817 protein-coding genes, 8 tRNA genes, 1 other RNA gene, 44 pseudogenes and 1 riboswitch (1 of these 871 only partly in view) are annotated in these 867,659 nt (G+C 34.1%); of the genes and pseudogenes, 382 read left to right on the top strand and 488 right to left on the bottom strand.

What is annotated here, in order from left to right:
• Positions 1 to 104: 104 nt before the first annotated feature.
• Positions 105 to 1,781: pseudogene (locus EAG08_RS21545) on the bottom strand (excinuclease ABC subunit A); the annotation flags it as partial.
• A gap of 390 nt (positions 1,782 to 2,171) precedes the next feature.
• On the opposite strand from EAG08_RS21545, the gene EAG08_RS22500 reads away from it, so the two are divergent.
• From EAG08_RS22500 to EAG08_RS22480, 6 genes are all read left to right on the top strand, one after another.
• Positions 2,172 to 2,339 carry a hypothetical protein gene (locus tag EAG08_RS22500; RefSeq protein ID WP_228446682.1) on the top strand — a complete coding sequence of 56 codons (168 nt, stop codon included), beginning with the start codon at positions 2,172 to 2,174 and terminating at the stop codon, positions 2,337 to 2,339.
• Positions 2,309 to 2,488: a TonB-dependent receptor gene (locus EAG08_RS22830; RefSeq protein WP_317126337.1), complete on the top strand. Its 180-nt coding sequence runs from the start codon at positions 2,309 to 2,311 to the stop codon at positions 2,486 to 2,488. The genes EAG08_RS22500 and EAG08_RS22830 overlap by 31 nt, the downstream gene beginning before the upstream one ends.
• Positions 2,485 to 3,087 (top strand): TonB-dependent receptor, encoded by a 603-nt coding sequence (locus EAG08_RS22495; RefSeq protein WP_262696772.1) that lies wholly within the window; start codon positions 2,485 to 2,487, stop codon positions 3,085 to 3,087. Before EAG08_RS22830 ends, EAG08_RS22495 begins: the two co-directional genes overlap by 4 nt.
• A gap of 215 nt (positions 3,088 to 3,302) precedes the next feature.
• A complete protein-coding gene (locus tag EAG08_RS22490; RefSeq protein WP_228446681.1) occupies positions 3,303 to 3,806 on the top strand; it encodes a TonB-dependent receptor in 504 nt (167 codons plus the stop codon).
• A gap of 221 nt (positions 3,807 to 4,027) precedes the next feature.
• A complete protein-coding gene (locus EAG08_RS22485; RefSeq protein ID WP_228446680.1) occupies positions 4,028 to 4,354 on the top strand; it encodes a DUF2490 domain-containing protein in 327 nt (108 codons plus the stop codon).
• 175 nt (positions 4,355 to 4,529) lie between these two features.
• Complete coding sequence (locus EAG08_RS22480) at positions 4,530 to 4,670, top strand: DUF2490 domain-containing protein (RefSeq protein ID WP_228446679.1); 141 nt, start codon at positions 4,530 to 4,532, stop codon at positions 4,668 to 4,670.
• A gap of 9 nt (positions 4,671 to 4,679) precedes the next feature.
• Here the strand turns inward: EAG08_RS22480 and EAG08_RS21200 are convergent.
• Positions 4,680 to 5,180: pseudogene (locus EAG08_RS21200) on the bottom strand (phosphohydrolase).
• A 136-nt stretch (positions 5,181 to 5,316) separates the two neighbouring features.
• Entirely contained in the window at positions 5,317 to 5,577 is a 261-nt protein-coding gene (locus EAG08_RS21195; protein WP_129537180.1) for a hypothetical protein, read from the bottom strand.
• Between the two features lie 199 nt (positions 5,578 to 5,776).
• Here EAG08_RS21195 and EAG08_RS23215 point away from each other — a divergent pair.
• The 4 genes and pseudogenes from EAG08_RS23215 to EAG08_RS22460 all read left to right on the top strand — a co-directional run bounded on the left by EAG08_RS23215 (position 5,777) and on the right by EAG08_RS22460 (position 7,380).
• Positions 5,777 to 6,348: pseudogene (locus tag EAG08_RS23215) on the top strand (cation:proton antiporter).
• Between the two features lie 105 nt (positions 6,349 to 6,453).
• Positions 6,454 to 6,621, top strand: coding sequence for a hypothetical protein (locus EAG08_RS22470; protein ID WP_228446678.1), 168 nt, complete (start codon positions 6,454 to 6,456; stop codon positions 6,619 to 6,621).
• Complete coding sequence (locus tag EAG08_RS22465) at positions 6,576 to 6,995, top strand: hypothetical protein (protein WP_228446677.1); 420 nt, start codon at positions 6,576 to 6,578, stop codon at positions 6,993 to 6,995. Before EAG08_RS22470 ends, EAG08_RS22465 begins: the two co-directional genes overlap by 46 nt.
• 202 nt (positions 6,996 to 7,197) lie before the next feature.
• On the top strand, positions 7,198 to 7,380 hold the full coding sequence (locus EAG08_RS22460; RefSeq protein ID WP_228446676.1) for a hypothetical protein: 183 nt from the start codon (positions 7,198 to 7,200) through the stop codon (positions 7,378 to 7,380).
• 17 nt (positions 7,381 to 7,397) lie between these two features.
• Here the strand turns inward: EAG08_RS22460 and EAG08_RS21185 are convergent, their stop codons facing one another.
• From EAG08_RS21185 to EAG08_RS21170, 4 genes are read right to left on the bottom strand one after another with little or no spacing between them, the layout of a single operon-like run.
• Positions 7,398 to 7,985: a YdeI/OmpD-associated family protein gene (locus tag EAG08_RS21185; protein WP_129537179.1), complete on the bottom strand. Its 588-nt coding sequence runs from the start codon at positions 7,983 to 7,985 to the stop codon at positions 7,398 to 7,400.
• A 5-nt stretch (positions 7,986 to 7,990) separates the two neighbouring features.
• Positions 7,991 to 8,371: a DoxX family protein gene (locus tag EAG08_RS21180; protein WP_317126294.1), complete on the bottom strand. Its 381-nt coding sequence runs from the start codon at positions 8,369 to 8,371 to the stop codon at positions 7,991 to 7,993.
• A 7-nt stretch (positions 8,372 to 8,378) separates the two neighbouring features.
• Positions 8,379 to 8,846 carry an SRPBCC domain-containing protein gene (locus EAG08_RS21175; RefSeq protein ID WP_129537177.1) on the bottom strand — a complete coding sequence of 156 codons (468 nt, stop codon included), beginning with the start codon at positions 8,844 to 8,846 and terminating at the stop codon, positions 8,379 to 8,381.
• Between the two features lies 1 nt (position 8,847).
• On the bottom strand, positions 8,848 to 9,171 hold the full coding sequence (locus tag EAG08_RS21170; RefSeq protein ID WP_129533686.1) for an ArsR/SmtB family transcription factor: 324 nt from the start codon (positions 9,169 to 9,171) through the stop codon (positions 8,848 to 8,850).
• 173 nt (positions 9,172 to 9,344) lie between these two features.
• Between EAG08_RS21170 and EAG08_RS21165 the strand changes: the two genes are divergently transcribed.
• Both EAG08_RS21165 and EAG08_RS21160 read left to right on the top strand, forming a co-directional pair.
• Entirely contained in the window at positions 9,345 to 9,956 is a 612-nt protein-coding gene (locus EAG08_RS21165) for a hypothetical protein (protein WP_129537176.1), read from the top strand.
• Positions 9,953 to 10,141 carry a hypothetical protein gene (locus tag EAG08_RS21160; RefSeq protein WP_129537175.1) on the top strand — a complete coding sequence of 63 codons (189 nt, stop codon included), beginning with the start codon at positions 9,953 to 9,955 and terminating at the stop codon, positions 10,139 to 10,141. Before EAG08_RS21165 ends, EAG08_RS21160 begins: the two co-directional genes overlap by 4 nt.
• A gap of 8 nt (positions 10,142 to 10,149) precedes the next feature.
• Here EAG08_RS21160 and EAG08_RS21155 read toward each other — a convergent pair whose 3' ends face one another.
• From EAG08_RS21155 to EAG08_RS21120, 9 genes and pseudogenes are all read right to left on the bottom strand, one after another.
• Entirely contained in the window at positions 10,150 to 10,896 is a 747-nt protein-coding gene (locus EAG08_RS21155; protein WP_262696769.1) for a lactonase family protein, read from the bottom strand.
• Positions 10,893 to 11,267: a lactonase family protein gene (locus EAG08_RS22815; RefSeq protein ID WP_262696768.1), complete on the bottom strand. Its 375-nt coding sequence runs from the start codon at positions 11,265 to 11,267 to the stop codon at positions 10,893 to 10,895. The genes EAG08_RS21155 and EAG08_RS22815 overlap by 4 nt, the downstream gene beginning before the upstream one ends.
• Before the next feature lie 147 nt (positions 11,268 to 11,414).
• Positions 11,415 to 13,201, bottom strand: a pseudogene (locus EAG08_RS21150) (acyl-CoA dehydrogenase family protein).
• Positions 13,202 to 13,222: 21 nt separating this feature from the next.
• A complete protein-coding gene (locus EAG08_RS21145; RefSeq protein ID WP_129533683.1) occupies positions 13,223 to 14,404 on the bottom strand; it encodes a thiolase family protein in 1,182 nt (393 codons plus the stop codon).
• A 103-nt stretch (positions 14,405 to 14,507) separates the two neighbouring features.
• A complete protein-coding gene (locus tag EAG08_RS21140; protein WP_129537174.1) occupies positions 14,508 to 16,901 on the bottom strand; it encodes a 3-hydroxyacyl-CoA dehydrogenase/enoyl-CoA hydratase family protein in 2,394 nt (797 codons plus the stop codon).
• 86 nt (positions 16,902 to 16,987) lie between these two features.
• Entirely contained in the window at positions 16,988 to 17,437 is a 450-nt protein-coding gene (locus EAG08_RS21135; protein ID WP_129537312.1) for a MarR family winged helix-turn-helix transcriptional regulator, read from the bottom strand.
• 167 nt (positions 17,438 to 17,604) lie between these two features.
• Entirely contained in the window at positions 17,605 to 18,516 is a 912-nt protein-coding gene (locus EAG08_RS21130; protein ID WP_228446675.1) for an ABC transporter ATP-binding protein, read from the bottom strand.
• A gap of 222 nt (positions 18,517 to 18,738) precedes the next feature.
• A complete protein-coding gene (locus tag EAG08_RS21125) occupies positions 18,739 to 19,710 on the bottom strand; it encodes a FecCD family ABC transporter permease (protein ID WP_129537172.1) in 972 nt (323 codons plus the stop codon).
• Between the two features lie 21 nt (positions 19,711 to 19,731).
• Entirely contained in the window at positions 19,732 to 20,292 is a 561-nt protein-coding gene (locus EAG08_RS21120) for a TlpA family protein disulfide reductase (protein WP_129537171.1), read from the bottom strand.
• Positions 20,293 to 20,413: 121 nt separating this feature from the next.
• Between EAG08_RS21120 and EAG08_RS21115 the strand changes: the two genes are divergently transcribed.
• Together EAG08_RS21115 and EAG08_RS21110 are read left to right on the top strand one after the other, a co-directional pair.
• Positions 20,414 to 21,538, top strand: coding sequence for a flavin reductase family protein (locus EAG08_RS21115; protein WP_129537170.1), 1,125 nt, complete (start codon positions 20,414 to 20,416; stop codon positions 21,536 to 21,538).
• Positions 21,539 to 21,594: 56 nt separating this feature from the next.
• Positions 21,595 to 22,152 carry a vancomycin high temperature exclusion protein gene (locus EAG08_RS21110; RefSeq protein WP_410493282.1) on the top strand — a complete coding sequence of 186 codons (558 nt, stop codon included), beginning with the start codon at positions 21,595 to 21,597 and terminating at the stop codon, positions 22,150 to 22,152.
• On the opposite strand, the pseudogene EAG08_RS21105 reads toward EAG08_RS21110, so the two are convergent.
• Positions 22,149 to 24,747 (bottom strand): annotated as a pseudogene (locus EAG08_RS21105) (BamA/TamA family outer membrane protein). The gene EAG08_RS21110 and the pseudogene EAG08_RS21105 sit on opposite strands and share 4 nt — an antisense overlap.
• Here EAG08_RS21105 and EAG08_RS21100 point away from each other — a divergent pair.
• Positions 24,733 to 25,458 carry a TrmH family RNA methyltransferase gene (locus EAG08_RS21100; protein WP_129537168.1) on the top strand — a complete coding sequence of 242 codons (726 nt, stop codon included), beginning with the start codon at positions 24,733 to 24,735 and terminating at the stop codon, positions 25,456 to 25,458. The pseudogene EAG08_RS21105 and the gene EAG08_RS21100 sit on opposite strands and share 15 nt — an antisense overlap.
• 76 nt (positions 25,459 to 25,534) lie before the next feature.
• On the opposite strand, the gene EAG08_RS21095 is transcribed toward EAG08_RS21100, so the two are convergent.
• The 5 genes and pseudogenes from EAG08_RS21095 to porQ form a co-directional block, all read right to left on the bottom strand.
• Entirely contained in the window at positions 25,535 to 26,032 is a 498-nt protein-coding gene (locus EAG08_RS21095) for a phosphoribosyl-ATP pyrophosphatase (RefSeq protein ID WP_129537167.1), read from the bottom strand.
• Positions 26,033 to 26,034: 2 nt separating this feature from the next.
• Entirely contained in the window at positions 26,035 to 26,343 is a 309-nt protein-coding gene (locus EAG08_RS21090; RefSeq protein WP_129537166.1) for a phage holin family protein, read from the bottom strand.
• Positions 26,344 to 26,418: 75 nt separating this feature from the next.
• Positions 26,419 to 26,768, bottom strand: a pseudogene (locus tag EAG08_RS23210) (YtxH domain-containing protein).
• Between the two features lie 90 nt (positions 26,769 to 26,858).
• Complete coding sequence (gene cmk / locus EAG08_RS21080; protein WP_129537165.1) at positions 26,859 to 27,530, bottom strand: (d)CMP kinase; 672 nt, start codon at positions 27,528 to 27,530, stop codon at positions 26,859 to 26,861.
• Between the two features lie 79 nt (positions 27,531 to 27,609).
• On the bottom strand, positions 27,610 to 28,602 hold the full coding sequence (gene porQ, locus EAG08_RS21075; RefSeq protein ID WP_129537164.1) for a type IX secretion system protein PorQ: 993 nt from the start codon (positions 28,600 to 28,602) through the stop codon (positions 27,610 to 27,612).
• A gap of 165 nt (positions 28,603 to 28,767) precedes the next feature.
• Between porQ and pyrH the strand changes: the two are divergent.
• Both pyrH and frr read left to right on the top strand, forming a co-directional pair.
• Positions 28,768 to 29,474: pseudogene (pyrH, locus tag EAG08_RS21070) on the top strand (UMP kinase).
• Between the two features lie 114 nt (positions 29,475 to 29,588).
• Positions 29,589 to 30,143, top strand: coding sequence for a ribosome recycling factor (gene frr / locus EAG08_RS21065; protein ID WP_129537163.1), 555 nt, complete (start codon positions 29,589 to 29,591; stop codon positions 30,141 to 30,143).
• A gap of 61 nt (positions 30,144 to 30,204) precedes the next feature.
• On the opposite strand, the gene EAG08_RS21060 is transcribed toward frr, so the two are convergent.
• The 6 genes from EAG08_RS21060 to EAG08_RS21035 form a co-directional block, all read right to left on the bottom strand.
• Positions 30,205 to 30,399: a hypothetical protein gene (locus EAG08_RS21060; RefSeq protein ID WP_129537162.1), complete on the bottom strand. Its 195-nt coding sequence runs from the start codon at positions 30,397 to 30,399 to the stop codon at positions 30,205 to 30,207.
• Positions 30,400 to 30,912: 513 nt separating this feature from the next.
• Entirely contained in the window at positions 30,913 to 31,251 is a 339-nt protein-coding gene (locus EAG08_RS21055) for a hypothetical protein (RefSeq protein ID WP_129537161.1), read from the bottom strand.
• A 137-nt stretch (positions 31,252 to 31,388) separates the two neighbouring features.
• Positions 31,389 to 32,183, bottom strand: coding sequence for a hypothetical protein (locus EAG08_RS21050; protein WP_129537160.1), 795 nt, complete (start codon positions 32,181 to 32,183; stop codon positions 31,389 to 31,391).
• Positions 32,184 to 32,300: 117 nt separating this feature from the next.
• Positions 32,301 to 33,755 carry an LptF/LptG family permease gene (locus tag EAG08_RS21045; protein WP_129537159.1) on the bottom strand — a complete coding sequence of 485 codons (1,455 nt, stop codon included), beginning with the start codon at positions 33,753 to 33,755 and terminating at the stop codon, positions 32,301 to 32,303.
• A 67-nt stretch (positions 33,756 to 33,822) separates the two neighbouring features.
• Entirely contained in the window at positions 33,823 to 34,470 is a 648-nt protein-coding gene (locus EAG08_RS21040) for a LolA family protein (protein ID WP_129537158.1), read from the bottom strand.
• Positions 34,471 to 34,545: 75 nt separating this feature from the next.
• Positions 34,546 to 37,074 (bottom strand): FtsK/SpoIIIE family DNA translocase, encoded by a 2,529-nt coding sequence (locus tag EAG08_RS21035; protein ID WP_129537157.1) that lies wholly within the window; start codon positions 37,072 to 37,074, stop codon positions 34,546 to 34,548.
• A 236-nt stretch (positions 37,075 to 37,310) separates the two neighbouring features.
• Here EAG08_RS21035 and ccsA point away from each other — a divergent pair.
• From ccsA to EAG08_RS22810, 3 genes and pseudogenes are all read left to right on the top strand, one after another.
• Positions 37,311 to 40,633: pseudogene (gene ccsA, locus EAG08_RS21030) on the top strand (cytochrome c biogenesis protein CcsA).
• A 205-nt stretch (positions 40,634 to 40,838) separates the two neighbouring features.
• Positions 40,839 to 41,705, top strand: a complete 867-nt coding sequence (locus EAG08_RS21025; protein ID WP_129537156.1) for an SPFH domain-containing protein — start codon at positions 40,839 to 40,841, stop codon at positions 41,703 to 41,705.
• Positions 41,706 to 41,861: 156 nt separating this feature from the next.
• The gene (locus EAG08_RS22810; RefSeq protein ID WP_262696767.1) at positions 41,862 to 41,990 is read left to right on the top strand and encodes a hypothetical protein; all 129 of its coding nucleotides are present in this window, start codon (positions 41,862 to 41,864) and stop codon (positions 41,988 to 41,990) included.
• A 112-nt stretch (positions 41,991 to 42,102) separates the two neighbouring features.
• On the opposite strand, the gene EAG08_RS21015 is transcribed toward EAG08_RS22810, so the two are convergent.
• Entirely contained in the window at positions 42,103 to 42,297 is a 195-nt protein-coding gene (locus EAG08_RS21015) for a hypothetical protein (RefSeq protein WP_129537155.1), read from the bottom strand.
• Between the two features lie 64 nt (positions 42,298 to 42,361).
• On the opposite strand from EAG08_RS21015, the gene EAG08_RS21010 reads away from it, so the two are divergent.
• From EAG08_RS21010 to EAG08_RS20955, 12 genes are all read left to right on the top strand, one after another.
• A complete protein-coding gene (locus EAG08_RS21010) occupies positions 42,362 to 43,981 on the top strand; it encodes an aldehyde dehydrogenase family protein (RefSeq protein ID WP_129537154.1) in 1,620 nt (539 codons plus the stop codon).
• Positions 43,982 to 44,049: 68 nt separating this feature from the next.
• Positions 44,050 to 45,375 carry an L-lysine 6-transaminase gene (gene lat / locus EAG08_RS21005; protein WP_129537153.1) on the top strand — a complete coding sequence of 442 codons (1,326 nt, stop codon included), beginning with the start codon at positions 44,050 to 44,052 and terminating at the stop codon, positions 45,373 to 45,375.
• A 63-nt stretch (positions 45,376 to 45,438) separates the two neighbouring features.
• Positions 45,439 to 45,669, top strand: a complete 231-nt coding sequence (locus EAG08_RS21000; RefSeq protein ID WP_129537152.1) for a DUF2007 domain-containing protein — start codon at positions 45,439 to 45,441, stop codon at positions 45,667 to 45,669.
• A 158-nt stretch (positions 45,670 to 45,827) separates the two neighbouring features.
• Positions 45,828 to 46,346, top strand: coding sequence for a GNAT family N-acetyltransferase (locus tag EAG08_RS20995; protein ID WP_129537151.1), 519 nt, complete (start codon positions 45,828 to 45,830; stop codon positions 46,344 to 46,346).
• 203 nt (positions 46,347 to 46,549) lie between these two features.
• Complete coding sequence (locus tag EAG08_RS20990) at positions 46,550 to 47,014, top strand: GbsR/MarR family transcriptional regulator (protein WP_129537150.1); 465 nt, start codon at positions 46,550 to 46,552, stop codon at positions 47,012 to 47,014.
• Between the two features lie 2 nt (positions 47,015 to 47,016).
• Complete coding sequence (locus EAG08_RS20985) at positions 47,017 to 48,201, top strand: efflux RND transporter periplasmic adaptor subunit (protein ID WP_129537149.1); 1,185 nt, start codon at positions 47,017 to 47,019, stop codon at positions 48,199 to 48,201.
• Positions 48,201 to 51,347, top strand: a complete 3,147-nt coding sequence (locus EAG08_RS20980) for an efflux RND transporter permease subunit (RefSeq protein WP_129537148.1) — start codon at positions 48,201 to 48,203, stop codon at positions 51,345 to 51,347. Before EAG08_RS20985 ends, EAG08_RS20980 begins: the two co-directional genes overlap by 1 nt.
• A 21-nt stretch (positions 51,348 to 51,368) precedes the next feature.
• On the top strand, positions 51,369 to 52,781 hold the full coding sequence (locus EAG08_RS20975) for an efflux transporter outer membrane subunit (RefSeq protein ID WP_129537147.1): 1,413 nt from the start codon (positions 51,369 to 51,371) through the stop codon (positions 52,779 to 52,781).
• 143 nt (positions 52,782 to 52,924) lie between these two features.
• Positions 52,925 to 53,413, top strand: coding sequence for a GNAT family N-acetyltransferase (locus tag EAG08_RS20970; RefSeq protein WP_129537146.1), 489 nt, complete (start codon positions 52,925 to 52,927; stop codon positions 53,411 to 53,413).
• A gap of 2 nt (positions 53,414 to 53,415) precedes the next feature.
• Positions 53,416 to 53,895, top strand: a complete 480-nt coding sequence (locus tag EAG08_RS20965; RefSeq protein ID WP_129537145.1) for a MarR family winged helix-turn-helix transcriptional regulator — start codon at positions 53,416 to 53,418, stop codon at positions 53,893 to 53,895.
• 157 nt (positions 53,896 to 54,052) lie between these two features.
• Positions 54,053 to 54,126: transfer RNA gene (locus EAG08_RS20960), tRNA-Ala, on the top strand.
• Between the two features lie 35 nt (positions 54,127 to 54,161).
• The gene (locus EAG08_RS20955; RefSeq protein ID WP_129537144.1) at positions 54,162 to 54,533 is read left to right on the top strand and encodes a hypothetical protein; all 372 of its coding nucleotides are present in this window, start codon (positions 54,162 to 54,164) and stop codon (positions 54,531 to 54,533) included.
• Between the two features lie 139 nt (positions 54,534 to 54,672).
• Here the strand turns inward: EAG08_RS20955 and EAG08_RS20950 are convergent, their stop codons facing one another.
• A complete protein-coding gene (locus EAG08_RS20950) occupies positions 54,673 to 55,344 on the bottom strand; it encodes a hypothetical protein (protein ID WP_228446673.1) in 672 nt (223 codons plus the stop codon).
• 133 nt (positions 55,345 to 55,477) lie between these two features.
• Between EAG08_RS20950 and EAG08_RS20945 the strand changes: the two genes are divergently transcribed.
• The 13 genes and pseudogenes from EAG08_RS20945 (at position 55,478) to hisIE (ending at position 67,511) form a co-directional block, all read left to right on the top strand.
• Positions 55,478 to 56,050, top strand: coding sequence for a C40 family peptidase (locus EAG08_RS20945; protein WP_129537143.1), 573 nt, complete (start codon positions 55,478 to 55,480; stop codon positions 56,048 to 56,050).
• A gap of 128 nt (positions 56,051 to 56,178) precedes the next feature.
• Positions 56,179 to 56,991, top strand: coding sequence for a 2,3,4,5-tetrahydropyridine-2,6-dicarboxylate N-succinyltransferase (locus tag EAG08_RS20940; protein WP_129537142.1), 813 nt, complete (start codon positions 56,179 to 56,181; stop codon positions 56,989 to 56,991).
• A 21-nt stretch (positions 56,992 to 57,012) separates the two neighbouring features.
• Positions 57,013 to 58,188 carry a glycosyltransferase family 87 protein gene (locus EAG08_RS20935; protein WP_129537141.1) on the top strand — a complete coding sequence of 392 codons (1,176 nt, stop codon included), beginning with the start codon at positions 57,013 to 57,015 and terminating at the stop codon, positions 58,186 to 58,188.
• 9 nt (positions 58,189 to 58,197) lie between these two features.
• Entirely contained in the window at positions 58,198 to 59,127 is a 930-nt protein-coding gene (locus EAG08_RS20930) for a glycosyltransferase family 2 protein (protein WP_129537140.1), read from the top strand.
• Positions 59,128 to 59,186: 59 nt separating this feature from the next.
• Positions 59,187 to 60,287, top strand: a complete 1,101-nt coding sequence (locus tag EAG08_RS20925; protein ID WP_129537139.1) for a glycosyltransferase family 4 protein — start codon at positions 59,187 to 59,189, stop codon at positions 60,285 to 60,287.
• 247 nt (positions 60,288 to 60,534) lie between these two features.
• Positions 60,535 to 61,391, top strand: a pseudogene (gene hisG / locus EAG08_RS20920) (ATP phosphoribosyltransferase).
• Position 61,392: 1 nt separating this feature from the next.
• The gene (gene hisD, locus EAG08_RS20915) at positions 61,393 to 62,667 is read left to right on the top strand and encodes a histidinol dehydrogenase (protein ID WP_129537138.1); all 1,275 of its coding nucleotides are present in this window, start codon (positions 61,393 to 61,395) and stop codon (positions 62,665 to 62,667) included.
• Positions 62,668 to 62,671: 4 nt separating this feature from the next.
• Positions 62,672 to 63,697, top strand: a complete 1,026-nt coding sequence (gene hisC / locus EAG08_RS20910) for a histidinol-phosphate transaminase (protein WP_129537137.1) — start codon at positions 62,672 to 62,674, stop codon at positions 63,695 to 63,697.
• A gap of 3 nt (positions 63,698 to 63,700) precedes the next feature.
• Entirely contained in the window at positions 63,701 to 64,795 is a 1,095-nt protein-coding gene (hisB, locus tag EAG08_RS20905) for a bifunctional histidinol-phosphatase/imidazoleglycerol-phosphate dehydratase HisB (RefSeq protein ID WP_129537136.1), read from the top strand.
• 1 nt (position 64,796) lies between these two features.
• The gene (gene hisH / locus EAG08_RS20900; protein ID WP_129537135.1) at positions 64,797 to 65,375 is read left to right on the top strand and encodes an imidazole glycerol phosphate synthase subunit HisH; all 579 of its coding nucleotides are present in this window, start codon (positions 64,797 to 64,799) and stop codon (positions 65,373 to 65,375) included.
• 84 nt (positions 65,376 to 65,459) lie between these two features.
• Positions 65,460 to 66,182: a 1-(5-phosphoribosyl)-5-[(5-phosphoribosylamino)methylideneamino]imidazole-4-carboxamide isomerase gene (gene hisA, locus EAG08_RS20895; protein WP_129537134.1), complete on the top strand. Its 723-nt coding sequence runs from the start codon at positions 65,460 to 65,462 to the stop codon at positions 66,180 to 66,182.
• Entirely contained in the window at positions 66,175 to 66,927 is a 753-nt protein-coding gene (gene hisF, locus EAG08_RS20890) for an imidazole glycerol phosphate synthase subunit HisF (protein ID WP_129537133.1), read from the top strand. The genes hisA and hisF overlap by 8 nt, the downstream gene beginning before the upstream one ends.
• A complete protein-coding gene (gene hisIE, locus EAG08_RS20885; protein ID WP_129537132.1) occupies positions 66,924 to 67,511 on the top strand; it encodes a bifunctional phosphoribosyl-AMP cyclohydrolase/phosphoribosyl-ATP diphosphatase HisIE in 588 nt (195 codons plus the stop codon). Before hisF ends, hisIE begins: the two co-directional genes overlap by 4 nt.
• A gap of 61 nt (positions 67,512 to 67,572) precedes the next feature.
• Here hisIE and EAG08_RS20880 read toward each other — a convergent pair whose 3' ends face one another.
• From EAG08_RS20880 to EAG08_RS20825, 12 genes are all read right to left on the bottom strand, one after another.
• Positions 67,573 to 68,742 carry a M28 family peptidase gene (locus tag EAG08_RS20880; protein WP_129537131.1) on the bottom strand — a complete coding sequence of 390 codons (1,170 nt, stop codon included), beginning with the start codon at positions 68,740 to 68,742 and terminating at the stop codon, positions 67,573 to 67,575.
• A gap of 95 nt (positions 68,743 to 68,837) precedes the next feature.
• Positions 68,838 to 69,182: a 50S ribosomal protein L20 gene (gene rplT, locus EAG08_RS20875; protein WP_047444038.1), complete on the bottom strand. Its 345-nt coding sequence runs from the start codon at positions 69,180 to 69,182 to the stop codon at positions 68,838 to 68,840.
• A 117-nt stretch (positions 69,183 to 69,299) separates the two neighbouring features.
• Positions 69,300 to 69,497, bottom strand: a complete 198-nt coding sequence (rpmI, locus tag EAG08_RS20870) for a 50S ribosomal protein L35 (protein ID WP_047444039.1) — start codon at positions 69,495 to 69,497, stop codon at positions 69,300 to 69,302.
• 374 nt (positions 69,498 to 69,871) lie between these two features.
• Positions 69,872 to 70,372: a translation initiation factor IF-3 gene (gene infC, locus EAG08_RS20865; protein ID WP_047444040.1), complete on the bottom strand. Its 501-nt coding sequence runs from the start codon at positions 70,370 to 70,372 to the stop codon at positions 69,872 to 69,874.
• 119 nt (positions 70,373 to 70,491) lie between these two features.
• Positions 70,492 to 72,411: a threonine--tRNA ligase gene (gene thrS, locus EAG08_RS20860; protein ID WP_129537130.1), complete on the bottom strand. Its 1,920-nt coding sequence runs from the start codon at positions 72,409 to 72,411 to the stop codon at positions 70,492 to 70,494.
• A gap of 384 nt (positions 72,412 to 72,795) precedes the next feature.
• Positions 72,796 to 72,978: a hypothetical protein gene (locus tag EAG08_RS20855; protein WP_129537129.1), complete on the bottom strand. Its 183-nt coding sequence runs from the start codon at positions 72,976 to 72,978 to the stop codon at positions 72,796 to 72,798.
• Between the two features lie 12 nt (positions 72,979 to 72,990).
• Positions 72,991 to 73,596: a DUF4230 domain-containing protein gene (locus EAG08_RS20850; protein ID WP_129537128.1), complete on the bottom strand. Its 606-nt coding sequence runs from the start codon at positions 73,594 to 73,596 to the stop codon at positions 72,991 to 72,993.
• Positions 73,593 to 74,165, bottom strand: a complete 573-nt coding sequence (locus EAG08_RS20845; RefSeq protein ID WP_129537127.1) for a TlpA family protein disulfide reductase — start codon at positions 74,163 to 74,165, stop codon at positions 73,593 to 73,595. Before EAG08_RS20845 ends, EAG08_RS20850 begins: the two co-directional genes overlap by 4 nt.
• Positions 74,166 to 74,174: 9 nt before the next feature.
• Positions 74,175 to 74,642, bottom strand: coding sequence for a nucleoside triphosphate pyrophosphohydrolase family protein (locus tag EAG08_RS20840; RefSeq protein ID WP_129537126.1), 468 nt, complete (start codon positions 74,640 to 74,642; stop codon positions 74,175 to 74,177).
• Between the two features lie 143 nt (positions 74,643 to 74,785).
• On the bottom strand, positions 74,786 to 77,716 hold the full coding sequence (locus tag EAG08_RS20835) for a reprolysin-like metallopeptidase (RefSeq protein ID WP_129537125.1): 2,931 nt from the start codon (positions 77,714 to 77,716) through the stop codon (positions 74,786 to 74,788).
• 197 nt (positions 77,717 to 77,913) lie between these two features.
• Positions 77,914 to 78,411 (bottom strand): DinB family protein, encoded by a 498-nt coding sequence (locus EAG08_RS20830; RefSeq protein WP_129537124.1) that lies wholly within the window; start codon positions 78,409 to 78,411, stop codon positions 77,914 to 77,916.
• Positions 78,412 to 78,430: 19 nt separating this feature from the next.
• The gene (locus EAG08_RS20825; RefSeq protein WP_129537123.1) at positions 78,431 to 79,570 is read right to left on the bottom strand and encodes an acyl-CoA dehydrogenase family protein; all 1,140 of its coding nucleotides are present in this window, start codon (positions 79,568 to 79,570) and stop codon (positions 78,431 to 78,433) included.
• 191 nt (positions 79,571 to 79,761) lie between these two features.
• Between EAG08_RS20825 and EAG08_RS20820 the strand changes: the two genes are divergently transcribed.
• The 5 genes from EAG08_RS20820 to purF all read left to right on the top strand — a co-directional run bounded on the left by EAG08_RS20820 (position 79,762) and on the right by purF (position 85,458).
• Positions 79,762 to 81,636, top strand: a complete 1,875-nt coding sequence (locus tag EAG08_RS20820; RefSeq protein ID WP_129537122.1) for an endonuclease — start codon at positions 79,762 to 79,764, stop codon at positions 81,634 to 81,636.
• 109 nt (positions 81,637 to 81,745) lie between these two features.
• On the top strand, positions 81,746 to 82,351 hold the full coding sequence (locus EAG08_RS20815) for a SatD family protein (RefSeq protein WP_129537121.1): 606 nt from the start codon (positions 81,746 to 81,748) through the stop codon (positions 82,349 to 82,351).
• Between the two features lies 1 nt (position 82,352).
• Entirely contained in the window at positions 82,353 to 83,048 is a 696-nt protein-coding gene (locus EAG08_RS20810) for a DUF3307 domain-containing protein (protein WP_129537120.1), read from the top strand.
• 68 nt (positions 83,049 to 83,116) lie between these two features.
• The gene (gene purC, locus EAG08_RS20805) at positions 83,117 to 83,839 is read left to right on the top strand and encodes a phosphoribosylaminoimidazolesuccinocarboxamide synthase (protein WP_129537119.1); all 723 of its coding nucleotides are present in this window, start codon (positions 83,117 to 83,119) and stop codon (positions 83,837 to 83,839) included.
• Positions 83,840 to 83,958: 119 nt separating this feature from the next.
• A complete protein-coding gene (gene purF, locus EAG08_RS20800) occupies positions 83,959 to 85,458 on the top strand; it encodes an amidophosphoribosyltransferase (RefSeq protein ID WP_129537118.1) in 1,500 nt (499 codons plus the stop codon).
• A gap of 522 nt (positions 85,459 to 85,980) precedes the next feature.
• Here purF and EAG08_RS20795 read toward each other — a convergent pair.
• From EAG08_RS20795 to EAG08_RS20780, 4 genes are all read right to left on the bottom strand, one after another.
• Positions 85,981 to 87,027: an alpha/beta hydrolase gene (locus tag EAG08_RS20795; RefSeq protein ID WP_129537117.1), complete on the bottom strand. Its 1,047-nt coding sequence runs from the start codon at positions 87,025 to 87,027 to the stop codon at positions 85,981 to 85,983.
• A 12-nt stretch (positions 87,028 to 87,039) separates the two neighbouring features.
• Positions 87,040 to 87,630: a sugar O-acetyltransferase gene (locus EAG08_RS20790; RefSeq protein WP_129537116.1), complete on the bottom strand. Its 591-nt coding sequence runs from the start codon at positions 87,628 to 87,630 to the stop codon at positions 87,040 to 87,042.
• A gap of 85 nt (positions 87,631 to 87,715) precedes the next feature.
• Positions 87,716 to 88,594: a helix-turn-helix domain-containing protein gene (locus EAG08_RS20785; protein WP_129537115.1), complete on the bottom strand. Its 879-nt coding sequence runs from the start codon at positions 88,592 to 88,594 to the stop codon at positions 87,716 to 87,718.
• Between the two features lie 129 nt (positions 88,595 to 88,723).
• The gene (locus EAG08_RS20780; protein ID WP_129537114.1) at positions 88,724 to 89,161 is read right to left on the bottom strand and encodes a nuclear transport factor 2 family protein; all 438 of its coding nucleotides are present in this window, start codon (positions 89,159 to 89,161) and stop codon (positions 88,724 to 88,726) included.
• A gap of 124 nt (positions 89,162 to 89,285) precedes the next feature.
• Here EAG08_RS20780 and EAG08_RS20775 point away from each other — a divergent pair, with 124 nt between their 5' ends.
• Positions 89,286 to 89,684: a winged helix-turn-helix transcriptional regulator gene (locus EAG08_RS20775; protein WP_129537113.1), complete on the top strand. Its 399-nt coding sequence runs from the start codon at positions 89,286 to 89,288 to the stop codon at positions 89,682 to 89,684.
• Between the two features lie 48 nt (positions 89,685 to 89,732).
• On the opposite strand, the gene EAG08_RS20770 is transcribed toward EAG08_RS20775, so the two are convergent.
• The 6 genes from EAG08_RS20770 to EAG08_RS20750 all read right to left on the bottom strand — a co-directional run bounded on the left by EAG08_RS20770 (position 89,733) and on the right by EAG08_RS20750 (position 93,697).
• Entirely contained in the window at positions 89,733 to 90,065 is a 333-nt protein-coding gene (locus EAG08_RS20770) for a nuclear transport factor 2 family protein (RefSeq protein WP_129537112.1), read from the bottom strand.
• A gap of 7 nt (positions 90,066 to 90,072) precedes the next feature.
• A complete protein-coding gene (locus EAG08_RS23015; RefSeq protein WP_317126291.1) occupies positions 90,073 to 90,591 on the bottom strand; it encodes a helix-turn-helix transcriptional regulator in 519 nt (172 codons plus the stop codon).
• Positions 90,531 to 90,983 carry a hypothetical protein gene (locus tag EAG08_RS23010; RefSeq protein ID WP_317126290.1) on the bottom strand — a complete coding sequence of 151 codons (453 nt, stop codon included), beginning with the start codon at positions 90,981 to 90,983 and terminating at the stop codon, positions 90,531 to 90,533. Before EAG08_RS23010 ends, EAG08_RS23015 begins: the two co-directional genes overlap by 61 nt.
• A 12-nt stretch (positions 90,984 to 90,995) precedes the next feature.
• Positions 90,996 to 91,805: an SDR family oxidoreductase gene (locus EAG08_RS20760; RefSeq protein ID WP_129537111.1), complete on the bottom strand. Its 810-nt coding sequence runs from the start codon at positions 91,803 to 91,805 to the stop codon at positions 90,996 to 90,998.
• Positions 91,806 to 92,038: 233 nt separating this feature from the next.
• The gene (locus EAG08_RS20755) at positions 92,039 to 92,614 is read right to left on the bottom strand and encodes an NAD(P)H-binding protein (RefSeq protein WP_129537110.1); all 576 of its coding nucleotides are present in this window, start codon (positions 92,612 to 92,614) and stop codon (positions 92,039 to 92,041) included.
• A gap of 102 nt (positions 92,615 to 92,716) precedes the next feature.
• Positions 92,717 to 93,697: an aldo/keto reductase gene (locus tag EAG08_RS20750; RefSeq protein WP_129537109.1), complete on the bottom strand. Its 981-nt coding sequence runs from the start codon at positions 93,695 to 93,697 to the stop codon at positions 92,717 to 92,719.
• A gap of 377 nt (positions 93,698 to 94,074) precedes the next feature.
• On the opposite strand from EAG08_RS20750, the gene EAG08_RS20745 reads away from it, so the two are divergent.
• The gene (locus tag EAG08_RS20745) at positions 94,075 to 94,818 is read left to right on the top strand and encodes an AraC family transcriptional regulator (protein WP_317126289.1); all 744 of its coding nucleotides are present in this window, start codon (positions 94,075 to 94,077) and stop codon (positions 94,816 to 94,818) included.
• A gap of 5 nt (positions 94,819 to 94,823) precedes the next feature.
• A complete protein-coding gene (locus EAG08_RS23005) occupies positions 94,824 to 94,967 on the top strand; it encodes a helix-turn-helix domain-containing protein (protein ID WP_317126288.1) in 144 nt (47 codons plus the stop codon).
• Between the two features lie 452 nt (positions 94,968 to 95,419).
• Here the strand turns inward: EAG08_RS23005 and EAG08_RS20740 are convergent, their stop codons facing one another.
• From EAG08_RS20740 to EAG08_RS20725, 4 genes are all read right to left on the bottom strand, one after another.
• Complete coding sequence (locus EAG08_RS20740) at positions 95,420 to 96,004, bottom strand: nucleosidase (protein WP_129537108.1); 585 nt, start codon at positions 96,002 to 96,004, stop codon at positions 95,420 to 95,422.
• A gap of 24 nt (positions 96,005 to 96,028) precedes the next feature.
• Positions 96,029 to 96,727 carry a DsbA family protein gene (locus tag EAG08_RS20735; RefSeq protein ID WP_129537107.1) on the bottom strand — a complete coding sequence of 233 codons (699 nt, stop codon included), beginning with the start codon at positions 96,725 to 96,727 and terminating at the stop codon, positions 96,029 to 96,031.
• Between the two features lie 76 nt (positions 96,728 to 96,803).
• The gene (locus EAG08_RS20730; RefSeq protein ID WP_129537106.1) at positions 96,804 to 97,970 is read right to left on the bottom strand and encodes an MFS transporter; all 1,167 of its coding nucleotides are present in this window, start codon (positions 97,968 to 97,970) and stop codon (positions 96,804 to 96,806) included.
• 9 nt (positions 97,971 to 97,979) lie between these two features.
• A complete protein-coding gene (locus tag EAG08_RS20725; RefSeq protein WP_228446672.1) occupies positions 97,980 to 98,984 on the bottom strand; it encodes an alpha/beta hydrolase in 1,005 nt (334 codons plus the stop codon).
• A gap of 91 nt (positions 98,985 to 99,075) precedes the next feature.
• On the opposite strand from EAG08_RS20725, the gene EAG08_RS20720 reads away from it, so the two are divergent.
• Positions 99,076 to 99,471: a winged helix-turn-helix transcriptional regulator gene (locus tag EAG08_RS20720; RefSeq protein WP_129537105.1), complete on the top strand. Its 396-nt coding sequence runs from the start codon at positions 99,076 to 99,078 to the stop codon at positions 99,469 to 99,471.
• A gap of 35 nt (positions 99,472 to 99,506) precedes the next feature.
• Here the strand turns inward: EAG08_RS20720 and EAG08_RS20715 are convergent, their stop codons facing one another.
• On the bottom strand, positions 99,507 to 100,703 hold the full coding sequence (locus EAG08_RS20715; RefSeq protein WP_129537104.1) for an MFS transporter: 1,197 nt from the start codon (positions 100,701 to 100,703) through the stop codon (positions 99,507 to 99,509).
• A gap of 147 nt (positions 100,704 to 100,850) precedes the next feature.
• On the opposite strand from EAG08_RS20715, the gene EAG08_RS20710 reads away from it, so the two are divergent.
• The 8 genes from EAG08_RS20710 to EAG08_RS20680 all read left to right on the top strand — a co-directional run bounded on the left by EAG08_RS20710 (position 100,851) and on the right by EAG08_RS20680 (position 105,865).
• Entirely contained in the window at positions 100,851 to 101,069 is a 219-nt protein-coding gene (locus EAG08_RS20710) for a hypothetical protein (RefSeq protein ID WP_129537103.1), read from the top strand.
• Between the two features lie 12 nt (positions 101,070 to 101,081).
• Complete coding sequence (locus EAG08_RS20705) at positions 101,082 to 102,005, top strand: alpha/beta hydrolase (RefSeq protein ID WP_129537102.1); 924 nt, start codon at positions 101,082 to 101,084, stop codon at positions 102,003 to 102,005.
• A gap of 321 nt (positions 102,006 to 102,326) precedes the next feature.
• A complete protein-coding gene (locus tag EAG08_RS20700; RefSeq protein WP_129537101.1) occupies positions 102,327 to 102,623 on the top strand; it encodes a GNAT family N-acetyltransferase in 297 nt (98 codons plus the stop codon).
• A gap of 20 nt (positions 102,624 to 102,643) precedes the next feature.
• Entirely contained in the window at positions 102,644 to 102,772 is a 129-nt protein-coding gene (locus EAG08_RS23205; protein WP_129537308.1) for a GNAT family N-acetyltransferase, read from the top strand.
• Positions 102,773 to 102,803: 31 nt separating this feature from the next.
• Entirely contained in the window at positions 102,804 to 103,856 is a 1,053-nt protein-coding gene (locus tag EAG08_RS20690) for a serine hydrolase domain-containing protein (protein ID WP_129537100.1), read from the top strand.
• A gap of 49 nt (positions 103,857 to 103,905) precedes the next feature.
• Positions 103,906 to 104,961 (top strand): serine hydrolase domain-containing protein, encoded by a 1,056-nt coding sequence (locus EAG08_RS20685; RefSeq protein WP_129537099.1) that lies wholly within the window; start codon positions 103,906 to 103,908, stop codon positions 104,959 to 104,961.
• Between the two features lie 8 nt (positions 104,962 to 104,969).
• Positions 104,970 to 105,260: a serine hydrolase gene (locus EAG08_RS22805; protein ID WP_262696766.1), complete on the top strand. Its 291-nt coding sequence runs from the start codon at positions 104,970 to 104,972 to the stop codon at positions 105,258 to 105,260.
• A gap of 47 nt (positions 105,261 to 105,307) precedes the next feature.
• Entirely contained in the window at positions 105,308 to 105,865 is a 558-nt protein-coding gene (locus EAG08_RS20680) for a class A beta-lactamase-related serine hydrolase (RefSeq protein WP_262696765.1), read from the top strand.
• Positions 105,866 to 105,892: 27 nt separating this feature from the next.
• Here EAG08_RS20680 and EAG08_RS20675 read toward each other — a convergent pair whose 3' ends face one another.
• Together EAG08_RS20675 and EAG08_RS20670 are read right to left on the bottom strand one after the other, a co-directional pair.
• Positions 105,893 to 106,807: a helix-turn-helix domain-containing protein gene (locus EAG08_RS20675; protein ID WP_129537098.1), complete on the bottom strand. Its 915-nt coding sequence runs from the start codon at positions 106,805 to 106,807 to the stop codon at positions 105,893 to 105,895.
• Positions 106,808 to 106,854: 47 nt separating this feature from the next.
• Positions 106,855 to 107,694, bottom strand: coding sequence for an SDR family NAD(P)-dependent oxidoreductase (locus tag EAG08_RS20670; RefSeq protein ID WP_129537097.1), 840 nt, complete (start codon positions 107,692 to 107,694; stop codon positions 106,855 to 106,857).
• 201 nt (positions 107,695 to 107,895) lie between these two features.
• Between EAG08_RS20670 and EAG08_RS20665 the strand changes: the two genes are divergently transcribed.
• The 12 genes from EAG08_RS20665 (at position 107,896) to EAG08_RS20610 (ending at position 117,797) form a co-directional block, all read left to right on the top strand.
• Entirely contained in the window at positions 107,896 to 108,654 is a 759-nt protein-coding gene (locus tag EAG08_RS20665) for a hypothetical protein (RefSeq protein WP_129537096.1), read from the top strand.
• 186 nt (positions 108,655 to 108,840) lie between these two features.
• Complete coding sequence (locus tag EAG08_RS20660) at positions 108,841 to 109,434, top strand: M23 family metallopeptidase (RefSeq protein WP_129537095.1); 594 nt, start codon at positions 108,841 to 108,843, stop codon at positions 109,432 to 109,434.
• 105 nt (positions 109,435 to 109,539) lie between these two features.
• A complete protein-coding gene (locus EAG08_RS20655) occupies positions 109,540 to 110,100 on the top strand; it encodes a Crp/Fnr family transcriptional regulator (RefSeq protein WP_129537094.1) in 561 nt (186 codons plus the stop codon).
• A gap of 67 nt (positions 110,101 to 110,167) precedes the next feature.
• Positions 110,168 to 110,497, top strand: a complete 330-nt coding sequence (locus EAG08_RS20650; protein ID WP_129537093.1) for a DMT family transporter — start codon at positions 110,168 to 110,170, stop codon at positions 110,495 to 110,497.
• 271 nt (positions 110,498 to 110,768) lie between these two features.
• Positions 110,769 to 111,011, top strand: a complete 243-nt coding sequence (locus EAG08_RS20645; protein ID WP_129537092.1) for a hypothetical protein — start codon at positions 110,769 to 110,771, stop codon at positions 111,009 to 111,011.
• Positions 111,012 to 111,270: 259 nt separating this feature from the next.
• A complete protein-coding gene (locus tag EAG08_RS20640) occupies positions 111,271 to 111,777 on the top strand; it encodes a DUF2071 domain-containing protein (RefSeq protein ID WP_228446671.1) in 507 nt (168 codons plus the stop codon).
• A 357-nt stretch (positions 111,778 to 112,134) separates the two neighbouring features.
• Positions 112,135 to 113,139 carry an SDR family NAD(P)-dependent oxidoreductase gene (locus tag EAG08_RS20635; RefSeq protein ID WP_129537091.1) on the top strand — a complete coding sequence of 335 codons (1,005 nt, stop codon included), beginning with the start codon at positions 112,135 to 112,137 and terminating at the stop codon, positions 113,137 to 113,139.
• Between the two features lie 180 nt (positions 113,140 to 113,319).
• Positions 113,320 to 113,823 (top strand): hypothetical protein, encoded by a 504-nt coding sequence (locus tag EAG08_RS20630; RefSeq protein WP_129537090.1) that lies wholly within the window; start codon positions 113,320 to 113,322, stop codon positions 113,821 to 113,823.
• 64 nt (positions 113,824 to 113,887) lie between these two features.
• Positions 113,888 to 114,199, top strand: coding sequence for a hypothetical protein (locus EAG08_RS20625; protein WP_129537089.1), 312 nt, complete (start codon positions 113,888 to 113,890; stop codon positions 114,197 to 114,199).
• A gap of 261 nt (positions 114,200 to 114,460) precedes the next feature.
• Complete coding sequence (locus EAG08_RS20620) at positions 114,461 to 115,120, top strand: YggS family pyridoxal phosphate-dependent enzyme (RefSeq protein ID WP_129537088.1); 660 nt, start codon at positions 114,461 to 114,463, stop codon at positions 115,118 to 115,120.
• A 56-nt stretch (positions 115,121 to 115,176) separates the two neighbouring features.
• Positions 115,177 to 116,361 (top strand): sigma-54-dependent transcriptional regulator, encoded by a 1,185-nt coding sequence (locus EAG08_RS20615; protein WP_129537087.1) that lies wholly within the window; start codon positions 115,177 to 115,179, stop codon positions 116,359 to 116,361.
• 71 nt (positions 116,362 to 116,432) lie between these two features.
• The gene (locus tag EAG08_RS20610; RefSeq protein WP_129537086.1) at positions 116,433 to 117,797 is read left to right on the top strand and encodes an MATE family efflux transporter; all 1,365 of its coding nucleotides are present in this window, start codon (positions 116,433 to 116,435) and stop codon (positions 117,795 to 117,797) included.
• A 37-nt stretch (positions 117,798 to 117,834) separates the two neighbouring features.
• Here EAG08_RS20610 and EAG08_RS20605 read toward each other — a convergent pair whose 3' ends face one another.
• Complete coding sequence (locus EAG08_RS20605) at positions 117,835 to 118,590, bottom strand: hypothetical protein (protein ID WP_129537085.1); 756 nt, start codon at positions 118,588 to 118,590, stop codon at positions 117,835 to 117,837.
• A 253-nt stretch (positions 118,591 to 118,843) separates the two neighbouring features.
• Between EAG08_RS20605 and EAG08_RS20600 the strand changes: the two genes are divergently transcribed.
• The 3 genes from EAG08_RS20600 (at position 118,844) to EAG08_RS20590 (ending at position 120,775) form a co-directional block, all read left to right on the top strand.
• Positions 118,844 to 119,266, top strand: coding sequence for a GNAT family N-acetyltransferase (locus EAG08_RS20600; protein WP_317126287.1), 423 nt, complete (start codon positions 118,844 to 118,846; stop codon positions 119,264 to 119,266).
• Positions 119,267 to 119,362: 96 nt separating this feature from the next.
• On the top strand, positions 119,363 to 119,884 hold the full coding sequence (locus EAG08_RS20595; protein WP_129537084.1) for a GNAT family N-acetyltransferase: 522 nt from the start codon (positions 119,363 to 119,365) through the stop codon (positions 119,882 to 119,884).
• A gap of 66 nt (positions 119,885 to 119,950) precedes the next feature.
• Positions 119,951 to 120,775: a GLPGLI family protein gene (locus tag EAG08_RS20590; protein WP_129537083.1), complete on the top strand. Its 825-nt coding sequence runs from the start codon at positions 119,951 to 119,953 to the stop codon at positions 120,773 to 120,775.
• 327 nt (positions 120,776 to 121,102) lie between these two features.
• On the opposite strand, the gene EAG08_RS20585 is transcribed toward EAG08_RS20590, so the two are convergent.
• Both EAG08_RS20585 and EAG08_RS20575 read right to left on the bottom strand, forming a co-directional pair.
• Positions 121,103 to 122,305, bottom strand: a complete 1,203-nt coding sequence (locus tag EAG08_RS20585; protein ID WP_129537082.1) for a hypothetical protein — start codon at positions 122,303 to 122,305, stop codon at positions 121,103 to 121,105.
• A gap of 563 nt (positions 122,306 to 122,868) precedes the next feature.
• Positions 122,869 to 123,204 (bottom strand): hypothetical protein, encoded by a 336-nt coding sequence (locus tag EAG08_RS20575; protein ID WP_129537081.1) that lies wholly within the window; start codon positions 123,202 to 123,204, stop codon positions 122,869 to 122,871.
• Positions 123,205 to 123,302: 98 nt separating this feature from the next.
• Here EAG08_RS20575 and EAG08_RS20570 point away from each other — a divergent pair, with 98 nt between their 5' ends.
• A complete protein-coding gene (locus EAG08_RS20570; RefSeq protein WP_129537080.1) occupies positions 123,303 to 124,010 on the top strand; it encodes an HAD family hydrolase in 708 nt (235 codons plus the stop codon).
• A gap of 107 nt (positions 124,011 to 124,117) precedes the next feature.
• On the opposite strand, the gene EAG08_RS20565 is transcribed toward EAG08_RS20570, so the two are convergent.
• The 5 genes from EAG08_RS20565 to era form a co-directional block, all read right to left on the bottom strand.
• Positions 124,118 to 124,690: a Crp/Fnr family transcriptional regulator gene (locus EAG08_RS20565; protein WP_129537079.1), complete on the bottom strand. Its 573-nt coding sequence runs from the start codon at positions 124,688 to 124,690 to the stop codon at positions 124,118 to 124,120.
• A 129-nt stretch (positions 124,691 to 124,819) separates the two neighbouring features.
• Positions 124,820 to 125,254, bottom strand: coding sequence for a hypothetical protein (locus EAG08_RS20560; protein ID WP_129537078.1), 435 nt, complete (start codon positions 125,252 to 125,254; stop codon positions 124,820 to 124,822).
• 60 nt (positions 125,255 to 125,314) lie between these two features.
• Positions 125,315 to 127,717: an alpha/beta hydrolase family protein gene (locus EAG08_RS20555; RefSeq protein WP_129537077.1), complete on the bottom strand. Its 2,403-nt coding sequence runs from the start codon at positions 127,715 to 127,717 to the stop codon at positions 125,315 to 125,317.
• Positions 127,718 to 127,947: 230 nt separating this feature from the next.
• Positions 127,948 to 128,376 (bottom strand): DoxX family protein, encoded by a 429-nt coding sequence (locus tag EAG08_RS20550; protein WP_129537076.1) that lies wholly within the window; start codon positions 128,374 to 128,376, stop codon positions 127,948 to 127,950.
• 67 nt (positions 128,377 to 128,443) lie between these two features.
• Positions 128,444 to 129,319, bottom strand: coding sequence for a GTPase Era (gene era / locus EAG08_RS20545; RefSeq protein WP_047443936.1), 876 nt, complete (start codon positions 129,317 to 129,319; stop codon positions 128,444 to 128,446).
• A gap of 245 nt (positions 129,320 to 129,564) precedes the next feature.
• Between era and EAG08_RS20540 the strand changes: the two genes are divergently transcribed.
• Positions 129,565 to 130,128: a Crp/Fnr family transcriptional regulator gene (locus EAG08_RS20540; RefSeq protein ID WP_129537075.1), complete on the top strand. Its 564-nt coding sequence runs from the start codon at positions 129,565 to 129,567 to the stop codon at positions 130,126 to 130,128.
• 212 nt (positions 130,129 to 130,340) lie between these two features.
• Positions 130,341 to 130,667 (top strand): DMT family transporter, encoded by a 327-nt coding sequence (locus EAG08_RS20535; protein WP_129537074.1) that lies wholly within the window; start codon positions 130,341 to 130,343, stop codon positions 130,665 to 130,667.
• 87 nt (positions 130,668 to 130,754) lie between these two features.
• Here the strand turns inward: EAG08_RS20535 and EAG08_RS20530 are convergent, their stop codons facing one another.
• The 5 genes from EAG08_RS20530 to gpmI all read right to left on the bottom strand — a co-directional run bounded on the left by EAG08_RS20530 (position 130,755) and on the right by gpmI (position 135,688).
• Entirely contained in the window at positions 130,755 to 131,522 is a 768-nt protein-coding gene (locus EAG08_RS20530) for a class I SAM-dependent methyltransferase (RefSeq protein ID WP_129537073.1), read from the bottom strand.
• Positions 131,522 to 132,331 carry a type I methionyl aminopeptidase gene (map, locus tag EAG08_RS20525; RefSeq protein ID WP_129537072.1) on the bottom strand — a complete coding sequence of 270 codons (810 nt, stop codon included), beginning with the start codon at positions 132,329 to 132,331 and terminating at the stop codon, positions 131,522 to 131,524. Before map ends, EAG08_RS20530 begins: the two co-directional genes overlap by 1 nt.
• A 158-nt stretch (positions 132,332 to 132,489) precedes the next feature.
• A complete protein-coding gene (locus EAG08_RS20520) occupies positions 132,490 to 132,921 on the bottom strand; it encodes a BT0820 family HAD-type phosphatase (RefSeq protein WP_129537071.1) in 432 nt (143 codons plus the stop codon).
• 97 nt (positions 132,922 to 133,018) lie between these two features.
• Positions 133,019 to 133,999 carry an acyl-ACP desaturase gene (locus EAG08_RS20515; RefSeq protein WP_129537070.1) on the bottom strand — a complete coding sequence of 327 codons (981 nt, stop codon included), beginning with the start codon at positions 133,997 to 133,999 and terminating at the stop codon, positions 133,019 to 133,021.
• Between the two features lie 147 nt (positions 134,000 to 134,146).
• Positions 134,147 to 135,688, bottom strand: coding sequence for a 2,3-bisphosphoglycerate-independent phosphoglycerate mutase (gene gpmI, locus EAG08_RS20510; protein ID WP_129537069.1), 1,542 nt, complete (start codon positions 135,686 to 135,688; stop codon positions 134,147 to 134,149).
• Positions 135,689 to 136,204: 516 nt separating this feature from the next.
• On the opposite strand from gpmI, the pseudogene EAG08_RS20505 reads away from it, so the two are divergent.
• Positions 136,205 to 136,527, top strand: a pseudogene (locus tag EAG08_RS20505) (translation initiation factor).
• A 3-nt stretch (positions 136,528 to 136,530) separates the two neighbouring features.
• Here EAG08_RS20505 and EAG08_RS20500 read toward each other — a convergent pair.
• The 4 genes from EAG08_RS20500 to EAG08_RS20490 form a co-directional block, all read right to left on the bottom strand.
• Positions 136,531 to 137,430 carry a leucine-rich repeat domain-containing protein gene (locus tag EAG08_RS20500; RefSeq protein WP_129537068.1) on the bottom strand — a complete coding sequence of 300 codons (900 nt, stop codon included), beginning with the start codon at positions 137,428 to 137,430 and terminating at the stop codon, positions 136,531 to 136,533.
• A gap of 102 nt (positions 137,431 to 137,532) precedes the next feature.
• Positions 137,533 to 139,689, bottom strand: coding sequence for an alkaline phosphatase PhoX (locus tag EAG08_RS20495; protein WP_129537067.1), 2,157 nt, complete (start codon positions 139,687 to 139,689; stop codon positions 137,533 to 137,535).
• 153 nt (positions 139,690 to 139,842) lie between these two features.
• Positions 139,843 to 140,073 carry a hypothetical protein gene (locus tag EAG08_RS22445; RefSeq protein ID WP_228446670.1) on the bottom strand — a complete coding sequence of 77 codons (231 nt, stop codon included), beginning with the start codon at positions 140,071 to 140,073 and terminating at the stop codon, positions 139,843 to 139,845.
• Entirely contained in the window at positions 140,070 to 141,689 is a 1,620-nt protein-coding gene (locus EAG08_RS20490) for a cytochrome-c peroxidase (protein WP_228446669.1), read from the bottom strand. The genes EAG08_RS22445 and EAG08_RS20490 overlap by 4 nt, the downstream gene beginning before the upstream one ends.
• Positions 141,690 to 141,830: 141 nt before the next feature.
• Between EAG08_RS20490 and EAG08_RS20485 the strand changes: the two genes are divergently transcribed.
• Entirely contained in the window at positions 141,831 to 142,685 is an 855-nt protein-coding gene (locus EAG08_RS20485; protein ID WP_129537066.1) for a nucleoside phosphorylase, read from the top strand.
• Positions 142,686 to 142,755: 70 nt separating this feature from the next.
• Here the strand turns inward: EAG08_RS20485 and EAG08_RS20480 are convergent, their stop codons facing one another.
• Positions 142,756 to 143,232, bottom strand: a complete 477-nt coding sequence (locus tag EAG08_RS20480; RefSeq protein ID WP_262696764.1) for a DUF6261 family protein — start codon at positions 143,230 to 143,232, stop codon at positions 142,756 to 142,758.
• A 223-nt stretch (positions 143,233 to 143,455) separates the two neighbouring features.
• Here EAG08_RS20480 and EAG08_RS20475 point away from each other — a divergent pair, with 223 nt between their 5' ends.
• On the top strand, positions 143,456 to 144,598 hold the full coding sequence (locus EAG08_RS20475; RefSeq protein WP_129537064.1) for a hypothetical protein: 1,143 nt from the start codon (positions 143,456 to 143,458) through the stop codon (positions 144,596 to 144,598).
• 78 nt (positions 144,599 to 144,676) lie between these two features.
• Here the strand turns inward: EAG08_RS20475 and EAG08_RS21495 are convergent, their stop codons facing one another.
• From EAG08_RS21495 to EAG08_RS20450, 6 genes are all read right to left on the bottom strand, one after another.
• Complete coding sequence (locus EAG08_RS21495) at positions 144,677 to 144,850, bottom strand: hypothetical protein (RefSeq protein ID WP_164998600.1); 174 nt, start codon at positions 144,848 to 144,850, stop codon at positions 144,677 to 144,679.
• 163 nt (positions 144,851 to 145,013) lie between these two features.
• Positions 145,014 to 146,435, bottom strand: a complete 1,422-nt coding sequence (locus EAG08_RS20470) for a sugar MFS transporter (protein WP_129537063.1) — start codon at positions 146,433 to 146,435, stop codon at positions 145,014 to 145,016.
• Positions 146,436 to 146,746: 311 nt separating this feature from the next.
• Positions 146,747 to 149,206, bottom strand: a complete 2,460-nt coding sequence (locus EAG08_RS20465) for a glycoside hydrolase family 3 C-terminal domain-containing protein (protein ID WP_129537062.1) — start codon at positions 149,204 to 149,206, stop codon at positions 146,747 to 146,749.
• 144 nt (positions 149,207 to 149,350) lie between these two features.
• The gene (locus EAG08_RS20460; RefSeq protein WP_129537061.1) at positions 149,351 to 150,229 is read right to left on the bottom strand and encodes an alpha/beta hydrolase; all 879 of its coding nucleotides are present in this window, start codon (positions 150,227 to 150,229) and stop codon (positions 149,351 to 149,353) included.
• 460 nt (positions 150,230 to 150,689) lie between these two features.
• Positions 150,690 to 152,981: a glycoside hydrolase family 3 protein gene (locus EAG08_RS20455; RefSeq protein WP_129537060.1), complete on the bottom strand. Its 2,292-nt coding sequence runs from the start codon at positions 152,979 to 152,981 to the stop codon at positions 150,690 to 150,692.
• 9 nt (positions 152,982 to 152,990) lie between these two features.
• Positions 152,991 to 155,255, bottom strand: coding sequence for a TonB-dependent receptor (locus EAG08_RS20450; protein ID WP_129537059.1), 2,265 nt, complete (start codon positions 155,253 to 155,255; stop codon positions 152,991 to 152,993).
• Positions 155,256 to 155,805: 550 nt separating this feature from the next.
• Between EAG08_RS20450 and EAG08_RS20445 the strand changes: the two genes are divergently transcribed.
• On the top strand, positions 155,806 to 156,555 hold the full coding sequence (locus tag EAG08_RS20445) for an NUDIX hydrolase (RefSeq protein WP_129537058.1): 750 nt from the start codon (positions 155,806 to 155,808) through the stop codon (positions 156,553 to 156,555).
• Between the two features lie 36 nt (positions 156,556 to 156,591).
• On the opposite strand, the gene EAG08_RS20440 is transcribed toward EAG08_RS20445, so the two are convergent.
• Together EAG08_RS20440 and EAG08_RS20435 are read right to left on the bottom strand one after the other, a co-directional pair.
• On the bottom strand, positions 156,592 to 157,218 hold the full coding sequence (locus EAG08_RS20440; protein ID WP_129537057.1) for a chloramphenicol acetyltransferase: 627 nt from the start codon (positions 157,216 to 157,218) through the stop codon (positions 156,592 to 156,594).
• A gap of 29 nt (positions 157,219 to 157,247) precedes the next feature.
• Positions 157,248 to 157,595, bottom strand: a complete 348-nt coding sequence (locus EAG08_RS20435) for a winged helix-turn-helix transcriptional regulator (protein ID WP_129537056.1) — start codon at positions 157,593 to 157,595, stop codon at positions 157,248 to 157,250.
• A 130-nt stretch (positions 157,596 to 157,725) separates the two neighbouring features.
• On the opposite strand from EAG08_RS20435, the gene EAG08_RS20430 reads away from it, so the two are divergent.
• On the top strand, positions 157,726 to 158,787 hold the full coding sequence (locus EAG08_RS20430; RefSeq protein ID WP_129537055.1) for an NADH:flavin oxidoreductase: 1,062 nt from the start codon (positions 157,726 to 157,728) through the stop codon (positions 158,785 to 158,787).
• 221 nt (positions 158,788 to 159,008) lie between these two features.
• Positions 159,009 to 159,233 (top strand): rhodanese-like domain-containing protein, encoded by a 225-nt coding sequence (locus EAG08_RS23200; RefSeq protein ID WP_410493345.1) that lies wholly within the window; start codon positions 159,009 to 159,011, stop codon positions 159,231 to 159,233.
• A gap of 20 nt (positions 159,234 to 159,253) precedes the next feature.
• Here the strand turns inward: EAG08_RS23200 and EAG08_RS20415 are convergent, their stop codons facing one another.
• From EAG08_RS20415 to EAG08_RS20405, 3 genes are all read right to left on the bottom strand, one after another.
• Complete coding sequence (locus EAG08_RS20415; RefSeq protein WP_129537054.1) at positions 159,254 to 159,919, bottom strand: hypothetical protein; 666 nt, start codon at positions 159,917 to 159,919, stop codon at positions 159,254 to 159,256.
• A 38-nt stretch (positions 159,920 to 159,957) separates the two neighbouring features.
• Positions 159,958 to 160,608, bottom strand: coding sequence for an NADPH-dependent F420 reductase (locus EAG08_RS20410; RefSeq protein ID WP_129537053.1), 651 nt, complete (start codon positions 160,606 to 160,608; stop codon positions 159,958 to 159,960).
• A 91-nt stretch (positions 160,609 to 160,699) separates the two neighbouring features.
• Positions 160,700 to 161,308, bottom strand: coding sequence for a Crp/Fnr family transcriptional regulator (locus tag EAG08_RS20405; RefSeq protein WP_129537052.1), 609 nt, complete (start codon positions 161,306 to 161,308; stop codon positions 160,700 to 160,702).
• Positions 161,309 to 161,392: 84 nt separating this feature from the next.
• Here EAG08_RS20405 and EAG08_RS20400 point away from each other — a divergent pair, with 84 nt between their 5' ends.
• The 4 genes from EAG08_RS20400 to pdeM all read left to right on the top strand — a co-directional run bounded on the left by EAG08_RS20400 (position 161,393) and on the right by pdeM (position 167,422).
• Positions 161,393 to 162,418, top strand: coding sequence for a ligase-associated DNA damage response exonuclease (locus tag EAG08_RS20400; protein WP_129537051.1), 1,026 nt, complete (start codon positions 161,393 to 161,395; stop codon positions 162,416 to 162,418).
• A complete protein-coding gene (locus EAG08_RS20395) occupies positions 162,415 to 163,995 on the top strand; it encodes an ATP-dependent DNA ligase (RefSeq protein WP_129537050.1) in 1,581 nt (526 codons plus the stop codon). The genes EAG08_RS20400 and EAG08_RS20395 overlap by 4 nt, the downstream gene beginning before the upstream one ends.
• A 241-nt stretch (positions 163,996 to 164,236) precedes the next feature.
• On the top strand, positions 164,237 to 166,645 hold the full coding sequence (locus tag EAG08_RS20390) for a ligase-associated DNA damage response DEXH box helicase (protein ID WP_164998625.1): 2,409 nt from the start codon (positions 164,237 to 164,239) through the stop codon (positions 166,643 to 166,645).
• Positions 166,646 to 166,777: 132 nt separating this feature from the next.
• Positions 166,778 to 167,422, top strand: a complete 645-nt coding sequence (gene pdeM, locus EAG08_RS20385) for a ligase-associated DNA damage response endonuclease PdeM (RefSeq protein WP_129537048.1) — start codon at positions 166,778 to 166,780, stop codon at positions 167,420 to 167,422.
• Positions 167,423 to 167,475: 53 nt separating this feature from the next.
• Here the strand turns inward: pdeM and EAG08_RS20380 are convergent, their stop codons facing one another.
• Positions 167,476 to 167,730: a hypothetical protein gene (locus tag EAG08_RS20380; protein WP_129537047.1), complete on the bottom strand. Its 255-nt coding sequence runs from the start codon at positions 167,728 to 167,730 to the stop codon at positions 167,476 to 167,478.
• A 300-nt stretch (positions 167,731 to 168,030) separates the two neighbouring features.
• On the opposite strand from EAG08_RS20380, the gene EAG08_RS20375 reads away from it, so the two are divergent.
• Positions 168,031 to 168,624 carry a Crp/Fnr family transcriptional regulator gene (locus EAG08_RS20375; RefSeq protein ID WP_129537046.1) on the top strand — a complete coding sequence of 198 codons (594 nt, stop codon included), beginning with the start codon at positions 168,031 to 168,033 and terminating at the stop codon, positions 168,622 to 168,624.
• Positions 168,625 to 168,657: 33 nt separating this feature from the next.
• Here the strand turns inward: EAG08_RS20375 and EAG08_RS20370 are convergent, their stop codons facing one another.
• On the bottom strand, positions 168,658 to 169,401 hold the full coding sequence (locus tag EAG08_RS20370) for an SDR family oxidoreductase (RefSeq protein WP_129537045.1): 744 nt from the start codon (positions 169,399 to 169,401) through the stop codon (positions 168,658 to 168,660).
• Between the two features lie 33 nt (positions 169,402 to 169,434).
• Positions 169,435 to 170,049 (bottom strand): Crp/Fnr family transcriptional regulator, encoded by a 615-nt coding sequence (locus tag EAG08_RS20365; RefSeq protein ID WP_129537044.1) that lies wholly within the window; start codon positions 170,047 to 170,049, stop codon positions 169,435 to 169,437.
• Positions 170,050 to 170,438: 389 nt separating this feature from the next.
• Here EAG08_RS20365 and EAG08_RS20360 point away from each other — a divergent pair, with 389 nt between their 5' ends.
• Together EAG08_RS20360 and EAG08_RS20355 are read left to right on the top strand one after the other, a co-directional pair.
• Complete coding sequence (locus EAG08_RS20360) at positions 170,439 to 170,870, top strand: pyridoxamine 5'-phosphate oxidase family protein (protein WP_129537043.1); 432 nt, start codon at positions 170,439 to 170,441, stop codon at positions 170,868 to 170,870.
• Positions 170,871 to 170,897: 27 nt separating this feature from the next.
• Positions 170,898 to 171,248, top strand: coding sequence for a hypothetical protein (locus tag EAG08_RS20355; RefSeq protein WP_129537042.1), 351 nt, complete (start codon positions 170,898 to 170,900; stop codon positions 171,246 to 171,248).
• A gap of 3 nt (positions 171,249 to 171,251) precedes the next feature.
• On the opposite strand, the gene EAG08_RS20350 is transcribed toward EAG08_RS20355, so the two are convergent.
• From EAG08_RS20350 to EAG08_RS20330, 5 genes are all read right to left on the bottom strand, one after another.
• Entirely contained in the window at positions 171,252 to 171,842 is a 591-nt protein-coding gene (locus EAG08_RS20350) for a Crp/Fnr family transcriptional regulator (RefSeq protein WP_129537041.1), read from the bottom strand.
• Positions 171,839 to 172,222: a bacillithiol system redox-active protein YtxJ gene (ytxJ, locus tag EAG08_RS20345; protein ID WP_129537040.1), complete on the bottom strand. Its 384-nt coding sequence runs from the start codon at positions 172,220 to 172,222 to the stop codon at positions 171,839 to 171,841. Before ytxJ ends, EAG08_RS20350 begins: the two co-directional genes overlap by 4 nt.
• Complete coding sequence (locus EAG08_RS20340) at positions 172,219 to 172,677, bottom strand: DUF1569 domain-containing protein (RefSeq protein ID WP_228446668.1); 459 nt, start codon at positions 172,675 to 172,677, stop codon at positions 172,219 to 172,221. Before EAG08_RS20340 ends, ytxJ begins: the two co-directional genes overlap by 4 nt.
• Entirely contained in the window at positions 172,674 to 173,210 is a 537-nt protein-coding gene (locus tag EAG08_RS20335; protein ID WP_129537039.1) for a YfiT family bacillithiol transferase, read from the bottom strand. The genes EAG08_RS20340 and EAG08_RS20335 overlap by 4 nt, the downstream gene beginning before the upstream one ends.
• Positions 173,211 to 173,408: 198 nt before the next feature.
• On the bottom strand, positions 173,409 to 174,551 hold the full coding sequence (locus tag EAG08_RS20330; protein ID WP_129537038.1) for a DEAD/DEAH box helicase: 1,143 nt from the start codon (positions 174,549 to 174,551) through the stop codon (positions 173,409 to 173,411).
• Between the two features lie 354 nt (positions 174,552 to 174,905).
• Here EAG08_RS20330 and pncA point away from each other — a divergent pair, with 354 nt between their 5' ends.
• Positions 174,906 to 175,511 (top strand): bifunctional nicotinamidase/pyrazinamidase, encoded by a 606-nt coding sequence (pncA, locus tag EAG08_RS20325; RefSeq protein WP_129537037.1) that lies wholly within the window; start codon positions 174,906 to 174,908, stop codon positions 175,509 to 175,511.
• 127 nt (positions 175,512 to 175,638) lie between these two features.
• On the opposite strand, the gene EAG08_RS20320 is transcribed toward pncA, so the two are convergent.
• The gene (locus EAG08_RS20320) at positions 175,639 to 176,586 is read right to left on the bottom strand and encodes a pseudouridine synthase (RefSeq protein ID WP_129537306.1); all 948 of its coding nucleotides are present in this window, start codon (positions 176,584 to 176,586) and stop codon (positions 175,639 to 175,641) included.
• Between the two features lie 390 nt (positions 176,587 to 176,976).
• On the opposite strand from EAG08_RS20320, the gene aroB reads away from it, so the two are divergent.
• From aroB to EAG08_RS20295, 5 genes are all read left to right on the top strand, one after another.
• On the top strand, positions 176,977 to 178,023 hold the full coding sequence (gene aroB / locus EAG08_RS20315) for a 3-dehydroquinate synthase (RefSeq protein ID WP_129537036.1): 1,047 nt from the start codon (positions 176,977 to 176,979) through the stop codon (positions 178,021 to 178,023).
• A 229-nt stretch (positions 178,024 to 178,252) separates the two neighbouring features.
• A complete protein-coding gene (locus EAG08_RS20310) occupies positions 178,253 to 178,945 on the top strand; it encodes a porin family protein (RefSeq protein WP_129537035.1) in 693 nt (230 codons plus the stop codon).
• Between the two features lie 215 nt (positions 178,946 to 179,160).
• Positions 179,161 to 179,883: a porin family protein gene (locus EAG08_RS20305; RefSeq protein ID WP_129537034.1), complete on the top strand. Its 723-nt coding sequence runs from the start codon at positions 179,161 to 179,163 to the stop codon at positions 179,881 to 179,883.
• Between the two features lie 428 nt (positions 179,884 to 180,311).
• Positions 180,312 to 180,611, top strand: coding sequence for a hypothetical protein (locus tag EAG08_RS20300; RefSeq protein ID WP_129537033.1), 300 nt, complete (start codon positions 180,312 to 180,314; stop codon positions 180,609 to 180,611).
• 121 nt (positions 180,612 to 180,732) lie between these two features.
• Positions 180,733 to 181,536, top strand: a complete 804-nt coding sequence (locus EAG08_RS20295) for an enoyl-ACP reductase (protein WP_129537032.1) — start codon at positions 180,733 to 180,735, stop codon at positions 181,534 to 181,536.
• A 294-nt stretch (positions 181,537 to 181,830) separates the two neighbouring features.
• Here the strand turns inward: EAG08_RS20295 and EAG08_RS20290 are convergent, their stop codons facing one another.
• Positions 181,831 to 182,334 carry a YdeI/OmpD-associated family protein gene (locus EAG08_RS20290; RefSeq protein WP_129537031.1) on the bottom strand — a complete coding sequence of 168 codons (504 nt, stop codon included), beginning with the start codon at positions 182,332 to 182,334 and terminating at the stop codon, positions 181,831 to 181,833.
• A gap of 134 nt (positions 182,335 to 182,468) precedes the next feature.
• Between EAG08_RS20290 and fsa the strand changes: the two are divergent.
• A pseudogene (gene fsa / locus EAG08_RS20285) lies at positions 182,469 to 183,121 on the top strand (fructose-6-phosphate aldolase).
• A 51-nt stretch (positions 183,122 to 183,172) separates the two neighbouring features.
• Here the strand turns inward: fsa and EAG08_RS22800 are convergent.
• Both EAG08_RS22800 and EAG08_RS22795 read right to left on the bottom strand, forming a co-directional pair.
• Positions 183,173 to 183,625, bottom strand: coding sequence for a GLPGLI family protein (locus EAG08_RS22800; RefSeq protein WP_129537030.1), 453 nt, complete (start codon positions 183,623 to 183,625; stop codon positions 183,173 to 183,175).
• Positions 183,534 to 184,001 (bottom strand): GLPGLI family protein, encoded by a 468-nt coding sequence (locus EAG08_RS22795; RefSeq protein ID WP_262696855.1) that lies wholly within the window; start codon positions 183,999 to 184,001, stop codon positions 183,534 to 183,536. Before EAG08_RS22795 ends, EAG08_RS22800 begins: the two co-directional genes overlap by 92 nt.
• Before the next feature lie 1,018 nt (positions 184,002 to 185,019).
• On the opposite strand from EAG08_RS22795, the gene EAG08_RS20270 reads away from it, so the two are divergent.
• The 5 genes from EAG08_RS20270 to EAG08_RS20250 all read left to right on the top strand — a co-directional run bounded on the left by EAG08_RS20270 (position 185,020) and on the right by EAG08_RS20250 (position 191,475).
• A complete protein-coding gene (locus EAG08_RS20270; protein ID WP_129537028.1) occupies positions 185,020 to 186,516 on the top strand; it encodes a hypothetical protein in 1,497 nt (498 codons plus the stop codon).
• A 420-nt stretch (positions 186,517 to 186,936) separates the two neighbouring features.
• The gene (locus EAG08_RS23195; RefSeq protein ID WP_129537305.1) at positions 186,937 to 187,131 is read left to right on the top strand and encodes a transposase; all 195 of its coding nucleotides are present in this window, start codon (positions 186,937 to 186,939) and stop codon (positions 187,129 to 187,131) included.
• A 273-nt stretch (positions 187,132 to 187,404) separates the two neighbouring features.
• A complete protein-coding gene (locus EAG08_RS20260; protein ID WP_129537027.1) occupies positions 187,405 to 188,145 on the top strand; it encodes an NUDIX hydrolase in 741 nt (246 codons plus the stop codon).
• 70 nt (positions 188,146 to 188,215) lie between these two features.
• Positions 188,216 to 189,394 (top strand): acyl-CoA dehydrogenase family protein, encoded by a 1,179-nt coding sequence (locus tag EAG08_RS20255; protein ID WP_129537026.1) that lies wholly within the window; start codon positions 188,216 to 188,218, stop codon positions 189,392 to 189,394.
• Positions 189,395 to 189,540: 146 nt separating this feature from the next.
• The gene (locus EAG08_RS20250; protein WP_129537025.1) at positions 189,541 to 191,475 is read left to right on the top strand and encodes a T9SS type A sorting domain-containing protein; all 1,935 of its coding nucleotides are present in this window, start codon (positions 189,541 to 189,543) and stop codon (positions 191,473 to 191,475) included.
• 61 nt (positions 191,476 to 191,536) lie between these two features.
• On the opposite strand, the gene EAG08_RS20245 is transcribed toward EAG08_RS20250, so the two are convergent.
• The 4 genes from EAG08_RS20245 to rsmG form a co-directional block, all read right to left on the bottom strand.
• On the bottom strand, positions 191,537 to 194,236 hold the full coding sequence (locus tag EAG08_RS20245; protein WP_129537024.1) for a PD-(D/E)XK nuclease family protein: 2,700 nt from the start codon (positions 194,234 to 194,236) through the stop codon (positions 191,537 to 191,539).
• Positions 194,233 to 194,769, bottom strand: a complete 537-nt coding sequence (locus tag EAG08_RS20240; RefSeq protein ID WP_129537023.1) for a DUF922 domain-containing protein — start codon at positions 194,767 to 194,769, stop codon at positions 194,233 to 194,235. Before EAG08_RS20240 ends, EAG08_RS20245 begins: the two co-directional genes overlap by 4 nt.
• Positions 194,769 to 195,176, bottom strand: coding sequence for a hypothetical protein (locus tag EAG08_RS20235; RefSeq protein ID WP_129537022.1), 408 nt, complete (start codon positions 195,174 to 195,176; stop codon positions 194,769 to 194,771). The genes EAG08_RS20240 and EAG08_RS20235 overlap by 1 nt, the downstream gene beginning before the upstream one ends.
• Positions 195,177 to 195,241: 65 nt before the next feature.
• Positions 195,242 to 195,877, bottom strand: a complete 636-nt coding sequence (rsmG, locus tag EAG08_RS20230) for a 16S rRNA (guanine(527)-N(7))-methyltransferase RsmG (RefSeq protein WP_129537021.1) — start codon at positions 195,875 to 195,877, stop codon at positions 195,242 to 195,244.
• A gap of 172 nt (positions 195,878 to 196,049) precedes the next feature.
• On the opposite strand from rsmG, the gene EAG08_RS20225 reads away from it, so the two are divergent.
• From EAG08_RS20225 to EAG08_RS20210, 4 genes and pseudogenes are all read left to right on the top strand, one after another.
• Positions 196,050 to 197,243: a pyridoxal phosphate-dependent aminotransferase gene (locus tag EAG08_RS20225; RefSeq protein WP_129537020.1), complete on the top strand. Its 1,194-nt coding sequence runs from the start codon at positions 196,050 to 196,052 to the stop codon at positions 197,241 to 197,243.
• Positions 197,244 to 197,493: 250 nt separating this feature from the next.
• Positions 197,494 to 198,125: pseudogene (locus EAG08_RS20220) on the top strand (peroxiredoxin).
• A gap of 122 nt (positions 198,126 to 198,247) precedes the next feature.
• The gene (locus EAG08_RS20215) at positions 198,248 to 198,556 is read left to right on the top strand and encodes a thioredoxin family protein (protein WP_129537019.1); all 309 of its coding nucleotides are present in this window, start codon (positions 198,248 to 198,250) and stop codon (positions 198,554 to 198,556) included.
• Positions 198,556 to 198,804 carry a DUF6952 family protein gene (locus tag EAG08_RS20210; RefSeq protein ID WP_047443905.1) on the top strand — a complete coding sequence of 83 codons (249 nt, stop codon included), beginning with the start codon at positions 198,556 to 198,558 and terminating at the stop codon, positions 198,802 to 198,804. The genes EAG08_RS20215 and EAG08_RS20210 overlap by 1 nt, the downstream gene beginning before the upstream one ends.
• A gap of 149 nt (positions 198,805 to 198,953) precedes the next feature.
• On the opposite strand, the gene EAG08_RS20205 is transcribed toward EAG08_RS20210, so the two are convergent.
• The 4 genes from EAG08_RS20205 to EAG08_RS20190 all read right to left on the bottom strand — a co-directional run bounded on the left by EAG08_RS20205 (position 198,954) and on the right by EAG08_RS20190 (position 202,292).
• Entirely contained in the window at positions 198,954 to 199,643 is a 690-nt protein-coding gene (locus EAG08_RS20205; protein WP_129537018.1) for a Bax inhibitor-1 family protein, read from the bottom strand.
• A 33-nt stretch (positions 199,644 to 199,676) separates the two neighbouring features.
• Entirely contained in the window at positions 199,677 to 200,504 is an 828-nt protein-coding gene (locus EAG08_RS20200) for a hypothetical protein (RefSeq protein WP_129537017.1), read from the bottom strand.
• A 144-nt stretch (positions 200,505 to 200,648) separates the two neighbouring features.
• Positions 200,649 to 201,107 carry a peptidylprolyl isomerase gene (locus EAG08_RS20195; RefSeq protein ID WP_129537016.1) on the bottom strand — a complete coding sequence of 153 codons (459 nt, stop codon included), beginning with the start codon at positions 201,105 to 201,107 and terminating at the stop codon, positions 200,649 to 200,651.
• 150 nt (positions 201,108 to 201,257) lie between these two features.
• Positions 201,258 to 202,292 (bottom strand): acyl-CoA reductase, encoded by a 1,035-nt coding sequence (locus EAG08_RS20190; protein WP_129537015.1) that lies wholly within the window; start codon positions 202,290 to 202,292, stop codon positions 201,258 to 201,260.
• Positions 202,293 to 202,350: 58 nt separating this feature from the next.
• Between EAG08_RS20190 and EAG08_RS20185 the strand changes: the two genes are divergently transcribed.
• The 7 genes and pseudogenes from EAG08_RS20185 to EAG08_RS20155 all read left to right on the top strand — a co-directional run bounded on the left by EAG08_RS20185 (position 202,351) and on the right by EAG08_RS20155 (position 209,749).
• On the top strand, positions 202,351 to 202,701 hold the full coding sequence (locus tag EAG08_RS20185) for a 4Fe-4S binding protein (RefSeq protein WP_054508722.1): 351 nt from the start codon (positions 202,351 to 202,353) through the stop codon (positions 202,699 to 202,701).
• A gap of 116 nt (positions 202,702 to 202,817) precedes the next feature.
• Positions 202,818 to 203,881, top strand: a pseudogene (gene serC / locus EAG08_RS20180) (3-phosphoserine/phosphohydroxythreonine transaminase).
• A 107-nt stretch (positions 203,882 to 203,988) separates the two neighbouring features.
• The gene (locus EAG08_RS20175; protein WP_129537014.1) at positions 203,989 to 204,948 is read left to right on the top strand and encodes a D-2-hydroxyacid dehydrogenase; all 960 of its coding nucleotides are present in this window, start codon (positions 203,989 to 203,991) and stop codon (positions 204,946 to 204,948) included.
• A gap of 7 nt (positions 204,949 to 204,955) precedes the next feature.
• Entirely contained in the window at positions 204,956 to 206,197 is a 1,242-nt protein-coding gene (locus EAG08_RS20170; RefSeq protein WP_129537013.1) for a DUF1015 domain-containing protein, read from the top strand.
• Positions 206,198 to 206,486: 289 nt separating this feature from the next.
• Entirely contained in the window at positions 206,487 to 207,884 is a 1,398-nt protein-coding gene (locus EAG08_RS20165) for a M28 family peptidase (RefSeq protein ID WP_129537012.1), read from the top strand.
• A gap of 38 nt (positions 207,885 to 207,922) precedes the next feature.
• The gene (locus tag EAG08_RS20160) at positions 207,923 to 208,333 is read left to right on the top strand and encodes an RDD family protein (RefSeq protein ID WP_164998599.1); all 411 of its coding nucleotides are present in this window, start codon (positions 207,923 to 207,925) and stop codon (positions 208,331 to 208,333) included.
• A gap of 57 nt (positions 208,334 to 208,390) precedes the next feature.
• Positions 208,391 to 209,749, top strand: coding sequence for a M20/M25/M40 family metallo-hydrolase (locus tag EAG08_RS20155; protein ID WP_129537010.1), 1,359 nt, complete (start codon positions 208,391 to 208,393; stop codon positions 209,747 to 209,749).
• Positions 209,750 to 209,787: 38 nt separating this feature from the next.
• On the opposite strand, the gene EAG08_RS20150 is transcribed toward EAG08_RS20155, so the two are convergent.
• The 3 genes from EAG08_RS20150 to EAG08_RS20140 form a co-directional block, all read right to left on the bottom strand.
• Positions 209,788 to 210,252 (bottom strand): hypothetical protein, encoded by a 465-nt coding sequence (locus EAG08_RS20150; protein WP_129537009.1) that lies wholly within the window; start codon positions 210,250 to 210,252, stop codon positions 209,788 to 209,790.
• Between the two features lie 15 nt (positions 210,253 to 210,267).
• A complete protein-coding gene (locus EAG08_RS20145; protein ID WP_129537008.1) occupies positions 210,268 to 211,434 on the bottom strand; it encodes an aspartyl protease family protein in 1,167 nt (388 codons plus the stop codon).
• Positions 211,435 to 211,764: 330 nt separating this feature from the next.
• Complete coding sequence (locus EAG08_RS20140; protein ID WP_129537007.1) at positions 211,765 to 212,343, bottom strand: hypothetical protein; 579 nt, start codon at positions 212,341 to 212,343, stop codon at positions 211,765 to 211,767.
• A gap of 164 nt (positions 212,344 to 212,507) precedes the next feature.
• Between EAG08_RS20140 and EAG08_RS20135 the strand changes: the two genes are divergently transcribed.
• Positions 212,508 to 214,307: an ABC transporter ATP-binding protein gene (locus EAG08_RS20135; RefSeq protein WP_129537006.1), complete on the top strand. Its 1,800-nt coding sequence runs from the start codon at positions 212,508 to 212,510 to the stop codon at positions 214,305 to 214,307.
• 98 nt (positions 214,308 to 214,405) lie between these two features.
• Here the strand turns inward: EAG08_RS20135 and EAG08_RS20130 are convergent, their stop codons facing one another.
• The 9 genes from EAG08_RS20130 to EAG08_RS20090 form a co-directional block, all read right to left on the bottom strand.
• Positions 214,406 to 215,110 carry a helix-turn-helix transcriptional regulator gene (locus EAG08_RS20130; RefSeq protein ID WP_228446667.1) on the bottom strand — a complete coding sequence of 235 codons (705 nt, stop codon included), beginning with the start codon at positions 215,108 to 215,110 and terminating at the stop codon, positions 214,406 to 214,408.
• A 401-nt stretch (positions 215,111 to 215,511) separates the two neighbouring features.
• A complete protein-coding gene (locus EAG08_RS20125; protein WP_129537005.1) occupies positions 215,512 to 215,838 on the bottom strand; it encodes a helix-turn-helix domain-containing protein in 327 nt (108 codons plus the stop codon).
• 180 nt (positions 215,839 to 216,018) lie between these two features.
• Positions 216,019 to 216,435, bottom strand: a complete 417-nt coding sequence (locus EAG08_RS20120) for a transposase (protein ID WP_129537004.1) — start codon at positions 216,433 to 216,435, stop codon at positions 216,019 to 216,021.
• Between the two features lie 203 nt (positions 216,436 to 216,638).
• A complete protein-coding gene (locus EAG08_RS20115; RefSeq protein WP_129537003.1) occupies positions 216,639 to 217,598 on the bottom strand; it encodes a hypothetical protein in 960 nt (319 codons plus the stop codon).
• Positions 217,599 to 217,630: 32 nt separating this feature from the next.
• Entirely contained in the window at positions 217,631 to 217,903 is a 273-nt protein-coding gene (locus EAG08_RS20110; protein ID WP_129537002.1) for a hypothetical protein, read from the bottom strand.
• Positions 217,904 to 217,990: 87 nt separating this feature from the next.
• Positions 217,991 to 218,599 carry a hypothetical protein gene (locus EAG08_RS20105; protein WP_129537001.1) on the bottom strand — a complete coding sequence of 203 codons (609 nt, stop codon included), beginning with the start codon at positions 218,597 to 218,599 and terminating at the stop codon, positions 217,991 to 217,993.
• A gap of 949 nt (positions 218,600 to 219,548) precedes the next feature.
• Positions 219,549 to 220,586: a peptidylprolyl isomerase gene (locus tag EAG08_RS20100; RefSeq protein WP_228446892.1), complete on the bottom strand. Its 1,038-nt coding sequence runs from the start codon at positions 220,584 to 220,586 to the stop codon at positions 219,549 to 219,551.
• A 79-nt stretch (positions 220,587 to 220,665) separates the two neighbouring features.
• On the bottom strand, positions 220,666 to 221,178 hold the full coding sequence (locus EAG08_RS20095) for an FKBP-type peptidyl-prolyl cis-trans isomerase (RefSeq protein WP_129536999.1): 513 nt from the start codon (positions 221,176 to 221,178) through the stop codon (positions 220,666 to 220,668).
• 308 nt (positions 221,179 to 221,486) lie between these two features.
• Positions 221,487 to 222,560, bottom strand: a complete 1,074-nt coding sequence (locus EAG08_RS20090; protein ID WP_129536998.1) for a branched-chain amino acid aminotransferase — start codon at positions 222,558 to 222,560, stop codon at positions 221,487 to 221,489.
• A gap of 84 nt (positions 222,561 to 222,644) precedes the next feature.
• Between EAG08_RS20090 and mnmD the strand changes: the two genes are divergently transcribed.
• Positions 222,645 to 223,319, top strand: coding sequence for a tRNA (5-methylaminomethyl-2-thiouridine)(34)-methyltransferase MnmD (gene mnmD / locus EAG08_RS20085; RefSeq protein WP_129537303.1), 675 nt, complete (start codon positions 222,645 to 222,647; stop codon positions 223,317 to 223,319).
• Positions 223,320 to 223,453: 134 nt separating this feature from the next.
• The gene (locus tag EAG08_RS20080; protein ID WP_129536997.1) at positions 223,454 to 223,870 is read left to right on the top strand and encodes an NUDIX domain-containing protein; all 417 of its coding nucleotides are present in this window, start codon (positions 223,454 to 223,456) and stop codon (positions 223,868 to 223,870) included.
• A gap of 22 nt (positions 223,871 to 223,892) precedes the next feature.
• Here EAG08_RS20080 and EAG08_RS20075 read toward each other — a convergent pair whose 3' ends face one another.
• The gene (locus EAG08_RS20075) at positions 223,893 to 224,600 is read right to left on the bottom strand and encodes a DUF4294 domain-containing protein (RefSeq protein ID WP_129536996.1); all 708 of its coding nucleotides are present in this window, start codon (positions 224,598 to 224,600) and stop codon (positions 223,893 to 223,895) included.
• 52 nt (positions 224,601 to 224,652) lie between these two features.
• Here EAG08_RS20075 and EAG08_RS20070 point away from each other — a divergent pair, with 52 nt between their 5' ends.
• Both EAG08_RS20070 and rpe read left to right on the top strand, forming a co-directional pair.
• A complete protein-coding gene (locus EAG08_RS20070; RefSeq protein WP_129536995.1) occupies positions 224,653 to 225,729 on the top strand; it encodes a M28 family peptidase in 1,077 nt (358 codons plus the stop codon).
• Between the two features lie 325 nt (positions 225,730 to 226,054).
• Entirely contained in the window at positions 226,055 to 226,705 is a 651-nt protein-coding gene (gene rpe, locus EAG08_RS20065) for a ribulose-phosphate 3-epimerase (protein ID WP_129536994.1), read from the top strand.
• A 352-nt stretch (positions 226,706 to 227,057) separates the two neighbouring features.
• Here the strand turns inward: rpe and EAG08_RS20060 are convergent, their stop codons facing one another.
• The 6 genes from EAG08_RS20060 to EAG08_RS20035 form a co-directional block, all read right to left on the bottom strand.
• Positions 227,058 to 227,474: a nucleoside-diphosphate kinase gene (locus EAG08_RS20060; RefSeq protein WP_129536993.1), complete on the bottom strand. Its 417-nt coding sequence runs from the start codon at positions 227,472 to 227,474 to the stop codon at positions 227,058 to 227,060.
• A 331-nt stretch (positions 227,475 to 227,805) separates the two neighbouring features.
• Complete coding sequence (gene rsgA / locus EAG08_RS20055) at positions 227,806 to 228,732, bottom strand: ribosome small subunit-dependent GTPase A (RefSeq protein ID WP_129536992.1); 927 nt, start codon at positions 228,730 to 228,732, stop codon at positions 227,806 to 227,808.
• A gap of 105 nt (positions 228,733 to 228,837) precedes the next feature.
• On the bottom strand, positions 228,838 to 229,920 hold the full coding sequence (locus EAG08_RS20050) for a chorismate mutase (protein WP_129536991.1): 1,083 nt from the start codon (positions 229,918 to 229,920) through the stop codon (positions 228,838 to 228,840).
• Positions 229,921 to 230,300: 380 nt separating this feature from the next.
• Positions 230,301 to 230,615 carry a hypothetical protein gene (locus tag EAG08_RS20045; protein ID WP_228446666.1) on the bottom strand — a complete coding sequence of 105 codons (315 nt, stop codon included), beginning with the start codon at positions 230,613 to 230,615 and terminating at the stop codon, positions 230,301 to 230,303.
• A 282-nt stretch (positions 230,616 to 230,897) separates the two neighbouring features.
• The gene (gene dnaX / locus EAG08_RS20040) at positions 230,898 to 232,004 is read right to left on the bottom strand and encodes a DNA polymerase III subunit gamma/tau (RefSeq protein ID WP_129536989.1); all 1,107 of its coding nucleotides are present in this window, start codon (positions 232,002 to 232,004) and stop codon (positions 230,898 to 230,900) included.
• Positions 232,005 to 232,090: 86 nt separating this feature from the next.
• The gene (locus EAG08_RS20035; RefSeq protein WP_129536988.1) at positions 232,091 to 232,720 is read right to left on the bottom strand and encodes a TetR/AcrR family transcriptional regulator; all 630 of its coding nucleotides are present in this window, start codon (positions 232,718 to 232,720) and stop codon (positions 232,091 to 232,093) included.
• 825 nt (positions 232,721 to 233,545) lie between these two features.
• Between EAG08_RS20035 and EAG08_RS20030 the strand changes: the two genes are divergently transcribed.
• From EAG08_RS20030 to EAG08_RS23190, 10 genes are all read left to right on the top strand, one after another.
• The gene (locus tag EAG08_RS20030; protein ID WP_129536987.1) at positions 233,546 to 234,955 is read left to right on the top strand and encodes a tetratricopeptide repeat protein; all 1,410 of its coding nucleotides are present in this window, start codon (positions 233,546 to 233,548) and stop codon (positions 234,953 to 234,955) included.
• A 361-nt stretch (positions 234,956 to 235,316) separates the two neighbouring features.
• Positions 235,317 to 236,690, top strand: coding sequence for a T9SS type A sorting domain-containing protein (locus EAG08_RS20025; protein WP_129536986.1), 1,374 nt, complete (start codon positions 235,317 to 235,319; stop codon positions 236,688 to 236,690).
• A gap of 163 nt (positions 236,691 to 236,853) precedes the next feature.
• Entirely contained in the window at positions 236,854 to 237,528 is a 675-nt protein-coding gene (locus tag EAG08_RS20020) for a MarR family winged helix-turn-helix transcriptional regulator (protein WP_129536985.1), read from the top strand.
• Position 237,529: 1 nt separating this feature from the next.
• Complete coding sequence (locus EAG08_RS20015; RefSeq protein ID WP_129536984.1) at positions 237,530 to 238,993, top strand: phytoene desaturase family protein; 1,464 nt, start codon at positions 237,530 to 237,532, stop codon at positions 238,991 to 238,993.
• Positions 238,994 to 239,004: 11 nt separating this feature from the next.
• A complete protein-coding gene (locus EAG08_RS20010; protein ID WP_129536983.1) occupies positions 239,005 to 239,841 on the top strand; it encodes a phytoene/squalene synthase family protein in 837 nt (278 codons plus the stop codon).
• Positions 239,842 to 239,869: 28 nt separating this feature from the next.
• Positions 239,870 to 240,337, top strand: a complete 468-nt coding sequence (locus EAG08_RS20005; RefSeq protein ID WP_129536982.1) for an SRPBCC family protein — start codon at positions 239,870 to 239,872, stop codon at positions 240,335 to 240,337.
• A gap of 3 nt (positions 240,338 to 240,340) precedes the next feature.
• Positions 240,341 to 240,799: a sterol desaturase family protein gene (locus EAG08_RS20000; protein WP_129536981.1), complete on the top strand. Its 459-nt coding sequence runs from the start codon at positions 240,341 to 240,343 to the stop codon at positions 240,797 to 240,799.
• A 2-nt stretch (positions 240,800 to 240,801) separates the two neighbouring features.
• Positions 240,802 to 241,506, top strand: a complete 705-nt coding sequence (locus EAG08_RS19995) for a lycopene cyclase domain-containing protein (protein WP_129536980.1) — start codon at positions 240,802 to 240,804, stop codon at positions 241,504 to 241,506.
• A gap of 168 nt (positions 241,507 to 241,674) precedes the next feature.
• The gene (locus tag EAG08_RS19990) at positions 241,675 to 242,097 is read left to right on the top strand and encodes a hypothetical protein (RefSeq protein ID WP_129536979.1); all 423 of its coding nucleotides are present in this window, start codon (positions 241,675 to 241,677) and stop codon (positions 242,095 to 242,097) included.
• A gap of 217 nt (positions 242,098 to 242,314) precedes the next feature.
• A complete protein-coding gene (locus EAG08_RS23190; protein WP_129537302.1) occupies positions 242,315 to 242,440 on the top strand; it encodes an IS3 family transposase in 126 nt (41 codons plus the stop codon).
• 43 nt (positions 242,441 to 242,483) lie between these two features.
• Here EAG08_RS23190 and EAG08_RS19980 read toward each other — a convergent pair whose 3' ends face one another.
• The 4 genes from EAG08_RS19980 to pdhA all read right to left on the bottom strand — a co-directional run bounded on the left by EAG08_RS19980 (position 242,484) and on the right by pdhA (position 247,119).
• Entirely contained in the window at positions 242,484 to 243,338 is an 855-nt protein-coding gene (locus EAG08_RS19980) for a GLPGLI family protein (RefSeq protein ID WP_129536978.1), read from the bottom strand.
• Positions 243,339 to 243,354: 16 nt separating this feature from the next.
• Positions 243,355 to 244,221 (bottom strand): GLPGLI family protein, encoded by an 867-nt coding sequence (locus EAG08_RS19975; RefSeq protein WP_129536977.1) that lies wholly within the window; start codon positions 244,219 to 244,221, stop codon positions 243,355 to 243,357.
• 197 nt (positions 244,222 to 244,418) lie between these two features.
• Positions 244,419 to 246,035 (bottom strand): pyruvate dehydrogenase complex dihydrolipoamide acetyltransferase, encoded by a 1,617-nt coding sequence (locus EAG08_RS19970; RefSeq protein WP_129536976.1) that lies wholly within the window; start codon positions 246,033 to 246,035, stop codon positions 244,419 to 244,421.
• A gap of 82 nt (positions 246,036 to 246,117) precedes the next feature.
• Complete coding sequence (pdhA, locus tag EAG08_RS19965; protein WP_047443950.1) at positions 246,118 to 247,119, bottom strand: pyruvate dehydrogenase (acetyl-transferring) E1 component subunit alpha; 1,002 nt, start codon at positions 247,117 to 247,119, stop codon at positions 246,118 to 246,120.
• 126 nt (positions 247,120 to 247,245) lie between these two features.
• On the opposite strand from pdhA, the gene EAG08_RS19960 reads away from it, so the two are divergent.
• Both EAG08_RS19960 and EAG08_RS19955 read left to right on the top strand, forming a co-directional pair.
• Positions 247,246 to 247,893, top strand: coding sequence for a phosphatase PAP2 family protein (locus EAG08_RS19960; protein WP_129536975.1), 648 nt, complete (start codon positions 247,246 to 247,248; stop codon positions 247,891 to 247,893).
• Between the two features lie 46 nt (positions 247,894 to 247,939).
• Entirely contained in the window at positions 247,940 to 248,407 is a 468-nt protein-coding gene (locus EAG08_RS19955) for a BlaI/MecI/CopY family transcriptional regulator (protein ID WP_129536974.1), read from the top strand.
• Between the two features lie 111 nt (positions 248,408 to 248,518).
• Here the strand turns inward: EAG08_RS19955 and EAG08_RS19950 are convergent, their stop codons facing one another.
• Complete coding sequence (locus EAG08_RS19950; RefSeq protein WP_129536973.1) at positions 248,519 to 248,902, bottom strand: RNA recognition motif domain-containing protein; 384 nt, start codon at positions 248,900 to 248,902, stop codon at positions 248,519 to 248,521.
• A 260-nt stretch (positions 248,903 to 249,162) separates the two neighbouring features.
• Between EAG08_RS19950 and EAG08_RS19945 the strand changes: the two genes are divergently transcribed.
• The 6 genes from EAG08_RS19945 to EAG08_RS19920 all read left to right on the top strand — a co-directional run bounded on the left by EAG08_RS19945 (position 249,163) and on the right by EAG08_RS19920 (position 255,343).
• Entirely contained in the window at positions 249,163 to 249,570 is a 408-nt protein-coding gene (locus EAG08_RS19945; protein ID WP_129536972.1) for a DUF6157 family protein, read from the top strand.
• A gap of 101 nt (positions 249,571 to 249,671) precedes the next feature.
• On the top strand, positions 249,672 to 250,067 hold the full coding sequence (locus tag EAG08_RS19940; RefSeq protein WP_129536971.1) for an acyl-CoA thioesterase: 396 nt from the start codon (positions 249,672 to 249,674) through the stop codon (positions 250,065 to 250,067).
• A complete protein-coding gene (locus tag EAG08_RS19935; protein WP_129536970.1) occupies positions 250,064 to 250,624 on the top strand; it encodes a helix-turn-helix domain-containing protein in 561 nt (186 codons plus the stop codon). Before EAG08_RS19940 ends, EAG08_RS19935 begins: the two co-directional genes overlap by 4 nt.
• 136 nt (positions 250,625 to 250,760) lie before the next feature.
• Entirely contained in the window at positions 250,761 to 253,502 is a 2,742-nt protein-coding gene (locus EAG08_RS19930; protein WP_129536969.1) for a heavy metal translocating P-type ATPase, read from the top strand.
• A 127-nt stretch (positions 253,503 to 253,629) separates the two neighbouring features.
• Complete coding sequence (locus EAG08_RS19925) at positions 253,630 to 254,358, top strand: DUF72 domain-containing protein (RefSeq protein ID WP_129536968.1); 729 nt, start codon at positions 253,630 to 253,632, stop codon at positions 254,356 to 254,358.
• Between the two features lie 118 nt (positions 254,359 to 254,476).
• Positions 254,477 to 255,343 carry a polysaccharide deacetylase family protein gene (locus EAG08_RS19920; RefSeq protein WP_129536967.1) on the top strand — a complete coding sequence of 289 codons (867 nt, stop codon included), beginning with the start codon at positions 254,477 to 254,479 and terminating at the stop codon, positions 255,341 to 255,343.
• A 144-nt stretch (positions 255,344 to 255,487) separates the two neighbouring features.
• Here the strand turns inward: EAG08_RS19920 and EAG08_RS19915 are convergent, their stop codons facing one another.
• A complete protein-coding gene (locus EAG08_RS19915) occupies positions 255,488 to 256,516 on the bottom strand; it encodes a threonine aldolase family protein (protein WP_129536966.1) in 1,029 nt (342 codons plus the stop codon).
• An 85-nt stretch (positions 256,517 to 256,601) separates the two neighbouring features.
• Here EAG08_RS19915 and EAG08_RS19910 point away from each other — a divergent pair.
• Positions 256,602 to 257,254: pseudogene (locus EAG08_RS19910) on the top strand (metal-dependent transcriptional regulator).
• A 73-nt stretch (positions 257,255 to 257,327) separates the two neighbouring features.
• Here the strand turns inward: EAG08_RS19910 and EAG08_RS22790 are convergent.
• From EAG08_RS22790 to EAG08_RS19890, 5 genes are all read right to left on the bottom strand, one after another.
• Complete coding sequence (locus tag EAG08_RS22790) at positions 257,328 to 257,771, bottom strand: aminotransferase class V-fold PLP-dependent enzyme (RefSeq protein WP_262696763.1); 444 nt, start codon at positions 257,769 to 257,771, stop codon at positions 257,328 to 257,330.
• Positions 257,678 to 258,493: an aminotransferase class V-fold PLP-dependent enzyme gene (locus tag EAG08_RS19905; RefSeq protein ID WP_262696762.1), complete on the bottom strand. Its 816-nt coding sequence runs from the start codon at positions 258,491 to 258,493 to the stop codon at positions 257,678 to 257,680. The genes EAG08_RS22790 and EAG08_RS19905 overlap by 94 nt, the downstream gene beginning before the upstream one ends.
• Before the next feature lie 105 nt (positions 258,494 to 258,598).
• Positions 258,599 to 259,744: a hypothetical protein gene (locus EAG08_RS19900; RefSeq protein WP_129536965.1), complete on the bottom strand. Its 1,146-nt coding sequence runs from the start codon at positions 259,742 to 259,744 to the stop codon at positions 258,599 to 258,601.
• Positions 259,745 to 259,769: 25 nt separating this feature from the next.
• Complete coding sequence (locus tag EAG08_RS19895) at positions 259,770 to 260,669, bottom strand: TssN family type VI secretion system protein (RefSeq protein ID WP_129536964.1); 900 nt, start codon at positions 260,667 to 260,669, stop codon at positions 259,770 to 259,772.
• 53 nt (positions 260,670 to 260,722) lie between these two features.
• Complete coding sequence (locus EAG08_RS19890; RefSeq protein WP_129536963.1) at positions 260,723 to 261,664, bottom strand: type VI secretion system baseplate subunit TssG; 942 nt, start codon at positions 261,662 to 261,664, stop codon at positions 260,723 to 260,725.
• A 269-nt stretch (positions 261,665 to 261,933) separates the two neighbouring features.
• Between EAG08_RS19890 and EAG08_RS19885 the strand changes: the two genes are divergently transcribed.
• From EAG08_RS19885 to EAG08_RS19870, 5 genes are all read left to right on the top strand, one after another.
• Entirely contained in the window at positions 261,934 to 262,725 is a 792-nt protein-coding gene (locus EAG08_RS19885) for a S1/P1 nuclease (RefSeq protein ID WP_129536962.1), read from the top strand.
• 401 nt (positions 262,726 to 263,126) lie between these two features.
• Positions 263,127 to 263,993: an RNA polymerase sigma factor RpoD/SigA gene (locus EAG08_RS19880; RefSeq protein ID WP_034757900.1), complete on the top strand. Its 867-nt coding sequence runs from the start codon at positions 263,127 to 263,129 to the stop codon at positions 263,991 to 263,993.
• 67 nt (positions 263,994 to 264,060) lie between these two features.
• Positions 264,061 to 264,531: a hypothetical protein gene (locus tag EAG08_RS19875; protein ID WP_129536961.1), complete on the top strand. Its 471-nt coding sequence runs from the start codon at positions 264,061 to 264,063 to the stop codon at positions 264,529 to 264,531.
• A 6-nt stretch (positions 264,532 to 264,537) separates the two neighbouring features.
• Positions 264,538 to 264,705, top strand: a complete 168-nt coding sequence (locus EAG08_RS22435) for an NAD(P)-binding protein (protein WP_228446665.1) — start codon at positions 264,538 to 264,540, stop codon at positions 264,703 to 264,705.
• A gap of 14 nt (positions 264,706 to 264,719) precedes the next feature.
• A complete protein-coding gene (locus tag EAG08_RS19870) occupies positions 264,720 to 265,577 on the top strand; it encodes an FAD-dependent monooxygenase (RefSeq protein WP_228446891.1) in 858 nt (285 codons plus the stop codon).
• Positions 265,578 to 265,757: 180 nt separating this feature from the next.
• Here EAG08_RS19870 and EAG08_RS19865 read toward each other — a convergent pair whose 3' ends face one another.
• The 10 genes and pseudogenes from EAG08_RS19865 to EAG08_RS19825 form a co-directional block, all read right to left on the bottom strand.
• Positions 265,758 to 268,550, bottom strand: a complete 2,793-nt coding sequence (locus EAG08_RS19865) for a multicopper oxidase domain-containing protein (RefSeq protein WP_228446664.1) — start codon at positions 268,548 to 268,550, stop codon at positions 265,758 to 265,760.
• Between the two features lie 100 nt (positions 268,551 to 268,650).
• Positions 268,651 to 269,124: a DUF3347 domain-containing protein gene (locus EAG08_RS19860; protein ID WP_129536960.1), complete on the bottom strand. Its 474-nt coding sequence runs from the start codon at positions 269,122 to 269,124 to the stop codon at positions 268,651 to 268,653.
• A 97-nt stretch (positions 269,125 to 269,221) separates the two neighbouring features.
• Positions 269,222 to 269,620 (bottom strand): HYC_CC_PP family protein, encoded by a 399-nt coding sequence (locus EAG08_RS19855; protein WP_129536959.1) that lies wholly within the window; start codon positions 269,618 to 269,620, stop codon positions 269,222 to 269,224.
• 111 nt (positions 269,621 to 269,731) lie between these two features.
• A pseudogene (locus EAG08_RS19850) lies at positions 269,732 to 271,935 on the bottom strand (TonB-dependent receptor plug domain-containing protein).
• A gap of 42 nt (positions 271,936 to 271,977) precedes the next feature.
• Complete coding sequence (gene kdsA / locus EAG08_RS19845) at positions 271,978 to 272,787, bottom strand: 3-deoxy-8-phosphooctulonate synthase (protein ID WP_129536958.1); 810 nt, start codon at positions 272,785 to 272,787, stop codon at positions 271,978 to 271,980.
• Between the two features lie 294 nt (positions 272,788 to 273,081).
• Positions 273,082 to 273,708, bottom strand: a complete 627-nt coding sequence (locus tag EAG08_RS19840; RefSeq protein WP_129536957.1) for a hypothetical protein — start codon at positions 273,706 to 273,708, stop codon at positions 273,082 to 273,084.
• The gene (locus EAG08_RS19835) at positions 273,705 to 274,235 is read right to left on the bottom strand and encodes a DUF1697 domain-containing protein (RefSeq protein WP_129536956.1); all 531 of its coding nucleotides are present in this window, start codon (positions 274,233 to 274,235) and stop codon (positions 273,705 to 273,707) included. Before EAG08_RS19835 ends, EAG08_RS19840 begins: the two co-directional genes overlap by 4 nt.
• 23 nt (positions 274,236 to 274,258) lie before the next feature.
• Positions 274,259 to 275,263, bottom strand: a complete 1,005-nt coding sequence (locus EAG08_RS19830) for a hypothetical protein (RefSeq protein ID WP_228446662.1) — start codon at positions 275,261 to 275,263, stop codon at positions 274,259 to 274,261.
• Complete coding sequence (locus tag EAG08_RS22430; protein ID WP_228446661.1) at positions 275,260 to 275,751, bottom strand: hypothetical protein; 492 nt, start codon at positions 275,749 to 275,751, stop codon at positions 275,260 to 275,262. Before EAG08_RS22430 ends, EAG08_RS19830 begins: the two co-directional genes overlap by 4 nt.
• Before the next feature lie 102 nt (positions 275,752 to 275,853).
• On the bottom strand, positions 275,854 to 279,339 hold the full coding sequence (locus EAG08_RS19825) for a DUF2723 domain-containing protein (protein ID WP_129536955.1): 3,486 nt from the start codon (positions 279,337 to 279,339) through the stop codon (positions 275,854 to 275,856).
• 225 nt (positions 279,340 to 279,564) lie between these two features.
• Here EAG08_RS19825 and EAG08_RS19820 point away from each other — a divergent pair, with 225 nt between their 5' ends.
• From EAG08_RS19820 to EAG08_RS19810, 3 genes and pseudogenes are all read left to right on the top strand, one after another.
• The gene (locus EAG08_RS19820) at positions 279,565 to 280,602 is read left to right on the top strand and encodes a PLP-dependent cysteine synthase family protein (RefSeq protein WP_129536954.1); all 1,038 of its coding nucleotides are present in this window, start codon (positions 279,565 to 279,567) and stop codon (positions 280,600 to 280,602) included.
• 74 nt (positions 280,603 to 280,676) lie between these two features.
• Positions 280,677 to 281,938, top strand: a pseudogene (locus tag EAG08_RS19815) (aminotransferase class I/II-fold pyridoxal phosphate-dependent enzyme).
• Between the two features lie 258 nt (positions 281,939 to 282,196).
• The gene (locus EAG08_RS19810; protein WP_129536953.1) at positions 282,197 to 284,383 is read left to right on the top strand and encodes a B12-binding domain-containing radical SAM protein; all 2,187 of its coding nucleotides are present in this window, start codon (positions 282,197 to 282,199) and stop codon (positions 284,381 to 284,383) included.
• Positions 284,384 to 284,681: 298 nt separating this feature from the next.
• On the opposite strand, the gene EAG08_RS19805 is transcribed toward EAG08_RS19810, so the two are convergent.
• The 3 genes from EAG08_RS19805 to atpD all read right to left on the bottom strand — a co-directional run bounded on the left by EAG08_RS19805 (position 284,682) and on the right by atpD (position 287,470).
• Positions 284,682 to 285,512, bottom strand: coding sequence for a hypothetical protein (locus EAG08_RS19805; RefSeq protein ID WP_129536952.1), 831 nt, complete (start codon positions 285,510 to 285,512; stop codon positions 284,682 to 284,684).
• 78 nt (positions 285,513 to 285,590) lie between these two features.
• Entirely contained in the window at positions 285,591 to 285,872 is a 282-nt protein-coding gene (locus tag EAG08_RS19800) for a F0F1 ATP synthase subunit epsilon (protein WP_129536951.1), read from the bottom strand.
• Positions 285,873 to 285,961: 89 nt separating this feature from the next.
• Positions 285,962 to 287,470, bottom strand: a complete 1,509-nt coding sequence (gene atpD, locus EAG08_RS19795) for a F0F1 ATP synthase subunit beta (RefSeq protein WP_129536950.1) — start codon at positions 287,468 to 287,470, stop codon at positions 285,962 to 285,964.
• Between the two features lie 206 nt (positions 287,471 to 287,676).
• Here atpD and EAG08_RS19790 point away from each other — a divergent pair, with 206 nt between their 5' ends.
• The gene (locus tag EAG08_RS19790) at positions 287,677 to 288,597 is read left to right on the top strand and encodes a bifunctional riboflavin kinase/FAD synthetase (protein WP_129536949.1); all 921 of its coding nucleotides are present in this window, start codon (positions 287,677 to 287,679) and stop codon (positions 288,595 to 288,597) included.
• A gap of 11 nt (positions 288,598 to 288,608) precedes the next feature.
• On the opposite strand, the gene EAG08_RS19785 is transcribed toward EAG08_RS19790, so the two are convergent.
• From EAG08_RS19785 to EAG08_RS19775, 3 genes are all read right to left on the bottom strand, one after another.
• Complete coding sequence (locus EAG08_RS19785; RefSeq protein ID WP_129536948.1) at positions 288,609 to 289,460, bottom strand: GLPGLI family protein; 852 nt, start codon at positions 289,458 to 289,460, stop codon at positions 288,609 to 288,611.
• Between the two features lie 72 nt (positions 289,461 to 289,532).
• The gene (locus EAG08_RS19780) at positions 289,533 to 289,796 is read right to left on the bottom strand and encodes a bacteriocin-like protein (RefSeq protein ID WP_129536947.1); all 264 of its coding nucleotides are present in this window, start codon (positions 289,794 to 289,796) and stop codon (positions 289,533 to 289,535) included.
• Between the two features lie 149 nt (positions 289,797 to 289,945).
• Positions 289,946 to 290,299, bottom strand: a complete 354-nt coding sequence (locus EAG08_RS19775; protein ID WP_129536946.1) for an MmcQ/YjbR family DNA-binding protein — start codon at positions 290,297 to 290,299, stop codon at positions 289,946 to 289,948.
• A gap of 126 nt (positions 290,300 to 290,425) precedes the next feature.
• Here EAG08_RS19775 and EAG08_RS19770 point away from each other — a divergent pair, with 126 nt between their 5' ends.
• A complete protein-coding gene (locus tag EAG08_RS19770) occupies positions 290,426 to 291,082 on the top strand; it encodes an NAD(P)H-binding protein (protein WP_129536945.1) in 657 nt (218 codons plus the stop codon).
• Positions 291,083 to 291,184: 102 nt separating this feature from the next.
• Here the strand turns inward: EAG08_RS19770 and EAG08_RS19765 are convergent, their stop codons facing one another.
• From EAG08_RS19765 to EAG08_RS19725, 9 genes and pseudogenes are all read right to left on the bottom strand, one after another.
• Positions 291,185 to 291,664 carry a glutathione peroxidase gene (locus EAG08_RS19765; protein ID WP_228446660.1) on the bottom strand — a complete coding sequence of 160 codons (480 nt, stop codon included), beginning with the start codon at positions 291,662 to 291,664 and terminating at the stop codon, positions 291,185 to 291,187.
• 140 nt (positions 291,665 to 291,804) lie between these two features.
• Positions 291,805 to 292,467: a histidine kinase gene (locus EAG08_RS19760; RefSeq protein WP_129536943.1), complete on the bottom strand. Its 663-nt coding sequence runs from the start codon at positions 292,465 to 292,467 to the stop codon at positions 291,805 to 291,807.
• Between the two features lie 178 nt (positions 292,468 to 292,645).
• Positions 292,646 to 293,368: a 3-deoxy-manno-octulosonate cytidylyltransferase gene (kdsB, locus tag EAG08_RS19755; protein ID WP_129536942.1), complete on the bottom strand. Its 723-nt coding sequence runs from the start codon at positions 293,366 to 293,368 to the stop codon at positions 292,646 to 292,648.
• 245 nt (positions 293,369 to 293,613) lie between these two features.
• Positions 293,614 to 294,867: a pyridoxal phosphate-dependent aminotransferase gene (locus EAG08_RS19750; RefSeq protein ID WP_129536941.1), complete on the bottom strand. Its 1,254-nt coding sequence runs from the start codon at positions 294,865 to 294,867 to the stop codon at positions 293,614 to 293,616.
• A 253-nt stretch (positions 294,868 to 295,120) separates the two neighbouring features.
• Positions 295,121 to 296,835, bottom strand: a pseudogene (locus EAG08_RS19745) (phospho-sugar mutase).
• 77 nt (positions 296,836 to 296,912) lie between these two features.
• Positions 296,913 to 297,575 (bottom strand): GIN domain-containing protein, encoded by a 663-nt coding sequence (locus EAG08_RS19740; RefSeq protein WP_228446659.1) that lies wholly within the window; start codon positions 297,573 to 297,575, stop codon positions 296,913 to 296,915.
• 31 nt (positions 297,576 to 297,606) lie between these two features.
• Positions 297,607 to 297,993: a hypothetical protein gene (locus EAG08_RS19735; RefSeq protein WP_129536938.1), complete on the bottom strand. Its 387-nt coding sequence runs from the start codon at positions 297,991 to 297,993 to the stop codon at positions 297,607 to 297,609.
• 1 nt (position 297,994) lies between these two features.
• A complete protein-coding gene (locus EAG08_RS19730) occupies positions 297,995 to 298,945 on the bottom strand; it encodes a glycosyltransferase family 2 protein (RefSeq protein ID WP_129536937.1) in 951 nt (316 codons plus the stop codon).
• 17 nt (positions 298,946 to 298,962) lie between these two features.
• Positions 298,963 to 299,556: a DUF4199 domain-containing protein gene (locus EAG08_RS19725; RefSeq protein WP_129536936.1), complete on the bottom strand. Its 594-nt coding sequence runs from the start codon at positions 299,554 to 299,556 to the stop codon at positions 298,963 to 298,965.
• A 132-nt stretch (positions 299,557 to 299,688) separates the two neighbouring features.
• On the opposite strand from EAG08_RS19725, the gene ffs reads away from it, so the two are divergent.
• Positions 299,689 to 299,785, top strand: an RNA gene (ffs, locus tag EAG08_RS19720) — signal recognition particle sRNA small type.
• A gap of 65 nt (positions 299,786 to 299,850) precedes the next feature.
• Here the strand turns inward: ffs and EAG08_RS19715 are convergent.
• The 8 genes and pseudogenes from EAG08_RS19715 to gyrA form a co-directional block, all read right to left on the bottom strand.
• Positions 299,851 to 300,537 carry a metal-dependent hydrolase gene (locus EAG08_RS19715; RefSeq protein ID WP_129536935.1) on the bottom strand — a complete coding sequence of 229 codons (687 nt, stop codon included), beginning with the start codon at positions 300,535 to 300,537 and terminating at the stop codon, positions 299,851 to 299,853.
• A 93-nt stretch (positions 300,538 to 300,630) separates the two neighbouring features.
• Positions 300,631 to 301,560: a 1,4-dihydroxy-2-naphthoate octaprenyltransferase gene (gene menA / locus EAG08_RS19710; RefSeq protein ID WP_129536934.1), complete on the bottom strand. Its 930-nt coding sequence runs from the start codon at positions 301,558 to 301,560 to the stop codon at positions 300,631 to 300,633.
• Between the two features lie 10 nt (positions 301,561 to 301,570).
• Positions 301,571 to 302,974 (bottom strand): PH domain-containing protein, encoded by a 1,404-nt coding sequence (locus EAG08_RS19705; RefSeq protein ID WP_129536933.1) that lies wholly within the window; start codon positions 302,972 to 302,974, stop codon positions 301,571 to 301,573.
• Positions 302,975 to 303,058: 84 nt separating this feature from the next.
• Positions 303,059 to 303,604 (bottom strand): PH domain-containing protein, encoded by a 546-nt coding sequence (locus EAG08_RS19700; protein WP_129536932.1) that lies wholly within the window; start codon positions 303,602 to 303,604, stop codon positions 303,059 to 303,061.
• Between the two features lie 46 nt (positions 303,605 to 303,650).
• Positions 303,651 to 304,321 (bottom strand): annotated as a pseudogene (locus EAG08_RS19695) (DUF2461 domain-containing protein).
• An 8-nt stretch (positions 304,322 to 304,329) separates the two neighbouring features.
• Entirely contained in the window at positions 304,330 to 305,166 is an 837-nt protein-coding gene (locus EAG08_RS19690; protein WP_129536931.1) for a 1,4-dihydroxy-2-naphthoyl-CoA synthase, read from the bottom strand.
• A gap of 179 nt (positions 305,167 to 305,345) precedes the next feature.
• Complete coding sequence (locus tag EAG08_RS19685) at positions 305,346 to 306,401, bottom strand: tetratricopeptide repeat protein (protein WP_129536930.1); 1,056 nt, start codon at positions 306,399 to 306,401, stop codon at positions 305,346 to 305,348.
• Between the two features lie 28 nt (positions 306,402 to 306,429).
• On the bottom strand, positions 306,430 to 309,024 hold the full coding sequence (gene gyrA, locus EAG08_RS19680; RefSeq protein WP_129536929.1) for a DNA gyrase subunit A: 2,595 nt from the start codon (positions 309,022 to 309,024) through the stop codon (positions 306,430 to 306,432).
• Between the two features lie 149 nt (positions 309,025 to 309,173).
• Between gyrA and EAG08_RS19675 the strand changes: the two genes are divergently transcribed.
• Positions 309,174 to 309,488: a DUF4286 family protein gene (locus EAG08_RS19675; RefSeq protein ID WP_047444144.1), complete on the top strand. Its 315-nt coding sequence runs from the start codon at positions 309,174 to 309,176 to the stop codon at positions 309,486 to 309,488.
• Positions 309,489 to 310,099: 611 nt separating this feature from the next.
• Here EAG08_RS19675 and EAG08_RS19670 read toward each other — a convergent pair.
• From EAG08_RS19670 to uvrA, 5 genes and pseudogenes are all read right to left on the bottom strand, one after another.
• A complete protein-coding gene (locus EAG08_RS19670; RefSeq protein WP_228446658.1) occupies positions 310,100 to 310,267 on the bottom strand; it encodes a quinol oxidase subunit 4 in 168 nt (55 codons plus the stop codon).
• Between the two features lie 372 nt (positions 310,268 to 310,639).
• A complete protein-coding gene (locus EAG08_RS23185; protein ID WP_410493344.1) occupies positions 310,640 to 311,143 on the bottom strand; it encodes a GNAT family N-acetyltransferase in 504 nt (167 codons plus the stop codon).
• Positions 311,139 to 311,650 (bottom strand): annotated as a pseudogene (locus EAG08_RS23180) (DUF421 domain-containing protein). Before EAG08_RS23180 ends, EAG08_RS23185 begins: the two are co-directional and overlap by 5 nt.
• Before the next feature lie 109 nt (positions 311,651 to 311,759).
• Positions 311,760 to 312,164: a hypothetical protein gene (locus EAG08_RS19660; protein ID WP_129536926.1), complete on the bottom strand. Its 405-nt coding sequence runs from the start codon at positions 312,162 to 312,164 to the stop codon at positions 311,760 to 311,762.
• Between the two features lie 728 nt (positions 312,165 to 312,892).
• Positions 312,893 to 315,721 carry an excinuclease ABC subunit UvrA gene (uvrA, locus tag EAG08_RS19655; RefSeq protein WP_129536925.1) on the bottom strand — a complete coding sequence of 943 codons (2,829 nt, stop codon included), beginning with the start codon at positions 315,719 to 315,721 and terminating at the stop codon, positions 312,893 to 312,895.
• A 1,325-nt stretch (positions 315,722 to 317,046) separates the two neighbouring features.
• Between uvrA and EAG08_RS19650 the strand changes: the two genes are divergently transcribed.
• The 5 genes from EAG08_RS19650 to EAG08_RS19630 all read left to right on the top strand — a co-directional run bounded on the left by EAG08_RS19650 (position 317,047) and on the right by EAG08_RS19630 (position 322,467).
• The gene (locus tag EAG08_RS19650) at positions 317,047 to 318,642 is read left to right on the top strand and encodes a helix-turn-helix domain-containing protein (RefSeq protein WP_129536924.1); all 1,596 of its coding nucleotides are present in this window, start codon (positions 317,047 to 317,049) and stop codon (positions 318,640 to 318,642) included.
• A 263-nt stretch (positions 318,643 to 318,905) separates the two neighbouring features.
• Positions 318,906 to 320,342: a hypothetical protein gene (locus EAG08_RS19645; protein WP_129536923.1), complete on the top strand. Its 1,437-nt coding sequence runs from the start codon at positions 318,906 to 318,908 to the stop codon at positions 320,340 to 320,342.
• A gap of 407 nt (positions 320,343 to 320,749) precedes the next feature.
• On the top strand, positions 320,750 to 321,319 hold the full coding sequence (locus EAG08_RS19640; protein ID WP_129536922.1) for a Crp/Fnr family transcriptional regulator: 570 nt from the start codon (positions 320,750 to 320,752) through the stop codon (positions 321,317 to 321,319).
• A gap of 144 nt (positions 321,320 to 321,463) precedes the next feature.
• Complete coding sequence (locus EAG08_RS19635) at positions 321,464 to 322,144, top strand: type 1 glutamine amidotransferase domain-containing protein (RefSeq protein ID WP_129536921.1); 681 nt, start codon at positions 321,464 to 321,466, stop codon at positions 322,142 to 322,144.
• Between the two features lie 23 nt (positions 322,145 to 322,167).
• Entirely contained in the window at positions 322,168 to 322,467 is a 300-nt protein-coding gene (locus tag EAG08_RS19630) for a putative quinol monooxygenase (protein WP_129536920.1), read from the top strand.
• Between the two features lie 67 nt (positions 322,468 to 322,534).
• On the opposite strand, the gene EAG08_RS19625 is transcribed toward EAG08_RS19630, so the two are convergent.
• From EAG08_RS19625 to EAG08_RS19615, 3 genes are all read right to left on the bottom strand, one after another.
• Positions 322,535 to 324,418 (bottom strand): type VI secretion system baseplate subunit TssF, encoded by a 1,884-nt coding sequence (locus tag EAG08_RS19625; protein ID WP_129536919.1) that lies wholly within the window; start codon positions 324,416 to 324,418, stop codon positions 322,535 to 322,537.
• Between the two features lie 19 nt (positions 324,419 to 324,437).
• Positions 324,438 to 324,878 (bottom strand): GPW/gp25 family protein, encoded by a 441-nt coding sequence (locus tag EAG08_RS19620; RefSeq protein WP_129536918.1) that lies wholly within the window; start codon positions 324,876 to 324,878, stop codon positions 324,438 to 324,440.
• 467 nt (positions 324,879 to 325,345) lie between these two features.
• Positions 325,346 to 326,761, bottom strand: a complete 1,416-nt coding sequence (locus EAG08_RS19615; RefSeq protein ID WP_129536917.1) for an APC family permease — start codon at positions 326,759 to 326,761, stop codon at positions 325,346 to 325,348.
• A 141-nt stretch (positions 326,762 to 326,902) separates the two neighbouring features.
• Between EAG08_RS19615 and EAG08_RS19610 the strand changes: the two genes are divergently transcribed.
• Positions 326,903 to 327,409: a DUF4920 domain-containing protein gene (locus EAG08_RS19610; RefSeq protein ID WP_129536916.1), complete on the top strand. Its 507-nt coding sequence runs from the start codon at positions 326,903 to 326,905 to the stop codon at positions 327,407 to 327,409.
• Positions 327,410 to 327,461: 52 nt separating this feature from the next.
• Here EAG08_RS19610 and EAG08_RS19605 read toward each other — a convergent pair whose 3' ends face one another.
• The gene (locus EAG08_RS19605) at positions 327,462 to 328,571 is read right to left on the bottom strand and encodes a M14 family zinc carboxypeptidase (protein WP_129536915.1); all 1,110 of its coding nucleotides are present in this window, start codon (positions 328,569 to 328,571) and stop codon (positions 327,462 to 327,464) included.
• Between the two features lie 854 nt (positions 328,572 to 329,425).
• On the opposite strand from EAG08_RS19605, the gene EAG08_RS19600 reads away from it, so the two are divergent.
• Positions 329,426 to 329,962, top strand: a complete 537-nt coding sequence (locus tag EAG08_RS19600) for a helix-turn-helix domain-containing protein (protein ID WP_129536914.1) — start codon at positions 329,426 to 329,428, stop codon at positions 329,960 to 329,962.
• A 143-nt stretch (positions 329,963 to 330,105) separates the two neighbouring features.
• On the opposite strand, the gene EAG08_RS19595 is transcribed toward EAG08_RS19600, so the two are convergent.
• The 35 genes from EAG08_RS19595 to atpB form a co-directional block, all read right to left on the bottom strand.
• A complete protein-coding gene (locus EAG08_RS19595) occupies positions 330,106 to 331,869 on the bottom strand; it encodes a flavin monoamine oxidase family protein (RefSeq protein ID WP_129536913.1) in 1,764 nt (587 codons plus the stop codon).
• Between the two features lie 12 nt (positions 331,870 to 331,881).
• Positions 331,882 to 333,069 carry an FAD-dependent oxidoreductase gene (locus EAG08_RS19590; protein WP_129536912.1) on the bottom strand — a complete coding sequence of 396 codons (1,188 nt, stop codon included), beginning with the start codon at positions 333,067 to 333,069 and terminating at the stop codon, positions 331,882 to 331,884.
• 320 nt (positions 333,070 to 333,389) lie between these two features.
• Complete coding sequence (locus EAG08_RS19585; RefSeq protein ID WP_129536911.1) at positions 333,390 to 334,556, bottom strand: proline dehydrogenase family protein; 1,167 nt, start codon at positions 334,554 to 334,556, stop codon at positions 333,390 to 333,392.
• Between the two features lie 317 nt (positions 334,557 to 334,873).
• Entirely contained in the window at positions 334,874 to 335,803 is a 930-nt protein-coding gene (locus EAG08_RS19580; RefSeq protein WP_129536910.1) for a UbiA family prenyltransferase, read from the bottom strand.
• A gap of 11 nt (positions 335,804 to 335,814) precedes the next feature.
• Positions 335,815 to 336,741, bottom strand: coding sequence for a mevalonate kinase (locus tag EAG08_RS19575; RefSeq protein WP_129536909.1), 927 nt, complete (start codon positions 336,739 to 336,741; stop codon positions 335,815 to 335,817).
• Positions 336,742 to 336,814: 73 nt separating this feature from the next.
• Positions 336,815 to 338,293: an MFS transporter gene (locus EAG08_RS19570; protein WP_129536908.1), complete on the bottom strand. Its 1,479-nt coding sequence runs from the start codon at positions 338,291 to 338,293 to the stop codon at positions 336,815 to 336,817.
• A gap of 220 nt (positions 338,294 to 338,513) precedes the next feature.
• Positions 338,514 to 338,723, bottom strand: coding sequence for a hypothetical protein (locus EAG08_RS19565; RefSeq protein WP_129536907.1), 210 nt, complete (start codon positions 338,721 to 338,723; stop codon positions 338,514 to 338,516).
• Positions 338,724 to 338,733: 10 nt separating this feature from the next.
• Positions 338,734 to 339,912, bottom strand: coding sequence for an acetyl-CoA C-acyltransferase (locus EAG08_RS19560; protein ID WP_129536906.1), 1,179 nt, complete (start codon positions 339,910 to 339,912; stop codon positions 338,734 to 338,736).
• A gap of 111 nt (positions 339,913 to 340,023) precedes the next feature.
• Positions 340,024 to 340,323 (bottom strand): hypothetical protein, encoded by a 300-nt coding sequence (locus EAG08_RS19555; RefSeq protein WP_129536905.1) that lies wholly within the window; start codon positions 340,321 to 340,323, stop codon positions 340,024 to 340,026.
• Complete coding sequence (locus EAG08_RS19550) at positions 340,292 to 340,807, bottom strand: hypothetical protein (RefSeq protein WP_228446657.1); 516 nt, start codon at positions 340,805 to 340,807, stop codon at positions 340,292 to 340,294. Before EAG08_RS19550 ends, EAG08_RS19555 begins: the two co-directional genes overlap by 32 nt.
• 156 nt (positions 340,808 to 340,963) lie before the next feature.
• Complete coding sequence (locus EAG08_RS19545; RefSeq protein ID WP_129536904.1) at positions 340,964 to 342,046, bottom strand: hypothetical protein; 1,083 nt, start codon at positions 342,044 to 342,046, stop codon at positions 340,964 to 340,966.
• A gap of 90 nt (positions 342,047 to 342,136) precedes the next feature.
• Complete coding sequence (locus EAG08_RS19540; protein ID WP_129536903.1) at positions 342,137 to 342,835, bottom strand: hypothetical protein; 699 nt, start codon at positions 342,833 to 342,835, stop codon at positions 342,137 to 342,139.
• Positions 342,801 to 343,355, bottom strand: a complete 555-nt coding sequence (locus tag EAG08_RS19535) for an RNA polymerase sigma factor (protein WP_129536902.1) — start codon at positions 343,353 to 343,355, stop codon at positions 342,801 to 342,803. The genes EAG08_RS19540 and EAG08_RS19535 overlap by 35 nt, the downstream gene beginning before the upstream one ends.
• A gap of 110 nt (positions 343,356 to 343,465) precedes the next feature.
• Positions 343,466 to 344,440, bottom strand: a complete 975-nt coding sequence (locus EAG08_RS19530; protein WP_129536901.1) for a zinc metalloprotease — start codon at positions 344,438 to 344,440, stop codon at positions 343,466 to 343,468.
• Between the two features lie 206 nt (positions 344,441 to 344,646).
• Positions 344,647 to 346,029 (bottom strand): nucleoside permease, encoded by a 1,383-nt coding sequence (locus tag EAG08_RS19525; protein WP_129536900.1) that lies wholly within the window; start codon positions 346,027 to 346,029, stop codon positions 344,647 to 344,649.
• A gap of 17 nt (positions 346,030 to 346,046) precedes the next feature.
• Entirely contained in the window at positions 346,047 to 346,646 is a 600-nt protein-coding gene (locus tag EAG08_RS19520; RefSeq protein WP_129536899.1) for a bifunctional nuclease family protein, read from the bottom strand.
• Between the two features lie 180 nt (positions 346,647 to 346,826).
• Positions 346,827 to 347,774 carry an electron transfer flavoprotein subunit alpha/FixB family protein gene (locus tag EAG08_RS19515; RefSeq protein WP_129536898.1) on the bottom strand — a complete coding sequence of 316 codons (948 nt, stop codon included), beginning with the start codon at positions 347,772 to 347,774 and terminating at the stop codon, positions 346,827 to 346,829.
• 41 nt (positions 347,775 to 347,815) lie between these two features.
• Complete coding sequence (locus EAG08_RS19510; RefSeq protein WP_129536897.1) at positions 347,816 to 348,562, bottom strand: electron transfer flavoprotein subunit beta/FixA family protein; 747 nt, start codon at positions 348,560 to 348,562, stop codon at positions 347,816 to 347,818.
• Between the two features lie 145 nt (positions 348,563 to 348,707).
• Complete coding sequence (locus tag EAG08_RS19505; RefSeq protein ID WP_129536896.1) at positions 348,708 to 349,415, bottom strand: SDR family oxidoreductase; 708 nt, start codon at positions 349,413 to 349,415, stop codon at positions 348,708 to 348,710.
• 79 nt (positions 349,416 to 349,494) lie between these two features.
• Entirely contained in the window at positions 349,495 to 351,045 is a 1,551-nt protein-coding gene (locus EAG08_RS19500; RefSeq protein WP_129536895.1) for a T9SS-dependent choice-of-anchor J family protein, read from the bottom strand.
• A gap of 135 nt (positions 351,046 to 351,180) precedes the next feature.
• Positions 351,181 to 352,560, bottom strand: a complete 1,380-nt coding sequence (locus EAG08_RS19495; protein ID WP_129536894.1) for a dipeptidase — start codon at positions 352,558 to 352,560, stop codon at positions 351,181 to 351,183.
• Between the two features lie 137 nt (positions 352,561 to 352,697).
• The gene (locus EAG08_RS19490) at positions 352,698 to 352,955 is read right to left on the bottom strand and encodes a hypothetical protein (protein WP_129536893.1); all 258 of its coding nucleotides are present in this window, start codon (positions 352,953 to 352,955) and stop codon (positions 352,698 to 352,700) included.
• Between the two features lie 131 nt (positions 352,956 to 353,086).
• The gene (locus EAG08_RS19485) at positions 353,087 to 354,235 is read right to left on the bottom strand and encodes a class I SAM-dependent methyltransferase (RefSeq protein ID WP_185145172.1); all 1,149 of its coding nucleotides are present in this window, start codon (positions 354,233 to 354,235) and stop codon (positions 353,087 to 353,089) included.
• A 4-nt stretch (positions 354,236 to 354,239) separates the two neighbouring features.
• Positions 354,240 to 354,680 (bottom strand): DinB family protein, encoded by a 441-nt coding sequence (locus tag EAG08_RS19480; RefSeq protein WP_129536892.1) that lies wholly within the window; start codon positions 354,678 to 354,680, stop codon positions 354,240 to 354,242.
• The gene (locus tag EAG08_RS19475) at positions 354,680 to 355,843 is read right to left on the bottom strand and encodes a methylmalonyl-CoA mutase family protein (protein WP_129536891.1); all 1,164 of its coding nucleotides are present in this window, start codon (positions 355,841 to 355,843) and stop codon (positions 354,680 to 354,682) included. Before EAG08_RS19475 ends, EAG08_RS19480 begins: the two co-directional genes overlap by 1 nt.
• 99 nt (positions 355,844 to 355,942) lie before the next feature.
• Positions 355,943 to 356,299, bottom strand: a complete 357-nt coding sequence (locus tag EAG08_RS19470; protein ID WP_129536890.1) for an FtsB family cell division protein — start codon at positions 356,297 to 356,299, stop codon at positions 355,943 to 355,945.
• 3 nt (positions 356,300 to 356,302) lie between these two features.
• Complete coding sequence (gene udk / locus EAG08_RS19465) at positions 356,303 to 356,917, bottom strand: uridine kinase (RefSeq protein ID WP_129536889.1); 615 nt, start codon at positions 356,915 to 356,917, stop codon at positions 356,303 to 356,305.
• A gap of 114 nt (positions 356,918 to 357,031) precedes the next feature.
• A complete protein-coding gene (locus EAG08_RS19460; RefSeq protein ID WP_129536888.1) occupies positions 357,032 to 357,337 on the bottom strand; it encodes an ATP-dependent Clp protease adaptor ClpS in 306 nt (101 codons plus the stop codon).
• Positions 357,338 to 357,349: 12 nt separating this feature from the next.
• Positions 357,350 to 358,708: a hemolysin family protein gene (locus EAG08_RS19455; RefSeq protein WP_129536887.1), complete on the bottom strand. Its 1,359-nt coding sequence runs from the start codon at positions 358,706 to 358,708 to the stop codon at positions 357,350 to 357,352.
• A 97-nt stretch (positions 358,709 to 358,805) separates the two neighbouring features.
• Entirely contained in the window at positions 358,806 to 359,675 is an 870-nt protein-coding gene (atpG, locus tag EAG08_RS19450; RefSeq protein ID WP_129536886.1) for an ATP synthase F1 subunit gamma, read from the bottom strand.
• 84 nt (positions 359,676 to 359,759) lie between these two features.
• Entirely contained in the window at positions 359,760 to 361,337 is a 1,578-nt protein-coding gene (gene atpA / locus EAG08_RS19445) for a F0F1 ATP synthase subunit alpha (protein ID WP_129536885.1), read from the bottom strand.
• Between the two features lie 18 nt (positions 361,338 to 361,355).
• On the bottom strand, positions 361,356 to 361,895 hold the full coding sequence (atpH, locus tag EAG08_RS19440; RefSeq protein WP_129536884.1) for an ATP synthase F1 subunit delta: 540 nt from the start codon (positions 361,893 to 361,895) through the stop codon (positions 361,356 to 361,358).
• A 2-nt stretch (positions 361,896 to 361,897) separates the two neighbouring features.
• Complete coding sequence (locus EAG08_RS19435; RefSeq protein WP_129536883.1) at positions 361,898 to 362,392, bottom strand: F0F1 ATP synthase subunit B; 495 nt, start codon at positions 362,390 to 362,392, stop codon at positions 361,898 to 361,900.
• Positions 362,393 to 362,496: 104 nt separating this feature from the next.
• Positions 362,497 to 362,715, bottom strand: a complete 219-nt coding sequence (locus EAG08_RS19430; RefSeq protein ID WP_034711425.1) for an ATP synthase F0 subunit C — start codon at positions 362,713 to 362,715, stop codon at positions 362,497 to 362,499.
• 40 nt (positions 362,716 to 362,755) lie between these two features.
• Positions 362,756 to 363,907 carry a F0F1 ATP synthase subunit A gene (atpB, locus tag EAG08_RS19425; RefSeq protein WP_129536882.1) on the bottom strand — a complete coding sequence of 384 codons (1,152 nt, stop codon included), beginning with the start codon at positions 363,905 to 363,907 and terminating at the stop codon, positions 362,756 to 362,758.
• 491 nt (positions 363,908 to 364,398) lie between these two features.
• Here atpB and EAG08_RS21490 point away from each other — a divergent pair, with 491 nt between their 5' ends.
• The 7 genes from EAG08_RS21490 to ffh all read left to right on the top strand — a co-directional run bounded on the left by EAG08_RS21490 (position 364,399) and on the right by ffh (position 370,331).
• On the top strand, positions 364,399 to 364,569 hold the full coding sequence (locus EAG08_RS21490) for a class I lanthipeptide (RefSeq protein ID WP_164998598.1): 171 nt from the start codon (positions 364,399 to 364,401) through the stop codon (positions 364,567 to 364,569).
• 63 nt (positions 364,570 to 364,632) lie between these two features.
• Complete coding sequence (locus EAG08_RS19420; protein ID WP_129536881.1) at positions 364,633 to 365,796, top strand: lanthionine synthetase LanC family protein; 1,164 nt, start codon at positions 364,633 to 364,635, stop codon at positions 365,794 to 365,796.
• Between the two features lie 152 nt (positions 365,797 to 365,948).
• The gene (locus EAG08_RS23175; protein ID WP_129536880.1) at positions 365,949 to 366,188 is read left to right on the top strand and encodes a lantibiotic dehydratase; all 240 of its coding nucleotides are present in this window, start codon (positions 365,949 to 365,951) and stop codon (positions 366,186 to 366,188) included.
• On the top strand, positions 366,155 to 367,012 hold the full coding sequence (locus EAG08_RS22785) for a lantibiotic dehydratase (protein ID WP_129536879.1): 858 nt from the start codon (positions 366,155 to 366,157) through the stop codon (positions 367,010 to 367,012). The genes EAG08_RS23175 and EAG08_RS22785 overlap by 34 nt, the downstream gene beginning before the upstream one ends.
• A gap of 8 nt (positions 367,013 to 367,020) precedes the next feature.
• The gene (locus EAG08_RS22780) at positions 367,021 to 367,986 is read left to right on the top strand and encodes a lantibiotic dehydratase (RefSeq protein WP_129536878.1); all 966 of its coding nucleotides are present in this window, start codon (positions 367,021 to 367,023) and stop codon (positions 367,984 to 367,986) included.
• Positions 367,983 to 368,837, top strand: coding sequence for a thiopeptide-type bacteriocin biosynthesis protein (locus EAG08_RS19400; RefSeq protein WP_129536877.1), 855 nt, complete (start codon positions 367,983 to 367,985; stop codon positions 368,835 to 368,837). The genes EAG08_RS22780 and EAG08_RS19400 overlap by 4 nt, the downstream gene beginning before the upstream one ends.
• 132 nt (positions 368,838 to 368,969) lie before the next feature.
• The gene (gene ffh, locus EAG08_RS19395) at positions 368,970 to 370,331 is read left to right on the top strand and encodes a signal recognition particle protein (RefSeq protein WP_129536876.1); all 1,362 of its coding nucleotides are present in this window, start codon (positions 368,970 to 368,972) and stop codon (positions 370,329 to 370,331) included.
• Between the two features lie 258 nt (positions 370,332 to 370,589).
• Here ffh and EAG08_RS19390 read toward each other — a convergent pair whose 3' ends face one another.
• From EAG08_RS19390 to EAG08_RS19375, 4 genes are all read right to left on the bottom strand, one after another.
• Entirely contained in the window at positions 370,590 to 371,246 is a 657-nt protein-coding gene (locus EAG08_RS19390; protein ID WP_129536875.1) for an outer membrane beta-barrel protein, read from the bottom strand.
• Between the two features lie 210 nt (positions 371,247 to 371,456).
• Complete coding sequence (locus EAG08_RS19385; RefSeq protein ID WP_129536874.1) at positions 371,457 to 371,960, bottom strand: hypothetical protein; 504 nt, start codon at positions 371,958 to 371,960, stop codon at positions 371,457 to 371,459.
• 131 nt (positions 371,961 to 372,091) lie between these two features.
• Positions 372,092 to 372,757 (bottom strand): porin family protein, encoded by a 666-nt coding sequence (locus EAG08_RS19380; RefSeq protein WP_129536873.1) that lies wholly within the window; start codon positions 372,755 to 372,757, stop codon positions 372,092 to 372,094.
• Positions 372,758 to 372,854: 97 nt separating this feature from the next.
• Positions 372,855 to 373,811 carry a PhoH family protein gene (locus EAG08_RS19375; protein WP_129536872.1) on the bottom strand — a complete coding sequence of 319 codons (957 nt, stop codon included), beginning with the start codon at positions 373,809 to 373,811 and terminating at the stop codon, positions 372,855 to 372,857.
• Positions 373,812 to 373,938: 127 nt separating this feature from the next.
• Here EAG08_RS19375 and EAG08_RS19370 point away from each other — a divergent pair, with 127 nt between their 5' ends.
• From EAG08_RS19370 to EAG08_RS19335, 8 genes and pseudogenes are all read left to right on the top strand, one after another.
• Entirely contained in the window at positions 373,939 to 374,766 is an 828-nt protein-coding gene (locus EAG08_RS19370) for an S-adenosyl-l-methionine hydroxide adenosyltransferase family protein (RefSeq protein ID WP_129536871.1), read from the top strand.
• Between the two features lie 63 nt (positions 374,767 to 374,829).
• Positions 374,830 to 376,149, top strand: a complete 1,320-nt coding sequence (locus tag EAG08_RS19365) for a dihydrolipoamide acetyltransferase family protein (RefSeq protein ID WP_129536870.1) — start codon at positions 374,830 to 374,832, stop codon at positions 376,147 to 376,149.
• Positions 376,150 to 376,322: 173 nt separating this feature from the next.
• Positions 376,323 to 377,671 (top strand): annotated as a pseudogene (locus tag EAG08_RS19360) (chloride channel protein).
• A gap of 94 nt (positions 377,672 to 377,765) precedes the next feature.
• Positions 377,766 to 379,094, top strand: a complete 1,329-nt coding sequence (locus EAG08_RS19355) for a T9SS-dependent choice-of-anchor J family protein (protein WP_129536869.1) — start codon at positions 377,766 to 377,768, stop codon at positions 379,092 to 379,094.
• 135 nt (positions 379,095 to 379,229) lie between these two features.
• Complete coding sequence (gene rpsF / locus EAG08_RS19350) at positions 379,230 to 379,571, top strand: 30S ribosomal protein S6 (RefSeq protein ID WP_129536868.1); 342 nt, start codon at positions 379,230 to 379,232, stop codon at positions 379,569 to 379,571.
• Between the two features lie 32 nt (positions 379,572 to 379,603).
• On the top strand, positions 379,604 to 379,906 hold the full coding sequence (gene rpsR, locus EAG08_RS19345; RefSeq protein WP_034757623.1) for a 30S ribosomal protein S18: 303 nt from the start codon (positions 379,604 to 379,606) through the stop codon (positions 379,904 to 379,906).
• A gap of 133 nt (positions 379,907 to 380,039) precedes the next feature.
• Entirely contained in the window at positions 380,040 to 380,558 is a 519-nt protein-coding gene (gene rplI, locus EAG08_RS19340) for a 50S ribosomal protein L9 (protein ID WP_129536867.1), read from the top strand.
• Positions 380,559 to 380,666: 108 nt separating this feature from the next.
• Positions 380,667 to 382,028 (top strand): aldehyde dehydrogenase, encoded by a 1,362-nt coding sequence (locus tag EAG08_RS19335; protein WP_129536866.1) that lies wholly within the window; start codon positions 380,667 to 380,669, stop codon positions 382,026 to 382,028.
• 34 nt (positions 382,029 to 382,062) lie between these two features.
• Here EAG08_RS19335 and EAG08_RS19330 read toward each other — a convergent pair whose 3' ends face one another.
• A complete protein-coding gene (locus tag EAG08_RS19330) occupies positions 382,063 to 382,653 on the bottom strand; it encodes a thioredoxin family protein (RefSeq protein WP_129536865.1) in 591 nt (196 codons plus the stop codon).
• Positions 382,654 to 382,816: 163 nt separating this feature from the next.
• Here EAG08_RS19330 and EAG08_RS19325 point away from each other — a divergent pair.
• The 3 genes and pseudogenes from EAG08_RS19325 to EAG08_RS19315 all read left to right on the top strand — a co-directional run bounded on the left by EAG08_RS19325 (position 382,817) and on the right by EAG08_RS19315 (position 385,123).
• A pseudogene (locus tag EAG08_RS19325) lies at positions 382,817 to 383,700 on the top strand (lysophospholipid acyltransferase family protein).
• 6 nt (positions 383,701 to 383,706) lie between these two features.
• Complete coding sequence (locus EAG08_RS19320; protein ID WP_129536864.1) at positions 383,707 to 384,690, top strand: glycosyltransferase family 2 protein; 984 nt, start codon at positions 383,707 to 383,709, stop codon at positions 384,688 to 384,690.
• Between the two features lie 40 nt (positions 384,691 to 384,730).
• Entirely contained in the window at positions 384,731 to 385,123 is a 393-nt protein-coding gene (locus EAG08_RS19315) for an exonuclease domain-containing protein (protein WP_228446656.1), read from the top strand.
• Positions 385,124 to 385,678: 555 nt separating this feature from the next.
• Here the strand turns inward: EAG08_RS19315 and apaG are convergent.
• The 7 genes from apaG to glgB all read right to left on the bottom strand — a co-directional run bounded on the left by apaG (position 385,679) and on the right by glgB (position 396,195).
• Entirely contained in the window at positions 385,679 to 386,065 is a 387-nt protein-coding gene (gene apaG, locus EAG08_RS19310; RefSeq protein WP_129536863.1) for a Co2+/Mg2+ efflux protein ApaG, read from the bottom strand.
• A gap of 81 nt (positions 386,066 to 386,146) precedes the next feature.
• Positions 386,147 to 387,397, bottom strand: a complete 1,251-nt coding sequence (gene odhB / locus EAG08_RS19305) for a 2-oxoglutarate dehydrogenase complex dihydrolipoyllysine-residue succinyltransferase (protein WP_129536862.1) — start codon at positions 387,395 to 387,397, stop codon at positions 386,147 to 386,149.
• A 39-nt stretch (positions 387,398 to 387,436) separates the two neighbouring features.
• On the bottom strand, positions 387,437 to 390,253 hold the full coding sequence (locus EAG08_RS19300) for a 2-oxoglutarate dehydrogenase E1 component (protein WP_129536861.1): 2,817 nt from the start codon (positions 390,251 to 390,253) through the stop codon (positions 387,437 to 387,439).
• 124 nt (positions 390,254 to 390,377) lie between these two features.
• A complete protein-coding gene (locus tag EAG08_RS19295) occupies positions 390,378 to 391,418 on the bottom strand; it encodes a polyketide cyclase (protein ID WP_129536860.1) in 1,041 nt (346 codons plus the stop codon).
• A gap of 72 nt (positions 391,419 to 391,490) precedes the next feature.
• On the bottom strand, positions 391,491 to 392,759 hold the full coding sequence (locus tag EAG08_RS19290) for a glucose-1-phosphate adenylyltransferase (RefSeq protein ID WP_129536859.1): 1,269 nt from the start codon (positions 392,757 to 392,759) through the stop codon (positions 391,491 to 391,493).
• An 80-nt stretch (positions 392,760 to 392,839) separates the two neighbouring features.
• Positions 392,840 to 394,246, bottom strand: a complete 1,407-nt coding sequence (locus EAG08_RS19285; protein WP_129536858.1) for a glycogen synthase — start codon at positions 394,244 to 394,246, stop codon at positions 392,840 to 392,842.
• 2 nt (positions 394,247 to 394,248) lie between these two features.
• Complete coding sequence (gene glgB / locus EAG08_RS19280; RefSeq protein ID WP_185145198.1) at positions 394,249 to 396,195, bottom strand: 1,4-alpha-glucan branching protein GlgB; 1,947 nt, start codon at positions 396,193 to 396,195, stop codon at positions 394,249 to 394,251.
• A gap of 219 nt (positions 396,196 to 396,414) precedes the next feature.
• Between glgB and EAG08_RS19275 the strand changes: the two genes are divergently transcribed.
• The 10 genes from EAG08_RS19275 (at position 396,415) to EAG08_RS19235 (ending at position 405,937) form a co-directional block, all read left to right on the top strand.
• Positions 396,415 to 397,536, top strand: a complete 1,122-nt coding sequence (locus EAG08_RS19275) for an alpha/beta hydrolase (protein ID WP_129536857.1) — start codon at positions 396,415 to 396,417, stop codon at positions 397,534 to 397,536.
• Between the two features lie 3 nt (positions 397,537 to 397,539).
• Positions 397,540 to 398,955 (top strand): M17 family metallopeptidase, encoded by a 1,416-nt coding sequence (locus EAG08_RS19270; protein WP_129536856.1) that lies wholly within the window; start codon positions 397,540 to 397,542, stop codon positions 398,953 to 398,955.
• A gap of 140 nt (positions 398,956 to 399,095) precedes the next feature.
• Entirely contained in the window at positions 399,096 to 400,307 is a 1,212-nt protein-coding gene (locus EAG08_RS19265) for an acetyl-CoA carboxylase biotin carboxylase subunit family protein (protein WP_129536855.1), read from the top strand.
• Between the two features lie 140 nt (positions 400,308 to 400,447).
• On the top strand, positions 400,448 to 401,161 hold the full coding sequence (locus tag EAG08_RS19260; RefSeq protein ID WP_129536854.1) for an alpha/beta hydrolase-fold protein: 714 nt from the start codon (positions 400,448 to 400,450) through the stop codon (positions 401,159 to 401,161).
• Between the two features lie 48 nt (positions 401,162 to 401,209).
• Positions 401,210 to 402,163 (top strand): RimK family alpha-L-glutamate ligase, encoded by a 954-nt coding sequence (locus EAG08_RS19255; protein WP_129536853.1) that lies wholly within the window; start codon positions 401,210 to 401,212, stop codon positions 402,161 to 402,163.
• Between the two features lie 23 nt (positions 402,164 to 402,186).
• Entirely contained in the window at positions 402,187 to 403,305 is a 1,119-nt protein-coding gene (locus EAG08_RS19250) for a carboxylate-amine ligase (RefSeq protein WP_129536852.1), read from the top strand.
• Positions 403,306 to 403,338: 33 nt separating this feature from the next.
• Entirely contained in the window at positions 403,339 to 404,172 is an 834-nt protein-coding gene (locus tag EAG08_RS19245) for a type 1 glutamine amidotransferase (protein ID WP_129536851.1), read from the top strand.
• 75 nt (positions 404,173 to 404,247) lie between these two features.
• Complete coding sequence (locus EAG08_RS19240; RefSeq protein WP_228446655.1) at positions 404,248 to 405,225, top strand: hypothetical protein; 978 nt, start codon at positions 404,248 to 404,250, stop codon at positions 405,223 to 405,225.
• Positions 405,210 to 405,431, top strand: a complete 222-nt coding sequence (locus EAG08_RS22420) for a hypothetical protein (RefSeq protein ID WP_228446654.1) — start codon at positions 405,210 to 405,212, stop codon at positions 405,429 to 405,431. Before EAG08_RS19240 ends, EAG08_RS22420 begins: the two co-directional genes overlap by 16 nt.
• 35 nt (positions 405,432 to 405,466) lie before the next feature.
• Entirely contained in the window at positions 405,467 to 405,937 is a 471-nt protein-coding gene (locus EAG08_RS19235) for a hypothetical protein (RefSeq protein ID WP_129536850.1), read from the top strand.
• 100 nt (positions 405,938 to 406,037) lie between these two features.
• On the opposite strand, the gene cphA is transcribed toward EAG08_RS19235, so the two are convergent.
• On the bottom strand, positions 406,038 to 408,665 hold the full coding sequence (gene cphA / locus EAG08_RS19230; RefSeq protein ID WP_129536849.1) for a cyanophycin synthetase: 2,628 nt from the start codon (positions 408,663 to 408,665) through the stop codon (positions 406,038 to 406,040).
• A gap of 196 nt (positions 408,666 to 408,861) precedes the next feature.
• Between cphA and EAG08_RS19225 the strand changes: the two genes are divergently transcribed.
• From EAG08_RS19225 to EAG08_RS19215, 3 genes are all read left to right on the top strand, one after another.
• Complete coding sequence (locus tag EAG08_RS19225; RefSeq protein ID WP_129536848.1) at positions 408,862 to 409,746, top strand: cyanophycinase; 885 nt, start codon at positions 408,862 to 408,864, stop codon at positions 409,744 to 409,746.
• 61 nt (positions 409,747 to 409,807) lie between these two features.
• Complete coding sequence (locus tag EAG08_RS19220) at positions 409,808 to 410,650, top strand: isoaspartyl peptidase/L-asparaginase (protein ID WP_129536847.1); 843 nt, start codon at positions 409,808 to 409,810, stop codon at positions 410,648 to 410,650.
• Between the two features lie 97 nt (positions 410,651 to 410,747).
• Positions 410,748 to 410,990 (top strand): YtxH domain-containing protein, encoded by a 243-nt coding sequence (locus tag EAG08_RS19215; protein ID WP_129536846.1) that lies wholly within the window; start codon positions 410,748 to 410,750, stop codon positions 410,988 to 410,990.
• A 52-nt stretch (positions 410,991 to 411,042) separates the two neighbouring features.
• On the opposite strand, the gene EAG08_RS19210 is transcribed toward EAG08_RS19215, so the two are convergent.
• Entirely contained in the window at positions 411,043 to 411,840 is a 798-nt protein-coding gene (locus EAG08_RS19210) for a class I SAM-dependent methyltransferase (protein WP_129536845.1), read from the bottom strand.
• A 9-nt stretch (positions 411,841 to 411,849) separates the two neighbouring features.
• The gene (locus EAG08_RS19205; protein ID WP_129536844.1) at positions 411,850 to 412,386 is read right to left on the bottom strand and encodes a PH domain-containing protein; all 537 of its coding nucleotides are present in this window, start codon (positions 412,384 to 412,386) and stop codon (positions 411,850 to 411,852) included.
• A gap of 115 nt (positions 412,387 to 412,501) precedes the next feature.
• Between EAG08_RS19205 and EAG08_RS19200 the strand changes: the two genes are divergently transcribed.
• A complete protein-coding gene (locus tag EAG08_RS19200; RefSeq protein ID WP_129536843.1) occupies positions 412,502 to 412,765 on the top strand; it encodes a DUF1883 domain-containing protein in 264 nt (87 codons plus the stop codon).
• A gap of 40 nt (positions 412,766 to 412,805) precedes the next feature.
• Here EAG08_RS19200 and hisS read toward each other — a convergent pair whose 3' ends face one another.
• The 3 genes from hisS to EAG08_RS19185 form a co-directional block, all read right to left on the bottom strand.
• Positions 412,806 to 414,173 (bottom strand): histidine--tRNA ligase, encoded by a 1,368-nt coding sequence (gene hisS / locus EAG08_RS19195; protein ID WP_129536842.1) that lies wholly within the window; start codon positions 414,171 to 414,173, stop codon positions 412,806 to 412,808.
• A gap of 138 nt (positions 414,174 to 414,311) precedes the next feature.
• Positions 414,312 to 414,770 (bottom strand): HRDC domain-containing protein, encoded by a 459-nt coding sequence (locus EAG08_RS19190; RefSeq protein WP_129536841.1) that lies wholly within the window; start codon positions 414,768 to 414,770, stop codon positions 414,312 to 414,314.
• Positions 414,771 to 414,795: 25 nt separating this feature from the next.
• Positions 414,796 to 415,128 (bottom strand): single-stranded DNA-binding protein, encoded by a 333-nt coding sequence (locus EAG08_RS19185; RefSeq protein WP_129536840.1) that lies wholly within the window; start codon positions 415,126 to 415,128, stop codon positions 414,796 to 414,798.
• 282 nt (positions 415,129 to 415,410) lie between these two features.
• Here EAG08_RS19185 and EAG08_RS22415 point away from each other — a divergent pair, with 282 nt between their 5' ends.
• Together EAG08_RS22415 and EAG08_RS22410 are read left to right on the top strand one after the other, a co-directional pair.
• The gene (locus EAG08_RS22415) at positions 415,411 to 415,995 is read left to right on the top strand and encodes a hypothetical protein (protein WP_228446653.1); all 585 of its coding nucleotides are present in this window, start codon (positions 415,411 to 415,413) and stop codon (positions 415,993 to 415,995) included.
• Positions 415,962 to 416,417 (top strand): phosphotransferase, encoded by a 456-nt coding sequence (locus EAG08_RS22410; protein ID WP_228446652.1) that lies wholly within the window; start codon positions 415,962 to 415,964, stop codon positions 416,415 to 416,417. The genes EAG08_RS22415 and EAG08_RS22410 overlap by 34 nt, the downstream gene beginning before the upstream one ends.
• On the opposite strand, the gene EAG08_RS19175 is transcribed toward EAG08_RS22410, so the two are convergent.
• Positions 416,392 to 417,447 (bottom strand): hypothetical protein, encoded by a 1,056-nt coding sequence (locus EAG08_RS19175; RefSeq protein ID WP_228446651.1) that lies wholly within the window; start codon positions 417,445 to 417,447, stop codon positions 416,392 to 416,394. The two genes, EAG08_RS22410 and EAG08_RS19175, sit on opposite strands and share 26 nt — an antisense overlap.
• A gap of 92 nt (positions 417,448 to 417,539) precedes the next feature.
• Complete coding sequence (pnuC, locus tag EAG08_RS19170; RefSeq protein ID WP_129536839.1) at positions 417,540 to 418,136, bottom strand: nicotinamide riboside transporter PnuC; 597 nt, start codon at positions 418,134 to 418,136, stop codon at positions 417,540 to 417,542.
• 23 nt (positions 418,137 to 418,159) lie between these two features.
• A riboswitch (TPP riboswitch) is annotated at positions 418,160 to 418,265 on the bottom strand.
• 117 nt (positions 418,266 to 418,382) lie between these two features.
• Between pnuC and EAG08_RS19165 the strand changes: the two genes are divergently transcribed.
• From EAG08_RS19165 to EAG08_RS19145, 5 genes are read left to right on the top strand one after another with little or no spacing between them, the layout of a single operon-like run.
• Complete coding sequence (locus tag EAG08_RS19165) at positions 418,383 to 418,979, top strand: HPP family protein (protein WP_129536838.1); 597 nt, start codon at positions 418,383 to 418,385, stop codon at positions 418,977 to 418,979.
• Positions 418,980 to 418,984: 5 nt separating this feature from the next.
• Complete coding sequence (locus EAG08_RS19160) at positions 418,985 to 419,323, top strand: hypothetical protein (protein WP_129536837.1); 339 nt, start codon at positions 418,985 to 418,987, stop codon at positions 419,321 to 419,323.
• Positions 419,324 to 419,343: 20 nt separating this feature from the next.
• Positions 419,344 to 420,252, top strand: a complete 909-nt coding sequence (locus tag EAG08_RS19155; protein ID WP_129536836.1) for a TIGR01777 family oxidoreductase — start codon at positions 419,344 to 419,346, stop codon at positions 420,250 to 420,252.
• Positions 420,253 to 420,287: 35 nt separating this feature from the next.
• On the top strand, positions 420,288 to 420,869 hold the full coding sequence (gene nudK / locus EAG08_RS19150) for a GDP-mannose pyrophosphatase NudK (protein WP_129536835.1): 582 nt from the start codon (positions 420,288 to 420,290) through the stop codon (positions 420,867 to 420,869).
• Positions 420,870 to 420,889: 20 nt separating this feature from the next.
• A complete protein-coding gene (locus EAG08_RS19145; RefSeq protein ID WP_129536834.1) occupies positions 420,890 to 421,459 on the top strand; it encodes a hypothetical protein in 570 nt (189 codons plus the stop codon).
• 88 nt (positions 421,460 to 421,547) lie between these two features.
• On the opposite strand, the gene EAG08_RS19140 is transcribed toward EAG08_RS19145, so the two are convergent.
• Complete coding sequence (locus tag EAG08_RS19140) at positions 421,548 to 422,252, bottom strand: SDR family oxidoreductase (RefSeq protein WP_129536833.1); 705 nt, start codon at positions 422,250 to 422,252, stop codon at positions 421,548 to 421,550.
• A 183-nt stretch (positions 422,253 to 422,435) separates the two neighbouring features.
• Here EAG08_RS19140 and EAG08_RS19135 point away from each other — a divergent pair, with 183 nt between their 5' ends.
• Together EAG08_RS19135 and EAG08_RS19130 are read left to right on the top strand one after the other, a co-directional pair.
• Complete coding sequence (locus EAG08_RS19135; protein WP_129536832.1) at positions 422,436 to 422,852, top strand: winged helix-turn-helix transcriptional regulator; 417 nt, start codon at positions 422,436 to 422,438, stop codon at positions 422,850 to 422,852.
• 124 nt (positions 422,853 to 422,976) lie between these two features.
• Positions 422,977 to 423,423 carry a KTSC domain-containing protein gene (locus EAG08_RS19130; RefSeq protein WP_129536831.1) on the top strand — a complete coding sequence of 149 codons (447 nt, stop codon included), beginning with the start codon at positions 422,977 to 422,979 and terminating at the stop codon, positions 423,421 to 423,423.
• A gap of 340 nt (positions 423,424 to 423,763) precedes the next feature.
• Here EAG08_RS19130 and EAG08_RS19125 read toward each other — a convergent pair whose 3' ends face one another.
• The 4 genes from EAG08_RS19125 to EAG08_RS19110 form a co-directional block, all read right to left on the bottom strand.
• Complete coding sequence (locus EAG08_RS19125) at positions 423,764 to 426,955, bottom strand: efflux RND transporter permease subunit (protein ID WP_129536830.1); 3,192 nt, start codon at positions 426,953 to 426,955, stop codon at positions 423,764 to 423,766.
• A 6-nt stretch (positions 426,956 to 426,961) separates the two neighbouring features.
• Positions 426,962 to 428,023, bottom strand: coding sequence for an efflux RND transporter periplasmic adaptor subunit (locus EAG08_RS19120; protein WP_129536829.1), 1,062 nt, complete (start codon positions 428,021 to 428,023; stop codon positions 426,962 to 426,964).
• A 91-nt stretch (positions 428,024 to 428,114) separates the two neighbouring features.
• The gene (locus tag EAG08_RS19115; protein WP_129536828.1) at positions 428,115 to 429,467 is read right to left on the bottom strand and encodes a TolC family protein; all 1,353 of its coding nucleotides are present in this window, start codon (positions 429,465 to 429,467) and stop codon (positions 428,115 to 428,117) included.
• A 98-nt stretch (positions 429,468 to 429,565) separates the two neighbouring features.
• Complete coding sequence (locus EAG08_RS19110; protein WP_129536827.1) at positions 429,566 to 430,159, bottom strand: TetR/AcrR family transcriptional regulator; 594 nt, start codon at positions 430,157 to 430,159, stop codon at positions 429,566 to 429,568.
• 168 nt (positions 430,160 to 430,327) lie between these two features.
• Between EAG08_RS19110 and EAG08_RS19105 the strand changes: the two genes are divergently transcribed.
• Positions 430,328 to 434,245, top strand: coding sequence for a T9SS type B sorting domain-containing protein (locus EAG08_RS19105; protein ID WP_129536826.1), 3,918 nt, complete (start codon positions 430,328 to 430,330; stop codon positions 434,243 to 434,245).
• 36 nt (positions 434,246 to 434,281) lie between these two features.
• Here EAG08_RS19105 and EAG08_RS19100 read toward each other — a convergent pair.
• From EAG08_RS19100 to recQ, 9 genes and pseudogenes are all read right to left on the bottom strand, one after another.
• Positions 434,282 to 435,105 (bottom strand): annotated as a pseudogene (locus EAG08_RS19100) (S1 RNA-binding domain-containing protein).
• Between the two features lie 116 nt (positions 435,106 to 435,221).
• The gene (locus EAG08_RS19095) at positions 435,222 to 435,707 is read right to left on the bottom strand and encodes a hypothetical protein (protein ID WP_129536825.1); all 486 of its coding nucleotides are present in this window, start codon (positions 435,705 to 435,707) and stop codon (positions 435,222 to 435,224) included.
• 10 nt (positions 435,708 to 435,717) lie between these two features.
• Entirely contained in the window at positions 435,718 to 436,512 is a 795-nt protein-coding gene (locus tag EAG08_RS19090; protein WP_129536824.1) for a DUF4476 domain-containing protein, read from the bottom strand.
• 173 nt (positions 436,513 to 436,685) lie between these two features.
• Entirely contained in the window at positions 436,686 to 438,089 is a 1,404-nt protein-coding gene (gene lpdA / locus EAG08_RS19085) for a dihydrolipoyl dehydrogenase (protein ID WP_129536823.1), read from the bottom strand.
• 109 nt (positions 438,090 to 438,198) lie between these two features.
• Complete coding sequence (locus EAG08_RS19080) at positions 438,199 to 438,549, bottom strand: hypothetical protein (protein ID WP_129536822.1); 351 nt, start codon at positions 438,547 to 438,549, stop codon at positions 438,199 to 438,201.
• 59 nt (positions 438,550 to 438,608) lie between these two features.
• Positions 438,609 to 439,694: a glycosyltransferase gene (locus EAG08_RS19075; protein WP_129536821.1), complete on the bottom strand. Its 1,086-nt coding sequence runs from the start codon at positions 439,692 to 439,694 to the stop codon at positions 438,609 to 438,611.
• Between the two features lie 77 nt (positions 439,695 to 439,771).
• A complete protein-coding gene (locus EAG08_RS19070; protein WP_129536820.1) occupies positions 439,772 to 440,092 on the bottom strand; it encodes a hypothetical protein in 321 nt (106 codons plus the stop codon).
• Positions 440,080 to 440,328 (bottom strand): hypothetical protein, encoded by a 249-nt coding sequence (locus tag EAG08_RS19065; RefSeq protein WP_129536819.1) that lies wholly within the window; start codon positions 440,326 to 440,328, stop codon positions 440,080 to 440,082. The genes EAG08_RS19070 and EAG08_RS19065 overlap by 13 nt, the downstream gene beginning before the upstream one ends.
• A gap of 18 nt (positions 440,329 to 440,346) precedes the next feature.
• Complete coding sequence (gene recQ / locus EAG08_RS19060; RefSeq protein WP_129536818.1) at positions 440,347 to 442,551, bottom strand: DNA helicase RecQ; 2,205 nt, start codon at positions 442,549 to 442,551, stop codon at positions 440,347 to 440,349.
• Between the two features lie 158 nt (positions 442,552 to 442,709).
• Between recQ and EAG08_RS19055 the strand changes: the two genes are divergently transcribed.
• The 7 genes from EAG08_RS19055 to EAG08_RS19025 all read left to right on the top strand — a co-directional run bounded on the left by EAG08_RS19055 (position 442,710) and on the right by EAG08_RS19025 (position 449,742).
• Complete coding sequence (locus EAG08_RS19055) at positions 442,710 to 443,669, top strand: SIS domain-containing protein (RefSeq protein WP_129536817.1); 960 nt, start codon at positions 442,710 to 442,712, stop codon at positions 443,667 to 443,669.
• Positions 443,670 to 443,824: 155 nt separating this feature from the next.
• Positions 443,825 to 444,646, top strand: coding sequence for a twin-arginine translocase subunit TatC (gene tatC, locus EAG08_RS19050; RefSeq protein WP_185145171.1), 822 nt, complete (start codon positions 443,825 to 443,827; stop codon positions 444,644 to 444,646).
• A gap of 181 nt (positions 444,647 to 444,827) precedes the next feature.
• Entirely contained in the window at positions 444,828 to 445,046 is a 219-nt protein-coding gene (locus EAG08_RS19045) for a hypothetical protein (RefSeq protein WP_129536816.1), read from the top strand.
• 26 nt (positions 445,047 to 445,072) lie between these two features.
• The gene (locus EAG08_RS19040; RefSeq protein WP_129536815.1) at positions 445,073 to 445,381 is read left to right on the top strand and encodes a hypothetical protein; all 309 of its coding nucleotides are present in this window, start codon (positions 445,073 to 445,075) and stop codon (positions 445,379 to 445,381) included.
• Between the two features lie 142 nt (positions 445,382 to 445,523).
• Positions 445,524 to 447,152 carry a M1 family metallopeptidase gene (locus tag EAG08_RS19035; RefSeq protein ID WP_129536814.1) on the top strand — a complete coding sequence of 543 codons (1,629 nt, stop codon included), beginning with the start codon at positions 445,524 to 445,526 and terminating at the stop codon, positions 447,150 to 447,152.
• Between the two features lie 28 nt (positions 447,153 to 447,180).
• Complete coding sequence (locus EAG08_RS19030; RefSeq protein WP_129536813.1) at positions 447,181 to 447,768, top strand: hypothetical protein; 588 nt, start codon at positions 447,181 to 447,183, stop codon at positions 447,766 to 447,768.
• A gap of 117 nt (positions 447,769 to 447,885) precedes the next feature.
• Positions 447,886 to 449,742 carry a peptidase M61 gene (locus EAG08_RS19025; RefSeq protein WP_129536812.1) on the top strand — a complete coding sequence of 619 codons (1,857 nt, stop codon included), beginning with the start codon at positions 447,886 to 447,888 and terminating at the stop codon, positions 449,740 to 449,742.
• A gap of 98 nt (positions 449,743 to 449,840) precedes the next feature.
• Here the strand turns inward: EAG08_RS19025 and EAG08_RS19020 are convergent.
• The 6 genes and pseudogenes from EAG08_RS19020 to EAG08_RS18995 form a co-directional block, all read right to left on the bottom strand.
• Positions 449,841 to 450,736, bottom strand: a pseudogene (locus EAG08_RS19020) (GLPGLI family protein).
• A 1-nt stretch (position 450,737) separates the two neighbouring features.
• Positions 450,738 to 451,565, bottom strand: a complete 828-nt coding sequence (locus tag EAG08_RS19015; protein WP_129536811.1) for a GLPGLI family protein — start codon at positions 451,563 to 451,565, stop codon at positions 450,738 to 450,740.
• A gap of 8 nt (positions 451,566 to 451,573) precedes the next feature.
• Positions 451,574 to 453,451, bottom strand: a complete 1,878-nt coding sequence (locus EAG08_RS19010; RefSeq protein WP_129536810.1) for a M56 family metallopeptidase — start codon at positions 453,449 to 453,451, stop codon at positions 451,574 to 451,576.
• Positions 453,452 to 453,482: 31 nt separating this feature from the next.
• The gene (locus EAG08_RS19005) at positions 453,483 to 454,679 is read right to left on the bottom strand and encodes a hypothetical protein (protein ID WP_129536809.1); all 1,197 of its coding nucleotides are present in this window, start codon (positions 454,677 to 454,679) and stop codon (positions 453,483 to 453,485) included.
• 151 nt (positions 454,680 to 454,830) lie between these two features.
• The gene (locus EAG08_RS19000) at positions 454,831 to 455,433 is read right to left on the bottom strand and encodes a hypothetical protein (protein ID WP_129536808.1); all 603 of its coding nucleotides are present in this window, start codon (positions 455,431 to 455,433) and stop codon (positions 454,831 to 454,833) included.
• Position 455,434: 1 nt separating this feature from the next.
• Positions 455,435 to 455,799 (bottom strand): annotated as a pseudogene (locus EAG08_RS18995) (BlaI/MecI/CopY family transcriptional regulator).
• A 322-nt stretch (positions 455,800 to 456,121) separates the two neighbouring features.
• Between EAG08_RS18995 and EAG08_RS18990 the strand changes: the two are divergent.
• Together EAG08_RS18990 and EAG08_RS18985 are read left to right on the top strand one after the other, a co-directional pair.
• Entirely contained in the window at positions 456,122 to 456,421 is a 300-nt protein-coding gene (locus EAG08_RS18990) for a hypothetical protein (protein ID WP_129536807.1), read from the top strand.
• Positions 456,422 to 456,450: 29 nt separating this feature from the next.
• A complete protein-coding gene (locus tag EAG08_RS18985) occupies positions 456,451 to 456,690 on the top strand; it encodes a hypothetical protein (RefSeq protein WP_129536806.1) in 240 nt (79 codons plus the stop codon).
• A gap of 60 nt (positions 456,691 to 456,750) precedes the next feature.
• Here EAG08_RS18985 and EAG08_RS18980 read toward each other — a convergent pair whose 3' ends face one another.
• From EAG08_RS18980 to EAG08_RS18960, 5 genes are all read right to left on the bottom strand, one after another.
• A complete protein-coding gene (locus EAG08_RS18980; RefSeq protein WP_129536805.1) occupies positions 456,751 to 457,149 on the bottom strand; it encodes a hypothetical protein in 399 nt (132 codons plus the stop codon).
• A gap of 245 nt (positions 457,150 to 457,394) precedes the next feature.
• Positions 457,395 to 457,470, bottom strand: a tRNA-Met gene (locus tag EAG08_RS18975).
• A 39-nt stretch (positions 457,471 to 457,509) separates the two neighbouring features.
• Positions 457,510 to 457,582: transfer RNA gene (locus tag EAG08_RS18970), tRNA-Met, on the bottom strand.
• Between the two features lie 39 nt (positions 457,583 to 457,621).
• Positions 457,622 to 457,694 (bottom strand) — tRNA-Met (locus EAG08_RS18965).
• A 40-nt stretch (positions 457,695 to 457,734) separates the two neighbouring features.
• A tRNA-Met gene (locus tag EAG08_RS18960) sits at positions 457,735 to 457,807 on the bottom strand.
• A gap of 100 nt (positions 457,808 to 457,907) precedes the next feature.
• Between EAG08_RS18960 and EAG08_RS18955 the strand changes: the two genes are divergently transcribed.
• The 5 genes from EAG08_RS18955 to EAG08_RS18935 are packed head-to-tail and all read left to right on the top strand — an operon-like array spanning position 457,908 to position 461,249.
• On the top strand, positions 457,908 to 458,519 hold the full coding sequence (locus EAG08_RS18955) for an L-threonylcarbamoyladenylate synthase (protein WP_129536804.1): 612 nt from the start codon (positions 457,908 to 457,910) through the stop codon (positions 458,517 to 458,519).
• A gap of 15 nt (positions 458,520 to 458,534) precedes the next feature.
• A complete protein-coding gene (locus EAG08_RS18950) occupies positions 458,535 to 459,236 on the top strand; it encodes a CPBP family intramembrane glutamic endopeptidase (RefSeq protein ID WP_129536803.1) in 702 nt (233 codons plus the stop codon).
• Between the two features lie 48 nt (positions 459,237 to 459,284).
• Complete coding sequence (gene yaaA / locus EAG08_RS18945) at positions 459,285 to 460,043, top strand: peroxide stress protein YaaA (protein WP_129536802.1); 759 nt, start codon at positions 459,285 to 459,287, stop codon at positions 460,041 to 460,043.
• Positions 460,044 to 460,895, top strand: a complete 852-nt coding sequence (gene prmC / locus EAG08_RS18940; RefSeq protein ID WP_129536801.1) for a peptide chain release factor N(5)-glutamine methyltransferase — start codon at positions 460,044 to 460,046, stop codon at positions 460,893 to 460,895.
• Between the two features lie 6 nt (positions 460,896 to 460,901).
• Entirely contained in the window at positions 460,902 to 461,249 is a 348-nt protein-coding gene (locus EAG08_RS18935; protein WP_129536800.1) for a DUF4180 domain-containing protein, read from the top strand.
• 11 nt (positions 461,250 to 461,260) lie between these two features.
• On the opposite strand, the gene EAG08_RS18930 is transcribed toward EAG08_RS18935, so the two are convergent.
• The 7 genes and pseudogenes from EAG08_RS18930 to EAG08_RS18900 form a co-directional block, all read right to left on the bottom strand.
• Positions 461,261 to 462,226, bottom strand: a complete 966-nt coding sequence (locus EAG08_RS18930; protein WP_129536799.1) for an NAD-dependent epimerase/dehydratase family protein — start codon at positions 462,224 to 462,226, stop codon at positions 461,261 to 461,263.
• A complete protein-coding gene (locus tag EAG08_RS18925; protein WP_129536798.1) occupies positions 462,223 to 463,008 on the bottom strand; it encodes an SDR family NAD(P)-dependent oxidoreductase in 786 nt (261 codons plus the stop codon). Before EAG08_RS18925 ends, EAG08_RS18930 begins: the two co-directional genes overlap by 4 nt.
• Before the next feature lie 130 nt (positions 463,009 to 463,138).
• Positions 463,139 to 464,257: a helix-turn-helix domain-containing protein gene (locus tag EAG08_RS18920; protein WP_129536797.1), complete on the bottom strand. Its 1,119-nt coding sequence runs from the start codon at positions 464,255 to 464,257 to the stop codon at positions 463,139 to 463,141.
• Positions 464,258 to 464,284: 27 nt separating this feature from the next.
• Positions 464,285 to 464,947, bottom strand: a complete 663-nt coding sequence (locus tag EAG08_RS18915; protein ID WP_129536796.1) for a rhomboid family intramembrane serine protease — start codon at positions 464,945 to 464,947, stop codon at positions 464,285 to 464,287.
• Between the two features lie 15 nt (positions 464,948 to 464,962).
• A pseudogene (locus EAG08_RS18910) lies at positions 464,963 to 467,544 on the bottom strand (DNA gyrase/topoisomerase IV subunit A).
• A gap of 9 nt (positions 467,545 to 467,553) precedes the next feature.
• On the bottom strand, positions 467,554 to 468,027 hold the full coding sequence (locus EAG08_RS18905; RefSeq protein WP_129536795.1) for a hypothetical protein: 474 nt from the start codon (positions 468,025 to 468,027) through the stop codon (positions 467,554 to 467,556).
• Between the two features lie 21 nt (positions 468,028 to 468,048).
• Positions 468,049 to 469,929 (bottom strand): DNA topoisomerase IV subunit B, encoded by a 1,881-nt coding sequence (locus tag EAG08_RS18900; protein ID WP_129536794.1) that lies wholly within the window; start codon positions 469,927 to 469,929, stop codon positions 468,049 to 468,051.
• Positions 469,930 to 470,120: 191 nt separating this feature from the next.
• On the opposite strand from EAG08_RS18900, the gene EAG08_RS18895 reads away from it, so the two are divergent.
• Positions 470,121 to 471,269 (top strand): methionine aminotransferase, encoded by a 1,149-nt coding sequence (locus tag EAG08_RS18895; protein WP_129536793.1) that lies wholly within the window; start codon positions 470,121 to 470,123, stop codon positions 471,267 to 471,269.
• Positions 471,270 to 471,392: 123 nt separating this feature from the next.
• On the opposite strand, the gene EAG08_RS18890 is transcribed toward EAG08_RS18895, so the two are convergent.
• The 9 genes from EAG08_RS18890 to typA form a co-directional block, all read right to left on the bottom strand.
• Positions 471,393 to 472,154, bottom strand: coding sequence for an SDR family NAD(P)-dependent oxidoreductase (locus EAG08_RS18890; RefSeq protein WP_129536792.1), 762 nt, complete (start codon positions 472,152 to 472,154; stop codon positions 471,393 to 471,395).
• An 86-nt stretch (positions 472,155 to 472,240) separates the two neighbouring features.
• On the bottom strand, positions 472,241 to 473,179 hold the full coding sequence (locus tag EAG08_RS18885) for a helix-turn-helix domain-containing protein (RefSeq protein ID WP_129536791.1): 939 nt from the start codon (positions 473,177 to 473,179) through the stop codon (positions 472,241 to 472,243).
• 36 nt (positions 473,180 to 473,215) lie between these two features.
• Positions 473,216 to 474,097 (bottom strand): hypothetical protein, encoded by an 882-nt coding sequence (locus EAG08_RS18880; protein ID WP_228446650.1) that lies wholly within the window; start codon positions 474,095 to 474,097, stop codon positions 473,216 to 473,218.
• Between the two features lie 294 nt (positions 474,098 to 474,391).
• Entirely contained in the window at positions 474,392 to 475,483 is a 1,092-nt protein-coding gene (gene ychF, locus EAG08_RS18875; protein ID WP_129536789.1) for a redox-regulated ATPase YchF, read from the bottom strand.
• 202 nt (positions 475,484 to 475,685) lie between these two features.
• Positions 475,686 to 476,237 carry a ferritin gene (locus EAG08_RS18870; protein WP_129536788.1) on the bottom strand — a complete coding sequence of 184 codons (552 nt, stop codon included), beginning with the start codon at positions 476,235 to 476,237 and terminating at the stop codon, positions 475,686 to 475,688.
• A gap of 298 nt (positions 476,238 to 476,535) precedes the next feature.
• Positions 476,536 to 478,137: a glycoside hydrolase family 10 protein gene (locus EAG08_RS18865; RefSeq protein ID WP_129536787.1), complete on the bottom strand. Its 1,602-nt coding sequence runs from the start codon at positions 478,135 to 478,137 to the stop codon at positions 476,536 to 476,538.
• Positions 478,138 to 478,278: 141 nt separating this feature from the next.
• Positions 478,279 to 478,533 (bottom strand): type II toxin-antitoxin system RelE/ParE family toxin, encoded by a 255-nt coding sequence (locus EAG08_RS18860; protein WP_129536786.1) that lies wholly within the window; start codon positions 478,531 to 478,533, stop codon positions 478,279 to 478,281.
• A complete protein-coding gene (locus EAG08_RS18855) occupies positions 478,521 to 478,706 on the bottom strand; it encodes a hypothetical protein (protein ID WP_129536785.1) in 186 nt (61 codons plus the stop codon). Before EAG08_RS18855 ends, EAG08_RS18860 begins: the two co-directional genes overlap by 13 nt.
• An 89-nt stretch (positions 478,707 to 478,795) precedes the next feature.
• Positions 478,796 to 480,601, bottom strand: coding sequence for a translational GTPase TypA (gene typA / locus EAG08_RS18850; RefSeq protein ID WP_129536784.1), 1,806 nt, complete (start codon positions 480,599 to 480,601; stop codon positions 478,796 to 478,798).
• A 409-nt stretch (positions 480,602 to 481,010) separates the two neighbouring features.
• Between typA and EAG08_RS18845 the strand changes: the two genes are divergently transcribed.
• The 6 genes and pseudogenes from EAG08_RS18845 (at position 481,011) to EAG08_RS18820 (ending at position 488,902) form a co-directional block, all read left to right on the top strand.
• Positions 481,011 to 482,735 (top strand): hypothetical protein, encoded by a 1,725-nt coding sequence (locus EAG08_RS18845; protein ID WP_129536783.1) that lies wholly within the window; start codon positions 481,011 to 481,013, stop codon positions 482,733 to 482,735.
• 82 nt (positions 482,736 to 482,817) lie between these two features.
• On the top strand, positions 482,818 to 483,180 hold the full coding sequence (locus tag EAG08_RS18840; RefSeq protein WP_129536782.1) for a hypothetical protein: 363 nt from the start codon (positions 482,818 to 482,820) through the stop codon (positions 483,178 to 483,180).
• Positions 483,180 to 483,422, top strand: coding sequence for a hypothetical protein (locus EAG08_RS18835; protein WP_129536781.1), 243 nt, complete (start codon positions 483,180 to 483,182; stop codon positions 483,420 to 483,422). The genes EAG08_RS18840 and EAG08_RS18835 overlap by 1 nt, the downstream gene beginning before the upstream one ends.
• A 232-nt stretch (positions 483,423 to 483,654) precedes the next feature.
• The gene (locus EAG08_RS18830) at positions 483,655 to 486,066 is read left to right on the top strand and encodes a hypothetical protein (RefSeq protein WP_129536780.1); all 2,412 of its coding nucleotides are present in this window, start codon (positions 483,655 to 483,657) and stop codon (positions 486,064 to 486,066) included.
• A gap of 110 nt (positions 486,067 to 486,176) precedes the next feature.
• Positions 486,177 to 488,299 (top strand): annotated as a pseudogene (locus EAG08_RS18825) (Tex family protein).
• 9 nt (positions 488,300 to 488,308) lie between these two features.
• Positions 488,309 to 488,902 (top strand): RDD family protein, encoded by a 594-nt coding sequence (locus EAG08_RS18820; protein WP_129536779.1) that lies wholly within the window; start codon positions 488,309 to 488,311, stop codon positions 488,900 to 488,902.
• A gap of 83 nt (positions 488,903 to 488,985) precedes the next feature.
• Here EAG08_RS18820 and EAG08_RS18815 read toward each other — a convergent pair whose 3' ends face one another.
• The 6 genes from EAG08_RS18815 to EAG08_RS18790 form a co-directional block, all read right to left on the bottom strand.
• Positions 488,986 to 489,693 carry a hypothetical protein gene (locus EAG08_RS18815; RefSeq protein WP_129536778.1) on the bottom strand — a complete coding sequence of 236 codons (708 nt, stop codon included), beginning with the start codon at positions 489,691 to 489,693 and terminating at the stop codon, positions 488,986 to 488,988.
• 24 nt (positions 489,694 to 489,717) lie between these two features.
• A complete protein-coding gene (locus tag EAG08_RS18810; protein WP_129536777.1) occupies positions 489,718 to 491,280 on the bottom strand; it encodes a M20/M25/M40 family metallo-hydrolase in 1,563 nt (520 codons plus the stop codon).
• Between the two features lie 281 nt (positions 491,281 to 491,561).
• The gene (locus tag EAG08_RS18805) at positions 491,562 to 492,395 is read right to left on the bottom strand and encodes a GLPGLI family protein (RefSeq protein ID WP_129536776.1); all 834 of its coding nucleotides are present in this window, start codon (positions 492,393 to 492,395) and stop codon (positions 491,562 to 491,564) included.
• A gap of 6 nt (positions 492,396 to 492,401) precedes the next feature.
• The gene (locus tag EAG08_RS18800; protein ID WP_129536775.1) at positions 492,402 to 492,641 is read right to left on the bottom strand and encodes a hypothetical protein; all 240 of its coding nucleotides are present in this window, start codon (positions 492,639 to 492,641) and stop codon (positions 492,402 to 492,404) included.
• Positions 492,629 to 493,549, bottom strand: a complete 921-nt coding sequence (locus EAG08_RS18795; protein WP_129536774.1) for a hypothetical protein — start codon at positions 493,547 to 493,549, stop codon at positions 492,629 to 492,631. Before EAG08_RS18795 ends, EAG08_RS18800 begins: the two co-directional genes overlap by 13 nt.
• A 124-nt stretch (positions 493,550 to 493,673) precedes the next feature.
• Positions 493,674 to 494,816 carry an Atu1372/SO_1960 family protein gene (locus EAG08_RS18790; RefSeq protein WP_129536773.1) on the bottom strand — a complete coding sequence of 381 codons (1,143 nt, stop codon included), beginning with the start codon at positions 494,814 to 494,816 and terminating at the stop codon, positions 493,674 to 493,676.
• 68 nt (positions 494,817 to 494,884) lie between these two features.
• Between EAG08_RS18790 and EAG08_RS18785 the strand changes: the two genes are divergently transcribed.
• Positions 494,885 to 495,697, top strand: a complete 813-nt coding sequence (locus tag EAG08_RS18785) for a helix-turn-helix domain-containing protein (RefSeq protein WP_129536772.1) — start codon at positions 494,885 to 494,887, stop codon at positions 495,695 to 495,697.
• A gap of 40 nt (positions 495,698 to 495,737) precedes the next feature.
• On the opposite strand, the gene EAG08_RS18780 is transcribed toward EAG08_RS18785, so the two are convergent.
• Positions 495,738 to 495,914 carry a histone H1 gene (locus tag EAG08_RS18780; protein ID WP_047446385.1) on the bottom strand — a complete coding sequence of 59 codons (177 nt, stop codon included), beginning with the start codon at positions 495,912 to 495,914 and terminating at the stop codon, positions 495,738 to 495,740.
• Between the two features lie 206 nt (positions 495,915 to 496,120).
• On the opposite strand from EAG08_RS18780, the gene EAG08_RS18775 reads away from it, so the two are divergent.
• A complete protein-coding gene (locus EAG08_RS18775; protein ID WP_129536771.1) occupies positions 496,121 to 496,597 on the top strand; it encodes a GNAT family N-acetyltransferase in 477 nt (158 codons plus the stop codon).
• A gap of 83 nt (positions 496,598 to 496,680) precedes the next feature.
• On the opposite strand, the gene EAG08_RS18770 is transcribed toward EAG08_RS18775, so the two are convergent.
• Positions 496,681 to 497,256, bottom strand: a complete 576-nt coding sequence (locus tag EAG08_RS18770) for a Crp/Fnr family transcriptional regulator (RefSeq protein WP_129536770.1) — start codon at positions 497,254 to 497,256, stop codon at positions 496,681 to 496,683.
• A 125-nt stretch (positions 497,257 to 497,381) separates the two neighbouring features.
• On the opposite strand from EAG08_RS18770, the gene EAG08_RS23170 reads away from it, so the two are divergent.
• Together EAG08_RS23170 and EAG08_RS18765 are read left to right on the top strand one after the other, a co-directional pair.
• Positions 497,382 to 497,555 carry a hypothetical protein gene (locus EAG08_RS23170; RefSeq protein WP_410493273.1) on the top strand — a complete coding sequence of 58 codons (174 nt, stop codon included), beginning with the start codon at positions 497,382 to 497,384 and terminating at the stop codon, positions 497,553 to 497,555.
• Positions 497,483 to 498,007, top strand: coding sequence for a CatA-like O-acetyltransferase (locus EAG08_RS18765; protein ID WP_410493272.1), 525 nt, complete (start codon positions 497,483 to 497,485; stop codon positions 498,005 to 498,007). The genes EAG08_RS23170 and EAG08_RS18765 overlap by 73 nt, the downstream gene beginning before the upstream one ends.
• 57 nt (positions 498,008 to 498,064) lie before the next feature.
• Here EAG08_RS18765 and EAG08_RS18760 read toward each other — a convergent pair whose 3' ends face one another.
• Positions 498,065 to 498,964: an EamA family transporter gene (locus tag EAG08_RS18760; protein ID WP_129536769.1), complete on the bottom strand. Its 900-nt coding sequence runs from the start codon at positions 498,962 to 498,964 to the stop codon at positions 498,065 to 498,067.
• Between the two features lie 145 nt (positions 498,965 to 499,109).
• On the opposite strand from EAG08_RS18760, the gene EAG08_RS18755 reads away from it, so the two are divergent.
• The 4 genes from EAG08_RS18755 (at position 499,110) to EAG08_RS18740 (ending at position 507,524) form a co-directional block, all read left to right on the top strand.
• Positions 499,110 to 499,703, top strand: a complete 594-nt coding sequence (locus EAG08_RS18755; RefSeq protein ID WP_129536768.1) for a hypothetical protein — start codon at positions 499,110 to 499,112, stop codon at positions 499,701 to 499,703.
• Between the two features lie 232 nt (positions 499,704 to 499,935).
• Entirely contained in the window at positions 499,936 to 501,336 is a 1,401-nt protein-coding gene (locus EAG08_RS18750; protein ID WP_129536767.1) for a glycoside hydrolase family 28 protein, read from the top strand.
• A 1-nt stretch (position 501,337) separates the two neighbouring features.
• Positions 501,338 to 505,003, top strand: coding sequence for a DUF4450 domain-containing protein (locus EAG08_RS18745; RefSeq protein ID WP_129536766.1), 3,666 nt, complete (start codon positions 501,338 to 501,340; stop codon positions 505,001 to 505,003).
• Positions 505,004 to 505,388: 385 nt separating this feature from the next.
• The gene (locus tag EAG08_RS18740; protein ID WP_129536765.1) at positions 505,389 to 507,524 is read left to right on the top strand and encodes a hypothetical protein; all 2,136 of its coding nucleotides are present in this window, start codon (positions 505,389 to 505,391) and stop codon (positions 507,522 to 507,524) included.
• A 162-nt stretch (positions 507,525 to 507,686) separates the two neighbouring features.
• Here EAG08_RS18740 and EAG08_RS18735 read toward each other — a convergent pair whose 3' ends face one another.
• On the bottom strand, positions 507,687 to 508,598 hold the full coding sequence (locus EAG08_RS18735) for a putative phage abortive infection protein (RefSeq protein ID WP_129536764.1): 912 nt from the start codon (positions 508,596 to 508,598) through the stop codon (positions 507,687 to 507,689).
• 398 nt (positions 508,599 to 508,996) lie between these two features.
• On the opposite strand from EAG08_RS18735, the gene EAG08_RS18730 reads away from it, so the two are divergent.
• The 3 genes from EAG08_RS18730 to EAG08_RS18720 all read left to right on the top strand — a co-directional run bounded on the left by EAG08_RS18730 (position 508,997) and on the right by EAG08_RS18720 (position 511,410).
• Positions 508,997 to 510,043 (top strand): GntR family transcriptional regulator, encoded by a 1,047-nt coding sequence (locus tag EAG08_RS18730; RefSeq protein WP_129536763.1) that lies wholly within the window; start codon positions 508,997 to 508,999, stop codon positions 510,041 to 510,043.
• Between the two features lie 238 nt (positions 510,044 to 510,281).
• Positions 510,282 to 510,725: a nuclear transport factor 2 family protein gene (locus tag EAG08_RS18725; RefSeq protein ID WP_129536762.1), complete on the top strand. Its 444-nt coding sequence runs from the start codon at positions 510,282 to 510,284 to the stop codon at positions 510,723 to 510,725.
• A gap of 58 nt (positions 510,726 to 510,783) precedes the next feature.
• Positions 510,784 to 511,410 carry a hypothetical protein gene (locus EAG08_RS18720; RefSeq protein WP_129536761.1) on the top strand — a complete coding sequence of 209 codons (627 nt, stop codon included), beginning with the start codon at positions 510,784 to 510,786 and terminating at the stop codon, positions 511,408 to 511,410.
• Positions 511,411 to 511,503: 93 nt separating this feature from the next.
• Here EAG08_RS18720 and EAG08_RS18715 read toward each other — a convergent pair whose 3' ends face one another.
• The 17 genes and pseudogenes from EAG08_RS18715 to EAG08_RS18640 form a co-directional block, all read right to left on the bottom strand.
• Positions 511,504 to 512,655 (bottom strand): alpha-hydroxy acid oxidase, encoded by a 1,152-nt coding sequence (locus EAG08_RS18715; protein WP_129536760.1) that lies wholly within the window; start codon positions 512,653 to 512,655, stop codon positions 511,504 to 511,506.
• Positions 512,656 to 512,741: 86 nt separating this feature from the next.
• Positions 512,742 to 514,127 carry an FGGY-family carbohydrate kinase gene (locus EAG08_RS18710; protein WP_129536759.1) on the bottom strand — a complete coding sequence of 462 codons (1,386 nt, stop codon included), beginning with the start codon at positions 514,125 to 514,127 and terminating at the stop codon, positions 512,742 to 512,744.
• A gap of 377 nt (positions 514,128 to 514,504) precedes the next feature.
• The gene (locus EAG08_RS18705) at positions 514,505 to 515,782 is read right to left on the bottom strand and encodes a TIM barrel protein (protein WP_129536758.1); all 1,278 of its coding nucleotides are present in this window, start codon (positions 515,780 to 515,782) and stop codon (positions 514,505 to 514,507) included.
• Positions 515,783 to 516,013: 231 nt separating this feature from the next.
• Positions 516,014 to 518,115, bottom strand: a pseudogene (locus EAG08_RS18700) (bifunctional aldolase/short-chain dehydrogenase).
• A 287-nt stretch (positions 518,116 to 518,402) separates the two neighbouring features.
• Positions 518,403 to 520,466, bottom strand: coding sequence for a RagB/SusD family nutrient uptake outer membrane protein (locus EAG08_RS18695; protein WP_129536757.1), 2,064 nt, complete (start codon positions 520,464 to 520,466; stop codon positions 518,403 to 518,405).
• Positions 520,467 to 520,484: 18 nt separating this feature from the next.
• A complete protein-coding gene (locus EAG08_RS18690; RefSeq protein WP_228446649.1) occupies positions 520,485 to 522,656 on the bottom strand; it encodes a SusC/RagA family TonB-linked outer membrane protein in 2,172 nt (723 codons plus the stop codon).
• A 26-nt stretch (positions 522,657 to 522,682) separates the two neighbouring features.
• The gene (locus tag EAG08_RS22405) at positions 522,683 to 523,528 is read right to left on the bottom strand and encodes a TonB-dependent receptor plug domain-containing protein (RefSeq protein WP_228446648.1); all 846 of its coding nucleotides are present in this window, start codon (positions 523,526 to 523,528) and stop codon (positions 522,683 to 522,685) included.
• Between the two features lie 349 nt (positions 523,529 to 523,877).
• Positions 523,878 to 524,195, bottom strand: coding sequence for an L-rhamnose mutarotase (gene rhaM / locus EAG08_RS18685; RefSeq protein WP_228446647.1), 318 nt, complete (start codon positions 524,193 to 524,195; stop codon positions 523,878 to 523,880).
• Positions 524,195 to 525,286 carry an L-rhamnose/proton symporter RhaT gene (gene rhaT, locus EAG08_RS18680; protein ID WP_129536756.1) on the bottom strand — a complete coding sequence of 364 codons (1,092 nt, stop codon included), beginning with the start codon at positions 525,284 to 525,286 and terminating at the stop codon, positions 524,195 to 524,197. Before rhaT ends, rhaM begins: the two co-directional genes overlap by 1 nt.
• Before the next feature lie 315 nt (positions 525,287 to 525,601).
• On the bottom strand, positions 525,602 to 526,765 hold the full coding sequence (locus EAG08_RS18675) for a glycoside hydrolase family 88 protein (RefSeq protein WP_129536755.1): 1,164 nt from the start codon (positions 526,763 to 526,765) through the stop codon (positions 525,602 to 525,604).
• Between the two features lie 16 nt (positions 526,766 to 526,781).
• Positions 526,782 to 527,564 (bottom strand): rhamnogalacturonan acetylesterase, encoded by a 783-nt coding sequence (locus EAG08_RS18670; RefSeq protein ID WP_129536754.1) that lies wholly within the window; start codon positions 527,562 to 527,564, stop codon positions 526,782 to 526,784.
• Positions 527,565 to 527,572: 8 nt separating this feature from the next.
• A complete protein-coding gene (locus EAG08_RS18665) occupies positions 527,573 to 529,453 on the bottom strand; it encodes a rhamnogalacturonan lyase (protein ID WP_129536753.1) in 1,881 nt (626 codons plus the stop codon).
• A gap of 286 nt (positions 529,454 to 529,739) precedes the next feature.
• On the bottom strand, positions 529,740 to 530,546 hold the full coding sequence (locus tag EAG08_RS18660; RefSeq protein ID WP_129536752.1) for a lacto-N-biose phosphorylase central domain-containing protein: 807 nt from the start codon (positions 530,544 to 530,546) through the stop codon (positions 529,740 to 529,742).
• A gap of 181 nt (positions 530,547 to 530,727) precedes the next feature.
• Positions 530,728 to 533,505 (bottom strand): glycosyl hydrolase, encoded by a 2,778-nt coding sequence (locus tag EAG08_RS18655; RefSeq protein ID WP_129536751.1) that lies wholly within the window; start codon positions 533,503 to 533,505, stop codon positions 530,728 to 530,730.
• A gap of 362 nt (positions 533,506 to 533,867) precedes the next feature.
• On the bottom strand, positions 533,868 to 535,190 hold the full coding sequence (locus EAG08_RS18650; RefSeq protein WP_129536750.1) for a rhamnogalacturonan acetylesterase: 1,323 nt from the start codon (positions 535,188 to 535,190) through the stop codon (positions 533,868 to 533,870).
• Position 535,191: 1 nt separating this feature from the next.
• Positions 535,192 to 538,047 (bottom strand): glycoside hydrolase family 2 protein, encoded by a 2,856-nt coding sequence (locus tag EAG08_RS18645; RefSeq protein WP_129536749.1) that lies wholly within the window; start codon positions 538,045 to 538,047, stop codon positions 535,192 to 535,194.
• Positions 538,044 to 539,423: a glycoside hydrolase family 28 protein gene (locus EAG08_RS18640; protein WP_129536748.1), complete on the bottom strand. Its 1,380-nt coding sequence runs from the start codon at positions 539,421 to 539,423 to the stop codon at positions 538,044 to 538,046. Before EAG08_RS18640 ends, EAG08_RS18645 begins: the two co-directional genes overlap by 4 nt.
• Positions 539,424 to 539,999: 576 nt before the next feature.
• On the opposite strand from EAG08_RS18640, the gene EAG08_RS18635 reads away from it, so the two are divergent.
• Together EAG08_RS18635 and EAG08_RS18630 are read left to right on the top strand one after the other, a co-directional pair.
• Positions 540,000 to 541,535 (top strand): peroxidase, FMP-type, encoded by a 1,536-nt coding sequence (locus EAG08_RS18635; RefSeq protein WP_129536747.1) that lies wholly within the window; start codon positions 540,000 to 540,002, stop codon positions 541,533 to 541,535.
• 148 nt (positions 541,536 to 541,683) lie between these two features.
• Positions 541,684 to 542,097, top strand: coding sequence for a VOC family protein (locus tag EAG08_RS18630; RefSeq protein ID WP_129536746.1), 414 nt, complete (start codon positions 541,684 to 541,686; stop codon positions 542,095 to 542,097).
• A gap of 60 nt (positions 542,098 to 542,157) precedes the next feature.
• On the opposite strand, the gene pgl is transcribed toward EAG08_RS18630, so the two are convergent.
• From pgl to EAG08_RS18580, 10 genes are all read right to left on the bottom strand, one after another.
• Complete coding sequence (gene pgl / locus EAG08_RS18625) at positions 542,158 to 542,787, bottom strand: 6-phosphogluconolactonase (RefSeq protein WP_317126336.1); 630 nt, start codon at positions 542,785 to 542,787, stop codon at positions 542,158 to 542,160.
• Between the two features lie 107 nt (positions 542,788 to 542,894).
• Positions 542,895 to 544,376 carry a glucose-6-phosphate dehydrogenase gene (gene zwf, locus EAG08_RS18620; RefSeq protein WP_129536745.1) on the bottom strand — a complete coding sequence of 494 codons (1,482 nt, stop codon included), beginning with the start codon at positions 544,374 to 544,376 and terminating at the stop codon, positions 542,895 to 542,897.
• Positions 544,377 to 544,388: 12 nt separating this feature from the next.
• On the bottom strand, positions 544,389 to 545,807 hold the full coding sequence (gene gndA, locus EAG08_RS18615) for an NADP-dependent phosphogluconate dehydrogenase (RefSeq protein WP_129536744.1): 1,419 nt from the start codon (positions 545,805 to 545,807) through the stop codon (positions 544,389 to 544,391).
• Between the two features lie 146 nt (positions 545,808 to 545,953).
• Positions 545,954 to 546,829 carry a pirin family protein gene (locus EAG08_RS18610; RefSeq protein WP_129536743.1) on the bottom strand — a complete coding sequence of 292 codons (876 nt, stop codon included), beginning with the start codon at positions 546,827 to 546,829 and terminating at the stop codon, positions 545,954 to 545,956.
• Between the two features lie 435 nt (positions 546,830 to 547,264).
• Positions 547,265 to 547,849, bottom strand: coding sequence for a Crp/Fnr family transcriptional regulator (locus EAG08_RS18605; RefSeq protein WP_129536742.1), 585 nt, complete (start codon positions 547,847 to 547,849; stop codon positions 547,265 to 547,267).
• Between the two features lie 9 nt (positions 547,850 to 547,858).
• Positions 547,859 to 548,170, bottom strand: coding sequence for a hypothetical protein (locus EAG08_RS18600; protein WP_129536741.1), 312 nt, complete (start codon positions 548,168 to 548,170; stop codon positions 547,859 to 547,861).
• 193 nt (positions 548,171 to 548,363) lie between these two features.
• Positions 548,364 to 548,612, bottom strand: a complete 249-nt coding sequence (locus tag EAG08_RS18595; protein ID WP_129536740.1) for a hypothetical protein — start codon at positions 548,610 to 548,612, stop codon at positions 548,364 to 548,366.
• A 304-nt stretch (positions 548,613 to 548,916) separates the two neighbouring features.
• Positions 548,917 to 549,510 (bottom strand): GEVED domain-containing protein, encoded by a 594-nt coding sequence (locus tag EAG08_RS18590; protein ID WP_262696852.1) that lies wholly within the window; start codon positions 549,508 to 549,510, stop codon positions 548,917 to 548,919.
• 26 nt (positions 549,511 to 549,536) lie between these two features.
• Positions 549,537 to 549,962 carry a DUF2141 domain-containing protein gene (locus EAG08_RS18585; protein ID WP_129536738.1) on the bottom strand — a complete coding sequence of 142 codons (426 nt, stop codon included), beginning with the start codon at positions 549,960 to 549,962 and terminating at the stop codon, positions 549,537 to 549,539.
• Positions 549,963 to 549,979: 17 nt separating this feature from the next.
• Positions 549,980 to 550,957, bottom strand: a complete 978-nt coding sequence (locus tag EAG08_RS18580; protein WP_262696761.1) for an NAD-dependent epimerase/dehydratase family protein — start codon at positions 550,955 to 550,957, stop codon at positions 549,980 to 549,982.
• A gap of 301 nt (positions 550,958 to 551,258) precedes the next feature.
• Here EAG08_RS18580 and EAG08_RS18575 point away from each other — a divergent pair, with 301 nt between their 5' ends.
• Complete coding sequence (locus EAG08_RS18575; RefSeq protein ID WP_129536736.1) at positions 551,259 to 551,807, top strand: TetR/AcrR family transcriptional regulator; 549 nt, start codon at positions 551,259 to 551,261, stop codon at positions 551,805 to 551,807.
• Positions 551,808 to 551,991: 184 nt separating this feature from the next.
• Here EAG08_RS18575 and EAG08_RS18570 read toward each other — a convergent pair whose 3' ends face one another.
• From EAG08_RS18570 to EAG08_RS18540, 7 genes are all read right to left on the bottom strand, one after another.
• The gene (locus EAG08_RS18570; RefSeq protein ID WP_129536735.1) at positions 551,992 to 552,183 is read right to left on the bottom strand and encodes a cold-shock protein; all 192 of its coding nucleotides are present in this window, start codon (positions 552,181 to 552,183) and stop codon (positions 551,992 to 551,994) included.
• Between the two features lie 767 nt (positions 552,184 to 552,950).
• Entirely contained in the window at positions 552,951 to 553,391 is a 441-nt protein-coding gene (locus tag EAG08_RS18565) for a hypothetical protein (protein ID WP_129536734.1), read from the bottom strand.
• 253 nt (positions 553,392 to 553,644) lie between these two features.
• The gene (gene bioA / locus EAG08_RS18560; RefSeq protein ID WP_129536733.1) at positions 553,645 to 554,910 is read right to left on the bottom strand and encodes an adenosylmethionine--8-amino-7-oxononanoate transaminase; all 1,266 of its coding nucleotides are present in this window, start codon (positions 554,908 to 554,910) and stop codon (positions 553,645 to 553,647) included.
• Positions 554,911 to 554,927: 17 nt separating this feature from the next.
• On the bottom strand, positions 554,928 to 555,941 hold the full coding sequence (bioB, locus tag EAG08_RS18555; RefSeq protein WP_129536732.1) for a biotin synthase BioB: 1,014 nt from the start codon (positions 555,939 to 555,941) through the stop codon (positions 554,928 to 554,930).
• On the bottom strand, positions 555,941 to 556,552 hold the full coding sequence (bioD, locus tag EAG08_RS18550) for a dethiobiotin synthase (protein WP_129536731.1): 612 nt from the start codon (positions 556,550 to 556,552) through the stop codon (positions 555,941 to 555,943). The genes bioB and bioD overlap by 1 nt, the downstream gene beginning before the upstream one ends.
• 19 nt (positions 556,553 to 556,571) lie before the next feature.
• Positions 556,572 to 557,681, bottom strand: coding sequence for an aminotransferase class I/II-fold pyridoxal phosphate-dependent enzyme (locus EAG08_RS18545; protein ID WP_129536730.1), 1,110 nt, complete (start codon positions 557,679 to 557,681; stop codon positions 556,572 to 556,574).
• Complete coding sequence (locus EAG08_RS18540; protein WP_129536729.1) at positions 557,674 to 558,297, bottom strand: hypothetical protein; 624 nt, start codon at positions 558,295 to 558,297, stop codon at positions 557,674 to 557,676. Before EAG08_RS18540 ends, EAG08_RS18545 begins: the two co-directional genes overlap by 8 nt.
• 65 nt (positions 558,298 to 558,362) lie before the next feature.
• Between EAG08_RS18540 and EAG08_RS18535 the strand changes: the two genes are divergently transcribed.
• A complete protein-coding gene (locus EAG08_RS18535) occupies positions 558,363 to 559,841 on the top strand; it encodes a PLP-dependent aminotransferase family protein (RefSeq protein WP_129536728.1) in 1,479 nt (492 codons plus the stop codon).
• A gap of 481 nt (positions 559,842 to 560,322) precedes the next feature.
• On the opposite strand, the gene EAG08_RS18530 is transcribed toward EAG08_RS18535, so the two are convergent.
• From EAG08_RS18530 to EAG08_RS18515, 4 genes are all read right to left on the bottom strand, one after another.
• Positions 560,323 to 560,396, bottom strand: a tRNA-Arg gene (locus EAG08_RS18530).
• Between the two features lie 77 nt (positions 560,397 to 560,473).
• Positions 560,474 to 562,243 carry a TonB-dependent receptor gene (locus EAG08_RS18525; RefSeq protein ID WP_129536727.1) on the bottom strand — a complete coding sequence of 590 codons (1,770 nt, stop codon included), beginning with the start codon at positions 562,241 to 562,243 and terminating at the stop codon, positions 560,474 to 560,476.
• A gap of 32 nt (positions 562,244 to 562,275) precedes the next feature.
• The gene (locus EAG08_RS18520) at positions 562,276 to 562,761 is read right to left on the bottom strand and encodes a hypothetical protein (RefSeq protein ID WP_129536726.1); all 486 of its coding nucleotides are present in this window, start codon (positions 562,759 to 562,761) and stop codon (positions 562,276 to 562,278) included.
• A gap of 9 nt (positions 562,762 to 562,770) precedes the next feature.
• On the bottom strand, positions 562,771 to 565,863 hold the full coding sequence (locus EAG08_RS18515) for a tetratricopeptide repeat protein (RefSeq protein WP_228446646.1): 3,093 nt from the start codon (positions 565,861 to 565,863) through the stop codon (positions 562,771 to 562,773).
• 123 nt (positions 565,864 to 565,986) lie between these two features.
• On the opposite strand from EAG08_RS18515, the gene EAG08_RS18510 reads away from it, so the two are divergent.
• The 4 genes from EAG08_RS18510 (at position 565,987) to EAG08_RS18495 (ending at position 569,253) form a co-directional block, all read left to right on the top strand.
• Positions 565,987 to 567,660 (top strand): APC family permease, encoded by a 1,674-nt coding sequence (locus tag EAG08_RS18510; protein ID WP_129536725.1) that lies wholly within the window; start codon positions 565,987 to 565,989, stop codon positions 567,658 to 567,660.
• 3 nt (positions 567,661 to 567,663) lie between these two features.
• The gene (locus EAG08_RS18505; RefSeq protein ID WP_129536724.1) at positions 567,664 to 568,275 is read left to right on the top strand and encodes a hypothetical protein; all 612 of its coding nucleotides are present in this window, start codon (positions 567,664 to 567,666) and stop codon (positions 568,273 to 568,275) included.
• 278 nt (positions 568,276 to 568,553) lie between these two features.
• Positions 568,554 to 568,877, top strand: a complete 324-nt coding sequence (locus tag EAG08_RS18500) for a DUF962 domain-containing protein (RefSeq protein WP_129536723.1) — start codon at positions 568,554 to 568,556, stop codon at positions 568,875 to 568,877.
• Between the two features lie 25 nt (positions 568,878 to 568,902).
• Positions 568,903 to 569,253, top strand: a complete 351-nt coding sequence (locus EAG08_RS18495; RefSeq protein ID WP_129536722.1) for a DUF4377 domain-containing protein — start codon at positions 568,903 to 568,905, stop codon at positions 569,251 to 569,253.
• A 53-nt stretch (positions 569,254 to 569,306) separates the two neighbouring features.
• On the opposite strand, the gene EAG08_RS18490 is transcribed toward EAG08_RS18495, so the two are convergent.
• Positions 569,307 to 570,239, bottom strand: a complete 933-nt coding sequence (locus EAG08_RS18490) for an SPFH domain-containing protein (protein WP_129536721.1) — start codon at positions 570,237 to 570,239, stop codon at positions 569,307 to 569,309.
• Between the two features lie 207 nt (positions 570,240 to 570,446).
• Here EAG08_RS18490 and EAG08_RS18485 point away from each other — a divergent pair, with 207 nt between their 5' ends.
• The 6 genes from EAG08_RS18485 to EAG08_RS18460 all read left to right on the top strand — a co-directional run bounded on the left by EAG08_RS18485 (position 570,447) and on the right by EAG08_RS18460 (position 574,210).
• Positions 570,447 to 571,019, top strand: a complete 573-nt coding sequence (locus tag EAG08_RS18485; protein WP_129536720.1) for a Crp/Fnr family transcriptional regulator — start codon at positions 570,447 to 570,449, stop codon at positions 571,017 to 571,019.
• Between the two features lie 109 nt (positions 571,020 to 571,128).
• Complete coding sequence (locus tag EAG08_RS18480) at positions 571,129 to 571,662, top strand: YceI family protein (protein WP_129536719.1); 534 nt, start codon at positions 571,129 to 571,131, stop codon at positions 571,660 to 571,662.
• Between the two features lie 29 nt (positions 571,663 to 571,691).
• Complete coding sequence (locus tag EAG08_RS18475) at positions 571,692 to 571,910, top strand: tautomerase family protein (RefSeq protein ID WP_072410790.1); 219 nt, start codon at positions 571,692 to 571,694, stop codon at positions 571,908 to 571,910.
• A 7-nt stretch (positions 571,911 to 571,917) separates the two neighbouring features.
• Positions 571,918 to 572,649, top strand: a complete 732-nt coding sequence (locus EAG08_RS18470; RefSeq protein ID WP_129536718.1) for an SDR family NAD(P)-dependent oxidoreductase — start codon at positions 571,918 to 571,920, stop codon at positions 572,647 to 572,649.
• A gap of 54 nt (positions 572,650 to 572,703) precedes the next feature.
• Positions 572,704 to 573,102, top strand: a complete 399-nt coding sequence (locus tag EAG08_RS18465) for a nuclear transport factor 2 family protein (RefSeq protein WP_129536717.1) — start codon at positions 572,704 to 572,706, stop codon at positions 573,100 to 573,102.
• Positions 573,103 to 573,133: 31 nt separating this feature from the next.
• Positions 573,134 to 574,210, top strand: a complete 1,077-nt coding sequence (locus tag EAG08_RS18460) for an NAD(P)H-dependent flavin oxidoreductase (RefSeq protein WP_129536716.1) — start codon at positions 573,134 to 573,136, stop codon at positions 574,208 to 574,210.
• Between the two features lie 6 nt (positions 574,211 to 574,216).
• Here the strand turns inward: EAG08_RS18460 and EAG08_RS18455 are convergent, their stop codons facing one another.
• Positions 574,217 to 575,572: a deoxyguanosinetriphosphate triphosphohydrolase gene (locus EAG08_RS18455; protein WP_129537294.1), complete on the bottom strand. Its 1,356-nt coding sequence runs from the start codon at positions 575,570 to 575,572 to the stop codon at positions 574,217 to 574,219.
• 71 nt (positions 575,573 to 575,643) lie between these two features.
• On the opposite strand from EAG08_RS18455, the gene EAG08_RS18450 reads away from it, so the two are divergent.
• A complete protein-coding gene (locus tag EAG08_RS18450; protein ID WP_129536715.1) occupies positions 575,644 to 576,375 on the top strand; it encodes a DNA-formamidopyrimidine glycosylase family protein in 732 nt (243 codons plus the stop codon).
• 59 nt (positions 576,376 to 576,434) lie between these two features.
• Positions 576,435 to 577,061: a class I SAM-dependent methyltransferase gene (locus tag EAG08_RS18445; protein ID WP_129536714.1), complete on the top strand. Its 627-nt coding sequence runs from the start codon at positions 576,435 to 576,437 to the stop codon at positions 577,059 to 577,061.
• Between the two features lie 6 nt (positions 577,062 to 577,067).
• Here the strand turns inward: EAG08_RS18445 and EAG08_RS18440 are convergent, their stop codons facing one another.
• A complete protein-coding gene (locus tag EAG08_RS18440) occupies positions 577,068 to 577,793 on the bottom strand; it encodes a LytR/AlgR family response regulator transcription factor (protein ID WP_129536713.1) in 726 nt (241 codons plus the stop codon).
• Positions 577,794 to 577,809: 16 nt separating this feature from the next.
• Complete coding sequence (locus EAG08_RS18435) at positions 577,810 to 578,820, bottom strand: sensor histidine kinase (RefSeq protein ID WP_228446645.1); 1,011 nt, start codon at positions 578,818 to 578,820, stop codon at positions 577,810 to 577,812.
• Positions 578,821 to 579,055: 235 nt separating this feature from the next.
• Here EAG08_RS18435 and EAG08_RS18430 point away from each other — a divergent pair, with 235 nt between their 5' ends.
• The 7 genes from EAG08_RS18430 to EAG08_RS18400 all read left to right on the top strand — a co-directional run bounded on the left by EAG08_RS18430 (position 579,056) and on the right by EAG08_RS18400 (position 584,036).
• Positions 579,056 to 579,484 carry a hypothetical protein gene (locus EAG08_RS18430; protein WP_129536712.1) on the top strand — a complete coding sequence of 143 codons (429 nt, stop codon included), beginning with the start codon at positions 579,056 to 579,058 and terminating at the stop codon, positions 579,482 to 579,484.
• Positions 579,485 to 579,543: 59 nt separating this feature from the next.
• Entirely contained in the window at positions 579,544 to 580,473 is a 930-nt protein-coding gene (locus tag EAG08_RS18425) for a hypothetical protein (protein WP_129536711.1), read from the top strand.
• A 535-nt stretch (positions 580,474 to 581,008) separates the two neighbouring features.
• The gene (locus EAG08_RS18420) at positions 581,009 to 581,509 is read left to right on the top strand and encodes a MepB family protein (protein ID WP_129536710.1); all 501 of its coding nucleotides are present in this window, start codon (positions 581,009 to 581,011) and stop codon (positions 581,507 to 581,509) included.
• Between the two features lie 176 nt (positions 581,510 to 581,685).
• Positions 581,686 to 582,399 (top strand): AAA family ATPase, encoded by a 714-nt coding sequence (locus EAG08_RS18415; protein WP_129536709.1) that lies wholly within the window; start codon positions 581,686 to 581,688, stop codon positions 582,397 to 582,399.
• A 1-nt stretch (position 582,400) separates the two neighbouring features.
• A complete protein-coding gene (locus EAG08_RS18410) occupies positions 582,401 to 583,135 on the top strand; it encodes a YggS family pyridoxal phosphate-dependent enzyme (protein WP_129536708.1) in 735 nt (244 codons plus the stop codon).
• Between the two features lie 4 nt (positions 583,136 to 583,139).
• Positions 583,140 to 583,511 (top strand): hypothetical protein, encoded by a 372-nt coding sequence (locus tag EAG08_RS18405; protein WP_129536707.1) that lies wholly within the window; start codon positions 583,140 to 583,142, stop codon positions 583,509 to 583,511.
• A 63-nt stretch (positions 583,512 to 583,574) separates the two neighbouring features.
• The gene (locus EAG08_RS18400) at positions 583,575 to 584,036 is read left to right on the top strand and encodes a DUF5063 domain-containing protein (protein ID WP_129536706.1); all 462 of its coding nucleotides are present in this window, start codon (positions 583,575 to 583,577) and stop codon (positions 584,034 to 584,036) included.
• 25 nt (positions 584,037 to 584,061) lie between these two features.
• On the opposite strand, the gene EAG08_RS18395 is transcribed toward EAG08_RS18400, so the two are convergent.
• Complete coding sequence (locus tag EAG08_RS18395; protein WP_228446644.1) at positions 584,062 to 584,373, bottom strand: winged helix-turn-helix transcriptional regulator; 312 nt, start codon at positions 584,371 to 584,373, stop codon at positions 584,062 to 584,064.
• Positions 584,374 to 584,555: 182 nt separating this feature from the next.
• Here EAG08_RS18395 and EAG08_RS18390 point away from each other — a divergent pair, with 182 nt between their 5' ends.
• The 3 genes from EAG08_RS18390 to EAG08_RS18380 all read left to right on the top strand — a co-directional run bounded on the left by EAG08_RS18390 (position 584,556) and on the right by EAG08_RS18380 (position 586,398).
• Positions 584,556 to 585,350, top strand: a complete 795-nt coding sequence (locus tag EAG08_RS18390; RefSeq protein ID WP_129536704.1) for an SDR family oxidoreductase — start codon at positions 584,556 to 584,558, stop codon at positions 585,348 to 585,350.
• A gap of 20 nt (positions 585,351 to 585,370) precedes the next feature.
• The gene (locus EAG08_RS18385) at positions 585,371 to 585,682 is read left to right on the top strand and encodes a nuclear transport factor 2 family protein (protein WP_129536703.1); all 312 of its coding nucleotides are present in this window, start codon (positions 585,371 to 585,373) and stop codon (positions 585,680 to 585,682) included.
• A gap of 170 nt (positions 585,683 to 585,852) precedes the next feature.
• Positions 585,853 to 586,398 carry a hypothetical protein gene (locus EAG08_RS18380; protein ID WP_129536702.1) on the top strand — a complete coding sequence of 182 codons (546 nt, stop codon included), beginning with the start codon at positions 585,853 to 585,855 and terminating at the stop codon, positions 586,396 to 586,398.
• A gap of 921 nt (positions 586,399 to 587,319) precedes the next feature.
• On the opposite strand, the gene EAG08_RS18375 is transcribed toward EAG08_RS18380, so the two are convergent.
• Positions 587,320 to 590,322, bottom strand: a complete 3,003-nt coding sequence (locus tag EAG08_RS18375; protein ID WP_129536701.1) for a LamG-like jellyroll fold domain-containing protein — start codon at positions 590,320 to 590,322, stop codon at positions 587,320 to 587,322.
• A gap of 511 nt (positions 590,323 to 590,833) precedes the next feature.
• Here EAG08_RS18375 and EAG08_RS18370 point away from each other — a divergent pair.
• Together EAG08_RS18370 and EAG08_RS18365 are read left to right on the top strand one after the other, a co-directional pair.
• Positions 590,834 to 591,610 carry a LuxR C-terminal-related transcriptional regulator gene (locus EAG08_RS18370; RefSeq protein ID WP_228446643.1) on the top strand — a complete coding sequence of 259 codons (777 nt, stop codon included), beginning with the start codon at positions 590,834 to 590,836 and terminating at the stop codon, positions 591,608 to 591,610.
• Positions 591,611 to 591,920: 310 nt separating this feature from the next.
• Positions 591,921 to 592,934, top strand: coding sequence for a hypothetical protein (locus EAG08_RS18365; protein WP_129536700.1), 1,014 nt, complete (start codon positions 591,921 to 591,923; stop codon positions 592,932 to 592,934).
• A gap of 212 nt (positions 592,935 to 593,146) precedes the next feature.
• On the opposite strand, the gene gcvP is transcribed toward EAG08_RS18365, so the two are convergent.
• Positions 593,147 to 596,005 carry an aminomethyl-transferring glycine dehydrogenase gene (gene gcvP, locus EAG08_RS18360; RefSeq protein ID WP_129536699.1) on the bottom strand — a complete coding sequence of 953 codons (2,859 nt, stop codon included), beginning with the start codon at positions 596,003 to 596,005 and terminating at the stop codon, positions 593,147 to 593,149.
• A gap of 442 nt (positions 596,006 to 596,447) precedes the next feature.
• On the opposite strand from gcvP, the gene EAG08_RS21485 reads away from it, so the two are divergent.
• On the top strand, positions 596,448 to 596,603 hold the full coding sequence (locus EAG08_RS21485; RefSeq protein WP_164998597.1) for a hypothetical protein: 156 nt from the start codon (positions 596,448 to 596,450) through the stop codon (positions 596,601 to 596,603).
• Between the two features lie 4 nt (positions 596,604 to 596,607).
• Here EAG08_RS21485 and EAG08_RS18355 read toward each other — a convergent pair whose 3' ends face one another.
• From EAG08_RS18355 to tpx, 32 genes and pseudogenes are all read right to left on the bottom strand, one after another.
• On the bottom strand, positions 596,608 to 597,258 hold the full coding sequence (locus EAG08_RS18355; RefSeq protein WP_129536698.1) for a DnaJ domain-containing protein: 651 nt from the start codon (positions 597,256 to 597,258) through the stop codon (positions 596,608 to 596,610).
• 429 nt (positions 597,259 to 597,687) lie between these two features.
• Entirely contained in the window at positions 597,688 to 597,957 is a 270-nt protein-coding gene (locus EAG08_RS18350) for a hypothetical protein (protein ID WP_129536697.1), read from the bottom strand.
• A gap of 89 nt (positions 597,958 to 598,046) precedes the next feature.
• Positions 598,047 to 598,385, bottom strand: coding sequence for a hypothetical protein (locus EAG08_RS18345; protein WP_129536696.1), 339 nt, complete (start codon positions 598,383 to 598,385; stop codon positions 598,047 to 598,049).
• Between the two features lie 11 nt (positions 598,386 to 598,396).
• Complete coding sequence (locus EAG08_RS18340) at positions 598,397 to 598,951, bottom strand: RNA polymerase sigma factor (protein WP_129536695.1); 555 nt, start codon at positions 598,949 to 598,951, stop codon at positions 598,397 to 598,399.
• Between the two features lie 339 nt (positions 598,952 to 599,290).
• A pseudogene (locus tag EAG08_RS18335) lies at positions 599,291 to 601,293 on the bottom strand (prolyl oligopeptidase family serine peptidase).
• Between the two features lie 175 nt (positions 601,294 to 601,468).
• Positions 601,469 to 601,927 carry a hypothetical protein gene (locus EAG08_RS18330; RefSeq protein ID WP_129536694.1) on the bottom strand — a complete coding sequence of 153 codons (459 nt, stop codon included), beginning with the start codon at positions 601,925 to 601,927 and terminating at the stop codon, positions 601,469 to 601,471.
• Between the two features lie 23 nt (positions 601,928 to 601,950).
• On the bottom strand, positions 601,951 to 602,394 hold the full coding sequence (locus EAG08_RS18325; RefSeq protein ID WP_129536693.1) for an SRPBCC family protein: 444 nt from the start codon (positions 602,392 to 602,394) through the stop codon (positions 601,951 to 601,953).
• Between the two features lie 122 nt (positions 602,395 to 602,516).
• Positions 602,517 to 602,801, bottom strand: coding sequence for a hypothetical protein (locus tag EAG08_RS18320; RefSeq protein WP_228446642.1), 285 nt, complete (start codon positions 602,799 to 602,801; stop codon positions 602,517 to 602,519).
• Positions 602,798 to 602,944 carry a hypothetical protein gene (locus EAG08_RS22400; RefSeq protein ID WP_228446641.1) on the bottom strand — a complete coding sequence of 49 codons (147 nt, stop codon included), beginning with the start codon at positions 602,942 to 602,944 and terminating at the stop codon, positions 602,798 to 602,800. Before EAG08_RS22400 ends, EAG08_RS18320 begins: the two co-directional genes overlap by 4 nt.
• A 52-nt stretch (positions 602,945 to 602,996) precedes the next feature.
• Positions 602,997 to 603,125, bottom strand: a complete 129-nt coding sequence (locus EAG08_RS22775; RefSeq protein ID WP_262696760.1) for a hypothetical protein — start codon at positions 603,123 to 603,125, stop codon at positions 602,997 to 602,999.
• Positions 603,126 to 603,238: 113 nt separating this feature from the next.
• The gene (locus EAG08_RS18315; protein WP_129536692.1) at positions 603,239 to 604,102 is read right to left on the bottom strand and encodes a VOC family protein; all 864 of its coding nucleotides are present in this window, start codon (positions 604,100 to 604,102) and stop codon (positions 603,239 to 603,241) included.
• A gap of 88 nt (positions 604,103 to 604,190) precedes the next feature.
• Positions 604,191 to 604,424: a DNA-directed RNA polymerase subunit alpha C-terminal domain-containing protein gene (locus tag EAG08_RS18310; protein ID WP_129536691.1), complete on the bottom strand. Its 234-nt coding sequence runs from the start codon at positions 604,422 to 604,424 to the stop codon at positions 604,191 to 604,193.
• Positions 604,425 to 604,459: 35 nt separating this feature from the next.
• A complete protein-coding gene (locus EAG08_RS18305; protein ID WP_129536690.1) occupies positions 604,460 to 604,873 on the bottom strand; it encodes an SRPBCC family protein in 414 nt (137 codons plus the stop codon).
• Positions 604,874 to 604,949: 76 nt separating this feature from the next.
• The gene (locus EAG08_RS18300) at positions 604,950 to 605,387 is read right to left on the bottom strand and encodes a VOC family protein (protein ID WP_129536689.1); all 438 of its coding nucleotides are present in this window, start codon (positions 605,385 to 605,387) and stop codon (positions 604,950 to 604,952) included.
• 47 nt (positions 605,388 to 605,434) lie between these two features.
• Positions 605,435 to 605,959, bottom strand: coding sequence for a DinB family protein (locus tag EAG08_RS18295; protein ID WP_129536688.1), 525 nt, complete (start codon positions 605,957 to 605,959; stop codon positions 605,435 to 605,437).
• Between the two features lie 64 nt (positions 605,960 to 606,023).
• On the bottom strand, positions 606,024 to 606,485 hold the full coding sequence (locus EAG08_RS18290) for a hypothetical protein (protein ID WP_129536687.1): 462 nt from the start codon (positions 606,483 to 606,485) through the stop codon (positions 606,024 to 606,026).
• A 7-nt stretch (positions 606,486 to 606,492) separates the two neighbouring features.
• On the bottom strand, positions 606,493 to 606,897 hold the full coding sequence (locus EAG08_RS18285; RefSeq protein ID WP_129536686.1) for a VOC family protein: 405 nt from the start codon (positions 606,895 to 606,897) through the stop codon (positions 606,493 to 606,495).
• A gap of 33 nt (positions 606,898 to 606,930) precedes the next feature.
• Positions 606,931 to 607,341: a VOC family protein gene (locus EAG08_RS18280; RefSeq protein ID WP_129536685.1), complete on the bottom strand. Its 411-nt coding sequence runs from the start codon at positions 607,339 to 607,341 to the stop codon at positions 606,931 to 606,933.
• Positions 607,342 to 607,417: 76 nt separating this feature from the next.
• Positions 607,418 to 607,894 carry a Crp/Fnr family transcriptional regulator gene (locus tag EAG08_RS18275; RefSeq protein ID WP_317126286.1) on the bottom strand — a complete coding sequence of 159 codons (477 nt, stop codon included), beginning with the start codon at positions 607,892 to 607,894 and terminating at the stop codon, positions 607,418 to 607,420.
• Positions 607,861 to 608,007 carry a hypothetical protein gene (locus EAG08_RS22995; RefSeq protein WP_317126285.1) on the bottom strand — a complete coding sequence of 49 codons (147 nt, stop codon included), beginning with the start codon at positions 608,005 to 608,007 and terminating at the stop codon, positions 607,861 to 607,863. The genes EAG08_RS18275 and EAG08_RS22995 overlap by 34 nt, the downstream gene beginning before the upstream one ends.
• Before the next feature lie 181 nt (positions 608,008 to 608,188).
• On the bottom strand, positions 608,189 to 609,400 hold the full coding sequence (locus tag EAG08_RS18270; protein WP_129536684.1) for a DUF763 domain-containing protein: 1,212 nt from the start codon (positions 609,398 to 609,400) through the stop codon (positions 608,189 to 608,191).
• A gap of 295 nt (positions 609,401 to 609,695) precedes the next feature.
• Positions 609,696 to 610,574: a YitT family protein gene (locus EAG08_RS18265; RefSeq protein WP_129536683.1), complete on the bottom strand. Its 879-nt coding sequence runs from the start codon at positions 610,572 to 610,574 to the stop codon at positions 609,696 to 609,698.
• Positions 610,575 to 610,581: 7 nt separating this feature from the next.
• Positions 610,582 to 611,166, bottom strand: a complete 585-nt coding sequence (locus EAG08_RS18260) for an HD domain-containing protein (RefSeq protein WP_129536682.1) — start codon at positions 611,164 to 611,166, stop codon at positions 610,582 to 610,584.
• 128 nt (positions 611,167 to 611,294) lie between these two features.
• Positions 611,295 to 613,016: an adenylate/guanylate cyclase domain-containing protein gene (locus EAG08_RS18255; RefSeq protein ID WP_129536681.1), complete on the bottom strand. Its 1,722-nt coding sequence runs from the start codon at positions 613,014 to 613,016 to the stop codon at positions 611,295 to 611,297.
• Positions 613,013 to 613,303, bottom strand: coding sequence for a hypothetical protein (locus EAG08_RS18250; protein ID WP_129536680.1), 291 nt, complete (start codon positions 613,301 to 613,303; stop codon positions 613,013 to 613,015). Before EAG08_RS18250 ends, EAG08_RS18255 begins: the two co-directional genes overlap by 4 nt.
• An 18-nt stretch (positions 613,304 to 613,321) precedes the next feature.
• A pseudogene (locus EAG08_RS18240) lies at positions 613,322 to 614,163 on the bottom strand (adenylate/guanylate cyclase domain-containing protein).
• Positions 614,164 to 614,213: 50 nt separating this feature from the next.
• Positions 614,214 to 614,537: a hypothetical protein gene (locus EAG08_RS18235; protein WP_129536677.1), complete on the bottom strand. Its 324-nt coding sequence runs from the start codon at positions 614,535 to 614,537 to the stop codon at positions 614,214 to 614,216.
• Between the two features lie 41 nt (positions 614,538 to 614,578).
• Positions 614,579 to 614,989 carry a hypothetical protein gene (locus tag EAG08_RS18230; protein WP_129536676.1) on the bottom strand — a complete coding sequence of 137 codons (411 nt, stop codon included), beginning with the start codon at positions 614,987 to 614,989 and terminating at the stop codon, positions 614,579 to 614,581.
• Positions 614,990 to 615,464: 475 nt separating this feature from the next.
• Positions 615,465 to 616,186: pseudogene (locus EAG08_RS18220) on the bottom strand (adenylate/guanylate cyclase domain-containing protein).
• 70 nt (positions 616,187 to 616,256) lie between these two features.
• On the bottom strand, positions 616,257 to 616,907 hold the full coding sequence (locus EAG08_RS18215; protein ID WP_164998595.1) for a hypothetical protein: 651 nt from the start codon (positions 616,905 to 616,907) through the stop codon (positions 616,257 to 616,259).
• Positions 616,908 to 617,079: 172 nt separating this feature from the next.
• Positions 617,080 to 617,685, bottom strand: coding sequence for a hypothetical protein (locus tag EAG08_RS18210; protein ID WP_164998594.1), 606 nt, complete (start codon positions 617,683 to 617,685; stop codon positions 617,080 to 617,082).
• Between the two features lie 182 nt (positions 617,686 to 617,867).
• Entirely contained in the window at positions 617,868 to 618,365 is a 498-nt protein-coding gene (gene tpx / locus EAG08_RS18205; RefSeq protein ID WP_129536671.1) for a thiol peroxidase, read from the bottom strand.
• Positions 618,366 to 618,531: 166 nt separating this feature from the next.
• On the opposite strand from tpx, the gene EAG08_RS18200 reads away from it, so the two are divergent.
• From EAG08_RS18200 to EAG08_RS18190, 3 genes are all read left to right on the top strand, one after another.
• Positions 618,532 to 618,984: a T9SS type A sorting domain-containing protein gene (locus tag EAG08_RS18200; protein ID WP_129536670.1), complete on the top strand. Its 453-nt coding sequence runs from the start codon at positions 618,532 to 618,534 to the stop codon at positions 618,982 to 618,984.
• A 144-nt stretch (positions 618,985 to 619,128) separates the two neighbouring features.
• On the top strand, positions 619,129 to 620,121 hold the full coding sequence (locus tag EAG08_RS18195) for a hypothetical protein (RefSeq protein WP_129536669.1): 993 nt from the start codon (positions 619,129 to 619,131) through the stop codon (positions 620,119 to 620,121).
• Between the two features lie 124 nt (positions 620,122 to 620,245).
• The gene (locus EAG08_RS18190) at positions 620,246 to 622,465 is read left to right on the top strand and encodes an NADP-dependent isocitrate dehydrogenase (protein WP_129536668.1); all 2,220 of its coding nucleotides are present in this window, start codon (positions 620,246 to 620,248) and stop codon (positions 622,463 to 622,465) included.
• Between the two features lie 192 nt (positions 622,466 to 622,657).
• Here EAG08_RS18190 and EAG08_RS18185 read toward each other — a convergent pair whose 3' ends face one another.
• Entirely contained in the window at positions 622,658 to 623,842 is a 1,185-nt protein-coding gene (locus EAG08_RS18185) for an MFS transporter (protein WP_228446640.1), read from the bottom strand.
• 160 nt (positions 623,843 to 624,002) lie between these two features.
• Here EAG08_RS18185 and EAG08_RS18180 point away from each other — a divergent pair, with 160 nt between their 5' ends.
• Both EAG08_RS18180 and EAG08_RS18175 read left to right on the top strand, forming a co-directional pair.
• On the top strand, positions 624,003 to 625,304 hold the full coding sequence (locus tag EAG08_RS18180) for a hemolysin family protein (RefSeq protein WP_129536666.1): 1,302 nt from the start codon (positions 624,003 to 624,005) through the stop codon (positions 625,302 to 625,304).
• Positions 625,305 to 625,411: 107 nt separating this feature from the next.
• Complete coding sequence (locus tag EAG08_RS18175) at positions 625,412 to 625,699, top strand: GNAT family N-acetyltransferase (RefSeq protein WP_129536665.1); 288 nt, start codon at positions 625,412 to 625,414, stop codon at positions 625,697 to 625,699.
• Between the two features lies 1 nt (position 625,700).
• On the opposite strand, the gene EAG08_RS18170 is transcribed toward EAG08_RS18175, so the two are convergent.
• On the bottom strand, positions 625,701 to 626,792 hold the full coding sequence (locus EAG08_RS18170; protein WP_129536664.1) for an MBL fold metallo-hydrolase: 1,092 nt from the start codon (positions 626,790 to 626,792) through the stop codon (positions 625,701 to 625,703).
• A gap of 227 nt (positions 626,793 to 627,019) precedes the next feature.
• Between EAG08_RS18170 and EAG08_RS18165 the strand changes: the two genes are divergently transcribed.
• The 4 genes from EAG08_RS18165 to EAG08_RS18150 all read left to right on the top strand — a co-directional run bounded on the left by EAG08_RS18165 (position 627,020) and on the right by EAG08_RS18150 (position 630,567).
• Positions 627,020 to 628,480: a S41 family peptidase gene (locus EAG08_RS18165; protein ID WP_129536663.1), complete on the top strand. Its 1,461-nt coding sequence runs from the start codon at positions 627,020 to 627,022 to the stop codon at positions 628,478 to 628,480.
• A 5-nt stretch (positions 628,481 to 628,485) separates the two neighbouring features.
• Positions 628,486 to 629,046, top strand: coding sequence for a YdcF family protein (locus tag EAG08_RS18160; protein WP_129536662.1), 561 nt, complete (start codon positions 628,486 to 628,488; stop codon positions 629,044 to 629,046).
• A 59-nt stretch (positions 629,047 to 629,105) separates the two neighbouring features.
• Entirely contained in the window at positions 629,106 to 629,939 is an 834-nt protein-coding gene (locus tag EAG08_RS18155; RefSeq protein WP_129536661.1) for a helix-turn-helix domain-containing protein, read from the top strand.
• Between the two features lie 61 nt (positions 629,940 to 630,000).
• Positions 630,001 to 630,567 (top strand): DUF417 family protein, encoded by a 567-nt coding sequence (locus tag EAG08_RS18150; protein WP_129536660.1) that lies wholly within the window; start codon positions 630,001 to 630,003, stop codon positions 630,565 to 630,567.
• Positions 630,568 to 630,634: 67 nt separating this feature from the next.
• Here EAG08_RS18150 and EAG08_RS18145 read toward each other — a convergent pair whose 3' ends face one another.
• Together EAG08_RS18145 and EAG08_RS18135 are read right to left on the bottom strand one after the other, a co-directional pair.
• Positions 630,635 to 630,955: a hypothetical protein gene (locus EAG08_RS18145; protein ID WP_129536659.1), complete on the bottom strand. Its 321-nt coding sequence runs from the start codon at positions 630,953 to 630,955 to the stop codon at positions 630,635 to 630,637.
• A 303-nt stretch (positions 630,956 to 631,258) separates the two neighbouring features.
• Positions 631,259 to 631,753, bottom strand: a complete 495-nt coding sequence (locus EAG08_RS18135; RefSeq protein ID WP_129536657.1) for an RNA polymerase sigma factor — start codon at positions 631,751 to 631,753, stop codon at positions 631,259 to 631,261.
• A gap of 410 nt (positions 631,754 to 632,163) precedes the next feature.
• Between EAG08_RS18135 and EAG08_RS18130 the strand changes: the two genes are divergently transcribed.
• From EAG08_RS18130 to EAG08_RS18115, 4 genes are all read left to right on the top strand, one after another.
• Positions 632,164 to 632,994: an alpha/beta fold hydrolase gene (locus EAG08_RS18130; RefSeq protein WP_129536656.1), complete on the top strand. Its 831-nt coding sequence runs from the start codon at positions 632,164 to 632,166 to the stop codon at positions 632,992 to 632,994.
• Positions 632,995 to 633,354: 360 nt separating this feature from the next.
• Positions 633,355 to 633,834 carry an RDD family protein gene (locus tag EAG08_RS18125; RefSeq protein ID WP_129536655.1) on the top strand — a complete coding sequence of 160 codons (480 nt, stop codon included), beginning with the start codon at positions 633,355 to 633,357 and terminating at the stop codon, positions 633,832 to 633,834.
• A 266-nt stretch (positions 633,835 to 634,100) separates the two neighbouring features.
• A complete protein-coding gene (locus tag EAG08_RS18120) occupies positions 634,101 to 634,601 on the top strand; it encodes a hypothetical protein (protein WP_129536654.1) in 501 nt (166 codons plus the stop codon).
• Between the two features lie 36 nt (positions 634,602 to 634,637).
• Positions 634,638 to 634,862: a hypothetical protein gene (locus EAG08_RS18115; protein WP_129536653.1), complete on the top strand. Its 225-nt coding sequence runs from the start codon at positions 634,638 to 634,640 to the stop codon at positions 634,860 to 634,862.
• Positions 634,863 to 634,969: 107 nt separating this feature from the next.
• Here EAG08_RS18115 and EAG08_RS18110 read toward each other — a convergent pair whose 3' ends face one another.
• From EAG08_RS18110 to EAG08_RS18090, 5 genes are all read right to left on the bottom strand, one after another.
• Positions 634,970 to 636,598, bottom strand: coding sequence for an NADP-dependent glyceraldehyde-3-phosphate dehydrogenase (locus tag EAG08_RS18110; protein ID WP_129536652.1), 1,629 nt, complete (start codon positions 636,596 to 636,598; stop codon positions 634,970 to 634,972).
• Positions 636,599 to 636,775: 177 nt separating this feature from the next.
• Entirely contained in the window at positions 636,776 to 637,129 is a 354-nt protein-coding gene (locus tag EAG08_RS18105) for a hypothetical protein (protein ID WP_129536651.1), read from the bottom strand.
• A 253-nt stretch (positions 637,130 to 637,382) separates the two neighbouring features.
• Positions 637,383 to 638,141, bottom strand: a complete 759-nt coding sequence (locus tag EAG08_RS18100; protein ID WP_129536650.1) for an NAD(P)-binding domain-containing protein — start codon at positions 638,139 to 638,141, stop codon at positions 637,383 to 637,385.
• Positions 638,142 to 638,157: 16 nt separating this feature from the next.
• A complete protein-coding gene (locus tag EAG08_RS18095) occupies positions 638,158 to 638,508 on the bottom strand; it encodes a hypothetical protein (protein ID WP_129536649.1) in 351 nt (116 codons plus the stop codon).
• 662 nt (positions 638,509 to 639,170) lie between these two features.
• Positions 639,171 to 639,869: a DUF6261 family protein gene (locus EAG08_RS18090; RefSeq protein ID WP_129536648.1), complete on the bottom strand. Its 699-nt coding sequence runs from the start codon at positions 639,867 to 639,869 to the stop codon at positions 639,171 to 639,173.
• 462 nt (positions 639,870 to 640,331) lie between these two features.
• On the opposite strand from EAG08_RS18090, the gene EAG08_RS18085 reads away from it, so the two are divergent.
• From EAG08_RS18085 to EAG08_RS21475, 5 genes are all read left to right on the top strand, one after another.
• Positions 640,332 to 640,763 (top strand): hypothetical protein, encoded by a 432-nt coding sequence (locus EAG08_RS18085; RefSeq protein ID WP_228446639.1) that lies wholly within the window; start codon positions 640,332 to 640,334, stop codon positions 640,761 to 640,763.
• Positions 640,753 to 640,905: a hypothetical protein gene (locus EAG08_RS21480; RefSeq protein WP_164998593.1), complete on the top strand. Its 153-nt coding sequence runs from the start codon at positions 640,753 to 640,755 to the stop codon at positions 640,903 to 640,905. The genes EAG08_RS18085 and EAG08_RS21480 overlap by 11 nt, the downstream gene beginning before the upstream one ends.
• Before the next feature lie 229 nt (positions 640,906 to 641,134).
• Positions 641,135 to 641,377, top strand: coding sequence for a hypothetical protein (locus EAG08_RS18080; protein WP_129536646.1), 243 nt, complete (start codon positions 641,135 to 641,137; stop codon positions 641,375 to 641,377).
• Positions 641,378 to 641,801: 424 nt separating this feature from the next.
• Positions 641,802 to 642,284 (top strand): hypothetical protein, encoded by a 483-nt coding sequence (locus EAG08_RS18075; RefSeq protein WP_129536645.1) that lies wholly within the window; start codon positions 641,802 to 641,804, stop codon positions 642,282 to 642,284.
• Between the two features lie 11 nt (positions 642,285 to 642,295).
• A complete protein-coding gene (locus tag EAG08_RS21475; protein WP_164998592.1) occupies positions 642,296 to 642,436 on the top strand; it encodes a hypothetical protein in 141 nt (46 codons plus the stop codon).
• Positions 642,437 to 642,954: 518 nt separating this feature from the next.
• Here the strand turns inward: EAG08_RS21475 and EAG08_RS18070 are convergent.
• From EAG08_RS18070 to EAG08_RS18040, 7 genes are all read right to left on the bottom strand, one after another.
• Positions 642,955 to 644,940: a urocanate hydratase gene (locus EAG08_RS18070; RefSeq protein ID WP_129536644.1), complete on the bottom strand. Its 1,986-nt coding sequence runs from the start codon at positions 644,938 to 644,940 to the stop codon at positions 642,955 to 642,957.
• A 328-nt stretch (positions 644,941 to 645,268) separates the two neighbouring features.
• Complete coding sequence (locus tag EAG08_RS18065) at positions 645,269 to 647,248, bottom strand: T9SS type B sorting domain-containing protein (RefSeq protein WP_129536643.1); 1,980 nt, start codon at positions 647,246 to 647,248, stop codon at positions 645,269 to 645,271.
• Positions 647,245 to 649,470, bottom strand: a complete 2,226-nt coding sequence (locus EAG08_RS21470) for a hypothetical protein (protein WP_164998591.1) — start codon at positions 649,468 to 649,470, stop codon at positions 647,245 to 647,247. Before EAG08_RS21470 ends, EAG08_RS18065 begins: the two co-directional genes overlap by 4 nt.
• 184 nt (positions 649,471 to 649,654) lie before the next feature.
• Positions 649,655 to 649,954 (bottom strand): hypothetical protein, encoded by a 300-nt coding sequence (locus tag EAG08_RS18055; RefSeq protein ID WP_129536642.1) that lies wholly within the window; start codon positions 649,952 to 649,954, stop codon positions 649,655 to 649,657.
• 58 nt (positions 649,955 to 650,012) lie between these two features.
• Positions 650,013 to 650,984: a 2-hydroxyacid dehydrogenase gene (locus EAG08_RS18050; RefSeq protein ID WP_129536641.1), complete on the bottom strand. Its 972-nt coding sequence runs from the start codon at positions 650,982 to 650,984 to the stop codon at positions 650,013 to 650,015.
• Positions 650,985 to 651,078: 94 nt separating this feature from the next.
• Positions 651,079 to 651,474, bottom strand: coding sequence for a DUF1801 domain-containing protein (locus tag EAG08_RS18045; protein ID WP_129536640.1), 396 nt, complete (start codon positions 651,472 to 651,474; stop codon positions 651,079 to 651,081).
• Positions 651,475 to 651,477: 3 nt separating this feature from the next.
• The gene (locus tag EAG08_RS18040; protein WP_129536639.1) at positions 651,478 to 652,131 is read right to left on the bottom strand and encodes a protein-L-isoaspartate(D-aspartate) O-methyltransferase; all 654 of its coding nucleotides are present in this window, start codon (positions 652,129 to 652,131) and stop codon (positions 651,478 to 651,480) included.
• A gap of 132 nt (positions 652,132 to 652,263) precedes the next feature.
• Here EAG08_RS18040 and EAG08_RS18035 point away from each other — a divergent pair, with 132 nt between their 5' ends.
• The 7 genes and pseudogenes from EAG08_RS18035 to EAG08_RS18005 all read left to right on the top strand — a co-directional run bounded on the left by EAG08_RS18035 (position 652,264) and on the right by EAG08_RS18005 (position 657,227).
• A complete protein-coding gene (locus EAG08_RS18035; RefSeq protein ID WP_129536638.1) occupies positions 652,264 to 653,226 on the top strand; it encodes a Gfo/Idh/MocA family protein in 963 nt (320 codons plus the stop codon).
• Between the two features lie 124 nt (positions 653,227 to 653,350).
• A pseudogene (bla-A, locus tag EAG08_RS18030) lies at positions 653,351 to 654,228 on the top strand (CGA/CIA family class A beta-lactamase).
• Positions 654,229 to 654,350: 122 nt separating this feature from the next.
• Entirely contained in the window at positions 654,351 to 654,680 is a 330-nt protein-coding gene (locus tag EAG08_RS18025; protein ID WP_129536637.1) for a hypothetical protein, read from the top strand.
• Positions 654,680 to 655,570 (top strand): 3-hydroxybutyryl-CoA dehydrogenase, encoded by an 891-nt coding sequence (locus EAG08_RS18020; RefSeq protein ID WP_185145197.1) that lies wholly within the window; start codon positions 654,680 to 654,682, stop codon positions 655,568 to 655,570. Before EAG08_RS18025 ends, EAG08_RS18020 begins: the two co-directional genes overlap by 1 nt.
• A gap of 61 nt (positions 655,571 to 655,631) precedes the next feature.
• Positions 655,632 to 656,084 carry a hypothetical protein gene (locus EAG08_RS18015; RefSeq protein ID WP_129536635.1) on the top strand — a complete coding sequence of 151 codons (453 nt, stop codon included), beginning with the start codon at positions 655,632 to 655,634 and terminating at the stop codon, positions 656,082 to 656,084.
• Between the two features lie 47 nt (positions 656,085 to 656,131).
• The gene (locus tag EAG08_RS18010) at positions 656,132 to 656,947 is read left to right on the top strand and encodes a hypothetical protein (RefSeq protein WP_129536634.1); all 816 of its coding nucleotides are present in this window, start codon (positions 656,132 to 656,134) and stop codon (positions 656,945 to 656,947) included.
• A gap of 37 nt (positions 656,948 to 656,984) precedes the next feature.
• On the top strand, positions 656,985 to 657,227 hold the full coding sequence (locus tag EAG08_RS18005) for a hypothetical protein (RefSeq protein ID WP_129536633.1): 243 nt from the start codon (positions 656,985 to 656,987) through the stop codon (positions 657,225 to 657,227).
• A 50-nt stretch (positions 657,228 to 657,277) separates the two neighbouring features.
• On the opposite strand, the gene EAG08_RS18000 is transcribed toward EAG08_RS18005, so the two are convergent.
• The 3 genes and pseudogenes from EAG08_RS18000 to dnaN all read right to left on the bottom strand — a co-directional run bounded on the left by EAG08_RS18000 (position 657,278) and on the right by dnaN (position 661,537).
• A complete protein-coding gene (locus tag EAG08_RS18000) occupies positions 657,278 to 657,688 on the bottom strand; it encodes an META domain-containing protein (protein WP_129536632.1) in 411 nt (136 codons plus the stop codon).
• A gap of 166 nt (positions 657,689 to 657,854) precedes the next feature.
• Positions 657,855 to 660,255: pseudogene (gene pheT, locus EAG08_RS17995) on the bottom strand (phenylalanine--tRNA ligase subunit beta).
• Between the two features lie 151 nt (positions 660,256 to 660,406).
• Entirely contained in the window at positions 660,407 to 661,537 is a 1,131-nt protein-coding gene (gene dnaN, locus EAG08_RS17990; protein WP_129536631.1) for a DNA polymerase III subunit beta, read from the bottom strand.
• Between the two features lie 144 nt (positions 661,538 to 661,681).
• On the opposite strand from dnaN, the gene EAG08_RS17985 reads away from it, so the two are divergent.
• Positions 661,682 to 662,038, top strand: coding sequence for a diacylglycerol kinase (locus EAG08_RS17985; RefSeq protein ID WP_129536630.1), 357 nt, complete (start codon positions 661,682 to 661,684; stop codon positions 662,036 to 662,038).
• Between the two features lie 67 nt (positions 662,039 to 662,105).
• Here EAG08_RS17985 and EAG08_RS17980 read toward each other — a convergent pair whose 3' ends face one another.
• Genes EAG08_RS17980 through purB form a run of 6 tightly spaced genes read right to left on the bottom strand, consistent with a single transcriptional unit; the run spans position 662,106 to position 669,590 of the window.
• The gene (locus tag EAG08_RS17980) at positions 662,106 to 662,438 is read right to left on the bottom strand and encodes a gamma-glutamylcyclotransferase family protein (protein ID WP_129536629.1); all 333 of its coding nucleotides are present in this window, start codon (positions 662,436 to 662,438) and stop codon (positions 662,106 to 662,108) included.
• Positions 662,438 to 663,067 (bottom strand): SGNH/GDSL hydrolase family protein, encoded by a 630-nt coding sequence (locus tag EAG08_RS17975; protein ID WP_228446638.1) that lies wholly within the window; start codon positions 663,065 to 663,067, stop codon positions 662,438 to 662,440. Before EAG08_RS17975 ends, EAG08_RS17980 begins: the two co-directional genes overlap by 1 nt.
• A gap of 3 nt (positions 663,068 to 663,070) precedes the next feature.
• Positions 663,071 to 663,442, bottom strand: coding sequence for a ribonuclease inhibitor (locus EAG08_RS17970; RefSeq protein ID WP_129536628.1), 372 nt, complete (start codon positions 663,440 to 663,442; stop codon positions 663,071 to 663,073).
• On the bottom strand, positions 663,420 to 667,118 hold the full coding sequence (locus tag EAG08_RS17965; RefSeq protein ID WP_129536627.1) for a phosphoribosylformylglycinamidine synthase: 3,699 nt from the start codon (positions 667,116 to 667,118) through the stop codon (positions 663,420 to 663,422). The genes EAG08_RS17970 and EAG08_RS17965 overlap by 23 nt, the downstream gene beginning before the upstream one ends.
• Before the next feature lie 31 nt (positions 667,119 to 667,149).
• On the bottom strand, positions 667,150 to 668,112 hold the full coding sequence (locus tag EAG08_RS17960) for a WG repeat-containing protein (protein ID WP_129536626.1): 963 nt from the start codon (positions 668,110 to 668,112) through the stop codon (positions 667,150 to 667,152).
• 50 nt (positions 668,113 to 668,162) lie between these two features.
• Complete coding sequence (gene purB, locus EAG08_RS17955; protein ID WP_129536625.1) at positions 668,163 to 669,590, bottom strand: adenylosuccinate lyase; 1,428 nt, start codon at positions 669,588 to 669,590, stop codon at positions 668,163 to 668,165.
• 235 nt (positions 669,591 to 669,825) lie between these two features.
• Between purB and EAG08_RS17950 the strand changes: the two genes are divergently transcribed.
• The 4 genes from EAG08_RS17950 to EAG08_RS22395 all read left to right on the top strand — a co-directional run bounded on the left by EAG08_RS17950 (position 669,826) and on the right by EAG08_RS22395 (position 672,432).
• Positions 669,826 to 670,362 (top strand): nucleotide exchange factor GrpE, encoded by a 537-nt coding sequence (locus EAG08_RS17950; protein WP_129536624.1) that lies wholly within the window; start codon positions 669,826 to 669,828, stop codon positions 670,360 to 670,362.
• Positions 670,363 to 670,428: 66 nt separating this feature from the next.
• Complete coding sequence (gene dnaJ / locus EAG08_RS17945; protein WP_129536623.1) at positions 670,429 to 671,547, top strand: molecular chaperone DnaJ; 1,119 nt, start codon at positions 670,429 to 670,431, stop codon at positions 671,545 to 671,547.
• Between the two features lie 88 nt (positions 671,548 to 671,635).
• Positions 671,636 to 671,986, top strand: a complete 351-nt coding sequence (locus EAG08_RS17940) for a prevent-host-death protein (protein WP_129536622.1) — start codon at positions 671,636 to 671,638, stop codon at positions 671,984 to 671,986.
• A gap of 44 nt (positions 671,987 to 672,030) precedes the next feature.
• Positions 672,031 to 672,432, top strand: coding sequence for a hypothetical protein (locus EAG08_RS22395; protein ID WP_228446637.1), 402 nt, complete (start codon positions 672,031 to 672,033; stop codon positions 672,430 to 672,432).
• A 593-nt stretch (positions 672,433 to 673,025) separates the two neighbouring features.
• Here the strand turns inward: EAG08_RS22395 and EAG08_RS17930 are convergent.
• Positions 673,026 to 673,556 carry a hypothetical protein gene (locus EAG08_RS17930; protein WP_129536621.1) on the bottom strand — a complete coding sequence of 177 codons (531 nt, stop codon included), beginning with the start codon at positions 673,554 to 673,556 and terminating at the stop codon, positions 673,026 to 673,028.
• Positions 673,557 to 673,740: 184 nt separating this feature from the next.
• Between EAG08_RS17930 and EAG08_RS17925 the strand changes: the two genes are divergently transcribed.
• Entirely contained in the window at positions 673,741 to 674,691 is a 951-nt protein-coding gene (locus tag EAG08_RS17925) for an alpha/beta fold hydrolase (protein WP_129536620.1), read from the top strand.
• Positions 674,692 to 674,763: 72 nt separating this feature from the next.
• Here the strand turns inward: EAG08_RS17925 and EAG08_RS17920 are convergent.
• Positions 674,764 to 675,667 (bottom strand): annotated as a pseudogene (locus tag EAG08_RS17920) (DUF808 family protein).
• Between the two features lie 123 nt (positions 675,668 to 675,790).
• Between EAG08_RS17920 and EAG08_RS17915 the strand changes: the two are divergent.
• A complete protein-coding gene (locus EAG08_RS17915) occupies positions 675,791 to 676,651 on the top strand; it encodes an alpha/beta hydrolase (protein ID WP_129536619.1) in 861 nt (286 codons plus the stop codon).
• 39 nt (positions 676,652 to 676,690) lie between these two features.
• Here EAG08_RS17915 and EAG08_RS17910 read toward each other — a convergent pair whose 3' ends face one another.
• The 3 genes from EAG08_RS17910 to EAG08_RS17900 form a co-directional block, all read right to left on the bottom strand.
• Entirely contained in the window at positions 676,691 to 677,407 is a 717-nt protein-coding gene (locus EAG08_RS17910; protein ID WP_129536618.1) for a DedA family protein, read from the bottom strand.
• Between the two features lie 87 nt (positions 677,408 to 677,494).
• Positions 677,495 to 678,607 (bottom strand): peptide chain release factor 2, encoded by a 1,113-nt coding sequence (prfB, locus tag EAG08_RS17905; protein WP_129536617.1) that lies wholly within the window; start codon positions 678,605 to 678,607, stop codon positions 677,495 to 677,497.
• Positions 678,608 to 678,670: 63 nt separating this feature from the next.
• Entirely contained in the window at positions 678,671 to 680,020 is a 1,350-nt protein-coding gene (locus EAG08_RS17900; RefSeq protein WP_129536616.1) for an AAA family ATPase, read from the bottom strand.
• Positions 680,021 to 680,182: 162 nt separating this feature from the next.
• Between EAG08_RS17900 and EAG08_RS17895 the strand changes: the two are divergent.
• From EAG08_RS17895 to EAG08_RS17885, 3 genes and pseudogenes are all read left to right on the top strand, one after another.
• Positions 680,183 to 681,081: pseudogene (locus tag EAG08_RS17895) on the top strand (ABC transporter ATP-binding protein).
• Positions 681,082 to 681,083: 2 nt separating this feature from the next.
• Complete coding sequence (locus EAG08_RS17890; protein ID WP_129536615.1) at positions 681,084 to 681,929, top strand: ABC transporter permease; 846 nt, start codon at positions 681,084 to 681,086, stop codon at positions 681,927 to 681,929.
• Positions 681,930 to 682,010: 81 nt separating this feature from the next.
• Positions 682,011 to 682,658, top strand: a complete 648-nt coding sequence (locus tag EAG08_RS17885) for a hypothetical protein (protein WP_129536614.1) — start codon at positions 682,011 to 682,013, stop codon at positions 682,656 to 682,658.
• 37 nt (positions 682,659 to 682,695) lie between these two features.
• On the opposite strand, the pseudogene msrA reads toward EAG08_RS17885, so the two are convergent.
• Positions 682,696 to 683,220 (bottom strand): annotated as a pseudogene (gene msrA, locus EAG08_RS17880) (peptide-methionine (S)-S-oxide reductase MsrA); the annotation flags it as partial.
• A gap of 802 nt (positions 683,221 to 684,022) precedes the next feature.
• On the opposite strand from msrA, the pseudogene alaS reads away from it, so the two are divergent.
• Positions 684,023 to 686,625: pseudogene (alaS, locus tag EAG08_RS17875) on the top strand (alanine--tRNA ligase).
• A 7-nt stretch (positions 686,626 to 686,632) separates the two neighbouring features.
• Here alaS and EAG08_RS17870 read toward each other — a convergent pair.
• From EAG08_RS17870 to EAG08_RS17845, 6 genes are all read right to left on the bottom strand, one after another.
• The gene (locus tag EAG08_RS17870) at positions 686,633 to 686,845 is read right to left on the bottom strand and encodes a hypothetical protein (protein WP_129536612.1); all 213 of its coding nucleotides are present in this window, start codon (positions 686,843 to 686,845) and stop codon (positions 686,633 to 686,635) included.
• A gap of 120 nt (positions 686,846 to 686,965) precedes the next feature.
• Entirely contained in the window at positions 686,966 to 687,274 is a 309-nt protein-coding gene (locus EAG08_RS17865; RefSeq protein ID WP_129536611.1) for a hypothetical protein, read from the bottom strand.
• A 42-nt stretch (positions 687,275 to 687,316) separates the two neighbouring features.
• Positions 687,317 to 687,658, bottom strand: a complete 342-nt coding sequence (locus tag EAG08_RS17860; protein ID WP_129536610.1) for a hypothetical protein — start codon at positions 687,656 to 687,658, stop codon at positions 687,317 to 687,319.
• A gap of 604 nt (positions 687,659 to 688,262) precedes the next feature.
• Positions 688,263 to 689,111, bottom strand: coding sequence for an NgoPII family restriction endonuclease (locus EAG08_RS17855; RefSeq protein WP_129536609.1), 849 nt, complete (start codon positions 689,109 to 689,111; stop codon positions 688,263 to 688,265).
• Positions 689,108 to 690,148, bottom strand: a complete 1,041-nt coding sequence (locus EAG08_RS17850) for a DNA cytosine methyltransferase (protein ID WP_129536608.1) — start codon at positions 690,146 to 690,148, stop codon at positions 689,108 to 689,110. The genes EAG08_RS17855 and EAG08_RS17850 overlap by 4 nt, the downstream gene beginning before the upstream one ends.
• A gap of 4 nt (positions 690,149 to 690,152) precedes the next feature.
• Entirely contained in the window at positions 690,153 to 690,458 is a 306-nt protein-coding gene (locus EAG08_RS17845; protein ID WP_129536607.1) for a helix-turn-helix domain-containing protein, read from the bottom strand.
• A gap of 391 nt (positions 690,459 to 690,849) precedes the next feature.
• On the opposite strand from EAG08_RS17845, the gene EAG08_RS17840 reads away from it, so the two are divergent.
• From EAG08_RS17840 to EAG08_RS17805, 10 genes are all read left to right on the top strand, one after another.
• Positions 690,850 to 693,333, top strand: coding sequence for a DUF5686 family protein (locus tag EAG08_RS17840; RefSeq protein WP_129536606.1), 2,484 nt, complete (start codon positions 690,850 to 690,852; stop codon positions 693,331 to 693,333).
• A 308-nt stretch (positions 693,334 to 693,641) separates the two neighbouring features.
• Entirely contained in the window at positions 693,642 to 694,388 is a 747-nt protein-coding gene (locus EAG08_RS17835; protein WP_129536605.1) for a hypothetical protein, read from the top strand.
• 198 nt (positions 694,389 to 694,586) lie between these two features.
• Positions 694,587 to 696,062 carry a hypothetical protein gene (locus EAG08_RS17830; RefSeq protein ID WP_129536604.1) on the top strand — a complete coding sequence of 492 codons (1,476 nt, stop codon included), beginning with the start codon at positions 694,587 to 694,589 and terminating at the stop codon, positions 696,060 to 696,062.
• Positions 696,063 to 696,128: 66 nt separating this feature from the next.
• The gene (locus tag EAG08_RS17825; RefSeq protein ID WP_129536603.1) at positions 696,129 to 697,940 is read left to right on the top strand and encodes a cytochrome-c peroxidase; all 1,812 of its coding nucleotides are present in this window, start codon (positions 696,129 to 696,131) and stop codon (positions 697,938 to 697,940) included.
• Between the two features lie 117 nt (positions 697,941 to 698,057).
• Positions 698,058 to 699,311, top strand: coding sequence for a hypothetical protein (locus EAG08_RS22390; protein WP_228446636.1), 1,254 nt, complete (start codon positions 698,058 to 698,060; stop codon positions 699,309 to 699,311).
• 14 nt (positions 699,312 to 699,325) lie between these two features.
• A complete protein-coding gene (locus EAG08_RS22385; protein ID WP_410493343.1) occupies positions 699,326 to 700,471 on the top strand; it encodes a DUF5686 family protein in 1,146 nt (381 codons plus the stop codon).
• A gap of 43 nt (positions 700,472 to 700,514) precedes the next feature.
• Positions 700,515 to 700,751 (top strand): hypothetical protein, encoded by a 237-nt coding sequence (locus EAG08_RS17815; protein WP_129536602.1) that lies wholly within the window; start codon positions 700,515 to 700,517, stop codon positions 700,749 to 700,751.
• Positions 700,752 to 700,893: 142 nt separating this feature from the next.
• A complete protein-coding gene (locus tag EAG08_RS22380) occupies positions 700,894 to 701,871 on the top strand; it encodes a hypothetical protein (protein ID WP_228446634.1) in 978 nt (325 codons plus the stop codon).
• Positions 701,868 to 703,346: a DUF5686 family protein gene (locus tag EAG08_RS22375; RefSeq protein ID WP_262696759.1), complete on the top strand. Its 1,479-nt coding sequence runs from the start codon at positions 701,868 to 701,870 to the stop codon at positions 703,344 to 703,346. The genes EAG08_RS22380 and EAG08_RS22375 overlap by 4 nt, the downstream gene beginning before the upstream one ends.
• A 212-nt stretch (positions 703,347 to 703,558) precedes the next feature.
• Positions 703,559 to 705,028, top strand: coding sequence for a M20/M25/M40 family metallo-hydrolase (locus tag EAG08_RS17805; RefSeq protein WP_129536601.1), 1,470 nt, complete (start codon positions 703,559 to 703,561; stop codon positions 705,026 to 705,028).
• A gap of 144 nt (positions 705,029 to 705,172) precedes the next feature.
• Here EAG08_RS17805 and folP read toward each other — a convergent pair whose 3' ends face one another.
• Positions 705,173 to 706,024 (bottom strand): dihydropteroate synthase, encoded by an 852-nt coding sequence (gene folP / locus EAG08_RS17800; protein WP_410493269.1) that lies wholly within the window; start codon positions 706,022 to 706,024, stop codon positions 705,173 to 705,175.
• Between the two features lie 218 nt (positions 706,025 to 706,242).
• On the opposite strand from folP, the gene EAG08_RS17795 reads away from it, so the two are divergent.
• The 13 genes and pseudogenes from EAG08_RS17795 to EAG08_RS17735 all read left to right on the top strand — a co-directional run bounded on the left by EAG08_RS17795 (position 706,243) and on the right by EAG08_RS17735 (position 715,566).
• A complete protein-coding gene (locus tag EAG08_RS17795; protein ID WP_129536600.1) occupies positions 706,243 to 706,809 on the top strand; it encodes a DUF1599 domain-containing protein in 567 nt (188 codons plus the stop codon).
• Position 706,810: 1 nt separating this feature from the next.
• Entirely contained in the window at positions 706,811 to 707,920 is a 1,110-nt protein-coding gene (locus EAG08_RS17790) for a BT_3928 family protein (RefSeq protein WP_129536599.1), read from the top strand.
• Positions 707,921 to 708,019: 99 nt separating this feature from the next.
• The gene (locus EAG08_RS17785; protein WP_129536598.1) at positions 708,020 to 708,370 is read left to right on the top strand and encodes a TerB family tellurite resistance protein; all 351 of its coding nucleotides are present in this window, start codon (positions 708,020 to 708,022) and stop codon (positions 708,368 to 708,370) included.
• Positions 708,371 to 708,388: 18 nt separating this feature from the next.
• Positions 708,389 to 710,517: pseudogene (locus EAG08_RS17780) on the top strand (S9 family peptidase).
• Between the two features lie 13 nt (positions 710,518 to 710,530).
• Entirely contained in the window at positions 710,531 to 711,292 is a 762-nt protein-coding gene (gene tpiA / locus EAG08_RS17775; RefSeq protein ID WP_129536597.1) for a triose-phosphate isomerase, read from the top strand.
• A 61-nt stretch (positions 711,293 to 711,353) separates the two neighbouring features.
• Complete coding sequence (locus tag EAG08_RS17770; RefSeq protein WP_129536596.1) at positions 711,354 to 711,572, top strand: hypothetical protein; 219 nt, start codon at positions 711,354 to 711,356, stop codon at positions 711,570 to 711,572.
• 60 nt (positions 711,573 to 711,632) lie between these two features.
• Positions 711,633 to 711,977, top strand: a complete 345-nt coding sequence (locus tag EAG08_RS17765) for a hypothetical protein (protein WP_129536595.1) — start codon at positions 711,633 to 711,635, stop codon at positions 711,975 to 711,977.
• A 171-nt stretch (positions 711,978 to 712,148) separates the two neighbouring features.
• Positions 712,149 to 712,703, top strand: coding sequence for a hypothetical protein (locus tag EAG08_RS17760; protein WP_129536594.1), 555 nt, complete (start codon positions 712,149 to 712,151; stop codon positions 712,701 to 712,703).
• A gap of 13 nt (positions 712,704 to 712,716) precedes the next feature.
• On the top strand, positions 712,717 to 713,109 hold the full coding sequence (locus EAG08_RS17755; RefSeq protein ID WP_129536593.1) for a DUF6705 family protein: 393 nt from the start codon (positions 712,717 to 712,719) through the stop codon (positions 713,107 to 713,109).
• Positions 713,110 to 713,316: 207 nt separating this feature from the next.
• Positions 713,317 to 713,916: a DUF6705 family protein gene (locus EAG08_RS17750; RefSeq protein WP_129536592.1), complete on the top strand. Its 600-nt coding sequence runs from the start codon at positions 713,317 to 713,319 to the stop codon at positions 713,914 to 713,916.
• Between the two features lie 2 nt (positions 713,917 to 713,918).
• Complete coding sequence (locus tag EAG08_RS17745; protein ID WP_129536591.1) at positions 713,919 to 714,518, top strand: DUF6705 family protein; 600 nt, start codon at positions 713,919 to 713,921, stop codon at positions 714,516 to 714,518.
• Between the two features lie 2 nt (positions 714,519 to 714,520).
• Positions 714,521 to 715,117 carry a DUF6705 family protein gene (locus EAG08_RS17740; RefSeq protein WP_129536590.1) on the top strand — a complete coding sequence of 199 codons (597 nt, stop codon included), beginning with the start codon at positions 714,521 to 714,523 and terminating at the stop codon, positions 715,115 to 715,117.
• A 2-nt stretch (positions 715,118 to 715,119) separates the two neighbouring features.
• Complete coding sequence (locus EAG08_RS17735) at positions 715,120 to 715,566, top strand: hypothetical protein (protein WP_129536589.1); 447 nt, start codon at positions 715,120 to 715,122, stop codon at positions 715,564 to 715,566.
• Positions 715,567 to 715,652: 86 nt separating this feature from the next.
• On the opposite strand, the gene clpP is transcribed toward EAG08_RS17735, so the two are convergent.
• Entirely contained in the window at positions 715,653 to 716,339 is a 687-nt protein-coding gene (gene clpP / locus EAG08_RS17730; protein WP_129536588.1) for an ATP-dependent Clp endopeptidase proteolytic subunit ClpP, read from the bottom strand.
• Positions 716,340 to 716,492: 153 nt separating this feature from the next.
• Positions 716,493 to 718,461, bottom strand: a pseudogene (gene dnaG / locus EAG08_RS17725) (DNA primase).
• 450 nt (positions 718,462 to 718,911) lie between these two features.
• On the opposite strand from dnaG, the gene EAG08_RS17720 reads away from it, so the two are divergent.
• The 13 genes and pseudogenes from EAG08_RS17720 (at position 718,912) to EAG08_RS17660 (ending at position 730,065) form a co-directional block, all read left to right on the top strand.
• Entirely contained in the window at positions 718,912 to 719,517 is a 606-nt protein-coding gene (locus tag EAG08_RS17720; RefSeq protein WP_129536587.1) for a transglycosylase domain-containing protein, read from the top strand.
• On the top strand, positions 719,514 to 719,921 hold the full coding sequence (tsaE, locus tag EAG08_RS17715; RefSeq protein ID WP_129536586.1) for a tRNA (adenosine(37)-N6)-threonylcarbamoyltransferase complex ATPase subunit type 1 TsaE: 408 nt from the start codon (positions 719,514 to 719,516) through the stop codon (positions 719,919 to 719,921). Before EAG08_RS17720 ends, tsaE begins: the two co-directional genes overlap by 4 nt.
• A gap of 70 nt (positions 719,922 to 719,991) precedes the next feature.
• Positions 719,992 to 721,184: pseudogene (locus EAG08_RS17710) on the top strand (alanine dehydrogenase).
• An 18-nt stretch (positions 721,185 to 721,202) separates the two neighbouring features.
• Positions 721,203 to 721,574, top strand: a complete 372-nt coding sequence (locus tag EAG08_RS17705; protein ID WP_129536585.1) for a hypothetical protein — start codon at positions 721,203 to 721,205, stop codon at positions 721,572 to 721,574.
• A gap of 9 nt (positions 721,575 to 721,583) precedes the next feature.
• Positions 721,584 to 722,354 carry a histidine kinase gene (locus EAG08_RS17700; RefSeq protein WP_129536584.1) on the top strand — a complete coding sequence of 257 codons (771 nt, stop codon included), beginning with the start codon at positions 721,584 to 721,586 and terminating at the stop codon, positions 722,352 to 722,354.
• Positions 722,332 to 723,042: a LytR/AlgR family response regulator transcription factor gene (locus EAG08_RS17695; RefSeq protein ID WP_129536583.1), complete on the top strand. Its 711-nt coding sequence runs from the start codon at positions 722,332 to 722,334 to the stop codon at positions 723,040 to 723,042. Before EAG08_RS17700 ends, EAG08_RS17695 begins: the two co-directional genes overlap by 23 nt.
• Before the next feature lie 109 nt (positions 723,043 to 723,151).
• Positions 723,152 to 723,541: a hypothetical protein gene (locus tag EAG08_RS17690; RefSeq protein ID WP_129536582.1), complete on the top strand. Its 390-nt coding sequence runs from the start codon at positions 723,152 to 723,154 to the stop codon at positions 723,539 to 723,541.
• A gap of 103 nt (positions 723,542 to 723,644) precedes the next feature.
• Positions 723,645 to 725,927 carry a cation:proton antiporter gene (locus EAG08_RS17685; RefSeq protein WP_129536581.1) on the top strand — a complete coding sequence of 761 codons (2,283 nt, stop codon included), beginning with the start codon at positions 723,645 to 723,647 and terminating at the stop codon, positions 725,925 to 725,927.
• Between the two features lie 242 nt (positions 725,928 to 726,169).
• Positions 726,170 to 727,014, top strand: a pseudogene (locus EAG08_RS17680) (prephenate dehydrogenase).
• Between the two features lie 134 nt (positions 727,015 to 727,148).
• On the top strand, positions 727,149 to 727,415 hold the full coding sequence (locus EAG08_RS17675) for a DUF2089 family protein (protein WP_129536580.1): 267 nt from the start codon (positions 727,149 to 727,151) through the stop codon (positions 727,413 to 727,415).
• Positions 727,416 to 727,431: 16 nt separating this feature from the next.
• Positions 727,432 to 727,836, top strand: coding sequence for a PH domain-containing protein (locus tag EAG08_RS17670; protein WP_129536579.1), 405 nt, complete (start codon positions 727,432 to 727,434; stop codon positions 727,834 to 727,836).
• A 3-nt stretch (positions 727,837 to 727,839) separates the two neighbouring features.
• On the top strand, positions 727,840 to 728,412 hold the full coding sequence (locus tag EAG08_RS17665; protein WP_129536578.1) for a YIP1 family protein: 573 nt from the start codon (positions 727,840 to 727,842) through the stop codon (positions 728,410 to 728,412).
• 12 nt (positions 728,413 to 728,424) lie between these two features.
• Entirely contained in the window at positions 728,425 to 730,065 is a 1,641-nt protein-coding gene (locus EAG08_RS17660) for a serine hydrolase domain-containing protein (RefSeq protein ID WP_129536577.1), read from the top strand.
• 122 nt (positions 730,066 to 730,187) lie between these two features.
• On the opposite strand, the gene EAG08_RS17655 is transcribed toward EAG08_RS17660, so the two are convergent.
• From EAG08_RS17655 to EAG08_RS17625, 9 genes and pseudogenes are all read right to left on the bottom strand, one after another.
• Complete coding sequence (locus EAG08_RS17655) at positions 730,188 to 731,606, bottom strand: L-serine ammonia-lyase (protein ID WP_129536576.1); 1,419 nt, start codon at positions 731,604 to 731,606, stop codon at positions 730,188 to 730,190.
• A 233-nt stretch (positions 731,607 to 731,839) separates the two neighbouring features.
• The gene (locus EAG08_RS17650; RefSeq protein ID WP_129536575.1) at positions 731,840 to 733,186 is read right to left on the bottom strand and encodes an ammonium transporter; all 1,347 of its coding nucleotides are present in this window, start codon (positions 733,184 to 733,186) and stop codon (positions 731,840 to 731,842) included.
• Between the two features lie 157 nt (positions 733,187 to 733,343).
• Complete coding sequence (locus EAG08_RS17645; RefSeq protein WP_129536574.1) at positions 733,344 to 733,985, bottom strand: alpha/beta hydrolase; 642 nt, start codon at positions 733,983 to 733,985, stop codon at positions 733,344 to 733,346.
• Positions 733,986 to 734,220: 235 nt separating this feature from the next.
• The gene (locus EAG08_RS22770; RefSeq protein ID WP_262696758.1) at positions 734,221 to 734,475 is read right to left on the bottom strand and encodes a YceI family protein; all 255 of its coding nucleotides are present in this window, start codon (positions 734,473 to 734,475) and stop codon (positions 734,221 to 734,223) included.
• Positions 734,442 to 734,747 carry a YceI family protein gene (locus tag EAG08_RS22765; protein ID WP_262696757.1) on the bottom strand — a complete coding sequence of 102 codons (306 nt, stop codon included), beginning with the start codon at positions 734,745 to 734,747 and terminating at the stop codon, positions 734,442 to 734,444. Before EAG08_RS22765 ends, EAG08_RS22770 begins: the two co-directional genes overlap by 34 nt.
• A gap of 159 nt (positions 734,748 to 734,906) precedes the next feature.
• Positions 734,907 to 735,472 (bottom strand): annotated as a pseudogene (locus EAG08_RS17635) (YceI family protein).
• Between the two features lie 143 nt (positions 735,473 to 735,615).
• Complete coding sequence (locus EAG08_RS17630; protein WP_228446633.1) at positions 735,616 to 736,404, bottom strand: glucokinase; 789 nt, start codon at positions 736,402 to 736,404, stop codon at positions 735,616 to 735,618.
• Positions 736,401 to 736,670: a hypothetical protein gene (locus EAG08_RS22370; RefSeq protein ID WP_228446632.1), complete on the bottom strand. Its 270-nt coding sequence runs from the start codon at positions 736,668 to 736,670 to the stop codon at positions 736,401 to 736,403. The genes EAG08_RS17630 and EAG08_RS22370 overlap by 4 nt, the downstream gene beginning before the upstream one ends.
• Before the next feature lie 112 nt (positions 736,671 to 736,782).
• Positions 736,783 to 737,346 carry a hypothetical protein gene (locus EAG08_RS17625; protein ID WP_129536573.1) on the bottom strand — a complete coding sequence of 188 codons (564 nt, stop codon included), beginning with the start codon at positions 737,344 to 737,346 and terminating at the stop codon, positions 736,783 to 736,785.
• A 239-nt stretch (positions 737,347 to 737,585) separates the two neighbouring features.
• Here EAG08_RS17625 and EAG08_RS22990 point away from each other — a divergent pair.
• From EAG08_RS22990 to EAG08_RS22360, 3 genes and pseudogenes are all read left to right on the top strand, one after another.
• A pseudogene (locus EAG08_RS22990) lies at positions 737,586 to 738,957 on the top strand (DUF1800 family protein).
• A 44-nt stretch (positions 738,958 to 739,001) separates the two neighbouring features.
• Positions 739,002 to 739,724, top strand: a complete 723-nt coding sequence (locus EAG08_RS22365; RefSeq protein WP_228446631.1) for a DUF1501 domain-containing protein — start codon at positions 739,002 to 739,004, stop codon at positions 739,722 to 739,724.
• Between the two features lie 29 nt (positions 739,725 to 739,753).
• The gene (locus EAG08_RS22360; protein WP_317126335.1) at positions 739,754 to 740,191 is read left to right on the top strand and encodes a DUF1501 domain-containing protein; all 438 of its coding nucleotides are present in this window, start codon (positions 739,754 to 739,756) and stop codon (positions 740,189 to 740,191) included.
• Positions 740,192 to 740,239: 48 nt separating this feature from the next.
• Here EAG08_RS22360 and EAG08_RS22745 read toward each other — a convergent pair whose 3' ends face one another.
• The 3 genes from EAG08_RS22745 to EAG08_RS17605 all read right to left on the bottom strand — a co-directional run bounded on the left by EAG08_RS22745 (position 740,240) and on the right by EAG08_RS17605 (position 741,994).
• Positions 740,240 to 740,371 carry a hypothetical protein gene (locus EAG08_RS22745; RefSeq protein WP_262696755.1) on the bottom strand — a complete coding sequence of 44 codons (132 nt, stop codon included), beginning with the start codon at positions 740,369 to 740,371 and terminating at the stop codon, positions 740,240 to 740,242.
• 60 nt (positions 740,372 to 740,431) lie between these two features.
• The gene (locus EAG08_RS17610) at positions 740,432 to 741,454 is read right to left on the bottom strand and encodes a helix-turn-helix transcriptional regulator (RefSeq protein WP_129536572.1); all 1,023 of its coding nucleotides are present in this window, start codon (positions 741,452 to 741,454) and stop codon (positions 740,432 to 740,434) included.
• Between the two features lie 207 nt (positions 741,455 to 741,661).
• Positions 741,662 to 741,994 carry a HopJ type III effector protein gene (locus tag EAG08_RS17605; RefSeq protein WP_129536571.1) on the bottom strand — a complete coding sequence of 111 codons (333 nt, stop codon included), beginning with the start codon at positions 741,992 to 741,994 and terminating at the stop codon, positions 741,662 to 741,664.
• Positions 741,995 to 742,867: 873 nt separating this feature from the next.
• Here EAG08_RS17605 and EAG08_RS23165 point away from each other — a divergent pair.
• The 10 genes from EAG08_RS23165 (at position 742,868) to EAG08_RS17565 (ending at position 752,266) form a co-directional block, all read left to right on the top strand.
• On the top strand, positions 742,868 to 743,668 hold the full coding sequence (locus EAG08_RS23165; protein WP_410493342.1) for an RtcB family protein: 801 nt from the start codon (positions 742,868 to 742,870) through the stop codon (positions 743,666 to 743,668).
• 22 nt (positions 743,669 to 743,690) lie between these two features.
• A tRNA-OTHER gene (locus tag EAG08_RS21465) sits at positions 743,691 to 743,798 on the top strand.
• Between the two features lie 247 nt (positions 743,799 to 744,045).
• The gene (locus tag EAG08_RS21460; protein WP_164998590.1) at positions 744,046 to 744,198 is read left to right on the top strand and encodes a hypothetical protein; all 153 of its coding nucleotides are present in this window, start codon (positions 744,046 to 744,048) and stop codon (positions 744,196 to 744,198) included.
• A gap of 154 nt (positions 744,199 to 744,352) precedes the next feature.
• Positions 744,353 to 745,798, top strand: coding sequence for a hypothetical protein (locus EAG08_RS17595; RefSeq protein ID WP_129536569.1), 1,446 nt, complete (start codon positions 744,353 to 744,355; stop codon positions 745,796 to 745,798).
• Positions 745,799 to 745,897: 99 nt separating this feature from the next.
• Positions 745,898 to 746,644 carry a DNA polymerase beta superfamily protein gene (locus EAG08_RS17590; protein ID WP_129536568.1) on the top strand — a complete coding sequence of 249 codons (747 nt, stop codon included), beginning with the start codon at positions 745,898 to 745,900 and terminating at the stop codon, positions 746,642 to 746,644.
• Positions 746,645 to 746,918: 274 nt separating this feature from the next.
• Positions 746,919 to 747,443 carry a hypothetical protein gene (locus EAG08_RS17585; RefSeq protein ID WP_129536567.1) on the top strand — a complete coding sequence of 175 codons (525 nt, stop codon included), beginning with the start codon at positions 746,919 to 746,921 and terminating at the stop codon, positions 747,441 to 747,443.
• Between the two features lie 242 nt (positions 747,444 to 747,685).
• Positions 747,686 to 748,093 carry a hypothetical protein gene (locus tag EAG08_RS17580; RefSeq protein ID WP_129536566.1) on the top strand — a complete coding sequence of 136 codons (408 nt, stop codon included), beginning with the start codon at positions 747,686 to 747,688 and terminating at the stop codon, positions 748,091 to 748,093.
• Positions 748,063 to 750,231 (top strand): DEAD/DEAH box helicase, encoded by a 2,169-nt coding sequence (locus EAG08_RS17575; RefSeq protein WP_317126334.1) that lies wholly within the window; start codon positions 748,063 to 748,065, stop codon positions 750,229 to 750,231. Before EAG08_RS17580 ends, EAG08_RS17575 begins: the two co-directional genes overlap by 31 nt.
• A gap of 9 nt (positions 750,232 to 750,240) precedes the next feature.
• Positions 750,241 to 751,332, top strand: a complete 1,092-nt coding sequence (locus EAG08_RS17570; protein ID WP_129536564.1) for a DNA polymerase beta superfamily protein — start codon at positions 750,241 to 750,243, stop codon at positions 751,330 to 751,332.
• Between the two features lie 211 nt (positions 751,333 to 751,543).
• Positions 751,544 to 752,266 (top strand): hypothetical protein, encoded by a 723-nt coding sequence (locus tag EAG08_RS17565; protein WP_129536563.1) that lies wholly within the window; start codon positions 751,544 to 751,546, stop codon positions 752,264 to 752,266.
• Between the two features lie 384 nt (positions 752,267 to 752,650).
• Here EAG08_RS17565 and EAG08_RS17560 read toward each other — a convergent pair whose 3' ends face one another.
• Positions 752,651 to 752,965 (bottom strand): cold shock domain-containing protein, encoded by a 315-nt coding sequence (locus EAG08_RS17560; protein WP_228446630.1) that lies wholly within the window; start codon positions 752,963 to 752,965, stop codon positions 752,651 to 752,653.
• 851 nt (positions 752,966 to 753,816) lie between these two features.
• Between EAG08_RS17560 and EAG08_RS17555 the strand changes: the two genes are divergently transcribed.
• The gene (locus EAG08_RS17555; RefSeq protein ID WP_129536561.1) at positions 753,817 to 754,995 is read left to right on the top strand and encodes a hypothetical protein; all 1,179 of its coding nucleotides are present in this window, start codon (positions 753,817 to 753,819) and stop codon (positions 754,993 to 754,995) included.
• A 48-nt stretch (positions 754,996 to 755,043) separates the two neighbouring features.
• On the opposite strand, the gene EAG08_RS17550 is transcribed toward EAG08_RS17555, so the two are convergent.
• Positions 755,044 to 755,397 carry a hypothetical protein gene (locus EAG08_RS17550; RefSeq protein ID WP_129536560.1) on the bottom strand — a complete coding sequence of 118 codons (354 nt, stop codon included), beginning with the start codon at positions 755,395 to 755,397 and terminating at the stop codon, positions 755,044 to 755,046.
• 408 nt (positions 755,398 to 755,805) lie between these two features.
• On the opposite strand from EAG08_RS17550, the gene EAG08_RS17545 reads away from it, so the two are divergent.
• A complete protein-coding gene (locus EAG08_RS17545; protein ID WP_129536559.1) occupies positions 755,806 to 756,216 on the top strand; it encodes a 5-fold beta-flower protein in 411 nt (136 codons plus the stop codon).
• A gap of 167 nt (positions 756,217 to 756,383) precedes the next feature.
• Here EAG08_RS17545 and EAG08_RS17540 read toward each other — a convergent pair whose 3' ends face one another.
• Positions 756,384 to 758,591 carry a polyribonucleotide nucleotidyltransferase gene (locus EAG08_RS17540; protein ID WP_129536558.1) on the bottom strand — a complete coding sequence of 736 codons (2,208 nt, stop codon included), beginning with the start codon at positions 758,589 to 758,591 and terminating at the stop codon, positions 756,384 to 756,386.
• A gap of 249 nt (positions 758,592 to 758,840) precedes the next feature.
• Positions 758,841 to 759,110 carry a 30S ribosomal protein S15 gene (rpsO, locus tag EAG08_RS17535; RefSeq protein WP_129536557.1) on the bottom strand — a complete coding sequence of 90 codons (270 nt, stop codon included), beginning with the start codon at positions 759,108 to 759,110 and terminating at the stop codon, positions 758,841 to 758,843.
• A 173-nt stretch (positions 759,111 to 759,283) separates the two neighbouring features.
• On the opposite strand from rpsO, the gene EAG08_RS17530 reads away from it, so the two are divergent.
• From EAG08_RS17530 to EAG08_RS17520, 3 genes are all read left to right on the top strand, one after another.
• Positions 759,284 to 759,841 carry a pyruvate decarboxylase gene (locus EAG08_RS17530; protein ID WP_129536556.1) on the top strand — a complete coding sequence of 186 codons (558 nt, stop codon included), beginning with the start codon at positions 759,284 to 759,286 and terminating at the stop codon, positions 759,839 to 759,841.
• 84 nt (positions 759,842 to 759,925) lie between these two features.
• Positions 759,926 to 761,248 carry a magnesium transporter gene (gene mgtE / locus EAG08_RS17525; protein ID WP_129536555.1) on the top strand — a complete coding sequence of 441 codons (1,323 nt, stop codon included), beginning with the start codon at positions 759,926 to 759,928 and terminating at the stop codon, positions 761,246 to 761,248.
• Positions 761,249 to 761,274: 26 nt separating this feature from the next.
• Positions 761,275 to 762,003, top strand: coding sequence for an ABC transporter substrate-binding protein (locus tag EAG08_RS17520; RefSeq protein WP_129536554.1), 729 nt, complete (start codon positions 761,275 to 761,277; stop codon positions 762,001 to 762,003).
• 129 nt (positions 762,004 to 762,132) lie between these two features.
• Here the strand turns inward: EAG08_RS17520 and EAG08_RS17515 are convergent, their stop codons facing one another.
• Together EAG08_RS17515 and EAG08_RS17510 are read right to left on the bottom strand one after the other, a co-directional pair.
• Positions 762,133 to 762,582, bottom strand: a complete 450-nt coding sequence (locus tag EAG08_RS17515; protein ID WP_129536553.1) for a GAF domain-containing protein — start codon at positions 762,580 to 762,582, stop codon at positions 762,133 to 762,135.
• Positions 762,583 to 762,594: 12 nt separating this feature from the next.
• On the bottom strand, positions 762,595 to 764,022 hold the full coding sequence (locus EAG08_RS17510) for a TonB-dependent receptor (RefSeq protein WP_129536552.1): 1,428 nt from the start codon (positions 764,020 to 764,022) through the stop codon (positions 762,595 to 762,597).
• Positions 764,023 to 764,076: 54 nt separating this feature from the next.
• Here EAG08_RS17510 and EAG08_RS17505 point away from each other — a divergent pair, with 54 nt between their 5' ends.
• The 6 genes from EAG08_RS17505 (at position 764,077) to EAG08_RS17480 (ending at position 771,719) form a co-directional block, all read left to right on the top strand.
• Complete coding sequence (locus EAG08_RS17505; RefSeq protein ID WP_129536551.1) at positions 764,077 to 764,844, top strand: MBL fold metallo-hydrolase; 768 nt, start codon at positions 764,077 to 764,079, stop codon at positions 764,842 to 764,844.
• A gap of 75 nt (positions 764,845 to 764,919) precedes the next feature.
• Positions 764,920 to 765,001, top strand: a tRNA-Leu gene (locus EAG08_RS17500).
• A 576-nt stretch (positions 765,002 to 765,577) separates the two neighbouring features.
• Positions 765,578 to 767,413 (top strand): DUF262 domain-containing protein, encoded by a 1,836-nt coding sequence (locus tag EAG08_RS17495; RefSeq protein ID WP_129536550.1) that lies wholly within the window; start codon positions 765,578 to 765,580, stop codon positions 767,411 to 767,413.
• 258 nt (positions 767,414 to 767,671) lie between these two features.
• Positions 767,672 to 769,642, top strand: coding sequence for a hypothetical protein (locus tag EAG08_RS17490; RefSeq protein ID WP_262696754.1), 1,971 nt, complete (start codon positions 767,672 to 767,674; stop codon positions 769,640 to 769,642).
• Positions 769,643 to 769,648: 6 nt separating this feature from the next.
• Positions 769,649 to 770,434: an FRG domain-containing protein gene (locus EAG08_RS17485; RefSeq protein WP_129536548.1), complete on the top strand. Its 786-nt coding sequence runs from the start codon at positions 769,649 to 769,651 to the stop codon at positions 770,432 to 770,434.
• 28 nt (positions 770,435 to 770,462) lie between these two features.
• On the top strand, positions 770,463 to 771,719 hold the full coding sequence (locus tag EAG08_RS17480; protein WP_129536547.1) for an FRG domain-containing protein: 1,257 nt from the start codon (positions 770,463 to 770,465) through the stop codon (positions 771,717 to 771,719).
• 143 nt (positions 771,720 to 771,862) lie between these two features.
• Here EAG08_RS17480 and EAG08_RS17475 read toward each other — a convergent pair whose 3' ends face one another.
• From EAG08_RS17475 to EAG08_RS17455, 6 genes are all read right to left on the bottom strand, one after another.
• Complete coding sequence (locus EAG08_RS17475) at positions 771,863 to 772,264, bottom strand: hypothetical protein (RefSeq protein ID WP_129536546.1); 402 nt, start codon at positions 772,262 to 772,264, stop codon at positions 771,863 to 771,865.
• 4 nt (positions 772,265 to 772,268) lie between these two features.
• Positions 772,269 to 773,402 (bottom strand): hypothetical protein, encoded by a 1,134-nt coding sequence (locus EAG08_RS17470; protein WP_129536545.1) that lies wholly within the window; start codon positions 773,400 to 773,402, stop codon positions 772,269 to 772,271.
• A 155-nt stretch (positions 773,403 to 773,557) separates the two neighbouring features.
• Positions 773,558 to 773,719, bottom strand: coding sequence for a hypothetical protein (locus EAG08_RS21455; protein WP_164998589.1), 162 nt, complete (start codon positions 773,717 to 773,719; stop codon positions 773,558 to 773,560).
• A 174-nt stretch (positions 773,720 to 773,893) separates the two neighbouring features.
• Positions 773,894 to 775,471: a hypothetical protein gene (locus EAG08_RS17465; protein WP_129536544.1), complete on the bottom strand. Its 1,578-nt coding sequence runs from the start codon at positions 775,469 to 775,471 to the stop codon at positions 773,894 to 773,896.
• Positions 775,468 to 776,115, bottom strand: a complete 648-nt coding sequence (locus tag EAG08_RS17460) for a hypothetical protein (protein WP_129536543.1) — start codon at positions 776,113 to 776,115, stop codon at positions 775,468 to 775,470. The genes EAG08_RS17465 and EAG08_RS17460 overlap by 4 nt, the downstream gene beginning before the upstream one ends.
• A gap of 87 nt (positions 776,116 to 776,202) precedes the next feature.
• Positions 776,203 to 776,736, bottom strand: coding sequence for a hypothetical protein (locus EAG08_RS17455; RefSeq protein WP_129536542.1), 534 nt, complete (start codon positions 776,734 to 776,736; stop codon positions 776,203 to 776,205).
• 178 nt (positions 776,737 to 776,914) lie between these two features.
• On the opposite strand from EAG08_RS17455, the gene EAG08_RS17450 reads away from it, so the two are divergent.
• Positions 776,915 to 777,313, top strand: coding sequence for a helix-turn-helix domain-containing protein (locus tag EAG08_RS17450; protein WP_129536541.1), 399 nt, complete (start codon positions 776,915 to 776,917; stop codon positions 777,311 to 777,313).
• 109 nt (positions 777,314 to 777,422) lie between these two features.
• On the opposite strand, the gene EAG08_RS22740 is transcribed toward EAG08_RS17450, so the two are convergent.
• Together EAG08_RS22740 and EAG08_RS21445 are read right to left on the bottom strand one after the other, a co-directional pair.
• On the bottom strand, positions 777,423 to 777,524 hold the full coding sequence (locus EAG08_RS22740; protein WP_164998588.1) for a restriction endonuclease subunit S: 102 nt from the start codon (positions 777,522 to 777,524) through the stop codon (positions 777,423 to 777,425).
• The gene (locus tag EAG08_RS21445; RefSeq protein WP_164998587.1) at positions 777,521 to 777,673 is read right to left on the bottom strand and encodes a hypothetical protein; all 153 of its coding nucleotides are present in this window, start codon (positions 777,671 to 777,673) and stop codon (positions 777,521 to 777,523) included. Before EAG08_RS21445 ends, EAG08_RS22740 begins: the two co-directional genes overlap by 4 nt.
• Before the next feature lie 551 nt (positions 777,674 to 778,224).
• Here EAG08_RS21445 and xerA point away from each other — a divergent pair.
• The gene (xerA, locus tag EAG08_RS17440) at positions 778,225 to 779,217 is read left to right on the top strand and encodes a site-specific tyrosine recombinase/integron integrase (RefSeq protein ID WP_129536540.1); all 993 of its coding nucleotides are present in this window, start codon (positions 778,225 to 778,227) and stop codon (positions 779,215 to 779,217) included.
• On the top strand, positions 779,217 to 779,693 hold the full coding sequence (locus EAG08_RS17435; RefSeq protein ID WP_129536539.1) for a restriction endonuclease subunit S: 477 nt from the start codon (positions 779,217 to 779,219) through the stop codon (positions 779,691 to 779,693). Before xerA ends, EAG08_RS17435 begins: the two co-directional genes overlap by 1 nt.
• A gap of 509 nt (positions 779,694 to 780,202) precedes the next feature.
• Here EAG08_RS17435 and EAG08_RS22355 read toward each other — a convergent pair.
• From EAG08_RS22355 to EAG08_RS17345, 19 genes are all read right to left on the bottom strand, one after another.
• Entirely contained in the window at positions 780,203 to 780,913 is a 711-nt protein-coding gene (locus EAG08_RS22355; RefSeq protein WP_129536538.1) for a restriction endonuclease subunit S, read from the bottom strand.
• Complete coding sequence (locus tag EAG08_RS17425) at positions 780,903 to 782,522, bottom strand: class I SAM-dependent DNA methyltransferase (protein ID WP_129536537.1); 1,620 nt, start codon at positions 782,520 to 782,522, stop codon at positions 780,903 to 780,905. The genes EAG08_RS22355 and EAG08_RS17425 overlap by 11 nt, the downstream gene beginning before the upstream one ends.
• Positions 782,523 to 782,527: 5 nt before the next feature.
• The gene (locus EAG08_RS17420; protein WP_129536536.1) at positions 782,528 to 785,602 is read right to left on the bottom strand and encodes a type I restriction endonuclease; all 3,075 of its coding nucleotides are present in this window, start codon (positions 785,600 to 785,602) and stop codon (positions 782,528 to 782,530) included.
• A 104-nt stretch (positions 785,603 to 785,706) separates the two neighbouring features.
• Positions 785,707 to 786,318: a hypothetical protein gene (locus tag EAG08_RS17415; protein WP_129536535.1), complete on the bottom strand. Its 612-nt coding sequence runs from the start codon at positions 786,316 to 786,318 to the stop codon at positions 785,707 to 785,709.
• A 22-nt stretch (positions 786,319 to 786,340) separates the two neighbouring features.
• Positions 786,341 to 787,489, bottom strand: a complete 1,149-nt coding sequence (locus EAG08_RS17410; RefSeq protein ID WP_129536534.1) for a relaxase/mobilization nuclease domain-containing protein — start codon at positions 787,487 to 787,489, stop codon at positions 786,341 to 786,343.
• Positions 787,482 to 787,931 (bottom strand): plasmid mobilization protein, encoded by a 450-nt coding sequence (locus EAG08_RS17405; protein WP_129536533.1) that lies wholly within the window; start codon positions 787,929 to 787,931, stop codon positions 787,482 to 787,484. Before EAG08_RS17405 ends, EAG08_RS17410 begins: the two co-directional genes overlap by 8 nt.
• A gap of 148 nt (positions 787,932 to 788,079) precedes the next feature.
• Positions 788,080 to 788,958: a toprim domain-containing protein gene (locus EAG08_RS17400; protein WP_129536532.1), complete on the bottom strand. Its 879-nt coding sequence runs from the start codon at positions 788,956 to 788,958 to the stop codon at positions 788,080 to 788,082.
• A gap of 385 nt (positions 788,959 to 789,343) precedes the next feature.
• Positions 789,344 to 790,333 (bottom strand): replication initiation protein, encoded by a 990-nt coding sequence (locus EAG08_RS17395; protein WP_129536531.1) that lies wholly within the window; start codon positions 790,331 to 790,333, stop codon positions 789,344 to 789,346.
• 34 nt (positions 790,334 to 790,367) lie between these two features.
• Entirely contained in the window at positions 790,368 to 790,673 is a 306-nt protein-coding gene (locus tag EAG08_RS17390) for a helix-turn-helix transcriptional regulator (RefSeq protein WP_129536530.1), read from the bottom strand.
• Between the two features lie 167 nt (positions 790,674 to 790,840).
• Positions 790,841 to 791,626, bottom strand: a complete 786-nt coding sequence (locus EAG08_RS17385) for a DUF6043 family protein (protein WP_129536529.1) — start codon at positions 791,624 to 791,626, stop codon at positions 790,841 to 790,843.
• Between the two features lie 126 nt (positions 791,627 to 791,752).
• Positions 791,753 to 792,595: a site-specific integrase gene (locus EAG08_RS22350; RefSeq protein WP_228446629.1), complete on the bottom strand. Its 843-nt coding sequence runs from the start codon at positions 792,593 to 792,595 to the stop codon at positions 791,753 to 791,755.
• A 67-nt stretch (positions 792,596 to 792,662) separates the two neighbouring features.
• A complete protein-coding gene (locus EAG08_RS22345; protein WP_228446628.1) occupies positions 792,663 to 793,088 on the bottom strand; it encodes a hypothetical protein in 426 nt (141 codons plus the stop codon).
• A 668-nt stretch (positions 793,089 to 793,756) separates the two neighbouring features.
• Positions 793,757 to 794,038, bottom strand: coding sequence for a hypothetical protein (locus tag EAG08_RS17375; RefSeq protein WP_129536528.1), 282 nt, complete (start codon positions 794,036 to 794,038; stop codon positions 793,757 to 793,759).
• A gap of 23 nt (positions 794,039 to 794,061) precedes the next feature.
• Positions 794,062 to 795,438, bottom strand: coding sequence for a S41 family peptidase (locus tag EAG08_RS17370; RefSeq protein WP_129536527.1), 1,377 nt, complete (start codon positions 795,436 to 795,438; stop codon positions 794,062 to 794,064).
• 90 nt (positions 795,439 to 795,528) lie between these two features.
• A complete protein-coding gene (locus tag EAG08_RS17365; RefSeq protein ID WP_129536526.1) occupies positions 795,529 to 796,278 on the bottom strand; it encodes a hypothetical protein in 750 nt (249 codons plus the stop codon).
• A 270-nt stretch (positions 796,279 to 796,548) separates the two neighbouring features.
• Positions 796,549 to 797,568, bottom strand: coding sequence for a T9SS type A sorting domain-containing protein (locus EAG08_RS17360; protein WP_129536525.1), 1,020 nt, complete (start codon positions 797,566 to 797,568; stop codon positions 796,549 to 796,551).
• Between the two features lie 70 nt (positions 797,569 to 797,638).
• The gene (locus EAG08_RS17355) at positions 797,639 to 798,910 is read right to left on the bottom strand and encodes a hypothetical protein (protein WP_129536524.1); all 1,272 of its coding nucleotides are present in this window, start codon (positions 798,908 to 798,910) and stop codon (positions 797,639 to 797,641) included.
• 417 nt (positions 798,911 to 799,327) lie between these two features.
• Positions 799,328 to 802,630 carry a TonB-dependent receptor gene (locus tag EAG08_RS17350; protein ID WP_129536523.1) on the bottom strand — a complete coding sequence of 1,101 codons (3,303 nt, stop codon included), beginning with the start codon at positions 802,628 to 802,630 and terminating at the stop codon, positions 799,328 to 799,330.
• A 48-nt stretch (positions 802,631 to 802,678) separates the two neighbouring features.
• Positions 802,679 to 803,623: a FecR family protein gene (locus EAG08_RS17345; protein ID WP_129536522.1), complete on the bottom strand. Its 945-nt coding sequence runs from the start codon at positions 803,621 to 803,623 to the stop codon at positions 802,679 to 802,681.
• A 238-nt stretch (positions 803,624 to 803,861) separates the two neighbouring features.
• On the opposite strand from EAG08_RS17345, the gene EAG08_RS17340 reads away from it, so the two are divergent.
• Positions 803,862 to 804,482, top strand: a complete 621-nt coding sequence (locus tag EAG08_RS17340) for an RNA polymerase sigma factor (protein ID WP_129536521.1) — start codon at positions 803,862 to 803,864, stop codon at positions 804,480 to 804,482.
• Positions 804,483 to 804,703: 221 nt separating this feature from the next.
• Here the strand turns inward: EAG08_RS17340 and EAG08_RS17335 are convergent, their stop codons facing one another.
• Both EAG08_RS17335 and EAG08_RS17330 read right to left on the bottom strand, forming a co-directional pair.
• On the bottom strand, positions 804,704 to 806,440 hold the full coding sequence (locus tag EAG08_RS17335) for a RagB/SusD family nutrient uptake outer membrane protein (protein WP_129536520.1): 1,737 nt from the start codon (positions 806,438 to 806,440) through the stop codon (positions 804,704 to 804,706).
• A 22-nt stretch (positions 806,441 to 806,462) separates the two neighbouring features.
• A complete protein-coding gene (locus EAG08_RS17330; RefSeq protein ID WP_129536519.1) occupies positions 806,463 to 809,225 on the bottom strand; it encodes a SusC/RagA family TonB-linked outer membrane protein in 2,763 nt (920 codons plus the stop codon).
• 278 nt (positions 809,226 to 809,503) lie between these two features.
• Here EAG08_RS17330 and EAG08_RS17325 point away from each other — a divergent pair, with 278 nt between their 5' ends.
• The 4 genes from EAG08_RS17325 to EAG08_RS17315 all read left to right on the top strand — a co-directional run bounded on the left by EAG08_RS17325 (position 809,504) and on the right by EAG08_RS17315 (position 814,268).
• A complete protein-coding gene (locus EAG08_RS17325) occupies positions 809,504 to 810,631 on the top strand; it encodes an alkaline phosphatase (protein ID WP_129536518.1) in 1,128 nt (375 codons plus the stop codon).
• A 21-nt stretch (positions 810,632 to 810,652) separates the two neighbouring features.
• Positions 810,653 to 811,045 carry a hypothetical protein gene (locus EAG08_RS22340; RefSeq protein ID WP_228446627.1) on the top strand — a complete coding sequence of 131 codons (393 nt, stop codon included), beginning with the start codon at positions 810,653 to 810,655 and terminating at the stop codon, positions 811,043 to 811,045.
• 80 nt (positions 811,046 to 811,125) lie between these two features.
• Entirely contained in the window at positions 811,126 to 812,433 is a 1,308-nt protein-coding gene (locus tag EAG08_RS17320) for an alkaline phosphatase (protein ID WP_228446626.1), read from the top strand.
• Positions 812,434 to 812,465: 32 nt separating this feature from the next.
• Positions 812,466 to 814,268: a metallophosphoesterase family protein gene (locus EAG08_RS17315; RefSeq protein ID WP_228446625.1), complete on the top strand. Its 1,803-nt coding sequence runs from the start codon at positions 812,466 to 812,468 to the stop codon at positions 814,266 to 814,268.
• A gap of 859 nt (positions 814,269 to 815,127) precedes the next feature.
• Here EAG08_RS17315 and EAG08_RS22335 read toward each other — a convergent pair.
• From EAG08_RS22335 to pckA, 6 genes and pseudogenes are all read right to left on the bottom strand, one after another.
• Entirely contained in the window at positions 815,128 to 815,445 is a 318-nt protein-coding gene (locus tag EAG08_RS22335; protein ID WP_228446624.1) for a hypothetical protein, read from the bottom strand.
• A 2-nt stretch (positions 815,446 to 815,447) separates the two neighbouring features.
• Positions 815,448 to 815,723 carry a protein-L-isoaspartate O-methyltransferase gene (locus tag EAG08_RS22330; RefSeq protein WP_228446623.1) on the bottom strand — a complete coding sequence of 92 codons (276 nt, stop codon included), beginning with the start codon at positions 815,721 to 815,723 and terminating at the stop codon, positions 815,448 to 815,450.
• Positions 815,720 to 816,091: a glycine cleavage system protein H gene (locus EAG08_RS17305; RefSeq protein ID WP_129536517.1), complete on the bottom strand. Its 372-nt coding sequence runs from the start codon at positions 816,089 to 816,091 to the stop codon at positions 815,720 to 815,722. Before EAG08_RS17305 ends, EAG08_RS22330 begins: the two co-directional genes overlap by 4 nt.
• Before the next feature lie 13 nt (positions 816,092 to 816,104).
• Positions 816,105 to 817,202 (bottom strand): glycine cleavage system aminomethyltransferase GcvT, encoded by a 1,098-nt coding sequence (gene gcvT / locus EAG08_RS17300; protein ID WP_129536516.1) that lies wholly within the window; start codon positions 817,200 to 817,202, stop codon positions 816,105 to 816,107.
• Positions 817,203 to 817,208: 6 nt separating this feature from the next.
• On the bottom strand, positions 817,209 to 817,589 hold the full coding sequence (gcvH, locus tag EAG08_RS17295; RefSeq protein WP_129536515.1) for a glycine cleavage system protein GcvH: 381 nt from the start codon (positions 817,587 to 817,589) through the stop codon (positions 817,209 to 817,211).
• A 39-nt stretch (positions 817,590 to 817,628) separates the two neighbouring features.
• A pseudogene (gene pckA, locus EAG08_RS17290) lies at positions 817,629 to 819,225 on the bottom strand (phosphoenolpyruvate carboxykinase (ATP)).
• A 129-nt stretch (positions 819,226 to 819,354) separates the two neighbouring features.
• On the opposite strand from pckA, the gene EAG08_RS17285 reads away from it, so the two are divergent.
• From EAG08_RS17285 to EAG08_RS17275, 3 genes are all read left to right on the top strand, one after another.
• Positions 819,355 to 820,035 (top strand): Crp/Fnr family transcriptional regulator, encoded by a 681-nt coding sequence (locus EAG08_RS17285; RefSeq protein ID WP_129536514.1) that lies wholly within the window; start codon positions 819,355 to 819,357, stop codon positions 820,033 to 820,035.
• Between the two features lie 281 nt (positions 820,036 to 820,316).
• Positions 820,317 to 820,856: a YoaK family protein gene (locus EAG08_RS17280; protein WP_317126333.1), complete on the top strand. Its 540-nt coding sequence runs from the start codon at positions 820,317 to 820,319 to the stop codon at positions 820,854 to 820,856.
• 26 nt (positions 820,857 to 820,882) lie between these two features.
• The gene (locus tag EAG08_RS17275; protein WP_228446622.1) at positions 820,883 to 821,548 is read left to right on the top strand and encodes a HEAT repeat domain-containing protein; all 666 of its coding nucleotides are present in this window, start codon (positions 820,883 to 820,885) and stop codon (positions 821,546 to 821,548) included.
• Here EAG08_RS17275 and EAG08_RS17270 read toward each other — a convergent pair.
• The 8 genes from EAG08_RS17270 to EAG08_RS17240 form a co-directional block, all read right to left on the bottom strand.
• Positions 821,528 to 821,710 (bottom strand): MBL fold metallo-hydrolase, encoded by a 183-nt coding sequence (locus EAG08_RS17270; RefSeq protein ID WP_262696753.1) that lies wholly within the window; start codon positions 821,708 to 821,710, stop codon positions 821,528 to 821,530. The genes EAG08_RS17275 and EAG08_RS17270 overlap by 21 nt on opposite strands.
• Positions 821,711 to 821,843: 133 nt before the next feature.
• Positions 821,844 to 822,263, bottom strand: a complete 420-nt coding sequence (locus EAG08_RS17265) for an Hsp20/alpha crystallin family protein (RefSeq protein ID WP_129536513.1) — start codon at positions 822,261 to 822,263, stop codon at positions 821,844 to 821,846.
• A gap of 88 nt (positions 822,264 to 822,351) precedes the next feature.
• Positions 822,352 to 822,711, bottom strand: coding sequence for a hypothetical protein (locus EAG08_RS17260; protein WP_129536512.1), 360 nt, complete (start codon positions 822,709 to 822,711; stop codon positions 822,352 to 822,354).
• A gap of 75 nt (positions 822,712 to 822,786) precedes the next feature.
• The gene (locus EAG08_RS17255) at positions 822,787 to 823,839 is read right to left on the bottom strand and encodes a response regulator (RefSeq protein WP_129536511.1); all 1,053 of its coding nucleotides are present in this window, start codon (positions 823,837 to 823,839) and stop codon (positions 822,787 to 822,789) included.
• A gap of 36 nt (positions 823,840 to 823,875) precedes the next feature.
• Positions 823,876 to 825,060: a PAS domain-containing sensor histidine kinase gene (locus EAG08_RS17250; RefSeq protein ID WP_129536510.1), complete on the bottom strand. Its 1,185-nt coding sequence runs from the start codon at positions 825,058 to 825,060 to the stop codon at positions 823,876 to 823,878.
• A 141-nt stretch (positions 825,061 to 825,201) separates the two neighbouring features.
• The gene (locus EAG08_RS22325; protein WP_262696752.1) at positions 825,202 to 825,324 is read right to left on the bottom strand and encodes a hypothetical protein; all 123 of its coding nucleotides are present in this window, start codon (positions 825,322 to 825,324) and stop codon (positions 825,202 to 825,204) included.
• A 98-nt stretch (positions 825,325 to 825,422) separates the two neighbouring features.
• A complete protein-coding gene (locus EAG08_RS17245; protein ID WP_228446620.1) occupies positions 825,423 to 826,025 on the bottom strand; it encodes a universal stress protein in 603 nt (200 codons plus the stop codon).
• A 158-nt stretch (positions 826,026 to 826,183) separates the two neighbouring features.
• Positions 826,184 to 828,685 carry a cation-translocating P-type ATPase gene (locus EAG08_RS17240; RefSeq protein ID WP_129536509.1) on the bottom strand — a complete coding sequence of 834 codons (2,502 nt, stop codon included), beginning with the start codon at positions 828,683 to 828,685 and terminating at the stop codon, positions 826,184 to 826,186.
• A 240-nt stretch (positions 828,686 to 828,925) separates the two neighbouring features.
• Here EAG08_RS17240 and EAG08_RS17235 point away from each other — a divergent pair, with 240 nt between their 5' ends.
• From EAG08_RS17235 to EAG08_RS17215, 4 genes are all read left to right on the top strand, one after another.
• On the top strand, positions 828,926 to 829,315 hold the full coding sequence (locus EAG08_RS17235; protein WP_129536508.1) for a hypothetical protein: 390 nt from the start codon (positions 828,926 to 828,928) through the stop codon (positions 829,313 to 829,315).
• A 572-nt stretch (positions 829,316 to 829,887) separates the two neighbouring features.
• Positions 829,888 to 830,814: an FAD:protein FMN transferase gene (locus tag EAG08_RS17225; RefSeq protein WP_129537287.1), complete on the top strand. Its 927-nt coding sequence runs from the start codon at positions 829,888 to 829,890 to the stop codon at positions 830,812 to 830,814.
• Between the two features lie 43 nt (positions 830,815 to 830,857).
• On the top strand, positions 830,858 to 831,085 hold the full coding sequence (locus EAG08_RS17220; RefSeq protein WP_047443853.1) for a DUF4266 domain-containing protein: 228 nt from the start codon (positions 830,858 to 830,860) through the stop codon (positions 831,083 to 831,085).
• A gap of 36 nt (positions 831,086 to 831,121) precedes the next feature.
• Positions 831,122 to 832,291 carry a DUF3570 domain-containing protein gene (locus EAG08_RS17215; protein WP_129536507.1) on the top strand — a complete coding sequence of 390 codons (1,170 nt, stop codon included), beginning with the start codon at positions 831,122 to 831,124 and terminating at the stop codon, positions 832,289 to 832,291.
• Positions 832,292 to 832,456: 165 nt separating this feature from the next.
• Here the strand turns inward: EAG08_RS17215 and EAG08_RS17210 are convergent, their stop codons facing one another.
• From EAG08_RS17210 to EAG08_RS22735, 7 genes are all read right to left on the bottom strand, one after another.
• Positions 832,457 to 833,302 (bottom strand): universal stress protein, encoded by an 846-nt coding sequence (locus EAG08_RS17210; RefSeq protein ID WP_129536506.1) that lies wholly within the window; start codon positions 833,300 to 833,302, stop codon positions 832,457 to 832,459.
• Positions 833,303 to 833,370: 68 nt separating this feature from the next.
• Positions 833,371 to 834,063 (bottom strand): DUF1003 domain-containing protein, encoded by a 693-nt coding sequence (locus tag EAG08_RS17205; protein WP_129536505.1) that lies wholly within the window; start codon positions 834,061 to 834,063, stop codon positions 833,371 to 833,373.
• A gap of 34 nt (positions 834,064 to 834,097) precedes the next feature.
• A complete protein-coding gene (locus EAG08_RS17200) occupies positions 834,098 to 834,676 on the bottom strand; it encodes a hypothetical protein (protein ID WP_129536504.1) in 579 nt (192 codons plus the stop codon).
• 361 nt (positions 834,677 to 835,037) lie between these two features.
• On the bottom strand, positions 835,038 to 835,700 hold the full coding sequence (locus tag EAG08_RS17195) for a BON domain-containing protein (protein WP_129536503.1): 663 nt from the start codon (positions 835,698 to 835,700) through the stop codon (positions 835,038 to 835,040).
• Between the two features lie 248 nt (positions 835,701 to 835,948).
• A complete protein-coding gene (locus tag EAG08_RS17190; protein ID WP_129536502.1) occupies positions 835,949 to 836,200 on the bottom strand; it encodes an MBL fold metallo-hydrolase in 252 nt (83 codons plus the stop codon).
• 105 nt (positions 836,201 to 836,305) lie between these two features.
• The gene (adhP, locus tag EAG08_RS17185) at positions 836,306 to 837,325 is read right to left on the bottom strand and encodes an alcohol dehydrogenase AdhP (RefSeq protein ID WP_228446619.1); all 1,020 of its coding nucleotides are present in this window, start codon (positions 837,323 to 837,325) and stop codon (positions 836,306 to 836,308) included.
• Positions 837,326 to 837,542: 217 nt separating this feature from the next.
• A complete protein-coding gene (locus EAG08_RS22735; RefSeq protein ID WP_262696751.1) occupies positions 837,543 to 837,671 on the bottom strand; it encodes a hypothetical protein in 129 nt (42 codons plus the stop codon).
• A gap of 786 nt (positions 837,672 to 838,457) precedes the next feature.
• On the opposite strand from EAG08_RS22735, the gene EAG08_RS17180 reads away from it, so the two are divergent.
• From EAG08_RS17180 to EAG08_RS17155, 6 genes are all read left to right on the top strand, one after another.
• Entirely contained in the window at positions 838,458 to 839,033 is a 576-nt protein-coding gene (locus EAG08_RS17180; protein ID WP_129536500.1) for a helix-turn-helix domain-containing protein, read from the top strand.
• Positions 839,034 to 839,372: 339 nt separating this feature from the next.
• A complete protein-coding gene (locus tag EAG08_RS17175; RefSeq protein ID WP_129536499.1) occupies positions 839,373 to 842,198 on the top strand; it encodes a TonB-dependent receptor in 2,826 nt (941 codons plus the stop codon).
• Positions 842,199 to 842,205: 7 nt separating this feature from the next.
• Entirely contained in the window at positions 842,206 to 843,519 is a 1,314-nt protein-coding gene (locus EAG08_RS17170) for a DUF5690 family protein (protein WP_129537286.1), read from the top strand.
• A 10-nt stretch (positions 843,520 to 843,529) separates the two neighbouring features.
• A complete protein-coding gene (locus tag EAG08_RS17165) occupies positions 843,530 to 844,684 on the top strand; it encodes a TIGR03364 family FAD-dependent oxidoreductase (protein WP_129536498.1) in 1,155 nt (384 codons plus the stop codon).
• Between the two features lie 3 nt (positions 844,685 to 844,687).
• Positions 844,688 to 845,356, top strand: coding sequence for an HAD-IA family hydrolase (locus EAG08_RS17160; RefSeq protein ID WP_129536497.1), 669 nt, complete (start codon positions 844,688 to 844,690; stop codon positions 845,354 to 845,356).
• A gap of 83 nt (positions 845,357 to 845,439) precedes the next feature.
• On the top strand, positions 845,440 to 847,293 hold the full coding sequence (locus EAG08_RS17155; protein ID WP_129536496.1) for an alkaline phosphatase family protein: 1,854 nt from the start codon (positions 845,440 to 845,442) through the stop codon (positions 847,291 to 847,293).
• Positions 847,294 to 847,477: 184 nt separating this feature from the next.
• Here EAG08_RS17155 and EAG08_RS17150 read toward each other — a convergent pair whose 3' ends face one another.
• The 3 genes and pseudogenes from EAG08_RS17150 to EAG08_RS17140 all read right to left on the bottom strand — a co-directional run bounded on the left by EAG08_RS17150 (position 847,478) and on the right by EAG08_RS17140 (position 851,394).
• Positions 847,478 to 847,900 (bottom strand): hypothetical protein, encoded by a 423-nt coding sequence (locus EAG08_RS17150; RefSeq protein ID WP_129536495.1) that lies wholly within the window; start codon positions 847,898 to 847,900, stop codon positions 847,478 to 847,480.
• 257 nt (positions 847,901 to 848,157) lie between these two features.
• Positions 848,158 to 849,605 (bottom strand): annotated as a pseudogene (locus tag EAG08_RS17145) (OmpA family protein).
• A 373-nt stretch (positions 849,606 to 849,978) separates the two neighbouring features.
• Entirely contained in the window at positions 849,979 to 851,394 is a 1,416-nt protein-coding gene (locus tag EAG08_RS17140; RefSeq protein ID WP_129536494.1) for a PLP-dependent aminotransferase family protein, read from the bottom strand.
• A 101-nt stretch (positions 851,395 to 851,495) separates the two neighbouring features.
• Here EAG08_RS17140 and EAG08_RS17135 point away from each other — a divergent pair, with 101 nt between their 5' ends.
• Entirely contained in the window at positions 851,496 to 852,017 is a 522-nt protein-coding gene (locus EAG08_RS17135; protein ID WP_129536493.1) for a hypothetical protein, read from the top strand.
• Positions 852,018 to 852,029: 12 nt separating this feature from the next.
• Here EAG08_RS17135 and EAG08_RS17130 read toward each other — a convergent pair whose 3' ends face one another.
• The 3 genes from EAG08_RS17130 to queG all read right to left on the bottom strand — a co-directional run bounded on the left by EAG08_RS17130 (position 852,030) and on the right by queG (position 854,683).
• The gene (locus EAG08_RS17130; RefSeq protein WP_129536492.1) at positions 852,030 to 852,686 is read right to left on the bottom strand and encodes a murein L,D-transpeptidase catalytic domain-containing protein; all 657 of its coding nucleotides are present in this window, start codon (positions 852,684 to 852,686) and stop codon (positions 852,030 to 852,032) included.
• A 4-nt stretch (positions 852,687 to 852,690) separates the two neighbouring features.
• Positions 852,691 to 853,374, bottom strand: a complete 684-nt coding sequence (locus EAG08_RS17125) for a TIGR02117 family protein (RefSeq protein ID WP_129536491.1) — start codon at positions 853,372 to 853,374, stop codon at positions 852,691 to 852,693.
• Between the two features lie 364 nt (positions 853,375 to 853,738).
• The gene (queG, locus tag EAG08_RS17120; RefSeq protein WP_129536490.1) at positions 853,739 to 854,683 is read right to left on the bottom strand and encodes a tRNA epoxyqueuosine(34) reductase QueG; all 945 of its coding nucleotides are present in this window, start codon (positions 854,681 to 854,683) and stop codon (positions 853,739 to 853,741) included.
• Between the two features lie 107 nt (positions 854,684 to 854,790).
• On the opposite strand from queG, the gene EAG08_RS17115 reads away from it, so the two are divergent.
• Together EAG08_RS17115 and EAG08_RS17110 are read left to right on the top strand one after the other, a co-directional pair.
• Positions 854,791 to 855,090, top strand: coding sequence for a rhodanese-like domain-containing protein (locus EAG08_RS17115; RefSeq protein WP_129536489.1), 300 nt, complete (start codon positions 854,791 to 854,793; stop codon positions 855,088 to 855,090).
• A 24-nt stretch (positions 855,091 to 855,114) separates the two neighbouring features.
• Positions 855,115 to 855,726 carry a hypothetical protein gene (locus tag EAG08_RS17110; RefSeq protein ID WP_129536488.1) on the top strand — a complete coding sequence of 204 codons (612 nt, stop codon included), beginning with the start codon at positions 855,115 to 855,117 and terminating at the stop codon, positions 855,724 to 855,726.
• A 152-nt stretch (positions 855,727 to 855,878) separates the two neighbouring features.
• On the opposite strand, the gene EAG08_RS17105 is transcribed toward EAG08_RS17110, so the two are convergent.
• From EAG08_RS17105 to EAG08_RS17060, 11 genes are all read right to left on the bottom strand, one after another.
• Positions 855,879 to 856,868, bottom strand: a complete 990-nt coding sequence (locus EAG08_RS17105) for an NAD(P)H-dependent flavin oxidoreductase (protein WP_228446617.1) — start codon at positions 856,866 to 856,868, stop codon at positions 855,879 to 855,881.
• A 51-nt stretch (positions 856,869 to 856,919) separates the two neighbouring features.
• Positions 856,920 to 857,066 (bottom strand): hypothetical protein, encoded by a 147-nt coding sequence (locus tag EAG08_RS21440; RefSeq protein ID WP_164998586.1) that lies wholly within the window; start codon positions 857,064 to 857,066, stop codon positions 856,920 to 856,922.
• Between the two features lie 152 nt (positions 857,067 to 857,218).
• Positions 857,219 to 857,419, bottom strand: coding sequence for a hypothetical protein (locus tag EAG08_RS17100; RefSeq protein ID WP_129536487.1), 201 nt, complete (start codon positions 857,417 to 857,419; stop codon positions 857,219 to 857,221).
• 86 nt (positions 857,420 to 857,505) lie between these two features.
• A complete protein-coding gene (locus EAG08_RS17095; protein WP_129536486.1) occupies positions 857,506 to 858,873 on the bottom strand; it encodes a peptidylprolyl isomerase in 1,368 nt (455 codons plus the stop codon).
• A 90-nt stretch (positions 858,874 to 858,963) separates the two neighbouring features.
• Positions 858,964 to 859,884 carry a PfkB family carbohydrate kinase gene (locus EAG08_RS17090; RefSeq protein ID WP_129536485.1) on the bottom strand — a complete coding sequence of 307 codons (921 nt, stop codon included), beginning with the start codon at positions 859,882 to 859,884 and terminating at the stop codon, positions 858,964 to 858,966.
• A gap of 120 nt (positions 859,885 to 860,004) precedes the next feature.
• Positions 860,005 to 860,562: a gliding motility lipoprotein GldD gene (gene gldD / locus EAG08_RS17085; protein WP_129536484.1), complete on the bottom strand. Its 558-nt coding sequence runs from the start codon at positions 860,560 to 860,562 to the stop codon at positions 860,005 to 860,007.
• A gap of 259 nt (positions 860,563 to 860,821) precedes the next feature.
• Positions 860,822 to 861,868: an A/G-specific adenine glycosylase gene (mutY, locus tag EAG08_RS17080; RefSeq protein ID WP_129536483.1), complete on the bottom strand. Its 1,047-nt coding sequence runs from the start codon at positions 861,866 to 861,868 to the stop codon at positions 860,822 to 860,824.
• 312 nt (positions 861,869 to 862,180) lie between these two features.
• Positions 862,181 to 863,542, bottom strand: a complete 1,362-nt coding sequence (locus EAG08_RS17075; protein ID WP_129536482.1) for a DUF5458 family protein — start codon at positions 863,540 to 863,542, stop codon at positions 862,181 to 862,183.
• Positions 863,543 to 863,565: 23 nt separating this feature from the next.
• The gene (locus EAG08_RS17070; RefSeq protein ID WP_129536481.1) at positions 863,566 to 864,102 is read right to left on the bottom strand and encodes a type VI secretion system contractile sheath small subunit; all 537 of its coding nucleotides are present in this window, start codon (positions 864,100 to 864,102) and stop codon (positions 863,566 to 863,568) included.
• A gap of 152 nt (positions 864,103 to 864,254) precedes the next feature.
• Positions 864,255 to 866,351 carry a M13 family metallopeptidase gene (locus EAG08_RS17065; RefSeq protein ID WP_129536480.1) on the bottom strand — a complete coding sequence of 699 codons (2,097 nt, stop codon included), beginning with the start codon at positions 866,349 to 866,351 and terminating at the stop codon, positions 864,255 to 864,257.
• 319 nt (positions 866,352 to 866,670) lie between these two features.
• Positions 866,671 to 867,659 carry the 3' portion of a hypothetical protein gene (locus EAG08_RS17060; RefSeq protein WP_129536479.1) on the bottom strand. It continues 577 nt past the right edge of the window, so the window shows 989 of its 1,566 coding nt (coding positions 578–1,566); its start codon lies beyond the right edge, outside the window; its stop codon occupies positions 866,671 to 866,673.

Genomic DNA, 867,659 nt, shown 5'->3' with positions numbered 1-867,659 from the left:
GTTTTTCTGCGTTTCTCCGGAACTTTTATTTCTAATCTTCCTGTAAGATATTTTGAAGTCAGCGTATCTGCATCTTTCAATTCTTTATAATCTCCTGCGAAAACCAACTCACCACCCAAATATCCTGCTTCCGGACCAATATCGATGATGTAATCTGCGGCTCTCATCACATCTTCATCATGCTCTACAACGATTACGGTATTTCCTAAATCTCGAAGATTTTTAAAACTCCAATCAGATTTTCAGTATCACGAGAGTGTAAGCCGATTGAGGGCTCATCTAAAATATAAATAGAACCTACCAAAGAACTTCCCAAACTTGTAGCAAGGTTAATTCTCTGACTTTCCCCACCGGAAAGTGTATTTGATGTTCTGTTAATCGACAAATATCCTAAACCGACTTTCAGTAAAAACTCCAATCGGGTAGTGATTTCGTATAATAATCTCTTAGCAATATCTTTATCGTGCTGAGATAATTTCAAACTGTTGATCATCGGCGACAACTCATCTAAAGGAAGCTCAATCATTGACTGAATATTGTGTCCGTCAATTTTCACCCAGGTCGTTTCCTCACGCAAACGCAAACCTTCACAAGTTGGACAAAGCGTTTTTCCACGGTAACGGGATAACATGACACGGTATTGAATTTTATATAAATTTTCTTCAAGCATTGCGAAGAAATTATTCAGAGAAGGAAACGTTTTGCTTCCGTCACCTTTCCAAAGGTAATTTTCTGCTCTTTGGTTAATTGATGATAAGGCTTATGAATAGGAAGTCTTTCGCCTTTTTAATGAAATCTTTCTTCCATTCGCTCATCGTTTCACCTTTCCATGAAGCGATAGCATCTTCAAAAACAGACAAAGCTTTATTTGGAATGACTAAATCTTCATCAATACCAATTACTTTACCGTAACCTTCACAGGTCGGACAAGCACCATAAGGATTATTAAAACTGAAAAAATGAACGTTTGGTTCAAGGAATTCCAATCCGTCAAGCTCAAATTTGTTAGAGAACTCTTTACTTTCCGCTGTTTCAATGTTCTTTAATGAACAATATCCACGACCTTCGTAAAAAGCCATTTGGATGGAATCTGCCAAACGCTGAAGAAAGCTTTCATCATCTTCATATGAAAAACGGTCGATGACCAAATTGATCACCATTCCTTTTTCAGGCGCAAACCCGAAGCTTTCCAAATCTTCAATTCCGGCAACATTTCCGTTTACTTCCAATCTTGTGAAACCTGCAAGCTTTAAAATATTTAAATTTTCAGTGAAATTTTCAATATCATATTCCAACGGAGCGGTTAAGAGAAATGCGGTATCACTTTTTGCTGATTTTATGTAATCAATCACATCAGAAACCGAATCTTTTTTCACTTCATCGCCGGAAACAGGAGAAAAAGTTCTACCAATTCTTGCAAAAAGAAGCTTCATATAATCGTAAATTTCTGTAGAAGTTCCTACCGTAGAACGCGGATTTGAAGAAATCACTTTCTGCTGAATCGCAATCGAAGGTGCTAAACCTTTGATGTCATCAACTTTAGGTTTTTCTAACTTCCCTAAAAACTGACGGGCGTAAGAACTCAAACTTTCCACATAACGTCTTTGTCCCTCAGCATAAATCGTGTCAAAAGCCAAAGAAGATTTTCCGCTTCCGGAAACCCCTGTGATGACGATTAATTTATTTTTCGGAATTAATACATCGATGTGTTTCAGGTTGTTAAGGTGTGCATTTTTAACGAAAACCTGTTTTTTTATATCTATTTCTGTAATTGGAGCCATAGTAAAATTAAGACCAACAAAAATACGAAATTTTGACGGATTTAATTAAAATAAATCAACTGTAAAATAAGGATATTTCATGATGAAAATTTAAATTTTTGCTTCAAAAACATCTTATAAAATGATATTCTCTCAATATGACATTTTTAGAATTAATAACACTTTACTATTGTTTGATATATATTTTTATTGTAAAATTGCACCATTAATTAGTGTTAAAATGAGAGAATTTTTCAGACATTTGTATACACATTTAATGAGAAAAAGATAATTTACTTTTTAAAATTCCCTTTAAAGATGCATTGCGCATCTTTTTTCATGATATCTATCATTTGTTACTTAGATAAAGTCTCCTAATTTTGAAGGCTGCAAAATAAACTAAAAGTAAAAATGAACAAACAACTACTCGCAGTTTTTTTCCTGGCCGGGATATACAGTATCAACGCTCAGGAAAAAACAACCGAAATTGATTCAATAGAAATTCAGGGAAAATTCATTTCAACTCCATATAAAAATGCCAATCAAATATTTCTGTTATTACGAAAGCAGATATTTTAAATTCCCCGGCAACCAGCATCGACGAAATCCTGCAGCAGATCCCCGGAATGGATATCAGAAGGAGAGGAGCTAACGGAGTACAGAGTGACATCGGATTTCGAGGAAGTTCGTTTGAGCAGGTTCTTTGCTTCTCAACGGAATCAGAATGAATGATTCTCAGACCGGTCACAACTCGATGAACGTTCCGGTAGATTTGGAAGATGTTGAAAGAATTGAAATCATCAAAGGTCCTGCAGCAAGACGTTTCGGGCAGAATGCTTATGCTGGAGCCATCAATATCATCACGAAAGCCAACCCAGGAAAAAGAGTGAAAATAAGAGCTGAAGGTGGCGATTACGAAACATATGGACTTGGTTTGAATGCTAATTTTGGAAATGATAAGTTTTCAAATTTATTGCAGGCAAATTCAAATTCTTCGCAAGGCTACAGACACAATACAGATTTTGAAATGAAGAATGTTTTCTATCAGAATCAATTAAAAATAAAAGACGGAAGTATAAGATTACAAGCCGGTATTTCAGAGAAAAAATTCGGGGCAAACGGTTTTTATTCTTCACCCAATGCTACTGAACAATACGAAGAACTTCAGGCTTCTATCGTAAGTTTGTCTCATCAGCAAAGCTTTGGTAAGTTTAAATTAAACTCGAATGTATATTGGAGAAGAGGCAGGATATGTATCTTTTCAACAGAGAAAAGCCTGAGATTTACAGAAATATGCACATCGGAAACAATGTGGGTGGAGAAGTAAATTCAAGCTATACTTCAAATTTGGGAACCACCGGTTTGGGCGTTGAGTTGAGAAAAGAGTTTTTGGCTAGTAATAATTTAGGCCACAGAGAACGATTTTTTCTCAGGTTTTCTTTGAACATCATTTTTCGTTATTAGATAAAAAACTGAACATTACACCGGGAATTTCCTGGGCTAATTATTCTAACGAAGGAAACTTCTTTTATCCTGGATTAGATGTTGGATATTCTTTTTACGAGAGCAACAAAAATATACGGAAATATCTCAAAAGTACATCGTGTACCAACTTTCACAGACCTATATTATACCAGCAAAACAGAACAAGGAAATGAAAACTTGCTACCTGAAAGTGCAGTTTATGCAGAAATTGGGTATCAATATCAGAACAAAAATATCTTAGGAAAAGTAAGTGGTTTCTACAGAGGCTCATCAGATGCTATCGATTGGGTAAAAAACTCTTTACAAGATCCTATCTGGTATGCAAAGAATGTCGGTGATACAGAAATTAAAGGTATCGAAGCTGAATTGAGTCATCAGGTTTTTGATTGGATGAAATATACTGTGGGTTATACTTATTTAGATAATAAATTTAAAGAATTCAATGATAGTTTTTCCAGATATGTTCTTGATAATCTAAAACATCAATTCATATCAAAACTTCAATTTAAGATTCGTAAAAAAATCACAACTGAATTGCTTACAGATATACCGAAAGGGTAAATTTAGGAAGTTATAATACCTTAGATCAGAAAACGACTTTTACTGAGAAAAACTTTTCATGTTATATTCTCGTTAATAATATCACAGATTCTAAGTATACTGAAACTTTTGGCGTACCGATGCCTCAAAGATGGTTTCACCTTGGTTTCACTTACAATATTATATTAAGTAAACTTAACATTACGGCATGTTAAATCATTTACTTTTGCAAAAATTTTTGGATGAAACTTATTACAAGTCTTGGTTTTGTTTTGATGATGAGCTTTTTTAATGCTCAGGAACATATTTCTTCATTTAATGCATTGACTATAACGTATAAATTTCATCCAAAATTTTTCTTGTATGCAGAAGGACAATCAAGAGGGATCGAAGAATACACTTATCCTGATTATTACGAAATAAAAGGAGGTTTAGGATATAATTTGACCAAAAATCATAAACCGTTTGTCGGCTTAGGTCGATATGCAACCTATAAAGATCATGCAATTAATAAAGAAGAATTTCGTGTTTGGTTGCAGGATGTAATTGATATTAAAAAGGAGTTGTAAGTTTGAAAACAGATTTCGTGCGGAAAATCATGGTTTTATGAGCCGCAGACTGACAAAAGATCTGAAAGAATGCGTTACCGTTACCGTTTGAATATCTCAGTTCCTTTGAATGCGAAAAAAATTGCACCGGGAACTTTATTCGCTAATGTTATGATGAGATTTTATTGTAACACCCATGAAACCTGCATTTGCAAGAAATAGAGTATATGGTGGTTTGGGTTATCAGGTTGATGAAAATTTCGGTTTTCTGAGTGGTTACTTATGGCAGAGAGAATTTGAGGCAAAAGGAAATAAAACGTTCACTTCATTTATTTAGCCCTAAACATCAACATCGACGGAACAAAAAGCGAAGAAACAAAAACATATCATTTCCCGGGAGCAGATTAATATTTTCAGAAAGATAACGGTAAGCTTTAGATATTTGTTGAATCTGTGAATGTCTTTTGATGTCAATTCGCGGTTTACTCGGCGCAAATCCATATTATCACGAAGGTCATTTAACTTTACAGCAACAGCCAAAGGAGATCTTTCAGTTCTTTTTACAAGTCATCATAGATTTCATCGTCATCATATTTCGTAAGACAGCTGATTGCGTAAAGAATATACTCCGGAAAACCTTCATCTCTTAAATAGGCAAGGCTGAAATCTTCAGGATTATCTTCTACAACGTCATGTAAAACTCCTACAATTTTCTCATCCATCGTTTTTCCGTATTCCATCACACGCATTACGTGGGCGATGTACGGAGCGTGGTATTTGTCTTTCTGACCTTATGTGCTTTATCAGCAATTTTTATGGCTTTATGTAGCAGTTCTTCTTTTGTCATCTTGTAAAAATAGAGTACAAAAATATAAAACAGCCTTTATAAATTCTATCTTTTTCTCATAATTTTAGAATATGTTATCAACAATCAATTGGTTTCAAAAATTACTTTGTTGCCAGTTTTTTAGTTTTAAAAGAATCTAATGAATTAAGAATTTAAATTGGGTATTGCTTTTTACCGTAGCTTTCAAACTTGAATAAATTTCAGGATTTTCTGGTTTAGCAACAGGCATTTTATACAATTTTACCAAAGTGCTGTCGATAGAAGTTGGTTCAGTTTCAGTAATAATTGGTGAATTGAATTTGTGAAGATCCAAACTGTCTCTTCTTAATGGCTCAAGAGTGGTCTGGGCAGAAAATATGCCTGAAACCAATAAGAATAAACCGAAAATAATTTTCATAAAAATTTGTTTGATTTAAAATTATAAAAATATTTTAATTTCAAATGAATTTATAATATGAAAATTATTTGCTGTAAAATAAAGAATAATTAGTTTGCGAATAAATGATGAAACCGTATTGCTTCCATTACTATTTCTATTAAAGTGGTCAACCGTCAATTCATCTGAAATACTTTGATTAATCAAAATTTAAAGATTTATGCACCATAATTTACTTCTTATTCTTTTTCTTCTTTTTGCAGTAATGATGCTCGTTTTGCTGGCAAAAAAATTAAAAGTTGCTTATCCTATATTTTTAGTGATTGCAGGTTTAGCGATTAGTTTTATTCCGGGAATTCCTGTTCTGAAGCTTGATCCGGATATTATTTTCCTTCTTTTTCTGCCGCCACTTTTGTATGAGGCAGCATGGTATACTTCATGGACAGATTTTGGAAATGGAAAAGACCGATTACACTTTTGGCTTTCGGGCTCGTGTTTTTCACGTCTCTGGTTGTTGCGTATATTTCATCATCCATGATTCCCGGATTTACCTTGGCACTCGGATTTTTATTAGGCGGAATCGTTTCTCCACCCGATGCTGTAGCAGCTGCAACCGTAATGAAAGGTTTAAAAATTCCAAAAAGATTATTGACCATTTTGGAAGGTGAAAGTTTAGTGAATGATGCTGCTTCTTTGATTGTCTTCCGTTTCGCTCTAGCTGCGGTTCTTACAGGAACATTTTCTATGCAACAGGCAACGGGACAGTTCTTTCTTGTTGCAGGAATGGAGTAGTGGTAGGAATAATTGGTGGGAATGTTATGTATGCAATTCACCGCTTTTACCCACGAATCCTGCTATTGATGCAGCATTGACAGTAATGACTCCTTACATTCTTTTTTGGCGGCTGAGCAATTTCATTTTTCCGGAGTGATGGCGGTTGTTTCTGGAGGATTATTTATTTCGTGGCGCTCGCACGAGCTTTTCAAAACAGGAAGCACAAGATTAAATATGCTTGGAGTTTGGACGACAATGATTTTTGTAATGAATGCTTTGGTTTCATTTTAATCGGATTAGAACTTCCTGAAATCGTACAAGGATTAGGAAGTCATTTGGTTTTTAAAGGTTTAAAATATGGAATCATTATAAGTTTGATTGTGATTGCTTTACGATTCTTGTGGGTCTATCCGGCTGCTCATATTCCAAGGTTTTTGTTTAAAAGTATCAGAAAAAATGAGCCAAGTCCCGGATGGAAAGGCCCATTGATTACTAGTTATGCGGGAATGCGAGGTGTGGTTTCTTTGGCGACGGCTTTATCAATTCCCATCTATTTAGATGATAAAGGAACATTGTTCCCGGAAAGACACATGATTATTTCATCACATTTGTGGTCATTTTATTACTTTGGTTTTCCAAGGATTAACGCTTCCATTAATCATTAAATGGATCAATATTAATGAAATTGATGCCAAAATTCCTGAAGATCAGCAGAGAAAAAAATCCAGATTCGTTTGGATGAATTAGGTTTAAATTATATCAATGAAATTATCAGACTAAAATTTTTCAAAATGATCTGATTGAATATTACAAAAACAGCCTCGAAAACGAAATTTCAAACAATCAGAAAAGTTTTGATTCTGTAGAATGCCGCGACACAAAAAAGAGGAAGTAGAGCAGTACCATCACTTGCTTTTGGAAATTTATGCACTTCAGAGAAAGGAATTATTTAAAATGAGAAAACACAAAGAATTCGAAGATTCAGAAATCAGAAAAGCTGAATTACAGATTGATCTGAATGACCTGAAAGTAACAGGAAATGAGCACTAGAGACTAAAAGGTTTAAACTAATTTTCAATCATCAATTCCTTTTCCGTCCAGAATTTTTTGGTAATATTTTCGATTCTTGCTTCTCTTGTTTTTGCTTGTTTGGCTTGTGAAAAGTAAAATAAATATCCTTTTTGCCGTCCCGGTGTCAAAGCATAAAAAGCTTTATTCGCTTCATTGTTATTGTCTAAAACCTTCTGAAACTCTTCGGGAACTGCATAATCTTTAGCAGATTTCATAGCTACTTTTTCATCTGATTTTTCAATTTCGACAGCTTCTTTCACATAAGATTTAATCAAAGATTTTAATTCTTTAATCTCAGAAATATTTGTAAAGCGTAGCTGTCGGGCAGATTGTACGTTTTCAGTCTGTTGGATCAGGATGTTTTCAGGATCTTTCAACAAAACCCCTTTGTGAAAAAGTAATGCACAATATTCTTTAAACCCATGAATCAACACTACATTTTTTCCCTGAAAAGTGTAGCAGGGATGCATCCATTTATAATCTTCTTCAAGCAGTTTGTTTTCAAGGAGAATTTCTCTTAAAAGATAAAATTCTTCATTCCATTTTTTAGCTTTTTCAAAAAAAAGTTCAGCTTCGGTTTGCATAATTTTTAAGAATTTATAGAAGTTAATTTTCTGTCAGCAGGTCTGAAAATCCATGAAAGAACCGTTACCATCAACAGTATCATTGAAGGAAGAGCTTCTGTAAATGGTTGCTCAACAAGCAAATGAGAAATTGCTGCTCCCGACATTGCAAAGAAAAATCCTGCATAAGCCCATTCTTTTACCAATGGTAGTTTTGGAAGCAAAATGACAATTACTCCTAAAATTTTCCATACACCTAAAATCGTTAAAAGATATAACGGATAACCCAATTTAGTGACAATTTCATTATAACCGCCAATTTGAAAAGCTTGTTGTATGCCACCTGCCAACATTCCGATAGAAAGGAAAATAGTTGTTACCCAATATATTACTGCATTTCGTTTCATAATTGATTTATTTTTTTAAATTTAAAACTACTTCTTGAAGGCGGTCATGAGCCATACCTAAACCTTGCGCAAATGGCATTTTCAAAAGCTGATTGCGGAATTCTACAGATTTGAAGATGATCTGCATCGTGAGTTTACTTGATTCTTCATTTATTTTTTCAAATTCAAAAAACTCCAGCTGAACAGGAAAAGAGCTATTTTCCATCTCAAAAGTTCTTGTAATTTTTTGGTTCGGAACAAATTCAAGAATGACACCGTTAGCAGAAAATACAACTTGTCCGTTGTGAGAAGTTTCAAAACGCCAGCTTCCATGCGGTTCGTTTTCTAACTTTTGTACTTTTGTCCCCATCCATTGCTCTACGATCTCAGGTTCTTCGTAGGCTTTGAAAAGCAGATCTAAAGGAAGATCAAAAACTCTGGTGATAATCAATTCTTGCTTATCGTCTTCGGCTGTGATTTTTGTTTTTAATTCCATTTTATTTGTTTTTTTTATAGTTTTTCATTACAGATTCTAATGTGTTGAAACGGTCATCCCACATTTTGCTGAAAGGCTCAATAAAATCTGAAATTTGTTTCATTTTATTAGGATTAAGGTGATACAAGATTTCCCTTCCGTTTTGTTCTTTTTTTAGCAATTCACATTCGGTAAGGATTTGTAAATGCTTTGAAACTGTTGGTCTTGCCGTATCAAAATTAGAAGCAATCGCACCCGCTGTCATCGATTGAGTTGCCACCAAAAGAAGGATTGATCTTCTCGTAGGATCTGCAATTGCCTGAAAAACATCTCTTCTAAGATTCATACGCTTTGCTTTTAGATTTAATTAAAATGTACATTCTTTTATGTAGCTATTTGACTACAAATATAAATGTAGTTATTTAACTACGCAAATATTTTAATAAAATTTTCATTTACGTTACAGCTAATGATAACAAATACCCTTTAATGCTTATCTTCAACATTTAAATTGATCTTATGAAATATTTTTTCAGCCTTTTTACATTTTTAGTATGCTCAACAATGGTTTTCGGGCAAAACGAAAATTCATCAACTTCTACTGAGAAAAACATTGAGAGCGGAAGTACCTACAAAAAATATAAGAACGGAAAACTAGATAGTATCATCGTTACAATGGCAGCTGTAAATTATGGGAATGCCTTACTTTTTTCAAAATCAAATGATGAAATTCGCATTACCAATGTAGCCGATAAAAATTCTGTCATAACGATTGTATTAAAAAATAAGAAACAAATCAGAACTTTGTTCTATAAACAACAGCCAGCCGTCATTGTTGAAAATATAGATTTTGACATAGAAAATCTACCGAAGAGCTCGGTTATTTCTAGCTTAATTTCAGATAATATGGTTTTCAGCAATACCTATATTTCTAACGATAAAATTTTCGGCGATGATTTTCCCGACAAAACTTTTAAGCTTTTTCACGGGCTCAGAGTTCGTCCGGATTTAGATAATTTAGATGCTATCTTTGAAAATATCGGAGATTTTTTCAGCGAAGAAGATGCACTCTTAAAAATTTTCTATGGCAGGTATGCTGAGAAATTTGCTCCTCAGGTTTTAGCTTTTTGAAAACAGATGCTTCAGGCAAAATAAAAGACGGTATTTTTATGGATTTTAAAAACAAAAATATCAATGAAAAGAATAATTACAACATTTATAAAAACGGAAAAATTATAAAATCCGGAGCAGAAAATCTAAGCAAATTTCAAAATATTTATATGGAATATCGAGAGAAAGCAGATCTGAATCAGTAATTCTCAAATTAATAAATTTTCGTTTTCACACAAGAAACATTTTTAATTTTCACAGATTTTCCTACTTTTTTAAGTACCCCGGTTTCTAAATTTCTTTTAAAAACGACTACTTTATTACTTCCTGTATTGGCGACAATAACAAATCTGCCAGTCTCATCTATAGTGAAAGTTCTGGGATGTTTTCCGTGTGTTTTTTGATAACCAACAGTTTCTAAAGTTCCATTTGATTGAATTTTAAAAATGACAATATTATTTTCTTTTCCTCTGTTAGTAGCATACAAGAATTTTCCATCGGGAGAAATATGAAGATCTGAACTTTCAAATCCATCCTTAATTTTTGCAGGATGTGTAGGTTTTTTTTGAATTTCTTTAAGCATGTTTTCTGTAAAATCATATACAGAAATTTCACCTGCCATTTCTTCAATGCAATATGCTGTTTTTCCATTTTTACTAAAAATCAAATGCCTTGGCCCAGTTCCAGGTTTCGTCTTTATGAAACTGCCTTGTTCTATATTTAAAGGTTTTAAATCAGTATTTTCAAAAGGATATATTCTGATTTTGTCAGCGCCTAAATCGGTGAAAAATAGTGAATTAAAATCTGGTGAAAAAACAGCAGAATGAATATGTGCTTTTGCTTGTCTATCAGGATTTATACTTCCTTCAGAAAACTTTAAAATTTGTGCTAAAGAATCTATTTTTCCATCTTCCAAAAGCGGATAAACTGAAACGCTTGCATCGGTGTAATTTCCATTCACCAGCCATTTTCTATTTTATGAACGCTTACATAAACCGGATTTTCGCCACCACTTTCCTGACTGTTCATAAATTTCAAAGTTTTTTCTTCTTTATCAAAACGAAAAGAGCTGACCGTTCCTCCATTTTCAATTTTGCTCTCCGAAGATGCATAAATATATTTTCCGTCTTCAGAAATTGTAATGTAAGATGGGTTTACAACACCTTTTATTGAAGTAGTTTTTGTAAGTTTTCCTGTTTCATTATCTAATTGATAAACATAAATTCCTTCCGAATCTTTTTCCCAATTATAAGAACCAAAAAAGACAAATTGTTGCTGAGAATAAAAGTTTGCAAAGATAAAAAGAGCTAGAAGTTTTAGAAGGTTTTGCATTCAGGAAATTTTTGAATTAAGAATTTGCAAGCTAAAGAAAACTGTTGGATTTGATAATGTACATTTTAATGAATTAGACCTTACGTTTTATTAAATAAAAAACGCTCCATAAAATGAAGCGTTCAAAATAATATTTTATTCAATATTCTAATAATGTCCCTTCCCAATAAAATGTGCAGCCACTTTTTCAGTTAGTCCTACAACATTCGGGTGGTTGGTATATTTTGTAAATCTTCTTAAACCTGAAAGCATCATTCTTTGTTCGTCGCCTTCTGCGAAAGAAACAATTCCTTCTTTGGCAGCTGAGATTATTTTTTCGATTGCTTTGTAAAGATTCAACTGAGCCATTGCAACTTCTACAGAATCAGCAGAGAAATGTTTTTCAGCTCTTAGCACTGCAGATTCTGCCATGTAGATTTGGTTAAGAATTTCAGAAGCATTTAATAATAAATGCTGTTGCTTCTCAATATCCATCATGTATTTTTGAAGGGCAGCTCCTGAAACCATTAAAAATACTTTTTAAGATTTGCCAAAATTGCTTTTTCCTCGCTCATCAATTCAGAATAATCAGGAACTTCAAATGAAGGAATTCCCATCAATTCTTTAGAAATTGCCATTGCAGGAGAAAGTAAATCCAATTCACCTTTCATTGCTTTTTTAATCAGCATTCCTACGGCCAAAAGACGATTGATTTCGTTGGTTCCTTCATAGATCCTTCCAATTCTTGCATCTCTCCATGCAGCTTCCATTGGAGTGTCTTCTGAGAATCCCATTCCACCATAAATCTGAATTCCTTCATCGGCAGTAACCTGAGTAAGATCTGATACGAAAACTTTAAGAATAGAAGCTTCTACTGCGAACTCTTCAACACCTTTCAATTCAGCTTGTTGATGATTCATTCCTCCAGAAACCAATTCTTCAATCTTATCTTCAACATTTTTTGCTAAACGGTAAGAACCAGCTTCACTCACGAAAACTCCGGTTGCCATTTCTGCCAATTTCTTTCTGATGGCTCCAAAAGTTGAAATAGAAACCCCAAATTGTTTTCTTTCATTCGAATATTGAATCGAATGGTTCAAGATTCTTCTTTGTCCGTCAAGATTGGCAGCAGCTAATTTGATTCTACCAACATTCAATGCATTCAAAGCGATTTTAAAACCATTGTTTCTTTCACCCAGCATATTTTCAACAGGAATTTTCATGTCATTGAAGAATACCTGACGGGTAGAAGACGAACGGATACCTAATTTGTGCTCTTCTTCACCAAAAGTTAGGCTGTTTGGATCTTCCAATTCTGAACGGTTGATCACAAAACCTGTAATGTTTTTATCATCATCAATTTTTGCGAATAATGTGAAAGTATCTGCAAAACCTGCGTTTGAAATCCACATTTTTTGTCCGTTGATGATATAATGCTTTCCATCCTCTGACAATTTTGCTCTTGTTTTCCCTGAATTTGCGTCTGAACCAGCATCCGGCTCAGTCAAGCAATAAGCACCGAATTTTGTTCCTGTAGCTAGATCCGGAAGATATTTCTTTTTCAATTCTTCACTTCCGTAAAGAAGAGTGGGTAATGTTCCAATTCCGGTATGTGCTCCGTAAGCTGTTGCTAATGAGCCATTTCCTCCTGAAACGTAATCGCAAGCCAACATCGTACTTACGAATCCCATCCCAAGACCTCCATATTCTTCAGGAACGGTGATTCCAAGAAGTCCCATTTCGCCTAATTTGCGCATTGTTTCTTCAGTCAATGCATAATCTTTTTTCTCAAAACGATCATGATGCGGAATTACTTCTCTGTCGATAAATTCTTTCGCAGAATCACGAAGCATTTTTTGTTCTTCTGAAAGTTCTTCTAAAGTGAAGATTTCGTTTGCAGCAATTTCTTTAATTAAAAACTCACCTCCTTTCAGTGTTTTATTAATTGTAGTCATTATATTTTGTAGTTTTTTTAGTTATAATAATTCAAAGATTGAAGCAGCACCCTGCCCAGTTCCCACACACATAGAAACCATTCCGTATTTATTTCCACGTTTTCTCATTTCGTCAAGGAGTTGAACGGTTAATTTCGTTCCTGTACAACCAAGCGGGTGACCAAGAGCGATGGCACCACCATTGACATTTAAAATATCAGGATTTAAACCTAATTCTTTTTTAATTGCAACCGATTGAGAAGCAAATGCTTCATTTAATTCAATCAATTCAATATCTTTTAATTCTAAACCAGCTTGCTTTAGTGCTTTTGGAATGGCATAAATTGGTCCCATTCCCATGATTCTTGGCTCAAGTCCGGCCGCAGCGTACGCAACTAATCTTGCTTCTGGCTCCAATCCTAATTCTTTTACCATTTCTTCAGACATCACGATAACGAAAGCTGCACCGTCACTCATTTGAGAAGAATTTCCTGCTGTCACACTTCCTCCGTTTGCAAAAACGGGCTTTAATTTAGCTAAACCTTCCAAAGATGTGTCTAATCTTGGGCCTTCGTCTACAGAAAAATCAAACTTTTTAGTCTGCATTTTCTGATTTTCATCCAAGAAATTATACTCAACAGGAATTGGTATGATTTGATTCGCAAATTTACCTTCCTGATTTGCTTTTAAAGCTTTTTGGTGAGATTCGAACGCAAACTGATCTTGTTCTTCACGGGAAATATTAAATTGTTTTGCTACTTCTTCCGCAGTATAACCCATTCCCCAATAATAATCAGGATTGGTTTTTGCGATTTCAGTTTCCGGAACGGGTTTGTAACCACCCATCGGAATATAAGACATTGATTCTGTACCACCTGCGATAATACAATCAGCCATTCCTGCCTGAATTTTTGCCGAAGCAATAGCAATCGCCTCACTTCCTGATGCGCAATATCTATTCACAGTGACTCCCGGAACTTTGTCGGTATTTAATCCCATCAAAGAAATTAAACGTGCCACATTTAAGCCTTGTTCAGCTTCCGGCATTGCATTTCCAACGATTAAATCGTCAACTCTGTCTTTGTCTAATTGCGGAACAGCTGCCATCAGTTTTTCGATTACTATTGCTGCCATTACGTCGGGACGCGTGAAGCGGAGTGAGCCTTTTGGAGCTTTTCCGACTGCTGTACGAAATCCCTTGATTATATATGCTTGTCTTGACATTTTTTTATTTATTTTAATTTAAACATACATTTTGCCATGCTAAAAGCATCTAAGCTTAGATTCCTGTGGAATGACAAACTTCGTGTTAAAATATTTATAGTTATTAATTTCTCAACGGTTTTCCTTTCTGTAACATAAACTGAATTCTCTCCAAAGTTTTTCTTTCACCACAAAGCTGAAGGAAAGTTTCTCTTTCAAGGTTCAATAAGTATTGTTCGGTCACAACTGTTGGTTCTGAAAGATTTCCACCTACCAAAACGTTAGCTAATTTATCTGCAATCTTTTTATCGTGTTCAGAAATATATTTTCCGGTTAACATCTGATCGGTTCCTACGTAGAACATACCTAGAGCATCTTTTCCAAGAACTTTTACGGTTTGCTCGATGGGTTGAGTGTAGCCTTGTTCAGCCATTAGTTTTGCAACTTTTTTAGCTTCGGCAATCTGACGTTTTTTGTCTACAACTACAATGTCTTTTCCTTTTTCAAGAATTCCCATATCATAAGCTTCATAAGCAGAAGTGGCAACTTTACCCATTGCTATATTCATGAAAGCCTCACGAAGTCTGTTATTTTTCACATCATCACTGTGGAACTCTCTTGAAGTTCTTAAAGCAAATTCTTTCGTTCCGCCACCGCCGGGAATTACACCAACTCCGGTTTCAACTAGTCCGATGTAAGTTTCTGCTGCTGCAACCACTCTGTCTGCATGCATGGTCATTTCACATCCACCACCAAGAGTCATTCCGTGAGGAGCAACTACTACAGGAATTGAAGAATAACGAACTCTCATCATCGATTTCTGGAAATAAGCGATTGCCATATTCAAATCATCCCAATCTTGCTCAATAGCCATCATTAGAATCATCGCTAAATTTGCTCCAACAGAGAAATTTGCACCTTGATTTCCAATAACTAAACCGTCATATTCTTTTTCGGCTAAATCAATCGCTCTGTTTAATCCATCTAAAACTTCGCCTCCAAGAGAATTCATTTTAGAACGAATTTCAAAGTTGATAATTCCGTCGCCTAAATCTTCAATAGAAGCTCCTGAATTACTCCAAAGTGTTTTATTTTTTCTGATATTATCTAAAATGATGAAAGCATCTTGTCCCGGAATTTTGTTGTATTCACCTGAATTTTTATCAACGAAAATACTTTGTCCATCTTCATTTACTTTATAGAAAGATTCTACATTCTTAACCCAGTCTGAAACTTCGTAGCCAGCTTCTGTAGCCAATTCAATTCCTTTTTGAACTCCAACAGCGTCCCAAATTTCGAATGGTCCGTTTTCCCAACCGAAACCAGCTCTCATTGCATCATCGATTTTGTAAACTTCATCAGAAATTTCCGGAACTTTATGAGAAACATAAGCGAATAATGCTCCCAAAGATTTTCTGTAAAGTTCTCCAGCTTTATCTTTTCCACCAATCAAGACTTTGAATCTGTCAATTGGCTTATCTATATTTTTAGTTAATTCTAAAGTCGGGAAAGAAGATTTTCCTTGAAGTTCGTATTCTAAAGTATCAAGATTCAATCCGTGAATTTCAGATTTACCGTCTGTACCTTTTACTTTTTTGTAGAAACCTTGCTCGGTTTTTGATCCCAACCATTTGTTATCTACCATTTTCTGAATATAGTCAGGAAGAGCAAAAACATTGTTAAAATCATTCGCCTCAGCACCGCTGTTACGAACACCGTTTGCAACCATTACCAAAGTATCCAAGCCAACAACATCGGCTGTTCTGAACGTTGCAGATTTTGGACGACCAATAATCGGACCTGTTAATTTATCAACATCAGAAACATTTAAACCTAATTTCTGAACATTGTGAAGCAAATCCATCATCGAGAAAACTCCGATTCTGTTAGCGATAAACGCAGGAGTGTCTTTTGCTAAAACGGTTGTTTTGCCTAAGAATTTGGCTCCATAAGACATGTAGAAATCTGCAATTTCCGGATCAGTATCTGTTGTAGGTATAACTTCTAAAAGTGGAAGATATCTTACCGGATTAAAAAAGTGCGTTCCTGCAAAATATTTTTTGAAATCGTCACTTCTTCCTTCAACCAACATATTAATTGGAATTCCGGAAGTATTTGAAGAAACTAAAGTTCCCGGTTTTCTAAATTGCTCGATTTTCTCGTAAACTGACTTTTTAATGTCTAGTTTTTCAACAACAACTTCTATAATCCAGTCGGTATCTTTTATTTTCTTTAAATCATCATCAAAGTTTCCTACTTTAATACGCTCCGCAAATTTCGGAGAATAGAGTAGTGCAGGGCTGGCTTTTTTAAGTTTTTCAAAGTTTTCGGAAGCAATTCTATTACGAACTGCCTTGTCTTCTTTGGTCAAACCTTTTTTCTGCTCGGCTTCATTCAACTCAAACGGAACAATGTCAAGAAGTGAAACCTGCACTCCGATGTTGGCAAAGTGTGCAGCGATACCGCTTCCCATAATTCCTGAACCTAAAACCGTAACATGTTTGATTCGTCTTTTCATTAATATTTTATTTTAGTTATTATCGCTTAGTTTAACCTTTTGGGTTTTATTATAAATCTTTATAAATTTTCCTCAAAAGGAGAAAGTTATTTTCTGTTGTTTAAATCAGAAGCTATTTTCATAATTTCTGTCATGACTTCTTTGAAAGTTTCCAACTTTTCAGGAGCAATTTTTTCCATCACTTTTTTGTTGAAATTCACAACGACTTCTTTAGACATATTTCTTGAACTTAAACCTTTATCAGTAAGCTTAATGATTACTTCACGCTTATCGGTAGTAGTTTTTTCTTTATAAATATATCCGTTATCCTCAAGGAGTTTGATGATTCTTGTGAGAGAAGTGGGTTCAATTGCCATTTTGGGTCCCAAATTGGTGCTTCTTGTACCTTCTTTCGGATCAATTTTCAATAAGGTAAGAGCCTGAACTGCAGTAGAATCGTGTTCTTGTGCAAGCTCGGTGTACATTTTCGAAACTGCTAACCAAGTCTGCTTTAGAATGAGGTCAACATTTTCTGTTTTTTCTTTATTATTATCCATCATATTTTTTTGCTAATCGGTTTTATCAAATGTAGCAAATATTATGCATGCATAGTATTTTCAAATGTTAAAATTAATTAATATACTGATTTTCAGTAGATTAAAATGTATGATTAGCATAATACTATGCATGCATAGTATGTGATATAAATAATTAAAATGCTGATTTAATGAAGCTTTGAGATTAATTTAACTATTTCTTCGAAAGATTCACATTGGTACTGTTTATTAGCAAATGAAATCTCCCAAACTGATTCGTTATAGCTAAAATCGAAAGATGACAAATCTTTTTGGAAATTTTTTTGAAGTAAAGAATACAACATTTCTTTCTGAATCTGCGGAGATTCTATGGAAGGTGCTACAAAATTTTCGTTTACCTGAAACAGTGACACATTTGTGAGTTCATCATGCTGCAGCAAAACATCTTCCACAATTCCTGAGTATAAATGATTATCTTTAATATACCACATTTTATCAGCAAATTCCTTTGCCAGTCTCCAATCGTGAGAGGAAAACAAAATGAGTTTTTTTTGCTGTTTGGCTAATTTTCGAAGCGTTTTAAGGATGATTAATTTATTCTTTTCATCCAGATGAGTGGTTGGTTCATCAAGAATAATTATCGGGGAATTTTGTGTCAAAGCTCTTCCTATAAATGCTTTCTGAAGGTTTCCGTCTGAAAGGTTTCTGAGAAGCGTATTTTTATATTGAGTTAAATCTAATTCGTGAATAATCTCCTTAACTTCCTCTCTGTCTTCTTGTTTCAATTCAAAATAGAAAGGATAATAAATATATTTTCCGAGCGAAATAAGATCTTCAACTGTATGATTTTGTGGAATGACAGATTTAGAAAACACGACTGCAATATTCTCTGCAATCTCTTTTACCGAAAGTTCTTTTACATTTTTATTATCAATTAAAATTTCTCCTCCTAATAAAGAGTTTTGATGAAGAATTGATTTAATTAAAGTTGTTTTTCCAACACCATTATTTCCTATCAAAAGGCAGACGTCACCTAAATTCAAAGATGCATTGGCATTTGAAATTAAAGTTTTGTCGTAGCCTATGTTGGCTTGTTTCATTTGTAGGTGCATGTCTGAGCTTTAATTTCTGCAAATGTTCACAGATTTTTCTTTTTGATTTAAATATTAATGTTTGTCAAGCTGAAAGCATCTCTACAAATTTAGCTTAGTTTCCTCCGGAATGACAAACAGAGAGGATTATTTTTAATCATTTAAATTAAAAAAAATATTCTCGAATATCTGCGAGAGATTTAAAATTAATAAATGACTTCACAATTTAGTTTAAACCTTATTCTGCTTCAAAAGCATCAATAAAATTACAGGAATTCCAAACAGAGAACTGATTACATTCAATGGAATCTGAGTTTTTTCAGCGGTAATTGAAAATATCAACATAATGAGCATTCCCAAAAACATATTCAAAATCCATTGCTGCCAAAGTTTTGACGGGTTGTAAATCAATCTGCAGAAGTGAGGGACAATAATTCCTATAAATAAAATAGGCCCTAAAAAAGCTGTGATAGAAGCAGATAAGAGTGAAGAAGTTACAATGATCAATATTTTTAAATGATTTAAATTAACTCCTAAACTTTGTGCATAAGAACTTCCTAAAGAATTTCCTATTAAAGGTTTGATGGTTTTAAAACAACAAAATAATCCAATCCCCACTAAAATCGACAGTACGATAATCTGATTTCTCGAAACCATATTATTCGCTCCGAAAGACCACAAAATATAGTTTTTCAGACTTTGATTTTCAGCGTAAAACTGCAAAAGAGAAACTATTGCCCCTGCAAACGCCGAAACCAAGAATCCGAAAATGATCAAGTATGATTTGTCCTGAAATTTATTCGACATTGACAGCAGAACGAGCATCAAAAGCAAACTTCCAACAATTGCGGATAGACTTAAAAAGCTGTTCTGTAAAAATTCAGGCAGTAAAATGCTGTGCGAAAAGAAAATGTAAAAAGCGACGGATAAACTTGCAACAGATGTAATTCCTAAAATATCGGGCCCAGCAAGTGGATTTTGGAAATATTCCTGCATCAAAAAACCGGATGTCGGAATCGAAATCCCTGCCAAAAGCATGACCAAAACACGATTAGCTCTGATTTCAGCGATTTGTCCATTTTCAGAATTATAGAGAAAATCATGAAGATTTAAATTTAAAAATCCTGTATTCAGATTGATAATCGCCATACAGATGATTGCGAAGACCAAGACTGAACACAGGGTTTTAAATTTATTTGACATTAAAAATTGTTTCCGGAAAAATTACTTGATAAAAGAATCAATTTTTGAATTTAATAGTTCTGAAGTCATCATTCCTAAATATTCATCCGTTTTATCACCTTTTCTCATGTATGTGAATGGTATTGCATCGCCTTTCCACTCTTTAAAATTATTCTTAAAAAAAGTTTCATCAAGCAGACTATTATCTAAAAGAATGGTATTGTTTCTAATGCCTTGTTTATCTACGAAAGTAGGAACTTCAGTATTCCAGACTTCTTTGGTATCCATACTGATAAATGTAATTTTCACAGGCTGGCCTTTTAATTCTGTAATTTTATCTTTAAAATGTGGAATTTCTCTCACGCATGGTCCGCACCACGTTGCAAAAAAATTGGTTACATATAAAGTATCATTTTTAGTTTGTAAGAAATCAGTAGTTTGCTGTGGACTCAACGCTTTTAGAGAAGCTTTTGCAGGAAGAGGTTCTGGAGCTATATTTGAAATTGAATCATTCGCAATCATATTTTCCTCCGTTTTTTCAGCTTCTTTTTTACAGCTAAAAAGTGTGACAGCTAAAAGTGTCGATAAAAGTATCTTTTTCATAAGTAGATATTCTGTTGTTATCATGAAATATACGACGGGTATTTCTCACTGGTTTTATTGGTAAGAAAATTACGTCACAGACCGTTTCATAATTATTTTTTATTTATTTTTGAAATGAAGTATGGAACAACAAATCTATAAAGGAAAACTGACGCAGTTTCACGGCCTAAAAATAGCTAAAAAGGAAGACCTGACCAAAAATACTTTTTCGTTGGAGCTTGAAATTCCTGAGAATCTTAGTGAGAATTTTAAGTTTGAGGCGGGGCAGTTTGTAAGTATCAAATTCAATGCTGGTGGAAAAGAAGTTATCAATGATTATTCGATGACTTCGGCGCCGTATGAAGAAAAAATAACATTAGGAATTAAAATTAATTCTCAAAACGGAGCAACTGCAGAACTTTATAAAAACTATCAATCTGGTGATGAGTTACTTGTAAGCGAGCCCAATGGTAGATTTACCATTGTTTCAAAACCTAGTGAATTCCGGACTATTGTGGGTTTTGCTGCAGGAATAGGGATTACTCCGATTCTTAGTCATTTTAAAAACATTCTTTATAACGAGCCGAGAACGAGACTTTTTTTGTTTCTTGGAAATAAAAGCTCTGAGGAACTTATTTATCGTGATCTTTTAGATAATCTTGCTCATAAATATGGCGATAGGCTTCAGATTTTCTACTTTTATTCTCAGGAAAAAACTGCTGACCAATTTTTCTACGGGAGATTAGATGCCAAGAAATTAAATTTGATTATCAATCAGATCCTTCACTTAGATGACACCGATGAAGAATCTACGATTTGGGATGCAGTAGATGAAGTTTTGATTTGTGGAAAAGGGGAGATGATCAAAACTCTGGCAAATGCCTGCTACCATCACGGAATTCCGAAGAAGAATATTCATTTTGAATTATTTGAAGAGTTTAATGATGATATTTATCCTGTAGAAAAAGAGTTTCCGTTGATTGAAAATGTACAGATAGACTTTAAAATGTTTGGGGAAAATTATCAGACTGAACTTCCAAATAATAAAGAAAAAATTCTGCAACAACTTTTAATTCAAAAATTCAATGTTCCTTATTCCTGTAAATCGGGAATTTGCGGAAGCTGTGAATGTACTTTGGAAGAAGGAGAAGTTGAGCTTTTAGAAAACGAATATCTTACCGAAAAAGAAGAGGCTCAAGGTAAAATTTTAGCTTGCATGTCGATTGCGAAAACTAAGAAAATAAAGCTTAACTTTGACTTTAGTTGAGAATCATCCGAAACATATTTAAATTTATTTTTTTATCAATAGAATTGGTTTTTCTCTTGATATGTCTTTGTAATGTCTGGGTTTTTGGGATTACCAACGGAAGAACGTATAATAAGATTTCAAAAATTCCGCCAAGAGAAATTGCTTTGGTTTTGGGAACTTCTCCCAGAATGCGTTCGGGGCTTTCTAATCCTTATTTTACTAAAAGAATGGATGCAGCAGCATTGCTGTATCATCACGGAAAAATAAAAAAAATCATCGTGAGTGGTGAAAAAAGCAAAGGTTACAATGAGCCGGCTGCAATGAAAAATTATTTGATTTATCAGGAAGGTGTTCCGGAAGATATCATTATTGAAGATCCGGAAGGTTTTAACACGTATAAAAGTATTTTACGCTGCAAAGATATTTACGGAAAGAAAAACGTCATTATCGTTTCACAAGGTTTTCATAATCTTCGGGCATTGTTTTTTGCAAGAAATAATAACATGAATGCGCTAGGATTTGATGCGCAAGATGTCAACAAACCCGAAAGTTTCTACAGAAACCAATCCAGAGAGATTCTCGCCAGAGTGATTGCTGTAGTTTATTTTGTATTGGGAATTTCTGCGGATTAAAAAGGATATCCAAATGCGATATTTAGTGTAGGTTTCAAAGGCTGAAATTGATTGAATCTCCACCTTTCGCCATCAGGTTTGTTCGGGTCATAAATTTTATAGGCCAAATCTAATCTTAAAGTGATATACGCTACATTTACTCTTAAACCAACTCCGCTGCCGACACCCATTTCTCTGATGAATTTATTAAATTTAAACTGATCATCAAAACCATTGTTTTCTGTATTCCAAACGTTTCCGATGTCTGTGAAAATTGCACCTTCATACATGTCATTAAGCGGAATTCTATATTCTAAATTGGTTGTCAATTTCACATTACCCATTAAATAAGTTCTCACTCTTTCGTCAACCTGAGAACCGCCGGGGCCTAAACCTCCAAAAGCCACCCAAGCACGAATATCATTTGCACCACCATTAAAATAAGATCGTACAAAAGGCATAGAAGAAGAGTTTCCATACGGAATTCCTAATCCGATAAATTGGCGAAGAACTAATGTTTGGTTTCCATTAAATTTAAAATACTTTCTTACATCAAAATCAAATTTCACAAACTGTGCATAAGGAATTCCGAAAATTGTACGTTCCGGACTTCTCAAAACGCCACCATCATCTTTTCTTTTTTGATTGAATATGCTCGGGATATTACCTGCAACTTCCATTTTCCCATTAAAATAGAATGCGTTTGGATAATCTTTTTTTCCGATTTCGTTGTAAATAAAATTATAAATAAAAGATGAAATAAGAACATCCTGAGTTTGTCTGTCTTTGTTGACTAGCGTTCCAAGAAAAGGCAATAATAATTTGTCAGTTTTTTCCTGACTAAGACTTTCAATATAGGGTAAATCTGTAATGATTTGCTCAGAAACTTGATCTCTTGTCAATGCGCCAGAATTAAACTGTTGTGCTGTTGTAGGGCTGTATGCAAAATAATCTCCAAAGACATCTCTTCTCACGGCATCATCATTAACGAAGAAATCGTAATAGCTGTCTTTATTTTTTGTTAAACTGAAAAGCGTATTAAATAAAGTCAATCTGTGTGATGACTGATCATTAACGTTAGCAAAATAATTTAAACCTGTATTAAAGTTAACCCTGCCTAATCCTATATTATTCTGCACCGATGCTCCCAAAACAATTGATGATGTTGGTGTATATCTTTTAGGAATCAATTTATAGTAATTAAAAGGCAGTAATAAACGAGGAAAACTTAGAGAGGCCTGAGCTGATAGTTCATAAGCCCAAATCCTGTTATCTAAATCCCGTGGGTTCACAACACGTCCGAAAGTACCAGAAAGGCTTGTAGAAAGGTTTTCTGCACCTCGGAACACATTTCTCGTAGTAAGATCGACTGAAGGGGATAATCCCCAATTTAAAAATTGAGAATAATTTAAATCTGTACCTAATTTAAGTTCATATTTTGGAAGTGGTTTTAGCAAATACAAAACATCAATGATGCTGTCATTTGGCTTTATGGCGCCACCTTGTCTTAAAGAATCTTTAGCTTTCAGAATGCTAAAATTATTCATTGCAAGAAGATTTCTTTTCGTTAAATCAAGTTGATTTTGATTATAAACTGATTTATTATCAACAATAATTGCTCTCCAGATAGAATTGGTTTTGTAATTATCATTCATTTTATGAAATCTGATTCTTCGCAAACTGTCTTTCACCGTTTTTCTGCCAAAATCACTTGGCTCATCAACGATGGCAACATCTATATTTCCAAATGTAGCACGTTTATATGGCGAATCTGCAGAATCTTTATGAATTTCAAGCGTTAACGGTACATTTTTTCTATCTTTTAATGAGTCAGCTACAAAATATACTTCGTCATTGCCATTATTAAATTTATAATAACCGCTTCTTCGCATGATATCATTAATTCTTGCAACCTCTTTTTCAAGAACTGTCTGATCAAGTACTTTTTTTGACTTGATAAGTGTTTCGTTGATGTTTTGCTGATAAAGACTTTTAACTGCAGCATCAGGAATATTATAGTAATATTCTTTAATGTTGGTTGGGCTGTTATGCGTTAAAAAGTAAGTTACCGCTGCTTTTTTGGAAGTTGAATCTAATTCGTGTTTAAATTTAACCTCAGAATCCCAATAACCACGGTAAGTCATTCTTTTTTAATAGACTCTGCGCTCTTGTCTGTTCTTGTCTGATCAAGAATTACCGGCGGCGTTCCAAAGTTATGTAAAATTCTGTCCCACAATAAACTTTTCCCAATGCTTTCAGGCATATTGTATTTAACGAATAGTGAATCCCTTAGCTTTTGATCTCTCATTTCACTGGGGTAGGTCAAATATTCACTGAATAATGTATCATACTTAGGATTTGCAGCATTGTGCAATAAAAGCCCAAGCGGCATGAAAAGCAATTCTTTCTTATTAGGTTTTTGCTGAACGTAATTCTTCAGTTCTTCATCAAAAAATTCTTTCTTATCTTCAAATTGAAAGTTGTTTTTTGTCAGTAAAAATTCACCTTCAGGTACTTTTTTGTGGTACTACAAGCATAAAGGACACCAACAACAGTTGCAAATGATAGAATTTTATAATATTTTTGAGGAGAATTCTTAAAATGCTTACAGCTCATACAATAAAAGTTTTACAGTCTTTAGATAAAAAGAAGTTCAGGCAAAAATACAATTTGTTTTTGGTTGAAGGGAATAAAATCATTTCCGAACTTCCCAATTCTAACTTTAAAATTAAAGAAATATTTTCTACAAATCCTCAAAATTTAAATTTTAAGGAAACCATTATACATCAAATCACTGAAAATGAATTGAAAAAGATTAGTTTCCTACAAAATCCTAAAGATTCTGTGGCAGTTTGTGAATTAAATGAAGAATCTAAGTTAGAAGATAAAAATATCCAGTTGGTTTTAGACGGAATTCAGGATCCGGGAAATTTAGGAACAATTATTCGTTTGGCAGATTGGTTCGGAATCGAGCAGATCATTTGTAGTGAAGACACAGTAGATTTCTACAATCCAAAGGTTATTCAGGCAAGTATGGGATCTTTCACAAGAGTCAATATTGTTTACTGTAATCTCGTTGACTATTTATCTGAAACTAAAAACACAAACATAGGTACAGATATGGATGGAGAAAATATCTACACCTTTGAAAAGCCGGAAAAAATCAATTTAATTTTAGGAAACGAAGGAAAGGGAATGCGTGAAGAAACCGAAAAATTACTTCACGAAAAAATCTCAATTCCAAGATTTGGAAAATCTCAATCTACAGAAAGTTTGAATGTATCTATGGCGGCCGGAATTATTTTAGGCCAATTGTATTCAAAATAGAAGTTAGAAATTAGATTTTAAAACATAACTTATTTATTAAACTAAATTTTAGATTCTAATATCTAACTCATTAATATTATATAAGTTGCTCCATACTGGATACACTTTTTGTTTTTTGATAAGCCTCTAATTTTGTTCTAAGAAATTTTAAAGCCATTGGTGCTACATAAATTAATGCTGCGCCTAATACTTTCTTTTTCCAATTTGAGCTTCTCATGTTTTTCTTGGCGTAATTGGCAACAAAAGCTGTCACTGCAAGTTTCACAAGCGTGTCCATTGCATCACCTTTGAAGGCGCTTCCGGCAATTCCCATCGCGGTATTTCTATTGAGTAATAAATCTTTTACCTCTGAAGTCAACTGTTTGGCGATGACATCTTTTCTGAGAACTGTGGTTTCTTCACCATCTTCATCAATTTTTTCTTTCAGATATTGATCAGTTAAACCATTGGTGAATGCACTTAAGCTTTCTTTTGTATTTTTGAAAGTTAACAATCCTTCTAAATCCTCAACTTCACTTTTTAAAAGCTTTTTCTTTCTTCTAAGTTCTTCTAAGCTACTATAATTTCTGCTCATAATTAGTGATTTAAAAATTCTATTACTTTATCGGCAACAACATTTACGATGCGCTTTTTAAAGGTAACAACTAAAATTGTGATAAGCAAATAAAATGCAGCAACAATTAAAAATCCATAAGAAGTATTGTTCAATGCTTTACCAATAAAAAATGCCAATCCAAAATTAAAAAGGATAATAAAAAAAGCAAAAGCAGCTAATAAAATAACTAAGTAAGCAATTACTCCTGCCGAAATTGACGACTTTTCTGTCGCCTGAATTTTTAGCAAATCTATTCGCTTTGATGCATATTCTTTTACAGTTTCAATCATTGTTTTTTTTAAAAGTTACAAAAAAAGGAACTTTAATTTGGTCAAAGTTCCTTTTATTATTTAAATTAAAATGAATTATCCTTTCAAATCATTCAATCCTGTTTCAACATCTTTTACAATATCAGTAGTTTTAGAAACAATCTGATCTTTATATTTGTCGTAACCATCTTTTACAGTATGTGCTACGCTGCTTGCTGTTTCTTTGAAAGTAGAAGAGATGTTTCCATACTGATCTTTTACTTTTCAGAAACTTCTCCGTATTTATTTTTAGCTTCTTCCTTCAGGTCGTTCGCTTTGTTTTTAATTTTTTTTCTGGTTTCTTTACCTTCTTCCGGAGCATATAACATTCCTAAGATTACTCCTGCTGCAGCACCTGCCAATAATCCTGCTAAAATACCTGCTGTATTGTTTTCTTTTCTAGACATTCCTTGTTTTTTTAATTATGTTAATAAATATTTTATGTATCAAATGTTACAATTAATATACCAAATAGTGTTTTTAACCTATAAAAATTGTTAATTTTTTAAATGTGTCAGTATACTTTCTATTGTCTCTTTCTTAGTAAGCATCGTGTTATCTATGACAATTGCATCATCTGCCTGCTTTAGAGGTGCAATTTCTCGCTCACTGTCGATTTTATCTCTTGCAATAAGGTTTTCTTTCACTTGCTGTTCGTCAGCATCTATTCCTAAACTCAGTAATTCCTGATATCTTCTTTTGGTTCTTTCTTCAATACTAGCAGTCAGAAAAAATTTAAAATCGGCGTTTGGCAGTACTACTGTGCCAATATCTCTGCCATCCATTATAATTCCACCTTTTTCTGCCAAATTGCGCTGAGACTGTAAAAGAAAATCTCTAACTTCTTTTTGTTTGGCGATAAGACTTACATTATCTGAAACTTCGTTGGAACGAATTTCTTTTGAAATATTGATATGATTTAAAAATAAAACCAATTCACCATTATCATTTTTAAATTCAAGTTCGATTAATGAAAAAGAATCAAAAAGCTGCTGAAGATTGATGGTTTGGTCTTCACTCAGACAGTTTTGTAATGCAAACCAAGTAATTCCACGATATAGAGCACCAGTGTCGAGATGTACAATCCCTAATTTTTCGGCAATAATTTTTGAAATAGAACTTTTCCCTGTAGATGAGAATCCGTCAATTGCTATCACTGGTTTTTTCATACTACAAATTTCAAAAAAAATCTGAAAGTGCAAGAAAATCTAAGATTTTATCTTACAAAAAACAAGAAATCATCTTATATTATTCTCCTTGATGACCGCTAAGATCTACAGAAATTCCGATTTGATTAACGTTAGAAGAATTATGATATCTCACATGTGCATAATCGATACGAAATTTTGAAACTTTGAGCCCGAAACCGGCAGAAAGTCCTGAGAAATTTCTTTGATCGGCAACAGCCAACTCATTTCCTCTTCTTACATTATATCCCAATCTGAAATTAAAACTTTTTTCTGGGAAAAGCTCTGCGCCTAAAGAGAAGTGATCGGCAATTTTACGTCCAGCATTTACTTCCTGTCCGTTTACATTGAATTCTGAAGAAATATCAAATTGTTGTAAATCGTGAGCTGTAATGGTAATTGCTAAAGGAAATGCTTTTAATATTTTAGTATATCCTAAATCTATTCTGAAAGGAAGGTTTTCTCTTTCGCCGTTAAATGATTTAAACTGATATCCGAAGTTTCTTATTACTACAGAAACTACTTCTTTAGTTCGTTTCGGATGATAGGTAACTCCCAAAGTTCCTGCCAATGCGGAAGAAGTGTAGGTATCAATTTTTGAAGTAATAAAATTTAATCCACCACCAATCGTCCAGTCTTCTTCAAACTGATAAGCGTATCCGCCACCTACAGCAACATCTGAAGCTGAGAATTCTCCCATTTCAAAACCGCTGTCATCCGTTCTTGGGATATTTCCGTAGCTCATATAACGAGCATTTACCGTTACCATATGACCGTTATCAAGATCTCTGGCGTAAGCAATTGTTCCGTATTTTGAGTCTGCGAGATATGCCGTGGCATTTACAGACAATTGTTTATCAGATTCTTTATTCAGTAAAGCAGGGTTGGCAATGGCAAAAGAGACATCGTGATCTCTCGTTGTAATTGCGTCGCCGCCTAAAGCAGCCTGTCTTGCAGAAACCGGAATATTCAGAAACGGATATACATTTGTTCCAGTTTGAGCAAATGAAACAATTCCCGAAAGAAATAGTGAAAAAATTAGAACTTTCTTCAAATCAGTAATTAATTAATGCAAAAATAATCCTTTTTCGTACTTATCAAAATATTTACTTCATTATTTAGTATTAAATATTTTTCTTTTTTCAATATTTATATTGATTATATTTGCAAAGTTAATTTTTGACGAAATTAATTCTCAAAAACTATTATAAATTTAAAGATGAAATATAAAAGAATCCTTCTAAAACTGAGTGGTGAAGCATTGATGGGGAACAGACAGTACGGTATCGATCCCGAAAGACTGATGGAGTATGCTCAGGAAATAAAAAGGTAGTTGACTTAGGCTGCGAAACTGCTATCGTTATTGGAGGAGGAAATATTTTCCGTGGTGTTGCAGGAGCTGCAGCTGGAATGGACAGAGTACAAGGTGATTATATGGGAATGCTTGCAACCGTAATCAACGGAATGGCATTACAAGGCGCTTTGGAAGACGCAGGAATCAAAACAAGACTGCAATCTGCCATCGAAATGGACAAAGTAGCTGAGCCTTTTATCAAAAGAAGAGCGGTAAGACATCTTGAAAAGGGTAGAGTCGTAATCTTCGGAGCGGGAACTGGAAATCCTTATTTCACAACTGATACAGCAGCAACTCTAAGGGCTATCGAAATTGGTGCAGACGTTATCTTAAAAGGAACAAGAGTAGACGGAATCTACGACAGCGATCCTGAGACAAACGAAAATGCTGTAAAATACAACTCATTATCTTTCGACGAAGTATTTGAGAAAAATCTTAAAGTGATGGATATGACTGCATTCACTTTAAGCCACGAAAATAAATTACCAATCATTGTATTTGATATGAATAAAGATGGTAATTTGGTGAAGATTGTAGAAGGAGAAAATGTAGGAACTTTAGTTAATATTTAAGAATTAAAAAAATAATAGGCAAAAGTAAAAAGGATTATTTAGTCAAAATTAATTATTACGATTACTTATTGCTCATATTTATTGATGTGTAACTTATCAAATTTTTATTATATAATGGAAGAATTAGATCTTATCGTAGAATCTGTAAAACATGATATGGAAGCGGCTATCAAGCACTTGGATCATGCATTTCAAAGAATCAGAGCGGGACGTGCATCTACGAATATGGTTCAGGATGTGATGGTAGAATATTACGGTGCTCCGACTCCTCTTAATCAGGTTGCTAACGTTTCTATTCCCGATGCGATGACCATCTCAATTCAACCTTGGGATAGAACTGCGATCGGAGCGATAGAAAAAGCAATTATCAATTCAAATTTAGGCTTTGCTCCATCTAATAACGGTGAAAATATCATTCTAAATGTTCCGCCATTGACGGAGGACAGAAGAAGAGAATTGGCTAAACAAGCTAAAGGAGAAACTGAAGATACAAAAATCGTTATAAGAAACGCAAGACAAAACGGTATCAAAGAACTAAAGAAACTGGAAGGTATTTCTGAAGATGCTGTAAAAAGTACTGAAGATGAAATTCAGGTACTTACAGACAAACATGTGAAACTTTGTGACGACCATCTTAAGACAAAAGAAGCTGAAATTATGAAAGTATAACTTTCAGTTTTTAATTATACAAAACGTGGCTTCGAATATTTCGAAGCCACGTTTTTTTGTTTTACAGACATTTGATGCTGCCTTTTTTATCTTTATTTTTTAGAAGTAATGCGAAAGTTTCCTGAACTTCATTTGCAGAACAATTTTTACTTTCTGTGTTAGGAATATTTTCAGGATTTGGTTTAGTTGAATCGCTTGATTTTATGGTAAACTTTTTTTCTAAACACTGAATGATTTTATTGTCTGAAAAATACATTCTTTGCTGAGTGACATCATCCTTCGTTTCAGGTTTTTCGGGTGTGCCGCCATCAAAACTCCATACGGTATCATCTTTAAATACAAAAAACGGTTGATCATCATTAACGAAATAATTTTCTGTGGAAGAAAAATGGCTGTCAGCTGTGAAATGTTTAATGACTTTTAAAGTTCCGTTTTCGGAATAATAAACGACATTTCCTGATCTTTCTTCACATTCATATTTAAAACCAACAGAATCTAATTTCTTTGCAAGTAACTTTGAGTTCAGGAGATTGTATTCTTTTTTTATTCCATCAATCGAGGTTAAATCATTTTTTAAATTTAAAGAATCAACATTTGATTTTAAGTTTAAACTGTCTGAGGGATTAGAATTTTCAACAGTTTTTGCTCATTTTCTTTTTTGCACGAAAAAATCAGTAGTAAGCCGGAAATCAGAAGTACTTTTTTCATTGTAATGATTTTGAGATTTGATGGTATCTCAAACAAAAAATGTGCAGTTTAATTTTTATATTTAAAATTTAGCTTCAAATCCTGTTTTCAAAGCTTTTGCTTCAGGCTCGGTCAAACTGCGTTTATAAACTTCCTCCCAGATCTTCACAGCCTGATTAAAAGATTCAATTCCTAAAGTCCTTACATTGGCTGCCCAAAGTAACACAGCATAATCTTTTTTCATGAAATGCTCTTCACCAAATGGAATTGACGTTTCGTTATGGTATTTTTCTTCAATTCTTTTACTAAAATCGAGCTTTCCGCCAATACTTTCTTTTTTTATATAGGCTTGCTTGTCGTTTTGCTGGGCAAAAGTGAAAACGCTCGTACTGACTAATAAGATGAGTAATAATTTTTTCATTTGAAAAGAATTAAATGATTTAATTAAAGGTAATAAAAAATATGATTTTAACTGTGAAAAAATAATGTTCGTTGCCAACTTGATTTAAAATAAAAAGCAACCGCAAAAGCAGTTGCTCAATTTCTATTTGAAAAAAACTATTTACAGTTTTCGTTATAATCTAAAATCACTTCATCTACAATCTGAGGAACATTAGACATCACATCGTCAATTTGACTTTTGATCAATCTTCCTAAACCGGATCTTTTTTTCTCATCATTTTTCAGAGAAGCATAAGAGCCGCTTGCAATTTTTCCTTTTACATAACTGCAATCTGCGGTGATGATTTTTGATTCTTTAAGATCCAATTCTTTCAACTTGCTTCCTTTTTTGGTGTAAATAAAAGAAGGATTTTTTCTCATTCTTTCAGTTTCCTGGTCAGCTTTGTCGATTTGACTTTGTCCGGCTGAGAAAGTGGTAGGGTAACCGTATAATTTATAAACCTTTATTTTACCGTCTGTCACAACTTCTGCAAACTGATTGCTTTTGGTAAGGTTATTAAATGCTTTGATGTTTCCGCTTAATCCTCCGGTCGCGGTGTTGAAACCTTCTTTGGTATTGGTATATTTTACAACTTCAAAATGTCTTTCGTTATTGCTGTCGTCGTAGGCAACGTATTCTTTCAAATCATCAGAATCCATTGTTTTAAACTTCTGCTTTTTCTTAGATTTGTCGATATCAGCTGTAGCAATGAATTTTACTTTCTTCTGATTAACCCACGGACTCATATCGCTTCCTGCCAATCTTACGATTCCTTCAATTTTCTTTCCGTTTTTATCGATAACGTAGCCATATTTTTCATCGGCTTTTAGTTCGTAATCAGTATTTTCTTCTTGTGCATAAACGCTTGAAGTCATCAAACTGAACAAGCCAAACAGTAAAACTTTTTTCATTATTAATTTCATTTAAATTAGTTGATAAATATGAGGTTTTTTTTCGAGAATTTAATATTTTTAAATAATTTTTCAGTTTAAACCAAAAAAATCCGAAGACAAGCTCCGGATATGATATTACTGATATCTTTTATGTTCTTTATCCTTTACAAAAAGCTTCGTAATAGGCTTGAAGAACGCTTTGTATTTTTCAGAATCAAACAATTGAGAATCTGTTAATGCTTTATACGTCATCAAAACTCCAAAAGGAAACAAAATCATGTTGGGAAGCCAAGCCGCCAAATACGGACTCATTTTTCCGGACCATGCTATGTTTTCAAAACCAACATTAATTACATAAAATATAATAAAGATTACAATCGCTACAATAACGGGAACACCCATCCCTCCTTTCCGGATGATTGATCCCAAACTCGCACCAATCATAAAGAAAATAATACACGTAAATGAATAAGTAATCATTCTCTGTTGATAAATCACAACTTTATTAAAGTACTTGACACTCGGATTAAGTTCCTGACTTTTTGAATCTAATGACGTTTTTAAATTATCTAATCTGCTGTGCGCATTATAAATCATCTCAAGCTTTTTGTCTTTCTTGATGGTATCAAATTTATACTGAGATTTCACAGGAGCTTTCGACTTGTTTTTATCCATATAACTCACTACAGAGCTTGTTTGAGATATTACTTCTGTACTGATATTGCTGACCAATTTAGCATTGTCTTTTTTGGTTTTACTAATCGTGCCAAATAATTCTTCAAACGACTGAAAACGGAAATCTTCAGTGATTTTCTCTTGTTCAATTGCTTTGTTGATGATTTCACTGACATCAAAATGAGAAACCAGCGTATCAAATTTTATAGCCTGATCAGGTTGTTTTAATCTTACATTTTCTGCTTTTCCGGCATAGCTGTCTTCAAAAACGTAACCGTTAAATAAAACCAACTGCAGATAATTTTTATTCGGAGGTGTTACAAATTTTCCTTTTTCTGCAACGATTGATTGTTGATTTTCGAATGTACTTGCTTTTTTATGAATGAAAATTCCTTCAAGATCACGCCCATCTTCACCTTCAATTTTATCAAATTTCACCATGTATCCCGGAATCTGATCTATAAACTGACCCGGTGTAAAATTCAATGCAGGTTTGGTCTGTGCAATATTGAAAAGCATATTTCTAGCCTTTCTCTGAAAATCGGGAATTATATTACTGGAAAAGAGATAGAGTAGGATTGCCAATAAAGTCACAACCCCTAAAAGCGGCATCATTACTCTCGTCAATGAAATTCCGGCAGCTTTCATGGCAGCTAATTCGTAGCGCTCACCAAATTCACCAAAAGACATAATGCTTGCCAGAAGTATCGTCAAGGGTAAAACCATACTTACCACATTCACTCCCAGATAAAAAAGAAGCTTCATGATCTGAAACGTGGTAAGACCTTTTCCCATGAATTGCCCAAGCTGAATCCAGATAATGTTTACAATAAAAATGAAAAACAAAACACTGAATATAAATAAGAACGGACCAAAAAAGGTTTTAATGATGTATCGGTCTAATATTTTAAACATTCGCCAAAATTAATGAAAAAGCCACAAAGTTTCCTTTGTGACTTTAAATTTTAATATTTATTTAGAATTATAATTCTGTAACAAGATAATTTTTGAATTTATTCTTATCAAAAACAAACATATTTGGGTCTAATTGCTGGTTTTCTTTGTATTCTTTAATTGAAATTACTGCAATATCTTTATTGTTTCCGTGCTGTTCGAGCTTAAGCATTTGCTTTTTTGCACCATCAATAAAAATGTAGATTGATTTTAATCCGTTAGCTTTTACTGGAGTTAATGTGATGAAATCTGCGCTTACGCCATCAATCGTCTTTTTTCCGCTGTAAGAAACGTTGTAATCATTTCTGTAAGATGTCAAATAATTAATTGGAGAGAACATTGTAGAGCTTTCATTGGGCTTTGCTACGGTCACTTCTTTATCTTCTGTGTTGATGTTGTAAATTTTGCTTCCATCGAAAATCTGTTCGGTTTCCATGATTTTCAATTTATATTTTTCTCCGGCTGTGTAATAAATTCCGGGTTCGTTTTTACTAACCGTTCCATTTACACCGCTTCCAAAAGCAAATTTGAAATAAGAATTCTTTTTAGATTTGTAATTTGCCGTTACATCATCTAATATTTTTTTTGCTTTGGCATCAATTTTCTGAGCCTGAACAAAAGCAATACTTCCTACTACAAAACTTCCAAATACTATTTTTGATATTATTTTTTTCATGTTTCTTTTTCTAAATTTTCTACTACTTAGACATTTTCAACTCTTAAAAGTTAAAATCTAAATCTGACTGTTTTTTTAATTTCGCAGGTCTTCCAAAAACTGTTCCAAAGAATTCAGATCACTAATTAGAACTTCTCTCGCTTTAGCCCCATTAAATCCGCCAACAATACCGCTTGCTTCCAACTGATCCATAATTCTTCCTGCTCTGTTGTATCCTAGTTTCAATTGTCTCTGAAGCATTGAAGTAGAACCTTGCTGTGTAGAAACAATAATTCTTGCTGCTTCATCAAATAATTGATCTTTTTCATTCGGATCAAATGCTCCTACAGAGTTTGCTGCTCCTTCACTCACATATTCCGGAAGCATGAAAGCTGAAGCATACCCTTTTTGTTCCCCGATGAATTCTGCGAGTCTTTCAACTTCTGGGGTATCAATAAAAGCACATTGAAGCCTTAAGATTTCATTACCGTTAAAATAAAGCATATCCCCTTTTCCAATCAACTGATCTGCACCCGGAGAATCAAGAATCGTTCTTGAATCCACACTCGAAATTACTCTAAATGCCGCTCTAGCAGGAAAGTTTGCTTTAATCATACCTGTAATTACATTCACAGAAGGTCTTTGAGTAGCAACAATCAAGTGAATTCCGACTGCTCTTGCCAGCTGTGCTAATCTTGCGATAGGAAGTTCAACTTCTTTTCCGGCAGTCATAATCAAATCTGCAAACTCATCGACAACCAAAACGATGTAAGGTAAATATCGATGTCCATTTTCAGGATTTAATTTTCTTTCGCTGAATTTTTTATTGTATTCTTTTAAGTTTTTACAAAAAGCATTTTTAAGCAAATCATATCGCTGATCCATTTCTACACAAAGGGAATTCAATGTATTGATTACTTTATGAGTGTCAGTAATAATGGCATCATCAGAATCCGGAAGTTTCGCTAAATAATGTCTTTCGATTTTAGAATATAAGGAAAGTTCCACTTTTTTAGGATCAACCATTACGAATTTCAATTCACTTGGATGTTTCTTGTAAAGTAGGGAAGTCAAAATTGCATTAATACCAACCGATTTTCCCTGACCCGTAGAACCAGCCATCAAAAGGTGAGGCATTTTTGATAAATCGGCCATGAAAACTTCATTAGAAATCGTTTTTCCAAATACAACAGGAAGATCCATATCTGTATTCTGGAATTTCTGTGAAGCAATTACCGAACGCATAGAAACCATCGTAGGATTTTTTCTCGGAACTTCAATTCCGATGGTGCCTTTTCCTGGCATTGGCGCGATAATTCTGATTCCTAAAGCGGAAAGATTCAACGCAATGTCATCCTGCAGCTTTTTGATCGCAGAAACTCTGATTCCCGCCTCAGGTACAATTTCGTATAGAGTAACTGTTGGTCCGATCGTCGCTTTAATTTCAGCAATTCCAACGTTGAAGTTCTTTAATAATCCAACAATTTTATTTTTATTTTCTTCTAATTCTTCTTTATTAACTGAAATTTCTTCATTTCCGTAATCTTTCAAAAGATCTAAAGTAGGCATTTGAAATTTAGGCAAATCCAAACGGTGATCATACAAACCGTGTTTCTCTACCAAATCATTTGAGTGCATTTCAGCATCAGTTAAAATCTCAACAGCAGGAGCAACTTCTACATTAAATTTAATTCCGTCGGTTGAAGGAGTTGACGGTTTCATATCAAAAGCTTCTTCAGGTCTTGCAACCGGAATGACAGGTTTTGTATTTAAATCTAAACTTACGGTTGATGAAGAATCTTTTTTAATTTCCTCAAATGAAGTCTGATTAGGCGTTACGATGGTTTCTACATTCACAGAAGGCTGAATTTCGTTTGAAACTTTCGCAGGTTTTGCAGTTTCCTGCACTTTAACATTGCCGGAAACATCAGTTACAGTAACATTTGATTGAGAATCCTGAATTTCGCTTTCTAACTCTTCATCCGCTTCAAAATTTTCACTTGAATTTGGCATCATCGATTTTACTCTACCAATCGTATTTTCATTAATCTCGTTGAATTTTGATTTGATTGAACTTGGACGTAAATTAAATTCTAAGATAAAATATAAAGCGATACTCACCACTAAAACCAGCCAAAGACCAACACTTCCAATGATTGCATTTAGCGAATCCATTATTTGGTAACCGTACACTCCGCTTAAAACTCCGGCATTTCCCTGACCTTTTGTAATCGCTCCAAAAAAGATAGGCAACCAACAGATAAAAAATAAAGAATGTCCGAAAGTCATCCACGGCTTAAAGATTTTTTTCTTCAGAATCATCGTCCCGAAAACCACAAAAAGGAATGCAACAATAAATGATGCAACACCAATGCTTTCAAATATAAAAATATTGCCCAGCCAGTCACCCAATTTCCCAAAAATATTAGAAGATTGTATGCTTTTTTCGAGCATCGTTCCGGCTTGGCTTTGATCTGATTTCCAATTCATTAAATATGAAATGAAAGAAAGTGCTAGAACTCCCGAAAAAACAATAAAAGTTAATCCGAAAAAGATGCGTGGCTTCGATAAAATTTTGCCTTTTTCAGGCGAATCGGTCTGCGGTTTTTGTGTTTTCTTTTCCATAATGTCAATCTCGGCAAATTTAGTGTTTTTTTAATATTGTCTCTGTTTTTTTTCATCAAAACAAAGTCTTATTTCTGCACTGATTCACAGATGTTTTAGATTTTCAACAAAGAATTCAAAACTATTAAGAATGATTCAAAATAACAGTTTCATGGGGTTCTAATGACAAAAAACAGCTTTTTTTCTCTCCCTTTCGTTTTATCATCCTTATTTTTGCATGTCTAGTAAAAAAAATCATGAAGAAGATCCAAGATATTCTTATTTCAACCAGAACAATGGCAGTGCTATTGCTGGTTTACGCATTTTCGATGGCTTATGCGACGTTCCTTGAAAACGACTACGGAACACCTGCTGCAAAAGCTTTAATTTATGAAGCTAAATGGTTTGAACTGATTATGGTTCTTCTTATTTTAAATTTCATCGGAAACATTGCACGATATCGTCTGTGGAAAAGAGAAAAATGGCCGGTTTTGGTTTTCCACCTTTCTTTTATTTTAATTTTTATCGGTGGTGCCATTACAAGATACATCAGTTTTGAAGGGCAAATGACCATCAGAGAGGGTGAAACTTCAAACGAAATTGTAACAGACAAACATTTCTTTAAAATTCAGATTGAAAATAAAGGCGACGTACTGAATTATCAGGATGTTCCTTATCTAATGTCACCATTACACAAAGACTTTAATGCAACTTATGATTTCCACGGACAGGAAATTAAAGTGAAAACTTTGGATTATGTTCAAAGAAAAAAGGACAGTTTAGTTGCTGATCAAAACGGTGCCGAATATCTTCATTTAGTTTCTACAGCTGAAACAGGAAGACAGAACATTTTCATCAAATCTGGAGAAACAAAATCAATCAACGGAACTTTGGTAACGTTCAACAGAGCTATTGATGGTGCAGTTGAATTTAAAAAGAAAACGGACAGATTTTTATTAAAACTCCTGTTGATGCCAACTATATGACAATGGCAACTCAGGCTACAGGAACTACTGTAAAAGATCAGTTTCAACCTTTGGTTTTAAGAAGTTTATATAATATTAATGAACTAAAATTAGTTGTTCCTGAACCTCTTAGAAAAGGAAAATTAATAGCTTTTGAAGGTGATAAAAAGAAAGACCAGAACGTTCCCGATGCAATGACTATCGAAATTCAAGGTCCGAAAACAAAACAAATTGTAGAACTTTCTGTAGAAAGAGGAAATCCTAATGCTTACAAGCAAGTAACAATGGATGGATTGAATATTATGGTAGGTTTCGGTCCTAAAATTTACAACACACCTTTTGCTATTAAATTGGATGATTTCGTGATGGAAACTTACCCCGGAAGTTCATCTCCAAGTGCATATGAAAGTCACGTAAAAGTAATTGACGAAGGAAAACAGACACCTTATAAAATTTACATGAATAATATCCTTGACTATAAAGGTTACCGTTTTTTCCAGGCAAGTTATACGCCGGATAGAATGGGAACTTTGCTTTCTGTAAACCACGATCACTGGGGAACTTTGATTTCTTATATTGGTTATACATTCCTATTTGGAGGTATGTTTGTGATGTTTTTCTGGAAAGGAACACATTTCTGGAAACTTAATAAAATGCTGAAAGACATTAATAAGAAAAGAGCAGCAACAGTTGTCTTATTATTCTTGAGCTTAACGTTAAGCGCTCAGAAAATTGAAATGCATGGAACAGACGACGGAAGTGGCACCCATGTACACAAAGATGGAGATGGCCATACCCATGAAGTAGCTCAGCAAGCAGCTCAGCCACAAGGAAATCAACAGAATTCTTTAGCTTCTCCTTTGACGAAGATGAAAATAATTTCTCCGGATGAGATTATTTCGAGAAATAAAATTAGTAAAGACCACGCAGACAAGTTTGGCTATCTTTTGGTGCAGAATTACGAGGGGAGAATTGTTCCAATTAATACACAGGCTTTAGATATTTTAAGAAAACTTTACCAAAAAGATAAATTTAAAGGAACTGACGGAAAATATTTGACTGCTGAACAATGGTTTTTGTCAATTAATACAGATACACCAAGCTGGACGATGGTTCCTCTTATAAAAGTGGATGCGAAAGGAGGGAAAGCTCTTTTAAAACGTGTAAAGGCAAATGAAGATGGTTATACAACTTTGATGAATTTATTTCCATCGGATGCTAACGGAAATCTAACTTATATTTTAGATGAAGAATACAACACAGCATTCCGTAAAAAACCGGCATTACAGTCGGAGTATGACAAAGAGGTTATTAAATTAAACGAAAAAGTTCAGATTTTCAATGAGTTTTTCAGCGGACAATTCATGAGAATCGTTCCTGTGAAAAATGACCCGAATCATACTTGGCATTCTTGGCTTGATCAGAAAATGGAACCGGATATGGAATCTCAGAAAGTAATGGGACCATATTTCGCAGAGGCGCTTCAGGCACAGAAAATAGGAGATTGGAGCAAAGCAGATGCTGAATTAAAAAAATTGTCAGACTATCAGCAGAAGTGGGGTAAAGCGGTCGTTCCTTCAAAATCAAAAGTAGATTTGGAAGTTTTTATCAATAAAGCAAACATAAACTTTTTCTTATTAATTTTCTACACTATCGTTGGCGGATTAGTATTTGTTTTAGGTTTTGTGGAATTATTTAAACCCACCAAAATTCTTAACAAAATTATCAAAGGAATTATTTATATCGGACTTGTAGGTTACATTGTTCACTTTTTAGGACTTATTGCAAGATGGTATATTTCTGGCCACGCTCCTTGGAGTAATGGCTACGAAGCAATTATTTTCATTTCATGGATAGGAGTTTCAGCAGGGATGATGTTCTATTTCGGATTCGGAAATCCAAAATTGAAACAACAAGATTCTGAAAAGAAATTGTCAAATAAAAACCATTCCAATGCCTTAATTCCGGCAGCAGGATTTATGGTTGCGGTAATTATGATGGGCTTTGCTCATGGGGCAGTAGCACTTAACCCGCAGATTACACCATTGGCACCAGTTCTTAAATCTTATTGGTTAGTTGTGCATGTTGCCATTATTGTATCAAGCTACGGTTTCTTTGCATTGTCGATGATTATTGCAGTAATTACACTGATATTCTATATAATTACAGATAAAAAACAGTTCCAATTGCATAATGATTCTACATTAAAAGAATTGGCAATTGTATCTGAAATGTCTTTAACAATCGGACTTTTTGCATTAACAGTAGGAAACTTCTTAGGTGGAATCTGGGCCAATGAATCTTGGGGAAGATACTGGAGCTGGGATCCAAAAGAAACTTGGGCATTTATCTCAATTATGGTGTATGCATTTGTTTTACATATGAGATTGGTTCCGGGATTGAGAAGCAGATGGGCATTCAGCGTAGCAACAATGTTTGCTTTCTGTTCTATGGTAATGACGTATTTCGGAGTAAATTATTATTTAAGCGGACTTCACTCTTATGCAGCAGGAGATCCTGTTCCAATTCCGGCTTGGGTATATATCGGCTTAGCAGCCATGTTTACTTTAGCATTAGTATCTTACTTTAAATTTGTTGCTTTAAAGAAAAAGTAAATATCATATATATGATATTTAAAACTCACGAAAAATTAATTTTTCGTGAGTTTTTTATTTTCAAAATTTCATGACTTAGGAAAAAAGAACATTCCAAAAATTGAAATTTTATCATTTGAAAAAATTTAAAACTTATAATTTATAATTCAAAACTTTTACATATCTTTATGATATCAAATTAATATCACTTTAAAAATAAAAGATCATGGAAAAAGTTTTAAAACCTATGTCAGGCTATCTTGCCCTCGTTATTTGTTTAGTATTATTGGGAGCTTCAGGTTACCTTTTTGTTACCGGAGTTGACGAGAATATCACATTTGTTATTTTAGCAATTGCATGTTTTCTGTTGAGCTGTTTCTTTATGAAAGGTTTAATGATTATTCAACCAAACCATTCAAGAGTTTTGAATTTCTTTGGAAAATATGTTGGTTCGGTAAAAGACAACGGATTATTTTTTATCAACCCTTTGTATTCATCACAGAAAATGTCTCTGCGCTCTGAAAACCTCCAAGGGCAAACATTAAAAGTAAACGACAAAATGGGAAATCCCATTGAAATTGGTGTCGTAATGGTTTGGAAAGTAGGAGATACTTACAAAGCAGCTTTTGACGTTGAAAGATATTCAGATTTTGTAAAAATGCAGAGTGAGGCTGCCGTTCGTCATTTGGCCATGAGTTTTCCTTATGATAATCTGGAAGACGACCATGCACCAATTACTTTAAGAGAAGGTGGTGAAAAAATCAACTCTATTCTTGAACAAGAATTAACCGACCGACTTTCAAAAGCAGGAATTATCATTCAGGAAGCGAGAATTTCTCATTTGGCCTATGCATCGGAGATTGCAGGCGCAATGCTTCAAAGACAACAAGCGACAGCAATTGTGGCAGCAAGAACAAAAATCGTAGAAGGCGCAGTCGGAATGGTGGATTTAGCATTAAAGAAAATATCAGAAGAAAATATCGTTGAATTGGATGACGAAAGAAAAGCAGCTATGGTAAGTAATTTAATGGTCGTTCTTTGTGGCGAAAAAGCAGCACAACCGATTTTAAATGCAGGAACATTGTACAATTAAGGTTGAATTAAAAAGGATATTTTTAATGAATTTAATTTAAAAAAAACTCCGTGTTCTTAGCTAAGTGAAACGCCTTTGCTAACTTAAAAGCAGTTAGTAGTAAAAAAATCTTTGCGAACTTTGCGTTAAAATAATTAGTTTTTAAATCTGCTAAAAATGAAATCTCAGAACCCAAAAAACTCGTCAGAAACCCCGGCAAAAAGCAAAAATCTTTTGTCATCAGGATTGATGAGTCTACTTATAAGTTACTTGAAAAATGGGCAAATGATGAGTTCAGAAGTGTAAACGGACAAATAGAATATTTGCTCAATCAAAATTTAGTCAATTCCGGGAGGAAGAAAAAGAATAGAATAAGTTTAACTAAAATGAAAAGCAGAGAAGAGATTCTTTGCTTTTTTTATTGAAAAATTCCTGTAAAATAACCACTGATGATGGTCCAGAAGTTTTTACCAAGAAAATAAATCAGTGTAGAAGTGATAATTCCTTTTACCGTAAAAAAAATAATTCCGCCAATCCCGAATTTCTTCAGCATTTTCTTCCATCTAGATTTTTTCTCTTCATCAGGTTCTTGTACAGATTTATTGGTTTCCATTCCTGAAAGTGTGTAAATTATCCTGCAAAGATAAATATGTTTATAATGATTCCAAATAAAAATAATGTTAAATCATAAAAATTTTACCATTCCCAATATTCTTTTTATCTTAGGCAAAACGAAAAGTAACATTTATGTCAAAAAAATCAAAGATTTCGGAATTGAAAAATCTTTAAAAAATCTCGGAATAAAAGATGAAAATAAGGGAACCTCTATGGGAGGTAAATTTTTCGCTTCCGGGAAAACAATCGAAAGTTATTCACCGTCAGACGGAAGATTAATCGGAAAAATAAAAACTTCAGCAGAGAAAGATTACGACAAAGTAATTGAAACTGCACAGCAAGCTTTCAAAGAATTCAGAATGATCCCTGCTCCTAAGAGAGGAGAGTTTGTAAGACAATTGGGTCAGAAATTAAGAGAATATAAAGACGATTTGGGGAAACTCGTTTCTTACGAAATGGGAAAATCTTTACAGGAAGGTCTTGGTGAAGTTCAGGAAATGATCGACATCTGCGATTTTGCGGTAGGTCTTTCAAGACAGCTTCACGGGTACACCATGCATTCAGAAAGACCAGGTCACAGAATGTACGAACAATATCATCCACTTGGAATTGTGGGTGTGATTACCGCTTTCAACTTTCCGGTGGCTGTTTGGGCTTGGAATACCGCTTTAGCTTGGATTTGCGGAAACGTTACCATCTGGAAACCATCAGAAAAAACTCCTTTCTGTGCAATTGCTTGTCAGAATATCATGATAGAAGTTCTAAAAGAAAACAATCTTCCAGAAGGTATTTCGAGTGTTTTGGTTTCAGATCACGAGATCGGACAAAAATTAGTCGATGACAAACGAGTTTCATTGATTTCATTTACAGGTTCAACCAAAGTAGGAAGAATGGTTTCTTCTAAAGTGGCTGAAAGATTCGGAAAATCAATCCTTGAATTGGGCGGAAACAACGCCATCATTATTTCTAAAGATGCCGATCTGGATATGTCAATCATTGGAGCTGTTTTTGGAGCGGTAGGAACTGCAGGACAAAGATGTACTTCGACAAGAAGATTGATTATTCATGAAGATGTTTATGACGAAGTAAAGAACCGTTTGGTAAAAGCTTACGGACAATTGAAAATTGGAAATCCTTTGGATGAAAATATGCACGTTGGACCGCTTATCGACGTTCACGCAGTGAATCAATACGAATTAGCGATTGAAAACTGTATTCAGGAAGGTGGGAAATTTGTTGTGGAAGGTGGAGTTTTGAAAGGGAAAGATTACGAATCAGGATGCTACGTAAAACCGTGTATCGCTGAAGTTGAAAATTCTTTTGAAATCGTACAGCATGAAACTTTTGCACCAATTTTATATTTAATTAAATACAAAACCTTAGAAGAAGCTATTGAAATTCAGAATGATGTTCCTCAGGGATTATCTTCTGCAATTATGACGCAGAACTTGAGAGAAGCAGAATTATTCCTTTCTCAAGCCGGTTCAGACTGTGGAATTGCCAACGTTAACATTGGAACTTCAGGTGCTGAAATTGGCGGAGCTTTTGGTGGTGAAAAAGAAACAGGAGGCGGAAGAGAATCTGGCTCTGATGTCTGGAAATACTATATGAGAAGACAAACCAATACGATTAATTACACGGCAAGTCTTCCATTAGCTCAGGGAATTAAATTTGATTTATAAATATTTTAAAAGCTGAGTTTTGATATTTAAATTACTCACTGCTTATTACCAATTACTCATTTAAAAATATGGACAATACACTAGAAACAAAAATAAATAAAGTAAAAGAAACCGTTGGAAAACACGTTCTGGCAGACGGTTTTGATTTTGTCATGGACATAGAAAACTCTCATGGATCTTGGATTCATGATTCACTTACAGGTAAAAATTATCTGGATATGTTTTCAATGTTCGGTTCGGCTTCGATTGGATATAATCATCCTTATTTGGTTGAAAGATCTGAATGGTTAGGCAAAATGGCCATCAATAAACCCACTTTGGCAGACGTTTATTCTAAAGAATATGCAGACTTTTTGGAGACTTTTGAAAGAGTTGTAATGCCAGAAGAACTTCAGTATGCATTTTTCATTGAAGGTGGAGCAATGGGTGTTGAGAATGCGATGAAAGCATGTTTTGATTGGAAAACAAGAAAAAATTTCGACAAAGGTCTTGATATTGAAGCCGGAATTTGTATTCATTTTAGACAGGCATTTCACGGAAGAAGCGGTTATACTTTGAGTTTAACAAATACTTCAGACCCCAGAAAATATCAGTATTTCCCAATGTTTGAATGGCCAAGAATTCTAAATCCAAAACTGACTTTCCCGATTACTGAAGAAAATCTTGAAGAAACCATCAATAATGAAAGATTAGCATTATTAAATATTGGTGAAGCAATTTTATCAAATCCTGACAAGGTTGCGTGCATCATCATCGAACCAATTCAGGCAGAAGGTGGCGACAACCATTTCAGAGATGAATTTTTTGTTGAATTAAGAAAATTGTGTGACGAGCATGAAGTTTTATTAATTTTTGATGAAGTACAAACAGGAATCGGAATCACAGGAAAAATGTGGTCTTTTGAACATTTCAGTGTAAGACCGGATATTATTGCTTTTGGTAAAAAAACTCAGGTTTGTGGAGTTTTAGCGAACAAAGAAAAATTTGATGAAGTTCCAAATAATGTTTTCAGAGAAAGCTCAAGAATCAATTCAACTTTTGGAGGTAACTTTATTGATATGCTGCGTTTCCAATTGGTAATGGAAGTGATTGAAAAAGAAAATTTAGTTGAAAATGCAAGAATTGTTGGTGACTATTTATTAGAAGGCTTACAAAACTTAGCTCAAAAATATCCTGAGAAAATTTCTAATGCAAGAGGAAGAGGGTTGATGTGTGCCATTGATTTGCCGACACAAGAACAAAGAAATGATTTGAGAGATATCTTATTTGAAGAAGGATTAATCATACTTTCATGTGGCGATCAGTCAATACGTTTCAGACCGCATTTGAATGTTACAAAAGAAGAAATTCAGATTGCTTTAGACAAAATTGAGAGCAATATTAATAAAATTTAAAATTTCAAAATTTGGAATTGTAAAAAAAACATCCTATATTTAGATACTCAAAATGTATATTATATGGAACGTAACACGAGAGTATCAGTTTTTGAAAGTGATAAACCTTCAGAAATTCAGTTGATCAAGTCTAAATTAGAGGATGCGCAAATTACCAATGCCGTAGAAAATAATTATCTTACTTTTACGACAACGCCTACTGCGACATCGCTGAAGGTAATGGTAGATTTGCAAGATGAGAAGAAAGCATTTGATGTGATTGATGCTTATCTTCAACAAAATCAGAATCAATAAAAATCAATTTCATAATTTTAAATTTTACTACTTCGGAACCGAAAATTAATTCAAATTAGTTTTCGGTTTTTTTTGTCAAATTTAAAAAATGTAATTATTGATTATCAAATAATAAATCATTACACATGAAATTTTTAAATCTTAAAAAAACAAACTCAATGACTCAAAATAATACCATCAAATTCAGGAAAGCAGAAATTTCAGATAAAGATATCATCTGGGAAATCATTCAACAATCTATTGAACGAAGAAGAATTGATGGCAGTACACAATGGCAAAATGGTTATCCAAATGAGCAAACAGTTGAAAGTGATATCGCTAAAAATTTCGGATTTGTATTTACGGTAAATGATGAGATTGCCGTATATGTTGCCTTGATTTTTAATGATGAACCGGCCTACAGTACTATAGATGGAGCTTGGCTTACCAATGGTGAATTTGTTGTCATTCATAGAGTTGCAGTTTCTGAGAGGTTTGCAGGACAAGGTCTTGCCAAAAAACTATTCGATGTCATTGAAGACTATGTAAAGTCTCAAAATGTGCATAGCATAAAGGTCGATACCAATTTTGACAACTACGCAATGCTCAAGATTTTAGAAAATAAAGGGTATATTTATTGTGGTGAAGTTCTTTTGAATTCCGGAATGAGAAAAGCGTTTGAAAAGGTATTGATTTAAAAAACTTCAAAAGGTTAAATCAGTTTCGATTGATTCTTTAAGAAACTATATATTCATAAACTCTATTGAGTTTGTTCGTTTAGTTCCGAACTAAGTTTTACTTTTGTTCAGATTAATATGCTATGGATTGTAGTTAGTGATTTTCAGATCAACTGAAATATTTTTAACATTACAGAGCTATTACTAACAAATAATTTCTACCTATGAATAAAAGTATAGAAATTGACGAGAAGATCTTTCAGGATGCAGTAAAGTTTTGCAGCACGATGTTTAATCTTCCTCCATTGGCTTCTAAAATCTATTCCTATCTTATTTTCGATTTTGAAAAGGTAGGAATTACTTTTGATGAATTTGTGGATGTTTTTTCAGCAAGCAAAAGTTCGGTTTCCACCAATATCAAATTGCTGCTCAATGCTCAATTGATTATTGATGTAAATAAAATAGATGAGCGAAGAAGGTATTTTTACACCAACACCGAGTACAAGAAAGTGAGGTTTGAAAAGATTGTTCAGAAAATGCAGGACGAGCTCAACCTGATAGAAGCCCTTCGGAAATTCAGAAAATTAAAGAAAGTAGATGACAAGGATTTTGAAGATAAAATGGAAGTCTACAAATCTCTTTTAAATAAAAATATCGTAAATATTCAGGAATCACTTAATAAACTATAAAAATGACAAACAAGCTTATACTATTTTCTGTAGCAGCATTTTCTCTGACTGCCTGCAAAAAAGAAGCTCCGAAACAGGATGGTCCCAAACCATTTCCTGTAATATCAGTAGAAAATAAAAATATAACGGGATACGATATTTTCCCTGCAAGTATTCAGGGTAGAGTAAACAATGACGTGAGAGCCAAAATTTCGGGTTATATCACTCAGGTTTTGGTAGATGAAGGGCAATATGTAACGAAAGGACAACCTTTATTCCGTCTAGAAACTAATACTTTAAATGAAACTGCAGCAGCAGCGAAAGCAGGAGTAGGTGCCGCACAATCTAATATTGCAGCAGCTCAGGCGGCAGTAAATGCAGCACAGGTTGAAGTAAACAAGTTGAAACCTTTGGTTGAAAAAAATATTATCAGCAATATTCAGCTTCAAACTGCACAAGCTAATCTTTCTCAGGCTCAGGCTCAGGTTCAGCAGGCAATCGCTGCAAGACAACAGGCAAATGCAAATTACAAAGGAGCAGCTGCTAATGTTGATTATTCAATTATTCGTGCGCCTATATCCGGTGTGATTGGTAAATTACCTTTAAAAGTAGGAAGTTTAGTAGGACCAACAGACCAAATGGCACTAACGACGATTTCAGATACTTCAGAAGTATTTGCCTATTTTTCAATGAATGAAAAAGAATATTTCGATTTCCTTGAAAAATCTGTCGGAGCATCTGTTCCTGAAAAAATAAAAAACCTTCCGATGGTTGAATTACAATTGGCAAACGGAAGTTTATATCCTGAAAAAGGAAGAATAGAGGCTATTACAGGTTCTATCGACGCAACAACCGGAACGATTCAGTTCAGAGTTGCATTCAAAAATGCACAGAAACTTTTAAGCAACGGAAATAGTGGAACGATAAGATTCCCTAAAACATTTGACAATGTTTTGGTGGTTCCGGAAAGTGCAACTTATGAACAGCAAGGTATTGTTTACGTTTATAAAGTTGAAAAAGACACCGCAAGAAATACCGTTGTTGAAGTAATCGAAAGAATTGACAATTTAGCTTTAATAAAATCCGGGCTTAAAAAAGGTGAAGTCATTATTGCAGCAGGTACAGGAAACATTAAGCCTGGAACTGCCGTAAAACCTAAAAAAGTAAGCATGGATAGTCTTGTACAATCAGTAAAACCGAAATTCTAATGATAAAGAACTTTATTAACAGACCGGTTTTATCCACTGTAATCTCCATCCTGATCGTTATTCTCGGGGTTTTGGGACTTACAGCGCTTCCGGTTACACAGTATCCCGACATTGCACCGGCAACAGTGAGTGTGAGAGCAAACTATACCGGAGCCAACGCTGAAACCGTAATGAAGAGTGTGGTTGTTCCTTTGGAGGAGCAAATCAATGGTGTTGAAGGAATGGATTACATTACTTCAACAGCTGGAAACGACGGTTCGGCTCAGATTCAGGTGTTTTTCAAGCAGGGAGTTGATGCAGATATTGCTGCGGTAAACGTACAAAATCGTGTTGCTAGAGCTTCCCCTTTACTACCAAGTGAAGTGACAAGAGCGGGTGTTGTTACTCAGAAACAGCAGACAAGTGCATTGATGTACCTTTCTTTCTATTCTGAGAATAAAAATATTGATGACGTTTATCTTCAAAACTTTTTGAATATCAACGTTATCCCAAATCTTCAAAGAATTAATGGAGTAGGTGAAGCCAACGTTTTTGGTGGAAAAAACTACTCAATGAGAGTTTGGCTAGATCCTGCTAAATTGGCAGCATATGGAATTACACCAACTGAAGTTACAACTGCCATCAATGACCAAAGTAGAGAAGCAGCTGCAGGATCTTTAGGTCAAAACAGCGGAAGCTCTTTCGAATATATCATCAAATATGTCGGAAAGTTTAGTGAAAAAGAGCAGTACGATGACATTATCATTAAATCTCTTCCGGATGGCCAGAATTTAATGCTGAAAGATGTTGCTAAAGTAGAATTAGGTGGACTTTCTTATTCTGGAGTTGGTGAAAATGGTGATAATCCATCAATCAGTATGGGGGTTTTCCAGACTCCGGGATCGAATGCTCAGGAAATTATTGAAAATATCAAAAAACAGCTTAAGGAAAATGAAGGTTCATATCCTGAAGGCGTAAAATATACTTTTAACTTTGATACTAATGAGTTTTTGGATGCATCTATCGAAAAAGTAATTCATACTTTGATTGAAGCATTTATCTTGGTATTCATCGTGGTATATATTTTCTTACAGGATTTCAGATCAACTTTGATTCCGGCGATTGCGGTTCCGGTTTCGATCGTGGGTACCTTCTTTTTCCTAAATTTATTTGGATATTCATTAAACTTACTGACGCTTTTTGCTTTGGTACTGGCAATTGGTATTGTGGTCGATGATGCGATTGTCGTCGTCGAGGCTGTACACGCCAAGATGGAAAATGGTGTTTCTAATGCTAAAAAAGCAACCGTTGAGGCAATGGATGAAATCACAGGTGCGATTATCTCGATTACTTTGGTAATGGCAGCGGTATTTATTCCGGTAACATTTATTACAGGTCCTACCGGTGTATTTTATCAGCAATTTGGGATTACTTTGATTATTGCAATCATTATTTCAGCGGTAAATGCATTGACGTTGAGTCCGGTTTTATGTTCATTATTCTTAAAACCACACGAAGATCATCACGAAGATTATAAAAATAAAAATTTCATTCAGAAGTTCTTCTATAAATTTAATATCGGTTTCAAAACTGCAACTGACCGTTACGGAAGAGGATTTAATTTCCTGATTAAACATAAATGGGTGACTGTAGTTATTCTTATCGTTACAGGAGGAATTATCTATTGGGCTAACGGAAGCATGAAAAAAGGTTTCGTACCTACAGAAGACAGAGGAATTATCTTTACCGATGTTCAACTTCCTCCGGGAGCATCGATGGAAAGAACCTACAATGTTTTGAAAACTTTGCAGAAAGACGCCATGAAGATTCCTGGAATTCAGAATGTCACGATTTCTACGGGAAGAGGATTATTATCCGGAAACGGTAGTAATAACGGACTTGCCTTCATTAAATTAAAACCTTTTGACGATAGAAAAGGAGATGGCTTATCTTCTGAAGAAATTTCGAAACGATTATTTGGTCTAGCAGGAAAAGTGCCGGATGCGAAAGTAGTATTCTTCCAGCCGCCAAGTGTGCCGGGATTCGGTAACAGTGCAGGTTTTGAAATGGTACTTTTGGATAAATCAGGAGGTGATTTTGCTGAATTGGATGCTAAAACCAACGAATTCATCGGAAACTTAATGCAGAGACCGGAAATTGAATTTGCTCAGACTTCATTCAATACCAAATATCCGCAGTACATGATGGAGATCAATGTTCCTTTAGCTAAGCAAAAAGGAGTTTCTGTGAATGATATTTTGGCAACGATGCAGGGATATATCGGTGGAATTTACGGAGCTGACTTTACTAAATACGGAAAACAGTTCAGAGTAATGATTCAAGCACTTCCTGAAAACAGAGTCAGTGCAGAAGATCTTAATCAATATTATGTGAAGACAAGTTCAGGAGAAATGTCACCAATTTCACAGTTTGTAAGTTTGAATAAGACTTATGGTCCACAATCTGTTGGTCGTTACAACTTATTTACTTCGGTGAAAATCACAGGAGCCAACAAAGCCGGATTCAGTTCTGGTGATGCGATTACTGCGGTTCAGGAGGTTGCAAAAGAAACCTTGGATCAGAATTATGATGTTGAATTTACAGGTCTTACAAGAGAAGAATTAAGTTCAGGATCTCAGACATTATTGATCTTTGCTTTGAGTTTAGTATTCGTTTATTTCATCCTTTCTGCTCAGTACGAAAGTTACATTTTGCCTTTGGTTGTAGTTATTTCACTTCCTCTTGGGGTGATGGGCGCTTATTTCGGACAGAAAATAATGGGATTAGAGAACAACATTTACTTCCAGATTGCATTGATCATGTTGGTTGGATTATTGGCGAAAAATGCGATTTTAATTATCGAATTTGCGGTTCAGAGAAGACATCATGGTGAAACAATTGTAGAGTCGGCAATTAATGCAGCTAAGGCTAGATTGAGACCGATTTTGATGACGTCATTAGCCTTTATCTTCGGTTTATTACCATTGGTTTTAGCAAGCGGAATTGGTGCTGTTGGTAACCGATCAATTGCAACAGGTGCTTCGATTGGACTATTGATAGGTACGATCTTAGGAGTTTTTGTAATTCCTGTGTTGTACGTGGTTTTCCAGACGTTACAGGAGAAAATCAAGCCAATCAAACCAAAAGACATCAATTTAGCTGAATAAGAAATCTTTAAGATTTAAATAATGAAAAATTTATCAATAATAAAAGGAACTGCTTTTTCAGTGCTTACCGCTCTTGTCATTACTTCTTGCCATGTACGAAAGGAGTATGAAAGACCTGCAGCTGTAGTAGATGAAAAACTCTTCCGTACAGATATGCTTCCACAAGATAGTACAAGCACGGCAAATGTTTCATGGAAAGAAATATTTACCGATCCTATTCTTCAAAAGCATATTTCTAAAGCTTTAGAAAACAATTTAGATATAAGAATCGCTCTGCAGAACATTACTTCTGCAGAAGCGTATTTAAGGCAAAGTAAAGCTGCTTATCAACCAACATTAACCGTTGGTCCTGGTTACACTTTTCAGACTCAGTCTTTGAACACTCAGTTTGGGCAGATCATTGGAGAGAGAAGATATGTGAACCAATTTGATATTACCGGAAGTATTGCGTGGGAAGCTGATTTGTGGGGGAAACTGAAAGCTCAGGAGAAAGCTCAGTTGGCAACGTATTTAGGAAATGTTGCTGCACATCAGGCAGTGAAAAGTGATTTAGTTTCATCAATCGCTTCAAGTTATTATCAATTATTGACTTTAGATGATCAGAAAAAAATCATTCAGGAGACGATAAAAATCCGTGAGAATAATCTTGAAACTACGAAAGCGTTAAAAATTGCCGGAACTTTAACGGAAGTTGCAGTTCAGCAAAGTCAAGCCTTAGTTTATAATGCACAGTCTTTGTTAATCGACATCGATACTCAGATTCAGCAATTGGAAAATACAATGAGCTTGTTAATGGGTGAACCTTCACAAGCGATTGAAAGATCAACTTTAGAAGGTCAAACACTTCCTGCGAACTTTGCATTGGGCTATCCTGCCAATTTATTAGCAAACCGTCCGGATGTAATGCAGGCAGAATTCAACCTTATGAATGCTTTTGAATTAACAAATTCTGCAAAAGCACAGTTTTATCCTACATTGAAATTGACAGGAAGCGGTGGATTACAGTCAGTGGATATTGATCATTTGTTCAGTGTTAACTCACTTTTTGGAAGTTTAATCGGAGGTTTAGCTCAACCTATTTTAAACAAAAGACAAATAAAAACCAATTACGAAGTAAGTCTTGCAAATAAAGAAACGGCTTATCTAAACTTTAGAAAAACAGTTCTTACCGCCGGAAAAGAAGTTTCTGATGCCATCAGAGTATTTTCTGTACAAGATTCTTTTATTGATTTAAAAACAAAAGAATTGAATGCTTACAAAAATTCGGTAGAATATTCTCAGGAATTGGTGAACTACGGGATGGCTAACTATCTTGAAGTATTAAACGCCAATGTAAACTCGCTGAATGCCGAGCTGAACATTTCTAATGCACAATACAGTAAAATGAAAGCCGCAGTAGATTTATACAGAGCCTTAGGTGGTGGTTGGAAATAAATAAATTGAGCATTAGTATTAGACTAATGAATCAAAATAAATTGAACGTATGCTGTTTTCAGCATACGTTTTTTTATGATTATTTTTAAATTTCACTTGTATATACGTAGTTAACTACGTAGTTTTGTACATAAATAAATTTTATGTTAAAAATTCAACAGATCGACAACCAATATTCAGAATCAGTTATTGATTTAATTTTGAATATTCAGCAGAAAGAATTTAATGTTCCCATTACTATTGACGACCAACCAGATCTTCTTCATATTGATGAATTTTATTTAGCACCTGGCGGGAATTTTTGGGGAGCATTTATCAACGATAAACTTGTAGGAACAATCGCTTTGGTGAAGTTTGATGAAAAAGCTGCTGCAATCAGGAAAATGTTTGTCAAAAAAGAATTCAGAGGAAAGGAATACAGCATTGCCCAAAAACTGTTAGAAATACTTATTACATACTGTCGTAAAAATAGTATTGATGAAGTTTATTTAGGAACGGTATCTATATTACAAGCAGCATTACGTTTCTACGAAAAGAATCATTTCTCGATTATCAAAAAGGAAAAACTGCCATCAAAATTTCCTTTGATGAATGCTGATAATGTCTTTTGTTTCCTCGATTTAAAATCTTAATTATGAATGTCATCAACGAATCAGGTATCTTGGCTTTATCGACCAGATTACAAAGACTCAGTGAACAGTTGCGCAAAGACGGAGCATTACTTTATAGAGAATTCGGAATCGATTTTGAGCCAAAATGGTTTCCCGTAATTTTCACATTACATCATAAAAAAATATTGAGTGTTGTAGAAATCGCCAATGAAATCGGATACAGCCATCCTTCGACCATCAGTTTGTTAAAAGAACTTGAAAAGCAAAAAATGATCATTTCTAAAAAAGATAAATCGGATGAGCGTAAACGTTTGATTGAATTATCCCCAAAAGGTTTAGATTTAATAGAAAAAATGCAACCAGTTTGGGAATTAGTTTCTACAATTTTAGGTGAAATAGCAGACAATAACAATCACTTGCTGAGGGCAATAGAAGAAGCAGAAGAAAAATTGGCGGCGCAATCATTTTTGCAGCGAGCAATACAAATGAAAAATACGAAATAGCTCTTTTTAATTTTTATCATTTCTTTAAAGAATTTTTAGAAAATTGAAATTGTCTTTAGATTAAAGCATTTTCTTAAATAAAATTTAACAAATTATTTGCAAATATGGTTTAATTACTTACTTTTGTACCGCTTCGTGTGAAAAGCGCAAAGATGACGGGGAATTAGCTCATTTGGCTAGAGCGCTACACTGGCAGTGTAGAGGTAACGGGTTCGACTCCCGTATTCTCCACTTAAACAAAACTTTATCAAACCATATTAAAAGCTATGAAGAAACTTTTTTTACTTTTAGTGACTACTTTTTTACTAATAGGATGTACCGCTGATGACGAAACAATCTATGATTACATCGGAACTTGGTCTGGGACATACACAGGAAGCGATAAAGGAGTGTGGAATTTTGTGGTTTCTGACGATGGTAATGTTAAAGGCACAATGCATTCTGAGGTCAATAACGAAAACTATAATATCTCAGGTCATTTAGATGATTCAGGACAATTGACAGCAGAACTTGGTTTGCCGTCTGACGGTCAGTTTTCAGGAACTTTAACGCCTGATAAAAAAGGGAGCGGAAACTGGACAAACGCAGTACCAACGCCAACAAGAAGCGGTGCTTGGATTGGAGAAAAGAATAAATAATTTCTAAATTATACTATTGAAAACCTGTAAACAAAGTTTACAGGTTTTTTTGTGTTTCCAAGTTATATATTCATTATAAAAATCTGCTGAATCAGCTCAATTTGCGAGAAAAAATCAATTTTCTATTTTAAAATTCAATTTAAACAAATCCCATCTTAATAATTTCATCATCTTTTTTCAAAACTACAAAGTGGAATAGCACATCATCCTCCGAGAAGTGTTTAAAAAAAACATATTCATTAAGCGGTTTTTCTGCAGAAATAATTTCTTTAAAATGTTCTGATTGATATTCTTCAAAATCTATTTTCAAAGTTTCAACAATGATTTCATCAACGTTGATATTTTTATTTAAAACTAAGCTGTAATCCCATAATCCCGCAGAAATTGATACTGAATTTTCAAGACTTGGAATATTTCCAAATTGAAAGTCTCTTAGCATTTGTAAACCTGCATCTGTAGCAATTCCGTTTTTTACATTTCTTTTTCCTTTGTCCAAAATGATATCTAAATCTTTAATCTCAGTCATGAGCTTTGCAAACTTCTGATAGAGTAGGGCGTCATCACATTCTTTAATATAGGACTCCAGACATTGCCTGAAAGCTTTACCGATCTTAGAGCAATGACCAAATTCTGAACTGTTCTGACGAACTTTTTCGTACGATGCGCTTTTCTTGAAAGCATTTTTATTAAAGCCACTTTTCTTCCGAACGACATTTTTACCATTCAGATTATAAAAAACCAAATCTCCTACCGTTCCGTTAATTTTTAAAAAGCTTTCATACGTTGCCATGTTATCAATATTGAACTTCAAATATAATAATTATTTTCAGATATTATAATTTTAACATATAATTATAGTATAGTTGTAGTATAGTTATAGTATAATTAAATTTTTATATTTATATTTGTGTTAATTAATGAGGTAGACTAAAAATCAATTAGATATGAATTTAAAATCAATACGATATAGCGAAGTTTTAAGACAGGTTGCTGTTCTATCAATTTCGGCAACGATCATCATTTCATGTGGAAGTTCGAAAGCTGTCTCCAAATCAAAAAACTCATCGAGCTCAAAGGTTTCAAAATCAGAAAGCCTGAGAAAATTAGATTCAAAATTTGACGGTAAACTTTCCGGTTCGATGAAAAGTATTTTAAAAGATGCTGAAAGATATTTAGGAACGCCTTATAAATTTGGAGGAAATACATCTTCGGGTTTTGACTGTTCTGGACTGACCACAAAAGTCTTTGACGAAAATGGATTGAAGCTGCCCAGACGATCAGCTGATCAGGCAAACACCGGAAAAAATATAGATTTGGAAGAAGCAAAACCTGGCGACCTTTTATTTTTTGCCACAGCAGGAGGAAGCAAAGTTTCTCATGTAGGCATTGTTCATACTATTGAAAATGATGGCGAAGTAAAATTCATTCACGCATCGACTTCTAAAGGGGTAATCATCTCGTCTCTCAACGAAAAATACTGGAATAAAGCCTATCTTCATGCACAAAGAGTTTTGTAATTGGCAGTGAATTTAATGCATCTGAAATTCTAAATAATTCGTTTTCAAAATCATAAGTTTGAAAGGCTTTTGCTGAACTTTTTTGTATATTTGGCGACATATTTATTAAACTGATTTAAACTTAAAACATGTCGTTACAACAAACTATTGAAAATATCTGGGATAATAGAGATTTATTACAAAATGAAGACAGCAAAGTAGCTATCAGAGAAGTTATTTCTCTTTTAGATTCTGGAAAACTTCGTGTTGCTGAGCCTACAGAAAACGGATGGAAGGTAAACGAATGGGTAAAGAAAGCGGTAGTAATGTATTTCCCAATCCAGAAAATGGAAACTATTGAAGTAGGTCCTTTTGAATTTCATGATAAAATGCCTTTGAAGAGAAATTATGCTGAAAAAGGAGTGAGAGTTGTTCCTCATGCTGTTGCCAGAGAAGGTTCTTTCATTGCTTCGGGTGTTATTTTAATGCCTTCTTATGTGAATATCGGAGCTTATGTAGACTCAGGAACGATGGTTGATACTTGGGCGACGGTTGGAAGTTGTGCACAAATCGGTAAAAACGTTCACTTGAGTGGTGGTGTTGGTATTGGCGGAGTTTTGGAGCCACTTCAGGCTGCACCGGTAATCATTGAAGACGATTGTTTTATTGGTTCAAGATGTATCGTGGTAGAAGGTGTTCATGTTGAAAAGGAAGCAGTTTTGGGAGCGAATGTTGTATTGACCGCTTCAACTAAAATTATCGACGTTACAGGTTCAGAGCCAATTGAAATCAAAGGGAGAGTTCCTGCGCGTTCAGTGGTAATTCCTGGAAGTTATACCAAACAATATCCAGCGGGAGAATTTCAGGTTCCTTGTGCTTTGATCATCGGTCAGAGAAAAGAATCTACAGATAAAAAGACGTCATTGAATGACGCTTTGAGAGAAAATAATGTTGCGGTTTAAATTATAATTAACCTAAAACTAATCATCTTGAAAGAAAAATTTTTAAAGTTTATTTTAAACCCCAGATATATATTTGGGGTTTATCTTATTATAGCAGTGGTTACCGCAATCTCAAAATTTCTGAGAGGTCCGCAGGCAATCAATAACTATCTAATTTTCAAAAATGTATTTTACAATACTTTAGAACAGAAAAATTTATACTTACAATATCCTGAGCGATATTTTGATATGAATCATTATGGAGTTTTCTTTAGCCTGTTGATTGCTCCGTTTGCTGTGATGCCAGATTGGTTAGGAATTTCTCTTTGGAATGTTGCGAATACTGCCATCTTCCTTTTTGCCATTTATAAACTTCCTTTTTCAGACGCTAAAAAAGCTCTTTTTGCATTATTTTGTCTGCAAGAATACATTACGGCTGCAATTAGTTTACAATTTAATATTGCCTTAGTAGGACTTTTAATGCTATCAGCAATTTATATTTACGAAAATAAGGAAGTGAAATCTGCCTCAGCCATCGTCATCGGAATCTTCGTTAAACTTTACGGAATCGTAGGCTTATCTCAGTTTTTTTTCATTAAAAATAAATTTAAATTTATTCTTTCAGGAATTATCGTTGCTGTTATTTGTCTTTTAATACCGATGATTTATTCTACACCTCAATTTGTATTGCAGAGTTATGCAGATTGGTCGCATTCTTTGATTTCAAAAAACAATGACAATCAGGTTTTGGGGAATATGCAGGATATCTCTCTAATGGGCTTTGTCAGAAGAATTTTAGGAGATGCATCGATTTCAAATCTTTCATTCTTAGCTTTTGGCTTACCGCTGTTTGCATTACCATACATAAGAATCAAACAGTATAAAAATTATGCTTTTCAATTAATGATTTTGGCGTCAACATTACTTTTCTTGGTATTGTTTAGCTCAGGATCAGAATCTCCAACGTATATTATTGCTGTTGCTGGCGTAATGATCTGGTTTTTCTTACAAAAAGAAAGAACACCATTAGTTTTAGGGATGTTAATTTTTGTAATCATTCTTACGTGTTTTTCACCTTCAGATTTATTTCCAAAATCGGTCAAAGTAAATTACATTATCAAGTATTCTCTAAAAGCAGTACCTTGCATTGTCGTTTGGTTTAGAATAATTTATGAATTAATGACCAGAGATTTTGAAAAAGATTATAGCCTACAATAATATCTAAGGATGAAAAAAATATCTATTGTAATTCCTGCCTATAATGAAGAAGGAAATGTTGCATTGATTCACCAAAAAATTAAAGAAGTTTTTTCCGAATTACCTCATTATGATTTTGAAATTATCTTCGTGAATGACGGAAGCAGAGATAACACACAGCAACAATTAGAAATTTTATCTAAAAAATTTGACGAAGTAAAATTTATCGAATTTTCCAGAAATTTCGGACATCAGCCTGCTGTAAAAGCAGGTATGGATAGTGCGTTAGGTAATGCTGTAATTTCAATGGATGGTGACCTTCAACATCCACCGGAACTCATTCCGAAAATGATTAAAAAGTGGGAAGAAGGCAATGATGTTGTTCTGACAATTAGAAAATATCCCAAAGAAATTTCTGTCTTCAAAAGAAAAACTTCAGACTTTTTTTACAAAATTCTGTCAGGATTATCTGATGTAAATCTTACCAAAGGCGGCGGTTCAGACTTTAGATTGATGGATGCAAATGTTGTAGAAGTCATGAGAAAATTCAATGAAGATGACTTATTTCTGCGTGGATTGACGAGCTGGATGGGCTTTAAACAAAGCGCTATAGAATTTACAGCTTCTGAACGGGTTTCAGGGCAAAGCAGTTACAACCTTAAAAAGATGATTACTTTTGCTTTTACAGGAATCACGGCATTCAGTGTAAAGCCATTGTACATCGCAGCATATTTAGGATTTTTATTTTCAGCATTTTCGGTAATTGGTTACGGCGCTTACGTTATTTACGCTTTCGTTGCAAAAACGGAAATCTCAGGATGGGCATCATTGATTATGACCATCGTTTTCTTTGGCGGTTTGCAGTTGATTATTTTAGGAATTATAGGGATTTATTTAGGTAAAATTTTCAAACAGGTAAAAGCAAGGCCAAATTACATTGTAAAAAATAAAAACTTTTAAAATGGGATTAAAATCTTTGCAGAAGACTTTAAATCCGGAATTCTATATAAAATACAGTCATGAAGATAGCATTTGATGCAAAGCGTTTTTTTCACAATACATCAGGTTTAGGCAACTATTCTCGTGATCTCGTCAGGATTTTATCTCAATATTTTCCTGAAAATGAATATATTTTACTCAATAAAAATAAGTCTGAAAGAGGGAAAGAAATTTTAGAAAAAAATAATGTTCATTTCATTGAATCTTCAAAAGGCAAATTTTCCCGTCAGTTTAAAATTGGGAAAGATGCGCAGGCTCAAAATGCAGATATATTTCACGGATTATCAGGCGAATTACCTTTAAAATGGAACAAAAATCCAATCAAAAAAGTAGTCACGATTCATGATTTAATTTTCATGCGTTATCCGCAATACTATTCTTTTTTTGACCGAAAAATTCATTTTTGGAAGTTTAAAAAAGCAGCAGAATCTGCAGATAAAATCATTGCCATTTCAGAACAAACCAAACAGGATATTATTCGTTATTTGAAAGTTCCTGAAGACAAAATCGAGGTAATTTATCAAGGTTGTCATCATGCTTTCAAAGAAAATCAATCAGAAGAATTCATTCAGAAAACAAAAGAAAAATTTAGTTTACCTGAAAGGTTTATCTTAAATGTAGGAACGATTGAAGAGCGAAAAAATCTTTTAAACATTGTAAAAGCAATTGATAAAACTGAAATTCCTTTAGTAGTTGTCGGACGAAAAACAAAATATTTCAAAAAAGTACAAGACTTCATCCTGAAAAATAAAATGGAAAAACAAATTAACTTTCTGGAAGGCGTTTCGATGGATGAGTTGGCTGTGATTTACAAGCTTGCCGATATTTTTGTCTATCCAAGTTTTTTTGAAGGGTTCGGAATTCCTGTTATTGAAGCTTTATTTTCAAAAACTGTTACAATTACCAGCAACACAAGTTGTCTTCCTGAAGCCGGAGGTAACGATTCTGTTTATGTTGATCCTAAAAATTATTTAGATTTACAATCAAAAATACAGTTTCTTTGGGACAGTGAATCTGAAAGAAAACGCCGTTCTGATAAAGGTTTTGAGTTCGTTCAAAAATTTAATGATGAGCCGATTGCCAATGAACTGATGAATTTTTATCAAAAAATTATTTCATAAATTTCTTGGAAGTTTAAAAATAAGTTCTACATTTGTACCACAATATTCAAAAAATGAAACCGAATTTCTCAACACTTCATCATTATCATCATCTCAGCTAAGGCGGAAGTGATTGATATTTTGTGTTGAATTCATAAAAATAAATTAAAAACCGTCTGAGTAAAGGACGGTTTTTTTTGTTTCCAAATTTCTGTGAAATTTTCATAAATCAACTTTATTTACTCAGACTAAAACTTATAAAAAAGTAATGAGTAAATTAAAAATTGCTATTCAAAAAAACGGACGGTTGTACGAAGAATCTCTTCAGCTGCTCAAAGATTGTGGCATTTCTGTAAACAACGGAAAAGACCAGCTGAAAGTTTCAGTAGATAATTTCCCTTTAGAAATCATGTATCTCAGAAACTCAGATATTCCGCAATATCTTGAAGATGGAGTAGTCGACATTGCAATTGTCGGTGAAAATCTGTTGGCAGAAAAGCAGAAGGAAAATAAGATTGTACAGAAATTAGGTTTTTCAAAATGCCGGGTATCACTGGCCATTCCGAAAGATATTGACACCGATCAACCACAATATTTTAATGAAAAAAGATTGCAACGTCATATCCTAATACGCTTAAAAAATATTTAAACGAAAATAATATTCAAGCTGACATTCACGTAATTTCAGGTTCGGTAGAAATTGCTCCAAATATAGGATTGGCAGACGGAATCTGCGATATTGTGAGTTCAGGAAGTACTTTGTTTAAAAACGGTTTGCGTGAAACCGTAACACTTTTAAAGTCAGAAGCCGTGTTAGCAAAAAATATTAATCTGAATTCTTCGCAGGAAGAAATTTTAGATAAGTTGCTTTTTAGAATTAAAGCGGTTTTAAAAGCGAAAAATTCTAAATATATTTTAATGAATGTTCCCAATAATAAGATTTCAGAAATCTCTAATGTGCTCCCGGTTTTGAAAAGTCCGACGGTGATTCCACTTGCTGAAGAGGGCTGGAGCAGTATTCATTCTGTGATTGATGAAGAAAGTTTTTGGGATGTCATTGATGAATTAAAATTGAAAGGTGCGCAGGATATTTTGATCATTCCAATCGATAAAATGGTTATTTAAGATGAATATTTATAAAAATCCAAAACGAGAAACCTGGTTTGAGTTAACGAAAAGACCGGTTTTTAAAAAGCAGGAAGTTTCAGAAATCATTAAAGAAATCTTCGAAGAAATTGAAAGAAATGGTGATCAGGCATTAATCGAATTTGCAGAAAAATTTGATTCTGCAAAAATTAATCAGCTACGGGTAACTTCAAAAGAAATTAATGAATCTGTAGATTTAGTTTCAGAAGAATTAAAATTCGCCATCCAAATTGCCAAAGAAAATATTACAAAATTTCATGCTTCTCAGAAAAATGAAATTCAGAAAGTTGAAACTACGAAGGGAGTCATTTGCTGGCGAGAAAACCGCGCAATTGAAAAGGTGGGAATCTACATTCCAGGTGGAACAGCTCCATTATTTTCAACAGTTTTAATGCTTGCCATTCCTGCTCAATTGGCGGGTTGCAAAGAGATTATATTGTGTACGCCACCGGATCAAAATGGAAATATAAATCCTGCAATTCTTTACACCGCACAGCTTTGCGGGATTTCAAAAATATTTAAAGCAGGCGGAGCACAAGCGGTTGCCGCAATGACTTTCGGTACAGAAACCATTCCGAATGTTTATAAAATTTTCGGTCCAGGAAATCAATTTGTCGTTGCAGCGAAGGATTTTGCCCAGAATTTTGGTGTTGCCATCGACATGCCGGCAGGACCGAGTGAAGTTCTGGTCATCACCGATGAAAACGCTGTTCCTGAGTTCTGTGCAGCAGATTTGTTGTCACAAGCAGAGCATGGAAGCGACAGTCAGGTGGTTTTTATTTCTACAGATTTGAAAATTTTAAATGAAACTATTGAGGAAGTCAAAAAGCAGATCAAAGAACTTCCACGAAACGAGTTTGCTCAACAATCATTAAATAACAGCCATTTTATTTTATTGGATTCTGTGGAGGAAGCATTAGAATTTAGCAATCTGTATGCGCCGGAACATTTGATTTTAGTGGTTGAAGATTTTGAAAGTTGCATCAACAAAATTCAAAATGCGGGTTCTGTTTTTCTCGGAAATTATTCCTGTGAAAGTGCAGGAGATTACGCCAGCGGAACAAACCATACACTTCCCACAAATGGTTTTGCGAAAAATTATAGCGGGGTTTCTTTAGACAGTTTTGTGAAGAAAATTACGTTTCAGAATTTGTCAAAAGAAGGATTAGAGAATTTAGGAAAAACAATTGAACTGATGGCGGAAGCGGAGGGACTTTTAGCTCACAAAAATGCAGTATCCATTAGATTAAAATGAAATTATGAAAACAATAAATATTCAAAAATTAGTTAGAAAAAACATTTCAGAATTGAGACCTCACATCAGTTTTAGAGATAATAATACGTTTGAAAACCCTTTTCTGATGGATGCCAACGAAAGTCCGTTTGGTGAATTTAATCGCTATCCGGATTCTACACACAAGAATCTTAGAGAAAAAATATCAGCTTTCAAAAACATTTCAGCCAATCAAATAGCCATCGGTAACGGAAGTGACGAATTGATTGATTTAATCATAAAAATTTTCTGTGAACCGAAGAAAGATTCTGTTTTAGTAATGAATCCATCTTTTGCGATGTATGGATTTTATGCAGCAATTAATGAAAACAAAGTTTTGCAACTCAATCTCAATGATGATTTTGAAATTGTAAAAGAAGATTTTTTGGAGAATATTAAAGAAAATCAACCAAAAATATTATTTCTCTGTTCGCCCAATAACCCGACAGGAAATTCAATCGAGGATATTGAATTTTACATCCAGAATTTTGACGGAATTGTGGTTGTCGATGAAGCATATATTGAGTTTTCAGAACAAAAATCTAGTCTTGAATTAATCAATGAATATCCAAATCTGATTGTCTTACAAACATTCTCAAAAGCCTGGGGTTTGGCGGGAGCAAGAGTTGGAATTGCTTATTCGTCCTTAGAAATTACCAATCTTATCTACACGGTCAAATCACCTTTTAATGTGAATGTTTTGAGCCAAAATTTAGTTTTGGAAAAGTTAGATCAGATTGAAGATTTTAAAAGTAATTTAAATAAAATTTTAAAAGAAAGAGACTGGCTGAGAAATCAATTTTTAGATGTAGCCTGTATTTCAAAAGTTTTTCCGACGGATGCTAACTTTTTTCTGATTGAATTTAAACATGCTGAAAAAGTTTATTCTACATTGATTGAAAATGAAATTCTGACCAGCAAAAGGTTTCCTCAGATTCCAGATTGTATCAGACTCAACGTAGGTAATCGAAATGAAAATGAAACGCTCATTAATGCATTAAAAAGTATTTAGAAAATGAAAAAAATATTATTCATCGACCGAGACGGCACATTGATCATTGAACCACCTGCAGATTTTCAGGTTGATTCTTTGGAAAAGCTTGAGTTTTATCCGGGTGTTTTCCAAAATTTAGCCAAAATAGCAAAGGAATTCGACTACGAACTGGTGATGGTAACCAATCAGGATGGTTTGGGAACAGAAAGTTTTCTTTTTGAAGATTTCAAAAAACCTCAGGATAAAATGTTGAAAGCTTTTGAAAATGAAGGAATTATTTTCAGCGATATTCTAATCGACAAAAGTTTTGAGCATGAAAATTCACCTAATAGAAAACCTGAAATCGGAATGTTGGGGAAATATATTTATGGTAATTATGATCTTGAAAAATCTTTTGTAATTGGAGACCGATTAACTGATATTCAGTTAGCTAAAAACTTAGGTTCAAAAGCTATCTTCATCAGTGAAGTTGAAAATGAAAATTCAGAATTGACGACCAAAAGCTGGAATGAAATTTATCAATATTTAAAACAAATACCAAGAAAAGCTAAAGTCTATAGAAAGACAAATGAAACCGAAATTGAAGTTGAAGTTAATCTCGATGGTAGCGGAAATTCAGAAATTTCTACAGGTTTGCACTTTTTTGACCACATGCTTGAACAGATTTCAAAACATGGAAATTTAGATTTAAAAATTAAAGTGAACGGAGATCTACAAGTTGACGAACACCACACTATAGAAGATACAGGAATTGTTTTTGGAGAAGCAGTTTTGCAAGCTTTAGGTAAGAAGAAAGGAATTGAAAGATATGGTTTTCTACTTCCTATGGACGACTGTCTGTCTCAGGTGGCGATTGATTTTGGAGGCCGGCCTTGGTTGGTCTGGGATGCAGATTTTAAAAGAGAAAAAATCGGTGACGTACCAACGGAAATGTTTAACCACTTCTTTAAGTCATTTACAGATGCTGCAAAATGCAATTTAAATATTAAATCTGAGGGTGAAAACGAGCATCACAAAATAGAATCAATCTTTAAAGCATTTGCAAAAGCGATAAAAATGGCAGTCAATCAGACTGATCAAAATTACAATTTACCATCAACCAAAGGCAGTTTATAAGATGATAGCGATTATAAAATACAACGGCGGAAACGTAAATTCGGTTCAGAATGCCTTAGAAAGATTAGGTGCAAATCCTATCATTACCGATGATTTTGAACTGATAAAAAATGCGGAAAAAATTGTTTTTCCGGGCGTTGGTGAAGCTTCTTCTACGATGAAAGTTTTAAGAGAAAAAGGTTTGGATCAACTGATTCCGTTATTAACGCAGCCTGTTCTGGGAATCTGCCTCGGAATGCAGTTGATGTGTAAAAATAATGAGGAAGGAAACACGGTAGGAATGGGAATTTTTGATTGCAATGTTAAAAGGTTTCCGCCACTTGACCTCGTTCCACACATGGGCTGGAATACTGTTTCTGAATTGAAAGCTCCTTTGTTCTCAGCGATTTCAGAGGAAAATGATTTGTATTTTGTCCACAGTTATTATTGTGAATTGTCAGAAGATACAACTTCTGTTTGCGATTATATTTTGCCTTTCAGTGCATCTTTACAGAAAGATAATTTCTTTGCAACGCAATTTCACCCCGAGAAATCGGGAAAATTTGGAAATCAGGTACTGAAAAACTTTTTAAAAATTTAATGATGAAATCGCAATGATTGGAAATGGAAAATCCATAAAAAAGAGCGATTGCATATGACTTATTAAAACAATAAAAAACTACATATGAAAATTATTCCTGCTATAGATATCATCGACGGAAAATGTGTGAGACTTTCAAAAGGTGATTACAATACTAAGAAAATTTATAATGAAAATCCGCTCGAAGTCGCCAAAGAATTTGAAGATTTTGGAATTCAGTTTTTACACCTTGTCGATTTGGATGGAGCGAAATCAAAACATATTGTTAATCAAAAAGTATTGGAAACTATTGCAAAAGAAACTTCATTGCATATCGATTTTGGTGGGGGACTGAAAACTGAAGATGATATTGAAATCGCTTTTAATTCTGGGGCTTCGCAAATTACCATCGGCAGCATTGCAGTTCAGAATCCTAGTTTCTGTTACCAATTAATTGAAAAATACGGAGCTGAAAAAATAATTTTGGGTGCCGATTGTGAAAACCGAAACATAAAAACTTCAGGCTGGTTGAAAGAAAGTGATAAAAATGTAATTGATTTTATTCTTGATTATCAAAAGAAAGGCATTCAGAATGTAATCTGCACGGATATTTCAAAAGATGGAATGCTTGAAGGAGCATCTACAGAATTGTATCAGGAGATTTTAAATAAGACAACCATTCAATTAGTTGCAAGCGGTGGAATTTCCTGTATTGAAGATGTTTATCTGATGAAAGAAATAGGATGTGCGGGAAGCATTATTGGAAAAGCGATTTATGAAGGTAAAATATCATTAAACCAACTTCAAAATTTTATTCAAAATGCTTAAAAAAAGAATAATCCCATGTCTCGATATTAAAGATGGAACCACGGTAAAAGGAATCAACTTTGAAGGCCTGAGAAATGCCGGAAATCCAATTGATTTAGCCAAAAAATACGAGGCAGAAGGTGCGGACGAATTGGTTTTTCTGGACATCACAGCAACTATTGAAGAACGGAAAACTTTTGTCAAACTGGTCAAAAATATCGCCAAAGAACTAAGTATTCCATTCACAGTGGGTGGTGGAATTTCTACTGTAGAAGACGTCAGAAAATTATTGGAAGCCGGAGCTGATAAAATCAGCATCAATTCTTCTGCCGTTAAAAATCCTTACCTGATTTCTGAATTAGCGAAAGAATTTGGAAGTCAGTGTATCGTTGTAGCAATCGATACAAAATTCGTAAATGATGATGATTGGGTTTTTGTGAAAGGTGGAAGAGAAATGACTCCGTTGAAAACATTAGATTGGGCGAAAAAGGTCGAAGAATTAAGTGCAGGCGAGATTCTTTTAACCTCGATGAATGGTGACGGAACGAAAAATGGCTTCGATGTGAGATTGACAAAACTGATTTCAGAAAATGTGAATATTCCGGTGATCGCTTCTGGCGGAGCTGGGAAAATTGAAGATTTTGAAGATGTTTTTAATCTCACAAAAGCTACCGGAGCTTTGGCAGCAAGCATTTTCCATTTTGGGGAAATTAGTATTGATAACTTAAAAAGTGAATTGAAAAATAGAAATATCAACGTAAGATGAAAATAGATTTTAATAAAACCAATGGGCTCGTTCCGGTAATCATTCAAGACGATAGAACTCTGCAGGTTTTGATGCTCGGTTACATGAATGAAGAAGCTTTTAACAAAACAAAAGAAGAAGGAATCGTTACTTTTTTCAGCCGTTCAAAAAACAAATTATGGACAAAAGGTGAGGAGTCAGGGAATTTCTTAACGGTAAAAAATATTCAAATCGATTGTGATCAGGATACGATTCTAATTAAAGTGATTCCAACAAATACAGTTTGCCACACAGGAAGCTTCAGCTGTTTTGGCGAGAAAGATTCTAAAGGCTTCTTGTATGAACTGGAAAGTAAAATTGCTCAGAGAATTGATGATAAAGTAGATGGTTCTTACACCTATTCATTATATCAAAAAGGGATTAACAAAGTCGCACAAAAAGTAGGAGAGGAAGCTGTAGAATTGGTAATAGAAGCTAAAGACGACGATGGAAATTTATTTAAAAATGAAGCAGCTGATCTGCTGTATCACTTTTTAATTTTACTGAAAACCAAAAACTTTTCGTTAAATGAGATTGAAGAAATTCTGCTTGACAGAAATCAATAAAAAAAACCTGCAAATTTGCAGGTTTTAGTTTCGTTTAATAAAAAATAAAATTTAGTATAACTTACTTTTTAATAACTATTTTCCTTGTTACACTTTCGTTATCAGTTTTTATTGAACTAAGATAGACACCATTCTCTAAAGCGGAGACATTGATTTCTTTTTGATTTTCAGATTTTAAAACTAATTTCCCGCTCATATCAGTAATTTCAACATGAAAATCTTTAATATGATTTGGCAACTCAATATTCAAAATATTTTTAACCGGATTAGGGTAAACTTTTACTGATTCTAAAGAACCTACAGATGCCTCATTGACAGAAAGATTAGTAGTTGCAACCGCAAAATGTTGAAGCGCACCAATCGCAGCTTTACCAACGTTAAAAACATAAGTCGGATTTACATTGGCAAAAGTATCATTCGCAGTATGTTCATTCATACTCTGTGGAGTTTCGTAGAAACCTGTAATAATATCTCCAATTTCTTCAAATGGTATATAATCTGATGAATATGTATTAGACATTACAGTCTGTAGAGGAGAATAAAGAGTCGTACACGCCGCCAACTGTTGTGTAAAAGATAAAGAAGCAGCATTATTCCCTGGTAGTCCTGACTGATCACTTTCGCATTTGATTGAATTACTTGGTGCAGACAATTTACCTCCAACCTGATCGATATTAAAAACCAATCTCAGATTTAATTGACGCACGTCATTCTGAAAAACCACATTATCTACATAATGGTGACTTCCCACAAGCCCTTGTTCTTCACCAGAAAAATGAATAAATTTAATAGAATATTCAGTCGGAATATCTTTTAAAATTCTAGCAGCTTCCAGCAAAATAGACGTTCCGCTACCGTTGTCACTAACACCCGGGCCAACTATCGTATCGTAGTGACCACAAATAATAACGTAAGTGTTTGGATAAACTGTACCCGTTTTTGTGACAACTAAATTTTTTGTCGTATTTCCGTTTACTGTAAAGCTGTCTTCAGTAATTTGACCTGCAGTATAACCATAGGTTTGATATTTACCTTTAAGCCAATTTAAAGTATTATTATTTGCGACCGAACCTGACGTTTTTGTGCCAAATGATGCAAAATCTTGCAATAGTGAGGTGATATTAGCCTGCGTTACCTGATTGACCCTGTTTTGATAAGCCTGAACAAAACTTTGAGCCTGTACGTTATATGTTGCTAATGAAAGGAGTAGAAGAGTAGTTAATTTTTTCACTTTAAATAAGATACTTTAATATTCAGCAAATGTAGATAATAAAAAATCCCGAGCAAAAAACTCAGGATTTAATATTGATAACAAAAAATTTTACATTATTTTACTTGATCTACAACTGCTTTGAATGCTTCAGGATAGTTCATCGCTAAATCAGCTAAAACTTTTCTGTTTAATTCAATGTTGTTCTTTTTAAGAGCTCCCATAAACTGAGAGTAAGACATTCCGTGCTCTCTAGCTCCTGCGTTGATACGCATGATCCAAAGTGATCTGAAGTTTCTCTTTTTCTCTTTTCTTCCTCGGTAAGCATATTGCATTGCTTTTTGTACCGCGTTTTTAGCAACAGTCCAAACGTTCTTTCTTCTACCGAAAAAACCTTTAGCTTGTTTCATTAATTTTTTTCTGCGCGCTCTAGAAGCTACGGCATTTACTGATCTTGGCATAATTTAAATTGTTTTTTTGAAAAGGGCGGTAAACTGTTTCATTACACTTATTTGCACCGTTTCAGGGTTAAAATGTTGAATTGTTATTCTTATAAACCGAAAAATGATTTATAAAAACTACTTAATTGCTAATTGACGTTTAACGCCTTTCTCATCCACTTTCGCAACATAAGAAGTAGTAGTAAGATTTCTCTTCTGCTTAGTTTCTTTTTTAGTTAAGATGTGGCTTTTGAAAGCATTTTTTCTTTTAATCTTACCAGTTCCGGTAAGTTTAAAACGCTTCTTAGCACCTGATTTCGTTTTTAATTTTGGCATTGTTTGCTTTTTTATGTTTTTGTTATCAATACTATTTTCAAGTGTAGCAATATATCAGTTTACCAGCGTATCAATGACAAAATCGATTGTTACATTGTTAGACTTTTAGATTGTTACATTATCTTGGGCGTGTCCCTCACTCGTTCATTCCGCATCGCTACATTCACTCATTCGGGTCAGGCTATCCATTTCAAGTCCTCGCTCCATTGCTTTTGCTAGCTCCTGCTGTGGGCTTTCCATTTCTATCCTTCACGCGGATATTCGGTTTGCAAAATTACGAAAAATAATCATACAAAAAGAGACTTTCCTTAGAAAATCTCTCTATGTGTATTTCGTATGACAATGAGTCAGAAACTCATCATCAGATTGTCAAATTATTTAGCTGGTTTTTTAGGACTCATCATCATAATCATTCTCTTACCTTCAAGTTTAGGTAATTGATCTACTTTCCCAACGTGCTCAAGTTCCTGAGCCAGTTTAAGAAGCAAAATTTCACCCTGATCTTTAAAGATAATAGAACGTCCTTTGAAAAATACGTAGGTTTTCAATTTTGAACCTTCTTCTAAGAACTTTTCAGCATGTTTTTTCTTAAAATCATAATCGTGCTCGTCAGTCTGAGGTCCGAAACGGATCTCTTTAACAACCACTTTGATTTGTTTTGCTTTAAGTTCTTTTGTTTTTTTCTTTTGCTCGTACAAAAACTTTTTATAGTCTAATATCCTCGCAATGAAAGGTTCAGCTTTGTCTGAAATCACGACCAAATCTAGCTCTTGTTCTTTGGCAATTTGTCTCGCTTTGTCAATTGGGAAAATTCCCGCTTCTACGTTGTCGCCCACTAAACGAAGTTCTCTTACGCGAATCTTATCGTTTATCATGTGTAAGTCCTCCTGAGGTGGACGTCTTTGTGGGCCTCTGTTGTTAAATCGTTGTGCTATTGCTTTATAATTTTATTGGTTAATAACTAATTGAAGTTAAAAGACCTAAATCTTTTAATCTATATTTTTGCTTCTTTTTTGAAGTACGCTGCAAACTCATCCATGCTCATTACTCCAAGATCGCCTTCTCCACGTCTACGTACAGAAATTGTGCCATCTCTTTCTTCATTTTCTCCCACTACAAGCATGAAAGGAATCTTTTTCAATTCCGCATCACGGATTTTTTTACCCGTTTTTTCGTTTCGCTCGTCAATCAATCCGCTAATATCGTGAATTTCTAAAAATTCTGAAACTTTTTTAGCATAATCTACATATTTTTCACTGATTGGCAATATCGTAAACTGATCTGGGCTCAACCACAATGGAAAATCTCCGGCAGTATTTTCTAATAAGATCGCAATAAAACGTTCCATAGAACCAAAAGGTGCTCTGTGAATCATAATCGGTCTGTGCTTTTCATTATCACTTCCGATATAAGTAAGGTCGAATCTTTCCGGTAAATTGTAATCTACCTGAATAGTTCCTAACTGCCATTTTCTTCCTAAAGCATCTTTCACCATGAAATCTAATTTAGGACCATAAAATGCAGCTTCACCATATTCTGTAACTGTGTTTAATCCTTTTTCTTTTGCTGCAGTAACGATTGCGTTTTCTGCTTTTTCCCAGTTTTCATCAGAACCAATATACTTTTCTTTATTATCAGGATCTCTTAATGAAATCTGAGCAGTAAAATCAGCAAACCCAAGTGAACCAAAAACATAAAGAACCAAATCAATTGTTTTCTTAAACTCATCCATCAGCTGATCCGGAGTACAGAAAAGGTGAGCGTCATCTTGGGTAAATCCACGAACTCTTGTCAAGCCGTGAAGTTCACCACTTTGCTCATATCTATAAACAGTTCCGAATTCTGCATATCTTTTTGGCAAATCTCTGTAGCTCCATTGAGAAGTTTTGTAGATTTCACAGTGGTGAGGACAGTTCATCGGTTTCAGCATGAATTCTTCTCCTTCATTCGGAGTTTTGATCGGTTGGAAACTGTCTGCTCCATATTTATCCCAGTGTCCGGAAGTTACATACAATTCTTTTGCACCAATATGTGGTGTCATTACAAATTCGTAGCCTCCTTTTTTCTGAGCATCAGAAAGGAAATTTTCTAATTTTTTTCTCAAAGCAGTACCTTTTGGCAACCAAAGTGGTAAACCTGCACCTACTTTTTCTGAGAAAGCAAAAATTCCTAATTCTTTACCTAATTTTCTATGATCTCTTCTTTTAGCTTCCTCTAATAGCTCAAGATATTCAGTCAATTCTTTCTGTTTCGGGAAAGAAATACCGTACACTCTTGTTAATTGAGGATTTTTCTCGTTTCCTCTCCAGTATGCACCAGCAGCATTCAAAATCTTTACCGCTTTCACAATTCCAGTGTTTGGAATGTGACCACCACGACAAAGGTCTGTGAAGTTATCGTGCGTTACAAAAGTGATTTCACCATCATTAAGATTAGAAATCAATTCTACTTTATAAGGATTGTCTGCGTAAGTTTTTAAAGCTTCAGCTTTAGAAACAGGGTACAGAGAGAATGTTGAAGCTTTTTTAGCGTTTTCTAAAACTTTCTTTTCAATTTTCTCAAAATCTTTTTCAGACAAAACTTCGTCACCGAAATCTACGTCATAATAAAATCCGCTTTCGATTGCCGGACCAATTGTTAATTGAGCGTTAGGATAAAATTCAAGGATAGCCTGCGCCAAAAGATGGGCAGAAGAATGCCAGAAAGCTTTCTTACCAAGATCATCATTCCATGTCAAAAGCTGTACTGTAGAATCTGTGGTAATAGGCGTGGTAACTTCGACTTGTGTGCCGTTTACAACTGCGGAAATGGTATTTCTAGCCAATCCCTCGCTTATAGATTTTGCCACATCCAACGGAGTGACTTCTCCCTCAAATTCTCTGACGCTATTGTCTGGAAGTGTAATTTTTATCATTGTTTACTAAGAAATTTTAAGTTGCAAAAATACGCATTTTTTACTTCTTTATGAAATCGTAGCCTGATAATTCACAAAAAATACAATTTATTTTAAATTCTGACGTTAATGTTTATTTTTCAGTAACCGTTTTAGAGTTTTAAAATCGCTTTTAAAGAATGTCAAGTTTCGGATTTATGATAAGTTTTGAAATCTGCTGAAAATCGCAGCCCGACCTGAGTGAAGCTTTTTTTTCTAGCGATGCGATTGGCTCACTTTGTAAATGATGATATCAATTGGTTTGCATTGCCAGAAAAAAAGCGGGAACCCTTCGACTTCGCTCAGGATAAACTACGAGGCAGAAAAGCTGCCCTAATAAATAGTTGCAAAAAAAATACTAAGCTTTCACTTAGTATTATCTGTTTTTCCTGATTTGTTTTCTGAAGATTTTTTCACATCTTCTTTATCTACATCGGGTGGATTTTGTTTTTTTGAGGAAGCAGGAATATTTTGAAAATCTTCATTCTGCTTTTTCGTTTCTGCGGAATTTGCAGATTCTTTCTTTTTGTTATCGTCGTTTGAGTCCATATTTTTGAATTTTTAGAGTCCAAGAACACCGAGTTGTCCGGTTTTATCTTCTATCGTATAGTTCAAAGCCTTTGCCAAAACGAAAATATTGTTCAGATTTTCCATCAATTGCTGTTTACCTTCACTTCTCAGTTTGTTTTGATCTACAGAATTGATCGCCGTTTGTTTCGCCTTTTGCTGAACAGTTTTAATATCTTTTTCGGAAATTCTGTTGATAAAAGAATCATCCAATGACTGAATTTCCACACTTGGAGTGATTCTGATATCCGCATTAGGAAGATCTGTGATAATCAGTTTTTTATTCACAGAATCGACTTCCATTTTCATCTTATTTAAATCATAGGAAACCTGCGCATTGGTTTTAGTGTAAGTAATAACGCTATTGCTTGTCATTTCCTTCCCAAAAAATTCGTAGCCGAATTTTGTTTTCTGCATCGCAGAAAAATCCTGCTCCAAAACGACCATCTTATTCATCTTCGAGATTTGATTGGTCAAAATATAGTAGTCAGATTTCTCAGTTTTCTCACTTATTTTTAAACAAGATCTGAAACTAAAAAACAGAATTAACATCAGGAGTATTCCTGCAACAAATGGAAGAACAAGTTTTAAATTTCTCAATTTTCTTTTTTAAATATTTCTTTGATCACCGATTGGTCATCTTTCTTTAAGATTTCCACAAGATCTCTTTCGATGTATCCTGTAGTCGGCATTTCAATAATTCTTCCAATTTCCTTGCCATATTTTTCAACGATGATGGTTGGGACCTTCTGGATGTTATATTTTGATTCGTCGCCGGTAGGAGATTCTTTCTTACGGTTAACCGCAATGATTGTCAATCTGCTGTCAGGATATTTTACTTCTTCCAAAATCTTCATCAATCTTGGAAAATCTCTGTGAGAATCTTCACACCATGTTCCCATGAAAACGATCAGATTGTAAGAATTGATTTTGTTTTTCTTTAATTCCCCAACAGCTTTTTGATCTAGGGCATACTCGTTGAATTCTTTGGTATACCATTCAGAATAAGGTTCTTTTACAAACTGCTCTTTTAATTGGTTTCCCAAGAGCATTTTGCCGTCGTTTGTTGTTTCAACCTCGCGATTGACAACTACTTTCTGAGCGCTAAACTCCTGAACAGCCAATGAAATCATTGAAACTGCCAATATCTTGGTAATAATTTTCTTCATCTTAATATCTTAATTTTCGATAATTGTTTTTAAATCGGCAGGAGAGTAGTATTTGTTTTTCAATACTTTATGATCTGCCTTTCTGTATATATTGAATTTTTCTCCGGATTTTTCATAGAAAGATTCAACCTCTTTTGCAGCGTAAAATTCTACTGTTTCGTTTGCCTGTTCTTCATTGTCGCAAGCTTTCGACATATTTGAACGCTGAACTTCATTGAACAGTTCTACAAATTTATCACCTAATCCAAACTCTAACACCGCACCGCTTAGAACATATTGCAAATCGCATAATGCATCAGCTATTTCTACTAAATTTTTATCTTCAATTGCTTGTTTCAGTTCATTTAATTCTTCCTGTAAAAGCTCAACTCTCAGATTACATCTTTCCTGAGAAGGAATTTGTGGAGTCTCCAAAATAGGAGCTTTGAAAGTGGTGTGGAATTCTGCTACTTGGTTCAGACTGTCAATTTTATCCATGAAATTTTTAAATTTAAAGCAAATATAGTGATTTTGGGAAATTGTTGGAAGCTAGAAGCAAAATCACTTATTACCAATTATTCATTACTGATAAAAAAAGACCGCCATTTCTGGCAGTCTCTTCAAGTTTAATTTTTTAATGGTTAATTTTTGATAAATCTTTTTGAGATTTCACCAATCTGGATTGTGTATGCTCCTGCGGTAAGGCTGCTTACATTCACTGTGCCTCTTTCGAGTTTTCCTGAGTTGATTAGTTTTCCACCCATATCGAAGATTTTATAATCCTCTGCGTTCGTATTTGAAATATTTAAAATATCTCTTACAGGATTTGGATATAATTTAATATCAGTCAATACATTTTTGACATCAAAATCATTTCCTCTTCCTGGTGAAAGAATATTTAAAGTATAATCTTCAACCTGTCCGTAAGTGTAAGATCCGCAAGATGATGAAGGAACAGAATTGTACTGCATCATTACTCTCATTCTCGTACTTCCTAAAGTTGCTGTTGAAGGAATCGTGATTGATTCTGTTACAGGAGTAGTTTGCGAACCTGTTTTTGTCCAAACCAATTCTCCGCTGTCTGTAAAATCACCGTCTTTATTATAATCAATGTAAACTGCGTACGCTTCATTATATTTAGTTGACGTCCAAACCGGAGTGATAGAAATTGCATTTGCAGTTCCTGTGGTTACATTTGTTGAAATAGAAGTGAAGTTTTCGTATCCAGCAGTTCCTGTTGAAGTATTATTGATGCTTCCAAATGTTACATTTCCAATTCTTTCATCTGCAGTATTCGTAGCGGTTGCTGTACAATAAGTAACAGTGCTTCCCGCAAGAGTAGTTACTGTTGCCGTATTGCTTGCTGTAGAAACATTTCCTGCTGCATCTTTAGCTCGTACAGTAAAGCTATACATTGTAGAAGGAGTCAAACTCGTTACAGTATACGTTGTAGAAGCAGTATTTCCAATCAATGAAGAACCCTGATAAACATCATAACCAGTAACACCTACAGCATCTGTTGCGCCAGACCAAGAAAGATTGGTGGTTGTAGAAGTTGTTCCTGAGGCTGAAAGAGTAGGAGCAGTAGGAGCAACTGTATCTGTGCTTCCGGATCCTGCATTTACTGAAATATTAGCATTATTGACATCAAAGAAAATATGATTGCTTCCTTTTACCATAATTCTTCCTGTTGTTGTCGTAACATTCGGAATTACTACCGCTTGAGAACCGTCATTCGGAGTTCCAGCCAACAAAGTAGTCCAAGTTGTCCCAGAATTTGTCGACCAAAGAATATCTACATTGGCTGCGTTGACACCATTTGCAGTTGTTCCGGCTACGTTCCAGGTTATGTTTTGTGAGCTTCCTCCTGCGTAAGTTGTCGCTGTACCTTGTGAAGTAATAATGAAGGGTCCTGCAGTTGCATTCACGGTAACTTTAGCATCGTCAGAATTGTTTCCGGAACCTCCGGCTCTGTTATCACGAACTGTAAATCTGAAATTTAAAGCTCTTGCTACAGAAGAAAGTGCTTCGACATTGATTTCTGAACCAGCTGTGGTTGTTGCACCTGCTAAAACAGAAGCCATTCTTGGGAAATATCTTACAGGAGTTGTCGTTGGTGTCCAAGATCTGAATGTTGGTCCTGTTGCTTTTGTTGCGCTTGCTGCAGAACTTGCTCCTGTTTGAGAAGATGAAGCGTTGTCAACTTGCTCCCAGATATAGGTTAAAGAATCTCCATTTGCATCAGTTCCCGTTCCTGTCAGCATAAATGGTGTGCTTTTCGGAATGGTATAATCTAAACCAGCATCTGCTGTTGGAATTGAATTTCCTGTAGAAGTGCTTACCGGACAGGTTTTAGCTTTAATATTATTCGTAATCTGTTGAATACTTATCGCATGAAAGAAAGAATCTGAATGCGGCTGAATATCCTGAGCCGTAATTCCGGCATAACCCATGATTGTTGAGCCTGAGCCCGGTTCCATATTCACGCCGGTTCCTTCATTTCCGTGTGAAAAAGTGTGATTACCACCAAATTGGTGACCTAATTCGTGCGCAACATAATCAATATCAAAATTATCACCCGATGGGATTCCGTCTGATGGGGAAGTATATCCGCTACCTTTCGAACCATTTACACAAACGCATCCAATACAGCCAGCATTTCCGCCACCTCCTGAAGCTCCAAATAAATGCCCTACATCATAATTTGCTTCACCAATAACTGATGTTAAAGTTGACTGAAGCTGAGAATTCCAGTTGCTCATTTGTGCAGCAGCAGAATAAGGATCTGAAGACGCACTTGTATAAATTACCGCATCATTATTGGCTATTAAAACCATTCTTGCTGCAAAATCTTTTTCAAAAACACCGTTTACTCGGGTCATCGTATTATTCATTGCAGCTAAAGCGAGTGCTTTTGTTCCTCCAAAATAAGTTGTGTATTCACCTGTTGAAGAAAGCGCCAATCGGAATGTTCTTAATTTAGCATCATCTGCGTTTGGTCTTGCTGCAAGAGTAGTGCTGCTGATTCCTTTTTGAGCAACATCGATAACAGTGCATTCAAAAGTATTTAAGTTATCTTTTTTATCAGATTTCTTATAGACTACATAAGAAGAAAGATCTTTTGTGTAAGGTTCAATAAAAACAGCCGATTTGTCACCATAAATTTCCATTGAAGAGAGTCCCAGAGGAGAAATACTGAAGTAAACCGTAGAGTTAGGATCTTCAAGACCTTCGCCAACGTAAGATTTAATATCCGGATATTTTGCCGCAAGCTGAGGATCAAAATTTGAATTTTCTCTTACTTTAAAGTTCTCTAATTTTCCGTCAGAATTTGGAAACGAAATAATAATTTCTGATTTTGCTCCCGAAGCTAATCTTTTTGGGGCTTTAGCAAGAGCGTTTTTTAATCCATTGATATCAAGCTGATAAATTTTAGGATTAAGAATGTTTGTTTTGTTTTCTAAAACTTCTGAGTTTGTTTTTGAAGAAGCTTCAGACCATAGTCGATCAGTCTGAGCGAAAGAAATGCCTGAGATAAAAAGCATTCCAATCACAAATAGTTGTTTTTTCATAAAAAATATTATTTTGATTGTGGAATACCAAAGCTAATAAAATATTCTTTATGAAAAACAAAAAATTTAAGAATAATTTAGATAATTGATTTAATTTATTATGCAACACATTAAATATACGGTAAATACTTCTTTCAAAAAAAATAGCATACGTTATTTACGTATGCTATTAACTTATTAATAATATAATTATGAACTTACATTTGATCGTCGGCAGTTGGTCCGTACATCCCAGGAACTTTATTTCCTGTAGACCTTAGGTAAACAATCAGTTCACCTCGGTGATGATACAGATGGTTGTACAAAAACGAACGAATTACCTGAATTTTTGGCATTGGAGGAAAGATCGAATTGCCGTCCATTTCCATTTTCCATTCATTCATCATCGTATTTTCATCCCATTTTTCTATAGCTTGCTGTGCATTCGCAACATTCTCTTCGAACTTTGCTACAATATTTTCTGCCTTAGAAATGTCACCTTTATCGTATTGGTATGTGCCCATATCCAAAACGTCTTTATTAAAAGTAACATCATACCAATTGTAAACTTCAGAAATATGAGAAGCCAACTGGGCCGTAGTCCAATTGATTTCAGATGGTTTAAAATCCAAAGCACTGTCCGGAATTGCTTTTAAAAGTTTTCTCGTGCTCTCTGCTTCATGCAAAAATTCGTCTAATAATATTTTTTTTATCATTGTGTGTTTTTTTAATAGTTTACTTTGTAATTTCTCTGCCGATAACCAATCTTTGGATTTCAGAAGTTCCTTCTCCAATGGTACATAGTTTAGAATCTCTGTAGAATTTCTCAGCAGGGAAGTCTTTTGTGTAACCGTAACCTCCGAAAATCTGTACAGCGTTATTAGAAATTCTAACACAAGCTTCAGATGCGTACAATTTTGCCATTGCACCTTCTTTTGTCATCTTTTGCTTAGCATTTTTCAATGTAGAAGCTCTTTGAATCAACAATTCTGAAGCGTCGATTTCCGTAGCCATATCTGCCAACATGAAGTTGATTGCTTGAAATTCAGAAATTGCTTTCCCAAACTGTTTTCTTTCCTGAGCGTATTTTAAAGCAGCTTTATAAGCTCCTCTTGCAGTTCCTAGACTTAAAGCAGCGATAGAAATTCTACCTCCATCTAATATTTTCATTGCCTGCTTAAAACCTTCACCAACTTCTCCCAAACGGTGAGAATCTGGTACACGAACATTATCAAAAATAAGTTCTGCAGTTTCTGAAGCACGCATTCCTAATTTATTTTCTTTTTTCCCAGAAGTAAAACCAGCCATACCTTTTTCAAGAACGAAAGCGGTTGAATTATTTTTAGCTCCAATTTCACCTGTTCTCGTCATCACAACAGCGATATCTCCTGAAATTGCATGAGTGATAAAGTTTTTAGCTCCATTGACTACCCATTCGTCACCATCTTTAACAGCAGTTGTAGACATTCCGCCAGAATCAGATCCTGTATTGTGCTCTGTCAATCCCCAAGCTCCAATTACTTTTCCAGTAGCTAGCTGAGGAAGCCATTTCATTCTTTGCTCTTCGTTTCCGAATTCATAAATATGATTGGTGCATAATGAATTGTGAGCTGCAACAGAAAGTCCGATTGACGGATCAACCTGAGAAATTTCGTCCAAAATGGTCACATACTCATGATATCCCAATCCAGAACCACCATACTGCTCAGGAATTACGATTCCCATGAAACCCATATCACCTAATTGATGAAATAATTCTTTAGGAAAAGTCTGACTTTCGTCCCATTCCATAATATTGGGTCTGATATTTTTCTCAGCAAATTCTTTTGCTGTTTCAGCTATCATTTTAATGTTGTTGATAGTTTCTGTATTCATATTAGATAATAGTTAGTGCCCAAAGATACTTAAATTGCCGAAATAGTAAAAAAAATTATTATCACATCAATGTTTTTCGCCTAATGTTTTATTTATCAGTTTTTTATATTTTATAAATTAATATATTATTAATGAAGTTCAATACATTAAATTACAATAATTTACTAATTTAGCCATCCAATTTTAAGAGAATGAAAAAAATTTTACTTCCTATATTTTTAATTTCATCATATGCTTTTGCACAAATTCCTGCAGGATATTATGATGGAACTACAGACTTGACAGGATATACCTTGAAAAGTAAAGTACACGAAATCATCTCAGCAAATAACGTGAACTGGCATTATAGCGATTTGCCCAACTATTACAACCAAACAGATTTAGATAAATATTATGATCATGGTACAAGTAATACTAGCTTTTTATTAGATATTTACTCAGAAATTCCTTTGGGACCAGATGCTTACGAATATACATCGGCAAACTTACTTTCTGGCGCAGGCGCTGCTGAAGGTCTTGGTTACAACAGAGAGCATGCGGTTCCTCAGAGTACATTTAACAGTAATTATCCTATGTATTCTGATCTTCATTTTGTGATTCCTACCGATGCCAGAATCAATAATTTACGTAGCAACTATCCATACGGAATAGGGAACTCGACCGTTCACCATACTTTTTCTAATACTTCGAGAATAGCTAACAGCGCAATTCCGAATTACGTATATACCAATAGAGTGTATGAACCCATTAACGAGTTTAAAGGTGATATCGCAAGAATGTTGCTGTATTTTGGGGTAAGATATGAAGATAAATTACCTTCATTCAATTATTCAACCAACATAAACCCTGCAGTAGACCGCTCTGCACTAGACGGCACTGCCGAACGTGCTTTTGATCCTGCCTACATCACCATGTTATTGCAGTGGCATCAGCAAGATCCTGTTTCGCAAAGAGAAATAGACAGAAATAATGCAGTATATAATATTCAGAAAAACAGAAATCCTTTTGTCGACAATCCTCAATGGGTAAATACTATCTGGACGCAAACTCCGGATGCTATCGCTCCGCAAGCGCCTTTGAATTTAAACTCTACGCAAGCAGGAGCCTATTTTACAAATTTAACATGGTCATCGAGTACCAGCACTGACGTTATCGGATATAACATTTATCAAAATGGAACGTATCTAACTACCACAAAATCAAACTCGATTATTATTGATCATTTAAATCCATCAACCTCATATTCATTCACAGTTCGGGCATACGACAATGCTTACTTACAATCAGCAGATAGCAATACAATTTCGATATCAACTTTAGCCACAGACGTAAATTCTAAAGATCTTTTCGTCGTTAAATACATTGAAGGAACAGATAATAACAAAGCAATAGAAATTGTAAACAAAACGGGACATGAAGTTGATCTAAACAATTATAGCATCAGAGTTCAGTTTTACAATAGCAGTTCTCCAACACCTACTTATTACTATGGAAATAGTTTTGAATTGGAAGGAAAAATTCCAAATAATGAAACTTTTATCATTCTTAATCCAAAAGCGACACTTTCCTGTGTAACAAATAATGAAGCAGATTTCCTGACAGCTGGTGATGCTTTGAATTTTTCGGGAACTCAATATGTGGAATTAGCATACAAATCTTCAACAGTGGATGCAATTGGAATGAAGGCGGTACAAAACAATAATGCAAATCTTTCTTTGTACAGAAAGCCTACCGTAACACAGCCGAGTACAACTTTCAACAGTGGAGATTGGGACTCTTATGCAGCAAACTACTGTCAAAATTTAGGTGTACTTTCTACTTCAGAAGACCAATATGTTGATACTGAAGAATTTAAAATTTATCCGAATCCGGTTCGTGATTATATTTATGTGAAAGGAAGTTTGCAAAAAATTGATGAAGCGCAGATTTTAGATTTTTCAGGGAAATTAATTTTTACAGAGAAAAAACCTTTTAAAAACAAAGAAAATATTTCTGTAGGGAATTTACAGTCAGGAAATTATCTGCTTAAATTAGACGGAAAAATCTACCCGTTTATTAAGAAATAAAATTAAAAATACCGTAACATTGATATAAGCAGATTCACTAATAATTAATATCTATAAGTGTATCTGCTTATAATTTTCACATATAAGTATTTATGCTTATATTTGCAGAATGATAGCGGTCATCACGGGTGATATTATTAATTCGCAACATGCAGACACTGAAGTTTGGATTACCAAACTAAAAAATCTTCTTGAAAAGTGGGGAAGTGCTCCACAAACATGGGAAATATACAGAGGAGACGAATTTCAGTTCAAATGCAGTATAGATGACGTTTTCTGGCGTTTTCTAGCCATCAAATCTCTTATTAGAAGTCAGGAAAATTTAGACGTAAGAATTGCCATAGGCATCGGTGAAGAAAACTTTTCATCAGAAAAAATCACTGAATCTAACGGTACAGCTTATGTAAATTCCGGGAGATTATTGAATGATCTTAAAAGTGACGGGCACACCGTTTCTATCAAAACTTCCAACGATTCTTTAGATCGTGATCTCAATATTTTGCTTAAATGGTCTTCAAAAGATTTTGACAGCTGGACGATGGCAACAGCCGAAATCATCCACGAAATGATCATGAACAATGACATCACACAGGAAGATCTTGCCAAGAAATTTACGATATCACAATCCTCAATCAGCCAAAGGCTGAAGCGCGCAAACTACGAATTGATCGTAGAAACCAATCAATATTTTAGAAAGAAAATCTCAGAACTGTAACATGATATTTACTCAACTCATATTGGCACATCTACTCGGAGATTTTATTCTTCAGCCAAATTCTTGGGTTTCAGATAAAGAAAACAGAAAACTGAAGAGCAAATATTTGTACCTTCACGTTCTGATTCACAACGTGTTAAGTTTTATTTTTCTTTGGAATCTTGAGTTATGGTGGGTAGCCGTATTGGTGGGAATTTCACATTTAATCATCGATTCCGCAAAGCTTTATTTTCAGAATATTAAAACTAAAAAAAGATGGTTTTTTATCGATCAGATTTTGCATATTGCAGTGATTGCGGGAGTTTCTTTTTATTTTAATGAATTTAATTTTGAATTTTTAAAAGATCAAAACACTTTAAAAATAATTGTAGCAGTGTTGTTTTTGACAAGTCCTGCATCAATTATTATTAGAACTTTACTGTCTTCATGGACGCCTGCTCCGGAGACACAAACCAGTTTACAGACCGAATCTTTATCAAGTGCCGGAAAATATATAGGAATCTTAGAACGCCTTTTGGTTTTCACATTTATCATGGTGAATCATTGGGAAGGCGTAGGATTTATGGTTGCAGCAAAATCTGTTTTCAGATTCAGCGATCTTGCTCAGGCAAAACAAAGAAAACTGACAGAATATGTACTCATTGGTACATTGCTAAGCTTTGGAATGGCAGTTTTAACAGGAATTTTAATTAAGTAAAATAATATAAATCTAATGCAGAAACGGAAGTCGTAGATTCGCGAATTCCTTTAAAAAAAGTAAAAATTATGAGTCAAAAGAAAGAAATGTTGTATGAAGGTAAAGCAAAACAGGTATTTGCTACCGATAATCCTGACGAAGTAGTAGTACGTTTTAAGGACGATGCTACAGCATTTAACGCTCAAAAAAGAGGATCAGTAGATTTGAAAGGTGAAATGAATAACGCCATCACCACTCTTATTTTTGAATATTTAAATGAAAAAGGGATTAAAACTCATTTCATTAAGCAATTGGACGAAAGAGAACAATTGGTAAAAAAAGTATCTATTATTCCTTTAGAAATGGTGGTAAGAAACTATTCTGCGGGAAGTATGGCACAAAGATTAGGTGTTGAAGAGGGAATTAAATCTCCGGTAACAATCTTCGATATCTGCTACAAAAAAGACGAATTGGGAGATCCGCTAATCAACGATCACCACGCAGTTTTCTTAGGTGCGGCTACCTATGAAGAATTAAAAGAAATGTATGCACTAACTGCAGACATCAACGAAATTCTGATTGACCTTTTCGACAAAATGAATATCATCTTAGTTGATTTCAAAATTGAATTAGGAAAAACTTCTGACGGCGAAATTATTTTGGCAGACGAAATTTCTCCTGATACTTGCAGACTTTGGGACAAAGACACGATGAAGAAGTTGGATAAAGACAGATTCAGAAGAGATCTTGGTGAAGTAACTGAAGCTTACGTTGAGATCTACAACAGACTGAAAACTTTACTAGGTAAGTAATTTAGGCTAGAAGCCAGAAGTTGGATGCTGGAAGTTTATCGGCAAAAATTAAAAGTTTAGTTGTAAACTTCAGACTTCAAGCTCCCAGCTTCCATCATCAAAATTTAGAAAAAATAGAAATGAAAAGTTTAGACATTCATAAAAGTGAATATTTAAAACAGTTTGAGACTCAAACCTACGGAAGAAATCTTTTCAGAACGCAGGAAGAAGAAAGACTGGATGCTCCCAATGAGGAGTGTGGTATCTTCGGAATGTATTCTGACAATGATCTCGATACGTTTTCTCTTTCACAGTTCGGGCTTTTTGCGCTTCAGCACAGAGGTCAGGAAGCTTGTGGTATTTCTGTTCTAAAAGACGGGAAAATCACCAACATGAAAGATGAAGGTTTGGTTTTGGATGTTTATAAAGAGATCAAAGATCCTGAAACTTTTATGGGAAATTCTGCAATCGGTCACACCCGTTACACGACTGCAGGAGATAAAAAGAAATATAATTTTCAGCCATTTTTCGCCAAAAACGAATATGACCAGATTATACTTTCTATTGCTCACAATGGTAACTTAACCAATGCGAGAGAATTAAAAACAGAATTGGAAGCTGAAGGCGTTGTTTTCAGAGCCACTTCAGATTCTGAGGTTATTTTAAGATTAATTCAAAAAAATCTTGATTTAGGTCTTCGTGGAGCGATTAAAGCGACAATGGAGAAAATTGAAGGTGCGTATTCGGTTGTTGGAATGACGAGAAATAAATTCTTTGCATTCAGAGATTTCAACGGAATTAGACCCTTGGTTTTGGGTGCAGTTGACGAAAAAACGTATGTTGTTGCTTCAGAATCTGTCGCTTTAGATGCAGTTGGAGCTCAATATGTGAGAGATATTCTTCCAGGAGAAATTATTTACACCAACGAAAACGAGCCCGGAAAACTGAATTCTTACATGGTCAATGAAGAAAGAGGAAAACAAAGAATCTGTTCATTTGAATATATTTACTTTGCAAGACCCGATTCTACATTAGAAAATATCAATGTTTACGAAATCAGAGAAAAATCTGGTGAGAAAATCTGGGAACAGGCTCCTGTAGAAGCAGATATCGTGATTGGTGTTCCTGATTCTGGAGTTCCGGCTGCGATTGGTTTTTCTAAAGCTTCAGGGATACCTTTCCGTCCGGTTTTGATTAAAAACAGATACATTGGAAGAAGTTTTATCGTACCGACTCAGGAAATGAGAGAAAGGGTAGTTAACTTAAAGCTAAACCCGATTATTTCTGAGATTAAAGGAAAAAGAGTCGTAATCATCGATGATTCAATCGTTCGTGGAACGACTTCAAAAAGATTAGTAAAAATTCTAAAAGAAGCAGGTGTTAAGGAAATTCACTTTAGAAGTGTATCTCCGCCAATTATTGCACCTTGTTATTTAGGAATTGATACGCCATCGAAAGATGATTTGATTTCTGCAAATATGTCGACTGAACAGTTGAGAGATTATTTAGGTGTAGATTCTTTAGAATTTTTGAGTACAGAAAACTTAAAAGTAATTTTAGGTTCTTCAAACCATTGCTTTGGATGCTTCACTGAAGAATATCCGGTTGCAAAAGGAGAAGAAATAGAATTGTTTAGTTAAGAGATAATAATTGACTTACTAAAAAGACATACTGATTAATTTCAGTATGTCTTTTTATTTTAGAGAACTATCAGTTTACAAGTATAAAACATCTTAAAGCCACTATTCCACTTTAAATTAAAAAGTCTTATAATTTATATTATGTTAAATAGGATATTTTTCAAGACTCGTATCTACCTGAATTACATATAAAAAACAACATTTTTGAAAATCTAAATTTTTAGACTTTATCCGATTATATAATTTAAATTTTAATCTCGTCAGCCATTCAGTTTTATAAATAAATTTTCTATTATGAAACTTGCAAAAATTTTAATAAAATAATTTGTTTGAATTTTCAATTTCCCTAATCGCTGAGAATCCAATATTTATTTTTCTTTGGAAATTATTCTTATAAACAAACTTACAGCATTTTCAATTTTGAAGACTTTTTTGTTACTTACTTTCTTTTTATTGATTGCATTTAAAGAAAAAAGGTTTACCTGCAAAACATAAATAAACCTTTCGAATATTTAATTTAAATTATTTCAAATTTGCTCTGAAAAAACTTTCTAATTTATCAAAAGGAATTATATCCATTTTATCATACAAATCCACGTGAACAGCGTTTGGAATAATCAGCAATTCTTTCGGTTCATTTGCCACTTTAAAAATATCTTCACTAAAATATCTAGAATGCGCATTTTCTCCGGCAATCAAAAGCATTGGTCGTGGTGAAATTTCTTTTACATAACTTAAGATCGGCATATTCATAAATGCTATCGGGTTCGTAATTAGCCAAGCTCCGTTCGAGTTCACAGAATTGACATGAAAACCACGCGGCGTTCTGTAATAATCGAAATATTCTTTTACAAACTGAGGTTCATTGCCTTTCAATGTTTCAGGTAAATTTCTTGGTCCGTCGGTAGGTTTTCCTCTTTCGGCATCTTTCCATCGTTGTTGACCCAAATTTTCCAAAGTTTTGGTTCTTTGTTCGGGTATTACAGAATCATTATACCCTTTTGACATTACTCTCGTCATATCATACAAACTTGTCGTGGCAACAGCTTTCACTCGTTTATCAATCGCTGTTGCATTCAAAGCAAATCCTCCGAAGCCACAAATTCCTATGATGCCGATTTTGTTTTTATCGACGTTTTTCTGCAATCCTAAAAAGTCAATGGCTGCACTGAAATCTTCAGTGTTAATTTCCGGAGAAGCTACATTTCTTGGTTCTCCTCCACTTTCACCCGTGTAAGATGGGTCAAAAGCTATAACAGCAAAACCTCTTTCTGCCATTTGATTGGCATATAATCCTGATGACTGTTGTTTCACTGCACCGAATGGTCCGCTGATTGCCAATGCAGATAATTTTTCATTCCCAACATTTTTTGGAAGGTATAAATCTCCCGAAAGTGTGATTCCGTAACGATTTTTGAAGTGTACTTTTTGGCGGGTCACTTTATCGCTTAACTGGAATGTATAATGTTCTTTTGTAGTGGTCATTTTTTCTAAATTTGATTTTACTTTTTGTGAGAATAATTGTCCTGTGAACAGAAACAATATTGTAACTGCTAATGCTTTTTTCATATTACTTCGAATTTAAATTGTTTTAATAAATTTTGCAGGAATTCCACCAACGACGGTATTATCAGGAACATCTTTAGAAACTACAGCTCCTGCAGCGACTATGGCATTTTCGCCAATCGTTACACCAGGTAAAATCGTTGCATTAGCACCAATCCACGCATTTTTTTTGATAAGAATAGATTTGCAAATCAGACCTTTTCTATCTTTGGGATTTAATGGGTGATTTTCGGTAATGAGACTTACTTTCGGGCCAATTAAAACATCATTTTCGATGATAATTCCGCCTAATGCAAGAAAGGTACAGTCGAAATTAATAAAGACGTTTTTACCAATGGTAATGTGCTTACCATAATTGATGTAAATGGGTGTGAAGACAGCAATATCCTGAACTTCTTTGTCTAAAATTTGAGATAATATGTCTGTAATTTCTTCAGGATTTGAAGAATTATTCATCTGATTAAGCAATACTTTTACAGCAAAAGCTTCTTCTCGCAATTTGTCTATTTGTGAATCGTTTGGAAGGATAGTTTCACCAGCTAAAAGCCTTTCAAAAATATCATTTTGAAATAATTTAGAACCGGAATTATGCTTTGAATCTGACATTTTAAATTGATTTGATTATCAGATACAAAGATATCACGACTTATAAGCAAGCCGTTAAAGATTATCAAACCAAGAATTAAGAAAATCAAACTTCAGTCAGTCGAAAAGCTTTAGGATTGGTTCCTGTTTGTTTTTTAAAGAAATTATTAAAATAAGTTGGATATTCGAAACCTAGCGCATAAGCGATTTCGGAAATGCTCCAGTCGGTGTGCTGCAAAAGTGCTTTTGATTCTGTAATGATTCTTTCGGTAATATGCGAAGTCGTAGATTTTCCGGTGACTTCTTTTACTGCACGATTCAGATAATTGATGTGCACATTCAGATGCTGAGCATAATGTTGCGCTGTTCTTAATTGAAGAGGATTTGCAGTGGTTTCAATCGGAAATTGTCTTTCGAGTAATTCTAGAAAAACAGAGGTTAATCTTGACGATGCATTCTTGCTTTGCTCATAATTTTCAGAAGGCTCCATCTTCAAAGATTCGTGGATAATGAGACTTATATAATTGCGAATCAATTCATCTTTAAACACATATTCGCTCTCTTGCTCAGCAATCATTTTTTGGAAAATAGTATTAAGAAAGTTTCTTTGTTCAGAAGTTATTTTCAAAACCGGAGTTCCGCCAATCTTAAAGAATGAAGATTGCTGAAGACTCTCGGAACGTTCAGAATTTTTAAAGAATTCGGCAGAGAAAAGAATGGTATAACCCACATATGTTGTAGAAATCGTTTCCCAGGAGTAAGGAATATGCGGATTGCCAAAAAAGAGAATTGTACCTTCCTGCTCATAGGTTTTATCAGAATAGTGAATTTTACTTTTTCCGGTTGTAAGGCAAATTTTATAGAATTCTTTTCTGCTGTAGGTACGCGTTTCATTACTGTCATTTTCAATTTGAAATGCCTTGAATCCCTGAAGTTTCAGTTCATTATTAAACTCAGAGAGAACTCGTGTAACCTTCTCTTTCATTTTACAAAATTAAGAAATTCAAACTTATCTTATTTTAAATATAACCAAAATATTAAAACGCCAATAGAATTCTCTGCCGAAACAAAAAATTCTACCGCTTTAATAAGTTAAAAAAATTCTGACAGACTATTATGAAATAGCTCTCGACTCAATTATCACAAAATATCCAATTCTGTCTTTAATCAGCCATTTGCCGTTTTGGAAAACGTAAAAGTCTTCATACTTCACACTGTAATCCGTTAAAACATCCTTTCCGTTAGCTTCACGAATCATTTTAATCTGAGAAAAAGAAATGCCTGTAGCTGTTTCGCCGTCGATTTTCACGGTATGTTGTCCGTTCAATGTGAAATAGGTTTTTACTTGTGAAGCGTGCAGATTAAAATCACTTTCCATATTTTCTCTTCCCGAAACATCTGCAACCAAAGCACCACCCATAAAGACTTTGTACGTGACATCAAGAGTAAACAAATCCATCACCTCAGAGATTTTCCACTCATCACTTAGGTACGCATAATTGTCAATCAATTCTCTTAAATCTTGTTTTGTTTTTAAAATTTCTAATGTCATAATTTTGTTGTTTAATTAAATTTTAAATTACTTTCTGTAATTATTCTTGGACAAAATTATATTATATTTGCTTACATTTTATTAGTTGTTACCTAAAGGTTAGCGACTAACATAAACCAAAGTTATGTCAGAATCAAAAGGAAATCAAACAGATAACAAGGCATTTACTGAAGATTGTCATAAGGTTTTAATGGCAGTTTCGGATGCATTATATGCCATCGGTGGCAAATGGAAACTGATGATTATCATCGCAATGGCAAGAGGAAACAAGCGTTTTACAGAAATTCAGCGTCAAGTCAGCGGAATTTCTGCAAGAGTACTTTCCAGCGAACTGAAGGAACTGGAAATGAATGGTTTTATCATCAAAAAAGTAGAAAATGGTTATCCCGTAAGTATAGAATATGAGCTTCTACCCTACAGCCATACTTTGGAAGAGGTCGTAGGTGCAATGACAAAATGGGGAATGCAGCATCGGGAAAAAGTAAAAGCCGAAATGGGTTCGGAAAAATCTAAAAAACAATAATAAGCATTAAAAAACCTTCTTAATTTAAAATCAGGAAGGTTTTATTTTTCAAATCAAATCTGCTTTTACAAATTCAATTTTATCGTTTATAAAAGTAAAATCAAAGCTTCCGCCAATTTTACCTTCCGGAAAATCTCCGGTGAATTCTACTTCCAAGTGAGCTGAATTTTCTTTGAATTCTAAATTTTTAAGTTCAGTCTGAGTTTTATAGCCAATAAAATAACTCACAAAATAATCTTTGATTCCATCGTGACCGATAAATTTTCTTCCAACGGATGGGTCGTCTAAAACTGCATTTTCGTTATAAAATTCAAGATATTTTTCGGTCTCGTAACTGTTGCTGACTGCAATCCAATCTTTGATAAATGTTTCTATACTCATTTTAAATCTAGTTATGATAAAAGCCCTGTTTGAATTGTACAGGCGTCTGATTGGTCTTGTTCTTAAATAACTTATTGAAAGACTGCGGATGCTCAAAACCCAATTGATAAGCGATTTCTGCCACAGAAAGTTGGGTTGTAGTAAGGTAATCTTTTGCTTTTTCGATCAATTTTTCGTGGATGAGCTGCTGTGCATTTTGTCCCGTTAAAGACCGAAGCATATCGCTCAAATATCTTGGTGAAAGCCTGAGTTCGGTTGCGAGAAACTCAACGGTAGGCAAACCTTGATTCAATCCGTTTTCTTTATCAAAATAGACATTTAAAAGTTCCTCAATTTTCGAAAGCAAATCATTGTTCACTGCTTTTCTGGTAATGAATTGGCGCTTGTAAAAACGGTTGCTGTAATTAAGCAAAACCTCGATGTACGAAATGATTACATCCTGACTGAAGTCATCAATCGTGTTATTTAATTCTTCTTTAATATTATCAAAAACCGAAAAAATAGTCTCCTTTTCTTTGTCCGACAAAAACAAAGCTTCGTTCGCAGAATATGAAAAAATCCAAAGCTTTTAATTCGGGTTGCCAATGAATAATTCCTCAGAAAATCAGAATGAATCAGCATCGTCAAACCCTCATACTGAATATCATCTGAACTGGTAGAAAGCAACTGGTTTGGAGCCGTAAAAATCATTCCGCCTTCGTCAAAATCATAATAACTTTGTCCATATCCCATTTTTCCCTTCAATGTTTTCTTGAACGATATTTTGTAGAAATTGAACAGAAAATGCTGATTCAGAAATTTATCTTCCACAACTATATTTGCATTTTGAGTAATGCTAATCAATGGATGAACGGGCTTCCCAAAACCCAGCATCTCGTGAAGCTGCGATATGGAATCTACTTTTATCGGGTTATTCATTTCTTAATTTTTTTAATTGATTAAATCTCCAAAAGCCATTTGTTTCATCTCCTGAACTGCAGCCTCTGAACCGATTTCCAAACGACGGTTGTACAACTGATTGGCAAATTCTCCCGTCACATATCGCAATTGATTTTTTCCGTCTGTGGCAGCTTCATAAACCACATCAGCAATCCATTCCACAGGTTCGAAATTATCAGGATTCATTAATTCAAATAATTTCTGCATTCCGTCTTCATAAGCCGGATGATTGGCAACGGCTAATGATTCTCCTGCAAAATTAGTTTTAATTCCTCCGGGCGCAATGGTTTTGATGCCAACATTGTGCAAAGCCAGCTCAAAAGACATACTTTCGCTCCAGCCTTCCAAAGCCCATTTTGTAGCGTGATAAAGTGAATCTAAAGGAAAAGTCAACAGTCCGCCAATTGAGGTTGTGGTAATAAATAATCCGTTTCTGTTTTTTCTGAAATAAGGAATGAAAGCCTGCGTTACACGAATTACTCCGAGTAGATTGGTGTCCAGCTGTTTTACGATTTGTTCGTCTGTTAAAGCCTCCAAAGCACCAATCAAACCATAACCTGCGTTGTTGAAAACCACGTCAATCGTATGAAGTTTAATCGCTTTTTTTACCGTTTCCTGAATCTGCTCGAGATTGGTAACATCCAATGGAAGTAAGGTTACATTTTCCAGTTGGGAAAGCTCGGTTTCTTTTTCAGGATTTCGCATTGTTGCGATGACATTCCAGCCGTTTGACTGAAATAATTTGGCTGTCGCTTTTCCTAATCCTGATGATGCGCCTGTAATGAAAATTGTTTTTTGCATTGTCAATTTTGTTTAAATTTTATAATACAAATGTCCGCAGACGCAGTGAGGAAAATGTTGCCAAAATGAGTTTGGTTGTATCCGAAATGACGAAACAACATCCATTTAATTATAACTCTGAATTATACATTAGCAGTCGTGAAGAAGCTACATTATCTAATGTTGATAGCTTGAAAGACAAGATTCATTTATAATGGATTCATCTTGATAAAATGAAATCAGTAAACCAATTATTAATCTGGTTTGCTGATTCCCAAATTTTCATTGACATACAAATTCGGGTTATTCACCAGCTTTGAAACAAAATCAGCAATACTTTTTCTTGAAATTGCAGAACCTGTTTCCGGCTGGTCTTTTTTGGTCAAAGTGTAATCAACCTCATCAATATTGGTAAACCAATCCGGACGAAGAATAGTATAATCTAATCCGGATTTTTCAATAATGTCAGCCAATTTTCTGTAAGGAACCAAAACCGGTTTCAAGGGCGTTTCATAAATTCCGATAGAACTGATAGCGATGATTCTTTTGACCCCAAATTCCTGCATTGCTTTTACAATGTTTTCTGTCATCCATTCAAGATTTCCTTCAAGATTAACATACACAATATCTTGACCTGAAACTGCTTTTTTTATATCATCAAAATTCAAAGCGTCGCCTTCGAAAATTTCGCAATCATTAGAAAGTTCTTTAGAAATTCTGTTTTTGTTTCTCAAGAATAGAGTGATTTTTATACTTTCCAAAGGTTTTACGGCTTCAATTACAGATTTGGCAAGACTTCCGCTTGCTCCTAAGACGATTACTTTTTTCATATTTCTATTTGAATTTTTATGGATATTTCTAAATAAAAATCTGCGGAAGATTATTTTTCCCGCAGATTTATGTTTGTACTTTTTTATTAATTGATTGAACAATTATTTCCCAACTCTTGCCTGAAGCGCAGCAGGATAACGCTCTCCTACGATTTTGATTTCCTCTAAAGCAATATTGATTCTGCTCAATTCCTCTTCAGATAAACTAACATTCACCGCACCAACATTTTCTTCTAATCTGTGGATTTTTGTAGTTCCCGGAATTGGAGCGATGTACGGCTTTTGAGCCAATAGCCAGCTCAGAGCAACTTGTGCAGGCGTTGCATTACTTGATTCTGCAATTGCTTTTACGAGGTTAACCAACTGCTCATTTGCTTTTCTGTTTTCTTCGGAAAAACGGGGAACAATATTTCTGAAATCTGAACTATCAAATTTTGTATCTGCATTGATAGTTCCCGTCAAAAATCCTCTTCCAAGCGGACTGAATGGAACGAAACCAATTCCTAATTCTTCTAATAATGGAAGAATTTCATTTTCGGGTTGACGCCAAAACATAGAATATTCGCTTTGAAGCGCCGTAACAGGTAAAACTGCGTGTGCTTTTCTGATGCTTTCAACGCCGGCTTCGCTCATTCCGAAATGTTTTACTTTTCCTTCGGCGATCAAGTCTTTTACGGTTCCAGCAACATCTTCCATTGGTACATTCGGGTCAACTCTGTGTTGATACAACAAATCGATGACATCGGTTTGAAGATATTTTAATGAATTTTCTACCACTGTTCTGATGCGCTCCGGACGGCTGTCAACACCTTTAGACGAATCTCCATCGGGAAAACCGAATTTGGTAGCCAACACCACTTTATCTCTGAACGATTTCACGCCTTTTCCCAAAAATTGCTCATTCAAACCTTGGCTGTACGCTTCGGCTGTATCAAAAAATGTGACACCCAAATCGTACGCTTTCTGAATTAATGCAACAGCATCTGCTTCACTGGCTGCAGGACCATAACCAAAGGTCAAGCCCATACATCCCAATCCTAATTCTGAAACTTCTAATCCTTGTCCTAATGTTCTTGTTTTCATATTTTTATATTGAAATACTTAAAAGTATAATTATTGACTGATCTTTTTAACAGTACAAATGTCTGTCTTATTTTGAATGATCTTCTTATACCAATTACTGCTTTACTTACCATTATTACTGATATCATTTTTTAAGCGGTTTTCCGCGTAAGGGATAGAAGCGGCATCCTTTTGCGAGGAGGAACGACGAGCAAAAGATATAGCGGATAGCCCGACCCGCTTGCATTTTTGCGTTGGCAATAGGCGTTGGCAAATGCAAATGGATACGCCCAAATGATACAGATTACGGTTTCTCTTACCATTATTACTGATTTGACTCAATTTATAATCACCAATGGCTTGGAATGTCTAATTTTGTTTGATAAATAGGAAGTAAGATGGATAAAGTTGTGAATTTTAAGACAGTAAACGACTATAATCAGTTTAATAAAAATGAGACTCTGCACCCATTGGTAAGTGTGGTTGATTTGTCTAAATCTGATCCCAGAGCGGCTCATAAAATGACATTCAATGTGTTTTGTGTTGTTCTGAAACAAACCAAATGCGGAGATTTGAGATATGGCAACAATACCTACGATTATCAGGACGGAACGCTTGTGTTTTTTGCCCCCGGACAGGTGGTAGAAGTTTTGAACGAAGAAATTTATCAACCTACAGGAATTGCTTTGGTTTTTCATCCCGATTTATTGGTGAATACGTCTCTGGGAAAGAGAATGCAGGAATTTGGCTTCTTTTCTTACCATACCAATGAGGCGCTCCATCTTTCTGATAAAGAAAAAAAACTGGTGATTGAATGTTTTAAAAAAATCTCTTACGAACTGCAACAATCCATCGATAAACACAGCAAAATGCTGATTACTTCTAATATTGAACTGTTTCTGAATTACTGCATCCGTTTTTATGACCGACAATTTATCACAAGGGACAATGTTAATAAAGGAGTTCTGGAAAAATTTGAAGAGTTGGTGAATGAATATTTCTCTTCAGACAAGCCACAAAGCATTGGTCTGCCATCTGTTGCATGGTGTGCTGATGAATTACACCTGTCGGCCAATTATTTTGGAGATCTCATTAAAAAGAAACCGGAAAAACGGCTCAGGAATATATTCAGTCAAAAGTGATTGATATGGCGAAAGAGAAGATTTTTGACATCGACAAATCAATCAGTCAGGTGGCGTACGATTTGGGATTTAAATATCCGCAGCATTTTACGAGACTGTTTAAGCAGAAAGTTGGAGTTTCGCCTTTGGAATATCGAAATTTGAATTGATTATTAAAAATACTTTCCTGTTTTTATTCTTTAGATAAAATCTCACTAATAATCCCATCACCAAGCCTATAAAAATACTTGCTAATATCTGATAATTGTTTACTTCGTACATAATTATTTCTTTTCCGCATAGATAATAAGATTTTTTTTTAAACAAGAATACTGACTAAAAACAGTATAATTTATTACGTGAAACTGCACAATCCGCTGAAAAGGAAACATACTTTACAAATCTTTTTTTGTTTCACACAAATATAACAAAAAAGCCACCTACAAAAGATGGCTTACTTTTTCTAGGAAATAAGGTCTACTTCGAACTCTGCTAACCAATTTGTTAAATTGAGACGGTAGTTCTTTAATTATTTTAATGAACTGATCCAATTTCATATTTTAGAAATAAAAAAGGCTTTACAATAATAGAAAAACCTGATTTCTTTTTAAAAATATCAAAATTAATCATTGAACAAAAGTTTTCTAAACGCTTCTGAAGCCAAAAGAACCTGCACCGACCAGTCATCAGCAGCATCGCTTCCGGCATCATCTGAAATGTATTTTAAACATAAAAAAGGAATATTTTCCTGCATGGCAATGAGAGCCAACGGATACGCTTCCATGTCGATGACATTATATTCTGTGTTGATGTGATTCATCTCAAAACTATCGCCGCTGCCGCAAATTCCTTCTTCCACGCCCTCCATTTTTAAACCGTTTTCAAGAATGATTGGGATATTGGATAACGGAGTTTCAAATTTTTTAAAACCTAAACCCTGCGCATCCATATCTCGCTGGATAAACTTTGTGCAGCAGATAATCTCACCTTTATGAAAACCTACTCCACCCGCCGAGCCAAGATTCACAATTAACTTAGGTTTTCTTCTGATGATTTCTTTGGTCAGTTCAATCGCTGCACTTACTTTTCCGATTCCGGTGATGAGTTTTTGGGTGTGATCAAAGGCTTTTCCGGCTTCAGAATCTAAAGCGAAAACAAAAAGGGTATCTTCAACTGCAAACGTGGTTTGATTATTTATTTTTATCATTTTTAAATTGAAAAATAGCTTAGATTAAATACTGCAACCGTCTGCGTCACAAGACAAATCAGAATCTGTAGGACTTTTAAAAGGCTTCACTGTTTCATTATACGTTTGAGTTAAAGCTTCTTCAAAAAGTTCTGCCGGCTGAGCTCCTGAAACGGCATATTTTCCGTTTAAAATAAAGAAAGGGACTCCGGTAACGCCATTGTTGCGACCTTCCGTCACATCTTGATTCACTTCGTTATCAAATTCTTCAGAACTAAGTGTTTGCAATGCTTCGGCTTTATTGATGCCTAATTTTTCGGCTAAATTTGATAGGACTTCTACGCTACCTACATTTTCACCATTTAAAAAATGAGCTTTGAATAATTCTTCTTCCATCTCTGAAGATTTACCGTGCTTTTTAGCTAAATGAAGAATTTTGTGTGCAGGAAATGTATTGGTAATTAATGCTTTTTCAAAATTAAAATTAATACCAGAAGCTTTTCCCATATTTACAACCTGAGCGGTCATCTGCTTTGCCTGTTCTTCAGGAAAACCTTTCTTCTCTCTGAAATATTCTGCCGTAGTTTTTGTTTCAGCAAGTTCTAAAGTGGGATCAAGCTGAAAACTCTTCCATTCCACTTCTACTTCATCTTTAAACGGCAGTTTTTCTAATGCCTGCTCAAAATTTTTCTTCCCGATATAACAGAACGGACACATCACGTCTGACCAGATTTCTATTTTCATTGTATATAAATTTTAATGAAATTATTATTTTGTCAAAGTTAGCTGATCTCTTTCATTGTAAAAAAATTATGACGATTTATTCTTTGCATAACTGTGGTAATTCTTGTTTTCGTTCCAGTATTTTTCTGACCGCAATCATTAAGAAAGCGAGCAGACCAAAAATAAAACCGATCCACGGATTATATTCAACGCCTTTAGTCATAATCATCCATCCGCCAAGCGTAGTTCCCAAGGTAACTCCCAAATTCCCGAATGAGGTGGCGAGACTGTTGGCAAATTCCATAGATTGGGGCACAGATGAAATCATATAAGTGGAAGCATTCAGAAAACTCGGAGAATATAAAAATCCCCAAATCCCGATAACCACCATATTGGCTAGAAGATTACTCCCTGAAAAATATAATAAAACAGGCATGATGAGTGTTCCCGAAAGAAAAAATGCTGTGGTATTTGTGATATTTTTACTTAGCATTTTTCCTGCAATCCAATTCGCAAATACACCAATAATTCCGAAAACAAAAAGCATATAGCTCACCATCGTGGTATCCATTCCTTTTGCTTTATTAAGATAATCTGCAAAATAGCTGTAGGTAGAAAACCATGCGGTAATCATAAAAAAATTCATGGCAGTGCTGACGATAAAAGTTGGTTGAACTAAGATTTTCAATTGGCTGGAGTACGATTTTTTTCCCTTTACAGGTAATGAAGGCAGTGAAAAGTAAATGATGACTAAGGCAATTAAACTTACAATGGTCTGAACCATAAACGACGATTCCCAGGATGAGATACCGGAAAGCCAGGTTGCAAAAGGTACCGTGGTGACCATTGCAATTGCCACTCCACTGAAAACAATGCTCATCATTTGATTTTCATGCTTTTTATCAACCTTTGATATGGCGACAGACAATGCCGTTGCAATGTAGACCGGCTGCAGAAATGCTGGAAGTATTCTTACCAACATCAGCAACCAAAACGGTGGAGATAACGACGAGACAATTCCGGTAACCAGAAAAATAGAAATAGCAGTCAGCATTACTTTTCTGCGGTCAAATCCTGATGTCAGCAAAGTCATAAAAGGACCTGTCAGCGCAATAATTAATGCAAAAGCACTTAATAAATATCCAGCTTTGTCGATGCTGATCTTATAATGCTCGGCGATTTGAGGTAAAATTCCAAGGACTCCAAATTCGGTTGTAATCACTGCGATAAATCCTAAACATCCTATATATGCGTACTTCTTCATTGTCAATTTTTATTTTTCTAAATTTTGGGTTGCAAATTCTGCGATTTCTTTTACAGCTGACTGTACTTCCGGAAGAATAGTTCCCATGTGCATAAAACCATGAACCATATCTTTGTAAAAAGTAGTTTTTACTGAAATTCCTGATTTTTTCATGTTTTGAGCCAATTGTTCACCTTCATCTCTTAATGGATCGTGCTCTGCGAGAATAACTAATGTGGGTGGTGTTTCCTTAAAATCCGTCATTAAAATTGGAACAGCTGAAGGATTTTTTTGATCTTCATCAGAAGAAAGGTACCATTTCCAGGCTTGTATTCCCCATTCTTTGTTCAAAACAGGACCATCTTTATACGTTTCCCAAGATTGAGTACTGAGCGTATGATCTGAAGCAGGATAAATTAAAACCTGAAACTTCAACTGATTTCCCATTTCTGTTGCTAAAGATGTTGTCAACGTTCCACCTGCGCTGTCACCGACAATCCCTATCTTCTGCTGATCGATTCCTAACCTTTCTGCATTTTCTATAAGCCATTTCGTAGCCTGTTTACAATCATTTAATCCCGCAGGAAAAGGATGTTCAGGCGCCAGACGATAATCTGCAAACAAAATAACCGCTCCGGTCGCATTGGCAATTTGACGTACAATTGCGTCATGGGTTTCAAATCCACCGGAAATAAACCAACCCCCGTGAATGTAAATGATCGCCGGAGATTTTGACACGTTTCCTTTTGGCTTGTATAATCTGACAGGTATTTGATGATTATCTGCGGGAATACTTAATTCCTCGATGATGGTTACTTTCTCTTTTTTACCGCTCATCTGTTGAGCCATCGTTTCGTAATTTTTTCTACTGATATCTAAAGGACTTTTACCTTGAAACACCTCTATTTTCTGTAAATGATTTAAAACTTCACTTATTTGTGGCGTCAATTCCATTTCTGATTTCTTTTTAGTTTTACTGATACTTTTGCAGGAAATAATTCCCAGAATAATGAGTGTAAATAATATTTTTCGCATGTTTCTCTGTTTTAACAGTGCAAAATTAATCTGAAGACTTAAATTTGCATAGTACACAGCTAAATGTTTGGTACTAACAAATTTGTAAGTAATGGGAAACAGAAAGGAAAATTCAACGAATAGCATTAATGAACAGTACATTACGCAGGAATGCGATTTAACCTATGCGGTATGCAAAATTGGTGGAAGATGGAAGCTGTTAATACTGTGTAAACTGGAAAACGGAAAATTACGCTTCAGTGAAATCCGAAGAAAAATTTCCGGAATTACAGAAAGAATGCTCACTCTTCAGCTAAGAGAAATGGAAAAAGAAGGATTGGTAAAAAGAACTGTTCATGCAGAAGTTCCGCCACGAGTTGATTATGAATTGACCGCAATCGCCGAAGAACTGGTTCCGATCTGGAAGCAGCTTGATCATTGGGGCAAAAAGCATCGAGAATTAATTCAGGGGCAAGTGGTCAACGTACAATGTAACGAAGAAAATTAAAGAATTTTTTTAAAATATTTAAGCTCAATAGTATTTTAATCAGTTTGATTGTGATAGCTCACTCTTTTACTGAAAACTAAGTGTGCTACTAATGCAAGAACTCCCATAATAACCCCCACAGTACAAACTCCCTCCCACTGCGCATATTGCCATGCTAAAGAAGCCAGCCATGTCCCTAAAGATCCACCGATGAAATAAGAAACCATATAAACGGTATTCAAGCGGTTAACTGCAGTAGTTTTCAGTAAAAAATAATTGGTTTGGTTCATAATGTGGCTCGACTGCACACCCAAATCAATCAGGATAACGCCAACAATCAATCCCCAATAGGTGTTTCCTGCAAAATAGGTAAATCCCCAACTTCCGATTAAAATCAACAGAGCGTATAAGATGATTCTGTTTAAAGAAATGCTCTTTTGCAACTTTCCGACTTTAGCGGCAGCCAATGCACCAACTGCTCCGGCTAAACCAAAACTTCCGACTACAGATGCTCCCACCTCAAACGGCGGTCTTTCCATGTGAAAAACCAAGGTTGTAAACAGTGCGCACATCGACCCGAAAGCCATTGCCCCACGGAAAGAGGCTAACTGTAAAACAGGCTGAGTTTTGGCTAAATGGGCTACAGACCTCATCAATTCAATATACGTTCCTTTGAAATTGGGTTGTAAAACAGGAAGCATTTTGTAGACGAAAAGCCAAACCAATAGCATGAGTCCTGCTGCGATTCCGTACATCGTGCGCCATCCCCACAGTTCTCCTACAATTCCCCCAACAAATCTTGAAAGCAAAATTCCGAGTAATAACCCTGAAACGACCAATCCTATATTTCCGGATTTTTTTTCTTCTGAGGATAATTCAGCCGCTATCGGAACAAATAACTGAGGAATTACCGATGTAATTCCTATCAGCAAACTCGCTACGTATAACATCCAGACTTCCGTGGCAAATGTCATCCACAATAATGCTCCAAAAACCAAAAGCAGATCGATTAAAATCAGTTTTTTACGCAGAAACTTATCTCCCAAAGGCACAATCAGCAATAATCCGAAGGCATAACCCAATTGGGTAAGAACAGAAATTTTTCCCGCTGCAGTTTCTGAAATATTAAAATCTTTAGAAATAAGTCCAAGCAAAGGCTGATTATAATAATTATTGGCAACTACAAGTCCGGAAATAACGGCCATAAGCCAAACCACGGTTTTTGAAATACGTGAAGTAGATGAATCGAGCATTAAAGTTTTTATTTGAAATCTTTTTAAATGAAAAAACTGAGTAAAGGTAGGCATTGTGTAATTATTTTCCTGATCGAATCATTGAAAAAGATAAAATCTATGAGACTGGTTTAGTCATTAAAATCTTATATTTGGATACCCAATATTATGACAAATGATCACAAAAAAGAAAACGTTTATTATTCTCTTTGCACTTCTCTGCAGCAATATATTTTCCCAGAACAAAAAACGAATTTAGAGTTAAGAAATACTCTTGAAAAAATCATTTCAAGTAAAAAAGCTGATGTAGGAATTTTAATTATCGGAACTCAAGACGATATAGTTTTGATTAAAGCTGATAATTTTTATTTAAATAAAAAAGACTAATATATTTAAAATATGAACCGAATAATTCTATTAATTTTCAGTTTAGTAACATTTGCTCTACATGCTCAAACCTCAACAATTTATTCAAAATCTTACGGGAAAAACACAAATCCGGCAATCATTTTCATTCACGGTGGACCGAGTGGAAACGCTACCCTATTCGAAGGTACAACAGCACAGAAGTTAGCAGATAAAGGTTTTTATTTGATTGCCTACGATCGTCGTGGTGAAGGCCGTTCAATCGACAGTGCGGCAACATTTACTTATGAGGAAGCGAGGAAAGATTTAAACGAAATTTATAAGCTATACAACATCAAAAAGGCAAATCTGATTGCTCATAGTTTTGGAGGTTTAGTTGGAACAATTTTCACAGAGCAAAATCCTGAAAAAGTAAATGCATTAGTGCTTGCAGGAGCTCTATTTTCACAGCAAGAAACTTATGATCATATTTTAAGTACAACCAAAGCAATTTACAAAGAGAAAAATGATAGCCTGATGCTTTCTAAAATTATTGACATTGAAAGTTTAGATAAAAACTCCGCGGCGTACCGAAAACAATGCTTTGAACTGGCAGGTCAAAATAATTATTTTAAAATGCCATATCCAACAACCGAAGCAAATAATCTTCGAAATGGCTATGAACAAAGTGATTTCTTTAAAAATAACATCCGAAATTCTCAGGCACCGATTCTGTTTTACAAAAATGAAATCAGGAATAATATCGACACCAAACCCATCTTAAAAAAGCTGAAAAATCAAATAAAATTATTTGCGATTTATGGAAAGCAGGACAACATATTTTCTGAGAAGCAATTGAATGATCTACAAAAAATCGTCACCAAAAAGAATTTCAAAATCATAGAAAACTGTTCGCATTATCTCTTCGTAGATCAACAAGAAATATTTATTGAAACCATCGAGAAGTGGCTCAAATAAAAACTGCCTTCAGCAAATTTATTTGGCCAAATAGTAATTGAAAATGATAGATTAAGTATATGAATTTAGACTTTACATTTTACAATTTTCCTCCTGGTTATGGTAGCCATACTTTTATAATATTAAACAAGACAAAAATGAATTTCGACTTTAGTAAAAACTATATTTTAGAAAATGAATGGATAAGATTAAACTGAGTATTTTAAAAAATGAGTGGAATGATGATGTAAAATCTAAACTTAAAAACAGTATTGAAAAATAAAACTTTAATACAAGCGTAAAAACAGTATTCCTAAATTATATAAGCTTAGATTTTAAAATATGAACATACTAAAAGCAGAAACTGAAGACAGTGAATTACTGACAACCATCACCAAAAGCTCAAAAGCCTATTGGGGATTTTCGGAAGAAATATTGAAAGAATGGGAACATTTACTTAGCATTTCAAAAGATTACATCGAAAAAAACATGGTCTATAAATTGGTAGAAAACGAAAACATTATAGGATATTATTCCTATTTTTCAATTGATGAAAAAACAATTAAACTTGATAATCTTTTTATCCTGCCAGAGTTTATTGGAAAAGGATTTGGAAAAACTTTAATGAATGATTTTTAGAAAAAGCCAACCGATTAGGAATAAAAAAAATAACACTCGATGCCGAACCTAATGCGAAAAACTTTTACAAAACTTTTGGATTTCAAACCGTCGGACAGCTCGAAAGTTCAATCAAAGACAGGTATTTACCGATAATGGAATTAGGTTAGGCAAAAATTCTCCAAAAAAGTAAGAAATTAAATGATACAATACACAAGAAGAACTTTCTCAATATTTGCGGTTCTATTAATTCTGACAAATAATTTATTTGCACAAAACGAGCAAATCAAACAAATCGATTCTTTGATAAAATCGTCCCACGAAATCGGTATTTTTAATGGGAATATTTTGGTCGCAAAAAACAACAAAATAATATACAACGCTTCCTTTGGATTTACTGATGGTACTAAAATGAATAAATTATCGACTGACTATAGGTTTAATATTGGTTCGATTACAAAGGAATTCAGTGCAGTTGCTTTGATGCAATTGAAAGAACAAGGCAAACTGACACTAAACGATAAGGTTTCCAAGTTCATTCCTGAATTGCCAAAATGGGCGAATGAAGTTTCGATTAAAGACTTATTGCAATACACCAGTGGAATACCAAACGTCAATTGGAAAAACATTAAAAATGACAAAGACCTATTTGATGGTTTAATGGATGTCGATTCACTCGATTTCAAACCCGGAACAGCCTACGATTACAACAACAATAATCTTTTTTTAAGACAGTTTATTGTAGAAAGGGTAACCAAAATGCCTTTTAAAGTTTACGTAGAAAAATTTATCTTTAAACCTTGTCAAATGACTTCATCCGTGATGACACCTTTCGAAAATGAAGGGAAAATTGCAAAAGGATTTAATAATAATTTGGTTCCGGACAAACCAGATTTGCCGATAACAGGCGGAACTTACCTCACAACGATTGATTTATTAAAATGGGCAAATTGTATATACCAAAATAAAATAATCAGCAAAAAATCACTTTACGAATTAGGTCAGCATTTTGATTTACCGGAAACTCAATCAGCATTGGGAGAAACAAAATTTAAAAATGAAAATCTAATCGAGCATTTACATGATGGAAGGGCGGGAAACTATGAAGCTATTTTAGTTTCTGATATGAATGAAAAGTTTACCGTAATTTTATTGGACAATAATTATAATGGAAAAGTTTTTGAAATATCTGATGCCATCATCTCAATACTCAAAAACCAAAAATATTCTTTTCCCAAAAGAACAATTGACTAACAACTAATTACAACTACAAATTAACATTAAATAATTTCTCAAAACACAGATGAAAAACTTTTTCAAAATCACATTCTTCGCCGTAGCAAGTGTATTTACTTCATGCACCGCAGACGCACAGCAAAAAGACAATTATTCCTCAAAAATCGATAGCTTGGTAAAAGCTACCAACCCTCGAAGTTTCAACGGTGTGGTTTTCATCCAACAAAACGGAAGAATAAAGTATGAAAAAGCGTATGGCTATGTAGATTTTAATAAAAAAGCACCTCTGAAAATCTCTGATCGATTATCAACAATGTCCATCGCAAAACAGATTACTGCAACTCTTATTTTGCAGGAAGTAGAAAAAGGAACTATCGATTTACACAAACCCATTCGTAAATATCTGCCGGATTTTGATTATTCTTGGGCAGACACCATTACTGTTCATCACTTGCTGAATCATACTTCGGGATTATATAGCGATGATTTGAAGCCGAATTTGAAACTCAAAACGGGAAAAGAATTCAGCTATTCTAATGTCGGATATTCTGTCGCGGGAATGGTTTTGGAAAAACAAAGTGGGAAAAGCTATCAGGAACTGGTGACGGCCTTATTCAAAAAATGTAAAATGAGTAATAGCGCCTATCCGACAGAAAACAGCAGCAAACTTTTGACAAAAGGACACACCATTAGAAAAGACGGAACGTTTAAGCTGAATGAAAAATCAGATTTCAATGCATCAAATTATTTCGCAAGTCATTTAATTGTGACCGCACCAGACTTAGCTAAATGGAATGAATGTCTGCACAACGGAAAACTATTGAAACCGGAAACTTACAAATTGATGACCAATTATTCAACAACTGCCATCCATCAATTATTTAGTGAAAAGCCAATTGGTTATGGCTATGGTTTGAGAATCAATGATAAAGCTGACGTTTACGAAATTGGTCACACGGGTTTTCATCCTGGCGAAGGTTTTACTGCGGTCAATTTATACTATCCGAAAACTAAAACTAGCGTCATTGTCATGGAAAATCAAGCCAATGAAAATTTTGATATTGCTTATTATTTTGAGCAGGAAATCAGAAAGATAATGCTGGATTCTAAACTTTTGAAATAATATTTTCAATGAAAAAACTAATGTTAATTCTCAGCCTTTCTCTTTTCTCTGTTCAGACATTTGCTCAAAATATGGATGAACTTCGGAAAGAACTTAATGAAATCATCACAACAAAAAATGCAACAGTAGGCGTTTCAATAAAAGGAATTGAAAACAAAGACACCTTAAGCATTAATGGCAATATTAGTATGCCTATGATGAGCGTTTTCAAATTCCATATTGCGTTGACTGTTTTGAATGAGGTCGATAAGGGTAAACTCAATTTGAAACAGAAAATTTTCATTAAAAAGAAGATTTAAAAGAAGATACTTGGAGTCCGATTCGAGAAGAATTCCCTAATGGAAATATGGACTTGACTATAGACCAATTATTACGCTACACCGTTTCTCACAGCGATAATAATGGGTGTGACATTCTTTTGAAATTAATTGGCGGTACAGAAGCAGTTCAGAAACTCATCAATAAAAATGGAATAAAAGATTTCACCATCAAAGTGAATGAAGAACAAATGCGGACTTGGGAAAATCTTTACATCAATACAACAACGCCGATTGCTACGACAGAATTATTAGAAAAATTCTACAAAGGAAAAGTGCTGAAAAAAGCCACTACAAAATATCTCTATCAAATAATGGTGGAATGTTCCCGTGGAATTACCTGGATGAAAGCCGGACTTCCTGAAGGAACAGAATTGGCGCACAGAACAGGAATTTCCGGAACGAATGATGAAAATTTACGAGTTGCTATGAACGATATTGGGATTGTGAAACTTCCGAACGGAAATCATTTTATCCTTTCCGTTTATCTGAAAAACATTACCGAATCAAGGGAAGATACCGAGAAAATAATTGCAGATATTACACGACAAGTCTGGGATTTTTACAACCGTAAAAAGACTAAATGATTTATATTCTCAAATTAATTGCAGTTTTTAATTAAAAGACTTCCTGAATTCCAAAGGTGAAATCTCTGTTTTAGCTTTAAATAATTTGCTGAAAGACTGCGAATGTTCAAACCCTAATTCATAGGCAATTTCACTTATAGAAAGTTCAGTTGTTGATAGTTTTTCTTTTGCTTTTTCAATCAGTTTTTCGTGGATGTGTTGCTGTGTGGTTTGTCCGGTCAACTGCTTCAATAAACTTCCTAAATAATTGGTTGAAATATTCAGTTGCTCGGCAATAAAATTGGCAGTTGGTAATCCTTTATCCATCACATTTTCGTTAAAATAATCTTCAAGAATGATTTCTAATTTATCCAAAACCTGATGATTGGTCTTTTTTCTGGTGATGAATTGTCGCTGATAAAATCTTTCGCAATAATTTAAAATAACTTCAATCTGCGAAATAATGATATTCTGAGTGAATTGGTCAATTCCAGACTGGTATTCTTTCTCGATTCCTTTAAAAAGTCCGATCAAAGTCTCTTCTTCCTTTTCGGAAAGAAATAAAGCTTCGTTCACATCATAGCCGAAAAATTTATAATTGTTAATTGTTTTTGCCAAAGGTGTATTCCAAATAAAGTCAGGATGAAATGCCAAAAGATATCCTGAAGGCTTTGTTTCATATTTACTGATAACCATTTTGACAACCTGTCTCGGCGCGATAAAGCACATCAGACCTTCATCAAAATCGTACTGACTTTGCCCATAATGAAACTTCCCCTGAATGTCTCTTTTAAATCCCATAAAATACAAATCCTGAACCCAGCTGATTTCGGATTCCTCGATTTGATACTCTACCAAACTGTAGTCTACCAGACTGATGAGCGGGTGCTGAGGTTTTGGCAATCCTGAAATTCTGTGAAATTCAGAAATGGTATCAATGGTGTATAATTTTCTGTTATGCATAACTTTAAAATTAAAGGCAACAGCAAGAAACTGTTGCCTTTACAAATTTAATAATCTGTAGATGTACTTAGCGTTTTAAACTCAGAAATTTCACTTTGAAGCGCATTTAATTTGTTTCCGGCAATTCCAAATGCATCAGAACCTAAAACCAAATGCATCGGCGGATTTTCTAGTGCTACCAATTCCATCAATGCTACAGCTGCTTTTTCAGGGTCGCCCGGTTGATTTCCGTTGATGTCTTTTTCGTGCGCAGTCTGAAGTTGTCTTGCTACAGTATATTCTTCAATTTCAGTTTTCGGAGTTCTGAGTGAACAGCCCGTTAAGAAATCTGTTCTGAAATACCCAGGATAAACTACCGTTGCATTCACTCCAAATTCTTTCACTTCTGCAGCCAAAGCTTCTGTAAATCCTACAACTGCAAACTTAGTGGCGCAATAGATTCCCCATCCCGCAAATTCTCCTGTCAATCCGCCAATTGAAGCGATGTTGATGATGAAACCGCTTTTTTGTTCTCTTAAATAAGGCATCGTTTTTCTGATAATATTCAGAGAACCGAAAACGTTGGTGTCGAAGTTCTGACGGCTTTCCAAATCCGAAATTTCCTCTAAAGTTCCCAATTGACCATAACCAGCGTTATTCATTACAACATCCAGTTTACCGAATTTTTCTATTGATTTTGAAACTGCTGCTTCAACAGAGTTCTCACTAATCAAATCAACTTCAAGCGGAAGAAATGAATCGTTTTCTTCACTTATCGCTTTTTGAAGTTCAACAATATTCCTTGAAGTTGCTGCCACAGAATGACCTTCTGCCAATAATCTTTTGACTAAAGTTAACCCTAAACCTTTTGAGGCTCCTGTCACGAACCATACTTTTTTTGTGTCCATTTTTTGATTGTTTTTAATTGATTAATTTTCACAGTACAAAGGTGGAAAATCGGTGAAAGACCATTGTGCTTGAATCAAAGATTGTTGTAGCCAAATCAAAGGTGACGCATTTAATCAATTTCAAACATTTGTGATAAAAATTATTATTTTTGATAGTTTTTAAAGCTTTAAAATTTACTTTAGCAATACAATTAAAATTTAATGAGAAATTCACTTTTAATCATCATAGTTTTCGTCTCAAACTTATTGTATGCACAAGATGACAAGCTTAGTCAGGATAAAGCAGAGAAAATTCAAACTATAATTCATTTATTTAAAACTAAAAATATCGAGAGAATTTCTGAAATTGTCAACTATCCTTTGAGTAGAGAATATCCTTTAACCGATATAAAAAGTAAGCAGGAATTGATGAAAAGATTCAATGATATATTTGATCAAAGCGTTATTGATGAGATTTCAAAATCTAAAATAACAGATTGGGCTGAAGTGGGCTGGCGCGGGATTATGCTTCATCAAGGAACGATGTGGATCGATACAGACGGAAAAATAACTGCTTTAAATCATCAAAGCGTAACAGAAAAGAAACAACGTTTGAAATTAATCTCCGAACAAAAAGAAATGCTTCATTCATCTTTAAAATCATTTAAAAATCCTCAGTATAAATTTAAAACAAAGCATTATCTCATAAGAATTGACGAATTAGAAAACGGAAAATACCGATATGCTTCCTGGAAAAACAATCAAAATGAGTCTGCAAAACCTGACATCATTTTAATCAACGGAATTTTAGAATTCAGTGGAAGTGGCGGAAATCACACCATTACTTTTAAGAAAGGAAATTTTAAATATATCGTCTACAGATTTCATATCGGAGCGAGCGATACTCCGGAAATCAGTCTTTCCGTCGAAGAAAATAATAAAGAAATTCTCAATGAAGACGGTCAATTACTAGAAAAATAAAATGCAAATCTTAATGATTATGAATTTCAAAAAATATTATTTCTCATCTTAGTATTTTTAGGTTTTTACTTTACCAAAGCGCAGGAGTTCCCGAAGGAACAACTAAATCAATACACTCTAAATCACAGTGTAAATTATGGAAACGACACCTTAAGTATAAAGATTACAAATTCTTTATCAGCTCCATTGAGAGTCAATTTTGTTTTTCCTATTCTCAGTGATCAAAAAATAGTAACAGATAAATTACAGTTTACGATTTCTGAAAATTTTATTTTTGAAAAAAAGATTTTTGCTCCTGATTTACAAACTTCTCAAATTTCATTTACATACGACTGGGCATTTGGTGATGATAACAAAACCATCAAACAGAACAATCTTGCACTTCCCTTTCCTAAAGGAAACCAATACACTGTGATGCAATCAAACAATGGCAGTTTCAGCCACAATGATAATTATTCAAGATATGCTATTGATTTTGATATGAAAGTTGGTGATACCATTACAAGTGTCGATGACGGTTACGTCGTAGGAGTTATTAAAGATTATCAATTTGGCGGAAATGATATTAAATGGACACCCTACGCCAATTATATTACGATTTATCATCCTCACAGCGGGCTTTTCACACAATATGTTCATCTTAAACAGGATGGTAGTTTTGTGAAAGTTGGCGATATGGTAAAACGTAATCAACCGATTGGCCTAAGTGGAGAAACCGGGTATGTTTCGGGTGCGCACCTCCACTTTAACGTACTTGTTCCCGAAAAAATAAAACATTAATTTCAGTGCCTTTCAGTTTTGAGAATAATCTTGAAGCTAAAAGTTTAAAACGAAATATGAAAGTGAGAAAATAATGTGTAAGTTTATTTCATTCAAAAAACTGGTATGAATTCTTTGATTAAATTCCTTAAGAAATATGGCTCTATAAGCACAGAAACTGAAAATGAATTGCTAAAAAAGATTCAGTTAATCAATAAAAAGAAAGGCGATTTTTTTCTCAAACAAGGTCAGGTTACATCAAGTCTACTCATCATGGAAAAAGGTCTGATAAGAGCATTTTTCGTAAAAGATGACAAAGAATACAACAGCTGGTTTGCCATTGAAAATGAAATTATCTCATCTATTCTTCCTTTGTATGCAGGAAAACCGTCATTTGAAAACATTCAGTTTTTAGAAGACTCTACTGGATATTGGATTTCCGTTAATGACCTGAACGATTTATACAGAAAACATCCCGAACTTGAAAAGATAGGCAGGAAAATGGCCGAAGAGCTTTGTATTGTTTTGGAAGAAAGAATTACGTCTTTACATACAGAATCTGCTGAGCAGCGCTATCAGAATTTAGTAAAAAACCAACCACACTTACTACAAAGACTTAATCTTGGTCACATCGCTTCCTTTCTCGGTATCACTCAGGAAACATTGAGCAGAATCAGAAAACGGTAAAAAATTTTGATGTATATCAAAAAAATGAGGCATTCATCAATGTAATTTTGCAGTATAAATTTATAAAATGAAATATCTGTATCTAGCTGTAGCCATTATATTTGAAGTAATTGGCTCCAGCTTTTTGAAGGCTTCTGAAGGATTTACAAAATTAGTTCCGTCAGTAATCAGCATTACTACGCTTGTCATCTGCTTTTACACATTTTCTATAGCCATAAAGTATATTCCGCTTGGGATTGCTTATGCGAGTTGGGCAGGTTTGGGAATTATTCTTACCGCTTTGGTCTCTGTTTTTATATTTAAACAAAATTTAGATTTGCCTGCTATTTTAGGGATTATTCTTATCATTTGTGGTGTAATTGTGATCAATTTCTTTTCAAAATCTGCATCTCATTAATTAATTTTAAAATTTTATAAAAAGATTAACATCAGTTGAGCAAAACGTCGTGATTTCTTTTATTATTTTTAATTTTTAAAAATTAAATTTCAGATGAAAAAAATCGCTACTCTGTTTGCCCTTGCAGGAACCTATCACATCAATTATATCATTTGATGGTAAGACCTTTTCCCAAAAGAAAATGATGAAGAAAATGGAAAAGAAGCTAAAGAAAAATTACTAAAAGAAAACAATTACTTAGATATCAATTTGTACAGATAAAATTTAAATTATGAAGAAATTAATTACAATTACAGGAATATTTGCATTCTTACTCGTTTCTCAAAATGCTTTTTCTCAGGAAAAAAATGCAGCAATCAATGCGAATACAATTAAGAGGGACACTAAACAAAAAACAGTCATATATAATGGAAGTGTGAATTACAAATCAGAGTTTATTTCCTTTGATAATGCTGAGCAAGTGGTGATGGATGAAAATACAAGCACAATGAAAATTTACAATCCAAAAATTTAAAAGTCATCAGTGTCAAAACTCTTACGAAGCCTCAAAAAAAGAAAGTGATTTTATTACTTACAATTATAAAGAAAACACCATAATTTTATAAACGATTATTCTTAATAATATCAATGATATACAATAAAGCTTTAGAATAGTTTGGTTTTTATGATTAAATTATTCTAAAGCTTTATTGTTTTATCCTTTTTATAACTAAAAAAACTGTCCTTAAAGTAATCAATAGCTTTCATACGTTTTATTGATAAAAATACCAACTATGAAAATTCCTACCATTCACGGTTACATCGAACGCAGAATTTTAATTAATTTTACCGCGCATCCGAAAGATGTTGAAAAGATTTTACCTTTCCCTTTTCGTCCGAAAATTTACAAAGGCAAAGCAATTGTTGGGATTTGTTTAATTCGATTAAAAGATATTAAACCCAAAGGTCTTCCTGATTTTATAGGAATTAATTCTGAAAATGGTGCACACAGAATTGCTGTTGAATGGGATGAAGATGGCGAAGTAAAATCTGGAGTTTATATTCCTAGAAGAGATACTTCTTTACAGCTGAATACTTGGGTCGGCGGAAGAATTTTCCCCGGAAAACATTATTTAGCAAAATTCAATATCGATGAAAATGAAGGAAATTATCATGTATCTTTTAAAAGTTCGGATGATACAGAGATTTCAATTGATGCAAAGGAAACTGAAACATTTAATAAAGATTCCGTTTTTGAAAATTTAGAAAACGCTTCTGATTTTTTGAAAAAGGTGATTTAGGATACTCTCCAAACAAAGAAAAATTTGATGGTTTAAGACTCAATGCTTATGAGTGGAAAGTAAAACCGCTGCAGGTTTCAAATATAAAATCCAGTTTTTTTGAAGATGAGAAATTGTTTCCGAAAGGCTCAGTTCAATTTGATAATGCATTATTGATGAAAAATATTGAGCATGAGTGGAAAAGTGAAAGACCTATTTGATTGATGAATTACAAATTAAATTAAACAAAAAGACGAAAATTTTATCTAACTAAAATTTATAAAATTATTTTTTTCTAAATTAAATCTCAATTCATACCCTTTGGTGTAAAAATAGATAGCTTACAAGCATCAACCACAATCATCAAAATAATAAGGTATGAAATCAGAAAATATTTTAGAAAAAAGAAGTCTGCAAGGTAAAACGGTTGTCGTAACTGGAGGAAGCAGCGGAGTTGGTAGAGCTACCGTTGAAGCTTTTGCTTTAGAAGGTTGCAATATCGTCATCGCCGCCCGTGGACAGGAAGCTTTAGATGAAACTTTACACTTGTGTCAAGAGTTGGAAGTAAAAGCAATTGCAGTACCTACCGATGTATCCGTTGCCGAAGAAGTTGATCATCTTGTTAAAAAAGCAATTTTAGAATTCGGACGAATCGATATTTGGGTAAATAACGCAGGAGTGATGGCAAGCGGAAAATTCGAAGAAATCCCGATGTCACTGCACGAACAGGTCATTAAAACCAATCTTTTCGGGTATATGCACGGCGCATACAGCGTCCTCCCGATTTTTAAAGAACAGAATGAAGGTATATTAATCAACAATGTGTCTATTGGTGGATTTATGCCGGCACCTTACAGTGCAGTATACTCTTCTACAAAATTTGGTATCCGTGGAATGATGGAATGTCTTCAGGGTGAAATTTCAGATTTTGCAGATATCCATATTGCCAATTTATATCCGCAGATTCAACGGTCGACCGGTAATGCACATTCGGCAAAATATTCAGGATTAGATTTTAAAGTTCCGCCTTTTGCTTCAGACCCTCGTGATACTGCCGCTAAAATTATTCAATTGGCCAAAGAACCTAAAAAAGATTTATTCCCTGATTTTACATCAAAACTTCTTGTCAATGTATACGGAATGTTTCCTAAAGCTATCATCAACACCGCTTCTGCAGGAATGAGACTGATGATGAAACTTAAAAACGGTGAATCCACTTCAGGAAATGTTTTACAACCATCACCAGAACCCCACCAGATCTACGGAGAAACTTCCCTCCCTGTTCCTAACAAAAAGACAAAGATTGCTATGGTAGCCGGAGTCACCTTAGGCTTAGCCTATATGTTTTTTACTTCAAGAAAATCAGGTAGCAGTGAAAATTAAGTAAAACTTTTATAATTTGTAATAAAACGGAAATTTAAAAAAATTAAATAATATTCTTTTATCTTTGAAAATAAACGATTTATAGAATTGCTGTATTAATTCTTCGCAATTTCTCTGTTGATTACAATTACAATCTTTATTTTAGCTAAACATAATCAATTTAACACCATCTAAAAAGTTATGAAAAAGTACATTTTTTTAGGTTCATTATCATTTTTGTTAATGAATTGTAATAAAAAAGTTGAAGCAAACAAAGCAGTTGCAGATTCAGATTCTCTAACAGATACTACTTCAACTGTGATTGATACTTTAGGCTCCAAATCATTCTGTTATTTGGGCGTGACCGGTAAAGACAGTGTTTTTGTAAGCATCGATGATAATTTGGGTACTGTAACCGGAAAAATGAGATACAAAAACAGTGAAAAAGACAGTTCAAAAGGTGATTTAGCAGGATTCAAATCCGGAGATACGCTTAAACTGACTTACGAATTTGCATCAGAAGGAACTACCAGCAAAAGAGATATTTTCTTCATTCAAAAAGACGGAACCCTTCTAGAAGGCCTTGGAAATCAGAAAGATGAAAATGGAGAAATGAAGTATGCTAATGAAAAGAATGTTGCCTATAAAGATGGACAAAAATTTGAAGCTGCCGACTGCGCAATGGTTTCAAAAGCCTTAAAATAAAATCACCAATCAATCACTCTGCACAAAGCAGAAAATTATATATTAATAAGATAACCAAATCTTTATGCAAAATTTAAATGTTAAGCCATTTTCAAAAAATGACCTTATTGAAGGATTAAGAAAAAAATTCCCACAGTACAAAATTCAAACAAGTTTCGGAGCTTTACAAGTAAGAACCAGCGGTTTTACACTTACCGGAAATGTGAAAATAGATGCTTTCCCGGAATCTGGTAAAATTAAAACCACAACACAGTTGGATTCTGGTGTTTTTTTAATTTTCATGTTACCCATTGGACTTTATGTTTGGTCAAAGAAACAGAAAATAAAAAATTTAGAGAATGAAATTCTTGAAGGAATCAGCACTATTTTAAATTAAAATTTCCTCAAAAATCATAAAAAAATGCAACTCAATTCGGTTGCATTTTTTTATGATTTTTTTCAACTTCACAATTAATGAAGATATTCAAAAGTACCCAATGCAAATCGTAAAGAGGTTTTTACATTTTGTGAAATTTTGTTTTACAATAATTCCTTTTGAAAAGTTTGTTTGCGGTAAAAACCTTCTAAACAGATTCACTCCTCAATAAAATTCATAATTTGATAGTTTTTCTTTTCTAAATTTCAGAAATTTGCAATTATGAGCATTAAAGAAAATTACAATAATATAAAAGATCAACTTTCTTCACATGTTGAATTAGTTGCGGTTTCGAAAACACACCCCGTTTCAGCGATTCAGGAAGTTTATGATTTAGGGCAAAAAGTTTTTGGTGAAAATAAAGTACAAGAATTGGTTGAGAAATATCCTCAACTTCCACAAGACATTCAATGGCATTTGATTGGACACCTTCAGACCAATAAAGTAAAATACATTGCAGAATTCATTGATACGATCCAAAGTATTGATTCTGAAAAGCTTTTAAATGAAATCAATAAAGAAGCAGGAAAGCACAACCGAAAAATCAAGGTTTTACTTCAAGTGAAAATTGCTGAGGAAGAAACTAAATTCGGTTTAGAAATAGAGGAAGCTGAAAATTTATTTAAAAAATTCATTGATGGTGAATTTCCAAATGTTGAAATCACAGGATTGATGGGAATGGCCACTTTTACAGAAGATGAAAATCAGGTGAGGAAAGAATTTGAAAAATTAAAGAGCCTTTTTGATAATTTAAATACAATCAGACCATTACAAACACTTTCTATGGGAATGAGTGACGACTTCCCTATCGCAATTGAGTGCGGAGCAAATTCTGTACGTGTAGGTTCTGCAATTTTTGGAAGAAGAGATTACTCAATATAACCTTTTGGGAATGATTTTTGTTAATACTCAACCAAAAAATACCTAAATTTGCGACTATGCAAAAAATCCTTATTGTAGAAGACGAAAAAGCAATCTCCGGAGTACTTCACAGTATTCTTTCGGATGAACTTCCCGATTATGAATTTGTAATTGCTGAAGATGGCCTTGAAGGCTATAAATATGTTGAGAAAGAAGACTTTGCCTTAGTCATTTCGGATATTAAAATGCCTAAAATGTCGGGTACTGAATTTTTGAAACAAAGTTTGGTTTTGAAGCCTGAATCAACATTTATCATGATTTCCGGCCATGCCGATATCGATTCTGCGGTAGCTTGCTTAAAGGATGGAGCTTACGATTTTATCTCAAAACCAATCGACATCAACCGATTGATTACAAGTGTGAAAAACGCTTTAGTAAAAGAAACTTTAAAGAAAGAAAATAAAAATCTTCAGACTGAAAACAAAACTCTGAAAAGAAAAGTCAACAAGAAATACCAAATGATTGGTGAATCTGCTCCGTTGAAAAAAATTCAGGAGATGATTGAAAAAGTGGCGGTTTCTGATGCAAGAGTTTTAATTACAGGCCCAAACGGTGCAGGTAAAGAATTGGTGGCTCACGCTATTCATAATTTAAGTGAAAGAGCAAGAGGTCCGATGGTAGAAGTAAACTGTGCTGCGATTCCTTCTGAATTGATTGAATCTGAGCTTTTCGGACACGTAAAAGGTTCGTTTACAGGCGCCATCAAAGACAAACAAGGGAAATTTGAACAAGCTACTGGCGGTACTATTTTCTTAGACGAGATCGGAGATATGAGCTTAATTGCTCAGGCAAAGGTTTTAAGAGCATTGCAGGAAAGCAAAGTGTCTCCCGTAGGAAGTGACAAAGAAATAAAAGTTGACGTAAGAGTTCTTGCTGCAACCAACAAAAATATGGCTGTAGAAATCGAGGCTGGAAGATTCAGGGAAGATCTGTATCACAGACTTTCGGTTATTGAAATCTATGTTCCGCCTTTGGATGAGAGAAAAGAAGATATCAAATTGTTGGTTGACCACTTCTCTACGTTGATTTCTGATGAGCACGGTACAGCTTTGAAAAAATTTGATGACACTGCAATTGATGCTTTAAAAGCGCTATCATGGACAGGAAATATCAGAGAATTGAGAAATGTTGTAGAAAGATTAATTATTCTTGGTGGAGCGTCGGTTTCCGCAGAGGATGTTGCAAGTTTTGTAAGAAAATAATTTAATTATTAATTAAAATAAATTATAAAAATTTGCAGTAACTATACTGCAAATTTTTTTTGTAAAATGTTATGAGTTTTTTAAATAAAAATTACACGAAAGAAGCCCTTACATTGGCACTTCCGGTAATGCTTACTCAGGTTGGGCAGGTTTCTGTAAACCTATTCGATAATATTATAGTAGGTAGATTATTAGGTGCGGATGCTTTGGCGTCTGTTTCTTTGGGGAACGCAGTGTTTTTCTCAATGTTTGTTTTAGCATTGGGATTTTCGTTTGCTATTCCGCCATTGGTTTCTGAGGCGCATTCTCAGAACGATCATAAAACCATCAATTCGGTATTCAGTCATGGTTTCGTGATCAATATGACCGTTGGAGTTATTCTGATGCTGGTCTTGTTTTTAGGGTTACCGCTACTCTATCATTCCGGTCAGCCGGCGAAAATCATTCCTGATACAGCAGATTTTTTATGGATAATGGCGATTAATATTGTTCCGTTTATGGCATTTCAGACTTTAAGAGAAGTTTCTGAAGGATTATCATATACAATCGGAGTTACGAAAGCGACGATTATTGCGAATGTAATTAATATCGTTCTGAATTACGTGTTCATCAAAGGAATTTGGATTTTTCCTGAAATGGGTGTAAAAGGGTCAGCTTTAGCCAGTTTAATTGCTAGAATTTTCATGGTAGTTTTTCTTTATTTTGTTTTAATGAAAGAACCAAAAACCAGATTATATGTCAAACAGTTTTCATTAAAGATGCAGGTTTTTTCTAAGCAGATGTTTGAAAAAATGGTTAGACTAGGCTTCCCGACTGCACTACAAATGTTCTTTGAAGTGACAGCTTTCGCAGCAGCAGCTTTTATCTGTGGATTAATTTCAGCTCACGATATTGCATCGCATCAGATTGCATTGAGTATGGCTTCTTTTACTTTTAATTTATGCATAGGTTTCAGTGTGGCATCTACGGTAATGATTGGTAGGAAATTAGGCGAACAGAATTTTGTGGAATTAAGAAAAATAGGAATCAACAATCTGAAAATTGCCTTTCTTTTCATGTGTCTTTGTGGATTGTTTTTTGTTTTGGGAAGAAATATTTTACCTACATTTTTCACAAAACCTGAAGAAGTTGAAGTGATTATGTTGGCATCCAAACTCATGATTATTGCAGCATTATTCCAGCTTTCTGATGGAGTTCAGGTGACAGCTTTGGGAATGTTGAGAGGTTTGCAGGATGTGAAAATCCCGTCGATTATTACCTTCATTGCATATTGGCTGATTACAATTCCTTTAGGATATTTCCTTTGTGTAACCTTAAGAATGGGCGCCTTCGGAATGTGGATTGCCCTTGGATTGGGATTAACGATATCCGCATTTTTGCTGGTGAAACGTTTTCTGGATATGTCTGCACGAAGAATTAAAGCGAATAAATTATAAATTGAAAGCGGTCTAAAAAGACCGCTTTTTTATTGAATTATTCAGTAATAATTTTATTCAGAAGCAGTGATTCTTTAGCATCATTATCTTCATTTGCCGCAATTCTGGTTAAACAATCAGCCAGTTTTTTCATATCATGCTGAGCAATCGGACCTCCTTTTGAACATCCAATCGAAGTATATAACTGATTGGGCTCTCTTCCGAAAAGTCTGGGCAATTTTAATATTTCGCCATTTTCTACAATGGTGTATCTGTCATTTTTAATATTCATTTTATTGCGAAATACCGGACTTCTATTAAATGTATAAGCAGTTGCATTTTCCCTGTTTAAAGAAATGTGTGTAGCAATTCCGCCACCTAATGAATGCCCTGTCACAATGCATTCACTAAAATTATATTTAGCTTTGCTTTTATCATAAATTAATAATCCGTACTTATTTTGCTTTTGCCTGAATGGATTGTTACCTGTTTTAAAGTCTTTGAAAGAATCTGTACCTCTAAATACGAAAATATATTTTCCTATAAGTTTATCTTTATAAAGAGTAGCAAAAAAATCAATATCTTTATTTTCAAAGTCTTCTATTTTCTCAAAATGTTTCTCCAGATTAAATTGAAAGGGTTTGTTATATACATTTTTACTAAGTTGTGCATATTTCCAGGATTTTCCTGATAAGTTGCGAATTTCTTTACACCAACCGGAAGGATGATCACATTCTGTTAAATCCCTGCGGGATCTACAATTACAAAATATCACAGGAAGTGATAAAAAAAGAATGAATTTTAAGAGTCTCATAATTACAGTTTTTAGTTCTACATAAATGTACGAATATCTGTTTTTAATAAAAATCACCCTTTTGTATTATTTTTACATAAAAGAATTACCAAGTTTAAATTGAGATTGTGAAAATGCAAAGCACATTAGAAATTAGGATAGCATTCGGTTTCCTTGATGTGTCTGCAAGAAGAATTAAAGCAAATAATTTCTAAATAATGCAGTCTTTGGATCGTTTTATTTATTATATCTTTAAGTTTAAAAATAGATTATAATGAAGAAAATACTCGAGACCAACCGACTTTTACTCAGAGAATTTGATAGTAGTGATGCAGAAAGTTTTTATAAATTAAATTCAAATCCGAAGATTATAAAGCATACAGGAAATTCAGCATTCAAAGATATTGATGAAGCTAAAACATTCTTAGAAAACTATTCAGATTATCAAAGAAATGGTTTTGGAAGATGGACAGTTATTAATAAATCAACTCAAGAATTTCTTGGCTGGTGCGGATTAAAATATGATGAAAATTTAGATGAAACCGATATTGGCTTCCGATTTTTTGAACATTTTTGGAATCAAGGTTTTGCTACCGAAAGTGCAAAAGCCTGCATCGGTTATGGCTTAGAAAAATTAAATTTGAAAACAATTGTTGGAAGAGCGATGAAAGAAAACATGGCTTCCATTAAAGTTTAAAAAAAGATCGGATTTCAGTATGAAAGAGATTTTAATTTTGATGGCCAAGAAGGTGTCATTTATTCAATTGAAAATAAAAATTATTAGATAAAAACTATGCACGAGATTGTACTTAGACGAATTGGAACAGAAAACGTTGAACAACTTCAAAAAATTGCCAAACAAACTTTTTTCGACACGTTTTCGCCTCACAACACTGAGGAAAATATAGCTCAGTACATGGCTAAAGGTTTTACCATTGAAAAGCTAACTGCTGAACTTCAAAACGAAAATTCAGAATTTTTCTTTGTTTTATCGGATGAGGAAGTTATTGGTTATTTAAAGGTAAATTTTGGAGATGCCCAAACCGAATTACAGGATAAAAATTCGCTGGAAATTGAAAGAATCTATGTTTCAAAAGATTTTCATGGTAAAAAAGTGGGACAAATTTTATACGATAAAGCATTAGAAATAGCACAGAATAAAAATTTACAATATGTCTGGTTAGGCGTTTGGGAAGAAAACATCAGAGCCATTCAGTTTTATAAGAAAAACGGTTTCGTAGAATTTGATAAGCATATTTTTAAATTTGGAGATGAGGAGCAGACAGATTTGATGATGAAGAAGGAGTTGAAATAAAACAAAATATTACTCCCTTTAACGTGTGTAATTATTATATTTGCTGAAAAAATTTCACTTAATAAAATGCAAAAAGCACTTGTTTTCATTGGTATTTTCATGAGCCTTTTTTATTATTCTCAAACCAACAGATTTGTTTACGAACTGCAATACCGCAGAGATTCTACAGAAGATTATAGAAAAACATTAATGAATCTCGACATCACCGCAAAAACGGTTAAATTTTACGATAAGCAATTTGCTGATTACGATTCTATCAATAAAGAAGCTCAGACTACTGTCTCAAAGTTCAGTACTAAAACAGATCAGATTATCTCGAGAGAGATCAACTCTTTCAAAAATAATTGGTACAGAGATTTTTTTGAGTATTTCGTAGTGAAAACCAATGATGAAATGACTTGGAAACTGATGTCGGAAACGCAGAATTACAATGGATATCAACTGCAAAAGGCAACGACAGATTTTGGAGGAAGAATTTGGGTTGCCTGGTTTTCAAATGATGTTGATATCAAAGAAGGGCCTTACAAATTTCGTGGACTTCCCGGACTGATTTTTCTGTTGGAAGATTCTGAGAAAAACTTCATTTATCAACTTAAAAAAAATGTAAAGCTGCCACAAATGTATGATACAACTGATTTTATGGAAACTCATTTTGGAAAGCAGGCAATCCCAATAACCAACCAAAAATTCAATACCTATCTTGAAGATTTATATCTAAATCCTACCAGAATGATTTCTGAAAATATAAAAAACGGAGGTAAGGCCAACTTTAAAAATGAAAATATAGAATCCATAGAAGAGCTCAACAGTAAAAAAGGAATGCTTCAAAATGGAATCAAAGGCAGATATATTTTTATTGAAAAAGATAAGCAGCCTAATTTTAAAAAGTAACAAAAGTAAAAAGCAAAGTCATCAGGCTTTGCTTTTTTGTTAAAAGTAAGAGTTATTTAAAGAGTTGTGATGACTTTACAAAAAAAAATAATGAATACGCTTTCTAAAAATTTTATATAATCTATCAAAATGTTATCAATATATTGATAAAAATATTAAACTTGATATTGTTAATTCTTAAAAACACAATAATATGCCAGTACAGTAGCCCTTGGATTAGGCTTGACGATTTCCGCATTTATGTTGGTGAAGCGTTTTCTGGATATGTCCACCCGAAGAATTAAAGCGAATAAATTATAAACAAAGAGCGGTCTTTAAGATCGCTATTTATTTTTTTCTATAAAATTCAATTCCGTTCCTATATACAAATACACTTTTATTTTCTTTATTCAAGCATTTATAAATATAGGCTCTCCGTGCATCTGCGATTTGAATTTCTTTAATAAGTTCAGGTTTTATGAGATATTTAGCGGGAATATGAATTTTCCTAAGTGGAGTATCATCCCAAACTCCAAACATTTTATCTTTTACAATCATACTTCTATCAACAATATCATCGTAATCAAAAGGAATCATATTAAAAAGTTTAAGATTAAAATTATCTACTCCGTATTTATTTTTTTTACTGAAAACCAAATATGGCATTTCATAAGCAGCTGCAGAGGAATTAATATCGTTTGTAGTGTAATATTTTTGCTTTATAGCATCATATTCATATGGATAAGGGATATACTTATTGTCAGACTTATCAAACAATCCATAAATATTTCCTTTTTTAAAGGCATAGGCTTTATACTTCTCTTTTTCACCTGAGATATGATACTCAACAGTAAATATATCATCATATAGAAAGTCTATTTTTTCAGGTTTCAGAGTAGAGACAATTCCAAACTTATTACTGTTATTGTCTTTTACTATAGCAGGTAAATAATCTCTATAATAGTAAACATTGTTATAATTACTCAAATTATAAGATTTCTTATACAAAGCATCCATTTCCTTTCTTTCCAAAAGATTAGAATCTTTATTTTTGTTTATAATCCCGGGAAGTGGGGGTAAGTTTATGCTTTTTGTATATTTTTTTGTTTGGATTATTTTTTTATTATTATCTAATTGATAAGCATTAAAATCCCAAACATCAAGAGATTTTGAATAAGAAATAGAATCGTATTCCGTAGGAATAATGATTTCTCCATCATAAAACATTAATCCTTTTTTTTTGTTAACTACAATTAAGGTAAATAGTGAATTAGCATTCGGATAATTGTAAATATTGTCATATTTATAGGATGTAGGATCTCCTATCAGCTTCCATTCTCCCTTGTTAAAACTTGGTCTCTGAAAGCCTACTTTTCCATTTTTTTTGAAAAGTACTCTTTTTTCATTATGAGATTTTATTAGCTCGTAGTCTTTGAAATACCTGTTATTTCCAGCATCAATAAAATATATTTCATTATTTTTTCTGACATAATAAAATGAATTAGGTGGGATACTCCCATACTTGCGAGGTTGTATAGTAAAGTCTATCACTTCATCATATTGAGGTTTAACTTTAATATTTCCTAAAGTATCTGCTAATCCCCATTTATTTCCGACCAGATATGGAATAAGAAAAATATCTTTTTTAGCCTGTCCTTTACTGGTAAAAAAAGAATAAATACAAAAAAGTAGATTATGTTTTTCAAAATAAGTGAATATATTAAAGTTTAATTTTTTTTAGAGCTAATGAAAATAATTAATCAAATAATCACACACTCTTTCCTAAAATCACCAAAGCCCTCTCTGCTCCATCCAAAACTGCGACATCAGAAAATATTCCCCAATCTTCAAAGCTAAAATATCTGAATAGCTTTAAACTCGATTCGCTAAACCATTCAAATTTACTTTCAACGGAAACATTTTCCGTATCATGACCATTCTTGAAGGAATCGTTGAGTTATAGATGTCAACAATTTTCGGTAAATCTTCTCAGTGTGTGTTTCAAAATTTCATCTCTACCATTTATAATAGCATATTGCAAATATACAGGAAGATTATTTAAATGATAAGAGAATTATTCTTTAGAATTATTTTCATGATGTCCTTTCAAAGCCTTATTCAGACTTCTGACTGTAGTTCCCAAATAAGCTGCCATATCTTCTTTTGAAATCTTCATTTCTTTCGCCTTTAGTTCCAAAAGTATGTTCTGTTGCGTGAAGCTGCTGGTACGAGGATTCGTTTGAAGTATTGACAATACGTTCTGCAAAAACATCAAGCAATAATTGAGTTAAATTGATGTTGCTCTTGATCAATGACTGAAAGTACGGAATTGTCATTGAAAAAACAGTAACTTCTGTTATGGCCTCGATACTGCAAAGACAAGATTCAAAAGATTTCAGAACAACATTTTTTATTCTCCGGCTTGTATAATCTAAAAATTGAGGATTCATACGTAGCATATTTCGGTTGGGACAAATGTCCTTTTCTGTTTTGTTTTTTATAATGAATTTTGTTGGCAGAAAATTACAAAAACTCAAGTAAACAGAATATGAACAATGGTATAACGACAATTGCTTTTGATGCAGATGATACTTTATGGATCAATGAACCATATTTTCAGAAAGCTGAAAGAGAATTTTGTATTCTTCTTGAAAACTATCTTCCGCAACATTCTGTATCTCAGGAATTATTTAAAACCGAAATGCAGAATCTTCATCTTTATGGCTATGGTGTAAAAGGTTTTATACTTTGTATGATTGAAACGATCAGCAGAGTTTCCGAAAACACTGCTTCTCTTAAACTCATCAATAAAACTATTGAAATAGGAAAAGAACTTCTTCAAAAACCCATTGAGTTGTTGGATGGCGTTACCGAAACATTAGATCAATTAAAAGGAAGCTACAGGCTGGTAATAGCCACCAAAGGAGATTTGTTGGATCAGGAACGTAAACTTAAAAAATCAGGATTACAGGATTATTTTCATCATATTGAAATCATGAGTGATAAAAAAGAGTCTGATTATAGAAAATTGTTAAAACATCTCGACTGTCAGCCTGATAACTTTTTGATGCTTGGAAATTCCATAAAATCAGATATCTTACCTGTTTTGGAAATTGGTGGATTCGCTGCACATATTCCTTACCATATTACTTGGAGCCACGAACAGCATGAACATCATTTGGAACATGATCGTTTTATAGAATTGAAAAATATGAAGGAGGTAATTTCTTATTTAGACACTAAAAATATTTTTTAAATGAAAACCTCGCCCAGATTGAGCGAAGTTTTTTGTGTTTATTTCTTCAAACGTTTCTCAAATGATTTTGATGGAAATAAAGGTGCAATGTAATATTAGCAATTAAATCACATCATCTTTTCTTTAGAGTCTTTTAAAGCTTTGTTCAGACTTCGAACTGTAGTTCCCAAATAAGTTGCCATATCTTCTTTTGAAACTTTCATTTCTTTCGCTTTTAGTTCTAAAAGTTGAGACAAAGTATGTTCTGTTGCGTGAAGTTGCTGATAAGATGATCTGTTTGAAGTATTAACAATACGTTCAGCAAAAACATCAAGCAATAAATGATTTAAATTGATGTTGCTCTTGATCAGTGACTGAAAGTACGGAATTGTCATCGAAAATACTGTAACTTCTGTTATCGCTTCGATACTGCAAATACACGGAACATTCTTCATCACCTCTATTTCACCAATAATCTCTCCTTTTCCTAAGAATTCAACAATGTACTCGTGACCATTTTTTTCTGTGAAAAAACATTTTGTAATTCCGGTTCTGATGAGCATGATATTGGTTGAAATCTCATTTTGGGTCAGTATTTTTTCTCCTTTTTCAAAAGATTCTAAAATGATATTTCCTTTATTGTCCTGATTATTATATATTTTTTCTAAATAATCTAAAAATGGTTGGTTTGTTTTTAACATAACTTTTTTTGTAACAGAAATCCTTTTGGAATTTAATATTTAAACTAAATTTTTACAGCAGAAAATTACAAAAAATAACATGAACACAATGTGAATTATTCTATATTGAAATCCATAAAAAAATGGTTTTTAAGATTTATATTTTTTAAAACAAATTTCCAATTCCGGGTTATCTTTCCAACCTCCAGATTCAATCATTGAAATAATAATCATCTTTTTTAAATCCTCCAACTCTCTGGTTCTCCCTTTTATCACGGCATCTTCCCAAGGCCTTTTATCTTCAGGAATTACATATTCAATAATAAATTCATTATAATATTCTGATTGGTATCCAGCAATTAAGATATAAAACTTATCACTTTTATCATTATTAAACAGAAGTAAGTGAGTATGTGAAGTTAAGCCGTAAATGACAGTATTTTTAAAGCTTGTATTTAAAAATTTCAACACTTCCAACATTGGAGTTCCAACATCTTCAAATGTATCTTCAGATTTGGGAACAAATTCCCTGTAAAAATCTTCAAGTGTTTGTCTTTTTTGCTCTGAACGTCTTACTATTGGCATAATTTTCAATTTTAAAATACAAATAAAATAAAAACCCGCTCAAATGAACGGGTTTCATATTTATTTCTTCAGACATTTCTCCAGAAACTGATCCTGTTCCCAAAGAAGATGAAGAATGTTTTCTTTAGCTACATATCCGTGAGCTTCTTTTGGCAGAAGAACCATTTTTACGGGCGCACCAAGATTTTTCAAAGCCTGGAAATATCGTTCGGTCTGCAAAGTAAATGTCCCAGGATTGTTGTCAGCATCACCATGAATCAGCAACATCGGTGTCTTCATTTTGTCTGCATTCATAAACGGTGACATCGTGTTGTAAATTTCAGGGATATCCCAGTAATTTCTCTGTTCACTCTGGAAACCAAAAGGCGTCAGCGTTCTGTTGTAGGCTCCACTTCTGGCAATTCCGCAAGCGTAATCTTTAGAATGAGTCAAAAGATTGGCCGTCATAAATGCTCCGTAAGAATGTCCGCCAACTGCTACTTTATTTCTGTCGATGTAACCCAACTGATCTACAGCATCGATGGCTGCTTTTCCATTGGCCACCAATTGAGGTATGAAAGTATCATTAGGTTCTGTTTTTCCTTCTCCGATGATTGGGAAAGCAGCATCGTCAAGAACCGCATACCCTTTCGTCGTCCAGTATACAAACGAACCGTAGTATGGGAACGTAAAGTCATTCGGGTTTTGGGTATTTTGTCCTGCTGTGTTTTTGTCTTTATATTCTGTAGGATATGCCCAAATCAACAAAGGAAGTTTTTCTTTTTTAGCTTTTCTGTCGTAGTTTGCAGGTAAATAAAGTGTTCCCGTTAAAGTAACGCCGTCATTTCTTTTGTACGTAATCACTTCTTTATAAACATCTTTAATACTTTCAAAAGGATTGGCAAAATTAGTAACCGCTTCTGCTTTATTAGATTTAATATTTTTCTTAAAATAATTCGGATACTGACTTGCCGACTGCTGAATTGTCAACACCTCTCCTTTCGCAGGATTGATGATATCGATGATTTCTTCTTTTGCACCTTTAAGATTTGAAGTATAGAGTCTTTTCTTTTTCAAAGATTTCATATCCATCTCATCGATGAAAGGATGCTGTCCGTCTTTGGTGAATCCTGCTCCAATTAAATATGCCTTGTCACCTTTCATATCTAAAACATATCTTCCGAAATCATTTTTGGTGGTATTAAAACTTCCCGGATCGCTGTAGACATCCTGATAATTTCGGTCTTCAATGATCTGAGATTTTCCGTCATTTAAATCTACCAGATAAGACTTTGTGTTTCGGGTATCATACCAACCTTCAGAAACTACTGCGTAATGATTATTCGTCCAGCTGGTTCCTTCATATCTTTGCTTTGTTTTAAAGAAAGACTTTGGAATAGCAGTAAACGGAGCTTCCCATGTGAAAACTTCATCCCTGAAATCAACGGCTTTTGATTGATCTCCTCCATCCAAAGCTTCTGCAAAAACCAACGTTGCAGGCAGATCGGCTCTCCAGCTCATATCTCTTTTTCCAGTTCTTACAGAAGAAAAACCCTTAGGCATAATCTCATTCAACGGAACTTCATTAACAACTTTTACGACGTTTCCTTTGTTATCATAAACAGTTGTCGTCATTGGGAATCTGTTCAATGGAACGATGTACGAGAACGGCTTTTTGATAGTGGTCAGCATCAGATAATTTCCGTCTGGAGAATAGCTGATTCCACTGTATAAATCCTGATCTTTTATCTTTTTTAAATTTCCGTTTAAATCTACATTAAACAATTCTGATGCGGTAAGAATTTCAAAATTCTTTTCATCCTGCGGATTTTTAAGCAGATCCTGATACGTTCTGTTTTGAGAAACCTTTCCGTCAGCGGTCGAAACGATTGGTCCGGTTGGTAAATCCTTTGAAGAATCTGTGAGTTTCGGTCTGTTCTCAGGAAGAACTTTAATCAGAAAACTTTGAGAGTCTTTGATCCAACTGTACGGATTTCCTAAATTGGCATTCAGATTATCTTTTGTGATTTTTTTTGCCGTTGCCGTTTCTAAGTCAACAACCCAAAGTTCAACGCCTTTATCGGTAGTGTTTGTGAAAGCTAATTTTTTCTCGTCGGGCGAAAAAGAAGTATTGGTAATTTTAGGATTTGTTGGCAGACCTTTAACCTGAACTTCTGTTTTATCATTCATCTTTCTTACTTTCAAATTGTAAGAATAAGATGTAGAGCTCGAAATATTCGTTACAGGATTGATTCTCAAACCTCCCAGTTTCATTTCCTGCTGATTAAGATCATCCAAGGTCTTATAGGTCGGTCGGTATACAAAAACCACCCAGTCTTTTTTTGAATTAGTCAAAACACTTGGCGGTCTGTCGTAATCTGCAAGTTTAAGAATTTCTGCAGAAGGTTTCTGATAAGAAATGTTTTCCTGTGCATCATAGAGGTTGAGAAACGCCAGTAAACAGATGGTTAGTTTGATCTTCATAATCTTTTTTGATTTTTCACGAATTTAATGAAAAGTATTTAACCAAAAAAATTGTACGAAATTATCCTGAAAACTTAAATATTCAAATCAAAAGGTTTTTAGAAGCATATCAACCATAGTCCCAAAGGGACGATTTAACAAAGAATAGGATACAATCCTATTAAATAAAAAAATATGACACAAAAAAGCGGCAAAAAAATTACCGCTTGTATATTTTTAAAAATAAAACTTTACCATTCTGAAGCTCTTCTTTTCTTTTCTATCATGCCATCAATTGAGAATCTTCCCGCTCCTAAAACCATGATGAGCAAATAAATTGCTAAGTAAAGCAAACTCATTTCTTTTTTATCAAATGGATCAGCACCATGGACTACAAATCCTGCAATGATCATTGTAAAGATGAGAAAACCTACGGCTATTCTTGTAAATAATCCCAAAATCAGGAAAATAGAACATACAAATTCAGCAAAAACAGTCAGACCTAAAGATATTTTCGGACCTAATCCTAGGAAATCAAAAAATTGAATATCACCACCTTCTAATAACATCTGAAGCTTTGGAAAACCGTGAGACAACATCGCAAAACCTATAAATAATCTTACTATCAATAAAACGATGTCTATGTATATGGGATTAGCTTTTAAGTTTGAATAACTCATTGATTAAAAATTTAGTTTAAAGATAATAAAAATCTTTTAATACAACGATGAATATTGACTTTTTAGTCTATCGGTATCCGAAATTCTTCAAATCTCTGTCGTTTTTTCTCCAGTCTTTTTTCACTTTAACAAACAGATTCAAATGGATTTTTTTTGAGAAAAATTTCTCCAAATCTATCCTGGCTTCCGTCCCAACTTTTTTGATGGCTTCACCTTTATGTCCGATGATTATTCCTTTTTGGGTATCTCTCTCTACATAAATAATAGAATCGATGAAGATAATTCCTTCTTTTTCTTTAAACATTTCGGTAACCACTTCTACCGAATATGGAATTTCTTTATCGTAATTCAAAAGAATTTTCTCTCTGATGGCTTCGTTTACAAAGAATCTTTCAGGCTTATCAGTGTACATATCCTTATCATAGTACGCAGGGCTTTCCGGTAACATTGATTTTAATTTAGGTAAAATAACATCAATATTAAAAGCATTTAAAGCTGAAATCGGAAGAATTTCCGCTTTTGGAATTCTTTCGTGCCATTCTGTAGCTATTTTCTCAAGACCTTCCTGATTGGTTTGATCAATTTTATTCAGTAACAGTAAAACCGGTACCGGAATTTTATTCAATTTCTCGATTAAAAATGCTGATTGTTCAGATTTATCAGTAACGTCTACTATATAAAGAAAAACGTCTGCATCCTGCAATGAATCTTTTACAAAATCCATCATTTTTTCCTGCAAACCGTATTTAGGATCTAAAACTCCAGGAGTATCAGAAAATACGATCTGTAAGTCTTCTTCGTTATAAATTCCAAAAATTCTATGTCTGGTTGTCTGTGCCTTTTGAGTAACGATTGCCAGTTTCTCCCCCATCAATTGATTCAGAAGGGTAGATTTTCCGGCGTTTGGCTTTCCAACAATATTTACAAATCCTGCTTTATGCATATAAAAAAATTAAGTCGCTTTTATTACGATTTGCAAAGTTAGTAAAACAAAATCGGTCTTGTGGTCTATATTAAAATTAGATGCTGAAAAAAGTCTATTTTTGGTTGATATTTTATAATCGCAAAGTTAAACTAAGGTTTTGGGACATTTAAAAATTTAAAGTTTAAACAAAGCCGTTACACTTATTTACGAAATACAAGGAATGATAACTGCTTCAACTAATTTTTAACAAATTTAATTTCTATATGAATATCAACGAAATTATTGATAACATCTCCCCGCTTACTACCACTTCTAAAAAAAAATTGAAGCAGCATATCACTGAAGTAAAGCATCCAAAGGGACTTGTTTTAATGGAATCTGACAAAGTTGTTCCTCATATTTACTTTTTGAAAAAGGGAATTGTTCGTGCTTTTGCGTCGTCTGAAAATAATGACATCACTTTCTGGTTTGGAGCAGAAGGCGAACCTGTGGTTTCAATGAAAAGTTACGTTGAAGAAAAACCGGGATATGAAAGTATTGAACTTTTGGAAGATTGTGAACTTTATCAATTGGAAACTTCAAAACTGAAAGCTTTATTTAATGAAGATATCAATATTGCCAATTGGGGAAGAAAATTTGCCGAACGTGAACTGATCAAAACCGAAGAACTGATTATCTCAAGGCAGTACAAAACGGCTTTGGAGCGGTATAAAGATTTGCTGAGAGATAAACCGTATCTCATCCAAAGAGTTCAGTTGGGGCATATTGCTTCCTACTTAGGAATTACGCAGGTAAGTTTAAGCAGGATTCGTGCAGAAATAAGGTGATTTTTTTAAACTCTCTCTGATGATAGAGATAGTGCAGATTTTTTTTAAACTAATCTGCTTGATTTTCTAAATCTGCGAAATAGTATTTCTATTTAAATTAAATATTTCTTTCAAAATAAAATTTGACAATCTCTAAGATTCATTTATTTTTTAACAAATGTAAAATTTAAAGCAAAACTAAATCCTCAACTTTGCGTCATAAATTATTACTCATGAATTGGATTATTTTAATTATCGCAGGACTGTTTGAAGTTGGGTTTGCCTCTTGTTTAGGAAAGGTAAAAGAAACATCAGGAAACGAAATGTACTGGTGGTTTGGTGGTTTTTTAGCTTGTCTTACAATCAGTATGCTTCTCTTGATCAAAGCAACTGAAACTTTACCGATTGGAACGGCTTATGCAGTCTGGACGGGAATTGGCGCAGTGGGAACTGTCTTGATGGGAATTTTAGTTTTTAAAGATCCTGTGACCTTTTGGAGAATGTTTTTTATCTGTACATTGATTGGCTCGGTGATTGGCTTGAAGGCGGTTTCCCATTAGATTTAAGCACAAATTTTTTCACGAATTTCACAAATATAAATTCCAAGATATAGAATAAAAACGTCTTCAAAATTGAAGACGTTTTTTCTATTTTTTATAAACCACAGGCAATATTTCGTTGTGATTCAATCCGTATTTTAAAATCTCTGCATCAGAGAATTGTTTGGAGTAGAAATTAGGTTCAGTTTCAAAACCAGCTTTTCTCAAACGGTCAAAATAATCCATTCCATACCAGCGAACGTGGTCATATTGACCAAAATGTTTCTGGCGTTCTTTCGGATCTTTAATGGTGAAATCTTCATAGGTTTTCTCCAAAGAATTTTTCATCGGAACCTGAATAATTCCCCAACCGCCGGGCTTCATAACACGATACAATTCGCTGATCGCTTTGGCATCATCTTCAATATGTTCTAAAACGTGATTACAGAAAATAACATCAAAACTTTCATTCTCAAAAGGTAAATCTAAAATATCAGCTTTCACATCTACAATCGGCGAATAAAGATCTGCCGAAATATAATTGAGGTTGCTCATTCTTTTGAATTTCCTCAAAAATTCCTGCTCGGGAGCAATATGTAAAACTTTGCAGTTTTTAATGAAAAAATCGGTTTCATTCTGAAGATACAGCCACATCTGGCGATGTCTTTCTAAACTTAAAGTTCCCGGAGATAAAGCGTTTTCTCTCTGTTTTCCGTAGCCGTAAGGCAGAAATTTCCTATATGATCTTCCATCAATAGGGTCGAAAAACTGATCACCTTTGAAAAACTGATAAATCAACGGACGCGCCCAGACACTCATCTGAATAAGCATCGGACGAGGGATTTTATTAAGTAAAAACTTAGTCAGCTTTTTCATTAAAATTCCATTTGGAATGGCATTTCTTCATCACTTTCGATGCCTAAAGCTTCGTAAACATATTTAAAGGTAGAAAGCAAAACAGGTTTACCATTCACCACAGCAACATCATGTTCAAAATGTGCTGAAGTTAAATTGTCAAGCGTAGTTACCGTCCAGCCATCATTGTGGAACTTCACTTTTTCAGTTCCCAAATTGATCATTGGCTCTATCGCAATCGTCAAACCGTCTTTAATGACTTTTCCACTTCCTTGTTTTCCGTAGTTCGGAACACTTGGATCCTCGTGCATTTTTCTGCCTAAGCCGTGGCCTACCAATTCTTTTACAACACCATAACCTTCTTTTTCACAATACGATTGAATCGCATGAGAAATGTCTCCGATTCTTTTTCCTCTTACACATTGTGCAATTCCTTTATACAGAGAATCTTTGGTTACCTGAAGTAGTTTTTTGATTTCAGGTTTTACTTCACCAATTTCAAATGTGTAAGCGTGATCGCCAACAAAACCATTCAAAACCGCTCCGCAATCTACAGAAAGAACATCACCTTCTTTGATCTCTTCTTTGCTTGGAAAACCGTGAACTACCTGCTCATTTGGTGAAATACAAAGCGAATAAGGAAAACCTCCATATCCTAAAAATGCAGGTTCTGCCCCATGATCTTTAATGAAATCATGCGCTAATTTATCTAAATATAAAGTAGTAATCCCAGGTTTGATTTCCTTTGCCAACATTCCTAATGTTCTGGAAACCAACTGAGCACTTTCTCTCATCAGACGAATTTCGTCTATTGTTTTTAATTGAATCATTTTAAATAGATGTTAGATATTAGATATCAGAAGTTAGATTTACAACTTTATAAATATTTAGTTTAATAAAACCTTCAGTATCTAAGTATTCTTATGATAAAATTAAAAAGCAGCATTAGAACTAATTCTAATTACTAACTTTTAATCTTTAATTATTTTTACCAGAAAAGCCCTTTTTTCTTTTCTTTTTTCAGTTTTGAATAAGCTAAAACTTCCTTCCCTTCTACACGGAATTCTATTCTTTCATTAATAATATTATAGATCTCACCCCAACCCGGAAAACCACCAAGATTTCTGTCATCAATAAACCAATCTGCATCTAGTTTTCTTGATTGAGTTTCGCTATCAAAAACTTCTCCTTCAAAACTTGAATTGATTGCATAAAATTCGATTCCGTTTTTTTTACAGAATTCTACAGCTTCATCAAGAGTTTTGCCGTGTCTGTAGGTCCAAAGGATTAATCTGAATCCTTGAGCCTGCAATCTTTTCAGCGTTTCAAATGCGAAAATTTTAGCTTTCCCGATTCCGGGATATGCATCATCCACGATTGTTCCGTCGAAATCTACAGCAATTTTTTTATTACTAACCATTTTTTGTTCTTTTTTAGCTGGGCAAAGATAATAAATAAAAAAAGAGTGTCGAAAAAACATCCGACACTCTCTATTATAATTTATTGTTAAAATAAAATTAATCTTTCACCCAACTAAACTGAAATTGTAAATCCGGAGTAGAAACTCTGTCGGTGATTTTTTGCAATCTGTTCGGAAGTTTCATTAAATATTCCTGAGCTTTTTCTGCTTTTTCTGTAAGACCTGTAATGTGTTCAATTTTCCACTCGTCTAACAAATCTTTCATGATATTGATGTAATCCTGACCTGTGTAGACCATGCATCTTTGTGCAGCATCTGAGAAATGACCCCAAAGTTCACCGGCTTTTTGTCCCGACTGTCTCATCATGTGAGCAGGCATCACAATTTTTTTACGCATCATATCTTCAAATGCCAAAATCATCTCAGAAGGATCTAATTCAAGAATTTTAGCCACGAAATGTTTATAAGCTTTTGCGTGTCTTGCTTCATCTGCAGCGATTACACCACACATTTTCGCTAATTTTCCGTTTCCGGATTGTTTTGCCAAAGTACCTACTCTTCTGTGAGAAATATTGGTTGCAGTTTCCTGAAAGCTTGTGTAAACAAAATTTCTATAAGGATCCATACTTGTACCGATATCAAAACCATCACTAATTAAATATTGCGTGGTAATCTCAACTTGTCTCATATTTACTCTGCCACACAGATAAAGATATTTATTCAATAAATCTCCATGTCTGTTTTCTTCACCTGTCCAAGATCTTATCCAGCTTGCCCAAGTCGGTCCACTTTTTTCCTGATCAATTCCATCAACGCTCATTAACCAAGATTCGTAAGAAGGTAAAGCTTCTTCTGTAATACAGTCACCAATCAGGGTTACAAAAAGGTCGTAAGGCATCTCACGTGCAAAAGTCTGAATTTCATCTAAATCATATTTGAAATTTTCGCTTGAAGGATCTGGTAAATAGTCTGATGGCTGCCAAATTTTTTCAATTGGCGTCAAAAATTTATCAAGAAAAGAACCTACTTCCTTTTCTAAAATACCCATTACCTCTTTTCTTACGAGCTTATTGTACATTTTAAATACTTTTATGAGTTGCAAATATATTAATATTTTATTATTTGTAGCATACTATTGTATGTGTCTCATAGTAAGTCTGGTGTAAATCACAAAAAATACCGCCATCTTTTAAGACAACGGTAGATATATCATAATCGTATAAGTTTAGCTAACTAAAATGTCTCCCGTCATTATTGCAGGGATTTCAACGCCCATTACGGATAATATAGTAGGAGCCATATCACCCAGTTTTCCTGGTTTTAAATTCCATTCATGATCTTTATCCATTACAATTAAAGGAACCAAATTGGTTGAATGCTGTGTATTTGGCGAACCATCTGCATTAATCATTACGTCAGAATTTCCATGATCCGCAAGAATGAAAACTGCATAACCATGTTCGTAAGCAGTCGTTGCTACTTTTTCTATGCACTTGTCAACCGTTTCTGCTGCTTTTACAGCTGCTTCAAAAACACCTGTGTGACCCACCATATCGGTATTTGCGAAATTTAAACAAATAAAATCTGCGGTTTCATTTTCAAGTTCAGGAAGAATTGAATTAGTGATTTCGTAAGCAGACATTTCTGGTTTTAAATCGTAAGTCGGAACATCTTTCGGGCTCGGGCACAACAATCTTTTTTCACCATGAAATTCTTCTTCACGGCCACCTGAAAAGAAAAATGTAACGTGAGGATATTTTTCTGTCTCGGCAATTCTGATCTGAGATTTCCCGTTTCTTTCCAGAATTTCACCCATTGTTTCATGAAGAACATCTTCATCAAAAACAACTTTTACATTTTCGTACGTTTTGTCGTAATTGGTTAGGGTAACATAATGAAGATTCAGCTTTCGCATAAAATATTCAGGCATATCTTGCTGACAAAGAACTTCAGTGATTTCTCTTCCTCTGTCTGTTCTGAAATTAAAGCAGATCACCACATCATTATCCACGATTCTTCCTACAGGAACTTCATTTCCGATCTGTGTATCTTTTACTAAAATAATAGGTTTAATAAATTCGTCAGTTACTCCTTCATTGTAAGAATTTTGAATAAGAGAAGCTGCATCCATTGTTCTTTCTCCAATTCCGTTGACCATCGCATCATACGCCAGTTTCACACGTTCCCAACGTCTGTCTCTGTCCATTGCATAGTATCTTCCAATTACCGTTGCCAAAGCACCAGTCGTCGTGCCCATGTGATCCTGAAGGTCTTCAATAAAACCTAAACCAGAATGCGGATCACAATCTCTACCGTCAGTAAATGCGTGAACATATACATTTTCATGTAATCCGTATTCGCTGGCAGCCGTTAATAATCCTTTTAAATGATTGATGTGTGAATGCACCCCTCCATTGGAAACCAAACCGATAAAGTGCACGTTTTTCTTCTCTGCTTTGGCATAAGCAAAAGCTTCCTGAATCACTTCTTCATGCCCCAAAGTACCATTCTCAACCGCCATGTTGAGTTTAACCAAATTCTGATATACCACTCTTCCGGCACCCAAGTTCATGTGTCCAACTTCAGAATTTCCCATCTGTCCCAATGGAAGTCCTACTGCAAGACCACTTGCCTCTAATGTTGTGTGTGGATATTTTTGATAACAGCTATCTATAAATGGTGTATTTGCCTGAGCTAATGCAGAAACTTCAGGATTTTGACCCAAACCCCATCCGTCAAGTATTGCTAGTATTGCTTTTTTTGACATTTTAATTTATTTTTTTAACAAACAAATTTATCGATTTTGAAATGAATTGAAGAATTTGAGAGACTTAAATTTTTATTAAAAAGCTTCATAAATATATTAAATGAAACTCGTTATGCATTATGAAGATGAATTTAAATGATTGATATTCAAATAATTGTTTTTCTTCGCTAAATGAAATGCCATTGTTTGTCTTAAAAAAGAAATATATTTTAAAAACTTAGTCTTTCTTAGCGATAAAAAAACGCAAGGATAAACAAGGATTTTTTTTAAAAATACTGAAATAAAGGTAAACAAAGCCGTTTCACTTATTTTAGAAATACAAAAATTTAAAATGCACAACGGGTTAAATGAAGTAATATTAAATTTTCAGCATCAATTATCTGTGTAAATCTGTGTAATCTTCGGGATAGATACTTCCCACGGATTACACAGATTTTTTTATCAAAATAAAACCACTTTATTTGCTTTCTCCTGTTTAATCTTTAAACCTTTTAAATATTTTATTAATTTTGTGCTATGGATTTACGTGATCAACTCAAAAACCTTTTTCCTGAGCATGAAGAGCAGGAGTTTCAGATGCCTGAAGAACAGTTTAAGCAGAAAGAACCTTTGGTTTGTAAGTTTGAAAAGAAAGGCAGAAACGGAAAACCCGTGACCATCGTTGAAGGTTGGGAAGGAAGTGAGGAAGATTTAAAAAAGATTTCGAAAAAATAAAAACCACACTAGGAATAGGTGGTTCTGAAAAAGACGGAACGATTATCATTCAGGGGGATAACCGTGATAAAATCATGACTATTCTTAAAGATTTGGGCTTTAAAACAAAAAGAGTCGGCGGATAATTTTTAAAAGTAAATCTGCGTTTGAGGCATCAGTTCTTTTAATTTTTGGATGGTCGCTTTTTCCATAGGGTTTCCAACTAAAATTAATGTTTTCAGATTTTTAAGTTGTTGAAAATCTGTTGGAAGATCTTTTAGTTGATTGTTTGCCAAATTCATACTCACAACACCTTTTAAGCCCTTTACTTTAGAAGAAATTTCTTTCAGATTATTATTGCTTACATTCAAAAACTCAAGATTTTTAGATCTAAATAAATAATCAGGAAGTTTTACAATAGCATTCTGCTGAAGCTCGAGATATTTTATTTTTTCAGGAAACTTTACATCAGTTAAATCATTGATCTGATTGGCAGAAAGGTTTAGATATTTTAAATTTTTAATTCTATTTAAATCCTGCGACACAACACTGATTTGATTGCTACTCAGATTGATTTCTTCTAACGCCGGAATTTCCAGCAACGCTTCAGGGAAAACATTCAGATTATTGGCGTCAAAATGAACCGTTTTTAATTTTTGCAGTTTTACAATATTCGGATTAATCTTTGTAAGACTGTTCAAGTTCATTGAAAAAGTAGTCAGTTTTTTCAGTTCACCAATTTCATCGGGAATAAATTTGATGCTGTTTTCATTAACAATCAAAATTTCCAATTCTTTCAAACTAAAAATACCGCTATCCATTTTCTCTAATTTGTTAGCCATTAGATTTAGAAAAAATAAAGAATCCATTTTCACGAGATCAGGAGGGATATTAAACAATCCTTTTTCTCTGAAGCTCATGCTGTAAACTGTTTTCTCACTTTTCAGGGCATCTTCAACATTGGTATATGTCGGAAATTTGATAGGGTCGATTTGTGCTTTGATAGTATATAGAGATAAAAAGGCAATGATGAGAATTAATTTTTTCATGAGAATATCTTTTGCAGGACATTTAATTTAAATATGATTTCGTAAAAACAAAAAAAGCCACCGACAAAGAAAATGTCGGCAGCTAAGAAAGAAATTAAGTAATTATTTTTTTAGAATTTTCACGGTCTTCTGGAATCCTTCAGCCTCGATGTTAAGCATCAAAACTCTTGAAACCTGAAGTTGAGAAGTAAAATCTAAATCTAAAGATGAATTGTTCCCTGAGAATTTCTTTTGGTAAACAATTTTACCGTCCATGCTGTATGCAGTCACTTCAAGATTTTTCAAAGCTTTAGGAGAATTGATTTTCACTAAACCTGATGTTGGGTTTGGGGAAACCGTAACTTCTGTTTCCTTAACAGTTTCAGTAGTTCCTAATACTGCAGTTGTGCCCAAAAATTGTTGTAAAGCAATGACCATAGTAGCAGATTTCCCTTTATAATCAATCACGTTTCCAGTTGCGTCAATATCTGTAGAAATCGTTGAAGAAGGATGTTGAACAGAGAAGAATCCAAATTTATGATCTGGTGTGAATGTAAGACCAGTAGGCTCTGAACCTGCAGGCATAGAAGCAAACAGTCTTACTTTCGGATTTGCTGCGGTATGATCTGGTGCAATTACCCAAATGTAGTTTTTACCACCATCCTGAAGAACCCAAAGATTCCCAAGTTCATCAAATGTAAGGTTGTCATTACCGTCTCCCCAAGATTCAGTTTTCACACCCTGTACAGTGTTGAATGAATATTGAGTAGTACCACCTCCTGCGAAAACTTCAACCTGGGAAGCTGTCATCCCGTTGTCTTGTAAACGATATATTTTGTCTAAACCTTTTGCTGTGAAGTAAATTTTACCATCAATCGGGCTTATTTCAACATCTTCTACTCCGTTAAAAGAAGTTCCTCCATACGATGCAGCTAAACTTGCTGTGTTATTCTGATCTGCCTGTGTTTTATTGGGAATTTGAACCCAAGTAGCTGTTGTTCCCACAGGGTTTCCTCCACTGATTCCCTGATCAAGTTTCAAAACATATAAATCACCTGATGCAAGATTGTTTGGTACATCCATCACATATTTGTATACCATGTTTGTTCCACCATCTTCACCGTAATAAGCTGCTGTTCCGGCATTGTTGATCACTACATTTTCGTGATTCATAATTCCCATCTGCCAAAGTTTATCCTTTGTTCCGTTAGAATTATGTGACATTACCTGAGCGGTTGCAGGATCAATTTCTACCAACCAACCGTAATCTTTGTAACCGTCTGCATTGGTGTCATTTCCGGTTACAGATTCTTCAGCGGTAACAATAGTTCCCCAAGGAGTAACTCCACCCGAACAGTTTCTGATGGTCTGAACTAAACTTGGTGCAGAAAAACTAACACCTCTTGATTTCGTTAAAGCCCAAAGTTTTGTAGTTGTGTTATAATTAATCTCTGCCATTGTCACTCCACCAGGATTGGTCTCGTGATTTACTGACAAATAACCGTCTGTGCTGCTTGCATTTTTTGCAACATACCCTGTAAAGTCATTTTGTCCGCCAACAAGCCCTCCACCTTCTGAATAAGGATCACCTTCTTTCAGAATCATCTGAAATCTATGCTCTGCAGGGATTATTAATTTTGCTGTCTGAGATGTAGGAACAATAGATGTAAAACAGCTGATATGTGTTCCTGTGCAAGTATTAGCAGGAGGAGTAATTACTCCTACGTTTTTAAGATAAGCATCAATCGTTAAATCTGAACTTGAGCCAGATCTATTGTGTAATTCGATTGAAATTCTGTTCACACCTTGTACAAACTTACTTTTCAGAATAGAAAATACATTGATGGCAGTTTCTGCTGACCCATCAATTGTTGCAAGAGAAGCTGTATTGTGTGTAATTGCTCCTGTAGGCATGTTATCTCTCACAACCTCTTCACCATTCAAATAAACGACGATACCGTCATCTCTTCTCACACCAAATTCCAGAGTACTGGTAAGGTCTGCCAAGTTTACAGTAAAATCTTTAACGAAATATGCAGTAGGTAAACCCGTAGCACCATTGTGTATGGTGGTTGTTACCGGATCCCCATAACCTAATGGTCCATTACCTGAAGACCAAGCTGAAGCATCAAAATTGGTGTTTTTCCAATTTGCTGATGGTGCTGCATCGAGATCATAAAATTTCCAAGAACTTTGCAATCCGAAAATTGTAGTCTGAGCCTGAAATGCTGAGCTTGTCATTAATACAAGTGCTGCAACTGAAAGTAGTTTTCTTTTCACTTTTAAATACTTTTATTTTTTCTGTTGCAAAACTATTTTATTATTGCGAGCCCCCTGTTAATAAGGCTTTAACAAAATATCCCTGAATATTAATTAATCTCAAACCTAATGTTACGGGGATTAACTTTATGTTAAATCGTCAATGAATTTTAATTATTTACCTTTTGCTTTGCTGATATCCGTTAAAGAATTCAGGAAGGCAATGATTTGCTTAATCTCAGTTTCCGTTAAGTTCAATTTATCTGCTGGTAATGTCTGGTTGTTAATATTTAAACCCAAACCTTCTGCCCCACCTTCATTATAAAAATCTAAAACTTCTTCTAAAGTATTGAATGCACCATTGTGAAAGTAAGGTTTCGTTAAAGCAATATTTCTTACCGTCATCGTTTTAAAAGAGTTTTCATAAATCCAGGAATCTTCTTTTTGACGTTGCTTTTTATTCTTCCTTTATCAGAATCGATTTCTAAAGGAGATATTTTAATTGGTTGTTTGGTTACACCCAAAACTTCAGATTCATTTTCATTAAAAAACGGTGGAACCAACCCTGAAAAATGAGGAGCAAAATGGCAGGTTGCACAGTTTGCTTTTCCCATGAACAGATTAAAACCTTTTTTTGCATCATCAGAAATCTCTTTTTCATCTCTCATAAAACTGTCAAAATCGCTATCAAAAGAATAGAGAGAAGCTACGTAGGAACTCAAAGCTTTAGAAAAATTCTGCTTGCTGATATCTCCGTTTTTAAATGCTTTTCGGAACGCTTTTTTGTATTCAGGTTTGTTTTTTAGTTTCTTAATGATGCTTTCATAGCTTGTATTAAACTCATCATTATTATAAATAACGTGTTCTGCCTGCTGCTCAAGATAAAAAGCACGCATATCGTAGAAAAATCTTTTGGCAAAAACCGCATTATACAGTGAAGGGGAATTTCGCAACACTGTTTTTCCTTCAACATTACTTAAAGATTTAGTTTTAAGATCTGTAAATGCATTTTCAGGAAGATGACAAGAGGCACAGCTCATTTTTCCGTTGTCGCTGAGATTTTGGTCGTAGAAAATTTCTTTTCCTAATGCTTTCAGATCGTCATTGTCTTCAGAACCTTTTAAAATGGTAAAAAAATAAGGATCTAAGAAATCACTGCTGAAAAAGTTTTTATTGGCAACATTCCAGCCTGAAAATTCTTTTAAGTCATCTGTATTTCCGTCCCAGTTTCCTAATTCTTCATACAACGGTTGCAGATATTTTTTATAAAACTCAATCCTGTCAAATGTTTCAAAATCTTTATTTTTATTTAAATAAAGAATACTTTCATCTATAAGTTGGTGAGCTTTCTCTGAATTGTAATTTTTAAAATAAGCATCATCCTGAATGTATTTTTTCATTCCTTTTAAAGCAAAAGCAGCTTCTTCAGAGATGTTTAATGAGCCAGGCGTATCAAAACCTGTTAAACCTAATGTGTAAATTCTAATCAACTCAATTCTTAAAGGCAATGTTTTGTTATTTCCTTTGCTTAAACCATTATTGATAGAGCTTAAATAGAAATTATTGTAATTGTTGTACAGAAAATCTGTGATCTCGATGATCTTATCTTTTTGTTCGGCTATTTCGTCAGAAAAAATCAATTCGTCCAAAACCTGCAAACCTTCCGGCGGAAGTGTGTAAGCAGTAGTTCCGGCAGCTTCAATTCTGAATAATGGTGCGGCATTGAGATGCGTTTTAGAAAATTCCGGATAATGATAAGCGATGAAAAATTCAATTTCTTTATAAGAATTCCGGGTATTTCTTAATGAACTTTGAAGCTGTTCTGCATTGATTTTATCGTCTTTAAAAAGATAAACGTCGGTCTTTAAACTTTCAAGATGATTTTTAAAACTGAATAAACCCTGAGCAACAAATGTTTTTTCGTTTCCAAATCCTTTATGAACCGGATTGAATGACATTGCGGCAATTCCGATGAATGCGATAAGAATAAGTAAAGGATAAGATCTTATAAAATTTTTCATCTGCAAAACTATCATCCCAACATTACCATAGTTTTAACGAAAAATTAAATAATGTTTATATTTTGCTTCATTTAATTTTCACTAATTTTAAATCCCTGAAAAATTCAGGTTCACAAATTTCAATCAAACTATAAAAATTATATGCTCAATAAACTCGCAGCCTCAGAACTGGTACTGAATGAAGACGGAAGCGTTTACCACCTGAATCTTTTACCCGAAGATATTGCCGATAAAGTAATCCTTGTGGGCGATCCCGATCGTGTTCCGAAGGTTTCAAAATATTTCGATACCGTAGAAATCAAAAAGAACAAAAGAGAATTCTATACCCACACCGGAACTTTACGTGGTGAAAGAATTTCTGTAATGTCAACAGGCATCGGAACTGAAAACATCGATATCGTGATGAATGAGCTTGATGCTTTGGTGAATATCGATCTTCAGAAAAAGGAATTCAAAACCGAACACAAATCTCTGGAACTTTTCAGAATGGGAACCTGCGGCAGCGTAAATCCTGATGTGCAGGTCGATAATATGCTGGTTACCCAAAATGTGGTAGGTCTTGACGGACTGATGCATTTCTATCAGGACTATCATTTTGAAAATGAATTTTCAAGAAACTTTTTAGAGAAATTCCCTTACGAAAAGATCAAGCCTATGTTGTATTTCTCTGAATGGTCAGAAGAATTAGGCGAAGTTTTCAAAGATGCAAAATACCACGGCAACACGGCAACTTTCCCTGGATTTTATGCTCCACAGGGAAGAGAACTTCGTTTAAAAGCTTTGGATGACAAGTTCCTCGAAACTTTAAATGACCTGGGCATCACCAATTTTGAAATGGAAACTTCTGCCATCTATGCTTTCTCTAAACTTTTAGGTCACAAAGCCATCACCGTCAACAACGTCATCGCCAACAGAAGACGCGGCGAGTTCTCAGCAGATCATCACCAGTCTGAAAAAAGATTGATTGAGTGGGTTTTGGAGAGAGTGATTCGCTAAATCTACTTGTATTAAAAGGAAAATACAAAAGCAGGATTCATGATCCTGCTTTTTTTATGATGTTTCTTTATTAAAGATTTTTCTCACCCTTATCTGGCGTAGTTGATTTTTTCGACAGTTTAGCAGCTTTTATCAGTTCATTCATGTCAGCATACAATAACTTCCAATCGTCGATGTCTTTCATAGCAGTAATTAAATTAAGAAAAGATTTTAAAATTTTCTCCAAATCTCTGCGAATTGCTGATGCAGTTTTCATTTGTCTTAAACTCGCATTCGCTCCTGCCTGTTCGGCAAATATGAGTTCAAAAGCATTATGCTTAGACTTCATTTCATTGAAAGCAGGAATTAACGAAAGTGCATTTAGTTTCTGAATATTCTCCGTTTTTTCAAGGTCTTCGATGAGTTTTTTCATCTGTGCGGTTTGCTGGGAGTAGCTTTGCTTGTCAATCTCTAATCCATAAAGCTTGAAAACCTGATACAAGTCTTCTGCAAACTGGTAGTTTGAGAGAGTTGTCATTTTGCGGTAGCCGTTGAGAAAGTTTTTCAAAACTCTGAAAGCGTTGTCTCTTTCCTTGTCTGCATCTGCTACGTTTACTCCCTTACCACTGTATATTTGTTTGGTGTACCCATAGTTGTGAGGTGGGAAAACGGCTGTTTTTGAATGTTTGAATTTTCCGTAGAAATACTGAAGGTTTTGAATTAGTGAGTTAATATTTTTACTGCTTGAAAGAAAAAATATTTATCTTATCTTCATTTAATAATAAAAAACTATGGAACTTAAAAAGTATGACGAAAAAAAAGATTTCTTACTCTTATTTATTATTCTACTTAGTGTCATTTTGTTAATTTATTCGTTTTATTATATTTATCAATATTATGGAATGAATAATTTAATTACTTCTGTACCTAAAAATAGAAATAATGATGGAGAACTATTAAATCCAAATGAAATTGGTGATAGTATAGGGGGAACATTAAATCCAATAATTGCTATAACTGCATCAATGCTAACATTTCTTGCTTTTTATATTCAATATAAAGCTAATAAATCCCAAAAGGAGATTTTTAATTTAAGTTTAGATAATGAAGTTTCAAAGTTAACCATAGAGAAGGAGATGAAAGAATTAGAGGTTATAAAGTACTACCAAACCAATCTAAAAATCTTCAAAACTTTAATAGAATCAATGATTGTTTATTTTGAAGAGAACGGAAGGTTTGCAAAGACATTTATTGAAGAAGAAAGAAATTTCCTATTGGGAAGTAACGTATTAAGATATTCTACAGATTCTAGCTTTAAATATTTTGAGAAATTGGAATTCCGCGAAATTTACAATTCTATAGTTTATTATTTTAATGAAAAATATCCAAGCATTGATTGGGAGGATGATTTCATTGAAGTCTTAAATATAATAGAATTTTATAATGAGTTTTTGAATGAATCTCGTGATACATTTAAAAAACATTCAACATCAAAGTACAATAATTTAACAGAAGTTGGATTAAAATTAGATGAAAAAATGGGTGACGTTTTTATTGATGAAAATTTAAATACTCATAGTTCTCTTTTGTCGTATTTAAAAATTATTCATAATCGAGATGAAAAGGGAAATTTTATTATTCCAAATGAAATTTTCTCTCAAAAAGGTGTAGATTTTCAAAGTTTACAAATTGAGTTTTTTAATAATTTTATTCCTCATCTTAGAAGTATATATGATACTTATAAAACAACACATTATAAAGATATGTTAGAAAGTTTTAGCAAAATGAATAAAAGTATTGGAACTGAAATTTTTCAGACAGATAATTATTTAAATGGTTTAGAATTAAATTATGAACAATATTACAATTTGGAAAATACGGATTATCCTTTACAAAAAGTTAAAGAATTTATAGCTAAAATTTATTTTGATTAATAGTAATTTATTGAAATAGATTTATAAACTAAAAAAACCTGCTCAACAGCAGGTTTTGTCAATTAAAGATATAAGATTTTAGTTACAACCATTGCAATAACTTTTATCGACGTATTCTTTATTACCTCCAGACGATAAATAATAACATCCACCTTTCTCACCTGTATACAAGGTATGTCCATTATAACTACAAGATTCTGAACTATTGCTGCTTCGGTCACAAGAGTTAATCGTAATTGTTAAGACAATCATTAATAATAATTTTTTCATAAGGTCAAGTTTTATAGTTGTTTAAATCTTTAACAAAAGTAAACTAAGGCTAAAAGGGAAAAATACGGAAAACCATAAAACAAGAAAAAATGCAACAAAAAAACCTGCTCAAAAGCAAGTTTTATATTTTAAAAGCTCAAACATTTTAATGTCCCGATTTAGCATCAGCATCCTGCTTCACATGACCCAGATATTTGGTACAATACGCCCCAAAAATCAAAATAAATACATAACAAAATACAGGAATAATAAATGAATGCTGAACTCCGAAAATATCCGCTAAATATCCCTGAAAAATAGGAACAATCGCACCTCCTAAAATCGCCATTACAACCAATGACGAACCTTGACTTGTGTATTTTCCTAATCCTGAAATGGCAAGCGTATAAATATTAGAGAACATAATCGAGTTGAAAATTCCGATTCCTAAAATGCTGTACATCGCCAATTCGCCGTGATTTAACATCGCTGAGATCAGTAACAAAACGTTGATTCCTGCAAAGATGGATAAAGTTCTTGCCGGAGCAGATTTTCCCACAAAAAATGCAACGAAATTTAAAGCAATAAAGACCAGGAAGAAACTGATTTGTGAAAACGTTAAATCAACAATACTGAAAATCACTATGAAAACCGCCGCTGCAGCTCCCAACATATACAATGCTTTCTTGCTTTGGCTGATTGAATGATTCAAAGAAATCGCACCTAAGAAACGTCCAATCATCGCACCTCCCCAATATAGAGAAAGATAGTTTTTACTGACTACTTCATTAAGATTCATAACCTGTGGCTGCTCAAGGAAACTGATGATGAAACTTCCTACCGCTACTTCCCCACCTACATAACAGAACATCGCAAAGACTCCGAATAAAAGATGTGTGTGCTGCAATGCGCCCAAACCTTTTACGGCTTCCTCTTCTTCTGTTTGAAACGATGGTAATTTTACTCTTGAAATTAATAAAGCAACCAGCAATAAGATTCCTGCAAAAATTAAATAAGGAATTCGTGTTGCTACTGCAGAGAACGAACCGTCATCAGCCGAGAAAAATTCAAAGATTAAATGTCCGCCCAAAACCGGAGCAATCGTCGTTCCGAAGGCATTAAAAGCCTGCGTCATGTTGAGTCGGCTTGATGCAGAATCTTCTGAACCTAACAGCGAAACGTAAGCGTTTGCAGTGATTTGAAGAACTGTAAATCCTAATCCAAGAACGAACAATGCTCCTAAAAATAGTCCGTAAGAAGAGAATGTTGCCGCCGGATAAAACAAGATACATCCGAATGCAGCCAAGAAAATCCCGAAGAGAATTCCTTTTTTGTAACCAACTTTGTTGATGGGATCTCCGCTTGATGTGGAAACCAAAAAGTAAATTAATGAACCTATAAAATAAGCTCCAAAGAAACAAAACTGTACCAACATCGATTCGAAAAATGTCAGTTTAAAGAGCTGCTTCAGGTATGGAATAAGGATGTCATTCATGCATGTGATGAATCCCCACATAAAAAATAAAAGCGTAATGGTAATCAACGGAATGGTATAATTCCTTTTTGATTGTACTTCATTATTGATCATATACATTAAAATTTAAAGAGTCTAAAGATAACCTCTTTTGTTTATAATATCTTAATTTGAGACAATAAATTTAAACTTAAGATTAATTTTTACTGAACCATTAAGATTTGTTTAGTTTTTAAGAATTATTAAGTTTTGTAAACAAAACCATTAAGTAAACCGCTGAATAAAATCTTTGATTTTTCTTAATAGAAACTTAAAAATTTAATTTTCTTAATGGTTTAAATTTTATCTCTCACAGATTTTACAGATTGAGCAGATTTTACAAATAAAGAATCTGCAAAATTTGCTCAATCAGCGAGAGTATAATTTTAAGGTTTCAAATCTTCAAACTGTTTGTCTGCAGGGAAAACGTGCTGTACTTTTTCAACGACCAATTCTTTAGGAACTGAGAAATCTGCGGTTTGTTTGATATCCAATGAAGATGCACCAACAGACACTTTGTAATTTCCTGCTTCAGCCACCCAAGCGGATTTTGCGGTAATGTAGGATGCCAAATCTTTCGGATTCAAAGTCAAAGTGATGGTTTGAGATTCTCCCGGTTTCAGATCTTTTGTTTTGGCGTAGGCTTTCAACTCAGATTTTGGTTTGTCGATCGATTGGTTGGGAGCAGAAAGATATAATTCTACCACTTCTTTTCCGGCAACTTTTCCGGTATTTTTTACATCAACTGTAACTTCTAATTTGTTATTAAAAGTTTTAGAATTCAGTTTTAAATTGCTGTAAGCAAAGTCGGTGTAAGATTTACCGAAACCGAATTCATAAGACGGCTTCACATTGAAGGTGTTGAAATAACGGTAGCCAACATAAATACCTTCTTCATACGTCACCTCTTTTGGATTGTCTGCAGGAATTCCCGGGAAATTCTTTGATGAAGCGTGGTCAGAATAATTCACAGGGAACGTCATCGTCAGTTTTCCTGAAGGATTTACTTTTCCGGAAACCACGTCAGCTACAGAATGTCCGCCTTCCTGACCAGGTTGCCAAGCTAATAGAATAGCATCAACTTTATCTTTCCACGAAGCGGTTTCTATAACACCACCGATGTTTAAAATCACAACCACTTTTTTCCCTTTTGCGTGGAACACTTTGGAGATTTTGTCCAGCATTTCGATTTCTTCCGTTGCAAGGTTGAAATCTTCGTTCACTACTCTATCACCGCCTTCTCCGGAGTTTCTACCCAAAGTCACAAAGGCAATTTCAGAAGTTTCTGCTTTTTTAGCCAGGAAAGCATCATCCATTTTCATTTCAGCCAATCTTCCCGGAAGTGCCAAAATGCCTCTTGCTTTTCGGCTTTCTTTTTCGACAGTTGCTTCTTTTTCAGCGAAAGGTTTGTATAAATCAACCAGTTCTTTGTCCAATTTGTAACCTGCAGCATTGAGACCTTCCAACAAAGAAACGGTGTGTTTGTTGTTGACACTTCCACTTCCCGTTCCGCCTGTAATCCAAGCGTACGAAGTCACTCCGAATAATGAAACTTCTTTCTGTTTATCGGCAAAAGGCAAAGCATTTTTCTCATTTTTAAGCAAAACCATTCCTTCTGCTGCTGCATTTCTTGTGACTTCAGCGTGCTGAACTAAATCTGGTTTATCGCTGTATTTGTATTGAGCGAAAGTTGGTGTTTTGAAAATATATTCTAAAATTCTTTTTGCATTCAAATTCGCCACTTCCTGAGACAATTTCCCTGAATCCAAAGCTGCCAGTAATACTTTTTTCTGAGCAGGAATTCCGGGCATCAAAAGGTCGTTTCCTGCATTCATTTGTTTTACCACATCAGAAATTCCACCATCTTTAATCGATTCAAATCCTGGGAAACCTCCGAACCAGTCGGTCATTACAATGCCTTTGAAACCCCATTCGTTTCTCAAAACCTGAGTCAGTAAATCTTTAGAATCTGAAGTGTAGACACCATTCAGTTTGTTGTAGGAAGACATTACCGTCCAAGGCTGGGATTCTTTCACCGTAATTTCAAAGTTTCTCAAATACAGTTCTCTCATTGCTCTTTCAGAAACGTGTGCATTGATGGTCAAACGGTTGGTTTCCTCATTATTTGCAGCGAAGTGTTTGATAGAAGTTCCCACACCTTGAGACTGAATTCCATTGACGATTGCCGCCGCAGTTTTTCCTGAAATTAATGGGTCTTCAGAGTAATATTCGAAGTTTCTGCCGTTCAGAGGATTTCTGTGGATGTTCAAAGCCGGAGCTAAAAGTACATCGACTCCATACTCCTTCACTTCATTACCCATTGCTTTTCCAACCTGCTCCAAAAGAGTTTTGTTCCAAGTTGAAGCCAATGCTGTTCCTACAGGAAATGCCGTTGCATAATAGGTTTTCGAATCATTTTCTCTCGTTGGCTGAATTCTCAAACCTGCAGGTCCGTCCGCAACAATCGTCGCAGGAATTCCGAATCTGTCAAAAGAATCTGTTCCACCTGCAGCTCCGGGAACCAGACCTTGTTTTGAATCTCCGACAGGTCCTATCAGCACTTCAATTCCGGGCATTCCGGTTCCGATTAAAAGATTCACTTTTTCTTCATTGGTCATTTGCTTGATGATGGCATCGATTCTTTTGTCCACCGAAAGACGAGTGTCTTCCCAAACGTCTAATTTTCCGTTTTTGTTGGAATCTTTAAATGTTTTTCCGTCAACCGTCACCGTTGCATTTTTAGTCTGAGCATTTGCAAACGGCGATGCAGCAAATAAAGCCAGGAATAATCCTGAATATTTTGCTTTCTGAGAAAGTCCTATCAGCGTTGATATATTCTTTTTCATATGTTGATATTTATATTAATTTGATTTTTTTGATAGGATTTTATCCCATCCTTTAGTAAAGCGTCCCTTTGGGACTTTATTGATCAATTTTAGAATTTCTCACATATTTTTTAAATGTTGCAGATAAAAAATCTGCTTAATATTCTATAAAAATTTGTGAAATCTCAACCAATCCAGATAGACATCCGACCATTTGTCAACAGGAAGATTCTGTTTTCCCATTCCGAAACCGTGACCACCTTTTTCGTAGATGTGAAGTTCGGTTGGCTGTCCTGCTTCAAGCCATTTGCTGTACAATAAAACTGATTTTGGAGCGAGTTTCAATTGGTCATCACTTGCTGCACAAATGAATAATGGCAACGATGCTGAAGGAATCGATGTATCTAAAATCTCCTGACTTGGTCCGCCATAAATAGAAGCTGCGAAATTCGGTAACGTTGAAGCATCTTTGCTGTGAAGAACGCTTTCCAAAATCACACTTGCTCCAGCAGAAAATCCGATGACGCCTAATTTTTCAGGATTGATATTTAATTCTTTTGCGTGGGTTCTGATGTAGGAAATGGCCGTTTTGATGTCGTCTCCAGCCATTACTTTGATTGGAGCTGTTTTTGCGTCAAATGCTTTTCGGTCTTTGATGCCTTCCATCATTTCTTTTGCAGGGTCGTTGGATTTTGTTTCCAATAATCGGTATTTTAAAACGATTGCCGTGATTCCGTTTTCTGCTAGTTTTTTGGCAACATCAATTCCTTCTCTGTTGATGGATAAACTTTGAAAACCACCACCCGGAGCGACAACGATTACCGTTCCGTTGGCTTTCGCCTTATCGGCTTCGAATAATAACATTGAAGGTTGCGCTACGTTGAAAACAACTTCTGTTTTGAACAATTCATTAAATTGCTGCGCTTCTTTTTGTGTCCAGTTTTCTGTTCCCGGCGCTTTTCCTTTGTATAATGGAATTGATTTTTGTGCATTGATTATGCTTAATCCTAAAAGAAATGCACTTGCTATGATTAATTTTTTCATTTTTGAATTGATTTGATTTTAATTTTTTTAACGCAAAGAGCGCAAAGTTTTTTTGATGTGATTCGGTGTTTTTAAGTTCGCAAAGGCGTTCTACTCAGCTAAGACAAACAATTAAATAACAGTTAGCTTGTCATTCCATAGGAATCTAAACTTAGTATTTCAATAAATAACATTGCTGAGATTGCTACGGAATGACAAAAATGCTGTTGATTTATCTCAATAATTTTAACAGCGAATTGCACGCAGCCCGACTTGAGTGGAGCTCTTTTTGTTATTGCGATTGATGAAAAGTTCAACTGATTGACTTCGTTTCTTCGCAATAATAAAAAAGCGGGAACCCTTCGACTTCGCTCAGGATAAACTACAGGCGGAAAAGCTGCCCCAATAAATATTTTGAAAGAAATGAGACCGAACGTAATGCCCGGTCTCAAGACATCAATTAACTAATTTTGATGAACTATTACTTATGATATTTTTGAGTTCTGGCATCTTTAATCACACCAGACCAGTTCATTCCGTAGCCGAAATCGTAGTTGTGACCTTCGGAATCTTTGTGCGTTTCCATATCGTAAGGAACGTCTTCTTTCTGCTTTTCAACCGTCGCCATATTCGCTGGCATCTGAAGCGGAAGCAATCCTGAAGGTTCGTATTTTCCGGTCACAATATCAACAACTGCCTGATTGGACACATTGAAATTCATCAGAATTGCATCTGCGTGTTTTTCAAATTCATTAAAAATCATTGGCTTAGAAGCTGTGATAGAAACGATTACAGGTTTTCCGTTCATTGCTTTGTAAGCATTTTCTATGGCTAACAAATCTGTGAAATTGGTCGCTGTAGAAGTTTTGTTTTTGAACGTTCTGTCGTGTACGTTTGGAGCAACAACCGGGTCTCCCGCTGCGATACTTTTTTCACGAGCTTCTGTTGCTGTATAAGTCTGATATTGAAGAGAAATCGGGACATAACCGTTGCCGCCTTCTCTGGCATCGATGTCGCTGTAACCGCCTTCTTCACTGTGTGGACTTTTCACAAAAACCAAGGCGAAATCAGCTTTTTCAGGGTCATCGGTTACGTTAAAAAGTTTCTTCACTTTTTCGATATCCACGGGATATTCTAAAGATGGTCCGGTGTAAATTCCCCACCAGTTGAAGGTTGCTGGAGAATATCTCTTCGGAATATAAGCCGTTTTTCTTTCCTTAATTGGAAGAATATTGGCTTTGTTTTTCAGCATCACGATTGATTTTACCTGAGCCTCGTACCCCGCTTTCATAAATTCAGGATTTCCGACGATTTTCTTGGTTTCTTCTGTGTTTACGTAAGGATTTTCAAACAATCCGGTTCTGAAGAAATTTCTCAACAAACGAACGGCCGACTGTTCAAATTTTGCACGATACGCTTTTTCGCCGTGTTCTTTCACGCCCATTTGATACGCTTCCAAAACAGGGGCTTTGTCGTTGTTTCCTCCGAATTGGTCAACGCCCGCTTCCAAAACTTTGTAATGACGTTCTGCGATGGATAATTTCTCAGCTCCCCAAGGTTTTCCGGCAAATCCTCCCGGAGATTTTGGTTCGTCTGCGGTGATTAACCAATCGGTGCAGACTACGCCGTCGTATTTGTATTTCCCACGAAGTAAATCAGTGATTAAGTATTTGCTATAACCGTTTCCTACATTTTCTCCGTTTTTCGTATCCTGATTGAAACTAATCGTGTAATAAGGCATTACCGCAGAAGCTTCTTTGGTTCCACCATTTAATTTGAAAGCACCTTCGGTAAAAGGTTTTACATGATTCTGAAAATTATTTCCCGGATAAACCGCATATTTTCCCATCGCCCAATGACCGTCGCGACCGCCTTCTTCAGGTCCGCCTCCCGGCCAGTGTTTTACCATTGCATTTACACTTTTGCTACCCCAGCCGTTTTTACTTCCGATGGTTGTCTGGAAACCGTCGATGTAACCTCTTCCTAAATCTGCGGTCAATTCAGGACTTTCGCTGAAAACATAAGCGATTCTGTACCAACGGGGTTCTGTTCCCAAGTCGATTTGTGGAGATAAAGCCGTTGAAATCCCTAAGGCTCTGTATTCCTGAGCAGCGATATTTCCGAACTTCTTTACCAATTCTGGGTCGAAAGTTGCGCCCATTGCCAAACCATCCGGCCAAAGAGAAATCTGTCCGCCTGCACCTTCATTAAATTCTGCTGTTACCGTTGCCGAATGTCTCGGGTCCGTACTGTTGTTGGCAGGAATTCCTAATCCTAAACCTTCGATGTAAGCCTGAATATTATTGCTCCATTTTGCGGCAATTTCCGGAGATTCTACTGTCGTTACCAAAACGTGACGAAGATTATCTTCTTTTAAAAATTTCTTCTGTTGGTCTGTTAAATCGAAAGCTTTTGCGCCACTTTCTTTGTAGAACTTTCCATTATATTTTCCTGCTCTGAAACCTTCTGCTGGAGCAGGAACTGATTGGTGACCGCTGTACAGCATCAACCCTGCAATCTGCTCAACCGACATTTTTGAAGCTAAATCTTTTGCTCTTTCGTCAACCGGAAGTCTCCAATCTTCGTATTTGTCAAGCTTTCCGTTTTTATTTAAATCTTTAAATTTATTTCCGCCAACCGTCAGAATTTTCACACCTGAATCTGCAGAATACCCCAAAACCGGACCTTTGGAATTGGTCACGGTTTGGATATTTTGAGAAAAAGCAGTGACGCCCAGAAATAAAGCGGCTATATTGAATACTGATTTTTTCATTGTTAAATTTTAGAAATTAAAGCTTACAGAAAACTGACCTGTCAATGGCATAATGTATGTTCCCGTCAACAGTTTTCCGTAGTATGGACTTGCATCGGTAATCAGTTCAGCACCGTTGATGGTTCCACTCGCTCCTCTTTGGTTCAGGAAGTTGATAACCGTTGCGCCAAGGTTGATGTTTTTGTTCACCGTATAACTTACCCCACCGAAAGTTTCCCATCTTGGTGCGAAGTAAAGTGCATTCGTAAGGTTTGCATATTGTTTTGAGAAATATCTGAAACTTGCCCAGAATCTCCATTTGTCAATCGTATAACTTGGGTCAATTTCCATCAGCACTTTAGCAACTCCCAACACATTGTTGTCGTTGTAATCGTAAGCTGTTCCGAAAGCATTGAAATTGAATTTCTTATACACAGGATTCTGTAAAGTCAATAAATAATGTAAATTAAATCCTTTGAAAGGTTTTACTACAAAATCGGTTGTCCATCCAATCGTCTGAATATCATAATAAACCGTAACGTTTTGAGCTTGAGTCGTATTTGCAGGGTTTACCAAATTATATCTGTTTAAGTTATTGTTCTTTTTAAGATAAGTCGCCTGAGAAATCAACTGAATGTAATCTGTGTTCCAGAAAATCCCCAACGCTCCCAACGGACTTTTAATTTTATTGGTATTCGGTTCAAAAGCCTGCGAATAACTTTCTAATCTTCTGTTTTCCTCGGTATATAAAGCGTTTGCGATAACTCCAAAGTTTTTGGTAATGTTATAAGTTGCGTTTAAACTACCTCCAATCTGGAAGAAACTTTGATTGATTTGATTAAACTGGCTTGGGTCTGTGAAATTAAAACCTACAGTTCTTGGCGTCAAAGAATATTCGCCATCAATGATATGATTTCTTAAATGTAAACCGTAACTTAAATTGAAGTTATCTGAAACTTTCCATTCGTCTGTTCCGTACACTGAAAGTTTGTTTTCTGTACCGCTGTGGAATTCTCCTCCTGCATTGTAGTTGTAAAAACCGTCTGCGTCAGTCGTCGTTCCGATCAGTCTTTGAGGCTGTGGCTCAACAGTCTGGAAGAAGAAAGATCTGTTTGATGTGAATTTATCTATATTGTAATATTGTTCTAAGACTCCAAAAGTAACATTATGATTTCCTAATTGTTTGTTTAATGAAAAACGTCCTGCAATATTGGTAATCGGCGTTGAAGGCGTATGCATTGCCAACTGAGTTCCAACCGCTCCTGTGTAAACCTGACCTGTTGAAGCAATCGTGTAACCCGCAGCAGCATTGGCATTGAAAATACTTAAAGGGATAATGTTCGAAGACTTCGCTGTTGCAAAGTGGGCTCTGGTTGAAAATTTGAAATTCCAGCCGTTGTTTAATAAATAATTACCGAAGATATCGATGTTGTGGGATGTATTTCTACTGTCGTTTCCGTCCATATTTGCCCAGTAGGTATTTCCGGAAAGAATGTCTTTCATTTTTATTTGTCCGTCTCTGACAACATAAGAATCTCTACCGATTCTGAAGTTGTCCAACTCGGTTACTTTTCCGTTTTCTCCATATTGGAAAACTGCATAATTGGTGATGCTGTAAGAATCTGCATATTTATATTGAATCGAAATCTTTCCTTTATCATCATTAAAATATTTGGTAACACCTGCTCTGAAAATTTTTGTTTCATCTACATTTCTGGTAAATCCCAATTTGTAAGTACTCGGGTCGAAATTGGCAAAAGCACCAACAGTGTACGTCCAGCCGTTTTTAGAAATTGGTCCGGAAACATTTACATCTCCCTGCAACCAACCGAAAGTACTCGTCGTGAATTTTCCTTTTAGTTTAAAATCTTTGGTTCCAGTCTGAGAATAAGAATTAACTGCAAAACCAAGATCGCCCATTGTGTTTGCAAGCTGATCCATTTTCAACAATCCTGTTTTTTCCAAGCCTACACTTTGTCTCCAGGTTTTGTTCGGAAGTTCCGGCCAAAAGAAATAAACGGCAGGTAAATCATTTTCAAGAATGGTAATTCCACCCACTGTTGATGGCAAACCGATGTTCACGTCTCTTGGACTTGTGTTGTTGGCTGCGTTCAACATTACGTTTCTGTTGTTGTCTTCTTTTGAAGAAGTGGTCACGGTTTTTACGCCTTCCTCTGTTTTTACAGCATTCAGTGCATTCTTTACAGCCAGCGTATCAGTTTTTTCTTGTCCAAAAACTGAAGCAAAGGAAAACATTAGTCCCAAAGCTGAAATTTTAAGTGTAGATTTTCTCATGTTTTATTATATAGTTTGTCTTTACTTTTTTTATCTTTTTTCAAGGCACAACATCTCCTGCACCCATTTTTGGGTGATTTCTACATTCATTAAAATTGTTTGGAATTTTTAGTAACCTGCTACTTTTTAAGCTTTTTTAATCAATAAACATACTTCATGTAAAACTTCAATCTAATTCCAAATTGTATTTCGACTTTAGGTGAAAAGAATATTCATTTATTGTCGAGCAATAGATATTCAAATAAGAATATCTTGAAATAAATAATTAATAATAGTGTTTTTTTCATTGTTTCATAACGAAACATTACAATTATACATTGTTTAGATGAATTACCAAAGAAAATATTAATAAAAATTAATATTAAATTTAAAATGCTGATTTTTAGAACATTAAAATTTAATACCAATAAAAAAACTCATTGATTCACATGGAAACTATGATAAAAATCAAGTTAAAAAATCCCCAAATTCATATTCTATCTACCATATTTCAGAAATTCTTAATTTTTTAATGTTAAATTTGTCATATTAGATATTCACAAAACAGTATATGGATTCACAACAACAATTTTTAAGTAAATCTGAAGAGGCTAAAGACCTTTACCTATCCCATCTGTCAGCCGATCCGGTAGTTTTTGGTTTTGATAAAAGTGAATTGAAAGTTCTACTCCTTCAGATGACCTATCGCAAACAATGGCTTTTGCCAGGCGGATATGTGAAAAAAGATGAAGATTTGGACGAAGCTGCAAAGAGAGTTTTGAAAGAAAGAGCCGGAATATCAGATGTTTATCTAGAAGAATTTGCTGTTTTTGGAAAAAAGAAAAGAAGTGAATTTTATTTCGAAGATTTTGATGATTCTCTATGGCACAAACAACGTTTTGTATCTATAGGATATTATGCTTTGTATAATCCTGACAATGCAAATCTAATCATTGACGAATTCAGTGATAAGTGCGAGTGGGTATATCTAAGCCAGCTAAACGAAATTGAATTGGCGATGGATCACCGCGAAATCATTGATAAAGCATTACTCGCTTTAAGAGAACGAATTTCGTATAAACCAATCGGTTATAATCTTTTACCTGAAAAGTTCACTCTTTCAGAATTGCAGAAATTGTATGAAACCATTTTAGGAAAAGAGCTCAACAGAGGAAATTTCTACAGAAAAATTAAAAATTTGGGTATTCTCAGAAAATTAGATGAGCAACGCCGTGGCGGTGCCCACAAGTCTCCTGACCTTTATTCTTTTGATGAAGATAATTATAAGAAAGCTTTAGAAAACGGTTTAAATAACTGGTAATAAAAAAAATCCTGATGTGCTCAGGATTTTTTTATGTTACAAACTTAGTTGTCTCTCAAACTCTTCAAAGTATTTTGCCAAATGAATTCCATCTGCTAAACCATGATGGGCTTCGATAGAAACAGGAAGATATTTTTTACCATCACGGATATTGAATTTTCCAAATGTAATTTTCGGAATACATTCTTTCGGATCAAAATTAGTTGGATGAAGCATGGCAGAAAACGATTTCCAAGGAATAGTCGTATGTCTGATATGATTGATCGGTAAAACATCATTGCTGATTCCTAATCCTGTTGAGTTTTGCACAGATTTTACTTCCTTTTGCAATTCTTTATTAAAAGTTTCGAAATCTTCTGAATAATGGAAAAATGAAAAACCAAATGTTCCGTCGGGTCTTCCGATAGTACCTCCGACGTGAACTTCATCATATAAAATTACTTTTCTGTCAACGATTCTAAGTTTCAATTCATCTACCGTATTGATGGCAATCATTGATTTGTGAAGATAAACAGCATAAAAAGAATGTCCTTGTTCTTTTGCATCATCATAAGCTTTTGTACAGTCAACTTCAGTTGTAAATCCGAAAAACGGACTTTTCATTTTTGAGAAGAATTCGAAATGTTCCTTTCTGTTCCAGCTTTCAATATCTATTACTCTCATTTTTATAGTAACCGTTCCTTTTTATTTATTTAAACAATAACATCCAAATTTTTCTCAGAAAAATCAAATTGTTTTTCCCATTCTTCAAGTAAGCTTAAAATGGGTAATAATGCCAAGCCTTTCTCAGTAAGTCTGTACTCTACTCTCGGCGGAAGTTCTTTGAATTCTTGACGGGTTACCAAATTGTCTTCTTCCATCTCTCGCAACTGATCTGTAAGAACTTTTCGTGAAATAACTGAAATTCTTGCTGCAATCTCACCGAATCTTAAGATGCGATCTTTAATGACCAGTACAATAATCGGTTTCCATTTACTACCCAAAGCCGACATGGCTTTTCCGAGAGGACAGCTGCAATGCTTAATCTTTTCTTGTCTCATGATATGTTAAATTAGTTATTAGTTACCGCTAAGTTACTAGTTTTTTTTAACTATATGATACAAAAGCAAACTATTATTAGTTACTTTGTGTAACAATTAGGAATTTAAACATTTAAATTAATTTAAAAAGATGAATATAGACGCATTATTTGCTCCATTCAATTATAAAAATCTGAACCTTAAAAACAGATTAGTAATGGCACCCATGACAAGAGCCCAATCTAATAATGGAGTTCCAACAAAGGCAATTGAAGATTACTATGCAAGAAGAGCTGCGGCAAACGTAGGCTTGATTTTATCAGAAGGTACAGTAATCAATCGTCCTGCCTCAAAAAACATTCAAAACATTCCCGATTTCTACGGAACGGAAGCTTTGCAAGGCTGGAAAAACGTAATTGATGCCGTTCATCAAAATGGTGGAAAAATGGGGCCGCAAATCTGGCACGTTGGTGATACAAGAAGTTCTGAAGCTTATCCGGAAATTCCGATGGAAAAAGCTTCTACCATGTCTTTGGAAGATATCAAAGATACAATCGCACAGTTTGCAGCATCAGCAAAATCAGCTAAAGATTTAGGATTCGATTGTATCGAAATTCACGGAGCTCACGGTTATTTGATCGATCAGTTTTTCTGGGAAGTTACCAATACCAGAACAGATGAATATGGCGGGAAAAACATTAAGGAAAGAAGCCGTTTTGCAGTTGATGTCATTAAAGCAATCAGAGCTGCGGTGGGCGAAGATTTTACCATCATTATCCGTCTTTCTCAGTGGAAGCAACAGGATTACAAAAGCAGATTGGCAACAACACCATCAGAGATGGAAGACTGGCTTTTACCATTGAAAGATGCCGGAGTTGATATTTTCCATTGTTCTCAGCGTCGTTTTTGGGAACCGGAATTTGAAGGTTCTGATTTAAATTTTGCAGGTTGGGCAAAGAAAATTACGGGTCAGCCAACGATAACTGTAGGTTCTGTAGGTCTAAAAGGCGATTTCATGAGTGCATTTGCCGGTGAAGGAAGCGAAAAGGCTGATCTTTCAGAATTGTTGCGCAGATTTGAGCGTCAGGATTTTGATCTCGTTGCTGTAGGCCGTGCATTGTTGACAGATCATCAGTGGGTACAAAAAATAAAAGAAGGAAGAACCGAAGAAATTTCAGATTTTTCTGCCGAGAGCCTTGGCGTATTGTATTAATTTGATTTTAATATTTAGTGAAACTGTTTTCCTTAAATATTTACCAAAAAGAGTTGTTTAAAAGCAGCTCTTTTTTTGATTGATAAAATTTGTCCCTTTGTAAAACAGACCAATTGGTATTTTATGAAAAAATCTGAAGCAACGCGTCAAAACATTCTTCAAAAAGCATTTGAATTAATCTACAGCCACGGTTATCAGACGACTACGCTGATTCACAGAATATTTCTTTAGGAACAATTCGTGAAAGTTACGTCGAACTTGATCCTGATAAAACGTATATCACGGTTTGTTCGCACGGTTTGAGAAGTGTAAAAGTTGAAAATATTTTAAAAGAAAAAGGTTTCAAAAAAGTTTACAATGGCGGTGCGTGGAGCGATTTTGCAGAAAAACTTAGATTTAAAATAAAAATTCCGAAAGAAATAAACTCTTCCGGAATAATAATCTGAGAAAATCTACAAAATAATTCTTATTGTTTCGTAATTTTTAAATCTTTGAAATAACCGATTGTCCCAATATCCACCCAAAGTCCAATACTTCCAGATTGCGTTTTTCCCTTTCGTTCATTCACAACAAATGACGGGTGCTTTTGATTATTGACATATAAAATTGCAACTCCTTTTTTCAGTTCAATCCGTAACGTAATCCACTCATTCAAACCTGAGTCTGCATACGTTTCATATTGCCCTTTAAATTCTGGTTTTCTCAATTTTTCAAACTTAAAATCCGGATATGCATAATATTGTACACTGTGATTTCTCGCAAATTGTTGTTCAGACCTAGCCGCTTTTGGTCTTAAATAAATTGATTCAAAAGCAGAATTATCTTTATTAATATTAAAAGCTAAGCCTATAAAACCTTGTGCAAACTCAAATGGAGAAGGATTTTGAATCTGACTGTACACCTTTACCTCAATTACTCCATTATCAATATTTGTATTCGTTAATTTTAAGAAAGTCGCTTCGTCAACCGTATTCTCCAGATGATTGACATCGAAAGGTATTTTGTCTAAATCTCTTTCAATCTTTAAAACTTTATCACCTTCAAAATCAATGACTGAAGCCGTTACATTAGAAATTTTAAACTCCTTATTTTCAAATTGTATCGTTTGAGCATAAACATTTGTAATAGTCATACCCGTAATTATCAATGATAATATTTTATTCTTAAACATTATATTTTTCCTTTTGCTTCAGTTAATGTAATTGGTTTTCCCAACGCACCGAACTCGTGAAGGTCTCCAAAAACTTCAATTCTGATTGATTGATTAATGCCACCGATTCTTAAAGGCTCAAATCCACTATCATTAATTAAACCCTCTACTTCAGGATTGATACTTTCATCATCAGTAGCATAAAATAAAACTGATTTCTCCGGATTTTGATAAGCAGATTCTGATAAAGAGGAAGCACCAAGAGTTCCTAAAGCCTTAACTAACATTGCATTTTCAGGTAAAAATTTCGAATTGATTTCTCCGGCAGATTCATTTTCGCCAATGATTTTTTTGAAACCTCCATTTTCATCCGGAGAAATTGGATTAGAAGGGTCAACAATAATTTTTCCTTCCAAATCTTTTGAATATTCTTTTAAAAATCCTTCAATCGCTTCAAACGGTATGGCTAAAACCAAAATTTGTGCATTTTTTACAGCATTCGGAATATCACTCGGAAGAACATTATTTCCCCATTTTGCAGATAATTCTTTTGCTTTTTCAAGGTTTCTGTCGGCAACGATAAACTGATTTTCAGATTTTGCAAGATTTCCCGCAACTGCCTGTCCAATATTCCCTAAGCCGATTACGGCTACTTTTGATGTTGTTGTCATTACTATTTATTTTTAAAATTTATAATGCAAATTTCCATCAGAAGAAAGGCTTTTTCCAATGAACTGAATTAAGAAATGGTCTTAATCTAGATTAAGATTTTTCTTTAAGAAGTTTAGCTTTTAGCTTGCTTAAAAATTCGGGTGTAATACCCAAAAATGAAGCAATCTGCGTTTGTGAAAGCCGGTTGGAAAGATGAGAATAGGTTTTCAGAAAAGAAAGATACCGGTCTTCGGCTGTCGAACTTATGTTTTGAAGCAATCGATTTTGAAGTGTGACAAAACTGTCTTCAATTAAAACCCTGAAAATTCTGTCAAATTTTGGAGCAGAAATATATAGCCTGATTAAATTTTCATAGCTAATCTGAAGAATCATCGTATCTTCCAACGCATCGATGCACAATTCTGAAGGTTTTTTCTGATGAAAACTTCCAATATCACTCAACCACCAGTTTTCTGAAGCAAATTGAAGGATATGTGTATTTCCTTTTTCATCAATTTTATACATTCTCAAACAGCCACGAACAACAAAATTGAATTGATTACAGACATCATTTTCCTGCAAAACATATTGTTTTTTCCTGTAAAGTCTCGATTTAAAAAATTCTGTCACAAGTTGAGTTTCTTCCGCATTCAAAGGAATTATATTATTAAAATAATTTAGTAATGGCTCTGAAGAAGCTTGAAGCAGATTATCTTTCATCGAAAAATTTTACAAGACAAATTTATGATAAGTTTTAACAATTGGTTAGCTTTTTGAATAGTAAATTCCAAACCAAACACACTCTTGAAACTCATCACATTCACAAACAAAGGTATTTATTGTCCGCAGGGGAAATTTTATATTGACCCTTGGCGACCTGTAGATTATGCGGTCATCACCCACGGTCACGCAGATCACGCCCGTTGGGGAATGAAAAAATATCTTTGCCATCACTTCACAAAACCTATTTTACATCAAAGAATTTCTCCGGATATCGAATGTCAGACTTTGCAGTACGGCGAAGTTTTAGACATTAATGGTGTCAAGCTTTCTATGCATCCGGCTGGTCATATCATTGGCTCGGCGCAGATTCGTTTGGAATACAAAGGGTATGTGAGCGTTGTCTCTGGAGATTATAAAGTTCAGGATGATGGTTTAAGCACGCCTTTTGAATTGGTAAGATGCAATGAATTTGTGACTGAAAGTACGTTCGGACTTCCCATTTACAACTGGCTGGAAGTTCCGAATTTAAATAAAAGACTTCAGAGTTGGGTTTTAAGAAATCAGGAAAATCAGAAGACTTCTGTGTTCATCGGATATTCTTTGGGCAAGGCGCAGCGAATTATGAAAGCCGTTGAAGGAATGGGAAAAATCCACGTCCACTACTCGATTGGAAAGCTGAATAAAGCCTTTGAGGAAGTCGGAATTGTGCTTCCTGATTATGAAGTTCCCGATTTCAGAGAAAGCATTAAACACGTTGCTGGTGATATTGTCATCGTTCCGCCCGCTTTGTTGGACAGCAATGTCATCAAGAAAATTCCTGATGCGGCAACAGCGATTTGTTCAGGTTGGATGCAGGTTCGCGGTGCAAGAAGATGGCGAAGTATGGATGCCGGTTTTCCAATGAGCGATCACGCCGATTGGAAGGGTCTGTTACAGGCTATCAAAGCGACAGAAGCAGAAATCGTTCACGTAACTCACGGACAGACCGAAGTTTTTTCAAAATATTTAAACGAAATCGGAATAAATTCTGACGTAGTAGAAACCTTATACGGAGATGACGATGATGAAGTCGTCGAAAAAGAAACCATCGAAAAACCTGAAGTATGAGACATTTCGCAGAACTCATCAACGCTTTGGAAAGCACGAATAAAACCAATGCTAAAATCGATGCCATCATCGATTATCTTGAGCGTGCGCCTGATGATGACAAATTGTGGTTCATCGCCCTATTTACGGGGAAAAGACCCAAGCGAAATGTCAACACCAACTATATGAAAGAATGGGCTTTGGAAATCATCCAATTGCCGTTCTGGCTCTTTCAGGAAAGTTATTCTTCGGTCGGCGATTTGGGTGAAACGATATCATTGATTCTTCCTCCGCCAACTGAAAAAATCGAGAAAACACTGTCTGAATGGATGAATGAAATCATCGGACTGAAAACCAAAACTGAAGCCGAGAAAAAAGAGTTTGTTCTCAATTCCTGGAACGGTTTAGATTATACCGAACGGTTGATTTTCAATAAATTATTGGGCGGAAGTTTTAGAATTGGCGTTTCATCGAAAACTCTGATTAATTCTTTGACTAAATTTTCAGGACAGGAAGCAAGCACATTGATGCACAGCTTGATGGGAAAATGGCAACCCGATGAAGTTTCATTTAAAGAATTGATTTCGGCTGAAAATATAAATCCCGATAATTCAAAACCCTACCCTTTTTGTTTGGCTTATCCGCTTGAAAAAGAGCTGGAAGATTTGGGAAAACCCGAAGAATGGCTTATTGAATATAAATGGGATGGAATCCGTGGACAAATCATCAGAAGAAATGACGAAGTTTTCATCTGGTCGCGTGGTGAAGAACTCGTGACCGAGCAATTTCCCGAAATTGCTGAGACCATAAAAGCGATGAAAGGCAACTTTGTGATTGATGGAGAAATACTTGCGGTAAAGGAAGGTAACGTTTTAAATTTTAACGAATTACAAAAACGATTAAACCGTAAAACTTTAACTAAAAAAATGCTCACTGAAATTCCAATTGAAGTTTTTGCATACGATATTTTGGAACTCGAAGGAACGGATTTGAGAGAAAAACCCATCTCTGCCAGAAGAGCAATGTTGGAGGAATTATTATTAAATGAAGCTCCCGAAAACATCAAAATTTCTCAGACAATTGATTTTGAAGACTGGAGCAAATTAGATTTAATCAGGGAAAACTCAAGGGAAATCAACAGTGAAGGTTTGATGTTGAAACAGAAAAATTCGAATTATCATTCCGGACGAAAAAAAGGCGATTGGTGGAAATGGAAAATAAGCCCATTGACGATTGACGCCGTCTTAATTTATGCTCAAAAAGGTAGCGGAAGACGAAGTGCCTATTATACCGATTACAGTTTTGCCGTGAAAAGTGGCGATAAACTGGTCACTATTGCCAAAGCCTATTCCGGATTGACCGATAAAGAAATAATGGAAGTCAGCAAGTTTGTGAATAAAAATGCAATTGAAAAATTCGGTCCTGTTCGTACTGTGAAAGCTGAATTGGTTTTTGAAATTGCGTTTGAAGGAATTGGCTTCAGCAACCGACACAAAAGCGGTGTGGCATTGCGTTTCCCAAGGATTTTAAGATGGAGGAAAGATAAAACTGTAAATGATATTGATGATATTGATGATATTAAGAAATTGATACAATAAATTTTTAAACGCAATGATCGCAAGGTTTTAATTTAAATTTTTGAAAACATTTCTTGTTCGTAAGGGCACTGCATTCAGCAAATGACAGCAAAATTTCTTAGCTGAGTGAAACGCCTTTGCGAACGAAAAATATGCAGAAGAATGTCAAAAAAACTTTGCGCTCTTTGCGTTTAAATAAAACAATTACTAAAATTTGAGCAACTACGAAAATACCGAAGGCTTTAAAATCATTCAAAACTGGATGATGGAAAAAGGCAACTCGCCATTTAAATTTCAGGTTGATACCTGGAAGAAATTTGGTAGTGGCTATAGCGGAATGGTGGTTGCTCCGACCGGTTTTGGGAAAACTTTTTCTGTATTTTTAGCTTTAATTTCAGATTTTCTGACGAATCCTGATAAGTATAAAAAAGGGCTGAAAATGATTTGGATAACGCCACTTCGTTCGCTTTCCAAAGATATTGCCAAAGCAATGCAGGAAGCGATTGATGAGATTGGCTTGGATTGGGCGGTTGGTGTAAGAAACGGCGATACCGACCCGAAAGTCAGACAACAGCAGATTAAAAATATGCCTGAAATTCTGGTTGTCACACCTGAAAGTTTGCACTTGTTTTTGGGACAGAAAAATCATCAGCGATTCTTTAGTAGTATGCATTGCGTTGCGGTGGATGAATGGCACGAATTGCTGGGTTCCAAGCGTGGCGTTATGGTCGAATTGGGAATTTCTCAACTCTTTCATTATGTTCCGAAACTTAAAATCTGGGGAATTACAGCAACCATCGGAAACCTTGATGAAGCGCAGGATGTTTTGATTCCTTATGATATTAAGAAGACAAAAATTACGGCTAAAGAACTCAAGAAAATTGATATTATTTCGGTTTTTCCGGATGAAGTTGAACTTTTGCCTTGGGCAGGGCATCTCGGACAAAAATTAGCCGATAAAGTTGTTCCGATTATTCTGGAATCTAAATCGACCATCGTTTTTACAAATACCCGAAGTCAGAGCGAAATGTGGTATCAGCTTTTACTGAATGCCTATCCTGATTTTGCCGGACAAATCGCCATTCATCACAGTTCAATTGATGCGCATTTAAGAATTTGGATTGAAGAAAATTTAAGTTCAGGAAAACTAAAAGCGGTTGTTTCTACATCATCATTGGATTTGGGAATTGATTTTAAACCAGTTGATACCGTAATTCAAATCGGTTCTGCGAAAGGTGTTGCCAGATTTTTGCAAAGGGCTGGACGAAGTGGTCACTCTCCTTTTGAAACTTCAAAAATTTTCTGTGTTCCCACGCATTCATTAGAACTGATTGAAGTTGCTGCCTTAAAGGAAGCCGTTAAACAGAAAGTTATTGAACCTCGTGAGCCGGTAGTTCTGTGTTTCGACGTTTTGGTTCAGTTTCTGATGACATTGGCGATTGGCGACGGATTTTTACCTCACGAAGTTTACGAAAGAATCAAGAAAGTCTACACGTTTCAGGAAATCCGAGATGAGGAATGGAAAGCGATGATAGATTTTCTCACGATTGGCGGAAGTGCTTTAAAAAGCTACGAAGAATATCACAAAGTTGTCGTGATGGAAGATGGTTTGCACAAAGTGACTTCCAGAAAAATCGCAATGCTCCACCGAATGAATATGGGCGCCATTGTTAGTGATGCGATGCTAAAAGTTAAATTTATTTCCGGAGGTTACATCGGGATGGTTGAGGAATATTTTATTTCGAGACTGAAGAAAGAAGAGAAATTTATCTTGGCGGGTCGGGTTTTGGAAGTGGCAATGATTAAAGATATGACTGTTTTCGTTCGGGCTTCCAAAGGAAAAGCGCAGGCTCCAAGTTATCTGGGCGGACGATTGCCTTTGAGTTCTAATTTGGGGCATTTTTTAAGAGAAAAATTATCAGGAGCGTTGAATCCGAAAGCTTCTGAAAAGGAACTGAAATTTCTGCATCCACTTTTAGCCAATCAGGAAAAGCGTTCACACATTCCTAGAGAAGATGAATTTTTGATTGAATTAATTAAAAATCGTGAAGGATATCATTTGTTTATGTATCCATTCGAAGGGCGTTTGGTGCACGAAGTAATGGCAGCTTTGATTGCCTACCGGATTTCAAAACTGGCTCCGATTTCTTTTTCGATGGCGATGAATGATTACGGTTTTGAATTGTTCAGCGACAAAGAAATTCCACTCAATGAGGATAACTTAGGTAAGATTCTGACCAGAGATAATCTGATGGTTGATGTGATTTCGAGCATAAATTCAGCAGAAATGGCAAGACGGAAATTCAGAGATATTGCGGTAATTTCAGGAATGGTTGTGCAAAATTTTCCCGGACAGCAACGTTCAAATAAGGCTTTGCAAAGTTCAGCTGGTTTGATTTTTAAAGTTTTGGAAGATTACGACCCGAATCATTTTCTCGTGAGACAGGCTTATACGGAAGTTTTTAATATGCAACTTCAGGAACAACGTTTAGTAGAAGCATTTAAACGGATTGAAAAATCGAAGTTTATTTTAAAATATTCCAATAAATTTACACCTTTGAGTTTCCCGATTAAAGTTGACAGTTTGCGCCAGACTTTGACCAGTGAAAATCTGGATTTGAGAATTCAGAAATTAATTAAACAGTCTGGAAGAAATATTAAAGACGAATAATTAAAGAGAAATAATATCCATAAAGTTTGTCATTCCGCAGGAATCTTTGTCATTCCGCAGGAATCTCAACGTTATAAATAAAGCATAGCTTAGATTCCTACGGAATGACAAAAATGAGAATAGAAATTTTCAATGAATATAGCGACCAAAAACATAACAATTCAAAACGAAATTTTCACTTTAACTAATCAAAGAGCTTTGTATTGGGAAAAGGAAAAGTCTTTAATTTTTTCAGATTTACACATCGGAAAAACCGCACATTTTCGTAAAAACGGAATTGCTTTGGCGAATCATATTATGAAAAATGATTTGGAGCGTTTATCTATCTTAATAGAAAATTTTCAGCCTGAGAAATTTATTATTGTTGGAGATTTATTGCACGCAGGAAATAATTCTGATGTTGATATATTCTGTGAATGGAAAAATCAATATTCGGATATCAAATTCTGTTTGGTAGAAGGTAATCACGACAGAATTTCGAAAACTTTAGAGAAAAAATTGTGTTTAGATTTTAAAGCAGATTCATTGGAAATTAATGATATTTTATTCGTTCACGATTTTCATAAATCTAATTCTAAATTTCAAATCACAGGACATATTCATCCTGGTTTTGTTATTAATTCTCCGGTGAAGAAAATCAAATTACCTTGTTTTGCTGTAACTTCTAAACAACTGCTATTACCCGCTTTCAGTGAATTCACAGGTCTGGATACAAAAAACATCCCTAAAAAAGGAATGTATTTTGTTTTTACAGATTCTGAAATTTATGAGATTTAGATGAAACTACAATTCATCAAACCATTTGTAGATATCGACTGATGAAGAGATATTCAGTTTTTTTCTGATTCTGTTTTTTCTGTTTTGTATTGCTTTCGGGTTACATAAGTGTAGGTCGCAATTTCTTTTGTCGTTAGATTCAATTTCAGATAAATACAAAATATCAGCTCCGAATTTTGGAGATTGGTTTGTATTGCTGCCAGTTTTTCAAAAAAATCCGGATTTGAAGTTTTGAATTTACTCAAAAGGCGCGGTGAGTTGTCTTTAGCAAGTCTTATAATTTCCTCTTCTGCCAAATTTTTCATCATATTTCTCAATTATATTTTTTTCATTTCAAAGTATTACATCTATTTAATAATAAGTTTTCAGATATATTTCTACCATAAAATGATTAATTATCATCAAATATATTAGATTATACCGTTGACTTTTTATGATTGAAATCAAGATGTCAAAATTAAATTAAACTCGAATCAAAAACTATGTGGTATCTGTGTGGTAGCATATTAATTCACTATTAATAAAAATTATTTTTTCTTTACATTTTATTAAAACATCCCTATTTAAAGTAAATACAAGGAATAATAATTAGTGTTTTAAATCAATTTATGATTAATGAAGATCTACTGTTTTCTAATGGTGCAGAATATAAAAATTTTAAAGCAAACGAGATAATTTTTGCAGAAGACGACACACCTTCCTATTATTTTCAGATTACAAAAGGTAAAGTGAAAATAAACAACTTCAACGACCAAGGAAAAGAGTTTATTCAGAGTATTATTTCTAAAGGTGGAAGTCTGGTGCCAACTGCCCTATTTTCTACAAAATCTTATCCTTTAAATGCTATTGCCATCGAAGATTGTACATTAATCAGACTGTCAAAACATAATTATCTACAGCTTCTAAAACAAAATCCCGATTTGTATGAAACTACTTTGAATTTCATTTCAGAAAATATGTATTACAAATACATTATGATGCAAAGCATGTCATTTCAAAGTCCTGAAAACAAGCTCAAAACGTTGATGAATTATCTTAAAAATCAACATCAGGATCAGTCGCAATATTCATTTCAAATTCCATATACTCGTCAGCAATTGGCTTCTCTCACCGGATTAAGCGTCGAAACCGTCATCAGAGTCACAAAAAATATGGAGAAAAATGCTATCCTCAAAATACAAAACAGAAAGATATTTTTCTGATACTTCCTGCTTTTGATTTTTAAATCTGAATTTTTATCCATTTATAATCAATCCGCCGTTGGGATGCAAAACCTGTCCGGTGATTTGCACAGCCTGATCTGATGCAAGAAAAAGAAAACTTGTAGCAATTTCTTCTTCAGTTGCATTTCTTTGTAGTGGCGGTTTAGATTGATCTTCTTCCTCTTCATCAAAAGTTTCTTTAGTAAGTGGTGTCGCCACTGGTCCTGGTGCCACTGCGTTTACCCGAATTCCCTTGGGTTTAGACTGTAGTGCCAATGATCTTGTGAATGAAACAATTGCTCCTTTCGTTGCAGAATAATCTAAAAGCTCCGCATGACCTTGATAAGCTGTAGCAGAAGTAGTATTGATTACAGACCCGCCCTCTTTTAAATATGGAAATGCAGCTTTTGTCAATAAAATCATCCCGATGATATTTGAATTAAAAGTTGTACGAATGTTTTCTTCCTCCAAATTTTCAATACTATCACACGGAAATTGAGTTCCTGCATTATTGATTAAAATATCTAATTTCCCGAACTCTGAAACGGTTTTTTCAATTGCTTTTTTACAAAAATCAGAGTCATTGATATCGCCTTGTAAAATGATTGATTTTCTTCCTAAAGAAATGATTTCATTCATCACTTTTGCCGCACCTTCTTCATCCGAATGAAACATAATGGAAACATTGGCACCTTCTTTAGCAAACAGTAGCGCCACTGCTTTTCCTATTCCGCTGTCGGCTCCTGTGATGAGTACTGATTTGTTTTCTAACTGCATTTATATTTCGCTTTTGTTTTGATTTAAATTAATTTAAAAGAAAATTTTTCTATTGTCAATTTTCACTGTAAAATCTTTCTCCATTTTTTTTATGGTTCTGATAACCGTTTCTACACGAAGTCCCGTAAGATTGGCAATCTGCTGTCGAGTCAGCTGAACCTGAAATGATAATGGAATATCGTCACTGTGAAAACTTTTTAAATATTCTAATAAACCCGTCAATCTTATAACCGGATCATTTGAAGCTAAATTTTGCATCATAATAAATTGATAATGCATTCTTTGAGACATACAAGAATTGATTTGAACAGAGGTTTCCGGATGTTTTTCAAGAAGATTCAAAAAATTAGGTTTAGCCAATTTTATTACTCTGCAATCTGTAATTGCTTCAGCGTTGATTGGATATCTTTTGTCAATAAATAACATAGAATCTCCGAAGCTTTGGCCAGATCCTAAAATATTGTGTATAAATTCTCGGCCTTCATCATCCTGATTATTTTCCTTTACTTTTCCCTCTACAATTTGAAAATAATACAAAGGAATTTCACCTTGTTGAAAAAATCTCTCACCTTCTTTGTATGATTTTATTTCACCTCCGAAAGCTTTTAAAAGATCTTCATCTAATTTAGTACAGCTAATGGTTTTCATATCATTTAATTAGTTTATCGAATTTTTAAGACATATTTTGTGCCAATTTCCCTTCAAGCATTACTTGATTTAGTAAAATCAACCTTACAACCTTAAACTTAATTTACAACAATTATGATTTGAATCATAATTTATCAATATATTTAAACTATTTAATGTATTTTTAAATTATTTTAAAGTAATTATCATTTTTTGAGCTGTTTTTTAATTTTTGGTTAGATTTTTGAAGTTGAAAAATCAGTTAGAATATTTTTCTAACGTAAGAGAAATCACCACTTCTCTTTTTTTATTAAATCACACTTAAATATTAATATTATGTCAACAGAAAATCTAACGCACCTCGAGGCGATTAAAAAATTAAAGAACTTTCAGAAAAGGCAAGAATTTGTATGTTTGCTACAGATCTTGAAACTTTACCGATTACTTCAAGACCAATGGGGCTTCAGGAAACTGATGACGAAGGTAATCTTTGGTTTATCAGCAGCGAAGAAAGTAACAAGAATTTTGAAATCAGAGACGACCGCAGAGTACAGCTTTTCTTTATGAATAACAGCAATTCTGAATACTTGTCAATCTACGGAGAAGCTTCAATTTATAAAGATAAAACTACCATCGAAGAAAAATGGTCAGCAATGGCAAATGCCTGGTTTGACGGTAAAGAAGATCCGAATGTATCGATCATTAGAGTAGAGCCGAAAGAAAGCTATTATTGGGATACCAAGGCAGGGAAATTGGTGAGTATGCTAAGTTTTGTGGCTGCTGCAGTGACCGGAAATAAAACTGACAATTCAGACGGTGTTGAAGGAAACGCAACGATTTAGAATTTTTAAAACTATAAAAATGTAGCCATGATTTTTGAAGACCAACCGCATGCTGTTCGCCAGGAAATGAACAGCATGCCACACGAAAACCTGAAATTCATTACCAATATCATCAATTTTACAGGTGACAAATCTTTCATTCTCACTTCTTTGCAAAAAATTCAGAACAGCACACTCTGTGAGATTAAAAGAAATACCATCGATAAATTCATCAAAGAATACGCCCTCAATTTTGACGGATTTGTTGAAAACGACATCAGTCTTCATCATAACTCAAACCAACAAGTCTGTCCTGTTTTTGCGAAGAAATCTTTCGATAAAGTAATGATGGAGCAGGAATATCTGAATCGATTGGTAAGTATTTTGAATCCGGATTAATGATTAATCCGTTATAAAATTTTTTCTTGCCAATTCTTTTCTCACACGGCTTAAGCTTTCGGGTGTAATTCCTAAATATGATGCAACCATCCATTGTGGAACCCTGAGAAGCAGATCAGGATACATTTTGATGAATTTCAAATATCTTTCTTCTGCTGTTTCACCCAATAAAGAATTGATTCTGTCTTGTAAACTCTTTACATGTTTCTGAAGAACTAAATCATTTTTTTCAATGCTGTTAGGAAATTCTTCCAACAACTTATTAAAAAAATCACGCTGCAAAACTGACACTTCAGAATCTTCTACCGCTTCAATATAATAGTTTGATTTCTCACTGAAATAAAGACTGCTTCGGTCACCAATTAGCCAGTTTTCAGGAGCAAACTGAATAATATGCTCCTTACCGTTTTTATCAATAGAAAACATTCTTAACAGTCCTTTTTCCACAAAAAATGTATTGCGGCAAACTTCACCGTATTGTAACAAAAATTCGCCTTTAGAAACTTTTTTTGTTTCGTATTGTACACTGCAAAGGCTTAACCGTTCTGCGGGAACTTCAAAAACTTTTGCTAAATAATTGGTCATATTACTCATGAGGTGATCTGGCTTAAAGTGATATCTTGATGTGATGCATTATTGATTTCGTCACCATTTTCGATGACAATCAATTGCGGACTTTCGTGTCTTATCCCGAAATCTTCAGCGATCTTATTCGAAATATTTCTATGTGCCAAAAGGTCTAAAAAATAAAGTGTAGCACCATGCTCCTGAGCCTCTTCAATTTCTTTTTCAAAATTTTTCAAAACCGTTTTACTGATAAAACAGCTCGTAGAATGTTTGAAAATCGCAATTTTTCCAGAATACGATTTTTTAATAGCTTCTTCCAAATCTTTTTCAGACTCTATTAAATTCCAAAAAGATTTTGACTTATTTTCTTCTGCCTTTCCGCCAAATATTTTATCTAAAAAACTCATACATTAAATTGTTTTAAATGGTGATTGAGGTGTTTATATTCCATAAAACCCCAATCTTTTTCTTTCATCGTTCCAAATAGTGCGTGATCATTAGGTAAATTATGATTTTCATAAGCTTTTACGTATTCGTTCAGCGTATTCAAAAGATTATTTTTTGCTACCTTAAAATCACACTCAAAATTAACGATTAGTTTTTGAAAACTCGGCATATTATGCGGAATTCCGTTATTGAAAATCTGAATTTCTTTTTTAGTTAAAATTCCTATTGCTCTGAATATAAAATTTGGCTTAGAAAGATGAACTTTCTTCAATGGAACTTTTAAAATCAATTCGCAATGAGTCAACATTTGGGCAACGTTCATCCTACCCCATTTTCTATGAGAATTTTCAGAAAGAAGAGAGATTCTTGAGATAATTTCATTCAAATCATTGCTGTTATGAAGACTTTTTTTCACCAAACTTTTTCGTTCTTTAAGTTTTCAATGTGTGCAAAATGATGATTGCAATGCCATGCGTAAAGCGCCAAAAAATATCTGAGATTATAGTCATCTTCCTTTTCAGGATGGCGGAAAGTTTTTTCAAACTGCTTGTTAGTCATCGTTTTTAATAAGACATACCATCTTTGATGAATACCTTTCAGCATTCTCATCGCTGGTTTTACCGGCATACTTATGCTGTCCTGAAGTTCTGCCCACTTTGCTTCATCGTAAGGTTTTATTGTTGGATTTTCTTCTGTTAAAGCTAATTTAAAACGAATAAAACTGTTCGCATGACTGTCTGCAAGGTGATTCACAAGTTGCCTTACCGTCCAGCCGCCTTCTCTGTATGGCGTGTCTAATTGCTCATCTGAAAAATCTTCAATCAGTTTTTTTAGTTTTTCAGGAAAATTTTTGATGACTTTGATATGGCTTTCCAGCTCAATGTCGCAACTGGTATTATTTTCTTGGAATTTTCCGATGGGAAATTTTTTATGCTCTAAATTATTCATAGTTGATTTTTATTTGAGTCTTGCTTTTCCATTTTTTTTAAGCAATTTCTGATTGTAAGTTTTTTGTAAAAATATCAAAAATTCGAGAATTTGAATATGAAATAAACTTTAATTATAAATATTTTGCCTGAAAATTTTAGACAAAAAAACTCCAATTCTTTTAAAAATTGAAGTTTATTATAAGTTTAATTAAATACATTAATAACCGTGTAAATCAATACCTTCTGTTCGTTGTAAAGTGATTTTCTTCCCCATTTTCTTCTGAATCACTCTGAAATGTTGCAATTCATCATCCGTCAGAATATTGATGGCAGTTCCTTTTTCACCTGCACGACCTGTTCTACCAATCCGATGAATATAATCTAAAGGCGAACGTGGCAATTCGTAATTAATCACACAAGGCAAAGACTCGATATGAATACCGCGACCAATCAAGTCGGTTGCTACTAAAATCTGAGCACCATTTACTTTAAATTCTTCCAAGTTATTTCTACGGGCTCCTTGCGATTTCTGACTGTGAATAGCAACAGCTTTAATTTTATTTTTCTTCAGTTTTTCAACCAAATTGTCAGCAGATTTTGTAGACGAAACAAAAATCAGTGCTTTTTCAACTTTCTTTTCTTTAATTAAATATCTTAAAAATGGACCTTTGTCTTCCGGAGCAACGTGATATGCCAATTGCTCAATATTGTCGATTTCAACTTCTTCTTTTTTAATTTCAATCAATGTGGGATTCATTGAAATACGTTTCTTCATTTCAGAAACCTTGTCATCTAATGTTGCAGAAAATAACGTCGTCTGTTTCATGACAGGCATCATGCCGAAAAGCTTATCCATCTCTTCCCCGAAACCTAACTGAAACATTTTGTCGGCTTCATCAATCACCAAATGTTGAATTCCCGAAATGCTCAATGCATTATGATCGATCAAATCTAAAAGACGACCAGGTGTTGCAATAAGAACCTCTACTCCAAACATTCCTTTCATCTGAGGATTGATAGAAACACCTCCATAAACTGCCATTGTACGAATCTCACGTTTCAAGTTTTCTGTAAAAGCTCTGAAAACTTCATCAATCTGAATCGCTAATTCTCGTGTAGGAACCAATATCAAAACCTGAACGTTACGGTCTTTTTTCACTTCTGCATTTTGCAGTTTCTCTAAAATAGGCATTACAAAACAAGCTGTTTTTCCGGAACCTGTTTGCGCAATTCCCATCAAATCTTTTCCTTGTAAAATTACAGGAATTGCCTGTTCCTGAATTGGAAATGGTTTTAAGTAACCTAACTTTTTAACAGAATGAATAATATTGCTTGATAATCCTAACGACTCAAATGACATAAAATATTGATTTATTACAAAGATAAGCTATTGATATTTGGTTTATACCTCGAAAATGAAATACCGATTGTAATAATTTTAACAAAATAAAGATTTTAAACTTTTAACCTTTTAATTTCCATAAGGTTTGTGATTCCGGAGGAATCTACATATCGCAAATAAAATATCGTAGTAGATTCCTCCGGAATGACAAACTGAGCATTCATTTTTTAGCATCAATAAGCTTCTTCACATTTATAAAATTGGTTGAGAACGATATTCTAAATGCCGTTTTGTCCGATATTTAAAATTTGGATAAATTTTTGAATATTAGATTTTAATAAATTATTAAAAAAATCAACCATAATAATAAGTATGAAAAAAGCATTAATAATAGTCGATGTTCAGAATGATTTTTGTGAAGGCGGAGCTTTGGCCGTTCCGGGAGCGAACGAAGTAATTCCGTATATCAATCTTCTGATGGAAGAAAATGAATATGACCAAATTGTTCTGACTCAGGATTGGCATCCTGCAAATCATAAAAGTTTTGCAAGCAACAACAATAGAAAAGTTGGCGAAAGTATTATTTTAAATGGTGTTCCGCAGTTTATGTGGCCAGATCACTGTGTGGAAGGAACGTTCGGGGCAGAATTTCATAAAGATCTGAACAGAGAAAAAGTTACTCATGTAATTCAAAAAGGAAAAAATACTGAAATTGATGCTTACAGTGGTTTTCAGGATAATAATCACTTTATGAAAACCGGTTTGGATGACTTTTTAAAATATCATGATATTCAATTGGTTGAAATTGTTGGGCTGGCGTTAGATTACTGTGTAAAATTCACGGCTACAGATGCTGTGGCAAACGGCTACGTAACCTGTCTTCATTTTAACGGAACACGAGCTGTCAATGTAAAACCAGATAACGGTAAAGATGCCATTTTTGAAATGATTCAGAAAGGGGTGACGGTTTTGGGGTAATCTGTTATAAGTTTTGAATTATTAATTATGAGTTCATTCTAAACACAAACTAAACTGATAATTTATCACAAAAAAAGACGCAGAATTAATTTTCTGCGTCTTTTATATTTTAAACTTAAAAGCTTTATTAAAGCATTTTCAAGTTATTCACTTCTAAATCTGTAAGGATTCTCCAGTGTCCTCTTTTGATGTTTTTCTTCGTCATTCCGGCAAACATTACTCTGTCTAATGCTTCCACCTCGTATCCTAATCTTTGGAAAATTCTTCTGATAAGACGGTTCCAACCGATGCTGATTTCCATTCCAATTTCATTTCTTGGTTTCCCTTCGATGAACGAAATTTGATCTACAACAGCAATACCTTCTTCCAAACGAATACCTTCTACAATTAGTTTCATGTCTTCATTGGTCAATTTCTTATCCAAAGTTACATGATAGATTTTTTTAGAATCAAAAGATGGGTGCGTCAGCTTCTTCGTCATGTGACCATCATTGGTCAAAAGAATAACTCCCGTTGTAGAACGGTCTAGTCTTCCCACCGGGAAAAGACGATATGGTGATGCATTGGCAACCAAATCCATTACGGTTTTTCTTGCTTTGTCATCTTTGGTTGTAGAAATATATCCTTTTGGCTTATTCAAAAGTACATAAACCGGTTTTTCCGGAGTGATACCTTGTCCGTCGAAAACTACTTTATCCGTTTTCTCAACCTGATATCCCATTTCGGTAACCACCTTTCCGTTGACCTCTACCAATCCTTGAACGATTAAGTCGTCTGCTTCTCTCCTGCTGCAAATTCCTGAGTTTGCGATGTATTTATTAAGACGAATCGTGTCTTTATGAACATCCTTTTCAACCTTTTTGAATCTTCTTTTTTGTACAAAAGATTTTGCTCTGTCGTCATCTCTGTCAGTTTCGCTGCCAGGTCTTCTTCCATATTTTAAGCTTCCTCTTTCGTATTTATCTCTGGTATTAGTACTTCTTACACCTCCCCTTTTAGATCCGAAAGATTTCTTTTCTTCACCTTTGTTGGATACAAATGGTTCTTTTTCAGTTTTTGAGTATTTCTTTTCCATTCGACTCTCATAGCTAGTATCAGATCTCCTAGAATCAGGTTTTGAAAAAGGTGTAGAGCTGTCTGTATCTCTTTCGCTTCTGCCGAAAGGCTTTTTCTCAGATTTTGATGAGCCATTGTCATCTCTATCTTTTGGCTCAAAACTTCTTCCGCCAGTTTTAGAGAACGGCTTTTTGAAAGATTTTGAATCTGAAGAATTTCCAGATTTAGGAGAGCGAGGACTGTCCGAATTTCTTGTTGAAGATCTCGGTTTTTTTGGTCTTCCTGAATTATTATTGTCTCTGCTCATTCTAAATATTTTTGCAAAGATAGTGATTTAGTTACGAGTTAGAAATTAAGAATCATAACTTTGTACAATTGTTTGCTTATTAATTTATTCAAAAATCAAAAAATGATTACTTTTTTAGACCAAAATTTTTCTCAGCTCAACGATTTTATTACTCAAAACACATTCAGCAAAATATTTATTCTTGTAGACGAAAATACGCATGAATACTGTCTTCCTGTACTTTTGGGAAATTTGGAAACAGAAATCAATTTTGAAATTCTGGAAGTTGAGCCTGGTGAGGAAATGAAAAACATTCAGACGGTCACTCAATTGTGGGAAATTTTAACAGAAATGCAGGCCGACCGAAAAGCTCTGATCATGAATCTTGGCGGTGGCGTAATCACCGACATGGGTGGTTTTATTGCTTCTACCTATAAAAGAGGGATTCAGTTTATCAATATTCCTACTACTCTTCTATCCATGTGTGATGCATCTATTGGCGGAAAAACTGGAATTGATCTGATACATTATAAAAATATGGTAGGAACATTCAGTTTTCCGGAGCAGATTTTTGTGTATCCTCAGTTTTTAGAAACGCTTCCTTATAAAGAACTGCGAAGCGGCTTTGCCGAAATGCTGAAACATGGTTTGATTGCAGACAAAGCTCATTGGGAAAATTTAACTCAAATTCAGAAACTAGACGTTGAAGGTATTCTTCCACACATTCAGACTTCAATGGATATTAAGCAGGAAGTTGTAGAGAAAGATTTTCACGAGAAAAATATAAGAAAAACCCTGAATTTTGGCCACACAATTGGTCATGCGATAGAAAGCTTATGTTTAGAAAAAGAGAATCCTATTCTCCACGGTGAGGCTGTAGCACTGGGGATGATTTGCGAAACATATCTTTCTTATTTGGAAGGTTTGATTTCAAAAGAAGATTCAGAATTGATTATCGAAAACATTCAGAAATATTATTCATTTATAGATTTAGATGAATTTAAAGATGACGATATTTTCAGATTATTATTAAATGATAAGAAGAATGCAGACACGAAAATCAACTTTTCCTTACTTTCAGGAATTGGTTCTTGTGTTTTTGACCACGAATGCAAGACACAAAACATTCAAAAATCATTGGATTTTTATAGAAAACTGAGTAATTTTTAAGCTAAATTTAACAAATATTATTTATAGCATATTATTTTAATACACAATTTAAATACTTGGTTTTGAGCTATTTAAAAATATATTTTCAATTTAATGATATCTATCATATCTTGTAAAGACCCATAATTTTGATTTTGGCAAACAATTTGAAAGATACCACTCGTCAAAATGAAAAATTTGACAGTAAAATTTAAAATTAGGAAATAGTAAATATTAAAAATTTAAAGTTATGAAAAAGTTAATTTTAGGACTAGCAATTACAGCAGGTTCATTAGCATTCGCTCAGACAACAACAACTAAATCAACATCTTCATCAGATGTAAGATTCGGTGTTAAAGGTGGTATGAACGTTTCTTCATTATCTAAAGATGCAGGTCTTGAAGACCAAAAATCAAAAATCGGTTTTAACGCTGGTATTTTCGCAACAATTCCGGTAGCAGAATCTTTTAGTATTCAGCCAGAGGTTTTGTATAGTCAGTATGGAGCTAAAATAGAAAGCACAAACGAATTTACAGTACTTGGTACAACAACTAGAAATGTTGAATCTTATTCAACAAATCTTGATTACATTGCAGTTCCTGTAATGTTCCAATATAATTTTGTGCCAAACTTCTATGTTGAAGCAGGTCCTGAATTCGGATTTTTAGTTGGAGCTAAAAATAAAGGTGATAGAACTACTACCGTTACAACAGGTTCTAACACTTCTACATCATCAGCAAGTTATAGTGACAAAATTGATAAGGATAATTTAAATACATTCAATTTTGGTATCGGTCTTGGTGCTGGTTATTACTTCACAGATAATATTGGTATCACAGCGAGATATGTTGCTGGTGTAACTGATGTTGCTAAAGACAGACCAAATGGTTCTGATGCAGTAAGAAACAATACTTTCCAAGTAGGTTTGGCTTACAAATTCTAAGGACTGTAAGTTTTTAGACAAATTTTAATTCAATATACGTGAGGTTAGGTTTTACATAACTCCTAACCTCTTTTTTTTGGCAGAATCGCCATTCTCACATCATGACATTCTCGTTTCATTGGTGTTTAAAATGAATTTTTAAATGATAATTAATTGTTCAGTAATTAAAAATATAATTACTAAGCAACACTCTATTTAATATTAAAAGAAAGATTATGAAAAAGTTATTTTTAGGATTGGCAGTTGTTGCCGGATCATTTGCATTTGCACAAGAGGTAGAAACTATATCAGCTCAGCCACAACCACTTCACGTTAAAGAACCCGTAAGATTTGGTATAAAAGGTGCTGCTACAGCAACTCAATTTAGTGAACAAGAATTAAATGGTAAAAATCAAAAAATAGGCTTTAATGCAGGGGTTTTTGTAAATATTCCTTTATCAGAGAAATTTGCTTTACAGCCGGAGGTTTTATACAATCAAATGGGAGCCAAAAGTGTAGTTTCTGATACGGAAATTATCACCGGTGCCACAAGTGTAAGAACAAAAACAGATTTCACAACATCGCTAAATTATGTTTCTGTACCACTAATGTTACAGATGAAACCATCAAAGAATTTTTATATTGAGGCAGGTCCTGAGTTTAGTTATTTTGTAGACGGAAAAAACAAAGGTGAGCAAACAATTGCAACTACAACTGCAGGCAATACGGTTACTCAGACACAATCGTCATCAGAAAGCATCAACAAAGACGATATCAAAAAATTCAACGTTGGTTTAGGTCTTGGTTTAGGATATTATTTCACTCCTAATCTTGGTATCAATGCGAGATATGTAAATAGTCTTACTCATATTGCCAACAATTCGGATGCAGTAAATGATGCTCAGAAAAACATCAATACCAACAGAGGATTTCAGTTAGGTTTAGCTTACAAATTCTAGTAATAGAAAATTTTATTTCAACGAATAAAATCCGTCACATAAAATTGTATGACGGATTTTTTTGGTTTAAGTAAAATTTAATAATGCTTCTTAAAAACTCATTAATCGTTACATAAAAATATCCGTGAGTTAATGAAGCAGAACTGCCATTTATATTTTCAAGTTAATTTGAATATTTAATAAAGAACTACGCAACCCCATTTGTAAAGGTATTGGATAAAGCACCGAAGTTTATTCCTCTGTTTGTACCAAATCTGCCTATGATATAAGAATTTCACTTAAAAAAACAAATCATCATAATTCTACAAGTATAAATTCAGACAAGCGTAAAAGATTATTTAAATTTTATGAAAACTTTAACTATCACATTTTTTTTTAGGAATAGTTCTTGTTTAATCTAATATATAACACTTAAATACGACAATATTATGGACAATCAAGATTACAACAAAGCAGAAAAAGCAGTAAATAATACAGAAGATGCATTAAGAAATACTGCAAGTGACGCAAAATGGAAAATCAGTGATTTAGCTGACAAGGCAAGAGATTATATCAAAGAAAAACGTGATAATGATCAGGAAGCTAATCAGGAAGACTGGCTAGACAGAGTGAAAGCTAATGCTTCTGAAACTTGGGAAGACATTAAAGATGGCGCAAACGATGCATGGGAAAAAACAAAAGATGCTGCTGAAGATGTGAAAGCAGAATGGAACAAGAAAACGAATTAGAAAAATTCAGTCTTTTAAATATATTCAAAGAAAATGGAGTCTTTTTGCAAAGGCTCCGTTTTTTATTATGTCCTAAACATAAATTATTGCTACATTTGTAGATATTAAACATTAAAAAATTATGTCATACGGTTTACTTAAAGGGAAGAAAGGAATTATTTTTGGAGCCCTTAATGAACAATCTATCGCATGGAAAGTTGCTGAGAGATGCCATGAAGAAGGCGCTGAATTTATATTATCTAACGCTCCTATCGCACTTAGAATGGGAGAACTGAACGGATTAGCTGAAAAAACAGGTTCTGAAGTAATTGGTGCAGATGCTACTTCTACTGAAGATCTTGATAAACTTTTTGATGCTGCAATCGCAAAATTTGGGAAAATAGATTTTATTCTTCACTCGATAGGAATGTCCGTAAATGTAAGAAAGGGAAAACACTATACTGAGATGAATTACGATTGGACAGAAAAAGGTTGGGATATCTCAGCAGTATCTTTCCATAAAGTAATGCGTACAGCGTGGGAAAAAGACTGTATGAATGAATGGGGAAGCATTTTGGCTCTTACTTATATTGCAGCTCAAAGAACATTCCCAGACTACAATGATATGTCTGATAACAAAGCATACTTAGAAAGCATTGCAAGAACTTTCGGATACTATTGGGGTGACAGAAAAGTGCGTGTAAATACTGTTTCTCAGTCTCCTACCGTTACTACTGCAGGAAGCGGAGTAAAAGGTTTCGGAGGTTTCTTAGGATATGCTGAAGATATGTCTCCACTAGGAAATGCATCAGCTCTTGAGTGTGCAGATTACTGTGTAACTTTATTCTCAGATCTTACCAAGAAAGTAACGATGCAGAATTTATTCCATGACGGAGGATTCAGCAGCTCAGGAGTTACGCAAAAAGTCATCAGCAAGTATGACTAATAATTGATTATTAAAAAATCTTATGAGCATTTATAAAGGCTCATTCAATAAATAAACCCATGAATTTTTCATGGGTTTTGTTTGTTTATTATTTTTTATTACCATCCGGAAAATTCACCTTCCACGTACCCTCCATTCACATATCTGGAAGTATCGTTTGTATGCCATGCATATACTCCCACTACCATAAGCATCAACTAAAGATAAATTGTATTCCAAAGAAATTGATTTCTAACTTTTTAATAAAAAAGTTTATTATGATACTTAATCATATTAAAATAAATCCAATAATACTTACCAGATTTTATTTTTAATTAATATTCTTACCAAAAAATCTGTTTCACCTTTTAGATGACTGACAATTTTAATTATATTTTTCTGAACTGCAGCTTCAGTTTTAAGATTGTTAATATATTTGATGAGTTCATTTCTTCTGGATGGCACAAGATTTTCAAAATTTTCTAGCGCCATAGGATTATTTTTAATTGCCTTATCCAATTCCGGATGAATGGTATGAGTTCTTTCAGCATCATCGTAAGCAATTGAAACATCAAGAATTTCACTAATTCTTTTTGGTGAATTTTCTAGCATCGTTACATTGATATACAACCTCCATTCTCCAAGATATTTCATTAAATTTTGTCTGAATTCTTTTCCATTCACAAATCCTTTTACAGGAATTGGGCTCTTATTTTTCCCCGCTTTTTCGAATATTTCATTTAAAATTTCTTCAGGTACAAAAACAAAAGGATTGATTCCTATAATCTCTAATTTGGCTGTGAAATGATTATTTTCCATGAAGAACAAAGTTACATTTTTTAGAATATAGATAGTAAATTTCAGACTCTCACACAAACCCGTTTTGTAATACAATCTCAATATTTAATTACAAAGTATTCATTATCTTTGCAGTAATAAATCTATTATACATAATGAAATTTTTTATTGACACTGCAAACCTAGAGCAAATTAAAGAAGCTAAAGATCTTGGGATTCTGGATGGTGTAACCACAAACCCATCATTGATGGCTAAGGAAGGAATCAGAGGAGCTGAAGCGATTAAAATCATTACAAAGCAATTTGTGAAATCGTAGACGGAGATATATCTGCGGAAGTACTTTCTACAACTTACGAAGAGATGATCAAAGAAGGTGATGAATTGGCGGCAATTCACCCAAATATCGTGGTAAAAATTCCAATGATCAAAGACGGTATCAAGGCGTTGAAATATTTTTCTGACAAAGGAATCAGAACTAATTGTACTTTAATTTTCTCTGTTGGACAGGCTCTTTTGGCTGCTAAAGCAGGTGCTAGTTACGTTTCGCCTTTCTTAGGAAGATTAGATGATATTTCTACAGACGGTTTAAACTTAATCGAAGAAATCAGATTGGTTTTTGATAACTACATGTACGAAACTGAAATTCTGGCAGCATCTATCCGTCATTCTATGCACATTATTGACTGTGCTAAAATCGGCGCGGATGTGATCACTTCACCACTTCCTCCAATCTTGAGTTTGTTGAAGCACCCATTAACGGATAGCGGATTGGCTCAGTTTATTGCAGATTCTCATAAATTAGCTTAATCATTTTAAGTTTTAAATACAAACGCCCGAAACTAAAGTTTCGGGCGTTTTTTATTGTAATAAATCGAGCTCTAAAAGATTATTGTTTTTCTTATTGGCCTCCATTTGTCTTTTATGGCTATCCCTTAAAACTTCATCCATATCAACGGGATTTCCGGAAGCATCTTTCATATCTGAAAACAAACCTTTGGGAGCGAATTGTCTTGCTGCTTTTGTCGGATCTTCTCTGTAATCTACAAATGCCTTTTTAAATTTTTTATAATCTACCTCTATCAAAGGTGTAATTCGTTTTTTCTCTTTAAAACTTATAAATGAAATATTTTTATTTAATTTTCTAATTCCCTTTAACTCATAAATATGAGATTGAGTGTTGTCTTCAAGTTTAATAATCAACCCTGGCAAACTGTAGAATTTATAGGGACCGTCTTGTATTGGAATCTCTGTTGTAAACCAAGCAGTCCAGGTTCTGCCGGCAAAGTTGCAAGTCGCTTTTTTGAGCCACAAACTCCCCTACTTTTTCTTTTTCGGGTGAGATTTTCCAATCTTGTTTTCTGCTGTCTTCAACAATATACTCATCACTTCCCAGTTTCACAAAAGTATTCACGTGATAGTCGGGATAGCTTTTTTCAACCATGTGCTTAATCTTTCCTTTTAAAGCCAATTTTGTCAAATCAATATTAGTATTTCCTTCTTTTATTTGTTTTTCCACTTCAGCTTCCCTCACAGAATCAGCTTCTGCTAAAGGCTTGCTATAAAACTGAGAACCTTTTGAAAAAACATTTAAAACCATCAATTCTGTTTCGATTTTATTTCCTTCCGTAGAATCCTTAACAAATTTGTACTCGTAACTGAAACTTTGATTTTGAGCGTAAAATAAGATACCTAAAAAAGTATGATGACCCCTTGGAATAATAACACTTAGTAAGATTCTTAGTAGTCCGTAACTACGTTACCTACACAACTGCCTACCCCTCTAAATATAAAGAGATAATAAACTTCGATCAAATCTTTTTCAATTTTATTTCGCATAAGGTTTTATAAATCGATATTTTATCCGCCCATAATTATAATACATTTTCTCCTTATCTCTACTTCTAACATTGAGCTTATATTTAATAAATGTAATTAGAAGAATAATTGAAGTTAATAGAAATATATTGAGAGAATACTTTCTAAAGTCAACCATTGAATGATCTAAAAATAAGCATTTTTTTAATTCATTTGGCAATGCAACGAGTACAATATTGACAAAGAATATGAAAATTATTATTTTATTTTGTACAGTATTCCAATCAAAAAATTGGTTTAAAAATCTTGCCATAGTAATACTCTTTTAAAATTTAACAAAGCTCTTCACAGAACAATTGTTAAGTGGTAATTTAATTCACAGGATGAGTATCTAACTTTCTTCAACATGACCTACTTATTAAAAATTTATCTTTAATAAGTAGGTCATTGATTTAATGGAGAAAATCTCTATTTATATAGAGAAATATTTTATCAATGAACGCCACAAAGATAGTAAGTTTAAACTATTAATCAATAATTGTTTTATTACGAAATAATTCATTTAATACAAAAATAAATGTTTAAAATATAAACATTTATTTTATAAAAAACATTACATATTTAATAAAAATATTTACATATAATTAATAATTTTAAAATAATAAAAATACAATTATTCATTATTATTTGAGATATTTTAAAAAATTATAGTTATGTTCATATTATTTATCTTACATTTGCAAATGCATAAAATACATATTTTCAGTATTTTATATAAAATATCATTTTTACACCCTCTATATCCAACCACTTATTATTACTCAAATTGAAGTTAAAATATTCTGAAATAAATTATTTCAATATTTTAAAATCTTTAAAATTTATTTATTATGATTAAGAATTATATTATTTATTATTATCAAAAAACATTACTGTTCACATTGCTTGTATTCAGTATATCAATAAATTCCCAAGTTGGAATTGGCACAACAACACCAGACGCAAGTTCTATCTTAGATCTAAGCTCGACAAGCAAAGGGATGCTGGCTCCAAGAATGACCACAGCGCAAAGAATCGCAATAGCATCGCCCGTTGACGGATTACTAGTGTATGATACTACTTTGAAGCTTTTTTATTATTACGTTAGTCCAGCAGGATCATGGTCTGCTGTGGGAAGCAGTTTAACCGAAAGATCAAATTTTAAACGTATTAAATCTACAGACGTCTTATCTACGGTACTCTCCGCAGAATTAACAGCCGGTGCAGGAGCAAAATACGTCATGAACCCCAATACTTTATATGAAATTAATGGTCAGGTACAGTTTAATTTTCCAATCGATATAAATAATTCATATATACACGGTCTTGACACCAACAATGATATCATTATCCGACCTACCGGAAACATCTTTGAAGGTGCCATCGGTGGAAGTATAAAAAATGTTACATTGATCGCTTCAGGAGGAAGTGTATTTAATCTTAGTGGTACCGCTGCACAAAACCTTGTTTTTAGAGATTGCGTGGTTGCTGGTTCCAATTCAGTAGGAACAATTTCAGGCTTCGGTCTGGTTTTTTTGAGTATTGTTCAATTTTCAGCGAATACTAATGGAATAACTTACAACAATATATCACAGTTATTACTTAGTAATTTAGGTTGGTTTGCTAATAATTCAGGAACTTACGAGAAGCTGACCGGCACATTTAGTCTTGTAGAAAAACAAGGCGGTTTCACCCATGTAGAAAGTGGTACAGCAACTGGTTTTGATGTTTCTACGGCTGGTCTCTCAGTGGGGAGCGGAATTCTTGAATCTCTAGTCTTTACCGGTACCAATATAGGAGGCTATGTTAAACCATACGCTACAGGGATATTTCCGGGATATAATTTTAATAACAACTGGATTGTAAGATCTTCCGGAATCCCTACGGAATCTGACAACAATGCAGTTGGAGATTTTACCGTAGACTATGCTGTCGGAAGTGGTATTGGCGTTAGTTTCAACACAAGTAACCCAAGTAATATCGTAAAAATCGGTAGCATAACATCAATTTCCACATCTAGCAATTTATTTAGATTTTCAACAGACGGCGCAGTCCCGAATAGATTGAAGTACCTGGGTAAAAACAAGAGAATATTTCAAATTACAGGTTCTGTATCATTTCAGGTACCTGCAGCCGGAACGTATATAATTTATATTGCAAAAAACGGAACCGTATTGAGTCAGTTTAAAGTGTATGGAAGAGGTTCAGCTGTCAACGATATAGTTGTGATTCCTATTAATGCAACCACTGAACTTTTAAATAATGATTATATAGAAATATTTGTTCAACGGTATTCAGGATCTACCGGAGATATCGTAGTTCCGAATATGTCAATTACGATTAAATAATTTTCAAAGCTTTTGAAAAGCTATATGATGTAGTGACACTACATTAAAAACAAAGCCATTCTATTGAGTGGCTTTTGTTTTAAGTTCAAACTTTCTATTTACGTTAGGATAGACACCTTTAAAATTGAAGTTGAAAAAATATTCCCTGATTACTAATCACATCTATTATAGTATCTATTAATTGTGGAAGAGTGTAAAACGCAGTCTAAACAGAACTGCGGATATCGTCAATCTAACGGATATATTCTTTTTTCATTGGTTAATATTCTTGCAGAAGCTTGTGAAATTCTTGAGTGAGAGGTAGAAAAGGAAAGCCAGCTTTTGTCCAGTATTTTTCAACATCGGAACTTTTTACAGAATTGAGTACGAATTTTAATCTAGAAGCTCTGCCTCGGATATGAAGAAAACGGGGTTCATTTTCTGATTCAAAGTATTCCTAATCTCTCTGTAAATGAAATTTGCATGAAAGTAAAAAGTATCACGACTAAAGAAATTTCCAAACGTTTTCCAGAAGTTAAGACAAAATTACGAGGTGGGAATTTTTGGATCAGCGGTTATCATGCCAACACAATTGGTCCGTATACAAACAATTCGGTCATGATACTTCCTTTTTAAAATCAATTATTCAAGTAAACAAGAAAGATGTTACTGAAACTAGAGTACCTTCTTCTCCACCTTTTTTCCACATTTATATCGTTTTAGTGTAAAAGCTGTATGTTTGTCATGAGTTATTTGAAACGTATTGAAAAACGAAGCAGCTAAAAACATTACTAAATCATTAACTTGTTTTTCCTAATGCTCTACCCACAAATGTTTTTTTTAAACAGTAATATTCTTATTTTAAAATTAGTATGAATAAAATTTAAAAAATAATTTTATTTTTACTGCATGAAAACTGACCATAATAGAAACATTGAAACCCTTAAAGAACTTGTCGAAAGCAAAGACTTTATACCCAATCTATCCGTAGACTGTACAATTTTTGGTTTTCATGACAACATTCTAAAAGTTTTGTTGCTTAAATACCATGATCTCGATTTGTGGTCGCTTCCCGGCGGTTTCGTTTTTATAGATGAAGATCTAAGAGAAGCAGCGGATCGCGTTTTGTACGAAAGAACACATCTTAAGGGCTTATTTTTGGAACAGTTTCATACTTTTGGCAGATTAGATCGTACCCAAAATAATATCCACAGAACTTTGATGGAAAACAAAGGTCTTGAAGTACCAAAAGACCACTGGATTCTACAGAGATTCATCACCGTAGGATATTGCAGTCTGATTGATTTTTCTTTAACCAATACATTTCCTGATGCTTTTAATGAAACTTGTGCATGGTTTGAGGTAAACAAGCTTCCAGATATGGCATTTGATCACGACAGAGTAATCGCTGAAGGTTTGGAATATTTACGCAAAAACATTGATACTCAAATCGCTGCAAGTAATCTTTTACCAGAGAAATTCACCATGAAAGATTTACAATCACTTTATGAAACAATTTTAGGTGAAAAATTCAGACGAAATAACTTCCAACGTAAAATATTGAGCATGAATTCATTAGAAAGAATGGAAAAACTTTTCGACGGTTCTGCTAATAAGGCTCCTTATCTCTACAAATTCATCAAAGAATAGTTTTTTTATTTTTCTTAAAAAATTTTCGCAGACCAAGTGAAAAGTATTATTTTTAGGAAAATTAAATTACATGTCATATTATCCTCTTACAAGCATTCCCGATTACTACGGAATTGATGCTTTACTTACCGAAGAACACAAGCTTATCCGCCAGTCTGTAAGAGATTGGGTTGAAAGTTTTGTAATGCCGAATATTGATCAGGCTGCCCAAGATCACACCGATTTACCAAATTTGATGCAAGAATTGGGGAAAATCGGAGCTTTAGGCCCTTACATTCCTGAAGAATATGGTGGTTCTGGTCTTGATCAGATCTCTTACGGTTTGATTATGCAGGAATTGGAGAGAGGAGATTCTGCTGTACGTTCTGCAGCGTCTGTTCAAAGTTCATTAGTCATGTTTCCCATCAACGAGTTTGGTTCTGAGGAGCAGAAAAGAAAATACTTACCCAAACTAGCTTCCGGTGAAATGATTGGTTCTTTCGGGTTGACTGAGCCAAATCATGGTTCAGATCCTAGTTCTATGGAATCTCAGTTTAAAGATATGGGTGATCATTATCTTTTGAATGGTGCTAAAATGTGGATTACCAACTCTCCCCTTTGCGATATTGCCGTTATTTGGGCTAAAAACGAAGAAGGAAAAGTGCAGGGATTAATTGTTGAAAGAGGCATGGAAGGCTTTACAACTCCCGAAACACACAATAAATGGAGTTTGAGAGCTTCTAAAACTGGAGAATTGGTATTTAATAATGTAAAAGTTCCTAAAGAAAATCTACTTCCGGGAGTTACAGGATTGAAAGGACCTTTATCTTGTTTAAACTCTGCACGATACGGAATTTCGTGGGGCGTAATTGGTGCTGCAATTGATTGTTATTGCACCGCTGTTCAATATTCTAAAGAAAGAAAACAATTCGGAAAACCGGTGGGTGCATTCCAGTTGCAGCAAAAAAAATTAGCTGAATTTTTAACTGAAATCACTAAGGCTCAATTACTTTGTTTACAATTAGGAACATTGAAAAATGATCACAAAGCGACACCAGCTCAAATCTCGATGGCGAAAAGAAACAACGTAAAGATGGCAATTGACATTGCAAGAGAATCTCGCCAAATTCTTGGCGGAATGGGAATTATGGGAGAATTTCCGATGATGAGACACGCTGCCAATTTAGAATCTGTGATTACATATGAAGGGACGCACGATGTTCATTTATTGATTACAGGTCTGGATATTACAGGATTTAATGCTTTTTAAAGAGTTGAAAAACATATTGAAGAAAAGTCTGATCAAATGATCAGACTTTTTTCATTTTTATAAATTAATATTCAACAAATAGCTGTTTTTAATTTTAAATATTTATTATTTACAGGAATTTTTTAATTTAACTGAAAAATATAAACATGAAAAAACTAACTACTCTATTTTTAGGACTTACAGCTTCATTCTATTTTGCACAACAAGCAGGAGACGTTTTCAATTTCGAACAAAAACTTGATCTTACTCCTCAAGGAGTTACAGGATTTCTTTCAAATAATCTTGGCGAGCAGAACTCTCCGGATTTTGTCAATTATCTGAATAGTTTTAACACTGGTTTAAAGGCTTACAAAATAACCTATTATACAAAAAACGAAAATAATAATCTTGTAAAAGCGACTGGGCTTATTATGTACCCAAACGTCAACTACAAACTTTCTACTGTAGTTTCTGATCACGGAACAACCGACAGCCGCGAAAATGTTCCTTCTAATCTCAAAGGTGTTCTGTATGCAGGTTTTGTAGTAGAGCTCTCTTATGTTTTAAACGGATATATCTTAATGGCTCCTGATTATGTTGGAATGGGTTCCGGAGAAGGAGCTCATCCTTATGTGCACTATCCTACCGAAGCCTCTGCAACAATAGATTTTGTAACTGCAGCAAATAAAGTTTTGACTCTGTTAAATGTGAAACGATACAACGAATATTTCTTGGCCGGTTATTCTCAAGGTGCTCATGCAGCAATGTCAACCTTAAAAAAACTGAATATTTCAAATCCTTCCAATCTGAATTTCAAATATGCTTATATGGGAGACGGACCTTATGATTTTTCGGGTGTAACGCTTCAGAAAGGTGTTTTGGAGAAAGATGTTTATCCGTTTACTTCTTTCATCGCGAATGTACTCAATACTTGTAATAATACCGGGTATAAAACTTACACGAATAGTATTTCTGAAGTGATTTCCTCAGAATATCTGGATAAATATAATTATCATGTACTTCAGGACAATGGTGGATTACTTTGGGGGCCGCTTTTATGGCGAAAACTTTTCACCAATAATTTTATCAATGATGTTACCAATAACAACAATAATAAATTGAGACAATGTCTGAAGTCAAATGACGTTTATGATTGGCACAACAAAACACCCATGACTTTAGGACATTCTACAGTTGATTTGGCAATTCATCCCGAAAATACTTCAAAAACTATTGATACTCAACGAGGCTATTACGCTTGGTGGGATCTGAATAAATATAAACTTGAATCATTTTATTGGGGTCCTTTAGGACATATTGGCGGAATTGTTCCATTTGTTTTAGCATCTAATGTGAAATTCAATACATTAAGAAGTGGCGGACTTTTTAATCAATGGGCAATGCTAACCTCTAAACAGGATAATAATCAGCCGAAAACTGATCCTCTTTATGCATCTCAAATAAAACCGGATTTACAGAGTATGACTCTTTTAGAAGTCACGGATATGAACCAAGAAAAACCAGAACGCAAATCGGTGACTGATAATGATTTATCTTCATTAAAAGATGGTGTTTATCTTTTGAAATTGTCTGAGAATAATACAGTAAAGACAATTCCATATATCAGAAAAACTCCGGACTTGATAACTGAAAATGAAATCATTAAATCTGAAAACAATAATATTTTAAGTTTAAAAATAAATACTGAGGAATTATTATCAATCAATATTTTTGATAAAAATAAAAACTTAGTAAAATCGATTTCAAAAAATGAATATCTAAAAGATGGAGGTATAAATCTTAATATCATTGAAAATCAAAATTATACATTTGAAATTGTTACTCCTTTTTATAATCTTCAGTTTAATAAAAATATTGGAAATAATGAGTCTTTCGAAATTGCAGACATATTTACAAAAAATCGACAAATTATCATTCAATCTAAAAATAATATTAAAAAAGTAGTTATTTACGCAATTTCAGGAGTTTTAATTGAAAGCCAAAATCTTAATCAAAATAATTTCGAGTCTAAAAGCTTAGAATCAGGAGTTTATGTAGTACAAATTACTTTAGAAAATCAAAAAATAATCAATAAAAAATAAAACTATAACCAATCTAGATAAATCTTTTTCAATAAATGCACCTCATTTCTGAAGTGCATTTTTAATTAAAATAAGATCTTATATTTTCAACAAAATTAATATCCGGATTTAGAATTTCCATAATCAGGCTTTTCACAGACTGCATGGCATCATCGAGATTTCCTTGAGCAAACTCAAGAGAAGCAACTCCTTTTTTAGCATCAGCAAAACTCCAGATTCCTGTCTCGATCGGGAATCCCCAAAATTCAGGTAAACTTTGAATAACATATTGATAAATACATAATTGTAAAGCCTGTTTTTTATCGTCTTTATGGAAATAATCTTCGATATTTTCAGAGTCGATTTTTACCGTTAAATTTTTAATTTTTGCGGTTTTATAATCTATAATCCTAACGGTGCCGTTCAGTTTATCGATTCGGTCAATGAATCCAAAGAAGGAAACTTTGTCATTTTTAGTTTCATCTAGATAGAAATCTACGCTTTCAAATCTTCTTTCGATATCGATTATTTCTAAAGAATTTCCTTGCTTTATCAATTCCAGATCATAATTCAGAATATTCTCAATCACTTTTTTCGCAATTGCTTTGTGAATGAAATTCATCCCTTTATTATAAAATTCAGGTTGATGTTTTAGCTTTTCAATAGCAATATTTATATATTCATCAATTTGTTTAATTGATTTCTCTAAATCATTTTCTTTTAAAACTTTACCTTTTATAATCTCATAAATTTCTTGAAGCGTATAATGGACAAGATTCCCGTAATTCCTTATGGAAAGTTCTTCTTCAATTTCGTCTGTTTCGGAAGTATTTAAAATTTTAGATAAATAAAAATCAATCGGATTATACAAATAGCTTGTAAGATGAGAGGCAGAAACTTTCTCCTTCCATTTTTCAAGCTGCTCCATTACAATATCTGTTTTCGTAATTTCAATAGGCTGACTAGAAATAGGTTCAGAAGTATTTTCAACAATCAAATGTTCGATATTGTGATTGCTTTCCATCTCAATCTGTGTGATAAAACGGCTTTTTTCGCCTGTATTTACTCCGGAACTCAAAGCATTAAATAATAAATGAACATTCTGAGCATCCTGAATCAAACGGTAAAAGTGATAGGCATAAATACCGTCATTTTCAAGAAATGTATGCAAATCAAAGTGCTTTCTGATATCAAACGGAATATAGGTGTTCTGTGAATTTCCTAATGGTAATTTTCCTTCATTTACAGAAAGTAAAATCACATTTTCAAAATTAAGCAAACGGGTTTCTAAAAGTCCCATTACCTGCAAGCCTTTCAAAGGCTCTCCCTGAAAATCGATACTTTCTGAATTGATATGCTGATTAATCAAAATCTCCAAAGTATCCATTTTTATTTCAAAACCGTAGGGTGTAATCTGGTTTTTTATTATCTTAAATGCATTTTCGAAGTGAGATACGTTTTCATATTGTATATCATCAAGTTCCATCCATTTAATACGCTGGCAATATTCAATTAAAATATCTAAAAAAAGATATCCGGAATCAGCCTTTTGAAGCAAATTAAAATATGACAGATCACTCAATAATTCCTTCAGAAGATTGGCAGAAATGTAGACAATATTCCTTTCTTCAATTTTAGATTTAAAATCATTGATGACCTTTTCATCATCATCAGTTCTCGGAAGCTCTTCCAAAATCGGAAAAATATCACGGTAATAATAGGAAGATTTATTTTTCTCTAATTGTTTTTGAAGATAAAAAAGCTGCTTGACGGCATTTGAAAAAGAAAGGTTCTTCAGGGGGAAACCCATCGTTATGTTCAGATTTTCAACATCATGCATCACATCCAGACTTGCAGGCAAAAGATTTTCGTCAAGCAGAACTACAGCGGTATTGGTAAACGTTTTATTATCAATATCTTTAAATAAATCAGGAAGAACTTTTGTCTGTGTTACATTCCCTGAAACTTCATAGATTTTAATGTTTTTTGGCTGGTTAAAATCATCTTCAATCCAACTGAAAGCTCTACTGTCATTGAATTCCTTCCATAGTTTATGGTTTCGAAGAAACTTTCCGGCTTCTTGTCTTTCGTCATCAAAATAATAATGGTCTGCCTGAAAAAAACATTGCGCTTTATCCCACTGCAGAAGATTTCTTACTAATTTTTCTTCAACTGGCGTGAACGCATTAAAACCACAAAAAACAAAATGCTTATCCGTATTTTTTGCAAAATCAATGATTTTTTCCTTTGCAGATTCATGAATCATTCCCGGAGTTGCCCAGTTTTTTTCTTTTAATTTTTGCTTTAAAACTGGCAGAAAGACATTCATATTTCGCCAAAAATTCAGAAACTTTTTTCTCGGAACTTCTTCTTCATCACCCAAATCCTGCGCCCACTCTTTAATACGCTCTTCATCAAACATATATCGCAAAACCGCAACATCACTTTCAGAAAACTTCAGAATATCGTCCCAATCTTTCTGTAAAGTTGGAAACCACTTCAAAAATTCAGCAAAATCATCTTTTGGAATTAGATTTAAACTTTTGTAAACATCAAATGCAAAAAGCCACAATGCAATCCCCTGAATCTGTTGCAGATCGACGATATCAACAATTAATTCTTCAATCGTAAAAAAGCTGGGAAGAAATCCCGAATAATTGTTTTCTTCTAAAATCTGCCTGATAAAAACGATAGGTCTTTTACCCGGCAAAACGATATTAAACTGAGACAAATCTGTATTTTGTGCCAGCAGCTCGTTTATGATTTTATTTAGAAATTTCAAGGTTTTTGGAAGTTTTTTAATTGTTCAAGCTCGTTGCTTATCAGCGTATCATATTCGGCTTGTTTTTCTTTGTTCATGCCATGTTCTGTAACGCCATCATATAAAGCCTGAAAATTTTTATAATCTTTGACAATCCTGCTGTACATGGTCTGAAAATATTTGTCGTAATCGCTTGTAGTTTTTATTTTTTCTGCGATTTCTTTTCGGATTTTTCTGGCAAAAATTTCTGCAATATCAAAATGTTTCTGCTCGTGATTGAGAACATAATCATTGATTCTTTTGTCGTCTTTCCAGGATTTATCTTCGTTAAAAATTGTTTCTATGGTTACTTTTGCATCACCTTTCGGGTTTGATGATTTTATGACAGAATATGCCCAGCCACAATGGGTGTAAGCAACAATATCTTTCCCTCGCTGGTTATTAATCTTACTCTTAAAATTATTCCATACCAACCTCTTATCTTCCTTCCACTCTATTCGCTGACTCCATAAAGTATTGGAAATCAAAAGTAAAACTAATAATACGTGCTTCATTATTCTACAACGATTGTTTTGGTAATCCATGTATTATTACCATTCCAAAATCTAAAAGCATAAGTACCAACCTGCTGCGGACTAAAATTTAATTGATTAGCAGATTTATGAGTTCCTTGCGTACATATTCCATCGGTTTTGAATTGATATGCCGTTACATCTCTACCAAAATTTCCGTTATGAATATAATCATAACCATAAAATCCCTGACAACCAGATGTATAATTAGAATACGTTCTTATACTTTGAACCGAATAAACATCCATCGTATCATTTACAATAGACACACTGTCGATCTTTACTTTATCTACAGACTCAATCGTTTCGTAATCATCATCATCCTTACAAGACATCAATGAAACTGAGGCAAAAGCCAAACATAAACCAATATTTAAAAACGATTTCATAGTATTATAATAATTTATAATTATTAAACGTAAATTATCAAAAATTATTCCTCTAACCTATTGAATTAAGAATTAAAATTACCTTTTGATAAATAAACCACTTTCTTGGTGTCAAAAAATTCTTCTTCAAAATAATTTTTCAGGTTAAAAAGTTCACACTTCAGTCCTGCCAGCTCTTCAGCCAAATCTCCACCTTTCAAATATAAAACCCCATTGTGTTTAGGGTTAATCTGTTCTTTTTCAAATTTACCTTTTAACCATCTTAAAAATTCCGGCATCTGCGTCACAGCACGGCTTACAACAAAATGAAATTTCTCTTTCACTTTTTCAGCTCTGCCGTGAATTGCCGTCACATTAGTTAACCCGACACCTTCTGCTACAGCATTCACCACTGTAATTTTCTTCCCGATAGAATCAATTAGCGTAAACTTTGTTTCAGGAAACAAAATTGCCAATGGAATTCCTGGGAAACCACCTCCGGTTCCAATGTCTAAAACTTTAGTTCCGGGAGCAAATTCCATAATTTTGGCAACACCTAAAGAATGCAGAATATGCTTTTCGTAAAGCGATTCCATATCTTTTCTGGAAATCACGTTGATTTTTTCATTCCATTCACTATAAAGGCTTTCTAATTTTGAAAATTGCTCGATTTGTTTTTCGGAAAGTTCCGGGAAATATTTTTGGATTAACGCTACTGACATACGATTGAATATAAAAAGCAAAAATAAGTTTTATTTCATATTTAGTGAATGTTTTTTGCAGATAATATAGAAATAAAGGTATTTTTCTATACTCAATTTTTAAAATATATCAGGTCACATTTCATTAACATTTAGTTTTTATCTATATTTGTTAAAACGACAAAAAGAATACATGAATAAACTTTCAGATAGAGTAAATAGATTAGGATACTCTCAGACTTTCGTAATGTCAAACAAAGCCAGAGAAATGAAGGCTAATGGTATTGACGTCATTTCTTTAACATTAGGCGAACCGGATTTTGATGTTCCCGACAATATAAAACAGGCAGCTTTTGATGCCATCAATGAAAACTATAGCCACTACTCGCCTGTTCCGGGATTCTTGGAACTTCGTCAGGCAATTTCAGATAAATTAAAAAGAGACAATCAATTAGATTATAAACCGGCACAAATTTGTGTTTCAAACGGTGCAAAACAAGCGATCATTAATGTTTTAGCAGCAATTATCAATGATGGAGACGAAGTGATACTTCCTACTCCTTATTGGGTAAGCTACGATGAAATGGTAAAAATGATGGGCGGGAATTCTGTAATGCTTCCTACTTCTTATGTTACTGATTTTAAAATCACTGCAGAGCAGCTGGATGAGGCAATTAATGAGAAAACCAAAGCAGTTCTTTTCAGCTCACCATGTAATCCTTCAGGTGGATATTATACATTTGATGAATTAAAATCTTTAGCAAAGGTTATTGCAAAATATCCTCATGTGACTGTAATTTCAGATGAGATTTACGAATACATCAATTACGAAACGAAAACCACCTCTATCGCTCAGTTTCCTGAAGTGTACGAGCAAACCGCAGTAATCAACGGTATGTCTAAAGCTTTCGCAATGACAGGCTGGAGAATCGGATATTCTGCATGCCCTGAATGGTTAGCAAAGGCTTGCGAAAAAGTTCAGGGACAAATGACAAGCGGCGCAAACACCGTAGCTCAAAGAGCTTCAATTGTTGCTTTAAAAACAGATCCTTCAGAATACAAATACATGATTGATGCTTTCGAACAGAGAAGAAATGTCATGTTTGATTTAATGAAAGAAATCCCCGGCTTTAAAGTTCTTTTACCAAAAGCAGCCTTCTATTTCTTCCCAGATATTTCTTATTACATCGGAAAAACGTTGAACGGAACTGAAATAAAAGATGCGGATGATTTTGCGATGTTTCTGTTAGAAGAAGCTCACGTTGGTTGTGTTGGCGGTGTTTCTTTCGGCAGTCCGGAATGTATCAGATTCTCTTACGCAGCTTCTGAAGAAGAATTAAGAGAAGCAATGAGAAGGATAAAAGACGTTTTGGAAAAAGCAGTTTAATTTCATTTCTTTTTAAAATATAATTTCAGATTTAGGTTTAAACTTAAATCTGGTTTTTTTTTGTAATAGACAAAACCTTTATTTAATTCAAAAACAAAACTCTAATAAGTTGAATTCTATTGGTTTTAAATTCACATAAACTATTTTCTTTCAAAAACAATTATAGATTTTATTTATCAATAAGTAATTTTTCAATAGATAAAACAATGTATATTTGCACCATTAAATATTAATCAAAAATTAGAAAATTATGTCTTTAGTAGGTAAAAAATTTCCAAATGTAACGATTGACGCAATGTCAGAAATGGGTGATGATCTTAAAATCAACATCTTTCAAGAAACTACAACTAACCAACAGAAAGTTCTTTTGTTCTGGTACCCGAAAGATTTCACTTTTGTTTGCCCAACTGAACTTCACGCTTTTCAAGAGGCTTTAGGTGAATTCGAAAAAGAAACACGAAAGTAATTGGTGCTTCTTGCGATACAAATGAAGTACACTTTGCTTGGTTGAACGTTTCAAAAGACAACGGTGGTATTGAAGGGGTTACTTATCCGCTTTTAGCTGATACTCACAGACAATTGGCAAATCTATTAGATATTGTTGATCAGGATCTGGAATTTGACGAAGAAGGAAATGAGTTTTTCACAGGTTCAAACGTAACTTACAGAGCTACTTATCTTATTGACGAAACTGGAAAAGTATTCCACGAGTCTGTAAATGATATGCCTTTGGGAAGAAACGTAAAAGAGTATTTAAGATTAATCGATGCTTACACGCACGTTCAGAAGCACGGTGAAGTTTGCCCCGCAAACTGGGAAGAAGGAAAAGATGCAATGAAAGCTGACAGAACTTCTACTGCTGAATATTTAGCAAAGAACTAAGATAAATCAATATAACAATGTAGCAATCTAGCAGTATACCAATTTTAAAATCTCTTTTTTAATTGGTGCATTGATAAATTATTAGATTGCTACATTGTTTATTTTTTCCTAAAAATAAACTTATGTATACAGAATTAACTGAAGATACGCTTCAAAATATTGTAAGCGACAATGAAAAAGTAGTTGTACAATACGGAGCAACATGGTGCGGAAATTGCAGAATTATGAAGCCGAAATTCAAAAAATTAGCTTCAGAAAATGATGCCATTCCATTTTTATATGTAGATGCAGAAAAACTTCCTGAAAGCAGAAAATTAGCTAAAGTTGATAATTTGCCAACGTTTGCTATTTTCAAAAATGGTGAATTGGTAAATCAGGTTCAGTCTAATCAGGCAGAAAGTTTAATTAACTTATTTAACGAATTGTCATAATGAAATTACCCGTAATCAGACAGTTTTTCCAAAACCAGACTCCTGAAAATCTTGAAAAAACTTTAGAAGTTTTGGAAAGCTTCAGCGAATTCAGAGGAACAAGCGAAGAAGATTTAAATGTTGCCGGAGAATTGATTACCAATATCTGCGGAGCTCTGGAAGTTCACGCCAACGTACAAAATGGAATGAGCGAAAAAGATGCTTTAAACTCTTTTGCTCAAAAGGTTTTAGGATCAATTGATAAATAAGATTTAAAATCATTTAAAGATTTAAAATTAAAATATTTAAGAATTTCTATTCTTAAAAACAAAAATCCCGATGAAATAACATCAGGATTTTTTTGGTTTAAGTGTTTTGAAAAATTTAAAATTCAAAACGTATAATTTATAACTTTTAATTAGCTTCTTCTGCTCATCAAAATTCTCAAGATATACCAGAACAGCAACATGATTGAAGCAAAAAGCTGTAAAGAAGCTCCCACATATTGATTGGTTGCATAAGAATCTTTCAGTTTACTGGTTTGATATAAAATTGTTGCAGAAGCCAAAATTACCATCCCTACAGAGAACCAAAGTCCAAGGTCAAAACCAAAGATCATTCCGGCAACGATTAATCCGATTGCAATAAAACCACCGATGGTAATAATATTTCTCAGGAATGAGAAATCTCTTTTAGAAGTAAAAGCTACTGCAGAAATCCCGGCAAACATTGCTACCGTTAATGTTGCTGCCTGAAAAATCACTTGTCCACCGTCAGTATAAGCCATTGCAATGTACATCATCGGCAAAAAGATAACGGCCTGAAGCAATACATAGAAACCTAATCCTAAATATTGTATTGATCTGCTTTGCGCCATCGACCATTTTGAAGCTAAATAAGAAGCGAGCCAAAAAACTCCAAGGACTAAAAGCCAACTGTACTTCTGACCAATCATCAGGTAAATATATTCCGCAGGAACAGTTTGCAGCAAAACCGTTTCAACACCTACAAAAGCCAAAATTGCCAATGCAACGTGCAAATAGGTTTTCTTGTAAAAACTTGCCTTTTCAACATCTGTTGAATGCGCAACTAAAACATCTGTCATCATATTTATATTTTAATTTTTTAAAATTTATTTTGTTTAAAACATTTTCATAGGTTTCACCCCTAATATTTTTCCTTCATTATCAAATAATACTACAATAATTTCTTTCGGCGGATCTGAGTTATCATCAGAATATTTATATTGAAGCATAGGATAGTGTTCACCATCGCCAAGTAATTGATATCCGGTCATGAAAATTTCTCTTTTTCTCTCGAAGTGATTATTTTCTAAAAGTTTTTTAAGATCATCATTCGTTGCCGTATCTTTAATCTTATCTGAAAGCATATTTTTCACCGTGTCAAAATCAGACTGCTTCAGTGTATTAATGAATTTTGAAAAAAAATCATTATATAATTCTATATTCTCTTTTGATAAATCTTTTACCTTTTCTGATCGTTTATTATTTACATATACCCTAATTCTATGTGTAGGAGCAATTGTAACCATCCCATTTTTATTGTAATATTCAGACAATGTGATGTAAGAATTTATTTTTAGACTATCATTAATACTCCACTCATCTTCTCTGTTAACACCTTCTTCTAAGATTAGATTCTTTAAATTTTCTAAATTTCCATTCTGTACACTTTTGCCGTATTTTTTCGAGATCTCAGTAATAATATCCTGATATTTTTTCACCATTGCTTTATTAAAAGCCAATGATTTTTTCACATTATCTCCTTTTTCAAAGTTAGAAACATCCCATTCGTAAAGTATTTCAGACAATGTGGAATCTTCTTTATATTGAGTATAAAACACAAGAAGATTAGGAATATCTTTTTCTTTTCTTTCAAATATTACAGGTTGCAAAACTGGTCGTATAGAAACATAATCTTCATTTGATTTAAAAAGCTTGCTTCCCAATTTATTTTCATATTCAATAAAATTCTTCAGTTTAATTTTCTGAATCTCTGTTTGAATTAAATTTTGCGAATAATAAAATTGACTTATAAATAATAAAAAACAAAAAATATTTTAATCATATTATATTTTAATATTTAATAAAACTTATTTTGTTTGTTTATAAGGCTTGATACCCATAATTTTTCCATCTTCTTCAAAAACAGCGGTAATAATTTCTTTCGGGTCAGGCTTTGTCTGATCGTCGGAATATTTATATTGAATCATAGGGAAATTTTCACCACTCATGAAAGACTTATAGCCTGTCTTGTAAATCACTATTTTTCTGGTAAAATTAATGTCTTTAGTAAGGTTTTCGTAAACCTTATCAGTTACCATCGATTTTGTTTTTTCAGACATCAGGCTTTCCATTGCTTTTTTATCTGATGCTTTCAATGCAGTGATAAATTGCTCAAATTTCCCATTAAGCAGTTCTTTTTGAGTCTTATTAAGCTCTAATTTCTGTTCAGTCGTTCGATTATCTTTTATTACTTCCGCTTTTTTCACCTTTTGAGCAAAGCTCATTTGAAATGCTGCAAAAGAAAGAATGATTGCTATTTTTTTCATTAAATATTTTTTCGTTGATAGGTAAATTTAGTAATAAAAATCAAGAGACTGTTTAAATTTTAAAATTCTCACCGACTTGAAAGATGATGCAAATTTTCTTTACTAAAATAAATCTGCAAAATAAGCTGAATCTGCGAGAGAAAAATAAATTTAAATAACCTCCAAAAACTGCATCGTATCTACATTATCTGCATACGTATCAAGTCCAGGGTTTTGAGCTTCACCGAAATATACTGTTTCAATTCCCAAATCATTTTTACCAACGACACATTGAATATCTTCTTCATTTTCATTAATGAAATTCGTAACTTCATCCAAAGAAGAATATCTGCTGAAATGAATCACAGACAAAGGACTGAAAAGTTTCTCATCTTCTTTCAGCATTACAAAATTATTATCCCAGAATTTATCCTGATTCAAAAGATAAACTGCTCTGTTATAATCGTAATTGTTGGCATATTTATTATGATTAACAATTTCTTTGAAATCAATAAAACTTTCAAAAACCCTATCAATAACAAAGTCTTCCGGAATAAAAAGTCTCGTCACATTTCTACAACCTAAACCAAAATACTGGAAAATATCCTGAGCCAAAAGCTTCAGTTCTTCTTCTGTCTCATCTCCTTTGATAACGGCAACTGAAGTTCTGTTTTTTCTAATAATACTTAAATGATTTTTAAAATAATATTCTAAATATCTCGCCGTATTATTGCTTCCTGTAGCGATTACAGCATCAAAATCTGTCAATCTCTCAACAAACTCATACTCAATTTCATTCTCAGAAAATTCTTTCCATTTTTTTAATAGAAAAGGAATCATCTGTTTGTCTTTTGAAGATAATTTGATCAAAGGAATATGATTGCTCAAAACCACCGAAATCACATCATGCCATCCCACCAAAGGAATATTTCCGGCAAGGATTAATCCAACCTTTTTTGTAGTTTTTGATGGTGAATAATTGCTGAGCCAAGATTTCAAATTATCCTCTGTCAACAAATCCGACCATTGCTTTAAAGCATATTTTTGATTTTCTATGGTAAACCACGGATTTTCTATTTCAGACTTTTTCACGACCGATTCAAATTCAGAATCATTTTCGTTAAAATCTTCATTATTTTCTGCTAAATAGCTCTTTATATAATCACTTAATTTAATAAGTCCTAAAACTTGTTTTTCGATATTCATAATTACTGTAAAAGTGGGGAATATTTTGTAATTTTGTGCAAATTTAAAAAAATTAGCGATGGCTATTAAAATAACTGATGAATGCATTAATTGCGGAGCCTGCGAACCAGAATGTCCGAACAATGCAATATATGAAGGAGCAGTTGACTGGAAAGCTTCCGAAGGTACCGAATTAAAAGGTACTGTAACATTACCATCGGGGTTAACGGTAGATGCAGATGCACCACAAGAGCCCGTAAATGATGATGTTTATTTCATTGTTACTGATAAATGTACAGAATGTAAAGGCTTCCATGAAGAGCCACAGTGTGCAGCGGTTTGCCCTGTAGACTGCTGTGTTCCGGATGAAGATCATGTAGAATCTGAAGAAGCGTTATTAAACAAAAAAGCATTCTTACACGGTGAATAAAAATACGCCGTCTCATTTTTCTTGAGACGGTTTTTTTATCTTTATATTTTTATAAATCAAATACGAAATAGCAGATTGAGAAATCAGCAAAATCTCAAAAAACAAAAAGTAAAATTATGAGCAAAAAGCACAATTTCAGCGCAGGACCATGTATCTTACCTCAGGAAGTATTCGAAAAATCGGCAGCAGCGGTTTTAGATTTTAACGGAATCGGTTTATCACTTCTTGAAATTTCGCACAGAAGCAAAGATTTTGTTGCGGTGATGGATGAAGCTCGTGCAATTGTAAAAAGACTGATGAATCTTGGTGATGATTATGAGGTTTTGTATTTGGGAGGTGGCGCAAGTCTTCAGTTTGCGATGGTTCCTTACAATTTGATGAAAGTGGGTGGCAAAGCTGCTTATTTAGATACAGGTACTTGGGCTGCAGGAGCGATCAAAGAAGCTAAAAAAGTAGGAACAGTAGATGTGGTAGGTTCTTCAAAAGAAGAAAACTATTCATTCATTCCTAAAGATTATACAATAGGTTCAGAATACGATTATTTCCACTGTACTTCAAACAATACGATCTACGGAACTCAGATGAAGTCTTTCCCTGAAGTTGATACTTTAATGGTTTGTGACATGAGCTCTGATATCTTCTCAAGACAATTAGATTTTTCTAAATTTGATTTAATCTACGCAGGAGCTCAGAAAAACATGGGACCTGCAGGAGTAACTTTAGTGGTGATCAAAAAGAAATTTTAGGTAAAACAGGAAGAGAAAATATGTTCTCAATCTTAGATTATTCTCAGCATATTTCAAAAGAATCAATGTACAATACTCCACCCGTTTTCCCTGTGTATGCATCTTTATTAACATTACAGCATTTAGAAAACAACGGAGGAATTGCTGCTGCTGAAGCAAGAAATGAAGCAAAAGCAAAACTTTTATATAACGAGATCGACAGCAACCCATTATTCGAAACATTCTGCGTTCAAGAAGACCGTTCTTTGATGAATGTTTCATTTAAATTAATTGACGACAGCAAAAAAGAAGAATTTGATGCTGCATGGAAAGCCGCAGGAATCAGCGGATTGAACGGTCACAGAAGTTTAGGGGGATACAGAGCAAGTCTCTACAATGCCTTACCTATTGAAAGTGTGCAGGTTTTGGTGGATGTGATGAAGTCAATAAAATAACTTAAATTAGGCAACGCAAAAATTGAAAGATGACAAGATTAAAATTATTAAGCAAAATCATTGAATTTTTTAATAATTAATCTTAAAATCCTTAAATTGAAAAAAATATGAAAGTCTTAGCTAACGACGGAATTTCCAAAGCAGGAGAACTTGCTTTAAAAGAAGCTGGAATCGAAGTACTCGACAACAGAGTTGCGCAGGATCACGTTATTAATTTCATTAATGAAAATAACGTAGACGTTCTTTTGGTGAGAAGTGCTACCAAAGTAAGACAAGATTTAATTGATGCTTGTCCGGGTCTGAAAATTGTCGGAAGAGGCGGTATCGGGATGGACAATATTGATGTAGAATATGCCATTGAAAAAGGTTTATACGTAATCAACACGCCAAACGCATCATCAAGATCGGTGGCTGAGTTGGTGTTTGCGCATTTCTTTTCTTTAGCAAGATTTCTTCACGAATCCAACAGGTTGATGCCATTGGAAGGAGATACTCATTTCAATGCTTTGAAAAAATCTTTCAACAATGCTTATGAGCTTTCAGGGAAAACTTTGGGAGTGATAGGTTTTGGAAGTATTGGTCAGGAAGTGGTGAAGATGGGAATTTCTTTAGGAATGAAAGTAAAAGTTCTGACGAGAAAACCGAAAACAAAAACCATCAGTTTGAGTTTTTTTGACGGACAAACTGTTGATTTTGAAGTCACATCAACCAACGATTCTGATGCTTTCTACAAAGACACAGATTTTATCAGCATCAACACGCCTAAAACGAATGAATATGTTATAGACACTCCCGAATTTGAAAAAATGGAAGATGGTGTGTTTATTGTAAATACTGCAAGAGGCGGTGTCCTTAATGAAGTAACTTTGGTTAATTATATTGAATCAGGAAAAGTTGCCGGAGCAGCATTAGATGTTTTCGAAACTGAGCCGACTCCAGAATTGATTTTATTAATGAATCCTAACCTGTCTCTCACCCCCCATCTTGGCGGAAACACCATCGATGCTCAGGAAAAAATAGGTATAGAGCTTGCCGAACAGATTATTGAGATTAAAAAGAAACTATAAATTATATATGCCAGTTTTTAAACCTTTCCGTGGAATAAGACCTCATAAAGATCATGAGTCTACATTTCCTACTCATCCTTTAGATAATTTCACACAGGCTGAAATCGCTGAAAAAGCGCAAAAAGAAAAGACTTACATCAATATGATTAAACCATATGTTGTAAGTAAATCTAAAGATGTAGACCGGAATTTAAGGAAGATACGTACAACGTTTGAAGAACTGATGGAGGATAAAACACTTGTTCAGGATAGTTCGTCATACTATCTTTATGAGCAGATTTACCCTAACAAACAGATTTTCAGAGGGCTTCTCGGCTTGGCAAATATAGAAGATTTCTGGAACGGAAAAATAAAGAGACACGAAAGTACCATTCCTCAGAGAAAAGAGAAATTAGCTCATTATTTAGATAAAGTAAACCTTCAGGCAGAACCTGTATTATTAACGTATCCATCCAATTCAAAAATTGAATTGCTGATGAATCATGAGGAGAAAAACGTTCCGATTTTCAATCACGTTGATACAGTTGGAATCAGACACAAAATCTGGCGAATAGATAACCGTTTGAAACTACAGCAGTTCAAGGAAGTGATCGATCAGATCGATTCTTTCTACATTGCCGACGGTCACCACAGAATTGGTTCTACTGCGCTTCACGCAAAGCGTTTGAAAGATAAAAACAAAAAACATAATGGAACTGAAGCATACAATTTCGTGTATAGTTTCATAGTTTCCAACCAATCAATCAAAATTCACGACTATAACAGAATTGTGAAGAGCATCGGAGATTTGACGACAGACGAATTTCTGAAAAGTCTTGAGAAATATTTCTTAATTCACGAAAAAGAACAAGCTCCATACTATCCATCGCAGAAATTCCACATTTCTATGTACATCGATGGGAAGTTCTACTCTCTTCACGTAAAGCATGACCTTCGTTCTCAGGAGATGTCTTTGGATAATTTAGATCATCATCTTTTAGATAAATATATTATAAAAGATATTTTGAAGATTGAAGATTCAGATAGTTCAGACCAGATTTCTTACATCAAAGGAAGTTCAAACATTGAAGGAATCAAGCTTTTAAAAGAAAAAGTAGACAGCGGAGAAGGAAAAGTAGGTTTTGGAATTTATCCTGTAAGTTTTAATGATATGATTAAAATATCTGATTTAAAACTCCGTATGCCTCCAAAATGTACGTTCATTGAACCAAAATTGGTAACCGCATTGTTGATGTATGACATGAAGTAATTAGCTTTTAGCTTGTTGCTCAACAATATTTAAATCTAATATTTCCTCAAAATTATTTTCTTAAAACCTAAAGAGAATAATTTTGAGGATTTTTTTATCATGAAATTTTATTTAAATTAAAATCTTCGTAGTCTTTGCTAAGTGGAACGCCTTGGCGAACTTAAAAACAGTTAGTAGTCAAAAAATCTTTGCGTCCTTTGCGTTAAAAAACCTCAGTAAAAATCAATATCTGTCAGACTTACTGAATTTTTCTTTATTTTTATGCACCGAAAAGAAAAAGGTCAGTACAATGAAAAAAATTCTGCTCATCATATTTCCACTCTTTTTGAGTGGATTTTTATTTTCTCAAAAGAAGCCAGTCAAAAAGCCGAAGCCGATTCCGAAATTCAATTATATCGATGAGTTCAAGAAAATTTCAGATGAAATCATGACTAACGGAACTGCGTACGATAATCTTGGCGAACTGACAAAAGGTGTCGGACCGCGCTTCAGCGCAACTCCTGGTTATGCAAAAGCTACCGAATGGGCAGAGAGAAATCTTAAAGAAGCTGGCGCAGAAAACATATGGAAACAAGAAGTTAGAGTTCCTATTTGGATCAGAGGTAGAGAATCTCTACAGATCAAAGCCGGAAATGGTGAATGGAAAAACATCCGTATGCTTTCTTTCGGGAACTCTGAAGGAACAGGCGGAAAAGATATGATCTACGATATTCTTTTGGTAAATGATGTTCAGGAGTTGGTTAATTTTACGAGTGCGCAGGTAAAAGATAAAATTATTTTCGTCAACTATCCTATCGATCAGAAATTGATCAGCACAGTAGATTCTTATCTTATTGCCGCTAAATCTAAATTGCTTTCCGCTTCTGTGATTGGTAAAAAAGGAGCAAGAGGTTTAATTATAAGATCACTGACGACGGCTTCAGACGATATTCCTCATGCAAAACAGATTTATTATGAACCAGAAGATAAAGTGAAAATTCCGGCAGTTACGATTGGAGTAAAATCTGCAGACGAGTTGGAGAAGCTTTTAAAAAAGCAAACCGTAAAAGCAAAATTAAATATGACCGCCGAATCAAAAGGCGAAACCATCAACCATAATATCATCGGAGAAATCCCCGGAAAAAAAGATGCTAAAGTAATTGTTTTAGGAGCTCAGCTCGATTCATGGGATTTTGCGGAAGGAGCGCATGATGACGGTTCGGGAGTTGTTCAGTGTCTGGAAGTTTTAAGAGCATTTAAAGCATTGGGTTACGATAATAATCACACAATCAGAGTTGTACTGTATGCAAACAGTGAAAATGGTGGACAAGGCAGAGAAACGTACGCAGCGCAGGTTAAAAAGAAAGAAGAAAAACATATCATCGCTTTAGGTTCAGATTCCGGAGGATATTCTCCGAGAGGATTCTCCCTTGATATGTCGCCGCAAAGACGCCGCCTGATTTTCCCGTGGAAAGAATATTTCCTTCCTTACGGAGTGTACGATTTTGACCAGACTTATGCGATTCAGGATATCGCTCCTCTGAAAAAACTGGATATTCCATTAATGGAATTGGTCGTCGATACCCAAAGATATTTTGATTACCACCACTCGGAAAAGGATACTTTCGACAAAGTCAACAAAAGAGAATTGCTTTTGGGAGCGGTTGTGATGACGCAGATGGTTTTTATGATTGATAAAAATTGGTAGTTTAGTAAAATGATAAACTTTCGTAAATATTAATAAAATTGAAAAAAGAAAAATTTTTGTCCCGACGTATAATTGCTGGTTTAATAGATTACACAGTGATATTTTTTGTAACATTCACATATATCAAATATTTTGGTGAGGTAAATTCAGAGGGTGAATTTTATGTGAGCGGCGTAAAAGCACTTCCAGTTTTTATTTTTTGGTTTGTATATAATTGCGTTATTGAAGTTTATCTGCAATCAACATTTGGAAATTATTTAGTAAAACTAAAACCAGTAGACGAAAAAACTGAGCTGGATATAACTATAAAACAGTCATTTTTAAGACACATTGTTGATCCCATTGACATGTTCTTTTTCGGTTTAGTTGCAATAATCATCATTACAAACTCACAAGAAAGTAAAAGATTAGGTGATTTGTTAGCCAAGACTAAAGTTGTAAAAATTTAATAATCATTTTAAATTAATATTTTAATAAAAGAATTCATTTTTCTCGCCATCAATATCATGAAAAAACTTGTAGCAACAATTATTCTACTTCTAAGCCTAAACTTATTCTCTCAATCCAAAGAAGACTCCATCCAATTCAACAGAATCTCAACCGAGATTTTAAATAAAGGAAAAGCTTACAATGAACTTAGAGATTTAACGAAAAACATCGGTCATCGTTTAAGCGGTTCCGAGGCATATGAAAAATCGGTTCAGTGGGCGGCGCAGAAACTTCGTGATGCCGGAGCAGATAAAGTATGGCTTCAGGAAGTGATGATCCCCGTTTGGGAAAGAGGAAATGAATCTTTACATATCAAAACTAACAGCGGAAAATGGACAAAACTCAAAATGCTTTCGTTAGGAAATTCTGAAGGTACCAAAGGAAAAGATGTTTCAGGAGAGATCATTATGGTAAAATCTTTTGCTGAATACGAAAAACTTCCTGCCGAAAAGGTAAAGGATAAGATTGTTTTCTTCAACTACCCTTTCAGTCAGTCGTACATCGAAACGTTTAAAGGATATAGCGATGCATCTGCATACCGTTCAACTGCTGCAATGTTGACCGCACAAAAAGGTGGAAAGTTTGCCATCGTGAGATCGTTGTCATCCGCTTTTGACGACGTTCCACATACCGGAGCGATGAGATATAAAGATGATGTTGCAAAAATTCCTGCAGTGGCGATTGGAAATACTACAGCCGACGAGCTTGAAAATTTATTAAAATCACAAAAGATCACCGCAAAACTCAATTCCAATTGTGGGATGAAAGGCGAAAAACTTTCTCATTCTGTCATCGGTGAACTCACTGGTAAAAAAGATAAGAGCGTCATTGTTGTGGGCGGACATTTAGATTCGTGGGATGTAGGCGAAGGTGCACATGACGACGGAGCAGGAATCGTTCAAAGCATTGAAGTTTTAAGAACATTTAAAAATTTAGGCATCAAAAATAATCATACCATAAGAGTTGTCTGCTTTGCCAACGAAGAAAATGGTGTAAAAGGCGGAATACAATATGGAAAAACAGCAAAAGAAACCGGAGAAAAACATCTTTTCGCTTTAGAGTCTGATGCAGGTGGATTTTCTCCGAGAGGTGTAGCCCTTGACATGGATGATAATAAAAGAAACGAGATCAAAAGTTGGTCGCCTTTATTTTTACCGTATGGCGCTTACGATTTTGAAGGCAGATATTCCGGGACAGATATTTATCCGTTGAAAGATATGGGAGTTCCGACGGCTGAGCTCGTTCCGGATTCTCAAAGGTATTTTGATATTCACCACACTGAAGAAGATACATTTGAAAAGGTGAACCGAAGAGAATTGTTGCTTGGTGCGACGGTGATGACGCAGATGATTTATATGATTGATAAGAATTGGTAGATAAAATTTTATCGCATGAAAATAGTATACTTTTTATTTTATATAATCCCGTCATTATTCCAATTCACGTCAAATTTTTCTAAATCATTTCGTTTGTTAGGAGGAAGTAACATCTTTGCATGATACATCGGTCGATTACCTCTCACTTTCTCAAGATATTCACTATCTAAATCTGATTTTCTAAAATATTGGATTTCAATTATGGTACAATCCTTTTTTGATTTAAAAATATAGCAGTTGACATCATACAAATCGGAATAAATCTCAGACAAAAATTTCAATACTGTATCAATATCTTTTGGAACTTTCTCACTATTAATCTTCCTTTCCTTAGTTCTTAATTCATGAAAATCAACATACTCAAACTCATTAATATCTGTCAAAATATAAAGATACTTATCGGAAATTTTATTCCAGCATTTCTCTTTCGTTAGTATTATTAATGAAGAAACTGTTCCATTAATATTTACTTCTAAAATTTTATATGAATCAGAATTGTTCATCAACATTAGTATCTTTCAATTCAAATACTCTTTCTTATCAACCGTAAAATCCAGAATCTCACCATCCCTTTTTACTTTAACTTTAACAGAGTTAGTATTCTTTTCAACTCTGTTTAAGAGATATTCACACGAAGATTCATTATTTAAATTTTCAAAACTGGTATCGTTGATACTTACAATTTCATCATTAATCTTGATAGGGAAATCTTTCTCCGGAAACACCAAAACTACCCTAGCTTTAAGATCGATAAAGCGGTAAGCAAAACCAAAAGATTCCATTTTTGAAGGTGTATTTTTAATGCGGTGTAGATAAACTTTATGATTTTGCCAGTCAATAACAAATTTGAATTTCTTCAGAAACTCATTTCCAAGAAGGCTTGAACTTCCTGTCATTACAATTTCATTCTCAAATTTTTGTGCTGCCAATTCTAATTCTTTGGGTCTGAAATAATAAGAAGAAACCGGTTTTCCTGCCCCATAAGCGCCTACAGAGTTCATACCAAATGTTTCTAAATATTTTATTTTGCTGTTTTTAGGATCAAAATTATTATCCGAAATCTTGATGCTTCCTGTAAATCCGGTATCGAAAGTCATATTTATTTTCTTATCTAAAATCTGAGCTTCTATAATCGGTGTTTTCTGAAGTTTTGTATTAAAATTAAAAACCGTTGCATAATCTACCGTCGAAAATTGTTTTAAATCTGTTGCAGCCTCCAACAGGTTTTCGGAATAATTGATTCTCCAAAATAGCTTTGCCATTTGGTTTGCACCAATAATACCGTCAATTTTCAGACATCCAAATTCATGACCTTGAAGATCCATCACCATTGCACCAATATTTTTAAAAACAATCTGGTCAATGGTCATTTCGGGCAATAGGGTAAAAATCTGTTCCTGTTTATTTTTCTGTGAATCTCCTACTTTGCTTTTATGCTTTTTCTTAAGATTCATTTCGTTATAAACTGCGTGAGAAATCACTGTCGGTGCACCGGTATCAAATAAAAACTGATAAGGCTTCCCATTGATGGTTACTTTCACTAGAGGCAATTCATTTTCAAAAGTGAGATTAATCTTCTCTACAGGATTTTTAAGCACTGCTTCCCCGCTTTCGAAAAACCTTTTCCCCTGTGCAGAAACCGTTGTGATGTATAATATCAAAAACAAGAATAGACTTTTCTTCATGCTGGTAATTTATACTAAAATAGAGATTTTTTTTGTAATATTTATTTGATTTATTAAAAGTGATAACTTCGGAAAGGAAGCTGACAAGATGGTAGAGACATCTTACTACCTCGGAATGCCACCTTACAAATTCGGAATATCATCTTGCTACCTCGGAATAATAACTTACATTCTAAAATGAGAACTACCGAGAAAGGAACATTTTTTAAAAGATATTAATTAATTAATTAATTATATCAATCTCGTTTAGTAATTTGCCATTTGATAAAATTGAACAAATGAAATTTAGCAGCTTTTTTTTCTATTAACACAATTAAAGTATTAATCACTTTAAATCTTATCCAAAATCTTCTTTGGAAGGATCTTTTTCAGCTGAGACTTATATTCTTTCTCGGCTAATACAAGTTTCCATGATTTTTTATCTTTCGAAATGACAACCGCTTTCATCGGCGCATTGATAATGTAAGAACCTTCTTTTGCGAGATACTTTACACTACCCTTTCCGTATTTTGCAATCAACATTTCTCCGATCTTATTTTTCATCTCATCGCTCATGGAGCTGACATCGCCTTTGAGTTTTAAATAATAACTGGTCAAAGAAAAATATTCACCATCGATGAGTTCGGGTTTTCCGACGGAGGCAAACTTCATATCCTGCACATCAATCTTTACAAATGGATTATTGTAAGTCATATTCAGAAGCTGGGTAACTTGATCTTTGGGAACGACTGTGAAAAATTTAGGATAAATACAACTGACGGTCTGGTCTAATTTTTTGTATTTAATCGTGTTGGCGAAATAAACTACAGACTTTCTGATTGCCTGATCATCGGTTTTCACCTTTGTTTGAGCAAAAGAAATGTAAGAAAATATAATGAATGCTAATGTAAGAAGTCTTGTCTTGTACATGATGATTTTTAAAGATTGATTGATGAATTTTATCCTGTAATCAGGCTTTCAAATATATGTAATTTTAAAACTTAAATTCTCATAATTCTTATGCACTAAATCTATTTTTATACCATATGCTATCCGATTTATATCTGTAATTTTGCAGGCAGTTATTTTTAAGAATGAAAACATTATTACGTTATTTAAAACCTCACAAGTGGTTGATGATTTTGTCATTGGTTTTGGCGACCATCAATCAGGTTTTTTCTTTATTTAGTCCGGCAATTACGGGAAACATTCTCGATCAATTGGTGACGCATCCCAATCATTTTGATAAAGAAAAGGTCGTATCCAGAAGCCTGGATCAATATCTATACGGAACCGATATCTATCACGGAGCATTTTACTTTTTAGGATTACTGATAGGAACTGCGATGATCAGCAGAATTGCTAAAGCTTTTCAGGATTATGTGGTGAATGTGATTACCCAAAAGTTTGGGGCTAATATCTTCACTGATGGATTGCAGCATTCGATGGCATTACCTTATCAGGAATTCGAAGACCAAAGAAGTGGTGAAACGCTTTCAATTCTCACGAAAGTAAGAGAAGATTCTGTGAAATTCATTACCAATTTCATCAATATCTTCTTTGGGATTTTAGTCAGTATTATTTTCGTTTCGGTGTATGCGATTCGTCTGCACTGGTCGATTATGCCGGTGTATGTAGTCGGAATTTTCCTCATTGCTTTTATCACCAATTTATTAAGTAAAAGAATTAAAAATATTCAGAAAACAATCGTTACCGAAACTACAGGATTGGCTGGGAGCACCACCGAAAGTCTTCGTAACATCGAGATTGTTAAAAGTTTAGGTTTAACGAAACAGGAAGTAAAACGTCTGAATAATAATACTTATAAAATTCTTGGTCTCGAACTTAAAAAGGTGAAAAGCATCCGTTCTTTAAGTTTTATTCAGGGGACGATGGTGAATTTTCTGCAACAGTTGATTACCCTTACTTTATTGTATTTAATATTTAAAAATGTCGTTACTCCGGGGCAATATTTATCATTGATGTTCTACGGGTTCTTTATTTTTGGACCAATGCAGGAAATCGGAAATATCATTATCTCTTATCGTGAAGCTGAAGCATCGCTGCATAACTTCGATAATTTAATGAAAAAACAGGTGGAGGAAAAACCACATACACCAAAACAGATTGGTGCGGTTCAAAAATTAGACTTTAACCATGTTTCTTTTCAACATCAAAGTGCTTCTTATAAAGCATTGAATGATATTTCATTTGAAGTGAAAAATGGAGAAACCATTGCGTTTGTCGGCCCAAGTGGCTCAGGAAAAAGTACGTTGGTAAAATTATTAGTCGGATTGTACAGGCCAAAAGAAGGCTCTATTTTTTATAATGGAATCAACGGGAAAGAGTTCGATTTTGATGAACTGAGAAATCAGATTGGTTTTGTAACGCAGGACACACAGCTTTTTGCAGGAACAATCAAAGAAAATCTATTGTTCGTCAATCCGAATGCTACTGATGAAGATCTAGATTTAGCTTTAAATAAATCAAGTGCTAAAACATTAATTGAAAGAGCCGAAAATGGAATAGACACCGTCATCGGCGAAGGCGGACTGAAATTGAGCGGTGGCGAAAAGCAAAGAATTGCCATTGCCAGAGCTTTATTGAGAAAACCTAATTTATTGATTTTTGATGAAGCAACTTCTGCTTTAGACAGCATTACAGAAGAGGAAATCACTTCAACCATAAAAGAAATTTCTGAAGAAAAAGAACAAATTACTGTACTGATTGCCCACCGATTGAGCACTATTATGCACGCAGACCGAATTTATGTTTTAGAGCGTGGGAAAGTAATTGAAACAGGTTCGCACGAGAATCTTTTGGATTTAAAAGGATTGTATTATGCGATGTGGAGACAGCAGATTGGGGAAAGAAAGGTTACAAAACAAGTTTAATTGATTATAATTAAGGTGACTATCATTTATTAGGATAATCCAGATATCCAAAATATCAATATGAAGCATACTCATCATCAAAACAAATATGCTTCGATCTATATAGTATCTATCCATTTGTACAGATCTCTATCAGCAGATATTCCGAATGATTTCCTTAGTCTGCTTTTTCTCGTCTGAACTGTCCGCACTGAAATATGATTGTATTCCGCTATATCTTTTGTAGTAAAACCAAGTTTGAGAAGAGCGCATAATTTGAACTCCTCAGATGTCATAGCACTGTTCATTTCCATGAGGTTATCATATAAATTTGGAAATGAAGATTTTATTTTGGGTATGAAAGTGATATCGTCATTCATGGCCAGTTTTACTAAATTCTCCAAATCTATATCGTCTTTTCTGTTAAGCTTTGCACGCATATCAGAGATTATTTTTTCGCTCCTGAGAATCTTCTGGTATAATTCCAAAATCGTAAAGTGTTTTAATAAAATAAAATATCCAAGACCCGCCAACCCCATAAATACTACTATAAAAGTAACAAGTCTTTGATTTTTTAAAAACTTTATATTTCCTGTTTCTCCAATCCTGAATATCCTGAAATCATAAAAGTGACTTATGAGAAAAAGAACAAATGCGGTAGCAAAAACAAATATGATATACTTCGATGTTTTCCTTGTATTAAAAATAAACAGTGAAGTGATAAACAGTAAAAAATAATATAATGACAAACCATTTTCAAAACCTGATGTGGATGAAAAAAAGAAAACCAACAGCATAGAAAATTCGATAACGAATAGCCACATCAGGGTATTTTGGCAAGCTTTTGTAAAAAAGAAAAGAAAGAGAAAAACAAATCCCAATACAAACAAAACCAAAAAATAATTCCTGAATCCAAACAGCAAATCCCTGAATCCACTCAAAAGCAAAATAATCCCAATAGAAAATGCGAATAAATTCAATAGTTTAGCATCTAGACGCTTAAATCTGTCCGCATCGGGATCAATATGCAGATTCTTTATATAATTCAATATTCGACGCAACATTGTTTATAAATAATGTAAAAAGGTAATATTTATTTAGTAATAAACTTTATATTTTTAAAATTAATTTTTCGTAAAATCAAAAAAATACAACCAAAATCTTCGTTAAAAAACTTCAGACATTCCCTGAATGCTTTTCATTAAACAAAAAACAGCACGCCCTTTTATACCACAAGGTCTTTTTTCCACTTGGCCACCGTATTACGGCTTAATTTAAAGTGGATTGCAAGTTGGGTATTGTTGAGTTTATTTTTTTTCTGGTAATCAAGTATTTTAAGAATATCTGTTTCTCTATAAGAACGGTGCTTCTGATTGGCTATAAAAATTTCTTTGTCTGGAATGCCGAAAATTTTCTCATTCAGTTCTATAATATCCACAACAGATAAGCTTTCTTTCTGTAATAATCGCAGACAGCAATTTCTTTTATCCGGAAACTCTTTTATAATAATGTCGTTATATATTCTCTTATAATCAGGGATTGATTTTTTCATAAGTAGTTTTCATTTTAATTTTACATCACTTTTCTTCTTTCAAATACAGTATGATGCCCCTTCTGTTTTCCAACCAACTCTTAGATAAAATGTAGAACCAGAATCGGCAGGATAAAAATTAAAGTCCTACCCAAGAAGTTCTGTTATTTCTTTTTTGGTTTTCCCAACAGGTATTTATATTTATTTATACTTGCTTATCCACTTAGAAAGAGTACTTTTTGGTATTTTATAACGTTCTATTACTTCAAATTTTGACATTTCTCCTGACTGTATTTGTTTCAGAATGAAATTAATAACTTCTTTTGTATAAATGTTTTTGCGGAACTGAGGTAATATTGTTTTTTTTGTTTTTGTACTTGTGTCTGCCATCGTTGGGGCATACAATATCAAATGCTGTGAATACAGCCTGAAAAAATCATATTCTAATAGTTTGCTCCATTTCAACAGATTTTCTGTTTCTATACTTGTTACTTTGTACATTCCCTTTACTTCCTGTTCCGTACATTTCATAAAATTACAAATTCGGGGAAGTTCTATCCCACGTGCTGCAACTTCTTTTTCAATCACTGGTCCTATCAGGATCTCTTTAAAATTCATTTGTTTGTATTTTTAGAATCTTACAGATTTTTTAATCTGTATCTATTTTATAGGTTTATATATAAACCGGCAGACGAATTCGTCTGCCGGATAAAATAATGTAATCTGTTCTATTTTTATATATCTTTCGTGTCAGCAGGAGTAATTCCCATAACTATACACTCAATAGCAACAAGATTTTTAATAAGGTTTGAAACTTATTATTAGTTAGACATTCTTTGTGCGGTCATAAAGACACGTCGGATGTTATTGGCAGGGATATTATCATTGAGGTTATCTACAGTAACATAAACGATAATTCTGTACCAAATTCCGTCTACAATTAAATCTACTGTTTCTATCTCCTGAGAATCATCACTAGAGCTAGAAGCTACTACAGGAGTTGAACCACTATTCATATTATCTCCCCAGTTAAGGAAAATACCATTATCTGTTTCCAGATAACCTCCTGGAGCTAATAAAACGTTCGCACGGCGCTGGCGATCTACACTCGATAATGCAGCATACCAAACTTTAATGTTAGAACTAAAAACATTTACCAAACGAGGATTGTAGGAAACAGTTCCGCTACCTGCATTGGAACTAGTATTAAAATTAAGATCCAATCTTACTTTACCGCCTAAAATAGCATTATAGGTACCGCCGACTTGTGCACTTAATAATCCTGTATACGTCGCTGGTAATGTAAAAGTAAAGAATTGATATTCACCAGGAGCTAATACTTTTCCGAGACCAACTGTTGCACTACAGCTTTGTCCTCCAATTGAAGGAATATTAAATGTTGTTGTAGTCGGGCTGGATACCGTTGGTGTCCCAGAAATGGTATAGAGTAAATTACCAGATCCTTGTGCAAAATTACCTGCTGCAAGTGTTGCTGTAAGTCCGTTTACAGGTCCTATAGATTGTGCAGCGTATATTCCTCCATTTCCAGCGGTATAGGGAACTGACATTGTTCCGTTATAAAGAGTACCTGCGGTATAGGTAATCGGAGTAAGAGTAGCGTTTGTACAGTCCAAACTGCCTATCGTACCAGGTGCTAATGAGCGCCCATCCAAAGGTCTCCATTCGATACCGTCCCAATATACGTATCCTGTATAAGAAAGACCAGCTGTTCCTTCATTGAACACCAATAAACCAGTTGCAGGACTTGGAATTGTAGCCACATCTTTATATTGTATTAAAGGGACTCTTGGCCCTAAAAATCCTTTTTGCTTCCTGTAGCAAGCTGACTCACATTAAGTTCCAAAAGAGCAGATGCTACAGGAGATGTCCCAATACCCGTAGATCCTGATGCGGTTACAATAAAATCATCAGCTAACTGTACTGCAGTTGGGGTTCCTGTGGTTGCATTATTTTTACCACCATCTATATTGAAAATCCCCTGTGGGTTTTGTGTGTTAATACCCACCTGACCGAAAGCTAACGAACCGATCGTTAATGCAAAGAATATGTAAAATTTATTTTTCATTTTGTTTGATAATTTTAATTTATAAAAAGGAAAAGAGCTTTACAATTACTCTTTTCCATGAGTTGATATATTGAATTGTGTTTTTAATTATGTGAATATGCCATCATTAAAAAAAGGAGGAGGGCGAGTGTGTTTTCCTGAAAGAATTATTCTTTCAATTAATTCACTTTTTGTATAATTTTCATCAAAAATAATTTTCAATAATACCGGAAGCATTCTATATTCCTCCCAAAAGATTACTTCTTTTGCCTTATAAGTACTGGTTGTAATAACAGCAATTTTTCCTGCATAACCACTGGAAATTATGGAATGATTTTCATCCTTGGATATACGGATTTCAACTTTATCATCCCTTTTTGAAACCAATTTTCGTGTTTTTCTTTTTTCAGTCTTTTCTACAGTTTTTGCTAAAGAAGTTTTTGAAGGTATTTGTAAAACCTGACTGGAAGGAATAACAACTTTGACATTGGATAATTCCTCTACATTATATACGGTCGCTTCTTCTGCTATATATAATAGCGCTGTACTGTTTTCATTCTGCATATTGAAAGGAATGCTGTCTTTTATATTTAGGCTCGTGTTCTTTCCTACAAAGACTTGTGCATTTGTATTATGTGCATTATAAAAAATACAGCATAGCAAAAAACGCATACCAAATGCATATTTTATACTGCTACCATTTTTCTTTAAATACATTTTACCTTTTAATCAAAGTGCAACATTAGCCTAATTTTTACCTGAACTAAAGAAAAGAGATACGCTACAGATGCTTTGTCAACATAAATAAACATACTACAGAGATACGCTAAAGAAGAACGATAAGAATTTAAGGTGCTTATTATTAATAAGTTATTGCAACTAAATGTATTTTTATTTTGAATTCATAAAAATATTCCCAATGGCAAAGCTTAGCAAGGAATCATAAAGTATATCCTATTTTAAGATAACAAAAACTAAAATTCATGGGACGTGGAAAATCAAACTTTAGCAATATATTGGGTAAGAAAACAATGCACAATCCAGATAATCTATTAAAAAAAATCCTTGACTTGTTAATTTTCTATTTCGTCGTCTGACTCTTAAAGAAGAGAAGAATAAAAATTATACTTCTCACTTTTAAGACAGACGGCAGGAGATAAGTTGTTTAAAAATTTAGTGGGGGGAGGGGGAAATATCTCAATGTTTTCAGAAATAGTACATAACCTTACTATAGCGTTGTTCTATTAACATTGCAATTTTTAATTTAATTAACATTATAGCTATTGTATTGAAAAATGATAAATTTTAATTATATGAAAAAAAACATCTTATTACTAAAAGTTCTATCTTAATAAGCAGAAACGTATAACGGTAATCCTAATATGTATACAACCCTATATATCAATTAATTAAATTACAAAACTAACATTTTCCACATTTTGGGTTTGAAGCAAACAATAAAAAAACAACTACTACCTCACGAATTTAATCGTTAAATATTTTCATTTAAATGGAATTCTCATTTGATTTTAATTATGAAAATTTATTCATTCTTGGCAAAAAATATATAATTAAACCACAAAGAAAGCGGTCATATAAATTAATCCACTTCATCAAAAAAGCCGTCTCTCACGAGACGGCTTTCATTATTTTATATCAATTTCGATTAAGGAACTTTTACCAATTCCACGTCGAATATTAACCATGCATTTGCTGGGATAACTCCTCCTGCAACTCTTTCTCCGTAAGCCATTGCCGGCGGAATCAAAAGTGTAGCCGTTTCTCCTTCTTTTAATAATAGGATACCTTCGTCCCAACCTTTGATTACTCTTCCAGTTCCTACAGGAAACTCAAGAGGTTCACCTCTTTTGAATGAAGAATCAAACTCAGTTCCGTCAACTAATTTACCTGCATAATGTACAGAAATATTATCACCGGCTTTAGGAGCTTTTCCTTCAGTTTTCTTAGTGATTTTGTAGTAAAGACCAGATTCAGTTACCTGCATTCCTGCTTTTGCATCATCAACCATTTTCTGCTGATTTGCTTTGAACTCTTCTTCCTTTTTCTTCTTTTCAGCTTCTTCTTTAGCGATGAAAGCTTTATTGTTTTCAGCGATTTTAGCTTTACCTTCAGTGAAAGTTTTTGCCGCATCGTAACCTTTGTACTCATCTCCTTTGCTGAAAATACTTACTTTTTCAAGTACGATATCAGTTTTTGGTTTATCCTGAGCACCTTTTTCAACAACAGCAATTGCATCAATCACATCATCACCTTTTACAACTTCTCCGAAGATTGTGTGTCTGCCATCTAACCAAGGAGTAGCAATTTCAGTAATGAAGAACTGAGAACCGTTGGTGTTTGGTCCAGAGTTAGCCATTGACAAAATACCTTTTCCTGTATGTTTAAGGTCGTTTTTCTCGTCTTCAAATTTATATCCGGGATCTCCCATTCCTGTTCCCTGAGGATCTCCTCCTTGAATCATGAAATCTTTGATTACTCTGTGGAAAATCGTTCCGTCATAAAAAGGAACACCTTTTGCCTTTGATTTGTTATCAATTTTACCTTCTGCAAGACCAACAAAGTTAGCCACAGTCACTGGTGATTTTTTGTCTTCAAACTTTACAATCAAGTTACCTTTTGTAGTTTGTAGATTAGCATAAAGTCCGTCTTTAAGCCCTTCGTAAGTTTCTTTGTCTACGTTCATTTTCTTATAAATTGGTGTACAACTTAGCAGCGAAACACTTGCTGCTGCCAGAATTATATTTTTGTTAAACAATTTCATTCTATAGAACTTTTAATTTTATAATTAAAGGAATATCGTTATCTATTTTATTTTCGTCTCCAAAAGTACCGTAAGCTAATGTTGATGGTACAAGAAGCGTTACTTCTTCCCCGTCATTCATATATCTTAAAGCATTTTCTACTGCTTTCAACTCATCAAAATGCCCGAATCTCGCATCGTTTCTCTGAATAGATTTGTCATAAATTTTAGTCTGATCAAAATCAAACAGATCATAAGAATACGAAATCGGAGAATCATCCGGTCTTCTTTGTCTTTTGTCAAAACCTTCTACGGTCGTCCAGTAATTAAGCTGAGTAGGATAAAATTTAATATCCTGACTATTCACCCAATCCTGAATCTGCTGTCTTTCTAAAGTATTGAGATTTTTCATTCTGTTTCTGGAAACATCAAGATCACTCTGGCTCAATACACCACCCACCGGAGGATGCACCTGTGGGGCATTTCTTTTACAGCTTAAAAGTCCTAATGCGGAGATGAGAAGTATTTTTTTCATAAAACTTTTGCGAAAATACGCATTTCGGGAATGATTAACAAAACTTGAGGAATTTATTAAAATAAAGTTTTAATATTTTTTTGAAATTTTAAAATGTCGAATGTTTCTAAATATCAAAAATAAATTTGAACTAATAAAAACATTCTTTGGTTCTCGCTGATTTTGCAGATTACGCAGATAAATACAGTTAGATGAAAATCTGCTTAATCAGCTTGATATGAGAGAGAATAAATTTAAACTTTTAGATTTAAATTAAAAAAAGCCAAGAAAAAATCCTGGCTTTGTATATATTATTAAATTGATTGAAATTAAGCTGTTTCTAAAACATCTTTTTCAACTAGAACTCTCCATCCGAAAGGATCTTCTGAATGGTTGGTCTGTAAATCAACTAAATCATTTTTAAGTCTCACTGCAAAACTTTCTTCGTCTGAAAGTCTTGGTAACTCCAATTTTTCGCCATTGTAACCCAAGGCCTGAAAAACCGTTGTAACAACCGCTGTACCTACTCCCCAAACTTCTTTCAAAGTTCCGTTTTTCTGAGCTTCAACAACATCTTTTACTTTTATTGCTTCTACTTTTACTTCAAAACCTCTTTTCTTAGCCAACTGAATGAAACTGTCTCTGGTAACTCCGTCTAAGATTTTCTCAGAAGTGGGAGGTGTAAAAATCGTATCGTTGATTCTTACAAAAACATTCATTGTTCCGCTTTCTTCGAAATATTCGTGAGTAGCATCATCTGTCCAGATGATTTGATCATAACCTTCTTCCATCGCCAACTGAGTTGGGTAGAAAGAAGCTGCATAGTTTCCGGCTGCTTTTGCCGAACCTACTCCACCACTTGCTGCTCTTGAATAATGATCAGAAATTTTCACAGATACAGGTTCTGTATAATACATTTTTGCAGGTGTCGCCACGATTGCAAACATATATTTATTGGCAACTCTTGCTTTCAAAGCCTCTTCGGTAGCAAAAATTAGTGGTCTGATATATAAAGAATTACCTTCACCTTGAGGAATCCATTCTCTATCCATATTTACTAATGCTTTAAGACCATCTAAAAATATTTCTTCGGTAACTTCTGGCATTGCCAAACGTTTTGCAGATTTATTGATACGCTCAAAATTCTTTTCGGGCCTGAAAAGGAAAACCTGTCCGTCATTGTCTTTGTAAGCTTTCATGCCTTCAAAACAAGCCTGTCCGTAATTTACACCCATCATCGCAGGAGTAAACAAAAGGGGACCATAAGGAACCAATTTCACATCGCCCCATTTACCATCCTCATATTCACAGATGATCATGTGATCACTGAAAGTATTTCCGAACGAAAAATTATTGGGATCGAAAGTAGAAATTCTAGAGTTTTCTGTTTTTTGAATTATCATTTCTTAAAATTTTTATGATGTTCCACAAATTTAACATAATTTTTCAAATATAAAAATTTTACATTAAATTTGAAAAAAAATACTTTGGAAAGAGAAATCAGAACCACAAACGACGGAAGTAAAACATTGTTTATCAATGAATTAAATGAAAACTATCATTCACACCATGGTGCGTTACAAGAAGCCGAACATGTGTTTATCAAAAACGGATTAAATCTATTAAATGATTACGAAATTAACATTTTAGAACTCGGTTTTGGAACAGGTTTAAATGTTTTGGTGACAATTAATGAATATTTAAAAACTGACAAAAATCATACTATCAACTATTTTACACTCGAAAAATACCCGATAAATGAATCTGAGATCGAAAATTTAGCCTACTTCGACCTTTTTGATAACCCAGAATTAAAAAATATTTATCAAAAAATTCATCAAACTGAATGGGAGAAATCAGAAGAAATCATTAAGGGTTTTAATTTAAAAAAGATACAATGTGACTTTTTTGACCTGAAAAACATTGATTTACCGAAGATTAACCTGGTTTATTACGATTGCTTTGGCGCACGAGTACAGCCTGACCTTTGGGAAAAGCCTTTATTTGAGATGGTTTCAGATAAAATGAGTATCAACGGATTGTTAACAACATATTCATCAAAAGGAAGTGTGAGAAGAATTCTGAAAGAACTTAATTTTAATGTGGAAAAAAAGCAAGGCCCACCGGGAAAAAGAGAAATGATCAATGCCATAAAGTTATAGGTGATGAATGATGTCTTATTAGTTATAGTTGGTAATCTAAATAAAAATTACATATTTTGAAAACTCATAATTCATAATTGATAACTCTTAACTTTTAACTATTTTCCTTATTTTAGCTTTACAAAATATTACATATGATTGATAAGATTAACGTGAGAGTTTATGCCTGTGCAGTAAAAGACAATAAAGTTCTCACGCTTTTTGAAGAATATGCAGGACAACCTTTATTAAAGTTTCCTGGTGGCGGATTGGAATTCGGAGAAGGATTAACAGAATGTCTTCACCGTGAGTTTGATGAAGAACTCAACGTAAAAATAGATATCGTAGAACATCTTTACACGCAGGAAGATTTCTTAGTTTCCAGATTCAGAGAAAATGAGCAACTTCTTACTATATATTATATGGTGAAAATTACCAATGAAGAAGATTTTCTGATTCTCGACCCTTGCATAGAAAAAACAGAATGGCTTCCTATAGATACAGAAGTAAATCCTTTTACCTTACCGGTTGATAAAATTGTTTTTGAAAAATTAAAAGAAAAATTCCTGTAAAATATTTTTACAGGAATTTTTATTATTTTGAAACTTTAAAATCTCTAGCTCCGGGATAAGGTTGCAAATAACCGGAATTCCAATTGGATTGCAATAGAGATTCTAAAAATTCATCGGTTCTATTTTTATGTGGATTGTATCGGTCTTTTAAATCGATATCTGCCAATTTACCTTTTACATTCCACCAGAAAGCACTCCAGCCACCACGCATTTCTTTAATGATTTCAAAAACATTTTTGCCGGTTGCTCTGTTCATTAATTTTGCAAAAACCTGACCTTCTGTTGTCGTTAAATCTCTTAGTTGCTTTTCATATTGATCTGCAAGCATATTTTGACGGTCTTTGATATATTTCCTTTTAGCTGCGGTATCCATAATCTTCATTTCAACCTGAATATCTCTGTATTGCTGCAATGCCGTTAGGAATAATGGATAAACTCTATATAATTTTTTATTTAGGAAGAAATAATAATTCTTATCCAATTGATTATTAAACTTAGGTTTATTAAGCAAAACCAATTCATCCATCACCACTACAGTCTCACCGTTAATCTCATAGATTTTAGCCTTCTGACTTTCATCATAATAATATTTATTGCCAAATTCATCAGTTTTTAATAATTCTGGTGGATATTGATTCAATGGTTTAGCAATAATAGAATCCCTTTGCTGCCCGAATGCAGCAACACCAAAAAAGAACAGAAAAAGAAAGGTGATTTTATGAAATTTCATTATTTTTACACGTATTATAACGAAACTTAACTACAAAAATCATTCCTCAAATATGAAATTCGAGAAGAAATCTTTGAAATTTTTAGAAAAATATTTAAACACTTCATCACCAACCGGATACGAACACAGAGGTCAGGAAGTCTGGATGGATTACATCACTCCATACGTTGATAAAATCGAGGTAGATCATTACGGAACCTGCTACGGAATCATTAATCCTGAAGCCGAATTCAAAGTGGTGATTGAAGCTCACGCTGATGAAATTTCTTGGTATGTCAATTATATTACAGATGACGGATTGATTTATGTTATCAGAAACGGAGGTTCTGATCAAACGATTGCCCCTTCAAAAATCGTCCATATTCATGGTGATAAAGGAATTGTAAAAGGAGTTTTCGGATGGCCTGCTATTCACACAAGAAGCGCAAACCAAAACGAACCGACACCAAAAATTGAAAACATTTTCATTGATTGCGGTGCAACTACAAAACAGGAAGTTGAAGATTTAGGAATTTTCGTTGGATGTATGATTACCTATCCTGACGAGTTTTTCGAAATGAATGACCGTTATTTTGTCTGCAGAGCTTTGGATAACAGAATCGGAGGGTTTATGATTGCTGAAGTTGCAAGACTTTTAAAAGAGAATAAAAAACAACTTCCGTTTGGTTTATATATTACCAATTCCGTTCAGGAAGAGGTTGGCTTGTATGGTGCAGATATGATCGCTGATACCATCAAACCAAATATTGCTATTGTAACAGATGTTACGCATGATACGACAACTCCAATGATTGAGAAGAAAAAAGAAGGCGATCAGAAATGTGGTGATGGCCCGGTAGTTTTCTTTGCACCAAGCGTTCACCATGTGATCAGAGAATTGATTATTGATACTGCAAAAAAGAAAGAAATCCCTTTCCAAAGAGCTGCTGCAAGCAGAGCTACAGGAACAGATACTGATGCGTTTGCACATTCGAACGGAGGTGTACCAAGCGCATTGATTTCATTGCCTTTAAGATACATGCATACTACAGTAGAAATGGTTTCAAAAGAAGATGTAGGAAATGTGATTCAGTTAATCTACGAAACATTATTGAAGATTACACCGGAAATGAAACTGAAGTATCATTAAGATGAAAAGTTTTTTCAGTCATTTAATACGAAAGCCAACTTTTGTGTCAATTATAGCGACATTATTTTTCGCCTACGTATTATTTTTAATGATATATAAAATTTTTAATCCTCCAAAAATAGGATCTGCCTACAATATGATTCTTGAAACACTATTAATTATAAGTATTGTTCCACTAATATTGTTTGTCATTGATAGATTATTGGTAATTAAAATAAATAATATTAAGCTAGCAATCATAGAAGCGATATTGATCTTAGGCATATTTTCGTATTATTTTCTATTTGTCAATCCATTTTAAAAAGTAAAAGAAATATAAGTAAAAATGAAAACTAAACTCATCGCTCCTTCCCTATTATCCGCAGACTTCGGGAATCTGCAAAGAGATATCGAAATGCTCAACAATTCTCAAGCCGATTGGCTACATGTTGATGTGATGGACGGAAGATTTGTTCCCAATATATCTTTTGGTTTTCCCGTGATGAAAACCATTCAGCAACATGCAAAAAAATTCGTAGATGTGCATTTAATGATTTTAGAACCCGAAAAGTATGTTGAAGAATTCATTGAATACGGAGCAGATTTAGTTTCTATACATTACGAAGCGTGTACACATCTTCACAGAACTATTAATTTAATTCAGAGCAAAGGCGCGAAAGCTGGTGTTGTACTTAATCCTTCTACGCCTGTTTTAATGCTTGAAGATATTATTGCCGATGTAGATTTGGTTTTATTGATGAGTGTAAATCCGGGATTTGGTGGTCAGAAATTTATCGAGAATACCTATAAGAAGATTGCAGAGGCTAAAGATTTAATTTTAAGCAATAATTCTACAGCTTTAATAGAAATTGACGGCGGTGTAAATTTAGATAATGCTTCTAAATTGTTTGAAGCGGGTGCTGACGTTTTAGTTGCAGGCAATGCAGTTTTTTCAGCCGAAAGTCCGGAAAGAACAATAGAGCTTTTAAAAGTATAAATCAAAAAACTGCTTGAAAGCACTAAGGTTTGTTAGTTTCTATTTTGATGTTAATTTATCTTGTTTTAACTAATGTAAAGTTCTGATTTTTTCAAGATTAAGACCACCCGTAAAACAAAGAATTTTTCACAATAACAATGTTTCTACACAAACTAAACAATTATACCAAAACATTTTTGCGAAATTGATAACATAATTTTAATTATTTATTATTATTTTAATTAAAAACTATAATCATATTATGATTGATTGAAATATTTTTAATGACGAAATGGCAGAAAAATTTCAATTAATTACTTAAAACAAAAAAATCCGGAAAATTTCCGGATTTTTTTATTTTTAAGAGTTTTGATTAGAAAATCTCTCTTCCTGAAAAATGAAATTGTGCTTCGATAAGAGCATTCTCATCAGAATCAGATCCGTGTACAGCATTCTCTCCGATACTTCTAGCAAACATTTTTCTGATAGTTCCTTCAGCAGCGTCAGCAGGATTTGTAGAACCAATTAAAGTTCTGAAATCTTCAACTGCGTTATCTTTTTCCAAAACTGCAGCAACAATTGGTCCTGAACTCATGAAGTCAACCAATTCTCCATAAAATGGTCTTTCAGCATGTACTTCGTAGAATTTTTTAGCATCAGCAACAGTAAGCTGAGTTAATTTTAAAGCTTTGATTTTGAAACCTCCTTCTGAAATTTTCCCTAAAATAGCTCCGATGTGCCCATCAGCAACTGCATCAGGCTTAATCATAGTGAATGTAATGTTAGACATAAATGTATATATTTTTTAATGGCACAAAATTACGAAAAATATCTAAATATAATTTTAATTTAATTTTAACACAAAATAACATTTATTAAGAAATATGACATCTATTTTTGGCACACAAATTGCAACTATAAATTCGATTCTCATGTTTAATTTGAGTTTTCATGGTTATTAGTTTTTACCCAGCTTCGGCTGGGTTTTGTATTTATAATAATCCAATGATTTTATTATATATTTCGCAATAAGGAAATACAAATCTTAAGACGCAAATAAATTATCGATTCAATTCGAATCAATAAAGCAAACTCACAATGAATTTTTAAAGCAGTAAAATTTAGTTTTGAGAATTTTCTTCAGCCTCCTCCATCAGTTTGATATACGTAGAATATCGTGAATGTTGAATTTCACCCGTCTCTAAAGAATCAAGAACGGCACATTTTGGTTCGTTGATATGCATACAGTTGTGAAATTTACACTCTTTTCTCTTTCTGAATATTTCAGGAAAATAGTGCTGAACTTCTTCTTTTTCAATATCAATCATTGCAAACTCCCTCACACCGGGAGTATCAATTACATTTCCACCGAAATGCCAAAAATGCATCTGAGCAAAAGTAGTTGTATGTTTACCTTTAAGATGAGTGTCTGAAATTTCTGATGTACGTAGATTTAGATCAGGTTGCAATGCGTTAACTAAAGTAGATTTACCACATCCGGAATGACCGAAAAATACAGAAGTCTGGTCTTTTAGAAGGTCTTGTAAACCTTCCAGATTAAGTTTAGAATAAGATGAAATCTCTAAACTGTCATAACCAATTTCCTGATACAAAAACTGAATATCTTTTACCACTTCTATTTCTTCCTCATTCAAAACATCCATTTTATTGAAAAGAATAAGTGGTTTGATGTTGTAAGCTTCACAACAAGCAAGGAAACGGTCCAGAAAACCGAAAGATGTTTCAGGATGTTTTAAGGTAAATATAAAACAAGCTATATCAATGTTTGAAGCAATGATGTGTGCTTCTTTAGAAAGGTTAACGGCTTTCCTGATCAGGTAATTTCTACGTGGATCGATTTTCGTAATCCATGCAATATCATCCTGTTCCAATTGAAATTCAACAAAATCACCCACAGCAAGAGGATTGGTCAGTCTGGTTTTGATCAGCTTGAATTTACCACGAATTCTCGCCTCAAAAATTTTATCGGTTCCTGTTTCCAAAACCTGATACCAGCTTCCTGTAGATTTAATGATTTTTCCTTTCATATATATGAGTGCAAATATAAGGAATTAGGATTTAGGTAAAAGGATTTAGTTTGAGCTATTAAGAAGCAATTTTCAATTCTAAATCCTTAGACCTATTTCCTACTTTTATTTTCTGTCGATCATAATATTATTTTGCTTTTCAATAGATTCTTCATGAATCGCTTTGAAAACCTTTTCAATAAAATCCTGAGACATTCCTGTTTCTTTTGCCTTTTGGATGGCATACTCAGTGATTACTTTCCAACGTTCCGGCTGGAAGATGGCGATATCATTTTCTTTTTTCAGCTTTCCTATTTGTTCTGAAATTTTCATTCTTTGAGAAAGCAGTTCTATCATTTGGAAATCAAGATCAGAAATCAATGTTCTATGTCTTCCCATTTCGTTATCGAAACCAGCTATTCCTGAATTTCTCACTTTTAAGTTTGAAATCAATTCAGCCAAAACTTCGGGGGTAATCTGTTGAGAAGCATCACTCCAAGCTTCATCCGGATTAGAATGCGATTCGATGATAGCTCCTTGGTAACCAACATTTAAAGCTTCCTGCGTAATATCCGCCAAACCGGTTCTGTTACCACAAATATGCGAAGGATCGATGAGCATTGGAATATTCGGGAATTGACTTTTAAAATCTAAAGCAATCTGCCAATTGGGATTATTTCTGTATTTTGTCTTTTGGTACGTTGAAAAACCACGGTGAATGACACCTAAATTTTTAATATCTTGTCCTAAAAGCCTTTCTAAAGCCCCAATCCATAATGCTAGATCCGGATTTACAGGATTTTTGACCAAAACTGTTTTCTTAGTTCCTTTCAAAGCTTCTGCAATTTCCTGAACAGTAAAAGGATTTACTGTTGATCTTGCACCAATCCAGAGAATATCAACATCGGCTTCCAAAGCTGCTGCAACGTGATGCGCATTGGCAACTTCTGTAGCGGTTTTAAATCCGTATTCTTGTTTTACTTTTTTTAACCAATTTAATCCAATAACTCCAACTCCTTCAAAACCATTTGGTTTCGTACGCGGTTTCCAGATTCCTGCACGGAAAATTGGAACCTGAGCATTGGTATCTTTAATTCTTTTTGCTGTTTCAAGCATTTGAGCTTCACTTTCAGCACTACATGGTCCTGCAATCATCATCGGTTGGGGAAACTCGTTGATCCAGTCGTTTTTTAAATCTATTAAGTTCATATTGTAAAGTATTATTTTATTTAAATTTTATATTCAATGACAAAGCCTTATAAAGTTAATTTATAATTCTTTTCAAAAAATGGGTACAAAAATGTAATGAAATTGGGGATGGGAAAATAATAGATTTTCCCGAATTTTTTGAGAAAGAAATTTAGTTAGCTATACCAATAAAATCGATAATAGTTTCTGAAATTTCTATAATAAATAGTAGCAAAACTAAAATAACTGCTAAAGAAATTAGCAGGTGTAAAATTAGACAGATATGGGAATAATAATTTTTCCACTTTAATCGTAAGAATTGTCTATTTCTAGTTTTTTATAAGTCATTAAATTTGGCAAAAAAATATTTTTGAGCACAAATATTTGACAAAGATATAAAATTAAGTTAAATCAAACTTCATTAAATCATCAAGATCTTTTAATAAAGGATTAATCTCTACAAACCTTTCAAACTTTTTCTTGGTTGTAAGTACCTCAATCTTAAGATTTTGAACATCTTGTTTGTATTCAATTTTGATTGCGTAATTATTTACTTTTCTTTTAAAATGATTGAAAAATTCGCCACTTATTTTGTCAAATTCCACTTTTGCAGACTCTGACGGGTACTGAACCTGAATCATTTTCTCATCAATCTTTTCAAGTTTGAATGACTTTATTGCATTAAATACAAAGGGATCTTTTGCACGAAGATTCATCAACATTAGATTCCATTCAGACTGAAGATCAGTTTCTGTGAAATGATGTTCTTGTAAATTATCATTTGTTACGGCAACGATTTCTTCAACTTCTTGTTTTTCTTCTTTATTTATAAAAGAATTGATGCTGAAACCTGATGAAGATTTCGGTCTTGATAAAGGTTTTGAAGCAGTTTTAATAGTTATTTCCGCAGATGGCTGTTCAGTATTCTGAGGTTTTACAATTACTTCCTCTTTTTTTCTTCAATTTCGATTTTTGAAGGTAATTTCACTTCCTGCTTTTCATGAAGAAAGGGAGCTAATATTATAAACTTTTTTTTTAGCAACATCTCCACCTGCAGTGAGAGAAGCCAATTGCATCAAAGCAATTTCTACGGTAAGCCTTGGGTTCTTTGAATTTTTATAATTAATATCTGCGTGATTGCAAATCTCAATTCCATCGATTAATTGCTGGGCATTCCATTTCTGAGCCTGCTCGACAAATTTCGTTTTGGTCTGCTCTCCTACTTCAATTAAATCAATTGTTGAAGCATTCTGAGCCATCATTAAATCTCTGAAATGATTTCCTAAACCTGCAATAAAAATATGCGGGTCGAATCCTCGTTTTACTATTTCATTAAAAGCAAAAAGAACTTCAGGAATTTTATTTTCTTTAGCAAAATCTACAATTTTAAGATACTGATCGTAATCTAAAATATTGAGAACTTCGGCAGCTTTTGCCAACGTAATATTCTTCTGTGAAAACGTAGAAAGTCTGTCAAAAATAGAAAGTGCATCTCTTAATGCTCCATCTGCTTTTTGAGCAATTAAATACAAAGCATCATCTTCATATTTAATATTTTCTTTTTCAGCAATACCTTTTAAATGACTTTGAATATCAAGAATTGTAATTCTTTTGAAATCATAAATCTGACAACGAGACAAGATGGTAGGAATAATCTTATGCTTTTCAGTCGTTGCAAGAATAAAAATTGCATGAGCCGGCGGTTCTTCCAAAGTTTTCAGAAAGGCGTTGAATGCTGCGGATGACAACATATGAACCTCGTCAATAATATATACTTTATATTGACCAACCTGCGGAGCAAAACGCACCTGATCAATCAATTCACGAATATCATCAACAGAGTTATTGGATGCAGCATCTAACTCATATATATTATATGCGAAACCATCTTCTGAAACAGAACCGTCTTTTTCGTTAATTTTTCTAGCTAAAATTCTTGCGCAAGTCGTCTTACCTACTCCACGAGGACCACAGAAAAGCAGAGCCTGAGCTAACTGATTTTCTTCTATAGCATGCTCTAAAGTATCTGTAATATGTGATTGCCCAACAACGGTGTCAAACTGTTGGGGGCGGTATTTTCTTGCAGATACTATAAAGTTTTCCATAGCCCAAAAGTAAGAAATATTGTTCTAATTTGAAAGTATAAATTTTCAAATTTAGCTGTATGCAAAGTCAAAATTTTAGAAAATAATTATTTCTTCTGATAAGCGAAATCTATAATATCAACGATAGCTTTCTCAATTTTCTTCCTACCGTCTTCAGATTTTGTGTCTATTCCACAGAAGGTCGTTCCATTGTGTGCAGTGTAGAGATTCAAGTGATAAATTCCTGCTACAAGCAACGCTGTAATTGCTCTGTACTCGTCAGATTTTTCGCCGAAATGTGGATCTGTAATGCTTGTGAATAAACCTTCACCCACTTCTTCACGTTGTTCGAATAATTTTTTAAGAATAGGGCGGTTTTCAGAAAGTTCCCAAACGATAATTTTTTGTAGTTCTTTGTTTTTTCTTAAACTTTCATATTGATTAAGCAAAGCAATTTTTGACATCTCCTTACCACCGTCTGAAAGATCTACATTCAGCTCTTTTTCGTCTACTCTACTCCAATAATCCTGAGATCTGATATACTCGTCAATAAGCTTATCAGTACTTCCGAAATATTCGTATATTAATTTTTTATCGAAACCGGCAACGGCCGCAATTTTACTAACCATTAATCCTGAATAACCTTTAGTTTTCAAAATTTTCCCAACTGCGTTAAGCAATTTTTGTTTGGTTTTCTCTTTATCCCTGATAGGACCTTGTACAACTTTTCTAGGCATCGTCTATTATTTAAAACTGCATTAAGCAATTAATTATTTTTAATTCGAAATCAATAGGAATTAAGAGTATTGAACCCTAAATGACTATTCATTTTCTTTTAAATATTACTCTTCTCATAAAAAAGCTTGTAGAAATTATACGAATTTCCCACTTTTTTGAAAAGATTTATAATAAGTACGATATTAATATTGTTTTGGATTTGGCTTAACTCTAAATATTTATTTCATAAAAAAGTGTAATCTACCTGGTGTGAGGAGCAAAGTTATCAAAAAATAGTTATCATTATAATTTAACGATTATGATTCACCATTTTGAGAAAATTGCTTAAGTAAATTTACATATTAATCTCTTATGTGCAAATATTTTTTTGTATAACTAAAACTGTACCAAATAAAGGTAATTTCAAAAGTGCTTTTTTATTTATTTAATGTGAAAAACTCCACATTCATGAAAAATTAAAACACAATTTATTCAGTTTATCATTAATTACATACCGAAAAAATGATTTGATTATGAAATTTAATAAGCAAATTTTATACAAATATAAATCATCTTTTACTATTTCACAATAAAACATTGGTTATTGACTAATAATAGTTTAAAGATAATATTTCAAAGTTAAACATATTTAATGATGCTTCAGAGTTTAAAAATATTGGTACTCTAATTTTAAAAGCATAATTCATCTTCATTAATTTGTATATTTTATTTCTAATACTTAAGATAGAATTACCTAGCATTTTTATATAAATAAATTCATTTTTTAACTAAATTAGCACCACACTTCACAAAAATCTATTAAAATCATAATCTAATACACTAGAATGAGAAGGCTTTTGCTGAAATTTATATTTTTTTCTATATTAACTTCGAGTTTTTCTTTAAAAGCTCAGCAATCTGCGCATATAGAAAAATTAAGACAAAAGATTTCTACAAATTCAAAACTATTCACAAGCAATATTGATAAAGCTTATCAGCAGTTAGAACCTTTATTAATAGAATCACGCAGTCTGAAAGATTCACTTTCTGAGATGAAGCTACTTGATAGAAAATGTCGTTATTTCTACAGCAAAAATCTAATGGACAGTCTCATTGTTTCTTCAGAAAATTTACAGCAAAAATCCCGTGAATTCAAAGATGCCTATTACGAAGCAATGGCCAATGTTTATTTGGCAGAAACCTACTCCATCAATAACTTTCATGATAAGGCTATTATATATTTAAATAATGCTTATGAGATTCTGCAAAAAGACCAGTCGAAGTCAAAAAAAATATTTTATGCGAAAGCCAATATCCTGAATAGCTATTCAAATATTTATTTGGATATCAATCAGCCGAGAAAGGCTGCAAAAAAAATTCTTGAAGAAATAGCAACGGGAAAAGAACTTAAAAATCCTAAGGAATATTCTGATTTTCAATATTTAAACTATTCAAATCTTGCTAATATTTACATTCAATACAATATAGACTCTGCTGATTATTACGTGAAAAAATCTATGGAATTAACGCCCATAGAACTTCCTTATGACAAGGCAATGGTTTCCAATCATATTGTATTGGGAGAAGTAATGAAATACAGAGGTGATTATAAAAATTCAATTTCAAATTTTCATAAAGCGCTTTTCTTTAGTCAAAAAAACGGCATTGAACTCAATAAAAGTAATATCTATACTGCTTTACAGGAAATTTATAATAAGACAGGAAAGATAGACAGTGCAGAATATTACCAGCAAAAATTAAAGCAATTGGATCTGAATATTCTGCAGAGTAAATACAATTCGCTTCAAAAAGTAATTGAAAAAGAGAAAATTGAGGACAATCAAAAAGATTCTCAAAAAATTGTATTTTGGATTATTGCTTTTGCAGTTCTTATAGGAACTTTCGGGTTTATTATTTTTAAATATAAAAGAAAAAGCAAAAAAGCAGAAGATCTCAATTTACAAGAAACATACAAGCATCTCATCAATCTTGTGAAAAATAAAGATGAATCTTTTTTATTTGCATTTGAAAATATTTTCCCGCTGTTTTCTAATAAATTATTGAAAATTAATCCTGATTTACAACAATCTGAAATTGAGTTTTGTGCACTTCTGAAAATCAAATTAACAACTAAAGAAATTGCTCAGTATACTTTTATAGAAACTCGTACCGTTCAGAATAAAAAGTACAGATTAAGAAAAAAATTGGAAATTCCTGCGAACGATGACATTTATCAATTTATAGATAATATTTAATAAGCTTAAAAATTTTCAATGTAAAAAGCCATTGTCGTTTAATAAATGATAATGGATTTCTTTTATTAATATTTCATTACGAAACAATTAGATCTTGGACACATTATTTTAAATTAAAAACTTAATTATTATTTAAAAATTCGCACAACCTATATTGCAAATTAATCATCAATCTTGCTTATAGCTCATGGAGTATCTAATGAGTATCTGATTTCATTTTAAATTCTTCAAAATTCTTCTGTTTCATCATTCAACACCATACATTTGTTAAACATTCTTCATGTAAGATTTGTCCATCTTTTTTCATTCCTGAAAATTAAAAAAGTAATACAATAATTATAAAAATCTAAAATTTGTTACCATGAAAAAAAACTCCTTTTTTACATTTAGAAAAACACTCTTAGCCTGTGGGGTTATTCTAAATTTTATTTCTTTACAAGCTCAGCAATGGGAAAATGTAGGTGCATCAGCCAATGTCTCTGCAGGTAATTCTAGCTACAATAATTTGGTAGTTGATGCTTCCGGAAATTACTTTTTATCATACTATGATGGTTCTGTGGCGAAAGGTTCTGTACAAAAATTTGATGGATCATCTTGGTCATATCTTGGAGGAGCTCCAGGAATAACTTCAGGTACTGCTCTTTACAACTCCCTTTCAATAGATGCTTTAGGAAATGTTTTTTATACTAATCAGGGTACAGGATTAGAGGTTCGTAAATTCAGTGGCAATGCGTGGTCGCCCTTGACAAGTGCTACAACCAATGCAGTTAATTATCATGCATCTGCCGTATCACCAACCAACACTTTATTCACCTATGCTTCAGATGGTTCCGGAACAGTAAGACGATTAGTAAATAATACATGGGAACAAGTCGGAAATGCAGGATTTTCTGGCGGTGCTACTTTTGCAGAGATGGTTATCGGTACAAATAATAAAGTATACACCTGTAATGTCTTAAGTGGAGTAAGAGTTTATGAAAACTCAACTACTGCAACCTCTACAGATACCTGGACAATACTGGGAGGTGCGATTGTAGATGCTTCGTCTTCGGGGGAGCAATACACTTCTGATATTGCAATCGATGGCAGTAATAATATATATGTAGCTTATATATCTACTTCTGCTCTCGGAAGAAAAATCAATGTGAAAAAGTGGAACGGTACTGCCTGGTCACAAGTTGGTAACGCTAATTTTTCATTGAAGGCTGTACAGCATCTTGCGATTGCCGTCACTTCAAGCGGCAATCCTTACGTTGTGGCAAGTCAATGGGATAGCAGTGACGGAAATCATTTAAGAAATACGGTTTATAAATTTGACAGCACATCAAATACCTGGTCTACATTAGGAGGAGATTTTGTTTCGGATGGACAGGTTACTTATAATGATTTGTTCGTAGATTCTACCAATAATTACTTGGTTTTAGCATACTCACAGGGTTCAACAAGAGTGAAAAGAATTTCGTTATCTGCTTTATCAGTAAGTGATACTAGAAAAGAAGTTTCCGCTATATACCCAAATCCTACTACAGGAATTATATATTTCAAAGGGGATGACAAAATAAAATCTGTTGAAATTACCAATACCGTTGGAAGAATAATTAAATCTAAAAACGATGCTGAGAAAGTAGATATTTCAAACGCACCAACAGGAGTTTACTTCGTAACTATCAAAACATCAACAGGAAAGACTACAACTAAAAAAATCATTAAAAATAAATTTCATATCATAGTTTAGAATTAGTTAGAATTAGGAGAATAAGACTTTGCGTGCAGAGTCTTATTTTTTTTGAAAATAAATCATATCATCACTTTATGGAATCATTTTTGATACAAAACAATACATAAATAAACTATTAAATTAAAAAATAGTATATTTATAAACAATTAAATTTAATGAAATGAATATTGATTTAGTAAAAGATACTGTAGCTCTTCTCGAGGAATTTAATTTGAATAATACCAATTCAGATTATCCATCAACCATTGAAGGCTTTAAAACCTGGATTTTTAATCAGGAATCTAAAAAACAATCAATACAAGATAACGACACAGATTGGGAAGGAAAAGAAAACGGAAGAACTGCAGAAAGTGCCATCAGCACCTTATTAGTACACCTTAATCGATATGCAAAAACATATTCAAAGTCAGCAATTTCAGATTCTGACTTTTCTACTCAGGAAGATTTTATTTATTTAATTACCCTTAAATCATTTGGGACAATGTCTAAAATCGATTTAATTAAAAAAAACATTCACGATAAACCTGTGGGAAATCTTGTGATCAATCGACTTCTGAAACAAGGATGGATTGTGCAAGATGATTCTACACAAGATAAAAGAATCAAATTAATTCACATAACAGAAAAAGGTTTGAAAGCTCTTGAAAATCAAATGGAAAAGATTCGTCAGGCTACAAAAATTGTTTCAGGAAATCTTACTCGTTCAGAAAAAATCGACTTGATTCGGATTTTAAATAAACTGGATCATTTCCATCATCCTATTTATAACAAAAATATTGACAGCAAAGATCTTATAAACACCGTTTATAGAGATTTTACATTTGAAAATAATTAATATGAGTAAGATAGCAATCATAGGCTCAGGATTTTCAGGATTGTCGGCTGCTGCTTACTCTGCGCAGAAAGGTCACGAAGTTCATGTATTTGAAAAAAACAGCAGTTTAGGTGGAAGAGCAAGAAAATTTGTTACAGATAAGGGCTACACTTTTGATATGGGCCCAAGCTGGTATTGGATGCCGGATATTATTGAAAACTTCTTCTCAGATTTTGGTAAAAAAACGTCAAACTTTTTTGAACTAATTCCGCTAAATCCGCAGTTTGAAATGGTTTTTTCGGACGGAAACATGCAGATTCCTCATGATTATGAAGAGATGAAAAATCTTTTTGAATCTACAGAAAAAGGCGCAGGCAAAAAGCTGGATGAATTTATGAAAGATGCTCAATACAAATATGAAGTCGGGATGAAAGATTTCGTCAACAAACCTTGTCATTCCTGGTTCGAATTTGTTTCTCCAAAGATTGCTAAGAGTGCTTTAAAACTTGATTTATTATCCAATTTCCACAAATTTGTCAGAAAATATTTTAAAGATCCAAAACTCATTATGTTGATGGAATTCCCAGTAATTTTTCTGGGAGCCGCCCCGAAAGACATTCCCGCATTATACAGTTTGATGAATTACGGTGGTTATAAACTCGGAACATGGTATCCGATGGGCGGATTTTCAAAAATCATTGATGCAATGGCAGATGTAGCGAAAGAACAAGGGGTTCAATTTCATCTAAATTCAAATATAGATTCAATAAAAATCAATCAAAATAAAGCTACTGCCGTTTCTGTGAATGGAAAAGATATTGAATTTGACAGCATAATCGCATCGTCAGATTATCATCACACAGAAAACAGTTTACTTTCGAAAGAATACAGGAATTATACGGAAGATTACTGGAAAAAAAGAACTTTCGCCCCTTCATGTTTAATTTATTATTTAGGATTTAACGAAAAAATTCCAAATCTGAAACATCACACTTTGTTTTTTGAAAATGATCTGGATTTGCATACCACCGAAATATACGATGATAAAAAATGGCCTACAAAACCATTATTTTATGTGTGCTGTCCATCTAAGACTGACCCAAATGTCGCTCCTGAAAATTGTGAAAATGTTTTTCTCTTAATGCCGGTTGCAACTGGATTGGAAGATAGCGAAGAAGTAAGAGAAAAATACTTTAATGAAATGATTCTCAGACTTGAAAAACACACTGAAACATCTGATTTAAAATCAAAATTGGATTATAAAAAAAGCTATTGCATCAAAGATTTTAAAGAAGATTATAATGCTTATGAAGGAAATGCATACGGATTGGCGAACACGCTTTCTCAAACGGCAGTTTTAAAACCTTCATTAAGAAATAAAAAAGTAAGCAATTTATTCTATACCGGACAGTTGACGGTTCCGGGACCAGGAGTTCCACCGTCAATTATTTCGGGAAAAATTGCAGCCATCGAAGCCACCAAATAACCAAGAATACTATGAAAAAACTATTTGACGATCTCTCTTACAAGATCAGTAAACAGACCACAAAGCAGTACAGCACCAGTTTTTCATTGGGTATTTTGGCTTTGTCACCAAAAATTAGAAATTCAATTTACGCTATCTACGGATATGTGCGTTTAGCGGATGAAATTGTCGACAGCTTCCATGATTTTGACCGTTCTACTCTATTGGCACGCTTCAGAGAGCAGACGAATCAGGCTTTGGAAGAAAAAATTTCTTTAAATCCTATTTTGCAATGCTTTCAGGAAACCATTCATCGGTATGAAATTGATGTACAATTGATTTACCAATTTCTCGACAGTATGGAAATGGATCTTCAGAAAATTGATTACAATTCAGATTTATATAAACAATATATTCTCGGTTCTGCAGAAGTTGTTGGTTTAATGTGTCTTCATATTTTTGTGAACGGAAATAAAGAGCAATATAAAATACTGAAACCTTCGGCGATGAAATTGGGTTCGGCTTTTCAGAAAGTCAATTTTTTGAGAGATTTGAAAGATGATTATCAGGTTTTGGGGCGCACTTATTTTCCTAATGTTGATATTACTGATTTTGATAATTCGGTGAAAGAACATATTGAGAATGATATTCAGCAAGAATTTAAAGAAGCTTTAGAAGGCATTAAAAGTTTACCAAACTCAGCGAGATTTGGCGTTTATTTGGCGTACAGATATTATATTTCGTTATTTAGAAAAATTAAAAGAACTCCGGCAAAAAAAATTATCAATCAAAGAATCAGAATTTCAAACGGAAGAAAATTTTCGCTGATGATGAGCAGTTATGTTCAATACAAAATATCTTATTTATAGAATCTAAAATTTACCTTAAATCAAAAAGATGGTACACCAACTTAAAAGAGAACAACAATTAAACTGTGATATAGGAACTGCCTGGAAATTCTTTTCATCAGCCAATAATCTTTCTAAAATCACTCCGAAAGACATGAATTTCATCGTTCGAACAAAATTGGAGAACGACGAAATTTACGAAGGAATGACTATCGATTATTATGTTTCACCACTTTTAGGCATTAAAATGGATTGGCGAACAGAAATTACACAAGTCGATCAAAGCAGAAGTTTCACAGACTTTCAAATGAAAGGACCTTATAAATTGTGGAATCATTTTCATGAATTTATTCCAAATGAAAAAGGTGTTTTAATAAAAGATACCGTGGACTATGAACTTCCGATGGGATTTTTAGGTGAAATTGCTCACAAACTTTTTGTGAAAAATAAATTGGAACAAATTTTCAGTTACCGTTTTAATATTCTGGAAGAAATGTTTAATTCTAAAAAAGAATAAATAATGAATTTTCTAATAGTTGTTGCAACATTTTTCATCATGGAGGGCATTACGTGGATGGTTCATAAATATATAATGCATGGTTTTTTGTGGACGCTTCATAGAGATCATCACGACCACAGCAACGAAGGAGACTTAGAAAGAAATGATTATTTCTTTGCAATTTTTGCAATCCCAACAATTGCTCTGATGTATTACGGCACAATCAATAATTTCAATGCTTACTTCTATATCGCTATCGGGATTACATTATACGGAATGGCATATTTTTTCGTTCACGACATCTTTATCCATCAACGTTTTAAATTTCTCAGAGACACCCAAAATCCTTATTTATTGGCTATAAGACGTGCTCATAAACAACATCACAAGCATACTGGGAAGGAAATGGGAGAATGTTTCGGGTTTTTGTGGGTTCCTGTGAAATATTTTAAAATGTATTTTAATAAAAACAAAAAGTAATCATGTGGCAATACACGTATTTGGCGATTAATTTTTTCACTGTGATTATCTGTTTTTTATTTTCATTTCATCCGAAAATAAAGTTTCACAAACATTTTAAAGCGTTTATTATGGCTTCTTTTTCAGTAGCTTTATTTTTTATTGCTTGGGATGTTTGGTTTACTGATATTGGAGTTTGGTGGTTTAATGACCGATATCTGATGGGAAAAAGATTGTTTGGACTTCCGATTGAAGAGTTGATGTTTTTTATCTGTATTCCTTTCTCATGTGTGTTTACTTATTTTTGTTTAGATAAATTTTTCAAACTCGATTGGAAAGAAAGTCTTGAAAAGATATTTGTAATCGTTTCAATTATAATTTTACTTTGTTTAGCGGTTCATTTTGAAGACAAAATTTATCCTTTCGTTACGTTTCTCACCACAGCGATCAGTCTTTTCATTCTATGCTTTATTTTAAAAGCAAGATGGATTGGTAAAGCTTCCTTTATTTATTTAATACTGATGCCCGGCTTTCTCGCAGTCAACGGAATCCTCACAGGAACCGGGCTCGACTCTCCTATTGTCAATTACAATCCTGAGAGAATAATTGGATTAAGAATTTTAACAATACCTGTCGAAGACACCGTTTATGGTTACGAAATGATTCTATGGAATATCTTTTTATTTTATAAATTTAAAAAAGAAGAAAACAATCCTGATTTGATATAGAAAACTGAGATTTAATGAATATTGAAGACCTTTTTAAGCTAAACTGGGTTTGAAAATTTAGTTAACAACTAATTTACCTAAAATTTAGAATTATTTATCATATTACATACCACATGAGCAATGCGAGGCATAGTATTTGCAAACTATTAATCAAACCACACTATTATTATGAAAGTAACAGATTTGAAAATTAAAAATCTGGTAGATTATAGAGGCCAGATTTTCACGATTACAGAGATTTTTCACAATGAGAATAATGATTATTCTGTAAAGATTGAAAATGATTATCAATCTTTGGCAGTACCTGCAGATTCTATCAACCCTATCAGCATTAATGAAGATTGGTTAGTAAAATTTGGGTTTTCAAGAACTTATAGTTCAGATCACAGAATCAGATACGAAAGACCAGAATCATTTATCAAGTATGATATCGATTTAAGTTCAAAGAAAATCGTTGAAGGTTTGAAAATTTATGGAAATACAATTAAATGCAAGTACATTCATGAATTTCAAAATATATTCTCTTGTCTTTTTGGAAAAGAAACAGGAGTTTCTATGAAGAATATATTTAAAAACGAAGCAGTAGCATAGAAACCACCGCCCAAATCAAATTATATATATTCTTACAACAGAAAATCCCCAGCTTACTGGACTGCCCCAAAAAAGTTAGACACTTTTTAGGGGCATTTTTTATGAAAAGAAAATTTGGAACAGGCTTTAAATTATAAGTCATCAGGGAGTATCAAAAAGAATTTATTTGTTATTGATACTTTGGGAAGATTGTTGTCTATAGACCGTTTTTAAAACAATCGATGAGCTTAGAAAAGAAATAAAACAATACATCACTTATTACAACAACGACAGAATAAGGTTAAATTTAAAAGGAAAGAGCCCGATACAGTACCGAACTCTTTCATCTAATTATATTGTTTAATTTTGTCTAACAATTGGTGGCAGTCTAAAGTTTCGGGAGTTTTTTATTGTAGTAAATCCAGTTCCAAAACATTATTGTTCTTAGCATTATTTGCTTTAGCATTTTTTTCCATGTCACGCATCATTTCCTCAATGTCCAAAGGCTTCCCTTTTTCATCTATCATCATTATTTTATTACCTCCAGACATCATTTGACGCATACCTTTTGTTGGATTTTCTCTGTTATCTTTAAACTGTTTCTTGTATTTTTCCTGATCTATGGCAATTATGGCATTAAAACTTTTCTTTTCTCCGTCACTTTTCCATTCTTGATCAGACCGTAATTTTTTGATTTCTTTCAGAACAAATGAATGCGATTTAGTTTTATCTTCAATTTTAATAATTAATCCAGGCAAACCATTAAATTTGTAAGGGCCATCCTGAATGGGAATGTCAGATACAAACCAGGCTGTCCACGTTCTTCCGGCAAAATTACAGGTTGCTTTTTGGGCATTTAAATCTCCAATTGTTTCTTTTTCCGAAAGAATCTTCCAATCCATTTTGCGATTATCAGAAATCTTGTATTTACTCATATCAAGGTTATCAAATAAATTTATTTTAAAATCAGGATAAGATTTTTCAACTACATATACAACTAATCCATAGTCAATTCCGCTAAAATCTTTATTTTGATTTTTTACAATCTCCAAATGTAGAGAATCTGCTATTTCTCTTTTCTGGCTGAAGAATTTCGAACCTTTTTTGGAGACATCAAGATACATGAGCTCAGACTCTTTGTCATTCATTTTTGTAGAGTCTTTTACGAATACATATTCGTATGCAAATCGTTGGCTTTGTGCAGTAAAATATAGACTTAAAAATGTAAAAATAGCAATTAGTAATGTTTTCGTTTGTATCATTTAAAATATTTCTAAATTATTTTAATAAGTCTAATTCCAGCGGATTATTATTTTTCTTGTTTGCTTCAACCTGTTTTTTTTCTCTGTCCTTCATTATTTGATTGGTATCCATGATCTTTCCAGAAGCATCTTTCATTTCAACTTTCCCGCCTTCTGCTAAAAGACTTCTTAATCCTTTATTAGGATCTGCCCTATTATCCAAATAAACTTTCTTGTATTTTTTATCATTTAAAACAATTAATGGCTCATACCTTTCTTTGTCTTTGAAACTTTTCCATTCATTTTCATTACTGAATTTCCTCACCCCTTTCAGTTCATAAGTATGAGATTTTGTTTTGTCTTCCAATTTTACAATTAAACCAGGTAAACCATGAAATTTGTGTGGCCCATCCTGAATTGGGATGTCTGTAGTAAACCAAGCAGTCCAAACTCTACCGACATAGTTGCAAGTTGCTTTCTGAGTGTTAAACTCACCCACTTTTTCATTTTCAGGCAATATTTTCCAATCTATTTTTCTAGATTCTTGGATCATATATTCCGAAGAACCCAACTGTGTGAAAAAGTTTACAGAATAATCAGGATAATTTTTCTCAATTTGATATCTCACTTTTCCTTTTGCCTTAAATCCAGTTAAATTTATGTCCATACTTCCACCTTTAGACTGTTTTTTAAATTCCTCATTAATGATTGAATCAGAATCAAAAGTATCTTTACTGTAAAACTGAGAACCTTTAGAAAAAACATTTAAAAGCATCACTTCAGTTTCAGCTTTATCTTTTTCTGTGGAATCTCTTACAAATTTATATTCATAAGAAAATCGCTGATTTTGGGAGTAGGTTGCGATGCCTAAAAAAGAAAGCAATCCGAAAATAATTTTCTTCATTTAAATTTTTTCACTAAAATAGGATATTATTCTCTATTGGCAAAGATTCTTAAGTTAGAAGTTAGAAGTTAGAAGTTAGAAGTTAGAAGTTAGAAGTTAGAAGTTAGAAGTAAAATTAAGAATTGAACGATTAAGTAAAATTTAAAACAAAAAAACCTCTCGAGATGAGAGGTTTTTAGTATAATATAAAAAGAAAATTACAGTAACAATGTTAATGGACTTTCTAAATATGTTTTTAATGTCTGCAAGAACTGAGCTCCCGTAGCACCATCAACTACTCTGTGGTCACACGCTAATGAAAGTTTCATAAGATTCCCTACTACAATTTGACCATCTTTTACGATTGGTTTCTCAACAATAGCACCTACTGAAAGAATTGCAGCATTTGGTTGATTGATAATACTTGTAAAGGTTTCAATTCCGAACATTCCTAAGTTTGAGATAGAGAATGTAGACCCTTCCATTTCGTTTGCTTTAAGACCTTTAGATTTTGCTCTTCCAGCCATATCTTTCACAGCAGCAGAAATCTGAGTGTAATTCATTTGGTCTGTATTCTTTAGAACCGGAACTACCAATCCGTCAGGAATCGCAACTGCTACTCCAACATTGATGTTTCCTCTGTGAATTACTTTATCTCCTGCCCAGCTTGAGTTCACCTGCGGATGTTTTCTTAAAGCAACTGCTGTCGCCTTAATAATCATATCGTTGAATGAAATTTTAGTATCTGGTAATGAGTTGATTTCTTTTCTTGCCTCAATCGCTTTATCCATGTTGATTTCAACCATTAGATAATAGTGAGGAGCAGAGAACTTACTTTCAGCAAGACGTTTCGCAATGATATTTCTTACCTGAGAGTTTGGAGTTTCTGTATCTTCTCCCTGTACAAAGCTTAAAGCAACCTGAGCAGCAGCATTATTTTGTGCCGGAGCAGCTTCAGATTTTTGTGAAGGCTGATAGTTTTCAATATCTTTTTTCACAATTCTTCCGTTTTCACCAGAACCTTGAAGACTGTTGATGTCAACGCCTTTATCCTGAGCTATTTTTTTAGCTAAAGGAGAAATAGCTACTCTGTCCGATGAAGAAGTATTTGCAGTTTGTGCAACCGATTTCTCTTCTGCTTTCGCTGCAGATTTTTGCTCAGCTGGTTTGTCTTCAGATTTTGTTGCCGGTTTTGCAGCTCCAACTCCTGAAACATCAGTTCCTTCAGGGCCGATAATTGCCAAAACACTGTCAACTGGTGCAGCTCCGCCTTCTTCAACACCTTGTTTTAGAAGAACTCCATTGAATTCAGATTCAAAATCCTGAACTGCTTTATCTGTTTCGATCTCAGCAAGTAAGTCTCCTTCTTTTACTGTATCTCCAACGTTTTTGTGCCATTTAGCTACCTTACCTTCTGTCATTGTATCAGAAAGTCTTGGCATTGTAATTACTTCTACTCCTGCAGGAACTTCAGCTGAAGTTTGCTCAACGCTTGTAGATTCGTTTTCAGTTTTAGATTCTTCTTCAGATTTTTTCTCTTCAGAAGCACCTTCAGCCGCCGGAGCATTTCCTCCTTTTAAAGAAGAAATATCTTCACCTTCTTGACCGATAATTGCTAAAATAGAATCAACTGCCGCAGCAGCACCTTCTTCAACTCCTACAAATAAAAGAGTTCCTTCAATTTCAGATTCGAAATCCTGAACCGCTTTATCTGTTTCAATTTCAGCTAAAATATCTCCTTCCTTTATTTTATCTCCTACTTTTTTATGCCATTTCGCCACCTTACCTTCCGTCATCGTGTCGGAAAGACGTGGCATTGTAATAACTTCTGCCATAATCTATATTGATTTGAGATTCGAGATTCGAGATTTGAGATTAGATAGCCTCAAATTCAAATATCAAATTAATTATTAATTTTTAGTTTTCTAATTTGTCTAAGAATGGATAATCTTCCTGAGCGTAAACATACTCGTAGATTTTTTCTGCGGTCGGGTATGGAGAATTTTCCATAAACTCGATGCACTCTTCTACAAAGTCTCTTGATTTGTTATCTGTAGCTTCCAATTCTTCTTCAGTTGCCCAGTTGTTTTCTAAGATTCTCGCTTTGATTAATTCTATTGGATCGTCTTTTTTTGCAATAGCAACTTCATCCTTAGATCTGTAAGGCTCAGCATCAGACATTGAGTGACCTCTGAAACGGTACGTTCTTGCTTCAATGAAAGTCGGTCCGTCTCCTCTTCTAGCTCTTTCAATAGCTTCGTAAGCAGCTTCAGCCACTTTCTCAGGATCCATTGCATCAACGGCTAAACAAGGCATTTCGTAACCTAATCCTAGTTTGTAGATATCTTCGTGATTAGCAGTTCTTTTTACAGAAGTTCCCATCGCATATTGATTGTTTTCAACCACAAATACTACCGGAAGTTTCCAGTTCATTGCCATGTTGAAAGTTTCGTGAAGAGAACCTTGTCTTGCAGCACCGTCTCCGAAGAAACAGATGTTTACCGCTTTTCTGTCGAAATATTTATCTGCAAAAGCAATACCTGCTCCCAAAGGAATTTGACCTCCTACAATACCATGACCTCCGTAAAATCTGTGTTCTTTACTAAAAATGTGCATAGATCCACCCATACCTCCTGAAGTACCTGTAGCTTTACCACAAAGTTCTGCCATGATTCTTTTTGGGTCTACTCCCATTGCCATCGGATGAATGTGACATCTGTAAGCAGTGATCATGCTGTCTTTAGTTAAATCCATTGCATGCGTAAAACCAGCCGGAATAGCTTCCTGACCGTTGTACAAATGTAAAAAACCTCTGATTTTTTGTTTTAAATAAAGAGAACGGCATTTGTCTTCAAACCTTCTCCACATTGTCATATCTTCATACCACTTCAGGTATACCTCTTTAGAAAATTCTTTCATGTGCTAGCTTCTTGCTTATTTATTATGAAATAGTTGAGCAAAAATATAAAAAAAACTTTGTTTTTATTATATATAGAGCAATTGTTTTTTTAGTTATAATGTTATATTTACATCACAAACTTCAATATGGAAGAAAAAAAGACCTCATTACTACACATTGTTTCAAGAATTATTTCAGATTTTTTTAATCCTTTAGTTTCTTTGGTTATCTATTTCGTGTATTTCAGTATTCAGAATTACACCTTTAAAGAAGCTTTCACACACTTTTTGCCTATTTTACTGATGACCATTCTTCCGGTAATTATCTGGATTGTCTGGAATGTAAAAACAGGTCGATATACCAATATGGACGTATCAAATAGAGTTCAAAGAAAAACATTGTATATTTTCATTGCTGTCTGTATTGTTTCTTATTTGACGTTCAATTATATTAAGAATGGCTTTATAGATTTCGTGATGTTGTTTATTTTAATTCTTCTGTTCGCATTACAGTTCAGTAATTTATATATTAAAAGCTCGATGCATACTGCATTCAATGTATTTGTCTCTGCGTTATTCTTTGCATTTGATGTGAAAATTGGTTTTGCATGGCTTGCGATTGCAATTTTGGTCGGAATTACGAGAGTTATTCTGAAAAGACATACCGTAAAAGAAGTATTTACGGGAGCAGGCATCGCTGTTTTGGTTTCTTTTATTTATCTTTATTGCAACAATAAGTATCAGCGCAATGATATACCGACTGAAGTGATTCCTGTGGAAACTACAATCAAATAAATACTTTGCGAAAAAGCGATACCCTACTATTTTATAAAATTTAAATATGAAAATAAATCATCTTACATCAGCAGAAGAGAACTTAATGAAGCTTTTTTGGGACTTAAATTCTTTTTATTTAAAAGATGTCATGGAGAAACATCCTGAACCAAAACCGCATCAAAATACAGTTTCTACTTACCTGAAAATATTGGTTGAAAAAGGTTATTTATCTACAGAAAAAGAAGGCCGTATTTTTAAATACAGCGTCATCGTTCCTTTTGACGAGTATAAAAAATTTATATTGAGAGAACTCACGCAGAATTTTTTCAATAATTCTGGCAAAGAAATTTTAGAATTTTTGTTTAAAGAAAATCTGGTATCTCAGAATGATCTTAAAGAATATTTTGATCTTAAAATTGAAATGAAACCTGTAAAAGTAAAAACTCCAACTCTCGAATATGCTGAAGAAATACTGAATCCTAAGAAAGATAAAAAAGGAAAGGATAAGAAAAAGAAGAAGAAAAAAGATTAGTAGTTTAGTTATTAGTTTCTGGTTGTTAGTTTAAAACAGAAAATTAATTCAATACTATTTTTTCTTACAATAAAGACATAAAAAAAGCGGCTTAAAAGCCGCTTCAATTTTTTACCAACGACTTCCGCCGCCTCCGTTACCTCCACGGTTGTTGTTGTTTCCGTAACTACCACCACCAGAGTTACCTCCTGAACGGTTGTTACCATAACTTCCACCTCCGCTTCTGTTATTATCAAAACTTCTTCTTGGTTTTTCTTCTCTTGGCTTAGCCTCAGACACGTTAAGAATCTTTCCGTTAAGTTCTTTTTGATTAAGAGCTTCGATAGCTTGAGCTCCTTCTTCGTCACCCATTTCTACGAAACCGAAACCTCTAGAACGACCAGTTTCTCTGTCTGTAACAATTTTAGCAGATGATACATCGCCAAATTCTGCGAATAAATCGTGCAACTCATATTCTTTAGTTGCGTAATTGATGTTTGAAACAAAAATGTTCATTGTAAAAAAAAATTAAAAATTAATATAAATTCTGGTATAAAAGAAAAGCAACATAATAATGAACATAATATTGATTCCTGATATAAACGCTTGCAAGATACAATTAAATTAAATAAATCAAAACTTTTTTTAAACTATTTCATCTATTAAAGAAAATTTAATATAAGATTGTAGTAATTTAGCTTTAAATCAAACATTTACATGAAATATTTACAATCAATACATCCTTAAAATACACCTCAAAACCATTAAAAATAGATATGAAATACCACACTACAAACTCTATCAATACGTTTATTGAAGTTGCAGAAGACTGCCCTGTTTCAGAAAGTCAGATTCCATCTGAAAAGAAAGAAAAAACAGTTGCGAATTTGCAGTATGGATTTTTAAGCAAAAATCCATACAAATACACTTCAGACGATCTCAGTTTCAAATATTATATGATTAAAAATGACATTTCAGACAAGGAAAAAGAGCATGAAAGAGATAAGTTCTTTTCCAAAGGTCAACCTTGTCTTCGCTGTTCAGCTCTAACAAAAAGATATGGATTTGGATTCTATCATAATGCAGAAAATAAAGTCGAAATGATTCCAATTGAGAGTGAAAAATATCAGAATTTCCTAAAAAATGATTCGTTCAAAAAAGTAAAAGCGATGCGTTCCAAGTGAAAATAATTGAGTTTATAAATGCTCTCGTTTTGATTAAAACATGATAAACACACAAAAAATTCAGTTTTAAACATTAAATTTGTGTTTCAAATATCAATTTCATGAATTATCACACCAGAAAATGGGTAAAACCTGAAGATTTAAATCCTAACCAATCACTTTTTGGAGGAAGACTTTTACAATGGATCGATGAGGAAGCAGCTTTGTATGCTGTAATTCAACTTGAAAACAAAAAAGTGGTAACAAAATATATCTCAGAAATCAACTTTGTAAGTTCTGCAAAACAGGGGGATATTATAGAAATTGGAATTGAAGTTTCAGCTTTTGGGTCAACTTCATTAACTTTAAAATGCGCTGTAAGAAACAAAATGACCCATCAAACCATCATTACTGTTGACAGAATTGTAATGGTAAATCTTAATGAAGACGGAAATCCTTCACCGCACGGAAAAACAAAAGTAGAATTTGTAAAAGACCGATTGGGCAACCCGTCATGAAAATTCTCATAAAAAATATGGTTTGCGACCGTTGTATTTCCGCCGTTGCTGATATTTTTAAAAAATCTGAAATTAAGGTTCAATGTATCCAATTAGGAGAAGTTGAGACTGAATCTGACATTTCAGAAAATGAGTTGCTCCCAATTGAAAATAAGCTTGAAGAAATTGGCTTTGAAATTTTAAAAGCCCCCTCTCAACAACTTATCGAAAATATTAAAAATCTTGTTATTCTAAAAATAGGAAGATTAGATACAGATGAAAATTTTGTTTTATCAAATTTCCTAAGTAGTGCCTTACACAAAGATTACAGTTCTTTATCTAAAGTTTTTTCGCAAAACGAAAATGTCACTTTAGAGCAATATTATATTCTCCAAAAAATTGAAAAAGTTAAAGAACTTCTTTTCAACAACGATTTTACTTTAACCGAAATTGCCGGACACATGGGTTATAAAAGTGTGCAGCATCTTTCCTCGCAATTTAAAAGTACAACGGGCTACACCCCTACTCAGTTTAAAAAACTAGAAGTTCAGAACAGAAAACCGTTGGATCAAATTTGAAAAGCGAATGAGTCATCAGTTATTTAGTTACAGTCTAACAACTTTAGCTAACTAACCAAATTCTGTAACTATTATCCTTAAATTTATAACAGTCTTCCATTTTCATTTTGGAAATTTGTAGAATAAATTTAAGATAATGCAAAAACAATATAAAATACTTGGGATGACCTGCTCAGGTTGCCAAAATAAAATTTCAGAAAAACTCAACAGTCTTGAAAATATAAATGCAGATATTGATCTCAAAAGCAATACAGCGACCATCAATTCTGATCGAGAAATTAAATTAAATGAATTAAATAAAGCCTTAGAAGAAGCAGGAAATTATAAACTTGAAGACCCACATAATCCAGATAAAGTTTTTGTAAAACCTCAGGATAGAGTTTCTCCATCTTCCGTTTATTATTGCCCGATGGAATGCGAAGGCGAAAAAGTATATTTTAAGCAGGGCGAAAGATGTCCGGTCTGCAACATGTTTTTAGTTCCGATTGAGGAAAAATTGGCAAAAGATCCCAATTTTAAACCTACTTTTTCTAAAACCAATTTACCTGAAAATTTTAAAGATCATATCGGTGATTATTACTGTCCGATGTTCTGTGAGGGTGACAAAATTTATGATGAAAAAGGCGACTGTCCGGTTTGTCACATGCATTTAGAAAAAATCACGGAAGATTTAGTTAAAAATTCAGTTTCAAATCATCATTCGCATTCCCACAATCATCAGCATCAGGAAAAACCAAAAGTTACGGATGACATGGCGGGGAAATATTATTGCCCAATGTTTTGTGAAGGAGATAAAACCTATGACTCCAACGTTGGCTGTCCTGTTTGCGGAATGGACTTGGTAAGATATCCTGATAAAAATGGTGACAATCAAGAAGATGAAACGTTCAATATTTTAAAAAGAAAATTCATCACTTCGTTAGCATTCACAATTCCCGTTTTTATTCTTTCGATGGGCGGAATGTTTATTGATTTTCCTTTTTCACATCAAATTCAAGGTTACATTGAACTTGTTTTAACGATTCCTGTGCTGTTCTACTCAGGATGGTTTTTGATGAAAAGAGGATTTATTTCATTTAAAACTTGGAACCTGAATATGTTTAGCCTGATTGCTTTAGGTGTTTCCGCTGCGTTTTTGTTTAGCATTGTTGCTTTACTTTTCCCAGATATTGTTCCTCACGAAATTCGAGGGCATAATCATAAAAGCCCGTTGTATTTTGAGGCAGTTTGTGTCATTATCACCTTAGTTATTTTAGGTCAGCTAATGGAAGCTGTTGCTCACAAGAAAACAGGAAATGCCATCAAAGAATTGATGAATCTTTCTCCGGATGAAGCCAATTTAATGGTAAATGGCGAGGAAAAAAAAGTTCCGCTTTCAGAAATAAAAATTGGAGATCTATTAAAAGTAAAACCCGGCGAAAAAATTCCTGTGGATGGAAAAATTACGGAAGGAAATTCTGTGGTTGACGAAAGTATGATAACCGGCGAACCTATTCCTGTAGAGAAAAATCTGGATGACAAAGTAACGTCAGGAACCATTAACGGGAATCACGTTTTTATCATGAAAGCTGAAAAAGTGGGCGATGAAACGTTGCTTTCAAAGATTATTAAAATGGTCAACGATGCGAGCCGAAGTCGTGCTCCGATACAAAAACTGACGGATAAAGTAGCAAAAGTTTTTGTTCCGGTAGTTATTTTAGTTGCGGTTATTACCTTTATTTTATGGCAGTTTTTTGGACCGGAAGGTAAAAAAAGTTTGTTTGCTTTTGTGAATGCCGTTGCCGTTCTCATCGTGGCTTGTCCGTGTGCTTTAGGTTTGGCAACGCCGATGTCTTTGATGGTAGGAATTGGTAAAGGAGCTAAGAATGGTATTTTAATTAAAAATGCCGAAGCACTTGAACAAATGAATAAAGTAAACGTTTTAATTACCGATAAAACAGGCACTTTGACTGAAGGAAAGCCGTCGGTTGAGCATATTGAAACTTTAAATAATGATCAAAATTTAGTTTTAAAGTTAGCCTATTCTTTAAATCAAAATTCAGAACATCCACTGTCAAATGCAGTGATTAAAAAAGCAAAATATGAAAATATTTCGGCTGAAAAAGTAAGTGATTTTGAAAACATTTCTGGGAAAGGTGTGAAAGGAACTATCAACGGAAAAACCGTTTATTTAGGAAATGAAAATTTACTGACTTCAAATCAAATTCTGATTCCTGAAATTTTAAAACAGAAAGCAATTGAAATTCAATCAAAAGCGCATACAATTTCTTACGTTGCGCAGGAAAATGAAGTTTTAGGTTTAATCAGTTTTACCGATAAAATAAAAGAGAGCTCGAAAAAAGCAGTCGAATTACTTCTGAATGACGGAATTGACGTCATTATGATGACAGGCGATAATGAACATAACGCAAAAGCTGTTGCAGACGCTCTTGGAATTAAACATTTTAAAGCCAATTGTCTTCCTGAAGATAAATTAAATGAAGTCAAAAAACTTCAGCAACAAGGAAAAATAGTAGCGATGACCGGCGACGGAATCAACGACTCCCCTGCTTTAGCGCAAGCCAATATCGGGATCGCCATGGGAACAGGAACCGACGTCGCTATTGAAAGTGCAGAAATTACCTTATTAAAAGGAGATTTGATTGGTGTTACCAAAGCAAAAATTCTAAGTGAAAAGCTTCTTAAAAACATCAAAGAAAATCTATTTTTCGCCTTTATTTATAATGTTCTGGGAATTCCGATTGCGGCAGGATTGTTGTATCCTTTTTTCGGAATATTATTGTCTCCAATGATCGCTGCAGCGGCAATGAGCATCAGTTCTTTGTCTGTGATTTTAAATTCGTTGAGATTGAATTCTGTTGATTTGAATGTGAAATAAATCTTCGTTGAAATTTTCTCTCGCAGATTAATTTGATTTAAAAAATAATAATCTTAAAATAGTTTAAACTAAAAGAATCTGCTTAATCTGAAAAATCAGCGAGAAATAAATTAATTGAATTTTGAAAATGAAAAAAGAAAATCTTTACATTGGGTGCTCGGGTTTTTACAACAACGATTGGAAGGGAACTTTGTATCCTGAAGATGCCAAAAGTAAAGATTATTTAAGTTTGTATTCTCAGCAGTTCAATGCTGTTGAAATCAATTCTACATTTTACAGAAAGCCAACTTCCAAAACACTTCAAAAATGGTTTGATGAAACTCCGGAAGATTTTAAATTTTTCATTAAAATTCCAAAGATCATTTCACATGAAAAAAGACTGGAAAACTGCAAAGAAGAAATCATCGAATTCTGCATGCATATTCAAAGCAATTTAAAAGAAAAACTTGCCGGATTTTTATATCAGTTTCCACCTTCGTTTAAAAATACGGAAGAAAATTTAAACCGGATTTTAGAAAATATTGATTTTCAATTTTTAAATGTTATTGAATTCCGTCATGAATCTTGGTGGAATAATCAAATTTATAAAATTCTAAACGACAATAAAATCATTTTCTCTGGTGTAAGTTTTCCGGGAAACCTTTCAGAAGATATTGTAATCAATTCAAATGATGTACTTTATTATCGACTTCACGGAAAACCTATACTTTATAAATCAGAATATTCAGAAGGTTTTTTAAATAATTTGGCAGAGAAAATTAAAAATTCAGGTTTGAAATCATTTATATTTTTCAATAATACCTGGGGGATTTCGGCGATTAAAAATGGTTTATATCTTCAAAAAATTTTGGCTTAATAATTTTTATTAAAATTTAATTAAATCTAAAAATTTCTCACAAATAGTGGTATTAAAATTGCTAAATTTAAAACTTGAAAATTAACATTTTTTAACAATTTAATATCCATCAATTTTTATGAAAAAAACTTTTGCGGAAAAGTCTTTTAACAGGACTTTTCTAGGGATGGTTGCAGTGTTCGGTGCAACATCAATTTTGTTTACAAGTTGTAATCAGAAAAAAGACAAGAAAGAATCTGAAACGATGATTTCTAAAGAACCTCCCGTCGCAAAGCAAGTTTTGAAAATTGATGATGATGAAGTCATGTCAGACAAAAGAGTTATCTATCTCACTTTTGATGATGGTCCCAATCGCGGTACTGAAAATCTTCTTAAAATTCTTCATAAACGAAATGTTTGTGCCACTGCATTTTTAGTGGGCGAACATGCCAACGGAAGCAAACGACAAAAAGACGACCTCGAATCTCTCAGAAAAGACAAATTAATCGAATTGGCTAATCATAGTCACACCCATGCTCACAACAGATACACAGATTTCTATCAAAATCCTGCAATGGTTGTGCATGATTTTGATACTGCAAAAGACAGTTTAAGATTACAGAATAAAATTGCCAGAACTCCTGGAAGAAATATCTGGAGACTCAATAATATTACGAGTACCGATATCAAAACTTCAAATGAAGCTGCAAACAGATTAAAAACTGCAGGTTATAAAGTAATCGGCTGGGATCTCGAATGGAAACCCACCAATAAAATGCAGCTTAAAGATAATCATCAGGTCATGCTAAAAAAAGTGGACAGTATCTTTTTTAATGATCTCGAAAAAACTTCAAGACATCTGGTTTTTCTTACTCACGATCAATATTTAACGGATGCCGATTCTGTAAATGAATTGGATTTATTTATTGAAAAACTACAAAAAACCAATCGTTTTGTATTCAGAAAAATTTCAGAATACCCGAAAATTAATGAAGTTCTGAATTAATAATTTTACCACAGAGAAACAAAAGATGTATAATGCTTTAAGAGAGTGTTGAAAGTTTAAAACTCTCGCTGATTTTGTAGATTACGCAGATTAATTTCAATCAAAAAAAATCTGCGTAATCCCTTTAATCTGCGAGAGATTTTTTTAATGATTATCAATAATTTCTATAAAGTCATCAACTGCTTCGTCGCTCGTATTCCATGAGGTAATCAAACGGATGGCAGATGACTTTTCATCGATATTTTTCCAAACATAAAATTCAAATTTCTCTAATAAAATTCCAATAAGCTCATGGCTTAAAATTGGGAAAATCTGATTGGTAAAGGTGTCAGATAGAAAAGATGCTCCCTTTTGCAGTAAAGCATTTTTTATTTTCATGGCTTGTTGGTTGGCGTGTTTTGCCAGATCAAAATATAAATCATTCTGCATCAATTCTAAAAACTGAATTCCCAATAAACGACCTTTTGCCAACAACGCTCCTTTTTGTTTGATATTAAATGCAAAATCTTCCTGCAACAGCAGATTGTTGATGATAATCGCTTCGCCTAGTAACGCTCCGTTTTTTGTTCCACCAAGATAAAAAACATCGGTTAATTTCGCTACATCTTCTAAACTTAAATCGCTAATTTCGGATGTTAAAGCATGTCCTAATCTTGCTCCATCCATGAATAAATACAGATTATTGTCTCTGCAGAAAAGGGATAAACCTTCCAATTCATTTTTTGTATAAACCGTTCCAAGTTCAGTAGAATTAGAGATGTACACCAGCTTCGGCATTACTTGGTGCGGAATATTTTTGTGATTTTCCAGGACAGGAATAATATCGGATGGAGTTAATTTTCCGTCTTCTTTTTCAATGCTTAAAATTTTATGTCCTGTCGCTTCAATCGCTCCGGTTTCATTATTCAGAATATGTCCAGTCGCCGCAGAAATCACACATTGATAAGGCTTTAAAATGGAAGAAATAACAATAAGATTTGCCTGAGTTCCACCTGAGACAAAATAGACATCAGAATCTGGATTATTTATTTTTTCTTTAATTAAATCTTTAGCTTTCACTGAATACTGATCTTCTCCATAACCAGCCTGCTGATCGAGGTTATAATGTACAAGTGCTTCAAGAATTTTGGGATGACAACCCTCAGAATAGTCGTTTTTGAATGAAAATTTCATTGTGTAAAATTAAAAAAACTTAAAATAACAAGACTCAATTTTAAATATTATTTTGTTAGATTTGTAACGAAAATCATCTAACATTTTGAAGACAACATTAACCGAAGAAAATTATCTGAAGGCTTTGTTTCATTTAGTTGACAATGAAGGTAAAGTGACGATTAACGAACTCAGCAAATTCCTCAATGTGAAAATGCCGAGCGTTAATAATATGATGAAGAAATTTTCAGAAAAAAATGGGTTATCTACGAAACCTACAAACCACTGAAAGTTACTGAAAAAGGCAGACGTGAAGCTGCATTGGTGGTCAGAAAACACAGACTGACCGAAATGTTTCTGGTTAAAAAAATGAACTTCGGATGGGAAAATGTTCATGAAATTGCCGAACAGCTGGAACACGTTCACTCAAAAATATTTTTTGATAAGATGGATGAAATTTTAGATCATCCCAAATTCGATCCTCACGGAGAACCTATTCCGGATAAAGACGGAAATATTATCTCGATGGATTTACAGAAATTAAGCGACTGCAAAGTTGGCGAAAATGTCATTTTTGCTTCTGTAACCTTATCGGATGATGCTTTTCTGAACTACCTAACCGAAAGAAAACTTCTCCTGAATACTAAAATAAAGATCATTAAAATTGAAGATTTTGATAAATCTGTAACCGTTGAAGTTGACGGAAAGCACGAAGTTTTAAGTAAAAAAGCAACGGAGAAAATTCTGGTTAAAAAATAAACTTTTGACTTTGAGAGTTTCAGCTTATGAAAAATTAATTATTCTGAAGTTGACTGAAACTCTCAAAGTCAAATTATCCTTTTAAAATTTCGGATATTTTTTCAATTTCTTCCATCGTATTAAAATAATGGGGAGAAAGCCGTATCGCTCCAGGCACATTTTTGTTAGTAAAGTCAATCAGTGCAGAATTTTTATAACTTACAGAGAAGAATACATTATTTTCTGTAAGGACTTTCTGAATATTCTCTAAATCATTATCCGCACCACAAAAAGTCACAATACTGCTTAATCGATTTCCCTGATCTAAAACCTTAAAACCTGAATTCTGAAGATTCTCTCTTAGTTTTTCGGATAATTTTCTGTTGTAATTTTCAATATTTTCCAACCCTACATTGTTTGCATATTTTAAAGTTTCAGTGAAGCCTACAACTGAACCGTATGAATGCTCAAAATATTCAAATCTTTTTGCAGTTTTAAATAATTCATAATCATTAAATTCTGACCAATATGCGCCCATTGCATCCAAAAGCAGGGGGCATAATCTTTCTCCAAAACTCGATCTGAAACATATAAAAACCCTGTACCTCTTGGTCCGCGAAGAAATTTCCTTCCGGTTGCCGTAAGAAAATCACAGTTTATTTTTTCAACATCGACGACCATTTGTCCAACAGACTGACACGCATCCACCAAATAAAAAATATCATATTGACGGCAGATTTTGCCCACAGCTTCTACATTTTGAATCAACCCGGAATTAGTAGGAATATGAGTGACAGCAACTAATTTGGGATTATATTTTTTAATTAAATTTTCAAAATCCTCCAGATCTAATTCGTTATCGGGAAGATTTTTCATTCTGAAGATTTGTACATTCAGTTTTTTCTGTAAAGAAATAAATGTAATCTGATTGGAAATATAATCGTCTACCGTGGTAATAATACAATCGCCTTCCTTGAAAATAATACTCGACAAAGCTTTCGCAAAAGCCTCGGTTGCACTCGCTGCAAAGCCAATATTTGAAGGCTTGCAGTTGATTAATTTTGCAGTTTCTTTGTAAAATTGTTCCAGTAAATCAACATTTCTGTTGGCAACTTCGTATCCTCCGAATTGTTCTTCCTGATGAAAGTAATCAACCATCGATTCTACGACGATGCTAGGCATTAATGAAGAACCTGCGCTGTTTAAGAATATTTTGTCAGACAATCCTTTTGTATCTTGTCTTATTTTTTCAATGTTCATTTTAGATAAAATTACAGAATTATTTTTATGAATTTCACTCAACAATTTTACATAAAAAATCCCGAAATATGAATCGCGGGATTAAGTATTTTTAAGTTTAAATTGCTAATCTAAAACACTCCAACCTCTTTTCGGATTGGTGTTTGAAGAAACTTCCTGTTCATTAACAATGATGTTTTCTTTACGCTGACCGATGTAATCAAGTTCGCTCAATTTAGAGAAAATAATTTCAAGACTTCTCAACATCTGCTGAATGTATAATAACGGTTCGCCACAGTTGTGATGATCATAATTGGTTTCTGCAACCGTTGATAATTGGTTGAGTAGAGTGTGAGGCGCAATTTCGCTCCACTCTAAACTGTAATTGAGCATTTCTTCCAATTCTGCAGGTACTAAAACCTGAGTTGCATTGTACATTCTTAAAGCCAGTTTCGCAAAAGATTCGATCAGAAAAACAGGTGCCTGGTAAGGAATTACATTTCTGAACTGGAAATACATATCTCCAAATGTATTTACCAAAACTGTACACAATGATTTTACATTTAAGGCTAATGCTGTATTTTGATTTTTATGGGAAGCTTTCTGAATGATTTTAAATGCGTACTGTTGTAGATTTCCAATTGATTTTGCATAACCATTGTAATAATCAATCAATGCAGGATGACTTTGTACTGAAGTACAAGGTGGAATAAAAGTAGAATTCACCTGAGTAATATTTCCTTTAAAATCAACCTTTCCTACCACCAAATAATTTCCTCCTGAATAACTGCTGTTCAGTGAAGAAACCGGAAGCAATTCGATATGATAATTCGCATGAGCATTCGGATGTCTTGGGGGAATTTCTTCCGGATCAATATCACCAAATGGAACTTTATCAAAAGGATTTACCGAAATAAGAATATAATATTCGCCATCGATGTTATCTTCCTCCATATTCATCGACTTCGCTAGCGATTTTACACTCACTCTCCTGTCTTTAAGTTCAATTCTGTAACCGGCCAATGTAACGGCGCTGCAATGTTTAATAACAAGCTGAACATCGTTGGTTGCCGTATTATGAACATCAAAGATAGTTTTGTCTGTAAATTCGTTCGGAATTGGCAACAATCCGTAGTTATATGTAGTTATGGCCAAAGAATTGGCGTCTCTAATCGTATCTATTAAGAAATTATCCTGATCATTAAGATGTCTCTGGGAAACTTTCATCCCGTCGACCCAGTTGATTGCAAAATGTTTGATTGGCTGTATCATAGTAATACTTTTTTAAAATTTGTGATTATGCTTTTCTTTTTCCTTCTTCCTCATGCTGAATCACCCTTTTACAGATGACCACTTCATTTTCAGAAATACTGTTGGTGTTGATATCCTGATCAAAATCGATGTATTTTCTGAAACTGAAAAAAGATTTTTTGGTGTAAAATATCCAGTAATATGATTCTTTCGCTTCGTCTGACAAGTGAATGATTGATTTCGGATTTTTATGATTGTAATCGTCTACCACACGGAAAAACCAGTCTCCGAAAGTGACTCCTGTCGGTAAAGTTTTAGCTTTAATTCTAAATCGGTTGGCATCTTCAAGATTCTTGCTCAATTCAACATTTAAAACCATTAATCGGTCAAAATCTGCTCCTTCAAAATCCGGTGGTTTCTGATCTGGAGAATATTTCCAGGTTTTATAAATATCAACCGGAATACTGATAAACTGAATGTAGCAGTAGTGAAATACCATAGGTACAAAAAAGATCAAAGCACTGGTCGCAGACATAATCGGATATCCCTGATCTTTACTGATCCAAGTGAAAATGAGTACGAATAAGTAAGCTCCCAAAAGAACACATGTGATCGAAAGTACAGATTCAAATAAAACGCTTAAGCCAAATGACTGAATATGTTTTCTAAAGAATCGATGCATTAAATTAACATGAAAGATTCCTAATAATAAGTAGATCGCCTGCGAAATCAAGTACCAATAAGGATTAAATAAATTCCTTGAGAATCCAAAAAAACCTGGAATTGCCAGGCACAAACTGCATAGCAAAACATAGATGATAATAACCTTAATTTTAATTGCAGGCTGATTTCGTCTGATGGCACCCATGATGCCCATCATAATTACCGCCAATAGTGGCACTAATATAAATCTTAAAAATACACCTTTTACTGATGAAAATTCCATTTAATTCAATTAATAATGATTGTGATTGATGATTGTAAATATAATAAAATATTTTACAGAAAAGTAGAGAAACCTAGCCTGTTAGAATTTCTTTCGTTATCTTCCAGCATAAACGAATATTCTTTCTTTTCGGTGACAAAATTTTCTTCAATATCTACGTGTACCGGTAAACAATAATCGTACAGAGCCTGAAGAACTTTTCTGAAAGAATTCCCTGGAATATACTTTTTCATTTCATCATACGGAATCGGGCCTACATTGACGATCCAATTTCTTTCTCCATCCATATGTTTTCCACTTGGGATGTACGTTACGCCTAATCTTGAGTTCCCCAACAAAATAGAATCGTCTTCTTCCTCAATTCTGTCGATAACATTTGGAGTAAAAGTAATTTCTACAGGAACTCCTAAAAATGAATTCATACAACGCTCGAACCATTTTTTATCGCCTCTTATCTGATGGAAAAAAGGTAAAATATGAATAAAAATATACGCATTCTTTTTATCAAGCATCTTTACAACCGGCCAAAGCTCTGAAAACACCGTCAAAAGTGAATCGGTATCGCTTGCGAGATCAAAATCGTATTCTTTCAGCAAAGCGCCGATTTCTGTGAAGAAAATTTCAAGTTCGAAAGGCATGAAAAATTTTCGTGCATCCTCTTCTACTCGTTTTTGCTTTCGGATTTCATTTACTACACTTTCAACATTTTTTCTTGAAGTGTTAAGTGATGGCGGGTGAAAAAGTCCTTCAGGTAAATAGTCATAAATACCTTCTCTATAGGTTTTTATGCTTAGAACTTCTTCATCAAAACCAAGATATTGACTAGAAATACTTTTGATATCCTTTAAATAAGCCCGGTCGTTACTTCCGATCCTGTCGATAAAAATATTGCTTACTGCCCGATGGTATTTCAGGAGATTGACGGCAACCGCTTCAGCTTTAAAATCTGTCTGCAGTTTGTTATAATGCATATCTACAATGCTATTGTCGTACATACTTTGTGATTCGTGATTTTGGTTGTTAGTGTAAAGATAATATATCTCTCAAATTTGAAAAAATATTCTTTTACAAATGTCTAAATATTTTGTTAATCCAATTTAGTGATAAATTTAGAATTTAATAAGTAAAACAACAGTTTTTTTAATTAAAATAAGACAGATTAAATTTATTTAACAATCAATAAATATCACAAGAAAATATTCCGATTTTACTCTGATTTTGAAAAGTCTATCCTATCTTTGCCATCTAAAATTATTATTAAAAAATGAAAAGTATTTATTCTAAAATGCTGCTTTTATTAATGATCTCCAGCTCAGTATATTCTTTTGCGTGGGGATTGACAGGTCACCGAGTAATTGCAGAGATTGCAGAAAACCACTTATCTGGTAAGGCAAGAAGGGAAATAAGAAAAATGATGGGGCAAGAACGTTTGGCGTATTGGGCAAACTGGCCAGATTTTATCAAGTCTGACACTACAGGAGTGTGGAAGCAGACTTCAGTATGGCATTATGTGAACATTGATCCACAAGCAGATTTCACATCATTTGAAAAAAATCTGAAAGCTCAGTCAGGACCAAGCCTATATTCGCAGATTAAAACGTTATCTTCACAAATCAAAGACGAAAAAACTTCTGAAAAAGACAGAAAAATTGCTTTGATTTTCCTTATTCATATGATGGGAGATTTAGCACAGCCAATGCATACAGGAAGATCTGAAGATTTGGGAGGAAATAAAATTAACGTTACTTATTTTGGAGATAAAACAAATCTACACTCAGTTTGGGATGGAAAGTTGGTTGATTCACAAAAATATAGCTATACAGAATATGCAAAGCTTTTGGATATTAAAACGAAAGATGAAGTAAAGCAAATTCAATCAGGAACATTAGAAAACTGGTTATACGATTCTCATCAGATTGCCAATAAAATCTATGCACAAACTCCGAATGACTCAAAATTGAGTTACGATTATCAATACAAATTCAACGATACCATGGAAAGACAGCTTCTTTACGGAGGCTTGAGACTGGCTAAAGTATTGAATGATCTTTTTTAAGTGTCAATAATGAATGAGTGAATTTTAAAAATCAATTTTTAATTCGTTATCAATTATATAAAGTGAGACTTCGGTTTCACTTTTTTTGTTCCGTCAGTTCGAGTGTTTTTCGGAGTGAAACGTAGAAAAATGTATCGAGAACCCATGAACTTCTAACAAATTCAGTCATTGATCAAAAACTTCTCGATACGCTTTTTTGAAAGCTACTCGAAGTGACGTAACTGAAAATACTTGGCTAAAAAGTAACACATCATTTCTCATTTATAAAAACATGAGCCATAATTTACAACTAAAAATCCAGCATTATTTTAATTAAATAAAAAATAATTAAAACATGTGTAACCTTTTGATCGTTTCAAACGTATAATATACAGTAACTCTATTTTTGAGAATAACGATAAATGAGACAATTAAAAATAACCAAGCAGGTTACCAACAGGGAAACCGCTTCACTAGACAAGTATTTGCAGGAAATTGGTAAAGTAGAATTGATTACCGCAGACGAAGAGGTAGATTTGGCACAAAAAATCCGCGCCGGCGATAGAGTCGCATTGGAAAAATTGATTAAAGCCAACCTTCGTTTCGTAGTTTCAGTATCAAAACAGTACCAAAACCAGGGTCTTTCTCTTCCCGATTTAATCAACGAAGGGAATTTAGGATTGATGAAAGCTGCAAAAAGATATGATGAAACAAGAGGTTTTAAATTTATCTCTTACGCCGTATGGTGGATTCGTCAGTCGATTTTACAGGCTTTGGCTGAGCAGTCGAGAATTGTAAGATTACCGCTGAACAAAATTGGTTCGATAAACAAAATCAATAAAGCATACGCTCACCTTGAACAAGAAAACGAAAGACCACCTTCTCCGGAAGAATTGGCTGAAGTTCTTGACATGAGTGAAGAAGACATCAAAGAATCAATGAAAAACTCCGGAAGACACCTGTCGATGGATGCTCCATTGGTAGAAGGTGAAGATTCTAACTTGTATGACGTATTGCGTTCCGGAGAATCTCCAAGCCCGGATAAAGATTTGATGCTTGAATCTCTTCAGATTGAAATTGAAAGAGCATTGAACACGTTGACTCCTAGAGAGGCTGATTTGGTAAGATTATATTTCGGACTGAACGGTAAGCATCCAATGACTTTGGAAGAAATCGGTGAAACTTTTGACCTTACAAGAGAAAGAGTTCGTCAGATCAAAGAAAAAGCAATCAAAAGACTGAAACACAATACCAGAAGTAAGATTTTGAAGTCTTATTTAGGTAAATAATTTTTAGTTTAAATAATTATTAAGCGGAGTTTGAATTTTTCAAGCTCCGCTTTTTTTATATTTGAATATGGAAATTTATTTAATTTTTGGAATAATAATTTTTATCATTTTCGCAGGAAAATTAGTATCTCACTATCATAACAAGAATAAAGAGAAAAGATTTTTGGAATCTTTATCAGGAAAAAAAATTGTCAAACTAAGTGATATTGACACCGATATTGATGTATCAAGTAGTAAATCCGTTTACAATTACCAGATTAATAAATCAACAATTATTCTTTTGGATAACCACATTTTTCTACTTACTAGAAGTAAAATTTTCAATATAGCTCAACCTATCTTACAAATTAGTAAAATTGGAAATAATGAAAATTTTCCGTGTGTTTGGGAAGAAATTAATTACATTTCAAAGCAACAAGTAGACTATAAAATTAGAATAAAAGGTTTTTCGAAAAGAGGACTAGCAAAGATCGATTATAGAATTATATTAGATTTCACTAATACAAAATTTGATTTAACTTATTTTAAATTTCAATAATTTTAAATGAATCACATCTCAATCATCGGAGCCGGAATTGGCGGTTTGACTTTAGGAAATATTCTGAAGCAACAAAATTTAGACTTTACCATTTACGAATCTGCACCGGAAATAAAACCTGTCGGAGCAGGAATTATGATGGCCGTTAATGCAATGCAGATTTTGAGAAATTAGGATTAAAAGAAGAAATTGAAAACGCTGGAAACAAAATTCATGGAATTTTTATTACGGATGAAAAACTGAAAACCATTTCAACAACGAATGTTCTGGCTTTGGAAAAGAAATTTAATTCTTGTAATGTTGCCATTCACCGAGCAGATTTACAGAATATTTTAGCTTCAAATATCGGCTTTGAAAATTTACAGCTGCATCACAGTTTACAAAAGATTGAGAAGAATGAAAATTATCATTTAAACTTTGAAAACGGAAATGAAATCGAAAGCAAAATCGTTTTTGGAGCAGATGGAATTCATTCTAAAGTCCGTAATCAAATTCTAGAAACCGGAACCATCAGAAATTCCAAACAAAAATGTTGGCGCGGACTAACCAATTTTAATCTTCCTGAAAAATATCTTCATCATGCTTTAGAAATATGGGGAAAGGGAAAACGCTTTGGTTTTGTGAAGCTTTCTGAAAATAAAGTGTATTGGTACGCTTTAATCAACGAAAACAATTTCACAGCAAATACTGATTTAACTAAAACTTTCAGAGATTTTGATCCGTTAGTTTTACAGATTTTGGAAGCAACAAAACCAGAAAATATTATTTTAAATGATATTATTGACCTCGCTCCTATTCCAAAATGGTTTGCTAAAAACCTTTGTCTAATTGGTGATGCAGCTCATGCAACAACTCCGAATATGGGGCAAGGTGCGTGTCAGTCGATTGAAGATGCTTATGTGCTTGGAAAATTATTAGAAAATAACAAAAATTTCAATTCAGTTTTTGAAGAATTTCAAAATACCAGAAGAAAAAAGTTGATTATATCGTTAACACCAGCTGGAAAATCGGGCAGATTTCTCAGTGGGAAAAAGGAAATACTTTAAGAAACTTCGTGATGAGATTAATTCCTGAAAGTACTAATCAAAAATGATTGAGAAAATTCTACAACTGGAAATATGATTTTTCAATTCTCTGGCTGCCAATTCTTTTCCTTCTAAAATATTTAGGAAATTTAAAACAAGTAAATAAAAAAGGCTGCTTAACAATTAAAGCAGCCTTTGTATTTAATAGGTCAGCGTAATTCCGCCACCCCAGCCCATTTCATTGTCATAATTTCCGGAAACGGATAACCATTTTTGTAGAATATACCGTATTCCCGAGGTAAATTCTCCATCAGAATTGATACTGAAATTCCCTCTCAATCTTCTGGAAATCGGAATATCTTCCCGGCTTAATTCCAATAATACTTTCCCATTGTGATCAACACTTGCATCTGCCGTGATCAGCATCGGCAAAATATATTGGGCTCCAATAATGAATACAGTCTTATTTTTCGAAGCTTTTTGTTGTCCGAACCAGGTTTTCTTTCCATTAAAATCTTCTCCCATTTCTTCAGCCATCTGTCGCTCCATGATTTCATGACTTTTTTGAATCCTCAAACCTGCATAAGGAATCGCCCATTGAAATTTTCCTAAAAACTGACCGACTTTAAAGTTTCCGTCAAAATGATCAAACTCCCAATTCGAATGAAATTCATTCAGATTTGCCCATCTCGGTCCGAACATTGTCATCGTTTCTGCATGCATTTTATTGCTGTGAAGATCGACCATGGCCATCGAACTTATCATTCTGTTATCTTTTAAAAAGCTTTTCCAGGCTAGCTTTCTGTTGGGCAGCTGCGGATTAGGTTTTGAGTCTTCGTAACTGAAAATCCTTCCCATTCCCGCCATCATGTGATACAGAATATGGCAGTGAAAAAACCAGTCGCCATCTTGATTGGCTGCAAATTCAATCGTATTGGTTTCCATCGGCATAATATCTACAACATTTTTTAGGGGTGAATATTCTCCTTTTGAATTGATCAGCCTAAAATCGTGACCGTGTAAATGCATCGGATGCCGCATCATCGAGTTATTGTACAAAGTAATTCGCAAAACCTCTCCTTTTTTCACTAAAATCTTATCGGTCTCTGTAACCGTTTTATTATCTAAAGTCCACAGATAATGATTCATATTTCCTTCCAGCGTAAATTTCATTTCACGAACATTTTCTGTAGGAAGAATTGTTTTTTCGGGAGATTTTAAAATATTATACGATAATCTTTTGATCGATTTTTCCTCCATATCCATTCCTGAGTGATTAGAATGATCTGCTTCTTTTTCTGATTTTTTTTCTTTAATCCCCATCATTTCATTCATGTGCTTCATCGTCATTTTTCGCTGACTTTCAGAAAGTTCAGGATACATCACTTCATTCATGTCCATCATCTGATTTCCCATGACCATGTTCATCGGTTTCATATTTCCGCTCATCTTCATCATGCCGTTCATCATTTTCATCCCCTCGAAAAGCTTTAATCTCGGTAAATTGGGAACTTCAATTTTCTCACCTGAACCTAACCATAAAGAAGCGTGACCAATTCTGTCTTCTGACGTCGCACGAAATTCAAAACTTTTGTTTTCTGGAATGGTGACTTCAATATCATACGTTTCCGAAACGCCTACAATCAGACGATCTACTTCTACAGGGACGACATCATTTCCGTCATTTCCTACTACTTTTATTTTTCCGCCACCGAAATTTAGCCAGAAATAAGTAGAAGATCCTCCATTGGCGACTCTCAAACGTACTTTGTCACCCGCTTTTAGATTTGAATATTCAGAACTTGGAAGTCCGTTGATCAGAAATTTATCGTAATAGACATCGCTTACATCCATTGCTTCCATCCTCTTCCATTCATTCAGGGCTTTTGTTCCGAAGTTTCCGGATTTTATCGCTTCCCAGTAACTCTGGACTGCATTTTTTTTAATTGCATACCAATCGGTATTCGCCATATGAAGCCTTCGTGCAATCTGCATCGGATCTTCGTCACTCCATTCACCTAAAAGCACCGGAATTTCTTTTGTGTATTCCGTTTTAGGCTCGCCTTCTCTTTTATTGAAAACCAGAATTCCATTCATCCCGATTTGCTCCTGCAAACCCTCGTGTGAATGATACCAATACGTTCCGTTCTGCGAAACTCTGAATTTATACAAATGAGTTTCTCCGGGCTCCACAGGTTTTGTTGTCAGGTAAGGAACTCCGTCGTGCTCATTCGGTAAAATCACGCCATGCCAATGGAAACCTGTATTTTCCTTCAGCATATTATGAAGATAAATCTCTGCAGTATCTCCTTCTGTGAAATATAAAGTCGGAGCCTGTAATTTTCCATTTACGGCGATTGCTCTGCGGTTTTCTCCAGTGAAATTGACAATCGTATCTTTTACATATAAATCATAGCGAACTGTTTTTCCGCCAAAAGATATTTTTCCATTTTCGGAATTTCTTTTTAAAACAGATTTCTCAGGTTTAGGTTCAGGCTCAAATTGAGCATTATTTTCAACTTCTCCTAAATCCATTCCGCATTTTGGACATTTCCCAAGTTTGTCGGAAACGACTTCAGGATGCATCGGACAAGTGTAGCTTATTTTAGACTGAGATTGAGACTGAGGTTTAGTTTGAGTGTTTGAATCTAAAATCGGTTTAGCACTTAGAGTTTTATTAATCTCATTAGATTTCTTACCACTGCTTACTTTTTTAACTTCAACTTTTCTCGCAATCTCAGGCTTATTCTTAGCCTTGATTTTTATTTCTGATTTTACTGTTGCTTTCGGTATATTTTTTACTGATGGTTTTTCTGTAACCTTAGGTTTTATGACGACGGTTTTCATCATCAAAGTCATTCCGCATTTAGGACAGTCACCGGGTTTTGATGCAATGACATCTTTATCCATCGGACACGTAAAATATGTCTTAACGGATTGTGAAAAACTGAAAACAGAGAACAAAAGCATCAGAAACATTATTATTTTTTTCATAATATTTCAAAATTCTTTATAGCTGAATATTAATCTAACCTATTAAAGTAGATTTTAATTAAATATATTCAACTGATTATTTTACAAATAAATACAATATTTATTTAATCTCTGATTTTACAGAACCACAAGAAAGCATAGAGCTGCCGTAATAAGGATTGATGATTTTTTTCTCGTTGCTCAGCCAGCTTCCGTCTGCCATCGGACAAAACTGAATGAAAATCGGACTTTCTGAAACTTTAAACTGCTTCGCCAAAGCAATCATGTTGTCTGAAAGATTAAAGAAACTCTCTCTTTGAGCCGCAATGTCTTTAGCATTTGAAATCGCTGTTGCATCTTTCTTCAGAGTACTCACATTCCCTTCAGAAAGAACTTTGTAATCGATAGCTGAAGCAGTTTTAATAAACTCTGTTGCAGCTTGAGAAGTTTTGTCGGCATTATCTGAAGCCAACGCATTTTTGATGGTAATATAGTTTAGGTAAAGCTTTGTTACCTGAGTGTCAGATTTTAGCTGAGCTGAGACAGATACGATTGCAAATAAAGAAAATAGGGCTGTAATGATATATTTTTTCATTGTTTTAAGATTTTAGATTGAATAATAATTTGAAAATCGCATGATGCGACAAAGTATGTCGTTCATTATGATATGAATATCAAACGACTAACAAATTTTAAATTCTAAAATTACAATGATGAATAAAGATCGGAACCGGCCGGTTTTCCGGTGGTGCATTGATCTGAATTTGAGTGAATTTTGTAGCTAAAAATGATTGGTCTGTAAAGAAAAACTGATGATTTTGAATTTCTGAAACAGTTTGCAGAAATTCAATTTTCAAGAAATCTGATTTTTGAGAATCTTCAACTTTCACCAATTTTATTTCGGTTTTGCAGCAGTCTCTCTTTTCTTTCGTTCCGCATTTGCTACAGGTATCATCAGATTTTTGAGTCACTGAAACCAATTCTTTCATACAATAATGCATGCTAAAAACTGCTCCGGAAGAAAAACCGAAGTAGAAAATAGAAAATAGTATGGCAAGAATCTTTTCATAAGCTGAAACAAAGGTAAAAATATCCGTTGAATGATTGTTACAAAATTAAGGGGTATTGTTATAAAATTAAGGATAAAAAAAACTCCTGAAAATTTCAGGAGTCATTGTATATTTTTGATAAAATTTAAGTTTTTATTTAATCTTAAACTCAAGCTTGACATTAAAGAACCTTCCCGTCAAACGTACTGGAACTGGGTACATCAAATTCGTATTCGCATCAGTTATCCATTGGTTAGAAACTGTGTTGTTAATATTAAATGCATTAAAGACCTGAACTCCTAATGTTAATTCATCAAAATTACTCAAGAAACCATAAGTCTGTTTTTTTCTTTAGCATCTACAAATGCATAAGAAAGACCTAAATCCACTCTCTTGTAAGAAGGCAAAGTTTTCTGATACTGATAAGGATCTGTGAAAACCGGCGCTCCGTTTGGTAATCCCATTGCATAGGTTAACGTAAGATTCACACGCATTTGCGGAAATCTTGGCATATAATCCTGATAAAACATTGCAAATCTGAAACGTTGATCGGTCGGTCTTGGAATATCTCCTCTTCCGTCAATATTTTCATAAATCCTAGCATAACTCGCAGACAACCAAGAATCTACTCCTGGAACAAATTCACCAAACAATCTGGTATCAAGCCCATAGGCATAACCTGACGCATTGTTTTTACCGGAATAACGGATTCTTACATTATCCATATAATACGGAATAAGGTTATCCATTTTCTTGTAGTATGCTTCTGTCGTTAATTTAAACGGACGGTTGTCGAACTCAAATTCAAAATCATTGGCAACGATTGCCTGAATCGAACGTTGAGATTTTATATTCGCATTAAAATTTCCATTTAAATCTTTAATTTCTTTATAGAAAGGTGCCTGGTAATAAATACCTCCCGAAACCCTGAACAACATATCTGTATTCCAATCAGGCTTTATGGCAAACTGTGCTCTTGGTGAGAATATGGTTTCATCATTAAAACTCCAATGTGCAACTCTCGCCCCAGCGTTTACAAAAACTTTGCTCGAACCCCAGTAGAACTTCTGCGAATACTGTCCATACGCTGACATTCTAGTCGGTTCGATATGATTATTACCCTGAATGCTGTAAAATAGATCTAAGTCTGAAGCATCGGGAAATCTCGGATCATCCGGAGGTCTTGGCATACTGTATCCAGATGAATCTACTAATTTATACTCATTGGTTAAATCACGAAGATTTTCTTTTTCATATTTAAAACCAAATTCAATATCTGTATTTACATTCGGTGAAAAACGAGTTCTGAACTGCGTTCCGTAAGTTCTTACAAACAAATCATTACGAGCATGTTCAATCTGTCCGCCTATATCGTAAGATGTAATCGGATTCCCTGTAATCGGGTCAAAAGTCTGTAAAATATAACTCGAAGCGATTGTATAATATTCTTTTTCTCTGTTTTGATAAGCAAAACTGTCTAAAGTAAATCTCCATTTGTCAGACGGTTTATAGTTCATAGAGAACGTTCCCATCATGTTTTTGTACTGATCGTTTTCTTTACCGTTGTAAAAAACAGAAAGATTAATTGGCCTCTGCAAAGAACCAAAGTCTACACTTCGCTCTTTGGGAAACATTTCATAGTCGTTCTTTGAATAATATCCGATGAATGACATGGTAAATTTATCACTCACATGATAATTAAGATAGGTCTGAAAATCGTAGTATACCGGGTTAAAATCAGTATCTTCATTCAAAGTATTCAGTACCAAATTGGTATTTCTATATCTTCCTGAAAATAAAGCTGTTAATTTTTTATTTTTTGAAGCTAAACCAGTTGTTAATCTTCCACCAATTAAACTTGCTTCTCCTGAAATTTCAAATTTTTCAGGCTCACGGTAATAAATATTTAATGCTGAAGACATCTTATCACCATATCTTGGCTCAAAACCGCCGGCAGAAAAATTCACTGTAGAAACCATATCAGGATTGATGATGCTTAAACCTTCCTGCTGAGAATTTCTTATCAAGAAAGGTCTGTAGATCTCAATATCATTAATGTAAATAAGGTTTTCGTCGTAGTTTCCACCACGCACCATGTATTGCGAAGACAGTTCTGTGTTGGAGTTTACAGAAGGTAACGTTTTAATAATTCCTTCGATCCCTCCGGAAATGCTTGCCACATTCTGAGCATCTTTTGCAGATATTTTTACAGTGGTAAGGTCATTCGTGCTTCCTGTTACTTTTTTCTGGAAAACGACTTCCTCAATATTTGTTGTTCTTGTTGTATCTCTCTTTTTGGTTTGGGAGAATACTAACATCGGAACCATGAGGCTCAGTGGTAAAACTAGTTTTTTCAAAAGAAATTATTTAGAATTCTAAAATTAAGGATTTTTTAACAATTACAAAATGGATTCTCTAACTCTTGTTAATTTTTGTAATAAATCTTCTAATAAATCCAGTCGAAGCATGTTGGCTCCGTCAGATAAAGCAGTTTCCGGTGTAGGATGTGTTTCGATGAAAATTCCGTCCGCACCCACTGCAATTCCTGCTTTGGCAACGGTTTCTATCAAATCTGGTCTTCCTCCCGTAACTCCTGAGCTTTGATTAGGCTGTTGAAGAGAATGCGTAACATCCAAAATTACAGGAGCGTAAGCTCTCATCGTAGGAATTCCTCTATAATCAACAATTAAATCGGTATATCCGAAAGAATTTCCTCTTTCAATGATGGCTACTTTTTGATTATCTGAATCAGTCACTTTCTGAACTGCAAATTTCATCGATTCCGGAGAAAGAAACTGTCCTTTTTTTAATGAAACACATTTTCCGGTTTTTGCTGCGGCAATTAATAAATCGGTTTGACGCACTAAGAATGCCGGAATCTGCAAAACATCCACATATTGCGCCGCCAAAGCTGCGTGATCGTTTTCGTGAATATCTGTGGTGGTTGGAATATTAAAAGTTTCCCCAACTTTTTTAAGAATTTCCAGAGATTTTTCTTCACCAATTGTCGTAAAAGAATCTACTCTGCTTCTATTGGCTTTCTTGAAACTTCCTTTAAAAATGTAAGGAATATTGTATTTATTGGTCAGTTCAATTACTTTTTCTGCAATTCTCAATGCCATATCTTCACCTTCGATGATGCATGGTCCTGCGATTAAGAAAAAGTTTTTTGAATCTTTGTGCTGTATGTTGTCTAAGTACTGAATCATTTTTATTTGAATTTATTTTAACTAAACAGTTTTAAAAATTTATGCTTGCTTATTGAATTTTACTTTTTTTATCTTTAATGATACCTTCTAACTGCTTGATATTATTTTGATATCTACCAAAGCTGGGCTGTGATTTTAGTTCTTTTAACCATTTATCGGCAATTAAAAAATCATTATTGTGAGCACTGGATGCGACCATATTAATCATCGCTTCTGCCTTATTATTTTCTGTGGTAAAAGAAGAGATATTCTTGGTCAGAAAATCATCTGCAACTTCTAATTTATTTTGATGTACTAGTGAGTAGATGTATTCTTTTTTATCAAATCATCTGCTTTCTTATTTTTAATTGCTTCTTGGCTTATCATTTCTGCCTCTGGAAATTTTCCTAAAGCATTGTATGAAAATATCAATTCAAAATATAACGCTTCTGTTTTAAAATTATTTTTATGTAATTCTAAAAGTTTTGGCAATGCTAACTGCGGGTTGTTCGCACCGTTAAGCTTGCTTGCTCTGTCCAGGATTTTCTCATTCTCTGGCTTTGAACCTTTATAATTTCCCAACCATTTAGGCGGTGACTCTAAATTCAGTTTTTTCACTACATCATCACTCAGTTTAGCTGTTTTAAGATTGAAATTTCCAATTCTTGAAATCAGCATTGATGATTTGTGAAACTCATCAGTAACAACTTTCAGTTTTCCATTTTCAACAGCCAAATCTCCTAAACTTCGGAATGAATATCCAGCCATTTCATCAAAATAGATAAATCCATAGCCATACTTTGTGTCAGTTTCCTTCTTTTGTAAAGCAACATAAGAATTTTCAGAATCTATAACATTCGAATCAAATTTCAAATCCGAAACTGTTTGCGAAAACATCGAAACGCTTACCACCAAAAATGAACTAATAAAAATTTTTCTCATGCGTGTGTTTTTTTCAAAATCTTCTCAAATGTATTAATATTTCTGCTTGTAAACTGATCTTTCATATTTTTTCTGCCTAAAATTTTCCCGAAAGTAGAATCTAAAGTATTCCCTTTTGGAACCTGCCAATAGAAATTTCCGTTGACGATTTTTGCATCTTCGTTTTCGGGTTTTGAATCAGCTTCAAATTCTTTCATTAAAACACTTTCTACATCTTTATTTCCTATAAATGTATAAACGTGTAAATCTTCATTTTTATCAAACGGATTTGAATTCCAAAAACTTTCAATTTCTTCTTTAGATTTCACAAAAAGAAACGCTTCGTAATTAAAATGCTCCGACATTGCTTTTTCAAGAATCATTTTTAAATCTTCAACTTTTTGATCTGAAGTAAAAATAATATTTCCCGACGCCAAAACCGACACAACACCCTGCACCCCTACATTTTTAAAGACTTCACAGACTTCTGCCATTTTCATATTCGTGCCTTTTACGTTGACACCACGGAGGAAAGCACAGTATTTCATGGGTTTAGGTTTAAAGTTCTGAATTATTTATCTTTCATTCTTTCGTAAAGATTGTAATCCGTTCCGGAAGGCTTCAGTTTGTAAATTTTCTCTAAAATCTTGTTGTCACTTTGCAAATGATTCTTCACACGGAATTCATTTAACAATTTATAATGTGTTTTATAATAATATGCATCCTTACCTTCAAATAAATTATTGTAAGAAAGCAAATATTTTGGCTGTCTTTTTTTAACGGTATTAAGCCAGTAATGAGGTTTATCTTTTTTAATTTCTTCCTGAATCTGTTTGTCAACCAATCCAACTTCATCGATGGTTTTTAAGCCAGAAAAATAAGGAATGTATCCCGCAGGTTCGAGTAAAATCCATTGTTTTTTGTCTTTTTCGTAGTTGTTTAAAAATAATCCGATCGATCTTCTGTAATTCCACTCACCGTTTCCGGTTGCGATAGAATGGATTGTTTGGAAAGCCAGCATCGGTAAAATATAGAAAATAACCAATGCCGAAAGCCACCAGTTTCTTTTTACTTTTTGTTCTAAAACAAAGATTAAAACCGGAACGAACAGTAAAATCTGTGGAACCCAATAATACCAGTCGAAAAGGCTTTTTTGTGAAAGAAAAATAATCTGTTTCGTCCATGCAAACAGAAAAATAATCCATAAGAAATAATTTCTTTTTTCTCTCTGTCTGATTAAATAAATAAAACATAACAACTCAAAAACAGCAATAACAATCGTCACCGGATTGAAGTCATCGGGAAGCTTCAGCATTCCCCAGAAGTTTCCATAATTTAATCTGAAATATTCGAAATCCTGATGCAAAGTATACACTCTGTCGTACGCCAACTTTTTAGCAACAATCGTATTATTCACAATTTCACCAAAGTAAAACCAGTTGAAAGCCAAAGCCGCAGAAACTCCTAAAATTCCACCTAGAATATAGACCCATTTTATTTTTCTGTTCCAAAAAGTATCAACCAAAAAGACAATTCCGAGGAAAATTACGGTATCAATTCTTGTGAATAAAATCAAGATTGGAAATACAATGAGTGCCCATTTTTTTCTTTTTTAAAGCCATAATAGAGCAAAGCCATTTCGAGGAAGAACAGAATTCCGTATTCCATTCCGAGAATCGAGATCTTTATGGAAGGCGGCAGAAGCCCAAATAAAAAGATGAAAATTGCTTTATGCCAAGGATTTTTTAATAATAAATGAGAAAGAAATAAACTTCCAATCGTAAAAAGAATGGTGTTTAGAATCAAGAGAGGTTCGATAAAATTCTCTTTCCCAAAAATTAAATTAAAAAAATAAGAAACGAAAACATACAGATGTGTTGTAGAAGCTGATATTTTGGTATCGCCATTGAAACCAATCACTCCGTAATCCAATAAATTTTGGGCCACCCGCCAAGTGATGAAAGCGTCTTCCTGAATATGGTGCGTCAATAGAAAATAAAGTTTTGCAATCACTGCAAAGATTACAGCATACAGCGGGAGATTTTTACTAGTGTTTTCGGCCATCGCGTTTTTTTGATGCACAAATATAATTCTATTATTCTTGAATATCAACAATAAAAAAAACGGAACCGAAGTTCCGTTTTGAAGTATTTTAAAAATTGATTTTTACTGTGTCGCTTTGATAATTGCTGAAGTAATCTGATCTTCTTTTTCTTTTGAATAAGTAGAATCAAATGGCTCCATAATATCAAATAAATACTGATAGAAAGGGGTGATTTCCTGTACTTTCTCAGATTCTTTCATCGCTTTTTCTTTGCCCATCTGCTGAAGATCTTTTACGAAAACATTGAATTTCTTATCAATTGGTTCGATAGATTTTACCAGGTAAGCGTAAGCTTTTTCGTTTTGTCCGATCTTTTTATAAGCATCCGTCACTGCAGTTACTACAAGAGAATATTCCATTGGTTTTGATCTCATCTGTCTTCCGGTAAATGCCTGCTCAGATTTACTTAAACTTAAGTAATAATCGTACTCTTCAAAAATTCCTTTCTTCAAGATTTCAGCTAATTTTAATGCTTTTTGCTCTTGAACGGCAACGATGTAACCATAAACCATTGAACTTAAAGAACGTGGATCATTGTATTTCTCTGCAGGAATTTCTTTTGATGCTAAATCTAAAATCTCTAAAGCTTTCGCTTTCTGTCCAGATAATGCTAAAGCTGCTGCTGCTCTACTTGCAGAACTTCTGTAGCTGATAATATTTGAAGTAGCTGTTTCATCAAAATGAACGTTCAGATCTTTGAAATTACCCCACTTGAAGTTTTTCACAACATTATACAATGAGTTTGCATCTACTCTACCCATTTCTCCATCACTGCTTCTTGGTGTATGAATTGGTACTAATCTATAACTGAACCCGTCAAACTGAAGATACTCATCTAAGAAGAAAATGTTTTCGCTTTCATACACTCCGCCTGAAGAGAAGTTAATCGGACGTTTCCAATCGAAGTTTGCCAAAATATCAAACATCATCAGGTTGTTTTTGTATAAAGTTCCTGATTTGTAGTCAATCATAATTTGATCAACTGTATTTGGAACATCAGCAGCATTAATGATTCCTGCTTTCAAAGCATTCTGCTTGTTTACCGGTAAAATAAATTTGCTTACAGGTAAGAAATTGTATTTCTCATAACGCGCTTCCCCAAAGATCATTTTTAAAATCTCATCTTTTTCAGGAGACTTCACTTTAAGGAAATTCACAGCTTCTTTTAACGTCATTGAATCCTGAACCAAATATTTCTGGAACGGCTGTAAAAGATTTGCCGGAGCTCCTGACTCTTGGAGATTGGCTAAAATATTCTTCCAGTCATCTTTTTTCATCAGATAAATCTGGTCATTAGAACCATCTCTGTAATCGTCGTGGGTCAACTGACTTGGGATTCCGCTGGCGTTGTATGTTTTTCTTTTTACCTGATCGATATTCCAAGGGGTTGAAAGAAGCGTAAAGTTCACCACCTTCACATCATCACGGAATCTTTCAGTTTCCTGCATTGCCCAAACCGGATATGTATCGTTATCTCCATATACAAATAAGATATCATTTTTTGGCAAAGATTTCAACATTGAATATGAATAATCGTACGCTGTATATCTTCCACTTCTGTCGTGAACATTATAGTTCTGGAAGCCCATCATCAAAGGAACTGCCATTAAAACAACTCCAAAACCGATGTTGGCAGCATTTGATTTTACTTTAGACTGCAAGTACCAGAGAATTGCTCCAGCACCGAGCCCTATCCATATTGCAAAGGCATAAAAGGAACCGACCACTGCGTAATCTCTTTCTCTTGGCTCGAAAGGTTTCATTCCGGTGTAGAAAACAATTCCCACACTCGTTAATATAAATAAAGATAAAAGGGCATAGAATCTGCCAAAATCTCTCATAAATTGGAAATAACATCCGATAATTCCTAATAATAAAGGTAAGAAGAAGAATGCTACTGTACTTTCGTTATGAAATTTCGCAGGCATTGCATCCTGATTTCCTAAATTGAAGTTATCGATAAAAGGAATTCCGGAAATCCAATTTCCACTCGTATTTTCACTGCTTCCTTCCAGATCGTTTTGTCTTCCTGCGAAGTTCCATAAGAGATATCTAATGAAATAGTATCCATTCTGAAAGGTGATGAAATAATTCATATTCTGAGCAAAAGAAGGTCTTTGAACAGTAATTAATTCATAAGGTTTTACCTTCAAATAATCCGCGGCAGTTATACTTCCATCTTCATATTTACCTCTCAGTTCGTCAAAAATTTCTTTAGCCTGCGGATCATCAGCAATATTTTCATTGGCATAATTAAACTGAAAATCTGGCGCTCCGTACATAGAGATATAATTTCCCATTACAGCTTTGTCTTCGCTGAACATTCTCGGCATCAAGCTCACATGAGCTGGATTGAAAACATAGTTAAAACGGTCACTTGTTTTTCTGTACGTTCCAGTTTTCTCATCTTTTTCAAAAACTTCGCCTGTTTTTGTAGTTTTAAAACTTCCGTCTTCATTCTTTTCAATCCCGCTGTTATCTAAAAATGCAGTATAGTTTTGACCGTAAATTGTTGGCCAGTCACCATATTGCTCTCTGTTGTAATAATCAAGCATACCAATTGCGGTATCCGGATCATTCAGGTTCATCGGCGGATTTGCATTAGCTCTGATCGGAATTACCATCCAACATGAGAAACCAATCATCATATATACTACCGATAAAGCAATGGTTTGAAAAATATTTTTCTTCGCCTGTCTCGCATATTTTAGAATGAAATAACAGATAGCAACCAATATAATGAAACCGGCAATCGTTCCTGAGTGGAAAGGAAGACCGATACCATTGACAAAGAATATTTCAAGTTTTCCGAATAATGACATGATTACCGGGAAGATAATTTTGAAGACAATAATTAATATTCCTAATGTAATAGCATTTGCCCAAAGGAAATTCTTCCAGGTAAATTCATAATTTCTTGCATAGTATACTAAACATATTGCAGGAATTGCCAACATACACATCATGTGAACACCTACAGAGAGACCTACAACAAAAAAGATTAAAATAATCCATCGTTCATTATCTACTTCTTTGTACTCGTTCTCCCATTTGGTGATAAGCCAAACCAAGATAGCAATAAACAATGAAGCCATTGAATAAACCTCTCCTTCTACCGCAGAAAACCAGAACGTATCTGACCAGGTAAAACAAAGAGCTCCAATTGCTCCGGCAAAAAGAATAGCAATTTCCTGATGTTTTGTAACTTCCTCAAAATCTTTGTTCAGAAGTCTTCTTACAAAATGGGTAATCGTCCAGAACAAAAACAGAATTGTAAATGCACTGAATAATGCAGACATTGCATTAATTACAATAGAATAATTTTCACCTTTTCCAAACGCAAATATTGCAGCAACCGCACCCACAATCTGGAACAAAGCTGCTCCCGGCGCGTGCGTTACCTCTAATTTTACGGCTGAAGAAATGTACTCACCACAATCCCAAAAACTAAAATTGGGTTCTATCGTTGATAAGTACGTGAAAAATGCAATGACGAAAATCACCCATCCGAGAAGGGTGTTCCATTGCCTAAAAGTCCAGTTTTTCATAGTATAAAATCAATTAGTGCGAAAATAAGGTTTTTAGATTAGTTTATATTCGATTTTAACAAAATTTAAAAAATTGGCGTGCTTTTTGTCAACGTTTCGAAGCTGTAATCAAAAGCTTAAAAGAGATAATTCTACTTTCAGCACTTATAATTTCTGAAAAGTTTAAAAATTATTTATTTTTTTGTATTTTTGCGGTCAGATTTTATTTGAAAAAAATAACAAATAATGAGTAATGTTTACGATAATATTCTTGGCTTGATTGGGAACACCCCTTTAGTGAAACTTAATATAGTAACTAAAGAGATTCCTGCAAAAGTTTATGCCAAGTTAGAATCATATAATCCTGGACATTCCACAAAAGATAGAATCGCACTTCATATTATTGAAAACGCTGAGAAAAAAGGTTTATTAAAGGAAGATTCTGTAGTTGTAGAAACTACTTCCGGAAATACTGGTTTTTCACTGGCTATGGTTTGTATCATCAAAGGATACAAATGTATTTTAGCAGTAAGTGACAAAACAAAAGCTGAAAAAATAGCTTATCTGAAAGCTCTTGGTGCCACAGTATATATATGTCCTGCGAATGTACCTGCGAATGACCCAAGATCATATTATGAAGTAGCAAAAAGAATTGCTGCCGAAACCCCAAATTCTGTTTATATCAATCAGTATTTTAATGAATTGAATGTTGATGCCCACTATCAGACAACAGGTCCTGAGATTTGGGAACAGACGGAAGGGAAAATTACTCACCTTTTTGCATGTACAGGAACTGGCGGAACATTATCCGGTTCTGCAAAATTCTTAAAAGAAAAAAATCCAAACATCAAAATCATCGGTGTAGATGCTGACGGATCTATTTTGAAAAGTTACCACGAAACCGGAAAAATTCATAAAGAAGATGTTCATCCTTACCAGATTGAAGGAATGGGGAAAAATTTAATTCCTTCAGCCCTGCTTTTTGATAAAGTGGATGAATTTGTGAGAGTCAACGACGAAATGTCTGCGTACAGAACCCGTGAAATTGCTTTAAAGGAAGCTATTATGGGTGGTTATACAACGGGAGCCGTTACTCAGGGATTGATACAATATGCTCAGTCTCATGAACTGACTGAAAATGATTTCGTTGTCATGATTTTTCCTGATCACGGATCAAGATACATTACAAAAGTGTACAGTGATAAATGGATGGAAGAACAAGGATTCATCAACAACTGTTTCCACAACTATGATGAAGTTTTCAAAACAGAATTCATCAAATAATAAGAATTTATAAATACAAATCAAGCCTTTTCGTAAATTACAAAAGGCTTTTTTACATAAAACATACTCATACAATGGTAGATATTTTTGAAAGAATAAAACAAAATCCGGGACCTCTTGGTCAGTTTGCAGATTACGCAGAAGGATATTTTGTATTCCCAAAATTGGAAGGTCCGATTGGCCCGAGAATGAAATTTCAAGGTAAAGATGTAATTTTCTGGAGTGCTAATGATTATTTAGGATTGTGTAATCATCCTGAAGTTTTGGAAGCTGACGCAAAAGCTGCTGCAGAATTCGGAATGTTTTATCCGATGGGCGCTAGAGCAATGTCCGGAGAAACTCAACAACATCAGCAACTGGAAAAAGAATTGGCAGAATTTACTCAAAAAGATGCTGCTTATCTTTGAATTTCGGTTACCAAGGGATGGTTTCATGTATCGATGCGTTGGTGACAAGACATGACGTGATTGTTTATGATGCAGATTCTCACGCTTGTATCGTTGATGGAGTTCGTCTTCACATGGGAAAAAGTTTCACTTTTAAACATAATGATATTGAGAGTTTAGAAAAAAACTTAGCAAGAGCAACCAAAGTAGCTGAAGAAAACGGCGGTGGAATCTTAGTGATTACAGAAGGTGTTTTCGGAATGAGAGGAATGCAGGGGAAACTGAAAGAAATTTGTGATTTAAAATCTAAATTCAATTTCAGACTTTTGGTTGATGATGCACACGGTTTCGGAACTTTGGGTAAAACCGGAGCCGGAGCGGGTGAAGAGCAAGGATGTCAGGATCAGATTGATGTGTACTTCTCAACTTTTGCTAAATCGATGGCTGGTTTCGGAGCTTTTCTTTCAGGAGATGCAACGATTATCAGATTTTTAAAATACAATCTTCGTTCTCAGATTTTTGCTAAATCTTTAACAATGCCAATGGTTATTGGAGGTTTAAAAAGATTAGAATTGCTTAGAACACGTCCCGAAATTAAAGCTAAATTATGGGAAAATGTTTACAAACTTCAAAACGGATTGAAAGAAAGAGGTTTCAATCTTGGAAATACCAACACTTGTGTAACACCGGTTTTCATTGAGGGAACTACGATTGAAGCGACACTTTTAGCAAAAGATTTAAGAGAAAATTACGGTGTATTTACTTCAGTTGTAGTATATCCTGTAATTCCAAAAGGAATGATTTTATTAAGATTAATTCCTACAGCTTCACACACAGATTCAGAAATTAATGAAACTTTGGCAGCTTTTGGAGGCATCAAAGAAAAATTAAATTACGGAGTTTACGCAGAAATGGAAAAGCAAATGAATATCGAGTACAAACAAATGTAATTATGATTTTCAATTAAATATAAAAACCGTTAGAATCTTCTAGCGGTTTTTTTATTTAAATTTTAAAACATTAAGAAGATGAAAAGATTAAGTTTAATTAAGATTTAAATAAATTTGAATGAAGCAGTCTGCTTAATAATCTTTAGATATTAACTTCATAATTCTTACCATCTAACTTTCTTAATGTTTATTTTTTTAAATCATTCAAAAATTTTCTTCATTTTCCATTTAAACCCATAAATTTGCAAAAAATTACTTTTGAAAGATCTTCTTCTCATCACTCCACCTTTCACGCAACTCAACACTCCTTATCCTGCTACAGCTTATATCAAAGGTTTTCTGAATACCAAAAATATATCAAGCTATCAGATCGATTTGGGGATTGAGGTGATTTTAGAATTATTTTCAAAGGAAGGAATTCGTAGAGTTTTTGCAAAAGAAATTGATTTAAAAAATACATCCGAAAACTCTCAAAGAATTTTTGTGTTAAGAGATGAATATATTAAAACCATCGATCAGGTTATTCTTTTTTTACAAAATAGAAACCCAACTTTAGCCAGACAGATTTGTTCTATGAATTTTTTACCTGAAGCTTCCCGTTTCAATCAGCTCGATGATATGGAATTTGCTTTTGGAAATATGGGTTTGCAAGATAAAGCTAAACATTTGTCTACATTATATTTAGAAGATTTATCTGATTATATAGTTGAACACGTTGATTCTGATTTCGGTTTTAGCAGATATGCCGAAAGATTAGGAAAGTCTGCCAATTCTTTTGACGAATTGTATGCTAAACTAAATTCAAATCAAACTTTTATTGATGACATTACTTTAAAAATTCTTCACAAGAAACTGGAATTGGTTCAACCAAAATTGGTTTGTTTTTCAGTGCCGTTTCCCGGAAATTTATATTCTGCTTTTCGATCAGCAAAATTTATCAAAGAGAATTATCCTCACATTAAAATTGCGATGGGCGGTGGTTTTCCAAATACCGAATTGCGGGAAGTTAAAGACAAAAGAGTTTTTGAATTTTTTGATTTTATCACTTTAGATGACGGAGAAGTTCCTCTTGAATTGGTTTATGAGAATTTAAACAAAGATGAAAATTCTGAGTTTAAACGAACTTTTTTAATTGAAAATGAAGAGGTTGTTTATAAAAACAATTCCACAAAGCACGATTACAAACAGGCACAAGTTGGAACACCAGACTATTCTGATTTACAGTTAGATCAATACATTTCAGTGATTGAAATTGCCAATCCGATGCACAGTTTGTGGAGCGACGGGAGATGGAACAAACTGACAATGGCGCACGGTTGCTATTGGGGAAAATGTACTTTTTGTGATATTTCTTTAGATTATATAAAAATTTACGAACCTATTTCTGCCAAAATTTTGGTTGACAGAATGGAAGAATTGATTTTAACAACTGGTGAAACCGGATTTCACTTTGTGGATGAAGCGGCTCCACCGGCTTTGATGCGTGAAGTTGCTTTGGAAATTTTGCGAAGAAATCTCGTGGTAACCTGGTGGACGAATATCAGATTTGAAAAAAGCTTTACTAAAGATTTATGTTTTCTTTTGAAACTTTCTGGTTGCGTTGCAGTTTCGGGCGGACTTGAAGTTGCAAGTGACCGATTATTAAAATTAATCGATAAAGGAATTTCTGTCGAACAAGTTGCACAGGTAACAAGAAATTTCACTGAAGCTGGAGTGATGATTCATGCGTATCTGATGTACGGCTACCCTACTCAGACGATTCAGGAAACTGTGGATTCTTTAGAGATGGTTCGTCAGCTTTTCGAGATGGGAATTTTGCAAAGTGCTTTTTGGCACCAGTTTGCGATGACTGCTCATTCACCTGTGGGATTGAATCCTGAGGAATTTGGAGTTACACCGATAAAACAGGAAATTTTATTTGCTAACAATGATATTGATTTTACAGACAAAACCGGAATCGATCACAGCAAATTTAGTTTTGGTTTAAAAAAATCTTTGTTCAATTATATGCACGGAATTAATTTTGAATTACCGCTGCAAAATTGGTTTGACTTTAAAATTCCAAAAACAACGATTCATCCTGATTATATTCACGATTCACTTTTGGAAGAGGAAAATTTTACATTTAAAGGAAATTCAAAAATTATTTTTCTGAAGAAAAACGTAATCGCTGAGAATTACATAAAAACAAAAAAACAAAACTCTTGGGCGTACAAGAGAATTACATTCCATTTAAAAACAAATATTATTTCTGTAGATTTTGAACAGGAAAAAGGAGAATGGCTGACTAAAGTTCTACAAGAAAATACGTTTGAGAATCCGAAACGGATTACTTTGCAACAATTGAAAACTGATTTTGAAAATAGCTTAGAAGATTTTGAATTGTTCTGGTTTTCAAAACCGATGCAGCAGTTGAAAGAAAATGGAGTGATTTTGAGTTTATAGGTTTTCGGAATTATTTTTTTTATAACTTTTACAAATAATTGATATCCGGTAGGAATCTCGGCAGTTATTCTATGATAAAAAAGTTTAGATTCCTACAGAAAGATAAAGTGAACGTCAATAAAATTTATATAAAATAAAAATCCTGAAAATTATTTTTTCCAGGATTTTTTATGTTTAGGCTAAAGCCAATTGAATTTTATTTTTTGATAAACAGCCTTCCTTCGACAGGCTCAGGATGACATGCAAGTTCCTATTGAAACAATATCATAGTTTTCATTAAAAAATTTGTATGAAAAATTTACTTTTTATCTTTTTCAACTCCATCTTTTACCACATCACCTACAATTACTTTTTCCTGAATTTTTATAAAATTCGGATCCAGAATTGCCATGCGTTCTGCGATAGCTTTATAAGTTGGATATTTTAAAATTGAAGCTCTTCCAGACATTTCTCTGTACAGCGTAAAAGTTTTTCCGCCGGCAGTTTTGATTTGTTTTGTTGTCGTAATGTACTTTCCGATGTACTTACTTTTAGCATCATAAATTTCAATGTCGATAAAAGTTTTGTCAGTAACACGATCATCTGAACCGAAACTTACTGGTAAATTCGTGAAATATCCAACCGGAACGCCATTGCTTAAAATCTCACCAACACTGTTGACTTCAAGATTTAATTTATCAATTTTTGTTCGAATTGTGTATGCTTCTTTCGTTTTACTATCAAGTTTTCGTTTAGGCATATTTTTAAAAAGTTCATCCAGATTTTTGATGTTGATTCCTCTTTCATCAATAATTTTTAAACCTTTTATACAAGTATACACTGCAGATTTCTCATCACCCGAAAATGCAGATGGTGATATATAATCTAAATCTAAGGTCTTTTCACGATTGTAAACCCTATTAATTTTAACGTAACTGTCTCGTACTGAATCCACAACACTTTTATCAACAAATTCAACAGTGAAAATCGGCGTTTCCTTTAAATCCATAAATGTATATTCATTAGATTTATTGGTAATTTTGGCTACGTGAGTTCCGTCGAGACTTACAATTCCTCTTTTAGTTTTAATAATTTGAGCATTGCATATAAAACTCAGAACTGTAAAGAATAAGATTAAACTTTTCTGCATGAATCAGATTTTATAAGGCATAAAAAAAGTGTAACAAAGTTACACTTTCTTGAAAATATATTTAGCTTCTCAATTTAATTATTCGCAAAGGATAATTCCTTTATCGTGATTAAATTCTATCACACCGCTTTTTATAGGATAAGAAAAAACAGAGTCTTTTTCATTTTCTTTAGTAAAGTTTTTAGCAAAAGCTTCGTTGATAGAATTTGCATACAATTTAACTTTACCTCCAACTAATGAAGAAACGATTCCTGCGTGGTTTTTCATGATGTGGAATTCACCATTTTTTCCAGGCAACAATACAGAGTTTACCTCTCCTTCAAAAACTACGTATTCTGGTGTTAAAATTTTTATATTCATTTTAATTTAGATTTAAAGATTTCAGAATTCAGATTTCAGACATAAAAGTCTCATGTCTAGAATCTGACATCTTGTGTCTAATTAATTTATTATGCGTTGTCCGCTAACATTTTTTGTCCGGCTTCTATCGCTTCTTCGATAGTTCCTTTCAAGTTGAAAGCAGCTTCCGGTAAGTGATCCAATTCACCATCCATAATCATGTTGAATCCTTTGATAGTATCTTTAATATCTACCAATGATCCTTTAAGGCCTGTAAACTGTTCTGCAACGTGGAAAGGCTGAGACAAGAATCTCTGAACTTTTCTAGCACGGTAAACTACTGATTTATCTTCTTCAGAAAGTTCTTCCATCCCTAAGATTGCGATGATATCCTGAAGAGCTTTGTATCTCTGAAGAATTTCTTTCACTCTCTGAGCACAGTTATAATGTTCTTCACCAATGATTTCCGGAGCCAAGATTCTTGACGTAGAAGCCAATGGATCTACTGCTGGATAAATACCTAATGAAGCAATTTTTCTATCTAATACAGTTGTTGCATCTAAGTGAGCAAACGTTGTAGCAGGAGCCGGGTCAGTTAAATCATCCGCAGGTACGTAAACCGCTTGTACTGAAGTAATTGAACCATTTTTAGTTGAAGTAATTCTTTCCTGCATCGCACCCATTTCAGATGCCAATGTTGGTTGGTAACCTACCGCAGAAGGCATACGACCAAGAAGCGCAGATACCTCAGAACCAGCTTGTGTAAAACGGAAGATATTATCTACGAAGAACAATACGTCTCTACCTTGTCCTGTTTCACCACCGTCTCTGTAGTACTCAGCTAATGTAAGACCAGAAAGTGCTACTCTAGCTCTTGCTCCTGGCGGCTCATTCATCTGTCCGAAAACGAAAGCAGCTTTAGATTCTTTCATAACCTCTAGGTCAACTTTAGAAAGATCCCAACCACCGTTTTCCATAGAATGCATGAAATCATCACCGTATTTAATAATACCTGATTCTAGCATCTCTCTCAAAAGGTCATTTCCTTCTCTCGTTCTTTCACCTACACCGGCAAAAACAGAAAGACCACCGTGTCCTTTTGCAATATTGTTAATCAACTCCTGAATCAATACTGTTTTACCAACACCTGCACCACCGAACAATCCAATTTTACCTCCTTTTGCGTAAGGCTCAACTAAGTCGATTACTTTAATACCTGTGAATAAAACTTCTGCAGAAGTTGAAAGTTGATCAAATTTTGGAGCTGGTCTGTGAATTGGAAGACCACCTTCCTTAGAAATATTTTGAAGCCCGTCGATAGCATCCCCAACAACGTTGAATAGTCTTCCGTTTACAGCTTCACCGATTGGCATCATGATAGGATTACCATATCCTATAACTTCCTGCCCTCTTTGAAGACCGTCTGTAGCATCCATTGCGATACATCTTACTGTATCTTCACCAATATGTTGTTCTACCTCTAAGACTACTTTTTCACCGTTCCCTTTGATAATCTCTAACGCGTCATAAATACTAGGAATTGCTTCCACATTATTAAAAACTACGTCGATTACAGGACCAATAATTTGAGAAATTTTTCCTTTAATTTGGTTTGCCATTGCTAAATTTTTTCTTGGTGCAAATATAATGAATCTTCACAAACCTGCAATTGCTAAAAAAAAGATTTTTATCATGCTTTTTCAATAATTTATCATTGTAAAAATTTACTAGTTTACCAATCATTTTGCGGCTGAGAACATTGGTAAATTGTTATATCGATACATTGTTACATTATGTTTATATTTGCTGTCAAAATTTTTCTGTTTTGAATATCTTCAAAAATTTTAAAGATTACCACTCTGAAAAGCCTCTAGCATTGTCTTTAGGTATGTTTGACGGGGTGCATCTTGGTCATAAGTATATTATCAACGAGTTAAAAAAAGTGGGTTCTGAAAATAATTTGGAAACGGCAATCCTTACTTTCTGGCCACATCCTCGTTTTGTTTTTAATCCTAATGAAGATTTAAAGCTTCTTAATACGATAGATGAAAAGAAATTTTTGATGGAAAAATACGCCATCAAAAATTTATTTGTAAAAGAATTTGATGATGAATTCAGAAATCTTACAGGAGAAGAATTTGTACGTCAGATTTTAATTGAGAAATTAAATGTCAAATATTTAATCATCGGTTACGATCATTCTTTCGGGAAAAATAAAAGCGGAAATTTTGAATTGCTTCAAAAACTGTCAACAGAATTAGATTTTGAGGTCGAACAAATGGAAGCCATCAATATTCACGAGAATAATATCAGCTCTACCAAAATAAGAAATGCACTCTTAGCAGGAAATATTAAAGAAGCCAACGAAATGCTGGGTTACTCCTACTCGATTTCCGGAACGGTGGTTCATGGGAAGAAATTAGGTAGAACAATTGGTTATCCAACTGCTAATATTGAAACTGAGTCGATTAAGCTTTTACCTAAGAAAGGCGCTTACATCGTTGAAGTTTTTATAAAAGATCAACTATATAAAGGAATGTTGAGTGTCGGAACAAACCCAACCGTCAATGGAGAAAAACTAACTATTGAAGTTTATATTCTTGATTTTGAGGGAGATATTTATGATAAAAACATCACAGTGAAATTCAGAGATTTTCTGCATGAGGAAATTAAATTTGAAGGTCTTGATAAGTTGATCGAAAGACTGGATGAGGATAAAAGGCTAACTGAAGCTTTTGATTTTTAAAATAATTTTTTTTAATTTTCTAATTCCAGAGGATTTGCATATTTTTTATTTTCTTCTCTTGCTTTTTCTCTTTCTCTTAAAATTTCTTGTCCTTTTACAATTGTGGTTTCGTAGCTTGCCAGGACACCAGCTACATTAGCATCAGCATTTCTTTTTGCTTGTTTTAATTTTGGCTGTGTTGTTTCTATCGCTTCAGTATATCTTCTTTTCTTAATGCTGATTAGTTTTCCTTTTAATTGAGAATTAGGTACAGATTTTACGAGTTCAAAATCAAAATCTCCTTTATCATCTGTTATTTTGATAATTAATCCCGGTAATCCGCTAAATTTCATCGGACCATAGGGAAATGGGATTTCTGGGGAATACCATGCAATCCAATGTCTTCCTTTAAAGGTAACTTCTGCTTTTTTACAATTAATTGTATTGATTACTTTTACTTCATCTAAAAGTTTCCAATTTTTTATTACCGATTCTTTATAGGTGAGTAATGACATTCCTGCATAATCAAAATACTGTATATCTTCATTTGATAGTATGATGGTAAAGTTAAAATTCGTTTTTGGAATCACTACTCCATTTTTCCAACTAAGAGTTGTACTTCCATCGGAATTATTTGTTGCTTTTCTAGAACTAGCCATTACAGAATCACCTTTCAGCGATACAGTACTTGCAAAAAACGCACGATTATCTCCTATTTGTAATGAGAAAAATTCTTCATCCCTATAATCAGTTCGTGTGTCGAATTTAGCCTTTAACAGATAAGTAAATTCACCACGTAAAGTATCTTTTTTGTTCGATTGAGCATATATTAAAACACTACAAAATAAAACTAACAGATGAAATAGTTTTTTATGGTAATACATAAGAGATGTTTTATAATAAAATTGCACTTACTGAGTAATTATTACAACTATAAGTGCATCGATGTAAATTAATTACGCAAGATTGTTAATGTCAGAACCACTATAAGTTGGTTTCTTACAGTAATTTTTTTCAATTGCTTCAAACCATGCCTCTGCTTGTTCAAATGTCCAATTTTGGTTAGTTGTAGCAGTAAAACCACAAGAAGTTTCTGCAATATAAACTTTACCTGCCTTTACTGTTTTAAGGTCTTCACGAGATAATTTTTTAAAATTTTTAATTGTTAATAATAAATTTGTGTTTAAACTTTTTTGCGCATTTGCATTATAACGCTTCAAAGAAAAAAAATGAAAGTGATATTCACAATAGTAATTATCACTTTTTATTCATAAATTTATTACGTTAAATAACTGATTACATAAAAATTAAATTTAAATACAAGTTCAAAATAAATAAAATAATCAAATTATATTAACTGAAAATCAATTTAAGAATTCTCAATTTCCTCTTTTGCTTTTTTCGTTAAAGATTTAAACACCAAATCATAAGAATGATTAATCATTTTTAGGACAAGTTCTCTTTTCAGTCCATCTAAAGAAACAGAATTCCAGTGGGTTTTATTCATGTGAAATGCTCCTGTAATCTGATGATGTTGTTCTCTCAATTCGGCACTCCACTCCGGATCGGTTTTTACTGCGATTGTTAAAGGCTGTTTTTCTAATGACATCAACAAAAACATCTTCGTTCCAACTTTCATCACAAGCGTTTCATTATCAAAAGGAAAAGTTTCGGTAACTCCTTTTTTAGACAAACAGTAATCTAAAATTTCGTTGGCATCCATTTTTATAAGTAATATTTAATAGGTAATGAGTGATGGTAAAATAATTAATTCTTAAACTTTGGTCTAAATTTAGTAAATTTAAGAAAGAAATCTCAGGATTTTAAACAACCATAAATCAAAATTATTATGAAAGCTTTGGTCATCGGTGCTACAGGTGCTACAGGAAAAGATTTGGTACAGCAACTTTTACAGGATAAAGATTTTGAAGAAGTAGATGTTTTTGTAAGAAAACCTTTAAACTTTCAAAATGAAAAATTAAAAACTCACATCGTTGATTTTGAAAAACCTGAAGACTGGAAAGATTCAGTAAAAGGTGACGTTGCTTTTTCATGTTTGGGAACGACCTTGAAAGATGCAGGAAGTAAAGAAGCCCAAAGAAAAGTCGATTACGATTATCAGTTTCAGTTTGCAAAAGCCGCCAAAGATAACAATGTGGAAGATTATATTTTAGTTTCTGCCTATGGAGCTAATCCTCAATCTAAAATTTTCTATTCTAAAATGAAAGGCGAACTAGAAGATGCGGTGAGAAAACTTCATTTCAATAAAATTACTATCTTCAAACCCGGAATGCTTGAAAGAAAAGATTCTGAAAGATCCGGCGAAGTTTTAGGAAGCAGAATCATCAAATTTGCCAATAAACTCGGACTATTTGAAAGTCAGAAACCTTTGCCTACAGATGTTTTGGCGAAAGCAATGATTAATTCAAGCAAAATAAAAAGCAACGGTTACTCAAGTATCAAGCTGGGAAATATCTTTGGCTTTGCCGAGAAAAGCAATGAGTGATATTTGCGGATGGTCAATTTTCAGAGATAAATATCCATTAGAATACAAAATAAACTCCGCTTAGAAATAATTCTAAGCGGAGTTATTGTTTATAAGTATCTTCTACTGCAAATGCTTTGTAATCGCTTTGTCCGTGGGTTTTGTAGTACTGATAAATGAATCTATCAACTTACCATTTTCATCAACCAAAAATTTAGTAAAATTCCAAAGAATGCTTGTATTTTTCACTCCGTTTAGTTCTTTTTCGGTCAGATATTTAAAGATTGGTGCGGTATCGTCGCCTTTTACGGAAACTTTTGCAGCCAACGGAAATGTTACGCCATAATTTTTTTGACAAAAAGCTCCGATCTCAACGTTTGAACCAGGTTCTTGTCCACCAAAATTGTTTGCAGGAAAACCTATTACAACCAATTTATCTTTATATTCATTTGATAATTTTTCAAGATCAGCATATTGTGGCGTGAAACCACACTCTGATGCTGTGTTTACAATAAGAATTTTCTTTCCTTTGAAGTCAGCGAAATTGATTTCTTTCCCTTCTTCAAGAGCTTCTACTTTGTAATCGTATATTGTTTTTCCCATAAGTTCTTTACTTTTAGCTTTAGAAACGTCGGTCTTTTTCTGAGCGCAGCTGTTAAAAAATGCTACGAAAGAAAGTAATATTAAAAGATTTTTTTCATTTTTATTTATTTTACAGCTTTGCTGCGATGTTAATTCAAGTATTAAAATTTAAAAATATTGGCAGGAAATACTTTATTTATTTCCACTTTGTTCAGTAGCATAACGTAGTCTCCGTCTTTTTTTGTGCTTGCAGATTCTATTCTGAATGGCATAACCAAGTTACCAACTTTTTTATAATCTGAATAATTTAATGTTTCTTCTTTTTTTATCTCTTTTAAAAGCATAAAAGATTTAGTATCAAAATAATACAGATTTTTATTAACATTTTTAGTCAGTTCTACTTTGTGACAATAGATATCTCCTACTTTTTCTTTACCTAGATATTTAGCTTCAAAACCTTTGTTTTCCCAATCGATAAAATCATTATCAAAACTTTCTGAAACATATTCCGGATAGACCTGAAGTTTATTGGCTGCGTAATTCATTGCATACCCTTTAGTTCCGTCGTATCCTTCAATTGCGGTATCTTTTCCGTTGATTGTAAGAACCGTTTTGGTTAAATTAGGTCTTTGCTGATATATTTTAATAGGATATTCATCTTTAATTCCCAAGATTACTTTTCCCTGAAGTAATACTGAATTTAAAAGCTTCCAACTCGTTAGTCCTCCGGATAATTCAATATTTTTATCAATGATTTCTTTAGCCGTCTGAGCGAAAGATAGTTGCGAAAATATAAGGACGAATACTAAAAGTAATTTCTTCATTCAATCAATTTTATCAATTCAAATATAGGTCTTTCTTATCTAATGTAGCAATGTGGTGGTCTAACAGTGTAACAAAATATCCCAATTTTGTAATGTATTATTACTTGTTAACTTTATTTTACCTTTTTCTTAGGCTTTAAACTTTTCACTTGGCTCTTTTTACTTTTTATTTAGCTCTTTACAACAACTTCTTCGCCTTCTCCAAATCCTCAGGCGTATCAATCCCTACTCCGACGAAATTGGTTTCTATCAGCTTGATTTTCATGCCATATTCAAGGTAACGGATGCATTCTATTTTTTCTGAAATTTCCAAAGGTTTCATTTCTAATTTTGAAAATTGAAGCAAAGCATGTTTTCTGAAAGCATAAACTCCGATGTGTTTAAAATAATCAACATCATAAGAAATTTCACGGTGAAAAGGAATCACAGAACGGCTGAAATACAAGGCAAAACCATTATTATCAGTTATCACTTTTACATTATTCGGGTTTTCAATTTCTTCTTTTTCGTGAAGTTTTATTTTGAGGGATGCTAAAGAAATTTCCTGATTGTCATCTTCTTTAAAAACCTGAATCAGTTGTTTTAAAGGTTCTAATTTTAAAAACGGTTCGTCTCCCTGAACATTGATCACAATATCACAATCAATGTTCTGCACAGCTTCTGCAATTCGGTCGCTTCCCGTTTCGTGTTGCCCGGTCATTACTGCTTTTCCGCCGTGATTTTGAATTTCATTAAAGATCAATTCAGAATCTGTTGCGACGAAAACTTCATCAAAAAGTCCGGTTTCTACAACATTTTGGTAGGTCGTTGTAATAACTGTTTTTTCACCCAAAATCTGCATCAGTTTTCCGGGAAAACGGCTGGCTTCATAGCGCGCAGGAATAACAGCGATAATTTTCATTTTATTAATTTCTTTTTTTCTAATTAATTTTGGTTGTTCAACGTCGAATCTCACGCAGCCCGACTTGAGCGGAGCTCTTTTTGCCGAAACATCGTGAAGGCAAAAAAGCGGGAGTGGAAGGCGGAAATAGCTGCCCAAACAATTCTATTCAAAATAGTGAATAGAAATAAAAATTGCCGAAGTACAAACCTTCGGCAATTTATGTGATTTTTCTTAAAGTTCAAATTCTACAATAAATTAAAAACTTATTTCAAATTATTTAAAGCATTCTCCAATTTCGGCATCATTACTTCAATTTCATTGATATCTAAGCCTCCAACAGAAGCTCTGAACCAAGGCTCAGATTGAGCTTCCCCAAATGCTGAGAAAGGAACTAAAGCAACTCCTGCATCATTGATTAAATAGAAAACTAAGTCTGAAGAATTCTCAATTACCGTTCCGTCAGGTTTTGTTTTTCCGATGTAATCCAATTTGATGGTCAGATACAGTGCTCCCATCGGTTCGATGCTTTCTACTGCCAAACCTTTAGCTTTTAAATCCTGAATTCCGTTGTGAAGAACTTTTAAACTTGCTTCTAATTTTCCTTTAAAATCATTGATAAATGTGTTTACATTATCAGCATTCTGGAAATATTTTGCCGTTGCTTCCTGCTCCGGTTTTGGTGCCCAAGCTCCCACGTGAGTCAATAAAGCTTTCATCTTGTCAATTACATGAGAAGGACCAAATCCCCATCCTACACGAACTCCAGTCGCTGCAAGACATTTTGAAATACCGTCAATATAAATTGTAAATTCTCTCATTTCAGGGAAAAGTGAAACGGGATCAACGTGTTTTGCGCCAAAAGTAAGATTAGAATAAATTTGGTCATACATTACGTATAACGGCTTTTCGTCTGCTCCTCTTCTCTTGTTTTCTTCTAAAACAAGCTGACAGATTTCTGAAAGTTGTTCTTCCGTAAACATCGTTCCTGTAGGATTCAACGGAGAACAAAGTGCCAACAAGGAAGCTCCACTTAAATGTGGTTTAAGCTCTTCTGCAGTCGGTAAAAAGTTATTTTCGGGAGTTGTTTTTACCTCGATAGCTTCTGCTGAAGTAAGATATGTGTAATGGTTGTTGTTCCAAGATGGTGTAGGATAAATCACTTTATCACCTTCGTCAACAATTACTTTATAAACAGCGTAAATCAAGGGTCTTGAACCTGCTGTAATTAAAATATCATTCGCATCATAATCAAGGTTCCATCTTCTTTTAAGATCATTAGAAACTTCCTTTCTTAAAGATAAAAGTCCGTTTGCAGGCGGATAATTTGTTAAATTATTCTGATACGCTTTCTGAATTTCTTCTTTCAACTCTGCCGGAATCGGATACAGGTTAGAATTCAGGTCGCCAATGGTAAGGTTGGCTATTTCTGCTCCTTTTGCCTTTAAATCATTTACTTCATTACCAATTTTTACAATTTCAGAACCGATCAGGTTCGCCGCTAATTTTGAAACTTTCACTTTTTTACTTTTTAGGTATTATATTTCAGGTTGCAGGGATTAGGTTTAGCTACTAATTATTGATCATTATGCTTGATTTTAACGCAAAGTTTGCAAAGCTTTTTTAACAGCTAACTGTTTTTAAGTTCTCAAAGGCGTTTGACTGCGTCGAATCTTCGATTTCACTCAGCAAAGAAAACAAAGTTTTCAATTATGATAAAGATTATTACAACTAGTAAAACTATTAACTAAAATCTAATTCCTGCTACCATATTTAATTTAACTGAATATCTTTTCTTACTTCTTCTATTTTTGTTCTAAAGATTTTAATGTTGCTTTAAAATCTTCTTTTGAGTTTAAATTTTGTTTTACAGAAACATAAAATTTGATTTTCGGCTCTGTTCCTGAAGGTCTTACACAAACTTTTGTTCCATCTTGTGTGTAATAAATTAACACGTTTGATTTTGGAATATCATCCATTACATGTTTCTTGTTTCCAGAAACTACAAAATTCGTTTGCTCTTTAAAATCTTTCACTTCTTCTACAGGCGAACCAGCCAATGATTTTGGAGGATTTTCACGGAAATTTTTCATCATATTCTGAATTTCCTCCGCTCCGTCTCTACCTTTTTTAACGATATTAATCAAACCTTCATAATACATTCCGGTTTCTTGGTAAATCTCGATCAGGTATTCGTACATCGTTCTTCCGTTGGCTTTGCACCAAGCTGCAATTTCGCAGGCTAGAACAATACTTCCACAAGAATCTTTATCACGAACGAAATCTCCGGTCATGAAACCGAAACTTTCTTCACCACCACAAATAAATTTTTCCTGACCTTCAAAATCACGGATCATTTTTCCGATCCATTTGAAACCTGTCAGTCCAACTTTGCAATCAACACCAAATTTTTTGGCAATATCAAAGAAAATATCTGAAGTAACAATTGTAGAACCGATAAATTCTTTCCCAGTAATTTTATTTTGCTTTTTTAATTGGTCTAAAATATAATACGTTAAAATTGTATTACATTGATTTCCATTCAGTAACTGAATTTCACCTTCCAGATTTCTCACGGCAATTCCCAATCTGTCTCCATCAGGATCAGTACCGATGACGATGTCTGCGTTGGTGATTTTAGCTAAATCCATTGCCATTTCCAAAGCTGCCGGTTCTTCCGGATTCGGAGAATCTACCGTTGGGAAATTTCCGCTTGGAATCATTTGTTCTTTAACCAAATCAACCTTTTTGAAACCTGCTTTTTCCAAAGCTTTCGGAACTGTAGTATAAGTTGTTCCGTGAATTGACGTGAAAACAATATTCAAATTTCCTTTTCCAACATCTTGGTAAGTAGAGTTTTCGATACAGGCATCGATGTAAACATCATCCTGCTCCTCTCCGATCCATTCGATCAGATCATCATTTCCATCAAATTTAATTTCTTCAAATTTTACAGAATATACTTCATTGATAATCGCTTCGTCATGTGGCGGAACAATTTGCGCTCCGTCATTCCAATATACTTTATACCCGTTGTATTCTGGCGGATTGTGAGAAGCTGTCAATACAATTCCTCCATTACATTTTTTATCACGAACGGTGAAAGATAATTCAGGAGTCGGTCTGTGATCTTTAAAAAGAAGAACTTTAATTCCGTTTGCCGTTAAAACATCAGCAACTAATTTTCCAAATTCTTTTGAGTTGTGACGCACGTCATAAGCAATGGCAACCTTGATTTCCTCACCTGGAAATTGCTGTAACATATAATTCGCAAGTCCCTGTGTTGCTTGACCTAACGTATACTTATTTAAACGGTTGGTTCCAACACCCATAATTCCACGCATTCCTCCCGTTCCGAACTCTAATTCTCTGTAAAAAGAATCTTCCAAGTCTGGAGAATTGCTGTCGATTAAAGTTTGAACAGCATCTTTTGTTTCTTTATCAAATGTATCACTTAACCAAAGTTGTGCTTTTTCTAATGTTGTCATATTTGTATTTCGTTCTTTATAGTTTGATTTTATTCTTCAATTATTGCCATAGATTTTCAATTCAACAAAAATAATTACTACAATTTTTTATTTTCAACTCTCGTTGTTTTTTCCACCTTAAAAGCTCTGATCGGATCATTATAATACAAAAATTTAGCTGTATTCTGAATGTTTCCTTTTAATGAATCTTTCACGTTAACTTCTGCATAATTTCCGTTTTTGGAATCTATGTTTAAATTAACAATTTTCCAGTATGGAGCAATCAAACTTGCCGTATCGGAGATCTTTATCACTGCATCTTTAGTTTCACCCAAAAAATTTGCACGGCTTCTGTTCAGCATTTCAACTTCTGCTCTTCTTGTGTTCACTGAACCCATAAAAGTAGCATTATTTTTTAAATTGAGTCTAAAATTATCGGTTTTAATTTCGCTCGAAATATTCATTTCAACAGAATCCGAAAGAGAAACTTTTTCCAGATTGTATTTGGAATAAATGGTGACATTGTAAAAATCTACCCCTTTTGTACCTCTGCTTTCTTTGATAGAAAGTGTTTTGTCATCAACGTCAATATCCAGATTATCAGCAATATTCGGATATGTTTCTATTTCAACAAAATTTTTCGGACCACGTGCATAAAACACACGGAATTTTCCGTCTAAATCTAAATTGACAAATTCTTCGACATCAATATCCTTTTTCTCAAGATTTCCTTTCGGGGAAATTTTTCCGCAAGAAACCATTATAAGAACAATTATAAATTGAAAACTTCTTTTAAGCATGTATCATTACATTTAATAGTGTATAAACTAGGATTACCATAATTATTAAGGCTATAATTAGCGGTTTCCAAAGAGTCTTTTTAGGATATTGATCTTCATTTGGAAAGTATTTTGGTACAAAATAGAAAGATAGAATTCCGCCACCAAATAGTCCAAAAATATAAGCTAAAGACCCACTAGGACTTTCTAAAACATTTATAATTATTATGCTCAAGATAGCTAATAGCATTGATATAGCTAACACAAAATATGCCTCTTTTTTCTTTTCAATAGTAATTAAATTAAAAAAAAGCAACACTCCTCCGAAAATGACAGACATAAAAATTGAAAATCCTAAAATTGAATTTTTGGAATATATTTTTGGGAGATTGTTTTCCATTTTATATCACTTCGTCAATATTATAATTCTTGTGCTCTCTATTCGTTCTGATAATCATTTCGCCCAAAAATCCTGCAATAAAAAGCAAGGTTCCCATCAACATCATCGTTAATGCAATAAAAAACCAAGGATTATTGGTAATTAAATGTCCGTAAATTCCTCTTGCAACATCAATCAGTTTTGAAACGCCCAACCAAAATGCTGAGAGAAAACCTACGATGAACATCAAAGTTCCTACTGCGCCAAAGAAATGCATAGGTCTTCCACCAAAACGACTTACAAACCAAAGCGTTACCAAATCTAAAAATCCACGAACGAATCTTTCAGTTCCAAATTTTGATGTTCCGTAAGGTCTTGCCTGGTGCGGAACTTCTTTTTCCGTAATTCTTCTAAAACCAGCATTGGCAGCTAAAACCGGAATATATCGGTGCATATCTCCGTACACATCGATTGATTTTACGACCTGTTTTTTATATGCTTTGAGACCACAATTGAAATCATGCAAATACACTCCGGAAACTTTTCTAGCAGCTGCATTGAATAATTTTGAAGGTACATTTTTGGTCATTACATTATCAAAACGTTTCTTTTTCCAGCCGGAAACGATGTCGTAATTATCTTCAATCACCATTCTGTAGAGCTCAGGAATTTCTTCGGGAAAATCTTGCAAATCGGCATCCATTGTAATGATCACATCACCGTTTGTTCTTTCAAAAGCAGCGTGTAAAGCCTGAGATTTCCCGTAATTTTTGGAAAATTTTATTCCGTGGATCTGTGGATGCTGCACTTTTAAATTCTCAATAATGCTCCACGATAAATCTGTGCTTCCGTCGTCGATGAACCAAACTTCATATGATAAGTTGCTGGTTTTGCAAACATTATCGATTCTTGTAAAAAGCTCTTCGAGAGATTCTTCTTCGTTAAGCAACGGAATAACTATAGATAAATTCATTTAATTTCAATAAAAAATTATTCTTCAATGATTTCTTCAGGCATTGTTTTCTTTCTGAAAAATGCCCCGAAAAATACTGACAAAACTACGTAAAATATAAGAATTGCTGCAAAATATCCTGAAAAATGACTTGCTGTCAACATATCTTTTCCCTTAACTGTTTTAGGGTCAAATCTCTGAAGACCTTCCTTGTATTTTTGCTCTAGTTCATCGATGTCTTTTTGATGTTTCAAAATCTTTTTTGCAGACAGATATTCTTTATCCAATTCTGATTTTTGTCTTTGGACATACTGATAATTCAAAAGGTCTTTTGCATCTCTATCAATGAAATTTAAGAATGAAAAAATGCTTACAATTGATAAAATTCCACCAACAAACATTGGAACAAAAGCTCTTTTAAAAGCTTCTCTAAAACCCATTCTGTGGGTATTCCAACGAGATTTTACAGACCAAAAAGCTGTGAGTGCATAAAAAATGGGTAACACGAAAGCATTGACTTTCAATGAAGTATCAAAATACTCAACGCCTGAGAAGAGGAAATAAACTACAAAAAAGATCAACATTGTAGCAGCATAAAGCAAAATTCCTAAGATTACTGGACTTTTCGTCATAATTCTAATTTTTAGAAAATTTCTTAAAAAATATTACTCTAAATTTCAGCGGTTTAGCTGTGATAAAGGGGTTTTCTAAGATTTTTTCTTTAATAATATTTTTAAGTTTACAATTAATTCCTATCTTTGCAACGGCAAGTCCTAAACAACCAGCTCCTAAGAACCCTCCAGGGTGGGAACGCAGCAAAGGTAATTGGTTGAGCGGTGTGATTTAGGTAGCTTGCCATTTTTTTATTTTTAAAATTAAGAGATTAAGATGATTTTATTTAAATTACTTAATCTCTTAATTTTTTGTTATATATCGAAACTTTCGCCCAATTTTGGAAGAATCAATTCAACATTTTTATCACTAAAATTTTTCACAGCATTCTCATGATCAATCTCAATTGCCGGGAAAGTATCAAAATGACATCCGATTACTTTTGGAGTTTTCAATAATTCTGATGCTGCAAAAGCCGCTTTTCTTGAACACATCGTGTAATGACCACCAATCGGAAGGATTGAAAGATCTAAATGACCATACAATGCAGGAAATAACTGCATATCTGCCATTACTCCGGTATCACCAGCCAAATACACGTTTTTACCTTCAGGAAGCCTGAAAATATATCCTGCAGGAACTCCACCATAACTTCCGTCAGGGAATGAACTTGTATGATGAGCCGGAACCATAGAGATTTTCAAATCACCGATTTTCGCTGATCCACCTAAATTTACATCATCTTTATTTTGAGCATCTTTGAAGTATGCACAGATTTCTGGCTGGCCAATAATGGTAGCTTCAGGATAGTGTTGCAAAACCTCTCCGACGTCAGCAATGTGATCACCGTGGGCATGAGTGATCAAAATATAATCGATTTTCTGAGCCGAAATATCAAATCCTGATTCTGCTTTTTTGTAATTGTAAAAAGGATCACAAAGAATTGTTATTTCTTTGTAAGTGAACAAGAAACAGTTTTGTCCTAAGTATTGTATTTTCATTTTTTAATTTATTTTATTAAACTCTAATTACACAAATTTTCTCATGAATAGCACTACTAAAACAGTGCATTTGTTAAGAAAAATACAAGTTTATTAACTAAAAAAGTTAAGTCCGAAAGCGGTAAGAACGGCCATTATAAATGTGATAATCCCGACTTGCTTTAAGAAAGGGTCAAGTTCTTTAGGCTCTTTCACTTCCATTATTTTTCTTCTCAGTTTTGCAAGAGGCAATAGAAGAATCATCACGATGAAAACATAATATTGCTTAGATTGAATGAAACCGTTCATTGCTAAAAAAATTAGGATCAAAATCAAAGGAAACTGCAACAAAACCATTTCGTAAATCATTGCATTTCTAAAGCCCATTCTCAATGCAAGACTGTTTTTACCCGATAATCTGTCGCTTTCAATATCACGCATATTATTCAGGTTTAAAACCGCCATACTCATCATTCCTACAGCGGCTCCCGGTAAAAGCATATCCCAGCTGAATGTTTTGGTGAAAAGAAAATAACTTCCGCAAACCGATACCAAACCAAAGAAAATGAAAACAAAAACGTCTCCCAATCCCATATAACCATAAGGTTTTTTGCCAACCGTGTAACCAATTGCCGCCAAAATACTCGCCACACCCAAACCAATGAAGATGTAAAACTCATTCATAAAATCTGGAATGAAAGCCAAATATAAAAGCGCAACCGTCGCTACAAAAGATAAAACAGAAAATAGAATAACTGCATTTTTCATCTGCTTTGCCGTAATTTTTCCGGAGGCTACTGCTCTTGCTTCTGCCTCGCCTATTCTTTTTGCATCGGTACCTTTCACACCATCGCCATAATCATTGGCATAGTTTGATAAAACCTGATACAATAGCGTCACTAAAAGTGCCAATGCAAAGATTTTCCAGTCCCAGGTGCCGCCTTCGCCCCAAAGTCTCCATTTTGCGATGAATGACCCCATGATAATTCCGCTCAGAGAGAGCGGTAATGTTCTAAGCCTTGCAGCTTTTATCCAATCTGACATTAAATTTTATTTAATTATTCTTAGAATTTTCAATTTTGTAGATACAGTAATTCAGCAGTTTTTTGAGTTTTAAATAGTTTAAAGCTGCTATTTTAAAGCGTCCTGCGGAGGTATAAAAAGTGATTGTTCCTAAGTTTGTTTTCCGTTGCCAAAAATACTGAGAAATTTTCACAGTTTGAAGTTTTTCGACCTCAAAAGTTCGGTTATCGATGTCCCAAATTCCTGATTTTAGTCTGATAAATTTTTCGTTGTAAAATAATTTTAAATTTAGAAACGAAATCAAAATTAACAATTCCACTAAAACAATGTAAATGACCACTAAAAACCAGTAGTTTATCCATATTTCCTTCTCAATAATGAAAATTAATAGTAGAGGAATCACAATCCACTGGAAAGTATTGACAATAATTAATCTGAAATTAGGTTTCAAATAATTTTTGAAAACTGGATTCTCATTCCAAATCGCTGAGATCAATTTTATTTTTTCATGATCATTAATTCCCGGAACAGCTGCTACATTTTTTTCATCCTCTTCTTCATTCTTACCAATCTGAAGAAATTTCACATAAGAAATCTTCATTTTCTTCTGAATCCAGTTTTGTGTTTCGGTGACTACCTGCACTTTCGATTTGTTGACAATCGAATTTCGGGTATTAAACAACCCGTATTCAAAGGAAAAACTCTGATTGTTTTCAGTAATTTTAAAATTGAAGAATTTAATTAATGTACGAACCGTGTTAATTAGAATTCCGACAATGATCACAACCAGCACAATTCCCAAAATAACAGGAATTGAAAATGCTAAAAACTGAGATTCTACGGTATCATAGTTTAAATCTGTATCAAATTCTGCTTTTCTAAGCAAGTTGGTAAGTTCAGAAAAGCCATAAATTATTAAACTTAGCAGCGCAAAAAAACTTTGAATATAATTTGCGGTAATTCCGTATTTTAAAATACTGAGCGTTGAAATATTAATTGAACGAAGTTCTTGAGTCTCTTCTTTATCTAAAGCTTCATCAAGGTGTTCGGTACTGTTTTCTGTTTTCTTCTCCGTTAAAAGATATTTCTTAAGATCAAGGGCATTTTGTTTTGTCAATGCTGAAATCTTCACTTCTTTTTCAGAACTTCCTGGCGTGTCAATTTCAAGTTTATAAATATTAAAAAAGCGATGAATAAAAGGTTGCGAAATATTGACTTCTTGAATATTTTCTCTTTTAATTTTAGTTACTGAAGTATTGATAATCCCTTCATGAATAACAAATTCTTCATTTTCTTTGTCAATGTAATATTTGAAATGATAGTATTGTAAAACAGCAGAAACAATCAAGATTGTTAGTAAAGCGATAATGGTAAGAATAATGATCCAAAGTTCTATTTTTTCTTTTCTTACAAAAAAAGGATAACGAAAACCCACAGATTTTTAATCACCATTCCGATATTGTATAGAAAAAGCAGAGCAATCCCCGTTTTAGACTGTCTTTGAGGCCGAAAAAAAGAGTTAAGCTTCTCTTCCATTTTCTATATTTTCCTTAGAAATACTTCTTCTGATGTGATTGTTAATTCCTTCCGCAATATCTACTGGCAGACCGTTGATGGTAATATCACCACCACTTACTCCAGCTGTGAATACAGAAACTGATTTTAAATTTAATGTTTTAGAAAACCAACCCTGCTCTACTTTGATGTGCTGAATTCTGCTAAAAGGGACAATGATAATACTTCGTTTCAGCCAACCGTATTGGTAGACCAAATCCTTTTCACGAACTGCATATTTTCTGAATTTAAAACCAATGATTATGCTCAAAAAAAGAAAAACAATTATTAGGAAAATACCGATAACAATCGTCCAAACTTGTAATATTGTCAAATTAAAATAGAAGAAGTAAAAAGCTATAGAAACTGCTCCGACTAAAAAAACAGAGAATAAAGTGAGATTCAATAAAATAATCTTGAGATATTCTGGCGAGACTGCTGTCAGTTTTAAATCACTAAAATCAGGAATTTCAAGGTCGAAAATCTGAGGGTTTTGAAAGTTTTGTTCCATTTAATTTAAATATTGAAGCTCAGGTTTTCTAACAGTGCATCCTTAATTAAATTAAAGATGCACCATTTAAATCTGTTGTAAGAACCTCGCTCATGTAATCAAAAAAGGACGCATTGCTAGAAAAGTGGCAATGGCTTCTTTTTGAAAATTGTCAGAAAAAACCTCTTGATCAGAAAATTGTCTCATGACAACAAATTGTTTTTTCTTGATCAGATTAATAGCAGGATGATTTTTATCAAAACCTTTCGGAGCGATTTTCGCACCTTCTTCACCTTGTAATTCGCCGAAGTATTCTACAAAAATTTTATCCAACATAATTTTTCTGATTTCAGTATCACTGGTCTCAAGCTCCTTTCGAATTCTAAGCAAATCTTCCGAGTTTGGACTCCAAAAACCACCTCCAACAAAACTGTTATTTGGTTCTAAATGAATATAATAACCACCTCTAAGCATTGGTTTTTTCCGAGATATTCCTGCACCAAAATTGGTTTTATAAGGCGTTTTGTCTTTGGAAAAGCGTACATCTTTATAAATTCTGAAAATATGAATCTTTCCTAAACTATCATATTCTTCAAGCTGAGAATAAATTTGATTAAAAAAAATTTTATTTTCCTTTATAATTGAATCATATTCTGATTTGTGCTCAGAAAACCAAACACGGTCGTTGTTTTTCTCTATCTGTTTGAGAAATTCAAATCCTTTTTTCAATATGAGCATATTATTATTTAAGAAATCCACTGATCTTTTCCGAAATCCGGTTTTCTCTTTTCCAGGAAGGCATTTCTACCTTCTTTTGCTTCTTCTGTCATGTACGCCAAACGGGTTGCTTCTCCTGCAAATACCTGCTGACCAACCATTCCGTCGTCGGTAAGGTTCATTGCAAATTTCAGCATTCTGATAGAAGTCGGAGATTTAGCTAAAATTTCCTGAGCCCATTCGTAAGCAGTATCTTCCAGTTCGTCATGAGGAATTACGGCATTCACCATTCCCATATCGAAAGCTTCCTGAGCAGAATAATTTCTTCCTAAAAAGAAAATTTCACGTGCTTTTTTTTGTCCTACCATTTTAGCCAAATACGCTGAACCGTAACCGCCGTCAAAGCTCGTCACATCAGCATCAGTTTGTTTGAAAATAGCATGTTCTTTACTCGCTAAAGTCAAATCACAAACCACATGAAGCGAGTGACCACCACCTACAGCCCAACCTGGAACTACTGCAATCACAGCTTTTGGCATAAAACGGATCAAACGCTGAACTTCAAGAATATTCAAACGATGCCTTCCGTCTTCCCCAACATAACCTTGTTGACCTCTTGCTTTTTGATCTCCTCCACTGCAAAACGCCCATACTCTATCTTTCGAACTTGGCCCTTCTCCTGAAAGCAAAACAACACCAATAGAAGGATCTTCTGAGGCATCATAAAAAGCATCATACAATTCTGAAGTTGTTTTGGGTCTGAAAGCATTACGGATTTCCGGTCTGTTGAAGGCAATTCTTGCCACGCCGTTGCTTTTTTTATAAGTAATATCTTCGTATTCCTTTACGGTTTTCCACTCGATCATTCTGTAAAAATTTTTCTCAAATATACGTAATTAGAGAGAGATTTCAGATTGATTTTGAAGATAATGACGCAATATTTAAACTAAACTGATTGATCATTTTTAAGAAATCAAAACTGAAATACACATAAAAAAACCGAAACAAAATGCTTCGGTTTTATATGAATTCAAATGAATGAATATTATTTTGGCTGTTTAGCCTGAAGTGCAGCTTCTTTAGCTTTCATTTCTGCAGCTTTTGCCTGATTTTTTGTAATAACATAGATTTCTCTCAAAGTAGTAATGGCATCCATATTTTCTGGATTTGTCTGATGCCATTTTTCAGCATAAGGCAAGGCTTTGTTGAATCTTTCCTTTCTTGCCTCAATTAATGTTGTAGCCTTATCCGGATCTGACTTTCTCAACGCATTAATACTTTCAACCGCCTTTGCATCATCACCAAGTGATGTATATACTAAATTCTGATATGAATTGTTAAGCAACGCCGCGTTAGTTCCCGCAAGTTCAATTGCTTTTTGAAACGAAGCAATTGCATCAGCTTCAGTCGCAGGAGTTTTCGCCTGCAAAACTCCTAAATTATACCAATTGGTAGCATCATTAGGATTTTTGGCTAATTGTTCTTTCAGATTTGTTAAGAATTTGTCTGTGTTTCCAGTAGCATACAATGCAGAACCTTGATATTCTTTCAATTTAGCATTATTCGGAAATTTAGCCAAACCTTTTTCAATTAAAGCTAAAGCTTCATCATTCTTTTTAGCATTTAAAAGCAATGTTGATAAAGTTTCATACAAATCCGATTCTACACTTTTTGTCTGTTCAGATTTGAAATCCGAATAATCTTTTGACGAGGCTTTTTTCAATAATTCCCAAGTATTTTTATCATACGTCGCAACCTGACCAGTCTTGTTATCTTTCGCTGTGTATTGAGTTTGAACACCCGTATATCCTGAATTTAGTAAATCAGTATAAATTTTTATTGATTCATCTACATTATTTGCAAGAGCATAGCTTAATCCTGCGTAATACATATAGATTTTATCGTCCTGACCATTAGCTTTCATTAAGTCATAAACTTCTAAAAACTTTGGTGCGGCTACAGAATAATTCTTAGCCTGATAAGCATCCATTGCTGCTTTATTAGAAGCTTGCAATTGCGCATTAACATCTGGCTTCTCCTGCTTTTGTCCGAAAACAAATGCTGATGAAATGATCGCTATACCTAAAATTAGCTTTTTCATAATAATAACAATTTTATTTTTATTTTAATTATTCTTCAGAAGCGGTATCTTCAGTTGTATCTTCTGAGCTTTCGTTTTCTGAATTGTTTTCTATTTCCGGAGCGTTACCTTCTTCTGTAGGAAGAACTATTCCTTCTTCGCCTTCTAAAAGTTCCTCTTCTTCCACAACGTCTTTATCCATTTCTACTTTGGCGATGGCTGCAATTTCGTCATTCTTTTTCAGATTGATCATTTTTACGCCCTGAGTATTTCTACCCATCACACGCATCTCATTCATATTCATTCTGATCGCAACACCAGATTTATTGATAATCATCAATCCATCGTCATCTGTTACATTCTGAATTGCAATAAGATTACCTGTTTTTTCAGTGATATTAAGCGTGATAACACCTTTTCCACCTCTGTTGGTAATTCTGTAATCTTCAACAGCAGTTCTCTTTCCGTATCCTTTTTCAGATACTACAAGCACTGTGTCATTTTCGATGTCATTCACCACAATCATACCGATTGCCTCATCATTATCTTCCATGCTGATACCACGAACTCCAATAGATCCTCTACCCACTTCTCTCACTTTCGCTTCAGGGAAACGGATACATTTACCATTTTTAGTAGCAATCATGATTTCAGATGTACCATTTGTAAGGTATGCACCAAGCAACATGTCATTCTCTCTAATTTCAATTGCATTTACACCATTTACTCTTGGACGTGAATATGCTTCAAGAGAGGTTTTCTTAATTGTACCATTTTTGGTTACCATTAATACGCTCATTTGATTTACATATTCAGAATCTTTTAAGTTATTGGTTCTGATGTATGCTTTAATCTTATCATCTGGCTCAATGTTGATCAAGTTTTGTACCGCTCTTCCTTTTGCAGTTTTAGAACCTTCAGGAATTTCAAATACTCTTAACCAATAACACTTACCTTTTTCTGTAAAGAACAACATGTATTGGTGATTGGTTGCAGATACGATGTATTCTAAGAAATCTGAATCTCTCGTCGTCGCTGCTTTATTTCCTACACCACCTCTGCTCTGAATTTTGTATTCTGAAAGTAACGTTCTCTTCACATAACCTGCGTGAGAAATCGTAAGAACTACCGCTTCGTTCGGGATAATATCTTCAATAGACATTTCACCTCCTGAATAATCGATTTCTGTTCTTCTTTCGTCGCCGTATTTTTCTTTAATTTCAACCAATTCATCCTTAATGATCTGGAATCTTCTTGGTTCATTAGCCAAAATATCTTCCAAATTATTAATTTCTTTCATAATTGCTTCATACTCATCACGGATTTTGTCAAGCTCCATTCCTGTAAGACGAGCCAAACGAAGGTCTAGAATCGCCTGAGCCTGAAGTTCAGACAAATCAAATTCCTGAATAATTCCTTCTTTTGCAGCTTGTGGATTGGCACTGTGACGAATAATCGCAATCGCTTTATCTAAAGAATCCTGAGTTCCGATCACCTTCATGAAACCTTCAAGAATGTGTGCTCTTTCTCTTGCTTTTCTAAGCTCATACTCCGTTCTTCTTACGATGATAACGTGTCTGTGCTCAACAAAATGATGGATAATATCCTTTAAATTCAACTGCTCCGGTCTTCCGTGTACCAATGCAATATTATTAACACTGAAAGAAGTCTGAAGCGAAGTATATTTATATAATAAGTTAAGGACAACATTAGGAATCGCATCGTTTTTTAATTCATAAACAATACGCATCCCGTTTCTGTCTGATTCGTCTCTGATTTCGTAGATACCCGGAATTTTCTCATCCTTCACCAACTCAGCAGTTCTCGCAATCATTTCAGCTTTGTTAACCTGATAAGGAATCTCAGTTACAATAATTGCATTTCTGTTGTGAACTTCCTCAAAGCTTACTTTTGCTCTAAGAACGACCCTTCCTCTTCCGGTATGGAAAGCATCTCTTACACCGTCATAACCGTAGATAATTCCTCCTGTAGGAAAATCTGGAGCAACGATGTGCTGCATCAATTCATCAATAGTAATTTCTCTGTTATCGATGTATGCTGTAATTGCATCTACCGCTTCAGTTAAATTGTGAGGTGCCATATTGGTTGCCATACCTACTGCGATACCAGAAGTACCATTTACCAAAAGATTTGGGATTTTTGTAGGCATCACGCTTGGCTCCGTCAAGCTATCATCAAAGTTGTTTTGAAAGTCAACCGTTTCCTTGTCAAGGTCAGATAAAATTTCGTCTGAAATTTTCTTTAATCTTGCCTCGGTATAACGCATTGCTGCAGGCGGATCACCATCCATTGACCCAAAGTTACCCTGCCCATCTACTTGTGGATAGCGCAAACTCCATGTCTGAGCCATTCTTACCATAGCATCGTATACAGAAGAATCTCCGTGTGGGTGATATTTACCTAAAACATCCCCTACGATTCTTGCAGATTTTAAGTGTTTTCTATTTGAAAAAACGTTCAAACCATACATACCATAAAGTACTCTTCTATGAACAGGTTTCAAGCCATCTCTTACATCCGGTAAAGCTCTTGAAACAATAACGGACATTGAATAATCAATATAAGATGACTTCATTTCATCAACGATGTTGATAGGAATCAATCTTTCTCCTTCTCTTTGCATATATAACTTTTATTGTAATGATAATCAGATGTTTAAAAAACAACCTGAAAACTATTTATTTTGAATATTTAATAACGGGCTAATTTACGAAAATTTTACCGATTTTTGCGGAACTATTTATTCAAATAATCTTAAAAATTCTTAAAAATATGAGCGTATTGAGCATTACTTTCCATTGTACAAAAGACAATATCGAAGAATGGGAAAATTACGTGGATGACACCTTGGTTTTGATGACGGAAAATCTTTTGGATGTCGAAAAATATATCCTCTCTGAGGTACACAGCGACTTCATTGAAGACGGAAAAAACTATAATCTTCTTTTGATTTTCGATGATGAAGAAAAAAGAACTGAGTTTATGGAAAGCGAATTATTAAATATCTCTGAAAGAATCGAAAAAAAGTTCGGACAAGAAGTAATGATATTCAATACTTTTTTAAATCCTAAGAAAAAGAAAATCTAATTTATATTTTAGATAAAACCTTTTCAAGCTGATAAAATAATTAGGCTGTCCCATTTCTGAGACAGCCTAATTTTATAAATTAACCACAACAACCGGTCTGCTATGATAAACCCGGGGTTGTATGTATCTTTTGTGAGTATAATGTCTGTAAGGTCTCGCAGGTCTGTAATAGTGTTTCTTGTAATAATGCCTTGGAGCCTTATGAGACGCTACTCTTTTGTACTTCATCTTGTGATGGCCACGATGATGATTTTTGTACGAGTGAGGATGATGACGTTTTTGGGTAGGTTCTGCCTGATAAAATGCAACTGCAAAAATGACTAAGAACACTCCAATTACTTTTGATAACAACTTCATAATGATAAAAATTTCAAGTTAACTTCTCAAAAAATACAATGATAATGCCAAAAATTGAGAAAGATTACAATTGAATAACGGAAATGTTTCAAAAATAATATGTACAAATCTTTATGTAATGCTATTTTTTGACTAATCTCTGATTTCCTAATTCTATCATAGTGTTTTTAAGGGTCTAAAACTTTCACTCTCACTTTAAAAGTTGTAATTTTTTATCAATCATTGAAAAAAGCCCCAACGTGAGGCCCTATTATTTAATGTCTTCCTCTGTGATGACCTCTTTTTTTCATCTGACCGGGCGCATAATGTTTTGCACTCCCACCACCATAAATTTTCTTGGCGTGTCCTGGGGGTATTGGTCTTCGCCCATGATGATCATGAACAACACATGATACCAACATCATGCTCACCACACCGACCATACCGATTATTTTCACTAATCCTTTCATAACTTTCACTTTAAATTTTGTCCAATAAAGGGACTTACAATGATAATGCCAAAATTTAGGAGAAAGAAATCAGGTGGATTTAAATAATCAAATCAATGTAAAATACTACTTGTTTCTGTTGCTGGGATGTGCCTCTTTTAATTTTTCAACTTTTTTATCATGACCAGGCGGCATCGGTCTTTGACTTGGATGTGGAACACATGATGAAAAAAATCCAGCTAAAATTAGCATTGCGACTGTATTTTTAAGAAATTTCATAATCAAATTATTTTAAATTAATAATCTGAACCATACAATCAAAATGCCAAAAGACTACTCACCCAAACCAAAAAAAATAGTAAGATTTTAAAGTACAATCTCACTTCTTCTTTCAAGCATCACCAAATCTTTCCATTCACCGTGAAGCTTTCCTACTTTCTCACGGACACCAACCGTTCTGAAACCATTTTTTAAATGAAATTTGATAGACGCTTCATTTTCCGGAAAAATATTGGATTGTAGAGTCCAGAATCCGTGGTTTTCACTGTCAATAATAAGTTTTTTTAATAAAAGTGACCCTAAACCTTTCCCAACATAATTCTGATCAAAATAAATGCTTACCTCAGCGACCCCTTTAAAACATTCTCTTTTACTTACAGGCTTCAAAGCAGACCAACCAATCACCTCACTCTTTTCATTTTCCAAAACCCAGCGGCAGTCGTTGATAAAGCTTGTATTCCACACCTCAACATTCGGAAGTTCGGTATCGAAAGTAGCAATTCCGCCATCTATCCCCTGCTGAAAAATTTCCATCACACGGGTTTCGTCTTTTGGGAGCATTTCTCTTATTTCGTAGTTCATTTTTTTAATGATATTTTCTTTTATTTTTCTCTTAATTCTCGAATAATGCGTTTGCTTATCTTTTTCATCTTCAGAAATTACACTGATATTTCCATCGACTTCCAGAATCGAAAGTTTTACATTCTCTATCTTTTCTATTCCGTGTTCTCTGATGGATTCGTTCAATTCATCAAAACTAATTTTTACCTTTCGTAAAGCTACATGATCCACCACTCCGTCTTTTACTAAAATCACAGGATCTGCTTCCATAAAACTTGCAAATGTACGGCTTGAAAACATGAGTCTCTTTAGTATAAAATTGGCAGCAAACAAAACTAAAGCTGCAACAATTCCACCTTCCAAAGAGGTATTTTCACCTACCATCGCATTCTGCACAGCATTTGAAATTAAAAGCAGCAAAACAACATCTCCCGCATTCAGTTGTGAAAGCTGGTTTTTCCCAAATAGCCGAATAGCAATCACCATAAAAAGGAAAACGCAGAGGGAACGGACAACAACATCAAGAATAGGATTCACAGGTTGGAAAATTTAAAATCAAATGTATGCAATTACAGGAAATAAAAAAACTGCTTTTTCAAGCAGTTTAGGGAAATTGTATATAGTTTGTTTGATCAATTATTTCAATCTATCTGTGGGTAATATCAACCGTCACCGGCATAACATAAGATGAGGCAATCATGTTTTCATTAAGCTTTCTTGCATCAATTTTATACTGAAGATGGCTTAAAACATTTTCAATTTCTTTACTTACATTTTTGCAATCACCTTTTGAACGTACATTCACAATTTTCCCATTTTCAGCAACATCAAACTTCACCTCAGACTTTACAATACCTTCTTTATACTCAGAGTTTGTAAAATCAAACTGATCCATTAACAGGCTTCTGATTTCAGTGAATGCATCATTTTTATTCAACTGAACTTCCTGAATGGTATTGCTTGAAGTGGTCTGTGCTTTTACGTTACCTGCGATTGCTGTTAATCCTAATGCGAAAAGTGAAGCAACAAATATTTGGATTTTATTTTTCATAATCGTTTGATTTTAAATTAGATATTAAACTTGTTTTGAATTCTAAATCAAAGATATAAAAAAATATTCATACTAATTTCACATTGAGTTAACATTGAGTTAACATTAGAATGTAAAATATTGATGCTCAATTATTTAAATTTTAAAAATAATTGAATTGTTAACATTGGAGAGAAAAAAAGGCCAAAGACAGAATTTACAATTAAAATATATAATTCAAATTCAAGATGCTTTACTAAATTTAAAGATTGTGAGATACCAAAAGATAGTTATAGAAATTATATTGGTCAAAATATTCTCCAATTGAAAAAAACCAAAAATATTTCTCAGGATTAGTTCATTAATTAAATAACATACAATAATCTGAAACAAAATCATAACAATAAAAAACTGAATTTTCTTGAACTTAGATTTCAAGTATTGCAAAATATAAATACTGGTAATTGACAGTAAAAGGAAATAAATCATCCACCAAATTGATACTCTAAAAACTCCATAGCTAAAAGAATTTTCATTATCAACATTAATATATGTAAAGTCTTCATATCTGGAACTTGAATATGAAGCGAAGAAAATTTCTTTCGCAATTAGCACGGCGTTTAATAATATCAGAAAAATAAAATTGAAAATAATTAGTTTTTTCATATTCTATATAAAGTTTAAACTTATAAAAATAAAAAGAATCTGCTTTCGCAAATTCTTTTCTCTATCTTAATTGATTTATTTTTTTACATCTCCTTCTTCAAATACTTCCCTGTCAAACTCTTCTTCGATTTAATAATCTCTTCCGGAGTTCCTTTAGCAATAATCTCACCGCCATATTTTCCACCTTCAGGACCAACATCAATAATATGATCTGCCAGTTTGATCACATCCATATTATGTTCGATGATGATGAAAGAGTTTCCTAATTCTACCAACTTATTAATGGCATCCATCAGAATTTTCACGTCTTCAAAATGAAGTCCGGTTGTGGGTTCGTCAAGAATATATAAAGTATTTCCGGTTTGTCTTTTTGCTAATTCTGTTGCAAGTTTGATACGTTGCGCTTCACCTCCGGAAAGTGTGGTCGATTGCTGTCCCATCGTTATATAGCCCAAACCGACATCCTGCAAAGTTTTCACTCTTGCAAAAATCTTTGGAATTGGCTGGAAGAAATCTACAGCTTCATCAATCGTCATATCCAAAACATCAGAAATAGATTTTCCTTTGTAACGAACTTCCAGAGTTTCTCTGTTGAAACGTTTTCCGTTGCAGGTTTCGCAATGCACGTAAACATCAGGTAAGAAATTCATTTCAATGACTTTCAAACCGCCTCCCTGACAAGTTTCACACCTTCCGCCTTTTACGTTGAAAGAAAATCTTCCCGGTTTGTAACCACGGATTTTACTTTCAGGCAATTCAGAAAACAAGTTTCTGATATCGGTGAACATTCCTGTGTAGGTCGCAGGATTTGAACGTGGTGTTCTTCCGATCGGAGTCTGGTCAACATCTACGATTTTATCAATATTATCAAGACCTTCTATTTTCTTGTAAGGTAAAGGTTCCTGAACGGCTCTGTAAAAATGTTTGTTAAGAATAGGATACAAAGTTCCGTTGATCAGAGAAGATTTTCCGCTTCCTGAAATTCCTGTCACAACCACCAATTTTCCTAACGGAATCTCAAGGTTTACATTTTTAAGATTATTTCCTGTAGCACCTTTTAAAACGATACTTTTCCCGTTTCCTTCTCTTCTGACTTCTGGAATGGCAATTTTTCTTTTTCCGTTGATATAATCTGCAGTGATGGTATCTGCTTTCAATAAATCTTCCGGTTTTCCCTGCCAAAGAATTTCTCCACCGAATTTTCCGGCTCTCGGACCAATGTCCAAAACCTCATCGGCTTCCATAATCATATCTTTGTCGTGCTCTACTACCAACACAGAGTTTCCGATGTCACGAAGATTTTTTAATGATTTAATCAGTCTTTCGTTGTCTCTTTGGTGCAAACCAATACTTGGTTCGTCCAAAATATAAAGAACATTCACCAATTGAGAACCAATCTGTGTTGCGAGACGAATTCTCTGAGATTCTCCACCGGATAGGGTTTTTGAACTTCTGCTTAAACTTAAATATTCCAAACCGACATCCAATAAAAACTGAAGTCTGGTTTCGATTTCCTTTAAAATTTCATGAGCGATAATTGCGTGTTTCGGCGAAAATTTATCTTTTACATCTCTCAACCAATCTTTCAGATCTGATAAACTCAAACCATTGATCTCAGCGATATTTTTTCCGTCGATTTTAAAGCTTAAACTCCCCGGCTGAAGACGTGCTCCTTTACATTCAGGACAGGTTTCTTCGGTTGTAAAATGTCTTTCGAGCAAAACACCTTCATAAGACTCTTTTTCGTCAATGATTTCTTCCATAAAAGGAATCAAACCATCAAAACTGATCTTTATTTTTTTGGCAATTCCTGCATACTTCAGGTCTTTATTAAATTCTTTGTGACAACCGTTGTACATATAATCCAACGCTTCTGCAGGAATATCTTTAAACGGAGTCGTCAATCCCAACCCGAAAATTTCAAGAATATTTTTGATCTGCGCCAAAATCCATTTGTTCGATTTGATATCTTCCAAAGGCAATAAACCTCCCTGATTGATCGATAATTTCGGATTTTCAACAAAATAATCAGTGTTGATTTTTTTAATGGTTCCCAGACCTTTACAGCTTGGGCAGCTTCCTTTCGGAGAGTTGAAAGAAAAAGTATTCGGTTCGGGCAAAGCCAATGAATGACCGGTTTCGGCATCCATCAAATTTTTTGAGAAATATTCAATGTCTGTACTTCCCAGCTTTTGAATTCCGATTACGCCTTCCCCCATTTCCATGGCAGTTCTCAGTGATTTTTCCATTCTGGTTTCAGAGGCAGATTCACCGATGATCCAACGGTCGATGACGATGTCAATATCGTGGGTTTTGTAACGGTCGAGTTTTAAATCATACTCAATATCCTGCAATTCACCATCAATTCTCGCCTGTCCGTACCCTTTCTTAGCCATCTGAACAAAAAGTTCGTGATAATGACCTTTTCTTGAACGAACAACAGGCGCCATCAACATTAGCTTTTCGCCTTTGTAGTTTTCTTTAATTGTATCAAGAATCTGATCTTCGGTGTAGCTAACCAATTTCTTGCCTGTCGTTTGAGAATAGGCATCAGAAACTCTCGCAAACAATAAACGAAGGTAATCGTAGAGCTCAGTCACCGTTCCCACTGTAGAACGGGGATTTTTGTTGGTCGTTTTCTGCTCAATCGCAATTACGGGAGACAATCCTTCAATTTTATCAACATCGGGACGTTCCAAACCGCCTAAAAACTGACGTGCATAAGCAGAAAAAGTTTCTATGTAACGACGCTGACCTTCAGCAAAAATCGTATCAAAAGCCAATGACGATTTTCCGCTTCCGGAAAGTCCGGTGATTACCACCAGCTCATTACGCGGAATTTTGACATCAATGTTTTTAAGATTGTGTTCTCTGGCTCCGTAAACTTCTATATATTCTTTTGATTCACTCATAATTTGGGGTGACCTTACATGAAAATCACGATTGGCAAAAATACGGAATTTTATGGAATTTATTGAGTTAAAAATGGTCTCGATTTTAATTGGAATGCCACATAATTTTCATGAGTTTTAAATCTAAATCCTACCGTATCATTATCATTTATCTTAATCAATTTATTTAAAAATTTTCAAGAATTTTCACTATTTCTGTTCTCTTTTAATGAGTCCAAAACGTTTGTGATACTAATAATCTGTTGGTCATTATACCATTTTAGCGATAAACTGAAATTCTTCTTTACTGAAATTCCATTATCAAAAGTAATAATTAAAAAATATGTGAACATACATCTTTTTATTTCAAAATCTTTAAAATGAGTAACAGGCATTTCTACAAATGGACGTATGTAACCACTCTTAAAAACAGAATATTTTTTAAAAGAAATACATTCTCCGGAATATTCAAATTCGCGATAATTAAAAAATATAATAAAACATAAGATTGCATTTGCAATACATATGGTGAAAATCTGAAAACGTCCCCTTAAAATAAAAATTGCGATGATGATTAATATGATGAAAAGAAGTAGAAGATAAAATCTGATATTTCTAACGTTATTTTTGTTATTGATTTTCATAACAAGATGTAAATTTTGATTAAAAAAATCACTAGCTCTTTATATAAACTAGTGATTTTTGGTATAGAAAAAATTGTATTTTGAATACTTAAGTTTGGTAAAATTACAAATATCGAAGTATAACAAAGTTTGGTACTTCAATCATTTTCAGGAAAATAAAGACTAGCATTTTCATTATAATGCTTTTTTTAAATTCATCAATAACAATTTCATATAACTAGAATAAATAAACGTAATGTGTAAAATAACAGCATCAATCTCCATTACTGTGTAAAATATCATAAAAATCTCATATTCAGTAAATTAAAACACAAAAACTATTATTTAAGCTATTCATTTTCAGGAATACGTCAAACTCTTTCTTTTATAATTATTTCCAAAACCGTATTTTTATTGGGGTAAAATGAAATGGATTTGAACTTTTATATAATAATCCAATACTAAATTCAATCATATCATTCTACTGATTTTGAATGATATGATTCAAGATCTCAAAGTATACATTTTCATCATTTTATATATCAAAAGTTTAACGACTTCTAATAGTGGGATTTTTACTCATAAATCAATCAGATTTTATTCAGATGGTTTCCACTACCAACCCCCTCCATTTTAACAAATATTAAAATATAATCACAATTAATACATTCAGGTAACACTAAATTTGAAATTAAAATGCAAAAGCATTAAAACTAATGATATATGGTTAAAAATCTATTGACACTCTTATTGTATTTTGTAATATTTATAATTACAAACAATCTAAAAGCACAAGACCCGGAGAAATACAATCTAATGTACAGCAAAACCTATTTGGAAACCTCTCAAAAGGATTTTAAAAAAGCTTTAGAAATTGCAGATTCTCTTTATAAAATTTCAGAAACCCCAAAATTTAAAGCTAAAAGCCTGATGCTTTCTGCAACGCTTATACAACAATCCGGTAATGATAGAAAATCTTTAGAATATGCATTAAAAGCTGAAGAGTACGTTAGAAATTCTGATGATTATCTATGGCAATCAAAAATTTATGGCTTTTTATCATCTCAATATAGAAGTCTGGGATTGTTTAACCAAGCTAAAGACTATATCAATAAGTCTGAGTATGTGATTAAAAAGATTAATAATGCATCTGTTGCAAGTAATATGCTGGGGTTAGTGATGCAGGAAAAAGCCTATTGTGAAATAGAATTTAACCATTATAAAAAAGCCTTATATTATGTAAATCAATCAAATCATCTTTTTAAGAGTATTGGTAACAGAGAGCCTACGCTTGTTGCTAACAATTACCAATTAGAAGGAATCTGCTACTACAAGTTAGGTGACAATAAAAGAGCGCTAAGTATTTATCAGAAAGCAGCATCTACTTTAGCTCCAATGTCAGATAATTATTTAAAGGGTTTAATTTTTAGTGGAATTGCACAAGTATACATTGAAACAAAAAATCTTGATAAAGCAAAATTATACCTTGATAAAGCAGAAAGTATTGCAGAACAATCTAACTATCTGAGCTTAAAAGATGAGATCTACAATACTTCTCAGCAGTACTATTTTGCTACAAAAAACATCGAAAAACTGGCTGAAGTAAAAATTAAACAAGATTCTACAAAAGAAAAAATATCTTATAACACTTCTGCTTTTATTGACAAAGAATATTCTGATTCACAACAAAAATACCAAATTGAAGAAAAAAAATCTCACAGAAACAGCCTTATATTAATTCTGCTTATTACACTTTTTTGTGTATATATTATCTTAATTTTTATTAAGAGTTCGAATTATAAAGCAAAACATACAAACATCAAAGTAAACACAAAGCAAATACAAGATAATCACATTCATCAGGTTTTCAGCTTAGAAGAAAATATTCAGCAAGAAAGTACAGATAAAGAAATCATCACTAATTTAGATTTTGGGCAGCCTGCAATGATGACGCCTGCAACAGAGAAAAAGCTGCTTGCAAAACTTGAAAAATTTGAAAATTCTACTTTATTTACTCGAAATTCTATATCACTTCCCTATCTCGCCACCTACTGTGATACCAATACTAAGTATTTGTCTTATGTGATTAATAATTTTAAGCATAAAGATTTTAATAATTATATCAATGAATTACGAATAAAATATATTCTTGAAAAACTTAAAAGCGATTCTAAATACCAAAAATATAAAATAGCAAGTTTAGCCGATGAAGCTGGTTTTTCTTCTCAGAGTAAGTTTGCGATTGCATTTAAAAAAATCACAGATATTTCCCCTTCACATTATCTTCAGGCTTTAAATGAAGAAAAATTAAATAATTAACATACAATAAGCACCTATTTAAACAACAAATTTCGAAAACAAAAAACATTATAAAACAAAATATAAAATACTGAAAATCAATATTTTGAAATTTAATTATAATCACCCATTTTCCTGAATACTAGCCAGTAAATATTTGTAGCACTAACTCAACAAAGCTACTTTTGAAACGTCACAAAAAACAATTCCCACGGAAATAATAAATCTCAGCTAAAATGTAAAAGTACAAACGACATAAAATACAGTTCTAAAATTACAGACAAATGAAAAAACAATTTATTCTCTTAAGCAGTCTCATTACCGGATTTGCATTCTCCCAAGTAGGTATTAACACCGAAACTCCCAAAGCTACCTTAGATGTAATGGCAGCCCCCTCAGACATTACAAAAATCGATGGATTTATTGCTCCCAGACTAAAAGGTTCTGAACTAAAAGCTAAAGATGCTAATTATGATACTCAACAGACAGGCGCTATTGTTTACATAACTGAGGCTTTGCTTTCAAGTTCTACAACTACAAAGACTATTAATGTAACAACATCGGGTTATTTTTATTTTGATGGTAATATATGGCAAAAAATGAAGGGGGATTCTATTGCAGCTGCAAACCCTTGGAATTTAGAAAACACAACAACCGCAGCCACAATAAATACCCAAAATATTTATCAAAATGGTAACGTAGGTATTGGTGATTTTGCCGCAATAAAACCGCTTGCAAAATTTGATATCAGAGGCAATATGCGTGGAGGTATACCTCATGCTGATGAACTTAGCGGAACGTCTATACCTGGTGTAAATTCTTTAGCTTATGGCGTAGAAAACAGAGCTTCCGGAGAAAACTCTACTGTACTTGGTTGGAGAAATAATGCAAGTGGTATAAGAGCACAAGCAATTGGATCATTTAATATTGCTAGCGGCCCATATTCATTATCAATGGGAGGAAATCAATCAGAAGCTACCGGAGATTATTCAGTTGCCATAGGACAAAATGCGAAAGCTACTGGTTACTATTCATCTGCATTTGGCATGAATCCTACATCCAGTAATATATTCAGCATGGCTATTGGTCTAAATGCAGTGGCTAGTGGATTATATTCGCTTGCCTTAAGTACACACACTGCAACTGCAAGTGGAGATCAATCTGTAGCAATAGGAGCCTATACAACTGCCCAAGGAATTGCAGCAACAGCTATGGGAAGACAAACATTAGCAGCCGGATTTGTTTCAACTGCCATTGGAGAAAGAAATGCTATTCGAACAGGATCACTTACTTCTACACCCGTACAAGATGATGCTTTATTTCAAATTGGTAATGGTAATTCTTACACACCACCTTACACTTTCAATAATGCGATGACTGTGCTTAGAAATGGTAACACTGCAATAGGCGTAAGTGGTGAAGAAGATGATGCAAAACCGACTGAATTATTAGACTTAGGAGGTACACAATTTGCAGGAAGAGGTGGTCTAAGAATCCGAAATATCAATACAACTGCTTACACAGGAACATCAGCAGACAGGATTGTAGTTGCAACTTCTACAGGTGTTATAAAATCTGTAATGAGAGCTTCGGTTTCTGCCGCAGATTTTAATTTTAGTACCCTTCCAACATATGCTAATGATGCAGCTGCGGCTACCGGAGGTTTGGCAGTTGGTAAGTTATACAAAACAAGTACTGGCGAAATCAGAATTAAATTATAACATATCAGAACAGCTTAATAATTCTCATCATAACAACTTGAAATTTAAAGCCGAAAAAAATTACATATTTTATAATTAGATTAATTATTGTAAAACATGACTGTCATTAACTTTTTAGTTAGTGACAGTTCTTTAAATACATAATTTTTATAAAATTTAAATATATTTCTTAGCTTTAGTCAAATCTTTTACTCTTATTTAAATATTTTTTGTAAAAAAAGTTTACATCCTCATAAGTAATTGTTACACGATATTCTATTTCGTTGATTGCTTAAATTTATCGAGCGAACAATAGATACCAACACTAAACTCTTTTTTTCCTTTATAGTTTCTGAAAGCCTATCAAGAATCATTATATTCTATTTTCATCAATTTTATCTAAATTTACAGTGTATTAATCAACATTCATGAACAGATTACGGCAGCATATTGAAGAAATAACCACCATCACCCATGAAGAATTTGAATCTATCAAAACATTTTTTACACTTAAGAACGTCCGTAAAAATCAGTTTCTGCTTCATGAAGGTGATGATGTACAATTTGAGTTTCTGGTCTTAGATGGAATTTACAAAGTCTATTATCTCGACGAAAACGGAAAAGAACACATTGTACAATTTGCTAAGAAAAATTGGTGGATGACTGATTACAGCAGTTTTTTTAAACAAAACAAATCGACAATGTTTGTAGAATGTCTTTCAGACGGAGAAGTTTTGTGCCTTACCTTGGAAGGTAGAGAAAAACTGGCTGCAGAATTTCATTCGATGGAACATTTTTTCAGGGTAAAACTGACGAACGGTTATGTTGCTTCGCAGGACAGAATAAGACTTTTGCTATCGAGCACACCTCAGCAACGATATGAGGAGTTTTCAAAACTTTATCCTGACCTCATCCTGCAGATTCCTAAAAAATATATTGCTGAATATCTTGGAGTAAGTAGGGAAACATTGAGCAGGCTTTATTCAAATACTAAATAGTTTATTTAAAGTTTTAAAGAATTTGAAAAGTTTAAGTGTGATTTCGATCACACTTTTTTGTGACCTCCCTCCTTCTGTTTCGCCTTGCCGCCGCCATACATTTGCTATAGAAATTTAAATAAAAATCAATTAAAATTTATACATATGAAAGCAAAAGTATTAATCATTGTATCCAATGCAAGCTCAATAGGACTGAACAAAAGAAGAACGGGAACTTTTTTATCAGAAGTCGCACATCCGTATGCAGAATTTGAGAAAGCAGGTTATAAAATCGATTTTGCAAGTTTAACGGGTGAATCTCCATTTTTAGACGCATTAAATTTAGCTGATGATCCGGATAATTTGAAATTCCTTACAGGTAAAGGTTGGGAAGACATGCACAAAGCTGCTAAACTTTCAGAAGTTGATGTCAATAATTACGATGCAGTTTTCATTCCTGGTGGTTTGGCTCCGATGGTCGATATGCCTGAAAATGCTGAACTAAAGAAGGTAATCGCTGGAGCTTATGAAAGAAATGCAATTGTAGGAGCTGTTTGTCACGGTCCTGTTTCTTTATTAAATGTAAAATTAAGTGACGGAACTTATTTGGTAAATGGTAAAAATATCACCTCTTTCACCACTGAAGAAGAAGATAACTACGCAAGAGCAGATGTTCCATTTGATTTGCAGACTGCATTGACTGAACAAGGTGCTATTTTCCATGCTGCGGAAGCCTGGTCCGCAAACAGTATCGCTGACGGAAATTTAGTAACCGGACAAAACCCTGCCTCTGCAAAAGGTGTAGGTGAAAAAATAGTAGCAATTTTAGAGTCTAGAAATTCATAATTTAAAATTAAAATCTAAAAAAGATGAGTGAACAAGCAGTTTATGTTTGTGCCAAATGGCAGGTAAAAGAAGGGAAACTGGATGCAGTTTTGGAAATTATGAAAGAAGCCTCTAAAAAAAGTTCAGAAGAAATAGGAAATTTGTTTTACAAGATTCATCAGAGTCAAAGTGATCAGAATACATTGATTTTATTTGAAGGATATGAAAATGAATTAGCGGTAGAATCTCATAAAAACTCAGAACATTATCAGAATCTGGTTGTGAAGCAGATTATTCCTTTGCTGGAAAACAGAGAGGTTATTCTGATGGATCAGATTATTTAAATTAAAATTCCGAAAAGCTTTAGTTTTATTTAAAGCTTTTCGGAATTGTTTTTTTATTTAAATAAGATTAACTCTCAAAGAAATCTACATCTTCATTGGTAATCATTACCCGATATTCTATACCGTCGATGGCTTTTGAGATAATCTGATTTCTAAGAATATTTGCCATATTTTCCCAATACACTCTTCCGTAGAAAGAATAATTTTGTGGAATAACCTCGACTTCAACCGTTCGAACGAAACCTTCCTTTGGTTTGTTACTGATCATGGTTCCTCTTTTTACACGGACATCTTTTAATTCATCTTTTAAAACCATTCGCACGTAATTTTTAACGTCTTCAAGCGAAATAATTTTATCTCTGGTCGTTAACGCATATTTGTATGCCTGAATACTGTCTGAACCTTTCTGCTCTTCCGCACCACCGATGGTTTCGGTAAGAAGTATCAGTGACTGAGATTTTAATTGGTTAGAAAGCTCAGTTCCGGGGCGCATATGGTTCGCAAAAGTACAGTGCGTAATCCAAAATGACGCATAAGTATGATCGGTTTTCTCAACAGGTTCCATAATCACGTAGTTGAGCTCCTGCTTGATGCTTCTTTTGGCGTTATTTACTTTCTGCACCATCGACTTCATCTTGTCAGACATTTCGCTCAGCATTCCTTTGACGTTGTCACGATTTAATAAAGAAAAAGCTGCAATTTCATCTCTCGTCAGTTCAAGCACATTCGAAATCATATCCACCGCATTTCTGTTGTTGAATCTTTCCATTCCTCCCTTTCTTACAGTGTAAAGACCTTTTTTAAGATCATCTGATGGAGTAAATGGAATTTCGGTATACTTTCTTCCTTCCCCGTCCTGTACTTCATCTACGTATAAGAAATGCTCGCCTTCCTCGGTGATCAAAGGAATATTATTTCCCATAATGTCTAAGCTGTACTCTGTCTTTTTCCAGCCACGATTGTAAATGGGGAAAGCGTTTAATACAAAAGTGAAATTATCTAAAATCTCAGCGGAAAACTGAGGAGGAAATTCAAAAGTCAGCCACAAGAAGTTTTTTCCGTCAATATATTTCTGAATCTCTTCTCTTCCGTTTAAAAAATCTAAATCCTGAGGCAATGTTCCCGCTTCTGAAAATAAATCTCTTGACAATCCGGTTACTTCAATGAATTTATGATGATAAATACTTTTGATGTCTTCAATGATTTTGGTCTGAATCGATTGTTCATGAAAGAGTTGTTCATAGCCTTCTGCCTGTTCTTTTTTAAGATACGTTAAACCTTCCTTTACAAACAAAGGATTTCCGTTGCTTGAAACGGTGATGTAAGGAAGTAATTTATACACAAAATCTAAATGCTCAAATGCGGGATTTGAACAATACAATCCCAAAGCTCTAGGGAATTTTTCGTTGGTATATTTTGAAACGTTAATTCCAATTGTTACTTTCCTGTAATCGGACGGCCTTCCCTGAAACCTTGAAATTGGGATTTTATTTAAACGATCATCAATGCTGTAGCATGTGTTGCCGACAAACATGATGGCTGTCTGTGCCTTATTTGTTTTTACACTCCCAATAGGTGTAAAAGGAATATTCAGTTGTTTATCTGATTCTGATTTTACCGTTGAATTCATCTGCTTTCTGAAGAAAAATTCAGTGTGCTCCAATAGAACCTCTGAAGATTCAAAAGGAGCCGTATATGCAACAGCGTGAGCAGGAATCGGATGAGTGTATATTGATGGTGTTAAAAGTTTCGCAAGCTTTTCTAAAATTCTCGCATTAACGGTTTGAATTTCATTATTCGCTTTAAAAACTTCTGTACTGAAAGCGTCAATTAAAAGTTTAACAAAAGGATCCAGCGACTGCGGGCTTTTCAATCCCCAGACTTTGGTAGCATTTTGCAACATTCGTGCTTTTACAGACTCTTTCGAATAAATATTCTGATCTAAATTCATATTTGTGATAAGGTGGTGATTAATCGATTGACATAGGACTCAAGAACAATTCTGTGGAAAAGCTAAAGCGTTCTCCTGTAGCTTCCATTTTTGCATTGATGGCGATCCTTACTTTTTTCTTGATTTCTGTATGTTCTTTGGTGTCATAGTTGTGCTCTACGACTTCAACGTGGGCGTCGACCTGTGGCTGAACGATTCTCGGTTCAAACTCCTGAATCTGCCTTTTAAGACTTTTGATAAAAACATTTTCCCATACGGCTGATGTAACTCCGTTATCAAATTCCAGATTCCAAACGTCGTTGCCATAATTTTCATCATATCTGTTTTCGCCTTTTTTTGTGGTAATGAGCAACATGATGTTGTGGGCAATACTTTCACCCATGTCGCAGGTGTCTATACTTCCACCTTCAGACATCAGGGTTGACGGCACAAAGGGCATTCTGTAATTTGGTGTGTCCATAGATTTTTGTTCTCTATTTTAATTTTTTGGTGTCATTATTTAAAATGAAATACCAAATTAATCATTTTCGGGAAATAATTTATGATAATCTTTTGAAACTTTAAATGTTTGTCCGTTTGATAGCTAAAATTAGTTTAAACGCAAAGTTCGCAAAGATTTTTTGACTACTCACTGCTTTTAAGTTACACAAAGGCGTTCTACTTATAGAAGAACACGAAGTTTTTCGTAACTTAAAATAGAATAGTTTAGCTTGAAAAAGTGATATTCTATTTACAATGCTATTTATTTTATATTAAAGATTGCTTCGTCGCTGCGCTCCTCGCAATGACTATATTCGATTTGATAACGAAATTTTAGCCCCGATTGAACGGCCTGTTTGAGCTCTTTTCAGAATTTTGGCGGCGGCTTTGCCGCCGCCAAAATTCTGAAAAAGCGAGTAGTGAAAGCGGGAATAAGCTCCTAAAAAATTACGAGTCTGTATTTTTATTTCGATTAATGATGTAATAAACGGGAAGTCCGAGTAACACAATCAGAAAGCCCGGCCAGGTATATTGTTGCTTGTAGATCAGAAGAAGAACGCAGAAAACCGTTCCGATCACTAAATAAATAATAGGTGTTACAGGATACAACCAAGTTTTGTAAGGTCTTTCGAGATTGGGTTGCTTAAATCTTAGGTAAATTACTCCAAAAACGGTAATCATGTAAAACAGTACAATAACGAACGAAATCATATCTAAAAGATTGCCGTACTGTCCGCTCAGACATAAAACCGAAGCCCAAACTCCCTGCATCCAAAGAGCATTTGAAGGAACATCATTTTTATTGTTATCAATCGCCGATTTGAAAAACAATCCGTCTTTTGCCATGGTCTGGAACACTCTTGCTCCTGCTAAGATCAATCCGTTGTTGCAACCGAAAGTAGAAACCATTACGAGCACTGCGATAATCACTGTTCCTGCACTTCCGAAAATATTCTGTGAAGCGGCAACCGCAACTCTATCATTGGCTGCAAATGCGATGGAATCTCGGTCGATGGCATTTAAATACACAAAATTCACTGCAATATATAAAAGCATAACGGCAGAAGTTCCTAAAATCATTGCCTTGACCACATTTTTCTTTGGATTTTCAATTTCACCAGAAACAAAAGTCACGCTTTCCCACGCAACAGAACTGAAAACTGAACCTACCATTGCAGCTGCAATTCCGCCCATTAAAGTCATTCCGTCAATTGATTCCCAGCCGGTTTTTAAGAAATTTCCTGTGGTGTCTTTATCGATATTATTAAAAGCATTTGTTCCTAAACTGAAGTTTTCTGCCAAATGTGAAAAATCTACGAAGATAAAACCTGCGGCAATTAAACCTAATAAAGCTAATATTTTTGAACCAGTAAAGACATTCTGAAGGATTTTTCCGCTTTCAACCCCTCTTGTATTGATGTAGGTAAGCAAAAGAATGATGGCTATGGCCAAAATCTGAATCCAGGTAATTTGAAATTCTCCACTTTGGAAAATAGGAGCTGCATCATTGAGTGAAGGCACGAGATAGGCTGTGAACTTTCCGAAAGCCATTGCAACGGCAGCAATTGTACCGGTTTGAATAACCGTAAACAATCCCCAACCGTAGAGGAAACCCATTTTTTTACCGAAAATTTCTGTGAGATAGGTGTACTGTCCGCCCGCTTTAGGAAACAGAGCTGAAAGTTCACCATAGCTGATTGCTGCAGCAACCGTCATGATTCCGGTGATAATCCATACAACGATCATCCAGTAGCCTGAGCCGAGATTTCGCATCATGTCGGCACTTACGATAAAGATTCCGCTACCGATCATAGAACCCATAACTAGCATGGTAGCGTCCCAAAGTTTTAGTTTTTTCTGCATATTCAAATATTCACATCAAATATAGATAAATATGCAATTGTTTTTGCTTTTTGTTTTGAATTGATGAATGAACTGTTTTTTATCAAGTTTTTATTCATTTGAAATTCGATTATTATTATTAATTTTGGAAAAAATATAAGAATGAAATTAAAATCCATATTATTTTTAGTAGCAGTAAGTGCTTCAACGTTAGCATTTGCTCAAGAAGGTAAGAAATTCGGACCTCCGGCAGGAAACGCAATCGTAGGTGACACTTACGGATCAACAGTAACATCAGCAGAATCTAAAGCAATGAGCGTTGATAAACTGGCTAAAAAACTGAAAAAAGACAACAAAAAAGTTGAAAATGTTGCCATCAAAGGAAAAGTGGTAGACGTTTGCGACAAAAAGGGTTGTTGGTTGACCATTCAAACTGAAGACGATACTCAATTTTTTGTAAAAATGAAAGATTACGGTTTTTTCGTACCGACAGCTTTGAAAGGTAAAAACGTAGTATTAGAAGGTAATGCCGAAAGAAAAGTAACTTCTATCGATGAGCAGAAACATTATGCAGAAGATGCTAAAAAGCCTCAAGCAGAAATTGACGCAATCACAAAGCCAAAAGAAGAAATCAGATTTGTAGCGAACGGAATTAAAGTCATTAACTAATACTCAATATAACTTAAAAGAAAACCGGAACAATTAATTTGTTCCGGTTTTTTTATTCTACTATCTTAAAACTGACTTCCGCATCCAATTTGGGATATTTTGTTTCACTTACGAATCTTTTTCCGGTGCAGTCTATTTCCAGCCAGCCTTTTCTTTTCTTAACCTCACCTGCCTCTATGACAAAAGGGACAAATGATATTTCGTCTTTTCCTTCTTCAAAAATCTCCCTGTACTGAACGGCAATATCGAGAATACATTCATGATCTGTATTCAGCTTTACATTTCTGTACACAATATCATAATGCGTCTCCTTATTTTCGGGAATTTCCAGATATTTTTCCCAGCCTTTTATATCAGATTTTAGTTCGCTGATTGCTTTTAAGGCATAATACAAAGCAATTGTATAATATTTTCTCGTTCCCTTTCTTGTATAGTCGTCGATAAAATGTCCGCCTTCAAACAGAATCGTCGGCATTCCAGCTTTGATGAAATTATCACCCGTAGAAGTAGGATAGAACTCATCGGTATATCTTCCGATCTGATTGGGTATCACATCTTTTAAACTGTCATAAATTTGACCAATGACCGCCATACATTTTTTTCTGTTTTCAGTAACGGTTCTTTCCTCGTTTTCAGAAGGTGCCAAAAAGGAGAGTGTCGCAGGATGTACTCCGTCAGTCGTGAAAATGGTGCGTTGCTCATGAAGATTTAATGCGTAATGGTATTTCTTCGACGATACCAATTTTTTCAAAAATTTAATTTCTGTACTTGCTTCGTTATGGAAATCTCTGTTTAGATCTATATCTGCAGCATTGAGTCTCGTCCATCTTTCAGAACCGTCAGGATTTAGCATAAAGATAAAGTCTAAGCTGATTGTACTGAAAAGATCATCTTTTAATTCCTGACGCTTATCAAGAGTAAATAATAGATCAAGCATCGCATGCGTTGCATTCGATTCGTTTCCATGCATTTGTGACCATGCTAGAATATTTACCTCTCCACTTCCTATGCTCAATTTATAAATAGGTTTATCTAAATATGATCTTCCAATCTCTTGAATGTAATCGCTGAGATTGGTCTGTAGGTAAGAAAATAATTTTTCAGGGGAAATATAGCGATTTTGGAAATCGGGATTTTGGATATACAAATGTTCAAAATTCATTCTAAAGAAATTTACATGAGTCAAAAATAATGATTTTTGAGGATAAAAAGAAATTAACATTTGTAACATGATTAAACAATGTAAATTGCCAAAAAGTCTGTTAGTTAAATTGTGGATTGTTAATAATTTAATTAATTGTATTTAATCACCTATAATTCAAACAATTAAAATCATTATCTAAATAGTTAATTTACCTTTACTTTAAGTGTGGATAAGTCGATTTTAGTCCATTTGAGTGTTATTATACTAAACATGTAAAATGTGGATTAAGGTATACATTACACTCATTATACAAATGTAAATTAAGGTTATTTATTATTTTATCCACATAAATTATGAGCTCAAAGTCAGTTTAAATGAATATGCTAAAATAGTTGCTGAAAGTTTTATATGTGATGATCATTTCAATCTTAATGTTTTGTTAAAACCTCTTCCTATAAAGGTTTATTATGCACTAAAATTAAAATAAGACGTTATTATATATCCTAATTCGCTACAAAACCAGCCATATAGCCTCTCTCCCACTCTACAACACGATGATAGGTCACAAAATACCTGTAGAAAGGAGATAGAAGAAATTATTGGTCTTTTATGCGTTAAAATAAATTTCGGAATTTTAGTTAAAAATATTATCTCGAGTTATACTTTAAGTGTGACAGCAATTAGAATTTACTTAATTAATATTTTGTGGATAAAGTTTAAAATTTCATGAGAATATTATATAAATACATGATAAACAAACATTTATTATTATTTACTTTTGTATATTAACAATTACTAACATTGTTTACTTTTGTATTTTGCAATTGTAAATTTTATATTTACATTTGTAACAAGATTAAAAGCTTGTTTTTATGAGTTTAAATGAGAGAATTTCAAAAGTTATAGAATATTCTAAGCTGAGCTCTTCAGAGTTTGCGGACGAAATTGATGTGCAGCGATCTTCTATTTCGCACATTACTTCCGGGAGGAATAAACCTTCTTTAGAATTTATTATAAAAATAAAATCAAGGTTTCCTGAGATTCTTTGGGACTGGCTGGTGACTGGTGACGGTGAAATGCTGAAATCTGATTTACCGGAAACTGAGCATAGTCTCGAAATTGAAAATTCGGAAGAAAAAACAAAACCTACATCTCTTCCCGATTTATTTACGATGATGAACGACGATGAAGATTTTGGAACTGCAGAGGAAAAAACTGAAGAAATTCAAGTCTTGCGAGAATCGATTATTCCGCATCAAAGTAAAGCTGAAGAAAAAATATCCGATTCTCAGCCATTAGAAAAGTCGAACGAGCAAATAATTAATCAAGTTATTGAAAATCAAAGTAATAAGATAAAACGAATTGTTCTGTTCTACGAAAACGGAAAATTCGAAAGTTTTGAGCCTTAAAAATAAAAAGTCTGGCCATTTTTTGATCAGACTTTATTTTTGAATTTTAAAGGAAAAATAAAATGCCCAACATTTTTCATGTTAATCATTTTACTAATTTTATTTTGTTGGAAAATTCTGTTTTAAGTTATACTTAAAATATTTTACCATCCCAAATAATAATCCGGACTCAACCAATGAGGACGATCAACACCAAAATATTCATTAAGCATTTTTTCTGCTTCACAGAAAGCTCCTTCTACCCAACCTTGCTGATCAGAATACGCCTCACCGCAAATATGAATTTGCTCATCAGTTATCGGCTTTCTCATATATGGCATTACATTTTCAACTGAAAATCCTGCTTTCCAGGCGTGATATCCTGCCCCGAAAGGCTCATCCGTCCAGTCTCTGAAATAGGTTACATAAGGATCCGGTATTGTCACATCATCGCCATGAAGTTCACGAAGCTGATTCATCAGTTCATTAACCATCAGTTTCGTTGCCTGAACTTTATCCAATTGGTGAAGCTCTCTTAACGAAGCTGATTTCGCAGGTTTTACTTCAAATAAAACTTCATCATCAGTCAATGCTTTCCAGAATGTTTCGGTTTCCATATCTCCGTAACTTCCAAGCAGCATCGAGTTGTCAGTTTGTGGATCTGTACCAAAATAATAGCATTGTCTCATCGGCAGATCGGTGATAGAATGTCCGGAGTCTATTCCTAAATTTTGCCACCAAGGATATTCAAAACCCATCAATATCTTAAAGGCAGGTTCCATAATAACAGAACGGATATTTTCATTAAGTAAAGAATTTTTATTCGTATTGAAAAAGAAATTATTCTGATCCAGAAGCTCTAAAGATTTTCTCGGCATCGCAAGAACTATTGTATTGGCATATACTTTCCATTCTGTGTTGGTCTTTAAATTAAGAAAAATCAACTCATACTTGTAAGAGTCTGCCAAATGATGATCTTTGGTGAAAGTAAGTAGCTTATTTTCAGACCAAATGCATGCACCTTCATGTTCCATATAAGAATTGGCTACAGCATAAGCAATGCTGTCATATCCTTCTTCAATAGTTTTGTAAATTGTTCCTGCAGAGAAATCTCCCACCATGTAAGGAAATGCTTCTGCAGAATTCCAATTGATTGTATTTGAATAATATCCTCCTGCATTTGCCAGGAATTGATAACCCTCCTGAGAAACCTGATCTTTAATTAAATTCCAGAATCCGATATCGTTTACTTTACGTTGATCGTAAGGTGAATTAGGGAAATTGTAGACCAATTTTGGCTTAATATCATCCCAATCTCTGCTGGTTAATTCAAAAGAATAATCGTATTCTGAATCTTTACCTTTAATAATTTTACTTCCGTAAGTGCTAGCCACCCAAGTGTCAGCCATCAGAACTTCATAAATAATTTTATTGAATAACTGGTCTGAACTAAAACCGTAATCATCGTTATTCAGATAATATCGTGTTGCCAGTTTTTCACCTTTTTTCTGAGCCACATCCCACGCGTTTTGCTTACAACGGTCTTTTCTGAGATACATTAATAATTTTGACGGATCACCCATTGGGAAAGGAATGGGAGTCATTTCATCTTTCAAAACAGGAATACGGATGTTGGGATCTTCTTTCGGAACATAACCTTCAATTAACGTCGTCACAATCTGCTGAGAAGTAAGGTAACGCATGCCGCCTAATTCTCCCCAAAAGTTCATTCCGGGCATAATTACAGATTCTAATCTTCCACCAAGTTTATTGTTCATATCAAAGATTTGTACGTCGCTTGCCTTAAATTTTTTCTCTGTAACCAAACGATATGCAGTGTATAATCCGGATGTTCCGGCACCGATAATGGCAACTTCAATTTTCAAATCAGGATTTTTTCCTGTATTTAAAGGTGTATTCTTATTCATATTATATTAGTTTTAAAGTGATTTAAAGTATTTTCTTCCTAATTGGAAAGGCGTAATATCAAAATCTGTATGACCGTCTAATGCAAGATCTGACATGATTTTCCCTAAAAAGGGGGTGAATTTTGCCGCCCATCCTGTAGCATATAAAACAATATTTTTATGATTCGGTACATAGCCGGGTGCAAAGTCGATCAACAGTTCTTTGTTTGGAATTTTACTTAAAGCGATAAGGCATGTTGATGTATATTCTGGTTCTGTGCTTAGCCCTGCCATATGATTTTGTACCCATTCTGAAGTATAGGAAAGTTCTTGCGGATTGGGAATTAGTGTTCTGTCGCTAGGTTCATCAAGAGGATTGATCACAAAATCAGGTGCTACCCGAATATATTCAGGATGATCCCAATCTACAGAAGGAAAGCCGTAAAACTGATTGCCGTTTTCACCTATCGCATTTTGAAATACAAACCATGTTGGATATTGAATATTGGGGTCAGTCTTTTTAAAATAAGCTGAAGACATATTCCAATAGGTTGCTTCAATTTTAAATTCAAGTAAATTGATCACACTGTTGATATACGGACCGGGAATAATTGCCAACTTTTTGGTAATATAAGCTCCGTTTGGAGTAATAATTTTAAAGAGCTCTCCTATATGTTTAATTTCAAGTACCGGCGAATTTTCTTGTAACTGAACGGATTCTTCTTTTTTACACAATTCTAAAAGAGCCTCAATCGTAGCTTTAAAATTAATACTTGCACCATCGGGCTGAAACAATCCGGTATAAGTATCTGGTAAATTTCTGAAATGATATTGTTCTTCGATTTCTTTCGCTGTTAAAGTAGTATATGGAACATTTAAAGCCTTTAAAGCTTCCTCGGCTTCAGCTATATTTCCTTCTGTGGAGTGTACATTAGGATCTCCAAACCAAAGTGTTCCCACTTTATCGAGCAATTGTGTGGAAGTTGTTTTTTCCAGTTCATCCCAATAAGGCTGTGAATCTAAAGCCATCTGTACCATATACTCATCAGGATATGGAATTCTGAACTGACGAGAAACTCCTGCCGAACTTCCCAATTGATTCGCAAAAGTAAATTGCTCGAGAACCAAAGTCTTTGCCTTTCTTTTACCCAAATGATAAGCAGTTGCAAGACCTATTGCTCCACCGCCAATGACAATAACGTCGTAATTTTCTGTATGCATGATTTAGTTTTTAGATATTATTCCAAATTTTGTAGGATTAATAAGCTATTCAAAGTAACGAAGAAGAATACATTTGTTGTAGAGTAGAAATAACCAAATGTTGTTTTGAGTAGAAATACCTAATGCTTTAATAAGGGTTTTTAGGTATTGAAAATCGATAGATTATACTAAATTTTTCAGATGTTTTTATGGACAACATCATTAAATTAAAAAAGCAATCCCACATTTTCGTAGGATTGCTTTTTTAGTAAATATTCGCTGAGTTTACGTCCAATTTGTCGTAGTAAAAGCAGCAAAATTTTAAATTATTTTTAAATATATTATTTCTTTCTTCTGTCTAATTCTTTTTTAATTAAACCCAATTCTCTTCCGGTTTGTCCGGCCACAGAAGTATTTTCTCTCGCTCTTCTCGTAAGATAAGGAACAACATCTTTCACAGGCCCGTAAGGGAGATATTTAGCTACATTATAGCCTTTATCAGACAAATAGAAACTGATATTATCACTCATTCCGTAAAGCTGTCCAAAGTAGATGTGAGGATTATTATTTTCAAGACCTTTTGCCTTCATTTTATCCATTACCAATTCAGATGAGATCTCATTATGAGTTCCAAAGAAAGCAGAAACTTTATCGAGATGATTCAATATAAAATCAATTCCTGCATTGTAATTTTTGTCTGAAGCATCTTTGTTTGGCTGAATTGGATCTGCATAACCTTTTTCAGTCGCTCTCGCTCTTTCCTTTTCCATATAAGCGCCACGAACAATCTTATAGCCTATGAAATAGTTCTTTTCTCTAGCTCTCTGAAGATTCGCCTCCATATATTCTAAACGATGCGTTCTGTACATCTGGATGGTATTCCACACAATTGGTTTTTCCTGATTGTACTTTTCCATCATCTCTTCGCAAAGCTGATCTGCAGCATCCTGCATCCAGGATTCTTCGGCATCAATCATCACTTTCTTCTCATGTTCATGACAAAGTTTGCAGACTTCATCAAACCTTTTAACAACTCTCGCCCATTCTTCTTTCTGGCTTGAAGTCAGTTCAACATTTTTACCCACCGCTTCATACAAGTCAATTCTTCCGAAAGCCGTAGGTTTAAAAACGATAAAAGGAATTGCAGGATTTCCCACAGAAAATTTAATGATATCTTTAATTTCCTGACAAACAGCATCAAAGGTTTCCTCATCTTCTTTCCCTTCAATTGAGTAATCAAAGATACTTCCAACACCTCTTTTGAAAAGCTGCTTCACCGCTTTCATACTTTCTTCACGTGTTTCACCGCCTACAAACTGCTCAAACAAAGTGTTTTTTACAATTCCGTTGACGAATGGAAAGTTATTATGTACGGTGAAATTAAGCAGAGAAGTTCCGATATTGGTCAAAGCCGGCTGTTCGATCATCTTAAACATCCAATACGCTTTTCTCAACTGAGCATCTGTTTTATCGGCAAATGCGACTTTAGTATCGTTAAAAATGGGCATCCTTTTTATTAAATTTTGATTTTGGCAAATGTAAGAATAACCTGAATGTTTTTAAAATATATTTTTTTAGTTTTTTAATCCTAAATCGTAGGTTAAAAGAATGTGGTTTTAAACGCAAAGTTCGCAAATATTTTTTTTACGACTAACTGTTTTTAAGTTCGCAAAGGCGTTGTACTTAGCAAAGAACACTAAGTTTTCATTCAAATTGACTATTCAAAATTAAAGAGTTTTGTATTTTTTGATTTTTTGAAATTCTTTTTTGGCACTTTCGAATTCGTCAAAATAACATTTAATTTTCGATTCGCAATAAAAATATTCTACAGCTTACCCTCAATTCCATTGAGCAACATTGCGATAATTCCTACAAAAACCCAGAAACGTAAAATATTGAGCGTGAAAAATTTAGACTTTTTCGAAGAATTTAAAAGTAAATAAATACATGCAATCATAATGAACAATCCTGATGCAAAATAGTATGCCATGAATCCCGAAATTCCTGTTTTTGCAATGAGCTTCATAGAAACTGCCATCGTGATCATCAATAAAGAAATAATGATGATTTTGGTCGTTTTGCTTTTAAAATAATTGGGAATTGTAACATAGCCAAAAGTTTTGTCAACACTTTTCGTCAACATATCTTTTACAATATCGATACATAAAAGAATCAGAAATAAAAAAATGGCCATCAGCAGAACTTTCTTGGAGAAAGTCTCGTAATACACCATCATTCCGAAGAATGGGTATAAAGTGAGGCTGACGAATGTGAGATTATTTAAGATTAAAATTCGGCTCATCTTGTGACTGTAAAACCACATGAAAAACTGATAAATAATAAAGAAAATAAGAACTCTGTAAGAAATAAAGCTTGCAACACCCAAAGAAATTACCGTGAGAGCGAGATAAGCATACAAAAAATATTTTTGCTTGATAAAGCTCTGAATCCTTGTTCTGAAAGGCTTTACAATATGATCTTTTTCAAAATCATAAAACTGATTGATGATTCCGCCAGAAAGTATGGAAAGAACGGTACAGAAAATAATACCGTGAACTCTAAAATCGAAGACGAAATTTCTGAAAGATTCTTCCTGATTAAACAGGAAAAATGTAGACACATATAGGGCAAAAGTTAGCAGAATAGTAATGAAAAATCGTGCTCCTAAAAGAAAACCGACAAATTGTGAAAGTCTGTAAAACACAGATTTGGAAACAAAATTCTTTTCCTGGAAAGTTTCTTTTTCAGAATTCATTCCCGGTAAATTTAAAATCTATAAATCACTTCTTTATGGAAACCGTCAAGCATTTTTTCAGCTTTTTCGTAGTCTTTAGTAAAACCTAAAATGTAACCACCACCTCCGCTTCCGCAAAGTTTTAGGTAATAAGCATTGGAATCCAATCCTTTTTTCCAAACATTAAAGATGCTCTCAGGAATCATCGGACGGAAATGTTCATAAGCCCAGTGAGATAGTTTTTTAAGGTTTCTGAAGAACGGATTCATATCTTTTTTCAGAAAAGAATCGATACAAGCGTTGTTGTAACGGATAAATTCTTCTTTCAACGTTTTACGGAAACCTTCAGTTTTCATTTTTTCAAAGAAGATCTGAACCATTGGTCCGGTTTCACCTATACTTCCTGAATCAATTAAGAAAATAGCTCCTTTACCCGCTTCACTTTTTGGAATTGAAACTTTGTCTACACTTTCTTTATTTTCGATAAGAATAGGCAAATTCATGTAACAAATTAAAGGATCAATACCCGAACTTCTTCCGTGAAAATAGCTTTCCATCAAACCAAAAACCTTTTTCAGATTTTTTAACTGGTCTTTAGAAATGTTATCAGGAATATATTTTGTGATAGAATATTTTTCAAAAATGGCAGCAACCAAAGCTCCTGAACTTCCAACACCATAACCCTGAGGAATGTTGCTGTCGAAAAATAAACCTTTAGAAATGTCTTTTTGAAACTCAGAAACATTTAATTCAAAACCTTCTGGAAGTTCTAAATCCTGTAAATATTCTGAATATTTGATCAAATGACCATTAGACTTTTTTTCAAATTCTGAGTCTAATGATGAGAACTTTAAAGCCCCTTTATAAAAGCTGTACGGAAGTGTTAAACCCTGAGAATCTTCAATGATTCCGTATTCTCCGAAGAGAAGAATTTTAGCGTAAAATAGAGGGTTCGTCATTGTGTAATAAATCTTTTATGCAAAGTTAACGTATTCTGCTGAATATTAACAAATTTTAAGCCAATAACGTATTTTAAACCTTAGATTTCAAGAACCTTATCGTAATTGCCCCTGCAGCGAAGAATGTCGACATTGCAATAAAAGCATACTGCATATTCCCGAATTTCTGAATGATCACACTGAAAATAAGCATTCCGCAGATGATGGCAATTTTTTCAAGCACATCATAAAAGCTGAAATACGTCGTATTTTCCATTGAGTTTTCCGGCAAAAGCTTTGAGTAAGTAGAACGAGACATTGCCTGCAAACCTCCCATTACCAAACCAATCAATCCCGCTAAAGCATAGAACTGAAGTTGAAGATTAGGATTTTCTTTGTTTAAAGAGAACGCAGAAATACAACAAACAATCCAAATGATAACCGCTATTGTAATTACGTTTTTATTCCCAATCTTTTTAGATAATCTTGAAAATAAGAAGGCTCCGAAAATTGCAATAATCTGGATTACCAAAATGGTAATGATTAATTTGTACTTATCTGCCTGCTTCGGGAAAATATCTGTACTTCCAAAAGGTACGGCCATCAGGAAAATCGTCTGCATCCCAACGCTGTAAAAGAAGAAACTTAATAAAAAGAATTTCAAACTTTTATCCGCAAACAGTTTGCTTCCCACTCTGAACAATTCTCTGAAACTCTCTTTAGCAATATCTTTATAGAAGCTGATGTTATCTTTTAAAACCTCAAAAAAACCGCCTTGCTCTTCGTGTCTTTTGAAGATATTTTTATAATTTAATAATACCAAATCTTTAGGAAGTTTCTCTTTCACATCACCAAACTGAGGCAAATGTTTGAAAGTATATTGTGAAAAACCAAACCACCAAGCTCCGGTTAATAAAAAGCTGACTCTGATATAGATATTCGTTTGCTCAGCACCTTTTGCAACTACCTGAATTAAAACCAAACAGATAATCAATAAAACAACCGAACCTAAATATCCGTAAATATAGCCCTTTGCTGAAAGTGCATCCTGCTTTTCTGGAGTTGCAATATCTGGTAAAAATGAATTATAGAACACTAAACTTCCCCAAAATCCGACACTTGCAGTTATACTGAATAATAAACCAAGAAAAATATTTTCCATCCCAGTAAACATTGCCAATCCCATACAAGAAGTTGCTCCCAAGTAACAGAAAAACTGTAAGAATGACTTTTTATTTCCAATGGTATCAGCTAAAGATGATAAAAATGGCGATAAAAGCACAACCAAAAAGAAAGAGATTGCGTAAGAAAAACTCAAGACCGCTTCCGGTTCATACGTTTCCCCAAAAACTTTAATCATATTTCTCACCGGAATTTCCTGAACTTCATTCGCCGCTGCTACATACTCCTTTTTGTTGTAGGCAGTGGTCAGAATGGTATAATAGATAGGGAAAATTGCGGACGTAATCACTAAAGAATAAACAGAATTTGCCCAGTCGTAGACTGCCCAGGCTTTCATGATCTTTGGGTTGTTTTTTATGTTTTGTGAAGGTTGAATATCAGTTTCAGACATTTTAAAATGTATTAGTTGCACAAAAATAGAAAAACCGCTGAATATTCGGTGATTTTTATTTTGTTTAAGAGAAATATTATTGTTTGGTTTAAATTAAATGAACATTTAAGAGATTTTTAATGGAAAATAAAACACCTGTTCCTGTTAAAGTTCACCTATTAGTCATTAAAGAAAAAAACCAAAAACAGTTATGCTTTTGGTTTTATTTTATTTTAAAAAATTATTTATTTAAAAAATCCTTGAATTTTGGATACTTGAGAACTTTAAAAATAATTAATACAATGCCAATACTCTGAAGAATGGATCCTATGGTTAAGCATAAGTTCCCATTCATTGCTCCAAATGAAAGATGAGTAATCTTTAACCAAGCTCCTAATAAATTTAATAAAAAGCCTGCTAAAAATACAAAGATGGCATATTTAGCTTTCATAAAAATTATCTTACAAATTTTCAATAACTATAGCTGAAGCTCCACCACCTCCGTTACAGATTGCAGCAGCACCGTATTTACCATTGTTTTGTTTTAAAACATTGATCAAAGTAACGATAATTCTTGATCCAGAACTTCCAAGCGGATGTCCCAAAGCTACTGCTCCACCGTTTACGTTTACTTTAGCAGCATCTAATCCTAAGATTTTATTGTTTGCCAAACCAACTACTGAGAATGCTTCATTAAATTCGAAAAAGTCGATATCAGAAATCTCTAAACCTGCTTTTTTAAGAGCGATTGGTAAAGCTTTTGATGGCGCAGTAGTAAAGTTTTCAGGCTCTTGAGCTGCGTCTGCGTAAGAAACGATTTTAGCTAAAGGCTTCAATCCTAATTCTTCCATTTTCTCTTTAGAGACAAGAATTAATGCAGAAGCACCATCATTTAACGTAGATGCGTTAGCTGCTGTAACTGTTCCTTCTTCTTTTTTGAAAACTGTAGGAAGTGTAGGAAGTCTGTCGAAATTAACCGCTTTATACTCCTCATCTTCTGAAAAAATGATTGGATCTCCTTTTCTTTGCGGAATAGAAACAGGAACTACTTCTTCAGCAAATTTCCCTTCGCTCCAAGCTTTTGCAGATCTTTTGTAAGATTCGATAGCAAAATTATCCTGATCTTCTCTTGTAAAATGGTAATCAGTTGCACATTTTTCTGCGCAAACACCCATGTGAACTTTGTTGTACACGTCTGTAAGACCGTCTAACACCATTCCGTCCTGCATTTTAACATCACCTAATTTGGTAGCGTTTCTTGCATTATAATAATGTGGAACTGAAGACATATTTTCCATACCTCCGGCAACGATAACGTCTGCATCACCTGCTTTGATCGCCTGTGCAGCCATCGTAACAGCCTTCATTCCTGAAGCACAAACTTTGTTGATAGTAGTAGACGGGGTTTCGTTTGAAAGTCCTGCTCCTAAAGCAACCTGACGTGCTGGTGCCTGACCTTCGCCAGCCTGTAAAACGTTACCCATGTATATTTCCTGAACGTTTTTTGGATCAAGATTAATTTTATCTAATGCTCCTTTTACTGCTTCTGCTCCCAGTTTGGTAGCAGGAACTGTTGATAAGCTTCCCATAAAACTTCCTATTGGAGTTCTTACTGCGGAAACGATGAATACTTCTTTCATATGTTGAAATTTATTGTTTTTTAAAGGTCATATGTTATCGCGGAATCTTTACTAATATTTGCGTTTCCAAAACATGGCGATTTCATATCTAGAAATTTATTTAATTTTAATTTATTCTACTTTTTCAAGGATAATTTCGTCTATTTTATTAAAATACTGAGACGAAATTTTTATAAACTGATGATCTGTTTCTATAATTTTATTTGTGATAACGTCGCCAATTCTTATTGCGTTTTTACCATCTGATTTCCCTGTAACTGTTGCTTTATAAGTGCAGTCATCAAGAAATTCGATTTTATATTTGATATAATCTTTTCCGTTGTTGGTGTATTCTCGCTGAGAATTTTTTTTTATGACAATGTTCCATTTTTTTGCAGATTCACCTTCTTTGATGAACTTTCCTTCCTTCATAAGATGGCATTTCGCAGGCGAATCCGGCAATAAGAAATGTTCCTGAGATTTTACTTTTGAAGAGCAGAAAATCAATATGATGAATAAAAATGAATATGTTCTCATATTTTTTCTTTGTCGCAAATAACATGATGATAGCCCCTAAAAATTCAACTGCCCAACCCCATTTTAGCTTTACCGTTGAAGCTAAAGTCTCTGTCCAAGATTTAAATGGAAGAAAACTGAAGTAGCTGAATGCCTGATATTTTGTAGCAATAATAGTAAAGAGAAATAAAACAATTAATAAAACACTGAACGTTCTTACGATTTTCGGGCTATTATTGAGTATTCCAAACAATGCAACAGCCGAGAAAACCCAGCAGGCAATTGCTAAATAATGATCAACTTTCCAGAAGTTCCAATTTCCGATAATCGGAACGTGTACGAGAGGCAGGAAGCTTCCGACCACTACCAAAATCAATCCAACTAACTGTATATTTTTCATCTTTTTATAAGATTCTGAGAAAGCCAAAGTACAAAAAAAACACACTTTTTTGAGTGTGTTTCAAAATCAATTATTTGATTATTAGTATTTAAGATTAATAAAATATTTAATGAAAAATTAATTATAATTTAATGAAAAGTAATTTTATATAAATAATTAAAAATTAAGATAAAGTAATTCTAAACCAATCTGAAAACCATATTTGTTATTTATTTTGACATTATCACCAAAAAATGGTGTGAAATCTCTTTTTACAAAAACATTAAAAGCACCAAAACCTACCGATAGCTTTCCTCCAAATAAAAAATTATTAACCATATCGGGAATATTTTCACGGTCAACAACTCGATGGTCATCTACATTTTTGTAAATAATTTGATTCTGTGTTAAAAGCCTTACACCTCCGTAAATACCTGCTGTGATCCTAAAGTTTCCTTTGGTATTGTCCAGCATTTTTTCACCGTTTTCTACAGTATATTTAGGATTCAAAACAAACACAAAGTCTAATGGTGCTACGATGTAATGATTTATAAAACGGGATTTCTTTAAATGTCCTTGAGTAAAATCTGTTAAAACAATTTCATTATTATTAAAATCAGCTATTTGAGAATTTTTTGGAACAAAAGTGTCGCCTCTGTATCCAAAACCAAAGCGATAGAACACGGGTGATGTCAATGTTCCTAATTGTCTTGTAAACCTGAATTCTACTACGCTAGACACTGATTTACCAAATTTCATCTGAGAAGATTCACCTCCCAAAGCAAATGATGATGCCGATTTTGTGAGATCGATGTAACCTATTGCAATATTGACATCAAATGTATTTAGAATTTCTTTTTTTGTGCGCTTAGAATCTTTAAAACTTACTAAGGCATTGTTCTGTGCAAACTCAATCTTATCAAAAGCTTTTCCTTTTCCAAGAACTGAATTTTTCACAATTTCTTTGGTTGTGTTTTCAAGGTCAGATTTTTGACTATCAACTTTTTCATTGATTATTTCTTCATATTTCAAAGCGATATCTGCCTTTTGTTTTTGTTTTTCATCTGAAGATATTTTTTTGTTCTTAAAACTTTCATCGAGTTCATCAAGCTCAATATTCATTTTAGATTTTTCTGAACTAATGATGCTGTCTATTTTTTTTGAATAGATTTTCATTTGAGAATCCATGTGCGGATTTTCCTGTGCAAAGCCAAAGGAGAATAATAGGATGGCGGCTATTGAGACGAGTTTGGTTTTCATATAGTTGTTATTTTTAAGTTTAATTATTACACAGTACTTTATTTCTGTTTGTCTTTCAAAACAGTATTTATAGATTTAAATTGTAAGTTTTTATTTGGTTTCGAGAGAGTCTGAATAAATAGTGAAACCTAATATTTTAAATGAATTTGGACTTTTAATTTTTATTTTTCCGATATCTAAAACCCCGAATTTTCTTTGTTCGTTTTGATTTTCTTCACGGGTTTTATCTAATTCTCTTCCAAGAAGCAACTGTTCTGCATTGGTGTAATTTACTTTTTTGCGTTCTGCAACCGTTTGTTTTTGAATTGGAAGATGGTCAATTTCTTTAACGATTGGGTTTTCCACAGTTTCATCTTGTTTAATTTTCTCTTCAGGCAAATTCTTTTCAGAAATATTTTCTTGATTTACCAAAATTAATTGCTTTGGTTTTTCTTCTTTACTAATCAAATTAACCTTAGAATCAACATTTTCAATTGCTTTTACAATTAAATCTTCTGATTTAGAATCGGATTCTTTATTGATGATATTCACTTTTTCGACTTTATCTTTTGGAGATTCCTTAGTCAGTATTTTTTTATGATCAGTTTGGCTTTCGAAGTAAAAATAGGTGCCGAAAGAAATCAGCAGAAGTACTACAGCTGCATATTTCCACCATTGTAAAGCAGGCTTTTGATCAACATTAATTCCTTCATCAATCCCCGCTTCAATTTTAGACCACAAATCTGCTGAAGGCTTTATTTCTAGCTCTTCGTAATCAGATTTTAATTGTTTCAGTATTTTTTTGTCCATTTTCTTTTGCTTTTAAATAATCAGCAATCCATTTTTTGGCTTTGCTCAATTGGCTTTTGCTTGTGCCTTCTGAAATATTCATAATTTCAGCGATTTCCTGATGCTTTTTGTCTTCAAAAACATAAAGATTAAAGATTAATCGATAACCCGTCGGCATTTGTGAAAATATTTCTTCGATATTAATTTCAGTCAGCCTTTCATCAATCTCATCATCTGCATAATCATCGACAATTTCAATATCCGCATAAAGAATATTTTTATTTTTCCTGACGAAAGTTATGGAGTCATTCACAACAATTTTTCTCAGCCAAAATGGAAAACTTTTCCATTCTTTACAATCCCCGATTTTATTAAAACACTTCAGAAATGCATTTAACAGAATATCTTCAGCATCATGAATGTTATTTGTATAAGAATTTGCAACCGCCAGCATTTTAGCTGAAAACAATTCGTAAAGAGCTTTTTGGGCTCTCCGATCCTGTTTTTTGGCAAGTTTAAAATTCTCTTCTAAATTCTTCATGTATCAGTTTCTATATATAAGACTGCAAAAGTTTAAAATGGTTGCCTTAAAAATAAAAAAAATTGCACTTTTATTCAAAGTGCAATCTAATATTAAATTTTAAAAATAAATTATTGAGCGAAAGAATACCTTGGCCCTCCAGATTGGAAAATTGCCAACATCCTGCTTTTCTGATCGGTAGAAAACATATACATTGCTCTGTCATCTACATAATCCATATAATTCATGGTCATTTCTACAGGACTTCCTGAGCAAGTGCTGTAATGAGGGAAAGCTGGCGCACCATAATTTGCTGTGTTATGAGAAGGAGTATCGGCAACCAAATCGTTTCCACAGGTAGCATCTCCCCAGATGTGGCGAAGATTCATCCAGTGACCAACTTCATGTGTCGCTGTTCTTCCTAAATTGAAAGGATAAGTCGCAGTACCTGTACTTCCTAAATATTTTGAATCAATAACAACGCCGTCAGTTGCACTGGCACCTCCTGGAAACTGTGCATATCCTAAAATACCGTTTCCTATGGTACATACCCAAAGATTAAGTTTCGTAGTTGGAGAAATAGGATTAAGACCTCCTTGTGAAGTTTTTTTCATAGCATCACTTGTTCCCCAAGATTTCTTAGTGGTAGATTTTCTAATTACCTGATCTAGCACAAAACGAATTCCTACATTTGCCTTCACGCCAGAAAAAGCCGCCGGCACGTTACCATAATCTGAATTTGTAGCGTTAAAATCTTTATTAAGAATATCAATCTGAGACTGAATTTGAGCTTGAGATATATTCTCAGCAGTCGTTTTATAAAGTACATTTATAACTACCGGAATTTCTAAAACACCATTTACCATTCTAGATTCAAAGTTATCATTCAACTTTGCCTGGGTAAAGGTTTCAATTTGTGCGATTCTCATCGCCAATTCTGGATTGTTTGCTATTTGCTCTTTCAAAACATCATCAGAAGCACAGCCTCTACGTGCATTAACATCAGAAATTTGGTCTTCTTCAGAAATATTTTCAATTTTCTCGTCAGATTCACAGCCTGCCAAAATAGCACTTGCTATTCCTAGCATAAGAATTATCTTTTTCATATATAATTTTTATAAATTGGTTTAAATTATTCTATCATCCTCAATAGAATAGCATTTCTTTAACAAATATAAAAATTTAAATTATACAAATATCTTTTTCTTAAAAAATATTTTAAAAAAAATCCCTATTCATTAATAATATGTATTAAAGAATAGGGAAAGTATGGAAAATAGCCTACCAATTAAGGTTTTAACTATATAAATATTTAGTGGTTGATATTTGATACTGCTTTAGGATCATGCTTATGTTTAAATAAAACCCAGAAAAGAATTGCTAATATTAAAGAATACGCTGCAAAATACAGCCAAATCTGTTGCCAGTCTTTTACCATGACAATTGTAGATAAAGTTCCGTCAGGATTAACAGCTGAATTGAAACTGTTTTTAAGAATATTTAAAAATGATGAGTTGTCTGGTGTTGTGTCTAAATAAGCTGATAAATCTGACGCTGTAGTAAACTTGTGCGTAAAGAACTTATCAATCGCCCAACCTGCCGCATAGCTTCCAAAAACCGCCCCAAAACCGTTGGTCATCATCATGAACAAGCCTTGTGCTGATGAACGTATTTTTTTGTCCGTAGTCGTTTCAACAAATAGAGAACCTGATATATTAAAAAAGTCGAATGCCATCCCGTAAACGATACACGACATAATGATTAATCCTAATCCATAACCAGAAGGAACTCCATAAGCAAAGAATCCGAATCTTAAAACCCACGCAAACATTGAGAATAGCATTACCCTTTTAATCCCAAATCTTTTTAGAAAAAACGGAATTGCCAAGATAAATAATGTCTCAGAAACCTGAGAAATAGACATAATAATTGTTGACCTTTGTACTACAAAAGAGTCTGCATATTTTGGAAAGTGAGCAAATTCACTTAAAAACACATCTCCGTAAGCGTTTGTCAATTGTAAAGCCGCACCCAAAAGCATTGAAAACAAAAAGAATAACGCCATTTTGTAACTCCCGAAAAGTTTAAAAGCATTTAAACCTAACTGTTCAGATAACGGTGCACTTTTATCGATTAATTTTTGAGGAGGACATTTTGGTAATGTTAAAGAGTAAATTCCTAAAATAATGGCAGCTATTCCGCCGATATAGAACTGACCTTCTGTGGCTTTATTTCCGGTAAGATTGGTAATCCACATTGCTACAATAAATCCTATCGTTCCCCACACACGAATTGGCGGGAAATCTTTTACCACATCTAAATTACTGTTTTTAAGAACAGTATAAGAAATAGAGTTCGCAAGAGCGATTGTAGGCATATAAAAGCACATTGCAACCAACATCACTGAAAAGAATGAGTTGGGGTTTTCACTGTGCGGCAATATGAAAAGCGTGATTCCGTAAAGAATCTGTAGCACCGAGAATATTTTCTCAGCATTTACCCATCGGTCAGCAATGATTCCTGTGATTGTCGGCATAAAGATAGAAGCAATACCCATCGTACCGAAAACGGCTCCGAACTGAGTTCCATCCCAATGCTTTGTACCGAACCAAAAATTCGCCATCGTTATAAGCCATGCTCCCCAAACAAAAAACTGTAGAAAGCTTAGGATGGTCAATCGTAATTTTAAACTCATTGTGTATTTATAATATCTTAATCAATTTTCTTTTTTCGTCTTTTGATTTCTTCCTGAATTTCAAGAGCAGTATCAAAATCTTCTTCTTTTACAGCGTCATCCAGTAACTTCTGTAACTCCTCCATTGAGACATTTTTTAACGTGTCTTCATCTTGCATGGTTTCAGAAAAAACATCATCTTCTTTTGCCGTATCTTCCAATTCAAGCAAAATTCCGGCTTCATTTAATACCTGTTGAGTAGTATAAATTGGTGCATCAAATCTTACTGCCATTGCAACGGCATCCGAAGTTCTTGCATCCAAAATCAATTCTTCCTCAGTTGCAGAATTTTTAAAATTGATATTTGAAAAGAATACGCCGTCAACAATCTGATAGATGATGACAGATACCAATTCAAACTTTGCTGAAACGATAAATTTTGTAAATAAATCGTGGGTAAGCGGACGCGGCGGATGAATGTCTTTTTCTAAGCCTAATGATATGGATTGCGCTTCGAAATTCCCGATAACAACGGGCAATTTGACGTTTGTTTCTTCATGTTCCAATAACAAAGCGTACGCCCCCGATTGGGTCTGGCTGTACGATATTCCGCGAATGATTAGCTGTTTATAATCCATGACTACAAATATAAATTAATTTTTTATTGTAGGTTTTACTTTTTAGACAAAAATAAAAGCCCGGAAGCCGAGCTTTTATTGTATTTGTTTGAATTGTTATGGGTGAATTGTGAATTTAAAAATCAATTTTGTTACGCAGGTGAACAAGCGACACAAATTGATAATTCACAACTGACCTTTTTATCCTTTGATCGCTTTAATTTTCTCTGTCAATGCAGGAATGATCTGGAAAGCATCTCCTACCACACCGTAATCAGCTGATTTGAAGAACGGAGCTTCCGCATCATTATTGATCACAACGATAGTTTTAGAAGAGTTTACACCAGCCAAATGCTGAATAGCTCCAGAAATACCAATTGCAATGTAAAGGTTTGGTGAAATAGCCTTACCGGTCTGCCCTACATGCTCTGTATGAGGTCTCCAACCGATGTCTGAAACTGGTTTTGAACAAGCTGTAGCAGCGCCCAAAACGTTTGCCAATTCTTCTACCATTCCCCAGTTTTCAGGACCTTTCATTCCTCTACCTGCAGAAACTACTACTTCAGCTTCTTTAAGGTCTAATTTTCCTGAGCTTTGCTCGTGAGAAATTACTTTAGTATCTTCATTAGCTACTGAAAGATTTTTCACTTCTTCAGAACCTGAAACTGCATTTTCTTTAACACCGAAAGCGTTTTGAGAAACTGTAAGAATCACTCCTGTTCCTTCAGCTTTTGCATGCATGAAACCTTTTCCTGAGAATGCTTTTCTTTTTACCTGAAATGGAGACTGACTTTCTGGTGCTTCCAAAACGTTTGTAATTAAAGAAAAATTCTTCATTATAGCCAACATTGGCGCCACTGAAGATGCATCTGTAGTGTGAGGAAAAACAAGAATATTTCCGTCAGCAACTTCACTTACTGCCTGAGCATAAGCTTTTGCTGAGAAATTTTTAAGACCTTCGTCTTTGATATTGATGACATTTGTTGCTCCATATTTATACAATAAATCTGAAGAATCTGTAGGGTTTACAGAGATCGCTGTAACGGTTTCTCCCGCCTGATCTGCAACTGCTTTAGCATAAGAAACTGCTTCAAAAGCTGCTTTTTTGTAAACTCCGTTTATATTTTCTGCGTATACGAATACTGCCATTTTTCTTGAATTTAAGATTAAAAAATTTAATAATTAAAAGATTAGATAACTTTAGCTTCCTCGTGAAGTAATCTTACCAATTCATCTAAATTATCAGGAGAAACAATTTTCACGGCTGCTCTTGGCGGAACAGAGTCATAAGAAACTCCCTGAACTTTCACTTCTGAAGAAGTAGGTTCAACAACCTGCAAAGGTTTCGTTCTTGCAGACATAATCCCTCTCATATTTGGAATAATTAAATCTTTTTCATCAACCAATCCTTTTTGACCAGCAATTACTGCAGGTAATTTAACTGAAATTGTTTCTTTACCTCCTTCAATTTCTCTAACAGCAGTTGCTTCGCTACCATTTACATCTAAACCAACTGATGCGTTTACGAAAGGCTGGTTCAATAACTGAGCAACCATTCCCGGTACAGAACCACCATTATAATCGATTGATTCTTTACCGCAAAGAACTAAATCATAACCACCGTTTTGAGCAACTGAAGCAATTTCTTTCGCTGTAGAATAACTGTCTTTCGGGTCAAGATTTACTCTTACTGCATCATTTGCACCAATTGCTAGAGCTTTTCTGATTACCGGCTCAGTAGCAGCATCACCCACATTCATCACAGTAACTGTTGCTCCCTGAGATTCTTGCAATTTGATTGCTTTTGTTAAAGCAAATTCGTCAAGCGGATTGATTACCCACTGAATTCCGTTTTTGTCGAAAGCAGATTTGTCTGCTGTGAAGTTAATTTTAGAAGTAGTATCAGGAACACTACTAATACAAACTAATATTTTCATAAGTATAATATATTTTTCTTTTTACTTCTTCAGATGATTAAATTGAAGAAGTAATTTTTGTTTGTTAAGTGTTGTAAATATAAATAAAAAATATATTATGCATGCATAATACTTATTTAATTATTATTCAGCGCATTATAAGTTTTTAACTCTTTGGTTTTGACGCCCTAAACTCTATCTTGCTCGGCAAAACTCTCGGGTTCATTTTTAAAATATCAAGCACCAAATTTCCCATGTCTTCTGGTTGAATTTTCCATTCATCTTTCTCGGAAGGAACATTTCCATTAAAATTTGTAGCAACAGAACCCGGCATGATTACAGTAGATTTGATATTATATTTTCTTAAATCAATCATTGCAGCCTGCGTAAAGCCGACAACCCCAAATTTTGAAGCATTGTAACCTGTTCCGTTTTCAAAGAAATTAGCTCCAGCCAGGCTTGAAATAGTAATATAATAACCTTCTGTTTTTTTCAATTCTTCAACGGACGCTTTTAATGTATGAAAAACTCCGGTCAGATTGGTTTCTATCATCGAATTCCATTCTTCAGAAGTCAATTCGTCAACTGGCTTGAAAATACCTAATCCTGCATTGGCAATGACAAAATCTAACCTTCCAAATTTTTCTATAATATTTTGAATGGCTTTTTCTTCACTTTCTAAACTACGCACATTGGAAACCAATCCTAAAACATTTTGCGAAAACTTTTTCAATTCACTTTCTGCCTTTTCTACATCTTCTTGATTTCTTCCTGAAAATGCAACCGCAATTCCGTTTTTCAATAAAACTTCAGCAATTCCAAAGCCGATACCTTTTGTTCCGCCTGTGATGTAAGCTATTTTATTTTCAATCATAATTCTCAAAATTTATTTCTCTAAAATAACAAAAACGCCCCAATTGGAGCGTTTTTAATGTACTAAGATTTATCAGTATTTATTTTTTAATGAATTTCTCTGTAGAAATACCATCTTTAGTTTCTACGTTGATTAAGTAATTTCCAGATTCCAAATTCTTTACATCAACTTTATTGTCATTTAATTTTACAGAAATTTTTCTACCACTTGCATCAAATATCTCTGCACTGATTATTTTTGAATCTGATTTAATTGAAACATAATCACTTGCTGGATTAGGGAAAATTGAGATTTCTTTTTTCTTAAATTCTACATCATTAACTCCTAATACACCATTTATATTGAAAGAATCTAATGCTAATGATACTGCTGGTATTGCTTGAATTGGCGAAAAATGATTAATTCCAAAATAATATGTACCAGCTGTTGTTGGAACAAATGTCGCTGTATATTGTGTCCATGTAGTATTTGCAACTGTAGTAGAAGTCCATAGCGTGGTACTTTGTGCAGCAACAGTCGTATCATTACCTATAGTAAGCTTTACGCTCTGAGGAGCAGTCCCACCAAAGTTTCTAAGATAAAACGAGACAGTATAGCTATTGCCTACAGATAAACTAAATGGCTTGGAAAATAACCATCTATTTGTTGCAGCAGTCGCACTATTATTAGAAAAAACCATTTGCGTTCCAGCTTGTGGATTTCCTGTTGTAGCATTAGTAGACCAAGCTCCTGTCCATCCATCATTTAAATAAAAATTTGCAGCTGTATTATCAAATCCATAACTATATGATGCGACACCTAATGCTTGTGCAGTGAAAAATTTGTACGGCCCAATCCATGCTCCATTTACTGTACCATTTTTACTTCTTAAATAGTATTCATACATTGTACTTGCTGATAATCCTGAAGTTAAATCAACAAAGTTTGTTGTAGCTCCTGTCACGCTGCCTGTAACAGCTGGCGTATGCCCCACAGCTCCCCTCGAATAATCATATCCGGTAACTCCTGTAGCTGTCGTCCAATTTAACTTAGCTGACGTTACACCAATATTTGATGCTGTAATAACCCGACCTGGTTGAGGAGAAGTTCCGTTAATAACATGAACGTTGTCTATAGCACCTAAAAAAGCATCATTTGAAAAATTTTGAAAAGCTATATATATAGTTTGACCTGCGTAAGAGCTTAAATCAATGCTTTTATTTTGCCATGTAGCTTCTTCAAGATTTACAGTAAGCGCAGGTGTCGTAAAATTAGAAACAGCATTTCCAGTTGTAGAGATATAAACTTTGTATGATTCTTTATATGTTGCGTCATATGACTTTGCGTGCCAATATAGTGTATTAGTACCTGCTGGGAGAGTAATTGCTGGAGAAACCATCCAATCATTTGCAATTCCAGAAGGAGAATAATAAGAAGTAGACATTGCTACATTATTACCAAATTCTTCAGCTGATGCTACCCATGCTCCCGTAACAAAACTTACCTGACTTGCTGGTGTTAATCCATCAACATTATATAATGTCCAATTTGTTAATGGTCCATTGTTTGTTTCGAAACCTGAGCTAAATACCTGACCAAACATAATCATTGACGTTGAAGCCAACAATAGAGAAGATAAAACTTTTTTCATAAAAATAATTTTAATTATAATATCGTAAATATAATAAAGTTTAACATATCATTAAAACAAAAAATGTTAAAATTAAAAAAATCCTCAAGAAAAAACTCTTAAGGATTTGATATTCGTAAACTGATTCACTTTTGACTACTTAGAATAGTTTTCAAAGAACAAAGGTATGCTCTCAATTCCTTTGTAAAAATTAAATAAACCGTAATGCTCATTAGGAGAGTGTATTGCATCAGAATCAAGACCAAAGCCCATCAAAACTGATTTTGCACCCAAAACTTGTTCAAACAATGATGTAATAGGAATACTTCCACCGCTTCTGTATGGTAGCACCTCTTTTCCAAAAGCTGTTTCCATTGCATTTTTAGCAGCTAAGAACTCTTTTGTATCACTTGGTAAAACGTAAGGCATCCCGCCATGATGCGGCGTTACTTTTACTCTTACATTATCCGGAGCTATTTTTTCAAAATATTTGGTAAATTTTTCTGTAATTTCTTCCGGAGTCTGATAAGGAACCAAACGCATAGAGATTTTCGCAGAAGCTTTAGAAGGAATAACTGTTTTTGCACCTTCACCTGTATAACCGCCCCAAATTCCGTTGCAGTCTAATGTCGGACGAATTGAAGTTCTTTCTAAAGTCGTGTAACCAGCTTCACCTTCTACACCATTTAAACCAATTGATTTTTTGAACTCTTCAGGATTATCTTTCAACTTATTCATATCAGCTCTGTCGGCATCAGAAACGTCTTCTACGTTATCATAAAAGCCATCAACGGTGATTTGTCCGTCATCATCAATCAATTTAGCAATCATTCTTGAAAGTACATGAATAGGATTCGGAACCGCTCCACCATAAAGACCTGAGTGTAGATCTCTGTTTGGACCTTCTACTTCCACTTCTACATAACTCAAACCTCTTAACCCTGTAGTTACAGTCGGTTGTTCGTTGCTGTAAATATGGGTGTCAGAAATCAAAATACAATCACAAGACAATTTTTCTTTAAATTCATTTACAAAATCGCCTAAACTTACAGATCCCACTTCTTCTTCCCCTTCAAAAATAAACTTAATGTTACAAGGAAGCGTATTGGTTTTCATCATTGCCTCAAACGCTTTAATCTGCATGAAAAACTGTCCTTTATCATCAGCCGAACCTCTTGCGAAGATGGCTCCGTCGGGGTGTAGTTCTGTTTTCTCAATATAAGGTTCGAAAGGTGGTTTTCTCCACAATTCCAAAGGATCTGGCGGCTGTACGTCATAATGACCATATACTAAAATAGTAGGTAAGTTTTTATCAATCAATTTTTGTCCGAAAACAATGGGATACCCTTTGGTCTGGCAAACTTCTACGTCGTCTGCGCCAGCGTTTTTCAAATGTTCTGCTACTTTATCAGCACATAACAAAACTTCATTTTTATAAGCCGGATCAGCAGAAATTGAAGCGATTCTCAATAATTCAAACAATTCATCTACGAAACGAAGTTTGTTTTCGTTGATGTAATTTAATGTCTCTTGCATTGTCAATTTAATTTGGATAAATTTAAAAAAATTGGACTGCCTAAACAAACAAAAAGAGGGTTTTATCTTTCAGGACAGTGTTTTAAAGCAAACAATCCCGCACAAGTGCAGGATTGATGTATATTTTTGAGAGCAAATTAGTGTCCTGCTTTTGCAGAATCTTTATGTTTTGCTGTTGCGCTGTCTTTCTTAGGAGCTTCAGTTTCGTGAGCGCCATGAGCAGGTGTTGCATGTGCAGGTTCAGCGCTGTGACCCTCATGACCACCTTGGTGATCGTCAGAATATCTTTCTACACCTTCTTCCAATTTCAAAGTATTCTTGTTTCCGCCAGCCTGAATTTTCTTACAGCTTACTGCTACTGTTGCGATAGCCAAACATATAATTAATTTTTTCATATGATTTATTTATTTTCTTTAAAAGGTCATCTGCAATAGCTCAATCTTCTTGAGTAACAAGCACTGCGATTCTGGACCAAAATTTTTTGATTGCCCAAAAGTAAGAAATATTGCATTTTTCGGCAACATTTTCAGACTGATTTTAATATTAATTTTCCTTTTTTGGATTGTGTAAAAATAAGATAGTCATTTCCGCCATCTTTTAATCCATATTTTTTCTTAATTTCTTCTGGTTTCAACGGGTAATTTTTAGAGATAATATTAAATTGCCCTTTCTTTTTAATCTGCTTTCCGTCAACTACTTCCATTTCAAATATTCTTCCGGGAAAATCTATAACTTCAGTATCTGAAGTATAAATATGCGTATTTGGATGTAGTTTTTTAAGATTAAATTTTTCAGAAATCAAATTGAAAATACCGGCTTTTAATAAAGTATTATTTGGAATATAAATAAATTTTTCTGGCTCAGCATATTCTGCGTAGGCATTTTCTTCATCCCCAAACTGAAATTGGAAGTCAGATTCACCACTTTCAAGATTAATACAATGACATTGAATGGATTTTGAAATATCAGCCGTTAAAAAAACAACAATCTCTTTCACATCATTTTTTACGGCAATGACATCAATCCTGGAAATATTTTTTAGAACAGAAACGAGATATTTTAAATCAATCAAAGGCGAAAGCTTAATCACAACCTGCTTAGAAATCGATAACAGTTTATCCTGAATTTCAAGAATATTGGGCGACAAATCTTCTAACAAGAAAACTTTGTTTTTCTGCTGATCTCTTCTGGCTGGATCGAGATAAATTGTATCAAAACTTTCAGTATTTTGAATTAGAAAATCTTCCAATTTTTGATTCACAAACTTTGCTTTTTTATTTAAAACACTCCAATTATGTTCTACAATTTCTAAAAGCTCAGGATTTTGTTCGACCAAAGTAATTTCATCAAAATTTTCTGAAAGATAGTAAGCATCGATCCCAAAACCGCTCGTAAGGTCAGTAAATTTCTTCCCTTTTAGAAGTTGCGCTTTATAAACTGCTGTTTTATCTGATGAAGATTGCTCTAAGCTGAGCTGTGCCGGGAAAATAATTCCTTCTCTTAATAGAAACGGAAATTTTTTCTGAGCAACCTGTTTTCCTTTGATCTGCTGAACAATGTCCTGCATAGAAACATCAGGAAACGGAGATTTTCTTAATAATAAAGAATGCAGATCTGAATTTAGATTTGCTTCAATATAGTTTTGTACATCTTTATAGAGAATAGGAATTTCCAAAGAATTATCTTTTGTAAAAAATATAATCAGTTAAAATAGGTTCGATTCCATTCCGCTTTAGAAGAGAATTGATTTGCCCGCGGTGATATGTTGAATGGTTGATTGCCTGAAAAAGTATTTCGAAAATAGAATTTTCAAACTTGGATCCTTTTGAATTTTGATATTCAATTCTTTGGTCAAAATCTGAGTTTTCAATAATTTGAATACTTGTTTGAAAGTTTTGATTGTTTATTTCTTCTAATTTTTCAAACGAATTAATTTGCCAGACTTCAAAAGATTTTTCATTTAAAATTCTAGAATTCCAGACTTGTTGAGCGTTTAAAGTATGATTGATTAAACTGATTATTTTATCGTCTACTTTAGAAATATTTTCTGAAATAATTTTGATCATTTCGTTGTTGAAATGATAGGTGTATTCAAATAGATCAATCAATTTTTCCTTCATTACTCAAACATTTCAGCCCAACGAACCGCTTTAATTTCTTTTTCTCTATAAAGCTCTTCAACAGATTTTTTCTTATCCAATTTTGGATATAAATTCACTCCAATCAGTTTTATTTTTCCTTCCTCAACCCATTTTTGCTCTTCAACAGCCTGATCGTAGATTTTTTTCTGAAGAATTCCTTGCTTTAAAGTCTTCAAGTAGCCGCCGTTTTCTTCAATTTCTAAAAAGAACTGCCAGGATTTCTCAGCGATTTGTTGCGTAATATCTTCAACGTAATAACTTCCGTTTGAAGCATCTTCAAAAACATTAATGATGCTTTCATAAGCTAAAACAATCTGCTGCTTGAATGAGATTTCCTCTGAATTTTCAGTATTATTTCCAATCTGATAATTGGTACTGAAAACAGCATCTGCTCCACCAATCATCGCTGAAGCCAATTCTAAAGTTGAACGAATCAAATTATTTTCGCTGTCAGAAACAGATTTGTTTCTCAAGGAAGTTTCCGCAAAAATGTATGGGATATCATCTAAACCGTATTCTTTTGAAAGTTGATTAAAAACCAATTTAAAAGCACGGATTTTGGCCATTTCAAAGAAATAATTTCCTCCAACGGCTAATCTGAACAATATTTTATTTAAAATTTCTTCTCCATAAACTTCCACCAGTTCTTTTGTCTTTGCCAAAGCAATCCCCAGTTGCTGTACGATAGATGCACCCGCATTTTGATGAAATGAAATATCTACACAAATATTTCTTCTGAAACTTTTTGCAAATAATTCTTTAACCAGTTGGTCATCAATCACGGCATTAGATTCATCAAAAACGTCAATCAAAGAAAAATATTGATCTTCATCTGCCGGGCTGATATGTTCTGCCAAATCTTTATTGTTGATGAAAATTGTTTTCTCAACCAGATTTTCCACATTTTCATTCAGTAAAAAAGCAAAAACATCTTCTTCCAAAGTTTCGTGATAGGTTGCCACCAAATGGGTGCTTTCTTCCACTCTCGGAAGATTGACCAAAGGTTTTTCAACGGAATCATAGAAAGGTTTAACATCAATTCCTTCTAAATTTTCTTTTTTCAGAATGGTGTAAATATCTTCGGTTTTAAGCTGTTTTTTAACAAGATTTTCCCAGTTGGAAAAGGTTTCAGTATTTGACATAGATGATGAGTAATAAGTAATTGGTAATGAATAATTGCGATTTGCAAACTTATTTTAAAGTTGCTGAAAAGCTATCGATTATTCACAATTCACTTTAAATTATTTCTTAGCGATATTTGTACTGTCTACCACCAGGATGAATATTTCTTCATTTGGTTTTTTCATGAAGTAATTTTCTCTGGCGTATTTTTCTTTCTCAGATTTATTATTCATCAGTTTTTTGTAGAATTTATCATTCTTATCGTATTCTGTTTTATAATAATCGAGCTGCTCTTCGTATTTATTGATTTCTCCATTCAACTCATTGATTACCAAAAACGAAGTTTTATCGAAGAATACCATCCAGACCAAAAAAAGACTTATCGCAATGACATATTTATTCAAAACATAATGCTGAAGAAATTTCAGTGTTTCCGATTTGGGTTGGATTTCTTTAATTAATTCTTTTTCAGCCATTTTCTAATGTTTTCTCAGTGAATTTTTAATAACGGTCGTTAAAAAATCTATCGCCACAGAATTTTGCTTCATGTTTGGAATAATCAAATCTGCATCGTTTTTTGATGGTTCGATAAATTCCTGATGCATCGGCTTCAAAGTCGTCTGATAACGGTGCAAAACTTCGTTCAGATCTCTTCCTCTTTCCTGTGTATCTCTTCTTATCCTTCTGATCAATCTTTCGTCTGAATCTGCGTGTACAAAGACTTTTAAATCAAATTCTTTCAGCAATTCTTTGTTGGTCAAAACTAAAATTCCTTCTACGACCAATACATTTTTCGGTTCAACCGTAACATGATCGCCCGTTCTTGAATGCGTAACGAAACTGTAAACGGGTTGCTCAATCGCCTCGTTATTTTTTAATGCTTTTACGTGTTTCAGCATCAGTTCAAAATCTATTGACTTGGGATGATCGTAGTTCAACGCTTCTCTTTCCGTCAGTGTAAGATTGTGATTATCGTGATAATAATTGTCTTGAGACAAAATATTCATTCCCTCGATATCAAGCTGCTGAATAATTTTATCAACAACCGTAGTTTTGCCGGATCCTGTTCCTCCCGCAATTCCTATTACAAGCATTTTTAATATAGTTTGTACAAATATAAAACAATTAAGAGATTATAGAATTGAAAGATTAAAATATTCATTCAAAATATTTAATCAAAAAAAACTCCGGTAGAACCAGAGTTTATATTATACGATTTCGCTTGTTAAGCTTCTTGAAATTAATTTTTCGTGCATAGGTTTCAAAACATCCATAGATCCTGTTTTTACTGTGCATTTGCCTTTGTAATGTACGAGCATTGTACACTGTTCAGCTTGTATGAGGTCATGTTTGCAAATTTCTATTAATGCTTCAATCACATCATCAAAAGTATGAATGTCATCGTTATGCAAAATTAATTTGTACACTTCATCGGTTTCATCCAAAACCAGCACTTCTTCTTCGTACTGACGTTTTGGATTTTCGTAATCTTTTATGCTATTATAAAAAATCATTGTCTAAAAATTTTAATCTTCTCCTAATTTGTCTAAAATATCATCAACGATATTAGTTCCATTATAAATCAATTCTACCATTTCAACGCTCTTATTATTCATTTTTAAGATTTTGAAATGATAATTTTCCAAGTCAAATTCCTGATTTTCTTCAGGAATGTCTTCTAAGGCGTGCAGAATAAATCCGGCCAAAGTATTGTACTCACTTTCTTCAGAAACGGTCAGTTTTTTAGGTAAAGATTCGTTGATTTCGTCCAAAGGCTGTGTCGCTTTTACCCAAAATGTATTTGGTCCCACTTTATCAACCAATTTTTCCTCATCATCTTCTTCATCCTGAATTTCACCTACCAATTCTTCTAGAATATCTTCCAATGTAATAATTCCTTCAGTTCCACCAAATTCATCAATTACTACTGCTAAATGCTGTTTCTTTTGTTGGAAAACTTTTAAAAGATCGGAAATCTTTTTACTACCTACCACAAAGAACGCTTCTCTCATTAGCTTTTCTAAATCGGAGTGATCTATTTCGCCTTTTCTTTTTATATATTCCCGAATGATTTCTTTGGCATAAAATATTCCGATAATATTATCAATAGAATCTTTGTAAACAGGTAGTCGAGAATATCCGCCATCCATTATTTTAGAAATAATATCTTCCACAGGCTCTGCAATGTCTATAGATGAAATATTTTGACGCGGAACCATAATCTGTTTTGCAGAGTGATCTGTAAAATCAAAAGCATTTTTAATGATTTCGTAGTTTTCTTCTTCAATTTCTCCACTGTCAGCGGATTGCTTTACCAAAAGCTGAAGTTCTTCTGTCGAGTGAATTTCGTGTTCTGAGGCAGGATGCACTTTCATTAAACGTAAAAAAAAGTTCGACATCTTATTCATCGTCCAAATGAATGGTTTAAAAACTGTGTAGAAAACACGCAATGGCATAGCAATGAACATTGTAGTTGCTTCTGATTTTCTAATCGCTAATGATTTAGGTATCAACTCTCCAAAGACAATATGCATTACAGTAATTAAAAGAAAACTGGAAACCAATGCAATAGTTGTTATTGTAGCATCTGCAATCTGAAAATTAAAATAGTGAAAAAGGTTTTCGAAAATATGATGAAGAGCACTTTCACCTACAAAACCTAAGGCAAGTGAAGCTAATGTTATCCCTAACTGAGTTGCAGAGAGATACTCGTCTAAATGTTTAATGATGTGTTCAGCTTGTTTTGCCATCGAGTTTCCTTCGGCAGCTTTCAACTGAATTTGGGAATAACGAACTTTAACGATAGAGAATTCTGCGGCTACAAAAAAACCATTGAGCAATACTAAGAGTAGTGCTAATAAAAGCTTGACGACGTCTGAGTCCATTTAAAAAAATATAATTTTATTGTACAAAGATATACAAAATAAAACTAACAAAAAAGCATCGAAGATATCGATGCTTTAATATTTTATGAATATATTCTTACGAATTTTTCAAAGCTTCTGCTCCAGAAACGATTTCTAAGATTTCGTTTGTAATGGCAGCTTGTCTTGCTTTGTTGTAGAAAATAACTAGGTCATTCTTCAACTCCTGTGCGTTGTCTGTTGCTTTGTGCATCGCTGTCATTCTAGCACCGTGCTCTGAAGCTACTGAATCTAACACTGCTTTGAAAACCTGAGTCTTAATAGATTTAGGAATCAAATTATCTAAAATTTCAGCTTTATTTGGTTCGAAAATATAATCTGTTTCTACCTGAGTTTCTTTAGCATCAATTTCTGCCATAGAGATTGGAAGAACTTTTTCTGTAATTACATCCTGAGTAGCTGCATTAACGAACTTATTGTAAATCACATACACTTCGTCAAATTTACCTTCTCTATAGTTACTCATTACCGTTTCGGTAACGTTTGAAACTACATCAAAACTTAACTTATCAAAAACACTGCTTTCGTTAGAAAACACTGTACGGCTTCTTCTTACCGCATCATAAGCTTTTTTACCAATGGTAAGAACTTCAATTTCGTACTGAGAATTATTCTGAAACTGAATATTCAGTTCTTTCACAATATTTGAGTTAAATGCACCTGCCAAACCTCTGTTTGAAGTAACAGCGATGAAAAGCACTTTTTTAACCTCTCTTTTTTGAGCATAAATAGAAACCTGATCAGGATCTGAGCTAGAATTTACATTCTGGATAATCTCCTGCAATTTTTCAGAATACGGTCTCAACATTACGATGGCATCTTGTGCTTTCTTTAGTTTCGCTGCCGAAACCATTTTCATAGCACGTGTGATTTGCATCGTAGATGAAATTGAACTGATTCTTCCTCGTATTTCTTTTAAGTTTGCCATATTGGGTTAGTTGTTGGTTGTCGGTTGTTGGTTGCTAGTTTTAGAAAATTCTGTCAACTATCAACCAACAATCATCAACTAATTTTAGTTATATTTTGAAGCTAAATCATTAGCAGCCTGCTTAAGAACACCTGTAATATCATTATCGATTTTCCCAGCTTTGATAGCAGCCATAGTTTCAGGGTGCTTAGATCTTAAGAAAGCGATATATTCTTCTTGGAATTCTTTTACTTTTTTCACAGGAACGTTTCTCATCAAGTTCTCTGTACCAGCGTAAATCATTGCAACCTGAGTATCTACAGGAAGTGGAGAATTTACCGGCTGCTTCAACAACTCTACGTTTCTTTCTCCTTTAGAGATAACTGCTAAAGTAGAAGCATCTAAGTCAGAACCGAATTTAGCAAACGCTTCCAATTCTTTATACTGAGCCTGGTCTAATTTAAGTGTACCAGAAACTTTCTTCATTGATTTGATCTGAGCATTACCACCAACTCTAGATACAGAAATACCTACGTTGATTGCCGGACGAACCCCTGAGTTGAACAAGTCAGTTTCCAAGAAAATCTGTCCGTCAGTAATAGAGATTACGTTTGTCGGGATATATGCAGAAACGTCACCCGCTTGAGTTTCGATAATCGGAAGTGCTGTTAATGAACCACCACCTTTTACGATTGGTCTTAAAGACTCAGGTAAGTCATTCATTTGGCTTGCAATAGTATCATCAGCGATCACTTTTGCAGCTCTTTCCAATAATCTTGAGTGAAGATAGAAAACGTCTCCTGGGTAAGCTTCACGGCCCGGTGGTCTTCTCAATAGTAGAGAAAGCTCACGGTAAGCTACCGCTTGTTTAGATAAATCATCATAAATGATCAAAGCAGGTCTACCAGTGTCTCTGAAGAACTCACCGATAGAAGCACCAGCCATTGCAGAATAAACCTGCATTGGAACCGGATCTGAAGCATTAGCAGCAACAATTACTGTATAAGCTAAAGCACCTTTATCTGATAAAGTTTTTACAATCTGAGCTACTGTAGAAGCTTTTTGCCCGATCGCAACATATATACAATATACAGGATTTCCTGCATCAAAAAATTCTCTTTGGTTGATGATTGTATCAATCGCAACAGTAGTTTTACCTGTCTGTCTGTCACCAATGATCAACTCTCTCTGACCTCTTCCTACAGGGATCATAGAGTCAATCGCAACGATACCAGTCTGTAAAGGCTCAGTTACCGGCTGTCTGTAGATAACCCCTGGAGCTTTTCTTTCCAATGGCATTTCGTACAATTCACCTTCGATAGGTCCTTTACCATCGATTGGATTTCCTAGAGTATCAACTACTCTACCTAACATCCCTTCTCCTACTTTGATAGAAGAGATTCTGTTTGTTCTTCTTACTGTATCTCCTTCTCTTACCAATTTACTTTCACCTAAAAGAGCCACACCTACGTTGTCTTCTTCTAAGTTTAGTACGATACCTTCTACATCGCTAGCAAATTTTACCAACTCACCGTACTGTACATTTTCTAACCCGTATACACGAGCAATACCATCACCGATGGTCAAAACTGTACCTACTTCCTCAACATTTGATTGAGTGTCGAAGTTGGCCAACTGTTGTTTTAAGATCGCAGATACTTCTGCCGGATTTATTTCTGCCATTATATGGTTGTTTTTTTCTTAATTTAAATGAAAATCTTTTTTGATATTATTAAGCTTAGATTTTACAGATGCATCGATCTGCTGGTCACCTACTCTTAAAATATATCCTCCTAAAATATCAGGATTGATGGTAAGATTTAAGTCAAAGTTTGAACCTGCTTTTACCAAATCTGTAGATTTTAAAATCTGATCAATATTTTCTTTAGAAAGCTGAGTCGCAGTAGTAAGAGTAATTCTCTGTACCCCATTGATATCTTCAACTTTATTGATGAATTCCTGAGCAATATTTTTCAAATGATTTTCACGACGATGTCTGATCACTAAAGTAATCAAATTCTGAGAAACCGGTGAAAAATCTTTAAAAATCTCTTTAGCAACGTCCTCTTTCTTTTTTGCATCGATGTAAGGCGTCTTGAAAAATTTGTTTAAATCCTCAGATTCAGACATCAGTTTCTTAACATCTTTCATTTCAGAAAATACAGCATTAGTCTGTCCGAATTCGTTTGTGAAATCCAGCAAACCTTGTGCGTATCTTTTAGCTACTTTAGATGTAAGCATTCTTAGTTAAGATTAGATTTGTTTAAATAATTTTGAACCAACTCGTCCTGAGCTTCGCTTTTCTCTAAATTTTTCTGCAAGATAGATTCTGCAATATTTACAGACAAAACACCAATCTGAGTTCTGATTTCTGACATTGCAGCATTTTTTTCGCTCTGGATTGTTTGCTTAGCAGATTCGATGATTTTGTCACCTTCAGCTTTAGCAACATCTTTAGCTTCACCTACAATTCTGTCTTTAATTTCTCTAGCTTCTTTAAGGATAGAATCTCTTTCAATTTTAGCTTCACGAATAATTCTTTCGTTATCAGATTTAAGATCTTCCATTTCTTTTTTAGCCAATTTAGCCTGATTCAAAGCATCAACGATAGAAGCTTCTCTGTCATTTACTGCATTTACAATTGGTTTCCAGGCAAATTTAGCAAGGATAAATAATAGGATAGCGAATGTAAGCGTCATCCAAAACAAAAGTCCAATTCCAGGTTCTATAATTCCCATATCTGTAATTCTTTTTTTAATGTAATAATTTATGGATATCTTTTTTAAAAATTCTTAGCAGCAGCCAACCGCTTCACTGCTAAGAATATTTTTTCTGAGGATAATTACTTGATGAAAGCACCAAAGATAATCGCGATAAGACCAGCACCTTCAATAAGACCTGCAGCAATAAGCATTGCTCCTTGAATCTTACCAGCTTGTTCTGGTTGTCTAGCGATAGCATCCATAGCGTGCCCACCGATTTTACCAATACCAAGACCTACTCCTAATACTGCTAAACCGATACCTACGTAAATTAATCCTGCTCCAGTTGTGATGTCCATAATAAATAAATATTTAGTTAAAATTATTTTTTTCGTTTAATTAAGCTACCATTGTGTCGTGACCTACACTGTCATTATCATTGTGAGCATGATCGTGATCATGTTCTGCAACTGCGATACCGATAAACAAAGCTGATAATACGGTGAAGATATATGCCTGTAATGCTGCAACTAAAAGTTCCAATACTGAAACGAATAATGCTAATGGTACAGATGCAAATCCTAAGAATGGTGATTTAAAGATAAATATCAAAGAGATGATTGCTAAGATCATAATGTGACCCGCTGTAATGTTTGCGAAAAGTCGCATCATCAAAGCAAAAGGCTTTGTAAAGATCCCGATGATTTCGATTGGAACCATAATCGGATACAATAAAATCGGAACCGGTGGCATAAAGATATGTTTCCAATAATCTTTATTTGCACTGAATAGTGTAATCAATAAAGTAATGATAGCTAAAACTGATGTGATTGCAATATTCCCTGTCAAGTTAGAACCTCCCGGAAAGAAAGGAATCAGACCAAATAAGTTATTGAACCAGATAAAGAAAAATGCTGTTAATAAATAAGGCATATATCTTTTATATTTTACTGAACCAATGTTAGGGATCGCTACTTCATCTCTGATGAATACAATGACTGGCTCTAATAATTTACCTGCACCTTTTGGAAGCTGAGATTTCTTATAGTTTCTTGCCATCCCAATAAATATCACCATCATGAAGATAACTGATAAAAACATTGAAGCTGCATTTTTTGTGATAGACATATCAAAGAAAACGTCACTTGATTTTTGTTGACCTCCAATGATTGCAAATAACCTAGCTTTTTCTACACCTGTAGTTGAAACTACTTGTCCGTGCTCTAAAGTATACCCATCATGTTCATGTCCATGAGCAATATCCTTAGATAAGAAAGTATGCCATCCTGCATTATCTTTAATAATAATAGGCAATGGAATAGAAGTATGATGTTCTTCGCCATTCTCATCTTTAGTAGTCCACAAATGCCATTCGTTTGAATCACCAATGTGCTCCATGATCATTTTGGTAGCATTGAAAGGCTTACCTTCCTCCGCATGCTCTACCTTTTCAGCTGATTTTTCTCCCTCAGACTCATGTTGTGCAGCAGCAAAACTACTTATAAACACAAATAAAAATGCGAAAAATAATGAAGAAAATTTTCTAGTCATATCTCTTTTTTAATCGTGTGCAAATATATTGATTTTATTAAACTTTACCAATATTAAAAATTGATATTTATCATCAAAAAAATCACGATTTGTTAATCTGCTTTATAACCCGCATATATATAAGAATAGAAGCAATGATAAAGCATATTACAATCAATAAAAAATTAGCTTTTGTCTTTTCTATTATCAATAATGAAATAACAAGCCAGATTAAATCTTTAGAAATATTGATAAACAAAAACTTCATTCCTGCATCGGGTTTGCCATAGAGATATTTTTTGAATATACCATACACAAGAATATTCAGTACTACTATTAATAAAATGATGGTTAAACTATCTGAAAGATTCATTTTGCAAAAATAAGATTATATTTATAATATAGTATACATGATTTAATATAATAAAATATCACTAATTATTGAAAAAAATTTTGCCTGTATTTAAACTTTTTTGTATAATTGCAATGTTAACAAACAAACAAATAAACTTATGAACACAGAGAAAAAACAAAAGTTATCTCTTAAGAAAAAATCAATTAATGATTTAAACAGAGACGAGTTAAGTAAAATCAAAGGAGGAACTGCTAAATGTTCTTTAGAGTGGTCTTTATCATGCAGTAATAGTATCTGTGATGCTTTTTCTGTAGGCCCTAGATGTTAATTGATTTAAAAGTTTAAAAAGGAAGCTAAGATTAAATCTTAGCTTCCTTTATTTATAATAATAATGATACAAGAAAAAATACATTTAATAAAAAAATCTATTGATAATAAAATTAGAAATGAAAATAAAATAGGATTATTAGATGGTAAATCAGGTGCTATCCTATTTTACTTACACTATTATAAAATTTTTAATGATACAGATAGCTATAATAAAGCATCTGATTTAATAGAAGAGATCTATAACGGACTAGATTTTAAAAATTTTAACAGCAATTTTTGTTCGGGAATAAGTGGTTTTTTTTGGTTGTTAGAATTTATCGAGGGAAAAAAAATCATGGATGATAGTTTCGATGATTTACTTTATGATATTGATGATTTAATTATAGATCGCCTAGATATTTTTTGTAACCACAATAATCATGATTTTTTGTATGGATCATTAGGTGTTGGTTATTATTTGAATTCAAGGTTGAATACAACAGGTTTTTCAAAAGAAAAATATCTTAATGCCATTGAAAATCATGTAAATAATCTTTTAGAGTCCTCTATAAATAATGATCAAACGATTAAATGGATCTCCAATACATTCAAAAATGAGCCAAAAATAGACATTTACCTAAGTCTTCCGCATGGATTTTTAGGTATATATAGCATTTTATCTAAATATGGAGAAAACAAACTTTTATTACAAAAATTAAGCTTAAAAATTACTCTTAAAAAAGCATACAATTATCTACTACAGGATTTCCAAAATTTAAATATAAAAAGAAATTCTATTTACCCTTTATTTGAAAGTATTCCAAATTCATCTACAAGATTAGCATGGTGTAATGGAGACTTGAGTGTTGTCATAACCTTGTTGAATATGCATAATTTACTCCATGAAGATAATGATATACTCAATACTATTGTAAAAATCTCTGAAACCACTTCTAAAAGAAAGGATATAAATGATACACAAATTAATGACATTTATTTATGTCACGGTTCACTAGGACTTGTTAACATTTATGAATCTTTATATAATAAAACAAAAAATGACAGCTTTAAAGAAGCTAAAGATTACTGGTTAAGCTATAGTATAAAAAAAATAGAAGAAAATCCATCTGTACTAAATGATTGTGACATTTCCCTTCTAACAGGGTTGACGGGTGTAGGTTTAACCCTACTTTCTGAGATGGACACCTCTTTAAGAGATTGGAAAAATTGTATATTAATAAATTAAGAATTACCTATGAAATATAAAGTTCTAGATAAATATTTAGTTCGTGTTCCTGTTTTTCCAATAGAACTACAGGATTTTTTAAAGATAGTCAAGTTGAAAATACAGATTTATTATCTTTTTTGTATGATAATGCTTTATTTAAGGATGCATTAATGCATTCTTCAATAAGTCTATATAATGATTTTTATATTAAAAGAAAAAATGATCCAGGTATTTTAAACTCAGTTTTGAAATATTTTATAAGATCCTTTTCAAGACCAACTCCTTTTGGTTTTTTTTCAAAAATTGCAATCGGAGAATTTAAAGATTATACTGAAATTATTTTAGATAATTCTTCAAAAAAAAGATCAGCTATGATATGGATTTTCTTATTAATTTGTATGAAAATTTAAAAACCGATGAGATAATAAAGAAAAATATACAATATAGAATTAACTCATCTTCTTATAGAATTGGACAATCTATAAGATATATAGAATACACTTTTATAAACAGTAAAAAAAAGTTTAAAGTTTCATCAATCGAAACTGATGAAATATTGGATGAAATCCTTTCTTATTCTGAGACATTTAAAGATTATAATAATATTGTTAATTATGTAACTAATAAATACTCCTATGAAAAAGGAGACGTTGAGGAGTATATTGATGATCTAATCGAATCACAAATAATAGTTTCAAATTTAGAACCTATTACACTAAATATAGATTATTTTGAATATTTACATTCAAAAATTATTTTATTTAAAAATAAATACTGTAACATATTTCACGAATTAAAATCATTTTTAGATTTATTCAACGATTCTAATACAGACTTTTCGAAAGTATATAATGATCTACTAAATTTTACAGAATCAATAGGAATTAAAAGTAAAAATGTATTAAATATATCGACAATAGCAAATTATAAATCTAATTTTCTAGATAAGTCATTAAGAAAAGAAATACAAAATGCTTTTAATATACTTAACATGATATGTGTTAGAAGAGGTAACAAAAATATTTCTAAATTTATAAAAAAGTTCAAAGAAAAATATGACACCGAAATATTACCTTTATCTATAGTTTTGGATGAAGAATTAGGTATAGGATATATTCAAAATTCATTGTATGGTTTTGGAGACAACAATCCTCTTCTTAAAGGATTTGAGTACATTGTTAGCAAAGACATTGTTGAAGAATTAGAATGGCATACAATACATGATTTTTTTTAAAAAAATATATCAATTCTTTACAAAAACAAGAACGTATAATTAATATTAGATCTAAAGATATTCAGAGCTTAAATATTAAGGAAGATAACTACAGGTTGAGCAATACACTTTCCACATTGATAGAAATATACAATATTGATAATATTTGCAAACCTTATATAAATAGCTTTGGTTATAGTTCTGCAATAAACCCTTTATCAAGATTTCATAACATTGACAACCAAGTAAATGAATTAATATCTTCAATTATTGAGATTGAAGATAATTTAGAAACTAATGAAATAAAAGTCGAAATAGTTCACACATCTGATTTGAGTGCATCTAATAATATATTAATTCGACCTAAAATAAAAAAATATGATTTATTATATTTAGGAAATACAAACTCTGATAATGAATTTAAAATTAATATTGATGATTTACATATAAAAATTGATCAAAATGATAATATTATATTATTTTCAAAAAAGCTCAATTCAAAAATTTCAGTTTGCCTAAATAGTACCCATAATTATAAAATAAGAACTTTACCTATGTATAATTTTTTATGTGATTTACATGAACATGAAAAAAAACATTTAGATTTTGATTTTCTACCTGTAAGGTTACCATATATTCCAAGAATTGAAATTGATAATATTATCTTTCAAAAGGAAAGATGGTATTTTTTCAGAGAAGATATTGAAGAATTATTGACTATACTAAATAAAGAAAGTTATATAGAAGATTTAAGCTTATATAGAGAATCAAGACAGATTCCTGATGAACTTGTATTCGTCAGTGGGGATCAAGAAGTATTAATTAATTTCAATAATCATAACAGTGTAAATATTTTCAAATCCCTTATAAAGGGTTCTGTGATATTCTTTATGACGGAATTTATACATTTTTCCAAAAGCAATATAGTTAAAGATGATGATGAAAAAACTTATGCAAGTCAATTTTTATTTACAATTTATAAACAGAATCAATGAATCGCGATAATCATTTTATAATTTGTGATAACTGGTTATATTATAAAATTTATACTGGTTATGATTTTGCAGAAGAAATTCTAACCAATTATCTATTTCCTTACTTAAATGATAATGCTAATATTAAAAAGTGGTTCTTTATTCGTTATAAAGATACAGACTTTCATTTGAGACTAAGAATTCTTTCTGATGAAAATAATTTACCATTAATTATGATGGGAATAAATAAAATACTTAAAAGACATTATCATGATGGAGTAATTTCCGATCTTTCAATAAATAGTTATAAACAAGAAATTGAAAGGTATGGGAAAAATACGATGCAATTAACCGAAACATTGTTTCATTTAAATAGCGTTTTAACTGTCTATTTACTAGATTATATTAGTAATAAAGAAGATGAAAATATTAGATGGTTACTTGGAATTAAAGTAATTGACCATACTCTTAATCATTTTAATTATAATTTTGAAGAAAAAATAACATTCGTAGAAACTATTAAAACTATCGCATATAATGGGTATTCTAAAAACGTTTCCAATTTAAATAAAATTGCTAATATCAATTTTAATAATAATATAGAAAATATTGAATTTTATATTTCTCAATTTGATTTATTCCATTTTAATCCTAATTTAGATATTATAGAGGAACCATATTTCAGAACTATAGAAGATATTAAAAATATATTCAATCTGAATCAAAATGAAATTGATAAATCGGAGTACATAAATTCAATTATTCATATGAATTTGAATAGGTTATTTAAGACAAGAAATACAATGAATGAATTCATGTGTTATTATTTATTAAATAGATTTTATATGTATAAACTTAATTCAAATAAATAATCTGGAAAGCAAACTTAGGAAAGTTAATTAATTTAAAAAAGCTATTAAATCGAATATAATTAATAGTTTTTAATTTAAACTTTGCATCTACCAAAAATTCCTTATTTTTGCAATCTATAATTTACAATCAATATGTTCAATAGTTTACAGGATAAATTAGATAAAGCACTTCACAATCTTTCCGGACGTGGAAAAATTACCGAAATCAACGTTGCGGAAACCGTAAAAGAGATTCGTAGAGCATTGGTAGATGCCGATGTTAATTATAAAGTTGCGAAAGATTTAACCAAAAGAGTTCAGGATAAAGCTTTAGGAGAAAACGTTCTTACTTCGCTTACTCCCGGACAATTGATGACAAAAATTGTTCATGATGAATTAGTAGGTTTAATGGGTGGTTCCCATGAAGGAATTAATCTTTCTGGAAAACCTTCTGTAATCCTTATCGCAGGTCTTCAGGGTTCTGGTAAAACTACTTTTTCAGGGAAGCTTGCTAATTATTTAAAAACAAAAAGATCTAAAAAACCTTTGTTGGTTGCCTGTGATGTTTACCGTCCTGCTGCAATCGATCAGTTGAAAGTTCTTGGTGGACAAATCGGAGTTCCCGTTTATACAGAAGAAGGTTCTACAAACCCTTCTACTATTGCTGAAAATGCAATCAGTTTTGCTAAATCTAACGGTCACGATGTAGTAATCGTCGATACCGCAGGTCGTTTGGCAATTGATGAGCAAATGATGAATGAGATTAAATCAGTTCATTATTTCATTAAACCAAACGAAACTCTATTCGTGGTTGACTCAATGACAGGTCAGGATGCTGTGAATACAGCGAAAGCATTTAATGATGCTTTAAATTTTGACGGAGTTGTTTTAACCAAATTAGACGGTGACACTCGTGGTGGAGCTGCTCTTACGATTCGTTCAGTTGTTGAAAAACCAATCAAATTTATCTCTACCGGAGAAAAAATGGAAGCTTTAGATCTTTTCTACCCAGAAAGGATGGCAGACAGAATCTTGGGAATGGGAGACGTTGTTTCCTTGGTAGAAAGAGCTCAGGAACAGTTTGACGAAGAGGAAGCAAAAAAACTTCATAAGAAAATTGCTAAAAATGAATTTGGTTTTGATGATTTCTTAAAGCAAATTAACCAGATTAAGAAAATGGGTAACATGAAAGACTTGATGGGAATGATTCCGGGAGTTGGAAAAGCCATTAAAGACGTTGAGATCAGCGATGATGCATTTAAACATATTGAAGCAATCATTCATTCTATGACTCCTGACGAAAGAAGAAGACCTTCTATCATCAATACACAGAGAAAAAACAGAATTGCTAAAGGTGCAGGTAGAAAAATTGAAGATGTCAATGCGTTGATGAAACAGTTTGACCAAATGGGAAAAATGATGAAGATGATGCAGGGGCCGCAAGGAAAACAAATGATGCAGATGATGAGCAAAATGCCAAACATGCCAGGAATGGGCGGAATGTTCGGAAAATAATTAAAGAATTTTCAAAATATACAACTCTCAGAATTTTTTCTGGGAGTTTTTTTGTTTGAGATTTATAATCTGTCTCAATTTTATTTAATAATAGATTATCAGAAAATGTTTCTAAGGGTCACGTGACATCTCTAATATAAAAAGTTATCAGACTGAGCTTATCGAAGTCGTTTCATATTTTTTAAGCAGCTGATAATTTAAATACAAAAAAATCCTGAGAAAAATCTCAGGATTTATATCAATTAAATGATTTACTAATTACTTAGCGAATACATATTTAACACCGATACCTACATTAGCTAGGTTTAAACCGAAGCTATAGTTGTTTGTAGCATCACCGTCTTTTGGTTTGAAGTTATTGTAACCGAATTCACCGATTGTAGCTTCAATAGTCCAGTTTTTGTTTAAGAAATAATCTAAACCTGGCTTAACAGTTACACCAACTTGAGTGTATTTAGCTTCTGTAGAAGTTGAAGTAGAAACTGTAGTTGTTCCGTTTGTAGATACAGAAGAAGTTTCAGTTTCAGTTTTTCCGAATTGCATTGGTACAGCTAACTGACCAAAGAAATACAATTTATCAGATAAAGTCCAATATTTTCTTGCGAAAGGAGCAATAACAAAAGCAGGTTTTTTAACTTCGTTAGTATTAACTGTAGTAATGTTACCTAAAGTTGCTGTACTTACGTTAGTATCTTTTTGAGTTTGGAAACCAACTCCTAAACCTACTGCAAAGTTTGGCGCCACGAAAAATCCAGCTGTAGGAAGTACGTTAAAGTTTTCTTTTTTAGTATTACCGTTATCAGATTCTACTTGAGAATAACCAACAGTACCAGATAAATATACAGTTCCTTTAGCGATTTGAGCGTTTGATAATCCGAAAAGTGCAACAGCACTTGCAATTAATAATTTTTTCATTTTGAATAATTTTATACTTTCTTGGTGCAAATGTATAATGACAAAATCGAATATTAAAATTTGTTAACATGATAAAAATCACCCATGGATATTGACTTTTTCGAATTAAACTCGCATCAGCGAGATTTAAATAACTTTAATTCAATAATATCAAATAAAAAACTCCAATTTTTCAATTGGAGTTCACTATGACCTATGTTTTTAATATTTTTACTTTAAAAAGAAGTTAACTCCTAAGTTGATGGCACCAAAATTAGAATCTATTCTTCTGTCTCTGTCAAAGTCTCTTCTTTCACTACCTATATTTTGATAACCCAAATAAAGCTCTGCCTTAGGTAACTGAAATCCTACTTTTGGATATACGTATAAGCCACTGTCTACTCCGTCTTTAGTAGAAATCGCTCCTCCTAAATCAAGCCCAACAAAAAGTGGTAAACCATTGAATCTATATTTACCAGAAGCCGCCAAAGGGATAAATCCGAAATCATCCCACCTGTCTTTTCCGAAAAAATGCGAATATCCTGAAGCAACACCTACATCCAAACCTTTCATAATGTTCCACATATATGCAGCATCTACGCCTAAAGTAAATGAAGCATAATCTGCAGCATCACCTACAGGAGCACCAATATGACCTCCTAACTTAAAACCTGCCTGAGCATTTGCCACACCTCCAAACAACGCGAATGCACCTAGTAATAATAATTTTTTCATTTTACTTATTTAAAATTTGTTATTAACTTAATGATTCATCTTACAGCAAAACAAGTGCCGATACATACCACACCACAAAAAAAGCAGGACAAATTTGTCCTGCTCTGTTATATTTAATTGACTTTCAAACCTTAGTTTCCTCCGAATTTGAAACCTACACCCACTTGTAAAAAGCTGTTTTTAGAGGTTTCATTGAATTCTGGATTTTTAACGAGATTCGAAACACCTAAATTATATCTTGCATCAAAGAACAAACCATTCTCCAACATATATTCTGCACCAATAAAAGGAGCTATATTCAATGTATTAGTCTGATCTTTCACGTCAGTTTCATCATCAGCACCAATTTCTACTCCAGGAATATTCAAACCTGCATCAAAAACTGTTTTTTGTTTAGCTGAAAGAATTACTCCAAAACTTGCTCCCGCAGAAACAGAAAGATTTTCCGTGATAAAATATTTTGCTGAAATAGGAACTAATAATGTACCTAAAGTTGTTTTTGATTTCAAATTAAAAAAGTTTCCCGGATCATCTTCATCCTCTTCTTTTACCACTGTTTTACCTCCTAGCTGAGAATACAATACTTCTCCCTGAAGACCAAATTTGTCACTAATTTTGTATTCAACCAAACCGCCGGCATAAAATGTATGCATAGGATCAGAACTTTCGGATCCTAAATCGCTTTCATATTTAAGTGTAGATAAAGAATAGCCAGCTTTAACCCCAAATCTTACTTCCTGAGCTTTCACCGCAACTCCCATCAAAACGACAGAAGCAATTAGTAGTAATTTTTTCATAGTTTATATTTTTAACAAATTTTAAGAATCCAAATATATCACTTTTTATGGATTCACCAAATATTTTTAAACTTTTATAAAAAAAATGCTGATTATGTTATTCTCTGGTTTTCTTGTCTTCTTCGTTGTATGCAAGAATGATTTTTTTCACTACCGGATGACGTACCACGTCTTCTTCCGTTAAATACACAAAACCAATCTCTTTCACATCTTTCAAAATTCGCATGGCTTCTTTTAGGCCTGAATGTTGTTTCGGTGGCAAATCGATCTGTGTGGGATCTCCTGTGATGATGAATTTAGCATTCATCCCCATTCTTGTCAGAAACATTTTCATCTGAGCGTGGGTTGTATTCTGTGCTTCATCCAGAATTACGAAAGCGTCATCAAGCGTTCTTCCTCTCATAAAAGCCAACGGAGCAACTTCAATGATTTTCTTCTCCATAAAACCTTCCAATTTCTCATGCGGAATCATATCGCGAAGTGCATCATATAAAGGCTGTAAATAAGGATCAAGCTTTTCTTTCAAATCTCCCGGTAAGAAACCAAGACTCTCTCCCGCTTCAACCGCAGGTCTTGTCAGTACAATTCTTTTAACTTCCTTATCTCTCAGAGCTCTTGCCGCTAAAGCAACACTGGTATACGTTTTACCCGTTCCTGCAGGACCAATTGCAAAGACCATATCTTTTTTCTCAGTCTCCTTAACAAGTCTTTTAAGATTGGTTGTTTTGGCTTTAATAATTTTTCCATTGACCCCTTTTACAATGATATCTTGATCAAAAACGAGATGCTTTTCATTCTCATCTTTGAGATTCAGGAAATTTTCAATGTCTTTGAGTCCTATTGAATTGTTTTTGGAAATAAACGACACAATGTCGTCTAGTTTTTGTTTAAATATATCAAGAGCTTCCTGATTACCCATCGCAAAAATATGATGGTCTCTGCCAGTAATTTTAAGGGTTGGAAAACTGGATTTTATTAAATTGAAATATTGGTTATTAACTCCGTAAAAGTTTTTTGCATCAATACCTTCTAGATCGTACGTTAATTCAAACATGCAAATTTTTTATTGTTTAGATTTTTAAATTTAAAAGTTTTTTTCAGATTTAAATCAAATTCTTATCCACATTATTTATTTCTTTCCTTTTATTTTAGATAAATTTGCACTTCTATCAGATTTATTCATGTCAATTATTACCCTCACCTCAGATTTCGGACGTTTAGATTACAGAGTTTCAGCTATGAAAGGGAAAATCCTGTCTTTGAACCCTGAAGTCAATACTATTGACATCAGTCATGATATTCAGGCATATAACCTTATTCAGACCTCTTATATTGTAAGAAATGCCTATCGTTATTTTCCAAAAGGTACTATTCACATTTTGGCTGTTGACAGTTTTTTTCACAAATCGAGAAAAAATATTTTATACAAAGCTGATGGATCTTATTTTCTTGCGGCAGACAACGGATTGCTGAGTTTGATCTTTTTTGATATTAAACCTGAAGCGATTTACGAAATCACGCTTAACAATAGATTTGATGATGTCGTTAATTTTACATCAACAGATGTTTTCGTTCCTGTTGCAGTTCATTTGGCAAACGGGGGACTTCCTGAAGTAATTGGAAGAAAAATTGAGACAACAAAACAGCTTTTATTTCCAAAACCAGTTTATAATGAGCCCGAAAAGATGATTATTGGGGAAGTAATGTACATTGATAATTTCGGAAACATAATATCAAATATCAGTCAGGAATTCTTTGAAACTTTGGCGAAAGGTTTCGAAAAATTCACTATAAAGTTCAGAAATTTGAGTTTATCGAAAATCTATTCAAGCCATACCGAAGTTGTATCCGACTGGGACAGAGAAACCGAATACCACGGGCAATCTGCAGCAATTTTTAACGACAGCCAACAACTTGAATTGACCATTTACAAAGGCAGTAAAAAGAACGGTGCTAAAACCCTTTTCGGATTAAACGTTGGAGAAAATATTTACATCGAATTTTTCTAAAATTATCTATTTCATAAAAAAACCGATTTTTTTTATATATTTGTCAAAATCTAAAATTAGAAAATGGCAGAATACAAATTATTGCTTCCTTCTATGGGTGAAGGCGTGATGGAAGCTACGGTGATCACTTGGTTATTCAATGAAGGTGATCAGGTAAAAGAAGATGATTCGGTAGTAGAAATTGCAACAGACAAGGTAGACTCGGATGTACCAACACCGGTTTCGGGGAAAATCGTAAAAATCTTAAAACAAAAAGACGAAGTTGCAAAAGTAGGTGAAGCCATCGCTATTTTAGAGATTGAAGGAGAAGGTGGAAGTACAACTACTGACGAAGTAAAATCTGAAACTTCATCTCCGGATGCAGAAACGATCAAAGCAATTGAAGAGCCTTTAAATCCAACAGCTACTTCTCACGTAGAATTTTCGGGAGACCTTTATTTATCTCCACTAGTAAAATCTATCGCTCAACAAGAAAATATTTCTGAATCTGAACTGAAAACCATCAAAGGAAGCGGTTTGGAAGGAAGAATTACTAAAGAAGATATTTTATCACACGTTTCCAACAGAGGAAACCAGCCTCAGCAGGCTGTTCAGCAACAAGTAACTCCGGTTCAGGCAGCTTCTACTCCACCAGCGGTAACTTCAGCACCAGCTTCTACAATTTCTGTAGCTGCAGGTGACGAAATCATTCCTATGGACAGAATGAGAAAAATCATCGCTGAAAACATGGTGAAAGCAAAACATATTGCTCCTCACGTAACCTCTTTCATCGAAACAGACGTTACCAACGTTGTAAAATGGAGAGCGAAAAACAAAGATATGTTCGAAAAACGTGAAGGTGAAAAATTGACTTTCATGCCGATTTTTGTGAAAGCAATTGTGAAAGCAATTCAGGATTTCCCAATGATCAATGTTTCTATCAACGGTGATAATATCATTAAAAAGAAAAACATCAACATCGGTATGGCAACCGCTTTACCAGACGGAAACTTGATTGTTCCTGTAATTAAAAATGCGGATCAGTTATCATTGTCAGGTTTGGCAAAAGCAATCAACGATTTGGCTTACAGAGCAAGAAATAAAAAATTAAGACCTGAAGATACTCAAGGTGCAACATACACGATTTCTAACGTAGGAAGCTTCGGAAACTTGATGGGAACTCCTATTATCCCTCAACCTCAGGTTGCAATTATGGCAATCGGAGCTATCGTTAAAAAACCTGCAGTTCTTGAAACTAAAGATGGTGATGTTATCGCTATCCGTCAGTTGATGTTCATGTCTCATTCTTACGATCACAGAGTTGTAGACGGTTCTCTAGGTGGAATGATGCTGAAGCACGTTCACGATTATCTTCAAAACTGGGATTTGAACACCGAGATATAAGCAATGAATAATTGGTAATGAGTAATTGCCAATACTTTAAAATATAACCTTCGAATTTTTTTCGGAGGTTTTTTTGTCTATTTTTTTATTTAAATATTATTAATTCCGAAATTTCTGAATGAAATTTAATATTTAATTTTTCATTTTAATAAAAATTAATCTATTTTTGAGTTATGCGTAAAATTTTGTCATCGATTCGCAAAGGTCTCAAAAAATCTTTCGACAACATCCGAAACGAACAGCTGAAGCACAATCTGCTTCAGGCTATTCCCTTTTGGATTGGTTCGGTGATTACGGGCTTTTTTGCAGTAATGTATGCGAAAATATTTGCTTGGGGTGAAAATTTATTACACTTCATTCTCAACTGGCATGATTGGATGATTTTCTTCATCGCTCCGGTTGGTTTTGTACTTTCATGGTGGCTGGTAAAAGAATTTGCACCTTACGCAAAAGGCAGTGGAATTCCACAAGTGATGGCTGCTGTAGAATTGGCAAACCCGAAAGAGCATAAAAAAATACGCAGTCTTTTAAGTTTAAAAATTATTGTTTTTAAAATAATTTCATCTGTTGTATTAGTTATTGGTGGTGGCGCAGTCGGTCGTGAAGGACCAACTATTCAGATTGCCGGTTCGATTTTTAGAAAAGTAAATGAATATCTTCCGGAATGGTGGCCGAAAATATCAAAGAAAAACATGATTATGACCGGAGCTGCAGCCGGATTGGCAGCCGCTTTTAATACGCCTCTTGGAGGAATTGTATTTGCGGTTGAAGAACTTTCAAAGACCCATATCAATTATTTTAAAACTGCACTTTTCACGGCGGTTATTATTGCGGGTTTAACAGCACAGACCTTAGCAGGCTCCTATTTATATTTGGGTTATCCAAAAACGAATGATGTTTCATTAATGGTGATGTTTCCCATTATTTTGGTGGGTGGAATTGCAGGAATTTTGGCAAGTCAACTTTCCGTAACCATGCTGAAAATGAATGATTGGAAAAAAGAAAACTAAAAACAGACAAAGCCAATGTTTTATTTCTTGTGGGCTGTGCTTTATTGATTGCATGCATATCTTTTTTTATCAGCCGCGAAGTTTTAGGTTCAGGAAAAGAAATTATGGAACGTGTACTTTTCACTCAGGACAAACACGAAGATTGGTATGTTCCGATTTTGAGAATGTTGGGTCCTGCACTATCTTTCACTTCCGGCGGTGCAGGTGGAATTTTCGCTCCGGCTTTAACAGCGGGTGCAAGTATTGGATCGGTAATTTCTGGAGCAATTCGTTTAACACCAAATGAAACAAATGTTGTCATTCTCGCAGGGATGGTCGCTTTTCTTACAGGAATCACCAGAGCTCCGTTTACTTCAGCGATCATTGTTTTAGAAATGACCGACAGACATTCTTTGATTTTTCACTTGATGTTGGCAGGAATGGTCTCTTCTATTGCTTCAATTTTAGTGAGTAGACATTCTTTGTATGATGTATTAAAAATGAATTTTTTAACAGAAATTAGGAAAGATTAAAATTTTATTAAAAAACATCTCACATATCACTTATATATGAATTGAAATTATTTTTTTGTTTAACTTGGAATAAGAATACAAAAAAATAATTATTATGAAAAGACAATTACTCAATGCATTACTTTTAGGACTTCCTATATTTGGTTTCAGCCAGATATTTCAGGAAAATTTTGATGGAAATGGCCAGGGAATTACAGCTTGGACTGTACTAAATGTTGATGGATTAACACCCGCATCCGGTGTAGCATTTATTACCAATGGATGGAATCGCATCGACAGACAGGGAGCTAACGGAAGTTTTGGAGGTCCCGCTGGAAATCATGCGGCAATGAGTACCTCATGGTATACACCTGCAGGAACTTCGAATGATTGGCTAATATCACCAACAGTTCCAGTTTCTGGAGCTTCACCAACCTTATACTGGGATGCAAAAGCGCAGGATGGAACCTATCCTGATGGCTACAAAGTAATGCTTGCTCCAAACGGGGGGAATACAGTCAATGATTTTACTGTTGAACTTTACAACACCGCTGGCGAAAATAAATATTGGACGAGCAGAGCTGTAAGTTTAACTCCTTATATTGGTCAAAATGTAAGATTTGCCTTTGTAAACAATAGCACTGACAAATTCATGTTAATGGTAGATAACATCAAAGTAGATTATACCTATGTTGCACCACCCCTTTCTTATTGTGGACCACTTGTATTTGCAGATTTTTTCGGTGATGATGGTGATGAACCAATTACTTTGGTAAATTTTGCAGGAATCAACAATACAAGTAGCGCAACCACATATATAGGAAACGGTCATGAATATTTTCTTACGCAAACAGCCAGTGTAGCCAGAGGGCAATCTTATGATATTACTTTAAAAGGTAATACCGGTGGAAATTATACAAATAATTTTGCAGTGTTCATTGATTGGAATCAGAATGGAAATCTAAATGATGCAGGAGAGACATATACCGTAACACAAACGATTACAAACTCTACCGGTACAGATGCAATTCAGGCGGTACATACTATCGCTGTTCCTACAACTGCTCTTCTTGGAAATACCAGAATGAGAATTAAAAAATTAGACGGAACAACTGGTCTTACAAACCCTTGTGAAGACGGTACCTACGGACAAGCAGAAGACTACACTGTAAACGTAACTGCAACTTTATCTGTGAATGATGTGGTTAAAAGAGATTCAAATCTCAAAATATATCCTAATCCGGTTTCTGACATGTTGAATATTGATTCTGAATCAAAAATAAAATCATTAACCATATTTGACCAAAGCGGTAAAAGTGTATTAAATGAATCTATCAATGCACAGAAAGCAAACATTAATATTTCAAGATTAACAACAGGAACTTATATTATCACTGCTCAAACAGAAAATAGCTTACAGTCAGCAAAAATAATTAAAAAATAAAAAATATTAATTTAAAACTAATTAAAGACCTGTTTTGCAGGTCTTTTTTATTGCGAATAACTGAGATACTATTGTATATCCTAAATATAATTCATATTTTTGCACCTCGAAATAATTAACAAATTCATTTACATTATGAACAATTACGAAACTGTTTTCATTTTAACTCCCGTTCTATCTGATGCTCAGGTGGAGGAAGCAGTGAAAAAATTTGAAGATCTTATCAAAGAAAAAAACTGTGAGATTGTCACTAGAGAAAATTGGGGATTGAAGAAATTAGCTTATCCAATTCAATTAAAAAAGAATGGATTCTACACTTTAATCGAGTTTAAAGGTGAAGGAACTGTAGTTGCTGACTTAGAATTGGCATTCAAACGTGACGAAAGAGTAATTCGTTACCTTACTACAAAACTAGACAAGCACGCTGTAGAGTACGCTGTAACTAGAAGATCTAAACTTAAAGCTTCAAGAGCTTAATATTACTAACCCAAATTTAAAAAGACAAAGACATGGCAATAGATGATATGGCTAAACAAGCCTCTGCTGGAGGTGAATCTGAAGTAAAATTCCTTACTCCACTTGATATCAATACAAAAACTGATAAAAAGTACTGTAGATTCAAAAAATTCGGAATCAAGCACGTTGATTACAAAGACGCTGATTTCTTATTACAGTTCGTTAACGAACAAGGTAAAATTTTACCAAGAAGATACACTGGTACTTCTTTAAAATATCAAAGAAAAGTTTCTTCGGCTATCAAAAGAGCAAGACACCTTGCAATGATGCCTTACGTAGCTGACTTATTAAAGTAAAAAATTGCAATTAGCAATTGGCTACTAGCTTTTAGCTTTTGGCTTTTGTTGCTGAATTAATATTAAATTCTAACGAAGTGAAGAGAAACCCGATGAATAATCGGAACTCGGAACTCTAAAACGGACAACAACAATGGAAATTATCCTTAAAAAAGACGTAGAAAATTTAGGTCTTGAATTCGATACAGTAAATGTAAAACCAGGTTATGCAAGAAACTTCTTGTTACCTCAAGGGATCGCTCTTTTAGCTACACCAAAAAACAAAGCGACTTTAGAAGCTACGTTGGAAGCTAGAAAAGAAGAAGAAGCGAAATTGGTTGCTGCTGCAAACGCTGTAGTAGATCAATTGAAGAAAACTTCTATCACTATTCCTGCAAAAGTAGGTTCTGGTGACAAATTATTCGGATCTATCAACAATGCAGATCTTTCTGCAGCATTGGCTAAAGCTGGTGTACAAGTTGAGAAGAAATACATCAAAATCCCAGGAAACACTATTAAGAGAACTGGTAAAGTAACTGCAGTAGTTAGACTTCACAGAAATGTAGAGTACAACTTCGAATTTGATGTAGTATCTGATGCTCCGGTAGAAGCTCCTAAACCAGCTGCTCCTAAAAAAGTTGCAGTAGAAGAAACTCCTTCTGAAGAAGCTTAAGATTCTCAAGAGATTTTCTCAAATATATAACCACTTCGCAAGAAGTGGTTTTTTTATGGCTATACTTTGGCATATTTTTTACCGTAATTGATTTTCAATAAATAAAGAATGAATTATCAAGATATACTCCACTCCCAAAAGGAATTTTTCAACACGCAAAAAACGAAGAATGTAAAATTCAGAAAAATGTATCTCGAAAAGCTGAGAGATTTAATTATTCAGAATGAAAATTTACTCTACGAAGCAATTGATAAAGATTTTGGAAAATCTCAGTTTGAAACGTATGTTACCGAGATTTCATTTGTTTTAAAAGATATTGATTATTATCTGAAAAATTTAAATTCACTTTCAAAACCAAAGAAAGTCACCACCAATCTAGCCAATCAGATTGCAACCAGCAAAATCCATTCTGAACCTCTTGGCTGCACGTTAATCATCGGAGCCTGGAATTACCCATATCAACTTTCTTTATCGCCATTAATAGCATCAATTGCTGCCGGAAACTGTTGTATCCTAAAACCTAGTGAAATTGCCGAAAATACAATGAAAGCAATGGCGAAAATAATCAACGAAAATTTTCCACCAGAATACATTTACGCTGTTGAGGGAGGAGTTGATGAAACAACAGAAATTTTAAAATTAAAATTTGACAAAATATTTTTCACCGGAAGCACAAAGGTGGGCAAAATCGTTTACAAAGCCGCCGCAGAACATTTGACACCTGTAACCTTAGAATTAGGTGGGAAATCGCCTGTAATTGTCACAAAAGAAGCGAATATCGAAGTTGCAGCCAAGAGAATTGTCTGGGGGAAATTTTTAAATGCTGGGCAAACCTGCGTTGCTCCAGATTATATTTTAGTTGAAGAATCTGTAAAAGAGCAATTTTTAGAAATACTAAGAAAATATATCGAGGAATTTAAATACGAGTCAAATTCCGAACAATACACAAGAATTATCAATAAGAAAAACTTTGAAAGGCTTACCCAATTAATCAACCCACAGAAAGTATATTTTGGTGGAAACTTTAATGAAGAAAATCTTTATATCGAGCCAACGATTTTAGATAATGTCAATTGGGAAGATGATGTGATGCAGGACGAAATTTTCGGACCTATATTACCTGTAATTTCATTTACCAATTTCCACCAAGCTTTAAACTCAATTTTAGAATTGGAAAAACCTTTATCAGCCTATATTTTCACCAATAATAATGAAGAGAAAAATCTATTTACTCAAAAATTATCTTTTGGCGGTGGCTGTATCAATGATGTGGTCATGCACTTAGGAAATGACAATCTTCCTTTTGGCGGAGTCGGAAACTCTGGAATGGGAAGCTATCATGGGAAATTCGGTTTTGAAACTTTTTCACATCAAAAAGCTATTTTGGATAGAGCAACTTGGGGTGAGCCGGATTTGAAATATCCACCCTACTCCGAGAATAAAATAAAATGGATCAAGAAACTTTTATAAAATAAAAAAACCGAGAAAATTCTCAGTTTTACTGTTATGATTTTGTCGTCCAGCTTTTAAAAAAATCTTTTACTTTTTCTAAGCTGTAGCCTTTATCTTCTTCCAAAACGTCACTTTTCTGCACATGGATCATCTTTCCGTTTTGATCTAAAACGATGAACACCGGATAACCGAATTCATCACCGGGGTTTCCATATTTAGAAAAAACTTTTTCGTTTTTATTCTCCGGCGAATAATTCAGGTGATAATACAAATAATTGTCATCAACTAACTTCTTCAATTCCGGAGTTGTCTGAACGTATTGGTTAAATCTTAAACACCAGATACACCAGTTTCCTCCCGCCTGAATCATAATGTTCTTATTTTCCTTTTTCGCCTTTGCCACTAAATTTTCGATATCTTTTTCAGCATTGGCTTTAGCGTCATAAGGTTTTGGCAACTTAGCTTTTTCAGCTAACGCCGCTTTCTTTTTAGCTTCTTGTTCGGCAATTTGTTCGGGTGATACGATAAGCGCTTTGTCGTTAGAATTTTTAACATCTGAGCTTACTTTTATATCTTGAGCAAATGCTGCACTTCCTAATGTAAGAAAACTGAGAATTGCTAATTTTTTTGATATCTTTTTCATACGTAAATTATAATTGTTTTAAAGGTCGTATGCAATCGCCTAATTTTTATTGGAATTTGTGCTTCCAGATCATGGCGATTTCATACTATAAAATTAAAAAAATAATACTTATTTGTAGCAAAAATGAAACCATAATTTTATTATTACTAAATTTGTAAACTTTATGAATTTTCTGATCAAAATACTTTACTTGATTTCTAAAATACCGCTAAGAATATTATATATTTTTTCGGACATTATCTTCTTCCTGAATTACTATTTTGTAGGATACAGAAAAAAAATAATCACACAGAATCTTAAAAATTCATTTCCCGAAAAATCAAACGAAGAGATTGCAGAAATAAGAAAGAAATTTTACTTAAATTTTTCAGATTACCTTATAGAAACTGTAAAATCTTTTACCATGTCTGAAACAGAAACCAAGGTCAGGATGCAGCACATCAATCAACACTTGTTTCAAGAAGCTAAAGATGAAGGTAAAAATGTCATTTTACTGGCAGGTCATGTTTTCAATTGGGAATGGATGAATACTTTGGCTACTGTGGTTCCTCAGACCAACTGTCATCCCGTTTATAGAAAAGTGAACAGCACTTTTTGGGAAGATCAAATGAAAAAAGTGAGAAGTAAATTTGGCAACACAGCCTTAGAAGCCAACGAGGTAATTATGAATATCTTAAGAAACAAAAACAATGGCGATTCCATTTATCTTTTTGTTGCTGATCAGACTCCGCATTCTTCTCATGTGAACTACGGATTAGAATTTCTTAATCAAAGAACACCTGCTTTTATTGGCTATGACAGATTAGCAACAAGAATGGATCTGGTGTTTATCTATACAGAAATGAAGAAGGTAAAACGCGGCCATTATCAAATCAATTATTACAGAATGGAGCCGGAAGGGGAAAAATTTGTAACCAATGAAGTAGTAAGAAAGTTTCATCAATTATTAGAAAATACCATTAAAAAAGACCCGACAATTACCTTTGGTCACACAGAAAATGGAAATATCAGGATTCTATTAAAACTTTTGATTCTGAAAAAATTTAAATATTAATGTCAGAAAACTTAGCCATTGTTATCCTCAACTGGAACGGGAAAAGCTGGTTGGAAAAATTTCTTCCAAGTGTAATCAACTATTCTCAAAATGCTGAGATTTATGTCATCGATAATTTTTCTGATGATGATTCCGTAGACTTTTTAAAATTCAAATTTCCAACTGTTAAGATTGTTTTAAACGATAAAAATTATGGTTTTGCAGGTGGTTATAATGAAGGTTTAAAATCGATTAATGCAGAATTTTACTGTCTTTTGAATTCAGACGTAGAAGTTACCGAAAATTGGATTGAACCGGTTTTAAATTTATTTAAGAAAGACCAAAAAATAGCAGCAATTCAGCCTAAAATTTTATCTTACTCAAATAAAAAATATTTCGAATTTGCAGGAGCCGGAGGCGGATTGATTGATAACTTAGGCTATCCTTATTGCAGAGGGCGAGTTTTTGATGATGTGGAAGAAGACAAAGGCCAATATGATGATGAGACTGAAATTTTTTGGGCTTCGGGATGTTGCTTTTTTATAAGATCCAAAGATTTTTGGGAGCAAAATGGCTTTGACGAAAGATTTTTTGCACATCAGGAAGAAATTGATTTATGCTGGAGATTGAAAAATTCAGGAAGAAAAATATATTACACCGGGCAATCAAAAGTATATCACGTTGGAGGTGGAACTTTAAATAAACAAAGTCCGCAAAAGACTTTTCTCAACATCAGGAATAATCTTTCGATGATGTTGAAAAACTTACCTTTTCCAAATTTAATTTGGATATTATTTTCAAGAATGATATTAGATGGAGCTGCAGCTTTCTATTTTGCCTATAAAAATGGTTTCTCTCATCTTTGGGCTGTTTTGCGGGGACATTTTGGATTTTATGCTCAACTTCCCGGAACTTTAAAACTTCGTCAAAAAAATCAGATCAAAAAGTATTATCAAACTGAATGGTTGATTTTTAAACATTTTTTAGGAAATAAAAAGAGTTAAGATCATTTATCAATAACCATTCATTAATTATAAAAATCACATGGATTTCTGCGCAATAGATTTTGAAACGGCCACTCACGAAAGACATTCGGCTTGCGAATTGGGGATCTGCGTGGTTGAAAATTCACAGATTGTTTCGACCAAAACCTGGTTGATCAAGCCTCCGAGTTTTCCTTATTTTAATCAAAGAAATATTGATGTGCACGGTATTTTGCCGAATGATGTTAAGGACGCTCCTACTTTTGATGAAATCTGGTACGAAGTTCAGGAAATGATGTACGGAAATTTAATGATCGCTCACAATGCAAGTTTTGATGCCGGAGTTTTGAGAAGTTGTCTTGATTATTATGGAATGTTTAAACCCAATTTGAATTATCTCTGCAGCATTCAGGTGGCAAAAAATCCTGGAATTATCTTCCTAAATATGGTTTAAAACATTTAGCAGAGCATCATCAGATCAAATTTAATCACCACAGAGCAGGCGATGATGCAGAAGCTTGTGCAAGAATTGCTTTGTTAGGGTTTGAAAAACTGATTATTACAAGTACAGATGAAATTCATGAATGTTTTCAGGCTAAGCTTAAGAAATTGTGATTTTTAGAAGGATAATGAATTTCATTTTTTATTGAAATTTCATTTCCTACAATATAGATTTTCGAAGCGAAAAAGAGATAGCGTTCCTACGGAACGCACCTTTCATGTTGACATAAATTTCTACTCAGATTTTGCTCCTACGGAGCAATTAATTTTTATGCCTAATATTTCGTCACAAGTCTTAAAACAGTTACAAATTTTGAACCGTCTCCTCACTTTAATTAATGTAAAAATCGCAGCCCGACTTGAGCGAAAATCTTTTTTGTTTTTAAAACAAAAAAATTGGGAGCGGAAGGCGGAAATAGCTGCCACAAAAAAAATAAAAACTATCTATTCGACAAAGTCAAATTTTCTGCCCGAATAATTTGTATTTAATTCAGTTTTAAAAATAGAATTAATTGACAAGAATAGCAGAAAGTAAATTGAATTTTGGAATATCAATCTCAAAATTTTCATGAGTTTCTTCGTTTCTTACCAGATACATTCCACTCATATTTCCAACGCCTGAACGCAGCATAACGTTTGAAAAATAAGCGAACTGATCATTGGGCTGTATATCGGGAGTGAGACCGATTACACCATCTCCTACAACCTCAGTGAAACCAAATCCTACATCAAAGATGAGCCATTTTCTTTTTAGAATTTTGATGGGAAAATCTCCTTCATTTTCTATCACGATGTTGTATTTAAAAACAAATCGGTTTTCAGAAGGATAGGAATTTTTGCTATCATATTCAGGGGTCACAGACACCTTAATATTCGAAGTAATTTTAGAAAACATTTTGTTCGTTTTATTATTTGATACAAAAATCTCGCCTTTTTTGAAGGCGAGATTGTATATGATGTTCTAGGAAATAATTAATTATAATCCAAGACCTTTCTTCTCGTCTCCACCCAATAGAATTTCTACCGGATTGTCGATACCTTCTTTTACCGCAACAAGGAATCCTACAGATTCTTTACCGTCGATAATTCTGTGATCATAAGACATCGCAACATACATCATTGGACGAATCACAACTTGTCCGTCAACCGCAACTGGTCTTTGGATGATATTGTGCATTCCTAAGATTGCAGATTGTGGCGGGTTGATAATTGGCGTAGACAACATTGATCCGAAAGTACCTCCGTTTGTAATCGTGAAAGTACCACCAGTCATTTCGTCAACCGTAATTTTACCGTCTCTTACTTTGATTGCTAAGTCTTTAATGTTTCCTTCCACGTTTGCGAAAGACATGTTTTCAGCATTTCTCAATACCGGAACCATCAATCCTTTAGGACCTGAAACGGCAATTGAAATATCGCAGAAATCGTAATTAATTTTGAAATCTCCGTCGATCGATGCATTCACATCAGGATACATTTGTAATGCTCTTGTAACCGCTTTTGTGAAGAAAGACATGAAACCAAGTCCAACTCCGTGTTTTTGAGCAAATTCTTCTTTATATAATTTTCTTAGTCTAAAAATTTCAGACATATCAACTTCGTTGAAAGTCGTCAACATAGCCGTTTCGTTCTTTACAGAAACCAATCTTTGAGCGATTTTTCTTCTAAGAACTGAAAGTTTAGTTGTCGTTGTAGATCTTGCACCTGTAGCCGTTAAAGAGCTTCCACCCATTGCAGGAACAGCAGCTAACTCAGCGTCAGATTTAGAGATTCTTCCATCTCTTCCAGATCCTGAAACCTGTGAAGCATCAATTCCTTTTTCGTCAAGAATTTTCTTTGCAGCAGGAGACGGAGCACCTGTAGCATAAGATTGAGGAGCAGCAGGAGCTGGTTTTGGAGCTTCTACTTTTGCAGGTTCAGCAGCTTTAGGCGCTTCTTCCTGTTTTGGAGCTTCGGCAACCGGAGCAGCACCACCTTCCGGTTTAGCAGCATCCATATCAATTAAACAAACAACCTGACCTACTTGTACTACATCACCTTCTTCAGCTTTTAAAGTGATAACACCACTCTCTTCTGCAGGTAATTCTAAAGTTGCCTTGTCTGAATCTACTTCAGCGATTGGTTGATCTTTTTGTACATAATCACCATCTTTTACAAGCCAAGTTGCAATTTCAACTTCTGTAATTGATTCTCCCGGTGAAGGAACTTTCATTTCTAAAATTGACATATCGTATTTTTTATTTTTTTAATTGGATATTTATTATAATTAAGCAGTTACAGGTCTTTTAGCAGGAGCATCATCTCTGTCAAAAACTCTGTTGATCACTAAGTTTTGGTTTTTTTCAAACATTTTGTGACTTCCAGGAGCCGGAGCACCACTTGGTACCGGAGAAATAACCTGAATTCCTGTATCTCTGAAATTTCTCAGGATATAAGACCAAGCCCCCATATTTTCTGGTTCTTCCTGAGCCCAAACGATTGATTTTTTGTTTTCATATTTAGCAAAAACAGCTTCGATAGCATCATTTTGAAGCGGATATAATTGCTCAAATCTTACCAAAGCAACATTTTCACAATTTAATTCTTCTTTTTTAGCTAATAATTCGAAGTATAATTTACCTGAACATAATACTAATTTTTCAACTTTCGCTGGGTCTGCAGTAGGATCATCTAAAATAGGCTGGAATCCTTTGTTTGAGAAATCTTCAAGCGGAGAAACCACTTTTGGATGTCTTAACAATGATTTTGGACTCATCACAATTAATGGCTTTCTGAATGACCATTTCAACTGTCTTCTCAACAAGTGGAAATAGTTAGCAGGAGAAGTGATATTTGCCACTACCATATTTTCGTTTGCACAAAGCGTTAAGAATCTTTCTAGTCTCGCTGAAGAGTGTTCTGCTCCTTGACCTTCTGAACCATGAGGTAATAACATTACCAAACCATCCTGAATTTTCCATTTTTCTTCTGCTGCAGCCAAATATTGGTCAACGATAATCTGCGCTCCATTTACGAAATCTCCAAACTGTGCTTCCCAAATTGTCAAAGTATTAGGAGATGCCATTGCATAACCATAATCAAAGCCTAAAACTCCATATTCAGAAAGGTGAGAATTGAATACATCAAATCTGCTTTCTGAAACTTCTTTTAAAGGAACATATTCTTCCTCAGTATCTTCAGTTTTTACAACAGCGTGTCTGTGAGAGAAAGTACCTCTCTCCACATCTTCACCAGAAATTCTGATGTTGTGACCTTCAACAAGAAGTGTAGCATAAGCCAGCCATTCTCCAAGAGCCCAGTCTAAAGAGTTTGCCTCAATAGCCTTGATTCTGTTATCAAAAAGTCTTGTAATTTTATTGATGAATTTTTTATCAGCAGGAAGCGTTGACATTTTGATTGCTAATTCTTTCAGTTTAGCTAAATCATATCCTGTATCCACAGCATCTTGCACCGCACCTCTTTTTGCAATAGGGAAATTCGTCCAATCATCTGCCATGAAAATATCCATCACATTTTTCTCGATTTCCTTAGAAGCATCAAAGTCTTTATCTAAAAGCGCTTTGAATTCTGTTTCCATTTTTGCAATCACATCGTTTGATGTAATATTGTCTTTCAACAGTTTATCTTTATAAATCTCTCTTGGGTTCGGATGTTTTGAAATTAATTTATACAAGTTAGGTTGTGTAAATCTTGGCTCATCCCCTTCGTTATGACCATATTTTCTGTATCCTAATAAATCAATATAAACATCTTTACCAAATTTTGCTCTGAAATCAGCCGCAAAGTGAATCGCATGAACCACCGCTTCAGCATCATCAGCATTTACATGCATTACAGGAGATTCTGTTACCTTTGCAACATCTGTACAATAGGTAGAAGATCTTGCATCCATATAATTAGTTGTAAATGAAACCTGATTATTTACAACGATATGAACTGTACCTCCCGTTTTATACCCTTCTAAAGTCATCATCTGAGCAACTTCGTAAGCAATACCCTGACCAGCCAATGCACCATCACCGTGAATAACGATCGGTAAAATTTTAGAATAATCACCTTTGTATCTGTCATCAACTTTAGCTCGGCAAATACCTTCTACCAAAGCAGAAACAGTTTCTAAGTGAGATGGGTTCGGAGTTAAGTTAATAGAAACTTCTTCTCCGGACGCTGTTTTTATTTTTTTAGATGAACCTAAGTGATATTTCACATCACCTGAGAATACATCTTCTTCAAATTCTTTTCCTTCAAATTCTGAGAAAATCTGCTTATAAGATTTCCCAAAAATATTAGTTAAAACGTTTAATCTTCCTCTGTGAGCCATACCCAAAACAACCTCATCAACGCCTAACTGAGAAGACCTTGAAATCAACTGATCCAAAGCAGGAATAAGAGATTCACCACCTTCTAATGAGAATCTTTTCTGACCTACAAATTTTGTATGAAGATAATTTTCAAATGCTACAGCCTGATTTAATTTAAGTAAAATCTCAGTTTTTTCGTTAGCATTAAGGCTTGGATGATTTTCGTTTACCTGAAGCCACTGCTTGATGAACTCTTTCTCCTCAACGTTATTGATGTATGTATATTCTACACCAATAGAGTCGCAGTAAATATGTTCTAAATGGGTAATCAACTCTTGAAGAGTTGCAGGACCTTTCATCCCGGTTTCTGTAGCACAGTTGAATTTTGTATTCAAATCTGACTGAGAAAGACCGAAATTTTCTATATCTAAAGTTGGCGTATAATGCCTTCTCTCACGGACAGGATTGGTTTTTGTAAACAAGTGGCCTCTCGTTCTGTAAGCTTCGATAAGATTTACCACCTTAAATTCCTTCTTGATGTGCTCAGGAACTTCACCGTTTGAAGCCGCCTGAGAAATCTGTTGAACTGCAGAAGAAGAATTTCCCACGTTTTTGATTTGCTGAATGTCTTCTTCATCAGAATAATTCTCCAATGCAAAATCAAAGCCTTGAAAAAAGGCTTTCCATGATGGTTCTAAAGAGTCCGGAAATTTTAAGTACTGTTGGTATAAATCCTCAATTAACTGAGAATGAGCTGCGTTTAGGAATGAAAATCTGTCCATTATTACAGTTGGTCTATTTATTAAATTTTGTTAGTCGTATTAATCTTCAAATTTAATAAAAAAAACCGACTTGGGACAGCCTCACACTATTAAAAAAAATATAAAGGAATGATTTGTATCATATTTATTTATAAACAGATAACGAAAGCTTCATATTGACATCCTGATTCTCTAAAGGCTGCTCTATGAATGTCTGATAAATGTCACCATATCGCATTTCGTCAGTTTTCGCTTTTTGCATTAATTGTTGAATTGCTTTTACTCTTCCTGCGTAAGTTCCCTTATAATAAATCACATAATTCTGAGTCGGACTGACGGATCTGAAGCTGAAATTATTGTCATTAACTCCAAATTTCTTCGATAAAGGAATTCCGAAATAATAAGAAACTTCATTGTCTTTGAAATTATCTGCATCAGTAATCAGGATTGGGTAACCAAATTCATCATCTTTTTTACCTAAATCCATCGTTATATAATTGTAAACTTTATTGTAATTCATCACAATATTTTTGTACAATGCATCTTTTTTATTGGATGTACTTACGCTTACTCCCAAGATCATCTTTGCGTCTTCTTTCTCCACAATCAGACTGTCGTATTTTATCGAAGCCAGTTGATTGTCTTTTGAAACTTTGTTCCCTAAAACATTCTTAAGATTCACCATGCTCTTGTCGATATTATCGGTAAATTTATCTTCGGTCCAGAAATTCTGAGCTCTCGTTAAAACAGATAATTTCGGAGTGTGTACAAACCAGGTAATTTTTGTCTTTTCTGCTGAAACGACTTGAAATTTAACATCAATTAAAGTCGGGTTTTCATCCTCGTCTTCAAATAACTGATATCTTAAAGTTTTGTTTGGATTTTCGTAGCGGATAAACATTTCGCCACCGTCTTCACTTTTCGGATCATTATAGCTGATAGCACTTCCCTGCCCTTCGTAAGGTGTGTAATAATCGATGGTAATGGTTTTTGAACTCGTAAAGAAATTATTCCATCTTGTGAAATGCTGTAAATTATTAAACTGATTAAACACTTTATCTAAAGGAAAATCAATCTCTTTTTCTACTTTGAAACTTTTGCTTTCGTCAACGAAAAAGTACATAGAAGCTGCATAAGCTCCCACAAGCAAAGAAATAATTATGGCTATGATTTTGAAAAAACGCATCGCACAAAAGTAATACAAATAAAAAAAGTGACCAATATATTGATCACTCTAGTTTCTATGTTGTTTAAATTATTATCCGATATGGGTTCCGGGAGGCAAAACAGCTCCTTTCTTCACAACGACAATTCCGTCCTGAACAGAGTGTGTTCCGTAATCTCCGTCTTCCATGTGCTTACCACCAATGATTCTCACATTATCGCCGATATAACAGTTTTTATCTAAAATTGCTTTTTCGATATAACAGTATTTTCCGATTCCCATATTGGGTTGCCCTTTGCTGTCATTTATAACAATTTCTTTTGTGTTTTGATAAAAGTCGGCACCCATTACATAAGAATTCACGATTGTACTTCCTTTATCTATCCTTGTTCTATGGCCTATGATTGAATTTTCAATTTTATCTGCCATAACGATACAACCGTCACCAAAAATCGCCTTACTTACATAAGAACCGTTGATTTTAGATGGCGGAAGCATTCTCGCTCTAGTATAAATCGGTGAAGACGAAAAGAGATTAAACTGTGGAAAATCTTGACAAAGATCTAAATTCGCTTCGTAGAAAGATTCGATGGTTCCAATATCCGTCCAATATCCTTCATATTGATAGCTTAAAGTACTGTACTTCCCGATTGAGCTTGGGATAATATCTTTACCGAAGTCATCACCCGCTCCATCCTCAAACATTTTCTTTAAAATAGATTTTGTGAAAATGTAAATTCCCATTGAAGCTAAATATTCTTTACCTTCCATTTTATTTTTATCTGAAACTTCAGACTGCAAACCGTTGAGAAGGTCGTAGCTTGGCTTTTCGATAAAAGAAGTGATATTTCCTTCTTCATCAGATTTTAGAATACCAAAACCTGTAGCATCTTTTGCATTCACCGGAATTGTAGCAATCGTTACATCACCACCATTTTCTATATGGAAATCAAGCATTGCATTAAAATCCATCTGATACAACTGATCTCCCGAAAGAATCAAAATATATTCATAGTCATATTTTTCTAAATGCTTCATCGATTGACGCACGGCATCGGCAGTTCCCTGGAACCAGCTTTCATTCTCAACATTCTGCTCTGCGGCTAAAATATCTACAAATCCTTTACTGAAAATATCAAAATGATAAGAATTTTTGATATGTGCATTTAATGATGCTGAATTGAACTGAGTAAGAACCAAGATTTTATTTAAACCTGAATTCAAACAGTTAGAAATAGGAATATCCACCAATCTGTACTTTCCGGCAATCGGGACAGCGGGTTTTGATCTTGAATAAGTTAATGGAAAAAGCCTTGTACCTCTACCTCCTCCCAAAACGATTGAAATAACATTTGGATTCATAAATTTATTTGTGGTTTATCTTATTATTAGTATACTTTTTTGAATAGTTTGAATTTATTTTAATTTTAAAAGGTAAAATTTTAGTTCTTGTATAAAGCTAAATATTTTTCCGCAGATTTCTCCCATGCAAAATCAAAATTCATATTTGAAAGCACCAAATCATCCATCGCCTTTTTTTGATTGTAAATCGCCAACCCCCGAACCATCGCATGAATAATATCATCAACTCCCGGATAGGTAAAATTTAATCCTGAACCGCCTGTAGAAATATCTTTAACGGTATCTCTCAATCCGCCAGTATAGCTTACAACCGGAACTGTTCCGTAACGCATAGCATACATCTGATTAAGACCGCAAGGCTCTACCCTTGAAGGCATCAACAAAAAATCTGCCGAAGCGTAGATTTTATGAGATAAATGTTCTTTATATCCGATATCTGTGGCGAAATTTGCATAAACAAAGTTCAATTCCTTTAATTTATCTTCAATATAAGCATTTCCGGAACCTAAAACGATAATATTTAAAGCACCATAAGTCTGTTTAATACTTCTCCAGACCACTTCAGGGAGCAAGTCGGCACCTTTTTCTGTGGCAAATCTTCCAATGAATGCAAAAAGCGGCAAATCTGGGTTTAAACCGTATTCCTTACAGAGCTTCTGCTTATTTTTCTTTTTAATTTTAAGGACATTTTTAGAATTGTAATTAAAATCAAGCATCGGATCAGTTTGTGGATCCCAGACATCGGTATCAATTCCGTTGATAATTCCGTAGGCTTTTCCAAACTCATCACGAACAAGACTTTCCAAGCCTTTAAAACTAACAAAAAGCTCTTCCAAATATCCTTCAGAAACCGTTGTGAAAGCAGTACAACATTTAATCATACTAGCCAAAGGATTAATAAATCCGTTCCAGTCGAGAAGTCCCCATTTATAATGATCAAAAGCGGGCATAAAATGAATCATATCCCAACGCATCATTCCCTGATATTCACCATTGTGAATAGTGCCTATCGTTTTTACTCCTTTTAAAAATTCAAACTCCGGACAATGCTGTACCATAAAAGGAACTAATCCTGTATGATAATCATGACAATGCAAAACATCAGGACGAATCTGCATAGCCGTCAGCCAGTGCAAAATACCTTGCTGAAAAGCCAAAAACTGAAAATTCTCATCCTGATACCCGTAAGGATTTTCACGATCTAAAAGCCCCGAAATTTTCACCATAAACAATTCAAACCCCAAAGTGTTTGTTTTCTCTTTCATGACCTGAATCTGAAGCATATTCTGCCCTTGGTGAATAAAACCGTCAAAAACCACTTCAAACTCGTGATCGTAGACAAAAGATTTATTGTACCAAGGCATTACCACTTTGGCATCAACATCTTTTATTTTGTTCTGATACTTTGGCAAAGCTCCCACAACATCTGCCAAACCTCCTACTTTGGCAACGGGATAGCATTCTGTGCTAAGGTGATAAATTGTCATTATTATTTTTTATGTTGTTTTATTCTACTCAATTTATACTTTCTGTCTTTTTTCATTCTCAAAACGATTCCGGCAAGCGGCGGCAGTTTCAGGAAAATAGATTTCGGACGGCTCATCCATTCTTCATTTTCTTCTCTGAAAATGTTTGTTTCTACTCCACTTCCATTATATTTTTTGTCATCAGAATTGAAAATCACTTCCCAATGTGTTCCTTCATTTACTCCAACTTTATAATCAAATGTATTTGGGGTCAGATTTAAAATAACCATCAGAACATCGTCTTTCTTTTTTCCTTTTCTTAAATAAATCAAAACGGAATTATCGGTATCATCAGCTTCTACCCATTCAAAACCGCTTGGGTTAAATTGATTTTCGTAGAAAGCTGTTTCACTTCGATATAAATGATTTAAATCTTTCACTAAATTCTGCAAACCTTTATGAATTGGAAAATCAAGCAAATGCCAGTCTAAGCTTTGTTTAAAATTCCATTCATTGGTCTGCCCAAATTCATCTCCCATGAAAAGCAGCTTTGCACCCGGATGCGTAAACATATAAACAAAAAGTGCCCTTAAATTAGCAAATTTCTGCCATTCGTCGCCTTTCATTTTATAAATAAGACTTGCTTTTCCGTGTACCACTTCATCGTGAGACAAAGGCATCATGTAGTTTTCATTAAACATATACATGGATGCGAACGTCAGCTTATGATGATGATGTCTTCTATTTTCGTGCTCTTCTTTAAAATAATCTAAGGTATCGTGCATCCAGCCCATCATCCACTTCATTCCGAAACCTACCCCGCCTTCGTGAACAGGTTTTGTAAGCAGAGGAAAATCTGAACTTTCTTCTGCAATGGTGATAATATTGTTTCCAAATTCTTTATAAACCGCCGTATTAAATTCCTGCAAAAAGGCTTTTGCTTCTAAATTGACATTATCTCCATAAATATTCGGTTCCCATTCGCCTTCATTCCTTGAATAATCCAAATGAAGCATAGAAGTAACTGCATCTACACGCAAACCGTCGGCATGATAACGATCAAGCCAAAACATGGCATTGGAAATTAAAAAAGACTTCACCTCATTTCTTCCGTAATTAAAGATGTAGGATTTCCAATCGGGATGAAAGCCTTTTCTCGGATCTTCGTGCTCGTATAAATAACTTCCGTCAAATCGATGCAATCCATTGGCATCCCCCGGAAAATGCGAAGGAACCCAATCGAGAATCACTCCAATATCATTTTTATGAAGCTCATTGATTAAGAACATTAAATCCTGCGGTGAGCCGAAGCGTGAAGTTGCCGCAAAAAAACCAGTAATCTGATAACCCCAACTCGGATCATAAGGATATTCCATCACTGGCATAAATTCTACATGGGTAAAGCCCATATCTTTGATGTAAGGAACTAACTTTGCTGCAATATCTGTGTAGTTCAAAAATTTCTCCGGAAAATCTTCATTTCTGCACCAAGATGCCAAATGCATTTCGTAAACAGAAATAGGAGATTCTAAACTGTTATTTTTCCAGCGTTTTTCCAGCCATTCTTCATCACTCCACTCATACCAATTCGTAGAGACTAATGATGCCGCCTGAAGATTCTGCTCCCAGCTCAGTGCGTAAGGATCACTTTTTTCTAAAATTTTACCTAAATTTTCTATGGCATATTTATACAAAGTTCCCCAGGTAAGTCCGGCAATAAAGCCTTCCCAAATCCCAGAACCATCCCAGCGTGGAAAAAGAATATGATCTTTGTGATTCCAATTATTAAAATTCCCGATAACGGAAACTTTTTTTGCATTGGGAGCCCAAACCGAAAAGTAAACTCCCTTTACGCCATCTTTTTCTACAGAATGCGCACCGAATTTTTCGTACAAGCGATAATGCTTACCCTCTTTAAAAAGGTAAACGTCATGGTCTGTGAAAAGTGTATAGGTTTTTACCGAGTTCATCATAGTGTTTTTTCCGTCAGATTGGTCATGAGCAGTCATTATAAAAAAACCGAAAAAGATTTTATGTTAAACAGTTTATCAATAAGTATCGATGACTATCAAATATATAAATATTTCCTTTGCTAAAGACTGTTTTTTATTAATTTTAATTAACTTAAATAAAAAGATTTTTTCTATTTTTATGAGTTTAATATATTTACCTACTTTTTAAACACAAATATGAAGTTTACACTTTACACAAGTGAAGCCGATGAAAGGCCGATATTTATAACCGGAAATTTTAATACTTGGAATCCTAAAGATCTCCTATATCAACTGACACAAATAGATCCCAACAATTACTACATCGAGATATTTGATGAGTTTCTTCCTAACATTGTAGAATTTAAATTTACAAAAGGCGGCTGGGAAAATGTAGAACTTGATCAGTATGGAAGTATTACCCCAAATAAGAAAGTTTTAAAATCTGATGGTGAAGTTTCTCACAGAGTTGAAAAATGGAGATATAATTGGGGACCATTTAAGCAGGAATTTTTTCCTATTGTTGAAATTATTTCAGAAGAATTTTACATTCCACAGCTTGACAGACACCGTAAAGTCTGGGCACTTCTTCCTTATGATTATTATGTTTCAGACAAAAGCTATCCGGTGCTCTATCTTCAGGATGCACAAAATTTATTCAACGAAGGAAGTCCGTACGGAAATTGGGAAATTGATAAAAAACTTTCTATCTTGGCAGAATATGGTCGTGGTGATGTTATTATTATCGCTATAGAGCATGGAAGCGAAGAAAGAATTAAAGAATATATTTTTGACAACGATAATGTGGCAAACGGTTCTGAAGGCAAGAAATATATCCGTTTTATTACAGACACTTTAAAACCTTTCGTTGATGAACATTATCGAACCAAAAAAGATCGAGACAATACAGGAATTGGCGGAAGTTCTCTTGGTGCATTAATCAGCATTTACAGCGGATTTTTGTATCCTGAAGTTTATTCTAAATTATTGATTTTCTCCCCGTCACTTTGGGTAGAGCCGAATAACAATTTCCCGATGATGAGCTTCAGAGTTCCGTTTAAAACTAAAATTTATCTCTATGGTGGCGAACAGGAAGGTTCTAAAATGGTAAAAAGAATTCAGGTTTTTGAAAATTATCTCAAAAGATGGGAAAAGAAAAATCTTTTCGATTTTGAATTTAAAACCAACATCAATCCTGAAGGATCTCATAGCGAATTTTACTGGTCTCAGGAATTCCCAAGAGCAATCGAATGGTTATTTTACAACAATACAGAAAATCCGGTGGAAGTTACTCCACATCAGGATTCTATTAAAAATTAAATTATGAACTTACTCAATAAAAGAAATAAAAATTACGCACAGGTTTTCACATTATTTACAGAAGAAACCTGGACAGAAAACAGCAAAAATTACAATAAAAACATTTCGATTCTATTCTCAGGAAAGAAAAATGAGGTTTTCATCGATGCTCAGGAAGGGGCCATCACTTATTTTATCGGACTTGGAAAATCTGATCTGCAGAATTTTGAATTTCAACAGGTGGCGATGAAATTTTCTCAGAGTCAAAAGAAAAATTTTCAGACTGTTCCAACTTTGATTTCAGCTGATTTCATTAATGAAAAACAGTTTGAAGAGTTTGTAAAAGGGCTTTTCCTTGGAACTTACAACTATCCGTTTGAGAAAAACCATCCGTTTTGGAACGAAAAATTTGAGTTTCATTTTGGAAATTTAAGTCAGAAAAAATTAGACGTTATTTCCAGCAGAGCCGATGCGCTTTGCGAAGGACAAACTGCCTGTCAGGATTGGCTTAATAAACCTGCCAATTTAAAAAGACCCGAAACCGTCAATACCTATCTGAAAAATTTAGCTAAAAAAAATCAGCTTAAATATACTGTTTTCAATAGAAAAAAATGTGAAGAACTAGGATTGGGAGCATTTCTTTCTGTAAACCAAGGAAGTGCTTATGATGCTGCATTTACTATTTTAGAGTATAAAACAACCTTTAAAAATGCTAAAACCTTCGGCTTGGTAGGAAAATGTGTCCTTTTTGACACCGGCGGAATTTCCATCAAAGCATCAGACAATATGCATTACATGAAATCTGATATGGGTGGCGCAACAGCGGTGATAGGCGCATTGATTTACGCTTCACAAATGCAGTTACCTGTGAACATTACTGCAATTTTACCAATTACGGATAATGCAGTTTCAGAAAACGCTTATCTTCCGAGCGATGTGATCACAGCCTACAATGGAAAAACAATAGAAGTCCTGAATACCGATGCAGAAGGCAGAATGACTTTGGCAGACGGACTTTCATATCTATCTAAAAACTTTAAAACTGACGTTTTAATTGATCTGGCGACGCTCACAGGAAGTTCCGTAAGAATGTTTGGTGATACTTGTGGCGCCATGTTTTCTAATAATGAAGAATTAAAGAATCTTTTAATAAAAACCGGTGACAAAACCAACCAGAGAGTTTGGAATTTACCGCTTTGGGACATCTGGAAAGATGATTTTAAATCTGATGTTGCCGATTTTAAAAATATCTCAATGAAACCTATCGGAGACTGTATTGTTGCCGCAAAATTTTTGGAAGAATTCATTGAAGGACATCCCAATTGGGCACATCTCGATATTGCCGGAGTTGCCTTTGGAAATGTAGGATATGCTAAAGATAAGGCTGCAACAGGCTATGGTGTTCAATTATTAGCCGATTTAATTGAAAATTATCACTAAAAATTAGTTTATTTCGAAATTTCTCTGTATAATTGATTAGTGATTTTCAAATACGCATTGATTATTGATTTTTAACATTAAAACATCAATAAAAAATTGCTTTTATTTTTGAATATTCATCAAATTTAAAAAAACATTATATGGAGGAGAAAACTATTGTATGCATTTCGTGCTATTACAAAGGTTACGATTTTATGGACGAGATGAAGAAACTCGGCAATAAAATCATCTTAGTAACATCAGAAAACCTCAAAGAAAAAAATTGGCCGTGGGATGCCATTAGCGAGGTTTTCTATATGCCCGAAGTGAAACCGTCTGTCTGGAATCTTGACCATCTGATTCAGGGGTTTTCTCATCTGATGAAAACCCGAAAAGTCGATGCTGTAATTGCTTTAGACGATTACGATGTTGAGAAAGCCGCACTCATTCGTGAGACATTCCGTATTCCGGGGATGGGACAGACGACACACCGTTATTTCAGAGACAAATTGGCCATGCGCCAGAAAGCTAAAGATTCAGGAATCAATGTTCCGGAGTTCACCGCAGTTTTTAATGATCATGAGGTGGATACCTTCACCAATAAAGTCCCTGCTCCTTGGGTTTTAAAGCCTAGATCTGAAGCATCAGCATCAGGAATTAAAAAACTGAAAACCAAAGAAGAACTTTGGGGGGCATTAGAAAAACTGGGCGAAGAGCGTCATTTATTTCTTTTAGAAAGCTTTAAACCAGGCGATGTTTATCATGTTGACAGTTTAACGTTCAATAAAGAAATTGTTTTCACTTCTGCCTCAAAATATCTCGCTCCCCCAATGGAAGTTTCTCATGAAGGCGGAGTTTTCAGAACCAAAACTTTAGGAAGATACTCCGATGAATTTAAAGCATTAGACGAAGCCAATACGAAAGTTCTGATGAATTTTGGCTTACTCAACGGTGCCACTCACACAGAATTTATCCGCGGAAAAGAAGATGGAAAATGGTATTTCCTGGAAACATCATCACGAGTTGGCGGTGCACATATTCCTGATTTGGTGGAAGCTTCGAGCAACATCAACATCTGGCGTGAATGGGCGAAAATTGAAGACGCGCTTCTAAGAGGAAAAAATTACCAAGTTTCTAAACCTACAGGTTATTATTCAGGATTAATCGTTGCTTTAATTAAAGATAAAGAACCCGATTACAACCAATTTGAATGTGAAGAAGTCGTAAAATTTCTTCCAATAGATTATCATGTAGGGATTGTTTACAAATCAAATGATTCTGACAAGGTTGTAGAAAGACTGGATCGTGCAGCAGAAAAAATCCATGCACATCTTCTCAATATTATTCCACCAAAAGAAAAACCGACAGCGTAACGATTATTTATCATTAAATTAATTGACATTCAGTAACTTATTAATTTAAAATGAATTAATTTAGAGTTTGAGTAATGATTTAATTAAATACGATTTCGCCTTAAAAATTTAAACACAAAAAAACTAAAAATCTATAGTACATGCCACATATAGAACACACAGATTATTACTCGAACATATTAGGAACAAGCCTTAAAGTAGAGGTTACAGGACATTTCGGTTATCCGATTATCATGTTCCCCACTTCGCAAGGACAATATACGCAAAACCATGATTTTCATCTCAACAGCAGCATCAATTGGTTTGTTGAACAGGGAAAAGTAAAATTATACAACATTCAAACAATTGATGCGTGGAGTTTTTATGACGAAAAAATTTCGCCTCAACAAAGGATAAGAAATTACGAAAAATATGTGCAATTTCTGATTCAGGAATTTGTACCCTACATTCAAAAACTTCATGGCACTCACCGTGTAGCAGTTGCAGGAGCAAGTTTCGGAGGATATCACGCATCAAATTTTGCATTCAGATTTCCGGATGTGGTTTCTCATCTATTCTCCCTTTCTGGAGCGTTCAGCATTAGGAATTTTATGGACGGATATTCTGACGAGTTGGTTTATTTCAACTGTCCGAGGGAGTTTGTAAAAAATGATGAAGCCTGGAAATACAAACACATGCATATCGTTTTGAGCACATCAGACGAAGACATTTGCAAAGATAAAAATATAGAAATGGCCAATATTCTGCGTGCAAAAGGAATTGATTTCTGGTACGACGAAAAAAGATGGATCAATCACGACTGGCCGCTTTGGAGAATGGCTTTCCCTAATTTTATCGGAACATTCTTTTCTTAAAATTTAAACAATTCAAATATTAATAGTAAATCATTAAAAAGACAAATTATGGCAAAAAAAGTAGGAATTTTATTCGGGATGGAAGATACATTTCCTTGGGCATTTATCGACAAAGTAAACGAATTAGGAAAAGGAGAAATTGTAGCTGAAGCGGTGACAATTGATAAATTGGAGCAGGGAGCAGATTACGGTTATGCAGTAATTATCGACCGAATTTCTCAAGATGTTCCTTTCTACAGAGCTTATCTAAAAAATGCAGCATTGAACGGAACTTACGTTATCAACAACCCATTTTGGTGGAGTGCGGACGAAAAGTTTTTCAATAACGCTTTGATGTCTAAATTGGGAATTCCGTTGCCAAATACAGTTTTGCTGCCTTCTCACGAAAGACCGACTGATACTACAGAAACATCATTTAGAAACCTGAAATTTCCTCACGACTGGGACTATATTTTTAATTATGTTGGCTTTCCGGCTTATATGAAGCCTCACGACGGTGGTGGCTGGAAAAGTGTTTACAGAGTAGAAAGTCCGGAAGATCTTTGGGACAAATTATCAGAAACTGAGCAGCTGGTTATGATGGTTCAGGAAGAAATTGTGTTTCAGGATTATTACAGAGTGTACTGCTTAGGTAAAAAATATGTTCACATTATGCCTTACGAACCGAGAAATCCGCATCACTTGAGATATGCAACGACCCATCAGACGGAAGGTAAAGATTTAGAAAAATTATTAAAAGTGATTCATGATTATACCATCAAAATGAATGAAGCTTTAGGATATGATTTCAATACGGTAGAATTTGCAGTAAGAGACGGAATTCCTTACGCAATTGACTTCTGTAATCCTGCACCTGATGCTGACAGAAACTCTGTAGGTGAAGAAAATTTCGCATGGATTGTAGAGCATTCAGCAAAATTGGCGATCGAAAAAGCAAAAGAATATGTTCCTGGAAAACAAAATATATCTTGGGGAACTTTCGTAAAAGATTCAGTAAAATAAAACCAACAAAACACAAATTAAAAATGCATCAGTTTACAATTGGTATTGAAGAAGAGTATCAGATCATAGATTTAGAAAGCAGAGATTTAGTTTCGCATGTTTCAAAAATCATCGAAGGCGGTAAGGCTGTTTTAAGTGAAAACTTAAAGCACGAAATGCACGAATCTATGATTGAAATGGAAACCGGAATTTGCCAAAATATACAGGAAGCTCAGGCAGAATTGACGAATTTGAGAAGACATCTCATTAGAACAGCACACGAGCAGGGGCTTCGTGTTTCTGGAGGCGGAACGCACCCTTTCTCAAATTGGGAACACAACACGATTACCAACGGTGAACGTTACAACAAAATCGTAGACGATATGGGCGACGTTGCCCGTGGAAATCTTATTTTTGGTCTGCATGTTCACATTGGGATTCCAAATCGTGAAGAAGGAGTGAGAATTCAAAATGTGATGCGTTATTTTCTGCCGCACGTTTATGCACTTTCAGTAAATTCACCGTTTTGGATTGGAAGAAATACAGGATTCAGATCTTACAGACAAGAGATTTTCGTTAAATTTCCAAGAACTGGAATCCCGAGTTACTTCAATTCTTTAGCAGAATTTGATAGCTACGTTGATCTTTTGGTGAAGACCGGAACAATCGATAATGCTAAAAAAATATGGTGGGACCTGCGTGTTCACCCATTCTACCCTACTATTGAATTCAGAATTTGCGACATGCCCTTGAGAATCGAAGAAACGGTTTGTCTGGCAGCTATTATGCAAAGTTTGGTGGCAAAAATTTATAAACTGCATCAGCAGAATTTAAGTTTCAGAAGCTACAGAAGATTATTGCTTAATGAAAATAAATGGCGTGCTTCAAGAGACGGAATTCATTCTCACTTAATTGATTTTGGGAAAGAAGAATCTGTTCCTTATGCGGATTTATTGAAAGAATTACTTGAATTTATCGATGATGTTGTAGACGATTTAGGATGCAGAAAAGAAGTAGAATATGCATGGAAGATTTTGGAAAACGGAACTGGTGCAGACCGACAACTTGCGGTGTATAAAGAAACCGGAGATCTGAAGAAAGTCGTTGATTACATGATATCTGAAACTGAATACGGCATCACGCACAGCGAAAATGTTTCATAATATTTTTAATAACTTTGCATAAAATATGAAGTTATGAGAGATGTAAGAATTGCTTTGCTCGACATGAATAATAATCATGTGAATCAGGGATTTAAAAATATTAAAGAAATTTCTGAGGCTTTCAAGCAGCAGTCTGAAGAAAATATCAGCATCAAAGTTTTTGATGTCCGTTTTAAAAATGAAATTCCGAATATAGAAGATTTTGACATCTTCATTTCATCCGGAGGTCCGGGAAACCCGCATCGTGAAGGATTTGAATGGGAAGATAAATTTGCAATTTTTTTAGATTCAGTATATCAATATAATCAGGAAAATGAGACAAAAAAGTATTTGTTTTTAATTTGTCACTCTTTCCAATTGGCGAGCATTCATTGGGATTTGGGAAATATCTGCAAAAGAAAATCTTACTCTTTTGGAGTGATGCCAATACATAAAAGTGAAGAAGGTGAACAAGAATTTTTGTTTAAAAATCTTCAAGATCCTTTCTACGCAGTAGATTCCAGAGCTTATCAGTTTATTGAGCCGAATGTTGATCGTTTTGAAGAATTGGGAATGAAAATCGTGGCCATTGAGAAATTCCGTCCGCATATCAATTTAGAAAGAGCTGTTATGGCGATTCGTTTTTCGGATGAGATTTTCGGAACGCAGTTTCACCCGGAAGCCAATCCGGCAGGCATGATTGAAAACCTGAAAGACGAAAAAAACAAAGAAGCCATGATTGAAAATTTCGGAATGGAAAAATATCTCGAAACGGTAGACAGAATGGATGACGAAGATAAAATCATGTTGACACAGGCTCAGATTTTACCAAGATTTCTGAGGTTAGCAAAAAAAAACATTTTGAGAGAAATTGAGGCAATGGCTTAAATTTTCATTAAAATAAATTAATAATAAAAATCGAGCACAACTGCTCGATTTTTTAAAATCACAAAGAAAAAGAATATGATTCCAAAATACAGAAAACAGTTTAATCAGGAGTTTAGTCAGGAAAAATATGAAGAGTTTAAAGAAATTCTAAAAGAAAAAAGCGGATTACTCCCTTCCTTCAGACTTTCTGAAAGTCCGATGTTTCTTACCAATGAATTTAAAAACAAACTTATTGATGCCAGTGAAAGCATTATCGATCAAATCAAAGCTTTACCCGCAGGTACTTTAGAAAAAGCGATACCAGAAAACTGCAAAGTACCCAACGATACCACAAAACCTCATTTTTTCACTATTGATTTTGGAATCTGCAGAAGTGAAAACGGAGAAATAGAACCTCAGCTTATCGAATTGCAGGCTTTCCCATCTTTATATGCTTTTCAGAAAGTGTTTGAGGATACTTTTTCTGAGATGTATCCTTTTTTAAATGAAATTAAAAGTAAAATTCCTCAGGAGGAATTTCAAAATTATATCAAAGAATTGATTGTCGGCGATGAAAATCCCGAAAACGTCATCTTACTCGAAATTTATCCTGAAAAACAAAAGACTGCAATAGATTTTGCTCTGACGGAAAAATTGCTGGGAATAAAAACGGTTTGTCTTACCAAAGTAAAAAAGGAAGGGAAGAAATTATTCTATGAAAATAATGGTCAGAAAATTCAAATCAACAGAATTTACAACCGTGTGATTTTTGATGAATTAGACAGAATTCCCGACCTGAAACTTGAATTTAATTTCCGTGAAGAAGCTGATGTAAAATGGATCACGCACCCGAATTGGTTTTTCAAAATTTCAAAATTCTTGTTGCCGATGTTGAAACATCAGTTCGTGCCAAAAAGTTACTTCTTACATGAATTTCCAGAAAATGAAAGCCTCGAGAATTTTGTTCTGAAACCATTATTTTCATTTGCAGGAAGTGGAGTTAATTTAAATCCGACAAAGAAATCACTGATGCGATTGAAGATAAGGAAAACTATATTTTGCAAAGAAAAGTAACTTACGAACCTGTTTTTGAAGACATTAATGGAGAATTTTCAAAAGCCGAAATCCGTTTGCTTTACATCTGGAGAGAACAGGACGAACGTCCGATTTTGCTTGAAAATTTGGGAAGAATGACGAAAGCTGCGATGGTGAATGTAGATTTCAATAAGAAAGATGCCATTTGGATTGGAAGTTCTAATGCGTTTTTTGGAGAAGAATAGACTAAAATGATGAGAAAAATTAAGTTTTCTTTTTATTGATATTGGGTTTAAATTCTTTAATCTTCTGTCAGAAAAATGAAGTTTCATTAAAAGAAGAAGCAAGACAATTTTCTCTTGATTTTGTGAAACTTTACTTCCAAAAAAATTGTAAAAATTATGATCTGGTTTCTGAGTCTGTAATCATTCTTGATGGCGATGGCATTGTTGAGAAGAAAAATTTAAAAGATAAACTCTGCAAATCATTTAATTCGGCAATTCGTAATAAATCTAAGACTTATAAAGATTATCTTGAAGATTATACGATTGAAATTTATACACCTCAAGAACTAATTGAGAAAAGTGGAGTAAAACTTCCAGACTATTATATTCCAACTGAAACAGATTATTTTTTCTTTGGTCATAAACTTAAAGATGACAAAAAAGAAAATTTCATTTGGGATGATATGTTCATTTTTATGGTTAGAAAAGAAAATAATACGTGGATTTTTAAAGGGGCAAGTGGCTAAAAACTATATCTAATATAAAAATAAAAAACCTCAGAAATTTCTGAGGTTTTTTTATGGTAATAGTTTTCGGCGGGCTTCTTCGAAGCCCGCCGAAAACTATTTAAAATTTATCATCTTCAAGCAATTCTCTCGACTGATAATCCTGCACCAAATCTATGGCATTAGAAATCACATCACTCAAAGCGGTAATGAAGGTACCTTCTTCAGCCATTCCCATTGCGTGTTTTAGTGCATCGATTTCTTTTGGAATCGTCTCATAACTTACATCTTTTCCTGAGCCCTGCATTCCATCGATAATCAAGCCATTAATTTCTTCCTCAGTTCTCCCTCTAAGATGCTTTTCGTTTCTTATAATGATATGGTCAAACATTCTACCTGCAATTTTTCCACATAATCTGATATCTTCATCACGACGGTCTCCTACACCAGAAATAATTCCTATTTTCTTGGTAGACTCTACATTTTTAAGATAATCTTCGATTGCTTCATATCCCGCAGGATTGTGAGCAAAATCGATGAGAACTTTAAAGTTTTTAAAATTAAATACATTCAACCTTCCCGGAGTCAACTGTGCACTTGGAATAAATGTACGAAGGGAATTTGAAATATCCTCAATCCCAAAACCATAAAGGTAACATGCTAAACTTGCAGCCAAAACATTATCGATCATGAATTTTGCCTTCCCCTCCATTGTAATCGGAAAATCTTTCACTTTTCCGATTCTGATTTTCCAGTCACCTTTTTTGATGGTGACATATCCTTCTTCGTAGACGCATGTTGTACGGCCTTCTTTAGCAAATTTTTTGATATGTTCGTTATTTTCATCTAAACTGAAAATAGCCACATTACTCGGTAAATCATTGATGATTCGCATAGAATATTCATCCATTGCGTTCAGTACGCTCCAGCCATTTTTCTTTACGCTGTCTAAAACTACCCTTTTTACTTTCGTTAAATCTTTCAGGTTATGAATATCATTTAATCCCAAATGATCTTCTTTAATATTGGTTAAAACTCCAATATCACACTGAGAAAAACCTAAACCAGAGCGGAGAATTCCGCCTCTTGCTGTTTCTAAAACTGCAAATTCTACCGTAGGATCTTTTAATATAAATTCAGCAGATATAGGACCCGTAGTGTCACCTTTCGTCAGCATCGTATTCTGAATATAGATACCGTCTGATGTTGTGAAACCAACTCTGTATCCGTTATTTTTCACAATGTGTGAAATCAATCTTGTCGTTGTCGTTTTACCATTGGTTCCCGTCACCGCAATAATCGGAATCGTAAACTGCTTTCCTTGAGGATACAACATATCTACAACCGGCGCAGCAACGTTTCTCGGAAGACCTTCGCTTGGTGCTAAGTGCATTCTGAAACCTGGAGCAGCATTTACTTCAATGATGGCTCCACCACTTTCTTTTAAAGGCTGGGTAAGGTTTTCTGCCATAATATCAATTCCGCAGACATCTAAACCGATGATTTTAGAAACCCTTTCTGCCATCGTGATGTTTTCCGGATGTACCATGTCGGTAACATCGATAGAAGTTCCACCCGTAGAAAGGTTAGCGGTTGATTTAAGATAAACAACTTCTCCTTTTTGGGGAACTGTATCTAAAGTATAATTAAGTTTTTCGAGTAATTCGGTAGTATCTTTATCAATTGCGATTTCGGTAAGCACATTTTCATGCCCATAACCTCTTCTCGGATCTTGATTTTCTTTGTCAATGAGCTGCTGAAGATTCATTTCTCCATCTCCAACCACATGCGCAGGAACACGTCTTGCTGCAGCAACCATTTTATTATTAATAACTAAAACTCTGAAATCGTAACCAGTAATATATTTTTCAACAATTACTTTATTTGAATATTTTTGAGCATGTTCTAAACCGATTTTTGCAACTTCCCAATCATTCACATTGATAGAAGATCCTTTTCCGTGGTTCCCGTCCAAAGGCTTAAGTACCACAGGATATTCAATCTTCCTGATAACACTTTGCAACTGCTCTTCATTGGTAACCAAGTCACCAATCGGAACCGGAATTGCTGCATCGTGCAACATTCTTTTTGTCAGTTCTTTGTTACAGGCAATATCTACAGCAATTGAGCTGGTATTTCCGGTAATGGTAGCCTGAAATCTCTGTTGATTAACACCATAGCCTAATTGCACCAAAGAATTTGTACCCAACCTGATCCATGGAATTTTTCTTGAAACCGCTTCTTGTACAATACTTCCTGTGGATGGACCTAAACGTACACGTTCTCTGATTTCTTTTAATCTTTGAATACAAGCATTGATATCATATTCATCTCCATTAATTAATGCATGAGCAATCTCAACAGCTTGTTCGGCAGCGTAGATCCCTGTATTTTCTTCAATATAATCAAATACTACATTATAGATACCCGGAGATTTTGTTTCACGAGTTCTCCCGAATCCACATTCCATACCTGCAAGAGTCTGAATCTCCAAAGCAATGTGCTCTATGACATGCCCCATCCAGGTTCCTGTTTCTATACGGTGGAAAAAACCGCCATGTGTACCTTCTGAACATCTATGAGTGATGAGTGAAGGAATCAATTTCTCTATTCTTTCACGGAAGCCTTCAATTTTATTGGTGGGAAAATTTTCCATCTCTTCAAGATCCAAACGCATCTGTATCAACTTCTTTCTTCTAATACTCCAGATATTAGGACCCCTCAAAGCTTGTATCTTCTCAATTTTCATAATTTAGTGTCGAAATTTATATTAATGAAATTATCTTTTAAAATCAAAGATAATGTAAAACCTTAAAAAAACCACAGTCTAATTAAAGATTTATTAAAAAAGTTTAAATTTTACAATCAATTTAGAATCAAAGCAAATACGTTAAATACCCCTCAATATTTTCTCAACAATTAATAATTTTCTAACTTTGCGAGCTATGAAACCTGTTGGAAAATTAATTATTATCGGTGGAGCTGTTAATAAAGGCAGTTTCTCCGAAACCGATTACGATCAGAATATTGAAAAAAACCTTAACTTTTTTGAAAGAGGAATTTTAAGAAAAATCATCACTGAATCTAAGAATAAGGAAAATTCAATCATTGAAGTAATCACTACAGCATCCCAAATCCCTCAAATTGTAGGTGCCGAATATAAAAAAGCTTTTGAATTTTTAGGAGCAAAAAACGTTAACATTCTTGATATTCACAACCGTGAAGAAGCAAACTCTGATGCCATAGTTGCCCGAGCAAATGCTGCCGATGTAGTAATGTTCACGGGTGGTGATCAGTTACGATTAACTTCTATTCTTGGCGGAACAAGATTTCACGATACCATTCTGCTAAAATATATGGAGCAGGATTTTATCTACTCCGGAACTTCTGCTGGAGCTGCAGCTGCATCTGAAAATATGATTTACCAGGGAAGCAGTTCTGAAGCACTTTTAAAAGGAGAAATAAAAACCACACAAGGATTAGGTTTGATCGACAATGTGATCGTTGATACACACTTTGTACAACGTGGCAGAATCGGGCGTCTTTTTCAGGCTGTAGTCAATAATCCGAGAACTTTGGGAATTGGTTTGGGTGAAGACACAGGATTGTTTATTCACAACGACTCAATGACCGCTGTTGGTTCAGGACTTGTAATTATTGTTGACGGAAGATTTATTAAAGATACCAATCTTACCAATATCAATTTGGGTGAACCAATTTCCATCGATAATCTGACTGTTCACGTCATGTCAATGAATGACCACTATGATTTAACGACGAGAAAATTAACGATAGAAAATTCTCAATTTAATCCGATTCCACAAACGTAAAATAAATTTAAAGTGAAGTTTTTCTTCACTTTTTTTATATATTTAAAATTAAATAATCGACATGAAAATTATAATCCACGGAGGTTTTTTCTCTGAAAGCGACCAAAGCCACGAGGTGAAAGTTGCTAAACAAAACTCTTTAAAAGATATTGCCAAAAAAGCGCATCAATATTTAGAAAATCATTCTGCTTTTGAGACCGTTGCGTATGCAGTTTCTCTTTTGGAAAATGATGAGTTATACAATGCAGGAATCGGCTCGCAAATTCAAAGTGACGGAATTATCCGAATGAGTGCTGCAATAATGGATGGTGAAACGCAGAAAATGAGCGGTGTTATAAATATTCAGGATGTGAAGAATCCGATTTTTGTGGCAAAAGATTTAATGAAAGAAGATGATCGAGTTTTAGGCGGAAGTGGAGCAAAAAAATATGCTTCTGAACACGGATTTGAAAACTTTTCAACTGAAATTCCTCAGCGAAGAAAAGAATACGAAGCTAAATTAAAAACTGGCGGAAAAGGAACTGTTGGTTGTGTTGCTATTGATAAAGATGGAAAATTAGCAGTTGCTACATCTACAGGAGGAAAAGGTTTTGAAATTCCGGGAAGAATTTCAGATTCTGCGACAGTTGCAGGTAATTATGCTAATGAATTTTGTGCGGTAAGTTGTACAGGAGTTGGTGAAGACATTGTAAGCAATGCAACCTCAGCCAAGATCGTCACAAGAGTAACAGACGGAATGAATCTGGAAGAAGCTTTTAGTAAAACTTTTGCAGAATTAAAAACAATTGACGGCTTCGCAGGTGCCATTGCCATTGATAAAGACGGAAATTTCTATCATCAGGATTCATACCCTACTATGGTTTTCGCAAGTTTTGACGGAGAAAATTTTGAAATCTTTAATTAAATTTTAACATATATTTATCAATCCCATTTATTTTTTGGCACGTATTTTACATACTTAGTTGTATAACAATTTAATATAACTTTTAAAATCAGAAATCATGGGAAATAAGACAAACGGATTATTAGCATTACTAGGAATTGGAGCTCTTGCATATTGGAAATACAAAAAATCTACTCCAGAAGAGCAACAAGCTGTAAAAGATAAAATTAACAGTGCAAAAGACAACCTTAACAAATGGGGTAACGATCTGAAAACAAAAGCAAACGATGTTGCTTCACAAGCTCAAAATAAATTTGACGAAGCGAAAGCTAAAGTTGAAGATACAGCTTCAAATATCTAAGATTAGATAACATTTTTAATATTATTTACATTCATATAAAAAGAAGTCATCATTACGATGACTTCTTTTTTGCTTTTATGGCATAGACCATTGGGATTTTATTTCCAAATTTTGTAATCCTCCATTTTCCTTTTTCAAATTCTTCAACATGCCTGAAACACGAGTATGGTGACCAATCAAATTCTCTGAAATTTTCTAAAACTAAATTTTTATTAATTAAATTTTGTAAAACATCAGACAAAGGGTGATTCCATGAAACATAATCCTGAACAATATTCGCAGAAGAATCTGCATAAGTTCCTTCTAAAGTTTCAGTAATTGGTTTTTCATTAAAATAATTGTAAGCCACACCTTCAAAATCATCATCGTACATCCAAACAACAGGATGAAATTCTGCCATTACAAATTCTCCGTCGGGTTTTAAAAAATGACTAACAACATTTGCCCATTTATCCAAATCTGGTAGCCAGCCGATTGTTCCGTAACTTGTAAAAACAATGTCAAATTTTTGATCTAAAACATTGGGAAGATTGTAAACATCTGTGCAGATAAATTCAGTATCAGTTCCGCATTGTTTTGCTAAATCTTTCGCAGCATCAATAGCTTTATCAGATAAATCAACTCCTGTTACTTTCGCACCCATTCTTGAAAGAGAAATAGAATCCTGCCCAAAATGACACTGTAAATGCAAAATACTTTTTCCTTTTACATCTCCCAATAAATCTAATTCGATAGAATTAAGAGAATTTCTTCCTTCTAAAAATTCATCTACAAAATAGAAATCGGACTCGAGATGAGGTTCTACTCTTGCGTTCCATGAGTTTTTATTGATGTCTAAATAATTTTCCATAATTAAATTTTAAAGTTGTTCGAGTAGTTTTTTCTTCTGCTCAATAAATTCGTCTTCAGTCAAAACACCGCTTTCTTTTAATCTTCCTAATTGCTCCAACTGATCAAGAATGGTGGGTTCGGACTTCTGTTGAGCAAATTCTTTCGGACGAGACATGAAATTACGTACCTTTTCGCAAAATAACTCTGCTTCATACTTTCCTACTCCATCAATCTCAACAACATCTCCAGAAACATTCACATCAATTGAAGCTAACATAAATGAAGTTTCGTACTGAATAGAAGCTACTTTATCGTAAGAGTAATCTTCAACTTTCAGCCCGTACATGAATTCTTTATCGATAAAAATCAGTCTTCTGTCTGTTCCTACTAAAACAATATGATGCTTTGTTGTTTTATTTCTTCCTTCGACCAAATAGACTATTTTCTCGTCTGCCGAAAGTATATTGGGTAATTCACGAATTTCTTTTCTCGCAAAGAAAGTAGGATTGATATCTAATTGGTTGAGTTCGTCTTTTATTTGTTGTAATCTTGATTTTTCGCTCATTGGTTTTTGTTTTAAATATTAATCATAACAAATTTAATTATTTTGATTTATGGTTAACCATAAGGAATTAATAAGTTTTATAATTTATTTTGAGCATTAATAAAATTTTAATATTATGAAATATCAATCTTATGATTTAGGTCAATTAAATGGAAATGAAACTGTAGAAGTAACTTTAAAAGGAAATTCTGCAAATGTGAAATTAATGGATAGTATAAACTTTTCAAATTATAAATCTAATAGGAAGTATAATTTTTTTGGAGGACATGTTACTAAATCACCTTTCAGAATTAGTATTCCTAGAGCAGGAAGATGGTTTGTGGTTATTGATCTAGGTGGATATGCAGGAAATGTGAGTTCATCTGTTAGAATTCTTTAATAACAAGGGCATTATAATCTAATAATGCCCTTATTTAATTTTACCCTAAAAACTCTTCCAAAGAAACCGTTTTCTGTTCACCAGCTTCCAAATTTTTAAAGGTTACCGTTCTGTTTTTAATTTCTTCCTCGCCTAAGAAAACAAGATTTTTAATTCCTTTCTTTTCTGCGTAAGTGAATTGTTTGTTGATTTTTGCACTTTCAGGATAAAGCTCAGCAGAAATTCCTTTTTCTCTTAACTGAATGATTAATTTTAATGCTTCAATTGTTTCTTCACCACCAAAATTAGCAAACAGATATTCTACGTTTGAAGTAGCATCTTCAGGGAAAAGATTTAGCTCTTCCATCACAAGATAAATTCTGTCTAAACCAAAAGAAATTCCAATTCCCGGAACATTTTTCACCCCAAAAACTTCAGTCAGATTATCATATCTTCCGCCTCCGCCGATAGAACCCATCTGAGCTTCGTCAGCTTTCACCTCGAAAATTGCTCCGGTGTAATAATCTAATCCACGAGCTAAAGTAATATCGAAAACTAAATTCTGAATATCTACCCCTAAATTTAGAGACTGAGTAATTACAAATTCCAATTCTTCAACACCTTTTAGACCAATTTCGTTTCCAACAAATTTTTCTTTTAGCTGAAGAAGGTTTTCTAAAGCATCATTCGATTGCGTGAAAAGAAAATCTAATTTATCAATTGATTCCTGAGAGATATTTCTTTCTAAAAGTTCCTTCACTACTCCATCTTTCCCGATTTTATCAAGTTTATCTAATGCAACGGTGAACTCGATTAATTTATCCGTGATTCCGGCATACTCGGCCAAACCTGAAAGAATTTTTCGGTTGTTGATATGAATGGTTACAGAAACTTTTAATTCAGCAAAAGATTTTAGATACAATTGTACCAAATCAACTTCCTGCCAAAGACTTTCACTTCCCACCACATCAGCATCACACTGATAAAACTCTCTGAATCTTCCTTTTTGGGGACGATCTGCTCTCCAAACCGGCTGAATTTGAAAACGTTTGTATGGGAAGGTTAGTTTCCCATGGTTCATCGCAACAAACCTTGCAAAAGGAACTGTTAAATCATAACGAAGGGCTTTATCGGTAAGACTTTCAGCACTGAAAGGTTTATCTAAAGCTTTCTGAAAATCATTCAACATCTGAGTTTTTTTCTCGTCTTTCGCTTCGTTGATGCTTGAATTTAAAATTTTAAAAATCAAACGATCTCCTTCTTCTCCATATTTCCCTGTCAAAGTAGAAAGATTTTCAAAACTTGGCGTTTCCAAAGGCTGGAAACCAAAAAGTTCAAAATTCTTCTGTAATATATTGATGATGTATTTTCTTCTTGAAACTTCTAATGAGGTAAAATCTCTCGTTCCTTTTGCTAAGCTTGGCTTCATATCTTGATGAGTAATAAATAATGGGTAATGAGTAATTGCTTGCAAAAATAAGGAATTGAAAGGACTTTTAAATCAATAAAAAAAGCCGGAGATAACATTTCCCCGGCCTCTCATTTAATCATTGGTGTTTTGATATTTTTAAACGCTTTCCAGGATTTCTAAAATCTCTTCACCATAATTTTCAATCTTATGTTTTCCAAAACCTTTGATATCAAGCAGTTCTTCTTTTTTCACAGGTTTATATTTTGCTACAGAAAGAAGCTCTTTATTGGTCGCAATAAAATAAGACGGAAGATTTTGCTCTTTTGCCTTTTCCGAGCGCCAGATTTTCAGGGCATCTAAAATTACTATTTCATCCGGACTAAGCATTTCGTCTTCAGCAGAGTATTTTACTGCTTTAGAATCTTTAACAATATTTTTGGTTACTACATCTTTATATTCATTAAAATACAAAACGACAGACCAGAAACTTTCATCATGAACAAAAGCCATTTCCACTTTTATGATCTCGTGATTGTTCAAAAAATCATCAATCATCTTCTGATCCTGAAGCAGAAATTCATCAGCAATTCTTACTTTTAAAACTTTTATTTGCATCGTTCGTGATTTTAGAATTCAACATTTATTTTCCACCCAAAAGCAAAATTTCTTCTACTCTGATTTCGGTAATATATCTTTTCACACCGTCTTTGTCATCGTACGATCTGTAGGTAATTTTTCCTTCGATGGCAATTTCTTTTCCCTTCGTAACATACTTTTGGAGTATCTCAGCTGTCTTCCCGAAAGCTACCAAACTGTGCCATTGTGTTTCTTCTACTTTTTCACCTTTTGCGTTGGTGTAATGATTATTGGTAGCTAAAGATACCGATGCTTTTGTACCTCCGTTTTCGAAGTTTACTGTTTCAACTTCTTTTCCTGTAAAACCGATTAAGGTTACTTTGTTTCTTAGTGACATAACTTTGTATTTTTAAAATTAATATTCAGATAAGAGACGTTCACTGTTTTCTCAAATCTCTGTTGCAAAGATTCATCAGGTTTGAAAATTTATTCGGTTTAAAACTATTTAAATTCGTTTGTAGTCGTTTGAAAATGATTATAATTCAGTAAAAGCGTTCAGAAATCGCATATTTAAAGGAAAGTTAAATATGTGAAAATTTTGGTTTTTTTAAGTTGTTTGATGATCGATTCCATTTTGTATCTTTGAGAGTTAGCCACAGTTATAGAAAATCTAACAAAAATGACAACTTTCCCAATAATAGCTTCAACAGTATCACAAACAGAATTAGGTAAATTTATTACTGAAAAATATCAGTTAAAAGATTGTTTTGATTGTAAACTTTTCAGAACCGGAGTAAATCACACTTATTTTCTGTTAGGTACTTATACAAAATATGTTGTCAGAGTTTACTGTTATAATTGGAGAACCAAAGTTGAAATTCAGCAGGAATTAGAGCTTTTAAATTTACTTAAAAGCAATAATCTTTCAGTTTCATATCCGATTCCTGATAAAAAAGGAAATCTAATTCAAGAAATAAATGCACCGGAAGGATTACGATATGTAGTGCTTTTTACATTTGCAGAAGGTGAAAAAATGCGATTTATGACAAATGAAACCTGCTTTGTAATTGGTTCAATTATGGCTAAAATTCACAATATAACTGCTAGCAAAAAAATCGATCGGGTAAACTACAATTCTGATGTTCTTTTAAACAAAGCTTATGAACATCTCAACTTATTTTTTTCTGACGATTTAAGTGAAATGAAATATCTCAAAAAATCACCTCTAAAATGTCTAAAAATTTTGAAGATAGCAACCTATTAGAAAATCAAAAGGGAATAGTTCATCTCGATATTTGGTATGATAACTTGAGTGTAAATAAGGAAAATGAAATTACAATTTTTGACTTTGATAATTGTGGAAATGGACATCTGATTTTAGATGTTGGTTATTTTTGTAAACAACTATTTTTCATTGAATCTGATAAGAACGAATATGAAATAAAAGTTGAAAGTTTTCTAAACGGTTATAGAAAAGAAAGAAGTCTATCTGAAAAAGAACTGAAATTAATTCCAGAAGCGGGAGCATCTATTTTTGTGTTTTATCTTGGCGTTCAAGCTCAAAGATTCGATTGGTCAAATATATTTTTAACAGAAAACTATCTTAAAATGTTTGTTGGAAGAATAAAAAATTGGCTTGAATATTATGAGGCAAAAGAGATCACTCTTCCCCAAACTCCTTCCTAAAATTCGCATGCTGCGTCGCCGTAAAATAATCACAAAAAATCTGATATATTTCAGAATCTGTATGCGTCGCCCGAAGTCCCAACTGAAAATAAATTTCTAAAATCTGATGCGATAATTTCTTTACTAAATCTGTAGAAAAGCAATGAATCTCTGTTTGTTTATCAGAACTTATTAATTCAAAATTATTCAGTAACATTTCAATTTCATCGGCAAATTGAAATGCTTTTTCCAATTCATCATTGATCATTTTATTAAATAATTTCAAGCCAAGATTTGGCCGAATTTTAATTGCTTCCTCCGAAAAATGCGTCGCCATTCCAAGATAATTGACCAGCAATGTCAAATCTGCAAAAATCCTAAACGGAATTTTATCTAAAACATCTTCTGTAAAAAATTCATCGTAAACAAAACTGTAATCTTTAGAAACTTTTGCGTTATTCACTTTAAAGGAATACGTTCCGGTAGCTTTCATGCCCATCGATTTCCAGTTAGGAATAATTTCTGCCTGATCTTTAGAAATAACGAACGAACGGATGATTCCAGTACCCGATTCATCCAGCAAAGGATTTCCGTTTTCGGTTAATGTAGCATTTAAGGTAAAATGACTTAAGTGTGGAGCTCCTGTTGCAAAATGCCAAAGTCCGTTGATCAAAAATATTCCATTGCTTTGTTTCTCAGCTGTTCCGCCAATCATTCCGCTTCCTCCGAAACAGGTTTTTGGGTTAGCGAAAAGTGTTGAAGCAACATTTGGTTTTAAATTTCTAGAAAAAAAATTGGCTCCCGAGCATAAAGTGAGCATCCAGCCTAAGCTTCCATCGATTTTTGACCACTCAAACAATACCGACAGACCTTCTTTTAACCGAAAACCTAATCCGCCATATTTTTTTGGAACCCAAATCTGAAGCAAACGTTGCTCATGAATACTGGTCATTATTTCCTGAGAAACTTCACAAGCTCCCAACATTTTATTTCTAATTTCTTCAGGCATGATCATGGCTATATGGTCGTTTTGAATTGATATCTTAATCACTGATATTTTAGGCTTATTATTATTTTTGTTTATAATCTCTCGCTGATCAAGCAGATTTTGCAGATGATAAAATCTGCGTGAGTCTTTAAAAATCAAGCGACCTTTAAAGACTTAGATTTAATAATTTTCCGCCACTCCAAATAACCAGAAATCGCTACGATAAATAAGAAAGCCGTCAAAACCGCATACAGATACAAATCTTTGTGTATCAACAACGGAATTGCGATAATATTGCTGACATTGAGCAAAATCCAGTTTTCGATTTTTCTTCTCGCCATCAGCCACATTCCGGCCCACGCAAAGGCGCTAACCAGAGAATCCCAAATCGGAACGTCGGAATCGGTGTATTGAGTAAGAAAAAACCAGAACAAACCGAAAGTTCCAAGCACGATTCCAGCGGTGATTAGTTTTTCCTGATTGGTTGTTTCTGAAATCACTGTTTCAGATTGTTGTTTTCCGAATTTCCAGTACAACCAGCCATAAATGCTCATGACTAAATAGTAAAGATTTAAGGTAAATTCCGCATAGAGTTTTGCGAAAAACATCACATACAGCGAAAGTGAAATTCCGGCAATACCGAAAAGATAATTGTTTGAATTGTTTTTTCGGGCCAATAAAACCTGAAAAATTGAAAAGAAGACCCCAAACCATTCCGGCCAGGTTGTCTTTAGTGAAATTTCCTGCATCAAATTAACTTATATAAATTAAATGATGAGATGATAAAATCAAATTCCCTACGCCGGCATTATCCGGATCAGGTGTGGAAGATTCCCGGGTATCATCTCAGCCGCAATCGTGCAGCACCCCATTGATGGCGCAAAATTGAAACTTTTTTCTGAGAATAAAAAATTAAAGCTGAATTTATTTAGCAGATGAAATTCCACAGCCGTTTGTAAACGGATATTTTGTATCTTTAGATTTTAATATCAGAAACTGTGAAGAAGACGCTCAGAAGAACCTACCGTGTATCAAAATATGTAATTTACAAAGAAACTCTAGTTGATTATAAAGAACATTTCTGGTCATTTCTCGGCGCATTTTTCGGAATCGGAATTATCGCTTTTCTGCAGTCACAGTATTTATTGGAACAGGAAAATGTTTTCTTAATTGGTTCGTTCGGCGCATCAAGTGTATTGATTTACGGAGCTATTCAAAGTCCATTAGCACAACCGAGAAATCTTGTCGGCGGTCATGTTATTTCGGCTTTGGTAGGTGTCACTGTTTATCAGTTTGTTCCTGATATCTTATGGCTTTCTGCACCTTTGGCAGTGGCATTTTCCATCGTTTTAATGCAGTATACCAAGACGCTTCATCCACCAGGTGGCGCAACAGCTTTGATTGCGGTGACTTCTCCCGGAAAAATTGCAGATTTAGGATATTGGTATGTACTTTCTCCGGTTTTGTCGGGTTGTATTATTTTGCTTTTGGTCGCTTTATTTTTTAATAATATTACTAAAAACAGAAGCTATCCGACGAGTACGAAATGGAAAAGACTTTTACATAAAAAACACAAACACCCATTGAAAAATTAATTGCTATGAAATGCCTTGAATGTGGCGAAAAAATCATTGGAAGATCAGATAAAAAATTCTGCAATGACGCCTGTAGAAACGCTTATAACAACAAACAAAATAAAGATTCGAGTAATCTGATGCGGAATGTTAACAATAAACTTCGCCGAAATTACCGTATTCTGAGCGATATCAATCTGGAAGGTAAAACTAAAATTGCCAAATCTAAATTGAGTGGCTTAGGATTTGATTTTAACTATTTTACACAAATTAAAGTTTACAAAAATGGTTCTGAATATAAGTTTATTTACGACCAAGGCTATAAACTTTTAGATGATGATTATATTTTAATTGTTAAGAATTAAAAGAATCCCAAAATCAATACATGAAAGAAGTCGTATTAATTACCGGAGCCGGCGGATCTGTCGCAAAAGTTTTAGCTAATAAACTTGAAAATGAATATACTGTTCGTTTTTTGACACGAACTAAAAAGAAAGAAAATGACTTTGAATGGAATATTAAAAATGGAATTATCGACGAAAAAGCCTTCGAAAATATCAGTCACATTATCCATTTAGCAGGAGCTAATATTTCAGAAAAAAGATGGACTGATGAACGCAAAAAAGAAATTATTTCCAGCCGTGTAGATTCTGCACAACTGATTTTAAAAACTTTACAAAAGAAAAATATTCAACTAAAATCTTTCATTTCAGCATCTGCCGTTGGAATTTACGGAGCGATAACTTCTGAGAAAATATTTAAAGAAGAAGACGAAAAAGGAAATGATTTTCTAAGTGAAGTCGTGATTCTTTGGGAGAAAGCTGCGGACGAGTTTTTAGAAAAAGGTATTGCCGAAAGAGTGGTAAAAGTGCGAATAGCCATCATTCTTTCTGAATCTGAAGGTGCTTTGAAAAAAATGGCTGTTCCTGTAAAACTTGGCATCGGGTCACCTATCGGAACAGGAAGACAGTACATTCCGTGGATTCATATTGACGATCTTTCTTCCGTTTTTGAATACGCTGTGAAAAACGAAAATATAAAAGGTGCTTACAATGCATCAGCGCCTCAACATACCGACAACGAAAATTTAACGAAAGAAATTGCGGAAGTTTTAGACAAACCCCTATTTATGCCTAATATTCCGGGATTTGTGATGAAGCTAATGTTTGGCGAACTGTCTGTTGCACTGCTTGAAGGCTCAAGAACATCTTCGGAAAAGCTTCAAAATGCAGGTTTTCAATTTAAATTTCCGAACCTGAAAAATGCTTTGGAGGATCTGCTCAAGAAAAATTAATTCAAATAAAATATATAAACAAGATTGTAAAATCTATGCAGAATACAAACGTACACATTGAGAAGACTGAAATTCTATCAGATAACTGGTACACTTTAAAAAAGATCACTTTCAATATTCTAAAAAAAGACGGAACCACTGAAACCCAAAGCAGAGAAGCATACGACAGAGGAAATGGAGCAGTCATTTTATTGTACAACACAAGTACAAAAAATGTAATTTTGACCAAGCAATTCCGGATGCCGACCTACATTAACGGAAATACTGACGGAATGTTGATTGAAGCTTGTGCAGGTTTATTGGATAATGACCATCCTGAAGAATGCATCAAGCGTGAAACCGAAGAAGAAACAGGCTACAAAATATCGAAGGTTGAAAAAGTTTTTGAAGCGTATATGTCACCCGGATCTGTCACAGAAATTCTGCATTTTTTCATCGCCGAATATTCAAGTGAAATGAAAATCACAAATGGCGGAGGTCTTGAAGAAGAAGGTGAAGACATCGAAGTTTTGGAAATTGATATTGAAAAAGCGCTTCAAATGATTGACTCCGGAGAAATAAAAGATGCCAAAACCATCATGCTGCTTCAACATGTAAGGCTTAAAAATTTAGTATAGATTATTTAAAAATAGAAATTATGAAACTGCAATATTCACTGATTCTTTGTTTATTATTTTCTTTTGCTGTTTTCGCTCAGAAAAAAGATGGGTTGAGTACGAAAGATCAGCACGCTGTTGAGCATTTTAAAACTGAATACAAAAAGAAAAATTACAAAAAATTTGAAGGAAAAATCACTTCAAAGGATAATCAGGTTCTGTTTGATGATAAAGTGATTTTCTTCGATAAATCTGATAAACTGACTTTTTCAATGTTACAGCAAGGTCTGATTTATCCTCAACTTCTGACCGATTATCAAATGCAGAAATTTCTTGATGAAACCACCGATAAAACTCAGAAAAGATTTTTGAAACTGCAAAAAGATCCGAAAGCGTCGTTTGATGTGAATAATATTTCGGTGAAAATTTCTGAGTTACCTTTTTTGAATATGAATGAAAAGGTGAAGAGATTTAGATTGATTACCAAAAACAGAAATCTCCCTAATGCTATCATTTACTTTCTTGAACTGACGAATTCTAAAGCTGCTAAAAACATGAATTTTGATGAGTTTGTGAAAGATGCCAAACTAACGTATTTGGATCAGGAGTAAATAGAATATAAACTTTTTTCAAATAAATTAAAATCTCTGTTAGAATTTGTATTTCAAATTATCCAACAGAGATTTTTTCATTTTAAGTTTAAACCAAGTCTTTTGCAAAAAACTGTTTTGAATCTCCTACCGGAATATCATATTGATTTTTTGCGAGTGCCAAAAACAATTCGTCAGCAACTTCAGAAGGCGAAATTCCGTTGGCACCACCAATTCCTGCAGAAAAATCTGTATTAACTAAAGGTGGGTAAACTTCGTAAATCTGAACATTTTCCTGCTCTTCGTAAGTTTGTCTTAACGCTTCTGTGTAGCCGTGTAAAGCTGCTTTAGATGCGCTGTAAGTCGGTAACATTTTATGGCTTCTAAAAACTGCAATTGACGAAACGTTGACTACCGCTGCTTCTGTTTTCTGAACTAAATGAGGAAGCAAAAGCTCAGTAAAATGAATGATGCTGAAATAATTGGTGTTCATTTCAATCGCTGCTTTTTCGTGTGCGTTTTGAGTTTCGTTCAGTAAATAAGCAAATGCTGCACCTGCATTATTGATGATGATGTTGACTTCGGGATGATTGTTTTTCAAATCTTCTGCGATTCTTAATCTGTCTGCCTCAATTGAAAGATCGCCCTGAATTCCTACAGCATTATCCAATTGTTGCAACGCATTCTGAAGACGTTCTTCATTTCTTCCGTTGATGATTATTTTGTTGCCTTCTGCATTCAGTTTTTTTGCGATGGCTAAACCGATTCCGGCACTTCCGCCGCTGATGAATACTGTATTACCTGTTGTTTTCATTTTTTTGTTTGTTTAAAATGTTGTCTTTAAAATCTTCGTTGTCACTCTTGCATGAATCAAAAAGAATGTTTTCTATTTTATTTAAAATTAATTCGTTAAATTTGCTTGCGTTTTGCAAGTGCAAATTTATAAAATTACTTTCAAAATGCAAGTGTTTTTATTTGATTATTTAAAAATAATTTTATGTCGAGTTCAAAAAAGAGATCAAATTGCCCTATCAGCAGCTCATTAGACGTATGGGGAGACAAATGGTCATTGCTGATTGTAAGAGATTTGATGTTTAAAAAACAAAGTACTTACGGAGATTTTCTAAAATCTGATGAGAAAATAGCGACCAACATTTTGGCTTCGCGTCTTTTAATGCTTGAAGAAAATGGCATTATTAGCAAGCAGGATCATCCTGACAGTAAGGCAAAAGTTTTATATAAGCTGACCGAAAAAGGCATCAATCTGCTTCCGCTGTTGATAGAAATTAATCTGTGGGCTGAAAAATATTCTGAAATTCCTGAAAGCCAAAAGATAATTTTGAATGCGGTGAAGAAGGATAAAGTGGGGTTTATTAAGGCGAAAATTGAAGAGTTGAAGAGGGAGGTTTTGTGAAGTTTGTGATTAGTGCTTGGTCAATGAAAGTTTTTTTTTGCTTCAAATAAATTAATACTGAATAACTTACGGTTTTTCCAATTAAAAAGCCTAATTTTGCATCCCGTAAAAAGGATCTTACGTTATGAAAAGAATAGGCGAACACAGAAAACTTCTTGGAGTAGACAATACTGCTACTTTAAAAGATTTAAAAACAATTTACAGAAATGTGATGAAAGATACGCATCCTGATAAATTTGTGAATGATGAAGAAGGGAAACTGGCAGCAGAAGAAAAAAGCAAATCTGTGATTGAAGCCTATCATTTTTTGGTAAGCATCAACTCAGAAACTCAGGAAAAATATAAAGAAGAATATACGGAAACAATCACGAAATCTAATATTCAGGATTTTTATCTTGAAAAATCGATTTTGAAAGTTCAGCATTTGAACGGGAAAATGTTTGAATACATTGGAGTTCCAAGAAATACCTATATCAAAATGGTGAATGCTGATTCTCCAAGCCGTTTTGCAAGAAGACATATCTATGGAAATTTTATCTTTAGAAAGTCTGGTGAAGTAATGGCAGATTAATTTTTCCATATAAAAAAATAAGCAAAGGCTTTCAGTTTATTCTGGAAGCCTTTTTTATTGATCTTTAAATTTTAATTTTTAACACAAATGACTTAAAGTTTTTTTAATTAATTGAATATATTTTCGTTCGAAAAAGCGTTTCGCTCAGCAAAGTAACATTTACTTTGTCATCTCCTGTTAGAATTTAAAGAATAGTATAGAAAAGATTTGTGTCTAGATCCCTACCGGATGACAGAGATCCTGCTTATCTTTGAGATTGCTTCTTCGCTTTGCTCATCGCAATGACAAAAAAAGCGCATCAATTTATTGATGCGCTTTCAGGTTAATTAAGGTTGTTATATTAGTCTACGTGTTTCGGAGTATATCCGTCTTCACTTAGTTCTTTTTCTTCATAATCAGCTTTCATTTCAGCATCATAATCAACTGTTTCATGTTTACCCATTCTTCTCAACATTGAATCGAATAGTGAATAAACCGTAGGAACAATAATTAAGGTAAGGAATAATGATGATGTCAAACCACCGATAATTACCCAAGCCAATCCGTTGTTCATCTCCGCTCCTGCCCCTTTTGCAATCGCAATCGGAATCATACCGAAAATCATCGCAATCGTTGTCATCAAAATCGGACGAAGACGTGCATGGTTAGCCTGAATCAAAGCGTCATGCGTACTTGCTCCTGCTGCTTTTCTCATGTTGGCAAAATCGACAATCATAATTGCGTTTTTCGCTACCAAACCGATCAACATAATCATCCCCAGCATTGTAAAGATATTAATCGTATTTCCTGTAATGGCAAGAATCAACATTACTCCGATCAATGCCAAAGGAATTGAGAACAATACCACAAACGGATACACAAACGAATCGTAAAGCGAAACCATCACCAGATAAACCAGTACAATAGCCGCCAGTAAAGCGATTCCTAAAGTACCCATACCTTCTGTCTGGTTCTCCATATCTCCACTCCAGAGGTAATTTACTCCGGCTGGTTTTGTTTTTTCATTTGTCATAAACTGGTCTGCCCATTCGTTGGCAACATCAGCCATTGCACGACCTACCACTTTAGATTTCACTTTTACGGAAGCTGTTTTATCTCTACGCTCCAGCAAACTTGGTCCTGATCCCATTTTCACATCAGCAAACTGACTCAATCTGATTTGCTCGCCTGATGGATTGGTAAACATTAAGTTTCTTACATCTTCAATCGACTGTCTGTTGGCGTCTCCAAAACGGATGTTGATATCATATTCGTATTCTCCGGCTCTGAATTTCCCGTCTGTATTTCCTGAGAATGCAGTCTGCATTGTTTGACCAACACTTGAAAGATTTAAACCTAAAGAAGACATTTTATCTCTGTCGATATTCACCTGCACTTCAGGATTTCCTGAGTCAGAAGATAATTCTGCATCTACAGCTCCCGGAACTTTTTTAAGCAAAGCAAGAATTCTGTTGGCTTCTTTGTTTGCCGTTGCGTTATCAGGAGCGGTAACTACCATTTCGATTGGTGCAGCATCTGCTCCCATTAATCCGATTGGTGCTGTTTTAAACTCAACTCCGGTGAATTTTTCTTCTAAAGCTCTTTTAATTTTAGCAGATTTAATATCTGTACTTTCGTTACGTTCAGATTTATCAACTAAAATTACCTGAATTTCTGATTGGTATAAAGTTGCCTGCGCTCCACCAAAACCTGATGACTGCTGACCAACTGTAGTAATCATATCGACTACATCTTTATCGTCTCTCAGATATTTCTCAACCTGTAAAGTCAATTGGTTTGTTTTTTCAACGGAAGCATCTTTAGGTAATTCCATTTGAACAAGGAACTGACCTCTGTCCATTTTCGGGAAGAATTCTCCACCGATAAATCCGCCCCCCATTAATCCCATTGTCACAACAATTAGAAGTACAAATGTAAGAACAACAGTCATTACCCTTCTTAAACCAGTTTTTAAAACCCATTCCAGAATTCCTGTAATCCAGTGCGTGAATTTATCTAACTGCTTTTCAAACCAAAGGATAAATTTCTCGAAAGGATTTTTACCCGTCAAATGAACCAACTTTCCAAATCTTGAAGACAGCCAAGGAATAATAGTAAATGAAGCCAATAATGAGAACAATGTTGCAATAACTACCGTGACACAGAACTGCGCCAAGATGTCTGAAACTAAACCTGAACTCATCGCAATCGGTAAGAATACCACCACGATTACCATCGTAATTGCTGTTACGGTAAAGCCAATTTCAGAAGCTCCATCGTATGCTGCACGGATTCTGCTTTTACCCATTTCCATGTGACGGTATACGTTTTCTAATACCACAATGGCATCATCCACAAGAATACCTACCACGAGTGAAAGTCCCAATAAACTCATTAAGTTTAAAGTATATCCCATCAAATACATTCCAATAACTGTTGCAATCAACGACACCGGAATGGAAACCATTACGATAAATGCGTTTCTGATGTTGTGAAGGAATAATAACATTACTACTGCCACCAAAATAATCGCTAAGAATAAATCGAAAATTACGTGATCTGCAGCTTCAAGCGTAAAGTCTGTGTTGTCATCTACAATGGCAACTTTTAATCCCTGAACTTTATAATTGGTCTGAACCTGCTCAATCGTCTTCTTTACTGCTTCAGAAACTGATACTGCATTGGCATCAGACTGTTTTTTCACCTGAAGTAAAATGGTAGGATTTTGGTTAAATCTCGCAACTTTTTCAATATCTTTTTGAGTATCGAAAACTGTTGCAATATCAGATAAACGAACTTGAGCTCCGTTTTTATTGGAAACTACAAGACTGTTCATTTCAGCAACATTTCTGTACTTTCCTGAAAGTCTAATCGTTGATCTTGAAGTTCTCGTTTTCAGAGCTCCTGTTGGGAAATCTAAGTTTGAAGAAAGAATCGCCTGCTGTACGTCTGCAATAGCAACGCCATAACCCTGCATTTTCTTTTCATCTAAATTTACCTGAATTTCTCTTTCCTGTCCACCCACAAGATCAACTTGTGCAACACCATTCACACGGGAGAAAACCGGCTCTACTTTTTTATCTAAAAGGTCGTAAAGCTCTTTGCTATTTAGTTTATCACTTGCAATACTCAATGTCATGATTGGTAAATCATCCAATGAGAATTTCTGTAGTGACGGTGGATCTGCATCTTCAGGAAGGTCTGCCAAAATAGCATTTACCTTTCTCTGCGCATCATTCAAAGCGTAGTTTACATCGGCACCTGTGTTCAGCTGAACCATAATTACCGATAAACTTTCGTAAGAAGAAGATTCAACTTTTTTTACATTTTCCAAAGAACCAACGGCGTCTTCAATCTTTCGGGTCACCGACGTTTCCACCTCAGAAGGTGAAGCTCCCGGATAAACGGTAGAAATCGTTACCATATTGGTTTCAAACTTCGGAATCAACTCGTACCCCATCATGGAGTAACTTAATAAACCACCCAAAGTAAGAATCGTAAATAATACGATAACCAGGGACGGTCTTTTAATGGATATTTCTGCTAACTTCATCTTCTGTTACTTTACGATATTGATTTTTGAACCGTTATCAAGGTTGATCTGTCCGCTGGTAATTACTTGCTCACCGCCATTCAATCCGCTGATGATTTGTACTTTGTCACCATATACTTTTCCTGTTTTCACAGTGATCATTTTAGCAGTACCATTTTGAACGATGAAGATCTGTCCTGAACTTACTCCATTTGCAAAAGCTTCAGCAGGAACAGTCAGCATATTCTGAGTTTCAGCACCGTTATTTGTTTTGAATAAAGCTGTGGCATACATACCTGCTTTTAGGTTTCCTCTGTTTTGAATTTCAATTTCTACAGGGAAATTTAAAGAAGCATCACTTTTTGGAGCGATAAATGTAATTCTTCCGCTGAAAGATTCTTCAGGTAAAACATTAACATTAATTGCTACTTCCTGACCCAACTGAATTCTTCCAATCTGGCTTTCGTCAACCAAAACTGAAAGTTTTAAGCTGTTGATATTTACGATTTCGAATAAAGCTGTTCCCGGAGAAACCACCATTCCCGGCTCAACCATTTTTTTGTTGATAATACCGCTGATTCCTGCTCTGATGCTTGTATCATTCACTTTTACACCTTGAGCTCTTACTGCAGCCTGCATATTTTTCAACTGCAATCTTGAATTGTCTAACTGTTGTTTTGTAACACCTCCTGTCTTGAAAGCATTTTCATAACGTTGGTTATCTGCAATTGCATTCTGTAAATTGTTTTGAGCCTGAGTAACATCAACTTCAATCGCATCTCTTTTAATTGTTGCCAAAACCTGACCAGCTCCTACTCTAGAACCTTCTTTCACAAAAACACTAACAATACGTCCTGCAATTTCTGAAGACTGATTTGATTCCTGTTTTGGGATAAAAGTTCCGTTTGCAGAATAATCTGTGTTGATATTTTCTCTAGAAACAGTAACTACATTCACGTTGATTTTATCAACCTGTTTTGCTACTTCTTTTACTTCGGTTTCCTGTTTCTTTTTGTTATCCGTAATTTTCCAAGCTGCTAAACCAATAAGCACTGCAGCGACGATGATATATATTAAAGTTTTTTTCATTTGAAGTTATTTATTGAATTTAAAGGTCAAATGCAATCGCCACATTTCTATTACTTTTTTTGTTCTATAATTCATAGCGATTTCATTTCTATTATGGGTTTTGTAAAGTATTAAGTTCGCCTTTAGCCTTGATTAATTTAATTTCAGCCTGTTTGTAGTCTAATAATGCAGTGGTATAATTCTGTTTTGCATCTGTCAAAGCATTTTCAGAATCTAAAACTTCAGTTAACGTTGCTAAACCGTATTGATAATTAGCCTGAGTATCTTTCTGAACTTTCTCAGCTAGTTTCACGTTATTTTGCATGCTTTCAATTGTAATTAATGAATTCTCCATATTGGTAATTGCATTTTTATAATCTAAGCTTAAAGTCAACTGCGTATTTTGAATATCCTGATCTAAATCTAAAATATCAATTTCAGCCTGCTGAATTTTTGATTTTGTAGCTCCACCCGTAAAAATCGGAATGTTGATATTTAAACCAATTGCTGAATAATCGCTCCAAAGAACTCCATTATTAATACCGTTGGTCAGAGGAAACTTAGCTCCTTGTCCACCCCAACCATAGTTTGCCTGTAGACCAACTGTTGGATATAAATAAGCTTCCGTTGCTTTTTTATTGTATTGCAAAAGCTCTCTGTTTTTCTGTAAAACTTTCACCTCTGTTCTTGTATCTAAATCAACAGTACCTGCGATAAGTTGAGGTTTTGGCTCAATGCTTTTCTCTTCAAGCTCAATTGGAGTATCGATAGGAACGCCCATGTAGAATTTCAATGAGTTTTTTGAAAGCTCAACAGCGTTCACCAGCTGCTGTCTGTTGGCACTGATATTCGTTAATTGTACATTGGTACGATCAAGATCAATCCCTTTTGCCAAACCGTTTTCTACCAAACTTTTGATTACATTTCTTACTTTTTCGGTATTGGTGTAACTTACGTTTAATGTTTTAAGATTTTCTTCCTGTACAAAAACCTGATAATAGGCAGTTGCTACATTTTCGATAATCTGCTCATTAGAAAGCTGAGCATTCAAAACATAAAATTCTCTTGTAGATTTTGCAGCTTTTAACCCTGTAAAAACTCTTTGGTCAAAGATTGCCTGATTCACTGTTACTACAGCGCTAGAGCTCCAAGGTTGTCCCAATTGTGCACGGATTCTTTGTCCGCCAAATTCTAATAATGACTCCTGAATAATCGGGTTATATGTTAACCCAGCAGTTGCGCTCACTTGTGGCAATGCACCAGCTCTTGCCTCAGCAATCTTATATTCGGCTTTTTTGATTTGCAAAGCTGCTTTTTTGGCCTCTGCTTTATTTTGCAATGCCTGTTTGATGGCCTCTTGCAAAGATACCTCTTGCTGGGCAAAGGCAGATGTAGAGCCGAAAATCATAAATGCTGCAGCTATCCCAATTTTTAGCTTTTTTGCAGTTATAAGTTTTCTATTCATAATTTATTACTTCGTTTATTTTTTAATAATTTTGATTTCTTGCAGTCATTTATTCCTAAATGACGATTCAGTTTTATAATTACTTTAACAGTTTTTAATTAATTTTTAAAAAGCATGTTAAGGATGATGTCTTTTCTTTCTGAGATGATCTGATCAAACTCTTTATCCGTAATCATTAAATTCTCTAAAAACAGAGGACGCACCGCACTAGGAAACACTAAAAGCGAAATCATATTGAGAAGAAACTGAACCGGAGCCATTTTCACAATATTTCCCAATTGCATTTCTTTTTCGATGTCTTCGTACAATTTTTTCAATTCCTCTTCTTCCACGTCTCTTTTGTGACAACTTCCTTTATTGATTTGCGAAACGATATAAGTTTCTAAATACGGATACTGAAGACTCGTAGATAAACTTCCATCGATGAACTTGGCTATTTTTTCCTTGAATGGAAGGTCAGAATTCATGATAATCTCAGATTTCTCTTTTTCAACTCGATGAGCTTCATCAAAAATAATTTGAATAAGATTATCTCGTGATCTGAAGTAGTAGTTGATCAATGTTCTGTTGACACCCGCCTCGTCTGCAATTTCTTGTGTAGTTGCGTTAAATTTCCCCTGCACAAAGAATAAATTCTTCGCAGTCTCTTTGATTAATTCCTGAGTTTGATCTTTCTTTTCTTGTTTTGACATTTTTGTTAAACAATTTTGTGCAAATATATATCAAACAATTGTTTTGACAAAATTGTTAAACAAAATAATTAATATGATTTGCATCATATTTTACCTATCCAATCACGTATTAATGATTTATTAATTCGTATCACATCTTTGTTTGTTTATATTTGCGGAAAATTAATAATGATGAAAAAAGTTTTGTTTCTTTTAACAGTTTTCTGTTGTCTTTTTGTGTTTGGACAAACGAAATTCCAAAAGAATAATGAATATCACTTTTATGAAAATAAAGGACAGATTGTAGATCAGAATGGAAAGGAAAATTCTGATGTGAAGTATTTATTTCATTCGGCAGGATTAAATGTTCAGCTACGCTCTAATGGTTTTTCTTATGATGTTTATGAAACAGAGAAAACAAAAAACCATAATTTTAATAAAGGCAAAGAAAATCTTGTGGTAAACAAAAAAGATTATAATCTTGACGAATACACTTATGAGAATCTTTTTCACAGAATAGATATTGAACTTGTAAATTCTAATAGTAATGCTAAAATAATAACAGAAGGAAAATCTAAAGATTATGAGAATTATTATAATCTACTCTACCACCCGAAAGGTATAACTAATGTGCATCGCTACGAGAAAGTAATTTATAAAAACATATATCAGAATATTGATTTGGTATTCTTTAAACCGAACGACACACTAAAACCTGTTGAATACAATTTTGTAATCCATCCGGGAGGGAAAGTTTCTGATATAAAAATGAAATTTCAGGGAGCATTAGCAATGCTTGAAGAAGGAAAACTTAAAATGAATCTAAGATTTGGTGAAATGTATGAAAACATTCCACAAAGTTGGATAGAGGGTAAGACCAAAAAAGACATAGCTGTTTCGTTTAATGATTTGGGAAATCAAGTTTTCGGTTTTACAGCTCCTGTAGAAAACTCTACTGAAACTATGGTAATAGATCCTGTTCCTACAAGAATCTGGGGAAGTTATGCAGGAGGTTTCGGTGAAGACTATGGAAGATATAAGACAGACAGTCAAAGTACAGGTTATCTTGCCGGAGCTACAACTAGTACAACGAATATTGCTACTTCAGGTGTATTTCAACAAAATATTATTGGATCACTTGATGCTTTTTTAATGAAAATAACAAAAGATGGTCAAAAATTATGGGGAACTTATTTTGGAACTCCGAGAGATGATGGTTTTCAAAGTTTTGATTTTGACGAAAATTATAATATATATGCTGGTGGCGAAATCAACAGAATTAGTAGCAATACAGACGCGTTTTTAGTAAAATTTAACTCAGCTGGAGCTTTAATATATCAGAAGCATTTTATCGGCAATTCTCCAGAAAATTTATATACAATTTCATATAATGGCAATCAGGTCTTTTTAGGAGGACAGACAATGAGCCCCAATTTTCCTGTATTAAATGCTTCGCAACCAACAAAACTAAGTCCCAGCGGTTACACCGATGGTTATATAATTCAATTGGATGCTACAACGGGCAATACTGTTTGGTCATCATTTTTTGGAGGATCAGATCATTCAACTTCAATTTTTAATATATTTTCATCAGTTGGAGATTTGGAAATTATCGGAGCTACCCGTTCTCAAAATATTCCAATGATAAATCCATTCCAATCTACGTTTGGAGGAGTAAGTGACGGATTATATTTAAAATTTTCAAAATCAGGAACACTTTTAAGGTCAAGCTATTATGGAAACTCTATTCAGGAGTATGTTTGGGAAGCAAGAATTATTAATAATACTCTAATTCTTGCCGGTGAATTTCCTGATTTTAATGGACCTATATATGGACCTTCCGGAATATGGAGAGTAAATCTGACAACCAATACAATAACAAAAACAAATTTAAATTTTCAATCTTCTTCACAGCATTCTGCATATATAGACAGCGCTGGAAATGTTTTTCACATTGGATTACATTCAAATGGGCAACCCGATATATCAACACCTGGTGCTTATATGGGAATGCCTGCGATGTACAATTCTACATTTGTAATTAAATACAATCAAAATGATATAAAAGAATGGGGAACATACTATTCAGGTAATGGAGCGACCCAATTAGGATATGTTACTAAAGATAATGAAGGTTATTTATATTTCACAGGAATGTCTAGCAATAATACAACAGGTATTGCAACTCCGGGAACTTTTCAGCAAACCGGAGGCCATCCTTCTAATGATGTTTTTATTGCAAAATTTCAGGACTGTACTTCCACCGGAATGGTCGCTTCCAACTCCCCCGTTTGTATCAATTCAAATATTCAACTCAATGCAACCGGCGGAACAACGTACGCTTGGACAGGACCAAACGGTTTTGTCTCAAATTTACAGAATCCAACAATTCCAAATGCAACATCAGCTAATGCAGGAACGTACACTTGTCAAATCACAGGAAGTGGAGCTTGCGACGGAAGTTTCACCGTAAATATTGTTGTGGGAGATAACGTAGCACCAATTCCAAACACAGCTCAACTTCCAGATATTACCGGAGATTGCAACACTATAGTTTCTACTTTCCCGACTGCAACAGACAATTGTACGGGGACGATCACAGCTACAACAACAGATCCGCTTTCATACTCAACCGCAGGAACACATATAATTCATTGGACTTATAGTGATGGGAATGGAAACACAGCTACTCAAAATCAGAATGTGATTATCTCACCAACGGTTTTACCAACCACAGCAAATGCTACTCAGACTTTCTGTACCATTAATCAACCGACAATATTAAATATCCAGATTACAGGCCAGAATATAAAATGGTATGATACAGCAAATAACATATTGCCTTTAACTACTCCGCTTGTAAACGGACAAACTTATTTTGCATCTCAAACAATTAATGGTTGTGAAAGTGCGAAAATCTCAATTCAGGTAACCGTAAATAACACACCAAAACCAACAGCAGCTTTAACGCAGGATTTTTGTACATCAGCAAATCCTACCTCGGCAAATTTAGTGGTCAACGGAACTGCTTTAATTTATTATGATGCAGCAGGAAATATTCTGCCTATAACCACTCCACTCGTTCACGGACAAACGTATTTTGTCTCCCAAACACTAAACAATTGTGAATCTGAGAAACTTGGTATTGCTGTTACTTTATCACAAAACAATGTTCCGGCGAACAATTACAGAGTTTCTTTGTGCAACAGTTCTACCGGAAACACAATGGTGGTAGACTTTACATCATATCAATCAAATATTATTGTAAATCCTAACAACTACATTTTCACATACACCGACCAATCAGGAAACCCAATAACAAATTTTTCAAATTATACTTTAAATATCGGATCAACGATTATTAATGTAAGAGTTTCGACTGCAGAAGGATGCTTTAAAGATGTTGTGTTAGAATTAAATTTAAATCCGAAACCTATTATTATCCTTCCTGAAGATTTTGATTTTTGTAGAGGAAAAACTGTGACACTTGATGCAGGAAGTGGTTTTGCATCTTATCTCTGGAGCACTGGTGCTACTTCACAAACTATTACTGTATCAACTCCCGGAAATTATTGGGTGCAAGTGACCAATAGCTTTGGATGTCAAAACACAGACGATATCGAGCTGAGTTACTCAGTTTTGGGTGAAATTGTTGCTGTAAATATTACAAATAATTCGGCTACCGTAATGATGTCTTTACCTGGAAACTATGAGTATTCTTTAGATAACCAAAATTGGCAAAATTCTAATGTATTTAGCAATCTGAGTTTGGGAGAATACAAAATTTATGTAAGAACAAAATCGGGATGCATCATCGGAGAGAAAAGCTTCTCTATTTTTAATATTCCAAATATGATTTCGCCGAATGGTGATGGTACAAATGATAAATGGCGAATTGCAGGATTAGAAAATTATTCCGGAACTGAAATTTTGGTTTATGATAGAAAAGGTTTAATCGTTTTTAAACAAACAATATCCAAAAAACCTTTTGAATGGGACGGAAAGTACAACTCGGCACCACTTGCTACAGGAAACTACTGGTATACCATAAAAGTTTCAGATGGCAGAGTTTACAACGGCTGGTTATTAATTAAAAACAGAAATTAAACACAAAAAAGAGCAGAAATTTCTGCTCTTTTTATTTTATACTAACTTGATTTTATCATCCAAAATCTCAACTATTTTATCTTTATATAGACCTCCAAGTGCTTTCTTGAAGTTCTTTTTACTCATGTGAAGTTCATCTTTAATTTCTTCAGGAGAAGATTTGTCTGATAAGTGAAGTAAACCAAAGTTTTCCTCTAATTTATTTAGAATTTTTTGCCTAAACTCATCAATGTTTTCAAAACCTTCCGGTTGAAGAGAAACATCTATTTTTCCGTCTTCACGGATTGTTTTAATATAACCTTCTTCTTCAGAAAGCGGATATACTTTTTTGTAAACATCAGATGCATAGATCAATCCTAAGTATTTTTTATTGATAACCACATTCCAGCCTAATTCACTTTCGTTCATCATGATGAGCTCTACTTTATCGCCTTTTGAAAAGGTACATTTTCATATTGCGGATTTCTTTTGAACTTTGTGGTTCCTGTAATCAATTCTAATTCTTCATCGATATAAAGATTCACAAGGTATCTTTTTCCTTCAAGAATTTTAGATTTTTGTTGTTTGTAGGGAATGAAAAGGTCTTTGATAATTCCCCAATCCATAAAAGCTCCGCTTGGAAGACTTTGCACACAGCTCATTACCGCAAATTCTCCAACTTCTGCCAATGGAGTTTCTGTTGTAGCTTTTAGTTTATGATCGTCCTGATAAACGAAAACTTCAATCTCATCACCAATTTCTTTTTCGTCACGAATGAAAACTTTAGACATAAAAGCGGTCTCGCCCGTTTCGGATTCAAGCATCCATCCTGAATTATTTTTTTCTGAAATTTTTAAAGTCTGAGTTCTTCCGATTTGCATTGATGATAATTTAGTTGGCAAAGGTACGGAAATTAGTTTGAGAGTTTGAGCGTTTTTAGAGTCGGAGGGTTTAAAGTTATTAGGTTTGAGTTTTTTTATCTCAATTAAACTTAAATTTAATTATTGAAATGTTTCAAATCATTCATCAAGTTTTTAGACTCTTGTAAAAAGTCTTTTTTTTCATCATTATCATTTACTCCAATCGTTTTTATCACCTTATCGTCCTCATAGTAATATCTCCGTTCTGAAAGAAGTTGTGGTTTTTTAAGATACCCATTTTCACCAACAATCTGATATTTTTTTGAGTGAACAAAAACCAATTCCCCATTATCTGAAAAGAAATATTCTGTGATAATTTTCCATGCAGATAATCCTACCCAACACTCCATTTTCAAAAGTTTATTATTTTTATAATATCCCTTTAATTCAATGCCATTGTCTGTCACTATATTTTTATCAGAATAGTAAGAATTGGGAACTATCCTAATTTTAAATCCCTGTGTCTGATTTATTTTCTCAACAGTTTTTCTTGAAGATTCAATATTCTGACCAGAAAACAGTTGAGAAAAAATTATAATTAAAAGTGAAATTAATTTCCCCACGAGAATTTAATTAATATTTAGAAATAAAATCCATCAAATCTCGTCTGTTGCTTTCAAAATCAAATGCATCGCCTACAATAAAATATTTTTGTTTGTCAACACATTTTGAAAATAATGATTTAGCTAAAATAACTCTGTTTTTATCGAAGCTTAAATCTTTAACCAAAATACTGATCTGCTCTGAGGTAAACATCGCATGGCGACCTTGCTGATTGATGAAAGCAATTTTCTTATCATCAAACCACGCATCTTTTTTCATAGCTGATATAAATTGCTGAAAAGTCTGACCGTCCATCACATTTGGATTATTGCCATTGCCATTATTTCCCGAGTTGCCATAAGGATTATTCCAGAGGTCATTCCAATTTTCGAAACCATAATATCCATTTTGAAGCGGATAAGAATCTAAGAGATACAAACCTTTATTTGTGAAAAAATCAAGAACTAATCTGCTGTTGTTGCGCACATTTAAAGTTGTTCTGTAAATCAAATATCCATTATCATAGATAGAAATTGGCATTCTTCCCGATTGCAGATCAAAGAATCTGTATTTTCCAGAATTATTTGAAATCATCTGATCAGCCAGTTCCACACTGAAATATCCCTGTTCAGGAATTCTTACAAAAACTTCGGCATAACCGTAGTTTTGATTCCATTGATAATTAGGGTTTATAGGTTTTCTGTTCGAATTATTCTGATTATTTGGATTTCTAAATCCTGTAGAATTAGATGAATTATTATCTCTAGAATCCTGTCTTTTGGTATTTGAGGATTTTATTTCATTTTTTGAAACTTCATTTTTCAAAAGCTCACCGGCTTTTCCGGCTTCCTGCGCAAATGAATGCAGTCCAAAAAAAGCATCACACCAATAAATATATTTTTCATAAACAATTTTTATTTTTAATCTCGATTTTTATGCCAAAAAAAGAGAAACCAAAAATATGATTTCTCTTTAAATATATCTTGAAAATTTTTCAATTACATATGAATAGGTCTTTTACCCGTTGCATCCAAAGCAGCTTCTTTAATAGCTTCTGCGTAAGTCGGGTGCGCGTGAGAACTTCTTGCGATATCTTCTGCACTTGCACGGAATTCCATTGCGATAACTCCTTCTGCAATCAAATCGGCAGCTCTTGCTCCTACGATGTGCATTCCTAAAACTTCGTCAGTTTTTTCGTCTGCAATGATTTTAACCAAACCATCAACATCACCACTTGCACGGCTTCTTCCTAATGCTCTCATTGGGAAAGATCCAACTTTGTAAGCTACTCCCTCTTCTTTCAGTTGCTCTTCAGTTTTACCAACTCCGGCAACTTCAGGCCAAGTGTAAACAACACCAGGAATTAGGTTATAGTTAACATGAGGCTTTTGTCCAGCTAAAGTTTCAGCAACGAAAACTCCTTCTTCTTCAGCTTTGTGAGCCAACATCGCACCTTTGATAACGTCTCCGATTGCGTAGATGTTTGCAACATTTGTCTGAAGGTGATCGTTAGTTTTCACTCTTCCTCTCTCGTCAAGCTCAACTCCAGCTTTCTCCAATCCAAGACCGTCTGTGTAAGGTTTTCTACCTACAGAAACTAAACAGTAATCTCCTTCAACGGTTACTTCTTCTCCTTTTTTATCTTTAGCTGTAATTTTTACAGTATCTCCATTTCTTTCAACTGCAGAAACCGCTGTAGAAAGCATGAACTTCATTCCTTGCTTCTTAAGAACTTTAGTTAATTCTTTACTTAAAGCTCCATCCATTGTAGGAATGATCTTGTCCATAAACTCAACAACCGTTACCTGAGCTCCTAATCTTAAATAAACAGAACCTAATTCTAGACCGATTACTCCACCACCTATAACGACTAAATGCTTAGGAATTTCCTTAAGATTTAAAGCCTCTGTAGAAGTAATTACTCTTTCTTTATCTAAAGTGATGAAAGGTAAAGAAGTTGGCTTAGAACCTGTTGCAATGATGGTATATTTAGAATCGATCGTTTCTGTAGAACCGTCGTTTTTTGTTACTTTAACCTGAGTAGCAGATTCGAAGCTTCCAAGACCTTCAAAAACAGTGATTTTGTTTTTGTTCATCAAGTAACTTATTCCGTCTGTGTTTTGCTTAATAACCTCATTTTTACGCTCAATCATTCTTGCGATGTCAGCTTGAGGTTCATTAATAATGATTCCGTGACCTGCAAAATTGTGTTTTGCGTTTTCGAAATGTTCAGAACTGTCTAAAAGCGCTTTTGAAGGAATACATCCAACGTTAAGACAAGTTCCGCCTAAAGTTGAATATTTTTCGATAATTGCTGTTTTGAAACCTAATTGTGCTGCACGAATTGCGGCAACATAACCACCAGGACCAGAACCTATTACGGTAACATCGAATTGACTCATTTTATTTTTATAATTTATTATTAGCTATTCTTAATGATTACAAATTTACTGATTAATTTATAAGCACCAAAGTGAGTTTTATCAAGTTTAAAGTATAAATTTAGAGATATCACAAATCTAAATTAAGTTTTCCAAGCCCAAAAACTTCTTTATTTCCAAAAAATTCACCTCCGCAAATGTACCATTCAAGATTTTCCAAATGCTCAACAGCATCTTCCGGCTTCATTCCTGCAACCTCTTTTTTTGCAATAATTCCTTTGTACCAACGTGCAGATTCAGGTGAATTAGGAAATTCAACAGCATACTTAATCCATATTCTCTGACAAAGTCTGCATTGAATGACATTTACTTCTGCATCTCTGCCATTGGTAAGATCTGCACCCACTATTGATGTTCTGAATTCAGATTCAATCAGGTCGTGTTTTTCGCAGGCACAACCCAATTTCGGAAGTTTTTTCATGAATGAAATATTGATTTTTATAAAAATTGAAATGCAAATTTAAGGAAATATACAGATTATTATCTCTTCATTAAATCCAACAAAACCTTTTCATAATTATTCAGAATAATCTCCTTAGAAAATCTAGATTTTATAGAATTCTTAATGGCATCTTGATCATACGACTGATGTAAAATCTGCATAATTTTTTGTGAAAAGTTTTCATGATTTTCAATATCAGAAATTTCGCCATTGGTGTTATGCTGAATGATTTCATTAATTCCGCCAGGGCAATTATTGGCCAAAGAATATGTCCCACAAGCGCCGGCCTCTAATAAAACATTAGGAAATCCTTCGTATCGTGATGAAAGAATAAAAAGATCGGCATATTTCAAAAATTCATACGGATTCTCTTGTCTTCCATGGAAAACCACGTTTTTTAAGCCTAAAAAATCTTTCATCTGATGAAGAATTTCACGATCTTTTCCGTCACCTAAAATATGCAGAATAATTTTTTCGTTTTTTAACCTTGAAAAAACTTTCAGTAAATTATCAAAACCTTTTCTGGCAGATAAATTACCGATTGCTACAACGTTTTTATAATTGTATTTAAAACTCTCAGGCTTACGGGAAACCTTCAATTTTTCATCAATAAAATCGAAGTCGACAGGATTATTAATTTTAATAATTTTTGAACGGTTGATTTTAAAATTATCAATCAAATCATTCATCATATCATCACTTTGTGCGATAATCTGCTGATAATTATTATAGAAATTGTAGAAAAATTTAATCTCTTTTTTTGTTACGTGCTGCGAAACAACATTGGTTTCTCTGGCAATGAATTTGACCTTTGGAAAAAGCTTAATAAATAACGACAGATATGCATTTACTTCACCAAATCCCGAAAACACAATATCTGGTTTTCTGCGGTAAATTTCTTTTAAAATAGGCTTTAATGAATGTCTAATTCTTTCCGTATCGATATCAATAATTTCCACATCTTTTTTAAGAAAATCAAGATAACCACCTTGTTTGCGAAGAAGCAAAATCTTAGGCTCAAAACGATCTCGGGAGAGATGATTTGCGATGGTGGTAACGATTCTTTCTGCGCCTCCGGTTTCGAGATCCGGCAGAATAAATATGACAGAAATTTTCTTGTTCATTATATAGTTAGTTTGAAAAAATCTTTCAGTTTAAAAGTATTTTTTCTCGTCAAAAAGCTAACTTAATTAGCAATTTTTTACATTAATTCAGGAAACTCAAAATGATTGTTCATCATATGATTAATTAAAAACTGATGGTCTCTCTCATCGAAAAATATGTACCACGTCGTTTGGTTGTTAGCTTTATATTTTAAGAATTTACTTCCAAATTTTTCGAGTTTCTTAGGCGTTTTTGTAACATTGAATTTAAAATCATTATTCATCACAAAAAGAATGATTTCCTGAACATATGATTTTGCATCTTCTTTAAATCCAAAATAATTTTGCTCGTATAAAGTATCTATCAATTTTGCAAGATAGAATTCAACATCACTCGAAAAAATAATTATTTTTTCCAAGGCAATGATTCGATATGCGCGTACACTCTTTTCATTAATTCTTCGCCGGAAATTCCCATAGCAAATTTTTCATCAAAATCATCTTTCGCAACATATTCAGCTTGAGCTTCTGCAACTACTCCATTTGAAATCATTCTATTTTTGATTTCTAGCAGTTCTGCAATTTCTTCCAACTCATCCATTTCTTTTATCCACTGAATGAGCTCTTTTTTTGCTTCTATAATTGGATTTCCCATTTAATTTTATCTAAAAAATTAATTTGCAACGTCGCTAATGAATTTAATTCTGAGCATTCTCACTTCTTCATCAGAAAGTTCATCACCAAACTCATCCAGCAAGACTTTCATGCTATCGCTTTCAGATTCTGTCATAAATTCCATGAACTCATCTACGATATCTTCATCAAAATTCTCTTCAATATAGTAATCGATATTCAGCTTTGTACCTTGATAAACGATACGTTCCATTTCTTTCAACAAATCATTCATTGAGAGATTTTTGGCTCTTGCAATATCTTCAAGGTCAATCTTTTTATCTGTACTTTGAATGATGAAAACTTTGTGACTTGATTTATTCGCCACATTTTTCAAGACCATATCCTGAGTACGCTCTATACTATTGTCCTCAACATACTTAGAGATAAAATCAGCGAATTCTTTACCGTATTTTTTTGCCTTTCCTTCTCCGACACCATACACTTTTGCAATTTCTTCAAGAGTGATCGGGTATTGAACGGTCATATCTTCCAAACTCGGATCCATGAAAACCGTGTAGGGAGGAATTCCATGTTTTTTGGCAACTTTCTTTCTTAATTCTTTTAATAAGCCAAACAAATTCTGGTCAAGACTTCCGTTCGCCTGCATCTGCACCTGATCGCTGTCTGCTTTGGTTTGCGACAAATCAAACTCACGATCTTCGGCAATCAGGAAAGATTCTTTGAATTTTCCATTGATAACTTCATGACCTTTAGGCGAGATTTTTAAAACACCGTACGTTTCAATATCTTTCAATAAAAAATTCTGTACTGTTGCCTGTCTTAAAATTGTTTTCCAATAATTATCTTTTTCATCTTTTCCGAAGCCGAAAAACGAAGTTTGCTCGAGTTTATAAGACTTTGTAACGGCATTTTCTTTGCCGACAATTGCAGAAATCAAATCTTTTGACTTAAATTTTTCTTTAGTCGTATCAATTAATTCTAAAACTTTTTCTAAATCTTTGGTTGCATCTTTCAGCTTGGGTGGATTTGATGCATTGTCACACATCTTGGCTCCAGCTCCCGTCACAGGGTCGAAAATTTCACCAAAATAATATAATATATATTGTCTTCTGCTCATGGAAGTTTCGGCGTAACCTACTACTTCATTTAAAAGCTGTAATCCGATCTCTCTTTCAGATACAGGCTTTTGAGCCAAGAATTTCTCTAATTTTTCAATATCCTTAGGATCATAAAATGCCAAACAGTGACCTTCTCCTCCATCACGACCTGCACGACCGGTTTCCTGATAGTAACTTTCCAGAGATTTCGGGAAATCATAGTGAATCACGAAACGAACATCCGGCTTATCAATCCCCATCCCAAAGGCGATGGTTGCAACGATAACGTCTGCTTCTTCCATCAGGAATTTATCCTGATTCGTCACTCTTACTTTTTGGTCTAAACCCGCGTGATATGGAAGTGCATTAACACCATTAACCTGTAAAAGCTGGGCAAATTCCTCTACTTTTCTTCGGCTCAGACAGTAAACAATTCCTGATTTACCCTTATGTTTATTGATAAATTTTACAATTTCTTTATCAACATTTACTTTTGGACGAACTTCGTAGTATAAATTAGCTCTGTTAAAACTTTCTTTAAAAACCAAAGCATCCGTCATGCCCAAAGTTTTCTGGATATCATCCTGAACCTTCGGCGTCGCAGTTGCGGTAAGAGCAATAACCGGGACATCTGCAATCTTATCAATGATCGATTTTAAGTTTCTGTATTCAGGTCTGAAATCGTGTCCCCATTCTGAGATACAGTGCGCTTCGTCAATCGCAACAAATGAGATCTTTACATCTCTGAAAAATTCCAGATACTCTTCTTTGATCAGAGATTCCGGAGCTACGTATAATAGTTTGGTTTTCCCGCTTTTTATATCGTCAAAAACCTGTTTGGTCTGAGTTTTGTTAAGAGAAGAATTAAGAACATGGGCTACTCCATTTTCAGATGAAAGACCATTGACGGCATCCACCTGATTTTTCATTAAAGCAATCAATGGTGAAACCACAATCGCAGTTCCTTCTGAAATAAGGGCGGGAAGTTGATAACACAAAGATTTGCCACCTCCTGTCGGCATCAAGACAAAAATGTCTTTGCCTTGCAACAGCTCCTCAATAATAAGTTCCTGCTGACCTTTGAAAGTAGAAAATCCGAAGTATTTCTTTAACTCGCCTGATAAATTGGCTTTTTTTGCGCTCATCTAATTTTGTATTGCTAAATTTGCATCTAACCCAAAGTTATAACATTTTTACTGAAAATAAAAGTAAAGAGATTTATTAAAAATAAAACCAGCATTAAATATTCTTAAATGATACGGTTTTCCTTTGGCGCATTTTAGATACAAATCATACCGGAAAAATGGATACATCAAATATTATTTCAATCGCTAAGAGCACGTTAGCAATCGAAATTGCTGAATTAGAAAAATTAAAAAACAGAATCGACGAAGAGTTTGTAAAGGCTGTGAAAATCATTCACTCTGCACAAGGAAAATTAATCGTTGTAGGAATCGGAAAATCTGCTCACGTTGGAAATAAAATTGTTGCTACATTAAATTCTACAGGTACTCCTTCACAGTTTTTGCACGCTTCTGAAGCCATTCACGGTGATTTGGGAGTTATTCAGAAGCAGGATGTTGTGTTGTGCATTTCAAATTCGGGGAATTCTCCTGAAATCATTAATTTGGTAGCTTATCTTAAAGACTATTCTTCTGCATTGATAGGAATGACGGGAAACAAAAAAAGTAAATTGGCAGAATATTCTGATGTAATTCTGGATACTCATGTTGATTTGGAAGCTTGTCCGAATAAATTGGCTCCAACAAGTTCAACTACTCTGCAGATGGCTTTGGGAGACGCTTTGGCGGTTTCTTTGATGGAATTAAATGATTTTAGAGAAAATGACTTTGCTAAATTTCATCCGGGTGGAAGTTTGGGTAAAAATCTTACGGCGAGAGTTGAGCAGTTTGTTTCTTCACAAAAACCTCAGGTTACCGAAGAATCTTCAATCAAAGATGTGATTATTTCAATTAGCGCTTCGAGTCATGGGATTACAGTTGTAACTAATGAAGAAAAAATTCTCGGTGTAATTACAGATGGAGATTTGCGAAGAATGTTATTAAATGGCGATGATATTTCAAAAGTTTTAGCCAAAGATATCATGTCCGGAAATCCTAAGAGTATTGAAAAAGATGCTTTGGCAAAAGAAGCCATGAAAATTTTAAAAGACAACAATATCGGTCAGCTGATTGTTACATACAACGGTCAGTATTTCGGTATTATTGATATTCATAAGCTATTAGATGAGGGAATTAATTAGGTAAAGGTTGAGGCTGATATTAAGGTTGAGAAGAAAGTCAATTGAATGAGAAAATTTCAAAAAGTTAATTTTAAATATTGAATGCATAACTTCCAGTTTTCTTCATCCAACTCCCCGCTTTTTTTCATAAATTTGAAAACATTAAAAAAAAATCTGTGAGTGAAGGTAAAGACATGTCCTTTTTCGGACATATTGGTGAACTGCGAGGGCATCTTATCCGTTCAATAATCGCTATTATTATTGCCGCTTTTGTAGTTGGTTTTAATATCAACTGGATTATGGATCACGTTTTTTTCGGGCCGACCAGAAATGATTTTCCTACTTTTAAAATTGTTAATCATTTTTCAAGAATGGTTTTGGGTGAAGATAGTATTACTTTACCTAAAGAATTCCCTGTACGTGTGCAGAGATTATATCAGCAGTTTAATGTAATGATGGCCGTTTCTATTTTTGGTGGTTTGGTGATTGGTTTCCCTTATATTGTTTGGGAATTGTGGAGATTTATCAGTCCGGCTTTGCATCCTAACGAAAGAAAAAACTCAATATTTATCATCAATTCTGTCTGGATTCTTTTCATGATGGGCGTTTTGTGCGGTTACTTTTTAATTTTACCATTTGCGGTTAATTTCGGAGTTATTTTTAAAATTTCCGACATTATTATTCCACTTTACGATTTGAGTGATTACACCACTTTGTTTCTACAGGTTGTTTTAGGAATGGGTGTTGTATTTCTTTTCCCTGTTTTAATTTACTTTTTAACGACAATCGGAATTTTGAACCCGGCTTTCATGAAAAAATACCGTAGACATGCGATTGTTTTGATTATGGTAGTTGCAGCAATCATTACTCCGGCAGATGTTTTGAGCATGATGATGGCGGCTTTACCGTTACTTTTCTTGTATGAATTCAGTATTTTAATGTGTGCTTATACGTATAGAAAAGTGCAGAAGAGAGAAGCGAAATTGCCTGTAGTTTAGAAATAGGTTGAGGCTAAAGCTGAAATTAATAATATAGGGGCGGCGGAAAAATCTTTGATTTTTCCGCCGCTTTGTTTTCTGGATCAAATGAAATTTACTTTCAGAAACTTTTAATTTATCGTTTGCAAATATGTATTTTAGAAATACTTAAATTTAAAGCTCATCATATCATGTTTTCAAAATGAATAAATATTTAAAAGGATGTTTAATTGCACTTTCGATATGCATATTCTTTATCGGACTGATTGTGGGTTGGTTTTGGTGGTCAATGGAAACCAGCCATAAAAGAGCAGAAGAAGACGGCATCAAATACTCGAAAGAATGTGATACGATTACTACGATCACAGAAAAGCCAAGCATAACGCTGGGTCAGTTTAGAAAAATGAAATTACTGAATTAAAGTTTTATTTAATTCGAAATAATAGATTGATAAAAGATACAACTGTAGAGTACACAATTACAGAACCCGATAATTATTTAAGTACAAACATCCCATTTGAGAATTTTAAAAAGTCAGACATTATTATCGTAAAAACTAAAAATAAGATTTACTTTACCATATCGGGGTTTCATCATTATGCTTACTTGCATTACGGAATGTTCGGTTACGTGGGAAGCCACGACTGCAGATTTGCTGATGGAAATTATATTGTTAATGGAAGAACACAAAATGGCACTTTGTTGAAGACAGAGGGTAAAAGTGAAAAGCCGTTACCTCTTTTAAATAAAAATTAGAGACTCTAAACTTAAAATAATCATTTTTAGCTTAAAAATTGAAAGTATTCATTAAAATAATTTACTTTCTGCATTTTTTTATACTTTTTTATTCAATTGATTTTAAATTTTATATTTTTGAAGACATCAAATTTCACAACTTATGAATAAACTCTCCTACTCGATTTTGTTGGCTTCCGGATTGGCTTTCGGTCAATTTTTTGAACAAAATAAGAAGTTCACCAAACAAGATACTTTAAAAGGTTCAAATACAGGATTCAGAAATTTTTGGGATGTCAAAAAATATGAATTGTCTGTAGAGCCAGATTTCGAACAAAAAAGCATTAAAGGAAACAATAAAATCAGTTTTGAAATTCTTAAAGATGTCCTGAATCCTGTTTTTCAGATTGATCTTCAAAAACCAATGAAGGCTGATAAAATTGAATGTAATTTCCCAACTATTGACGGCTTTAAAAGAGATGGAGATTTTATATTCATTTCATCTAAGAAAAATTTCAAAAAGGGAGAAAAATATACCATAGACATCACGTACTCCGGAAATCCTACGATTGCCAAAAATGCACCCTGGGATGGCGGTTGGGTTTTCACCAAAGATGAAAAAGGCAATCCTTGGATGAGCGTTGCAGATGAAGGGATTGGCGCATCTGTCTGGCTTCCCGTAAAAGATATCTGGAGTGACGAGCCTGAAAACGGAATCGTGATGAAAATTATCACTCCATCAGATTTAGTTGGAATTGGTAATGGAAGATTGAAAGATAAAAAAACAGAAAACGGAAAAAACATTTTCATTTGGGAAGTTAAAAACCCAATCAATGCCTACTCTATCATTCCAAATATTGGTAAATATGTGAATTTTAAAGATTCTTATGCCGGAGAAAAAGGAAAACTAGATCTTGATTATTGGGTGATTGATTATAATTTAGACCGGGCAAAAAAACAGTTTCAGCAGGTAAAACCGATGTTAAAAGCCTTTGAACACTGGTTCGGGCCTTATCCTTTTTATGAAGATTCTTACAAGCTTGTTGACTCGCCTTATTTGGGAATGGAGCATCAGAGCAATATTGCCTACGGAAATCAATATGTGAACGGATATTTGGGAAATGATCTTTCAGGAACCGGCGTCGGATTAAACTGGGATTATATTATCGTTCACGAAAGTGGTCATGAATGGTTTGCCAATAATATTACAGCAAAAGATCAGGCTGACATGTGGATCCACGAGAGTTTTACGATGTACTCTGAAGTGTTGTTTACGGAAGATTATATGGATAAAAAATCTGCAGATATCTATGCTCAGGGAATTCAGAATAATATTGCCAACGACGTTCCGATTATCGGAAAATATGGTGTAAGAAATGAAGGAAGCGGTGATATGTACCCGAAAGGCGCAAGCATGATTCACACGATGCGACAAATCATGAATGATGATGTGAAATTCAGACAGATTCTGAGAGGTTTAAATAAAGATTTTTATCATCAAACGGTCACCACAGAGCAGATTGAAAAATACATCTCGGAGAAAGCAGGAATTGATTTTTTGACTGTTTTTGATCAGTACTTAAGAACCACAAAAGTTCCGGTTTTAGAATATTCTCAAAATGGCAAAGAACTGAAATACCGTTTTACAAATACCGTGAAAAATCTCAATCTTCCTGTAAGATTTGGTGAACAAACAATTTCTCCAAGTGAGTCTTGGCAGAAAATCACACTTAAAAGTAGCCAGCCGGTTGAGTTTAATAAGAATTACTATTTGAAGTACAATAAAGTGTAGTGATAAATTCCAATAATAAAAAATCAATATGAACATTTCTCAGCAAAAAGAAGAAGAATATATTGAAAGCATAGATTCTAATTTTGTAGGAAGAAAAATTCAAAAAGTTTTTTATGAAGAAATCAACTACGAAATTGATTCTGAATTTTGGGAACATTCACAAAACATTCATTCTATTGATATGAATGTAATATTTCAACTTGACAATGGTAAGTTATTGCAAATAAAATGGGATAATGAATTTCGTTGTTACGGAATTGGATTTGAAGAACTGTCTGAAATAAGATTTAGAGAAGGTTTTAAAACTATTGATGTTACAGCAAATCAAAATTGGATTAATAAAATCAATAGAGAAATCTCTTCAGTTGAAGTTTATTGGGAAAAGATTGAAAACCAGGAATATCACTCATTTTTAACAATATACATCCCAAAAGGCAGAAAGAAAATCACTCGATTGCCAATGACGTGGAGAATCGACATTCAAGAAGAAAGTCTTTGGATTTCAGCATTTGAAATAACAGAATCTGAAAACAATTATTATACAGATCATTTAACCGTATTGTTCAAAAAGGAAGATGTTGAAAAATATTCTCTTATGAATGCTCGTGAAATATAATAACATCATTTGATTATAATGCATGAATGAGATTTAACAAAAATTTATATCTAATATTTTCAACCCTATGTAACAAAATCAATTTTCCATCAACTACTTATCTATAAAATAAACCTAATGAAAAAAATAGCACTTAGCTTAGGAATTCTTGCAGCAGCTTTTGTTAATGCACAGTCGATTAAAACCAACATAGATTTGGTCAACGTGAAAGACGATAAAGTAGCAGTAACAATGGAATTTCCGAAAATGAAATCCGGAGATGTGAAATTTCACTTTCCTAAAACCGTTCCCGGAACGTATTCTGTGGATGATTACGGAAGATTCATCGAAGGAATTAAATTTTTAGATAATAAAGGAAAAGAATTGGCTTTCACAAAAGTTAATGACAATACCTACTCGCTGAAAAATGCTCAGGCATTAAGCAAAATTACGTATTTGGTGAATGACAGTTTTGATGAAGAAAACGAAACAGAAAAGCACAAAGCGGTATTTTCGCCTTCAGGAACTGACATTGAAGCAGGAAAAATTTTCATGATCAATACCCACGGTTTTGTAGGATATATCGATAATATGCAGGATGTGCCTTATCAATTAGTTATTCAGAAACCAAATGATTTTTATGGAACAACAGCTTTGGTAGATCAGGATAAATCTGAAGCTACTGATACTTTTACTTTAGCAAATTATGCTAAACTGACAGATTCTCCATTAATGTACTCTAAGCCTGATTTTATTACGTTCAATGCCGGCGGAATGGATCTGGTTTTGGGAGTTTACTCACCGACCGGAAAGTATAAAGCTGCAGATTTTAAAGAAAATTTAGAGAAAATGGTTGTTGCTCAAAAGAAATTTTTGGGAGACATGAATACCAACAAAAAATATGCGATCATGCTTTATCTTGCAGGAACAGAAGGTCCGCAGATTAAAGGTTTTGGAGCTTTGGAACATCATGAATCAACGAGCGTAGTACTTCACGAAATGATGCCGAAAGAAGCCATTGATGAATCGATTGTAGATGTAGTATCTCACGAGTTTTTCCATACGGTGAATCCTTTGAAAACACATTCTGAAGAAATTCATTATTTCAATTATGCGGATCCTAAAATGTCTCAGCACCTCTGGATGTATGAAGGCGGAACTGAATATTTTGCTAATTTGTTCCAGATTCAGGAAGGTTTGATTACAAAAGATCAGTTTCTTCAGAGAATGAGTGACAAAATCAAAAATTCAAAAAGCTACAATGACACCATGCCGTTTACGGTAATGAGTAAAAACATTCTACAGGATCAATATAAAGATCAGTACAGAAACGTGTATGAAAAAGGAACGCTTTTGACGATGTGTCTGGATATTGAACTGAGAAAATTGTCTAACGGTGAAATGGGCTACCGTGATATGATCAGAAAATTGTCTCAAAGGTTTGGTGAAAATAAACCTTTTAAAGATGATAAACTTATTGACGAATTGGTAACCATCACAGGATATCCGCAGGTAAAAGATTTTTACAACAAATATATTGCAGGAAGCCAGCCAACGCCTTATGCAGAATATCTGGCGCAAGTGGGTGTAGAAATCAACAAGCAGGAAACTCCACCACTTTTCTGGATGATAAAAGATCCGAGCCAAACAGGATATAATGACAAAAATAATACTTTTGTGTTTGACGAAAACTCAGCGCTGTCGCCATTCGCAAAAAGTATCGGATTTAAAATTACTGATGAAGTCGTTGCTTTGGACGGGAAAACAATCAACATTCAAAACGTACAAGAGTTTATTAATTATTCTAAAACCATCAAAGACGGACAAAATGTAACGGTGACTATTCTTCGTAAAAACGGTGACAAAAGTGATAAAATTGATCTTAAAGGAAAAGCAATTTTAGATAAAATGACTGTAGAAACGCTTCAATTTAAAGCAAATCCTACCCCAGCAGAACTCAAACTTCAAAACCAGTGGCTGACAGGTAAAAAATAAAACTAAAAATGCGGTGAAAATTTTCACCGCATTTTTTCTTTAAAGATGATCAAAATTAATTTCCCCGGTCCCTAAAGGGTGTAATTTTGATGATTATTTTATTTATACAAATCCGGTTCGATAGAATTGTTATTCTTTTTGAAACCTTCTTTTGCCTTCTTCTCCATTTCTCTGAAAACCTGATTCGGGTCTGAAATTTCCTTACCATCTGCGGTTTTTGTTTTAAAAACAACTCGGTTAGTTTCTGTATTTTTCATCATCATCTCTCGCATATTTTTCGTTGGGTCGTTTACATAGGCTTTCCAGACTTTTTTAAACTGACTTTTACTTGCTTCAATATCTTTTCCGCCCATTCCGTACAACTGAATTCCCTGAGGCAGATCAAGTTCTTTATCTGCAGCAATTTCGATTGTTTTATTTCCAACCAAAGTCATAGAATGCGAACCTGTTTTATCTTCAATTTTCACAATTAAACCTGGCAATCCGTAAAATTTATAAGGCCCATCCTGAAAAGGTAAATCTGTGGAAAACCAAGCCGTCCATTCTCTACCTCCAAAATTGGTTGTTGCTTTTGAGCGTTATAAGCTCCTACTTTTTGTTTGTCCGGAAGAATTTTCCATTCCAGTTTTTTGTCTTCTTCAATTTTATAGCTGTCTGAGGAAACTCTGGTGAAAAGATAAGTTTTGAAATCAGGATATTGTTTGGTTACTTTGTAAGAAACCTGTCCCGGCTTATCAGTTCTGTTGATGCTGATATTATTCGGACTTAATTTTAATTGTCTTTCTAAATCGGCTCTTGAAGTAGAATCGGCCAAAAACTTTTGCTGACTGTAATAGTTTGATCCCTTTTTATCGATATCCAAAAGCATCATTTCCGTAATCACATTTGCCTTATCCGTAGAATCCGGAATAAATTTATAATCATAGAAAAAACGGTTTTGTGCAAAAATGCTGCATCCAATGATTAGAAATAAAGTAGTAAGTATTTTTTTCATTTTATTTGGTTTTGTTAAGTTCAATTCTGTTATTATCCTTTTTCATCCTTGCCTTCAAACGTTCTTCCTGATCTTTCATGTGCTTGTTTTGTCCTTCTTTCATAATCATCGTCATGCCACCCATCTGCATTTGCTGAAGACCTTTTGTAGGATCAGTCTCATATTCTTTTACCAATTTATTATATTGTTTAGAATTAACTGAAATTTCTTTAGCTCCGAAAACATCTTCCGGGAGCGAACTGATATTTTTCACAGCCTGCAAAGTAAAACGATGAGATTGGGTTTTATCTTCCAGCTTTACTATTAATCCGGGAAGTCCATGAAATTTGTAGGGTCCGTCCTGAATCGGAATATCTGTCGTAAACCATGCATACCAATGTCTTCCTCCAAAATTGGCTTCTGCTTTTTGGGCTGTCCACTCACCCATTTTCAATTTTTCAGAAGTGATTTTCCACACAATCGGTCTTTCTTCCGACACTTTATACTGATCCATCAAAATTCTATTGTGTAAGAAAACCTCATACTTAGGATATTTTTTGGTAACTGAATATCTCACTAACCCTTTTCGCATATCAGATTTAATGTTGATTGCACCTGTTGCCGCCAGTTGTTTTTCCATATCAATCTTTGCGATAGAATCTGAATGATAAACCGTGTAACTGTAAAATTTTGATCCAGATTCTGAAACATCCAGATTCATTAATTCATTTTTTACATCAGAAACGTTGGTAGAATCCGGGATAAATTGATAGTCGTAAGTAAAACGTTTGTTTTGTGCGCTGGAAAATATGACGATGAGCAATAAGCTGAAAGTGATTATTAATTTCATTTTAAAATTTATTTTGTAGAAAATTCTACTTTATCAAGTTTTGAGAAACCTCTATCTCCGTAGGGAGTTCTGTACATTTTCACAGATTTAAACGGAGCTTTTGCAGAAGCAATATCTTTTCTAAAAACGTCGTCTTCAAAACTTTTCATGTATTTTTTCAGCTCTTCTTTTGTGAATTCTTTTCCGTCAACAAAAAATCTTCCATCTCTGAGAGGCATCATCATCACGCTTGCTTTTACAGGATCTTTTCTATCATCCTTTGTTATTGATTGATCTTCATTTTTAACGTAAGAAACAATTGCATCATATTTGAAAATAATCATATTTTCTTTTCTGGCTTCAAACTCCTTTTCTGATTTAATTTTAAGTCTTTCAGCATCAGTTCTTAGTTCTTTAATTTCAGTTTGAGTTAGAGGATTTTTATCATAATCTCGTCCTTTTTTGAAATCTAAATTTTTGGTTACTTCGTTTCCCTTTTTATCAAGTGCTTCTTCAACGACTTTTCTTGCTTTTGCTGTTTCTAAAACTGATTGTCTAAGATTTTCTCTTTCTTGATCAGTAGATATCATTTTAGTCATATACAAAAACATATCGTTACCCACCTTATTCTCCCTCATCAGTTTGTTTCGTACAGCACTAGAAAGTTGATCGCTATTTTTGGCAGCACTGTAAATCATCACTTTAATATCATCATTTTTAGGCGCTGAGTGGCTGAAAATATAATTGGGTGTTTCTATGTTCTCATCAAAAAAATCAATAAAAACATCTTTGCTTACTTTCTTACCTTCCACAAGAAATATATCGCTTTCATCTGCATCTTTCAATCGGTTTTCCCAAGAATTTTCTACACTGCTAGTGATTTTCAGGTTTGAAATAGTGTTTGGAACTTTAGGCAACTGTGGTTTAATGGTATCTTTAATTATTTCAACTGAAATATTTTCAGTATTCGGTTGAACTTCTGTATCATTTTTAATTTCTAATGATTGAACTATTTTTTCAACATCATGATTAACCTTTTCTATTTCCTTATTTTTCGCATTCACCATATAAGCGAAAGCGACAGTAAATAAAACCGGCAATGCTGAAATTCTGCGCGCATATCCGAATTTTGTCTTTGGTTTTTGAATCATTTTGAGTCTTTTTTTAAGGTTTGAACTGAGAAACGGATTGGTCGCAGGCAACTGATTCCCGGAAAAGTGACTTGCTAAAAGCATCTGCGCAAATGCTTTGGTATCCGACTGTCTGACGGCTTTATTGTCCGCCAGATATTCGTGAATTAAATTAATTTCTTTTTTAATTAAATAAAAAAATGGGTTGAACCAGAAAACAGCGGTAATGATTTCAATAAAAATTTTATCATACGAATGTTTCTGTTCGATGTGTACCATTTCATGCTTTAAAATCTGCTTTCCGATATCTGAATTGAGGATAATCGTATTCTTCCAGAATAGATTTTTAAAATAAGAAAAAGGTGCTTCTGAAAGATTGGTCTGGTAAAAATTGATTCCTTCAAAATTTTCTTTCTGAAATTGAGTTTTAAAACGAATAATTTTAAAAATTCCAAATAGTAGTTTTAACAATAATATGATTGCAATTCCTATAATTCCAAAGTTGATATATTCCCAGTAATTGATTCCATCATTTGTGTTTTTAGAATCTGTAAAGCTTTGAAATTTATTGAGTAATACAAAAACTTGATCACTGAATTCGATTGTGAAATATTCGATTTTCAGCAATGGCAAAATCAGGGAAACCACAACCAAAAATAAAAGATAAAATCGGTTGTAATGATGGAATGTTTTGTCTTTCAGAGCAATCTGATAATACAGAAACATCACGCCAGAACAAATGATAACTTTTCCGAGATAGAAAATGAGAGTTTCCATAGTGATCGAAGTTTTTGGTGTAGGTTAAATTTTAATCTTTCGTTTCTTTCTTTGTATTAATAATGATTTCACCTTCAGTTTTGTCATTGAGATTATTTCTTTTGACAGTCATATCACGGATACTGCTAGATTTTAGCATACCAAATTCTTCTTTTGAGGCTTCTTTTCCGTCAATGATATATTTAATGTTTTCAGTGGCGTCTTTACCATTAATATATAATTTAGAGTTTTCACCTGTGACAGATTGCAAATTATTAAATCCTTGAGCTTTTAAAGATTTTGCAATAACGGCTGCATGTTTTCTTGCCTTATCCGACGGTGTATATGTGGAAGTTACTCTATATTTTGTATCAGGTTTTGCGTGTGCATCAACTGAAATCATCCAAGGATTACCTACCGGTATTTGTTCTTTTACAATTTCTGCCTGCTTTCTTGAAATCTCAGCTTGTTTTCTTGCTAACTCAGCTTTTTCTTTTGACAATTTTTCAAGTTTTCTTTGATCTTTTTTAGATAAAACAAAGGGCTTCACCTCAGTATATTTTGCTAATCCTGTGTATCCTCGAGCTACTATAGGAGGAGTTATAGGCGTTGGCGGTGTTGGAAAATTACTATCAGAATAATCATTTTTTCCTTCAAAAATTTCGATAAGTCTATCATCAAGTATTTTCTTCGATTTTTTGTATCCTTCACCTTCATGATTACTCATATCAATGGTCTTGCCTCTATTCTCATTCAGTTTAAAAGTATAATTTTTACCATCGGGAAAAATAGTTCTAAATTCTATATCATTAAAAATTACTTTACCATCTTTTTCTACTATTATCCTGTCAGCAATTCTATCCATTTCACCAGAAAGCTGTTTCAATTCTTTAGCTTTTAATTCAAATTCATAGCTATTATCACCTTTTTCTTTGGCGATTTTTTTCAATTCTGCGGCTTTTTCTTTTGACTTTTCGCTTAAAGTTTTCAGCTTTTCAGACTGAATCTTTAATTGTTCATTCGCTTTAGAAATTTTAGTTTCTTGCCTTTCTACAATCTGATCGATATTGTTTTTAGGAGAAATGGTATCTTTTTTAATCTCAGAAACTGCTTTCTCTATTTCAATATTGGTTTCTGCAATTTCTTTGTTTTTTGCGTTCACCATATAAGCGAAAGCAACTGTAAATAACACCGGTAATGCAAAAATTCTACGCGCATAACCGAATTTGGTTTGTGGTTTTTGTAACATTTTAAGTCTTTTTTAAGGTTTGAACTTAGAAACGGACTGGTCGCAGGCAACTCTTTTCCGGAAAAGTGGCTTGCTAATAGCATCTGCGCAAATGCTTTGGTGTCCGATTGTTTGACGGCCTTTTTATCAGCCAGATATTCGTGAATTAAGCTTATTTCTTTTTGATAACATGAAAGAACGGATTGAACCAGAAGATTGCAGTGATGATTTCGATGAAAATCTTGTCATACGAATGTTTCTGCTCAATGTGAACCATTTCATGCTTTAAAATCTGCTTTCCGATATCTGAATTGATGACAATCGTATTCTTCCAAAAGAGATTTCTGAAATATGAAAATGGGGCTTCTGAAAGGTTGGTCTGATAGAAATTGACCCCTTCGAAAGTTTCTTTTTGAAACTGCTTTTTAAATTGGTTTATTTTTAAAACTCCGTAAATCAGTTTTCCTAAAAAATAGAAAGACACCAATCCCAAAGCTGAAAAAACAATTCTAAAATAAATGTAATCATAATCCGCTGTTTTGTTTGTATTTAAATTCTGTATCTTACTAATGAGCAAATAAATGTCATTGCTCACTTCAATCGTAAAATCTTCTACTCTTACTAAAGGAAGAAAAATGGAGACAACCATTGCAAACAATAAGTAAAATCTATTGTAATGATGAAACGTCTTGTCTTTAAGAGACAACTGATAATACAAAAACATTACACCCGAGCAGATGATTACTTTTCCGAAATATAAAATCAGTGCTTCCATATTAGTCTTTCTTTTTGAGTTCGTTGAGTAACATTTCAAGATCTTCAACAGTCATTTCGTTTTTTCAACCAAAAAAGAAACGGCACTTTTGTAAGAACCTTTAAAGTAATTTTTCACCAGACTTTTCATTGTCTTCCCGGAATATTGCTCTTTAGAAACCAAAGGAAAATATTCGTGCTGCCTTCCATATATATTATAATCAACAAATTCTTTTTCTTTCAAAACCTTTAAAATGGTAGAAACTGTATTGGTATGAGGTTTCGGCTCCGGGAAAAGGTCAAGCACATCCTTTAGAAAACCTTTTTCGAGTTTCCATAAATATTGCATTACCTGTTCTTCTGCTTTTGTTAAGTTTTGAATCTTCATAGCTTTCGTTATCTTATTTTTACCGGAGATTTCAATATCACTAGTAAATTAGTTATACAAATGTAGAAATTAAATTCATCTGAACAACTATTTTTTTAGTGATAAACTTTTAATTTGTTTAAAATGCTGATTTTCAGCGTTATATTTTTTATTAAAATATGTTAAATTTTTAATAGAGGTTATTTTATGACTAAATATTTAGCATCAATCAACTTCATAAAGTTATAAATTCATAAAACTTGTTAAAATTTATTAAATAAAATTAAAATCTACTTGCTTAAACTGAGAAAATATATTTATTTTAGTGCTTTAAAAATTTCTCATGAAAAGATATAATCTACTAACTGTTTTATTATTATTTATTTTTAGCTTAACATCGGCTCAGGTGTCATCAGTTTTCGGCTCAGTGACCGAGGCTAAATCAAAAATCGAAGCTACGGTTCCTGTCGTCGTAGAACATTTAAAAAAAATCAGTGAAAAACAAGGAAACACAACTGTTCTGGACAATGGAAAAGTTGCTTTGAAAAACGAATACGATAAAGTATCTCAAGAATTTGATCTTTATAAAGGAAATATGGCAAGCTGTATCTTAGGAAAATCTAAGCTTACTAAAAATGTCTGAACTATCACACACAATATTTCAGAAACACATTGGGGATTTACGAAAACTACATCAATTACGTTACTAAAAAGAACGGATACTTAGGAGTAGCAGATGACAGCGTAAAGCTAGATTTCAAACCAACAGAAATCGCTTCAAAAATTGACAAAGATTTCTCAGGAGCTGTAGGCGCTGTGAAAAAAATGAAAGGAAATAACAAATCGACTTACTTCGACCAGTTAAAATCTGATGATTATAAACTTCAGAATTTCAGTACTCTGGTTAACTAAATAATGAATCCCGCTTCTACGAAGCGGGATTTTTTTTGCAAGTATATTTTTGTACGTAAACTAACTTACGATGTATTCTGATATTACAGGTTGATTTTTAACGTCATCCCAGGTCAATTTCCAATCTTCTTTCACGTTCATATCAATTTTCTGGTCTTTCATTTCTGCAACATATCTTACGTTAAAAGCAATATCAAACTGGCTGTTGGCATTTTCTGTAATCTTAATATCAGAAACATGATGCCTTGTATTGGCTAAAAGATGGTTTTTAGATGCTGTGAACCAATTGCTAAATCCTTCATGCCCGGTAAACAAATCATTCCCTGGGAACTTCATTTTTACATCTTCAGACAAATATTGGAGGAAGAAGCTGTTTTCATCTAATCGGTCAAAATGTTCAAACCATTTTTTCATAAACGATTCAATCTTTTCGACATTTGCTTGTTGTAAATTTTCCATAAATCTTTTATTTGAATTATTATTTTTGAACTCTTTAAAATTTTAGTTTCAAACCTGTTTAACAATTTCAAGTTATTTTAATTCGTATTTAAGTTAAATACAAGCTAAAACTTTACCATTGAAGTTATTAAAATTAATCAAATTTTTACAAATCCCTACCTAAACAATAAATTCTTGATTTAATGAAGAAATTACTCCTTAATTATCAACACAAAAAAGGAGAACTACTTTCGTAATTCTCCTATTGGTAGCGGGAACCGGACTCGAACCGATGACCTTCGGGTTATGAGCCCGACGAGCTACCTACTGCTCCATCCCGCGGTGTATCTTTAGAGTGCTTACCGAAAGCACTTAACTTAGTAGCGGGAACCGGACTCGAACCGATGACCTTCGGGTTATGAGCCCGACGAGCTACCTACTGCTCCATCCCGCGGTGTATCTTTAGAGTGTTTACCGAAAACACTTAACTTAGTAGCGGGAACCGGACTCGAACCGATGACCTTCGGGTTATGAGCCCGACGAGCTACCTACTGCTCCATCCCGCGGTGTATCTTTAGAGTGCTTACCGAAAGCACTTAAACTTAGTAGCGGGAACCGGACTCGAACCGATGACCTCCGGGTTATGAGCCCGACGAGCTACCTACTGCTCTATCCCGCGATATTGGATTGCAAATGTACGAATATATTTTAACATTGCAAGGATTTCTTTTAAATAGAGCATTTTCGCTCAATAATTTAAATATTTGTATCTTTGTTATATGGCAAAAATACTAAGAATTTATCCCGATAACCCTCAGGAAAACCTTATCAATGAGGTGATTAAAACCCTGAATAATGGCGGACTGATTATTTATCCGTCTGATACTGTTTATGCATTGGGCTGCAATATTTTTGATATTAAAGCCATGGAAAAGCTCGCTCAGATTAAAAAACAGAAACTTGATAAAGCAAAATTCTCGATTATCTGTAATGATCTCAGCCATCTTTCTGATTTTACAAGACCCATCGATACTTCAGTTTTCAGGTTTTTGAAGAGCCATCTTCCAGGTCCTTTCACTTTTATTTTAGAAGCTAATAAAGCACTGCCTTTAGCTTATAAAAATCACAAAACAGTTGGTATCAGAGTTCCGGATCATCCGATTCCTCAATTGATTGTTGAAAAGCTGGGACATCCGATTGCATCAACATCGATAAAAGATGATGATGAAATCATTGAATATTCTACAGACCCCGAATTGATTGCTGAGAAATATGATCATTTAGTGGATATTGTAATTGATTCCGGATATGGTGACAATGTTGCTTCTACAATTGTAGATTTGACATCAGGCGAGCCAGAAATAATCAGACAAGGAAAAGGAGAAATTTAGAAGCATTCTTACAATATGAGTCTCAACGGAAAATACGCTGTAGGCACTGCACTTACTTTTGTGCTGCTTGCTTTGTCAATGCTTTATTCAATTCCTTTAATCAATTTATTTTTCAATTTTAAAACTTTAACTGCTGAACTCTTTTTCTACAACAGGCTGTCTCTCTGGTTGGTTTTAATTCTTGTATTGCTTTATAATTTTTTCATAGAAAACAGATCATTCTTTGCTTGGGAAGACAAAAAGCATTCTTTTACATTTTATATTTCTGCGATTATTTCTCTGTATTTGATTTGTGCATTTGGTGGAGGGTTATTGAATGCAATCATCATGACTTTGACGGATGAAAAAATCAGCGCTCGATTGGTGCAGTTGAGTTCTGTTTTCAAAAACAATTATTTTCTTATCGTTTTCACATGTTTGACGGCAGCGGTGATTGAAGAATTATTGATGCGGGCTTACATTCAGCCAAGAATTGAAAAAATTTACAATAGCCCTGTTTTGGGAGTTGTGGTTTCTGCATTATTATTCGGAATTCTTCACAGTACATACGGAACCATTGCTCAGGTAGTAGTTCCTTTTTTTATCGGAATTATATTTGCGATGTTTTATAAATTATATTCCAATATTAAAATTTTAATCATCACTCATTTTCTGTTTGACTTTGTTTCTTTAATGTTGATGAATTTGATTGATTTTAAACAGTTATCATTCTTTTAAAGAACCTCATTTTAATAAAGCTCATTACTATTAAAACATATATTAAATATGAAAATCGTAACATCACCTGCAAAATTGATGAACACAGAAAACTCAACAGATTTCTTGAGAAGCACCAGCCCGAAATTCATTGAAGAAGCGGAATTCATCCATTCTTTTTTAAAACATAAATCTCCAAAATATCTTTCTGAACTGATGGAAATCTCGCCAAAACTGGCAGATGAAAACTGGGAAAGAAATCAAAAATGGAAAGCAAAACCCAGCGCAAAAGAATCTGCTCCAGCAATGTTTGCCTTTACAGGAGAAGTTTACAGAGGATTAGATGCGAAAACTTTAGATAAAAAAGCAATAGATTATCTTCAGAAAAATTACAGAATACTTTCCGGATTGTATGGTTTGCTTAAACCTTCCGACAAGGTAATGTTGTATCGACTGGAAATGGGAAGACCATTTGAATTTGATGAATACAAAAATCTCTACAGCTTCTGGACTGAAAAAGTGACAGAACAGCTTAATTCTGAAATGAAAAAGAACGAACCTCTTCTCTTTTTATGCAGCAATGAGTACGGAAAAGTGATCGACCGAAAAAAGCTCAACCACAAAGTCATTGATTTTGAGTTTTATGAATTGAGAGAAGGAAAACTCAAAACCATCGTAGTTTATACAAAACATGCGAGAGGTTTGGTCGTTAGATTCTGTGCAGAAACTCAAGCTAAAACATTGAATGATGTAAAGGCGTTCAACTATGAAGGTTACAGAATTGACGAAGAAAAATCTACGGATACTAAATTGGTTTTTACAAGATAAATGACAATTTCAGAATTAAAAAAATACTTTAAAACGGAACTTTCAGAATTGTATACAGATTCTGAAACAGACTTTCTATATTCAGTTTTTGTTGAAAAAAATTTAGGTTTAAATCAAATTCAACAAAGGATGATGTCTGATCAGAAATTATCAGATGTCAACGAAAATCAGTTTCAAAATATTCTTTCTGAATTAAAAACTAGAAAACCTTATCAGCATATTCTAGGTGAAACTGAATTTTACGGAATGGCTTTTTTTGTGAATGAAAATGTACTGGTTCCTCGTCCGGAAACGGAAGAATTGTTGGAAATGGCAATTCAGAAAATTCAAAGTTCAGATTTTGATGTTCAGGGTTTAAAAATTTTAGACATTGGAACCGGAAGCGGTATTATTCCTTTGGTTTTAAAGAAACATTTTCCAAATGCTGAGATTTCGTCAATTGATTTTTCGGAAAAGGCTTTGGAAGTTGCGAAAAGAAATGCAGAATTTCATCAGCTCGAAGTTAATTTTATTCATGCAGATTATTTGAATTTTAATTTGAATGAAAATTATGATATAATTATTTCAAATCCACCATATATTGGGATTGAGGAAGAAATAGAAATTGAAGATTCTGTAAAGGGTTTTGAACCTACAATGGCTCTTTTTTCGCCAACATCAGACGATTTGATTTTTTACAGAAAGATTGCAGAAGATTCAATAAAATATTTAAATAAAAACGGATTATTGTTCTTGGAAATCAATCAGAAATTAGGTGAGGAAACTTTAGAATTATATCAAAATATTCTCTCAAATACCGAATTGATTAAAGATTTAAGCGGAAATGATCGTTTTATTTTCGCCATAAAATAAAGTAAGATGGAAATTAAAAGCCACAAATTTCATGATATTAATATTGCTGAAATAATTTCAGATGAATTGATTATTAAATCAGAACAGGACGGTTTAGATCTTTTGGGAAACCTATATTATCAGGGGTTTGACAAGATTATTCTCTATGAGAAAAATATCATCTCTGAATTTTTTGATCTCAGAACAGGCCTTGCCGGAGAAATTTTACAAAAATTTTCCAATTACAGAATGAGTCTTACCATTGTAGGAAATTTTGAAAAATATCAAAGTAAAAGTCTAAAACAATTTATTCTCGAAAGCAATAAAACTCAGCATATTAATTTTGTCGAAAATTTAGATAATGCTCTGAAGTAATTTAAATATAATTATTTTCTTGTTTCAAAAAATGTAATAGCATCTGAAATTGCTCTTTTTGTTGGCAAATAAGTCATATCCAAATCTTTAACTGATTTTTGATTTGTGTAGTAATTATCAATCCTGAGCGCCTTCATATTAGATGAGCTTAAATTGGTTTTAATTTTAAAAAATCTCATAAAATCGCCCAATAATCCAAGAGCAAATAATACAAAATCAGGAATTGGTAATACAACAGATTTTTGATTGGCCGCTGTGCATACTTTTTCAAAAAATGCTCTGTATTTTAAATTTTCATTGGCAAGAAGATATTTTTCGCCATTTTTTCCTTTATTTATGGCATTCACGATTCCTTTTGCTACATCTTCTACGTGCACAAAATTCTTTCCGCCTTTGGGATAGAAAATTAGTTTTTTCTTCCAAACCCAAAATATTATTTTCCCTGAACTTGGTTTATAATCTAAAGAACCCAGCATAAAAGTGGGATTTATAATAATCACATCTGTAGTTTTATTATTTTGTAACAGGCTATTTTCTGCTTCTAATTTACTTTTAGCATAAAAAGACTGGCTAAAAGGATATTTTTGAATAGAATTTTCATCTCCCAAAGATTCTAAACTACCAAATCCTAAAGTATTTGCAGTGCTTACAAATAAAAATTTTTCAACCTTTTTTTCAACCACCTGAGAAAATAAATTTATCGTTGCATCATAATTTATCTGCTTGTAATGTTGATAAGAAATCAAGTTTTGACTTGTTTCAGCCGCAATATGGATCACAAATTGTACCTTTTCGAGATAAGATGAGACATCAGAAAACAAATCTCCTTCTATCAATTTTAAGTTTTCATTTTCTTCACCAGAATAACTGCTTTTCTTACGCACCAAAGCAAAAACAAAATAACCATTTTTCAATAATTTAATGACAACATGAGCTCCTAAAAAGCCGGTAGCACCGGTCACAAAAACTTTTTTCATGCTTCTATTTCTTTTCTGATTGCATTGGTCATCAAAGGAAGCCTGATCCAGATGGGTAAAATTTTTAAAATTAACCAACTGTAAGGATTAACCATGATAACCGAATCTTTTTTAAACAACTGATTAATGCAGTAAAAAGCGACTTTATTTGGATCAAGAAGCGTTAATCTTCCTAAAAAGCCTTGTTTTTCAATTCTGTTACAGACATCTGCATTCGTTTTCATGGCGCCGGGATTCACCACACTTACAAAAACATTAGTATGCTTCAACTCCTCATACAAACCTCTTGTAAAGGAATGAATAAAGGTTTTGGAAGCCGGATAAACCGTCTTGAAACCGATAGGTGAAAAGGCAGCCATGCTCGAAACATTCAAAATGTAAGATTGGGGCTGTTTTAATAAATTGGGAAGTAGTTGATGTGTAATTAGCGATGTCGCCATTACATTTACCTGCAAAATAGTATTGATATATTGAGAACTGGCTTCCGTGAATTTTTTGGTTCCGCCTAATCCTGCATTATTGATTAAAATATGAATTTCGAAAGATTCGTTTATCCAGTCTGTCAGTTTGATGACATTATCATTTATAGAAAGATCAACTTCATAATAATGTGTTTTCACTTGGTAAGTTTCTGCAATCTTATGACTCAATTCTTTCAGATTCTGACCGGGAAGGCTTATCAGAATAATATTGATATGCTTTTTAGCCAGATTTTCAACAAATGCTTTACCTAATCCTTGACTTGCACCGGTAACAACTGCGTATGATTCTTTCGTTTTCATAGAGAAATTTTCTGCTACAAAACTAGAATCTGACTGCCGTTTTAATGTTCTGATCTATCTGAAAGAACACATTTAAACAAAATAATAACTCACTAAAAATCAATTAATTAAAATAAATAAAAGTGCAAGTTTATAAGTCTGAACTTGTTTTTTTAAACTCTGAAGGTGTAATTCCTGTGATTTTTTTGAAAGTGGTGTTGAAAGATGTTTTAGAATTGAATCCTGATTCGTAGGCAATACCGAGAATCGAAAGTTTTGAAGAATGATCTTTTAGAAGTTTTTTGGCATATTCAATTCTGTATTCATTCACATATTGGAAGAAATTCTTTTGAAAACCTGCATTGATCACATAAGATAAATGATGTGTAGAAACCGAAACCAGTTCAGAAAGCTTGATGAGATTAAGCTCACTATCAAGATATGGCTGTTGAGTTATCATAAGGTGATCCAAAAGATTTTTAATTCTCATCAGCTCTTCATCAGGAATAAGTTTCCTCTTTAATTCTTCCGTCTCAATATCAGGAATTGAGATCAGTTCTTCCCTTTGTTTTTCTTCTAAAGGATAAATCTCTTTTTGCTTCAGAGAATAATATGCAATAAAATAAATAACGGCTAAAAAAATCAAATTTATAAAAATATTTAGCGAAGTGGAGTTGTAGAAAAGATTGTACACCACAAAAACAAGACTTACCATGAATATAATAAGAATAATATACTCTAACCAATTTAAATTAATTTCCTCAGTATTGGATGAGAAATTCTGAATTTTTTTCTGATGCTTTCTTATCGTAAAATATGAAAGACTGGTGTAAAACAAAGCCTGAAATAAAATCAAACTGATGAAAATATAATTTAAAACCTCTAATACCTCACGATCACTTTTATAAATTTCTAATCTTAAAAATAAAAGATTAACAAAGAAAATAAAAGGAAGAATAAGGTATTTACAGTCAGTATTTTTAAATTTAAAAGAAGGATTAGTATAAAAAAGAACACTGAAATAAAATACAATTGGAGTAAAAAACTGTATAAAATTGACAAAAAATAAAGTGTGAATCTGTATTTCCGAATGCGTTATTAATGACAATATTTCATCAAGCCAAAAAGTCGACCACAGAAAAAGAAAGATTCCGAACCATAAATTTGGTTTTTTATTGACATTTAAAGGATTGGTCAGCTTAAAAAAAGACAACAAAACCAATGAACCGTAAATAAGGATAACAGTGAAGTTATTTAATTCTGTGTGCATTGATTTCGTTATTTTAAATTTAAAATCTTAGCCTATTCTTTTCTTTATAAATATTTCGTAAGATAAATAGAGAAGTGGTAAAGACATAATTCCCAAATACAAAATATTATTCATAGCTAATTGAGGGAAAACTGTGACCGAATACACCAACCCGAAAAATGCTCCTCCCAAATGTGCTGCGTGACCTATATTATCTCCATTCCGAGGTTTTAGCATACTATAAACCGAATAACCGAAGTATAAAAATCCAAAAAGATAACCAGGAATACTTAGTTCAGGAGGCAGAAAAATAATTCCTATTTTTGTAAGAACAGGGTCAAGAGAAACACTTGCAAAAATAATCCCTGCAACCCCACCACTTGCACCTATCGCTGAATACCAATTTTGTGCTTTGTAGATAAATAATGAAAATAAATTTCCCAATAAGATAGATGCAAAATAAATAATCAAAAAACCTATTATTCCAAAGTCCTCCATTACAGCTGGACTGAACATATAAAGCACATACATATTCAATATCAAATGTATAAAGTCTGCGTGCAGAAATCCCGAACTTAATAATCTTATATATTCTTTCCGATGAAGAATTGCTCCAACATTAAATTTATATTTTTCGAAAATCCTCATATCGTTTAAAGCAAGATAGCTAATGATACAAGTTATAGCAATAATAAGTATTACAATATTCATATTTTCTTTTCTTAGTTAGTTCTCAGTATTTCCTCCTTCAAACAAATCACCAATCGTTCCGCCATCATCATCTGTAGATGGCGTGAAGTCTGGCTCTTCATATACTTCAGGCTCCTCTTCTTCCGGTTCAGGAATGGTAATATTGATGTTTTTTACTTTAAATTTCGTGAATTGATTTCCGATGGCTTTTATACCCTTTATTGCGATAAATTCGTCAATATTTACGGTTTCAGGATCACGTTCTTTTCCTTTATCTTTTGCAAAAATAATTTCAGCAGTTGTTCCATTTGACACTAAAATCCTTTCAATGAAAGATTTCGGATGTTCAGAAGGCATAAAGGTCTGCGGATTGATTGTATTCTCAAGCAAAAATCTTTTGATAAAATAAATATCTTTTTCGCCGTCATAATAAATGCACGTAATCGGCTGTTGCGGTCGCCATTTTTCAAGAATAATATATTCGTCATCAAAGCGGTTTCCAAGGTCAAAGCTGATCAATTTTGCTTCACCGTGAGAATTGATGGTCAGAATTTTATCATCACCTTTAAAGTTTCCTAATAAAGTACCTCTCACATCCGCATTCAGACGTCTAACTGTATCATCAAACCAGATTTTACGAGGTGCCAAAGTCGAAACACCTTCCTCTTTTAAATCTACTTTTTTAACAGAATATTTGGTCACCAGATTTCCTTTAGAATCACGTCCTTTGATTCCTATTTCTGAGAAATCAATATCCATTTTGTTTTTTCTGATTCTTGGATTCGGTTTTAAAAGAACTGTCACTGTTTCTGCTTCACCATTTGGATTTGCCGAAAAATAGAGCGTTTCAGAACCTTTTGCATCTGAAGCTAATCGATAATCAGTGTTTCTGGTCACTCCAGTTACTGAAAAGCGCTTCATGTAGTAAGGCCCCTGCATTCCTTCACGGTAAATCATGTTATAGACCGTACGTTTATCGTTTTTCTTCCAGATGGCAACGTGCAGAATGTCTTTTCCGATGAAGGTTTTGGCCTCCACTTTTACGACTTTCATGCTACCGTCTTTTCTGAAAGTGATGATGTCGTCGATGTCTGAGCAATCAAACAAGAATTGATCTTTTCTTAAAGAAGTTCCCACGAAACCTTCTTCGAAATTAGCATAGAATTTTTCGTTAGCCACAGCAACTTTTGAAGCATCAATGGTATCAAAAATCCTTAATTCCGTTTTACGTTCTCTGCCTTTTCCGTATTTTTTCTGAATATTTAAATAATAGTCAATCGCATAAGCAATCAGGTTGGCCAAATGATGTCTTACCTGCTCTATCTTACCTTCTAGTGCAGCAATATTTTCTTTAAATTTATCTAAATCGAATCTGGAAATTCTTTTAATTCTAATTTCTGTCAGTCTCAGAATATCTTCTTCCGTAACTTCTCTTAAAAGATGTGCTGTATGAGGTTTCAAACCAATTGCAATTGTTTTTAAAACATCTTCCCAGCTTTTAACTTCTTCAATATCATGGTAAATTCTGTTTTCGATGAAAATTCTTTCCAATGAAGAAAAATGCCAGCTTTCTTGCAATTCATTCAATTCAATTTCCAATTCTTTTTTCAATAATGAAACCGTATGATCGGTATTCATTCTTAGAATTTCAGAAACATTCAGGAACATCGGTTTGTCACCAACAATTACACACGCATTCGGAGAAATCGTTACCTGACAATCGGTAAATGCATATAAAGCATCAATCGTTTTGTCCGGTGAAACTTCATTGTGAAGATAAATCAGAATCTCAACTTTATCTGAAGTGTTATCTTCAATTTTTTGATTTTAATTTTTCCTTTTTCGTTGGCTTTAATGATTGAATCAATCAAATCGCCAGTATTCTTAGAAAAAGGAAGTTCAGAAATCATCAAAGTATGCTTGTCGACCTGAGAAATTTTTGCTCTGGCTCTTACTTTTCCACCTCTGTGACCGTCGTTGTATTCTGAAACATCAAGAAAACCTGCCGTCAGAAAATCCGGGAAAATTTCAAACTTCTTGCCTTTTAGATGAGCAACAGAAGCATTGATTAATTCATTAAAATTATGCGGAAGAATCTTTGTAGAAAGTCCTACTCCAATCCCTTCAACACCCTGCGCCAAAAGCAACGGGAATTTTACTGGTAAATCTACCGGTTCATTATTTCTGCCGTCATAAGATTTTGACCAAACAGTCGTTTTAGGATTGAAGACCACTTCCAAAGCAAAAGGCGTCAATCTTGCTTCAATATATCTCGCTGCTGCTGCAGAATCTCCGGTATAAATATTTCCCCAGTTTCCCTGAGTATCAATCAGTAATTCTCTTTGCCCAATACCTACCATCGCATCGGTAATCGATGCATCACCGTGAGGGTGATATTTCATCGTGTTTCCTACGATATTGGCAACTTTGTTGTATCTGCCGTCTTCAAGCTCACGCATAGAATGCATAATTCTACGCTGAACAGGCTTGAAACCATCATAAACAGACGGAATCGCTCTATCTAAAATTACATAAGATGCATAATCCAGAAACCAGTCTTTGTACAGTCCTGAAACTTTTTTTAAGCTTTCGCCTTCGTGAGAGTTTTCTTCTATCATTACTTCTTACTATCTTCTTTCTTTATTTGCTTTGACTATTTTATTGAGTGAAAATTTCAAATCATTGACTTCTTTTTTCGTTAAATAAGAAATTTCATATTTTAACATGGTCGAACCGCTGTTTTTACTAGAAAGTGTTAAATACAATCTTTTAACAAACAATATAGTGACCACATCATATTTAATGAGTTTATATTTTGGAAATTCATCGCTTAATGCCTTGCTTAGAAACGGAATAATGTTTCTGTTTTTAAAATGGACAGCTTCTCCATCGCTGTCATATTCAAAAATCTGTCTTCCATTAAGGTAAAAAAAAATTAATAAAATGAGTGGAGCGATAATCAAAAAATAGCTTTCAACTCCCAAAATATTAAACTTATATTCCTCCAATAAAAATGCGATAATCCCACCCAATAACATCATCAATAATAATGTATTGACAAAATTATAAATCGGAGCTTTGCTTCGGTTACTTAATCTCATTTGTGTTGGTGTTCTTTAAAATCATTCTGCTTCAGTTAGAATTTCTTTATCGCTGATGTTAGAATCTTCTACCACGAGATTTTCAAGAATAAAAATCTGTCGATCGGGAGTATTTTTTCCCATATAGAATTCTAACAACTGTTCGATGGTCTGGTCTTTTCCAAGAACAACGGGCTCTAAACGAATATCTTTTCCAATGAAATTTTTAAATTCATCCGGTGAAATTTCCCCTAAACCTTTGAATCGGGTAATCTCAGGATTTTTACCTAATTCGTTTAATGCTTTTATTCTTTCCAATTCAGAATAGCAATATCTCGTTTCCTTTTTATTTCTAACTCTGAATAATGGGGTTTGAAGAATGTATAAATGTCCATTTTTAATCACATCAGGAAAAAACTGAAGGAAGAACGTAATCATCAAAAGTCTGATGTGCATTCCGTCTACATCGGCATCGGTTGCTATAATTACTTGATTGTATCTTAAATCTTCAAGACTTTCTTCGATATTTAAAGCTGCCTGAAGAAGGTTAAATTCCTCATTTTCGTACACTACTTTCTTTGTTAAACCATAACAGTTCAATGGTTTACCTTTTAAAGAAAATACAGCCTGCGTCTCAACATCTCTTGATTTTGTGATGGATCCTGATGCAGAATCTCCTTCGGTAATGAAGATTTGTGTTTCAGCTTTTCTTTCGGCTTTCTGATCGTTGTAATGCTGTCTGCAGTCACGTAGCTTTTTATTGTGAAGCGAAACTTTTTTCGCTCTTTCTCTTGCTAATTTCTGAATTCCCGAAAGCTCTTTTCTTTCTCTTTCTGAGATTAAAATTTTTCTCTGAATTGCCTCAGCAATCTCAGGATTTTTATGAAGAAAATTATCTAATTTACTTTTTAGAAAATCGATTATGAAAATTCTCACCGTCGGGCCATTGGGGCCAATATCGTTGGAACCTAATTTTGTTTTCGTCTGAGATTCGAAAACAGGTTCTTCTACGCTAATGGAAATTGCCGCAACTATAGATTTTCTGATATCTGAAGCATCAAAGTTTTTATTAAAATACTCACGGATTGTTTTTACATACGCTTCACGGAATGCGTTTAAATGCGTCCCTCCCTGCGTTGTATTTTGTCCGTTAACGAATGAGAAATACGTTTCTGTCTGCGATTTATCAGTATGCGTTACTGCCAGTTCGATATCATTATCTCTTAGGTGAATGATAGGATATAGCACATCGCTCTCCAATTCTTCTTCCAACAAATCTTTAAGACCGTTTTCAGAAAAGAAAGTTTCACCGTTAAAAATAATTTTCAGTCCGGGATTCAGATAAGAATAATTGCGGAGCATTCTTGCGATATACTCTTTTCGATATTTGAAATGAAGGAAAATATCCGCGTCAGGAACAAAGGAAATTTCTGTTCCGTTTCTGTCAGAAGTATCTTTTTCGTCATGATCTTCAGTGATAATTCCTCTTGAGAACTCAGCCATTTTCATCTTCCCTTCACGGAAAGATCTTACACGGAAATAATCTGAAAGGGCATTTACCGCTTTCGTTCCGACACCATTTAAACCTACTGATTTTTTGAAGGCTTTGCTGTCGTATTTACCACCGGTATTCATTTTTGAAACGGCATCAACGACTTTTCCTAACGGAATTCCACGACCAAAATCACGAATCGTAACTTTTCCGTCGTCGACTTTTATTTCAATTCTTTTACCTGATTTCATTCTGAACTCATCAATCGAGTTATCGAGAATTTCTTTCAGCAAAATATAGATACCATCATCCGCAGACGAGCCATCGCCCAACTTCCCGATGTACATACCGGGACGTAAACGAATATGCTCCTGCCAATCGAGGGTTCTGATGTTATCTTCGGAATATACAGGGTTTATTTCTTGTGACATAGATTATTTCAGCAAACATACAAAAGTACGGAATTGAACAAAAATATCCGAATATTTTGAGCCGTTTTTTTACGATAATTTCAGATAAAAACTACAGATTTATTTTTTGATTACGAAATAATTTTTAATAACGATATATCTTTAAATTTCAAAAAATGCTGTACATTCGAACTAAGCAAAAATTTTCTTTCATGATACAACTTCCTTTTTCCAAGCTATCAAATGTAGGAACCACCATTTTCAGTCAGATGACACAATTGGCCAATGAAAATGAAGCCATCAATCTATCTCAGGGATTCCCGGATTTTATGCCAGATTCAGAATTGTTGGATCATGTTAATCATTTCATTCAAAAAGGCTTTAACCAATATGCTCCGATGGGCGGAATGATTGGTTTGAAAGAAGAAATTGCAAAGAAAATCGAGAACAGTCATCAGGCAGTTTATCATCCTGATTCAGAAATTACCATTACCGCAGGCGGAACACAGGCGATTTTTACAACGATTGCTACTTTCGTTAAAAAAGATGATGAAGTAATTATTTTCGAACCTGCCTATGATTGTTATGAACCAACCGTTGAACTTTTCGGAGGAATTGTAAAACGTTTTGAAATGAAAGCCCCAGATTATGAAATCGATTGGGCAGCGGTGAAAAAATTAGTTTCAGATAAAACAAAAATGATTATTCTGAACAATCCGAATAATCCATCAGGGAAGATTTTAAAAGAAAATGATATTCAGGAATTGATTAAAATCGTAAAAGACACTTCAATCCTGATTTTGAGTGATGAAGTATATGAAAATATCGTTTATGACGGAAAAGAACATTTAAGTATCTGCAAATATCCCGAATTGAAAGAAAGAAGTCTTTTAGTTGCGTCTTTCGGGAAACTTTTCCATGTCACCGGTTGGAAAATCGGATATTGTGCCGCTCCGAAAGCTTTAACAGATGAGTTCAGAAAAATTCATCAGTTCAATGTATTTTCAGTCAACACACCGATTCAAATGGCTTTGGCTGAATATATGAAAAATGATGAGCATTATCTTGTTTTGAATCAATTTTTCCAAGAAAAGAGGGATTTTTTAAGACAGGGTTTAGCAAATACTTCTTTTGAATTACTCGATTGTGAAGGAACGTATTTTCAGGCTTTGAAGTATGATAAAATCTCTGACAAATCTGATTTTGATTTTGCTCAGGAATTAACGGTTACCCATAAAGTTGCAAGCGTTCCGTTTTCATCTTTTTATAAAAATAAGCTGAATGAAAATGTGATCAGATTATGTTTTGCTAAGAAGCAGGAAACTCTGGAAAGAGCGATTGACAATCTAGCTAAATTATAAAATAAATCTCTTGCAGATTGAGCAAATCTAGCAGATTTTTATTTGATCTGTGTAATCCACTCAATCTGCGAGAGAAAATTAAATTATTTCTTAAATAATTAAAGCTTTCAGAATCACTCTTATTTAAAAAAACATTCCACCAGAAGCTTCAATTCTCTGTGCGGTAATCCAACGGGCATCTTCAGTACACAGAAAAGCTACCACTCCACCGATATCATCCGGCAAACCAGCTCTTCCTAAAGCCGTATTCCCGGCAATCATTGCATTGATATTTTCATCATCTCTCGTTCTTCCACCACCAAAATCGGTTTCAATGGCTCCCGGAGCAACCACATTAACTTTGATTTTTCTTGATCCCAATTCTTTCGCCATATACTTCGTCAACATTTCAACTCCGGCTTTCATGGAACCGTAAACCGATGATCCTGGTAATGCAAATCTTGCCAATCCTGAAGAAACATTAATGATTCCACCGCCGTCGTTGATGAATGGCAAAAACTTCTGAGTTAAAAAGAAAACCCCTTTGAAATGAATGTTAAACATATCATCCAATTGCTCTTCGGTAGTTTCTGTAATTGGAGAATACAAAGCAGTTCCTGCATTGTTGATCAAATAATCAATGTTTGTGTTTCCATTAGTTTCTTTTAAATGATTGGTTACATTTTGAATGAATGATTCAAAACCTTTAACATCTCTTGTATCCAATTGAAAAGCTGCTGCGTTTCTACCCAAAGCTTTAATTTCATTAACAACATTTTCCGCTTCTTCCTTATTGCTATGATAAGTAATAATGACATCCAAACCTTTCTCAGCTATCTTCAATGCTGAATTTTTCCCTAAGCCACGGCTTCCGCCTGTTACTAATGCTACTTTTGCTGTACTCATTTTTGGTATTTTTTGTTAAAACAAAGTTCAATCATTTTAATGTGATCTTATTTGCTTCAGTCAATCTGAAATTTGCATAATTCAAATCATGAACGAAATTCCAATGGTGCAAATGACGTTTTTCGCTTAAAGAAATTGGAAAAATGCGCAATTTCTTCAAATCCTAAAGCATAAGAAATTTCAGACACATTCCATTTGGTTTGCTTTAATAAAATCTTAGCTTCCTGAATAACTCGATCTGCAATAAATTCAGTAGTTGTTTTTCCTGTGCTTTCTTTTAAATTTTTATTTAAATAATTGACATGAATAGCCAATCTTTCGGCATAATCTTTGGCAACTTTCAGCTGTATTCTCTGATCCGGAGACTCAATCGGAAACTGTCTCTCAAGCAATTCGATAAATAAAGAAACTACACGCAGCGAGGCATTTTGAGAAGTTGGAGCTTTTGCGGCAGGCTGTAATTTTTGTCCGTAATGAATTAATTCAAAAACATAATTTCGGATCAAATCATATTTAAAAGCGTACTCGGAATCGATTTCTTTTTTGATTTTTGAAAATAGCAATTCAATTTCATTAGCCATTTCATCATCAATTTCAAAAACAGGAATTGCGCCGGGTTGAAATAATGGCAATTCTTCCAAAATATTCTGTGAAGAATTTTTGGTAAAAAAATCATCGGTAAAAACGCAAAAACTTCCCTTTTGATCTGCATCTTCGGGAACATAATGATACGGAACTTTCGGTGTTGCAAAAAGCAATGCATTCTTTTTAATGGAAATCACTTTATCCGCATATTCAGCTCTGTTCTTACCTCGAATCAAACTGATTTTATAATATTTTCTTCTGTTGTAAGGCATTTCAGAAGCTTTCTTGACATTGGAAATAGTTTGGGCAATATCAAAAACATTAAAATGACCGATGTCTTTGTGAAGTCCTTTAGGCAAAATACTTTCCATATCTTTCCCAAGCATTTTTGCCATTTCGCCGTAAAAATCTTCCAGAGAAGCATGAGCTATTTTTTCCATGATGCGGAATTTGTATAATTCAAATATAAAAATATATTATGAAACTACTCCACCAATATTTTTTAAAATCCAGACTCTATTTTTAAATTCTGCGCTATAATCTATTATTCCACCACCACCTGATTCATGAATATAAAATAGGTTAGGATTTTTATCATCCTTTTTAATTTTAGAATAACCGCCGTTAAAGATATCAGTGACCTGCACATAATAAGGTTGCTTACTTTTATCTGTTGGCATTATTAAAACTTTTGCATCAGGATTTATATTTTTAAAATAATCACAGTCCGTTTCGTATGGCAAAAAGAAGTAAGGCATTTTATCCAGATTTTCTTTTACTATACCTAAATGTTGAGAGATAAGATCTTCATATAATTCAGTAAATTTATTTTTCTCAGATTTAAAAAGTGGATTATGATCATTAAAATCATCAATGCCATCACCGTCTGTATCTTTTTCATTCCGATCTAAACCGAAACTGTTTTCAAAAATATCATTGTAACCATCCTGATCAGAATCTCTGGTTAAATCGTTCAGTTTTATTTTAAATAACTTTCCGTCACCAATAGATGTAAACTCTCTTCCCCTCAATGCAAAGTTGCTTGCAGTTTTCACAAAACTCCCTTCAATTTGGAGAAAATCATCTTTCACAATTTGACTATCCTGAACTTTATTAAAATAGTAATGACTATAACTTAACCCTAAAAAATAAGCGCGAGGATTGTTGTTTTTTATTTCTAAAAGCCAATATCCCAACGCGTTTTCTCCTAGTGTATAACTTATCTTATCGGAAATTTGTTGAGATGAATAACGAAATTGTCCGAAAAATTTCTCATCAAAATCTGCAAATAGTGTTTTCTGATCATTTAAATATTTTTCATCAGCCTGATAAGTTTGAAAATTTTTACTGTAAGCCATGCTGTCTTTTTTAAAACTCCTGAATTTTTTGAGACTGACTATCTGTAGATACTGCGGCTTATTTTGTACAATTTCTAATATTGTGTAAGGTTTTTGCTCTTGATATGTAATGATATCCTTGTTGTCATCATTAACAAAACATTTTTCTTCAAAACTTTTCGAGCAAGAAAAACAAAATACTGCAAGCAATAAAAAGAAAAAATATTTCATAAAAAACTTTTCATAAATATAGCAAAAACGCTCCCAAATTCATGGGAGCGCTCTTTAAAATACTATAACTAACTTTTAATACTTTTAAACATTAAATCTGAAGTGCATAATATCACCGTCTTGTACGATGTATTCTTTTCCTTCAACAGAAAGCTTTCCAGCCTCTTTTACTTTGGCTTCAGTTCCGTAGTTTACATAATCATTATACTTGATCACTTCTGCACGGATGAATCCTTTCTCAAAATCAGTATGAATAACTCCTGCAGCTTGAGGAGCTGTCCAGCCTTGTCCAATCGTCCACGCTCTTACTTCTTTTACTCCAGCCGTAAAATACGTTTGAAGCTTCAATAAATCGTAAGCTTTTCTGATCAGACGGTTTACTCCAGGTTCAGTTAAACCTAATTCTTCCAAGAAAATTTCTCTTTCTTCGAAAGTATCCAATTCGTTGATATCAGCTTCGATCTGAGCAGCTAAAACTACTACTTCAGCTTTTTCTTTCTGAGCCATTTCTTCAATCTTGGCAATCCATTCGTTTCCGTTTTTGATAGAATTTTCGTCTACATTACAAACGTAAAGAACAGGTTTGTTCGTCAACAACTGAACATCTGCTATAATTGATGCTGCAAAATCATCCATCGGGAATTCTCTTGCATTCTTACCGTCTTCGATAAATTTCTCAAGGTTATGAAGTGTTTCATACGTCAGGATATCTTCTTTCTTTCCAGACTTGATGAATTTTTTAGCTTTTTCAACTGCTTTTCCAACAGTTTCCAAATCTTTCAACTGAAGCTCGATGTCGATAATTTCTTTATCTCTCATCGGGTCTACAGAACCTTCTACGTGGATGATGTTTCCGTTTTCGAAACATCTTAAAACATGAATAATCGCTTCGCACTCTCTGATGTTGGCAAGAAACTGATTTCCTAAACCTTCACCTTTGCTCGCTCCTTTTACCAAACCGGCAATATCAACGATCTCTACAACAGCAGGCAAAACTCTCTCAGGATTTACCAGTTTTTCAAGCTCAAATAATCTCTGGTCCGGTACTGAAACTGTTCCCAAATTGGGCTCAATCGTACAGAAAGGATAATTAGCTGATTGCGCTTTAGCATTGCTTAAGCAGTTAAAAAGAGTTGATTTACCTACATTGGGTAAGCCTACGATTCCACATTTCATAACGAAATTTTGTTTTAATTTATTGTGTTATGTTACCTTTCGGTTTCATATTTCACCTTTGTTTTTGGCAATTCACTTTTGGCTTCTTGCGTGTTAAAATTAAAGGTGTGCAAAGATAGTAATTTTAAAGACAGATTCATAATAAAAAAAAACTGCCAAATAATTGACAGTTTTTTAGAAATAATATTTTATCGTTGTGCTTTTATGGATTTGCTCCTGTTGCATCTTGAGCTTGTTCGGCATCATCAGGAAGGGTTTCCAAAGTTTTGTCGAGACTGAATAAAGATTCGTCACTTGCTCTGTCTCCGCCGGCAATTTTTAATTTATCAATTAAATTCATTGCAAATGTTTCTTCTTCTATCTGTTCTTTTACGAACCATTGTAGAAAATTCCATGAAGCCCAGTCTTTTTCTTCAAAAGCAATATTTACCAGATTGTAAATTGCTGTGGTATTATCAACTTCATGTTTGAAAACTAAATCGAAACAGTCAGTTAAACTTGTTGGCTCCTGACCCGGAGAAGGAAGCGCAGTGATTGTTGGTTTTCCTCCTCTGTTAAGTACATATTGCATAAATTTTACTGCGTGATCTCTTTCTTCCTGAGCGTGGCGAAAAAGAAAGTTTGAAATTCCACCATAACCTTTATCAGCAGCCCAAATTCCATAAGAAAAATAAACTCTTGACTGTAAATCTTCGGTATTCATCTGGTCGCTTAGCGCTTGTTCTAGTTTAGGTGAAAGTCTGTTGGTATTCATAATTGTATATTTTAGTATTTGTTATTTAAAGGATACAAAAATGATTCCGAGACAACGTTTTTTGATTATTAATGAAAACCAACAATCTATAAATACTTATCAATCATTATTTTATATAGACAATTTATAGTGAGTCTAAAATAAAAAAGCCAGTTCGTTGTAGAACTGACTTAATTTAAATATTTTAAACAATTACGATTTATTGAGTTGATAAGATTATTAAGAGATTCTTCATTACACTTCGTTTCATTCAGAATGACAGCGAGGAATTACCCTAAACGTCTCCTATTCTCCCACTCTACTTTACTTTCTTCGCCATGTAATCACTTTCATTTCCTAAACGGTCAATCGCTTTAATAGCAATTGCATTCAGTATTTTTCCGTCTTTGCTTTTTGGAATTTCTTTTGAAAGGTTGTCCAAAGTCAGAATTTCAGTTTCCCAAACTCCATTGTATTGTTTGAAAAGAACCCATTGGAAAACATTCCCGATATTTTTAGAACTCCAGCTTGTCTGAATAAAACTTCCGTTATCGTTGGTAAATAAAGTTGGTTTTTCTAAAGGAAGAGCTTTGATCCACGGAGTTTTCGGAGTCAAAGCTTTTTCTTTATAAGGTCCGTTTTTCAGTGTCGGAAGCATATTTGAATTTTTTGTCAGACCTGCAATACTCCAATGAATTTCACCAGCGTTATTTGCAAGAATCTGCCTTGATAATTCAATCTGATTTTTAATTTCCGTTGGGCGGTCTGAAACTTTAATTTCTACCGTGTTTAATCCTGGCCAAAGATGGCGGTTCATAGTGTTTTCAGATTTCCACCAGTTTAATAAATTGGCGAAAGGCTGACCTTTAGATTCAATCGGCCAATATAGTTGCGGAGAAAAGTAATCTACCCAACCTTTATTTAGCCATAATTTAGCATCTGCAAACAATTCGTCATACTGCGAAGATCCAACGACACCTTCCGGAAAACCTGGTTTCCAGATTCCAAACGGACTAATTCCAAAACGTACGTAATTTTTTTCAGCATGAATCTCTTTATAAATTCTTTCCACAAACTGATTCACCTGATCTCTTCTCCAGTCTGCTCTTGTAAGGGTTCCTCCGGAATTCAAATATTTATTCCAACTTGTATTGTCTGGAAAATCTGCACCTCTGTTGTAGGTTGCGTACGGATAAAAGTAATCATCAAAATGAATGGCATCCAAATCATATCTTTTTACCAAATCTTTCACAACATTAGAAACATGTCCCTGAGTTCTAGGATCTGCAGGATCAAACCAATACATTCCGTTTTTTAATTTAATGGTAATATCTGAAAGTTTATTGACCATCGATTGATTAGAAACCGCTCCACCATTGGAATGATGCGCTCTGTAAGGATTTAACCAGACATGAAGTTCCATTCCTCGTTTGTGTGATTCTTCGATCCAAAATTGTAGAGGATCGTAATTTGGATAAGGAGGTTCTCCTGTTTTTCCGGTTAAAAAATATGACCAGGGCTCTAATTCACTTGTGTACAAAGCATCCGCAGACGGACGTGCCTGAAAAATGACTGCATTAAAATTATTTTCCTGAAGCATATTCAACATGCTGATGGCTTCGGCTTTTTGCTGCTCAACCGACAAATTGTTTCTTGAAGGCCAGTTGATATTGGCTACGCTCGCAATCCAAGCACCACGAAATTCACGATTGATTGCTGGAAGATTTACTTTAAAATCTGTTTCCACAGTTTTTGGAACTATGGGATTATTAATTACTAAAGAATCAGTAGGTTTAGTTTTGTATCTATTTTCTTTTGTTGGATTTTTATTTGTAGAAACGTTTTTTTGTACAGAGCAAGAACTGCTAACTGACGCAAAAAAACCTAGTAGGAATACTATTTTTATTTTGGAGATTTTCATCCTGCGATAGACTATTTTATTTACGGCTTTAAAAATCTCAAGATAATAAATTTATTAGAATTTAAAACAAAAAAAAGCCTGAAAAGTGGCAACAAAATTATGATTTAATTTTTTGCAACAAATCTCTTGCACCATGATGTACTAAAAGGATATGAATTTCATCTTTTGAAATAATACGGTAAATAATTCTATAATTTCCTTCAAAATTTCTCTCATATTTTCATCATCAATTTCTGATACTTTCTTCCCTATCACGTTTCCATTTCTTAAAATTTCAGTTTTGTGCTGTATTTTTTCAATTTGGAATCTTGCGTATCTCTTCGAGTCTAAACTTATAAAATCGTAGATTTCTTTTAAATCAGATTTAGCTGATTTTAACCATTTTATTTGAACCACTTCTCCATTTCAGTTTTAAGATCTTCCTCTGAAATGGTTTCATTATTTTCAGATTCCTGAATTCTGGTTTCAATTTTTTCTATCATAATCAATCTCTCAATTACCTCATCAATGCTAATTTCATCTGGAAATTCATCAATTTGTTTTTGTAGTTTTTCTTTAGTAATTGTCATTTTCAAATAATTTAATAATGCTAAATTAGAAAATTTAAATCAAAAAAGCCCCGAAAATCGAGGCTTTAAATATATTGATGAATCTTAGATTATGCTTTCGCTCCTCTTTCGATTCTTTTTCTTTCTTCTTCAGAAAGTACTTTCTTTCTCATACGGATGAAGTTAGGAGTTACCTCGATTGCTTCGTCACCCTGGATGTATTCCATACATTCCTCTAGAGAGAAAAGGATTTTCGGAGCGATGTTACCATCTTTATCCTTCCCTGCAGCACGGATGTTGTTCAGCTGTTTTGCTTCAACAATGTTTACTACCATATCATTCGGCTTGTTTTGCTCACCGATTACCATTCCAGCGTAGATCTCCTCGCCCGGATCAACAAAAAACTTACCTCTATCCTGTAATTTAGCAATAGAATATTCAGTTGCAGGACCTTGAGATTTGCTGATCAATACCCCAACAGATCTTCCAGGAATTGCTCCTTTGAAAGGTTTATAATCTACAAAACGGTGAGCCATAATAGCTTCACCAGCAGTAGCCGTCAACATCTGAGAACGCAATCCGATCAAACCTCTTGAAGGAATTTCGAATTCCAAGTGTTGCATTTCACCTTTAGTTTCCATAATGTGAAGGTCACCTTTTCTCTGTGTCGCTAAGTCGATTACTTTTGAAGCAAATTCTTCAGGAACATCTACCACCATACTTTCGTAAGGCTCACATTTCACACCGTCAATTTCTTTAAGGATAACCTGTGGCTGACCGATCGTCATTTCGTACCCTTCTCTTCTCATTGTTTCAATCAAAACTGACAAGTGAAGAATACCTCTACCGAATACCAAGAATGTATTGGCATCTTCAGTAGGCTCAACTCTTAACGCTAAGTTTTTCTCCAACTCACGCATCAATCTTTCTTTCAGGTGATTTGAAGTTACAAATTTACCATCTTTTCCAAAGAATGGAGAGTTGTTGATTGAGAACGTCATGTTCAACGTAGGCTCATCAATTGCAGTTCTTGGCAATGGATCCGGATTTTCTAAATCAACGAATGAATCACCAATCTGGAATTTATCAAAACCAACAATTGCACAAATATCTCCGGCTTTTACTTCAGTAACTTTTTTCTTACCTAAACCTTCGAATACGTATAATTCTTTTACTTTTCCTTTTACGATTTTACCATCTTCCTGTGCAAGACCGATCCATTCTGATTCTTTTACAGAACCCTGAATAACTTTCCCAATTGCAATTCTTCCTAAGAAAGAAGAGAAGTCTAAAGATACAATCTGCATTCTCAATGGACCTTCTTTAGCTTCAGGAGCAGGAACGTGTTCCAAAATCCCGTCTAATAAAGGGAAAATATTGTCAGTTTCTTCTAATGAAGTATTGAACCAACCTTGTTTTGAAGAACCGTAGAATGTAGGAAAATCCAATTGCTCTTCGGTAGCATCCAGGTTATAAAATAAGTCAAAAACTTTATCATGAACCTCATCCGGACGACAGTTTGGCTTATCTACTTTATTGATTACTACAACCGGTCTTAAACCTAATTCTAAAGCTTTCTGCAATACGAATCTTGTCTGTGGCATTGGTCCTTCAAAAGCATCTACTAATAAAAGTACACCGTCTGCCATTTTTAAAACACGCTCTACTTCACCACCGAAATCGGCGTGACCAGGTGTATCAATAACATTTATTTTTGTACCGTGGTACATTACAGAAATATTTTTTGATAAAATAGTGATACCACGCTCCCTCTCCAGATCGTTATTATCCATTATTAAATCTCCAGATTCCTGATTGTCTCTAAAGACGCTTGTTGCGTGGATTATTTTATCAACCAAAGTAGTTTTACCGTGGTCAACGTGTGCGATAATCGCAATATTTCTAATGTTTTGCATGAATGATTTTTACGGGTGCGAAATTAGTGATTTTTAATGAATTAACCATAAAAAGTTTTAATAATTAACAAATTCATAATGAGAAGGTTTTATAAAGTTATGAGTTTTGGGTTATTAATTATGAGTTTAAAACAGTTGCATCATTCATATTTTAATTGCTAAAAATGATTTTTAAATATTAAATTTTTAAGTATTACATATAATTTCTTGAAAGCAGATAATCTGATCAAATAAAAATTCAGATGTATTTTATAAAATGAATATTAAGAAGTGATAAAATTTTCAATTAAACTTAATTTATTTACAAACTTGATGTGACAAAATATTTTCAAAATCATAAAATTTCTTATTAATTTCTTGGGTATTTATTTTTTGTCTTAATTTGTATATAATTTAATGCAGTAAGACAATGAAAAGAATACTTCTATTCTGTTTATTCCTGGCTTCTTCTGGTCAGTTTTCTTCACAACAATCTGCTGACAAAGCACTTCAAACTTTAAACGAAAATTTTTCTCAGGAAAGCATCTATATTCTTACTGATAAAGATTTATATCTGTCTGGTGAAACGGTTTGGTTTAATGCCATGGTTTTCAGAAATTTTACAAAATCAGATATTTCAACAAACTTTTTTATTGAGATATACGACCGTAACAAGAAGCAGATTTTAAAAAAACGTTTTCCTATTTTGAATGGCGTTGTACAGGGCAGCATTCAGTTACCTGAAAGCCTGAGCGAAGATGTTTATTTCTTCCGAGCCTATACGCCGATGATGAGTAATCTGAGTGAGGATTTTCAGTATTTAAAGCAAATTCCGATTTACAATCCTGATTCACCAAAGAAACTGGTTTTAGATAAGATATCTTCTTGGTCAGCAACATTGCATCCTGAAGGAAATTCTTTTATACAGGGAATTCAAAGTAAAATTGTGGTACGTCTTCATTCTACTGGTACACCTCCGTCACAATGGGAAGGCTATGTGATTGAAAAAAGTAATCCGGAAAAGAAAATCTCTACTTTCAAAGGATTAGATGGAAATGTAGGAATCTTCACTTTAACCCCGGAAAAAGATAAAATTTACGAAGCTGTAATTACAGATAATGACGGACATCAAAGTACTGTGCCCCTTCCTAAAGTTGCTGAAATTGGGGTAAGTCTTCAGGTGCTCAGCGAAAAAGATAATGTAAAATACAAAATTCAGAATACTGCGCAAAGCTATCCTTATTATACTGTCGTTGCCAATATTGGTGATCAGGTAGTTTATAAAGCGAAAATTAATCAATTAAGAGATGTATTTCAGGCGATCCCAACCAATCAATTAATCAACAGCGTTTTACAGATTACTGTTTTTGATGATAAAGAAAATGTTTTGGCAAGCAGAATGTGTTTTGTAATGCCTCAGAATCTTCTCGTTTCCGTTCCGGAAGTTAAAGCGAAGGCGGTAAGTACTGAAAAAAGAGGATTGAATTCATTTGATATTAAATCTATTAAAGATGTTCCGAATTATTCTGTCGCCGTGTTTGATCCTGAAGATAAAAAGTCACTGCAAGACGAAAATCTCCTGAGTTCTTTATGGTTAACTAGTATTATTAAATCTAAAATAGACCGTCCTGCACAATATTTCGGTGAAAAAAGAAATATCGAAGCTCTTGATGCTCTGCTTATTTCCGAACAATGGAAAATGTTTGACTGGAAAGAAATTATTTCAGGAAAATATCCTACCATTATCAATCAGTCTTCAAAATACATTTCATACAAAGGTAGAGTTACCGTGAACGCAAAACCTGCAGCTCAACAAAACCTCATCATGCTTGTGGATGGAGATATTTCGGGAAATCAAATCATGGAAGTAGAAACAGACAGCAACGGAGAGTTCTTTTTTGACAATTTGATTTTTGAAAAGCCCATCAAAATAACGTATCAATTAAACGGAGCCAATGCAGCACTTAAAAGCAGAACCAATGTTTTCATCAATCCTCTCAACACTTTTATTCCGTTAAAAAAAGATTTACCCGCAGTAGAAAAATACAAACTTGTTGACAGAAATTCATCTTCCGAAGCTTCACAGTCAGCTGAAATTACCAAAACTATTGAAGCAAGAAAATATAAAAAGAATATAACGAAAAAGTTACTTTAATTGAAGAAGTAAAAATAAAAGCCAAAAGAAAAACCTCACTGAAGAGCTCAACAAAAAACTCAGCAGTTCGCTTTACAAAAGCATGAATGAAGTTGTTTTTGATTTTGTGAATGAAAACCAATCTGCAGCAAGTTCACCGAATATTTTGCAGTGGCTTCAAGGGCGCGTTGCAGGATTGACCATCAATTTTGAAAATGGAGTTCCTACTCCTTATATACGTCAAGGGAAAGCTAATATTTATTTAGATGAAATGTTGACGGATGCAAGCTCTTTGAGTGGAATTTCGGCTTCAAATATTGCCATGGTAAAAATAATTAAAGATGGCAGCGTAGGAATGAGCGGCAGTGGAAATGGTGCTGTACTAATATATACCAGAAGAGGCGACACTCAGCCCAAAGCTCCTGAAAGCAACCTATTGAATATGGCTAATCTTAACTTTTTGTGATGGAAGGCTATAATGAATATGAAAAATACCCGGACGCCGATTACGGAAATTCTGAGCTTTCTAAAACAGGATATGATTACCGCACTGTTCTCTATTGGAATTCTTCTCTGGAAGCAGATGCTGTTGAGCCAACTCAGATTGATTTCTACAATAATGACACAGCGAAAAAGTTCAGATTTATTATTATGGGATCTGATAATGAAAAGTATACGCCTGTTTATTTTGATAAGATTATTCCTTAAGTTGATTTCAAAAATTATTATCTTCGTGATTCACAACTTTTTTTAGAAAGAAGATATTCCTTCTAGAAGTTGTGAAAACATTCAAGGCGGGGCAACTCGCCTTTTCTTATTGACTGCGATAATCACTTCTGCAACATTACTAAGAATTCAAAAAACTCACAGTTAATACCATTTACTTCTCTACAGTAAGAAAAAAATGTATTTTTGAAAAATTTTAAAAACACAATGCACTATGAGTAGTTTATTCTTAAAAAGAATTGCCTTTGTACTTACTTTATCAGCCGGATGCACCTCTTATGCTCAGGATAAAGCTGAAAAAGCCCTTCAAAAATTTGAACAGGAATATCCGCAGGAAAAAATCCACCTTCTATTGAACAAAGATCATTATGTAGCGGGAGAAAATATTTGGTTTAAATCATTTGTTTTCGATGGATATAACCGTTCCAACATTTCCACATCGCTTTTTGTAGAGCTGTATGACAACAATAAAAAGTTAATTGACAAAAAGATGGTTCCTCTTCTGAAAGGTGAAGGAAGCGGAAGTTTCTCATTAGCCAATACCTTACAGGAAGATATTTATTTCATCCGAGCCTATACCACATGGATGACTAACTTCAGTGATGATTTCAATTATCTTCAACCTATTTCAATATACAATCCTGCTTCACTTAAAAAACTCCAACCCAACACTGAAGCTATTTGGTCTGCCACTGTACATCCCGAAAGCGGAACATTTGTTGATGGTATCCCTACAAAATTTGCTGTAAGACTGCAGTCAAAAGGGGTGACGCCATCAGAATGGAGTGGATCTGTTGTTGAAATAGGAAAACCTGATGTAGCTGTCGCTGAATTCAAAGGTTTTGACCAAAATGTAGGATCATTTAGCATTACGCCAGTAGCCGGGAAACAATATCAGCTCATTGTAGAAGATAAAGCAGGAAAAAAACTGACCATTGATTTGCCTCCTGTAGTAGCTTCGGGTTTAAATCTTCATGTTGAGAGTACAGATACTGCCGTAAAATACTCAGTATCTTCTAAAAATATTGCGGAAGATCAATCATACAAAATCTTAGTCACCATTAATAATCAAATGGTTTACCGGGCTGACATCAAAAAAATGTCAGGTAAAACATTTTCAATACCTGCAGACAAACTCATTAACGGAATCTTACAACTGACCATATTTGATGCAAACGAAAATGTAGTTGCACAGCGATTATCCTTTGTACAGCCCAATCTTCTGAATATTAAAAAACCTGTTCTTACAACCACTCTCAATACTTCGAATCGCAGTAAAAACTCTATAACTATTTCAAACAATACACACTACAATTCTTACAGCGCTTTAGTGATAGACGCTGAAGATAGCAGCTCAGAAGAGGAAAATAGTTTATTGAGCAGTCTTTGGCTAACAGGTGATTTCTTCAGTTCGCACATCTTTAAACCCGCCCAATACTTTGCGAAAAATCACAATTCTGAGGCTTTGGATGCTCTTTTAATATCTGAAAAATACAAAAGATTTGAATGGAAAAACATCATTTCCGGAAATTATCCATTAATCAAAAATAAACCTCAATCGTATATTTCATATAAAGGAAAAGTGATGTCACAAGGAAAACCTGCAGCCAACTCAGAACTCAATTTAATTTTTAAAACGCCCGAAGCAGGAATGAAGTTTAATTTAGTGAAAACTGATGCAAACGGACTTTTTTGGCTAAATAATCTGGCTTTTGAAGATACCATGAAATTCTCTTATCAACTCAACTCAAAAGATAAAGCAGCAATAAGCAGTACACAGGTTTATTTCCAGCCTGATTTCAGTTTTTTCCCACTCAGAAAAGAATTGCCGGACAGCAGAATGAAACTTACAGACAGAGTTGAGGGTGAAGAAATTCCTGAAAAAGTAGCTAAATCTATTGCTAATCTAAGTTCTGAAAAATTTATTAATGAAAAAATAACGGACATTGAAGAGGTAAAAATAAAAGGTGACAAAAGAAACAAGACCCAAAAACTGAATGAGACATTGAGCAGTCCATTATTTAAAAGTGTCAATGAAATGGTATTTGATTTCGTCAACGACAACAATGGTGCAGGAGCAATTAATATTCTTCAATGGCTTCAGGGCAGAGTTCCCGGTTTACAGATCAGTTCACAAGGGATGAATGCTACTGCAACCATGCGTGGCGGTCCGGTACAACTCTTTCTTGATGAGATGAGGGCTGATGCCTCCCTAATTTCTTCCATATCTGTTTCGGACGTTGCGATGATTAAAGTTATCAGAGGAATGTTTTCAGGGAGTTCAGGTGGCGGGAACGGAGCTATCATTATTTACACACGCCGAGGTGGAATTACCGGTTCAGCTCCCGATAACGGACAGTCTAAAACATTAAAGGAAATGACGTTGAAAGGATACGACAAGGAAGAACCTTTTAAAAATGAAATCTATGCCGAAATTGATCCTCAAAGTCTTTCCAAGGACAGCCGCAGCACTTTGTATTGGAATCCTTATCTTCCAAATCAACCGAAAGAGTCTACAAAAATAAATTTCTACAACAACGATGATGCAAAAAGTTTTAAAGTCATCATTATCGGATTTGATGAAGAAACCGATACCCCACTCTATTACAATGATATTTTAAAATAATTAAATAAGATCCTCAAAAACCAATTGCATCCTGTAGTTGGTTTTTTTAATTGAAATCAAATTTTAATAGTCTAAAAAAGTCAGTATTTTAGCACTTCCAAAAATGAAGAATGAATACCACTGAATATCTTAAAAATTCCCTAAATATATCCGAAAAAAGCATCAATGCTACCTTAAAATTGCTTGCTGAAGACTGCACCATTCCGTTTATTTCCCGTTATCGAAAAGATGCGACGGGTAATTTGGATGAAGTTGCTATTGAAAGTATCTTTAAATTAAATAAACAGTTTGAAGAAATTGTAAAGCGAAAAGAAAGTATTTTAAAATCGATTGAAGAACAAAATGCTTTAACCTCAGACTTAAAAACAAGAATTGAGGAAAGCTTTGATATTCAGGAGTTGGAAGATCTGTATTTACCTTTCAAAAAGCGTAGAAAAACCAAAGCTGATGCGGCAAAAGAAAAAGGTTTGGAACCTTTAGCCAAAATTATTATGAGCCAAAAAGCGAATGACCTGCAGCATTTGGTTTCAAAATATTTAAATGAAAATATTTCCTCTGAAGAGGAGGCTTTGCAGGGTGCAAGAGACATCATGGCAGAATGGATCAACGAAAATATGTACGTCCGTAAAAATCTCCGTCGCCTTTTTCAGCGGAAAGCAGTCATCACTTCTAAATTGGTAAAAGCCAAAAAAGATGACGAGGGAGCGCAGAAGTTTTCACAATATTTCGAATGGGAAGAAAGTCTTAGCAGAACGCCTTCGCACAGACTTCTGGCCATGCTGAGAGCAGAATCAGAAGGTTTTGTAAAAACAAATATTGGAATCGATAAAGATGAAGCAATTGATTTTATAGAAAATACCATCATCAAATCCAGAAATGAAAGTTCAGAACAGATTTCTTTAGCCATCAAAGATTCGTACAAAAGACTTCTAGAACCCGCAATTTCAAATGAAACTTTACAGGAAGCTAAAGAAAAAGCGGATAAAAAGGCGATTGAAATATTTTCTGAAAACTTAGGTCAGCTTTTATTGGCACCGCCTCTAGGTGAAAAAAGAATTTTGGCCATCGATCCGGGGTATAAAAGTGGCTGCAAAGTTGTTTGCCTGGACGAAAAAGGAGATTTACTACATAACGAAACGATTTATCCTCACGCTCCGCAAAATGAAAGCGGAATGGCTATGAAGAAAATCCGTTCTATGGTAAACGCTTACAATATTCAGGCAATCTCTATCGGAAACGGAACGGCTAGTCGTGAGACCGAATTTTTTATTAAAAAAATTGCTTTCGATAAACCTTTGCAGGTTTTTGTGGTTTCTGAAGCCGGGGCCTCAGTTTATTCTGCGAGTAAAATTGCGAGAGATGAATTTCCGAGTTTTGATGTGACGGTTCGTGGTGCAGTTTCTATTGGAAGAAGACTTTCTGATCCTTTGGCAGAGTTGGTTAAAATTGACGCAAAATCAATCGGTGTGGGACAATATCAACACGATGTAGACCAGACTCAACTTAAAAATGAATTGGATTCTACCGTGATGAGATGTGTAAATTCTGTTGGAATTAATCTGAATACAGCAAGTAAATCTCTTCTAAGTTATGTTTCAGGAATCGGTGAAAAGATGGCAGAAAACATTGTGAATTACCGAGCTGAAAACGGAGCTTTTGAAGACAGAAAACAATTGAAGAAAGTTCCGAGGTTGGGTGAGAAAGCCTATCAACAGGCTGCAGCATTTATCAGAATTACTAACGCAAAAATCCTTTAGACAACTCAGCTGTTCACCCGGAAGCGTATGGAATTGTTGAAAAAATGGCAAAAGATTTAGGCATAAAAACCGATGAACTTATCGCTAATAAAGAGAAAATTGCTTTGATTCAACCTGAAAAATACATTACCGGAGACATCGGAATTTTAGGAATAAAAGATATTTTAAAAGAACTTGAAAAACCTGGATTAGACCCGAGAAAGGCAGCTAAAGTTTTTGAATTTGACCCGAATGTAAAAAGCATTAAAAATTTAAATATCGGCATGATTCTTCCAGGAATTATCAACAACATTACCGCCTTCGGATGTTTTGTAGATTTAGGAATTAAAGAAAGCGGGCTGGTTCATATCTCACAATTGAAAGACGGTTTTGTTTCTGATGTGAATGAAGTGGTGAAGCTGCATCAGCATGTTCAGGTAAGAGTGACGGAAGTGGATGAGGCGAGAAAAAGAATTCAACTGAGTATGATTTTGTAATCAGAAGTTATGAGAATTTCAGAACTCACAGAAAGAAAAACGACTCGCAGGGCAACGCGAAATTTTGATTCGGAAGGTAGACGTATTTATAATGAATTCGAGTATAATTTACCTTACAAAGTAGATTTTCATGGAAGTGACCATAAAAGACAGGTTGCAAAGTATATTGATATGGCCCCGTTCTTTTTAGTTTTATATTTTATTTTTAAGCTACCTATAATTTATTCTTTCATTGGTTCGATTCCTTTAGTGATGATATTCGGAAGTGTCACTGAAACTCTTTGGGGAACAACTTTAGGTAAGAAACTTTTTAAAATAAAAGTAATTGATGATTATGGAAATTATCCTGAAATCTCAAAATCTTTAAAAAGAAATGTTCTTTGTCTGGCAAATTTTTATCCTAAATTCTCAGAACACACCACCAAAGATGTTGCGTTTGGAACTCAAACACGTTTTAGAACGGATTTAAGTATGCACATGAACAATAAACTCTGTCATACTTATACCGTAAAAGAAAGTCAGCTTTGGACGCTGAGGAAAATGCTTGATAGTCAGATTCACCAAAAATTACATCCTGATACTTTCTCTATTCAAAAGAAATAATCATCTCACTGTTTAGAAAAAACAAATATATTTAAATAGGCAGCCTACAAGATAAGCTGCCTATTTTTTGTTAATCAAACTGATTAGAATTTAAAATCTGATTTCTTGATATTTTTGTTATAGTATAAATCAAGCAAGGTCATTACCTGATCGCCATTTTCAGACCTCAGTGTAGTTTTTGAACAATAATTAAGATCTCCGTATTTCTTATATTCTGTGCAAAGTGTTGTCGAAAAAGAACCTTTCGTAGGATTTTCATGGACCTCTTTTTTCAGTAAAAAACTTTCAGTGTCGTAGTATAAATTAGTAATGCTTCCATCTTTTGCAGTTACTTTCACATGTTGAAGTTTATGCTCCTCATCTGTCGCAACAAATTCTGCTTTATACAAAGCAGGATCAAGATATGCCAACTCATTCATGATATACTTACGATCCAGTTTATCTTTAAATTCTTCTTGATCAGCAACTTTCTTTTCGCCATTTACGGTATCATAACCCGTCTTACCGTCAAACCATGATCTGTACACGATTCTGCCCTGATATTCAATTTCAAAACTGCCCATATTGGGTGCCATTTCTTTTGTTATATAATTGACATTTCTGCCATCCATTATCGTAGACGATTTTGAATAAAGCGTTTTGATACTGCTTAAAAGATCTTTTCCTCCTGTTGCATCGATTGCTTTCTCAATAATTTCTTTTGCTTTGGTTTCGTTTGTGCTTTGTGAAAAAGCTAAGTAATGCGCTGTGAATACAGAACAAACTGTCATAACTGTGGTTAAAAGTTTCATGTTGCGTTTAATTGTTTTTTAATTTTATTTATACTCCTTAGAATCTCTTCTAGGCTCTTTTACTTCCGGCCATTTTGCAACTTCTCCATTTTCGTTTTCAGGCATTGTTCTGCGTTCTCTGCTCGTAAATTCAGGATCTTCTGATGCCATATAAGCTAATGTTGCAGTAAGAATCACGTTGTTTTTAACCTCATCAAAAACAATTTTATCATACGTATCTTTGGTTGTATGCCATGTATAGCCAAAATACCCCCAGTTTAGTGAACTTAAAGAAAATCCGGGAACTCCTGCTGCTACAAATGAAGCGTGGTCAGATCCTCCACCACCCGGCATTCCTGGGAAGTCTGTTTTGATGTGGTCACGTACATTTTTAGGAACTGCATTCAGCCATTTTCCGATATAATCGTATGATTTTACAAAGCCTTGACCTGCAATATTAATTACTCGTCCCGTTCCGTTATCCTGATTGAAAACTGCCTGAGTTCCTTTGATGATTTCAGGATTATCTGCCACAAACCCTCTTGAACCGTTTAATCCTTGCTCTTCACTTCCCCACAATCCTACAACAATCGTTCTCTTAGGATTCGGATAATATTTTTTAAGAATTCTCATGGTTTCAAGCATTGTTAAAACTCCCGTTCCGTTATCTGTCGCTCCCTGAGCTCCGTCCCAAGAGTCTAAGTGAGCAGAAAGAATAACATATTCGTCAGGTTTTTCAGATCCTTTAATCATCCCAACGGTGTTGAATGTTTTGGCATCAGGAAGAACTTTCGATTGTGCATCTACCTTGATTCTGGGCTTCGTTCCCTTTTCAGCCATTCTGTAGAGCATTCCGTAATCTTCCACATCGATATCAAACATCGGGATTTTGGAAGTTTTTGCTCCGAAAATACGGTTGGCTCCCATAATTCCCGTCCAGTTTGAAATCGCTATTCCCGCCGCTCCTGCTTTTTCTAAAGCTTCAGGAAGCGTATTGTTATCATAACCGATATTCTTTACATAATCACGGAAGTCTTTTGCAGCCTGTTCTTTTTCGGCTTTTAATTTTTCATATAATTCAGGAGTTGCAAATTCTTTGATCTGCTCATCTGAACGACCGATTTTCTGATACTGCGCCATCAAAACAATTTTTCCCTTTACAGATGGAAGCCACTGATCGAATTCTGCTTTAGAAGAAACTTTAGGAAGAACGATAACTTCTGCTTCAACCGCTTTTTTGGTGGAAGGACTCCACGCTAACTGTGTCGCGGAGAGTGACTTCATTCTTGGGTACACCATGTCAACATGAGTCGTGCCTCTCTGCCAGCCTTTCCAGGTTCCGAATTGCTGAAGTTGAGCATCAATTCCCCATGATTTTAATTTATTGGCTGTCCATTCATTCGATTTAAGCATTTCGGGAGTTCCGACCAAACGCGGCCCGATTCCGTCTAATAATTCGAATGCCATATCTTCAAGCTGAGAATGGTTATTCGTTTCATTGACAAAGCTTTCAACAATAGGATTTAATTTCTGAACGGTAGATTGCGCATGGCAAAACTGACTCGCCAAAACTACTGCAGGAACTGCAAAAAAGGTGTTTATCTTCATATTTTTATTGATTGGCATAAAGATAAAGTTATTTGATGAAAATTAAAATTCTTAAATATTCTATTAATGCTTAAAGCTCATGATTATCAATTTTCAAATCGTGATTTTTTTTAAAAAAAATCTGTACAAATTTGTGTTATAAGCCGGAAGTTAATTTTATTTATCCAACAGATGACACAGATTTGCACAGATTTTATAATTAAAATATTTCTCAATGTGAAATGGTTTGCATTAACGATTTCTCAATCATTACTAATTACACATTAGTCATTACCAATAAACTATAACGGATATTTTATCGATTTATCGAGCTCAATCGGGTTGTTGTATTTTCTAATAGATTCTTTTAATCTTTCGTTCACTTCTCGGGAGTTGGCCTGTCCTACTTTGGTTCCGTCGTTTAAATAAAATTCATCATTTGATCGGGTTTGCTGTGTTGCATTCCTCAAATAATTAACGGGCGAGTCATAATACTTCAACTTAGAATCTCTGTATTTTTTGTCATCAACCGCAACACTGCTTTTAAGCATATGATCGATGTATACATTGCTTTTGGGTGTTGCAATCTTTTGAGTTTTTACGAGTTCAAATTTGTAATTATTTTTATCATCAAACAATTCTACAATCAAACCGGGAAGTCCGTGAAATTTGTACGGTCCTTCCTGAAACGGAATATCAGCAGTAAACCATGCAATCCAGTTCCTTCCACCCCAATTGGTGGTTGCTTTTTGTAAATTGAGATCTTTTACTTTCTTTTTTTCATTAGTTAGCTTCCAATCTTGAATGTTTTTTGACGGAAGTTTCAACACCACATTTTCGAGAACATCGTAATAATCATAATCTGCTGAACCAATTTGGTGTTCAATAATGTGAGACGTATTAAATTTTGTACCCTTTGCAATTTGTAGATTATTGGTAACCAAAGAATCTCCAATAAAGAAATCACGTGGATAATATTTCACGGTTTTAGGTTCAATATCCAAATGGTAATTTTCTTTAACGGTGGTATTTTTTGTCGAATCTTTTTTGTATTCCACATCATAAATGAAGCGGTGCGTTTGCGCTTTAAACAAAAGTCCAGATAAGATAAAAGCTGATAAAACTAAATTTTTCATAGTATATTATTTTTGGTTGATAAATTCCTGCTCTTCTTTTGAGAGTAAAACCGTGGATTCTTTGTCTTCTTTTACAGGAATATTTTCCCAAATGCTTTTAGCAAAATTTACTTTTGGGTCTAATCCTTTTTTATCAGATTTTGCAAATGTGTTGTACACAATCTCACGCATCGACTTTTTCACATGGGTTTCGTCTTTGTAAAACATCGTGTAATTATCAGTTTCAAATCTATTTAAAGCGGGCACATAAAGACCATCTTTCTTATAAAAATCGAAGGTAAGAATGGCATTTCCATATTTATAATCAAACGTTCTTCCGTCAGTTGAAACCTTTTTTCGACAGGTAAATCATCCATCGCATAGTTTGTCTCAAAAAACGTAATTACTTTGTCTGCTGTATTATATTTCAAATTACCCTCTATTTTGGTGCCTCTTATAGTTTTTATTTTAAAGCTGATCAACTGCTCACCATCTTCCTCTGAAACTAATGTTCCTGAATATTTTGCTTGATGAGACCTTATGTTCGTAAGGGTTCGATTCAGCTCATAATTGAAGAAATAATTACCCATATATTCATGTGTAAACTCTTCTACTTTGGCAGAAAAAATACTGTCAGATTTATTTATTTTGAGGTATTTTACATTATTAAGCTGTAACTGCAGAATTTCGTCATATTTTTTGTTGTAGCCGTCTTTGTAGTTGTAGGAATTGGTTTTACTCCATAATTTAGCTTCAGAAATGGACATAAAATGGAGTTTGTTATTATCAAAAGCCTTCTGCTTCATCACCACATCGTATATCGAAGGCTCATCATAATAACGTTTGTGATAATTTTTAAAAACATCTTCAAAGAGCTTTTTGATATCTACACTGACGATTTTCACTTCTTCAATATCTTTAAAAGCAGGATGAAGCTTGATTACAGAACTAAAGTTCTTAATCTTTTCTTTTTTGAAACCGGAAGCTGAAACTTCAAAATCTTTAGAATTCTCATCTACAGGTGCAAAGCCATCTTCGTTGGTATAAAGCAATTGATTCGACAAAAGAATCCTTGCGTTGGCGATTGGTTTTCCGTTTTCAGCGTCGACAATCTGGATTTTCTGAGCAGAAAGAACCGCTGATAAAAAGACAAACAGAAAGGAAACATGTTTCATAATAAACTCCGCTATTGGTTATTAGCGGAGCAAATATAAATTCAAAACAGGTTACATTTCAACGAGGTTTGATATATTTAATATTATTTGTGAATATTTAATTTTCTTTAACGGTTTTCTACACTTATTCAACCTCAAATATGGCCTGAATTTCTACCGAAGAATTCACAGGAATCGATGATGCTCCGAGTGTAGCTCTTGCATGTTTTCCTTTTTCACCAAAGACTTCCACTGCGAGATCTGAAGCGACATTCATCAAATCTGCATGCTTGGTGTAGTCGTCTTTTGTATTAAAAATTCCGGTGAGCTGAACAACTTTTTTCACTTGATCTAAATCTCCGTTCACAGCGTCTTTCAATACTGCCAAAACATTGAGCATTGTCTGTTTTGTAGCTTCTTTCACCTGATTTTCATCAACCGAAATTCCTAATTTTCCGGGATTAAGAATTTTACCATCTTTCAAAGCAACCTGATTAATGAAAATCAGATTCCCTGATCTTACATAAGGTTGATAATTTCCTGCAGGCTTTGGAACGCTGGGCAGCATGATGTTTTTCTTTTTTAAAACAGCATCAACAGTTTCTGTTTTTAAAGTTTCTTTTGTAACTTTCTTTTGAAAAGTACCCTTTAAAGCTGATGCCACTTTTGCAAAATTCTCACCCTGAATTCTCGCTAAATATTTTTCACTTTCGCTTGATCGCTGCACATTTTTCACTGAAGCTAAACTCGTTACTCCCAATACCGTATTTCCCTGCGGGATTGTAGAATCTATCTTATCATTACCACGAATACCGTTTGAGACCAAAACCATTCCGTGAACTGAAAGACTGTTCCAAAATGACTGAACAGCCAGTTCGTTTCCTGCTCCACTTCCTGCAGACATAAAAACCGTTGCAGGCATTCCTTCCAATTCATGATTTGTCCATACATTAACCGTTTTAGCAATAAATTCGCTCATTCCTGTGCTTATATTTCCAAAATAAACAGGCGAACCAAAGGCGATTCCGTCATACGAGGCCAACTCGTCAACTGTTGCAACAGGAAGGTTTTTCAGCTTTTCATGCGATGAAGATTTTACAAGTTTAATGATTGCTTTAGTATTTCCATAGTTTTCAATTCCTTTAGAAATTTCCTTTGCCAATTCGTAAGTTCCGCCATTATCTGAATGAATCAAAACCAGTACTTTTGTTTTATTGTCTTGTGCCAGCATAATATTTGTGATTAAAAATAGAAGAATGAATGTAAAAATTCCTTTTGTCATTTTCATAAAAATTTTAAAATAATTGATGGTACAAAATTAAGAAGGCTATTTTCATTAATTTTGCCAAAAACAATATGCAAAACGCCAAAATCAAATGCAGTTTATCGGAAAATTTTCCGGGATATTTTTCTGATTCTGTTGATAAAGACATTTATATTTGGTACGAAAAAGACTGGAAGCATGATGATTATGAGCACTTCCACGAGCGTTCGCAGCTTACTTTTGTAGAAGAAGGTTATCAGTATTTTCATATTGATCAAAAAATATATCTCGTACCTCAGAATCATGTGATTTGGATTCCAGGTTCAAAAAAACACCGAATTACTTCAGAATCTGAAACCGTAAAGCTGATGGTTGTTTTATTTAAAAAAGGTTTGGAGAATGATTTCTTTAAAGACGTACATGTGTTTCCGGCACCATCGGTTTTGAAAGAGATGCTACTTTACGCTTCAAAATGGAATAAGTTGCTGACTGAAGATGCAGAACAAAGCACTTTTATGACTGCAATTCTGACAAGTCTACCTAATTTCTGCAATGAAACTAATTTCTTTCAGATTCCTGCGCCTGTAGATTCGAGACTGACGGCGGTTTGTAATTTCATCAATGTCAATTTTAAACAACATGTAAGCATTGAAGATTTAACCGAAAAAGGAAATATGTCTGCAAGAAGCCTGCAAAGGATTTTTAAATCTGAAACGGGAATCAGCCTGAAGAAATATATACAGCTGATCAGAATTGTAAAAAGTGTAGAACTGATTGATTCAAAACAATTCACACTGAGCGAAATCGCCTTCAAAGTAGGCTACAAAAGTCTTTCTGCTTTCACATCATCTTATTTGTCTGTGATGAAGCTGAGACCTAAAGTAAACAAAAACTTGAAAAATTGAGTAAAAAAAAAGCCGGCTAAAAAAGCCGGCCGAGTCTGTATTATTTTTTAGATTCTTCTACAGAAACTTTTCTGAATTCTTTGAACAATTTGCTCAATTCTAAAGCTGATTTACGAGCTCTAGTACCCGCTGCCTTGTTTCCTTTTTCTGATTGTTGGTTTGCTTCAGTTGCAAACGCTTCGAATTCTGCGTTGATTTTTTCAATAAGTTCTTTCATGTCTATAAAAATTTAGGGTGCAAATATATGTTTTCAGATGCATCCAGCCTAACATTGATGAAAAAATTTAATGTTAAACGTGAATTATTTAATTTAAATCTTAAAAATCATCCTTTTCTTCTATAAAAACTCATTGATAAATGGCTTAATTGGTGATTTATAATCTAAATTTGGTAGATTAATAAACATTCTAAGTACTATCAACAATGAAATTTCTTTTAAATCATCAGGAAACCGGCAGACTCAGATTCAGAAAATTGGAACATTCTGATTTTGAAATTTGGATGGAACTATTTAAAGATGAACAAACTACAAAACTTCTTGGAATGTCTGAGTTTAAAAATGCCGAAGAATGTTGTGAAAAATGGTTTGAATGGACTTTTCATCGTTATGAAAATGATCTAGGCGGGCAAAACGCTCTCATCTGCAAAGAAACTAATCAGTTAGTCGGTCAATGCGGACTTTTGGTACGGAATGTTGAAAATAAATTTGAACTTGAAATTGCCTACTCCATTCTTCCCAATTTCAGAAAAATGGGTTTTGCACTTGAAAGTGCTAAGAAATGTAAAGAATTTGCTTTTGAAAATAATTTTCATGATCGATTAATCTCAATGATTTTTCCGGAAAATGAAAACTCGAAAAAAGTCGCTGCAAAAAACGGAATGATATTTAATAAAAAGTAATCTACAATCATAAGGAAATGTATATTTTTACGATTACAAAGGAAGAATTTAATGAAAGTAAGTAATTATTTTATTTTGAAATACTATTCGTCTTTATTCAGTAAACTCTTTAAGCTTCGGTTTAAACTTCTCACCGAAACTCCAAGATAAGCGGCCATATTTTCTTTTGAAATTTTTATATCCTGCTCAGATTGCAGTTCTAATAGTCTGTTTAGACTTTCCTCTACTGTGTAAAGCTGCTGATACGAGGCGCGCGATGAAGTATTGGATATGCGTTCTGCAAAAACATTTAGCAAAAACCCATTGAAAACAATATCTTCTTTTAAAAGTTTCCTGAAATAAGGAATTGAGATGGAATAAACTTTTACCGCTGTCAGTGCTTCAATCGTACATAATGCTTTTACTTCACGAATGCTTTCTAACTCGCCAATAATTTCTCCACTTCCGGAAAATTCAAGGATATATTCTTTTCCATTTCCCTCGGTCAGGCTGCATTTTACAATGCCTTCCCTCAAAAGTATTACCTTGTTGACCTCTTCATTTTGAGACACCAGCAACTCCCCTTCCTCAAAAGATCTTACAATAATATCTTCTTTGCGGTTTTGCTTCTCATAAAGATTGCTTACATAAGCCAAAAATGACTGATTGGTTCTTAACATTGGATGTCAGGGACAAATGTCCTTTTTATTGTTTTGGGTATTTAAGAATTTTGCTGCTGTAAAACATGCAAATATAGAAAAACAATCAATTTTGTTTTTCGAAATAACAATAATAAATACTAAAAATGAAGACATTAATACCAATCAACGAATGGGATCGTAAAGAACAATACCTTTTTTTCTCTCAGTTTGAAGAGCCTTTTTTCGGAACAACGGTAAGCATAGATTGTACAAAAGCTTACCAATCTGCCAAAGAAAAAATCAATCTTTTTTCCTCTATTATCTGTACAGAGCCATAAAAACTGCCAACGAAATTGAGAACTTCAGATATCGAATTGTTGAAGATAAACCATTTCTATATGATGTTATTCATGCATCAGCAACTATCAATCGACCCAATAACACTTTCGGTTTTTCATACATTGATTTTGATTCTGATGAGTCTGTTTTTCAAACCATAGCCAAAAACGAAATTGAAAGGGTGAAATCATCAAATACCCTGCTTCCGGCAAAAGGAGGAGACAATGTTATTCATTTTTCTGCCGTTCCGTGGTTAAATTTTACTTCAATTTCACATGCAAGAAAATTTTCTATTTCAGACAGTTGTCCGAAAATTTCTTTTGGAAAAATGATGGATGTCAATGACACTAAAACAATGAATGTTTCGATTCATGGGCATCACGCTTTAATGGATGGTTATCATGTCGGGCTTTTTACTGAAAGGTTTCAGATGTTGATGGATGAAGATTAATTTAAATAAATAATTATTATTGATTTCAAACGTGAATTGATTCATAAATACTCAAAATTAATTTACGTTTGAATCTTTTATTTTAAAGATCTGATTGCCATTAAACACAATCACAGCCAGGAATATCAACGCATAAGGAAATATCTGCAAAACACCCAAAGGCTCATGATAAACAACTCCGGCCAAAACAAAAGCGATGATTGGATTAATATTTAAAATCATTCCTACTTTTGATGAAGCTATTCCACTCAAGGCAAATAAATTCAGCAGTAATGGAACAATTGTGTAAAGTACAGCGATGATTTCAACATAGAAATAAAATTTAAAATCAGTAGGAATCGGCCCAGAGAAAGCCGGAAAAAATGGCAGTAAAATAAGCGCTGATAGTAAAATATGAAAATTAAGAACCAGAAATTTATCAAACTTGGTATTTTTGTTTTGGCTGATCAAATATGCAGCGTAAGTAAAGCCAATCAGACTGCTGTAAAACATATCAATCATATTGGCATAAGAAAGCAACACACAACCTATACAACTCAGAAATACCGATAGCCATTGCATTTTTGACAATCTATCACGCAACAGAAAATAAGCAAGTATAGTCGTAATAATCGGGCAAACCAAATAAGCTACAGAAGTCGCCCGCACACTTACATGATTCATCACATAAATGAATGAAAACCAATTTGCTGTCAACAAAATACTGCTTCCAACATTTAAGACAATCATTTCTCTTCTGCTCTTTTTCGGTAGAGACTTAAAAAAAATTACATTATTCTTTATTTTTTCTCTTTTGAAAGCAACAGAAACTACCGTCATAATAATGGCACAGCTGAAAACACGATAAAAAAGAATATCCAATGATGGGTATGAATGCAGTGGCTTTAAAACCAAACTAAATGTTCCCCAAATAGAAAAAGCAAGTACTGCAGCTAAGTAATATTTTAGATTATTCAAGTGAAATTGTCTGTATTAAATTGAAATAAAATGATGGTGCAAAAATAGAGATTAAAGAGCGGACAAAACAGATAAAATATTACCTTTGATAAGGTACTAACCAAAAATATTTTTCAGAACAACTTGTTTTTTGTAAACTTAATTAATGAGAAAAATAATTTTAATCTTATTCGTCCTTATTTCTTTTGTTTCAATGGCTCAACAAAAAGGAAATACGGGTCATTTTACTATACAGATACGAGAAGAGTTCGGTGATCTCAATAAAGACGGATTGCAAGATAAAACCGTGATTTCCATGGATACCGTTGATGTTAATCAGCCACTCAAATTAGAAATCTACTTTCAACAGTCTGACGGAAAATTCAAATTATTCTTTTCTTCCACAAATATCTTCAATCCACAATATCCAAACGGAAAATATGGCGGAGATCAAATTCCGTATGCATTTATTGAGGATGGATATTTGGTTATCGATTCTGAAATAAAAGATTTTCATTATCAGGATAAATTTAAATTCAATAAAGGAAACTTTGAATTAGTCAACTTTTCATCTGTAATCTGGGATGGTAAAGATTACACAATCGAAATAGAATTTGATCTTTTAAAAGGTATAAAAACTGAAATTACACAAACTCTGGGTTCCGGAGATATTCTGAAAAAAGAAGAAAAAAAATTACTTATAAAGCCTTTGCCGACCATTCAAAATTTCAGAACACTTGAAAGCAAGTGGAAGAATTAATAGTTTTTTTTAACCTTAAAGTAAATCTTTTCTGAGTTTTTAAAATAAATTATCTTTGAATCAGCGCAATCGATTACAATTGATCTTAGTTAATTTTAACTAAAAATTTAATTATTTTTTTCATACCGACAGTGCAGGATAATTCTTAGTTTCAATTATTTTAGATTGCGATTAATAAAGGAAGTGCATTAAAGACTAATACTTCTTTTAAACTAAACAATTTGCAGACATTATGAAAAAATTCGCATTTCTACTACTCGCATCCATCTCGATATCACTATCGGCACAATATAAACCGTGGACTTCCGCAAAACAACCTTTAAAAGAACTAGAAGCTTTAAAGAAACAAATCAAAAAACCGGAATTCAGAAAAGTTGATTATCTGGTGACCGATTTCGGAGCTGTGGGCGACGGAAAAACAAAAAATACGGAAGCTTTCAAAAAAGCAATTGAAAAATGCAGTGCAGAAGGCGGCGGAAGAGTTGTCGTACCAAACGGTGTTTTCCTGACAGGAGCAATTTATTTAAAATCTAATGTTAATCTACATTTAAGCGATGGTTCTACGATTTTATTCAGCCAGGACAGCAATGACTACCCTATCGTTTTTACGCGTTGGGAAGGCATGGAATGTATGAATTATTCATCTTTAATCTACGCTTACGAAGAAGAAAATATCGCTATAACCGGAAAAGGAACTCTAGATGGAAATTCAGATTTAGACAACTGGTGGTTCTGGTGCGGCGCTACAAAATATGGATATAATGAAACTCGTCCCGGAAGACAAAATCCTGCCCGTGCGAAACTTCACGAATATATGGCGCAGAGAAAACCTGCCAGAGAAAGAATTTTCGGGGACGGATGGTATTTAAGACCCAATTTTGTTCAGCCTTACAAGTCTAAAAACTTCTATATGTCGGATGTTTTGGTGAAAAATTCTCCAATGTGGAACCTAAATCCTGTTTTGTGTGAAAATGTTTTGATTGAAAGAGTAAAAGTAATCAGCCACGGTCCAAACAACGACGGTTTCGACCCTGAAGCGTGTAAAAATGTATGGATTAAAGATTCTTATTTTGACACCGGAGACGATTGTATTGCGATCAAATCAGGGAGAGACGAAGACGGAAGAGACATCGGAAGACCTGCCGAAAACCATATCATCGAAAATTGCGAAATGAAAGATGGTCACGGCGGTGTTGTGATTGGAAGTGAAATTGCAGGCGGCGCCAAAAACATTTACGCCATCGGAAACGTGATGGACAGCAAGAATCTTGACAGAGCTTTAAGAATTAAAACAAGTTCTAGCCGAGGTGGAATCATCGAAAATGTATTTTTCTACAACACAAAAGTAGGTGCTTACAAAGAAGCAGCCGTGCGTTTCAATATGCATTATGAAAAACCGGGAAATCACATTCCTACTATCAGAAATATCTGGGTTGAAAATCTTGTGGTAGAAAAAGGAGGAAAATATGCTGTATTTTCTGACGCTTACGAAACTTCTCCTGTAACAGATTTCACGATGATAAATGCTAAAATGACTGGCGTTGAAATTCCTTATAAAGTAGATTACTTGAAAAATGTGACTTTAAAAAATGTAACCGTTAACGGACAACCAATAACCGAGTTAAAACCATAAAATGCGAAGAAAAACCATTTTCGCCGGACTTCTCGTTTTATCGGCATTCTCACTTTCATATTCCCAGTCGAAACATTGGCAGAATAACGAGCGTGAGCTACATTACAAAGAAGATAAAGGCGATTTTTTATTGGTCAACGGAAAGTACAGATTCAACCGTGCATTGTATGGAGACAACCGTGCTTCCAGAGTTGAAGCGGGAGATTTGCCGGAATTCGCATTGTATCTTCCGGGAATGGGCGGGAATCTTCAGTTTGTCATTCAGAAAGGAAATTCAATTAAAAAATTAATTCAGGCTGAAAAAATTGAAACGCGTTACCGTCCGGGTTCAATGCTGTATGAAATCAAAGACCCAATTCTTGGAACCGGAACTTTAAAACTGACAGTTTTGGCACAAGCTAAAGAAGAAGGTTTGGTTTTAAAAATGGAAACTGTCAATGTAGATTCCTCAACAAAAATCTATGCGGTTTACGGCGGTGCGAGCGGAACGACTTTCAGCAGAAACGGCGACATCGGTGCAGACCCCGAATCCGGATTTTACTTGTTGCCTGAATATTGTTTGAACAATCAGTTTCAATTAAATAAAAATCAATTCCAACTTAATTATTTAAATAAGAAAAAAGAAACTCAAACCGTTAGTGGAAGTTTTTCAAATATCAATTCATTACAGCAAACCGATGCGCAGACTTTAGAAAAACTGACTGAGTTTACCCAAAATAAAACTGACAAGTCTCCGATTGTTTATGCCTCGTATTCTTCACAAAAGAATCCGATTTACATTCAGGTTGCGAAAGGAAAATCAGAAAAAAACTTTTCAGACGAAGATTTAAAAAATACTTTTAATGAAGCTGAAAAATCCCGTTTAGCACTAACAAATAGAATTCAACTTAAAACTCCGGATGCAGATTTAGATAATTTCGGAGCGAATTTAGCCGTTGCTGCAGATGGAATTTGGGAAAGCCCGACATTCCTTCACGGTGCCGTGGCATGGAGAATGCGACTGAATGCGTGGCGTGGAGCTTATACAGCCGATGCGTTGAACTGGCACGACAGAGCAAAAGAATATTTTGAAAGCTACGCCAATTCGCAGGTTTTAAAACCCGATTTTGCACCCGTGGAAATGGATACTATACGTCATCTTGCGCGTCACGAAGAGAAAATGGGAACTTCTGTTTTTTCAAGCGGATATATTTCCAGAAATCCGAATGACAACACAAAACCGCATCATTACGATATGAATCTGGTGTTTTTTGACCAAATGTTTTCGCATTTCAATTATACTGGTGACAAAGAATTTCTGAAAAAAATGTGGCCGACAATGGTTCGTCATATGGATTGGGAAAAACGGAATTTCAAGCGTGGTGATTTGTATGATGCGTATGCTGCGATTTGGGCAAGTGATGCGCTTCAATATTCAGGTGGAAAAGTGACGCATACTTCGGCTTATAATTACAGAGCCAATCGTGAAATGGCGAAGCTTGCGAAAATCATTGGCGAAAATCCTCAACCTTACGAACAGGAAGCTGATGCGATTTTAAAAGCAATGAAAAACCAGCTTTGGATTAAAGACAAAGGTTATTTTGCTGAATACAAAGATGCTTTGGGCAATCAAATTGTTCACGACAAACCCGGAATATGGTCGATTTATCACGTTTCCGATGCGTTTATTCTCAATGAATTTGAGGATTATCAGAACTTACAATATATTAATAATCAAACACCTAAAATTCCAGTGACGGTGAAAGGTGCACACAATAAAGATTATTATACATTATCAACCACCAACTGGCAACCTTACGATTGGTCGATAAATAATGTCGCTTTGGCGGAAAATCTACAGACCGCTTTGGCGTATTGGCAAGCCGGAAGAAGTGAGGATGCTTATCAACTTTGGAAAGGAAATCTTGTAGAATCGATGTATTACGGCATCAGTCCGGGGAATTTTGAACAGCTTTCTCATTATGATGCATTTCGTGGAGAATTGTATAGAGATTTTGCCGACCCGATTGGTGTAGCCTCAAGAACTTTGACGGAAGGACTTTTCGGGGTATATCCAAATTTATTGGAAAATAAAATCAGCATCAAACCTGGTTTCCCAAAAGACTGGAATTCTGCTGAACTGAAGCTTACGGATTGGGATTATCAGTTTACGAGAACTTCGAAAAAGACCGAATATTTATTTAAATCATACTATCAAAATTTGGTGTCATTGGAAATGCAGATTCCTGTAAATTATTCCAACATCAAATCGGTAAAAGTGAATGGTAAAAAAGTGGATTGGAAAATTAAACCTAATTCGATTTTGCAACCATTTGTTGAGTTTGAAACACCGAACGGAAAAGATTTTAAGATTGAAATCAATTATTCCGGAGAAGAACTGAAAAATGAACAAACTGATTACGTCAATTATATATCGGAAAGTCTTCAGTTAAATTTCGATTCAAAAAAGAAAATCAAAGATATTTACGACCCGCAAGGACTCATTAAAAATTCCCCTCCTCTGGAAATCGAGGAACGAGATTCGCCGAAACAAAAAAGAAAATCAATAAATAATGAGGCACTGGTGGAAAAGCGACCGAAGGGAGAAGACGGGGTGGTTAACTACGGATTTCAATTAATCAATGAAGAAAGAAAAGGAACTTTCTTCGTTCAGGTCGAACAAAACGGAACAACTTGGTGGCAACCTGTGAATATTGATATCCGCTTTCCTTTAGAAACAAAATGGGTGAACAAAAAACTGCAGATTCTATCAAAATCTTCCAATGCAATTAATGGAAAATTAACTGTTAATGGTTTGAACAAAACTTTTTCGATTCAAAAAAATCAAAATACGACGATTGAAATTCCGCCTAATGTTTTAAGCAAAGGAACCAATTCTATTGTGCTTGATTATAATGGAATTAAACAAAATATAGAAATCACAGACTGGAACATTGAGAATCAGGGACAGTTTAACAACATTTCATTGGCTTCAAAGTACAACGAAAAAGTAACCGATATTTTCAATCAGAAATACCTATCACCGAGACTGGAAGTTCCGACTTTACAGCTTCCGTGGCAGGGAATCGGAAATTGGTGCTATCCTTTAATCACTGCTCAAATCGATGACAGCGGATTGATGAGCAAAAGAAAAAACGGCAAAGTTGAGTTTCTTGGAATTCCTTTTTTAATTGATAAAACCGATAAAAATATTGCGTTTGTAAGTCAGTGGGATAACTATTCAGACTCTCTCGAAATTTCGGTTTCTGGGAAAGGAAAGAAAATCTATTTTCTGATGGCTGGAACTACTAATCCGATGCAATCGCAGATTGTGAATGGAAAAATTACGGTTCAGTATGCTGATGGTTCGACTACCGAACTGGAGCTAAAAAATCCGACGAACTGGTGGCCGATTGAGCAGGACTTGTTTGATGACAATTTTGCATTTGAAATTCCGGATGATAAAATTCCGTATCGCGTGAAACTGAAAACGGGAGACTTGTACAAAGGCGGAACTTTAAGCAAATATTCGAGTATCAAAGGATTTACAGACCGTCAGGTGGATGGTGGTTCTGCCACAATTCTGGATTTGCCGATTGATGCGAGTAAAGAATTAAAATCGATAAAACTAACCGCCGTTAGTAATGATGTGGTGATTGGAATGATGAGTGCGACGGTTTTGAAATAAATCTAAAATCAATAGGGACGGGCTTTAGCCCGTTCTGAAAAAATAATTATTCATTGGCTTTAGCCAAAACTTAGTTTATATTTTGGCTAAAGCCAATGATTATTAACCATTAATAAAATGGGCTAAAGCCCATTCCTATTGATAACTATTCGAAAACAACAATTAAATTCAGATTATAAATAATAAAGTTTTATTCTGATACGAATGATATTGCAGCCCGACTTGAACGGAAATCCTTTTGTGAGGAGGAACGACGAACAAAAGATTGAGAGAGGAAGGCGGAAATGTCTGCCATAAAAAAAATAAATTGACATTCGACGTAGTCAATAGCTACCTAAAATAAAATATAACATTGAACAAATTTATTTACCGAAATAAAAGAAAAATGAAAAAAATTACAATATATCTTGGGATTTTCCTGATGGGATTTTCTTCAATGAATGCCCAGAAAATCGACCGGAAAATGGTCGTTCAGCGACATAATATTGTCAACACTAAAGCAGATACGCTTTCCACTTTTACGGTTGGAAACGGAAAGTTTGCCTACACGGTTGACATTACCGGAATGCAGTCGTTTCCTGAATATTATAAAAATGGTGTTTCTCTCGGAACGCAGTCTGAGTGGGGCTGGAACAGTTTTCCGAATAAAGAGAATTATAAATTTGAGGAAACTTTAAAACCTTACGATTTCAATAACGACGGGCGAAAAGCTTTATACTCTGTTCAAATCAAAGAACCGGAAAGAAATAAAGGGGCTGTGGAATATTTCCGTGTGAACCAACACCGTTTGCAGTTGGGAAATATCGGTATTGAACTGACTAAAAAAGACGGACAGAAAGCAAAAATTTCAGATTTGACCAACATTAATCAGAAAATTGATTTGTGGAAAGGAATTATTACGAGCGAATTTTCTTTAGAAGGAACGCCGATAAAAGTCTGGACGGCTTCTTTTCAAAATTCAGATAAAATTGGAGTGAAAATTGAATCTGATTTGATTTCTAAAAACAGATTGAAAGTCTTTGCACACTACCCTTCTCCAACCGGACAATTCTTAGATGATGCAGCTTTTTACGGAAATGAAAATGACCATTCTACGAAAATCGTTTCGTCACAATCGACGCAAGGTTTGATTCAGCATAAATTGCAAAGTACGGATTATTATACGCAGTTTAATTTTACAGAAGGAAAACTTCGTGAGGCAGGAAATCATTATTTTGTTTACGAACCTTCTTCGAAAAATAAGACCGTTGAGTTAAGTGTTGAGTTTTCGGCAAAAAGTCCGAAATCTAACAGAACTTTATTCGCTGATGCTGAAAAAGAAAGTACTTCTGGCTGGAAAAACTTCTGGGAAAGCGGTGCTGCCGTTGATTTTGAAGGAAGTACAGACCCGAGAGCCAATGAGCTTGAAAGAAGAGTTGTGCTGTCAGAATATTTAACGAAAGTTCAGTGTGGTGGCAACAATCCGCCTCAGGAAACAGGATTGACATTCAACAGCTGGTACGGGAAATCGCACACGGAAATGCATTGGTGGCACGGCGTTCACTTTGCTTTGTGGGGGAGACCGGAAATTTTAGAAAAGCAACTCGATTATTATTTCAGGTCTTTTGATAAAGCTAAAAAATTAGCAGAAAGACAAGGTTACAAAGGTGTTCGCTGGATTAAAATGTCAGATAATGATGGGAACGAAAGTCCGTCTTCTGTTGCTGCATTTTTGATTTGGGAACAACCACACATCATTTATATGACCGAACTTTTGTACCGCAACAGCAAGGATAAAAAAGTTCTTGAAAAATATAAAGATTTAATTTTTGCGACGGCTGATTTTATGGCTGATTTTGCGACTTATGATAACGAAAAAAACCGTTATAATTTAGGTAAAGGGGTCATTCCTGCACAGGAAGTTTTCCCTGCGAAAGATACTTACAACCCGACTTATGAAGTAGCATATTGGGATTGGTCGCTGAAAATCGCTCAAGAATGGAAAGAAAGATTAGGGCAACCGAGAGATAAAAAATGGGATGATGTCATTAATAAATTGGCTCCGCTTCCGGTTCAGGATAGCGTTTATTTATCGACAGAATCGGCAAAAGATTCATTTACGTTTCCAAAATGGATGACCGACCACCCTGCCGTTTTAGGCGCATTGGGAATGGTTCCGGAATCTCCTAAATTGGACAAAAAAATAATGAAAAACACGCTTGATATCGTTTGGGAAAGATGGAACTGGGAACACACCTGGGGCTGGGATTTTCCAATGACTGCGATGAACGCCGCAAGATTGGGTCTTCCAAATAAAGCTTTGGATGCTTTGTTTATGAATATTCAAACTAATACCTACCTTAAAAACGGACATAATTTCCAGGACAAACGACTTAGAATTTATCTTCCCGGAAATGGCGGCGTTTTGACGACCGTTGCGATGATGCTGGAAGGTTGGGATACTTCAACCGGACAATTCCCTGGTTTCCCGAAAGACGGAACCTGGAAAATAAAAGCAGAAGGCTTCAAAAAGATGCCTTAAAAAATTTCACATTCATATAGTTTTTTAAAGTCTGTTCCGAAAGGGGCAGGCTTTTTTTGGTCGGAGGAATGGAGAGATGGAGCATTTAAGTGAGGGTGAAAAAAAAATCATTTGTCACCTAGGGGATACTACACAAAACTTCTATATGGATTGGAATTCAAATTAGGAGTTGGATGCGGAAAGGAATTGATCGCTCTGTCTATTAAAATCATTCATAAATTGTTTCTGTTTGTAATTCACAAAATGATTAGTATTAATAATTAATTTAACATCTAAATCATCAACAATCCTATACTTATCAATTAATTTTCTAAATGTAGAGTATGGATCTTGTGATAATGTTTGATAAAATATTATTGCTGTTTCATATTTTGTGAAATGTGATTTTAAAATTGAAATATAGAAAAACTTATCTTTTATATTGGAATCATCCACAAGTTTTAATATTATTGTGATTGTAGAAAAATATTTAATTAATTCATCTTCGACGACTTTGCTTCTTAGATAGTAAATTTTAGTTAGTTCAGCGATAGTAAATTTAGTATTTTCTTTTTTAATATTTGTATAAAAGTCTCCTTCTAAAAGTTTATTTTCTTCAATTGAATTAAATCTATCTTTCATAAAAGTTTGAAAGCGGATAATTAAATGCTTGTGAAATTTGTAAAATAAATCTTTACCCTCCGTTGCTTTTCCGTCAATTGTACCGGAGACTTTCTCCGTATTGTCCCGATACATAGAAATCATTTGGAAAAAAGTATTTTCAAACTGCTGCTTTATCAGAGTTTCATTTTGTGTCTCAAACTCGTTTCGAGTAAGTTTCATTTCCTCCCTAGTCAATTCTAACTCATTTCTCTGTAACTTTAATTCTTGACGTTGCAAAAGAATAGCTATAATAACACCGGTAAATGATAATCCTGTGAACAAAGCATTAGAAGCGCCAAACATATCTCCAAATAAGCCTTGATGATCTTTATCCAATGCTGTTGCATAAGTATAATTCTCGTAGAGAACAACTCCCATAAAAATTAGTGATCCTATTCCAATAAACCAAAACACCCAATTTCTGTTTTTCATGTGTAGTTTTTCTCAAATATATTAATTCGCTCGCTACAACACCAAAAATTTATTCCTCTAAGTTTGTTGAAACTTAAACTTATTTCACTCAAAAATATCATATCTCTGAACTACACGAAGAAACTGAATGATATTAAAAAATCTACCAAGGCAGGTTGATTTCCTAGATTAAATGATTATTAATTCTTTCGGTGACACTAAAAATGGGGAAAATGAAAATATTAAAATTTCTTTCGCTTATATAATAACAATCTTTAAATCAATAAATTAAAATCAATAAAAATTTTAAACATGATGAATATCACTTATTTTAAATTTTTGTATCTTGTGATTTCTCAGTACTAAAGATTTCACGTATTAGTTTCAGGATTGAAATTTATACTTACACAGTAAAGATCATGTCAGACACATTAGAAATCAACATCAATGAAAACTCCAGAGTTCCGAAATACAAACAGATTGTAGATTCTATTCTGAACGGAATTGATGGAGGGCAAATAAAAATCGGAGAAAAAATTCCGTCTATCAATGAGCTCAGCGAATCTTGTTTTCTCTCCCGGGATACCGTGGAAAAGGCTTACAAAGAGCTTCGCAAAAGGCAGATCATTGAATCTGTAAAAGGAAAAGGTTATTACATTTCCAGAATCAACAAGAACGACATCATCAACATTTTCTTTCTGATCAACAAGCCGAGTACGTATAAAATGATGATTTATAATTATTTTGTCAATGCAATCGGTACCAAAGGCAATGTGGAGATGTATATCTATCACTGCGACGAAACGCTTTTCATCAATGCGCTGAAGAAAAATCTTGGTGGATTTGATTATTATGTCGTAATGCCTCACTTCCGTGATGAACAGTCGAAACATACGAGTTCAACACAGGAAGTTTTAGATATTATCGAACAGATCCCAAAGAATAAATTGTTGCTTTTAGACAATACAAAACCTAATATTTCAGGAGATTATGGCTCTATTTTTCAGGATTTTGAGCATGATATTTACGATGCCTTGAAGGAAGGTTTAGATAAAATTAAAAAGTACGAAAAGATCATTTTGGTTTATCCTGATAAATCGATTCACCCATACCCTTTCCGTATTGTGCGCGGTTTTGAGCAGTTTTGCCGGGATTTTAAATTGGATTATGAAATTCTTGATGAAATTTATCCCGATATGGAATTACAGGATAAAGATATTTTCATCACGATTCGTGAACGTGATTTGGTGAATTTAGTAAAACAGATCCGTCAGAAAAATCTGAAATTAGGTGAAGACATCGGAATTATTTCCTACAACGAAACGCCTTTAAAGGAATTACTAGGAATTACCGTGATCACGACTGATTTTAAGGCGATGGGAGAATCTGCTGCGTATATGATTTTGAAAAATAAGAAGGAGCAGGTGAATAATGTTTTTAAATTTATTCAAAGGGAATCTTTATAGTTTTTAAAGTTTTGATGAAGATTTTTTTTTAACGCAAAGCTTTATTTTTCACTTTCAATATTTAAGGAGCAAAGGGTTGGAATCAATAAATTGATTCTGACTAAGCGAATGTATCAGAGCTTCATCAGCGACTTTGTCGCCATACTTTGCTACTTAAATAATAGGTCTTTTAGTTAAATCTTTGCGTTTAAACTTACACACCAACTCCCTTTTATTTAAAAAAAATAGTTTAATAATTATGATTAAAAAAATAATTTTTGCCATGAGTTTTTTGGTGGCCATAACTGTTTTCGGACAGAAAAAAATTGATACCCAAGCTGTGACAGATGCAGCAGAAAAACTAAGATTAGCGATGATTAGTGGTGAAAAATCTGCGTTGGAATCTTTGATTTTTCCGGAATTGACTTACGGACATTCGGGAGGTCATATCGATGATGCGAAGGAATTTGTTGAAAAATTGGTCAGCAAAAAATCTGATTTTTTGACGATTGATATTACCAAGCAAAACATACAGATCGTCGGAAATACAGCAATTGTCCGTCATCATTTTTATGCGACGACTGCTGATTTGGGGAAGGAACCAGGTGATGTAACTTTGGATATTTTATTGGTTTGGACGAAGGTTAAAAAGGATTGGAAGTTGTTGGCGAGACAGACGGTGAAATCGGAGAAGAAAAAGTGATTTAACTCTATGAAAACGATTTGTAAAATTTACTTTAAAATATTAATTTTAATTGAATATGAAAAAACAATTACTACTTTTCCTAACTTTAATTTTAATTACCAATTGTATGAGCAAAAAAATTGTTTCGCCAAAAGAAGATGAAAGACAATATGATGGAAAATTATATTTTGCGACTTATGATGAAGATAAATATCCTAGAGATACAATAAGTAATGGTCCAAATGATTCGCTTTCATTATTCAGAAACAAATGGTATTCAAAACATTTGAATTCACTAAACGAAGTACCTCTTTTTGATAAAAAGAATGAAAATTTAAAGATTGTTAGATATACAAATTTAGGAACGTGGTCAAATCCTTTTGTTTATAAAATGGAAAATCGAAATGAAGAAATATTTTTAACTTATAGCCAAAGCGATGGATTAGGCGGTTATCAAACAGGAAAAATAGTAAAAGAGTACACAAAGAAAATTAATGCAGAAAAATGGAATAGATTCATTTCAAAATCAAATGATGTTAATTTTTGGAACATAGGAACACATGATCCCAAGATAGTTTTAGATGGAGAAGAGTGGATTTTGGAAATTTTGATTGATGGAAAATATCATTTAGTCACCAGAAATAGCCCTAAAAATAATGGTGATTCAGAATTTGCAGAACTATGTAATCTATTGATTAACTAATTAATATTTAAAAATAGACCGTCTTTTGGAACAGTCTATTCTTTATTATTTTCTCAGAATATTTTACATCAAAACAAGTTCACTATTCGGTTTCTACCTCACCCTAAAATTCTGCAAATCCTCCGGCGTATCACAGCAAACCTGCTCCATGACCTGTCTGAACTGCATTTTCAACATTTCAATAATGTGATCACCTCCTTTATCGCCCAAAGCTCCGACTGAATACATAAAAGTTCTTCCCATAAAGGTAAATTCTGCGCCACAGCTTAAAGCTCGGGCAACATCCGGACCGGTTCTTACTCCGCTGTCCATCATGATTTTGATCTGACCTTTGTATTTTTCGCTGATTTCTTTCACCACGGCAATCGTAGATTCTCCCGCATCAAGCTGTCTTCCTCCGTGATTGGAAATAATCATTCCATCAAATCCTAAACGTACTGCTTCGGCTGCATCTTCATCGGAAGCAACGCCTTTGATGACCAACTTTCCTTTCCATTTATCACGGATGGCTTTGATTCTGTCTGAATTTAATCTTCCGGAAAAAGTAGAGTTCATGAACTGTCCCAATTGCTTCACGTTCATGTTTTTGTCCATGTATTTTTCCATCGTTTTAAAACTCGGTACGCCATGTTTCAAAATTTCAAGACACCATTCTGGTCTTGCTAATGCTTGGGAAATATTTCTGAAATTCAGTTGTGGAGGCATTGCCAAACCGTTTCTGATCTCTTTTGCGCGATAACCGAACGTAGGCACATCCGACAACACACACAAAACATCATACCCTGAAGCTTCGCAACGGTCGAGAATATCATCCCGCAACCATTCTTCTCTCGGATGATACAATTGATACCACGCTTTTCCTTCTGTCAATTCAGCAATTCTTTCGATACTGCTGGTCGTTACCGTACTTAAAACGAAAGGAATATTATGTTTAAAAGCTGCTTTCGCTAAAATTTCGGGAGCATTTGGCCACATTAATCCTTGCAAACCAACAGGAGAAATTCCGAACGGTGCAGAATATTTTACACCGAATAATTCCGTTTCCATATTCGCTTCCGAATAGTTATTATTCAGGTAACGCGGACGAAGCAGAACATCCCGCAATTCACTTGTATTTCTGTCGCGGTTGATATTTTCGTTACAGCCGCCATCCAGATATTCGAAAGCGAAACGGGGCATTTTCTTTTTTGCTTTTTCGATTAAAAGTTCAAGCGAAGCATAATTGGTATCGAATGGAAATGACATAATTGGTTGGTGGTTGATTGTTGATTGTTGTCGGTTTTTGAGATTTTGCCATCAACTGACAACGATCTACTGACAACTAAAATATTCTACAAATTTAAGATTAAAGGCTGAAGCACTTTCATCTGATAATGCTGCTGTAAAAAAGTTTCGTCTATTTTTTTGTTTGAAATTACCATCGAGGCACCCAAAGCCGATCCCAATGGAGAGTGCGTGGACATTACATTGTAATGCTGGAAATGATGTGACATCAGTTTCATAAAGACATCATTGTCTGTGAAACCTCCATCAATATAAATATTTTTAATTTCTGAATTTCCGATAGCATTAGTAATCGTATGAATCTGCAGATCCATTAACTCAATCATCAATTGGTGATAGGCTTCTTCAAAGGTTGCGAATGAATTTAAATCTGTTGCCGTGATCATTTTTCGTTTTAAAATAATGCCTTCAAAACGGAAATAGATATTTTTATTTTTCATCAGACGCAGATATAAATCCTGATCAAACTGCACTTCTCTGTGGAAACCATATTCTTTTCCATAGTAAGCACACAGTTTTTCAACCTGAATTTTATATTCATTCCCCATGAAAAAACGGGATGCTTTTACACGTTTTCCGTCGATTCTCATGTAATTCAGACAGTTGTTTTCGATATCTTCATCCGTTAAACTTTCATCGTTAAATGGATTCAAAGAAATACTCCAAGTTCCTGTCGAAAGCAATAAAAATGGTTCTTTTTTACTTAAAATATAGGGTAATAACGCTGAAGAACTGTCGTGAATTCCAACGCCAATTTTAATTTTTTTGTTTCTGTAAGAAGTGTTGATGCTCGCAGAAGTCGGAACAATTGGTCCCAATAAAGCATCGATTCCTTCTTTATAAACCCAGTCGTGGTAATCTGCTTTGTCGTAATCCCACAAATTGGTATGACAGCCAATTGAGGTAAATTCCGAAACACAAATTCCGGTAAACAAATATGATAAATACTGAGGTAAATGAAGGCTGTAACGGATTTTTTTGAAAACTTCCGGATGTTTATATTTTAACCAGAATAACTGCAGTCCGGAGTTCAGCATTCCGGTTTGTGGAGATGCAGTTTCGCGGGCAATTTTCAGTTTACTGCCATGTTTTTCATAAAATAAATCAAGAATATCCTGATCCATCGGTTTGGTGTAATTGTACAAAGGCGTCAGAACATTTCCTTTCTGATCTAGGTGTACAAAACTTGCTCCGTACGTAGAAAAATTAATGGCTTTTACTTCAAAATTTTCATCATCGAGAATGGCATTGAAATTATCTTTAATCCAGTTTTGGAGTGCAGCAAGATCTTCTGTGGGATAACCATCTTCATCGGTGGTAAGGGGAAGTTCGGTATATTCACGCACAACTTCTTTGTAATTTTTATCAAATAAAAAAAACTTTTTGTTGGTTTTTCCAATATCAAATACGATGGTTACCTTTTTTCTGGACATTCCTGAGATGAATTTAATGATTTATTATAAAATGGTTATTAGTTTTTTTTCAAATGTGAATTAGAATTGTTCTAATATTTTTTAACGCAAAGTGCGCTAAGATTTTTTAACAAGCTGACTGTTTTTAAGTTCGCAAAGGCTTTTCACTTAGCAAAGTCCTCAAAGATTTAATCTTTTTTGTTATCTTTAATTACAAAAGATTTAAAACCATCAAGGAGTGTTTAGTGATTAAAAATAATTAAGAAAAAAATCCACTGATTTCTTAAATAAAGAATTCATTATTAATTTTCTAAACACTCTGTTCTCAACGGTAAATAAGGATACATATAATTAAACTTTCGATTGCACCTGAAAGTAATTACCAAATAAAGCGGATTTTATAATCCGGTTGCTTTTGCCCAGCCTCTTTCAGAAATCAAGGTTTCTCTTACCTTTAAACTTCTGTAAGCAGCGATCGGGTCTAAAGCCGCGCCAGTCTGTAATCTTGCAGCTTTCAATAATGGACGAACGTCTGTTCTGTACGCATTTTGCAAAATATCCTGAGCTGCCACAACATCATTGTTCAGTTGTGCTTCTTTTAAAGCTTTCTGATCAACCAAAAGTGCCTGAGCATAAGCAATTAAAATTGCTTCCAAAGACTGTAATAAATCTTCCAAAGGATCTTTGATATTGTGACTCGCGTCAATCATCCAAGCCGGATAAGGATTGTTGGCGTTGTTTTCCATTCCATAGACCAATTCATTGAAAATCAAGAACAAAGCATAAGGTTTTATAGAACCCACCGTCAAATCATCATCACCATACTTGCTGTCGTTGAAGTGGAAACCACCTAATTTACCTTTATACATCAATGTTGCAACAATCTGCTCAATATTGGTGTTTGGTAAATGATGTCCAAGGTCAACAAGAGTAAAAGCTCTTTCGCCGCAAGCGTTTGCCAGCATGAAAGAAGTTCCCCAATCCTGAATGGTTGTTGAGTAAAAATTCGGTTCGTAAGGTTTGTACTCAATAAACAGTTTCCAGTCTTCCGGCATTCCTGCGTAGATTTCTTTTAAGCTTTTTTCGGTGTTTGATAAAGCCGTCTGGAAATTCAACTGACCCGGAAAACTAGCTCCGTCAGCCAACCAAACGGTTAGGCTTTTTGAACCTAATTCTTTTCCGATTCTGATTACTTCTTTGTTGTGTTCAACAGCATAAGCTCTTGAATCTTCGTTTACCGAATTTAAAGAACCGAATTTGTAGGAATGTTTCGCATCCGGCTGATCCTGAAATGTGTTTGAATTCATCGCATCAAAGATCAATCCGTGAGACGCTGCACTTTCTTTCAAAGCACTTACATCACTTGGAATATCCCATGGAATATGCAAAGAAACCGCTCCAGCAGAATGAGTCAATACGTGAAGCAAACCTACATCATCCAATTTTTGTTCTAAAACAGCAGGTTCGCCACCGTAAGAAAATCTTCCAAAACGAGTTCCGCCTGCTCCTAAAGCCCAACTTGGAATCGCTACCTGAAAATCGGCAATTTTGTTAACGATTTCAGCAACGTTTAAACCTGATTTCGTTAGTTTATTTTGTAGAAAATCAAAGTCTGAATTAAAGTTTTCAACTTCGTTTTTATTGTGTTGTTCAATGATATCTTTTTCTATAATCATAGTTTGATTTTTAAATTTTTAAATTGAAAATTTTAGTCTTAAACAAAAATTTAATTTTAAACCATTAAGATGGATTTAAGTTTTAAGATTGGTTAAGAAAAATAAATTTCTTAAGACACAGGCTTAAATTTGCTTGCAAATTCTTAATCATACTTAATTCTAAATTATTCTTAATGGTTCATTTTTTATTCCAGATTAAATCTGGCAATTTAATAATTATCTATTTTTAATTTATCTTGGGAAAGCATTCGCCATTCCGCCATCTACATTGATGATGTTTCCTGTTGTTTTATCTAAGATTGCCACACATGCGAAAACTCCGTTGGCGATGTCTTCAGGAAGGATAATTTCGTTTAATAAATTCCTTTTTGCGTAAAATGCAGGTAATTCTTCTACAGAAATTCCATTGGCTTTTGCACGACCTTCTGCCCAAGAACCTTCCCAGATTTTACTTCCAACGATTACGCCGTCTGGATTCACAACATTTACTCTGATTTTATCTGCTGCCAATTCTGCTGCCAATAATCTTGTCATGTGCTGTTGTGCTGCTTTCGCAGTTCCGTACGCTACGTTGTTTGGTCCTGCAACTAAACCGTTTTTACTTGCAATATTTACGATGTCACCACCTAAATTTTGCTTTTCATGATTTCAGTACCGCTTTTAGCCATCAAGAACTGACCTTTTACCAATACATTTTCTAATAAATCCCAATCTTTAGTTGTTGTGTCTTCCAAAGATTTAGAAATGGCCAAACCTGCTGAATGCACGATGATATCTACTCCACCGAAAGCTAAAACTGCTTCTTTAAATGCGTTCGCAATTGCTTCTTCACTTGTCACATCACAATTAACTGCGACCGCCTGATCTTTGCTATATTTTGCAGTTACAGATTCTACAGCTTCCTGATTAAGATCTGTGAAAACTACGACAGCACCTTCCTGAACCATTTTGTCAGCAATTGCCTGTCCGATTCCGCCACCAGCTCCGGTTACGATCGCAATCTTTCTTGACAATGGTTTTTCTTTTGGCATTCTCTGAAGCTTAGCTTCTTCCAACAACCAGTATTCGATATCGAATGCTTCCTGTCTTGGTAAAGAAGTGTATTCAGAAATGGCTTCTGCACCACGCATTACGTTGATTGCATTGACATAAAATTCATTCGCAACACGGGTTGTCTGCTTATCTTTTGAGAAACTGAACATTCCAACGCCTGGATAGATGATGATCACCGGATTCGGGTCACGCATTGCAGGGCTGTTTGGATGCTTACATGTTTCGTAATAGTCTTTGTATTCTTGTCTGTATTGTTCGAAAAGAGGATTTAATTTCTCTAAAATTGCTTTAGAATCGCTTAAATCTTCGTTTTTATCTAAAGTCAGCACCAAAGGCTGAATCTTCGTTCTTAAAAAGTGATCCGGGCAAGAAGTTCCAAGTGGAGCTAGTCTTTCCAAATCATTGCTGTTGATGTATTCTAAAACAACATCGCTGTCTGTAAAATGACCAACCATTCTGTTTTCAGAAGAAGCTAGACCTCTTAATAAAGGCATGATTTGAGCTGCTTTGTTTTTACGTTCGTCAGCGGATAGAGATTCTACTTTTTGTCCGCCAAAAACCTGTCCTTTTTCTTCGATTTTTTTAGCGATATACTCAGAAGCCATTTCGATCACTTCCAAACTGTTGATGTAAGATTCATAAGAAGTATCTCCCCAGGTAAATAAACCGTGGCTCCCTAAAACAATTCCTCTGATTCCAGGATTATCTGCTAAACATTTTTCCAACTGTAAGCCAAGATCAAAACCAGGACGCTGCCATGGAACCCATCCCATTGTATCACCCCAGATTTCTTTGGTAATCGCTTCGCTGTCTTTAGCTGCTGCAACTGCAATTAATGCATCCGGGTGAAGATGATCGATATGTTTAAATGGAAGTAAACCGTGCAACGGGGTATCAATAGAAGGAGCTTTGCTTTCCAAATCGAAAATACAGTGATCGAATAAACCTACCATTCTATCTTCGTCTGATAAACCTCCGTAAACATTTTTAAGATTTCTTAATCTTTCCGTATATAATCCGGCGATTCCTTTTCTGGTTAAAGTTCCGATGTCACCACCTGAACCTTTTACCCACATTACCTCAACTTCTTCGTTGGTCAAAGGGTCTTTTTCGATGGTTTTGCAACTTGTGTTACCACCACCATAATTGGTAATTCTTAAATCTGCTCCTAATATGTTTGAACGGTATAAAAATAAAGCCACCTGGTCATCTCCAAGAGAAGCCGCCTTACTTTCGTCCCATAAATAATCTACGTATTTAAATGTTTTTACGTTTTCCATTTGTTTTCTTTTTGTTTTCTGAATTTTACTCAAATTTAGATTGTTTTACCCGTTAGACTATCCCGCACTATACTGCTAAATCCTTTATTTAAAGATAAATTAACGTTTGATAATTTTAAAAATTACCGCTCTTATAAAACAACTTATTTTAGTTTAATTTCAATTAATATTTGTGATTAGATATGTGTTAAAATATAAACATTAAGAAAGTTTAAAAAATCTGTCAGGGAAACCATCAATTTTTCAACCTTCTTAATGTTTAAAATAAATTTTAAAAGTTTGGTTAATTAATAACCAGGAAGCTGTGTCAAATTCGGGTTGTCAATCATTGGGTGACCTGCAGACTGCGCCGCAAATGGAAGCAATTCTGTTTTATTCGGCACAAATCCGTAGAAAAGACCATCTCCACCGCCTTCGATCCAGTTCGGATAAACTCCACCGTTTTCAAATGATCCGGTTGGTTTTGTATAAATGATATTACCAATTTGAAGTGCATTAAATCCTGCTGTAAATCCTACAGCTTTTCTTGCGTTACCGTTAAATGTACTTGTGTATGCCTGGAACATATTTACAGGATACCATTTATCATCAGTAGTTGAAGTTTGTCCGTTTGCTGCGGCTATAGCTTTCAAGGTTACTTGATAAGCTGCGTAACCTGCTGAACTTGTTGGAACTGCCTGAACCTGTGCAATCTGTGTAGGATCTGTAAGTTCAATGTAAGTCACAGCCAAGAATGGATCTCCATAAACCTGCGCATTTTTATGATACTTGTAAAGACGATAGATTGGAGTTGATGCGAACTGGCCTGTACGGTTTGACAAGTTTTTCATTGCTGTTCTTGTCGCATCAATTTCACTAGCAATACGATTCATTCTGATTAAATCTGTACGAAGCATAAATTCGTCCGAGAACTCCCATTTACGTTCCTGAACAATAGCAGATTCAAATGCTTGCTGTCCGCTAGGAATTGCCATAGAACCTATGCCCGCGCGGTTTCTCACCTCCTGTAATGCTGCGATACCAAGAGCGGTAGGTCCGTTATTTAAATAATTTTGTGTTTCTGCATACATTAATAATACATCAGCATATCTGATGATAGGAATATTCAAATTACGTGAATCTGCAGCTTGTGGTTCTACACACCAAGAGATTCTAAATTTGCCTGGCATGATACAAGAGTATGTAGTTCCAACATCAACCCAGGTATCTGTAGCTGCACCACCATTTAAGAAATAAATACTGTAAGAAGTAGTTGCTACATCTCTACGTTTATCTGCTGCATTAAATGACAGATAGTAACTTGGAAGTATAAACTGTAATGCTTTACGAGAACCATAAGTTCCTCCTCTTGAACCCGGGTGTGCATAAACTCCAAATGCGGAGTTGGTATTGGGTCCGTATGAAGCAATATGCCAAAGCATTTCCTGGTTAACCGCTGCAAAATTTCTTCTGTCAAAATTAAACCAAAGAGCTTCAAAACCACTTTTACCTCCTGATGCCTGCACCAAGCTGTTAGTCCCACCATTAATTACAGAAGCTGCTGCTGCATCTGCAATTTGATACAATTGCTGAACTCTTGCATTATCCGGACGACGGGCCATTGTACCCGGTGTAGAAGTATTGAGAGGCCAACGAAGCGAATATCCTGCAGCATACAAAGCAATTTTCGCTAAAAGCGCATTGGTTGACTGTTTATTTAATCTTTCCGGAGTTCCGTTAGAAGTAGGCATGTTAGCAATAGATTCTTGTATATCGCCAATGACTTTATCGTAAATAACATCACGGGAAGCACGCTTAGGATATAGTGTACTAGGATCGTTAGGATCTGCCTCTTCCAAAGGAATCCAAATTGCAGGGACGTCGCCGTACACCCTAATCAGGTTGTAGTAACAAAAAGCACGGATTGCCTTCGCTTCTGCTAATAATGCATCACGCTTTGCACTTGCCGGCATATCTGGCAATCGATCGATGGCGATATTAGATCTCTCAATCACCGCATACATTGCAGCATAGATTCCTGTAATGGTATTTGGGGTTTTGGAGTCATATTGATAATTACAGATATTATATTTAGAATTATTGGTTGACCCATCTTCAGAAGAGTGAGTAACTGTGTCACCAGCACCTAACTGGTAAAACATTTCGGTAGGCACAAGACCTCTATATAAACCCTGAACAAAGGCATCAGCAGTTTCTATATTATTAAAAACAGATTCTGTATCAGAAGAGTTATAAGCCGGCTGATTTAAAAAATCATCACTACAAGAATTAACACCCAGACCTGCAATCAATATTGCGGGAACGATGATCAATTTTTTTATTAAATTATGTTTATTAAATATATTTTTCATGATCGAAACATTTAAATATTAAAAAGTAAGATTAATTCCCAACACATAGCTTCTGGATCTCGGGAACGAAGAATTATCATATCCCGGTGTCACTGTTACACCACTTGCTGCAGAAACTTCCGGATCAAAACCTGAATATCCTGTAATTGTCGCTAAATTATTAACCGTAGCATAAATACGTGCATTTGATAATTTAACAGCACTTAAGAATTCTTTAGGAAATGAGTAACCCAAAGTGACCATAGAAACTCTTAAATAAGAACCATCTTCTACATAATATGATGAAGGGTAAGTGATGTAGCTAGAATTGGTATTGCCTAAGCTCCAAAGTCTATCACTTTCATTAGGGTTAAGTTCTTTTAATCTCACCAAACTTGTTGCAGCCTGACCTGTATTGGGATCAACTACATGATAAAAATTGTCTCCAAATTCTGAAGGTACATTTTGGAATAAAGCATAAGGACTCATACTGTGCTTAGTTGCATTATAAACATCACCACCCACACTGAATTTCAAAAAGACTGCTAAATCAAATCCTTTGTAAGAAAAGTTATTGCTAAGACCACCAATAAAATCTGGTGTACCATTTCCTATTTTTACCATTTTTCTGGTAAACTGATCTCCTGCTTCATTATCTGCAGCAAACTTGATATCTCCAGGTTTAGGTGTTCCGGAAGCCGGTTTCACAACTCCGGGCTTCAATGTCAATGTTCCGTTTCCTGCCTGAGTAAAATCATCAGTAGTATATATTCCTTGGTAAACATATCCGTACATGTCTCCTAATTCTTCTCCAACGGTTGCATAATACGTTACCGTTCCAGCTCTGTTGCCTCCCGCAGCGAAAGGTCTAGAAGTTCTTCCCTCTTCTAATGACAACACTTTTGACTTATTAAATCCAATATTAGCATCGGTAGACCATCTGAAGTTTTCAGATTTTAAGTTGACAGAATTCAAAGTAAATTCCATACCTCGGTTTACCATAGAGCCTACATTCTCAAAATTACTTTTATATCCTGTAGACGCAGGAAGCACAGTTTCCAACAACATACCACTTACATTGTTATTATACCATTCAGAAGTTAATTTAATTCTGTTGTTAAATAAAGCAAGATCTACTCCTATGTTTGTAGATTTCATCTCTTCCCACTGTACACTAAGATTACCTAAAACACTGCTTGTGACCAAAGCTAAATTCCCTACTGTATTATTCGAAGGATAATCGGTCCCTACCACATTGGTTCTGAATACGTTGTTTGGTATACTGTTATTTCCAACAATTCCATATTCAAATCTGAATTTTAAATCATTGATATAATCTTCAATTTTAGAATTTTTCCAAAAGCCCTCTTCAGAAGTTCTCCAAGCAAAAGCTGCGGATGGAAATACTCCAAATTTATTACCTGGACCAAATTTTGACGAGCCATCTCTACGAATAGTTCCGGTTACAAGATAGCGATTATCATAACTGTAGTTGATACGTCCAAAATATGATATTAGAGAATTGCTAGATTTATCTGCATCTTTATCAGCCACTGTAGCATTGGTAATATCATCTAAACCATAATTTAAAATAGTAGGGAATTTTATCAGTCTCATGCTACTGCTTTCACTTTCCTGATAGATTATTTCATTACCAATTAAAGCAGTAATTCTATGTTTCTCACCAAAAGTTTTATTATAGGTTAAAGTATTGGTGATTTGATATCTGTATGCTTCAGAATTACCTATACTCCCATTAATCCCGGTATTAACAGGGTCTGTAAGAAATGCACGGGAATTTTTATCTGAGAACGAAGTAGATTTACTGTTCGTCCAGTTATAAGATCCTGCGGTTCTAAATGTTAAACCTTTCATTAAATCAAACTCAAGACCTACGTTAGCCAAAAATGTTCTCACACGTCTGTTTGAAGTAGATGCTGCAGTTTCTATATATGGATTTTCTGTATCGAAAGAAGAATCTAAACTTGAGAAATCACCAAATGTTTGCGTATTGAATAACTGATCTTGATTAAACAAAGTTCCTCCTGTGATAGGCTGAAGAAGAATCTTTTTCATTCCCGAATAAGCTCCTCCTCCGTTCACAGAGTTTGAAGTAAACATAGAGCTGAAGTCTAACCTTACCCCTTTATATAATTCAGAATTGATATTTGCACGTAATGAATTTCTTGTTTCGCTGAAGTTTTGTAGCAAACCTTGCTGCTTATTGTAATTATAACTTAAAAAAACTGCGTTTTATCTGTACCCGCAGAAACATTAACGTTATGGTTTTGAGTAAGTCCGCTCCCTCCAAGCATTTTTTCCTGCCAATCTAATGCCGGTGCTGATGCGTAACGGTTACTAATCCTGTTAAAAGCACCTGTATAAAATCCAGGTGAATCTATACCTAGACTATTATCAAAAACATTACTCCACTGGGTAGTTTTACCCTGAAGCTGAGCCATTTCATATTGATATTTTACATACTGTTCGGCATTTGAAATCATATCCAATTTCTTTGAAAGCATATCAAACGCCATAAAAGAATTGTACTGAATGGTCATTCTTCCTTTCTTACCGGTTTTGGTCTTAATAACAATAATACCATTAGAACCACGAGAGCCATAAATGGCGATAGCAGAAGCACCTTTTAGGACATCAATACTTTCAATATCATTGGGGTTAATAATGTTCAATGCGTTATCAAACTGAAAACCATCTACAATATATAAGGGTTCTGTACCTTGCGTGATAGAAGCACCACCACGAATAGTAACATTGGCACTTGCTCCGGGAGCACCACCAGCCGTCACAATATTTAATCCGGCAGCCCTACCCTGCAAAGCCTGAAGTGCATTCATTGACGGCGTTGCCGCCAAATCTTTTGCAGAGACAGAAGATACAGATCCGGTAAGGTCAGATTTTTTCACTTTACCATAACCGATAACAACCACCTCTTCGATATCTTTAGTATCTACTTTAGCAGTATCACTTGCTGCTTGTTGTCCGAACATAAAGCCAGACGCAAGCAAAAATAGCGGTGCGATGAGTGGCTTAAAATTCTTCTGTTTAATTATTAGAGACATATATTAATTTTTATTTACATTACTTATTTTCTGTCACCAAAGTACACCGTTGCAAATGTTTTGGCATCCTGCCTTATCCTGCATTGTAAAATTCATAATTTTTCTTAATAATTTATATATTATTACAATAAAAACAATATATATTATCAATTTAATTATAAAATTAGATAAATTATTTAAAATAAATAAGTTGCCAGCCAGTGTGACATTTGTCATATTTTAACATCTTATATTTTCAAAATTTGAACTCAATTACCAAAAAAGGCAACTGAAAAAAATCAGCTGCCTTTTAAATTTCGCATAAACCTCTAAAAAAATATTTTAGCTTGTTTAAAAAATGTATTATTAATTATTTTAAATAAAAAACTTCTGTCAAAGAAATGCTTATCGGAGAATTATCTTCGTTGGTCTGCATCAGATCTTTCATGTAATCCCACCATTTTCGCATAATCGGTTGAAGCGGAATATTTTGATATTTAATTTCATCATGACAGTCTAAAACGCCAAACAAAACGCCAGTTTCTTCATCTAAAAAGATAGAATAATTGGCAACACCGGCATCTTTCAAAAGGTCTTTGATTTCTGGCCAGGTTTCCTCATGACGTTTTTGATATTCAGCTTCTGAACCTTTGTTGAGAAACATTTTGAAGGCTTTTCTTCTCATCATTATCTCAATGAATTTCCGTAACCTACAATTAAAATTGATATCAATAAAACAAACATTCCGGCAGAAATGGTCATAATTGTTTTTTTGGAAACACCTTTCCATTCTTTGATGATTACCCCCCAAAGGTTGGCAATTAAGATAATGAATGCCATGTGCAAAATCCATGAGCTTGCGCCATTCCCCATTTTGCTTTCTCCCATTCCGTAGAAGAAAAACTGGAGATACCACATCGTTCCTGCCAATGCACAGAAAATGATATTTTTTACTACAGGTACATTTTTTTTGGTATAATCTGTATACGATTTATTTTTAAAAGCTAAGTAAAGACAGCCAATAAGGTTAGAAGCCATACCACCCCACAAAACAACAATATACGTCACGTTATTCTGAAAAAGGAATTCTCCCTGATTTGGGTTGGCAACTTTCCAAGCTTCGTTGGCAACCATTGCCATTGGCTTTCCTGCTTCTAAACCGAAATTGAAACAAGCACTTAAAACTCCGGAAATAATGGCTACCGTTAAACCTAATCCAAATTTATACTCAGTTTTTATTGTTACACCGTGTGGATCTGTTGTAGTTTCGTTTTGAAGTTCCTTATCCTTCATCACGCCAGCTTTTCCGCTGATGACAATTCCGATCACACAAACAAAAAGTCCTAAAAGCACCATTTGCCCCCAAGAACTAGAAAGCATTAAACCTATATTGTCTTTTCCGGCCTGCGGAGAAAATTCATAAAAAATAGACGGAACGAGTGAGCCAATGACCATCGTAAGCCCCAACATAATGCTGCTTCCCAATGCGACGCCCAAATAACGAACACCTAAACCATACATAAAGCCGCCGATTCCCCATAAAGCACCGAATAAAAAGGTCAAACCTACTATTGATGAACTCGCATTCTGAATAATATCCCAAAATCCGGGAATGGTAAGATACGCTGCCAATGGCGGAACAATAATCCATGAGAAGGTTCCTCCAATCAACCAAAACGTTTCCCACTGCCATCCTTTCACTTTTTTGTAAGGCAAATAAAAACTTCCCGAAGAAAAGCCTCCCAAAAAATGAAATAAAACTCCTAATAATGCATTCATAAATTTATTGTATTGGTTGAGTTTGAAAATTAACAAGATGTAATCGATTGCGCATCTTGTAGTGTCATGCTTAAATTTTTTGGAAAAATAAGATTTTTTCTAATGTCATGCATATATTTTTCAACCTACTGTTTTATTGACAGTTATATTGATTTTAACCATATTTTCACTTAAATTATTTTGCTGAAAACAACGTTAATTCTTTATTATCTTCAATTTTTAATAATATACAAGCGACATCCAGTATTAAATTAACAAAAAAAGACTTAACAATTTTCATCATTAAGTCTTTCAATTTGGTTAAAAATGAAAAATTTATTTCAATTTATACACTTCGCTTCCGGCAAGCAACAAGCAACCTAAACCGTAATCTTCAAAATCGGGTTCTTTGCTGATAGAAAGTGGCTGACCGTCTTTCGGTTCTTTTCCTGTTCCCTGTACCCAGCCTAAAAATCCGTTGGGCTGCACAGAATCTTTTGCGATTGCATTCCAAGCTTTTACTAAAACTGGTAAATAGGTTTCTCTGTCAATTAATCCATTGTTCACGCCATACGCCATCCCGTAAACGAAAAGTGCAGTTCCGGTCATTTCCTTTCCACCGAAATTCGTTGGGTCATGTAAACTCACATTCCAGAACCCATCTTCTCTTTGAATAGGAAGTAAAGCCGCCAACAAATCTTTGTAATCCTGTAAATATTCCTGATAATGAGGGTCAGACTTTGGAGTATCTTCCAATGTTTTCGCCAAAGCAGCCACTACCCAACCGTTTCCACGGCTCCAGTAGCAATCTTCACCATTCGGTTCTTTGTAAGGTGGAACAAAACTTTTATCTCTCCACCAGATTTTGTCTGCCTGATTGTACAAACCATTTCCTCCGTGCTTGTACTTTGTGTAGGCATACATTTCGTAATTTTTATCGAAATACTTTTGCTCACCTGTGATTCTACCTAATTTCGTGAAAATCGACATTGACATTTGAAGTGCATCAATCCACCACCAATCGTCTACTTTTGGAGTAGCAATCATACTATCCATCGAGGCTTTTATGTTTTTAATTCTTTCAGGATGCTTTCTTCCATCAATTTCATAAAGGTCGATATAAGTTTGCCCGCAAGCCTGATGATCGGCATTTCTCGTGTATGTACCGCGCATTAAGTCCCATTTGTGATTATTTGCCCAAGACATTGCATAATCGTAATATTCTTTCTTAGGGTCAACTTTGTACAAAGCAATCAATCCTTCATAGTAAACCGCGCGCGTCCACAAATTACTTGGCCAAACTTTTTTGCCGACAATGTCTTTGCCCGTATCCGGCCACTTGTTCATAAAATATTGATTGGCTCTTCTCGAAACCTCCAAAACTTCTTTTTTGTTGGGAAGTTCTACTACTTTGCTTGCCGAAGCATTCTTCTGTACCGAACACGAAGTCATTCCTCCGATAATTAGTGCAAAAAAACTCGCTGTTAATAGTTTTCTCATAAGTATATATTTATTTTTATTTTCTTTTTAAATAATTCCTGAGTTCACATTTCTTTAAATCCTGAATGCCTTTTGCTACCAACTCAGCATTGAGAATGGCTCCCGCTTCATTGGTATGCGTATGGTCTTTAGGGAAGAAAGCTTTTACTTTCTCAGCTCCCATTTTCTCATATTTCTCGATAACCATTGCATTTAAATCTAAAAAATAAGCCCCGGTCTGTTGAGCAACTTCTTGCGACCAGATTCCGTACTGATCTTTTTCAATTTTGCTTTTTTCGTTAAATTTATTTCTTGGAATTGGTGAAACGATGATTGGAATTGCACCTTTAGATTTCACCTCATTCGCATATTTCCTCATGTAATAACCATACGTGTAAACCGTCTCATTTACTTTCCTGATTGGATTATAGATATCTTTAGACTCATCTCCGATTCCTTTTATCGTACCTCTTGCCCTCAAAGTATCATCCAATGCACCACCATCGTTATGACCGAATTGCATCAAAACATAATCGCCTTTTTTAATGGTTTTCATAATAGAATCCCAACGACCTTCTGTTATAAAAGTTCTGCTGCTTCTGCCACCTTTTGCATGATTCTGAATCTCAATTTTTGTAGTATCTAAGAAAAGATTCATAAAACTCCCCCAGCCCCAAAGCGAATCCGAGCCTTTCCCCGAACCGTTTTGAACCGTAGAATCTCCGATGATATAAAGCACCGGTTTATCCTGAAGTTTTTGAAATGATTCTCCAATCAGGATGACCAAAGCAATAATTGGGATGATGAATTTGATTTTCATTAATGATTTTATTTTTTTAGAGTTACAGTTGAAATATTCGGTTTTGGCATTTTCTTAATCGATTCATCCAAATAATAATCGGTATGTGGTGGCTGATTATAGCCTACATTTTGCCATACGATGCTCAAACGGTATTGAGGGTTGTGCATCAAAGTATATAATCTATGTTTCGTCGGAATTGTTGTAGAAAAAATTCTTAATTCCTGATTATCGGCTGTTCTGTATATTACTTCTTCACGCCAATCTCCGAATAAATCTGCGACTAAAGCCGGATTTTTCTTCGTTCCGTTATTCGATTCACACTGGAAATTTTTAGCATCAAAAATCACGTTTGACTTTTCGTTTTTCCAATCCCATTTTGAGACGTTGGTTCCATCTAAAATTTCACTTAAAAAATCACCATCCCAATAAATTCCCATATTTGCAATTGGGTTTTTCTCGCTAATTTTTTTTCCTTTCGTATTATAAATTCCTTTCAGTCCGGCTCCGGCTGCCCAGGATTCTGAACCTTCACAACGAGGGTCAACATTTAAAGATAAACCTCTTCCCGGACCTTGGAATTTGCCTTGTTTGCTATAAACTGTAGATGGTAATTTCCATAACACTTTTCCAGTTTTCCCATCTCTGAAATGTGCTCCCGCATCATCAAATCTTTCCTGAATATCAAAAATTTCCAATCCTGGATTTGAAGGATCGAAATCTCCAACGTGCAACGCATCGCCGTGACCGTAACCTGTGCTGTTCAACACTTTTCCGTCATCATCGACTGTCATTGCTCCGAAAACAATTTCATCTTTTCCGTCGTTATCAACATCTGCAATGGTCAGGTTATGATTTCCTTGGCCACGGTATTGTTTATTATCTTCTGAACTTTCTGTATCAAAAAGCCATCGCAAACTGAGTTTTTTATCTTTATAATCCCAGGCTGCAATCGCTGTTCTAGTGTAATACCCTCTCGACATAATCACACTCGGTGTTTTGCCGTCCAAATAAGCCACCGCTCCCAAAAATCGGTCAATACGGTTTCCTTTTGCATCGCCCCAGGTTTCAGTCATTTGTTCGTTGGTTGGATTTAAACTGCCCCCAAATCTTGGAACTTGATAATTCACCGTGCTAATTTCTGCGCCTGTTTGTCCATCAAAAACCGTCAGATATTCCTGTCCGGAGAGAATCATTCCGTTCTCATTGACGTAATTTTTTGTCGGGTCGCCTATGAATTTCCCTTTACCGTCTTTGCTTCCGTCGGCGGTTTTCATTACGATTTCAGCTTTGCCGTCCTGGTCTAAATCATACACCAAAAATTGCGTGTAATGCGCACCTTCCCTAATATTTCTCCCTAAATTAATTTCCCACAAAAGCTTTCCATCCATTTTATAAGCTTGAATAATTGGCGGGTCTGTCTCTCCTTTTTGGCTGTTGTCTTTTGACCTTCCGGTTTGATGAAGAATGATTTCATACTCGCCGTCGCCATCCAAATCGGCTACTGACGCGTCATTTGGCGTATAACCTGCAGACGTTTTCAAAGGAATTGAAAAATAAGGTTTTTGATTGGCTACATATTTTGCAGAATCGATATCAACCGATTTATCTTGTGTATTTGATTTGACGAAATAGGTATAGTTCTTTGCTTTGTCAGCGGTTTTATCTAAAAAATTCGTCTCGTTTGAAAGTGGTTTTTCGTTCAGCTTTTTGGTTGAGTTATTTTCAGTTCGGTACAAATCAAAATGGGTATTTTGAGCTTCAGTACCGAGCAAACGCCAACTCACAAAAACGCCTGAATCTGAAGGTATGGCAACAATTCCTCGTTTCAGATATTCCATTTGTCTTTGTGCAGACAGGAGTTCTGAAAAAAGAATTGCACCTAAAATAAATTTGAATTTTACATTCATAATTCTTTGATTTTATAAGTTTTGGCTAAAGCCTATTTTCTATTTTGATTTATAAACGTGCTAAAGCACGTTCCTTTTGATTTTTATCCTTGTCAAGGTTTAAAAACCTTGACAAGGATTTTCACATCGAATCTCTCGCAGCCCGACTTGAACGGAGCTCTTTTTGTGAGGAGAAACGACGAACAAAAAAGCGGGAGTCCTTCGACAAGCTCAGGATAAATTACAGGCGGATAAAGCTTTCCAAATAAAATTTACCAAACCGCTTCAACCGATTGCACACCTTTAATTATTTCTTGGCGGTCTGCTTCAACAGCCACTTCACCCATTCCTCAGTTCCCTGATAATTCGTAAAATCTGCGGGTAACTTTTTGCCGTCGATGTACTCGTTGTAGCACCAAGGGTCACCCAATGCGAAAATCGTCCCTTTGCCAATTTTTGCGATGGCTGCGATGTTTTTACCTTCCGCAGACAGCAATTCTTTCGCCGGACTTTTCACGGAAACTGTTGCGACTTCTTTCATATATAATTTCTGCTCAGAAAAAATTTCATTTCCTGCTGGAACCATTACTTTTCCCTGCTCAAATTCCCTTTTCTGTACTCTGTTATAACTGTCTTCATTGAAATGAATTCCGAATTCCTGTGCCAGTTTATTGAAATGTTCAAACTCAGAATTTCCTTTATCGTTGCTCATTAAAACCAAAACACCGCCTTTTTTCACCCATTCTGTCAGGTTTTTGATGCTTGTCGGGTCAATCAGATTCGCCTTTCCGCCGTACGCTTCTTTGTCAATATCGGCATCTACGATGATGTAAATATTAGCGTTTTTCAAATCTTTTTTTGTTGGAGCAGTTGTGAGCATACTGATTTCTGCGCCCTGTTTTGTAAAGATTTCCCCCAACAAAGAAAACCCGCCGTTACTGGTGTCATTCCAAGTGTAATGCCACGATTCTAGGACTTTGGTTTCCTTGTTTTCCTTTTTTTCGTTGTTGAAAAAGTTGTCTAACACGACTTTTGGTTTCTGCTGGGCAGTGGAAAAACTGAAGGTCAGTAAAGTTCCTAATGCGAATATTTTTATGATATTTTTAGTACTCATTTCTAATGTTTTATTTTTTGAATTCTTGAATTTTCGAGTTCATATTCTATTTATCTGTTTTCTTAATAATTTTTAACGCAAAGTCCGCAAAGTTTTTTTTTACTACTAAATGTTTTTAAGTTACACAAAGGCGTTTCACTTAAATAAGAACACAAAGTTTCAAATCTTATAATCCTAAAATTTATTTTGAATAATGTATTGGAATTAATTGAATTTCGCCATCCAAACCTGAAGGTTGCACTTTCCAATTGGATGCGTCAAACGGCTTGTAGTTAATATTCACAAAATTGATTTCGTGGTAATTTCGCCATTGGATTTTCTTTTGGTCCATATCACGGATTCGGTTCGCCATCAAGTTACAAACCTCGATTTTAATAGTGTTTTTTCCTTTCTTAAGATATTTTCCGATGTTGATTTCATACGGAATACTCCAGACAATCCCTGCGTCTTGACCGTTGACAATCACTGTTGCACTTTCGTAGAGCTTATCAAATTTCAAAAGGTAATCGTCAGCGTTTTTGTTTTTTAATTTTAAAGTAGTCGTGTAAATTCCGGTTCCTGAAAAACTCTGTGTTGAAGAATCTTCTGTGAAGTTTGTCCAAGGTTCTAGTTTCTTCAAAGTTTTTGATTTTGGAAGTTCCGGGCCACCTTCCTTGAAAGTCAGTTGCCAAAGTTGATTTAAAGCAATCGGCGCATCGGTTTTTTCACTGTAATGCCATTTTGCAATTGAATTATCTGTATTTTCGGAAGCTTTTATAATTAAAGATTCACCAGATTTTAGTTGAATTCTAACCGAATTATTCTGTATTTCACCAATTCCAAAATTTCCATTTTCAGGATTCATCAAAGTGACTTGCTTTCCTGTAAAATTTAAAGGAATATTTTGATTGATTTCCTTTGAAGTGTGGTTGACGATGTAATAATATTTTCCGCCGTCAAATTGTCTTCTCACAAATTTCAACCCAGTATCGGTCAGTTTTTCTCTTTCAATTTTTAAATATTCCAAAGCTTTCGCAACATCAGAACTTAAAACAATTTTTCCTTTACCAACGTTAGCAAATTTCAAATTACCATCTTGGTTTTGAAACAAAATTTGATTCCATAAAGACTTTAACTGCGTTCTTCTTTTTTCGACTTCAAAGTTTCCGGGAATATCTTTCGGTTCGTTTTGAAAGATGATTGATGCGCCGTTTTGAGCTAAATCTATTATGCTTTTTAAAGTAGATTCCGGCAGATACGTCAGTTCAGGAATAATTAAAACCTGATAAGCTGAGCCTTCTTTCGAAACCTGAATTTTCTGATTTTCCGACTTTGATTCGTCAATCATTTTATCCGAAATCATATCGAGAGAATACCCCATTTTACTGAGCTTATTCATATTTTCGTACATCGGGGACGGCACCAACCATTTTTCCACATTATGAACTTTGAACGTCACATCCTTCCCTTTCGGACTCGCCCATTGGTCATAAATCGGCCAGTACATCAACAGTTCGTTATCCGATTTCCCGCTTTGCAAAACAGATTGCGTGCGTTCAATATAAGAATTTAATCCTTTCAGATGTGGCCATAAACTGTTTTCAGGAACGAAATTTACGGACGCATAAAACAACCATCCAGGAAACTTCACATCAGCCGGAGTATAAGTCGTACCGTGATAAAAAACGTGGTTGATTCCCGATAAAAACACCTGCTCTACTTCCGGTTTGGCCTGTGACCACGAGGTTTTGAAATGCTCTGTCAGCCAGGTAAAAGTTTCGTTGGAAGTTAATTTTTTGCCTGTCACATTTGCTGCCGAAGAAGCAAATTTCAGCATATTGAAATCCGGCATATCTGATTTCTGAATGTCCGCAGTATCTCTTTTCAAACCTGGAATTTCAAAAATCGAACTTCCAAAAGTTTCAGATTCAGGAATGTCAACTGCTGCGTATAAATCCAACAAATTCCCCGGCGAACCGTGTGCCTGATTGGTATTTTTAGAGTTTTTGGAATGCGCCCAGTTGGTAAAATCTTTGGTAAAATTATTTAAAATCAGTTCATTCAGAGTTTCTCTATAATCCGATTTTACCCTTCCTGCAGTTTCATTTTCCTCGTTACTCACGAGATATTTGATGAACGGACTTAAATCATAGCCTCTTCTTTTTTTGAATTCATTTAAAAAATCCGACGCCCAATCGGCGTTGTAAACCTCGTAACTGTCATTGAAAAAAGACCTGATTCCGTAGTTGGAATTTCCAAACGCCTTATCAAAAGTTTTCAGATAATCCTTTGTCGCGTCCGGCGAAAAGTGGTCTAAAGTGTAACCTTCGCCGCCAGGAGCAGCACGTTTCACTTTTTGTAAAGTTTTACCGACAAAAACTGCGTAAATAGTCCATTTTCCTGAACTTGGCTTCCAGTTTAAAGTTCCATTAGTATTGATTTTATCCGTTAAAACTACAGCTTCATTTTTTTCATTGTAAGCTGTAACAACATCGAGTTTTATTGTTTTTAAATTCTTCTGTTTCTCGTCTTTCAAAACGATTTTATCTGAAAATTTTTCACTTGATGCAATCGTATACGTCTGAACAATCATTTTTGTCGCTGCATCCTGTTCATCAACCTGCGGTCCGCCAATAGGCCAACCTGTTCCTACCGACATATCAACGCCCATACTCAGACTTTTTGCTTTGTTGGTCGTGAACTGAAGCATTTTCATCCATTCCGGAGACAAGTAATTAAGATATTGTTTTTCGAAACCTTTTGCGCCGTAAATAGGAACAATTTCTACGCCTCCGAAACCCGCTTTATTTAAAGTAGTGAGTTGCTTATCCAATCCTTTTTCGTCGACAGCATTTCCCATCCACCACCACCGCGTCCAAGGTTTTGCGGTCTCGGTAGTTTTTGGCCATGGGTTTTGTGCCGAGAGATTTCCGAAGGCAAAACAGATGAGACTGAGTTTTATGATATTTTTGATATTCATTTTTACTTTTTTAATTTAACCACAGTTAAAATTAACCACAAAAGTCACAAAAGATTTTGGACACATAAGTTATTTTTAAGTGAGTAATTCGACTGTTTAGAAGAACACATTAGTTTTGAAAATCTTTGATTTTCTTCTAGGCTATATCACGATTTCGCCCTTTCAGGGCTCGTTCACAATTTCTTTCACTTTATCATTGGGCTTCACCCAATGCTTTTGATAACGTCCTTTCAGGACTTACCTATTTCATCTAAATTATTTCCCCAACCCTAAAGGGAGTAATTTTGTTGAACTCTTCACAGAAATTTTGCTCCCTTTAGGGTTGGGGGAAACAAAATTTCTTTGAGAATCACTCTTAAATCCTAATTCCCATCAGGCTTTAAAGATTCCATAAAAACAGATTCCGGCCAGTGGAACTCTTTAATTTTATCAGGTTTATTTGGGTTAAAATTTTTATCAATTTTTGAAATATATTTCTTTAAAGGTAAATTTTGGTCAATGATAGATTTCACTACACACTTCGCCAATTCGTAAGCCCCGTAAGTATTGAAGTGCGTATCATCCGCCAAAGCGGTCGGCTGATTGGGATAAGAATTTGCGGGATAATGCACGAATGCTTTCTTTGCTTCCTCCGGTCCCATAGCTTCGAATAGGGTTTTGCTCAAAGTATTCAAATCGATTAAATCGACTTTTTCTTCTATTGCAATTTCACGCATCGCATCAGGGAAATCATCTAAAGTATTGACGATTTTACTATTTTCGTCAAAAACTCTGCGATTCATTGAGGTAACCAAAACAGGAATTGCTCCCAGTTCTTTTGCTTTTAAAATCCATTCTTTCAATCTTTTTCTGTAACCGGATTTTATACTGTTGCCCGCTTTTTGATCGTTGTGACCAAACTGAATGAACAGATAATCTCTAGGCTTTATTTTATTCCAGATTTTATTGATTCGATGGCGGTCTTCAAAGGCTTTGAGGGTTTCTCCGCTTTCAGCATAATTGGCAATCACGACTTCATTCGGAACAAAAAAATACGGCAACATCTGTCCCCACGACGCCCAAGGTTCGTACTGCGCATCTACAACCGTGGAATCGCCGGTCAGATAAATGGTTTTTGCCGTTTTATTGGGCTGAATAAGAACCGAACAAACTTTCGGAGCTTTGTCATTGAATTCAATCGTTAGCAAATTGTCCCAATGCAGATATTTTCGTTCTCTTGGTTTCAGTTTTACAATTCCGATTTGAGTTCCGTCCTGATTTCGGATGATGCTGTCTTTAACGTGAACTGTGATTTGTTTTTCTAGGATTTCACCTTTTTTCGTTTTAATATCATTCAGCATCAAACGGCGGTTTTCTACTCGCACGGTTGTTTCCGAACTCCCTTTTGAATCACCAAGATTTAATGTAATATTATAATTTCCCTCAGGAATTGCAACTGAAAAATAAAACGTTTTGTCGCTGGTTATAAAATCTCCCGTCAAAGCATTTCCGCCATTATCAACAGATTTCAAACCGGAAATATCCATAAAACCGTAGCCGATTTTTTTATCAAATTTTGAGGTTGATGTTATGGAAATAAATCCGTTTGCGGTTCTGTCTGTACCAAAATCAAACTTGAAACTCGTCTGTTGCGCGAACAAAAACGAACCTAAAAACAGCATCAAAAATTTTATCCAGTTCTGCATCTTAATCTGTTAAAATATTTTCTTTCGGCATTGTAAACTGCTTATTTTCATCTCCCAAATCCGGTAGACCAAAGTAGAAATACAGTGTTCTTTTAAAAGTTCCGTTCAAATGATTTGGTTCACTTTCAGGACCTAAAGTTGAAGTGTCATTATTAATGTTAAACGCCAAAGCTGTTCCCAACGGTGGAATCGCATCGAGAAAAGAGATATTTCCGGTCGGCAATTTCGGATAACCTTCTGCGCCGTAAATTCCATAAAAATCAAAGAGTCTGACGAACATTTTTTCTTCTTTCGTTCCGACCGTGATTTTTCCTTCCGCAGTATTCAATTGGAACCACGAAATATCGTCAAAATAGCCTTTAAATTCAGGATAAATCCAAGGTGAAAAACCTGTCCGAGTTGAGTTTTTCAGATTTTGCCAAACGTTATAAGTCTGTCCTTGCGTTCTGTTTTTCCAAACGTGATATGGACCTTTGCCGAGCCATTTTGCGCCGATGACGTAATTTTCGGGATAGTCAAAACTTATGCCCGCAAACTGATAATCTCCGGCAGGCGAATATTCATAATTCAATTCTAAAATCCCATTCGGATTTAATTTCCAAACGGCTTTTTTCCCGTCTTTGTAAGAAACCTGAATGACTTGATTTTGTCCTTCTGCAAAAGTTTTTATGGCTGATAATTCCATTTTTCCATTCACGAAAACAGGTCCGTTTCGGAAGGTCATTTTTTTGCCTTTTTTATCTAAAATGACAGATTTTAACAATCCATCCTTTTTGCCAAATGAAAATTCTTTCTCATCTGATTTTAAAATAAACAATGAATCATTTTCGATAACTGAAACCGGAAATTCTTTGATTAAAGATTTCGAAAATTGTTTTGAAATATCCTCGTTCGATTTTATTTTCCAAGTCCAGGTGTAGGTTTCTTTTCCAAAAGAATCGGTTGCAGTCAGCAGTAAACCTTCACTTTCTTTCCAGTTTGAAGGAAGATTTAAATTGATACTTCCTTTTTCAGTCGGTTTTATGTCTGGAGATTCTGCTTTTCCTTTTTGAAGTACATCAAAACCAGATTCTGAAGAAAATGGTGTTTTAAATTTGACAAGTTTCCATTCAAACTGACATTCATTTAAGTTTGTAAAATGATATCTGTTTTCAACAGGAATTGTTCCATTAAAATCAATCGGTAAAGTTTTCAAATCAATTTTTACCGGACTGTAAATTTCACGGATGGCATAAAAACTTCCTTCTTTTTCACGATGCGGGCCGACCACTCCATCGGGAGCGTTAATCGCATTCACATCAAGTTGATTATTAAAATCAGTTCGCACCAAACCTTCATCCGCAAATGCCCAGAGAAAACCACCCGCACCTTTTTTGGAATTCCAGTGAAGTTCCCAATAATCGGCCAGAGAAGTTCCTCCACCGCCGTCATCCTGCGCGTGCAAAAACTCAGTCGGCATATAAATATTTTCTCCTTCAAGGATTTTTTTGGTGCTGTAATAATCTTCGTAATGATTGCAGTCGATTCCGTTGAAAGCGTTTCCAGGCTTGTGATGGGCGTGAATTACAGGACGGTTGGACAAATCATATTTTGCATATTCTGCATCCAAATCAAAATTATGTCCGCCTTCATTTCCGTTGCTCCAGAAAATGATGGATGGATGATTGGCATCTCTCGTAACCATTTCTCTCACGAGCTTTTTGCCAACTTCGGTACTGTATTTTTTTTGCCATCCCGCCAATTCATCCAAAACATATAAACCCAAAGAATCACAAATCTGTAAGAACGATTTATTCGGTGGATAATGAGCACAGCGAACGGCATTCATATTCATTTCCTTGATGAGCTGAACGTCCATTAAATCAATGTTTTTGTTGACCGCTCTTCCGGTTTCAGGCCACCAAACGTGACGGTTGATGCCTTTCATTTTGATTTTGGTACCATTAATGTAAATTCCCTCGCCTTTTCGGATTTCAATTGTTCGGAAACCGAATTTTTCTTCGGTATGGAAGATGTTTTTTCTGTTTTTATTTAAACTGAATTTGGCTTTGTATAAATTGGGCGTTTCAGCTGTCCAGAGTTTTGGATTTTTAACGGAGAATTGAATCTGTTTTAAAGTATCTCCTTCTTGAATGGTAATCTGAGATTCTCCAACTAAGATATTTTTAGCATCAAAAATCTCGACCTTTAAATTGTTGACAGAATTGATTCCTTTTAAATGAATATTAGAACGGAAAGTCCCGTCTGCTTTGGCATCAATGGATGTTGATGAAATATTTTCTTTAGGGTTGGCTTCTAGATAAACAGGTCGGAAAATCCCACCTAAAACCCAATAATCAGCCAGACGTTCTGCATTGTTGACCGATTTGTCGGCAGACATTTTTGAAACTTTGACTTCCAGAATATTTTCTTTTCCGTAAATTAATTTGTCAGAAATATCATATTTAAATTCATAAAAAGCGCCCTGATGAATTTCTCCGGCCAATTTCCCATTAATTTTAACTTCCGTGTCGGTCATCGAACCTTCGAAAACGATGTTGACTGATTTTCCTTTCCACGAATTGGGAACTGAAAATTTGTGTTTATATAAGCCAACTTCATCATTGAATTTAAAATTCTTACCATAGGTTACGTAATCTCTGCCGTAATTGTACGAGCCAAATCCCTGCTGTTCCCATTGTGAAGGAACCTGAATTTTGTCCCAACTTCCGGATTTTTTTCCTCCGGTTATCCAAAAATCCCATTCTTTGGTATGCTCAGAATCTGTCCCGCTCAGGAATTGGATTTCCTTAGATTGAGCATGCAGAAACTGTGAGCAAAAGCATAGAAGAACGAATATTTTGGAATAAAAACTCATTTAGCAGAAATATCTGAATCGTCTTTTTTGTCGTAAGATTGCGTGAGAGAAGTCACTTGGGTCACATTGATATTTTTTTGCTTTAAATTCTGAATGTTATTTAAATTTTGCATTTCAGGCTTTAAAGCTTTGATTTTGAAATTTTCAAATGTGAAATCCTTCAAATCAAATAAGTCTGATTTCTCAATTGAGAACGCAGTTTCACAGCTAATGTCAATATTTTTTATTGTGATATTGTTCGCCAAGCCTTTTTTAGGTCTTTCTTCACCTTTTAAATCAAAAAACTGATTCCAGCCTTTTACATATATGAAGGTTTTCACGTTTCCTGTGATATTTTCAACCGAAAGATATTCGTAATGTTGTGGCGTGTCGGGACGCATTTTTAAGTGTAATAATCTTGATGCATCGTTCACTTTAGAATTGCGAAGAATCACATTATAATTATGAATCGATTCACTTCCGCAAGTTAAAACGCTGTGGCAAAATCCGAAGCTGTTGTCTTCGATAAGGATGTTTCTGTTTTCACCGTTATTCGGGTCTTTATCGGATTTCGGACCTTTTCCTCCTTTCAATGCAATTGCGTCGTCGTTGACTGACATATAGCAATTTTTAATTAAGAAATTGGTACAAGCATCGATGTCAACCGCATCTGTACTTGGTGCTTTTACGGGTTCTTTTGGAGCTAAGATTGTCAGATTTAATAGTTTAACAAAATCAGTTTTATAATAATGCGTGCTCCAGAAAGGTGAATTTTTAATGGTAATCCCTTCAATCTGAATGTTTTTAGAATTTGAAACATAGAGAATTCTAGGTCTCATTTCGTCCATATTGGTGCATTTAGGATTCCATTCTCGTCTTTTCCAGAATGATTTCCAGAATCGCAAACCGTTTCCGTCGAGCGTTCCTTTTCCAGAAATTGTGAAACCGTCTAATCCGTCTGCATTAATTAAAGCAGGAAAATACTTTACCGTCTGACCTTCCATTCTTGTTGTGACTACCGGAAAATCATTGATGTCGTCACTTCCTTTTAATTTCGCTCCATTTTCTAAGTGTAAATGTGTTCCCTGTTTGAAGAAAACTGAACTGATGAGAAAAGTTCCTTTCGGAACCACTACAACTCCACCACCATTTTTAGCCGCCAAATCAATAACCGCTTGAAGTTCTTTGGTCTGAAGAATCGTGCTGTCGTTCTTCATTCCATTGGCTGTCAGGATGTATTTTTTGCCTAATTTGTTGATATCTGTCGGTTTGTTTTCTTTGAACCATTTTGGGATTGCCGTTCCGTCAGGGAATTTGTCCTGGCTTTTCAATCCATTCGAACATAAAGCGAGAATCAACAGAGACCAAACGAATTTGGATGTATTTTGAAATTTCATAATATATTATATTGCTGTATGACCTAATTTTTCTGAATATTTATTTATAAAACACAAAAATTAGTAAAATAAATTTCAATTTGGCTCTCCTTAGTTTATTATAATGCTAATTTTTAACGCAAAGTTCGCAAAGATTTTTTTACTACTAAATGCTTTAAGGTTCGCAAAAGCGTTTTACTCAACAATGAGCACAAAGGCTTTTATTTATATATAGATTACGGACAGTCAAAAAGAAAATCATTCGTTCATTTCATTTTCATAAAAATATACATTCTGAGGGCTTACAGCATCCTGCTCTTTCATGTTGAAGGATTTTAAGATCATTTTCTATTATAAATACAATTACAATTTTTCTAAATCCTGAATATGCTCATTATTCACCCGTTTCATAACATGAAAAAATGAAAAATTTAAGTAGAAATACTGAATTAATTCTAACGGTATCTGAGTAATTTTGGATAGCTAAAACTAATAACCATGAATGCTTTAATTACCAGAAAATCATTTCTGAAAAGACTAGTTTGTGATGTATTTAGCTGATAAAAACATTTTTAATAACCATAAAAACAACATATTATGCTTAAAAGAAAAAAAGAAAGTTCTGAAAACGAAAATTTATTACTAAAAAAATCTGTTCAGACCCAGAAAGGAGTTTTAGAAGAACTGATGTCAGGATATTCTAAACTTACGATTGATGACCCATTATTTCCGTTTAAAGAAAAAAATCTTGAGGCAATAGGAAATGACGTAGATTATGGTGTTTTAAAAATACTTGACGGCACCTGGGTAAGCTATAATGCTGATTACAATTCTAATATCGACAGAAAATTAAACGGAAGCGGAATTCATACGACCATTATGCCTTCTCCGGGCACTAATTCAGGAAGCATTCCCGGAAAATTCAGTTTTGAATGTGAAGAATATATCGAAAAACTCACATTTTCTTTGGTTCCCGGCGGCGTTCGTAATCGTGGCGGTGGAAATGAATTATTCTGCGGAGCTATTAAATATGAGCAAAGCATTCAAAGTGTGAATACCGTAGAAGAACAATCTGCTTTAAAATACACCCCAATTCATGAGGAAAATGGGATGTATCTATGGCTAAGTGATGTCTATAATCACGCAGCAACCAAAGAATCGATTGAAAGAGACCGTGGAATTCATGCTTTTGATGAGCAGGATTTTAAAGATTACGGTTACAAAGGAGAATACAGAAATGAACCATTGGTTCAGATTTCATCTGATGAGAACAATAAGCAGTATATTCTTTTAAGCGATCTAAAAGAAGGTCAGGAATATTATGAAATCATCCCTGCAAAAGAGTTGAAACCCGGTGCAGGTAATCAAGGGCCTTATTTTATTCCGGATTATTCTATTTCAAGAAGCGGGGTTATTCCTCATGGAAGCACGATTACTTTATTGGGAGATATTGTACCCAATCAATCGGGTTATCTAATTGACGGATCACCAAAATTTCCGACAGGCGATGCAACCTGGAATCCTGATTTTCTTGCGATTTCACCGACTATGGGCGGGGCCGGGGCTAGTGTTAAAAATCCGATTAATCTTGATCAACCTGCACCGGCATGGGTTCATGAAAAACTGAATGACGTAAATGATCCCGGTGAAAATAAAATCTACACACAGCGTATTTTAGCTCACGATCTATATCCGTATTCTGTGCGACCAGATATGCGACTGAGAGATACTTTAAGCGGGCAAAATGTGAGCAACTACGTTTTCGTTCAGATGTCTTCAAGAAACAAAACGGGTGCGCAAGGAGGTATTTTAAATGTTCCTTTTGTGAATCGTTTTGTGCCAACAGTTGAAATGAACATGCGGATGTGGATTGAAACGGTAATAGAAGACGGAAAGGAAATTCTTCAGTTACAATATGAGCAGATTATCTTTTTTGAGTTTATGTTTGGGGACGATGGTGGAACTACTAGCTGGCCACATATTCAGGTAAATACCCTTCGTAAACTGGAAGATATTCCTGAAGATCAAAGACGTGTGATAGAAGAGCAGTTTTTTGAAGGTCCAAAAGCAAACATTAATTCTTTTTCAAGTGAGGTTAATCCGCCAGCGGGTTGTCCTTATCATAAAAGTTAAAATTAATTATAAAGCGTAAATTAAGGGGCAACGTATTGCCTCTTTTTTATTTTGAGAAAGAAAGAAAGAAAGAAAGAAAGAAAGATCAGACTCTTGACAAACTGTTGTCATAATGCCAAATTATATTTGCAGTATAAAAATTTTTACAATGAATTTAGTCTCAACAAGAATTATTACTGGTGATGTAGAACGTTTAATGAAATTTTATGAAAAAATCACAGAAATCATAGCCATTCAATACACTCCCGATTTTGCTGAATTACAAACGCCAAATGCAACCATTGCTATCGGAAGTACGAGAACGCTTCAGCTTTTTGGGGGAGATCATGTTGCCAAACCTGCTTTCAATCAAAGTACAATTATTGAGTTTTTGGTTAATGATGTAGATCAGGAATTTGAACGATTGAAAGATTTTCTGTCTTCTCAAATTGTCCAGGAACCAACTGTGATGCCTTGGGGAAATAAGTCTCTCCTATTTCGAGATCCAGATGAAAATTTGGTAAATTTCTTCACTCCAGTTTCTAAGGAAGCAATGGAAAAATTTAAATCAAAAATGGTTTAGAAAAAGACAGCGTCATTAACATTTTAATGACGCCGTTTTAATATTCTTAATTGTTAAAGATTATCCTCGTGCTTTTTCATCAGTAAAAAACTCAAATCCTTCTTTTCTTTTAATTAATTGTAACGGATATAATTTTGGATTGTACTCTCCATTTAAAACTTCATTCAAAGCATGTTTTTTATTTTCACCAAATGCAACAACTAAAATATTTTCCGCTTTGTTAATAATTGGAGCAGTTAAAGTGATTCTGAACATTTCCTGAGGTTTCAGATAATAGGCATCTACCCATTTTTTGTTTTCATCTAAAATATTCTCACCAGGAAACAAAGAAGCCGTGTGACCGTCATCTCCCATTCCTAAAAGAATAAAATCAAAAACACCTTGATCTCCGACAACATTTCTAATTTCCTGCTCATATTCTTTGGCATAATCTTCCGGCTCAATTCCGTCTTTATACATCGGGAAAATCTGACTTTTTTCGACAGAAACTTTGTCTAAAAGCGCTTCAAAAGTCATTTTAGCATTGCTTTTTTCATCATTTAAAGAAACCCAACGCTCATCAACCCAGAAAAAGTAGACTTTATTCCATTCAATTTTTTCTGCGTATTCTGGAGTTGCTAAGAGATCAAAAATAGCCTTTGGAGAAGAACCTCCGCTTAATGCAACCGTAAAACGATTATGTTTTTCAATCGATTTTTTGATAATTCAACAAAACTATCGGCTGCTTTTTTATATAATGTATCTAAATCGTCAAATACGGTGATATTCATTTTCTTTTTATTTAAATTTAAATCATCCTAAACCCAGCTGTGACCTTGTCTTGCAACCAAGGCAAAACTGTCTTCCGGTCCCCAACTTCCCGCTTCATAATCCGGAAAAGATGAATCTTTTCTGCCTTCCCAAGTCTCCTGAATTGTTTTTACCACATCCCAAGCCTCTTCTACCTGATCGGAACGCATAAACAAGGTAAGATCACCGATAAGTGCATCCAGCAACAATGTTTCGTAAGCTTCCGGAGTATCTTCCTGACAGGCAAAATTATCAAAAATCATTTCAACAGGCTTTAAAACCAAAGAAAGTCCGGGTTGTTTTGCCATAAACTGCAGTCTGATATCCATTAATGGCTGAATATTGATAATCAACCTGTTAGCTGATAACAATTGTGAACTTTCTGAGAATGTAGAATGCGGAAGCGGTTTAAACTGAATGGTAATATAAGAATGTTTTTCCTGCATTTTCTTTCCTGTGCGCACGTAGAAAGGAACATCCTGCCATCTTTCGTTGTCGAGATAGAATTTTACAGCTGCGAAAGTTTCTGTATTTGAATCCGGAGCAATTCCGTCTTCCTGACGATAACCTTTGGCTTTAACACCGTTTACAGTGCCTTTTCCATATTGGCCTCTCACGGCATAATGATCTACTTTATCAGGTGAAATTCTGCGGATTGATTTCAAAACGTCTACTTTACGATCTCTGATTTCGCCTGATTCCAATGAAGCAGGTGGTTCCATCGCCACCATACAAAGAATTTGTAATAAATGATTTTGAATCATATCACGAAGCGCTCCGGTTTGTTCGTAAAAACTTCCTCTTGTTTCTACGCCCACTTCTTCTGCAACCGTAATTTGTACTGATTCAATGTGTTTACAGTCCCATAATGGCTCAAAAATAGAATTTCCAAATCTGAATGCTAATATATTCTGTACTGTTTCTTTTCCTAAATAATGATCGATACGATAAATCTGTTCTTCTTCAAAAGTCTCAGCCAATAAACTGTTGAGCTCTATCGCCGACTGCTTATCATGTCCGAAAGGTTTTTCAATAATAATTCTGTCTTTCTGAGGATCAGAAGCTAATGAAGTATTTTTGATATGATTGGATATCGTAGAAACGAAATTTGGCCCAATCGATAAATAAAATAATCTGTTTCCTCTTTTTCCGTAGACGGTGTCAAATTTTTCTAATTTCTGGTACAAATCTTTGTAAGAACTCTCCTCATCCAGCTGATGCTGGAAATAGGTAATATGTGCCTGAAACCCGGCCCAATCTTCTGAAGTTACTTTCTTTCTTGAGAACTGTTCTAGATTTTCTTTAATGTAATTTTTAAAATATTCATCGCTGTTATCTGCTCTTCCGAGTGCCAGAATATTGAAGCCTTTCGGCATTCTGCCATCGATGTATAAATTATAAAACGCCGGAAAGAGTTTTCTTTTGGCTAAATCTCCCGTTGCACCAAAAATAATGATTGTCGTTGGCTGCAGGATTTTATTATCACTCATTTTTTCCGAATATTAATTATTTGCAGTTTGCCAAGATGCATGAAAAACACCTTCTCTGTCTGTTCTCTGATACGTATGTGCTCCGAAATAATCACGCTGAGCCTGAATCAAATTAACAGGCAGAGATTCTGTAGTATATGCATCAAAATATCCCAAAGCGGTCTGAATTCCTAAACTTGAAATTCCGTTTGAAGCAGCAAATGCTGCAGTTTTTCTTAATGAAGAAATTTTATTTTTAACGATTTCAGAAATATCTTTGTCCAATAAAATATTAGATAAATTAATGTCTTTTGTATAAGCTAAATAGAACTTCTCCAATAAAACAGAACGGATAATACATCCACCTCTCCATATTTTGACAACATCTTTTAATGGAATTTCAAATTGATATTCCTCAGACGCTTTTACCAATAATGCCAAACCTTGTGCATAGCTGATTAATGTTGCCAAATAAAGTGCTTCACCAACTTCTTTGATGAACTGTTCTGTATTTTCAGGACTTGCAATTTCATTTTTAGAATATAATTGAGAAGCTTTTACTCGCTCTTCTTTGTAAGCCGATAAAATTCTTGAAGTCACGGCAATATCAATGGTTGGAATAGAAGTACCAATTTCCATGGCTTGTTCGGAAGTCCATTTTCCGGTTCCTTTTGCTCCTGCTTTATCTAAAATCTGGTCAACAAGATAACCGTCTGTCAAATCATCTTTTTGCTGGAAAATATCTCTTGTGATTTCAATTAAGAAAGAATTCATCTCACCGTTGTTCCACTCTTTGAAAACTTGGTATAGTTGATCGTTATTCAGGTTAGCTCCTTTTCTCAGTAAATCGTAAGCTTCGCTGATGAGTTGCATGATGGCATATTCAATTCCGTTGTGAACCATTTTCACATAGTTCCCGGCTGAACTTTTTCCCATGTAGGCTGTACAAGCTTCTCCATTCACTTTCGCAGAAATGGCTTCCAACATCGGCTGAATTAATTTGAAAGCTTCCAAATCTCCTCCGGGCATAATGCTAGGTCCTCTTCTAGCACCCTGCTCACCTCCTGAAACACCAATTCCCATGAAGTGAAGATTTTTTGAGGCTAAATCAGCAATACGTCTTTCAGTATCTTTGAAATAAGAATTTCCTGCATCAATCACGATGTCTCCATCGCTTAAAAGTGGGGTAATGTTTCCTAAAACAGCATCTACGGGCTTTCCGGCAGGAACCATCAGAATAATTTTCCTCGGAGTTTCTAATGCGGCTACAAAATCTTGTAAAGTCTGGGTACCTTTTACCTTCATTTCTGAAGTAGCACCGTCCTGTAAATCCTTTATTTTTTGTTCATCAAGATCAAATCCTGCAATTGAAAAACCGTTATCGGCAATATTATAAAGAAGATTTCGCCCCATTACACCGAGACCAATGACCCCGTAATTATACTTTTCCATTCTTACTTAAGATTTATTTTATTTTTACGGGTCAAATTTACGGAAATGCAAACCAGTAAAAAAATTATCCGAAATTTTCTTTCAATGGTTATGGTAGTTTTAATCAACTAAAAATCTGTAAACACTCAAAATATCTTCAGACTTCCTTACATCGTCATTGGAACTTCCATCAATAAGATTTCTGTATCTTCTGTTGTTGATTTGATATTTAAATCTGAAATATCCCATACACCAAAACCGTCTCTCGTTTCCACTTTTTGTCCTTCGATTTCTGCGCTTCCTTTTAAAATAAAAGCATATACACCGTTTCCTTTTTTCTTGATTTGATAATTGGTTTCGAAGTTATTTTCAAAGTTTCCTAAGTGAAACCAGGCATCCTGATGAATCCAAACACCTTCATCATCAGCATTTGGAGACAATATTTGCTGAAATTTATTCTGACCTTTTGATTTGTCTAAAGTAATCTGGTCATATCTTGGTGTCACGTTTCTCTTGTTTGGATAAACCCAGATTTGAAGAAACTTCACCAAACTGTCATTATTTTTATTGAATTCGCTGTGCATAATTCCGGTTCCTGCACTCATCACCTGAATGTCTCCACTCTTGATAATCGCAGAATTTCCCATACTATCTTTGTGCTCCAAATCACCTTCCAACGGAATACTGATGATTTCCATATTATCGTGAGGGTGTGTTCCGAAACCTCTTCCAGCCTCCACTTTATCATCATTCAAAACTCTCAAAACTCCGAAATGCATTCTTTCAGGATTGTGATAATTCGCAAAACTGAATGTATGATTGCTCACCAACCAGCCGTGATCCGCTTTTCCTCTGGAATCCGCTTTGTGAATCACAGAATTATCTTTGATTTTTGAATCTGTATTGGGCAAATGATTGTATCCAATAGGTTCTAGCGGCTCGATTTCGTCAATCTCATTTTTCATTGTGTTTCCCAATGATGTTGATGCTACGAACATTCCTGTTCCTAATAATCCTTTCTTTAAAAAATCTTTTCTGTCCATATCTGTTTTGTTATTTACTCGTTATTGATAGGACAAATTTATAGTGGTGGAAATTGCTGTGCATTTAACTAGTTTAATAAATTGAAATTTCTTTTGTCTTGAAACAAAAGAAACAAAAATTCAAGACTTGGAAACTTCCGCTAAAAATTAAAAATTTAATCCTAAAATTCCCAAACTTGCGCGAATTCGAAAATCGTTATCATTAGAATATTTATCTCGCGCTTCGAACAGTGGGAATTTTTTAACGGCTTAAATTTTAATTTTCTTAACGCTCCATTTTCCTATGTCGGTTTACATTTTACAACTCATTTTTGGATAATTAGTTAAGTTTCTTAAACAAAAAGACGGGGTAGTTTACACATTATGTATAAACCACCCCGTCAAAAATTCTTTGAATTTTCGCCACCCCTCTAATGGAGGGGAATTTCGTGTATTTTATTTCTCTTTAGTCGCCAGACGCTTTCTAATTGTACTTACAAATTCTTTAGAAACTCCCAGATAAGATGCAATATAATACTGCGCAACTCGTTGTGGAATCGTTGGATATACTTTTATAAATTCCAGATATCGGTCTGATGCACTTTTGGAAATGGTATTCACCAGACGGTTTTGAAGGGTAAACAGATTTCTCTGAACCAACATTCTGAAAACTCTTTCGAATTTCGGGATTTCTTGCAGTAATTTTTCTTTGGTTGTCGGATTCAGCATAAGGATCTCTGAATCTTCGATGGTTTCTATATATAAATTGGAAGGTTTTTGGTCTTGGAATGAAGCGATATCACTAATCCACCAATCTTCGATGGCAAACAAAATCGTCACTTCAAAACCATTATCATCAAGATAGTAAGCCCTTAAACAACCTTTGTGAATGAAGCCTTCAAACTGACAAACTTCTCCTTCACGCAATAAAATTGTTTTCTTGGGAATCGTTTCACAAACTAATAAATCAGTAAAGAATTTTTCTTCAACAGTGTTTAGATCGATGAAACGGGTAACGTTCTTGATAATATTTTCAAACATAAAATAAGTTTACGGCTGCAAATTAGGGAAAAGTGTGTAAACTTCATTCTTTAAAAGTCCGCTTCCTCCGCCGTAATGGTCGATGACCTTCACTTCTTTATCTAAATTTTTACAAAATACTTTAATTTCATTTTCAAATTTCTCTTCTAAACCTGAACTCAAAAGAACGATATCTATGTGATTTTCTTTGATGTAATTATAACAAATATTTTCATCGCTTTGAACCTCAGCTTTCCAGCCTTCATTATTTTCGATGATTCTTTTTAACGTTTCAAGAATTTCGTTATTCTTTCCTATGACCAAAAAATTTAATGTTTCCATATGTGTTTATGTTTGAATTCTTGCTTATTTTTAATTTTATCTGGCAAATTTATGGCAATAAAAAACCTCTCACATTTAACTAGTTTAATTAATCATGAAACTCTTATTTTTTTATGCGAAAAATAAAAAGAGATCTGCCGACTGGGCAAATCTCTATTTTATTAAAGTCTTAATGACTTACTTATTATTTGATTTAAAAAGCCTTAAGTTGCTCATCATAATAAAGAATCGCATCATCAATCACTGAAGTTATTCTCGGGAAATTGTTATAGCGTTCCCCAAAAACTTCCAGTCCGGTAAATTCTGTAGAGATATTGCTTGCAAAAGTACTCGTCAAATTTATTGTTCTCAGTACCTGACTTACCTGAATCAAAGTATTGATTTTGTTGTCAATAGATAACTGTGGCGTCAGATGCTTTCTTAAACCTTTCAGCTCATCCAACTGCTCTTTAGTTACCTTTTTTTCTTCTTTCCCATGAAGTAAAATTACATCTTTTCAGAAGGCGATTTTTTTATTTAGTGTTAACAAATTGTTACGGGATATGTCAATTTTTAAGTTTGATTAAAATCTTTTTTTAAACAAATTATATCATCTGCAATACATCAAGCGGTCTGCCGGAAAATCCGACACCATTGTAACATTGTAAAACAACAAATCCTCTCAAAATGATTGAGAGGATTTATTATCGTTTTAAACTATAGCTGCATCTTTGCACAAAACAGCTACAGAAAAAGATAAGTTTATATTATTCTTTAATAAATTTCTTCTTCACCGTACCTTTTACATCTTCTATATCGATGATGTACAATCCGTTTATCAGGCTGCTTACGTCAATTGCGTTATTTACAATCAGACCCGATGACACTAATCTTCCGGAAGCACTGTAAATTTTATAAGCACTCCAGCTAGTTCCACATTTTGCATGAATCTGTACCTGATAAGCAGTCTGCTCTAAAAGGCCGGTGATTGAATAGTAACTTTGTCCGACAGCCAATTCTACATACCCTAAAGGTTGCAACTTCCAAACTCCCGTAGTTCCTTGTCTCCATCTGATTCTGTAGGTAGCATTAGCAGTAGAAATCCAAGACACATACGCTGTGGAAGATGTCATATTAGAAACTGTAGGCACCGGAGTCGTTGTACTACATGGCTGCAAATCGATAAACTTAACTGCATAATCCTCAACTTCTCCGTATGTATTTCCTGAACAAGCACCAGCGGCGACGGCATAGGAAACTACAACTATCATTCTTGTCGCATTAGGACCATTGTAAGTTACGGCTGGAACATTGAACGTTCCTGTAACAGGTGATGAAGCATTAGAGCCACAAGTATATATCAGCTCACTTGTCTTGAAAACGCCACTTAATTCCCAATCAAAGCAATACTGGCTTTAGTAGATTGCTTGACTGCAATTTTCACATCATCAAATGCGGGAGCGGAAAGTTTGGGTCTGTAATTTTTTGAAAAACCAAATCCTTCGGTTGGATATCCGATCATATTTCGGTCGCATTTTCCGTTGTTATTCACATCTTGGTAAACTGCAACGGCGTATTCTCCGACAGGCAGATTTTTAAATATGTAGCTCACCTTATTTCCCGCAACCTTTACTTTAGCATTGGCAAAGGCAACATCTTCCTTCAAAAAACCACCCTTCTTATTGTAAAGTCCAAGATAGACAGAGCCTTTATCAGGTACTAAATCAGATACTTCCACCGTAAAGTGATGTTGTGCAAAAAGACTTGTATTGATGGTAATCAGGAATATTATCCCTATTATTTTCTGTAACATACGTTTTGTTTTTAAGTTTATTGATAAGCCGGTTCTATAACTTTTTTTTCATTTTTGTTAAAAAAATGTTCCATTTCTTCTTCATTCCCGTTTCGGTAAGCCTGATAGGGTTCCGATTTTGAAAGCAACCAGCGTTTAATAAAGTTTCTAAAAAGAATAGTTATTTTTTTCTGAAAAGGATTAACCTGTTGATGAACCATCTCGAAATAATCAGCTAAACTCTGTTGACGAAAACGGATAATTTTCTCAAGTTGATGACCGTCAAATAGTATTCCACAATGAAAATTCTTCTCCGCAAATGCTTTTTCAGGAAAATTGACCTTACCAAGTCCAAATGCATCAAACATTTTCACAAGGAAGGAACGGTAGGAAATAACGCAGTCTTCTCCCCCACCTAAGTTAAAAATCCGTTTTTCAAGCTGGTCTTGAAAAGCAATTGCATTGGCAAAAGCCCGTCCCGTATCTTCAGGTGTACAGATTTCCATCGGCGTATCGAGCGGCATATGAAACATCAGTTTTGAGATTTTATGATTACCCATAATAGCAGCCAAACGAAAAATCGACCAAGATAAATTTGATTTTACAATTGCCTTCTCACATAGCACCTTGGTTTCACCATATTGATCACCGGGGCTAGGTTTTAATGGGTCATTCACAGAGATTTCGGGGTTATTAATACGATCTCCATACACCGAAATACTTGAGCTGAAGAGCAAATAACATTGAGGTGATTTTTTTTCCAATGCGTGAATGAGATTTTCTGTTCCCTGCACATTGACTTTGTAAGCCAATTCGGGATTTATATCTGCAAAGGGCGGAATAATTGCCGCCAAATGAATAACAACGTCCTTATTTTGACTTACTTGTTCCAACGCTGAAGCACTGCAGATATCACCATAAACAATCTCTACACGGTTACGAAAAGGTGCTAATTTTTTAACGGATTTTCGAGTTTTCACATCAAAAACAGTAATTTCATAATTGGGATTTTTCATCAAATGCTTCAAAGTTTCGAAACCAACCGTTCCCGACGCACCGGTGATAAGAATTCTCTTTTTGTAGTAACTATTGTATTTTTCATTGTTTCAGATTAAAAATGATTTGTTTATTCAATCGTAACCGTACGAAATAAAGTATATATTTGTTATACACTTTGTTCATTATCTAACATAATGCTTGATTACGATCGCATTGTAAAACTATTACTTAGGAGTGAGATTAGCGTTGCAAACCGATGAATTCTGTTTAATAGGAAACAAAAATCAGTGATTTTGTAGCGTAAATAAAAAAATTAAGATGGAATTAAGAAAAGACCGACGGGTACAATATACCAAGAAAGTATTACGAGAGGCATTGTTTGACTTATTGAAGGACAAGGAACTGAGCCAAATCTCCATAACGGAATTATGTAAAACAGCAGATGTCAATAGAAATTCATTTTATCGGCATTATACGATTCCAATGGATATACTACTGGAGCTGGAAGAAGAAGTTTTTGAAAAATTGTCTGCCGTACTCCGTAAAAGCTACAAAATGGACGAGGTGATATTGCTTAGCTGCCAGCTGCTGGAAAATGACAAAGAGATGAGTAAAATAGTTTTCAGCAAAGGTGACGGAAGCGGAATTTTATCTCGCATCCTGACCAGTGTTAGAAATCATTTTCCGGTGGAAAATCAAATCGAACTCACCCCGGAAACACAGCCTTTTCTGGAAATGGCCTATCAATTCGGTGAAAAAGGAAGCATTGCTGTCATCAAAAACTGGGTTGAAAATGATTTTGCCCAACCTGCCGAAAGTGTTGCACAGATGATTAGCTATTTGGTCAATAAGGTCAATAAATTATAGGAACTCATACAGATTAGAAACGTTTAAGATTTTCAATCATGTTATTAATTTTATATTTGATTATTCATCTATAATTTTTTAAGAGTAGAAACCATTAACATTAAAACACTCATACCCAAAATTAAAAGAGCAGATAAAATAAATTATCTGCTCTTTGTATAACGTATAAGGTTATTTATTGGAGTTACGCTATTTTAACGTTAACTGCATTAACACCTTTGTTTCCATTTTGTAAATCGAATGTTACGACATCATTTTCACGAATGTTATCTACCAAACCTGAAGTATGTACGAAAACGTCTTGACCACCTGTAGATGGAGTAATAAAACCAAATCCTTTAGTTTCGTTAAAGAATTTTACTGTTCCTTGTTGCATTGTATTATGTATTAAAAATTATTGTATTCTGTTTTATAGGATCAATTATCCCTGTGCCTTGGTCTAAACCAAAACGATAATAACTTTTGAGAAAAAATATGGATGAATAGAATTTAAGAGTGAAAATCGAACTTCTTAAAAGGTAGAGCACCTAAAATATTAATGACAAAATTGAGCGGCTGTTATATTTTTGGGAATATATTTAAAATCACCTTTTAGTATAAACTACTGCCTTATTATTTTACAAATATAGTATATATATATGACATACACTAATAAAATGTAAATTATTTACAAAATTCATTGGTTATAACTAAATAATTATATAAAAATTATGTCAACACAGATGTAAAAAAATTAAAATTCATAAACTGTTTTTCATTACTTCAAATTTTAAAGCTGCATAAAATATCTAGCCTTCCTTAGTAACTGAAATAATCATTAAAAAACTACGACAGACAAAAAATTACAGCTTATAAACGGCTTGACATTATGTGATATACGTTCTTTCTATACAAATTATTACTAAATCAACTCCTTACCTTTTTCAATATGGACGAATAAAAGTTGGTACAATCAGATATAGTCTTGGTAGATAATACAGCAAACCAAGGTGAAAAATTTAGATTAAAAAACTGATTGAATTCCAAAAAAAAATCTCCAGTTTAACATAAAACTATGGAGATTTCTTAATATAATGATGATTTGGGTGTCAATTTTTAGAAAAGCCTTTCGCTTACGAGTAACTTTCTAATTTGTGAGGATAATTAAAAATTATTTTGAGATACAATAGAAACCAATGAAGATGATATTTTTTGTCGCTGAGCATAGGTGAATCCGAAAAGCTTAATTTTCACCGCATATTTTTTATTTCTTTTAGAATTTATTTTTAATACTAAAGACCCTGAAACGACATGATGGTTAACACTATAATCACAGATATAATTTTGGGGAAATTCGACCGCCGGAGAAATAAACTTTTTGAAGGTAAATGGATGTATCTTTCGAATGGTTACACATCCACCTGAAAATTCATAAGTAACAATCCTTATTTTTGTTAATATCACAATCAGTAAAGTAATTGCAGCAAAAAATAAGCTCTCTAAAATACTTTGATTGATTACTACTAAACAAAGCAGCATTACTATCGTTAAAATTAAAAGACTGTATGCCGTAATTTTTACGATGCTATCATTAGAAACTCTCATTTTTCTTTGAATAATATTTATAATTTTTTGATGACAGAATGTATTCTATCGTATTATTATTTACAATTTCAAAGATAAAATGTTTTAAGTTAATCTAAAGTGTATTTTTAAATAATATTCAATTATGACGTAAATATTCATAAATTTTTACGATTACACTTGTCAAATACGCTATATATCAATTACCAATAAACTTTTCCGTTGTAATATCCTTTAATGTAAAGCTCAATATATCACAAAGAATGAAAAATTTTTAAACGTAATTCAATACTTCTAAAATATTTTCATAAATAAAATTCAATTCTTTTGCAGAAATGCAATAAGGTGGCACCAGATACATTACATTTCCTAATGGACGCATAATGATTCCCCGTGATAGAAAGTCATCATAAAGTTTTTTTCCAATCTCATTAAAATATGAGGTTTCTTGATCATTTTTAATTTCCCAGGCCAAAATAGTTCCTGTCTGTCGGACATTTTCAACGTGTGGATGTTGTTTTAATATTTTTGAAAATTTATAATGTTGTTCTGAAATTCTCAGAATATTTTCTTGAGTTTCATCATTTAATAACAACTCCATACTTGCCAAAGCCGCGGTGCAAGCTAACGGATTTGCAGTGAAAGAATGTCCATGAAATAATGCCATATATTTTTCATCTGACAAAAAAGCATTGTAAATTTCATTCGAACAAGTCGTAATTCCCATTGGCATCGTACCGCCTGTTAAACCTTTTGAAAAACACATAATATCAGGGTTTTCCGAAAGATGATTGGCTGCAAAAAGCTTACCTGTTCGTCCAAAACCGGTAAAAACTTCATCCTGAACCATTAAAATCTCCTGTTCTCGACAGAATTTCATTAATTCATCTAAATCTTCAGCATCATACATCAACATTCCCGCTGCACCTTGAATAAGTGGCTCATAAATAAAACATGCAATTTCATTCGCATGATTTCGGATTTGTTTTTTTAAATTTTCCAAATTCCCAGAATTAGGAGTATCAATGAAAATAACTTCAAAGAGCATTTCACCGAAAGGTTTTGTCCATACACTTCTTCCGCTCACAGACATTGCCCCGAAAGTATCACCATGATAAGCATTTTTAAAAGCTAAAGTCTTTGTTTTTTCTTTCCCCCGATTATAGGCGTGTTGAATGCACATTTTTAAAGCAACTTCCACAGCAGTTGAGCCGTTGTCAGAATAGAAAACTTTTTGTTGATTTTCGGGTAAAAGTTTTAATAAATTTTCAGAAAGCTGTATGGCCGGTTCATGCGTAAAACCTGCAAAAATAACCTGCTCCAAGGTATTCAATTGTTCCGAAACACGCTGTGCAATATAAGGATGCGCATGACCGTGAAGCGTCACCCACCACGAAGAAACCGCATCAATATATTTATTTCCCTGATCATCAAAAAGATAAACTCCTTTTCCTTTAATAATAGGAATAATATCATCTGCTGTTTTCATTTGGGTGTAAGGATGCCAATTGACAGCTCTGTCGCGTTCTTGTAAATTCATAATTTTCAGGAATTAGACTAGGCGTTAGTTTTCCAGGTTTCAAAGTGATCTATCACTTTTTCTGCTTGTCTTTTCATCGGTTTTAATCCTAAAGTCTGCAGCATTTGCATATCTTCCGAAACTCCAGGATTGGGCGTCACCAATAAAGTTTCTCTTTCGCCTGTAAAAATCGAGTTTGCACCCGCCATAAAGCACCAACCTTGTTCAAATTCTGTCATTTCAATTCTTCCTGCACTCAGACGAACCATTGATGAAGGCATTACAATTCTTGCGGCAGCAATCATCCTTACCATTTCCCACGTATCTGTTTTTTCATTATTTTCAAGCGGAGTTCCGGCTACTCTTGCCAATGCATTAATAGGAACAGATTCTGGGTGTTTAGGCATGGTTGCTAAGGTGAGCAGCATCGAAATTCTGTCTGTAGGTGTTTCTCCCAAACCAATAATTCCTCCTGAACAAACGGTAATTCCTGCTTTTCTGACGTTGTTTATCGTATTAATCCTATTGTCAAAAGTTCTCGTAGAAATAATTTCTTCATAATATTGTTCCGAAGTATCCAGATTGTGATTGTAGGCGTACAAACCTGCTTCCTGAAGGCGGATCGCCTGTTCTTCGGTTAGCATCCCAAGGGTACAGCAAACTTCAAGTCCGAGTTCATTGACCCCTTTTACCATATCAATCACACGGTCAAAATCACGGTTATTTCTCACCTCTCTCCATGCTGCAGCCATACAGAAACGGGATGAGCCGCTGTCTTTTGCTTTTTGGGCATGCTCGATGACTTTTTCCGTTGGAAGCAAAGCCTGAACTTTAATATTGGTATGATAGCGAGCCGCTTGTCCGCAATACGAACAGTCTTCTGTACAACCACCCGTTTTTATCGAAAGTAATGTCGACATCTGAACTTCTTCAGGATTATGCCATTCACGATGAACGGTGGCTGCCTTATAAATAAGTTCGAGTAATGGTAAATTGTAAATTTCTTCTATTTCTTCTTTTGTCCAGTTATTTCTCAATTTTGTTCTATCCATTATCCTATTTTTGTTAATTGTTTTGTAACACTTTCTATGTTTTCTTTTGTTAAATTTTCGATGTTTGGAATTCTTATAATTTCAGTTTCCTGTTGAATATTTTTTCTGATAATCCGTTCTGTATCTATTGGGAAATCTCCATTAAGAATCAAATATTTCAGATTGATTTTTCTTTGGTTTAAAGCCATGATCGACAATAAACTGTGATTAATACAGCCTAAATAATTTCTCACGACAAGCGCAACCGGAATGTCTAATTTTTCAATTAAATCAATCATAAATTCGCTATCAGATAACGGAACCATAAGGCCTCCCGCTCCTTCTACGATTAAATTATTTTGAGTTTCAGGCAGTGTAAAATCATTTACATGAATTAAAATTCCCTCTTCCCCAGCCGACTGATGAGGTGATGCTGCAAGCTTTAAACGATATATTTCCTGATGAATAACGATACCTTCACTTACCCAATCTCTAATTTTCATACTGTCTGAAAAATGCAGATCTCCTGATTGTATCGGTTTCCAATAATCTGCTTTGAAATATTGAACTAAAATTGCTGAGCAAACAGTTTTTCCCACTTCCGTTCCTATCCCTGTTACGAATAATTTCATAAGTACCTTCTGTTTTTATTTAAATAAATTCTTTAATAATTTTTGTAAGCTTCAAAATCTCCTCTTCAGTATTAAAGCTGTGAAGACAAATTCTGAGACGTTCGGCTCCTTCTTTTACAGCCGGACTGAAAACAGCATAGGTTAAAAATCCTTCATCCGATAAAGTTTGCTTCACTCTATTCAGTCGGTCATGATCAGAAATTAAGATTGCCTGAATCGGACTTTTCGCAGAAGAAAGCGATTTCAAGTTTTGCTGACGAAAAATTTCAATATTTTGCTGTAATTTGATTCTTTCATTGTCATTCTCTTTCAAAAATTCATACCCTATTTTTATACTTCTCCATTGGATATCCTGAGCCGAGGTTGTATAAATGAATGGAGATGCAAAATTGACGAGATAAGATTTAACCACATCATTACATAGAATAGCAGCTCCGTGTGAGCCCAATGCTTTCCCATAAGTGATGACAGTTGCCAATATTTTCTTCTGAAGTTGAAATTGATCAACTAACCCATTCCCAAAAACTCCAAAAGAATGTGCTTCATCAACAATTAAGTACGCATCGTATTTCTCAGCGACTTCAGCAATTTCCTGAATAGGCGCAAAGTCTCCATCCATAGAATAAAGGCTTTCTATGGCGATGTACGATTTTCCGTTTTGTCTTTTTAAAATATTTTCCAGATCTCCGACATCATTATGACTGAATTTTATTTTTTTTGCATGAGACATTTTGCACGCATCATGCACAGAACGATGAATCTTTTCATCGACTATAATCGTGTCATGCCGAGTCGGAAGCGTTGAGAATAATGCCAGGTTAGCATTGTATCCCGAAGAAAAAAGGAGTGCGTCAGAATACTGATGTTCTTTTGCAATCAATTTTTCCGTCTTAACCACTTCAGAACTATTTCCGCTGATTAGCCTTGAACCTGTACTTCCCGATAACAGATGAGGATTATCCATAACCTGCTGCACTAATAAATTTTGCAATTCTTTGTTTTGTGCAAATCCTAAATAATCATTAGAATAAAAATCTATTCCTACTGATTGTGGTTTTAACACCCTCAAAGTTCCCTCTTCCTCTCTTTTGTCAAGAGCTTCTTGAAAATAATGAAAATTTTTAAGCATAATTCAACTTGCCAACTTCCTCAATGATGGCATCGATCCATTGGTCATGAAGTTCATGTTCGATTTTTAAAATATTTTCAGCGTGAGATTTCCAATTTTCAGAAAATTCATCCAATTGATTAATCATTTCTTCTAAATGACCTTCTTCTTCGAGAATAATAGATTTTACCATAATTTTTGAAGACGTTTTGGTAAGAATTTCCTGATAAACAGGATACAATTCATCGGCACGAACCTCAATGGCATAGGTTACAAAAAGATATGCTGCATATTTCAATTCATCTTTTGTAAGATTGAAATTGTTATACAGATATTTGCAGGCTTTAATATCCAAAGAATGAAGATACTGACGTGTTGCGATAGGTGCTAAAAGCTCTTCATTCTCATAAGTTTTGCAAGGTTCTGAATCTATTTTTGCAATTTGTTTTTTGAGGTAATATGCATGACGGTGTTCTTCACAGGCATGCTTCAGCTGAATTAGGTTTACTTTAGTAGGATGCTCACAAGCAGAAATCTTTCTGGCTCCTGCATTTTCCATAAAAGAAAGTGTATTAAGCCATTTTGCATGGGTGTGATGATCCAGCACTATTTTCTCAAGAAGTTCGTAAAATTCCATTTATTTTTGATTTGGCTCAAAAGTAGTATATTACCGGATGGTTCATTAGTGCCAGTTTTTACATTATGAGTAGTCCGGTTGAATTTCCTTATGAAAGTTTTATTAAAATAGATAGAAATTCTGATGTTTCTATATACATGCAAGTCTCAACTCAATTAATCAATGCTATTCAAAGAGGTGTTCTTCCATTTGGAACCAAGCTTCCCGGAACCCGAGTTTTAAGTATCAATTTAAAAGTTCACAGAAATACGATTGTAGCAGTTTATGATGAATTATTTTCCCAGGGTTGGGTTGAAAGCCTACCCAATAAAGGAACCTTTGTTATCGGAAAAGAAAACGATAAACCCGTAAATATTTTAAGTTTTGAAAAGAAACAACTCGTAAATTATCCAAAATCTACCGGTTTCGCTTTTAAAACATCAAACATTCTTGACAATCCTTTTGAACATTCCAATTGCGAATTTGTTTTTGATGACGGCACTCCTGATGTTCGACTTACACAGATAGATCATCATTCTAGAATTTACAGTTCCACACTGAAGCGAAAAGCACACAAGGTAGGACATTACAATAACGACGGCAGCGAGTTTTTTAAGAAAAACCTTTCACATTATTTAAATATATCAAGAGGTTTACCCATTTCAAAAAACAATCTCCTCATTACAAGAAGCACAGAAATGAGCATTTACATTGTTTCTGAAATTTTACTTTCGGCTGGAGATACTGTTTTGGTTGGTGAATTAAGCTATTTTTCAGTGAATATGATTTTTCAGAAATCAAGAGTTAATATTCAAACAATACCGATTGACGATGACGGGATAGATGTAGAAGAAGTAAGAAAAATATGTAAGAAACAGAAAATCAGAATGCTTTATCTTACACCTCATCACCACTATCCTACTACAGTAACTTTAAGCGCACAACGAAGATTGGAATTACTGAAACTTTCCCAAGAGTATGGCTTTATTATCCTTGAAGATGATTACGATTATGATTTCAATTACGACAAAAGCCCTATTCTTCCTCTAGCGAGTGCCGATACAAGTGGAATGGTCATTTATATCGGATCTTTCGGTAAATCTTTGGTGCCAGGATTCAGAACGGGATTTATCGTTGCCCCTGAAAATTTGATGAATGAAATGCGAAAATACTTAGGAATTATAGACCGTCAGGGTGATGTTCTTATGGAACATGTTTTGGGTGAAATGATAGCAGAAGGCGAAATCAATAGATACCTAAAAAAATCATTAAAAATATACAAGGAACGCAGAGATTATTTCACTATGCTTTTGGAACAGCAGCTAAGTGAACATCTAGACTTCAAAAAACCTTCAGGAGGTTTAGCAGTCTGGATGAAATGGAAAACTCCTGTGAATCTAATGCAACTCAGTCACCATTGCATTAAAGACAATCTTTTCATTCCAAAAACATTACTTTACCAAAATAAAAATCTTACTGCAATGAGGTTAGGCTTTGGAAATTTAAGCATGGAAGAAATGGATAAAAGTATTGATATTTTATCTAAAAACGTGAAAATTCTATAACATCGTTAATCTAAAAATTATCCATTATTTTAAAGGCTCAATCTTTTATTATATGTAGTTATTAGCTGTTAGATAATTTGCACAATAAGTTTTAACTGATCCTTTGAAAGATTCTCAACAAGTGAGCACTGAAGAAAACTCTGATATTGAACAAAAATTACTTTAGGAAGATCAATTACAAAAAATTAAAAACCTTCTCGAGCAAGTAGCTAAAAGAAGCCGTGAATTCTTTATCGGAAATAAAATCCAGAATCTAAGTCTTTTTAAAATGAAAAAAATTATACAAATAATAATCAAAAGCTGACTCACAAAAATACCGATATCAGAACAGAAATTGAATGTGTTCGATTTTTACTCAAAAACTCGAATTTGATGAAACTGTTTTGAACCACCCAAATCAATTCTGCACTATCTTCTATCTTGCTAATTAACAATCTCTTATAAAACAAAAAAGCACTCCTAAAAGTGCCTTAAAAATCTGTGACTTCGAAGGGATTCGAACCCCCAACCCTTGGAGCCGAAATCCAATATTCTATCCAGTTGAACTACGAAGCCGTTTTTTATTATTGATAAATGATAATTTATAAGTGATATGACAATCATGCATCAATTATCATTTATCAATAATTATTTTAGAATGTAATCTTCACACCTCCCACAACCTGCGCACCAAGAACTTTGTAGCCTTTGTACGTTTGGTATTTTGAGCTTAGAAGATTGTTTCCGAGTGCGAAAATACTGAAATTTTTGTGAATTTTATACTCTGCAGACAAGTTTAAATCTGCATAGCCCCCAACTTTATCATTCGTGTCTTCTGTTGACTGGAAAATCAACGACGGACTTCCCACGCCTTCAAGTATATACGAGTTTGTAGTTCTGTCTGTTGCGAAGATTCCTTTGAAGCCTAATGACAGTTTTTTCTCGAAAATGGTATATTTTGCACCGATGCTTCCTGTAACCAAAGGAACGTTGTAAATATTGTCATAATTCTTTAAATCGTACTTTAAAAATCTAACATCAGCATCAACAATCAGATTTTCTAAAGGAAAATACTGTAAACTACCTTTGATGTCGCTTACATTTCCATCATCGTAAACTGCAGAAAATGTATTGGCAAAATCATAACCCGGTCTGTCTAAAGTAAATGTATTGTCGAACAAATTATTTCCTTGGAAGAACATAATATTTCTCATTTTTCCGAATCCTGCAGAAACATCGTATTTAAAAGTTTCGTCGATATCACCTCTTAAACCTGCATAAAAATGATATTGCGTTTCAGTTGGTCTTAACATCTGGTCTGAAACCAAAAACGGATTTGTCTGCAATAATTCGCTGTACGTATTCAGTTTCAAACCACCGTCAACTCCACCATAGAATTTAAATTCTTTAGCAGCAGCTACCTGAAACTCAGCTTGCGGAAACCAATATGTTTTATTGTTTTTTAATTCTTCAGCTAATATTAAATTTGAGTTTCTCGCATTTAAAAAAGAAAATGAAGAACCCAACATCAAATAAGATTCACCTTTTGCAAAAGTTACTTTCGGAGCAATATCTGCATTGAAAAAGGTTGACGAGTTTTTATTTAATAAAGCAAAATCTGTTTTTACCGTTTCCAAGCCTAAGCCTAAATCAGCATTCAATACAATTCCGCTTTTTCCTAATTCAACAGCGTGTTTTGAAAGGTTGGCCAAAATGGAAGCCTGATTTTCTTTTGCATCAAAATGGTCGCTCAAAAAGGAAGATTTCACTCGTACATCATTTAAAATTTCATTTGAATAAAAATCATAATAACCGTTTACTTTAAACTGGTTCACTTTCTGCTTCAAATCTACATCCGCAGAAGGCGTCAAGGCATAAATTCCGTAATAGTTGTAATTATCTAAACCATATTCAGCATTCACATTGATTTTTCCTTTTTCTCCATAAGAATTTAAGAAAGCTCCAAAAGTTGCCGAACTCTGATTCGAATCCCAATCGTAAACTTTCTTCAAACCATTGGTAGAAAGCACATGAACGTCCGCTCCCACTTCGATTTTGTTCTCAAGCGTTTTAGAAATATTGGCGTCCGCTAAAATCTTTCCGTAATTCCCCATTCCAAACTGGAAATAGTTATTCTGAGCCGTTCCGTCAAATTTCGGAGCAACATCTTCCCCCTGAATGGTAGAGGTTTTAAAATCTGAAACCGCAGGAACATCTGTAATATTGTATTTCACAGGATTCGCCGATTTCTCTTCCGGCGGATAATTTTTTATTATTTCTACTGAGGTTTTCTTCTTCTCAATTTTCTTTACTTCCGGTTCTCTTTTCTTATTAAGAATCAGTTTCTCCTCTTTTATCTGAGAAAACGCCACCGACGAAATTCCTAGGAATAATATAGATAATATTTGAATTTTCTTGTTCATACTTTCTTTGTTTGAAAAATATAAAACGGGGATTATTTATTTAAGGTAAGATAATTACCCAATAAAGCTTTCCCGGCTTGTTTGTTATAAGTTTTGCCCAGTCTGAATATATTAAACAGCCATAGGCTTTGATAAACTTCTAATTTGTACTGATGATTTTTCTTGATATTATGTTCTGTCAAATTATAATCATACGAAATGCTGTACGGAAAACCTGAAGGCAAAAGTCCGAATGTTATCATACTACCAATCATAGCATTTCCGCATGATGGAGTGTAAGTTTTCATTGGTAGCAATTCGAGTTTTGCAACGTTTGTACTGTCATCAACGATTTCGTAGATATTTGAATGCTTTAAAATTTCATATTCTTTTTTTAAATCTTTATTCACTACAAAAATGTTCTGCTTTGGAAAATTAGGTTTCACGTTTCTGTATTCTTTCGCAACACTGTATGAAGGTATACAGCTACAAAGTGAAGCAGATGAGAGTAAAGAATATATCAAAACTTTAAACTTCATTGATTTAACTTACTTTTTAATCTGCTTTTTAACTTCCTTCGCCTCTGCCACAATTTCCGGGAAATCTGCATAGTTTGAGATGATCTGGTCGCAAGTATAACTCGCCTGATAATTATCTTTCAAACCAATATAATTTTTCGCCATCAAAACCAATGCTTTTGCTCCCCAATAATCTTCTGATGCATAATTGTTAGCCAGTTTGAAGATGGTTTCATTGGAAGATTTAAATGCTTTTCCTTTGTTCTGATAAAATGCTTTTGCATAAAGTGCTTCTGCTGCAACTTCAGTATTTGAAGATTTTTCAAGCGAAGTGTAAGCGGTCTGCGCATCTTTATCTTTCCCTGAGTTCATCAGACTTCTCGCCTTGATTACTTTTGCAGTTTCGATAACCGCTGCAGAGTTTTTATTGTTGGCGATCACAGCGTTTGCTAATTTTTCAGCTTCTGAGAAATTCTTTTCTTCGGCATACATTTTCATCAATTCAACATTCGCATAATTTTTAACGTTGATATTGGATGAATTTTTAATGTTTTCTAAATACTTTTTAGCCTCAGCAGAATTCCCCTGTGCAATGTAAATCTGAGATACTCTCGTTGCCGCATCATCCTGATAATCATTCTGAATATTGGCAATTTCCTGAAGAACCAATAATGCTTTCGTAGGATTATTCGTCTGATAATAACTTTCACCCAACTCATATTTAGCCTGATAAAGACCTTCTCCTGTTGGATTTTGCGTTAAATATTTCTCGTAGTAAGAAATTGCATTTTTGTAATCTTTCTTCGTGAAATATTGTTTACCTGTTGATAAATTGATTTCGTCGATTTCAGAAGCGTCGATATTAACTCCTATATTTCTTGCAAAATCAGCATATCCTGAAACATCACCGTTTTTGGTGAAAATAGGTTTCGCAGCCTGAACAATTTTCTGTGCGTATGCCGTATTTTTATATTGTTCACCAAGAGATTTTAATTCAGATAAAGCTTTATCATTTTGATTTTGGTCAATATAGTTCTGCGCTCTGTAAATCGATGCATTCGCTACCAAGTCTTTATCGGAAGAAGATTTAATCACCTTTCCGAAGAAATCATTGGAGTTGGCAAAGTCATCCTGAGCTGCATAAGCCACACCCATTTCGTATTGTGCATCATCAATATAATCAGATCCTGGATATTTAGAAATTAACGATTTTAAGTTGGTAATTTTCGCAACGTTATCATTTTTAAATCCTAAAGCCAACGCTTTTTGGTATAAAGTATAATCTGTAGCATCCTCGTTTTTATCGTAAATCGCAATCGCCTGATCCAAATCGTTGTTGGCATAATTAATATCCGCTAAACGAAGCTCAGCATCATTTTTAAATTCAGGCTTTGGATTTTTTAAATATTGTGTAAAATACTGTTCTGCCTGATCGAATTTTTTAGATTTAAAATAAGCATATCCCAAATCGTAAGGCAGCTGTTGTTTTTCAGGGAACGTTTCGTTGGTTAGTTTTTCGTAACGGGCAATCGCAGAAGGATAATTTCCTTTCTGATAATACACCTGTCCCAACCAATACAAAGCTCTGCTGTTGAATTCTTTATTTAAATCAAATTCTAAACTTCTGAGAAAGTATTTTTCCGCTTCGTCGAAATTACCTTTATTGAATTCCTCCGTTCCCAATAAATAAGAAACTTCCTGATCTACTTTATCGGTTTCAGGAGTTGAGTTTGGCAATTTATCAATCGCATTTAATGTCTCTTTAAAGTTTCCGGAATACAGGTAAGATTTCACCAAAAGTGATCTCATTTCTGCATTTTTAGCACCGCTTGGGTTGGCTGTAATGTAATTTTGAATCACCGTTGTCGGACTTTCAAACGGGTTTCCGATGTCGTAACCCAATTTTGCGTACTGTTCGTGAGCCAACTGTTTTACACTCGCATCATAATCCATCTGATAAGACGAACGGAACGCCGATAGTGCTTCCTGCTTTTTATCAACCGCCAAATAAGCGTTTCCTAACTGATAATAAGCATTCTGAGCCAACGCTGAATTGCTGTTGATCAATTGGTTGTAATAAGAAACCGCTTCATCATATTTTTTAAGCTGAGCCGCCACAAATCCCATTTCATACAGATCATTTTCTGACGGGTTTTGCTGTACGCTCAGATAATCTTTCAAATGTGGATACGCCGATTCATAATCATTCTTCATGAAATAAGATTCACCAATGATTTTGTGAACCTCCGCTTTGTAAGACGCAGAAATATCTTCGTTCAACAAAGCATTTCCTTCCGAAATCGCTTTATCGTAATCTTTATCGTTGTAATGCATCTGCACGTAATACGGACGCACCAATTTTGAAAATTTCGGCTGATCTTTTATTGAATCAAAATACTGAAACGCCTGATCATTTTGCTTGCTTGAATAATACAAATGACCCAACATATATGCGATATCACCTTTCTGAGATTCATCAGCCGTTTTGTGAGCTTCTTCGAGAGCATCAATGGCACCTTTAGAGTCACCCATCATAAATTTAGCGTAACCCAATTTCAGAATATACTGGGTATTCTCTTCTTTGGTAAGTTGGTATTGATTAACCTTTTTTAAAGTTTTTAAAGCTTCCTTAAAATCTTTTTTAGCTAAATAATAATCCGCCAAAGGTAAATTGGCCTGAGCAAAATACGCAGAGTTCGGATATTCTTTCATAAAAGCCGTCAATCCTTCTTCCGCATGATTTTTCTGCAGAATCACTCCTATCACGTTATCAAAAAACTGGGCAGCTTCTTTTCTCGATTGCTCCAGATTCTGATTGTAGAAATACTGTCGTGCATATTCGTATTGAGAAGCGTTGTATATTTTGGTCTGATAAAGATTCTGAGCAAGATTAAACCTATAGTTTTCCTTTTGAGTAAAGTATTGAGACTGTTGAGCTTCGGAAACCCCGAAATAGAAAACAGCAGCCGCTAAAAGTATTTTTTTGATTTCATTAACATCAAATTTTAAAATGGAAAGGCCTTCAAAAATGAGACCAAATATTTTAATTTTAAGATAAGATTTTATCCACAAATTATCAACGAAAATATCGAAAAGATATTGTATAAACAAGCCTTTTAACATATTGTTAGTATGTGGATTATTTTTTAATACTAATTAACTTTTCAACAAGAAATATTAAGAAAATCTTAATTATTTATCAGAAATAATTACATTTGTTTTTTTCAACTTTTATATAACTATTAAATGAATCAACTTTTCAGAAGGAAAAACTATTCAGCAACAGATACTTCCACCAATCTTTTGCGGGTTTTAGGAACTTGGGATATCGTTTTTTTTGGAATTGCCGCCATCATCGGAGCCGGAAGTTTCAGCAGTTTGGGTGAGGCCGTTTTCAGGGGCGGTCCGGGTGTTATCCTACTCTATCTGATTTGTGGTTTTGCCTGTGGCTTTACTGCTTTATGCTATGCAGAATTTGCCAGCAGAATTCCTACAGCAGGTTCGGCTTACACATATGCTTACGCCAGTTTTGGTGAATTAATAGCTTGGGTGATCGGCTGGGCTTTGATTATGGAATACTCTTTCGGAAATATTTACGTTGCTTTCTCCTGGTCAGATTATTTTACAAGTTTCCTCGAGCGCCTTGGAATGCACATTCCTGATTACTTGACTTGCAGTTATACCGAAGCGAAAAAAGCTTTTTTAAACGGTTCCGAAAATAAAGAACTCATCAATGCGTGGACGTCTGCTCCTTTATTGGGAAGTTTAAAATTCATCGTCGATATTCCTGCATTAGTGATTAACGGATTAATTACGTGGTTGTGCTACCGTGGAGTGAAGGAAAGTAAAAACTTCAACAATTCTTTAGTAATTTTAAAATTAGCTGTCATCGTTTTGGTGATCTTGGTTGGTTTTTCATACATCAATACCGACAACTGGACGCCAGTAAGCATAGAAACTGGAACACGTTCATTTATGCCAAATGGTTTTGCAGGAGTAATGAGTGCCGTTTCGGGAGTTTTCTTTGCGTATATAGGATTTGATGCACTGAGTGTACTTTCCGAAGAAACAAAAGATCCACAAAAGACATTACCAAAAGGAATGATTATTTCTTTGGCTTTGTGTACCGTTATTTACATCTGTCTGACTTTGGTTTTGACCGGAATGGTCGACTACAGAAAATTTGACGGCGTTGGAGATCCTCTATCATTTATATTTGAAAAAGCAAATGCCAATGTTGCCTGGATGGAACTGACGGTTTCATTTGTAGCGATTGTAGCAATTACCACAGTTTTATTGGTATTTCAGATGGGACAGCCAAGAATTTGGTATGCCATGAGCCGTGACGGTTTGATGCCAAAAAAATTCCAGACAGTTCATCCAAAATATAAAACTCCTTCGTTCGCAACGATTGTTACGGGTATTGCGGTTGGAGTGCCTATTCTTTTCACAGACAAAAGTTTCATTTTAGATTTTACAAGTATCGGAACTATATTCGCTTTTGTATTGGTTTGTGCGGGAGTTTTAACGCTTCCTCCGAAAGAAAAGATCAAGGGTCGTTTCCACCTTCCGTATATTAATGGAAAGATTATTTTTCCCGTGATTTTCATCGGAGCTTTGGTAGGATTTCATTATTTCCAACCTGATTTTTTTGATCATTTAATGGAATGGAATGATCCTAAAAACGGAGAATTCCGAGCTTCTATTTTCTTTTTTATCTTAATTAATTTAGGCCTTTGTTTCTTGACATTTATTAAAAATTTGTCACTGATTCCATTAATCGGTTTAAGCTCTTGTTTATATTTATTGACGGGAATGAGCCACGAAAACTGGTTCTATTTCGGATTATGGTTTGCCGTAGGTTTGGTGATTTATTTCTGTTACGGATATCAGAACAGCAAGCTGAGAAATGCGAATTAAAAGATGAAATACCTTTTCTGTCTGTTATTTTTAATCATCATCGGATGCAGCAAATCTAAAGTTGAATCGGGCAATGATTTAACTTTAGGGAATTCAGAAGAAAAGAAAATTCCCTACAAAGAATTTTTAATTTCAATCAACAAAAAGACTGCGGAAGAAAAGAAAAATTATCTGTTTAAATTTATTAACTACGATGTTCCCAATTATTGGATGGGTACGCCTTGGTCATTCAACGGAACATCAAGAGAACCTCAGAAAAGTACCATCGCCTGCGGATATTTTGTAACCAATGCGCTGACTGACTTTGGTTTCGACATCAACAGAACGTATCTGGCGCAACAAGCTTCTTCTGTGATGATTAAAAAGCTTTGCAAAGACATCAAATATTTCAGCAAAAAACAGGATTTAGAAAAATATATTTTAAGTAAAGATAAAAACCAAGTGTATATTGTCGGTTTAGATTTTCATACCGGATTTATCACGAGAGAAAATAAAGACACTTATTTTATTCATTCGAGTTACATCAAAAACAAAGGTGTGGTAAAGGAATCAACCCAAACTTCACAGGCACTGAACGCTTCTAAAACTTTTATGATTGGAACCTTAAATTATTGATATAATAATCCAATCCTTGTTTTTCGAAAATAAGTGGAACGCCTTTGTATATCTTAATTTGAAAACCTTATTAGCTAACTCTTTGTTTAGCTTTGCGTTTAATTATCGCAATGAAAGACAAAGTTTTTGACAATCTGCATTTTATATAAGAAAAACAAAGGCATTTCATTTAAGAAAGTAATACAATATTTGAATAAATCATCTAAACAAAAAAAGTATCCTAAATAATTGGCGAAATAATTGCTAAGGTTCATCTAAGAACTTTAAAAATTAATGCCATGTCTGAAAAAATCAAAACATACCAGGAGTTCTATGAGTTTTATCTCGACGAACACAAGAAATTAGGAACAAGAATTTTTCATTTTCTTGGAATTCTATTTATTTTTCTCGTCATCGGTTTTGTAATTTACACCGGAAAAGAAAGATTTCTTTGGTACATTCCGATTGTTGGGTATGGTTTTGCGTGGCTGAGTCATGCATTTATTGAAAGAAATAAACCCGCAACTTTTAAATATCCGCTTTGGTCGTTGCTTTCTGATTTTAAATTATTCTTTGAACTGTTGATTGGCAGGCAGAAATTCAGAACTCAAGAAAAAGCTTAACTTTGACTACCCTTAAATATTTATTATGAAAAATATTCTAAAATCTCTTTCCATCATTCTTCCAATGGCATCAATGCTCGTAATGACGCAATGCAAACCAATGCCGAATTCAGGATCATCAGCAGATGAAAAAACCTTCATCATTGCTTCTCAAACCGTAGACTGCACCGGAGTTGCTCCAATGAAATGCCTTCAGGTAAAAGAAAAAGAATCTGACAGCTGGGGAAATTTCTACAGCAACATCGAAGGCTTCACCTACGAACCCGGATTTGAATATGTTTTAAAAGTAAAAACAGAGAAAATTGAAAATCCTCCAATGGATGCTTCATCCATAAAATACACTTTGGTAAAGCAGGTTTCTAAAACCAAGAAATAAAAAAATCCCTTTCAATATGTATTGAAAGGGATTTATATTTTCAGCAAATTATCTTAATGCTCATGATTTCTCGGAGGTTCGGGTAATTGCGCTTTATTGGCTTCATCCATTTTCTGCGTTGCAGCCATAGAAACAACCAATTCATTCAGCATAGAGCTTGCCGCTTGTGGCGAATTGGGCAATAACACCAAATTACTTCTGTTATTTGCTCCGATGGAATGTAGAGTATCATAATGCTGCGTCACTACAATTAATGCCGAAGCTTCTTGTGCATTGATTCCTGCAGCATTCAGCATTTTCACAGACTCTTCAAGACCTTTTGCAATTTCTCTTCTTTGATCTGCAATACCTTGTCCTTGCAGTTTTTTAGATTCTGCTTCTGCTTTTGCAACTGCAACAATTCTGATTCTCTGAGCTTCAGATTCGTATTCTGCGGCAGTTTTTTCACGTTCTGCAGCGTTAATTCTGTTCATGGCATGTTTTACCTGCTCATCCGGATCGATATCAGTTACCAAAGCTTTGATGATATCATAACCATAACTTTGCATTGCCTCCTGCAATTCACTTTTTACAGCAACTGCAATGTCATCTTTCCTTACGAAAACATCATCTAATTTAGTTTTTGGAACTTCTGCACGCACAACATCAAAAACGTAAGAGGTAATCTGATTTTCAGGATTTTCTAAACGATAATAAGCGTCTTTTACGTTTTCTCTGATCACCTGATACTGAACAGAAACTTTCATTTTAATAAAAACGTTATCCAATGTTTTCGTATCAATGATAACATCCAACTGCTGAATTCTAAGATTTAGACGCTTTGAAATTTGATCCAAAAAAGGAATTTTCAAATGCAAACCGGCGTGGCTTACTTTTAAGAATTTGCCTAATCTTTCTACAACCGCTGCAGATTCCTGCTTGACCGTGAAAAAAGATGCAAATAATGTGATCAGTCCGAAAAAGACCAAAATACCTAAGTATATCATAGTTTTAATTTTTAAATGTAGAAGTTATTTGTGTTTCATCATCAGAACTATTTAAAAAGCCCATATCTTCAAAAATAGGTAAAATAATTTTATTTAATGTAATGAAAATCAAAACCTTTCTCATAATGTCAAAAGTCGACTATTATTCTATTGGCTCATAGAAAAACATTTTAATAAAAAACTTAATTTTGAATATTAATTATCATTATGGTTGATGCTAAAGAAATATTAAAAGAACACATCTTAAAATACGCTTCTCTCACTAACGAGCAGTTCGAATATGTTTTTACACATTTTAATATAATCAAACTAAAGAAGGGACAAAGCCTGATCACGGAAGGAGATTTCGTGGATCACGAGTATTTCGTTGTTGACGGTTGTCTGAAAGCATTTTACCTTAATGACACTATGAAAATGTTTATCCTGCAATTTGCGATGCCGAACTGGTGGGTAACAGATTTTGATGCGCTTTACAACAAAAACAGAGCAACTATAAACGTTGATTGCATCACCAACGCCAATATTTTATCAATTTCTAATGAAGATCGAGAGAAAATTTGCAAAGAAATTCATGAAGTTGAGCATTTTTTCAGATGGCGGACGAATAAAGGCTATGTTGCAGCACAAAAACGTCTTCTTTCTTTTATGAATAACGATGCGAAATTCAGGTATGAAGAGCTTTTAGCTTTGTATCCTCAATTGTACAATTTGGTTCCGAAACATCTGATTGCAGCGTATTTGGGAGTCACGAGAGAGACTTTAAGCAGACTTCATCAGTAGTTCTCCAACCTTAACCTTAGCTTTAAACTTCCCATATTTCGTGATCTACATCACGTAACTTTTCCCTTCAATCGGCTGACATTTGTATCATCATTTAAAACAAATCAAAATGGATACAAAAAATTTTAAAGTAAACAGCGAAAACAGTTTAGTTGAATGGATCGGAAGAAAAGTAACCGGAGCTCACAACGGAACAATCGAAGTAAAAGAGGGAAATTTCAATTTTGAAAACAACATTCTTTCTTCAGGAAAATTTGTCATCAACACAAGATCAATTAAAATTCTTGATATCGATGATTCTGAAACGAACGCACAATTCGCCAATCATTTGGCTTCTGATGATTTCTTTAACTCAGATCAGTTTTCTGATGCAGTTTTCGAGATCAAACACGCAGAACCGGGTGAAAACAATTTTTACCATGCAACCGGAGACCTTACTATCAAAGGAATTACACATTCACTTGAAACGACTTTACAGATCGTGAAGACAGACAACGTTGCAGTTTTAGATACTAAAATTGTCATTGACAGAACAAAATTCAACATCAAATTCAGATCATCCAATTTCTTCAGCAATCTTGGAGATACTTTGATCTACAACAATTTCGACTTGAGTGTTCACTTAGTTGCAGACGCACAGTAATTTATTAACAACAATTAAAATTTAACATCATGCCATTCATAAAAGTAGATGTTTTGCGCGAAGATCTTAATCGCGAAAAAAAACAACAATTAATCAGAGAGCTCAATAAAGCTGTAACAACAGTTTTGAATAAAGATCCACACTTGACACACATCGTGATCAATGAAATCGAAGACGACAACTGGGGATACGCCGGAGAACAGGTTACCGTCCTGAAAGAACAAGGATTTTCAACTGAAAAACAATAAATCAGACATGAAAAAACAAACAGTAATCGTTACAGGTGCATCATCAGGAATCGGTTTGGAAATTGCCCGTTATTTTCTGGACAGAGGTGATAATGTGGTCATAAATTCACAAACAGAATCAAAATTACAACAGGTTTACAACGAATTGGGAGCAGGCGAAAACCTTGTGATGGTCACAGGAAGTGTTGCAGATAAAGCCGTTGGAGAAAAATTAGCAAAGACGACGATTGAAAGATTTGGTTCGATTGATGTATTGGTCAACAATGCAGGAATTTACGAAAACAAACCGTTTTTAGAAGTTACGGAAGAATATTTAGATAAATTTTTAAATACAAATTTAAAAGGAACATTCTTCACAACGCAATCTGTAATTCCTCAAATGCAGAAACAAAAAGACGGAGTTATTATCAATATCGGAACTCCGCTTGTGTATCACGCGATCGCACAATCTCCGTCAACTGCACCGATTTCGAGCAAAGGAGCAATTCATGCTTTGACATTGCAATTGGCAGCAGAATTCGGAAAAGATAATATCAGAGTAAATGTCGTTGCACCGGGACTCATCAGAACGCCGATGCACGATGAAAGTATTGATAACAATGCGGGAATTCATTTGATTAACCGCATCGGAGAACCGGAAGAGATCGCTCAAATGGTTCATGCTATTGCTAAAAATACATTCATCTCAGGCGCCATCATTAATGTAGATGGAGGAATGGGCGCCGGTCATCAATTGTAAAAATGAAAGTTATACTATTATTTGCATGGCTGTTTATCTTTCCGGTAAACAGCTTTGCTCAAAAATCAAAGTCATGAAAAAGACACAGTACAAGAAACAGAAATAAGAAATGCCATCGAGCAATATTATTTTAAAGGAATTTATGAAGGTAATACCGAACTTTTGAAACAGGTTTTTCATAAAGATGCCCTACTTTTCGGAGATATAAAAGGAGTTCCTTACTACAAAACCGCCACACAATATATTGAAGGTGTCGGAAGCAGAATAAGTCCTCAAAAATCGGGGAAAGATTTCACCCCTACAATCATCTCTATCGACGTGATAAACACGATTGCTACAGCAAAATTAAATGTAAAAATGTATGATTTTAATTACTATAATTTTATAACTTTCAATAAAATTAATGGTAAATGGCTCATCGTCAATAAAACATTAACTGATGTAGAACTTTAATTTTAAATTTTAAACCAAAATCATCAAAATCATGTGGAATAAAAACAGAATAACAGATTTATTAGGCATAGAATATCCAATTTTTCAGGGACCTTTTGGTGGCGGATTATCGACAGTTGAATTGACTTCTACAGTCAGCAATCTCGGCGGATTGGGCGGTTTCGGAGCTTATACATCGTCTCCTGATGAAATTTATGAAATTGATAAACAGATAAAATTAAAGACAGACAAACCTTACAATCTCAATCTTTGGGTAAACGATCATGATATTATCGATCAGGAATACACTGAGAATCAATATAAAAAGACGGTTGAAATCTTCAAACCTTATTATGACAACTTAAATGTTGAAGTTCCTGCGCTCCCACCCTCCTTTGAGTCGAGATTTCAGAATCAGCTGCAGGTTGTTTTTGATATTAAACCTAAAGTTTTCAGCTTCATGTTCGGACTTTTAGATCAGGATATCATTGAAAGACTGAAAAACCAAGGAACCATCGTTGTCGGAAACGCAACAACCTTAGATGAAGCCATTGCTTTGGAAAACATCGGTGTAGACGTGATTGTCGCATCAGGGTTTGAAAGTGGCGGTCACAGACCTTCGTTTTTAGATAAAGCCGAGCTTTCAACGACAGGAACTTTTGCTTTAATTCAATTGGTTAAAGATAAAGTGAAAACTCCAATTGTAGCAGCCGGAGGAATTGCCAACGGTCGAGGAATCGCTGCAGCAATGACTTTAGGAGCAGAAGCCGCACAAATCGGGACTGCATTTTTAGCAACCGAAGAATCCGGAGCATTGCCTATTCATAAAGAATTTTTGTTTTCAGACGCAGCAAAATCCACTACCCTTTCCAGAGCCTACACAGGAAGATTAGGACGCGGAATTACAACAGAAATCACAAGAAAACTCTTAACCGCAACAGGTCAAACCTTGCCATTTCCTTTGCAGACAACCTTCATTTCATCCATGAGAAAAGCAGCGTTGGAACAAAAGAAGCACGAATTGGTTTTCTTCTGGTCAGGACAAATCGCCCCCATTTTAAAACATAAAAAAGCATCAACATTAATGAAATCATTAATTGAAGATGCTTCTGAAATATTGAATAAATAGAATTGATTACATGGTCATTCCAATGTCAATTCCTTTGATTTTTCTGTAAAGATCGGTTGCGTAATTGTCTGTCATTCCCGAAACAAAATCGATCACTCCGAGAACTTTTTGGTAATCAGTTCCGTTTTCGTAGATGAATTGTTTTGGGATCAATTTTAACGCTTTTATATCGTAAGATTTAATTTTTTCTTCTGATTTTAAAATCGACGGAATAAAATGATCCAGCAATTCATACATTACATTATAGCCGGCATTTTCAATTTCAACTACTGCTTTATGGTTGTAAATTTTCTCAACAGAAAAGCTTGCAATATCCTGTAATGCTTTATTTTCACCTTTATACATATCGAGCAGAGCTTTGTCAAGATTTCCTTCAAGAATTTTATCAAAGTTCTGTTTGTACATTGAAATCGATTTATTAATTAAAGCATTAATAACTTTAGCTCGTAAATATGAAATTTTTTCGTTGTCATTTCCAATAGAATCAAGCTTTCTTTTCACTCTGTCTACATCATCCGTTTCGGATTTTACCAGCTCAAAAAACAGGTTTGTACAATCTGCTGTGGAAACAATGCCTAATCGGTGAGCATCTTCCATATCGATAATATTGTAGCAGATATCATCCGCAGCTTCCACCAGCCAAACAAACGGGTGTCGCTTGAAAATATGAGGTTCTTCGCTTTCTGAGATTAGATTTGTTCCTTTTGCAATTTCAAGAAAAATATCCTTTTCATTTTGAAAAAAACCGAATTTCTTTCTGTGAATAATTTTCTTATCTCTCGCGATCGCTTCACACGGATATTTTGCAATACTCGCCAAAGTGGCAAACGTTAATTGTGTTCCTCCCGCATCTTTTCCTTGCTGTTGTTGAGCTAAAACTCTTATTGCATTGGCATTTCCTTCAAAATTAACCAGATCAGCCCATTCTTTTTCATTGAATTTAGGTTTAAGATCATTTTCATTTCGGTCAAAATAACTAGCAATGGCATCTTCTCCCGAATGCCCGAACGCAGGATTTCCAACATCATGACAAAGACAGGCTGCCGCGATTACATTTCCTAAATTATGAAGATAAAAACTTTTAGAATCTTCCGTTAGATCACTTTGATAATTATCGTGAATAAATTCTCCGATAACACTTCCCAAACTTCTTCCCACAGAGGAAACTTCTAAAGAATGCGTCAGACGGTTGTGCACAAAAACACTTCCCGGAAGCGGAAAAACCTGGGTTTTATTCTGCAGTCTTCTGAACGCCGAAGAAAAGATAATTCTGTCGAAATCTCTTTGAAAATCTGTTCGTGAAGCTTTGGTATGTGGATTATTTCCTGTGCGCTGATTCGTAAAAATCTGATTCAAATTCATCATTTTCCAAAATTAATTCAATTTTTACTTTTAAAGGAACAATATTTGAGTTTTTCTTAAAAAAACAAGCTATGCCTGAAGGCCCAACCATTGTTCTCATGAAAGAAGATCTGCAAAAGTTTGTAGGTGAAAAGGTTACTGAAGTTAGCGGAAGTGAAGTTCCAAAAACATCAGAAATCAAAGGAGAAATTCTAAAAGAAATCAAAACTTTTGGGAAACAAACGTTTCTAATTTTTGATACCATTATTTTTAAAGTTCATCTTATGATGTTCGGTTCATATAGTTTATATAAAAGAAAAGACATTGACACGCTTCGATTAGGATTGACTTTTAAAGATGGCGGAATGTATTTTTATACCTGCGTGGTAAAAGTCGTTGACGAAAGTTTTCTATTAAAAATTGATTGGGAGGCCGATATCATGAGCAACAAATGGAATCCCGAAAAAACTGAGCAAACTTTAAAAGCAGCTCCTAAAATGATGATTTGTGATGCGTTGATGAATCAGGATATTTTCTCCGGCGTTGGGAACATTATTAAAAATGAAGCATTATTCAGAGTCGGAATTCATCCCGAAAGTCTTATTGGAAATTTACCTCCAAAAAAATTAAAAGAAATTATCGCAGAAGCAAGGAATTACGGTTTCGATTTTAAGAAATGGAAAAAAGCGAATGTTCTCAGCAAACATTTTCAAATTTATCATCAGAAAAATTGCCCTATTTGTGGTGCAGAAGTCATTAAAAAAGATACCGGAAAAAGCAAACGAACCAGTTTTTTCTGTGAAAATGATCAGAAACTGTATTAAAATCATGTTTTTAAGAATATAAAAAAATCCTAATTTTATCAAAGCTAAATTACAATGAAATGACCAATAACAAATGGCTTGACCGATGGGATGAAAGATACAGCAACGATGAATTTGCCTACGGCACACAACCCAACAACTATTTAAAAGATCAACTCCAAAAATTAGAAACAGGTTCTATCCTATTTCCGGCTGAAGGTGAAGGTCGAAATGCCGTTTTTGCAGCACAGCTCGGATGGAATGTTTCTGCATTTGACATTAGTACTGAAGGAAAAAACAAAGCTCTATTGCTTGCCGAAAACAACAATGTAAAAATAGATTATCAGGTTGGTGAATTGCAAAGTTTGAACTTTAAGAAAGAACAGTTTGACGTTATCGCATTGATCTACGCTCATTTTCCTGCTGATATAAAATCTTCTCTTCATACAATGCTTGAACAGTATCTGCGTAAAGATGGCTTTATTATTTTTGAAGCTTTCAGCAAAAAGCATCTTGAATTTGTTTTAAAAAACGAAAAAGTTGGAGGTCCAAAAGATATAGAATCTCTATTCTCAATCGATGAAATAAAATCTGATTTTCCAGATTATGATATTATTGAATTAGTAGAAACAGAAATTGAGCTTAGTGAAGGTGTTTTTCATAATGGTACAGCTTCAGTAATCCGATTTCTGGGAAAGAAAAAGTAAGATATTTTAAACATCTAAATTCAACGAACCACCGGAATATGCAGTAAAAAATGCAGATCTGTACACTTCGCCCAAAGGAATTTCAGATTCATCGATATAAATACTATGATTATCAAAAGAATCAATACAATTTAAATTAACCACAAAAGATTTGCTCACTCTGCAAAAAATTTCTGATGGAAGTTTCTGATGAATGGTTTTAAGATTCATAGCCGTAATTAACTTTTGAGCTTTGGTATGAATGACAACATAATCTTTTAAACCTTCAATAAATTTAATCTCATCAAAATTTAATTTATAAAACCTTCTGTCTGCTTTGATGAACAGAAATTCTTTGGTGTTCGATTCAACCGTATTTTTTGTAGTCTCTTGTGAAAGTAATTGGTGATAAAGTACAGCTTTTTTGATTGCTTTTTCGAGACGGGGCTTTTCAATTGGCTTTAATAAATAATCGATCGCATCAAGCTCATAACTTTTTAAAGCATACTGAGAATAAGCGGTTGTGAAAACAATCAAGCAATCCTTGGGAAGCATTTTGGCAAATTCTAAACCGGTCACCAAAGGCATTTCTATGTCCAGAAAAATAAGATCAACAACATTCGTTTTTAAAAATTCTAAAGCTGCAGGGGCATTGGAAAATGATCCCAAAATATTAATTTTTGAAACTTCTAAAATCAGTGACTGCATTTCTGCTCTTGCCAAAGGTTCATCATCTACAATAATACAATTCATACAGGAATGGTTAGATTTACAATATATTCATTTTTTGTGGAGTTAATTTCCAGCGTAAAAGTGTTTTGATAAAGCAGCTCCAATCTTCTTTGATGTTTGCCAATCCTAGTCCGCTATAATTGGATTCAGGAATCGGGAAGTCTGAATTTTGAGAATTTCGACATTGAAAATGAAGATTTTTATCTTTAATTTCGATACTCACTTTCACATACGATTCTTTTCCGCTGATGTCAACACTGTGTTTCACAGCGTTTTCTACAAATGTGGTAAACAAGTTGGGCGGAATAAATGTAGAATTTAAAATTCTTTTATCATGAGGGCTTTCAATAGTAACCTCAAAATTTTCTCGCCTTATTTTTTCAAGATTCAGGAAATTAGACAAAAAATCGATTTCTGAAGTCAGCATTGTTTTTTCTTCATTGTTTTCATAGAGTTGATATCGAAGAAACTCAGACAATTTCATAATAACGGTAGTTGCTTTTTCCGGGTCGGTTCTTATCAAAGCCTTCACATTATTCAGCATATTAAACAAAAAATGCGGATTAATCTGATTACGAAGCTCATTGAGCTCCATATTCAAGGTGAGGCTGTTCAGTTCAGCAATTCTTACACTATCTCTAATCCATTTTTGGAGCAATTTCACTGTTGTGGTCACCAAAATAATGGAAATACACATCAAAACACCTTCATACAAACCACCTCTCTTATCATCGTATTCATCAACTTTAAAATCAACAAAAAAACTCATCACATATGAAATAATGTTCAGTCCCACAACCCCCATTAAGATTAATAACACAAAATACAGAATGTAATAAGTACGGAAGAAAAACCTTGGAACCAGCACATACATATTAATATACGCCATCGTCAACAATGAAATGTAAACTGTTCCCAATATATAATAATGAACCGAATCTACATAAAACTGCCAAAACTGAGCAAAGTAGAGTAAAATAAAAAAGAAAATAATAAAAGACAGATGCCGCAAAAATCTGAACCGATCTTCCACTAAAAAATCAATCACAAAATTATTTTTAAATCTTTAGAGTACAATTTCATGTTTTCAAGATTACATTTTCACTGAATAGCAAAAATAACTAATAACGGCTTTAAACCGCTTATTATTATACGAACCCTTCACTTTATTATACTAAATTTTAATATGTGGTATTTGGTAGAATTTGTAAGGCGGTTGGTATAAAAAACCGATTACCAAAGCGCTTTCTCTATTCCTTTGTCCTGTAAAATTTATTAAAGACATGGAATTAAACGTTTTTCAGAAACTCACAGAGCAAATAACACAAGAGTGTTATTTTATGACCGATTCTCAGCAGGAAGAAAAAGTCATCCAGCTGATCGACCTGCATCATTTTATAGAATCTTATAATCAAAGCCTGAAAGTGATTGATTATATCCACCACCCGATCAATATCATCGAGGAAAACAGAGTGAAAAAAGGGATTTTATTTTATGACATGAAGCATTCTCATGCTTTAGACATTTATGAATCTGAGCTTTTTAAAAATCATCATCAGATTAAGGAATTATGGTTTGTTTTTGTAGAAGAAGAAAGCGTTTCACAAGTTGAAAAGTATATCAATTTCATTCAACTTAATGCGATAGAAACATTTTACGACAGAATATTTATGTTCAATTTTTTCCAATCTACCATCAACGCAATCAAGTAAATTTCTATGACAACATTAAAAAAAATCTAATCACTTTCGCTCTTATTCCTGTTGCAACGATGGTTTCGGCTCAGAAAAAAGATAGTATTCCGAATAAAGTAATTGCTTTTGTAACCGATAAATTTCCGCAAGCGAGAGATTTAAATATTGAATTCACACAGGTTACTCCTTACAAATTTTCTCCTGAGCTCTATGGAAATGACTTGCCAGAAAACAAAATCAAAAGTTTTCATCAGGTAAAAGCAAATGCCAATGTTTATTTGATTAAAAACAGAAAATGGCTGTTGAGTGCATCATTAAATTATCGATTTACGTCAATCAATGCAGAAAATAATATCAATTTGTTTTCTGAGGAAAATGTCAGCAAAGGAAATTTCCATTATCATTCTGAAGCCGTAAATGTGACGCATTTCACCAAATTATTTAATAAAATCGCCATTTTTTCTGCCACTGCATCGATTGACGGAAGCGATCAGCATTTTGAAAGAATCAGAGGAATGGTGACCGGAAGTTTGGTTTTAAAAGCCAATGCAAAAACTAAAATGACTTTGGGAGTTGCAATTTTTGTTGATCCAAGCACACCAATTCCTGCACTTCCGATTTTCACGTATGAACATAAATTTGACAACGGCTGGGTTGCAGATATCATATTACCAAAGAAAGTTTTGGTGAGAAAAGATATTTTTTCAAACGGAAGAATTTCATTTGGTACTGAGATGGATAATACTTCGTTTTACCTTTATCCATCAGGCAAAACTTACGAATTCAGGCAATTGGAAATCAATTCCGGAGCGATCTATGAACACAATTTAGGAGGAAACTTTATCGGAACTTTAAAAACAGGAATCCGAGCCACGCCATCATCAAGAATTTTTGAAAAGAATGAATCTCCGAGAGATTTTATTTTTGACGTCAATGCAAAACCGTCTTTCTATTTCAATGTGGGAATTTCTTATAACCCATTTGGAAAACCAAGAGTTAAGCTGTAAAATTGATGTTAAAAAATTGGTGCTTTTAATGTTTCAAACATTTAATATGCTTTACATTTCATTTCCTTGATATTGTCAACCTGAAAACAACAAATACATAAACATTAACATATTCACATTTTTTTACGAATTAAACAATTAAAATACATAATATATCACACTAGAACCATCCAAAACAACAATAGCAAAATCATCCAAAAACGCATTTAAACATACATAAAACACTGATATACATCATAATATTTTTATTTGACATTCAATTTGAAAGCTGTAATATTGCATTATAGAATTCGCAATAAATATTTAAATAAATAAAAATTCAAAAATTATGATCGCAATTATCGGATTAACTACATGTGCAGTATTAGTTTCATCTTACATCGCAACTGTAAAGAAAGAAAATCAATAATTATTAACTAAAAAATAGTAGCTTATAAAGCAAATTTATTAGTTAGTATTATTTATGTTTGCAGTCTCAATGACTGCCCGCTGTTTTACTCAACCGGAGTAAAGCAGCGCAAAAAAACATAACAAAATGATTACAGAACTCGAGCAACTTCAAAATTCAGTTTTTTCTAAGCTCAACTTAATCATTTCTCATCTCCAGCCAGATTCTGAATGTGAAGAATATTTTGGTCACAGTTTCCAATTAAATCAATTCAGCATTAAATTCAGAAAGGCTAAAATCACTCCTAAGAAAATCGGACAATTTGTGACTTTATGGAAAAGAAATCCTGAAAGCAAACAAACCGAACCATTCACTTCTGAAGATCCTTTTGATTTTTACATTATCTTCTGTGATAATGATGACCAATCCGGATTCTTCTTCTTCTCAAAGGAAATTCTTATTCAAAAAAACATTCTCACTACCCTTTCTAAAGATGGAAAGCGAGGTTTCAGAGTTTATCCAACTTGGGACTCTCCCGAAAACAAACAAGCCACTAAAACTCAGGATTGGCAAAAGGATTTTTTCTTTAATTTTTCGGATGATGATTTTCTTGGAAAACTCCGTCAGTTTGAGTGTTTTTCATTATAAAATAATGAAAAATGTATTAAGAACCAGTGAAAGAATTACAATCATAAAATCGAAAAATTCTCGATACGATTTTTTCAAAATCTACTCGAAGTGACAATATTTAAAAAAAACACCTATCAACCAAAATATTCTAAAGAATTATCTTTGTCACAACAAAAGTTTAAACAAAGCAAAATATGAATCTGTACAATCTTATTATTCAAGACAAAGAAGAAGTAACGCTCAATGATGTTTTCCTTGAACCTAAAAATAAAGAGCAGTTTGTACAGCTCATCAAAGAACAAACCTACGCTAAAGAATTGCAGGAATACGGACTTCCCGTTAACAATAAAATTCTTCTCGAAGGCAGTTCAGGCTGCGGAAAAACCATGACTGCAAAGGCGATTGCAAATGCTTTGGGCAAAAATATCATCATCCTCAACCTCAGCAATATCGTTTCATCAAGAATTGGTGAAACTTCACAAAACATCAAAATGATTTTCGATAAAGCAGCAAGAGAACGATCCGTTCTTTTCCTTGATGAACTCGATCAAATCGGGAAAGCTCGTGGCAGTGACGATAAAGATGTTGGTGAAATGAGAAGATTAGTCAACACTTTGATTCAGTTGATTGATTATTATCCCGAAAATGCATTATTACTTTGCGCCACCAATCACGCTGAAATCATTGATACAGCTATTATCAGACGTTTTCAACTGAAGATAAAATACGAAATGCCTTCACAAGAATTTCTGGATTCTTTTTACGACAGTCTTCTCGCAAAATTTCCGGAAGATTTAAGAAATATTGATAGGAGATATGAAATTTCGTTTGCTGAAGCTAAGGATTATACTTTTACCGTAATCAAATCAGCATTGATTAACAAATTGGAAGCTAAACACAAAGTCTAAAATGAAAGAAGATATTCTCCACAACTTAGAAATCATCAACAACAGAATAAAAAACGCCTGTGAAAAAGCTGGTCGAAACGTTGATGAAGTGAAATTGTTACTGGCAACCAAAACTGTTTCGGCAGAAAGAATAAAAATAGCTTTAGAAAACGGAGAGACTTTAATTGCCGAAAATAAAGTGCAGGAATTGAAAGAAAAGTATGAAGATTTAAAAGATATTCCTCACCAAAATCACTTTATAGGGCATCTTCAAACCAATAAAATTAAAGATATTTTAAAATGTGACGTAAGTTGTCTTCAATCTCTTGATCGCTTTGAACTCGCTATGAAACTTCATCAAAAGCTTTTAGCAGAAGGAAAAACGATGGATGTTTTAATTCAGGTAAACACTTCCGATGAAGAAAGTAAATTCGGGATTCCTTCTGATTCCGCAATTGATCTGGTTGAAAAAGTTTCTAAATTTCATACTTTAAAAATCAAAGGTCTAATGACAATCGGACTCTTCAGTGCAGAAACCGAAAAAGTAAGACCAAGTTTTAAAATTCTTAAAAATTTACAGCAGGAAATCATTCAGCAAAACATCCCCAACGTAGAAATGAAAGAACTATCCATGGGAATGAGCAGTGATTTAGAAACAGCTATTGAAGAAGGAGCTACGATTGTGAGGGTGGGAACGGCAGTTTTCGGAGCGAGAATTTATCCGGATTCTTATTATTGGGATGAAAATAAAAAATAAACGAATGAAAAATCTTACAGTTCTTTTTATCTTTTCAGCTTTACTTTCATGTACTCAAAAATATGATGGAGAAGTGAATTTTAAATCCTGTAAGATGAGATATGATGTTATTGATGAGGAAAAAGAGAAACAAATGTATGGTCAGAATATGATAGGAAATCAATGGAGATCTGAGTCGGCAAAACAGAAATTGGCTCTTTGTCTTTGTGAAAAATATCTACAAAATCGGGATGAAGAAATCAAAGAAAAGATTCTGGAGATTTACAACGCAGATATGGATTACTTTCACAGACAAAAGTCATTTAAAAGAAATGATTTTGATTCGATTTTAGTGAACAGAAAAGAAATTTTTGACTATAGAATTTTGGTAGAATAAAAATTCTCCTTTAGTCATAGAAACAAGCCACTGCAAACCCCTAATCAATCAGAAGAAATAATAATGATAACAAAACTGATTCATACAATAGTACAAATTGTAAAATTTGGATTAGAGACCAACTTAAAAATCAATAAAAGTGATAGAGATTTATTGTTAGAAAAATCTCTGATAACTATTTACAGTTTATATTTTGATATTCGCTATGAGCATGACAATACTGATTATGCAGAATACAATGAACACAAATATGCTGATATAAGAAAGAATGTTGAAAGTAATTTTCCAGACTTTGGTTTTTACAATATTGCTCTTGATTTAATGATTACTGATAAAGAAGATAACATTGCAATCGGTGATGCAATAGACGATCTATCAGATATTATCCTAGATCTGTTAGAAATAAAATGGAGAATAGAAAACAATAGCCCTGATGACGGACTTTGGTATTTTCAATTTATTTTTTCAGGTCACACCCAGCAGCATATTATTGATCTGTTAAACTATTTAAAACAGAGAAAATAATAAGCCAACACAAGCTTGCAAGCTCTTACTCACTCCCCTTCCCCATTCTCCCCAAAATCACCTCCCGCAATCTCTCCTCATTTTTATCACCCCAATTTCCCAACGCAGAAATCACAGGAATCAGCGTCTTCCCAAAATCGGTTAGAAAATATTCTACCTTGGGTGGAACCTGTGCATAAATTTTCTTTGAAACCAATTCGTGTTCCTCCAGTTCTTTCAGCTGAATATTCAGAACACGCCTTGAAGCATCGGGAATTTTGCGCTGCAGTTCGCTGGGGCGCAGATGCCCTTCATTGATAAACCATAGCAAACGGATTTTCCATTTACCGTAAAGCACCTCGCCAATCAGGTCGAGACCGCAGTTTAAGTTCAGGGGAATTTTTCTCTCATGCATACTGTAAAATTAGCCCAATGTACCAAAATGTACAATAGGGGAAAAAATTATCCCTATGCCATTCGATTTTCCGTTATTGCCTGATTGGGTGATACTTCAGAAATTTGTACCAAAGAATTAACAAAATGGAAAACCAATTTAATTTCAATGACGAACTGACAGGCAAAATCGCGCTTGTCACAGGTGGCACAAAAGGAGCCGGAAAAGCGATCGCAGAAAGACTGCTTAATGCGAGAGCAACCGTCATCATCACTGCAAGAAATCCACCCGAAGAAGTAAATACAAACCTTCACTTTATCTCCGCAGACCTCAGCACCGCTCAGGGAACTCAAAAAGTAGTCGATGAAGTCCTTCAGCAATTCGGGAAGCTGGATATTCTTGTCAATAATCTCGGCGGTTCGGATACCAAAGGCGGCGGTTTTACCGTATTGACCGACGAAGACTGGATGCAATCATTTCAAACTAACCTGATGTCACCTGTTCGTTTAGACCGTGGCTTTTTACCGCAGATGATCGAAAGGAAAACTGGTGTCATCATTCACATCGCTTCCATTCAGGCAAGATTACCGCTGTACGACAGTACTCTTCCCTACGCCGCTGCTAAAGCAGGTTTGCTCAATTACAGCAAGAGTTTATCCAACGAAGTTGCTCCAAAAGGTGTCCGCATCTTAACCGTATCACCTGGTTGGATCCTGACCACCGCCTCCGAACGAATGATGGAACGCATCGCCGAAAGTAACAATTCCACAATCGAAGAAGCCACCCAAAGCGTCATGACTGCCCTCGGTGGAATTCCTTTCGGAAGACCCGCAAAACCTGAAGAAGTCGCTGAATTGGTAGGTTTTCTTGTTTCACCAAGAGCCAGCTATTTAACCGGAACTGAATTTGTAATCGACGGCGGAACCGTGCCAACAATTTAATAATCTTAAAATACAATAAAATGAATTTACCCAACATTATCTCAGAATTAGTGAAAGCACAAAACGAATTTGACAGTGCAGCATATGCAAATTGTTTTACTGAAAATGCGGAAGTATTTGATGAAGGCAAAACCCACATTGGAAAAGCTGAAATTGAAAACTGGATTGATAAAGCTAATAAAGAATACAAAGCCACTATGAAGTCATTAGACTATAACGAAAACATCCTTTCAGCAGAAGTCTCAGGAACATTTCCCGGAAGCCCTCTCGTTTTGAAATACCATTTTGAATTGAATAATGGGCTGATACAGTCATTGAAAATTACCGGATAAAAATAGAATGATTTTATGATTGAAGCTGAAGTGAGAACTTTGGCTTTTTTTCATTTCAAATTGAAATAAAATTGGTTTTGACTGAATATTTAATTATTTTTAGCGCAATTAGTTTGGATTGACGCAATGCGTTAAGCCGAAAGTTGTAAGTAATTTTATACCACATCGCCTTGAAAGAAAAATTAGAAAAATCAAAAGCAACAATCGTAACGTTAATACTTCCAATTTTGATGTACTTTGTATATAAATCTTTAGGAATTTTATCAAACTTTGAGTTTTATTTTTATTTAGCTTTCTTTTACTTTTTCCTATTAATGTCTGTAATGTACTTAATAATTGAATTTGTTGAGAAAATTCATATAGTAAATGAAGAGAAACCAAAATATCATTTAATTTCAGAGGTTTTGAAGTTTATTTTTTTAATTTCAATTTTATTTTCTACCTATTATTGGATTATAAATGATAATAACAGCACTAATTTTTTGAATGTAACAAAAGGAAATAAATTTGAGATTTTCCTTGACTTTTTCTTTTATTCTTTAACTAGTTTTATAATGAATAATTCTAGTGAAATAAAGCCAAATACAATAATAGCAAAAGCAGTTGTACTAACACAAATAATAGCTTCATTTACTACATTAGTTCTTTTTTTATCACAACACAAAGAATTTGGAAACTTCATTAAACAAATAGAAGATAGAATAAATAGAAAATAAAGACTGCATACAAAATTGTATTGGCAAAATGTTGTGAGAAATACAAAATTGAAAAGTAGGCTTTTCATACTGCTCATTCTTTTAAATTCTCCATTTTTTTGTAAGTAGTAGTAGTAGTAGTAGTAGTAGTAGTAGTAGTAGTAGTAGTAGTAGTAGTAGTATGAAAAAGTATTTGCTACGTTTGTTCTTACTTTAACTTTATGTTTTTCGAAAGCTCGCTCCGCTCCGCTCTTGTACGATTGCATCGTGTGGCTATCAAAATAAAAACCTCACCCCTGCGAGGTTTTCCTATTTAACTCATACAGGCTTCCGCAAATACTCAATCCAGCAGAAACCTCAACTTTAAAACCAATTGCTGATTTCAAAAACCGATAAAGTAGTACGTTAGAGCATTTAAGTAGTTCGATGACCGCTTCAACCGCTTATAAACGGTATTCAAGCATTACGTTGAGACAATCAATCACTCCGAAGAGCCAATCAACTACACGGAAGAGGCAATCAAGTACAATTTATTATATTTCAGCACTTTACAGACATTTTCGAAAAATTAGCAGATTTAACAAACCAGATGATGAAGACTGCAAACAAAGTTTTCCACATAAAAAAAACAATTGTTATCAAAGAAATCATGTAACACGTGATTTCAAAGTGATATGAATTGGTAAAATAAAAGGATTACGTTCATAATGTCAGCAACAAAACCACCCCGTCAAAAATTCTTCGAATTTTCGCCACCCCTCCGAGGGAGGGGAATTGCTGCTGCGCATAGATAGAGTTAAAAATTCCCCTCCCTCGGAGGGGTGGATTTTTCAGAATGAAAAGACGGGGTGGTTTCAAAAGCGTAAAAAACAAAAAATCCTTTCAAATAAATGAAAGGATCTTCTAATGTAATATGAAATAAACTAAGTGTGCTCTAATTTTTTACTGAACAATGATTTTAAAATTGCTGTTCAGGTTGTCTCCTGAAACATTCAGAATATAATTTCCCGATACTTTTCTACCGCCCATATTCAGATTAAATGTTCCGTTCTCGTTAGCATTCAATTTTTCTTTGATGATCACCTTTCCGGTCATGTCCATTACCGTTGCCGTTAAGCTTAATTTTTTATATTCAGGAAGTTTAATGAATAACTGATCTTTCACAGGATTCGGATATACACTTCCAACATTTTTGCTGATGCTGAATTCTGCGTTACCCAACACTGCCTGATTGTACAAAGCAGATATTTCCGTTGGAGATAATGCGTAATTGTACATTTTCAACTCATCAAATGCACCTTTGTAAGGAGCCGGAGCATTAGTACTTGCCGAAAATTCAAGTTCACCGATATTCCCGATCACCAAAGCACTTGCTTCACCAATTCCGGTAACTGCAGTTTCGTCTCCTTCTGAACTTAAAACTCCGTTGGTGTAAATTCTCATTTTATGAGTGGTAATATCTCTTTGGATCACTACGTGTACCCAATTGTTGGTAAAATAATTGGCAATTGGCGAGGTGATTTCCTTTTTGGTAACATCATCATCAATCGCATATCTCAACTGACCGCCTTTGATTTCTACATTAAAACGTTTACCTGTTGCTCCTGTCGTAAGATTCTTTGTAAATGAACCTTTGCACAAAACATAAAGACTGGTTGCCGAAGAAGACGGAATCATACTTGCCGGAGCTTTCATCCAGTAAGAAACCGTAAATGAATTCGTATTAAATAAAATCTGATCCTGATGCGGAATACTCGCTATGTAAGGCGTGTTCGGGGATGTTGCCAAATCAAGGGCATAGTTTTCTTTTCCCGGTACTCTTACATTCGCATTATCGTAAGCAACATTTAAGGTTCCGTTATTGGCGTAAGAAGTAACGTCTGCAATTTGTTCACCAGAAGAAGGAATTTCTGAGAATGGCCAGTTTCCGACAAGACTCGGCGTCAGTGCACGGAAACTCCAGACATCTCCCGTTATAGAACCTAATGCATTTGAAGAATCAATTCTCCAGTAATAATTGGTAGATGTATTTAAATTAGTTAACTGATATGATGGTGTCGCGGAATAAGGTACTGTTGCAACATTTGTTAAATTCTGTGGATCTGTTCCAAAATGAACGGTGTAGTTGGTGGTATTGGTACTGCCCGTCCATTTTAACAATAAATTTCCATTCGTCAACTGCACATCATTAAAACCATTTGTCGGTGTTGGAGTGGTTGCTTTTGTAGGAGCAGACGGAACTGGCGGTGTAGTGATTGACGCATTCGCTGTATAGACCGAAGAATCGGTAGCATTGGTCGCTTTGACTCTGTAATAATACTGAGTATTCGGTGTTAAACCTGTTTCATTATAACTTGTTGTATTCGCAGGCAATGTAGCAATAACTGTGAACGCAGTACCATTTAGTGAACGCTCCAGTACATAATTGGTTTCATTAGTTGCATTATCACTCCAATTTACAGTTAACGAACTGGTAGCCGGAGTTCCGGATGTCAAAGCATTCGTGAAATTCACTCCAGAAGGAGGGATAACAAAATCCGGAGCCGGTGTATTCGGTAAACTGTTTATATATACCTCAATATTCAGATAAGGAGCATTCGTAGTGCTTACGTTTAAAGCATCAGGAACATTTGGATTCAGTCCGTTGGCAGTTTCCCAAGCATCGGGCATTCCGTCATTGTCGGTATCTAAAGGAGCCGGAGCACCGTAAATATGACCTGCACCACCATTGGTAAAACCAAATTGAGTGGTTAAATCAGTTTGTACATACACATACGCAGCAGTTGTTCCTTTCGACTGAAGATCTGAAATCATCAGACCATCTACCTGATCACGTTTCGGATAAGATGCTCCCACGCCTGCAATGATATTATCAAATGCTCCCTGAGCCGTTAGTGTCGGGTTCTTCATCGGATAATCATAAGAAGTCGACTGTATTGCCGTTATATCTCCAGCAGGAAATCCAGTTAAATCAGAAGGAACGAGTGCTCCATCTAAAACTCCGTTTTTATTATTATCAAAATAATTTCCTGAACCATATAAATTAAAGTTGGCGTTTCCTACACTGAAAGGTGTAGAAACAGTACCGCTCGTATTGGGTCCTCCAATAAAATAATTATTGATGATATTTACAAAAGAACTTCCCGCAGAATCACCGCCCATAATGTACGCTTCTCCAGACTGAGTGTGTCCGTACGTGTTTCCATAATTCCCCCAGTTGTAAACGACATTGTTTACAAACTCGTTGATTCCTTTTACTTTATTATTACGGGTCTTATTACAGATGTATAAATTTCCGATTAAACTGATTTTTCCTCCGGCAGACGGCTGCATCAAACCTCCCGCAGAATGGTTATGGCGATGTAATCCCTGTCCGATAATAGAATTTTGGATGGTGATATTATCCGGACTTGTCCCATTGTTATCCCAGTTGATGGAGAAAACCTCATCTGTTCCCCAGGTAAACGTCATGTGATCCAGAATAATATTCGCCCCGTTGGAAATTCCTGATGCATCCTGATTTTGCGACGTTCCGCCATAACGGATACGCATATATCTTGCAATGGTATTACTCGATCCTGAAAATGATACTCTAGGTCCTAAAAACAAAATCCCTTCTCCCGGAGCGGTCTGCCCGGCAATTGTTGTATTGGCAGCCACGGCAACAACAGATTGTAAATTAACAATCCCTCCCACTTTGAAAATCACAAATCTTCCCGGCTGACTCACTGCATCACGGAAAGAACCTGCGCCACTGTCATTTAAATTCGTAACTAAATAGATTTGAGGATTGGCTGCTCCTCTTGCTCCGGTGGTATATCTACCAAAACCGGTAGCTTCAGGAAATGCTAATGTCTGAGCATCTAAGCCAGCAGCGGATAAGGTCAATCCACACAATAGCAAAGATTTTAAAGCTTGCTTAATGAGTAAAGTTTTCTTGTTCATGTAATATTAATTTTGTGTTAACCAAGCTAATCACAAACGTAAATATGAGCATCCTGCACCATCCTGCTGAACAATTATGTATCAATCATTTAGATTTTAAATCATAGTATTAACACTAAATTAAAAAATTTTAATGGGCTGGAAATAACTTATGAGATGAATGAAAAATTTGTTTTTCAACCTGAAGTTTTTATTTATTATTTTGAGTTTGAACCAGCAATTTCTTTTCGCCACAAATTTTCTGAATAATCATTACAATAATTTACTTTATTCTTGAATTGCATATTATTTAGCGAAATAATTTAGTTTAAAATACACATTCAATTCAAAATAAAATATACATTTGTTAAAAACTATAACACTTTTCACCACAAACAGATACTACATCTGATAAAGCCTTTCATATCTCAATTACAATGCTCAGTAAAGTTTATTTTACGAATAATATGCTTTAGTGGGATTTGAAATTATAAAAGTCATCGAAAGTTAAACATCTAAAAAACCAATAACCATGGAAAAGTCTAAAACATCTCTGTATCAAGCTGCCACTGAGGTATGGGGTAAAGCAATATTAAAAGATGCTTCTTACACAAAAAATTTGGAGCTTAATCTGGAACTTCACAAAAAATTGCTGAATATTTTTCAAGCGGGAGATTACTACTATATGATTTTTAATGTATCTACGATGGAATTAGAATTCATAAGTCCTCACATTAAAAATATACTTGGTTACGATTCTAATGAAATAAATGCTTTATTTTTTTTAGACCAAATTCATCCGAATGATAAGCCTTATTTCTTAAATTTTGAAAACAAATTAACAGAATTTCTAAAAGAATTACCATTGGAAAAAAGAGGCAGTTACAAATTCCAGCACGATTACAGAATAAAAACTAAAACCAATAATTATATTCGCCTACTTCATCAAATCGTTCCCATCGAATTTGATGAAAATAACTATTACAGAAGTCTGGTCTTGCATACGGATATTACCCATATCAAAAAAGAGGGTACACCTTGTTTTTCTATTATTGGCTTTGATGATGAGCCATCATATTATAATATTGAGGTTACAGAGAAGCTCACTAAGTCATTTGATCTATTCACGAAAAGAGAAAAAGAAGTTTTGAAATGCATATTGGAAGGCAAAAACAGTAAGACCATTGCCGAAAAGTTATTTATTAGTCTGAATACTGTGCATAACCATCGGAAAAATATTTTGACTAAAGCTGAAGTTCATAACCCATTGGACTTACTAAGTAAATCGATAAAAGAGGGGTGGATTTGAAGATTAAAAATAGCTAATAGTAGCTATTTTTTTTGTTGGATATATGGTATAGCTTTGAGTAGATAAAAATAACAGACCATATTTACTTAAAGTTTTATTATTTCAATTTAGTTTTTGTTTATAAGCAAAAACTAAAGCTTGTGAATGGGAATACAAAATACCTGTGAAAAAGTAAAATAAAGATAGAAAAACTCCCACCAAGAAGATATTGCCAAAAGCGGGACTAAGTATTATGCTTCGATATCCATCGCCCCCCTACTCGTTGCCTGCAAGTGTAAAGACATGCCCATAAATAACTAAAATTAATATCATGATACAAAAACCAAAATCAGTAATGAACTATATGATTTTATTAGCTTCATTAATCCTTTTACAAGGCTGTGGTAGTTCAGGGACAGGTATCTTAAAAGGACCACCAAAATGTAGTATTCCAAGAAATTGTATTAAAATAGATTTGAATCAAACTATCTGTAAAACAATAAATGGAGTTAACCATTTTCAATGGGTTGCAAAAAATGAAAATCCTAACGATGTTGTTTCAGTAACTTTCATAAAAAAATACTTTGTTGAAAGTTGGATTCCTTACCCAATAGATGCGAATTATCCCGGCTATGAATTAAGACAAATTGGAATTGGGGGCAGTACTATTTTAGGATGTTCTTTTGATACAGTCGATGGTGTATATCGTGAAATAAGTTATGAAATTCAAAAAGTATGTCCCGGAACTGAAACTTGCAATTTTAGTCTACCTACAAATGCAGATATTTCATTATTAGATTGCAAGCCAAGCGAAAAGTGCGATTATTGTCTTGAAATAGATTACAAATCTTTGACAGATAATACTCAAAAAAAATCAATAACTGAATTTTATTTGAGTATGTTGAATAAATTGGGTACAAACTATAATTTTAAAAACGACCTTTCAATGGCATTTTTTGCAAGTTTGCCCAATAATACATGTGGAAAAAGAATTTCTGTATTAAAGAATGATAACACGTATGTCAGTGAGGGGGCTAATAATTGTATAAATGGATTTTCAGTTAACCCAAGTATTTTCCTTAAAGGAACAAAAGAAACTTTTTCTAAAATGTGGGTGAATATTCCGAATAAAATTACAGGCAAGTTACTCAATAATAATCCCAATACAAAACTATTATTAAATAGAGAAAATGGACAAAGCATTAACGTTACAGTAGAATTGGATGCCAATAAACAAATTAGAAGCGATTATATTTCACAAATTATAGCGTATAAAAATGAAAAAATATTGTTTATAACAGGCGACTTTATATGTATAAAAATAATAAACTTACCTGTAGATTAAAATACCATTAGACAATAAGGGATTACCAAAACTGGGATAAAATACAAAGCTGAACTTGCGCAATTCTATAAACATTAGCAAAAGTGAAGTACTTCGTTTTCCTCGACTTTGATTATATCCAAACTGTTAAGCTCAATTCGAGACAATTTTAATACCAAAAAAATCCCTTTCAAAAAACTGAAAGGGATTTATTATATCTAAAAAAACTTTAATTACATATAAGCTTCAATCGGCTCACAAGTACAAACCAAGTTTCTGTCTCCATAAGCTTCATCAACTCTAGAAACCGAAGCAAAGAATTTATGATCTCTTACCCAATGTAGAGGATAAGCCGCCTTTTCTCTGCTGTATGGTTTATCCCAAGAATCAGAAATTACCAATTGCTCAGTGTGAGGAGCATTTTTTAGTACGTTGTTTGTCTGATCTGCTTCACCGTTAGCAATCTCATCGATCTCATGCTTGATTGCGATAAGAGCTTCAGCAAAACGGTCGATTTCAGATTTGCTTTCAGATTCTGTAGGTTCGATCATCAATGTTCCTGCAACCGGGAAAGAAACCGTTGGTGCGTGGAAACCGTAATCCATCAATCTTTTTGCAACATCAGCCACTTCAATTCCTAAAGATTTGAACTGACGGAAATCTACGATACATTCGTGCGCTACTCTACCTTCAGTATTTGAATATAAAATAGGGAAATGTTCTGCTAAGATTTCTTTTAAATAGTTTGCATTTAAAATTGCGTGCTCAGTAGCTTTTTTCAAACCTGAAGTTCCCAACATTTTGATGTAAGCGTAAGAAATATTAAGAATCAATCCAGAACCGTAAGGGGCTGCTGAAATTCCTTCAATCGCTTCTTTTGAACCTACTTTAATGTTAGCATTCGTAGGCAAGAAAGGAACTAAATGTTTCGCAACACAGATCGGACCAACACCTGGACCACCACCTCCGTGAGGAATAGCAAAAGTTTTGTGAAGATTAAGGTGACAAACGTCTGCTCCGATGTTTCCAGGACTTGTATATCCTACCTGAGCGTTCATGTTGGCACCGTCCATATAAACCTGTCCGCCGTGATCATGAACTAATTGCGTAATTTCTTTAATGTTGGCATCAAAGAATCCGTAAGTTGACGGATAAGTGATCATTACACAAGAAAGGTTTTCAGAATGCTGCTCTGTTTTTGCTTTGAAATCTTCGAAGTCAATTTCGCCACTTTCAAGGTTTTTAACGACAACAATTTTCATTCCTGCCATTGCTGCAGAAGCCGGGTTGGTTCCGTGTGCAGACTGAGGAATCAACACCACATTTCTGTGACCTTCGCCTCTTGAGATGTGATATTCTCTGATCACCATCAATCCTGCATATTCTCCCTGCGCGCCAGAGTTTGGCTGAAGTGAGGTTCCTGCAAAACCTGTGATTTCAGAAAGATCTTTCTCTAATTCTTTGATCATTTCCTGATAACCTCCTGCCTGATTTACCGGTACAAATGGGTGAACAGCTCCCCAATTATCCCAAGAAAGTGGCAACATTTGAGTCGCAGCGTTCAGCTTCATTGTACAAGAGCCCAAAGAAATCATCGAATGCGTTAATGATAAATCTTTTCTTTCAAGACGTTTGATGTAACGCATCAATTCTGTCTCTGTATGGTATTTGTTGAATACTTCCTCTGTCAAAATCTCATCTTTTCTAAGATTTTCTTCAGGAATGCTGTATCCTTCTTTTATTTCTAATTTGAAAGTCTGCTTGTCTTTAAACTGAGCGAAAGAAGCCATCAAAACATTCAGTTTTTCCAACGTTGTACTTTCGTTGATCGCAATGCTGATTACTCCTTCTGTGAAATAGTTTAAGTTTAACTTGTGATCAAGCATCATTCTCATCAGTCTTGCTTTCTCATCTTCAGCCATCACGATTTTTACCGTGTCAAAGATTGGCTCTTCAACGGTCTGATAGCCTAAAGCTTTCAATCCGCCTTTTAGTGCATTTGCTTTAAAGTGAATCTGGTCAGCAATATAATTTAATCCTTTCGGACCGTGATAAACTGCGTACATTCCGGCCATAACAGCTAAAAGAACCTGAGCAGTACAGATGTTTGAAGTTGCTCTTTCTCTTTTGATGTGTTGCTCTCTAGTTTGCAAAGCCATTCTCAAAGCACGTTTTCCGTACATATCCTGAGAAACCCCGATGATTCTTCCCGGAATATCTCTTTTATAATCTTCTTTACAAGAGAAAAATGCCGCGTGAGGACCACCATAACCCAATGGAATACCGAATCTCTGTGAAGTACCAACCGCACAGTCAGCACCCATTGATGCAGGAGATTTCAATTTAACCAAAGCCATAGGATCACAAGCTACAACAACCTGTAAGTCTAATTTTTTGTATTCAACGATATCTTCTGTATAGTCTAAAACGATTCCATTTTTACCTGGATATTGCAATAAAACTCCGTAGTAAGATTCGTCGAACTGATGTGTTTTGTGATCACCTTCAACGATTTCGATTGCTAAACCTTCAGCTTTTGTTTTTAAAACAGAAACGGTTTGAGGTAAAACCAAGTCAGAGATAAAGAACTTATTTGCTCCTGCTTTTTTCTGATCTTTCGTTCTGTTGTTGAAGAACATGTGCATTGCTTCTGCAGCTGCTGTAGATTCATCCAACAAAGATGCATTTGCCAACGCAAAACCTGTCAAATCACACACAACAGTCTGATAATTAAGCAAAGCTTCTAATCTTCCCTGCGCAATCTCTGCCTGGTAAGGCGTGTACGCTGTGTACCAGCTTGGGTTTTCAAAGATATTTCTCTGAATCGCCGATGGCAACAAGGTATTGTGGTATCCAAAACCGATATAACTCGTATAATCAGTATTCTTTGCTGCCAATTCTTTCGAATGATTCAGCATCTGATATTCTGAAAGCGGTTCTGAAATATTCAGATCATTTTCTAAACGGATAGATGATGGAATGGTTTGAGAAATCAATTCTTCGATACTTGAAACGCCAACTTTTTCCAACATTGCCTGCTTATCGGCTTCGTTTAGGGAAATGTGACGGCTCACAAACTGCTCTGTATTCATTTTTATATATTAGATTTTGTTTGAAAAAAAAGATTCGTAAAATTACGATTTTTAAAATGATTTTGCAACCTAAGTAGCTGATAGTAATTAGCTTTTTGCTATTGGCTTTATAATTAGTGCTTTGAATCTTATCAATGTGTGATTACAAGTAGTAAAGAGGAATTTATTTAAATCTTCTATCGGAATGATTTTGATTTAAATTTATTGATGGCATTCGTTTATTTGAACACCAAGAGTACTAAGATTTTTTTAATACAAACTGTTTTTAAGTTTCACAAAGCCGTTACACTTTTAGAAGCTCACGAAGTGTTTTCGTATTGAAATAATAGAAGGATTAATTATAAATCCATAATAAAATATTTACAAACCCTTTGATAATCAGTATTTAAAGAAAAGTGAAATTTTATTAATTATATTTATTCTAAATTAATATATTTGCAGTATGAATATCATCACTCCATTTAAAGTTCCGCCATTGACTCCGGTATTTTCTTTCAAGAATGAAGAAATGTTCTGCGGTGACAAAAAATCTTGCTGTAAAAAATTCAAAAAAGGAAAACGTTGCAAAAAATGCCCTGGAAATAAGAAATTGGCTTAGTTAGTTAGTTAGTTAGACTGCTGATTAAAAAATAAATTGCTAGAGCTAAAATCAATAATCCAAAAATTAAGCGGAAAATTTTTGGCTGACCTTTAGGATTTGTTGCAGTTCGTGGCTGTGATTTAAAAAGTTCTTCTGCTCTATCCCTGAATTTTTCGCCGTCAGATTCAAAAACCTCTGTTACGGTAATTCCCTGAACGACGGTTTTATGCAAAAGTGAATTGGTCGCATGCAACAACAACTGGAATTTTCCGTTTTTAAATTCTGTGATCTTAAAAACTCTTTCACCATACGCTTTTTCCAAACCAAACGGCAAAACTTTGACTACATCGGCATTCTGAGTCTGCCAGGTAACGATAATCTCCTCTCCTTTTTTCGCATGAATTTTATTTGCCGAAAAAGTCTTAATCGAAGGTGGAACGGTATATCTGAAACTTTTTTGCAGACTTTCTAAATTCTGATCATAGGTAATTCTTCTCCCTTTCTCACTTAAAGTTTCGTACGCCTCCTGAATTTCTTTAAAACGCTCTGCAAAAAAATCATCATTTTGGTTTTTATCGGGATGATATTTTAATGAAAGTTTTCTGTAGGATTTTTTGATGTCTTCATCCGAAGCATCACGAGAAACACCGAGAAAATAATAGTAATCTTTCATGTAAGTGAATACAAAAATAAGAATTTTATTTTCTTTGATCTTTTATTTCACACACGATTTTTATCATTGCGAGCGAAGCGAAGCAATCTCTTTTTTAACGCAAGGCGCTAATATTTTTTTATATGATTGAGAATATTTTTCGTTCGAAAAGGGGTTTGACTACGTCGAATCTATGATTTCACTCGGAAAATACTGAAACTTTATTTTTTAAATTGGGAATTTCCACCGTGTTTGTCATTCCGTAGGAATCTCAGCAATGCATTTAAATAATCGCTTAATTCCTGCGGAATGACAGACGTTATGTTGATTTTAATGTCCGAATAATTCGTGCATTCGTGGCAAAAAATCATTCACAACAAAAAAATTCCGGCGCGGGAAGCAAAGCTTCCCGCGCCGGAATAAGACAATTTCAATTTAGTTCCTTTCTATTTATGCTTCTGCAAATTCTTCTTTTCTTGCATCTTTTCTGCAGCATCTTGAGGCAAATTCTTTCTTAAACTTTCCTTTCAGTTCCTGATACTGCTCCTCATCCATTTCTCTGATTTTGTCTGCCAATCCGAAAGGCGATTTTTCTTTGATTCCGTATTCGTTGAAAATACCTCTTACAAATCTTTTTCTTTCAATTACCTTTTTGGCAACCATTGCAACTCCGGCAACGGCAAGTGCTCCAAGAACACCTTTTAATACTGAATTTTTCATTTTCTTAAATTTTAAATTTTACTACTTCTTGTTTTTTTATAGAGACGAATTCGTTTTAGTTTTTACTTTACTACTTCAAAAATTTTAAACTATTCGTTATTTCTGTTGAAAAATCCTGTTGAGCATTTCTGTCTCCAGACTTCTTTGAATTTTTCTTTTTCTTCCTCAGACATTCCTTCCATTTTATGTCTCAAGTGTTTCTCTTTCATATCTTGCATTCCCTTTCCGAATTTTCCGTGAAAACCTCCGAAAAGAATTTTACTCAATACCAAAATCCCCATTGCCTGCCAATAATTGATACTTTTAACACCGATAACTTCGGGCAAAATGCAGTTCCAAAGCCACATTACAATCAGCGCAACGGCAAGGAAAATCAAGGGCGGACATAAAATTAATAGTGCCCAACTTTTTTTATATTTATTGTTCATTTTATTTATTTCTAATTATTTAAATCTTCGTACAATTGTCTCAATCTGTTTCTCAAATGCTTTACTGCATAATTTTTTCTACTGATGATGGTTTTAATGTTTTCGCCCTGCTCATCAGCAATTTCCTGCAGAGTTTTATCGTTCAGTTCATTTTCCATGTAGACCAGTTTCTGTTTTTCGGGAAGCTCTTCCAAAGCTTCAAACAGTTTTTTCCAAATCTCATCCTGAAACATTTTTACATCGGGTCCGGCGCTGTCGTCAAGCAACAGAATATCTTTTATCGAAAACGATCCGTCTTCATCTTCGTAGACAAAATCTTCAAGATTTTCGGTTTTCTTTTTTCTGTATTTATCGATGATTTTGTTTGATGTAACTCGGTATAACCATCCGCCGACATTTACAATTTCAGAAAGATTGGTCAAACTGCTGAACTGATACCAAACTTCCTGCAGAATATCTTCCGCATCTTCGGTATTTTTCACTTTCGGACGAATGAAAGACATCAGCTTTCCTCCGTAACTTGATACGGTTTGCGAAATAATGTTTTCCTTTTCCTTCTGTGGCATTGTTATTTTCTCGGCAATCTCCATATTGCTATGACGATTGTGGTTTTTGTTTTACTTTAATGAATGTAGAGATTTTTTTTGACATTACAATTTTTCGTCTGTTAATCGTGTTTTTGTTGCAATATTTTTTTAGGAGCTGATCCGGCTATCCACTATTACTCCTCGCTCCTTCGCTTTTCCATCGCTTGCTGCGGGGTAACCGTTTCTATCCGGGCTAGAGAACCTCCTCTAGAGGGGGATTCTGTGCGCTGAAATATTGTGAGAAAATTGTGTTGTTATTTAACAAAAAAACGGAAAGCAAAATACTTTCCGTTCCTTTTTATACGTTTCTGTTGAAGTTTATTTATTAAAATTTTCAGCGAAGAAACCAAGCATATATTTGTACAATTCGAGTCTGTTAGGTTCTTTTCCGAATCCGTGTCCTTCGTCATATTTTACCATGTAAGGAACTTCAAAACCTTTACTTCTCAATGCTTTTACGATTTGATCAGATTCGTTAATATTCACTCTTGGATCATTTGCTCCTTGTACCACAAACAATGGCTTTTTAATTTTATCAATCTGGAAAACAGGTGAAACTTCTTTCGCAATTTTAGCCTCTTCAGGATTATCTAAATCGTACCATATCTGCTTAACCATTTCTTTGTAAGGTTTCCAATATTCAGGGAAAGAATCGAAGAATGTGAAGATATTTGAAACACCCACGTAATCAACACCACAAGAATATAAATCTGGTGTTTTGATCAATCCCATCAAAGTAGCATAACCACCGTGACTTCCGCCATAGATGGCAATTTTATCCTTATCGACCCAACCTTGCGAGATAGCATATTTCACTCCGTCTTCCACATCATCCATTGCTTTTCTCCCGATTTGTTTGTAGCCCGAATTCTGAAACTCTTTACCATATCCACCAGAAATTCTGAAGTTGACCTGTAAAGTTGCATACCCACGACTTGCAAATAATTGAGTTTCCGGATTGAATCCCCAATCATCTCTGATTCCCTGCGGACCACCGTGAGGATTTACAATCAAAGGAACTTTCTGACCATCAACAGCAGCTTTTGGCAATGTAATATACCCATGAATGGTCAGTCCATCTCTGCTTTTGAATTCGATAGGTCTCATTTCTGCCATATCCTCTTCTTTTAACTGAGGCATAAGGTCGACAAGAAGTTTTAATTTTTTAGATTTTACATCATACTCATAATATTTTCCGTATAATTTGTCACTGTCAACAACCACTAAAAGCTTAGAATCGCTATCATCCGAAGAAACTACATAAAACTGTTTGTCACCAAATTCCGATTTTAACTGAGTATCAATTTCCTTATAAAATTGACTTACAGGAATGATTTCATTTTTGATTCCGTTATAACTGATATAATCTAATTCGTAATTTCTGTTTTTACCAGCCATGCTTACAGAGCTCACATCAAAAGTTGGATTTGAATAAACCTCTTTAATAACAGCATTTTTCTTTAAATCATACAGAACAATTCTCGACTTATCACTATCTAAATTCGTAACAACATACGCCTCATCTTTATTTTTGAGTTATCATTGAATCTCATGATACTGAAAGTATCTTTCCAATCTGTTGATTTAAGAAGATCAAACTTACCCGATTGTAAATTCTTGTAATATGTCTTTGTTGTTAATCCGTTTTCTAAAATCGTATAGCCTCTTAAATTTCCTTCTTTATCAAAAAGGTAACCGTCAATAGGGTTTTTAGGGTCTTTATTTTCAAAAAGCTGAGTCATTTCACCCGTAACAAAATTTATTTTGAAAGGCTCAAAAATCTGCTTGTTGTTTTTATTCATGGTGACCACAACATAATCAGTATCTTTTATGATCTGTACCAAACCAATGGTTACACCATCAAAAGGCGTAAGATCTTTAAGATTTTTTCCATCAATATCTGCTGCGTACAAGTGAAGATTTTCATTTCCGCTTTTATCCTGAGTATAAAAAAGACGCTTTTTATTGAGCCAACCGTAACTTCTGATCAGATCTTCTTTTTCAACAAGCGCTTTGGTTGCTTTTCCCGTTGCTAGGTCTTTTACAAAAACATGATTTTTGCTGTCTTTATCCTTTTCTTTATAAGACAAATATTTTCCGTCTGGCGAGATTTTAAACTGTGAGGCTTTGGGTCTTGCAAAATAATCCTCAACCTTGTATTTAAAGTTTCCTTTATCATACGAGATCAATTTTTCTAAGGTAGCCTTTGAGGAAACCAATGTTGGGTCACCGGGCAATTTTGTTGTGGAAGTCTGTGCATTCATCATTATGGCTGAGATGACAACCTGAGCGGTCGCAAAAAATTTAGAATTAGTAGTCATAATATCTATGGATTTGATTTTAAAATGATCGATTGCTTTGATAAAACAATCATATATTAATTAGACAACTTAAACTCAAAATTGTTACATCCTTTTCTCAAAATAGTGAAGTTATTGATAAAAAAACGGAAAGTAAAATACTTTCCGTTTTATATGTTTTTTAAATCTGTCTGATTTAATTTAAATAAATTCCAAAATACCAAGTCCATGCGATTAAAATAATCTGCATCGGAATTCTTTCTTTGTACAAATAAGCCATTCCGGGACCTGAATAATCACCTTTGAAAATATTGACATTCTTTTTGGATGAATTGACATTGGCTACAAAAACCAAAATATAAAAAATAATCATTAAAATTGCAGTAATCTCACGAATTGAAGAAATCATCAAGCCAATACCTGCTGCAATCTCTAAAATTCCTGTGAAATAAACCCAGAATAATTTAGCTGGAATAAAATCAGGAATCATTAAAGCCATTCCTTTTTGGAATTTAAAATGAGCCAAACCAGTAAAAACAATGAAAGCGGTCATTCCTAAATTTCCAGCAAACAAAAAATTCCAGTTTCCCTGAATGAATTTGCTGCCGATTAAAGCTAAAATAAAGGTAGCAAAGAGAATGCTTAGTAATTTCATAATTAGTTGAAGAATAAATTATATCAGTTTGTCTCTGCAAGATTCTTCACCACTTCCAAGCCTTTTGTAAATCCGGTATTCATGTGCTCTTCCCAATCTTTCTCGGTTTGTACTTCCACATGAAGTTTGGTTTTACCATCATAATCTATGAGAATATATTTTTCAAAACAACCGCTCCACTGCTTGATTTCCATGCTTTCTGTATCTTCTACTCCATTTTCATCAACCATTCCGAGGTGTTTGAAAATCATCTGGTCGGGTTCTTCAATACTATCGATGGTAGAAACCATTCCGGCGCCTTTAGGATTCACAAAATAGGTTTTTCCGCCCACTTTCCAGTCAGTTTTCATTTGTGAACCAGGACCGAAAAATTGGGTCCATTCACTGTAAGTTTCTTTTCCAAATAGTACGTTCCAGACTTTTTGCTTAGGTGCATTGATAATAGTTTCATAAGATAATGTTTCCATATTTTAAGTTTTTATGATTTATATTTAAACACGAATAAAACTAATTTTTTGCACAAATAACACTAATAATCTTGTGAATTTGTGAATTTGTGAAAATAATTTGAGATATTCGTGTTAAAAATTTATAATTGATTTTCAGATAAATGTTTTACATTTTGAAGCGCATTTGGAAATTTGTCTTCGAAAAAATCTTTGAATTCTTCCGATGTGTTAATTCTTGCAATCAGTTTAGTTCCTTCTTCAGTTTCTTGCAAAATGTAAGATTCTGTGGCATCACCCCAATCCTGTGGAACTTCTACTCCATCATAAATTTCGCCCAGATGAAGAAAAGTCATTTCTTTGTTTGGGTTATTTTTTAAAACACGGCTGTACATACCGTTGTTATTAGGATCAAAAAATTTCATCATACTTTCCTCCCCCAAGTTCCTACATAAAACGAACCTTTTGTAAAAGCTGAAGTCCATTGCCTGTAGCTGAAGTCGTCCCATAGTACTGTCCAAACTTTTTCTGGAGCTGCATTAATTTCGATAGTGTATTCTAAGGTTTCCATATATTTTGGTGTTAGGTGTTAAGTGTTAAGTGTTAAGTGTTAAGTGTTAAAATTAATTATCCGCCGATAAAATCACCGCCGTTGACGTGAATAATTTCACCGGTAATAAAGCTTTAATCTCGGGATACAATCCGTCTCTTGGAACTTTCGATAATGATTTTGACTTGTTCTGTGTCTTCATAAGCAAATCTTTTTTCATTAGTAACAACAAACAGCAAGCCGAAGAGAAAAAATTGGAAGATTGAAGCAGGATGTTGTAGATGACATTTCCCAAAAAAACTTTCAGCTAAAAAACTAAGAGTTGTAGGCGTTTTCCAAATCCTTAATCACAATTTTCTGCATTTTCATCATTGCCTGAACGACTTTTTGAGCTTTCAGCTGGTCAGAATCACTCATTAATTCAATTAATTTTTTTGGAACAATTTGCCAGCTCATTCCAAATTGATCTTTCAGCCAACCACACATACTTTCACGACCTCCATCCGACGTGAGAGCATTCCACAGATCATCGGTTTCTTCCTGATTATCGGTCATCACAACCATAGAAATTCCTTCATTAAAATCAAATTTGTGGTCATAAGAATTATCCATACAGAAGAAGCTGTACCCATCAATTTCGAAGTGTGCATGTTGTACATTTTCCGGAACTTCATGACTTTCATTTCCGACACCGTCTCCATATTTCAAAACTCCGCCAATCTTTGAATTCGGGAAAACATGGGTGTAAAAATCCATTGCTTCCATTGCCTTTCCGTTATTTTGGTGAATAAACATTAAGGTTGGGATAATTTTTTGTTCGCCCTGTTTTTCACCCAAATACAATTGCCATGTCAAGCCAAATTTGTCTCGAACCCAACCATATTTTTCACTCCAAGGATATTTACCTAGCTCCATCAGAACGATTCCTCCATCTGATAACTGATTCCAATAATTTTGAACCTCATCATCAGTTTCGCATAGGACCATAAAAGAGACCGAGGCATTTTTTTCAAACTGCGGACCGCCGTTTAAAAGCATTATTTTTTGACCGAAAAGGTCAATATTCATTACAACCGGTGTATCTGCCGTAATTTTTCCGTTAAATACTTTACAGTAAAATTCTGCTGCCTCTTTGGCATCTTCATTGTGCCAGAGGCAAGGAAAAATGTCGTTATTCATAATTTTATTTTTTAAAAACACAAATCATAAATTTCACAATGTATTACCTGCGATATAATTGTGTTTTTGTGGTTAAAATATCTCAATGTTACTTTAAAAAAGCATCATTATTTTTCATGTAAACTTTCAACTTCTGCATCGTATTTTTCCCAAATCCATGAAACTGCAAGAGCTCACTTTCTGAGTAATCTGAAAGTTTTTCTAAAGAATCTATTTTTTCTTTTTCTAAAGTTCTTCTTGCGGGCATTGCAATAATTCCCTTCAAAAAATCATTTGAAACGACATGACGCTCAGTACAAATGGGTTTTAAAAACTTTGCCATTATCACTAAATTGATCATAAGTCGAAAAATTATTTTTAATGATTTTCCACATATTTATGGAAGTTGTTGAGTATCGCATACCAGCCATCACGCTGCATTTCTACAGAGTTTTGCTTTTCAGGATCGAAACTGATCTTAACATTCGTCGTATTTTCATCTATCCTTTCAAAAACGATTTCTACGTTTCTGCCGTCTTCCATGTGATATTTAATCAATTCATATTCTACAACTTCATCATAAACTCCTACAAAATCAAATCCGAAACTTCCGTCTTTGGCTTCCATTCTATTATTGAATTTCCCGCCGACTCTAAGATCATTTTCAGAACTTGGACATTCCCAGCTTTCGTGAGCGAAATTCCATTTCACAATATGTTTAGGCTCATTATAATAATCCCAAACCTTTTCTACGAGAGCTAAAATTGTGATGTCGATGTTAATTTTATCCATTTGTTTCTTGTTTTTTCTAAGTTAAAAGAAGGGCAACTTTCAGCTACCCTTAGATTCATTAAATATAGAATATTTTTTATCCTTCGTAGCCTTGATCGGTAGAAAAATTGATCATCCAATATACTCCGAATTTATCCTGAAAACTACCGAAATAATCACCCCAAAATTGGTCTTCAAGAGGCATTTCAATATTTCCGCCTTCAGAAAGCACCTTAAAAATTCTGTCCGCATCTTCTCTCGAATCCGGAAAAATAGAAACATAATTATTGTTTCCTACCTTTAAATTCTGTCCAAACGACGGCACAATGTCTGATGCCATCAAAAGGTCGCTGCCCACCGGAAGTGCGATGTGCATTACTCTGTTTTTCTCTTCCTCTGAGAGATTTTCAGTTCCGGGAGCATTCCCCATTTTGTGGACTCCGCCAACGAATTCGCCACCGAAAACAGTTTTGTAAAAATTGAATGCTTCTTCTGCTGTACCATCAAAATTGAGGTATGGATTTAATTTTGCCATGATTTTAAGATTTAGGTTTAGGTTTAGGTTTAAATAAAATTGAATTTTTAATATTTCATATTCTCATCAAAGTCATATTTCATTCCTTCGTAATTGAGAATTCTTCGCATCAGTCCGATTTGTCCGCACAGATAATCTTCACGTCCTATGCACATTCCGACGAAATTCAGAACATTTTCAGGGAAAAATTCGATATTCATTCCCATCGGAAAATCTTTTTCTAAATCTTCATCAGAAACTTCAAGCAATTTTTGATAAACTAAAGGTGAAATTTCATGAAAACTGTTCTTAAGTTGTTCTAACGTTGGATAGTTTAAACTCTCATCCAAAGCTTTTCCCTGAAAGAAATAATCTTTAAATTCAAATTCTTCTTCAATTCCAAGTACATTTCCCATGGCGTAGCGCATATCGAGAAAGTTCCCTACCATCCAAACGATGTGATTGGTTCTGCCTTCAATTCTTTTCAAAGCATCTTCTTCAGAAACTCCTTCAAGAACCATCAAAAAATTCTGGCTGTGACCACGAAACGCAGGAATGATGATGTCTAGTTTTTGTGATTTTGGTGTGTCCATTTTGTGTAGTTTAATGTTGTTTGTGAATTGTATGAAATTCATTTTTAAATTTCTCTTGCAGATTTTATTTTACAGCTCCAGGTTTTCCTAAAATCCTTCTGAGATACCCGAATTGACCGCTGTGGTAAATTTCGTGAAGAGATAATCCTGAAATATCATTAATTATTGCAGAATCAAGGCTTTCAAGACTATTCAGTTTTATTTCAAACTTATTCTGAGATTCTTTTAAGTAAGATTTTAATTCTTCAAAACTTACAAATTCATCTTTTCTGTTCAAAGGAATTTCCCCTCTGTTGTAGCATGAAAATTTTTCATTTTCCCAAACCGATTCTTCACCCAAAATATTCAGAAAAGCATTTCTTATGTAAATTAAATGCCCTAAAATCCAATTCATACAATTCGCTTCACCATTAGGAAAAATCATTGCTTCTTCGTTTGAGATATCATTAATATTCATCGAAATCACTTTGTAATTACTGAATATCAAAAATTTTAAAATTTCAATATCGTTCGATTGTGTTTCCATTTGATTATCATTGAGGAAGTTGAGACATATCTGCAAATGTTACATTCCAACCATGGCCATTGATGTCCCAGAAAGAGTTTTGATACATCCATCCGTAATCCTGCGGCTCTTCATGCTGAGTTGCACCATTTGCTACAGCAGCATTTACTACCTGATCAACTTCCTCACGACTGTCTAAACCAATTGCGACCAAAACCTGTGTGGTATCGCCTTTTGGAACAGGTCTTTCAGAAAAAGTCTGGAAATATTCTTCAGTTAAAAACATAACGAAGGTATTATCATTTAAAACCACACAAACCGCCTTTTCATCTGAGAATTGTTCGTTAATCGTAAATCCGAGCTTTGTCCAGAAGTCTTTTGTTTTCTGAACATCTTTTACCGGAAGGTTGACATAAATCTGATTGATTTTCATTTTCGTAATTTTAAATTTGTAATAATTAGAATCTTATTCTGCCGGAATCTGAGAAGCATCTGCAAACATAACTTCCCACTGATGACCGTTCAAATCTGAAAAAGTACTTTGATACATCCAGCCATGATCTTGTGGTTCGCTGTATGTAGAACCTCCGTTATCAATGGCAATTTTTACCATTTGATCTACTTCTTCACGACTTTTTACACCAATGGCAATAAGCGTTTGAGTGGTTTCTCCTTTGGCAACGGGTCTGTCTGTGAAAGTCTGAAAAAACTCTTCCGTTAAAAACATCGTGTAAATATGATCTGCTTTCATGATTACACAAATCGCTTTTTCGTCTGAGAATTGCTCGTTGATAGAAAACCCTAATTTTGTCCAGAATTCTCTCGTTTTCTGAACATCTTTTACAGGAAGGTTGACATAAATTTGATTGATTTCCATTTTTGTAATTTTAATGTTGAACTTTTAACCAAAATTACCAAGTCGCCATGAAAATCAACTTGCCATAAGACAAGATTTAATTTTTCTTAGGATGCGAAACTAATTCTTTGCGAATTCGGCTTAATGAAGTGTCTGTAACACCAAGATAGGAAGCGACCTGCTTCAGGGGAGCAAATTGTATAACGTGCGGTTTTTGTTCTAAAAGATTGAGATAACGTTTTGTTGCAGATAGCGTAAACATTTCTACGGAACGTTGTTTATAGGTGAAAAGTTCTTGCGACATCCAAGCTCTCCCCCATTCACTTAGGTTTTGCATTTTATGATATAATTCCTGAAAAGTATCAAAATCGATTTTTTGACATTCACAATCTGTGATGCAGACAATGTTTTCCTGGGTAGGAATTCTCTGAAACAATGAAGAAACTTCGATGATAATTTCGTTTTCAACAAAGAAGTTGGTAGTCACTTCGTTCCCGTTAAAATCATTCACAAAAGACCGCGCTAAACCTTTCTCTAAAATTAAATATTCGTTGGATGTTTTTCCTTCTTCCAAAATAAAATCGCCTTTATGAAAAATACTTTTTCGTGTGCATTAATTATTTCATCAAGCTCTTCAGGGAAGAAAAAAGGAAAATCGTGGTAAACGCTAAAGACTTTTGTGCTCATCCAAATAATATTTTTAAGATTTTAAAATTATAATTTTTATTTGGAATTAAAAGTGAAATATTTAAATTTAAAACACAAAAGTTGCAAAAGTTATGAAGGCATAAGATATTTTAGTTGAAAAATAAACCACCGAGAAGAGTGAATTTATTTTAAAAATTCATTCAAACCAATCTTTTATCAATTAAAATAACGATAGTTGAATTGGTTTTGGTTTTGAAGGTTTTTCTGCGTCACCGAAGACTGTTTTCCCACCGAAACGCCAAGAATTCTGACGTTCTTCTTCAATTACATCATTAATGTCGAAATCTGGCGTGAAATTTTTCTCTGCTTCTGAAATAATAGTGTGAAGTTTATTGATTGACTGCAATTTATCTGAATTTCCGAGCTTTGATTTTTCAATTCCTTTCTGCAGAATGTTGATGGTTTCGTCATAAACATTGATGGGAACAGGAAACGGATGTCCGTCTTTCCCACCATTTGCAAAAGAAAATCTTGCAGGATCTCTGAATCTTGATGGCGCTCCGTGAATGACTTCGCTGACCAAAGCGAGACTTTGTAAAGTTCGCGGTCCAACACCTTTCAATAAAAGCAGTTCTTCGAAGTTTTCAGGCTGATTTTCTCTGGTCATGTACAAAAGTGTTCCCAATTTTTTCAAATCAACATCTGAAGCACGAACATCGTGATGTGCAGGTAAAATCAAATTGGCAAAATCTTGCATTATTTTTTCAGAATTGGTATGGGAGATTTCCAAAATTCCTTTTCTGCTTTCCTTAGCTTCATGAGCGGTTAAGTTCAGGATCTGACCTTGATTAATTCCCTGAATTCCTTTGTGAGGTTCATCAACAAAAGATTTCATATTTTCAGAATGCCAATGATAGCGTCTTGCAGTTCCGTCTGCATCGTTCATTCCCTGCTGTACCACTGCCCAGTTTCCTTCGTCTGAAACGATAAAATTGTGCAAATACAACTGATAACCATCCTGAATTGCCGTATTGTCAACTTTTGCCGATAATTTGCTTGCACGAACTAATTCAGTTCCATTTAAACCGGTTTTATCTGCGATAACGAGAAGTTCGTTCGGAGTTTCTTTTGAAAATCTGCCTTTTCCGCCACAAATATAAATCCCGAGCTCTTTAGAATTGGGATTGATGCTGCGTTTCAAAGCGCCCATCACCGAAGTTGTGATTCCGGAAGAATGCCAATCCATTCCCATTACTGCGCCAAAACTCTGGAACCAAAATGGATCTGCCAATCTTTTAAGTACCTCATCTTTTCCGTAATCAGCCAACATGACTTCTACAATCGAAAGTCCGAGTACAGCCATACGCTCGTACAGCCAAGGCGGTACTTTTCCGTAGTGAAGGGGTAATGTTGCAGTTCCGGAGCGTTTCATTACGTAAAGGTAGTTTTAATTATAAATAATTTTGATGATTTGAAGCAGTTTTTTAAACACGAAGAACACAAATTCTTTTCACAAATTTCACGAAAAGAGTACTATAAATTTTGGCTAAAGCCATTATGATTTTTCACTTATTAAACGGGCTAAAGCCCGTTCCTATTGATGAAATAGCCTGTGTTTATTTGAATTATAATGCTTTAAATAAAATCAATGAATAAAATTTAATTTTGAAATAAAAAGCCTTGCGAAAACAATTTCCACAAGGCAATATTCAATATTAATTTAAACTTTAATGCTTTATAATTTCCTTTACAATTCCACCCTGAGGTTCTCTTACAGTTTGGGTGAAAATAAATGCTTTTGGATCGATTGCACGAACGATATTCTGTAATTTTCTTACTTCTAAACGAGTTACAATCGTAAAAATAATGTCTGCATCTGCACTTTGTTCAAAAGATTCTTTCATGAAACCTCTTTCTCCTTTGTAAACTGTGATTCCTCTGTTCATCGTTAAAACCAAAGCTTTTTTGATTTCTTCACTGTTTCCTGAAACAATGGTTACACCGGTATAAGCTTCGATCCCTTCAATTACATATTTAGTAATCTGACTTGCAACGAGATAGGTCATAATCGCATACAAAGCGATTTCTACTTTTAAAAATTTTGCGGCGATGATGAAGATAATGACATTCATTCCCAAAATAATTTCAGTAATGCTGAAACTGCTTTTTTTGAATGTTAATAATGCCAAAACTTCCATTCCGTCGAAAGTTCCGCCACCTCTCATTGACAATCCGATTCCGATTCCCATGAAAAATCCGCCAAACATGGCGACCAATAATTTGTCATGTGTCATTTCCGGAAAAGGAACGAAATAGATGGTTATGATGATTAATAAAATTGTCAAAAAACTTCGAATAGCAAAATGTTTCCCAATCTGGAAATATGCCAAAACGATAAAAGGAATATTTAAAACCAATAGAATGACACCAAGATTCCAATGATAAACTTCGTGTAATAAAAGTGAAATTCCGGTAACGCCACCATCTAAAAAGTGGTTGGGAACGAGAAAAGATTTTAAAGCAAAACTTGCAAAAATTACACCTAAAACCAGATAAATAATATCTGATAGGGTAAATAGCGGGCCATGTTTGGTTGCTGAGCTCATAAGATGATCAGTAGTTTTTTAGTTTTGTTTTGATGATATTAAGATTTTCCTGTTTCTTCTGCTTTCTGTTGTTGATTGTTGTCTGGGTAAAATAATGATGACTTTCCAGGAATTTCTCTTGCAATAAATTCCAATCACGTTCAGAATTTACGATGCCAAACATCGAAAGTTCTTCGAATAATTTATCTCCGATGACAAAGAAATCGTCTCTTCCAAGGTAATCCAGATCAGCATCGGCTAAAATTTGTTCTAAATGATTGTGCGGAGTCTGCGGAATTTTTGTCGCCATGATCATTCCCTTTATTTTCTCAGTCTGCGGTTCAGAAAATCCGTACTCTGAAAGATATTCTTCGGCAATTTCACATGATTTTTCTTCATGATTTTTTGAGCCGTATAAAAATCCGGTATCGTGGAATAATGCTGCCGTTTTCAGCAGAACTAAATCTTCATCATTCACTTTTTCTGACCTAGCAATTTTTTCGACAGAATCAATAACGTCTTTCACATGCATTACGCTGTGGTATGAAAGGTGCTCAGGAAGGTTTTCCTTGAGTCTTTTTAATATTATTTTATTTAATTTTTCGTATTCCATATTAAAATAGAAAATGTGTTTCTTGTTTATTTAAACGCAAAGAGCGCAAGGATTTCTTTGAATGTTATTCTGCATATTTTTCGTTCGCAAAGGCGTTTCACTCAGCAAAGGCAACAAAACTTTTGTGGTTAATCTTTTTTAGTTTCAATCGCAAAATACATATCCATTTCGCCTTTTCCTTTGGTATGAATTTTCCCTCTGTATTCGCAATTTATTTTATCTTTTACGAGCTGATAGGTAGATTCAGATATATTTATTTTTCCTTTTTCGCTGTTCTGCTCCATTCTTGCAGCAGTATTTACGGTGTCGCCCCAAATGTCGTAAGCGAATTTTTTCACCCCAACAATTCCGGCAATCAAAGAACCTGAATTAATTCCGATTCTGATATCCAAAGTATTAGGATTTGTCTTTTTTCTTTCTTCAATAAAATCAATGATATCCAAAGCTACCAAAACTGTTTGATACGCATGGCATTCATTTTTAAGCGGTAAACCGCAGACTGCCAAATAGGCATCACCGATTGTTTTTATCTTTTCTAAACCATGTTTTTCCATGATCATATCGAAAGCGGTGAAACATTCATTCAATTCTACCAGCATTTTCTCAGCACCCATCTTCTCAGAACTTTGGGTAAAATTAACAAAATCTGTAAATAAAACGGTGACCTCATCGTAATATTTGGCTTCAGAACTTCCGTTTTCCTTTAATTCTTCTGCAACTTCGTGTGGAAGAATATTAAGGAGTAAGTTTTCTGTTTTCTGTTTTTCTTTCTGCAATTCGAAGGTTCTTTCGTCAACTTGTTTTTCAAGCAAATCATTTTGATCCTGAAGAATCTGTTGTTTTTCCTGTTCTTGTTTTAAATTAACATCAGAAAGTCGGTTGACTTCATCAAGTTGTTTTACAAGACTTAAATTGGTTGATGCAAATTGCCAGCCTAAATAAGCAGAGATTGAAATAGGGAAACTTACGAGAATGAGAACTAAGACAAATATGCCAAATTCATCTCCCGAAAATATTCTGGGCATTGCAATATTTAAAGAATCTAAAATATTAGCAATGATGGTAAGAATGATAATTAAACAGAAAGTAAGAATTCCTCCACCAACAATAAATGCTGACTTTTCTCTTCTTATCATCGCTCGAATGATGAGATATAGTGACTCAAACCAAACGAAAAATATATAAAAAGTAAGAAACCCAAAAGCCGCTTTTGTAGAAAAATAATAGAGAATCAGTAACAATGCAGCAAGTATCAGCATAATTTTTAACCTGATTTTACTCCGTCCAAATAACGTGTTGACAAAACCTGTAAGCGATGCACCAAAAACCAGTATCGCAAGGAAGGAAAAGAAACCATAGCACTCTACACTTTCCGGATCTGTCATCTCGTAAAATGATAGAACCATATAACTGAGTAAGCCGATGGATAGATTGTACGTGGAGAAATAAAGATTGTAGATTGCCTTTCTGTAAAATAAAAATAACAGTAAATGGATGAATCCCAAAGCTGAAAACACACCACAGATGAGCATAGCCACAAAATTGAACCCCTTCAGCATTTTAATATTTTCTTCCAAAAACTCCTTGGCAGAAACCAGCTCTACATCCAGCGTTACAGGACTATATTTGATGCTTATTTTTTTACCACCAACGATGGGCAAAAAGCGAATGGCCAAAACGTTGACTTCTGTATTATGTAAAGAAAATAATTGAGGTACTTCGTTTTTTACTTTAAATACTCTTGTTTTGCTATCTCCTATTTTGCCAATAGTTTCGATTTTTTTACCATTAAGATAAATTTCAGAAGCACCAACCTGTTTCACATCAAAACACAGTGATTGATTAATCATTGTAGAATCGATTTTAAAATAATATCTAATCCAATAAGGTTGATCTTTAGTGTAGCTTTTTTTGATGAAAACTTAAGATTTTTCCAATTAGAATCATCAAATTCAACAGAAGCAAATGCCGGATTATCACCTGCAAAGAATTTACTTGCTTCATCGATTTCTGCTCCGTATTTTATTTCTTTTTCGGTAAAAATTTTAGGTTTCTCACGAGAATTTTGAGCAAAACAGAAATTTTGCAGAGCAAAAAAGGTAAATATTAAAAATGTAAAGAGTATATTTTTTTTCAAAATTTTATCAAATTAAATTTAAGATTTAGTTACAAAATACATTTCCATTGCGCCTTTACCTTTGGTTTCGATTTTCCCTCGAAATTCAAAAGCAAAATTATCTTTCACCAGTTGATAGGTTGATTCAGAAATATTTATTTTTCCTTTATCACTGTTCTGCTCCATTCTTGCAGCTGTATTTACGGTGTCGCCCCAAATGTCGTAAGCGAATTTTTTCACCCCAACAATTCCGGCAATCAAAGAACCTGAATTAATTCCGATTCTGATATCCAAAGTATTAGGATTTGTCTTTTTCTCTGTTCGATAAAATAAATAATATCCAAAGCTACCAAAATCGTTTGATACGCATGACTTTTATTTTTAAGTGGTAATCCACAAACTGCTAAATAAGCATCTCCAATCGTTTTTATTTTTTCTAAACCATGTTTTTCCATGATCATATCGAAAGCGGTAAAACATTCGTTGAGCTCAACCAACATTTTCTCCGCGCCCATTTTCTCTGAACTCTGGGTAAAATTAACAAAATCAGTAAATAAAACAGTGACTTCGTCATAATATTTCGCTTCTGAACTTCCGTTTTCTTTCAATTCTTCTGCAACTTCATGAGGAAGAATATTCAGTAGTAGATTCTCGGTTTTCTGCTTTTCTTTCTGCAGTTCAAAAGTTCGTTCATCAACCTGTTTTTCAAGTAAATCATTTTGATTTTGAAGAATCTGTTGCTTTTCATAAGACAGGTTTTTCACCTGCTCAATCTGTAAATTAAGGTTTTTATTATCATTGGCAGAACGCCATGCAAGAAAAGCCGAAAGTGTAAATGGAAGACTGAAAATAAAAATGATGAAAATGATGAAAATAGACATTTCGCTAAAACTATTTCCCGGATTAACCTCTAAGTTACCACCTGAATAAATTAAATATAATATTGTACCAATGAGAATGATAAAGAAAAAAGCAAACCAGCACCAATTATTATTGACCCTGGTATTTTTTTAATAATTGCCCGAATAACAAGATATAAAGCTTCTAAACAGACAGATGTTATAATGAAAATATATAACGGTTTTGCAAAATCCTGCGCGATACTAGGAAATGTGATTAAAAAACACAAAATTACAGATAAAGCAACTAGAATTTTAAATCTTAATCCTATTTTACCAAAAAGGCTATTAAGCATCACACTTAAAAAAACTGCTGCAAACAAACCGGCAAAAGAACTGATGTAACCAAGTTGCATATTTGTTTTAATATCTTCTGTTTCATAAGAGAAAAACCATGCTAGCAAAACACAGACATCCCAAGATTAAATAAGGAAAATAGCAGATTTGAACGATCTTTCCTATAAAATAAAAAAGAGAGAAAATGAATTAAAAACAATGTTAAAAAGATAAAAGCAATACCTTCAATAAGTACTCCTCTCATAAGAATTTGCCTCATCATTACTGCGATAGTCGAATTGGGATTTGAAATCGAAATTTGAAATCCTTGTATTACCTGGTCAGCAAAAGGCTCTGTATTTTCGTATCTAACTGCGAGTAAATGAGCACCTGCAGCACCGCCATTTAAGATAAGAGGAAGAGTAGGATTTACGTATTGTGGTTCTTCTCCTTCTTTTGCAAATTTCCCGTATCGTTTGATAAATTTTCCATCCCAATAAATATCCATCGCAGCACCACTTCTAAATTCCAAAGCTAGAGGTTGATGCTCTGCAGTAGAATCTATGCAGATTACTGTTCTTAGCCAAACAATATCCTGCGGATTTTTCTTTTTAATTTTGAGTTTTCAAATTTTTTGGTGATAGAGTTTTCCCATTTTGAATCATCAAAGTCATTTTTCGCCCATTCCTTATTATCTCCTATGCTAAATTTCCATGGTTTATCTAAATCAACATTCTGGTTTTCTTTGAAGAAATTATCTTTTACTACAATATTGCAGAAATCTTTCGTCGTTTTTTGTGCCTGGAAATATCCCGAAAGCAGAATGAAAAAGAATAAATAAATGTTTTTTTGTATTTCATGGAAATGATAGCATCAAATGAGAATATTTATTGCAAGATATTAAAAAAGCACATCATATTTATGGGTTTTCAAAGAATCCTCTGCAAAAGAAAAGTTATGGAATACCATGAAAGCAAAAAGTATATTTTTCCTCAAAATCTTATGTTTTAAGAATTTACAAAATACATTTCCAATGCACCTTTACCTTTGGTTTCGATTTTACCTCGATATTCAAAAATAAAATCATCCTTTATTAATTGATAGGTCGCTTCAGAAACATTTAATTTCCCCAAGGTACTGTTCTGCTCCATTCTAGCAGCCGTGTTCACCGTATCTCCCCAAATATCGTAAGCGAATTTTTTCACACCCACAATTCCAGCAATGATAGGTCCGGAGTGAATTCCGATTCTGATGTCCAAAGCATTGGGGTTATCTTTTTTCTTTGTTGGATATAAGAAAGAATTTCTAAACTTGCATTGACTGCATTTTTCGCATGCTGATCATTGGAAACAGGTAATCCGCTTACAGCCAAATATGCATCACCGATAGTTTTTATCTTCTCTAAATTGTATTTTTCCATGATATTGTCAAACTCTGTGAAACAGATATTCAGCTCATTAAGAACTTCCTGCACGCCGATTCTTTCGGAATTTGCCGTAAAGTTGACAAAATCTGTGAACAGAACTGAAACTTCATCGAAATGTTTTGCGTTGGTTTTTCCTTTTTCTTTTAATTCTTCGGCCACTTCAAAAGGAAGAATATTGAGCAATAAATCGTCTGATTTTTGTTTTTCTTCAGCGATTTTTTTATTGTCTTTGCGCTTTTGATTGTATGAAAACCCGGCAAAACCTAATAATAAAAGCGAAAGTCCCGCTCCTATTGCCCACATATTTTTCTGGGTTTTAGAACTTTCTAAATCTGCTTTGGCAATGGCATCTTTTTTTCCTGATTAATGCTGGCTAACTTTCTCTCCTGTATGTATTTTTGTTCCGCCTCCTTTTTTGATAAGCATAACTAAGTTCAATTTCATTCCTCTTTGCATCTTCTTCCAACAAAAGTCTTTTACGCTCTTCATCGGTTTTCGCAGCTGCTTGTTTTTTTTCAAATTCAAAACGGAGTGCTTTTAGTTCTATTTCTTTCTGGAGCTGAATTCTTTTGGTTTCTTCTTCTAATTTTATTCGGGTTCTTTCGCTGTTGAGCTCGGTTTCGGATTGAAGATTTGAGAGCTGTTTCATTTTCTCTAAACCATATATTTTCTCATTTTCTTCAATATACTTTTTATGATAAAATAGGGCTTGTTCATAGTTGCCCAACTTTTCATGTACTTTAGATAAATTTTGGTTGTTTTGAATGATAAGTTGAGGAACAATCAAAGTGTTCGTATTTTTTATAAAATCAGATTCGGAATTTAAATCTTTTAACAAAGTTTCAAGCTCCTCCTTATTTAAAGATTTATTATTTTCTGAGAGCAATTTTGTAACCTGAATATCGTGCAAAACCGACTGATAAGTAAATTTAGTAGACGCAATATCTTGCATTGGTATCAGCTTTAGTGCTTTATGTATATAATTTTCTGCAAGCGTATAATTTTTGTCATGTTTATTTAACAATGCATAACCATAATATATGGTTGCTAAACTAGGTGAATTGCTGTCTTTGAAATAATCATAAGACATATCTAAATAATATTTAGCAGAATCTAATTCTTTTTATCTTCATAACATAATGCTAATAAGCTGTAAGTACCATTAATCTGCTCCTTGTCTTTTTTGTCGGTAAATTCTATACTTTTTTAAAAGAATCAATGGCCTTATCATGATTTTTGGTGCCTATATAAAAGCTTCCTAAGACTAAATATGCTTGATTAAGTTTATCTGGGTAATTCTTTTTTACAAAATTAACGTATGTATTTGCGGCTTCATAAGTGTCACTAAATTTACTTTGTGTGTAACTATTAGAAAACAAACCCTGATAAGCAAACATCACAAAATGCTTACTTATATCTTTTCCCTCTCTATAATATTTTATGTTTTTTTGAAAATATTTCGAAGCTTCATCATTATTCTTTTTATAAACATTTGAAAGCGCAAACATATGATTCAGCATTGCTTTGCTGTTGTAATCGCTAGAGTTTTCTAAGAACTGTTCGCCTTTTTTCAGATGAAAATCTAATAAATTAAAATCAGCTTTTACTAAATACAATTCTGCAAGAACCAAATGCATTTCGCCCTGTTTATTAACATCTTTCTTTTTTTCAAAAAGCGACATCATATTTTTCACATAAACAATAGAGCTATCTACATTTTTAGGATAATAGGTACTGAAAAGTTTTTTGTTACCTGCAATTTTTTCGTCGTCAGTTTTAGCTAAAGATAATTTCTTTTTCAATTCTAGAATCTCAACAGATTCCTGCGCTCTAAAAACTGTATTCCCGTAAAAAAGAAAACAGATTATAATAAAAGATGTAGTTTTATTTTTCAATAGGATGGTTAAATCGTTTATCCACAAAAATAAAAAAATCATTCTATTAAACTAACAGAATGATTCAAATTGATGAGAAATACTTTTTCTTATTTCAAAGCATCTAAGGCTGCTTCATAATTTGGTTCGTTTGCAATCTCAGAAACCTGCTCTGTGTAAACTACTTTATTGTTTTCGTCAGTTACGATTACAGCACGGCTCAAAAGACCTTTCATAGGAGAATCTGTGATCGTTACTTCATAATCGTCACCGAAAGTTCCTCTGAAATCTGAAAGTGTTTCTACATTATTCAAACCTTCAGCAGCACAAAATCTTGTTAAAGCAAACGGTAAATCTTTAGATACATTGATGACCACTGTGTTTTCTAATTGGTTAGCTTCTTCGTTGAATTTTCTTGCGGAAGATGCACATGTTGGCGTATCGATACTCGGGAAAATATTAAATACTTTTTTCTTTCCTTCATAGCTATCTAAAGTTTTTACATTTAAGCCTGAATCTACCAATGCAAATTCTTTGATGGTAAAACCTACTTCAGGAAGTTTTCCTAATGTATGTACTGCGTTTCCTTTTAAAGTAATATTAGACATAATTTAATTTTTTAAAGTTTCTCAAATTTATTCAATTTTCAGCCGATTTCATTTGAAATAAAGGTTAAATAATTCTTAAAGTGAACATAAAAATACTTATAATTAAAATCATGTTTTCAATATCAAAATTTAATTAGATTTACGCACCTAAAAAAAATTAATAGCCATGCGAGGAAAAATTACTCTGTTGTTATTTGCATTACCATGCTTCGGATTTGCCCAATCAGTGATTGGCAACATCAATTCCGGAGCTGTATCTGCAGATAATTTCACGCATTCTGTAGGAGAAATCTATGTGATTCCTACTGATCCTGACCAAAACAATTCGGGAACAATGGGAATGCTTTATCAATCTGTATTACAGGTTTTGGGCGTAAGTGAATTGGAAAATGAGACGGTAAAAATCTATCCGAATCCTACTGCTGATTTCGTTTATGTAAAATTAACTTCAAAATCAAAAATCGACGAAGTTGAAATTTACGACTTTGCAGGAAGACTTGTTTTAAAAACAAAATTACAGTCAGACAAATTAGATTTAAGAACATTGAGTCAAGGCACTTACATGATTACGTTCAAAAATCCTGACATCAAACCAATTAAAATTATTAAAAAACTTTAAAAACTAATTATACATGAAAAAATATACGCTACTTTAGGATTATTTATCGCTTCTTTCTTAAGCGCACAAGTTCCGCAAGCTTTTAGTTATCAAACAATTGCTTTCAACGCTACGGGTGCTCCAATTGCCAACGGAAACGTTGCTTTGAGAATAAGCATTTTAGATAATTCTGCGACAGGAACTGTTTTATATACTGAAACTCAAAATAAAACAACAAACTCAAAAGGTTTAGTTAATTTAAATATTGGACAAGGAACTCCTACAACAGGAAATTTTGGAGGAATTAACTGGGGTACAAACACAAAATTTGTGAAAGTAGAAATGGATCCTGCTGGTGGGAGTAACTATACGAATGTTGGGGTTAATCAATTGATGAGTGTACCTTACGCTTTGGTTGCAGGAAGTGTCCTGTCTACCACATCTTCAAATAGCAGTGGAAATATTGTTTCGCTTAAAAACAATACAGGAAATGGATGTATTATTGTATATTCTGATAATGAAGCAAAAGCATATTATTTAAACGCTAATGGAACAAATTCTGGAAGTTGGAACGGAAGTAATGTAACTTTTTCTTCACCAGTTAAAGGTGCTATTGCATCAAATAATACCATTGTTGTGTATTCTGACAATGAAGCAAAAGGTTACTATCTTAATCCCAATGGAACAAATTCTGGAAGTTGGAACGGAAGTAATGTAACTTTTTCTTCACCAGTTAAAGGTGCTATTGCATCAAATAATGCAATTGTTGTGTATTCTGACAATGAAGCAAAATCCTTTTATTTAAATCCAAACGGAACAAACTCAGCATCTTGGAATGGTAGTTCCGCAACTTTCACATCTCCCATTAAAGGTGCAGTTTCATCAAACAATACAATTGTAGTTTATTCTGATAATGAGGCAAAAGGTTATTATTTAAATCCTAACGGAACGAATTCCGGAAGTTGGACTAGCAGTTCAGTAACTTTTTCTTCGCCTGTTAAGGGAGGATTAGCTTCTGGTGGAAGTATAGTTGTATATTCTGAAACTGAAGCATATGGATATTATTTAAATCCAAACACTACCAATTCAGGAAGCTGGACAAGTAGCGGTGTTACATTCTCATCTCCAGCAAAAGGGATTATTTCAACTGCAAAATAATATCAAAATAAATATTTTTTTTTAAAGAGGCAAAAGCCTCTTTTTTTATGCAAAGACTCCTGATAAAACAATGATATTTACTAAATTTGTGAAACTAAAACTTTAAATAATAAATAACAGTATAATGTCAGAAAAATCAAAAATCTATTACACACTTACAGATGAGGCTCCGATGTTGGCAACACACTCGTTTTTACCGATTGTAAAAGCATTTACAAAACCAGCAAACATTGAAATCGCCGTTCCGGATATTTCTTTGGCAGGAAGAATTTTAGCAAACTTCCCTGAGTTTTTGAAAGATGATCAGAAAATCAATGACGCTTTAGCTCAATTGGGTGAATTAGCGACTCAGCCTGACGCAAACATTATCAAATTACCCAACATCTCTGCTTCTGCACCACAGCTAGATGCTGCAATCGCCGAATTACAAGCTAAAGGTTTCGCAGTTCCAAACTATCCTGCAGAACCGAAAAATGACGAGGAAAAAGCCATCAAAGCTAAATATGCTAAAGTATTAGGAAGTGCTGTAAACCCTGTGTTAAGAGAAGGAAACTCTGACAGACGTGCTCCAAAAGCCGTTAAAAATTACGCAAAAACAAACCCACACAGAATGGGCGATTGGGCATCTGACAGCAAAACTGATGTTGCTCACATGAACAGCGGAGATTTCTACGGAACTGAAACTTCGACGACTCTTGAGAACGCTACAAAATATAAAATCGTTTTTAAAGGTAATGACGGTGCAGAAACTTTATTAAAAGATTTCGCAGATCTAAAGGCCGGAGAAGTAATCGATTCCTCTGTAATGAATTTAAATTCTTTGAAATCTTTCGTTAAAGAAGCGATCCAAGAAGCTAAAGATAAAAATGTATTACTTTCGGCTCACCTAAAAGCTACAATGATGAAAATCTCTGATCCAATCGTTTTCGGAGCGATCGTTGAGACATTCTTCAAAGATGTTTTCACTAAATATGCTGAGACTTTCGATTCTTTAGATGTAAATCCAAACAACGGTCTTGCTGACCTTTTCGATAAAATCAAAGGAAATGCTCAGGAAGCTGAAATCAAAGCTGATATTGAAGCGGCTTTGGCAAACGGACCAAGAGTGGCAATGGTAAATTCTGACAAAGGAATTACGAATTTCCACGTTCCTTCAGACATTATTGTTGATGCTTCTATGGCTGCTTTGGTAAGAGGCGGTGGGAAAATGTGGAATAAGGAAGGTAAAGAAGAAGATACAGTTTGTATCATTCCCGATCGTGCTTATGCAGGTTTCTATCAATCTGTAATTGATGATATGAAAGCGCATGGAAAATTAGATCCTACAACAATGGGTTCTGTTCCGAACGTTGGTTTGATGGCTCAAAAAGCTGAAGAATATGGTTCTCACGACAAGACTTTCCAAGCTACGGCTGAAGGAACAATTGAAGTTCAGGATGAAGCTGGAACTGCTCTTCTTTCTCAAAAAGTTGAAGCTGGAGATATTTTCAGAATGTGTCAGACGAAAGATGCTCCGATTCAGGATTGGGTAAAATTGGCTGTAAACAGAGCAAGACTTTCTGATACACCAGCTATTTTCTGGTTAGATAAAGGAAGAGCTCACGACAGAGAAATGATCAAAAAAGTTGAAAAATACTTAGCTGATCACGATACCAACGGATTGGATATCAAAATTCTTGATGTAAAAGATGCAATGACAGAAACTCTGAAAAGAGCAAGAGAAGGAAAAGATACTATTTCTGTTTCAGGAAACGTATTGAGAGATTATCTTACAGATCTTTTCCCAATTCTTGAGCTTGGAACTTCTGCTAAAATGCTTTCTATTGTTCCATTGATGAACGGTGGAGGTTTATTCGAAACTGGAGCTGGAGGTTCTGCTCCAAAACACGTTGAGCAATTCTTGGAAGAAGGATATTTAAGATGGGATTCTCTAGGTGAATTCTTAGCGTTACAGGCATCTTTAGAGCATTTAGCACAAACTCAAGGGAATACGAAAGCTCAGGTTTTAGCGGATGCATTAGATGAAGCAAATGCTAAATTCTTAGCGACTGACAAGTCTCCTGCAAGAAAGGTTGGACAAATCGATAACAGAGGTTCTCATTTCTATTTGGCTATGTACTGGGCAGAAGCTTTAGCAAAACAAACTGCAGATGCTGAATTGGCTCAACAATTTGCTCCGGTTGCAGAAGCATTGCAGGAAAGCGAAGAAGTAATCAATTCTGAATTAATTGGCGCTCAAGGTAAGCCTCAAAATATTAATGGATACTACAAAACTGATACTTTCAAAACGTATGAGGCAATGAGACCAAGTACTGTTTTAAATGAAATTATTGACGGAATTTAATTTTCGAATTTAATATAAATTGAAAGCTCCTTTTTTAAAGGAGCTTTTTTGTTTTTAAACATAAAATGATTACGAATATTTTTCACAAATGGCACAATTCATAAAGGATTATCCCAGTTAGCATTACGAAAAAGATTTAAAAAGTAATATTTTACTTTAAGATTTCTTAATAATGTAGATTCACATTTATATTTAAATATGTGCTTTTCTTATTTTAATTAAACTTAAAACAAACAATCCTAATACTCCCAACACGAAATAACCTTCTGCAACCTGCAATTGAACTTCAGGCTTAATCAACGCTACAATTCCGTAACTTAATGCAGAAGTGATGATGAAGGCTACTCCACCTGTCAAACCACCTGCGATTCCAGCAGAATTTGGAAACCTACCGATGCAGTACGAGAAATAATTATTAAAGATAAATCCTGCTGTCACATGAACAGCAAAGGCAAAAGCCACCAAACTGTAGATATTGCTTGTAAAATAAGATGCTACAAACATCAGAATGATTAAAATAATCTGAATGAAATTGGCGAATCTAATTTTGGGCAAAAATGCTTTTTTGATTAATGCTTTTCCTAAAAAGCCTCCCGTCATCCACGCAAAACCGAGAATTAAAGAAACATAACCTGCAACTACTTCAGAATAACCCATTTTATGCTCAATAATAAATGAGCCGCAGAGATTAAAGAACATAATCATTGAATAACTCAATCCACACATCAGCATTCCGTAGAAGAAATCTTTGGCTTTGAACATTGAATTGTATTCTTTAATGAGAAAATCGATATTGAAAGGATTTTTCACTTTCAATGTTTCTCCGGAAAAAATAAATTCGAGAATTAATAAAAGTAGACTATACCCTGCCAGCACATAAAAATTAGACTGCCATCCGAAATTATGCTGTAAATATCCACCAATAAAAGGCGCAATAATAGGACCTACAGACCATACAATCGTCATGATGCTCAAATAATGTTTTCGCTGCTCTCCTTCATAAACATCTACAAAAAATGCCCGCTTGGAAACCACTGCAAATCCTGATAAAATTCCCTGGAGCACTCGCATGGCGTAGATAATAAAAATATTCTGCGTCGTTGCTGTAATTAAAAATGAAACGACAAACAAAGCCAGTGAAGCCATGGAAACCTTGTATCTTCCGAATGAATCTACAATACTTCCGGCAAAAAACTGAGTAAGACCATAACTGATTAAAAATATCGATAAAGTAAGCTGGATATTACTTTCTGGTTGATGTAGTTCCGTTGCCATACTCGGCATTGACGGCAAATAAATATCCGTCGCCAGACCCGACATCGGAATGACCGCAAAAGCCAATATCGTCGCAATGAGTTTATTTCTCTCTTTTAACATCCGCATGAAATTTTCAAGCAACAAAAGTCCAACTTTTTATTTGTTAAAGCTTGTTTGTTTAGATGAATAATTATGAAATAGGATATTATTAAATTCAATCAAAAAAGAGCCTTTATTTTATTTTAATTTTTCTTACTTTTATAATCACCACCAAAATACTATGGAAATCTTCATCATTATTGTATTAATACTTCTTAACGGAGTGTTTTCAATGTCAGAAATGGCATTGATCTCTTCCCGAAAATTCAAACTAAAAAGTATCGAAAAGAAAGGAAATTCCAACGTAAAAACAGCCATTAAACTTTCTGAAAATCCTAACAAGTTTCTTTCCACTGTTCAAATAGGAATTACCTTAATCGGAATTCTGCTTGGAATTTATTCCGGAGACAAACTCACCGCAAATTTCGCAAAATACATTTCTCAGTTTGAAACTTTCTCAGAATATTCAAAAGCAATTGCTTCTGTTTTAATTGTTGCGCTAATTACGTTTTTATCGATTGTTTTTGGCGAATTGATTCCTAAAAGATTAGGTATGAAATTTCCTGAGAGAATTTCCATTTTCATTGCAAAGCCGATGTATTGGGTTTCAGCACTAGCCTCACCTTTTGTGTGGCTTCTTACCGTTACCAATGTGGGAATTTTAAAACTTTTCGGAATTAAAAACGACAAAAAAGAAAGCGTCACCGAAGAAGAAATAAAATCAATCATCAAAGAAGGAAGTGAAGGCGGAATTATTGAAGAAAAAGAACACGACATTCTGAAAAATGCCTTTGCTTTAGGTGACAGAAAAGTAAATTCTTTGGCAACTCACCGTTCTAAGATTATTTCGTTGAATATTGATGACAGTTATGAAACCATTAAAACTAAGATTAAAAGTTGCTCATATTCAACCTATCCTGTTACCGACAGAAACAATCTAGACAATATCATCGGAATTGTAAAAATGAAAGATCTTTTTGATTTTTCGCATCAGAATTTTTCATTGAAAGACCATCTTAAAAAAGCAGTTTTTGTGAGTGAAAATTCATTTATTTATCCGCTTTTAGAAAGTTTCCAAAACAATAGATCGCATATTGCGGTTGTTATTGATGAATACGGAACAACGAAAGGAATCATTACTTTGAATGATATTCTGGATGATTTGATTGGAAATATTCCTGACGGAACTGACGTGGAACCGGAAATTATCAAACGAAATGAAACTTCATGGTTGATTGACGGAAAATGCTCGATTTATGATTTTAAAAAATATTTTGATGTTGAAATCGATCAGGAGGCTGAAAAGAAGTTTGTGAGCGTTTCAGGACTGTTTTTTCATGATTATGATGAAATGCCAAAAACCGGCGACACTGTAAAAATCGGAAACCTTCTTTTAGAAATCGTTGACAAAGACGGAAACCGAGTTGACAAAATTTTAGCCAGCAAAATTCTGAATGTAGATAAAACGATGTTGAATGAATAATTTAATTTAAATGATTATAAATTATTTTAAAATTCTTAAAATCTTCGCTTTGTAAAATATTAATTTGTAATTTTAAGGAAGAGTTTCACCAATAAACATCCGAAATTATGGAAAATATAAAGTTTGAAATAACCCCTTATCAGGACGAGTTACAGTTATTAATTGACGACAAAAAGGTTGGTTATATGTCGATTTCTGTTGACGGAAGATTGATGAATGTTTACTATACCAAAATTGATGAAGATTTGGAAGGACGTGGTTATGCCAAACTTCTTTTAGATAAATTGGTAAGCTATGCTGAAGAAAAAGACCTTATGATCGATCCTGAATGCGATTTTGTAAGACAACAACTTGAAAATCATCCGAAAAGATACAAAGGAATCTGGCATGACTAAATTATTCCCACCAATTCTGAAAATGTTGATCTGTTTTATTTAAATCTAATTTTTCACCGATTTTCGGAGTGAGAATGTGTAAATTATTCTCTTTACCTAGTGTCGCTACTTTTTGTAGTGGTTCATTCCAAGGATGCAAAGCCAAAGCAAATTTTCCCGAATGTACCGGAATAATATTCTTTGCCTGAATATCGATACTTGCCTGAATAACATCTTCAGGCAAAGCATGAATGTACTTCCAAGCTGGGTTATACTGTCCATTTTCCATAATGGCATAGTCAAACGGGCCATATTTTTCTCCAATCGTTTCAAAATGAGTATCATAACCGCTATCTCCGCCTAAAAACAGTTTTTTTGTCGGTGTTTCAAGAACGTAAGAAGTCCACAACGTATTATTTCTACGGAGTTTTCTTCCAGAGAAATGTCTAGCCGGAGTGAAGGTAATTTTAAAACTATTTTTTAATTCTACAGTTGTTTCCCAATCCTCTTCAATCAATTGATCCTGAGAATACCCCCATTTTTCAAAATGAGCACCTACACCTAAAGGCATGATCACTTTTCCTACTTTGTCACGGATTTCCTTTACTGTTGGATAATCCAAATGATCGTAATGATCATGGGTAATCACCAAATAATCAATATTCGGAATATCTTGAGGTTTAAATAAATCTGCACCTTCGAAAGCTTTGTTGAAAAATTTAAAGGGCGAACCATACGTACTTAAAACAGGATCAATTAAAAATGAAACCCCATCAATCTGTATGTAATACGATGAATGCCCCATCCATATAAAAACATCTTCATTGGAGGGAAGATTTTTTAAATCGGTATGAACTGCAGGTATCTTCTGCAGAGGTTTCAACAACGGATCTTTTTTAGAAAAGAAAAAATTGTACATCACTTTCGGCATGCTATACCCTTCTGCAAATGACGGTGTAAAGCTTTGGTTCTGGAACTGCTTGTTTCTATAATTCTTAGATTTCAGCATTCTTTCAAGTCGTTCTCCTTTCGGTTCTGCGCCGAAAACTTCTTGAGACATTACTAAATACGTTACAATTGCGATAATCGCAGCCAATATGATGAAATAAATCATTGTGAAAATTTGAAATTCAAATGTAAAAAACTTTCTCTAAGTTTACTACTCTTTCATCAATGACGCACGATAATGAATTTTACTTTTTTTAATCAAATTATATTTAAAAGTTTTTAAATTCGTTTATCAAAAAAAACTACGCCTTGAAATATTTTTTAACAATCTCATTTGTTCTCTTTCTTTTTTCATGTTCTCCCGTGAAAAAGTATAACGAACAAAGATTAAGCATGATCTCACCAGAAAAACTTCGTGAAGATGTAGATTTTGCTTACCGAAAACTTCAGGAAATGCACCCAAATCTGAATTGGTATATTTCAAAACAAGAACTTGATTTTAAATTTGACAGTTTAAAAACCACTATCAATAAACCTCTCACTTCCACTCAGTTTTATTTTAAATTACAGCCTGTCATTGCAAAAATCCGTGAGGGACATTTATCATTGAAAATTCCTGCAAAAAGGTTTTCAAAAAAGGAAATTAAAGCTTTAAAAAACAAAAAAGGACTTTTCGGAAGATTTGAATATCATGTAGAAGACGATCATTTATATTTTATTGAAAACAAAGATTCCATTCAAAATATTAAACCCGGAACCGAACTTTTAAGCATTAATGGTGTTCCTGTTTCTGATTATCTTAAAAAATACCGTCAATTAATAAGCAGTGACGGTTACAACACCACTTTCTATCCGTATTATCTGAAAGATGTTTTCTTTAATTTTTTCGTTGCCGAAAAAGGTATTATGGACAGCGCTAAAATTGAAACACTTTACAATGACGAAAGACAAATTTTAACATTAAAAAGAGAATCAAAAAATAAAACAGAAATTGAAAAAGATAAAGCCGAGAAAAAACGAACTCCCGAGAAAAAGCTGAATGATTATGTGGCTGCAACGAGCTCTTATAACAGAAATTTTAAATTTTTAGATAAAGACAGCACGATTGCGTACATGAAAATAAAAAGTTTTTCAAGAACGTTTTCAAATAAGTTTTATAAAGAATCTTTCGAGAAAATCAAAAATGCAGAATCTTCTTATCTCATCATTGATATCCGTGAAAATTACGGCGGGTCACTCTACGAAATCAATCAATTATACTCTTACCTCGCTCCGGAACCTTTTGTTTTGATAAAACCTTCCAAGCTTGTTTCGAGATTGACTCCATTGAAAACCAATTATTTCAGAAAATCAAATCCATTGGAATACACTTATAAAAGTTTGGCTTATCCCGGATATTTCTTGTATCAGGCTTTGAATGTTTACAAAGGAAAAGATGGAATTGCGTACTATAAAATGAAAGAAAACAAAGCCACAAAGCCAAAAGAAAACGCTTTCAAAGGGAAAGTGTATGTTTTGATTAATGGCGGAAGTTTTTCGGCATCGTCCATTATTTCATCTAAATTAAAATTTGACAAACGTGTAACTTTAGTCGGCGAAGAAACCGGTGGTGCAAATGATGGAACCGTTGCAGGATTTTATTCTTACCAAAAACTTCCCAACTCACAAATAGATTTACCGATCGGGGTACTTTTAGTTCAACCCAACATTACATTTGGAAATACTCAAAAGGGGGTCGTTCCTGATGTTGAAATTGATGAAAGTATGCAGGATATTATTGATAAAAAAGATGTGCAGCTAGATTGGGTAAAGAGTGATATTCAGAAATTAAAAGACAATAAAACTCAGAATTAAAGCGAATGAAGCTGATTATTAAAGTTTTAAAAACCATTTGTATTGCCATTTTCACATGGTTCATCATTCACTCTGTGTACATTATTTATGATGGTTTATCTGATAACGGAGCTCAGGCAGATGTTGCAGTAATTCTTGGAAATAAAGTAAATAAAGACGGAACATTATCTGAAAGATTGGAAAAACGTCTTGAAACCGGAGTTGAACTTTATCAAAATCATCGTATTAAAAGAATAATTGTAAGTGGCGGTTTGGGAAAAGAAGGATTTTATGAAGGTTCAAAAATGAAAGAATATCTCATTAGTAAAAACATTCCAGATTCTGTCATTATCGTTGATAACAAAGGAGATAATACAAGATTAACCGTTGAAAATACTTTAAAAATTCAAAAGAAATATCATTTTAAAAGTCTTATTGTTGTTTCGCAATACTTTCATGTGACACGAACGAAAAAATTATTCAGCAATAAAGGATTTAAGAATGTAAGCAGTGCAAGTCCGAGATATTTTGAATGGCGGGATTTTTATTCTGTTCTGAGAGAATTTCCGGCTTTTTATACACAGTAAATCTAATTAATAAAGCATCAATTTAAGAAAAGCATAAAAAAAATATGTAGTTTTATCATATGAAAAATACATTTTTTTCTGTCCAGAAAGAGAGTTCAGAGTATTTCAGAAATATATTCGCCGATTCAATGTATCATATTTTTCTGTTTGACGGAAACGGAAAAATCGTCGTTGATTTTGTAGAATATGATTTTACCGGAAAAACTGTATTTTTTTCTTCACCTTTTCAGAATATTCAGATTGTAAGTGAAGCTCAAATCGATGTTGAAGTTCTAAATTTTCACAGTGACTTTTATTGTATAGAATTTCATAAAAAAGAAGTTGCTTGCAACGGTTTACTTTTCAACAACATCTATCTTTTTCCACATTTTTCTTTAACAGAACAAGTTTATTTGGAAATTTCAGAATACTTTTCAAAAATTCAGGAAGTAAATCACAATGAAGATTTTTCAGGTTCTGTTTTACAGTCATATCTTCAGCTGATTTTGGCAATTTCAAGTCGTGAAAAGAATAAATTACTTCCTGATAAAGAATTAATTAAAGATGAGTTTAACGAACTCAAATCATTTCAAAATTTGGTGGAAGAACATTTCCTTTCGGAAAAGAATCTGTCTTTTTATGCAGATTTACTTCACGTAACTTCCAACACATTAAGCAAAAAAATTAAATCTAAATTTAATAAAACACCCTCTCAGATTATTCAGGAAATGGTAATTCTGGAAGCGAAAAAACAGATTCATCTCACAAGAAAATCAATCAAAGAGATAGCTGTAGAACTCAATTTTAATGATGAATTTCATTTCAGCAAATATTTTAAAAAATACGTCGGAATTTCGCCTTCACAATTCAGAAAAGAAACAGGAATTTCCATTGTGGCAGATTTGTACAAATAACGTCCACAATCGTCCATTTCATAGGCTTTGGGTTCAGCATAACTTTGTCAAAAAATAAATTATGTTAGAACTCTTAGCAAACTCACAGAAAAATTTTATTCATTTTTTAAGAATAAGCATTTTTATCGTAATGGCTTGGATTGGCGGCTTGAAAGCCTTTCATTACGAAGCAGAAGGAATTATTCCTTTTGTAGCAAACTCACCCTTTATGAATTTTATGCTGAATAAAAATGTTTCGGATGAAGATAATTACAAGCTTCACAAAAATAAAGAAGGTGAAGTCGTTCCTGAAAATGTAAAATGGCATGAAGCGAACGGAACATATACTTTTTCTCACGGATTAGGAACGGCAATTGTTCTAATCGGAATTTCAGTTTTATTGGGAATTTTTTATCCGAAAATTGGTTTAATAAGTGGAATTTTAACGGCAGGAATGTCTTTTGTAACTCTTTCATTTCTCATTACAACACCCGAAGTCTGGGTTCCCGATTTAGGAAGTTCCGAATACGGATTTCCTCTACTTTCTGGAGCGGGAAGATTGGTTATAAAAGATCTCATTATGATGGGAGCAGGATTGGTGATCGCATCAGATTCCGCAAAAAGTATTTTGAATTTGAGAAAGGTGTAAATTTTTATAATTAACGGGTTTCGGCGGGCCCAAGGGCCCGCCGAAACTCTGCTCGAAAATCTAAACGTTATTTTTTAAGCTCAGTCAAAAGACTTTCAATCTGACTCACATATTTTCCATAAAAAACTCTATACCAATACTTTACAAGTAAGAATAGACCAAAAAGTCCAACTGCAAGCATTGAAAGAATGGTGGTGGCAATCTGAACATTACTCAACGGTGTGGGATGAGGAATAAATTCAATTACAATAATCAGTTCACACACCAAAAACGGCACAAACGAAAGCATAAATGAAAGGTAATACTGTTTATTCAGATCAAACTGATACTTTAAATCCTTCAGACTCTCATAAGTTTTCATCATCGGGCTACTGATATCTTTATACAATTTAAAAAATTTACTGAAAAAAAAGACACCACGATTACCATTGAAAACAGCAATACCGTTAGATAAAATTTAAACTTGAATGGAGCTTCCGGAACAGGAATCCAAACTATGAAAAATCCAAAGATTAAAATTCCGACCGTTGACCAAAACTCCATTCGCATATTTTTACGGATTTTTTCTAACGGAAGATTTATTTTATTGCTATGCTCGATACTGATTTCGGGTGTTTCCTCAGACACATCGTCATTCCACGTGTTTTTAAGGTCATCTATATTCATTGTAATTGATTTAAAAAGTTGATAATTATTTTGAGTTTAAGATATATTTCAGTTTGTTTTTTGCTCGGTTCATTTTCACACGTACATTTCCCTCAGAGATTCCCATTTGGTCGGCAATTTCTTTCCCTGAGAAATCTTCCAGATAATAAAAAATAAATGCTTTATCGATAGGGTTTAGTTGATTAATCGCTTTATACATTGCAGAGAGTTTCTCTTCTTTTTCGAGGTCATATTCATCCTGCACAATTTTGTAATCAGTAAAATCTTCGTTATTGATAAAGCTTCTTTTCTTTTCTGATTTCAAGAAGACAATCGCCGTATTCAAAGCGATTCTGTACAGCCACGTTGAAAATTCACTTTCGCCTCTGAAACCTGCGTACGCCTTCCAGACCTGATAGGTTATTTCCTGAAAAAGATCGTCGCGGTCGTCTTTATTATCCATGTACATTTTAGAAATCTTAAAAATGATTCCTTTATGCTTTTCTATTTTATGTAAAAATTCCTGTTCTAATGAGGTCATGGCTTTCAACTCTATGGAGTTAGTAGTTGTTTGAAATAAATGTTACACATTTTTTATTTTTTATTTTTTATTTAATAAGTTTTCAATCATCTTTCATTTGGCAACCTTGTCAAGGTTAAATCACCTTAATAATAACTTGTGTTTCTTTCCGAAGTTTACGACTTTGTTTATCTTAAAAACAGCAAGAATATAAAAAAAACTTTGTCTCACTTTGCGATTAAAGCTTCCAAAATTAAACACAGTAAGTTAACCTTGACAAGGTTTTGCGTACACACAATCAACCCAAAAGCATATCAAATTTTAAATCTTCTAAAAATAATTAAATCATCACAAACACATACCACATCTTTATTTCACACAAGTCGTGGCGCAAAATTTGTGTTTACGTAAACACACCAAAAAACATCAACATGCCTTACATTACAAAACAAGACAACAAAAATTTCGAACTTTATTACGAAGATTTCGGTTCCGGACAGCCGATTATTTTAATTCACGGGTGGCCTTTGAGCGGAAAATCTTGGGAACTTCAGGTTCCTGTACTTCTGAGTCTAGGTTATCGTGTGATTACTTACGACAGAAGAGGTTTCGGGAAGTCAGCACCTACTTTGGCGGGTTATGATTATAACGGATTAGCCGCTGATCTTCATGAATTAATCTCTCAATTAGAATTAAAAAATGTCATCCTTTTCGGATTCTCAATGGGCGGTGGAGAAGTAGTTCGTTACATAACAAACTACGGCTCAGAGAATGTAGATAAAATCGCATTAATTTCTTCAATTATTCCTTTGGTAAAACAGAAAGATGACAATCCGAACGGTGTTCCACAGGAAGATTTAGATGGAATTATGGATAGCCTGAAAAAAGACAGAGTTACTTTCCTTGAAACCTTTCACAAAAACTTTTACAACTACGGATTGCTCTCACAAACCGTAAGTCAAGCACAGCTTAATTACGATTGGAGTATCACCTCACACGCCTCTCCAATCGCCACAATAAAATGTGCTGAAAGCTGGGCAAATACAGACTTCCGCCCTGAATTAGTAAGCATTAACGTAAAAACACTGATTGTACATGGGGACAATGACCAGATCGTTCCTATAGAAACTGCCGGAAAGCAAGCAGCTGAAGGTATTGCAGACAATAAGTTTGTAATCATCGAAGGTGCTCCGCATGGTTTAAACGTCACACATGCCGACCAACTGAACGATACTATTACTTCATTTTTGAGAGAAAATTAACATCACATAATTCATCACAAATAAAAATGGACTGCAAGATTTTTGCGGTTCATTTCTTTTTAGGTTTAAGCCAAAAAAAATTACAAAATAACATTTTCATGAATGAACGAGGTTCTTTATATTTGGCAATTCTTAAATAAACAATTTATATCCTATTTAAGAGATAAAATAAATACAAATTATGGAACAAAAATACTTTCTCATTGATGGATCAGACAGAAAAGGTCCGTTTACAATTCAACAACTGAAGGAATTAAATATCAAAAAGACGATCTCGTCTGGCATGGAGGCATTACGAACTGGACAGAAGCAGAGCAAATCGAAGAACTTAAAAGCTTATTTAATCTAGTTTCGCCACCGATGGTTAGTAACAATTTACCAACACACATCCCTCAAAAAACTTCGATAAAACAGAAAATCGGTTATGTAGAATATTTATCAGATAATACCATCAGAGTCTACGAGCAAAACCACATCGTACACTACCGTTTCGCCAATTTTGGTGAGCGATTGGGTGCAAGGATTCTTGATGTCTTAATCATTGTCTTACCGTCTGCCTTTATCCCGATACTTCCCGGGTGGCTGTATTTTGCACTGATGCATTGCAGCTCAGATCAGCAGACCCTTGGACAAAAAGCGGTCAATATCAAATTAGTAAGTACCGATGGTGCTAAAATTAATTTTGGACAATCTACAGGTCGTTTCTTTGCAAACATCCTTAATTTTCTTACATTTTTCATCGGTTATCTGATGTTTTTCTTCAACGATAAAAATCAATGTCTGCATGATAATCTTGCAGGAACGCTTGTGGTAGCGGAGATTGGAAGAGAGAGAAGATAATTTTAGAAATTCTGAAAGTTTAGAAAAAATCTTAATGATTTAAAGTTAAATCAATCTTAAACTGAACGAAAATCCATCATAAATAAAAATGGGCTGCAGGTATTTTGCTGTCCATTTCTTTTATGGTTTTTCGGAGAATCTATAGGTTTATTATTGATGTTTTGAGATTTTACCAAATAATTTTGTCCTGATTTATTTATATTTGAAAAATATTTAAAGAAATAAAAATTGGTACATTAAAAACCAATTCGAAAATACAAAATCAAATGAAAGAAGAAAATTTAAATAAACTGAATTCTCTGTTTTCAAACTTAAAAACGGAAGAACAGAAACTGAAAGAAAGTCAGGAAAAGCAGAAAAGCGAAGAAGATTTATTTATTGAAGGTTTTAAAACGTTGTGCAAAAACCTCATCGATCCAAAAATGCAGGAGTTCAGAAGAATGCTGAGACAACACGGCTATGGTTGCAAAATCTCTCTGAATGAAGAAAGTAAAAATGCAACAGGAATAAATGGGCAAACCAATATAAAGCTTCAGATTGCAAGAAATGTGGATTCTAATTTTTATACCAATAATAAGTTTCCGCACATTATGTTCACTGCCGATAAATTCTATAAAAAAATAGGTGTTCACCAGGACACCATTTTCCAAAACGGAACCGGAACCGCCGCCATGAAAGAACAAACCTACACACTTGAAACCCTAAACGAAGAAAATGTAGAAAAAGAAATTGTGGAGTCTATTGAGAGTATCTTGACGAATAAATAATTTTCATAATTTTATAGAACAATTAAAAGTGCTATCATGAATACTGCAGATTTAAAGATTGATATTATCAAACAAATCAATTCAATCACCGACAAGGTAAGACTTGAAGATCTTTTGCAATTGCTGAAATTTCAGACTGAAAAATCAGTTTACATAACTGACGAAGAGGAAAAAAATGCTATTGCTGAAGCCAGAAATGAGATTGCCGAAGGAAAAGTTCATTACAGTACTGATTTCAAAAAGATATTGATGAATGGCTAAACAAATAGTTTTGACAATAAGACATGGAAGTAAAATCCAAAAACATCAAAAATAAAATAGCAAAAACCTGCCTCACAGCAGGTTTTATAATATATCTCAATTGTTGTTTAAAACAAATAATCTGTACTCAAAAAATTAGAATCGTGATCTCTGACAATGGTGTTCAGAAGATTTTTGTTGGATTCCGTAGATTTTGCAGCAACCAAAGATCTGATGGAGAACGAACGAAGCGCATCAAACACTGAAAGCGTACCTTCGGCAGAATCTTTTCTTCCGGTAAAAGGGAAAACATCGGGACCACGCTGTGCCTGGCAGTTGATATTCACTCTGCTCACCAAATTCACAAACGGATCGATCAACTGTGAAACTTCTTGAGCATCTTCACTGAAAATACTCACCTGCATCCCATGGTCTGCATTGACCTGATACTCAATCGGCTCTTCAATATCTTCAAACGGAACAACTGGAATTACAGGACCGAACTGTTCTTCATGATACAATTTCATATCACTGTTCACCGGATAAACCACAGCAGGAAAAACAAATGATTCTTCGTTGTAACCACCATTATCATTGAGAACTTTTCCACCTCTAGCTAAAGCATCTTCAATGCATTCTTTGAGATATGACGGTTTATTAGCTTCGGGAAGCGGTGTGATCTTCACGTCTTTTTCCCAAGGTAATCCTGGTTTTAATTCAGAAACGGCTTTAGTTAGTTTAGCTGTAAATTCTTCGGCAACTTCTTTCTGTACGAAGATCAGTTTCAGAGCGGTACAACGCTGTCCGTTGAAAGAAAGTGCTCCGAGAATAATCTCGCTCACGGCAATATCGAGATTAGCATTTTTGGTAACGATGGCTGCGTTTTTTGCATCTAAACTTAAAATTGCACGAAGTCTGTTGACTTTTGGGTGCAGTTTTTTCAGTCCGTTGGCTACTTTACTCGAACCAATGAATGCCAAAACATTCACTTTACCACTTTCCATAATTGGAGTGATAATTTCTGAACCTTTGCCGTATAAAGTATTCACCGTTCCTTTTGGGAAAGCTTCTTTAAAAGCATTCAACAAAGGGTAATGCGCCAAAACACCATGCTTAGGAAGTTTAAATATAATCGTATTCCCCATGATCAATGCAGGGATCAACGTTGTGAATATTTCGTTTAAAGGATAATTAAACGGCCCCATGCTTAAAACCACTCCAAGTGGCGCTCTTCTGATTTGTGCAATAGTACCTTCCGCTTGTTGAAAACGTGATGACTCACGATCAAGATCTTTTAGGGCATCAATGGTTTGGTTGATATAATCTACGGTACGGTCGAATTCTTTGGTGGAATCTGGGAGTGTTTTCCCTATTTCCCACATCAGCAATTTGATGATGAGATCACGTTCTTTGATCATTAAATAGACAAACTTCTGCATACATTTGATGCGGCCTTCTACAGACATGGTTGGCCATTCGCCGAGGCCGTTGTTATAGGCTTTTACCGAGGCATCAAGCACTTCCATTGCTTCATCCGGTCCGATATTGGGAATGCTGCCCAGCAATTTTCTTTCTAAACCGTTTTCCGTCCGGATGCAGACCGGGGAATAAATCTCTGTAACATCGCCCTTCCACTCTACCAATTCGCCATTTAAAAGATAAACTCTCTGGTGAATTTCCTGAACTTTATATTCTTCGGGGATTTCGTTTTCGCTTTTAAAAAATTCCTTGAATGATGTTGTATTTTCTGAACTCATAAATTTTTCTTTTTTTTAATAATTTGAATTTGAAAGAATAAAGTTAGAGCTAAAGATCGACTTTCGGAATAGCAAATTCATAGATTTGCTCTATTTAAAAGGTTTTTGAATGAAATTTAATATGCTTTTTGAGGGATAAAAAAACTCAGCAAAATTGCTGAGTTAATGTATTTGTGATTACTTTTCTAATGATTTGTAATTTTCATTTCTATGTTTTTCTAAACGTAACCTTGTTGCTTCTATTACTTCTTTGTAATCATGAACTCTTCCATTTTTAAAATCTTCTTCTGAACGTTTCAGCGATTCCAGAATTTCTTCTTTGGTTTCATTTCTCCATTCTTTAGGTTCAATCGTTTTAGAAATGACTAAAAGTTCTTCCGGTGTGAATCTTTTTTCTTTTAGTTTTTTGAAAAAAGTAGGCTTTTTAATTCCTGATTTCTCAATGATGTATGACATTTTGAAAGGAGAATTTTTCAGAATCTCATCAATATTATTTTGAATCTCTATATATTTTTCTATTTCAGCTATCATAATTTTATCAATTTTGGTGTCATTTTATGAGACAATATAATAAAATTCTTCTGTTTTTATCAGACAAAAATATTAACGCAAAGATTTTCATCCCATCGAATTATATTTGAAGAGAGCAAAGTTGAGTCAACAAGTTGACTTGATGAAGCTGGCAAATTTTCACGCTTAATGAGGCTTGCCTCAATCCTTTGCTCCTTAAGTTTTTTCGGTTTTTAAATTAAATCTTTGCGTTAAAATTTCCTGCATAAAAAATCTACAAATGAAAATACCTCGGATCAGGATATTGAAATGCAAAATTCAGTTCTTTCATTAGTTTCTCAGGAGAAATGGTTCTTCCAATCGTTGTTCTTTCGCCATCATAAGGTAAATCTTTCTGAGCATTGATGACTTCTTCCTTATTCGGGTGGATGGGCGCAACAACATTGTATACTTTAGATTGCGATTGATTGTTCAGCATTTTTTCGATGACCGAACAAATATCTGCATAGTGAATATGATTGACCAACTGATCTAAATTGGATATATTGTAATTCTTCAAAAGTCTCTGACCACCCATCAACCCGGCTAATCTTAAAATATTGGTCTGAGGGGATTTTTCTAAAATGAAACTTTCACTTTCTACTTTTTCTGCAGGTTGATCATCTTCTGTGAAGTCTTGATCAGTTTCAGAATAAACTCCGGTGGAACTCATCAGGAAAAGCTGACCTTTGAAATCACCAAGGAAGTTCAACAGGTTTTCCCGTTTGTCATTCATAGGAATTTGAACACCTCTTATTCCTGAAAAAGGAACGCTGATAATGATGGCGTCTAATTCTTTTGCAGCTTCCCATTGTTTCATCTCTCCATCTAGTTCATTAGGGAAATTAATCAGGGTTGTTTGATACCCCTTAGATTGCAATTCGTCGACCTTCGATTCTGTCGTAGTTGTTGCGAAAATTTGATATTGATTTGATAACCGTTCTGCGATGTGATTTCCGAGCCAGCCGCAGCCGATGATTCCTAGTTTTTTCATATTTAAATATTGTTCTTTATGCATCTTCATAGCCTTTGATATAATAAAATATAAATGCCAAAATAACCAATTTATTGTGGAAATTTTCTTCGACCTGAACCTCATAGATTGGTTTTAGAAAATTGTATCTTCGTCTGAATTTCACCAACAGTTGGTCGTTTTCAAATTGATACAGTGAAATCGAACTGTTATACCAACTCTTGGATTTAAAATAATAGATTTCAGTATATTTTTCACCGTAATAAAATATTCTTTGGTGCACAGAATCTATTTTCAGCATCAATCTTCCAGCTTCATTATTATAATAAGTTTCCCGACCGAAAAAGCCTATTCCCTTGTGATAATAAATTTCACCGTCTACTTTCAAATGTTCTTTTTTCCAAAAGTAGATCCTAAGATTTGTTCACCAACAAGATTTCCATTCTCATCGAACACCTTATATAAATCGGCTTTAAACATTTTCATATTTCAAAAATATCATTTTAATACAAACATTCATCAACATAGTTGATAATATCTGGTAAGACAATACCGTCAGTTCGAGTAAAATTCTGAAAGAATTTGTATCGAGAACCAGTGAGTATAAAACAAAATTTGTGCATCATTCAAAAAGTTCTCGATACGGTTTTCTTCAAAAACCTACTCGAACTGACGAGGTGTTTCGAAAGCTTTTGTAAAATCGTCAGTTCGAGTGTTTTTCGCAGTGAAACGGAGAAAAATGTATCGAGAACCAATAACCTGAAAAAAAAAGTTCTTTATCAAACAAAAAGTTCTCGATACGTTTTTTTTCAAAAACCTACTCGAACTGACGTACCGTTTCAGAAGTTTGTTTACTATAACGTCAGTTCGAGTGTTTTTCGAAGTGAAACAGAGAAAAATGTATCGAGAACCAGCGAACCGAAGCACAAAATTTGTCCGCATTCAAAAACTTCTCGATACATTTTTCCTTTGGAAAAACACTCGAACTGACGACGACTCGACTTCATATTACTCCAACAAAAAACTCAGCATTCCGCTGAGTCTTTCTGTTTATTCCGGTTTTTCTTCCTTCCGTTTTACCTCCGAATTTTTCGCTGCTTTTACCAGCTCATTGGTATCGCTGTAGAGAAGTTTCCAATCGGGAACGTCTTTCATGGCAGTCAGCAAATTGATATATGTTTTGAGGTTTTTCTCCAGATCCTTACGAATGGCGCTTGCGCTGGTCATTTGTCTGAGATTGGCATTGGCTTCTGCCTGTTCGCCAAAGATAGTTTCAAAAGCTTCGTGTTTTGTTTTCATATCTGCGAAAGCCGTGTTCAGAGAAAGAAGCCCAATTTTATTTTGATTTTCCTGACTTTCCAAAGCTTCAATCAGCTTTTTCATCTGAGCGGTTTGTGAAGAATAGCTTAAACGGTCGAGATCAAGCCCAAAAGTTTTGAAAACACCGTACAAATCCTCCGCCGATTGATAATTGGGTGCCGACTGCAACTTTCGGTAACCGTCCAGAAAAGATTTGAGATTGGTATAGGCGACGTCCCTCTCATGGTCTGCCGTGGCAACATCTTTTCCTTTTCCGCTGTAGATTTGCTTGGTGTAGACCACATCGTATTCGGTGTAGGAATTCTGCAAAGTTGCGGTAAGTGGATGGTTGGAAATCACAGGATATTTTCCTGACTGAATGTTGGTAATAATTCTTTGAGCTAAAGTCGCAAGGTCTTTAGTGCTCAACTTAGTGAGTGCAATGTTCATCTGTTTGCGTTTTTGATTAATAAATTAGAAATCAAATATAAAAAAAACTTCTTTTGTAGCAAACAATCCTATTTTAAACCAACGGAGTGCTCCGGAACTCACAAACACTGTTGTATTAAACCAAAGAATTCCTCCGGAGGTTTCCCGCAACTTGCAGGAGACTTCTGGGGGACTACGGAAGTTATAAACAGGGTTGTTTTAAAGAAATGGAGGTGTTGGGAGGTTTGTTTTATGAATGGTTGGGAGATTTTGCAGATGCGGGAGGTTTTGATTAAGAATGATTTGAAAAAAATATTTTGTGCTTTTTTGTTGGTTTACGGGAAATGGTAATTTTCGATGATTTTGTTTAATTATATTTGAATTTTCTAATGGATATAACAATACTATGTTTGAATACTGTTTTATGTTAAAATTTAACTTTTCTTAAAAAATACGAAAACTAAATATGAGAAAAATATTTTTTTGATTTCATTAATAGCGTTGATATTTGGAACTTTTATTTACCTTTTATTTAGAGTTTCAACCTTAAAAGTTTTTTCTTGGCTAAATTATCTAGGAATTGATTTTTTAAATTTTAAATTTAGAATAGAAATGTTGAAGTATACTTCGAACATTCCCAAATGGTTCATTTTTTCATTACCTGATGGTCTATGGGTTTTTTCATATGTTACATTAATGATTTCTGTTTGGAATTTTATTATTAACAAACAAAGCTTTTTGTGGATATGTATTATTCCAATAATTGCAATATTTTCTGAAATTTTTCAAATCTTTCAAATTGTTTCAGGAACTTTTGATATTATTGACTTATTATTTTATCTTTTAGGACTTATTTTACCATTTATACTTTTTAAAAAACAATTAAACTATAAATTTTTTAACTATGAACAATAATCTAAAAACTTTAGCTTCTGCTTCGATATTTGCTTTATTTATTTTTATCGCATACGGAAGTGATGATGAGAAAACAGCAAGTACAACAGATGACGCTAAAACTAACATTTCAAATTTAACGCAAGCTCAAAAGATAGTGTAGCTACAGTAAGTAAAGAAGATAAAGATAAAGCACTAAAAGCTCTCAAAACTTCAAAAAAAATAAGGATGATTTCGAAGGAGATGTTTTCTATAGTGATCCAAGGACACCAAAATATGCAAATACCAATTTTATTTATCCATATATTGGAAATAAGGACAATCAATATTGGTTAAGATTAAAATTCCAATATACTAACGAAGATTGGCTTTTTATTAACAATGCAATATTAATGGTTGATGATGAAAAATTTAATGTCAGCGGAAAATGGGAAAGAGACCACGATTCAAGAATTTGGGAATGGTTAGATATTCAAGTCAAAGAAAGTGAATATGAAATATTAAAAAAAATTGCAACTTCAAAAGTTACAAAAATAAGATATGAAGGAAAACAATATCACGATGATAGAACGTTAACTCAGAAAGAAAAAGATATTATTAAAAAGACATTAGAAATTTATGATGGCTTAAAATAAATATAAGCAAAAACCTGCCTCTCTGGCAGGTTTTTCCATATCTAAAAAGTTTTAAAACAAACTCTCATTCAATACAACTTTGTAATGTAAGAAAAAATCTTCTTTTTCATAAAATCAATAACCATTTCTTCTGTAAAAAGTATATTTTCTTCATCATTCATAGAAAGATAAAAACCCGATTTAGCGGATTTGCAATCCGTGAGCATTTACAAGAGCTAAGGCACGGATTTAAAATCTGCGCCATCTACATTCAAAATGCTATAATAAAACCTGCCTCACAGCAGGTTTTCCAATTTCCACAAAATTCACCTAACCAAGGCAACCTTTCCAGAATTTTAAAGTCTTATAAGTAAAGAGTGATGATGAAATCTTTCTCAGAAAGTATTTTTCCATTCTTTTCTGTTGAACCTTAAAATTCTTTGTTATGAAAAAAGCACTTTATATTCTGGTATTTTTACTGAGCGGCAACATCTGTTTTGCACAGAAAGATAAGATAGCATTTTACGGAGGAGTAGAATGGCAGCCTGCGATTCGACAGTATCAACCTGCGATACATCTTAATATGAGAGGATACATTAATGACCGTATTTCATTGGGTGCAGCACTGAGCTTTACCAGCGAAAAACATGCTGAAAATTTTGGCTACTTAGCCGACAGAACACGGTCTAATCATGCGACGCTCAATTTTTTAGTTCAAAATGATGTGATCAATAACGATAAAGTTTTTTTCAGTACGTATCTCTCAACCGGTTTGTATTTTTTAAGTCTCGTCAATCCCGATGAAACCAGCACCCAAACGCAGTACAATGAAGTTGACGGAATGTGGATTGTCAATCAATACGAAGTTCCCCGAAAGCTCAACCGTGATCTTTTTTATAACATTCAGGGGGCGTTGATTTTTCAGTGAAAATAGGAAGCATGACGAAGGAGAATATATCGGTGTATCTGACCACACGAGCCGGTTATCAGTTCGTTCTCGGAAACGGAGATATTGCCAACGGAAATCAGTTTACAAAAACTGTGGTTTCTCTTGGCGTGACGTTTAAGGGGAATAAATAGTTCCTCTTAGCAATGACGTGCACGAAAAAAAACCTGCTTTTTGGCAGGTTTTTGTTATTTATAAAATTGCTTTCGTCAGTTCGAGTTTTCCGATGCAATCGGGATGTATCGAGAACTTTTGCGTGAAACTTCTCGATACGCTTTTTTCAAAAGCTACTCGAAGTGACGAAGCGAGAATCATAATTAAAAACTATTGATTAAGATCCAAATCGACGTCAGTTCGAGTGTTTTTTCTGAAAGAAAAAATGTATCGAGAACCCGTGGACTACAGACATCTTGTGATTCAACAACTTCTCGATACGAGTTTTTGCAAAACTCTACTCGAAGTGACGAAGCGAGAATCCTAATTTAAAAACATTGATAAAGATCCAAATCGACGTCAGTTCGAGTGTTTTTTCTGAAAGAAAAAATATATCGAGAACCCAGTGAACTAAAGACATCTTGTGATTCAACAACTTCTCGATACGAGTTTTTGCAAAACTCTACTCGAAGTGACGGGACGTTTTAGTATTTTCAAATTAAAAAAGATTCTCATCCACAAAATTCGGCAGCGTCACTTTCAAATTCGGTTCAGCTTGCATTGCTCTTTTAATCGCGAAAACAGCACCTTCATTTCTTGCCCAGCTTCGTCTCGATATTCCATTGTTGACGTCCCAGAAAAGCATCGATTTTAATCTTCTGTCGGCATCGTCGCTTCCATCGAGCAACAGCCCAAAACCACCGTTGATCACTTCGCCCCAGCCAACGCCGCCACCGTTGTGGATGCTCACCCAAGTCGCCCCACGGAAACTGTCGCCAATCACGTTGTGAATCGCCATATCTGCTGTAAATCTCGAGCCGTCATAAATATTGGAAGTCTCTCTGTACGGCGAATCTGTCCCCGAAACATCGTGATGGTCTCTTCCCAAAACCACCGCTCCAATTTCTCCGTTTGCAATGGCTTTGTTGAAGGCTTCGGCGATTTTCATTCGTCCTTCTGCATCGGCGTACAGAATTCTCGCCTGCGAACCAACGACAAGATTATTTTCCTGAGCGCCTTTAATCCACGTGATATTGTCTTTCATCTGCTGTTGAATTTCTTCCGGCGATGTTTTAATCATTTCCTCTAAAACGGCACACGCAATATCATCCGTTTTCTGTAAATCTTCCGGTTTTCCGCTGGTACAAACCCAACGAAACGGCCCGAAACCATAATCAAAACACATCGGTCCCATAATATCCTGAACGTATGATGGATATTTAAATTCTCTTCCAATCGTAGGATTTTCAGACATTACATCGGCTCCAGCTCTGGAAGCTTCGAGTAAAAAGGCATTTCCGTAATCGAAGAAATAAGTTCCTTTTGCTGTATGTTTGTTGATGGCTGCAGCGTGTCTTCTCAAGGTTTCCTGAACTTTTTCTTTGAATAATTCAGGGTTCTCTGCCATCATTATATTCGACTCCTCAAAGGTTTGCCCGACCGGATAATAACCGCCCGCCCAAGGATTGTGAAGCGAAGTCTGGTCTGAACCGATGTCAATTCTTAAATTTTCTTCATCAAATTTTTCCCAAACCTCAACGATGTTTCCAAGATAAGCCAAAGAAACTGTTTCTTTATTTCCCTGAGCTTTTCTTACTCTTGCAACTAATTCATCCAGATTTTCGTGGATTTCATTGACCCATTTCTGTTCGTGACGGATTTTTGTAATCTTAGGATTGACTTCGGCAATGACCGTAATGCAACCTGCGATATTTCCGGCTTTTGGCTGAGCTCCGGACATTCCGCCCAAACCTGACGTGACGAATAATCCGCCTTTTGGTTCTTTATTGATTTTTCTGAAAGCATTCAAAACCGTAATCGTCGTTCCATGAACAATTCCCTGCGGACCGATGTACATATAAGATCCAGCCGTCATTTGTCCGTACTGTGAAACACCCAACGCATTGAATTTTTCCCAATCGTCCGGCTTGGAATAATTTGGAATCATCATTCCGTTTGTCACCACAACTCTTGGGGCATCTTTATGAGAAGGAAACAATCCCATCGGATGACCGGAATACATCGTCAACGTTTGTTCGTCCGTCATTTCCGACAGATATTTCATCGTCAGAAGATACTGCGCCCAGTTGCTAAAAACTGCTCCATTTCCACCATAAGTAATCAGTTCGTGAGGATGTTGCGCCACAGCATAATCCAGATTATTCTGAATCATCAGCATAATGGCTTTTGCCTGCTCAGATTTTCCGGGATATTCTGCAATGTCTCTTGCCTTCATCTCATAATCCGGACGGAAACGGTACATATAAATTCTGCCGTATTTTTCCAGCTCTTCCCTGAATTCCGGCAACAATTCTGCGTGGAATTTTGGTTCGAAGTAACGTAAAGCATTTTTCAGAGCGAGTTTTTTTTCTTCGTCTGTTAAGATTTCTTTACGTTTCGGTGCATGATTGATGTGGGTTTCGTATGGTTTTGACTGAGGCAATTCTGTTGGAATTCCTTGTTGTATCTGTTCTTTGAAAGTCATTATATAGTTGGTTGTTGTTTGGTTGATTGTTGTTGGACTTTTGTGGTTTTAAAGATATTCAAATTAGAAAACTCGTGCAAATATTATAGAAGATATGAAGAATTTTTGAAGACGGGGTGGTTTGAGAATACAGAATATTAAAATCTTGAAGTTTGATTCCGCTTTTAAACCACCCCGTCAAAAATTCTTCGAATTTTCGCCACCCCTCCAAAGGAGGGGAATTTTTATCCTGGTGATTATTTGATGAGTTAGAGTAAGTTTCATATTTAAATACAACAAAACCTCACTGAAAATCAATGAGGTTTTGTCGTTCACTTATTTAAGAATTTTAATTATTGTTTTTCACTAAAATCCATTCGGTAAAAGATCTTCCATCCGGAAGTGTGATGACATACCAATAACTTGAGGTAGGAATTGGTCTGCCTGAGATTGTTCCGTCCCAGATGATTTGAGTGTTGGTGTTTTGTTCGAAAATCAAATATTGATAACGGTCAAATACTTTTACATTGGTCATTTTAGTTCCGAAAACATGAAGGTTTCTGATGATCCATTTATCATTAGCGCCGTCTCCGTTTGGCGTGATGGCATTTTTAATATCTAAAATCACTCCATCCTGTTTTACGATACATTTTCCTTCAACATATTTTACATAGAAAGTAATAATTCCCGTAGGCAAATTGTAGAAAACATTACTTGACTGCCAGGTAATTCCGTCAATAGAATAGACAATTGGTTGCGAACCGGTTGCGGTAATTGTGTATGTACTTCCACTGGCAACCATCTGCTGGATGACAGGAACATCATAATATTTTGCCTCAAATGTAGCAGTATAAGAACACCCATTATCAGACGTAACAGTTACCGAATAAGTTCCGACAACATTCATTCCTGTAATTGTATTTGTAGTGGAAACTACTTGTCCTGAAGGATTTGTCCAGACATAACTTACAATATTGTGACCTTCAACTTTTAAAGTGTATGTAAAAGTTCCGTCCGGACAGAAATACTGAGTCGGGATTTCAAATATCGGTACTAGCTTTAAAGAAATTTTCATGCTCGTCATTTCAGGACAGAATCCGGGAGCACTCACTTTTACATATATTATATTCGATCCTGAGTTCTGATTAAATTGATAAGTTGAAGGGTTTGCAATCGCATTTGTTCCTGCATTTAAATCCGCTAAAGAGGCATAATAGGTAAATACAGCATTCGCTCCGGAATAAATCTGTTGCTGAAACTGTGTTAAGTTTACATTTTCAATTCCGTCATTACCATTATCACAGACATTGTTTAAATTAAACGGTCCTGCATTCTGAAGAACAATTTTATTTCCAATGATGAAATTAATACTTGCAATATCATCACAAGCCGGAATATTCTGAATTTTCACCCAAATCTGAGCCGGGAAAGGTTGAGCTGTAAAATTTGTTGGATTTACAATTGCATTGACACCATTTTGAGCATCAGATTGCGTCAGATAAAAACTAAATGTATTCATCTGGTTTGGAATATCAATATACAAATTTGTATAATTCATCAGATTGACTTCATAGGTTCCATCTAAATTTTCATCACAAATCGTTATACTTGAATTGATTGCTTTTGGAGGGAAATAAGTATTCAACTGAATCGGAGCTACAGAAAAACATCCGGTGGTCTTTGACTGAAATCTCGCCCATACCTGAACAGTGGAAATATTGGCTGTGTACGTATTTCCAATTTGATTTGCTGCGTTTCCCGCATTGGCTTCTGCTGCTGTAAGGTAATATGAAATATTCATATTTGAAAGCGCATACGTATTTTGAGCAGGTATAAATAATTGTGGAACCGCATCATTCAACTGAAAAGTTTCGCTTAAATTAAAATCTTCATCACAAGTATTTAAAACAGCGTTTGACAATACAACTGCCGGTAAAAATATCATCTGAATATTTAACTGAGATGCTGAGAAACATTCATTATTATTAAATTTAACTTTCACATACACTGTCGCAGTTCCTTGTACCATAAATTGTGTAGGATTCGTAATTTGTCCTGAAAAAGTATGAGTCGCAGCATTATAAGAAGTATAATAAGTAAAAGTCACATTCGAAGATCCGTTATAAATCTGTGGTTGCGAAAGGGTAAGATTATACATTTCCACTCCGTCATTATTATTATCGCAGATATTATTTAAAGCTACATTTACTGTAGAATTTACTGCCGGTGTTGAAACCAGAGAGAAATTTACCGGATAAATCTGTGTACAATTGTAAGAAGTTATTTTTGCGAAAAGCTGGTTATTTCCAGTAATTATTGCATTGGTCACCGCATTATTTCCTGACTGCGCATCAGCCTGATTGAGATAAAATAAAACACTTGCATTCTGTCCCCAATAATTGCTGTTGTGAAAGGTGGTAACGAAACATTTTCAGAGTTATCATTATTAAAATCACAAATACTGAAAGCTGAAGTGGAAATCACCGGATGAACCAAATAAACATTGATAGGTCTGATGGTATAACACTCATCTGTTTCTTTAAAACGTACATAATACGTCTGAGAAACGAAATCACCATTGGTCGTAATTGTCTGATTAGAAGAAATCGGATTTATTCCTAATTCTGCATCTCCATAAGTTTGATAAAATTCTGTAAACAGAGCTGTTGTAGGCAGTATCAACATATTTGCAGAAAGCGCAAGCAAATCTACATTGACATCCTCAGTTCCATTAAAACAGATGTATTCATTTTTATCATTTGCTTTAATTTGAGTAAAAGTAACATTCATAGTCACAGGAATCACCGTAAAACAACCTCCTGCAATCTGCACTCTGATAAATACAGTCTGTAACCCATCCTTTATTGTTCCTAAAAGCGGTCCCGTTCCACTAAAAGCTGCGGCATAAGTACTGTAAGCAGCAAAACCTACTCCTGGCTGACTGGAAATCAATGGTCCAAGATTTAAAGCAAAATCAAATTCTTCCAAATTATTATCATTGATGTCACACATGGTATAAGAATAAAGACCGGGGGAATTGGCATTCACACCTGGTTTTAAACCAAAATTTAAAGGCCCTAAAACATACACGCAATTTGCATCTTGTAATCTGACCCAAATTTTTGTTGTCGCTGTAATATTTGCAGTTACGATTGGATTGCTGTTGTTTTGAGCATCATTTTGACTTGCATGGTATGTAATTCCGGTAGTGTTGGGCGGAAGAATCTGATTGTTTAACAAAGACAGATCATACGCATTTTCAACACCATCATTATTGGTATCACAAAGCAAAATCAAATCTAAAAGCAGATTTTTACTCAAAAAATTAAGGGTAAGTACTGCAACTCTGAAACAAGTCGGCACATTGGGATTCTGAATTCTTACAAAAAAAACTGAATTAGCAGTCAAACTATAATTTAGAGACAACGCATTTTGTCCAGATTGTGCATCAAGCAAAGTTGAGTGAAAAGTAAAATTGAAATTCGCAGGATTCTGTGAAGTCAAATTTTGTTTAAAATCATTTAAATTGATATTTACAGGTGTATTACCGCAAAAATTTTGACTATAATTTTTTGCAACCGGATAGGTCGCATCAAAATCTAATACAAAATCATCTGTGAAAGTCAGAAAACTACTTGCACAAACATTAAATTTAACCGTAGTAGTATACGTATCATTCTGAGTCGGACAAATATTAGTTTGCACTCCGTTTCCAACGACCTGACCTGTAGAATTCGTCCACGTTACTTCCGGCTGAATTGTGTTTCCGGTTGGGGTAAATTTGTAAGCTTCCTGTGTTGCTTGCCAATTTCCGGTATTTCTTGAAGCCGGAGAATAGCCTAAAGTACCGTTATTGTTCATTATTCCGATCAATGCATTTTCGAATTTTCTTGTAGGGCAAGGCGTTAGTTTTTGATCTACAAAAACCTCAACAATATTTGTTGTTTCGTGAAGGACAATCTGAGACGATGAGCGATCTGTACAACCCGCTACCCTTCCGTCATAAAAATTAATCACAAATTTTCTGTAAGGCGCAGTTCCTACCGTTGAATAATAAATTTCTGAAGAATCTCCGGATGCAAAAACCATATCATGATACACCCCAAAAATTGAATTTTTCGGAAGACTCGCATTCGGGTTCTGCCAAAAAACATTGGGATAATTGATATTTCCAAGTTGGCTGAGATCAAAAGTGACCATCCCATTAGAACCAACCACAAGAGCATTAAAATTTTGATTGAAGAAACAAAACGAAAAAGGAAGATCCAGCTTTACTCCAAAAGCATCATCAAAATTAGCATTCAAAGACGTTCCCTGGTTTAAAGGAACTGCAGGATTATAAACTTCCGGGGTCACGGCATAACTTGAAGTCTGCTTCAGCACTGGATATTCTGCATGAAGCTGAATACAACCGCTAGCATCAAGATCATTGGTACACGTTACATGGAAATTTTCGTTTCCCGATGCGTCTTTAATCTTTACCTGAAGTGGAGTTTGGGAAAAGACCGAAATAAAAATCAATAAAAATACAAACGATAAATATTTTTTCATACGCACAGAATGGGATTAAAATTTAATTAAATAATAACAATTATAAATAAATATTTTACAAACATAAAACATTTTTAATGTATTATGAATAATATTAAATAATTATTTATCTATAATTAACATTGTGTTAAATAAAAAAGCTACCTCAATTGAGATAGCTTAAATTTTTATACTTTTAACCCTGTTAGCTTACGATATCATCGTTTTCTTCTTCGTGATCATCTTCATTATCACTTCGGCTATAGAAATCATTTTCCTCATCTGGAAGTTGATTAGTAATCTGCTCAAAATTGTCATCATCTTCTGCACCAGGAACATCAAGCCCAAAAGGCATTCCGTCGTTCACGTGATTAGGATTGATGATTGGATTTCCATCTCCGTCCAAAGGAATATGCTCTTCTTTATTGAAAATATCTTCACCGGGATTGTAATCCATTTCTTTTAATTTTCTTTTTTGCTCTTCAGTATTATCTTCTGTAATCATAATCGTTTATTTTTAGTGTTAATATTAATAAGACAAAAATGATTCCAAGATTCGATTATTATTGATAAACTTCAGGATTTGCGCAATGTGGCATTTTTTCATCTTTAGAAAAAGCAATCAAATTTTCTGCCGCTAATTTTGCCATTCCGTTTCTGGCCTCAATTGTTGCCGAACCGATATGTGGTAAAACGCAAACATTAGACAATTTAAGAATCGGATCGTTGTCTTTAATAGGTTCCGGATTTGTCACATCCAGACCAGCTCCCCAAATTTTTTCTGAAACCAATGCATTATATAAATCTTTCTGATTATGAAAACCTCCTCTAGCAGTATTGATGAAAATCGCATTAGATTTCATTTTTTCGAAAACAGATTTATTAAAAAGTTCAGAATGTTCTTCCGAAAAATTAGCATGAATGCTCAAAACATCAGACTGACTCACCAATTCTTCGAACGAAACGTACTTTGCGTCGAGTTCTTTTTCAGCTTCTTCGTTATGACTTCTGTTGTGATAAATAATATTCATATCAAAAGCTTTCTTGCACTTTTCAGCCATCTCATAACCAATTCTTCCAAGCCCAAAAACACCTAACGTTTTTCCGTACAACTCCTGACCTAAAGCATGAAGCGGATCAAAAGCTCGCCAATCGTCATCTTTTACCTTTTGAAAATAGTAGCTTGCTCTTCTTGCAACCGATTGCATTAGCAGAAAAGCTACATCAGAAGTTGCTTTGCTTAGAACTTCCGGCGTATTTCCTACAGGAATATTTCTTTTGTTGGCTTCATCAATATCTACATGATCAAAACCCACAGAGTACAGCGCAATCGCTTTAATATTGGGGAATTTTTCAAAGAAATCCTTATCGTATGTATTTTGTCCGACATTCAGAATTGCGTCTGCATTTTTACAATATTTCAGCCATTCTGCCTGCGTCAGTTCAGGATTTTCTGCCAAGGTAACTTGCAAACCTGCTTCTTTCAGCATTGTAATTCCTATTTCCGGAATTCTTTTATTGATGAATACTTTCATTAATTTTTATGATTAAATATTTAAAACAAAAAACCTCAACATTAAAAAGTGAGGTTAAATTATGATTAATTGCTTCAATTCTCGTTCCAAAAAGTTATTTTAGTCTCACTAGTTCACCTTTTCTCTTTACAATATTCTTATAATCCCATTGTATTTCTATAGATTTTGCGAGCCAACATTTCAAATCAACTTCATCGATTTCAGTTTTATCGTTAAAAAACACTGAAGCATCTTGAAATTTTTCACCTTCAACATTCAGTTTTTCTTCATTAAAAGATTTTCCGCTCCAAAACATGAGACGGATTCCCTTTTTCTGTTTGCTATAACCAACGATTGGATTTCCTTCTAAAAACCAAACCGGATGCGCATGCCAGATTTTATTTTCTGAATCTTTCAATTCTAAATCAATAATTTTTGAAAGCAAAGCGCACATTTCCTGATCTGAATCAGATTGCTTATCGTTGTAATCAAGAATATCGGGATTGATCATAATCTATTGATTGGTATTATTTAACATCGGCACAAATTTGTAGGCGCCAAACTCTTCTTTTTCAATTTCTGTAAGCGAAATTTTTGTAAACCTGTACAAAACCTGCTCGTCCGTAGGACCTAATGGAATGACCATTTTTCCGCCTACTTTTAATTGTTTTAATAATTCTGTCGGTAAAACTGCAGCTCCGCAAGTCACGATAATTTTGTCAAAAGGTGCAAATGTCGGAAGCCCGGCAAAACCATCCCCAAAACTCTGAAACTTCGGGTATAAATGCAGTTCTCTGAATTTCTTTTTAGAATAATCAAACAAATCTTTCTGCCTCTCAATCGTATACACCAAACCTTTCATGGCCAATAAAACTGCAGTCTGATAACCACAACCAGTACCAATTTCCAGAACTTTTTCACCTTGTTTTAATTGTAAAAGTTCAGACTGCTCTGCTACCGTTGAAGGATGCGAAATCGTCTGATGCGCCAAAATAGGAAAAGCCCGGTCTTCATAAGCAAAATCTTCAAAAATACTTTCGATAAAAAGATGTCTCGGAATCTCATTCATCGCAGAAAGTACATTCTCGTCAGAAATCCCAATTTGCTGGCGTAAATAATTGATTAAATTCTTTCTTTTCCCTTTGTGTGCAAATGAATCGTGCGTCATCAGATCGTTGTTATTAGTTAGCAGGCGCTAGTTTATCACAAAAATACTAAAACAATCATTATTTGTCAACCTAAAACCTATCATCTGTTTCCGAATATCTAAAATTACTATATTTACACAAATTAAAAAGCTATGTTGAAAGCAGGTTTGGTAGGTGCCGGACATTTGGGAAAAATACATTTACGACTTCTGAATCAGTCTGATAAATATGAATTCATTGGTTTCCACGATAAGGATGCAGAAAACGGTAAAAAACTGGAGACTGAATTTGGTTACAAATATTTTGAAAACCTTGAAGATTTACTTAACCAGATTGACATGTTGGATATTGTAACGCCAACACTTTATCATTATGATTACGCTCTGAAAGCCATTGATAAAGGTCTTCATTTTTTCATAGAAAAACCTATTACCCAAACTTTAGAACAGGCAGAAGAAATCCTTTATAAATGCCGTGAATTTGGTATCAAAGCGCAGGTTGGGCACGTTGAAAGGTATAATCCGGCTTTTATCGGAGCCAAAGATTACATCCAGAATCCGATGTTTATTGAAATTCACCGTTTGGCAGAATTTAATCCTCGCGGGACTGACGTTTCAGTAGTTTTGGATTTAATGATTCATGATTTAGATATTTTATTGAGTGTCGTAAAATCTAAAGTTAAAAATATTCATGCAAGCGGAGTTTGTGTGGTAAGCAAAAGCCCAGACATTGCCAATGCAAGAATCGAGTTTGAAAATGGATGTGTTGCCAATTTGACAACCTCAAGAATATCCATGAAAGCGATGAGAAAAAGCAGATTTTTCCAAAAAGACGCTTATGTTTCTGTAGATTTTTTAGAGAAAAAAGCAGAAGTCATCCGAATGAAAGATGCTCCGGAAAACCCTACTCCATTTGATATGATTATTGAAAATGCTGAAGGTGAGAAGAATCAGATTTTATTTGAATACCCAAACATTCAGCCTAATAATGCAATTTTGGATGAATTAAATTCTTTTGCAGATGCCATTTTGGAAGATAAAAATGTGGAAGTTTCTTTGGAAGACGGAACTGAAGCTTTGAAAGTGGCTCTGGAAATTATGAAATTGATTTCATAAGTCAAAATTCCGCCTTAACTCATTTTTAATTTAATTGAAATAAATAAAAATATTAAATTGCAAATCCCTTTTAGAATCTAAAAGGGATTTATTTTAAATAAAAATTTCCGCTAAAAATCTTCGTATGAAAAAAACAATTCTGCTGTTTCTTTTAATTTCAACCTTTAGTTTTGGACAAAAATTGAGTCTGCACGACAAAATCAACGTCATTCTTTTAAATAAAAAAGCCACAGTAGGAGTTTCTGTTTTGGGCCTTGAGAATGGTTTTAAATACAATAGAAACGCAGACAAAAAACTTCCGATGCAGAGTGTTTTTAAATTCCATATTGCAGTGGCCGTTTTGGATTTTGTAGATAAAGGAAAACTTTCATTAGATCAGAGAATTTATTTAGACCAATCTAATTTGCTTGAAAATACCTGGTCTCCTCTTCGAGACAAATACCCAAACGGCGGTGTGGAAGTTCCTTTAAGTGAAATTTTAGAATTAACGGTCGCAAAAAGTGATAACAACGGCTGCGATATTATGTTGAAATTGCTCGGAGGTACAAAAACTGTTCAGCAATTTATGGATTCAAAAGGAGTAAAAGGTTTTCAGATCAAAAACAATGAAGCTGAAATGCATAAAGATTGGAGTTTACAGTATAAAAATTATAGCACCACACAATCTGCGGTTGATGTTTTGAAAAAATTCTATGATGGAAAATTACTTTCAAAAAATCAACAGATTATTTAATGAGTGTAATCTTATCAACATCTACCGGACTCAATAAATTAGTGGAGCAACTTCCAAAAAACACGCCGGTTGCAAGAAAAACGGGAGCTTCAGGGAAAAATGATGCAGGATTAACAGGTGCAGAAAATGAGATTGCCATTATCACTTTACCCAACGGTAAACGTTATGCAATTGCCGTATTTGTAAGCAATTCTACAGAATCTGATGCGGTAAACTGTAAAATAATTTCAGACATTTCAAAAGCAGTTTGGGATGATTTTAGTAAGTAAATATTAAAGCTTATTTTTAAAACAAATTTTATGAAAAAATAATATTAACATTCGCACTATTTAGCTTTACGCTTTTTTTTGCGCAGAAAAGCGAAAGCTATCTAAAACTGAGTTATGGCAGCATGTGTTGCGGAACTCCTTCCACAGCTCCTGTGATGAATTACATTGAAAGTTTTCAAGGTAAATCTAAAGCAAAAAAGGTTGAGATTTTCAGACAATCCGGCTTAGGAAGAGAAGGTGAATTTGCACTGTATATCGGGATTGACGCACTTCCAAAAAGTAAAAGAATGAAATTTGTGAAAGGTTTGGAAACGACTGTAAATTCGCAAAATGACTCAAGAGACAAAAACAGTGGCGGAACTATTTTTTTCACAAGCTCTGAACTTGTGAAGAAAAATGATTTAACTCAATTAAAAAATTTAATTCCACATAAAAAAGAACAATTAAAATGATCAAAAACATTGTAGTTATCGGGGCTGGAACCATGGGAAATGGTATTGCACATACCTTCGCACAAAGCGGTTTTAGTGTAAATTTGGTAGATGTTTCTCAAGATGCTTTAGACAGAGGATTGAAAACCATCACCACCAACCTTGACAGAATAATTGCAAAGGGAAACCTTACAAAAGAACAAAAATCACAAACTTTAGGAAACATCAAAACTTTCACTGAGTTGAAAGATGCGGTTACCAATGCAGATTTAGTGGTGGAAGCAGCTACAGAGAATCAGGATTTAAAACTGAAAATCTTTGCTCAGATGGATGAATTTGCTCCTGAAAATTGTATTTTGTCTACCAATACTTCTTCAATTTCTATTACTAAAATTGCAGCTGCAACAAAAAGAGCTGATAAAGTAATCGGGATGCACTTTATGAATCCGGTTCCTATTATGAAATTGGTTGAGATCATCAAAGGTTACTCTACTTCTAAGGATACTTTTGATGCTATCTACGAAATGAGCAAAAACTTAGGAAAAGTTCCTGTAGAAGTGAATGATTATCCGGGATTTGTAGCCAACAGAATCTTAATGCCAATGATTAATGAATCAATTGAAACTTTATACAACGGCGTTGCAGGAGTAGAAGAAATTGACACCGTTATGAAATTAGGAATGGCGCATCCAATGGGACCTTTACAGTTAGCTGATTTTATTGGTCTTGATGTTTGCTTGGCAATCTTAAATGTAATGTACGACGGTTTCAAAAATCCAAAATATGCTCCGAATCCATTATTGGTAAATATGGTAATGGCCGGAAAACTGGGAGTAAAATCCGGAGAAGGTTTTTATGACTATTCTGAAAGTAAAAAAGCAGAAAAAGTGGCAAAAATGTTTTCAAAATAGCCTCTTAATTATGAGTTGTGAATTTTAAGTTATAAATTTGGCTGCAATCTAATGCAACCTGATGAAACTTAAAGAAAAATACATTCAAATATCAATGGTCATCATTACTTTAGTGATGACCATTTTGCGTTTTTTATTAAATGAAAAAGGAAGAGTAACACCCGATTCTATTCGGTACATGCGATTTGCAGATGCTTTACCAACGATAGATAATACAATTACTCCATTAGGCTATCCTTTGAGCATCAGATTTTTCACTTACTTTGCTTTTGATGAATTTTGGAGTAGTAAAATTGTCGGAATCATTTCATTTCTTTTGATTGTCATCTTTGCATGGAAAAAAGATTTTTATCTCAAAGAATCTATTGTTGTTTGTTCATTTCTAAGTTTTGTCAGCATATTTTCAGCGACTTTAAGTGAAGGTTTAATGTTGTCTTTTATCTTTATTTTGATGTATGTGTCAAATTGTATCATTCAAAAAAATGGACAAAAACAAAAAGCATTCTCTACCTGACATTGTCTTTAATTTTAATCTTTAATATTCGATATAGTGCTCTTTTCATGATTGGAGGTGTAGGATTATTTGGACTTTTGTCATTCAGAAAAAATTATGCGATGATCTTTATTACTTCTGCATCTTTGGCAGTTATATACATTGTTTTGTACAAGTTTTTATTTATAGATCAATTCAACCAAAATTATGTGAATCAAGTTTTAGAAATTGGTCTAAAACCTACATCTCAACTTCTTACGGAACTTTTCCAAGGATTAGCAACCTCATTCAACCCATTCATTCACATGTCTAATCCTAATGGAGGAATTATTAATTATGGAATTTACGGAATAGGAATCTTAAACGTATTTCTCATTATATTTTTATTCTTAAAAAACAAACTTACCGAAACTGAAAAGTTTATCATTCTGCTTGGCGTTTCGGGAATTATTTGTTCTTATTTCGTACAGTATTTTTATGGGATTGATCCTTTAGATTATCGCTTATTAGCACCTTTTACTTTTCCTATTTGGTTGGTTTATTTGAAAAAAGTTTTTGAAATTTTCAGATTAAAAACTTATATAATCGGGGCATTAAGTCTTTTATCAGGACTGGCTTTTACTTGGCTTTCAAAAGGTTTTTACTTAGAAAACAGAGAAGAAATGTCTACCTTTTTAAAATCAGAAAAACTAGAAAATTCACCACTTTTATTTTATGTGGATGATATGGAAGATCTTGAAAAAGTGCAGATTGCAGAGCTAATAAGCACTGTTAATCCTAAAGTTAAACTCACTTTCAAACCACAGGATACATTACAGAAAACGACCATCACAACGTATAAAGTTTTGCGAAAAATTAAAATTGACAAGAACAAATACCAATAATTTTATTTATCTTTGAGAAAGTTTAAACATTAAAAAAATGAAATTACCAAAGTTTTTATTAGCAGACAATTCGGAATTTCCTGAAGATTTATTTGTAGTTCACACAGAATATCCTAGATTCATTTTGAATGTTGAGGAAGAGGAAGTTGAATGGTTAGATGATTTAGAAGGAGACGATGAAGAAACTATGGCAGATGAAGCTACAAAAGTAGTAGAAGCTGCTTTCAAATGGTGTGATGAAGAGTTGGCGAAATACGACGACGAGGAAGACGAAGAATAAGAATTTATTACTCATAAAAAAAGGAACTCAAAATTTGAGTTCCTTTTTTTTTATTCAGCTTTATTAAACTTTAGAAGTAATAGGTTATCCTGATACAATTCTAACGTATTCCCCGAAACCACATATTTATTCACTTTTCCCATCATGCTCATAAAATTCTGCTCTACACTCATATTTTCGCAAGCCATTCTTGTCGAACCCAACTGAGATGCTGTAAAACTTCCTGAAGCAGCATCTGTAGATAATGTTCCGAAATAACTATTACATCCTGCATTTCCGTTTACTTTCGTGCCTTCAATCTGTAATGTCGGTATTTTACCTTTTACATTATCGGCTAAAGTCCATTTTGTGTTAGAAATTGATGGCTGAGCCTTTCCCACTTTAGATGATGATGTATTTGACATTGTTCCGCACGATGCCAAAACAGCAACCGTACATAAACTTAAAAAGAATTTTTTCATTTTAGATTTTTTATTATTTGAAAGTCAAATGAAACAATTGTTACATTCTTCTTTTTGATTTAAACCAAATTTACGGAAATATTATTGTTTAGAATTATTTATAAATAAGATTCCACAAAAAAACGGACAAAAGCCCGTTATATTGTATCGTTGAAAAGTTGTTTTCTTAAGATCTCAATTCAGCATTAAATTCTTTCTGGAAAGATTTAATTAAAGAATCCATCACTGCAGAAATTTCTTTTTCTTCTAAAGTTTTTTCTTCGTTTAACAATTCAAAACTCATTGCATAAGACTTTTTGCCTTCCGGAAGATTTTTCCCTTCGTACACATCAAATAAATTGATATTCTTAATAAAAGGAGATTTGTTCTTTTTAGCAGTCTGATACAATTCCTGATATGTAATATTTTTATCAATCAACAACGCTAGATCTCTTCTGATTTTGTTGAATTTCGGAATATCATTAAATTTCAATTCTTTGTTAAAACGTAATTTCTGAGCCAGTTCCAATTCAATTTCTGCATAAAAACAATCCTGATCAATATCAAAATCTTTAAGCATTTGAGGAGCTACCTTTCCGATTCTTACTAAAGTTTCACCTTCAGATTCGTACGCCAGAGCATCAGAAAATCTATCATCAGAAAGAGCCACTTCTTTATAGTCGATAGCTAATCTTTCTAATAAAACTTTCACAAAAGCTTTCAAGTTATAGAAATCTGTTGCAGATTTTGGCTGTAGCCAGTTTTCAGAAACATTTCTTCCACTTACTAAAATGGCTAATTGTTTTCTCTCTTCGTATTTCTCTTTTTTATGGTAAATCTTTCCAAATTCGAAGAACTTAATATCCTGATTCTTTCTGTTGATATTGTAGATTGCATTTTGCAAAAGCCCTTCCAATAAAGACTTTCTCATAAATGCAAGATCATTGCTTAAAGGATTCAACAGTTTCACTGCATCCGTTTCATCTTTCACAGAAGTTAAAGAATTGTTCATCACTTCATTAAAACCTAAGCTCTGTAAAGTTCTCGCCCAATTATTCTCTAGCTCGTCTTGATCTTTTGCATTGAGCTTTACTGGGGTAAATGCAATCTTTTGCGGAGCTTCGATTTTATTGTATCCGTAGATTCTTAAAATCTCCTCAATAACGTCAATTTCTCTTGTCACATCTGCTCTGTAAGCAGGAACAGAGATTTCAAAACCATTTTGAATTTCATTTAAAACCTGAATTTCTAAAGCTTTTAAAATTTCTTTTACTTTTTCTCTGTGAATTTTCGTTCCTAAAATCTGTTCGATTTTGAGAATCTGATGATCACATAATTATCTTCGATTTTCTTCGGATATTCTTCCAAAAGATCTCCAACCAATTTCCCTTCTGCCAAATCCTGAATCATCGTGATGGCATGAGTAATGGCTGTTCTTGTGATATTAGGGTCAACTCCTCTTTCAAATCTGAAAGAAGCATCAGTATTTAAACCATGCGCTTTTGCCGCTTTTCTTATCGCAACCGGATTGAAATAAGCACTTTCTAAGAAGATTGTTTTAGTCTCAGAAGAAACTCCAGAATTGGCACCACCAAAAACTCCGGCAATACACATCGGATTATCTTGTCCGTCTTTGATGATGATTTCAGAACCGTTTAATGTTCTTTCAACACCATCTAAAGTGGTGAATTTTGTTCCTTCGGCAACAGTTCCGACTTTCACTTTTTGTCCGCTATTTTATCTGCATCAAAAGCATGAAGCGGTTGACCAAAACCGTGAAGAATATAGTTGGTAATATCTACAATGTTGTTAATCGGACTTAATCCAATTGCTTTTAATCTGTCTTTTAACCAAGAAGGAGATTCTGCAACTTTTACATTTTCAATCACCGCTCCGATGTATCTTGGTGTTAATTCGGCATCTTCAACTTCTAAAGAGAATTCATGTGTTCCTTCATTATTTAAAGCAACTGAAGATACTTTTTCAAAATCACCTTTTTGCTGATTCGTTGAAAGAAATGCATACAAATCTCTTGCAACACCGTAATGAGACATTGCATCGGTTCTGTTTGGCGTTAAACCAATTTCGAAAACTTCGTCATTTGTCAGTTCAAAATAATCTGAAAAATTCTTTCCGACTTCATATTTGGTTTCGTCTAAAACCATGATTCCGCCGTGATCTTCGCTTAGACCTAACTCATCCTCAGCGCAAATCATCCCTTGAGAAACTTCACCTCTGATTTTAGCTTCTTTAATTTCAAAAAAGTTTCCGGTTTTATCGTAAATTTTAGTTCCGACAACTGCAACAGGAACAGTTTGTCCTTCTTCCACGTTCGAAGCGCCACAAACGATATTCAAAACTTTTCCGCTTCCAACGTCTACGGTTGTTTTCTTTAATTTATCGGCATTCGGATGCTTTTCGCAGGTCAAAACTTTTCCTACAACTACACCTTCCAGACTTCCTTTGATGCTTTCAAATTTCTCTATTCCTTCTACCTCAAGACCGATATCTGTAAGAAACTCTCCTATTCTTTCAGATTTCAGTTCCGTTTTGATATAATCTTTCAGCCAGTTATTTGATATTTTCATCCTTTAATTTTGAAAATTTATTTTGAATTTTTTCAAGTTACAAATGTCGTGTTTTTTGAGAAACAGAGAAATTTTTAACCTTTCAACTGAGTCTAAAAAACAAAAAAGAGGCTGAAAAATCAACCTCTTTTAGAATTTATTTAAATTAATCTTACAATCCGATAACCGGCATTGATAACATTAAGATATTTTCGTTTTCTTCAAGACCATCAAGCGGCTCAATGATTCCTGGTCTGTTGGGTTGAGACATTTTCATAGTGATATCGTCTGCACTCAAAATACCTAACATTTCAGTTAAAAATTTAGAACTGAAACCGATGTTGATATCTTCGCCGTTATAGTCGCAAGGAATCTGCATATCTGCTTTGTTTGCATATTCTGTGTCTTCTGCATGAAGGTGAAGAATGTTTGCTGACAATTTAAATCTAACCTGATTCGTAGATTTGTTTGACATAATAGAAGCTCTTTTGATTGCTCCTAACAACAAGTTTCTGTTGATCGTCAAAACGTTCGGGTTTTCTTTAGGGATTACCGCAGTATAATTTGGATATTTCCCATCGATTAATCTACAAATCCAAACGTGTTTTCCAAAAGTAAATTTAGCCATGTTTTCGTTGAAGTCGATGGTGATGTCTTCGTTTGAACTTGCTAAAATATTTTTGAAGATGTTCAGAGGTTTTTTAGGCATGATGAATTCCATTGGCTCGGCATTCATCAGGTCTGTTCTTTTGTACACTACCAATCTGTGAGAATCTGTAGAAACAAAATTCGTTTCATTTTCTCCAAACTGGAACAAAACTCCTGTCATTACCGGACGAAGAGAATCATTACTTGTTGCAAAAAGTGTATTCGTTAAAGCTTCAGATAAAACTCCCGCAGGCATTGTCACGCTTTGAGCAGATTCAAATTCCGGAAGTTCAGGATAATCGTCTGCGTTGTCTAATGCAACGGCAAAATTATCTTTCTCATCTAAAATCTCAAGCTGGCTGCCAGTACCTTCTGCATTGTCTTTTACAACAAGCGTCAGCGGCTGTTCACCATAAGTCTTGATAAAATCCTGAAAAATTTTGGCAGGAACTGCAAATTTACCTGCATCATCAGATTTTACATCCAATGAAGTTACCAAAGTTGTTTCGCCATCAGACGCTGTAATGGTAAGGTTATTTTCGTTTAACTCAAAAAGATAGTTTTCTAAAATCGGTCTCGATTGAGAGCTTGATATTACGCCACTTACAGTTTGCAATGCTTTCTGCAGTTCACCACTTGAAATAATAAATTTCATAGATTTAAAAATAAGTTTTTACAAATATAACAAATAGAACACAGATAGAAAAGAATAATACTGAGAGTTATTAACATCCATCAAAAGAATTTATTTTTTCTGAAATATTTAATCCACTATCTTTGCTAAGCATCAATTTTAAAAATGAGAAAACCTCCCATCCATAAAAGTTTCATCAACTCCTTTCGGGGAATTTGGTTGATGCTTATCTCTGAAAGAAATTTTCAGATTGAGGTTGCAGCTTTATTGATTAATATTTTTCTGATTTTTTATCTAAAACTTTCCAACATCGATACTGTTTTAGTTTTAACAGTTTCTATCGGAGTTCTAGCCGCCGAAACTTTCAATACAGCAATCGAAAAAATTTGTGACATCATACATCCGGAGTTTGATAAAAGAATAGGTTTTATTAAAGATGTTTCAGCTGGAGCAGTGACTTTAATTGCAGCAGCTTCTATAATTGTGGGAGTTTTTGTGTACTGGAAATATATTTTCAATTAATTGTCCCACAGATTTTTCAGATTATCACGGATCTTTGTGCTACAATTCGTTGAAGAATGTTTTAAACCTATTTTCCAACGTAAATAAATCCTTTTTTTCCGGATTTAAAAACAGTTTCAATTCTTTTATAATCGTCCACCTCATATTCATCAGCTTTAAAAATTTCTTCATCGCTCACTTCAAACAGAACACCTTCTACTTCATCTTCAGTATTTCCTGAAAATTCTAAAATCGGATGGTATTTCTGATTGCTTTTCCTTAAAACTTCAGGATCTGTAATTTCCAACATTTTTAAGCGATATCCGATAAGAATATCATGTTTACCTTTTAAAATTCGTCCAAAAGTTTCGAGCTGAACCTGCTCTTTCTGTAAGGTTCCGTAAGAAAATAAATGCGGCATTATAAGTATTTTTCAATAATTGGAATTGCAATTTCAGCCATCATCCCATATCCTTTTTCATTGGGATGAACACCATCTTTGGAAAGTAAAATCTCTTTGTCTTCTAAAAACGCTGAATGAAAATCAATGTAATTTAAAGAGTTTTCTGCTACAATATCTTTCAGAATTTGATTGTAAACCAAAACATCTTCGTTCGTTCTCACTTTTCCGGTTACAGAAATTTCACCATTAATTTTATCTGAAATAGGAAGAATACTTACCAGATAAATTTCTTTGGAAAATACTTTTGCATGTTGAATTGCCTTTTCAATATTAGCTTTAAATTGTCCAGGATTTACGATTTGATTTCCATCTTTCACAGCCAAATCATTAGCACCATAGCCGAGAAAAACTACATTTCCATCCTCCGCATTTCTAACTGACATTTCATTCTGAATTCTTTTGACTAAACCTTCTGACGTTTCACCACCAATTCCCAAATTAAAAAGGATCAGTTCACTGCTTCCTTCATTGTATTTCTGTAAAGCAAATCTTTTAAGAATATCAACCCAGCCTCCAAACACGCCGTCGTATTCGCCGTAAGTTACACTGTCACCGAAAAATAATCCATACATCATTTTCTTCTTCATTTTTTAATTTAAAACTAAGGTTATATTTTTATGAGATTCAATAATTTCAATCAGAATTTCAAATAAGGTTTGTCCGTTTCCTGCAATCAAATCATCAAGTTTTTCCTGAGCTAAATTGATATTGAAAGGTTTTCCCTGTTTAATTTTATTTTCGTAAAAAACTTTGGTAGTTTCTAAGCCTAAATCTTCTTTTGATTTCTGAGAATCTTTCCAAATGATTTCTCCTTCAAATCCATCGAGCGTTCCAACTTTCCAATCTTCATTTTTCATCAACACTTGATAAATTTCTTCATAGAATCCTGACAAATCAGAAAAATGGCTGCCATTGATGACAGCCGTTTTCTTATTATTTTTATTTGAAGTATTCAACTCCATTTTTAAAGATGTTGTGGTAATTCGCAGTCGGAATATTTTTCATCAACCCTTCTGCAAAACGTTCCGGGTGTCCCATTCTACCATAAATTTTTCCGTCCGGACTAGTAATCCCTTCAATTCCAAACAATGAGTTGTTTGGATTGAACGGCATTCCGTGAGCGATGTTTCCATCTAAATCTAAATATTGAGTAGCGATTTGTCCGTTTTCATACAACTTCTGAATTTCCACTTCCGAAGCCATAAAACGACCTTCACCGTGAGAAATCGGAATGGTGAAAACCTGATCTTTCATACCTCTCAACCAAGGTGATTCGTCATTCAGAACTTTCACATTCACCATTTGAGAAATATGTCTTCTGATCGCGTTGTGAGCCAACGTCGGAGAATTTTTATCCAAGTCCTTAATTCTTCCGTAAGGCAGCAATCCTGACTTCACCAAAGCCTGGAAACCGTTACAGATTCCGATGATCATTCCGTCCCTGTCCAGTAATTCGTGAACGGCATTTCTCATCTTTTCATTCTTCAAAACATTCACAATAAATTTAGCAGAACCGTCCGGTTCGTCACCCGCAGAGAAACCTCCGGAGAATGCTAAAATCTGTGACTGTTTAATTTCTTTCACCCATGCATCAATGCTCTCGTCAAGTAACTGATGATTGATATTAATCAAAGGCAAACTACTTACAATTGCACCTTCTTTTTGGAATGCATTCAATGTATCGTATTCGCAATTTGTTCCTGGGAAAACCGGTGCGAAAACTCTCGGCTGAGCGATTCCGTGTTTTTTGATTTGAATATTTCTTGGGTTGATTGAGTTCAGTTTTGAATCCAGTTCAACCGTTATTTTTTCTTTTTCTACTGTGGAGAAAAGGTTTTCAAAAGTTTTTGTATTCGATTCAAGTAATTTTTCGATTTCAAAATTCAAATCATTGATTTTCAAAATATTTGAATCTTTAACTTCACCGATTAATTGAAGATCAACAGAACTTAATTCTTCAATTGATTCTATAATTAAACTTCCGATATTTTTAGCTAATAAAATGTTCTCATCAGCGATATTAATTTCCGCTCCTAATCTGTTTCCGAAACTCATTTTCGCTAAAGCTACTGCAACTCCTCCTTCTTTAATTGTCTTTACAGAAACTACTTTTCCAGCCTTGACATTTTCAAAAACCAATTCAAAAACAGTCTTCAGATTTTCATAGTTCGGAAGTCCGTTTTCCTGAGGAATATGATTGAAGAAATACAGTTTATTTCCTGCCTTTTTGAATTCCGGAGAGATGACATTTTTCTTTTCTCCGTTAGCACAAGCGAACGAAATCAACGTTGGCGGAACATTCAAATCCTGATACGTTCCACTCATCGAATCCTTACCTCCAATGGCAGCCAAACCAAGATTAATCTGCGCATCATAAGCTCCCAAAAGAGAAGCTAAAGGCTTGCCCCATTTCTCAGCATTCTGACCTAATTTTTCAAAATATTCCTGAAAACTTAATCTGATATTTTTATAATCGCCACCCATTGCAACGATTTTTGCAACGCTTTCAACTACGGCATAAGAAGCCCCCAATAAAGAGTTTTGCTTTGAAATTTCGGCATCAAATCCCCAACTTGCAAAGGAAACTGTTTCGATGTTTTTCGCTCCTAAAATCGGTAGCGTCTGAGCACTTCCTTCCATCAAAGTCTGCTGATATTTTCCACCCAAAGGCATCGCAACCGTAGTTGCACCAATCGATGAATCAAACATTTCCAATAGACCTTTTTGAGAAGCCACATTTTTATCTGCTAAGATTTTTAAGAAGTTTTCTTCGTTAAAAGCAGGTGTTTCCTCTTTCACTTCATTAAGATGAGTAATTTTAACTTCCTGACTTTTAGAACAGCCGTTCGTATCCAGGAATTCTCTTGAAAGGTCAACAATCTTATCACCTTTCCAGAACATTTGCATTCTTCCTGAATCTGTCACCTTTGCAACTTCCACAGCCACGATATTTTCAGCTTCACAGAACTTGATGAACTGTTCTTTATCTTTCGGTTCAACCACAACCGCCATTCTTTCCTGAGATTCAGAAATAGCAAGCTCTGTTCCGTTCAAACCTTCATATTTTAAAGGTAAAACATCGAGATTAACTTCCAAAGAATCAGCGATTTCACCGATTGCTACTGAAACTCCACCAGCTCCGAAGTCATTCGATTTTTTAATCAGTCTCGTCACTTCAGGATTTCTGAATAATCTCTGGATTTTACGTTCTTCAACGGCGTTTCCTTTCTGAACCTCAGAACTCATTGTGTGGATAGAAGTTTCGTCCTGTTCTTTCGAACTTCCGCTTGCTCCACCAACACCGTCACGACCTGTTGCACCACCTAAAATGATGATAGAGTCACCAGCTTCAGGCTTTTCACGTCTCACCCAATCTACAGGAACGGCGCCAGTTACAAAACCAACCTCCATTCTTTTTGCTTTGTAGCCTTCATCATAGATTTCGGAAACCATTGTAGTCGCCAAACCGATTTGGTTACCGTAAGAAGAATATCCGTTAGCCGCCTGTTTTGTAATTGTTTTTTGAGGTAATTTTCCTGGCAAAGTTTGGTCAACCGGTTCCAAAACATCAGCAGCACCCGTCAATCTCATCGCCTGAAAAACGTAAGAGCGTCCAGACAAAGGATCTCTGATTGCACCTCCTAAACACGTTGAAGCACCTCCGAAAGGTTCAATTTCCGTTGGGTGATTGTGCGTTTCGTTTTTAAATAACAAATACCACGGTTCTTTTTTACCATCGTATTCAGCTTCAATTTGGATCGTACAAGCGTTGATTTCATCAGAAACCACCAAGTTTTCCAAGTTGCCTGTTTTATGGAAATATCTTCCGCAAACTGTTGCCAAATCCATTAGAGAGATTGGTTTCAATTCGCGTCCTAAGAATTTTCTTTTTTCGATATAATCATTGAAAATAGTTTCCAATGTATGTTTAAACTGTCCTTCAAACTCAATATTTGACAATTCTGTTTCAAACGTTGTGTGACGGCAATGGTCACTCCAATACGTGTCTAAAACTTTCAGTTCAGTTTCGGTAGGATTTCTCTGTTCAGATTTAAAATATTCCTGAATGAATTTTAAATCATCCAATCCTAATGCAAAACCGTGATTGTTGAAGAATTCCTCCAACTGAACATCATCAAAATTGATGAAATTTTCGTGAACCAAAACTTTTGATGGAGTCTCCTCTGCAGGAATATTTAAAGTGGTTAAATCTTTCTCCTGAGACTCTACTTTATTGATTAAAAGGTCTTTAATTTTTGCTAAATCAGATTCAGAAATGCCTTCAAATTCGATAAGCTTGCCGCTTCGTACTTTAGATTTCTCATTTCCAGTCAATAAGGCGATACACTGTTGAGCAGAATCAGCACGTTGGTCGTACTGTCCAGGTAAAAATTCTAATGCGAAATGGGTTCCTTGTGCAGGATTTTCTTCGATTAAAATATCGGTAACCGGATCAACGAAAGTGCTATTGACCACCTTTTCGAACTCACCATCGTTCAAATTGAAAATATCGTACACATTGTACACTTTTACATTTTTGATCGACGAAACTACCGCTTTTACTTCATCAAAAATCTTTGGACTTTCTACATCGAAAATTCCTCTTTTTTCTACGAAAATTCTTTTGTTTTGAGACATTAGATGTCAGATATTTAAATATTATTAGACTTTATTTACTTAATTTATTGGGATTATCCGGATGATCTTTTTGAAAATTTTCAGCTTCTATGACTTGAGTTTCCACCCAGTTTTCAAAAGGAATTTTCCCATTTTCAAAATCCACTGCATAGATCGATTTGCCATCTTGTGATGCTAAGAATTTGAATTCATATGATAATCCTGCTTCCATTTTTATGTAATCATAGGTATTGATCTGGTAAAATGGAAAGTTTTCTTTTGGTTTTTCTATGATTTCAAAGAATAATTTCTTTTGATTTTCAGATAACTTCGTAAAGTGATTTACGTAATATAATTCTGAAAGTTTCTTATTGTGTTTTTCAAAAAACCGAAGGATATCATTCTCCTTTTCATTATATTTGAATGGATATGGGAAATATTTACCTTCAACCTCAATCGCATTTTCAGATTTTGCAACAGGTTTCACTATTTCACCTTTGAAATTCATTACTCCCCAAGTTCCACCAACAATTGCTTTGTGCTCGTCTTCGGTTTGTTCCCAATCACAACCGTCACAAAAAGCAGCATATCCGTAATTGAAGGGCGACACAAAATCATGCTCAGGCTGTATGATAACCACCCCATTTCTATCTACAAAACCAATTTTTTCATTTTTAACGAATCTTCTTACGCCTTCAGAAAAATAATCTGCCCCGTTGTCATGAAAGAAAGGCCTGTACATGAAGTTTCCTTTTCTATCATAGATATATCCCCATTCATTTTTTTGACGCTTTTCACCATTTTTATCCCCATCAAAATAGATGGTTTCCCCCTTTACCAATTCACCATCTTCAATATTTGAGAAAATTTTAAATTGTGCAGGCACGATGATTTTGCCCTCTTGATTTTTAACCCCAACCAAAGAATCCTTTGATTTAAAATACTTTAAAACTTCTTTTCCCTGAGAAAAAGAGAGTATTGGAATTAATGAAAATATTAAAAGTATTTTCTTCATGTTTTAGTTAAAAATAAAAAAAAAATGCAGCCCAAAAGACTGCATGTAACTTATACTTTCAGGTCAGATTCTAAACCAATCAATTCTTTGTTTGCATCCAGAATAGGCTGAACTTCATTGGCAATGAATTCCTCCGTTTGAATAGGTGCAAAACCGATAAAGTTTTTAGGATCCAGAACTTCTTTCAGTTTTGATTTATCAAGCTTCAAAGAATGGTCGTTTAAGATTCTTTCAATCAAATCATTTTCTTTCCCTTCTTCTTTCACTTGTTTAGAAGCTTCCATTGAGTGAACTCTGATTATTTCGTGGATTTCCTGACGGTCGCCACCAGCTTTCACTTCTTCCATGATGATGTATTCTGTCGCCATGAAAGGAAGTTCTTCCATAATATGTTTGTTGATTCTGTTTGGATATACCACGATTCCGTTCATGATGTTGTTCCAGATCAATAAAATTGCATCAACGGCTAAAAATGCCTGTGGAATAGTCAATCTTTTGTTGGCAGAATCGTCCAATGTTCTTTCAAACCATTGTGTTGAAGCGACCATCGCAGAACTTGTCGTCAAAGACATTACGTATTTTGCCAACGCTCCTATTCTTTCACTTCTCATTGGATTACGCTTATAAGCCATTGCCGAAGAACCGATTTGGTTTTTCTCAAATGGTTCTTCAACTTCTTTCAAATTTTGAAGCAAACGTAAATCGTTTGTGAATTTATGTGCAGATTGAGCGATATTCCCTAATAAAGCCACCACTTTAGCATCAATTTTTCGGTCGTACGTCTGTCCAGAAACGCCGAAAACTTTCTCAAAACCGAATCTTTTTGATAATTCTTTATCTAAATGTTTTACTTTAGAATAATCTCCGTTGAAAAGCTCCAGGAAACTTGCTGCAGTTCCTGTTGTCCCTTTTACTCCTCTGAATCTTAATGTTTCTAAGAAGAAATCAAGCTCTTCGATGTCAAGAACCAAACTTTGTAACCAAAGTGTTGCTCTTTTTCCAACTGTTGTTAACTGAGCGGGTTGGAAATGTGTGAATCCTAAAGTGGGAAGATCTTTGTATTGAATCGAAAAATCAGCCAGATTTTTCATCACATTAACCAACTTTTTCTTTAAAATTAAAAGTCCGTCACGGATTTGAATTAAGTCTGTATTGTCTCCTACAAACGCTGAAGTTGCTCCCAAGTGAATAATTCCTTTTGCAGAAGGCGCAACGTCACCATAAGCGTGAACGTGAGCCATCACATCATGACGGAATTTTTTCTCATATTCTGCTGCTTTATCGTAATCGATGTTGTCAACATTGGCTTTCAACTCTGCAATTTGCTCGTCTGTGATGTCAAGACCAAGGTCTTTTTCAATCTCAGCTAAAGCGATCCAAAGCTTTCTCCAATTCTGGAATTTGTTGTTGTGAGAAAAGTTAAACAACATTTCTTGGCTGGAGTAACGCTCTTCCAATGGATTTTTGTAGGAATTCATTCTTTCTTTTACTTTTTAGATGCACAAAAATACGGATTTTGATTGAGAGAGAAAAATTGTGAGAATGGTTTTAAGTTTTGATTAAAAAACAATGTTGAAATGTGAATAATTAATTTAATACATTGAGAGAATCATCGATTATCTTTTAATCATTCATCTATAGTCTGCCTAAATGTCCTGATTTTTTCTTTGGCAAAATCTTTGACAAAGATGTGTTATAAAAAGTTATTGAAACATGGAAAATCAGGATATCAACGAAGAAAATATCAATAATCAGGAAGAAATCAATCCTCAGACGGAAACTACAACAGAAGAAAATGTGACAGAAATTCCTACTGCAGAAGAACTTTTGGCAGTAGAAAAAGACCGTTACATCAGATTGTACGCAGAGTTTGAAAACTATAAAAAAAGAACTTCAAAAGAGAAGATGGACTTCTTCACTTACGCCAACCAAGAGATGATGGTCTCTATGCTAGGTGTTTTGGATGATTTTGAAAGAGCTTTAAAAGAAATCGCTAAAAACGGTAACGAAGCCGATCTTCAGGGAGTTGAGTTGATTTACAACAAGTTTAAAAACAAATTGACTGAGAAAGGTTTAAAAATCATGGAAGTAAGAGCGGGAGACAGCTTTAATGTTGACTACCACGAGGCGATTACACAGATTCCTTCGCCATCTGAAGATTTAAAAGGTAAAATCGTAGATGTTATTGAAACGGGATATACTTTAGGTGACAAAGTGATTCGTTTTGCAAAAGTTGTAACAGGAAATTAATTATCAGCAATGGGTAATAAGTAATTAATAATTGCTCATTACCCATTGTTCATTACTTATAAATATATGTCAAAGAGAGATTATTACGAGGTTCTTGAGGTCAGCAAATCTGCAAGTGCCGACGAAATAAAGAAAGCATACCGAAAAATGGCGATCAAATATCACCCAGATAAAAATCCGGGAGATAAAGAGGCTGAAGAAAAATTTAAAGAAGCTGCAGAAGCCTATGAAGTCCTGAGTGACGACAACAAAAAAGCTCGTTACGACCAATACGGACATGCCGGAATGGGCGGTGCCGGAGGTTACGGCGGCGGTGGCTTTGGTGGCGGAATGAACATGGAAGACATTTTCAGTCAGTTTGGCGACATTTTCGGCGGTGGTTTTGGAGGATTCGGCGGCGGTGGCGGAGGCCGTCAGCAGGTGAAAGGTTCTAATTTAAGAATCAGAATTAAGCTGAATCTTGAAGAGATGGTGAACGGAACCCAAAAAACTCTTAAAGTAAAAAAAATGAAGATGGCAGAAGGTGCCACTTCCAAAACCTGTCCTACTTGTAACGGAGCCGGAGTTCAGATGAAGGTAATGAACACAATGTTCGGACAAATGCAAACGCAGACCACTTGTGGAACTTGTCAGGGAATCGGGAAAGTTGCCGACAAAATTCCTGCCGGAGCTAATGCACAGGGTTTAATAAAAGATGAGGAGGAAATTTCGATCAACATTCCTGCAGGTGCAAGAGACGGCATCCAGTTAAATGTAAGAGGAAAAGGAAATGATGCACCTTTCGGTGGAATTCCTGGTGATTTATTGGTAATCGTAGAGGAAGAAGTAGACAAAACCATCAAAAGAGAAGGTGACAATCTTCATCAGGAACTATATGTTTCTTTTGCCGAAGCGGCTTTAGGAACTAAAAAAGAAATACCAACTGTTGGTGGAAAAGTAAAAATCACCGTAGATGCAGGAACTCAATCCGGAAAAATCTTAAGATTGGCAGGAAAAGGTTTACCAAGCATTGACAGCTATGGGAAAGGTGATATGTTTATCCACATCAATGTATGGACGCCGCAGACGCTAAACAAAGAACAAAAAGATTTCTTTGAAAAACAAATGTCTAGTGGTGATATGGTTGCAGAACCATCCGGAAAGGAAAAGACTTTCTTTGATAAAGTGAAAGATCTATTCAATTAAAAAAAATATAAAAGAGGCTTTGCAAAAAGTCTCTTTTTCACTTTCATCGTATATTAAATTATTTATATCTTTAAGGTAGCAATTCAAAATGAACTATCAACTTCAACTTCGTACACCAGATTCTAATGGTAATTTGGTCTTTAATACAATAATTTTTGATGCATTCAAAGTAAATATTGTAGAACGATATTATGGCCTTGTTCCAAAATCTTGTGAAGTATTATTTAAAGTGAGAACTTTAGATGATCAACTGATCAAAAGAAAAGACGGACATGTGAAAATCAGAATTAAGGATGAAGATTATAATACTTATAAAACCTTGATAAAGGTTTTCGGAACTTACGAATACAAAAATAAACTTATCAGCAGGAATGATGCACAGCAAGATTTTGTACATTTTATTTTGAGACTGGTGATTATGAATTATAATTTAAACTAAAATTTTTCTCTGTTTTCGTAAAACTAATTACGGAAGTTCAATTCATGAGAAAATTTATAATTTTTACATTATTCAGTGCAATCGGTTACGCGCAAGAAAGTCCAAAATATTTATTTGATGATTTATATTTTGCAGACCCTTCTGTGCATGTTTTTGATGATAAAATTTACATCTATCCGTCTCATGACATTCAGACTGATGTGAAAGATGCGACCAATGGAGCGCATTTTAACATGAAAGATTATCATGTTCTGACCTTAGATAACGTCAATGAGAAAGCCAGAGACAACGGAATTGCATTGAAATTGGAAGACGTTTCCTGGGTAAAACAACAGCTTTGGGCTTCTGATGTAGCTAAAAAAGGGAATAAATACTACCTTTATTTTCCTGCAAAAGATCAAAATGATTTATTTAAAATTGGGGTAGCTTCAAATAAAAGTCCTTAGGACCATTTACATTTCAGGGTGAAATCCTGACGCCTATTATTGGCTGGACAACCCATCACAGCATCGTAGAAATTGATAAAAAATGGTATCTTTTTTATCATGATTCTAAAAATTCAGGCGGGAAAAGTTATCTGAGAAGCCTTAAAGTAAGAGAACTGAAATATGATCAAAACGGAATGATCCTTCCGATGAACGGCCAGGATTAATTTAAAGCAGATATTTTAATTTTTTATTGAGATAAACTAAAGCCAAGCTTACCGGAATTAAAATCACTAAAAAAATCAGGATTTTAAATGATTCAATATCTTTATAAAAATCAGATTTCATAATAAGCGGATGTACAACATATATCGCTGTAGAAAAACTGGCTAAAATTTTTGATGTGGTTTTAATATAGATTTTCTGGCAATACAAAAACAATAGCGGGCTCGCAAAAATTAGAGAAAATAAAATATCGGTACTTTCGGTGCTTATATATTTGTAGTTGAATAAAGCTTCGGCAACGACACACAAGACAGACAGAATTACCAGTAGCGAAGAATTTTTATATTCTGATAAATCAACTTTGTGTTTATTGATCAAAAAACCAATGGTTAAAAAGGAAAACACACAAAAAGGAAATTTCGGTAGAGCAAATACATATTTAAAACCGAATCGTTTTCGTTTTTAAAATAGTGAAGATTTCCTAAAACCTGAACTCCATAACCCAATAAGAAAAAACCTACGGCTAAAACAATCAGTAATCTAGAATTTTGGTTTCTTAAAAAGTAAAGAATAATTCCTGAGAAAAAAGTTCCTATCAAATACCATAAATGATGATATCCAAAAATGACAGTCAGCCAAATTTGTTCGTTATCTTTCCAATAAGAAATATAGATCAACATCCAGATTGCGTACAATAAAAACGTTCTGAAAAGCCATTTTTTCAGCTTCACTTTATTATCGATATGGAAAAAATAAAATCCGGTAATGACTAAAAAAACAGGAACGGCAATTCTAAAAAGTCCGTTGACTAAGATGTAACTCAAGGCAGGATACGTTTCTTTCAGAAAATTCATGTGCAGAAATACGACAAAAAATGCCAGTATGATTTTCAAAACATCAATTGATAAATTTCTACCCATAGTTTATTGAAAGTGAAGTCCATTAAATTTAATGATAATTCAATGTTTCAATTTCTGCAAAAATAAATATTTAATACTAATTACAGAACGAATTCTAAGTTCTACTCATTTTATTTAAAGAAAATAATTCATATTTTTTAAGATATAATTTAAATTTGTCTTTTTAAACCATTTATTGCCATCTATGAACTTCAAACTGAAAGCATTAATTATAATCAATTCATTTTTCGCTTTTTTTGCAAGCGCACAAGGGCTTAAAAATGGAAATTTCACAGAAAAAATCGACGGGATCAGCATCAACTACACCATTAAAGGAAGCGGTCCGGTGATGTTTGCAGGACATCCTAATTCAGGGAAAACAGGATATGAATTGACATTAAAACCTTTGGAAAAAAAGTTCACGATGGTTTATTATGATTCACGCGGAACCGGAAAATCTTCTGCACCAAAGAACGTGGAAGATTATAGTCTTGCGAAAAGTGTTGTAGAAATTGAGGAACTAAGAAAGAGACTCAACGTCGATAAAATATGGTTTTTCGGGCATTCTGACCAAAGCGGAATCGCCATGCTTTACAGTCTAGAACATCCGAATCATGTTGAAGGAATGATACTGACGGGAACTTCTTTAATCGCATCACCAGAAGAAATTTACAACAGAAAAAAAGAATCTGAAAACAAAAGAATAAAAGAATCTGAATGGTTTTCGCAGGTCGTAAAAGACTGGAACTATATGTACACCCACAAAACCGAAAAAACTCCGGACGGAAGAGATCTGTCAGAAGCTCCTCTGAAATGGTGGTGCTATGATGATGAATCTTCACAAAAAGTAATTCCTATTATGAAAGAAATTTCAAAAGCAGGAAGAAGAAAACCTGTGAACGGTCAATTACCTCAGCAGGAGAAAGAATTGAAGTATTATTATAATCAACAGAAAAGATTCTCCGAGATCAAAACAAAAACATTGATTCTGAATGGAAAATCAGATACCAATAATTTACCCGAATTCGCTGAACAGCTACACAAAACATTACCTAATTCTAAACTGATATTGATAGAAAAGACAGGTCATTTTCCGTGGGTAGAAGCTCCAGCTCAAAGTTTTGCTGAAATTAATCAATGGCTTAAAGAAAATTAGTTTTTCATAAAATTTAAAAAACAAAATCCTGCTCCAAAAGACTGAAGCAGGATTTTTATAAAGATCTAACAATTATTTCTTTGTTGCTAATGAATAAATTTTCTTCCCGCCTGTAATCAAGAACAAAGCGATTAATCCGCCTGCCAAACCAAAAAGAACTTGTTTCAATACTTCATTCCAGGTTGGTAGTGCATGATGAAGATAATCAATATTGTGGTCAAAAATTCCGCCTGCAACCAAAATCAATGCGATGGTTCCAATGATTCCTAAAGCTTTTATCACAAAAGGAAGTGCTTTAACCAGCAGATGCCCTAATTTCCCAAAAAAGCCTTTATCATTACTTTTTTTAATTAATTTAAAGCCGGCATCATCCATTCTGACAATTAATGCTACAATTCCGTAAACGCCAACTGTGGCAATAATAGAAACTACTGAAACGGTAACTATTTCTACAAGCAATGGATTAAATTCAGATTTCAGAGCTTCGTAACCATCTTTTGCAGCTGCCAATGCGATAATGACAATCTCTAGCGACAATATAAAATCAGTTGTAACAGCAGATTTCACTTTAGTTTTTTCAGCTTCTTCGCCTTCTTCAATTACATCGTCCGCCTCTTCAATCACCTCATGACCTTTTTTTCTCTGTGAAATAAAAATTCTACAATTTTTCGACACCTTCATAAGCCAGATAAAATCCACCAATGATTAAAATAATTTTAATAGCAGGCGAATACAGCCACTCTAGGAGGAAAACAAAAGGAACAATAATTAACTTATTGATAAACGAACCTTTCATAATTTTCATCAATACAGGAATTTCACGTGAAGAAAGGAAACCCGTCGCTTTTTCTGCGTTTACCGCCAAATCATCACCCAAAATACCTGCTGTTTTTTGGGTTGCAATTTTACTTGTTACAGCAACATCATCCATCAAAGCAGCGATATCATCTAAAATCGCAAAAAAACCAGAAGCCATAGTATTTTAATATTTTTTTAATAAATGTTAAGTCTTACAAAAATATAGATTTAATTTGATTTTGTTGATTGATTTGAGATTATTAATTTAAACATAAAATAAAATTCTCCTTACCTTTACTCTATGAAAAAGCTGATTCTCAATTACCATTTCTTTGTTTTAGGATTGATAGGCTTGGTTTTAAATTCATGCAATACAAAATTCAGAGTTTGGGTGGGAAAAGACAGTCAGAAAATTTATAATCTAAAATATGGCGAACACAAACGCCAGAAAATGGATATTTTTCTCCCTGCGGATTATGCTACAGATTCGCCAATAGTTTTAATTCTTCATGGCGGTGCATGGAAGTACGGTAGAAAGGAGCACATGATTAAAATTCAAAAAATGCTTTTTGAAAATAATATTCCGAGTGTGAATATGAATTATCGCTTGGTTTCAAAGCATTTCACTTATAAAGATCAATTGGAAGACATCAAATCAGCAATTGAGACATTCAATTCACTTTCTGAAAAAGCCGAACTTCTTCCCGACAACTATATTCTTTTGGGTGAAAGTGCGGGTGGACATTTAGCATTGCTTTACGGCTATCAGAATTCAGATAAGATTAAGAAAATTATTTCGCTGAGTGGCCCGACAGACTTCTATTCTTCTGAATATTTAAATTCATTTTATTCAAAATATACTTCAGGAACGGTTCAGAAAATGGTAGGAAGTAAATTTGACCGAAAAAATTTATCAGAAGAATTCCAAAAAGCAAGTCCTATTGCTAATATTACCAATGTTCCGACCCTTTTATTTCAGGGAAATCAGGATTTTTTAGTGAATCAAAAACAAGGTTTGGCACTAGATTCTGCTTTGACAGCGATGAATGTACCACACAAATTGGTTTTTATGGATAAAACCGGTCATGCACCGAGATTTTTCAACAAAACTAAAAGAGACAGTATTATTTATCCCAACATTCTGGAATGGATAAAAAAATAACCCGCAAAACTGCAGGTTACTTTCTATATTTTAAGTTGATTATTTTTCTTTGTCAATCAAATCATCCAAAACCTCATCTTCCAATTTTGGGTTTTCTTTGGGTGCTCCAAACACAAATTTAAGAATTACAGGAACCGTTGTAACAAGTACAATGATAATGATGATAAATTCTAGTTTTTCTTTCAGATTAATCCCAAACTGATCCATGAATAATTTATCAAGATAATGTCCTGCAAAAATCAAACTGAAAGACCAAAGCACACCACCGATAATATTATCACGAAGAAATGCTTTTTTATCCATCCTTACGATACCAGCAACGATCGGCATAAAAGTTCTTACCACAGGTAAAAATCTAGCCATAATTACAGCTAATGCACCATTTTTTTCAAAAAAATCATGTGCCTGATAAAGGTATTTTTTCTTAAAAAGAAAAGTATCTTGTTTCTTGTACAAAGCCGGGCCTGTTTTGCTTCCAAACCAATACCCTACCTGATTCCCTATGATTGCGGCAATTGCAACAGCAGATGCCAAAAGAGTAGTGTCTAAAAAATCACTTCCCGTAGAACCAAATGTTTGTGAAATAATATCTACTGCATAAATTCCTGACACAAAAAGCAGTGAATCTCCCGGAAGGAAAAACCCTACGAACAAACCTGTCTCGGCAAAAATAATGAACAAAATAACCCAGAACCCACCCATGTTGATGTAAAATTCGGGGTTTAATAAATCTCTCCAGCTATTGTAATCTTCCATATGTAATGATGATGAACAAAAATAAGCTTAATAAAATTATGCTGAAAACATATTAGCATATTTTAACAAAAATGTAAACATGATATTTTATAGGTCGAGATCGTCATCCGAAACCGCCGTTCCGTCTGCCATCAGAAACGCTTTGAGGAAGGGTGTAAGATTTCCGTTCATCACTCCATCAACATCTGAAGTCTCGTGCCCCGAACGTACATCTTTTATTAATTTGTAAGGGTGCATCACGTAATTTCTGATCTGGCTTCCCCACTCGATTTTCATTTTTCCGGCTTCTATTTCTGTACGTGCTCTCAGTCTTTCTTCCAATTCCATTTCATACAATCTTGATTTCAAGAGTTGCATTGCTTTTTCTTTATTCTGAAGCTGAGAACGAGATTCTGAGTTTTCAATGATAATACCAGTTGGTGCGTGACGAAGACGAACGGCAGTTTCTACCTTATTTACGTTCTGTCCACCCGCTCCTGAACTTCGCATGGTTTCAAATGAAATATCAGCAGGATTGATGTTAATTTCAATTGTATCATCCACCAAAGGATAAACATATACAGAAACGAAACTCGTATGACGCTTTGCATTAGAATCAAAAGGAGAAATTCTTACCAATCTGTGAACTCCATTTTCACCTTTCAAATAACCAAAAGCATATTCGCCGTCGATTTCTAAGGTCACAGTTTTTACACCTGCAACTTCACCTTCTTGGTAGTTGAGTTCTTTTATTTTATAGCCTTGCTTTTCTGCCCACATATTATACATTCTCATCAGCATGGCTGCCCAGTCACAACTTTCGGTTCCACCTGCTCCCGCCGTAATCTGAAGAACAGCAGAAAGTTCGTCACCTTCGTTGGAAAGCATATTTTTGAACTCGATATTCTCAATTTTTTCCATTAAAACAGGAAAGCTTTCATCTAATTCTTTTTCAGAATCTGGATCTTCTTTGGCAAATTCCATTAAAACCTGCAAGTCTTCAAACTGAGTACTGATTTCTTCAAAATCTTCAACCCACTTTTTCTTTGAACGCAGTTGCTTTAGGAAAACCTCAGCTGTTTTAGGATTGTCCCAAAATTCCGGAGCTGCTGTTTTTTCATCATCATTAGAAATTTCTATCTTCTTTTTGTCTATCTGAAGATATTTATGAAGGTCTTCAATTCTTGATTGAATTTCTTTTATCTGGTCGTTGTTGATCACGAATAATTCTTTTTTGCAAAAATAAGATTTAAAGTTGAGAGTTTTGAGTTTCTAAATCCATACTTAAACCTCACTTTCATCATTGTGCTGAAAACCTATTTCTCTTCTCGGTATTTCCACCTCTTTGTAAGATTCCAGCTCAGATTTTAGCGAGTGAATTCTCATCTGGAAATCATCTAAATTATTGATGATGACATCATTTAAAAACTGTGCAATTTGGTTCAGATATTCTTCGGTTAATTTTGCACCTGCATCACGCAAAGCACCATTCAAAAGCGTTTCGTCAATGATTAACTTTTCGTTTTTTGTTTTTTGATACCGGTTTTTAATCCGTTTTTTTAAGCTTTGGGTAAAATCAATTAACATGGTGTTGCTAAAGACTTTCATTTTAGAAGCAATGTCGCTCCAGAAAGGAATTTTATCAGCTTTATTATTTTTAAGAATTTTAAAAAGCAAAGAATCTTTATCCAGATTTTTAGTCATTGAATATAAAATAATCTCTGATCTTTCTGCAGCATTCGGTGGAAAAACAGGAATTACCACATCAAATCTCCCAGGTGCCAGAATTTCTTCATCAATATCAGTCACTGTATTTGCTGAACCCACCATCAAGACATCTTCACTTTCAAATTTTGAAATATGATGCAGGATCACTTCCTGAGACTCAAGATCACAAGATGCAACATTATTTTCAGCGCTTCTCGCCATCATAATGTCATCAAAATCTTCGAGAAAAAGCAAAACCTTGTCTTCTTTCATCATTTTTAAAAGAAAATCGTTGAAATTGGTTTGAATTCCGTCAACAAATGAAGTTCCGAGGTAATGTTTCTTGACTTCTTTAAATTTATAATTGATGATTTCAGCAATTTTAGTTGCCCAAAAAATCTTACCACTTCCGGGAGGTCCGTACAAAATAATCCCTACAGGTTTGTTAATGCCCCAATCTTTGATCTGTTGCGGATTTAAAAATGGTTCTAAAATTCCGGAAATATAAAAGAATAAATCTCTGTAACCGATGAAATCTCTTTGCTGAAGCTTGGTTTTATTGCCAAAATAATTATAGACAAATTGATAATTGCCACCTAATTTATTATCAATTCCATAACTTGAAACCGACGAGCGGAAAAATCCGTTGTCATAAATATTAGTTTGACCTTCCTGAATCGCTTTTTCAATCTTTTCTTTCGGCTGATTGATGGTTTCTGCGATTTGATCGACCGTTTTATTTTCGTCTAAATCATTCTCATATTGTTTTAAAAAATCTACGTTTTCACGGGCAAATTTTTCAAAATCTTCTTTCACTTCAAATTGTGTTGAAATACAGTCAATCAGATCCAGATCAAAATCCTGAATAAACTGTTTGATACTTTCCGGTGAAACATTCAGCTCTTTTGCAAGTTCTATTAACTTCATAAATCATCTTTGAATCAAATTTAATGAAAATTATTATAGAGTTGTTAGTTGTTGGTTTTTAGTTTTTGGAACTTTATCACTTTTCACTTTTTTAACAAAATTTAAAGATAGCTTGTAACATTTCACGAAAAAGAGAAACCTATTGCATATACAATATATAACATGGAAAAAGTTTTATCGGTCAAAAATCTGACTAAAAAATTCAAGAGAGTTGTTGTCAACAATATTTCCTTTGATGTGGAAAGAGGCAACGTGTACGGACTTCTCGGCCCGAACGGAAGCGGAAAATCTACTACTTTCGGAATGCTTCTCTCAACAATCAATCCCACAAGTGGCGACTGGTTCTGGTTTGGCAAAAAGGTACAGATTCTGAAACGCTGAAAAAAATAGGCGCCATTATCGAGCAACCTAACTTTTATCCATATTTAAGTGCGGAAACCAATCTTAAAATCGTTGCTGAGATCAAAGGAACACCTCACACAAGAATCGACGAAGTTCTGAATACTGTCGGACTTTTAGAAAGAAAAAAAGACACCTTTAAAACCTTTTCTTTAGGGATGAAACAACGTCTGGCTATTGCTTCATCTTTATTAAATAATCCTGAAGTTTTAATTTTAGATGAGCCTACAAACGGTTTAGATCCTGAAGGAATCATTCAGATCAGAGAAATTATCGGGACGATTGCAAAACAAGGCATCACGATTATCATCGCAAGTCACCTTTTGGATGAGATTGAAAAAATATGCAGCCATGTGATTGTTTTGAAAGAAGGAAACGCCATCTACTCAGGAAGCGTAGACGGAATGACCACCAACACCGGATTTTTTGAATTGAAAGCTGACAACAATACTTCACTCTTGAGCGCTTTAGAGGAACTTCAATGGTTTACTTCAGTGAAAATTGATGGTGAAATAATTAAAGCTCAGATTCGTGATGATGCTTCGATTTCCGCATCCGGATTAAACCAAAAACTGGCCGAGAAAGGTATTTTCTTATCCCATTTAGCTAAGAAAAAACAATCGCTTGAAACTCAATTCCTTGAACTTGTAAAAAACAAATAATCATGATGAAACTATTAAAACTAGAATATTATAAAAACCTGAACTACAGACCATTTAAGGTTTTCACCATACTTTATTTTGCGATTCTGATTGCTCTTTTATTTATTGGTTTAGCAGAATTTACAATATTTGGCAGTACCATTAATTTTAAAGAACAAGGAATGTATGATTTTCCAGCAATTTGGCATTTTACAACATGGTCGGTCGCATTGCTCAAGATTTTCTTAGGACTAATTATTGTGTTTTCCATTTCACAGGAATTCAGCAACCGAATGTTTAAGCAAAATACAATTGATGGACTGAGCCGAGAAGAATTCATTGGTTCAAAACTGATTACCATTACGATTTTCACCGTGATTTCTACAGTAATTGTTTTTGGAATTACACTATTTTTAGGGAAAAGTTATTCTACGGTTACAGATTCTGAAATGGTTTTTAAAGAAATATTTTTCATTGGAAATTATTTTTTAAAACTTTTCACATTTTTCTGTTTCTTTATGTTTCTTTCAATTTTGCTAAGAAAATCAATCTTTGTTTTTCTTGCTTTCTTTGCACTTTGGGTTGCAGAGTTAATTCTTGGAGGTATTGAAACGTTTTCGAAAGTAAGCGGAATGCAGGAAGCACAAAGAAATGAAGTTCTTCAAAATGAATTTTTCTTTAGCAAGCTTTTACCTTTAGAAAGTATGTCAAGCTTAATTCCAAACCCGATGTTGAGATTGAATATGGCAAAAATGATGGGTCTAAAATACGAATTCACCTACCCTACTGAAAGCTTAATTGCTTGTTTGGTATGGTGCGCCATCTTCATCGTTGGTTCTTACTGGATTTTAAAGAAAAGAGATTGGTAATTTTTTAGTTATCAGATATAAATTATTCAAATACGAAAGTGATTCATTATTGAGTCACTTTTTTTGTTTAAATTTAAACCAATGATTTCAGGAAAGAAAATATACTATGTTCCGGGCTTAATAAGTGCATTATTGATTCCTGTTTTGTTTTGGTATTATGGAAATCAAAAACTAAATGAACCAATTCCTAATGTCATGGACTTGGGTTTACCTGCAAAATACAATCCCAATATTCCTTTAAAGGAGCAATACTCTACTTTCGAGCAAGTAAGAGATTGGGATTATCAAAAAATAATCGTTGAGCCAAATTCCGCAAAAAACAATTCTAAATTTTACGTTTCAAAAATTAAGGAACTTCAAAAGAGAAATGAAAAAGAAACCGGCATCGAATTTATTTTAGATGACAACAACACTTACGGCGATTTTGCTTCTTTGCTTAATGATATGGCTATTGCTAAACATGACTGGTATGGTTTAGATTTAAACAAAACAGGGCATCTTTTCGCAACCGTTAATTATCAAGACCCTGATATAAAAGAGATGGATTATGTTTCAATTTGTGGTGGGGTTGTCTATGCGTATGTAGATGAGAGTGATTACTTTAAAGGTTATACAAAATTCAAATTTCAACTGAGCCAACTTCCAAAAGAAGCTTTCTATTTAATCTTTGGCTTCCTAATCTTCCTAAACATCTCTATGTTCAGCATTAAAGAAAGGTTTTTAAACTAAAAAAAGTTGCCTTTCGACAACTTCCAATTTATTTTTTCGCTTTTGGCGGGTTTGCTTTTCTGGCTTCTTCAAAAAGTCCCGGTTCAATGTGACAATATCCACCAGGATTTGCGTTCAGATAATCCTGATGATAATCTTCAGCTCGGTAGAAATTCTTTAAAGTTTCAACTTCTACAACGACCGGTTTAGAATAATTCTTGGCTAATTTTTCAACTTCAGCTTTTACAATTGCTTCTGTATTTTTGTCTGTAAAATAAATTCCACTTCGGTAATTATCTCCCACATCATTTCCCTGTCTGTTCAGAGTTGTCGGATCGATTGATTTAAAATAAAGTTCAATCAACAGTTTCAAATCTACCTCATCAGCATCGTATTTCACTTTTACCGCTTCCGTAAAACCTGTTGTATGACTTACTACTTCTTCATAAGTTGGATTTTTAGTTTTTCCGTTGGCATATCCCACTTCAGTTCCCACAACGCCTCTCACTTGTTGAAATAAATGTTCGGTTCCCCAAAAACATCCGCCTGCAAAATAAACTTCTTTTACATTTCCTTCTTCCATAATTTTTTGATTTTCTTCTTTAGTTTCTGTTGGTTTTACTTTTTTAGAATCTCCGCAGCTTGCTGCAAAAACGGCAATTCCGAGAAACATTCCGAGTAATATGAATATGTTTTTCATTTTTTGTTTGTTATGCTTAATCATTTTGTTGATATAATTTTTTAAAACACTTTATTTAGATGCAAATTTCACGCTAAAATTAAATTTGATTTAGTTTAATTTTCAACAATCAATTTCTTTTATAATATATACGAAAAATCTTGGGAAATAGTTTGTTTTAAATGGTTTAAGAACATTTTTTTTAACCATTAAGTACATTAAATTTTTAAGAATAAAATACTTTTATATTTTTTTAAGATTCACCACGGTGAATGATTAAGCAGCATGCTTACATCAGTTTTAATTAATTCTTAATCATCCTTAAAAAATTAATTATCTTAATGTTGAAATTGAACCTTGTATTTCTTTATTAAGTGAAACGCCTTTGTTTTACTTAAAATTAAAGATTTTTTTGTCAAAAAAACTCAGTCTTTCTTTGCGTTAAAAATAAACGCAAGGTTAAAAACTTGCTTAAAATTAAAGTTATACAAATCGAAGATTCGCTGATTCCTCTTTTAATAATATTAAAGCTGAAGCAAAGCCACTTCGTTTATCTAAGAAATACAAGAGGTTTAGAATAATTACATTCAAACTTTAAAATACACTTGATAATTTTCATTAATTCACAGTAACTCTATTTCACAATCACTTAAAAATATTAAATTTGCATCCTTATCAATTTTTTTGATATTAAAAGCTATAAAAAATGACTTCACAGGAAATACGCCAACAGTTTTTAGACTATTTTAAAAGTAAAAACCACCTCATCGTTCCTTCAGCACCAATCGTGTTGAAAGATGATCCAACACTGATGTTTTCCAATTCGGGAATGACGCAGTTTAAAGATTATTTCTTAGGATATAAAACTCCGACTGCCCCAAGAATTGCCGATACCCAAAAGTGTCTGAGAGTTTCCGGAAAGCATAACGATTTAGATGATGTGGGTCGTGATACCTATCACCACACCATGTTTGAAATGTTGGGAAACTGGTCTTTCGGTGATTATTTCAAAAAAGAAGCGATTTCTTGGGCTTGGGAATTATTGACAGAAGTGTACGGAATTCCGAAAGAAAATCTATACGTAACCATTTTTGAAGGTGACGAAAAAGAAAATCTTGAAAGAGATACTGAAGCTTATGATTTGTGGAAGCAATTTGTTTCTGAAGACAGAATCATCAACGGGAACAAAAAAGATAATTTCTGGGAAATGGGTGCAAGCGGACCTTGCGGACCTTGTTCGGAAATCCATGTAGACTTGAGAACTCCTGAAGAAAAAGCTAAAATTTCTGGTTTGGAGTTGGTGAATAACGATCATCCTCAGGTTGTCGAAATCTGGAATCTCGTATTCATGCAGTTCAACAGAAAAGCGGACGGTTCTTTGGAAAATCTTCCAGCAAGACATATTGATACCGGAATGGGATTCGAGCGCCTTTGTATGGCTTTACAAGGGAAATCTTCCAATTATGATACTGATGTTTTTACCCCTTTGATTGCTAAAGTGGAAGAACTTTCAGGAAAAAAATATACAGGAATTTTAACTGACGAAAAAGATATTGCGATCCGTGTTGTGGTGGATCACATCAGAGCGGTTTCTTTTGCGATTGCTGACGGACAGTTGCCTTCAAACGGAGGAGCCGGTTATGTGATCAGAAGAATTTTAAGAAGAGGAATTTCTTACGCTTATAGATTTTTAGATAGAAAAGAACCTTTCCTTTTTGAGTTGGTTGCTGTTCTTCAAAATCAAATGGGAAAATTCTTCCCAGAGCTTGAAAAACAAGGTAAATTAGTCACTGAAGTCATTAAAAGTGAAGAAGAATCTTTCTTAAAAACCATTGAAAACGGTTTATTAAGAGTAGAAAAATTAATTCAGCAGACAATTGCTGAAGGTTCTAAAGTTTTACCAAGTGTAGAAGTTTTTGAATTGTATGACACTTATGGTTTTCCGGATGATTTAACGAGAATTATCGCAGAAGAAAAAGGTTTGACGATTGATGAAGCCGGTTTTGAAGCTGAAATGGCAAAACAAAAGCAACGTTCTAAAAAAGACTCAGCGTCTAAAGTGTACGATTGGGTTGTTTTGGAAGAAAAACCTGAAAATTTCGTAGGATACGATCAAATAGAAGCAGAAACTTACATTACAAGATACAGAAAAGTAGAAAATAAAGACGGCGAATTTTATCAGGTGGTGTTGAGCAACTCCCCTTTCTATCCTGAAGGTGGTGGACAAATCGGTGATAAAGGCGTCTTGGAAAATGCAGTTGAAAGCTTTGAAGTTTTAGAAACAAAAAGGAAAACGGATTGATTATTTCCTTAATCAACGGACTTCCGAAAGATGCAGGAGCTGTTTTCTACGCTAAAGTCAATGCAACCGAAAGAAAAAACTCTCAGGCAAACCACTCGGTAACCCACTTGTTGCACGAGGCTTTGAGAGAAGTTTTGGGAACTCATGTTGAACAAAAAGGTTCATTCGTTGGTCCTGATTATCTGCGTTTTGACTTCTCACACTTCAGTAAAATGACGGAGGAAGAACTGGCTTTGATTGAAGAAAAAGTCAATGCAAAAATTAAAGAAAATATCGCTCTTCAGGAGTTTAGAAATATTCCGATTCAAGAGGCGATTGACAAAGGTGCAATGGCATTGTTTGGTGAAAAATACGGAGACAGCGTGAGAATGATCCAGTTTGGAAGTTCGAAAGAACTGTGTGGTGGAACTCACGTAAAACATACAAGCGAAATTGGTCATTTTAAAATCAACTCTGAAGCTTCTGCTGCTGCAGGAATCAGAAGGATTGAAGCGATTTCCGGAGACAAATCTGAAGAATATTTCAAGAGTTTAGAAAAACAGGTAATCGAACTTTCTCAATTGCTTAAATCTAAAGACGTTGTAAAATCGATCGAGAAATTGATCGAAGAAAATTCAGCATTAAAATCTGAAGTTGAATCTCTGAAAAAGGAAAAAGCAAAAGGCGAAATCGGTGACTGGAAAACGGCTTACGAACATAAAGGCGATAAACAGCTTTTGGTGAAGAAAACTTCTCTGGATGCAGGTTCTGTGAAAGATATTGTATTCCAACTGAAGAAAGAAATCCCGACTTCTGTGACGATTGTTCTATCAGATTACGACGGAAAACCAATGATTACTGTTGGAATTTCAGATGATCTGGCTGCAAGTTATCAGGCAGGAACGATTGTAAAAGATTTAGCAAAAGAAATCCAAGGCGGTGGTGGCGGAAATCCAGGCTTTGCAACAGCAGGAGGAAAAAATCTTGATGGTTTGGAAAATGCGTATCAGAAAGCTTTGAATATTTAATTAACTTCTAATAAATAGTACCGCTTTGCGGTTTTTTATAATAACCAATCCCTTTCAAAACTGAAAGGGATTGTTTGTATTTAATCCTCCCGTCACTGTCTCCGTCACTTCGAGTAGGTTTTATAAAAACCGTATCGAGAAGTTTTTGATTCACAGGCAGCCCGTACTCCACGGGTTCTCGATACACAGGCGGCCCATGCTCCACGGGTTCTCGATACATTTTTCTTCGTTTCACTACGAAAAACACTCGAACTGACGAAGCGACTTACAAAGCATATTTGGTATCGTGTAAAGAAGTTGTCACTTCGAGTAGGTTTTGAAAAAAACCGTATCGAGAAGTTTACACCAGATCCGTAGGCGGAGTTTCCGGAAGGCCGCTTGGGGTATCGTAGATGATGTAGTCGTTGTATTTGGCTTCGTTGGTTTCGTAGAAAATATCCTGGCCGGTGCCGGCGTATTTGGTGAGCAGTTGGTAGAGTTTGTTGAGGGCTTCTACACGACCTTCTGCGGCTAGGTCACGATCAGAAATTCCTTTTGCCTGTGCGTCGATGGCAACATCCAGAGCTTCACGCTGCGTCATCAGAGTATTAATTTTCTCTGTGGTAAGACCTTCATCAGCAAGTTGGGGAAGATATTTCTCTGCCGTCACGCTCATCATTTTGGCAATGCGCACCACCTCGGCATCGCTGAGCTAACTGACTCCTGCATTTCCGAATTCCTTGTATTTGGCACTGTAGAGTCCGAAAACATTTTCTGCCATCTTAAAAATACTGCGCATCGATTTTTCGAGGGCCTTTCTGGCGGCATCTTTTTGTTCGGTAAGATCCATTTTGATGGATTCCAGCTGTTCATCGCTTGGGAAGTTGTCTACCGTGGTGCGTGCTGTGGTCAGTTCGGTCTTTTTGTCGGCGTTATAGCCACGGTCTGTAAATTCGTTGATGTCTCTGTCGATCAAAGCGATCAATTCATCTGCCTTTTGTTTCAGTACAGAATCTGCTAATCTGAAAGTACGTACTACCTGCTCTTTTTTCATAATAAAATTATTTTTTGTGTTTAAAAATATGATTGAAGTCTATTGTATCTTGTTTATTGAATCTACTTACTTTTCCGAAACGGCTGTAAAGTATTGAAATATAATAAATTGTATTTGATTGCCTCTTCGAACTGCTTGATTGTCTCTTCGAACTGGTTGATTGCTTCTTCGAAACACTTGTTCGCCTTTACGAATCACTTGAACGCCTTTACGAAGTGGTTGATGGTCTCAACAGAATGCCTGAATGCCCTTTCTAAGCGGCTGAAGCGCTTATCGAACTGCCTGAACGAACCAACGGAACGGTTTACCGTTTTTTGAGATAAGCAATGGGTTGAAAAGTGTTGAGTTGAATTTTTGAACCGGAAGTGCCGGAAGCCTGCGCATGAACTGCGGGGTTATTTCTTAATATCATCATTTTATTTTTTCTTGTTCTTAAAACAAATATAAAATATTTTTGAACATCATGGGATTCGAATTTTAGTTTTTTTGAAATGAGAAAACCTCGCGGGAGGGCGAGGTTTTTGTTTTACATTATTTATCCTTACTCTAACTATCTAATTGCTATTTGTGTTGCAAATTAGTATGTACAATAAATACTTACTAATTATTCTTTTAGCCTAAATACAATTAGTTTGGCATCAATTAAGTTCGCTGGATTATTCGGGTCTTTTACTTGAACATTTTCTGTAGTCAAATTCACATTTCCTAAAGTTTCAAGTTTTGTTTTACTTTCAGACGGAAAACTTTCATACTTTGAGGTTGGAATAATAGCAACTAATTCAAAAATACTTGAAGACGGTGTATGCAAATAATTGAAAACTCGTCTCGGATTTTGAATCTGCCACATTCCTCGGATTCTCAAGTTAGTAATTCCTAAAGGGTCTACACGATTTACTCGTCCTAATTCATTTGTTTCAGCAAGTTCAACATTTGGAATTTCATTGATTCCTTCTGTGATTTTTTGTTTGATGATTTGATACGTTTCGTGGCTTGCGGCATAAATATTTCCGTAAACCATCCATAATGATTTTATACTATCGTCAGTTGTATGTCCAACACAATATATCAAATCTTTTTCTGTCCAATCTTCGCAAGTTCTGCAAGATTGGGTAATTAATTTACTAATTGATTGAACCGTGGATTTGGGATATGAACTATTCAAAGCCAAATCAGAATTTGCACTTTGTGTTTTCTTAACTTCAATTGCATCTCCGCCTTTTATCATAATGTCAGGCGGATGATTTTGATTGCCTAACCAAGAAAATTCTTCACTGTATCTCCGCATTTTTTCTAACTCATCTTCGGTCTGAATAGAGTTTACAAAAGCATCTTTTACAAAAGTTTCCAATGCTTCCCCAATATTATTTACTCTATTTCTTCCAGAATAAAGACTTCTGATTGTATAAATCGGATTTTGAGCAATATTTACAATGGCTTCTAAAATATTTGTCATACAGTAATTAATTCGTTTGTTGTAATTGCTGCTTGATTTTGAATTTCATTTCTCAAAATTTGTTGCCTAATTGAGTTAGCTAAAAAATGAGCTAATTTAACGGGTACAGCATTTCCAATCATTTTGTAACCTGCAGAAATATTATCATAATGAAATATAAAATTATCCGGAAAAGTTTGAACTCTTGCACATTCTCTAACGCTTAATCTTCGGTATAAATGTTCTTGTCCAGGAACGAAAACTCTAATGTTTTGCTCAATAAATTTCATTTTTGGAGCTTGCGGATGAATTGGAGCGTGTCTTCCTCCTGCTTGTATTGTAAAAGATTGTTCGTCCCAACTTCTCACACGGTTTCTTGACATAAAAATGGTAGAAAATCCCCCCGTCATATATTCGTGATTTGGAATTGCACAGTCATTTCCGTTTGTTTTGTTATTTGTTTTTGCTGGTAAAACATTTTCTTTCAAATCAGAAATAGCATTTTGTAAAGTTAACTTTGAGAAATTTGGTTTTTCAAATTCATATTTAAAGCCTAAATCTTTTCGAATTCCTACAAAGATTACACGTTTTCTATCTTGTGGAACATTATAGTCGCAAGCATTTACCATTTCAAAAGAAAGTTCATAACCAATTCCTGCATTTCTGAATAGTTCTTTAATATTTTCTAAAGCAGATAAGTGTCGCCCCAGAAGCATCCCACTTACGTTTTCTGCAAGAAAAAATTTGGGTTGTTTTGCTTCTAATATTCTAATAAAATCAAAAAACAATTGTCCCCTTTTGTCATTGATACCTTTCATTGCACCAGCTTCGCTCCAACTTTGACAAGGTGGACCTCCGATAATTCCGTCACAGTCAGGAACTTCATTAGAAGGAATATTTACGATGCTTCTCTTGTCTAAGACCGTTTGAGGATGGTTATTTTGATAAGTTTCCCAAATTTCTTTGTCATATTCATTTGCCCAAACCACATTAAATCCTGCATTTTGGAATCCAAGGTCAAGTCCACCTGCACCTGCAAAAAACGATACTATATTCATAATATTATGAGTTTTTAGATTTTAAATAAGCAACTTTTTCTTCAGCCAAAACTAAAGTTTCTTCGTCGCAATTGTTTTCATAAATTTTTTTAGCAATAAAATCACTAAAAAATTCAGTTCTTAGTTTGGCAATATCTAAATCGAAAACTTTTGACAAAAGAGTCAGTCTTTTTTCATCAAATTCACGTTTATTATTTTCGATTTTGCTTAGATTAGCAGAATCTAAATCTAATTTAGCGGCCAATTGAGTAAGCGTAAAACCATGTTCGGATCTTAATCGCTTTATATACTCTCCAAAAGTTTCTCTCATTAGACTTGTCAATTTTGACAAATATAATTTTTATTTTTGAAATTTTAAAATTTTTCATTGTATTTCTAAACCATAATTATCAGAATATTTAACATCAATTTTATTAAAAATATTATGCATTAAAAAATAACCTTACTTCAACTCCAAATAAAAACAATTGTGTATCGAGAACTGACGGAACTGTAAACAGTAGAAAAATCATTTAGTTATAAAAGCCTTAAAAACTCTTAAACAAAACCCCATTTCTCATTCCTACGGGAAATGTAGACTATAAAAATTAGCGGTATTGCATTGAAATACCGCTGATTTTATTTTTAACAAAAGATTATATTTTCTGTTATGGTTTTGTAACCTTCTTATCAATAGTTTTGTCTTATTAATAAAAAACTCAATGACCAAACTTCTATCTCCGTTCTTTTTATTTTTTGCGGTGTTCTATTTCGGGCAGACTTCAGTGAAAGTTTTCAGTAAAGCCGATAAAAAACCTATTCGTGATGCAGCCGTTTACTGCGACGACAATCTCTTGGGTAAAACCAATTTTGACGGCGTTTTATCTTTTAAAACAAAATGTAAGAAAGTAGAAATTCTCGCCAGCAATTTTGAAGATGTTACAGCTGATGTTAAAAAATCAATGGAAGTGGCGATGCAACCACTGTCTGAAAAACAGAGCAATATCGATAAAGTGGTGATCATCGATAAAAGTGACCCGAGAGCATTGAGAATTCTGGACGAACTGAATAAAAGAGAAAAGGAAAACTCGCCCAAATCTTTAGATACCTACAATTTCAAATCGTACTCTAAATTTTCTATTGATGTAGACAAAGATTCAATTGATACCTTTAAAAATTTCCTGGCAACGAGAAAAGATTCTCTTTCGAAGGTTGACAAATCTGAATTTAAGCAAAAAGAAAGCGAAAAGAAGGATTCTCTGATTGACGAAGATTTGCTCGACGCTACCCAGGAAAGTCAGATGTTCCTTTGGGAAAAAGCGACGGAGTACAAATATTCTCAGAAGTTCGGGGAGAAAACCAATATCATCGACAACAGAATGTCGGGTTTTAAAAATCCGATTTATGAAGCGGTGGCAATTAATCTTTCTCATCTAGACCGAACTCCAAGACAGGTGAGACCGGAAAACAGAAAGCTTTTTAATTATTATCTATCAGATACTTTGCAGTTGGACGGCAGAAAAACCTACGTCATTAAGTTCAAAGAAATCACCGACAAGAAAAAGCAAAACCCTAGAAAGTTTAACGGAAAAATCTATGTGGATTCTGAAACCTATGCCCTGAAAAAGTTTGAAAGTGCCAGTAAAAAGAAAAGCGAAGCCGACATTGTCTCTGTCTGGAAACCGATTGACGGAAAATGGTTTCTGGATTATGAAGATATTAAACTGAAAATGGGAGACCAGACATTTAATACTTCAAAAAAAGACAGCGTAAAAACCGATACTTTGAAAAAAGGTCAAAAACTGAGCGACCGAAAAAAGTACAACCAAAAAACTTTTGGAAATTATCTGTACGTGAAAAACCGTTTCTTCGATTTCCAACTGAATGAAGCGCAGAAAGCATCAGAATTTAAAGGCTATTCTCTTGAGATGAAAAACACTGACGGAAGTTTGCTTCAGCAATACAGAACCGACAGTCTGACGGCAAGAGAAAGCGCAACCTACGTGAAAATCGACAGCTTTGTACAGAAACATGATTTTGAAAAGAAACTGAGCTTTCTGACCCAACTAATGCGAGGAAATCTGCGGTATAAAATCATTGATTTTGACCTGACTAAATTTTTCAGCTACGATAAATACCAAGGTCTTCGTTTGGGAGCCGGTGTAAAACTGAATGAAAAATTCAACAAAACATTTTCTCCGGACGGTTATTTCGGCTACGGATTTAAAGACCACACCTGGAAATACGGTTTGGGATTAGACATGAAACTGTCTTCAAAAAGAACTTCTGTTTTCAGAATCGATTATGTGGATGATGTCTTTGCAGCAGGCAGATTCAACAATACTATGTGGGATATGATGATGAAAGTGAATGATCTGAATTTGGATCTGCACAACGCTAATTTTTACAAAAATCAAAAATGGGGAGCATCGTTTTTATATGACATTTCAAATTCATTAAGCATGAAAATTGCCGTGAACAAAGAGAAACAAGAAGCGCTTTTTGATTATCAGTACAAGAATTTAGGTAACCGTTTTGACAATGTGAGCACTACTCTATCGTTAAAATTCTCTCCAAACGATAAAAATATCATGACACCAAGCGGAAAATACACCTATGAAAAAGGCTTTCCTCAGGTTTACATGAATTTCGAAAAAGGAATTGATGCATTAGGCGGAGATTTAGATTATTACCGAGCCGATGCATTGATTATTCACCAATTCAGATCAAAACTGGGAATCACCAATTTGAAACTTTTCGGAGGAATTTCATCAGGAACGGCACCAATCTGGAAAAACTTTGAGATTGCCGGTCAGAACGACAGAAATCCGGATCATTGGTATTCAAATATCAACACTCCGAATAATTTAGCGTTTGCAACGATGCCTTCGGGAACTTTTTTTGCCGATAAATTTGTGGCGTTTAAGGTTTCACAAAACTTACCTTTTAGATTTAAAACGATTGGTTCGAGATATTCAAACATCGAACTGGAATATCAATCTGCCATCGGAGATTTTAAAAACCGAGGTGACCATCAGTTTGATTTCCAGGCTTTGGATCACTATTATCAGGAAGTCGGTGTGATCTGGAATCGATTTTTAGGCAGAAGTTTTGGGGTTGGGTTTTCTTACAGATTGGGACATTATCAGACGTCGCAGTTCAAGGATAACTTTGGGATTAAGCTGAGATTTAGTGTTTTGAATTAATTATTTTCTGATTATTTATTTTAACGCAAAGTGCGCAGAGATTTTTTTAACAGTTGGCTGTTTTTAAGTTACACAAAGCCGTTCCACTTATAAAAGTTCACTAAGTTTTCAATTTGAGATATTTTTCAACATTAAGATTTTTAAGTTCTTTAGAAATTTTAAGCTTAGCGTTGCTTTAAGAATATTGCTAAAAAATCCGTGAAAATCTGTGCGATCCGTGGGACAAATTAATTTCAAAAATAAAAATTTGGCAAAGCAGAAACTTTTTGGTTTCTGTTTTGTTATTACCTTGCCTTAAAATATTATTTATGAAAAACATTCTCGTTATCTTTTTTACCTCGTTGATGCTGATTGCGTGTCAAACGAAAGAAGACAAAGTTCAGGATTTTGTCAAAATGTACAACAACTCATCCTCGATGATGATTAACCAAATGATTAAATCGACCAAAGCAAGTTCTACCTCACCGGATTTGGTTAACATCGATGTAACAACGACTTACCAAAGTGGTGACATGGAAAGTGATCTGGTCAGCAAATCTCTTCCTGATTTGATTGCTCAGGCTATTAAAAGTGAAAAAATCGGTAAAGAACTTTTTGAAAGTGGCGTAAAATTTAATCTGAAAGTTCACAGTGCAGATTCAAAAGTGATTATTGATAAAACAATCGACGATAAAAATCTAAAAGAATCGGTTGATTTTAACGCTATTGCTAAAGGAGAAAAACCAAGCACGGATGATTTAAACAAAATTTTAGAAGCATTTAATAAAAACTTACCGATTATTGATCCGGCAACAGGAACTAAAATCGTGAGTATAAAAGCTGATGCAGAAAAAAATCTTATTTACACCAATGAAGTTCCGGACAGTTATATTCCCATGTTGAAATTAGAAGGTTCAGATAAAATGATGAAAGAAGAAATGATCAAAACACCTCAGGTTCAGCAGGTTTTCCAACAGACTGCAGTTTTAGGGGTGAACAATTTAAAATATGTATACACCGATTCTAAAGGAAAAGTGATTAAAGAAATTGTGATTTCTAAAAGTGATTTGAAATAAACAGTTAATTTTTTAATTAAATATACTAATGTCGGTTCATTCCGGCATTTTTTATTTGTATTCATTCTAATTATTGAAGTTCCCGTAACAATATGAACGTAATCCTACATTAAAGTTAATTTTTTTGTGTTCTCGCTGTAACCTTAAGTTCATACTAGACTCATAGTTTTGTCACAACCTAAAACTATAGAAAGTATTATGAAAATTTCTCAATCTATTGCTGTATTATTTTTATCAGCAGCGGTGTTCACGAGTTGTAATGACGACAAAGACAACGCCGAGAATCCGGTGAACGAAAACATTAAACTTGAAAATTTTTCAAAAGAACCTGCTTTCGCATTCGGAATGACTGGTTTTGAGAATTTAAATATTACGACATTGATTTCAAGTTCAGATGTATTGGCTGGAAGTCCAAACTTTGTATTTGCAGGTCAGCCGGACGGAATGGGAATCATGAAAGATCCTGCTTCAGACGGATATTTGATGATTACCAATCACGAAATCACGCAGTCGGTTTCAAGAGTTTATTTAGACAAAACATTTAAGCCAGTAAAAGGAGAATATATTTTAAACGGAATTGGTGGTATGACAAGATTATGTTCTGCAACTTTGGCAACGCCTCAGGAACATGGTTTCAGCGCCTTCTTAACTGCAGGAGAATCTGGTGAAGAAAGTATGGTTCACGCGATCAATCCAATGGCTGCTACATCTCAGGCTTCAGACCAGACAAGAGTAAAACCTGCATTGGGAAAAGCTTCTATGGAAAATGCAGTTCCACTTCCTAAAGATGTATCTAACGGAAAATCTTATATCTTAATCGGTGAAGATCAATCCTACTCTACGGCTCACCAATCTGCTGGTCAGCTAATCATGTATGTTGCCAATACTCAAGGAGATCTTGACAATGGAAAGTTATATTCATTAAAAAGAACCAACAACAATACAACTGAAACCAATATGGCGAAAGGTTCTCAGTATGATGTAGAGTTTGTTGAAATCACCAATGCTAAAAACCTTACCGGAGCTCAGATCAATCAGAAAAATTTAGATATCAATGCGATCCGTTTTTCAAGAGTTGAAGATGTAGATTACAGAAAAGGTGCAGGAAAAGGGAGAGAAATTTACTTTACAGCAACCGGAGAATCTTCAGATGGTGTGAACCCAAAACCAGGATTGACGATGTGGGGAAGAGTGTACAAATTGGTTTTAAATGAAAGCAATATGCTGACAGGAAAACTGGAAGTTGCCGCAGAAGGAGATTCAAACCCTGGAAACAACCTGATCAATCCGGATAACCTTTGTGTGACAGAAAATTTCGTTTACATTCAGGAGGACGGAGATTCTTACTACACCGCTGCAAATCATGATTCTTACATTTGGCAACTGAACATCAGCACAAAGCAGTACAAACCGTGGTTAAATATGAAGCATAACAGAAATGATACGGCATGGCAGACTGCTTACAACCAATCTGGAAATTTAAGTAAATTCGGATCTTGGGAATACGGAGCAATGATTGATGTTTCAGATATCATCGGTGTTCCAAACACTTTTGCGGTAAATATTCACTCTCACACTTGGCAGAAAGATGCTTTCAAAAATGCTGACGGCGCTGGTGTAAACACGAACAAAGAAGGTGGTCAGATCATTCTGATCAGAAACGTTCAAAAATAATTTTTATAACCATTAATTAAGCAAAGTATCAGTAGAGTTTTCTCTATTGATGCTTTTTTATAAGCAATGAAATTTATTCTCAAATATCCTCTCGCCATATTTCTCATTCTCACCTTTGTTTTCTTTGGAATTTTGCAGTGCCAAACCGATAAAAAACCAATCGTCAACGATTTGACCGCTGTAAAGAAGGAAATATTTAAAAATAATGTTGAATTTTTGAGACAGACCAATGAACTGATAACGTTGGTTTCAAAAGATGCTGGCAACAAAATTCTTCAGGAGAAATTTCAGCAACTCAGGAAAACCTACAAGAAAATGGAATGGGCGGTAGAATATTTCCTCCCAAACACTGCAAGATTCATGAACGGTTCGGCTCTTCCGGAAATAGAAATGGAAGAACATACCGAAATTGAACCTGAAGGTCTTCAGGTGATTGAAGAAATGATCTATCCGTATGAAAAACAGAACAAGGACGAATTGATCAGAATTTTAAAAAAGCTCACCAACAAAAGCAATACCATAAAAGCTAATTTTCTGGTCATTACGATTAGCAAAGATCAGGTTTTTGACGCTTTAAGACAGCAGGTTTTTAGGATTTCTAGTTTGGGAATTGCAGGCTTTGACACACCCATTTCAGGAACATTCTTGGAAGAAATGCCCTTTGCTTTGGAAGGAGTACGATGGACTTTAGAACAAATTTCAACGGAAAAATCTAAACAAAAATCTTTAAAACAAATCGTCAGTGAAATTGGTATTGCCAATGGAATTTTAAAGAAAAATTCAGATAAAAATACATTTGATTATATTCATTTTGTTCCCGATCATTTAAATAAGATATCGACTTTACTTCTTCAGTTTAAAAAAGAAGAAAACATTCCGGATGTTGAAGTGACTTCAGCTTTAAATAAAAATGCATCGACTTTCTTTTCTAAAGATGCATTTAACCCAAACGCTTTTGTTCCCGGAAAGGAATATGAAATGTCACCTGAAAAAGTTAATCTCGGGAAACAGCTTTTCAGTGATAAAATTCTTTCCAACAGCAATTCGAGAAGTTGTGCGACCTGTCACATTGCTGAAAAAGCATTCACCGACGGTTTAGAAAAATCGATGTCGCTGGAAAATGTAGCACTGCAGAGAAATACGCCTTCACTGAGCTACTCCGCTTTTCAACACGGACAGTTTTGGGACATGAGAAAAGATGACCTCGAAGGACAAAGTTCTGACGTAATCACCAACAAAGAGGAAATGCACGGCGATATGAATGCGATTATTGCTAAGATTAATCAGGATAAAAAATACCAAAAAGATTTCGAGAAAATTTACAAAACAAAAAATACCGAAGTTTGGCAGCTGCAGAATGTTTTGGCGAGCTACATTCGTTCTTTGGCAACATTCAATTCAGATTTTGACGACTATATGCGCGGAAAATCATCTGCCATGACCGAAAAACAGAAAAAAGGGTTTAATCTTTTTGTAGGAAAAGCACAGTGTGCAATCTGCCATTTTATTCCGTTGTTTAACGGCACTGTTCCACCCACTTTCAATAAAACCGAACAGGAAGTTTTGGGAGTTGCAGAAAATGCTTCAAACAGAAAGATCGATAATGATTTAGGAAGAGGAAAATTCCACGAGACGGTAGCGTTTCTTCAGAATTCATTTAAAACTCCGACGCTTAGAAACATTAGTAAAACGGCTCCGTACATGCATAATGGCGGTTATAAAACTTTAAAAGAAGTCATGGACTTCTACAATAAGGGTGGTGGAAACGGTTTAGGATTATCGATTAAAAATCAAACGCTATCAGACTCAAAACTTAATTTAACCAATCAGGAAATTGATGAAATTATTGATTTTATGAGTGCTTTAAACGACAAATAAACAATTCCCGAAATCATTCGGGAATTTGTTTTTCTGAAATAAATTGAATTACAAAACTTCGTTTCAAAAACTTTCTTACCCAAAGAAATATCAGTAATTTTGTGGTAGATTTTTTTCATGAAAAGAGGGCTTATTTTTATATTTCTGTGGATGTTTGTTTTTGGTTTTTCGCAATCAAAACTCACAGTAATTAACGAAGCCAAAGGAACACCTATTCCCAACGCCATTATTTCATGCAACGATAAATTTTTAGGAAAAACGGACGATAACGGATTTTTGGAATTTAAATCTAAATGCAAAAGTATCCAGATTAAAGCGGCCAATTATTTCAAAGAAAGTGCAATAGTTGAAGATGAAATGACCGTTACCCTTATCAATACTTCATCGAAAACACAATCCATAGAAACCGTTATTCTTGAAGACAAAAGTGATCCAAAAGCACTTGAAATTTTAAGAAAAGTAAATCAGTTTTTTAAAAGTAATTCTCCCCAGAGTTTAGATTCTTACACTTACAAATCTTATGATAAAATCTCGTTAGACATTGATCAGGACAGCATCTCTGTGTACACAGAAATTTTCAACAACAATTTTAATCTTTTCAAAAAGCAGAAAGCCAAAGATTCTGTTAACGATGTTTCGGCGCGAAGAATATTTTCTAAAAGTAAATTATTTCTTTGGGAACGCGCTCAGGAATATTTGTACTCAAAAAAGTACGGTGAAAAAGTTAATATTTTAGACAATCGTATCTCAGGACTGAAGCAGCCCATTTATGAACTGATTGCCTTACAGGGAAACAGAGATAAAATTCCGGAACAGATCAAGCCGGAAAACCGTGGACTGTATCGGTTCTATTTGACTGACACGATTGAAGTTGAAGGCAGAAAAAATTTTGTGATCCGCTTCCGTGAAGTGAGCTACAAAAAGAACGTTAAAAGGAGGAAATTCAGCGGATATTTGTATATCGATATCGATACGTATGGCATCAAAAAAATAGAAAGCATCAGTAAAGATAAGAACGATGGCAACATTACAAGTACATGGATTTTCTTCAATAATAAATGGTTTCTGTCTGAAGAAAGCGTAAAACTGAGAATGAGTCGAATGATGATGAATAATACAGAATCAACTGAAAATTCTGAAAATCATTTAAAAAAACATAAAAATAGCTTTGGAACCTATGCTTATCTGAGTTCAAAATATTTTGATTACGAATCTCCGATTGAAGAAAATCAAAAAGACTTCAAAGGCTATACTTTTACCGTAAAAAATGCTGATGGAAAAACGCTTCAGAAATACAGAACCGAACCTTTGTCTGATCGAGAAAAAAATACCTATTTCGTCATTGACAGTTTAGGAAAAAATACAATGTAGACCGCAAAGCCAGAATTTTAACCGGTTTAATTAACGGACAGGTTCGCTCTGGAAGTTTCGATTTTGATATTGGTGAAATCATCAATTATAACTTATACGAAGGTTTCAGACTGGGTTTAAAAGGAAAGCTAAATGAGAATTTCAATCCTTATTTTTCGCCGGATTATTATTTTGCGTACGGTTTGAGTGACGATAAATTTAAGTATGGAATTGGGCTCGACATCAAAACGACACTCGATAAAAACTCTTTCTTTAGAATTGAATATTATGATGATGTGAACTCTTCCGGTGAGTTTTACCGCAGACTATGGACGTTTAGAATGCGGATGATGAACTACGGAAACAACATCAACAACGATAAATACTACCGATACGAAGGTGCTTCTGTATCTTATCTAAATGACGTCACCAATGGTTTGACATTGGCATTTGCCGCAAGAAGAAATACGGAAGAAGCAAAATTTGATTATAATTTCAGAAACAGCGGTGCAACTTTTGAAAATTTCAATACATTGGTTACCTTGAAATACTCTCCGAATTCTACCAACATCATGACGCCGCAGGGAAAATCTCTGATTGATCAGAAATATCCTGAGCTGTATTTTAATTTTGAACAAAGTTTTAAAGCGTTAGGTGGAGATTTTAATTATACTCGTTTTGATGCATTATTTGTGCAGAATTTTAAAACCGGTTTGGGAACTACAGGCCTCAGATTATATGGCGGATTGGTTTTAGGGGAAGCTCCAATTTGGAAACATTTTACAATGAATGGTCTGGCGTCGCCGAGTCGTGACATTAATTTTAACCTTACTTCCTATTTGGGATTTGCCACGTTGGAAGGCGGAAAATTTTATAATGATAGGTTCGTCGCCTATTATTTAACGCATAGATTACCCTGGTATTTTAAAAGCATCGGGCAGAATGTTTCGAGTTTAGATTTTGTTTTAAGAGGAACCATCGGTGATATGAAACATCCCGAATATCATGATTTCAGGTTCAGAAAATTAGATCATCTGTATCAGGAAGTTGGATTGGAATGGAATAATTTCCTTTCTTCGTACTTTAATTTAGGCGTTTTTTACAGAGTCGGATATTACACAACATACAATTTTAAACAGAATTTTGCATTTCAGTTTAAATTAAAGCTTTTGGAGTTTTAAAATAAGTAATCGGTAATGATTAATAAATAATGAAAAGAAATCAATGAAAAAAATAGAAATAAAAGCAGAACAGTTTTTCGAATTATTGAGATTAAAAGATACTTCGATGTGGGCAATTTTCTCCCAAATGATCGATGGTGAAGAAAAAGAAATGATTTTCTTAGACAGTGAAGATAAAATTTTATTCAATTATGTCTTGCCCGACAATCAGGAGCAACTGGAAGAAGACAGAATAAAGTTCTCTAAAGAATTTGCCGAAAAACAGGCACATCTCAACTAATAATTAATTTACATTAAGAATTTTTAACATCTGCGGCACTTTATTTGCCATAGCTGATTTGATTTACATGATTTTCAACTTAAAATAAAAAGAAAAGAAAATTCATCACCAGCCAATCAAATTTAATCGTTAGAAATTCTTTATGAAAAAATTGTATTTATTGCTGTTATCACTCGGATACATCAGCACTTTCTCACAGTCGAAAATCATCGTTAAAAGCTCAGGAGATCAGTCTGTGATTTCTAATGCTTCAGTGACCTGCAATGATAAATTGGTCGGAAAAACCGATGCCTCAGGTACGCTTAACTTCAAAACAAAATGTAAAAAAGTAGAAGTTTCTGCGAGAGGTTTTTATGAAGATGATGTCGTGGTTGACAAAGTGATGGAAGTTTTTTTATCAAAAGCTGATCCTAAAACTCAAAGTATCCAGACGGTAATTCTCGAGGATAAAAGTGATCCCAGAGCTTTAGAAATTCTGAGAAAAATCAACGACAATTACAAGCAGAATTCTCCGTTAAGCTTAGATTCTTATTCATTTAAATCGTATGAAAAAATTTCTCTGGATTTTGATGAAGACAGCATTAAAGCCTACAACACATACATTGCCAACCGAATTGACTCTTTAAAAAGTCTTCCACAGCAGCCAATGAAAACTCAGGAAAGAAAAGATTCTCTAGAATCTGTCAACCTGATGAAATTGGTTGGGAAAAGCAAAATGTTTTTGTGGGAAAGAGCTTCACAAAGTTTATATTCAAAAAAATACGGCGAGAAAACCAATATTTTAGATAATAAAATTGCAGGTTTAAAAGAACCTATCTACGAACTGATGGCTTTCCGTTCCAACAGAAATGTGATTCCAAAAGAAATACGTGAAGAAAACAGAAACCTTTACCGCTTTTTCCTGACTGATTCGATTGAAATTGAAGGAAGACAAAATTATGTGATCAGGTTCCGTCAGGTTGGTTACAAAACAACTGCTGACAGTAGAAAATTTAACGGATATATCTATGTAGACAAAGAAAGTTATGCCCTTAAAAAATCGAAAGCAATAGCAAAATCAGAAGCGAAGGCAGCATCACCAGTATTTGGAAACCTATTGAAAACAAATGGTTTTTGGTGAAAGAAAACTACAAACTCAAAATGGGCTCCACGTCTTTCGACAGCGATGATAAATCTGATAAAAAGAAAACCAAAGAAGAAAAAGAAGCAGAAAAAAATACCAAAAAGAGATTTGGAAGTTATGCATTTGCTACTGCTGATTATTTCGATTTTAAAACACCTATTGAAGAAAAACCACAGGATTTTAAAGGCTACACGATTGATGTAAAAAACTCTGACGGAAAATTAATTGATCAGTACAGAACTGAAAATCTGACAGACCGTGAAGTGACGACCTACTCCAAAATTGACAGTTTAAGCAGCAAATATAAGCTTGACCAAAAAGCAAAAGCTTTGACAGGTTTATTAAAAGGAAAAGTAAGACTAGGAATTGTAGATTTTGATTTGGCGAAATTAATTGGTTATAATAAATATGAGCATTTCCGTTTTGGAGCAGGAGCAAAACTGAACGAAAAATTCAATAAATATATTTCTCCTGACGCTTATTTTGCTTACGGAATTTATGACAAAGACTTTAAATACGGAGCAGGGGTTGACATTCGCACCACATTAAATAAAAATTCATTTTTCCGTGTTGAATATTTCAATGATGTTATGGCAGCAGGTCGTTTCTCAGAAAACTTGTGGAATTTCAGAATGAAAATCATGAATTCCGGAGTTGCTCTGAACAATGGAGTTTTCTATGGCTATGAAGGGTTTAAAGTAAGTTATGAAAATGACATCACGAATGGCTTAACCGTAAATGTTTCGGCGAAAAAAACTCAGGAAGAATCTAAATTCGCCTATAATTTCAAAGGTTTGGGGAGCCAGTTTGATATTGCATCATCAACAATCACTTTAAAATATTCTCCCAATTCAAAGAATATCATGACACCTACCGGAAAATATACCTACGAACAAAACCTTCCGGAATTATACCTGAATTATGAACAGGGATTTAAAACGTTAGACGGAGATTTTAATTTCAGCAGATTTGATGCGCTTTTTGTTCACAATTTTAAAACGAAATTGGGTGTGACAGGCGTGAGAGCTTACGGCGGAATCATTACCGGCGACGCTCCGATCTGGAAAAATTTCACAATGAACGGTTTAGGAAACGGACATGGCGGATTGAATTTTAACCTGACTTCATACTTAGGTTTTGCCACAATGGAAGGTGGAAAATACTATAATGATAAATTCGTTGGTGCTTATTTGACGCATAGACTTCCGTGGTATTTCAAAAGTTTTGGAAAGAACGTTTCAAGCTTTGACTTCATTTACAGAGGAACGATCGGTGATATGAAAAATAAAGAATTCCATCAGTTTGAATTTGAAAAACTAGATCATCTTTATAATGAATTAGGTTTAGAATGGAATAACTTCCTATCCTCACAATTTAACCTAGGATTTTTCTACAGAGTAGGACATTACAATACTCCGAAGTTTAAAGATAATTTCGCCATTCAGTTTAAATTGAAATTATTAGGATTCTAATATAAGTAATTGGCAATAAGTAATAAAAACCGGAGCAAAACATTTTTGTTCCGGTTTTTTTATTTTGAATAGTTCAAAAAATCATTTTTTATGAACAATTAAAAAAGATTTTAATTAATTATATTTATCCTTCAAATCTGAAAAACGAGAAGAAGACGTACGAAATAGAAAGCAGTTTTTCAGAAATTAATACAATTAAGTAAGATAAAATAATGAAAAAACAAACCTTCTTTTCTTTAATAGGATTACTTGTTTTCATCCTTGGAAACGCACAGAATTACAAAAAACCATTAGTTTCCGCAATTAAAGAAACTGATCTTAAAAAAGATATGTATGAAGTGGCTGCAGATCAGTTTTGGGGACGGGAAGCAGGAACTTTGGATGAGCTCAAAGTATCGATGTGGCTTGCCAATAAAGCTAAAGAAGCCGGAATGAAACCCGCAGGAGACAACGGAACATTCTTTCAGTTTTTTGATATGTACAGACATCAGATTATTCCGCAAAGCAGTTTGAAAATCGGAGAAACTCAGTTGAAAATTTGGAAAGATTTTCTCGTTGCCGAACCGGTAAATGCCAACATCGATGCTGAAATCGTCTACGCCGGAACTACCGAACCTGAAAATTTATCTCAATTAAATATTAAAGGAAAAATTCTGGCCATCAACGCTTCCGATAAAAACATCGATAAAGAAATGACTCTTTTCGTGAGACGTTATCCTGGATTTGTAAGAACAAAATATTACAATAAAGCTTTTGAATTGGGTGCAAAAGGAATTATTTTCATCACAGACGAAACGTCTGATAAAAGTTGGGTTGAAGTTCTGCCGCAAATGACCAGAGGTACTTACGGTGTAAAAGGTTTAAGGGAAAAAATCACAAATAACATTCCTGTTTTGTGGATCAAAAGGGAAAATGCAGATTGGGTAAAAAGCAATCCTAAAATTTCATTAAATATCATTACTGAAACTTATAAATATCCTTCCGTCAATATTATTGGGAAGATCGACGGAACCGATGCAAAGTTGAAAGATGAGTATGTATTATTAAGCGGTCATCAGGATCATGATGGAATCCGTCATCCGGTGAAAAACGACACGATCTACAACGGAGCTGATGATAATGCAAGTACCTGTGTAGCAATGTTGGCAATGGCAAGAGCCTATAAAAAACAGCCTTCAAAAAGAAGTATTCTGTTTGTATTTCACGGCGCAGAAGAAAGAGGATTATTGGGTTCAAGATGGCACGCTGCACATCCCGTTGTTTCTAAAGAAAAAATTGTAGCCGTTCTGAATGGCGATATGATTGGAAGAAATGACAACAACGAAGCGGCGCTTTTGGGAGGAAATGCACCTCACAAAAACTCTGAAGAATTAGTGAAAATGGCAGAAGATGCCAACAATGAAAGTACAAAATTTACTTATCTGAAAGATTGGGATTCTCCGAATCACGCTGAATATTTTTATTTCAGAAGTGATCATCTTCCGTATGCGAAAGCAGGAATTCCCGCCATATTTTTTACAAGTGTATTGCATGATCAATATCACACTCCACAAGATGAATCTGAAAATATTAACTACAAAAAACTCTACAAAATGACGGAATGGATGTATAGAACTTCATGGAAAGTGGCCAATGAAACAGAGCGTCCGAAAGTCATTCCGACTTTTACTTTGGAGAGATAATCAATTTAATTGAAAAGAATTTGAAAATAGTAAAGCTGAGTTGGTCTCAGCTTTTTTTGTGATCAACAAGTATAGCTGTGAGATTCTATAGTTTTTGTTTTCAGTAGCGGCGGCTACGCCGCCGCTACTGAAAACAAAAAAGGGTTATAATACTAAAAATTCATCAACAGTTTTCTTAGCTTCTGCAACATCATGCACACGTAGAATTTTCGCACCTTGTTTTAAAACCTTCATGTGCAACTTTTGCGTTTCTTCATTGATATCTAAAGCAGATTTTCCTAATGGTTTGTAAATAAATGATTTTCTCGAAATCCCAATCAACATAGGAAAACTTCCAAAACCGAAAAATTCTACTTCATCAATCATTTTCATCTGATCTTCTACCGTTTTTCCAAAACCAAAACCCGGATCAAGAATAATATCTTTGATTCCTTTATTCAATAATTCATCGGTTTTTTTTGAAAAATACTGATTGACCGTCAAAGTAATATCTGCGAAAGAAGTTTTTTCATGCATCGTTTGATATGACGGATTCACGTGCATCAAGATGTAAGGAAGTTTTGTTTCAGCAACTGCATCAAGTATTTTTTCGTCAAATTGGCCGCCTGAAATATCATTTACAATATCAATTCCTTCATTAAAACCAAATTTTACTGTTTCAGCATAAAAAGTATCGAGTGAAATTAAAGCTTCGGGAAATTCTTTTTTTATTAAAGAAATAACATTTCCTATTCTTCTGATTTCTTCTTCACTGCTCAGAAATTCCGCATTCGGACGTGTAGACTGCGGACCAATATCAATTATTGAAGCGCCATCTTTTAACAACTTTTCAGCTTGTTGCAATGCTGATTTTTCATTATTAAATTTTCCACCATCCGAAAAAGAATCTGGTGTAAGATTTAAAATTCCCATCAATTGTGGTGAACTTAAATCTATTAATCGTCCATTGCAATTGATTGAATGAAAGGATTTCAGCGTTTGAGAATTTGAAGACATGGGTTTTAAAATTGTGAATTTTAAGTTTAGTTTTTTATGACATTTGCAATGCAAAAATAACCAATAATCAATATGCTTGAAGAAAAAGTAGATCAAAATTATAAAAATAAGTGCTTCAACAAACAAGTTTAGAACTCTTCCATTCAAACTCAAAAACTCAGCGCCTTATTCCTGCTACCTAAAACCTAATTCGTATATTTGGGCTATTAAGAGAATGTATGTTAAAAACTTCAATCCAGTTCGAGAAAATCATCAGCGAATGTCGTGATCTTTTCAGTAAAAAATTACAAGATTACGGTGCAGCTTGGCGAGTTCTTCGACCGAGTTCGATTACCGACCAGATTTACATTAAAGTTAACAGAATCCGCACGTTACAAATGACGGACGTGAAAATGATTGACGAAAGTGAGGAAGGAGAATTCATCGCTGTAGTCAACTACTCGATTATCGGTCTGATTCAATTAGAAAAAGGTTTTTCGAATGATTTTAATGAAAATAAAGATGAAATTCTACATCTTTATGACAAATATGCTCAAGAAGCTAAAGCTCTAATGGAAAGAAAAAACCACGACTACGGCGAAGCTTGGAGAGATATGAGAATTTCGTCAATTACTGATTTAATTTATCAAAAAGTTTTAAGAACAAAACAAATTGAGGACAATCAAGGTGTCACCATCGTTTCCGAAGGTTTAGATGCCAATTATTATGACATGCTGAATTATGCCGTGTTTTGTCTGATTAAATTTTCTGAAAAAGAAAACAATGTAGAACATCAAATTATATAATATGATTAAAGGTTTATTACGTTTCATCGTCGCCATCATTTTCATCCTTTCCGGATTTGTAAAAGCAGTAGATCTGGTAGGATTTTCATTTAAAATGGAAGAATATTTTGAACCCTCGGTTTTTGACATGCCGTTTTTTGTGAAATTTGCTTTGCTTTTTTCAATCATTGTGGTGGTTTTAGAATTGTGGTTAGGTTTTATGCTTTTGCTTAAATTTAAACTGAAATTCACGCTTTCTGCACTGATTGCATTGTGTGTTTTCTTTGGATTTCTGACGTTTTATTCAGCCTATTTCAATGTCGTAACAGATTGCGGATGTTTCGGAGATGCTATTAAATTTACACCTTGGGAAAGCTTTGTAAAAGACATTGTTCTTTTAGTCGGACTTTTAATTCTGTTCGTATTGTACAGAAAAGAATGGAATAAAAAAGATGATTATTCAAGCTCAACAAAACCAAGAAACAATAAATTTCCGTCAATTGCATTTGGACTTTTCTCAGGAATTATGATTTTCATTATGGCACAGGGGCTCATCAATGAACCGATTATCGATTTCCGTGATTATAAAATTGGAACAGATTTGAAAGCTGAAAAAGTAAAAATCAACAAAAATCCTTCGGAATACAAAACTTTTTATTCGCTGAAAAATTCAAAAACAGGAGAAGTTTTAAAGGTCAATCAAGACGATTACATCAACCAAACAAAATATTGGGAAGAAGGCTCACCCTGGAAAATTGAAGAAGATAAAAATGAATCTAAACTGATGAAACAAGGATATAAATCTGAGATTGCTAAATTTAAGATTGAAGATCCCACAGGAATCGATTTAACGGATGAAATTATCAATGCTCCTAAAGCAATTTTAGTGTTCTCTTATCATCCGAAAGAAGTTTCAGCCGACTTACTAAAGAAAGTTGAAGCCAAAGTAAATACTGACAAAACTGCAGTTGTTTATGGAATTTCTACCATTCCAACTACTTTTAAAACCATTAAAAATGCAATGATGGACGGCACTGCCATCAAAACCATCGCAAGAAGCAACCCATTTGTATTAACTTTACAAAACGGGAAAATTGTAGACAAACAGCCTGCTAAAAACTATGTAGATTAGTTAAATTTACAATGAGTTGAAATTTTCTTTCCACTAACGCTAAAGGGTGGAAAATTTCTTTAAAAATTAAATTAGAATTTTAAACTTTAATATTATTAAATGCAAAAATCAAATAAATCAATCGCCGGTTATCACTTATTAATGATTCTTTCATCTGTGGATGGCGAATTTGCTCCAGAAGAAGGAATGCTTGTTCAGCAATATCTGGCTGACGAATTTCCTTTTAAAATCAATTTAGATAACGAATTGGAAACCATCGCATTGCTTCAGCCTGAAGAGTGGAAAGATCATTTTGAATTTCACGGACGTTGTTTCTTGGATGATTCTACAGAAGAGGAACGTCTAAGCTTCATTCAGTTTGCAAAAACGTTGATCAAAGCTGATGATGTGGTGACTGATGAGGAGCATACTTTCTATGTACTTTTGAAAAATCTTTGGAATCTGGCTTAAACTTTTAAAAATACAGTCATGAAGAAAATTTATTTAGGATTATTAGCTATGAGTATTTCAGCAACTTATCAATCTCAGAAATTCCCTGATTTGAAAGCTCCTGTTGCAGAGAAGCAGGAACACATCAGAGAAATACATTCAGATAAAGTAAACGATCCCTATTATTGGATGATTGATTATTTTAAAAAAGCAAAAGATTCAACAAAAGTCGTTGATTATCTGAAAGCGGAAAATTCTTATTGGGAAGGGATGATGAAAGACACAGAGCCTTTCAGAGATCAGCTTTTCAAGGAAATGAAAGCCAGAATCAAGGAAAAAGATGAATCTGTTCCTGTTTTTAAAAGCGGATATTATTATTACAGCCGTACCGATACAGGAAAACAATATTTTAAATATTGCAGAAAAAAAGGAAATCTCAATGCGCCCGAAGAAATTCTTCTCGATGTCGATCAAATGGCGGAAGGTCATGCATATTATTCTGCCTCAGGTTTTAGCATCAGCTCAGATAACACCAAATTAATCTATGGCGTAGATGATGTTTCCAGAAGACAATACAAATTATTCTTAAAAGATCTTTCTACAGGAAAAACGACTGATCTAGGAATAAAAAATACCACAGGTTCTGCGACTTGGGCAAATGATAACAAGACTATTTTCTACACTTCAAAAAATCCTGAAACCCTTTTAACAGAGAAAATTTTCAGACATTCTTTGGGAACAGATGCTTCTAAAGATGTTGTGGTATATGAGGAAAAAGACAAAACCAATTACATCGGTGTCGGAAAATCCAAAAATGAAAAGTTCATTATGATTTATTCAGGGGCAACTACTTCTTCGGAAACTAGATATATTGATGCCAATAAACCCAATGAAGCATTCAAAGTTTTCCAACCGAGAATGAAAGATGTTTTATATGATGTAACGCCTTTGGAAGACCGTTTTTAATCACAACAAATAAAGATGCCTTAAACTTCAAGGTTGTAGAAACTCCTTTAGACAAAACAGGAGTAGAAAACTGGAAAGATTTTGTTCCGCACAGAAAAGATGTCTTGATGGAAGGAATCAGCGAGTTTAAAAATTATCTGGTTTTCAGTGAAAGACAAAACGGACTTTCGCAATTGGTCATCTATGACAGAAAATCAGGAAAAAAAGAATTTCTGAAATTCGACGAACCTGCTTACACTGTTTATCCATCTGGAAATCCTGAATATAATACGGATAATTTCCGCTTCGGTTATACTTCGTTGGTTACTCCAAGTTCTCAGTTTGAACAGGATTTAAAAACAGGTAAAAGAACTTTACTTAAAGAACAGGAAGTTTTAGGTGGATATAATAAAGCAAATTATACAACCGAAAGACTTTTTGCAACAGCCAAAGACGGTACAAAAATTCCGATTTCCATTGTATATAAAAATGGATATAAAAAAGACGGAAACAGTCCGCTTCTACTCTATGCTTACGGATCTTACGGAAATTCGATTGATGCTACTTTTAGCAGTACAAGATTAAGCCTTTTAGACAGAGGTTTTGCCTATGCCATTGCTCACATCCGTGGAGGTCAGGAAATGGGAAGACAATGGTATGAAGACGGTAAAATGATGAAAAAGAAAAATACTTTTACTGATTTTATCAATGCCGGAGAATATCTTGTAAAAGAAAAATACACCTCATCAAAACATTTATACGCTCAGGGAGGAAGTGCAGGAGGCTTATTAATGGGAGCTATTGTAAACATGAAGCCAGAACTGTGGAACGGTGTGATTTCTCAGGTTCCTTTTGTAGATGTTGTTAATACAATGATGGATGAGAGTATTCCATTGACGACAAATGAATATGATGAATGGGGAAATCCGAGCAATAAAGAAGCTTATTTCTACATGAAATCGTATTCTCCATACGAAAATATCGAAAAGAAAAACTATCCAAATATTTTGGTAACGACAGGTTTGCACGATTCTCAGGTACAGTATTTTGAGCCTGCAAAATGGGTGGCAAAATTGAGAGATTTAAAAACGGATAAAAATGTGCTCTTATTAAAAACAGATATGGCTTATGGTCATGGCGGTGCTTCGGGAAGATTTGACTATCTGAAAGATACTGCTTTGGTGTATGCTTTTATGTTTAAATTAGAAGGAATTAATAAATAATTTTAGATAAACTATGAGAAGAAAAATAGTTGCAGGAAACTGGAAAATGAACAAAAATGTAATTGAAGCACAGCAGTTGATGATTCAATTATTAGGTTATAAAAATGAAAATAAAACCAACTGTGAAGTTTGGATCGCTCCCCCATCTTTATATTTAATGATGGCAAAAGACATCTTTGAAAAAGACGAAATTGGAGTTTTTTCTCAAGACATGAGCGAGTTTGAAAGCGGTGCTTACACAGGCGAATTATCTGCAGATATGCTGGAATCTATCGATGCAACAGGTTCTTTGATCGGTCACTCTGAAAGAAGACAATATCACGGTGAGAACGACGAAAGCTGCAATAAAAAAGTAAAATTGGCTTTAGATAAAGGTTTAATTCCTGTTTACTGTAATGGTGAAACGCTTGAACAGAGAAAAGCAGGTCAACATTTAGATGTTGTAAAAACTCAAACTGAAACGGCTCTTTTCACGCTTTCTGCTGAAGAAATCAAGAAAGTAGTGATCGCTTACGAACCGGTTTGGGCAATCGGAACTGGCGAGACTGCAAGTCCGGCACAGGCTCAGGAAATTCATGCTCACATCAGAGGAATTATCGCTGAAAAATACGGACAGGAAGTTGCTGACGAAGTTTCTATTCTTTACGGTGGCTCTGTAAAACCTGACAATGCAAAAGAAATTTTCTCTCAACCAGATATCGACGGTGGATTGATTGGCGGAGCTGCTTTGAAATTGGAAGATTTCTCTAAAATTATTGAAGGATTTAATCAATAAAATAATAATTCTATTCATAATTGCTGGTTAAACTTGCAGTTAATGGATAATAAAATAACAAATGATGAAAAAATTTATTTCAAAAACTTGGTATGTTTTTGTATTGGCTATATTGCTTTCTTGCCAGACAGAAGAAGCTCTAACGTATAATACAATCTATCAAAGTAGTGAATATACCAACAAAAATCCTTGGAAAGAGGATGAGGTGTTTATCAAAAATGTAAAAGAAATTTTGATAAAAATGCAAAGGAAAGAATACAATCTCAATATGGAAAAGTAATATGGGATCGATCATGCTACATCATTAAATACTTTCAACGAAAGTTATCTTATTGCTCCAATGATGAAAGAGGGCAATATCATATCTTATGTTGAAACCAGGCGTATTGGTAATAAAATATTTTTCGAGTTCACCGAAAATGACAAAAGCACTAATGATTTTTTCAATAATCTAATCTTTACTGACAATGAAAAATTTTCAATTTCTGAAAATTTGTCTGTCAGTAATAATCCTAATTCACTTCCCTCTAATTTAAAATCTGGAACAATAAGAGTGTCTCAATGTAAAAGTGTTACTAAAACTTTTATTGTTGGTACAGCACCGGGAGATCCTACTGGTCCTATAGAATCGACATATACTTACACGGTTTGTAAATTTGTGGATGTTGCTCTTCCTGAGGATTAATGTATTGGTGAATACGATGAAAATGGAAATTGTACCGGTGGAGGTAATGGTGGAGGATATGATTACACTCCCGACCCGGATGACAACCCGTGCAATGAGCTTAAAACAACTCTTCAGGATCCGGCTTTAGTACAAGTTTTAAATACATTAGATAATCCTAATAATTTCAACTTGAACCATGAAAGACTTTTTATAGAAAAAGATAATACATATAAAGAAAAGCCTTCTTCTAATTGTGGGGACTTTGCTTATGATGATCCTGTAGGGAGCTGTATTACAAAAATAGTACATACCCACCAAAACTTCAGATGTGATAAGAATGGGAATGCTACAATCCCTGTACAGGGCATCCCATCTGCAGCAGATATTGTATCATCAATTCGAAAAGCTGGATATTTAAAAGAATTCTGCGGATTAGAAACTACGGATTTTAAAGGAATTACCATTTCTCAAAATGGAACATATATCGTTAATTACAATGGAGCCTCGATTGTAAATCTAGGTAATATTGATAACTGGAATAAAATATATGATAAAGAAATTGATATTATGATTAAAGATGATAAATTTTCGGCGACAGAGCAGGAAGATTTTTTAATGACATTTTTAAAAGATCAAATGAAGATAGATGGTATAGAAATCTACAAAAAAGAAGGCGATGTCATCAATAAAATAGAATATAATGAAACGACTAATCAGACAACCAAAACACCTTGCCCTAATTAATAAATATAAAATTATGAAAAATACACTCATTATATTATTCAGCTTAATGATTAATCTGTTATTTGGACAAAAACCTATTTCACCATTTACACCCACTTGTCCATCTTATAACATCATTCCTTTAAGAACATATACAGATATTCCCGAAGATCAGTGTTACTACATGAAAGACACTGACAACGAATTACCTGATTATGTAGGAATTTGGTCTGGAGCCTGGAATAATAAAACCATATATATTACATTTAAAAAAATAAACACATACAATACCTTTAGAAAATACAATAAAGACATATTAATTGGAAAATTTAAAGTGGTAGATTCAAACGGAAGTATTTTATTTGATAATACCATGATATCAGATGATCAGGCAAAAATATGGGGGGGGAAAATTTGCAAAAGATGAGAATAATCTATACGGTTTAACGTATAACGATAGAGATGTTTGTAATATAAGTGGAAGAATTCGTATTCATTTCACAGATGCCAGCAAAACCCAAATAGAGTGGCAATTTTCTTATAATTCAATGATGATTTCCGCAGACTGCCAATATTATGCGACAGGAATACCTGAGGTTTTACCTAAAGGAATTGTGTTAACAAAGCAGTAAGAATGAAAAATACACTCATTATATTATTCAGCTTAATGATTAATCTGTTTTTTGGACAAAAACCTATTTTACCATTTACCCCCACTTGTCCATCTTACAACATTGTTCCTTTAAGAACATATACAGATATTCCCGAAGATCTGTGCTATTACATGAAAGATACAAACAATGAATTGCCAGATTATGTAGGAACCTGGACTGGAAGCTGGAATAATAAGACCATTTATATTACATTCAAAAAAATGGAAAAGCAATATTATGAATTTGGAGAATATTATGAAGACAAATTAATTGGAAAATTTAAAGTGGTAAATTCTGATGGCAGTATTTTGTTTGATAATACAGGGATACCTGATGACAAAGCAAAATTACGAGGGGGTGGATTTTACAAATTAGCACCCAATGATTATTCTATAACATATACTGATAGAGATGTATGTAATATTAGTGGAAGAATTATAATTCATTTCACAGATGTCAGCAAAACCCAGCTAAAGTGGCAATTTTCTTATAACTCAATGATGATTTCCACAGACTGCCAGTATCACGCCACAGGAATACCTGATGTTTTACCTAAAGGGGTTGTTTTAACAAAGCAGTAGGAATGAAAAATACAATCATTATATTATTCAGCTTAATTATTAATCTGTTTTTTGGACAAAAACCTAATTTACCATTAACACCTACTTGCCCATCATACAACATTGTTCCGTTAAGAACATATACAGATATCCCTGAAGATCAGTGCTATTATATGAAAGACACCAACAATGAATTAGCAGGTTATGTAGGAACGTGGGTTGGGACGTGGAACAATAAAACAATTTACATTACATTCAAAAAAATGACAAACCAATATTATGCTTTTAGAAAATACTATGAAGACATATTAATTGGTAAATTTAAAGTGGTAAATTCTGACGGCAGTATTTTGTTTAATAATATAGGATTAACCGATGATAATGCTAAAATAAATGGAGGAGGATTTCAAAAATTATATCCAAATAAGTATTCAATGCTATATAATGATAAAGATGTCTGTAATACCAGCGGCAGAATTATGATTCATTTTACAGATGCCAGCAAAACCCAAATAGAATGGCAGTTTTCTTATAACTCAATGATGATTTCCACAGACTGCCAGTATCACGCCACAGGAATACCTGATGTTTTACCTAAAGGGGTTGTTTTAACAAAGCAGTAGGAATGAAAAATACACTAATTATATTATTCAGCTTAACGATTAATTTGTTCCTTGGACAAAAACCTATTCTACCATTTACACCCACTTGTCCATCTTATAACATCATTCCTTTAAGAACATATACAGATATTCCCGAAGATCAATGTTACTACATGAAAGACACTGACAACGAATTACCTGATTATTTAGGAACATGGACTGGAACGTGGAATAATAAAACTATTTATATTACATTTAAAAAAGCAAATAGGTTTAACGCTTTTTTTAAATATAATAAAGATATATTAATTGGTCAATTCAAAGTGGTCAATTCTAACGGCAGTATTTTGTTTGATAATACTGGATTACCTGATGATAAAGCAAAAATATGGGGGGGAGGGTTTGTTAAAGATGAAGATAACCTATATGGATTAACCTATACAGACAGAGATGTTTGTAATATAAGCGGCAGAATTATGATTCATTTCACAGATGCAAGCAAAACCCAAATAGAATGGCAGTTTTCTTATAACTCAATGATGATTTCCACAGACTGCCAATACCACGCCACAGGAATACCTGATGTTTTACCTAAAGGAGTTGTGTTAACAAAGCAGTAGGAATGAAAAATACACTCATTATATTATTCAGCTTGACGATTAATCTGCTTTGGGGACAAAGTAGGGAAGAAATAAATCTTTTACTTAACGATATTTCTAAAGTTTCGAATTCAAAAGACATTAGAGATTTAGAACAAACTAAAAAAATTTGTGATTATGGAAAAGATGCTATACCTGTTTTAGAATTATTTTTTAAAGATTCAACAAAAACAAACGTATATTCTGATTATAAAAAAGCAAATCTTCGTAAAGGAGAAATTGCAATATTAATAGTTAATAATATTGATAAAATTTCTTTCATGGTTTTTGGAGTACGGCCTGCTTGCGGATACCCAAGCTCCGTCTTAGACAAACTTAATATAGAATCTTTTCTCCCATCAAGTGAAGAGTCTATACAAGGATTTATTAATAACTATATTTTATGGAAAAAGATGATGACAGCTAAATAGTTTTGCTTACTTATAATGAAACAGATAAAAAAGTGGCGCATCTTTTTGAGACGCGCCACTTTTTCTATCTTAAAGTTAAAACTAAATTATTTCTCCTTTTTAGCTCTCTGTAAAACTTCATCGACCATTCCGAATTCTTTTGCTTCAGTAGAAGTCATCCAGTAATCTCTGTCAGATGCTTTCTCTACCCATTCGTAAGTTTGTCCAGAATGCTCAGAAATGATGTCGTACAATTCTTTTTTCAGTTTCAACATTTCTCTCAAGTTGATTTCCATGTCAGAAGCAACACCTTGTGCACCACCTGAAGGTTGGTGAATCATTACTCTCGAGTGTTTCAACGCAGAACGTTTGCCTTTTTCACCTGCAACCAATAATACAGCTCCCATTGAAGCGGCAATACCTGTACAGATTGTGGCAACATCCGGCTTAATGATCTGCATCGTGTCATAAATTCCTAATCCAGCATAAACGCTTCCACCAGGAGAGTTGATATAGATCTGAATATCTTTTGCAGAATCAGAACTTTCTAAGAATAATAACTGAGCCGTTACAATATTAGCAACTTGATCGTCAATTCCTGTTCCCAAAAAAATGATTCTATCCATCATCAAACGAGAGAAAACGTCCATTTGAGCAACGTTCATTCTTCTTTCTTCCATGATGTAAGGTGTAAGGTTTGTAGGACCATACATTCCCATATACTGATCGGTAGCAAGACCGCTGTTTCCTAAATGTTTTACAGAGAAATCTCTGAATTCTTTTTTAATGTCCATATTTCTATTGGTATATTTTTAAATTTAACTAAGATGTAATTTACAACTTTTATTCCTAAAATTTTATAGGACTTTTTGGCAGTTTAGGTAGCAGATTATTATCTTAAAATTAATTTTTTGACTATTTAGTTGAACCCTACCATCTAATTCCTGCTATCTTTTCACATAAATTCCTTTGATCGGAGAATAACCTAAAATCTCAGACAGCTGCATAGAAGCCTGTTTCAGCAGAGTTATTTTTTTGATAGATTCAAAATATTTAGTTTCATCATTGCTGTGATTTTGTAAATCTTCGCCAACTTGTTTAATTAAATAATCGATGTATCTGAATTTATGAATGAGAATATCACCTTCCACCTGAGTATTGATTTTGTCACCATAATTAGGCGGGAAAATATTTCTGGAAGCCCAGTTTTCCAAATCATTTAGAGGCATAATGGCATCAACAACTTTTGAAGTAATATTTTCGTCCATAAAAGTGACAAAAAAGTTTCCTTTTCGCAGCTCTTCATTGGCAATACCTTCTTTAATGCTGTCAATGATAATTTTATTGAGTTCTACCTGAAACTCATAATTTTCTTCTTCAAAATGATGAAGGATTTCTTCAATGACCGTGATGTCATATTTTTCATTCGCTTCATTTTCTCTGTGAAGCACGACATCGCCAAAATTCAACATCAGATTAACTAAATTATTTTCCTGATTAAGTAAATCAAATATAATCGGATCCACCTGTTCAACACTAGCAGGAACAATTTCCAGTTTTGGCTGAACATTTTCTTTTGGTTGATTTTTAGGCGCTTGATTTTGAGTAATCTGCTTCTGAATATCTAATTCATTAAACAAACTCTGCTCAGAAAGTCCGAATTTTGTAGAAACTTCTTTTAGGTAAACCTCTCTTTTTAAGCCATTTTGGACGAAACCAACAGATTTTACGATATTTCTGATGGCCTCTGCTTTTTTTATCGGATCATTTCCAGCTTCTTTTAAAAGAATTTCGGCTTTAAAATCGATGAAATCCATCGCTTCATTTTCGATAAATTTTTCTACATATTCCTGCGGATGTTTTCTGGCAAAAGAATCGGGGTCATCACCTTCAGGGAAAAGTAAAACACGAATGTTCATTCCTTCCGTAAGCAACATATCGATGCTTCGGAAACTCGCTTTAATTCCGGCATTATCACCATCAAAAGAATGGTTACATTTTCGGTAAGTCTTTTAATTAACTTGATTTGTTCGGTCGTCAGAGAAGTTCCCGAACTCGCCACAACATTTTCAATTCCTGAAAGATGAAGTGAAATCACATCCATATAACCTTCCACCAAAAGACAGATGTTTTTTCTCGAAATCGCCTGTTTACCTTGGTTCAAACCATATAAAACATTTGATTTGTGATAAATTTCTGTTTCGGGAGAATTGAGATATTTGGCAGTTTTAATATTGCTTCGAAGAATTCTCGCTCCGAAACCTAAAACTCTTCCCGAAAAACTGTGAATCGGGAACATCACTCTTTCACGGAAACGGTCAATCCCAGCCGGAGAATTTTCAGGAAAAATTGACAGTCCTGATTTTTCTAATATTTCTTTGGAATAACCTTTATTTAAAGCAAATTCTGTAAACGCATTTTTTTTCTCAGGAGAATATCCCAGCTGGAATTTTTTGATGATATCATCTTTCAGTTCACGTTCTCTGAAATACGACAAACCAATCGATCTGCCTTCTTCATTTTCCCACAGAATATTTTGAAAATATTCATTGGCAATTTCATGAATCTTATAAAGAATATCTCTTTCAGACTGCGCATTTTTTGCTTCTTCGGAAAATTCACGCTGGTCTTCTTCAATCTCAATTCCGTATTTTTTTGCAGCGTGGCGAAGTGCTTCAGGATAGGTGAAATTTTCAATTTCCATCAAAAAGAAATCGCAGTTCCTCCTTTTCCTGTGGAGAAATCTTTCCAAATCTGTTTGCTTGGAGAAACTACAAAACTTGGCGACTTTTCATCATGAAACGGACTCAACCCTTTGAAGTTGGATCCCGCTCTCTTCAACTGCACATATTCGCCAACAATCTCTTCTACTCGGATTGTTGAGAATATCTTATCTATCGTTTGCTTGGAAATCATTAATGCAAAAATACAAATTTCAGTATTGGTTTGGACTAATTTTGTAATGCTCTAAAATTTTCTTTTTCGAAATATCACTGAGCTTCACTGCCAAACCTCTGTCTTTATATTTCCAAAATTGCAATCCGCTATCAGCAAATAAAGTGTCTTTTTCAGTAATAAATGCAAATGTATAATAACCATCATCAAAATCTAAAATCTGATTTTTAGCTACAATTTTATCTCTAATATCAAAAAGTTCTTTTTTTAAAGTTTTATTCTTGATTTTAACTATTGCATTTCCTCATCCGATTCAAAGAAAATTCGAGTAGATGATGCCAAAATCCAATTATTATTGTAACTCAGACCATTATAATAATGTAAAGAAACTTTCTAATTACGGCAAGACACAGCAATCAAAAATAACATGATAAAATATTTAGCTTTTTTCATAATTTTATATTTTTGATTATGAAATATTTGAAACGTACTTTAATATTCGCATTTTTTTTATTTATCATTTTCTTAACCTACATAGAATTCGGAGGCATATATATTTTAAGCCATGATGACAGAAGAGTAATTACTTTTAAAATTAGAAGTACTCATAAATTACCTCAAAATTTCACCACTTTTTACAGTGTAATCTACAAAAATTCTTTAACTAAAGACTCTTGGAACTACAATCTAAAAGTTTTATTAGGACAAAATAAAATGTTGGAATGTCCCTGCAGAGAAATGGGTTTCAGAATATTTCCTTCTTTGGATATTAAAAATAAAAATTCTTTAGATTATTTCCTAGTAACAAGATATCTTGAGCAGAATTACAGTCAGACAGATTGTTTAAATTTTAATTTCAGTAATTTTGACTTTTTAGAAAATAGAAAAGGGATTGACGAAGTTTCAAAATCTCTTTTTGATAAGGATATAAAAGATTTGACTTCTTTAGAAATTGCAGAAGTAATTGCTTTGTACGAAAATCCTGTTAAGAATAATCGAATCAGATATCCTGAAAGAGCCTTGGCAAGAACAAAATATTTTCATGAATTATATTTGAAAAATTTAAATAAAAAATGAATTTCAATATTACCAAATTAGACGACTGGCAAAACGTTGTAGAAGAAATTACTCCTCAGCTTCAACATCCCATTTTATTACTAAAGGGAAATTTAGGAGCCGGAAAAACTACATTTACTCAGTTTTTGCTTAAAAATTTAGGTAGTGAAGACGAGGTAAATTCACCCACCTACTCTATTGTAAACGAATACAATACATCTAAAGGAAAAGTCTATCATTTTGATTTGTATCGATTAAAAAATATTGAAGAAGTTTTTGATATCGGTATCGAAGAATATCTAGACAATGCCTATTTGTGCATTATCGAATGGCCTGAAGTTTATGAAGAAGAACTCTATGGACTAAAGTACCACACGATGAGCATCCACAATAACGGTGAAAGCAGAGAAATCAGTTTCGACTAAATATTATGTATCTTTGTTCTAATAAATCGATTGTATTAGTAATTTTCAGTAAGTCATAATTGAATTTAAAATGAGTACCACAAATATTTTTACTCCTTTTTCCGAGGAAGAACTAATGCCAAAGGAGGAAAAGTTGGAAGTTATTAAAAAGGGCAAACAATTCAGTATAGGAATTCCTAAAGAAACCTGTCTCAACGAAAGACGAACTTGTATAACACCCGACGCAGTGCAGGTTTTGGTACAGCACGGTCATGAAATCATTGTAGAATCTGGTGCAGGACAAGGTTCTTTTTTCACCGATCTTCAGTACTCAGAATCGGGAGCAATTATTACGAAGGACCCCAAAGAAGCCTTCAGTCAGGATTTGATTTTAAAAATCAATCCGCCTACAGATGAAGAAATTGATTATTTAAAACCTAATACCTACCTCGTTTCCGCTTTACAGATCAATCTTAGAGATCAAGATTATTTCATAAAACTGGCAGAGAAAAAATCAACGCTATAGCCTTTGAATTTATCGCTGATGAGTACAAACAATTGGCTTTGGTAAGATTAATCGGCGAAATTGCAGGTACGGTTTCTATTTTATATGCCTCAGAATTACTAGCCCTTTCAAACGGACTCATGCTTGGCGGAATCACAGGAGTGAGACCTGCAGAAGTTGTTGTTTTAGGTGCAGGAATCGTTGGCGAATTTGCCACAAAAGCTGCCATCGGTTTGGGAGCAAGCGTAAAAGTTTTTGACAATTCACTTTCAAAACTGAGAAGACTTCACACATTGGTTGACAGCAGAGTTCCCACTTCAATTATTGATCCAAAGGAATTAAGCAAAAGTCTCAGACGTGCCGATGTTGTCATCGGAGCCCTTCCAAGATTGAATATGCAACCTATTGTCACCGAAGAAATGGTTTGCAAAATGAAAAAAGGTAGCGTCATCATCGATATTGCCATTGATTACGGCAAAGTAGTTGAAACATCAGAATTGACGACAATGGAAGATCCTTACATCATCAAACATGGTGTTATCCATTGCGGACTTCCGAATCTGACCTCAAAAATGCCAAGAACAACCACGAAGGCAATCTCAAATTTTTTCCTTTCTTATATTCTAAATTACGATGTGGAAGGAGGTTTCGAAAATATGCTGATCCGCAAAAACGAAATGAAGCAAAGTCTCTATATGTACAAAGGAAGACATACCAAGAAGGTAATCTGCGACCGTTTCGGACTTACTTATCATGACATCAATCTTTTAATTTTTTAGTGGATATTTTATTTTCTTATGAAAAAAATCAAATTCTTTTTAATTGGTCTAGTTCCCGGATTGGTTATTGTATTTTTTGTTCTTAATAAAAAAGGTGTGAGCTGCAGTGGATATTTGCCCAACAGCCGTGTAATCGCCGAAACTTTATCTAAAGATTTTAAATATTCTGAAAATTTCAAAGCTCAAATGACTGCTTTAAAAGTAGATGAAAAGTTTATAAAAGACAGCATCATTACACAAGGGAAAGTTGATTTTGATAGAAGTCATGCTCAGAAAAAACCTTGTCCGGATTATCTGATTTCTTATCCTGAAAATAATCCTCGTTACGAAGTTACTTTCGAAAAATGTGCTGAAGAAACTCAGTTATTAGGCTTAAAAAAAATAAAATAATCTACTGAGATGGACGGCAATTACTACATGATTCACGATTATCTGATTTTCGTTGGAGTTTTTGCTATTTTCTTTTTTCTCACGGTAAGTATTTATTTATTCAGTCAAAATCAAAGTTTCAGAAAGAGAAATGCTAAACTTTCTGAAACCAATAAGTTAATTGAGCAGCGATTAAACGAAGTTCAGCTCGAGCATATTGGCACAAAACTGAATCCTCACTTATTCAAAAACATTCTGAATTCGGTACAGTCTCACGCCTATCAAACGTATATGTCATTGGATAAACTGGCGAATGTTTTGGATTATATTTTATACGAAAGCAACAACAAATTTGTAAGCCCAAAAGAAGAATTTAGTTTTGCTTTAAGCCTGATTGAAATTAATAAAATCAAGATCAATCCGCTTTTTGATTTCAGAATTAAATCTAAAATTGATAAGTCTGATGCGATATATGAAGAAAAAGTTTTTGCACCTCTGATTTCTGTAGATTTAATTGAAAATGCCTTTAAACACACAGATTTCTTGGCACAAGATTCTTTCATCGCCATTCATCTTGAGCTGGAAAACAGAATTTTCACGATGAAAGTCAGCAACAAAGCTTCGTTAAAAAATATTTTGGAAAAAGAGCACAGTGGTTTTGGAAGTCAGTCTTTGGATCAGCGTTTAAAAATGATTTACAACAATTTTTACACGCTTCAAAAAAGCTCAAAAAATGGTATCTTCACAGCAGAATTAACAATCAATTTAGGCGAATTCCATGATAAAATGCGTTATTCTTGATGATGAACTTCTTGCCATAAGTTACTTAAAACTTCTGTGCGAACAGATTGACAATGTAGAAGTTGTAAAATCTTTTAATGATCCTAAAATTTTCCTGAGTGAAATCAATTCTATCGATTGTGACCTCTGTATTTTAGATATAGAAATGCCGGGAATGACCGGACTTCAGGTCGCAGAATTAATTTCAGATTCAAAAAAAATCATTTTCACAACGGCTTACAAAGAATACGCTGCCGAAGCTTTTGATTTAAATGTTGTTGATTACGTACGGAAACCCATAAAAAAAGAAAGACTGCTTCAGGCTTTTGAAAAAGCTGCAGATTTGTTCAGTCATCTCCCGCAGAAAGAATCCATCGAATGGAACAGCAATATCGGAAAATCGACCATATTCACAGAGCAGATTGCTTACATTAAAACCTCAGAAATCGACAGCCGCGACAAAGATATTATCCTGAAAGACGGAACCACTATCGTGCTGAAAAATCTGAATTTCAAATCTCTTTTAGAAATGTTGCCTTCCAAAGATTTTGCGCAGGTCAACAAAAAAGAAATTATCGCTTTATCATCTGTAAAAGTTTTGTCGACGAGTGAAATTATCACGACGATTCCCGCAGAAAACGATCATTATTTAAAATTACAGATTGGCGAAACCTATAAAAATTCACTGATGGAAAGATTCGGAAAATAGGATTTTTCAGACTTTTCAACTTTCACTGCATAATTTTGCTGTTTCATTACATTAACTTTAAACGGTTGTTTAATCAAACTATTTTTGCGTCCTGATTAAATAACGTACAATGAAAAAAATTCTATCCATCTTTGGAATTCTTACATCCGCTCTACTCTTTTCGCAGGAAACTGATTCAAAAATAAAAGTTTCACTTTTTGATGGAATTGCCGTTGCAGGATATGTCGACCATGGTGCATTCATCAATTTCACAGGTCCGAACGTCAATTTCAAATATAAAAACACCAAAATGATGATCGGAATGTTACCTTCACTGAGAATTAAAGAAGACCAATCAACTGGAACAAAAAACTCACCGATTATGCCTACACTAGGAGTTGGTTTAGCAGTGATTTACAAAAAAGTAGCATTACAGATTCCGTTCTATTATAATACGAAAACATCCACAGACAATGGCGCTTGGAAAATGGGAATTGGGTTGGGCTACAGCTTCAGATAAGTTTCGTTACATTATTCTGTGCATTTATTACATTTCAAAAAAACAACTTTTACCATCCGTTTATTCTTTAGAAATTAGCGTTCAAATAAAATGATTATTGATTATGGGGAAATACAAAAATATTATCTTTTATATCAGTACCATCGCATTCTTTTCATGCTTGATGTACTGGTTTTTTATCGAAGGAAAAACTTTAGAAATAGGAGAAAATATTGCTCCAAGTAAAGCGACAGGATCTACGATGTGGGAGAATTTCACCGATTCTTTTATGACGAATCTTCATCATCCACTCGCACTTTTATTAGCTCAGATTGTGACCATCATTCTTGTCGCAAAACTATTTGGCTGGATTTGCGTTAAACTAAAACAACCTTCCGTGATTGGTGAAATGATTGCCGGAATCGTTTTGGGACCTTCACTTTTTGGACTTTATTTCCCAGAACTTTCGGCATTCATTTTCCCTAAAGAGTCACTTGGGAATTTACAGTTCTTGAGTCAGATTGGTTTGATACTTTTCATGTACATCGTTGGGATGGAACTTGATTTAAGCGTTCTACGTAAAAAAGCACATGATGCAGTGGTCATCAGCCATGCAAGTATTATTTTTCCGTTTGCTTTGGGAGTTGGGCTTTCTTATTTTATCTATAAAGAATTTGCTCCTGAGGGAATTCAGTTCAGTTCGTTTGCCTTATTTATAGCCATTGCGATGAGTATCACCGCATTTCCAGTTTTGGCAAGAATCGTCCAGGAAAGAAATCTTCATAAGACAAAAATCGGAACCGTTGTAATTACCTGCGCCGCTGCAGATGATATTACGGCGTGGTGTATATTGGCAGCTGTAATTGCGGTTGTAAAAGCAGGGTCGTTCTCAGGTTCAGTATTTGTTATTTTAATGGCGATATTGTATGTCTTTTTTATGATTAAAGCCGTACGACCTTTCTTACACCGAATTGCTGAATCGCAAAAAGGCAAAGGTTTTATCAGCAAACCATTGGTTGCTGTATTTTTCCTAATCTTAATTATTTCATCATACGCAACAGAAGTTATCGGAATTCACGCTCTCTTCGGAGCATTTATGGCAGGTGCCATTATGCCAGAAAATGTAAAATTCAGAAATCTTTTCATTGAAAAAATTGAAGATGTTGCTTTGGTTTTATTGCTTCCTTTATTCTTTGTATTTACGGGATTGCGTACTCAGATTGGTTTGTTAAACGATCCCCATCTTTGGAAAATCGGTGGCTTCATTATACTAACTGCTGTTACCGGGAAATTTGTAGGAAGTGCACTGACTTCAAAATTCCTCAAAATGAGCTGGAAAGACAGTCTCACCATTGGAGCATTGATGAATACGAGAGGGCTTACAGAATTAATTGTACTAAATATTGGTTATGATTTAGGAGTTTTAGGTCCGGAATTATTTGCAATGTTGGTCATCATGGCATTATTTACCACTTTCATGACCGGCCCTTGCCTTGATCTTATCAATTATCTTTTTAAAGGAAAGAAATCGACAATGGACGATGAAGAACAGGAAAATGATGATGCAAAATATAAAGTTCTCTTATCTTTTGACACTGCCGAATCCGGAAGTACATTATTAAGATTAGCCGACAATTTCACTCACAAAATGAACGGAAACAAAAGCGTAACCGCGATGAATATCGCGCCGGTAGATGAATTGCACGCTTTTGATATTGAAAATTTCGAGAAAGAACAATTTAAAAAAGTCATTCAAACCTCAGATGAACTTCAGTTGGAAGTGACCACCCTTTTCAAAGCATCAACCGATATTGAAAGTGATCTTACAAGCATTTCAAACAAAGGAAATTACGATTTACTTTTAATCATGCTCGGGAAATCGATGTATGAAGGAAGTTTACTCGGAAGACTTTTAGGCTTTACCACAAAAATCATCAACCCGGAAAAATTACTGAATACTGTAAAAGGGAAAAGTTATATTTTCAACAACTCTCCTTTTGATGATTTCACCTTGCAGATTTTGGATAAAACAAATATTCCGGTGGGTGTTTTGGTTGAAAAAGAATTTACTTCAGCCGAAAAAGTATTTGTTCCTATTTTTAATTTAAGCGATTTTTATCTGCTTGAATATGCGAAAAGATTGATCAACAATAACAATTCGCAGATTATTATTTTGGATGTTGCCGGACAGATAAGAAGCAATATTGAGGTAAAAGAGCTCATCAGAAGTATCGAACAGGTTGCACCCAATCACATCACTTTATATAACGAGAAAAAAATTGAGAAGGAATTTTTAAACTCACAGGATCTTATGCTAATCAGCAAAAAAAGCTGGCGAGGTCTTATCGACTCAAAAAGTCTTTGGCTTTCAGACATTCCTTCAACATTGATTATCTCTAATCCGTAATGTTTTTAACTAATCATCAATTAGTACTCATACATTAAACGATTAAATTTTTTAAAGATCGAACCCAAAAGTTTGGTCTTTTTTATTTCAAAGAAACAAAAAATTACTATCTTCGCTTTGTGATTAACAAAAACAGAACATATTATTATAGAATTTTCAGCTCAAATTTGGGATAGAGATTCTTGTTATATAACTTAAAACCTCGTCCTCGGACGGGGTTTTTTATTTTTAAATTGAAAAAAATGAACATAAGCATTATTGGTGTAGGATTGATTGGAGGCTCAATCGCCTTAAAATTAAAAGAAAAAAAAGCGGTCAACTTCATTTATGGAATTGATAACAATACAGATAATTTAAACGAAGCTTTAGCTTTAAACATCATCGACGAACAGACAGATTTTGAACATGGAATTAAAAATTCAGATTTAATTATCATTGCGATTCCTGTGGATGCGGCAAGAAAAATTCTGCCTAAGGTTTTAGATATAATTTCAGAATCACAAACCGTGATGGATGTTGGTTCTACGAAAGCAGGAATTGTCAACTCGGTAAAAAATCATCCAATGAGATCAAGATTTGTCGCTTTCCACCCAATGTGGGGAACGGAAAATCACGGGCCGAAATCTGCAATTGCAGAGAGTTTTTCGGGAAAAGCCGGAGTAATTTGTGATCTTGAAGATTCTGCAGAAGATGCGTTAAAATTGGTTCAAACCATTGTTGAAAAATTAGATATGCATTTGATTTATATGAATGCTGAAGCACATGATCTTCACACTGCTTACATTTCACATATTTCGCACATCACCTCTTATGCGCTTGCCAATACGGTTTTGGAGAAAGAAAAGGAAGAGGAAACTATTTTTCAATTGGCAAGTTCTGGTTTTTCGAGTACAGTTCGTCTCGCAAAGTCTCATCCGGAAATGTGGGTTCCAATCTTTAAACAAAATAAAGAAAATGTCTTGGATGTTTTGAACGAGCATATTTCTCAATTAAAAAATTCAAATCTGCTTTGGAAAAAGAGAACTTTGAATATCTCGGTGAACTCATAGAAAATGCAAACAAAATACGTGGAATCTTAGATAAATAAATTTTCACTTAAATCTTAATTAAACTTCTTTCGGGAAGTTTTTTTCATGTCAAATTTCATAACAACCTTTAACTTTATTAAAAAATATTTTAACTTTATTAAAATTATTATTACTTTTACAGAAATAAAACTCAATGAAGTTACCCATTATTTGTCCGAGTTGCGATCACACACTTCAGGTCAGTCAGATGAAATGCCCTGACTGTAAAACTGAAGTCAACGGAAATTACGAGCTTCCAGTACTTCTGAAATTGGCACGGGACGAGCAGGATTTCATTCTCAATTTTTTTCTTTCCAGCGGAAGCATAAAAGAAATGGCAAAACAAGCCGAACTCTCCTATCCGACCATGAGAAATAAAATGGACGATTTGATTGAAAAAATAAAAAGATTAAACGGTTAATAATAAAAATCTATCTATGAAAAATATACCTGCAAGAATTGGTTGGGAATTGATAGTTCCTATTTTTCTGATTATTTTATTGCCGATTTCTCTGGATGTGAAAAATGGAAATTGGGAAATTGTATTAGTGCCATGTGCGATTTTCGTAGCGATACTATTATTGATGCTGACCATTCGGTATAAGATTGATGCTGAGTTTTTGTATGTGAAAAATTCAATTTTCGGAACCACAAAGATCAAGGTAAATGATATTTACAAAATAGAAAAAACCGGAAATATGATTTCTTCGCCGGCTCCCAGTATTATCGGGAGAGTAGAAATTTATTTCACAAATGGAAGCATCATTATATCTCCTAAAAACTTCAGTGATTTTGAAAATGATCTGCTTAAAATAAATCCCAACATTATTGTAAAAAAATAAAACATGACCTGGAAAACTATTTTTAATCCTTTTGAAAAGTTCGATGACAAGGCTTTATTTATTGTCGGTATTATTTTCTTCCTACTAACGATCCCGCTTTGCTTTTGGACGAACATATGTTTTATAAGCATATACAGAATCGCACCGTTTACCACAAATAATTTATATGATTTAATTCTCCCTACTTTTATAAGTTTTGCAGTAATGATCACTGTTCTGTTTCTACTTGGCAAAGTTTTTTACCGTAAAACAAGAATAATTGACATCGCAAATGCCGTTCTTATTTCGCAGATTCCTCTTATCATTCTTATACCTTTTGAGGGAATTAATTTTGTGAAAAATACAATAGAAAATGTGGCCAACTATCAACAGCAGCCAACCGAAGTGTTTCCTTTTGTAGATTTTTTGGTTATGATTTTATATACAATAGCAAATGTAGGTTGCCTGATATACAGTATAGCAATTTTCTACAACGGATTTAAAACAGCAACAAATATTAAAAAATGGCAACATACAGTGATATTCTGCATCGTAACATTTGTTACTGTAATGATATGCCAAATACTTAACAACTAAACATTTAATTCAATGAAAACCAAACTATTACTCGTGCTGATTTTATTAGCACAGACTTTTTATGGCCAGGAAATTACAGGCTCATGGAAAGGAGAACTTGATCTTGGAGGGATGACTCTCCCATTAATTCTCGACATTACGAAAGAGAACAACACCTATGTTTCAACAGCGAAAAGCCCAAAGCAAGGTAATCAAATCATTAATGTTGACAAAACTGAATTCATCAATAACGAATTGGTTTTTGAAATGAAAGCGCTTAATGCGTCTTATAAAGGACAATTTAAAGCCGACCATTTTGAGGGAACTTTTTCGCAAAATTCAAAATCATTTCCGTTAAGTCTTTATAAAAATGATGGCAAAGAAAAACCTGCACCAAAAGTTTTAATATCAAAAGACATCAAAAAAGCAGGAATTAACACCGCCAAAATTGATGATTTTCTAAATTATATTACCCAAAACAAAGAAGGAATCGGGAGCATCACACTCTTCAAAGACGGAAAAGAAATCTATCAGAAAAACTTCGGGCAAGACCAATTATCTAATGTAAAATGGGATTCTAATACAGGTTACCAAATTGGCTCAGTCAGTAAACTTTTTACTGCAATTATGCTGATGCAATTGGAAGAAAAAGGAAAATTAAATCTTAATGATAAACTGTCAAAGTATTATCCTGATGCTCCCAATGCCAATAAAATCACTTTAGAACATATCATGAACCATACAAGCGGATTGGGAGATTATGCAGGTGGATGGCTGTTCGGGAAATCTGTTGGTGACAAAGCAATTCTTGACACGATAAGAAAACACGGAGTGGAGTTTCAACCGGGAGAGAAAGAAAGATACTCAAATTCGGGTTACTATCTATTAAGCAGAATTCTAGAGGACGTTTCTAAGAAACCGTACAATGTTTTGTTGAAAGAAAACATCACCAGTAAAGCCAATATGAAGAATACATTCTCGGTTTTAGATAATCAAAAAAACATCTTCAAATCGTACGAAAACACCACCGGAAAATGGATGGAGGTAGAAGATTTTGATTTCCGTAACTGTATTGGTTTGGGAGACATTACTTCTACAACCCATGATTTGAGCTTATTCATTAATGCTTTATTCGATTATAAATTTGTAAAAAAAGAAACATTAGACAGAATGCTTCCGAAAGGTGAAAAACCATTTGGGTTAGGTATAATGAAAGCGCCGTTTTATAACAAAGTTTCTTATGGACATGGTGGTGATACTGCCGGAACCCACACACTTGTTTCTTACAGTCCGACTGAAAACTATTCTATAGCAACAGTTATTAACGGTGAAAAATTATCACACGGAAAGATATTTTTAGGAATTGTAAGCCTTATTTATGATCAGGAATATGAATATCCAAAATTTACAGAGCTGAAAAAAGCCTCTGAAAAAGAATTACAAAAATATGAGGGTAATTATTATTCAAAAGAGACTAAGTTGGACTTTAAAATCTTCATAAAAGAAGAAATCCTTTTTGCCCAATTAACTTATCAACCGTCATTTCCTTTAGAATATGTGGAAGGAAATACATTTAAATATGATAATGCTGGTGTAGAAATTATTTTCTCTCCGGAAAACAAACAATTAAGCCTTATCCAGAACGGGAATACACTTGTTTTTGATAAGAAATAAACAGCCAAATAAAAAAGATGCCGACGTTTTCAATGAAACGTCGGCATCTTTTACTAAAAACGTCCTGAGGTTTTAAGCAAAACGTCAGAACGTTTTTAAATTAAGCTCTGTTGTATCTTATTTTAACATTCCGGTACATTCACGGCAATAGCTAAACCACCCTCAGAAGTTTCCTTGAAACGGTCGTTCATCGACAACGCAGTTTCCCACATCGTCTGAATCACCTGATCCAAACTCACCTTCGCTTTTGTAGGATCACTTTCAAGAGCAATATTCGCTGCAGTAATTGCTTTTATTGCACCCATCGTATTTCTTTCAATACAAGGAATCTGTACCAAACCTTTAATCGGATCACACGTCAATCCTAAATGATGTTCCATCGCAATCTCTGCTGCCATCAATACCTGACCGACACTTCCACCTAATATTTCGGTTAAACCTGCCGCAGCCATCGCTGATGACACCCCTATTTCTGCCTGACAACCTCCCATCGCTGCTGAAATTGTAGCATTTTTCTTGAATAAAGTTCCGATTTCTCCTGCGACCAATAAAAATCTCGCAATATCATCGTCACTCGTGTAAGGTGTAAAAGCCTGCGCATACATTAAAACTGCCGGTATCACTCCACTTGCACCATTGGTTGGCGCTGTGATGATACGTCCGAAACTTGCATTCTCTTCGTTCACCGCCAACGCAAAACACGCAATCCATTTATTGATATTGGTGAAATTTTCTTCAGCATCAACAACCTGCTGAAACCATTCATCTTTATTTTTGTAAATCTGTTCGCCCAATAATTTTCGATTCATTCCGGCCGCACGGCGGGTAACATTGAGTCCGCCAGGCAAAATGCCTTCTTTATTGACCCCTTTATAAATACATTCTTTGATGTTTTCCCAAATATTCAGAGCTTCCTTTCTTGTCTCTTCCTGCGTTCTCCAGCTTTCTTCATTGATTAAAATTAAGTCTGACATTTTATCAAAACCTAATTTCTCACAATATTTTACGATATCTGAACCGTGATGACAAGGATATATCGTACGAACACACTGTTTCTCAATTGAGTTTTTTTCCTGGCTAGCGATAAATCCACCGCCTACAGAATAAAAATCCTGAACGAGTTCTGTACCGTCTTCAAAAATTGCCTTAAAAATCATTCCGTTGGGATGAAAATCTAAAGATCTGGACATATTCAAAATTAAATGATGTCCGTAAACAAAAGGAATTTCTTTTTCTCCGCCTAAATTAAGAATCTCAGACGTTTTGATATGATGAACGATTTCGTCAATCTTTGAAGTATTGATAGTTTTAAAATCTTCACCATTTAAACCCAACATTCCGGCGATATCTGTGCCGTGACCTATTCCCGTTTTAGCCAGTGAACCGAAGAATTCTAAGAAAACTTCTTTCACCTCAGCGATTGACCGTTCTCTTTTTATAATTCTGATAAATGCCGAAGCAGCATTCCAAGGCCCCATTGTGTGCGAGCTGGAAGGCCCAATTCCTACTTTTATAATCTCAAAAACCGATATAGATTCCATACGTGATTTTCATTTTCATGAAGAGCAAATATACACGATAAATTCTAAAGAAATGAAATGTCAGAAATGGTTTATCACTAAATCTAAAACAAACAAATCTCCCATTTTATAAACGTCTCTTGAACTCTGCACAAACTACACAGCCCGGCTTGAACGGAGCCCTTCGACAAGCTCAGGATAAATTACAAGCGGATAAAGCTGCCCAAATAAAAATTATTATAATTAAAACTAAACTACCATTTCAGGCTTTCTTCATGCTGAGACATATCCAATCCTATATTTTCAGATTCTTCGGAAACTCTGAGCGTGATAATTCGGTTGGTGATTTTATACAAAAGCAATGACCCGAAAAATGTGAATACAGAAACCAAAACCAGAGCAATCATGTGGTGGGTAAAAACTACGATTCCGCCGTGAAGAAGACTTGCGTTTTCGCCGTGGGCAAAGATTGCGGTCAAGATCATTCCCATAATTCCTCCTACCCCATGACAGGCAAAAACATCTAAAGTATCATCGATTTTCTTTAAGGCTTTCCAGTTCATCATTAAATTTGATACAATGGCCGCTGCAAATCCGATGAAAAGACTTTCCTGAATTGAAACAAAACCGCACGCAGGAGTGATGGCAACCAAACCCACAACAGCACCGATACAAGCTCCCAACGCAGAAACTTTCCTTCCGTTGATTCTGTCAAAGAAGATCCATGTCATCATTGCGGAAGCTGAAGCAATGGTTGTCGTTCCGAAAGCTATTGCTGCCGTTGCGTTGGCACTTAAAGCCGAACCGGCATTGAAACCGAACCAGCCAAACCATAACATTCCTGTTCCTAAAATGACATAAGGAATATTGGAAGGCTCATGATGCGGATTTTTTCTTCGCCCTAAAACAATTGCACCCGCCAAAGCAGCAAAACCAGCACTCATGTGAACCACGGTTCCACCTGCAAAATCTTTGACTCCGAAAAATTTATTTAAAAGGCCTTCAGGATGCCAAACCATGTGACAAAGCGGCGTGTAGATAAAAAGACTGAACAAAACCATGAAAACCAAATACGAAATAAACCGAACTCTTTCAGCAAATGAACCCGTAATCAAAGCTGGTGTGATCACTGCAAATTTCATCTGAAACAATGCAAATAAGATAAAAGGAATGGTGGAAGCCATCGTTTTGTGAGGATAAACGCTCACATGATTAAAAAATGGATAGGTAAAAGGGTTCCCGATAATTCCGTAATGTTCACCATTGATTTCAAAGCCTATAGAATCTCCGAAAGACAGAGAAAAACCAACCACAATCCATAAAATAGAAATGACTCCTAAAGCGATAAAACTTTGCAGCATTGTAGAGATCATATTTTTCTTACCGACCATTCCGCCGTAGAAGAAGGACAGTCCGGGAGTCATGAGAAGAACGAGTCCGGCAGCAGCTAAAATCCATGCTACATCTGAGCCGACAATACTTTCTTCGCCTAAAAAATCTCCGGTGTTTGGAAAATCAACGCTGGGCTTCCAGAAAAGTCCACCAATGGCTACCAAAGAAATTATTATAAATGAAACTTTCCATTTTAAACCAACTTTCATAGAATCTAATTTTTAAAAGGTATTTGAAATAACTTAGCCAAATTTCGAAAGTTATTTCATTATTTTCAACTTAACCCCCACAAAATTAAATATAAATTTCAATAAATTAGTATTAAAACAAAATAACCCCAATAAAAATTAGGGTTATTTTTAAAATTTAAATAAAAATTTCATTTAACAGCGTTGAAACTTCTTTATATTTGGTTGCGGGAAAAAGATGGGTTCCGCCTTTGATGACATAATTGGGTTTTGAATTTTTAATTGGGAAAACAATATCCCGATCTCCCAAAATCTGAATAACATTTGGGTTTTCTTCAAATTTCCACTCTGAAATTCTTTCGACAGACCATTTTAGATAATATGGATCACGTACTCTAAAATATTGTGTAATTCGTGGATTTTTAGGATCAAACATTTTTCTTACCACAGAATAGAAAGTTGTAGTTCGGTCACTGAAAAAGCTTATAGGCATTATTTTGGGAATTCGAGTGATTTCTCCAGCTTTTATCAATCGGGATTTCTCTTTATCAGATTTAATGCTTCCCATGATGACTACTTTTTCGGCGGGCTTCAATTTATTCAATTCCTGTACCATAATTCCGCCAAATGAATACCCTAATAAATAGAACGGTTTGGTTGTATCTATTTTCTCAGCCATTCTGCCAACATAATCCGCAAAACTTTCATCCAGCTCGGGAATCATCCAGTCGATGAAGACGATTTCATGTTGTTCGGGGAATTTTAGTTTTTCTAAAACTTTAAAATCTGCTCCCAAACCACTTACTACATATATTTTCATCTTGTATTTTTAAATTTTGTCTAATTTTTATTTTTAATGATTAATATTTTAAACGCAAACCTCGCTAAGATTTTTTAAATACTAACTGTCTTTAAGTTCGCAAAGGCGTTCCACTCAGCAAAGTTCTCAAGGATTTTTGACTAATTATTAATACATATGGTTTTCGTATTACTAAAATAAAAAAAATGCACAACTTAATAAAAGCTGTGCATAATGATTTATGAAAATTTTAACCTTACAAAGGTCTTTCGTTATCCAATTTTTGAGTAGAAACTTTAAACTGAATATCCATCTCGTCTTTTATGAAATAATCTTTCAAAGAATTCTGATAGAAAATTCTGAAGTCTTTTCTGTTTAATGAGAATACTGAAGACTCAATCTCTACCGTAAATTGCGTAATATGAGCGTTTGCAGGGAACGAAATTGTTTTTCTGATTCCTTTGATGGTAATATCTCCTACGATGGTAGAATTGTACTCGCTGTTCGCCAAAGGAATAATTTTTTCAAATGGAATTTTGCCGTCGGGAATTTTTTAACTTCGAAGAAATTGGTTCCTTTCAATTCGTTAGATAATTTTACCTGATCGTCACCAGAAAGATCAGCTACCACCAAACTTCTCATATCGATCACAAATTCACCATCAACAAAAACCGTTTTATCAAAATTAAATTTTCCGCTTTTCAGTTTCAAACTTCCGTAATGAGAAGATGCTTTGGTTTTTACAACCTTGTGTCCCCACCATTTGATCTCAGAAGTGATCACTTTAGAAATTTTATCTCCCTTTTTTGAGCAAATACAAATGATATGCTCGCACACATCATAACAAACAATAATAATCTTTTCATTCTTTTTATTTACAATTCAACAAAAATAAAAAAAAGTGTAGAACTTCTACACTTTTAATAATATTTTTTGATTAAATTATTTCGCAGTCACTTTTACAAGCATATCGATATCATCTTTCACAAAAACATCTTTCATTGAAGATTTGTAAGCAACATCAAATTTTTGTCTGTCGAAAGAGAATTTATTTGACTCTAAACTTACCACTCCGTTTGCATAAGAAACTTTTGCAGGGAAAGAAACAGGGCTAGTTTTTCCTTTTACCGTAAGATTTCCTGTAACCAGTTTGTTGTAAACTTTATCACTGTTTTTCTTTACAGAAGTGATTTTGAAACTTGCTGACGGGAATTTTTCAACTTCGAAGAAATCTCCGTTTTTCAAGTGACCATTCAGTTTTCCTTGGTATTCTCCTGAAAGATCTGTAGCGTTGATAGAATTCATATCTAAAACGAAATCACCTCCTACAAGCTCATTTCCTTTCATGATCATGTTACCGGATTTTACTTTTACCGTTCCGTCGTGAGAACTAGATTCAGTTTTCGCAACTTTATAACCCCACCAGTGAACATCAGATGTTACTACTTTTTTGATTGCCCGAAAGCCAAACCACTAGCCAAAACTGCTAATAAAAATATTTTTTTCATGAATAAAAATTGTTTAATTATTTATTGCTGCAAATGTAAATATCTTAATTGGTAGTTTTTGTTGATGTACATCAATTTTCAAAAATATTTCTATGACTAAAATCATCCATAAAAAAACTCCGAATTTCTTCGGAGCTGTATTTTTATTCTTTATAGTAAGCGGCGTAAAGCGCAGCACCATCAATGCTCGTGCTGTCTGGATTGATGAGATAAATAGGTATGTTCTTCAACATGTCTTCCATCTTATCACTTATTTTAAATTTCTCGTAAAATTTATCTTTATCGATATATTGTCTGATGATTTGCGGAATATCTCCGGCAATCAATAAACCTCCTGTTGCCTTTAACTTCAACGTTAAGTTATTGGCTTCTCTCGCCAAAAATTCTAAGAAGGTATCTAATGCGATTTTACAAATCAGTACATCTTCCTCAACTGCAGCTTTGAAAATTTCTTCTGTGAAATTTCCGTTGGCGTTTGTCAGCTTTTCAGAAAGCCATTCAGGTTCCGGATGTCTTTTTACGTCTCTTAAGAATCTGTAGATATTAAATAAGCCTGTTTTAGACAATACGTTTTCCCAACTTACAATTCCGTAAATATTATTTAGGAACTGATAAAATTCTACCTCAACATTTGTTCTTGGAGAAAATTCTGAGTGACCGCCTTCTGTAGCGAAAGGTCTTAGGTATTTTCCGTCAAAGAAATATCCTGCCTCACCCAATCCGTTTCCTGGTGCTAAGATGGCAACATTTCCTTTTTCCAGATGACCGCTGCTGTAGATTGCATCAAGATCACTATCTTGTAAAAGTGCGATACCGTAAGCCGAAGCTTCCTGATCATTCAGCATAGTAACTTCTTCAAAACCGAATGCATTTTTATATTCTTCAACATCAAAGCTCCAGCCTAATCTTGCAGGATTACTTTTTCCGTTCAAACAGGTCCCGGAACTGAGATTCCCAAACGTTTTACGTTCTCTAACTGCTCTTCCTGAATAAACTGGGTAAGAATTTCAGAAAATGCAGTATATTCTTTTGTGGGATAATTTTTCTGAGTTTTAGTTTCAATTCCACCATTACTAGAGACATAATAAGCGATCGTAGTAACATCTTCACGTAGGTTTACACCAATGATCGAAACATTATCATTACTGCTGTTTTTTACTCCCGGTAAAAAAAGTGGAAATTTTGGATTTAAGTTCATAATCGCTAATTTTATCAAATATAATAATTGTTTTGGTAATCTGTGCTAGGTAAAACAAAACCTTTTCAAAAATCGAAAAGGCTTGGTTAATAATTGATTATATAGGTTGTAATTATTTTCCTAAAGGAATGTTGTAAGAAAATCCGGCTCCGATGCTTCCCACATTATAGTCTTGATTAGCGATATCACCGTTACTTCCCGAAAATACTTTCTGATATTGAAGGAAGAAATTCCAGTCTCTGTTGTGATATCCGATCTCTGGTTTTAGGTAAAAACCTCCGTCTGGTCGGTCTGCTGTAGAGTTTGAAGCAACTTTGTCATCACCTACTAAAAACCCATAACCAAGGTCAGCTCCGAAATAGAAACCAGTCTGCTTAGGGTAAATTCTGAATAGCGCCGCTACCGGAACTACACCTACGTCATTGTTATCATATCCGTTATTATTCTTTGCAAAATAATGAGTATAACCTGTTGCAATACCTAACCCAAATCCTGGAGTAATTAGATTTTGATATGCTACATCTACACCTACCGCTGCAGAAAGGTTGTCTGAAGGAACCGCAATACCTGCCGTTGCTCCCACTTTAATCATATTATTCATACTTGCACTCTGTGCACTTAACAAACCTGCTGTTAAAATCCCTGCTCCTAATATTGTTTTCTTAATCATTTTCATAACACTGATTTTTAAATTTTACTGAAATGAGACAAGGAAAAATCATGCCAAAACAATTCACACATCTTAAAAGTAAATCTTAAAAATCTCACAAAATAATGAAAATCAATTGATTAAATTTTATTTTAATTAAATAGTTGTTTAACTTTACATGAAGGCAAGCAATAAATGATCATTAATAATTGTTTATACACTTTAACCTCCGCATTTTTTATTCATCAAAAAATAAAATCAGGATTATGGTTGCTTCATTTATTAATAACAAACATCTTCTATGGCGCGCTGGTTTCGGACCGGGAATTAACGAGGTAGATGATCTGAAAAATAAACATATCAAGACGATTTTGAAGGAAATTTTCAATGAAGAAGCCTTCTCTCCCATTGTGTATGAAACTACCGACGTCGAACCCATTGAATATACCGATCCTAAAGCCACTGCCCAGCAGAAAAGGGAAATCCAAAAGGTGAATCAAAAGCAGAATAATGAGCTCAATCTTAATTTTCTTAAAAAATTTACAACCAGCAATGAACAGCTGAGAGAAAAAATGGCTTTTTTCTGGCATGGGCATTTTGCAACGAGAATTAACAATTCAAAATTCAACAAACAACTCTTGAATGTAATTCGGGAGAATTCCTTAGGTAATTTTAAAGATTTATTATTTGAAGTCAGCCGTTCTCCATCAATGCTAAGCTTTTTGAATAATCAACAGAATAAAAAAATCATCCCAACGAAAATTTTGCCCGCGAAGTGATGGAGCTTTTCACGATGGGAAGAGGAAATTATACTGAAACAGATATTCGTGAGGCAGCAAGGGCTTTTACAGGTTGGGGTTATGATAAAGAAGGCCAATTTCTTGAAAGAAAAAAACAGCATGACGAAGGCACAAAAGCTTTTCTCGGAAAAACAGGAGATTTTACAGGAGATGATGTTTTAAATATTATTTTAGAACAAAAAGCAACTGCAAAATTCATCACAACAAAGATTTACACCTTTTTCGTTAATGAAAACCTGATTTAAAAATCATTAAAAACCTCAGCGAAAACTTTTATGAATCAGGATATGACATCAAAAAACTAATGACCGAGATCTTTTCAAGTTCATGGTTTTATGATCAAAAAAATATCGGCAACAGAATAAAATCGCCAACAGAACTTCTTGCAGGAATGATGAGAATTTTACCAATGGAAATTCAAAATCCTGAAAACATTATTGTTTATCAAAAGCTTTTGGGACAAATGCTGCTCTATCCACCCAACGTATCAGGCTGGCCAAACGGAAAATCCTGGATTGACAGCTCGACTTTAATGCTGCGACTTCAGATTCCGCAAATATGGTCAGGATTGCGACCGATGGAATATTCTGCGAAAGAAGACGATGATATGGATATGGGAATGAAATCAAGAGAAGCTCTAAATAAAAGTTTTAAAAACCCAAATATAACAATCGATTGGAGCAAGGTTGACAAAGCTTTAAATCAGAAAAAAGCAGAAGATTATCTGATCGTCAACTCAGAATCTCTGGATATGAATACTGTTAAACAATTTTCAGATCAAAGTATCAAAATGAATGTCATCAATCTGATGTCAACCCCTGAATATCAGTTGATGTGAGAAGTTAGAGAAATTAGTTTTTATTAAATCTAAGCAAAGAAATTATGATCATCAAAAGAAGAGACTTTTTAAAGATCAGTTCATTGGCAACAGCTTCATTGTTTGTTCCGAATTTTCTACAGTCGATGACTTTAGACAATGCCTTAAATCCGAATCAGAAAATACTGATCGTCCTGCAGTTCACAGGTGGGAATGACGGTTTAAACACGATTATTCCGACAAAAAATGATATTTATTTTAAAGAAAGAAAAAATATTGCCATCAATGATTCTTTAGCTTTAAATGATGAAACAGGAATCAATCCGGCTTTGTCTTATTTTAAAGAATTATTTGACAGTGGTGAACTTTCCCTGATGAATAATGTCGGCTACCCAAACCCTGATAAATCACATTTCAGAAGCATGGATATTTGGCATTCTGCCAGTAAAAGCGATGAGTTTCTGGAAACGGGATGGCTCGGAAGATTTTTGGATGAAGAATGTTATAAATGTGAACATCCAACACAGGCTTTGGAAGTTGATGATATGTTGAGCTTAGCTTTGAAAGGAGAAAACAACAAAGCTTTTGCCTTTAAAGATCCCAAAAAACTATATCAAACCAGTCAGGAAAAATATTTCAAATCGTTGTATGAAAGCGATCATCACCACGATAACGAAACGGTGTCTTACTTATATAAAACTTTAGGTTCAACCATCAACAATGCCGATTACATTTTTGAAAAAAGTAAAGCAAAAAATCAACTCAGGAATATCCGAATTCTAAACTAGGTAAAGACTTTAAAACCGTCGCTTCATTAATTAAATCAGACATTAATACGCAGGTTTATTATCTTTCCATCGGAAGTTTTGATACGCACGTCAATCAAAATGAAAAACAGCAAAAGTTATTCGGAGAAATTAATGATGCGGTAAAATCTTTCGTCACCGACATGAAAGCAAACGGATTATTTAATGATATTTTACTGATGACTTTTTCAGAATTCGGAAGACGTGTTGCCCAAAACGCAAGCAAAGGAACCGACCACGGAACCGCCAACCAAATGTTTTTCATCAGCGGTGGATTAAAAAAGAAGGGAATCCTCAACGCTCTTCCCGATCTGCAAAACCTGAAAGAAGGAGATTTAATTTACACTGAAGATTTCAGAAAAGTCTATGCAACCGTCCTTAAAAATTGGCTCAATGCCGATTCGTCAAAAGTTCTGGGCTGGAAAAACGGTGTGTATGATTTCATATAAAAAAGCCTTACAATTTTTTGTAAGGCTTAGGCTATAATTGATTAGTTATTAATGTGGAGAAGGAATCTGTTTATTCGGATCTTTCACTTCTCCTTTTTTTTCTGTAAATTTCTTGATAACATATTCAATGACGATAGGTACAACCATTGCAAGTACCGCTTTTAATATTCTTGATTTCATAATAATTTTATTTTCAAAAACAATTACAAGTTTCAAGCCAATTTTTACAACTGAACTAAATTATAATTCTTCATTCCCCGTTTCATTACTCTGATAATTTGAATGTGCCGCTTTAATACTTTTGGCAATTCTCTGTTTCAGTTTTCTCGGACCTAAAACCGTTAAAAACTCTCCCATTCCCAAAATCATTCGTTCTAATTCAAAATTGAGCTGAACACAAATTTTAAAAGTTGTGCCCTTTTCATCTTCTTTGATAATTTCCTGTGAATGATGAAAAGGCTTGGTTTTTACATAAGGAGCATGTTGTGAATTGACAAAAAAGATAACATTTTGCGGTCTTTGCGTCTCAGAAACCGTTGCTCCGATGACTTCACCAAAGTAACGATCTGCATCAAAATCCTTATCAATATATTCCGTAGTTTCATCAATCTCAATTTCCTCCATTCTGTCTAAAGCGAGATTATAAATCGCTTTTTTATGCCAGCAAATCAAAAACCATCGGTTGTTATATTCTTTCAACAATTGAGGATGAACGGTGATAATATTAGATTCTCTCGCCTTAAAACTTTTGTAACAAATCTTTAAAACCTTTTTATTTAAAACACTTTCATACAAAACATCAATATGCTCCAAACCTTTCAGTTGCTCATTTTTATCCAAATGAATAATCGATTTCTGATTGGTCGAATGAATAGAATCTTCCAACTTCTGGATAACACCATTCATTTCCTTAAACATGGAAAAATCTTTAAACTGCTTTAAAATCTGAATGGCATTATTCATCGCTTTCAGATCATTTTCATTGACAGAAATTTGATGAATACTGTACTCCGGATCACTGTAGCGGTAATATCTTCTCTCATAAACCTCAATCGGCGCTTCATACCCGAATTTTTCACTCCGCATATTCTGCAAATCCAATTGTACGGTACGTTTGCTTACAAAAGATTCCTTGCCTTCAAATTCAAACAAAGCCTCAGAACATTCATCGATTAAATCTTCCAAAGTGTATTTTTTGTATTTATTCTTGAGACATTTATCTAAAGTTTTGTAGCGGATAAGGGCGTTTTTGTTGGATGACATAGTTAAAGGTTAAGGTTAAGATTAAGGTTGAGCTAAAGCGTATAGCATTCCCCTCCCTTGGAGGGGTGGCGAAAATTCATAGAATTTTTGACGGGGTGGTTAAAAAAATGAACAGTCACTTTGTCATTCTGTAGGAATCTAGGCAATTGATTATTACGAAACTTTGCAGAGATTCCTACGGAATGACAAACTAGATGTACAAAAAAATCACTTCCTCTTCAAAGCCTTCCCCTCAAAAGAAATCCCATCCCAGCCATATTCAATAAAATTTCTGATATTCTGATGATCTGTACCTTCAGGATTTTTCAAAACATCTTCCCGGTAAAACTCTCCGAAAAGATTTAAAGTATCTTCTTTTGGCAAATCATTCAGCTTTGCAAAACTGAAAACCTTGCATGATCCGTTATTTTGATCTGCTTCATTTACCGTATTTCCGTTGGTAAATTTTGTCGGAGTAAAATCATAATGTTCGTCAATAAATGCAATGACATCTTTAAACTGTATTTCTTCCGCTGATTTTTCTAATTGTTCGAATAACATATTTTTTATTTTTTTATATAAAATTGAAAAGACTTACAAATTTCTTTTAACACATTAGGATCTTTGAGTTATCATCTTTGAAAACATAAAGAACACATTAGAAAAAAATCAAAGATTTTTTAAAAACTTAAGTGCCCTTTTACTCGTTAAGCTTTAAACTAAAAAAACTAAAGTGTTCTAATGTGTTGAAAAATTTCAGTTAATTAATTTCAAAAATAATTAAAATAATTTTATCTACGCAAAAAGATTGCACACTTGTGTTATTACTTTGCATCAACAAAATAACAAACAATGGAATTTAACGGAAACAACTTAATAGAATTAGGATACAGACCATCAAAATGGTTTAAAGATGCCATCGAATATATCAACGAAAATAATTTAGATGAAAATCAAATTACAGCATATTTGGAACAATTCAAACAGCCGGACTTGATTCCGCTTCATGAAACGCCAAAAGATTTTATCATCAATATCAGAGCTGAACACGAAAGTGAAAATGATAATGTGGAAAAAGTAATCAACACAATGAAAGTTCTGATGAAAACACCGACTTTGGTTGCAGGTGCGATCATGCCCGATGCCTGTCCGACAGGTCCTGAAGGTCAGATTCCGGTTGGTGGAGTTGTTGTGGCGAAAAATGCGATTCACCCTGGATTTCATAGCGCAGATATCTGTTGTTCAGTTATGCTGACAGATTTTGGAAAAGCTGATCCTAAAGAAGTTTTGGATGTAGCCCATTCAATTACACATTTCGGACCCGGAGGAAGACCGAGAGGTGAGCAAATGGAAATGTCTCAGAAATTAATGGATGCTTTCAGAGAAAATGACTTCCTGAATGATGAGAAATTAATCAGCATTGCCCGTTCTCATATGGGAACTCAGGGAGATGGAAATCATTTCTTGTTCGTTGGAATTTCTAAAAATACAGGAAATACCATGTTGGTCACTCACCACGGATCAAGAGCTCCGGGAGCCGCTTTGTATGATAAAGGGATGAAAATCGCAAACCGTTTCAGATTAGAAATTTCACCAGAAACTTTAAGGGAAAATGCCTGGATTCCTTATGAAACGGAAGAAGGAGAATCATATTGGGAAGCGTTACAATTGATAAGAACATGGACGAAAGAAAATCATACTTCAATCCATGATGCCGTTTTAAACAAAATGAACATCGAAAAAGAAGATAGATATTGGAATGAACATAATTTTGTTTTCAAGGATGGAGATTTGTTTTATCATGCAAAAGGTGCGACTCCGTTGGATGACAAATTCATGCCTGATATTACGGGACCAAGATTGATTCCGTTGAATATGTCAGAACCCGTTTTGATCGTTCAAGGGAAAACCAATGAGAGAAACTTAGGTTTTGCTCCACATGGAGCGGGAAGAAATTTTAGCAGAACACAACATAAAAAATCATTGGCTCATAAAACGATTGAAGAAGTTTTTGCAGAAGAAACAAAAGGTTTAGATATCCGTTTTTTCTCGAATGAAATTGATATTTCTGAACTTCCAACGGCTTATAAAAGTGCCAAAAATGTAAGAGCACAAATTGAAGAATACGGACTTTGCGAAGTTTTGGATGAAGTGATGCCTTACGGATGTATTATGGCAGGTGATGTGCAGAAAAACGCGCCTTGGAAGAAAAAGAAGAAGTTTAGAAAAGCATAAATAAAAACTTTTTATAAAGGTGGGAACAGTAGCTCAGATGGTAGAGCAACAGTAATACTTTTCGCTTATGGCAAATAAAGTTCCTATGAATTAAGTTTGTTGGTCGCAGGTTCGAGCCCTGCCTGTTCCTCAAAATATTGAAAATGTTTATATTCAACGATTAATCATTTTCATTTATTAAAAATAGTAAGGCAAAGAAAGTTCCTATTGATTTCCCACATTTACTTTCCGCCTTTTTAAGAATTCTAAGGCAAAGGGAGTTCCTATAATTGGAAAAATACTCCCCGCCTTTTTGTAAAACTGTAGGTAAAAGGAGTTCCTATAACATTCACTTTAAAGAAAACTACTCCTCACTTATTTTTTTAAAATTTAAAACAATGAAAACATTAAAATTATTCAATGCTGTATTAGCAAAAGAATCTGATGCAAAAGCGTTTATTTCAGAAGATGGTTTTATGATTGAGCCCGATGCTGTTTGGGCAAAAAAGAAATTACGTCTTATTACAAAAAGAAAAGCTCAATGGAAATGATTTAAATAAAACCTTTCATAAATCCTGGCAGAAAATCAAAGACAGCACAAGATTTCAATTACTTATCGAACAAATTAATCATTATATTTCAACGTATGGAAGCAATTTTCAAAATGAAATCTATATTCCGAATGAAGTATTAAATGTCCCCGATTTGAAATTAACCTTTAAAGTAATTAAAGCTTACAGCATCGAAGAAATGCAGGAAAAATGCCTTTCCTTATTGAAGTCCGGAATTGCCCTGAAGGAAGAAACAATTGATGATGTACTATATATTTTGCATAACGAATTAGAATATGATTTTACAGGAAAAGAAAATATCAGAAACAAAGAAGCAATCATAAAAATAGCTGACCGTTACGATATTTATCCAGAAAATCCGGTAGAATTTTTCCGTTATGTGATTTACAAAACGACCAGAACAACACTTCTGATCAAAAGTGATGATTTAATCGATGAAATAAAGCAAAGTAAATTTAATCCAACTTATCTGTTTGAAAAGTTCGAATTGGAAAAACTGGCTGAAATTTTTAACCGTTTCAAACCTCTGTTTTTAGCATTTAAAAACAAAGCACCGAAAACGATTAATAAAATTTCAAAACTGTCAAAAGTTTATCATCAGCCATTAATTTCAAATCCTTTAAATAATGCAACAAATATTTTGCTGGAAAACAGTGATTTGCATTGGCTGGAAAACGCCACTCCGTTTGCATTATTCAAAGCGTTGTCAGCGTGCTACTCAAGAATGTATGGTCAGGATACTTTTGTTTACAGAATCAGAAATGGTAAATCGTGGACGAAAAAAGCCACATCAACTTCTGTGAACGAATTGAATTATGATTTTATTTTAAACTACTTAAAATCAAAATATAATCTTTCCGGTAAGAAGATGTATTTCCCTAAAGATGTAGAATTTGCGTTACCCACATCCGAAAAAATGTTTGTAGGAAATATCCCTACAGGAACAAGATTTTACGGAGACAGATTGGCGATCGGAATCTACTGGGAAAATGCTTGGGGCGCTTATGACCTTGATCTTTCAGGATTGAATATTGCCGGAAAAATTGGCTGGAATGCATCTTATAATCAAAATGAAGGTCAGTTGATGTACTCTGGAGATATGACTTCCGCACCACAAGGTGCCGTAGAATATCTATATGCCAACAAAGGTTTTGTAGCTCCGACTTTGGTCATGAATAACGTTTTCAGCGGAAGCAGTGATTGTGGTTACAAAATCGTGATCGGAAAAGGCGATGCTGTTTCTTACGATTATATGATGAACCCAAACAATCTGTTTGCAGAAGCTCAATGCAACTCAGTACAGAAGCAAACGATTCTGGGAATTCTCTTGCCGAAAGATGGAAGACAATGTTTTGTTTTGTTGAATTTCGGAGCTGGGCATTCTCATGTTTCAGGAAGTTCTGAAGTTTCTATGATGGCTACGCAGGCACTTTATCAGCAATGGTATGAACCAATTTCTTTTAACAAACTTGTAGAAGAATTGGGAGCAACAATAACTAATAAGAAAAGTGAATCAGATTATAGTTTTTCCATAGATACTCTGGAAAAAGATAGCTTTATGAGAATTTTTAAAGTTTAGAAAAGATATTTTCACTATAAAAGTTAAACTTTAAACTAACTGTGCAAAAAGGCTGCGCAGTTAGTTTTTTACTTTGTAACTCAATATAAATTAATAACAATGACACCAAAAATATTAGAAAAATTAAAAGAAATAGAGGCAAAAAGAAACATAGAAATACTTCTTGCCGTAGAATCGGGAAGCCGGGCTTGGGGTTTTGCATCTCCCGACAGCGATTATGACATACGATTTATATACCGCCACGAAAAAGACTGGTATCTGTCGCCGTGGGATAAAGATGAAACGATAGAATTTATGACTGAAGACGATTTAGACGGTTCGGGATGGGATCTGAGAAAGACTTTTCATCTCTTGTTAAAGTCGAATGCGGCTTTGTTGAGTTGGTTCTACTCTCCTATCGTTTACGTAAAAAATGAAAAGTTTTATGAACTTTTTAAACCTTTGGCAGATTCCTGTTTTTCTCCGATAGCGGTTTCTTACCATTATCTGAGCATGAGCAAAAAATATTTGGAAGCCTGCAGAACAGATGAAGTAAAACTGAAATCTTATTTCTACTGCCTTCGAACGGCCTTGACAGGAAAATGGATATTGGAAAAAGGAACGGTACCACCAGTTTTGTTCAGTGAATTGCTGGTTTTGGTCGATGATTTTACAAGAACCAAAATAGAAAATCTTGTTGCCTTAAAAGCCACAAAAGGAGAATCTTATTACCATCCGAATGATTGGGAATTGTTTGGATTTTTAGAGAAAACAATATTGGATAATGAAGAAAGAGCTAAGAATTTAAAAGGTGGGAGTTCAGATAAAGGTGAGATGGAGAGGGTTTTTAGAGAAATATTAATATAAATATTGAGAGATTACGGTTTGTCGTAATCTTTTCTCGTAAATAGGAAATATTTTTGTTAAATTTATTTGATATAAAACTTAAACCATGCAGAATAAAAACTCAGAAATTAATCAAGATGAAAACACAGATATTTCAAATAAAAATTAGAGAATCAATCCAATATCTAATTCATTAAAAAAATATTCATTTTTAACTGTAAAATTGAATAGACTTTATTTATCGCAAATATACCAAATCTGAAGGAACTAACTTAGGGAATTAAAGTAAATGAATATGAATATTTTTGGCGAAAAGTATATAGAATTATCAACACAAATTTCTCTTAATTTCATAAATATTGAAAATTATTCAGACAATTTATTTTCATTAATTAATGATGAAATTGCTAAAATTTGGGATGGGGATCTAGATGACAACGATTTAGATACTGTAAAAATCGAATTTATTGAATGGTTAAATAACAAAAGACCAGAACAAAAACATGGCTTTATATCAGAATTTATATGTCATTTATTTTTAAGAAGCCAAGGGTATGAACAACATTTTTTGTTTAGAAATTTAGAAGAAAAAGGTCCAAAGAAAGGTTTTGATGGAGTTTTTGTGAATAAGGAAGAGTTTTGGATTTATGAGAGTAAATGTACTCTACCTGAAACTAAAATTTATAGTCATAACATTAATATTGGAGATGCCTATAATGATTTAAAAAAGAAAATTACTGGTGTAAATAGTAAGAATAATCCATGGAAGAATGCCTACACTCATTGTAATAATAATTCAATAAAAAAAATCAATCTTTGATAAATGCAGTAAAGGATTTATCCAAAAAATATGTTAGAAAAAACTATGAAATAATAGATAATTTTAACATTATACCAAGTTCTGTTATTTATATGGGAAATAAATTTGATTTGATTAATAATAATGACTTAGAGAGAAATCTAAAAACTTTATTAAATAGATATAATGCAAAAAAAATAAATGTAATATGTATCAATAAAAAACTATTTCTGATTTTGAAAAGTTTTTAGAAAAATAGTAAAATGGAAAAAAATATAGCTACTAATTTAAATTCTTTATTAAAGGATGATTTTTTTGAAAATTCATTTCAGAAACTTTGTTTAAATAAAGAATTAAACAATATGGAAAAGGAATATATTTTATCTTCTGCAATTCTTTTTTTTCAATTTTATGACCAAGACAAAAGAAATAAAATTTATTTTAAAATTGGTTACTATATTATTTTAAAATACACTTTAAAATATAAAAACTATCGACCTCTTTATGATATATGTCTTCAAATAGGTTTTTACCCAATAATTGAATTCATTACAAAAACCAAAAAATTATTAAATGTTGAAGAAGAATCAAAAAATTTAATCACTGACGCTATTGCTTTTATTTCTTATCAAAAAAATTCATTTCTAATGAAGGTTATATTGAATCATTAGAACAAAATAGTTCGAGAAAATCAATAATTAATAGTGAAGAAAATGAAATTGCATATATAGCTCCAACTTCATATGGTAAAAGTTCTTTGATAGCTGATTTTATTGAGAAAAATAATCCTAAGAAAGTAGGTATCATTGTTCCAACAAAATCTCTCCTAGTTCAAACTTATAATGATATAAAAAAATCTAACAATTATTATAAACTTGTTTTACATGATGAAATGTATAATATAGATGATGAGAAATTTATAGGAATCTTAACGCAAGAAAGAGCTACAAGAATTTTAAATAGTAAATCAAAATCTTTTTTTGATGTTATTTTTATTGATGAAGCTCACAACCTATTTAAAAGAGATTCAAGAAGTTTTATTTTGTCAAGATTAATTCAATTAAATTACAAGAGAAATCCTAATCAAAAGATAATTTACTTATCTCCATTAGTTGAGGATGAGAGTAATCTGAAAATCAAAAAAACAAAAGATGGAACTATTTATACTAGAAAAGTTCAGCATGATTTTAAATCTTTTGAATTGTTTTACTTTGATAAAAATAAAAGTTATTTCTACGATAGGTTTACAGGAAGAAAATATGACTTAAAAAAAGATAAAAATTATTTTGAATATATCATTGATAATTCATCTAATAAAAATTTTATTTACCAACTTAAACCAAAGTTAACTGAAAAATTAGCTTTAGAATTAAGTTCAAATATAAATATTGATTTATCCAAGAATGAGAATATTGAGAAAATCATAAATACATTAAAGAAAGAGGTTCATCCTGAATTTCAAATGATAGAATGTTTGAAAAAAGGTATTGTTTACATACATGGTAAAATACCTAATTTAATAAAAGAATATATTGAAAGACAATTTAAAGAGATTGATGAAATTGAATTTATTGTAGCAAATACAGTTATACTTGAAGGAATAAATTTACCTATTGAAACTATATTTATCACAACCAATAAAGCTGGAAAACAGAATGAAAGATTAGATATAAAAAGTTTGATAAATTTAATCGGTAGGGCAAATAGACTAAATTATGTATTTGATGAAAACTCTAAAGATATTGATAAACTTATTTCAAGAATACATTTTTTAGAGCATGATACCTATCATGGCAAAAAGGGTGATAAAAATCAATTTTCAATTTTTCAATCACTAAAGAAATTAAATGAAAATAAACTATTTGATTTGGTGAAAAATCCTATAATAGAAACTTACGATATTGAAAACCTAAAATTTACCGGAGAAAATAAAGTTGCAAATAAAGAAAAACATCGAAAAGAGGATAATAAATTATTAGAGCATTCAGATTTTGTACTTGAGCCACCAAAAAGTGAAAATGAAAGAATTAAAAAATATTTTATTGAAAACTCAATTGAAAAGTATTTCGATAATTTAGAAGAAGTAATAGAAATAATTTTAATTAACATTCAAAACTATGATTTTGATTTTAATCATAAAATAGTTGATATTATTTATGAAATTTTAATAGTTAATAATGTACATAACTTAAATGACTTTGAAATAGACAGGTTGAAAAATGAAAAAGCTAGAGATTATTATAATTATTACATTGACGTAACTCAAAAGCAACATTTAAATCAAAGAATTAATTCTGTTCTAAATCATTTTCATAACAAAATCAAACATGAAGATCCGTTTTTATATATTGGAACAGGATATGGTGATACGACATCTATTGACGCAGGAAAGTCTTCAAGATATGAACAGTTAAATAACAAATATAGAGATTGGAAAAATGTCTATATTAATTTAAAATATACGGAACAAAGTTGGGTTAACTTAGCAATTGTGAAGCTAAAAATAGAAGAAGATTTTGTAAGTTTTCAATTAACTTTATTAATGTCATTTTTATATGATTTTAATATTATTCCAAAAGATTACTATTACCAATACATTTATGGAACGACTGATGAAAGAGTTATAAATCTGGTAAGATTTGGATTAACTGTCAGTGTAATTAATAAGTTAGAAATTGATAATCAAATTGAAAATTTAGAATTAGATAAAAATGGTAATTTAAGACCAAAAAACAAGATTGAGTTTGAAAATTACCTGATTAATCAAGCAGAATTATTTCAATTTGAAATTAGAAAATATTTGAATTAATAATTTAAAATGACCATCCAAACACTAAAATCCCGCAACCTCATCCTCCTCGAATCCATCTCCGGAAGCCGCTCTTTCGGGCTCGCAACGGAAAACTCTGATACAGATATTCGGGGAGTGTATTATTTACCAAAAGAAGATTTTTTTGGTTTAAATTATATTCCGCAAATTTCTAATGAGACAAATGATATTTCGTATTATGAGATCGGGAGATTTGTAGAATTGCTACAAAAAAACAATCCGAATATTCTGGAAATTCTGGCAAGTCCGGAAGACTGTATTCAGCATAAAAATCCGTTAATGGATTTGTTGAAGCCTGAAGATTTCCTTTCCAAATTATGCAAAGATACGTTTGCGGGTTATGCGATTTCGCAGATCAAAAAAGCAAAAGGACTCAATAAAAAGATTTTAAATCCTATTGATAAAGAAAGAAAATCGATTCTTGATTTCTGTTATATTTTAGAAAATAACAGTTCAATTCCATTAAAAAAATGGCTTCAAGAATTCCCCTCCTCCGTAGGGGTGTCCGCTGGACGGGGTGGTCTTTCACAGAAAAAATGCGGATTGGTGAGCATCGACAATACCAAAGGAATGTTTGCCGTTTTCTACAATGAATCGGGAGATTTAGGCTACAAAGGAATTATTCAGAACGAAGAAGCCAATCAGGTTTCTCTGTCATCAATTCCAAAAGGAGAAAAATCGGTGGCTTTTATGTTCTGTAATCTCGACGCCTACTCCACGTACTGCAAAGATTACCGTGAATATTGGAAATGGGTTTCCGAGCGAAATGAAGACCGCTACAACGTCAATCAAAACCACGGACAAAACTACGACAGCAAAAATATGATGCACACGATTCGATTGCTGCAGTCGTGCGAACAGATTTTTAAAACCAATTCTTTAAATATCCGTGTAGAAAACCGTGATGAATTATTAGATATCAAAGCCGGAAACTGGTCGTATGATAATGTAATGAAAAAAGCAGAAGGATTGATTCAGTCGATTGAATACTATCATTCGATCTCGACACTTCCAGAATATCCGGATCTGGAAAAAACAACAAAAATCTTAGTCGAAATAAGAGAAAATCTTTACAAATAATTTGTTTCTAAAAATGTTCAAAATAATTATCTATGTACTGATTTGCAATTCCTTTTTCCATTTCAAAACAACAAAACCCCAGTCTATGTATCGGGGTTTTTCATTATCCTATTTAACATAATACACTGATTAACAAAATATTTTACACCAAAAACTATTTTATTCAAAATAATTTTTATATTTGAAGTACTAATTTAAAAACACAAATATTATGTCAAGTACCTCCGAAGTTGGGCACGCTAAAAATGTAGCGAACCTTCAAAAAATTACACAGCAAGTTACCACTTACAGCCTTTACAATCCTCCGGTAGAAAACATTACAGTAGCCAACCTTCAGGCATTGTACACCAATGCCGCCGCAAAATTAACTGAGGTGGAAGACAAACGAAACGCCAACAAAAACGCAATCATCACACGTCAGACCGCCTTCGAAAATCTAAAATCAACATGTACCAAAATCGTTAATCTGCTCGAAATTTTAGGATTGCCACAAGGAACATTAGATCAGGCAAGATCATTGAACCGCGCAGTTCAGGGCGGCTCAAAGAAAGTCGCCACTCCACTTGAAGAAGGTAAAGAAGCGCCCAAAACAGCTTCCACTTCCCGCCAGTCTTTCACCCAGCAGGCTGAAAATTTCGGGATTCTTCTGCAATTATTGGCAACCCTTCCGGGCTACACACCAAATGAAGAAGATTTAAAATTAAACAACCTGACCACCTACCACGCATCATTAATGAGTGCTACCCAGGCTGTCGACCAGACTGAAGCCGAGCTCAACACAAAATTGATAGAAAGAGACAAAATTTTATATGCAGACGATACAGGCTTGTACACCATCGCCCAGAACATCAAAAAGTATGTGAAAAGCCTCTACGGTGCAACTTCTCCCGAGTACACAAACGTTTCAGCAATAGAATTTACGAATAGAAAATAATGTTTTTTGTGTTCAAAAGAATGTTGAAACACAGTAACTCAATATTCTTGCATTGTAAAGTTACATTCTTGTAATGTAGCTTTATTTTTTTGCGATGTTATTTCACATGGGCACGATGCAAATTAATATTCTTTCGTTGTAGAATCATATTCTTGCAATGTTAAACCATATTCTTCCGATGTCGAACTATACTCTTGCACTGTAGCATTATATTCTTGAATTGTGAAATCATATTTCCGCATCCTGAAATTACATTCTCACTCCGGAATATCCAGATCTAGAAAAAACAACATAAATTTTAGTCGAAATAAGAGAAAATCTTTATATATAAAAAGAAAACCACCTCATTGCTGAAGCGGTTTGTTTTATATATAGTTTAAAAAACTATCTGATGATTTTGATATTGATTGCAGAGAAACCTTTTGGTGATCTTTCTTTTTCGAAAGATACTTTGTTTCCTTTTTTGATGATATCAATACAATTGTTGCTGTGGAAGAATACATTTTCTTTAGAGTTATCTTCAGTGATAAATCCGTATCCTTTGTCGCTGAAAAAAGTAACGATACCAGACTTGATTGGATCTTCTTCCTGAATAGGAGCTGCACCCAATTGAATGTTATCCAAATCAATGACACTTTTGTTGCTGTTATCAGGAGGTGTACTTGTTAACTGACCATTTGCATCTACATACATAATCATGTCATCAAGACTTTTCCCTTTGTCATTGGTGTTCTTTCGGTCCTCGCGACGTATCGCTTTTTCCTTTTGCTTCTGTAATTTTTTCTTAAAGTTTTCTTTTTTGAGAAAGAATCCGCCATATATTATTTTATATTAATTGTTATTCTTGAATTTAATTTTCTGATGATTTTCCAGTTATTTCATCAAAGGGTATTGTTTACCATCACAAAAAGATTTCTATTGAAATTCTTCTAATGATTCCGCTGCATTAAGATAATAAATTTTTTAGAATTTACGATCGTTACCAGAAAGTTTTTCGATTATTACAACCATTTCAACTTCCCGAAAAGAAGTAAAAAGGTGTTCTACAGGTGGTCAGTCGTGGTGATTCGTATTGCCGGCACTAAGATTCATTTACAAGAAATAAAAGTGAAAAACGGCAGTCAGAATAAAGAAAACTGAGGGATAAAGGGTATTCTAAACTGTTATAGTTTAAGAAAAGCAGAAACCTTCTTCTTAATTATAGTGCAAATATACGACAATTCCACGGATTTTGAAGACTATTATTTAAATAATTGAATTTCAGATTATTTAGAATACAGAAAAATGACTTTTTAATTGCTTTTCCATTAAAAATTAGATGATTATCAAATTGCTTAAAACACTATTTTTTAAGTGCGTAAAACTACTTAAGTATATTCCGCCTTACAGAAGTACAAATACCTATTATCAATTTGGGTATTTTCTACTCTACCAGTTCCAATTCTTTAGAAGTTACTTTGTGCTGTTCATTAAGAGAAGCTTCCAATGAATTGAGGCGGCCTCCGAAAAGCCTGATATTTAAAAGAGTAGGAAACCAAAAAACTAATATTATGTCACAAGCACAAGCAGCAATGCAAACTCTAACTCAACAATGGTACAATGCCTTAGTTACAGGATTATCTTTAAGTCCTAATAACTTCCAGCTTTACCAGGGAACACAACCTGTAGGACCAACTTCAGACTGGCTTTGGAAAATTTTTGATGCCGTTCCTCCAAAATCTGTGAACAACAGCTATGACCCAAGTCAATCTAACAATTTTTCTCAGGATTATCAGGCAGTAATTGCTAACTTAAAACCATTATCAGATAATAGCTTCCAGAATTGTATGGGAGATTATTATACGAATTGGCTAAATTATATTCAGTCTCCTAAATGTCCTTCTAATATTTTTGACAGCCCGGATGCTATGCAGTCTGCATTTAAAAAATGGGCAATGATTTATGCTCCTTCTCAGATGGGATGCAGCGCATCATTAATCCAATCTTTCTATAATGATATCGTAACGATTGCCAATACGATGTTTGCTTCTGCTCAGGCTGCAGGGAAAGGATATGCTTATAATACTACGATTGCAGACTTAAGTAACGCAATCCAGTCTGCTCCGGCAAAAAGCTTTACGATGGATAGTAAAACACAGTCTTCTGATGTATCTCACACATGGGCAAGCGGAAGTACATCTGTGTTTTTCGACTTGTTTGATTTTGGGGGCGGCGCAAGCTATGACAATCTTACACAGGAAGCTACCTCAGCAGGTATTAATATCAGTGCAAGCTTCAAACATGTGTTGACATTACCTGGAGCTCCTTTAGCAAAAACGTCTACAGATCCTATCCTTAGCCAATACACGCCTTGGTATAACAGTGCAGCATTGTCAAGAGCTTATGGTACCAGAGACAACACGGTTTGGAAAAACGGTTTGCCATCTTGGGACACTACTTTCGGGCCTAATGGTAACTTACAGCGTTCTGCAACTTCTTTGATCATTGTTGACGGAATTGATATTACAATGACTTCTGCAACAAGTTATTCTTCAAGTGACCAGCAGGTAATCACCGCAAGAGCAAGTACAGGTTTCTGGCCTTTCTTCAGTGCTAGTGGATCTGGTGGTTCTTCAACTTCAGTAAGCTTTTCAGATAGCGGTCAAATGACTGTAAAAATCACTTCACCAGCAGGAAATCCTCAGCTTTTAGGAGTATTGGTTTCTGCTATGTCGGAAATTTTAGGTTAAAAACCATATTTGTTTATTAGGAATAACTCCACTGAGATGTCAGTGGAGTTATTTATTTTTCTTTAAAATATAATAAACAGCCTTATCTTTTTCATCATTTGTGGTATAAGCGAATTGGAATACATAGCCATTTGCAGACATAAAATTCAGAGCATCCATCATCGAATTAAATTTCACATTCCGTCCTCTTTCGTCTTTAATATTGGTTTCGTTTTTAAAGGATATGGATTTAGTTTCCTGTCCGAAATCGATTTCCACATTTACTTTTGTACTTAAAGAACGACCAGTCCCGATAATCTGAACGTAATCTACATCGATATCTCTTAGCGAAACATCATTTACTGTTTGAGAAAATACTAATGCAGATGCGTTGATTAAGAATAGAATAAATAATTTTTTCATAGTTTATATTTTAAGTTGTTAAAAATAAAACAAATATTGAAATTTTTGAATTAAATATCACCGGAATTAGTGGTTTTATATAGTTGATTGTAATAATCTTAAGCTTCGTACAAAGGCTCGTGTTCTCCAAGCCGGTCTTGATCTTAAGGATTTACATTTCCTTCATTTCTTGGCTTTTGTGCCGGTCTTTCTAGTCTTGGCCATAAAACTTTTCTAGAAAGTTTTATTTTTTCACGGTCATCATAACCCTCGCTTCCGCACAATTGTATCGTGTGACTTTTATTTTCTAATCGCTTTCTTAAAAAGTTTTTATCTTTATAAAAATATAATTAACAAGTCGTAACTATAAGTTCCACAATCCTAAAGGATTTATCAAATCAAAATAATAACCCTTAAAATTTAAAAACCATGAAAAAAACACTATTCATTTGCTCCCTTCTATTTAACCTTTCTATTACATGTGCTCAAACTATTGAATCGGGAAGCCGTAATACAGCAGGTTACATCAAATCAGACGGAACAATTGAAAACAAAAGTCATTCTACAGTAGGTTATATTAAAAGCGACGGTACGGTTGAAAACAAAAGCCACAGCACAATTGGGAGAATCAAAAGCGATGGTACCATAGAAAACAAAAGTGGTTCTACTGTTGGTTATGTTAAAAAAGACGGAACAGTCGAAAACAGCAGCCATTCAACCCTTGGGTACATCAAAGACAACGGAACGGTGGAAAACAGCAGCCACGGTACGATCGGCAATGCTAATGGAATTAAAAAAGAATGGGCGGCAGTAGCTTTTTTCTTCTTTAAAATGGAATAAACTACCTCAAGGCAAAGCCCCAGGTATAGAACATTGATAATTCTGTTCTCTCACCTGCAACCAATAATCTATATCCTCAAACAATAATTTCTTTACCTAAAAAATCAATACCCCCACAAAAAAACCACCGAAAATTCGGTGGTTTCATATAGTTGATTGTAATAATCTTAAGCTTCATTCAAAGGCTTGTGTTCTCCCGGTTGGTCTTTACCTTCAGGATTTACGTTACCTTCATTTCTTGGCTTTTGTGCCGGTCTTTCTGGTCTTGGCAATAAAACTTTTCTAGAAAGTTTCATTTTTTTACGGTCATCATAACCCATAAATTTCACCTCAACTTCGTCACCTTCTTTGTAAGGAACTTTGTCTAGACGAGCCCATTCGATTTCAGAGATATGAAGTAGACCTTCAGTACCTTTTGCAATCGCTACGAATGCTCCAAAATCCATCACTTTTACTACTTTACCTTGGTAAACTTCACCTACAGTTGGTACAAAAGTAATCTCGTTGATTCTTGCAATCGCTTCGTTGATTTTCTCTCTGCTAACACCAGAAATTTCAATTCTACCGATTTCGCCAACTTCTTCAATTGCGATAACAGTATCAGTATCTTTCTGCATTTGCTGAATGATTTTTCCACCAGGCCCGATAACTGCACCGATGAAATCTTTAGAGATCTCAAGCATTACCATTTTCGGAGCGTGAGGTTTCACGTCTTCTCTTGGAGCAGAAATTGTCTCGTTTAATTTATCAAGAATATGTAATCTTCCGTCTCTAGCTTGTAGAAGCGCTTTTTCCATAATGTCCATCGACAATCCTTGAATCTTGATGTCCATCTGACAAGCGGTGATTCCATCTGCTGTTCCGGTTACTTTAAAGTCCATATCTCCCAAGTGATCTTCATCACCCAAGATGTCAGAAAGTACAGTGAATTTTCCTGATTTTACATCAGTTACCAATCCCATTGCAATACCAGAAACCGGTTTCTTGATTTGAACACCTGCATCCATCAATGCTAAAGTTCCTGCACAAACAGTCGCCATAGAAGATGAACCGTTTGATTCTAAAATATCAGAAACGATACGGATGGTATAAGGATTTTCTTCCGGGATCATATTCGCCAAAGCTCTTTGAGCTAAGTTTCCGTGACCTACTTCTCTTCTTGAAGTTCCTCTCAAAGGACGAGCTTCACCTGTTGAGAACGGCGGGAAGTTATAATGTAAGAAGAATCTTTCGTCATAGTTTACCATTACGCTGTCTACCATGTTCGCATCTTTTACTGAACCTAAAGTTACAGCAGTTAAAGATTGAGTTTCACCTCTTGTGAAGATTGCAGAACCGTGAGCTCCAGGTAAATAATCGATTTCGCTCCAGATCGGGCGAATCGTTTGAGGATCACGACCATCAAGACGGATTTTATCATTTAAAATCATCTGACGCATCGCTTCTTTTTCCACGTCATGGAAATATACTTTTGCGAAAGGAGTTACTCTTTCTAACTCTTCAGCATGTTCTACATATTGAGATAAAAATTCAGCCAATACAGCTTTAAATTTCTCACCCCTCTCTTCTTTTCCTGAAGGAATTTTTGCTACTTCGTATACTTTATCGTATGTTTCTTTCCACACTTTCTCACGAATTGCTTCGTCGTGATTTTCGTGGCTATATTCTCTTTTTGGTAAAGATTTGCCTACTTTTTCAGCTAATCTTTCCTGAGCTTCAACTTGTTTTTTGATTTCAACATGAGCGAATTGAATTGCTTCAAGCATTTCTGCCTCAGAAATTTCTTTCATCTCACCTTCCACCATTACGATAGAATCTTTAGTTGCACCCACCATGATGTCAAGGTCAGCCAATTTAAGATCTTCATAATTAGGGTTTACCGCTAATTTCCCGTCAATTCTTACTACTCTTACTTCAGACATTGGTCCGTTGAAAGGAATATCAGTAATTGCAATCGCTGCCGAAGCTGCAAGACCTGCTAAATCGTCAGGAATTGACTGTCCGTCATAAGAAATCAATGAAATCATCACCTGAACTTCCGCATGGAAATCTTCAGGGAATAATGGTCTTAGAACCCTGTCTACCAAACGCATTGTCAGGATTTCCTGATCTGAAGGTCTAGCTTCTCTTCTAAAAAAGTTTCCAGGAATTTTTCCACCTGCATAGAATTTTTCTCTGTAATCTACTGTCAATGGTAAGAAATCTACACCATCTTTTGCTTCTTTGCTGGCTACAACAGTTGCTAAAAGCATTGTTCCGCCGATTTTTACGACTACAGAACCATCAGCCTGTTTTGCTAATTTTCCTGTTTCAATTGTGATCTCTCTGCCGTCTGCAAGAATGATCGTCTCTGTAATTGCTTGAGGTATACTCATAAATTGTTTTGTGTTGCACTCCGTATTGAGCGCTTTAGTTATTGATATTTCGTCTAAATTTCGTTTGCAAAGATAATGTATTATAATGATTTATCGAATTTCAGATATACATTATATGATGATTTGAACAACTTTTATTGAAATAATAGACGATTTTACCTTGTTTTGATATATTTAATAAAATAGAATCAAAGCATAAAAAAAGCAACCTCTTACGAAGTTGCTTCTTATTTTTGGAAATCTAATAGATTATTTTCTTAATCCAAGTTCAGCAATAATTGCTCTATATCTTGTGATATCCTTGTTTTTAAGGTAATCTAACAAACTTTTTCTTTTACCTACTAATTTTACCAAAGATCTCTCAGTAGCAAAGTCATGACGGTTAGCCTTCAAATGCTGAGATAAGTGGTTGATTCTAAAAGTGAAAAGAGCAACTTGTCCTTCAGCTGTTCCTGTGTCTTGTGCAGATTTTCCATGTTTTGCGAAAATTTCTGCTTTTTTTTCTGTTGTTAAGTACATTCCAATATTGTTTAATGATTATTATGTAACGGGTGCAAAAGTACGACTATTTTCTTACTCAGCAAAACATAATTGATTCTATGTATTAAAATAGATAGAAAAATATGTTAAAATTTCCTTAATAAAATTATGCAATTCCACTAAAAGACAGTACTTTTGCAAGTGACAAAGACATGAAAAAAATCTTCTTCTTTACGCTTATTTCTACTGTATTCATCATCAGTATTTCTTCTGTAAAAGCACAGAAAGCTCATACTGCTGACAAAATAAAGAAAATCTTATACTTTAATCCTGAAGTAGAACCTGATCTTGAGGAGATTAAGGAACCCACCAATCATGCATTTTTCAGCGCTGTTTCAGATAAAGTGAGCGGATTTAGAAAAAATAAAATGTTGAGATCCGAGGTTCAGGTTTCTTATGACAGCATCGATTCTAAGACTATTTCAGAATACAGCAAAAACAACGATGCTGATTTTGTAGTGGTTCCTAAAGTAAAATATTTCAAAGTAGGTTTAGGAAAATATGTATTTTCTAATCAGGTTGTTGTGAGCATGAAACTCTTTGACGCTGAGGGAAACTTCATTGCCTCATCAGATTACGACACCTACCGTAAAAACATGCGTCTTTTGGGTTCTGCAGAAAATTCAATTAAAATAGGTACCAATGGTGCGATGAAAAGCATTCTGAAAGAATTGAGAAAACAGAAACCCTCTTCTGAAGCCGGTTTTTAACCTTTAATAAATCCTTAAATTTACGTTATCGTTCTTGTTTGTTGATATTTTGGATTATTTTTGCATATCCAAAAAATTCAGGTTTTGAATCATACAGACGAACTTACCTTTAATCCAGCCGACATTGCCGAAAGACTTAGCGAACTTCATGCTGATGAAAGGCTATTGGCTTTTCTGAAAGTTCCAAAAGAGTACAAAGCCGATGTTTTTTCCCATTTAGATCCTGATTTCCAAGAAGAAACTATCCGAAGCATCGGCAGTGACGAAGTTTCTGAGATCCTGAATGCGATGACACCCGATGACAGAACCGCACTTTTTGAAGATTTTCCTGATGAATTGATTAAATATTCAATCAATCACCTTAATCCTCAAGAAAGAAGAATTGCCCTGAAGCTTTTGGGGTATGATTCTGATTCTATTGCCCGTCTGATGACACCTTATTACATCCAAATTCGTAAAGAATGGACGGTAAAAAGATGTCTTCAGCAAATCAAAAAAGTCGGAAAAAGAGTGGAAACCATCAACCATTTGTACGTTGTTGATGAGAGAAATCGCTTGATTGACGATTTAGCACTTGGAAGTTTGCTATTAGTTGAAGATGATACTTTGGTTTCAGATCTTACCGACAATCAGTTTGTAGCCATCAAGACAACAACTTCAAAAGAAGATGCCGTAACCTACTTTGAAAAATATGACCGTACCGCACTTCCCATTATTACGGATGCAGGAGTTTTGGTAGGAATTGTGACGATTGATGACATTTTAGATCAAATTGAATCTCAAAACACTGAAGACATTCAAAAATTCGGGGGTGTTGAAGCTTTGGATGATCCTTATATTCAAACACATTGGTTTGAAATGATTAAAAAAAGAGGGCTTTGGCTGATTGTTTTGTTTTTCTTACAGTTGATTACCGCTTCTGTGATGGGATATTATGAAAACGAAATTGAAAAAGCTGTGGTCTTGGCACTTTTCATTCCATTAATTATATCAAGTGGCGGAAATTCAGGTTCGCAGGCTGCAACTTTGATTATCCGTGCAATGGCACTTCAAGAAATCACCATCAAAGACTGGTGGATTGTGATGAAAAAGGAATTGGTTACAGGCCTAATTCTGGGAACATTTCTTGGGGTAATCGGTTTTTTCAGAATTATGATCTGGCACAAAATGGGCTGGTTTGATTACGGTGATTACTGGTTTTTCATCGCACTCAGTGCTGGAATGTCATTATCGATGATTGTACTTTGGGGAACTTTATCGGGATCAATGGTTCCTTTTATTCTTAAAAAATTCAATCTTGACCCAGCAACTTCTTCTGCACCATTTGTTGCAACGTTGGTCGACGTTACAGGTTTGATTATTTACTTTACGATTGCCGGACTTTTCTTAACCGGAAAACTTTTGTAATTTTAGGCAAAGTCTAAAATCTAGTCATGAAAGTTATTTCTCTGGTACCTTCAATTACTGAAGCTTTATTTGATTTGGGATTAACCGAAAACGAAATTATCGGCAGAACGAAATTCTGTATTCATCCCGAAGACAAAGTAAAAAATGTGGAAATTATCGGTGGTACAAAAAACTTGAATATTGAAAAAATTAAAGCTTTAAAACCCGATTTAATCTTAGCCAACAAAGAAGAAAACGTAAAAGAACAGGTTGAAATTTTAATGAAAGATTTCAAAGTGATTGTTTATAATACGGAGACGATTGAAGACAATTATTATTTAGTTAAAAACCTGGGCTTACTTTTTAATAAAGAAGAAAGAGCACAGATTTTTAATCTTAAAATTTACGAAGTTCTTAATGGTGCAAAAATTCATACAAAAATAAAGACTGCCTATCTGATTTGGAAAAATCCTTATATGACGGTAGGTTCAGATACTTTTATTCATAACATTCTTGCCGAAATAGGTTTTGAAAATATTTTTAAAAGCCAAACCCGTTATCCTGAAGTTCAGATTGAGGATTTAGCTGAAGCGGATGTGATCATGCTTTCATCAGAGCCTTTTCCATTTAAGGAAAAACATATTGCGAAACTTAAAGAATTTTATCCCGAAAAGAAAATTATCATCGTTGATGGTGAAGCTTTTTCTTGGTACGGAACGCATATTGCGAAGTGTGAGAATTATTTTAAGGAATTAATTGCTGAATTTAATCACTAAGTTTTGGCCAAAGCCAAATGATTTTTTTTCATTCTTAAACGGGCTAAAGCCCATTCCTATTGATGTTTTCATTCACAAAAAAACTCCGACAAAAAATCGGAGTTTATATTTTAGTTTTAATAATTAAGATTACAAAATCTTAGAAACTTCATGACAAAGCCATTCCAGCAATTCTAAATCTTCTTTTGTAAATGGATCGATGGTGTGAGAATCAATATCAATTTGTCCAATATTTTCACCATTTTTAAAGATAGGAACTACGATTTCAGCTTTGGTATCAATTGAGCAGCTCAAATAATTATCCTGCAAATGAACATCAGGAACGATGAAAGTTTCGTTTGAAACGGCAACCTGTCCGCAAATTCCTTTTCCGTAAGGGATAATGATATGATCTGTTTCTGCACCAACGTAAGGACCTAACTTCAACTCGTCTTTATCACCGTTTTTAAAGTAAAAACCAGTCCAGTTGAAATATGAAATTTCCTGATCTAAAAGATGACAAACCTTTTCAAGTTTCTCCTCAGTATTATGTTTTGGACTCTCAAGAATCGATGAAAGTCTTTTTTTTAATTCAGACATTTTAAATTTGTTTTAAGAAAATTGTTTTAGAGAAAGCTCTTGTTTGTAACCGAACATTCCTCTTTCTTTTATCATTTCAGCAACACCTTCCGGCACCTGATTTTCCCAACCGCTTACGTTGCAGGCTATTTTTCTCAGTATTTCTCTCGAATAAATTTCCAAAAACTCCGGATCGTAGTTTTTAATATCTACAATACGGTTATTTAATTTGAAATATTTATATAATTCTTTCAGACTTTCTTCTACTTTAAGGGTTTCAGAATCAAGCAATTCGTGAGTTTCAGGATCTTTGTAAGGATAAAGATACACTCTCATTCCGTTACGGAAAAACTTACCAAAAGCTTCCAGAATTCCACCAGAAAGGTCTTTATAATATTTCTCATCGAATACCATCAACATATTATTTACCCCCATCGCTACACCAATGTCACCATTCGTATAATGAGAGAAATAATCAATCAATCTGTAGTATTCTGAGAAGTTTGAAATAATTACGGTATATCCCAATTTACCCAGTACGTCTACCCTATCCAGAAAATCTCTTTCATCAATATCTCCATCTGCACGTAGGTTAGAGATGGTAATTTCAATTAAAACTTCTGTTTCTTCCTGAGTACAGATCGCATCTTTCAGAAACATATCCATTCCGTTTCGGAGCATATCAATATTTACCCTTGTTACCGGTCTGAAACTTCCTCTTACCGCGAAAATATTCTTTTTATACAAAACATCTGCAGGAAGCATATTGTTGCCTTGAGAATTAAAGATTACTGCATCGGTCATGTTATTTTTCACCAATTGCAAAGACATCAATCTGTTGTCAACATAGGCGAAAGCTGGACCGCTGAAATCGATCATATCAATCTCAAGATTGTCTGTAGCCACGTCATCATAAAGAGATTCAATCAACCTTCTCGGGTTATCGAAATAAGTAAATGCGCCGAAAATAAGATTAACACCTAAATTCCCAAGAGTTTCCTGCTGCAAAGTAGCATCATTTTCTTTGAATTTTACGTGAATGACAACCTCATTATAGTCTTCATTTTCTTTTACCTGAAAACGAATTCCTACCCAACCGTGACCTTTTACCGTTTTATCAAAATTGATGGTCGTTACTGTATTTGCATAAGAAAAAAACTTTCTGTTTGGGCTGTTTTCTCTGGAAATTCTTTCTTCAATCAACGAAACCTCATAACGAAGCATCTTACGAAGTCTATTCTGAGTTACATACCTATTTTTCGCTTCTTTTCCGTAGATGGCATCACTAAAATCTTTGTCGTAGGCTGACATCGCCTTAGCAATCGTACCGGAAGCTCCCCCTGCTCTAAAAAAGTGTCGTACAGTTTCCTGCCCTGCTCCAATTTCTGCGAAAGTACCATAAATAGTAGGATCTAGATTAATTGTTAATGCTTTTTGTTTAGGAGTTAGTTTCTGATACATTAGGACATTAAATTTTTCGTAAATTTACCAAAATTAAACCAACCTCAAAACAAAATGAAGTTGAAATTTTTAGGAACCGGAACTTCGCAAGGCGTTCCCGTTATTGGTTGCACCTGTGAGGTTTGCACATCCCAAAATCCGAAAGACAACCGTTTTAGAGCTTCTGCAATGGTGACAACTGATGAAAATAGAAAAATTCTCATCGATTGTGGGCCCGATTTTCGTCAGCAAATGCTGATTAATAAAGAAAATCATATCGACATCGCTCTTCTCACCCACGAACATAACGATCATGTGATTGGTCTTGACGATATGCGCCCATTAATTTTTAAAAGCGGAAAAAATATGCCGCTTTATTGCAGCGAGAGGGTCGGAAATGAAGTCAAAAATCGTTTTCCATATGCTTTTGCTGATGAAAGATATCCGGGAGCTCCTGCATTTGATCTGCATACGATTGAGAATACTCCATTTGAAGTTTTAGATTGCGAAATTATCCCGATTGAAGTTATTCATTATAAAATTTCAGTTTTCGGATATAAATTTAAAAACTTAGCGTACATCACAGATGCCGGCTTTATTTCTGACATCGAAAAAGAAAAATTGCAAAATTTAGATGTTCTTATCTTAAACTGCATCCGTAAATTTGATCCACATCCTGCTCATTTTATATTGCCGGATGTGATAAAACTCTATGAAGAGCTAAAACCTAAGAAATTATTTTTGACACATTTGAGTCATCATTTCGGCCTGCATGATGTTGAAGATAAGTTACTTCCTGCTGGAATACACCTTGGTTACGATGGTTTGGAGATAAATTTTTAAAGAAAAATTAATAAAAAGTTTTTGAACATTAAAAAAAGTTCCTATATTTGCACACCAATTTAAAACAAACATCAAGCCCAGTTGGCGGAATTGGTAGACGCGCTAGACTCAAACTCTAGTATCGAAAGATGTACCAGTTCGATTCTGGTACTGGGTACTTAAAACATTAAACTCTAATTGATAATCAATCAATTAGAGTTTTGTTTTTATAACATTGTTCCCAAATTGTTCCCATATAATTATGGTTTATATATTTTCACTATCTAAACTATAAAATTACAAAGTCTTTCCTAAAAAACTTTAATACAATTTGTTTATATGGTTTTTATCCTATACGTCTTTTATGAATCGCTATTGTATTATTTTCACAAAAAATCTCTGATTTGCTTTTCAGCAAGGTATTGCCAAAAAATATGGAATACTGAGGCATCGCATCTTTGCAATGAAATTTTCAAAAAAAAATTATTTAGTAGGTATTAATACGTAGTTGATATAATTATTTTTTGTGTAGTATTGTAAGAATGGAAAGAGAAATAATAAATTTTATTGTTCAATATAAAATGTTTAGATCTAATATAGATAATCTCGAAATAAAAACAATCTAGATATATGATTTAACTTAACAAATTAGACTAAAGAAGTTCAAAACGTATTTTCTACTTTGGATGTCAAAATTCAACCTTAAAATCCTACTATCACAATTCTCAAATTTCCATAATAAATAATTAAAACTATGCAAGAAAACCAAATTAGGACATTAAGTATAACAGAACTTTTGGGAAATAACTTCTACATTCCGGAATATCAAAGAGGTTACAGGTGGACTAAAAATAATGTACTACAATTACTCAATGATATTTGGGAATATCGACAAGAACCCAATAACCGAAATACATTTTATTGTTTACAACCCGTGGTTGTGAGAGAAAGAGAACCTGATTGGCAAGATATTAACGGAAATAATGTAAAAGGTTATGAGCTAATTGATGGACAACAACGCTTAACGACGCTTCATCGTATTATTACATATTTGACATTAGAATATCTTCAAAACAATTTAAAATCAGAGGGATATCCCAATGATTTATATTCTATTTATTACAAAACTAGACTTGAATCCAAAGCTTTTTTGGAAACTAATGATACTAACAATACTAAGCCTGATTTATACTATATGAGCGAGGCTTACAAGTGTATTAAAGAATGGTTTGAAGATGGAAAAAAAGGTAATTTAAGAGAGCTGAAAAACAAAATGCTTGAAATAATTTTGCCGAGCATTTTAATTAGTAACGAAGGGGAAAAACAGCTTCCTGAATGGAGTGTACAAGTAATTTGGTATGAAATTAAAGATAAAGAACAAAAGAGCGAGGATTTGTTTACACGTTTAAATCGTGGTAAAATACCTTTAACAAGTGCCGAGCTGATTAAAGCAAAATTTGTAAATTCTGATAGTTTCAAAGGAATGCCGGAAGACGATAAAATTAAACGCAGAACACAGTTAGTACAGATTTGGGATGAAATTGAAAACCAGCTTAATAATCAAAAATTTTGGGCTTTTGTGTCAAACGAAAAATTAGATAGGTATAGTAATAAAATTGAATATTTGTTTGATATCGTTTCTAGAAAAGCTCCAAATGAAAAAGACCCATTATTTAGTTACATCCATTTTTTTGATGAAAAAGAGACTGCTAATTCCCTTTGGCAAAAGTGGGTGGATGTGGAACAAATATACCGTTCATTAGTGTATTGGTATTCAAACAAAAATCTTTATCACAAAATCGGTTACCTGATAACCACAGGAACAGCAATTGGTAGTTTGATACAGATTAAAAAAGATAATACCAAAGAAGATTTTGAAACAAAAATAGACCAACTAATTGCAAATAGCATTGATGATGATTGGGAAGATTTAAGTTATAGTAAAAGAAGCGATCACGACAAAATCATCAACGTCTTACTTTTAGCCAATATAGAACCGACTAGAGCTAATAAAAATAACAATGAGTTTTTTCCCTTTGAAATGTATAAAAACATTACAAAAAGTTTAGAGCATATTCACGCACAAAATATTGATGGGATTAACGAAAATAAACGAGAAGAGTGGTTTAATTGGCTTCGCTCTCACTCCAATATATTATTGAATGTATCAACTGATAAAGAAAAAGCAAATAAAATCATCGCAGAGGTTGATTTAATAGATGAGAAAACTTATCGATATGAGGAATTTAAAACATTAAGTGAACGAATTTTAAAGCTTATTCCATCTGACGACACAAATGAAAATGAATATTTACATAAAATTCAAAATATGGCATTGCTTGGACTCACAGAAAACATCTCATTAAGCAATTCTGTGTTTGAAGTAAAACGCAGAAAAATCATTGATTTAGACAGAAGAGGCGAATTTATTCCTCTGGCTACAAAACGTATTTTTTTAAAGTATTACGCTTCAGAAAATGGTCAACATTATTCTGTTTGGACAAAAGACGAGCGAGAAACTTACTCAAATGAAATTCGCCGTTGTGTAGAATTATATAAACCTAATATTATTGAAGAAAATGAGAAATAATTTTTTAGAAATATTGAATAATAAGGTAGAAATACCAATAATTCAACGAGACTATGCACAAGGTAGAACAGATAGTAAAACTAATAAAATCAGAAAAGACTTCTTAGATGTTTTATTTGACTTTGTTTCTAAAAAAAATCAAATCCTGAGACTGAGATTGAACTTGATTTTATTTATGGATTCAATGAGGTTGATTCTAATAACCAAATTACATTTGTCCCAATTGACGGTCAGCAAAGATTAACAACACTCTGGTTATTGTACTGGTACGTTTCAGTGAAAGAGGTTATTTCAGTTAGTGAAGTAACTTTTCTATCAAATTTTCTTTATGAAACAAGACATAGCACTACTCAATTTTACAAAAATTTAATTCAATTCAGACCTAAATTTTCACACGAAAATATTAGCAAAGAAATTACAAATCAATCTTGGTATTTTGAAACTTGGGACTATGACCCTAGCATACAGGCAATGCTTGTTGTTTTAAAGGATATAGAGGTAAGATACAAAGCTTTAAATATCGATTCTGTCTGGGGCATAATAGATGATTCTCCTTTCTATTTTTATAAGTTGGATATGGACAAAGTTGGATTAACTGACGATTTGTACATTAAAATGAACTCTCGTGGAAAACCCTTAACCGAGTTCGAATATTTTAAGGCAGGATTTGCAGAAATAATTTCAGAATTAAAACAAAGAAAACGTTTTGAAGAAGCAATTGATGGGATTTGGACAGATACTATTTGGAATATTATTTTTGAGTTAGGTATATTAACAGATGACGACGACATTGCTTTAACCGTTGATAATTCATTTCTCAACCTCTTTAACTTCATTACTTCGGTAATTTCTATCAAAAAAGATTTAAGAGACTCAAATGATTTTCGTTATACAAATACAATTGATTCCGCTGAGTTATTAAAAGAAATTTACAATGACGTAGAGAATCAGAACTTTTTGTTTGATACATTAGACTCTATTTGCAAACAAGAAAAAGAAAACCCGTCATTTTGGAATGATTTATTTTATGTAGACGAGGTTAAATTTGAATCAGGTAAAACAAGATTGTTTTTTCAACAAAAGGAAACAAATCTTCTAAAACGCTGTTTATTTCATTTTTCAGATTCTAGAGGTCTTTCTTTTCCTGAACAAATATTGTTATTAGCTTGTCTAACTCATCTCAAAAGACCAAGCAACATATTTAATGACCAAATCCGGACTCTGCGAAATTTAGTTGTAAATTCTGAAAATGAACTACGTGAATCTATTTTAGGAAATAGTTTTGAGGAAGCTGAACAATTTGTTACAAATGGAGATTTAGAGATTTTTAAGAACTTTAAAACTGACCAAATTGAAGAGGAAAAATCTAAAAAAGATTACATTGCCCAACATTCTAGTAATAAGGAAATTCTTCATCGGCTTGAGGATAGTGATATTTTTCGAGGAAGTATCTCTCTAATTCCTTTAGTTGATGACTTTAAAAATAGAGCAGAGAAGTTTTTGTCATTATTTGATGAGAGTAGTATTCTTTCAGACTTCAACACAAAAAGCAATCTTCTTTTAAGTTTCGGGGACTATTCACAAAGAGATGGGACGTTGGCTAATTTAATGTCGAATAAAAATCGTGTTATCAGAAACTTTCTTACAACACCAGGATACAACAAATCTCATTTCTACGAAAAAACACAAAAAGTAGTGTTGCAGTGTTTAGATTTTTTCATTAATAATAAATTGGGTTCAAACCAGCAAAAAATTGAGAAAGATCTTACTGATTATTCTAATAAGCCAAAAGATTGGAAATATTATTTTATGAAATATCCCTCATTCAGAGATAATTGTAACCAAGGATATTATTCCTTCAAGGAAGTAGGCGATTATTGCATTTTCAAAATGAAAGAAAGACAATTCAATGGCTGGCATTGGGATCCTTTTTTGCAGGAAATTGCTAAGAATACAAAAGTGAAAAATTTGAGCATAGATAATTTTGGTGGAAAACTTGTTCTTTCCCAAAATCGCAAAAAGATATTAATATCCTCAGTTCCAAACGGTTTTCTATTTGAAAATGGAATGAGTAATCGTAACGTAAACACATTATTAGATGAAATGAAGAAGAACGGAATAATTGATAGTGAAGGATATTATTTTGTTCCTCAAACCGAGGACTTAATCGACTTACAAGACAGAATAGAATTACTCCACAAAATATTAATCCAAATTGGAAAAAAATAATAAATAATGAACGAAAATAAAATTGAATCAATTGCTGAATTTGAAAATGTTATTTCAGAAATAAAGTTTGGAAGATTACCTTTCATTGGTGAAAACTATCAAGAACTCTATCGTGGACAATCTAAAGAATCATATGAATTAAAATCGGGGATTTCCCGTTATGCAAGTTCACCCGATGATATTGGACAATTAGAAAAAGAAATTATAAAAGATTTTCAAGACTTAATAAATGAATCAACCAATCCAAAAAAGTTTATCCAATTATCTAAGCAAGAAGATTTTGAAAATGATTGGCGCTGGCTTGAACAAATGCAACATTACAGACTACCGACAAGATTACTGGACTGGACATTGGAAGCCAAAATAGCTTTATTTTTTGCAGTAGAGAGAAATTTTGAAGATGATGGACAATTTTGGATTTTTAAAAGTCCTTTGAACTGGTCTTGTGACGATCATTTTGACATCAATCCATATTCAGAAGAATTGGATATTATTTCTAATAGCAGTTTCTATGTTGAAGATGATTATTTGGATAAAATTGCTGAACAACGTAGAGGATTTCAATCTGGAAAGTTTACAGTTCAGGATTGTAATAAATCTATGATAGCTCTGGAAAATCAAAATGAGATTAAAGATAAATTTATCAAATATGTAATTCCTGCGAATTCAAAAAGAACATTTTTAGATTACGTGGCAAAATGCAATATCACGGAAGAGACAGTATATGTAAAATATGATGATGAAATCGAAAATCTGGTTTCGAAAATCAAAACTAAATACAATTTCAAATAGAATAACAACTTTACCATAAAACTATATAATGAGAGAAATATCTAACCTTGATTTAAAACTTCAGCTAATCAATGAATATTTAAGGACTGGTGGTGTGGAGAAGATATTCGATAGTAACTTATTACAAGATTTAATCAATATTAAATTTCATAAAAATGGTAAAGCAGACCCGAATACAGTTACTCCTAGAGCAAATGCATTTATGTTAGCAATTCTTGGCTCCCATTCACTACCACCATTATTGCACGAAGAATATATTTCAGAATATAAAAGTCACATACAAAAAAGTTTGTTTTTCGATCAAATAAAAATTGAGACAGAAGAACAAATTGAAGAATTATTTGAAAAATATAAAGGTGAACAGAAATTTTTATTCAGAGGACAGCGTGAAGCAAAATGGCGTCTATATAGTTCTTTGCAACGTTTTTGGGTGTGGGATAAATTCAAAAAAGAACAAATAGAATATGATGATTTTTTAAAAAATATTGTTGCAAAAGGCAAAAAGGAGTTTTCTAAAGAAATCAATGAGATACTAAATCAAATTCATATTGACTCACTAAATGAATTAGCTATTCTTGGTTTCTTACAACATCATAATTGTCCAACTCCTCTGTTAGATTGGACATATGATTTTAATAATGCACTATTTTTTGGAATTGACGGAATTCAACAAAGTGATAGTGTTGTGGAAATTGATAATTATTTCAGTATTTATTTCATTGAAGAAGACCATTTCGGACAAGGAGGAATGAGACAGATAATGGACGAAAGTTTAAAGACTATCGGTGAAGAATATAAATTGAATTTAATAAAAATGATTGCGAGTACTCCGGAAATCGAGAAGGAAATGATAGAGAAATTTCAAAGTCGTAGTTTTTTTGATAAAGAAAAATTGACCGGTTCAGGATTGATTTCAAAAATGACTGAAATTGATACATTAACAAATATTCCAGTAACTTATTTTAGTGACAAAGACATTTCCAATGGTATCGCATTTTCTTTATATAACAGCCAAAATATAATAAAACAAGATGGGGTTTTTATTTGGAATAATTCATTTGATAAACCATTAGAAGTTATTGGTCAGGAACAATACAATGAAGAAAAAGAAAACAGTGATCAGAATGATTATAGATTTTCAGAGTGTTATAACATTAATAAAAGTTTGGAACCATATATAAGGAAAAAACTTGGCAATTTAGGAATTACAAGTGAAACTATATATCCAGATAAAAATTTTGATGCAAACTCAATCTATTTAGAAGCAAAAAAAGAATTCTTATGAAACACAAAAAATAGGATGAAAGTGCTTTTTGGATTAACGAAACCTTATAAAACGAATGTTTCTCCTAAAATAATTTACTTATGACTTAACTGTAATGTTCGAAAATTGCGCAAACTGCTTTCTTAAATATTGTGTAAGATGTGTTATTTTTTATGAGTCCAACCTCGGGCAACTGCCAAATTTTTAATTTTCTTAGCTTTCTTCTTGACTTGTGTAGAACTTTCAACACTAGAATAGTCAATAACTGAGTGACCATCAAATGGATCATTGTCTTCATATGCAACTAAATCCCCTACAGATGTGATCTCCTCACAACTAACCGATAATACACCAGCCGACTGAAAGCTCTCAGTAAAATGAATATATGATTCTTCAGCAGTATATTTGTCTCCATTATATACAGAAAGTTTATTGTCGTCTTTAGCTGATGGTGTAAAAGAAAGTGATGCAATAACTTGTTCACTTAAAAATGCTTGTGAAGATATTGAGTCATTCTGAACCCAGCTCGGATGAATTTGTCGATGTAATAAAGTTTCGTTATTCATAAATTTAAAGTTCAGAAATTATTGAATTAAGAGTTGACCATTCCTCGTCAATTTTTAAATCAATATCCTTTTCGTAGTCATTTTCATCCAAATTCATATCAAAGTAAAAGATCTTACCTGTCAAGTCTTCTAAATTAACTTCAAAAGAAACTTCAATATTTTCATTTTTCCACTCTAGGACAATATCACCTTGTATTGTTGGAAATATAGCAGGCAAGATTAAATCTGAATCAAAATAATTTTCAAATAAATTTTCGAATAAATTTACTTGTTCTTTATTAAGAGATTTACCATCAATCCCATCATACCACCGATCATTCAACTTTATAAGTTCGTTTAAACGAACAGAAACATCAAATGGATCTAAAATATCCATTGATTGAATTTCTTCTATATGGATTAGTTTGTTTTGTTCGTTAAAAATTCCAGTTGCGTTAATAGAAACTAATGTTTTCTTTTCATATTCGTTAAATGCACTAATAATTGTTTCTGCAAAATCTGAAATTATTGAATGTTCAAATATTAGCCCATCAATTTCAATATTAAAAGTTTGATTCTTTTTATCTACGGACGAAATTAGTATATTCTCCTGAATATTTTCAGAATATTCAAGTTTCTCTTCCCTCGATAAAAGAATCTTTCTTCTTGTATTTCTAGTAAATTTTACATTCCGCTCAGAGCCTGCAACATTTAAAAAATCTATAGTTTCGCCTTCTTCTAAATTTTTACCGATACGATTAAAATAATTAAGATACTTACTATCAATATCAACCGATCTTCCTGAATTTGCAGATTCTACTACTTCAAAAACTTTATCTCTAGCGTCTTCAAAATAATTAAAATATTCTGTATTTGGAACTGGTATTGTTGGTGTCGTCATACTTGTCACAACAGCAATTAAGAATTTTGGTATTGTGCTACCTTCTTCCAAATCTGACAATTTTAAATATACATTGTCTGTGAATCCCTTAGGAACTCTCTTTCTTTGGGGATTCTGTTCGAGATAGATTTTTTTAGCTAACTCAAATATTAATTCTTCAAACGCAGAAAAATCCTCCAATATCTTTACAGGCAAAGTATGATCATCAAAACGATGACCTGTTAATCTAGGAGCTAAAAATTCTTTATCTGTAGACATAGTATATTCAGTAAGCAATATTAACTATTTACAATGATTTAAACCTATAACTTTTACAATTTTATTACTTTACTACAGTTTTTATTACACGTTACAGCATTTTTTTTGAAATCTAAAGACTTTACACATTTGACTAAACTAAAAATCCGTGTAAACTAATCAGCAGTAAAATATTTTCGAATAACACTCTCTGTAAGAAAATAGAGAAATTCCATAATCAATTCTGCTTCCTCTTTGGTGATAATTTCACCTTCGCTTCTAAAGTGCTCGAGCACCTCCTCTATCGGTAATTTTTTTATTTCTTTTAATTGAGACATATAATTAGATATTTAAGTTTGAATTAAAAAATGCTACGATTATAAGTATGCATTATATTTGGAATTTTTTGTTGATAATAGATCGAGAAGTGACTTTCAATGAATTTTTTGATGATTTAAAACTTTTAAAATTTCTTACTAATGATTTCATTTTGAATAGTTTTGTTTTTTCAGTCAATTTTCTTGTAAATTTTGCATTAGTTTTTCGACAATCACTTTCATTTGAGTCAGCTCTTCTTTTTTCAAAAGAGTAATATGATGATGAAGAACCATATGATAGTCTAAATATGGAAAGAACTTAGTCAAGAATTCTTCAAATAGATAATTGTATTTTCGTAATTCAGGATTTGCAAACTCACATAGTCGCCACAAACTGTAATTTGATAAATAATTCGGCATATAGTAAAGCTTTGCATAAATATATGTTCTGCAAAATGAAAGAAAAAACAGTGTGAAAAAGTATGGTAGACCCTGATAATTCTCTTTCTCATCATCTGCTATTGCAAGGAATTGTTTAGAAAATTTCGTTGTCGATTCAAAGTAATAGTCAAGATCAGCATAGGTCGGAGTATGTGGATATTCCCAATGAGGCTCTGGATGAAAAGGATGAGATTGGTAAATTTTATTTTTGCTTTGAATAACGTTTACAAAGAAGCTTTGATAGAAGTACAGATTCTTCTGAATCCAATATCGGTCGTGACTGATTAAAACAAAATCAGACTGATCACCAGTGTGACTTTTAAGTGACTGCGTTATAGATTTCAATTTATCATTTCCAATATTAAGACCAAGCAACAGTAAATAATAGGTTGTATTACTACCGTAGACAGCTTTGTGGAAGATATAGATTTCTTCGACCTCGATGGACTTTACAATTACTTCCACAGCCATATCTAGAACCTCATCTTTATCGTTTGCCTCTGCTATTTCATTAATGTCTTCCTTTTCAGAATAACCTATTTTTATCATTTGTTTTAGCTGATGCAAACGTTTTTCAATCATTCCGGAAAGACTATCCTCAGCTATACGGAACGCTTCGAACATTTCACTTTTAAAAAACAGATCATCTTTTGACGCTTCTCTCGCTTTTCCGATTAAATGAATCAGGTAATATTCGCTTCGGCTTTGCGAAACGAAATGGCTTTGTATCTCGGGAATATGTTTTGAAAGGCTCCTAATTCTTTCGTTCAGATTTTCTGAATTGGAACTATTTCCAGTATATAATTCTTCCAAGTATCCCAAATCATAATTAAAAACATTTTCATAAGCTAACAAGGCACTTACTGATGATTCGTCCGTGACAAATCCTCTAACCTGTGTAAATAAAAGATCGTGATCGTGAAACAGAGAATCTTTATAGTCCTGAAACTTACTACTGAATTTTTTCCAATTCCTTTTACTAACCAATGGTTTTCCATAATCAGCATTTTGATAAATGATTGCTGATGGTCTACAATAAAGCTGAATGAAAGGATCTCCAAGAGAAAATCTATGGTTTATTTGTGAAGAATAAAACATACAGACTTTGACTTTGTACTCTCTGAAAGCTTTATCTATCCATTTTTTTCGCATTAACTCATCAACATCCTTTTTGTGTTCCACCACAATTATGAGATAAGCACAGCCTGAATCTTCAGTCTGATTGAAGAATATCTGAAGAATAAGATAATGTTGTCTGAAAAGTTGATTGATTGAACTATCTAAAAATTCGTTACCAAGCTGTGTAAGATGAAATTGATTTGAAGTTTTCATTGTAATGGTTTTTTGGTATTGTAATTTTCATCATTAAAATAAAAGTAAACAGATTCTAAGAATAATCGAATTACCGCAAACCACGCCATCAGATCGATGTGTTCTTTCAACTCTGCATCATTTTCAAGATGAAGGATATGTTCGTTTGCAAAATTCTTGCTTCCTATTTTTTGCTGAAATGCCGTATAGTATACAACACCTACTATAGAAATTATGCTATACAGCAAATATTCTAAAAGATCATCTAACGCGATAGAACTTATGATATATTCAATTGCTGATACAGCAATATTCTCTTTTGGTATGTTGCTTAGTGGAATCATTCTTCCTTCATTATCTAAAAGTTCTGAGCTGAAGGCGATCAATGCCAGCAGGCAGGACATTATTGCTGCTGTCTTGGTGTCAAGCCTGCTTGCATTCAGGACTTCAATGTTTCCATAGAGCAGATCTTTTAGATCATAATTCTGTATGAAATCTTCATAATGGTCTAAAAGTCTGTCAATCTCAGGATTTTCTAATTTTTGGATTAGTTTGAATATCCCGTCTATCAATTCTTCTCTCTGCCGTTTCTCCAAAAGCATTGGAAAAGTAATTTGCGTTTGATCAATATTTGTGATCAAACGGCTTTCAGTTTTCTTTTTCATATCAATTTTTTAGTTACTTAAAGTTGGGAAAGCACGAAAGCCTATTCAAGTTTGAAAGTGTATGAATTATCCGAAAGAGAGCATATCTTACGTTTTGATTTTTTCAATCCCACGTTCACGAATGATTTGTGCAGCATCCAGCATTTTGTTTAGGTGGATAAAAAGAGTAATGATATTAGCTTCCGGTTCATCTGAATACGCTCCTAGAGAGAAATAAACAATCTGTGTATTGAAATACTCAAACTCCTGTAAGGTAAATTCTTTAAAAGCGTTCTGGAAAACAAGAAATGGATTATCATACTCTTCATTGGAAAGTGAGCCCTGTAATAATCTGGATGTATATTCCAGAGGATCATTCAATTTCCATTTTTTTGCTTTGAATTGTAATAGATAACTTGCTCTAACAAATGAGCGCATACATAGGTAATAGTGAAAGACGAGCGAAGGATCATCCTTCATCAGAACTTCACATTTCGTAGAATAATTTATGATGTCAAACAATCTATCTTTTACGGCAGATAGGTAATCCATTTCAAAGAATGCCTCAATCAATGACAGACAAGTATGTTTTCTGTAGCTGTCCCAGAACTCAGCTTCAAAATCTATTTTCTTCTTTTTCATAATAATTAAGTTTTTATCTTAGTGCGAATTACAACTATCAAGAGTGCATAATCAATACTTAAACTGCATATTATATCTGCTAAAGTGGATATTTTACAGGATAATTTTTTAACTTTACAATTCAGACGATTTAATAGAAATGGCTTTATCTTTAAGCCTTTAAAATTTGATAACCGCTATGGAACAGAAAGTACATCAGGGAAGAAATGTAAAACGTTTTAGAGAAATGCTTGGGATAAAGCAGGAGGCTTTAGCTTTTGACTTGGGTGATGAATGGAATCAGAAGAAAATTTCTTTGTTGGAGCAGAAAGATGTGATTGAAGAAGATCTTTTAAAAGCAATTTCTAATGCACTTAAAATTCCTGTGGAAGCATTCCAGAATTTTGACGAGGAGGCAGCAATAAATGTTATAGCAAATACATTTAATAATCACGATCATTCTAATCCACAATTTGCAGGCGTTATTAATAATTCTCCAACATTTAACCCATTGGATAAGATGGTTGAATTATATGAACGTATGATACAACAACAAAAAGAGATGATTGAAAAATTAGAAAAGCTCATTAACAAATAAAATATAAGTAATTCGGGATAATTACTTTTTCATTGGAGAGGCATTGCCGTATGGTTATGTCTCTTTTTTTGTTGAATCATTTGATCTAAAAAATCAGATAAATGATAATTTATTTTACAAAATCATTCCACTTTAACCTGCCATTCATCAGCATTGGTAAAAGCCAGTCGCGGATAGAGCTAAGTTGCTGGTTTTGTTGCTGATTGCTCATAATTTTTTCATAAAATGAATAGACTTTCCTATAATATTTATTTTGATGTCATTGGTAGAGTCGAGAATCGTAATTTCTGAGAACTCAACTTTATTCATATTTGAAAGAACGGCTCCTTGCTTTGCACCTTTGTTAAATTCAAAATACATTTTTAGAGCATTTAAAAGAAATATCTGTTACTGTTATTGATGTTAGAAATAGAATTAATTTGTTGATTAGTTGACATTTTTTCCCACAATTCCAATGACACCAACAGTTCCTATACAGGAAACACAAATATCACCTTCGTATAAAATTTAGTTGATTGAGTTGAAGCACCTAATTCAGTTAGTGTTCTGTAACTTTTTAAAATAAATAATTGTTGCCTAACATCATCAATAGTTACAAATGGAATATCACCTCCAAAATATTCTTCAACTAAGGTTGACGGTGTCTTTCCTGTAATTATTTTGATTCAATTTCGCAAAGCTTTCTAACCTCCCAACCAATCGGAATATCTCTTCTCAATTTTCATTCCAAATCATTTTGCCACCACTTGATTTGTAGGGTTTTCCGGTTTCATCTGGAAAATCAAATTGCACAAACCAGTAATCGTACATCGTTTTTGCAAGAAGATCTAAATTATCATTTAGCGTACAACTTTAGCTATTTTTGTTTTTCATTTCTTTGCGGCTCGAAAAATTTAAAAAATAAGATCCCAATGAAGGAATTAGTGAAACAAGAAATTATGAATGCAATGAATGCGGTTTTGAATTTTCAACAGATAATGATGCTGGAAAAGGTAATTCATCAAAGTTTTCACAATGTAGAAATTACTTTACAAAATAAAGAAAATCAAAACTTTAAAGACAGCAATCAATCGATTCTAAGCCTTTTTATTTCTTCTAAAAAAGTGGAAGGTTGCTCCGAAAAATCTTTGAAATATTATTTTTCAACGATTGAGAATTTGCTTCTAAAACTAAAGAAAAATATTACTAATATTTCCACCAATGATTTAAGATTTTACCTTTCTGATTATCAAGAAGTCAGGAAATCAAGCAAGGTTACGATTGATAATATCCGAAGAATATTTTCTAGCTTTTTTTCTTGGCTTGAAGACGAAGATTACATTTTGAAAAGTCCTGTTAGACGAATTCATAAAATAAAATCTCCTAGAATTATTAAAGAAATTCTGAGTGATGAAGAAATAGAAGTTTTGCGAGACAATTGCAAAGAAATCAGAGATTTAACATTAATCGAAATACTCATTTCTACAGGAATAAGGGTTGGCGAACTTGTGAAAATTAACCGAAAAGATATTAATTTTCACGAACGTTCTTGTATTGTGACCGGAAAAGGAAATAAGGAACGAGAAGTTTATTTTGATGCACGAAGCAAAATTCATTTAACACAATATCTAAAATCACGGACTGATGACAACGAAGCCCTTTTCGTTTCACTGTCAAAACCTCATCAAAGGCTTTCTATTGGTGGTGTGGAAAATGTATTACGAAAATTGGGACTAAAAACTCAAATCAACAAAGTACATCCTCATAAATTCAGACGAACTCTTGCAACTATGGCAATAGACAAAGGGATGCCTATTGAGCAGGTTCAAAAATTATTAGGTCACGTGAAAATTGACACCACAATGCATTACGTAATGGTTAATCAAGCAAATGTTAAGATTGCCCATAGAAAATTTATAAGTTAATGACGAAAGAATACCTACTAAAAGATCTACTTAAAATAAAAAATGGTAAAGACCACAAAACTATTCCGAATGGTAATATTCCTATTTTTGGAAGTGGCGGAATTATGCGATATGGCAATCAGTTTTTGTATAACAAGCCTAGTATTTTGCTCCCAAGAAAAGGAACCTTAGATAATATTCAATTTTCGAAAATACCCTTCTGGACAGTTGACACAATTTATTACACTGAAATTATTGAAAACATTACAGAACCTTATTTTCTCTATAACTATTTGAAAATATTAGATTTAAAAAATCTAAATACTGGAACCGGAGTTCCAAGTATGACGTTTGATAGTTATTATAATTTGAAAATACAATTACCTACTCTTGATGTCCAAAAGAAAATTGCCAATATCCTGGGAGATATTGACAATAAGATTGATTTAAACAATCGAATAAATGATAATTTATTTTACAAAATCACTCAATTTTAACCTGCCATTCATCACATAGGCAAAAGCCAGTCTCGTAGTTTGCTAAGTTGTTGATTTTGTTTGTATTACTTTAATTTTTTTCCAATAAATGAAACTTAGACTCAAATAATTGCAATAAATCCTTTTTAGGGTAAGCTAACTCTAATTTTGTAATTCATCCTTAGTCATAGAACAAAGGTTGTTCCTACTAAATTCAAATAGTCAAACTTTTTCTTAAAATTATTCATCTGGTAGATTAAAAAGACTGAGAATGATCTCTGCTATTGAGAGCTGAGAGACCTCGCCAATACAACAGTTATCCATTGCTATATTTATAGTTCCAATTGGAGCCCTGATGCTGAGCAATATATCATCTTCCAATGCATATCTTGTGGTGCAGTTGTATACATACGAGTCTGAGGATATCTCCATCCGAAATCTGTGGAACCTTGAAAAAAATCATCCCATTTTGACCTTCATTGTACGATTCTCCTATTGGAGATTGTCCATAGTGATATTTGCTACATCAATCAATTTTCTATTTCCCAACTTTCCGGGATCTTTCTCTTCAATACTTCATTCCAAATCATTTTGCCACCACTTGATTTGTAGGGTTTTCCGGTTTCATCTGGAAAATCAAATTGCACAAACCAGTAATCGTACATCGTTTTTGCAAGAAGATCTAAATTATCATTTATTTTATTATTGAGCTCAATTTTATCATCTAGTTTGGAAAGTACAGATGCAATTTTTTGTTGGATTGTTAAATCTGGTAAAGTTAGTTTTAATGCCTTAAAGTTTGTTGTCGCTTGAGCCAAAGCAGGTACGCCAACGTGGTTCTTAAATGACAAAAGCTTTTTCTGACCATATTCAGTATGAAATAAATAGACGATAAATTGTGAACTTACTTTTTTGTCATTAAACCTTACTCTAAATTGGCTTTGTGAAATCACGTATTTTTCAAATTTTGAATCTGTAGGAATAAATGAAATTTGTCCTAACGTGCCTCGATGTGTGATTACAATATCTCCTCTTTTTGCAATCGCTTTTCCATATGTATTTGCTTTTTCCTCACTCACATATCTAAAGGAATTTTCAGTAAGCTTATATGCTACTAAATTAGATCCGTTCAAAACAGGTACTCCTACATTAATAAAATTATCCACTTTTATATCTGAGCCAAATGGTCCCATAGAAATTTCATCGATCAAAGTCGAAATTAGTATCTCTTTATTCATCATATTTCAACACTTTTAATTGCTTCCGAATCTCCAAATCTAAAGCAGTTCCTTCTTCAAAAAGAGATTGTAAGTTTGTTTCAAAATCATTCATTTTTTCTGCAAATTCTTCAGCGGTAATGTCAACATATTCTATTTTTACTTCAAAATATTGTCCAGCTGAAAACGAATAATTTTTAGCCGCAATATCTTCTTTGCTAACGACAACGGATAGATCTTCAACTGCAATTTTCTGATTGAATGTATCAATAATTTTCGCTTCTTCTTCTGGTTTTAAAACTGTACGTTGGTTTTTACCTTCTTTTACGGTTTCTCCCAATTTAGAGGCGTCCATCAAGACTATATGTTGGTTATCTGCTTTTTTATCCAACAATAAAACAGAAACATTAGTACCTGTACTTGCAAAAATATTGCTCGGCATACTTACTACACCACGAAGCCATCCATTTTCAATTAGGCGCTCACGAATCTTTTTCTCAATACCGGTTTGTGCAGTGATAAAACCTGTTGGAACTACAATTGCTGATTTTCCATTATCGCTCAAACTGTGCATAATATGTTGGATAAACAATAAATAAATTGACATCGATTCTTTTTTGCTTTTCGGAATATTAGGAATTCCTGCAAAGAACCTTTTTTTAAAAGCGTCTTTATCCAAATCTGCGTGGAAATCAGAAAAATCTAATTTAAATGGTGGATTTGAAACAATGTATTCAAATTTTGTATCCATATAGAAAGGAAGCGCAATGGTATTCGTTTTAATGATATTCGGGATTGAATGCGTCAGGTTATTCAAAACCAAATTCAAACGCAACATATTGCTCGACTTTTGAGAAATATCTTCTGAATAGATAGTACAGTTTTCTTCGCCAATCTCGTGAGCTAAACTCATTAATAAAGTTCCCGATCCTGCACTTGGATCGTAACATTTCACACCTTTTACGGGTTCTGGAACTAAAATTTGCGCCATTATACGAGCAACTGAATGAGGCGTATAATATTCGGCGTATTTTCCTCCAGAATCAGTGTTATAGTCTTTAATCAAATATTCAAAAATAGTGGCAAAAAAATCGTATTTCTGTTCAAACATTTCTTCGAAAGAAAACTCAAATAATTTATTGATTAATGCTTTTGCAAATGCATCTCGTTGCGAAGAATCCGAAATAAACTGTGTAAGTTCATCAAACAAGGTATCTTTTGCACCGGTGAAAGATTTTACCGAAAAAACATCGGCATTTTCAATCGAAACCTGGCGCAAGGTATCATCAAACAATTTAGCAAAATCACTATCATTTTGTTTTACAAACAAATGAGAAATTAAATGCTCTGGTTGTAATCTTGGAATGTTTGGATCTAGTGCATCAATTAAATCTGAGTAATCATCTTCAGAAAGCGATTTTAAGGCAATTGAAAAATTCTCGGATTCTGCTAACTTTGGCATTTCTTTTTTTACAGCATATCGAAATTTATCGTTTAAGAATTTGTAAAGAAATACTTGTGTTATAATTTTAAATTCGTTTCCATCATTTCCTAAGCCATAGTTAGCACAAACACTTTTTAGGTTGTCTATCAACGATTTGGTTTTGGTCATAAAATTAATGTCCTGCGTCATTTTTATTATCTGTATTGAAATTGTTGCAAATATTCATTTGCTATTAAATTACTAATATTATTTTTCATTGCCTGATCCATTTCAATTTGTTCCTTCTTCTTAAATTCCTGTACAACCAATTGCAAAAGATAACGTTTGAAGAAAGCTTCGTTTTTAATTAAATCTTCTTGTCCTTCTAATTTGTCATCGACCTGTTGTTTTACTTGCATCAGTGCTTTATGCAATTGCATTTCTTTGGCGTTAAGATCTCCCTTTTCGCTTAATCTTTTATGAATTCGAGAGTATTTTTCGTCGTTTTCGTATTTGGCTTTCAGTAAAGCATTTTTACGATTAAGCTCTTTGGCCTGATCGTAAAGTTTTTGTAAAAGATGCATATTTTCAATCATATCAGTTTGATTGATTTCACTCAGGTTTTTCTTCTTAAAAATCCTTTCTAGTTCTTGACGTAAACTTACAAATTGAGGATCAAATTGATCGAAATTATTTTGAAGTGATTCTCTGGCTTTGCGCAGGATATTTTTAAACTCATCTGCTAAAACCAATTCACTCTCATCTACTTTTATAAATTGAAAAATAATATCTTCAAGTGCTGTATTCAACAAATTTTTAGAAGCATCATCATTGCCAATACTTTCTACAAAATTTAGATTATCCAATCTGCCTTGAGCTTCTATTAATAATCTATTCCAAATTTCAAAATCTGCAATTCCGTCCAAAGCTTCATAGCCGTTAACAGCAATGATATTTTTTAATTCTTTTGCAGTTCTTAAAGCTTTTATTAATTGAGTAAGCCTACTTTTATCTGTGATTTGGGCAATTTGTTGGGAGAAAATTTCCCTATTTTGAGTATCATAATGAAACAATGTTTCCTTAATTTCTTTAATATCTTGCTGGATTTCTTCTTCTGTCTTGAATAAGTGAGAATACATTTCCATTTCATCACCAAGCTGATCTTGCAATTCATCGAAATACAATTTATTGGTACGATCGAATGCTTTTGAGATATCTGCAAAGTCCACGACATAACCATACTGATATTTTTTGTAAGGACGATTGACTCTTGTCAATGTTTGCAATAAGTTGTGATCTTGAATTACACGCGCCAAATATAATTTTTTCAAACGTTTTGCATCAAAACCTGTCAGCAACATATTGTAAACAAAGAGAATATCAACTTTAGCTTTTTTGTAAGCACTGATTAATTCTTTCCGAACAGACTTATCATTTTCATCGTGAAGAATCAGAGCAGAAGTTAATTTAACATCTTCATTTCGCCCGTATTTTGCTTTTGGTTCTGCAACCATTAATAGACTTGCATCTGTTTCTTGTTCTCCATACTTCTCTTGAAACAAACGAAACAATTCTTTGGCTTGATCTGCTGAATCGCAAACTACTAATCCACCTAAAGAGTTGTCATCTAAATCCCTTCTAAATTTGATTAAATCCTTTGTAATATAATCTAACAAAGGTTCTGCAAACTTAGGATGCGCATAAATATTTCGGGTAGTTATATCACCTTGCAATACTTTAATTTGATCCATCACCTCTTTCATTTCCATCTTAAAGTTTCCTTCAATCTGTTCACGAATTAAACGTAATGTATATCCGTCTGCAATGGACATATTGTAGTAATATTTATGAAAATAATTACCAAAAAGCATTTTAGAGTCATAATCTTTCGCAACTTCTTTTAATAATGGAGTTCCGGTCAAGGCAATAATAACCGCATTCCGATCTGAATTAATAAGATTTGCTAAATAATTACCTTTTGGATTATAGCTTCGGTGCGCTTCATCTAAAAAATAAACACGCTGAATCTTGATATCATAATTGACATTCAATAAAGCCGTTGCATCTTCCGAAAATTTCTGAATATTGACAACAGTAATTTCTGGAATTCCACTGTCATTATGCAAAGCTCCAATAACCTGTAAGTCTTTGATGAAATCTTGTTTAGAATTTACAGAATTAACTTTTAACCCACGATTATTAAATTCACTGGAAGCTTGTATTAATAAATCTAAACGATCAACGATAAAATAAAACTTAGGTACAATTCCCTTTGCAGCATAATGATCAGTGAGATGCTTAACGTTAAAGTAAGCTAAAGCCGTTTTTCCTGAACCTTGCGTGTGCCAAATGATACCTTTGTTTTGTCCAGCATCCAATTTTGTAGCAATTGCCTGCGTTGCAAATATTTGCGGATAACGCATAATGTGTTTCTGGTACGTAATTTTACCTGAATTTTCTTCTTCTATATAAGCAATAGCATATCGCAAAATAAACTGCAAACGTTCTTTGGTAAAAACTGAACTTAAAATTCGATTGGTAGGTGTGTTCTCCTGTTTGTTGGTAATGTATTCCGGACTGTTTTTAATGACAACCAAGTTGTTGTCTTTGAGTAAATCATTTTCATTTTTTTCTTCAACACCTCCTAAGGTTTGTTTTACTGGGTAGTCTAAATCCTCTCGGAAATAATTAAAATTGACTTGTTCATAAGATGGCGTTGCGTAAAATGCACCAAAAATTGGCTCTACAATTCCGTCTTCGTATTCCATATTATTGGAAAAAACTAACAATTGAGAAATGTTTACAAAACGGCGAAATTGTTTATTTTTAAAACGAGTATTGATTCTATTACGTTCATTAATTACACCCTCTTTGTTATGAGGTTTTTTTACTTCAATAAAAGCCAGTGGCAAACCATTAATTATAACTGTAATATCTGGGCGAAATTCTTCATCCCCTGCTTTACAAGTTAATTCTGTGGTAATGTGAAAACTATTGTTATTAAAATGCTCAAAATCAATTAATTTAACTCCTGAAGTAGCCACTAAGCGTTCATAAAACTTTTTCCCAAGATCTTCATAATCCAATTCAAGATTAATATCGTCTAATACACGTCCTGCTTCCTCTTCTGTTATCCTATTTATTTTTGAAATTTGAGAAATAAAAATAGCAGAGAATATATTATTTTCCTCAATTCTGTTTTGTTGATTTAGTGGAATATATTGATAACCTAATCGCATTAAATGCAGCAATGCTGGTATTTTCACTCGTGAATCTTCGTTGAATTTCATTAGGTTTCATAGTTTTCAGATTCTAAATATACCAAAAGAAACCTGAAATAAATAATTATGATGTTACTATCGATTAACTTTCATTTACTTTTGGAAAATTGTATTTAGTTTTTATTTTTATTAGCATCAAATCCATCTTTAAACCTCTGAAAATCTTCCGCTTTTTTAGGATTATTCTTAATCCACAATTGCATCACTTTTGTATTTTCTCTCAAAATTTTAATCTCATTTTCATCGTAAATTTTTCTCCCTTCATCAGCAATTTCATTTAAAATATCTTGACGTAGTTCACTTTTGGCTTTGATGCTTTCTTTGTACCAATTGGTTGCGAAATTGATGGAGACGATCAGTACTAAAACCGCAATAACAAAGACTCCAATTCCGCTCCAAATAAATTTCTTCCTCCATCTTATATCCTTTCCAAAACTTTCCAAATCATCTTTAGTTTCTTTTGAAAGAACTGTCTCTATCTGAGTAGGAATACTGGCGAGGAATTCAGTTCTCTTGGCTTCCTCTAATTTTGAAAAACTAACTGCATCATCATAGATCGAATGCATATCTTGCAAACTCATTTGTACATCGTTCAGCAGAATCGTATGGTCTTCGATAGCAGACTGAAGTTTGATATTTTGTTCAGTATTTTCCGTATTTGATTTGATCACATTTTCTAAAAGCTCCATTCCGTTACTTTTAGATTCTTTATTTTCATTTTCCATATTTATTTTTCTTTAATTTTAATTATCGTCTTAATTTTCGCTTCTTTTTCCAAAGTTCATCCTCGTCGTGGGAAACATAAGTTGGGTTAAGTACGTTACCCAATAATCCGCCTGCAATTTCTATTAAGCTTTCATTTGTTTCTGATTTCAAATAATCACTTACATCATTTTTTATACTACTTTGATTTAATGATTTTACCAGATCACCAAGATCAGAATCTATTGCAGAAAGAGAGAACCCGAAATTTTTCCGGAAAAAGAATCCGTTTTTCTGTTGATTACTTTCAACTTTATTGATCCATATATCTTTAATTTTATTTTTTTGATTGGCTTTAAATTCTCCGTTATATTGGATCTTTACAGAAAATCCTTTTTGTCGTAGATTTTCCCGAAATTCCTTTAAATTGTCAGCATTTCTTTGTACTCCCTTAATCGCTTTTTTAACTTCAAACAGAGATTTTATTTCAGAAATTTTTAGTTGATTTGAGATTTCAGATAATTTGTAACCAGCTTTATAAATTCTTTCAGTTTGAAAATTTTTGTCTTTTTCCATCACAATCCGCATTCCCGAAATCCCGTCTTTAACATTTGAAGACAATTGAATTTCAAAACCTTTTTTCTTCATTGCTAAGATCAGATCATCAAAATTATCTTCTGACCTGATAGCTTCGGTCAAGCCTTGCAGCATCACCGCTTTTTTCTGAATTCCAATTTCAACATCGGTCAATAATCCTTTTTCTTTACAAACTTCTCTGACAGCTTCACCAAATCGTCTTCCGATATCGTGTGCTTTCACTGTGCACTTTCCCGAAATATCAATCCTGTTGACAACAAAATGGATATGCTTATGTTTTGTACTATTATGAATATCCAATCGGTATTGATTTTTATCCGTCACACCTACGTTTACAAGAGCTTCCATCGCAATTTGTTTTAATTCTTCATCCTTCAATTTTCTGCCAATTTCGTCCGGTTGAGAAATATAACCTGTCAATGCCCACTTCTTTACTTTTTGGTTTCGTTCAGCTACAGTTTTCATTTCGTAAAACTGACCTTCCGCAGTATCACTCAAAAGATAATTCGAAGCCACCATCTCCGCTGTTCCTTTGTCGTTCGCATTATATTCCAAAGCGATTTTTGTAATGGATCTTGTGGTTGCGGAATTATTCATTTTTCTTAATTTTTGAATATAAATACTGATGAATCAATTCGATCAGATTTTCAATTCTCAATAAAATTTCTTTCTTATTTTCAAAAACATTCCATTCCCGATTTCGTAAAAGATTGGTGATTTTTTTGAAATGAGTTCCATATTGGAGTAAGATCTCATCGGTTTGAAATTCATTGATTTTTAGTTCTTTTTCGAACAAAACATTCCGGATATAAGCAGACAATTTTAGCGGATATTTTTCTTGTTTTTGAACTAAAACATAATATTCGGAATTGGTCATTCTGATTGAAATCACTTTATCCAATTTTTTATTTTCTTTGGTCTTCAAACCGCCTTTCCGACCAAGTTCCTGGAAATGTTTTCTTCTCTTTTCCTGAGCAATCGTTGCTTCATTTTCTTTGGCAACTTGGTGTATAAATTCTTGTAAAAAGTTTTTTTCCATTGTGTTAAATTTTAGTGTGTTTCAAAACATTTCTGACGATAGGAAGAAATCAAAAATCCCAATTTTGCAATCAGCGGATACGCTTATTGTAAACTTTGGGTACTTTTTGCACTAACATACCACCATATTTTACCTGTATTTATTTTACTCACCTTCGCTTTTGTTTCACTTGTCTTTCAGGTGATGGATTTTTGTGAATCATCCAATCATTTAAGTCTTTAAAATGTGAATATAAAATCCGACAATCTTTCACGTCTTGATTTTGATTACTTATGATTTCAACTGCACGATTTCCGGCTTCGTCATTGTCAAAATAAAGCTCAATATTTGCATAGTTATCGAGTGTTTTTTTAATGTTTGAAATCATCGAAACGGAATTCAAAACGAGATAATCAGAAGGCTCTTTTTCTAAAAGATTCTCTACATTTTTAAATGAAAGAAAATCGAAAAAACCTTCGAAAACCCGAAGCGATTCTGATCCATTTTTTATAGTAGAAACATCTTTTTTGCCTAAACAAATTTTTGAATATTTATTGCGAATTTCGTAACCCTCAGAATCGTTTTTGAAACCAATTCCGAAATAGTTTTTATCGTTCATTCGGTAATGAATTTCTTGTAAGAACTGAGTTTGATTTCCGACATTTCTTTCTCTTAAATATTCCAGAAGTGCAGGATGCTGCATTTCATTCACATCAAGTATCTCATAATTTTTACTCGGGTTTTCGAACTTCTGATCAGGAATATTTTGATTTAGAAAAGAAGAAAACTTCTGATTTTCTGCCCAACTTAAAACTCCATTTACTGAAGTATTCAGATACTTCTTCATAAAGTCAGTATTATTTCCACCGATTCCTTGTGAAAATAAGTACCACTTGTTTATACTTTTATTGATTTTAAAAGAGGCTTGGGATTCGCTGGTAAAGGGGTTGAGATACCAAGCTTCTCTTTCATTTTGTTTCGTGGGAAGGTGTCCGAGAGAAAGGAGGACTTCTTCCAACGATATAATGTTGAATTGTTTGCAGTTCATTTTCTATTTTTTTTTGCTATTTTTTTTCTTTCACCATCAAAAATATTGACGGAGATAATATCCAAATTGTCAACAACTTTTCTATTTTTAAAACAATTGATTTTCAATCCATTGCAAATAAATAATTCTTGATATTTTATCCACAATTATTATTTTAATTATTAAGATTATAATACTTAATAGGTATTAATATAATTAAGCAGATTTTCAAAAGACTTATAAGATTTTGAAAATGAACAGCTTAAAAAGGGGTGAGCCGTTATTATTCGGAGATAAAATCCAGAAATACGGAGATAATATCTGTTTTTTCGGAAATAATATCCAGAATATCGGAGATAATATCTAAAAAAACGGAGGTAATATCCAGAAGTACGGAGATAATATCCTACTCATTTTCCAGTAATTGAAACACTGCTTTTACGTAATCAATTCCTGTCAAATTCGGATCAATTTTTCGTTTCAATCGAATCGATAGCTCTTTGTAACCTCTTACTTCAAAAAGCTTTCGTAGGACGGATAAACTTCTTTCGTCAAGCTTCCGTGTCTTTTTTAAGTATTTCAATGCCCGATCCGTCTGAAGATTGTTTAATGATGAAAACATTTCTCCGGAACCGACGGAGTTCTTTGTGTAGTATATCAAAAAATTATAATTGCCTTTGTTATAGGCATAATTAAAACTTAGCTCATTATAACTATCCAGATCTGCCTTTACATTATTCAAAAAATCTCTCTCAAAGCGGTAATGCCCTTCATAGTATTCTTTAGGAATGAATAACTCTTTAAGTATCTGCGAATACGATTTTATGATTCCTCCCTGTTGTTTGTATTTCAACAACCATAATAAAAACCTAAGTGTATTCGAGGTTGAAGTTTGGTAAGGGAGATCTTTTTTGATTGAAAAATAGGAACTCATATTGACAAGATGTCTTATTACAGCCTTATCCATTTTGAAAAATATATTTTTCTTGTTCCATCCCGGCTCAATTATAAAAGGGACAGCCTTGTAACCGTTGATAGTTTCATCTTTTAATCTCAGCCAGTTGATATTGGCCATATTGATCAATGCGGATTGGATATACTCATTTTTCATTCTTCGATCCGGATTTAAATCGTTGAGTGGTAATAAAAAATCTACCGTTCCTTGATTTGCCCATCCTTCGTAGTAATCATCAAATGAAAGCTGATTCTCTTCTGTCTTCTTAATTGGCGATTTCACTGATATAAATAAAGACTGTTCTTCTTTTATCGCAGATAAGATGACCACCAAAATTCTCTGTTCAATAATGGTTGTCTCCTGAGAAATTAAAACCTCCCGAAAATCATTAGAAATAAGCACTTTCTTTCGAGTTTTTGGAGTGAAAATTTTACTTTCCATCTGTATGTAATTGCTTTATTTTATAGATAACTCCTTATTTTTTTCCCTCTAATATTTTTTGAATATCTGACATTCGGTATCGAACTTTGTTTCCAATTTTGACAGTATTCAGATAATTTTTTTTGTTCCAGTGCCAAAGTGTTGCATCACAGACGCCACAAATTTGTTTCGTTTCTTCTCTGGTAAGATATCTTTCTTTTCTAGCTTCTGCTATCTCGAGCGATAGCTCATTCTTAGCACGATTAATTAGTTCATTAGAGAAATTCAGTAAATCTTCACCCGAAACTTCAAGTTTAATACTGACCTTCTCATCTTGAATAATTGACAATATATTTTTCATTTTTTATTCCCCACCATTGATTAAACTTTCTTTTTATAGTGGATTAAAAAAAAGAAAGCCACTATCCAGTTATTGGATAGCGGCACAAAATTATATCAAATAAAACCTGATTATCAGCTATTTAAACCTCGTTTAATTCGTGAAATGTAAAAACGAATTAAACGAATTTAGTTGGATAGCATTTCCTTTAATTGATCAATGAATGGACGGTGTTGTTTTAGATCTTTTTGAAATTCTCCATTACTCATAGTGTCTGTTAATGTTTTATATGCACTCTGTATTCCTCTCTCTGAAATAATATTTCCATATTTTTTATTCAAAATTTCTCTAAATGCTTTTATTCCTTTTGGTTTAGAAAATTTTAGTTCCTCTAATGCTATTTTTAAATATGCTAAATGATTTTCAGATTTATTATTTTCGAGATACTTGCCAATTTTTTCTAAAAGATGTTGTGGTAATTCTTGAGTATCAGGTTTTCTTCCAACGTTTTTCTTTTCAGTGATTGAATCTTGAATAAGCCAATTCTCTAAATTATTTCCATCAGCTAACTGTAGTTGCTGAAAATGATTTTCCCAATCTGATTTTATACGCAAACCAGAACTTATTGAAAATTCTATTACCTGCTTCATTATTGAAACAATAAATTGTTTTTCAACATAGTTTAGTGTTTGTTTTTTCCTCATTTCCAGTCCCCGTTCTACCATTCTCTCAAAGCTTTTTCCAAAATATAGCCAAGCAAGCATCGCCGGAATAATAGAATTTTTCGGAATATTCTGAAAATTACTGACTAAATATTCAGCAACATTGTTTTCGGAAAATAAAATGTTAAAATCTGAAATATCGTCAAAAGAACCTTGATTTAATTTTCTCGAAATAGCACTTTTATATTTTGGGATAATTGAGGTAGCCATTTGAAAAATCTTGTCGTAGCCAGCATTATCTTTTCTGTTCATATATTCTTCAAATAGATCATATTGCTCTATATGAGATTCTTTCCATTTTTTATTTCTAGTAAAAAAGTATTTAGTTCCATTTAGATTAAGTTTTGTTTCTGATATGATTTTGAATTACTTATAAAATCAATCTAATAAGTTTACCAATTCTTTTTTCATATCTTCATCTATTTCTCTATAACGACTGAAAGCTTTACTTCCCTCTTTGTGTCCACTCAAAGCCCCAATCAAATTAGGGTCTTTTACTTTTTTGTAAATGTTGCCAATAAACGTTCTGCGAGCCATATGGCTACTAGCAACCTCATAAAGGTATTTTTTGACACCTTCATTAGTAAGTGGGTCAAGTACTGTAACAATTCTATCTATTTCTGCCAATTTAAATGCTTTCTTTATTGCATCATTATATTTCTGCTCTGAAATAAAAGGCAAAAGCATCTTACCATCATATGCTTCGTATTTTTTTAATATATCCTTCGCTTTATTATTAAGGGGAACACGAACAGTGATAGGATTGCCATCTTTTGTTTTTCTTGGGACATATTCAATGGCATCATTTATTATATTTTGTTTAGTCATACGATAAAAATCGCCAATACGACAACCTATCAATGACTGAAATACAAATATATCCCGCTGCAATTCTAAATGTTTATTTTCGGAAAAATCCTTTTCATATAACTTATCACGCTCTTCAATTGTAATATAAAAAGGTGTTCCATAAGTACAATCATCAATTTTAAACTTATCGAAAGGTTTATTTATCGTTTTATTATGTTTATAGCACCATAAAAAGAATGTCCTTATTTTACAAAGACAATCAATTATGGTATTTTTTCCTCGTTGTTTTGGAACTCGCTTTTCAGGAATTTGCTCATATATAGAAGGATACAATTCATAATATATGTGCTCATTTTCTAAAAAATCTGATATGTCATATAATGTATCGGAAGTGATATGATTAATGTTCAAAGTAAATGAACCTTTATTTTTTTTGTATTTCTTACATATAATTCATACCGCAGGAGAATTCTTTTAATTACTCGGAAATTTTTTTTCTAACTTCTGATAGCTTGTGCTTTAGTAGAAAATCATCAAAAAGTTCTGCAAAAGATAGATTTCTTTCAGCTTCTATCTGTTCTTTATTTTTATACTTGTCTGGGTGATGATATTTATCAATCATTACGTTTAGCCATTCTCCATCTGCATCTTCATCATAATTTTGAGTGATAAAAGAAATAATATTTTGAATATCATTTTTCAACTTTATTTTTTCACTATCGCCAATTAACGCTACCCTATCTTTATAACCTTGTTTTTCCGCATTCCAATGATTTGGATTAATAGTTAACTCACTTGCCGATTTAATATCTTTATTCTTATCACGTAAGCGAAAATAAATTGTTGCTTGGATTTCGGTATTATTTTTATTTGCGGACTTCCTTAAAAATGCTGAAACTTTCATAATTAATTGAAATTGATTTATACAAAGATATTAAATACGTTCCAAATATGCTCCCAAATTGTTCCCATACAACCTAAATTCAGTTAAATAAGATTAAATTCAATTAAATAATAAACCCGCTTCAAAACATTAAATATCAGTTACATAAGATAAACATACACTTGAAAAAGTAATATTACAGATGAATAACATTTAACTATTTCAACTCTGGTACTGGGTACAACCGAAAAGCACTAATTATTTCTAATTGGTGCTTTTTATTTTTATAACATTTATACTCAATAAGTAAAACACTGATAATCAAAAAAAATAATTTATGTAATTAATAAAATCCGGCTTCTGGTCTATGTGCTTAACCAAGTTCGAACTATATAATACAAATTATCAAAAACGGTGAGAAATTTCAATACATATTTCTTTCAAGCCTATTCCAACTTCTTCATTAATAATCGAATTTCTGTATTCACAGGAAAAACAATATGGTACAGAAGTGAAATTTTATTATGTTGTTTTAAAATATGATCATCCATAAATCGAAACTACATCTTTTTATTTTTTGAAAAACCATCCGTTTTTCAAACTTTTCCTCTTTTAACCCCGAGGCAGAGCTTCGAGGAATTCTTTAGATTAAAATAAAAAATTAATCTAAGTTAACTTCCTTATGAAAACTATTTAGACTTTTTATTTATTGTTGTCATCTTTCTTACTGGAGAATACATTTTTGATCGCAGAATAGCACTTGTTAATTGGTATGTTCTCAGACATTTACTAAGCTCGAAAAGCAAAACTTGGTAATAATCATACGTTCCCTGAAGTTCAGTAATTCTTTGTCTTAAGATTTTATCATCATCTTCTGTAACCGTAATATTTCCATACAGATCGTAAAATTGTTTATAACGTTCAAAAACATTTATCAGATCCTGATGCTCTTTAGTATCAATTCTTTTCATTATACTTTAATGATATTACTAAATTATTTCTTCATATTAATTCCATGTTGCCAATCGCTTTCCCACAATATTTTCAACGAATAATCCGGCATTTCATTCCCTGAAGTTTTTGAGTAAATCTTGCTCAATGCAGAAGAAAGTATGGTTTCATTAGGATCTCCTAAAGGTAATAATGGCAAAAAAGAAAATTCATTAACAGAAATCTGGGGTGAAATTCCGTTACTATATTCTCCTTCCTCGTTGGCATTATAAACTTTATAAATTACCGGATGAATCTGCCAGGAAATTTTAGGAGGATTACGCTTATCTTCAATAGCAAAACCTGCCATATCTTTTCCTAGAGTAGTTCCACCTACCTGAATTACTTCTATGTAGGGTTTAAGATTATTAATCACAATTTCGGAAGCTGACGCTGTGCTTTCGGAAGTTAAAATATAGACTTTGTTAAACCCTAAAGTATTAGCGTGTAAAATATTAAAACCCGGTGCACTTTTATCATAAGCGATTTGTTGTGAAAAATTCATTTTTACTTCTCCTCCGTTTTTATTCCCTCTATAAATAATGAAAGGAGAATTGGCAGAAATTCCTGCCGGAATCATCGCACAGAGCGCAGCCGCAGAAGCTACCGAACCTCCGTAATTATATCTTAAATCTAAAACCAAAGCCTGAACTCCTAATCCTTTAAACTCAGAGAATTTCTGTAAAAGAAGCTGAGCCATTCCATCCGGAAAATCATAAATATACAAATAGGCGGTTTTCTTACCATTGTATTCAAAAATCTTTGAAACTAAAGACTGATCAAGGGTGAAACCGTAATATACCGTAATGTCTTTTTCGTTAGTAATATTCCCGTTATTCCAATCTCCGACAGAAAGATGAAGAACCGTGGAATTGATGATAGAGGATGATATTGTTCCCATATTTGCAGAAGTAATCACCGCCCCATTAATTTTGGTAATAACCATTCCACGTTTCAGACCTGCATTTTGAGCCGGCGAATTCTGCAAGATCAGTTTAATAACCGTTACAATTTTTCCATCCGGCTGTTGAAGTATCGTATAATCAAAACCATACCTACTGCGAACTGATTTCGGATAAGTAGATGCGTCTTTCGTATCCAAAATAAATGAAAACCTATCCTGTGGAGATAAAAGATTCTTGAAGAAATCTTTTGTAGGAAGACTATAATTAGGTTTTGAAGGCATTTGCTCCGCCCAATAATAATAACGTCTCATACTGTCCTGCACCCACAAGTTAACAGATTCTGTACTGCCTTCAGGAAAATCAGGAATTCCCTCATCATCCCGCCTGCAGGAAACAATCGAGATAAAGGCGAAAAATGACAAAAGCAGAAATTTAAACTGATTTCCGTAAAGATTTTTAATTAATGTTATGTTCATTGTGATTTTGGTTGAAAACAGTCAGTTATAATTTAATAGGATCTTTTTTCAGATTCTTATGATCTCTTTTGTTCAGATAGTTTTTATTATTTACAGATAATCTGCTACATCAATATCGCCTTTTATAACTAAATTTCCGTTTTCCTGTTTTTCCTGTAAAACGATCATATTCACTCGGTCGTTATTGATGTGTACTTGCTTTAGTGTTACCATTACGGAAGTTGTACCGATATAAGGGTCGATAGTTCCAGGCTTGTAGAGTTCGAAATAGACTGGTGTATTGATATTAAAATTGTTGTATACCTGAACACTAGTAAATGATTTCTTCCCGATTTCATCAAAGCTCGCCAGTACAGTCCCGTTATCTCTTTTCAAAATACCCTTCACACTTTCTAAATCTGAACCTGAAAATTCCCCAATATTCGGAAAAATGAAGACATAGCCTACTTTTCCGAGATTGACTGTTGGTTTTACCGCAGAAGCCTGAAGGAAAATTCCCGGCAGGTTGAAGAAATTCAATATTTTATATTGATCAACATTATCATAGTTAATATTGAATATTTTGATTTCTGCTCCGGTATCTTTGTTATAAATCCCAAGTATATCGGTTTCTCCTTTATCCAGCACAAAACTGAGTTTGGTAGTAATACTATTGGTGTAAGACGTATTCCCGTTGATAGACACAGGTTCTCCGTTCAATCGAAGCTGTAAGATATCGGGCTTGGAGTATCCTTTAATATTGACCTCTGCTGGTTTTTGGGCTACATCATAGGGCTGCAACGATTCATCTGTGCAGGAAAACAAGCTCATCAATGCAGTGAGTGCAATTATCTTTTTCATATATAGATTAATTTATAATTTCAATTTTATGTTCGATCTTACTGCTTCATTTTAGACATTTGCAAAAACAGTGGATCCAAAGAGAGCTCCAATTAATAGAATTTTTTATTTTTTTGATATTGAAATAAAGCCCTTCACTGTTAAAACAAAGGGCTATATTTTACAAAACAAGCTCTTGTATATTCGTTCTCTATATACCGTAGCCATAGGTATCATTCAATGGGTTTTTAAAAAGAATATCAGCCATTGTTTTTGATGAGGTGAAAAAAATTATTTCTTGATAAACTTTGTTGTGCTTAGGTTACTGCCTGTTTCTACCGTTAGAGTATAAATACCTTTTGGTAATTCATTTACGTTGATCTGCCCATTGCTTACCACCGTGGAAAGTAACTGCTGTCCTGCCGGATTATATATTTTCACAGTAGCTTTGCTTATATTTTTCAGGTACAGCACATCTGTCACAGGGTTAGGATATACCGTTATTGTAGATTTGGCTTTTGCCTCTGATGTACCTAAAAAATTTGAGTCTGCATAAACCTGTATCTCATCTATTTGAAAGGTATTTGATGAGTTTGTATCTTTAAATGGTAATGTACTGATTGCTGATGAATTGCTTGCAAAGTTAACATTATTCCAAAATCCAATATAGATTTTCTGCCCTGCATATTGGGAAAGGTCAGCCGTTGCCTGGGAGAATAAAGCATTGCTCTCAGCAATATAATCTGCATTGGTAATGCTTAGCAATTTAGGAATTACATTAGGATTACTACCGTTATTATTAGCTGTTGTAATATCAGTACGGAGAGCTTGGAAATCGGCTACACCAGGAACTGGTTTTGTCGGTGTGCTTACATAAACAAAAATGTGTCTGTTGGTATTATTACTTGCAGAAGTGGTGTTATAAGTAATTACTCTTCCAATCATAGCCGCCAGAGTAATGGTTCCCGAAGCTGTCGTTAAATCTATTTCTGGCGAAATTACCCAATCTTCAAAATCGTTGAGATAACCATCCTGAAAATTCGCCGGACCTCCAATAACATTTGGTTTATATGCGCTGTGCCTCAAAACATAATCGGGTGACACCTCCTCATACATATTGGGAGTTGCAGCATTGCGCACCACATGTTTTCCTATATTCCACGTGTTATTATTATTGTTTCCGTCATAGAATATCCACCCGGCTCTTTCCTGTGGAGTATTAAAGGTATTTTCCCAAACAAGTACCTGTGCATGAATAACACCGGATAATATTAGACTAAAGAAAACTAAAAACTGGTTTATATTTTTCATAATTAAAATTATATAAAGAAAGCAGGTGACAGCTTACCGCCGCCTGCTTTCGGGTTAATTACTTTGAGAATTAAAATGAATAATTTGTCCAAGTTCCATTATAACTCCAGCTTCTTGGAGCAATACTCCAGCTACCTTCGTTAAAGAATGGGTTTCCTCCCGTCAGGAAGAAAGTTGCCGCAGGAGTACCTGTTGCTATGTTAGTGATACCTGACGTACCAGTTCCAGTAACAGCAGTTGTAAAACCATGTGCATAAATAGTAGAAAGATTAAGTGTTGCCAATGCAGAACCTGTACCTTCTACTCTAATACCTGTAGGATATCCAGTAACCAATGCGTCGTTTAGGGTAAGCTGCCCATATCTTCTTACATGAACTCCATTTTCATATAAAGCTCCCTGTGTATTATTTTTAGCACCTATAATTGTCAGGTTATTGATGATCGGATGCGTAAGCAATGTTGTAGATGTACCTCCTGAATTGTTGTCTAATTCGATTCCATTAGAATCAGGGTTACCACCACTTAGGCTATGAGTAGAATTGTAATTTGCTAATGAAAGCGCATTGGTAATAGTACCTGTATAACCCTGATCAAAATCAAAATTATCATCATCTGCAGCAAATGACACCAAATTAGAAGCATTTACTGTTCCACCGAAGAACTCGAAAGAATCATCTTTACCATACGAAACCTGAATGCTGTTTAAGGTAGTTCCAGAGCCTACACCCCCTAATGTCAAACCGTTGATCTCATTACCTGAGTTAGGTGCTAAAAGGTCAAAACCGGCAAACTCTATACGTACGTAAGTTAAAGATCCTCCATTATGGGTAGTGTTAGTCCCTCCATACTGGTAATTAGGACCGTTAAGCCCTTCTATTGTAGTAGTGGTATTTCCGTTATTTGTAGGGGCATCTCCCAAAATTACTATTCCACCGAAATCTCCAGGGGCTCCCGTTGTTTCAGCATCACAATCTAATAAGTTATAACTGGTAAATACAACAGGAGCGGCAACTGTACCGTTGGCATTTAATTTACCACCTTTTTGCACTACCAAAACACCACTCGCAGTATTATTTGCTTTCGGCTTAGATTTGATGTAAGTCCCAGCATCAATTGTAAGGGTAACCCCACTTGGTACATTTAAAATACCGTCAATTTCCCAAATCTTGTCAGCAGTCCAATGAATTGGAGCTGTAGAAGATCCTACATCTCCCGAAACAGTCTGTACAGGACGACTACAAACAGATGAATATTCTGCTGATGTAGACTTCATATTAAAGTTCGAATCTGATTCTGCTAAAGAATCATTTTGGCGACAAGCTGTAAATGATAGAGCTGTCATCGCTACCAGAAAGAAATTTTCATAATATTTAGTAATTTAGTAGTTTTGTCTCGGGCTTCGCATTTTATTGCCCGAAACAGGTTAATTAGCCGGGAGACAATGCCTTTTTGTCTCCATTTTTTGTTTATGATCTTCGCAATGCCGAAAGGCACAACATCGTGAAGGTATTACCGAAATTCCAAAATCTTTGCAAAACCAGCACTTGACGAGCACGGTTGTTATGCTATACGCTCTAAGATTTCTCACTCCGAAAGGCGGGTTTTCCTCAGATAATGGTTTTACGGTTGAATGAACGCTGCGCTTTTTCAGCTTACGGGCTGATGTTTATTCTGTTTCTCTGTCGTATCAAGTCTGTCGAGATATTTTATGGATTCGTTAACAGGCCTAAGGTTACTCATCGGAATGACAATGAACATTTTAAAATGTATAATTTATGCTCAATCCTAAAGTTCTGCCTCTGTATGCACGGAACAGGATTTTGTCTATATCCTTATCATACTTATCCGTTGCTCCAGGCATCAGTCCTAAACCCTCCCTTGTTGCAGCGATAGTATTTCCATCTGCTGTTTGCACCGAATAAGAATTATAATTGTTATAATATTCTATTACTCTGTTAAAAATGTTTTTAGCATTGAATTTTATTTCAAGGTTTTTATCTTTAAGCAGTTTATATGACACCTGTGCATCTGCCACGGCATAAGGTCTCTGGATTTCTTCTCCGTTATAGTCATAGCCCACGGTAATATATTGTTCACCTTTAGCATTGTAGAGGAAGTTTAGTCCTAATCGTTCTCCGTCATACGATAATCCCAGATTATATGCCCAAGGAGTCTGCCCATAGAGTGGACGCTCTACTTCGTAGGTTTCAGCATTATTTTCAGTATTGAAACGGTTTTTAAATGCCACAACTTTCGTATCATTATAAGTGAAATTTCCACTCACAAATAAGTTATTCAGCAATGTATTTTCTGCTATGAAGCCAAGATTTTTTCTTACCTCTACTTCAAAACCTTTAAGCTTTGCATTGGCTGAATTTCCGTTATAGAGATATAAATTGCCCTCATTGGAAATATATCCTTCCCTTTCAATAGGGCGGGCAATATCTTTGTAATACAACCCTGCAGAGATAATTTCCCCTAATCCAGGAAACCACTCAAACTTAAAATCGTAATTATCAATTACAGATGAAGTTAATTCCGTATTATAAATCAAAGCATTAGCTACCGGATCAAAGTAAGGGAGGCCTGTTCTTTCGTTAAACTGCGGACGTAATACAGAACGGCCATAGGCTAACCTAAGATTCATTTTATTGGTTGGACTATACGTAAAGTTGGCAGAAGGCATCCATTGCCAAACCCTGTCTTCAATTGGTTCTTTGTTAAGATTTCGTGAATCATCAGGATCTAACTGCTGTGAAATTTGCTCATATTTAAAATACTCTGCCCGAACACCCCATACCAAACGTAGCTTATTTCCCAAACGGTTATCCAACATCAAATAAGGAGCGTGTTGGGTAACCTCGCCCTCGTATTTGCTGTTTTTATACAATGGTTTGGTCTGCCAGCCGATTCCGCCTGTTGTATAGTGAGAACCATCAAACCAATCTGTCAAAGCCCCATACATCATTAAATAATTTCGTTCGTTGATTGGGACATTTGCTCGATTTTCATCTACTTTTAAGAAGAATTTTTCCTGTGCATTGGTATTGTTTTTCAATGCTCCGGCATAACCTACTTTAATATCATTTTTGAAGTTTCCCACATCCATACTCCATTTGAACGATGTCCCAAAATTGTAATCGGTCTCTTTGCTTTCTATATATCCTCTGGAAAAATTATTACCGGAATTATAAATTTGATTGTAGGTTAAAATTTCGTTACCAATAAATTGATAATAGGTTTGATGTTGTGTATAGTCTTTTGTGTCTGATTCTACCCCTGTTCTTGCTGCAAACCAGCTCAGCTCGGCGTTTCCTATTTTATGGCTTCCTTCTAATTTATTTTGCAGTAAAGTCTGATAAACCGGATAAACTGTATTATCCGTATAAGGTCTATCCATCGACTGAAGCTGAGAAGGATCATTATTCGGAATTACTCCGTTATAAAAATAGTTGTATGATGCCTCTGCATTTTCCGGCATTCCGCTTCCTCCGGTATATTCGTTCCATCCGGTTACCCTTGTAAGGGTATTATCATAAATATGGGTATACGAATTGCGGAACGAAATTCTGCTTTTCCCCAACTGCAATCCGAAATTCAACATTCCTGCCACTGTAGAATTGTAAGAATAAGAAGCTCCTTTATTTTTGAAGTTGTAAAATTTTACCGGTGCCAAGCCCTGCTGCTGCTCTTTCCCTATGGGTCCTGCGGTATCCAGCCAGTTTCCTCTACCCGTGTGGTCTATATCTAATTTATTCTGTTCATTTCTTACAGTTACAGCTCCTGCAAATCCCCACTTGTTATTGTTTTTCATCTTAAAGCTTTTTCCGAAAGCCAACTGATAATTTGAGTTTAGGTCTGCTGTTGTTTTAAAAGTAGAAAAGTTGTCCTTAAACTGTTTAGACTGCTCGAAAAACTGAGGATTATTCCAGTCCATTGGCTCCAGCCCTTTTGGGAAATTCCTTGTCCCGTCATCATATCCCCAGTAATCGTTCTTCCCTCTCTGTCTTGTAAGAAACTCCTTAAACGTAGAAATATCGTTATAAGAAGAACCCATACTAAGCGTTAAGAAATCTTTATTCGGGATGTCTTTTGTATGTACTTCCACATAACCTCCTGCAAAGCTGGCGTTCATATCTGGAGTAGCCGTTTTACTTACTACCACACTCTCTACCATCGCAGTAGGGATAATATCGAATGAAAAATTATTGTTATACGCTTCTGTGCTTGGAAGATTGATACCGTCCATCGCTGCCGTATTCCAACGTTCGCCCATAGAACGCACTACCACATATTTATTGTCCACCGTAGTAACACCGGTTACTCTTTTCAGTGTAGCTCCTACATCACTATCCGGTGTTTTGGAGATTTGCTCTGCAGAAATACCGTCGCTCATCTGGGCTGCCTTTTTCTGCTGTGCCAGTAAACCAGCTTGTGTATCTGCCTTTCGGATACCGGTAATCACCACTTCTTTGATAGATGTTTCATTTTCAGATGCAGATCTCATCACAAAAGAAACAGTGTTAGTTTCATTACCTTTTACTGTAAGCTTTTCTACACGCAGTGAGCTGTATTTTTCAGCTTTTACGGTAAGTGTGTATTCTCCAGATGGAAGATCCAGAGAAAAATCCCCATTGTTATCGGTAACCACGATTTTTCCTGCAACACTTACCACTGCTCTTGTAACAGGTTCTCCAACTTCATTTACAATTTTTCCCGAAAGATGCCCGTTTCCCGATACTACAGCATTTGAGCCATTATATTTCAGAGATATTAAATTCCCTCTCATTCTGAAGGCTATCGGAAGCCCTGTTATAACTTCCTGTAAGCAATCGTTCACCGGAATGCTTTCGCATTTAACATTTTTTATTTTAAGTCCTTTAAAATCTTCTTTAGAATAGGTAAACCCCAAACCCGTTCTTGCCGCAAATTCCTCCAGGGTTTTAACTAAAGGGCTACCTGCAGGAAAGGCAAAAGATACTTTTTGTGTCAATTCCTGTGCTTGCAACGATACTGCAAAAAACACAGCCGCTACCGTTAGCCCACATTTTATTTTTCTCATTATTATTTATTTCCTTTTTATTAGAAGAATATTTTATAGAATTGTCTGCTACTTTTTCAGGGTATATGTATTATTATCTTTCTGAACTTCCATTCCTACGGCAAAAGCCAAAACTTCAATATTTTCATCTATATTTCCTTTAAGTTCTGCTGAAATCTTTTTAGTTCCTATTCCTGCAGGATAAAAAATATTGATACTGTAATGCTTTTTCAAGACTTCTATAATTTCACCAAACGGTACCTCATTAAAACTTAAAGATTCTATTTTTGAACTCTTTCTGCCCGATGGTGAATCAGGATTCTTCGTATATACTGCTGCTGTACGGGTTATCCCGAAATTAGTCCACACCTGATTGGGCTTCAGATAAGATATCGGAACACCTGCATAAGAAACAGCTACTTTACCCTCATAAAGATCAACCGCTTTATCATTTCCTGACTGCGAGATTTTAAAAACCGTTCCTAAAACTTTAGTTTTGAAACCATCGGCATTTACAATAAATGGATGTATTTTAGATTTTGCCACAGAAAATATTGCATCTCCTTTTAAAGCAACAATTCTGGTATCTGCAGGAAAAGATTTTTCTACCGTAAGTTCAGCACCGTGAAATAAGGTTACCGTGGAACCGTCAGCCAGATGAATTTTTCGGTTTCCCAGATCTGCAACATATACATCTGGCTTAAAGTAAGTATGATAGGTGAAAATTCCGCCCAATGATATTAAGAACAGCATAATTGCTGCAGCCTGATACCAATATTTTCCAGAGGTGTTTTTCTGATTAATATGTTTTGATTGAATAAAATAAGGCTCTAATGACAATAAAATTTTTTGCTTTGATTCGTTGATCTGATTGACATCCAAATCTTTCCCAACCTGAAATTTCCATTTTTCCAAAATTTCAGTTTCCTTCTGTGAGATTTTTTCTCCGGAAACTTCTCGGTACCAAAGTCTGAAAACAAATGCTTCAACTTTCTTATAATTTAAACTCTTCATAAAATATTTAATTCTAAATGCCTACTACTGATAAGACTGTGAAATTGAAAAACTTCCCCAGAGCCAGTGTAACATCTAATTAACATTACAGCCAACTTGTTCACAATCTTATCCGTTTATGATACATTATCAACATTCCATTCATATTTGAAAGCTATTTCTTCGAAATAATTAATACTGGATTTACGAAAGTTCACAAAAAGTTAATTTTACATTAGGTAATTTTGCAAGTGCAATTATGAACCTGACAGATCAAGCTTTATTGAATAAAATAAAAACTGGAGACAGAACTGCTTTTATGCTTTTGTATGAAAGATATTGGGATAGTCTTTATGCTTTTGTTTTGGGAAGAACGAAGAATAGAGAAATCGCAGAAGAGATTTTACAAAACCTCTGGATTAAAATTCTTGAAGATACAGATACAATACAATCTGATGAGTCTGAAAATGCAAAAGGCTACCTGTTGCGTCATCTGCATTACAGAATAATTGACTTTTATAATAGTTCAAAAAAAGATTCATCAATTATAAGCATTGATGAATCTGACATGTTAATAGAAATCACAGATACAGAATATTTTGAAATTCTTGAAGAAAATGATATTTCTGCTCTATTTGAAATGATTGACACCGTAGTTTCACAGCTTCCGATGACCGAACAAAAAGTTTTTGATATGAGAATACGTAAAAATATGTCTGTTGACGAAACCGCAGAAGCTTTGGGTATAAGTAACAAAACGGTAAGCAACAAACTAAGTAAAACTCTAGGCGAAATACGCGAAAAACTAAATCCCGATTACCAATCTTCTAAGAAACTGATCACTTTACTCCTACTGATGGAAATTCTGGCAAAACAATAGAATTTTAAAGTTTACAAATTACATCGGATATTGGTTGTAAGAATTACCCTTTTCTAAGGCTTTTAGCTTGTAATCTTTACCTTGGACTTTAATTCTGATTTAGATCAAAATTCAGTAATATTTCTGTACTACATAAAATGATTAAATTGTTCTATAAAATCAAAACTGTCAGCAGAATTTCTGCTGACAGTTTTTTTGGAAAGTAAAAAAAATAAGTAAAATTAATATCCTTCGTTCTGAACCAGATATCCTGGCGCACTTGACGCTCCATCGATCGCAGATTGAGGAATTGGAAACAGTCTTTTTCTGACATCAGCATTGGTTTTTGAAGCATACGTATCTTCAAAGTGACCAAATCTGATCATATCTGTTCTTCTGCTATATTCCCAATACAGTTCAAAACCTCTTTCACGGTAAAGCAAATCAAGATTAATTGAAGTTAAAGCGGGTGGCGTAACGAGCGGACGAGCCGTTCTTGAAGCTCTTACAAAATTCACATCAGCTAAAGCCGCACCGTTATTTCCTTTTCTCAATTGAGCCTCGGCTCTCATCAAATAAATATCAGCCAACCTTAGCAAAACAATATCAGCCTGACCTTTGTTTCTTCCTGTATCTGAAGTGCTGCTGAATTGATATTTTGCTACTCTGTAACCGTCTGAGTAATCTTTATTATTAGGATTTTCAAGATCAATATCAATAGTGTGGTTTACATAAGTTGTAAAACCATTTCTCTGCTCAATCATCGGATAAATTTTATACTGGCCGTTTTCCATCTTGAAAGGCTGTCCATTAGCCGGATTTCTTAAACCCCACTGAATACCACGCTGAATACCTCTGTTAATTTGGTACGTTGCACCGTTTACCAGAAAATAATGATCAGAATCATTAGCCGGGGTTATTCCGGTAAGATTCTGTAAATTCTGTGGAATCACTAGGTTCTCTTTGTAAAATCTCGCATCAGCTTGCGCAGGATCTGTACTTCCGTAAGCTTGTACCCAAGTGTTATAGAAATATTTAGTTAAAGCAGGACCGTCTGTTCCGTTTGCTTTTGGGAAAGCTGCTAATGGATATTGACTTCCTGAAAGCGACCAGTATGCTAATCTGTTGTGTGAAGTTGTTAGATTTGAGCGTTGATCGATTGCGAAAATCAATTCTTTGTTTGAATGATTATTATCGTCGAAAATAGAGAAATATTCTGGCGACAAAATGAATAACCCCGAATTAATTACTTTATTGGTATATTCAATTACTTTATCCATATCAGTTGCAGAGAAACTAGCCGTTCCGTAAGGATTTCTGTACACGCCAGCATTTAGATATAATTGAGCTAAAAATCCGTTAATTGATGCCTGAGAAATTCTTCCCGGTCCTTTTGTATTGTCTACTTGATTCACAACCGCCAAAAACTCACTTTCAACATAAGTTACCGCTTCTGCTCTTCTCAAAATAATAGAATTTTGAGCGGATGCATCTTTTTTAAATACAATTCCCCAATAATCAAGCATCAACATATTATAATAAGCTCTTAAACCTCTCATTTCTGCCAAAGCTTTTGCCGCTTCAGGATCAGTTGCCGCCATTGGCTGTAATCTTTCAATAGCCGTCACCGTTCTTGAAATCATTAATGTAAAAGCGCTCCAAGTATCTTTCACGACAACATTGGTAGTTGTTGGTGTATGTTGATGAAGTTCTATATATTTTCCGCCATCATACCAATCGTTTCCGCTTCCTCTCGGTGGCAAAATTGCCTGATCTGAACTCACCAACTGCAAGCCATAGTTTTTGGTATGTGTAAACGCATCCGGAAGAGGACCATAAGCAGCCGCCATTACCGATATTGCAACGTTATCAGTCTGTGCATCAAGAGATTCGTCAATAATTTGTTCTGAAAGATCACTGCATCCTATATTCACTAAAGCACTCAGACTTAAAATTCTTATTAAAAACTTATTTTTCATTTTTTCTTTTTTTAAATATTAATTAAAATGCGACATTTACTCCAAATACAAAACTTCTCGCTTTCGGATAAGTAGCGTAATCAATTCCGAATGACTGCACTCCACCTTGAGAAATACCCGTGTTGATTTCAGGATCAAATCCTGAATATTTTGTAATGATGAATAAATTTTGAGCAGTTACGGAGAATCTGATGTTTCTGATGTGATCGCCGATTCCTAAGAATTTAGGATTCAGATTATAACCTAAAGTTGCGTTATTCAAACGGAAGTAATCTCCTTTCTCAAGATATCTTGTAGAAATTACGTTGGTATTGTTCGTACTTTCATTCGGAAACTGGGTAGCTGCATCCGTTGTGTTTTGAGAAAGACCAAGGCGACCTCTTGTAAATAATGTTGAGGCAGTATTATTATAGATCATATTTCCTGCAACACCATTGAAATTTAATCCTAAATCAAAGTTTTTGTAAGCCGCTTTTAAGTAAATATTATATGTAAAATCCGGAAGTGCACTTCCTGCAGCAACTCTATCGTTATCAGTGATTGTTCCGTCACCGTCTACATCCCTGAAAACATTGGTTCCGTTTTGATTAAGACCTAAAAATTCTTTCACATAGAATGTTCCGATGGGTTGTCCGTTCAAATATCCGTTAATCACCGCATTGGTTGTTCCGGGACCTTGAGCTTCTCCGGTAGAAATTACTTTGTAAGGGGAATCCTTTACTTTATTTTTTATGACAGATGCATTACCACCGATACTGTAAGTAAAGGCTTTATTCAGATCACTGTTGTAATTTAAAGCAAATTCCCAACCCTGATTATGAATGCTTACATTCGGGATATTCTGCCAAATTGTTGGTTGTGCGCTGATCGGGTCTGTAGGAGTCATTTCAAGCAAAACTTTATCTGAAACCTTTTTAAAGTAATCAACCGTACCTGTCAAACGATTATTAAACAAACCGAAATCAACACCAATATTGGTCTGTGTAGTAACTTCCCACTGAATGTTTGGGTTTTCGGCTCTTACAAGATAAATTCCTACAGGATAAGTTCCTGAGTCATCCATCGGGTAAGTTGCTTGTCCGCCACCATCGGAGGCAGATTTATAGCTTCTTTTTGTAATTTTATTGGGAATTTCCTGATTTCCCGTTTTACCCCAACTTCCTCTTAGCTTTAAGTTATTGACCATTTCAACATTCGAAAGGAAATTTTCTTTACTGATATTCCAACCTACGGCAACTGAAGGGAAAACTCCGTATCTGTTGTTTTCACCGAATTTAGAAGATCCGTCTGCTCTTAAAGTTGCCGTCAACAAATATTTATCCTGAAAGCCATAGTTTAATCTTCCAAACCAAGACTGAAGCTCGTTTCTGCTTGCCGCTGAAGATGAAGATAATAATTCTTTATAAGCTGTGATCTGATATTTTGGTTCGATCCCGTTGTTTGGGAAACCTCTGTAATTCCATCCTCTTACTTCCATATAAAGTCTTTGGAATGAATGACCCGCCATCACATTAAAATCGTGATTTTTGACTTTAAATTTATAGGTTAAATAGTTTTCAACCAAAGTATTGTTGTTGGAGAAATATTCTAAGCTTAAACTCCCGTCTTCCTGCGGAATTGCATGAGGAATATTTTGTACAGCTCTGTCTGCTTTTGAGTAATCAACTCCTAAATTTAATTTATACGTTAAGCCCTTAATAATCTCAATTGACGGAGAAACATTTGCCAATATTCTGTTATTATCAGTCAGATCACTGTAAATATCTTGACGGATCAGAGGATTGAAAGATCCGTTATTAAAAACTGTTGTAGGAGAACCGTTTGTAAAAGCAGGATAAGTGGGATTCAGAGTCAACATCGTAGAAACAATACTGCTTGTAGTTGGTCTGCTGTTTTCAGTTTTTGTTCCGTTGATGTTGAAATCAATATTCATTCTTCCGTTAAAGGCTTTCTGAGAAACATTCACACGTCCCGAATATCTTCTTAAAGCACTGTTATAAAGAATTCCTTCCTGATCTTCGTAACCTAAAGCTGCATAATAATTAGAATTTTCCGTAGCTCCTGCTGCTGAGAAATTTATATTTTTAGAAATCGCTGTACGAGTCAACTCATCCTGCCAGTCTGTACTTCCACCCATATCATCAATCTTCGCTCCCATTCCATTTACCTGCTTTCTGAATTCATCTGCGCTGAAAACATTCATTTTATTGGCAAGATTAGAAACGGTAAGCGATGAAGAAAGATTCATTTCTGTTCTTCCTTTTTTCCCTTTTTTGGTTGTGATGACAATAACACCATTTGCTCCTCTCGCTCCGTAGATTGCAGATGCAGAAGCATCTTTTAGAACATCCATTGAAGCAATATCTTCAGGATTGATGAAGTTCATCGGGTTTGAGGCAACTCCAGTATTACTGTTATCGATTACAAAACCGTCAATCACGTATAAAGGCGTCGTTCCTGAACGAAGACTTCCTACTCCACGAATGATAATATTTTGGTTGGCTCCCGGTTCACCACTTACGTTGGCAACATTTACTCCGGCAACCTTTCCTTGAAGAAGTTGCCCTACATTGGCTACAAGACCTTTATTAAAATCTTCACTTTTCACAGATCCTATTGCTCCAGTAACATCAGATCTTTTCTGACTTCCGTATCCCACCATTACTACTTCTTCAATATCTTTCAATTTGCTCTCATCCTTGATAGTATCGGATTCTTTTTTTTGCGCAAATGTTAAACTGACACAACTCATCAAAACAGTCGGCACAAGATAAATACGTTTCATTCTTTTTTTTGTGCAAAATTAGGATCGTCGAACGTCAGAATATGTTAATTAAGCTTTAACAAATGAATATTAAAAAGTTAATACAATGTGAATTTTGTTGCCGAAAATTAAATTTACATAAACTTTTTCACCACCATATTCCATAAGAAACTTTTAATCAATAAAATACTTGTTAACATTGATTTCAAAGCTTTTCATGATGCTTTTGAAAGCATGATTTGTAAGTAATTTTGCACACTGATTTCGCATTAATTAAAATTATCAAAAATTCAATCATTATGAAATTTATTTACATAATTACTAAATCCAACAAAGTAATATTATTATCTTTGCTTCTTTTCACAGCATTAATTAAAGCTCAAACCCAAAAACCCCTTAATATTATTTTTATGATTGGCGATGGGATGGGTGTTTCTCAAGTCACTTCAGCATTCTATTTTGGAAATTCAGAACCCAACTTTCAGAAGTTTAAAGTTGTCGGTCTTTCTGAAACTTCTTCCACCAGCGATTGGGTTACCGATTCTGCTGCCGGAGCAACGGCTTTATCAACCGGCGAAAAAACTTACAAACGTGCAATTGGTGTTAATAAAGATTCAATTGCATTACCCACTATATTAGAACAACTTCAGAAAAAAAATTATCAGACAGGATTAATAAGTCTTACAAGCATTACTCATGCAACCCCTGCTTCTTACTATGCTCATGTTAAAGACAGAGATCTTCACGAAGATATTGCGCTAGATTTGGTAAAAGCAAACGTAAATTTCTTAGCAGGCGGCGGATTAAAATTTTTCAATAAAAGAAAAGATGGAAAAAATCTTTTGAATGAATTTAAAAAACTTAATTACAATATAGACACTTTGAAACTTTCAAAACCTATTCAAAATAAAAACAACTTCTACCTCCTAGCGCAGGACGAGCTTCCCAATAAAGTTCAGGGAAGAGGCGATTTCCTTCCTGAAGCTACACAGACGGCTTTAGATTATTTATCAAAGAATAATAAACCATTCTTTCTTATGGTGGAAGGTTCTTTTATAGATTGGGGCGGTCATGCAAAAGATGGCGAAATGATGGTGAAAGAAGTTTTAGACTTCGACAAAACAATTGGTGTGGTGATGGAATTCATCAAAAAAAATCCAAATACATTATTAGTTGTTACAGCAGACCACGAAACTGGTGGCGCAAGCATCGGAAAATATTCGGAAAAAGATCCGGTGACAGGGAAGGAAAAAGAAATCGGAAATAAAGTACAGGTGAATTTCATCGATAATCAACATACAGCGGCTTTGGTTCCTGTTTTTGCAATGGGAAAAAATCAAGAGCTTTTCTCTGGTGTTTACCCAAACAACACAATCTATCACAAGCTTGTTGAAGCGTTGAAAAAAAACGGAATTTCTATTAAATAATTTGAATTTTACTACAATCTTATGTGCTTACATTTAAAAAAAATCACAGGTTTTATCGTTTTGCTTTTTGTTGCGACTGTTTTTGGTCAAACAACAAAAGTACATTCTCATAATGATTACGAACAAAAAGTTCCGTTTTGGTATGCTTTAGGTTCTGGTGCAAATTCAATTGAAGTTGATGTTTTTCTTGAAAACAACGAGCTTTTTGTAGCCCACGACAAAAAAAATATAACCAAGGAACGAACTTTTGAAAGTTTATATTTGAATTCTATTGATAAAGCTTTAGGAATGAACATGATTACGCAGGAATCTCTACAGATTTTGATTGATATAAAGACAGATGCAAAAACAACCTTGCAACAGATTGTAAAATCGATTGAGAAATATCCTGCATTGACTGCTCAAAAAAAGTAAGTTTTGTAATTTCAGGAAATCAGCCAAAACCGGAAGAATATGCTTCTTATCCTGAATTCATTGTTTTTGATTATCAAAAATTGGATAATTTAACAGCAGATCAATGGAAGAAAGTTGCCTTGGTAAGTTTAAGCTTTCCGCAGTACTCTAAATGGAATGGTAAAGGAGGCTTAACGGAAGAAGATTTGCCGAAAATAACCGAAGTCATCAAAAAAGCGAAATCGTTTGGGAAACCATTCAGATTCTGGGCAATTCCCGATGGGAAAACTTCATGGGAATTTTTCACACACAACGGCGTTGATTTTATTAATACAGATCATCCGAAAGAATGTGTGGAATATGTAAATTCTTTGGAGAAAAGAACTTTTAAGAATAATCTATTTTCAGAAGTTTATCAGCCAAAATTTTCCTATTTGAAGAAAAATGTTCCTGTGAAAAATGTTATTTTGTTGATCGGTGACGGAAATGGTCTTTCAGAAATTTCTTCATCCGTTTTAGCAAATAAAGGTGAGCTTACTTTAACGCAGCTTAAAAACATTGGATTAATTAAAACTTCTTCCACTGACAATTTCACCACAGATTCTGCAGCAGGAGCAACTGCTTTTGCAACAGGAAAAAAAACAAAGAACAGATTTATAGGAGTAGATTCTGAAGGAAAAAAAACGGCAAACCTTACCGAAATTCTTTCAGAAAAAGGTTTCAGCACCGGAATTATTACGACTGACGAAATTGTAGGAGCAACGCCTTCTGCATTTTATGCTCATCAAAAAGACCGTGGTATGGAAAAGGAAATTGCTCAAGATTTGCCAAAATCAAAACTCAACTTTTTTGCAGCGGGTGGTAAATCTAAAGTTTCGGGTCTGCATGATTTTAAATTAGCCGAAAGCACGAAGCAGGTTGCAGAAAGTAAAGCAGATCGTTTAGCTTACTATCTTTCAGATAACGGTGTTCCACAAGTTTTGAAAGGTCGAGGCAATCTTTTGGCTGAAACTGTAGAAAGTGGGCTGCAATTTTTAAAAAGCAAGAAAAAACCATTCTTCATCATGATTGAGGCGGCGCAGATTGACAGCGGCGGTCACAGCAATAATGTAGGAACCATCGTTACTGAAGGTATTGATTTTGACAGGGCAATTACAAAAGCAGTACAGTTTGCAGATCAAAACCCAGGGACTTTGGTGATTATTACTGCAGATCACGAGACAGGTGGTTTTAGTATTCCTCATGGTGATCTGAAAACGAGCATTGTTGAAGGTGATTTTACGACAGACGACCATTCAGCTACATTAATTCCTGTGTTTTCATACGGTTCAGGCTCAGAAATTTTTACGGGAGTATACGAGAATAATGAGATTTTCCATAAAATATTAAAAACTTTGAAAGCAAATTAGTATTACAATTATTTTTTCTAAAATATACAATTTTGATAAAAAATTTATCTATTTATCTTTTGATTGCTTTACTGCTTTCGCTAAACGTATTTGCACAACATAAGGCGATTCAAATAGCATTTTTGGCAGATGTTCATTTTCAGGATCTTTATGGTAATTTTTCAGATAATACATTCAGAGGAGTAGAAAATCTAAAAACCAAAAAGAAAACCTTATTGAGAACAATGGATTCTCAGCTCCATTCGACAAGAATTTTTAATGAAAATTATTTTGCTTTTCTGGCAGCTTTGGATGATGTAGCAAAACGGGGAATTAAAATCGTCGCACTTCCCGGTGATTATACTGATGACGGACAAGCCTACAATTTAAGAGGATTAAAACAGATTTTAAATGAGTATGAGAAAAAGTATGGAATGAGGTTTTTTATTACCACAGGAAATCACGATCCGGTAAGTCCGTTTTTGAAGGATGGTGGTAAAGATGATTTTTTAGGCGAAAATGGAAGCCCTGTTAATATTTTCAGTAATAAAAATTTAGTTCAAAATAATGGTCAGGAAACCTTCATTACCAAAGATATTGCGATGTCTGGCTATCTTGAAATTATGAACGAGCTCAAAGAATTTGGGTTCTTCCCTGCTGAAAAAGATCTGTTTTGGGAAACTCCATTTAATCATAATTCTTACAAAGATTATAGTTTTAAAAATGCTTTAAAAAGTTCAGAATATTCTAACAGAATGTATGAAGTTAGTCACGGATTTTCTGTTCCTGATTTGAGTTATGTGGTAGAACCTGTAAAAGGAATTTGGCTTTTAGCAATTGACGGAAATACCTATTTGCCAAAAAACATTAATGGAAATCCAACAAATCCCGATAATTTTCATGGTGCTTCTGTTGGATACAACAATGTACTTACCAATAAAAAACATTTGATTGATTGGGTGAAAAACATTTCAAAAGAAGCAGAAAAAAACCACAAAGTTCTTATTGCATTTACGCATTATCCGATGCTTGATTACAATGACGGAGTTTCTGAAGATATTAAAAATTTATTAGGTGAAAATAAATGGCAGCTTGACAGAGTACCAGATGATCAGGTTGCTCAGGTTTTTGCCGATGCAGGACTGAAACTTCATTTCGCAGGTCACATGCACATCAACGACACCGGAATCAAAAAGTTTGAAAACGGAAAAATGCTGGTCAACATTCAGGTTCCTTCGTTGGCAGCTTATCTTCCGGGATATAAAATTTTAACGGTGAATTCTCCCGCTGATTTTGAAGTGGAAACGGTTTCTATTACTGATGTTCCACGTTTTGATGAGCTATTTCCTTTGTATCTGAAAGAGTTTGATGTTTTAAAAAGTCAGAATATAAAAGATATTTGGAACCTTGACATTTTAAAAACAAAGAATTATCATGATTTCACATTATTTCATTTAAAAGAACTGGTGCGACTGAGATTTGTTCCTTCAGATTGGCCTAAAGATTTTATTAAAAAGGCCTCCAAACTTTCAGGAGAAGATTTACTATATTTAAGTATTGGCATCGCAAATTCAAATAAAATAAATGTAGGGAATTTTAAAACATGGAATTTTGAAGATGCTTTATTAAATCTTTATCAATTGCAGTCTGCAGACGAATTAGCAAAAAAAGACATTCCTGAAAAACGCCTTTCACAATTCAAAATTTTACACGAAAATTTCGAAAAAGTGAACACAGAAGATGAATTTCTAAATCAGCTGAAAACATTCTTCAAAATTTTAAATAAACTGTCTTCGGGAGATCCCGCAGACCATTTCAAAATTGATTTTAAGAAAAGGGAAATTTTAAATTTATAATAATTGCTTCTTAAGCTTAATAATTTTGATGGTTTTAATAATGCTTCTGACTTTCAATATTTCTATTTTTTTGCATAAAATTAAATGTAATCCTTAAGTAAGTGTTTCGATATTCCTTAGGTGCAAAATAAGATGACAATTTCTACGTATTTTGAATTTTAAAAATTAATTTGCTAAAGATTATAATATCTATAGTAACGAAAATTATTAAAATCTTTGTAATTCTTGTTTTAGTTGGCTCAAACGAATCAAATCATCTATAAAAGTGTTTGAAGATACGCTCGTCTTGGTCACAAAATAGGATTCCCTATTTCTAAAATTCTTTTCAAATATTCTATCAAATATTTCGATATTTCTTCGGTTATGGGTACAACCGAAAAGCACTAATTATTTCTAATTGGTGCTTTTTATTTTTATAATATTTATACTCAATAAGTAAAATACTGATAATCAAAAAAAATTAATTTATGTAATTAATAAAATCCGGCTTCTGGTCTATGTGCTTAACCAAGTTCGAACTATATAATACAAGTTATCAAAAACGGTGAGAAATTTCAATACATATTCTTTTCAAGCCTATTCCAACTTCTTCATTAATAATCGAATTTCTGTATTCACAGGAAAAACAATATGGTACAGAAGTAAAATTTTATTATGTTGTTTTAAAATATGATCATCCATAAATCGAAACTACATCTTTCTATTTTTTGAAAAACCATCCATTTTTCAAACTTGTACTCTTTTGACTCCGAGGCAAGCCTCGAGGTATTCTCTTCGAATAAACTCCGATCATTTTCACAGGTGTTTTTGAAAGCGCGGATATTGTAAGAATTAATTCTAACAGTTTAAAAAAATTCAGCTAGGATACCTTTTTCCAGAAACTTAAAAACCCATTGCAGGCAGAGTCTACAAATTCAAAGTTTGTGGGAATTTCGTCCCATTTACTCCAATAAGTAACTAAGCGGGTCCCCACAGGAGTTTTATTGAGTTGCTGTTTTACATAATCTGAATAAGCATGGTATAAATCACTGTCAGGAAGTATGGTATCATCAATCGGATTTGAAGTATCTATATTTTCAAAAAAAGAATTAAAAAAGTAAAAGGCTTCATAATCAGAAAAGCTAATTTTATCAATATTGGAATGGATGAATTCTACATTCTCAATATTATGCCTCACTGCTATTTTTTTGATATTTTAGTGAGGGAAGACCTCTGCTCTACTCCATAAAAAAAACCTTCTGTAGAAGCAGCACCGACCAGACAAAACTTACCTGCACCCGCACCAATATCAAGCACTTTCGTACCTGGTTTTTCTACCAAATATTTTGCAGCCATTTTGGCTACAGCAACAGGAGTCCAGTGTTTTTCTGCAACGACCTTTATGTTTGGAGGATATATTTCATTAAAAATGGCATCTTTTACATCAATATTCTTCCTAATTTGTTGAAAAATCATTTTATTAATTTTAAATATTCTTCGTATGTTAAAAATTCATTTGTTGAAATATGAGTTGAAAGAATAAAAAACCAAGAATTATATGGGTCTGTGTTAATATGGGAAGGTTTTACAGCTACATTTTCATTCATCTCTACAATTTGAAAGTCACATGGAGCAACAAGCGAAAAAGTCTTATTGATTCCATGTATAGCTCCAAAATGGTTCTCTTTACCTATGATAGATTCTTGCCTGATATATTCAACCAGATGGATTTCTCCTATCTCCTTTTGAGCAAAGTCGGTAATCCCTACACAGAAATCGTATAGTCCTATTTTTCTTAACCACAGATGATTTTCTGTATAATAATGGTTTTTGGGAACAAGCATACAGTTATTTGATCTAATCTTTAATAAATGGAGTTTTCACAATGATACCTTTGACCGGTTTATTTCTTATATTAATAAAAATTTCACTTCCGTGTTTAGCACTTCCAAAACAGACGTATCCCATCCCTATTCCTTTTTTGAGTGTAGGAGAAAGTGTTCCCGAGGTAACCGTTCCAATAATTTGATGATTATGATCCCAAATTTCATATCCATGGCGGGGAATGCCTTTGCCTTCAATTTCAAAACCTACCAGCTTTTTAGTAACACCCTTTTCTTTTTGAATTTTTAAAAATCCGTTGTAAATAAAATCTTTGGTAAATTTTGTTATCCAGCCAAGACCTGCTTCCAAAGGCGAAGTGTAATCATTAATATCATTTCCATAGAGGCAATAACCCATTTCCAATCGCAATGTATCTCTGGCGGCTAATCCAATCGGTTCAATACCTTCATCTTTTCCTGCCTCAAATATCGCTTCCCATAGATGAGCTGCATATTTGTTCTCTACATAGATTTCAAACCCAGTTTCTCCTGTATATCCTGTTGCTGAGATCAAAGCATTCGGAATACGGGCTAATTCATCAATGGTGAAACTATAAGATTCTAATTCTTTTAAATTAATATCTGTCAGCTTCTGTAATACTTTTAAAGATTTTGGCCCCTGAACAGCCAATAAAGAAATTGAATCTGAAATATTGGTTACTTCTGCTCCAAAAGAATTATGTCTTTTAATCCAATCCAGATCTTTTTGTATGTTTGAAGCATTAACCACAAGAAGGTAGTCGTTTTCACTTATTTTATAAACCAGCAAATCGTCAATAATTCCGCCTGTATCATTGGGCATACAGCTGTATTGTACTTTACCAGGATAAAGTTTTGACACATCATTGGTCGTGAGTTTCTGCATTAATTCAAAAGAACCTTTTCCTTGTATCGAGATCTCTCCCATATGTGACACATCAAAAACTCCAACACTGCTTCTTACCGTTTCATGCTCGCACGTTACTCCTTTGTACTGGACGGGCATTTCAAAACCGGCATATTCTACCATTTTCCCACCAAGGATGTGATGGATTGCATTAAATGCTGTTTTCTTTGTTTTTACAGACTCCATATTGTATTATAATCCTATTAGACATTTATATACATCAGGTCTCAGCAGCCATTCTGTATCAAAAAGATTTGCCATTTTAATTTTTATCATCCACCCCTCTCCATAAGGATCAGAATTTACGAGTTCAGGATTGGATTCTAATTTGGGATTAATCTCCAATATTTTTCCCGCAATGGGTAGGAAAAGGTCAGACACTGTCTTTACAGCTTCAATTGTTCCAAATATCCCATGTTGTTTTAAGATTTCCCCAAGGGTTTCTATTTCAACATATACTATATCTCCTAATTCACATTGGGCAAAATCGGTAATTCCAATATACGCCATGTCCTTTTCTAATCTAACCCACTCATGATCTTCAGTATACAAGAGGTTTTCAGGGATCTTCATTATTGCAGTTCTTTTATTAAGTTTATATGCTTATTCAATTTATTTAATTTTATTTTGAATAATGGGACCTCCATTCAGTATTTCTTCATCCGCAAAAGACTCAAAGGACTTAAAGTTTTGTACAAACTGCTCAGCAAGATGCAGTGCTTTTTCGCCATATGCCGACTTGTCATCCCATGTATTTTTAGGATTTAAAATTTCAGATGGGACACCTTCGCATTCTACCGGCATTTGAAGTCCAAATACAGCATCACGCACAAAATCCACATTTTCAAATTTATTTTCAAGTACTGCCGAAATCATTGATCTGGTAAAAGTTAACTTAATACGTTCTCCTTTACCATACATCCCTCCCGACCAACCGGTATTAATTAACCACACCTTTATATTATTTTCTTTTAATTTTTTTCCTAATAGATCTGCATATTGAGTGGGATGAAGCGGTAAAAAAGGCTTTCCAAAACATGCTGAAAATGTTGTCTGAGGTTCTGTAATCCCAGCTTCAGTTCCCGCCACTTTTGCAGTATAACCTGAAATAAAATGGTACATGGCCTGTCCTACCGATAATTTTGATATCGGAGGAAGAACTCCAAAAGCATCACAGGTTAAAAAGAAAATATTATTGGGTGTTTTACCTATGGAAGGATGCACTGCATTATCAATAAAATCGATTGGATAAGCTGCTCTCGTATTTTCTGTCACCAAAATATTATCATAGTCCACCCTATCCGTTCCTTCAAAAAACGTACATTTTCAAGCAAAGTTCCGGAACGGATTGCTGAAAATATTTGTGGTTCTTTTTCCTCGCTTAAGTTGACGCATTTAGCGTAGCACCCCCCTTCAAAATTAAAAACACTTTCATGATCCCAGCCATGTTCATCATCACCGATTAGCTTTCTTAAAGGATCTGCAGAGAGCGTAGTCTTGCCTGTTCCGGAAAGACCAAAAAATACAGAAGTATCCCCATTAGCTCCTATGTTAGCAGAGCAGTGCATGGAGAGTATATTTTGTTCAAATGGGAGGATATAATTCAATACCGTAAAAATCCCTTTTTTAATTTCTCCGGTATATCCACTACCCCCAATGAGAATTATTTTCTTAGTGAAATTGATAATCGTAAAATTATGCTGACGGGTTTTATGAATTTCAGGCATTGCTTTAAACTCGGGAGCATTAAGAATCAGCCATTCATGTTGAAAGGTTTCCAATTCCTTTTCTGTAGGTCTCAAAAAAGATTGTTCACAAACAAATTTGCCCATGGAGTCTCAGTGATGACTTTTATGTTCAGTTTGTATTCAGGCTTTGCACAAGCGCAAGCATCCCTAACATAAATATCTCTACCTGAAAGGTGGGTTAAAACACTGTCATACAATCTATCAAAATCCTCTGGCGTAAAAGGGTGATTGACCTCTCCCCACCAAATAGAATCTTTGGTCTCATCATCCTTCACGATGTACTTATCCTTCGGAGAACGTCCCGTGAATTCACCGGTATCACAAGCCAACGCTCCTGACTCTGTGATGATCCCCTGACCATTTTTTAGAGTCTGGGATATTAGTTGCGGTACGGATAAATTCCAATAAACTTCTTTACTGGGTACAATTCCAATATTTCTTAGAGATTCTAGATATTCCATAAATCAATGCAGATTTGTTATGTTCACAAAAGTAGGAGCTTTAAAAGGAAGAAGAAATGATGCACATCGTTCATAAACTTGATTTAAGTCAAATTTATATCATCGCAAAATTGCTTAATTTAGTAGACCATGATTTCAAAGTTTATTTTTAATAATCAATATCTTTTTGAGGATCTTCCCCAATATGATAAAGAGACCCTTCAAAAGGTAATGCAGGTTAAAAATTACCGTAAAAATGAAGCCATATTTACTGAGGGAACCATTCCTAACGGTATATTTTTTTTAAAAAATGGTAAGGTTAAAAAGTATAAGGTGGATAATGATGGAAGAGAGCAGATCATCTATATCTATAATGCCGGAGAATTTTTTGGATATTCAGCCATATTAAGTAATGATACATATGGAGATACTACACTAGCGATAGAAAACTCTGTTATTGCTTTTATTTCAAAAGAAAATTTTTTGAGGATTCTTGATCAGTCAGACTTTTTCTCAAAATTACTTCTCAAAAGTCTTAGCCATGAATTTAGTGTGATGGCTAATCTAATGACCGTTCTGTCACAACGAACGGTCAGGGAACGTGTAGCATTAAGTTTATTAATTCTGCATAGAAAATATAAATCTAATATAGCAGAGGATAAAACTTATATTACATTATCCAGAACAGATCTTGCCAATATGGTAGGAACTGCCAATGAAACGTTAGCCCGTATTCTTCATGATTTCCGGGAAGATCATCTTATCGTTATGGAAGGAAGAAAAATTCTATTAATAGATTTGGAACGCCTTACCCGTATTGCGAATATCTAAAGGTAATAATTGTCTTTACACATTTCAAGGAACTGTCTGTAAAAATCTGTATTCAAAAATTTACCTTTTTAAAAATTTCACTTAAAAGAATTGCTCATGTTTAGACACAAAGGGAAAGGAAGAACATATTCCCATAATTTGAAACTGGCTTCTATATTATCTGGTGTTGCAGGATTAGTGAATATTACAGGAGTTCTGTCCGTTAACAACCTTACAACAAATGTAACGGGACACTTTGCTTTTTTTTCCGAACAACTATTTTTAAGAAATTATAAAATGGCATTTATTTATTTGCTATACATTTTATTTTTTTATTAGGTGCTTTTATTTCAGGACTGCTAATTGAATGGACTGCAAAGTACAACCCCCATAACTCATATATCATTCCTTTATCTATTGAAATTGTTCTAATGCTTCTCATCGGTTTCTCACCTGAATTATTTCCGGATAATTCCTCTGCTCCATTGGTGATTTCTTCCGTATTACTTTTTGCCATGGGATTGCAAAATGCTCTCGTTACCCGTGTTTCACAGTCTGTAGTAAGAACAACTCATCTAACAGGACTTTTTACAGATTTGGGAATTGAGCTATCGCTGCTGTTTTTTCAAAAGCAAAAAGAAAAGAGAGCACAAGTAAATAAAAGTATATTTTTAAAAATAATGATCATCATTTGTTTCTTTTCGGGAGGAATTATTGGGGCACTCACCTATCAGCATTTTCAATTAAAAACACTTCTTATCCCAGCCTGTTTACTATTATTCGCCTTGTGGTATGATAGATTATTAGCTAAATATTATCATATAAAAAGAAAACTGAGATAATGATGTTACTTTAAAAATATTCAAATATGGACGAACTTATTACAAAACTTGCAAAGATTAATCATGGATTTAAACCTTTCGAAGAGGAAGCAGTAAAAATAATAGATTCACATTCAATGATAGCTTCTAAAAATATTGCTTTAAATCTGTTAAAAAGTAATTTTTATCAAATCCGGTCATGTGCAGTCTTTATTTTAGGCTTCATATCTTCTGAGGACAAATCTGCTCTTCATACTCTAAAAGAACATGCTAAATTAGATAGTAGCTGGCAGGTTCAAGAGATAATAGCAAAGGCATTTGACCAATTTTGCAAGGATAGCGGATATGAAAATTCTCTACCTCAGATCAAAGAATGGTTAACCGATGAAAACCCCAATGTTTGCAGAGCGGTTACAGAAGGATTGAGAATTTGGACAAACCGCTCTTATTTCAGAGAATACCCTGAGGAAGCAATAAAGCTTATTTCCATTCATAAAGCAAGCACAAGCGAATACCTTCGGAAGTCGGTGGGGAACTCATTGAGGGATATAAAAAAAAGCACCCTGACCTTATTGAAAATGAAATATCTAAATGGAATCTTGATGATATCAATATTGCATTTGCCTATAGTTATGTTAAAAATCGTCATTGATAGAATGATTATTTTTATTAGTTTATCATTCATTTATGAATCATTTAATCATACTTTCTAAAATTTCTAATAATGAAACTTTGAAACCATTCTTAACAAGAAGAGGAATATAGCCACAATGATCAAGATGGGTATGGGTAAGAATTACAATATCAGTTTCAGCTATATCTAAGTTTAACGGTTGCCAATTTTGTTCACGCAAAGATTTGATGCCCTGAAACAACCCGCAATCAATTAAAATATTAAGTTCCGAGGTCTTTAATAGATGTTTGGATCCTGTAATTGTTTCTGCCCCCGAGAGATTTTAGAATAATAGTATTCATGATAAGATTTTCAAAGATTAATTGTGCTAACCTCTAATTAATTTTAATCTGCTTAACTTCTTTGTGGTCCAGTTTAGCCTTATTGATGGTTATTTTTAACAAACCGTCATTATACTTAGCTTTTATGTGTCCTATATTAACACTGTCCGGTAAACGAAAACGGCGACTGAATGAAGAAGCAGAAAATTCCTTTCTCACATAATTTTCTTTGTTTTTTTCTTTCTCGGTTTTGGTTTCAGCACTGATAATTAGCGCTCCGTCTTCCACCGCTATATGGAAATCTTTTTTCTTATATCCGGGAGCCGAAACATTGATCTTGTAGACTCCATTTTTATCAGCAATATTAATAGTAGGATCTATTTTAGAAAAATCAGGCAAGAATCCGTCTTTACTCCAAAAGTCTTCTACAATATCATTTAATGATTTCTGTGTAGTCATTTCTATAGCTTTCATAATAAAATATTTTTAAATTACTTGCTCAAAGATAGTTACGAAATAAATTTTAAGAAATGACTGCTATCGCATTTCGAAATGATAGTGATCACTTTTTTCCCCACTGGTCGAGCACCTCAATAGTGCGTGCAGCTGCTGCTTTAGAATCTGTTGTTTTAATGGTAATATATTCAAAGTCTGAATCGTTACTCATCGAACCGTCGACAATAAGATCTTGCAGAGACCAAGATATGATCAACTTGATACCAATCAACTGAAGTTTTTGGATCAGAATAGCAGACACGCAATAATCTCTGTTAATGATAATTACAGCGTCTTTATGATGCGCGAAATCAGCATTAAGCTCAGTCAAAGGATCTTTGATCGCAGTAATCTTATGTTTTTTGCGGTTGATGTGCGCCAGATTTTCTTTGTCTTCCTGACTAATATTGTAAACGATGACCTTCATGATTTCTATTCAATAGGCAAATGTATTGTATAGAATAGAGAGAAAAAATGCTGATGCGCATTTAAATAAGTGATTTTAATTTTTAAGTCTTTGAAGATTCGTGATGTTGAGAAGGGTGATTTTTCCTGCAGTTTTATCGATGAGTTTTTCAGATTTAAAATCTGTAAGGATTCTGCTAACAGTCTCACTGGCCATGCCAGCCATTGAAGCAAGATTTTCTCTTGAAATTTCAAAACAGTCATTAGAAGAATAGCTTGCATGCAACCTTAGTAAAACTTCCGCCATCCTCTTTCTAACTGAACAGTAAGCCAGCTGCAGCAATTGTTCTTCGTGATCATTGACATTTTGCGCTAAAATACTGATAAATTTCTTCGCAATATCAGGATATTTATACAAGAGTGCATTGACTAAATCTTTCGGTAGAAAACACAATTCTGTATCTTCCAAAACCTCTGCAGTTTCCTTGTATTCGTTACCTGAAAACAGCGATGTAATTCCAAAATAATCTTCTGGGTGATAAATCCCGGTCATGAGCTCTTTTCCGCCTTCATTCATCTTGGTGGTTTTTACCGAGCCCGAAATTACAAGATAGGCAGTATGGGCGGCATCGCCTTCGTAGTAAATGACTTGTTTCTTTTTAAATGATTTTACTTTGCTTTCATCAAAAGTTTTTTTCAGTTCATCAAGACCTTGAGAACCCTCAAGTAAATTCGTCATCTTATTGAGATTAGCACTGTAAATTTTCTTTTGGCGTTCCTTTTTTTTCAGCCTGCTTTCTATCGCTCCCAAAAGCTCAATATCATCAAAAGGTTTTGTAAGATAATCATCTGCACCCATTTCTATTCCCTTTCTGATCTCCATGCGTTCAGTTTTTGCCGTTATAAAAATAAAAGGAATCAATTCGGTATCCTCTCTCTTGCCTAAAAGATGCAATACACCATATCCGTCAAGCTCAGGCATCATAATGTCACATAGAATAACATCTGGTATATGTTTAATAGCCAGTTCAATTCCTTTTTTTCCGTTCACAGCCTGAAAGACCTCGTAGTTGGCCAATTGAAGAATCTCTGAAGTACTTTCACGGATATCGTCATTATCTTCAATGATTAGAATTCGTTTTTTTTCCATTGCGTAAAAAGAATAGTTTTAATGTGGATTACTTTTTTATTTCTGAAATGAAAGTGTGAACAGAGTTCCTTCTCCCGATCTACTTTCATATTTAATACTTCCATTCATCAGATTGACATATCTGAGCACAATATTAAGACCTAAACCCGTTCCCGGGATATTTCCGGTATTGTGAGCTCTGAAAAAAGGCTGAAAAAGGAAAGGCTGATCTTCCTCCGGTATCCCCAGGCCATTATCTTTTATGGAGAACACATATTGTTCTTCATTTACTTCAGAAAAAAACTCAATAAGCGTGTGCTCACCTGAATATTTAATCGCATTGCTTATTAAATTAATCAAACAGTTTCTTAGTAAATTCTGATCTAAGCAGACGATCTTTTCAGATCCTGAATGCTGGTAAATGATAATCTGGTCTTCTTTGCTGATGAGTTGCATTTCTTCAGCAATTTCTTCACAAAACTGAAGGATATCAAATGACTCATATTGAGCCTCTACAATTCCCGAATCCAATTTTTCCAACGAGAGAAAATCATTCAGGATAGAATTTAATCCGGTTATCGAATGTTTAACTTTATGAAGATGTTTTAAGATCTGCTCATCATCGGAAATTTGAAGATACTTTTCTATTAATACCACTGAAAGCTGCATAGAACTTAGGGGAGTTCTGAATTCGTGAGAGGCCATCGATACAAATCGGCTTTTCATACGGCTGAGCTCCTTTTCTTTTTCAAGAGAATTGTTGGCTTCTTCCTTCGCCTCTTCTAACTCACAGAGCATCTGCTTCAGGGTTTTGGTTCTGTTTTCCACCAGTTCCTCTAGCTCAAAAGTGTACTTTTTTAAATTTTCTTCAGCTTCCTTTTCTTTAGAAAGATCATGGATAAAACCTGCATAAATTACTCTGTCTTCGTATTGGACTTCACTTACCGCAAGCCTAAAGGGAAATTGGCTGCCGTCTTTTCTTAAACCTCTAACCTCCCTACCCTTACCGATAATTTTTTTCTCTCCGGTATTATGATAATGAGATAAATAACCGTCGTGTCTGCTTTTATCAGGTTCCGGCATTAGTACCGAAATATTTTTACCTTTAAGTTCCTCTTCCGTATAGCCAAAAATTTTACGTGCTGAAGGATTCATACTTTCTATTCGTCCCCTGTTGTCAATGGTGATAATACCGTCAATAGCAGTGTTTATAATGGCATATAACAGCTTTGCGCTTTCCATAATTTACAAGTATCTGAATCTTATAAATTTAAGACTTTATATCCAGTAAACATGATCAATGAAGATTTTTTCATTAAACAGTAGCTTGTTAGTAAAAAAATGGACTTAAATCTTGTACGTTAAAAATATTTTCATTTGCTGCTAAAAAGATACAGTCTGCCCTTCCGGAATAATTAATAGAGGTATTTCCAGATGGTTTGCCTGCTCAACTGCGTGGCTGACGACTACTAATTTATCGAAAAAACCTCTATGCTGATGTCCCATAATTAACATATCGATATCTTTATTTTTCAATATATCTAAACCGTAATCAATGTCTTCGCTATAAATACAGTTATAACATATTTTGCCGTCAAATTTCTTTAAAAAAATTCTTTTCTGTGCTCATACTCTGTATTTTCAATAACCTCATTGCTGCTCTGAATAATGTGCGTAATCAAAAGCTCGGCGCCAAAGTATTCAGCAAATTCAATTAAAGATTGGGCTGTCTTTATATCCTTCTTATCAAGATCTGTTGCAAACGCAATTTTTTTCAACCCTTTAAACTTGTGTTTTGGAGGGATTAAAAGGAGAGGATGCTTTGTATTCTCCATCATTTTCAGACTGTTGCTTCCAAAAAGGAATCGGGTAAGCATTCCGGCTCCCTGCATCCCCATCACAATAAGAAGGGTTTTATTTTTGGCAGCAGTATCATTGACTAATTGGATGACATCTCCCCATAGTATTTTCTCCTTATCTTCTAAGGTTTTCGCCAGCTTTTTAAGTTCTTCGTCGTTATCCTTCTGCAAGGCAGGATATTCATATACAGCCCAGGCAGTCTGCCCAAGCATGGGGCTTTCAATAGGAATCTCAAAAGAATGGCAAAGATGCATATCTGATTTCAGGGCATGAGCTAGATGAAGTGCATAAACCGCTGCATTTCTTGCCGGCTTTGAAAAATCTGTGGGTACTACAATTGTTCTCATATTTTTAATTATTTATTTTTGATTAAATGGTTTGCCAGTAGCGTATATCATTGATTTTTTTTATATCTTCAATCTTTTATTGCAGATGAATCGTAAAGTCTTTGAAATCCTAATTATGAATGTCTTGGACTCTATAAGATCTTAGGTAGCTTTATATATCACTCTCTTTTTCTTTTCACATATTTAAAGATCTCAAACCATAGCACTGAGACTGCTGCTATGAAAAATGACATCCCTAATTCATTCAAAGTAAGAACAGTTACTTTAAAGAAAAAAGATACTGGCTTCACGTATAATATAACCAACAACAGCCCTAAGACTAAAGAAGAAATACCAATAAGTAAGAGATTACGGTTTTTTAAACTTTCCCATACACTATAGTAAAACGATCGATTAACGAAGCTTAGGAGTATATTGGCAAAGATGAGTGTGCTGAATACCATGGCTCTGGTTTTTTCTTCACTGCCACCAAGTTGAACGCTATACTGATATACGAACAAAATCCCAACACTGATAACCAGTCCCTGTAGTATACTGATCCCCAACTCACTGAAATTCAAAAAAGTTTCTCCCAATGCTCTTGGAGGTTGGGTCATTGTGTTTTTTTCCATCGGTTCATTTTCGTATACAATGGAACAGGTCGGCCCCATGACGAGCTCAAGAAAAATAACATGAACCGGAGTAAATATTTGAGGGAATATCCAGCCCAGAAATAACGGTAAAGAAACAGTCAATATAATAGGAATATGAATAGAAATAATATACTGAACTGCCTTTTTAATATTCGCATAAATTCTTCTTCCTGCAGCGATTCCAACAATAAGTTTTGCTAAATCATCATTCGTGATCACCAATGCGGCGGCAGATTTGGCAATTTCTGTTCCTTTATTGCCCATGGCTACACCGATATGCGCAGCTTTAAGCGCAGGGCCATCGTTCACACCATCTCCAAGCATCGCCACTACTTCTCCTTTCTTTTTTAAAGCATTAATGACAGCTAGTTTTGCATCGGGAAACATCCTTGTAAATAAATTACTGCGTTCTGAGATATTTATTAAATCTTCTTCGGAACTATTGATAATTTCATTTCCATTGACAGCAGGAGCGGAATTTACAATCCCAGCCTGTACTGCAATAGCTTGGGTGGTATCTTCATTGTCTCCTGTAATTACTTTGACTTTAATACCTGCATTATAAATACTTTGAAATACATCCTGAATTCCTTTTTTAGGAGGATCATAAAATACCGTCAAACCTAAAAACTCAAAAACAAAATCCTGTTGTCTTGCAGGAAAATTATTTCCTTCAAAATCGGACTTGGCCACTCCCAAAACCCGGTATCCCAGCTTTCCAAATTTCTGTATAATGTTTCTGATCTCTTGTTTTTGGATTTCTGACAGCTTTGAAACCTTCAAAATGGCTTCAGCGGCTCCTTTCGCTGCAATGATTCTATTTTTATGTACATTTTCAAAAAGATGGGTCATCATGGGGGGCTTGCCTTCCAGCGGATATTCATGAAACATTTGAAATTCTTTCCGTTGATCATTTTTTTGTGTCTGCTCATAGATTTTGTGAAGTGTGATTTCCATAGGATCAAAAGGTAGCGGTTCACTACTCCACATAGCGTAAGCGATCAGTTCTTTTACCTCATCAGTTTTAAAATCGGTTTCTTCGTAGGTCTTTCCTGACCGGAAATCATACAGATACTTCAGATGCATTGAATTTTCAGTAATGGTTCCGGTTTTATCGGTACAGATCACCGTTGTACTTCCTAAAGTTTCTACAATACTACTGCGCTTTATAATAATACCCTGACGCATAAGTTTCCATGCTCCTAATGCCATAAACGTTGTAAATGCTACAGGAATTTCCTCGGGTAACACCGACATTGCTAATGTAAGACCACTGAGAAGACTTGTTACCAAATCTCCTGTTTTTATGTAATTGAAAATGCACACTGTTAAAAAAATAATGAAACCGATAGCAGCCATTCCTTTGACAAATTTCCCGATTTGGATCTGCAGTGGAGAAATTTCCTCTTTAATAGTTAGAATTGATTCGCTGATCTGTCCGATCTTTGTTAACCTTCCTATTTCCCGAACCTCAAAAACAGCTAATCCAGAAACAGTTACAGTTCCACTGTACACGAGATTATTTTCTGTATTGCTATCTTTAAAGACTGAAAAACTTTCTCCGGTAAGCGAAGATTCATTCACCGAAAAATCATTACTGTGTACAATTTTACCATCGGCGTTGATAATCCGACCTTCCTCAGTAATACATAAATCACCTACAACAATCTCATGTGTTGGTATTTTTACAACCTCCGAGTTTCTGATGACCGTACTTAGAGGTTCGTTGAGTTTTTCAAGTTCTTCTAAAGCTTTTTTACTCCGATTATCCTGATAAAAAGATATAGCAGTCACCGCAATAATAGCCACCAGCATAAAAACAGCCTCACCATAATCTCCGACAATAAAATAAATGACGGATATAATGATCAGCAAGATGAGCATCGGCTCTTTCAAAATATTAAGCAGCAGATCTAACCATGTATTCTTACGAATACCCTCCAACCGGTTGTAGCCATGCTGTTGTCTGGAAGAATAAACTTCCTCTTTCGTGAGGCCTTTAAATTCTGTAGGTAAATGGTAAGACATAACGAATAAATTTGTTATCTAAAAATACGATTTACCCATATTTCTTTGCCTGATTAAGATCAAATTTAATAATGATGCAAATCACATATTTTTCGAAAAAGTTTTCAGAGTTTTGAATAGGAAATACAGATTAAAAAAGTTGAAACCTAAAATATTTGTTTATTTCAGAACCAATAAAAAGTTATCGTAATTCAAATAATTTAAAATCATTCTAACCAAAACATTTCCTAATTTTGATCAGTGAAAAAATTGATTTCCATACTGTTGATGACTTTATATTTGGTTTCTACAACCGAACTGTATCAGCTGTTGAAAATTCCTGATCTGATAGAACATTATTGCGAGCACAAAGCTTTGAATCCTGAAATGTCTCTTACTGCATTTCTCAAAACCCATTACGATCATCCCGTTAAAGACGGTGATTATAAGAAAGATCAAAAGTTGCCGTTTGTGGTTCACTCTGCTCCATTGATTCTGTTTTTCACATTAGAAAAGGGATTTGCATTTGAAATTAAAAACGAACATCTACCTGCAGTACATTCCCAAAAGATTCCTTTCAGTGATATAGATTTTTGCTACAAAGGCTTTTTAAATTCTGTTTGGGAACCTCCTAGATCCTTATATTCATAACATTACTTACAATAAAATTTGGTCAAAAGTCTGATCAAATTAAACAACTCTTTATAGATCTATATAAAAGGTTTATAAGTATTTCATATCAATACATAAAATCATTATAAAATTTTAAATAATGAGAACATTATTTCTAAGCCTAACAATGGTTATGCTTTCTTTCTCAGCTAAGGCTCAAAATCGTTTTGAGGATGCAAAAAAACAGCGACTGATAAAAAGGAGCTTATTTTACTCAATTTTTCGGGTTCAGACTGGTGCATTCCGTGCATCAAACTTCATAAAAATATTATTGAAACTGAAGATTTTAAAAAACTGGAAACAGAAAATGTGATTATCTACATTAACGCAGATTTTCCGAGAAACAAGAAAAACCAGCTTTCTCCCGAATTAAAAAAGAGAACGCTTCGCTTGCAGATCAGTATAATCAAAAAGGGCTCTTTCCTTACACCCTTTTATTAAATTCTGAAGGAAAGGTACTGAAAAGCTGGGAAGGTCTACCTTCTGAAAACGCTTTGGCTTTCAGTAAAGAGATCCGGGAAATAAAAGAAAATCAAAAACAGTAGACAATGATGTTTAGAGAATTCAAAAGACCTCAAAAATTAATGGGCAATGCTTTTGAAATTACCGTTGTTAATGATGATGAAAAGACGGCACAACAGCACATTGACGCTGCCATAGAAGAAATCCGGAGAATCGAAAAGCTACTGACCACCTTCAGTGAAGAAAGCCAGACCAACCTTATCAATCAAAATGCAGGAATACAACCTGTAAAAGTTGATTGCGAAGTTTTTGAACTGATTGAAAGAAGTCTGAGAATCAGCCATATTACCGATGGTTATTTTGATATATCCTACGGCGGAATCGATAAAAGTTTCTGGAATTTCGACCGGGAGATGAAGCAGCTTCCTGATCCCGAATTAATCAAAGATCATTTGAAGTTAGTCAATTACCAAAACATTATCCTGAATCGTGATAACCAAACTGTATTTCTGAAAGAAAAAGGAATGAGAATCGGTTTCGGAGGAATCGGAAAAGGATATGCAGCGGAAATGGCAAAAAGACTTCTTCAGAAAAGAGGTGTTGCTTCGGGAATTGTAAATGCTTCCGGCGATTTGACGACCTGGGGAAATCAGGCAGACGGAAAACCCTGGACCATTGGAATTGCCGATCCCGAAAATGCAAAACAGCCGTTCTCATATATGAACATCACCGATATGGCGATCGCTACCTCAGGAAATTATGAAAAGTTTGTGGTCATCAACGGTAAAAAATATTCTCATACCATCAACCCAAAAACAGGAATGCCAGTTTCGGGTGTGAAAAGTGTAACTATTTTTTGTCCAAACGCTGAAATTGCCGATGCTATGGCAACCCCCGTAAGCATTATGGGAATTGATTCTGCCCTCAATATGGTGAATCAGATCAATCACCTGGAATGCATCATCATCGATGATCAGGACAAAATATATTCATCTCAAAACATTAATTTAAAATGAATCCAATCTTGGATTTTAAATTTTAAAAACAAATTTAATTCAAATGAAAAATTTCATAAAAATAACAACAGCAATTTGCTTTTTAGTAACCATCGCTTCTGTACAATCCTGTACAACCGTAAAAGAATACGAAAAAAACAAATTAAATGATGCTGAAATGGTTCTTGGAAACAGAACTATAGAAAAAACCGAGCTGAGCTTTCAGTCTTACAGAGAAGGTTCCTCAGGCGCTAATGCTGGAAAAGTGGGCGGAGGTTGCGGATGTAATTAAAAGAAGAGTAATTGTAAAATTTAATTGTGATTTAAAATGAGAAAAATTATCATAAGTATCATTGCTCTTTTTGGAATTTTCAATGCAAAAGCGCAGGAAAATACCAATACTGAGCCTTCAAAAAAACTAAGTCTGGATGAGATTAATCTTGTATCGAGCTATTATAAACAAGACGGAAATAATTCTGCGGTAACAGGAGGAATCGGAACTGAGAAACTAACCGACGTCTCCAATACCATTGATATTACAATGGTGAAGTACGATAAAAATTTAAGGAAAAATAAATTCGATTTCAGTGTCGGAATTGATCATTACACTTCCGCATCTTCCGATATGGTCGACCTGAAAGCCAATTCATCAGCATCTCGTTCAGATAACAGAATTTATCCAACATTAAACTGGAGTAGAGAAAATGAAAATAAAGGAACGACTTTAATGGCTGGAGTTTCATTTTCTTCTGAATATGATTACCAGTCTTACGGTGCCAACATTGGCTTTGCAAAGAAAACGCCGAATAAAATGGGTGAATTTACTGCAAAACTTCAGGCTTATCTGGATCAGGTAAAAATGATAGCTCCCATAGAATTGCGAACTGCAGATAATAATGGAACGAGCGCAAGAAATACTTTTGCATTATCGCTCTCTTATTCTCAGATTATCAATCAGAATTTTCAAGTGGAGTTTTTGGCAGACGGAATACAACAGACCGGATATTTGAGTTTACCTTTTCACAGGGTTTATTTTACGGACAATTCTGTTCATCAGGAAGCATTGCCGGATAAAAGATTTAAAATTCCTTTAGGAGTAAGAGCCAATTATTTTTTAGGAGATAAATTCATCATAAAAGCATATTATCGCTATTACACAGATGATTGGGGATTAAAATCAAATACATTCAGTCTGGAAACCCCTGTGAAAATTTCACCTTTTGTTTCGGTAAGTCCTTTTTACAGATATTACTCACAGACTTCTGCGAAATATTTTGCACCTTATCAGCAGCATACTGCCTTTGACGACTTTTATACCAGCAATTATGATCTGTCTAAATTTGACAGTCATTTTTACGGAGCCGGAATCCGATTCAGTCCGAAAAATGGTTTATTTGGTATCGAAAGGCTCAATATGCTGGAAATCAGATACGGTCATTATACAAAATCTGTAGGGATGCAGTCCGATATTATTTCGTTGAATTTAAGGTTTAAATAAAAATTTAATTGACTTGTCACTAATGGCAAGTCAATTTTTTTAAAAAAAATTAAGCACAATTATTTGCAAAACGAACGAAAAATATCCGTATCAAATCTTAAAACTTATAAACACCAAGTGATATCTTATGAGAGGAATTTCACATGATATTTATGCTAAAAAAAATCAAATCTCCTCAACCTGTTTCCTGAATATCAACAAGGGAACCTTTGTATGAAATGAATATTCAGCAGAATGCCCTGCATAAAATATCTTTTCAAACCAATTTTTGTTCTGCTCTGTAAACATGACCAATACTGAAGGTTGTGTTTTTTTAACAACAGATTCTATGGCTTTAAGCAAGTCATCATCTCCATTCCTTTCTTCGACGTGTACGCTCACAGGATATTGTGTGATCTTTTCTATTCTGTTCTTCAAAATCTCCCTGTTCTCTTCATCAAAAGGTTCTGTCGTAAAATTCAATAATTCTATAGATGCTCCGATTGGTTTGGCAAATGACAAGACTTTAATTACTTCTTTTTCATAATCATCAAGATCTGATGCGTATAAAACACTTCTTACTTCATTTACTTTATAATCATGAGGAACGATAATTAAAGGCACTTTTGATAAACTAATCAAGTTCGATGTCACGCTTCCCAAAATCTTTTTTAATGCACCTCTACCTCTGGTACTCATACAGATATAATCATATTCATTTTCTTCAGCGTATTCTTTGATACTGTCATCGGGTAAAGCAGATATTTCTACTGCATATTGAATATGTTGAGGTTCTTTATGTAGCGTAGCATATATTTTCTCTACAAAATGAATGAGCTTCGCATGTATCAGCTGTTTCTGTTCATCCTGATATTCATCCAGTCGTACGGTATCCCAAGCAGAGGGAGTTTGCAGATGATGAACATTGATAAAAGTAAGATGATAGTCATTTTGGGTTGCTAACTGAATCGCAAACCGCAATCCGGATTTTGAATGATCCGAGAAATCTGTTGTAACAAGAATTTTTTCCACTTTTTTTTAATGTTTAAGTTAGTTTTTAGTTATTCTATTTTTTAGAATTATATTAAATAGGATTAGGTTTATTTCGTTTTAAGAACATTCATGAGGTCTTCCAGATAATCCGTCTGTAATTCCTGAATTTCCAATAGTTTTTTATTTTGATTAACCAACAGATGATCTATTTTCTCGCTCAGCAGTTTTATTTCCAGCTCAGCTTTTAGATTGATTTTGTAATCGTGTTCGGCTCTGATTCGGTCTTTCTGTTCCTGTCTATTTTGGCTCATCATAATGATGGGTGCCTGAATCGCAGCAAGGCAGGACAAAATCAAGTTCAATAAAATAAATGGATAAGGATCAAAAGGACTGATTGATAAAAACCAGATATTAATGCATATCCATACGACAATGAAAAAGAAGAAAACGAGAATGAAAGTCCAGCTTCCTCCAAAAGATGCTACTTTGTCGGCAAGCTTTTCACCAACACTAAGGTCAGACTCTATCTCATCCTGTATATTTTCTGAAAGGATAGAATTATTTTTTATAGCATCTATGACATCAAGATCTATAATTTCCAATTCGCCTTTTTCCTGCGATATTAAAGAGGTTAAATATAAACGTCGGTACAGGTTCAGTTCAGTCAGAGATATAAAATCATCCCCGTCAAATCCTGGAAAACCTTCTTTGATCAGATTAAAAATCCCGGCTCTGATATCATGACCATAAACCTCCTCGCCTTCTCGTATTTCCCTACTGCTGATATAACTCGTTTTCATTTTTAATAACTAATTGACGTAAGTTCAGTGTATTTTACTGAATAATTTTATCTCTTAATAAAACCCCATCAGCTGAATAGAACAAATAATGTTTTGAAGATCCTTTCTGTACTTTTATTTTATAGACCTTAAACTGATCTAGAACACTGTCTCTAAATATTTCTTCTTTCTCTTTTGCAATCTTCCATTCTTTGTATGGTCCTTTTTTTATAGCATCATATATAGATGCCGGAAGAGTTGACATCAATTTTTTACGAATAACAACTTCCTTTCCCTCCCGGCAATACATTGCCTCCCGATGTGTCGTTCCTTCAATAAACTCTACGACAAAATAATCGGAAGCCGGTGAAGAATTCTCCGAGGAAACGTGATCGTACCAAACATCTCTGAAATTTTTTGTAGGATAACCTCTCCAATGTTCTTCTTTAGCAGTCGGATGATCTTTAGCAAAATGTTGAGCTACATCAATAGGAATTTCTGTTTTTGGAATTTCAACGGGTTTGTTCTTTATTGTTTCAGTTGCTGTGTTTTCTCGGTTTTGACCCTTTGTGCTAACTGTTAATGTAACTGATGTCATGATCAGTACAAGAAATTTTAAAACCTTGATTTTCATGGTGTATATTTTATAAGCTGTTAAAAGGTTTTACGATCTATCGTTATGTGATTACTTGGGATAACTATTGAACACAATTTCCGTCATCTATAGAAAATCGTTGAAATGTTCCTTCGCGGTTTCTTTCAACGCCTCATCAAAGAAATCAACCAAAAAAACGTAAACTCATTCTTCTACAAAAAACTAGACGATAACTTTTCCGGTGATCCCTTAACTACCTTTTATCAAGGCAAATTTTTTTTCAAAATTTTTCATTGTCTCAATCTTTACAACCTTTAAATTCATATACATTTCGCTGGGCAGTTTCATCAAAAAAAACTTAAAAGCACATTCAGTACTTCTAAGTTTTTTATAAAATGGATTAGAAAGCATATTCATAATCTACTTTCAGTTCATTTTTCACATGCCATATACCAGGTGTTTTCCATGCTATGCGACCTGCTTCTTCTCTTGCATAAAAGGAATTTACCAATCCTGTTAGAGTTACAGTTGTTCCTGAAACGGCAACATCAATATCGCTGTCATCAATCGCACTTCTTTTAAGAGCATCTTTTACCGCTTTCTGTTCTATTACATCATGAAGTTCAGATTTAATTTTAATATTATTAAAAACCCCTTTCACTCCTTTAAGATATTTGATCACTCTTTTAGCCGCTTCTTTCTGATGATTCCATGGCAATACTCCTTCTAAAGTAACCCACCCATCTTCTACCTTTACCGAAACTTTATCATCAGGAACGTCCCATGCAGCCTTCAAAGCATCCAATACTTCTCTTGCAATTTCCGGATCTGTCTTCGTAAAAGAATTGGGAAATTTCACCTCGATGTTTTCTACCAAAGCTTTTACACCACTTACACTTTTAGCAGCCTCTTCCGCCTCCGTTTTTTTCGCATAGCTGTCGACAATACCTGTTAAAGAAACAATACCATCTTTAGCAATGACTCCGATTTCTGCTGAATTGAGCAGTGGTTCCCATTTAATGGCATCCTGAACGTCTTTTTGTAATTCTGAATTTGTTTTCATTTTTTTTAATTTTAATTTTGAAATAGGCTTTTGCTGTTTAATATTTCAAAGTTCCGCAAAGTTCTGATTGAATAAAGTGATGCTCATCACGCTGTCATTTGATACTGGTCAACTTACATTAAGTAGGTAAGTCATTTGGGATGACCAAATATTATTTGATTAAATCAAACTGTTTTTATTTCAATTCAAGGCGATATATATTAGATTTTTATTGCTGAACCAACAAGCTGAAAATTACATGGTCAATCTTAACGGTTATCATTGGAAAAATACAGCTTAGCACCCGTTGCTTCTGCAAGTTCGCGTGAACCTGAGAGAAAATCTGCGTGAATGTGCGTTTCGATTATATGGGTAATTGTCAGATTATTTTCTTTGGCAAGCTGAACATAGGTATCGATATCTCTTTTGGGATCGAAAACAATCGCTTCTCCAACTGCCTGACAGCCGATTAGGTAACTCGACTGTGCAAGGCTCTTATCATAAATATGCTGAAAAAACATAAATTAAACTTTTAATGTTGAACTTTAAATTAGAGGACTTATCTTTAAGTATACCCATGCCTTATTGTTATCATAATGAGATTTTAATATTGTAGCAAACGAACGCTATGGTTTTGCGATTTCCAAAACCATTCTGCCGCTAATATCTCCTTTTTTCATTTCATCAAAAACAGTATTAATATCTTCGAGTCTGGCCGTTTTTACGGTAGTCTTCACCTTTCCTTCCACAGCAAAAGCGATCGCTTCTTCCATATCTTTTCGAGTTCCCACAATCGAACCTTTAATAGTGGTTCCATTGATTACCGTATCGAAAATTGACAGGTCAAAGGTACCTGAGGGAAGACCGTTTAAGGAAAGTACTCCTTTACGTCGAAGGGCGCCGAGCGCCTGATTGAATGCCATTGTCGATGGTGCCGTCACTAGCATGCCGTGCATCCCACCGGTCTCTTTCTTAAGGAACAATCCCGGATCATTTTCTTTAGCATTTACAGTGACATCTGCCCCTAATTCTTTTGCCAGTTTTAGTTTATCCTCGGCAATATCAATAGCTGCCACATGCAGACCCATCGCCTTGGCATACTGAATGGCAAGATGTCCCAATCCCCCGATCCCAGAAATACCTACCCATTCCCCAGGTTTAGCACCGGTTTCTTTCAGACCTTTGTAAACAGTAACCCCTGCACAAATGATCGGTGCCATTTCTGCAAAATTGATACCTGAAGGAAAGCGGGCAACATATCTTGCATCGGCGACCACATATTCTGCAAAACCACCGTCTACACTATAACCACCATTTTTCTGACTTTCACAAAGGGTTTCCCAGCCTGTGTAACAGTAGTCGCAACATCCGCAGGCACTGTATAGCCATGGTACACCGACAATATCACCTTCTTGCACGTTTTTTACACTGTGTCCTAACGCAACGACATATCCTATCGCCTCGTGTCCGGGAACCAAAGGCATCTTTGGTTTGGCGGGCCAATCTCCCTCACATGCGTGAAGATCGGTATGGCAAACACCACAAGCAATGACTTTCACTAATATTTCATTGTCGCTCGGCTCTCTCACCGGCATTTCTTCGATTTGTAATGGCTCTCCAAAAGTGTGGATTACCGCTGCTTTCATTTTTTTTGGTATCATAATTATAAAGTTCTGTTGCAACGGCTTTATTGTATGGTAAAGCTAATTGCTGGATTAAAGGTTAAATGGGAAAAAATAAGAAAGAACGCTGTTTAGCAGCATCCCGCTATAATCAATAGGCGACATCCGGAGACGGTATGGATTGGATTTGTTGCGCATGATGACCGCATGCGTTGTAATAATTACGCCCGCTCAAATTTCACTAATTTCCTGCAGCTTTTGAAAGCTTTGTCCGCTTGATTTTTGATTCAAGCTGTTCCTCTGTCATTTCATCAAATGACTTCACAAGTTTATTATTGAACGGATTCATCGTTTTGCTAGTTGATGTCATGCCTATTGTTTCTATGTTGTTATTTTAAAAAGTTGAACAAATCTAGAAACAAAACCTTATACAGAAAATGACCCCCATCATTAATCTTTGTGATTGTCAGCAAAGCAATTTAGTATCCCAAATAATTATAATCCCAGGATGACATTTGATGAACCTATGTAAAACAAGCTATTGATAATTAATTACCACTATTTAAATAATGAAAAGACATCATGAAGATCAATAATTATAGGATTACAAACATTTCAGATGATCATAAAAATGATCCTTGAGAAGCTGAAAGAATGAAATTACCATCATTTTCTGAACATTACTCATATTTTACCTTGGTCCTATGAGTTTAAATCAACTTCAATAATCAAAAATTCAGAGAAATCAACACGGTATAATCAATACTAATCTCGTATCGTGACGATAAACAAAATTTAAATCCGCCTATTATACGAGTAAAATTAATTACCCACTTCTTCATCGTATAAAAAATATAATTAAAACAATAAAATAGTATCAAAATGAAAACTACGAAACATCTTATGGCGCTTGGTTTAGTATTAGGAAGCATGTTATTGCCGCAATTCTCAAATGCTCAAAGATTAGCCCAAAAAAGTACGGCGATCACTATTTTCGGAACATCTCCGATGCACGAATGTGATCTTCACTGTCCCTGTCAGAAACCTATAATCTTATAAAATATTTACTATTTGTAACATTTATTTACAATAGCATTTTATTTATTTGCTAATTTTACAGTCAAAATAAATACAAAAGCTTGAAACAATAAATAACATGAGTGATTTTTTAATAGGTATCGGAAAAAGATTAAAAGATATTAGAAAGAAAAACAACCTTACCATCAACGATCTTGCCTCAAAAGCTCATGTGAGCAACGGTTTGGTTTCACGAATAGAGAATGGAAGAACAATTCCGTCATTGCCTGTTTTGCTTGAACTGATACAGTCTTTGGATATTGATGCCAGTTATTTTTTTGAAGGCGTTGAGAAAAAATCTAATGCAAAATTTATTTTTGTTCCTAAAGAAAATCAGCAGGTTATAGAAAAAGAAGTAGAAGCTGAAGGATTTAAATATATGCATATCTTCAGCAAAAGCCTTCATTCATTAGGCTTTGAAGCGGTCTTGCTCACCTTAGAGCCCAATTCTAAAAGAGATAAAGTGATTACGGATGCTTGGGAATTTAAATATATTTTAAAAGGTAAAGTAAAATACATCATTGATAATGAAGAAATTGAGCTTCAGGAAGGTGACTCGCTTTATTTCAATGGAAAATTACCGCACGTTCCGGTCAGTATTTCCGACGAAGATTGTATGATGTTGGTGCTTTATTTTTATTCAGATAAAAACTAAAAAAATCACATAATTTTTATATTTTTCAAAACAAAAAGTTTACAAATAGTAAAATTTAGTCTTTTATATATTTAAGACTGTTAATATAAATTCCACATTTTACGATTAAACAAAATGAACTACTCACAGGCAGTTCATTTTTTATTTATTTAAACAACTCCCTAATACACAGAATTCTACAACATTTTAACACCAAAATTTCAATGTATTAGGTGGAGTAAATCCGTAAGATTGAGTTAACAATCATTCATTATTTATTAAATATAAATTAATACTAAAAATTTACATATATTAAAATTATTAAGTTGTTTTGCAATAGAAATTTAATATATGTAAACAATGGAAACAATTATAAAAAAATCTTTATTTCCTCTTTTTGCCTGCTGTACGATATTTGTATCGGCTCAAAAACAAATTGTCACCGGAACAGTTTCAGATAACAGTCAGCCACTTCCGGGCGCAACGGTTAAAATCAATGGAAGCTCAAAAATTGTAATCACGGATGTTGACGGAAAATTTTCTGTCAATGATCTTAAACCTGGTCACTACGATTTACAATTTACATACATCGGTTATGAACCTCAAAATATGACGGTTGATTTGATATCAGATCAGTCGCTTGATTTGGGAATCATTTCAATGTTTCAAAAACAGAAAAATATTGATGAGGTTGTAGTTACCGGATCTTTGAAAAACAGTGAAGCCCGTGCATTAAATATGCAGAAAAACGCAATCAATATTTCAAATGTCATCGCTTCAGACGGTATCGGAAAATTACCGGACAGAAACGCAGCGGAAACTGTACAGCGAGTTCAGGGTGTTTCCATCGAGCGTGATCAGGGCGAAGGAAGATTTGTTTCTTTAAGAGGACTTCCACCATTTTGGGCTTCAACGACCATCAATGGAAACAGACTTCCGACTGCTGAAGAAGAAACCACTTCGAGAGCTACCGCATTCGACTTTTTCCCTACTGAATTGATTTCTTATGTACACGTTAATAAATCGTTCACTCCTGATATGGAAGCAGACGGAATTGGCGGCGGTGTTAATTTTATCACCAAAACTCCTCCGATGAAAACCGAGTTCAGAGGGACTTTAGGAACGGGGTACAATGCAAAATCTGATAAAGGAGTTTACAATCTTGGATTGCTTTACGGAGGACGAACGAAAGATAAAAAATTCGGATATCTTGTTAATTTTTCACACTTCATCAGAAACTGGTCAACAGATAATTTTGAAGCAAGAAGAAGCGGTGACGAAGGAGTCTTCAGAATGGAACTTCGTGATTACAATGGGGTAAGAAAAACCACGGGAGCGAATGCAGCTTTAGAATACGTGTTGTCTCCGAAAAGCACCTTATATCTTAAAGGAATGTACGGAACTCTTTCAGATGACGAAACTCACTACAAACACAGAGTGAGATTTGATAAATTTAGTGCGGCCAACAACACGGCGAGAGTTGAGCTTCAGAATATTCACAATTTACTGATCACAGAACTGACTTCGGTTTCTTTGGGTGGAGTTCATCAGCTGAACAAAAGCAAAATCGACTGGGATCTTTCTTACTACAACAACCTTTTTAAATACGGAAATATTCCTGATAAGCAGAATAATTCTTACTACGTGATTAAATATACTCAAAGCGGTGTAGGAATCAATCCGGATTATATTTCAGATAAAGGAAACGGCCCGAGAGCTTACTGGAAAGCAGATGGCGGAAAATTAGATTTAAAAGATCCAGATGCATTATTTGGTTTTTACAGCAACCCGAATTTTAAGATGGATGCTTCTCAGATGAGGTTTACAGATTTGGAATTTTATAAAGTATACGTTCAGGAAAAAGATAAAATCGTAGCAGGTTTCAACCACGAAATTAACGCTTCTGACAAATTAACTTTAAAGTATGGTTTAAAATACCGTGATAAAGAACGTAACGCCCGTTTCTCTGATATTTTCTACAACTGGTCAAATGGTACCGCTCCATTATTATCAGATTTCGGTCAACATGTTACGACACAACCCAATGCTACAAAGTATTTGAGCGAAATGAATGCCAATATCGGAAATACTTTTGGTCCGGTACTTTCAACAGGCGGGATGGATCAGTTCTGGTTACAGAATCAGGGAAATTTAACTATTAATAAAACCGATTCTGAAGCGCTTGAATATAACAAGGCATTAGGAAGAAATTTCGATGTATTTGAAAAACATGCAGATGCTTACGGAATGGGAACCTATAAAATCAATGATCAGATAACCATTTTAGGAGGTGTAAGATTATCAAATACCCATACCAAAGTAAAAGGTTACAATGTTGTTGACGATGTTTTGACACCGGTAGAAAATACCAAAAACTATCTGGCCTTTTTACCGATGTTGCATTTGAAATATATGATCAACGATAAAACCAATTTACGATTTGCAGCGACACGTACTTTTTCAAGACCAAATTTTGGAGACCTTACTCCGGGAGGGACATACAGTGAAGCCGATAATGAGTTTAAAGGTGGAAATCCAAACCTGAACCCGACCTACTCTATCAACCTTGATTTAATGGGTGAATATTACTTTTCCAATGTCGGGATTTTAAGCGGAGGTGTTTTCTATAAATCAATCACAGATCCTATTTTTCAGGATTCTTTTATTGGAAATTATAACGGAATCAATGGCGTCCAATTCAGTGCTCCCAACAACGGAAAAGCAGCATGGTTAGGCGGAATCGAATTGGGAATCAACAGAAGGTTTGACTTCCTGCCGGGATTCCTTCAATATTTTGGAACACAGTTGAATGCAACTTTCATGACCTCTGAAATGGAAAAACCAAGCGGAAGAATGGTTAAACTTCCATATCAGGCGAAAGAACTCTACAATATTCAATTGTTTTTCGAGAAAAAAGGATTTAATGCAAGACTGGCTTACAATCATAAAGGAAAATTTGCAGTAGAATATGCCGAAGAAGATCTTTACGATTCATACTACGGAAAATACAGCAATCTTGACTTCGGAACTTCGTACCAAATCAACAAGCATATCACCGTCTTTGCAGATGTCAACAACATTCTGAACAAACCTTTGATCTATCATTTTGGAAAAGACGAACAAAGACCTGAACAGGTAGAATATTACGGTGTAAGAGGAAATATTGGGGTAAAACTTAATTTCTAAAATGATGATGACCTCTCCATCAAAAAACAATACATTGAATGTAACTCTGAAAGCGGCGATCGCTGCTTTCGGGGTCTACTTCTGCATGTATGCGTTCAGAAAACCTTTTGCTGTAGCCTCATTCAGCAATTTAGAGTTTTTTGGTTTTGATTATAAAATCTTAATCATCATAGCACAAGCGGTTGGTTATTTTATTTCAAAATTTATCGGAATTAAATTTATTTCGGAACTAAAACCTCAGAAAAGAATTCTTTTTCTTTTGATTTTTATCGGAATTGCCGAACTGGCTTTGTTAGGTTTTGCAGTCGTTCCTGCGCCATACAATATTTTGTTCATGTTCATCAACGGAATTCCTCTCGGAATGATCTGGGGAATTGTATTCTCTTATATTGAAGGAAGAAAAACCACCGAAATTATTGGCTTATTTCTTTGTTCAAGCTTTGTAGTTTCTTCAGGAGTAGTAAAATCTGCCGGAAAATTTTTAATGGACAGTTTCGGAATTTCGGAATTCTGGATGCCGTTTGCAACAGGTTTGATTTTCATTATTCCATTAATCATTTTTGCTGTTTTATTGAATAAAATTCCAGCTCCGAATGAAGAAGATATTGCTTTGAAAAAAGAAAGAAAACCTTTGAGTGAAGAAGAAAGAATGTCTCTGGTGAAAAAGTTTTTCCTTCCTTTGGTTAGCATCACGATTCTTTACATTTGTCTGACAGTTTTAAGGGATTTCCGGGACAATTTCAGCCGTGAGATCTGGGATGAGATGAGCGGTAATGCAGATAGTTCGGTTTTCACTTTGACAGAAGTTCCGATTTCGATAATGGTTTTACTGATTCTCGGATTTATGGTCAAAGTAAAAAATAACAGGAAAGCCTTTGCTTACTATCATTACATTCTTTTTGGCGGAATTATTTTAGTGGCGTTCTCCACGATTTTATTTCAGAGCAACATCATTTCTCCATTTTTATGGATGATGGTATCGGGTTTCGGAATGTACCTCTGTTATATTCCTTTTAACGGAATTTATTTTGACCGGATGATTGCCGCTTTTAAAATTAAAGGAAATGTCGGTTTTTTCATCTACTTCGTGGACGCCTTTGGATATTTGGGAAGCGTTTCGGTGCTGTTTCTGAAAAACTTAGGCTCTCAAGATCGCTCGTGGCTTCATTTTTATATTAATCTCAATTATATCATCACAGCCACAGTTTTAATTTTTTCAATTATTGCTTTTTTAGCATTCCAAAAAAAATCAAGGTCAAAATCAAATGCTGAAGACGAAGAAACATCACAGGTAATTCGTTTTGATGCTTTTAAAATTTAAAATGATACATATGAATACTCAATATGATTTAATCGTTGTAGGTGGTGGAATCTTAGGAACCTTCCACGCTTATCACGCATTACAAAAAAACTTGAAAGTCGCTATTCTGGAAAGAAATTCTATTCCACAGGGCGCAACCGTAAGAAATTTCGGACAGGTCGTTCCATCCGGAATGGACATCAAATGGCAGAATTTCGGAAAAGAAAGTTTAAATATTTATAAAGATCTGCAATCCAAAGCCGATCTTACCGTAAGACAAAATGGTTCTGTATATATTGCTTCCAACGATGAAGAACTTCAGTTGATTGAAGAACTTTCGCAGATCAATAAAAACAACGATTACGAATCGGTCATTCTTTCTAAAAGTGAATGCATTCAGAAGTTTGACGGTCTGAGATCTGATTACTGCAAAGGCGGATTGTTTTTCCCTCAGGAAATTTCAGTTGATTCGGGCGAAATGATTGTAAAACTTCATCAATATCTGAAAAATCAAGAAGGTCTGGATATTTTCTACAATACCACTGTGGTAGAAACCACTGAAAATAATTCTCAATGTACTGTTGTGACTGCAGAAGGAAAGAAAATTCATTCTTCAAAAATCATCATTTGCGGCGGACATGAGTTTAAAACTTTGTATCCTGAAGTTTTTAATGAAAGTGATCTCGAAGTCAGCAAACTGCAAATGCTTCAGACCAAACCCCAGGGGATCTATTCGCTGCCGGGAAATATTCTCACCGGACTTTCCATCAGAAGATACGAGTCATTTACTGAATGTGAATCTTTTGCCAAAATAAAGGAAGGTGAAGACAAAAACTCATTTGAAAAGAAATTCGGAATTCACATTTTATTCAAACAGGCTTTAGACGGTTCAGTCATTATTGGCGATTCTCACGAATATGCAGATGCAAAAAATGCAGACGACCTCGGTTATGATTTAAATATGGACATCGACGAATTTATGATCAATGAAGCTAAAAAAATTATCGATTTGCCAACCTACGAAATCCAGAGAAGATGGTTTGGCATTTATTCTCAGTGCAAAACCAAAGATATTTTCGAGCACAATGTATCGCCCAACATTCATATCGTGACAGGTATCGGCGGAAAAGGAATGACCGGAAGCGGGGGTTATTCAAAATTTAATATCAATACAATTTTTTCTTAAAAAATGAACATACAATTATTGGTTCTGGATATGGCCGGAACAACGATCGATGAAGATAATGTGGTGTATAAAACACTTACAAAAGCCGTTAATGACTATGGTTACGAAGTGACTTTAGATAAAGTGCTTGAAATCTGTGCCGGAATGGAAAAAGCGGAGGCTATTAAAAACTTACTCGAAAATATTGGCGGAAATACGGAAGATACTGAAGCCATATTCGAAAACTTTTCTGACGAATTGGCTCTTGCTTATAACGATTTCAACGTAAAACCCATTGCTGGAGTTGAAGAATTTTTGTTAAAAGTAAAATCTAAAGACAAAAAAGTAGTTCTAAATACCGGTTATACTCAGAAAATTGCTCAACAATTGCTTACAAAACTCAACTGGAAAATTGATGTTCATTATGATGCACTGATTACTGCCGACGATGTTTCTGAAAGCAGACCAAGTCCTGAAATGATCATCCTTGCAATGAAAAAATTCGGAATTACAGATCCGAAAGAGGTTTTGAAAGCCGGAGATTCTGCCATCGACATCCAAGAAGGAAAAAATGCAGGTTGTGGAATGACCATTGCCGTTCTGAGCGGTGCACAAACCAGAGCACAACTTGAATTGGCATTGCCCGATCATATTTTAAACAATCTTTCAGAAGCTGAACATATCCTTTTTTAATTCCTTCAAAGAACTGGTTACAGAGGTATTTCTGTAATCAGTTTTAATTCAATTTCAAAAATTAAATCTTTAAAATAGTTATTATGAAAACAAAATTTCTTTCTCTTTTGGTAATGACCGGTGCATTAATGACCGCACAGACCAAAAAAGTCCTATTTATCGGGATAGATGGCTGCAGGCCTGATGTGATGATGTCATCCAACACTCCGAACATCCAGGGATTATTACCGACTGCAGTATATTCTTTAGATGCCATTACATTAGCACCAACCATCAGCGGAAACGGCTGGAGTTCTATGCTTACAGGAGTGGGTCTAGATAAGCACAACGTGCCGGACAACAATTTCACCAATCCAAACTATGCTAATTATCGTGATTTTTTAACCAGAATTGAAACATACAATCCTAATTTGAGAACCATTTCTTTAGTTCACTGGGCACCAATTAACAACAATATCATCAACACTGCTGATGTAAAAACAAACTTTTCAACAGATCTTGCAGTAAAAAATGCAGCAGTTAATGCACTTCAAAATGACAATCCGGATGTACTTTTCGTTGATTTTGATGATGTGGATGGTGCAGGACATTCATACGGTTTTACTTCAGCTTCATCGCAATATGTGAATTCTATTCAACTTACAGATACTTATATCGGTGAAATTCTGACAGCAATGAAAAACAGAAGCACTTATAATAACGAAAACTGGTTGGTTGTAGTCACTACCGATCACGGTGGAGAAGGTGCTGCACATGGAGGAGGAAATCTTACTGAAAGAGATATTTTTTCAATCTATTCAAACCCATCTTTCACGCCTCAGCAAATCAGCAAAACTCAAAACCAAAATACTCCAACGTATAACCGTCTGAATTTCCCTGCAGGAACGTATGCAAAGCCTTCAGTTCAAAGCAGTTTTAATTTCGGTGCAAGTCAGGATTTCACCATTGAATTTTGGGTGAAACCAAACGCTAACTATAGCAGCGACCCAGTATTCATCGGCAATAAAAACTGGAACAGCGGGACAAACAAAGGTTTTGTAATTTCAGGATATTCAGGACAGACCTTTAAAATGAATATTGGCGATGGAAGCAACAGACTGGATCTGACTGGAGGAAAATTAATAACAAACCAGTGGAAACATATCGCTGTAACGTTCGACAGAGACGGTCTTGCGACAATGTACGACGATGGCGTTCCTGTAACTGTTGGGAAAATGAATAATATCGGTGATATCACTTCTAATTTACCATTAACCATCAATCAGGACGGAACCAATACTTATGGTGTTAATTTGGCTGCTTCTTATAAAGATGTAAGAATTTGGAATGCAAAATTATCGAATGAAGCTATAGTTCAATGGGCAAATCAGGATGTTACAAGCTCGCATCCTTTCTACTCTAATCTTTTAGCAAATTATAAAATGACTGAAGTTTCAGGAAATACTTTGACAGATTCAGGACCATTAGGTAATAATGCAACCATTACAGGCTCTCCGACGAGAAATCTTCAGACCTCAGAAACATTTACCATTCAAAACTACCTGAATACACCGAGACAGACCGACCACTTCCCTACTGTGCTCAATTGGCTATGTATTCCGGTGCAATCATCTTGGGGAATTGATGGTGTAAACAGAATCCCTGTGTGCAATACAGCAGTACTTTCTGTAAATGATGCTGAGAAAAAACAAAATGAATTGGTTATTTACCCAAATCCAGCGAGTAATGAAATCAATATAAGATTTAGTTCACTTGATAAAAAACTGACATTAAATATTATTGATGCAAAAGGAAGTATTGTTTCTGTAAAGGAATTATCATCTTCAAATTCTCAATACAATCAAAAAATAAATACTGAATTTTTATCTGCCGGAGTTTATTTTGTTCAGATCAAAGGTGACAAAACTTCTTTTTCTAAATCTTTTATAAAAAGGTAATTAAAATCTGATTTAAAAAAACATTACGCCAAAAAACACCACCAATGGAATCTATTGGTGGTGTTTTAATTAATTTCCAGAGGCTTTTTATTTTAAAATAATTTTGTTTGATATCATTATTTTGATACCGTTCAAAAGTCAGTAAAATATTTTTATCTATAAATTTTATTTAAAAATTAAAGAATTATGCAGAAGCAGAACGACCAACTTGTGTATTTATACCATGAAAATTATTGTAAGTGTAATACAAATCTGTAAAATAAACATCAGTTTCCATTTCAGAATTTTCTGTGCTCGTGATTAATTTATGCTCTTTGGGTTCAGATTTTAAGGTAACTGTTTTCCTTTGTTCAATAGTTTTAACACAATTACAATGCTGATGATCGTTAGCCTGATGATCAGACAATTTTAAAATACGAACTTCTGTATTTGATAATTGAGTATTTGCTTCGAATGAACGCTGATTTAAAGTAAAATACGGTTCGCCGTGGTAAAAATAATGGTCGATAATTTCCGGGTGATTACAATCTTCTTTTTTCGCAGGAGTTGCTGCATAATATCCTTTACATTCTGTACAAAAAGCCACTTTAACATTGATCGATTCCATATTTTTTATTTTTTTGATGTGCTTTTACTATAACAGAATTTGTGCCATACAAACCTTATTCAGAGGAAAAAATTCTAATATTTGTGAAAATATTTTTATGAAATATTTAGAGTCAATAAACATGTATGGGATTGGGGAAAAAGCAGCAACCACGCTCCCACTTAGATTGACCTGAAATAAAAATCTGATTTGATATAAAACGAAATAAGTCACGCAAAATGCATGACTTATTTCGTTATTGTCGTTTGAAAATCTAATTATTTAGCTTCAAAATACACTCTTCTGTTAGCTCTGTTTTTCCATTCAGGGCACTTGGTTGCAGGATCACACTCAGGATATTTCAAATCTTTTTTCCCTCTTCCTTGTGCGTCTAGTTTCGTAGATTCTACTCCATTTTTAATCAAATAATCTTTCACACTGCTGGCTCTTTTTCAGATAAATTCTGATTGTAGTTTTCAGAACCTCTTGTGTCTGTAGTACCGATTACGGTGTAAGCACCATTTGAAGAATTAATGTAGTTTACAGCATTGTTCAAAATCGGAGTGTTTGATGGTAAAATTCTGTCTGAATTTAAATCAAATTCAATTCCGTCTAATTTTGTTTCTGCTTCAGTCACAGTACCTGAAGGTGTTACAGGACATCCGTTGTTTTCTACAGGGCCAGGAATCGTTACACATTTGTCATAAAGATCGATCACTCCATCTAAATCAACATCTAAAGCAACACCAGATCCGTCAACTCTTGCACCTGCAGGAGTGTCTAGCTGTCTGTCCCAATCATCACAAACTCCGTCATTATCATTGTCACCACTTTTACAAACTTCTACATCTTCGTTTTTAGCTGCTAACACATCAAGCTTGTAGTAGATTTCCTGTAAAGGATCGTGCCACATCAAGTGTGAATCGTGTTTTCCTAATTTCAATGATAAACCTAGAGTTGCATTGAAGAAATTATCCGAAACCTGATCTTCTCTTTTGTTGATAGTGCTGTACTGCGCACCACCGCCGTCAAATTGGTCATCAGTAGTTACCACATACATTACTCTACCTTCAAGATCTAATCTGTTGTTGATTTTATATTTTAAACCTGCACCAGCCTGTCCGAAGAAAGAATTTAATTTAAATGGCTTTACTTCAGTCATTAATCTTTGTCCGAACTCATCTTTCTGATATGCTTTGTATGCTAAAGTACCAACACCTGCATAACCGTGTAAGGCCCATCTATAAGGAGATTTATTATCAACACGTCTCATTAAATTAGAAAAATTAATATCTCCTAAAATTGAAATTGCATCATATTGAGTTCTTGCACCAACCTGTCCTGTCACTGAAGCATTGGCAGGAGCTGCATCTTTCGTATTGAACCAACCCTGTCTTGTTTCACCTCTGTCATATTGAAGATTAATTCCAAAAGCATGCGTGAACGCCTTATCAATACTCACATAAGCAGAATAACCAAATAGGTTTTTACCGTTTCCGTTTTTAATAGACGTCAAATCTGCAGACTGCATCAAAGGTACACCTGCACCGAAAGATACTGCCCAGTCATTGAATCTTTTCGACTGTTGAGTAAAAGGACTTACATTGGAAGAACCGGATGTAAATGTATTAGGATATTCTCTGTTTGATACTTTCAGGCTGTCTTGCGCCATCATTGAAGCAGGCATAGCTAACGCTAATGAAAAAATTGCTAAACTTAGTTTCATATTATTTTTAATCGTTAAAATTTAATTATTAAAGTATTGCTACTTTTAAAGTTATTGGAATATCAACTATTCCAAAAGTGTCTGCTGCAGGACTTTTTTCGTACGTCCCTACTTACTTTCAACTTGCATGCCAAGAAATTAATTATGTTAAATTATTTTAACTAAAAAACGAAAACATTACTTTAGAAAAGTGTATATCATCAAGTTAATCTATCTGACTCTAAGAAGATTATATGACTAAAAACAATGCTATGTAATAAATATTAATATTTTATTAAATACAATATGAATTTTTACTATTTTTAAAAAATTTCAATATTAATCAAGATTCACCTTCAAAATTTTCATTCAATTATAGAAAAAAATTACGATCTCACCGTAAAAAACTGATATTTTCACCTGCTTTTTTCAGTGCTAAAAAACTTTCAGATGTTATTTTTTCTGCGAATACTACTCTGAAGTGATGACTGTAGGCATCGCTATAGGTAAATGTAAATCCCGGAGTAAAAGCAATTCTCTCACGTTCACAGTAAGCTGTAAATTTTTCCATATCTACATTCTCAGTAAGTTTACCCCAAATGCTGTAACCACCCATTGGCCTGTGAAAGTAGGAAGCTTCAGGAAAGTTTGCTTTTAAAGTATTCAATATTTCTACTGACTGAATTTCCAATTGTCTTCTCAAAGTACGAAGGTGTCTGTCATAAATATTTCCATCTAAAATTTTAATCATTAATTCCTGATAAATGGGAGCAACCGATCTTCCCAAAGAAAACTTTAATCGCTCAGCCTGCGCAAAAAAACGTCCTGCATTCAGCCAGCCTAAACGAATTCCCGGCGCTAAAGTTTTAGAAAAAGATGAATAGGTCATTACCCAACCGTTTTTATCAAATTGATGAATCGTAGAAGGTCTGTCCCCTTCAAAATAAAGATCTCCATAAATATCATTTTCAATAATCGGAATCTGATGACTGTTCGCCATCAATGCAAGTTCTTTCTTAGCTTCATCAGACATCAAAATCCCGGTCGGATTATGAAAATTGGGTGTAAGTACAACCGTACGAATATTACTTTTATTTAAAATATCCTTCAAATAATCAACATCAAATCCGGTTTTATAATACACAGGAATCTCAATTATTTTTAGTTTTAAATTTGAGATTACTTCTAAAACAGAGAAAACACAGGGACTTTCCACAGCAATCACATCTCCCGATTGCGTAACGGAAGCCAGCGCAATGTAAAGTGCCTGCAATGCTCCATCAGTAATAATGAGTTCTTCCTCATTATATGAGCAGCCATACTTTGAAGCACGAGAAGCAATCTGTTGTTTTAAAATTTCCGATCCGTTTGTGGGATAATATCTTAAAATTGACGCACCTTTTTCCCGAATTACTTCCTGTATTTTCCTTAAAATCAATTTTTGAGGAATAAGCAAATCATTTGGAGCAGCAGCATTAAATGATGACTGTTCAGAAAATTTACCTGCCTTTGAAGTCAGCTTTAATTTCTTACTAAAATCTGAATCTCTTACAACTTTAGGAAATTTTGATAAATGATCAGGAATCGCATCATCATGTTTTAAACTGACAAAAAATCCTGAACGAGGTCGGTTGTCTACATAACCTTTCATGACAAGATAATCATAACCATTTTGCACAGAACTGGTACTCAGCTTAAATTTTTCTTTGATTTCCCGCACTGAAGGCAAACGATCACCTGAGCTGAAAGTTCCATTTTTGATTTGTTCTTCGATTACTGATGTGAAAATTTGATATTTATATTTCTGCATTTTTGAAAATCATCTGTTCTGAACAAATTTATGAAATTTAAATCTGTACCGATTCATTTGCCTTCAACTGTACCGAAATAAACATAAGTAAATGCTTAGCTTTGAAAAAAAATAAAATGGAGATTGTTTCAAAATTTGTAATCGGATCAGACCAGGGAATGGATGAATTTTTTGACGTTAAAAAAGCTTTCATCAGAGAATCATACGAAGACATCATCACTTCAGAAGAGATCGAAAACTACATCGCAGAAAATTTTGATCAAAGGAAAATGATCAATGTACTGAATGATTTTTCCAATCAATTAATTATGGTTTTTGCAGACCAGAAACCCGTCGGATATTGCTTTTTCCAAGGTGGTTTGTCTTATCCCGATGCAAAAGAAAATCAAAAAATGACAGCAATTACAGAATTTGCAATCCTTCCGGAAAATGATTTACCTGACGTAAAAAATATTCTTTGGAAAAAAGTAAAATCAGCTATTCAATTCACCGACAGTATTTGGATTAATATAAGTGATAATGATGCTCAACTTGATTTTTTTAAAGATCAACAATTTGCGTTTGTCAAAAATCAGTGTCAGAAGCATTCAATCTTCCGTCATCGATTTATGAACTTGATTTAAAAAAATAAAAGATTATTCATTATAAATCCACATCAACACCGGTTTTTGAGATTTCTGAATGATAGGGTCTAATTTCCGCATCGCATTATTAGAAATTGTCGGGCAGCCCCAACCTTCCGGAGAACCTTTAGGATATGTTTCATCATCACTCATCAGATTCCAAGAATGAAAAACAATAAACCGTTTTAAAGCATTATTATTGGTTTCTTCTAATCCGTGCATCAGATATTTGACGTTGATTCCCCAATCGCTGTGGCCTCTGCCTGACAATTTATATTTCCCTAAAGATGAAAGATGACTTCCGTCTTCATTGCTGAATGTCGGATTGTCTTTCGATTCGTCACTACTCCACGAATTGTTTCCGCAGCCATGACCGACCAAATATTTTCCTGAAATTTTGTTTTCTTTAAAATCCCAAACCACAAAACGCTTTACACCGGAATGAAGACTCATGTCAATCAAAATGCAGAAATCCTCATTCATTTTTTTGTTTTTGCAAAATGCTGATGCTTCCTCCGCTTTCTTTTTTGTTTTTATGGAATCTAACTCAGGCTTTGGAATTTCTTCAACTTTATCTTTCTGAAAAATATTAGTAACGACAGAATCTTTCGGCTCGTTTTGACAAGACGAAAACACAATAAGCAGGAAAATGAAATAAAAAACTTTCACTCAATTATTTATAATGTAAGAAAATACCGTAGTCTGTTGGCGTCCACCATGCAGCTTTTTGTCCTGCAGCTTTCAGCGCATCATTTGCCCAGGTATTGCAGGTATTTAAAAAGCTATAACTTCCCTGCGCATCATAAAACGCATCGTTATCGCTGTACACTGCTTTTGTCGGAATCAGGAGATAATTTCCGTTGGCATCTTTATCAAATTTAGAATCGATAAATTTCACCAAATCTAGATATTGTTTTTTGCTGATCATTATTTTTTTGCAGTCGGAAGCTTCGGTCATTGTTTTGTAGAATGACGTATGCATGGCAGATTCGCTCATCCAAAATGCAGCTTTTACTGCCGTTGAAAATTTCAGGTCTGCCCAGGTTGGTGTATCGAGATAAAAACCTTTGTCGCCCCAGCCGATTCCTACATAATTATAATCCGTTCTCTTTGAGGTTGTATTTTCAAAAGGTATTTTAGAACTCCAATCGTACAAATCGTTCTTAACCGGCATCACAATGTCCGTATGAACACCGTTGGTGTAAATGTAAATGGGAATTTCTTTTTTCTCACCGTCATCTTTGGCAGAAACTTCAATAAAGGGAAGCAAATATCCCAAAAGGCAATAGACAACAATAATTCCTATGAGAATTCCGATGGTTTTTAGAATATAAATGAATATAATTTTCGCACTCATGTTTTTGATTCTAATTTTAATAAAATTTAATTTTGAATTTTTCGTAAAAGTATTTGTTTTATTCCGAAATATCAGTAAATTTAAAGAACAAACACTTGGAAATATGAATAAAAACATGAAATCCCAGAAAAGATTTAAAGTAAGAGTAAAAACAGCTCCTAAAAGAACCCAAAAAAAACGTTGATTTTCTTAAAGATATTCTCTTTTTGAAAGTCATTTTTTCTTTTGTGGAAAGGGCTTTTTAAATTTTTACGGTTTAAAATCTTCTGTTTCTTTAAAACTAAGCTTTTAAGGAATGGTGAATCACCCACTTTATTTTTGGAAAGTAAAATTTCCAGACAGATATTTTCACCTTTAGATTTTACTATAATTTCTCTGAAGATTGATTCAAAAACTCAATATTTCTTTTTAAACCTGCAAATTTTGTCCGCTTGACAGGTGATTTTCTGAAAATTTCGGAGAATATTTCCTGAGTTAATTCTTTCCATTCATCTTTTTTGAAATTTTTCAAAGCTTTGTTAGGTTTAAATTTTGCCTGAAGATTCGGTGCAGAAAAACGGTTCCACGGACAAACATCTTGGCAGATATCGCAGCCAAACATCCAGTCTTCCATTTTACCTTTAAATGAATCAGGAATTTCATTTTTTAATTCAATCGTTGCATAGGAAATACATTTGCTTCCGTCCACGATTTTTTCTGAAACAATCGCATCTGTAGGACATGCATCGATACATTTTCTGCAACTCCCACAATAATCAGTCGTTTCGTGATCTGGAATTAGATCTAAATCACAAATAATTTCGGCCAAAAAATAAAACGAACCACTTTGCTTGGTTATTAAGTTAGCATTTTTGCCAACCCAGCCAATTCCTGATTTTTTCGCCCAGCTTCTTTCTAAAACTGGTGCAGAATCTACGAAAACCCGGAAACCAAAATCACCGATTTCATTCTGCAATTCAGCCACCATATCCCGAAGAATTTCTTTTACCACTTCATGATAATCTTCGGCATACGCATATTTTGATATTTTGAAATTCTCCAACGTTGAAATTTTCTCTTCAGGAAAATAGTTATAAGAAAGTGAAATTACAGATTTTGAACCTTCTACCAAAAGCCTGGGATCAAGACGTTTATCAAAATGATTTTCCATGTATTTCATTTCGCCATGGTAGTTATTCTTCAGCCATTTTTCAAGGTGGTGTGCATCTTCTTCCAGAAAATCAGCCTTTGAAATTCCACAATTTTGAAACCCAAAACTTTTAGCTTTAGATTTGATTAATTGTGAATATTTTTCGGCTGTTGAATTCATAGATTTCGCATTGCAAAACTAAGATTATTTTATAAATTTGTTGGAGTTTGGATGCGTGAAAAAAGTTCACCTCCTTTTTTAAATTTAACTTAAAAGAAAGCAATATTATGTCATTAGCAGAAGTATTAAAATCAGGAAATTATGCATTAATCGACGTTCGTGAACCCATGGAATTGGAAATGGACGGAAATATAGAGGGCGCTCAAAATATCCCGTTGGGTGAGGTAGAAGATAGAAAAGAAGAAATTTTATCGATCGATAAGCCGGTTGTTTTATTCTGCAGAAGCGGAAACAGAAGCGGAAAAGCTTTAGATTTCCTACAGTCTCAAGGTTTAGAAGACGGCTACAACGGCGGCGGATGGGCTGAGTTGAAAGCGCATTTAGAAGCAAATCAAGGAACTTTTTAAGTTCCTTTTTTTATTTCTTTAAGTATGAATTTAAGAGATTATTTTTTTCAACTTTGTTCACCATTCAATCAAGACAAAATGCTGGTTGAGGTTTTTTGGCTTGAAATTGAGAAAAAATATGCTGAGAAAGGAAGACATTATCACAATCTAAGTCATTTAGAAAATATGTTTTCTGAATTGGAATTGGTGAAAGATAGAATTGTAAACTTTACTAATATTTCGTTTTCAGTTTTTTATCATGATGTAATTTATGATGCAAGTTCAAAACTGAACGAAGAAAAAAGCGCAGAATTTGCAAAGTTGAGTCTTGAAAAATTGGGTTTAAATAAAACTGATATTGAAGAAATTTCAAAGCAGATTTTAGCGACAAAATCTCATCAGAAATCAAAAAGTAATGACACTAATTATTTGCTAGATGCTGATTTATCAATTCTTGGAAAGGATATTGAATCCTATGTAAAGTACACTGAGCAAATCAGAAAGGAATATTCTATTTATCCGGATTTTCTATACAAACCGGGAAGGAAAAAAGTTCTGCAGCATTTTTTGGAACTGGAAAGTATTTTTAAAACTGAATATTTCAAAGCTAAATATGAAAATCAGGCGAGGAAAAATATTGAATTTGAAATCGGGTAATTATAAATTTTGGCTAAAGCCGATTGATTATAAACTAAGAAAGCGGACTAAAGTCCGCTCCTATTGATATTTTTAATCGTTTGAAAATAAGAACCACCCCGTCAAAAATTCCTTCAGAGGAGTGGAATTGGGACTTCCTAATTTTAAGTTTATTAAAACTTAGGCATTTTAACATCTTCAAACTCTTTCAAAAGATTCGCAAAAACAGTTTCCGCAGGCAAAACCTCATCAATCAAAGCTGAAACCTGACCGATTTCCAATTCACCTTCTTCCATATCACCTTCAAACATTCCTTTTTTTGCTCTGGCTCTTCCTAAAGCGGCAACCAGTGATTCAGAATTTCTTCCGACGTTATAAATCTCCTCCAGCTCGTTAAAGAATTTATTTTTAACCATTCTTACGGGCGCTAATTCTTTCAAAGTAAGATGAGTGTCACCTTCATTCAGTTCGGTGATTTTCTTCTTCCAATTATCGTGAGCACTAGCTTCCACCGTTGCGGCAAAACGGCTTCCAATCTGAACTCCGTCAGCGCCTAAAATCATGGCAGCTTTCATTTGAGAACCGAGAGCAATTCCACCAGCTGCGATTAATGGCTTTGAAATATGTTTTTTAACGTTGGGAATCAGGCAAAAAGTTGTGGTTTCATCTCTTCCGTTGTGACCACCCGCTTCAAATCCTTCGGCAACAACAGCATCAACTCCGGCATCTTCGCTCTTCATCGCAAATTTGGTTGAAGAAACTACATGAGCAACTTTCACTCCCTCTTTTTGTAATGTTTCTGTATACGTTTTAGGACTTCCGGCTGAGGTAAAAACTATTTTTACACCTTCTTCTAAAATAATGTTGATAATTTCTTCTAAATTGGGGTATAGCAAAGCTATATTTACTCCAAAAGACTTATCGGTAGCTTTCTTACATTTCTGAATATTTTCACGCAGAATATCGGGATACATGCTTGCAGAACCAATTAAACCCAATCCGCCACAGTTTGAAACTGCTGATGCTAATCTCCAGCCTGAATGCCAAATCATGCCGGCCTGAATGATAGGATATTGAATATTAAAAAGTTCGGTAATTCTATTTCTGCTTTCCTGCATCTCGTGAAGTTTTTTAGCTGAATTGAAATCTATAAAATTGCTCATATTGTAAAAATACTAAAAACTCTTGTTTTGAAAAATAAAAAACTAAACTGATTATTTAGATTTAAAACCACTTAAAGTTTCATCAATCAACGGACTTATTTTTAAAAAATCCCAAGCTAAATCAATGATATCACTTTGAATTTCTTCAAGATTCAAAGTGATCCAGCCTTCCATTAGAGTTAACGGACCAAAATTCACATCTACGTTTTCCCAATCTCCCTGATATTCAACAAATTTATTCCTGAATTTTTCGGCGAAATTTCTGCTTGAAATTTTATAACCTTTCAGGTCACGAAGTTTTAAAGCATGAATATTATAATATAGCTTTCCTTCTTTAATCGTTTTATCATTTACCCAAACCGAAAAAAATATTCTACTTTTGAGTTTAATGGAGAATTGAAATTATTTGACCATTCAGGTTTATAAATTTTCAATGTAACGGATTCTAAAACTTTTTCAACAGATAATTTCAAGCCCAGATCATTAAATTGCATGAAGAAAATATCTTCTACTGCTTTTTGAAATTTTTGCTGATAAAAATTATAATCCATCAATGTTACATTTTACTCAAAAATAAAAACTTTTAGAGAATTTCTACATAAAAAAACCTTCAGATAATTCTGAAGGTTTTGATTTTTTATTTTTTCATGGCTTCTTTCTTCCAGTTTCCTTTAAAATTACAATTGTCATAACGACCATCGATTGAAATAAAGGTTGTTGAAAGTTTTGAATTTACAAATTTTTCAACCATTTCGGCCTGTTTCTTACGCAAGGCCATCTGCTTGATTCGGTCATAATCGGTTTCTAAAGTAATCTGGTGAGAAGGAATAACATCTTCGATTTTCACAATCTTCACCACACTTCTGTCTCTGTCATCTTTATCATCGAAAGCCGTAGTGATATCTCCTTTATTTAAACCTGCCAATTCGTAGCTTATTGTTCCTGGAATACTTTCTCTTTCAATTTTGTTTGAACCATCGCCACCAGGAATTATACCTGCGTTGAATTTCGTTCTTTTATCGTCAGAAAATTTAAATGAAGCATCTTTAAAAGTAATTTTTTCAGCCAAAATAAGATCTCTGATGCTGTCCAATTTCTTTTTAGCGGTAGTAATTTCTTCAGCTGTAGGTGTAGACTTCAAAAGAATATGTCTTGCGTCATACACTTTACCTGATTTTTTCACCAACTGAATGATGTGATACCCAAATTCAGATTCGATAGGATCAGAAATTTCACCTTCTTGTAAGTTTAAAGCTGCTGCTTCGAACGGTTTCACCATCTGACCTTTGAAAACATTTTTCATCAAACCTCCATTAGCTGCAGAACCTGGATCTTCAGAATAAATTCTTGCCTGACTATCAAAACTTTCTCCACCAGCAATATCTGCTTTGATTTTCTTCAACTTATTAATCAGCTCATCCTTGTGAGCTTCAGTCAGTTTAGGATTCATTACGATTTGCGAAAGAGAAACCTCATCTTTAATCTCAGGTAATTGAGTCTTAAACATATTATAAAAATCTGTTACTTCGTTAGGAGTAACGTCAGCTTTTTCTGTAATTCTCTGATACTTTGCCTGACCGTAATACGTATCTGTATCTATTTTTTCGATAGCATTCTTCATCTCATATCCGGTTCTGAATTTATAAGCCGTCAACATCGCTTTTTCGTCAGGAAACTGAGAAAGCAATTGATTATACTTCGCATTTGCACCCTCTTTCATTGCCGCAGAACGGTTTTCGATCAGCGTGTCTTTTTTAGCTTCAAAAACAAGAAATTTGTTATTGATCAGATTCTCCAAAAAGTCACATTTATCAGTGGTACCAGCACCTTGCTGTTTTCCGTAATTCATCTGCTCCTCAACATCAGATTCAAGCACAATTTCATTGCCTATCACAGCCGCAATACCGTCGATTAATTGACCCGGCTTTAGCTGAGCATTCACTTTTGTTGAAAACAACAAAGTAAAAATCCCAAAAAGAAAAGCAATTTTTAATTTATTTATCATTTTACTATTTTAAACGAGTTGCAAATTTATAATTCTTAACGAATTACACTCAATTTTTTATTATAAATATTTCTTAAAAGAGTTGTTTGATTACAACTCAACAGTAAAAGTCGTCAATTCTTTGAATTGATTGATTCTTTCCAGCATATCAGCCTCGTTTACTTCCTCTATTCTTTCTGTTCCGAATTTTTCTACAGTGAAAGATGCCATCGCAGAACCTACGATCAATGCAGACTTCATTGTTTCAAAATCGAACTTTCCTTTTTTAGCTAAATATGCAGCAAAACCTCCTGCAAAAGTATCTCCAGCACCCGTCGGATCGAAAACTTCTTCTAATGGAAGCGCAGGAATAGCAAATATTTTACCATCATGGAAAAGAATCGCTCCGTGCTCACCTTTTTTGATGATGACAAATTTTGGTCCCATCGTATGAATTTTTTTAGCAGCTTTCACCAAAGAATATTCACCTGAAAGCTGTCTTGCTTCTTCGTCGTTGATGCTGATCACGTCAGTTTTAGCAATCATATCTTTTAAAATATCCAAAGCAGAATCCATCCAGAAATTCATAGTATCTAAAATGACCAGTTTTGGACGCTGATTCATTTTTTCAAGAACAGACAATTGAACGCCAGGATGTAGATTTCCTAAAAGTAAAATCTCCGCATCCTGCATAGATTCTGGAATTTTCGGGTCGAAGTTTTCAAGAACATTCACTTCAGTTGCTAATGTGTCTCTTGTATTTAAATCGTTATGATATTTTCCTGACCAAAAGAAAGTTTTTCCGTCTTTTACGATTTCTAATCCTTCGATGTTGATATCTCTCTTGGTGAACATATCTAAATGCTCTTGGGGAAAATCTCCTCCCACAACAGAAACAATCCCAGATTTCACTCCCATCACTGATGAGGTAATCCCAATATACGTGGCAGCTCCTCCTAAAATCTTATCTGTTTTACCAAATGGTGTTTCTATTGCATCAAACGCAACACTTCCTACAACTAAAAGTTTCATATGTATTTTCTTATTTTTTTAAAGGTCATATGCAATCTAGCGATGTCATATGTATTTTCTATTTTTTTATATTATATGTAATCTTATGATTTCATATAATTATAAAGTTATTTTTTAATATTAATTTTTCCATTCAAAAGTATCCAGCATGTGCATGATATCTTTTTTGATATAATCTACTGCCGGCGCTAAAGAATCTGGTTTTGGTCTTGTATCGAAATACAAATAGGCAGTTACAAAATGCTTTGTACTGTCTGTGGCATAAAACTGAAGATTAGACGCAGTTTGCCCTTTCAGCTCATAGAAATTTCCATAAACTTTTCTTTCAGGATACTGAAAAAATTTAGTATCAATCGAACTGGCTTTTATGGTATGCTTATACACCATTTTCTCAGACTCTCTTACATGGTCTGCAAAATCACCTTTCACAGGAAAATAAGTGATAAATACTTTTGCCTTCATCTTTGGGTAATTCATGTAATACCAACAAGGTTTTTTGGCATCCACAATCTTAGCAAAATCTGAATATTCAAAAGTATATGCACAATTTTTATCAAATTTCTGATATTTCGGTGTGGGATATTCTAATCTCAATTCACCATAAGGTTTCGGTTGAGTCTCTTTCTCACAAGAAATTAAAAGCATTGAAGCAAAAATAAAAATGACTTTTCTAATCATTTTGCAAAAATACAAATTACATTTTAGATTTTAGGACACAAATTTCACCATTTCAATGAGTTTTGAAATTTGATTTGATAAGAATTTTATTTAAACGCAAAGTCCGCAAAGTTTTTTACTACTAACTGTTTTTAAGTCTGCAAAGCCGTTCCTCTTAGCAAAGAAAACAAAGTTTATTTTTCTAACTTTATAATCCTGACAGAGCCAAATAACAGAACAGTTATATTTTCAATGATATAAACTTCCAAGATCCATATTCTTAAAGAATTCTATATGCTGTATGATAATTTTGAATATAATTTTCTAAAGGTTTCGGAAAAGATTTGTCGTGAGAACTTTCAACATTGGTGATAATATATTCATTTTCAGCAATAAAATTTTTCCAAACTTCTTCTGAATCTACCTCAACATTAAATATTTCTATACTTAAGTTCTTATGAGTCAATTTATGATTAACGGTTTTTGCACTTTTAATAAAAGGAATTAATTCATCCGAAATTTCAAGCGGAAATTCAAACAATTTTTTCCAGATAAAATCATCTTTTCTCTGCTGAATTAAAAATTCACCGTTTCTGTGAACGAAATAGTATTTTAACCCTAAATCCTGCGCTTTTACTTTCTTAGTTTTAACAGGAAATTCTGAAACTTTATTTAATGAAAACGCTAGACAGTCATCATTTACAGGACATTCGCCACATAAAGGATTTCGGGGTTTGCAGATTTCCGAACCTAAATCCATCATCGCCTGATTAAAATCTCCGACATTTTCAGGCATAATTAAATGTGACAGTTCTGAAAAATAATTGAAAGCTCGGGAATTTGACACATCAAAATCATCCGCAAAAACTCTGCTTAAAACTCTATAGAAATTTCCATCGACGGCAGGCATTTTTCCGTTAAAACAAATACTAGAAACTGCTGCTGCTGTATATTTACCTACCCCTTTTAGTTTTAAAATTTCATCATATTCCGCAGGAAAAACTCCGTTGTAATCATTGATGATTTGCTGTGCTGCTTTGTGAATATTTATTGCTCTTGAATAATATCCTAGACCTTTCCAATATAGTAAAACTTCATTTTCTTCAGCGTTTGCTAAAGTCTGAACATCGGGAAATCTTTTGATGAAATTATTGTAATGATTTAAGCCCTGAGCAATTCTGGTTTGTTGGAAAACAATCTCACAGATCCAGATTTTGTAGGGATTTTTTGTATTTCTGAAGGGTAAATCTCTTGCATTTATATCATACCATTTCAAAAGTTTGGTTCCGATATGAAGAAAGTCTGATGTTTTTTTGTTCTTTTCCAAAAAGCCGGCTTATTTATATTTTGCAAAGATAATTGATTATTTGTCGTGTTTTTATGATTTTAAAATTGACAGATTGAAAGAGGATTAAAAAATTTCGGAAAAAAGATTCAGTTTTTTTAATTAAAAAAGTGTCGCTCCTACGGAGCTCTGTCTACCTTTTCTGCTATTTCTACAAACATTTCGCTCCTACGGAGCTATATCCTGAAATAAAAAAGAAAGTTTTAAATTCAAATTAAGCATTCAATTCTAAAAAAATTCCACAAAAAAACCGATGCTTTTGAAACATCGGTTTAATTATTATTTTAGCGAAAATTAATCCTGGATATATTCAGCATCCCACTCATTACCGTCATCTCCTTTGTGACCGTCAAGTTTAATTACAAAACTTTTAGTCGGGAAATACGGAGTCAAACGAATGTCTAGCCAAACTCTGTCTTTATTCACTTTATCCTGCTCAAAACGAACAATTTTGAATTTTTCAATCAATTTGTCGGCACCTTTGATACCGTCTAAGAATGTCACGATTTGTTTTCTCAAATCATCTTCGTTTTTAGCATTCCAATTTTCGAAGGCTCTTCTGTTTAGGAAATCTAATAAAACTTTAGTTACATAATCGAATACACGGACTACAGAATACGTCTGAAGACCGATGTTATCTCCTGTAAACAATGTTTTTGCAGAGAACGCCATGATTTTACCATATTCGTTCACCATTGGTACAAGACCCATTTTTTCCAACTGAGAAATTTCGCTTTTCTTCAATTCGAATTTCACTGCGTCTACTTCGTTGATGTTACCATGCTTTTTACCTGCTGCAACTTGTGACATTAAAGTTTTGTGAATTTTTCCTGCCAATGAAGTAGAAGGCGGAAGTTCTACGTTCTCTTCTTCACCTACTTCTTCAGCTCTTCCACGACCAACTAGCCAGTTACAAGTCATGATGACATTACTTCTGTGCAATTCGCCACCCGTAAGATTTGCTGAATGGAATAGATCTACAACGTCATCTGGTTTGTCAAGATTAGCAAAATCAGTAACCATCATAACTTTATTTTCATTACAGATTTTCGCCCATTTTTCAATAACTTTATTGGATCCCAAATATCCCGGAATCGCAAGAATTGAATAGTTATCTCTTAAATCTAAACGGTCATAATACTGCTTAAATTCTTCAGCAACAGCATCAATAAATAAAGGATTATCTAGATCTGACATCTGCTCTAAAGTCGCATTGACAATACTAACGTTATCAACTTTATCTAATTCGGTATTTTTATAAAACTGTGCAACCGTTCTGTATGAAGTTTCTAGCTGACGAGCTGCATCAAGGCTATTCTTTAAATTTGTTTTTAAATTTTGATCTGCCGCAAGCGCTTTTGCTTTGCAGGTATCTGCCATTTTCTCTGCAGGCTCGTTTGTACTTAAAAGTTCAACCCAAAGATTGATTTTCTGAAGCAATTCTTTTCTTTCGTCGGTTTTATTGGCATCATTCAAGAAAATTTCTTTTCTTGCTTTTCTGGTTGGGTTCATATTGGCAATTCCGTCTACGACAGATTCTATAAAGCCAAAGCCTCCAATTTTATTTAGTTCTTCAACAGGATTTCCTTTCGGTTTACCGCCTTGTTGCTGTTGATTATGTTGTTGGCTTTCTGCAGCCTGCAATTTGCTATCCATAATATTTGTGTAGGTTCTTTGGGTTATTTTTCAAGTTCTTGTGCCACATCCTTTAATGCTTCAATAAAAGCAGCTCTTGTGTTCTCATTTTCCAGCATATTGCGAAGAATTTTATTGGTTTTCAGCTGACGTACAATTTTGTTATACTGCTCCTGCTCCATGCTAAGCTTTTGAAGATAATCTGATTTCTGAACAAGATTTTTGGGAGTAAAGTCTGCAAGATTTTGAAAGCGGAATTCTTCTTCTACTACATTTCCGTCTTCTGTCTCGTGCTGTACAGCAACTGAAGGCTGAAAATGTCTGAAAACATCATCTACGGTTTTTAGACCTGTTACAATTTCCGGAACATAAGTTTCATCTGTGGTAAGCTGACTTACAATAAGAGATTTGTTTTCCTGAATTTCCTGAATAGCTTCATTAGCGTCGACCTTGACTTCGTTTCCGCCAACTCCATAATTAAACATTGCCATATTATTATTATTTTGAGATTGTTGATTTTGGTTTGGATTAGCAAATTTATGACCAATCCATTGTTTAAATTTATAAAAAAACTGTAACATACAAAATTTTGTAATGATTTTTCTTTAAATAAATCAATTTATGGATGATAATTAAATGATTGTTAATACTTTTTGGTGTCACTAATCTATGAAAAATAAATAAGAAAACGCACCTAAAGATGCGTTTCTCATATTAAGATTTTAATAATTCTTTACCAGATTTTAATTCTTTCTGCGGATGCTTTGTAAAGCTTATCTCCGGGTTTGATATCAAATGCTTTCATGAAGCCATCCTGATTGACCAAAGGCCCAAAAGCTCTGAAGTATCCCGGTGAATGCGGATCTGTTTTCACCTGATTCATCATGTACTGGTCAGTAGATTTTGTTCTCCAGACTGTTGCCCAGCTCATGAAAAATCTTTGATCTTGGTTAAATCCTGAAATTAATCCCGGATTTCCTTTGTCTTTTAGATACATTTGAAGTGCATCGTAAGCAACCGCTACTCCACCTAAATCACCAATATTTTCTCCGCTTGTAAATTTACCGTTAACAAAACTTCCTTTTACGGGTTCGTAAGCGTTGTACTGAGCTGCTAATTGACCAACTTTTGCATCGAAGTTTTTACGATCCTGCTCTGTCCACCAATTATTTAAATTTCCATCGCCATCGAATCTCGATCCGCTGTCATCAAAACCGTGAGAAATTTCGTGACCGATAACCGCTCCGATTCCCCCAAAATTAACGGCTGCATCAGCTTTTGGATTGTAAAAAGGAGGTTGAAGAATGGCTGCAGGGAAAACGATTTCGTTATTTGAACCGCTGTAATAGGCGTTGACCGTTTGAGGAGACATTCCCCACTCTGTTTTATCAACAGGCTTTCCTACTTTTTCTAAGCTTTTCTGATATTGCCAAGCCGAAACATTCTGTAAGTTTGAATATAAAGTTGCGCCTTGAGCCGGAGCTTCCACTTTTAGTTGAGAATAATCTTTCCACTGATCCGGATAAGCAATTTTCACTGTGAATTTAGACAGTTTTTCCTGAGCTTTTACTTTTGTTTCAGGAGACATCCAATCCATATCATCAATGTGAGTTTTGAATGATTTTAAAATGTAATCGATATACATTTCCATTTGCTGCTTAGATTCTGGCGTGAAATATTCATCCACATATAATTTTCCGAAAGCTTCACCTAAAACACCATTGACCAAAGCTAACCCTCGTTTATCCATCGCACGCTGTTCTTTTTGACCCTGAAGATATTTAGAGTAAAAATCAAATCGGATATTATCTAAGCTATCACCAAGATTACTTGCATTGCCATTAACTACGTGATATTTCAAGTAATCTTTCAGCAACGGAAGATTTTTCTGATTGAAAAACTGATCCATATTCTGGTAATATTTCAGCTCACCAACGATTACTTTATCTGTATTTACTCCTGCCTCTTTAAGGTATTTTGCAAGATTTACATTTTTTACCAACCCTGAAAGTTCAGATACATTTTTTGGATTGTATCTTAAGTTAGCATCTCTGTTTTGCTCTAAAGTCAGTAAATAATTTGCCAGTTGCTTTTCGAAATCCACCACATTTTTTGCTGCGGCATCAGAATTTTTATAACCTAAAACTCCAAATAGCTGTGCTACATATTTTTGATATTCCGCTAAAGTTTTTGTGTTGGCTTCATTTACTTTCTGGTAATAATCTCTTCCTAAGCCAAGATCTGGACCGCCAAGATAAACCGCATTCATTTTAGAATTTTTCATATCTGCGCTGACTCTCCATCCATAGAATGAATTGTCGCCCAGTTTTGTAGCTTCTAAAAGATATTTCTGTAGATCATTAACATTTTTTATCGCATCAATTTTGGCCAAATCTCCTTTAATCGGATTTAAACCATCAGCATTTCTCTTGCTGACATCCATAAAAAATGCATACAGGTTCTGAATTTTTTGACCTTCTGAACCTTCAGCATATTTTTCCGTTAAAATTTTATTTAAAATACTCAAAGATGCATCATCCACATTTTCTCTCAACGCATTGAAAGACCCCCAACTTGCTTTATCAGAAGGAATTTGAGTGGTTTTCACCCAATTCCCATTGACATAACTGAAGAAATCATCCTGCGGGCGAACCGTTTTATCCATATAAGACAGATTGATGCCTTCTTCTTTTATTCCTTCTTTCATTGGCTCTACAACTACCGCTTCAGTTGTTTCTACTTTCGGTGCTTCAACAATTTTTCTCGTTCCGCAAGAGTTTAGAAATACAATACCTGAAAATGCAAGTACTGCAATATTTACGTTTTTCATTAAATTAATTTTGAGTTGTAATGAGTTTGATCAAATATAGGGAATTATGTTAAATTAATTTTGTGAGTTTTTTTAATATTTTCTAAATTAAGAGTGATATTAAGTTTTGACTAAGGTCATTAGAATATTTTATCGAAAACGAATAAAAGATCCTGGGGCAGAACTCCGAAGTATTCAATGGAAGAGATTTTGTTTTTTAGTTTTATGAAAAACCATCCGTTTTTCAAACTTTTCCTTTTTTGACCTCGAGGTATTCTCTTCGAATAAAAAAACCGTTCATTACTGAACGGCTTTGATTACTAGGTTTAAAAGCTAGAAATTAAATTAAGCGTATCTCACCCACAATTTTTATAATCTCTGAGTTTTCATACCCTGTTCTTTTTATGTCAATTGTTCCATTTGCATTTACAACAGATTCTAAAATTCCTGAAGCAGAAATACCTGAGGAATTAAACTCATAAAAACTATTTCCTATAAAAAAACCTTTGTAATATTTTATGTCGAGACCTGTTTCTACTTGAATATTAACATAAACGATTTGTGTCCAAGTGTTATTTATCATGGTTTTAAGATGAAGTAAATTTGGAACCGTGAAATCGGATTCAAAACCTGAAGATCCATCATACCCTCGCGTATACTGTCCTGAGTAATTTCCCGCAATCAATCCTTTTGCATTTTGAATATTTGCCAGATAAGCAGGAAACTTTGCTTTACCATTAATATTGAAATTTGCTCCAAAATCATCCCTCGAAAGATCATCAATTGAATTTCCATATGTAGTATTAAAACCTATCTCCATACCATATCCGTAATCATCTTCAACATTTTCAAACAATTGATTACCAGGCATATTAACAAAAGTATTATTGGCTAACAAGTGGATATTATTTAAGGGCAATCCTTTATATTTTATAAATCTGGCACTATCTCTGTTTAAAAAATTTATATAATTGTTATCTAAAGTAAAATTATAAATGTAATCATTGAATTCTATAGCTCTATTGAAGTTTTCAATGTAGGAATTAATAATTGTACAGTTGTAGACATAGGAATTAAACTGTAATCCTGTTTTCACCCCTTCTACTGAAATCGCATCAAAATGACAAGCTGTTAAAGGTCCTTCAAATTTATATCCGATCACAGCATTGGCTGCCACTAAAGCTCTAAAAACATTTAAATTTATTGCTCCTGAAAAGATAAACCTCTCACCTACTCCAGTTTCATCTTCATGGCTAGATCGCAGATCATTAAAAACTGTATAATAATTATTTATCGATTTTAATAATGTAGAAAAATTAAAAGAAGAAA

The sequence above is a fragment of the Chryseobacterium sp. 3008163 genome, assembly GCF_003669035.1.
In the GTDB taxonomy this organism is placed as follows: Bacteria; Bacteroidota; Bacteroidia; order Flavobacteriales; family Weeksellaceae; genus Chryseobacterium.
The sequence above is the reverse complement of the archived record's forward strand: the minus strand, read 5'-3'. Positions and strand labels throughout refer to the sequence as shown.

Excerpts from the sequence above, each read along its gene's own strand:
- EAG08_RS22500 (WP_228446682.1), top strand. The coding sequence starts at position 2,172 with ATGAACAAACAACTACTCGCAGTTTTTTTCCTGGCCGGGATATACAGT.
- EAG08_RS22495 (WP_262696772.1), top strand. The coding sequence starts at position 2,485 with ATGAATGATTCTCAGACCGGTCACAACTCGATGAACGTTCCGGTAGAT.
- EAG08_RS22490 (WP_228446681.1), top strand. The coding sequence starts at position 3,303 with ATGTTGGATATTCTTTTTACGAGAGCAACAAAAATATACGGAAATATC.
- EAG08_RS22485 (WP_228446680.1), top strand. The coding sequence starts at position 4,028 with ATGAAACTTATTACAAGTCTTGGTTTTGTTTTGATGATGAGCTTTTTT.
- EAG08_RS22480 (WP_228446679.1), top strand. The coding sequence starts at position 4,530 with ATGAAACCTGCATTTGCAAGAAATAGAGTATATGGTGGTTTGGGTTAT.
- EAG08_RS21195 (WP_129537180.1), bottom strand. The coding sequence starts at position 5,577 with ATGAAAATTATTTTCGGTTTATTCTTATTGGTTTCAGGCATATTTTCT.
- EAG08_RS22460 (WP_228446676.1), top strand. The coding sequence starts at position 7,198 with ATGCCGCGACACAAAAAAGAGGAAGTAGAGCAGTACCATCACTTGCTT.
- EAG08_RS21185 (WP_129537179.1), bottom strand. The coding sequence starts at position 7,985 with ATGCAAACCGAAGCTGAACTTTTTTTTGAAAAAGCTAAAAAATGGAAT.
- EAG08_RS21180 (WP_317126294.1), bottom strand. The coding sequence starts at position 8,371 with ATGAAACGAAATGCAGTAATATATTGGGTAACAACTATTTTCCTTTCT.
- EAG08_RS21175 (WP_129537177.1), bottom strand. The coding sequence starts at position 8,846 with ATGGAATTAAAAACAAAAATCACAGCCGAAGACGATAAGCAAGAATTG.
- EAG08_RS21170 (WP_129533686.1), bottom strand. The coding sequence starts at position 9,171 with ATGAATCTTAGAAGAGATGTTTTTCAGGCAATTGCAGATCCTACGAGA.
- EAG08_RS21165 (WP_129537176.1), top strand. The coding sequence starts at position 9,345 with ATGAAATATTTTTTCAGCCTTTTTACATTTTTAGTATGCTCAACAATG.
- EAG08_RS22815 (WP_262696768.1), bottom strand. The coding sequence starts at position 11,267 with ATGCAAAACCTTCTAAAACTTCTAGCTCTTTTTATCTTTGCAAACTTT.
- EAG08_RS21145 (WP_129533683.1), bottom strand. The coding sequence starts at position 14,404 with ATGTCAAGACAAGCATATATAATCAAGGGATTTCGTACAGCAGTCGGA.
- EAG08_RS21140 (WP_129537174.1), bottom strand. The coding sequence starts at position 16,901 with ATGAAAAGACGAATCAAACATGTTACGGTTTTAGGTTCAGGAATTATG.
- EAG08_RS21135 (WP_129537312.1), bottom strand. The coding sequence starts at position 17,437 with ATGGATAATAATAAAGAAAAAACAGAAAATGTTGACCTCATTCTAAAG.
- EAG08_RS21130 (WP_228446675.1), bottom strand. The coding sequence starts at position 18,516 with ATGAAACAAGCCAACATAGGCTACGACAAAACTTTAATTTCAAATGCC.
- EAG08_RS21125 (WP_129537172.1), bottom strand. The coding sequence starts at position 19,710 with ATGTCAAATAAATTTAAAACCCTGTGTTCAGTCTTGGTCTTCGCAATC.
- EAG08_RS21120 (WP_129537171.1), bottom strand. The coding sequence starts at position 20,292 with ATGAAAAAGATACTTTTATCGACACTTTTAGCTGTCACACTTTTTAGC.
- EAG08_RS21115 (WP_129537170.1), top strand. The coding sequence starts at position 20,414 with ATGGAACAACAAATCTATAAAGGAAAACTGACGCAGTTTCACGGCCTA.
- EAG08_RS21100 (WP_129537168.1), top strand. The coding sequence starts at position 24,733 with ATGCTTACAGCTCATACAATAAAAGTTTTACAGTCTTTAGATAAAAAG.
- EAG08_RS21095 (WP_129537167.1), bottom strand. The coding sequence starts at position 26,032 with ATGAGCAGAAATTATAGTAGCTTAGAAGAACTTAGAAGAAAGAAAAAG.
- EAG08_RS21090 (WP_129537166.1), bottom strand. The coding sequence starts at position 26,343 with ATGATTGAAACTGTAAAAGAATATGCATCAAAGCGAATAGATTTGCTA.
- cmk (WP_129537165.1), bottom strand. The coding sequence starts at position 27,530 with ATGAAAAAACCAGTGATAGCAATTGACGGATTCTCATCTACAGGGAAA.
- frr (WP_129537163.1), top strand. The coding sequence starts at position 29,589 with ATGGAAGAATTAGATCTTATCGTAGAATCTGTAAAACATGATATGGAA.
- EAG08_RS21060 (WP_129537162.1), bottom strand. The coding sequence starts at position 30,399 with ATGTATTTTTCAGACAATAAAATCATTCAGTGTTTAGAAAAAAAGTTT.
- EAG08_RS21055 (WP_129537161.1), bottom strand. The coding sequence starts at position 31,251 with ATGAAAAAATTATTACTCATCTTATTAGTCAGTACGAGCGTTTTCACT.
- EAG08_RS21050 (WP_129537160.1), bottom strand. The coding sequence starts at position 32,183 with ATGAAAAAAGTTTTACTGTTTGGCTTGTTCAGTTTGATGACTTCAAGC.
- EAG08_RS21045 (WP_129537159.1), bottom strand. The coding sequence starts at position 33,755 with ATGTTTAAAATATTAGACCGATACATCATTAAAACCTTTTTTGGTCCG.
- EAG08_RS21040 (WP_129537158.1), bottom strand. The coding sequence starts at position 34,470 with ATGAAAAAAATAATATCAAAAATAGTATTTGGAAGTTTTGTAGTAGGA.
- EAG08_RS21035 (WP_129537157.1), bottom strand. The coding sequence starts at position 37,074 with ATGGAAAAGAAAACACAAAAACCGCAGACCGATTCGCCTGAAAAAGGC.
- EAG08_RS21025 (WP_129537156.1), top strand. The coding sequence starts at position 40,839 with ATGGAAAAAGTTTTAAAACCTATGTCAGGCTATCTTGCCCTCGTTATT.
- EAG08_RS22810 (WP_262696767.1), top strand. The coding sequence starts at position 41,862 with ATGAAATCTCAGAACCCAAAAAACTCGTCAGAAACCCCGGCAAAAAGC.
- EAG08_RS21015 (WP_129537155.1), bottom strand. The coding sequence starts at position 42,297 with ATGGAAACCAATAAATCTGTACAAGAACCTGATGAAGAGAAAAAATCT.
- EAG08_RS21010 (WP_129537154.1), top strand. The coding sequence starts at position 42,362 with ATGTTAAATCATAAAAATTTTACCATTCCCAATATTCTTTTTATCTTA.
- lat (WP_129537153.1), top strand. The coding sequence starts at position 44,050 with ATGGACAATACACTAGAAACAAAAATAAATAAAGTAAAAGAAACCGTT.
- EAG08_RS21000 (WP_129537152.1), top strand. The coding sequence starts at position 45,439 with ATGGAACGTAACACGAGAGTATCAGTTTTTGAAAGTGATAAACCTTCA.
- EAG08_RS20995 (WP_129537151.1), top strand. The coding sequence starts at position 45,828 with ATGACTCAAAATAATACCATCAAATTCAGGAAAGCAGAAATTTCAGAT.
- EAG08_RS20990 (WP_129537150.1), top strand. The coding sequence starts at position 46,550 with ATGAATAAAAGTATAGAAATTGACGAGAAGATCTTTCAGGATGCAGTA.
- EAG08_RS20985 (WP_129537149.1), top strand. The coding sequence starts at position 47,017 with ATGACAAACAAGCTTATACTATTTTCTGTAGCAGCATTTTCTCTGACT.
- EAG08_RS20980 (WP_129537148.1), top strand. The coding sequence starts at position 48,201 with ATGATAAAGAACTTTATTAACAGACCGGTTTTATCCACTGTAATCTCC.
- EAG08_RS20975 (WP_129537147.1), top strand. The coding sequence starts at position 51,369 with ATGAAAAATTTATCAATAATAAAAGGAACTGCTTTTTCAGTGCTTACC.
- EAG08_RS20970 (WP_129537146.1), top strand. The coding sequence starts at position 52,925 with ATGTTAAAAATTCAACAGATCGACAACCAATATTCAGAATCAGTTATT.
- EAG08_RS20965 (WP_129537145.1), top strand. The coding sequence starts at position 53,416 with ATGAATGTCATCAACGAATCAGGTATCTTGGCTTTATCGACCAGATTA.
- EAG08_RS20955 (WP_129537144.1), top strand. The coding sequence starts at position 54,162 with ATGAAGAAACTTTTTTTACTTTTAGTGACTACTTTTTTACTAATAGGA.
- EAG08_RS20945 (WP_129537143.1), top strand. The coding sequence starts at position 55,478 with ATGAATTTAAAATCAATACGATATAGCGAAGTTTTAAGACAGGTTGCT.
- EAG08_RS20940 (WP_129537142.1), top strand. The coding sequence starts at position 56,179 with ATGTCGTTACAACAAACTATTGAAAATATCTGGGATAATAGAGATTTA.
- EAG08_RS20930 (WP_129537140.1), top strand. The coding sequence starts at position 58,198 with ATGAAAAAAATATCTATTGTAATTCCTGCCTATAATGAAGAAGGAAAT.
- EAG08_RS20925 (WP_129537139.1), top strand. The coding sequence starts at position 59,187 with ATGAAGATAGCATTTGATGCAAAGCGTTTTTTTCACAATACATCAGGT.
- hisD (WP_129537138.1), top strand. The coding sequence starts at position 61,393 with ATGAATATTTATAAAAATCCAAAACGAGAAACCTGGTTTGAGTTAACG.
- hisC (WP_129537137.1), top strand. The coding sequence starts at position 62,672 with ATGAAAACAATAAATATTCAAAAATTAGTTAGAAAAAACATTTCAGAA.
- hisB (WP_129537136.1), top strand. The coding sequence starts at position 63,701 with ATGAAAAAAATATTATTCATCGACCGAGACGGCACATTGATCATTGAA.
- hisH (WP_129537135.1), top strand. The coding sequence starts at position 64,797 with ATGATAGCGATTATAAAATACAACGGCGGAAACGTAAATTCGGTTCAG.
- hisA (WP_129537134.1), top strand. The coding sequence starts at position 65,460 with ATGAAAATTATTCCTGCTATAGATATCATCGACGGAAAATGTGTGAGA.
- hisF (WP_129537133.1), top strand. The coding sequence starts at position 66,175 with ATGCTTAAAAAAAGAATAATCCCATGTCTCGATATTAAAGATGGAACC.
- hisIE (WP_129537132.1), top strand. The coding sequence starts at position 66,924 with ATGAAAATAGATTTTAATAAAACCAATGGGCTCGTTCCGGTAATCATT.
- rplT (WP_047444038.1), bottom strand. The coding sequence starts at position 69,182 with ATGCCAAGATCAGTAAATGCCGTAGCTTCTAGAGCGCGCAGAAAAAAA.
- rpmI (WP_047444039.1), bottom strand. The coding sequence starts at position 69,497 with ATGCCAAAATTAAAAACGAAATCAGGTGCTAAGAAGCGTTTTAAACTT.
- infC (WP_047444040.1), bottom strand. The coding sequence starts at position 70,372 with ATGATAAACGATAAGATTCGCGTAAGAGAACTTCGTTTAGTGGGCGAC.
- thrS (WP_129537130.1), bottom strand. The coding sequence starts at position 72,411 with ATGATAAAAATTACACTTCCAGACAATAGCGTCAGAGAATTTGAGGGA.
- EAG08_RS20855 (WP_129537129.1), bottom strand. The coding sequence starts at position 72,978 with ATGGACTCAAACGACGATAACAAAAAGAAAGAATCTGCAAATTCCGCA.
- EAG08_RS20845 (WP_129537127.1), bottom strand. The coding sequence starts at position 74,165 with ATGAAGAAAATTATTACCAAGATATTGGCAGTTTCAATGATTTCATTG.
- EAG08_RS20840 (WP_129537126.1), bottom strand. The coding sequence starts at position 74,642 with ATGGATAAAATTGACAGTCTGAACCAAGTAGCAGAATTCCACACCACT.
- EAG08_RS20835 (WP_129537125.1), bottom strand. The coding sequence starts at position 77,716 with ATGAAAAAACAACTATTTGTGATTGGAATGCTTTTTATCTCAGGCATT.
- EAG08_RS20830 (WP_129537124.1), bottom strand. The coding sequence starts at position 78,411 with ATGATAAAAAAAATATTATTAGACGAATTTTTGCATGAAGCAGAGAGC.
- EAG08_RS20825 (WP_129537123.1), bottom strand. The coding sequence starts at position 79,570 with ATGAATACAGAAACTATCAACAACATTAAAATGATAGCTGAAACAGCA.
- EAG08_RS20820 (WP_129537122.1), top strand. The coding sequence starts at position 79,762 with ATGAAAAAAATTTTACTTCCTATATTTTTAATTTCATCATATGCTTTT.
- EAG08_RS20815 (WP_129537121.1), top strand. The coding sequence starts at position 81,746 with ATGATAGCGGTCATCACGGGTGATATTATTAATTCGCAACATGCAGAC.
- EAG08_RS20810 (WP_129537120.1), top strand. The coding sequence starts at position 82,353 with ATGATATTTACTCAACTCATATTGGCACATCTACTCGGAGATTTTATT.
- purC (WP_129537119.1), top strand. The coding sequence starts at position 83,117 with ATGAGTCAAAAGAAAGAAATGTTGTATGAAGGTAAAGCAAAACAGGTA.
- purF (WP_129537118.1), top strand. The coding sequence starts at position 83,959 with ATGAAAAGTTTAGACATTCATAAAAGTGAATATTTAAAACAGTTTGAG.
- EAG08_RS20795 (WP_129537117.1), bottom strand. The coding sequence starts at position 87,027 with ATGAAAAAAGCATTAGCAGTTACAATATTGTTTCTGTTCACAGGACAA.
- EAG08_RS20790 (WP_129537116.1), bottom strand. The coding sequence starts at position 87,630 with ATGTCAGATTCAAAGCATAATTCCGGTTCTAAATTATTTCAAAATGAT.
- EAG08_RS20785 (WP_129537115.1), bottom strand. The coding sequence starts at position 88,594 with ATGAAAGAGAAGGTTACACGAGTTCTCTCTGAGTTTAATAATGAACTG.
- EAG08_RS20780 (WP_129537114.1), bottom strand. The coding sequence starts at position 89,161 with ATGACATTAGAAATTTTAAAAACAAAACAAGATTTAAGAGAATTGATT.
- EAG08_RS20775 (WP_129537113.1), top strand. The coding sequence starts at position 89,286 with ATGTCAGAATCAAAAGGAAATCAAACAGATAACAAGGCATTTACTGAA.
- EAG08_RS20770 (WP_129537112.1), bottom strand. The coding sequence starts at position 90,065 with ATGAGTATAGAAACATTTATCAAAGATTGGATTGCAGTCAGCAACAGT.
- EAG08_RS23010 (WP_317126290.1), bottom strand. The coding sequence starts at position 90,983 with ATGAATAACCCGATAAAAGTAGATTCCATATCGCAGCTTCACGAGATG.
- EAG08_RS20760 (WP_129537111.1), bottom strand. The coding sequence starts at position 91,805 with ATGCAAAAAACAATTTTCATTACAGGCGCATCATCAGGATTAGGAAAA.
- EAG08_RS20755 (WP_129537110.1), bottom strand. The coding sequence starts at position 92,614 with ATGAAAAAAGTAATCGTCTTAGGAGCAAGCGGAAGTCTTGCCAAATCT.
- EAG08_RS20750 (WP_129537109.1), bottom strand. The coding sequence starts at position 93,697 with ATGAAAACAAGAACATTAGGACAAGGATTAGAAGTTTCAGAATTAGGA.
- EAG08_RS20745 (WP_317126289.1), top strand. The coding sequence starts at position 94,075 with ATGGATAAAGTTGTGAATTTTAAGACAGTAAACGACTATAATCAGTTT.
- EAG08_RS23005 (WP_317126288.1), top strand. The coding sequence starts at position 94,824 with ATGGCGAAAGAGAAGATTTTTGACATCGACAAATCAATCAGTCAGGTG.
- EAG08_RS20740 (WP_129537108.1), bottom strand. The coding sequence starts at position 96,004 with ATGATAAAAATAAATAATCAAACCACGTTTGCAGTTGAAGATACCCTT.
- EAG08_RS20735 (WP_129537107.1), bottom strand. The coding sequence starts at position 96,727 with ATGAAAATAGAAATCTGGTCAGACGTGATGTGTCCGTTCTGTTATATC.
- EAG08_RS20730 (WP_129537106.1), bottom strand. The coding sequence starts at position 97,970 with ATGAAGAAGTACGCATATATAGGATGTTTAGGATTTATCGCAGTGATT.
- EAG08_RS20725 (WP_228446672.1), bottom strand. The coding sequence starts at position 98,984 with ATGCGAAAAATATTATTTACACTCATTATTCTGGGAATTATTTCCTGC.
- EAG08_RS20720 (WP_129537105.1), top strand. The coding sequence starts at position 99,076 with ATGGGAAACAGAAAGGAAAATTCAACGAATAGCATTAATGAACAGTAC.
- EAG08_RS20715 (WP_129537104.1), bottom strand. The coding sequence starts at position 100,703 with ATGCTCGATTCATCTACTTCACGTATTTCAAAAACCGTGGTTTGGCTT.
- EAG08_RS20710 (WP_129537103.1), top strand. The coding sequence starts at position 100,851 with ATGACAAATGATCACAAAAAAGAAAACGTTTATTATTCTCTTTGCACT.
- EAG08_RS20705 (WP_129537102.1), top strand. The coding sequence starts at position 101,082 with ATGAACCGAATAATTCTATTAATTTTCAGTTTAGTAACATTTGCTCTA.
- EAG08_RS20700 (WP_129537101.1), top strand. The coding sequence starts at position 102,327 with ATGAACATACTAAAAGCAGAAACTGAAGACAGTGAATTACTGACAACC.
- EAG08_RS20690 (WP_129537100.1), top strand. The coding sequence starts at position 102,804 with ATGATACAATACACAAGAAGAACTTTCTCAATATTTGCGGTTCTATTA.
- EAG08_RS20685 (WP_129537099.1), top strand. The coding sequence starts at position 103,906 with ATGAAAAACTTTTTCAAAATCACATTCTTCGCCGTAGCAAGTGTATTT.
- EAG08_RS22805 (WP_262696766.1), top strand. The coding sequence starts at position 104,970 with ATGAAAAAACTAATGTTAATTCTCAGCCTTTCTCTTTTCTCTGTTCAG.
- EAG08_RS20680 (WP_262696765.1), top strand. The coding sequence starts at position 105,308 with ATGGACTTGACTATAGACCAATTATTACGCTACACCGTTTCTCACAGC.
- EAG08_RS20675 (WP_129537098.1), bottom strand. The coding sequence starts at position 106,807 with ATGCATAACAGAAAATTATACACCATTGATACCATTTCTGAATTTCAC.
- EAG08_RS20670 (WP_129537097.1), bottom strand. The coding sequence starts at position 107,694 with ATGGACACAAAAAAAGTATGGTTCGTGACAGGAGCCTCAAAAGGTTTA.
- EAG08_RS20665 (WP_129537096.1), top strand. The coding sequence starts at position 107,896 with ATGAGAAATTCACTTTTAATCATCATAGTTTTCGTCTCAAACTTATTG.
- EAG08_RS20655 (WP_129537094.1), top strand. The coding sequence starts at position 109,540 with ATGAATTCTTTGATTAAATTCCTTAAGAAATATGGCTCTATAAGCACA.
- EAG08_RS20650 (WP_129537093.1), top strand. The coding sequence starts at position 110,168 with ATGAAATATCTGTATCTAGCTGTAGCCATTATATTTGAAGTAATTGGC.
- EAG08_RS20645 (WP_129537092.1), top strand. The coding sequence starts at position 110,769 with ATGAAGAAATTAATTACAATTACAGGAATATTTGCATTCTTACTCGTT.
- EAG08_RS20640 (WP_228446671.1), top strand. The coding sequence starts at position 111,271 with ATGAAAATTCCTACCATTCACGGTTACATCGAACGCAGAATTTTAATT.
- EAG08_RS20635 (WP_129537091.1), top strand. The coding sequence starts at position 112,135 with ATGAAATCAGAAAATATTTTAGAAAAAAGAAGTCTGCAAGGTAAAACG.
- EAG08_RS20630 (WP_129537090.1), top strand. The coding sequence starts at position 113,320 with ATGAAAAAGTACATTTTTTTAGGTTCATTATCATTTTTGTTAATGAAT.
- EAG08_RS20625 (WP_129537089.1), top strand. The coding sequence starts at position 113,888 with ATGCAAAATTTAAATGTTAAGCCATTTTCAAAAAATGACCTTATTGAA.
- EAG08_RS20620 (WP_129537088.1), top strand. The coding sequence starts at position 114,461 with ATGAGCATTAAAGAAAATTACAATAATATAAAAGATCAACTTTCTTCA.
- EAG08_RS20615 (WP_129537087.1), top strand. The coding sequence starts at position 115,177 with ATGCAAAAAATCCTTATTGTAGAAGACGAAAAAGCAATCTCCGGAGTA.
- EAG08_RS20610 (WP_129537086.1), top strand. The coding sequence starts at position 116,433 with ATGAGTTTTTTAAATAAAAATTACACGAAAGAAGCCCTTACATTGGCA.
- EAG08_RS20605 (WP_129537085.1), bottom strand. The coding sequence starts at position 118,590 with ATGAGACTCTTAAAATTCATTCTTTTTTTATCACTTCCTGTGATATTT.
- EAG08_RS20600 (WP_317126287.1), top strand. The coding sequence starts at position 118,844 with ATGAAGAAAATACTCGAGACCAACCGACTTTTACTCAGAGAATTTGAT.
- EAG08_RS20595 (WP_129537084.1), top strand. The coding sequence starts at position 119,363 with ATGCACGAGATTGTACTTAGACGAATTGGAACAGAAAACGTTGAACAA.
- EAG08_RS20590 (WP_129537083.1), top strand. The coding sequence starts at position 119,951 with ATGCAAAAAGCACTTGTTTTCATTGGTATTTTCATGAGCCTTTTTTAT.
- EAG08_RS20575 (WP_129537081.1), bottom strand. The coding sequence starts at position 123,204 with ATGAATCCTCAATTTTTAGATTATACAAGCCGGAGAATAAAAAATGTT.
- EAG08_RS20570 (WP_129537080.1), top strand. The coding sequence starts at position 123,303 with ATGAACAATGGTATAACGACAATTGCTTTTGATGCAGATGATACTTTA.
- EAG08_RS20565 (WP_129537079.1), bottom strand. The coding sequence starts at position 124,690 with ATGTTAAAAACAAACCAACCATTTTTAGATTATTTAGAAAAAATATAT.
- EAG08_RS20560 (WP_129537078.1), bottom strand. The coding sequence starts at position 125,254 with ATGCCAATAGTAAGACGTTCAGAGCAAAAAAGACAAACACTTGAAGAT.
- EAG08_RS20555 (WP_129537077.1), bottom strand. The coding sequence starts at position 127,717 with ATGAAGATCAAACTAACCATCTGTTTACTGGCGTTTCTCAACCTCTAT.
- EAG08_RS20550 (WP_129537076.1), bottom strand. The coding sequence starts at position 128,376 with ATGAGTTATTCAAACTTAAAAGCTAATCCCATATACATAGACATCGTT.
- era (WP_047443936.1), bottom strand. The coding sequence starts at position 129,319 with ATGCATAAAGCAGGATTTGTAAATATTGTTGGAAAGCCAAACGCCGGA.
- EAG08_RS20540 (WP_129537075.1), top strand. The coding sequence starts at position 129,565 with ATGAATATCAACGAAATTATTGATAACATCTCCCCGCTTACTACCACT.
- EAG08_RS20535 (WP_129537074.1), top strand. The coding sequence starts at position 130,341 with ATGAATTGGATTATTTTAATTATCGCAGGACTGTTTGAAGTTGGGTTT.
- EAG08_RS20530 (WP_129537073.1), bottom strand. The coding sequence starts at position 131,522 with ATGAAAAAGCTGACTAAGTTTTTACTTAATAAAATCCCTCGTCCGATG.
- map (WP_129537072.1), bottom strand. The coding sequence starts at position 132,331 with ATGATTCAATTAAAAACAATAGACGAAATTCGTCTGATGAGAGAAAGT.
- EAG08_RS20520 (WP_129537071.1), bottom strand. The coding sequence starts at position 132,921 with ATGGTTAGTAATAAAAAAATTGCTGTAGATTTCGACGGAACAATCGTG.
- EAG08_RS20515 (WP_129537070.1), bottom strand. The coding sequence starts at position 133,999 with ATGTACAATAAGCTCGTAAGAAAAGAGGTAATGGGTATTTTAGAAAAG.
- gpmI (WP_129537069.1), bottom strand. The coding sequence starts at position 135,688 with ATGTCAAAAAAAGCAATACTAGCAATACTTGACGGATGGGGTTTGGGT.
- EAG08_RS20500 (WP_129537068.1), bottom strand. The coding sequence starts at position 137,430 with ATGAAAAAATTAATTCTCATCATTGCCTTTTTATCTCTATATACTATC.
- EAG08_RS22445 (WP_228446670.1), bottom strand. The coding sequence starts at position 140,073 with ATGACGGTAAGAAATATTGCTTTAACGAAACCTTACTTTCACAATGGT.
- EAG08_RS20490 (WP_228446669.1), bottom strand. The coding sequence starts at position 141,689 with ATGAAAAATTTTATAAGATCTTATCCTTTACTTATTCTTATCGCATTC.
- EAG08_RS20485 (WP_129537066.1), top strand. The coding sequence starts at position 141,831 with ATGCTCAATAAACTCGCAGCCTCAGAACTGGTACTGAATGAAGACGGA.
- EAG08_RS20475 (WP_129537064.1), top strand. The coding sequence starts at position 143,456 with ATGGAACTTAAAAAGTATGACGAAAAAAAAGATTTCTTACTCTTATTT.
- EAG08_RS21495 (WP_164998600.1), bottom strand. The coding sequence starts at position 144,850 with ATGATTGTCTTAACAATTACGATTAACTCTTGTGACCGAAGCAGCAAT.
- EAG08_RS20470 (WP_129537063.1), bottom strand. The coding sequence starts at position 146,435 with ATGATCAATAATGAAGTACAATCAAAAAGGAATTATACCATTCCGTTG.
- EAG08_RS20465 (WP_129537062.1), bottom strand. The coding sequence starts at position 149,206 with ATGAAAAAGAATATATCAACGCTGATAGGACTTTCTCAGAAAGCAAAA.
- EAG08_RS20460 (WP_129537061.1), bottom strand. The coding sequence starts at position 150,229 with ATGAAAAAATTAATCATAGCAAGTGCATTTCTTTTAGGATTAAGCATA.
- EAG08_RS20455 (WP_129537060.1), bottom strand. The coding sequence starts at position 152,981 with ATGAAAAAATCAGTATTCAATATAGCCGCTTTATTTCTGGGCGTCACT.
- EAG08_RS20450 (WP_129537059.1), bottom strand. The coding sequence starts at position 155,255 with ATGAGAAAATCTACACTTAAAATTTCAGCTTTGGGACTAATGTTTTCC.
- EAG08_RS20445 (WP_129537058.1), top strand. The coding sequence starts at position 155,806 with ATGGATTCACAACAACAATTTTTAAGTAAATCTGAAGAGGCTAAAGAC.
- EAG08_RS20440 (WP_129537057.1), bottom strand. The coding sequence starts at position 157,218 with ATGAGAGTAATAGATATTGAAAGCTGGAACAGAAAGGAACATTTCGAA.
- EAG08_RS20435 (WP_129537056.1), bottom strand. The coding sequence starts at position 157,595 with ATGAGACAAGAAAAGATTAAGCATTGCAGCTGTCCTCTCGGAAAAGCC.
- EAG08_RS20430 (WP_129537055.1), top strand. The coding sequence starts at position 157,726 with ATGAATATAGACGCATTATTTGCTCCATTCAATTATAAAAATCTGAAC.
- EAG08_RS20415 (WP_129537054.1), bottom strand. The coding sequence starts at position 159,919 with ATGACTATTACAAATGTTTATGCTCAAACGATACAATTTGAAAATAAG.
- EAG08_RS20410 (WP_129537053.1), bottom strand. The coding sequence starts at position 160,608 with ATGACAACAACATCAAAAGTAGCCGTAATCGGCTTAGGGAATATTGGA.
- EAG08_RS20405 (WP_129537052.1), bottom strand. The coding sequence starts at position 161,308 with ATGAAAGATAATCTGCTTCAAGCTTCTTCAGAGCCATTACTAAATTAT.
- EAG08_RS20395 (WP_129537050.1), top strand. The coding sequence starts at position 162,415 with ATGAGACATTTCGCAGAACTCATCAACGCTTTGGAAAGCACGAATAAA.
- EAG08_RS20390 (WP_164998625.1), top strand. The coding sequence starts at position 164,237 with ATGATGGAAAAAGGCAACTCGCCATTTAAATTTCAGGTTGATACCTGG.
- pdeM (WP_129537048.1), top strand. The coding sequence starts at position 166,778 with ATGAATATAGCGACCAAAAACATAACAATTCAAAACGAAATTTTCACT.
- EAG08_RS20380 (WP_129537047.1), bottom strand. The coding sequence starts at position 167,730 with ATGATGAAAAATTTGGCAGAAGAGGAAATTATAAGACTTGCTAAAGAC.
- EAG08_RS20375 (WP_129537046.1), top strand. The coding sequence starts at position 168,031 with ATGATTAATGAAGATCTACTGTTTTCTAATGGTGCAGAATATAAAAAT.
- EAG08_RS20370 (WP_129537045.1), bottom strand. The coding sequence starts at position 169,401 with ATGCAGTTAGAAAACAAATCAGTACTCATCACAGGAGCCGACAGCGGA.
- EAG08_RS20365 (WP_129537044.1), bottom strand. The coding sequence starts at position 170,049 with ATGAAAACCATTAGCTGTACTAAATTAGATGAAGATCTTTTAAAAGCT.
- EAG08_RS20360 (WP_129537043.1), top strand. The coding sequence starts at position 170,439 with ATGTTTGCTACAGATCTTGAAACTTTACCGATTACTTCAAGACCAATG.
- EAG08_RS20355 (WP_129537042.1), top strand. The coding sequence starts at position 170,898 with ATGATTTTTGAAGACCAACCGCATGCTGTTCGCCAGGAAATGAACAGC.
- EAG08_RS20350 (WP_129537041.1), bottom strand. The coding sequence starts at position 171,842 with ATGAGTAATATGACCAATTATTTAGCAAAAGTTTTTGAAGTTCCCGCA.
- ytxJ (WP_129537040.1), bottom strand. The coding sequence starts at position 172,222 with ATGAGTTTTTTAGATAAAATATTTGGCGGAAAGGCAGAAGAAAATAAG.
- EAG08_RS20335 (WP_129537039.1), bottom strand. The coding sequence starts at position 173,210 with ATGAATAATTTAGAGCATAAAAAATTTCCCATCGGAAAATTCCAAGAA.
- EAG08_RS20330 (WP_129537038.1), bottom strand. The coding sequence starts at position 174,551 with ATGTCATTTGAGTCGTTAGGATTATCAAGCAATATTATTCATTCTGTT.
- pncA (WP_129537037.1), top strand. The coding sequence starts at position 174,906 with ATGAAAAAAGCATTAATAATAGTCGATGTTCAGAATGATTTTTGTGAA.
- EAG08_RS20320 (WP_129537306.1), bottom strand. The coding sequence starts at position 176,586 with ATGGAAAAGAAATACTCAAAAACTGAAAAAGAACCATTTGTATCCAAC.
- aroB (WP_129537036.1), top strand. The coding sequence starts at position 176,977 with ATGATTACTTTTTTAGACCAAAATTTTTCTCAGCTCAACGATTTTATT.
- EAG08_RS20310 (WP_129537035.1), top strand. The coding sequence starts at position 178,253 with ATGAAAAAGTTAATTTTAGGACTAGCAATTACAGCAGGTTCATTAGCA.
- EAG08_RS20305 (WP_129537034.1), top strand. The coding sequence starts at position 179,161 with ATGAAAAAGTTATTTTTAGGATTGGCAGTTGTTGCCGGATCATTTGCA.
- EAG08_RS20300 (WP_129537033.1), top strand. The coding sequence starts at position 180,312 with ATGGACAATCAAGATTACAACAAAGCAGAAAAAGCAGTAAATAATACA.
- EAG08_RS20295 (WP_129537032.1), top strand. The coding sequence starts at position 180,733 with ATGTCATACGGTTTACTTAAAGGGAAGAAAGGAATTATTTTTGGAGCC.
- EAG08_RS20290 (WP_129537031.1), bottom strand. The coding sequence starts at position 182,334 with ATGGAAAATAATCATTTCACAGCCAAATTAGAGATTATAGGAATCAAT.
- EAG08_RS20270 (WP_129537028.1), top strand. The coding sequence starts at position 185,020 with ATGATTAAGAATTATATTATTTATTATTATCAAAAAACATTACTGTTC.
- EAG08_RS20260 (WP_129537027.1), top strand. The coding sequence starts at position 187,405 with ATGAAAACTGACCATAATAGAAACATTGAAACCCTTAAAGAACTTGTC.
- EAG08_RS20255 (WP_129537026.1), top strand. The coding sequence starts at position 188,216 with ATGTCATATTATCCTCTTACAAGCATTCCCGATTACTACGGAATTGAT.
- EAG08_RS20250 (WP_129537025.1), top strand. The coding sequence starts at position 189,541 with ATGAAAAAACTAACTACTCTATTTTTAGGACTTACAGCTTCATTCTAT.
- EAG08_RS20240 (WP_129537023.1), bottom strand. The coding sequence starts at position 194,769 with ATGAAGCACGTATTATTAGTTTTACTTTTGATTTCCAATACTTTATGG.
- EAG08_RS20235 (WP_129537022.1), bottom strand. The coding sequence starts at position 195,176 with ATGAAATCGTTTTTAAATATTGGTTTATGTTTGGCTTTTGCCTCAGTT.
- rsmG (WP_129537021.1), bottom strand. The coding sequence starts at position 195,877 with ATGTCAGTAGCGTTAATCCAAAAATATTTCCCGGAACTTTCCGAAAAA.
- EAG08_RS20225 (WP_129537020.1), top strand. The coding sequence starts at position 196,050 with ATGAATAAACTTTCAGATAGAGTAAATAGATTAGGATACTCTCAGACT.
- EAG08_RS20215 (WP_129537019.1), top strand. The coding sequence starts at position 198,248 with ATGTATACAGAATTAACTGAAGATACGCTTCAAAATATTGTAAGCGAC.
- EAG08_RS20210 (WP_047443905.1), top strand. The coding sequence starts at position 198,556 with ATGAAATTACCCGTAATCAGACAGTTTTTCCAAAACCAGACTCCTGAA.
- EAG08_RS20205 (WP_129537018.1), bottom strand. The coding sequence starts at position 199,643 with ATGATGACAGATGTTTTAGTTGCGCATTCAACAGATGTTGAAAAGGCA.
- EAG08_RS20195 (WP_129537016.1), bottom strand. The coding sequence starts at position 201,107 with ATGAAAAAAATAGCAATCATTCTTTCTTTTGCAGCATTTCAAATGAGC.
- EAG08_RS20190 (WP_129537015.1), bottom strand. The coding sequence starts at position 202,292 with ATGAATATCGAAAAACAAGTTTTAGGACTTATTAAATTAAGTGATTAT.
- EAG08_RS20185 (WP_054508722.1), top strand. The coding sequence starts at position 202,351 with ATGGCTATTAAAATAACTGATGAATGCATTAATTGCGGAGCCTGCGAA.
- EAG08_RS20175 (WP_129537014.1), top strand. The coding sequence starts at position 203,989 with ATGAAAGTCTTAGCTAACGACGGAATTTCCAAAGCAGGAGAACTTGCT.
- EAG08_RS20170 (WP_129537013.1), top strand. The coding sequence starts at position 204,956 with ATGCCAGTTTTTAAACCTTTCCGTGGAATAAGACCTCATAAAGATCAT.
- EAG08_RS20165 (WP_129537012.1), top strand. The coding sequence starts at position 206,487 with ATGAAAAAAATTCTGCTCATCATATTTCCACTCTTTTTGAGTGGATTT.
- EAG08_RS20155 (WP_129537010.1), top strand. The coding sequence starts at position 208,391 with ATGAAAAAACTTGTAGCAACAATTATTCTACTTCTAAGCCTAAACTTA.
- EAG08_RS20150 (WP_129537009.1), bottom strand. The coding sequence starts at position 210,252 with ATGAACAATTCTGATTCATATAAAATTTTAGAAGTAAATATTAATGGA.
- EAG08_RS20145 (WP_129537008.1), bottom strand. The coding sequence starts at position 211,434 with ATGAAGAAAAGTCTATTCTTGTTTTTGATATTATACATCACAACGGTT.
- EAG08_RS20140 (WP_129537007.1), bottom strand. The coding sequence starts at position 212,343 with ATGTACAAGACAAGACTTCTTACATTAGCATTCATTATATTTTCTTAC.
- EAG08_RS20135 (WP_129537006.1), top strand. The coding sequence starts at position 212,508 with ATGAAAACATTATTACGTTATTTAAAACCTCACAAGTGGTTGATGATT.
- EAG08_RS20130 (WP_228446667.1), bottom strand. The coding sequence starts at position 215,110 with ATGTGGCTATTCGTTATCGAATTTTCTATGCTGTTGGTTTTCTTTTTT.
- EAG08_RS20125 (WP_129537005.1), bottom strand. The coding sequence starts at position 215,838 with ATGAAAAAATCAATCCCTGATTATAAGAGAATATATAACGACATTATT.
- EAG08_RS20120 (WP_129537004.1), bottom strand. The coding sequence starts at position 216,435 with ATGAATTTTAAAGAGATCCTGATAGGACCAGTGATTGAAAAAGAAGTT.
- EAG08_RS20110 (WP_129537002.1), bottom strand. The coding sequence starts at position 217,903 with ATGAAAAATAAATTTTACATATTCTTTGCATTAACGATCGGTTCGTTA.
- EAG08_RS20105 (WP_129537001.1), bottom strand. The coding sequence starts at position 218,599 with ATGTATTTAAAGAAAAATGGTAGCAGTATAAAATATGCATTTGGTATG.
- EAG08_RS20100 (WP_228446892.1), bottom strand. The coding sequence starts at position 220,586 with ATGAACGTAGACAAAGAAACTTACGAAGGGCTTAAAGACGGACTTTAT.
- EAG08_RS20095 (WP_129536999.1), bottom strand. The coding sequence starts at position 221,178 with ATGAAAAAAATACTTCTCATCTCCGCATTAGGACTTTTAAGCTGTAAA.
- EAG08_RS20090 (WP_129536998.1), bottom strand. The coding sequence starts at position 222,560 with ATGATAATTCAAAAAACAGAAAACTCTAGAATTTCTACTTTCGATCCC.
- EAG08_RS20080 (WP_129536997.1), top strand. The coding sequence starts at position 223,454 with ATGATTGATAAGATTAACGTGAGAGTTTATGCCTGTGCAGTAAAAGAC.
- EAG08_RS20075 (WP_129536996.1), bottom strand. The coding sequence starts at position 224,600 with ATGAAATTTCATAAAATCACCTTTCTTTTTCTGTTCTTTTTTGGTGTT.
- EAG08_RS20070 (WP_129536995.1), top strand. The coding sequence starts at position 224,653 with ATGAAATTCGAGAAGAAATCTTTGAAATTTTTAGAAAAATATTTAAAC.
- rpe (WP_129536994.1), top strand. The coding sequence starts at position 226,055 with ATGAAAACTAAACTCATCGCTCCTTCCCTATTATCCGCAGACTTCGGG.
- EAG08_RS20060 (WP_129536993.1), bottom strand. The coding sequence starts at position 227,474 with ATGTCTAACATTACATTCACTATGATTAAGCCTGATGCAGTTGCTGAT.
- rsgA (WP_129536992.1), bottom strand. The coding sequence starts at position 228,732 with ATGAAAGGAAAAATCATTAAATCTACAGGAAGCTGGTATCAGGTTTTG.
- EAG08_RS20050 (WP_129536991.1), bottom strand. The coding sequence starts at position 229,920 with ATGAACTTAATAGATTTAAAAAACGACTGGATCAACGAGTTTCCCCAA.
- EAG08_RS20045 (WP_228446666.1), bottom strand. The coding sequence starts at position 230,615 with ATGAATCTTCGTGCAAAAGATCCCTTTGTATTTAATGCAATAAAGTCA.
- dnaX (WP_129536989.1), bottom strand. The coding sequence starts at position 232,004 with ATGGAAAACTTTATAGTATCTGCAAGAAAATACCGCCCCCAACAGTTT.
- EAG08_RS20035 (WP_129536988.1), bottom strand. The coding sequence starts at position 232,720 with ATGCCTAGAAAAGTTGTACAAGGTCCTATCAGGGATAAAGAGAAAACC.
- EAG08_RS20030 (WP_129536987.1), top strand. The coding sequence starts at position 233,546 with ATGAGAAGGCTTTTGCTGAAATTTATATTTTTTTCTATATTAACTTCG.
- EAG08_RS20025 (WP_129536986.1), top strand. The coding sequence starts at position 235,317 with ATGAAAAAAAACTCCTTTTTTACATTTAGAAAAACACTCTTAGCCTGT.
- EAG08_RS20020 (WP_129536985.1), top strand. The coding sequence starts at position 236,854 with ATGAATATTGATTTAGTAAAAGATACTGTAGCTCTTCTCGAGGAATTT.
- EAG08_RS20015 (WP_129536984.1), top strand. The coding sequence starts at position 237,530 with ATGAGTAAGATAGCAATCATAGGCTCAGGATTTTCAGGATTGTCGGCT.
- EAG08_RS20010 (WP_129536983.1), top strand. The coding sequence starts at position 239,005 with ATGAAAAAACTATTTGACGATCTCTCTTACAAGATCAGTAAACAGACC.
- EAG08_RS20005 (WP_129536982.1), top strand. The coding sequence starts at position 239,870 with ATGGTACACCAACTTAAAAGAGAACAACAATTAAACTGTGATATAGGA.
- EAG08_RS20000 (WP_129536981.1), top strand. The coding sequence starts at position 240,341 with ATGAATTTTCTAATAGTTGTTGCAACATTTTTCATCATGGAGGGCATT.
- EAG08_RS19995 (WP_129536980.1), top strand. The coding sequence starts at position 240,802 with ATGTGGCAATACACGTATTTGGCGATTAATTTTTTCACTGTGATTATC.
- EAG08_RS19990 (WP_129536979.1), top strand. The coding sequence starts at position 241,675 with ATGAAAGTAACAGATTTGAAAATTAAAAATCTGGTAGATTATAGAGGC.
- EAG08_RS19980 (WP_129536978.1), bottom strand. The coding sequence starts at position 243,338 with ATGATACAAACGAAAACATTACTAATTGCTATTTTTACATTTTTAAGT.
- EAG08_RS19975 (WP_129536977.1), bottom strand. The coding sequence starts at position 244,221 with ATGAAGAAAATTATTTTCGGATTGCTTTCTTTTTTAGGCATCGCAACC.
- EAG08_RS19970 (WP_129536976.1), bottom strand. The coding sequence starts at position 246,035 with ATGGCAGAAGTTATTACAATGCCACGTCTTTCCGACACGATGACGGAA.
- pdhA (WP_047443950.1), bottom strand. The coding sequence starts at position 247,119 with ATGAAAGAATTTTCTAAAGAGGTATACCTGAAGTGGTATGAAGATATG.
- EAG08_RS19960 (WP_129536975.1), top strand. The coding sequence starts at position 247,246 with ATGGAAGAAAAAAAGACCTCATTACTACACATTGTTTCAAGAATTATT.
- EAG08_RS19955 (WP_129536974.1), top strand. The coding sequence starts at position 247,940 with ATGAAAATAAATCATCTTACATCAGCAGAAGAGAACTTAATGAAGCTT.
- EAG08_RS19950 (WP_129536973.1), bottom strand. The coding sequence starts at position 248,902 with ATGAACATTTTTGTTTCAAACATCAATTACGCAACTAAAGAATATGAG.
- EAG08_RS19945 (WP_129536972.1), top strand. The coding sequence starts at position 249,163 with ATGAAATACCACACTACAAACTCTATCAATACGTTTATTGAAGTTGCA.
- EAG08_RS19940 (WP_129536971.1), top strand. The coding sequence starts at position 249,672 with ATGAATTATCACACCAGAAAATGGGTAAAACCTGAAGATTTAAATCCT.
- EAG08_RS19935 (WP_129536970.1), top strand. The coding sequence starts at position 250,064 with ATGAAAATTCTCATAAAAAATATGGTTTGCGACCGTTGTATTTCCGCC.
- EAG08_RS19930 (WP_129536969.1), top strand. The coding sequence starts at position 250,761 with ATGCAAAAACAATATAAAATACTTGGGATGACCTGCTCAGGTTGCCAA.
- EAG08_RS19925 (WP_129536968.1), top strand. The coding sequence starts at position 253,630 with ATGAAAAAAGAAAATCTTTACATTGGGTGCTCGGGTTTTTACAACAAC.
- EAG08_RS19920 (WP_129536967.1), top strand. The coding sequence starts at position 254,477 with ATGAAAAAAACTTTTGCGGAAAAGTCTTTTAACAGGACTTTTCTAGGG.
- EAG08_RS19915 (WP_129536966.1), bottom strand. The coding sequence starts at position 256,516 with ATGAAATTTTCATTCAAAAACGACTATTCTGAGGGTTGTCATCCCAAA.
- EAG08_RS22790 (WP_262696763.1), bottom strand. The coding sequence starts at position 257,771 with ATGGGCGCATATTGGTCAGAATTTAATGATTATGAATTATTTAAAACT.
- EAG08_RS19905 (WP_262696762.1), bottom strand. The coding sequence starts at position 258,493 with ATGAACATTGAAAAAATAAGACAAGATACAAAAGGATTGTCTGACAAA.
- EAG08_RS19900 (WP_129536965.1), bottom strand. The coding sequence starts at position 259,744 with ATGATACAGCCAATCAAACATTTTGCAATCAACTGGGTCGACGGGATG.
- EAG08_RS19895 (WP_129536964.1), bottom strand. The coding sequence starts at position 260,669 with ATGGAATTTTCATCAGTAAAAGGTGTATTTTTAAGATTTATATTAGTG.
- EAG08_RS19890 (WP_129536963.1), bottom strand. The coding sequence starts at position 261,664 with ATGTACGACAATAGCATTGTAGATATGCATTATAACAAACTGCAGACA.
- EAG08_RS19885 (WP_129536962.1), top strand. The coding sequence starts at position 261,934 with ATGAAAAGTATTTATTCTAAAATGCTGCTTTTATTAATGATCTCCAGC.
- EAG08_RS19880 (WP_034757900.1), top strand. The coding sequence starts at position 263,127 with ATGAGACAATTAAAAATAACCAAGCAGGTTACCAACAGGGAAACCGCT.
- EAG08_RS19875 (WP_129536961.1), top strand. The coding sequence starts at position 264,061 with ATGGAAATTTATTTAATTTTTGGAATAATAATTTTTATCATTTTCGCA.
- EAG08_RS22435 (WP_228446665.1), top strand. The coding sequence starts at position 264,538 with ATGAATCACATCTCAATCATCGGAGCCGGAATTGGCGGTTTGACTTTA.
- EAG08_RS19865 (WP_228446664.1), bottom strand. The coding sequence starts at position 268,550 with ATGAAAAAAATAATAATGTTTCTGATGCTTTTGTTCTCTGTTTTCAGT.
- EAG08_RS19860 (WP_129536960.1), bottom strand. The coding sequence starts at position 269,124 with ATGAAAAAATATATCATTACAGCCCTATTTTCTTTATTTGCAATCGTA.
- kdsA (WP_129536958.1), bottom strand. The coding sequence starts at position 272,787 with ATGATTCAGTACTTAGACAACATACAGCACAAAGATTCAAAAAACTTT.
- EAG08_RS19840 (WP_129536957.1), bottom strand. The coding sequence starts at position 273,708 with ATGAGAAAAATTTTTATTAGTTCATTTTTGGTGGTAAGCGTTTCGATG.
- EAG08_RS19835 (WP_129536956.1), bottom strand. The coding sequence starts at position 274,235 with ATGAAATACTGTGCTTTCCTCCGTGGTGTCAACGTAAAAGGCACGAAT.
- EAG08_RS22430 (WP_228446661.1), bottom strand. The coding sequence starts at position 275,751 with ATGGCCGAAAACACTAGTAAAAATCTCCCGCTGTATGCTGTAATCTTT.
- EAG08_RS19825 (WP_129536955.1), bottom strand. The coding sequence starts at position 279,339 with ATGAAAAACTGGACTTTTAGGCAATGGAACACCCTTCTCGGATGGGTG.
- EAG08_RS19820 (WP_129536954.1), top strand. The coding sequence starts at position 279,565 with ATGAGTAATGTTTACGATAATATTCTTGGCTTGATTGGGAACACCCCT.
- EAG08_RS19805 (WP_129536952.1), bottom strand. The coding sequence starts at position 285,512 with ATGCAGAAAAGTTTAATCTTATTCTTTACAGTTCTGAGTTTTATATGC.
- EAG08_RS19800 (WP_129536951.1), bottom strand. The coding sequence starts at position 285,872 with ATGAATATAAAAATTTTAACACCAGAATACGTAGTTTTTGAAGGAGAG.
- atpD (WP_129536950.1), bottom strand. The coding sequence starts at position 287,470 with ATGGCAAACCAAATTAAAGGAAAAATTTCTCAAATTATTGGTCCTGTA.
- EAG08_RS19785 (WP_129536948.1), bottom strand. The coding sequence starts at position 289,460 with ATGTATTACCATAAAAAACTATTTCATCTGTTAGTTTTATTTTGTAGT.
- EAG08_RS19775 (WP_129536946.1), bottom strand. The coding sequence starts at position 290,299 with ATGGATGCCAACGAAATTTTAGATTACTGTTTGTCTAAAAAAGGAGTT.
- EAG08_RS19770 (WP_129536945.1), top strand. The coding sequence starts at position 290,426 with ATGAAAGCTTTGGTCATCGGTGCTACAGGTGCTACAGGAAAAGATTTG.
- EAG08_RS19765 (WP_228446660.1), bottom strand. The coding sequence starts at position 291,664 with ATGGGAAAAACAATATACGATTACAAAGTAGAAGCTCTTGAAGAAGGG.
- EAG08_RS19760 (WP_129536943.1), bottom strand. The coding sequence starts at position 292,467 with ATGAAGAAATTACTTTTAGTATTCGTCCTTATATTTTCGCAACTATCT.
- kdsB (WP_129536942.1), bottom strand. The coding sequence starts at position 293,368 with ATGAAAATTATCGCTGTTATTCCTGCGCGCTATGAAGCCAGCCGTTTT.
- EAG08_RS19740 (WP_228446659.1), bottom strand. The coding sequence starts at position 297,575 with ATGGTTTCTTGCGGAAAAATTTCCCCGAAAGGAAATCTTGAGAAAAAG.
- EAG08_RS19735 (WP_129536938.1), bottom strand. The coding sequence starts at position 297,993 with ATGGAAAACAATCTCCCAAAAATATATTCCAAAAATTCAATTTTAGGA.
- EAG08_RS19730 (WP_129536937.1), bottom strand. The coding sequence starts at position 298,945 with ATGAATTTATCTATAGTTATTCCGTTGCTTAACGAAGAAGAATCTCTC.
- EAG08_RS19725 (WP_129536936.1), bottom strand. The coding sequence starts at position 299,556 with ATGACGAAAAGTCCAGTAATCTTAGGAATTTTGCTTTATGCTGCTACA.
- EAG08_RS19715 (WP_129536935.1), bottom strand. The coding sequence starts at position 300,537 with ATGAAAATACAATACTTAGGACAAAACTGTTTCTTGTTCACTTACAAA.
- menA (WP_129536934.1), bottom strand. The coding sequence starts at position 301,560 with ATGTCAGATTGGATAAAAGCTGCAAGGCTTAGAACATTACCGCTCTCT.
- EAG08_RS19700 (WP_129536932.1), bottom strand. The coding sequence starts at position 303,604 with ATGGAACAAAACTTTCAAAACCCTCAGATTTTCGACCTTGAAATTCCT.
- EAG08_RS19690 (WP_129536931.1), bottom strand. The coding sequence starts at position 305,166 with ATGATCGAGTGGAAAACCGTAAAGGAATACGAAGATATTACTTATAAA.
- EAG08_RS19685 (WP_129536930.1), bottom strand. The coding sequence starts at position 306,401 with ATGAAAAAGCTAATTTTAGGTATAGCGATCATTTCATCAGCATTTGTT.
- gyrA (WP_129536929.1), bottom strand. The coding sequence starts at position 309,024 with ATGCAAAGAGAAGGAGAAAGATTGATTCCTATCAACATCGTTGATGAA.
- EAG08_RS19675 (WP_047444144.1), top strand. The coding sequence starts at position 309,174 with ATGAGCGTATTGAGCATTACTTTCCATTGTACAAAAGACAATATCGAA.
- EAG08_RS19670 (WP_228446658.1), bottom strand. The coding sequence starts at position 310,267 with ATGGTCGGTGTGGTGAGCATGATGTTGGTATCATGTGTTGTTCATGAT.
- EAG08_RS19660 (WP_129536926.1), bottom strand. The coding sequence starts at position 312,164 with ATGAAAAATAAAATCCAAATATTTGTTGCTTCACTTTTCGCATTAGGA.
- uvrA (WP_129536925.1), bottom strand. The coding sequence starts at position 315,721 with ATGAGTGAATCAAAAGAATATATAGAAGTTTACGGAGCCAGAGAACAC.
- EAG08_RS19650 (WP_129536924.1), top strand. The coding sequence starts at position 317,047 with ATGGTTAAAAATCTATTGACACTCTTATTGTATTTTGTAATATTTATA.
- EAG08_RS19645 (WP_129536923.1), top strand. The coding sequence starts at position 318,906 with ATGAAAAAACAATTTATTCTCTTAAGCAGTCTCATTACCGGATTTGCA.
- EAG08_RS19640 (WP_129536922.1), top strand. The coding sequence starts at position 320,750 with ATGAACAGATTACGGCAGCATATTGAAGAAATAACCACCATCACCCAT.
- EAG08_RS19635 (WP_129536921.1), top strand. The coding sequence starts at position 321,464 with ATGAAAGCAAAAGTATTAATCATTGTATCCAATGCAAGCTCAATAGGA.
- EAG08_RS19630 (WP_129536920.1), top strand. The coding sequence starts at position 322,168 with ATGAGTGAACAAGCAGTTTATGTTTGTGCCAAATGGCAGGTAAAAGAA.
- EAG08_RS19625 (WP_129536919.1), bottom strand. The coding sequence starts at position 324,418 with ATGAATTTAGATCAGAATATTTATTCGAAAGAGTCTGTAAAAGCACGA.
- EAG08_RS19620 (WP_129536918.1), bottom strand. The coding sequence starts at position 324,878 with ATGGACACACCAAATTACAGAATGCCCTTTGTGCCGTCAACCCTGATG.
- EAG08_RS19615 (WP_129536917.1), bottom strand. The coding sequence starts at position 326,761 with ATGCAGAAAAAACTAAAACTTTGGGACGCTACCATGCTAGTTATGGGT.
- EAG08_RS19610 (WP_129536916.1), top strand. The coding sequence starts at position 326,903 with ATGAAATTAAAATCCATATTATTTTTAGTAGCAGTAAGTGCTTCAACG.
- EAG08_RS19605 (WP_129536915.1), bottom strand. The coding sequence starts at position 328,571 with ATGAATTTTGAACATTTGTATATCCAAAATCCCGATTTCCAAAATCGC.
- EAG08_RS19600 (WP_129536914.1), top strand. The coding sequence starts at position 329,426 with ATGAGTTTAAATGAGAGAATTTCAAAAGTTATAGAATATTCTAAGCTG.
- EAG08_RS19595 (WP_129536913.1), bottom strand. The coding sequence starts at position 331,869 with ATGAATAAGAATACACCTTTAAATACAGGAAAAAATCCTGATTTGAAA.
- EAG08_RS19590 (WP_129536912.1), bottom strand. The coding sequence starts at position 333,069 with ATGCATACAGAAAATTACGACGTTATTGTCATTGGCGGTGGAGCAATA.
- EAG08_RS19585 (WP_129536911.1), bottom strand. The coding sequence starts at position 334,556 with ATGCCCATTTTTAACGATACTAAAGTCGCATTTGCCGATAAAACAGAT.
- EAG08_RS19580 (WP_129536910.1), bottom strand. The coding sequence starts at position 335,803 with ATGAATTCTGAAAAAGAAACTTTCCAGGAAAAGAATTTTGTTTCCAAA.
- EAG08_RS19575 (WP_129536909.1), bottom strand. The coding sequence starts at position 336,741 with ATGACGAACCCTCTATTTTACGCTAAAATTCTTCTCTTCGGAGAATAC.
- EAG08_RS19570 (WP_129536908.1), bottom strand. The coding sequence starts at position 338,293 with ATGTCTGAAACTGATATTCAACCTTCACAAAACATAAAAAACAACCCA.
- EAG08_RS19565 (WP_129536907.1), bottom strand. The coding sequence starts at position 338,723 with ATGAAAGCTAAATATGCCATCTTTGTATTTTTAGCAGGCTTTTTATTA.
- EAG08_RS19560 (WP_129536906.1), bottom strand. The coding sequence starts at position 339,912 with ATGAAAGAAGTATTCATCGTTTCCGCAGTAAGAACTCCAATAGGAAGT.
- EAG08_RS19555 (WP_129536905.1), bottom strand. The coding sequence starts at position 340,323 with ATGAAGGAAGGAAAGTTCATCAAAGAAGGTGAATCTGCAAAAAAATGG.
- EAG08_RS19550 (WP_228446657.1), bottom strand. The coding sequence starts at position 340,807 with ATGAAAAATATACAGTTAGTTGGATTGATTTTGGTAGTGGTCGGAAGC.
- EAG08_RS19545 (WP_129536904.1), bottom strand. The coding sequence starts at position 342,046 with ATGAAAACCAAACTCGTCTCAATAGCCGCCATCCTATTATTCTCCTTT.
- EAG08_RS19540 (WP_129536903.1), bottom strand. The coding sequence starts at position 342,835 with ATGGACAAAAAAATACTGAAACAATTAAAATCTGATTACGAAGAGCTA.
- EAG08_RS19535 (WP_129536902.1), bottom strand. The coding sequence starts at position 343,355 with ATGAAGAATTTAGAAGAGAATTTTAAACTTGCCAAAAAACAGGATCGG.
- EAG08_RS19530 (WP_129536901.1), bottom strand. The coding sequence starts at position 344,440 with ATGAAAAAGATAATTCTTATGCTAGGAATAGCAAGTGCTATTTTGGCA.
- EAG08_RS19525 (WP_129536900.1), bottom strand. The coding sequence starts at position 346,029 with ATGAGTTTAAAATTACGATTGACCATCCTAAGCTTTCTACAGTTTTTT.
- EAG08_RS19520 (WP_129536899.1), bottom strand. The coding sequence starts at position 346,646 with ATGGATTATAAACAGCTAATCATTCGCGGAATATCGTACAGCCAGACC.
- EAG08_RS19515 (WP_129536898.1), bottom strand. The coding sequence starts at position 347,774 with ATGGCAGTATTCGTATACGCAGAAAATATAAACGGAGTTTACAAAAAA.
- EAG08_RS19510 (WP_129536897.1), bottom strand. The coding sequence starts at position 348,562 with ATGAAAATATTAGTTTGTATTAGTAGTGTTCCTGATACTACTTCTAAA.
- EAG08_RS19505 (WP_129536896.1), bottom strand. The coding sequence starts at position 349,415 with ATGATTGAAAATAAAATAGCTTACATCACAGGCGGAACAAAAGGTATC.
- EAG08_RS19500 (WP_129536895.1), bottom strand. The coding sequence starts at position 351,045 with ATGAAAAAAGTTTTATCTTCTCTATTGTTGGCTTCAACGTCAATGATT.
- EAG08_RS19495 (WP_129536894.1), bottom strand. The coding sequence starts at position 352,560 with ATGCAAGAGACATTAAATTACATCAACGAAAACAAACTTCGTTTCGTA.
- EAG08_RS19490 (WP_129536893.1), bottom strand. The coding sequence starts at position 352,955 with ATGAAAAAATTAATTATATGTTTGGCTATCGCAACAGTAGCAGTAAGC.
- EAG08_RS19480 (WP_129536892.1), bottom strand. The coding sequence starts at position 354,680 with ATGAAGGAAAAATTGATTGATCTATTTGAATACACCTATCATTTCAAC.
- EAG08_RS19475 (WP_129536891.1), bottom strand. The coding sequence starts at position 355,843 with ATGTCAAATACTGAAACCTTTTCCAACTGGGAAAATCTTGTTAAAAAA.
- EAG08_RS19470 (WP_129536890.1), bottom strand. The coding sequence starts at position 356,299 with ATGGCTGAAAAAGAATTAATTAAAGAAATCCAACCCAAATCGGAAACA.
- udk (WP_129536889.1), bottom strand. The coding sequence starts at position 356,917 with ATGCTTGTAATAGGAATTGCGGGAGGAACAGGATCCGGCAAAACTACG.
- EAG08_RS19460 (WP_129536888.1), bottom strand. The coding sequence starts at position 357,337 with ATGATTTTTTATAATAGCATAAAAGATTACGAAAATCCAAAACGTCAG.
- EAG08_RS19455 (WP_129536887.1), bottom strand. The coding sequence starts at position 358,708 with ATGGACTCAGACGTCGTCAAGCTTTTATTAGCACTACTCTTAGTATTG.
- atpG (WP_129536886.1), bottom strand. The coding sequence starts at position 359,675 with ATGGCAAACTTAAAAGAAATACGAGGAAGAATCAGTTCAATTTCATCT.
- atpA (WP_129536885.1), bottom strand. The coding sequence starts at position 361,337 with ATGGCAGAAATAAATCCGGCAGAAGTATCTGCGATCTTAAAACAACAG.
- atpH (WP_129536884.1), bottom strand. The coding sequence starts at position 361,895 with ATGCTTACATCTAAAGTAGCTAAAAGATACGCACAAGGTTTGCTGGAT.
- EAG08_RS19435 (WP_129536883.1), bottom strand. The coding sequence starts at position 362,392 with ATGGGAATTATAGAACCTGGAATTGGACTTTTGTTTTGGATGACGCTT.
- EAG08_RS19430 (WP_034711425.1), bottom strand. The coding sequence starts at position 362,715 with ATGGACATCACAACTGGAGCAGGATTAATTTACGTAGGTATCGGTTTA.
- atpB (WP_129536882.1), bottom strand. The coding sequence starts at position 363,907 with ATGACTAGAAAATTTTCTTCATTATTTTTCGCATTTTTATTTGTGTTT.
- EAG08_RS21490 (WP_164998598.1), top strand. The coding sequence starts at position 364,399 with ATGAACACAGAGAAAAAACAAAAGTTATCTCTTAAGAAAAAATCAATT.
- EAG08_RS19420 (WP_129536881.1), top strand. The coding sequence starts at position 364,633 with ATGATACAAGAAAAAATACATTTAATAAAAAAATCTATTGATAATAAA.
- EAG08_RS23175 (WP_129536880.1), top strand. The coding sequence starts at position 365,949 with ATGCATTCTTCAATAAGTCTATATAATGATTTTTATATTAAAAGAAAA.
- EAG08_RS22785 (WP_129536879.1), top strand. The coding sequence starts at position 366,155 with ATGGATTTTCTTATTAATTTGTATGAAAATTTAAAAACCGATGAGATA.
- EAG08_RS19400 (WP_129536877.1), top strand. The coding sequence starts at position 367,983 with ATGAATCGCGATAATCATTTTATAATTTGTGATAACTGGTTATATTAT.
- ffh (WP_129536876.1), top strand. The coding sequence starts at position 368,970 with ATGTTCAATAGTTTACAGGATAAATTAGATAAAGCACTTCACAATCTT.
- EAG08_RS19390 (WP_129536875.1), bottom strand. The coding sequence starts at position 371,246 with ATGAAAAAATTATTAATTGCAAGTGCTGTTGCACTTTTCGGATTATCA.
- EAG08_RS19385 (WP_129536874.1), bottom strand. The coding sequence starts at position 371,960 with ATGAAAAAATTATTATTACTAGGTGCATTCGCGTTGTTTGGAGGTGTG.
- EAG08_RS19380 (WP_129536873.1), bottom strand. The coding sequence starts at position 372,757 with ATGAAAAAATTACTACTAATTGCTTCTGTCGTTTTGATGGGAGTTGCG.
- EAG08_RS19375 (WP_129536872.1), bottom strand. The coding sequence starts at position 373,811 with ATGTTTGAATTAACGTACGATCTAGAAGGTATTGATGCAAAAAACTTT.
- EAG08_RS19370 (WP_129536871.1), top strand. The coding sequence starts at position 373,939 with ATGTCAATTATTACCCTCACCTCAGATTTCGGACGTTTAGATTACAGA.
- EAG08_RS19365 (WP_129536870.1), top strand. The coding sequence starts at position 374,830 with ATGGCAGAATACAAATTATTGCTTCCTTCTATGGGTGAAGGCGTGATG.
- EAG08_RS19355 (WP_129536869.1), top strand. The coding sequence starts at position 377,766 with ATGAAAAGACAATTACTCAATGCATTACTTTTAGGACTTCCTATATTT.
- rpsF (WP_129536868.1), top strand. The coding sequence starts at position 379,230 with ATGAACAATTACGAAACTGTTTTCATTTTAACTCCCGTTCTATCTGAT.
- rpsR (WP_034757623.1), top strand. The coding sequence starts at position 379,604 with ATGGCAATAGATGATATGGCTAAACAAGCCTCTGCTGGAGGTGAATCT.
- rplI (WP_129536867.1), top strand. The coding sequence starts at position 380,040 with ATGGAAATTATCCTTAAAAAAGACGTAGAAAATTTAGGTCTTGAATTC.
- EAG08_RS19335 (WP_129536866.1), top strand. The coding sequence starts at position 380,667 with ATGAATTATCAAGATATACTCCACTCCCAAAAGGAATTTTTCAACACG.
- EAG08_RS19330 (WP_129536865.1), bottom strand. The coding sequence starts at position 382,653 with ATGAAAAAGATATCAAAAAAATTAGCAATTCTCAGTTTTCTTACATTA.
- EAG08_RS19320 (WP_129536864.1), top strand. The coding sequence starts at position 383,707 with ATGTCAGAAAACTTAGCCATTGTTATCCTCAACTGGAACGGGAAAAGC.
- EAG08_RS19315 (WP_228446656.1), top strand. The coding sequence starts at position 384,731 with ATGGATTTCTGCGCAATAGATTTTGAAACGGCCACTCACGAAAGACAT.
- apaG (WP_129536863.1), bottom strand. The coding sequence starts at position 386,065 with ATGTTTTCTAAAATTACTTCGAATATTAAGGTGTCTGTGACCCCTGAA.
- odhB (WP_129536862.1), bottom strand. The coding sequence starts at position 387,397 with ATGTCAATTTTAGAAATGAAAGTTCCTTCACCGGGAGAATCAATTACA.
- EAG08_RS19300 (WP_129536861.1), bottom strand. The coding sequence starts at position 390,253 with ATGGACAGATTTTCATTCCTAAACGCAGCTCATTCTCAGTTAATTGAG.
- EAG08_RS19295 (WP_129536860.1), bottom strand. The coding sequence starts at position 391,418 with ATGCGTTTTTTCAAAATCATAGCCATAATTATTTCTTTGCTTGTGGGA.
- EAG08_RS19290 (WP_129536859.1), bottom strand. The coding sequence starts at position 392,759 with ATGAATCCAAATGTTATTTCAATCGTTTTGGGAGGAGGTAGAGGTACA.
- EAG08_RS19285 (WP_129536858.1), bottom strand. The coding sequence starts at position 394,246 with ATGACAATTTATCACCTTAGCACAGAATGCTATCCCGTTGCCAAAGTA.
- glgB (WP_185145198.1), bottom strand. The coding sequence starts at position 396,195 with ATGAACTCGGTAAAAACCTATACACTTTTCACAGACCATGACGTTTAC.
- EAG08_RS19275 (WP_129536857.1), top strand. The coding sequence starts at position 396,415 with ATGAAGTTTACACTTTACACAAGTGAAGCCGATGAAAGGCCGATATTT.
- EAG08_RS19270 (WP_129536856.1), top strand. The coding sequence starts at position 397,540 with ATGAACTTACTCAATAAAAGAAATAAAAATTACGCACAGGTTTTCACA.
- EAG08_RS19265 (WP_129536855.1), top strand. The coding sequence starts at position 399,096 with ATGGAGGAGAAAACTATTGTATGCATTTCGTGCTATTACAAAGGTTAC.
- EAG08_RS19260 (WP_129536854.1), top strand. The coding sequence starts at position 400,448 with ATGCCACATATAGAACACACAGATTATTACTCGAACATATTAGGAACA.
- EAG08_RS19255 (WP_129536853.1), top strand. The coding sequence starts at position 401,210 with ATGGCAAAAAAAGTAGGAATTTTATTCGGGATGGAAGATACATTTCCT.
- EAG08_RS19250 (WP_129536852.1), top strand. The coding sequence starts at position 402,187 with ATGCATCAGTTTACAATTGGTATTGAAGAAGAGTATCAGATCATAGAT.
- EAG08_RS19245 (WP_129536851.1), top strand. The coding sequence starts at position 403,339 with ATGAGAGATGTAAGAATTGCTTTGCTCGACATGAATAATAATCATGTG.
- EAG08_RS19240 (WP_228446655.1), top strand. The coding sequence starts at position 404,248 with ATGATTCCAAAATACAGAAAACAGTTTAATCAGGAGTTTAGTCAGGAA.
- cphA (WP_129536849.1), bottom strand. The coding sequence starts at position 408,665 with ATGAAAATTGAGAAGATACAAGCTTTGAGGGGTCCTAATATCTGGAGT.
- EAG08_RS19225 (WP_129536848.1), top strand. The coding sequence starts at position 408,862 with ATGAAACCTGTTGGAAAATTAATTATTATCGGTGGAGCTGTTAATAAA.
- EAG08_RS19220 (WP_129536847.1), top strand. The coding sequence starts at position 409,808 with ATGAAAATTATAATCCACGGAGGTTTTTTCTCTGAAAGCGACCAAAGC.
- EAG08_RS19215 (WP_129536846.1), top strand. The coding sequence starts at position 410,748 with ATGGGAAATAAGACAAACGGATTATTAGCATTACTAGGAATTGGAGCT.
- EAG08_RS19210 (WP_129536845.1), bottom strand. The coding sequence starts at position 411,840 with ATGGAAAATTATTTAGACATCAATAAAAACTCATGGAACGCAAGAGTA.
- EAG08_RS19205 (WP_129536844.1), bottom strand. The coding sequence starts at position 412,386 with ATGAGCGAAAAATCAAGATTACAACAAATAAAAGACGAACTCAACCAA.
- EAG08_RS19200 (WP_129536843.1), top strand. The coding sequence starts at position 412,502 with ATGAAATATCAATCTTATGATTTAGGTCAATTAAATGGAAATGAAACT.
- hisS (WP_129536842.1), bottom strand. The coding sequence starts at position 414,173 with ATGAAGCCAAGCTTAGCAAAAGGAACGAGAGATTTTACCTCATTAGAA.
- EAG08_RS19190 (WP_129536841.1), bottom strand. The coding sequence starts at position 414,770 with ATGCAAATAAAAGTTTTAAAAGTAAGAATTGCTGATGAATTTCTGCTT.
- EAG08_RS19185 (WP_129536840.1), bottom strand. The coding sequence starts at position 415,128 with ATGTCACTAAGAAACAAAGTAACCTTAATCGGTTTTACAGGAAAAGAA.
- EAG08_RS22415 (WP_228446653.1), top strand. The coding sequence starts at position 415,411 with ATGACAACTTTCCCAATAATAGCTTCAACAGTATCACAAACAGAATTA.
- EAG08_RS22410 (WP_228446652.1), top strand. The coding sequence starts at position 415,962 with ATGTCTAAAAATTTTGAAGATAGCAACCTATTAGAAAATCAAAAGGGA.
- EAG08_RS19160 (WP_129536837.1), top strand. The coding sequence starts at position 418,985 with ATGAAATGCCTTGAATGTGGCGAAAAAATCATTGGAAGATCAGATAAA.
- EAG08_RS19155 (WP_129536836.1), top strand. The coding sequence starts at position 419,344 with ATGAAAGAAGTCGTATTAATTACCGGAGCCGGCGGATCTGTCGCAAAA.
- nudK (WP_129536835.1), top strand. The coding sequence starts at position 420,288 with ATGCAGAATACAAACGTACACATTGAGAAGACTGAAATTCTATCAGAT.
- EAG08_RS19145 (WP_129536834.1), top strand. The coding sequence starts at position 420,890 with ATGAAACTGCAATATTCACTGATTCTTTGTTTATTATTTTCTTTTGCT.
- EAG08_RS19140 (WP_129536833.1), bottom strand. The coding sequence starts at position 422,252 with ATGAAAACAACAGGTAATACAGTATTCATCAGCGGCGGAAGTGCCGGA.
- EAG08_RS19135 (WP_129536832.1), top strand. The coding sequence starts at position 422,436 with ATGTCGAGTTCAAAAAAGAGATCAAATTGCCCTATCAGCAGCTCATTA.
- EAG08_RS19130 (WP_129536831.1), top strand. The coding sequence starts at position 422,977 with ATGAAAAGAATAGGCGAACACAGAAAACTTCTTGGAGTAGACAATACT.
- EAG08_RS19125 (WP_129536830.1), bottom strand. The coding sequence starts at position 426,955 with ATGAAGTTAGCAGAAATATCCATTAAAAGACCGTCCCTGGTTATCGTA.
- EAG08_RS19120 (WP_129536829.1), bottom strand. The coding sequence starts at position 428,023 with ATGAAAAAAACTTTAATATATATCATCGTCGCTGCAGTGCTTATTGGT.
- EAG08_RS19115 (WP_129536828.1), bottom strand. The coding sequence starts at position 429,467 with ATGAATAGAAAACTTATAACTGCAAAAAAGCTAAAAATTGGGATAGCT.
- EAG08_RS19110 (WP_129536827.1), bottom strand. The coding sequence starts at position 430,159 with ATGTCAAAACAAGAAAAGAAAGATCAAACTCAGGAATTAATCAAAGAG.
- EAG08_RS19105 (WP_129536826.1), top strand. The coding sequence starts at position 430,328 with ATGATGAAAAAAGTTTTGTTTCTTTTAACAGTTTTCTGTTGTCTTTTT.
- lpdA (WP_129536823.1), bottom strand. The coding sequence starts at position 438,089 with ATGAGTCAATTCGATGTTACCGTAATAGGTTCTGGTCCTGGTGGTTAT.
- EAG08_RS19080 (WP_129536822.1), bottom strand. The coding sequence starts at position 438,549 with ATGAAAAAACTTCCGAAATTGGGTTGTGCCTGCGAAAAACACGACCTG.
- EAG08_RS19075 (WP_129536821.1), bottom strand. The coding sequence starts at position 439,694 with ATGAACAAGAAAATTTCTGTCATATTTATTCTGCCGGATCTCGAAACC.
- EAG08_RS19065 (WP_129536819.1), bottom strand. The coding sequence starts at position 440,328 with ATGGGAAATCCAATTATAGAAGCAAAAAAAGAGCTCATTCAGTGGATA.
- recQ (WP_129536818.1), bottom strand. The coding sequence starts at position 442,551 with ATGAGCGCAAAAAAAGCCAATTTATCAGGCGAGTTAAAGAAATACTTC.
- EAG08_RS19055 (WP_129536817.1), top strand. The coding sequence starts at position 442,710 with ATGGATACATCAAATATTATTTCAATCGCTAAGAGCACGTTAGCAATC.
- EAG08_RS19045 (WP_129536816.1), top strand. The coding sequence starts at position 444,828 with ATGAATAAATATTTAAAAGGATGTTTAATTGCACTTTCGATATGCATA.
- EAG08_RS19035 (WP_129536814.1), top strand. The coding sequence starts at position 445,524 with ATGAATAAACTCTCCTACTCGATTTTGTTGGCTTCCGGATTGGCTTTC.
- EAG08_RS19030 (WP_129536813.1), top strand. The coding sequence starts at position 447,181 with ATGAACATTTCTCAGCAAAAAGAAGAAGAATATATTGAAAGCATAGAT.
- EAG08_RS19025 (WP_129536812.1), top strand. The coding sequence starts at position 447,886 with ATGAAAAAAATAGCACTTAGCTTAGGAATTCTTGCAGCAGCTTTTGTT.
- EAG08_RS19015 (WP_129536811.1), bottom strand. The coding sequence starts at position 451,565 with ATGAAATTAATAATCACTTTCAGCTTATTGCTCATCGTCATATTTTCC.
- EAG08_RS19010 (WP_129536810.1), bottom strand. The coding sequence starts at position 453,451 with ATGGAAACTCTCATTTTCTATCTCGGAAAAGTTATCATTTGTTCTGGC.
- EAG08_RS19005 (WP_129536809.1), bottom strand. The coding sequence starts at position 454,679 with ATGTTACAAAAACCACAAACCAAATTCGGTTATGCGCGTAGAATTTTT.
- EAG08_RS19000 (WP_129536808.1), bottom strand. The coding sequence starts at position 455,433 with ATGGAAGCACTGATTTTATATTTCGGAAAAGTAATCATCTGCTCGGGT.
- EAG08_RS18990 (WP_129536807.1), top strand. The coding sequence starts at position 456,122 with ATGAAAAGATATAATCTACTAACTGTTTTATTATTATTTATTTTTAGC.
- EAG08_RS18980 (WP_129536805.1), bottom strand. The coding sequence starts at position 457,149 with ATGGAAAATTTACAACAAGCAAATGTCGAAAAGATTGAATCGTTTATG.
- EAG08_RS18955 (WP_129536804.1), top strand. The coding sequence starts at position 457,908 with ATGGCAAAAATACTAAGAATTTATCCCGATAACCCTCAGGAAAACCTT.
- EAG08_RS18950 (WP_129536803.1), top strand. The coding sequence starts at position 458,535 with ATGAGTCTCAACGGAAAATACGCTGTAGGCACTGCACTTACTTTTGTG.
- yaaA (WP_129536802.1), top strand. The coding sequence starts at position 459,285 with ATGAAAATCGTAACATCACCTGCAAAATTGATGAACACAGAAAACTCA.
- prmC (WP_129536801.1), top strand. The coding sequence starts at position 460,044 with ATGACAATTTCAGAATTAAAAAAATACTTTAAAACGGAACTTTCAGAA.
- EAG08_RS18935 (WP_129536800.1), top strand. The coding sequence starts at position 460,902 with ATGGAAATTAAAAGCCACAAATTTCATGATATTAATATTGCTGAAATA.
- EAG08_RS18930 (WP_129536799.1), bottom strand. The coding sequence starts at position 462,226 with ATGAAAAAAGTTTTTGTGACCGGTGCTACCGGCTTTTTAGGAGCTCAT.
- EAG08_RS18925 (WP_129536798.1), bottom strand. The coding sequence starts at position 463,008 with ATGAAAACGAAAGAATCATACGCAGTTGTTACCGGTGCAAGTCAAGGA.
- EAG08_RS18920 (WP_129536797.1), bottom strand. The coding sequence starts at position 464,257 with ATGCACACAGAATTAAATAACTTCACTGTTATCCTTATTTACGGTTCA.
- EAG08_RS18915 (WP_129536796.1), bottom strand. The coding sequence starts at position 464,947 with ATGAATATTGTAATACTTATTATTGCTATAACTTGTATCATTAGCTAT.
- EAG08_RS18905 (WP_129536795.1), bottom strand. The coding sequence starts at position 468,027 with ATGAGATTAAGTAACCGAAGCAAAGCTCCGATTTATAATTTTGTCAAT.
- EAG08_RS18900 (WP_129536794.1), bottom strand. The coding sequence starts at position 469,929 with ATGTCACAAGAAATAAACCCTGTATATTCCGAAGATAACATCAGAACC.
- EAG08_RS18895 (WP_129536793.1), top strand. The coding sequence starts at position 470,121 with ATGATACAACTTCCTTTTTCCAAGCTATCAAATGTAGGAACCACCATT.
- EAG08_RS18890 (WP_129536792.1), bottom strand. The coding sequence starts at position 472,154 with ATGAGTACAGCAAAAGTAGCATTAGTAACAGGCGGAAGCCGTGGCTTA.
- EAG08_RS18885 (WP_129536791.1), bottom strand. The coding sequence starts at position 473,179 with ATGGAAAAAATAGCTCATGCTTCTCTGGAAGATTTTTACGGCGAAATG.
- EAG08_RS18880 (WP_228446650.1), bottom strand. The coding sequence starts at position 474,097 with ATGGCTTACAGTAAAAATTTTCAAACTTATCAGGCTGATGAAAAATAT.
- ychF (WP_129536789.1), bottom strand. The coding sequence starts at position 475,483 with ATGAAATGTGGAATCGTAGGCTTACCCAATGTAGGTAAATCAACTCTT.
- EAG08_RS18870 (WP_129536788.1), bottom strand. The coding sequence starts at position 476,237 with ATGAATACCAACAGACTTTCACCTAAACTAGAACAAGCGCTAAGCGAC.
- EAG08_RS18865 (WP_129536787.1), bottom strand. The coding sequence starts at position 478,137 with ATGAAAATCTCCAAAATAAAAATAGTATTCCTACTAGGTTTTTTTGCG.
- EAG08_RS18855 (WP_129536785.1), bottom strand. The coding sequence starts at position 478,706 with ATGACAATTACTAAAGAAAAACTACAAAAACAAATTGATGAATTTCCA.
- typA (WP_129536784.1), bottom strand. The coding sequence starts at position 480,601 with ATGCAAAACATTAGAAATATTGCGATTATCGCACACGTTGACCACGGT.
- EAG08_RS18845 (WP_129536783.1), top strand. The coding sequence starts at position 481,011 with ATGAAAAGAATACTTCTATTCTGTTTATTCCTGGCTTCTTCTGGTCAG.
- EAG08_RS18840 (WP_129536782.1), top strand. The coding sequence starts at position 482,818 with ATGAATGAAGTTGTTTTTGATTTTGTGAATGAAAACCAATCTGCAGCA.
- EAG08_RS18835 (WP_129536781.1), top strand. The coding sequence starts at position 483,180 with ATGGAAGGCTATAATGAATATGAAAAATACCCGGACGCCGATTACGGA.
- EAG08_RS18830 (WP_129536780.1), top strand. The coding sequence starts at position 483,655 with ATGAGTAGTTTATTCTTAAAAAGAATTGCCTTTGTACTTACTTTATCA.
- EAG08_RS18820 (WP_129536779.1), top strand. The coding sequence starts at position 488,309 with ATGAGAATTTCAGAACTCACAGAAAGAAAAACGACTCGCAGGGCAACG.
- EAG08_RS18815 (WP_129536778.1), bottom strand. The coding sequence starts at position 489,693 with ATGAAACTTTTAACCACAGTTATGACAGTTTGTTCTGTATTCACAGCG.
- EAG08_RS18810 (WP_129536777.1), bottom strand. The coding sequence starts at position 491,280 with ATGAAGATAAACACCTTTTTTGCAGTTCCTGCAGTAGTTTTGGCGAGT.
- EAG08_RS18805 (WP_129536776.1), bottom strand. The coding sequence starts at position 492,395 with ATGAAAAATTTAGTTTTATCAGCTTTTATCTTATCTGGACTTTTGTTT.
- EAG08_RS18795 (WP_129536774.1), bottom strand. The coding sequence starts at position 493,549 with ATGAAACATGTTTCCTTTCTGTTTGTCTTTTTATCAGCGGTTCTTTCT.
- EAG08_RS18790 (WP_129536773.1), bottom strand. The coding sequence starts at position 494,816 with ATGAAAATGACAAAAGGAATTTTTACATTCATTCTTCTATTTTTAATC.
- EAG08_RS18785 (WP_129536772.1), top strand. The coding sequence starts at position 494,885 with ATGCAAAACGCCAAAATCAAATGCAGTTTATCGGAAAATTTTCCGGGA.
- EAG08_RS18780 (WP_047446385.1), bottom strand. The coding sequence starts at position 495,914 with ATGAAAGAACTTATTGAAAAAATCAACGCAGAATTCGAAGCGTTTGCA.
- EAG08_RS18775 (WP_129536771.1), top strand. The coding sequence starts at position 496,121 with ATGAAATTTCTTTTAAATCATCAGGAAACCGGCAGACTCAGATTCAGA.
- EAG08_RS18770 (WP_129536770.1), bottom strand. The coding sequence starts at position 497,256 with ATGTTAAGAACCAATCAGTCATTTTTGGCTTATGTAAGCAATCTTTAT.
- EAG08_RS23170 (WP_410493273.1), top strand. The coding sequence starts at position 497,382 with ATGAAGACATTAATACCAATCAACGAATGGGATCGTAAAGAACAATAC.
- EAG08_RS18755 (WP_129536768.1), top strand. The coding sequence starts at position 499,110 with ATGAGAAAAATAATTTTAATCTTATTCGTCCTTATTTCTTTTGTTTCA.
- EAG08_RS18750 (WP_129536767.1), top strand. The coding sequence starts at position 499,936 with ATGAAAAAATTCGCATTTCTACTACTCGCATCCATCTCGATATCACTA.
- EAG08_RS18745 (WP_129536766.1), top strand. The coding sequence starts at position 501,338 with ATGCGAAGAAAAACCATTTTCGCCGGACTTCTCGTTTTATCGGCATTC.
- EAG08_RS18740 (WP_129536765.1), top strand. The coding sequence starts at position 505,389 with ATGAAAAAAATTACAATATATCTTGGGATTTTCCTGATGGGATTTTCT.
- EAG08_RS18735 (WP_129536764.1), bottom strand. The coding sequence starts at position 508,598 with ATGAAAAACAGAAATTGGGTGTTTTGGTTTATTGGAATAGGATCACTA.
- EAG08_RS18730 (WP_129536763.1), top strand. The coding sequence starts at position 508,997 with ATGTCAGACACATTAGAAATCAACATCAATGAAAACTCCAGAGTTCCG.
- EAG08_RS18725 (WP_129536762.1), top strand. The coding sequence starts at position 510,282 with ATGATTAAAAAAATAATTTTTGCCATGAGTTTTTTGGTGGCCATAACT.
- EAG08_RS18720 (WP_129536761.1), top strand. The coding sequence starts at position 510,784 with ATGAAAAAACAATTACTACTTTTCCTAACTTTAATTTTAATTACCAAT.
- EAG08_RS18715 (WP_129536760.1), bottom strand. The coding sequence starts at position 512,655 with ATGTCATTTCCATTCGATACCAATTATGCTTCGCTTGAACTTTTAATC.
- EAG08_RS18710 (WP_129536759.1), bottom strand. The coding sequence starts at position 514,127 with ATGTCCAGAAAAAAGGTAACCATCGTATTTGATATTGGAAAAACCAAC.
- EAG08_RS18705 (WP_129536758.1), bottom strand. The coding sequence starts at position 515,782 with ATGATTATAGAAAAAGATATCATTGAACAACACAATAAAAACGAAGTT.
- EAG08_RS18695 (WP_129536757.1), bottom strand. The coding sequence starts at position 520,466 with ATGAAAAATATATTTAATAAACATAATTTAATAAAAAAATTGATCATC.
- EAG08_RS22405 (WP_228446648.1), bottom strand. The coding sequence starts at position 523,528 with ATGTCTCTAATAATTAAACAGAAGAATTTTAAGCCACTCATCGCACCG.
- rhaM (WP_228446647.1), bottom strand. The coding sequence starts at position 524,195 with ATGATGAGAAGAAAAGCCTTCAAAATGTTTCTCAACAAAGGTTCAGAA.
- rhaT (WP_129536756.1), bottom strand. The coding sequence starts at position 525,286 with ATGAATGCATTATTAGGAGTTTTATTTCATTTTTTGGGAGGCTTTTCT.
- EAG08_RS18675 (WP_129536755.1), bottom strand. The coding sequence starts at position 526,765 with ATGAGAAAACTATTAACAGCGAGTTTTTTTGCACTAATTATCGGAGGA.
- EAG08_RS18670 (WP_129536754.1), bottom strand. The coding sequence starts at position 527,564 with ATGAAAATCAAATTCATCATCCCAATTATTGCTTTGGTCATCCTGATT.
- EAG08_RS18665 (WP_129536753.1), bottom strand. The coding sequence starts at position 529,453 with ATGAATGTAAAATTCAAATTTATTTTAGGTGCAATTCTTTTTTCAGAA.
- EAG08_RS18660 (WP_129536752.1), bottom strand. The coding sequence starts at position 530,546 with ATGAGTACTAAAAATATCATAAAAATATTCGCATTAGGAACTTTACTG.
- EAG08_RS18655 (WP_129536751.1), bottom strand. The coding sequence starts at position 533,505 with ATGAATATCAAAAATATCATAAAACTCAGTCTCATCTGTTTTGCCTTC.
- EAG08_RS18650 (WP_129536750.1), bottom strand. The coding sequence starts at position 535,190 with ATGCAGAACTGGATAAAATTTTTGATGCTGTTTTTAGGTTCGTTTTTG.
- EAG08_RS18645 (WP_129536749.1), bottom strand. The coding sequence starts at position 538,047 with ATGAGTTTTTATTCCAAAATATTCGTTCTTCTATGCTTTTGCTCACAG.
- EAG08_RS18640 (WP_129536748.1), bottom strand. The coding sequence starts at position 539,423 with ATGAAATTTCAAAATACATCCAAATTCGTTTGGTCTCTGTTGATTCTC.
- EAG08_RS18635 (WP_129536747.1), top strand. The coding sequence starts at position 540,000 with ATGCTTAAAAGAAAAAAAGAAAGTTCTGAAAACGAAAATTTATTACTA.
- EAG08_RS18630 (WP_129536746.1), top strand. The coding sequence starts at position 541,684 with ATGAATTTAGTCTCAACAAGAATTATTACTGGTGATGTAGAACGTTTA.
- zwf (WP_129536745.1), bottom strand. The coding sequence starts at position 544,376 with ATGAGTGATAATAAAATCCTGCAGCCAACGACAATCATTATTTTTGGT.
- gndA (WP_129536744.1), bottom strand. The coding sequence starts at position 545,807 with ATGGAAAAGTATAATTACGGGGTCATTGGTCTCGGTGTAATGGGGCGA.
- EAG08_RS18610 (WP_129536743.1), bottom strand. The coding sequence starts at position 546,829 with ATGGACAGAAAAGATTTTTTAAAGAAAGGATTATTAGGAACAGGAATG.
- EAG08_RS18605 (WP_129536742.1), bottom strand. The coding sequence starts at position 547,849 with ATGTTTGAAAATATTATCAAGAACGTTACCCGTTTCATCGATCTAAAC.
- EAG08_RS18600 (WP_129536741.1), bottom strand. The coding sequence starts at position 548,170 with ATGGAAACATTAAATTTTTTGGTCATAGGAAAGAATAACGAAATTCTT.
- EAG08_RS18585 (WP_129536738.1), bottom strand. The coding sequence starts at position 549,962 with ATGTTACAGAAAATAATAGGGATAATATTCCTGATTACCATCAATACA.
- EAG08_RS18580 (WP_262696761.1), bottom strand. The coding sequence starts at position 550,957 with ATGAAAAATCCCAATTATGAAATTACTGTTTTTGATGTGAAAACTCGA.
- EAG08_RS18575 (WP_129536736.1), top strand. The coding sequence starts at position 551,259 with ATGGAATTAAGAAAAGACCGACGGGTACAATATACCAAGAAAGTATTA.
- EAG08_RS18570 (WP_129536735.1), bottom strand. The coding sequence starts at position 552,183 with ATGCAACAAGGAACAGTAAAATTCTTTAACGAAACTAAAGGATTTGGT.
- EAG08_RS18565 (WP_129536734.1), bottom strand. The coding sequence starts at position 553,391 with ATGAGAGTTTCTAATGATAGCATCGTAAAAATTACGGCATACAGTCTT.
- bioA (WP_129536733.1), bottom strand. The coding sequence starts at position 554,910 with ATGAATTTACAAGAACGCGACAGAGCTGTCAATTGGCATCCTTACACC.
- bioB (WP_129536732.1), bottom strand. The coding sequence starts at position 555,941 with ATGGATAGAACAAAATTGAGAAATAACTGGACAAAAGAAGAAATAGAA.
- bioD (WP_129536731.1), bottom strand. The coding sequence starts at position 556,552 with ATGAAATTATTCGTAACAGGGATAGGAACGGAAGTGGGAAAAACTGTT.
- EAG08_RS18545 (WP_129536730.1), bottom strand. The coding sequence starts at position 557,681 with ATGCTTAAAAATTTTCATTATTTTCAAGAAGCTCTTGACAAAAGAGAG.
- EAG08_RS18540 (WP_129536729.1), bottom strand. The coding sequence starts at position 558,297 with ATGGAATTTTACGAACTTCTTGAGAAAATAGTGCTGGATCATCACACC.
- EAG08_RS18535 (WP_129536728.1), top strand. The coding sequence starts at position 558,363 with ATGAGTAGTCCGGTTGAATTTCCTTATGAAAGTTTTATTAAAATAGAT.
- EAG08_RS18525 (WP_129536727.1), bottom strand. The coding sequence starts at position 562,243 with ATGAACAAGAAAATTCAAATATTATCTATATTATTCCTAGGAATTTCG.
- EAG08_RS18520 (WP_129536726.1), bottom strand. The coding sequence starts at position 562,761 with ATGAAGTTTAAAGTTTTGATATATTCTTTACTCTCATCTGCTTCACTT.
- EAG08_RS18515 (WP_228446646.1), bottom strand. The coding sequence starts at position 565,863 with ATGTTAAAAGGCTTGTTTATACAATATCTTTTCGATATTTTCGTTGAT.
- EAG08_RS18510 (WP_129536725.1), top strand. The coding sequence starts at position 565,987 with ATGAATCAACTTTTCAGAAGGAAAAACTATTCAGCAACAGATACTTCC.
- EAG08_RS18505 (WP_129536724.1), top strand. The coding sequence starts at position 567,664 with ATGAAATACCTTTTCTGTCTGTTATTTTTAATCATCATCGGATGCAGC.
- EAG08_RS18500 (WP_129536723.1), top strand. The coding sequence starts at position 568,554 with ATGTCTGAAAAAATCAAAACATACCAGGAGTTCTATGAGTTTTATCTC.
- EAG08_RS18495 (WP_129536722.1), top strand. The coding sequence starts at position 568,903 with ATGAAAAATATTCTAAAATCTCTTTCCATCATTCTTCCAATGGCATCA.
- EAG08_RS18490 (WP_129536721.1), bottom strand. The coding sequence starts at position 570,239 with ATGATATACTTAGGTATTTTGGTCTTTTTCGGACTGATCACATTATTT.
- EAG08_RS18485 (WP_129536720.1), top strand. The coding sequence starts at position 570,447 with ATGGTTGATGCTAAAGAAATATTAAAAGAACACATCTTAAAATACGCT.
- EAG08_RS18480 (WP_129536719.1), top strand. The coding sequence starts at position 571,129 with ATGGATACAAAAAATTTTAAAGTAAACAGCGAAAACAGTTTAGTTGAA.
- EAG08_RS18475 (WP_072410790.1), top strand. The coding sequence starts at position 571,692 with ATGCCATTCATAAAAGTAGATGTTTTGCGCGAAGATCTTAATCGCGAA.
- EAG08_RS18470 (WP_129536718.1), top strand. The coding sequence starts at position 571,918 with ATGAAAAAACAAACAGTAATCGTTACAGGTGCATCATCAGGAATCGGT.
- EAG08_RS18460 (WP_129536716.1), top strand. The coding sequence starts at position 573,134 with ATGTGGAATAAAAACAGAATAACAGATTTATTAGGCATAGAATATCCA.
- EAG08_RS18455 (WP_129537294.1), bottom strand. The coding sequence starts at position 575,572 with ATGAATTTGAATCAGATTTTTACGAATCAGCGCACAGGAAATAATCCA.
- EAG08_RS18450 (WP_129536715.1), top strand. The coding sequence starts at position 575,644 with ATGCCTGAAGGCCCAACCATTGTTCTCATGAAAGAAGATCTGCAAAAG.
- EAG08_RS18445 (WP_129536714.1), top strand. The coding sequence starts at position 576,435 with ATGACCAATAACAAATGGCTTGACCGATGGGATGAAAGATACAGCAAC.
- EAG08_RS18440 (WP_129536713.1), bottom strand. The coding sequence starts at position 577,793 with ATGAATTGTATTATTGTAGATGATGAACCTTTGGCAAGAGCAGAAATG.
- EAG08_RS18430 (WP_129536712.1), top strand. The coding sequence starts at position 579,056 with ATGGAATTAAACGTTTTTCAGAAACTCACAGAGCAAATAACACAAGAG.
- EAG08_RS18425 (WP_129536711.1), top strand. The coding sequence starts at position 579,544 with ATGGTTTCGGCTCAGAAAAAAGATAGTATTCCGAATAAAGTAATTGCT.
- EAG08_RS18420 (WP_129536710.1), top strand. The coding sequence starts at position 581,009 with ATGATTACAGAACTCGAGCAACTTCAAAATTCAGTTTTTTCTAAGCTC.
- EAG08_RS18415 (WP_129536709.1), top strand. The coding sequence starts at position 581,686 with ATGAATCTGTACAATCTTATTATTCAAGACAAAGAAGAAGTAACGCTC.
- EAG08_RS18410 (WP_129536708.1), top strand. The coding sequence starts at position 582,401 with ATGAAAGAAGATATTCTCCACAACTTAGAAATCATCAACAACAGAATA.
- EAG08_RS18405 (WP_129536707.1), top strand. The coding sequence starts at position 583,140 with ATGAAAAATCTTACAGTTCTTTTTATCTTTTCAGCTTTACTTTCATGT.
- EAG08_RS18400 (WP_129536706.1), top strand. The coding sequence starts at position 583,575 with ATGATAACAAAACTGATTCATACAATAGTACAAATTGTAAAATTTGGA.
- EAG08_RS18390 (WP_129536704.1), top strand. The coding sequence starts at position 584,556 with ATGGAAAACCAATTTAATTTCAATGACGAACTGACAGGCAAAATCGCG.
- EAG08_RS18385 (WP_129536703.1), top strand. The coding sequence starts at position 585,371 with ATGAATTTACCCAACATTATCTCAGAATTAGTGAAAGCACAAAACGAA.
- EAG08_RS18375 (WP_129536701.1), bottom strand. The coding sequence starts at position 590,322 with ATGAACAAGAAAACTTTACTCATTAAGCAAGCTTTAAAATCTTTGCTA.
- EAG08_RS18370 (WP_228446643.1), top strand. The coding sequence starts at position 590,834 with ATGGAAAAGTCTAAAACATCTCTGTATCAAGCTGCCACTGAGGTATGG.
- EAG08_RS18365 (WP_129536700.1), top strand. The coding sequence starts at position 591,921 with ATGATACAAAAACCAAAATCAGTAATGAACTATATGATTTTATTAGCT.
- gcvP (WP_129536699.1), bottom strand. The coding sequence starts at position 596,005 with ATGAATACAGAGCAGTTTGTGAGCCGTCACATTTCCCTAAACGAAGCC.
- EAG08_RS21485 (WP_164998597.1), top strand. The coding sequence starts at position 596,448 with ATGAATATCATCACTCCATTTAAAGTTCCGCCATTGACTCCGGTATTT.
- EAG08_RS18355 (WP_129536698.1), bottom strand. The coding sequence starts at position 597,258 with ATGAAAGATTACTATTATTTTCTCGGTGTTTCTCGTGATGCTTCGGAT.
- EAG08_RS18350 (WP_129536697.1), bottom strand. The coding sequence starts at position 597,957 with ATGAAAAATTCAGTATTAAAAGGTGTTCTTGGAGCACTTGCCGTTGCC.
- EAG08_RS18345 (WP_129536696.1), bottom strand. The coding sequence starts at position 598,385 with ATGAACAATAAATATAAAAAAAGTTGGGCACTATTAATTTTATGTCCG.
- EAG08_RS18340 (WP_129536695.1), bottom strand. The coding sequence starts at position 598,951 with ATGCCACAGAAGGAAAAGGAAAACATTATTTCGCAAACCGTATCAAGT.
- EAG08_RS18330 (WP_129536694.1), bottom strand. The coding sequence starts at position 601,927 with ATGAAATTACTAAGCATTCTCTTTGCTACCTTTATTTTAGCTTTAATC.
- EAG08_RS18325 (WP_129536693.1), bottom strand. The coding sequence starts at position 602,394 with ATGGAAACATTATCTTATGAAACTATTATCAATGCACCTAAGCAAAAA.
- EAG08_RS18320 (WP_228446642.1), bottom strand. The coding sequence starts at position 602,801 with ATGATGAAATTTTTTGATCCTAATAACAACGGTATGTACAGCCGTGTT.
- EAG08_RS22400 (WP_228446641.1), bottom strand. The coding sequence starts at position 602,944 with ATGGAAACCTTAGAATACACTATCGAAATTAATGCAGCTCCAGAAAAA.
- EAG08_RS22775 (WP_262696760.1), bottom strand. The coding sequence starts at position 603,125 with ATGAAGACACAGAACAAGTCAAAATCATTATCGAAAGTTCCAAGAGAC.
- EAG08_RS18315 (WP_129536692.1), bottom strand. The coding sequence starts at position 604,102 with ATGAATAACGACATTTTTCCTTGCCTCTGGCACAATGAAGATGCCAAA.
- EAG08_RS18310 (WP_129536691.1), bottom strand. The coding sequence starts at position 604,424 with ATGGCAAAGTTTTTAAAACCCATTTGTACTGAGCGTCATGTCGTTTCA.
- EAG08_RS18305 (WP_129536690.1), bottom strand. The coding sequence starts at position 604,873 with ATGGATAAAATTAACATCGACATCACAATTTTAGCTCTCGTAGAAAAG.
- EAG08_RS18300 (WP_129536689.1), bottom strand. The coding sequence starts at position 605,387 with ATGGCAAAATTAAATCCATACCTCAATTTTGATGGTACAGCAGAAGAA.
- EAG08_RS18295 (WP_129536688.1), bottom strand. The coding sequence starts at position 605,959 with ATGGACACACCAAAATCACAAAAACTAGACATCATCATTCCTGCGTTT.
- EAG08_RS18290 (WP_129536687.1), bottom strand. The coding sequence starts at position 606,485 with ATGGAAACACAATCGAACGATATTGAAATTTTAAAATTTTTGATATTC.
- EAG08_RS18285 (WP_129536686.1), bottom strand. The coding sequence starts at position 606,897 with ATGAAAATCAATCAGATTTATGTCAACCTTCCGGTAAAAGATGTTCAG.
- EAG08_RS18280 (WP_129536685.1), bottom strand. The coding sequence starts at position 607,341 with ATGGAAATCAATCAAATTTATGTCAACCTTCCTGTAAAAGATGTTCAG.
- EAG08_RS22995 (WP_317126285.1), bottom strand. The coding sequence starts at position 608,007 with ATGAGCACAAAAGTCTTTAGCGTTTACCACGATTTTCCTTTTTTCTTC.
- EAG08_RS18270 (WP_129536684.1), bottom strand. The coding sequence starts at position 609,400 with ATGAAACGCTCCGGAACTGCAACATTACCCCTTCACTACGGAAAAGTA.
- EAG08_RS18265 (WP_129536683.1), bottom strand. The coding sequence starts at position 610,574 with ATGAGCTCAGCAACCAAACATGGCCCGCTATTTACCCTATCAGATATT.
- EAG08_RS18260 (WP_129536682.1), bottom strand. The coding sequence starts at position 611,166 with ATGGAATACGAAAAATTAAATAAAATAATATTAAAAAGACTCAAGGAA.
- EAG08_RS18255 (WP_129536681.1), bottom strand. The coding sequence starts at position 613,016 with ATGATTAATCAATCACTGTGTTTTGATGTGAAACAGGTTGGTGCTTCT.
- EAG08_RS18235 (WP_129536677.1), bottom strand. The coding sequence starts at position 614,537 with ATGCAACTTGGTTACATCAGTTCTTTTGCCGGTTTGTTTGCAGCAGTT.
- tpx (WP_129536671.1), bottom strand. The coding sequence starts at position 618,365 with ATGTCTAATATTACTTTAAAAGGAAACGCAGTACATACATTAGGAAAA.
- EAG08_RS18200 (WP_129536670.1), top strand. The coding sequence starts at position 618,532 with ATGCGAGGAAAAATTACTCTGTTGTTATTTGCATTACCATGCTTCGGA.
- EAG08_RS18190 (WP_129536668.1), top strand. The coding sequence starts at position 620,246 with ATGTCAGAAAAATCAAAAATCTATTACACACTTACAGATGAGGCTCCG.
- EAG08_RS18185 (WP_228446640.1), bottom strand. The coding sequence starts at position 623,842 with ATGTTAAAAGAGAGAAATAAACTCATTGCGACGATATTGGCTTTTGCG.
- EAG08_RS18180 (WP_129536666.1), top strand. The coding sequence starts at position 624,003 with ATGGAAATCTTCATCATTATTGTATTAATACTTCTTAACGGAGTGTTT.
- EAG08_RS18175 (WP_129536665.1), top strand. The coding sequence starts at position 625,412 with ATGGAAAATATAAAGTTTGAAATAACCCCTTATCAGGACGAGTTACAG.
- EAG08_RS18170 (WP_129536664.1), bottom strand. The coding sequence starts at position 626,792 with ATGATTTATTTCATCATATTGGCTGCGATTATCGCAATTGTAACGTAT.
- EAG08_RS18165 (WP_129536663.1), top strand. The coding sequence starts at position 627,020 with ATGATCTCACCAGAAAAACTTCGTGAAGATGTAGATTTTGCTTACCGA.
- EAG08_RS18160 (WP_129536662.1), top strand. The coding sequence starts at position 628,486 with ATGAAGCTGATTATTAAAGTTTTAAAAACCATTTGTATTGCCATTTTC.
- EAG08_RS18155 (WP_129536661.1), top strand. The coding sequence starts at position 629,106 with ATGAAAAATACATTTTTTTCTGTCCAGAAAGAGAGTTCAGAGTATTTC.
- EAG08_RS18150 (WP_129536660.1), top strand. The coding sequence starts at position 630,001 with ATGTTAGAACTCTTAGCAAACTCACAGAAAAATTTTATTCATTTTTTA.
- EAG08_RS18135 (WP_129536657.1), bottom strand. The coding sequence starts at position 631,753 with ATGACCTCATTAGAACAGGAATTTTTACATAAAATAGAAAAGCATAAA.
- EAG08_RS18130 (WP_129536656.1), top strand. The coding sequence starts at position 632,164 with ATGCCTTACATTACAAAACAAGACAACAAAAATTTCGAACTTTATTAC.
- EAG08_RS18125 (WP_129536655.1), top strand. The coding sequence starts at position 633,355 with ATGGTTAGTAACAATTTACCAACACACATCCCTCAAAAAACTTCGATA.
- EAG08_RS18120 (WP_129536654.1), top strand. The coding sequence starts at position 634,101 with ATGAAAGAAGAAAATTTAAATAAACTGAATTCTCTGTTTTCAAACTTA.
- EAG08_RS18115 (WP_129536653.1), top strand. The coding sequence starts at position 634,638 with ATGAATACTGCAGATTTAAAGATTGATATTATCAAACAAATCAATTCA.
- EAG08_RS18110 (WP_129536652.1), bottom strand. The coding sequence starts at position 636,598 with ATGAGTTCAGAAAATACAACATCATTCAAGGAATTTTTTAAAAGCGAA.
- EAG08_RS18105 (WP_129536651.1), bottom strand. The coding sequence starts at position 637,129 with ATGATAGCTGAAATAGAAAAATATATAGAGATTCAAAATAATATTGAT.
- EAG08_RS18100 (WP_129536650.1), bottom strand. The coding sequence starts at position 638,141 with ATGAAAAAACTAGGAATCATCGGCTGCGGCTGGCTCGGAAATCACATC.
- EAG08_RS18090 (WP_129536648.1), bottom strand. The coding sequence starts at position 639,869 with ATGAACATTGCACTCACTAAGTTGAGCACTAAAGACCTTGCGACTTTA.
- EAG08_RS21480 (WP_164998593.1), top strand. The coding sequence starts at position 640,753 with ATGAACAATAATCTAAAAACTTTAGCTTCTGCTTCGATATTTGCTTTA.
- EAG08_RS18080 (WP_129536646.1), top strand. The coding sequence starts at position 641,135 with ATGGTTGATGATGAAAAATTTAATGTCAGCGGAAAATGGGAAAGAGAC.
- EAG08_RS18075 (WP_129536645.1), top strand. The coding sequence starts at position 641,802 with ATGAAAAAAGCACTTTATATTCTGGTATTTTTACTGAGCGGCAACATC.
- EAG08_RS21475 (WP_164998592.1), top strand. The coding sequence starts at position 642,296 with ATGACGAAGGAGAATATATCGGTGTATCTGACCACACGAGCCGGTTAT.
- EAG08_RS18070 (WP_129536644.1), bottom strand. The coding sequence starts at position 644,940 with ATGACTTTCAAAGAACAGATACAACAAGGAATTCCAACAGAATTGCCT.
- EAG08_RS21470 (WP_164998591.1), bottom strand. The coding sequence starts at position 649,470 with ATGAAAAAATATTTATCGTTTGTATTTTTATTGATTTTTATTTCGGTC.
- EAG08_RS18055 (WP_129536642.1), bottom strand. The coding sequence starts at position 649,954 with ATGATTACAGAAGATAATACTGAAGAGCAAAAAAGAAAATTAAAAGAA.
- EAG08_RS18050 (WP_129536641.1), bottom strand. The coding sequence starts at position 650,984 with ATGAAAGTATTCATCAATAAAAGAATTCCGGAAATAGGAATTACAATG.
- EAG08_RS18045 (WP_129536640.1), bottom strand. The coding sequence starts at position 651,474 with ATGATCAATCCCGATATTCTTGATTACAACGATAAGCAATCTGATTCA.
- EAG08_RS18040 (WP_129536639.1), bottom strand. The coding sequence starts at position 652,131 with ATGACGCACGATTCATTTGCACACAAAGGGAAAAGAAAGAATTTAATC.
- EAG08_RS18035 (WP_129536638.1), top strand. The coding sequence starts at position 652,264 with ATGTTGAAAGCAGGTTTGGTAGGTGCCGGACATTTGGGAAAAATACAT.
- EAG08_RS18025 (WP_129536637.1), top strand. The coding sequence starts at position 654,351 with ATGTGTTGCGGAACTCCTTCCACAGCTCCTGTGATGAATTACATTGAA.
- EAG08_RS18015 (WP_129536635.1), top strand. The coding sequence starts at position 655,632 with ATGAAACTTAAAGAAAAATACATTCAAATATCAATGGTCATCATTACT.
- EAG08_RS18010 (WP_129536634.1), top strand. The coding sequence starts at position 656,132 with ATGATTGGAGGTGTAGGATTATTTGGACTTTTGTCATTCAGAAAAAAT.
- EAG08_RS18005 (WP_129536633.1), top strand. The coding sequence starts at position 656,985 with ATGAAATTACCAAAGTTTTTATTAGCAGACAATTCGGAATTTCCTGAA.
- EAG08_RS18000 (WP_129536632.1), bottom strand. The coding sequence starts at position 657,688 with ATGAAAAAATTCTTTTTAAGTTTATGTACGGTTGCTGTTTTGGCATCG.
- dnaN (WP_129536631.1), bottom strand. The coding sequence starts at position 661,537 with ATGAAATTTATTATTTCAAGTGGTGAACTGCAGAAAGCATTGCAAACT.
- EAG08_RS17985 (WP_129536630.1), top strand. The coding sequence starts at position 661,682 with ATGAGAAAACCTCCCATCCATAAAAGTTTCATCAACTCCTTTCGGGGA.
- EAG08_RS17980 (WP_129536629.1), bottom strand. The coding sequence starts at position 662,438 with ATGCCGCATTTATTTTCTTACGGAACCTTACAGAAAGAGCAGGTTCAG.
- EAG08_RS17975 (WP_228446638.1), bottom strand. The coding sequence starts at position 663,067 with ATGAAGAAGAAAATGATGTATGGATTATTTTTCGGTGACAGTGTAACT.
- EAG08_RS17970 (WP_129536628.1), bottom strand. The coding sequence starts at position 663,442 with ATGGAGTTGAATACTTCAAATAAAAATAATAAGAAAACGGCTGTCATC.
- EAG08_RS17965 (WP_129536627.1), bottom strand. The coding sequence starts at position 667,118 with ATGTCTCAAAACAAAAGAATTTTCGTAGAAAAAAGAGGAATTTTCGAT.
- EAG08_RS17960 (WP_129536626.1), bottom strand. The coding sequence starts at position 668,112 with ATGAAGAAAATACTTTTAATATTTTCATTAATTCCAATACTCTCTTTT.
- purB (WP_129536625.1), bottom strand. The coding sequence starts at position 669,590 with ATGAATTCCTACAAAAATCCATTGGAAGAGCGTTACTCCAGCCAAGAA.
- EAG08_RS17950 (WP_129536624.1), top strand. The coding sequence starts at position 669,826 with ATGGAAAATCAGGATATCAACGAAGAAAATATCAATAATCAGGAAGAA.
- dnaJ (WP_129536623.1), top strand. The coding sequence starts at position 670,429 with ATGTCAAAGAGAGATTATTACGAGGTTCTTGAGGTCAGCAAATCTGCA.
- EAG08_RS17940 (WP_129536622.1), top strand. The coding sequence starts at position 671,636 with ATGAACTATCAACTTCAACTTCGTACACCAGATTCTAATGGTAATTTG.
- EAG08_RS22395 (WP_228446637.1), top strand. The coding sequence starts at position 672,031 with ATGAGAAAATTTATAATTTTTACATTATTCAGTGCAATCGGTTACGCG.
- EAG08_RS17930 (WP_129536621.1), bottom strand. The coding sequence starts at position 673,556 with ATGGGTAGAAATTTATCAATTGATGTTTTGAAAATCATACTGGCATTT.
- EAG08_RS17925 (WP_129536620.1), top strand. The coding sequence starts at position 673,741 with ATGAACTTCAAACTGAAAGCATTAATTATAATCAATTCATTTTTCGCT.
- EAG08_RS17915 (WP_129536619.1), top strand. The coding sequence starts at position 675,791 with ATGAAAAAGCTGATTCTCAATTACCATTTCTTTGTTTTAGGATTGATA.
- EAG08_RS17910 (WP_129536618.1), bottom strand. The coding sequence starts at position 677,407 with ATGGAAGATTACAATAGCTGGAGAGATTTATTAAACCCCGAATTTTAC.
- EAG08_RS17900 (WP_129536616.1), bottom strand. The coding sequence starts at position 680,020 with ATGAAGTTAATAGAACTTGCAAAAGAGCTGAATGTTTCACCGGAAAGT.
- EAG08_RS17890 (WP_129536615.1), top strand. The coding sequence starts at position 681,084 with ATGATGAAACTATTAAAACTAGAATATTATAAAAACCTGAACTACAGA.
- EAG08_RS17885 (WP_129536614.1), top strand. The coding sequence starts at position 682,011 with ATGATTTCAGGAAAGAAAATATACTATGTTCCGGGCTTAATAAGTGCA.
- EAG08_RS17870 (WP_129536612.1), bottom strand. The coding sequence starts at position 686,845 with ATGTATCGAGAACCCGTGGAGCATGGGCCGCCTGTGTATCGAGAACCC.
- EAG08_RS17860 (WP_129536610.1), bottom strand. The coding sequence starts at position 687,658 with ATGAAAAAAGAGCAGGTAGTACGTACTTTCAGATTAGCAGATTCTGTA.
- EAG08_RS17855 (WP_129536609.1), bottom strand. The coding sequence starts at position 689,111 with ATGACAAATATTTTAGAAGCCATTGTAAATATTGCTCAAAATCCGATT.
- EAG08_RS17850 (WP_129536608.1), bottom strand. The coding sequence starts at position 690,148 with ATGAATATAGTATCGTTTTTTGCAGGTGCAGGTGGACTTGACCTTGGA.
- EAG08_RS17845 (WP_129536607.1), bottom strand. The coding sequence starts at position 690,458 with ATGAGAGAAACTTTTGGAGAGTATATAAAGCGATTAAGATCCGAACAT.
- EAG08_RS17840 (WP_129536606.1), top strand. The coding sequence starts at position 690,850 with ATGACCAAACTTCTATCTCCGTTCTTTTTATTTTTTGCGGTGTTCTAT.
- EAG08_RS17835 (WP_129536605.1), top strand. The coding sequence starts at position 693,642 with ATGAAAAACATTCTCGTTATCTTTTTTACCTCGTTGATGCTGATTGCG.
- EAG08_RS17830 (WP_129536604.1), top strand. The coding sequence starts at position 694,587 with ATGAAAATTTCTCAATCTATTGCTGTATTATTTTTATCAGCAGCGGTG.
- EAG08_RS17825 (WP_129536603.1), top strand. The coding sequence starts at position 696,129 with ATGAAATTTATTCTCAAATATCCTCTCGCCATATTTCTCATTCTCACC.
- EAG08_RS22390 (WP_228446636.1), top strand. The coding sequence starts at position 698,058 with ATGAAAAGAGGGCTTATTTTTATATTTCTGTGGATGTTTGTTTTTGGT.
- EAG08_RS17815 (WP_129536602.1), top strand. The coding sequence starts at position 700,515 with ATGAAAAAAATAGAAATAAAAGCAGAACAGTTTTTCGAATTATTGAGA.
- EAG08_RS22380 (WP_228446634.1), top strand. The coding sequence starts at position 700,894 with ATGAAAAAATTGTATTTATTGCTGTTATCACTCGGATACATCAGCACT.
- EAG08_RS17805 (WP_129536601.1), top strand. The coding sequence starts at position 703,559 with ATGAAAAAACAAACCTTCTTTTCTTTAATAGGATTACTTGTTTTCATC.
- folP (WP_410493269.1), bottom strand. The coding sequence starts at position 706,024 with ATGTCTTCAAATTCTCAAACGCTGAAATCCTTTCATTCAATCAATTGC.
- EAG08_RS17795 (WP_129536600.1), top strand. The coding sequence starts at position 706,243 with ATGTTAAAAACTTCAATCCAGTTCGAGAAAATCATCAGCGAATGTCGT.
- EAG08_RS17790 (WP_129536599.1), top strand. The coding sequence starts at position 706,811 with ATGATTAAAGGTTTATTACGTTTCATCGTCGCCATCATTTTCATCCTT.
- EAG08_RS17785 (WP_129536598.1), top strand. The coding sequence starts at position 708,020 with ATGCAAAAATCAAATAAATCAATCGCCGGTTATCACTTATTAATGATT.
- tpiA (WP_129536597.1), top strand. The coding sequence starts at position 710,531 with ATGAGAAGAAAAATAGTTGCAGGAAACTGGAAAATGAACAAAAATGTA.
- EAG08_RS17770 (WP_129536596.1), top strand. The coding sequence starts at position 711,354 with ATGATGAAAAAATTTATTTCAAAAACTTGGTATGTTTTTGTATTGGCT.
- EAG08_RS17765 (WP_129536595.1), top strand. The coding sequence starts at position 711,633 with ATGATGAAAGAGGGCAATATCATATCTTATGTTGAAACCAGGCGTATT.
- EAG08_RS17755 (WP_129536593.1), top strand. The coding sequence starts at position 712,717 with ATGAAAAATACACTCATTATATTATTCAGCTTAATGATTAATCTGTTA.
- EAG08_RS17750 (WP_129536592.1), top strand. The coding sequence starts at position 713,317 with ATGAAAAATACACTCATTATATTATTCAGCTTAATGATTAATCTGTTT.
- EAG08_RS17745 (WP_129536591.1), top strand. The coding sequence starts at position 713,919 with ATGAAAAATACAATCATTATATTATTCAGCTTAATTATTAATCTGTTT.
- EAG08_RS17740 (WP_129536590.1), top strand. The coding sequence starts at position 714,521 with ATGAAAAATACACTAATTATATTATTCAGCTTAACGATTAATTTGTTC.
- EAG08_RS17735 (WP_129536589.1), top strand. The coding sequence starts at position 715,120 with ATGAAAAATACACTCATTATATTATTCAGCTTGACGATTAATCTGCTT.
- clpP (WP_129536588.1), bottom strand. The coding sequence starts at position 716,339 with ATGGACATTAAAAAAGAATTCAGAGATTTCTCTGTAAAACATTTAGGA.
- EAG08_RS17720 (WP_129536587.1), top strand. The coding sequence starts at position 718,912 with ATGAAATATTTGAAACGTACTTTAATATTCGCATTTTTTTTATTTATC.
- tsaE (WP_129536586.1), top strand. The coding sequence starts at position 719,514 with ATGAATTTCAATATTACCAAATTAGACGACTGGCAAAACGTTGTAGAA.
- EAG08_RS17705 (WP_129536585.1), top strand. The coding sequence starts at position 721,203 with ATGAAAAAAATCAAATTCTTTTTAATTGGTCTAGTTCCCGGATTGGTT.
- EAG08_RS17700 (WP_129536584.1), top strand. The coding sequence starts at position 721,584 with ATGGACGGCAATTACTACATGATTCACGATTATCTGATTTTCGTTGGA.
- EAG08_RS17695 (WP_129536583.1), top strand. The coding sequence starts at position 722,332 with ATGATAAAATGCGTTATTCTTGATGATGAACTTCTTGCCATAAGTTAC.
- EAG08_RS17690 (WP_129536582.1), top strand. The coding sequence starts at position 723,152 with ATGAAAAAAATTCTATCCATCTTTGGAATTCTTACATCCGCTCTACTC.
- EAG08_RS17685 (WP_129536581.1), top strand. The coding sequence starts at position 723,645 with ATGGGGAAATACAAAAATATTATCTTTTATATCAGTACCATCGCATTC.
- EAG08_RS17675 (WP_129536580.1), top strand. The coding sequence starts at position 727,149 with ATGAAGTTACCCATTATTTGTCCGAGTTGCGATCACACACTTCAGGTC.
- EAG08_RS17670 (WP_129536579.1), top strand. The coding sequence starts at position 727,432 with ATGAAAAATATACCTGCAAGAATTGGTTGGGAATTGATAGTTCCTATT.
- EAG08_RS17665 (WP_129536578.1), top strand. The coding sequence starts at position 727,840 with ATGACCTGGAAAACTATTTTTAATCCTTTTGAAAAGTTCGATGACAAG.
- EAG08_RS17660 (WP_129536577.1), top strand. The coding sequence starts at position 728,425 with ATGAAAACCAAACTATTACTCGTGCTGATTTTATTAGCACAGACTTTT.
- EAG08_RS17655 (WP_129536576.1), bottom strand. The coding sequence starts at position 731,606 with ATGGAATCTATATCGGTTTTTGAGATTATAAAAGTAGGAATTGGGCCT.
- EAG08_RS17650 (WP_129536575.1), bottom strand. The coding sequence starts at position 733,186 with ATGAAAGTTGGTTTAAAATGGAAAGTTTCATTTATAATAATTTCTTTG.
- EAG08_RS17645 (WP_129536574.1), bottom strand. The coding sequence starts at position 733,985 with ATGAAAATATATGTAGTAAGTGGTTTGGGAGCAGATTTTAAAGTTTTA.
- EAG08_RS22370 (WP_228446632.1), bottom strand. The coding sequence starts at position 736,670 with ATGAACTTAAATCCAAAATTTCCACTTTTTTTACCGGGAGTAAAAAAC.
- EAG08_RS17625 (WP_129536573.1), bottom strand. The coding sequence starts at position 737,346 with ATGAAAATGATTAAGAAAACAATATTAGGAGCAGGGATTTTAACAGCA.
- EAG08_RS22365 (WP_228446631.1), top strand. The coding sequence starts at position 739,002 with ATGATCATCAAAAGAAGAGACTTTTTAAAGATCAGTTCATTGGCAACA.
- EAG08_RS22745 (WP_262696755.1), bottom strand. The coding sequence starts at position 740,371 with ATGAAATCAAGAATATTAAAAGCGGTACTTGCAATGGTTGTACCTATC.
- EAG08_RS17610 (WP_129536572.1), bottom strand. The coding sequence starts at position 741,454 with ATGTCATCCAACAAAAACGCCCTTATCCGCTACAAAACTTTAGATAAA.
- EAG08_RS17605 (WP_129536571.1), bottom strand. The coding sequence starts at position 741,994 with ATGTTATTCGAACAATTAGAAAAATCAGCGGAAGAAATACAGTTTAAA.
- EAG08_RS23165 (WP_410493342.1), top strand. The coding sequence starts at position 742,868 with ATGGGAACTCAGGGAGATGGAAATCATTTCTTGTTCGTTGGAATTTCT.
- EAG08_RS21460 (WP_164998590.1), top strand. The coding sequence starts at position 744,046 with ATGAAAACATTAAAATTATTCAATGCTGTATTAGCAAAAGAATCTGAT.
- EAG08_RS17590 (WP_129536568.1), top strand. The coding sequence starts at position 745,898 with ATGACACCAAAAATATTAGAAAAATTAAAAGAAATAGAGGCAAAAAGA.
- EAG08_RS17585 (WP_129536567.1), top strand. The coding sequence starts at position 746,919 with ATGAATATTTTTGGCGAAAAGTATATAGAATTATCAACACAAATTTCT.
- EAG08_RS17580 (WP_129536566.1), top strand. The coding sequence starts at position 747,686 with ATGGAAAAAAATATAGCTACTAATTTAAATTCTTTATTAAAGGATGAT.
- EAG08_RS17570 (WP_129536564.1), top strand. The coding sequence starts at position 750,241 with ATGACCATCCAAACACTAAAATCCCGCAACCTCATCCTCCTCGAATCC.
- EAG08_RS17565 (WP_129536563.1), top strand. The coding sequence starts at position 751,544 with ATGTCAAGTACCTCCGAAGTTGGGCACGCTAAAAATGTAGCGAACCTT.
- EAG08_RS17560 (WP_228446630.1), bottom strand. The coding sequence starts at position 752,965 with ATGATTATGTATGTAGATGCAAATGGTCAGTTAACAAGTACACCTCCT.
- EAG08_RS17555 (WP_129536561.1), top strand. The coding sequence starts at position 753,817 with ATGTCACAAGCACAAGCAGCAATGCAAACTCTAACTCAACAATGGTAC.
- EAG08_RS17550 (WP_129536560.1), bottom strand. The coding sequence starts at position 755,397 with ATGAAAAAATTATTTATTCTATTCTTAATCAACGCATCTGCATTAGTA.
- EAG08_RS17545 (WP_129536559.1), top strand. The coding sequence starts at position 755,806 with ATGAAAAAAACACTATTCATTTGCTCCCTTCTATTTAACCTTTCTATT.
- EAG08_RS17540 (WP_129536558.1), bottom strand. The coding sequence starts at position 758,591 with ATGAGTATACCTCAAGCAATTACAGAGACGATCATTCTTGCAGACGGC.
- rpsO (WP_129536557.1), bottom strand. The coding sequence starts at position 759,110 with ATGTACTTAACAACAGAAAAAAAAGCAGAAATTTTCGCAAAACATGGA.
- EAG08_RS17530 (WP_129536556.1), top strand. The coding sequence starts at position 759,284 with ATGAAAAAAATCTTCTTCTTTACGCTTATTTCTACTGTATTCATCATC.
- EAG08_RS17520 (WP_129536554.1), top strand. The coding sequence starts at position 761,275 with ATGAAAGTTATTTCTCTGGTACCTTCAATTACTGAAGCTTTATTTGAT.
- EAG08_RS17515 (WP_129536553.1), bottom strand. The coding sequence starts at position 762,582 with ATGTCTGAATTAAAAAAAAGACTTTCATCGATTCTTGAGAGTCCAAAA.
- EAG08_RS17510 (WP_129536552.1), bottom strand. The coding sequence starts at position 764,022 with ATGTATCAGAAACTAACTCCTAAACAAAAAGCATTAACAATTAATCTA.
- EAG08_RS17505 (WP_129536551.1), top strand. The coding sequence starts at position 764,077 with ATGAAGTTGAAATTTTTAGGAACCGGAACTTCGCAAGGCGTTCCCGTT.
- EAG08_RS17495 (WP_129536550.1), top strand. The coding sequence starts at position 765,578 with ATGCAAGAAAACCAAATTAGGACATTAAGTATAACAGAACTTTTGGGA.
- EAG08_RS17485 (WP_129536548.1), top strand. The coding sequence starts at position 769,649 with ATGAACGAAAATAAAATTGAATCAATTGCTGAATTTGAAAATGTTATT.
- EAG08_RS17480 (WP_129536547.1), top strand. The coding sequence starts at position 770,463 with ATGAGAGAAATATCTAACCTTGATTTAAAACTTCAGCTAATCAATGAA.
- EAG08_RS17475 (WP_129536546.1), bottom strand. The coding sequence starts at position 772,264 with ATGAATAACGAAACTTTATTACATCGACAAATTCATCCGAGCTGGGTT.
- EAG08_RS17470 (WP_129536545.1), bottom strand. The coding sequence starts at position 773,402 with ATGTCTACAGATAAAGAATTTTTAGCTCCTAGATTAACAGGTCATCGT.
- EAG08_RS21455 (WP_164998589.1), bottom strand. The coding sequence starts at position 773,719 with ATGTCTCAATTAAAAGAAATAAAAAAATTACCGATAGAGGAGGTGCTC.
- EAG08_RS17465 (WP_129536544.1), bottom strand. The coding sequence starts at position 775,471 with ATGAAAACTTCAAATCAATTTCATCTTACACAGCTTGGTAACGAATTT.
- EAG08_RS17460 (WP_129536543.1), bottom strand. The coding sequence starts at position 776,115 with ATGAAAAAGAAAACTGAAAGCCGTTTGATCACAAATATTGATCAAACG.
- EAG08_RS17455 (WP_129536542.1), bottom strand. The coding sequence starts at position 776,736 with ATGAAAAAGAAGAAAATAGATTTTGAAGCTGAGTTCTGGGACAGCTAC.
- EAG08_RS17450 (WP_129536541.1), top strand. The coding sequence starts at position 776,915 with ATGGAACAGAAAGTACATCAGGGAAGAAATGTAAAACGTTTTAGAGAA.
- EAG08_RS22740 (WP_164998588.1), bottom strand. The coding sequence starts at position 777,524 with ATGAGCAATCAGCAACAAAACCAGCAACTTAGCTCTATCCGCGACTGG.
- EAG08_RS21445 (WP_164998587.1), bottom strand. The coding sequence starts at position 777,673 with ATGTATTTTGAATTTAACAAAGGTGCAAAGCAAGGAGCCGTTCTTTCA.
- xerA (WP_129536540.1), top strand. The coding sequence starts at position 778,225 with ATGAAGGAATTAGTGAAACAAGAAATTATGAATGCAATGAATGCGGTT.
- EAG08_RS17435 (WP_129536539.1), top strand. The coding sequence starts at position 779,217 with ATGACGAAAGAATACCTACTAAAAGATCTACTTAAAATAAAAAATGGT.
- EAG08_RS22355 (WP_129536538.1), bottom strand. The coding sequence starts at position 780,913 with ATGATGAATAAAGAGATACTAATTTCGACTTTGATCGATGAAATTTCT.
- EAG08_RS17425 (WP_129536537.1), bottom strand. The coding sequence starts at position 782,522 with ATGACGCAGGACATTAATTTTATGACCAAAACCAAATCGTTGATAGAC.
- EAG08_RS17420 (WP_129536536.1), bottom strand. The coding sequence starts at position 785,602 with ATGAAATTCAACGAAGATTCACGAGTGAAAATACCAGCATTGCTGCAT.
- EAG08_RS17415 (WP_129536535.1), bottom strand. The coding sequence starts at position 786,318 with ATGGAAAATGAAAATAAAGAATCTAAAAGTAACGGAATGGAGCTTTTA.
- EAG08_RS17410 (WP_129536534.1), bottom strand. The coding sequence starts at position 787,489 with ATGAATAATTCCGCAACCACAAGATCCATTACAAAAATCGCTTTGGAA.
- EAG08_RS17405 (WP_129536533.1), bottom strand. The coding sequence starts at position 787,931 with ATGGAAAAAAACTTTTTACAAGAATTTATACACCAAGTTGCCAAAGAA.
- EAG08_RS17400 (WP_129536532.1), bottom strand. The coding sequence starts at position 788,958 with ATGAACTGCAAACAATTCAACATTATATCGTTGGAAGAAGTCCTCCTT.
- EAG08_RS17395 (WP_129536531.1), bottom strand. The coding sequence starts at position 790,333 with ATGGAAAGTAAAATTTTCACTCCAAAAACTCGAAAGAAAGTGCTTATT.
- EAG08_RS17390 (WP_129536530.1), bottom strand. The coding sequence starts at position 790,673 with ATGAAAAATATATTGTCAATTATTCAAGATGAGAAGGTCAGTATTAAA.
- EAG08_RS17385 (WP_129536529.1), bottom strand. The coding sequence starts at position 791,626 with ATGAACAGAAAAGATAATGCTGGCTACGACAAGATTTTTCAAATGGCT.
- EAG08_RS22345 (WP_228446628.1), bottom strand. The coding sequence starts at position 793,088 with ATGAAAGTTTCAGCATTTTTAAGGAAGTCCGCAAATAAAAATAATACC.
- EAG08_RS17375 (WP_129536528.1), bottom strand. The coding sequence starts at position 794,038 with ATGAAAAGAATTGATACTAAAGAGCATCAGGATCTGATAAATGTTTTT.
- EAG08_RS17370 (WP_129536527.1), bottom strand. The coding sequence starts at position 795,438 with ATGAACATAACATTAATTAAAAATCTTTACGGAAATCAGTTTAAATTT.
- EAG08_RS17365 (WP_129536526.1), bottom strand. The coding sequence starts at position 796,278 with ATGAAAAAGATAATTGCACTCACTGCATTGATGAGCTTGTTTTCCTGC.
- EAG08_RS17360 (WP_129536525.1), bottom strand. The coding sequence starts at position 797,568 with ATGAAAAATATAAACCAGTTTTTAGTTTTCTTTAGTCTAATATTATCC.
- EAG08_RS17355 (WP_129536524.1), bottom strand. The coding sequence starts at position 798,910 with ATGACAGCTCTATCATTTACAGCTTGTCGCCAAAATGATTCTTTAGCA.
- EAG08_RS17350 (WP_129536523.1), bottom strand. The coding sequence starts at position 802,630 with ATGAGAAAAATAAAATGTGGGCTAACGGTAGCGGCTGTGTTTTTTGCA.
- EAG08_RS17345 (WP_129536522.1), bottom strand. The coding sequence starts at position 803,623 with ATGAAGAGTTTAAATTATAAGAAAGTTGAAGCATTTGTTTTCAGACTT.
- EAG08_RS17340 (WP_129536521.1), top strand. The coding sequence starts at position 803,862 with ATGAACCTGACAGATCAAGCTTTATTGAATAAAATAAAAACTGGAGAC.
- EAG08_RS17335 (WP_129536520.1), bottom strand. The coding sequence starts at position 806,440 with ATGAAAAATAAGTTTTTAATAAGAATTTTAAGTCTGAGTGCTTTAGTG.
- EAG08_RS17330 (WP_129536519.1), bottom strand. The coding sequence starts at position 809,225 with ATGAAACGTATTTATCTTGTGCCGACTGTTTTGATGAGTTGTGTCAGT.
- EAG08_RS17325 (WP_129536518.1), top strand. The coding sequence starts at position 809,504 with ATGAAATTTATTTACATAATTACTAAATCCAACAAAGTAATATTATTA.
- EAG08_RS22340 (WP_228446627.1), top strand. The coding sequence starts at position 810,653 with ATGTGCTTACATTTAAAAAAAATCACAGGTTTTATCGTTTTGCTTTTT.
- EAG08_RS22330 (WP_228446623.1), bottom strand. The coding sequence starts at position 815,723 with ATGATTTTTCAACAAATTAGGAAGAATATTGATGTAAAAGATGCCATT.
- EAG08_RS17305 (WP_129536517.1), bottom strand. The coding sequence starts at position 816,091 with ATGCTTGTTCCCAAAAACCATTATTATACAGAAAATCATCTGTGGTTA.
- gcvT (WP_129536516.1), bottom strand. The coding sequence starts at position 817,202 with ATGGAGTCTGTAAAAACAAAGAAAACAGCATTTAATGCAATCCATCAC.
- gcvH (WP_129536515.1), bottom strand. The coding sequence starts at position 817,589 with ATGAAGATCCCTGAAAACCTCTTGTATACTGAAGATCATGAGTGGGTT.
- EAG08_RS17285 (WP_129536514.1), top strand. The coding sequence starts at position 819,355 with ATGATTTCAAAGTTTATTTTTAATAATCAATATCTTTTTGAGGATCTT.
- EAG08_RS17275 (WP_228446622.1), top strand. The coding sequence starts at position 820,883 with ATGGACGAACTTATTACAAAACTTGCAAAGATTAATCATGGATTTAAA.
- EAG08_RS17265 (WP_129536513.1), bottom strand. The coding sequence starts at position 822,263 with ATGAAAGCTATAGAAATGACTACACAGAAATCATTAAATGATATTGTA.
- EAG08_RS17260 (WP_129536512.1), bottom strand. The coding sequence starts at position 822,711 with ATGAAGGTCATCGTTTACAATATTAGTCAGGAAGACAAAGAAAATCTG.
- EAG08_RS17255 (WP_129536511.1), bottom strand. The coding sequence starts at position 823,839 with ATGGAAAAAAAACGAATTCTAATCATTGAAGATAATGACGATATCCGT.
- EAG08_RS17250 (WP_129536510.1), bottom strand. The coding sequence starts at position 825,060 with ATGGAAAGCGCAAAGCTGTTATATGCCATTATAAACACTGCTATTGAC.
- EAG08_RS22325 (WP_262696752.1), bottom strand. The coding sequence starts at position 825,324 with ATGGGACATCAGCATAGAGGTTTTTTCGATAAATTAGTAGTCGTCAGC.
- EAG08_RS17245 (WP_228446620.1), bottom strand. The coding sequence starts at position 826,025 with ATGAGAACAATTGTAGTACCCACAGATTTTTCAAAGCCGGCAAGAAAT.
- EAG08_RS17240 (WP_129536509.1), bottom strand. The coding sequence starts at position 828,685 with ATGTCTTACCATTTACCTACAGAATTTAAAGGCCTCACGAAAGAGGAA.
- EAG08_RS17225 (WP_129537287.1), top strand. The coding sequence starts at position 829,888 with ATGTTTAGAGAATTCAAAAGACCTCAAAAATTAATGGGCAATGCTTTT.
- EAG08_RS17220 (WP_047443853.1), top strand. The coding sequence starts at position 830,858 with ATGAAAAATTTCATAAAAATAACAACAGCAATTTGCTTTTTAGTAACC.
- EAG08_RS17215 (WP_129536507.1), top strand. The coding sequence starts at position 831,122 with ATGAGAAAAATTATCATAAGTATCATTGCTCTTTTTGGAATTTTCAAT.
- EAG08_RS17205 (WP_129536505.1), bottom strand. The coding sequence starts at position 834,063 with ATGAAAACGAGTTATATCAGCAGTAGGGAAATACGAGAAGGCGAGGAG.
- EAG08_RS17200 (WP_129536504.1), bottom strand. The coding sequence starts at position 834,676 with ATGAAAATCAAGGTTTTAAAATTTCTTGTACTGATCATGACATCAGTT.
- EAG08_RS17195 (WP_129536503.1), bottom strand. The coding sequence starts at position 835,700 with ATGAAAACAAATTCAGAATTACAAAAAGACGTTCAGGATGCCATTAAA.
- EAG08_RS17190 (WP_129536502.1), bottom strand. The coding sequence starts at position 836,200 with ATGTTTTTTCAGCATATTTATGATAAGAGCCTTGCACAGTCGAGTTAC.
- adhP (WP_228446619.1), bottom strand. The coding sequence starts at position 837,325 with ATGAAAGCAGCGGTAATCCACACTTTTGGAGAGCCATTACAAATCGAA.
- EAG08_RS22735 (WP_262696751.1), bottom strand. The coding sequence starts at position 837,671 with ATGACATCAACTAGCAAAACGATGAATCCGTTCAATAATAAACTTGTG.
- EAG08_RS17180 (WP_129536500.1), top strand. The coding sequence starts at position 838,458 with ATGAGTGATTTTTTAATAGGTATCGGAAAAAGATTAAAAGATATTAGA.
- EAG08_RS17175 (WP_129536499.1), top strand. The coding sequence starts at position 839,373 with ATGGAAACAATTATAAAAAAATCTTTATTTCCTCTTTTTGCCTGCTGT.
- EAG08_RS17170 (WP_129537286.1), top strand. The coding sequence starts at position 842,206 with ATGACCTCTCCATCAAAAAACAATACATTGAATGTAACTCTGAAAGCG.
- EAG08_RS17165 (WP_129536498.1), top strand. The coding sequence starts at position 843,530 with ATGAATACTCAATATGATTTAATCGTTGTAGGTGGTGGAATCTTAGGA.
- EAG08_RS17160 (WP_129536497.1), top strand. The coding sequence starts at position 844,688 with ATGAACATACAATTATTGGTTCTGGATATGGCCGGAACAACGATCGAT.
- EAG08_RS17155 (WP_129536496.1), top strand. The coding sequence starts at position 845,440 with ATGAAAACAAAATTTCTTTCTCTTTTGGTAATGACCGGTGCATTAATG.
- EAG08_RS17150 (WP_129536495.1), bottom strand. The coding sequence starts at position 847,900 with ATGGAATCGATCAATGTTAAAGTGGCTTTTTGTACAGAATGTAAAGGA.
- EAG08_RS17140 (WP_129536494.1), bottom strand. The coding sequence starts at position 851,394 with ATGCAGAAATATAAATATCAAATTTTCACATCAGTAATCGAAGAACAA.
- EAG08_RS17125 (WP_129536491.1), bottom strand. The coding sequence starts at position 853,374 with ATGAGTGCGAAAATTATATTCATTTATATTCTAAAAACCATCGGAATT.
- queG (WP_129536490.1), bottom strand. The coding sequence starts at position 854,683 with ATGAATTCAACAGCCGAAAAATATTCACAATTAATCAAATCTAAAGCT.
- EAG08_RS17115 (WP_129536489.1), top strand. The coding sequence starts at position 854,791 with ATGTCATTAGCAGAAGTATTAAAATCAGGAAATTATGCATTAATCGAC.
- EAG08_RS17110 (WP_129536488.1), top strand. The coding sequence starts at position 855,115 with ATGAATTTAAGAGATTATTTTTTTCAACTTTGTTCACCATTCAATCAA.
- EAG08_RS17105 (WP_228446617.1), bottom strand. The coding sequence starts at position 856,868 with ATGAGCAATTTTATAGATTTCAATTCAGCTAAAAAACTTCACGAGATG.
- EAG08_RS17100 (WP_129536487.1), bottom strand. The coding sequence starts at position 857,419 with ATGGATTATAATTTTTATCAGCAAAAATTTCAAAAAGCAGTAGAAGAT.
- EAG08_RS17095 (WP_129536486.1), bottom strand. The coding sequence starts at position 858,873 with ATGATAAATAAATTAAAAATTGCTTTTCTTTTTGGGATTTTTACTTTG.
- EAG08_RS17090 (WP_129536485.1), bottom strand. The coding sequence starts at position 859,884 with ATGAAACTTTTAGTTGTAGGAAGTGTTGCGTTTGATGCAATAGAAACA.
- gldD (WP_129536484.1), bottom strand. The coding sequence starts at position 860,562 with ATGATTAGAAAAGTCATTTTTATTTTTGCTTCAATGCTTTTAATTTCT.
- EAG08_RS17075 (WP_129536482.1), bottom strand. The coding sequence starts at position 863,542 with ATGGATAGCAAATTGCAGGCTGCAGAAAGCCAACAACATAATCAACAG.
- EAG08_RS17070 (WP_129536481.1), bottom strand. The coding sequence starts at position 864,102 with ATGTTACAGTTTTTTTATAAATTTAAACAATGGATTGGTCATAAATTT.
- EAG08_RS17065 (WP_129536480.1), bottom strand. The coding sequence starts at position 866,351 with ATGAAAAACGTAAATATTGCAGTACTTGCATTTTCAGGTATTGTATTT.